The 782,702-nt window shown below is 28.2% G+C and carries 698 protein-coding genes, 32 tRNA genes, 6 rRNA genes, 3 other RNA genes, 49 pseudogenes and 1 riboswitch; of the genes and pseudogenes, 451 read left to right on the top strand and 337 right to left on the bottom strand.

The window, feature by feature from the left end:
• The first annotated feature begins 1,049 nt into the window (after positions 1 to 1,049).
• The 20 genes from asnS to JAHGCCOI_RS03845 all read left to right on the top strand — a co-directional run bounded on the left by asnS (position 1,050) and on the right by JAHGCCOI_RS03845 (position 24,236).
• Positions 1,050 to 2,570, top strand: coding sequence for an asparagine--tRNA ligase (gene asnS, locus JAHGCCOI_RS03940; RefSeq protein WP_479492058.1), 1,521 nt, complete (start codon positions 1,050 to 1,052; stop codon positions 2,568 to 2,570).
• A 442-nt stretch (positions 2,571 to 3,012) separates the two neighbouring features.
• Complete coding sequence (locus JAHGCCOI_RS03935; RefSeq protein ID WP_227807144.1) at positions 3,013 to 4,119, top strand: ABC transporter ATP-binding protein; 1,107 nt, start codon at positions 3,013 to 3,015, stop codon at positions 4,117 to 4,119.
• The gene (locus JAHGCCOI_RS03930; RefSeq protein WP_479492057.1) at positions 4,120 to 5,061 is read left to right on the top strand and encodes a carbohydrate ABC transporter permease; all 942 of its coding nucleotides are present in this window, start codon (positions 4,120 to 4,122) and stop codon (positions 5,059 to 5,061) included.
• Positions 5,062 to 5,096: 35 nt separating this feature from the next.
• Complete coding sequence (locus JAHGCCOI_RS03925; RefSeq protein ID WP_479492056.1) at positions 5,097 to 5,984, top strand: carbohydrate ABC transporter permease; 888 nt, start codon at positions 5,097 to 5,099, stop codon at positions 5,982 to 5,984.
• Positions 5,968 to 7,593 (top strand): extracellular solute-binding protein, encoded by a 1,626-nt coding sequence (locus JAHGCCOI_RS03920; protein ID WP_479492055.1) that lies wholly within the window; start codon positions 5,968 to 5,970, stop codon positions 7,591 to 7,593. Before JAHGCCOI_RS03925 ends, JAHGCCOI_RS03920 begins: the two co-directional genes overlap by 17 nt.
• Before the next feature lie 34 nt (positions 7,594 to 7,627).
• The gene (locus tag JAHGCCOI_RS03915) at positions 7,628 to 8,596 is read left to right on the top strand and encodes a DHH family phosphoesterase (protein ID WP_227807140.1); all 969 of its coding nucleotides are present in this window, start codon (positions 7,628 to 7,630) and stop codon (positions 8,594 to 8,596) included.
• Positions 8,597 to 8,815: 219 nt separating this feature from the next.
• Positions 8,816 to 10,198, top strand: coding sequence for a tRNA uridine-5-carboxymethylaminomethyl(34) synthesis GTPase MnmE (gene mnmE, locus JAHGCCOI_RS03910; RefSeq protein WP_479492054.1), 1,383 nt, complete (start codon positions 8,816 to 8,818; stop codon positions 10,196 to 10,198).
• A gap of 99 nt (positions 10,199 to 10,297) precedes the next feature.
• Positions 10,298 to 11,236, top strand: a complete 939-nt coding sequence (locus JAHGCCOI_RS03905) for a DHH family phosphoesterase (RefSeq protein WP_212508986.1) — start codon at positions 10,298 to 10,300, stop codon at positions 11,234 to 11,236.
• Positions 11,237 to 11,484: 248 nt separating this feature from the next.
• The gene (thrS, locus tag JAHGCCOI_RS03900; RefSeq protein WP_479492053.1) at positions 11,485 to 13,410 is read left to right on the top strand and encodes a threonine--tRNA ligase; all 1,926 of its coding nucleotides are present in this window, start codon (positions 11,485 to 11,487) and stop codon (positions 13,408 to 13,410) included.
• Positions 13,411 to 13,662: 252 nt separating this feature from the next.
• Complete coding sequence (gene infC, locus JAHGCCOI_RS03895; protein WP_240682805.1) at positions 13,663 to 14,343, top strand: translation initiation factor IF-3; 681 nt, start codon at positions 13,663 to 13,665, stop codon at positions 14,341 to 14,343.
• Between the two features lie 132 nt (positions 14,344 to 14,475).
• Positions 14,476 to 14,682, top strand: coding sequence for a 50S ribosomal protein L35 (gene rpmI, locus JAHGCCOI_RS03890; protein ID WP_479492052.1), 207 nt, complete (start codon positions 14,476 to 14,478; stop codon positions 14,680 to 14,682).
• Between the two features lie 14 nt (positions 14,683 to 14,696).
• Positions 14,697 to 15,626 carry a 50S ribosomal protein L20 gene (gene rplT / locus JAHGCCOI_RS03885; protein WP_479492051.1) on the top strand — a complete coding sequence of 310 codons (930 nt, stop codon included), beginning with the start codon at positions 14,697 to 14,699 and terminating at the stop codon, positions 15,624 to 15,626.
• 138 nt (positions 15,627 to 15,764) lie between these two features.
• Complete coding sequence (locus tag JAHGCCOI_RS03880; protein WP_227807137.1) at positions 15,765 to 16,394, top strand: hypothetical protein; 630 nt, start codon at positions 15,765 to 15,767, stop codon at positions 16,392 to 16,394.
• Positions 16,387 to 17,445, top strand: a complete 1,059-nt coding sequence (locus JAHGCCOI_RS03875; RefSeq protein ID WP_249291068.1) for a M42 family metallopeptidase — start codon at positions 16,387 to 16,389, stop codon at positions 17,443 to 17,445. The genes JAHGCCOI_RS03880 and JAHGCCOI_RS03875 overlap by 8 nt, the downstream gene beginning before the upstream one ends.
• A 270-nt stretch (positions 17,446 to 17,715) precedes the next feature.
• Positions 17,716 to 17,946 carry an acyl carrier protein gene (acpP, locus tag JAHGCCOI_RS03870; protein ID WP_227807135.1) on the top strand — a complete coding sequence of 77 codons (231 nt, stop codon included), beginning with the start codon at positions 17,716 to 17,718 and terminating at the stop codon, positions 17,944 to 17,946.
• A 103-nt stretch (positions 17,947 to 18,049) separates the two neighbouring features.
• Positions 18,050 to 20,515 (top strand): leucine--tRNA ligase, encoded by a 2,466-nt coding sequence (gene leuS, locus JAHGCCOI_RS03865; protein WP_479492050.1) that lies wholly within the window; start codon positions 18,050 to 18,052, stop codon positions 20,513 to 20,515.
• A gap of 150 nt (positions 20,516 to 20,665) precedes the next feature.
• A complete protein-coding gene (gmk, locus tag JAHGCCOI_RS03860) occupies positions 20,666 to 21,304 on the top strand; it encodes a guanylate kinase (protein ID WP_227807133.1) in 639 nt (212 codons plus the stop codon).
• Positions 21,285 to 21,530 (top strand): DNA-directed RNA polymerase subunit omega, encoded by a 246-nt coding sequence (locus tag JAHGCCOI_RS03855; protein WP_042067559.1) that lies wholly within the window; start codon positions 21,285 to 21,287, stop codon positions 21,528 to 21,530. The genes gmk and JAHGCCOI_RS03855 overlap by 20 nt, the downstream gene beginning before the upstream one ends.
• Before the next feature lie 169 nt (positions 21,531 to 21,699).
• Positions 21,700 to 22,614, top strand: a complete 915-nt coding sequence (gene rsmH, locus JAHGCCOI_RS03850; RefSeq protein ID WP_227807132.1) for a 16S rRNA (cytosine(1402)-N(4))-methyltransferase RsmH — start codon at positions 21,700 to 21,702, stop codon at positions 22,612 to 22,614.
• Between the two features lie 161 nt (positions 22,615 to 22,775).
• On the top strand, positions 22,776 to 24,236 hold the full coding sequence (locus JAHGCCOI_RS03845) for an MATE family efflux transporter (protein WP_479492049.1): 1,461 nt from the start codon (positions 22,776 to 22,778) through the stop codon (positions 24,234 to 24,236).
• A 196-nt stretch (positions 24,237 to 24,432) separates the two neighbouring features.
• Here the strand turns inward: JAHGCCOI_RS03845 and JAHGCCOI_RS03840 are convergent, their stop codons facing one another.
• The 6 genes from JAHGCCOI_RS03840 to JAHGCCOI_RS03815 all read right to left on the bottom strand — a co-directional run bounded on the left by JAHGCCOI_RS03840 (position 24,433) and on the right by JAHGCCOI_RS03815 (position 31,051).
• On the bottom strand, positions 24,433 to 26,433 hold the full coding sequence (locus JAHGCCOI_RS03840) for a heavy metal translocating P-type ATPase (RefSeq protein ID WP_479492048.1): 2,001 nt from the start codon (positions 26,431 to 26,433) through the stop codon (positions 24,433 to 24,435).
• A 218-nt stretch (positions 26,434 to 26,651) separates the two neighbouring features.
• Positions 26,652 to 26,951, bottom strand: a complete 300-nt coding sequence (gene spoVG / locus JAHGCCOI_RS03835; RefSeq protein WP_034172172.1) for a septation regulator SpoVG — start codon at positions 26,949 to 26,951, stop codon at positions 26,652 to 26,654.
• Positions 26,952 to 27,226: 275 nt separating this feature from the next.
• Complete coding sequence (rsmA, locus tag JAHGCCOI_RS03830) at positions 27,227 to 28,033, bottom strand: 16S rRNA (adenine(1518)-N(6)/adenine(1519)-N(6))-dimethyltransferase RsmA (protein WP_227807129.1); 807 nt, start codon at positions 28,031 to 28,033, stop codon at positions 27,227 to 27,229.
• A 106-nt stretch (positions 28,034 to 28,139) separates the two neighbouring features.
• On the bottom strand, positions 28,140 to 29,393 hold the full coding sequence (locus JAHGCCOI_RS03825; protein WP_227807128.1) for an HD domain-containing protein: 1,254 nt from the start codon (positions 29,391 to 29,393) through the stop codon (positions 28,140 to 28,142).
• Between the two features lie 305 nt (positions 29,394 to 29,698).
• Positions 29,699 to 30,295, bottom strand: a complete 597-nt coding sequence (locus JAHGCCOI_RS03820; RefSeq protein ID WP_479492047.1) for a phosphate propanoyltransferase — start codon at positions 30,293 to 30,295, stop codon at positions 29,699 to 29,701.
• A 279-nt stretch (positions 30,296 to 30,574) separates the two neighbouring features.
• Complete coding sequence (locus JAHGCCOI_RS03815; RefSeq protein ID WP_227807403.1) at positions 30,575 to 31,051, bottom strand: restriction endonuclease subunit S; 477 nt, start codon at positions 31,049 to 31,051, stop codon at positions 30,575 to 30,577.
• A gap of 104 nt (positions 31,052 to 31,155) precedes the next feature.
• Between JAHGCCOI_RS03815 and JAHGCCOI_RS03810 the strand changes: the two genes are divergently transcribed.
• From JAHGCCOI_RS03810 to ftsH (JAHGCCOI_RS03785), 6 genes are all read left to right on the top strand, one after another.
• On the top strand, positions 31,156 to 31,524 hold the full coding sequence (locus JAHGCCOI_RS03810) for a hypothetical protein (RefSeq protein ID WP_479492046.1): 369 nt from the start codon (positions 31,156 to 31,158) through the stop codon (positions 31,522 to 31,524).
• Between the two features lie 610 nt (positions 31,525 to 32,134).
• Positions 32,135 to 32,992 (top strand): hypothetical protein, encoded by an 858-nt coding sequence (locus tag JAHGCCOI_RS03805; protein WP_479492045.1) that lies wholly within the window; start codon positions 32,135 to 32,137, stop codon positions 32,990 to 32,992.
• Positions 32,993 to 33,063: 71 nt separating this feature from the next.
• Positions 33,064 to 34,650, top strand: a complete 1,587-nt coding sequence (locus tag JAHGCCOI_RS03800; RefSeq protein WP_479492044.1) for an ATP-dependent metallopeptidase FtsH/Yme1/Tma family protein — start codon at positions 33,064 to 33,066, stop codon at positions 34,648 to 34,650.
• Between the two features lie 343 nt (positions 34,651 to 34,993).
• Complete coding sequence (locus JAHGCCOI_RS03795) at positions 34,994 to 35,482, top strand: hypothetical protein (RefSeq protein WP_479492043.1); 489 nt, start codon at positions 34,994 to 34,996, stop codon at positions 35,480 to 35,482.
• An 85-nt stretch (positions 35,483 to 35,567) separates the two neighbouring features.
• Positions 35,568 to 35,957, top strand: a complete 390-nt coding sequence (locus tag JAHGCCOI_RS03790) for a hypothetical protein (RefSeq protein WP_479492042.1) — start codon at positions 35,568 to 35,570, stop codon at positions 35,955 to 35,957.
• Positions 35,958 to 36,086: 129 nt separating this feature from the next.
• The gene (gene ftsH / locus JAHGCCOI_RS03785) at positions 36,087 to 37,844 is read left to right on the top strand and encodes an ATP-dependent zinc metalloprotease FtsH (protein ID WP_479492041.1); all 1,758 of its coding nucleotides are present in this window, start codon (positions 36,087 to 36,089) and stop codon (positions 37,842 to 37,844) included.
• 527 nt (positions 37,845 to 38,371) lie between these two features.
• Here ftsH (JAHGCCOI_RS03785) and JAHGCCOI_RS03780 read toward each other — a convergent pair.
• Positions 38,372 to 38,968 carry a hypothetical protein gene (locus JAHGCCOI_RS03780; RefSeq protein WP_479492040.1) on the bottom strand — a complete coding sequence of 199 codons (597 nt, stop codon included), beginning with the start codon at positions 38,966 to 38,968 and terminating at the stop codon, positions 38,372 to 38,374.
• A gap of 317 nt (positions 38,969 to 39,285) precedes the next feature.
• The gene (locus JAHGCCOI_RS03775; protein WP_479492039.1) at positions 39,286 to 39,585 is read right to left on the bottom strand and encodes a hypothetical protein; all 300 of its coding nucleotides are present in this window, start codon (positions 39,583 to 39,585) and stop codon (positions 39,286 to 39,288) included.
• A gap of 1,227 nt (positions 39,586 to 40,812) precedes the next feature.
• Here JAHGCCOI_RS03775 and JAHGCCOI_RS03770 point away from each other — a divergent pair.
• The 45 genes and pseudogenes from JAHGCCOI_RS03770 to JAHGCCOI_RS03550 all read left to right on the top strand — a co-directional run bounded on the left by JAHGCCOI_RS03770 (position 40,813) and on the right by JAHGCCOI_RS03550 (position 75,917).
• Positions 40,813 to 42,705 carry an ABC transporter substrate-binding protein gene (locus tag JAHGCCOI_RS03770; protein WP_479492038.1) on the top strand — a complete coding sequence of 631 codons (1,893 nt, stop codon included), beginning with the start codon at positions 40,813 to 40,815 and terminating at the stop codon, positions 42,703 to 42,705.
• Positions 42,706 to 42,790: 85 nt separating this feature from the next.
• Complete coding sequence (ftsH, locus tag JAHGCCOI_RS03765) at positions 42,791 to 44,584, top strand: ATP-dependent zinc metalloprotease FtsH (protein ID WP_479492037.1); 1,794 nt, start codon at positions 42,791 to 42,793, stop codon at positions 44,582 to 44,584.
• Between the two features lie 164 nt (positions 44,585 to 44,748).
• Positions 44,749 to 45,378, top strand: coding sequence for a sigma-70 family RNA polymerase sigma factor (locus tag JAHGCCOI_RS03760; RefSeq protein ID WP_479492036.1), 630 nt, complete (start codon positions 44,749 to 44,751; stop codon positions 45,376 to 45,378).
• Between the two features lie 5 nt (positions 45,379 to 45,383).
• The gene (locus tag JAHGCCOI_RS03755) at positions 45,384 to 45,689 is read left to right on the top strand and encodes a DUF2963 domain-containing protein (protein ID WP_479492035.1); all 306 of its coding nucleotides are present in this window, start codon (positions 45,384 to 45,386) and stop codon (positions 45,687 to 45,689) included.
• Between the two features lie 71 nt (positions 45,690 to 45,760).
• Positions 45,761 to 46,051, top strand: coding sequence for a DnaB-like helicase N-terminal domain-containing protein (locus JAHGCCOI_RS03750; RefSeq protein ID WP_479492034.1), 291 nt, complete (start codon positions 45,761 to 45,763; stop codon positions 46,049 to 46,051).
• A gap of 188 nt (positions 46,052 to 46,239) precedes the next feature.
• Positions 46,240 to 46,854, top strand: coding sequence for a DnaB-like helicase C-terminal domain-containing protein (locus JAHGCCOI_RS03745; protein WP_479492033.1), 615 nt, complete (start codon positions 46,240 to 46,242; stop codon positions 46,852 to 46,854).
• A gap of 806 nt (positions 46,855 to 47,660) precedes the next feature.
• Positions 47,661 to 47,879, top strand: a pseudogene (locus JAHGCCOI_RS03740) (DnaB-like helicase C-terminal domain-containing protein); the annotation flags it as partial.
• Positions 47,879 to 48,454, top strand: coding sequence for a hypothetical protein (locus JAHGCCOI_RS03735; RefSeq protein ID WP_479492032.1), 576 nt, complete (start codon positions 47,879 to 47,881; stop codon positions 48,452 to 48,454). The pseudogene JAHGCCOI_RS03740 and the gene JAHGCCOI_RS03735, both read left to right, overlap by 1 nt.
• Position 48,455: 1 nt before the next feature.
• Positions 48,456 to 48,994 (top strand): annotated as a pseudogene (tmk, locus tag JAHGCCOI_RS03730) (dTMP kinase); the annotation flags it as partial.
• 129 nt (positions 48,995 to 49,123) lie between these two features.
• Positions 49,124 to 49,414: an HU family DNA-binding protein gene (locus tag JAHGCCOI_RS03725; RefSeq protein WP_479492259.1), complete on the top strand. Its 291-nt coding sequence runs from the start codon at positions 49,124 to 49,126 to the stop codon at positions 49,412 to 49,414.
• A gap of 19 nt (positions 49,415 to 49,433) precedes the next feature.
• Positions 49,434 to 49,628, top strand: coding sequence for a hypothetical protein (locus tag JAHGCCOI_RS03720; RefSeq protein ID WP_479492031.1), 195 nt, complete (start codon positions 49,434 to 49,436; stop codon positions 49,626 to 49,628).
• A pseudogene (locus JAHGCCOI_RS03715) lies at positions 49,628 to 50,064 on the top strand (hypothetical protein). The gene JAHGCCOI_RS03720 and the pseudogene JAHGCCOI_RS03715 overlap by 1 nt, the downstream one beginning before the upstream one ends.
• Entirely contained in the window at positions 50,057 to 50,290 is a 234-nt protein-coding gene (locus JAHGCCOI_RS03710; protein ID WP_479492258.1) for a hypothetical protein, read from the top strand. The pseudogene JAHGCCOI_RS03715 and the gene JAHGCCOI_RS03710 overlap by 8 nt, the downstream one beginning before the upstream one ends.
• A gap of 17 nt (positions 50,291 to 50,307) precedes the next feature.
• Positions 50,308 to 50,628, top strand: a complete 321-nt coding sequence (locus JAHGCCOI_RS03705; protein WP_227806987.1) for a hypothetical protein — start codon at positions 50,308 to 50,310, stop codon at positions 50,626 to 50,628.
• A gap of 2 nt (positions 50,629 to 50,630) precedes the next feature.
• Positions 50,631 to 51,248: a hypothetical protein gene (locus JAHGCCOI_RS03700; RefSeq protein WP_479492030.1), complete on the top strand. Its 618-nt coding sequence runs from the start codon at positions 50,631 to 50,633 to the stop codon at positions 51,246 to 51,248.
• A gap of 106 nt (positions 51,249 to 51,354) precedes the next feature.
• Positions 51,355 to 52,502: pseudogene (locus JAHGCCOI_RS03695) on the top strand (AAA family ATPase).
• Positions 52,503 to 52,505: 3 nt separating this feature from the next.
• Positions 52,506 to 53,807 carry a DNA double-strand break repair protein Rad50 gene (locus tag JAHGCCOI_RS03690; RefSeq protein WP_479492029.1) on the top strand — a complete coding sequence of 434 codons (1,302 nt, stop codon included), beginning with the start codon at positions 52,506 to 52,508 and terminating at the stop codon, positions 53,805 to 53,807.
• A gap of 137 nt (positions 53,808 to 53,944) precedes the next feature.
• On the top strand, positions 53,945 to 54,559 hold the full coding sequence (locus tag JAHGCCOI_RS03685) for a sigma-70 family RNA polymerase sigma factor (protein ID WP_479492028.1): 615 nt from the start codon (positions 53,945 to 53,947) through the stop codon (positions 54,557 to 54,559).
• A 19-nt stretch (positions 54,560 to 54,578) separates the two neighbouring features.
• Positions 54,579 to 54,806: a DUF2963 domain-containing protein gene (locus JAHGCCOI_RS03680; RefSeq protein WP_479491999.1), complete on the top strand. Its 228-nt coding sequence runs from the start codon at positions 54,579 to 54,581 to the stop codon at positions 54,804 to 54,806.
• Between the two features lie 70 nt (positions 54,807 to 54,876).
• On the top strand, positions 54,877 to 55,968 hold the full coding sequence (locus tag JAHGCCOI_RS03675) for a replicative DNA helicase (protein WP_479492027.1): 1,092 nt from the start codon (positions 54,877 to 54,879) through the stop codon (positions 55,966 to 55,968).
• 806 nt (positions 55,969 to 56,774) lie between these two features.
• A pseudogene (locus JAHGCCOI_RS03670) lies at positions 56,775 to 56,993 on the top strand (DnaB-like helicase C-terminal domain-containing protein); the annotation flags it as partial.
• A complete protein-coding gene (locus JAHGCCOI_RS03665; protein WP_479492026.1) occupies positions 56,993 to 57,568 on the top strand; it encodes a hypothetical protein in 576 nt (191 codons plus the stop codon). The pseudogene JAHGCCOI_RS03670 and the gene JAHGCCOI_RS03665, both read left to right, overlap by 1 nt.
• Before the next feature lies 1 nt (position 57,569).
• Complete coding sequence (gene tmk / locus JAHGCCOI_RS03660) at positions 57,570 to 58,217, top strand: dTMP kinase (RefSeq protein ID WP_479492025.1); 648 nt, start codon at positions 57,570 to 57,572, stop codon at positions 58,215 to 58,217.
• Between the two features lie 20 nt (positions 58,218 to 58,237).
• Positions 58,238 to 58,528, top strand: a complete 291-nt coding sequence (locus JAHGCCOI_RS03655) for an HU family DNA-binding protein (protein WP_479491965.1) — start codon at positions 58,238 to 58,240, stop codon at positions 58,526 to 58,528.
• A gap of 19 nt (positions 58,529 to 58,547) precedes the next feature.
• Positions 58,548 to 58,745: a hypothetical protein gene (locus JAHGCCOI_RS03650; protein ID WP_479491966.1), complete on the top strand. Its 198-nt coding sequence runs from the start codon at positions 58,548 to 58,550 to the stop codon at positions 58,743 to 58,745.
• Positions 58,745 to 59,181, top strand: a pseudogene (locus tag JAHGCCOI_RS03645) (hypothetical protein). Before JAHGCCOI_RS03650 ends, JAHGCCOI_RS03645 begins: the two are co-directional and overlap by 1 nt.
• Complete coding sequence (locus JAHGCCOI_RS03640) at positions 59,174 to 59,407, top strand: hypothetical protein (protein ID WP_339332283.1); 234 nt, start codon at positions 59,174 to 59,176, stop codon at positions 59,405 to 59,407. Before JAHGCCOI_RS03645 ends, JAHGCCOI_RS03640 begins: the two are co-directional and overlap by 8 nt.
• A gap of 17 nt (positions 59,408 to 59,424) precedes the next feature.
• On the top strand, positions 59,425 to 59,745 hold the full coding sequence (locus JAHGCCOI_RS03635) for a hypothetical protein (protein ID WP_227806987.1): 321 nt from the start codon (positions 59,425 to 59,427) through the stop codon (positions 59,743 to 59,745).
• A 2-nt stretch (positions 59,746 to 59,747) separates the two neighbouring features.
• Complete coding sequence (locus JAHGCCOI_RS03630) at positions 59,748 to 60,365, top strand: hypothetical protein (RefSeq protein WP_479492002.1); 618 nt, start codon at positions 59,748 to 59,750, stop codon at positions 60,363 to 60,365.
• Positions 60,366 to 60,423: 58 nt separating this feature from the next.
• The gene (locus JAHGCCOI_RS03625; protein WP_479492024.1) at positions 60,424 to 61,620 is read left to right on the top strand and encodes an AAA family ATPase; all 1,197 of its coding nucleotides are present in this window, start codon (positions 60,424 to 60,426) and stop codon (positions 61,618 to 61,620) included.
• A gap of 3 nt (positions 61,621 to 61,623) precedes the next feature.
• Complete coding sequence (locus JAHGCCOI_RS03620) at positions 61,624 to 63,258, top strand: tetraspanin family protein (RefSeq protein WP_479492023.1); 1,635 nt, start codon at positions 61,624 to 61,626, stop codon at positions 63,256 to 63,258.
• 99 nt (positions 63,259 to 63,357) lie between these two features.
• Positions 63,358 to 63,750, top strand: coding sequence for a hypothetical protein (locus JAHGCCOI_RS03615; RefSeq protein ID WP_479492022.1), 393 nt, complete (start codon positions 63,358 to 63,360; stop codon positions 63,748 to 63,750).
• Positions 63,723 to 64,448, top strand: coding sequence for a hypothetical protein (locus JAHGCCOI_RS03610; protein ID WP_479492021.1), 726 nt, complete (start codon positions 63,723 to 63,725; stop codon positions 64,446 to 64,448). Before JAHGCCOI_RS03615 ends, JAHGCCOI_RS03610 begins: the two co-directional genes overlap by 28 nt.
• A 24-nt stretch (positions 64,449 to 64,472) precedes the next feature.
• The gene (locus JAHGCCOI_RS03605) at positions 64,473 to 64,811 is read left to right on the top strand and encodes an SVM family protein (RefSeq protein WP_479492006.1); all 339 of its coding nucleotides are present in this window, start codon (positions 64,473 to 64,475) and stop codon (positions 64,809 to 64,811) included.
• 170 nt (positions 64,812 to 64,981) lie between these two features.
• Entirely contained in the window at positions 64,982 to 65,560 is a 579-nt protein-coding gene (locus tag JAHGCCOI_RS03600; RefSeq protein WP_479492020.1) for a Panacea domain-containing protein, read from the top strand.
• A 1-nt stretch (position 65,561) separates the two neighbouring features.
• Positions 65,562 to 65,942 carry a hypothetical protein gene (locus JAHGCCOI_RS03595; protein WP_479492008.1) on the top strand — a complete coding sequence of 127 codons (381 nt, stop codon included), beginning with the start codon at positions 65,562 to 65,564 and terminating at the stop codon, positions 65,940 to 65,942.
• A gap of 115 nt (positions 65,943 to 66,057) precedes the next feature.
• Complete coding sequence (locus JAHGCCOI_RS03590) at positions 66,058 to 66,624, top strand: Panacea domain-containing protein (RefSeq protein WP_479492009.1); 567 nt, start codon at positions 66,058 to 66,060, stop codon at positions 66,622 to 66,624.
• 24 nt (positions 66,625 to 66,648) lie between these two features.
• Positions 66,649 to 67,044, top strand: a complete 396-nt coding sequence (locus JAHGCCOI_RS03585) for a hypothetical protein (protein ID WP_479492010.1) — start codon at positions 66,649 to 66,651, stop codon at positions 67,042 to 67,044.
• 290 nt (positions 67,045 to 67,334) lie between these two features.
• A complete protein-coding gene (locus JAHGCCOI_RS03580) occupies positions 67,335 to 67,703 on the top strand; it encodes an SVM family protein (protein ID WP_121463809.1) in 369 nt (122 codons plus the stop codon).
• A gap of 180 nt (positions 67,704 to 67,883) precedes the next feature.
• Entirely contained in the window at positions 67,884 to 68,096 is a 213-nt protein-coding gene (locus JAHGCCOI_RS03575) for a hypothetical protein (protein ID WP_227807313.1), read from the top strand.
• Entirely contained in the window at positions 68,090 to 69,871 is a 1,782-nt protein-coding gene (locus JAHGCCOI_RS03570) for a DUF2963 domain-containing protein (RefSeq protein WP_479492019.1), read from the top strand. Before JAHGCCOI_RS03575 ends, JAHGCCOI_RS03570 begins: the two co-directional genes overlap by 7 nt.
• 177 nt (positions 69,872 to 70,048) lie before the next feature.
• A complete protein-coding gene (locus JAHGCCOI_RS03565; protein ID WP_479492018.1) occupies positions 70,049 to 72,199 on the top strand; it encodes an HsdM family class I SAM-dependent methyltransferase in 2,151 nt (716 codons plus the stop codon).
• Positions 72,200 to 72,751: 552 nt separating this feature from the next.
• Positions 72,752 to 73,816 (top strand): TRM11 family methyltransferase, encoded by a 1,065-nt coding sequence (locus tag JAHGCCOI_RS03560; RefSeq protein ID WP_212775580.1) that lies wholly within the window; start codon positions 72,752 to 72,754, stop codon positions 73,814 to 73,816.
• Positions 73,797 to 74,471, top strand: coding sequence for a hypothetical protein (locus JAHGCCOI_RS03555; RefSeq protein ID WP_479492017.1), 675 nt, complete (start codon positions 73,797 to 73,799; stop codon positions 74,469 to 74,471). Before JAHGCCOI_RS03560 ends, JAHGCCOI_RS03555 begins: the two co-directional genes overlap by 20 nt.
• A gap of 993 nt (positions 74,472 to 75,464) precedes the next feature.
• Positions 75,465 to 75,917, top strand: coding sequence for a hypothetical protein (locus tag JAHGCCOI_RS03550; RefSeq protein ID WP_479492016.1), 453 nt, complete (start codon positions 75,465 to 75,467; stop codon positions 75,915 to 75,917).
• Positions 75,918 to 76,195: 278 nt separating this feature from the next.
• On the opposite strand, the gene JAHGCCOI_RS03545 is transcribed toward JAHGCCOI_RS03550, so the two are convergent.
• From JAHGCCOI_RS03545 to JAHGCCOI_RS03390, 32 genes and pseudogenes are all read right to left on the bottom strand, one after another.
• Positions 76,196 to 77,134 carry an IS3 family transposase gene (locus tag JAHGCCOI_RS03545; protein WP_479491994.1) on the bottom strand — a complete coding sequence of 313 codons (939 nt, stop codon included), beginning with the start codon at positions 77,132 to 77,134 and terminating at the stop codon, positions 76,196 to 76,198.
• A gap of 1,322 nt (positions 77,135 to 78,456) precedes the next feature.
• A pseudogene (locus tag JAHGCCOI_RS03540) lies at positions 78,457 to 78,609 on the bottom strand (phase variable surface lipoprotein); the annotation flags it as partial.
• A gap of 171 nt (positions 78,610 to 78,780) precedes the next feature.
• Positions 78,781 to 79,023, bottom strand: a complete 243-nt coding sequence (locus JAHGCCOI_RS03535) for a hypothetical protein (RefSeq protein WP_479491995.1) — start codon at positions 79,021 to 79,023, stop codon at positions 78,781 to 78,783.
• 139 nt (positions 79,024 to 79,162) lie between these two features.
• Positions 79,163 to 79,351, bottom strand: coding sequence for a hypothetical protein (locus JAHGCCOI_RS03530; RefSeq protein WP_479492015.1), 189 nt, complete (start codon positions 79,349 to 79,351; stop codon positions 79,163 to 79,165).
• Between the two features lie 36 nt (positions 79,352 to 79,387).
• Entirely contained in the window at positions 79,388 to 80,182 is a 795-nt protein-coding gene (locus tag JAHGCCOI_RS03525; RefSeq protein ID WP_479492014.1) for an SAM-dependent methyltransferase, read from the bottom strand.
• Positions 80,183 to 80,318: 136 nt separating this feature from the next.
• Entirely contained in the window at positions 80,319 to 80,483 is a 165-nt protein-coding gene (locus tag JAHGCCOI_RS03520; protein ID WP_479492013.1) for a hypothetical protein, read from the bottom strand.
• A 1,346-nt stretch (positions 80,484 to 81,829) separates the two neighbouring features.
• Entirely contained in the window at positions 81,830 to 82,150 is a 321-nt protein-coding gene (locus JAHGCCOI_RS03515; RefSeq protein WP_479492012.1) for a hypothetical protein, read from the bottom strand.
• Positions 82,131 to 83,195 (bottom strand): TRM11 family methyltransferase, encoded by a 1,065-nt coding sequence (locus tag JAHGCCOI_RS03510; RefSeq protein ID WP_212775580.1) that lies wholly within the window; start codon positions 83,193 to 83,195, stop codon positions 82,131 to 82,133. Before JAHGCCOI_RS03510 ends, JAHGCCOI_RS03515 begins: the two co-directional genes overlap by 20 nt.
• A 798-nt stretch (positions 83,196 to 83,993) precedes the next feature.
• The gene (locus JAHGCCOI_RS03505) at positions 83,994 to 85,697 is read right to left on the bottom strand and encodes a DpnII family type II restriction endonuclease (protein ID WP_479491976.1); all 1,704 of its coding nucleotides are present in this window, start codon (positions 85,695 to 85,697) and stop codon (positions 83,994 to 83,996) included.
• A 275-nt stretch (positions 85,698 to 85,972) separates the two neighbouring features.
• Positions 85,973 to 87,604, bottom strand: a complete 1,632-nt coding sequence (locus JAHGCCOI_RS03500; protein ID WP_479492011.1) for a DUF2963 domain-containing protein — start codon at positions 87,602 to 87,604, stop codon at positions 85,973 to 85,975.
• Complete coding sequence (locus JAHGCCOI_RS03495) at positions 87,598 to 87,810, bottom strand: hypothetical protein (RefSeq protein ID WP_227807313.1); 213 nt, start codon at positions 87,808 to 87,810, stop codon at positions 87,598 to 87,600. Before JAHGCCOI_RS03495 ends, JAHGCCOI_RS03500 begins: the two co-directional genes overlap by 7 nt.
• 178 nt (positions 87,811 to 87,988) lie before the next feature.
• Positions 87,989 to 88,357 carry an SVM family protein gene (locus tag JAHGCCOI_RS03490; protein WP_121463809.1) on the bottom strand — a complete coding sequence of 123 codons (369 nt, stop codon included), beginning with the start codon at positions 88,355 to 88,357 and terminating at the stop codon, positions 87,989 to 87,991.
• A 290-nt stretch (positions 88,358 to 88,647) separates the two neighbouring features.
• On the bottom strand, positions 88,648 to 89,043 hold the full coding sequence (locus JAHGCCOI_RS03485; RefSeq protein ID WP_479492010.1) for a hypothetical protein: 396 nt from the start codon (positions 89,041 to 89,043) through the stop codon (positions 88,648 to 88,650).
• 24 nt (positions 89,044 to 89,067) lie between these two features.
• Positions 89,068 to 89,634, bottom strand: coding sequence for a Panacea domain-containing protein (locus tag JAHGCCOI_RS03480; protein WP_479492009.1), 567 nt, complete (start codon positions 89,632 to 89,634; stop codon positions 89,068 to 89,070).
• A 115-nt stretch (positions 89,635 to 89,749) separates the two neighbouring features.
• Positions 89,750 to 90,130 (bottom strand): hypothetical protein, encoded by a 381-nt coding sequence (locus tag JAHGCCOI_RS03475; protein WP_479492008.1) that lies wholly within the window; start codon positions 90,128 to 90,130, stop codon positions 89,750 to 89,752.
• A gap of 1 nt (position 90,131) precedes the next feature.
• Positions 90,132 to 90,710, bottom strand: coding sequence for a Panacea domain-containing protein (locus tag JAHGCCOI_RS03470; protein WP_479492007.1), 579 nt, complete (start codon positions 90,708 to 90,710; stop codon positions 90,132 to 90,134).
• A gap of 170 nt (positions 90,711 to 90,880) precedes the next feature.
• The gene (locus JAHGCCOI_RS03465) at positions 90,881 to 91,219 is read right to left on the bottom strand and encodes an SVM family protein (RefSeq protein WP_479492006.1); all 339 of its coding nucleotides are present in this window, start codon (positions 91,217 to 91,219) and stop codon (positions 90,881 to 90,883) included.
• A 24-nt stretch (positions 91,220 to 91,243) separates the two neighbouring features.
• Positions 91,244 to 92,335: a hypothetical protein gene (locus JAHGCCOI_RS03460; RefSeq protein ID WP_479492005.1), complete on the bottom strand. Its 1,092-nt coding sequence runs from the start codon at positions 92,333 to 92,335 to the stop codon at positions 91,244 to 91,246.
• 99 nt (positions 92,336 to 92,434) lie between these two features.
• Positions 92,435 to 94,069, bottom strand: coding sequence for a DNA double-strand break repair protein Rad50 (locus tag JAHGCCOI_RS03455; RefSeq protein WP_479492004.1), 1,635 nt, complete (start codon positions 94,067 to 94,069; stop codon positions 92,435 to 92,437).
• Between the two features lie 2 nt (positions 94,070 to 94,071).
• On the bottom strand, positions 94,072 to 95,349 hold the full coding sequence (locus JAHGCCOI_RS03450; RefSeq protein ID WP_479492003.1) for an AAA family ATPase: 1,278 nt from the start codon (positions 95,347 to 95,349) through the stop codon (positions 94,072 to 94,074).
• Positions 95,350 to 95,407: 58 nt separating this feature from the next.
• Positions 95,408 to 96,025, bottom strand: coding sequence for a hypothetical protein (locus tag JAHGCCOI_RS03445; RefSeq protein WP_479492002.1), 618 nt, complete (start codon positions 96,023 to 96,025; stop codon positions 95,408 to 95,410).
• 2 nt (positions 96,026 to 96,027) lie between these two features.
• The gene (locus tag JAHGCCOI_RS03440) at positions 96,028 to 96,348 is read right to left on the bottom strand and encodes a hypothetical protein (protein WP_227806987.1); all 321 of its coding nucleotides are present in this window, start codon (positions 96,346 to 96,348) and stop codon (positions 96,028 to 96,030) included.
• A gap of 17 nt (positions 96,349 to 96,365) precedes the next feature.
• The gene (locus tag JAHGCCOI_RS03435) at positions 96,366 to 96,599 is read right to left on the bottom strand and encodes a hypothetical protein (RefSeq protein ID WP_339332283.1); all 234 of its coding nucleotides are present in this window, start codon (positions 96,597 to 96,599) and stop codon (positions 96,366 to 96,368) included.
• Positions 96,592 to 97,029, bottom strand: coding sequence for a hypothetical protein (locus JAHGCCOI_RS03430; protein ID WP_479491967.1), 438 nt, complete (start codon positions 97,027 to 97,029; stop codon positions 96,592 to 96,594). Before JAHGCCOI_RS03430 ends, JAHGCCOI_RS03435 begins: the two co-directional genes overlap by 8 nt.
• A complete protein-coding gene (locus tag JAHGCCOI_RS03425) occupies positions 97,029 to 97,226 on the bottom strand; it encodes a hypothetical protein (protein WP_479491966.1) in 198 nt (65 codons plus the stop codon). The genes JAHGCCOI_RS03430 and JAHGCCOI_RS03425 overlap by 1 nt, the downstream gene beginning before the upstream one ends.
• A gap of 19 nt (positions 97,227 to 97,245) precedes the next feature.
• Positions 97,246 to 97,536 (bottom strand): HU family DNA-binding protein, encoded by a 291-nt coding sequence (locus tag JAHGCCOI_RS03420; RefSeq protein ID WP_479491965.1) that lies wholly within the window; start codon positions 97,534 to 97,536, stop codon positions 97,246 to 97,248.
• Between the two features lie 20 nt (positions 97,537 to 97,556).
• Positions 97,557 to 98,203, bottom strand: a pseudogene (tmk, locus tag JAHGCCOI_RS03415) (dTMP kinase).
• A gap of 1 nt (position 98,204) precedes the next feature.
• The gene (locus JAHGCCOI_RS03410; RefSeq protein ID WP_479492001.1) at positions 98,205 to 98,780 is read right to left on the bottom strand and encodes a hypothetical protein; all 576 of its coding nucleotides are present in this window, start codon (positions 98,778 to 98,780) and stop codon (positions 98,205 to 98,207) included.
• Positions 98,780 to 98,998: pseudogene (locus tag JAHGCCOI_RS03405) on the bottom strand (DnaB-like helicase C-terminal domain-containing protein); the annotation flags it as partial. The gene JAHGCCOI_RS03410 and the pseudogene JAHGCCOI_RS03405, both read right to left, overlap by 1 nt.
• Positions 98,999 to 99,804: 806 nt before the next feature.
• Positions 99,805 to 100,896, bottom strand: coding sequence for a replicative DNA helicase (locus JAHGCCOI_RS03400; protein WP_479492000.1), 1,092 nt, complete (start codon positions 100,894 to 100,896; stop codon positions 99,805 to 99,807).
• Between the two features lie 71 nt (positions 100,897 to 100,967).
• A complete protein-coding gene (locus JAHGCCOI_RS03395) occupies positions 100,968 to 101,195 on the bottom strand; it encodes a DUF2963 domain-containing protein (RefSeq protein ID WP_479491999.1) in 228 nt (75 codons plus the stop codon).
• 5 nt (positions 101,196 to 101,200) lie between these two features.
• Positions 101,201 to 101,830, bottom strand: a complete 630-nt coding sequence (locus JAHGCCOI_RS03390; protein ID WP_479491998.1) for a sigma-70 family RNA polymerase sigma factor — start codon at positions 101,828 to 101,830, stop codon at positions 101,201 to 101,203.
• A gap of 115 nt (positions 101,831 to 101,945) precedes the next feature.
• Here JAHGCCOI_RS03390 and JAHGCCOI_RS03385 point away from each other — a divergent pair, with 115 nt between their 5' ends.
• The 21 genes and pseudogenes from JAHGCCOI_RS03385 to rnpB all read left to right on the top strand — a co-directional run bounded on the left by JAHGCCOI_RS03385 (position 101,946) and on the right by rnpB (position 120,845).
• Positions 101,946 to 102,683, top strand: coding sequence for a hypothetical protein (locus JAHGCCOI_RS03385; RefSeq protein WP_479491997.1), 738 nt, complete (start codon positions 101,946 to 101,948; stop codon positions 102,681 to 102,683).
• A gap of 36 nt (positions 102,684 to 102,719) precedes the next feature.
• Positions 102,720 to 102,992 carry a hypothetical protein gene (locus tag JAHGCCOI_RS03380; protein WP_479491996.1) on the top strand — a complete coding sequence of 91 codons (273 nt, stop codon included), beginning with the start codon at positions 102,720 to 102,722 and terminating at the stop codon, positions 102,990 to 102,992.
• 56 nt (positions 102,993 to 103,048) lie between these two features.
• Positions 103,049 to 103,291: a hypothetical protein gene (locus JAHGCCOI_RS03375; RefSeq protein ID WP_479491995.1), complete on the top strand. Its 243-nt coding sequence runs from the start codon at positions 103,049 to 103,051 to the stop codon at positions 103,289 to 103,291.
• 175 nt (positions 103,292 to 103,466) lie between these two features.
• Positions 103,467 to 103,619: pseudogene (locus JAHGCCOI_RS03370) on the top strand (phase variable surface lipoprotein); the annotation flags it as partial.
• 1,323 nt (positions 103,620 to 104,942) lie between these two features.
• Positions 104,943 to 105,881: an IS3 family transposase gene (locus JAHGCCOI_RS03365; RefSeq protein WP_479491994.1), complete on the top strand. Its 939-nt coding sequence runs from the start codon at positions 104,943 to 104,945 to the stop codon at positions 105,879 to 105,881.
• Between the two features lie 603 nt (positions 105,882 to 106,484).
• Positions 106,485 to 106,877: a transporter substrate-binding domain-containing protein gene (locus tag JAHGCCOI_RS03360; RefSeq protein WP_227807260.1), complete on the top strand. Its 393-nt coding sequence runs from the start codon at positions 106,485 to 106,487 to the stop codon at positions 106,875 to 106,877.
• 84 nt (positions 106,878 to 106,961) lie between these two features.
• Positions 106,962 to 108,929 carry an amino acid ABC transporter permease gene (locus JAHGCCOI_RS03355; protein WP_479491993.1) on the top strand — a complete coding sequence of 656 codons (1,968 nt, stop codon included), beginning with the start codon at positions 106,962 to 106,964 and terminating at the stop codon, positions 108,927 to 108,929.
• A gap of 511 nt (positions 108,930 to 109,440) precedes the next feature.
• Positions 109,441 to 111,237 (top strand): ABC transporter substrate-binding protein/permease, encoded by a 1,797-nt coding sequence (locus JAHGCCOI_RS03350; protein ID WP_227807264.1) that lies wholly within the window; start codon positions 109,441 to 109,443, stop codon positions 111,235 to 111,237.
• A gap of 1 nt (position 111,238) precedes the next feature.
• Complete coding sequence (locus tag JAHGCCOI_RS03345) at positions 111,239 to 111,967, top strand: amino acid ABC transporter ATP-binding protein (protein WP_212775390.1); 729 nt, start codon at positions 111,239 to 111,241, stop codon at positions 111,965 to 111,967.
• Positions 111,968 to 112,144: 177 nt separating this feature from the next.
• Positions 112,145 to 112,732 (top strand): IS3 family transposase, encoded by a 588-nt coding sequence (locus JAHGCCOI_RS03340; protein WP_212775389.1) that lies wholly within the window; start codon positions 112,145 to 112,147, stop codon positions 112,730 to 112,732.
• Between the two features lie 234 nt (positions 112,733 to 112,966).
• The gene (rpsT, locus tag JAHGCCOI_RS03335) at positions 112,967 to 113,227 is read left to right on the top strand and encodes a 30S ribosomal protein S20 (protein ID WP_212775388.1); all 261 of its coding nucleotides are present in this window, start codon (positions 112,967 to 112,969) and stop codon (positions 113,225 to 113,227) included.
• 146 nt (positions 113,228 to 113,373) lie between these two features.
• Positions 113,374 to 113,637: a hypothetical protein gene (locus tag JAHGCCOI_RS03330; protein WP_212775387.1), complete on the top strand. Its 264-nt coding sequence runs from the start codon at positions 113,374 to 113,376 to the stop codon at positions 113,635 to 113,637.
• Positions 113,638 to 114,195: 558 nt separating this feature from the next.
• Entirely contained in the window at positions 114,196 to 115,470 is a 1,275-nt protein-coding gene (gene serS, locus JAHGCCOI_RS03325; protein ID WP_479491992.1) for a serine--tRNA ligase, read from the top strand.
• A gap of 193 nt (positions 115,471 to 115,663) precedes the next feature.
• Positions 115,664 to 115,987, top strand: a complete 324-nt coding sequence (locus JAHGCCOI_RS03320; protein ID WP_011160459.1) for a hypothetical protein — start codon at positions 115,664 to 115,666, stop codon at positions 115,985 to 115,987.
• Positions 115,988 to 116,187: 200 nt separating this feature from the next.
• Positions 116,188 to 117,114, top strand: coding sequence for an oxygen-dependent tRNA uridine(34) hydroxylase TrhO (trhO, locus tag JAHGCCOI_RS03315; protein WP_479491991.1), 927 nt, complete (start codon positions 116,188 to 116,190; stop codon positions 117,112 to 117,114).
• A 181-nt stretch (positions 117,115 to 117,295) separates the two neighbouring features.
• Positions 117,296 to 117,604, top strand: a complete 309-nt coding sequence (gene rplU / locus JAHGCCOI_RS03310) for a 50S ribosomal protein L21 (RefSeq protein ID WP_479491989.1) — start codon at positions 117,296 to 117,298, stop codon at positions 117,602 to 117,604.
• Positions 117,605 to 117,609: 5 nt separating this feature from the next.
• On the top strand, positions 117,610 to 117,945 hold the full coding sequence (locus tag JAHGCCOI_RS03305) for a ribosomal-processing cysteine protease Prp (protein WP_479491988.1): 336 nt from the start codon (positions 117,610 to 117,612) through the stop codon (positions 117,943 to 117,945).
• A gap of 1 nt (position 117,946) precedes the next feature.
• Positions 117,947 to 118,225 carry a 50S ribosomal protein L27 gene (rpmA, locus tag JAHGCCOI_RS03300; RefSeq protein ID WP_011160463.1) on the top strand — a complete coding sequence of 93 codons (279 nt, stop codon included), beginning with the start codon at positions 117,947 to 117,949 and terminating at the stop codon, positions 118,223 to 118,225.
• 35 nt (positions 118,226 to 118,260) lie between these two features.
• Positions 118,261 to 119,520, top strand: a complete 1,260-nt coding sequence (obgE, locus tag JAHGCCOI_RS03295; RefSeq protein ID WP_479491986.1) for a GTPase ObgE — start codon at positions 118,261 to 118,263, stop codon at positions 119,518 to 119,520.
• A gap of 342 nt (positions 119,521 to 119,862) precedes the next feature.
• A complete protein-coding gene (locus JAHGCCOI_RS03290) occupies positions 119,863 to 120,378 on the top strand; it encodes a Panacea domain-containing protein (RefSeq protein ID WP_227807272.1) in 516 nt (171 codons plus the stop codon).
• A gap of 95 nt (positions 120,379 to 120,473) precedes the next feature.
• An RNA gene (gene rnpB, locus JAHGCCOI_RS03285) (RNase P RNA component class B) lies at positions 120,474 to 120,845 on the top strand.
• 286 nt (positions 120,846 to 121,131) lie between these two features.
• Here the strand turns inward: rnpB and JAHGCCOI_RS03280 are convergent.
• On the bottom strand, positions 121,132 to 122,046 hold the full coding sequence (locus tag JAHGCCOI_RS03280) for a hypothetical protein (protein ID WP_479491985.1): 915 nt from the start codon (positions 122,044 to 122,046) through the stop codon (positions 121,132 to 121,134).
• A 1,391-nt stretch (positions 122,047 to 123,437) separates the two neighbouring features.
• Between JAHGCCOI_RS03280 and JAHGCCOI_RS03275 the strand changes: the two genes are divergently transcribed.
• The 8 genes and pseudogenes from JAHGCCOI_RS03275 (at position 123,438) to JAHGCCOI_RS03240 (ending at position 130,847) form a co-directional block, all read left to right on the top strand.
• Entirely contained in the window at positions 123,438 to 124,589 is a 1,152-nt protein-coding gene (locus JAHGCCOI_RS03275) for a metal ABC transporter solute-binding protein, Zn/Mn family (RefSeq protein ID WP_479491983.1), read from the top strand.
• Between the two features lie 30 nt (positions 124,590 to 124,619).
• Positions 124,620 to 125,384 carry a metal ABC transporter ATP-binding protein gene (locus tag JAHGCCOI_RS03270; protein WP_479491982.1) on the top strand — a complete coding sequence of 255 codons (765 nt, stop codon included), beginning with the start codon at positions 124,620 to 124,622 and terminating at the stop codon, positions 125,382 to 125,384.
• A 91-nt stretch (positions 125,385 to 125,475) separates the two neighbouring features.
• Positions 125,476 to 126,540 carry a metal ABC transporter permease gene (locus tag JAHGCCOI_RS03265; RefSeq protein ID WP_227807276.1) on the top strand — a complete coding sequence of 355 codons (1,065 nt, stop codon included), beginning with the start codon at positions 125,476 to 125,478 and terminating at the stop codon, positions 126,538 to 126,540.
• Positions 126,540 to 127,634 (top strand): metal ABC transporter permease, encoded by a 1,095-nt coding sequence (locus tag JAHGCCOI_RS03260; protein WP_479491981.1) that lies wholly within the window; start codon positions 126,540 to 126,542, stop codon positions 127,632 to 127,634. The genes JAHGCCOI_RS03265 and JAHGCCOI_RS03260 overlap by 1 nt, the downstream gene beginning before the upstream one ends.
• Positions 127,635 to 128,061: 427 nt before the next feature.
• Positions 128,062 to 129,246 (top strand): hypothetical protein, encoded by a 1,185-nt coding sequence (locus JAHGCCOI_RS03255; RefSeq protein ID WP_479491980.1) that lies wholly within the window; start codon positions 128,062 to 128,064, stop codon positions 129,244 to 129,246.
• A gap of 137 nt (positions 129,247 to 129,383) precedes the next feature.
• Positions 129,384 to 129,872 (top strand): annotated as a pseudogene (locus JAHGCCOI_RS03250) (ABC transporter ATP-binding protein).
• The gene (locus JAHGCCOI_RS03245; RefSeq protein ID WP_479491979.1) at positions 129,869 to 130,411 is read left to right on the top strand and encodes a DnaB-like helicase N-terminal domain-containing protein; all 543 of its coding nucleotides are present in this window, start codon (positions 129,869 to 129,871) and stop codon (positions 130,409 to 130,411) included. Before JAHGCCOI_RS03250 ends, JAHGCCOI_RS03245 begins: the two are co-directional and overlap by 4 nt.
• On the top strand, positions 130,380 to 130,847 hold the full coding sequence (locus tag JAHGCCOI_RS03240) for a hypothetical protein (RefSeq protein ID WP_479491978.1): 468 nt from the start codon (positions 130,380 to 130,382) through the stop codon (positions 130,845 to 130,847). Before JAHGCCOI_RS03245 ends, JAHGCCOI_RS03240 begins: the two co-directional genes overlap by 32 nt.
• A 452-nt stretch (positions 130,848 to 131,299) precedes the next feature.
• Here JAHGCCOI_RS03240 and JAHGCCOI_RS03235 read toward each other — a convergent pair whose 3' ends face one another.
• The 28 genes and pseudogenes from JAHGCCOI_RS03235 to JAHGCCOI_RS03100 form a co-directional block, all read right to left on the bottom strand.
• On the bottom strand, positions 131,300 to 132,241 hold the full coding sequence (locus tag JAHGCCOI_RS03235; RefSeq protein ID WP_479492250.1) for an IS3 family transposase: 942 nt from the start codon (positions 132,239 to 132,241) through the stop codon (positions 131,300 to 131,302).
• 1,228 nt (positions 132,242 to 133,469) lie between these two features.
• Positions 133,470 to 133,913, bottom strand: a complete 444-nt coding sequence (locus JAHGCCOI_RS03230) for a hypothetical protein (protein WP_479491937.1) — start codon at positions 133,911 to 133,913, stop codon at positions 133,470 to 133,472.
• 231 nt (positions 133,914 to 134,144) lie between these two features.
• Entirely contained in the window at positions 134,145 to 134,561 is a 417-nt protein-coding gene (locus tag JAHGCCOI_RS03225; protein ID WP_479491977.1) for a Panacea domain-containing protein, read from the bottom strand.
• 218 nt (positions 134,562 to 134,779) lie between these two features.
• Entirely contained in the window at positions 134,780 to 136,483 is a 1,704-nt protein-coding gene (locus JAHGCCOI_RS03220) for a DpnII family type II restriction endonuclease (protein WP_479491976.1), read from the bottom strand.
• 275 nt (positions 136,484 to 136,758) lie between these two features.
• The gene (locus JAHGCCOI_RS03215) at positions 136,759 to 138,540 is read right to left on the bottom strand and encodes a DUF2963 domain-containing protein (protein WP_479491975.1); all 1,782 of its coding nucleotides are present in this window, start codon (positions 138,538 to 138,540) and stop codon (positions 136,759 to 136,761) included.
• The gene (locus tag JAHGCCOI_RS03210; RefSeq protein ID WP_227807313.1) at positions 138,534 to 138,746 is read right to left on the bottom strand and encodes a hypothetical protein; all 213 of its coding nucleotides are present in this window, start codon (positions 138,744 to 138,746) and stop codon (positions 138,534 to 138,536) included. Before JAHGCCOI_RS03210 ends, JAHGCCOI_RS03215 begins: the two co-directional genes overlap by 7 nt.
• Before the next feature lie 115 nt (positions 138,747 to 138,861).
• A complete protein-coding gene (locus tag JAHGCCOI_RS03205) occupies positions 138,862 to 139,242 on the bottom strand; it encodes a hypothetical protein (protein WP_479491974.1) in 381 nt (126 codons plus the stop codon).
• 1 nt (position 139,243) lies between these two features.
• A complete protein-coding gene (locus JAHGCCOI_RS03200) occupies positions 139,244 to 139,822 on the bottom strand; it encodes a Panacea domain-containing protein (RefSeq protein WP_479491973.1) in 579 nt (192 codons plus the stop codon).
• Between the two features lie 309 nt (positions 139,823 to 140,131).
• The gene (locus JAHGCCOI_RS03195; RefSeq protein ID WP_479491972.1) at positions 140,132 to 140,473 is read right to left on the bottom strand and encodes an SVM family protein; all 342 of its coding nucleotides are present in this window, start codon (positions 140,471 to 140,473) and stop codon (positions 140,132 to 140,134) included.
• Positions 140,474 to 140,497: 24 nt separating this feature from the next.
• Positions 140,498 to 141,586 (bottom strand): hypothetical protein, encoded by a 1,089-nt coding sequence (locus JAHGCCOI_RS03190; RefSeq protein WP_479491971.1) that lies wholly within the window; start codon positions 141,584 to 141,586, stop codon positions 140,498 to 140,500.
• A gap of 102 nt (positions 141,587 to 141,688) precedes the next feature.
• Positions 141,689 to 143,320, bottom strand: coding sequence for a DNA double-strand break repair protein Rad50 (locus tag JAHGCCOI_RS03185; RefSeq protein WP_479491970.1), 1,632 nt, complete (start codon positions 143,318 to 143,320; stop codon positions 141,689 to 141,691).
• Positions 143,321 to 143,323: 3 nt separating this feature from the next.
• The gene (locus tag JAHGCCOI_RS03180; RefSeq protein WP_479491969.1) at positions 143,324 to 144,520 is read right to left on the bottom strand and encodes an AAA family ATPase; all 1,197 of its coding nucleotides are present in this window, start codon (positions 144,518 to 144,520) and stop codon (positions 143,324 to 143,326) included.
• Positions 144,521 to 144,578: 58 nt separating this feature from the next.
• Positions 144,579 to 145,196: a hypothetical protein gene (locus JAHGCCOI_RS03175; protein WP_479491968.1), complete on the bottom strand. Its 618-nt coding sequence runs from the start codon at positions 145,194 to 145,196 to the stop codon at positions 144,579 to 144,581.
• A 2-nt stretch (positions 145,197 to 145,198) separates the two neighbouring features.
• Positions 145,199 to 145,519, bottom strand: a complete 321-nt coding sequence (locus tag JAHGCCOI_RS03170; protein ID WP_227806987.1) for a hypothetical protein — start codon at positions 145,517 to 145,519, stop codon at positions 145,199 to 145,201.
• Positions 145,520 to 145,536: 17 nt separating this feature from the next.
• The gene (locus JAHGCCOI_RS03165) at positions 145,537 to 145,770 is read right to left on the bottom strand and encodes a hypothetical protein (protein ID WP_339332283.1); all 234 of its coding nucleotides are present in this window, start codon (positions 145,768 to 145,770) and stop codon (positions 145,537 to 145,539) included.
• The gene (locus tag JAHGCCOI_RS03160; RefSeq protein WP_479491967.1) at positions 145,763 to 146,200 is read right to left on the bottom strand and encodes a hypothetical protein; all 438 of its coding nucleotides are present in this window, start codon (positions 146,198 to 146,200) and stop codon (positions 145,763 to 145,765) included. Before JAHGCCOI_RS03160 ends, JAHGCCOI_RS03165 begins: the two co-directional genes overlap by 8 nt.
• Complete coding sequence (locus JAHGCCOI_RS03155; RefSeq protein WP_479491966.1) at positions 146,200 to 146,397, bottom strand: hypothetical protein; 198 nt, start codon at positions 146,395 to 146,397, stop codon at positions 146,200 to 146,202. The genes JAHGCCOI_RS03160 and JAHGCCOI_RS03155 overlap by 1 nt, the downstream gene beginning before the upstream one ends.
• A 19-nt stretch (positions 146,398 to 146,416) precedes the next feature.
• Positions 146,417 to 146,707 carry an HU family DNA-binding protein gene (locus tag JAHGCCOI_RS03150; RefSeq protein ID WP_479491965.1) on the bottom strand — a complete coding sequence of 97 codons (291 nt, stop codon included), beginning with the start codon at positions 146,705 to 146,707 and terminating at the stop codon, positions 146,417 to 146,419.
• 20 nt (positions 146,708 to 146,727) lie between these two features.
• Positions 146,728 to 147,374 (bottom strand): annotated as a pseudogene (tmk, locus tag JAHGCCOI_RS03145) (dTMP kinase).
• Between the two features lies 1 nt (position 147,375).
• A pseudogene (locus JAHGCCOI_RS03140) lies at positions 147,376 to 147,772 on the bottom strand (hypothetical protein); the annotation flags it as partial.
• Positions 147,773 to 148,506: 734 nt separating this feature from the next.
• On the bottom strand, positions 148,507 to 149,199 hold the full coding sequence (locus JAHGCCOI_RS03135) for a sigma-70 family RNA polymerase sigma factor (RefSeq protein WP_479491964.1): 693 nt from the start codon (positions 149,197 to 149,199) through the stop codon (positions 148,507 to 148,509).
• Between the two features lie 371 nt (positions 149,200 to 149,570).
• Positions 149,571 to 150,620 carry an HD domain-containing protein gene (locus JAHGCCOI_RS03130; RefSeq protein ID WP_249291105.1) on the bottom strand — a complete coding sequence of 350 codons (1,050 nt, stop codon included), beginning with the start codon at positions 150,618 to 150,620 and terminating at the stop codon, positions 149,571 to 149,573.
• Between the two features lie 94 nt (positions 150,621 to 150,714).
• Positions 150,715 to 151,935 (bottom strand): CCA tRNA nucleotidyltransferase, encoded by a 1,221-nt coding sequence (locus JAHGCCOI_RS03125; protein ID WP_479491963.1) that lies wholly within the window; start codon positions 151,933 to 151,935, stop codon positions 150,715 to 150,717.
• A gap of 377 nt (positions 151,936 to 152,312) precedes the next feature.
• Complete coding sequence (locus JAHGCCOI_RS03120; protein WP_212775374.1) at positions 152,313 to 152,798, bottom strand: nucleoside deaminase; 486 nt, start codon at positions 152,796 to 152,798, stop codon at positions 152,313 to 152,315.
• 58 nt (positions 152,799 to 152,856) lie between these two features.
• On the bottom strand, positions 152,857 to 153,486 hold the full coding sequence (locus JAHGCCOI_RS03115) for a thymidine kinase (RefSeq protein ID WP_479491962.1): 630 nt from the start codon (positions 153,484 to 153,486) through the stop codon (positions 152,857 to 152,859).
• A gap of 118 nt (positions 153,487 to 153,604) precedes the next feature.
• Positions 153,605 to 153,886, bottom strand: coding sequence for a 50S ribosomal protein L31 (gene rpmE, locus JAHGCCOI_RS03110; protein WP_479491961.1), 282 nt, complete (start codon positions 153,884 to 153,886; stop codon positions 153,605 to 153,607).
• A 224-nt stretch (positions 153,887 to 154,110) separates the two neighbouring features.
• Positions 154,111 to 154,299: a 50S ribosomal protein L28 gene (gene rpmB / locus JAHGCCOI_RS03105; RefSeq protein WP_011160481.1), complete on the bottom strand. Its 189-nt coding sequence runs from the start codon at positions 154,297 to 154,299 to the stop codon at positions 154,111 to 154,113.
• Between the two features lie 54 nt (positions 154,300 to 154,353).
• On the bottom strand, positions 154,354 to 154,584 hold the full coding sequence (locus tag JAHGCCOI_RS03100; RefSeq protein WP_479491960.1) for a hypothetical protein: 231 nt from the start codon (positions 154,582 to 154,584) through the stop codon (positions 154,354 to 154,356).
• 261 nt (positions 154,585 to 154,845) lie between these two features.
• Between JAHGCCOI_RS03100 and JAHGCCOI_RS03095 the strand changes: the two genes are divergently transcribed.
• The 36 genes from JAHGCCOI_RS03095 (at position 154,846) to pth (ending at position 195,790) form a co-directional block, all read left to right on the top strand.
• Positions 154,846 to 155,202, top strand: a complete 357-nt coding sequence (locus tag JAHGCCOI_RS03095; protein WP_212775371.1) for a hypothetical protein — start codon at positions 154,846 to 154,848, stop codon at positions 155,200 to 155,202.
• A gap of 157 nt (positions 155,203 to 155,359) precedes the next feature.
• Positions 155,360 to 155,758, top strand: a complete 399-nt coding sequence (locus tag JAHGCCOI_RS03090) for a hypothetical protein (RefSeq protein WP_479491959.1) — start codon at positions 155,360 to 155,362, stop codon at positions 155,756 to 155,758.
• A complete protein-coding gene (locus tag JAHGCCOI_RS03085; RefSeq protein ID WP_479491958.1) occupies positions 155,755 to 156,174 on the top strand; it encodes a hypothetical protein in 420 nt (139 codons plus the stop codon). The genes JAHGCCOI_RS03090 and JAHGCCOI_RS03085 overlap by 4 nt, the downstream gene beginning before the upstream one ends.
• Before the next feature lie 861 nt (positions 156,175 to 157,035).
• Positions 157,036 to 157,749 (top strand): hypothetical protein, encoded by a 714-nt coding sequence (locus tag JAHGCCOI_RS03080; RefSeq protein WP_479491957.1) that lies wholly within the window; start codon positions 157,036 to 157,038, stop codon positions 157,747 to 157,749.
• Positions 157,750 to 158,236: 487 nt separating this feature from the next.
• Positions 158,237 to 158,506, top strand: a complete 270-nt coding sequence (locus JAHGCCOI_RS03075; protein WP_227807285.1) for a GroES family chaperonin — start codon at positions 158,237 to 158,239, stop codon at positions 158,504 to 158,506.
• Positions 158,507 to 158,710: 204 nt separating this feature from the next.
• Entirely contained in the window at positions 158,711 to 160,321 is a 1,611-nt protein-coding gene (gene groL, locus JAHGCCOI_RS03070; RefSeq protein ID WP_479491956.1) for a chaperonin GroEL, read from the top strand.
• A gap of 158 nt (positions 160,322 to 160,479) precedes the next feature.
• Positions 160,480 to 161,181 (top strand): hypothetical protein, encoded by a 702-nt coding sequence (locus JAHGCCOI_RS03065; RefSeq protein ID WP_479491955.1) that lies wholly within the window; start codon positions 160,480 to 160,482, stop codon positions 161,179 to 161,181.
• Positions 161,182 to 161,585: 404 nt separating this feature from the next.
• A complete protein-coding gene (locus JAHGCCOI_RS03060; RefSeq protein ID WP_479491954.1) occupies positions 161,586 to 163,532 on the top strand; it encodes a nitrilase-related carbon-nitrogen hydrolase in 1,947 nt (648 codons plus the stop codon).
• A 109-nt stretch (positions 163,533 to 163,641) separates the two neighbouring features.
• Positions 163,642 to 164,805 (top strand): tRNA 2-thiouridine(34) synthase MnmA, encoded by a 1,164-nt coding sequence (gene mnmA, locus JAHGCCOI_RS03055; RefSeq protein ID WP_227807390.1) that lies wholly within the window; start codon positions 163,642 to 163,644, stop codon positions 164,803 to 164,805.
• A 67-nt stretch (positions 164,806 to 164,872) separates the two neighbouring features.
• Complete coding sequence (locus JAHGCCOI_RS03050; RefSeq protein ID WP_479491953.1) at positions 164,873 to 167,110, top strand: RelA/SpoT family protein; 2,238 nt, start codon at positions 164,873 to 164,875, stop codon at positions 167,108 to 167,110.
• 304 nt (positions 167,111 to 167,414) lie between these two features.
• Positions 167,415 to 168,683: a histidine--tRNA ligase gene (gene hisS, locus JAHGCCOI_RS03045; RefSeq protein ID WP_227807290.1), complete on the top strand. Its 1,269-nt coding sequence runs from the start codon at positions 167,415 to 167,417 to the stop codon at positions 168,681 to 168,683.
• A 3-nt stretch (positions 168,684 to 168,686) separates the two neighbouring features.
• Positions 168,687 to 170,447: an aspartate--tRNA ligase gene (gene aspS, locus JAHGCCOI_RS03040; protein WP_034172205.1), complete on the top strand. Its 1,761-nt coding sequence runs from the start codon at positions 168,687 to 168,689 to the stop codon at positions 170,445 to 170,447.
• Positions 170,448 to 170,456: 9 nt separating this feature from the next.
• Complete coding sequence (gene tilS, locus JAHGCCOI_RS03035; RefSeq protein WP_227807291.1) at positions 170,457 to 171,767, top strand: tRNA lysidine(34) synthetase TilS; 1,311 nt, start codon at positions 170,457 to 170,459, stop codon at positions 171,765 to 171,767.
• Positions 171,768 to 171,888: 121 nt separating this feature from the next.
• Entirely contained in the window at positions 171,889 to 173,907 is a 2,019-nt protein-coding gene (ftsH, locus tag JAHGCCOI_RS03030; protein WP_479491952.1) for an ATP-dependent zinc metalloprotease FtsH, read from the top strand.
• 236 nt (positions 173,908 to 174,143) lie between these two features.
• Positions 174,144 to 175,055, top strand: coding sequence for an RluA family pseudouridine synthase (locus JAHGCCOI_RS03025; protein ID WP_479491951.1), 912 nt, complete (start codon positions 174,144 to 174,146; stop codon positions 175,053 to 175,055).
• Between the two features lie 118 nt (positions 175,056 to 175,173).
• Positions 175,174 to 175,869, top strand: coding sequence for an ATP-binding cassette domain-containing protein (locus JAHGCCOI_RS03020; RefSeq protein WP_227807294.1), 696 nt, complete (start codon positions 175,174 to 175,176; stop codon positions 175,867 to 175,869).
• Between the two features lie 94 nt (positions 175,870 to 175,963).
• Positions 175,964 to 177,007 carry a MetQ/NlpA family ABC transporter substrate-binding protein gene (locus JAHGCCOI_RS03015; protein ID WP_479491950.1) on the top strand — a complete coding sequence of 348 codons (1,044 nt, stop codon included), beginning with the start codon at positions 175,964 to 175,966 and terminating at the stop codon, positions 177,005 to 177,007.
• Positions 177,008 to 177,019: 12 nt separating this feature from the next.
• Positions 177,020 to 177,721 (top strand): ABC transporter permease subunit, encoded by a 702-nt coding sequence (locus tag JAHGCCOI_RS03010; RefSeq protein ID WP_339332307.1) that lies wholly within the window; start codon positions 177,020 to 177,022, stop codon positions 177,719 to 177,721.
• Positions 177,722 to 177,842: 121 nt separating this feature from the next.
• Positions 177,843 to 178,166 (top strand): cyclic-di-AMP receptor, encoded by a 324-nt coding sequence (locus tag JAHGCCOI_RS03005; RefSeq protein ID WP_227807391.1) that lies wholly within the window; start codon positions 177,843 to 177,845, stop codon positions 178,164 to 178,166.
• Positions 178,167 to 178,241: 75 nt separating this feature from the next.
• Positions 178,242 to 178,466 carry a 30S ribosomal protein S15 gene (rpsO, locus tag JAHGCCOI_RS03000; RefSeq protein ID WP_034172201.1) on the top strand — a complete coding sequence of 75 codons (225 nt, stop codon included), beginning with the start codon at positions 178,242 to 178,244 and terminating at the stop codon, positions 178,464 to 178,466.
• Between the two features lie 150 nt (positions 178,467 to 178,616).
• Positions 178,617 to 179,159 carry a DJ-1/PfpI family protein gene (locus JAHGCCOI_RS02995; protein ID WP_227807296.1) on the top strand — a complete coding sequence of 181 codons (543 nt, stop codon included), beginning with the start codon at positions 178,617 to 178,619 and terminating at the stop codon, positions 179,157 to 179,159.
• 352 nt (positions 179,160 to 179,511) lie between these two features.
• Positions 179,512 to 179,970, top strand: a complete 459-nt coding sequence (gene rplM / locus JAHGCCOI_RS02990; RefSeq protein WP_227807297.1) for a 50S ribosomal protein L13 — start codon at positions 179,512 to 179,514, stop codon at positions 179,968 to 179,970.
• A gap of 4 nt (positions 179,971 to 179,974) precedes the next feature.
• Positions 179,975 to 180,367, top strand: coding sequence for a 30S ribosomal protein S9 (rpsI, locus tag JAHGCCOI_RS02985; protein ID WP_011160514.1), 393 nt, complete (start codon positions 179,975 to 179,977; stop codon positions 180,365 to 180,367).
• A 99-nt stretch (positions 180,368 to 180,466) separates the two neighbouring features.
• A complete protein-coding gene (gltX, locus tag JAHGCCOI_RS02980; RefSeq protein WP_227807298.1) occupies positions 180,467 to 181,816 on the top strand; it encodes a glutamate--tRNA ligase in 1,350 nt (449 codons plus the stop codon).
• Between the two features lie 166 nt (positions 181,817 to 181,982).
• Entirely contained in the window at positions 181,983 to 183,299 is a 1,317-nt protein-coding gene (gene cysS, locus JAHGCCOI_RS02975; RefSeq protein WP_227807299.1) for a cysteine--tRNA ligase, read from the top strand.
• 171 nt (positions 183,300 to 183,470) lie between these two features.
• Positions 183,471 to 185,111: a nucleoside kinase gene (locus tag JAHGCCOI_RS02970; protein ID WP_479491948.1), complete on the top strand. Its 1,641-nt coding sequence runs from the start codon at positions 183,471 to 183,473 to the stop codon at positions 185,109 to 185,111.
• A gap of 286 nt (positions 185,112 to 185,397) precedes the next feature.
• Complete coding sequence (thiI, locus tag JAHGCCOI_RS02965) at positions 185,398 to 186,690, top strand: tRNA uracil 4-sulfurtransferase ThiI (RefSeq protein WP_249291107.1); 1,293 nt, start codon at positions 185,398 to 185,400, stop codon at positions 186,688 to 186,690.
• 168 nt (positions 186,691 to 186,858) lie between these two features.
• On the top strand, positions 186,859 to 187,563 hold the full coding sequence (locus JAHGCCOI_RS02960; RefSeq protein WP_212775349.1) for a TrmH family RNA methyltransferase: 705 nt from the start codon (positions 186,859 to 186,861) through the stop codon (positions 187,561 to 187,563).
• 93 nt (positions 187,564 to 187,656) lie between these two features.
• A complete protein-coding gene (locus JAHGCCOI_RS02955) occupies positions 187,657 to 188,211 on the top strand; it encodes an inorganic diphosphatase (RefSeq protein ID WP_212509133.1) in 555 nt (184 codons plus the stop codon).
• 245 nt (positions 188,212 to 188,456) lie between these two features.
• Positions 188,457 to 188,915: an SsrA-binding protein SmpB gene (smpB, locus tag JAHGCCOI_RS02950; RefSeq protein WP_212509134.1), complete on the top strand. Its 459-nt coding sequence runs from the start codon at positions 188,457 to 188,459 to the stop codon at positions 188,913 to 188,915.
• Positions 188,916 to 189,123: 208 nt separating this feature from the next.
• A complete protein-coding gene (locus JAHGCCOI_RS02945) occupies positions 189,124 to 190,980 on the top strand; it encodes a DUF2779 domain-containing protein (RefSeq protein ID WP_479491947.1) in 1,857 nt (618 codons plus the stop codon).
• A gap of 241 nt (positions 190,981 to 191,221) precedes the next feature.
• Positions 191,222 to 192,295, top strand: coding sequence for a transcription termination factor NusA (nusA, locus tag JAHGCCOI_RS02940; RefSeq protein ID WP_479491946.1), 1,074 nt, complete (start codon positions 191,222 to 191,224; stop codon positions 192,293 to 192,295).
• Between the two features lie 5 nt (positions 192,296 to 192,300).
• The gene (locus JAHGCCOI_RS02935) at positions 192,301 to 192,558 is read left to right on the top strand and encodes a YlxR family protein (protein WP_212509137.1); all 258 of its coding nucleotides are present in this window, start codon (positions 192,301 to 192,303) and stop codon (positions 192,556 to 192,558) included.
• A gap of 159 nt (positions 192,559 to 192,717) precedes the next feature.
• Positions 192,718 to 194,577 (top strand): translation initiation factor IF-2, encoded by a 1,860-nt coding sequence (gene infB / locus JAHGCCOI_RS02930; protein WP_479491945.1) that lies wholly within the window; start codon positions 192,718 to 192,720, stop codon positions 194,575 to 194,577.
• A gap of 3 nt (positions 194,578 to 194,580) precedes the next feature.
• Complete coding sequence (gene rbfA, locus JAHGCCOI_RS02925) at positions 194,581 to 194,922, top strand: 30S ribosome-binding factor RbfA (RefSeq protein ID WP_212509139.1); 342 nt, start codon at positions 194,581 to 194,583, stop codon at positions 194,920 to 194,922.
• 301 nt (positions 194,923 to 195,223) lie between these two features.
• Complete coding sequence (gene pth / locus JAHGCCOI_RS02920; RefSeq protein ID WP_479491944.1) at positions 195,224 to 195,790, top strand: aminoacyl-tRNA hydrolase; 567 nt, start codon at positions 195,224 to 195,226, stop codon at positions 195,788 to 195,790.
• Positions 195,791 to 195,897: 107 nt separating this feature from the next.
• On the opposite strand, the gene JAHGCCOI_RS02915 is transcribed toward pth, so the two are convergent.
• From JAHGCCOI_RS02915 to JAHGCCOI_RS02905, 3 genes are all read right to left on the bottom strand, one after another.
• The gene (locus JAHGCCOI_RS02915; protein ID WP_479491943.1) at positions 195,898 to 197,178 is read right to left on the bottom strand and encodes a hemolysin family protein; all 1,281 of its coding nucleotides are present in this window, start codon (positions 197,176 to 197,178) and stop codon (positions 195,898 to 195,900) included.
• Positions 197,179 to 197,665: 487 nt separating this feature from the next.
• Positions 197,666 to 200,107: a replication restart helicase PriA gene (gene priA, locus JAHGCCOI_RS02910; RefSeq protein WP_479491942.1), complete on the bottom strand. Its 2,442-nt coding sequence runs from the start codon at positions 200,105 to 200,107 to the stop codon at positions 197,666 to 197,668.
• 158 nt (positions 200,108 to 200,265) lie between these two features.
• Positions 200,266 to 201,063, bottom strand: a complete 798-nt coding sequence (locus JAHGCCOI_RS02905) for an ATP-dependent metallopeptidase FtsH/Yme1/Tma family protein (protein WP_479491941.1) — start codon at positions 201,061 to 201,063, stop codon at positions 200,266 to 200,268.
• 288 nt (positions 201,064 to 201,351) lie between these two features.
• Here JAHGCCOI_RS02905 and JAHGCCOI_RS02900 point away from each other — a divergent pair, with 288 nt between their 5' ends.
• From JAHGCCOI_RS02900 to JAHGCCOI_RS02880, 5 genes are all read left to right on the top strand, one after another.
• Complete coding sequence (locus JAHGCCOI_RS02900; protein ID WP_479491939.1) at positions 201,352 to 201,768, top strand: Panacea domain-containing protein; 417 nt, start codon at positions 201,352 to 201,354, stop codon at positions 201,766 to 201,768.
• A 231-nt stretch (positions 201,769 to 201,999) separates the two neighbouring features.
• On the top strand, positions 202,000 to 202,443 hold the full coding sequence (locus tag JAHGCCOI_RS02895; protein ID WP_479491937.1) for a hypothetical protein: 444 nt from the start codon (positions 202,000 to 202,002) through the stop codon (positions 202,441 to 202,443).
• 1,228 nt (positions 202,444 to 203,671) lie between these two features.
• Positions 203,672 to 204,613 carry an IS3 family transposase gene (locus tag JAHGCCOI_RS02890; RefSeq protein WP_479492250.1) on the top strand — a complete coding sequence of 314 codons (942 nt, stop codon included), beginning with the start codon at positions 203,672 to 203,674 and terminating at the stop codon, positions 204,611 to 204,613.
• A gap of 1,039 nt (positions 204,614 to 205,652) precedes the next feature.
• A complete protein-coding gene (gene ltrA / locus JAHGCCOI_RS02885; protein WP_479492257.1) occupies positions 205,653 to 207,410 on the top strand; it encodes a group II intron reverse transcriptase/maturase in 1,758 nt (585 codons plus the stop codon).
• 333 nt (positions 207,411 to 207,743) lie between these two features.
• The gene (locus JAHGCCOI_RS02880; RefSeq protein ID WP_212508947.1) at positions 207,744 to 207,956 is read left to right on the top strand and encodes a hypothetical protein; all 213 of its coding nucleotides are present in this window, start codon (positions 207,744 to 207,746) and stop codon (positions 207,954 to 207,956) included.
• A 12-nt stretch (positions 207,957 to 207,968) separates the two neighbouring features.
• Here JAHGCCOI_RS02880 and JAHGCCOI_RS02875 read toward each other — a convergent pair whose 3' ends face one another.
• Positions 207,969 to 208,907 (bottom strand): hypothetical protein, encoded by a 939-nt coding sequence (locus tag JAHGCCOI_RS02875; protein ID WP_479491936.1) that lies wholly within the window; start codon positions 208,905 to 208,907, stop codon positions 207,969 to 207,971.
• Positions 208,908 to 209,235: 328 nt separating this feature from the next.
• Between JAHGCCOI_RS02875 and trhA the strand changes: the two genes are divergently transcribed.
• The 9 genes from trhA (at position 209,236) to JAHGCCOI_RS02830 (ending at position 213,622) form a co-directional block, all read left to right on the top strand.
• Positions 209,236 to 209,928 carry a PAQR family membrane homeostasis protein TrhA gene (gene trhA / locus JAHGCCOI_RS02870; RefSeq protein ID WP_479491935.1) on the top strand — a complete coding sequence of 231 codons (693 nt, stop codon included), beginning with the start codon at positions 209,236 to 209,238 and terminating at the stop codon, positions 209,926 to 209,928.
• A gap of 238 nt (positions 209,929 to 210,166) precedes the next feature.
• Entirely contained in the window at positions 210,167 to 211,399 is a 1,233-nt protein-coding gene (locus tag JAHGCCOI_RS02865) for an acetate kinase (protein WP_227807317.1), read from the top strand.
• Between the two features lie 46 nt (positions 211,400 to 211,445).
• Positions 211,446 to 211,533, top strand: a tRNA-Ser gene (locus JAHGCCOI_RS02860).
• Positions 211,534 to 211,972: 439 nt separating this feature from the next.
• A tRNA-His gene (locus JAHGCCOI_RS02855) sits at positions 211,973 to 212,048 on the top strand.
• Positions 212,049 to 212,133: 85 nt separating this feature from the next.
• Positions 212,134 to 212,208: transfer RNA gene (locus tag JAHGCCOI_RS02850), tRNA-Gln, on the top strand.
• A 50-nt stretch (positions 212,209 to 212,258) separates the two neighbouring features.
• Positions 212,259 to 212,340, top strand: a tRNA-Leu gene (locus tag JAHGCCOI_RS02845).
• A gap of 20 nt (positions 212,341 to 212,360) precedes the next feature.
• Positions 212,361 to 212,435: transfer RNA gene (locus JAHGCCOI_RS02840), tRNA-Trp, on the top strand.
• 342 nt (positions 212,436 to 212,777) lie between these two features.
• Positions 212,778 to 213,467, top strand: coding sequence for a hypothetical protein (locus tag JAHGCCOI_RS02835; RefSeq protein WP_479491934.1), 690 nt, complete (start codon positions 212,778 to 212,780; stop codon positions 213,465 to 213,467).
• Between the two features lie 14 nt (positions 213,468 to 213,481).
• Positions 213,482 to 213,622 (top strand): hypothetical protein, encoded by a 141-nt coding sequence (locus JAHGCCOI_RS02830; RefSeq protein ID WP_479491933.1) that lies wholly within the window; start codon positions 213,482 to 213,484, stop codon positions 213,620 to 213,622.
• Here JAHGCCOI_RS02830 and JAHGCCOI_RS02825 read toward each other — a convergent pair.
• Complete coding sequence (locus JAHGCCOI_RS02825; protein ID WP_479491932.1) at positions 213,619 to 214,344, bottom strand: DUF2963 domain-containing protein; 726 nt, start codon at positions 214,342 to 214,344, stop codon at positions 213,619 to 213,621. The two genes, JAHGCCOI_RS02830 and JAHGCCOI_RS02825, sit on opposite strands and share 4 nt — an antisense overlap.
• 278 nt (positions 214,345 to 214,622) lie before the next feature.
• On the opposite strand from JAHGCCOI_RS02825, the gene JAHGCCOI_RS02820 reads away from it, so the two are divergent.
• The 26 genes from JAHGCCOI_RS02820 to JAHGCCOI_RS02695 all read left to right on the top strand — a co-directional run bounded on the left by JAHGCCOI_RS02820 (position 214,623) and on the right by JAHGCCOI_RS02695 (position 244,871).
• The gene (locus JAHGCCOI_RS02820; RefSeq protein ID WP_227807321.1) at positions 214,623 to 215,396 is read left to right on the top strand and encodes a S26 family signal peptidase; all 774 of its coding nucleotides are present in this window, start codon (positions 214,623 to 214,625) and stop codon (positions 215,394 to 215,396) included.
• Positions 215,397 to 215,477: 81 nt separating this feature from the next.
• On the top strand, positions 215,478 to 216,119 hold the full coding sequence (locus JAHGCCOI_RS02815; RefSeq protein WP_227807322.1) for a uracil-DNA glycosylase: 642 nt from the start codon (positions 215,478 to 215,480) through the stop codon (positions 216,117 to 216,119).
• Between the two features lie 217 nt (positions 216,120 to 216,336).
• Positions 216,337 to 216,789 (top strand): dUTP diphosphatase, encoded by a 453-nt coding sequence (dut, locus tag JAHGCCOI_RS02810; protein WP_227807323.1) that lies wholly within the window; start codon positions 216,337 to 216,339, stop codon positions 216,787 to 216,789.
• A gap of 601 nt (positions 216,790 to 217,390) precedes the next feature.
• On the top strand, positions 217,391 to 218,206 hold the full coding sequence (rpsB, locus tag JAHGCCOI_RS02805) for a 30S ribosomal protein S2 (RefSeq protein ID WP_227807324.1): 816 nt from the start codon (positions 217,391 to 217,393) through the stop codon (positions 218,204 to 218,206).
• A 101-nt stretch (positions 218,207 to 218,307) separates the two neighbouring features.
• A complete protein-coding gene (gene tsf / locus JAHGCCOI_RS02800) occupies positions 218,308 to 219,132 on the top strand; it encodes a translation elongation factor Ts (RefSeq protein ID WP_212508939.1) in 825 nt (274 codons plus the stop codon).
• Between the two features lie 89 nt (positions 219,133 to 219,221).
• Positions 219,222 to 219,947, top strand: coding sequence for a UMP kinase (gene pyrH, locus JAHGCCOI_RS02795; protein ID WP_212508938.1), 726 nt, complete (start codon positions 219,222 to 219,224; stop codon positions 219,945 to 219,947).
• Positions 219,948 to 219,949: 2 nt separating this feature from the next.
• Positions 219,950 to 220,504 (top strand): ribosome recycling factor, encoded by a 555-nt coding sequence (gene frr / locus JAHGCCOI_RS02790; protein ID WP_479491930.1) that lies wholly within the window; start codon positions 219,950 to 219,952, stop codon positions 220,502 to 220,504.
• A gap of 72 nt (positions 220,505 to 220,576) precedes the next feature.
• On the top strand, positions 220,577 to 221,494 hold the full coding sequence (locus tag JAHGCCOI_RS02785; RefSeq protein ID WP_479491929.1) for a phosphatidate cytidylyltransferase: 918 nt from the start codon (positions 220,577 to 220,579) through the stop codon (positions 221,492 to 221,494).
• A 262-nt stretch (positions 221,495 to 221,756) separates the two neighbouring features.
• Positions 221,757 to 222,581 (top strand): triose-phosphate isomerase, encoded by an 825-nt coding sequence (gene tpiA, locus JAHGCCOI_RS02780; protein ID WP_479491928.1) that lies wholly within the window; start codon positions 221,757 to 221,759, stop codon positions 222,579 to 222,581.
• Between the two features lie 179 nt (positions 222,582 to 222,760).
• Positions 222,761 to 223,558 carry an HAD-IIB family hydrolase gene (locus tag JAHGCCOI_RS02775; RefSeq protein WP_479491927.1) on the top strand — a complete coding sequence of 266 codons (798 nt, stop codon included), beginning with the start codon at positions 222,761 to 222,763 and terminating at the stop codon, positions 223,556 to 223,558.
• Between the two features lie 261 nt (positions 223,559 to 223,819).
• Complete coding sequence (gene fba, locus JAHGCCOI_RS02770) at positions 223,820 to 224,686, top strand: class II fructose-1,6-bisphosphate aldolase (RefSeq protein WP_479491926.1); 867 nt, start codon at positions 223,820 to 223,822, stop codon at positions 224,684 to 224,686.
• Positions 224,687 to 224,792: 106 nt separating this feature from the next.
• Positions 224,793 to 225,230 carry a hypothetical protein gene (locus JAHGCCOI_RS02765; RefSeq protein WP_227807330.1) on the top strand — a complete coding sequence of 146 codons (438 nt, stop codon included), beginning with the start codon at positions 224,793 to 224,795 and terminating at the stop codon, positions 225,228 to 225,230.
• A gap of 165 nt (positions 225,231 to 225,395) precedes the next feature.
• Positions 225,396 to 226,592, top strand: a complete 1,197-nt coding sequence (locus tag JAHGCCOI_RS02760) for a phosphoglycerate kinase (RefSeq protein ID WP_212508931.1) — start codon at positions 225,396 to 225,398, stop codon at positions 226,590 to 226,592.
• 160 nt (positions 226,593 to 226,752) lie between these two features.
• On the top strand, positions 226,753 to 227,760 hold the full coding sequence (gene gap, locus JAHGCCOI_RS02755; protein WP_227807332.1) for a type I glyceraldehyde-3-phosphate dehydrogenase: 1,008 nt from the start codon (positions 226,753 to 226,755) through the stop codon (positions 227,758 to 227,760).
• A gap of 373 nt (positions 227,761 to 228,133) precedes the next feature.
• A complete protein-coding gene (locus JAHGCCOI_RS02750) occupies positions 228,134 to 228,814 on the top strand; it encodes a hypothetical protein (RefSeq protein ID WP_212775327.1) in 681 nt (226 codons plus the stop codon).
• 99 nt (positions 228,815 to 228,913) lie between these two features.
• Positions 228,914 to 229,561, top strand: coding sequence for a hypothetical protein (locus tag JAHGCCOI_RS02745; protein ID WP_227807335.1), 648 nt, complete (start codon positions 228,914 to 228,916; stop codon positions 229,559 to 229,561).
• Positions 229,562 to 229,703: 142 nt separating this feature from the next.
• Positions 229,704 to 231,392, top strand: a complete 1,689-nt coding sequence (locus JAHGCCOI_RS02740; RefSeq protein WP_479491925.1) for a M3 family oligoendopeptidase — start codon at positions 229,704 to 229,706, stop codon at positions 231,390 to 231,392.
• Between the two features lie 199 nt (positions 231,393 to 231,591).
• The gene (locus JAHGCCOI_RS02735; protein WP_227807337.1) at positions 231,592 to 232,407 is read left to right on the top strand and encodes an ATP-binding cassette domain-containing protein; all 816 of its coding nucleotides are present in this window, start codon (positions 231,592 to 231,594) and stop codon (positions 232,405 to 232,407) included.
• Positions 232,383 to 233,243: an ATP-binding cassette domain-containing protein gene (locus JAHGCCOI_RS02730; RefSeq protein ID WP_479491924.1), complete on the top strand. Its 861-nt coding sequence runs from the start codon at positions 232,383 to 232,385 to the stop codon at positions 233,241 to 233,243. The genes JAHGCCOI_RS02735 and JAHGCCOI_RS02730 overlap by 25 nt, the downstream gene beginning before the upstream one ends.
• Positions 233,244 to 233,255: 12 nt before the next feature.
• A complete protein-coding gene (locus JAHGCCOI_RS02725; RefSeq protein WP_249291042.1) occupies positions 233,256 to 234,302 on the top strand; it encodes an energy-coupling factor transporter transmembrane component T in 1,047 nt (348 codons plus the stop codon).
• Positions 234,303 to 234,395: 93 nt separating this feature from the next.
• Complete coding sequence (glyA, locus tag JAHGCCOI_RS02720) at positions 234,396 to 235,646, top strand: serine hydroxymethyltransferase (RefSeq protein WP_479491923.1); 1,251 nt, start codon at positions 234,396 to 234,398, stop codon at positions 235,644 to 235,646.
• A gap of 479 nt (positions 235,647 to 236,125) precedes the next feature.
• Positions 236,126 to 237,046 carry a ribosome small subunit-dependent GTPase A gene (rsgA, locus tag JAHGCCOI_RS02715; RefSeq protein ID WP_479491922.1) on the top strand — a complete coding sequence of 307 codons (921 nt, stop codon included), beginning with the start codon at positions 236,126 to 236,128 and terminating at the stop codon, positions 237,044 to 237,046.
• A 194-nt stretch (positions 237,047 to 237,240) separates the two neighbouring features.
• A complete protein-coding gene (ychF, locus tag JAHGCCOI_RS02710) occupies positions 237,241 to 238,332 on the top strand; it encodes a redox-regulated ATPase YchF (RefSeq protein WP_479491921.1) in 1,092 nt (363 codons plus the stop codon).
• A gap of 112 nt (positions 238,333 to 238,444) precedes the next feature.
• A complete protein-coding gene (gene ileS, locus JAHGCCOI_RS02705; protein ID WP_479491920.1) occupies positions 238,445 to 241,147 on the top strand; it encodes an isoleucine--tRNA ligase in 2,703 nt (900 codons plus the stop codon).
• 16 nt (positions 241,148 to 241,163) lie between these two features.
• Complete coding sequence (locus JAHGCCOI_RS02700; RefSeq protein WP_479491919.1) at positions 241,164 to 241,982, top strand: YitT family protein; 819 nt, start codon at positions 241,164 to 241,166, stop codon at positions 241,980 to 241,982.
• A 132-nt stretch (positions 241,983 to 242,114) separates the two neighbouring features.
• Positions 242,115 to 244,871: a cation-translocating P-type ATPase gene (locus JAHGCCOI_RS02695; protein WP_479491918.1), complete on the top strand. Its 2,757-nt coding sequence runs from the start codon at positions 242,115 to 242,117 to the stop codon at positions 244,869 to 244,871.
• A 54-nt stretch (positions 244,872 to 244,925) separates the two neighbouring features.
• On the opposite strand, the gene JAHGCCOI_RS02690 is transcribed toward JAHGCCOI_RS02695, so the two are convergent.
• From JAHGCCOI_RS02690 to JAHGCCOI_RS02640, 11 genes are all read right to left on the bottom strand, one after another.
• Positions 244,926 to 246,422, bottom strand: a complete 1,497-nt coding sequence (locus JAHGCCOI_RS02690; protein WP_479491917.1) for a carboxypeptidase M32 — start codon at positions 246,420 to 246,422, stop codon at positions 244,926 to 244,928.
• Positions 246,423 to 246,633: 211 nt separating this feature from the next.
• On the bottom strand, positions 246,634 to 247,500 hold the full coding sequence (locus JAHGCCOI_RS02685; protein WP_479491916.1) for an ABC transporter permease: 867 nt from the start codon (positions 247,498 to 247,500) through the stop codon (positions 246,634 to 246,636).
• A 28-nt stretch (positions 247,501 to 247,528) separates the two neighbouring features.
• Positions 247,529 to 248,455 carry an ABC transporter permease gene (locus tag JAHGCCOI_RS02680; RefSeq protein ID WP_479491915.1) on the bottom strand — a complete coding sequence of 309 codons (927 nt, stop codon included), beginning with the start codon at positions 248,453 to 248,455 and terminating at the stop codon, positions 247,529 to 247,531.
• A gap of 182 nt (positions 248,456 to 248,637) precedes the next feature.
• A complete protein-coding gene (locus JAHGCCOI_RS02675; protein WP_479491914.1) occupies positions 248,638 to 250,185 on the bottom strand; it encodes an ABC transporter substrate-binding protein in 1,548 nt (515 codons plus the stop codon).
• 71 nt (positions 250,186 to 250,256) lie between these two features.
• A complete protein-coding gene (locus JAHGCCOI_RS02670; RefSeq protein WP_479491913.1) occupies positions 250,257 to 251,789 on the bottom strand; it encodes an ABC transporter substrate-binding protein in 1,533 nt (510 codons plus the stop codon).
• 66 nt (positions 251,790 to 251,855) lie between these two features.
• Positions 251,856 to 252,659 (bottom strand): ABC transporter ATP-binding protein, encoded by an 804-nt coding sequence (locus JAHGCCOI_RS02665; RefSeq protein ID WP_227807351.1) that lies wholly within the window; start codon positions 252,657 to 252,659, stop codon positions 251,856 to 251,858.
• Between the two features lie 11 nt (positions 252,660 to 252,670).
• Positions 252,671 to 253,678: an ATP-binding cassette domain-containing protein gene (locus JAHGCCOI_RS02660; protein ID WP_041624692.1), complete on the bottom strand. Its 1,008-nt coding sequence runs from the start codon at positions 253,676 to 253,678 to the stop codon at positions 252,671 to 252,673.
• Positions 253,679 to 253,994: 316 nt separating this feature from the next.
• Entirely contained in the window at positions 253,995 to 257,081 is a 3,087-nt protein-coding gene (locus JAHGCCOI_RS02655) for a hypothetical protein (protein WP_479491912.1), read from the bottom strand.
• A gap of 309 nt (positions 257,082 to 257,390) precedes the next feature.
• Positions 257,391 to 257,609, bottom strand: a complete 219-nt coding sequence (locus JAHGCCOI_RS02650; RefSeq protein WP_479491911.1) for a hypothetical protein — start codon at positions 257,607 to 257,609, stop codon at positions 257,391 to 257,393.
• A 479-nt stretch (positions 257,610 to 258,088) separates the two neighbouring features.
• Positions 258,089 to 258,334: a hypothetical protein gene (locus JAHGCCOI_RS02645; protein WP_479491910.1), complete on the bottom strand. Its 246-nt coding sequence runs from the start codon at positions 258,332 to 258,334 to the stop codon at positions 258,089 to 258,091.
• A gap of 633 nt (positions 258,335 to 258,967) precedes the next feature.
• Positions 258,968 to 259,303: a hypothetical protein gene (locus JAHGCCOI_RS02640; RefSeq protein WP_227807355.1), complete on the bottom strand. Its 336-nt coding sequence runs from the start codon at positions 259,301 to 259,303 to the stop codon at positions 258,968 to 258,970.
• A 418-nt stretch (positions 259,304 to 259,721) separates the two neighbouring features.
• On the opposite strand from JAHGCCOI_RS02640, the gene rpmF reads away from it, so the two are divergent.
• The 83 genes and pseudogenes from rpmF (at position 259,722) to JAHGCCOI_RS02225 (ending at position 330,616) form a co-directional block, all read left to right on the top strand.
• Positions 259,722 to 259,928: a 50S ribosomal protein L32 gene (rpmF, locus tag JAHGCCOI_RS02635; RefSeq protein ID WP_212508898.1), complete on the top strand. Its 207-nt coding sequence runs from the start codon at positions 259,722 to 259,724 to the stop codon at positions 259,926 to 259,928.
• Positions 259,929 to 260,141: 213 nt separating this feature from the next.
• Complete coding sequence (locus JAHGCCOI_RS02630; protein WP_479491909.1) at positions 260,142 to 260,519, top strand: hypothetical protein; 378 nt, start codon at positions 260,142 to 260,144, stop codon at positions 260,517 to 260,519.
• Between the two features lie 755 nt (positions 260,520 to 261,274).
• Complete coding sequence (rpsJ, locus tag JAHGCCOI_RS02625; protein ID WP_227807357.1) at positions 261,275 to 261,598, top strand: 30S ribosomal protein S10; 324 nt, start codon at positions 261,275 to 261,277, stop codon at positions 261,596 to 261,598.
• Positions 261,599 to 261,779: 181 nt separating this feature from the next.
• The gene (gene rplC, locus JAHGCCOI_RS02620) at positions 261,780 to 262,445 is read left to right on the top strand and encodes a 50S ribosomal protein L3 (RefSeq protein WP_227807358.1); all 666 of its coding nucleotides are present in this window, start codon (positions 261,780 to 261,782) and stop codon (positions 262,443 to 262,445) included.
• Positions 262,432 to 263,055: a 50S ribosomal protein L4 gene (gene rplD, locus JAHGCCOI_RS02615; protein ID WP_011160576.1), complete on the top strand. Its 624-nt coding sequence runs from the start codon at positions 262,432 to 262,434 to the stop codon at positions 263,053 to 263,055. Before rplC ends, rplD begins: the two co-directional genes overlap by 14 nt.
• Complete coding sequence (rplW, locus tag JAHGCCOI_RS02610; RefSeq protein WP_011160577.1) at positions 263,055 to 263,345, top strand: 50S ribosomal protein L23; 291 nt, start codon at positions 263,055 to 263,057, stop codon at positions 263,343 to 263,345. Before rplD ends, rplW begins: the two co-directional genes overlap by 1 nt.
• 59 nt (positions 263,346 to 263,404) lie before the next feature.
• Positions 263,405 to 264,235: a 50S ribosomal protein L2 gene (gene rplB / locus JAHGCCOI_RS02605; protein ID WP_069028295.1), complete on the top strand. Its 831-nt coding sequence runs from the start codon at positions 263,405 to 263,407 to the stop codon at positions 264,233 to 264,235.
• 12 nt (positions 264,236 to 264,247) lie between these two features.
• Positions 264,248 to 264,529, top strand: a complete 282-nt coding sequence (rpsS, locus tag JAHGCCOI_RS02600; protein WP_011412797.1) for a 30S ribosomal protein S19 — start codon at positions 264,248 to 264,250, stop codon at positions 264,527 to 264,529.
• Between the two features lie 20 nt (positions 264,530 to 264,549).
• A complete protein-coding gene (gene rplV / locus JAHGCCOI_RS02595; protein WP_212508891.1) occupies positions 264,550 to 264,939 on the top strand; it encodes a 50S ribosomal protein L22 in 390 nt (129 codons plus the stop codon).
• A complete protein-coding gene (gene rpsC, locus JAHGCCOI_RS02590) occupies positions 264,923 to 265,681 on the top strand; it encodes a 30S ribosomal protein S3 (protein WP_227807359.1) in 759 nt (252 codons plus the stop codon). The genes rplV and rpsC overlap by 17 nt, the downstream gene beginning before the upstream one ends.
• Complete coding sequence (rplP, locus tag JAHGCCOI_RS02585; protein WP_011160582.1) at positions 265,659 to 266,081, top strand: 50S ribosomal protein L16; 423 nt, start codon at positions 265,659 to 265,661, stop codon at positions 266,079 to 266,081. The genes rpsC and rplP overlap by 23 nt, the downstream gene beginning before the upstream one ends.
• Positions 266,078 to 266,398 (top strand): 50S ribosomal protein L29, encoded by a 321-nt coding sequence (rpmC, locus tag JAHGCCOI_RS02580; protein WP_069028291.1) that lies wholly within the window; start codon positions 266,078 to 266,080, stop codon positions 266,396 to 266,398. The genes rplP and rpmC overlap by 4 nt, the downstream gene beginning before the upstream one ends.
• Positions 266,398 to 266,661: a 30S ribosomal protein S17 gene (gene rpsQ, locus JAHGCCOI_RS02575; RefSeq protein WP_011160584.1), complete on the top strand. Its 264-nt coding sequence runs from the start codon at positions 266,398 to 266,400 to the stop codon at positions 266,659 to 266,661. Before rpmC ends, rpsQ begins: the two co-directional genes overlap by 1 nt.
• Before the next feature lie 12 nt (positions 266,662 to 266,673).
• The gene (gene rplN, locus JAHGCCOI_RS02570; protein WP_011160585.1) at positions 266,674 to 267,036 is read left to right on the top strand and encodes a 50S ribosomal protein L14; all 363 of its coding nucleotides are present in this window, start codon (positions 266,674 to 266,676) and stop codon (positions 267,034 to 267,036) included.
• Between the two features lie 12 nt (positions 267,037 to 267,048).
• Complete coding sequence (gene rplX, locus JAHGCCOI_RS02565; RefSeq protein ID WP_212508889.1) at positions 267,049 to 267,396, top strand: 50S ribosomal protein L24; 348 nt, start codon at positions 267,049 to 267,051, stop codon at positions 267,394 to 267,396.
• A 15-nt stretch (positions 267,397 to 267,411) separates the two neighbouring features.
• Positions 267,412 to 267,957 carry a 50S ribosomal protein L5 gene (rplE, locus tag JAHGCCOI_RS02560; protein WP_479491908.1) on the top strand — a complete coding sequence of 182 codons (546 nt, stop codon included), beginning with the start codon at positions 267,412 to 267,414 and terminating at the stop codon, positions 267,955 to 267,957.
• Positions 267,958 to 267,971: 14 nt separating this feature from the next.
• Positions 267,972 to 268,241: a 30S ribosomal protein S14 gene (rpsN, locus tag JAHGCCOI_RS02555; protein WP_011160588.1), complete on the top strand. Its 270-nt coding sequence runs from the start codon at positions 267,972 to 267,974 to the stop codon at positions 268,239 to 268,241.
• Between the two features lie 21 nt (positions 268,242 to 268,262).
• A complete protein-coding gene (rpsH, locus tag JAHGCCOI_RS02550; protein WP_011160589.1) occupies positions 268,263 to 268,655 on the top strand; it encodes a 30S ribosomal protein S8 in 393 nt (130 codons plus the stop codon).
• Between the two features lie 46 nt (positions 268,656 to 268,701).
• Entirely contained in the window at positions 268,702 to 269,256 is a 555-nt protein-coding gene (gene rplF, locus JAHGCCOI_RS02545) for a 50S ribosomal protein L6 (protein WP_212508888.1), read from the top strand.
• 9 nt (positions 269,257 to 269,265) lie between these two features.
• The gene (rplR, locus tag JAHGCCOI_RS02540; RefSeq protein ID WP_042068032.1) at positions 269,266 to 269,619 is read left to right on the top strand and encodes a 50S ribosomal protein L18; all 354 of its coding nucleotides are present in this window, start codon (positions 269,266 to 269,268) and stop codon (positions 269,617 to 269,619) included.
• Positions 269,620 to 269,633: 14 nt separating this feature from the next.
• Positions 269,634 to 270,149: a 30S ribosomal protein S5 gene (gene rpsE, locus JAHGCCOI_RS02535; protein ID WP_212775481.1), complete on the top strand. Its 516-nt coding sequence runs from the start codon at positions 269,634 to 269,636 to the stop codon at positions 270,147 to 270,149.
• On the top strand, positions 270,146 to 270,343 hold the full coding sequence (gene rpmD, locus JAHGCCOI_RS02530) for a 50S ribosomal protein L30 (RefSeq protein WP_227807363.1): 198 nt from the start codon (positions 270,146 to 270,148) through the stop codon (positions 270,341 to 270,343). The genes rpsE and rpmD overlap by 4 nt, the downstream gene beginning before the upstream one ends.
• Positions 270,343 to 270,780 carry a 50S ribosomal protein L15 gene (rplO, locus tag JAHGCCOI_RS02525; RefSeq protein ID WP_069028283.1) on the top strand — a complete coding sequence of 146 codons (438 nt, stop codon included), beginning with the start codon at positions 270,343 to 270,345 and terminating at the stop codon, positions 270,778 to 270,780. The genes rpmD and rplO overlap by 1 nt, the downstream gene beginning before the upstream one ends.
• A gap of 2 nt (positions 270,781 to 270,782) precedes the next feature.
• A complete protein-coding gene (gene secY / locus JAHGCCOI_RS02520; RefSeq protein WP_479491907.1) occupies positions 270,783 to 272,024 on the top strand; it encodes a preprotein translocase subunit SecY in 1,242 nt (413 codons plus the stop codon).
• Positions 272,025 to 272,042: 18 nt separating this feature from the next.
• Positions 272,043 to 272,696 (top strand): adenylate kinase, encoded by a 654-nt coding sequence (locus tag JAHGCCOI_RS02515; RefSeq protein ID WP_479491906.1) that lies wholly within the window; start codon positions 272,043 to 272,045, stop codon positions 272,694 to 272,696.
• A complete protein-coding gene (map, locus tag JAHGCCOI_RS02510; protein ID WP_227807366.1) occupies positions 272,693 to 273,436 on the top strand; it encodes a type I methionyl aminopeptidase in 744 nt (247 codons plus the stop codon). Before JAHGCCOI_RS02515 ends, map begins: the two co-directional genes overlap by 4 nt.
• A gap of 75 nt (positions 273,437 to 273,511) precedes the next feature.
• A complete protein-coding gene (gene infA, locus JAHGCCOI_RS02505; protein WP_011160598.1) occupies positions 273,512 to 273,748 on the top strand; it encodes a translation initiation factor IF-1 in 237 nt (78 codons plus the stop codon).
• A gap of 12 nt (positions 273,749 to 273,760) precedes the next feature.
• The gene (gene rpmJ, locus JAHGCCOI_RS02500; protein WP_011160599.1) at positions 273,761 to 273,877 is read left to right on the top strand and encodes a 50S ribosomal protein L36; all 117 of its coding nucleotides are present in this window, start codon (positions 273,761 to 273,763) and stop codon (positions 273,875 to 273,877) included.
• A 12-nt stretch (positions 273,878 to 273,889) separates the two neighbouring features.
• Entirely contained in the window at positions 273,890 to 274,255 is a 366-nt protein-coding gene (rpsM, locus tag JAHGCCOI_RS02495; RefSeq protein ID WP_011160600.1) for a 30S ribosomal protein S13, read from the top strand.
• 41 nt (positions 274,256 to 274,296) lie between these two features.
• Positions 274,297 to 274,683, top strand: a complete 387-nt coding sequence (gene rpsK, locus JAHGCCOI_RS02490; protein ID WP_212508881.1) for a 30S ribosomal protein S11 — start codon at positions 274,297 to 274,299, stop codon at positions 274,681 to 274,683.
• 30 nt (positions 274,684 to 274,713) lie between these two features.
• Positions 274,714 to 275,706 (top strand): DNA-directed RNA polymerase subunit alpha, encoded by a 993-nt coding sequence (locus JAHGCCOI_RS02485; RefSeq protein WP_479491905.1) that lies wholly within the window; start codon positions 274,714 to 274,716, stop codon positions 275,704 to 275,706.
• Positions 275,707 to 275,749: 43 nt separating this feature from the next.
• Entirely contained in the window at positions 275,750 to 276,106 is a 357-nt protein-coding gene (gene rplQ / locus JAHGCCOI_RS02480; protein ID WP_011160603.1) for a 50S ribosomal protein L17, read from the top strand.
• A 171-nt stretch (positions 276,107 to 276,277) separates the two neighbouring features.
• Entirely contained in the window at positions 276,278 to 277,009 is a 732-nt protein-coding gene (gene truA / locus JAHGCCOI_RS02475; protein WP_212508879.1) for a tRNA pseudouridine(38-40) synthase TruA, read from the top strand.
• 47 nt (positions 277,010 to 277,056) lie between these two features.
• On the top strand, positions 277,057 to 277,680 hold the full coding sequence (gene tmk, locus JAHGCCOI_RS02470; RefSeq protein ID WP_212508878.1) for a dTMP kinase: 624 nt from the start codon (positions 277,057 to 277,059) through the stop codon (positions 277,678 to 277,680).
• Positions 277,677 to 278,666 (top strand): DNA polymerase III subunit delta', encoded by a 990-nt coding sequence (locus JAHGCCOI_RS02465; RefSeq protein WP_479491904.1) that lies wholly within the window; start codon positions 277,677 to 277,679, stop codon positions 278,664 to 278,666. The genes tmk (JAHGCCOI_RS02470) and JAHGCCOI_RS02465 overlap by 4 nt, the downstream gene beginning before the upstream one ends.
• An 84-nt stretch (positions 278,667 to 278,750) precedes the next feature.
• Positions 278,751 to 279,608, top strand: a complete 858-nt coding sequence (rsmI, locus tag JAHGCCOI_RS02460; protein ID WP_479491903.1) for a 16S rRNA (cytidine(1402)-2'-O)-methyltransferase — start codon at positions 278,751 to 278,753, stop codon at positions 279,606 to 279,608.
• A gap of 85 nt (positions 279,609 to 279,693) precedes the next feature.
• Positions 279,694 to 281,256, top strand: a complete 1,563-nt coding sequence (gene metG, locus JAHGCCOI_RS02455) for a methionine--tRNA ligase (RefSeq protein ID WP_227807369.1) — start codon at positions 279,694 to 279,696, stop codon at positions 281,254 to 281,256.
• A gap of 179 nt (positions 281,257 to 281,435) precedes the next feature.
• Positions 281,436 to 283,562, top strand: coding sequence for an AAA family ATPase (locus tag JAHGCCOI_RS02450; protein WP_479491902.1), 2,127 nt, complete (start codon positions 281,436 to 281,438; stop codon positions 283,560 to 283,562).
• Positions 283,563 to 283,704: 142 nt separating this feature from the next.
• The gene (locus JAHGCCOI_RS02445; protein WP_034172118.1) at positions 283,705 to 284,022 is read left to right on the top strand and encodes a thioredoxin family protein; all 318 of its coding nucleotides are present in this window, start codon (positions 283,705 to 283,707) and stop codon (positions 284,020 to 284,022) included.
• 33 nt (positions 284,023 to 284,055) lie between these two features.
• Positions 284,056 to 284,907, top strand: coding sequence for a tRNA pseudouridine(55) synthase TruB (gene truB, locus JAHGCCOI_RS02440; protein WP_479491901.1), 852 nt, complete (start codon positions 284,056 to 284,058; stop codon positions 284,905 to 284,907).
• A gap of 118 nt (positions 284,908 to 285,025) precedes the next feature.
• Positions 285,026 to 285,763, top strand: coding sequence for a pseudouridine synthase (locus tag JAHGCCOI_RS02435; RefSeq protein ID WP_212775493.1), 738 nt, complete (start codon positions 285,026 to 285,028; stop codon positions 285,761 to 285,763).
• Between the two features lie 45 nt (positions 285,764 to 285,808).
• Complete coding sequence (gene cmk, locus JAHGCCOI_RS02430) at positions 285,809 to 286,474, top strand: (d)CMP kinase (RefSeq protein WP_479492256.1); 666 nt, start codon at positions 285,809 to 285,811, stop codon at positions 286,472 to 286,474.
• A complete protein-coding gene (gene der, locus JAHGCCOI_RS02425) occupies positions 286,475 to 287,911 on the top strand; it encodes a ribosome biogenesis GTPase Der (protein ID WP_227807371.1) in 1,437 nt (478 codons plus the stop codon).
• 213 nt (positions 287,912 to 288,124) lie between these two features.
• Positions 288,125 to 289,114: an NAD(P)H-dependent glycerol-3-phosphate dehydrogenase gene (locus JAHGCCOI_RS02420; RefSeq protein ID WP_212508870.1), complete on the top strand. Its 990-nt coding sequence runs from the start codon at positions 288,125 to 288,127 to the stop codon at positions 289,112 to 289,114.
• A gap of 177 nt (positions 289,115 to 289,291) precedes the next feature.
• On the top strand, positions 289,292 to 289,576 hold the full coding sequence (locus tag JAHGCCOI_RS02415) for an HU family DNA-binding protein (RefSeq protein ID WP_212775495.1): 285 nt from the start codon (positions 289,292 to 289,294) through the stop codon (positions 289,574 to 289,576).
• Positions 289,577 to 289,684: 108 nt separating this feature from the next.
• Positions 289,685 to 289,903: a hypothetical protein gene (locus JAHGCCOI_RS02410; RefSeq protein WP_198143618.1), complete on the top strand. Its 219-nt coding sequence runs from the start codon at positions 289,685 to 289,687 to the stop codon at positions 289,901 to 289,903.
• A gap of 92 nt (positions 289,904 to 289,995) precedes the next feature.
• Positions 289,996 to 290,964, top strand: coding sequence for a hypothetical protein (locus JAHGCCOI_RS02405; protein ID WP_479491900.1), 969 nt, complete (start codon positions 289,996 to 289,998; stop codon positions 290,962 to 290,964).
• Positions 290,965 to 291,047: 83 nt separating this feature from the next.
• A complete protein-coding gene (gene rpmG / locus JAHGCCOI_RS02400) occupies positions 291,048 to 291,197 on the top strand; it encodes a 50S ribosomal protein L33 (RefSeq protein WP_011160619.1) in 150 nt (49 codons plus the stop codon).
• Between the two features lie 358 nt (positions 291,198 to 291,555).
• Positions 291,556 to 292,818 carry an aminopeptidase P family protein gene (locus JAHGCCOI_RS02395; protein WP_479491899.1) on the top strand — a complete coding sequence of 421 codons (1,263 nt, stop codon included), beginning with the start codon at positions 291,556 to 291,558 and terminating at the stop codon, positions 292,816 to 292,818.
• A gap of 35 nt (positions 292,819 to 292,853) precedes the next feature.
• Positions 292,854 to 292,927 (top strand) — tRNA-Cys (locus tag JAHGCCOI_RS02390).
• Between the two features lie 154 nt (positions 292,928 to 293,081).
• Positions 293,082 to 293,173 (top strand) — tRNA-Ser (locus JAHGCCOI_RS02385).
• Between the two features lie 381 nt (positions 293,174 to 293,554).
• Positions 293,555 to 294,979 (top strand): proline--tRNA ligase, encoded by a 1,425-nt coding sequence (proS, locus tag JAHGCCOI_RS02380; RefSeq protein ID WP_479491898.1) that lies wholly within the window; start codon positions 293,555 to 293,557, stop codon positions 294,977 to 294,979.
• Positions 294,980 to 295,205: 226 nt separating this feature from the next.
• Positions 295,206 to 295,340 (top strand): 50S ribosomal protein L34, encoded by a 135-nt coding sequence (rpmH, locus tag JAHGCCOI_RS02375; protein ID WP_024563646.1) that lies wholly within the window; start codon positions 295,206 to 295,208, stop codon positions 295,338 to 295,340.
• Between the two features lie 180 nt (positions 295,341 to 295,520).
• On the top strand, positions 295,521 to 295,868 hold the full coding sequence (rnpA, locus tag JAHGCCOI_RS02370) for a ribonuclease P protein component (RefSeq protein ID WP_212508864.1): 348 nt from the start codon (positions 295,521 to 295,523) through the stop codon (positions 295,866 to 295,868).
• Between the two features lie 18 nt (positions 295,869 to 295,886).
• Positions 295,887 to 297,464 (top strand): YidC/Oxa1 family membrane protein insertase, encoded by a 1,578-nt coding sequence (locus JAHGCCOI_RS02365; protein ID WP_479491897.1) that lies wholly within the window; start codon positions 295,887 to 295,889, stop codon positions 297,462 to 297,464.
• Between the two features lie 392 nt (positions 297,465 to 297,856).
• Positions 297,857 to 297,940, top strand: a tRNA-Tyr gene (locus tag JAHGCCOI_RS02360).
• Between the two features lie 114 nt (positions 297,941 to 298,054).
• A 16S ribosomal RNA gene (locus tag JAHGCCOI_RS02355) occupies positions 298,055 to 299,587 on the top strand.
• 105 nt (positions 299,588 to 299,692) lie between these two features.
• Positions 299,693 to 299,769 (top strand) — tRNA-Ile (locus tag JAHGCCOI_RS02350).
• A gap of 63 nt (positions 299,770 to 299,832) precedes the next feature.
• Positions 299,833 to 302,697 (top strand): 23S ribosomal RNA (locus JAHGCCOI_RS02345).
• Between the two features lie 35 nt (positions 302,698 to 302,732).
• Positions 302,733 to 302,841: ribosomal RNA gene (gene rrf / locus JAHGCCOI_RS02340) — 5S ribosomal RNA — on the top strand.
• Positions 302,842 to 302,866: 25 nt separating this feature from the next.
• Positions 302,867 to 302,942 (top strand) — tRNA-Val (locus tag JAHGCCOI_RS02335).
• Between the two features lie 6 nt (positions 302,943 to 302,948).
• A tRNA-Asn gene (locus JAHGCCOI_RS02330) sits at positions 302,949 to 303,025 on the top strand.
• 301 nt (positions 303,026 to 303,326) lie between these two features.
• Positions 303,327 to 305,474 (top strand): polyribonucleotide nucleotidyltransferase, encoded by a 2,148-nt coding sequence (locus JAHGCCOI_RS02325; protein WP_479491896.1) that lies wholly within the window; start codon positions 303,327 to 303,329, stop codon positions 305,472 to 305,474.
• 83 nt (positions 305,475 to 305,557) lie between these two features.
• Positions 305,558 to 308,005, top strand: a complete 2,448-nt coding sequence (locus JAHGCCOI_RS02320) for an HAD-IC family P-type ATPase (RefSeq protein WP_479491895.1) — start codon at positions 305,558 to 305,560, stop codon at positions 308,003 to 308,005.
• 5 nt (positions 308,006 to 308,010) lie between these two features.
• The gene (gene rlmB, locus JAHGCCOI_RS02315) at positions 308,011 to 308,718 is read left to right on the top strand and encodes a 23S rRNA (guanosine(2251)-2'-O)-methyltransferase RlmB (protein WP_212775427.1); all 708 of its coding nucleotides are present in this window, start codon (positions 308,011 to 308,013) and stop codon (positions 308,716 to 308,718) included.
• 261 nt (positions 308,719 to 308,979) lie between these two features.
• Complete coding sequence (gene rpmG, locus JAHGCCOI_RS02310) at positions 308,980 to 309,126, top strand: 50S ribosomal protein L33 (RefSeq protein WP_212509008.1); 147 nt, start codon at positions 308,980 to 308,982, stop codon at positions 309,124 to 309,126.
• 16 nt (positions 309,127 to 309,142) lie between these two features.
• A complete protein-coding gene (gene secE, locus JAHGCCOI_RS02305) occupies positions 309,143 to 309,553 on the top strand; it encodes a preprotein translocase subunit SecE (RefSeq protein WP_212775426.1) in 411 nt (136 codons plus the stop codon).
• 1 nt (position 309,554) lies between these two features.
• Positions 309,555 to 310,169, top strand: coding sequence for a transcription termination/antitermination protein NusG (nusG, locus tag JAHGCCOI_RS02300; protein ID WP_227807381.1), 615 nt, complete (start codon positions 309,555 to 309,557; stop codon positions 310,167 to 310,169).
• Positions 310,170 to 310,366: 197 nt separating this feature from the next.
• Positions 310,367 to 310,792: a 50S ribosomal protein L11 gene (gene rplK / locus JAHGCCOI_RS02295; protein WP_212509011.1), complete on the top strand. Its 426-nt coding sequence runs from the start codon at positions 310,367 to 310,369 to the stop codon at positions 310,790 to 310,792.
• Positions 310,793 to 310,885: 93 nt separating this feature from the next.
• Positions 310,886 to 311,578 (top strand): 50S ribosomal protein L1, encoded by a 693-nt coding sequence (rplA, locus tag JAHGCCOI_RS02290; RefSeq protein WP_212509055.1) that lies wholly within the window; start codon positions 310,886 to 310,888, stop codon positions 311,576 to 311,578.
• Positions 311,579 to 311,617: 39 nt separating this feature from the next.
• Positions 311,618 to 312,127: a 50S ribosomal protein L10 gene (gene rplJ, locus JAHGCCOI_RS02285; protein WP_227807382.1), complete on the top strand. Its 510-nt coding sequence runs from the start codon at positions 311,618 to 311,620 to the stop codon at positions 312,125 to 312,127.
• 44 nt (positions 312,128 to 312,171) lie between these two features.
• Positions 312,172 to 312,549: a 50S ribosomal protein L7/L12 gene (rplL, locus tag JAHGCCOI_RS02280; RefSeq protein ID WP_042067771.1), complete on the top strand. Its 378-nt coding sequence runs from the start codon at positions 312,172 to 312,174 to the stop codon at positions 312,547 to 312,549.
• Between the two features lie 169 nt (positions 312,550 to 312,718).
• A complete protein-coding gene (gene rpoB, locus JAHGCCOI_RS02275) occupies positions 312,719 to 316,540 on the top strand; it encodes a DNA-directed RNA polymerase subunit beta (protein WP_479491894.1) in 3,822 nt (1,273 codons plus the stop codon).
• 2 nt (positions 316,541 to 316,542) lie between these two features.
• Positions 316,543 to 320,604 (top strand): DNA-directed RNA polymerase subunit beta', encoded by a 4,062-nt coding sequence (rpoC, locus tag JAHGCCOI_RS02270; protein WP_479491893.1) that lies wholly within the window; start codon positions 316,543 to 316,545, stop codon positions 320,602 to 320,604.
• Positions 320,605 to 320,624: 20 nt separating this feature from the next.
• Positions 320,625 to 321,044: pseudogene (rpsL, locus tag JAHGCCOI_RS02265) on the top strand (30S ribosomal protein S12).
• An 88-nt stretch (positions 321,045 to 321,132) separates the two neighbouring features.
• Positions 321,133 to 321,615 carry a 30S ribosomal protein S7 gene (gene rpsG / locus JAHGCCOI_RS02260; RefSeq protein ID WP_479491892.1) on the top strand — a complete coding sequence of 161 codons (483 nt, stop codon included), beginning with the start codon at positions 321,133 to 321,135 and terminating at the stop codon, positions 321,613 to 321,615.
• Positions 321,616 to 321,639: 24 nt separating this feature from the next.
• Positions 321,640 to 322,567, top strand: a pseudogene (locus tag JAHGCCOI_RS02255) (GTP-binding protein); the annotation flags it as partial.
• Positions 322,567 to 324,954 (top strand): annotated as a pseudogene (locus JAHGCCOI_RS02250) (DNA-directed RNA polymerase subunit beta'); the annotation flags it as partial. The pseudogenes JAHGCCOI_RS02255 and JAHGCCOI_RS02250, both read left to right, overlap by 1 nt.
• 20 nt (positions 324,955 to 324,974) lie before the next feature.
• A pseudogene (rpsL, locus tag JAHGCCOI_RS02245) lies at positions 324,975 to 325,394 on the top strand (30S ribosomal protein S12).
• Positions 325,395 to 325,482: 88 nt separating this feature from the next.
• On the top strand, positions 325,483 to 325,965 hold the full coding sequence (gene rpsG / locus JAHGCCOI_RS02240) for a 30S ribosomal protein S7 (RefSeq protein WP_479491892.1): 483 nt from the start codon (positions 325,483 to 325,485) through the stop codon (positions 325,963 to 325,965).
• Positions 325,966 to 325,989: 24 nt separating this feature from the next.
• Positions 325,990 to 328,057 (top strand): annotated as a pseudogene (gene fusA, locus JAHGCCOI_RS02235) (elongation factor G).
• Between the two features lie 129 nt (positions 328,058 to 328,186).
• On the top strand, positions 328,187 to 329,371 hold the full coding sequence (gene tuf, locus JAHGCCOI_RS02230) for an elongation factor Tu (RefSeq protein ID WP_479491891.1): 1,185 nt from the start codon (positions 328,187 to 328,189) through the stop codon (positions 329,369 to 329,371).
• Between the two features lie 450 nt (positions 329,372 to 329,821).
• Positions 329,822 to 330,616 (top strand): Bax inhibitor-1/YccA family membrane protein, encoded by a 795-nt coding sequence (locus JAHGCCOI_RS02225; RefSeq protein ID WP_479491890.1) that lies wholly within the window; start codon positions 329,822 to 329,824, stop codon positions 330,614 to 330,616.
• A gap of 47 nt (positions 330,617 to 330,663) precedes the next feature.
• On the opposite strand, the gene rsmG is transcribed toward JAHGCCOI_RS02225, so the two are convergent.
• The 4 genes from rsmG to ffs all read right to left on the bottom strand — a co-directional run bounded on the left by rsmG (position 330,664) and on the right by ffs (position 334,156).
• Positions 330,664 to 331,302, bottom strand: a complete 639-nt coding sequence (gene rsmG, locus JAHGCCOI_RS02220; RefSeq protein ID WP_212509019.1) for a 16S rRNA (guanine(527)-N(7))-methyltransferase RsmG — start codon at positions 331,300 to 331,302, stop codon at positions 330,664 to 330,666.
• A complete protein-coding gene (mnmG, locus tag JAHGCCOI_RS02215; protein WP_227806948.1) occupies positions 331,289 to 333,142 on the bottom strand; it encodes a tRNA uridine-5-carboxymethylaminomethyl(34) synthesis enzyme MnmG in 1,854 nt (617 codons plus the stop codon). Before mnmG ends, rsmG begins: the two co-directional genes overlap by 14 nt.
• A 57-nt stretch (positions 333,143 to 333,199) precedes the next feature.
• Positions 333,200 to 333,895 (bottom strand): hypothetical protein, encoded by a 696-nt coding sequence (locus JAHGCCOI_RS02210; protein ID WP_227806949.1) that lies wholly within the window; start codon positions 333,893 to 333,895, stop codon positions 333,200 to 333,202.
• A 169-nt stretch (positions 333,896 to 334,064) separates the two neighbouring features.
• Positions 334,065 to 334,156: signal recognition particle sRNA small type (ffs, locus tag JAHGCCOI_RS02205), an RNA gene on the bottom strand.
• 429 nt (positions 334,157 to 334,585) lie between these two features.
• Between ffs and JAHGCCOI_RS02200 the strand changes: the two genes are divergently transcribed.
• The 10 genes from JAHGCCOI_RS02200 (at position 334,586) to topA (ending at position 345,248) form a co-directional block, all read left to right on the top strand.
• A tRNA-Arg gene (locus JAHGCCOI_RS02200) sits at positions 334,586 to 334,662 on the top strand.
• 310 nt (positions 334,663 to 334,972) lie between these two features.
• Positions 334,973 to 336,058, top strand: coding sequence for a DNA recombination protein RmuC (locus JAHGCCOI_RS02195; RefSeq protein WP_227806950.1), 1,086 nt, complete (start codon positions 334,973 to 334,975; stop codon positions 336,056 to 336,058).
• A gap of 318 nt (positions 336,059 to 336,376) precedes the next feature.
• On the top strand, positions 336,377 to 336,688 hold the full coding sequence (locus JAHGCCOI_RS02190) for a hypothetical protein (protein ID WP_227806951.1): 312 nt from the start codon (positions 336,377 to 336,379) through the stop codon (positions 336,686 to 336,688).
• A gap of 507 nt (positions 336,689 to 337,195) precedes the next feature.
• On the top strand, positions 337,196 to 338,782 hold the full coding sequence (gene rny, locus JAHGCCOI_RS02185) for a ribonuclease Y (RefSeq protein WP_227806952.1): 1,587 nt from the start codon (positions 337,196 to 337,198) through the stop codon (positions 338,780 to 338,782).
• Between the two features lie 24 nt (positions 338,783 to 338,806).
• Positions 338,807 to 339,568 (top strand): TIGR00282 family metallophosphoesterase, encoded by a 762-nt coding sequence (locus JAHGCCOI_RS02180; protein ID WP_212509024.1) that lies wholly within the window; start codon positions 338,807 to 338,809, stop codon positions 339,566 to 339,568.
• 237 nt (positions 339,569 to 339,805) lie between these two features.
• A complete protein-coding gene (gene miaA, locus JAHGCCOI_RS02175) occupies positions 339,806 to 340,681 on the top strand; it encodes a tRNA (adenosine(37)-N6)-dimethylallyltransferase MiaA (RefSeq protein ID WP_227806953.1) in 876 nt (291 codons plus the stop codon).
• 58 nt (positions 340,682 to 340,739) lie between these two features.
• Positions 340,740 to 341,312: an elongation factor P gene (gene efp, locus JAHGCCOI_RS02170; protein WP_479491887.1), complete on the top strand. Its 573-nt coding sequence runs from the start codon at positions 340,740 to 340,742 to the stop codon at positions 341,310 to 341,312.
• Positions 341,313 to 341,532: 220 nt separating this feature from the next.
• A complete protein-coding gene (locus JAHGCCOI_RS02165; RefSeq protein ID WP_212509027.1) occupies positions 341,533 to 342,297 on the top strand; it encodes a hypothetical protein in 765 nt (254 codons plus the stop codon).
• A gap of 29 nt (positions 342,298 to 342,326) precedes the next feature.
• Positions 342,327 to 343,214: a ribosome biogenesis GTPase YlqF gene (gene ylqF, locus JAHGCCOI_RS02160; RefSeq protein WP_479491886.1), complete on the top strand. Its 888-nt coding sequence runs from the start codon at positions 342,327 to 342,329 to the stop codon at positions 343,212 to 343,214.
• Positions 343,215 to 343,304: 90 nt separating this feature from the next.
• Positions 343,305 to 345,248 (top strand): type I DNA topoisomerase, encoded by a 1,944-nt coding sequence (gene topA / locus JAHGCCOI_RS02155; RefSeq protein WP_227806955.1) that lies wholly within the window; start codon positions 343,305 to 343,307, stop codon positions 345,246 to 345,248.
• Positions 345,249 to 345,356: 108 nt separating this feature from the next.
• On the opposite strand, the gene JAHGCCOI_RS02150 is transcribed toward topA, so the two are convergent.
• The gene (locus JAHGCCOI_RS02150) at positions 345,357 to 346,952 is read right to left on the bottom strand and encodes a multidrug transporter (protein WP_227806956.1); all 1,596 of its coding nucleotides are present in this window, start codon (positions 346,950 to 346,952) and stop codon (positions 345,357 to 345,359) included.
• A 1,047-nt stretch (positions 346,953 to 347,999) separates the two neighbouring features.
• On the opposite strand from JAHGCCOI_RS02150, the gene JAHGCCOI_RS02145 reads away from it, so the two are divergent.
• From JAHGCCOI_RS02145 to pyk, 7 genes are all read left to right on the top strand, one after another.
• The gene (locus JAHGCCOI_RS02145) at positions 348,000 to 348,998 is read left to right on the top strand and encodes an ATP-dependent 6-phosphofructokinase (RefSeq protein WP_479491885.1); all 999 of its coding nucleotides are present in this window, start codon (positions 348,000 to 348,002) and stop codon (positions 348,996 to 348,998) included.
• Between the two features lie 123 nt (positions 348,999 to 349,121).
• Positions 349,122 to 350,627, top strand: a complete 1,506-nt coding sequence (locus tag JAHGCCOI_RS02140) for an MATE family efflux transporter (RefSeq protein WP_479491884.1) — start codon at positions 349,122 to 349,124, stop codon at positions 350,625 to 350,627.
• Between the two features lie 122 nt (positions 350,628 to 350,749).
• Positions 350,750 to 352,030 (top strand): glucose-6-phosphate isomerase, encoded by a 1,281-nt coding sequence (locus JAHGCCOI_RS02135; protein WP_227806959.1) that lies wholly within the window; start codon positions 350,750 to 350,752, stop codon positions 352,028 to 352,030.
• Positions 352,031 to 352,199: 169 nt separating this feature from the next.
• Complete coding sequence (gene eno / locus JAHGCCOI_RS02130) at positions 352,200 to 353,492, top strand: phosphopyruvate hydratase (RefSeq protein WP_212509034.1); 1,293 nt, start codon at positions 352,200 to 352,202, stop codon at positions 353,490 to 353,492.
• A 120-nt stretch (positions 353,493 to 353,612) separates the two neighbouring features.
• Positions 353,613 to 355,151: a 2,3-bisphosphoglycerate-independent phosphoglycerate mutase gene (gene gpmI, locus JAHGCCOI_RS02125; protein ID WP_227806960.1), complete on the top strand. Its 1,539-nt coding sequence runs from the start codon at positions 353,613 to 353,615 to the stop codon at positions 355,149 to 355,151.
• A gap of 199 nt (positions 355,152 to 355,350) precedes the next feature.
• The gene (locus tag JAHGCCOI_RS02120) at positions 355,351 to 356,718 is read left to right on the top strand and encodes a 2-hydroxycarboxylate transporter family protein (RefSeq protein ID WP_227806961.1); all 1,368 of its coding nucleotides are present in this window, start codon (positions 355,351 to 355,353) and stop codon (positions 356,716 to 356,718) included.
• Positions 356,719 to 356,786: 68 nt separating this feature from the next.
• Positions 356,787 to 358,127 (top strand): pyruvate kinase, encoded by a 1,341-nt coding sequence (gene pyk / locus JAHGCCOI_RS02115; protein ID WP_071345576.1) that lies wholly within the window; start codon positions 356,787 to 356,789, stop codon positions 358,125 to 358,127.
• A gap of 125 nt (positions 358,128 to 358,252) precedes the next feature.
• Here the strand turns inward: pyk and JAHGCCOI_RS02110 are convergent, their stop codons facing one another.
• Positions 358,253 to 359,467, bottom strand: coding sequence for a hypothetical protein (locus JAHGCCOI_RS02110; RefSeq protein WP_479491883.1), 1,215 nt, complete (start codon positions 359,465 to 359,467; stop codon positions 358,253 to 358,255).
• 92 nt (positions 359,468 to 359,559) lie between these two features.
• The gene (locus JAHGCCOI_RS02105) at positions 359,560 to 360,576 is read right to left on the bottom strand and encodes a hypothetical protein (protein WP_479491882.1); all 1,017 of its coding nucleotides are present in this window, start codon (positions 360,574 to 360,576) and stop codon (positions 359,560 to 359,562) included.
• Positions 360,577 to 360,936: 360 nt separating this feature from the next.
• On the opposite strand from JAHGCCOI_RS02105, the gene JAHGCCOI_RS02100 reads away from it, so the two are divergent.
• From JAHGCCOI_RS02100 to JAHGCCOI_RS02075, 6 genes are all read left to right on the top strand, one after another.
• Positions 360,937 to 361,080, top strand: coding sequence for a hypothetical protein (locus tag JAHGCCOI_RS02100; protein ID WP_479491880.1), 144 nt, complete (start codon positions 360,937 to 360,939; stop codon positions 361,078 to 361,080).
• Between the two features lie 51 nt (positions 361,081 to 361,131).
• Entirely contained in the window at positions 361,132 to 362,508 is a 1,377-nt protein-coding gene (gene pepV, locus JAHGCCOI_RS02095; protein ID WP_479491879.1) for a dipeptidase PepV, read from the top strand.
• A 44-nt stretch (positions 362,509 to 362,552) separates the two neighbouring features.
• Entirely contained in the window at positions 362,553 to 363,419 is an 867-nt protein-coding gene (locus tag JAHGCCOI_RS02090; protein WP_227806965.1) for a thymidylate synthase, read from the top strand.
• Positions 363,416 to 363,907, top strand: a complete 492-nt coding sequence (locus tag JAHGCCOI_RS02085; protein ID WP_479491878.1) for a dihydrofolate reductase — start codon at positions 363,416 to 363,418, stop codon at positions 363,905 to 363,907. The genes JAHGCCOI_RS02090 and JAHGCCOI_RS02085 overlap by 4 nt, the downstream gene beginning before the upstream one ends.
• Complete coding sequence (locus tag JAHGCCOI_RS02080; RefSeq protein ID WP_227806967.1) at positions 363,901 to 364,710, top strand: lysophospholipid acyltransferase family protein; 810 nt, start codon at positions 363,901 to 363,903, stop codon at positions 364,708 to 364,710. The genes JAHGCCOI_RS02085 and JAHGCCOI_RS02080 overlap by 7 nt, the downstream gene beginning before the upstream one ends.
• 100 nt (positions 364,711 to 364,810) lie before the next feature.
• On the top strand, positions 364,811 to 365,239 hold the full coding sequence (locus tag JAHGCCOI_RS02075; RefSeq protein WP_212509043.1) for an OsmC family protein: 429 nt from the start codon (positions 364,811 to 364,813) through the stop codon (positions 365,237 to 365,239).
• Between the two features lie 88 nt (positions 365,240 to 365,327).
• On the opposite strand, the gene JAHGCCOI_RS02070 is transcribed toward JAHGCCOI_RS02075, so the two are convergent.
• The 10 genes from JAHGCCOI_RS02070 to alaS all read right to left on the bottom strand — a co-directional run bounded on the left by JAHGCCOI_RS02070 (position 365,328) and on the right by alaS (position 372,119).
• Positions 365,328 to 365,675: a super-infection exclusion protein B gene (locus JAHGCCOI_RS02070; protein WP_212775401.1), complete on the bottom strand. Its 348-nt coding sequence runs from the start codon at positions 365,673 to 365,675 to the stop codon at positions 365,328 to 365,330.
• A 4-nt stretch (positions 365,676 to 365,679) separates the two neighbouring features.
• Positions 365,680 to 365,895: a YneF family protein gene (locus JAHGCCOI_RS02065; protein WP_042068302.1), complete on the bottom strand. Its 216-nt coding sequence runs from the start codon at positions 365,893 to 365,895 to the stop codon at positions 365,680 to 365,682.
• 54 nt (positions 365,896 to 365,949) lie between these two features.
• A complete protein-coding gene (rsmD, locus tag JAHGCCOI_RS02060) occupies positions 365,950 to 366,510 on the bottom strand; it encodes a 16S rRNA (guanine(966)-N(2))-methyltransferase RsmD (RefSeq protein ID WP_212509046.1) in 561 nt (186 codons plus the stop codon).
• Entirely contained in the window at positions 366,507 to 367,085 is a 579-nt protein-coding gene (gene yqeK, locus JAHGCCOI_RS02055; RefSeq protein WP_227806968.1) for a bis(5'-nucleosyl)-tetraphosphatase (symmetrical) YqeK, read from the bottom strand. The genes rsmD and yqeK overlap by 4 nt, the downstream gene beginning before the upstream one ends.
• Positions 367,086 to 367,092: 7 nt before the next feature.
• The gene (locus JAHGCCOI_RS02050; protein ID WP_227806969.1) at positions 367,093 to 367,662 is read right to left on the bottom strand and encodes a YqeG family HAD IIIA-type phosphatase; all 570 of its coding nucleotides are present in this window, start codon (positions 367,660 to 367,662) and stop codon (positions 367,093 to 367,095) included.
• Complete coding sequence (greA, locus tag JAHGCCOI_RS02045; protein WP_212509049.1) at positions 367,652 to 368,122, bottom strand: transcription elongation factor GreA; 471 nt, start codon at positions 368,120 to 368,122, stop codon at positions 367,652 to 367,654. The genes JAHGCCOI_RS02050 and greA overlap by 11 nt, the downstream gene beginning before the upstream one ends.
• 52 nt (positions 368,123 to 368,174) lie before the next feature.
• A complete protein-coding gene (locus JAHGCCOI_RS02040) occupies positions 368,175 to 368,759 on the bottom strand; it encodes an O-methyltransferase (RefSeq protein WP_479491877.1) in 585 nt (194 codons plus the stop codon).
• Position 368,760: 1 nt separating this feature from the next.
• On the bottom strand, positions 368,761 to 369,216 hold the full coding sequence (gene ruvX, locus JAHGCCOI_RS02035; protein ID WP_227806972.1) for a Holliday junction resolvase RuvX: 456 nt from the start codon (positions 369,214 to 369,216) through the stop codon (positions 368,761 to 368,763).
• Positions 369,210 to 369,452, bottom strand: coding sequence for a hypothetical protein (locus tag JAHGCCOI_RS02030; protein ID WP_479491876.1), 243 nt, complete (start codon positions 369,450 to 369,452; stop codon positions 369,210 to 369,212). Before JAHGCCOI_RS02030 ends, ruvX begins: the two co-directional genes overlap by 7 nt.
• Positions 369,453 to 369,524: 72 nt before the next feature.
• Positions 369,525 to 372,119 carry an alanine--tRNA ligase gene (gene alaS / locus JAHGCCOI_RS02025; RefSeq protein ID WP_479491875.1) on the bottom strand — a complete coding sequence of 865 codons (2,595 nt, stop codon included), beginning with the start codon at positions 372,117 to 372,119 and terminating at the stop codon, positions 369,525 to 369,527.
• Positions 372,120 to 372,689: 570 nt separating this feature from the next.
• On the opposite strand from alaS, the gene JAHGCCOI_RS02020 reads away from it, so the two are divergent.
• Positions 372,690 to 373,949 (top strand): methyltransferase domain-containing protein, encoded by a 1,260-nt coding sequence (locus JAHGCCOI_RS02020; RefSeq protein ID WP_479491874.1) that lies wholly within the window; start codon positions 372,690 to 372,692, stop codon positions 373,947 to 373,949.
• Between the two features lie 70 nt (positions 373,950 to 374,019).
• Here the strand turns inward: JAHGCCOI_RS02020 and JAHGCCOI_RS02015 are convergent, their stop codons facing one another.
• The 3 genes from JAHGCCOI_RS02015 to JAHGCCOI_RS02005 form a co-directional block, all read right to left on the bottom strand.
• The gene (locus JAHGCCOI_RS02015) at positions 374,020 to 375,273 is read right to left on the bottom strand and encodes an AAA family ATPase (protein WP_479491873.1); all 1,254 of its coding nucleotides are present in this window, start codon (positions 375,271 to 375,273) and stop codon (positions 374,020 to 374,022) included.
• Positions 375,274 to 375,418: 145 nt separating this feature from the next.
• Positions 375,419 to 376,102, bottom strand: a complete 684-nt coding sequence (locus tag JAHGCCOI_RS02010) for an ECF transporter S component (protein WP_042068183.1) — start codon at positions 376,100 to 376,102, stop codon at positions 375,419 to 375,421.
• Between the two features lie 125 nt (positions 376,103 to 376,227).
• Positions 376,228 to 377,244, bottom strand: coding sequence for a lipoate--protein ligase (locus JAHGCCOI_RS02005; protein ID WP_479491872.1), 1,017 nt, complete (start codon positions 377,242 to 377,244; stop codon positions 376,228 to 376,230).
• Positions 377,245 to 378,086: 842 nt separating this feature from the next.
• Between JAHGCCOI_RS02005 and JAHGCCOI_RS02000 the strand changes: the two genes are divergently transcribed.
• Together JAHGCCOI_RS02000 and JAHGCCOI_RS01995 are read left to right on the top strand one after the other, a co-directional pair.
• Positions 378,087 to 378,467 (top strand): hypothetical protein, encoded by a 381-nt coding sequence (locus JAHGCCOI_RS02000; RefSeq protein ID WP_479491871.1) that lies wholly within the window; start codon positions 378,087 to 378,089, stop codon positions 378,465 to 378,467.
• A 77-nt stretch (positions 378,468 to 378,544) separates the two neighbouring features.
• The gene (locus tag JAHGCCOI_RS01995; RefSeq protein WP_212509062.1) at positions 378,545 to 378,718 is read left to right on the top strand and encodes a hypothetical protein; all 174 of its coding nucleotides are present in this window, start codon (positions 378,545 to 378,547) and stop codon (positions 378,716 to 378,718) included.
• A 45-nt stretch (positions 378,719 to 378,763) separates the two neighbouring features.
• On the opposite strand, the gene uvrB is transcribed toward JAHGCCOI_RS01995, so the two are convergent.
• Both uvrB and uvrC read right to left on the bottom strand, forming a co-directional pair.
• Positions 378,764 to 380,782 (bottom strand): excinuclease ABC subunit UvrB, encoded by a 2,019-nt coding sequence (gene uvrB / locus JAHGCCOI_RS01990; protein WP_479491870.1) that lies wholly within the window; start codon positions 380,780 to 380,782, stop codon positions 378,764 to 378,766.
• A gap of 142 nt (positions 380,783 to 380,924) precedes the next feature.
• The gene (gene uvrC / locus JAHGCCOI_RS01985) at positions 380,925 to 382,694 is read right to left on the bottom strand and encodes an excinuclease ABC subunit UvrC (RefSeq protein WP_479491869.1); all 1,770 of its coding nucleotides are present in this window, start codon (positions 382,692 to 382,694) and stop codon (positions 380,925 to 380,927) included.
• A 381-nt stretch (positions 382,695 to 383,075) separates the two neighbouring features.
• Here uvrC and pdxY point away from each other — a divergent pair, with 381 nt between their 5' ends.
• Positions 383,076 to 383,942, top strand: coding sequence for a pyridoxal kinase (gene pdxY, locus JAHGCCOI_RS01980; RefSeq protein WP_479491868.1), 867 nt, complete (start codon positions 383,076 to 383,078; stop codon positions 383,940 to 383,942).
• Between the two features lie 123 nt (positions 383,943 to 384,065).
• On the opposite strand, the gene JAHGCCOI_RS01975 is transcribed toward pdxY, so the two are convergent.
• Complete coding sequence (locus tag JAHGCCOI_RS01975) at positions 384,066 to 384,671, bottom strand: nitroreductase family protein (protein ID WP_212509065.1); 606 nt, start codon at positions 384,669 to 384,671, stop codon at positions 384,066 to 384,068.
• Positions 384,672 to 385,299: 628 nt separating this feature from the next.
• Between JAHGCCOI_RS01975 and plsY the strand changes: the two genes are divergently transcribed.
• The 9 genes from plsY (at position 385,300) to lepA (ending at position 396,005) form a co-directional block, all read left to right on the top strand.
• Positions 385,300 to 386,001 (top strand): glycerol-3-phosphate 1-O-acyltransferase PlsY, encoded by a 702-nt coding sequence (gene plsY / locus JAHGCCOI_RS01970; RefSeq protein WP_212509066.1) that lies wholly within the window; start codon positions 385,300 to 385,302, stop codon positions 385,999 to 386,001.
• Between the two features lie 138 nt (positions 386,002 to 386,139).
• Positions 386,140 to 388,155, top strand: coding sequence for an NAD-dependent DNA ligase LigA (gene ligA, locus JAHGCCOI_RS01965; RefSeq protein WP_479491867.1), 2,016 nt, complete (start codon positions 386,140 to 386,142; stop codon positions 388,153 to 388,155).
• 80 nt (positions 388,156 to 388,235) lie between these two features.
• Entirely contained in the window at positions 388,236 to 389,270 is a 1,035-nt protein-coding gene (whiA, locus tag JAHGCCOI_RS01960) for a DNA-binding protein WhiA (RefSeq protein ID WP_212509068.1), read from the top strand.
• Positions 389,271 to 389,272: 2 nt separating this feature from the next.
• Complete coding sequence (gene acpS, locus JAHGCCOI_RS01955; protein WP_042068178.1) at positions 389,273 to 389,656, top strand: holo-ACP synthase; 384 nt, start codon at positions 389,273 to 389,275, stop codon at positions 389,654 to 389,656.
• Positions 389,657 to 389,800: 144 nt separating this feature from the next.
• Positions 389,801 to 391,141: an FAD-dependent oxidoreductase gene (locus JAHGCCOI_RS01950; RefSeq protein WP_227806992.1), complete on the top strand. Its 1,341-nt coding sequence runs from the start codon at positions 389,801 to 389,803 to the stop codon at positions 391,139 to 391,141.
• Between the two features lie 193 nt (positions 391,142 to 391,334).
• Positions 391,335 to 391,943, top strand: coding sequence for a superoxide dismutase (locus JAHGCCOI_RS01945; protein WP_212509071.1), 609 nt, complete (start codon positions 391,335 to 391,337; stop codon positions 391,941 to 391,943).
• 6 nt (positions 391,944 to 391,949) lie between these two features.
• Entirely contained in the window at positions 391,950 to 392,399 is a 450-nt protein-coding gene (locus JAHGCCOI_RS01940; RefSeq protein WP_042068176.1) for a transcription antitermination protein NusB, read from the top strand.
• Between the two features lie 440 nt (positions 392,400 to 392,839).
• Entirely contained in the window at positions 392,840 to 393,655 is an 816-nt protein-coding gene (locus JAHGCCOI_RS01935) for a hypothetical protein (RefSeq protein ID WP_227806993.1), read from the top strand.
• Positions 393,656 to 394,187: 532 nt separating this feature from the next.
• Positions 394,188 to 396,005 carry a translation elongation factor 4 gene (lepA, locus tag JAHGCCOI_RS01930; RefSeq protein ID WP_227806994.1) on the top strand — a complete coding sequence of 606 codons (1,818 nt, stop codon included), beginning with the start codon at positions 394,188 to 394,190 and terminating at the stop codon, positions 396,003 to 396,005.
• A 98-nt stretch (positions 396,006 to 396,103) separates the two neighbouring features.
• On the opposite strand, the gene JAHGCCOI_RS01925 is transcribed toward lepA, so the two are convergent.
• Positions 396,104 to 396,235: a hypothetical protein gene (locus tag JAHGCCOI_RS01925; RefSeq protein ID WP_479492249.1), complete on the bottom strand. Its 132-nt coding sequence runs from the start codon at positions 396,233 to 396,235 to the stop codon at positions 396,104 to 396,106.
• A 588-nt stretch (positions 396,236 to 396,823) separates the two neighbouring features.
• Between JAHGCCOI_RS01925 and JAHGCCOI_RS01920 the strand changes: the two genes are divergently transcribed.
• Together JAHGCCOI_RS01920 and JAHGCCOI_RS01915 are read left to right on the top strand one after the other, a co-directional pair.
• Entirely contained in the window at positions 396,824 to 398,203 is a 1,380-nt protein-coding gene (locus JAHGCCOI_RS01920; protein ID WP_479492248.1) for a TldD/PmbA family protein, read from the top strand.
• Positions 398,200 to 399,576 carry a TldD/PmbA family protein gene (locus JAHGCCOI_RS01915; protein WP_227806996.1) on the top strand — a complete coding sequence of 459 codons (1,377 nt, stop codon included), beginning with the start codon at positions 398,200 to 398,202 and terminating at the stop codon, positions 399,574 to 399,576. Before JAHGCCOI_RS01920 ends, JAHGCCOI_RS01915 begins: the two co-directional genes overlap by 4 nt.
• 155 nt (positions 399,577 to 399,731) lie before the next feature.
• On the opposite strand, the gene lon is transcribed toward JAHGCCOI_RS01915, so the two are convergent.
• The 63 genes and pseudogenes from lon to JAHGCCOI_RS01600 form a co-directional block, all read right to left on the bottom strand.
• Positions 399,732 to 402,107 carry an endopeptidase La gene (lon, locus tag JAHGCCOI_RS01910; protein ID WP_227806997.1) on the bottom strand — a complete coding sequence of 792 codons (2,376 nt, stop codon included), beginning with the start codon at positions 402,105 to 402,107 and terminating at the stop codon, positions 399,732 to 399,734.
• A gap of 85 nt (positions 402,108 to 402,192) precedes the next feature.
• Positions 402,193 to 403,485, bottom strand: coding sequence for a trigger factor (tig, locus tag JAHGCCOI_RS01905; protein ID WP_227806998.1), 1,293 nt, complete (start codon positions 403,483 to 403,485; stop codon positions 402,193 to 402,195).
• Positions 403,486 to 404,231: 746 nt separating this feature from the next.
• On the bottom strand, positions 404,232 to 407,150 hold the full coding sequence (gene uvrA, locus JAHGCCOI_RS01900) for an excinuclease ABC subunit UvrA (RefSeq protein ID WP_227806999.1): 2,919 nt from the start codon (positions 407,148 to 407,150) through the stop codon (positions 404,232 to 404,234).
• 605 nt (positions 407,151 to 407,755) lie between these two features.
• The gene (locus JAHGCCOI_RS01895) at positions 407,756 to 408,694 is read right to left on the bottom strand and encodes an IS3 family transposase (protein WP_479492255.1); all 939 of its coding nucleotides are present in this window, start codon (positions 408,692 to 408,694) and stop codon (positions 407,756 to 407,758) included.
• 1,508 nt (positions 408,695 to 410,202) lie between these two features.
• The gene (locus tag JAHGCCOI_RS01890) at positions 410,203 to 410,526 is read right to left on the bottom strand and encodes a Panacea domain-containing protein (RefSeq protein ID WP_479492247.1); all 324 of its coding nucleotides are present in this window, start codon (positions 410,524 to 410,526) and stop codon (positions 410,203 to 410,205) included.
• A 218-nt stretch (positions 410,527 to 410,744) separates the two neighbouring features.
• Entirely contained in the window at positions 410,745 to 412,448 is a 1,704-nt protein-coding gene (locus JAHGCCOI_RS01885) for a DpnII family type II restriction endonuclease (RefSeq protein ID WP_479491976.1), read from the bottom strand.
• 200 nt (positions 412,449 to 412,648) lie between these two features.
• Entirely contained in the window at positions 412,649 to 413,806 is a 1,158-nt protein-coding gene (locus JAHGCCOI_RS01880) for a DNA-methyltransferase (protein ID WP_479492246.1), read from the bottom strand.
• Between the two features lie 174 nt (positions 413,807 to 413,980).
• Positions 413,981 to 415,171: a hypothetical protein gene (locus JAHGCCOI_RS01875; RefSeq protein ID WP_479492245.1), complete on the bottom strand. Its 1,191-nt coding sequence runs from the start codon at positions 415,169 to 415,171 to the stop codon at positions 413,981 to 413,983.
• Positions 415,172 to 415,300: 129 nt separating this feature from the next.
• Positions 415,301 to 415,447: pseudogene (locus JAHGCCOI_RS01870) on the bottom strand (DUF2963 domain-containing protein); the annotation flags it as partial.
• Between the two features lie 12 nt (positions 415,448 to 415,459).
• Positions 415,460 to 415,672: a DUF2963 domain-containing protein gene (locus JAHGCCOI_RS01865; RefSeq protein ID WP_479492244.1), complete on the bottom strand. Its 213-nt coding sequence runs from the start codon at positions 415,670 to 415,672 to the stop codon at positions 415,460 to 415,462.
• Positions 415,673 to 415,901: 229 nt separating this feature from the next.
• On the bottom strand, positions 415,902 to 416,270 hold the full coding sequence (locus JAHGCCOI_RS01860; protein ID WP_121463809.1) for an SVM family protein: 369 nt from the start codon (positions 416,268 to 416,270) through the stop codon (positions 415,902 to 415,904).
• A 70-nt stretch (positions 416,271 to 416,340) separates the two neighbouring features.
• Complete coding sequence (locus JAHGCCOI_RS01855; RefSeq protein ID WP_479492243.1) at positions 416,341 to 416,826, bottom strand: SVM family protein; 486 nt, start codon at positions 416,824 to 416,826, stop codon at positions 416,341 to 416,343.
• A gap of 182 nt (positions 416,827 to 417,008) precedes the next feature.
• Positions 417,009 to 417,380 (bottom strand): SVM family protein, encoded by a 372-nt coding sequence (locus tag JAHGCCOI_RS01850; protein ID WP_479492242.1) that lies wholly within the window; start codon positions 417,378 to 417,380, stop codon positions 417,009 to 417,011.
• A 25-nt stretch (positions 417,381 to 417,405) separates the two neighbouring features.
• Positions 417,406 to 418,281 carry a hypothetical protein gene (locus tag JAHGCCOI_RS01845; RefSeq protein ID WP_479492241.1) on the bottom strand — a complete coding sequence of 292 codons (876 nt, stop codon included), beginning with the start codon at positions 418,279 to 418,281 and terminating at the stop codon, positions 417,406 to 417,408.
• Between the two features lie 121 nt (positions 418,282 to 418,402).
• Positions 418,403 to 420,022: a DNA double-strand break repair protein Rad50 gene (locus tag JAHGCCOI_RS01840; protein WP_479492240.1), complete on the bottom strand. Its 1,620-nt coding sequence runs from the start codon at positions 420,020 to 420,022 to the stop codon at positions 418,403 to 418,405.
• A 2-nt stretch (positions 420,023 to 420,024) separates the two neighbouring features.
• Positions 420,025 to 421,302: an AAA family ATPase gene (locus JAHGCCOI_RS01835; protein WP_479492239.1), complete on the bottom strand. Its 1,278-nt coding sequence runs from the start codon at positions 421,300 to 421,302 to the stop codon at positions 420,025 to 420,027.
• Between the two features lie 58 nt (positions 421,303 to 421,360).
• The gene (locus tag JAHGCCOI_RS01830; protein ID WP_479492237.1) at positions 421,361 to 421,978 is read right to left on the bottom strand and encodes a hypothetical protein; all 618 of its coding nucleotides are present in this window, start codon (positions 421,976 to 421,978) and stop codon (positions 421,361 to 421,363) included.
• Positions 421,979 to 421,980: 2 nt separating this feature from the next.
• Positions 421,981 to 422,199 carry a hypothetical protein gene (locus JAHGCCOI_RS01825; RefSeq protein ID WP_479492236.1) on the bottom strand — a complete coding sequence of 73 codons (219 nt, stop codon included), beginning with the start codon at positions 422,197 to 422,199 and terminating at the stop codon, positions 421,981 to 421,983.
• Between the two features lie 407 nt (positions 422,200 to 422,606).
• A complete protein-coding gene (locus JAHGCCOI_RS01820; RefSeq protein WP_479492235.1) occupies positions 422,607 to 423,545 on the bottom strand; it encodes an IS3 family transposase in 939 nt (312 codons plus the stop codon).
• A 1,303-nt stretch (positions 423,546 to 424,848) separates the two neighbouring features.
• Positions 424,849 to 425,001, bottom strand: a pseudogene (locus JAHGCCOI_RS01815) (phase variable surface lipoprotein); the annotation flags it as partial.
• A gap of 175 nt (positions 425,002 to 425,176) precedes the next feature.
• Complete coding sequence (locus JAHGCCOI_RS01810) at positions 425,177 to 425,419, bottom strand: hypothetical protein (RefSeq protein WP_479491995.1); 243 nt, start codon at positions 425,417 to 425,419, stop codon at positions 425,177 to 425,179.
• Between the two features lie 139 nt (positions 425,420 to 425,558).
• Entirely contained in the window at positions 425,559 to 425,747 is a 189-nt protein-coding gene (locus JAHGCCOI_RS01805) for a hypothetical protein (RefSeq protein WP_479492015.1), read from the bottom strand.
• A 36-nt stretch (positions 425,748 to 425,783) separates the two neighbouring features.
• Entirely contained in the window at positions 425,784 to 426,578 is a 795-nt protein-coding gene (locus tag JAHGCCOI_RS01800) for an SAM-dependent methyltransferase (protein ID WP_479492014.1), read from the bottom strand.
• Between the two features lie 140 nt (positions 426,579 to 426,718).
• Positions 426,719 to 426,877 (bottom strand): hypothetical protein, encoded by a 159-nt coding sequence (locus JAHGCCOI_RS01795; protein WP_479492234.1) that lies wholly within the window; start codon positions 426,875 to 426,877, stop codon positions 426,719 to 426,721.
• Between the two features lie 1,347 nt (positions 426,878 to 428,224).
• Complete coding sequence (locus JAHGCCOI_RS01790; protein ID WP_479492012.1) at positions 428,225 to 428,545, bottom strand: hypothetical protein; 321 nt, start codon at positions 428,543 to 428,545, stop codon at positions 428,225 to 428,227.
• The gene (locus JAHGCCOI_RS01785) at positions 428,526 to 429,590 is read right to left on the bottom strand and encodes a TRM11 family methyltransferase (protein ID WP_212775580.1); all 1,065 of its coding nucleotides are present in this window, start codon (positions 429,588 to 429,590) and stop codon (positions 428,526 to 428,528) included. Before JAHGCCOI_RS01785 ends, JAHGCCOI_RS01790 begins: the two co-directional genes overlap by 20 nt.
• Positions 429,591 to 430,388: 798 nt before the next feature.
• Positions 430,389 to 432,092 carry a DpnII family type II restriction endonuclease gene (locus JAHGCCOI_RS01780; RefSeq protein WP_479491976.1) on the bottom strand — a complete coding sequence of 568 codons (1,704 nt, stop codon included), beginning with the start codon at positions 432,090 to 432,092 and terminating at the stop codon, positions 430,389 to 430,391.
• 275 nt (positions 432,093 to 432,367) lie between these two features.
• The gene (locus JAHGCCOI_RS01775; protein ID WP_479492233.1) at positions 432,368 to 434,074 is read right to left on the bottom strand and encodes a DUF2963 domain-containing protein; all 1,707 of its coding nucleotides are present in this window, start codon (positions 434,072 to 434,074) and stop codon (positions 432,368 to 432,370) included.
• Positions 434,068 to 434,280: a hypothetical protein gene (locus tag JAHGCCOI_RS01770; RefSeq protein ID WP_227807313.1), complete on the bottom strand. Its 213-nt coding sequence runs from the start codon at positions 434,278 to 434,280 to the stop codon at positions 434,068 to 434,070. The genes JAHGCCOI_RS01775 and JAHGCCOI_RS01770 overlap by 7 nt, the downstream gene beginning before the upstream one ends.
• Positions 434,281 to 434,460: 180 nt before the next feature.
• Entirely contained in the window at positions 434,461 to 434,829 is a 369-nt protein-coding gene (locus JAHGCCOI_RS01765) for an SVM family protein (protein WP_121463809.1), read from the bottom strand.
• A gap of 290 nt (positions 434,830 to 435,119) precedes the next feature.
• Positions 435,120 to 435,515 carry a hypothetical protein gene (locus JAHGCCOI_RS01760; protein WP_479492010.1) on the bottom strand — a complete coding sequence of 132 codons (396 nt, stop codon included), beginning with the start codon at positions 435,513 to 435,515 and terminating at the stop codon, positions 435,120 to 435,122.
• A gap of 24 nt (positions 435,516 to 435,539) precedes the next feature.
• Complete coding sequence (locus JAHGCCOI_RS01755) at positions 435,540 to 436,106, bottom strand: Panacea domain-containing protein (protein WP_479492009.1); 567 nt, start codon at positions 436,104 to 436,106, stop codon at positions 435,540 to 435,542.
• 115 nt (positions 436,107 to 436,221) lie between these two features.
• A complete protein-coding gene (locus JAHGCCOI_RS01750; protein WP_479492232.1) occupies positions 436,222 to 436,602 on the bottom strand; it encodes a hypothetical protein in 381 nt (126 codons plus the stop codon).
• A gap of 1 nt (position 436,603) precedes the next feature.
• On the bottom strand, positions 436,604 to 437,182 hold the full coding sequence (locus tag JAHGCCOI_RS01745) for a Panacea domain-containing protein (protein WP_479491973.1): 579 nt from the start codon (positions 437,180 to 437,182) through the stop codon (positions 436,604 to 436,606).
• A gap of 308 nt (positions 437,183 to 437,490) precedes the next feature.
• Positions 437,491 to 437,832 carry an SVM family protein gene (locus tag JAHGCCOI_RS01740; RefSeq protein WP_479491972.1) on the bottom strand — a complete coding sequence of 114 codons (342 nt, stop codon included), beginning with the start codon at positions 437,830 to 437,832 and terminating at the stop codon, positions 437,491 to 437,493.
• Between the two features lie 24 nt (positions 437,833 to 437,856).
• Complete coding sequence (locus JAHGCCOI_RS01735) at positions 437,857 to 438,609, bottom strand: hypothetical protein (protein ID WP_479492231.1); 753 nt, start codon at positions 438,607 to 438,609, stop codon at positions 437,857 to 437,859.
• Complete coding sequence (locus JAHGCCOI_RS01730; RefSeq protein ID WP_479492022.1) at positions 438,582 to 438,974, bottom strand: hypothetical protein; 393 nt, start codon at positions 438,972 to 438,974, stop codon at positions 438,582 to 438,584. The genes JAHGCCOI_RS01735 and JAHGCCOI_RS01730 overlap by 28 nt, the downstream gene beginning before the upstream one ends.
• Positions 438,975 to 439,076: 102 nt before the next feature.
• Positions 439,077 to 440,708 carry a DNA double-strand break repair protein Rad50 gene (locus JAHGCCOI_RS01725; RefSeq protein ID WP_479492230.1) on the bottom strand — a complete coding sequence of 544 codons (1,632 nt, stop codon included), beginning with the start codon at positions 440,706 to 440,708 and terminating at the stop codon, positions 439,077 to 439,079.
• Between the two features lie 3 nt (positions 440,709 to 440,711).
• Positions 440,712 to 441,907 (bottom strand): annotated as a pseudogene (locus tag JAHGCCOI_RS01720) (AAA family ATPase).
• Between the two features lie 58 nt (positions 441,908 to 441,965).
• A complete protein-coding gene (locus JAHGCCOI_RS01715) occupies positions 441,966 to 442,583 on the bottom strand; it encodes a hypothetical protein (protein ID WP_479492229.1) in 618 nt (205 codons plus the stop codon).
• Positions 442,584 to 442,585: 2 nt separating this feature from the next.
• Entirely contained in the window at positions 442,586 to 442,906 is a 321-nt protein-coding gene (locus tag JAHGCCOI_RS01710; RefSeq protein ID WP_479492189.1) for a hypothetical protein, read from the bottom strand.
• Positions 442,907 to 442,923: 17 nt separating this feature from the next.
• The gene (locus tag JAHGCCOI_RS01705; RefSeq protein WP_339332283.1) at positions 442,924 to 443,157 is read right to left on the bottom strand and encodes a hypothetical protein; all 234 of its coding nucleotides are present in this window, start codon (positions 443,155 to 443,157) and stop codon (positions 442,924 to 442,926) included.
• On the bottom strand, positions 443,150 to 443,587 hold the full coding sequence (locus JAHGCCOI_RS01700; protein ID WP_479491967.1) for a hypothetical protein: 438 nt from the start codon (positions 443,585 to 443,587) through the stop codon (positions 443,150 to 443,152). The genes JAHGCCOI_RS01705 and JAHGCCOI_RS01700 overlap by 8 nt, the downstream gene beginning before the upstream one ends.
• Positions 443,587 to 443,784 carry a hypothetical protein gene (locus JAHGCCOI_RS01695; RefSeq protein ID WP_479491966.1) on the bottom strand — a complete coding sequence of 66 codons (198 nt, stop codon included), beginning with the start codon at positions 443,782 to 443,784 and terminating at the stop codon, positions 443,587 to 443,589. The genes JAHGCCOI_RS01700 and JAHGCCOI_RS01695 overlap by 1 nt, the downstream gene beginning before the upstream one ends.
• A 19-nt stretch (positions 443,785 to 443,803) precedes the next feature.
• Positions 443,804 to 444,094 (bottom strand): HU family DNA-binding protein, encoded by a 291-nt coding sequence (locus JAHGCCOI_RS01690; protein ID WP_479491965.1) that lies wholly within the window; start codon positions 444,092 to 444,094, stop codon positions 443,804 to 443,806.
• A gap of 19 nt (positions 444,095 to 444,113) precedes the next feature.
• Positions 444,114 to 444,759 (bottom strand): annotated as a pseudogene (gene tmk, locus JAHGCCOI_RS01685) (dTMP kinase).
• A gap of 1 nt (position 444,760) precedes the next feature.
• Entirely contained in the window at positions 444,761 to 445,336 is a 576-nt protein-coding gene (locus JAHGCCOI_RS01680) for a hypothetical protein (RefSeq protein WP_479492228.1), read from the bottom strand.
• A pseudogene (locus tag JAHGCCOI_RS01675) lies at positions 445,336 to 445,554 on the bottom strand (DnaB-like helicase C-terminal domain-containing protein); the annotation flags it as partial. The pseudogene JAHGCCOI_RS01675 and the gene JAHGCCOI_RS01680, both read right to left, overlap by 1 nt.
• An 806-nt stretch (positions 445,555 to 446,360) precedes the next feature.
• Complete coding sequence (locus JAHGCCOI_RS01670; protein ID WP_479492227.1) at positions 446,361 to 447,452, bottom strand: replicative DNA helicase; 1,092 nt, start codon at positions 447,450 to 447,452, stop codon at positions 446,361 to 446,363.
• A 71-nt stretch (positions 447,453 to 447,523) separates the two neighbouring features.
• A complete protein-coding gene (locus tag JAHGCCOI_RS01665; RefSeq protein ID WP_479492192.1) occupies positions 447,524 to 447,751 on the bottom strand; it encodes a DUF2963 domain-containing protein in 228 nt (75 codons plus the stop codon).
• A gap of 5 nt (positions 447,752 to 447,756) precedes the next feature.
• Complete coding sequence (locus tag JAHGCCOI_RS01660; RefSeq protein WP_479492193.1) at positions 447,757 to 448,386, bottom strand: sigma-70 family RNA polymerase sigma factor; 630 nt, start codon at positions 448,384 to 448,386, stop codon at positions 447,757 to 447,759.
• Positions 448,387 to 448,434: 48 nt separating this feature from the next.
• Positions 448,435 to 448,569, bottom strand: a complete 135-nt coding sequence (locus JAHGCCOI_RS01655; RefSeq protein WP_479492226.1) for a hypothetical protein — start codon at positions 448,567 to 448,569, stop codon at positions 448,435 to 448,437.
• A 17-nt stretch (positions 448,570 to 448,586) separates the two neighbouring features.
• Positions 448,587 to 448,820: a hypothetical protein gene (locus JAHGCCOI_RS01650; RefSeq protein ID WP_479492254.1), complete on the bottom strand. Its 234-nt coding sequence runs from the start codon at positions 448,818 to 448,820 to the stop codon at positions 448,587 to 448,589.
• Positions 448,813 to 449,240, bottom strand: a pseudogene (locus JAHGCCOI_RS01645) (hypothetical protein). The gene JAHGCCOI_RS01650 and the pseudogene JAHGCCOI_RS01645 overlap by 8 nt, the downstream one beginning before the upstream one ends.
• 55 nt (positions 449,241 to 449,295) lie before the next feature.
• Complete coding sequence (locus JAHGCCOI_RS01640; RefSeq protein WP_479492225.1) at positions 449,296 to 449,430, bottom strand: hypothetical protein; 135 nt, start codon at positions 449,428 to 449,430, stop codon at positions 449,296 to 449,298.
• A gap of 15 nt (positions 449,431 to 449,445) precedes the next feature.
• Positions 449,446 to 449,736, bottom strand: a complete 291-nt coding sequence (locus tag JAHGCCOI_RS01635) for an HU family DNA-binding protein (RefSeq protein WP_479492224.1) — start codon at positions 449,734 to 449,736, stop codon at positions 449,446 to 449,448.
• A gap of 19 nt (positions 449,737 to 449,755) precedes the next feature.
• Positions 449,756 to 450,402: pseudogene (gene tmk / locus JAHGCCOI_RS01630) on the bottom strand (dTMP kinase).
• Position 450,403: 1 nt separating this feature from the next.
• Complete coding sequence (locus JAHGCCOI_RS01625; protein ID WP_479492032.1) at positions 450,404 to 450,979, bottom strand: hypothetical protein; 576 nt, start codon at positions 450,977 to 450,979, stop codon at positions 450,404 to 450,406.
• Positions 450,979 to 451,185, bottom strand: a pseudogene (locus tag JAHGCCOI_RS01620) (DnaB-like helicase C-terminal domain-containing protein); the annotation flags it as partial. The pseudogene JAHGCCOI_RS01620 and the gene JAHGCCOI_RS01625, both read right to left, overlap by 1 nt.
• Before the next feature lie 1,573 nt (positions 451,186 to 452,758).
• The gene (locus tag JAHGCCOI_RS01615) at positions 452,759 to 453,850 is read right to left on the bottom strand and encodes a replicative DNA helicase (protein WP_479492223.1); all 1,092 of its coding nucleotides are present in this window, start codon (positions 453,848 to 453,850) and stop codon (positions 452,759 to 452,761) included.
• A gap of 71 nt (positions 453,851 to 453,921) precedes the next feature.
• On the bottom strand, positions 453,922 to 454,221 hold the full coding sequence (locus tag JAHGCCOI_RS01610; protein ID WP_479492222.1) for a DUF2963 domain-containing protein: 300 nt from the start codon (positions 454,219 to 454,221) through the stop codon (positions 453,922 to 453,924).
• A 5-nt stretch (positions 454,222 to 454,226) separates the two neighbouring features.
• On the bottom strand, positions 454,227 to 454,805 hold the full coding sequence (locus JAHGCCOI_RS01605) for a sigma-70 family RNA polymerase sigma factor (RefSeq protein WP_479492253.1): 579 nt from the start codon (positions 454,803 to 454,805) through the stop codon (positions 454,227 to 454,229).
• A 789-nt stretch (positions 454,806 to 455,594) separates the two neighbouring features.
• Positions 455,595 to 455,675: pseudogene (locus JAHGCCOI_RS01600) on the bottom strand (sigma-70 family RNA polymerase sigma factor); the annotation flags it as partial.
• A gap of 484 nt (positions 455,676 to 456,159) precedes the next feature.
• On the opposite strand from JAHGCCOI_RS01600, the gene JAHGCCOI_RS01595 reads away from it, so the two are divergent.
• Positions 456,160 to 456,381 (top strand): hypothetical protein, encoded by a 222-nt coding sequence (locus JAHGCCOI_RS01595; RefSeq protein WP_227807001.1) that lies wholly within the window; start codon positions 456,160 to 456,162, stop codon positions 456,379 to 456,381.
• Positions 456,382 to 456,470: 89 nt separating this feature from the next.
• Here the strand turns inward: JAHGCCOI_RS01595 and JAHGCCOI_RS01590 are convergent, their stop codons facing one another.
• Positions 456,471 to 456,722 (bottom strand): hypothetical protein, encoded by a 252-nt coding sequence (locus JAHGCCOI_RS01590; protein WP_042068320.1) that lies wholly within the window; start codon positions 456,720 to 456,722, stop codon positions 456,471 to 456,473.
• A 184-nt stretch (positions 456,723 to 456,906) separates the two neighbouring features.
• Here JAHGCCOI_RS01590 and JAHGCCOI_RS01585 point away from each other — a divergent pair, with 184 nt between their 5' ends.
• The 11 genes from JAHGCCOI_RS01585 (at position 456,907) to trpS (ending at position 473,893) form a co-directional block, all read left to right on the top strand.
• A complete protein-coding gene (locus JAHGCCOI_RS01585; protein WP_479492221.1) occupies positions 456,907 to 458,415 on the top strand; it encodes a DEAD/DEAH box helicase in 1,509 nt (502 codons plus the stop codon).
• 83 nt (positions 458,416 to 458,498) lie between these two features.
• On the top strand, positions 458,499 to 459,377 hold the full coding sequence (locus JAHGCCOI_RS01580; RefSeq protein WP_227807004.1) for a deoxyribonuclease IV: 879 nt from the start codon (positions 458,499 to 458,501) through the stop codon (positions 459,375 to 459,377).
• 906 nt (positions 459,378 to 460,283) lie between these two features.
• A complete protein-coding gene (gene argS, locus JAHGCCOI_RS01575) occupies positions 460,284 to 461,957 on the top strand; it encodes an arginine--tRNA ligase (RefSeq protein WP_227807005.1) in 1,674 nt (557 codons plus the stop codon).
• Between the two features lie 229 nt (positions 461,958 to 462,186).
• Entirely contained in the window at positions 462,187 to 463,980 is a 1,794-nt protein-coding gene (locus JAHGCCOI_RS01570) for a transporter substrate-binding domain-containing protein (RefSeq protein WP_479492220.1), read from the top strand.
• Positions 463,981 to 464,125: 145 nt separating this feature from the next.
• On the top strand, positions 464,126 to 464,938 hold the full coding sequence (locus JAHGCCOI_RS01565; protein ID WP_479492219.1) for an amino acid ABC transporter permease: 813 nt from the start codon (positions 464,126 to 464,128) through the stop codon (positions 464,936 to 464,938).
• Positions 464,939 to 465,893: 955 nt separating this feature from the next.
• The gene (locus JAHGCCOI_RS01560; RefSeq protein ID WP_479492218.1) at positions 465,894 to 466,325 is read left to right on the top strand and encodes a substrate-binding periplasmic protein; all 432 of its coding nucleotides are present in this window, start codon (positions 465,894 to 465,896) and stop codon (positions 466,323 to 466,325) included.
• A gap of 68 nt (positions 466,326 to 466,393) precedes the next feature.
• A complete protein-coding gene (locus JAHGCCOI_RS01555; RefSeq protein ID WP_479492217.1) occupies positions 466,394 to 467,053 on the top strand; it encodes a hypothetical protein in 660 nt (219 codons plus the stop codon).
• A 110-nt stretch (positions 467,054 to 467,163) separates the two neighbouring features.
• On the top strand, positions 467,164 to 467,403 hold the full coding sequence (locus tag JAHGCCOI_RS01550; RefSeq protein WP_479492216.1) for a hypothetical protein: 240 nt from the start codon (positions 467,164 to 467,166) through the stop codon (positions 467,401 to 467,403).
• Between the two features lie 408 nt (positions 467,404 to 467,811).
• Positions 467,812 to 467,896: transfer RNA gene (locus JAHGCCOI_RS01545), tRNA-Leu, on the top strand.
• 165 nt (positions 467,897 to 468,061) lie between these two features.
• Positions 468,062 to 472,777, top strand: a complete 4,716-nt coding sequence (locus tag JAHGCCOI_RS01540; protein WP_479492214.1) for a PolC-type DNA polymerase III — start codon at positions 468,062 to 468,064, stop codon at positions 472,775 to 472,777.
• Positions 472,778 to 472,888: 111 nt separating this feature from the next.
• Complete coding sequence (trpS, locus tag JAHGCCOI_RS01535; RefSeq protein WP_227807396.1) at positions 472,889 to 473,893, top strand: tryptophan--tRNA ligase; 1,005 nt, start codon at positions 472,889 to 472,891, stop codon at positions 473,891 to 473,893.
• 49 nt (positions 473,894 to 473,942) lie between these two features.
• Here trpS and sufU read toward each other — a convergent pair whose 3' ends face one another.
• The 14 genes from sufU to JAHGCCOI_RS01465 form a co-directional block, all read right to left on the bottom strand.
• Positions 473,943 to 474,392, bottom strand: coding sequence for a Fe-S cluster assembly sulfur transfer protein SufU (gene sufU, locus JAHGCCOI_RS01530; RefSeq protein WP_479492213.1), 450 nt, complete (start codon positions 474,390 to 474,392; stop codon positions 473,943 to 473,945).
• Positions 474,393 to 474,406: 14 nt separating this feature from the next.
• Complete coding sequence (locus tag JAHGCCOI_RS01525) at positions 474,407 to 475,612, bottom strand: aminotransferase class V-fold PLP-dependent enzyme (protein ID WP_479492212.1); 1,206 nt, start codon at positions 475,610 to 475,612, stop codon at positions 474,407 to 474,409.
• Positions 475,613 to 475,688: 76 nt separating this feature from the next.
• Entirely contained in the window at positions 475,689 to 476,930 is a 1,242-nt protein-coding gene (gene tyrS / locus JAHGCCOI_RS01520) for a tyrosine--tRNA ligase (protein WP_212775556.1), read from the bottom strand.
• 183 nt (positions 476,931 to 477,113) lie between these two features.
• The gene (gene rplS, locus JAHGCCOI_RS01515; RefSeq protein WP_011160821.1) at positions 477,114 to 477,470 is read right to left on the bottom strand and encodes a 50S ribosomal protein L19; all 357 of its coding nucleotides are present in this window, start codon (positions 477,468 to 477,470) and stop codon (positions 477,114 to 477,116) included.
• Between the two features lie 41 nt (positions 477,471 to 477,511).
• Positions 477,512 to 478,240 carry a tRNA (guanosine(37)-N1)-methyltransferase TrmD gene (gene trmD / locus JAHGCCOI_RS01510; RefSeq protein WP_227807013.1) on the bottom strand — a complete coding sequence of 243 codons (729 nt, stop codon included), beginning with the start codon at positions 478,238 to 478,240 and terminating at the stop codon, positions 477,512 to 477,514.
• A 59-nt stretch (positions 478,241 to 478,299) separates the two neighbouring features.
• Complete coding sequence (gene rpsP, locus JAHGCCOI_RS01505; protein ID WP_212509092.1) at positions 478,300 to 478,563, bottom strand: 30S ribosomal protein S16; 264 nt, start codon at positions 478,561 to 478,563, stop codon at positions 478,300 to 478,302.
• 448 nt (positions 478,564 to 479,011) lie between these two features.
• Positions 479,012 to 480,124 carry a peptide chain release factor 2 gene (prfB, locus tag JAHGCCOI_RS01500; protein WP_034171982.1) on the bottom strand — a complete coding sequence of 371 codons (1,113 nt, stop codon included), beginning with the start codon at positions 480,122 to 480,124 and terminating at the stop codon, positions 479,012 to 479,014.
• Positions 480,125 to 480,127: 3 nt separating this feature from the next.
• A complete protein-coding gene (secA, locus tag JAHGCCOI_RS01495) occupies positions 480,128 to 482,635 on the bottom strand; it encodes a preprotein translocase subunit SecA (protein WP_227807014.1) in 2,508 nt (835 codons plus the stop codon).
• Positions 482,636 to 483,292: 657 nt separating this feature from the next.
• On the bottom strand, positions 483,293 to 483,760 hold the full coding sequence (locus JAHGCCOI_RS01490; RefSeq protein WP_479492211.1) for an NUDIX hydrolase: 468 nt from the start codon (positions 483,758 to 483,760) through the stop codon (positions 483,293 to 483,295).
• Between the two features lie 713 nt (positions 483,761 to 484,473).
• The gene (locus JAHGCCOI_RS01485) at positions 484,474 to 485,130 is read right to left on the bottom strand and encodes a M41 family metallopeptidase (protein WP_479492210.1); all 657 of its coding nucleotides are present in this window, start codon (positions 485,128 to 485,130) and stop codon (positions 484,474 to 484,476) included.
• Positions 485,114 to 487,924, bottom strand: a complete 2,811-nt coding sequence (locus JAHGCCOI_RS01480) for a hypothetical protein (RefSeq protein ID WP_479492209.1) — start codon at positions 487,922 to 487,924, stop codon at positions 485,114 to 485,116. The genes JAHGCCOI_RS01485 and JAHGCCOI_RS01480 overlap by 17 nt, the downstream gene beginning before the upstream one ends.
• A 107-nt stretch (positions 487,925 to 488,031) precedes the next feature.
• The gene (locus JAHGCCOI_RS01475; protein ID WP_479492208.1) at positions 488,032 to 489,471 is read right to left on the bottom strand and encodes an ATP-binding protein; all 1,440 of its coding nucleotides are present in this window, start codon (positions 489,469 to 489,471) and stop codon (positions 488,032 to 488,034) included.
• A gap of 29 nt (positions 489,472 to 489,500) precedes the next feature.
• Positions 489,501 to 490,355, bottom strand: coding sequence for a hypothetical protein (locus tag JAHGCCOI_RS01470; RefSeq protein ID WP_479492207.1), 855 nt, complete (start codon positions 490,353 to 490,355; stop codon positions 489,501 to 489,503).
• Positions 490,356 to 490,408: 53 nt separating this feature from the next.
• A complete protein-coding gene (locus tag JAHGCCOI_RS01465) occupies positions 490,409 to 492,169 on the bottom strand; it encodes a hypothetical protein (RefSeq protein ID WP_479492206.1) in 1,761 nt (586 codons plus the stop codon).
• 738 nt (positions 492,170 to 492,907) lie between these two features.
• Here JAHGCCOI_RS01465 and JAHGCCOI_RS01460 point away from each other — a divergent pair.
• Positions 492,908 to 493,498 carry a DUF2963 domain-containing protein gene (locus tag JAHGCCOI_RS01460; protein ID WP_479492205.1) on the top strand — a complete coding sequence of 197 codons (591 nt, stop codon included), beginning with the start codon at positions 492,908 to 492,910 and terminating at the stop codon, positions 493,496 to 493,498.
• Between the two features lie 144 nt (positions 493,499 to 493,642).
• On the opposite strand, the gene JAHGCCOI_RS01455 is transcribed toward JAHGCCOI_RS01460, so the two are convergent.
• Together JAHGCCOI_RS01455 and JAHGCCOI_RS01450 are read right to left on the bottom strand one after the other, a co-directional pair.
• On the bottom strand, positions 493,643 to 494,176 hold the full coding sequence (locus tag JAHGCCOI_RS01455; RefSeq protein WP_479492204.1) for a hypothetical protein: 534 nt from the start codon (positions 494,174 to 494,176) through the stop codon (positions 493,643 to 493,645).
• 846 nt (positions 494,177 to 495,022) lie between these two features.
• On the bottom strand, positions 495,023 to 495,235 hold the full coding sequence (locus JAHGCCOI_RS01450; protein WP_212775600.1) for a tengu-su inducer: 213 nt from the start codon (positions 495,233 to 495,235) through the stop codon (positions 495,023 to 495,025).
• A 390-nt stretch (positions 495,236 to 495,625) separates the two neighbouring features.
• Between JAHGCCOI_RS01450 and JAHGCCOI_RS01445 the strand changes: the two genes are divergently transcribed.
• The 7 genes from JAHGCCOI_RS01445 (at position 495,626) to JAHGCCOI_RS01415 (ending at position 501,005) form a co-directional block, all read left to right on the top strand.
• On the top strand, positions 495,626 to 496,207 hold the full coding sequence (locus tag JAHGCCOI_RS01445; RefSeq protein WP_479492203.1) for a hypothetical protein: 582 nt from the start codon (positions 495,626 to 495,628) through the stop codon (positions 496,205 to 496,207).
• Between the two features lie 385 nt (positions 496,208 to 496,592).
• Positions 496,593 to 497,291: an ABC transporter permease subunit gene (locus JAHGCCOI_RS01440; protein WP_479492202.1), complete on the top strand. Its 699-nt coding sequence runs from the start codon at positions 496,593 to 496,595 to the stop codon at positions 497,289 to 497,291.
• Positions 497,284 to 498,030, top strand: a complete 747-nt coding sequence (locus tag JAHGCCOI_RS01435) for an amino acid ABC transporter ATP-binding protein (protein ID WP_479492201.1) — start codon at positions 497,284 to 497,286, stop codon at positions 498,028 to 498,030. The genes JAHGCCOI_RS01440 and JAHGCCOI_RS01435 overlap by 8 nt, the downstream gene beginning before the upstream one ends.
• A 202-nt stretch (positions 498,031 to 498,232) precedes the next feature.
• Positions 498,233 to 499,195, top strand: a complete 963-nt coding sequence (locus JAHGCCOI_RS01430; protein WP_227807025.1) for a transporter substrate-binding domain-containing protein — start codon at positions 498,233 to 498,235, stop codon at positions 499,193 to 499,195.
• Positions 499,196 to 499,380: 185 nt separating this feature from the next.
• Positions 499,381 to 499,932: an ABC transporter permease subunit gene (locus JAHGCCOI_RS01425; protein ID WP_479492200.1), complete on the top strand. Its 552-nt coding sequence runs from the start codon at positions 499,381 to 499,383 to the stop codon at positions 499,930 to 499,932.
• 227 nt (positions 499,933 to 500,159) lie between these two features.
• Positions 500,160 to 500,525 (top strand): restriction endonuclease subunit S, encoded by a 366-nt coding sequence (locus JAHGCCOI_RS01420; protein ID WP_479492252.1) that lies wholly within the window; start codon positions 500,160 to 500,162, stop codon positions 500,523 to 500,525.
• Positions 500,526 to 500,585: 60 nt separating this feature from the next.
• On the top strand, positions 500,586 to 501,005 hold the full coding sequence (locus tag JAHGCCOI_RS01415) for a restriction endonuclease subunit S domain-containing protein (RefSeq protein ID WP_227807027.1): 420 nt from the start codon (positions 500,586 to 500,588) through the stop codon (positions 501,003 to 501,005).
• A gap of 263 nt (positions 501,006 to 501,268) precedes the next feature.
• Here JAHGCCOI_RS01415 and JAHGCCOI_RS01410 read toward each other — a convergent pair.
• The 18 genes from JAHGCCOI_RS01410 to JAHGCCOI_RS01325 form a co-directional block, all read right to left on the bottom strand.
• A tRNA-Phe gene (locus JAHGCCOI_RS01410) sits at positions 501,269 to 501,344 on the bottom strand.
• A 2-nt stretch (positions 501,345 to 501,346) separates the two neighbouring features.
• Positions 501,347 to 501,422: transfer RNA gene (locus JAHGCCOI_RS01405), tRNA-Asp, on the bottom strand.
• Between the two features lie 5 nt (positions 501,423 to 501,427).
• Positions 501,428 to 501,504: transfer RNA gene (locus JAHGCCOI_RS01400), tRNA-Met, on the bottom strand.
• 17 nt (positions 501,505 to 501,521) lie between these two features.
• Positions 501,522 to 501,612: transfer RNA gene (locus JAHGCCOI_RS01395), tRNA-Ser, on the bottom strand.
• Between the two features lie 7 nt (positions 501,613 to 501,619).
• Positions 501,620 to 501,696 (bottom strand) — tRNA-Ile (locus tag JAHGCCOI_RS01390).
• A gap of 1 nt (position 501,697) precedes the next feature.
• Positions 501,698 to 501,774 (bottom strand) — tRNA-Met (locus tag JAHGCCOI_RS01385).
• 38 nt (positions 501,775 to 501,812) lie between these two features.
• Positions 501,813 to 501,888, bottom strand: a tRNA-Ala gene (locus tag JAHGCCOI_RS01380).
• A gap of 4 nt (positions 501,889 to 501,892) precedes the next feature.
• Positions 501,893 to 501,978, bottom strand: a tRNA-Leu gene (locus JAHGCCOI_RS01375).
• 66 nt (positions 501,979 to 502,044) lie between these two features.
• A tRNA-Lys gene (locus tag JAHGCCOI_RS01370) sits at positions 502,045 to 502,120 on the bottom strand.
• 7 nt (positions 502,121 to 502,127) lie between these two features.
• Positions 502,128 to 502,203 (bottom strand) — tRNA-Thr (locus JAHGCCOI_RS01365).
• A gap of 52 nt (positions 502,204 to 502,255) precedes the next feature.
• Positions 502,256 to 502,331, bottom strand: a tRNA-Val gene (locus tag JAHGCCOI_RS01360).
• A 25-nt stretch (positions 502,332 to 502,356) separates the two neighbouring features.
• A 5S ribosomal RNA gene (gene rrf / locus JAHGCCOI_RS01355) occupies positions 502,357 to 502,465 on the bottom strand.
• A 35-nt stretch (positions 502,466 to 502,500) separates the two neighbouring features.
• A 23S ribosomal RNA gene (locus JAHGCCOI_RS01350) occupies positions 502,501 to 505,365 on the bottom strand.
• A gap of 63 nt (positions 505,366 to 505,428) precedes the next feature.
• Positions 505,429 to 505,505, bottom strand: a tRNA-Ile gene (locus JAHGCCOI_RS01345).
• Between the two features lie 105 nt (positions 505,506 to 505,610).
• A 16S ribosomal RNA gene (locus JAHGCCOI_RS01340) occupies positions 505,611 to 507,143 on the bottom strand.
• 734 nt (positions 507,144 to 507,877) lie between these two features.
• Positions 507,878 to 508,462 (bottom strand): class I SAM-dependent DNA methyltransferase, encoded by a 585-nt coding sequence (locus tag JAHGCCOI_RS01335; RefSeq protein ID WP_212509196.1) that lies wholly within the window; start codon positions 508,460 to 508,462, stop codon positions 507,878 to 507,880.
• Positions 508,463 to 508,619: 157 nt separating this feature from the next.
• A complete protein-coding gene (locus JAHGCCOI_RS01330) occupies positions 508,620 to 508,946 on the bottom strand; it encodes an ABC transporter permease subunit (RefSeq protein WP_479492199.1) in 327 nt (108 codons plus the stop codon).
• A complete protein-coding gene (locus JAHGCCOI_RS01325) occupies positions 508,939 to 510,393 on the bottom strand; it encodes a substrate-binding periplasmic protein (RefSeq protein ID WP_479492198.1) in 1,455 nt (484 codons plus the stop codon). The genes JAHGCCOI_RS01330 and JAHGCCOI_RS01325 overlap by 8 nt, the downstream gene beginning before the upstream one ends.
• A gap of 1,019 nt (positions 510,394 to 511,412) precedes the next feature.
• Here JAHGCCOI_RS01325 and JAHGCCOI_RS01320 point away from each other — a divergent pair.
• From JAHGCCOI_RS01320 to JAHGCCOI_RS01300, 5 genes are all read left to right on the top strand, one after another.
• A complete protein-coding gene (locus tag JAHGCCOI_RS01320; protein WP_227807029.1) occupies positions 511,413 to 513,428 on the top strand; it encodes a DNA topoisomerase subunit B in 2,016 nt (671 codons plus the stop codon).
• An 84-nt stretch (positions 513,429 to 513,512) separates the two neighbouring features.
• On the top strand, positions 513,513 to 516,020 hold the full coding sequence (gyrA, locus tag JAHGCCOI_RS01315) for a DNA gyrase subunit A (protein ID WP_227807030.1): 2,508 nt from the start codon (positions 513,513 to 513,515) through the stop codon (positions 516,018 to 516,020).
• 128 nt (positions 516,021 to 516,148) lie between these two features.
• Positions 516,149 to 516,649 carry a tRNA (adenosine(37)-N6)-threonylcarbamoyltransferase complex ATPase subunit type 1 TsaE gene (gene tsaE / locus JAHGCCOI_RS01310; RefSeq protein ID WP_034172214.1) on the top strand — a complete coding sequence of 167 codons (501 nt, stop codon included), beginning with the start codon at positions 516,149 to 516,151 and terminating at the stop codon, positions 516,647 to 516,649.
• A gap of 79 nt (positions 516,650 to 516,728) precedes the next feature.
• Positions 516,729 to 517,319 (top strand): tRNA (adenosine(37)-N6)-threonylcarbamoyltransferase complex dimerization subunit type 1 TsaB, encoded by a 591-nt coding sequence (gene tsaB / locus JAHGCCOI_RS01305; protein ID WP_227807032.1) that lies wholly within the window; start codon positions 516,729 to 516,731, stop codon positions 517,317 to 517,319.
• Between the two features lie 382 nt (positions 517,320 to 517,701).
• Positions 517,702 to 518,127, top strand: a complete 426-nt coding sequence (locus JAHGCCOI_RS01300; protein ID WP_479492196.1) for a hypothetical protein — start codon at positions 517,702 to 517,704, stop codon at positions 518,125 to 518,127.
• A gap of 179 nt (positions 518,128 to 518,306) precedes the next feature.
• On the opposite strand, the gene tsaD is transcribed toward JAHGCCOI_RS01300, so the two are convergent.
• From tsaD to rpsD, 8 genes are all read right to left on the bottom strand, one after another.
• Positions 518,307 to 519,293 carry a tRNA (adenosine(37)-N6)-threonylcarbamoyltransferase complex transferase subunit TsaD gene (gene tsaD / locus JAHGCCOI_RS01295; RefSeq protein ID WP_227807034.1) on the bottom strand — a complete coding sequence of 329 codons (987 nt, stop codon included), beginning with the start codon at positions 519,291 to 519,293 and terminating at the stop codon, positions 518,307 to 518,309.
• Between the two features lie 87 nt (positions 519,294 to 519,380).
• Positions 519,381 to 519,896: a 2-amino-4-hydroxy-6-hydroxymethyldihydropteridine diphosphokinase gene (gene folK, locus JAHGCCOI_RS01290; RefSeq protein WP_071345728.1), complete on the bottom strand. Its 516-nt coding sequence runs from the start codon at positions 519,894 to 519,896 to the stop codon at positions 519,381 to 519,383.
• A 210-nt stretch (positions 519,897 to 520,106) separates the two neighbouring features.
• A complete protein-coding gene (gene folP / locus JAHGCCOI_RS01285; RefSeq protein WP_479492195.1) occupies positions 520,107 to 520,988 on the bottom strand; it encodes a dihydropteroate synthase in 882 nt (293 codons plus the stop codon).
• Between the two features lie 370 nt (positions 520,989 to 521,358).
• Positions 521,359 to 521,958: a hypothetical protein gene (locus JAHGCCOI_RS01280; protein WP_212509206.1), complete on the bottom strand. Its 600-nt coding sequence runs from the start codon at positions 521,956 to 521,958 to the stop codon at positions 521,359 to 521,361.
• 218 nt (positions 521,959 to 522,176) lie between these two features.
• Entirely contained in the window at positions 522,177 to 523,043 is an 867-nt protein-coding gene (locus JAHGCCOI_RS01275) for a DegV family protein (RefSeq protein WP_227807036.1), read from the bottom strand.
• Positions 523,044 to 523,171: 128 nt separating this feature from the next.
• Entirely contained in the window at positions 523,172 to 523,813 is a 642-nt protein-coding gene (locus tag JAHGCCOI_RS01270; RefSeq protein ID WP_479492194.1) for a diadenylate cyclase, read from the bottom strand.
• 339 nt (positions 523,814 to 524,152) lie between these two features.
• On the bottom strand, positions 524,153 to 526,822 hold the full coding sequence (mgtA, locus tag JAHGCCOI_RS01265; RefSeq protein ID WP_227807038.1) for a magnesium-translocating P-type ATPase: 2,670 nt from the start codon (positions 526,820 to 526,822) through the stop codon (positions 524,153 to 524,155).
• A 380-nt stretch (positions 526,823 to 527,202) separates the two neighbouring features.
• Entirely contained in the window at positions 527,203 to 527,799 is a 597-nt protein-coding gene (gene rpsD / locus JAHGCCOI_RS01260; protein WP_130427497.1) for a 30S ribosomal protein S4, read from the bottom strand.
• 859 nt (positions 527,800 to 528,658) lie between these two features.
• Here rpsD and JAHGCCOI_RS01255 point away from each other — a divergent pair.
• From JAHGCCOI_RS01255 to JAHGCCOI_RS01085, 35 genes and pseudogenes are all read left to right on the top strand, one after another.
• Positions 528,659 to 529,288, top strand: coding sequence for a sigma-70 family RNA polymerase sigma factor (locus JAHGCCOI_RS01255; RefSeq protein ID WP_479492193.1), 630 nt, complete (start codon positions 528,659 to 528,661; stop codon positions 529,286 to 529,288).
• Between the two features lie 5 nt (positions 529,289 to 529,293).
• On the top strand, positions 529,294 to 529,521 hold the full coding sequence (locus tag JAHGCCOI_RS01250) for a DUF2963 domain-containing protein (RefSeq protein ID WP_479492192.1): 228 nt from the start codon (positions 529,294 to 529,296) through the stop codon (positions 529,519 to 529,521).
• Positions 529,522 to 529,592: 71 nt separating this feature from the next.
• A complete protein-coding gene (locus JAHGCCOI_RS01245) occupies positions 529,593 to 530,684 on the top strand; it encodes a replicative DNA helicase (RefSeq protein WP_479492191.1) in 1,092 nt (363 codons plus the stop codon).
• Between the two features lie 806 nt (positions 530,685 to 531,490).
• A pseudogene (locus tag JAHGCCOI_RS01240) lies at positions 531,491 to 531,709 on the top strand (DnaB-like helicase C-terminal domain-containing protein); the annotation flags it as partial.
• Positions 531,709 to 532,284: a hypothetical protein gene (locus JAHGCCOI_RS01235; protein ID WP_479492190.1), complete on the top strand. Its 576-nt coding sequence runs from the start codon at positions 531,709 to 531,711 to the stop codon at positions 532,282 to 532,284. The pseudogene JAHGCCOI_RS01240 and the gene JAHGCCOI_RS01235, both read left to right, overlap by 1 nt.
• Before the next feature lies 1 nt (position 532,285).
• Positions 532,286 to 532,932: pseudogene (gene tmk, locus JAHGCCOI_RS01230) on the top strand (dTMP kinase).
• Positions 532,933 to 532,952: 20 nt separating this feature from the next.
• A complete protein-coding gene (locus JAHGCCOI_RS01225) occupies positions 532,953 to 533,243 on the top strand; it encodes an HU family DNA-binding protein (RefSeq protein WP_479491965.1) in 291 nt (96 codons plus the stop codon).
• 19 nt (positions 533,244 to 533,262) lie between these two features.
• Positions 533,263 to 533,460 (top strand): hypothetical protein, encoded by a 198-nt coding sequence (locus tag JAHGCCOI_RS01220; protein ID WP_479491966.1) that lies wholly within the window; start codon positions 533,263 to 533,265, stop codon positions 533,458 to 533,460.
• Positions 533,460 to 533,897, top strand: coding sequence for a hypothetical protein (locus JAHGCCOI_RS01215; protein ID WP_479491967.1), 438 nt, complete (start codon positions 533,460 to 533,462; stop codon positions 533,895 to 533,897). The genes JAHGCCOI_RS01220 and JAHGCCOI_RS01215 overlap by 1 nt, the downstream gene beginning before the upstream one ends.
• Positions 533,890 to 534,123: a hypothetical protein gene (locus JAHGCCOI_RS01210; protein ID WP_339332283.1), complete on the top strand. Its 234-nt coding sequence runs from the start codon at positions 533,890 to 533,892 to the stop codon at positions 534,121 to 534,123. The genes JAHGCCOI_RS01215 and JAHGCCOI_RS01210 overlap by 8 nt, the downstream gene beginning before the upstream one ends.
• 17 nt (positions 534,124 to 534,140) lie before the next feature.
• Positions 534,141 to 534,461 carry a hypothetical protein gene (locus tag JAHGCCOI_RS01205; protein WP_479492189.1) on the top strand — a complete coding sequence of 107 codons (321 nt, stop codon included), beginning with the start codon at positions 534,141 to 534,143 and terminating at the stop codon, positions 534,459 to 534,461.
• Positions 534,462 to 534,463: 2 nt separating this feature from the next.
• Positions 534,464 to 535,081: a hypothetical protein gene (locus tag JAHGCCOI_RS01200; protein ID WP_479492188.1), complete on the top strand. Its 618-nt coding sequence runs from the start codon at positions 534,464 to 534,466 to the stop codon at positions 535,079 to 535,081.
• Positions 535,082 to 535,139: 58 nt separating this feature from the next.
• Positions 535,140 to 536,336, top strand: coding sequence for an AAA family ATPase (locus JAHGCCOI_RS01195; protein WP_479492187.1), 1,197 nt, complete (start codon positions 535,140 to 535,142; stop codon positions 536,334 to 536,336).
• 3 nt (positions 536,337 to 536,339) lie between these two features.
• Positions 536,340 to 537,959: a DNA double-strand break repair protein Rad50 gene (locus JAHGCCOI_RS01190; protein WP_479492186.1), complete on the top strand. Its 1,620-nt coding sequence runs from the start codon at positions 536,340 to 536,342 to the stop codon at positions 537,957 to 537,959.
• A 122-nt stretch (positions 537,960 to 538,081) separates the two neighbouring features.
• Positions 538,082 to 538,867 (top strand): hypothetical protein, encoded by a 786-nt coding sequence (locus tag JAHGCCOI_RS01185; RefSeq protein ID WP_479492185.1) that lies wholly within the window; start codon positions 538,082 to 538,084, stop codon positions 538,865 to 538,867.
• Between the two features lie 25 nt (positions 538,868 to 538,892).
• Positions 538,893 to 539,306 carry an SVM family protein gene (locus JAHGCCOI_RS01180; protein WP_479492184.1) on the top strand — a complete coding sequence of 138 codons (414 nt, stop codon included), beginning with the start codon at positions 538,893 to 538,895 and terminating at the stop codon, positions 539,304 to 539,306.
• Between the two features lie 127 nt (positions 539,307 to 539,433).
• The gene (locus tag JAHGCCOI_RS01175) at positions 539,434 to 539,574 is read left to right on the top strand and encodes a hypothetical protein (RefSeq protein ID WP_479492263.1); all 141 of its coding nucleotides are present in this window, start codon (positions 539,434 to 539,436) and stop codon (positions 539,572 to 539,574) included.
• Positions 539,575 to 539,768: 194 nt separating this feature from the next.
• Positions 539,769 to 539,966 (top strand): SVM family protein, encoded by a 198-nt coding sequence (locus JAHGCCOI_RS01170; RefSeq protein ID WP_236628350.1) that lies wholly within the window; start codon positions 539,769 to 539,771, stop codon positions 539,964 to 539,966.
• A 3-nt stretch (positions 539,967 to 539,969) separates the two neighbouring features.
• Positions 539,970 to 540,185, top strand: coding sequence for a hypothetical protein (locus JAHGCCOI_RS01165; protein WP_236628351.1), 216 nt, complete (start codon positions 539,970 to 539,972; stop codon positions 540,183 to 540,185).
• Positions 540,166 to 540,861, top strand: a complete 696-nt coding sequence (locus tag JAHGCCOI_RS01160) for a Panacea domain-containing protein (RefSeq protein WP_479492183.1) — start codon at positions 540,166 to 540,168, stop codon at positions 540,859 to 540,861. Before JAHGCCOI_RS01165 ends, JAHGCCOI_RS01160 begins: the two co-directional genes overlap by 20 nt.
• Position 540,862: 1 nt before the next feature.
• Positions 540,863 to 541,243: a hypothetical protein gene (locus JAHGCCOI_RS01155; RefSeq protein ID WP_479491974.1), complete on the top strand. Its 381-nt coding sequence runs from the start codon at positions 540,863 to 540,865 to the stop codon at positions 541,241 to 541,243.
• A 115-nt stretch (positions 541,244 to 541,358) separates the two neighbouring features.
• Positions 541,359 to 541,925 carry a Panacea domain-containing protein gene (locus JAHGCCOI_RS01150; protein WP_479492182.1) on the top strand — a complete coding sequence of 189 codons (567 nt, stop codon included), beginning with the start codon at positions 541,359 to 541,361 and terminating at the stop codon, positions 541,923 to 541,925.
• A gap of 24 nt (positions 541,926 to 541,949) precedes the next feature.
• Complete coding sequence (locus tag JAHGCCOI_RS01145; protein WP_479492075.1) at positions 541,950 to 542,630, top strand: hypothetical protein; 681 nt, start codon at positions 541,950 to 541,952, stop codon at positions 542,628 to 542,630.
• Positions 542,631 to 542,636: 6 nt separating this feature from the next.
• Positions 542,637 to 543,005 carry an SVM family protein gene (locus JAHGCCOI_RS01140; RefSeq protein WP_479492181.1) on the top strand — a complete coding sequence of 123 codons (369 nt, stop codon included), beginning with the start codon at positions 542,637 to 542,639 and terminating at the stop codon, positions 543,003 to 543,005.
• A gap of 177 nt (positions 543,006 to 543,182) precedes the next feature.
• Positions 543,183 to 543,395: a hypothetical protein gene (locus JAHGCCOI_RS01135; RefSeq protein ID WP_227807313.1), complete on the top strand. Its 213-nt coding sequence runs from the start codon at positions 543,183 to 543,185 to the stop codon at positions 543,393 to 543,395.
• Positions 543,389 to 543,916: pseudogene (locus JAHGCCOI_RS01130) on the top strand (DUF2963 domain-containing protein); the annotation flags it as partial. The gene JAHGCCOI_RS01135 and the pseudogene JAHGCCOI_RS01130, both read left to right, overlap by 7 nt.
• A gap of 129 nt (positions 543,917 to 544,045) precedes the next feature.
• A complete protein-coding gene (locus JAHGCCOI_RS01125; RefSeq protein ID WP_479492251.1) occupies positions 544,046 to 545,395 on the top strand; it encodes a hypothetical protein in 1,350 nt (449 codons plus the stop codon).
• 274 nt (positions 545,396 to 545,669) lie between these two features.
• Positions 545,670 to 547,373, top strand: a complete 1,704-nt coding sequence (locus tag JAHGCCOI_RS01120; RefSeq protein WP_479492180.1) for a DpnII family type II restriction endonuclease — start codon at positions 545,670 to 545,672, stop codon at positions 547,371 to 547,373.
• 710 nt (positions 547,374 to 548,083) lie between these two features.
• Positions 548,084 to 549,148, top strand: a complete 1,065-nt coding sequence (locus JAHGCCOI_RS01115; protein WP_212775580.1) for a TRM11 family methyltransferase — start codon at positions 548,084 to 548,086, stop codon at positions 549,146 to 549,148.
• Positions 549,129 to 549,449, top strand: a complete 321-nt coding sequence (locus tag JAHGCCOI_RS01110; protein WP_479492012.1) for a hypothetical protein — start codon at positions 549,129 to 549,131, stop codon at positions 549,447 to 549,449. Before JAHGCCOI_RS01115 ends, JAHGCCOI_RS01110 begins: the two co-directional genes overlap by 20 nt.
• Before the next feature lie 1,347 nt (positions 549,450 to 550,796).
• Positions 550,797 to 551,894, top strand: coding sequence for an SAM-dependent methyltransferase (locus tag JAHGCCOI_RS01105; RefSeq protein WP_479492178.1), 1,098 nt, complete (start codon positions 550,797 to 550,799; stop codon positions 551,892 to 551,894).
• Positions 551,884 to 552,381, top strand: coding sequence for a hypothetical protein (locus JAHGCCOI_RS01100; RefSeq protein ID WP_479492177.1), 498 nt, complete (start codon positions 551,884 to 551,886; stop codon positions 552,379 to 552,381). Before JAHGCCOI_RS01105 ends, JAHGCCOI_RS01100 begins: the two co-directional genes overlap by 11 nt.
• Before the next feature lie 252 nt (positions 552,382 to 552,633).
• Entirely contained in the window at positions 552,634 to 553,050 is a 417-nt protein-coding gene (locus JAHGCCOI_RS01095) for a Panacea domain-containing protein (protein WP_479491977.1), read from the top strand.
• A 231-nt stretch (positions 553,051 to 553,281) separates the two neighbouring features.
• Positions 553,282 to 553,725 carry a hypothetical protein gene (locus JAHGCCOI_RS01090; RefSeq protein ID WP_479491937.1) on the top strand — a complete coding sequence of 148 codons (444 nt, stop codon included), beginning with the start codon at positions 553,282 to 553,284 and terminating at the stop codon, positions 553,723 to 553,725.
• Between the two features lie 1,213 nt (positions 553,726 to 554,938).
• Entirely contained in the window at positions 554,939 to 555,877 is a 939-nt protein-coding gene (locus JAHGCCOI_RS01085; RefSeq protein WP_479492176.1) for an IS3 family transposase, read from the top strand.
• Positions 555,878 to 556,686: 809 nt separating this feature from the next.
• Here JAHGCCOI_RS01085 and JAHGCCOI_RS01080 read toward each other — a convergent pair.
• On the bottom strand, positions 556,687 to 558,411 hold the full coding sequence (locus tag JAHGCCOI_RS01080) for an ABC transporter permease subunit (RefSeq protein ID WP_479492175.1): 1,725 nt from the start codon (positions 558,409 to 558,411) through the stop codon (positions 556,687 to 556,689).
• A gap of 55 nt (positions 558,412 to 558,466) precedes the next feature.
• Positions 558,467 to 558,637, bottom strand: a riboswitch (Lysine riboswitch).
• Positions 558,638 to 559,202: 565 nt separating this feature from the next.
• Complete coding sequence (locus JAHGCCOI_RS01075; protein ID WP_227807044.1) at positions 559,203 to 559,424, bottom strand: hypothetical protein; 222 nt, start codon at positions 559,422 to 559,424, stop codon at positions 559,203 to 559,205.
• 951 nt (positions 559,425 to 560,375) lie between these two features.
• Here JAHGCCOI_RS01075 and dnaX point away from each other — a divergent pair.
• From dnaX to JAHGCCOI_RS01045, 6 genes are all read left to right on the top strand, one after another.
• Entirely contained in the window at positions 560,376 to 562,358 is a 1,983-nt protein-coding gene (gene dnaX, locus JAHGCCOI_RS01070) for a DNA polymerase III subunit gamma/tau (RefSeq protein ID WP_479492174.1), read from the top strand.
• A 12-nt stretch (positions 562,359 to 562,370) separates the two neighbouring features.
• A complete protein-coding gene (locus JAHGCCOI_RS01065; protein ID WP_042068382.1) occupies positions 562,371 to 562,655 on the top strand; it encodes a YbaB/EbfC family nucleoid-associated protein in 285 nt (94 codons plus the stop codon).
• Between the two features lie 132 nt (positions 562,656 to 562,787).
• Positions 562,788 to 563,180: a DNA-directed RNA polymerase subunit delta gene (gene rpoE, locus JAHGCCOI_RS01060; protein WP_227807046.1), complete on the top strand. Its 393-nt coding sequence runs from the start codon at positions 562,788 to 562,790 to the stop codon at positions 563,178 to 563,180.
• Between the two features lie 292 nt (positions 563,181 to 563,472).
• Positions 563,473 to 564,207 (top strand): CDP-alcohol phosphatidyltransferase family protein, encoded by a 735-nt coding sequence (locus tag JAHGCCOI_RS01055; protein WP_227807047.1) that lies wholly within the window; start codon positions 563,473 to 563,475, stop codon positions 564,205 to 564,207.
• A 12-nt stretch (positions 564,208 to 564,219) separates the two neighbouring features.
• Positions 564,220 to 565,218 carry a phosphatidylserine decarboxylase gene (locus JAHGCCOI_RS01050; protein ID WP_212509167.1) on the top strand — a complete coding sequence of 333 codons (999 nt, stop codon included), beginning with the start codon at positions 564,220 to 564,222 and terminating at the stop codon, positions 565,216 to 565,218.
• Positions 565,211 to 566,833 carry a CTP synthase gene (locus JAHGCCOI_RS01045; RefSeq protein WP_479492173.1) on the top strand — a complete coding sequence of 541 codons (1,623 nt, stop codon included), beginning with the start codon at positions 565,211 to 565,213 and terminating at the stop codon, positions 566,831 to 566,833. Before JAHGCCOI_RS01050 ends, JAHGCCOI_RS01045 begins: the two co-directional genes overlap by 8 nt.
• A gap of 36 nt (positions 566,834 to 566,869) precedes the next feature.
• On the opposite strand, the gene JAHGCCOI_RS01040 is transcribed toward JAHGCCOI_RS01045, so the two are convergent.
• From JAHGCCOI_RS01040 to plsX, 4 genes are all read right to left on the bottom strand, one after another.
• On the bottom strand, positions 566,870 to 567,337 hold the full coding sequence (locus tag JAHGCCOI_RS01040; RefSeq protein ID WP_479492172.1) for a hypothetical protein: 468 nt from the start codon (positions 567,335 to 567,337) through the stop codon (positions 566,870 to 566,872).
• Between the two features lie 126 nt (positions 567,338 to 567,463).
• On the bottom strand, positions 567,464 to 568,084 hold the full coding sequence (locus tag JAHGCCOI_RS01035; protein ID WP_212775528.1) for a DnaD domain protein: 621 nt from the start codon (positions 568,082 to 568,084) through the stop codon (positions 567,464 to 567,466).
• A 4-nt stretch (positions 568,085 to 568,088) separates the two neighbouring features.
• Positions 568,089 to 568,805: a ribonuclease III gene (gene rnc, locus JAHGCCOI_RS01030; RefSeq protein WP_212775529.1), complete on the bottom strand. Its 717-nt coding sequence runs from the start codon at positions 568,803 to 568,805 to the stop codon at positions 568,089 to 568,091.
• 42 nt (positions 568,806 to 568,847) lie between these two features.
• The gene (gene plsX / locus JAHGCCOI_RS01025) at positions 568,848 to 569,918 is read right to left on the bottom strand and encodes a phosphate acyltransferase PlsX (protein WP_479492171.1); all 1,071 of its coding nucleotides are present in this window, start codon (positions 569,916 to 569,918) and stop codon (positions 568,848 to 568,850) included.
• Positions 569,919 to 570,610: 692 nt separating this feature from the next.
• Between plsX and JAHGCCOI_RS01020 the strand changes: the two genes are divergently transcribed.
• Entirely contained in the window at positions 570,611 to 570,937 is a 327-nt protein-coding gene (locus JAHGCCOI_RS01020) for a hypothetical protein (protein WP_479492170.1), read from the top strand.
• A gap of 93 nt (positions 570,938 to 571,030) precedes the next feature.
• On the opposite strand, the gene JAHGCCOI_RS01015 is transcribed toward JAHGCCOI_RS01020, so the two are convergent.
• From JAHGCCOI_RS01015 to dnaE, 16 genes and pseudogenes are all read right to left on the bottom strand, one after another.
• Positions 571,031 to 571,798, bottom strand: coding sequence for a TatD family hydrolase (locus tag JAHGCCOI_RS01015; protein ID WP_212509161.1), 768 nt, complete (start codon positions 571,796 to 571,798; stop codon positions 571,031 to 571,033).
• A 197-nt stretch (positions 571,799 to 571,995) separates the two neighbouring features.
• A complete protein-coding gene (locus tag JAHGCCOI_RS01010) occupies positions 571,996 to 572,460 on the bottom strand; it encodes a hypothetical protein (protein ID WP_479492169.1) in 465 nt (154 codons plus the stop codon).
• Positions 572,461 to 572,476: 16 nt separating this feature from the next.
• Positions 572,477 to 572,668, bottom strand: coding sequence for a hypothetical protein (locus tag JAHGCCOI_RS01005; RefSeq protein WP_212775532.1), 192 nt, complete (start codon positions 572,666 to 572,668; stop codon positions 572,477 to 572,479).
• 191 nt (positions 572,669 to 572,859) lie between these two features.
• A complete protein-coding gene (gene lpdA, locus JAHGCCOI_RS01000) occupies positions 572,860 to 574,233 on the bottom strand; it encodes a dihydrolipoyl dehydrogenase (RefSeq protein ID WP_479492168.1) in 1,374 nt (457 codons plus the stop codon).
• A 21-nt stretch (positions 574,234 to 574,254) separates the two neighbouring features.
• The gene (locus JAHGCCOI_RS00995) at positions 574,255 to 575,511 is read right to left on the bottom strand and encodes a dihydrolipoamide acetyltransferase family protein (RefSeq protein ID WP_479492167.1); all 1,257 of its coding nucleotides are present in this window, start codon (positions 575,509 to 575,511) and stop codon (positions 574,255 to 574,257) included.
• A gap of 30 nt (positions 575,512 to 575,541) precedes the next feature.
• Positions 575,542 to 576,516 (bottom strand): alpha-ketoacid dehydrogenase subunit beta, encoded by a 975-nt coding sequence (locus tag JAHGCCOI_RS00990; protein WP_011160950.1) that lies wholly within the window; start codon positions 576,514 to 576,516, stop codon positions 575,542 to 575,544.
• Positions 576,517 to 576,518: 2 nt separating this feature from the next.
• Positions 576,519 to 577,610: a pyruvate dehydrogenase (acetyl-transferring) E1 component subunit alpha gene (gene pdhA / locus JAHGCCOI_RS00985; protein ID WP_479492166.1), complete on the bottom strand. Its 1,092-nt coding sequence runs from the start codon at positions 577,608 to 577,610 to the stop codon at positions 576,519 to 576,521.
• A gap of 224 nt (positions 577,611 to 577,834) precedes the next feature.
• Complete coding sequence (locus JAHGCCOI_RS00980) at positions 577,835 to 579,469, bottom strand: ABC transporter ATP-binding protein (protein WP_479492165.1); 1,635 nt, start codon at positions 579,467 to 579,469, stop codon at positions 577,835 to 577,837.
• Between the two features lie 186 nt (positions 579,470 to 579,655).
• Entirely contained in the window at positions 579,656 to 582,124 is a 2,469-nt protein-coding gene (pheT, locus tag JAHGCCOI_RS00975; protein ID WP_479492164.1) for a phenylalanine--tRNA ligase subunit beta, read from the bottom strand.
• Positions 582,111 to 583,145: a phenylalanine--tRNA ligase subunit alpha gene (gene pheS, locus JAHGCCOI_RS00970; protein WP_479492163.1), complete on the bottom strand. Its 1,035-nt coding sequence runs from the start codon at positions 583,143 to 583,145 to the stop codon at positions 582,111 to 582,113. Before pheS ends, pheT begins: the two co-directional genes overlap by 14 nt.
• A gap of 65 nt (positions 583,146 to 583,210) precedes the next feature.
• On the bottom strand, positions 583,211 to 583,564 hold the full coding sequence (locus JAHGCCOI_RS00965; RefSeq protein WP_479492162.1) for a hypothetical protein: 354 nt from the start codon (positions 583,562 to 583,564) through the stop codon (positions 583,211 to 583,213).
• A 217-nt stretch (positions 583,565 to 583,781) separates the two neighbouring features.
• Positions 583,782 to 585,458: pseudogene (asnB, locus tag JAHGCCOI_RS00960) on the bottom strand (asparagine synthase B).
• Between the two features lie 58 nt (positions 585,459 to 585,516).
• Positions 585,517 to 586,297: pseudogene (locus tag JAHGCCOI_RS00955) on the bottom strand (HAD-IIB family hydrolase).
• Positions 586,298 to 586,410: 113 nt separating this feature from the next.
• Positions 586,411 to 586,659 (bottom strand): hypothetical protein, encoded by a 249-nt coding sequence (locus JAHGCCOI_RS00950; protein WP_479492161.1) that lies wholly within the window; start codon positions 586,657 to 586,659, stop codon positions 586,411 to 586,413.
• 4 nt (positions 586,660 to 586,663) lie between these two features.
• A complete protein-coding gene (locus tag JAHGCCOI_RS00945; RefSeq protein WP_479492160.1) occupies positions 586,664 to 587,005 on the bottom strand; it encodes an SAV1803-related protein in 342 nt (113 codons plus the stop codon).
• 380 nt (positions 587,006 to 587,385) lie between these two features.
• Complete coding sequence (dnaE, locus tag JAHGCCOI_RS00940; RefSeq protein WP_479492159.1) at positions 587,386 to 590,151, bottom strand: DNA polymerase III subunit alpha; 2,766 nt, start codon at positions 590,149 to 590,151, stop codon at positions 587,386 to 587,388.
• Between the two features lie 47 nt (positions 590,152 to 590,198).
• Between dnaE and JAHGCCOI_RS00935 the strand changes: the two genes are divergently transcribed.
• Positions 590,199 to 590,468 carry a hypothetical protein gene (locus JAHGCCOI_RS00935; protein WP_212775262.1) on the top strand — a complete coding sequence of 90 codons (270 nt, stop codon included), beginning with the start codon at positions 590,199 to 590,201 and terminating at the stop codon, positions 590,466 to 590,468.
• A gap of 586 nt (positions 590,469 to 591,054) precedes the next feature.
• On the opposite strand, the gene lysS is transcribed toward JAHGCCOI_RS00935, so the two are convergent.
• Together lysS and JAHGCCOI_RS00925 are read right to left on the bottom strand one after the other, a co-directional pair.
• Positions 591,055 to 592,590, bottom strand: coding sequence for a lysine--tRNA ligase (gene lysS / locus JAHGCCOI_RS00930; RefSeq protein ID WP_479492158.1), 1,536 nt, complete (start codon positions 592,588 to 592,590; stop codon positions 591,055 to 591,057).
• 359 nt (positions 592,591 to 592,949) lie between these two features.
• The gene (locus JAHGCCOI_RS00925) at positions 592,950 to 593,192 is read right to left on the bottom strand and encodes a hypothetical protein (protein WP_479492157.1); all 243 of its coding nucleotides are present in this window, start codon (positions 593,190 to 593,192) and stop codon (positions 592,950 to 592,952) included.
• Positions 593,193 to 593,432: 240 nt separating this feature from the next.
• Here JAHGCCOI_RS00925 and JAHGCCOI_RS00920 point away from each other — a divergent pair.
• From JAHGCCOI_RS00920 to JAHGCCOI_RS00905, 4 genes and pseudogenes are all read left to right on the top strand, one after another.
• Positions 593,433 to 593,513: pseudogene (locus tag JAHGCCOI_RS00920) on the top strand (sigma-70 family RNA polymerase sigma factor); the annotation flags it as partial.
• A gap of 818 nt (positions 593,514 to 594,331) precedes the next feature.
• Positions 594,332 to 594,550: pseudogene (locus JAHGCCOI_RS00915) on the top strand (DnaB-like helicase C-terminal domain-containing protein); the annotation flags it as partial.
• A pseudogene (locus JAHGCCOI_RS00910) lies at positions 594,550 to 594,879 on the top strand (hypothetical protein); the annotation flags it as partial. The pseudogenes JAHGCCOI_RS00915 and JAHGCCOI_RS00910, both read left to right, overlap by 1 nt.
• A gap of 1,154 nt (positions 594,880 to 596,033) precedes the next feature.
• Positions 596,034 to 596,975, top strand: coding sequence for an IS3 family transposase (locus JAHGCCOI_RS00905; RefSeq protein ID WP_479492250.1), 942 nt, complete (start codon positions 596,034 to 596,036; stop codon positions 596,973 to 596,975).
• A 288-nt stretch (positions 596,976 to 597,263) separates the two neighbouring features.
• Here JAHGCCOI_RS00905 and JAHGCCOI_RS00900 read toward each other — a convergent pair whose 3' ends face one another.
• Both JAHGCCOI_RS00900 and JAHGCCOI_RS00895 read right to left on the bottom strand, forming a co-directional pair.
• The gene (locus JAHGCCOI_RS00900; protein ID WP_479492156.1) at positions 597,264 to 597,569 is read right to left on the bottom strand and encodes a hypothetical protein; all 306 of its coding nucleotides are present in this window, start codon (positions 597,567 to 597,569) and stop codon (positions 597,264 to 597,266) included.
• 1,006 nt (positions 597,570 to 598,575) lie between these two features.
• Positions 598,576 to 600,384 carry an AAA family ATPase gene (locus JAHGCCOI_RS00895; RefSeq protein ID WP_479492155.1) on the bottom strand — a complete coding sequence of 603 codons (1,809 nt, stop codon included), beginning with the start codon at positions 600,382 to 600,384 and terminating at the stop codon, positions 598,576 to 598,578.
• A gap of 649 nt (positions 600,385 to 601,033) precedes the next feature.
• Here JAHGCCOI_RS00895 and JAHGCCOI_RS00890 point away from each other — a divergent pair.
• From JAHGCCOI_RS00890 to JAHGCCOI_RS00875, 4 genes are read left to right on the top strand one after another with little or no spacing between them, the layout of a single operon-like run.
• A complete protein-coding gene (locus JAHGCCOI_RS00890; RefSeq protein ID WP_071345666.1) occupies positions 601,034 to 602,287 on the top strand; it encodes an ABC transporter ATP-binding protein in 1,254 nt (417 codons plus the stop codon).
• Complete coding sequence (locus JAHGCCOI_RS00885; protein WP_479492154.1) at positions 602,281 to 603,129, top strand: ABC transporter permease; 849 nt, start codon at positions 602,281 to 602,283, stop codon at positions 603,127 to 603,129. Before JAHGCCOI_RS00890 ends, JAHGCCOI_RS00885 begins: the two co-directional genes overlap by 7 nt.
• Positions 603,119 to 604,123 carry an ABC transporter permease gene (locus JAHGCCOI_RS00880; protein WP_212775281.1) on the top strand — a complete coding sequence of 335 codons (1,005 nt, stop codon included), beginning with the start codon at positions 603,119 to 603,121 and terminating at the stop codon, positions 604,121 to 604,123. The genes JAHGCCOI_RS00885 and JAHGCCOI_RS00880 overlap by 11 nt, the downstream gene beginning before the upstream one ends.
• A complete protein-coding gene (locus JAHGCCOI_RS00875) occupies positions 604,120 to 605,346 on the top strand; it encodes an ABC transporter substrate-binding protein (protein WP_479492153.1) in 1,227 nt (408 codons plus the stop codon). The genes JAHGCCOI_RS00880 and JAHGCCOI_RS00875 overlap by 4 nt, the downstream gene beginning before the upstream one ends.
• A gap of 103 nt (positions 605,347 to 605,449) precedes the next feature.
• On the opposite strand, the gene JAHGCCOI_RS00870 is transcribed toward JAHGCCOI_RS00875, so the two are convergent.
• The 6 genes from JAHGCCOI_RS00870 to JAHGCCOI_RS00845 form a co-directional block, all read right to left on the bottom strand.
• Positions 605,450 to 606,502: a hypothetical protein gene (locus JAHGCCOI_RS00870; RefSeq protein ID WP_479492152.1), complete on the bottom strand. Its 1,053-nt coding sequence runs from the start codon at positions 606,500 to 606,502 to the stop codon at positions 605,450 to 605,452.
• A gap of 534 nt (positions 606,503 to 607,036) precedes the next feature.
• Positions 607,037 to 607,183: a hypothetical protein gene (locus JAHGCCOI_RS00865; protein WP_479492151.1), complete on the bottom strand. Its 147-nt coding sequence runs from the start codon at positions 607,181 to 607,183 to the stop codon at positions 607,037 to 607,039.
• A 113-nt stretch (positions 607,184 to 607,296) separates the two neighbouring features.
• A complete protein-coding gene (locus tag JAHGCCOI_RS00860) occupies positions 607,297 to 607,593 on the bottom strand; it encodes a hypothetical protein (RefSeq protein WP_212775306.1) in 297 nt (98 codons plus the stop codon).
• Positions 607,594 to 607,777: 184 nt separating this feature from the next.
• Positions 607,778 to 608,431 (bottom strand): hypothetical protein, encoded by a 654-nt coding sequence (locus JAHGCCOI_RS00855; RefSeq protein WP_479492150.1) that lies wholly within the window; start codon positions 608,429 to 608,431, stop codon positions 607,778 to 607,780.
• Between the two features lie 152 nt (positions 608,432 to 608,583).
• Complete coding sequence (locus JAHGCCOI_RS00850; protein ID WP_479492149.1) at positions 608,584 to 609,090, bottom strand: hypothetical protein; 507 nt, start codon at positions 609,088 to 609,090, stop codon at positions 608,584 to 608,586.
• A gap of 462 nt (positions 609,091 to 609,552) precedes the next feature.
• Positions 609,553 to 609,765: a hypothetical protein gene (locus tag JAHGCCOI_RS00845; protein ID WP_479492148.1), complete on the bottom strand. Its 213-nt coding sequence runs from the start codon at positions 609,763 to 609,765 to the stop codon at positions 609,553 to 609,555.
• A gap of 422 nt (positions 609,766 to 610,187) precedes the next feature.
• Here JAHGCCOI_RS00845 and hrcA point away from each other — a divergent pair, with 422 nt between their 5' ends.
• The 14 genes and pseudogenes from hrcA (at position 610,188) to JAHGCCOI_RS00775 (ending at position 628,557) form a co-directional block, all read left to right on the top strand.
• Complete coding sequence (hrcA, locus tag JAHGCCOI_RS00840; protein ID WP_479492147.1) at positions 610,188 to 611,222, top strand: heat-inducible transcriptional repressor HrcA; 1,035 nt, start codon at positions 610,188 to 610,190, stop codon at positions 611,220 to 611,222.
• Positions 611,223 to 611,424: 202 nt separating this feature from the next.
• Positions 611,425 to 612,159 (top strand): nucleotide exchange factor GrpE, encoded by a 735-nt coding sequence (locus tag JAHGCCOI_RS00835; RefSeq protein WP_479492146.1) that lies wholly within the window; start codon positions 611,425 to 611,427, stop codon positions 612,157 to 612,159.
• Positions 612,143 to 613,987 carry a molecular chaperone DnaK gene (gene dnaK, locus JAHGCCOI_RS00830; protein ID WP_479492145.1) on the top strand — a complete coding sequence of 615 codons (1,845 nt, stop codon included), beginning with the start codon at positions 612,143 to 612,145 and terminating at the stop codon, positions 613,985 to 613,987. Before JAHGCCOI_RS00835 ends, dnaK begins: the two co-directional genes overlap by 17 nt.
• Positions 613,988 to 614,138: 151 nt before the next feature.
• Positions 614,139 to 615,206, top strand: coding sequence for a molecular chaperone DnaJ (dnaJ, locus tag JAHGCCOI_RS00825; RefSeq protein WP_342386520.1), 1,068 nt, complete (start codon positions 614,139 to 614,141; stop codon positions 615,204 to 615,206).
• A gap of 2,458 nt (positions 615,207 to 617,664) precedes the next feature.
• On the top strand, positions 617,665 to 617,859 hold the full coding sequence (locus JAHGCCOI_RS00820; RefSeq protein ID WP_479492144.1) for a hypothetical protein: 195 nt from the start codon (positions 617,665 to 617,667) through the stop codon (positions 617,857 to 617,859).
• Between the two features lie 234 nt (positions 617,860 to 618,093).
• Positions 618,094 to 618,288, top strand: a complete 195-nt coding sequence (locus JAHGCCOI_RS00815) for a hypothetical protein (protein WP_479492143.1) — start codon at positions 618,094 to 618,096, stop codon at positions 618,286 to 618,288.
• Positions 618,267 to 618,518: a hypothetical protein gene (locus JAHGCCOI_RS00810; RefSeq protein ID WP_479492142.1), complete on the top strand. Its 252-nt coding sequence runs from the start codon at positions 618,267 to 618,269 to the stop codon at positions 618,516 to 618,518. Before JAHGCCOI_RS00815 ends, JAHGCCOI_RS00810 begins: the two co-directional genes overlap by 22 nt.
• Before the next feature lie 317 nt (positions 618,519 to 618,835).
• Positions 618,836 to 619,891, top strand: coding sequence for a signal recognition particle-docking protein FtsY (gene ftsY / locus JAHGCCOI_RS00805; RefSeq protein ID WP_212509221.1), 1,056 nt, complete (start codon positions 618,836 to 618,838; stop codon positions 619,889 to 619,891).
• A 175-nt stretch (positions 619,892 to 620,066) separates the two neighbouring features.
• Complete coding sequence (gene ffh, locus JAHGCCOI_RS00800) at positions 620,067 to 621,434, top strand: signal recognition particle protein (RefSeq protein WP_479492141.1); 1,368 nt, start codon at positions 620,067 to 620,069, stop codon at positions 621,432 to 621,434.
• A 455-nt stretch (positions 621,435 to 621,889) separates the two neighbouring features.
• A pseudogene (locus JAHGCCOI_RS00795) lies at positions 621,890 to 622,711 on the top strand (AAA family ATPase).
• A 228-nt stretch (positions 622,712 to 622,939) separates the two neighbouring features.
• A complete protein-coding gene (locus JAHGCCOI_RS00790; protein WP_479492140.1) occupies positions 622,940 to 625,447 on the top strand; it encodes a 5'-3' exonuclease H3TH domain-containing protein in 2,508 nt (835 codons plus the stop codon).
• A gap of 131 nt (positions 625,448 to 625,578) precedes the next feature.
• A complete protein-coding gene (mutM, locus tag JAHGCCOI_RS00785) occupies positions 625,579 to 626,409 on the top strand; it encodes a DNA-formamidopyrimidine glycosylase (protein ID WP_479492139.1) in 831 nt (276 codons plus the stop codon).
• 53 nt (positions 626,410 to 626,462) lie between these two features.
• Positions 626,463 to 627,656: a DnaD domain protein gene (locus tag JAHGCCOI_RS00780; RefSeq protein ID WP_479492137.1), complete on the top strand. Its 1,194-nt coding sequence runs from the start codon at positions 626,463 to 626,465 to the stop codon at positions 627,654 to 627,656.
• 82 nt (positions 627,657 to 627,738) lie between these two features.
• The gene (locus JAHGCCOI_RS00775) at positions 627,739 to 628,557 is read left to right on the top strand and encodes an ATP-binding protein (RefSeq protein ID WP_479492136.1); all 819 of its coding nucleotides are present in this window, start codon (positions 627,739 to 627,741) and stop codon (positions 628,555 to 628,557) included.
• A gap of 86 nt (positions 628,558 to 628,643) precedes the next feature.
• On the opposite strand, the gene ssrA is transcribed toward JAHGCCOI_RS00775, so the two are convergent.
• Positions 628,644 to 629,068: a transfer-messenger RNA gene (gene ssrA, locus JAHGCCOI_RS00770) on the bottom strand.
• Positions 629,069 to 629,344: 276 nt separating this feature from the next.
• A complete protein-coding gene (locus JAHGCCOI_RS00765; protein ID WP_069028065.1) occupies positions 629,345 to 629,569 on the bottom strand; it encodes a cold-shock protein in 225 nt (74 codons plus the stop codon).
• Between the two features lie 190 nt (positions 629,570 to 629,759).
• Here JAHGCCOI_RS00765 and JAHGCCOI_RS00760 point away from each other — a divergent pair.
• Positions 629,760 to 629,833, top strand: a tRNA-Thr gene (locus JAHGCCOI_RS00760).
• A gap of 19 nt (positions 629,834 to 629,852) precedes the next feature.
• Positions 629,853 to 629,927 (top strand) — tRNA-Gly (locus JAHGCCOI_RS00755).
• A 485-nt stretch (positions 629,928 to 630,412) separates the two neighbouring features.
• Here the strand turns inward: JAHGCCOI_RS00755 and JAHGCCOI_RS00750 are convergent.
• A tRNA-Leu gene (locus JAHGCCOI_RS00750) sits at positions 630,413 to 630,498 on the bottom strand.
• Between the two features lie 28 nt (positions 630,499 to 630,526).
• Entirely contained in the window at positions 630,527 to 632,242 is a 1,716-nt protein-coding gene (locus JAHGCCOI_RS00745; RefSeq protein ID WP_227807097.1) for a DAK2 domain-containing protein, read from the bottom strand.
• Between the two features lie 517 nt (positions 632,243 to 632,759).
• On the opposite strand from JAHGCCOI_RS00745, the gene JAHGCCOI_RS00740 reads away from it, so the two are divergent.
• Together JAHGCCOI_RS00740 and JAHGCCOI_RS00735 are read left to right on the top strand one after the other, a co-directional pair.
• The gene (locus tag JAHGCCOI_RS00740; RefSeq protein ID WP_265332882.1) at positions 632,760 to 632,885 is read left to right on the top strand and encodes a hypothetical protein; all 126 of its coding nucleotides are present in this window, start codon (positions 632,760 to 632,762) and stop codon (positions 632,883 to 632,885) included.
• 171 nt (positions 632,886 to 633,056) lie between these two features.
• Positions 633,057 to 633,596, top strand: a complete 540-nt coding sequence (locus tag JAHGCCOI_RS00735) for an ATP-binding protein (protein ID WP_479492135.1) — start codon at positions 633,057 to 633,059, stop codon at positions 633,594 to 633,596.
• A 243-nt stretch (positions 633,597 to 633,839) separates the two neighbouring features.
• Here JAHGCCOI_RS00735 and JAHGCCOI_RS00730 read toward each other — a convergent pair whose 3' ends face one another.
• From JAHGCCOI_RS00730 to JAHGCCOI_RS00690, 9 genes and pseudogenes are all read right to left on the bottom strand, one after another.
• On the bottom strand, positions 633,840 to 634,916 hold the full coding sequence (locus tag JAHGCCOI_RS00730; RefSeq protein WP_479492134.1) for a DUF2963 domain-containing protein: 1,077 nt from the start codon (positions 634,914 to 634,916) through the stop codon (positions 633,840 to 633,842).
• A gap of 335 nt (positions 634,917 to 635,251) precedes the next feature.
• Positions 635,252 to 635,446, bottom strand: a complete 195-nt coding sequence (locus tag JAHGCCOI_RS00725) for a hypothetical protein (RefSeq protein ID WP_479492133.1) — start codon at positions 635,444 to 635,446, stop codon at positions 635,252 to 635,254.
• A gap of 106 nt (positions 635,447 to 635,552) precedes the next feature.
• Positions 635,553 to 635,891 (bottom strand): hypothetical protein, encoded by a 339-nt coding sequence (locus JAHGCCOI_RS00720; protein ID WP_479492132.1) that lies wholly within the window; start codon positions 635,889 to 635,891, stop codon positions 635,553 to 635,555.
• Positions 635,892 to 636,050: 159 nt separating this feature from the next.
• Positions 636,051 to 636,779: pseudogene (locus tag JAHGCCOI_RS00715) on the bottom strand (AAA family ATPase); the annotation flags it as partial.
• A 757-nt stretch (positions 636,780 to 637,536) separates the two neighbouring features.
• On the bottom strand, positions 637,537 to 638,022 hold the full coding sequence (locus JAHGCCOI_RS00710; protein WP_479492131.1) for a hypothetical protein: 486 nt from the start codon (positions 638,020 to 638,022) through the stop codon (positions 637,537 to 637,539).
• 83 nt (positions 638,023 to 638,105) lie between these two features.
• Entirely contained in the window at positions 638,106 to 638,717 is a 612-nt protein-coding gene (locus tag JAHGCCOI_RS00705; RefSeq protein WP_479492130.1) for a hypothetical protein, read from the bottom strand.
• Positions 638,718 to 639,059: 342 nt separating this feature from the next.
• A complete protein-coding gene (locus JAHGCCOI_RS00700; RefSeq protein ID WP_479492129.1) occupies positions 639,060 to 643,034 on the bottom strand; it encodes a beta strand repeat-containing protein in 3,975 nt (1,324 codons plus the stop codon).
• A 96-nt stretch (positions 643,035 to 643,130) separates the two neighbouring features.
• Positions 643,131 to 643,579, bottom strand: a pseudogene (locus JAHGCCOI_RS00695) (lambda-exonuclease family protein); the annotation flags it as partial.
• 39 nt (positions 643,580 to 643,618) lie between these two features.
• Positions 643,619 to 643,696 (bottom strand): annotated as a pseudogene (locus tag JAHGCCOI_RS00690) (hypothetical protein); the annotation flags it as partial.
• Between the two features lie 660 nt (positions 643,697 to 644,356).
• On the opposite strand from JAHGCCOI_RS00690, the gene JAHGCCOI_RS00685 reads away from it, so the two are divergent.
• The 4 genes and pseudogenes from JAHGCCOI_RS00685 to recA all read left to right on the top strand — a co-directional run.
• Positions 644,357 to 645,529 (top strand): NAD(P)-dependent malic enzyme, encoded by a 1,173-nt coding sequence (locus JAHGCCOI_RS00685; RefSeq protein ID WP_479492128.1) that lies wholly within the window; start codon positions 644,357 to 644,359, stop codon positions 645,527 to 645,529.
• Positions 645,526 to 647,061: a 2-hydroxycarboxylate transporter family protein gene (locus JAHGCCOI_RS00680; RefSeq protein WP_479492127.1), complete on the top strand. Its 1,536-nt coding sequence runs from the start codon at positions 645,526 to 645,528 to the stop codon at positions 647,059 to 647,061. Before JAHGCCOI_RS00685 ends, JAHGCCOI_RS00680 begins: the two co-directional genes overlap by 4 nt.
• A 618-nt stretch (positions 647,062 to 647,679) precedes the next feature.
• Entirely contained in the window at positions 647,680 to 648,339 is a 660-nt protein-coding gene (gene pgsA / locus JAHGCCOI_RS00675) for a CDP-diacylglycerol--glycerol-3-phosphate 3-phosphatidyltransferase (RefSeq protein ID WP_479492126.1), read from the top strand.
• 258 nt (positions 648,340 to 648,597) lie between these two features.
• Positions 648,598 to 649,314: pseudogene (gene recA, locus JAHGCCOI_RS00670) on the top strand (recombinase RecA); the annotation flags it as partial.
• 343 nt (positions 649,315 to 649,657) lie between these two features.
• Here recA and JAHGCCOI_RS00665 read toward each other — a convergent pair.
• From JAHGCCOI_RS00665 to JAHGCCOI_RS00625, 9 genes and pseudogenes are all read right to left on the bottom strand, one after another.
• Complete coding sequence (locus tag JAHGCCOI_RS00665) at positions 649,658 to 650,599, bottom strand: IS3 family transposase (RefSeq protein WP_479492250.1); 942 nt, start codon at positions 650,597 to 650,599, stop codon at positions 649,658 to 649,660.
• A 1,231-nt stretch (positions 650,600 to 651,830) separates the two neighbouring features.
• Entirely contained in the window at positions 651,831 to 652,274 is a 444-nt protein-coding gene (locus JAHGCCOI_RS00660) for a hypothetical protein (protein ID WP_479491937.1), read from the bottom strand.
• Between the two features lie 58 nt (positions 652,275 to 652,332).
• Positions 652,333 to 652,923, bottom strand: coding sequence for a Panacea domain-containing protein (locus JAHGCCOI_RS00655; RefSeq protein ID WP_479492125.1), 591 nt, complete (start codon positions 652,921 to 652,923; stop codon positions 652,333 to 652,335).
• A gap of 219 nt (positions 652,924 to 653,142) precedes the next feature.
• Entirely contained in the window at positions 653,143 to 654,846 is a 1,704-nt protein-coding gene (locus JAHGCCOI_RS00650; RefSeq protein ID WP_479491976.1) for a DpnII family type II restriction endonuclease, read from the bottom strand.
• Between the two features lie 200 nt (positions 654,847 to 655,046).
• Positions 655,047 to 656,204 (bottom strand): DNA-methyltransferase, encoded by a 1,158-nt coding sequence (locus JAHGCCOI_RS00645; protein WP_479492124.1) that lies wholly within the window; start codon positions 656,202 to 656,204, stop codon positions 655,047 to 655,049.
• Positions 656,205 to 656,379: 175 nt separating this feature from the next.
• Complete coding sequence (locus tag JAHGCCOI_RS00640; protein ID WP_479492123.1) at positions 656,380 to 658,137, bottom strand: DUF2963 domain-containing protein; 1,758 nt, start codon at positions 658,135 to 658,137, stop codon at positions 656,380 to 656,382.
• Entirely contained in the window at positions 658,131 to 658,343 is a 213-nt protein-coding gene (locus JAHGCCOI_RS00635; RefSeq protein WP_227807313.1) for a hypothetical protein, read from the bottom strand. Before JAHGCCOI_RS00635 ends, JAHGCCOI_RS00640 begins: the two co-directional genes overlap by 7 nt.
• A 115-nt stretch (positions 658,344 to 658,458) precedes the next feature.
• Positions 658,459 to 658,839, bottom strand: a complete 381-nt coding sequence (locus JAHGCCOI_RS00630) for a hypothetical protein (RefSeq protein WP_479492122.1) — start codon at positions 658,837 to 658,839, stop codon at positions 658,459 to 658,461.
• Positions 658,840 to 658,878: 39 nt separating this feature from the next.
• Positions 658,879 to 659,337, bottom strand: a pseudogene (locus JAHGCCOI_RS00625) (sigma-70 family RNA polymerase sigma factor); the annotation flags it as partial.
• Positions 659,338 to 659,489: 152 nt separating this feature from the next.
• Between JAHGCCOI_RS00625 and JAHGCCOI_RS00620 the strand changes: the two are divergent.
• Entirely contained in the window at positions 659,490 to 659,675 is a 186-nt protein-coding gene (locus tag JAHGCCOI_RS00620; protein ID WP_334199042.1) for a hypothetical protein, read from the top strand.
• 131 nt (positions 659,676 to 659,806) lie between these two features.
• Here JAHGCCOI_RS00620 and JAHGCCOI_RS00615 read toward each other — a convergent pair whose 3' ends face one another.
• From JAHGCCOI_RS00615 to JAHGCCOI_RS00535, 17 genes and pseudogenes are all read right to left on the bottom strand, one after another.
• Entirely contained in the window at positions 659,807 to 661,465 is a 1,659-nt protein-coding gene (locus tag JAHGCCOI_RS00615; RefSeq protein WP_479492121.1) for a DEAD/DEAH box helicase, read from the bottom strand.
• Between the two features lie 1,089 nt (positions 661,466 to 662,554).
• On the bottom strand, positions 662,555 to 663,496 hold the full coding sequence (locus JAHGCCOI_RS00610) for an IS3 family transposase (protein ID WP_479492250.1): 942 nt from the start codon (positions 663,494 to 663,496) through the stop codon (positions 662,555 to 662,557).
• 991 nt (positions 663,497 to 664,487) lie between these two features.
• Positions 664,488 to 664,883, bottom strand: a complete 396-nt coding sequence (locus tag JAHGCCOI_RS00605; protein WP_479492120.1) for a DUF2963 domain-containing protein — start codon at positions 664,881 to 664,883, stop codon at positions 664,488 to 664,490.
• Complete coding sequence (locus JAHGCCOI_RS00600) at positions 664,877 to 665,080, bottom strand: hypothetical protein (RefSeq protein WP_479492119.1); 204 nt, start codon at positions 665,078 to 665,080, stop codon at positions 664,877 to 664,879. The genes JAHGCCOI_RS00605 and JAHGCCOI_RS00600 overlap by 7 nt, the downstream gene beginning before the upstream one ends.
• Positions 665,081 to 665,103: 23 nt before the next feature.
• A complete protein-coding gene (locus JAHGCCOI_RS00595) occupies positions 665,104 to 665,616 on the bottom strand; it encodes an N-6 DNA methylase (RefSeq protein WP_479492118.1) in 513 nt (170 codons plus the stop codon).
• A gap of 351 nt (positions 665,617 to 665,967) precedes the next feature.
• Positions 665,968 to 667,056 (bottom strand): hypothetical protein, encoded by a 1,089-nt coding sequence (locus JAHGCCOI_RS00590; RefSeq protein WP_479492117.1) that lies wholly within the window; start codon positions 667,054 to 667,056, stop codon positions 665,968 to 665,970.
• A gap of 102 nt (positions 667,057 to 667,158) precedes the next feature.
• On the bottom strand, positions 667,159 to 668,790 hold the full coding sequence (locus tag JAHGCCOI_RS00585; protein WP_479492116.1) for a DNA double-strand break repair protein Rad50: 1,632 nt from the start codon (positions 668,788 to 668,790) through the stop codon (positions 667,159 to 667,161).
• Positions 668,791 to 668,792: 2 nt separating this feature from the next.
• Positions 668,793 to 669,989, bottom strand: a complete 1,197-nt coding sequence (locus tag JAHGCCOI_RS00580; RefSeq protein WP_479492115.1) for an AAA family ATPase — start codon at positions 669,987 to 669,989, stop codon at positions 668,793 to 668,795.
• A gap of 58 nt (positions 669,990 to 670,047) precedes the next feature.
• Positions 670,048 to 670,665, bottom strand: a complete 618-nt coding sequence (locus JAHGCCOI_RS00575; protein ID WP_479491968.1) for a hypothetical protein — start codon at positions 670,663 to 670,665, stop codon at positions 670,048 to 670,050.
• Between the two features lie 2 nt (positions 670,666 to 670,667).
• Positions 670,668 to 670,988, bottom strand: coding sequence for a hypothetical protein (locus JAHGCCOI_RS00570; RefSeq protein WP_227806987.1), 321 nt, complete (start codon positions 670,986 to 670,988; stop codon positions 670,668 to 670,670).
• A gap of 17 nt (positions 670,989 to 671,005) precedes the next feature.
• Positions 671,006 to 671,239 (bottom strand): hypothetical protein, encoded by a 234-nt coding sequence (locus tag JAHGCCOI_RS00565; protein WP_339332283.1) that lies wholly within the window; start codon positions 671,237 to 671,239, stop codon positions 671,006 to 671,008.
• Positions 671,232 to 671,669 (bottom strand): hypothetical protein, encoded by a 438-nt coding sequence (locus JAHGCCOI_RS00560; RefSeq protein ID WP_479491967.1) that lies wholly within the window; start codon positions 671,667 to 671,669, stop codon positions 671,232 to 671,234. The genes JAHGCCOI_RS00565 and JAHGCCOI_RS00560 overlap by 8 nt, the downstream gene beginning before the upstream one ends.
• On the bottom strand, positions 671,669 to 671,866 hold the full coding sequence (locus JAHGCCOI_RS00555) for a hypothetical protein (protein ID WP_479491966.1): 198 nt from the start codon (positions 671,864 to 671,866) through the stop codon (positions 671,669 to 671,671). Before JAHGCCOI_RS00555 ends, JAHGCCOI_RS00560 begins: the two co-directional genes overlap by 1 nt.
• 19 nt (positions 671,867 to 671,885) lie before the next feature.
• The gene (locus tag JAHGCCOI_RS00550; RefSeq protein WP_479491965.1) at positions 671,886 to 672,176 is read right to left on the bottom strand and encodes an HU family DNA-binding protein; all 291 of its coding nucleotides are present in this window, start codon (positions 672,174 to 672,176) and stop codon (positions 671,886 to 671,888) included.
• A 20-nt stretch (positions 672,177 to 672,196) separates the two neighbouring features.
• Positions 672,197 to 672,843: pseudogene (gene tmk / locus JAHGCCOI_RS00545) on the bottom strand (dTMP kinase).
• A 1-nt stretch (position 672,844) separates the two neighbouring features.
• Positions 672,845 to 673,249: pseudogene (locus JAHGCCOI_RS00540) on the bottom strand (hypothetical protein); the annotation flags it as partial.
• Positions 673,250 to 674,917: 1,668 nt separating this feature from the next.
• Positions 674,918 to 674,998: pseudogene (locus tag JAHGCCOI_RS00535) on the bottom strand (sigma-70 family RNA polymerase sigma factor); the annotation flags it as partial.
• Between the two features lie 213 nt (positions 674,999 to 675,211).
• Between JAHGCCOI_RS00535 and JAHGCCOI_RS00530 the strand changes: the two are divergent.
• The 10 genes from JAHGCCOI_RS00530 to JAHGCCOI_RS00485 all read left to right on the top strand — a co-directional run bounded on the left by JAHGCCOI_RS00530 (position 675,212) and on the right by JAHGCCOI_RS00485 (position 681,882).
• Positions 675,212 to 675,430 (top strand): hypothetical protein, encoded by a 219-nt coding sequence (locus JAHGCCOI_RS00530; protein WP_479492114.1) that lies wholly within the window; start codon positions 675,212 to 675,214, stop codon positions 675,428 to 675,430.
• 173 nt (positions 675,431 to 675,603) lie between these two features.
• The gene (locus JAHGCCOI_RS00525) at positions 675,604 to 675,957 is read left to right on the top strand and encodes a hypothetical protein (RefSeq protein WP_479492113.1); all 354 of its coding nucleotides are present in this window, start codon (positions 675,604 to 675,606) and stop codon (positions 675,955 to 675,957) included.
• 26 nt (positions 675,958 to 675,983) lie between these two features.
• Complete coding sequence (locus JAHGCCOI_RS00520) at positions 675,984 to 676,199, top strand: hypothetical protein (RefSeq protein ID WP_479492112.1); 216 nt, start codon at positions 675,984 to 675,986, stop codon at positions 676,197 to 676,199.
• 38 nt (positions 676,200 to 676,237) lie between these two features.
• Positions 676,238 to 677,008: an ABC transporter permease subunit gene (locus tag JAHGCCOI_RS00515; protein WP_479492111.1), complete on the top strand. Its 771-nt coding sequence runs from the start codon at positions 676,238 to 676,240 to the stop codon at positions 677,006 to 677,008.
• Between the two features lie 1,264 nt (positions 677,009 to 678,272).
• A complete protein-coding gene (locus tag JAHGCCOI_RS00510; RefSeq protein ID WP_479492110.1) occupies positions 678,273 to 679,997 on the top strand; it encodes a ribonuclease J in 1,725 nt (574 codons plus the stop codon).
• 336 nt (positions 679,998 to 680,333) lie between these two features.
• Positions 680,334 to 681,197: a DegV family protein gene (locus JAHGCCOI_RS00505; RefSeq protein ID WP_479492109.1), complete on the top strand. Its 864-nt coding sequence runs from the start codon at positions 680,334 to 680,336 to the stop codon at positions 681,195 to 681,197.
• A 322-nt stretch (positions 681,198 to 681,519) separates the two neighbouring features.
• Positions 681,520 to 681,595, top strand: a tRNA-Glu gene (locus tag JAHGCCOI_RS00500).
• A gap of 14 nt (positions 681,596 to 681,609) precedes the next feature.
• Positions 681,610 to 681,686: transfer RNA gene (locus tag JAHGCCOI_RS00495), tRNA-Arg, on the top strand.
• A 24-nt stretch (positions 681,687 to 681,710) separates the two neighbouring features.
• Positions 681,711 to 681,787 (top strand) — tRNA-Pro (locus tag JAHGCCOI_RS00490).
• A 20-nt stretch (positions 681,788 to 681,807) separates the two neighbouring features.
• Positions 681,808 to 681,882 (top strand) — tRNA-Gly (locus JAHGCCOI_RS00485).
• A 147-nt stretch (positions 681,883 to 682,029) separates the two neighbouring features.
• On the opposite strand, the gene JAHGCCOI_RS00480 is transcribed toward JAHGCCOI_RS00485, so the two are convergent.
• Entirely contained in the window at positions 682,030 to 682,836 is an 807-nt protein-coding gene (locus tag JAHGCCOI_RS00480) for an HAD-IIB family hydrolase (protein ID WP_212509186.1), read from the bottom strand.
• A 192-nt stretch (positions 682,837 to 683,028) separates the two neighbouring features.
• Here JAHGCCOI_RS00480 and JAHGCCOI_RS00475 point away from each other — a divergent pair, with 192 nt between their 5' ends.
• The 5 genes from JAHGCCOI_RS00475 (at position 683,029) to JAHGCCOI_RS00455 (ending at position 687,677) form a co-directional block, all read left to right on the top strand.
• A complete protein-coding gene (locus tag JAHGCCOI_RS00475) occupies positions 683,029 to 684,720 on the top strand; it encodes a ribonuclease J (RefSeq protein WP_212509187.1) in 1,692 nt (563 codons plus the stop codon).
• Positions 684,721 to 685,356: 636 nt separating this feature from the next.
• Complete coding sequence (locus JAHGCCOI_RS00470) at positions 685,357 to 685,611, top strand: glutaredoxin domain-containing protein (RefSeq protein WP_479492108.1); 255 nt, start codon at positions 685,357 to 685,359, stop codon at positions 685,609 to 685,611.
• Positions 685,565 to 685,810 (top strand): ArsC/Spx/MgsR family protein, encoded by a 246-nt coding sequence (locus JAHGCCOI_RS00465; protein ID WP_479492262.1) that lies wholly within the window; start codon positions 685,565 to 685,567, stop codon positions 685,808 to 685,810. The genes JAHGCCOI_RS00470 and JAHGCCOI_RS00465 overlap by 47 nt, the downstream gene beginning before the upstream one ends.
• Positions 685,811 to 686,204: 394 nt before the next feature.
• Positions 686,205 to 687,194, top strand: a complete 990-nt coding sequence (rnhC, locus tag JAHGCCOI_RS00460) for a ribonuclease HIII (protein ID WP_479492107.1) — start codon at positions 686,205 to 686,207, stop codon at positions 687,192 to 687,194.
• Between the two features lie 63 nt (positions 687,195 to 687,257).
• On the top strand, positions 687,258 to 687,677 hold the full coding sequence (locus JAHGCCOI_RS00455; RefSeq protein WP_034171969.1) for an HIT family protein: 420 nt from the start codon (positions 687,258 to 687,260) through the stop codon (positions 687,675 to 687,677).
• A 273-nt stretch (positions 687,678 to 687,950) separates the two neighbouring features.
• Here JAHGCCOI_RS00455 and JAHGCCOI_RS00450 read toward each other — a convergent pair whose 3' ends face one another.
• The 14 genes from JAHGCCOI_RS00450 to JAHGCCOI_RS00385 all read right to left on the bottom strand — a co-directional run bounded on the left by JAHGCCOI_RS00450 (position 687,951) and on the right by JAHGCCOI_RS00385 (position 701,773).
• A complete protein-coding gene (locus tag JAHGCCOI_RS00450) occupies positions 687,951 to 688,355 on the bottom strand; it encodes a class I SAM-dependent methyltransferase (RefSeq protein WP_479492106.1) in 405 nt (134 codons plus the stop codon).
• Between the two features lie 41 nt (positions 688,356 to 688,396).
• On the bottom strand, positions 688,397 to 689,794 hold the full coding sequence (gene rpoD / locus JAHGCCOI_RS00445) for an RNA polymerase sigma factor RpoD (protein ID WP_479492105.1): 1,398 nt from the start codon (positions 689,792 to 689,794) through the stop codon (positions 688,397 to 688,399).
• A gap of 82 nt (positions 689,795 to 689,876) precedes the next feature.
• Positions 689,877 to 691,691 carry a DNA primase gene (gene dnaG, locus JAHGCCOI_RS00440; RefSeq protein ID WP_479492104.1) on the bottom strand — a complete coding sequence of 605 codons (1,815 nt, stop codon included), beginning with the start codon at positions 691,689 to 691,691 and terminating at the stop codon, positions 689,877 to 689,879.
• Between the two features lie 9 nt (positions 691,692 to 691,700).
• Positions 691,701 to 693,059, bottom strand: a complete 1,359-nt coding sequence (locus JAHGCCOI_RS00435) for a glycine--tRNA ligase (RefSeq protein WP_479492103.1) — start codon at positions 693,057 to 693,059, stop codon at positions 691,701 to 691,703.
• A gap of 100 nt (positions 693,060 to 693,159) precedes the next feature.
• The gene (era, locus tag JAHGCCOI_RS00430) at positions 693,160 to 694,035 is read right to left on the bottom strand and encodes a GTPase Era (RefSeq protein ID WP_227807076.1); all 876 of its coding nucleotides are present in this window, start codon (positions 694,033 to 694,035) and stop codon (positions 693,160 to 693,162) included.
• Between the two features lie 128 nt (positions 694,036 to 694,163).
• The gene (ybeY, locus tag JAHGCCOI_RS00425; RefSeq protein ID WP_479492102.1) at positions 694,164 to 694,604 is read right to left on the bottom strand and encodes an rRNA maturation RNase YbeY; all 441 of its coding nucleotides are present in this window, start codon (positions 694,602 to 694,604) and stop codon (positions 694,164 to 694,166) included.
• Between the two features lie 221 nt (positions 694,605 to 694,825).
• The gene (gene rpsU / locus JAHGCCOI_RS00420; RefSeq protein ID WP_011160972.1) at positions 694,826 to 694,999 is read right to left on the bottom strand and encodes a 30S ribosomal protein S21; all 174 of its coding nucleotides are present in this window, start codon (positions 694,997 to 694,999) and stop codon (positions 694,826 to 694,828) included.
• 228 nt (positions 695,000 to 695,227) lie between these two features.
• The gene (locus JAHGCCOI_RS00415; RefSeq protein WP_479492101.1) at positions 695,228 to 695,806 is read right to left on the bottom strand and encodes a YqaJ viral recombinase family protein; all 579 of its coding nucleotides are present in this window, start codon (positions 695,804 to 695,806) and stop codon (positions 695,228 to 695,230) included.
• A 10-nt stretch (positions 695,807 to 695,816) separates the two neighbouring features.
• Complete coding sequence (locus JAHGCCOI_RS00410) at positions 695,817 to 696,029, bottom strand: hypothetical protein (RefSeq protein ID WP_042068387.1); 213 nt, start codon at positions 696,027 to 696,029, stop codon at positions 695,817 to 695,819.
• A gap of 117 nt (positions 696,030 to 696,146) precedes the next feature.
• Entirely contained in the window at positions 696,147 to 698,390 is a 2,244-nt protein-coding gene (locus JAHGCCOI_RS00405) for an ATP-dependent helicase (protein ID WP_479492100.1), read from the bottom strand.
• Positions 698,391 to 698,509: 119 nt separating this feature from the next.
• A complete protein-coding gene (glnS, locus tag JAHGCCOI_RS00400) occupies positions 698,510 to 700,219 on the bottom strand; it encodes a glutamine--tRNA ligase (protein ID WP_479492098.1) in 1,710 nt (569 codons plus the stop codon).
• Between the two features lie 431 nt (positions 700,220 to 700,650).
• Positions 700,651 to 701,019 carry a restriction endonuclease subunit S gene (locus JAHGCCOI_RS00395; RefSeq protein ID WP_130427427.1) on the bottom strand — a complete coding sequence of 123 codons (369 nt, stop codon included), beginning with the start codon at positions 701,017 to 701,019 and terminating at the stop codon, positions 700,651 to 700,653.
• Between the two features lie 34 nt (positions 701,020 to 701,053).
• Positions 701,054 to 701,416, bottom strand: a complete 363-nt coding sequence (locus tag JAHGCCOI_RS00390) for a hypothetical protein (RefSeq protein WP_479492097.1) — start codon at positions 701,414 to 701,416, stop codon at positions 701,054 to 701,056.
• 18 nt (positions 701,417 to 701,434) lie between these two features.
• Positions 701,435 to 701,773 (bottom strand): N-6 DNA methylase, encoded by a 339-nt coding sequence (locus tag JAHGCCOI_RS00385; protein ID WP_479492096.1) that lies wholly within the window; start codon positions 701,771 to 701,773, stop codon positions 701,435 to 701,437.
• Between the two features lie 449 nt (positions 701,774 to 702,222).
• On the opposite strand from JAHGCCOI_RS00385, the gene JAHGCCOI_RS00380 reads away from it, so the two are divergent.
• Entirely contained in the window at positions 702,223 to 702,870 is a 648-nt protein-coding gene (locus JAHGCCOI_RS00380; RefSeq protein ID WP_479492095.1) for a DUF2963 domain-containing protein, read from the top strand.
• Between the two features lie 477 nt (positions 702,871 to 703,347).
• Here the strand turns inward: JAHGCCOI_RS00380 and JAHGCCOI_RS00375 are convergent, their stop codons facing one another.
• The 7 genes from JAHGCCOI_RS00375 to JAHGCCOI_RS00345 all read right to left on the bottom strand — a co-directional run bounded on the left by JAHGCCOI_RS00375 (position 703,348) and on the right by JAHGCCOI_RS00345 (position 712,730).
• Entirely contained in the window at positions 703,348 to 704,400 is a 1,053-nt protein-coding gene (locus tag JAHGCCOI_RS00375; protein ID WP_479492094.1) for a hypothetical protein, read from the bottom strand.
• A gap of 665 nt (positions 704,401 to 705,065) precedes the next feature.
• Positions 705,066 to 706,859, bottom strand: coding sequence for an ABC transporter ATP-binding protein (locus tag JAHGCCOI_RS00370; RefSeq protein ID WP_479492093.1), 1,794 nt, complete (start codon positions 706,857 to 706,859; stop codon positions 705,066 to 705,068).
• Positions 706,856 to 708,580: an ABC transporter ATP-binding protein gene (locus tag JAHGCCOI_RS00365; RefSeq protein WP_479492092.1), complete on the bottom strand. Its 1,725-nt coding sequence runs from the start codon at positions 708,578 to 708,580 to the stop codon at positions 706,856 to 706,858. Before JAHGCCOI_RS00365 ends, JAHGCCOI_RS00370 begins: the two co-directional genes overlap by 4 nt.
• Positions 708,581 to 708,785: 205 nt before the next feature.
• Entirely contained in the window at positions 708,786 to 709,223 is a 438-nt protein-coding gene (mscL, locus tag JAHGCCOI_RS00360; RefSeq protein ID WP_479492091.1) for a large conductance mechanosensitive channel protein MscL, read from the bottom strand.
• Between the two features lie 540 nt (positions 709,224 to 709,763).
• A complete protein-coding gene (locus JAHGCCOI_RS00355; protein ID WP_172642355.1) occupies positions 709,764 to 709,907 on the bottom strand; it encodes a hypothetical protein in 144 nt (47 codons plus the stop codon).
• 1,149 nt (positions 709,908 to 711,056) lie between these two features.
• Entirely contained in the window at positions 711,057 to 712,046 is a 990-nt protein-coding gene (locus JAHGCCOI_RS00350; RefSeq protein ID WP_479492090.1) for a hypothetical protein, read from the bottom strand.
• Positions 712,047 to 712,421: 375 nt separating this feature from the next.
• Positions 712,422 to 712,730 (bottom strand): hypothetical protein, encoded by a 309-nt coding sequence (locus tag JAHGCCOI_RS00345; protein ID WP_479492089.1) that lies wholly within the window; start codon positions 712,728 to 712,730, stop codon positions 712,422 to 712,424.
• 46 nt (positions 712,731 to 712,776) lie between these two features.
• Between JAHGCCOI_RS00345 and JAHGCCOI_RS00340 the strand changes: the two genes are divergently transcribed.
• Positions 712,777 to 712,959, top strand: a complete 183-nt coding sequence (locus JAHGCCOI_RS00340) for a hypothetical protein (protein WP_130427320.1) — start codon at positions 712,777 to 712,779, stop codon at positions 712,957 to 712,959.
• A gap of 45 nt (positions 712,960 to 713,004) precedes the next feature.
• On the opposite strand, the gene JAHGCCOI_RS00335 is transcribed toward JAHGCCOI_RS00340, so the two are convergent.
• The 4 genes from JAHGCCOI_RS00335 to nrdE form a co-directional block, all read right to left on the bottom strand.
• Positions 713,005 to 713,313: a hypothetical protein gene (locus tag JAHGCCOI_RS00335; RefSeq protein WP_227807186.1), complete on the bottom strand. Its 309-nt coding sequence runs from the start codon at positions 713,311 to 713,313 to the stop codon at positions 713,005 to 713,007.
• Positions 713,273 to 713,416 (bottom strand): hypothetical protein, encoded by a 144-nt coding sequence (locus tag JAHGCCOI_RS00330; protein WP_156956343.1) that lies wholly within the window; start codon positions 713,414 to 713,416, stop codon positions 713,273 to 713,275. The genes JAHGCCOI_RS00335 and JAHGCCOI_RS00330 overlap by 41 nt, the downstream gene beginning before the upstream one ends.
• A 531-nt stretch (positions 713,417 to 713,947) precedes the next feature.
• Positions 713,948 to 715,000, bottom strand: a complete 1,053-nt coding sequence (gene nrdF, locus JAHGCCOI_RS00325) for a class 1b ribonucleoside-diphosphate reductase subunit beta (RefSeq protein ID WP_479492088.1) — start codon at positions 714,998 to 715,000, stop codon at positions 713,948 to 713,950.
• A gap of 385 nt (positions 715,001 to 715,385) precedes the next feature.
• Entirely contained in the window at positions 715,386 to 717,929 is a 2,544-nt protein-coding gene (nrdE, locus tag JAHGCCOI_RS00320) for a class 1b ribonucleoside-diphosphate reductase subunit alpha (protein WP_227807183.1), read from the bottom strand.
• 361 nt (positions 717,930 to 718,290) lie between these two features.
• On the opposite strand from nrdE, the gene JAHGCCOI_RS00315 reads away from it, so the two are divergent.
• The gene (locus JAHGCCOI_RS00315) at positions 718,291 to 718,461 is read left to right on the top strand and encodes a hypothetical protein (protein ID WP_227807181.1); all 171 of its coding nucleotides are present in this window, start codon (positions 718,291 to 718,293) and stop codon (positions 718,459 to 718,461) included.
• 12 nt (positions 718,462 to 718,473) lie between these two features.
• Entirely contained in the window at positions 718,474 to 718,749 is a 276-nt protein-coding gene (locus JAHGCCOI_RS00310; protein WP_479492087.1) for a DUF2963 domain-containing protein, read from the top strand.
• Between the two features lie 276 nt (positions 718,750 to 719,025).
• Here JAHGCCOI_RS00310 and JAHGCCOI_RS00305 read toward each other — a convergent pair whose 3' ends face one another.
• Positions 719,026 to 719,439, bottom strand: a complete 414-nt coding sequence (locus JAHGCCOI_RS00305) for an Hsp20/alpha crystallin family protein (protein ID WP_212775592.1) — start codon at positions 719,437 to 719,439, stop codon at positions 719,026 to 719,028.
• Between the two features lie 477 nt (positions 719,440 to 719,916).
• Here JAHGCCOI_RS00305 and JAHGCCOI_RS00300 point away from each other — a divergent pair, with 477 nt between their 5' ends.
• Entirely contained in the window at positions 719,917 to 722,922 is a 3,006-nt protein-coding gene (locus JAHGCCOI_RS00300) for a S1 family peptidase (RefSeq protein WP_479492086.1), read from the top strand.
• A gap of 241 nt (positions 722,923 to 723,163) precedes the next feature.
• Here JAHGCCOI_RS00300 and JAHGCCOI_RS00295 read toward each other — a convergent pair whose 3' ends face one another.
• Positions 723,164 to 723,664: a hypothetical protein gene (locus tag JAHGCCOI_RS00295; RefSeq protein ID WP_479492085.1), complete on the bottom strand. Its 501-nt coding sequence runs from the start codon at positions 723,662 to 723,664 to the stop codon at positions 723,164 to 723,166.
• A 216-nt stretch (positions 723,665 to 723,880) separates the two neighbouring features.
• Positions 723,881 to 726,643, bottom strand: a complete 2,763-nt coding sequence (locus tag JAHGCCOI_RS00290) for a cation-translocating P-type ATPase (RefSeq protein ID WP_479492084.1) — start codon at positions 726,641 to 726,643, stop codon at positions 723,881 to 723,883.
• Between the two features lie 1,016 nt (positions 726,644 to 727,659).
• On the opposite strand from JAHGCCOI_RS00290, the gene JAHGCCOI_RS00285 reads away from it, so the two are divergent.
• From JAHGCCOI_RS00285 to JAHGCCOI_RS00130, 32 genes and pseudogenes are all read left to right on the top strand, one after another.
• Positions 727,660 to 727,890, top strand: a complete 231-nt coding sequence (locus tag JAHGCCOI_RS00285) for a hypothetical protein (protein ID WP_479492083.1) — start codon at positions 727,660 to 727,662, stop codon at positions 727,888 to 727,890.
• Positions 727,891 to 727,921: 31 nt separating this feature from the next.
• Complete coding sequence (locus tag JAHGCCOI_RS00280; RefSeq protein WP_479492082.1) at positions 727,922 to 728,776, top strand: hypothetical protein; 855 nt, start codon at positions 727,922 to 727,924, stop codon at positions 728,774 to 728,776.
• A 137-nt stretch (positions 728,777 to 728,913) separates the two neighbouring features.
• Positions 728,914 to 729,543: a sigma-70 family RNA polymerase sigma factor gene (locus JAHGCCOI_RS00275; protein ID WP_479491998.1), complete on the top strand. Its 630-nt coding sequence runs from the start codon at positions 728,914 to 728,916 to the stop codon at positions 729,541 to 729,543.
• A gap of 5 nt (positions 729,544 to 729,548) precedes the next feature.
• Positions 729,549 to 729,776 carry a DUF2963 domain-containing protein gene (locus tag JAHGCCOI_RS00270; RefSeq protein WP_479491999.1) on the top strand — a complete coding sequence of 76 codons (228 nt, stop codon included), beginning with the start codon at positions 729,549 to 729,551 and terminating at the stop codon, positions 729,774 to 729,776.
• 71 nt (positions 729,777 to 729,847) lie between these two features.
• Positions 729,848 to 730,939 (top strand): replicative DNA helicase, encoded by a 1,092-nt coding sequence (locus JAHGCCOI_RS00265; protein ID WP_479492000.1) that lies wholly within the window; start codon positions 729,848 to 729,850, stop codon positions 730,937 to 730,939.
• Positions 730,940 to 731,745: 806 nt separating this feature from the next.
• A pseudogene (locus JAHGCCOI_RS00260) lies at positions 731,746 to 731,964 on the top strand (DnaB-like helicase C-terminal domain-containing protein); the annotation flags it as partial.
• A complete protein-coding gene (locus JAHGCCOI_RS00255) occupies positions 731,964 to 732,539 on the top strand; it encodes a hypothetical protein (protein WP_479492001.1) in 576 nt (191 codons plus the stop codon). The pseudogene JAHGCCOI_RS00260 and the gene JAHGCCOI_RS00255, both read left to right, overlap by 1 nt.
• 1 nt (position 732,540) lies before the next feature.
• Positions 732,541 to 733,187 (top strand): annotated as a pseudogene (gene tmk / locus JAHGCCOI_RS00250) (dTMP kinase).
• Positions 733,188 to 733,207: 20 nt separating this feature from the next.
• The gene (locus JAHGCCOI_RS00245) at positions 733,208 to 733,498 is read left to right on the top strand and encodes an HU family DNA-binding protein (RefSeq protein ID WP_479491965.1); all 291 of its coding nucleotides are present in this window, start codon (positions 733,208 to 733,210) and stop codon (positions 733,496 to 733,498) included.
• 19 nt (positions 733,499 to 733,517) lie between these two features.
• The gene (locus tag JAHGCCOI_RS00240; protein WP_479491966.1) at positions 733,518 to 733,715 is read left to right on the top strand and encodes a hypothetical protein; all 198 of its coding nucleotides are present in this window, start codon (positions 733,518 to 733,520) and stop codon (positions 733,713 to 733,715) included.
• Positions 733,715 to 733,966 carry a hypothetical protein gene (locus JAHGCCOI_RS00235; protein WP_479492081.1) on the top strand — a complete coding sequence of 84 codons (252 nt, stop codon included), beginning with the start codon at positions 733,715 to 733,717 and terminating at the stop codon, positions 733,964 to 733,966. The genes JAHGCCOI_RS00240 and JAHGCCOI_RS00235 overlap by 1 nt, the downstream gene beginning before the upstream one ends.
• A 17-nt stretch (positions 733,967 to 733,983) precedes the next feature.
• Complete coding sequence (locus tag JAHGCCOI_RS00230; RefSeq protein WP_227806987.1) at positions 733,984 to 734,304, top strand: hypothetical protein; 321 nt, start codon at positions 733,984 to 733,986, stop codon at positions 734,302 to 734,304.
• A gap of 2 nt (positions 734,305 to 734,306) precedes the next feature.
• Entirely contained in the window at positions 734,307 to 734,924 is a 618-nt protein-coding gene (locus tag JAHGCCOI_RS00225; RefSeq protein WP_479492002.1) for a hypothetical protein, read from the top strand.
• A gap of 58 nt (positions 734,925 to 734,982) precedes the next feature.
• Positions 734,983 to 736,179 carry an AAA family ATPase gene (locus JAHGCCOI_RS00220; RefSeq protein WP_479492080.1) on the top strand — a complete coding sequence of 399 codons (1,197 nt, stop codon included), beginning with the start codon at positions 734,983 to 734,985 and terminating at the stop codon, positions 736,177 to 736,179.
• Positions 736,180 to 736,182: 3 nt separating this feature from the next.
• On the top strand, positions 736,183 to 737,796 hold the full coding sequence (locus JAHGCCOI_RS00215; RefSeq protein WP_479492079.1) for a DNA double-strand break repair protein Rad50: 1,614 nt from the start codon (positions 736,183 to 736,185) through the stop codon (positions 737,794 to 737,796).
• Positions 737,797 to 737,897: 101 nt separating this feature from the next.
• Positions 737,898 to 738,695, top strand: a complete 798-nt coding sequence (locus tag JAHGCCOI_RS00210) for a hypothetical protein (protein ID WP_479492078.1) — start codon at positions 737,898 to 737,900, stop codon at positions 738,693 to 738,695.
• A gap of 346 nt (positions 738,696 to 739,041) precedes the next feature.
• Entirely contained in the window at positions 739,042 to 739,530 is a 489-nt protein-coding gene (locus JAHGCCOI_RS00205) for a Panacea domain-containing protein (protein ID WP_479492077.1), read from the top strand.
• Between the two features lies 1 nt (position 739,531).
• Entirely contained in the window at positions 739,532 to 739,912 is a 381-nt protein-coding gene (locus JAHGCCOI_RS00200) for a hypothetical protein (protein ID WP_479492076.1), read from the top strand.
• 115 nt (positions 739,913 to 740,027) lie between these two features.
• Complete coding sequence (locus tag JAHGCCOI_RS00195; RefSeq protein WP_479492009.1) at positions 740,028 to 740,594, top strand: Panacea domain-containing protein; 567 nt, start codon at positions 740,028 to 740,030, stop codon at positions 740,592 to 740,594.
• A gap of 24 nt (positions 740,595 to 740,618) precedes the next feature.
• Positions 740,619 to 741,299 carry a hypothetical protein gene (locus JAHGCCOI_RS00190; RefSeq protein WP_479492075.1) on the top strand — a complete coding sequence of 227 codons (681 nt, stop codon included), beginning with the start codon at positions 740,619 to 740,621 and terminating at the stop codon, positions 741,297 to 741,299.
• Between the two features lie 6 nt (positions 741,300 to 741,305).
• Positions 741,306 to 741,674 (top strand): SVM family protein, encoded by a 369-nt coding sequence (locus JAHGCCOI_RS00185; RefSeq protein ID WP_121463809.1) that lies wholly within the window; start codon positions 741,306 to 741,308, stop codon positions 741,672 to 741,674.
• A gap of 180 nt (positions 741,675 to 741,854) precedes the next feature.
• Positions 741,855 to 742,067: a hypothetical protein gene (locus JAHGCCOI_RS00180; RefSeq protein WP_227807313.1), complete on the top strand. Its 213-nt coding sequence runs from the start codon at positions 741,855 to 741,857 to the stop codon at positions 742,065 to 742,067.
• Positions 742,061 to 742,513: pseudogene (locus JAHGCCOI_RS00175) on the top strand (DUF2963 domain-containing protein); the annotation flags it as partial. The gene JAHGCCOI_RS00180 and the pseudogene JAHGCCOI_RS00175, both read left to right, overlap by 7 nt.
• A 129-nt stretch (positions 742,514 to 742,642) precedes the next feature.
• Positions 742,643 to 743,992 (top strand): hypothetical protein, encoded by a 1,350-nt coding sequence (locus JAHGCCOI_RS00170; RefSeq protein ID WP_479492261.1) that lies wholly within the window; start codon positions 742,643 to 742,645, stop codon positions 743,990 to 743,992.
• A gap of 177 nt (positions 743,993 to 744,169) precedes the next feature.
• The gene (locus JAHGCCOI_RS00165; RefSeq protein WP_479492074.1) at positions 744,170 to 746,320 is read left to right on the top strand and encodes an HsdM family class I SAM-dependent methyltransferase; all 2,151 of its coding nucleotides are present in this window, start codon (positions 744,170 to 744,172) and stop codon (positions 746,318 to 746,320) included.
• A 552-nt stretch (positions 746,321 to 746,872) separates the two neighbouring features.
• Positions 746,873 to 747,937 (top strand): TRM11 family methyltransferase, encoded by a 1,065-nt coding sequence (locus tag JAHGCCOI_RS00160; protein ID WP_212775580.1) that lies wholly within the window; start codon positions 746,873 to 746,875, stop codon positions 747,935 to 747,937.
• Positions 747,918 to 748,592, top strand: a complete 675-nt coding sequence (locus JAHGCCOI_RS00155; RefSeq protein WP_479492017.1) for a hypothetical protein — start codon at positions 747,918 to 747,920, stop codon at positions 748,590 to 748,592. The genes JAHGCCOI_RS00160 and JAHGCCOI_RS00155 overlap by 20 nt, the downstream gene beginning before the upstream one ends.
• 993 nt (positions 748,593 to 749,585) lie before the next feature.
• Positions 749,586 to 750,680, top strand: a complete 1,095-nt coding sequence (locus JAHGCCOI_RS00150; RefSeq protein WP_479492073.1) for an SAM-dependent methyltransferase — start codon at positions 749,586 to 749,588, stop codon at positions 750,678 to 750,680.
• A 36-nt stretch (positions 750,681 to 750,716) separates the two neighbouring features.
• Positions 750,717 to 750,989 (top strand): hypothetical protein, encoded by a 273-nt coding sequence (locus JAHGCCOI_RS00145; RefSeq protein ID WP_479491996.1) that lies wholly within the window; start codon positions 750,717 to 750,719, stop codon positions 750,987 to 750,989.
• 56 nt (positions 750,990 to 751,045) lie between these two features.
• Positions 751,046 to 751,288: a hypothetical protein gene (locus tag JAHGCCOI_RS00140; protein ID WP_479491995.1), complete on the top strand. Its 243-nt coding sequence runs from the start codon at positions 751,046 to 751,048 to the stop codon at positions 751,286 to 751,288.
• Between the two features lie 175 nt (positions 751,289 to 751,463).
• Positions 751,464 to 751,616, top strand: a pseudogene (locus tag JAHGCCOI_RS00135) (phase variable surface lipoprotein); the annotation flags it as partial.
• Between the two features lie 1,338 nt (positions 751,617 to 752,954).
• A complete protein-coding gene (locus JAHGCCOI_RS00130; protein ID WP_479491994.1) occupies positions 752,955 to 753,893 on the top strand; it encodes an IS3 family transposase in 939 nt (312 codons plus the stop codon).
• A gap of 866 nt (positions 753,894 to 754,759) precedes the next feature.
• Here the strand turns inward: JAHGCCOI_RS00130 and JAHGCCOI_RS00125 are convergent.
• The 5 genes from JAHGCCOI_RS00125 to yihA form a co-directional block, all read right to left on the bottom strand.
• The gene (locus JAHGCCOI_RS00125; RefSeq protein ID WP_479492072.1) at positions 754,760 to 755,605 is read right to left on the bottom strand and encodes an energy-coupling factor transporter transmembrane component T family protein; all 846 of its coding nucleotides are present in this window, start codon (positions 755,603 to 755,605) and stop codon (positions 754,760 to 754,762) included.
• On the bottom strand, positions 755,595 to 757,361 hold the full coding sequence (locus tag JAHGCCOI_RS00120; RefSeq protein ID WP_479492071.1) for an ABC transporter ATP-binding protein: 1,767 nt from the start codon (positions 757,359 to 757,361) through the stop codon (positions 755,595 to 755,597). Before JAHGCCOI_RS00120 ends, JAHGCCOI_RS00125 begins: the two co-directional genes overlap by 11 nt.
• A 57-nt stretch (positions 757,362 to 757,418) precedes the next feature.
• Positions 757,419 to 757,976 carry an ECF-type riboflavin transporter substrate-binding protein gene (locus JAHGCCOI_RS00115; RefSeq protein ID WP_212508963.1) on the bottom strand — a complete coding sequence of 186 codons (558 nt, stop codon included), beginning with the start codon at positions 757,974 to 757,976 and terminating at the stop codon, positions 757,419 to 757,421.
• Positions 757,977 to 758,095: 119 nt separating this feature from the next.
• Positions 758,096 to 760,756 (bottom strand): valine--tRNA ligase, encoded by a 2,661-nt coding sequence (locus JAHGCCOI_RS00110; RefSeq protein WP_479492070.1) that lies wholly within the window; start codon positions 760,754 to 760,756, stop codon positions 758,096 to 758,098.
• Between the two features lie 196 nt (positions 760,757 to 760,952).
• On the bottom strand, positions 760,953 to 761,543 hold the full coding sequence (gene yihA / locus JAHGCCOI_RS00105; RefSeq protein ID WP_011160392.1) for a ribosome biogenesis GTP-binding protein YihA/YsxC: 591 nt from the start codon (positions 761,541 to 761,543) through the stop codon (positions 760,953 to 760,955).
• A 261-nt stretch (positions 761,544 to 761,804) separates the two neighbouring features.
• Between yihA and holA the strand changes: the two genes are divergently transcribed.
• Complete coding sequence (gene holA, locus JAHGCCOI_RS00100; protein WP_212508965.1) at positions 761,805 to 762,776, top strand: DNA polymerase III subunit delta; 972 nt, start codon at positions 761,805 to 761,807, stop codon at positions 762,774 to 762,776.
• 38 nt (positions 762,777 to 762,814) lie between these two features.
• Here holA and JAHGCCOI_RS00095 read toward each other — a convergent pair whose 3' ends face one another.
• From JAHGCCOI_RS00095 to JAHGCCOI_RS00050, 10 genes are all read right to left on the bottom strand, one after another.
• Entirely contained in the window at positions 762,815 to 763,372 is a 558-nt protein-coding gene (locus JAHGCCOI_RS00095; protein ID WP_479492069.1) for an L-threonylcarbamoyladenylate synthase, read from the bottom strand.
• Between the two features lie 122 nt (positions 763,373 to 763,494).
• Positions 763,495 to 764,550: a peptide chain release factor 1 gene (gene prfA, locus JAHGCCOI_RS00090; RefSeq protein WP_227807161.1), complete on the bottom strand. Its 1,056-nt coding sequence runs from the start codon at positions 764,548 to 764,550 to the stop codon at positions 763,495 to 763,497.
• 69 nt (positions 764,551 to 764,619) lie between these two features.
• Positions 764,620 to 765,963, bottom strand: a complete 1,344-nt coding sequence (dnaB, locus tag JAHGCCOI_RS00085) for a replicative DNA helicase (protein WP_479492068.1) — start codon at positions 765,961 to 765,963, stop codon at positions 764,620 to 764,622.
• A complete protein-coding gene (gene rplI, locus JAHGCCOI_RS00080; protein WP_479492067.1) occupies positions 765,960 to 768,533 on the bottom strand; it encodes a 50S ribosomal protein L9 in 2,574 nt (857 codons plus the stop codon). Before rplI ends, dnaB begins: the two co-directional genes overlap by 4 nt.
• Positions 768,534 to 768,603: 70 nt before the next feature.
• Positions 768,604 to 768,843 carry a 30S ribosomal protein S18 gene (gene rpsR, locus JAHGCCOI_RS00075; protein ID WP_212508970.1) on the bottom strand — a complete coding sequence of 80 codons (240 nt, stop codon included), beginning with the start codon at positions 768,841 to 768,843 and terminating at the stop codon, positions 768,604 to 768,606.
• Positions 768,844 to 768,979: 136 nt separating this feature from the next.
• Positions 768,980 to 769,324, bottom strand: coding sequence for a single-stranded DNA-binding protein (locus JAHGCCOI_RS00070; RefSeq protein ID WP_011160385.1), 345 nt, complete (start codon positions 769,322 to 769,324; stop codon positions 768,980 to 768,982).
• 14 nt (positions 769,325 to 769,338) lie between these two features.
• Complete coding sequence (rpsF, locus tag JAHGCCOI_RS00065; protein ID WP_034172155.1) at positions 769,339 to 769,626, bottom strand: 30S ribosomal protein S6; 288 nt, start codon at positions 769,624 to 769,626, stop codon at positions 769,339 to 769,341.
• Positions 769,627 to 770,173: 547 nt separating this feature from the next.
• The gene (locus tag JAHGCCOI_RS00060) at positions 770,174 to 771,421 is read right to left on the bottom strand and encodes a glycosyltransferase (protein ID WP_479492066.1); all 1,248 of its coding nucleotides are present in this window, start codon (positions 771,419 to 771,421) and stop codon (positions 770,174 to 770,176) included.
• 171 nt (positions 771,422 to 771,592) lie between these two features.
• Positions 771,593 to 772,789, bottom strand: a complete 1,197-nt coding sequence (locus JAHGCCOI_RS00055) for a glycosyltransferase (RefSeq protein WP_479492065.1) — start codon at positions 772,787 to 772,789, stop codon at positions 771,593 to 771,595.
• 70 nt (positions 772,790 to 772,859) lie between these two features.
• A complete protein-coding gene (locus JAHGCCOI_RS00050) occupies positions 772,860 to 774,176 on the bottom strand; it encodes a bifunctional folylpolyglutamate synthase/dihydrofolate synthase (RefSeq protein ID WP_479492064.1) in 1,317 nt (438 codons plus the stop codon).
• Between the two features lie 1,417 nt (positions 774,177 to 775,593).
• Between JAHGCCOI_RS00050 and JAHGCCOI_RS00045 the strand changes: the two genes are divergently transcribed.
• Entirely contained in the window at positions 775,594 to 776,382 is a 789-nt protein-coding gene (locus tag JAHGCCOI_RS00045) for a phosphatase PAP2 family protein (protein ID WP_479492063.1), read from the top strand.
• A 214-nt stretch (positions 776,383 to 776,596) separates the two neighbouring features.
• Here the strand turns inward: JAHGCCOI_RS00045 and JAHGCCOI_RS00040 are convergent, their stop codons facing one another.
• The 5 genes and pseudogenes from JAHGCCOI_RS00040 to JAHGCCOI_RS00020 form a co-directional block, all read right to left on the bottom strand.
• Positions 776,597 to 776,851, bottom strand: coding sequence for a hypothetical protein (locus JAHGCCOI_RS00040; protein ID WP_479492260.1), 255 nt, complete (start codon positions 776,849 to 776,851; stop codon positions 776,597 to 776,599).
• 6 nt (positions 776,852 to 776,857) lie between these two features.
• A pseudogene (locus tag JAHGCCOI_RS00035) lies at positions 776,858 to 777,091 on the bottom strand (hypothetical protein); the annotation flags it as partial.
• Between the two features lie 17 nt (positions 777,092 to 777,108).
• Positions 777,109 to 777,267: a hypothetical protein gene (locus tag JAHGCCOI_RS00030; RefSeq protein ID WP_479492062.1), complete on the bottom strand. Its 159-nt coding sequence runs from the start codon at positions 777,265 to 777,267 to the stop codon at positions 777,109 to 777,111.
• 189 nt (positions 777,268 to 777,456) lie between these two features.
• The gene (locus JAHGCCOI_RS00025; protein ID WP_157084473.1) at positions 777,457 to 777,615 is read right to left on the bottom strand and encodes a hypothetical protein; all 159 of its coding nucleotides are present in this window, start codon (positions 777,613 to 777,615) and stop codon (positions 777,457 to 777,459) included.
• 120 nt (positions 777,616 to 777,735) lie between these two features.
• Positions 777,736 to 777,939 (bottom strand): hypothetical protein, encoded by a 204-nt coding sequence (locus JAHGCCOI_RS00020; protein ID WP_479492061.1) that lies wholly within the window; start codon positions 777,937 to 777,939, stop codon positions 777,736 to 777,738.
• A gap of 342 nt (positions 777,940 to 778,281) precedes the next feature.
• Here JAHGCCOI_RS00020 and JAHGCCOI_RS00015 point away from each other — a divergent pair, with 342 nt between their 5' ends.
• The gene (locus tag JAHGCCOI_RS00015) at positions 778,282 to 778,611 is read left to right on the top strand and encodes a hypothetical protein (protein ID WP_479492060.1); all 330 of its coding nucleotides are present in this window, start codon (positions 778,282 to 778,284) and stop codon (positions 778,609 to 778,611) included.
• 234 nt (positions 778,612 to 778,845) lie between these two features.
• On the opposite strand, the gene dnaN is transcribed toward JAHGCCOI_RS00015, so the two are convergent.
• Both dnaN and dnaA read right to left on the bottom strand, forming a co-directional pair.
• Positions 778,846 to 779,982 carry a DNA polymerase III subunit beta gene (gene dnaN, locus JAHGCCOI_RS00010; protein ID WP_227807147.1) on the bottom strand — a complete coding sequence of 379 codons (1,137 nt, stop codon included), beginning with the start codon at positions 779,980 to 779,982 and terminating at the stop codon, positions 778,846 to 778,848.
• 1,196 nt (positions 779,983 to 781,178) lie between these two features.
• Positions 781,179 to 782,702 carry a chromosomal replication initiator protein DnaA gene (dnaA, locus tag JAHGCCOI_RS00005; RefSeq protein WP_479492059.1) on the bottom strand — a complete coding sequence of 508 codons (1,524 nt, stop codon included), beginning with the start codon at positions 782,700 to 782,702 and terminating at the stop codon, positions 781,179 to 781,181.

Below are 782,702 nucleotides of genomic sequence, written 5' to 3'. Positions count from 1 at the left end.
TTTAAATTACCTTTAATATTACTTTTAATATTTTATTTTAATTATTGTTTTTTATTTTTTATATTATTTTTTTATTAAATTATTATTATTATGAAGCACATTTTTTTGTTCCTAATTCTAAAAAAAATAGCTTTTAACTTTATTTTTTCCTCAAATTAAGGAAAAATTTATTAACATTTTAGGAACTATTTTTAACAGTTTGGAAACAATTTATTTTTAACAACTATTTTTAAAACTTTTTTGCTTTCACGTTTTTTCTAGAAAAAATAAAATTATTCAATAAAATAATAACATAAAAAGCCACAGTTTTTAGGAACAAAAAAAATAACTTTTTCCTAACTTTGAAAAACCTTTCTTTTTAAAAAAGAAGGAACAATTTTAGGAAAAATTAACTTTTATTTTAATCTTTTTCTAAGTTAGTTTTTTACAACTAAAAATTAATTTTTTTTAAAACTTAGGAATATTTTTTAAAACTTAGGAACATTTAAACCTATTTTTTCCTAACTTTTATTTTTATTTTATTTTTACTTTGTTATTGTTTTTTTATTCTAATTTATTGCGTTTTTTTCAAAAAAATATCAAAATATAACTTAAAAATGATAAAATAAATTTGTAATTGTTTTTAATTCTTTCAATTCTTTTTGGGTTATTTTTATTTTGAGTGTCTTTTTTAAAACATTTTTATTATTTTTTGGACAATTTTTATAATCTTTTTTTACTTTTTTAATTAAGATCTATTAATTTCCTAAAACTTTTAAAATTTTCAAGTTTTTATTATATATCGCTATTTTAATTAAAAAAATAAACAAAAAAATTATTTTTCATATTACTAATTCTAATACTTTTTGCCTCTCTTTTTTTCTTTTTTGCTTCGCTATTATTTTTTCCTCCGATTCTTTTTCTTTAAATTTCTTTTTCTTCTTATTTTAATCCCCCCTTTTTTTCTATTTCCATTTACATTTTTTTAATTCATATTCGTTTCATTTCACTTTTTTATTTACAACAAAATATTACAACATTACATAAAAACAAAGGATTAGTAAATTACAATGAAAATTTCTATCAAAGATATTTTCCAAAAACCAGAGCTATTTTATCAAAAAAAAATAGTATTAAATGGTTGGGTTAGAAATTGTCGTTATCAAAAAAAATTAATTTTTATCGATTTAAATGATGGTACTTTTCTGGAAAATTTACAAATTATTTGTAAAGAAACCAAAACCAAAAACATCGAAATCGCCGCCGAAATTACCGAATTTCATGAAAACCAAAAAGTCAACACCAACAACGAATCTCCAAATAACATTAATTTAGAAAAATTAAAAGAAATGTTACAAATTGGGGCTTCTTTGCAAGTGGAAGGTATTCTAAAAGCAACCAACAATCCCCAAACGCCTTTTGAAATTAGTGCCCAAAATGTTTCTCTTTTAGGCGCAAGTGATTTTTCTTATCCGCTTCAACCCAAAAAACATTCTAAGGCTTTTTTGAGACAAATATCTCATCTAAGAGTGCGCACCAAACTTTTTGGAGCAGTTTTTCGCATTAGAAATACCGCTTTTTTTGCCCTGCACAGTTTTTTTCAAAAAAAAGGTTTTTTTCACATCAACACCCCCATTATCACTGCTAATGATGGCGAAGGCGCGGGTGAATTATTTCAACTTACAACCCTTAATTTAGAAGCTTTGCCACAAACAAAAAACATTCCAAACGCTTTCAAACTTGCCGATGAGACTACCAGCAAAAATGAAATTGATTATCAAAAAGATTTTTTTGGCAAAAAAGTTTTTTTAACAGTAACAGGTCAACTAGAAGCAGAAGCGATGGCTTTGGGTTTGAATAAAGTCTATACTTTTGGTCCTACTTTTAGAGCTGAAAAATCAAATACTCCAAGACATGCTGCTGAATTTTGGATGTTAGAACCTGAAATGGCTTTTTGCAATTTATCTCAAAATTTAAAAGTCGCCCAAGAAATGTTACAATTTGTTATTGCTAAATGTTTAGAACAAAATTATCAAGATATAGAATTTTTGGATAAGACAGAAAAAAACGGTTTAATTGAAGAATTAAAAAACATCGCTGAGGAAAAAGAATTTTTGACAGTAAAATACGAACAAGCTTTAGAAATTTTGCAAAAAAGCAACACCAAATTTGAAAAACCCCTTTTTTATGGCGCTGATTTGGCAACCGAACACGAAAAATATTTAACCGAAACACATTTTAAAAAACCAGTTTTTATTGTTGATTGGCCCAAAGAAATTAAAGCTTTTTATATGAAAAATAATCCCGATCAAAAAACAGTAGCTGCGATGGATCTTTTAGTTCCTCGTGTCGGAGAATTAATTGGCGGATCGCAAAGAGAAGAAAACTTATCAGTTTTAATTGAAAAAATGAACCAAATGAAAATTCCTCAAAAAGATTTGGAATGGTATTTAGATTTACGCCGTTTTGGGGGATGCATTCATTCAGGTTTTGGCTTAGGATTTGAAAGACTACTAATTTTTTTAACAGGATTAGATAATATTCGTGATGTAATTGCTTTTCCAAGAGCTTATCATAATTTAGTTTTTTAAGTTTAATTAATAGTATCGTTTTTTATTTATCAATTTACAAGAACTTTAAAACTTTTTAACCTTTTCTTAAATATTTTTTAACTCTAAAATGTTTTTCTAAAACATTTTTTTATTTTTTGTTGGGAATTTCGCTTTTACTTATTTTTAAAAAACAAAAAAATTGCAAAATCATATTTAATATTTTTTAACTATTAATTGTCAATATTTTTTAAACATTTATAAAATTTTATAAAATTCAAAAAAGCAACCAAAAGTCCAAAAATAAAAAAATCACCAATAATTAAAAAATGATTAAATTCATCTAAAAGATAAAAACCAAAAACAATAAAAAAAGTTAAAAATAATAAAATCAAAATAATAAAACCAAAACCAAATCAAACCAAACCAAAATCACAAACTCAAAATTAAAAGCCAAAAAGCTAAAAATAAGGAATACAAAAAAATGGGTATAAAATTAGAACAAGTTTCTAAAATTTTCATCGATAAACAAACTAAAAAAGAAACTTATGCTGTAAAAAAAATTGACATCAACATTCCTAAAGGAAAATTGGTAAGTCTTTTAGGTCCTTCGGGTTGTGGCAAATCGACTATTCTTTACATGATTGCAGGGCTTCATCCTATTTCGGCTGGAAAAATATTTTTTGGCGACAAAGATGTCACTAACCTGCCTATTGAAAAAAGAGGTATTGGTTTAGTTTTCCAAAATTACGCTCTATATCCTCATATGACAGTTAGACAAAATATTTCCTTTCCACTGGAAAATCTAAAATTTGCGCGCGACATTATTGTGCAAAAAATAGAAGAAATTGCCAAGTTAGTGGGAATTGCCGATCATTTAGACAAAAAACCTCAGCAACTTTCAGGCGGACAACAACAACGCGTAGCAATTGCAAGAGCCTTAGTAAAAGAACCTCAAGTTTTGCTTTTAGATGAGCCCTTATCCAACTTAGATGCAGGGTTACGCCTCAAAACTAGAGAAGAAATTAGAAGAATCCAACGAAAAACTAGAATCACTGCTATTTTTGTTACACACGACCAAGAAGAAGCAATGTCTATTAGTGATGAAATTTGCTTAATGAATAAAGGACAAATCCAACAAAAAGGCGCTCCTCAAGAAGTTTATGCCAATCCTAACAACTTGTTTGTTGCCAAATTTTTAGGCAATCCGCTTATCTCTATTTTTGAAGGAAAAATTACTTTTGGAAAAGTAACTATTGGAGATTCACTTCTTTTTGATTTTTCTTCTAACAAAAATTTAAAAAACCTAAATCAAGAAATCTATGTAGCCATTCGTCCCGAAGGTTATTGGTTTGACACAAACGGTAATTTTGAAATCGAACCTCTCTTTTTAGAAAATATGGGAAGAAACCTAATGATGTTAGCAAGACATCCGCAAGCTGTTAAAAACACTTTCCACCTTGTCTTTGATGAAAAAAGTAAAGATATTATTTTTCCCCAAGGATTTGTTGCCAAGAAAAAAATTAGATTCCAAATTAAAGAAAATAAGTGTTTTCTTTTTGATAAAAAAACCGAAAATAGGATTTTTTAAATGTCATTGCTAAAAAAACTTTTCCATCACAATTCCACTAAATATTCCAAACATAATCATTGGTATTATTTGGCGCCTGCCTTAATTCTTATGGTTTTATTTAATTTTTATCCTTTGGTAAAAACACTTTTTATTTCTTTGGATAGTAGATATAATAAATTTGCAGACACATTTTCTTATTCGTTTAATTTTTCCAATTACACTACTACTTTTTGTGATCCTGATTTTAGAACTGCTCTTTTTAACACTTTTTTACTGGTGTTTGTTGCTGTTCCTATTTCTATTTTTTTGTCTTTAATGATTGCCTTAGCACTTAACAGTGTTTATAATCGTTTTTTAAAAAATATCTTTCAAACCATTTTTTTCCTCCCTTATTTAACAAATCCTGTTATTATGGGAATGGTTTTTGCAGTCCTTTTTTATCACAATAGTTTTGGCATCCAAACGCGCCCCGAAGGTTTTTTTAATTCTTTTTTTGGGTTCCAACAAGATTGGATTAACATTTCAGCTCCTTATTCGTATAAAATGTTTGTTTTAATTTTTTATGTAGTGTGGAAATCCCTTCCCTTCCAAATTTTAATTTTTAGTGTGGGATTAAAAAACATTAGTAAAGATTATTACGATGCTGCCAGAATTGACGGCGCTTCTAAAATAACTATTTTTAGAAAAATTACTCTTCCTCTACTTGCTCCTACTATTTTTTATCAACTTATTATTGCAATAATTCAAGTTTTTAAAGAATATGAATCTGTTATTGGAGTTTTTGGTAATTCCGATATTACTAAGGTAAATACTGTGGTAGGATATATTTATCAACAATTAGAAGGAACTTTAATGGATTCTTATTCCAGAGGCGCTGCAGCCACTGTTATTTTGCTTTTAATTTCTATTCTTTTTACTGCCATTAATTTTTTCTTTTTTGAAAAGAAATTAAATGAATAAAATAAATAATAAATAAGGATCGAACCTTGATAATTATGTCAAATTCAAATAATAAAACAAAACTCATTTTTGCCAAACTTAAAAAACATTTACCCAAATTTTGTGCCACTTTTACCAAATACTTTTTTTTGTCTGTTTTTGCTCTTTTTTTGGCTATCCCTTTTTATTGGATGCTAAATTTAGCTCTACAAGACAATCCTGCTTGTCCTAGTTTTTTTCCTAAAGATTTGACGTGGAACAACTTCTCTTTTCTATTTACCCGTTATAGCTTGTTTTTGACTTTTTTTAAAACCCTTGCTGTTGTTTTTATCTCTACTGTTTTAGGTATTTTTGTCTCTGTTATAACTGCTTTTGCTCTTAGTGTTTTAGAATTTAGAACTAAAAAAATTATATTAGGAGTCTTTCTAATCACCATTATGATAACTACTGAAAGTATGTTTTTAACTAACTATCAAACAGTTGCACGCCTAGGTTTTGTTGATTCTGGTCAAGGTACGCGTGTTTTTAGTGGCATTTATTTAGCAATGATTCTTCCCTTTCTAATCAATGTATTTCATATTTTTTTATTAATACAAAATATCAAAAAAATTCCCAAAGAACTCTATTTATCTGCCAAAGTTGATGGTAGTAGTGATTGGAAGTTTTTATACAAAATTTTAACTCCGCTTTTAAGAGATAACATCATTAATATCATTATTTTTAGAGCAGTTGCTGCTTGGAATGCTTATTTGTGGCCTGAACTTGTAGGCGGAAAATTGCTTACTAATGTGATTAGAAATATTTTTGACTCTGAAAAAAACCAACATTTAGTCAATCAACAAATGGCAGCTACTGTTTTGATGACATTACCTTTAGTTTTGTTGTTCATTTTTTGTAAAAGATATGTTTTAGAAGGAAAATTAAACAGTGGTATCAAAGGATAAATTAAAAATCATTCATTTTTTTACTTGCTTATTTGTTATTTTAGCATTTATTGTATTATTTCCTAAAATTGATTCTAATGCTTTAAGAAATAACCATGAACAAGAATTAAATGAAACGCTTACCAAATATAAAGATAGCGAAGCATGGGAAAAATTTCTAGAAAAACCCATCGAAATTGTTTTTTGGCATCGTTTAGATCCTGAAAAAGAAAAAGGAAAACCAAAAACTGCTTTAGAAGAAATTATTGAAGAATTTAGAGAAAAATATCCCAAAATCAAAGTAAAAACAGAATATAAACCTAGTTGGAGTGGGATTGTAAAAAACATTAATGTAGCTCTTCCAGCCAACAACGAACCTCATTTAATTGTTTCTTATGCTGATCATTTAGTAAATTATTATGAATCAGGTAAATTAGTTCCCCTTGATGGATTTAAAGATCACACCAATGAAAAAATCAAATTAGACCCTTGTACAACAGATCCCCAAACAAAAAAAACATATTTTTATTCTAGTTTTGAAAATGAGGCTCAATTGCCTTTGGGTGATGAAGAAGAACCAGGGAAATGGTATTCCTTGCCATTTTCTAAATCTATTGAATTGATGTATTATAATCAAGATTATTTTAAACAATTAAAAGGCAAAATTCAAAAACAAAAAATCGAAATCGATCTCGATTTTCAATCTTGTTTTGACAATTATGATAACCCTAATTTTGAAGGCAAACTTAAAGATGGTATTACATGGGAACAAATGGAAAAGTTATGCGAAGTAATTAAACAAGTTGACTCTGAAAAAATCCCTATTTCTTACGATTCTGAATCTAATTTATTTATTATATCTTCCGAACAAAGAGGAATTGAATATACAACTTCACCAACTAAAAAAGATCCATCAAGTCGTGAAGTAGGAGTACGTTTTAATAATCCAGATGCTAAAAAAATGATTAAAGATTTTAAAAAATTTTATGATAAAAAATATTTAATTACTCGTAAATTATCTGGTGAAAGTTATACTACTCATTTATTTATGGATCAAAAAATTTTAATGGATATTTCTTCTTCTAATGGATTTGAATATGTTTCCAAAGCTCCATTTAAAGTAGGGATAACTTCGGTTCCTTATTGGAAAAAAGGAAAACAAGGTCCTGAGTCAGGCAAAAGAAAAGTTTTACAACAAGGTTCTAATATTAATTTATTTTATAAAAAAGATAAAGATGAAGTGCTTGCTTCTTGGTTGTTTTTAAAACATTTAACTTCTAAAGAAACAAACGAAAAATTAATCCAAAAACTTAGTCAATTTCCTACTCGTCCTTGTTATGGTGATAAAAGCGCCCAACCAGAACAAACAAATTCTGAAAATCCTTCTAAAAATTCTAAAAATCCAAAAATAAATAAAGATATTTTTGACTTTATGAAACATGAAAGAAAAGAAGATAAAGAATCATCTCAAACAGGTAACCCCATTTATTTCTTTTCTCCCACTTTTAGAAAATCCCAGATGTCGCGTATAGTTGTAGAAAAATTAGTAATAGATTGTTTTTTAGATAAAGACTTAGACAAAAACATCGATACATTATTTAATGAAGCCCAACAAAAAGCAAACTCCTAAAAACTTATTAAAATTAACAAATTAAAGGAACATTATGAAAATTATTTACAATAAAATTAAAGCTTTTGAAACAATTATTATTCATGGACACATAAATCCAGATGGTGATTGTTATGGCGCTCAACTAGGTTTAAAAGATGCAATTACAGCAACTTTTCCCCAAAAAAAAGTCTATGCAGTAGGACAACAAAATCATTCTTTATCTTTTGTAGGTGTGATGGATGAAGTTTGTGATTCTTTGTACCAAAGTGCTCTTGCTATTGTTGTTGATTGCGGTCAAGAAAACAAAATTAGTGACCAAAGATTTAAATTAGCTAAAGATACAATTAGAATTGATCATCATTTATTAATGGATAATTACTGCAATTATCAATGGGTAGATGCTAATTATTCTTCTTGTTCTCAAATGATTTTTGAATTTAAAGAAAAATGCAATATGAAATTAACTCATAAAGGTGCTTTGGCTATGTATGTAGGTATGGTAACTGATACTGGTAATTTTTGTTTTGATAGAGTTGACCAAAACACTCTTAAAGCTGCTGCTTCCTTACTTGTTTTTGACCTTGATGTATCACAAATTTTTTTTCATCTTAACAAAGAAACTCTTACCTTGTTTCAATATAAAGCCTATATTTATCAAAATGTAGTTACTTCCCAAGGATTTGCTTACGTTTTTATTTCTCAAGAAACATTGAAAAAATTTAACTTACATATTGACGTTGCTGCAAGTTTGGTTAATATTTTGGGTCATTTAGAAAATCATCCAGTTTGGGCTTTTTTCTTAGAACAACCAGATTTAACAATTAGAGCTCGTATTCGTTCTCGTGGTCCTGAAATTAACTCCATTGCTAGACAATTTAAAGGCGGAGGTCACCTTAGAGCTTGTGGTGCTACTTTAAATAACAATCAAGAAATGACTTTTTTCATAGCTCAAATAAAAGACTCAATTAAAGCTTTTGAAACCAAATCCCAAGACAAAAATCCAAAACTAATTAAAAATTAATTAACAATAAAATTAATAAATTCAATAAATACACATATAAAAAAATCTCCAATAACAAATAATAAAATTAACCAAATAAAACTTTTATTTTGATAATTCTTTTTCCCTTTCCTTTCGGTTGTAAATTATTTTCATATTATAAATGATAAATATCAATTTAAAACAACATTCAATAAATGAAAAGATTAAAAAAATCATAAAGAAAGGATCCCCCAATAAATGTTTTTTGATACTATTGCTGCTATTTCAACTCCTTTAGGAACAGGAGGAGTTAGTGTAATTAGGGTTTCTGGCAACAATTCTATTGCAGAAATAAATAAAATTTTTAAAGGCAAAGACCTTACCAAAACCAAAACACACACCATTACTCACGGTTTTATCCTCAACAAAAACCAAACTATTTTGGATGAAGTTTTGATTTCTGTTTTTAAAACTCCTAATTCTTTTACTGGCGAAAATGTTGTAGAAATTAATGCTCATGGCGGTATTTTAATTACGCAAATGGTTTTAGAAAGAGTTTTGTCATTAGATATTAGATTGGCTTTTCCAGGCGAATTTAGCCAAAGAGCCTATCTTAATGGAAAAATGGACCTCATTCAAGCTGAATCCATTATGGACCTAATTCATGCCACTAATGAAAATGCCATTAAAATTGCTCATTCTGGTTTACAAAAATACACTTCTCAATTAGTGACTTCTTTGCGCGACCAAATCCTTAATTTAATTGCTCAAATTGAAGTTAATATTGATTATCCTGAATATGATGACATTCCTCAAATCACCCAACAAAAAATTGCTTTGGAAGTTAAAAGTTTAATCAAGCAATTAGAAAATATTTTGAACCACTCCCATAAAAATAGATATCTTAAAGAAGGAATAAAAACTTTAATTGTTGGACGTCCCAATGTTGGTAAATCAAGCCTTCTTAATGCTTTTTTAAACGAAACCAAAGCTATTGTTTCTGATATTTCAGGCACTACTAGAGATTTTGTTGAAGCTTATTTTAATTGTCAAGGTATCACCCTTCATTTAATTGATACTGCAGGCATTCGTAAAACTGATGATCCCATTGAAAAAATAGGAATTTTAAGAACAGAAAAAATGCTTTTACAAGCAGAATTAATTTTATTAGTTTTAGATCAAAGCAATCATTTGCAAGAAGAAGATATCCAACTTTTGCAATTAACCAAAAACCATCCGCGCATTATTATAGGAAACAAAGCGGATTTGAAAAGTGATAAATTAATTTCTTTTCTTTCCAACAACTCTTCCCAATTAGCCCCACAAGAAATTATTTCAGTTTCGAGTTTGGATAAAACAGGGTTTTTAGAGTTACAACAAACAATTTTAAAAAAATTCCAATTAAATGATATCCAACCCAAAGATTTTAATTATTTTTCTAATGCAAGACACATTAATCAAATCCAAATTGCTCTTCGATCTTTCCAAGATTTGCAACAAGCCCTTTTGCAATCAATGCCAATCGATATTTATTCTATTGATCTTACTAAAGCTTATCAAGCGTTAGGACAAATTATAGGTGATAATCAAGAAAATAGTTTAATTAAAGAATTGTTTTCTAAATTTTGTTTAGGAAAATAAAAAAAACCCAAAAAATAAGAAAATATCAAGAAAACAACCCCCAACCAACATCATTTTAACTAAACTAATATTTTAACAAATACAAAGAAAGGAACAAATATGAAATTTATTGAAACCCAAATTAAAACCTTTGACACTATCATTATTCACGGACATAAAAATCCTGATGGTGATTGTTATGGTTCTCAACTAGGTTTAAAAAATATGATTCAAAATACCTTTCCTCATAAAAATGTTTATGTGGTGGGGCAAACCAAAAACCATTTAACTTTTTTGGGTCAAATGGATGAAATACCAGATGAAACTTACCAAAATGCTTTAGTAATTGTAGTTGACTGCGGTACTACTCAAGCCATCAGTGACCAAAGATTTAAATTGGGAAAAGTCGTTATTCGAATTGATCATCATATTTTAATCGAAAATTATGGTAATTATCAATGGGTTGATGATTCTTTTGGTTCGTGCTCTGAGATGATTTACTTGTTAAAAGAAAAACTCAATTTAAACCTAACTTTTAAAGGTGCTTTGGCTATTTATGTTGGTTTAATTACAGATACTGGTAATTTTAGGTATCATAGAGTAAGTGCCCAAACTTTAAGAATTGCCTCAGAATTACTTAATTATGGTATTGATGTTGCTTTGGTGGAACAAAATATCAATAAAGTAACACTTAATTTTTTAAAATATCAAGGATATATATGTCAAAATATTATTGCTTGTGACGGATTTGCCTATGTTTATGTGAATCAACAAATCATTGAACAATTCAACATTACTTTAGAAGAGGTTTTTTTGTCGATTAATATTTTATCTAATATTAAAAATTTTCCCTTTTATGCTCTTTTTTTTGAATGTCCTGATTCTAAAATTCAAGTGCGTATTTGTTCTAACGGACCGCAAATATATCATATTGTTCAAAAATATGGTTGTAAAGGTCACCTAAGAGCTTGCAGTATGTTTTTGCCATCCGAAAAAGAAATTTTGCCTTTTGTTGCTACAATAAAAAAAGAAATTGCACCCTTTTTCAAAACCACTTAAAAATTTAGATTCCAAATAATAAACACCAATCAACTAATTACTAAAAAAAGACTCCTTTTTTCTTGTGATTTATGTTATAGTTATGATATATGTTATTTAATTTTTTAGTATAAAACACACATTATATCACACATTATTATTTAGATAAAATTTTTTGCCCTTTATTATTTTTTCTCCTCCATTATCTTTGTTTTTCCCCAATTTTTTAAAAGATCAAAAAACTAAAAACTACAAAAGAAAGGGTTTTTATGATTAAAATCAGCTTTTTTGACAACCAAATACAAGAATTTATTTCAGGTATAACTCCTTTGGCAATTTGGAAAAAACACTTATCTACACATTTCAAAAAACCAGTTGCAGCCCTTTTCAACGACCAACCAATCGAACTTGATTTTCCTTTGAAAGAAAACGGCAATTTAGAAATTTTAACCGAATCTGATCCTAAATCTTTGGAAGTTCTTAATCACAGCACCGCTCACCTTATGGCGCAAGCCGTTGCAAGACTTTATCCAGGTGCCCTTTTTACAGTAGGACCTGCCATTAAAGAAGGATTTTATTATGATATTGATTTTCAAAATCACACCATTTCGGAAAAAGGTTTTCTTGCCATTGAAAAAGTAATGCATCAAATTTCTTTGGAAAACCACCCCATTACAAGAGAAGAAGTTTCTTTCGAACAAGTGCAAAAATTATTTGCTTGCAACCCTTATAAACAAGTTTTGCTGGAAAAATTTCGCGACCAGACTATCAGTATTTATCGTCAAGGAGAATTTTTTGATCTTTGCCGCGGCGGTCATGTAACCAAAACAAGCCTTATTAAACATTTTAAACTTTTAAAAATATCAGGAGCTTATTTTCAAGGAGATACCAAAAACAAAACTTTGACTCGCATCTATGGTACTTCTTTTTTCAAAAAACAAGCGCTTGCGGACCACTTGCAACTTTTGGAAGAAAGAAAAGAGCGCGACCACAAAAAACTTAACAAAGAACTAGATTTATTCATGTTTAATAAAGAAGTTGGTTTGGGGCTTCCCTTTTGGCTTCCTAAAGGAGCTACTGTAAGGCGCATCGTTGAAAGATATATTGTTGACAAAGAATTAAGTTATGATTATCATCATGTCTATACGCCCATTATGGCAAATACTGAACTTTACCGTATTTCTGGACATTTGGACCATTATGCTTCTAATATGTTTCCCATCATGACTTTGGAAAATGGTGAAAAACTAGTTTTAAGACCAATGAATTGCCCCCATCACATGATGATTTATAAAAAAACTCCTCATAGTTATAAGGAATTGCCTTTGCGTATTGCTGAATTAGGAATGATGCATCGGTTTGAAAAATCAGGAGCTGTTTCTGGTTTACAAAGAGTAAGAGAAATGACTCTTAATGACGCTCATATTTTTGCCTGTCCTGACCAAATCAAAGAAGAAATGAAAAAAATTATTAATTTAATTTTAGAAGTTTATCGTGATTTTAATATTAAAAATTATGGGTTGCGCCTAAGTTATCGTGACCCTAATGACACAGAAAAATATTTTAATGACGATCAAATGTGGCATCACGCTGAAAAAATCCTCAAAGAAACTATTCAAGAATTGAGCCTACCCTTTAAAGAAGCCATCGGAGAAGCTGCCTTTTATGGTCCTAAATTAGATGTGCAAGTGTTTACTGCCCTAGGCAACGAAGAAACATTATCAACAGTACAACTTGATTTTTTGCTCCCTCAAAAATTTGATCTTACTTTTATTGGAGAAGACAACAAACACCATCGTCCTGTTGTCATTCACCGCGCAGTTGTTTCTACTATGGAAAGATTTTTAGCGCATTTAGTAGAAGAAACAAAGGGTGTTTTTCCTTTATGGTTTGCTCCTGTACAAGTGCTTTTAATTCCTGTGTCTGCTCCTCTACATTTGGAATTTAGCCAAAAAATTAAAGAAATGTTACAATTACAAAATTTCAGAGTAGAAATTAATTCCAAAGATACTACTTTGGGTTATAAAATTAGAGAAGCACAAAAATTAAAAATTCCTTATCAAGTTGTAATTGGCGACAACGAAATGACTAACAATTTAATTACTTTTAGAAAATATGGCTCTCACCAACAAACCACAATTAAAGTTGATGAGTTTGTTTCTTTATTAAAAGACCAAGTTTTGCAAAAAAAATAACCTCTTAATTGCCAAATTCCCCCAAAAACTATTGACAAACCGCACTTTTTATTATATAATTAGGACGGTATTGTTATTGTTTTATTTTATAATATTCAAAATACAATTATAAAAATTATCAAAGATTTTGTAATAATCTTATGATATTAACGTGAAAAGAAGAGTTTTCTCTCGCCTGATTAACAATTAGTTTTTAGGCAAATGGCACATAAACATTTAATTTTTTTGTAAAAAAAATGCAAAAAACATTTAGTGTTAGTTATTTTAGAGAAGAGAAATGTTCATTGGGCGTTTCTCTTTTTTTATTTTATTTTCTCTTTTTGCCTTGTTTCATTTTCATGTTATGTCATTTCATTTCATTTTTACAAAATAACCCCAAACCTAAAGGAGGTTTTAAATATTAAAATCAACAAATTTAAAAAAAGTTCCAATTCCGATTTATATAATGAAAATATCCCACAAGGAAAATACCTCATTATTGATGAAAAAGGCGAACAATTAGGTGTTTTTGACCAAAAAGAAGCTTTAAAATTATCAGAACAAAAAGAAATTGATATTGTAGTGGTAAACGCAGATGCCTCACCGATGGTAGCGCGACTAATGAATTATCAAAAACATCGTTATAACCAACAAAAAAAACTTCGTGAAGCCAAAAAGAAAACCCAAATTATTGTTTTAAAAGAAATTCGCCTCAATCCTACCATTGATAAAAATGATCTAAATACTAAAATTAAACAAGCTCAAAAATTTTTAAAACAAGGCGATAAAGTAAAAGTTAGTATGCGTTTTCGTGGTCGTATGATTAATAATTTTCAATTAGGAGAAACAGTTTTTAAACAAGTTATGCAAGATTTGAAAAACCTATCTCAAATTGAGACTCCTTTAAAATTACAAGGCAATCAACTAACAGCAGTTCTGTCCCCTTTAAAATAACCCTTAAAGGTTATGAATGGTATTTGAATGGCTGAAAAATTACCCAAAGCAAAACGCGACTCAACCAATTTGCAAGCCAAAAATATTTTTTTGCACCCAATTAAAAATTAAAAATAAATAAAATAAGAAAGGATGATTAAAGTGATTAAGAAAAAATCCCACAGCGGGTTTAAAAAACGAATTAAAATTACTAAAAAGAAAAAATTATTAAGAGGCCACGCCTACAAAAATCACCTTGCAGCTTCCAAAACTACTAAACAAAACCGCCAACTAAGAGGAGTTACTTGTGTTAAACTTTGTGATTACAACAGAATCAAAACTCTTATTAGAGGATTATAGAAAGGAAAAAGAATATGGCAAAAATTAGTTTTACTCCTGCAAGACACCGTCGTCGCAAAAAAGTTTTAAAAATGGCAAAAGGATATTTTGGTTCCAAAAGCACTCTTTACAAAACAGCTCACGAGCAAGTAATGCGCTCTTTGCAATACGCTTATAGAGACCGCAAACAAAGAAAAAGAGATTTTCGTAAATTATGGATCTCCCGTATTAACGCTGGTGCTATGTTATGCGGCATGCAGTATTCTCGTTTAATGCACGGACTTGCTTTGTCAAAAGTAGATGTTAATCGTAAAGTATTAGCAGATTTAGCACACTTACAACCAGAAACTTTCGCACAATATGTTCAATTAGCAAAAGAAGCCTTAGTGCAATTTCAACAAACATTAAAACAAAAAGAAGCGCAAGTAACTAAATTACAAGAAGAACAATTAAACCAACTTGCACAAAAAGAAGAAAAACCATCTCAACTTGAAAAAACCCCAAAAACACAAACCACTCAAGAAAAATTAGAAGAAGCAAATTCGCCAAAATTAGAAAAAAAAGAATTAAAAGAAAATACTCCTAAATTAGAACAAAAAGAACCCACTCAAACAAAAGAGCAAGAACAAACACAAGAATTAAAACAAGAAAAAACAGTTGAACCTGTAAAAGCTGTTGAAGTTTTGCAACAAGAAACACAACCACAACCCGAAGAAAAAACTTCTCTACAACCTGAAAAAGTTTTATCTACTGAACTTTCTGAGGAAAAATCCGATGATGCTTTGGAAACAAAACCACAAACTACCCAAGTTAAAGCAAAAAAACCTTTTTTAGATTTATCTAAAATGTTGCTTCCTGAGTTAAAAAAATTAGCTAAAGAACACAAAGTTCCTAATTTTCATAAACTTAAAAAAGCCGAAATTGTTACAGCTTTAAAAAAAGCTCTTGCTAAAAAAATAATTTAAAAATTTCAAAATACGTATTTTCATGATTTTTCATTTTTTAATTTTAAACTTGATTTGTATGTTTTTTCATGAATAATTATTTTTTAATTTTTCATTTTACAATAATTAGAAAAAATAAAATAGGAGTTATATAATATAATGAATCAAATGAAACAAAAACGTTTACAAGGATTTTACTCTTTATTATTGGCAACTTTTTTCCTTTTGGTAGCTGGATGTTGTTTTTTTGACCAAACTTTCCAACTTGGAAGTCTGAAATTCCAACTAGGATTATTTTTCTTAGGTGTCCTTTTATCGCTATTTACTTATTTAGTAGTTTTTAAAAAATACAAAAAAACTTTATCCAAGCTTCGTTTTTTCTTTGCCCTAGAAGCTTTTGTCTTTGTTTTTTTCATTGTTACTGTTTTTTTGTTACCAGGATTAGGCTTTTTAAATATTGATGATTTCAAAACCAAAAACCCTTTAGTTGGCAAACTTTTAACTTTTAACTATTGTTTATCATTGATGTTTGTTCTTCACAGCTTCATCAATTTAAATATTAATTATTTCAAGAAACAAAACTTTTCATTTTTCATTTTATATCTTTTAATGTTTGGATTTGGTTGTTTCGGATTAAGTAGCAATTTATTTGAAAACTTAAAAGATATCATTTTAAAATCATTTGCTGTTTTATCTTTAATGCACAGTATTTATCTTACATTTACAGGAATTAAACAATTCCAAACCGCTAGTTTACACGCACCCAAAAAGGAGAATGAAAATGAGTGATTTAGTTTCTTTATTAAAAGATTTAACAATGTTAAATGGTATTCCAGGTCAAGAAAAAGCAGTTGCTAATTATGTAGTTGACAAAATCAAAAACCAAGTAGACTCCATCGAATATGATAATTTAGGCTCTGTGATTGCTTGTAAAGGAAAAACAGGACCTCGCATTATGTTTGCAGGACATTTGGATGAAATAGGCTTAATAGTTAAGCAAATTACTCCAGAAGGTTTTATCAAATTCCAAACTCTTGGTGGTTGGTTTTCTCAAGTGATGCTTGCTCAAGTTTGGCAAATTCACACCGATAAAGGCGTTCTTAAAGCAGTTACTGGTTGCAAACCTCCGCATGTAATGTCTTTTCAAGAGCGCAATCAAGTTATCAACACTTCTTCTATGTATTTAGATATTGGAGTTGCCAACAAAGAAGAAGCCTTAAAATTAGGCGTTCGCGTTGGTGATATGGTAACTCCTTATATAGAATTCAGCACGCTTGGTAATTCTGATTATTTCCTTGCAAAAGCCTTAGATAATCGCGTGGGAGTTGCAATTGTGATGCAAGTTTTACAAAATGTCAATCCTACTACCAATCAATTTTTTGGTGTTTTTACTACCCAAGAAGAAGTAGGACTACGCGGAGCTCAAACCAGTGCTCACAAAGTACACCCTCAAATTGCTATTGCTGTTGATACTGGTATTGGAAATGATGTTCCAGGGGGCGAAAAAGAAGGGCACACTCTAGGAAAAGGTCCTCAAATTTTAGTTTATGATGGGGGCTTAGTCGCTCACAAAGGATTGCGTAATTTTGTCCTTAAAATCGCTGCCCAAAACAATATCCCTGTGCAAGAAATAAGTGGCAGTGGTGGTAGAACTGATGCTGCAACTATGCATTTAGTGCGCGAAGGAGCCGCTTCCTTATCTTTTGGCGTTCCTGTACGCTACATTCATTCCCACACTTCTGTAGTTCACAAACAAGACATTATAAACACTGTTAAACTTTTAACTTTGTTAGTAAATCAATTAGACGAAAAAAAAGTTAACGAAATTTTATTTCAATAAAAACACTTCCAAAATTAAATAATTTCTCATTGGCAAACTAAATTATTTGAATAAAATATTTTAGTTTGTTTCTTGTAAATAGGCACCTTTTTATAACTTACAATCAAAATAAATTCATTTCAGACCACCTTATTTTGCAAACTTACACACCAAACCACAAGCAAATAATTTACTTTTGTTTTTATTTTGGCAAATGCAACAATTAAAAAAAGATTTTTTTAGTATAATATTATTAAGCAATTATTGCTTTTTTGAAGGAGAAATAAAAAAATGGTTTTTGAAAAAATTAAAGCTTTAATTGCCACCCAATTATCTTTAGACGCTTCTACAATTACTTTAGACACTAGTTTTAAAGAAGATTTAGGACTTGATTCGCTAGACGCTTTAGAACTAGTTATGGAAGTAGAAAAAACATTTCAAATCAACATTAGTGATGCAACTTTACAAAATTTTAAAACCGTTCAAGATATCGTTTTTTACATCACCAAAAACACCCCTTAAACTAACTAATTTTCTTTTTTAATCATTTTCACAATTAATTTAAATTTATTCCCACATTATAACACATTATAAAAGTTAAAACAAATATAGAAGGTTTTCGAGTATGACAAAATTAATTTATGATTTTAAACAAATAGAACATAAATGGCAACTTTATTGGCAACAAAATAAGGTGTTCAAAACTCAAGATAACTTTTCACAAAAGAAATTTTATTGTCTTGATATGTTTCCTTATCCTTCTTCTGAAGGGCTTCATGTAGGCCATATTGAAGGTTATACTGCAAGCGATATTATGAGTAGGTTCAAACGCATGCAAGGTTTTAATGTTTTGCATCCTTTTGGTTGGGATTCATTTGGGCTGCCTGCCGAACAATATGCTTTGCAAACAGGCAAACCCCCCCGAACTTTTACTTATGAAAACATCAATAATTTTAAAAAACAAATTCAAAGTATTGGTAAAAGTGTTGATTGGGATAGAGAACTTGCCACCTCAGATCCTTATTTTTATGCCTGGACTCAATGGATTTTTAAAAAACTTTACGAAAAAGGACTAGCAGTTCTCAAAAATACAGAAGTAAATTTTTGCCCTAATTTAGGAACAGTGCTTGCTAATGAAGAAGTAATTTCTAATGAAAAAGGGATGTTTTCTGAAAGAGGCAATCATCCAGTTGTTAAAAAAAAGATGAAACAATGGGTTTTAAAAATAACTCAATATGCAGACAGACTTTTAGACGACCTTAATTTAGTTAATTGGCCTTTAAATGTGAAAGAAATGCAAGCTAATTGGATTGGCAAAAATCAAGGTGCCATCGTCTCTTTTCCAGTTTCTGACCAAAAAATAACTTTAAAAACTTTCACCACTCGCCCTGATACTCTTTTTGGTGTAACTTTTTTAGTAATAGCGCCCGAACATGAATTAGCCTTACAACTCACCAAACCCGAATACCAACAAGCAGTTAACAATTATTTGGAATTAACCAAACAAAAAAAAGACTTAGAAAGAGACATCAATAAAGACAAAACAGGTGTTTTTACGGGTAGTTTTGCAATTAATCCTTGCAATAACACCAAAATTCCTATCTGGATTGCTGATTATGTCCTTCCTCATTATGGCACAGGTGCTTTAATGTCTGTTCCTTGTCATGATCAAAGAGATTTTGAGTTTGCTCAAAAACATGGTCTAAAAATGATTCAAGTTATAACTCCCCCGTCTTCTGATTTGGAAAATCCTACCGCCAACCAAACCAACCCTCCCTTAACTGAAGCTTATACGGGAGAAGGCATCCAAATCAATAGTGATTTTTTAAATGGTCTTAATAACGAACAAGCCAAAACTAAAATGTTGCAATTTTTAGAAAAAAATAATCACGGGCACTCTCATTATACTTATAAATTGCGTGATTGGGTCTTTTCGCGCCAACGATATTGGGCAGAACCCTTCCCCATTTATTATGATGACACCAACAATAAAATTTATACTGATAGCGACGCAAACTTGCCCATAGAACTTCCTTTTTTGGAACAAATCAAACCATCAGGCACAGGCGAATCGCCTCTCTCCAAAGCCCATTTTTGGTTATATTTTGAAAAAGATGGCAAAAAATATCGCAGAGATTCTAACACTATGCCACAACTTGCAGGTAGTTCTTGGTACTATATTGGCTATATTTTGAAAAATTATTTGGGTCTAATCCCATTAAATACCACCAAAGCAAAAGAACTACTTGACTATTATTTGCCAGTAGACTTATACATTGGAGGAACAGAACACGCTGTTGGTCATTTACTTTATGCACGTTTTTGGCATAAGTTTTTATACGATCTGGGTTTAGTTTCTACCAAAGAACCTTTTCAAAAATTAGTTAATCAAGGTATTATTTTGGGAAATGATCACACTAAAATGTCTAAATCCAAAGGCAACGGCGTAAGTTCTTCTTTAATGCTTGCACGCTACGGCGCTGATGTACTGCGAATTTATATCATGTTTATGGGTCCGTTAGAAGATATTAAAAGTTGGTGTGAAAAAGGTTTCAAAGGAATACAACGTTTTTTAAATAGAGTTTATCAAATGTTTTCTTTTGCAATGCCAAATGATTTTGAAACTTCTCTAAACGCTATTTATCATCAAACCATTTTTCAAACAACCCAAGATTATGAAAAATTGAAATTCAATAAAGTTATTAGTCAATTAATGATTTTTGTCAATCAAGTTTATAAACATCAAAAAATAGGCAAAAAACAAGCACAGACTTTTTTGCAACTATTAAATCCGATTGCTCCTCACTTGACAGAAGAAATTAATCAAACTATTTTGAAAAATAACAACCAACTAGTTGCTTTCACTTGGCCTTTGCATGATAAAACTCATTTAGAACAACTGCAAGTAAAAATTATTGTGCAAGTAAATAGTAAATTAAGAGCTGTTTTGGAACTTCCTTGTGATTTGTCTTCAGAACAAATTAAAACTCTAGCTTTGCAAGATGCAAAAGTTAATAAGTTTGTATGCCATAAAAACATTCAAAATATGATTTATATTCCCAATAAATTATTAAATATTATTGTTAATTAATTAATATTAACATCAATATTAATTTTTGGTGGCAATTGTGTATTTTAATCAAAACCACTTTTAATTTTAATCTTCAATTTTTAAAATTATTTAAGCACAACTAATATTATTAAGCACTTTCACAAAATTTAATAAAAAAGGTAAGTTAACATGAAATTAAATAAAAAAGGACTTTTAATAGTTCTTTCAGGACCTTCAGGAGTTGGCAAAGCCACTGTGAGAAAAGCTTTGTTTGAAATGACTAATCATAATTTTGTGTATTCTGTTTCTGCTACTACCAGAAAACCGCGACCAGGTGAACAAGACGGTAAAGATTACCATTTTCTAACTAAAGAAGAATTTGAAAAAGGGATTGAAAATAATTGTTTTTTAGAATGGGCTAAATTTATTGATCATTATTATGGAACTCCTAAAAAGCAAATTCAAGATTTTTTAAAACAAGGAAAAGAAGTGTTTTTAGAAATTGAAGTTGAAGGAGCCACTCATTTAAGAAAAAAGCGTATGCCAAACACAGTTTTTATTTTTTTGGTTCCGCCTGAAAAAAAAGCTCTCTACGATCGTTTAAAAAAACGCGGCACTGAACAAGAAGCAAATATTGCAAAACGAATTGCCAAAGCCAATAACGAGTTTCACTTAGCTCACAAATACGATTATATTGTAGTAAATGATGAAGTGGCTAATGCTGCTGACCGTATTATTGCAATTATTAGAGCAGAACATGCCAAAACGAAACGCAGTATTCGTAATTATTTAAAAATATTGGAGGATAATGGTTATGCAGAACAATAGTAAACCAAATAAAAAAAAATACAATAAGGAAGGTTTGATCTATCCTTCGATTGATAAATTGTTGGATCAAATTAATTCCAAATACAAATTAGTTCATATTGCAAGCAAAACTGCTCATGTGATAGAAGCTCAAAAAAAAGAATTGCCTGAACTTGTGTGTAATAAAGTAGTTGGTAAAGCTTTGGAAGAAATTATTAATGATAAAGTTAAATTTGTCTTTAAGTAATTAATATTTAGGTACCATTTCACAATTGATAAAATAAGTTAAATTACAAATAATATTGTGTAATTTAACTATTTTTTTTATAATTGCAATTCATCTCACCTTCCTTTTATTTTTCCACCATTTATTATTTTTAATCACATTTTTTAACTTTGCGAGCGAGGTAAAATCCATGAATAAAACACATTTTAACCACATTTCAGTTCTCAAACAAGAAGCCATAGATTTTTTAAAGATAAAGCCCGAAGGCATTTATGTAGATGCCACTTTAGGACAATGTGGGCATACTATAGAAATTGCAAATCTTTTGCAACAAGGGTTTTTATATTCTTTTGACCAAGATGTAGAAGCTTGCACAAACGCTAAAAAAATCTTGCCCCCACATTTGCCAATTGAAATAATTCATAGCAACTTTTCGCATTTAAAAACCCAATTAGCACAAAAAAATGTTTTTCAATTAGATGGTATTTTATTTGATTTAGGGCTATCTTCTTGTCAAATTGACAATCCCCAAAGAGGATTTAGTTATTTGCACAACACTCCTTTAGATATGAGAATGAATGTTGATCAAACAATTACTGCACAATATATTTTAAATAATTACTCCTTTGCACAATTAAAAAATATTTTTAAGGTTTATGGTGAAGTTAAAAATGCTGCTTTGGTTGCCTCAGAAATTATTAAACAAAGACCTTTGTGCACATCTTATGATTTGGTTGCCATCACTGATCGATTTTGCAATCGCCAAAAAGGACATAGTGCTAAAAAAATATTTCAAGCATTGCGTATCGAAGTTAACCAAGAATTAGAATCTTTAAAACAAGCCTTGGAACAAAGTCTTGATTTGTTAAAACTCAATGCCAGGATAGTAGTTATTAGTTTTCATTCGTTAGAAGACCGCATTGTTAAACATTTTTTTAAAAAACATAGTACTTTTGTTTTGCCTAAAAAATTGCCTATTACAATTATGCCCCAAACTCCTTTAAGTATTATTACTAAAAAAGCTTTTTTGCCAAGTGAGGAAGAAATGCAAAATAATTCGCGTAGTATTTCTGCTAAACTGAGGGTAGCTGTCAAAAATGGTTAGTTATCTAAATAAATGAAATAGTTAGCGCGCCTCCTCTAAATATCACCTTTTGCCTCCCAAAACCCCTCTAATTTTGATAAAATATAATATGTGTTATAGCTTTTATTTACACATATTTTCAAGTTGTTTGACCCAACCAAAACATTAGATGGAGGTTTTTTGTGGTTAAAACAAAAGCAACAACACAAATTTTAATTAATGAAAAAAGAAATAGAAAATTTTTATTAGAAGGAAACTTATGGAAAGTAATTTTTTATTTTACCTTTCCTATCATTATTTATTGGATTTTTCAAAATGCATCAGATGCTATTGATCTTTTTATTTTAAAAAGAAATCAAATTTCAGATAATCAACTTACCTTTGTAAGTCGCGTACATATATTTAAAGGTATTCTTGTTTCTTTTGGTATTTCTATTGCCACAGGAGGAGTTATTTTAGTAGGGCGTGCTTATGGACAAAATAATATTAATAAAATGCACCTTTATTTGGCAAAAACGTTTGTTCTTTCCATTTTAACTGGCTTTATTTTGGTCTTTTTATGCATTTTTGTTTTTAAAAGTTTCATTGCAACTAATATTTTAAAAATTAGTCAAAATGCAATTGAAAACAATGAAGGTATTAAATATTATAATCTTATTATATTTTCGCTTGTTTGTATCATTATAAATACAGTTTTTTTAAGTTTGGAGCGTGCCAAAGGTAATAACAAAATTGCTCTTTTTTTAAATATTTTAAACGTTTCTGCTAAAATTATTTTTTCTTTTGTTCTTTTTCATTATTGGAATTCTTCCATGGTTTCTTTGGCTTTGGCTACTTTGATTTCTAACGGAATTGTTACTTTATTTGCTTTGTGGTTTTTATTTTTTGACAGCAAAAATCCCTTCCGTATTATTTTATCCAAAATCAGTTTTGATAAAGAATTTTTGAAAAAACTTTCTAAATTAGCTATTCCTGTTTGTGCTAGTATTAGTATTTATAGTGTTGGCAAATTAATTGTAAGTATCATTGTTAAAGAATGGTACGGCGATCCTCAAGGAATTAGTAGTTCCCAAATTGGAGCTAATTTAGCCTTAGCAGTAACTATTAATAATGTCTTTTATAATGCACTTAACTCTTTTTCTGATTCCCAAAATGCTATTATATCTCAAAATTTAGGTCATAACAATCTTAATAGAGTCTTTGAAGCATTCAAAAAAATTATTTTTTGTATGTGTGTTTTGGCTTTAATAGGTTCTTTGATTAATATTTTTGGTTATAAGTTAATTTTGCCATTATTTCATGATAGTCCTTGGGAAAAGATTCCTAGTTTGGAACAAGATGCTTTCCGTACGTTATTATTTTTTGAAACTACTAGCTTATGGTTATCGTGTGGTTCTATTATTATGTTTAATTTTTTATTAGCTTTTAAACGCGTAGGACCTTCGGTTTATCTGAATTTTTTAAGAACTTTAATTCGTATCTTTTTTATTGTTCTTTTTTCCAAACACTTTTTAAATCAAGGTGTAATGGGAGTAGGTTTGAGTATTTTTCTTAGTAATTTTATTTGTTTTATCATTACATTATTAATTTTTGCAACTTTTTATCTTAAATTAAAACGTGATAAAACATTTGAACAAGATTAAATATTTTATATATTGTAATAACTTTTATATTGATAATTATTTAATAATAAGAGATTTTATTATACTCAAATAAAATACTTCCAAATTTAACATTCTTTTAAATTATGTTTTGAATCTTAATATGTAAATAAAAAACCACCCTTTTAGGGTGGTTTTTTATTTGTGCTGTCTTTTATAATGAGGTTAATAAAGTAAATTATTTATTAAAAGATTTTGTGTTTTTCTTTTTGTCTTTTAGTTTGGGGTTTTTGGGACTTTGTAAAAGTCTTAATCCATTGAAAATAACTAAAAGTGTGCTTCCTTCATGTAAAGTGACTGCCCAAGGTAAATTTATGTATCCAAAAAGATTACAAAGATTCAAGATACAAACTACTACCATAGCAAAAATAATATTTTGCCAAATGATTTTGCGTAGTTTGACAGCTACTTGGTGAGTATAGATAATTTTTGATAAATCGTTTTGCATTAAAACTGCATCTGCTACATCCATTGCCACATCAGTACCGTTTTGCATCGCAATTCCTACATCAGCAGCTGTAAGGGCAGGAGCATCATTGACACCATCACCTACCATTACTGTAGTGCCTTTTTCTTTTTGTAGTTCTTGAACTTTTTCTAGTTTATAGGCAGGTAGAATATCTCCCCAAGCTGCTTTGAGATGAAGTTTTTTTTGTAAGATGTAAGCGATTTGTTGGGTATCTCCTGTAATTACTGCAGTATAGATGTTTTTATGGTTGAAGTATTGCATTAAATGATAAGCTTGAGGACGTAATTTATCCAAAAGAGCTAAAGCCATAACAATGTGATTATTACAACTAAAATAAACGATGGTTTTGCCTTCGGATAAAAATTTTTGCGTTTGGGCTTGTAAAGATGCACAGATTGGAGTTTGGGTAAAAGCAGCAGCTTTGGCAATTTTATAATGATTGTTTTGATAAAAAGTTTCAAGGCCGATGCCAACTGAGCTAGTAATTTCCATTTGGAGGTGAGATTTGTGGTGGAAATGGTTTTTAATAGCTAGTGCTAAAGGATGGTTGGATTTTTGTTCCATCCCTAATAATATATCTAAATATTTGTGATACTTTTCTTCAGAGATTTCGGGGGCTACATAAACATCAGTTACTTGAGGTTTGCCTTCGGTAAGGGTGCCTGTTTTGTCGCATGAAAAAGCTTTGATATCTGCCATTTTTTCCAAAGATCTGCCGTTTTTGAATAAAATCCCTTTTTTAGTGAGGTTAGAAATAGCTGCAAGAGTGGAAGGAATGTCAGCTGCAGCTAGGGCACATGGAGATGATACAGTTAAAAAAATCATTGTTTTGTGTAGCCAAGTGCTAAATTCGAAATTGGGATTACTTGGTCCAGTAAAATGTAGTATTCCTGCAAGACCAAGGACAACAACAACTGTTGCCATAACAGTTTTTACATAAATTGGTTCTATTTTTTTAATTAAAGTAGCAGTTTTGGAAATATTGTTTTGGGTTTGGCTTACTAATCTTACAATTTGGGCAAAAACAGTCTTTTCGTTAGTAGCTGTGACACACATAACAAAATGGTTGCTGCCGTTAATGGTGCTGCCGTAGACAAAATCGCCTGGTTGTTTGTCACAAGGAATGCCTTCGCCTGTAATGTTAGCTTCGTTAATGTTGGGATTGCCCGAAACAATGACGCCGTCAGTAGGGATTTGGTCGCCTGGTAAAATTAAGACTAAATCATTGATTTTGAGTAGTTTGGAAGGAATAATTTCAGTACTGCCGTCTTCTTTTTGTAATCTTGCTTCTGCTACTTGAAGCTTTAAGAGATTTTTGATTTCTTTTTGACTTTTTGCCTCAACGTATTCTTCTAAAAAAGAAGCTCCTGAAAATATGAAAATTAATAAAATGCCGTCGTTGTAGTTTTTTAAATATAAAGCTCCCAGAGCCGCTAAAGTCATTAAAATATGAATGTTGGGAGTGAATTTTTTAAATTTGCAAGTATCTTGCCAAGTTTCTATAAAGCCTTCTAAAATAACATGATAGCCGATTAAAAATAAAAGTGCCAAAGAAACAAGAACTAATACTAGTGTGTTTGTGCAATTGTGAGAATGCAAATATAGAGCAAATAAACTATATAAAAATGTTCCTATAACAAAACAAATTAATGGTTTTTTATCGTTGTGTTCGTGATTGTGGATGGATGAAGAATTGCTGCAACAAAACAAATTTTTGTACCTCTTTGCTTAATTTTTTTGGATAAATATAATTGTAAATATTTTAGTAATGTAAAGTATGTTTGGAAAAAGTGTTAATGGATGAGTTGTTTGTTAGTTTTGGGTTTTTAGTTTCGCATTTGCAAAATTTTTTTAATAAAATGGCGTTTTGAATTCAAAACATGTAAAAAAATTCCCAAAAATCTGGAATTTTTTAAAGTTAATAATTATTAATTTTCAGAATTTTGAGAAAAATCTTCTTCTTGTGGAGGGTTATCTAGCAAATCTTGGTATTTGTTTTTGATGCAATTTTCAATTAGTTGACGGGTTTCTGAATTAATGGGATGAGCGATATCTCTAAAGTTGCCTTTGGAAGTTTTTCTACTTGGCATAGCAATAAATATACCTCTTTCTCCTTCTATAATTCTGATGTCATTAACTACAAATTGGTTTTCAAAAGTGATTGAAGAAACTCCTCTTAATCTACTTTCACCGTTGATTTTTCTAATTTTTACATCGGTAACTTTCATTTCTTAAGCCTCCAGTTTTGCTTCATTTTATATTAAATGCTAAATTATTATTCGTTATTTATTATTAATTATTTATGGTTTGTGTAACGATACAAATTAAAAATTACAAATAAAATATAAATAATAATTGGATACATTTAATATTTTAATGGTTTTTTTATTTAAAAAAAGATTAATATTTAATTTTTTGATATTGATGTTTAATATCGGAAAAAAGGAAAATCATTTCCTAATGAGTTTTGTGATTTATTTTCAATATGAAAAGTTTTATTATTTTATGACATATTAAAAAAAATAAACCATTTAACAGTTAATTTTTGAAAAGTTTCTAAAGTTACCTGTTCGGCTCTAATTTGTAAAGGGATGTGATGTTGTAAGAAAAAAGGAATAATGGTTTCTTTGGATAACAAAAATTGACAAGATAAGTTGTTGAGTAAAGTTTTTCTTTTTTGTTTAAAGGAAGCTTTTACAAACTTGATAAATTGTTGCAAGAAAGTAGGGCAAATGTTGTTATTTTTAGTAAGTTTAATAACAATACTGTCTACTTTGGGTGCAGGAAAAAACATATGTCTTTTAACTTCTTGGGTTTTTTCAATACTAAATAGAAATTGAATAATTACAGATAAAGCGTTATAATTTTTGTTATTGGGTTGAGCCAGTAAACGCATTCCTACTTCTTTTTGAATCATAATAGTAGCATCATTAATTTGGGGAGTGTCAATAATTTTAAAAAGAATAGGTGAGGTAATATAATAAGGTAAGTTACCAATTAAACTTAATTGAGAGTTAGGACTAAAATAATGATCAAAATCTTTTAATAAATCTCTTTTTAAAAAATCATCATAAATGATATTAACATTGTTATGATTTTCAAAATTTAAAAAAGGTTTGAGAGTAGCATCAATTTCATAGGCTAAAACATGTTTAGCTTGAGGGACAATAATTTTGGTTAAAGCACCTTTGCCAGGTCCAATTTCTAAAACATTTTTGTCTGTGATGGAAGCCTTAGTTACAATTTTGTTTAATAAATTAACATCTGTTAAAAAATTTTGACCGTATTTTTTTTTGGTTGTATGATGCATTTGATTTCCTTAAATAAAATTGATATGGATGTTGGCTTTTGGGATTTGTTGTTAGTTGAGAATTGGGGAAGTTGTTTGGGAGGGGTTTATAGGGGAAGTTTTGGATTTATAAAGGGCGATAAAAAAATTTATTATCTTGTTTAGGACTACTTTTGATTAAACTTTTAATAATGGGGGATTCTTCTTTCAGACTTTTGAGTCCTCCCTTAGATTTAATTAAAATTTTGGTTTCAAATTTAGGCTTACTTTCGGAATAAGCATTTTGAAAAGCAGCATTACTTGAAGTATAATATTTAATATAATCGCGGTTTTGGTTGTGATATTGTTGCTTAATGTGTGCAATTTGTTCTTGGTTTTGGTCGTTATCATCTAAAATGTGCCAAATACGTCTATTGAGAAAATCATTACATAAATTTTTTAAAATGGTATCCTTACTATTTTTAAGATGTAGGATTAAACCGTTCATATAATAATCATCAATTGCTAAGTATTTGTCTAGGTCAGTTTGATTGTTTACAAAATTGTAAAAAGGTTGGATGTATGGGTCTAAAGGATAGTTATTTTGTAATAAATCACATAAACGTTTACAAATTTTTTCTAAAATAGCGCTATAAGCTCTTACTTTGGGATGATAATAAACTTGCCAGAACATATGATAGCGGTTAATTAAATAATTTTCAATAGCAAAAACACCACTTTGTCTAAAGGCAATACATTTTTCGTTATTTTTGCTAGGATGAGGCTCAATTATCATGCTACGCATTAAACGTTCTAAATCGATATGCCCATAAGTGGCACCTGTAAAATAAGAATCTCGTTCTAAATAATCTAGTCTGTCAATATCAATTTGACTAGTTAAAATTTGTTCTATTAAGGGAAATTTCTTTGTTTTTTCAATCACACTAGCTACATCGTTTTTGAAATCAGGGCTTATTTGATCTAATAAAGCTCCAATTTCTTTGTTATGCTTGATGATGCGTGCACTTTGCGTTTCGTGGTTTACGTCAAATAAGGTTTCAAAAGAATGAGAATAAGCACCGTGTCCAATATCATGTAACAAAGAAGATACTAGTAAAATTAATTTTTGGGTTTCAGAAAAGTGTTTTTTAATATTTGTAATTTTTAAAAACCGTCTTGCAAGTTCATAAACACCTAAACTGTGTGTAAAACGAGATTGTTCTGCTCCATGAAAGACGATGTTAGCGCCGCTTAATTGTTTTATACGTCTTAATCTTTGGAAAACGGAAGTATCAATTAATTTTTCAATCAATTCGTATTCCAGATAAATATAACCGTAGATAGGGTCACGAAAAACTTCAGATCTGAGAAACTTTTTAAAAGATGGATTGGTTGTTTGCATTGATTTTATTGAGGATAATTTTTAATTAAGTTTATTGAGTTTTTGTAATTTTTATCCTTATCCGTTTTACCTCCTTCTTGTTGTTTGCGTTTTTAAGAAGAGTTTTTATTGAGCGAAAGACACAAATGAAAGGAAATTTATGTCTTTCGTTCAATAAAAAAATAAAATAATTGTTAGTTATATTGTTAGTTTTGCTAAGGGGTGAAAATAAATATAGGTTATAAGGTCTTTGGGGTGAGTTGCAAGATCCTTATAACGCAAGAATTTCAGTTGACAAAATTATTTATTTTTTTACTTTTAATGATTTATTTCAGTAATTTAACAGTATCGCCATTTTTAAGTAAAAAAGCACTGCCGTCATCGGTATCTAAGTGGCATTCAAGTTTAAAATCGGGGTGTACTCTGCACAAAACTTGTTTTAAGATGCCAGGTTTAGTGCCTTCAATTTCAATACTTACCATTTGTTTGTCAGTAATGCCAAAATTTTTTGCATCTTGGGTAGATAAATGAATATGTCTGTTGGCAATAATAACACCTTCTTCAATGTCTACTTGACCTTTGAGACCTATTAAAGTGGCTTTGCCTGAACCTTTAATATCGCCTGAAGATCTAACAGGAGCTGTAAATCCGTGTCTTAAAGCATCGCTTTGACTAATTTCTATTTGGTCAAAAGTTCTTGTGGGTCCTAAAATCCGAACTTGTGGAAGAATTTTTCCTGATGGACTCATAACATCAATTTTTTCTTGGGCTGCAAATTGTCCTGTTTGTTTGAGGGGTTTGAAAAAAGTGAGTTGATAATTTTTTTGACCGAATAAAATATCTAATGTTTCTTGTGATAGGTGAGTGTGTCTTCCTGAGATTCCTATTGGAATGTGATACATGTTTGCCTCCATTGTTTGCATTTACAGCTTTATTATAACATTTTTATTATAAAATGCCTCTTATTTTCTACATATTTTGATTTTTTTATTGAAGAATTGGTAAAAAGTTTTTTTGCATAAATAGTATATAATTTTTAGTAATTTACTTTATTATAACATGAATTATTAGAAATATTCAAGGTAATTTGTTTATTTTGTTGTTTTATTGTTTTGTTATGCTATATTTATTTAATGACAAATAAAAAGACCCTTTGTAAAAAGAGTCTGGGGTTTAAAGGTATTAATTAAAAGGCTTGTAAGTTAAAATAATAATTTATTAAATAAATATTGTTTTTGTTCATCAGTTTTATTTAATAAATCTTTCATTAAAGAATTGAGTAAATTTGTTTTTTCTTCTATTTGTTTTAAGGTTTTATTTAAAAAAGTGGCTATTTCATTTTGTGTTTCTAATGGGGGAAGAGTTATTTTTATTTTTTTTATTAGCTTTTGGGTGAAATTGGGAATGTGCCCTTGTTTTAAATTTTTTTGAATTTCGTTTTCTTTTTGTTTTAAATAAAAATAGAAATACAAAACATTAAAAGAATCATCTTTAGATTTTAAAATTTGTAAATTTTGAGCAGCCCAAAAAGGTTTAGTATGGAAATGAATATAACCACAACTACCTACACTAGTTATAGTTATAGTATTTTCAGGAGTATTAGATTTGTTATAAGATCCTTTTGGTTTTATACCTCCACCCCACACTTCGTAATCTCCATTTTTTTCACAATCTGATATATTTAAATCCTTTGAGAACCACTAAAATGGCACCATAACAAAATTAAATATTATACGACCAAATTATTTATAAATTATTAAAAAGGAGAAAAGAAAGAAAAAAAATGCAAAAAATCAAAAAAAAATTAACTCAAAAACAACTCGACGATTTAGAAGACAAATATTTCGATTTAAACCTCGAACACGAAACCAATTCGGATAATTGGTGGGTAATTACAAGCTATATAAAAGATTACAAAAACCAAGCAAAAAATACTATTTTAACCCCCAAAACCAGACAATGGTACGAAACGTTAGCAAAAAAAACCATAATATTGGCTCAAAAATTAAAAATAAAAGATATAATTATTTGCAAAAAACTAGAACTCTTACGAATAAAATTAAAAAAATCCCATATTTTGATTTTATTTAAACATTACAAAACCCAAAACAAGGCTTTTATAAGTTTTGTTAAATCGGAGGTAAAAAAATGAAATTTCAAATTTCAAATGTTGAGTGTGTTAAAAATAAAAGACACTACTACACAAACAGAAACCTAGCTTGTGAAGAATTTTTTAATGATGAAGGAAAGCTAATAACCATAATACACTACAACGAAGACGGCTCAATTTTAAGCTGGGAAAGTTTTGAAATATTTTAAAAATATAAATTAAACAAAAAGTAAAAAGTTGTCCAAAGTTTTGGAACACCTCACAACAAGCTCTTACTATTATTAAAGAAAATAAAGCTTTATTAGATGAAATAGTATTACAATTGATGAAAAAAGAAACTTTAAATGAAAAAGATATTCAAACTTTATTAGATCAATTTGATAATAATAGTAATAAAGACCCAGTAATAAAGTAACAATCAAACAAAAATTAAATATTTTATATTTTTTTAATTAATTTAAGAAGAGACTTTTTAAGTCTCTTTTTTTTATATACAAAATTACAAGGAAAAAACTCATGATATACAGATTAGTGAGCAAAAAAATTGTTTTTTTTTTTTTTTGTGATAAAATGATGTTAATAGTTATTTTTTATTAAAGTATTATAGATGACTATTATTTTAAACTTAAAATAGAAAGGTGCAATATCATAAATGGATAATATTTTAAAAAATAGATCTAAAAAAAGAGTTCTTAAAGTATTTTTTATTTTATTTATAATATGTCTTTTGACTCTTTTGGGACTTTTTCTTTATATAAAAAACACAAATAATAAAGATACTAATATAAATATAAAACCTGTATTATTTACTAAGTTAAAACATAATGAAAATAAAAAAACTCGTGTACAAATATATAATTCACCCAACAATCCTAAATGCATTGTTAAATATGATTATGATAATAAAGGTAATTTAATTAAAAGATTGCAGTATTTTAAAGAAAATGAACAAAGTGAGGAAAAATTAGAAAATCAAACTTTATATGAGTATGATCAAAATAATAACCTTGTAAAAACAATATTAAATAAAGAAATTGACAACGATAATGAAGAAAAAATATTTAAATATGAAAATAATTTGTTAAAAGAGTTATATAAATATGGTTATAATGAAGAAACAAAAACATCAAATTATGATAAATATGAAAAAAACCTTTTCTATTATAATAACAATCAATTATTAGCTTCTAAAGAGTGGTATTCAGTAGACCATAAAGAAAATCAAAGTAAATTAGAAGGTAAATATATTTATCAATATGATAACAATAATAAATTGATAGAAGAGAAATTCTTAAATTCAGATAAAGATTCATCATTATTAACATTAAAAACATTTGAATATCAAAATGATAAATTAATACGTATCAAACAAACATGTTATGACCCTCAGACATTAGAAATAGCAAAAAATTTTGAATATTATTTTGAATATGATAATAATAAATTAATAAAAAAAATAAAGCATGATGTTTTGGAAAAAGATAAATTTGTTTATACATATTCATATTAATTATAAGTTTACTTATTAAAGTACCAATATAAAATTTATTGAGATTAAAAGGAGTATTTTTACAAATTAATATGTTACGGTATATTCAAAAAATTAAAAATAAAATAAATAACCTTTCGCTTACTAAAATCTTTTTTATCCTTTTGCTTATTTCTATTTCTCTTAAAATTATAAATCATTACAAACCTACTAAAGCTCCACATGAAACAAAAAATCTTTATGAAACAATATTTTATAAAGTGCTAGATTTTAATAATTTAGCTTTAAGTACAGTTTCTAGTATCTATCCATCTATTTTTTTATTTTATATTATTTCTAACATTAAACAAACATCCGGAAAATTAAATAAAAATCCTAAAATATCTATTAAGCAAAAATCTTTATTTACTTTTCAAGATGTAGCAGGCAATGAAGAAGAAAAAGAAGAATTAAAAGAATTAATTGATTTTTTAAAATATCCTCAAAAATATGAAAAGATGGGAGCATCAATTCCTAAAGGAGTTATTCTTTCAGGTCCTCCAGGAACAGGAAAAACCTTACTTGCAAAAGCTCTTGCAGGAGAAGCAGGAGTGCCTTTTTATGCAGTATCTGGTTCTGAATTTGATGGTATTTTAGTAGGATTAGGAGCTAAAAAATTACAAACTTTATTTAAAGAAGTAAGAAATAATGCTCCTTGTGTATTGTTTATTGATGAAATAGATACTTTAGGTAAAAAACGTGGTGGCTTTGACAGTAAAAACGAACAAACCTTAAATCAATTACTTACCGAAATGGACGGTTTTACTAAATCATTGGGAGTTATTGTAATTGCAGCTACTAATAGAATAGACGTTCTAGATGCTGCATTGTTGCGTTCAGGGCGTTTTGATAGACAATTTACAGTTGGCTTACCTGATCTTAAAGCTCGCGAAGCTATTTTAAAAGTGCATGCCAGAAATAAACAAATAGCTAAAAGTGTTGATTTTTTGCAAATTGCCAAACAAACTCCAGGCATGAGTGGAGCCCAACTTGCAGCTGTTCTTAATGAATCCTCAATTTTGGCTGTAAGAAATAATAAAGATTTAATTACTTTGGAAGAATTAGAAGAAGCAATTGACCGCGTTTTAATGGGCCCTGCCAAAAAATCAATTAAATACAACCAAGAAGAAAGAAAAATGGTAGCTTATCACGAAGCAGGACATGCAATTATAGGACTTAAGTTGGAACATGCTCAAAAGGTGCAAAAGATAACTATTATTCCGCGTGGCAATTCAGGCGGTTATAATTTGATGATGCCAGAAAAAGAAACTTTCTTTTCTTCTAAAAAACGTATGCTTGCCCAAATTACATCTTATTTAGGAGGAAGGGTAGCGGAAGAATTAATCTTTGATGATATTTCTTCTGGAGCTTATGATGATTTTAGACAAGCTACCAATATTGCTAAAATGATGGTTACTAAATATGGAATGAGCGACCTTGGAGTAAGCCAAGATTCAGAGTTTTCTGATAAAATATTAATTGATAAAGAAATTAAAAAAATAATTGATAATTGTTATTTACAAGCCAAAGAAATTATTTCCCAAAATAAATCCTTGCTTGATAAAATAACTAATTTATTGTTAGAACAAGAAACAATTACCAAAGAAGAAATTGATAAATTAGTGACAAAAAATAATTAAATAATTTAACATTAAAATCAAATAATCCCAAAAAGAGACTTTTTAAGTCTCTTTTTTTTATATACAAAATTACAAGGAAAAAACTCATGATATACAGATTAGTGAGCAAAAAAATTGTTTTTTTTGTGATAAAATTATAGTAATAGTTATTATTTTTGCTAACTTCTATAAATAACTATTAGTTAAAAAATAAAAACATAACTATTTTACAAATTTATATAATAAAATATTTTTAATTACTTAAATATAAAATTATTATTTGCAAAAGATATTTTTATAAATAAATAAAAAAGTTAGCATATCCGTCAAGGAATTACCATTATAAAGGAGAAAAGTACCAAAAATGAATACAGCATTTTTAAAAAAATATAAAAAACATTTTATACAATTGTTAATTACAATAATTGTTGTAATTGTACTTAGCTTTTTTATTTATTTTAAATATATTAAAGCAGAAAATGATACTTCAACTACTCCAAGTATGTCTGCAAATGTATCTGTTAAAACAAATACTACAAAAGAGGAGCAAATGAAAAATCTCAAAGAAGAGATTAGGAATATCAAACAAGAAATACAACAAAATGACGAAAATTTGGAAGAAATACAGCAACAACAAGAACAAATAGATAAAAATTTTCAATCAGAACAAAATTTAAAAGATCCAAAATTAGATTTTTATATCAAGGTCAAGATTTATCCAATTTCAAAACATTTCAATTACCAGATGATTGAGGTGTTCCATTTTTTTAGACACTTTTTAAGTTTAATAAAATTATTTGTTAGTTTGAAAAGATATGAAATTATCTATTTAATTTTAAGTCTTAAAGAGTAATTTTGAAATAAAAAAGTGTCTAAAAAAATGGAACACCTCAACATTATAAAATGTTTTAACCGTTAAAGAATTAGAATTATTAAGTTTGGAAATAGAATTATTAAATGGGGATGAAAAAGCTTATAAAATAAAATTAGTGACACAAGAACAATGCAAAGTAAATTATCTTAAAGAGTTAGATAAAAGCGCCCAAGAAAAAACTAAAGAAATGCTGAATGAAGAAATCTGTTTAGAAGAATTAACGGGATCTAAACATAATTGTAAAATTCAAGAAGGTTATTTTTCCGAAGCAATTAAACAATTAAAAGAATTAAAAGATTTTGTACAAAAACATCATAATAATTTATCCGAAAACGAAAAAATAACGGATTTTTTACAAATTACTAATACAGTAAAAGAAAATATAGAAAAAGTGCTAAATAAAAACATCATAAAAAATGTGACAGGCAATACTCAAACAGTTGAAACTGAATAATAAAGAATAATTCTAATATCATCAAAAGCATTCATAAAAGATAAAAAATTATAAATTTATAAATATAAAATTAAGATAAAAAATATCTTATCCAAACTATATGATAGCCATTTACAGAAAGGACAAATTATGAATTTAAAACATAATAAAATAATGATTGTTATTTTGTCATTTGTTTTTTTGTGTTTAATTTGTTTAGTTTTAGAGTGGTTTCAAGAATATTATAATCGTGGTAAATTATTAAATAATTTTGAAATTTTTCAAAAAATTAGAAGCAAAGAAAATAATATCCAAAAAATAAATATATATGAAGTAGGAGACAGCGTTTTAAGAAAAAATTCTTGTAAAAAAATAGAAATTGAAGAAAATAATGCTAAATATTATTATTCTTTTGTAGATATTAGTATGTATATGAGAGTATTGGAGTTTTTGGAACAAAATGATAAATTTATTCCTTATGATTTTAGACCTAAATTGAGTCCTTTAAGTTTGATGTTGAATTTTTTTAGTGATATTAGTTCTATAGTTTTTTTATTTTATATAGTTTTATCAATAAAAGATGTCTTGCCTCCTAAATATAAAAAATATGCCTCTTCACTTACTACTTTATTAACCTTTAAAGATGTAGCAGGTAACGAAGAAGAAAAAGAAGAAATGAAAGAATTAATTGATTTCTTAAAAAAACCTCAAAAATATACTTCTATAGGAGCTAAAATACCTAAAGGAATTTTATTAGAAGGTCCTCCAGGAACAGGTAAAACTTTACTCGTGAAAGCTTTAGCTGGAGAAGCTAACGTTCCTTTTTATGCGGTATCTGGTTCTGAATTTGTGGAAATGTATGTTGGTGTTGGAGCTTCTAGAGTAAGAAAATTATTTAAAGAAGCTAAGTATAATGCTCCTTGTGTACTTTTTATTGACGAAATTGATGTTTTAGGCAGTAAAAGAGGCGGCGGCAATAGTGGCGGCAATCGAGAAGCAGATCAAACCCTCAACCAACTTTTAATTGAAATGGATGGTTTCTCACAATCTCAAGGAATCATTATCATCGGAGCCACTAATAGAGCGGATATGCTTGATCCTGCTTTATTAAGACCAGGAAGATTCGATCGTAAATTTATAGTTGGTCTACCTAATGTTAAAGCTAGAGAAGCTATTTTAAAAGTTCATGTTCGTAATAAAAACATTTCTCCTGATATTGATTTTCATCAATTAGCGAAACAAACTCCAGGTATGAGCGGCGCTCAATTAGAAGCTGTTTTAAATGAAGCTTCTATTTTAACAGTCAGAAATCAAAAAGAAATGATTACTATGGAAGAATTAGAAGAAGCAATAGATAGAGTTTTAATGGGTCCAGCTAAAAAATCAATTAAATATACAGAAGAAGAAAGAAAAATGGTTGCTTACCATGAAGCGGGACACGCAGTCGTTGGTTTAAAATTAGAACACGCTCAAAAAGTTCAAAAAATTACTATTATTCCAAGAGGTTCATATGGTGGTTATAATCTTATGTTACCTGAAAAAGAAACTTTCTTTTCTTCTAAAAAAAGAATGTTAGCGAATATTATTTCTTATTTAGGCGGTAGAGTAGCTGAAGAATTAGTTTTTGACGATGTTTCTAGTGGAGCTTATGATGATTTTAAACAAGCTACTAAAATAGCTAGTTTAATGGTTACTAAATATGGAATGAGTGATTTAGGCGTTTCTCAAGATTCTGATTTTTCTGATAAAAAATCTATTGATACAGAAATTAAAAAAATAATAGATCAATGTTATCTTGAATGTCAAAAAGTTATCAAAGAAAATAAATCTTTATTAGATAAAATAACTAATTTATTATTAGAAAAAGAAACTATTACTAAAGAAGAGATAGAAAAATTATTAAATTAAGTATAAAATATAAATATTTTGTTTATAATTAACGATATCTAAATGAAACATATTATTAAAATTAAAATAGAATTATTTATTAATAAAAAATAAATAATTCTTTTTTCTTTATACATTATATATAGATTTCAACAAAGAAAAAGGCATTAAAACTCAAAGTGATTAATTGTGATTTTTAATTATTATTAATTCATTTTTAAGTTGATTTTTATTTTTAAAAATTAGAGCAGTCAAAAATTATTTTTTTGTTAATTTTTGTTTGTTTGTTTTTTTATTTACTAATATCAAATATTATAGTTATTATATAAAAATTAAATAAAAAAATATCAAGAATATTCGAAAATATATTTATTTTTTGTTTTGAGATTTTTTATAAAAGATGAAATTATTGAAATCTTTTAAGAATAAAAAAAACTAAATTAATTTTTCGCCTTAAAGAATTTTACAAAATAAAAAGTTGTTTAAAAAAAGGAATAGTACAATTTTCTATAATTGGAATCCAATTATTATTAATCAAATATTTAAATTCATGTATTATATTTTTTTTTAAAAGGCATTTTTTTTGCACTAAAAGAAGCTGCAAAAGAACTATTTTTCTGTTTTAATTGTTCTAAAATAATAATATTTTGGCTGTTTGTTAATTCTGTTTGTTTTATAGAATCTGATAATGTTATTAAAAGTTGTATTTCTTCGAAAATTTGTTTTTTGGAAAGATAATTAATATATATTTTGTGTAAACTTATATCTTTTAAAAAAAAATTATTTTTTTTTATCTCATTGAATTTATAAATATTTAAATTATCTTGTTGCAATGATTTATATTTGTTAATGTTATTTTCTAAAAAACTAATTTCTTTTTTTAAATCCATTATTTTATTTAAATCGTTAAAATGGACTTTTATTTTTTCTAACTTTAGTTGCAAAATAATACTTTTATTTTTAAATTCAAAAGCTGTTTTATTGTGAAACCAATCATAATAATAATCACTTTGAATAGAATTATTTTCGAGTTTCAAATTTAAAATAATCTTATGATAAGCAAAAAAAGTTGTTTGATAATCTTTTTCATTATCAAAAATACCTTTATCGCGTAAATGTAAATTGCGAATAATTTGAATTTGCAATTTAATGTCATTTATTTTTTGAACAAATAAATATTTAATTTTTTGTTCTTGATAATAATATTGTTTTGTTAAAATTTTTTGATATTTTTGATAAATTTATTCTTGTTTTTCTTTTTCTAAATGTAATTTATTAATTATTTTGCGGTGATTGATGTTAATAAAATTATATTTTTTTTTCCATAAAGTTATTTCTTTTAAATAAGATAATTCATTTTCTTGATTTCGATAATAAAGTTTATTTTTTTTCTTTTGTATATCTAAGTTAAAAGGTTGTAAAAAAAAATTAAAAATGGGCAAATTTAAAAAAGTAATAGGTCTTACTTTATAAAAAAACTCTCTTTTTGTAATTTAATTTTAATTTTGTCTTTTTCATAATTATCTTTAATAAAATCAAAAACTCGATCATGCCTATTTAATTTGATTTGGTATATTTTATGAAATTTATTAATATTTTTTTGATATAAATCTATTTTGTAATTATATATATTTTCAATATTAGCTAAATTATTAATTTTGTCAATTTCTAATTGTTTTAATTTTAAATCTAATTGTTTTTGAAAGTTTTTATTTTTTTGATTTAATTTAAAATCTGTAGTATAAAATTTTTGTTTTAACAATTGATTATCAGAATTATTTTTTTCTTTTAATTGATTTTTTTGTTCTTCAAGATTTATTAATAATTTTTTATATCGAAGTATGACATTTTATTTTTATTAGTTAATTGCGTTTCAAGTTGTATTTTTTTTTTTTTTATGATTTTGCTTTTTGGTATATTCCATTTCCTTTTGAAAAATTTTTATTAAATTATTTATTTTATCTTTATTTTATATTTGTTGAAGAGTTTTTTCTTTATTGAAAAAATCTTTTATTTTAACTTCTTTTAGATAGTTTTGTTGTAAAATATTTTTTTTGTTCCTCTAGGTTTTTAATCTTTTCATCAAGCGCAATAAATATGTTTAAGTATTTTTTATAATTATTTTTTTGCTTAATTCAAACTCATTTTTTAATATTTGTTCATTATTATTTAAATTATTTTTATGTATTGTATTTACTGTTGTTGGCTTTATCTGTATAATTTCTTTTTTTAATTCTTGTAAAAAAGTCATTTTTTTCTTGTTTTTTTAAATAAAGATAATAATTTATTGTAAAAAAACATAAATTCACCTTTAACTTTATTTTTTTTATTGAAATTATTATATTTTTCAATTTTCTAAGAATTATATTTTAAAAATATACATTATTACTCTTATTATATCATAATTACATTTAATTTAGAACAAAATAAAAAACCAATAAACAATTTTTTTGCATTTTATTTTGCTAAACAAATTAAAGATTAAAAAAATAAATTTATTGTAATAATGTTATTTAAAAAAAGATTTAAAAAAGTGTCTTTTTTTAAATTTGATATGAATGCAAAAAACCAAGTAAAAATATTAAAAATTAATTTTTTAAGCGTTATAAAATGATGATAAAAAAAGCTAAAAAATAGAAAAAACATCGGAATTTATAAGTTCACTTAATAAAATCCAATAAAAGAACAATTAAGTTTAACTTCCGAGTTATTTTTTTATTTCAACCTAAAAAAATCAAATAAATTACGCGCTTTTTTAAGTATTTGGAATTTTTTTCAAGCGAAAAACTTGTTTTTTTTTTTTTTTTGGTGTATAATTATAGTTAATAGCAAAGTTTAAATTATTTTTTAATTTGAAAAAAGTTAATTTAAATATTTGCTATTTAAGCTTTAAAGAATAAATAAAATAATAATTAAGGAGGGCGATAAGGTTATTTTTTTTATAATTTTTATAATTATTAAATAAAAAAAGAGAGGATTTGTTCAAAAAATGAATTTAAAAGATTATTGTTTGAAACATAAAAAAATATTATTAATTGTTGGCACCAGCGCCATATTAATGTTGTTGTTGGGAGGAATATATTGTTATTTCAAAAATTCTAAACCGGATTCAGACAGAAACCAAAACAATAGAAATACAGATTCAAAAGAAATAAATGAAATTAACAACGATAACAACGATAACTTTATTTATCTTGTTCCAAACGAAATAGGTCAATTGTTCCCTAATAAAAATTGGGGGTTTAGTTGTTATCCTGATTCTCAAGAATTTTTATCGCAATATTGTTTGATAAGTCCCTTTTTTAAAGAATTAGCAGATGAAACAGAATTAAATAATTATAACGAAGAACAAAAAAAGACAATTATTCATAAAGATGCACATAAAATACAGAGAAAATTTAATTTTCATTTGATTAAAAATATACAAGCAGAAGGAAATGATAATTTCAATCAATGTATAGGTAATTATAATGGATATGAAGATTCTTTTAATAAAAAAAGTAAGGCTTTTACTTTTGAATTAAGGCAAGATGCAAAATTTGAAAACGGCACTTCTATTGACGCCCAAACAATTAAATATGCTTTTGATTTTTATTATTCAAATTTTGATGATTTTAGAGAAAATATAGATTTTTCAGAAATAAGTATTATTCCGAACTCAAATTATCAATTTAAAATATTATTTAACGAAGAAAAAAGTTTATTTGATGTTATTAAAAAATTAGATAAAATTTTGCTTTTAGAAAAAACATGTTTTGAAAAATCTTTGGTGAAAGATGAATCAGGAGTAATTCAAGAAATCAAATACGGGACTAAAGAACATCCTTTTATTTCTTATGGTAGTTATGTAGTTAAAATCGGTTATAATAGTTCTAAATGGATTTTTGAACAAAATCCAAATTATTTCGCACAAGATCAAAATAATTCTTATAAAAAAATTGAAATTTTGATTGAAAATAATCAAGGAAATGCTGATAGAGAAAAAGAATTATTTGAAGAAGGAAAAATTAGTTTTTTAGCGATAGACAATAAATCTTTAATTAATGATGAATTTAAAAATAAATTTAAAAGTGATTTATTTTGTAAGCCAGAAACTTATTCTTTAGTTCTTGAATTAAAAGGTCAAAGAGTTGAGAATATAAATTTAAAAAAATCTTTATTTTATGGAATTGATAGAAAATCACTTACTGATGATATATTTTTGCATCCTACATTAGATTATATGAATGATTTATATTGCGATAAAAAGACTTCTATTAAAGCTTATAATGAAACTGAAATTCACCAAAAAAATATTAATGAAATATTAAAAAATGATTTATTAAGTTTAAATGAAAATAATGAAAATATAGAACAAAAAATTATGGAGTTAAAAAATAATTTAGGTTATGACATTGAGATAGCAAAAAAGTTTTTTCAAAAATATATCCAAGAAACAAATTCTACAGGAGATATTGAGTTAATTTTATCGACTCGAGATGGAATTTTTACAAATGAAAAATTGATTGGCGATTTGAAAAACCAAATAGAAAAAAATATTATTTTAGATGATCATAAAATTAAAATTATATATCGTTTGAATGAAACAGATGCAGATATGAATATTTCAGCAACAGGTCGGAAACCAGAAATGTTTATATCTCAAGAAGAACAAGCAACAAGAAACCGAAATTTTCAAAATAAAACATTCCGATTAAGTGAAGAAGAAAAAAACAAAATACCAGAATTAGAATCAAAAGTTTATCAAAAATTATTTATAATTCCATTATATCAACAAAAACAAATTCGTTTTTTAAAAAATGCAACAACTTCATTTAACAAATATTATGGAATTTTTGGTTTTAGATCTCAACCTTATGATTTCCTTAGCGAAGCTTATTAAAAAAATGCAACAACTATTATGGAATTTTTATTTTAAAAAATGACTTTAATAAAAAAATTACAAAAAATAGGAAAGAAAATAAATTATGTTGTTTTTGTTAAAAAAAAATATATTCAAATCATTGTTTATTATTATAATTTTATTAATAATTTTAAATTTTACTTCATTTGGAAAATTCAAACCAGAAGGAAAAAATATTTCAGAATCAGAAATGATTTCTAAAATAGCGCGTAGCGATATTAGTGAAAGTGTTAAATATAGTAGATATAAAACAATGTTTTTACCAGATAAACCGTTTTATCAAATAAGACAAATTTATAAAATAGAATTAAAAACTAAAAATAACGAAATATTTTATTCAGATATTGTTAAAAATACCAAAGATGAGATATCTTTCGAATTAATACCTAGAAATAAAGTATTTTATCAATGGTGGGATTTTAGACCCCTTAATTGGATTTTAGATATTTTAGAATTTTGTTTTGATAAAATTAATTTATTTTCTAGTTTGATATTTTCTATTTATATTATTTTTGCTATTCAGCGTGAAAAAGGTAAACTTAATTCCAATCCCTTAGTTTCATCCAAACAAAAATCTCGTTTTACTTTCAAAGATGTCGCTGGTAATGAAGAGGAAAAAGAAGAGATGAAAGAATTAATTGATTTTTTAAAAAAACCTCAAAAATACATTTCTATAGGAGCTAAAATACCTAAAGGAATTTTATTAGAAGGTCCTCCAGGAACAGGTAAAACTTTACTCGTGAAAGCTTTAGCTGGAGAAGCTAACGTTCCTTTTTATGCGGTATCTGGTTCTGAATTTGTGGAAATGTATGTTGGTGTTGGAGCTTCTAGAGTAAGAAAATTATTTAAAGAAGCTAAGTATAATGCTCCTTGTGTACTTTTTATTGACGAAATTGATGTTTTAGGTGGTAAAAGAGGCGGCGGCAATAGTGGTGGCAATCGAGAAGCAGATCAAACCCTCAACCAACTTTTAACCGAAATGGATGGTTTCTCACAATCTCAAGGAATCATTATCATCGGAGCCACTAATAGAGCGGATATGTTAGATTCAGCTTTATTAAGACCAGGAAGATTCGATCGTAAATTTTTAGTTGGTCTACCTGATGTTAAAGCTAGAGAAGCTATTTTAAAAGTTCATGTTCGTAATAAAAACATTTCTCCTGATATTGATTTTCATCAATTAGCGAAACAAACTCCAGGCATGAGTGGAGCTCAATTAGAAGCTGTTTTAAATGAAGCTTCTATTTTAACAGTCAGAAATCAAAAAGAAATGATTACAATGGAAGAATTAGGAGAAGCGATTGATAGAGTACTTATGGGTCCAGCTAAAAAATCAATTAAATATACAGAAGAAGAAAGAAAAATGGTTGCTTACCATGAAGCGGGACACGCAGTCGTTGGTTTAAAATTAGAACACGCTCAAAAAGTTCAAAAAATTACTATTATTCCAAGAGGTTCATATGGTGGTTATAATCTTATGTTACCTGAAAAAGAAACTTTCTTTTCTTCTAAAAAAAGAATGTTAGCGAATATTATTTCTTATTTAGGCGGTAGAGTAGCTGAAGAATTAGTTTTTGACGATGTTTCTAGTGGAGCTTATGATGATTTTAAACAAGCTACTAAAATAGCTAGTTTAATGGTTACTAAATATGGAATGAGTGATTTAGGCGTTTCTCAAGATTCTGATTTTTCTGATAAAAAATCTATTGATACAGAAATTAAAAAAATAATAGATCAATGTTATCTTGAATGTCAAAAAGTTATCAAAGAAAATAAATCTTTATTAGATAAAATAACTAATTTATTATTAGAAAAAGAAACTATTACTAAAGAAGAGATAGAAAAATTATTAAATTAAGTATAAAATATAAATATTTTGTTTATAATGAGGTGTTCCAAAACTTTGGACAACTTTTTACTTTTTAAAAATTCTTTAAGACTAACTATTAAGTTAGTCTTTTTTTCTTTTCAAGACTAAAAAATAATTCTATCTTTCTAAAAATATTTTTAGGAAGGAATAAAATGTTAAGACAAAAATTATTTAAAGATTTTTTAAAAAATAAAAAGAATTTAGCAATTCGCGATCAATTAATCGAAATGCATTTACCATTAGTAAAAAAAATAGTTAAACAATTTAAATATTTCCCTAAAGCACTTCAAAGAGAGGATTTATACCAAGAAGGAATTTTAGGTTTAATCAAAGCTTTAAATAATTATCAAGATTTAGGATGTGATTTTATTGTCTATGCTACCCCAACAATTAAAGGTAAAATCACAGAACTTATTAGAGGTCTACAAGCTACTTCTACTTCCTTACATGTTTTTCGGAAAGAAAAACAAGTAAGTAATATTCCTTTTGAAGAAACCCAACCTCAAACTATTAATATCAACAATCTAAACCCTCATCAAATTTGGTTAACCCAAGTTAATCACGAATTGTTTATTCAAAAAATTAAATCCATTTTAAACAAACAAGAATTTGAAATTATTAGATTAAGTTTTGGGATTCCTTTAAAAAACCAAAACCAATACCCTCAAATTGAGTATTCCAACAAAAATATAGGCAAAATGTTGCATTTATCTTCAAGGCAAGTAGAAACCACCAAAACCAAAGCAATTAATAAATTAAAAAAAATAATAAAAAGGAAATAAATAATATGAATTATCAAAAAAATAGAACTACTTATTATAATGTTGATGGTAAAAAAATTTGTGGTATTCACGAACATGCCCCTGATACATGGAATTTTATTAAAACAACCTGGTTTCATAAAGATGGCAAAACAATTGACTTCATCAGCGAGTACGATCCCCAAACAGAGAATATAATCAAAGATACCTCATACAACTCTGACGGTAAAACAATCAACTACATCAACGAGTACGATCCCCAAACAGGGAAGAAAATCAAGGGTACCACATACAACTCAGACGGTACAATTAAAGAAGTAAAAACTTTTTAATCAATATAGAAACTAAACCCCTTTTTTAAGGGGTATTTTTTATACCCAAATTAAAAAAAGGAGTTAGAAAGATGATTGAAGCAGAACGTGCTTTGTTGGGGGTTTTACTTTTAAACCCCGAAACAATTTCTTTAGTTTTTAATGAAATTACAGAAACTGACTTTTACAGTCCTCATCATAAAAATATTTTTAAAGCCATGAAAATATTACATCAAAATAATAAAGAAATTGATTATTCTTCAGTAAGTGCTATTTTAGAAAATGAAAAATTATTAAAACAAATAGGAGGAATTAATTATTTAAATGAATTATCTGATTTGATGCCTTCTCCTCGGCACTTAGAAACACATACATTGATTTAATTAAAGAAACATCTTTAAAAAGAGAAATTGGCGGTATTATTGCTAAATTATCCCAAATTGCAAGAAGCAAAATAGCTCCACAAGAGATTTTAGAATTAATAGAAACAAATACTGCAAAATTAAGAAAAAAACTCACTCCCAAGTTTAAAGATTTAAAAAGTTGTGTTTCTAAAGTAATCAAAGACATTTTGGAAAACCACAATAAAAATAATTTAGTTGGAGTTAAAACAGGATTTAATAATATAGATGATTTAATTGGAGGTTTTAAACCAGGACAATTAAATATTTTAGCCGCAAGAACAGGAATGGGAAAAACTGCTTTTATGTTAAATTTGGCTGTCAATATTGCTAAAGTTTTTCAAAATATTCCTAAAAAACATAATATTTTGATTTTTAGTTTAGAAATGACATCTGAAGAATTAATTAAACGTTTAATTAGTTGTGAATCTCAGATTAGTATCAAAAAAATGGAACAACAACAATTAACTCGTGAAGAAAAGTTACAATTATTGCAAACAGAAGAAAAATTAAGTGAATTAAATATTTTAATTGATGATGACAGAAATACCAAACTAGAAGAAGTTAAAAGAAAATGCCGTCAATTAAAATTTCACCAAGGACTTGATATAATTTTCATTGATTATCTACATCTTTTAAGAGACGATCAATTTCTTAATTTAAATCAAGCAATTGGGATTATTACTCGTGAATTGAAAAAGTTAGCGATGGAATTACAAATTCCTATTATTGCTTTAAGCCAAATGAACCGCGCAACTTTAATGAGAGAATCTGGGCGCGAATAAACGCACCATTATAGCAATCTAGCCAATTGCCACGGACTTGATTATTCCGTGAGGTCATGCGGTCGGTCAGCCAAACGAAAGAATGGCGGATTACAGCAGACCGTAAAAGCGAAGTGAGGTGAAATAACTAGCCAAGATGCTCTCGCAAGACTAAGATAGTCATGGAAAAGGTGCAAAACCCTAATCGTGGAAATTATCGTAATCTCATAACGTCAGGGCAAGTTATTGAAATCCCTGAAATGAAGGAAGATATGAAGATATTAGATTTGTCTTCATATATAATCACATGTCGCTTTAAATAGCACCCTTCATGATATCGTTGACGGAAACAAAGTGTTCTAGTCTAGCCACAAGCTTTAACAACGAAAGCGAACCTAAAACTATCAGGCATAATGATGTCGGAAATTCGAGATTCCTAAAAACCATCCCAAACAGGGGAAATTAAAATGCCTCTGGGTTCAAGGAAAAAGAGACTTTTAGTAGTCGGAGGAATTAAAACTTGGTTTGGAATAACCAAGATAATTGCCCTCACACGGAGCCTAAGAAAGCTAGGTACAAGGCGAAGAAGTTAGATTCACAGGATTATTCAATTCGGGAGAAAGGAGGTTGATGCAAATGCAACCAACTGAAGCAGATAAAGCTTCTAAGCTTTCAAACTTACTGAATAATCAATCAACTAAATAGTGATATTTAGAAGACCCTAGAAATAGGCTGTGAATGGGAAAGCCGTATGCTTGGAAACTTGCTCGTACGGTTTGGAGCGGGGCTGCACGTAAATAACCAACACGCGTGTAATCTATCGCTATAAAATCCCTAATCTTTCAGATTTAAGAGATTCAGGTTCAATTGAACAAGATGCCGATATGGTAATTTTTTTGCATCGCGAAAGTTATTATGAAAAAAATCAATTTACAAACGTTGTAGAAGATTTTACCCAATTTATTGTTGCTAAAAATAGGGCAGGTAAATTAGGCCAATGCAATTTTAATTTTGATAAAGAAATCCAAAGAATCGAGGAAAATTAATGTTAATTTCAGAAAAAATTTTATCCCACATTAAACCTGATAATTACTTTCAATATCCCTTTAATCAATATATGAAATTAAATCATCAAAGTTTGAATCATTATTTTCAAATTACCAAATCAACTTCCCAAAAGCAAAAAGTACTGCGTGGTAAAATTAACGAATATCTAATTTTAATTTATTTTCGACATCGTGGAATCACCAAACAATATCCCCAAACATATTTATTTTTTATTCCTGATATCAAATTTGATTTAGTATTGTTTACCCAAAACAAACGAATTGTTGCTTTTAATTTTAAAACTTGCCTCCGTGAACGTTACAAACAAGCTATCATCGAAGCTCAACAACTAAAAAAACTCGATACGCGTTTTGAATATTACTTATTAACAAATGATGCTATCGAATCCCAAAGGCTCAACAATAAAATTAAAAACGGCAAAGTCCAAGGAATTGATAAAGTAATTGATTGTTTTTCTCAAAAAGCTAATATCTTTGTAAATACCTTATTCCAAAGACAATTTATTTTTTTTAAAGATATTAATTTAATCAAAAATACGAAAGGAAATAATTAAAATGTGGAATAAATTAATAGTTTTTGAAGGGCTAGATGGAAGCGGCAAAACTACTTTGATTAATAAATTAAAAAAATCTTTAATTAATAAAGGACAAAAAGTAAAAGTTTACCAAGGTTTAGGAAGTAGTTCTATTGGAAACGAAATAAGAAATTTGTTTTTATACCAAAAAAAACAAGTACAAAAACTAAATATTTTCTTAGTTTTTCCAACATGATCCAAACCCAAGATGAATTAATAATACCTAATCTACTTAGTGGCCATCTTGTTATAGTTGACCGTTGGTATGATTCTACTTTAGCTTATCAAAGCAATAGTAATTTCATAGATTATGATGATGAAATAACATCAAAAATTATTAATCAATATTTACTCAAACCTCATTTAACTTTCTATCTAGATATTGACCCCCAAATTGGCTTACACCGAAAACAATCAATCCCCCATCATAAATTAGACTTAATCGAACAAAAACCACTAATTTATTTTGAAAATGTGCGTCAAAATTATTTAAATCAACATAAATACTGTAATGATGTAAATTGTAAACACCAAAATTGCAAGTATTTTTTAATTAATGCAACCAACTCACAAAAAGATAATTTAGCCCAAATAATCAAAACTTTAATTAATAAAAAAAATATTATAAAAAAAGGAGACAACAAAACAATGACTAAGAAAGAATTAATCAAAGAAGTTGCAAAGCAACTAAAAACTTCAGTTGCAAAAACCGAAGAATTTTACAATTCATTTGAAAATACCTTAATTGAATCAATCACATCCAACGAAGAGGTAGTTTTATCACCTCAACTTGGTAAATTCATCTTAAAATCAAGAAAAGCCCGTTTAGGAAGAAACCCCCAAACAGGTAAGAAACTCAAAATCCCTGCCTCAACCGCAGTTAGTTTTAAAGTGTCAAAAACACTTAAAGATGAAGTTAAAAAACTCAAATTAAAATAAAATAAGGAGAATAATTAACATGAGTGATGGAATGACAGAAGTATACCGTGGGACTTATTTCAAATCACGAAATTACCAAAACAAGAAAAAAATCAACAAATACCACCAACCCAAAGGCAAATGGCTTAATTTAGACCGCCCCAATAAAACTTTTAAAAACAAAAAGAAATTAGCTGAAAACAAACGAATAAAGGTAAGTGAAGGCGGTGAATGATGTTTATTATAACAATAGTTACAACAATTAGCAATTTTATTCTAAATTATACCAAAGGATTTAGCACTACCGAAATACTTGAACGAAGAATGGATGGAATGCAAACAACGCTTTTCACTATTCTTATTGTTTCTGGTTTCAAACCTATTTTTAAATTAATTACAAATATTATTGTTTTTATTAAAGATTTAGTTGTAGCTTTTTTTTCCCCAACAAAAAACTACAAAACTTAGAAATTAAAAGTGCCAGACAAGAATACCTAGAACAACAATTATTACAAAAAATAGATAAAATCAATGCAAATCAAGAAAAACTCCAATCCCAAATAGAAGCACAAAGAGTTAAAGTTGCGAAATGGAAAGAAAAAAAAGCAAGAAAAAATTCAAATAAAAACCAATCTAATTCAATTATAAACAAGGAGGATGAAAATGAATGATCTAAATTTCGCAATCGGTTTTATAGTTGGCGCTCTATTTACAACTGCTTTAATGTTTATCATTAAAAAAATATTTTTTAATTTTGTACCATTGCCACAAATCAATCAAAAAAATGAAACACAAAAAGAAAGTAAACCCAAAAAATCATTTTCAATTATCCCAACTCCAAATAACGAACCAAAAGAAAAAAACAATTTAGAAAGTAACAAAGAAATAAATAATTAATACAAAGGAGAAAAAACATGATCAAAAAAATAATACAAACCAAAAAAACAAATAAAAAATCAACCGAATTAAAAAATAAAAAAGTAATAAATTCAAAATCAAGTCCACCAAGCAAAACAATGGTAGTAAAAGTACCAACCACCCCAGAAAAACAACCAACTCAAACAACTTCCAATAACAACAAAAGCAATTTATTAAAATCATTTATAAATTTAACTATCGTTTTATATTTTATTTTACATGTCAACGTTATTTATTACCAAAACCAAATCCCTTGGTTAACAACAGGAATAAATAATTTAATTGATATCATTAAATCAACCTTAGGAGGTAAATAATCATGAAAAAACCAAACCAAAATCAAAATATCAAAATTATAATTGTCCTGACAATTTTAATTTGTTCTTGTTTTGCAATTAGTTCTTGCCTTGCACTTGTAAATTATTTCTCACGCCAAAGACAAGAAAACATTAAATTAATGAGTAAAAATGATGCCCCTTTATTTGAAGTAAATAGAGTAAGCGGTAATAATGAAGATAAAACCCTTATCCCTTTACCTATGCCTAATTTAAATCCAAATAAATTTCATCACACAGTGACTATCAATCATCAAGCCATTTTCAAAACAAATGGATTCGACATTAGTGTTCCTTTATATCTAAAAATAACTCCAAAATATGACACTCATAACACTTTTTTAAATCCTGAATCACTCTTTAACTTAGAAGTTAAAAATAATAACACACTCTATGATGACACCAATCGCAAACAAATGGTTAACGATAATGATGGCAAATGCAATATCAATATTCAAATTAAATTAGAACAAAACGATTTTGTTCAAGCAACAAATCCACAATTAACCTTAGTTCTTGACTATGAATTAGTGGATAAAAATGGAAACGCACTTAGCGGTAGTGGCACCACTCTAAACACCAAAATTGAAAATTTAGTTTAAATAAAAAAATAAGACTAAGTTAAGAAAACTTAGTCTTATTTTAGAAAGGAAATAAATTATGAAAACCAAAAACCAAACTTCCACCCAACCACTTTTCTTAAAAGCAATGACAATCATCATTTTGTTTCTTTTATTTTGGTTAGCAACTTATGTCTGGATTCATCACCAAACTTTAAGTCAAACCGAAAAACAAATTATTTCTTTTAAAAAAAATTAGAAGCCACCCAAACTTTAAGTGAAGAACAAAAAAATATATTAAAGCAAGAATTACAACAAGCAGAAACCAAAAAGAAAGAACAAACTGAAGAAATTGATAATAATTCTTCAACAAACCCAAAACAATTAAAAGCAGAAGGAGTTGTTTTTCAACCTGCTGACTCTCAAAAATTTATAGGTTTTGACAAATTAATTGGGTTTAAAGAAGAATTAAAAGCAGTTCAAGGATTTATTGATTATTTAAAAAACCCTGAAAACTACCAAGGTATTGGCGAAGTAGAATCACCGTTGGGAATTTTAATGTATGGTTGCCCAGGAACAGGTAAAACATTATTAGCAAGAGCACTTGCCAAAGAAACCAATTTACCATTCTTTGAAGTTAATAGTTCCCTTTTTTCCCAAAAGTATAAAGGGGTAGCGCCACAAATGGTAAAAGATTTATTCACTGATGCAAGAATTGCTGCAGAAGAGTGTAATGGGGCGATCATCTTTTTAGATGAATGTGAAACTATTTTCACTAATTTAAGTATGTTAGAAGCAGGTTCAGAAATCGCAAATGTTGTAAACCAATTCAAAATGGAAATGACTTCCCAGGATAATAACCCTGAAAAACCAATTTTCATTATTGGCGCAACAAACCAATACCATCTGATTGATGAAGCGATTAAATCCCGTTTTGCGTACAATATCGAAGTAAAACCAGGAAATAAAACTGAACGACAACAAATGCTAGAATTCTTAATTGAAAAAAGAAAAAATCCTTACAGTGAAGAAACAAAACAGTATTTATTTGAAGTTATTAACGAAGCTTTAGAAAACTTACCACAAAATAAAGAATATTTAAAAGCTAATCGTACCTTAGAAAACTTATTAAAAACTACTGTTAGTATTTTTGCCAAAAACCGTGGTAAAGGTGAAAACAAAAGAAATGAAATTACCAAAGAAGATTTAAAACAGGCTTATCAATTGATTATTTCACCAGATACTACTTTATTAGACCAAATTGAAAATCAATTAAAACCGAAAGGAGGTGAATAATCTATGTTATCACCATTAGACGTACTGAAAGTTTTTATTAATTTAAAATCTTATTTAACGTGGTTTTTGATTGCTACTACTGTTTTTGGCCTTTTTTGTTTCATCAAAAACAAATTTTTTCACAATCAAAACACCACAACCCTAAAAAGTTATTTAATTTACTTTTTAATTATTCTTGCCTTATTCAGTTTTCTTTACTTATCTTTCTTTCATAAGACCGAACCATCATCTAAATACACAGGTCAATTAATTGAAAAAATTGGTGAAGCAATTAAAAAATACGATGACACAATTAATAACTACAATGGTTTAAAAAAAGATTGGGAAAATGAATTAACAAAATGTGAAAAAGAACTCAAAGACCTTTACGAACAAAAAGAAATAACCCAAGAATCCAAAGATAAAATCAAAGAGGTATTGGATAACAATGAAACAAAAATTAAAGAAATAAAAGAAAAATTAAGTAAAAATACCGAAAATATCACTATCTTAAAAGGCAAACTTTTACAATTAGAACAAGACAAAGAAGCTAAAGAAAAAGAAATTAAACAAAAACAAGAAGAAGTAAAATTAGCATCCCCTGATGACAAAATTAGATTACAAGCTCTAATCTCTAAATTACAAGACGAAAAGTCAGAAATAATTGGTGAAATTGGGAAAATTAAAGTTCAAATCGGCAAATTAGAATCCACCCAAAAATTTCTAACAGCACAACTAGGTCGTGCCGAAAAATTTAAAAATGAATTAATTCAAGATCGCGACGATTTATCAAAAGAATTGGAAGAATTAAAAACAATTATTACAACTTACGAAGACCGTAAAGCTGAAATCCAAAAAGAAATTGATGAAGTAAATCAAAAACTTGAACAAATAAAAAAAGAACAAGAATTATATCAACACCTAAAAGAAAAATATCAAGAAATGTATAATCGTGCGCTAACTTATGAAAAAGAAAACGAATTTAGTTTTGGTAACGTAACTAAAGCCGCTTTTAAAGCTTTTGATAAAGTTACTGACTTAATCCCCGCTAAATACGGATTGAAAGTAATAGGTAAAACAATGACTGTTACGCGTAAATGGGCCCAAGGAATGGCAAAAAGTACTTTAGTTCTTCACGAAGGCCACCGTTTATGGCATATGTATAATGAAGTAGCTAATGAAAACAAAGAACATCCACTAATGATTACCAAAGAAGCTTTAGAAATGCATACTCGAGATATTGACCGTGATTTAGACAAACTTGACGCTGACTACAAAGATTACAAAAAAAAATTAGAGGAATATCAAAAATCTAACAATGAATGAGGTGTTCCAAAACTTTGGACAACTTTTTACTTTCTAAAAATTCTTTAAGACTAACTATTAAGTTAGTCTTTTTTTCTTTTCAAGACTAAAAAAATAATTTCTTATCTTTTCTAAAAATATTTTTAGGAAGGAATAAAATGTTAAGACAAAAATTATTTAAAGATTTTTTAAAAAATAAAAAGAATTTAGCAATTCGCGATCAATTAATCGAAATGCATTTACCATTAGTAAAAAAAATAGTTAAACAATTTAAATATTTCCCTAAAGCACTTCAAAGAGAGGATTTATACCAAGAAGGAATTTTAGGTTTAATCAAAGCTTTAAATAATTATCAAGATTTAGGATGTGATTTTATTGTCTATGCTACCCCAACAATTAAAGGTGAAATCATAGAACTTATTAGAGGTCTACAAACCACTTCTATTTCCAGAGAAGTTTTTCGGAAAGAAAAACAAGTAAGTAATATTCCTTTTGAAGAAAAACAAACCCAATCTTTCAAAGCCAACAATCTAACCCCTCATCAAATTTGGTTAACCCAAGTTAATCATGAATTGTTTATTGAAAAAATCAAATCTAATTTAAATAAACAAGAATTCGAAATTATTAGATTAAGTTTTGGGATTCCTTTAAAAATCCAAAACCAATACCCTCAAATTGAGTATTCCAACAAAGACATAGGTAAAATGTTGAATTTATCTGCAACACAAGTAAAATTTATCAAAACCAAAGCAATTAATAAATTAAAAAAATAATAAAAAGGAAATAAATAATATGAATTATCAAAAAAATACAACTACTTACTACAAACTCGATGGCAAAACAATTTGTGGTATTCATGAACATGACCCTGATACATGGAATTTTATTAAAACAACCTGGTTTAATAAAGATGGCAAAACGATTGATTGTATTACTGAATATGATCCCATAACAGAAGAACCAATCAAAGAAACCTATTACAATTCTGACGGAACTGTTAAAGAAGAAAAAACTTTTTAATCAATATAGAAACTAAACCCCTTTTTTAAGGGGTATTTTTATACCCAAATTAAAAAAAGGAGTTAGAAAGATGATTGAAGCAGAACGTGCTTTGTTGGGGGTTTTACTTTTAAACCCCGAATCAATTTCTTTAGTTTTTAATGAAATTACAGAAACTGACTTTTACAGTCCTCATCATAAAAATATTTTTAAAGCCATGAAAATATTACATCAAAATAATAAAGAAATTGATTATTCTTCAGTAAGTGCTATTTTAGAAAATGAAAAATTATTAAAACAAATAGGAGGAGTTAATTATTTAAATGAATTATCTGATTTGATGCCTTCTCCTCGGCACTTAGAAACATACATTGATTTAATTAAAGAAACATCTTTAAAAAAAGAAATTGGCGGTATTATTGCTAAATTATCCCAAATTGCAAGAAGCAAAATAGCTCCACAAGAGATTTTAGAATTAATAGAAACAAATACTGCAAAATTAAGAAAAAAACTCACTCCCAAGTTTAAAGATTTAAAAAGTTGTGTTTCTAAAGTAATCAAAGACATTTTGGAAAACCACAATAAAAATAAATTAGTTGGAGTTAAAACAGGATTTAATAATATAGATGATTTAATTGGAGGTTTTAAACCAGGACAATTAAATATTTTAGCTGCAAGAACAGGAATGGGAAAAACTGCTTTTATGTTAAATTTGGCTGTCAATATTGCTAAAGTTTTTCAAAATATTCCTAAAAAACATAATATTTTGATTTTTAGTTTAGAAATGACATCTGAAGAATTAATTAAACGTTTAATTAGTTGTGAATCTCAGATTAGTATCAAAAAAATGGAACAACAACAATTAACTCGTGAAGAAAAGTTACAATTATTGCAAACAGAAGAAAAATTAAGTGAATTAAATATTTTAATTGATGATGACAGAAATACCAAAATAGAAGAAGTTAAAAGAAAATGCCGTCAATTAAAATTTCACCAAGGACTTGATATAATTTTCATTGATTATCTACATCTTTTAAGAGACGATCAATTTCTTAATTTAAATCAAGCAATTGGGATTATTACTCGTGAATTGAAAAAGTTAGCGATGGAATTACAAATTCCTATTATTGCTTTAAGCCAAATGAACCGCGCAACTTTAATGAGAGAATCTGGGCGCGAATAAACGCACCATTATAGCAATCTAGCCAATTGCCACGGACTTGATTATTCCGTGAGGTCATGCGGTCGGTCAGCCAAACGAAAGAATGGCGGATTACAGCAGACCGTAAAAGCGAAGTGAGGTGAAATAACTAGCCAAGATGCTTTCGCAAGACTAAGATAGTCATGGAAAAGGTGCAAATCCCTAATCGTGGAAATTATCGTAATCTCATAACGTCAGGGCAAGTTATTGAAATCCCTGAAATGAAGGAAGATATGAAGATATTAGATTTGTCTTCATATATAATCACATGTCGCTTTAAATAGCACCCTTCATGATGTCGTTGGCGGAACCAAAGTGTTCTAGTCTAGCTTCAAGCTTTAACAACGAAAGCGAACCTAAAACTATCGGGCATAATGATGTCGGAAATTCGAGATTCCTAAAAACCATCCCAAACAGAGGAAATTAAAATGCCTCTGGGTTCAAGGAAAAAGAGACTTTTAGTAGTCGGAGGAATTAAAACTTGGTTTGGAATAACCAAGATAATTGCCCTCACACGGAGCCTAAGAAAGCTAGGTACAAGGCGAAGAAGTTAGATTCACAGGATTATTCAGTTCGGGAGAAAGGAGGTTGATGCAAATGCAACCAACTGAAGCAGATAAAGCTTCTAAGCTTTCAAACTTACTGAATAATCAATCAACTAAATAGCGATATTTAGAAGACCCTAGAAATAGGCTGTGAATGGGAAAGCCGTATGCTTGGAAACTTGCTCGTACGGTTTGGAGCGGGGCTGCACGTAAATAACCAACACGCGTGTAATCTATCGCTATAAAAGCCCTAATCTTTCAGATTTAAGAGATTCAGGTTCAATTGAACAAGATGCCGATATGGTAATGTTTTTGCATCGCGAAAGTTATTATGAAAAAAATCAATTTACAAATGTTGTAGAAGATTTTACCCAATTTATTGTTGCTAAAAATAGGGCAGGTAAATTAGGCCAATGTAATTTTAATTTTGATAAAGAAATCCAAAGAATCGAGGAAAATTAATGTTAATTTCAAAAAATATTTTATCCCAAATCAAACCTGATAATTACTTTCAATATCCCTTTAATCAATATATGCAATTAAATCATCAAAGTTTGAATCATTATTTTCAAATTACCAAATCAACTTCCCAAAAACAAAAAGTACTGCGTGGTAAAATTAACGAATATCTAATTTTAATTTATTTTCGACATCGTGGAATCACCAAACAATATCCCCAAACATATTTATTTTTTATTCCTGATATCAAATTTGATTTAGTATTGTTTACCCAAAACAAACGAATTGTTGCTTTTAATTTTAAAACTTGCCTCCGTGAACGTTACAAACAAGCTATCATCGAAGCTCAACAACTAAAAAAACTCGATACGCGTTTTGAATATTACTTATTAACAAATGATGCTATCGAATCCCAAAGGCTCAACAATAAAATTAAAAACGGCAAAGTCCAAGGAATTGATAAAGTAATTAATTGTTTTTCTCAAAAAGCTAATATCTTTGTAAATACCTTATTCCAAAGACAATTTATATCTTTTAAAGATATTAATTTAATCAAAAATACGAAAGGAAATAATTAAAATGTGGAATAAATTAATAGTTTTTGAAGGGCTAGATGGAAGCGGCAAAACTACTTTGATTAATAAATTAAAAAAATCTTTAATTAATAAAGGACAAAAAGTAAAAGTTTACCAAGGTTTAGGAAGTAGTTCTATTGGAAACGAAATAAGAAATTTGTTTTTATACCAAAAAAAAACAAGTACAAAAACTAAATATTTTCTTAGTTTTTCCAACATGATCCAAACCCAAGATGAATTAATAATACCTAATCTACTTAGTGGCCATCTTGTTATAGTTGACCGTTGGTATGATTCTACTTTAGCTTATCAAAGCAATAGTAATTCCATAGATTATGATGATGAAATAACATCAAAAATTATTAATCAATATTTACTCAAACCTCATTTAACTTTCTATCTAGATATTGACCCCCAAATTGGCTTACACCGAAAACAATCAATCCCCCATCATAAATTAGACTTAATCGAACAAAAACCACTAATTTATTTTGAAAATGTGCGTCAAAATTATTTAAATCAACATAAATACTGTAATGATGTAAATTGTAAACACCAAAATTGCAAGTATTTTTTAATTAATGCAACCAACTCACAAAAAGATAATTTAGCCCAAATAATCAAAACTTTAATTAATAAAAAAATATTATAAAAAAAGGAGACAACAAAACAATGACTAAGAAAGAATTAATCAAAGAAGTTGCAAAGCAACTAAAAACTTCAGTTGCAAAAACCGAAGAATTTTACAATTCATTTGAAAATACCTTAATTAAATCAATCACATCCAACGAAGAGGTAGTTTTATCACCTCAACTTGGTAAATTCATCTTAAAATCAAGAAAAGCCCGTTTAGGAAGAAACCCCCAAACAGGTAAAAAACTCAAAATCCCTGCCTCAACCGCAGTTAGTTTTAAAGTGTCAAAAACACTTAAAGATGAAGTTAAAAAACTCAAATTAAAATAAAATAAGGAGAATAATTAACATGAGTGATGGAATGACAGAAGCATACCGTGGGACTTATTTCAAAGACTGTAGCAAACCAATAACCAAGAAAAAAATCAACAAATACCACCAACCCAAAGGCAAATGGCTTAATTTAGACCGCCCCAATAAAACTTTTAAAAACAAAAAGAAATTAGCTGAAAACAAACGAATAAAGGTAAGTGAAGGCGGTGAATGATGTTTATTATAACAATTTTTACAACAATTAGCAATTTTATTCTAAATTATACCAAAGGATTTAGCACTACCGAAATACTTGAACGAAGAATGGATGGAATCCAAACAACGCTTTTCACTATTCTTATTGTTTCTGGTTTCAAACCTATTTTTAAATTAATTACAAATATTATTGTTTTTATTAAAGATTTAGTTGTAGCTTTTTTTTCCCCAACAAAAAACTACAAAACTTAGAAATTAAAAGTGCCAGACAAGAATACCTAGAACAACAATTATTACAAAAAATAGATAAAATCAATGCAAATCAAGAAAAACTCCAATCCCAAATAGAAGCACAAAGAGTTAAAGTTGCGAAATGGAAAGAAAAAAAAGCAAGAAAAAATTCAAATAAAAACCAATCTAATTCAATTATAAACAAGGAGGATGAAAATGAATGATCTAAATTTCGCAATCGGTTTTATAGTTGGCGCTCTATTTACAACTGCTTTAATGTTTATCATTAAAAAAATATTTTTTAATTTTGTACCATTGCCAGAAATCAATCAAAAAAATGAAACACAAAAAGAAAGTAAACCCAAAAAATCATTTTCAATTATTCCAAATCCAAATAACGAATCAAAAGAAAAAAACAATTTAGAAAGTAACAAAGAAATAAATAATTAATACAAAGGAGAAAAAACATGATCAAAAAAATAATACAAACCAAAAAAACAAATAAAAAATCAACCGAATTAAAAAATAAAAAAGTAATAAATTCAAAATCAAGTCCACCAAGTAAAACAATGGTAGTAAAAGTACCAACCACCCCAGAAAAACAACCAACTCAAACAACTTCCAATAACAACAAAAGCAATTTATTAAAATCATTTATAAATTTAACTATCGTTTTATATTTTATTTTACATGTCAACGTTATTTATTACCAAAACCAAATCCCTTGGTTAACCACAGGTATAAATAATTTAATTGATATCATTAAATCAACCTTAGGAGGTAAATAATCATGAAAAAAACAAACCAAAATCAAAATATCAAAATTATAATTGTCCTGACAATTTTAATTTGTTCTTGTTTTGCAATTAATTCTTGCCTTGCACTTGTAAATTATTTCTCACGCCAAAGACAAGAAAACATTAAATTAATGAGTAAAAATGATGCCCCTTTATTTGAAGTAAATAGAGTAAGCGGTAATAATGAAGATAAAACCCTTATCCCTTTACCTATGCCTAATTTAAATCCAAATAAATTTCATCACACAGTGACTATCAATCATCAAGCCATTTTCAAAACAAATGGATTTGACATTAGTGTTCCTTTATATCTAAAAATAACTCCAAAATATGACACTCATAACACTTTTTTAAATCCTGAATCACTCTTTAACTTAGAAGTTAAAAATAATAACACACTCTATGATGACACCAATCGCAAACAAATGGTTAACGATAATGATGGCAAATGCAATATCAATATTCAAATTAAATTAGAACAAAACGATTTTGTTCAAGCAACAAATCCACAATTAACCTTAGTTCTTGACTATGAATTAGTGGATAAAAATGGAAACGCACTTAGCGGTAGTGGCACCACTCTAAACACCAAAATTGAAAATTTAGTTTAAATAAAAAAATAAGACTAAGTTAAGAAAACTTAGTCTTATTTTAGAAAGGAAATAAATTATGAAAACCAAAAACCAAACTTCCACCCAACCACTTTTCTTAAAAGCAATGACAATCATCATTTTGTTTCTTTTATTTTGGTTAGCAACTTATGTCTGGATTCATCACCAAACTTTAAGTCAAACCGAAAAAGAAATTATTTCTTTTAAAAATAAATTAGAAGCCACCCAAACTTTAAGTGAAGAACAAAAAAATATATTAAAGCAAGAATTACAACAAGCAGAAACCAAAAAGAAAGAACAAACTGAAGAAATTGATAATAATTCTTCAACAAACCCAAAACAATTAAATTCAGAAGGAGTTGTTTTTCAACCTGCTGACTCTCAAAAATTTATAGGTTTTGACAAATTAATCGGTTTTAAAGAAGAATTACAAGCAGTTCAAGGATTTATTGATTATTTAAAAAACCCTGAAAACTACCAAGGTATTGGCGAAGTTGAATCACCCCTAGGAATTTTAATGTATGGTTGCCCTGGAACAGGTAAAACCACTTTAGCACGAGCACTTGCCAAAGAAACCAATTTACCATTCTTTGAAGTTAATAGTTCCCTTTTTTCCCAAAAGTATAAAGGGGTAGCGCCACAAATGGTAAAAGATTTATTCACTAATGCAAGAATTGTTGCAGAAGAGTGTAATGGGGCGATCATCTTTTTAGATGAATGTGAAACTATTTTCACTGATTTAAGTATGTTAGAAGCAGGTTCAGAAATCGCAAATGTTGTAAACCAATTCAAAATGGAAATGACTTCCCAGGATAATAACCCTGAAAAACCAATTTTCATTATTGGCGCAACAAACCAATACCATCTGATTGATGAAGCGATTAAATCCCGTTTTGCGTACAATATCGAATTAAAACCAGGAAATAAAACTGAACGACAACAAATGCTAGAATTCTTAATTAAGAAAAGAAAAAATCCTTACAGTGAAGAAACAAAACAGTATTTATTTGAAGTTATTAACGAAGCTTTAGAAAACTTACCACAAAATAAAGAATTCTTAAAAGCTAATCGTACCTTAGAAAACTTATTAAAAACTACTGTTAGTATTTTTGCCCAAAACCGTGGTAAAGGTGAAAACAAAAGAAATGAAATTAACAAAGAAGATTTAAAACAGGCTTATCAATTGATTATTTCACCAGATACTACTTTATTAGACCAAATTGAAAATCAATTAAAACCGAAAGGAGGTGAATAATCTATGTTATCACCATTAGACGTACTGAAAGGTTTTATTAATTTAAAATCTTATTTAACGTGGTTTTTGATTGCTACTACTGTTTTTGGCCTTTTTTGTTTCATCAAAAACAAATTTTTTCACAATCAAAACACCACAACCCTAAAAAGTTATTTAATTTACTTTTTAATTATTCTTGCCTTATTCAGTTTTCTTTACTTATCTTTCTTTCATAAAACTGAACCATCATCTAAATACACAGGTCAATTAATTGAAAAAATTGGTGAAGCAATTAAAAAATACGATGACACAATTAATAACTACAATGGTTTAAAAAAAGATTGGGAAAATGAATTAACAAAATGTGAAAAAGAACTCAAAGACCTTTACGAACAAAAAGAAATAACCCAAGAATCCAAAGATAAAATCAAAGAGGCATTGGATAACAATGAAACAAAAATTAAAGAAATAAAAGAAAAATTAAGTAAAAATACCGAAAATATCACTATCTTAAAAGGTAAACTTTTACAATTAGAACAAGCCAAAGAAGCTAAAGAAAAAGAAATTAAACAAAAACAAGAAGAAGAAAAATTAGCATCCCCTGATGACAAAATAAAATTACAAGCAGAAATTAAAAAACTTCAAGGCGAACGAAATGAAATAATGCATCAAATAACTCAAGTTTCAATCCAAATCGGCAAATTAGAAAGCAAACAAGAATCTCTAACAGAACTGCTGGAAAACAACAAAAGATTTAAAAAAGGATTAGAAGAAAAATTAAAGTATTTATCAGAAGAATTTAAAGAACTAACAAAAATCATAACAACTTGGGAAGACCGTAAAGCTGAAATTAAAAAAAACATTGATGAAATCAAAGAAGAAATGAAAAAAATTAAAGAAGAACAAAAATTATATCGACACCTAAAAGAAACATATCAAGAAATGTATAATCGTGCGCTAACTTATGAAAAAGAAAACGAATTTAGTTTTGGTAACGTAACTAAAGCCGCTTTTAAAGCTTTTGATAAAGTTACTGACTTAATCCCCGCTAAATACGGATTGAAAGTAATAGGTAAAACAATGACTGTTACGCGTAAATTCGCCCAAGGAACGGCAAAAGCTACTTTAGTTCTTCACGAAGGCCACCGTTTATGGCATATGTATAATGAAGTAGCTAATGAAAACAAAGAACATCCACCAATGATTACCAAAGAAGCTTTAGAAATGTATACTCGAGATATTGACCGTGATTTAGACAAACTTGACGCTGACTACAAAGATTACGAAAAGAAAAAAGAAGAATATGATAAAATAATCAACGAAGCTTCTTGTAAACAGCAAATAGCAACTTGGGAAGACCAAACCAACAAAAAATGTGGCGTCATCGAACAAGAATGGAAGGACTGGATCAATGAATACGCCAAAATCAATGATGAATTAACACAAAACCTAAAAGAAGTTCCAGGCAAAGCCGTAACAGAGTTAGTTTATAAACAAACCGATTTAGAAGAAGAACTAGAATTCAAAAACGTAGAAATCGAAAACGCAAAAGAAGAATTAAAACAAAAAAATCCTAGTTACGCTCGCGCCCAAAAACGCTACGAAGAAAAACGTCGTCCTAAAATTCCTGAATTGATTATGATTCCAAATAAAAAATAATTTTTTTAAAACATTTAAAAAATAAAGTTGTATAATAGTGATATATTCATATTTCAATATTTGATAATAATCACTATTATCGGAAAGGAAATGAAATTTATGAATAATAATAATTTTTTTAAAAAATGTTTAGTAATTATAATCATTATTATCGCAGTTATTGTTGGTATTGGTATTTATTACAAGACCAATAATTCTTTAAAACAAGAACAACAAGAAGATCCTAATTCAGAATTTTTTAAAAAAAATCCAAGTACAAAAGTTATTAAAGAATTAATTGATTTGAGAGAAAGAGAAAAAAATAAATTAAATGATATTTCTTCTAACCCTTTATGTAGAGAAGATTTAAAAAAAGAAATATTAGAAATTTTAAAAAAAATAATTGTATCAAAGAAAATGTTATTAATAGTTGTCGAAAAAGTGGTATTTTTAATAGTTTTTCTAAAAAAGACCAAGAAGAATTTGTGGAAAAACAATATATCGAATATTTAAAAAAAGATATAGAAAATTTAACAAATACATATAATAAATTACCTCATAATTTTTTATATAAAAAAATTATTTCACCAACTAATTTTGACAAAATCAAAGCTTATATTCTTTCAGGAACCGATGACAAATCTTTATTACCAAATAATCTTTCCCAAGAAGAAAAATCAAAAATCAATCAACAAAGAGACGAGTTAATTAATAGTTTAAAAAAGATGAAACAAGAATGGAACCCATGGATCGATGAATATCAACAAAAATGCGATGATTTTGTTCGCGAAATTAAAGAAATTCAAGATAAATTTCCTTCATTAAAGTCTCAAGAAACCAAGTTAGAACAAGCCAAAGAAGCTAAAGTACAAGAAATTAAACAAAAACAAGAAGACCAAAAACAATTCAAATATTTACCAAATCAACCCGAATCAATTAGAACAACGAGAAAAAACAACTATGATCGTTTACAAGCAGAAATTAAAAAACTTCAAGGCGAACGAAATGAAATAATGCATCAAATAACTCAAGTTTCAATCCAAATCGGCAAATTAGAAAGCAAACAAGAATCTCTAACAGAACTGCTGGAAAATGACAAAAGATTTAAAAATAAATTAATTGAATCGCGCGATAAATTATCAGAAAAATTTAAAGACTTAACTATCTCTAGTCTCCAATCCCACTACGACATCACCTCAGACGAGGGATAAAAAAATTAAAGGAGTTATAAATTAATGTTTAAATTAAAAAAACAATTATACTTATTTAAAATAGTTTTATTAGTTTTTTTAGGATTATTATTTGTGATTAACAATCATCAGGTTATAGCGATGGAAAATAACTATACTAATTCAGCTCAGCAAAATATCGCCATAAACAACAATAGAATTCACGAATATGAAACAGAAAGAAACAATATAATTGAATATATACTGATGACCGACGAAGAATTACAAGGCGAACGTCTCCAAGATTTAATAAAGCTTCGAGATAATTACACCGAATTAATTAGCAATCTACAACAACAAAACGCTTTATTTCATAGCATCATCGAAAACAATCGCCATCGTTAACATATATTCACATATAAGATTCTCCTCTATGAGAATTTTTTTTTATCCAAATTCAAATAAATCAAACAAAAAAACAACTAAATTAACGAAAAAGAACTAATTTTTATTAGTTCTTTTTTTATTTTATATACAACATTTTAGTAAAAATAAAGAAGGAGCAAATCAAAAAAATGAATAATCAAAAACCAAAAAAATTAATTAAACAATTAAAAATCATCAAAAAATATGTTAAAATATACAATATAAAAAATAGGAAGGGAATGAATATGAAAACATCCATCATCCCCAACCAAAACCAAATTAACGTTTTTGATGTTGCACTTTACATTGTTGAAAATAATCCTCATCCAACTACTAAAATGAAACTAAATAAAATGATTTATTACGCTCAAGCAAAACATTTAGTGCAAACTAAAAAACCTCTTGTAAAAGAACAAATCCAAGCTTGGATTTATGGTCCTGTTTTTCCTGAATTGTGCGCACAACTAAAAGAATTTACTTATAAACCGTTAAATCCCGATTCTTTATCAATGGGAGATGCAACTAAAATAAATGCCGCTCAAAAACAAATCCTTGATGATATTATTTCATTATACGGCAACAAAGAAGCCGATTTTTTATCTCAACAAACTCACGAAGAAGACCCATGGAAAAATACATATTATATCAATTCCGATTGGTCTAAAAACATTATTAAAAACAAAGATATTTTAGAATATTTTTCTAAAAACACTAAACACATTTGTTAATATGGAACAAACAATTAATAATCTTTTTCGTTATCGATTCGATCAAAATTTAACAGATATTTCAAGTTTTAAAACAATAAAAGGTTTTAAAGAAGTTTTAGAAAAAGTTATCGCACCTTTAAATAAATATATTGAGTATACATGGCATCAAATCAAAAAATCGCATAATAAAGGTCCTAGATATCATGTAGTCCAACCTAGCACCCTTTCTCGAAAAGGGTTTGCTCGTGTCATTAACCTTTCTGAAGATGAACCTATTTTTCAAATATCTCTTAATTTGCAAGAACGCGTTTATGGTATAACTGTTGTAAATATTTTGTTATTATCGCCTATGATCCAAACCATAAAGGAAATACAAAGAAAAAATAAATTATTGCATTAATATAAAATTCAAAATACAATTAAATTTTAATAGACTCTCTCTATGAGAGTCTTTTTTTATACCCAAAAATAACCAAATTAAACAAAAAATTAAAAAAGAAAGGAAATAATTTTAAATGAATAAACAAGACTTAAAAAAATTAATCAAACAATTTAAATCACAAATTCCAACAGGCTATGATATAATTATAAAAAAAAGGAGAAAATTAAAAATGGAAAAGAATAATGAAATAAATGTCTTTAATGTAGTTAATTGTTTGATTAATCATGTTGATACACAAGAATATAAAGTTTCTAATATGAAAATAAATAAATTGTTATATTATATCCAAGGATATTATGTTGCTAAATACGATAAACCATTATTTAATGAGCCAATAGAAGCTTGGTTGTTTGGACCAGTTATTCCACATGTTTATGGAAAATTTCTCGAATTTGTCGACCGCCCAATAACTAATAATTATGTTTGTTTCGAAGCATCCGAAACCGAATTAAACGAAGAAGCAAAAAACATTATTTATAAAGTAATCGATAAATACGTCAAGATATCATCATACAATTTAAGCGTTATGACGCATGAAGAAAGTCCTTGGAAAAATGCATACAATCCTCGCCGAAAATGGAAAAACAATATTATTAGTCCTTCATTTTTAAAAGATTTTTTTAAAAATAAAATAATTTAACAATTTCAAGGAGCGAAAACGGTTTTGAAAAAATTAAACTTGAAAAATTTTGATGAAATTATTCAAACGATTAACAGTATTTGCGTTAACATTTCTAGAAGTAAAAATTTACAAAAAAGTAATAACGCGCAAGGAAAAGAACAAGATATGGAAGCTATTTATAGAGATACCATTTCCCTTAATTTAAACAGTTATCCTTCTATTTTTCGGAATCAGGTATCTTGTGAGACACAAAACAAGCATGGCAAAGCGGATATCGTAATACATTTTGATGACTCAAAAAAATATGTTGCGGAATGCGCCGTTCTAAAAAAAGAAGAAAATCAAACATTAGTAAACAAAATCGAAAACAAATATCGACAATTACTTTATAATACGACAGACAAAGATAATAAAATTTCATTGCTTTTTTTGTTTTAAAAAAAGTTTTTGATTCTAATAATATTTTTAAAATAATCGAAAATTTTATAGAAAAAGAAAACTCCGAATATAAAATTCATGAAACAATAACAAAATATCAGAATAATGATTGGGTAATAAAAACAAGACCGACGCGTTTTCCTGAAATAGATTTTTTTATTCATATTGGAATTTATGATTTTTTTTATAAAGTGGATTACGCCAAATATCAAAAAACAAACAAGAAAAACATTGAAGAAAACACAAAAAAACAAGAAAAAAACTTAACAAATAAGGAGTTATAAGTTAAAATGATGCAAATAAAAAATAAATTACATCTTTTACCATTATTTTTAATGAGTTTTTTAGGATTATTCGCTTTCATCAATATTAATCCAGTTATGGCAACGGATCCAAAACTTCCAGAAACTAGTAGCAGGCAACCTGTTAATCAGAACTTTACTATTGAAGAAAACATAATTAATTTAAAACAGAAAATTTATGATAATGCAACCAAAATAACAAACATAGATAAAGAATTACAAGGAAGTATCACTGATAATCAAAAAGAAAATCTCTTAAAATTAAAAGAAAATTACAAACAATTAATTGATAATCAAAAAGAACAATTAAAAACTTATAAAAACCTTTTAAACAATTTAAATGATGAAAATAACTAAAAATATTATCAACATAAAAATTATCTTTTTTATAAAAAACCCCTTTCCAAAAGGGGTTTTTTTATTTAACCATACTTACTCATCCAAATAACAAGACTTCTTTAAACAAGAGTCTTTTTTTATACCCAAAAATAACCAAATTAAACAAAAAATTAAAAAAGAGAAAGGAAATAATTTTAAATGAATAAACAAGACTTAAAAAAATTAATAATTATGTTATTAATTATTAATTTCAATTTTGTCCTTTCCATCAATTCTCATTCTTCTTTTTTTCATAATCAAACCAAAAGCAAAATTAAATTAGCAGATTACCAAACCCCCACCAAGAAACCCATCGACAAATATAATAACGCTGTTAAAAAAATAACAATTAGGAATTCGCGATTATGTTAAAAAAACTCAAAATTAGGAAGCTCATTATGATGGTGGTGTGTGGTCTTTTAAGTTTTATTCCTTTAACCTTCGCCGCGCAAATCTCATACTACCCCGACGGTAAAATCAACTTCATCAGCGAGTACGACCCCCAAACAGGGAATAAAATCAAGGGTGCCGCATACAATTCTGACGGTACAATTGACTTCATCAGCGAGTACGACCCCCAAACAGGGAATAAAATCAAGGGTACCACATACAACTCAGACGGTACAATCAACTACATCAACGAGTACAACCACCAAACAGGGAATAAAATCAAGCAGAACAAACAATCTCCAAGTAAAACCCTCGGGCGTTCCTTTTTCCATCGACAAACCAAATCAACTATAAAACTAGCTGATTATAAAACCCTTCAAGAAGAGTGGTTAACCTTCCAACCTAAAATGAAAAGGTATGATATCAGCGTTTTATCCAAAGAAAGTATTCCTGAAATTTTAAAATATGTTGGGATTAAAAGTGATGTTATCGCATATGATAACTTTAACACTCCTTCTTATAATTCTAACAATGATAGTATTTTTTACTGGCATATCAAAGATCCACCAGAAGGACTCATGGGTGTCTATTTTAAACCCCGCTCTAATCCCTTTAATATTAAATATCCTGCTGCAAATAAAAAACACACCTTAGAAGACCTTTTAAAATACGAAATAGCTATTGAAGAAGTTTTTGTTTTTTGGGATGCTCAACAAAAAACTCAGGAAGAAAAGGTCAATGTGGAAGTAATCAGCTTCGATATCTTTGTTGACCAAAGTAAAGAAGAAGTGATTAATAATTACTTAATCCAACAGAAAATCATCCAAAAACCCAAACTAATTAAATTAGGTTGTTATAATATTACCCCTACCACAGGTTTAATCGCTCCTTTACCTTCAGGAGAATTTCATGGTATTGAAATTGCTTCTATTTACTTTGATGATGGGGTTCGTCTGCTACCTGAAAACGAAAATACTAGAGATTTAAAATGTAGAATAGAACACCAGGAACAAAGGTTAGAACAAGCTTTAAAAGAGTTAAGTCAAACTAAAAATGAAGAATTAAAAGAGAGTTTTGCAATATTAATTGCATTTTTACAAAAAACAACCAAAACACTTTACCAAGAAATGATAACTAACCAAACTTCCACCATTGATGATTTATTGGAACTCTCCAATGGCGCCAAAAACATCTATCTTTTTTCTTTCAATACCCAAAAAAGAATTAAAAGCATCGAATTACCTGATGCTATTGATCCTTACCAAGCCATTCGAACATGGAAAAGAGATAATAATTTATTTGATTATGAAGGTGAATTTATACACCAAACTGGTAGAGTAGAAAACGAATTGTTAATAGCTTCAAATAGAAAAGAGACTATATCGTGTGAACCTCACCAACTTATAAATATTTTTGAAACCGAAAAGAAAAAATTTATTATTTCTTGTAAAGATGAAGAACCAAAATTGCGTATTTTTGAAAATTATAGTTCTGAATATGTTAATTGGTTAAACCAATGTTACATCAAACCTGGCATTTCTTATTCATCTGGAGAAATAAGAGATAAATTTGGTCGTTCATCAAGGGGCATTTATAATCAAAAAGGGGAAAGTTGTCAATATCATTATGTTCCAGGATTTTTCATAGATGATTGGTACATTAATGGGATTAACTGTGTTGGCTCAAACATTACTTTTTATAATTTTTATGGCACCACTCCGCCACCCAAAAAACCTCAAGAAATAAATATTAATTGATATTAAGACCTTATAATGAAGGTCTTTTTTCATTTTGGGGTTTTTTTGTTAAAATCAAAAAAATATTAAGATAATTGGGGTTAATGATGCAAAAATTAAATTATTTCTAAACTAAACTCCCTCTATGAAATCACACCAACTGAGGGATAAATAAAAATAAGGAGTTATAAGTTAAAATTGAACCAAACTATGATGCAATTTTTAAGAAGAAAGAAGGGTAAAAAAATGTTATCTTTTTATTCAAATATTACTGAACGCGCTATAGAAAATAAAGTTTTCAAAAAATTAGAATTATTAGGATATATTACAGAAATGAATAATCCTAATCAAGATGTTTTTACCCAAAAACCCAAATCTCATGAAGAATTTAAAAAATTAAAAAATCACAAACCAGATTTTATTATTTATGATAACAACACTCCTATCGCTATTATTGAAACTAAAAAACCAAACTCAAATTTAAAATTAGCAGAAAAACAAGCAGAAGCTTATGCTAAAAATTTAAATGTTAAAATTATTTTTACTTTTGATGGATACCGTTTATTTTCTAAACACCTCACTTATAACCAAGAATTGAAATATGGTAATACTCCTTTAAAAGATTTTGTTAATAAAAAAACTTTAAAGGAATTTATTAATAATTATAAAATTGATTTTAATTTTGGTAAAAAAATCCATTCAGAAAATAGTTTTATTAAAGAACTAAAGAATATAGAAGATTTACTTTGGACTACAGGTTTAAGAAAAGGCGATGAAAGATTTACCGAATTTTGTAAAATTTTATTTCTACGATTAATTGAAGAAAAAGAACCTCATACTAGTTGGAATTCTATTGTCAACAGTCATGATGATAAACAAAAAATTCACATCATAAATGGCCATTTAAAAGATTTAAATCAAAAATATAAAATGGGTAAATACGGAGAAGCTTTAAAATTAAACCCTGAATATCATTATCATGTAGTCAGTGAAATTATTACTAGATTGAATCAAATTGATTTTAAAAATACTTCTTTAGATGTTAAAGGAAATGCCTTTGAATTTTTTTTAGGATATCGCGGTACTAGTGATGATTTAGCACAATATTTTACTCCTCGTAATATTATTCGTTTTATGTGTGATTTAACTGAACCCAAACCAGGAGAAAAAATATATGACCCTTTTTGTGGTTCAGGCGGCATTTTAATTAATGCTTTTGAATATATCAAAAAACAAATTGATCCTCAAGATGATGAACAATTAAAAATACTGAAAAAAGATTCTATTTACGGAACTGATATTAATAATATTGCTTATGTAGCGAAGATGAATATGATTTTAGTAGGCGACGGACATGCCAATATTACCCAACAACAAGATGGTTCATTAATTAATAAAAGAACAGCCCATTATGATATTGTCATGACTAATATTCCTTTTAATCTTTCCATTAATCGCTACAAAAACAATGTTCATGCTTTATATGATGTTTTTAGTGAGAATGGTAATGCTATTTGTGTTCAACATTGTCTAGACTCATTAAAGAAAAATTCCTCTCCGCGAGCATGTATTATTGTTCCTGAACAATTTATTTTTCATAAATCTTTCAAAGAAACCAGAAAATATATTATTGAACAATATGATGTTAAAATCTTTTCTTTGCCCCAAGGAGTATTTGAACCATATACAAATGTTAAAACATGTATTCTTTATTTAGAATATAAAGGTCAAAAAGGGAATTTAGAATTTATTGATATTCAAAATGTTGGTTTTACTTTAGATAAAAACAAAACACCCATAGAAAAAAATGATTTATCTGATTATTTAAAAAATCCTCATCATCCCAATTATAAAAAGTTTAATTATGATGAAATAGCTACCAATGATTTTTCATTTAAACCCCAAATAATTCAAAAAGAAGGTCTTTTATTAAGTGATCTTTTTACTTTTTCGAGAACTAAAATTAATTTAGATCCTGAAAAAAAATATTTCCAAATAACAGTTCAAAGCAACGGTCAAGGAATTATTCCGAGATGGCAAAAAAAATCCCAAGGAAATATCTTTATCAAAGGAAAAAATATAAAATCTAACCGCAATATCATTACAGACGAACAATTTTGTTATTCTCAAATTGATGCTCGTAATGGTGCTTTTGGCAAAATTCCTTCTCATTTAAAAGGAGCTATTTATTCAAATACTTTTTGTTGTTTTAAATTGAAAGATCAGTTTAAAAATTTAGACTTAGATTTTTTAACAGCTATCCTTACTTCTTCTCAAATGAAATCTTATTTTGAAGGACAAAGTTTAGGGACAACTAATCGTCGATCTATCAAATTAAAAAACTATTGAAGCAACTAAAATTCCTTATTCAACGCTAACATTAAAAGCTCTTAACGAAAAATATAAAAAAATATCCCAAAAAATAAAACCTTTAGAGAAACAAGTAAACGTCTTTAAAAAAGAATTAGAAAAGATTGTGAATGAACTTTAAACAATAAACCTTCTTAAAAAGAATTTATTGTTGTTTTTTTAATAAAACCCGATAAAACAGTTTTTTTAACAATCAAGGCTTAAAAAAATAAAGTTATGTTAATAAAACAGAAACTTATTATTAATCAAAAAAACTAGGAGTTAAAATAAATGAAAAATAATTCCAAACAAATTATAAAATAACACTAAATCAACTCTAAAAAAATAATAATCATAAAAAATGTGTTAAAATATATAATGAAAAAGAATAGAAATAAAATAAATATGTAAATATGAACTAAATCACAATAAAATACAATACTTAAATTATTATACTTATAATAATGAATTAAAAAAATAATTCTTCTTGTGTTATTGTTAGTTATTTTTATTGGAAAAAAACAATTAAAAAAAGAAAGATAGGTTTTTCAAATGACAAATAAAATTCAATTCGGTCAATTTTTTACTAAAAAACAAAATTGGTTCACAAAACCATTAGAAGAATTTATTTTTGATAATTTAAAAGAAAATCATATTATCTTAGATCCCTTCGCTGGCGAAGGGGATATTTTAAATTTTTTAAAATATTATTTTAAAAATAAAATTAATAATTTAAATTTTATAGGGTATGACATTGATAAGAAATTTGTTAAATATAAAATGAATGATTCTTTAAAAAATATACCTTATGAAAAAAAACATAAATATTTTATATCAACAAATCCTCCGTATTTAGCAAAGAATAGTTGTTATCGTAAAAAATATACACAAACTTATAAAGACTATTTTAAAACATCTAATTTTGCTGATCTTTATTTATTAGCTTTAAGTAAGATGATATCCACAAATCAACCAGGTTTTGCAATTGTCCCAGAAACTTTTATTAATTCAAAATTTGATAAAACCAATGTTAACAGAATTATTATCATTGAACCCAATCCTTTTGAAGATACTACCGTACCTATTTGTATTGTTTGTTTTAATGGCACCAAATTAGAAAAACAAATTATTTATAAAAATGACGATAAAATTGGTTCTTTACAAGAATTAAAAAAATTAAAAATTTTTGTTAAAGAAAAAAGTGAGTTTTTAAAAAAATTACGATTTAACGATGTTAATGGATTTATTGCGTTGTTGGGTGTAGATTCCACAAATCCTGAAAAAAAAATTAAATTCATTCATAAAAATAAATTAAAATATAATATTTCAAATATAAAAACTTCGTCTCGTGCGATTACTATAGTTAACAGTGAAGAATTTAAATATTTAGATGATTCAAAAATTGAAAAAATAATTATTAACGCAAATCAAATTTTAAATACATTTAGAACACAAACTAAGGATGTTTTGTTGTCTCCATTCAAAGGAAATAACAAAGATAATCAACGTAGACGTAGGTTAGATTTTCATTTAGCTAGAAATATTTTAACAAAGGCTTTTATTGATTGTTGTAATAATATAAATGAGGATAGTATTTATGAAAAAGATAAATTATAAAACAAAATATAAAGAACAATTAAAACAAAATTTGGAAAATTTCAATATTAAAGATAAAAAAACTTTAAATAAAATTAAAAAATTTTGTGAAAAATTTAATTTTATTCAAGAAGAAGTAGAAACATCAATTAAACATAATAATTTTTTAAAAGCTTGGTTTATTTTAGAACCTTTAAAACAAAACTTTTATGAAAAAGTATTTGCTGAATTTTTAAAAAATGATATAAATAATATATCCGAAGTGTGTAAACCTAAAAGTATTTTTATAAAAAAACAAGAAATAGTTCAAAAAAAAGAAATAAATCAGTATATCTCATCAAAAGGTAAGTCAATTGATTTTTCTTTTAAATATAAAGATTTAGAAATTATTTTTTATGTTTTTCACAAATATACCAAAGAATCTGGCGGCTCGCAAGATAATCAAAAAAATGATGTAAAAATATCTATTGAAGAAGCCAAAACTGACACCCAAAAATATAATAAAAATATAATGATTTTATTCATTTGTGATGGCGATTATTATAGTGAATATAAAATGAAAGAATTAAAAAAAGTAGCAAATCAACAAAATCTTAAAGTTCTGAGTTCCAACGAACTACAATTTTTTTTGGATCAATTTTATTCACAAATAAAAAACAAAAACTTTTTAAATTAAAAATAAGTTTGAAATAAAAAAGCAAAAATGTTAAACTAATTTAATTGAATTTGGTTTTTATTAATATTATTTGCTAAATTTAATTTAATTGTCAAAAAAATAATTATGATAAAATAAATATAATTAATGCCTTTAATTTGAAGGTTTTTTTATATTCAAATTTTAATTAAAAAAAGAAATAACAATTTAATAAAAAATATTCTTTTAAAGATAAAAAAGAATTAGAAATAAAAAATAAATATAGTTTTAGAAAAAAATTGTAAATAATTCTATAATTTTAAATTTTATTTTTATATTATAAGACCTTCAAAATTGAAGGTCTTTTTTTATATTCAAATGAACCCTTATGCTTTCAGTTTTTCTTTTGTTTATGAACAATAATAATAAAATTTATTAAGGAGTTAAAATAACAAATCACAAAGTTTATTAACCAAAATAATTCTTTTATAATTACTATTCCATATCATAAAAACGAAGAACAAACAAATAAAAGACATATTTATCAGATTTGCTATTTACCGAAAGACATTTTTAAAATAAGCAAACTAAATATTTGGAAAAAAAAGAAAAAAGATTATTTTTTAATTAACAATAAAGGAGTAGAATTTAAAATTGCACCTAGTATGAGTTGGCAAATATGGTGGACTATTCCTTTAAAATTAATTCAAGAAAAAAGTGAAATTTTAAAAGTTTAATCTTTATCAATCCAGTCAAACAATACATTACCCTTTATACGAAGAAATTTAATACTAAAAATGATGAAGAATCATCAAAATAAAGAGCAATAGAATAAAATAATATTAAGACCGACTTTTAAGTTGGTCTTTTTAATTAATTTAAATGAAATGTGATATTTTCTTAAATAAATAATCAAAATTTTTTTAACAATTTTGATATAAATTTAAACGAATCATTTTTTAAACTAATATAATTCAAATCAGAAATAGAAACAAACTATGATGCAATTTTTAAGAAGAAAGAAGGGTAAAAAAAATGAAAAATATGACTTCTTTTGATACATTTTTAAGTATCAAAAATATCAAAGGGTTAGATTTTATCTTAAATTTTCTTCAAGTTCATAAAGGCACTATCAAACGTTGGGAAAAACAAAAATCTGTTCCTAAAAATTATGATACAGACTTAAAAAAAATAATTAAACAAATTGAAATTGAATATCCACATATTGATATAGTAAAATTCCAAAATAATCATTTAAAAAAGGAAAGAAAATTTGATGAATTTTATACTACTCATAAAATTGCTTTAAATTGTTTTGAAATTTTAAAAAGTAAAATGTTAGAATTAAACCTAAATTTTAATGAATATAATTTTATCGAACCTTCGGCTGGCAATGGAAGCTTTTATAATTTATTGCCTCTGAGGTGTTCCGTTTTTTTAGACACTTTTTTATTTCAAAATTACTCTTTAAGACTTAAAATTAAATAGATAATTTCATATCTTTTCAAATTAACAAATAATTTCATTACACTTAAAAAGTGTCTAATGTTTTTTCATAATTTGCTAGTTTCAAAAGATATTTTTTTTAAATATTTTATCCCTACACTATATATATAGGCCGAAAAAAAGAAAAAGTTGCATATAAAACGACATGGGTTTCATTTTTTTACACAATAATGCGGAATTTTTGATTTTTATAGAAAAAAATGTACAACAAAACAACCTTTTTAAAAAGGTTATGAATTTATATTTTTAAAAAATGTTTTTTAAATATTTTGCAAATATTGTAAGGGTGATAAATTATTTAATTTAGTTAATAACCATTTATTATTCCAAAAAGAAGGAAATTGATTGATAATTTTTTTGATTTTAGCTTGGGGTTTTTGGAATAAAAAAGGATGTTGGTTGGATAAAATACTTTTCATCTGGCCAAAAAGATTTTCAATGACAGCGTTATCACGTGGGGTTGCTTTACGAGACATACTAATTAAAAACCCTTTTTTAGTTAAAACTTTTTGTACTTTTAGAGATTGATAAACTTTACCTTGGTCTGAATGAATAATACAAGGGTTTTTTAAAGGAGGAATTTTTTTAATGGTATTTAAAATTAATTCTTTATTTTGTCGGTTTGAAGTGTGGGAGGCAATAATTTGATTATTAAAAGAATCAATAATACACGAAAAATAAATAAATCCTTGGGGAGTGGGAAAATAAGTAATATCGGTAAATAGTTTTTTCATGGGTTGGGAGGTAGTAAAGTTTTGATTAATTAAATTTGGGACTACTTTGAGGTTAGATTCTAAATTTTTATAATAATATTTATTTTTTTTAGGCCTTAACTTACAACAAATATTATTTTCTTTCATGATAAGATAAACTTTTTTCTTAGTAATAAATTCGTTAAAAATTTCTTGGTATAAATCAGTAATTTTACGATGACCGTAAAAATATTCATGTTGCAAACATAAAGTTTGAATACGTTGTTGTTGCACTAAATGTTTTGTTTCTTTTAATTTTAACTTTTTTTCAATTTTTAGCCAATAATAATAAGTACTGCGATTAATACGAATTGTTTTTAAAATAGTAGTTAAATTGAGGTCTTTGACAAATTGTTTAACCAATTGAAAAACTATTTTTTTATTAATAGTTTGAATGTGGCAAATCATATTTTGTAATAATCTTATTTTTTTCTTTAATTTTTGCATTATTAACACCAATTATCTTAATATTTTTTATTAATTCCAAAAATAATTATAACTAAAAAATGCATTAAAAGTTAATTTTAAAATATATTTATTAAATTATTATATAATATGATTAGTATTCAAAGACGAGCGTAGCGAACTAGGCGGTCAGCCGATAAACATTACAATTAACTATTACCCCCCTACTATAAAGTCCCCTTTGGGGATTTAGGGGGGCATTTGACCGTTAAATTGTTAAATTTGACGGGCACATGTTTAGATAATATATTTCATTTAAACATTATAAATGATGATATATTATAATAAATTTATATATACTAATTAAATATAAAAACTCTTGATAGGTTTTTATATTTAATTAGTATCATTAATATTAAATAAAATAATATTAATGATATATGTTTCTAATAAGGTTAAACCCGAATTAAGTATTATCTATCACAACCCAATTCAAAACAGCCTTGGAGGGCTTTTTGAATTGGTGTTTAGGTTTACCCACGGGTTTAACCTTATTAGAAACATACCATTATATATATAGGCCGAAAAAAAGAAAAAGTTGCATATAAAACGACATGGATTAAATTTTTTTACACAATAATGCGGAGTTTTTAATTTTGGGGTAGTTGTGCCATATAATAACGGGGTTAAAGGGCAAAATGCTCACCATAAACACTAGCGAAAATGATGACAGAAGAGATAAAAAATGGAAAAAAGTGAAAAAAATAAAAAAATATCCCCCTCAAATGAGGGGGTCTAAATTAGGTTAAAAAATGATTCGTTTTAATTTATGCCAAAATTGTAAAAAATAAAAGTACGTATTTGCAAGGGTTTTTGAAGGTCACTTAGAGGCGAAATTGAATATAAAGGGGGTCTAAATCAAGACTAGGGTAATTACCATAATTGAATTTAAATCAAAGCGAGAGAGGCAAAATAATGCGTTTAAGAGGCATTTCTGATTTGGGGGGTATTTAAAATAGGTTATTTGAAGTTAAAATTATGAGTTGTTTTTAATTGTTAATTTTTATTTTATTTTTTTCTCTTAATTAATTTATTTGTTACAAATTAAAATATGAATATTAAGATAAATGAGTATTTGCCTATACTTAATTAAAATTATTTATATAAACTATCCTAATTATGCCTCAAATCATAACAATAGCATTAAAATTTTGATTAACTCTTTAAGAAGATATATTATTTAATTCAAATTTATTAAAAAAGACCAACTTAAAAGTTGGTCTTAATATGTTTTTATCCTCTTGTTCTTGATTTTGATGATTCTTCATTATTTTTAGTATTAAATTTCTTCGTATAAAGGGTTAGGTATTTTTCTTTTTAGAATGAGAGATAATAGTGAGGTTAATTAAATCTTGTTTTAATATTTGTAAAAAGTTTTTAATTTGAGTTAAATCGTTCGGAGTGGTTTTTGTGTTCCAGCCTCCGAATCTAATTTCTTGATTAGTGTCGTTTTTCATTTATTTTCTCCTTTTATTTTCAATTTGGGCATAAAAAAGACTCTCGTAATGAGAGCCTTTGATTTTTTGTTTTGTTTTTTTAATTTGAGTTGCTTTGTTTTTTTTAAATTTAATTTTTTTATTTTTTAATAAATAAATAATTGATTAACTTTTTTAAGTTAAAAATATTTTTCATAATGTATTTCTTTTATCTAGTTTTTGTTTTAATTCATTAAAAATTTTTTTTAAATCAGTTAAATATTTAATTTCGTTTTTTTCTTTTAAATGTCGTTGAAAAGAATAATCAAATTTATATCCTACACCAGTTGAATTTTTCCTACCACTACCTCTTTGATGTAATTTTGGAAAATCAATATCATCATATAAAAAAACTTTTATAAAAATTTGATTAGGCGCTATATCTAAAAATAACAATAAATCATAATTATTAGTTTTTTTAATGCCTTCGTGTTGAAATTTATCATTTACATCTAAAGTAGCGGTTTTAATTTCGATTCTATAATTTTCAAATTTAATATCCCAATCTTTGTTTTTATCATCATCATCTCTTGCTTTAAATCCATTTTTTTAAACCATACATTATAAATTTTTGTCCAAAAGAACCTCTAGCATCAATTTGAAGGTGTCTAATTTTAAAATATAAATCATCTGGTTTAAATTTGCTATTTTTTTTAAAATTATTAACAGTATATTCATATACTTCTTCAAAAAAATAAATAATTTCATCATTATTTTTATTCATTATTATTTTTCTTTCGATATTTTTTATAATTTAAATTTATTTATCATAATAATTAGCATCTGTCAAAACTTTAACAATTAAGCTCATACGCAAATTTAAAGCACTGTTTGTTGATAAAAAAGCTATTTTTTTCCAATCGGTATCCATAAATATTTTTTTTATTTCATGATATTTTTTTAAAATTTTAATACCATAACCTCTTTTGTTTGGTAATTCTAAAAAAGATTGATATATTTTCATTCCTTTAAAACAAGTGCTAGGTAAATATAAGTCGCATTTATCTAACATTTTTTTATTTCGTGTGCTTCCTGGTGTTCCGCCATCAGATAAAGAATAAATTTTAATAAAATTATTAGCAGTTTTGATTTTTGTTTTAACTATTAAATGAGTGTTTATTTTAGTCCAAATTTGAAAACAAGTAGATACTTTAACTTTTTTACCATTAGGATATTCAAAAGAATTTAACGGTAAATTTTGTGAATAAGCTAATTTATATCCTTTTACTCTTGAATTAGGACTTCCTTTTCCATCAGAATTAAAGCAAGGAGGTAAAATAAAAGCTACAACATCAGCAAAATTATAAGAATGATTAATAAATCTTAATGCTAAATTCCCCCTTAAACCGAAAGGAGGATTTCCAAAAACTATATTTTTTGTTTTATTTTTGGGAATAAAATCTAAATAATTTTTAATAATGTAATTTTTATTAATATGGGGGTTAATTTCAACGCCGATTCTTTTGGTTGGAGGCAATAAATTATAAAAGCTTCCATTGCCAGCCGAAGGTTCGATAAAATTATATTCATTAAAATTTAGGTTTAATTCTAACATTTTACTTTTTAAAATTTCAAAACAATTTAAAGCAATTTTATGAGTAGTATAAAATTCATCAAATTTTCTTTCCTTTTTTAAATGATTATTTTGGAATTTTACTATATCAATATGTGGATATTCAATTTCAATTTGTTTAATTATTTTTTTTTAAGTCTGTATCATAATTTTTAGGAACAGATTTTTGTTTTTCCCAACGTTTGATAGTGCCTTTATGAACTTGAAGAAAATTTAAGATAAAATCTAACCCTTTGATATTTTTGATACTTAAAAATGTATCAAAAGAAGTCATATTTTTCATTTTTTTTACCCTTCTTTCTTCTTAAAAATTGCATCATAGTTTGTTTCTATTTCTGATTTGAATTATATTAGTTTAAAAAATGATTCGTTTAAATTTATATCAAAATTGTTAAAAAAATTTTGATTATTTATTTAAGAAAATATCACATTTCATTTAAATTAATTAAAAAGACCAACTTAAAAGTCGGTCTTAATATTATTTTATTCTATTGCTCTTTATTTTGATGATTCTTCATCATTTTTAGTATTAAATTTCTTCGTATAAAGGGTAATGTATTGTTTGACTGGATTGATAAAGATTAAACTTTTAAAATTTCACTTTTTTCTTGAATTAATTTTAAAGGAATAGTCCACCATATTTGCCAACTCATACTAGGTGCAATTTTAAATTCTACTCCTTTATTGTTAATTAAAAAATAATCTTTTTTCTTTTTTTTCCAAATATTTAGTTTGCTTATTTTAAAAATGTCTTTCGGTAAATAGCAAATCTGATAAATATGTCTTTTATTTGTTTGTTCTTCGTTTTTATGATATGGAATAGTAATTATAAAAGAATTATTTTGGTTAATAAACTTTGTGATTTGTTATTTTAACTCCTTAATAAATTTTATTATTATTGTTCATAAACAAAAGAAAAACTGAAAGCATAAGGGTTCATTTGAATATAAAAAAAGACCTTCAATTTTGAAGGTCTTATAATATAAAAATAAAATTTAAAATTATAGAATTATTTACAATTTTTTTCTAAAACTATATTTATTTTTTATTTCTAATTCTTTTTTATCTTTAAAAGAATATTTTTTATTAAATTGTTATTTCTTTTTTTAATTAAAATTTGAATATAAAAAAACCTTCAAATTAAAGGCATTAATTATATTTATTTTATCATAATTATTTTTTTGACAATTAAATTAAATTTAGCAAATAATATTAATAAAAACCAAATTCAATTAAATTAGTTTAACATTTTTGCTTTTTTATTTCAAACTTATTTTTAATTTAAAAAGTTTTTGTTTTTTATTTGTGAATAAAATTGATCCAAAAAAAATTGTAGTTCGTTGGAACTCAGAACTTTAAGATTTTTTTGATTTGCTACTTTTTTTAATTCTTTCATTTTATATTCACTATAATAATCGCCATCACAAATGAATAAAATCATTATATTTTTATTATATTTTTGGGTGTCAGTTTTGGCTTCTTCAATAGATATTTTTACATCATTTTTTTGATTATCTTGCGAGCCGCCAGATTCTTTGGTATATTTGTGAAAAACATAAAAAATAATTTCTAAATCTTTATATTTAAAAGAAAAATCAATTGACTTACCTTTTGATGAGATATACTGATTTATTTCTTTTTTTGAACTATTTCTTGTTTTTTTATAAAAATACTTTTAGGTTTACACACTTCGGATATATTATTTATATCATTTTTTAAAAATTCAGCAAATACTTTTTCATAAAAGTTTTGTTTTAAAGGTTCTAAAATAAACCAAGCTTTTAAAAAATTATTATGTTTAATTGATGTTTCTACTTCTTCTTGAATAAAATTAAATTTTTCACAAAATTTTTTAATTTTATTTAAAGTTTTTTTATCTTTAATATTGAAATTTTCCAAATTTTGTTTTAATTGTTCTTTATATTTTGTTTTATAATTTATCTTTTTCATAAATACTATCCTCATTTATATTATTACAACAATCAATAAAAGCCTTTGTTAAAATATTTCTAGCTAAATGAAAATCTAACCTACGTCTACGTTGATTATCTTTGTTATTTCCTTTGAATGGAGACAACAAAACATCCTTAGTTTGTGTTCTAAATGTATTTAAAATTTGATTTGCGTTAATAATTATTTTTTCAATTTTTGAATCATCTAAATATTTAAATTCTTCACTGTTAACTATAGTAATCGCACGAGACGAAGTTTTTATATTTGAAATATTATATTTTAATTTATTTTTATGAATGAATTTAATTTTTTTTTCAGGATTTGTGGAATCTACACCCAACAACGCAATAAATCCATTAACATCGTTAAATCGTAATTTTTTTAAAAACTCACTTTTTTCTTTAACAAAAATTTTTAATTTTTTTAATTCTTGTAAAGAACCAATTTTATCGTCATTTTTATAAATAATTTGTTTTTCTAATTTGGTGCCATTAAAACAAACAATACAAATAGGTACGGTAGTATCTTCAAAAGGATTGGGTTCAATGATAATAATTCTGTTAACATTGGTTTTATCAAATTTTGAATTAATAAAAGTTTCTGGGACAATTGCAAAACCTGGTTGATTTGTGGATATCATCTTACTTAAAGCTAATAAATAAAGATCAGCAAAATTAGATGTTTTAAAATAGTCTTTATAAGTTTGTGTATATTTTTTACGATAACAACTATTCTTTGCTAAATACGGAGGATTTGTTGATATAAAATATTTATGTTTTTTTTCATAAGGTATATTTTTTAAAGAATCATTCATTTTATATTTAACAAATTTCTTATCAATGTCATACCCTATAAAATTTAAATTATTAATTTTATTTTTAAAATAATATTTTAAAAAATTTAAAATATCCCCTTCGCCAGCGAAGGGATCTAAGATAATATGATTTTCTTTTAAATTATCAAAAATAAATTCTTCTAATGGTTTTGTGAACCAATTTTGTTTTTTAGTAAAAAATTGACCGAATTGAATTTTATTTGTCATTTGAAAAACCTATCTTTCTTTTTTTAATTGTTTTTTTCCAATAAAAATAACTAACAATAACACAAGAAGAATTATTTTTTTAATTCATTATTATAAGTATAATAATTTAAGTATTGTATTTTATTGTGATTTAGTTCATATTTACATATTTATTTTATTTCTATTCTTTTTCATTATATATTTTAACACATTTTTTATGATTATTATTTTTTTAGAGTTGATTTAGTGTTATTTTATAATTTGTTTGGAATTATTTTTCATTTATTTTAACTCCTAGTTTTTTTGATTAATAATAAGTTTCTGTTTTATTAACATAACTTTATTTTTTTAAGCCTTGATTGTTAAAAAAACTGTTTTATCGGGTTTTATTAAAAAAACAACAATAAATTCTTTTTAAGAAGGTTTATTGTTTAAAGTTCATTCACAATCTTTTCTAATTCTTTTTTAAAGACGTTTACTTGTTTCTCTAAAGGTTTTATTTTTTGGGATATTTTTTTATATTTTTCGTTAAGAGCTTTTAATGTTAGCGTTGAATAAGGAATTTTAGTTGCTTCAATAGTTTTTTAATTTGATATTTCATTTCATTCTCCTTACTTTATTTTTTGATGAACTTTTTTGTTGTAATCAATTTGCTGGGTATTAAATAAAAAAAGGTTCCTCTTAAAGGAACCTTTTTATGGTATTAAATGTGTTTGGTGTTTTTTAAAAATAGTTTTATTCAATTACAAAATATAATTATAATGTTTGTTGTAAAAATTAATCTTAATGGGTGTGTGTTTAATTTATTAGATCGATGAGTTAAAAAATACAATTTTGTTTTATTTTTTTTAAAAATTCTTGAAAACGATGGATATTGAATAAAACATTGGTTTCCGTTAAGGTTTTTTCCAACAAAGATGCGTTTTTTTTCAAACCTGGACCTTCTATCACATAAATAAATTGAATATTTTTGAATTTATTGATAGTTTTACTAAATTCTACCAAACGTTTTAATTCGCTATTAATTTTGGAGCCTGAAGTGTTAAAAAAACTACATTCTAAAAGATAATTTATATTATTATGTTTAAAAACAAAATCCACTCTTTTTGTTTCTTTTAATTCAACACCTTTTAAAATGTCTGTTAAAAGAACTTCTTCTTGAAAATTGAAATTATTTGTTTTTAAAAGAGTTTTAATTAAATTAGGCAACAAAACTCCTGATTTATTTTTTCTTGAGTTAGAATCCAACCCCACCAAAACCCCAAAAATATAATCTTTAATATTTTGATTAAAATTTGAATTTACAAAAACATTAGTTAGAAGTTTTGATTCTTTAATAAAATTAATGACAACTTCTTTATCTTGGTGGTCAAAAGTAATTTCTTGGTTTTGGTTGTTAAAATAAATAAATTTTTCGTTTTTCGCAAAACGATTGTTAGCTAATAATATTGGCAAAAATTCAAAAGTATTTGATAATTCTTGCCATTGCAATTCAAATTTATCATAAAATTCTTGCTCAGTTTTGGATTTAAGTTTATTCCATTTTTTAATAATTTCTTCATTTTGGTTTATAAAATGATTAACTTTTTCCCACGAAACATAATCCTTTAAAAAATAAGATGTAGATTTTAACTCTTTGAAAAACAATAAATTATTTATTTGTTTAATTTGGTCATCTCTTAATGTAAAATTCGTAATAATTGTTTCGTAGGTGTTATTTTTCCGATTGCAGCTTTGGGAATTGATAAAACGATTAACAGGAATTCTTATAAAATTAAAATCTTTGTATAAGTGGTTAATTAATTGGGTGTCGTGATTAGTTAAAACCCATTTAACTCCTCTTAAATGAGCTGCTTTTAAAGATTCAAACAATTCTTTTTGGTTTGTTTGATTAAAAGGGGATGCATTATAGCTGTTAAAAGTTTGAGTATCTGAATCATAAGGAGGATCACAAAACAATAAATCATTTTTTTGTGTTTGAGCAACTATTGTTGCGTAATCTTGGTTTTGGATTTTAATTTCATTCTTTTTTAAGAATAATGTGATATTTTTAAGATTAGATTCGTTAATGATAGTTGATAAACAAACATCATTTTTTCCATTAAACGGAGAGTTAAATTGATTTTTAGAATTAACACGATAAAGACCATTAAAACAAGTTTTATTAAGAAAAATAAAGCGAGCAGTTTTTGAAATATTATCCAACGAAGAGGTTTTTTGGTCGCGCAATTGATAATAAAAATCTTTTTTTTCTAATTTTAAACGTTTAATATATGTTTTTAATAAATTAACAACATCACGAGATTGTGATTTTAAAGTATGCCAAGCAGTTATCAATTCTTCATTAATATCAGACAAAACAGCTTTTTGAGGTTCCAAACTAAAAAATACACTCCCACCTCCTAAAAAAGGTTCAAAATAAGTTTCATATTTAACATTCATAACAACTTTCAAAAAAGGCCAAAGTTGGGTTTTTCCACCCGCCCATTTGACAAATGGTTTTAGTTTTAATGTATTTGACATTTTGATAACCTCTTTCTTGTTTTTTTAACTAATTTTTCAACAACTTAAAATTTTAAGATAAATAGAGGCATTTACCCTACTTAAATTGAAATTAGTTATATAAACTATCCTAATTATACCTCAAATCAAGATTATAACATTAAAATTTTGATTAACTCTTTAATAAAATATATTATTTCATTCAAAGTGGCGGTTTTAATAAATTGATATTAATTTTGGTCCAGGTTTGAAAAACCCCCAAAATGAAAAAAGACCTTCATTATAAGGTCTTAATATCAATTAATATTTATTTCTTGAGGTTTTTTGGGTGGCGGAGTGGTGCCATAAAAATTATAAAAAGTAATGTTTGAGCCAACACAGTTAATCCCATTAATGTACCAATCATCTATGAAAAATCCTGGAACATAATGATATTGACAACTTTCCCCTTTTTGATTATAAATGCCCCTTGATGAACGACCAAATTTATCTCTTATTTCTCCAGATGAATAAGGAATGCCAGGTTTGATGTAACATTGCCTTAACCAATTAATATATTCAGAAGTATAATTATTGAAAATACGCAATTTTGGTTCTACATCTTTACAAGAAATAATAAATTTTTCCTTTTCGGTTTCAAAAATATTTATAAGTTGGTGAGGTTCACACGATATAGTCTCTTTTCTATTTGAAGCTATTAACAATTCGTTTTCTACTCTACCAGTTTGGTGTATAAATTCACCTTCATAATCAAATAAATTATTATCTCTTTTCCATGTTCGAATGGCTTGGTAAGGATCAATAGCATCAGGTAATTCGATGCTTTTAATTCTTTTTTGAGTATTGAAAGAAAAAAGGTAGATGTTTTTGGCGCCATTGGAGAGTTTCAATAAATCATCAATGGTGGAAGTTTGGTTAGTTATCATTTCTTGGTAAAGTGTTTTGGTTGTTTTTTGTAAAAATGCAATTAATATTGCAAAACTCTCTTTTAATTCTTCATTTTTAGTTTGACTTAACTCTTTTAAAGCTTGTTCTAACCTTTGTTCCTGGTGTTCTATTCTACATTTTAAATCTCTAGTATTTTCGTTTTCAGGTAGCAGACGAACCCCATCATCAAAGTAAATAGAAGCAATTTCAATACCATGAAATTCTCCTGAAGGTAAAGGAGCGATTAAACCTGTGGTAGGGGTAATATTATAACAACCTAATTTAATTAGTTTGGGTTTTTGGATGATTTTCTGTTGGATTAAGTAATTATTAATCACTTCTTCTTTACTTTGGTCAACAAAGATATCGAAGCTGATTACTTCCACATTGACCTTTTCTTCCTGAGTTTTTTGTTGAGCATCCCAAAAAACAAAAACTTCTTCAATAGCTATTTCGTATTTTAAAAGGTCTTCTAAGGTGTGTTTTTTATTTGCAGCAGGATATTTAATATTAAAGGGATTAGAGCGGGGTTTAAAATAGACACCCATGAGTCCTTCTGGTGGATCTTTGATATGCCAGTAAAAAATACTATCATTGTTAGAATTATAAGAAGGAGTGTTAAAGTTATCATATGCGATAACATCACTTTTAATCCCAACATATTTTAAAATTTCAGGAATACTTTCTTTGGATAAAACGCTGATATCATACCTTTTCATTTTAGGTTGGAAGGTTAACCACTCTTCTTGAAGGGTTTTATAATCAGCTAGTTTTATAGTTGATTTGGTTTGTCGATGGAAAAAGGAACGCCCGAGGGTTTTACTTGGAGATTGTTTGTTCTGCTTGATTAGCTTCCCTGTTTGGGGGTCGTACTCTACTTTGGACTTGATTGTACCGTTGGGGTGATATGAGATTTGCGCGGCGAAGGTTAAAGGAATAAAACTTAAAAGACCACACACCACCATCATAATGAGCTTCCTAATTTTGAGTTTTTTTAACATAATCGCGAATTCCTAATTGTTATTTTTTTAACAGCGTTATTATATTTGTCGATGGGTTTCTTGGTGGGGGTTTGGTAATCTGCTAATTTAATTTTGCTTTTGGTTTGATTATGAAAAAAAGAAGAATGAGAATTGATGGAAAGGACAAAATTGAAATTAATAATTAATAACATAATTATTAATTTTTTTAAGTCTTGTTTATTCATTTAAAATTATTTCCTTTCTTTTTTAATTTTTTGTTTAATTTGGTTATTTTTGGGTATAAAAAAAGACTCTTGTTTAAAGAAGTCTTGTTATTTGGATGAGTAAGTATGGTTAAATAAAAAAACCCCTTTTGGAAAGGGGTTTTTTATAAAAAAGATAATTTTTATGTTGATAATATTTTTAGTTATTTTCATCATTTAAATTGTTTAAAAGGTTTTTATAAGTTTTTAATTGTTCTTTTTGATTATCAATTAATTGTTTGTAATTTTCTTTTAATTTTAAGAGATTTTCTTTTTGATTATCAGTGATACTTCCTTGTAATTCTTTATCTATGTTTGTTATTTTGGTTGCATTATCATAAATTTTCTGTTTTAAATTAATTATGTTTTCTTCAATAGTAAAGTTCTGATTAACAGGTTGCCTGCTACTAGTTTCTGGAAGTTTTGGATCCGTTGCCATAACTGGATTAATATTGATGAAAGCGAATAATCCTAAAAAACTCATTAAAAATAATGGTAAAAGATGTAATTTATTTTTTATTTGCATCATTTTAACTTATAACTCCTTATTTGTTAAGGTTTTTTCTTGTTTTTTTGTGTTTTCTTCAATGTTTTTCTTGTTTGTTTTTTGATATTTGGCGTAATCCACTTTATAAAAAAAATCATAAATTCCAATATGAATAAAAAAATCTATTTCAGGAAAACGCGTCGGTCTTGTTTTTATTACCCAATCATTATTCTGATATTTTGTTATTGTTTCATGAATTTTATATTCGGAGTTTTCTTTTTCTATAAAATTTTCGATTATTTTAAAAATATTATTAGAATCAAAAACTTTTTTTAAAACAAAAAAAGCAATGAAATTTTATTATCTTTGTCTGTCGTATTATAAAGTAATTGTCGATATTTGTTTTCGATTTTGTTTACTAATGTTTGATTTTCTTCTTTTTTTAGAACGGCGCATTCCGCAACATATTTTTTTGAGTCATCAAAATGTATTACGATATCCGCTTTGCCATGCTTGTTTTGTGTCTCACAAGATACCTGATTCCGAAAAATAGAAGGATAACTGTTTAAATTAAGGGAAATGGTATCTCTATAAATAGCTTCCATATCTTGTTCTTTTCCTTGCGCGTTATTACTTTTTTGTAAATTTTTACTTCTAGAAATGTTAACGCAAATACTGTTAATCGTTTGAATAATTTCATCAAAATTTTTCAAGTTTAATTTTTTCAAAACCGTTTTCGCTCCTTGAAATTGTTAAATTATTTTATTTTTAAAAAAATCTTTTAAAAATGAAGGACTAATAATATTGTTTTTCCATTTTCGGCGAGGATTGTATGCATTTTTCCAAGGACTTTCTTCATGCGTCATAACGCTTAAATTGTATGATGATATCTTGACGTATTTATCGATTACTTTATAAATAATGTTTTTTGCTTCTTCGTTTAATTCGGTTTCGGATGCTTCGAAACAAACATAATTATTAGTTATTGGGCGGTCGACAAATTCGAGAAATTTTCCATAAACATGTGGAATAACTGGTCCAAACAACCAAGCTTCTATTGGCTCATTAAATAATGGTTTATCGTATTTAGCAACATAATATCCTTGGATATAATATAACAATTTATTTATTTTCATATTAGAAACTTTATATTCTTGTGTATCAACATGATTAATCAAACAATTAACTACATTAAAGACATTTATTTCATTATTCTTTTCCATTTTTAATTTTCTCCTTTTTTTTATAATTATATCATAGCCTGTTGGAATTTGTGATTTAAATTGTTTGATTAATTTTTTTAAGTCTTGTTTATTCATTTAAAATTATTTCCTTTCTTTTTTAATTTTTTGTTTAATTTGGTTATTTTTGGGTATAAAAAAAGACTCTCATAGAGAGAGTCTATTAAAATTTAATTGTATTTTGAATTTTATATTAATGCAATAATTTATTTTTTCTTTGTATTTCCTTTATGGTTTGGATCATAGGCGATAATAACAAAATATTTACAACAGTTATACCATAAACGCGTTCTTGCAAATTAAGAGATATTTGAAAAATAGGTTCATCTTCAGAAAGGTTAATGACACGAGCAAACCCTTTTCGAGAAAGGGTGCTAGGTTGGACTACATGATATCTAGGACCTTTATTATGCGATTTTTTGATTTGATGCCATGTATACTCAATATATTTATTTAAAGGTGCGATAACTTTTTCTAAAACTTCTTTAAAACCTTTTATTGTTTTAAAACTTGAAATATCTGTTAAATTTTGATCGAATCGATAACGAAAAAGATTATTAATTGTTTGTTCCATATTAACAAATGTGTTTAGTGTTTTTAGAAAAATATTCTAAAATATCTTTGTTTTTAATAATGTTTTTAGACCAATCGGAATTGATATAATATGTATTTTTCCATGGGTCTTCTTCGTGAGTTTGTTGAGATAAAAAATCGGCTTCTTTGTTGCCGTATAATGAAATAATATCATCAAGGATTTGTTTTTGAGCGGCATTTATTTTAGTTGCATCTCCCATTGATAAAGAATCGGGATTTAACGGTTTATAAGTAAATTCTTTTAGTTGTGCGCACAATTCAGGAAAAACAGGACCATAAATCCAAGCTTGGATTTGTTCTTTTACAAGAGGTTTTTTAGTTTGCACTAAATGTTTTGCGTGAGCGTAATAAATCATTTTATTTAGTTTCATTTTAGTAGTTGTATGAGGATTATTTTCAACAATGTAAAGTGCAACATCAAAAACGTTAATTTGGTTTTTGTTGGGGATGATGGATGTTTTCATATTCATTCCCTTCCTATTTTTTATATTGTATATTTTAACATATTTTTTGATGATTTTTAATTGTTTAATTAATTTTTTTGGTTTTTGATTATTCATTTTTTTGATTTGCTCCTTCTTTATTTTTACTAAAATGTTGTATATAAAATAAAAAAAGAACTAATAAAAATTAGTTCTTTTTCGTTAATTTAGTTGTTTTTTTGTTTGATTTATTTGAATTTGGATAAAAAAAAATTCTCATAGAGGAGAATCTTATATGTGAATATATGTTAACGATGGCGATTGTTTTCGATGATGCTATGAAATAAAGCGTTTTGTTGTTGTAGATTGCTAATTAATTCGGTGTAATTATCTCGAAGCTTTATTAAATCTTGGAGACGTTCGCCTTGTAATTCTTCGTCGGTCATCAGTATATATTCAATTATATTGTTTCTTTCTGTTTCATATTCGTGAATTCTATTGTTGTTTATGGCGATATTTTGCTGAGCTGAATTAGTATAGTTATTTTCCATCGCTATAACCTGATGATTGTTAATCACAAATAATAATCCTAAAAAAACTAATAAAACTATTTTAAATAAGTATAATTGTTTTTTTAATTTAAACATTAATTTATAACTCCTTTAATTTTTTTATCCCTCGTCTGAGGTGATGTCGTAGTGGGATTGGAGACTAGAGATAGTTAAGTCTTTAAATTCTTCTGATAAATACTTTAATTTTTCTTCTAATCCTTTTTTAAATCTTTTGTCATTTTCCAGCAGTTCTGTTAGAGATTCTTGTTTGCTTTCTAATTTGCCGATTTGGATTGAAACTTGAGTTATTTGATGCATTATTTCATTTCGTTCGCCTTGAAGTTTTTTAATTTCTGCTTGTAAACGATCATAGTTGTTTTTTCTCGTTGTTCTAATTGATTCGGGTTGATTTGGTAAATATTTGAATTGTTTTTGGTCTTCTTGTTTTTGTTTAATTTCTTGTACTTTAGCTTCTTTGGCTTGTTCTAACTTGGTTTCTTGAGACTTTAATGAAGGAAATTTATCTTGAATTTCTTTAATTTCGCGAACAAAATCATCGCATTTTTGTTGATATTCATCGATCCATGGGTTCCATTCTTGTTTCATCTTTTTTAAACTATTAATTAACTCGTCTCTTTGTTGATTGATTTTTGATTTTTCTTCTTGGGAAAGATTATTTGGTAATAAAGATTTGTCATCGGTTCCTGAAAGAATATAAGCTTTGATTTTGTCAAAATTAGTTGGTGAAATAATTTTTTTATATAAAAAATTATGAGGTAATTTATTATATGTATTTGTTAAATTTTCTATATCTTTTTTTAAATATTCGATATATTGTTTTTCCACAAATTCTTCTTGGTCTTTTTTAGAAAAACTATTAAAAATACCACTTTTTCGACAACTATTAATAACATTTTCTTTGATACAATTATTTTTTTTTAAAATTTCTAATATTTCTTTTTTTAAATCTTCTCTACATAAAGGGTTAGAAGAAATATCATTTAATTTATTTTTTTCTCTTTCTCTCAAATCAATTAATTCTTTAATAACTTTTGTACTTGGATTTTTTTTAAAAAATTCTGAATTAGGATCTTCTTGTTGTTCTTGTTTTAAAGAATTATTGGTCTTGTAATAAATACCAATACCAACAATAACTGCGATAATAATGATTATAATTACTAAACATTTTTTAAAAAAATTATTATTATTCATAAATTTCATTTCCTTTCCGATAATAGTGATTATTATCAAATATTGAAATATGAATATATCACTATTATACAACTTTATTTTTTAAATGTTTTAAAAAAATTATTTTTTATTTGGAATCATAATCAATTCAGGAATTTTAGGACGACGTTTTTCTTCGTAGCGTTTTTGGGCGCGAGCGTAACTAGGATTATTTTGTTTTAATTCTTCTTTTGCGTTTTCGATTTCTACGTTTTTGAATTCTAGTTCTTCTTCTAAATCGGTTTGTTTATAAACTAACTCTGTTACGGCTTTGCCTGGAACTTCTTTTAGGTTTTGTGTTAATTCATCGTTGATTTTTTCGTATTCATTGATCCAGTCCTTCCATTCTTGTTTGATTTTTTCGCCATGTTTTTCATTTTGGTCTTTCCAAGTTGCTATTTGCTGTTTACAAGAAGCTTCGTTGATTATTTTATCATATTCTTCTTTTTTCTTTTCGTAATCTTTGTAGTCAGCGTCAAGTTTGTCTAAATCACGGTCAATATCTCGAGTATACATTTCTAAAGCTTCTTTGGTAATCATTGGTGGATGTTCTTTGTTTTCGTTAATTACTTCATTATACATATGCCATAAACGGTGGCCTTCGTGAAGAACTAAAGTAGCTTTTGCCGTTCCTTGGGCGAATTTACGCGTAACAGTCATTGTTTTACCTATTACTTTCAATCCGTATTTAGCGGGGATTAAGTCAGTAACTTTATCAAAAGCTTTAAAAGCGGCTTTAGTTACGTTACCAAAACTAAATTCGTTTTCTTTTTCATAAGTTTGCATGCGGGTATACATTTCTTGATATTTTTCTTTTAGGTGTCGATATAATTTTTGTTCTTCTTTAATTTTTTTCATTTCTTCTTTGATTTCATCAATGTTTTTTTTAATTTCAGCTTTACGGTCTTCCCAAGTTGTTATGATTTTTGTTAGTTCTTTAAATTCTTCTGATAAATACTTTAATTTTTCTTCTAATCCTTTTTTAAATCTTTTGTTGTTTTCCAGCAGTTCTGTTAGAGATTCTTGTTTGCTTTCTAATTTGCCGATTTGGATTGAAACTTGAGTTATTTGATGCATTATTTCATTTCGTTCGCCTTGAAGTTTTTTAATTTCTGCTTGTAATTTTATTTTGTCATCAGGAGAAGCTAATTTTTCTTCTTCTTGTTTTTGTTTAATTTCTTTTTCTTTAGCTTCTTTGGCTTGTTCTAATTGTAAAAGTTTACCTTTTAAGATAGTGATATTTTCGGTATTTTTACTTAATTTTTCTTTTATTTCTTTAATTTTTGTTTCATTGTTATCCAATGCCTCTTTTATTTTTTCTTTTTGCTCTTGGGTTATTTCTTTGGCTTTATATAATTCTTTTAATTTGGTTTCAACTTTGTTTAATTCATTTTCCCAATCTTTTATTAAACCATGATAATTATTAATTGTGTCATCGTATTTTTTAATTGCTTCACCAATTTTTTCAATTAATTGACCTGTGTATTTAGATGATGGTTCGGTCTTATGAAAGAAAGATAAGTAAAGAAAACTGAATAGGGCAAGAATAATTAAAAAGGAAATAAAATAACTTTTTAGGGTTGTGGTGTTTTGTTTGTGAAAAAATTTGTTTTTGATGAAACAAAAAAGGCCAAAAACAGTAGTAGCAATCAAAAACCACGTTAAATAAGATTTTAAATTAATAAAAACTTTCAGTACGTCTAATGGTGATATCATATTTATTCACCTCCTTTCGGGGTTAGATTGTTTTCAGTTCCTGAATCGTTAACTTTGGTTTCGGTTACTGTTGGTGATGAAGTTCCTGAATCGTTAACTTTGTTATCATTGTTTTCAATTTGGTCTAATAAAGTGGTATCTGGTGAAATAATCAATTGATAAGCCTGTTTTAAATCTTCTTTGTTAATTTCATTTCTTTTGTTTTCACCTTTACCACGGTTTTTGGCAAAAATACTAACAGTAGTTTTTAATAAGTTTTCTAAGGTACGATTAGTTTTTAAGAATTGTTTATTTTGTGGTAAGTTTTCTAAAGCTTCGTTAATAACTTCAAATAAATACTGTTTTGTTTCTTCACTGTAAGGATTTTTTCTTTTCTTAATTAAGAATTCTAGCATTTGTTGTCGTTCAGTTTTATTTCCTGGTTTTAATTCGATATTGTACGCAAAACGGGATTTAATCGCTTCATCAATCAGATGGTATTGGTTTGTTGCGCCAATAATGAAAATTGGTTTTTCAGGGTTATTATCCTGGGAAGTCATTTCCATTTTGAATTGGTTTACAACATTTGCGATTTCTGAACCTGCTTCTAACATACTTAAATCAGTGAAAATAGTTTCACATTCATCTAAAAAGATGATCGCCCCATTACACTCTTCTGCAACAATTCTTGCATTAGTGAATAAATCTTTTACCATTTGTGGCGCTACCCCTTTATACTTTTGGGAAAAAAGGGAACTATTAACTTCAAAGAATGGTAAATTGGTTTCTTTGGCAAGTGCTCGTGCTAAAGTGGTTTTACCTGTTCCAGGGCAACCATACATTAAAATTCCTAGGGGTGATTCAACTTCGCCAATACCTTGGTAGTTTTCAGGGTTTTTTAAATAATCAATAAATCCTTGAACTGCTTGTAATTCTTCTTTAAAACCGATTAATTTGTCAAAACCTATAAATTTTTGAGAGTCAGCAGGTTGAAAAACAACTCCTTCTGAATTTAATTGTTTTGGGTTTGTTGAAGAATTATTATCAATTTCTTCAGTTTGTTCTTTCTTTTTGGTTTCTGCTTGTTGTAATTCTTGCTTTAATATATTTTTTTGTTCTTCACTTAAAGTTTGGGTGGCTTCTAATTTATTTTTAAAAGAAATAATTTCTTTTTCGGTTTGACTTAAAGTTTGGTGATGAATCCAGACATAAGTTGCTAACCAAAATAAAAGAAACAAAATGATGATTGTCATTGCTTTTAAGAAAAGTGGTTGGGTGGAAGTTTGGTTTTTGGTTTTCATAATTTATTTCCTTTCTAAAATAAGACTAAGTTTTCTTAACTTAGTCTTATTTTTTTATTTAAACTAAATTTTCAATTTTGGTGTTTAGAGTGGTGCCACTACCGCTAAGTGCGTTTCCATTTTTATCCACTAATTCATAGTCAAGAACTAAGGTTAATTGTGGATTTGTTGCTTGAACAAAATCGTTTTGTTCTAATTTAATTTGAATATTGATATTGCATTTGCCATCATTATCGTTAACCATTTGTTTGCGATTGGTGTCATCATAGAGTGTGTTATTATTTTTAACTTCTAAGTTAAAGAGTGATTCAGGATTTAAAAAAGTGTTATGAGTGTCATATTTTGGAGTTATTTTTAGATATAAAGGAACACTAATGTCAAATCCATTTGTTTTGAAAATGGCTTGATGATTGATAGTCACTGTGTGATGAAATTTATTTGGATTTAAATTAGGCATAGGTAAAGGGATAAGGGTTTTATCTTCATTATTACCGCTTACTCTATTTACTTCAAATAAAGGGGCATCATTTTTACTCATTAATTTAATGTTTTCTTGTCTTTGGCGTGAGAAATAATTTACAAGTGCAAGGCAAGAATTAATTGCAAAACAAGAACAAATTAAAATTGTCAGGACAATTATAATTTTGATATTTTGATTTTGGTTTGTTTTTTTCATGATTATTTACCTCCTAAGGTTGATTTAATGATATCAATTAAATTATTTATACCTGTGGTTAACCAAGGGATTTGGTTTTGGTAATAAATAACGTTGACATGTAAAATAAAATATAAAACGATAGTTAAATTTATAAATGATTTTAATAAATTGCTTTTGTTGTTATTGGAAGTTGTTTGAGTTGGTTGTTTTTCTGGGGTGGTTGGTACTTTTACTACCATTGTTTTACTTGGTGGACTTGATTTTGAATTTATTACTTTTTTATTTTTTAATTCGGTTGATTTTTTATTTGTTTTTTTGGTTTGTATTATTTTTTTGATCATGTTTTTTCTCCTTTGTATTAATTATTTATTTCTTTGTTACTTTCTAAATTGTTTTTTTCTTTTGATTCGTTATTTGGATTTGGAATAATTGAAAATGATTTTTTGGGTTTACTTTCTTTTTGTGTTTCATTTTTTTGATTGATTTCTGGCAATGGTACAAAATTAAAAAATATTTTTTTAATGATAAACATTAAAGCAGTTGTAAATAGAGCGCCAACTATAAAACCGATTGCGAAATTTAGATCATTCATTTTCATCCTCCTTGTTTATAATTGAATTAGATTGGTTTTTATTTGAATTTTTTCTTGCTTTTTTTTCTTTCCATTTCGCAACTTTAACTCTTTGTGCTTCTATTTGGGATTGGAGTTTTTCTTGATTTGCATTGATTTTATCTATTTTTTGTAATAATTGTTGTTCTAGGTATTCTTGTCTGGCACTTTTAATTTCTAAGTTTTGTAGTTTTTTGTTGGGGAAAAAGAAAGCTACAACTAAATCTTTAATAAAAACAATAATATTTGTAATTAATTTAAAAATAGGTTTGAAACCAGAAACAATAAGAATAGTGAAAAGCGTTGTTTGGATTCCATCCATTCTTCGTTCAAGTATTTCGGTAGTGCTAAATCCTTTGGTATAATTTAGAATAAAATTGCTAATTGTTGTAAAAATTGTTATAATAAACATCATTCACCGCCTTCACTTACCTTTATTCGTTTGTTTTCAGCTAATTTCTTTTTGTTTTTAAAAGTTTTATTGGGGCGGTCTAAATTAAGCCATTTGCCTTTGGGTTGGTGGTATTTGTTGATTTTTTTCTTGGTTATTGGTTTGCTACAGTCTTTGAAATAAGTCCCACGGTATGCTTCTGTCATTCCATCACTCATGTTAATTATTCTCCTTATTTTATTTTAATTTGAGTTTTTTAACTTCATCTTTAAGTGTTTTTGACACTTTAAAACTAACTGCGGTTGAGGCAGGGATTTTGAGTTTTTTACCTGTTTGGGGGTTTCTTCCTAAACGGGCTTTTCTTGATTTTAAGATGAATTTACCAAGTTGAGGTGATAAAACTACCTCTTCGTTGGATGTGATTGATTTAATTAAGGTATTTTCAAATGAATTGTAAAATTCTTCGGTTTTTGCAACTGAAGTTTTTAGTTGCTTTGCAACTTCTTTGATTAATTCTTTCTTAGTCATTGTTTTGTTGTCTCCTTTTTTTATAATATTTTTTTATTAATTAAAGTTTTGATTATTTGGGCTAAATTATCTTTTTGTGAGTTGGTTGCATTAATTAAAAAATACTTGCAATTTTGGTGTTTACAATTTACATCATTACAGTATTTATGTTGATTTAAATAATTTTGACGCACATTTTCAAAATAAATTAGTGGTTTTTGTTCGATTAAGTCTAATTTATGATGGGGGATTGATTGTTTTCGGTGTAAGCCAATTTGGGGGTCAATATCTAGATAGAAAGTTAAATGAGGTTTGAGTAAATATTGATTAATAATTTTTGATGTTATTTCATCATCATAATCTATGGAATTACTATTGCTTTGATAAGCTAAAGTAGAATCATACCAACGGTCAACTATAACAAGATGGCCACTAAGTAGATTAGGTATTATTAATTCATCTTGGGTTTGGATCATGTTGGAAAAACTAAGAAAATATTTAGTTTTTGTACTTGTTTTTTTTGGTATAAAAACAAATTTCTTATTTCGTTTCCAATAGAACTACTTCCTAAACCTTGGTAAACTTTTACTTTTTGTCCTTTATTAATTAAAGATTTTTTTAATTTATTAATCAAAGTAGTTTTGCCGCTTCCATCTAGCCCTTCAAAAACTATTAATTTATTCCACATTTTAATTATTTCCTTTCGTATTTTTGATTAAATTAATATCTTTAAAAGAAATAAATTGTCTTTGGAATAAGGTATTTACAAAGATATTAGCTTTTTGAGAAAAACAATCAATTACTTTATCAATTCCTTGGACTTTGCCGTTTTTAATTTTATTGTTGAGCCTTTGGGATTCGATAGCATCATTTGTTAATAAGTAATATTCAAAACGCGTATCGAGTTTTTTTAGTTGTTGAGCTTCGATGATAGCTTGTTTGTAACGTTCACGGAGGCAAGTTTTAAAATTAAAAGCAACAATTCGTTTGTTTTGGGTAAACAATACTAAATCAAATTTGATATCAGGAATAAAAAATAAATATGTTTGGGGATATTGTTTGGTGATTCCACGATGTCGAAAATAAATTAAAATTAGATATTCGTTAATTTTACCACGCAGTACTTTTTGTTTTTGGGAAGTTGATTTGGTAATTTGAAAATAATGATTCAAACTTTGATGATTTAATTGCATATATTGATTAAAGGGATATTGAAAGTAATTATCAGGTTTGATTTGGGATAAAATATTTTTTGAAATTAACATTAATTTTCCTCGATTCTTTGGATTTCTTTATCAAAATTAAAATTACATTGGCCTAATTTACCTGAACGATTTTTAGCAACAATAAATTGGGTAAAATCTTCTACAACATTTGTAAATTGATTTTTTTCATAATAACTTTCGCGATGCAAAAACATTACCATATCGGCATCTTGTTCAATTGAACCTGAATCTCTTAAATCTGAAAGATTAGGGCTTTTATAGCGATAGATTACACGCGTGTTGGTTATTTACGTGCAGCCCCGCTCCAAACCGTACGAGCAAGTTTCCAAGCATACGGCTTTCCCATTCACAGCCTATTTCTAGGGTCTTCTAAATATCACTATTTAGTTGATTGATTATTCAGTAAGTTTGAAAGCTTAGAAGCTTTATCTGCTTCAGTTGGTTGCATTTGCATCAACCTCCTTTCTCCCGAATTGAATAATCCTGTGAATCTAACTTCTTCGCCTTGTACCTAGCTTTCCTAGGCTCCGTGTGAGGGCAATTATCTTGGTTATTCCAAACCAAGTTTTAATTCCTCCGACTACTAAAAGTCTCTTTTTCCTTGAACCCAGAGGCATTTTAATTTCCTCTGTTTGGGATGGTTTTTAGGAATCTCGAATTTCCGACATCATTATGCCCGATAGTTTTAGGTTCGCTTTCGTTGTTAAAGCTTGAAGCTAGACTAGAACACTTTGGTTCCGCCAACGACATCATGAAGGGTGCTATTTAAAGCGACATGTGATTATATATGAAGACAAATCTAATATCTTCATATCTTCCTTCATTTCAGGGATTTCAATAACTTGCCCTGACGTTATGAGATTACGATAATTTCCACGATTAGGGATTTGCACCTTTTCCATGACTATCTTAGTCTTGCGAAAGCATCTTGGCTAGTTATTTCACCTCACTTCGCTTTTACGGTCTGCTGTAATCCGCCATTCTTTCGTTTGGCTGACCGACCGCATGACCTCACGGAATAATCAAGTCCGTGGCAATTGGCTAGATTGCTATAATGGTGCGTTTATTCGCGCCCAGATTCTCTCATTAAAGTTGCGCGGTTCATTTGGCTTAAAGCAATAATAGGAATTTGTAATTCCATCGCTAACTTTTTCAATTCACGAGTAATAATCCCAATTGCTTGATTTAAATTAAGAAATTGATCGTCTCTTAAAAGATGTAGATAATCAATGAAAACTATATCAAGTCCTTGGTGAAATTTTAATTGACGGCATTTTCTTTTAACTTCTTCTATTTTGGTATTTCTGTCATCATCAATTAAAATATTTAATTCACTTAATTTTTCTTCTGTTTGCAATAATTGTAACTTTTCTTCACGAGTTAATTGTTGTTGTTCCATTTTTTTGATACTAATCTGAGATTCACAACTAATTAAACGTTTAATTAATTCTTCAGATGTCATTTCTAAACTAAAAATCAAAATATTATGTTTTTTAGGAATATTTTGAAAAACTTTAGCAATATTGACAGCCAAATTTAACATAAAAGCAGTTTTTCCCATTCCTGTTCTTGCGGCTAAAATATTTAATTGTCCTGGTTTAAAACCTCCAATTAAATCATCTATATTATTAAATCCTGTTTTAACTCCAACTAATTTATTTTTATTGTGGTTTTCCAAAATGTCTTTGATTACTTTAGAAACACAACTTTTTAAATCTTTAAACTTGGGAGTGAGTTTTTTTCTTAATTTTGCAGTATTTGTTTCTATTAATTCTAAAATCTCTTGTGGAGCTATTTTGCTTCTTGCAATTTGGGATAATTTAGCAATAATACCGCCAATTTCTTTTTTTAAAGATGTTTCTTTAATTAAATCAATGTATGTTTCTAAGTGCCGAGGAGAAGGCATCAAATCAGATAATTCATTTAAATAATTAACTCCTCCTATTTGTTTTAATAATTTTTCATTTTCTAAAATAGCACTTACTGAAGAATAATCAATTTCTTTATTATTTTGATGTAATATTTTCATGGCTTTAAAAATATTTTTATGATGAGGACTGTAAAAGTCAGTTTCTGTAATTTCATTAAAAACTAAAGAAATTGATTCGGGGTTTAAAAGTAAAACCCCCAACAAAGCACGTTCTGCTTCAATCATCTTTCTAACTCCTTTTTTTAATTTGGGTATAAAAAATACCCCTTAAAAAAGGGGTTTAGTTTCTATATTGATTAAAAAGTTTTTTCTTCTTTAACAGTTCCGTCAGAATTGTAATAGGTTTCTTTGATTGGTTCTTCTGTTATGGGATCATATTCAGTAATACAATCAATCGTTTTGCCATCTTTATTAAACCAGGTTGTTTTAATAAAATTCCATGTATCAGGGTCATGTTCATGAATACCACAAATTGTTTTGCCATCGAGTTTGTAGTAAGTAGTTGTATTTTTTTGATAATTCATATTATTTATTTCCTTTTTATTATTTTTTTTAATTTATTAATTGCTTTGGTTTTGATAAATTTTACTTGTGTTGCAGATAAATTCAACATTTTACCTATGTCTTTGTTGGAATACTCAATTTGAGGGTATTGGTTTTGGATTTTTAAAGGAATCCCAAAACTTAATCTAATAATTTCGAATTCTTGTTTATTTAAATTAGATTTGATTTTTTCAATAAACAATTCATGATTAACTTGGGTTAACCAAATTTGATGAGGGGTTAGATTGTTGGCTTTGAAAGATTGGGTTTGTTTTTCTTCAAAAGGAATATTACTTACTTGTTTTTCTTTCCGAAAAACTTCTCTGGAAATAGAAGTGGTTTGTAGACCTCTAATAAGTTCTATGATTTCACCTTTAATTGTTGGGGTAGCATAGACAATAAAATCACATCCTAAATCTTGATAATTATTTAAAGCTTTGATTAAACCTAAAATTCCTTCTTGGTATAAATCCTCTCTTTGAAGTGCTTTAGGGAAATATTTAAATTGTTTAACTATTTTTTTTACTAATGGTAAATGCATTTCGATTAATTGATCGCGAATTGCTAAATTCTTTTTATTTTTTAAAAAATCTTTAAATAATTTTTGTCTTAACATTTTATTCCTTCCTAAAAATATTTTTAGAAAAGATAAGAAATTATTTTTTTAGTCTTGAAAAGAAAAAAAGACTAACTTAATAGTTAGTCTTAAAGAATTTTTAGAAAGTAAAAAGTTGTCCAAAGTTTTGGAACACCTCACTCCAACCAAAAGAATCGGCGTTGAAATTAACCCCCATATTAATAAAAATTACATTATTAAAAATTATTTAGATTTTATTCCCAAAAATAAAACAAAAAATATAGTTTTTGGAAATCCTCCTTTCGGTTTAAGGGGGAATTTAGCATTAAGATTTATTAATCATTCTTATAATTTTGCTGATGTTGTAGCTTTTATTTTACCTCCTTGCTTTAATTCTGATGGAAAAGGAAGTCCTAATTCAAGAGTAAAAGGATATAAATTAGCTTATTCACAAAATTTACCGTTAAATTCTTTTGAATATCCTAATGGTAAAAAAGTTAAAGTATCTACTTGTTTTCAAATTTGGACTAAAATAAACACTCATTTAATAGTTAAAACAAAAATCAAAACTGCTAATAATTTTATTAAAATTTATTCTTTATCTGATGGCGGAACACCAGGAAGCACACGAAATAAAAAAATGTTAGATAAATGCGACTTATATTTACCTAGCACTTGTTTTAAAGGAATGAAAATATATCAATCTTTTTTAGAATTACCAAACAAAAGAGGTTATGGTATTAAAATTTTAAAAAAATATCATGAAATAAAAAAAATATTTATGGATACCGATTGGAAAAAAATAGCTTTTTTATCAACAAACAGTGCTTTAAATTTGCGTATGAGCTTAATTGTTAAAGTTTTGACAGATGCTAATTATTATGATAAATAAATTTAAATTATAAAAAATATCGAAAGAAAAATAATAATGAATAAAAATAATGATGAAATTATTTATTTTTTTGAAGAAGTATATGAATATACTGTTAATAATTTTAAAAAAAATAGCAAATTTAAACCAGATGATTTATATTTTAAAATTAGACACCTTCAAATTGATGCTAGAGGTTCTTTTGGACAAAAATTTATAATGTATGGTTTAAAAAAAATGGATTTAAAGCAAGAGATGATGATGATAAAAACAAAGATTGGGATATTAAATTTGAAAATTATAGAATCGAAATTAAAACCGCTACTTTAGATGTAAATGATAAATTTCAACACGAAGGCATTAAAAAAACTAATAATTATGATTTATTGTTATTTTTAGATATAGCGCCTAATCAAATTTTTATAAAAGTTTTTTTATATGATGATATTGATTTTCCAAAATTACATCAAAGAGGTAGTGGTAGGAAAAATTCAACTGGTGTAGGATATAAATTTGATTATTCTTTTCAACGACATTTAAAAGAAAAAAACGAAATTAAATATTTAACTGATTTAAAAAAAATTTTTAATGAATTAAAACAAAAACTAGATAAAAGAAATACATTATGAAAAATATTTTTAACTTAAAAAAGTTAATCAATTATTTATTTATTAAAAAATAAAAAAAATTAAATTTATTTAAAAAAACAAAGCAACTCAAATTAAAAAAACAAAACAAAAAATCAAAGGCTCTCATTACGAGAGTCTTTTTTATGCCCAAATTGAAAATAAAAGGAGAAAATAAATGAAAAACGACACTAATCAAGAAATTAGATTCGGAGGCTGGAACACAAAAACCACTCCGAACGATTTAACTCAAATTAAAAACTTTTTACAAATATTAAAACAAGATTTAATTAACCTCACTATTATCTCTCATTCTAAAAAGAAAAATACCTAACCCTTTATACGAAGAAATTTAATACTAAAAATAATGAAGAATCATCAAAATCAAGAACAAGAGGATAAAAACATATTAAGACCAACTTTTAAGTTGGTCTTTTTTAATAAATTTGAATTAAATAATATATCTTCTTAAAGAGTTAATCAAAATTTTAATGCTATTGTTATGATTTGAGGCATAATTAGGATAGTTTATATAAATAATTTTAATTAAGTATAGGCAAATACTCATTTATCTTAATATTCATATTTTAATTTGTAACAAATAAATTAATTAAGAGAAAAAAATAAAATAAAAATTAACAATTAAAAACAACTCATAATTTTAACTTCAAATAACCTATTTTAAATACCCCCCAAATCAGAAATGCCTCTTAAACGCATTATTTTGCCTCTCTCGCTTTGATTTAAATTCAATTATGGTAATTACCCTAGTCTTGATTTAGACCCCCTTTATATTCAATTTCGCCTCTAAGTGACCTTCAAAAACCCTTGCAAATACGTACTTTTATTTTTTACAATTTTGGCATAAATTAAAACGAATCATTTTTTAACCTAATTTAGACCCCCTCATTTGAGGGGGATATTTTTTTTATTTTTTTCACTTTTTTCCATTTTTTATCTCTTCTGTCATCATTTTCGCTAGTGTTTATGGTGAGCATTTTGCCCTTTAACCCCGTTATTATATGGCACAACTACCCCAAAATTAAAAACTCCGCATTATTGTGTAAAAAAATTTAATCCATGTCGTTTTATATGCAACTTTTTCTTTTTTTCGGCCTATATATATAATGGTATGTTTCTAATAAGGTTAAACCCGTGGGTAAACCTAAACACCAATTCAAAAAGCCCTCCAAGGCTGTTTTGAATTGGGTTGTGATAGATAATACTTAATTCGGGTTTAACCTTATTAGAAACATATATCATTAATATTATTTTATTTAATATTAATGATACTAATTAAATATAAAAACCTATCAAGAGTTTTTATATTTAATTAGTATATATAAATTTATTATAATATATCATCATTTATAATGTTTAAATGAAATATATTATCTAAACATGTGCCCGTCAAATTTAACAATTTAACGGTCAAATGCCCCCCTAAATCCCCAAAGGGGACTTTATAGTAGGGGGGTAATAGTTAATTGTAATGTTTATCGGCTGACCGCCTAGTTCGCTACGCTCGTCTTTGAATACTAATCATATTATATAATAATTTAATAAATATATTTTAAAATTAACTTTTAATGCATTTTTTAGTTATAATTATTTTTGGAATTAATAAAAAATATTAAGATAATTGGTGTTAATAATGCAAAAATTAAAGAAAAAAATAAGATTATTACAAAATATGATTTGCCACATTCAAACTATTAATAAAAAAATAGTTTTTCAATTGGTTAAACAATTTGTCAAAGACCTCAATTTAACTACTATTTTAAAAACAATTCGTATTAATCGCAGTACTTATTATTATTGGCTAAAAATTGAAAAAAAGTTAAAATTAAAAGAAACAAAACATTTAGTGCAACAACAACGTATTCAAACTTTATGTTTACAACATGAATATTTTTACGGTCATCGTAAAATTACTGATTTATACCAAGAAATTTTTAATGAATTTATTACTAAGAAAAAAGTTTATCTTATCATGAAAGAAAATAATATTTGTTGTAAGTTAAGGCCTAAAAAAAATAAATATTATTATAAAAATTTAGAATCTAACCTCAAAGTAGTCCCAAATTTAATTAATCAAAACTTTACTACCTCCCAACCCATGAAAAAACTATTTACCGATATTACTTATTTTCCCACTCCCCAAGGATTTATTTATTTTTCGTGTATTATTGATTCTTTTAATAATCAAATTATTGCCTCCCACACTTCAAACCGACAAAATAAAGAATTAATTTTAAATACCATTAAAAAAATTCCTCCTTTAAAAAACCCTTGTATTATTCATTCAGACCAAGGTAAAGTTTATCAATCTCTAAAAGTACAAAAAGTTTTAACTAAAAAAGGGTTTTTAATTAGTATGTCTCGTAAAGCAACCCCACGTGATAACGCTGTCATTGAAAATCTTTTTGGCCAGATGAAAAGTATTTTATCCAACCAACATCCTTTTTTATTCCAAAAACCCCAAGCTAAAATCAAAAAAATTATCAATCAATTTCCTTCTTTTTGGAATAATAAATGGTTATTAACTAAATTAAATAATTTATCACCCTTACAATATTTGCAAAATATTTAAAAAACATTTTTTAAAAATATAAATTCATAACCTTTTTAAAAAGGTTGTTTTGTTGTACATTTTTTTCTATAAAAATCAAAAATTCCGCATTATTGTGTAAAAAAATGAAACCCATGTCGTTTTATATGCAACTTTTTCTTTTTTTCGGCCTATATATATAGTGTAGGGATAAAATATTTAAAAAAAATATCTTTTCAAACTAACAAATAATTTCATTACACTTAAAAAGTGTCTAAAAAAATGGAACACCTCAATACAATTAAGGAATTAATACAATTAAGGAATTAATACAATTAAGGAATTAATACAATTAAGGAATTAATACAATTATAGAAAATAATTATAAGAACACAATAATTTAAGAGTATTATCATTATCAAAATAAAAATTGTAAAAAAATTATAACTAAAAAAATAAATATATAAAATTATATAAAAAAGAGGTAATTTACTGTACTTATGGACTTAAGAAAATATTTTAATCAAGTCAAAAGCTATTTTGCCAAGACAAATGCATATTTTACTAAAAACAAAGTATATCGGTATCTAAATTACTTATTAGTAGGAAGTTTCGCTTGTTGTTTTGGGGTGGTTGCATGTTCAAGTGTTTAGCGAAACCAAACAAGAAGGTGATGTCCTAAGAGCATCTACTTTTTCAGGGATGAGTCCTATTTGTCTACGATCGGAAAAAGCTTCAGCTCAAAATAGTGTTTTTTCTACAGGAGGAGAACGTTTAACTGGATTTGAAGTTTTGTTATTAAATAAAATTGCCGAAGAAATGGGTAAAAGTTTAGATTTAAGACTTAATACTTTTGCAGGATTAGTGGGAGATATTGAATATAAAAATTCTGATGTGGCTGCTGCTTGTTTTAGTATTACACCTGAGAGAAGAGATAAAATTGATTTTAGTGTAGTTTATAATGTTCCTATGAATGCATTAATAGTAAGAAAAGATAATCCTGATTTTTTAGAATTTGAAGCTGGTTCTAAAGTTTAAGATAAAGATCTTTTTGCACATTTAGAAAAATTAGCAGATAAAGCAGCAAAAGAAGGAAAAACAAAAAAATTTAATTTTATTGCGATGGCTACAAGTACGACTGATAAAGAATTATTTAAAAAAGGGAATATGAAAGCACAATTAAGCCCTAAATATAGAGATGATTTAATTAATTATGCAACTGGTTCTGATAATGCAGCTCCTAATTTACAAGCAGTAAGAGAAAATAAAGAACAAGGCAAAGAAGTTATTTATGTAATTGATGATGTTGTTGCTCGTGGTAATGTAGAAGGTGACAAAGACTTAAAATATATTTCTCTTCAAACTGATAATCCTCTTTTATTATCTAGTCCTGAAGGGATAGGTATTGCCGTTCATAAAGGCGATAAAGAGATGCTAAAAGCAGTTAATAATGCTTTAGTAAAAATATTTGATTTAGATGTTAAGAAAAAAGAAGTAGAAAAAGAAGAAGATAATGGTACAAAAACATTTAAAGTAGAAGATAAAATATATGATCTTAAAAAGATTTTAGAAACTCTTAGGAAATTAAAACTAAGATTAGCACCACAAAGAACAAATGACCAAGAAAACAGATACAAAGATTTAAAAGGCAAAAATACAAGAAAACCAGAAGAAGAAAAAGAATTTGAAGTTTTATTCAAAGTTTGGTCTTGGTTTTCTCTTAATAATACATTACAAAAAGATGCAGCAAAACAAAGATTGCAAAATTTACCTAATGAATTGAAACAATTGGCAAAAGTTGTTGATACTTTAACTGAATGTTTAAAAGGTAGTAAAGAAAGACAAATTTTCAAAAACAATTATGATGAATTAAAAGTTAAAAAATCATACAAATTTTCAAGTACATCAGAAGAAAAAAATAAAAACCAAGAAAGAACATTAGACGAAGAACAACAATATCAATTTTTGAAAAAGTATCTATTTGCGTTTTTTGATGAAACTAAAGAAGCCAAAACAAGAAGAGTATTAAATGCAAAAAAACAAGAATTAGAAGCTAGCCAAAAAGAAAAAGAAACTTTGGGTAAATGTTTAGACGAAAACGACAAAGGAAAATTAGAAGAAGTTCAAAAGAGATACGAAGAATTAAATACAAAAAATAAAAGAAACGCAGCAGAAGAACAAGAATTTGTTGAATTAAATAAAACTACAAGAGCACAAACTGCAACAGAAAATGATTCTTCAGATGTGCAAAAATACGAATATTTGACATCCAAAAAGGAAGCAATAAAAAATAAAATAGATGAAATATTAAAAGTAGTATTTGATGAAACTGTTTATAATGAAAAGGGTTTTGTTCAAAAAGGAGACGATTCTTTATGGGGAAAAATTAAATATCACTTACCCACTTATAAAAAACCTTTTTATACTTCTTTATTACTTGCTGTTGATGGTGTTGTTTTTGGATTCTTATTATCATTAGTTCTATTAGCAGTTAAAAATAAATCTACTCTTTCTAGAACAAATAATGTCTTTGTAAAAGGTGTTAAACAAGTAGGTTCTAAATTTGTAGATTTTTATGTTTGGTTATTAAATGGAGTTCCAATTGCTGCTCAAGGATTGTTAGTTTGGTTTGCAAGACATTTATGGTGGCCTAGTATTTTCCCTACAATGCATCAAACTCATGCAGCATTAGTTGTCATTGTATTAAATTCAGCTGCTAATATTGCTGTTGTTTTAATGCAAACTCTTAAATTTGTAGATAAAGGACAAGTAGAAGCGGCTCAATCTTTAGGATTGAATAAAAAACAAACCTTCTATTATGTTACTTTCCCACAAGCATTAAAAAAATCAGTTCCTTTAGTAGCAGCACAATTTGTTACTAATATTAAAGCTTTTACTTTCTTCGGATTAATTGCATTAATTGATATGTCATTTGTTACAAATGATGCTATGAACGTTACAGGAGATTTAGTTGCTCCATTTGTAATACTTTCCGTTGTTTACTTAGTTTTAATTCAATTTATTAATATGTTAAGTAAATATTTAGAAAAAAAATTAAATCCTGCTTTAAAAACTGTAGTTAGTGCTTAATAAATTAATTTAAGAATTATAAGAAACAAATATTAAGATAAAACAAATATTAATTCTTAATATAAAATATAAAGATAATTAATGCATAACTCACTACATTTTAATTATTAACCCAATATTTATTTCTTACCTTTGAATCTTTTATATTAAAATAGTTATACTGATATTAATTAAATGTTAATTTTAATTGTTTTTATGTTATTATTAATAATAAAGTATTATTTTAAAAAATATCTTATTATTAAAAGTTTGATATTGTTTTAGAATTGAAAAATATTTATAAATGATGCACATTACAATTTATGTATATTTATAATATATAAATAAAAGGTTAAAAAATGAAAATTAAAAAGATGCCTCCCAAATATAGATTTCATATTCATAAGTATATTAAAATTGTTGTATCTATTATAACAATGATGTTTGTTTTTTGGTATTTTAAATTAAATTAAATCAAATAGATGGTTTTTACAAGCACCAAAATTGAAAGTGAAGGTAAAAATTATATATTATGATTCAAAGGAAAAAAGAAAAATACAAAATTACTAAATATCTAAAATATACTAAATATGTTTTATTATTTATGTTTATGATTTTTTGGGGATGGCTTCATTTTAGTGTGGGGTTATTTCAAAGAGTTAATAATTCTAAGAAATATTTAAGAGTAGCTGTGGTAGCTGATGCAGCTCCTAATAGTTTGACTATTAAATCTGATAAAGATACAAGTAAAGCTCACAGAACTATTCAAGGTGAATATATTTCAGGATTTGATATAGATTTAATTGATAAAATAGTAAAAGCATTACCTCAAGAAGAAAAGTATGAAGGTTGTAAATTTAGTCTTTTTGATTTTGATGGGATGTTTACTGCTGTTCAAAATGGTTCAGTTGATGTAGCTATTTCTTCTATTAGTATTACTGATAAAAGAAAAGAAAACTTTGATTTTCCTATTGCCTATACTTTGGATAATACAGGGTTTTTAGTAAGAAAAGATGATGCGCGTTTTAAAGATTTGCCAAAAGAAGTAAAATATGAAGATATAAAAGGTATATTAAAAGATTACAAAGACCCAATTAAATTTTTAACTCTTACTGGTTCTGTGGCTGATAAAGTTATTGAAAATATTAGATCAGATTTAGGAAATTTATTACACATTACTAAATCCAATCCTATTGATGATGCTGTTATGTGTGCTCAAAGCGTTAAAGATAAAGCTTCTGATATTTTTGTAACTGATAGTTATATTACTAAATATTATGCTTCGCAAAATGATGAATTAAAACATATATCAATTATATCTGATGATGCTCGTTTTACTGTTTCTCCTACAGGTTTAGGAATTGTAGTTAAAAAAGGTAATACAAAATTAATTACTCCAATTAATAATGCTTTTAAAGAAGTTTTAAAAAAAGAAGAACTTTTTCTAGAGGGTTATGGTTTAGATGTTAAAGGTATAATTGAGTTAACCAAAGAATTAAAAGAAGAACAATCAAAACCAACTGACAAACAAGACCTAAATAGAATAAAAACTTTAGAAGACAAAATATCTAAATTTAAAGAAATAACTAATAAATGGTTAGAACAATCTTTAAAAGAGTTAAGTCAAAAACAAGGATTAAATTGGTATCAAAAAGTATCTCTTGCTTTACCTGATTATGCCACACCTTTAAAAACTACTTTATTACTTGCATTAGATGGAGTTATTGTAGGTTTTATCTTAGCTATTGTTTTAACAGGGATTAAAAGTATTAAACCTAATTATCAAACACAAAATCCCTTTATTGTAGGGTTAATACAAAGTTTTCTTTACTTGCTTGATGCAATACTTTATATTTTTAAATCAATTCCAGTAGCAGCTCAAATGATTATAGTTCATTTTGGTTGGAGAGCTTATAATCCTGAATTAAATCCGATGTATTCAGGTATTATAGTGTTATTATTAAATTCAGCAGTTAGTATTACAAATATTTTATTACAAAATATTAAGTTTTTAGATAAAGGACAAGTAGAAGCTTCTCTAGCTTTAGGAATGACTCAAAGACAAACATTTTTTTATGTTATTTTCCCCCAAACGCTTAAAAGATCACTTCCTTTTGTAGTACAACAATTTATTGTAAATATTAAAGATAGTGCTTGTTTTGGTGGTTTGGTTGGTCTGTTAGATGTAGCATGGAAAGCCAAAACTCAAATTGTTCAAACAGGAAGCATTGCTATTCCTTATGCTATTACTGCTTGTATTTATTTAGTGTTAATTACGATTGCTAATTTATTTGTTAAATATTTAGAAAAACAAAAAAAAGGAGTTTAGAATGCAATATTTAATTGAAGTTAAAGATCTTTGTAAAAAGTTTGGCGATAAAGAGATTTTAAAAAATATTAATTTAAAAATTAAAAAACAAGAAATAGTAACTATTATTGGTTTTTCAGGTTCAGGGAAATCTACTTTATTAAGATGTTTTAATCTATTAGAAGAACCTAATTCTGGTCAAATTTTAATTGATAATAAAAATATCTTAGATAAAGGAGTAAAATTATCTGATCTAAGAACTAAAGTAGGAATGGTGTTTCAAAGTTTTAATTTATTTGAAGGAAAAACAGTATTAGAAAATTGTTGTTTAGCTCCGATGAAAGTATTAAAATTATCTAAACAAAAAGCTCAAGAAAATGCTTTAGAACGGTTAAAAGAACTAGATTTAGAAGCTCTTGCTAATCAAAGAGTAGAAACTCTTTCAGGGGGACAAAAACAACGTGTTGCTATTGCTAGAGTTTTATGTATGGAACCTGAAGTTATTCTTTTAGATGAACCAACTTCTGCCCTAGATCCTGAATCTACTTTGCAAGTATTACAAACTTTACAAAAATTATCAGAGAAAAAAATAAATCTTATTATTGTAACTCATGAAATGAAATTTGCTCAAAGAGTATCTGATACTATTTATTTTATGGAACAAGGTAAAATTCTTGAAAAAGGTACTCCGAAAGAAATTTTTGAAACTGATAAGTTTCCTAAATCTAAGGCTTTTTTTGAAGATTTTTGATTCCTTATAAATGTATCATTATTTATTAAAATAACCCAAACTGCAATTACAGTTTGGGTTTTCCTTTCTTTTGGGGTAGATAAATTGTTGTAATTGTTTATAATTTAGGGTGATAGAATTATTTAATGTTTTAAATGTTTAGGAATGATTATAATAAATAAATGGAGATAGATAAATATGCAATATTATACTGAAGAAATGATATTAAATCGTCAATTTTTAAATCTTGCTAAAAATATGAAAGCTACAAGACCTCATCAAATATTATGTGGTGGCATTACCGAAGTTTATTACCAGGATAAAGTTTTATATGTTTCAGTTGTCCTAGATACATATAGTCGCAAAATTTTGGCTTATCATGTTTCTGATTATGAAGGCGCACCTTTAATTATAGATACTATTGATAAATTAAATGTATTTGAAAACGATTGCATTTTTCATTCTTATCTTAAATTTCCATATTATAAATTGGATGTTGAAGAAATTTTAGAAACCAAAAATTTAATTCAGAGTTTTGAAGATAGACAAAGGATTCAAAAAGGACAATCTTCTCCTTGTACTTATTTAACTTCTTTCTTTTCTTCTTTTAAATGTGAATGTATTTATTATGGCATTCCAAACCCTAGAACTATTAGTAAAAAAGTTATGATTGAAGCTATTTGTAAATATATGTCATATTATAATTTAGAAAGAATGCATTCATCACTTAATTATGCTACTCCTGATGCATTTGAAAAAAAATATTTTAAAAAGTTAAATGAATAAGTATTTGAAAGTAATTTTGGGTATTGTTTCGAGTTATAAAAAATCTCCATAAACGAGTTTCCATAATTTTATTTTTACAAATATTACATAATTTATTATGAAATGCAAAAGATATAAAAAAACACTATAATTACACTATTTTATTGCTTTTTTATCTAAATTTTGGTATAATCCTCAGTAGAGTTATTAATAATAAATTGATAATTAAGTAACTAAAAAAAGGAGATTATAATCATGGCTAATATTAAACAACAAAAAAAACGTAATAAAACTAATGAAAAACGTCGTTTGCAAAATGTTTCTTTTAAATCATCTGTAAAAACAGTGGTAAAACAAGTAAAAACTGCAGTTGCAAACACTGATAAACAAAAAGCCTTAGTTTTATTAAGTGTAGCTTATAAAAAATTTGATAAAGGGGTTTCTAAAAGAGTTTATCACGCTAACTTTTCTGCTAGAAACAAATCTGATTTACAAAAATTAGTAAATACCCTTTAATTTTTCTTTGCAAAACTCACAAAAACCACATTAATTAAAACAAACATCAAAACTTATCATAATATTGGACCAACAAACATAACATTAATATTTTAATTGTAATTATTTTATTTAAATATATTTGAGTGGAAAAGGTTGATAAATTTATGTTTTTTTGGGCAAATAAAGTAATTTATGTAACTTCAGGATTTATTGTAGGATCAGTTTTAAGGACAAGTCTATATTTTAGATCGTTATTAAATGAACCTAAATATATCCTTAAAAAAGGATCTAGCACTACAATTAATAATATTTCTAATAAAGTTATTGGCAAAGATGTATTAATGCCGCCTTCTTTATCTGATAATTTGATGCATTTATGGTTTGATTTTATCAACAAACAAACAAAAACATTAATACAAATATTGTAAAATATTTAAGTTTATTATTTGCTTATTATTTATTTATAAATACTTTTACATTTTTCTTTTTATAATTATTAAAATATAATTTCTAAAACAATTTGGATTTATGACAAACCATTACAAAGAGGATAAAAATGAATAAATTATTAAATATTTTCTTATTTATTGTGGGTTTTTTAGTAGTTGCTGTTTGTGGAGCTAATTTATATGTTACAGCATCAAATAACGAACCTAAATATTTTGCATAAACCACAGTAAATCAAGGTGTAAATGGAATTAATAACATTTTAGGTACCGAATGGGAATCTCCTACAGGAAAACCTTCTTCTAGTGAAGAATTTCTACATTGGTGGCTTGAATTTATAAATGGTTTTAATAAAATGGTTAATGATTTTAATAATGATTTTAATAAGGGTTTTAATAATAAAAAATGAGTAAAAATTTTTCAAACCCCATTAACTAACAAAATTTATATTCTTACTACATTTATATTTTTCCAATTAAAACTTATTATTTTTGCCACCATTAAATTAATTTTTCCCAAACTAAAGAGGTATTTTTTTTATGTTAGATCTGAATTTTGTAGTCCAAAATCTGCCATCTGTTATCGCAAAATTAGAAAAAAGGCAACAAAATTTTGCTTATTTAAATAAATTGCCTCTTTTAGCACAACAAAGAAAATCTTTACTTTTGGAAATACAGGATTTAAGAAGTCAAAAAAATCAATCAGCTAAAAAAGTTGCCCAAAAAGCTAACGCCAAAGAAGATATTACTCTTGTTTTGCAAGACACTAATTTTTTGCGTGATGATTTACAAAAACTAGAACAAAAGTTAAAACTAAAAGAACAAGAAATTTTTGATATTTTAAGCATTACCCCCAATTTACCACACGATTCTTTACCAATTGGCACAAACGATAAGGACAATAAGGAATTGTATTGCGAAGGACAAATAAGAACTTTTGCATTTACGCCCAAAGACCATGTTTATTTAGCTGAAAAATTAGATATTCTCGACTTTAAAAGGGCTTCTAAAATTTCTGGTAGTGGATTTGTTGTTTGCAAAGGGCTAGGAGCACGCCTCGAAAGAGCCTTAATTCAATTTATGATGGATCTTCATAGTAAAAAAGGTTATCAAGAAATTATTCCTCCTTATATTATCAATGAAAAAACCATGTTTGCAACAGGGCAATTACCCAAGTTTGAAGATGAAGTCTACAAGCTTTACAACTCCAAAAATAATTGGTATCTAAATCCTACAGCAGAAGTTCCTACTATTAATTTGCATCGTGAAGAAATTTTTAAACCAGACACGCTTCCTATTAAATACGTCGCCTACACTACTGCTTTTCGCCAAGAAGCAGGCTCAGCTGGCAAAGATACTAGAGGAATTTTTAGACAACATCAATTTAATAAAGTAGAATTAATCCAGTTTTGCCATCCCCAAAATTCTTATGAATGTCTAGACCAAATGTTAAAAGATTCCGAAGAAGTGCTAAAACTGCTCAAACTTCCTTATCGTGTTGTTTTACTTTCTACTGGGGATTTGGGTTTTAGCATGGCAAAAACTTATGATTTAGAAGTTTTTTTACCCAGCTATAATTGTTATCGTGAAATTGGTTCTATCAGTAATTCTTGCGATTTCCAAGCAAGACGCGCCAATATTAAAATGAAAAATCCTGCAAATAATAAAAATGAATACGTTCATATTCTAAACGGTTCAGGTTTGGCTGTTGGAAGAACTGTCATTGCTATTTTGGAAAATTATCAAAACCAAGATGGTACTATTACAGTTCCTGAAGTTTTACAGCCTTATTTAGGAACCGATATTATCAAGTAATTTGAATGTTTTTAACAAGAATAATTTAGAATATAGAGTCGAATCTTTTATGAAAAATAAAGTGATTCGGCGTTTTTTATTGGTAAAACAAAAGCCACTAACAAAACCTTTACTATTTTTTTCACCATTTTCAAAGGCAACCTCAAAAATTCATTACTTTCATCTTCAAAAATAATTGTGAGGTAATATCAATATGCAAATTAAAAACATTTATTTACGACCCCACAATTCTCAAACTTTTCCTCAACAAATAAAAACCTATATCAAAACCAATATTAATCCATCTTTTTGGGGTTTTGTATCTAATTATCCTTGTTATAATTCCGAGACTATCCAAACTTATCCTTGTCTTTTGTGCCGTATTAAAGACGCTTCTTCAGATTTATTAGGAGTCTTTTTTGATGGTGGCACAAGGACTGCAAGTTTCAAAGGCGAAATAAAATATAGTTTAGATGATTTAAAACAAATGTTAAATGGTGCTCAAAATATGTATATTTTTTGGAAAGAACGCCCCTAAAATTTATTTTATAATCTTTAATATTTATTAGAGTTTAAGATTTGCTCCATAAAAATCTTAAATAAAAAATTATAAATGAAGCCAAAAACATTAATCATTCATTGTTTCAAATTCCTAACAATTTATTTTAATAATAAAATAAAGTCCAAATTAATCAGATTTTGCATGCAATCTCAATTGAAAAGAGGCATAATTATTTTATGACACAAACTTCTAACTCCCAATACTTAGTTATTTTATATTATCAATATGCTCCAATAAAAGACCCTCAAACTTTTAGAGACCAACATTTTAAATATTGTGAATCTCTAGGACTTTTAGGACGTATTATCGTTGCCCAAGAAGGTATAAACGGTACTTTGTCAGGTCCAGAAGAACAAATACATAAATACATGGATCAACTAAAACAAGATCCTCGTTTTTGCAACACCGTTTTTAAAATGGAAACCGTAGAGGCACACGTTTTCCCGCGTCTTTCTATTAAAGTTAAGCCCGAATTGGTTAATTTGAGTCTTCAAGAAAACGTTGATCTTACTAAGGACAAAGGTGCTTATTTAGCTCCTCAAGAATTTTTGCAAGTCTTGCAAGAAAAAGATACTTTAATTCTTGATGTTCGTAATGACTATGAATATGATTTAGGACATTTCAGAAATGCAGTTAATCCCAATATTAAACATTTTCGTGATTTGCCAAATTGGGTCAAACAAAACACCCATTTATTAAAAGATAAAAAAATCGTAACTTATTGTACTGGTGGTGTGCGTTGTGAAAAATTTAGCACTTTTTTAAAAAAAGAAGGTTTCGATGATGTCTATCAATTAGAAGGAGGCATCATTTCTTATGGCAAACACCTCGAAACTCAAGGTGCTTTGTGGGATGGTCAAATGTATGTCTTTGATCAAAGAATAGCAGTTCCTGTTAATCAAAAAGAACATGTTATCGTTGGTAAAGACTATTTTGATGGCACTCCTTGTGAACGCTATATTAATTGCTCTAATCCTCAATGCAACAAACAAATTTTGTGCCACGAACATAGCGAACACAAATATTTAGGAGCTTGCAGTGATAAATGTAGCAACCATCCGCAAAATAGATATCTCAAAAAGCACAATAATCCAAACTCATAACAAAAAAACACTCATATTTTAATAAGATATGTTATAATAATGTATGATTATTGTATTTTTTTGGTTTGGCTGCAATACCCAATTAAAAAAATATAAAAACCATTGTTTTTAAACAATTAATTATTATCAGATCCAATAAATTATCCAAGATAATTTGCAATTTTTCCAAGGAGGAAAGAAAATGTTTGCAATCATCAAAACTGGGGGAAAACAATTCCGTGTTTCTGAAGGACAAGAAATTTATGTTGAAAAACTAAATGTTGAGCCAGAAACAACTTATCAATTTCAAGAAGTTTTAGCTGTTGGTGGCTCCAATCCTGTTTTAGGCACCCCTTTTGTTAAAGACGCTAAAGTAACAGCTCAAGTAATCAAGCACCATCGCGCTAAAAAAATTATTGTGTTTAAGTATAAAAAACGTAAAAAATATCGTTGTAAACAAGGACACAGACAATCCTATACTAAACTTTTGATTACTAAAATCATTGTTTAAAAACTATGATTCGCTATTGTTTTTACAAAGAACAAAAAAAAATTACTAGTATTCAAGTTTGGGGGCACGCTTTATATGCTCCTAAAAGTTTTGATATTGTGTGTGCTTCGGTTTCTACTGCTATTATTGTAACTTTAAATGCTTTAGAAAAACTTCAATTCCAAACAGATATTACCTATAATCTACAAGATAAGTTGTTTGAATTAGAAGTGAAAACCACCCAAAATACTGTTCTTTTTACTTTGCTAGATAATTTAGAATACACTATCTGCAATTTAGCCAAACAATATCCCAATAATTTTAAAAAAATATCTCAAATTCAAACAAGAAAGAGGTTATAACATGTTATTGCAATTACAAATCCAGTTATTTGCTTCTAAAAAAGGAGCAGGTTCTACTCGAAACGGTAGAGATTCTCATTCCAAAAGATTAGGTGCTAAACTTTCTGACGGTCAATTTGCCAAAGCAGGCGCTATTATTTATCGTCAAAGAGGAACCAAAATTCACCCTGGTTTTAATGTTGGTAGAGGTGGAGATGACACTTTATTTGCTAAAATGAGTGGCATTATTAAATTTGAAAAAAAGCATGGTCGTAAAAAAGTTTCTGTTTATCTGCAATAATTTTTTTATGCATTTAATGAAAGCAGGTATTTAGTTTGCATTTTGTTGACGAAGCCTTTAATGAAGTTTTTGCTGGCAATGGTGGTCATGGCATCGTTGCTTTTAGAAGAGAAAAATATGTAGCTTTTGGAGGACCTGCTGGTGGCAATGGTGGCAACGGCGGGTCTGTTATTTTTGTAGGCGACAAAGACGAGACTACCTTATTAAAATTAAAATATCAAAAACATCTTAAAGCACCACATGGAATAAATGGCAAAAATAAAGGTCAAAATGGAGCCAACGCCCCTCATCTTTATGTTAAAGTTCCTTTGGGGACAGTTTTTTATACTGCTGATAACAAGTTTTTAGGAGAGATTTTATACGATCAACAAACCTTAGTTATTGCTAAAGGCGGCAAAGGCGGCAAAGGTAATAAAGCATTAGCTACTTTTAAAAATCAAGCTCCAAGTTATGCTGAAAAAGGTGATTTAGGTGAAAGTTTTAAAATCAAAACAGAACTTAAAGTTTTAGCTGATATTGGTTTATTAGGTTTTCCAAGTGTTGGTAAATCCTCTCTTATTTCTGCTATTTCCAAAGCCCAACCCAAAGTTGCTTCCTATCCTTTTACCACAATTAAACCTCATTTAGGAGTTGTTGAAGTAGATGGTTTTAGTTTTGTAGTTGCTGACCTACCAGGACTAATTGCCAATGCTCATTTAGGTTGTGGTATGGGAATTCAATTTTTAAAACATATTGAAAGATGTCGTGTTTTAGTTCATATTTTAAGTATGGAAAGTGCCAATCCTTACCAAGATTTCCAAACTTTAAATCAAGAATTAAGTCAATACAATCCCCAATTATTACTTAAAAAACAAATTATTGTTACCAATAAAATGGATTTACCTGATGCTTTGCAAAAACTTACTCTTTTAAAACAACAAATCAAAGACCAACCAATTATCCCTCTTTCTTTAGTTTCTTTTGATAATTTAGAGACCTTAAAATATGAAATGAGCTCCCTTTTGCAAAATACTCCCTTAGAAGTTACTCCAAACAAAAACAACGAATTTAAATTATACACCCTTCCTGATAATCAAAATACTATTTCTGTTATTAAAGAAAGTGATTCTGTTTTTGTTGTGTCTGGTAAGCAAGTAGAAACTTTTTTTCATCGTACTGATTTTAACAACGAAGAAGCTGTAAAAAGATTTAATAGAATATTGAAAAAAATAGGAATGGAAGAACAATTACAAAAACAAGGAGCCAAACCAGGAGATCAAGTTAAAATTTTTGATCGTTTGTTTGATTTTTTATAATTTGGTAATTATAACATAAAGAAATTATATTTTTGCTCCATAAAAAAATGCTAAATCACCCCCCTTATTATTTAAAAATATTTTTCTTACACTTCATAACCTCCCATTATAAATCTTTTTTGCCCCCAAAACTAAATAAATAAATGCAAGATCTTAATATAAGATCTTTTTTATTACCCAAAACCAACAAAAACAACATACAAAGCAAATAAAACAACATACCACCCCTTTAAACAACCCAAATTTTACTTTCCCCAGTCAAAAATATAACCTAATTCATCAAAATTGAGTTATAATAAAATAAAAAGCAAAAACAAATACTTAAAACAAAAGGACTAAATCATGAATTTTGTAACTAGAAATACTAGAATTTATATATCTGATTGTGCTAATTATATTATTAAAAGAATTGATGTTAATCATATGAAACTCCAAAAGCTACTTTACTATTCTTATGCTGCTTATTTAGTTAAATATAAAGAATCTTTGGCTGTTAATCTAGTAGAAGCATGGCAAAAAGGACCTGTTTTTAAAAGATTATATCAAAAACTTAAACATTATGACAAAGACGAAATTATTAAAGAGCCTGTTTCTCAAACTTGTGAAAGTAAATTAAATTGGGAAAGAAAACAAGTAATGGATTTCATTATTTCCAAATATGGATGGGTAGATTCAGGATCTTTGATGAGGCAATCCATGAGAGAAGCTCCCTTTGATAATTATTTTGAAGAAACTCCAATGTATCATTTTCCCAAAACCTGTTATATTCCTGATGAGGCAATATATCATTATTTTAAAGATTCTAGTAATTGGTATGTTTTTCCTAAATATTGTCCTACTTGTTTACAAAGGATGTAAAATATTGTGGATTGTTAAATAAAATTAATAAAATATCTACAAACATAATTTAAAGATTGCATTTTACTTTAATGTTTGATACAATAAAAGAGGTCAATGGAAGTGGCTGAGGTTTAAAATAAGTATTTTAAGCTTAGGAAAGTCCATGTTAGCACATGCTGCGATTGCATGTAGTGTTTGTGTCTAAGGAATTAATAACTTAGAGTACTGTAAAAAGTAACGGCGTTTTTTAGCTCTAAGGATTGCAATAATTACATTATTTTAATCTATGAGATAAAAACTGAAAGTGTCACAGAGACGAGTTAATTAGAAATAATTAAGTGAAACGCGATAAACCCCTCAAGCTAACAACCCAAAATAATGGTAGGGGCATGCAAAGCGATTAAATGAAATTAGTTTTGCACTACTTATTAGTAGAAGATAAATAGCCACACTTGTTTAACAAGAACAGAACATGGCTTATGCACATTGACCTTTTTTATTAAATTATTTAAAAATCAATAAAGATTATTTGCTTGCTATTATATTTATTATTTGGTATATCTATATTTTGGCAAGAATTATAATTAATGTTATTTATATTATTCATTTATAATTATTGTATTTTATTTGTTTTTAAGTAATTTAAAAATTATTTGTTCCCCCTTTATAAACAAAAAAGCCAAACTGTAAAGTTTGGCTTTCATTGTCTTTATGCTTTTCATATTGTGATATTTCTTAAAAGATATTAAATAAGTAAAGATAGCAATTTATTTATTTTTGATGTTTGATTTTATAAATTAAAATTAGTAAAAAAGCAACTATTAGACCAGTTATAATTATTATAATTGTATAAAAAATTATTGAATTTGTTTTAGTAGTTTTAGTAGTTTTAGTTGTTGAAGCTGCATTTGTTTCTTGTTGATAGTTAATTTCTAGTTCCATTTCGCTTTCATATTCGTGATATTGGTCTTCTTTTGCTAAATCGTATTCTATTTTACAAAAATTATTACTGCCATCTTTGTTTTTGCTAAATTGAAAATCTTTAGGTAAAAATTTATTTTGAAGTTGAGGATTTTTTTGCCAAATAGCTTCACATATTAATTGCTTTCTTTGTTCATCAGTAATATTAGGTGTTATTTGTATTGTTCCTAAATGGGCATTTGTAATAATGTCCTCCAAGTTTATCGTTTTTTTAGTAAAATTAAATTCTATTTTATTGCCCAATATATCTTCAATTTGAAAACTGCCTTGCCATTGCATTTCTTCCGATTCATATTTTTCTTCTAATTGTTCGCTTGCTATTTCAAAATCATCGCTTTGTATTTGGATGTTTGATTCTTTATTTATTTCTTTAAGTATGCCATTTAAAGCAATTATAATATCTTCTTTGGTTAATTGATTATTTTGTTTATAATAACTAAAATCATTGATTGTTCTTTTTTCTAGGGGAAATAATTGTTCGAAATTTTTGGGATTCTTTAAATTTTTTAAAGGCAGATTATTTATTATTTGGGGTTTTTGTTGTGTGTTATTTGCATTTTTTTCAACCCCTACTCCATTTTCCTTTTCTTGGATGTTTTCTAGTTGTTGTTGTTTTCCAGCATAAATACTAATTTGATTGCAAAAATGTATGCCCAATAAAATCATGAATAAAATTAAAGTAAAGTATTTGGGAAACAAACGCATAATTGCTTTGCTTTGGATTTGCATATTACAAATATTTTACTTTTCTATAAATATTAAAGGGTTTCAAAAATAACCCCATTAAAATATTACAGTATAATTATATTTTTTGTGCAACATTTGTATTTATCACATTTTATTATTGTGCCTTTTTCAACAACTTTGCATCCTTTAATTTTATTTTACGCCCCCCAAATAAAAAAATTTGAATTAAAATATTGTGCCAAAAGTTATTTTTTTGTTTTTTTATGTTTAATTTTAACAATTTTATATTATAATATAAGTATAATTATTTAAATATTTTGAGTCTTAACTTCTAAACTCTTACTTATCTTAGATTTAAAATATTCAAAAGCAACTACTAACTTTATAAATTATTTATTTCTAATTTTGTTAATTTTTCACAAATCACATATTAGCAAAACAAACAAGATAATAAATTAACTATATTTATTCTTTATTTTTAATTATATACAATTTACATAATGGATATATTTCTATTTTGCAATTGCTTTCAAACTCAAACCCAAAAATTATTTTTTTGCAATTGATTTTCACAAAATAAAATCTTATTTGTATAATAATTTATATAATCCCCAATATATTTAATCATTAATTAAATTATTTTTATAATATGTTTGCAATGTTTTGGAAAATAATAAGCATATTTTCTAAGTTTATTATTGTGTTAATAGCCTCTTTTATTTAATTCTTAGCCATAATTTTATCATTTTTCGCAACAAACACCACCAACAACAAATTAGCGTTAATTGTAATTTAGATTTTGTTAATTATTGTAAGTTTTATCAATTTTGCACCCTAAAGTCATATTTGTATCTTTTTTTAATAACTTTGGCACTAAATTATTATATTTGCAACATTTCCCTTAACGCCTTAATTTAGTTTTTGTACCCCCCTTTTTTTATATTTATTCAGGGTCATTTATACGAGGTATTACAAAACCATTTCAAAAACACTTGCATAATATTTTGCATTAATTTATATTAAGATATAATAAATATCTTTAAAGTTTTAGTTTTTTCATAATGTAAATATGAAACACATTTTAAAAAATGAAATTATAAGTAATAAACTTATTTTAAAATATAAAATAAAAACATTTTATTACTAAAATTAACCCAAACCAACCCCCCCAAATAACAAATTAGCCCTCATTATAATTAAATATTTTTGCTACTTTATTACAAATGTATAGCCATAACTGTATCAAAATTGAAATTTTTAATGATGGATTTTACAAAGAAATTCCAAAACCACTAATTTATAATTGCATATCATTAGATATTTTTTATAACATCGTTTTTTACCTCACAAAATAGTTCCATTTTAGATCATTTTAAATCAATTCAGAAAGGCAAAAGGAGACCATAATTATGGATTTTTTTATTAAACACAAACAAAAAATAATCATTTTTCTTTTGGCAACAATAACAACGCTGATTTTTTCTATTCCTTTTTTATCTTTGACAAAAACCAATAATGCCAAAACTGCTTCAAAAGATTTACAAATAGTAACGACTACTACCATGTTAAAAGATTTAGTCAGGCATTTAGTTGGTGATGTGGCAGAAGAAGAACAAAACGAATATCAAAAAATTGAAGGTATTCAAGTTGATTCTTTGATGGGAGTAGGAATTGATCCGCACAATTACAAAACCAAATTATCAGATCGCAAAAAAATTAAAGAAGCTGATTTAGTTGTGATTAATGGACTGCATTTGGAAGCTAAAATGGCAGAAGCCTTCCCGCTTTTAACGAATAATTCCTTTACCGTAGTGCAGTTAGATGAAACGCATACCAAAGTTATAAATCAAGAAGGTAAAGAGGAGGAACACATTAAAGAAGAAAATATTAAGCGAGATGAAGATACTCATGGACCAGATCCTCATATTTGGTTTGATATAGATCTTTGGATTAAAGTTTTAAAACAATTAAAATACAAATTAAAAACAGTATTGAAAAAAGAAAAAGATCTACGTTTTAGCAAAATGGATATTGCTAATTTAAAAAATAATTGCGACACATATGCACGAAAATTAAAATTATTAGATACATATGTAGGCAAGAAATTTAACGAATTAAAAGGACAATTTTCTTCTCAAGGCAAAACATTTATTTTAGTTACTGCCCATGATGCTTTTTCTTATTTAGCTAGAAAATATGATTTTGAATTAAGTCCAATTCAAGGAATTTCTACCCAAACAGAAGCAAGTATCAGCGATATTGAAGAATTAGCTAATAAACTGGTTGAAAACCAAGTAAAAGCTATTTTTGTAGAAAGTGCTTTTCCAGAAGGAACGCTTGATTCTCTTAAAGAATCTGTAAAAAGTAAAGGTCATAATATTAAAAAAAGTGATGAAGAATTATACGCTGATGCTTTGGGTTCAGAAAGCGAAGAGCCAATAGAATTTGAAGCCGACAAAGATAAAGACGGGAATTCCAAACCAACAAAATACAAACATTCCACCTATATTGGAGCTTTATTACACAACATTCATACAATAGAAAAAGAATTAAAACAATAACAACAATAACAAAGAAATAAGGAGATTATAATGAAAAAAAAAATAGCCATTAAAATTAGAGATCTAACTGTAGCTTATCATCTAAAACCAGTTTTGTGGGATATTGATTTAGATATTTATCAAAGCTCTTTGACAGCTATTTTGGGTCCTAATGGTGCTGGAAAATCTACTTTAATTAAAACTATTTTAGAATTGATTCCCAAAGTTTCTGGAGAAGTTTTATTTTATAATCAAAAATATGGACAAGTAAGAAAAAAAATTTCCTACGTGCCACAAAGAAATTCAGTTGATTGGGATTTTCCAACTACTGTGTTTGATGTTGTTTTGATGGGCCGCTACGGACATTTAGGATGGTTTAAAAAACCAACTGCTAAAGATAAAGAAATAGTAATGCAATCTTTGGAAAAAACAGGAATGCAAGACCTTAAGGACCGTCAAATATCTGAACTTTCAGGCGGACAACAACAAAGAATTTTTTTAGCTCGTGCCTTAGCTCAACAAGGAGATATTTATTTTATGGACGAGCCTTTTCAAGGAGTTGATATCCAAACAGAAAAAAAAATTATCCAAGTTTTAAAAGATTTGCAAAAAGAAAATAAAACCATTATTGTAGTGCACCATGATTTAGAAACAGTGACTCAATATTTTGATCATGTAGTTTTGGTAAACGTACAAAAAATTGCAAATGGTACTACGGATGAAGTTTTTAACCAAACTAATTTAACTAAAACTTTTCAAAATAAACAATTAAAAAAAGACATCCATAATTTGCAAACCCCCAAAACAACTAAATAAAAAGAACCAAAATAAATAATCAAATTAAATATAAATGATTAAAATAAATAATCATATAATAAAATAATCAATAAATAAGAAAGGATGAAATATGTTTGCTTTAGAATTTAATTATACTGTTGTTAAAGTGCTTTTAGCAGCTAGTTTTTTAGGATTTACATCAGGTATTTTAGGTGTTTTTATTATCCTGAAAAAACAAGCCTTAATTGGAGATGCTCTTTCTCATACCGCTTTGCCAGGAATTGCCTTAGTTTATCTTTTTGCTCGTAGTACAGATATTTGGGTTTTGTGGCTGGGTGCTATTCTTGCCTCGTTTGTTACTTTGCTTTTGATGGAACTTATTAAAAAATATTCCAAAATTAAATCAGATACAGTCTTATCGTTAGTGCTTGCTTCTTTTTTTGGTCTTGGCAACGTTTTGATTGCCATTGCTCAAAATACTGGTGAGGATAACAAAATAGCTACTTTGGAAAAATTTATCTTAGGGCAAATTGCTTTAGTAACTGAACTAGATATGATTTCTACTGGCATTATGGCTTTAATTACTTTAGTTGTGGTAGTTGGCTTGTGGAAAGAATTCAAAATTTATATTTTTGATGATAAGTTTGCCCAAAGTGTAGGATTTAACACTAAAATTATGACTTTTATTCTTAATTTCTTATTAATTGGAGTAGTAGTTATTAGTTTAAAAATTATTGGTATTATTTTGACAAGTGCCTTTTTAATTATGCCAGGAGTAATTGCTCGTCAATTTAGTGATAGATTTGTTACTAATGTTATTGTTGCTTCCATTGTTACTTCCTTTTCTAGTTTAATTGGAGTTTTTATAAGCAATAGTGTACAAGATATGCCAACAGGACCAATTATTATTGTTATTACTACTTTATTTATTGCTTTGTCCTTGCTATTTTCTCCTAAATATGGAGTTATTAGTAGATATGTGCAAAAAATTAAATATCAAAAAAAGATTAAAAAATTTCGTCAACTTATTCATCTTTATTACGAACAAGAAGAAACTCATACTTTGAGTTTGCCAATAATTCAAATAGAAAGTTTTTTATGGAAGGAAAAATATTTAATGTTACAAAATCAAAAAGCCCAATTAACACCTAAAGGAATTAAATTAGTTGAAAATTTAATTGATGGCATTGTTTAATGATAAGTTTTATAAATAATGTTGTTGGTGGCTTTGAACTAGATGTTTTTTTAGTTATTTTATTTTGTTCTTTGACTTTGGCTAGTTTAGGAGTTTTTTTAGTATTGAAAAAGTCTTCTATGGTAGTTGATGCTATGAGTCATAGTGTTTTATTAGGAATAGTTGTAGCTTTTTTAGTAGTTAAAAATCTTAATTCCCCTCTTTTAATTATGGGAGCTGCTTTAGTAGGTGTGCTTACATCTTATATGGTAGAACTTTTAGGCAAACATTCTAAAGTTACCAAAGATGCTTCTATTGGGATTGTGTTTACTTTTTTCTTTTCGGTAGCAATTATTTTGATAAGTCTTTATACAAGACACGAACATTTAGATACTGATGCTGTTTTTTTAGGCAATATTGAACTTACCCACATTAAACAACTCAAAAAAATTATTCCTCTTTTATGTCTTAATTTGTTGTTTGTGCTTTTCTTTTATAAAGAATTAAAAATCTATATTTTCGACCCTACTCTTGCTGTAATCCTCGGCTTTTCAACTAATTTAATTAATTATTTATTGATGTTTTTAGTTTCTATGACAGCTGTTATTTCTTTTGATGTAGTTGGTTCTATTATGGTAATTTCTTGTATGATTGGACCTGCTGCTACATATCTTTTAGTTACTAAGAATCTATATAATAGCTTTTTGCTTTCTTTATGGCTTGCATTTGTGAATTCTAGTCTTGGTTATTATTTGGCAATTGGACTTAATTTACCAGTATCAGGATTAATTGCTTTTATGAATTTAGTGAACTTTTTGCTCTTTTTCTTCTTAGCCCCTAAAACTGGAATTGTTGCCAAAATGATTAAAAATAATTTGCAAAAAAAAGAATTTATGATTATTTCTTTACTAATGCATCTCAAAAATCATCAAGATCAATTACAAAAAAACCATTTTCAAGAGATTTATAAAGATCTAAAATGGTCTTTATCTCGTTATAATAAATGTCTTAATAATGCTTTAAAAAAAGGCTATATTCAAATAAAGCAAAATCAAGTAATACTAAATGATTCAGGAAACTATATTTTAGAAGAAAAAATTGCTCTTTGGATATAAAAACCTACACCCAACAAACAACTTCAATAAAGTGGGCTTTATCATATTTATAATGAGTTTTATCATATTGAAAGAATTTTAAAACACTTAAATAAAAAAAATTAACCCTTTGCTAAGGTATTTTTTTAGCTTACCAACATCACAAATTTGCTTTTGTTTTATAAAATTAAGTTATAATAAATAAGGTAGCATTTATAAGTATATAGAAATTAGGAACAACACTTTCCTATTTTATATCAACACTTTATTATCACCAAAAACATCATGAATTATTTTTAACTTTGCACCGCAAAACCATAATTATCAAAAAAATTAATTTATTTGTTTAACTTAGAAAAAACTAAAATAAATTATAATGACAATAAAATATCTTATCATAACATTTAATGTAATACTTAAATGTTCTATAAAACTAAGGAGTAAAACGATGAAATTTATAGGTAAAAAAATATTATGTTTAGCATTAATATTAAATTTAGTTAATTTTTTTATTTTTATAGTTTTTAATGTTTGTAGTTTTAGTTTTTTTAAGAAGAAGAATCCTTATTTTAATAATAATTTTGTTTATGCACAGAAAGAAGAAAGTGCAAATAAGGGGAATAATAAAGATCAAAATGATGCAAAAGATAATCAATTAAATAAACCAAAAGAAGAAAAGCAAGAAGAACAAAAAGAAGGGTTTGTTTCTTGGTTTTGGAATAAAGTCAAAGAAGGTAGAACAGCTATTTATAATATATTGCCAGGAACCAAATCCCCTGAAAATATTGACACACAATTATTAAACCAAATCAAAGAAGAAATAACTGCCATTGAAGAAAAAAAAGAAAAAATTAAAGAATTAATCCAACAAGACGAAACATTAAAAAATATGTTAGAATCTGATGAAGCATATAAAAAAGCGGAACAACAATATGAAGAAGTAGAAAACAATTTAAAAGAAAATAAGTTTCAAGAAGCTTCCAATTTATTAAAACCTTCTCCAACTTGGTGGCACTCTTTTATAAGTTTTTTTCCTTTTGTGGATAATCAAACTCCTCAACCCTTAAAAGAAGCTTATAAAACTGCGTTGGATAATTTACAAAAAGTTCAACAAATAAAAGAAGATTGGAATAAATTACAAAATATAAATGATGTACAAGAATATAAAAGTCTTTGGGCATCTATTAAAGATAAAATTAATAATTTTTGGCCTTCTGCTAATGCTGATGCCACTCCTACACCTTCTGATTTAAATTCACAAGAAGAAATACCTTCTATTAAAAATTTTCTAAATAATCATAAATTTGCAACTAAATTGCTTGGTTGGTGTTTAGGAGAAAAAAGTAATGATGTTAAAACAATAGCTTATAATTTAACAAACAGATTAGCTCAATATATAAGCAATAAAGCTGAGGAAAAACTTCAAAATAAAGTAGAACAAGCTAAAAAAGATGTTCCTCAAAAAGCTACAGATGCAGTTAAAGGCCACATATTTCAAGTTATTACCGCTGCTGTTGCTTTTACTGCTTTAGTTATTGCATTTCTTTACTGGTTTATAATTAAAAAAATTAAAAAAAATCAAATTAAAAAACCACAAATAAGTAAAAAAGTTACCTTAAATAAAACAAAATAAACTTTTTTATTCTTAAATAATAAATAAGCAAAAAACAATAATTTATTTTACATCATTTGCTATTATTATTTCTTAAATATTACATTATTAGTGTTTTTATTTCAATTTCATACGAAATAAAAAGGAGATTAATTTTTATGTTAAAAATTAACCATTTATTTAAAAAATTTCAAAATACAGAAGTCCTTGAAAATGTTTCTTTTCAATTGCCTCAAAAAGGATTAGTTTTTATTATTGGTAAATCAGGTTCTGGTAAGTCTACTTTATTGAATCTCATAGGAGGGCTTGACAAACCCACTAAGGGAAATATTACAGTTTTAGGATGAAACATTAATGAATTTGCTTCATTCGAACTAGATGCTTATCGCAATTATTTTTTAGGATTTGTTTTCCCAGAATATAATTTATTAGATAATTTAACAGTTTTTGAAAATATTCAAATGGCTTGTGCACTACAATCAAAACAAGTAGATAATTGGAAAATGCAACAAATATTAAAACAAGTAGAATTGGACGGTCTAGAAACTCGCTATCCTAATCAACTTTCAGGAGGACAAAAACAAAGAGTAAGTATTGCTCGTGCTTTAATTAAAAATCCTAAAATGATTTTGGAACACCTCAGATGATTCAAGCAGAACGTGCTTTGTTGGGGGTTTTACTTTTAAACCCCGAAATAATTTCTTTAGTTTTTAATGAAATTACAGAAACTGACTTTTACAGTCCTCATCATAAAAATATTTTTAAAGCCATGAAAATATTACATCAAAATAATAAAGAAATTGATTATTCTTCAGTAAGTTCTATTTTAGAAAATGAAAAATTATTAAAACAAATAGGAGTGAACTGTTCCGTTCCAACCCAATATCAATTGTCAGGTAATGACGCCTTAAAACAAGGTTTGATTGATGCTAATATTGGTAATAATTTTCATACTATGAAAGGATATAATCAAATTTATAAAACCAAAGAAGGAACTTTGCCTTTAACAATGGTAAGCCCCTTATTTCATCCTAAATATGGATTATACGTCCACAAAGCAAATACTTTAGGACTCAAAACTTTGGAAGATGTTAAAAAACACAAACATTTACGTGTTTTGTACGCCCTTTTTAATGAATTGCACATAGCTCCTTGTGATTTTGCTCAAAAAATTAGGACTCGTTGAAGTAAGCGAACAGACCATCAAAGAAAAAGGTTTTAATCTATCCTTAAAGGATGTCAAAAACATTTATGATTTTGAATTTATTAAAACTTCGCATCTTTTAGAAATTCCTCAAAAATTGCAAGATACTCAAAAATATGATCTTGCAATTAATTGTCCTGGTATGATGAGAGATAGTAATTTTGTAAGAGTCGGTTCTATTGGTTTAGGCAAAGAAGAAAATATTGAACCTCAAGAAGATGTTTTTTTATCTTATGCTGTTATTTTAGCTGCTAAAACAGGAACCGAGACAACTCCCAAAGTTACAATCCTTAAACAAGTTTTAAATGACACTCATTATAGAAAAGTACAATTTTTACATGGTGGCACAACTCAGGATTATATTATGGTAAAAGACCAGAATGAGTTAAGAGAACAAATTCAACAAAAATGGTTATAATCAAATTATTCACATATTTTGTATTATAAGTGCCAGAAAGAAATAAAATGTTTGATGCTAAAAAACACGAAATAATTATGAAACATTATCACAATCCACAAAATCTGAACTGTTCCGTTTTTTTAGACACTTTTTTATTTCAAAATTACTCTTTAAGACTTAAAATTAAATAGATAATTTCATATCTTTTCAAACTAACAAAGTAATTTCATTACACTTAAAAAGTGTCTAATGTTTTTTAATAATTTGCTAGTTTCAAAAGATATTTTTTTTAAATATTTTATCCCTACACTATATATATAGGTCGAAAAAATGAAAAACTCACCTATAAAACGACATGGGTTTCATTTTTTTACACAATAATGCGGAATTTTTGATTTTTATAGAAAAAAATGTACAACAAAACAACCTTTTTCCAAAGGTTATAATTTTATATATCCATAATTAAATATTTATCTAAAAGTTTGAAAGTATTGCAAAGGAGATAAATTGTTTAATTTAGTTAATAACCATTTATTATTCCAAAAAGAAGGGAATTGGTTGATAATTTTTTTGATTTTACTTGGTGTTTTTTGGAATAAAAAGGGATGTTGGTTGGATAAAATACTTTTCATCTGGCCAAAAAGATTTTCAATGACAGCGTTATCACGTGGGGTTGCTTTACGAGACATACTAATTAAAAACCCTTTTTTAGTTAAAACTTTTTGTACTTTTAGAGATTGATAAACTTTACCTTGGTCTGAATGAATAATACAAGGGGTTTTTAAAGTAGGAATTTTTTTGATTGTATTTAAAATTAATTCTTTATTTTGTCGGTTTGAAGTGTGGGAGGCAATAATTTGATTATTAAAAGAATCAATAATACACGAAAAATAAATAAATCCTTGGGGAGTGGGAAAATAAGTAATATCGGTAAATAGTTTTTTCATGGGTTGGGAGGTAGTAAAGTTTTGATTAATTAAATTTGGGACTACTTTGAGGTTAGATTCTAAATTTTTATAATAATATTTATTTTTTTTAGGCCTTAACTTACAACAAATATTATTTTCTTTCATGATAAGATAAACTTTTTTCTTAGTAATAAATTCATTAAAAATTTCTTGGTATAAATCAGTAATTTTACGATGACCGTAAAAATATTCATGTTGTAAACATAAAGTTTGAATACGTTGTTGTTGCAAAAAATGTTTTGTTTCTTTTAATTTTAACTTTTTTTCAATTTTTAGCCAATAATAATAAGTACTTCGATTAATACGAATTGTTTTTAAAATGGTAGTTAAATTGAGATCTTTGACAAATTGTTTAACCAGTTTAAAAACTATTTTTTTATTAATAGTTTGAATGTGAGAAACCATATTTTGTAATAATTTTAATTTTTTCTTTAATTTTTGCATCATTAACCCCAATTATCTTAATATTTTTTATTCATTACAAAAATAATTATAACTAAAAAATGCATTAAAAATTAATTTTAAAATATATTTATTAAATTATTATATAATATGATTAGTATTCTAAGACGAGCAGAGCGAACTAGGCGGTCAGCCGAAGTACATTACAATTAACTATTACCCCCTTTCTTATGAAGTCCCCTTTGGGGATTTAGGGGGTATTTTAATTTGACCGTTAAATTTTTTAATTTGACGGGCACCTGGTTAGATAATATATTTTATCTAAACATTATATGTCATGATATAATATAATAAATTTATTATTTATAATTAAATATAAAAACCCTTGATAGGTTTTTATATTTAATTATTATCATTAATATTATTATATTTAATATTAAATATAATAATATTAATGATAAATCTTTCTTATTAGGTTAAACCCGAATTAAGTATTATCTATCACAACCCAATTCAAAACAGCCTTGGAGGGCTTTTTGAATTGGTGTTTAGGTTTACCCACGGGTTTAACCTAATAAGAAAGATGTACAATATATATATAGGCCGAAAAAATGAAAAACTCACCTATAAAACGACATGGGTTTCATTTTTTTACACAATAATGCGGAGTTTTTGATTTTGGGGTAGTTGTGCCATATAATAACAGGGTTAAATGGCAAATTGCTTACCATAAACACTAGCGATTTTGTCTGGAAGAGACAAAAAAATGAAAAAAAGTTGTCAAAAAACGATCAAAAAAATCTCCCTTAAAAATAAAAAAATGACCCCTCAAATGAGGTGGTCTAAATTAGTTTTAAAAAATGATTCGTTTTAATTTATGTCAAAATTGTAAAAATTAAAAGTAAGTGTTTTCCTAGGGTTTTGAGGACTGCTTTTTCAAGAAATTGAATTTAAGGGGGGGTATAAATTAAGACTAGGGTTATTACCCTAATTGGATTTAAATCAAAGCGAGAGGGGCAAAATAATGCGTTTAAGAGGCATTTGGGATTTTGTAGCTTTCATTTTTTAACCACTTTTAGGTTCTGCTGTAATCCGCCATTCTTTCGTTTGACTGACCAACCGCATGACCTCACGGAATAATCAAGTCCGTGGCAGTTGGTTAGGCTGCTGTAATTAAGCGTGTATTTGCTCCCAATTTGTAATAATAGTTCCGTAGATGTCGTTTTTTCAATCTCGGGGTTGATATTAATAATATAAATATTTTTTTAATTCACTGTTTTTTTAAAATCTTTCTTAGCTTACGATGCTTATAAACTAATTTTTGAATTGTATCATAAGTTAAATTACTAATTTGCAAAAACTTATAAAGATGTTTCAAAGCAATTTGATTTAAATTTTTGTTAGATTCACAAAAATTATATTGATGAAAAGGATCATATAAAAAAACATTAAAATACCAAATATCTTGTTGTTTAATAAAATAACCAATAACTCGTTGACATTTATCAATACTTATTTTAAAAATATTTTGTTCAGAAAGAAGATCTTTAATATCGTTTGTTAAATTACAAAATTTTTTTATTTTACTTAAAGGTTCTTTTAACAATTTACAATGTTTGGTTTTTTTAATTTCATCAAACGTTTTGTTATTAAAAAATTTTAAAAGTTTATTTTTTAATTTATCAAAATCTAAACAAAAAACATTTGTTAACAAAATATATCATTTGGATTTTTTCAATATTTTCTTGAATTGCTTTGATTTTTATCATAATTTAAATTGCATTGCCCTTTTTAGAATAATATTTTAAAATAACTTCATTCGTAATAGAATTTAAATTCCAATCTTTTGAGATAAAACAATTACACCATGGTGATAGATCTTTATGAGTTAATTTAACTAAAAAACTTGAAGTTCGGCTTCCGTATCGCTTTAATATATGATTTATTATTTTTTTTGTTCAGAAGTAAAACAATCTTCTTTAAAATTTTCTTTTATTTGATCACTTTTTTGAAATCCAGAAGTATAAGATAAAGTTTTTAAATATAACTTTGGGGAAACAGGACCATACTCCCATGCTTCGAAATCATTAGGAAATAATTCTTTTTTATAATCTACATAATACTTACAATAAACTAAAAAAACCAACTTTTGAAGTTTCATTTTAGTATAATCACTTTTATTTTGATAATTAATAATATATTGTGCTACATCTAGGATATCAATTTGAGTTTGTTTTTGCATTGCTTGCCCCTTTTTATAATAATTTTGCATATTGGTATTATAACACAATTGTTTAATTAACCCTAATTCTTTTTTTAATTTATTAAGTTGCTTCAATAGTTTTTTAATTTGATATTTCATTTCATTCTCCTTACTTTATTTTTTGATGAACTTTTTTGTTGTAATCAATTTGTTGGGTATTAAATAAAAAAAGGTTCCTCTTAAAGGAACCTTTTTATGGTATTAAATGTGTTTGGTGTTTTTTAAAAATAGTTTTATTCAATTACAAAATATAATTATAATGTTTGTTGTAAAAATTAATCTTAATGGGTGTGTGTTTAATTTATTAGATCGATGAGTTAAAAAATACAATTTTGTTTTATTTTTTTTAAAAATTCTTGAAAACGATGGATATTGAATAAAACATTGGTTTCCGTTAAGGTTTTTTCCAACAAAGATGCGTTTTTTTTCAAACCTGGACCTTCTATCACATAAATAAATTGAATATTTTTGAATTTATTGATAGTTTTACTAAATTCTACCAAACGTTTTAATTCGCTATTAATTTTGGAGCCTGAAGTGTTAAAAAAACTACATTCTAAAAGATAATTTATATTATTATGTTTAAAAACAAAATCCACTCTTTTTGTTTCTTTTAATTCAACACCTTTTAAAATGTCTGTTAAAAGAACTTCTTCTTGAAAATTGAAATTATTTGTTTTTAAAAGAGTTTTAATTAAATTAGGCAACAAAACTCCTGATTTATTTTTTCTTGAGTTAGAATCCAACCCCACCAAAACCCCAAAAATATAATCTTTAATATTTTGATTAAAATTTGAATTTACAAAAACATTAGTTAGAAGTTTTGATTCTTTAATAAAATTAATGACAACTTCTTTATCTTGGTGGTCAAAAGTAATTTCTTGGTTTTGGTTGTTAAAATAAATAAATTTTTCGTTTTTCGCAAAACGATTGTTAGCTAATAATATTGGCAAAAATTCAAAAGTATTTGATAATTCTTGCCATTGCAATTCAAATTTATCATAAAATTCTTGCTCAGTTTTGGATTTAAGTTTATTCCATTTTTTAATAATTTCTTCATTTTGGTTTATAAAATGATTAACTTTTTCCCACGAAACATAATCCTTTAAAAAATAAGATGTAGATTTTAACTCTTTGAAAAACAATAAATTATTTATTTGTTTAATTTGGTCATCTCTTAATGTAAAATTCGTAATAATTGTTTCGTAGGTGTTATTTTTCCGATTGCAGCTTTGGGAATTGATAAAACGATTAACAGGAATTCTTATAAAATTAAAATCTTTGTATAAGTGGTTAATTAATTGGGTGTCGTGATTAGTTAAAACCCATTTAACTCCTCTTAAATGAGCTGCTTTTAAAGATTCAAACAATTCTTTTTGGTTTGTTTGATTAAAAGGGGATGCATTATAGCTGTTAAAAGTTTGAGTATCTGAATCATAAGGAGGATCACAAAACAATAAATCATTTTTTTGTGTTTGAGCAACTATTGTTGCGTAATCTTGGTTTTGGATTTTAATTTCATTCTTTTTTAAGAATAATGTGATATTTTTAAGATTAGATTCGTTAATGATAGTTGATAAACAAACATCATTTTTTCCATTAAACGGAGAGTTAAATTGATTTTTAGAATTAACACGATAAAGACCATTAAAACAAGTTTTATTAAGAAAAATAAAGCGAGCAGTTTTTGAAATATTATCCAACGAAGAGGTTTTTTGGTCGCGCAATTGATAATAAAAATCTTTTTTTTCTAATTTTAAACGTTTAATATATGTTTTTAATAAATTAACAACATCACGAGATTGTGATTTTAAAGTATGCCAAGCAGTTATCAATTCTTCATTAATATCAGACAAAACAGCTTTTTGAGGTTCCAAACTAAAAAATACACTCCCACCTCCTAAAAAAGGTTCAAAATAAGTTTCATATTTAACATTCATAACAACTTTCAAAAAAGGCCAAAGTTGGGTTTTTCCACCCGCCCATTTGACAAATGGTTTTAGTTTTAATGTATTTGACATTTTGATAACCTCTTTCTTGTTTTTTTAACTAATTTTTCAACAACTTAAAATTTTAAGATAAATAGAGGCATTTACCCTACTTAAATTGAAATTAGTTATATAAACTATCCTAATTATACCTCAAATCAAGATTATAACATTAAAATTTTGATTAACTCTTTAATAAAATATATTATTTCATTCAAAGTGGCGGTTTTAATAAATTGATATTAATTTTGGTCCAGGTTTGAAAAACCCCCAAAATGAAAAAAGACCTTCATTATAAGGTCTTAATATCAATTAATATTTATTTCTTGAGGTTTTTTGGGTGGCGGAGTGGTGCCATAAAAATTATAAAAAGTAATGTTTGAGCCAACACAGTTAATCCCATTAATGTACCAATCATCTATGAAAAATCCTGGAACATAATGATATTGACAACTTTCCCCTTTTTGATTATAAATGCCCCTTGATGAACGACCAAATTTATCTCTTATTTCTCCAGATGAATAAGGAATGCCAGGTTTGATGTAACATTGCCTTAACCAATTAATATATTCAGAAGTATAATTATTGAAAATACGCAATTTTGGTTCTACATCTTTACAAGAAATAATAAATTTTTCCTTTTCGGTTTCAAAAATATTTATAAGTTGGTGAGGTTCACACGATATAGTCTCTTTTCTATTTGAAGCTATTAACAATTCGTTTTCTACTCTACCAGTTTGGTGTATAAATTCACCTTCATAATCAAATAAATTATTATCTCTTTTCCATGTTCGAATGGCTTGGTAAGGATCAATAGCATCAGGTAATTCGATGCTTTTAATTCTTTTTTGAGTATTGAAAGAAAAAAGGTAGATGTTTTTGGCGCCATTGGAGAGTTTCAATAAATCATCAATGGTGGAAGTTTGGTTAGTTATCATTTCTTGGTAAAGTGTTTTGGTTGTTTTTTGTAAAAATGCAATTAATATTGCAAAACTCTCTTTTAATTCTTCATTTTTAGTTTGACTTAACTCTTTTAAAGCTTGTTCTAACCTTTGTTCCTGGTGTTCTATTCTACATTTTAAATCTCTAGTATTTTCGTTTTCAGGTAGCAGACGAACCCCATCATCAAAGTAAATAGAAGCAATTTCAATACCATGAAATTCTCCTGAAGGTAAAGGAGCGATTAAACCTGTGGTAGGGGTAATATTATAACAACCTAATTTAATTAGTTTGGGTTTTTGGATGATTTTCTGTTGGATTAAGTAATTATTAATCACTTCTTCTTTACTTTGGTCAACAAAGATATCGAAGCTGATTACTTCCACATTGACCTTTTCTTCCTGAGTTTTTTGTTGAGCATCCCAAAAAACAAAAACTTCTTCAATAGCTATTTCGTATTTTAAAAGGTCTTCTAAGGTGTGTTTTTTATTTGCAGCAGGATATTTAATATTAAAGGGATTAGAGCGGGGTTTAAAATAGACAGCCATGAGTCCTTCTGGCGGATCTTTGATATGCCAGTAAAAAATACTATCATTGTTAGAATTATAAGAAGGGGTGTTAAAGTTATCATATGCGACAACATCACTTTTAATCCCAACATATTTTAAAATTTCAGGAATACTTTCTTTGGATAAAACGCTGATATCATACCTTTTCATTTTAGGTTGGAAGGTTAACCACTCTTCTTGAAGGGTTTTATAATCAGCTAGTTTTATAGTTGATTTGGTTTGTCGATGGAAAAAGGAACGCCCGAGGGTTTTACTTGGAGATTGTTTGCTCTGCTTGATTCTATTCCCTGTTTTGGGATCGCACTCGTTGATGTAGTTGATTGTACCGTCTGAGTTGTATGTGGTACCCTTGATTTTCTTCCCTGTTTGGGGGTCGTACTCGATGATGAAGTCAATTGTTCCGTCAGAATTGTATGAGGTATACTTGATTCTATTCCCTGTTTGGGGATCGCACTCGTTGATGGACTTGATTTTACCGTCGGGGTAGTATGAGATTTGCGCGGCGAAGGTTAAAGTAATAAAACTTAAAAGACCACACACCACCATCATAATGAGCTTCCTAATTTTGAGATTTTTTAACATAATCGCGAATTCCTAATTGTTATTTTTTTAACAGCGTTATTATATTTGTCGATGGGTTTCTTGGTGGGGGTTTGGTAATCTGCTAATTTAATTTTGCTTTTGGTTTGATTATGAAAAAAAGAAGAATGAGAATTGATGGAAAGGACAAAATTGAAATTAATAATTAATAACATAATTATTAATTTTTTTAAGTCTTGTTTATTCATTTAAAATTATTTCCTTTCTTTTTTAATTTTTTGTTTAATTTGGTTATTTTTGGGTATAAAAAAAGACTCTCATAGAGAGAGTCTATTAAAATTTAATTGTATTTTGAATTTTATATTAATGCAATAATTTATTTTTTCTTTGTATTTCCTTTATGGTTTGGATCATAGGCGATAATAACAAAATATTTACAACAGTTATACCATAAACGCGTTCTTGCAAATTAAGAGATATTTGAAAAATAGGTTCATCTTCAGAAAGGTTAACGGCACGAGCAAACCCTTTTCGAGAAAGGGTGCTAGGTTGGACTACATGATATCTAGGACCTTTATTATGCGATTTTTTGATTTGATGCCATGTATACTCAATATATTTATTTAAAGGTGCGATAACTTTTTCTAAAACTTCTTTAAAACCTTTTATTGTTTTAAAACTTGAAATATCTGTTAAATTTTGATCGAATCGATAACGAAAAAGATTATTAACTGTTTGTTTCATATTAACAAATGTGTTTAGTGTTTTTAGAAAAATATTCTAAAATATCTTTGTTTTTAATAATGTTTTTAGACCAATCGGAATTGATATAATATGTATTTTTCCATGGGTCTTCTTCGTGAGTTTGTTGAGATAAAAAATTGGCTTCTTTGTTGCCGTATAATGAAATAATATCATCAAGGATTTGTTTTTGAGCGGCATTTATTTTAGTTGCATCTCCCATTGATAAAGAATCGGGATTTAACGGTTTATAAGTAAATTCTTTTAGTTGTGCGCACAATTCAGGAAAAACAGGACCATAAATCCAAGCTTGGATTTGTTCTTTTACAAGAGGTTTTTTAGTTTGCACTAAATGTTTTGCTTGAGCGTAATAAATCATTTTATTTAGTTTCATTTTAGTAGTTGGATGAGGATTATTTTCAACAATGTAAAGTGCAACATCAAAAACGTTAATTTGGTTTTGGTTGGGGATGATGGATGTTTTCATATTTATTCCCTTCCTATTTTTTATATTGTATATTTTAACATATTTTTTGATGATTTTTAATTGTTTAATTAATTTTTTTGGTTTTTGATTATTCATTTTTTTGATTTGTTCCTTCTTTATTTGGTTTTTTGCTCTTTTTGTTTGATTTGGATGAATTTGGGTATAAAAAAAAGACTCTCATAGAGAGAGTCTATTAAAATTTAATTGTATTTTAAATTTTATATTAATGCAGTAGTATAATTTTTTTTAATTAAAATATCGGCATTTAAAATGTTTTAAAAATACAATTTGAATTAACTTCAAATAACATCTTTAAAACCCCATTATGGGTTAAAATAATGTGTTTTAGGGGTATTTTAGGGTTTTAATTTATAATTAAAATTGGTTTGTTATGAAAAACTCCCTTTAGTTTTCTTCTGGAATTGTATTTAAATCTAATTTTCGTTTTTTATTATTATTTGTTTGTTGTTGGTTTGTGTTAAAAGATAAGAAATTTTCTATTTCTTTTATGGAAGCATTTTTTAAATGAGGGTGTTTTTGTTTTAGTTGTTTGATATTTTCTTGACTTTTTTTTACTAATTTAAAAAAAATATTAATTTCTTGATCGCTCGGTTCATCATTTAAAATTTGTTTTCCTTTGTTGTTTTCCATCGCCATGACTTGATGATTGTTAATAACAAATAATAATCCTAAACAAATAAATAAAACTATTTTAAATAAGTATAATTGTTTTTTTAATTTAAACATTAATTTATAACTCCTTTAATTTTTTTATCCCTCAGCTGAGGTGATGTCGTAGTGGGATTGGAGACTAGAGATAGTTAAGTCTTTAAATTTTTCTGATAATTTATCGCGCGATTCAATTAATCCTTTTTTAAATTTTTCGGCACGACCTAGTTGTTCTGTTAGAGATTCTTGTTTGTTTTCTAATTTGCCGATTTGGGTTGAAACTTGTGCTATTTGTTCCATTATTTCTCTTCGTTCGCCTTGTAATTTAGAGATTAGTGCTTGTAATTTATCAATTTCAGGATTATTATAAATTGATATTCCTTGAGTTTGTAATTGCGTTTTTTTATTTTGTAATTGTGATTTTACTTGATTGATTTCTTGTACTTTGTCATCGTGATTTTTTTGTAAATTAGTTTGTTGAGACTTTAATGAAGGAAATTTATCTTGAATTTCTTTAATTTTGCGAACAAAATCATCACATTCTTCTTGATATTCATCGATCCATGGGTTCCATTCTTGTTTCATCTTTTTTAAACTATTAATTAACTCGTCTCTTTGTTGATTGATTTTTGATTTTTCTTCTTGGGAAAGATTATTTGGTAATAAAGATTTGTCATCGGTTCCTGAAAGAATATAAGCTTTGATTTTGTCAAAATTAGTTGGTGAAATAATTTTTTTATATAAAAAATTATGAGGTAATTTATTATATGTATTTGTTAAATTTTCTATATCTTTTTTTAAATATTCGATATATTGTTTTTCCACAAATTCTTCTTGGTCTTTTTTAGAAAAACTATTAAAAATACCACTTTTTCGACAACTATTAATAACATTTTCTTTGATACAATTATTTTTTTTTAAAATTTCTAATATTTCTTTTTTTAAATCTTCTCTACATAAAGGGTTAGAAGAAATATCATTTAATTTATTTTTTTCTCTTTCTCTCAAATCAATTAATTCTTTAATAACTTTTGTACTTGGATTTTTTTTAAAAAATTCTGAATTAGGATCTTCTTGTTGTTCTTGTTTTAAAGAATTATTGGTCTTGTAATAAATACCAATACCAACAATAACTGCGATAATAATGATTATAATTACTAAACATTTTTTAAAAAAATTATTATTATTCATAAATTTCATTTCCTTTCCGATAATAGTGATTATTATCAAATATTGAAATATGAATATATCACTATTATACAACTTTATTTTTTAAATGTTTTAAAAAAATAATTATTTATTTGGAATCATAACCATTTCAGGTATTTTAGGACGACGTTTTTCTTCGTAGCGTTTTTGGGCGCGAGCATAACTAGGATTTTTTTGTTTTAATTCTTCTTTTGCGTTTTCGATTTTGGCAACTTTATTTTCGTGAAGTTCGCGGAGTTCATCTTCTTCTTGTTTTAATTTTTGTACGTTTTCTCCTGAAACTTCTTTTAGGTTATCTTTTAATTCTTCATTGATTTTGACGTATTCATTGATCCAGTCCTTCCATTCTTGTTTGATTTTTTCGCCATGTTTTTCATTTTGGTCTTCCCAGTTCCTTAACTCCTCTTTAATAGAAACTTCATTGTTAGATTTTTGATATTCCTCTTTTTTCTTTTCGTAATCTTTGTAGTCAGCGTCAAGTTTGGCTAAATCATGGTCAATATCTCGAGTATACATTTCTAAAGCTTCTTTGGTAATCATTGGTGGATGTTCTTTGTTTTCATTAACTACTTCATTATACATATGCCATAAACGATGGCCTTCGTGAAGAACTAAAGTAGCTTTAGTCGCACCTTGTGCGAATCTTCTAGTAACGCTCGCAGTTTTACCTAATATTTTCAATCCGTATTTAGCGGGGATTAAGTCAGTAACTTTATCAAAAGCTTTAAAAGCGGCTTTAGTTACGTTACCAAAACTAAATTCGTTTTCTTTTTCATAAGTTTGCATGCGGGTATACATTTCTTGATATTTTTCTTTTAGGTGTTGATAAAATTCTTGTTCTTTTTTAATTTGTTTCATTTTTTCGTTAATTTCATCAATGTTTTTTTGAATTTCAGCTTTACGTTGTTCTTCGGTTGTAATAATTGTTGATAGTTTTTTAAATTTTTCTGATAATTTATCGAGCGATTGGATTAATCCTTTTTTAAATTCTTCGGCACGACCTAGTTGTTCTGTTAGAGATTCTTGTTTGTTTTCTAATTTGCCGATTTGGGTTGAAACTTGTGCTATTTGTTCCATTATTTCTCTTCGTTCGCCTTGTAATTTAGAGATTAGAGCTTGTAATCTAATTTTGTCATCAGGGGATGCTGATTTTTCTTCTTCTTGTTTTTGTTTAATTTCTTTTTCTTTAGCTTCTTTGGCTTGTTCTAATTGTAAAAGTTTACCTCTTAAGATAGTGATATTTTCGGTATTTTTACTTAATTTTTCTTTTATTTCTTTAATTTTTCCTTCGTTTCTATCCAATGCCTCTTTGATTTTATCTTTGGCTTCTTGAATTATTTCTTTTTGTTCGTAAAGGTCTTTGAGTTCTTTTTCACATTTTTCTAATTCTTTTTCCCAATCTTTTTTTAAACCATTGTAGTTATTAATTGTGTCATCGTATTTTTTAATTGCTCCATCAATTTTTTCAATTAATTGACCTGTGTATTTAGATGATGGTTCAGTTTTATGAAAGAAAGATAAGTAAAGAAAACTGAATAAGGCAAGAATAATTAAAAAGTAAATTAAATAACTTTTTAGGGTTGTGGTGTTTTGATTGTGAAAAAATTTGTTTTTGATGAAACAAAAAAGGCCAAAAACAGTAGTAGCAATCAAAAACCACGTTAAATAAGATTTTAAATTAATAAAACCTTTCAGTACGTCTAATGGTGATAACATAGATTATTCACCTCCTTTCGGTTTTAATTGATTTTCAATTTGGTCTAATAAAGTGGTATCTGGTGAAATAATCAATTGATAAGCCTGTTTTAAATCTTCTTTGTTAATTTCATTTCTTTTGTTTTCACCTTTACCACGGTTTTTGGCAAAAATACTAACAGTAGTTTTTAATAAGTTTTCTAAGGTACGATTAGCTTTTAAGAATTCTTTATTTTGTGGTAAGTTTTCTAAAGCTTCGTTAATAACTTCAAATAAATACTGTTTTGTTTCTTCACTGTAAGGATTTTTTCTTTTTTCAATTAAGAATTCTAGCATTTGTTGTCGTTCAGTTTTATTTCCTGGTTTTACTTCGATATTGTACGCAAAACGGGATTTAATTGCTTCATCAATCAGATGGTATTGGTTTGTTGCGCCAATAATGAAAATTGGTTTTTCAGGGTTATTATCCTGGGAAGTCATTTCCATTTTGAATTGGTTTACAACATTTGCGATTTCTGAACCTGCTTCTAACATACTTAAATTAGTGAAAATAGTTTCACATTCATCTAAAAAGATGATCGCCCCATTACACTCTTCTGCAGCAATTCTTGCATCAGTGAATAAATCTTTTACCATTTGTGGCGCTACCCCTTTATACTTTTGGGAAAAAAGGGAACTATTAACTTCAAAGAATGGTAAATTGGTTTCTTTGGCAAGTGCTCGTGCTAAAGTGGTTTTACCTGTTCCAGGGCAACCATACATTAAAATTCCTAGGGGTGATTCAACTTCGCCAATACCTTGGTAGTTTTCAGGGTTTTTTAAATAATCAATAAATCCTTGAACTGCTTGTAATTCTTCTTTAAAACCGATTAATTTGTCAAAACCTATAAATTTTTGAGAGTCAGCAGGTTGAAAAACAACTCCTTCTGAATTTAATTGTTTTGGGTTTGTTGAAGAATTATTATCAATTTCTTCAGTTTGTTCTTTCTTTTTGGTTTCTGCTTGTTGTAATTCTTGCTTTAATATATTTTTTTGTTCTTCACTTAAAGTTTGGGTGGCTTCTAATTTATTTTTAAAAGAAATAATTTCTTTTTCGGTTTGACTTAAAGTTTGGTGATGAATCCAGACATAAGTTGCTAACCAAAATAAAAGAAACAAAATGATGATTGTCATTGCTTTTAAGAAAAGTGGTTGGGTGGAAGTTTGGTTTTTGGTTTTCATAATTTATTTCCTTTCTAAAATAAGACTAAGTTTTCTTAACTTAGTCTTATTTTTTTATTTAAACTAAATTTTCAATTTTGGTGTTTAGAGTGGTGCCACTACCGCTAAGTGCGTTTCCATTTTTATCCACTAATTCATAGTCAAGAACTAAGGTTAATTGTGGATTTGTTGCTTGAACAAAATCGTTTTGTTCTAATTTAATTTGAATATTGATATTGCATTTGCCATCATTATCGTTAACCATTTGTTTGCGATTGGTGTCATCATAGAGTGTGTTATTATTTTTAACTTCTAAGTTAAAGAGTGATTCAGGATTTAAAAAAGTGTTATGAGTGTCATATTTTGGAGTTATTTTTAGATATAAAGGAACACTAATGTCAAATCCATTTGTTTTCAAAATGGCTTGATGATTGATAGTCACTGTGTGATGAAATTTATTTGGATTTAAATTAGGCATAGGTAAAGGGATAAGGGTTTTATCTTCATTATTACCGCTTACTCTATTTACTTCAAATAAAGGGGCATCATTTTTACTCATTAATTTAATGTTTTCTTGTCTTTGGCGTGAGAAATAATTTACAAGTGCAAGGCAAGAATTAATTGCAAAACAAGAACAAATTAAAATTGTCAGGACAATTATAATTTTGATATTTTGATTTTGGTTTGTTTTTTTCATGATTATTTACCTCCTAAGGTTGATTTAATGATATCAATTAAATTATTTATACCTGTGGTTAACCAAGGGATTTGGTTTTGGTAATAAATAACGTTGACATGTAAAATAAAATATAAAACGATAGTTAAATTTATAAATGATTTTAATAAATTGCTTTTGTTGTTATTGGAAGTTGTTTGAGTTGGTTGTTTTTCTGGGGTGGTTGGTACTTTTACTACCATTGTTTTACTTGGTGGACTTGATTTTGAATTTATTACTTTTTTATTTTTTAATTCGGTTGATTTTTTATTTGTTTTTTTGGTTTGTATTATTTTTTTGATCATGTTTTTTCTCCTTTGTATTAATTATTTATTTCTTTGTTACTTTCTAAATTGTTTTTTTCTTTTGATTCGTTATTTGGATTTGGAATAATTGAAAATGATTTTTTGGGTTTACTTTCTTTTTGTGTTTCATTTTTTTGATTGATTTCTGGCAATGGTACAAAATTAAAAAATATTTTTTTAATGATAAACATTAAAGCAGTTGTAAATAGAGCGCCAACTATAAAACCGATTGCGAAATTTAGATCATTCATTTTCATCCTCCTTGTTTATAATTGAATTAGATTGGTTTTTATTTGAATTTTTTCTTGCTTTTTTTTCTTTCCATTTCGCAACTTTAACTCTTTGTGCTTCTATTTGGGATTGGAGTTTTTCTTGATTTGCATTGATTTTATCTATTTTTTGTAATAATTGTTGTTCTAGGTATTCTTGTCTGGCACTTTTAATTTCTAAGTTTTGTAGTTTTTTGTTGGGGAAAAAGAAAGCTACAACTAAATCTTTAATAAAAACAATAATATTTGTAATTAATTTAAAAATAGGTTTGAAACCAGAAACAATAAGAATAGTGAAAAGCGTTGTTTGGATTCCATCCATTCTTCGTTCAAGTATTTCGGTAGTGCTAAATCCTTTGGTATAATTTAGAATAAAATTGCTAATTGTTGTAAAAATTGTTATAATAAACATCATTCACCGCCTTCACTTACCTTTATTCGTTTGTTTTCAGCTAATTTCTTTTTGTTTTTAAAAGTTTTATTGGGGCGGTCTAAATTAAGCCATTTGCCTTTGGGTTGGTGGTATTTGTTGATTTTTTTCTTGGTTATTGGTTTGCTACAGTCTTTGAAATAAGTCCCACGGTATGCTTCTGTCATTCCATCACTCATGTTAATTATTCTCCTTATTTTATTTTAATTTGAGTTTTTTAACTTCATCTTTAAGTGTTTTTGACACTTTAAAACTAACTGCGGTTGAGGCAGGGATTTTGAGTTTTTTACCTGTTTGGGGGTTTCTTCCTAAACGGGCTTTTCTTGATTTTAAGATGAATTTACCAAGTTGAGGTGATAAAACTACCTCTTCGTTGGATGTGATTGATTTAATTAAGGTATTTTCAAATGAATTGTAAAATTCTTCGGTTTTTGCAACTGAAGTTTTTAGTTGCTTTGCAACTTCTTTGATTAATTCTTTCTTAGTCATTGTTTTGTTGTCTCCTTTTTTTATAATATTTTTTTATTAATTAAAGTTTTGATTATTTGGGCTAAATTATCTTTTTGTGAGTTGGTTGCATTAATTAAAAAATACTTGCAATTTTGGTGTTTACAATTTACATCATTACAGTATTTATGTTGATTTAAATAATTTTGACGCACATTTTCAAAATAAATTAGTGGTTTTTGTTCGATTAAGTCTAATTTATGATGGGGGATTGATTGTTTTCGGTGTAAGCCAATTTGGGGGTCAATATCTAGATAGAAAGTTAAATGAGGTTTGAGTAAATATTGATTAATAATTTTTGATGTTATTTCATCATCATAATCTATGGAATTACTATTGCTTTGATAAGCTAAAGTAGAATCATACCAACGGTCAACTATAACAAGATGGCCACTAAGTAGATTAGGTATTATTAATTCATCTTGGGTTTGGATCATGTTGGAAAAACTAAGAAAATATTTAGTTTTTGTACTTGTTTTTTTTGGTATAAAAACAAATTTCTTATTTCGTTTCCAATAGAACTACTTCCTAAACCTTGGTAAACTTTTACTTTTTGTCCTTTATTAATTAAAGATTTTTTTAATTTATTAATCAAAGTAGTTTTGCCGCTTCCATCTAGCCCTTCAAAAACTATTAATTTATTCCACATTTTAATTATTTCCTTTCGTATTTTTGATTAAATTAATATCTTTAAAATAAATAAATTGTCTTTGGAATAAGGTATTTACAAAGATATTAGCTTTTTGAGAAAAACAATCAATTACTTTATCAATTCCTTGGACTTTGCCGTTTTTAATTTTATTGTTGAGCCTTTGGGATTCGATAGCATCATTTGTTAATAAGTAATATTCAAAACGCGTATCGAGTTTTTTTTAGTTGTTGAGCTTCGATGATAGCTTGTTTGTAACGTTCACGGAGGCAAGTTTTAAAATTAAAAGCAACAATTCGTTTGTTTTGGGTAAACAATACTAAATCAAATTTGATATCAGGAATAAAAAATAAATATGTTTGGGGATATTGTTTGGTGATTCCACGATGTCGAAAATAAATTAAAAATATGGATAAATCAGATGCGTTTCGGTTTAGGATTTGCCTTTCTAAACCTTATTACAAACTGGTCCCCATCTAAACCGTACGAGCAAGTTTCCAGGCATACGGCTTGCCATAATTATATCGCTTTCGCGAACTAGTCAGTATTACTACGGATTTCGTGATTTGTTCTCTATAATTACTAGCTACTTTCGCTCTTTAAGAGTCGTTAACTCTCGACTTGGATAGGCGATTGACTAAATTATTCCAAATTTAGTTTTACTCTATCAACTACTGAATAGCTTCTTTATCCTTGAACCATAGGTCTAAACCTACTTTAGTTTTGAAACTGGTTTTTAGGATTCTCAAATTTCCGTCTATAATGTGTCTGATAATTTTAGGTTTGGTTATACTGGCGTATTAATAGCCAGGAATGTTATGTGAATTACTGATTTAACAGCTATGAAAAAATGGATTAAAGGAACATCTAATTTATTCCTTTAAGGTTTTACATCTCCACGTGTCATTAACTTTCGTGGTAGGTTACGAAATTACGACATTTCTTTTCCAATTAGGGTATTGCAACCTTATCCATGATTATCTTGGTCTTGCGAGAACTTTTTGCCTAGTTAATTCGGCTCATTTCGCTTTTATATCTGCTGTAATTGGTTATTCTTTCGTTTAACCAACCGACACCATTGCTGGTTTTATATGACCTCAGGACTTCATTTCCATCCTGGTAATTGACTAAATTACTCCATTATATCGTATATTTGCGCCCAATAAGTAGTTGTGTTTTTTGATAATTCATATTTTTTATTCCTTTTTATTATTTTTTTTAATTTATTAATTGCTTTGTTTTTGATAATTTCTACTTGCCTTGCAGATAAATTCAACATTTTACCTATGTCTTTGTTGGAATACTCAATTTGAGGGTATTGGTTTTGGATTTTTAAAGGAATTCCAAAACTTAATCTAATAATCTCGAATTCTTGTTTATTTAAATTGGATTTGATTTTTTCAATAAACAATTCATGATTAACTTGGGTTAACCAAATTTGATGAGGGGTTAGATTGTTGATATTAATAGTTTGAGGTTGTGTTTCTTCAAAAGGAATATTACTTACTTGTTTTTCTTTCCGAAAAACATGTATGGAAGTAGAAGTAGCTTGTAGACCTCTAATAAGTTCTGTGATTTTACCTTTAATTGTTGGGGTAGCATAGACAATAAAATCACATCCTAAATCTTGGTAATTATTTAAAGCTTTGATTAGACCTAAAATTCCTTCTTGGTATAAATCTTCTCTTTGAAGTGCTTTAGGGAAATATTTAAATTGTTTAACTATTTTTTTTACTAATGGTAAATGCATTTCGATTAATTGATCGCGAATTGTTAAATTGTTTTTACTTTTTAAAAAATCTTTAAATAATTTTTGTCTTAACATTTTATTCCTTTCTAAAAATATTTTTAGAAAAGATAAGAAATTATTTTTTTAGTCTTGAAAAGAAAAAAAGACTAACTTAATAGTTAGTCTTAAAGAATTTTTAAAAAGTAAAAAGTTGTCTAAAGTTTTGGAACACCTCAAGTTTATCAATTGCCAGGTAAAATTAATTGTGTTTTGTTGCCTTGGCAAACTTTGCAAGAATTCTTACTTGGATAATTTATTACAAAACTTTTAATATTTCATATTATAACAAAAATAAAATAGATAATAAATAATGATTATTACAACAAAAAAGACCGTTTAAAAACGGTCTTTTTTTATTATGAAATGCATTTTCAAACTCACTATTTTTTGTAATTAAGAAAACAAAATTATTCATCATCATTATTTTGATCTAAATCTAATGATTTATAAAACCCTTTTCTTTCTAAAACAGGGATGGGTTTTGTAAATGTTTGGGTGGTGGTTTTTTGTAAAAATTCTTGTAAAGATGTTAATTTGCAATCAATATTATCTAAATACCAAAGTAAAAGAGCTTCTCCTATTTGTGGTCTTTTGGCAGCTCCATGTTCTAAAAGTCCATGATGAGAAATTAACATATGTTTTAATAATAATACTTCTTCTTTATCTTGAAAACCCAATAATTGGGCTTCTTTTTCTATTTCACAAGCACTCATGACTAAATGACCTAATAGCAAACCTTTGGGAGTATAGTTTTTTTGTTCTAAATCTAGTTCTTTAATTTTTTCCATGTCATGTAAAATAGTACCTGCAAATAGTAAATCACTATTGAGAAAAGGATAAATTTTTAAAAGAGATTCTGCCATTTTTAACATAGTTAAAGTATGATAACCAAGTCCGCCATAATAATTATGATGAATTTTTAACGCTGCTTTGGAAATTAAAAATTTATTTTTGTTTTTGCAATATAAATTGTAAGTAATTTGTTTTAAGACTTTGTTTTTTATTTTATGTAAATAGTTTTCTAATTCGTCTTTTACTATTACAAAAGAAATAGGAGCACATTCATAAAAGGCTAAATAAATTTCATACAAAGTTTGCATATCTAATACATTATAAGCTAAATTGTATGTTTGATTCATCAAAATAAGTTCTTCATTTTTGAGAAGACAAATAGTTTTAAAATGATATATTTTTCCTTGGATAGGTGGTTTGGTTTGAGGTTCTAATTTGATGTTGATGTCGCTTTTGTCTTGTAATTGCAAGGTGATATTATAAAAATGAAGTCCTTGATTGATGCTTGTTACTTTGCCTGTAAAAAAGTTGATTTGTCCTTTTTGATATTTGGGTAAGATGTTGGTTTGGGTTTTTTTCATACGTTTGTTTCCTATTGGTCTAGATTGGGATTGATAAAAATATGTTGATGGAAGTGTTTGTAAATGGAAATAGTAAGTTTGCATTATTACATTTATAAACAAAAATAAATTGATGTTTATAATTTTGTTATTACATAATTTAGTTCATTTTATTTTTATTCATTATTTTATTTATTTATTATTTATCTAGGATTTGATTTTGGCTAAGTACAAAATTAATTAATTGTTCTTTAATGTTGGGTATTTCTCTATTAAGTACTTTGGTAATTAGTTGTTTTTGTGTATGTTTAATCCATGTTCCTTTGGGTTTGTGGGGTAATTGTTTTAAGACTTCTTGCCAACTAAAATTAAGTTCAGTAATTGTTTTTATTGGTAAATATTGATAAATATATTGTATTTTGGCTGCTGCATAAGGTTCTTTTTGCAAAAGATAATTAATTTGATTAGCTAGGAGACAATTTTTTAATCCATGTTTAAATAAATTAAAAGTAATATTTTCCCAAAGATATAAACTTAAAGAGGCAATGTTTTGGTAGCTTTTTTTCTTTTGTTTGGTAAAAGGAAAAGATGCAAGGATTTGGTTGTTGAGTAAAAGCGACATTGACCAAAAAATTCTTCTTTTTAATTTGTGGTGTGCTTGAATGTATTTAAGTTGAGTTTCATGTAGATAAGCTAAACAAAGAATGCTTTGGTTTAGTTGGGGTAAAAATAGATGGGTTTTAGTTTCTATCATAGTTTTAAAAGTTTGGTGCCAGTTTTTGTGAGTGATGATTTTTTCGATGTGTTCATAGATTCTTTGAGAAGAAATTTTAGCTAATAAATGGTTTTTGTGGATGATAGCTTTTTGGGTAGTTTTTTCTATGCAAAATCCTAGTTTAGATTGAAAATAAAAAGCTCTTAAAATTCTTAAAGGATCTTCTTGGAATCTAATAAAAGGTTCTTTGATGGTGCGGATCAAACCTTGCTTTAAATCTTTTTTTCCTTGTTTTTCAGGTGTGAAATCAAATATTTTACCAGTTTCATCCATTAAAAGAGCGTTAATAGTAAAATCACGTCTTAAAAGGTCTTGATGGACGTTTTTGGTGAAAAAAATTTCACTAGGGTGGCGATAGTCTTTGTAAGTGCCTTCTTTTCTGTAAGTAGTAATTTCGAAAAGATAATTTTCAAAAGTTATTTTAAAGCTACCATAATTAATTTTTATTTGGGTTGTTTTTTCTGGGAATAAAAGGAGTTTTATTTGTTGGGGGGCGGCGTTAGTAGTGATGTCGATGTCTTCGTTAGCATTTATTTGGAGTAAATAATCTCTGACAGTGCCACCCACAATAAAGGCTTCGAATCCGTTTGTTTTTAAGATAGTAATTATTTTTTGAGCTGTTTTTAGTTGATTGGAATGTTTCATATTTTGGGCTTTTAACAATATTTCTAATTTTTTTATTTTGTTGTGTTTGATTGGTTGTTTGCCTTTGATTATAAATATAGTTAAGATAAAAGTAAAATAGATAATAGATATAAATATTAAAGGTTGTTTTTAGTTTGTTTTATTATTTATTTTTTGGTAAATGTGGTTCAATATAGTATTTTTTATTAGTATTTATTTGTAATTTTAATGTAGGGTGTATTATTTAGGATGTGCCAATATTTAAAATAACAACATTTTATTATTGGCAAATTAGTTTTTTTGAAAATAAAAGACCATCGGTTGTGATGGTCTAATTTGGTTGTGATAAGAGTTTTTATTGGGTTGCTGAAATTATTTTTTTTGTTTTTTTGTTGTTTTTATCGGGATAGTAAATTATTTTTTTTGATTCTTAGTTCTTGAAAAAATTTTTGTAAAAGTTGCATGCTTTCTTGAGCTAAAATTCCTGATTGGATATTTAATTTATCCATAAAAGGCATATTTTGGATAGATGACATATCATTAAAAGAATATGATTTTTCCATGCTTGTGCCATAATAAAGGTTTTTGATGCCTGCTTGTATGATGGCTCCTGTACACATTAAGCAAGGTTCTAAAGTGACATAAAGAGATACATCATTTAAAAAACGGCTGTTTATCTTTTTGCCTGCTTTCATGAGGGCTAAAAATTCAGCGTGTCCAAAAAAAAGTTTTTTAGTGTTTCTGTTATTGTGAGCTCGTGCAATTATTTTTTGGTTTAAAACAGCGACAGCTCCGATGGGGACTTCTTCTTTGAGGTAGGCTTTTTGGGCTTCTTTTAAAGCTTCTTTCATAAAAAAAATATGTTGTTGGTTGTTATTTTCCATATTTTAAGTATTAATCCACATTCCAAACGAATTATTGAGATGAATTATTTTAGTGGAGTTATTTAGATTGGTTGGTGAAGTTTTGCCAGTTAATTTTTGTTTTGTCAATATCTGCTAAACAATGGTGTTTGCGACAACGAGGTTCGTGGTATTCTTTTCCACCTACCAAAACAACAGGTTCATTGCTTTGAGCAGGTTTGCCGTCAATTAATCTTTGAGTGCGGTTGGCTTTTTTGCCACTGATAGCACAAATTGAAGTTAATTTAGTAACGGTGTCTGCAATTGCTAATAAATAAGGCATTGGTCCGAATGGTTTTCCGCAAAAATCAAGTTCTAAACCTGATATAATAACTTCAATATTGCAGTTAGCTAAATAATCTACAATAGCGACAATGTCTTTATCTAAAAATTGGGCTTCATCTATTATGACAACATTAATTTCGGAAGTAATAAACGGGAGAATGTCTTTGCTTTTGTCAATTAAAATAGCAGGAATAGTGTTTTGATTGTGAGAAACTATTTCTTCTTTAACAGAATAACGGTCATCTATTTGCGGTTTAAAGGATAAAATTTTTTTGTTGAGTTGTAATGCTTGATTACTGCGTTGAATTAATGCTTCTGTTTTGCCTGCAAACATTGGTCCACAAACAACTTCAATAAACCCTTGCCCTTGTTCTTTTTGGGTCATTCTTTTGAACTCCTTTATAAATAAGATAATTTGAATTAATTTTTTTGGTTTTTGTGGTGTGATAGTTGGTCCAAAAGAACTTGGAGGGTGATTTGCTATTTTATTTTTTAAGTATTTATTATTTATTTTTAATCAATTCTTCGGTGGTTTCTTTTTTGTTATCAGCATTTGAAGAAACTGTTTTAACTTTTTGGTCTTGGGTAATACCATAACGTTTGTTAAATTTGTCAACTGGCCCTGCTTTAACTACAAAAGTTTGTGCGCCAGTGTAAAAAGGGTGGCAATTAGAACAAGTTTCTATTTTGATGCTAGTAACTGTGGTGCCAATTGGGTGTTGTTTGCCACAAGTTGCACAAGAAACTTCCACTGTTTCAAATTGAGGGTGAATATTTGCTTTCATGTGTTTAGGACTCCTTATTATTTTTTTGATTTTATTTATTTTTATTTTGTTATGCGATGTGTTTGTGTTTTATTATTTATTATTTTTTAATTTTTGATTTTTATTATTTGAACTTTTTGATGGGATTTTTGAACTTTTGATTTCTTATTTCTTTCTTTATCTTTATGAAAAAATCATAAAATATAAATATAAAAAATAAGAAAGAAAAGGAAGGCAAAGAGTTTTTAGGCTCTTTGTAATTTGAGCTTTTTGAGTGCCCTAGCAGAGATTTTTACTTTTTGAACCTTGCCGTTTTCGTCAACAATTTTTACGTTTTGTAAGTTGGCTTTCCAAATTCTTTTAGTTGCGTTCATAGCGTGGCTACGACGATTACCAAAAAGGGTGGTTTTTCCAGTGATATAACATTTACTCATTGTTTTTCTCCTTTGTTAATTACAATATATAAGTTATTATATCACAATAAGGGTTTATTTGGGTGATGTTTTTTTGTTAAAAATAAATTTATTGTTAGTTGTTTGGTTTGGGATAATTTTATATTTAGGATAGGGATTTATTTTAATTGCAACATTATTTGATTTGATTGTTTTTATGTTATTTTGCGCACGGTTATTATCTTTTTTGCCCATCATCTCCATTATATTTGTATATTTATTTGATAATTTAGTAAAATAGTTAAAGCCTTTATTTGGTTTGTACATAAACACTTTGTTTTTTCTTGGATTTTTGCTATATTTTTTGCTACAATTAAAATATAATATATATTTAGATGAAACACTCCAATAATTTGCCCCTAGTAAAGAATGAATATTTTATTTTTTAGTATATTTTGTTTTTGCTTAGGGTTTATTATATTTGTTGTTATTTATTTTATTTATTATTTTCATTCCTAATTATTTTTTTCCTATTTCATTTGCATTATTAACATTTGTATTATTCATATTTTTATTAAGGAGATATTTATGTTTGAGAAAAAAAATTTATTGATTGTCTTTGTGTGTTCCTTAATTGCAATGTTATTTTCGTTGTTAGTTTTTGTAATTGTTGTAAGTAAGTTAGGATATTTGAGTTTTAAAGATGTTAAAGAACCTAATTTATACAAAGACATAAAATCACCTAAAACACAAGAGCAAAGAAATAATAAGACAAATCAATTAGCTCAAAGAGTTGCTGAACAAGTAAAGGAACAATTTCAATTGACTACTTTAACAGAAAGCCAAATTAAAGAAATTAAGGATGGCAAAATAGTTTTATCCAAAGAACAATTAGAAGCAATAAAAGGAGAGTTAAAGCCTTTGGTGGATCTAAATTTTAACTGAAGAAAATAAATCTAATATTTTAACAATTGATGCAAAAGAACGTTTTAATCGTATTAATAAAGATATTCATTTATTTTGTAGTTCGTTAGAAAATAAAAAAATTGTTAAAGAACATTCAGTTAAGGAAAAAGAAAATTTTATTGTAGAACTTATTATTATGTATTTGCAATTAATTTATCCTGCGCAAATAAAAATCAATAAAGAAGCGATGAATTGTGGAGGTAAAGTTGATATTAAAGTTGATTTTGATGATTTTGTCTATATTGCTGAATGTAAAATGTTTGATAAAGTTCTTAATAAAGAGATGGAAAATATTGATCATGCCTGTGATCAATTAATGAATTATACCAATGGTCAAAATAAAGAAGGTGCTATTTTTTTGTTTAATAAAAACTCTAATTTTGCAGGACAAATAAAAACTATTGAAAAATGGATTAAAGATAAACACAAATTAGAACCTAATAATTGTAAAGGACCAAATCCTAATTCTTGGGTTGTGCCAATAAAACACGTAAATGGGCATGATTTACATTATATATTGCTTGTTATAATTTGAGTAGTTTTTTAGCTGAAAGTAAAAAACATGAAAAGCAAAAAGATGTAGGAATTAAAACAGTTTTATCCCATAAAGAAGGAAATATACAAAGTAATGAAGGCATTCAAGAAAATTTAACGACAAATAAACAAGGACAACAAAATCAAGTTTTAGATGTCAATAGAGGTACAAGTAATAATGCGAATGTTTCACAAGGTAAAGGAAAGCGAGGAAGACCGAACAACCCAAACAACCCAAACCCAATTAAAGGGACACAACAACAAAAGCAAAAGAAGAACAACGATAAACCCTCAAACCCCAAAAAGGATTACAAAAATCAAACTCAAAATCAACAAGCGAAAAATAGTTTTTCTCAGCCAAATCCACCAAAACCAAAGCAGCAAAACAATGATAAATCTCAAAAACCCAAAAAATAATTAACCCTGAATATTGACGAACCCCTTATAATTTGTTCAAATATAATTGAACTTTAACCTTTTGGTTAGTTGTCTTTGGGTTGGTTCATTGGCATAACGGTGTCATACTTTATTTTTGTAGAAAAAAATAAAAAAAGAGTTCGGCGTCATATCCTAGCTCTTTTTGTATATCAGATCTGAATTTATAATATAAAAAACTCAACACTGTCATATAAGAGTTGAGTAAAAAAACTATAATATCATAATTGTTGCGCCGCGCTTTTTTTCACTTTTTCGCCCTTTTTTTGCATCTTAATTTTTTCATTCCTTAAAAAAATAATTGATTCATTCCTTAAAAAAATATTATATAATATAGCTGGTTAAATTATTATTTTGTTATCCATCAATTATTTTGTTTTGCATGTTTGGAAACATTTAATATTTGAAAAGGGGAACAATAAATAATTTACTTTTAGTATCATTTTTTTGTATTACTTAATTGTTCTTCATTTTAAGAACATCATTATTCCTTAATTTAAGAACAAATTGTTCCTTATTATAGGAATGCCCTTTTTATCCTTATTAAATTAGTTTTTAAAAATTATCAAATTATTATCTTTAATTATTTATTAATTAAAATTGTTTTTGAGTAGTTTTTGAAGGCTATTTTTTTTATTATCAAATTAATTATTATCTAATCTTTAATAATAGCTAATTGATTAATTGATAAATTATAAATATTTTAATTGACACTAATTATTATTTAATACTATTTAGTTAAGTTAAAATATTGCTTCAAGGAAATAACATGTTGTATAAAAAAATTTTTTATATTTTGTTTTCATAATAAAAACAATATTGGAAGGGAATTAGAATAAATATATGCGTAATGTTAATAAGAATAAGAAAAATAAGAAAGTACATAAATATATTCTAGCAGCTCATATAATTGCTTTAGCTCTTATATTATTTCATCTTTCTAAACAAATGGGGCTATATGATTTTAAGTCTTCTTTAACTTATAAAGCTTATTTTAATCTGGCTTTAGTACCTTTATTTTATTTAGGGTTTTTCTTTGGATTTAAGAAAGCTTCTTGGATGCTTCTTATTTATGTGTTTTGTGACTTTGTAACTACTTTGGGACATTCTTGGATTTTAGCTAATTATGATATTTTTTCGCTTGGGAAAAAAAATATTAATCAATCAACTTTTCTTACACTGAATTATCTTTTAAAAACTTTAATACCTATTTTATCTTGGTCTTTTACAGGATTATTATATTGTAAAGATTTAAGTCATTTTAATATTAATAAAAAAAATATTATACGTTTATTAAGTATTTTAATTATAATTATGTTAATTCATGCTTGTTCTTATGCTATAAATGGTTATTTATGTTATTTGTCAAGTATTAAACATATTCTAAAAGATAATCCATATTATAATATCTTTTTTGCTAATGAAATAACTTCCTTTATCACTATTTTTGTTCTTAATTTAGAAACAGTTATTACTTGTAATTTATTATTATTTGGTTGTGTTATTTATCTTAATCCAAGATTAAAGATTATTTATCAAACTTATTTTTATGAATAAACAATAACATAAATGAATAAACAATAACATAAATGAATAAACAATAACATAAATGAATAAACAATAACATAAATGAATAAACAATAACATAAATGAATAAACAATAACATAAATGAATAAACAATAACATAAATGAATAAACAATAACATAAATGAATAAACAATAACATAAATGAATAAACAATAACATAAATGAATAAACAATAACATAAATGAATAAACAATAACATAAATGAATAAACAATAACATAAATGAAAAACTTTTTTTGCAATTCCCAATAAGACAAATTTAATAATATTTACCAAAAATATAAAATAAATTTTTGAATCCTCCAAACCAAATTATTTTTTTTAATACTTGCCAATTATTAAATCTTATGATATAATAAAAGTGCTTTGGCACTAAATAATTTAAGTGCCAAAATTAAATCATTACAAAAATATTTTATTTGCTATAATAAATTATTAAATTAAAAGGAGTTTAATCATGAAACAAAAAACAATTATCCCTTTATATGACAATGTTGTTTTAAAATTGAAAATGGAAGAAACTAAAACAGCTAGCGGAATTATTTTGGCTTTATCAGAAAAAGAAAAATCCTCTGTTGGCGTTGTTGTTGGAGTAGGTTCCGAAGTTGAAGGTTTAAAAAAAGATGATGAAGTAGTTTATAAAAGCTATTCTGGTAGAAAAGTTACTTTAGGAGAAAAAGATTATTTAATTGTTGCTGTAAAAGATATTTTGGCACAAATTAAATAAGATAATATAGATAAGATAAATAATTATAAACTAAGTATTAATAAATAAAAAGACAATATTTTAAACTTTTTTTAAAATTATAAATCATAAAATTATAAATCATAAAATTATAAATATTAATTAAATATCAATAAATCAATAAATCAATAAATAAAGATATAAAGATATAATAATCAATAATCAAAATATTTAAGGAGTAATAAAATGAGTAAAAAAATACTTTATGGCAAAGAAGCAAGAAAAGCTTTATTACAAGGAGTAGATGCAATTGCAAATACTGTTAAAGTGACTTTAGGACCTAAAGGACGTAATGTTATTTTAGAAAAAGCCTATGATTCACCTGCTATTGTAAATGATGGTGTTTCTATTGCTAAAGAAATTGAATTAAAAAATCCTTATCAAAATATGGGAGCAAAGTTAGTATATGAAGTAGCTTCCAAAACTAACGATAAAGCAGGAGATGGAACAACTACAGCAACTGTTTTGGCACAAAGTATGATTCATCGTGGGTTTGATGCAATTGATGCAGGAGCTAATCCTGTTTTAGTAAAAGAAGGAATTGAGTTAGCTGCATTAACAGTTGCCAAAAAACTTTTAGCTAAATCTAAAAAAGTAGATGCCCAAGAAGATATTCAAAATGTGGCTGCTGTTTCATCAGGTAGTCAAGAAATTGGTAAAATCATTGCCCAAGCGATGCAAAAAGTAGGAAAAGATGGAGTTATTAATGTTGATGAATCCAAAGGTTTTGAAACAGAATTAGAAGTTGTTGAAGGATTGCAGTACGATAAAGGATATGCTTCTCCTTATTTTGTCTCTGATAGAGAAAGTATGACAGTACAGTTAGAAAATGCGTTAGTTTTAGTAACTGATCATAAAATTAGTACTGTGCAAGAAATTGTACCTATTTTGGAAGAAGTAGTAAAAGCATCTAGATCTTTATTAATTGTAGCTGAAGCTGTGGAAAATGAAGTTTTAGGGGTTTTGGTAGCTAATAAATTAAGAGGAACTTTTAATGTAGTTGTAACTAATGCTCCTGGTTTTGGTGATAATCAAAAAGAAATGTTACAAGATATTGCAGTACTTACAAAAGCTAATTTTGTTTCTAAAGAACTTAATATGAAATTAGCAGATTTAAAAATAGATGATTTAGGAAATATCAATAAAACTATTATTAAAAAAGATAATACTACTTTGATAAGTAATTCTAAAAGTCCTGAATTAGAAAAACGTATTCAAGTATTAAAAACTCAAATTAAAAATGCTACTTCTGATTATGAAACTAAAAATTTGCAAGAAAGATTAGCTAAATTATCAGGAGGAGTTGCCTTAATTAAAGTTGGGGCTGCAACTGATACTGAATTAAAAGATAAAAAATTACGTATTGAAGATGCTCTTAATGCTACTAAAGCTGCTATTACTGAAGGAATTGTAGTTGGTGGTGGAAAAGCTTTAGTGGAGGTTTATCAAGAATTAAAAGATACTTTGGTATCTGATAATAAAGAAGTACAACAAGGAATTGATGTAGTAGTACAAAGTCTTTTAGTACCTACTTATCAAATTGCTTATAATGCAGGATTTTCAGGTAAAGATGTGGTAAAACAACAACTTTTACAACCCTTAAATTTTGGGTTTAATGCTAAAGAAGGTAAGTATGTTTGTCTCTTAAAAGAAGGTATAATTGACCCTACTAAAGTAACTCGTCAAGCTGTTCTTAATGCTGCTTCTATCTCTGCTTTGATGATTACAACTGAGGCTGCTGTGGTAAGTTTGAAAGAAAATAAAGATAATAACTTTGATTTAGGAACACAAGAATAATTTTTTTATAACTAATAAAGCTTTATTTTTTTAATTATTATTTCCCATTTTTCCTTTTTTCATGTTAAAATAATAGTAGGTTTTGATTGTCTTTTAACTCTTTGTTAGAAAACAACTCAAACCATATAATTATATAACGAAAGAAAGGAGAATAAACAATGCAAAATCAAAAAACTCAAAAATCTTTAGTTGCTAAAGTTTTAGTTTTATTTGCTGCTGTTGCTTTAATGTTTGTTGGCGTTCAAGTTTTTGCTGATGATCCACTAGATTTAAGCATTTTACAATGTGAAACCCCTCTTGAACTTACTGCTAATGATGCATCTAATGCAGAAAAAGTTGTTAATCAATGGAAAGTTCAAAATACTTTATTGGATAAAAAAGTAACAAAAGATTCTGTAAAAGTAATTGTTACCAATAATCAAGTAAAAGTTACACCTGCAGATGGCCAAGCTGGAAGCGCTTTAAAAGGCGAAAAATTATTAAATTTAGTAGGCGTATGTGAATTAAATAAATTAACTTTAGGAACAGACAAAAAACTTACACTTACAGTTAAAGATGACAAAGTAGATGCAGAAGCTGGTTTAAAAGCTTTAAAAGAAGCTGGAGCTAAAGTTCCTGCAACTGTAACCAAAGACGACTTAACTTTCACAGTTGGTAAAGGCGACGATGCTAATAAAGTTACTGTTAAAGCTGTAGATGGTAAAACTACTGTTTCAGGAGAAAAAACCTTTGAATTTAATGTAGTTCAAAAACCTTGGTACAAAACAGTGTGGTTCTTAACATTAGTAGCTGTTGTAGTTGTTGCTGCCGTTGCTGGTGGTGTGTTTTTCTTTGTTAAAAAAAACAAAAAAAATAAATAATCTTATTTAATCATTATTTAAAAAGCTAGGTTTTTTAACCTAGTTTTTTTTATTTATCTTTATTATTAATAATAGTTTTTAGCAATAAAATAATCTTTATAAATACAATTATAATCAAAAATTATTATTAATAATAAAAAAGAATCAATTATAAGGTTTTATTTGGGAAAATTATTAAAAAATTATATAATATATATAATGGTTTTATTTTTTTTATCATCCCAAACCATAAATTAAATATTTATCAATTTATTTAACATCATAAAAAATTATTAAATTATTTAAATATAAACAATAAAAATTATAGTTATTATTATAAATTATCTTAATAAAAATATTAATTATCATAAATATTAATCTTTAATTATTAAATAATGAATAACTAAGGAAGCAAATGAAAGAAAATGTACAAAAACGGTTCTATTAAAATTGAATTAGCAAGCCCTCCTTTAACAGTAGGTAATCCCTTAAAAAATGCTTATAGTATGCAAAATGTTCTAAACAAAAGTAAAGCCAGTTTTGTTTTGTTCCCTGAACTTTGTTTAAGTAGTTATACAGCAGGAGATCTTTTTTTTGAAACTACTTTTTTAGAACAAAATTTTCAAGCTCTAGATTGGCTTTTAAAAAATAATTCTTTTGAAGGAGTCTATATTTTAGGCATTCCTCTTGCTTTGCATGAAGTTTTATTTAATGTAGCAGTTATCATTCAAAAAGATAAAATATTAGGAATAACCCCTAAAAAAACTATTCCCAATTATAAAGAATTTAGCGAAAAAAGATGGTTTCAATCAGGCAAAACCTGCGAATCCCAATACATCCAAATTTTGGGTCAAACAGTTCCTTTTGGAGATGTTTTATTTATTAATTCCCAATTTGATCTTATTTTTGGAGTAGAAATTTGTCAAGATTTATGGACTGTCTTTTCTCCTGGTGATCTACTTTCCTTAAACGGTGCTCATTTAATTTTTAATCCTTCTGCCTCAACCGATCACATAGGCAAACTTGATTTAAGAAAAAATGCCGTTCTTGATCATTCGCGCAAACAAATTGGAGGCTATTTTTACACTAGTAGCGGAATTACTGAATCTACTGTTGATAATTTATTTTCTAATCACAAAATGGCTGCTTTGTTAGGCGAAATGGTCGCCGAAAAAGATTTATTTAATCAAGATGTAAGTTTAGTAGTTGATGTTTGTGTTGATTTAATTAAATTTCAAAGAAGAATTGATACTACTTATGGTGACCAAAGAATAGGAAAACAACATCCTTTTTTAAAAGCTTATTTTGAACTCCAAGAAACGCCCCATTATCACTTTGAAAAACCAATTAATCAAACGCCTTTTATTCCTCAATCAAATGTTGCTTCGCATTTAAAATTGGCAAATGAAATCCAAGTATTAGCACTTAAAACTAAACTTAGCAATTTAAACGCCAAAATAATTGTAGAAATTACTGAAAATATTAATGATTTGTTAACTTTGGTAGTTGCTTTTCAAAGCTTTTCCTTGTTGCAAAAACCGTTAGAAGATTTCATTGTAATCCTAAATCCACTTCTTTTTTCCAACCAAACTCATTATCAACTCCTCAAAGATTTTTTACAAACCAAAGGAGTTTGTCACATTTGTGAAAGTAGTTTTTTAAAGAAAAAAGATTTGTTAGCCTTTTTGGGGCTTGACAAAACTGATGCCACCACTAACACAACTAATCTAACTGATGCCACAAATGACACAAACGCAACAAATGAAATAAATGAAGCAAACGAAACAACTACTTTATTCAACGATATTAACAACATTTCTACTTTGTCAAACGAACTTGCTTCTTGTTCCAAAGACCTAGATCAAGTTTTTTTAAAGGAATTAGCTTCCCAAACACAAAAATTTTTGTTGTTAGAAAATAATAATTTTTCGGATATGGCTTTAGGAAAAAACAATCCTCGTATTCATTACGACCACATTTATAATGTCAATGCTGGCGTTCCTAATGTTTTAGTCAAAGAATTATTACTTTATCATTTAGAAAAAAACTATTTACAAATTACACCTGCCTTAAAAAAATTATATCAAAAATTAGTGCAAGAAAACATCAATCAAAAATTAATTATGGAAGATTTTATTCTTTGTTGCCACATTAAAAAAGGTTTTACCAAAACTAAAATTGCTTGGTTGTTGCAAATTGCCTTTGATTTAAGTCCAGAAAAAAGCAATCAATTAGTTGTTTCATATCTGAAAACTTTTTATCAAAATCAATTTAAAAGACAAAATATGGCACCAGGTCCTAAAGTTTTAGAAAATAGTCTTTCGCCCAGAAACGAATTTTTGCTTCCTATTTATCTACAAAGACAAGAATAAAAAGCAATAAATCAAAGTTCTAAAAATATAAAATCTCAAAACACCCAAATCTCAAAACATCAATAAATATCATCAAAATAACAAATCAAAACACACACACACATAACAAATTAAAAACAAAGAAAAGGAGCAAAAAATGACAAAAGTTGTTGTTGGTTTATCAGGCGGAGTTGATAGTGCTGTTGCTGCTTTTCTTTTAAAAAAACAAGGTTATTTGGTAGAAGCAGTTTTTATGCGTAATTGGGATAGTAATCTTAATTTTGATATCCAAGGTAATCCCACTTTAAATGACATATGCCCGCAAGAACTAGATTATAAAGATGCCTTAAAAGTGTCTGAACAACTAGGAATTAAGTTGCATCGTGTTGATTTTATTGAAGAATATTGGCAAAAAGTCTTTATGTCTTTTATCAAAGCCTTTGAAAATAATCTTACTCCGAATCCTGATATTTTGTGTAATAATGAAATTAAATTTAGAGCTTTTATTGAGTATGCAACAACAAAACTTGCCCCTCAATATATTGCTATGGGACATTATGCTAACATTATATATGAAACTTCTTCAGACCAAAAATTAGTTCCACGACTTGCTTGTGCTGTTGACCAAAACAAAGATCAAACTTATTTTTTATCACAACTAACAACTAAACAATTACAAAATATTTTGTTTCCTTTGGGCAATCTCACAAAACAAGAAGTACGCCAAATTGCTTTAGAAAATAATTTAATTAATGCCACTAAAAAAGATTCCACGGGGATTTGTTTTATTGGTGAAAGAAATTTTTTTCAATTTTTAAGCAACTATTTACCCGCTCAAAAAGGTGATATTAAAACTTTGGATGGGACTTTTTTAGCACATCATAAAGGAGTAATGTATTATACCATAGGGCAACGTAAAAATTTAGGTTTGGGTGATGTTCCCAGCCAAAAACCTTGGTTTGTCGTTGGCAAACACCTTCCAACTAACACTTTATACGTAGAACAAGGTAGCACACATCCTTATTTATACAGCGACAAAGCCTTAATTGGTGATATTGTTTGGCGCGGCAAAAAAACCAATTTGCACCTACAAGCCAAAATGCGCTACCGCCAACCCAATCAAGACGTTATTTTAACTTGGCTAGACCAAAACAACTTAGAAATTCATTATCCTCAAACAATTAAAGCAGTAACTCCAGGGCAAATATTTGCTTTTTATGATAACAATATTTGTTGTGGGGCAGGCGTTATTAAAGAAGTTTATTTTCAAGGCACAAAAAGACTATACACTTAATTTATTTTTTGATTTCTTTTATTTTCTTTGCGTTTTTTTGCAAATCCTTAAAAAAGAAGGTGATAAGATGATTTTAGATTCCGATTTAACTTTAGAAAAAGATACATTATATCAAGATTTAATGGCTGTGATTTCCAAAAATATTCAAGATGCCACCATTTTGCAAAAAATTACTCAAGCCTATCTTTTTGCCAAAGAAAAACATCACGGACAAACACGTTTTACAGGAGAACCCTATATTATTCATCCTTGTGCAGTGACTAAAATTTTGGCACAATTAAACAGCGAACCCAATACTTTAATGGCAGGATTACTCCACGATGTTTTGGAAGACACTAATGCTACTATGCAAGATTTAACTTCTTTGTTTGGCGAAGACGTGGCTTATTTAGTTTATCGGGCAACTAAACTTACCAAAATTGCTTTTCATAAAAATCAAGGACATGCCGATAATCAACAAAAAATGTTTTTAGCAATGGCAAAAGATATTAGAGTTGTTATTGTAAAGATTGCTGACCGCTTGCACAATATGCAAACTTTAAATGCGATGTCTTCAGAAAAACAATTACGTATTGCCAAAGAAACCTTAGAAATTCACGCTCCTTTAACACATCGTTTAGGGCTTTTTGAAATTAAATCACAATTAGAAGATTTGTCTCTAAGATATGCTTTTCCTCAAGAATACTATCGTGTTTCTAATTTAATTCGGTTAAAAAAACAACAACGTGAAGAATCAATTACCAAAATTATCACCAATATTAAATCTCTTTTAGACAGCCACCAACTCAAAAATTACACTATTAAAGGGCGTGTCAAAAATATTTATAGTATTTATAAAAAAATTGTTAAAAGAAAAGTTAGTTTTGAAGAAATCTTTGACCTTTTAGCTATTCGAATTATTGTGCCTACTGTGGATTTGTGTTATCAATGTTTAGGGATTATTCACGGTCATTTTTCGCCACTTCCCCTAAGATTTAAAGACTATATTGCAGTTCCTAAACCTAATCTTTATCAATCTTTGCATACAACTGTTTTAACTAAGGATGGCTCTTTGTTTGAAATGCAAATAAGAACTCAAGAAATGGATGAAATTGCTGAAAAAGGAATTGCTGCTCACTGGGCTTATAAAGAAAATAAAACTTATTCCCAAGAAGATAAACAACTAGAACTTGCCAAAAAATTAAGATGGTATCAAGAATTAGTTAAAATTACTATGGATGCCAAAAATCATCCCGAAGAAACACCCAAAGAATTTGTAGATTCTATTAAAAATGATATTTTAAGTGATAATGTCTATGTTTTTACTCCTACTCAAGAAGTATTTGAACTTCCCAAAGGTTCTACCCCCATTGATTTTGCCTTTCGTATTCATTCCGCAGTAGGAAGCAAAATGACAGCAGCCATCATTAACGGGCAAATTGTACCAATTGATTATCAACTCAAAAATGGTGATATTATTTCGATTAAAACCAATAAAAATATTTTATCAGTTAATAAAGACTGGTTGCGCATGGTAAAAACAACACATGCCAAAAGAAAAATTAAAGGTTTTTTAAAAAAAGATATCAAAGAAAATAAAACTGAATATTTAGCAGAGATTCAAAAAGGAAAAGATATTATTGAAAAAGAATTAACTGCCAATAAAATTGAACTTTCCTTGATTGATAATAATTTTGTCCAAAAACATTTTGAGCGTTACAATATTCAAACTCTTAATGATTTTTATTATGAAATTGCTAAAAAACAATTAAATCCTAAGTCAGTAATTAATAAATTGCTTGTTTTAGCCAAAGAAACTTTAAGTCAAAATATTTTACAAAAACAAATGGCAAAATCGCATAAAAAACTCAAACATCAAAGTGAGACAGGCGTTATTATTGAAGGTCTTAGAAATCCTAAATTAAAATTGGCAAGTTGTTGCACCCCTGTTTATAACGACGAAATCCTAGGATTTGTCACTAAAGGAAGAGGTATTATTGTGCATCGCAAGGAATGTAATAATTTAGCTCAATGTGATGAAAAAAGATTAATTACTGCTTCATGGCAACAAGACCCTACTATTGCTAAATATCCTGCTTGGATTAGTATTATTGCTTCTACCAAAGATACTTTAGTGCAACAAATTATTAATAAAATTAACAGTTTTAATGTAAGTATTTTAGAATTTAATGTTATTAATAAACAAAAATTAGAAACTATTATTAAGATTAGGGTTTTAATAGCTAATACTAAAGAATTAAATAATCTAATTACTAATTTATATAAAATTTCGCAAATTTATCAAATTCAAAGAATCAATAATTAAATAATTTATTATTTATAATGCAGACAATTATTTATTCCCCATTTATTTTATTTTACTCCATATATTAATGACACCTTATTAAAATTATTTTGTTTATTGTGTGTTTGTGCGTATTTTTTAAATCATTTTCATGTATTTTTTAAAGCTTTATTAGCACCAAAAATTAAAAAATATAAAATCTCCAACAACAAAAACCCAAAAAGCTTTATCAAAACTTTTATCCCAAAACAACAAAAAAATAACAAAAAAATAATCATCACAAAATTAAAACCCAACCCAACCCCAAAACCAAAGGAGCCCAAAGATGTTTTCTAAAATTAAAGGTACTTATGATTTGATGTCAGATAAAATGGTTTGTTGGCAAAAAGTAGAAAATCACATTCGCACTTTGTTTGCCAAGTATCATTTGCAAGAAATAAGAACCCCTATAATTGAATATCGTGGTGTTTTTGATAGAGCAGCTCAACATTCAGAAATGGTTTCCAAAGAAACTTATACTTTTGCAGATAAAAAAGGACGTTTTATTACTTTGCGTCCCGAAGGAACTGCTGGTGTTATTCGTAGTTATGTGGAAAATAAATTAGATAAAACCTCACAATTACACAAGTTTTTTTATTATGGACCTTGTTTTCGCTATGAAAGACCTCAAAAAGGACGCTATCGTCAATTTCATCAAGTAGGAGTAGAAATTTTAGGACAATCAAGCCCTTTTTTAGATGTAGAAGTAATTGCTCTTGCCTATGAAACCCTCAAATCATTAGGGATTTGTGATATTACTGTGAAGATTAATTCTTTGGGATGTAAAACTACATACAATAATTATTTACAAGTTTTTAAAAACTATTTACAAACACACTATCAACAATTATGTCCTTTATGTCAAGAAAGATTTGAAAAAAATATTTTGCGTATTTGGGATTGTAAAAATTGTCACAACGAACCTTTTTTAAAGCAAGCACCACGCATTTTTGACCATCTTGTTGAGGACGCCAAAGTTCGTTTTTTACAAGTTTTAGAAGGGCTTAAACAAATGAATGTTAATTTTGAATTGTGTCATGATTTAGTCCGTGGACTTGATTATTATACTCATAGCGTTTTTGAAATTGTTTATAATAACGAACAAGGACATCAAGCAGTTTTAGGTGGGGGTGGTTGTTATGATAATTTAGTTACTTTATTTGGAGGAAACCCTTCGCCTGGTATTGGTTTTGCCTTAGGCATGGAACGTTTAATGTCGATTTTAGCCACTCATTCCTTTTGCAATAAAAATATCTTACCTTCTTTGGATGCCTTTATATTAGTTAGTGTGCCGCAATTTTTTTATCAAGGACTTGCACTTGCAACAACTCTCCGCCATCAAGGTTTTTCCGCCGATCTTAATTATCAGTTTTTATCTTTTTCCAAAAGTCTCAAACAAGCCTTAAAACAACAACCCCTTTATCTTTTAATTCTGGGACCAAAAGAATTTGACAACAATCAAATTACAATCAAAAATACTGACACCCAACAGCAAACCACCATATTGCAAAAAGATGTTGTTTCTTATTTTCAAAACAACAAGGAGTTAAATTAATTCATGAAAACTAAATATAGCCATTATAACAATCAATTACAACTTGCCCATCAAGGAAAAACAGTTTTTCTAAAAGGTTTTATTTTTCGTAAACGCAACTTAGGAAAAACTCTTTTTTTTGACTTACGTGATGTTTCTGGTATCGTTCAATTATTAGTTAAAGAAAATAATCCACAATACGACAAAATAGCTTTAATTAAATTAGAAACAGTCGTGCAAATTAAAGGTCAAGTAATTGAAAGAATCAATAAAAATCCTGATTTGCCAACTGGTGATATTGAAATTTTAGTATCTCATATTGAAATTTTAAGTGAGGCTCAAACCTTACCTTTAAATGTGTTTCAAAGTCAAGAAAGTTTAGAAGAAACCAGACTTAAATATCGTTATTTGGATTTAAGAAATCCTGAAGTTAAACATTTTTTGATTCAAAGACACCACATTACCCAAAGTATTCGTCAAACTCTTTTGAAAAATGATTTTTTAGAACTAGAAACTCCCATTTTATCTAAATCAACTCCTGAAGGAGCAAGAGATTATTTAGTGCCTTCCAGAATTTATCCAGGTAATTTTTATGCCCTTCCTCAATCTCCCCAACTTTTTAAACAATTATACATGATTGCAGGATTTGAAAGGTATTTTCAAGTAGCACGTTGTTTCCGCGATGAGGACCTCAGATCTGATAGACAACCTGAATTTAGTCAAATCGATATTGAAACATCTTTTTTAAATCAAGATGAAATTATGTCCTTAACAGAAGAAATTATAGTAGATTTATTTGCCAATATTTGGAAAAAACCACTTTCTCAACCCTTTTTAAGATTAACTTATCAACAAGCCTTTGAACTTTATGGTTCTGATAAACCAGATTTAAGAAATCCCCTTAAAATCACCGATTTTACTACTTTTTTTGATACTACCACTTGCCCCCAAAATATGTTTTCAGGCAACATTAAAGGCTTTAAAGTTTCTAAAACAGCAGTTTTGACACGCCGAAAACTAGATGAGTATCAATTGTTTTTTAGTAAACATTTTAACTTGAAATTGTTTTCTTTTGTTAAAAAAAATGATAAAATTATAGGTGGAATATCTCAATTTATTAAAGATGATTCTTTTTTAAAAAATGAAGAAATTTGTTTTGTCGTTTCTGGCACAAAAGACATTATGCACAAAGCTTTAGGTATTTTTCGCACCAAACTAGCCCTTGATTTATCTTTGGTTGATACAACTCAAGAAGCGTTATTATGGATTGTTGATTTTCCTTTGTTTGAAACTACTCAAGAAGACCTGCCCCAACCAGATCTTACTTTGGAAAACTCAAATACTTCCAACCGTCTTTATTCTTTGCATCATCCTTTTACTGCTCCTTGTGATATTGCCATTTTGAAAAGCAATCCTCAAAAAGCTCTTGCCAAAACCTATGATTTAGTTTGGAACGGCTACGAAGTGGGTGGTGGTTCGTTAAGAATTAACAATCCCCAAACGCAAGAATTAATTTTTAGTCTTTTAGGATTTTCACAAGAAGAAGTGCAAACTCGTTTTGGTTTTTTAGTCGAAGCCCTTAAATACGGCACCCCACCTCATGGAGGACTTGCCCTAGGTCTTGATCGTCTTGTGATGTTGTTTACCAAAACCAACAATATCAAAGATGTTATTGCTTTTCCTAAAACCCAAAGTGCCAAAGATTTGATGTTAGAAGCTCCCAGCGCAGTTGACCAAGAACAACTCAACACCCTAAAACTCAAATTCAAATGCAATTGTAATTAAGGATGTTTCATGAAAACTATCAAACTTGCTTGTAGTCTAGATGCCAATCAAACCTATATTATAGCTGTAAGTGGCGGCGTTGATTCAATGGCTTTACTTCATTGTTTGGTGGCACAAAAAATAAAACTGCAAGTTGTGCATTTCAACCATTTAGCGCGCCCTAATGCTTGGAAAGATAAAGAATTAGTCCAAAGTTATTGCCTGCAAAACTCCCTTTGTTTCCATTATTTTGAACTTAACTGCCCCCAAAAAAACTTTCAAGCCCAAGCACGTTTATTAAGACAACAAAAATTAATGCAAATAGCTACAAAGCACCGAACTCCTTTTATTTTAACAGCCCATCATTTAGATGATTTGGCAGAAACTATTTTACAAAAAATAACTAGAAGCAGCACTTTGCTAGGTTATAGTGGCATGCAGATCCAAACTTCTTGGCAAGATTTCATTTTTTTGAAACCTTTTTTATACGTTCCCAAAGCCAAAATCATAAGTTATGCTGCTTTTTACCAAATCCCTTTTTTGGAAGATTACACCAATCAAAACTTCACTTATCAAAGAAACCAAATCAGGCACCAAGTCATTCCTTACTTAAAAACCCAAACTAGTTTTTTGCAAAATATCCCAAAATACCAACAAACTCTTTTGCAAGCCTATAATTTTATTCGCAAACAAACTCTTTTATTTCTTACAAAACACACAAATCATAGTTGTAACCCACCAAACTCTTTTGCGCTTGCACCTTTTTTAAACCTTGATTTAGTTATTCAAAAAGATATCATTTTATTATTATTAGAACAACAAAATATTACTAAAAGTTTTATTTTTATCCAAAATATCATCAAAGGCATTAACAATCCTTATAAGCCTAATTTATCTTGGCATCTTAATTTTGAGTTGCATTTAATTAAAGATTACAAGCACATTACATTAATGAGTCCTGCACCACCACTTTCCTTTGCTTTGTCAAAACCTTTGTTGTGTGTTTCTACATGTAATCTTTGTCTTGCTTGCATTTCTCCTTCGTTACAATCCCTCAATTATAATCCTCAAAAAGTTAGTTTTCCTTTAAAAGTGCGTTTGCGCCAACCAAAAGACACATTAAAATTTAGTTTTGGCACTAAAAAATTGAAAAAATTTTTAATTGAAAAAAAAGTGCCCCTTACTCAAAGAAATAATTTATGGTTAGTAGTAGACAATCTAGACAATATTTTATTTATTCCTCACTTATATATCAACCTAACTTTAGGAAACCAATCCAAGATTTATTTAGCTTTTAAAAACTTTTTTACTTCTTCAAATTGTTTTTCTCAAACAAATTAAAAATGAGAATCCAAAAAAATAAATGCAGAAATTACATCCATCCCAAATTAAACTCCAAACATTAAAATATTTGATTTCAATGTTTAACTCAAAGATAATTTCTTGTAAGAAAGGTTAATTTATGTCATTTTTTGATAAAATTTTTAAAAAATTCAATATGGGCGTCCTTTATTTTGCTTTAATTTTAATAGTTGCCACTTTTATTTATTGTTATTTTACTAAGAATGCAAAAAAAGATAACAATACATTTGATGAACTTGCAAAAGATAACAAAATTGAAAAAATTATTTATGAACCTCACTATTTTAATTCATATTTTTGTAATGTTGTAGTTACTACTACAGACGGTAAAGAAATTGATTTTTTTAATATGCCTTGTGAAAAAGTATTTGACAAAAAACCAAACGACAAATATAAAATTGATTCTGTAGATCCTAGACCTTGGAATGGTTATGAACCTGTTGTTTGGGTATTTAGACAATGTTTAACAATGTTAATTTTTTACTGTTTTTTTCTCTTTTTTGCCGATACTATCAAACAAATGGGACAAGAAATTTTGGCATCAGCCCCTGGTAAAAAAGGTTCTAAAAGTCGCAAAGTTATTATCAATCAAAAAAGATTTACTTTTTCAGATGTAGCAGGAGCTGATGAAGAAAAAGAAGAAATGTCAGAATTGATTGACTTTTTAAAAAACCCGCGCAAATACGCTGCTATGGGAGCAAGAATTCCTAAAGGAGTTTTGTTGTATGGACCTCCAGGTACAGGAAAAACCTTACTTGCCAAAGCAGTTGCAGGTGAGGCAGGCGTTCCTTTTTTTGCTGCTTCAGGTTCTGATTTTGATGAAGTTTATGTAGGTGTTGGTGCTTCACGTGTCAGAGATCTTTTTAAAGAAGCTCAACTGGCAGCTCCTTGTATCGTTTTTATCGATGAAATTGAGGCAGTTGCTAGAAAAAGAGGCTCCAATATTGGTGGGAGTAACAGTTCTGAACAAACCTTAAACCAACTTTTAGTAGAGATGGACGGCTTTAACCAAAAAATGGGTGTTATTGTTATTGCAGCTACTAACCAACCCGAAGCTCTTGACTCAGCTATTTTGCGTCCTGGACGTTTTGACCGTCACTTTAATATTACTTTACCAAATGTTAAAGACCGTGAAGCTATCTTAAAATTACATGCAAGTAATAAAAAACTTTCAGAAGAAATTAGTTTAGAAGAATTAGCTAAACAAACCCCAGGTTTTAGTGGTGCTCAATTAGAAGGCACCTTAAACGAAGCTGCTTTATTAGCTGCTAGAAGAAATACTACTTTTATCAATAAAAAAGATATCAGCGAAGCTTTAGACCGTATTTTAATTGGACCTGCTAAAAAATCTAAAAAATACAATGACAAAGAAAAACGTATGGTAGCTTATCACGAAGCAGGACATGCTGTTATTGGAATTAAAATTCCTTTTGCCCAAATAGTGCAAAAAATCACCATTATTCCCCGCGGAAACGCAGGTGGATACAACTTAATGCTTCCTCAAGAAGAAACTTTCTTTTCTTCCAAAAAAACCCTATTAGCCCAAATTACTTCCTTTCTGGGCGGACGTGTTGCCGAAGAATTAATGTTTGACGACGTTTCTAACGGCGCTTACAACGATTTTAAACACGCTACGCAAATAGCTAAACTGATGGTAACTAAATACGGCATGAGTGATTTAGGACCAGTGCAATATTCAGGAAATACTTTCCAAAATGATTTTTCTGATCCTAAAGGTTTAGAAATTGACCAACAAATTCAAAAAATTATTGCTAATTGTTATCAACAAGCCAAACAAATTATTCAAGAAAACCAAGATTTGCTTGACACAATCGCTAAATATTTACTTGAAATTGAAACTCTTAATAAAAGAGATATTGATGAAATTGTAACTACAGGAAAAATTGCTTGGTGGGAAAAAGAAAAAGAAGAAGCCAACAACCCAACCCAACCAACTTCTCAAATGCCTTCCAACAACGAAACAACTAGCACTGATACAACTCCTTTAAATGATGAATTGAAAACAACAACCAATTTAGACAACCAAGAATCAAACGAATCAAATCCAAACAATAAGGAAAAAACTTCTCCAGAAGTTGTGTCAACAGATTCCGAATAAACCCAAAACCAATCTATTTTTTCATTTCTAAAAATAGTTTTTTGCAAAAACCAAAAATATCTTTACAATTAACACCAATTTTAAGTTTGATTAGAGTTGGTGTTCGTTATGATAATTTAAATTTATCACCAATGCTTTTTCTTGATTTTTTTAACCTTTTTATTATTTTTTCTTTATTTTTGAAACCCAATTCTTTTACTACATTTTTTTAACTTTTAGAAAACAAGGCCTTTTAAATGAATGAAAAAAAAGAGTTTCTTATTTCTGCCAGTGAGGCATTTCAACGTTTAGATCATTTTTTATTGACTCACATTAATTTAAATAAAAGTCAATGTCAAAAATTAATTTTGGCACAACAAGTTTTGGTCCACTCCAAACCTGCGAAAAAAAGTTATTTGCTCAAAGCCCAAGACCTCATTACAGTTATTATCCCTCAAACTCAAGAATCTGTTAATTTACAAACTCCTCAAAATCTTAATTTAGACATCATTTACGAAGACCCCTATTTAGCAGTTATTAATAAACCTGACAATTTGGTAGCACACCCTTCTTTAAGTTTTCAAGAAACAACCTTAGTTAATGGCTTGTTGTACCAATTTGCAACTTTAAGTCATGTAGATACCCAAAGACCTGGTATCGTGCATAGACTTGACAAAAATACTACTGGTTTATTAATTATTGCCAAAAATAATGATGTAAGCGACAAACTACAAATTGCGTTCCAACAAAGAAAAATTACCAAAATCTATTGGGCTTTAATTGAAGGTTTTTTAGAAGATAAAGGCACTATCAAACTGCCTATTGGAAGAAATCCTCATAATCGATTAAAAATGCAAGTTATTCCAGACGGTAAAACTGCTGTTACTCATTTTAAAACTTTGCAACGTTTTTCTCACTTTTCTTTGATGGAATTTAATTTGGAAACAGGAAGAACTCATCAACTAAGAGCACATTTTTCCTTCCTCAAACGTCCTATTATAGGAGATCTACTTTATGGTTCATCACACCATATTACTCCTTTAGGTCAATTTTTGCATGCCAAAATGTTAAAATTCAACCACCCTATCACCAATCAAAATCTTATTTTAGAAGCACCCTTACCTGCTAATTTTGAAAAGCTTTTACAATCTCTTAACAACTCCAATTAATGCTTTAAACTTTTTTATCTTTACTTTATCATTTGTGTTTTAAACTTTTTATTTTTTTCACCCACTTTCCAATTTTACAATCATTTAAATTAAAAAAACAATAAACAAGGAATTATTTATGATTAAAATTAATAATCTTTCGAAAACTTTTTTCCTTAAAAAAGAAAAACTTCCAGTTTTACAAAACATTTCACTTGCAGTTTTGAAAGGCGAAATCTTTGGGTTAGTAGGAACTTCGGGTTCTGGCAAAACTACTTTATTAAAAATTATGAATGGATTTATGTTGCCTGATAAAAATGCTAATTCTTCCATGCAAAAAGCTTTTAGTCATCTAGAAAGTGCTATGATTTTTCAAAATTTTAATCTTTTGAGTAATTTAAATGTTTTTGAAAATGTGGCTCTTCCTTTAGAAATAAGAAGCACTCCCGAAGAACAAATTACTACTAAAGTAAATAAAATGCTAGATTTTGTAGGACTTTGCCAATTTGCAACTGCCTATCCTAAAACGCTTTCGGGCGGACAAAAACAACGTGTAGCCATTGCACGTGCCTTAGTTTACGAGCCTAAAATTATTTTTTGTGACGAGCCTACTTTTGCCCTGGATGAAATGACAAGTCAAGAGATTTTGAAGTTATTGCAAACAACCAATCAAAAACTAAAAACTACCATTGTTTTGGTTTCTCATAATGTTGCAGTAATTAAAAGTTTGTGCCATCGTGTAGCTATTTTGGAGCAAGGAAAATTAGCTAAAATTGCTACCCTTAATCCTTCTTGTAAATTTGAAGCTACTTCTTATCAAAACATTTTTATCTAAATTTTATCCTTTTTCTTATCCTTTTTTATCATACAAATGTTTTTGTCCAACAAAATATTAATAAATAAAATCACTTAGAAAGAAGACACATTACATGTTTAAACTATCCTCTTTATCTTCCAAAACTAAAAAAAATCTATTATTTGCCTTATTAACTATTTCTCTTTTGTGTAATTTGCTTTTGGGTTATTTTCTTTGGGATGCTAAAAAATCTTTAGCTCATACCCCTTCCAACCAAAAAAACCATAAATTAACAGTAGCAACTGCTCTGCCAACTATTAAATATTTTTTAGAAGAATATGCCAAAGACCGTTTAAAAGAATACAATATTGATTTAGATGTTCAATATATAAGTTCTAGATTTAAACAAACCAATGAATTACTTTTAAACAAAAAAGTTGATGCTAAATTAGACGCTCATGTACATAATTTAAATATTTTTAATAAAGAAAATCCAAATATTCCAGATCAAGATAAATTAACGTTTAGCCAAGTAGTTTATTTAGCTAAATTTGGGCTTTTTGCTAAACCTAATACTTTTAATAATTTAGAAGGAATTAAAAAAAATAATCATCCTAACAAACTTAAAATTTTGATGCCACAAGACAATTTTCAACGTTCTTTAGCTTTGCGCGTGTTGCAAGAATTAAAAATTATTGAAGAAATAAACCCAAAACGCACTCTTAGCACCGAAGAACAATTTAATTTAAAAACTACAGATTTTAAACCTACTAATTTATATCCTGACATAGAATACACTACTGAATCGGATTTAATGACAATTACATCTAGATTTCTTGCTCCTAATGATTTTGATTTATGTCTTAATTATCCTACTCTTATGGGATTGGGAATAAATAATTTTATATCACTAGGAATAATGCAAAAACCCACTAATTTAGATGATATTATTTATTCTTATGCCATTTCTTTAGTGACTACTAACAATAATAAAAATAACTGGAAAATTAAAATTTTACAAGATATTTTAAAAGAAGAAGAAGCTATTGCATATATGGAAAAAAGCCAATTTGCAACCAATTTTTATATGATTCCAAGACAAGAAGTTAAACAAATAAGTAAAAACATTAAAGATAAATATTTAGGCAAAACAGGCGCTGCTCCTGCTTCTAATTAATGGAAAAACTCAATGGAAAATAATATTTTTATTCGTTTGTGGAATGTTTTAGCTAAAAATCAATTGGTATGGAATGGTTTTAAAGAAACTCTTAAAATTACTTTAATAGGTTGTTTTATTGCTTTTTTTCTAGGGCTTATTTTAGGAGTTTTATTATATTTATTCAAAATACAAAAACATTATAAAAGATATTGGATTTTAAATAGTTTGATGAATTTTTTCATTTCTACTCCTTTTTTAATCTTAATTGTTTTATTACTAAAATTAATTTTAATCCCTTATTTTCGCATGGGTTATGGCTTTGGTACTGCCCTTTTTTTCTTAGTCTTAGCTATTGCTCCTCTTTTTGCTCGTCATTGTGAACAAGCTTTTTTAACTACTAATCCAGAATTATACCAAACATCATTTAGTTTTGGAGCAACTAAATTTCAATTTGTGACTAAATTTTTGTTAACAGAAACCCGTTCTGATATCATTTTAAAACTAGCTTCTCTTTTTATCACTTCCCTTGCTTATTCTTCTGTTTTGCAAATTGTAGGGCATCAAGGTATTGCAGCAGTGGCAATTGATAATGGCTATAACGGACATTATGATTTTGAACCCTTTTTTACTCGCTTTGATTTAATTATAGTATCTGTTTTGCTTACCTTTATTTTAACTCAAACAGTTTATTTTTTAGGAAATCGCATTGCTTTTGCCCTTGATAAACGCTAATTACATCCATTTTTTACCAAATTTTTTTCCTCTCACCAACTTTTTTATCATTTTTTTCCACAATTTAGTCTTTTTTTTCATCAAATAAAGTAAAATAAGGTATAATACTCTTGTGGATAATATGAAATTAATTATAGCTATCGTTTCTAGTCGCGATGCTAACAAAGTACAACAATCTTTAATAGAAAATAGTTTTTTTACAACTAGATTAGCTACTAAAGGAGGTTTTTTAAAAGAAGCTAATGCAACTTTTATTTTAGGAGTCAAAGAAGAACAAGTACCCAAAGCTTTAGAAATTATAAAAGCCCATTCTCATAAAAAAACTCAAATGATTCCAAACAATATCATCAATGAGTTTAGTGCTTATAATTCTTTTCCTACCGAAGTTTGTGTGGGCGGAGCAACGATTTTTGTTCTTGATGTGGGCCAGTTTTTAAAAGTTTAACATTAATTAATAATTTTATCAAACCTAAAACCTATCAAATTCAACCAAATTTAAATTAAAAAAAGGAGTTTTTACGTGGCATTAACCAAAGAACAAAAACAAGAAATCATTAAACAAAATTCACGTTTTGCAAAAGACACAGGTTCATCTGAAGTTCAAATTGCTATTTTATCAGCAGAAATCAAACAATTAAGTGAACATTTAAAACAACACCCTCATGATTTTCACTCTAAAAGAGGTTTGTTTATGAAAAACAGCAAAAGACGTAATTTAGTAAAATATTTAGCAAACCAAAATTAATAATTCAAATATCACAGCTTTTGTGGTATTTTTTTATTTTTATTTCCTTGCATTTAATTTACTCAAACCAACCCCAACCCCCAAAAATTACTTACACACACACGCAACTAAACGCATAACAAAGTTAAAAAGGAGACAACAAGAAACAATATGAAAGGTTTATTAGTTTTATATGACGGATTTGAGGATTGTGAGGCTTTAGTCACAAGAGCTTTATTAAATCGCGTAGCCCTTCCTTTAACAACTGCAACTCTAAATCCCCAATTAGAAGTTATGTCTTCTAGCGGGCTTTGTGTAAAAGCAGATGCCAATTTAGCTACTATTAATCCTTTAGAATACGATTTTTTAGTTATTCCTGGAGGACCTTACGTAGCGCAAATTATTGAAAAAGAAACTTTTTTATTAAAATTAATTCAAAAATTTGTTGATGTTAATAAAGTTATTGGAGCTATTTGTTCCGCTCCCATGTTTCTAGGCAAACTAGATTTATTAAAAAATCACCCTTTTACTTGCTTTCCTTCTTGTAATCATTTTATTGAAGGTACTTATTTGCCAGACCAAAAAGCTGTTATTAGTGATAAATTTGTAACTTCGCGTTCTCCTATAACCGTCTTTGACTTTGTTTTTGCTTTAGTAGAAGTGCTGAAAGGCAAAGCTTTTGCTTTTGCTTTTAAAAATTCCCTTAATGTTTAGTAAATGTTTAGTAAATTTGGGACTTTTTATTTGTATATAAAAAATATCAAAATTATCTGATAACCATCCAACCATTATCCTCTTTTTTCAATTTTTTTTACACAATTTATGCATTCTTTTTTAAAAAAAGTTGACAAAATGATTTTTTTACTTGACTTAATGACATTATTTTAGTAAAATATTAATAGAATATTGAAAATAAAAAATTACTATTTCATAATAATTAAGACTATTTCATATCTAAATTACAAAAGATTTCATAACTCTTTTGTTTTTGTCGCTTTCAAACAAAACACAAATACACACATAAAATTAATCACTATTTTTTCATTAATAATAAGGAGAAAATTCCATGACAGAACAATTGCAACCAAAAAACAATCAAAAAACTTTAATGGCTAATAAAACAACAGTAAAACCTAAATGGCACCTAGTAGATGCTAAGGGCAAAACCCTAGGCAGATTAGCTACCAAAGTGGCTTCCATTTTAAAAGGAAAACACAAAACACATTACACGCCACACGTAGACAATGGCGATTATGTTATTGTTGTAAATGCTGCCTATATTCATTTAACTGGCAAAAAATGGCAACAAAAAACTTACTACAAACATTCAGGTTATCCAGGTGGTTTAACTAAAGTTGTAGCTTCAGAAATGATGCGTAAATTTCCTACAAGAATGGTTGAAAAAGCAATTTTAGGAATGGTTCCTCATACTAAATTAGGTTCACAAATTGGTAAAAAATTATTTGTTTATGCTGAACAAAACCACAATCACCAAGCGCAACAACCAGAAAGTTTAGAGGCTTAATTAGATGAAAAAAGTAAATTATTTTGGTACTGGTCGTCGTAAAAGTGCTGTGGCAAGAGTTATTTTAACTAATGGTACTGGCAAAATTACAATCAATACTAGAGATTTTGAAAAATATTTACCATTACCTGCAACACGCCTAGAAATGATTCAACCTTTAGAATTAACTGAAAAAAGAGAAGCTTTTGATGTAAGTGTGAATGTAAACGGCGGAGGGCTTTCAGCTCAAGCAGGCGCTATTCGTTTAGGAATTGCACGCGCTTTAATTGAAAGTGTTCCCGAATTAAGAGCCATTTTAAAAAAAGCTGGTTTATTAACTCGCGATGCTCGTTGTGTTGAACGCAAAAAATACGGTTTAAAAAAAGCTCGTCGAGCACCACAATTTTCCAAACGTTAATCCAAAAAAGAACTTTGTCAAAAAGTTCCTTTTTTTTAAATTTTCCACCAACACCTCCCCTATCGATTTTAAATTAAAAGGAAAACCCTTGCTGTAACTATGAAAAAAATTAAAGTTCGTTATGCTCCAAGCCCTACTGGTTTTTTGCATATAGGAAATGCCCGCACTGCTTTATTCAATTATTTGTTTGCCAAACACAATCAAGGAGAGTTTATCATCCGCATCGAAGACACCGATTTTTCACGCAATGTTGAAGGCGGCGAGGCTTCTCAATTAAAAAATTTACGTTGGTTAGGAATTGATTGGAGCGAAGGGCCCGATATCCAAGGACCTTTTGGACCTTATCGCCAATCAGAAAGACTTGCCATTTACCAAAAATACGCCCAAAAACTACTTGATCAAGATCTCGCTTACAAAGAATTTCAAGAAGGACACACCACTTTTGCCATAAGATTTCGCGTTCCTACCAATCAAACTTTTGCCTTTGATGATTTAATTAGAGGCAAACTTACTTTTCAAAGTCAAGAAATCGAAGATTTTATTATCCTCAAATCAAACGGCTATCCTTCTTATAATTTTGCAGTTGTCATTGACGATCACTTAATGCAGATTTCTCATATTTTTCGAGGAGAAGAACACATCACTAACACTCCTAAACAAATTATGATTTATCAAGCTTTCCAATGGCATCTTCCTCAATTTGCTCACATGACTTTAATTCTTAACGACAACAAAAAAAAATTAAGCAAAAGAGATGCTAATATTATGCAATTTATTGAACAATATGAAAAATTAGGATACTTGCCACAAGCATTATTTAATTTCTTATCTTTGTTAGGATTTAGTCCTTTAAGCCAAACCGAAATATTAAGTCCCCAAGAATTAATTAATTTATTTGATGTGGCACGCCTCAATAAAGCTCCTGCTATGTTTGATAAAACTAAACTAGATTATTTGAATAATCAACATTTAAGAAAGTTGCTTCCAGAAGTAATTGCATCATTTATTTTGCAAAAAAAATATTTAGTTCTTACAACCGCTCCTACAAATGACAAAGAGTGGATGACTAAATTTGTGGCTTTGTTTCAAGATAGAATGAATTATATGCAACAAATCACAGATTTTTATCAACTTTTTTTTCAATCCACACCTTTTTTATCGCAAGAAGCTACACATTTTTTACAAACTAATCCCCAAACAACCCTTATTTTAAAAACTTTTTATAATGTTTTTGATGTTATTGTATTTGAAAAAGATGTTATTGCTAATTCCATTAAACAAGTTACTAACCAAAATGATTTTGCTAAAAAAACACTTTTTATGGCTTTGCGTATCGGAACTACTTGCAAAATGCATGGTCCCAGTATCGCCCTTTTATTAGAATTGTTAGGAAAAAAACAAGTACTTAAAAATCTATCTTATGTTTTAGAACAAGCCCAAAAATTTTAATTAATTCCATTTGAAAAATAATATTTATATATTTCATAATTAATTTAATTTACTTATCATTTTATTTTATATAATTCATTCCATCGCAATTTAACCCTTATTTTTTTCTTTTATTTGCCCCCTCATTTTTCTTTATGCCATTTTCCAAACAAAAAGGATTTCTTTAATGCTAAAAATTTATAACTCTTTAACTCGCAAAAAAGAATTTTTTAACCCTGCCCATCCGCCCCAAATTAACATGTATGTTTGTGGACCTACTGTCTATAATCACCTGCATTTAGGAAACACCAGACCGTTAATTTTTTTTGATACAGTGAAAAGATATTTAGAAATGCTTAATTTTAGGGTATATTATGTAGTAAATATTACTGATATTGATGATAAAATTATTGAAAATGCTCTTAAAAACCAAGTTTTGGAACAAGATTTAGCCAATAAATATATTAAATCTTTCAACAATCTCCTCAAAACCCTAAACATTCAAACCATTAATTTTAAACCTCAAGCTACTCAATATATCAATTCTATGATTGTCTACATCCAAACTCTTTTAGACCAAGGATTTGCTTATTTTACCGATCAAGGAATATATTTTTGTGTATCTAAAATTGATGATTATGGTAAACTCAAAAAACAAGATTTATCCCAACTTAAACAAAATGCACGTAAACAATTAGACCCCCAAAAAGAATTTCCAGGAGATTTTATTTTATGGAAAAAAACTTCGCAAGGTATTACATACCCAAGTCCTTGGTTTGCAGGGCGTCCTGGTTGGCATACTGAATGTGCAACTATGATTGAACAACTTTTTAAATTGCCTTTGGATATTCATGGAGGAGGCACAGATTTAAAATTTCCTCATCATGAAAATGAAATTGCCCAAACACACGCCCATAGCCACCAAAAACTAGCTAATTTTTTTATGCATGTAGAAAGATTAGATTATCAAAATCAAAAAATGTCTAAATCTTTAGGAAATATTATTTGGTGTAAAGATTTATTAAAACAATACAATCCTTGCATAATAAAGCTTTTAATTTTGAGTACTCATTACCGCAAGCCAATCAATTTTAGTTATGATTTGATGGAACAAGCCCAACAAAAATACCAAAAAATAACTGATTTTTTAACTAAAAATAATTTTTATTTAAAAGTTAATCAATTTTCTTGCCAAGCCTTAGACCAAGATATAATGCAGTTATTTCATCAATTAATGCAAGATGATTTGGCTACTCATAAAGTAATTGATTTAATGGAACAAACAATTAAACAAGCCCATCAAACCCAAATTTTGGATAAGTTATCCCAATTTCAAAACTCTTTATTATTAATTTTAAATATTTTAGGAATTACAATTCCATTTAACAAACCAACAAAAACAGACTTACAAACATATTTTTTGTGGCAAGATGCAAGAAAATGTAGAGATTTTTCCCAAGCAGATATTTTAAGAAAGCAATTATTAGATAAAGGCTTTATTTAAAAACTTTGAAACACTCAAATAATTTGCCCCCACATTTTAATTATTTTTTTTACCTTTTTTTATTTTTCAATATTATTTATTGCAATTCACAAACATTACAATAATTTTATTTATTTAGAAAAAGACCTCTTAATTGAGGTTTTTAATATATTATCAGTATCAGAGGGAATCGTGCTAAAAGTTTATTATAATCAAACCATCTTAAATGTTCCTTTAAACACTAGTTTAGAAACTTTAAAAAATCAATTAAACCTTAAAAATGTTTATGCTGCCAAAGTAAACAATAAATTAAAAGAACTTACCTTTAAATTGCATGCCCCCATCAATCAAATTACTTTTTTAGGCGCTTGGAACGCTGCGGCTGTAAATATTTATGAAGCTAGTTTAAGATATTTAGTTGCTATGGCATCTTACAAACTTTTTGAAAATATTTCATTACATTTTACTTATTATAGTTCTTCTAGTATTTTGGTATCTTTTCCCAAAGAAATTACCTTTTTGCCAGAAATGTTTCAAAAAATTAAAGAAGAAATGCATTTGTTAGTATCGCAAAAATTAGATATTGCCAAAAAGAAATTGCCCCTTGAAAAAGCCTTGCAAATTTATCAATCTTTGGGATTTGGGGATAAAATTAGTCTCCTCAAACAAAAAGCTCCTTCCTTTGCTACCCTTTATTTTTGCCAAAACTATTGTAATTATATGTATCAAGGTTTAGTTCCTAACACTAGTTATTTAGATAAATATCATTTATTTTATCATCAAAATGGGTTTGTTATGCAATTTGTAACTCCTTTTAGTGATGAAAAAATTCCTTCTTTTCAACAAGAACCTCTATTTGAACAAATGCTTACTCAAAGTTTGGCTTTTAAAAAAACTATTCAAATGCAAAATGTTTCCCAAATTAATCAATTTGCCAAAACTGCTCAAAGTCAATTTAATTTAATTAATCTTGCAGAAATTAATCATCAAAATCAGTTGCAACAATTAAGTGCTAAAATTGCTAAACGTGCCTCCAATCTTAAAATTATTAATATTTCGGGTCCTTCTTCTAGTGGAAAAACTACATTTGCTAAAAGATTACAATTACAATTACAAGCGTTTGGAATTTGTACTTTTATTATTGCTATGGATAATTATTATTTGCCTTTGAAAGATATTCCCAAAGAAAAAGATGGCATCTCCTTTGATTTTGAAAGTATTGATGCCTTAAATATTCCTTTATTTAATCAAAATATCTATGATTTGCTGACTTGCAAAAAGACTACTATTCCCCAATTTGATTTTGTTACTCGTAGTCATACCCAAAAAGATATTCAAACCCATAATCATATTATTTTGGTAGAAGGAATACATGCCATAAACCCTAAACTTACTCCTTTTATTCCAAGATTACAAAAATTTCAAATCTATATTGCCCCACAACATCAATTATCACTAGATTTCCACAATCCTTTACATTTAACCGATGTGAGGTTTTTAAGAAGAGCTATAAGAGATTATATTTCTAGGAATACTACTATTTTAAGGACTTTTGAGTTTTGGGATTCTGTGCGAAAAGGGGAGTTTAGATGGATTTATCCTAATCAACAAGAAGCTGATTTTGTTTTCAATTCTGAATTAATTTATGAATTTAATGTTTTGAAACCATATTTAATTCCTTTGTTATTGCAAATTCCTGAAACAAGTAAGTATTTTGATAAAGCTCAGTATTTTTTAAATTTGTTAAGTTTTTTTAAATCTTTGGATTCTAATTTAGTGTTTCATGAGTCTTTGTTAAAAGAATTTATTGGTGGGAGTCCTTTTTATTTTTAGATTATTTTATAATTAAATATTTTGTTATATGGAAAGATTAACTTTTGCAAAAGTTAATCTTTTTTTGTTGAAAAAGATATATTATATAAATGAGGATGTATAAATTATAATTGCAGTATTTAAGGCAAAAACTTATCAATATGCAGTTGTATCACAAAAATAGTTATATTCATGTTATAATTAAGCTGTAAAAAGTTATTATATTTTAATATTTAAGTGTATAAAGATATTTAAATATAATTTATTCAAAAATATTCATACACAAAATATTGATGTGAGGAACTTTATGTATCAGAAAAAAATTTTAATTAGATTTGGAGAATTATTTTTAAAAGGAAAAAATAAAAAAGCTTTCATTAATACATTAAGACAATTATTACAAAATAAAATTAAAGACCTTTGCAACGTTCAAATGTATTTTAAACATGATTATGCTTATCTAGAATATATTTATGATGCAAGTTTAGAAAAAGAAATTCTTAAAAGATTATCTTATGTATCAGGGATTTCTTCTTTTGTTGTAGTAAGTCAAGCAAGTAGACAATTAGATGATATTGTTCAAAAAGCTTGTTTATTGTTGCAAGAAAAAATTACAAAAAATACTTCTTTTAAAATAGACACCACTAGAAAAGATAAAAGTTTTGCTTTAAAAAGTTTGGAACTTACCCAACAAATTGCTCCTTTAATTTTAAAGCAGTTTGAAGGTAAATTAATAGTTGATGTTAAAAATCCTCAAGTTATTTTACATGTTAGTATTAGAAAAGAAAACACTTATCTTTATTTAAAAAGTGATGAAACTCAAGCTTTAGGAGGGTTTCCTGTTTCTTCTGGTGGTAGAGGAATTGTTTTGATGAGTGGTGGTATTGATTCTCCTGTAGCTGCTTATTTGGCGATGAAAAAAGGTATTACAGTAGAGTTATTACATTTTGAATCAAGCCCTTTAACTCCTTTAGAATCAATCCAAAAAGTAATTGATTTAGCTAAAGTTTTGAGTCGTTATGCTTTTGGTAATCAAATTAAATTGCATTTAGTGCCTTTTAGATATTTGCAAGAAACAATTACTAAAACAGTTCTAGATTCTTATATCATTAATGTTATGCGTCGGATGATGTATCGTTTAGCTTCTCAATTTGCTTTTCAAAAAAATCATTTATGTTTAATTAATGGTGAATCAGTAGGACAAGTAGCAAGTCAAACTTTGGAAAGTATGCAGACAACTACTCAAGTAACGAGTATGACTATTTTAAGACCTTTAGTTACTATGGATAAAAATGAAATAATTAAAATAGCTAAACAAATTGATACTTTTGATATTTCTATTCGTGCTTTTCATGATTGTTGTACTCTTTATTTGCCTCAAAATCCCACCACCAAACCAACTATTCTAAAAGCTAAAAGAGAAGAGCAAAAAATAGATTATTTTCCCTTATTAAATGATGCTTTGCAAAATACAATTACTCTAAATATAGACCAACATTTGCAATTTAATATCTGTGATTATGGTTTTTTTGATGTAAAAGAAGCAATTAAGCATTTTTGCGAACAAAATCCAGAGCAAACAATTGTAAGTCAATATTAAAATACAAAAGATAAAAAACAATTCAATAAAATAATATTCAATAAAATAATATTCAATAAAATAATATTCAATAAAATAATATTCAATAAAATAATATTTAAAAAGAGCGTAAAATGCAAATTAATTTTATATTTTTATGCTTTACTAATTTCATTCAAAGGAACATTTATGATTACATCGAAACAAAATCATACTTTTAAAAAATTAAAAAAATTACAATTAAAAAAATATCGCGATTTATATCAACAATTTTTAGTATATGGTGATCATCTCATTGAACAAGCACAAAAAAACAACGCTGTTGTTACCGTTTTTACTTCTAATGAGGAAAAACCAGGGACTTTTATTGCGCCTTCTTTGATGAAAGAATTATCTCAAACTAAAACTGTCTTTGAGCAAATGGCTCTTTGCAAACCTACCTCAGAGAATAATTTATTGTCTGATAAAATTTTAGTTTTGGATGATATTCAAGACCCTGCTAATTTAGGAGCTTTAATGCGTTCTGCTAGTGCTTTTGGGTTTAATCAAGTTTTTGCCAGTTTTCATAGTGCTGATTTTTATCATGAAAAAACTATTAGATCAAGCCAAGGTGCCTTATTTTCGCTTTCCTTAAAAAGAGGCAATACTAAATCCTTTTTAGAAGAAATTAAAGAAAAAAACTATTCTATTTTTAGTGCTTTTCCCCAAAAAGCCAATATTACTATGGAAGATGCTAAAAAATATCCTAAAAAAGTATTAGTTTTAGGAAACGAAGGACAAGGGATTTCTTTGGAAACAGAAGCCCTTTCTGATTATTTTGTAAATATTTGCACTCAAAATGTCGAAAGCCTAAATGTTGCAGTTGCAGGAAGCATTTTAATGTATCTTTTGTAATTACCAAAGATAAAAATTTATTGCAAAAAAATAAAACAATAAAATATCATAAAACAAATTATAAAATAAATAAAATAATAAAGAGGTTTAAAAATGAATATATTACATGATATTAATCCTGAAAGAATTACAAAAGAAGAGTTTATAGTAGTTATTGAAATTTCTCAAGGAAGTAAAAAAAAATATGAGATTGACAAAGAAACAGGTCTTTTGTTGCTTGATCGTTTTTTGACAACTGCTTTTCGATATCCGATTAATTATGGATTTGTTCCTTTAACTAATTGTGAAGACAATGATCCTTTAGATGTTTTGGTGTTATCTCAAGAAATCCTAGATCCTATGACTTTGGTAAAATGTCGTCCTTTGGGAGTAATTAAAATGATTGATAATGATGAATTAGATGAAAAAGTAATTGCAGTTCCTGTTTTTGATAAGTATTTTTCTCATTTACAAGATTTAAAAGATATTCCTTTGCCAATGATTGCAGAAATTAAGCATTTTTTTGAAAATTACAAAGCTTTGGAAAAGAAAAAAGTAGTTATTGAAGCTATACAAGATAAACAAGCAGCATTTAGTGCTATTGAAACAAGTCTTTTAACTTATCAAAAAGTTATTAAACCTTCTTTAAAGAAAGAAAAAAAGCAATAAAAACCTTCTTATATTTTTGCAAATAAAGTTTATTTGTGTTTTGCCTCCATATCATTTTTCAGTTTTAATAAGGCTCAATTGTAATTAAATTATTTGATTAATATTTGATTAAAATGTTTGAAAAGAAAAGATTTGACAATAATATTGGTGATAAATATACTGTACAACAAACTTATTTTAAAAAACTTACTAACTCAAATTTGATTATTGCATTTATTTCATTTTGCAAAGGAAAAGTTTAAATTATGAAAACAATTATCACTAATAAAAAAGCATTTTATGATTATTTTTTAGAAAAGAAAAAATATCAAGCAGGAATCAAATTATTAGGAAGCGAAGTAAAATCAATTAGAATAGGAAAAATTAATTTATTAAACTCCTATATTCATATCAAAAATGAAGAAGCTTTTATAGTGAATATGACTATTTTAAAATATCCTTTTAGTTGTTGTTTGGCATATGATGAAAATAGAACTAAAAAGATTTTGTTGCAAAAACATGAAATTATCCAAATTCAAAACAAAATTAAAACTGAAAAATTGTCTGTTATTCCTTTAAAAGTTTATTTTAATAAAAATTTAGTTAAATTAGAAATTGCCTTAGCTAAAGGTAAGAAACAACACGATAAAAGAAATGCTTTAAAAGACTTTGATGCTAAATTGCGTATTCAAAAAACATTAAAAAACTTTAATCAAAAACAATAACTCTTAACCCTTGTATTTTTTAATGAATAAAAAACCAATTTTAAAAATCCCCAACTTAAATTGCTTAATATTTTGTATTTTTTTGTAGTTTAACAATAATTTATAACAATTAAAATTTTTGCAATAATAATGATACAAAATAATTAATTATTTTGTATTTTTTGCTTTTATGCAGATATCAAATTAGACAATAATTAAGGACACATGAATGAAAATTTCTAAAACTCGTTTTATTAAGTTTTTAAAAGTTTTAAAATATTTGAATTTTAAGTTTTTGTATCAAAATAAATCTCAGTTTCTTTTGGATTTTTCCAATGAACTCAAAGATTTAATTAATGAAGAAACTTATGCTAAAAAACTTGCTTTTTTACAAGAAAATCTAAGCGAGCAAGACGAATATCAAGCTGTTTTAAACCAAAAACATTTAAACATTATGCAACCTTATTACAAACAATTAGAGCTTTTGGTAGGTTCTTATTTGGAAAAACATTTTCCAGGAGAAGTTATTTTTTCTTTGGAAACTTATCAACAAAAAAAGTTTCAAATGAATAAACAAGGATATCAATTTTATTGTTTTTTAGATGGATATCAAGAAGACAAAACTACTATTCGTATTTTTGAAACTAAAACTACTACTAGCAAAAAATTCTTAAAATTGCAATTTGTAAACGATAACAAAGAAAAAATGCCCTTTTTCCATTATACAAGTCCTAACACCTTATCACCTTTTTGCAAGGGCTCCAATCAAGACAACCCATCTTATCAAAAAAAAATGCAAACTTTTTTTAATCCCAAATCACAAGAAGGAAAATACATCTATGATTTAACTTATCAAAGATGGGTAATTGAAAATAATTTAACTGAGGCACAAAAAAAGAAAAAAATAGAGTATTATTTGGTAGTTCTTAATTCGGATTATGTTTATGATTGCAAAAGTTGTAATGCGGCTTTGGATCCTAACTTGCTTACTTTTATTGATTTGACTTTGATTACACAACAAGGAACTCAAATATTAGAAAATGATGCCAATCTTTTAATTTCTTATTTGTCTTCAAAAACTAACAAGCCAAACGACACTTCTGCTTATTATTTGTTGCCTGAAAAAATCCTTCATTTTTATGAAAACATCCCTTCCAAAGACAGTATTTTTACTTATTTTTATAATCATTTAGGTTTTTTTGACTCCCAAAACAAACAAAAACACGAAACACAACAGTTAATTTTGCAACAATATTATCATGTTTCTGACATTCCTTTTGCTTGGTTGAATCGTTTTGATAACAAAGTGCAACAAAAAGTTACCCAAAAAAAGCTTCCTTATTATTGTTTTGATAAGATTAAAGCAGGGTTGCAAATTCTAAAATACCCTCTTTATTATTTAGATTTTGAGGCTTTTCCGTGTCCTTTTCCTAGATTTAAAGGCGAAAAACCCTATACTCAATCCTTATTTCAATTTTCACTTCACATCGAAAAAGCCCCTGGTTTGTGCAACAAAGATAAAAATCACGTTTCTTTTTTGGCACCCGATCACGCCGATTACAGAAAAACCCTATTAGAAAAACTAACCAATGCCATTTTAGATGATGGAGGCTCCATTATTGTTTATCATAAAGCTTTTGAAAAAACACGCCTTCAAGAATTATCTTTGCTTTTTCCTGAATATTCCTTGCAAATCCAAAACATTATTGCGCGTATTTTCGACCTTAAAGACCTTCTAAAAGGCAGCAAAACTTTTTATCAAAATCTAGGATTTGATTCCGAACAAGCCGCAGGCATTAATTTTTATCATCCCCATTTGCAAGGTTCTTTTTCTATCAAAAAAATTACTCCTTTATTTTGCAATTTGAATTATCAAAATTTAGTTATTCAAAATGGTATTGAGGCTTTTTTAACTTATATTCAACTACCTAAAATGTCTCCTTTGCAATTTCAAGCGCAATTTCAAGCCTTAGAACAATATTGCAAACAAGATACTTGGGTAATGGTAGAAATTTTGAAAGGACTTATCAGCCAAACCCAAAAACCTAATTTCTTATATTTAACTCCTAAAGATATTGTCCAATAGTCAAATTTATTATTTTTATCTCCTTTTTACTCACAAAATTCCTTAAGGATGCATAAAAAATTGTTATTTGCCTTGGGAAATGATATAATTATATTATGAGTTATTTTTTTTCATCAAAAGATAAAAATGGTGTTTGTAACAAATCACTGTTTTTTTATTTTGTATCTGGTTTTAGTTGGTTGCGTTTGTTAATGTTAAATTCGCCCATATCTAACAAGATGCATTTACTAGGAGGTATCGTTTGATTAGTAAGAATTTTTTTAAACTTTTAGATAAAATCGCTCAAGAAAGAGATTTAGATAAAGACCAAGTTATTGATGCTTTTGCTAAAGGATTGATTTCTGGTTGCAAAAAAAATCATAAAGTGAAAAGCTGTAAAATCCAGTTAAAAGAAGACAAAAGCGAAATTATTTTATATAAACAATTTTTGGTTGCCGACGAAGCTACTATGAGCACTATTAATTTAAAAGAGTCAACTCCCATTACTCTTGAAGAAGCCCAACAAATTAAGCCTCATGCCAAAATAGGTCAAGTAATTGATATTAAAGTTGATCCTAAAGATTTTAATCTATACGCTGTCAAAGAACTTAAAAATCAATTCAACGAAGAGCTTACCAAAAAGAAAAGAGAAAACATTTATAATTTTTTCAAACAACAAGAAGGCAAATTAATTAGCGCTAAAATTATTTCGGAAAACGATAAATTTTATAATTTGGAATTAGAAAAAGAAATTACTACCTTGTTGCCTAAAAAAGAAATTGCTTCCAATAATGAAATGCAAGTAGGCGAAAGAATTCAAGTTTTTGTATCAGAAGTAAGAAAAACTACTAAATGGCCTAAGATTTTTGTCAGTTGTAATCATGTGGGACTTGTAGTTAAAGTGTTAGAAGAAAATATTCCTGAAATCCAAGAAGGCATCGTTAAAATTGCAGGGGTTGCCCGCATTTCTGGCGAACGTACCAAAATTGGTTTATTGTCCTGCGACGCTCAAGTAGATGCCATTGGCTCTTGTATTGGCGAAAGAAGCAACCGTATTAAAAATGTTATCAAAATCCTTAAAGACGAAAAAGTTGATTTATTTGTTTGGAGCGACGATCCCCAAGAACTTATTGCAAATGCCCTCAAACCTGCTTCATGCCTTCAAGTTGTCATCAAAGACGACATTAACAAATACGCTCTTGCAATTGTTCCTGACGACCAATTTTCTTTAGCGATTGGTAAATTAGGTAAAAATGTTAAATTAGCAGCGGAAGTAACTAAGTGGAATATTGATATCAAAACCTTAGATCAAGCCCAAACAGAAGGATTAATTTAATTGTAATGACTGTTTTGCGAACTTGTATAGTTTCTAAAAAAATTCAAGATATCAAAAAAATGATTAGAATAAATAGCACTAAACAAGGAAAAGTAGCTGTTGATTTTAATTTAGCACTTCAAGGAAGAGGAGTATATCTAACTTTAAAACTTGAATATGTTATTTTGTCGCAAAAAAAGAAACTTTTAGATAAAAAACTCAAAACCAAAGTTCCTGAAGAAATATATCAAACTCTTTTAAAATTGATTGCTTTACAAACTTAGCAAACATTTTTATATTTTATTTATGCATTTTTCCATCTTTGAAATATTTTTTGTTCACTTCACACTTCACATTTTTTATTTTTTGCCCAATTTATTTTTTATGTTGCAATCTTTTATTTTCATGCATTAAAAATTATTAAAATTAAAGGAGGGATGTAAATGACCCTTAACAAAAAAACAAATAATGAAAATTCATCCAAAACTACCCCTAAATTATCCAAGGAAACGGATTTGCGAAACGATTTTGCTAGTAAAAACTATGTTTTTAATCCCCAAGACAAAGTTTTTCAAATCGCTCAAGTTTTTGGCATTACCAGTGCTTTTTTAATTAAAAAATTATTACAATTAGGACTTAAAGCAGATGTTAATCAAACCTTAGAAAAAGATATTGTTGAACTTTTAGCCAAAGATTACAATATTCAAGTAAGCGAACCCCAAGAAAAACACACCCCACCACAACTTCAACCGCAAATGTCTTCCCTCACTAAAACCAAACCCAACCAAAAACTTAATTTTCAAAAAACACCGCCCATTGTAACTATTATGGGACACGTTGACCACGGCAAAACCACCCTATTAGATGCCATTCGAAAAACTCGTGTAGTTGATCAAGAATTTGGAGGCATTACCCAACACATAGGAGCTTATCAAGTTGAATACCAAGGAAATAAAATAACTTTTATTGATACTCCAGGACATGAAGCTTTTGATAAGATGAGGGCTAGAGGAGCTAAAATTACTGATATTTGTATTTTGGTAGTAGCAGTTGATGATTGTGTCAAACCACAAACCTTAGAATCCTTGAAGCACGCCCAAAAAGCCCAAATTCCTATTATTGTTGCTTTAAATAAAATTGATAAACCCAATAATAACACACAACAAATTATGCAAGAATTATCTAGTTATGATTTGTTGCCTGAAGAATGGGGCGGTACTACTCCTTATATTGCTATTTCTGCTTTAAAAAGAGAAGGTTTGGAAAAAATATTAGAAATTATTCTTTTAGTTAGTGAAATCCAAAATTTACAAGCTAATCCCGATCAAAAAGCTCAAGGAACAGTTATTGATGCAAGCCTTAATAAATCTTTAGGACTGGTGGCTACTTTTATTGTAAGTGATGGCAACCTTAAAGTAGGCGATATCGTCGTTGCTGGAGCTTCTTATGGAAAAATTCGTTCCATGGAAGATGAAAACAAAAAAACACTAACCAAAGCCTTACCTTCGCAACCTGTGCGTGTTGCAGGATTAAAAGGAGTGCCTCAAGCAGGAGATATTTTTTACGCCGTTGCTAATGAAAAACAAGCACGCCAAATTGTAGCCGAAAAAAAATCCCAAACTAAAGAAACTTTAGCCAAAACCCTTTCACCTCTTAATTTAGAAGATATTTTACAAGACTTAGAAACCGAAAAACCGCAAGAACTAAATATCATTTTAAAAGCTGATACTCAAGGAAGTTTGGAAGCGCTTCAAGGTATGATTGCCAAAATTAAAGTATCTGATCTTAAAGTGCAACTTTTGCGCGCTGCTGTTGGCACCATTACAGAAACAGATATTGCTTTTGCCAAATCATCAGACAGTTTGTTAATAGGCTTCAATATCAAACCTGCTTCTTCCACACTCAAATCTGCTCAAAGACAAGAAGTAAAAATTACTATTCATAATGTTATTTACCGCATTATTGAAGATATTGAACAAAAATTAAAATCTATGATTAAGCCTACTTTTGAAGAAGTGGTTACTGGTAAAGTAGAAGTAAGAAAAATTTTTAATATCAGTAAAGTTGGCAATATTGCTGGTTGTTATGTGACACAAGGTATTGTCAATAATAGCGATTTTGCCAAAGTAATGCGCAATGATGAAGTTTTATTTAAAGGTAAAATTGCATCCTTAAAACATCTCAAAGACAACATTAAATCTGCCAAACAAGGTTATGAGTGCGGCATTTTACTTGATGGTTTTAATGATTTTGAAATTAATGATATAATAGAAACATCTAAACTAAGCAAAGTAGAGGAATAAAAAATGGTAACAACAGCTGAAAGATTGTCTAGTCTAATTCAAAAAGAATTGGTGTTAATTAATGATGTTATTCAAGACGAACAAATAGGATATATTAATTTAACCGATGTTAAAGTAACAAAAGACTTGTCTTTTGCTAATGTTTATTATACTATTTTAAGCGATGATCCAACTGTTTTGAAATTAACAGAAGAAACTATTCAACAAAATAAAGTTGTTATTCGGTTGGAATTAGCTAAAAAAATTAAAAATTTTCGTAAAATACCTGATTTAGTTTTTAAATATGATAAATCTTTATCTTATGGACGCCGTATAGAAAATATTTTAAAAGATATTAATAAATAATTCTTTCTTTGTTATTTGTTTCAATAATTTATATAAGATATGCTTTAATAAAGGCGTCTTTTTTCTTTATTGGCGTTGGTATTTTGTTATCTTTGTTATTAAAAATAATTTGCGCATAAAATACAAAAATTAAAATCACTTTTCTTTGTGCAATTCCAAAAAATAATATAATTAGTAAAATAATTCAAATATATAATTGCAAAAATAAATTTGCAAACGGCTTTTGTTTTGTTTTTTTGCTTTTGCTTATCATAAATAATAAAGTGAAATAATAAAACACAACAAAAAGAAAGAAAAAACGATGAAACTTATTGTAGGTTTGGGCAATCCAGGTACCAAATTTGTAAACACTCGTCATAATGTTGGTTTTGCTGTTGTTGATTCTTTTTTAAGTCAAAATAAATATCAAATCTTGAAGGAAGCCAAAACCGCCCACATTTATCAAATTAATTTTAACCACCACCAATCATTATTGATTAAACCACAAACGTATATGAATTTATCAGGTGAAGTGGTAAAAAAAATTATAAATAAATATCGCATTAAGATAGAAAATATTTTAGTTATTGTAGATGATATTTATTTGGATGAAGGCAAATTAAAGTTAAAAATGCAAGGTGGTCATGGAGGGCATAACGGATTAAGGAATATTATTGATCGTTTAGGCACTAAACAATTTAAAAGGTTAAAAATAGGAGTAAGTTTAGATTCTTGCATGCCTTTGGATCAATATCTTTTAACGCCTGTCAATGCAAGCAGTCAAAAAAATATTTTAAAAAACATTAATATTATTAATAAAATTATATTTAATTTTATCCAAGATGTGGATTTTAATATTTTAATGAATGGGTATAATTCTAAACTTTGATTTTGTATTACCCATTATTATTTATTTGAAAATAAATGATTTCTTAATTGAACAAATTTATAAAGGTATAAAAAAAGAGCAAATATGAAAATATTTGCTCTTTTTATTTATTTTATTTCTTCTTGTAAATCTATTTTTGTGATTTTGATTTGAGAAATTACTTTATCATTGTGTTTTAAGATTGTAAATTTAAAATTCTTGTAAATGATTTCGATATTTTTGTCATTTGGTTTGGGGAATCTTCCCAATTGGCCTATTAAAAAACCACTTAAAGTATCATAATCTTCAGTGTTAAATTCTAATTTAATTGCTTCTGCGACCTCTTCTAAATCAGCAAATCCATTAACAATATATTCATTTTTGGCAACTTCTTTAATCATTAGCTCTTCATTGTCGTATTCATCCGAAATTTCACCTAAGATCTCTTCAATTAAATCCTCAAAAGTAATTATTCCAGCTGTGCCACCATATTCGTCAATTACTATTGCCATATGGGTTTTGGTTTTTTTCATTTCGCGGAAAAATTCATTAGTATTTTTTGTATCTGGGACCAAATAAGGTTTTCTAATGAATTTTTTCAAATCAAAAATTTTATTTGGGTTTGAGGACATTAAATAATTAAAAATATCTTTAACATGTAAAATGCCTATAATATTATCAATACTATTTTCATAAACTGGAAAACGTGTGTATTTTTCATTTTGGATAGTTTTAATTAATTCTTTTTTGGTAATTTCAACATCAATTGCAACTACTTCGGTGCGGTGGCGCATTACTTCAGAAATGTTTGTGTGATCAAATTCAAAAATATTTTGAATCATTTTATTTTCATCTTTGTCAATGATGCCTTTTTGATAACTTGAAGTTAACATTAAGCGTAGTTCGTCTTCTGAGACTTGTATGCTATTTTTGTTAGGATTTAGTCCGAAAACAATAAGAAAAAGATTACTTACTTGAGTCAAAATCCAAACCAAAGGCGTAATTAACCAAGCAATTAAGGAAATAGAACCAGAAAAAAGATAAGCAATTTTGGAAGGTGCATGCATTGCTATGCGTTTAGGAATTAATTCTCCAAAAATAATAGAAAGGGTAATAATTAAAGCCTCAATTCCGATGTTATGTAATGAAAAATGCCCTTCTGTTTCTCTTAGCCAACAAGATGTTACAATATTTCCTTGAAAAAAAGTAATGATGTGAATCATAATTTGAATTACTGATAAAAAAGTGGTTGGTTTGGCTTTGATTTTTTTGACTCTTAGAGCATTTTTATTGCCCTTTTTGATATCTAATTCAATTTTGCTTTCGTTAGTAGAAATAAAAGATATTTCGCAAGTTGCAAAAAAAGCATTTAATGCGATTAAAATAATCAATATGACTATCGGATTCATAAGAAAAAACACCTTTTGGCATTAATGCACATTTTTTTATTTGCTAAATTTGATTTTTTACCCACAAACGTCTTTTTTTCAAAGATCTTTATTGTGCTAAATTTTATACTATCACTATCGTCCATATTTTTTTGAAACAACACCTCGCCTTTAATTTATATTTTTAATAACTAACTGATTTCATTTTAACATAAATAATAAAAAATGTCAATTTATAAAGTAAAATAATTGCTGGTTTTTCATTTGTTTTTGCTCGCTTTTTGTGGTACATATTTTTTTGTTAATGGAAAATAAAAGCAATAAAAAAGAATAGTAATTTTATTTGGGTATTTCTTTTGGTTTTGTGATTTTTTTGTGATTTGTGGTAATTGAAAAAATTGATGACTATTTTCAAAAACTTCTGTTTGCTATTATTGTTGCCTTTTGGTTTGGCGTTTCTTTTTTGCCTCCATGCAATTTTAATTTATCTTTGGATTTTATAATTTGTTTACAATAAATTAGCAAACCTATCAAAAATAATTAAAGCATCTTGGTGAATGTTGTTTTCCAAAATAAAATCTAGATCCAAAGGCCAAATGCTATATTTTAGTGTCAATAAACAGCGATAACGGTTATTTTTTTTAGGAATAAGTGATAAAACAGGACCTAAAACAGTTATTTTGTGTGAAAAGCGATTGGCCAATGCTGCTTTGATGCGGTAAGCAATATCAAAAGTTTTTTTAAAATCTTTATGAGAGATTAAAATTTGGCTCAGGTATCCAAATGGAGGGTTTTGTGACATTTTTCTTTCTTCTAAAAGTTGTCTCAAAAACTCCTTTTCTTCATATTTGACTGCCGCATTAATTGCAAAATGGTCTATATTATAGCTTTGCACAATTACTTTGCCTTGTTCTTTTCTGCCACAACGTCCTGCTGCTTGAATGAGTAATTGAAAGGTTTTTTCTGAGCCTTTAAAACTAGGAATTTTGAGTAAAGAATCTGCCATTAAAATACCTACTAAAGTAACTTTGTGAAAGTCAAGTCCTTTGGCAATCATTTGAGTTCCTAACAAAATATCTGCTTTTTCTTGATTAAAATCGTTCCATAATTTTTCGTATTGACTAATTTTTGTGATAGTATCTGAATCAAATTTGATAAGTCTTGCTTGCAAAAATTCTTTTTGGAGATAAGCTTTGATGTATTCGATACCAACGCCTACTTCTTTTATTTGTTCTTTGGAGCAGCGCATGCATTTTGGTGTAAATTGCTCTTTATAGTTGCAATGACTACATTTTAATAGTTCTTGTTTTTGATAAAAAGTAAGGCTATTGTTGCATTTATGGCATTTGGGGACAAAGCCGCAAAAACGACATAAAACAAATGGTGCAAAACCTTTAGTGTTGATAAATAAAATGGCTTGTTGTTGTTTGGCTAGAACTTCCCTTAATGCATGTTTAAGGCTTTGGGAAAAAGGTTCTAAATTGCCTTTTTTTAATTCTTCTTTCATGTCTACAAGTTCGATGGTAGGTAAAGCATCAATTAAAGCTCTTTTGGTAAGGCTTAAAAGTTGATAATTTTGTTGTAAAACTTGATAATGACTTTCCAAAGAAGGAGTAGCGCTTCCTAAAATTAAAGGAATTTTGTGGTATTTAGCCCTTATTTGTGCCAAGGTTCTTGCATCATAAGTGGCGCGCTCTTTTTCTATTAAAGCCTCGTCGTGTTCTTCGTCAATGATGACAATTCCTAAATTATTTAAAGGAGCAAAAATAGCACTACGAGTGCCTAAAACAATGCAGGCTTGTTGTTCTTTGATTTTTAAAAATTGGTCTAAATGTTCTTTGGGGCTTAAATAACTGTGTAAAATAGCTATATTTTTGTTTGTGAATTTGGCTTGGAGGCGTTGCATTAAAGGAGCTATTAACATTACTTCAGGTACCAATAATAAAACTTGTTTATTTTGATTGAGAACTTTGGTAATTAAATGGAGATAAATTTCAGTTTTGCCTGAGCCTGTTTTTCCGTGTAAAAGATAAGTTTTGTGGTAGTTAAGATTTATTTTTTGTGCTATTTGTTGTTGTTCTTCATTCAAAATTATTTTTTTGTCTTCTGCAAGTAAATCAAAGTTGTGATTTAGAACTATACTTATTTTTTGTTCTGTTTGTAAAAGAATCTTTTTGCGGATTAAGGATTGAATAATGCTGTTTGAAGTCAATTCTAAGGCTTTTTTTCTTGTGATTTCTTGAGTTTTTATTTTTGGTTTGCTATGTTTGATTTCATTTGAGCTTGTTTTATCTAACATTTTTAAAGGTTTTAATTCTTTTAATTTTGCAATAAAATCTTTTTGCTTGGGTGTTAATTTTATATCTTTTTGTTCACTTAATTGCGGATTAAGGTGGTAAATGCATATTTTTTTTTCAGTGTTTTTTTCTTTGAGTTGTAAAATATCTTTGATTATGACAATTTTTTTCTTAGATAGTTTTGTAAAATATTCTAATAGTTTTTCTTGGGATTTGTTTTTGGGATTTAAAAAAAGTTCCTTTTTGTTTGCGAAAAAACCTTTGAGATTTTCAGGAAATAACTCCTTATTTATAATTTTAATTTCTTTTAAAAAAGATTTTACAAATTCTTTGGGGAAAATAGTTTCATAAACTAAGGCTTTAATAATGAAAGGAGTTTTTAACATTTCTTGGGATAATAAAAAAAATTCTTGATCAAAATAAGGAGTTTCATCTAAAATAGTTATTATTTCTTTTAAGTTCTTATTGAACTTGCTATTTTCTTTTAAATTGATAATATAGCCTAAGCGTTGCGAATTAGCATTACCAAAAGGAACTACAACTCTCATTGCTTTTTTGATTATCTTTTCAAAATGGGGTGGTACCAAATAATCAAAAGGTTTGTTAATTCCTTGATATGTAGTTTTTATATCTATAATTATTTCAGCTATCAATTTTTTATCCTTGCTTTCCTTATTGCTTTAGTTTTTGAGGGTTTGATACTTCAATTATAACAAAATTATAAATCATTTGGGATTAATAAAAAAAGAGACTTTAAAAAGCCTCTTTGGGATTTGTTTGATTGTAATTAATGTGTGTAAACGATTTTAATTTATTTTTTTACAGTAGCTAATTTATTTTTGTTAGGTTTATTACCTGCTTTGGTTTTAGTTTTTTCAGAATTTTCTTTTTGTGCTTCTGGTTGTTGTGTCTCATCTAAAGCATAAATTTCTTTTTGGCTTAAAGTATCTTTATCTAATAAAGTTTGGGTTATTTTTTCTACTAATACTTTATTTTTTTCTAAAATGTTTTTAGCTTGTTTGTAGCATTCATCTACTATTTTTTTAATTTCTTGGTCTACTTGATAACGAGTTTGTTCGGAACATTTTTCAAAGTTAATATATCCTAAAGGACTCATTCCTGAATAAACCACCATCCCAAAAGCAGTGCGAGTAGCTTGTTTAAGATCGGAATACATTCCATTAGTTCTAGCTTTAGAAAAGAGTTCTTCAGCGGCTGCTCCACCTAAGGCAACAACGATGTTATAGGTGAGTTGTTTTTCGGTATTGCAAAAATATTCTTTATCAGATGTAGGCCACATATAACCTAGAGCGCCTCCTCTTGGAGTAATAGTGAGGGTTCTTACTTTTTCAGAACTATGAGGGTGCTTCATTACAATAACAGCATGTCCTGCTTCGTGGTAAGCTGTCATTTTTCTTTCTATTTCATGAATAACTAAAGATTTTTTGGCAGGTCCCATATAAACTTTGTCAACTGACTCTTCTAATTCATGCATAGTAATAAAAGCTTTTTGGTTTTTGGCTGCTAAAAGAGAGGCTTCATTAAGAACAGCTGCAAGTTGGGCTCCATTCATTCCTGGAGTTCTTTTAGCTAAATGGCTAAAATCCACTAAAGGTTCTATTTTTTTGTTACGAGCATGAATTTTTAAAAAAAATAAAACAAAATTGTATTTTTTAACTCATCGATCTAATAAATTAAACACACACCCATTAAGATTAATTTTTTACAACAAACATTATAATTATATTTTGTAATTGAATAAAACTATTTTTAAAAAACACCAAACACATTTAATACCATAAAAAGGTTCCTTTAAGAGGAACCTTTTTTTATTTAATACCCAACAAATTGATTACAACAAAAAAAGTTCATCAAAAAATAAAGTAAGGAGAATGAAATGAAATATCAAATTAAAAAACTATTGAAGCAACTTAATAAATTAAAAAAAGAATTAGGGTTAATTAAACAATTGTGTTATAATACCAATATGCAAAATTATTATAAAAAGGGGCAAGCAATGCAAAAACAAACTCAAATTGATATCCTAGATGTAGCACAATATATTATTAATTATCAAAATAAAAGTGATTATACTAAAATGAAACTTCAAAAGTTTGTTTTTTTAGTTTATTGTAAGTATTATGTAGATTATAAAAAAGAATTATTTCCTAATGATTTCGAAGCATGGGAGTATGGTCCTGTTTCCCCAAAGTTATATTTAAAAACTTTATCTTATACTTCTGGATTTCAAAAAAGTGATCAAATAAAAGAAAATTTTAAAGAAGATCGTTTTACTTCTGAACAAAAAAAATAATAAATCATATATTAAAGCGATACGGAAGCCGAACTTCAAGTTTTTTAGTTAAATTAACTCATAAAGATCTATCACCATGGTGTAATTGTTTTATCTCAAAAGATTGGAATTTAAATTCTATTACGAATGAAGTTATTTTAAAATATTATTCTAAAAAGGGCAATGCAATTTAAATTATGATAAAAATCAAAGCAATTCAAGAAAATATTGAAAAAATCCAAATGATATATTTTGTTAACAAATGTTTTTTGTTTAGATTTTGATAAATTAAAAAATAAACTTTTAAAATTTTTTAATAACAAAACGTTTGATGAAATTAAAAAAACCAAACATTGTAAATTGTTAAAAGAACCTTTAAGTAAAATAAAAAAATTTTGTAATTTAACAAACGATATTAAAGATCTTCTTTCTGAACAAAATATTTTTAAAATAAGTATTGATAAATGTCAACGAGTTATTGGTTATTTTATTAAACAACAAGATATTTGGTATTTTAATGTTTTTTTATATGATCCTTTTCATCAATATAATTTTTGTGAATCTAACAAAAATTTAAATCAAATTGCTTTGAAACATCTTTATAAGTTTTTGCAAATTAGTAATTTAACTTATGATACAATTCAAAAATTAGTTTATAAGCATCGTAAGCTAAGAAAGATTTTAAAAAAACAGTGAATTAAAAAAATATTTATATTATTAATATCAACCCCGAGATTGAAAAAACGACATCTACGGAACTATTATTACAAATTGGGAGCAAATACACGCTTAATTACAGCAGCCTAACCAACTGCCACGGACTTGATTATTCCGTGAGGTCATGCGGTTGGTCAGTCAAACGAAAGAATGGCGGATTACAGCAGAACCTAAAAGTGGTTAAAAAATGAAAGCTACAAAATCCCAAATGCCTCTTAAACGCATTATTTTGCCCCTCTCGCTTTGATTTAAATCCAATTAGGGTAATAACCCTAGTCTTAATTTATACCCCCCCTTAAATTCAATTTCTTGAAAAAGCAGTCCTCAAAACCCTAGGAAAACACTTACTTTTAATTTTTACAATTTTGACATAAATTAAAACGAATCATTTTTTAAAACTAATTTAGACCACCTCATTTGAGGGGTCATTTTTTTATTTTTAAGGGAGATTTTTTTGATCGTTTTTTGACAACTTTTTTTCATTTTTTTGTCTCTTCCAGACAAAATCGCTAGTGTTTATGGTAAGCAATTTGCCATTTAACCCTGTTATTATATGGCACAACTACCCCAAAATCAAAAACTCCGCATTATTGTGTAAAAAAATGAAACCCATGTCGTTTTATAGGTGAGTTTTTCATTTTTTCGGCCTATATATATATTGTACATCTTTCTTATTAGGTTAAACCCGTGGGTAAACCTAAACACCAATTCAAAAAGCCCTCCAAGGCTGTTTTGAATTGGGTTGTGATAGATAATACTTAATTCGGGTTTAACCTAATAAGAAAGATTTATCATTAATATTATTATATTTAATATTAAATATAATAATATTAATGATAATAATTAAATATAAAAACCTATCAAGGGTTTTTATATTTAATTATAAATAATAAATTTATTATATTATATCATGACATATAATGTTTAGATAAAATATATTATCTAACCAGGTGCCCGTCAAATTAAAAAATTTAACGGTCAAATTAAAATACCCCCTAAATCCCCAAAGGGGACTTCATAAGAAAGGGGGTAATAGTTAATTGTAATGTACTTCGGCTGACCGCCTAGTTCGCTCTGCTCGTCTTAGAATACTAATCATATTATATAATAATTTAATAAATATATTTTAAAATTAATTTTTAATGCATTTTTTAGTTATAATTATTTTTGTAATGAATAAAAAATATTAAGATAATTGGGGTTAATGATGCAAAAATTAAAGAAAAAATTAAAATTATTACAAAATATGGTTTCTCACATTCAAACTATTAATAAAAAAATAGTTTTTAAACTGGTTAAACAATTTGTCAAAGATCTCAATTTAACTACCATTTTAAAAACAATTCGTATTAATCGAAGTACTTATTATTATTGGCTAAAAATTGAAAAAAAGTTAAAATTAAAAGAAACAAAACATTTTTTGCAACAACAACGTATTCAAACTTTATGTTTACAACATGAATATTTTTACGGTCATCGTAAAATTACTGATTTATACCAAGAAATTTTTAATGAATTTATTACTAAGAAAAAAGTTTATCTTATCATGAAAGAAAATAATATTTGTTGTAAGTTAAGGCCTAAAAAAAATAAATATTATTATAAAAATTTAGAATCTAACCTCAAAGTAGTCCCAAATTTAATTAATCAAAACTTTACTACCTCCCAACCCATGAAAAAACTATTTACCGATATTACTTATTTTCCCACTCCCCAAGGATTTATTTATTTTTCGTGTATTATTGATTCTTTTAATAATCAAATTATTGCCTCCCACACTTCAAACCGACAAAATAAAGAATTAATTTTAAATACAATCAAAAAAATTCCTACTTTAAAAACCCCTTGTATTATTCATTCAGACCAAGGTAAAGTTTATCAATCTCTAAAAGTACAAAAAGTTTTAACTAAAAAAGGGTTTTTAATTAGTATGTCTCGTAAAGCAACCCCACGTGATAACGCTGTCATTGAAAATCTTTTTGGCCAGATGAAAAGTATTTTATCCAACCAACATCCCTTTTTATTCCAAAAAACACCAAGTAAAATCAAAAAAATTATCAACCAATTCCCTTCTTTTTGGAATAATAAATGGTTATTAACTAAATTAAACAATTTATCTCCTTTGCAATACTTTCAAACTTTTAGATAAATATTTAATTATGGATATATAAAATTATAACCTTTGGAAAAAGGTTGTTTTGTTGTACATTTTTTTCTATAAAAATCAAAAATTCCGCATTATTGTGTAAAAAAATTTAATCCATGTCGTTTTTATGGTGAGTTTTTCATTTTTTCGACCTATATATAGTGTAGGGATAAAATATTTAAAAAAAATATCTTTTGAAACTAGCAAATTATGAAAAAACATTAGACACTTTTTAAGTTTAATGAAATTATTTGTTAGTTTGAAAAGATATGAAATTATCTATTTAATTTTAAGTCTTAAAGAGTAATTTTGAAATAAAAAAGTGTCTAAAAAAATGGAACACCTCAAATTTAAATGATAGGAATAATGAAATGATGAAATATATTAAAAAATAATGACAATAATGACAAAATATGGGCGCGAATAAACGCACCATTATAGCAATCTAGCCAATTGCCACGGACTTGATTATTCCGTGAGGTCATGCGGTCGGTCAGCCAAACGAAAGAATGGCGGATTACAGCAGACCGTAAAAGCGAAGTGAGGTGAAATAACTAGCCAAGATGCTTTCGCAAGACTAAGATAGTCATGGAAAAGGTGCAAATCCCTAATCGTGGAAATTATCGTAATCTCATAACGTCAGGGCAAGTTATTGAAATCCCTGAAATGAAGGAAGATATGAAGATATTAGATTTGTCTTCATATATAATCACATGTCGCTTTAAATAGCACCCTTCATGATATCGTTGACGGAAACAAAGTGTTCTAGTCTAGCCACAAGCTTTAACAACGAAAGCGAACCTAAAACTATCAGGCATAATTATGTCAGAAATTTGAGAATCCTAAAAGCTATACCAAACAAAGGGAATTGAAAAGCCTTTGGGCTCAAGGATAAAGAGGCTTTTAGTAGTCGGAGGAATTAAAACTTGGTTTGGAATAACCAAGATAATTGCCCTCACACGGAGCCTAAGAAAGCTAGGTACAAGGCGAAGAAGTTAGATTCACAGGATTATTCAATTCGGGAGAAAGGAGGTTGATGCAAATGCAACCAACTGAAGCAGATAAAGCTTCTAAGCTTTCAAACTTACTGACAAAAATTCAGACAAAATCATTAAACAAGTTAACCTTGAAAAAGGAACTGCAACAAGGAATGAATTCCCTGGATAACATCACATTTGCCTTCAACAAGATTGCGGGGAATGACGGTGCAGGAACGCATGGGACGGACGGTCAAACGATTGATGGTAAAGATTTGAAATACCTAGTTGGACTAAAAGAGAAATACAGAACTAACCAGTACCAACCCAAGCCCCTCAGGAGAGTTTATATCCCCAAGCCTAACGGAGACAAAAGACCGTTAGGTATCCCCACAATTGATGATAGAATAATCCAACAGACAATGTACCAACTACTCAATCCATTTTATGAAGTAAAATTCTCAAAATGGAGTTATGGATTTAGACCTAACAAATCACCACATGATGCAATTAAACGCGTTAAGGAGAGATTCAAAGGAATAAAATGGCTGATTAAAATTGATATCAAAGGTTTCTTTGACACAATCAATCATGACATATTGTTAAAACTTCTCAGCAAAGACATCCGTAAAGCCAAAACCCTCAAAACCATAAAACAATGGTTGGAGGCAGGCATAATGGATAACTGGGCGTTTCAAAAGACCTTTTCGGGCACCCCCCAAGGGGGAATTATATCTCCTTTATTAGCTAACATTTATCTTCATGAGATTGATGGAAAAATGGAAAAATTAATAGAACAAGGAATACCAAAAAGGAAGGCCAATCCTAAATATGGAAAAATACGTCATTTAGGACTTGCAAGAAAAGCCGAAATAGCGAGCAGAATTAACATAAATCCAAACATTAGAGTAGAATATATTCGATACGCGGACGACTTCATCATAGGGTGTACGGGAACAAGCGAACAGGCCAGAGAACTACAACAAAAAGTGGTATCTTGGTTGGTACAAGATTTGGGGTTGTCAATATCCTACGACAAATCCAAAATTGTACCCGCACACAAAGGAATAAAATTTCTTTCCTATATAATCAGAGTCAATCCAATAGCATCGGCTAGAAATAAATCCACAAGGAAAACGCTTAACGGAAAAACCGATATCGTTATTCTAAAGGATGAAATAGATAAAAGAGGCCAAAAATGGATGGTGACCTCTGAGAGGAAGAGAAAGATTATACATGATAAACAGCTCCATTATAGGGACGAATTAGAAATAATTCGGACTTATAAGGGAGTGGTTGAGGGTATAATCAGATACTTCGCATATGGAAGAAATCTAAGTCAATTAACAAAGTTGGCTTATGTTGCAGAATATTCATGTTTAAAGACAATAGCGGGGAAACATAGAACTTCCATCGCTAGGGTCCGCAGGAAGCTGAGCCAAGGACATGGGACTTGGGGTGTCAAATACAGGATAAAAACAAAACCAAGATGTGAAACCTGGCCGAAGTACACCTGGGATAGGATTAAACGGATGAGAAGATATAAGGATTTTAACCCTGATATCATTCCAAATCCAAATAACCTCTTAGGCCGCACACATCTCACAGACCGTCTCAAAGCGGAAAAATGTGAAAGGTGCCAAAGGACTGACGGTAAGTTGGAAATACATCACACTAAGACGGTGCGAAATCGCAACTGGCAGAGTGTGATGAATAAATCAACGATGGTATTGTGTAAACAGTGCCATAGAAGGAAAACCAACGAACAAATTAAAAGCTTTAAAAATGAAAATAAACGTCTGAATAATCAATCAACTAAATAGTGATATTTAGAAGACCCTAGAAATAGGCTGTGAATGGGAAAGCCGTATGCTTGGAAACTTGCTTGTACGGTTTGGAGCGGGGCTGCACGTAAATAACCAACACGCGTGTAATCTATCGCTATAAAAAAGTTATTTTAAAAGTTGTATAATATCTTTATAAAGGTAAAAAAGAAAACCAAATATGGTAAAGATAAAATCAAGCCAAAATTTATGTCTAAAAGATTAAAATAAAAGCTGAAATGCAAAAACGGCATTAAAAAAATAACTTATATTATTTTATTTGATGAACTAAAAATAATTTATTAATAAAAATAAAACGAAAAGGCGATATTCATGTTAAAAAGACAAGCTAAAGAACAAAAAATTAGAAGAATGTTGAAAAAAGTTAATATTGATAAATTAAAAATTGTGATTTTGAAAAATTGTAGTAAAAAAACTCATTTTGAAGTTAAAAATCAGATTCTTTTTGTCAATCCTCAAGTGAAAGTTATTGTAGAACAAGTTTTGGAAGAATTGAGGAAAAAAATGGATTTGAAAAATAATTAGTCATTTACCAAATTATATATTTAATTTATCAGATTCATTTATAATTTCTAATATAGTTGTTTTTATAAGATTTTCTAATTCTTGCATATCTTTTTGAAATATGGTAGTTATATTACCATTTTGAGCTATTTTTTGAATTATTTTTTGGAGAGTTTGGAATTTGTTTCTTAACTCCATTAAATTAAAAGATTGTTTTCTTAATTGTTTTATTAAAATATTTTGTTCTGGATTAGATTCAAGTTTGGCATTTGCATTAGCCATCAAATTTTGTTTTATAAAATCTTTAATGTCTGTGATTTTGAGTTTGCCTGCATTCATATCAATTATAATTTTATTTTTTTCAAGCAAGCTTAGTTGATTTTTTAATATTTGATCTATATCATTATTAATATAGGTTTGTATTTTATCCAAAATATTTGTTGCTGTTTGTTGCCATTTATTTGTGTTATGCAATAATTGGTCTTTTAAAACTAATATAAGTTCGGTATTTGGTTTTTCTTTTTTCCAAAAAATATGCATTTTATTGTTTTGATTTTGATTTAAGGCATCTAAAAGATTATTTTGGGTTTGGTATGATTTCATTTTTTCATCATTAAAGTTTAAAAAAATAGCAAAAATTTTGTGTTGGATAGCATCAGTAATTTTTTGATTTGCATTACTTTTAGAAAGCATATGATAATTATAAGCAAAAACTTCTTGGTTCCAATCAGGGTTTATTTTTCTAAATTCGGTTTTTAAATTTTCTAAATTAGGATTGAGACCTAAATAATGTTCAATAATGTTTGTCTTGGTATCGGGTTTGATTTCAGGAAGGATGTGGGTTAATTTTGCATTAGGAACAGATTTATTTTTTTGTTTAATAAAAATAATTGCAGATAACAAAATTATTAGTGCGATAATAAATGTGATAATTATTAAATACTTGTAGTATTTAGTTTGAATAGATTTCATGAAAAATAACAAAATCCTTTCTATGGAAAACTAGTTTCCTTAAATATTATACTATTATTGACTGACTATACATTATTATATTTGGAAATGTTGAAAAATTCATATTTTATCTTTTGTCAATTTACAAATTTAGTTTAGCAACTACTTTTATGTGGTAAAATATATAAGAATTAGTTTTTATTACAACTTAATCTAATTTATAAATTATTTAATAAAGTTAATTATTATTTTTAAATGTTTCCTTATTTTCCTTATAACTTATTTAATTTCTAAACTTTTTATAATCTCAGTAATTGCTACATATTCCAAGCAAGAAGGGAGTTTTATTGTGAAATGGGCTACTAAACCAAGTGATAAACAAACTTTGGGCGAAGAAATTGCCAATGCCATTTCCCATGGTTTAATGATTCCTTTAGGAGTTTTTATTCTTGTTTGTTTTTGTCTTAAAGCCTCTGTAATGTCAAATCCTAACGGTTATATTGTACTTGTTTTTAGCATATCGATGATTATTCTTTATTTGATGAGTACTTTGTATCATTCTTTATCCTTTACCAAAGCTCATAATTTTTTTCAAAAGACCGATCACATTAGTATTTATTTATTAATTTGGGGAACTTTTGCCCCTATTTTGTTACTTTTGCCAGAATTGCAAAAACCCTTATTTCCTCAATCAAATGTGCCAATTTCCAAAGGACAATGCTTTTTTGTTTGCCAATGTATTTTGGCTTTTTCAGGTATTATATGTAAAGTTTTTTGGATGAATAAAGGGAAAATCATTCATTTAATCTTTTATGCTTTGCTTGGATGGAGTGGGCTTTTGTTAGTGCCTGCAATGTGGAAAGTCAATATTTTTCATTTTGTTTTACTGGGCGGTGTTTTTTACAGTTTAGGCATCTATTTTTATGTTAAAGATAATAAAAAATATTTTCATTTTATTTGGCATCTTTTTGTTATGGCAGGAACTTGTTTTCATGCTTGGGGCATATATCGTTTGCTTGAAATTTTGCCAAACAATCAATAACAAATTGAAAAATTTCCAACAATACAAAGAAATCAAACTTGCAAACAAATAATTACAAACCCAAAAATAATTCCACTCATTAAAAGAAATTATTAATTAAAAATAAAAATAAATCAAATAACAAATAATTAAAATCCCAATCCCAAACTCAACCCAAAAAAATTAAGTCAAACAACAATTAAAATTAATATACAAACAACAAATAAATTATTACACATCAAAAAACGGAGAAAAATATATGAAAATTATGTCGGTAAATTCTGGTAGTTCTTCTTTAAAATTTCAATTATTAGAAATGCCACAACAAGAAGTAATTGTTTCAGGTTTAGTTGAAAGAATCGGTAGCAATCAGGCTGTTTTTACAATGAAGACCAAAGACAAAAAAGACAAACAAGTATTAGAAGTGCTAAATCATCAAACAGCAGTAGAGTTATTGCTAGATGCTTTGATTCAAAAAAAAGTTATTAATACTTTGGAAGAAATCGAAGGGATAGGGCACCGCGTAGTTCAAGGTGGAGAAATATTTAGCGATTCTGCTGTTTTAACTGAAAAAACTCTTGCTCAAATTGAAAGTTTATGCGACCTAGCTCCCTTACATAATCCTGCAAACATCATAAGTATTAAAGCTTTTCAAAAAGTACTTCCCCAAGTTTTTCAAGTAGCTGTTTTTGATACTACTTTTCATCAAAGTATGCCCGCAGTTAATTTTTTATACGCCACTCCTTATTACTGGTACCAAAAATACCAAATTAGAAAATACGGAGCTCATGGTACATCTTATAAATACATAACTGAGCAAATGCAACAAATTTTGGGTAAAAAAAACGCCAAAATCATTATTTGTCATGCTGGCAACGGCGTTTCTTTATGTGCAGTTGATTCTGGTAAATCAGTTGATACTTCTATGGGTTTTACTCCGTTAGAAGGGGTTCCTATGGGAACTCGTAGTGGCAATATTGATCCTGCAGTAGTGAAATTTATAGCTGAAAAAGAAAACAAAACTGTTGCTTGTGTTATCGATGATTTGAATAAAAAATCAGGTTATTTAGGAGTATCAGGTATTTCTAATGACACTCGTGATATTTTGGCAAGCATTAAAGAAGGCAACCAGCAAGCCATTTTGTCACACGACATCCAAGTTAAGCGTATAGTTGATTATATTGCTAGTTATTACGTATTATTAAAAGGCGTTGATGCTTTAGTATTTACAGCTGGTATTGGCGAAAATTCTTCTTTTTTCCGTTCTGAAATTATTAAACGTTTATCAGTTTTAGGAATTAAGTTAGACGAAGAAAAAAACAAAGTTCAAGGCAAACAAGAACTTATTACAACTTTTGATTCTGCAATCAAAGCTTTTGTTGTTCCTACCAATGAAGAACTTGCTATTGCTCAAGATGTTTTGCGTTTACAACAAAATCAAACTAATCAAGATAAAGACGATCAGCAAGAATGTTTTTGCTGTTGCGGCTAATAATTAAATCACAAACCCAATCACTTTTATAGTTTTTGGGCTTTTTGGAGGAATACTCAAGTGGCCGAAGAGGCACGCTTGGAAAGCGTGTAGATCCAAAAGATGCGAGGGTTCGAATCCCTCTTCCTCCGCCAACTAAAATTAGCTATTTTTTGTTAGTTTGCAAAGTCAGTTTCATTTTGATAAAAATAATTTCCATAATTTCGTCGCTCATATTATTTTTTTAAGAACTTGTTTTTTAAGAATTTGTTTTTTAAGGGCTTGTTGTTGGGAAATGTTTTGGTAATTTGTTTTTTTTGCATTTGTTTTTTGCGTTTTTTTTGCATTTGTTTTTGGAACTTTTTATACTTATCTTTTTTTCTTTTGAGGTTTTTGGAATGCACATTTTTTATCTCAATTTATTCCCTCAAATCTTTTTTAAACATCGACACCAAAAATATTGACTGCAAAAAACTTATAAAAACACTCAATTATCATTCAAAAAACAACCCACCTAACTTTTTTACTTTACAAATTAACAAAATCAAGGTATAATATTCTATGTTATGGAATTTTAATTATTAAAATTATTTGGCGGTTATGGCGAAGTGGTTAACGCGGCGGCTTGTGGCGCCGATATGCGTGGGTTCGATTCCCACTAGCCGCCCCAGAATATATTTCACAAAATATAAAAATACAAAAATTATTATAAACATTATTTAATAATAAAATATCCAGATTATAAAGTTATATTGAGGCCCATAGCCAAGTGGTAAGGCAACGGACTTTGACTCCGTGATTCGTTGGTTCAAATCCAGCTGGGTCTGCCATTTTATAAGTGTTTATGAGTGATTAACGAACGAAAATAACAAAGGTAAACGCGGGTGTGGCGGAATGGAAGACGCACTAGACTTAGGATCTAGCGCTTAGGCGTGCAGGTTCAAATCCTGTCACCCGTACCATGCAACCTACTTGTAAATGAAGGGATATGATGTCAATGGTAGCATAACGGTCTCCAAAACCGCTCGTTCGGGTTCGAATCCTGATATCCCTGCCAAAAAAATTACCCCAATAAAAATATTTTAATAAAATAAAAAAACAATTAATTTTTTTGACAATCATTTTTTTGCTTTATTAAGATATTTTAAAACGCATTTTTTAATCATTTTGCTCTTAAAATCTAAAAAAACCTTATTTATCTTTTTCAAACTACCCAAAAAAACAACTTTATCTTAAAAAACCACCAAAATCCATTGACAATTGTTTCTTTTTTTGATTAAATAAAGGTGTAGATATAAAGTTTTATGATAAAATAAATATAAGCTATATTTAAGTTTTTATAAAGCTAGCAAATAAAGTATAAAACTTTTACAAACGCTTTTATTAGGAGGTTGGTTTTTTGAGATTTGAAGAATTGGTAACTTGGGTTTCCAATAATCCTTGGATTTTGGTTGTTGGCGCTGTTTTGTTCCCTGTATTGATATTTCTTTTAGTAAAATTAGTGATTAAAACGCTAATTTTCATTTATGTTGTTAATTTTCGTATTGCAGCTTTTTTTAGTCCTTCCAAACCGTCTAAAGAGAGCAAAAACAACGACAATAAAAACGAACAACCTCAAATTCCCAATGTTTTGATTAATAACAAAGACTTTGATTCTAATTGTTTAATTAATTTAAAATTAATGGAGATGATGGACAAAAAAGATAACAACCGTTCGCAAACCGATCTTTTAGAATTAAAGCATAAAATGCTTGAAACTTATTTTAATCAAAAGATCTTTGAATTAGAAATGAAACAAAAAATTAAAGAATTAGAAGAAAAACAACAGCAATCCAAAGCTGATACCATTCCTAATAATGCCCAAACTTTTAACTCACAAAAGAATTTTTGGGATGAAATCCCAGAAACTTTAAAACAAGTTTTAGAAAAATTAAATAACATCGAAGAAATGCAGTTCGAAATTTTACAAGATTACACTAAAAAAACTTATTACAGTTCTGATGATAGAGTTTTGTACGTTCATCCAGAAGACTTTTTGCACATCAATAAAGCTTTAGGACATAAAAAACAACAACAATTAAAAAATTAAATAAAAATATTAGGATGAAAGTATGTAAAAGCCCCTTTTTGCATGCTTTTTCTTTTTATCATTATGAAAAAACTATCTTTTTTAAACTAGTTTTGATTTTGCCTGTAAACAGATTACCTGATTTTTCCTTGCAACATCTTTCCAAACAATTCTAATTACCATTATTTTTTATGACATCACCACTATTAGGATCATAATTATAAACCTCTTTATCATCATTTTTGCTTTGATATTTGTATTTTACACGCCAAATTCTTATTTCTGTTTTGGGGTCATATTTATTTATATAATCAATATTTCCATTAGGGAAATATTTTGTATGTTTGATTTTATTTTGGGTTTGAGGATCATATTCTAAAACATATTCTACTTTGCCATTTTTACTATTATGGTGAGTTTCTTTTATAACATTTCCGCTTTTAGCATCATATTCATACATATATAAAATATTTGATTTGTTTTCTGCAAAACTTATTTCTTTAATTAATTTTTGCGTATGCGGATCGTATTCTTTAATATCTAAGATATTTCTGTCATTTTCAAAGACAGTATGTTTCATTTTATTGGCAGTTTGCAAATCATATTCTATGATATACCAAACACACTTTTCATCACCATTAAACGCTGTGAGTTTAATTTTTTTATTTGTTTTGCTATCATAATCCAAAATATGGTCAATGTTTCCATCCATGTTATAGATTTTTTCTTGAATAACATCCACATTATGATTAGGTTTGCTTTTTGTTGGGCTTATATTATCAATACTAATTATATTATCAATATTGTCAAAAGATTTAAAAATTAGCACCACTAACAACAATAATGTAAAAGTAGTTGTAATAGTTGCGAACCTAGTTCTTAATTTTATAATTTTCATATTTTTTAATTTATTATTGGGAAATTCTTAGATGTAATTTAATTTATCTTTCATTTAATTTATTTATTGTGAGATTAAGCATTTTTATAATACTTTAGATTATATGGTATTTTCAATAATATTATAACATTTATTTTATAATAATAATATTTTTTTAGCACTTATAATTGATTCATCAAAAAAAAATCTTGTTCTATGCTATAATTAATTTGTATAGTTGAAAATAATTCATAGTTAATAAATAAAAAAGGAAACAATGATTATTATGGTAATTATTTATGTTCAAAAATAAAACAAAAACTCCGCCACAAAGTCAAAAAACCAAATCTATCCTTTTAATTTTAAAAAAAAGTATGATTATTATTTTAGATTTTTTTCTAATCTATCTCTTTATTGCTTCTTTGGGGAATGCTTTTTTTCCTAAATATTCAGCCAAATATCTAGGCATTGCTGCTTTTCCTGTGGCTTCTGGTAGTATGGAACCTTTTTTACAAGGTCCTAAAAATGAGGATTCAGGACAAATAGGGGATTTAGTTTTTATTAGAGGTGTTTGGGACGCTTCCAAACTTATGCCTGTTGGTGCTGTTGATGGGAAACAAATCACCAAAAATCCTGCAACCAAACCTTATAAAGTAGGCACAACTCATCCAAAAAACGGCGATGTTGTAATTTTTGAAAACCCTAATTATAATAATCCTAATGTTTCTGAACAAGAAAGACAAGCAGCCCAAAAACATCGTTTTATTATTCATAGAGTCGTTTATAATGATTCAAAAAACGAATTAATTGGCACTTGGGGTGATGCAAATGATACCCAACACAAATACGAACAAAAAATTCCTTATAACAAAATTGTAGGCAAATATGTTTGTAAAGACCGTTATATTTTTCCATCCATCAAAAATTTCTTTTCTGATCTGTTTGCTTATATTGGTTCTTTCTTTGCTTTTTTATTCGAAAATCCCTTATATTTGTTTTTAATAATCGTTTATTTAATGATTATGGCGTATCTCTTATATTCCTTAATTAAAGAATTAAAAGCAGCCAAATAATTACAAAAATGCAATCAAATAACACCAAATTACAAAATAATACAACAATTTTACAATAACAAACCAAAAGGTAAACAATTAATGTGGCAACAAATTATTAATAATCAAAAAACTAAACCTTATTTTAAAAAAATATTTACTTTTTTGCAAGAAGAAAAAACCAATCACAAAATTATTTATCCCAATCAAGAAGATATTTTTGCAGCTTTTAATTTAACTCCTTTTGAAAAAGTAAAAGTAGTTATTTTGGGGCAAGATCCTTATCATGGCAAAAATCAAGCTCACGGGTTGTCTTTTAGTGTAAAAACCTTCCAAAAACCACCTAGTTTATCCAATATTTTTAAAGAATTACAAAATGATTTACAAATTACTGCTCGCACCAATAATTTAACTAAATGGGCGCTAGAAGGCGTTTTGATGATTAATGCTATTTTGACTGTTGAAAAAGATAAACCTTTAAGTCACCATCAAATTGGTTGGCAAGAATTTACCAAAACTATTTTTCAAGCTTTGCAAGCTAAACCAAATATAGTCTATATTTTGTGGGGAAAATTTGCTCAAACCTACGAACAATATATTTGTCAATCCCAAAATTGCATAATTAAAAGCCCCCATCCTTCCCCTTTTTCCGCTCATAGAGGCTTTTTTGGAACTAAACCTTTTTCTCGTGCTAATACTTATTTACAAACTTGTGGAATTAAAGTTGTTGATTGGAATCTTTAACTTTTTTATAATATTTTTAATTTTATAATATTTTTAATTTTATAATATTTTTAATTTTATAATATTTAAACCTATTTTGTTGAAAATTTTTATTTTTGCCACCTTTTGAATTATTTTTTGTCTCTCGTTTTGTATTATTTTTATTTTGTGATTTTCATTTATTAATTTAAAAGTAAAATTACTAACTACCCCAAAAGAAAGCCAAGGTTTCATTTTTATGAATAAAACAAACCGTTTTTTTGAAAAAGTAAGCAGTTATCAAAATCAAGGAATCAACCTTCCCCAACGTCAAACCAAATTCAGCGCTGGTTATGATTTTGAAGCAGCCCAAAGCATGGAAATCCCACCGCAAACAGTCATTTTGGTTCCCACAGGAATTAAAGCATCTTTTCCTTGGAACGAAGTTTTATTAATTTATGTAAGGTCTTCTTTGCCCTTGAAAAAACAACTAACCCTTGCCAACGGCGTGGGAGTAGTCGATAGTGATTATTATAATAATTTGCAAAATGAAGGTCATATTTTTATTGCCTTGTATAATTTTTCTAAAAACCCAGTTCAAGTTTGTAAAGGCGAAAGAATTGCACAAGGAATTTTTCAACCCTTTTTTCAAATTACCCAACAAAAAGAAAATAATTTTGCCAGAAAAGGCGGTTTTGGTAGCACAAAGTAACAAAATTGTATCCAAATCAACAAAAACATTGTTAAATGGTTTTAAATATGGTAAAATATGTTAGGAAAAAAGTTATTTATTTTTATTTTTATTATTTCAAAAACATTTTATTGTTTGTTCTTTGTTCTTGGTTTTTAATGCATTTGTTTGTTTGTTGCCGTTTTTGCTACTAGGAAAATCATTTTGCCCGTCAATTTTGATTATTTAATTATTTTTTTAATTGTTATATTTGTGATTTATAAATTTATAATTATCAAATAATTATTAAAACGCCATTTTCCTTCCCCAAACAAACTTGCAAAAAAGCTTTTATTTAATTATAAGGGATGTATAAATGCATTGCTCAAACATTTTTGACACAATTAAAAAATTTAGCAATTTAGCAATTTAGCACAATATTTGCAAATAGAAATAAAAACTTGATGATGCATCATCATTTTGGATCAATTTTGATACACAATTCACAATTAAAAAATGTATTAAATAGTTAAAATGCAAAAGCCCAAACACAAACAAAATTATCATTTATTTATTTTTTATCATAATTTAACACAATATTTCAAAAAATATCAATTAAAATAAAAAGGAGTTTTTAATAACAATGGCAGTAGTTACAACAAAACAATTATTAGAATCAGGAGTATATTTTGGTCATGCCACTCGCAAATGGAATCCCAAAATGAAACCCTACATTTTTACTTCTAGAAATGGCATTCACATCATCAACTTGAAAAAAACCTCAGAAGAAATTGAAAAAGCTTATCAAGAATTGCTAAACATCATTACTTCAGGCGGCAAAGCTTTATTTTTAGGCACTAAAAAACAAATTCAATCAGCGATTAGAGAAGAAGCGCAACGTTCACAACAATACTACGTGGATCATCGTTGGTTAGGTGGCACATTAACTAATTTCAAAACTATTTTAAAAAGAATCGAATTACTTCATTTGCTCCACAAACAAGAAGAAGAAGGACTTTGGAAAAAACTTCCTAAAAAAGAAGTAGTGCAATTAAAGCGTAAAAGAGACAAATTAGAAAAATTCTTAGGCGGCATCAAAGACATGAAAGACTTGCCTCAAGCTATTTTTGTTGTTGACCCAGAAAAAGAAAGCATCGCAGTTGCCGAAGCGCGCAAATTAGGAATCAAAGTTTTTGGAATTGTAGACACTAACTGCGACCCTGATTTAGTAGACTACATTATTCCTGCTAATGACGACGCTATTAGAGGAGTGAAATTAATTATTTGGTTAATGGCTAATGCTTGTGTTGAAGGCACTGGTGGCGTTGCTGAAAAAGCAGAAACTTTTGATGCTAAAAACCCATTAAAACCTCGAAATTACAATACCCCTAACAAACGTCCTTACCAAGATTCACCAAGAAAACCATCTTACCAAAATCAAAATCAAAACCAAATATAATTAAACTTTTTTTGGTCCTTAACTAACCAATACGCAATTTTTATTTTTACAATTTATAATTAAAAGTAATTAAATCATTAAAATTTAGAATGGAGCAACAAATGAAAATTACAGCCGAAATGATTAAGGATTTACGTCAAAAAACGCATGCTGGAATGAAGGAATGTCACAAAGCTTTACAACAAACTGAAGGCAACATCGAAAAAGCCATCGTGTTTTTAAGAGAAAAAGGCATCATTAAAGCAGCTCAAAAACAAGGACGTGCAACTTCTGAAGGCATAACTAATATTGTTTTTGCTGGCAATAACGCTTTTTTATATGAAATCAATTCTGAGACTGATTTTGTTTCCAAAAACGAACATTTTCAACAATTAGTAAAAGTGCTTGGAGAAATTATTTTAAAAAACCAATTATCTAACGCCAAAGACCTTTTAGCCTTTAATTACCAAAATAAAACCGTTCAAGAATTATTGTTAGAAAAAACCTCAGTTTTGGGCGAAAACATTACTCTTAAACGTGTTTTAAAAGTTACTAAAAAGCCTCAAGAATCTTTTGGAACTTACAAACACCAAGGCGGACGTATTTCTGTTTTGGTAGTTTTAAAAAACGACTGCCCTTCTGTATCAGAAGACATAGCGATGCATATAGCTGCTTCCAAACCGCAATTTTTAACTCCTGACAAAGTAGATCCTACATTTTTAGCAGAAGAAAAAAAGATTTTACATAAACAAACTGCCAAAGAATTATCCGACAAACCCGCACAAATGATAGAAAAAATTGTTGAAAATCGTTTAGGCAAAATGTTAAAAGACATGTGTTTATCAGAACAACCTTTTGTCAAAAATGCAGATCAAAAAGTAAAAGATTATCTTAAAGCCAACAACACTGATGTAGTTTCTTATGTGCGTTGGGAAATGGGCAACTAATAATTCAAAAATCTTTATTTCATACTTTATTTAACAAACTCAAATTTAGACTCTTTTAAAGATGTTGCAGATGTTTATGAAGAAAGGTTTTGTGGATGCATAAAAAAATTCTTTTAAAATTAAGTGGTGAATCCCTTAAAGGCGAATCTTCATACGGAATTGACCCTCGCACCATTAAAAAAATTGCTTGGGAAATCAAAGAAATCAAAGATTTAGGAGTCAAAATTGCCATCATTGTAGGAGCAGGCAACCTTTGGCGTGGACGCACTGGTGAAGAACTGGGTATGGATCGTTCTCAGGCAGATTATATGGGAATGCTTGGAACTATCATGAATTCTTTAGCTTTGCAAGATGCCTTAGAACAAACAAATACCATCACACGCGTGATGACTGCCTTTCCTGTTTCTTCGGTAGCCGAACCCTATATTCGCCGTAAAGCTATTCGTCATTTGGAAAAAGATAGAGTAGTTATTTTAGGTGCAGGGGCTGGTTCTCCTTACTTTTCCACCGACACTGCTGCTGCCCTAAGAGCTGCTGAACTAAACATTGATGTTATTTTAATGGCTAAAAATAATATTGAAGGTGTTTACAATAAAGATCCCAAAAAACATCAAGATGCCGTTTTAATCAAACACATGAAACACCAACAAATCTTATCTCAAAGACTGGCAGTTATGGATATTACAGCCGCTTCTCTTTGTTTAGAAAATAACATCGATATTTTAATTTTTAATATGTTAAAAAAAGGTAATATCAAAAAAGTTGTACTCAAAGAAGGCAACATAGGTACTGTTATTAGTTCAAAAGGAGAATAAATATGCAACAACTTGCCAAAGATATTCTTGCGTCGTTAGAAACTAAAATGACTCAAGCCCAAGAAGTAATGTTAAAAAACTTTTGCGATATTCGCACTGGAACTGCTAATCCTAATATTTTAGATAAAATTACTGTTAATTATTATGGAGCACCCACTTTTTTAAAAACGTTAGCCTCTATTAGCGTTTCTGAAGGCAACCAACTCAACATCAAACCTTACGATAGCACTTTAATTCCTAATATTAAAAAAGTTCTTTTGTCATCTAATCTAGGAATCACTCCTCAAACTGATGGTGTAGTTGTAAGACTTGTTTTCCCCAAACCAACCGAAGAGAGAAGAAAAGCTTTAATGAAAGAAGTAGAGCAACTAGCAGAAAAGACCAAAGTAGCTATTAGAAACGTGCGTCGCGAAGGCAATGACAAAATCAAAAAAGTGGAACTTACTAAAGATTTAGAAACTTTTTATTTAAATCAAATTCAAACATTAACTGATAAAAACATTAAACTTATTGAAAAACACACCACCACTAAAAACACTGAATTATTAAAAGCTTAAAATGATTTCGTTTTCCAAATACAACAATTTTAGCCAATTTTTACCTTTCGCTTTAAAAAAATGGAGGTTTATATGATAAAAAAGAGAATAATAACAGGGGCCACCTTAGTTTTATTTTCTTTTTTCTTTTATTATTATGCCCCTTTAGAAATCAAATTTGTAGTTTTTGCCCTTTTAGCAATAAAAGCAGTGCAAGAAATATTTTTTATACTCAAACATCCCAAAGATACCCAAAAACAGACCTTTATTAAATTTGGGTTAGTTGCCACTTCTACTTTATTATTTTTTACAGTTGTTTGTTTGATGTTGTATCCAAATATTTGTCAAAATCAAAACTTAATAAAAGACGCAAAACAATTAAACTTTTTATTCCTTAATAAAGACACATTTGTATCCCTCACAAAATCAACTTCCTCGAACCTAAATTTTTTCCTTCTTTTATTCTTGCCTTTTGTGTTAGTTTTAATAATGCTAGTTTTTTTACCTTTTTTGCAAACTAAAGATGTAAGCAAAACCTTTCTTATCACCTTTTATATTGGTTTTTTGATGGCTTGTCTTTTTTCTTTGTTTTTCCTGCATTGGCATTATTTGCTTTTGTTTTTTTTAGCAGTTATGCTCACTGATTCTTCTGCTTTTTTAGCACGTTTCCCGCGTTTTTGCCCCTTTTTAGGGACAAGACCCCTAGCTTTTCACCTAAGTCCTAAAAAAACTCAAAAAGGTGCTATTTTAGGCACTTTTGGCTCTACTATAACAGTTTTGATGGTCTTTTTATTTATTGATTGCAACTCTTGCATTAGTTTCCCCATCTATGCTTTTTTAATTTCTATTATTTCTCAAATTAGCGATTTGTTAGCTTCCAAATTTAAAAGAGATTATGGCATCAAAGACTTTGGAAGTTTCCTTCCAGGTCATGGTGGTTTTTTAGATAGGTTTGATTCTTGGCTTTTGAGTTCTTTTTTTGCTCTCATACTCTTTAATTTACCTTTTTAAACAAATCCAAACTACCATATTTATTTATATTTTTTCAACATTTAATCTTTTTGCCCTTGCCTTGTTATGATATAATTTTATTTGTAAATGTTAATATAAAATAATAACTCTTTTCGCGTTTTTCCTTTCTCTTTATCACAAATTTAAATTCAATATTTTAAAACTTTTTAACAATTTCCATTTCAAAAATATTGATTTAAAAAATTAGTTCAAATTTGTCCACCATCTATTTTTTGTAAAAAAAATATTAAAGGAGTAATTTATGAATTACAAACCAAGAACAAAAGTGATTGCAGGTAATTGGAAAATGTACAAATGCAAAGACGAAGCCCTGGAATTCATCCAAAAAGTAAGCTTGCAAGTTCCTGACCAAACCCAAGTCCAAACTTTAATTTTCCCCCAACTTACCTTATTGGATTCCTTAGCACAACTCCAAGGCACTAATTTACAAGTAGGGGCCCAAAATATGTTTTATGAATCCGAAGGCGCTTTTACTGGCGAAGTTTCACCACAAAATTTGCTTTCATTAGGTGTCAAGCACGTTTTATTAGGACACAGCGAAAGAAGAACTTTTTTTGGAGAAACCGATCAAACAGTTAATCTAAAACTTTTATCAGCTCTCAAACACAAATTAGTTCCTACTGTTTGTGTGGGCGAATCGCTTCTTACCAAGGAAAATAACCAAACCCAAGTGTTTTTAGACCAACAATTAACCAACATTTTTGCAGGTGTTCCAGAAGAAGCATTACAAAACATCATCATCGCTTATGAACCGGTTTGGGCAATTGGTACAGGCAAAAGTGCAACTCCCCAAGATGCTAACAAAGTCATTGAAAAAATCAGAGACAAAGTCACTGCAATTTATTCTTCCCAAGCATCTTGTGCCATGAGAATTATTTATGGCGGTTCAGTGTCTGTTACCAACATTAAAACCATTTTAGAACAACCCGCTATTGATGGCATTTTAGCAGGAAAATCTTCCCTCCAAACTGAGGATTTTTTATTTTTTGCTCAAATAGCAAGCAAACAAGCCTTAGCTTCCACTAAAGATATTTTTGAAAAAAATGATTGTCCTTTTTGCTGTTAATTCCAATTTACAATTAGGAAAATAAGACAAACATTTAGCAAAGGTTTTTATTTTAATTTGCTACAATTAATTAATTCATCCCCTTTTTTTTCTAATTTCATTTTTGCATTTTTTCTTTCATTTTTGCATTTCATCATTTTTTGTGTTTCTCAAATACGATAGGATAATAGGAGTTTCAAATGAAACAAAAAAAAGAATCTTTATTTATTTTTGATATTGATGGCACCCTTTTAAGTTCTAAATATAAAAAAATCTTTCCCCAAACAATCAAAGCCATCCAAACTTTAGCCCAAAACCCTGATAATGTTTTAGCAGTTGCCACAGGAAGAAACATTAAAAGAATAGATGTTTTAGGCAATTTGCTACCTTATTTCAAACATTTTGTCTTTTTTAACGGCGGTCTTACTAAATATTTTGATAAAGTAATTGATGATAGACCTTTTAAAAAAGAAGTAGTCAAAGAACTAATCGCAAAAGCCCATCAAGCCAAAATTCACATAGGTCTTACAGGAATGACACAAGAAATTGTACCAAGCCCACAAGACTTAATTCCACCTTCATTAGGAGAACTTTACTGCACTAATAAAAAATCTGTAGTGGACCCTGAATTTCATCTGCACAACAATGTTTATCAAGTGTGGTTATTCGAACCCAACAAAGAAAAATTGCAAAATTTTCTTAAAGATTTGAAAGATTTGCAAGCGTATTATTGGAGAACTAATGGTGGTGTTGATTTGGTGCCTCAAAGTGTGAATAAAACTTGTGGTATTAAAAAATTAAAAGAATTTTACCCCCATCATCAATTAGTTTGTGTAGGGGACGGCTATAATGATGTTGAAATGCTTAAATTAGCTGATGTAGGCATCGGATTGGAAAACACCCATTGCCAAGAAATAAAAGATAATTGCAATCTTTTAGCTCCTCATATCGACGATGATAAATTCTATGATTTTTTAAAACTACATCATTTAGTTTAATTTTTTCTTTTGGATTTTGATTTTAAAACAGCATGCATTTTTACTTACTTTTATAATTTTTATATTTTTTTCTCTGTTTTGTGATTTTAAAACTGTTAATTTGCATTCCTTTTGACCAACAATAATATATTTTGTTTTTTGCACTTATACTTGCAAAACTACCCAGAATCCTAAATTATTTTTTAGTCCAAAAGCCAATTAACAAACCTCATTAATTACAATTTAGATGCAAATCTAAAACCAAAGAAAGGATTAAGTTAAATGTTAACTTCCGATAAAAATGTTCTTTTAAAAGCGCATCAACAAGAATACGCTATAGCTCAAGTAAATATTAATAATTTAGAATGGACCAAAGCTGCTTTACAAACTGCCGAAGAACTAAAATCACCTGTTATTTTAGGAGTATCCGAAGGAGCTGCGAAATATATGGGAGGGTTTAAAACAGTCGTTGCAATGGTAAGAGAACTAGACGCCTTTTATAAGGTTTCTGTCCCTGTTATTTTGCATTTAGATCACGGTTCTTATGAAGGTGCCAAACAAGCAATGGAGGCAGGATTCACTTCTGTTATGTTTGATGGCAGTCATTATGATTTTGCCCAAAATTTAAGTAAAACCAAAGAAATCACCGAGATATGTCACCAAAAAGGACTTTTAATAGAAGCAGAAGTTGGGGGCATCGGCGGCGAAGAAGACGGCATTATTGGTCAAGGAGAAATTGCAGATCCTCAAGAATGCAAACAAATTGCTGATTTAGGTGTTGATATGCTTGCTGCTGGAATTGGTAATGTGCACGGTAAATATCCTGATAATTGGACAGGACTTGATTTTAGTGTTTTTGCCAAAATTAGAGAACTTACCAACAAACAAACGCCCCTAGTGCTGCACGGAGGCACTGGTATTCCTGAAGACATGATTAAAAAAGCTATTTCTTTGGGAGTAGTAAAAATCAACGTCAACACTGAATTTCAATTAGTTTTTGCCCAAGCTACTAGACAATACATTGAAGAAAAAAAAGATTTAACAGACAAAGGCTTTGATCCGCGTAAGTTATTAAATCCCGGCTTTTTAGCTATTAAAGAATTAATGAGACATAAATTAGCTCTTTTTGGCTCAATCAACAAAGCTTAATTATTGAATATCAATATTTCCCAATTTTAAATCTTTCCCTTAAGAAAATATAGCTACAATTATAAAAAATTTCTTTTTTACATTTTAGAGAAGAAAGGTCCAAAATATGGCAAGTTCTAATACAAATATGAACACCAACAATACCATAGTTATTGTGTTATTAGCAATTAAAACACTTGTACCTATTGTTGTGGGTATTTTAGTCTTGCGCAGTTATTTTAAAGGCAAAAAAATTGAAACTAAACGTTGTTTTATTAAGTGGTTAATTAAAGATATTAAAATTAGGTTAATTGAATGCGATAATTTTAAACTAAAAGAACAGTTTTCTTTAAAAATTCAATTTATTGTGGAAAGAATTGATGATTTTGAAAAGCAACGGTTAATGGGAGGCGAAATGTTTTTAACTTTTGTAATAGGAGCTTTTACCAATCGCAAATACAACCTTATAGAAGGCGAACTTGACCAATACTTAGAAGAACTAAATGCCATTAAAGACGAATTGCCAGAATCAACAATTGAAAAAATTAAAAAACATAAACGATAAAATAATACCAATATTTAAAAATCATTATTCCTCTAAACGATGGATAAAATAAATAAAATAAAACAACAAAAAAATAAAATTAACCATTCAAACAAACTATTTACTAATTTAGATTAAAAATAACTTAAAAATAATTAATATTTCCTAAGTGAAAGGCATAAATGCATGACAAAATCCTTAACTAATATGAATATTACAAATAAAAAAGTTTTATTGCGAGCAGACCTAAATGTTCCTTTAGAAAACAGCGTTATCACAGATGACAACAGAATTAAGGCTATTTTACCTACTTTAAAATATTTAGTTCAGCAAAAAGCTAAAGTTATTATTTTTTCTCATTTGGGACGCGTTAAAACTGAAGCTGATAAAGCCCATTTTAGCTTGCAAGTGGTAGCTGAAAAAATTGCTTTTTATTTGCAACAAAAAGTAAAGTTTGTTCCAGAAACTCAAGGCAACACCTTAAATCAAGCTGTTGGCCAGATGCTTCCAGGGGATGTTTTAGTAGTCCAAAATACTCGTTTTGAAGATGTTCCTTTCAAAAAAGAAAGTAAAAACGACCCCGAATTAGGCAAATATTGGGCATCTTTAGGTGATGTTTTTGTCAATGATGCTTTTGGTACATGCCATCGCACCCACGCTTCTAATGTAGGTATTGCAACATATATCAAAGAAAAATGCTTTGGTTTTTTGGTCGAAAAAGAAATATCTTTTCTCAAAAAAATTGTCCAAACTCCTCAAAGACCTTTGGTTGCTGTTTTGGGTGGCTCCAAAGTATCTGACAAAATTGGAGTTATTCGTAGTCTTTTGCAAAAAGTTGATGTTCTTTTGATAGGTGGAGGAATGAGCTATACTTGTCTTAAAGCCAAATGTTTTAACATAGGAACTAGCTTGTTAGAAGCAGACAAAATCCCTTTAGTAAAAGAATTATTAGCTTCTCCAGAAGTCAAAAAAATCGTTTTACCTAAAGATTTTGTTTGTGGCAAAGAATTTTCGCCAACAACACAAGCAGCTGTTTATAGTTATGATAATATTTCTGATGATGTAATGGGACTTGATATCGGACCTCAAACAATTGAACTTTTCAAAACGTATTTACAAACGGCTCAAACAGTTGTTTGGAATGGTCCTGTAGGAGTGTTTGAATTTGAACAATTTTCTAAAGGAACCAAAGCTTTAGCCCAAACAATAAGCAATCTTTCGCCCAATACAACTACCATTATTGGTGGTGGCGATAGCGCTGCTGCAGTCTTTAAATTCGGTCTAGATCAAAATTTCAGCCATATTTCTACGGGTGGAGGTGCTTTTTTAGAATTTTTAGAAGGAAAACCAATGCCAGGGCTTGCATGCATGGAGAAACTGTAATCACAACTCCCCTATTTTTATTTTATTTTTTGATCATTATTATTCTTCAAATTACCAAATATTACAAACATCACAAAATAAAACAATCCACACAACCAACAAATAGATCCATCATTTACATTAAAAAAGAATAAAAAAAGAAAAAGAGGTTTAATTAATTATGAAAGTTAAAGTAGCAATTAATGGTTTTGGGCGTATCGGTAAATTAGCCTTTCGTCTTGTTTTTGGAAATCCTAAATTTGAAGTAGTAGCTATCAATGATTTAGCAACTTTAGAAACTATTTCTTATTTATTAAAATACGACAGCATTCAAAAACCTTACAAATTAGACGCTGTTAGTTTTAAAGACAACTATTTAGTAGTTGAAGGACAAAAAATTCCTGTGTTTCAAGAAAAAAATCCTCAAGATTTACCTTGGAAAAAACTAGGAGTAGATATTGTTTTAGAATGTACAGGTTTTTTTACTAGCAAAGAAAAAGCAGCTCTTCATTTAGAAGCTGGAGCTAAAAAAGTGTTAATTAGTGCTCCTGCTACTGGGGATGTAAAAACAGTTGTTTACAATGTTAATGACCAAATACTTACTAAAGAAGATGCCATTGTAAGCGGGGCTTCTTGCACTACTAACTGTTTGGCGCCCGTTGTTAAAGTCTTAAATGACAACTTCGGCATCAACCAAGCTTTTATGACTACCGTTCATAGTTACACCAGTGACCAAAGTTTAATTGATCAAAACCATCCCAAAGGCATTTGGACACGTCGCGGTAGAGCTGCAGCCTTTAATATGGTGCCAAGTTCTACTGGAGCTGCCAAAGCTATTAGTTTAGTTATTCCTGAATTAAAAGGAAAACTGGATGGTACAGCAATTAGAGTTCCTACAATTACAGGCTCTTTGGTTGACCTTACCGCAGAACTGACTCAAGAAGCTACTCCAGAAGCCATCAATGAAGCTTTCAAAAAAGCTGCTAATGAAACCCTAGCCTACGTTACAGATCCTATTGTTTCCTCAGATGTTATTGGAACAAGTTATGGTTCTTTATATGATTCTCACACTTTGCAAGTCCTCAAAGAAAAACCTAAATTTATTAAATTAATGTCTTGGTATGACAATGAAATGAGTTATGTTAGTCAATTAGTAAGATTGCTTCACAAAGTAGCAACTTTAGTTTAATCCTTTTTGAATCTATTTTTATTACAAATAAAACTCCTTAGATCATTTTTTTGAAAGTGGTCTATTTTCTTTATTCTCTCCTTTGCAACTCTTCAAAAATATTGTTATCACCTTATTATTAATTAAATTTATTATCAATATCTTTTATTAATGATTTTCTATTGGCGATCATCCCACTATTTTTTCTCCACTTTTTTCCCTTAGTTTATATTTTTATTTGCAACATTATATTATTATAAAATATTATCAAAACCAATAATTATTCCCTTGCTAAAAATACCCCCTTCACCTTTATTTTATTTTTTTACCCCAATTATTACTTTGCCTGATGAAAAGTAATTTTGATATTTCTTTAGAAAGAAATTAATCTCATATGCTAAAAACCAACAACAAAGAAACAAAAGTTTTTTTCTCCCCCTTGCAAAAACACATTATTGCTTCTACTTTGTTAGGATTCACAATTGTGTTAGAATTTGCTTATGATAAGTTAGGGATTGCCAAAATGGGAGCAAATATTGGCTCTTTTATTAAAGTTTCCCTCCTTCCCTTAATTTTAATTGGTTTTTTATTAGGCAAAAAACATAGCTTTCTTTTTTGTACTCTTTATGCCTTATTTCATCTATTTAAAGCTATTTTTTTAAGTGAATCCACCAATATTTTAGCTTATATGCAAGCCCAACAAATGCGCTCCTTACAACAAATTGCAGTTTTACTTTTGGATTATCTTTTAGTTGATTTATCTTATAGTCTTTCTTTTGTTTTTTATACCCCTAATTTAAAATATTTTGATAATTATAAAAGCATTTTACTTAATTTATTAATAGTTTTTGCCTCTGTTTTTGCTTTTAAATGTTTGGCTTCTTATTTTATTTGGTTGCCCCTTATTGCAAATAAACAAAATTATTTCCCCTTTTTAGCTCCCCTAATCAACTACCCTATTATTTGGTGTTTTTGTTATAATTTAATCCCCGTTTTTGCTACTTTTATCTTTATTTTTATTTTTTTATTTTTCTTAAATCCTAGAATTAAAACTTACCTTAACTATTATAGATAATTTTTGCCCCCTCCTCTTTTTTCCTCAATGTTGTCAAAGAACATTTTATTAATTCAATATAAATAATAAAATTACATACACAAAGAAAAGAGAAAAACTATGAATAATAATTTTAATCGCAATCCAAAACTTTTAAGACAAATTATCCTAACTTCTTTTTTAACTTCCTTATCTATTGTTTTATCTAAAATACTACAAATTATATTCCCAGATAAAACAACATCTTTTCCAGGGTTTCATTTTATTCATATAGATGTAAATATTCTTGTCTATGTGCGTTTTTTACCTTTAATTGTAATGTCTTTTTATGTTCCTTGGCATCTTTCTTGCCTGGGTGCTTGTTTGGCTGAAACAATTGGATATTTTGTAGGATATGGTTATGAATTTGGTTATCAGTTTGAACTGATTGCTAATTTAGCTTGTGTTTTATCGTTTGGATTATTACCTGGTTTGTTGTTAAGACCCCAAGATAATTTTTTAAAAATGTATTTAGTTGTTGTCATGTTATCAGCTTTATATCAAACATTATATTGGTATGTAATGTTAAAATGGTGGTGGACAGCCGAAATAAATATTTTTTCCCAAGATATTACCATCCAACAAATTGCAACAACTATGGTAAATAAAGGGCTCTTTATTGCTTTGCCCCTTGTCTTTGTGACTTCCCTTTTTGTAGTTATCCTTTTAAAAGAGCTGTTTAAAAGATTGCAATTTTTAGCAGATACTTACGAATTTTATAAGAAATAATCAAATTTATTAGTTTATAATTAAAATGTAGTTATTCGACAATAAAATATTTTTTCAAACTAACATAAATAAAATTAAACTTGCCACGCCGTTGCTATTTAGATATTTTTCATAAAAATTAAAAAGATAGGATTAAACCAAAGTGAAATTTCAAGATTTTGAATATCAAAGAGTGGATATTGTTCAAAACAAACAAACTATTTTGCCTATGATAGAGGCTTTTTTGGATGCTTCCTTACCAGAACAAATTAAAATTATTAACCGTCTTAATTCATTAATGGATGAAATTAATTCCATGTTTACTTTGGCAGAAATTAGGCATAGCCTAGATGTAAAAGATACTTTTTATCAACAAGAAAAACATTTTTGTGACCAAAATGCCCCTTTGCTAACCGAATTACAACATCAATTTAGCCAAACTATGGTAAAAAGTAAACATTATGACGCCTTAGTACAAGAATTTGGCCCCCTGTTATTTGACCAAACCAAACTATTTTTAAAAACATTTGACCCTAAAATTATTCCTTATTTACAAGAAGAAAATACTTTAACAACCAAATATCAAAAATTAATTTCTGATCCTTCTGTTGCTTTTGAAGGCAAACTTTATAATTTAAGCCAAATGGCTCCTTTTTTGGAATCGTCCCAAAGGCAAACTAGAAAAAATGCCCAATTAGCTGTTTCGCAATTTTTTGCTAAAAATGAGCAAGAATATGACCTTATTTATGACCAATTAGTCCAAACACGAACCAAGATGGCTCAAATATTGGGATATTCCAATTTCGTTGCCTTAGGTTATGATCTTTTAGGACGCACTGATTACGATGCTAACCAAATTGCAGATTATCGCACCAACATTTTAAAATATGTTTTGCCGTTTTATACCATGACTCAAAAACGTAAATCCAAACGTTTAGGTATTGCTAAATTGGAAAGTTATGACAAAAGTTTTAATTTTTCAAGTGGCAATCCCAAACCTCAAAGAGGAGTTGATTTTCAGTTAACCCAAGCAAAAAAAATGTATCATGCAATGTCTCTCCAAACCAAATTATTTTTTGATTTTCTCTTAGAAAAAAATCTATTAGACCTAGATAGCAAACCCAACAAAACAGGCGGTGGATACTGTACTTACCTTCCTAAATATAGCGCTCCTTTTGTTTTTGCTAATTTTAATGGCACAAGTCATGATGTAGATGTTTTGACTCACGAAATAGGACACGCCTTCCAAGTTTATCAAAGTCGTCATTTAATTCCTGAGTATCGTTGGCCTACTTTTGAAGCAGCTGAAATTAGTTCTATGGGAATGGAATTTTTAGCTTATCCGTGGGTAAAAGATTTTTTTGCCCAAGATGTAGACAAATATCAATTTCTACATTTATCCCAATCCCTTAATTTCTTACTTTATGGTGCTTTAGTGGATCATTTTCAACATGAAGTTTATCAAAATCCTCAAATGACTCCTGCTCAAAGAAAAGAGTGTTGGCGTAATTTGGAAAAAAAATATTTGTTGTTAGAAACTTATGAAGACGATCCTTTTTTAGAAAAAGGTACTTTTTGGTTCCGTCAAAGCCACATTTTTTCTACTCCTTTTTACTACATTGACTATACTTTAGCCCAAGTTTGTGCTTTAGAAATTTGGCTTTTAAGCAAGCAAGATTATTCCAATACTTGGCAAAAGTACTTAAAATTATGTCAATTAGGCGGTTCACAAACTTTTTTAAACCTTTTAAAAACTACAGGACTTACTAATCCTTTTGAACCTAATCACTTAAAAAACATTGTTTCTTTTGTAACTTGTTATTTGCAAAAAATTGATGATACTAAATTTTAATTACACCATTTTATAACAATTTTTCACTCTTTCCACAAAAACTCAATCTTATTTTATATCTTATATTACGATTTGCGATTCGTTGCAAAAGTGGTTTTGCCTTTTTCAAACTAACCTCCCCTCGAAATAAATCAACTACCTCAAAAATGCCCCATCAAAACTACCAAACAAACAAACAAAGAAAGAAAAATTTAAAGTTATGATATCTATTCAAAATTTAACTTTTTATTACGGTTTTAATCCTATTCTCAAAGATCTTAATTTAACCATTCAAAATAATTCTTGGGTTTCTATTGTTGGTCATAATGGCTCGGGAAAATCTACTTTAGCCAAAATTTTAGTAGGGCTGCTTTCTTGTACCAAAGGACAAATTTTAATTGACAATATCGTTTTAAATGAAAAAAATTTGTCCCTTTTGCGACCTAAAATAGGTATGGTTTTCCAAAATCCTGATTATCAGTTTACAGGACTTACTGTAAGAGAAGATATTGCGTTTGGATTGGAAAATTATAATGTTTGTAGAGAAGAAATTATAGCCAAAGTTTGGCAATATGCCAAAATGGTAAAAATAGATGATTTATTGGACACAAACGTGAATCAACTTTCAGGGGGACAAAAACAACGTGTAGCAATTGCCTCCATTTTAGCGATGGAGCCCGAAATTATTATCTTTGATGAAGTAACTTCTTTTTTAGATCCTCAAGGCGCTTTGGAAGTGCAAAAAATTATTCAAACCATTAAAAATAAAATTTTGATTACCATTACTCATGATTTAGAGTTTGCTGCCAAAAGTGATGAAATTATTGTTCTTGATCAAGGAAAATTAATTACCCAAACCCCACCCCAAAACCTTTTTCAAGACCCTTTATTTTTGCAACAATATAAATTGAAACCTCCTTTATCATTAGAGCTTTACTATGAAATTTTAAAAGACAGCACCACTAAAAATATTAAAAATAATCAAATGTTAGAAAATTTAAAGGATATTTTATGGCAATACAATTTGAAAAAGTAAACTTTTATTATAAAAAACCACCCCACCCTCCCCAAAAAACTACTGCCACTTTATCTGACATTAATTTAAAAATCAATTCTCAAAATGAATTTATTGCTTTAGTGGGGAAAACCGGTTCAGGCAAATCGACCTTAGTGCAATTAATGAATGCTTTGCTTACCACAAATATAGGAAAAGTAACAGTTTGTGGCACTACCATAACTTCTAAAACAAAAAAAGAACTCTTAGTGCTCTTGCGCCAAAAAGTAGGTTTAGTTTTCCAATTCCCTGAATATCAATTATTTGAAATAACTGTTTTAAAAGATGTAATGTTTGGTGCTGAAGTTTTTTTAAATAACAAACAACAAGCCCAAAAGCAAGCTTTCAAAACTTTAGAACAAATCAACATTCCTCCCGCTTTACATCAAAAATCTCCCTTTCAAATTAGTGACGGACAACAAAGAAAAGTCGCTATTGCAGGTATTTTAGCCATGCAGCCTGATATTTTAATCCTTGATGAACCTACACGTGGTCTTGATTTGGAAAGTAGCTCTGATATTATGGATTTTTTACAAATTTTGCATCAAACATTTCACAAAACTATTATCATTATTACTCATGATATGAATTTGGTTGCCCAATATGCAAAACGTGTTTTGGTTTTGTCTCAAGGAAAATTGCTTTTTGATGGCACAAAAGAAACTTTTTTTGAACACTCCCGATTTGAGCAATTTAACTTAGATATTCCTGATACTTTTAAAATTTTAAAACATTTAAATCAAACTTTAGGAATCCCCTTTCAAGCACACTATTGTTTTAGCACCCTTGCCCAATATTTAAAAGAATTTTATTGTTAAAAGGTATTATTGATGAAAAATAATGATTTTACAAATAATAATTTATCCCACCCCTCTTTATCGCGTTGTTTTTTGTACCAACTCCATCCTTCTATCAAAATTCTTGCTTTTGTGTTGCTGTTAGTTTTTATTTTAAAATTGCCCATTAATGTTGAAAATATTGCTCCAAATCAAGTTTTTATTTTTGCAAACCCCAAACGCATCACTTTATTTTATCTTTTTTGTGTGGTAGCTTTAATGAGTCTTTGTTTCTTTTTTGGAGTAACTTGGAGTTATTTTTGGCAAAGAATTAAACATTTAAGATTTGTTTTTATTATTTCTTTGGTAATAAATTTAGTTCCTTCGGAAGATACTTCTTTTAATGCTTTTATGCGAGCTCAAATTCCTATTTTAAGTTATGATGCCATCCATTCTTTTTGGTTGTTTTTAATATGTATTTTATTGTATAATTTCACTAAAAAATATATTCCCTTTAAATTATCTTATTTGTTATTTTTGCTTTTGTGCGTCTTTGTTATTCCTTCGTATTTTCCTTCCAATATACAAGAAATTTTGGGTTGCAAACCTAAAAATTATATATTGCAAACGACTTCTTTTCTAAGAATTTGTTTTATTATGACAAGATTGTTTTTAATTGTGATGTTGTTTTTTTTATTCAATAAAATAACTTCTTTTATCGAAATTCAAGATGGTCTAGATATTATTTTGTCTCCTTTAAAAAAACTCAAAATTTCTACTGAAACTTTTACTTTGATGCTTTCTTTAATTTTTATGGCTAATTCTTTTTTATTGCAAGAAACCAATAAAATTTTAAAAGCTCAGACAGCAAGAGGCATGGATTTGCACAAAAAAAATATTTTTAAAAGAATTAATCATCTTTTAGCCTTATTGGTTCCTATTTTTGTGTTGGTTTTTAAAAGGTCTTTGGTAATTTCTAATGCTATGGAAGTAAGAGGTTATGTTTTGGGAGCTCCTCGCACCAAAATGATTACTTATCGTTGGAAAATGCTTGATTTTATAACCATAACTACCATTTTTGCTCTATTGTTTATCAAATAAATTCGTATTTGTAAATGCTTTTATAAAACATTTTGTTTTTCCAATAATTACATTGAATGCCCAAAAATAAAAAAAGAAAAAGGTTGTGCCCAAATGAATCAAAAGTTAGGATTAAAAGACCAAGATCAAGAAATCTTTGATCTTATTGAACAAGAAAAAATTAGACAAAAAGAAAATATCTTATTAATTGCTTCGGAAAATTTTGTTTCTCAAGCAGTATTAGATGCCCAAGGAAGCATTTTGACTAACAAATATGCAGAAGGTTATCCTCAAGCTAGATATTATAATGGTTGTAAAAATGTAGATCAAATAGAAAAAATTGCCATTCAAAGAGCAACCAAGCTGTTTGGTGCTAAATATGCAAACGTCCAACCTCATTCAGGTTCACAAGCCAATATGGGAGCATTTCAAGCCTTATTAAAACCTGGTGACAAAATTTTAGGATTATCTTTAATGGATGGAGGACATCTTACTCACGGTCATAAATTAAGTTTTTCTGGTGGTTTTTATGAAGCTCATTTTTATAATGTCAATCCCCAAACTGAAATGCTTGATTATGATGAAATTCGTAAAGTTGCCTTAAAAGTTAAACCTAAATTAATTATTGCAGGATATTCGGCTTATTCTAAAACTATTAATTTTAAAAAGTTTCGTCAAATTGCTGATGAAGTTAATGCCTATTTAATGGCAGATATTGCCCATATTGCAGGTTTAGTTGCTTGTGGGCTTCATCCTTGTCCCTTTGAAGCTAACGCCGATGTTGTTACTTCTACTATGCACAAAACGATGAGAGGACCGCGTGGAGGTTTGATTTTAACCAATAAAGAAGAAGTATTTAAAAAAATAAATCGTGGTATTTTTCCAGGTATTCAAGGAGGACCTTGTATTCATACTATTGCAGCTAAAGCTGTTGCTTTTCAAGAAGCGATGATGCCTTCCTTTAAAGAATATCAAAAGCAAGTTATCAAAAATGCAAACACCTTTGCTAAAGCCTTCCAACAAAAAAGTTATCGCATTGTAAGTGGAGGCACTGATAATCATTTATTTTTAATTGATGTTAAACATAAAAATCCTGAGTTTACAGGATCCAAAATTGCAAACATGTTAGAAAAAATAAATATTGTTGTCAACAAAAATACCATTCCTTTTGATCAAGAAAAACCTTTTGTGACAAGCGGTATTAGAATTGGCACACCTGCTATGACAACAGTAGGTTTTAGAGAAAATGATTTTATTTTAGTTGCAGATTTGATGGACAAAGCTATCAATCACTTGGACGACGAATCTTATTTAGCCCAAATTAAACAACAAGTTTTGGCTTTATTAAGTAAATTTAATAAGTAAAAAACAACATCCCTATTTTCAAACATAAAAATAATTATTTTGTAATCCTACATTTTTTCTTGCCTAATTCCATTAACAAAATATTAATAAAACATTAACAAAAGACTCCTTTTTATTAAGAGGTCCTTCCTTTTTTATGTAACAATTTTTGCCACCCCCCAAAACTTTTTTATTTTGCAACAAACATCCCATTTGTCAAAGTCACACCCATAAAAACATTAGCAAATAAACTCTGCTTTTGCTTATTTAAACCCAATTTATCTTTATATGTAATTATTGTTTTTTTATATGTTATAATAAAAATAATTAATGGTTTTTTTTAATTAATTATAAAAAAGTTACTCAAATTAGAATAAATTAGTATCTAGCATTTTTTATCGCGCACACACAGACAATTTAAAAATTTTTAAAAAGTAATTTAGACAAAATAAGAAAAAAATAATTAAAAAAGATTTCAAAATATAAAAAGGAGTTATTATTTGGAAAAAGCTTTAGTATTAAGATTTTTGGCTGGAGTTTATTATATTAAAGATTTAGAAACTCAAATTATTTTGGAAGCTAAAAAAAGAGGCAAATTAAAAACCCTTGATATCAAAACTACCCAAAAAGAAAATAGTTTTGCCTCTGACTTTATTATTAAAGTAGGCGATATTGTGTTTTATGAACTTTCTTGTGATACTTATTTAATTCAATCTATTTTGCCTCGTAAAAATGAATTAAAAAGACCTAATGTTGCCAATATTGACCAGGTATTGCTAGTTTTTTCCTTAGTAAAGCCCAATTTTCAATTTCTTTTATTAGATAAGTTTTTATTAATTTTAGAACAACAAAAATTAGATGTAGTTTTGGTTTTTTCTAAAATAGATTTGTTAGAACCTGAAAACATTACAACAATGCAACAACAATTATCTTATTACCAAAAATTTCAACCCTTTTATTATATTAACTCCAAGCAAAAAATAGGAATAGATGCTCTTAAACACATTTTTGCTAATCAAATTACAGTTTTGGCAGGACAAACCGGAGTAGGAAAATCGACCTTACTCAAAGCCTTAATTCCAGATGCCAAACTCAAAACACAAGAAATTTCTGAAAGTCTTGGCAGAGGCAAACATACCACCAAAAACGCCCAATTATACGAGTTTAATGGTGGATTTGTTGTTGATACTCCTGGTTTTTCTAAACTAGACTTAACTACTTTTTGCCCTAGGACTTTAAAGAATTTTTATCCTGATTTTGTAGAACATGTTTGTGATTGTTTTTTTGGTGAAAGTTGTCTTCATTTGCAAGAAGAAAAATGTGGCGTTAAAAAAGCCTTAGAAAACGGCAAAATACTTCCCTCTCGATATCAAAATTATGTGAGCTTTTACGAAGAAATCAAAAACCAACTCAAATATTAGTTATTTTTTATTTTTTTGCACATTTTTTTATAGCATCATTTTAGAACTCAATTTAAGAATTGCTACAAGATTGCATTTTATCTATTTTTTACACAATTGTAAAATCGCATTTTACCCCCAAACAAAAAACCACCCCCCTTTTTTTACCAACCAATTATTTTTTACAAAATAAAATACCATAAGGAAACTCAAAAATGAAAGTCGGAATTATTGGTTTGCCAAATGTGGGCAAATCTACCTTATTTAATGCTTTAACTAAAATGCAAGTTTTAGAAGCTAATTATCCTTTTGCCACTATCGAACCTAATGTTGGCATTGTAGAAGTTTCAGATTCGCGGCTCCAAACTTTATCTCAAATTTTTCAATCTCAAAAAACTATTTCTGCTTTGATAGAATTCAAAGATATTGCAGGTTTAGTGGCGGGAGCTTCCAAAGGCGAAGGGCTTGGCAATCAATTTTTAAGTCATATTCGCAATGTAGATGCTATTTGTCATGTGGTTAAATGTTTTGAAGACCCCAATATTGCTCATGTGACAGAAACGAATAATCCTGTAGAAGAAATTGATATTATTCAAACAGAACTAGCTTTAGCAGATTTAGAACAAATTGGAAAATGCTTACTTAAACTGGGTAAACAAAAAAATAAACTTGACAAAGAATTATTGCAAGAAAAAGCGTTATTAACCAAAATTAAAACCCATTTAACTACTCAAGATTTAAAAAATTTGGTTTTTTCGGATGAAGAATTAAAGCTTGTCAAAACCTTTAATTTGTTGTTTTTAAAACCTTCCCTTTATTTAACCAACATTAAAGAACATGATTTATTATCTTTGGATTCCAACGTTTTTTATCAACAAGTTTTAGCGTATGCTACTAAAGAATCCAAAAAAGTAATTCCTTTGTGTGTGCAATTAGAAAAAGAAATATCGTCTTTAGACTTTGCAGAAAAGCAACTTTTTTTAAAAGACTATGGTCTTGTAGAATCAGGGCTTACTAAATTAATTCAAGAAAGTTATGCTCTTTTAGGTCTCCAAACTTATTTTACTGCAGGACCTAAAGAAGTTCGCGCTTGGTCTTTTAAAAAAGGTCTTAAAGCTCCCGAATGCGCCCGCATTATTCACACCGATTTACAAAAAGGTTTTATTAAAGCCGAAGTTGTTTCTTACCTTGATTTATTAGAAGCCCAAACTTTTCAAAAAAGCAAAGAAAAAGGCAAAGTTCGCATTGAGGGCAAAGAATACATAGTTAAAGATGGTGATATTATTACTTTTAGATTTAATGTTTAGTTTAATATTCAAACTTTTAATTTTGAAATTCGATTTTTTCTATTTTCAACTTTAACCCCCCAAATAACAAATTATCAATTTAACAACCTAAAAATAAGGAGATAAAAAAGATATGACAACAAATTATAAAACAACTCTTTTGATGCCAAAAACTGATTTTCCTATGAAAGGAAATTTAGGCAAAAACGAAATTAACATTCAAAAACATTGGCAAACACTTGACTTATATCAAAAAAAATTACAACAAAATCAAGACAACAACCCTTTTATTTTGCACGATGGACCTCCTTATGCTAACGGCAATATTCATATGGGGCACGCCTTAAACAAAATTTTAAAAGATTTTATTGTTCGTTTTCGTAGTATGCAAGGTTTTTACACTCCTTTAATTCCTGGTTGGGATACTCATGGTTTGCCAATTGAGGCAGCAGTTCTTAAAAAAACTTCTAAAAATGCTTTTACCAGAAAGTCTTTCCTAGATAAATGTCAAGAATTTGCCTTGGAAAATGTTAATAATCAAAAACAGCAATTTCAAAGATTAGGTATTTTAGGAGATTGGCAAAATCCTTATTTAACGTTGGATAAAACTTTTGTTGCTGATCAGGTAAGAATTTTTGGACAAATGGTTGACAAAGGCTTAATTTTTAAAGCCCTCAAACCCATTCATTGGTCACCTACTTTAGAATCTGCTTTAGCAGAAGCAGAATTAGAGTACCACAATCACCAATCTCCTTCTGTTTATGTTGCTTTTATCATGAAAAAACTAGATATTTTTGACAATGTGGCTTTGGTAATTTGGACAACTACTCCTTGGACTTTGCCTGCCAATGTAGCAATTGCGGTGCATCCCGAAAAAGAATATCAATTAATTGAAGTTTTACAAAAACGCTATTTGGTAGGAACTAAAAACATTCCTTTTCTTCAAAAAGTTTTTGCTTGGAACAAAGAAAACATCAAAGTTGTTGCCACTTTTGAAGGAAAAACCTTAGAACATTTAACTTACCAAAATCACCTTGTTTCCAAATTCGGAAAAATAATTTTATCACAACACGTTTTGGATGAAGAAGGAACAGGACTAGTCCATATCGCTCCAGGACACGGTTTGGACGATTTTTTAGTAGGTCAAAAATATAATTTAGATGTTGTTTGTAGTATTGATAAAAAAGGTATGATGACAGATGTTTCCAAATATCAAGGTCTATTTTACACCAAAGCCAACGAAGCTATCATCTCTGATTTAGAAAAAGACCATTCTTTGCTTAAAGCAGATGTAATTTTGCACTCCTATCCTCATGATTGGCGCACTAAAAAACCAGTTATTTCTCTTGCACTTCCTCAATGGTTTGTCTCTATTAAAAAAATTAAATCTCTTTTGCTAGAAGAAACCCAAAAAGTTAAGTGGATTCCACGTTGGGGAGAATTAAAAATGACTAATATGATTACTAATCGTGAGGATTGGAATATTAGTCGTCAAAGAACTTGGGGCGTTCCCATTCCTATTTTTTACACCGAAACCCATCAACCCATTCTAGATTTAAAATTAATTAATCATGTAGCTGATTTATTCGAACAGCATGGAATGGATATTTGGTATGAATGGGATGTTAAAAAACTACTTCCTGAAAACTACACTCATCCCCAAAGTCCTAACAATTTGTTTACCAAAGAACTAGATATTATGGATGTTTGGTTTGACTCAGGAACTTCTTATAGTGTTTTTAAAAAACGTAATCAAGTTTTACAAAGTGATGTTTATTTGGAAGGCTCTGATCAATATCGTGGTTGGTTCAATTCTTCTTTAATTACTTCTGTAGCCACTCAAAATCAAGCTCCTTATAAAACTGTTATTACTCATGGTTTTGTTTTTGATGGTGAAGGCAAAAAAATGTCTAAATCTTTGGGCAATGTCATCGATCCATTAACTGTTGCTGAACAAAAAGGAGCAGATATTATTCGTTTATGGGTTGCAAACACTAATTATAATCTTGATGTGCGCATTAATCCTTCCATTTTAAAACAAGTAGAAGATCTTTATCGCAAAATTAGAAATACCTTCCGTTTTATGTTAGGTAATTTAGATAATTTTAAAAAAGATACTAATTATATTGCCTTTGAACAAAGAACTTTTATCCATCAAGCAATGATGCTAGATTTTGAAGAAGTGTTAAAAAACGTACTACATTCTTATGATACTTATAATTTTGAAGGTGTTTTAAGGCATCTATTCCCCTTCATTACTAATAAAATAAGTGCTTTTTATCTCGATTTTGCCAAAGATATTTTATACATCGAAAAAGAAGATCACAAAGAAAGAAAGATGATTCAATCAACTATCTATGATTTGTTATTATCGCTTTTACAAGTTTTAACTCCAATTATTCCTCACACTACTTCAGAAGTTTACGGCTTTTTTCCTTTTGCTGTGGAAAAAGATATTTATTTAGAAAAAATGCCACAACTCAAAGCACGTCCAACTTCTCATCTTTTATTAGAATATCATAAATTTTTAACATTAAGAAAAAACGTTTTACAATATTTGGAAAAAGCAAGACAAAGTGGGCTTATTAATTCTTCTTTGCAAGCCCATATTACGTTATCATTAACCCAAGAAGAAATGCATGCTTTGGATGTTTTACAAATTAAAGATCAATTGCATCAACTTTTTATAGTCTCTAAAGTAACACTTCAATTAAAAGATACTTTTGATGTTAAAGTTGCCAAAGCTTCTGGGTATGCTTGTCAAAGATGTTGGAATGTAGTAATCACCAAACCCCTTACTCCTTTGTGCACGCGTTGCCAAAATATATTAAAATAAAAGAAATAGGTTTATTATGAAAAATGTTATGGAAAATATTGAAAAATTTCCTCCAATAAAGAAAAAAAATTCAATATGTTCAATAATTAAAAAAATATTAATTTTATCCTTATCCTTAATAGTATATGTTTTAGTTTCTGTTTGGGCTTTTGATTGCACCCGAGATGGCGGATATAAAACTGATCTTTTTCCTACTGGGATTATTGGTTTAGGCAATGTAATAGGTAAATTATTACATAAAGCAGGAAAGATTGAAACCAATAATATTATAGTTATTGCTGGTACTTTTTACTTTGTTGTTAATGTTTTCTTATTGTTTTTTATCTCTCGTCGTTATTTGGGTAAATATTTTACCATTATTACTGCATTTGCAACTGTCCTTCTTTTTGTTTCAGTGTTTTTTATTGAAAACCAAGTTAAACAAGGTTTTTTATATCATACTGAACGATTTTTTGGAATATTCAAAACTGAAAGTGATTTTTTAAGCGATCTTACCAGAGTTTTTTTTGCAGGTATTTTAATAGGTATTTTTAATGGTATTCCTGTAAGAATTGGTGCTTCTACTGGAGGACTTGATATTGTTGCTAAATATTTATCTGTTTATAAGAAAAAAGATATCTCTTTTGTAGTAGAAATGTTTGGCTATACTCTTATGATTTTTGGTGCTGTGGGTGTTTTTATTATTGAATATTTTTATAAAGAAACAGGTCTCAAAGAACTTACTACACAAATATCTTTATCACTTTTTTATACTGTTTTACGTATTAAATTATCTGCCTTATTTATGGGATTGATAACTTCTGTTCCCCAAAAAGAAACGAAACTAAACTGCTAAAACAGTTTAGTTTTTTTATTTTATTTGCACGCTTCACTTATTTTTATTAGTTGTAAAACTCAATTTCATAATACATTCAAAACAAATTGAAATTTTTACTTTTTGTATTTATATTAAATTAAAGGAATTTTAATGAAACATTCATTTAGTCAAAAAAACCCTGAACAATCGCAAGCATTGTTACAAACCAAAATCACAAAAGGGCTTACCTCCCAAGAAGCCTTGCAAAGACTTCAAATTAACGGTAAAAATCAAATTCAATCCCTTACCAAACCCACTTTTTGGCATCTATTCCAACAACAATTTAAAGATTTTTTAGTTATTGTCCTTCTATTAGCAGCTACAATTAATTTCGTGATTGGTATTTTACAAGGAAACAAAGAAGAACTTTTGGAAGGCTGTTTTATTTTGATTATTGTCCTTCTTAACGCCTTTTTAAGTATTTATTACGAAACTAAAACCCAAAAAGTTTTAGCTAATGTATCAAAAAAAGCTTCCCTTAATGCCAAAGTAATAAGAGATAGCAAACCGCTTTTAATTCCTATGCAAAATTTAGTGATAGGAGATATTGTCATTTTAGAAACTGGTGATATTATTCCAGCTGATATGATACTTTTAGAAACATTTAATTTATATGTAGATGAATCTTTGTTTACAGGAGAATCGCAAGCTGTTTTAAAAAGTGCTTGTGTTTGTCTCCAAAATGCAGCTCTTACTAATCAAAACATGGCTTTTATGAATACTGTTATTTTAAAAGGAAGAGCTAAAGGAGTGGTTTTTGCTTCAGGAATGCAAACTGAAATTGGAAAAATTACCCAGTTTATTTCTCAACCCCAACAAGAAAAAACACCATTAGAACAAAATATTGCCAAATTAACTAAAAAGTTAACTTTGATAATTGGTATTATTATTTTCCTTAATGGCTTGTGGACGATTTTTAAAAACATTTACAGCTCAACTTTTAGCTCTCACATTTTGAAACATACTTTTTTGGATGCCATTGCTCTTGCAGTTGCTGCTATTCCTGAAAGTTTATTAATTATTATGACTTTAATTTTGGCTTTGGGAATGAAAAAACTTGCTCTTAAAAAAGCTATTGTCAAAAATTTAAAAACCTTAGAAACTTTGGGGGCTGTTAATGTTATTTGTACTGATAAAACAGGAACTTTAACCCAAAATAATATGACTGTTAAAAAAATTATAGTTTGTAATTCTTTGGAAAAAATAAGTCCCTTTTGTGTGGAAAATATTAATGAACCCAAACCCTTTAATTTAGAAAAGTTGCTTTTATTTGGTATTTTATGTAATGATGCTTTGATTAGTGTTGCAAAAACAACCAACGATAAAACTTCAAACAACTTAGAAATTATTGCTGATCCTACTGAAAAAGCCTTTATTAATTTAGCTTTGTTTTATCAATATGATGCGTTTTTACTCCAAAAGCAATATCCTCGATTTGCAGAAATTGCCTTTGATTCCCAAAGGAAATTGATGACTACTTTTCATCATAAAGACAGATTTATTTATGCCATTACTAAAGGCGCTCCAGAAGTTTTGTTGCAAAAATGTAGTCAAGTTCAATATCAAGAACAAACCATTGCAAAAGATACTAAAATAATAAAAATATTAGAAAAACAAATTAGTCAATTAAGTGAGCAATCTTTGCGAGTTTTGGGAATTGCTTATCGTGTATTTTCTCTTGATTTAGAGACGAATCTTAAAAACAATCCTGATATTTTTGAACAAGATCTTATTTTTTTAGGGGCAGTGGCGATGGAAGATCCCATTCGAAAAGAAGTTATGCAAGCCATTTTTAAATGCAATCAAGCACGCGTCACTCCGATTATGATTACAGGGGATCATTTAAAAACTGCTTTTGTGATTGCCAAAAAATTAAATATTTTATCCCAACCTCAAGATTTAGCCATTACAGGAGATGAATTAGCTCAAATGCCAGAGGAAGAATTTTTGGAAAAATTATTGCAAATTAAAGTTTATGCAAGAACTAATCCTCATCATAAATTAAAAATTGTGAAAGCTTGGCAAAAAAAAGGTTTTGTGGTGGCAATGACAGGAGATGGCATAAATGATTCTTTAAGCATTAAACAAGCCAATGTGGGAATTGCTATGGGAATTGCAGGTACTGATGTTTGTAAAATGGCATCAGATATGATTTTAACAGATGATAATTTTGCTACTATTACGAATGCTTTAGAAAAAGGGCGAAATATTTTTAATAATATTAAAAAAAGTTTAGTTTTTCTTTTGAGTTGTAATGTTGGTGAAATTATTTTGATTTTGCTTGGTAATTTTTTAGGAATTTTCTTTTTTGGGTGTGATTTTAAAATTTTGACTGCTTTACAAATTCTTTGGATTAATTTAGTTACTGATTCATTGCCAGCAATGGCTTTGGGAATCGAACCACAAGAAACAAATTCTATGTCGCCAAAAACTTATAATCCTAAAGGAAGTTTGCTAAATAAAAAAACTTATCAAAAAATTATTTTGGAAGGATTTTTAATTGGTCTTTTGGCTTTTGTGGCTTCTTTAATAGGATATTATAATCATGATAGTGATAAAATAAGATATGCTCAAACTTTTGCTTTTATGGTTTTGGCGTTTTCACAATTGATTCATGTATGGAATTTGCGAAGTTTTTGCACTTCTGTTTTTAAGTTAAAAATAAATTCCTTTTTGATTAAAGCGTTTGCCATTAGTGTATTTTTGCAATTAATCATAATTTTTGTCCCTTTTTTAAGAGATTTATTTCAATTAATTTCTTTAACAACAAAAGATTTTGTAATCATTTTATTACTATCTTTGTTGCCTTTGTTGTTTGTAGAAATTAAAAAAAGATTTTGTCATTATAAATACCATAAATGTAGATGATATTAAAAAACAAAAAAGACTCTTTCAAAAAGAGTCTTTTTTTATATTCTTAAATTAATTATTCAAATATTTATTTTCTAAATATTGTAAAAAGGTTTCAGGGTTAATTTGGGGCATGCCTGTTGCTTTGAACACAAATTCTTGGTTGGTATAAAAAGAACCCCAGTTTCTTATTTTTTGATCTAAATATTGATTTAAAGTTTCAAATTTGCCTGTTTTAAAGTCCTCTTTAATATTAGGATTTGCTTTTTGAATGTTTTTCATTATCATGGATGCTAAAATAGCTCCATTTAAATAGCTAGGGAAATAACCAAAACTTCCTTGAGGCCAGTGAATATCTTGCAAGCATCCAAGACCTACGTTGGGTGGGGTAATTCCTAGATATTCTTTCATTTTGCAATTCCAAAAGTGAGGTAAATCATCCAAAGACAACTGATCAGAAATTAATAATTCTTCAATTTCAAAACGCAAAATAACATGGAAAGGATAAGTTACTTCATCAGCATAAATACGAACAAAATCAGGTTTTACTTGGTTGGCTTGTTTAAATAAATTTTGTGGAGTTAATGAAGGATTGTAAAAATTTAATTCTGTTTTTAAAATATCTACTAAGTAAGTTAAAAATTCTTGAGATTTAGCAACTTGTTTTTCCATTAATAAAGATTGGCTTTCATCAAAAGAAAAGCTTCGTGGAGTGCCTACTGGTTGATTTTTGTATTGTTGGGGTAAATTTTGGGCGTATAAACCGTGTCCTACTTCGTGTATAGTGGCTAAAAAACTATCTAAAAAATTGTTTGTATTATAATTGGAAGTAAGGCGAACATCATAAGGAGTGCCTCCACAAAAAGGGTGGATGGATTCATCTAGGCGACCATAATTGCAATCAAATCCTATTTTGGGCATAATGATTTGATTTAATTTTTTTTGGTTTTCTAAAGTCATTGCAATATCTTTGTAAAGGTGTTTTTGTTGTTCTTGTTTTTGCAAAATAGCTTTCATTAAAGGTGGTAATTTTTCTTTGATGACGTTAAATATTTGTTTGATTTTGGTAGCAGTCATTCCAGGGTCATATTGATCGATGAGAGCATCATACAAAGATACGCCTAATTTTTGGGATCTGAGATTTGCTACTTCTTTGGTGTAATTGAGTACTTTTTGAAAATAAGGTTTGAAGCTGTTATAATCATTATTTTTTTTGGCTTGTCTCCACATTAGCTCTGATTTGGTAGTTGCTAAAATTAAATTATTTTGTAGTTCTTCAGGGATTATTTCTTCGGATTGTATTTTGGATGTTATTTCTCGTAGATTAGCTTGTTGCCAAGAATTGAGAGTTTCTTGTTCTTGTTGTGCTTGTAAAAGCAAATTTTTGGTTTCTTGTGAAGTTAATAGTTTTTTTATAATTTGGGTTAAATCGATGATTTCTAAAGTGCGGCTTTCTTGGGAGCCCTTTTTAATGTTGCAAGCCATATCCCAGTTTAATATATTGATAATATTTTCTAAACGACCAATTTTTTCAAATCTTTGTTCTAATTTTTGATAATTAATTGACATATAAGGATTCCTTAGTTATTTATATTATTTGTAAACAAATGTTTTTTGCGATGGGTTTATGAGAGGTTAATTTTTGAAAAAAGCTTTGTTTTTTTATTAAAGTTGAAAAAAATAGTTTGATTTAAGTATAAATCAAACTTTAATTTTTAATAAATTATTATTTTGTTTATTGCGATTTTAATGGTGTGTAAGTTTGCAAATATTTTATTTTCTAATTTACATCTTTTGGATTAAAAATTTGGATCAAACCTTTACCAATTAAATTAAAAGATAGACTAGTTAATAAAATAATGATAAAAGGTCCAAAAAATAAATGAGGATAGAATCTAATATCACTTCTACTAGCATTTAAAATATTGCCCCATTCAGGAATTGTAGGATCGAGACCTAATCCAACAAAACTTAACCCCGATATTGTTAAAATAACTGTTGCCATACCTATTGTTATTCTTGTGATAATAATAGACCATAGATGAGGCAAAACATGTTTGAAAATTATACAAAATTCATTTGATCCTAAAGCTTTAGAAGCTTTGATAAAATCTTTTTGCCTAATTTTCATGGTATTTGCTCTTATGATTCGAATAAAAGTAGGAGCATTAGAAATACTTAGAGCAATTATTAATGATAATTTTTTGTTGTCTTTCAAAAAAAACATAATTAAAATAGCTAAAATAACATCGGGAAAAACTACTAAAATATCACATATAAAATTAATGATATTATCAAAAATATTTTTGAAATAACCTGAAATAATTCCTAATAACGTTCCTATTATACTAGCCATCATAATAGAACAAAAACCTATAGTTAAAGATTTTTTAGTTCCTTCTAACATTCTATTAAATAAATCATATCCAGTAGAATCTGTTCCCATGAGATGGTTTAAACTAATGCTTTGTAAACGTTTATAATGAGATGATGATGCAGGATTTTTATATAAAGGAGTAAAAGGAATTAAATAAATAGCTAAAAATAAAATAGTTAAAAATAAAGAACCAAATAAAATATTTTTATTTTTTGCCCAATATTTTAATTTTTTTTGGAAAAAAAGAAATAGTTTAAAGTTTTTTTTCATAATAAATGATTGTATCCTTTTTGCATATTTATCCCTTTTGTTTAATTTTGGGATCTAACCAAGCATACACTAAGTCTAGAAATAAATTCCAAATAGCTATAAATAAAGCGAGTAAAATAATAGAACATTGAATAACAGGATAATTTCTATTATCAAATGCATGTTTTATTAAAACACCTACCCCTTTTATTTCGAAAATATTTTCTGTAATAATAGAACCACCGATTAAAAAACTTAGAAGTAAACCGATGTGTGCTACAACAGGAATTAAAGCATTTTTTAAAGCGTGCTTAAAAATAATATTTTTTTTAGACAATCCTTTAGAATAGGCCGTTTTGATATATGGTTGTGACAAACATTCTTCCATGCTTGTTTTAGTAGTTTTAAAAACAGAACCCGATATTAATAAAGAAAGAGTTAAAATAGGCAAAACCATATGTTTAGGAGTATCAAAATCAGCTACTGGGAATAATCTTAAATAATGACCTAATGTAAGTTGCAATAAGATGCCAATGATAAAACTAGGAGAAGAAATGATGATAATAGAATAAAAATCTAGTATAAAGCTTTTTTTGGACCCTTCATAAAAAGCTGATAATGCTCCTAAAAAAATCCCTAATAAAGAACCAAAAAAACAACTTAAAAAAGCCAATTTAAAGGTATTAGTAAAAGCTTTTGTAAAAAGGTTGAAAACTGGCTCTTTTGTGCCATAATAAGATTTTCCAAAATCTCCTATAAAAATATTTTTGGAATAATTTATAAATTGAGTTTTTAAAGGCTTATCTAATCCTAATTCCTTTTCCTTTAATTTTCTTAGTTCAGGAGTAAGTCCTTTGTCAAACATAGCATCAATAGGATCACCTGGTATCATTTTCATAGTAAAAAAACTGATAAATATGACTGTTATAAATAATGTTATAGTGTATAAACTTTTTTTAAAAATATATTTTATCAACGAAATTTACCTCAAAAATTTAGAATATTTCATTTATGAATTTTTATTGGGTGATTTAAATAATATAAAAAATTATAGGTTAATTTTAATTGATGTATTAAAAAACATATTTGTTTTCTATAACGAAATTAACCATTTTTTTAATATTAAATTTTTTTTATAAATGTATTAATCAAAACCCATTATTTTTTTATGATTTTTGTAAAATCAAAATGTGAGAAAAGATCTGATTTAAAGCCTTGTTTGATATTTTTGGAAGTAATTACATAATTAGGATAACTATATAAAGGAATAACATAAAATTCTTTATGTATATATTGGCTTATTTCTTTTAATAAATTAGTATATTTTTCTTCACTTGTTTCTTTTTCAACTTGTAATAATTTATTTTCTATATGGCTTTTATCATCATTATCAATATGACAAAAATTATTGGGATTGTTGTTAGTTAAAAAATAATCACGTAAAACTTTATGCCCCCATTTTGATTCATAATTTTCACCTAAAAAAATCATATTGTAAGAAGAGTTATCTTTTTTGGCTTCTGTTAATAAAGCTTTAAAATCCATAGGAGCAAATTCTATTATAAAACCAACTTTTCTTAGTTGTTCTATTATTTTATGTTCAAAAAGATACTCAGATTTTGTACTGCATCCTATTTTAAGTTTTTTAGCAGTTTTATCTAGTTTTTGGACATATTTTTTAGCTTGTAAAAAGTTTGTTGGATAAGCATCTAATTCGTTATCGAATCCTTTCAAGGTTTCTGGCAAAAAAGTTTTTAATTTTTGAGCAGGGATTTCCAAATCAGATATTATTTTTTCAATATCTAACGACCAAGAAATAGCTTCTCTTGTTTCTAGAGAGGTTTTAGCTTTATTAATGTATAAATATCTAGCTGAAACATCTTTATTTTCAACTACTTCAACACTATGGCTTAATTTATCTTTTATAATTTGAATTTTATGAGATGGATAATCCAGACAAGCGTCTAAAGAACCATTTTCTACTTGTTGTAAATTAGTATCATTATTTTTATTAATTTTGAAAATGATTGTTTTAGGACTGTCTTTAATTGTGTCTTTATTGTAATAATTATTAAATTTTTCCATTTTGATTTCATCATTTGATTTATATTCAACTAATTTATAAGGTCCAGTGCCAATTTGTAATCCTTTTTCTTCGTTTTCTTCTACAGCTTTTTTATTTAGGATTCTGATAAAATTACAAAAAGTAAAGTGCCAATAAGGTGTTTTTTCTTTTAATTCGATTTCAAATTCTATGTTGTTTATTCTTTTGATTGCTTTGATTTCTTCAAACTGAGGATGTTTATTTTTGTGTCCTCTTTCGATTGTAAATATAACATCATCAGTTGTTATATTTTCGCCATTATGAAATAAAATATTATCTCTAAGTTCAAACTTTAATAAAGTTTTGTCTTGGTTTTGATTTGCATCACTTTCAACTAATTTAGCTAATTTACTTATGATTTTACCTTCTTTTTCTTCTAATAAAGTGTCATGAACTAAACGTAAATATCTATTAGAATAAGTAGAAAAAGTGTTTTCTGGAGAAGTAATATCAAATCCTTGGATATCTGATATAACAGCTATTTTAATTGTGTCTTTATCGTCTTCATGTTTTTTGCTTGGGAATAACTGCCACCACAAAATGATTAAAATTATAACTGTTAAAGCTCCAACACTTATATATATATATTTATTTTTTTTCATTCATTTTGCTTTGTTTTTACTTTTCTAATTATTTAATTATAAATCTATTTATTATTTATTGAATATTTTTTTTATTTACTTACTTTAACTTGGGTAAAATCAGTTCTTGCGAAAAGATCACATTTAAGACCTTGGACTTTTTTGCTTGTTAAGAAATATATGTTTTGTTGATAAAAAGGAACAACATATTTATTTTGGTCTAAATGAGTTTGAATATCTTTTACTGTTTGTTCGTATTCAGTGATTTTAATGTTTTTTTGAGATTTTTCTAAAAGTTCTTTTAGTTTTGTGTCTTCTTGAATGTGAGTGTAAGTTCCTTGGGTAGATTCCCCCGCGTTTTTTGGTGTCATAAAATCTGTTAAAGATTTATGACCGTATGCCATTTCATGCATATCACTCACAAACAAAATGTCATAATTTCCTTTTTTTGAATTTTCTTTGAATGTATTAAATTCTGGTATTTCTAATGTTACTTCAAAACCTACTTCTTGTAGTTGTTCTATTATTTTGTTTGCTACTTCTTTAGTTTCCTTAGCAGAAAACCCGAATTTAATTTGTTTATTTGTAAGTTTGCTAACTGCGTTTTTAACTTCTTGTGTGTTTTTATTATAAGCGCATTGAATATTTGGATTATGTCCTATTTCTCCTTGAGGAACATAAGTTTTTAAAAGTGTAACTGGTAATTCCAGTTGAGTAATTATTTTTTCAATATTTAAAGCTTGAGCAATTAATTTTCTTTTTACAAGTTCAACATTTTTATTATTCATCATTAAATAACTACATTTAACAGCGGTATTTTCAACAACTGTAATATCTTTTTGTTTTCTTGCATCGGCTACTTTATCTACTGGAAAGTCTAAGACAGCATCCACAGTCCCTGCGCTTAACTTTAATAAAGCCGTATCTGGATTAGAAGTGGTTTGAAAAATGATATCTTTTTCGCTATTTTTTATTTTTTCTTTATCAAAATATTTATCAGAAAGTTTTAATTTTATTACTTTTTCAGAAGAATCCCATGAAACTAATTGATAAGGACCTGCACCAATCTTAAGCCCTTCTAATTCATTTTTTTCTACAGCATCTTTATTAAGTATTCTGAATTTAGCGATAGGTTCATAGACAAAAGCAGGCAATAATCTAAATTTTATTTTTACTTTTGTGCCGTTTTCTAATTCTTCAACTGATTCAATATTTTCATATTCATCGTGTTTTTTATTTTTTGCTCGTTCAAAAGAATATTTGACATCTTTTGCAGTTAATTTTTTACCGTTATGAAATAAAACATCATCTCTTAGAGTAAAAATAATGGCATTTTCATTTTCTATTTTACCCCATAATTTAGCTACTTGAGGCAAAACATCGCCATTTTCATTTGTAGAAACTAAAGTAGAGTGGATGCAGTTAAACAATCTATCTCCTTGTACACTTTGAGTGTGACTTTTATTTCCTGGGTCCAAACCTACAATATCATTTGGTAAGGCGATACGAAGATTATTTCTTAGGGGGGGTTTGTAGACTACAAAACCCATTACAACAAATAAAATAACTGCTGTCCCTATAACTAATTGTTTTTTATATTTTTGTAATAATTGTTTAAAATCCATTTTGCTCCTATATTCTCCTTTTTGATTTTTTTATATTGCAATTATTTAATTTTTGTTTTTAACAAACTAAACATTATGATAACCAAGCCCAGTTTTTAAAAAATTATTAAGTAAACTTTTAGTGTAGGGGTGTTTTGGATTTTTTAATATTTGGGATGTTTTAGCACTTTCTACAATTTGTCCTTGATACATGACAATAATATCATCGGCTACTTGAGAAACTACTCCTAAATCATGGGTGATAAATAAAACAGCAGTGTTTTGTTCTTGTTGTAGATAAGCAATTAAATTAAGAATTTCTTTTTGGACAATTACATCTAGAGCAGTAGTTGCTTCGTCAGCAATTAAAAGTTTAGGTTTACAAACTAATGCCATAGCAATCATTATTCTTTGACACATTCCGCCTGAAAGTTGATGAGGATATGAATTCATTACTCTTTGAGCGTTAGGAATTTGGACTTTTTCCAAAATATCAAGAGTTTTTTGATAAGCTTGGGTGTAATCAAGTTTTTGATGGAGCATTAGAACTTCTATAATTTGATTTTTGATTTTAAAAACAGGGTTAAGGCTAGAAATGGCATCTTGGAAAATCATAGCAATTTCGTTTCCTCTGATTTTTTGCATTTCCTTTTCACTAAATTGAGAAATAATACGATTTTCAAAAGTAATTTCGCCTTGGTAAATTTTTTGGTTTTTTTCAAATAATTTGAGAATAGAAATTGCAGTTTGGCTTTTGCCGCTACCAGATTCTCCAACTATTCCTAAAGTTTTGCCTTTTTGGACTTCAAAAGAAACACCACGAACTGCTTTGATTAGACCTTTTTGGGTTTCAAAATAAGTATGTAGATTACTAACTTTTAATAAACTCATATTTTACTCCTTTATATTTTAGTAGCTTTATTTTTTAAAGTGCAAGAAATAAAATGATTAGGGGCTACTTGATACCAATCTAGGTCTTGTTTTTGAGTGTGAAATAAAAATCTAAATTTGTTAGTTTCGTAGGTGATTGGCATTTCTTCTAAAGCTTTATTTTGAGTTTTTAATTTAGGGATAGCATTTAGAAGTTGTTTGGTGTAGGGATGATAAGGTTTTTTAAAAAGGCTTTCTGAAGGTGCTATTTCAATTACTTTTCCTAAATGCATTACACAAATGCGGTCACTTAAAAAACGAGCAACTCCTAAATCATGAGTAATAAACAAGAAAGTTAGTTGGTAATCTTTTTTTAAATCATTTAAAAGGTTTAAAATTTGGGCTTGAATTGATACATCTAATGCTGATACTATTTCATCGCAAACAACAAATTTAGGTTTAATAATTAAAGCTCTTGCAATTGCAATTCTTTGTCTTTGTCCCCCTGAAAGTTGATGAGGATAACGGTCATAAAGAGAAGTATCAATGCCACATTTTTTCATGATAGCTAGAATCATTGTTTGATATTTGGGGTCTTTTTTGCCTTTTGTCATTTTGTGGATTAAAAGTCCTTCGCCAATGATATCTGATATTTTGAGATGAGTGTTAAGAGAAGAAAAAGGATCTTGGAAAATAATTTGTAAATCTTTTCTTAAAAAGCGCTTTTCTTTATTACTTAAAGTAGTTAAATCAATTTCTTCAATGTCTTTTGTCTGTGTTTCCTTAGTTTTGGGGATTGTTTCTTTGTGATAAAAAACATTGCCTGAAGTAGGTTTTACAAGTTGTAGAAGAACTTGTCCTAAAGTTGATTTTCCTGAACCAGAGCCTCCAACTACGGCTAATGTTTCGCCTTTGAAAATGGATAAATTAATATTTTGGTTGGCTTTTAGTAAGGTATCTGGTTTTAAAAAGTTTTTTTTGATAGAAAAGTTTTTGGATAAGTTTTTAATTTCAATTAAAACTTGATTTGAGGATGTCATTTTTGCTTCCTTTCTTAGTTTTTTGCTTCATTTTTTGAAAAATTTACTTTTTGCCTTAATCCTTAATTATTATTGTTTTGATAAATTATTATTTAAAATGTTTTTTTAAGAAATTAACATTTATTACAAAATAATAATTACTTTAATTATACACTAAAAAAAATAAAAATGCAAATAGATTTTAAATATTGTTGTAATAAATGATTTTTTTGGGTGGTTTTGGTAAACTGTTTTATTCCTATATTTTTTAAGAAATTTGTTATTATATTTATTTATAAATTATAATTTCATTTTATAATATCAATATTTTTTTGCTTTAAGAAATTTTTTTATCAAGGGCAATAGTTTTTTTGATTTGTTTGGTAATTTGTTTTTGGTGATGTTTTATTTTGAATTTTCCTTTTTGTTTTTGCCAAAAAAAAGACCATTTTAAAAAGATAGTTTTGAGTTTGGTTTGGAAATTAGTTAGTTTGATTTTAGTAAGTAAGTTTTTTTTGGTTTTTTTGATTTGTTTTTCTATTTTGGTTATTTTTTTGTGATTAGTTTTTTGTTTGTGAGTAAATGATTGGGATATTTTTTCTTTTTGTTTGGTGAAATGTTTAAAGATTTGGTTGTTTTTTTGTTTGATGGCTATTTTTTTATGTTCGAAAAATAATTTGTCTTTTTTTTCAAAATTGAGGAGAGCTTCTTTTTTGAGGTTTGATAGTTTTTGGCGTAATTCTTTTTGTGTTTGTTGCCATGATAAATTAAAATTGATAAGAGCATCACTTATATTTTCGTTTAATAATCCTAATTTTTCTTTCATTAAATTAGTTGTTTGGGTTAAACTTTTTTCTTTGGATTTAATTGTTTTAGTAATTTCTTGTAATAAAGATATTTGATTTTGTTTAAATGTTTTTTCCAAAGAAACATTAATAACATTTTTTATTAATTCATTTTGGTTGTAAAAAACTTTGTTAAGGTGTTTAGTTGTGTTAGTGGTATTTGTAGTTGTTTGAATTAATTTTTGTTCTTTTTTTATTTGTTCTTGGAGCAAAGTATTTAAACATTGATAAATGTTTTTTTGATAATTATTATAGAATAAAATATCTTGGATAACATTTGTGATTGTTTTTTGGCAAGCATTGAAAAAAGATTTGTTTGATATTTTGAAATTGATTAAAGGAGTAAGAGCAATGTTTTTGGAGGCAGGTTTTAAATAGTGCCATAAAGTTAAAAGTTTGGTTATTTTAAGTTTGGTTTTGTTGATTTTTTTTTGGTGTTTGTTAGTTGTTTTTTCTAAAATATGTTGGTGTTTTTTGGTTGCTTTATCTTTTTTTGTGGTGAGGTTTTTGATAATTTTTTCATAACGTTCTTTGTGAGTTTTGATTTGGTATAAAAGGGGATATAGGTCAGTTCCTTTTTGTTTGTATTTGTGAAAAAATCCTTGTATTCCTTTCTTTTTGTCAGTGTGTATTTTTTGATTAAGAAAGGTTAATTGTTTGTCATAAAAAGCTATTATTTGTTCGTTAAGATTAATTTCATTTTGTATGGTAGTTTGGTTTAATTGGTGTTTTTTTTGTAAAAGATTAATTGTTTGATTAAATTGTTTTTGAATGATAGGAAATAAGTTAGTTTCAATTATAGTTTTTATTTGGTCTAAGATTATTTGTTCGATAAGACAAGTTTTAGTTTGATAATTACTTGTAAAAGTATTAATTTGTAATTGGATTTGTTGTAAAGTTTGTTCTAATAATGTGCTTTCTTTTTGCCAAGATGGATAAGTGTTGAGTAAATTATTTAAAGTTTGTAAAAGTTCTATATTTTGGGTTTGTAATAATAAATAGATGTCTTTTTGCATTAAGGTGATGTCTTGTAAAAAGAGATGTTTTTCTTTTTCTTGGGTAAGTTTGAAGGTTAGAAAATCATCTTTTTGAAATATTTTATTAAGTGTTAATTGGGTTTGGAAGTTGTTAATTTCTTTTTTTAAAGTAGTTATTTGTTCTAAATAATAATGTTGGATTTTGGTTTTTTCTAATTTTAGTTGTAGGGCAATACTTTTAGTTTTAAGGTCAAATTCTTGTTTTTTTGCAAAGAAATGATAATGATAATCTATTTGGTAATTGTTTTGTTTACGTTGTAAGGCTAAAAGAGTTTTTTGATAAGCAAAGAAAGTTTCTTGATAGTCTTTTTGATTATCAAAGATAGCTGTTTCTTGTAGATGTAAGTTAAGGACTGTTTTTATTTGTTCTTTGATACCTTTTATTTTTTGGGAGAATAAATAATTTGTTTTTTGGTGGATGAGATGATAAATTTTTTCTAAGGTTTGTTGGCAGATGTGTTTGTATTTGTTTTGTTTGTGGTGTTCTAAATGCCACATATTAATTGCTTGTTGGTGTAAAAGATTGATGAGGTGATATTGTTGGCTCCATAAAGATTTTTGGTTTTGGTAAGAAAGGCAGTTTGTTTGTTGTTTGTAAAAAAGAGCTTTTTTGGATGTTTCAATTTGGTAATTGGAAAGAATTGGTATATTTATAAAAGGAAAAGGTCTTATTTGGAGAAAAAAAGCTTGTATTTGTGCTTGGATGATAGTTTTTTCTTGTTGGTAAGCATCTTTGATGGTGTCTAGTTTTTTGTCGTTTATACTTAGTTTATTTTGGTATAGTTTGTGAGTTTTGGTAATGGTTTTTTTATAAGTTTGTTCTTTTGTAGTCTTTATTTGTTCTAAGATGCAAATTGATTTGCCTTTGTCTTTTTCTTGTAAATTAAGAGTTGTTTCTAGTTGTTTTAATAAATTGGTGTTTTTTTGATTGAGGTTAAAATCAGTAGTATAAAAGTTTTGTTTGGATTCTTGGTTTTGTTTTTGGTTTTTGATTTCTAATTTTTGTTTGTCTTTTTCAATTTGAATTAATAAATTATTAATGTTGTTATTTTTGTTGTTGAGATTAGTTATAAGAGTAGTTTCTTTGTGATTGTTTTTTTTAGTAATTTCCTTGAGTTCTTTTTGTAAGATTTCTTTTAATTGGAGGTTTTTATCGTTGTTTTTGTTTTTTTGATAAATAAGTTCTTGGGTTAAAAGAGTTTGGGTTTTTTGTTGTTGTGAGTTGTATTTTTGGAGGATTGTTTTTTTATGGGTTTGGAGTTTTTCTATTTGTGCGTAAATGTTTAATAATATGTGATGGTATTTTTCTTGTAATTTTTTTGTTTGGGTATTGTGTTTGTTATTTAGGGTTTGTAATCTTTGATTTAATTGTTTGTTTTGGTTGTTTGTAATAATGTTTGGGGTTGTGTTTTTTTCTTGGATGTTTTTTAGGTTTGTGATATTATTTGTTAATTGGGATAAAAAAGGAGAGAAAAAATCGCTTGACAATGTTTTATTGCGTTTTAAGAATAAAGCCAAAAATCTATTATAATATGATGACATAAAATTTTTCCTTCAATCTAAATATTGATTAAACAATATAAAAACACTTAATTGTAGTTTATTATTAATTTTTTTTGTAATGTTATATTATTTTGGTTTTTCAAAGAAATAAGTTCTAAATTATTTTATCATTTACCTTTATCATAACATAAACCAAATTAATTTGGGATGTAAAAAAGAATACTTAGCTTTTATATTTAAATCTTAAAAACAAAGAAACTATCCTGAAGGATAGTTTCTTTCATTATTTATATTATTTTTATTTTTTAAATAGTTTATTAATTTAATTTATTTTAAATATGGATGTAATTATTTCTTAAGATAAGGTTTATACCAAGTTGTTTTTTTAGGATAGAGATATTTTTGGATTAAAGTTGGTTCATAGTAAAAAATATATAAATTATTGTATTTATTTTTCATGTTTATGATTGCTTCTAAGGTATGTGTTTTATCCTTAATAAATGGCATTTTTCCATCATGATAGATAAATATAATATTTTGGGGACAATTAAGAATTGACTTAGACATTAATTCGCCTTTGTTTTGATTAATTGTTTTGTGAAATGAGACTTTTTTGTAATAATTAGGATCAATATTTTATGTATAAAGATAAGAGTTTTATTAGTGTTTTTTACTTTAATGTTATGAATTGTATTATTTAGAGTCTCTTTTTTTACTTTTATTTTAAAAGTACTTTTGATTTGATAGTTTAATTTAAATGTTGAATGTGCTTTAATAAAATAAGAATTAATGTTAAGTAATAGTATTAATATATTTATAATTATAAGCATTAAAAAGGAATTAAAGTTTATATTTGGTCTTTTTTTAGAAGTCTTGTTAATTTTGTTAATGTAAAAAACAGACTCCTTTCTTTTAAAAAAGGTAGTTAATATTAATTATAAGTATAAATTATTAAGCTACCAAAAAGATAATATAAATTAATATATATAATTAAAAAAGATTTATTGTTGTTTATTGTTGAGTGTTTGCCCAATCTCTCAGACGCCTTACCATTCCTGAAATCCATCTAGAAGTAGGTTTTTAGCTCCATCTAATTTTTTGGTATTTTCTATGTCATGGTAAAAAATATACAAATTTGTATATTTGCCTGTCATTTTTGTTAGTTCTTGATAAGTATATTTTTTATCTAGGTCACCTCGAATTTCTCCATCATGATATAAACAAATTGTACTTGGCTCGCATGTTCCTGTAGCAATTTCGAACGATATATTCCCATCTTTTATTCTATTCATTGTTTTTCTTTTGGTTAATGTTCCATTAAAATTAGGATTAATCTTTTCTTTAATATGTTTTATTACTTTGTCCAGGTGGGAATCCCAATCCCCTTCAATTTCTACAAGGTGTAATTTTGGTCCTTGTTGTTCTTATGTTGGCTCTTCTTGTACTTGTGTTGTTGTTTGTGCTTGTCTTTCTTTTTTTCTCAAACTTATTTTATACTTGTTTTATAATCATATCTTAATTTAAGATTTGATTGAGCTTTGGTAAAATGAGGGATAATAATAAATAAAGTAAATATTATAATAATTAAAAATAAAAGTGTTTTTTGTTATAAGTATTGGATAAAAACATTTTAGTTAATGCTTTTTTTTAGAAAATTGATAAATTTTTGGAAAAATATCTCCTTCTTTCTTTCTAAAATTGACGGTTTTTTAATTATTTAAGTTAATTATAAAGTATTCATTAGGTTTTTAGTTAGTTAAACCATCAAAAAAGATAAAGAGTTTAAGACATCAAAGACTATTAAATAATTAATAGTCTTTGAATTGATTATTTGATATTTATTTAAGTTAATGAAAGATTATAAAATAATGTTATTAAAGAGTAATTTATTCAATTTATACATGTTTGTTAATGGAAAGTGTTTGTTAGTATGTGTTAGTGTAATTTATTTTGGATTTAGCTGATTGAGCTTCTGTTAGTTTGTTATTTTCTGCAATTACATTACCATTTTCATCCACTACTTCATATTGCATAGTTAATTCAAAATCAGCAGTATCGGTGTTATTTTCAACTAAACCATCAAGAGTTAATAATTCTACTTCTAATTGAACTTCTGCTGAAACAAATTTGTTATCTTTGGTAAGAGCAAATTTGGAGTCTTTGGTATATACTTCAAAATCATTGTTATCTTGTGTTTTAACTTTTACTCCAACTCTAAATTTGTCAGTTTTGTCTACGTCGTTAACTTTGAATGTTGGCAAAAATACTTTTAAGAATCATTTTTTAGTAGTTTCTTTGTTTTCAAAACCTTTTACGGAGGTGAAACATAAAAATGGGATTTCAACAAAATTAATTTATTAAAAAAACTCAAATTAATTTAGTTATATTGTTGTAATTTGACAAAATAATAATTAAAGTAGCAAATAAATAAGAAAAAAGTAAAAAAAGCTCAAAATAGATTGACAAAACAGCTTTTTTAAGATAAAATAAACTTAGGTTTAAAATTAATTTTTGCACGCTTTGGCATGATTATTAATTTTTTAAGCTTGATTAAAGTGCTAATAATAATTTTTGGCAGTTATTAATTGGGTTTTGATTAACCTTTTATTTGTTAAAAGTTTTATTATTATTTATAATAAATGCTAAAAACAAAAAATTATAAAGAAAGGATTTGATAAAATGGCTGTTCCTTTTAGACGCACCGGAAAAACGGCAAAAAGAAAAAGACGTACTCATTATAAGTTAAGCAATCCTGCTTTAGTACTTTGCAAAGAAACTAATACTTTTACTTTGTCTCACAGAGTTACTAAAAATAGTGGTTATTACAAAGGAAAACTTATTTTGGAAAACAAACCTTCTAAATCTCAAAAAACAACTGACAATTAATTTATCATTATTAGACAAATTATTTTGTTTAAATAATTTTTTTCTTAGATGACGATATTGTTTTTTCTTATTTGATATTATTTTAATTTATAGTTTTAATATTATTTTGGATTTATTTATTTTTGATAGTTACTATTTGATTTATTTTAAAAGAATTATTTTATTTTTAAGTGTATAAGATAAAAAAATAAATAAAATCAAGAAGAAACATAAATGTTATTAAAAAAATCATTATCACACTTTTTACTTACTGTTAGTTTTGTATTTTTAAGTGTGTTTGGGTCTTATGTTGTTTTAGAAGCATCAAAAAAATATCAAGAAGCAGATAAGGCATTATTTTATAAAACTTATAATGATAATGAAACCAAATTTTTAAATGAGAATAATTATAAAGATTGTATGGATAATAGTGAAACTCCAAAAGCTTATTATGACAAAAAAGAAAAACATGATAAAGATCAAAAAGCCCTCCGAGACAAACAAGAAGTAACTAAAAAACAAGATTTCTTTTTTGTAGAGTTTTTCTTTGTATTGGCGTTAGTAGGATTTAATGGTTATTTCTGTTATTCTAAAGCTAAATCATTTAAATAATTATAAGTAAAAAATATGTCTGATATTAAACAAAACATATCTTCTTTATTAAAAACATAAATTTTTTATTATTAAGTGTATTTGGAATGATTGTTACTTTTTTGATATATACGTTTTTTGAAAATCTAAATACTCAAAAAGTTTTACAACAATATCTAGATTCATTACAATCTAATACAAATATACTATCAAATTATAATTTATTATTACAACTTACTAAAAAACAAATGTATACAAGTTATTTAAGAGTTGTTATATTAGTTATTATTTGGGTTTTAATTATAATATTTAATGGTTATATGTGTTTTGCCAAAATTAACCCTTTTAAACAGTTTTTTAAATTTGTTAAAAAAGTTATCAATAAATATAAATATAAAAATGAACCTTTTCATTAAATCATTTTATCTTTTAATATAAAGATATTTGAATTAACTTAATGAGGATATTTGAATTAACTTATTGTATTTTTTAACAAACAAAATCCAAAATAAATAAATCTTTTCACCATTTTACTTATTTGAAACAGCTTTTTTTATTTTAAAAAACATTATTAATTACTTTTTTAACTTTTGTAATTAAAATGACTTGCAATAAAATCTTTTTTAAGGTATAATAAAAAGGCTTGTTTTAAATATTTTTTCTTTTAATCCAAAAAACAAAACACCAATGTCAGTTGTCTAAGAAAAAAATTATTTAAGCAAAATATTTGTCTAATAGGCAATATTTTCAAACATTTCTAAAAAAGGAGAATATAAGTGAACAAAAAAGAAAAAGAAATTATCAAAATAATTCTAAGAGCCTACGACCATCATTTAATTGATCAAGCAGCTAAAAAAATTATTGATATTGTCACTAAAACAGGAGCAAATATTGAAGGTCCAATACCTCTTCCTACCAGAAAAGAAGTATTTACTGTTTTGCGTTCCCCTTTCGTTAACAAAGATTCAAGAGAACAATTTGAACGACGCACTCACAAACGTTTAATTCAAATTATCAATCCTAATAAAAAAACAATTGAATCTTTAATGCACATTAGTTTGCCACCTTCAATTGATATTTTGTTAAAAAAAAACCAATAGCAAAAGCAAAATTTAGGCACTATTCATTTTAATATGAATAAATATTTACTTTTTTATAACCATTTCATTTGGTTGAATCACAATCACAATTGCAATTACAATTTCAATCAACTTTTGAAAATCACTTTAAAAAACTTTTTACAAACTTTAAACCAAAATTAAAAAAAGAAAGAGGAAGGACATGGCTCAAGGAATCTTAGGTAAAAAAATAGGAATGACTCAAGTTTTTAACGAACAAGGAGAATTAGTTCCAGTAACAATAGTAGATGTTACACCTAACGTTGTTTTACAACAAAAAAACGTTGACCAAGACGGCTATCAAGCTACTCAAATAGGTTTTTGCGACAAAAGAGAAAAAAACACTTCTAAACCTATGTTAGGAAATTTTAAAAAAGCAACTACTGCCCCTAAGCGCTTCATTAAAGAAATTAATTTTAGTTCGAATGTCAATTCAAACCTAGCTAATTTAGAAGTAGGCTCCCTAATCACAAACGATTTATTTCAAGTAGGTGATTTAGTTGATGTAACAGGAACTTCCAAAGGTAAAGGTTTTGCTGGTTCTATTAAGAGACACAATCAAAGCAGAGGTCCTGAAAGTCATGGGTCTCGTTATCACCGTCGTCCAGGTTCAATGGGCCCTATTAAAGGTAAATTAAAAGGTAAAAAACTACCAGGACACATGGGACACGAAACTGTTACTATCCAAAATTTAGCTATTCTTTCGGTTGATACTGAAAAAAACTTATTCTTAATAAAAGGCAATGTCCCAGGACCTAATAAAGGTTTTGTAATTATCAAATCTGCTGTAAAAAAATTGACAAAGGAGCAAACGCATGCCAAAAATTAATATTCTTAATCAACAAGGCGACTTCGTTTCTGAAAAGGTTTTAGCAACTACTGTTTTTGACATTAAACCTAATCAACAAGTTTTATACGACGTTGTAAATGCTCAAAGAGCTGCAATGCGTCAAGGCACACATGCTACCAAAACTCGCGCTTTAGTTGCTGGTGGAGGTAAAAAACCATGGAGACAAAAAGGAACTGGTCGTGCTCGTCATGGCTCTATTCGTTCTCCTTTATGGCGTGGTGGTGGAGTTACTTTTGGACCGTCCCCAAGAGATTATTCTGTTAAAGTAAACCAAAAAGTACGTAGTCTGGCTCTAAAATCAGCTTTATCACTCCAAGCTAAAAATAATCAATTAGTAGTTGTAGACAACATTAATTTAGCAACTCATAAAACTAAAGATTTCCAACAAATGTTACAAAAATTAAACATCACTTCCAAATCCTTAATTGTAGTTACTCAAATGACAGAACAATTAGCTTTGGCTTCTCGCAATCTATCTTATATTACTTTAGAAACAGCTTCTCATGCAAGTGTTTATCAAATCCTTAATTGCAAACAATTAGTCCTAACTGCTGCTGCTGTTAACTATTTTGAAGAGGTTTTAAAATAATGAATAAATACTATGATTTAGTTAAAGCACCAATCATTACTGAATTAACTAATAAATTGATCGAAAGACAAAATAAATACACTTTTAAAGTTGCCAAAACAGCTAATAAAGTAGAAATTAAAAAAGCTTTAGAAAGCATTTTTCAAGTAAAAGTTTTATCAGTTAACACTCGCAACGTTTTACCACAATTCAAAAGAAAAGGTAAATTCGAAGGCTACACTTCTGGTTATAAAAAAGCTATTTGTAAAGTAGCTCCGGGACAAAAAATCGAAATCCTTGCTAACGAATAAACTCAAACCCAACCAAAACAACGATTAACGATTAAAAAAATACAAGGCAGGTATAAATTATGGCAATTAAAAAATATAAGCCTACTACAAATGGATGTCGTAATATGAGTGTTTCTGCTTTTTCAGAAATCACCACTCAAACTCCTGAAAAAAGATTATTGGTATCTCATAAAGACCAAGCCGGACGCAACAACCAAGGTAAAATTACAGTAAGACATCGTGGCGGCGGCGTTAAAAGAAAATACCGTTTAATTGATTTTAAAAGAAACAAAGATAACATTGTTGGCAAAGTAGCTACCATTGAATACGATCCAAACCGCAGTGCTAACATCGCTTTAATTCACTATGTAGACGGCGAAAAAAGATACATTCTTGCTCCTAAAGGACTTACAGTAGGGATGCAAATTGTCTCTGGTAAAGAAGCAGATATTAAAGTTGCCAATTGCCTTCCTTTAATGAATATTCCAGTAGGAACCACCGTTCATAACATCGAATTAAAACCAGGTAAAGGCGGACAAATTGCTCGTAGTGCTGGTTCTTTTTGTCAAATTATTAGTAGAGAAGACAAATACGTGCTATTACGTCTTCAATCAGGCGAAGTTCGCAAAGTTCTTGGAACTTGTCGTGCTACTATTGGAGAGATCGGCAACGAATCTTATAAACTAATTAATTATGGTAAAGCAGGCAAAAAACGTTTCTTAGGAATAAGACCAACAGTAAGAGGTTCTGCGATGAACCCGAACGATCACCCTCATGGCGGTGGTGAAGGTAGAGCTCCTATTGGACGCAAATCACCAATGACACCTTGGGGCAAAAAAGCTCGTGGGGTCAAAACTCGTGACCGTAAAAAAGCATCTAATGCTTTAATTATTAGACGTCGTACAAAATAAGGAGTTGTTAATATGCCACGTTCAGTTAAAAAAGGACCTATTGTTGCTAGCCATCTATTAGCAAAAATAGAAAAACAAAAAAACTTAAAAAACAAAAAAGTGATCCAAACTTGGTCACGAAGTTCTACAATCACACCTATTTTTGTAGGACACAAAATCGCTGTTTATAACGGACGCGAACACATTCCAGTCTACATTACAGAAAACATGGTAGGACATAAGTTAGGTGAATTTTCCCCTACACGTACTTACCGCGGACACAACAAAAAAGACAAAAAAATGCAAAAAAAATAAAATAATGGGAAGGAATAACTATGGAAACCAAAAACGCCAAAGCGATTGCTAGAAAAGTTTCAATCGCCCCTCGAAAAGCACGTTTAGTTGTTGATTTAATTCGAGGAAAAAATATTGCACAAGCTCAAGCCATTTTAACTTTTACCCCTAAAGTAGCTGCTCCCGTTATTTTAAAACTTTTAAACAGTGCTGTTTCCAATGCTGTTAATAATTTAAAATTAAACCGCGAACAACTTTATGTTAAAGAAGTTTTTGTCAACGAAGGTTTGCGTTTAAAACGTATGTTTCCAAGAGCTAAAGGTTCTGGTGATATGATTAAAAAAAGAACCAGCCACATTACTTTAGTAATAACTTCTAACACAAACTTGCAAACATCAAAGGAGGAAGAACAAAGTGGGTCAAAAAACTAATCCTAACGGCTTAAGATTAGGCATTATTAGAACTTGGGAATCTCAATGGTGTGTTAATGATAAAGAAATTCCTAATTTAATTAAAGAAGATTTTTTAATTCGTAAACTAATCAATAATTTTACTAAAAAAAGTGCTATCAGTCAAATTGACATTGAACGCCTAAAAGAAAAAAATAAAAACCGTATCACTATTTCTGTCCACACCGATAAACCAGGCGTTATTATTGGAAAAGATGGCGATACACGCAACAAATTAGTTGCCAAACTCAAAGAACTTACCCAAAAAGACGTTAATCTTAACGTGTTAGAAGTTAAAAACTCTGATAAAATCGCTTTATTAATTGCTCAAAATATGGCTGAACAACTAGAAAATCGTATGTTTTTCCGCCGTGTTCAAAAAATGGCAATCCAAAAAGCCCTAAAAGCTGGTGCCAAAGGAGTAAAAACTTTAATTTCTGGTCGTTTGGGTGGTGCTGAAATAGCTCGTAGCGAAGGACATGCCGAAGGCAGAGTTCCTCTACACACTCTAAGAGCAGACATCGATTACGCTGCTGTTGAAGCTCACACTACTTATGGAGTTTTAGGAATTAAAGTATGGATTTTCCACGGTGAAGTTTTACCAGGACAAACCATTCTAGACACTAGAAAACCGTTTGCTTCCCAATCTTCTAACACTCCTAACAGACGCCCTCGCAATTTCAAAGGAGGCAACAATAATCATGTTAATGCCAAAAAGAACTAAATATCGTCGTCCTCACCGCGTTAGTTTTGAAGGAAAATCCAAAGGTAAAAACGTTATTGCCAACGGAAACCACGCTTTGGTTGCCAAAGAAGGTGCTTTTATCACTAACAAACAAATTGAAGCCGCTCGTATTGCAATGACACGTTACATGAAAAGAACAGGAAAAGTGTGGATCAACATTTTCCCACATCTATCCTTAACTAAAAAACCTTTAGAAGTAAGAATGGGTTCTGGTAAAGGTTCTCCTGAAGAATGGGTAGCTGTGGTAAAAACAGGTAAAGTTTTGTTCGAAGTTAAAGACACCACTAATTCTTCCAAAGTAGAAATGGAAGCTTTAAGACTTGCGTCTCACAAACTACCGATTAAAACTAAAATCGTTAAAAAAGGTGCTGAAGTATGAAAACTCAAGAAATTTTAAAATTAAATCCAGAAGAATTAGAAAACAAAGTAGACAAGTTAAAACAAGAACTGTTTGATTTGCGTTTTCAATTAGCTTTAGGCAAACTCACTAACACTGCCAAAATCAAAAAGCTTAAAAAAACCATTGCTCGCATCAAAACAATCCTAACCCAAAAAAGCAATCAACAAACAGCCACTACTCCAACTTTTGTCACTTCCACTGCCAAACCTGTTTTAGCAAATCAAAGCCCAACCCCACAACCAACTACCCCTGATTTAGATGACACTGTAGAAACTATCAAGGAGGAACAACAATAATGCAACGCAATTTTAGAAAAACTTTCGTAGGTAAAGTAGTTTCAGATAAAATGGATAAAACAATTACTGTTATTGTTGATATTTACAAAAAAGACCCTTTATATGGCAAAAGAGTGAAACAATCGAAAAAATTCCACGTCCATGATGAAAATCAAGAAGCCAAACCAGGCGATTTAGTTAATTTTATGGAAACAAGACCTCTTTCTAAAACTAAAAGATTTCGATTATTCAAAATTCTTTCCCATGCAAAGAGCGCAAAGTAAGGAGATTTTGAGATGATTCAACGAGAAAGTCGTTTAGTTGTAGTTGACAACAGCGGCGCTAAAGAAGTTTTAGTTATTGGTATTTTAGGAGGCACTCGTCGTAGTCATGTAAATATCGGAGATATTGTATTAGTAACTGTTAAATCAGGTTCTGGTACAGTTAAAAAACATGACGTTCTAAAAGCTGTCATTGTACGCACCAAAAAAGGTCTAAGACGTAAAAATGGCTCTTACATTAAATTTGACGACAATGCTGTAGTACTTTTAAAAGAAGATTTAAATATTATTGGTACCCGTATTTTTGGTCCAGTAGTTAGAGAATTGAGTGATAAGAAATTTTCCAAAATAGTTTCTTTAGCCCAATTAGTTTTGTAAGGAGACAACTCAATGCGTATTAAAGTAGGAGAAACAGTAGCTATTTTAGCTGGCAAAGATCGTTTTGTAACAGACGAATCAGGTAAAAAAATGACTAAAACAGGCAAAGTATTAAAAGTTTTTACCAAAACTCAAAAAATTATTGTTGAAGGTGTCAACATCAAAACCAAACACCAACCCCCTTCCCAAAACGAAGAAAAGGGCACCATCGTTAAACAAGAAGCTCCCATTCATGTTTCTAATGTAGCTTTAGTTTGCCCCCAAACACAAACTCCCACTAAAGTAGGAATTCGCATACAATCAGGTAAAAAATTTCGTTATGCTAAAAAATCAAATCAAACATTAGACGAAAAAAATTAAGGAGGCTTTGCATCAATGTCAATGAAAAAAGAAAATACTCTAGACTATTCCAAAATCACTGCCACCTTAATGAAAACTTTTAATTATAAATCCGTTATGCAAGTCCCAAAAGTAGAAAAAGTTGTCATCAATATGGGCGTAGGCGATGCTATTTTTAATGTTAAAGTTTTGGATGATGTAGTAGAAGAATTAAAATTATTAAGCGGACAAACCCCTGTTATCACTAAAGCCAAAAAAGCTATTTCTAATTTCAAATTACGTGAAGGCATGCCAATTGGAGCTAAAGTGACTTTAAGAGGAGCCCGCAAAGAGGCGTTTTTATACAAACTAACTCGTTTAGTTTTCCCCCGCGTAAGAGATTTTAGAGGCATTTCTGGTAAATCTTTTGACGGCAGAGGTAATTACGCTCTAGGATTAAAAGAACAAATCGTTTTTCCAGAAATTAATATCGACAAAGTTAAAAAAATTCGTGGCATGGATATCATCATTGTAACTACTGCCAAAAATAACACTCAAGCCAAAAAGCTTTTAGAGCTTTATGGTATGCCGTTTAAAAATTAAAGGAACTATTACTTATGGCTAAAAAATCCAAAATCGTAAAAGATCAAAAACAAAGAGAGCTAGTTTTAAAATATGCCAAACTACGCTTAGAACTTAAAAAAAAAGCTGACTATGCTGGATTGTCTCAAATTCCTGCCAAAGCATCACCTGTACGTTTAAAAAACAGAGATTCTATTGATGGAAGACCACGCGGATACATTCGTAAATTCGGCATTTCCCGCATTAATTTTAGGCAGTTAGCTCATCAAGGTAAATTACCTGGAGTCAGAAAAACCAGTTGGTAAAGGTAAAAAGGAGGCTCAAACATGGTTATGACAGACCCTATTGCAGATATGCTGACACGCATTCGTAATGCCAATCAAATGTCACATTTAAAAGTGTTAGTACCTGCTTCTAAGTTAAAATTAGAAATTTTAGCAGTTTTAAAAAAAGAAGGTTTTATTAAAGATTTTTATCTACCTCAGTCATCTCGCGAAATAATTATTAGTTTGAAATATGCTCCCAACAAAGAAAGAGTTATTAAAGGCTTAAAAAGAGTTTCCAAACCAGGACTTAGAGTTTATGCATCAGCAGAACAAATTCCTAAAGTGCTCAACGGTTTAGGAGTTGCTTTGGTTTCTACTTCTAAAGGAATTCTAACAGACGCTCAAGCTCGCCTTTCTCAAGTTGGTGGCGAAGTTTTAGCTTATATTTGGTAATTAATTGCCAAATCAAAAGTAGTTAAAGGAGATAAAGGAGAAAATTATGTCACGCGTAGGAAACAAAGCAATTGAAGTCCCTAATGCGGTTAAAGTTGATATCAAAGATAGAAATTTTATCTCAGTTGAAGGCCCTAAAGGCAAATTAGAATATCAATTCAATCACAAATTAACAATCACTAATGAAAACAAAGTCATCACAGTAAAACGCCCTAATGATGAAATTTTTATGAAAAAAATTCACGGCACCACTAGAGCCTTACTTTCCAATATGGTAGAAGGCGTAAGCAAAGGCTTTCAAAAAACCTTAAAAATTGTAGGGTTAGCTTATCGTGCTCAAATTAAAGATAAACAACTAATTTTATCTTTGGGTTTTTCTCATCCTGTAAGCGTTGCCATTCCTGATAATCTAGAAGTGGTAGTTAACCAAAACACAGAAATTGTTATCAAAGGAATTGACAAACAACTTGTCGGCGAATTTGCTGCCAAAAACGTAAAACTACGTAAACCAGAACCTTACAAAGGTAAAGGAATCCGCTACGTAGGACAATACGTTAGACAAAAAGCTGGGAAAAGCGCTAAAAAAACAAGAAAGGACTAAAAATAAGTTATGATAACCAAACAATCCTCTAACGTGCTTCGTAAAAAACGTCATCTTCGCCTTAGAAAAATTGTTTCAGGCACATCACAAAGACCACGTTTAAATGTTTTTAGATCTAATAAATTTCTTTATGTGCAAATAATTGATGACACCCAACAAACAACTCTATGCAGCGCTAATAGCAAAGAAGCCAATGTTTTGGGATCCAACATCAAAGCCGCTGAAGCAGTAGGCGCTCTTATCGCTAAAAAAGCCTTAGCCCAAGGCATTAAAAATGTTGTTTTTGATAGATCAGGGTATTTGTATCACGGCAAAATCAAAGCCTTAGCTGATGCTTGTCGTAAATCAGGCTTACAGTTTTAAAGGAGAAAAGCAAAATGAAAGCAATAAAGAAAGAATTTAACAAAAAAGCCCCTCTTTTAGAAGAAAAAGTTGTTAAAATTAATCGTATTACTAAAGTAGTTAAAGGCGGTGCTCGTTTTCGTTTTTCTGCTTTGGTAGTTGTTGGCGATAAAAAAGGGCAAATTGGTTTCGCCACCGCTAAAGCTAAAGAAATTGTAGAAGCTATTAAAAAAGCTTTAGAAAAAGCCAAAAAACAATTAGTTCGCATTCCTATTACAGGAACTACTATTCCTCATGATACTATTGGACGTTTTGGAGCGTCTAAGTTTTTTTTAAAACCAGCTTCCAAAGGAACTGGAATTGTTGCTGGAGGAAAAGCTGCTAGAACTATTTTAGAATTAGTAGGCATTAATGATGTTCGTACTAAAACTTTTGGTTCACGCACCTCTATTAACGTAATAAGAGCAGTAATGGATGGATTACAAAGTTTACGCACTAAAGAAGAAGTAGCTAAATTAAGAGGCATCACTTTAGCGAAAAAAGAACAATGAAATTAAAAATTACTCTTACCAAAAGCCTTATTGCTTGTCGTGTTAATCAAATTAAAACCGTTCACTGTCTAGGTTTGAAAAAAATTAACAATCAAGTTATTAAAGATGACACTCCAGCCATCCATGGAATGATTAAAACCATCAGTCATCTTGTTGTAGTTGAAAAAGTTTCTGATACAAAGGAGCAAAAATAATGTTACATACACTAAAACCGGTCACTAATGCTCGTAAATCCACTAAACGTTTAGGACGTGGACCTGGTAGTGGCACTGGTAAAACTTCTGGTAAAGGACACAAAGGACAATTAGCACGTTCAGGAAAAACTTTGCGTCCCGGCTTTGAAGGCGGACAAATCCCTTTTTTTCAAAGAATTCCTAAAAGAGGATTTCACAACTTTGCCCAAAAAAGATACGCCCTTCTTAACCTTAAAACTCTAGAAACCTTTCCTCAAGATACCGTTGTTACTCCTCAATTATTGTTAGAAAAAAAAATAATTAAAGACCAATTATGTGGTATTAAAGTTTTGGCGCAAGGAACTCTCACTAAAAAATTAGTCGTAAAAGCTTCAAAATTCTCCAAACAAGCTCAAGCAGCCATTTTAGCAGTTGGTGGAAATATAGAGGTAATTTAAAGATGAAACGTCAATTAAAATTAGTTTTAGGTAATCGTAAATTAATGTTTCAAATCTTTTTTACCTTATTTATTATTTCTATTGTTTGTTTAGGAACTTCTTGGCCTCTTCCTTTTATTAATACTAAATCCCTTGATTTGTCCAAACTTTTTGGGTTTTTTTCCATAAATGCTGGTACTCTTTTTGGATTGGGAATCACTCCTTACATCACTGCTTCCATTGTAGTGCAATTTTTGCAAAAACTTCTTCCTATTTGTCGCGAATGGAAAGACCAAGGACAAATGGGTAAACGCAAACTTAATCTTTTAACACGTAGTCTTGCCTTATTGTTTGCTTTTGGGCAATCTTTTGCTTTTTTGAACAGTTATTCAAAACTTTTTTTCACATCAATAAGTACAAGCCAACTGTTTTTGTTAGCTTTAATTGCTACTGCAGGAGTTGCTATTTTAATTTGGTTTGCTGACCTTATCAATTCCAAAGGTATTGGAAACGGGACTTCTATTTTAATTGTTGTTTCGATGAGCCACAGCCTAATTAATCTATTTGTAAATCTGAACGAATCATATTTATCTCAAAACAATTTTTTAACTTTGAAAACTTTTAATTTTGCATGTATTGTTCTTTTACTTCTCTTATTTTTAATTTTTACTTTAGTTGTGCAAATAACATCTTTAAAAATACCTATCAATTATGCGCGCAATCAAGTGCAAGGAAAAAGCTATATTCCATTAAAAATTAATAGTGCAGGAGTTATGCCAGTTATTTTGGCATCTGCTTTATTGCAACCTTTCCAGATGTTAGCAGGAGTTATTGGGAATACAAAATTTACAGAAGTAGTAGATTTTTTTGCCAAAACTAACTTTCCTGAAAACCAAATTAACTTTTTTGCCATAGGCTTTTTAGTCTTGTTAGTAATTGTTTTTTCTTTCTTTTCTGCTTTTATGAATGTCAATCCTGAAGATATTTCAGAACATTTATCCAAACAAGATGCCTATATTGCAGGTTTAAGACCAGGTGAACAAACTACTCGTTATTTAGCTAATACCTTATTTAAAATCACTGTTTTAGGAACTGTTTTTATTGCTGCTCTTGTTGTAACACCTATTCTTGTGGAACATTTTTTAGGTTTGAAAGATATGAAATTAGGAGGAACCAGTTTGCTTATTATTGTTAGTGTAGCCCTTGAAACTATCCAACGCATCGAAGCTACTGCCAACAAAAAAGAATATCAAAAATTATTTTAATTAAGCAAACAAGACAATATGATACTAATATTATTAGGATCGCCCGGAATTGGTAAAGGGACTCAAGCTTCTGTTTTATCAGATATTTTAAAAATTAACCACATTGCAACAGGCGATATTTTTCGTAAAAATTTTAAAGAAAATACTGAATTAGGCATTTTAAGTAAAAAATTTATTGCTCAAGGACTTTTAGTTCCTGACGACATTACTAACCAAATGATAGCTGATTACTTGTCTAAGGACATCGCTACTAAAGATTTTTTATTAGACGGTTTTCCCCGCAATGTTTTGCAAGCTCGTTTTTTGGATGATTTTTTCAAAAACTCTCATTTATTTTTAACTAAAGTCATCTATTTTAACGCTGGCACCCAAGATTTAATGAAAAGAATTGTAGGACGCAGAATTTGTCCCGAATGTGGTAAGGTTTATCACATCGAAAACATTCCTCCCAAAACTCCAGGTATTTGTGACAAAGACCAAAAAACCTTAATTCAAAGAGAAGATGACAAACCAGAAACCTTCCTTAAACGCCTCAAAGTGTTTAATCAAGAAACATTGCCATTAGTGCAATATTATCGCGAACAAAATCAACTTTTTGAAGTAGATGGTATGCAAAACATCGACCAAGTTACTAAAATGATTTTAGAAGTTTTAGAAACAGACCGCAAATGATTTCCATCAAAACTCCTCATGAAATTGCTATCATGAAACAAGCAGGAAAAATCATTAACGAAGCCCACAGATTGCTTGCTTCCTTTGTTATTCCAGGAATGTCAACTTTTGATCTAGATTTATTAGCTAAGAATTTTTATCAAAAAAAAGGTGTTATTTCTGCTTTTAAAGGTTACAACGGATTTCCCAAACATATTTGTGCCTCAGTTAATGAAGTGGTAGTTCACGGCATTCCTTCCAAAAAAACCATCCTTAAACAAGGTGATATCATTACCTTAGATTTAGGAATTAACTATCAAGGTTATTATGTTGATTGTGCTTATTCTTATGCTGTAGGAACTGTTTGCCAAACTACTCAAAACTTGCTTGCACTTACTCAAAAAGCCTTATTTCAAGGTCTTTTGCAAATTAAACCCCAAAATCATTTTTCTGACATTTCTCATGCCATTGAACTTTTTGCCAAAAACAATAATTTAGGCATCGTAGAAGAATTTACCGGACATGGTATTGGTACATCTTTGCACGAAGAACCCTATATTCCTAATTTTGGCAAACCCCACGAAGGCGCAATCCTACAACCAGGAATGACTTTTTGTGTAGAACCCATGCTTACTTTAGGAAATCCCGAAATTGCTATTTTGCAAGATAATTGGACTGTAGTTACCACAGACAAAAGTCTAAGTGCTCATTTTGAACAAACAGTTTTAGTAACTCCTACAGGATACGAAATACTTGCATAATATGTTTTTCATTTTACCAAATTACATCACAACCACCCCCAAACCCAGAAATCAAAATTAAAGGAATCACTTTGAATGTCAAAAAACAATTTAAACGAAACTGAATCCAAAATTGAAATCGAAGCTAAAGTTGTTGAATTATTATCAAATGATAAATTTAAAGTAGAGCTTCCAAATAAAAAAACAATTATCGCTTATGTTTCTGGTAAAATACGTATCAACAACATACGCATTTTACCTGGTGATAAAGTAAGAATTGAATTATCACCATACGACCCTACACGAGCACGAATCACTTATCGTTTTAAGTAAGGAGAAAAGATTATGAAAGTTAGAGCTTCAGTTAAAAAACGCAGTGAAGATGATATCATTGTTCGTCGTAAAGGACGCATTTATGTTATCAATAAAAAAAATCGTAGACACAATCAAAGACAAGGATAAAAGGAGATATTTATGGCGCGAATTGCAGGAATAGATATTCCAAGCGACAAAAGAGTAGTAATTGCACTAACTTATATTTATGGTTTAGGCAATAAATTATCTCATAAAATTTTAAACGAGTTAAACATTGACCAAAATATTAGAGTTAAAAATTTAACCGAACAGCAATTATCAGCTTTACGTAGTGAAATTACTAAATACAACGTAGAAGGCGACCTAAGACGTGAAGTTACTTTAAATATTAAACGTTTAATGGAAATTGGAGCTTACAGAGGGCTACGCCACCGTAAAGGATTGCCTGTAAGAGGACAAAAAACCAGAAACAATGCTCACACTGTTAAAGGTAAACCTAAAGCAATTGCTGGTAAGAAAAAATAATAAAATTAACTAAATAATAAAAATAATAAAGGAGAAAGGCATTGGCAAGAAAAAAAACTACCAAACGCAAAGTTAAAAAAAATGTTCCTTTAGGAATTGCACATATTCATACCACTTTTAACAACACTATCGTTACTATCACTGATCTTAACGGTAATGCTGTTACTTGGAGTAGTGCAGGTGCTTTGGGTTTTAAAGGAAGTCGTAAATCAACTCCCTTTGCAGCACAATTAGCCGCTGAAGCAGTTGCCAAAGCAGCGATGGAACACGGAATGGTTAAAGTAGAAACTTTCATTACAGGACCAGGTCCCGGAAGAGAAGCAGCTATCCGTTCTTTGCAAGCATCAGGATTAGAAATTACTGCTATTAAAGATGTTACTGCAGTACCACATAATGGTTGTCGACCGCCAAAACCTCCTAGAGGATAATAATCTTGTTCGACATTTCAAGGAGTAATTATGAAAAATATTAAATTTATTAAACCTTTTTTTGTTGAAGAAATTGATGAAAATCCCATTTCTGGGAAATTCACCATTAAACCTTTAGAAAGAGGATACGGCATTACTGTAGGAAACGCTCTAAGAAGAGTTTTGTTATCTTCTTTGCCTGGTACTGCTATTGTAAATGTTAAAATTCAAGGAGTAGAACAAGAATTTACCACTATTCCTGGCGTTTATGAAGATGTCATGACAATTATTTTAAATTTAAAAAAAATTGTTTTTGCCGTAGACGACGAATCAGATGATTTTGAAGAAAAACTAGAACTAATTGCCAAAGGACCACAACGCCTAACCGCTTCTTCTTTCGAACTGCCTGCAGGAGTTAAAATCATCAACCCCGATCATTACATTACCACCCTTTCTGATGATGTTTGCTTTCATATGACAGTTACCATTAAAAAAGGCATTGGTTATGTTGGCGCCAAAGACAACAAAGTTCACGGCGAAAATAAAGTAGGCGTTATTGCAATTGATTCTTTATTTACTCCTGTTGTCAATGTTTCTTATCAAGTAGAAAAAAAATTAGGCAACAAAGACGAATTAACTATTGAAATTACCACTAACGGCGCTCTTTTAGCTAAAGAAGCTTTAGCAACTGCAGCTAGCATTTTAGTAGATCATTTTAATGTTTTAGTAGAATTAAGCCAAAAACCTGCTCATGTAGAATTTGTTTCTGAATCTAAAAAAGAAGCTCACAATTACGTACTAGATTTAGAAATTGAACAACTAGATTTATCTGTAAGGCTTTTTAACAGTCTTAAAAGAGCAGGGATTGACACAGTTGCTGCTTTAGTAAAATTAAGTGAAAAAGAAGTTGTCAAACTTAAAAGCTTAGGACGAAAATCTTTCCAAGAATTAAAAGATAAATTTTTAGAATACGGTTTAGAATTCAATGATTATCTTAAAGAAGTTTTGCATCACAGCGTTGAAGAAGACAAAGACAAACATTAAAACTAAAAAACACATTAGAAAATAGAAAGGACAGATAAATTTTATGCCTTTTAGCAAATTAGGACGCAATAAATCTCAAAGAAGAGCTTTGTTAAGAACTTTAATGACTGATTTAATTGTGCAAGAAAAAATTATGATAACTGAATCCAAAGCTAAAGAATTACAAAAATTAGCTGATAAAATGGTTACTTTATCTAAAAAAAATACTTTGCATACTAGACGCCAAGCCAAAAGACATCTTTTTGATGAAAAAATCAACGATGACACTACAGTTTTGCAAAAACTATTTAAAGATATCTCCTCTAAATATCTTGATCGTCAAGGTGGGTATACTAGAGTTATTAAAACTGTTCCTCGTCGTGGTGATGGTGCTCCAATGGCAATTATTGCTTTTGTTTAATAACAATTAACCGAGCATTTTTAGGTTCTTGCTCAAAAAACTTAAATTATCAAAACCTTCTTATCTTAAGGATTAAGGAGGTTTTTTTAATATTAACCCCTTTTTTCTTCACTCCTTATTTCCCATTTTAAATTCTTAATAAATATTTTGTAGTTACACAAGGAGGCATTTTTGCAACACTTTTTTTATAAATTAATTTTAAGCTATGATGGCACTTGTTATTATGGATATCAAAAACAACCTCAAAAAATAACCGTACAACAAACTTTTGAAAAAGCTTTAAAAAAAATGACCCACCAAAACATCCCTAATTTTGCAGCTAGTAGAACCGATAAAGGAGTCCATTCCCAAGGGCAAACCCTCCATTTCCAAACCACTTTTTTTCTAAAACCCACACATTTCCAAAAAACTCTTAATTATTTTTTGCCTCCTGATATTAGAGTTAGACAAATGAACTTTGCCACTCCTAATTTTCATGCTCGTTATTCAGCGAAATCAAAAATTTATCAATATGTTTTTTCCAAAAAACCTATCAACGCTTTTAACCATCATTTTCAAATTTTTGCTGACAAACTTGATTTTGATAAAATCACCAAAGCCCTAAAATTTATTGAAGGCACCCATAATTTTTTTGCTTTTACTAGTGAGACCCAACCTAAAAATTTTTCTAAAACCATTTTTCAAGCCTTTCTCAAAGAAACTTCACACAAATATATTTTAGTTTTTCATGGAAACGGTTTTTTAAAATATATGATTCGTTTTTTGGTAGGAAGTTTAATTGAAATTGGTAAAAATAAACTTTCTTTGGAACAATTTCAAGCGATGTTATTAGGCAACACAACTAAAAAAGCCACCCTTTTGGCTCCTGCTAAAGCCTTAGTTTTAAAAAAAATTTTTTATTGATTTTGTGACAATAAATAAAAATACACAAAAAGGAGAATTTATACTAAATGTTTATTTCTTTTGAAGGTTGTGAAGGCACCGGAAAAACCACCCATTCACGTTATTTATTTGAAAAATTAAGTAAAAAATATTCGTGTGTTTTAACCAAAGAACCTGGTGGCGGTTTATTTAATGAAGTAATTAGAAATATTTTGTTGCATTCTTCTAACAAACAAATAGATTTCTACACTGAGGCTTTGTTATTTGCAGCAGATAGAGCAGAACATTTAAGCAAATTAATTATTCCTGCTTTACAACAAAACAAAATAGTTATTTGTGATCGTTATTTAGATTCGACTATAGCTTATCAAGTTTATGCTCGCGGTTTAAGTCAAGATTTTGTTTTAAATATTAATAATTTTGCTCTAAATTACATGCCCAACATTACTTTTTATCTAGATTTAGACCCTAAAATAGGCATTCAAAGAGTCAAACAATTTAGACCTAAAGAAATTAATTCGTTTGATTTGCAAAAACTGTCTTTTCATAAAAAAGTACGCAAAGGCTACCTTGACCTTTGTCAAAAAGACCAACAAAAAAGAATTTTTTTAATTGATGCAAGCAAGCCCTTGGAAAACATTTATAACATCATTGAACAAAAACTCAAAGAAGTCTTTCAAATAGAATTATGAACAAAACCCAATCTTTGTTAGCCAAATTTAACCAAATTATCCAAAATAATAAACTCGCCCATCTTTATTTAGTTGTTGGCTCCACTCTTTCCCAACAAAAATTATTTGTTTTGGGACTTGCCTATCGTATTTTCAAACCTCATGACCCTCATCTTTTGAAAAAAGATACCTTACTTAATTCGCAATACCCCAATTTTTATTATTTAACCAAACAAAACCATCTTTTTACCAAAGAACAAATTTTGCAATTTCAAAAAAACTTTTTGCAAACTTCTTTATTCGGAACTCAAAGAATTTATGTAATTGAAGAAATAGAAAAAATAACTACCCAAACTTCCAACAGTTTATTGCATTTTTTTGAAAATCCTTCCAACAACAATACTATAGGTTTTTTATTAACAAATAATTTAGAACAAGTTTTACCAACCATAGTTTCTCGTTGTCAAATTATTAATATCTCTGATACTGTGGATGCAAAATCACAAAATTTAGACTCTAAAACCAAATCCCAAATAGATGCTTTTGATTTTTCCTTAAGTAATTTAATAAATAAAAATTCCGATCAAATGGATTTATTTATTGCCAGCGATTATTATCAAAATTTTAAACAATTTTTTTTGGATTTTCTTATTCAATTCCCAAAAACAATTTCATTAAAATTAGTAGTTTTTGACTCTCCTCTGCTTGCAAAAATTATCTCTTGTCCTCATTTTTTAAATGATTTTTTATCAGTGTTATTACGTTTTTTTTCTGATATTTTATATGAAAAAACACCTAACTCCAAAACACCCATTTATTTTTCCAAAACACAAATTTTAACAAATCCAGAATATCAAAAATACTATCAAACCCTACCCCTTCCAACCACTTTTAATATTTTAAAAATTATTCACCAAATTTACAAAAAACAAAATATATTATCTAATCAAGAAAATCTTTTCATGGCTTTGTTAATTCAATTAGAAGTCCAAAGACTTTCATTTTAAATCTTTAAAATGTGCACCTCCCCCCCTATTTAAAGCAATATAAAATTTTGCACACACCCAAACCCAACAAATAAGGTAAAAAATATGTTATTTCAACAACAAAGTTTTTGCAACGCCAAACCTACTTTATATTTGGTAGCAACTCCCATAGGCAATTTAGAAGACATCACCTTAAGAGCACTTGCCACTTTAAAAGAAGTTTTTTTAATTTTAGCAGAAGATACTAGAAGAGCCAAAAAACTTTTACACACTTATCAAATCCAAACACCTTTACTTTCTTATTATGAACACAATCAAACAAGAAGGCTACATCAAATTTTAGAACTTTTATCACAAGGAAAAAATATTGCCTTAATTAGTGATGCAGGCACTCCTCTTATTAGCGATCCTGGGTTTTCTTTGGTTTGTGAAATGCAAAAACATGGTTTTAATGTGGTATCGATTCCAGGAGTATCTGCTTTTTTAACTGCTTTTATGACTTCTGCCATCCCCTCACCTTTTATCTTTTTGGCTTTTTTACCCCGTTTGTCTCAAGCTTTGGAAAAATATTTACTCCAATATAAAAACGCCTCAGAAAGCCTTGTTATTTACGAATCTCCTCATAGAATTAAAAAGACTTTACTTTTAATACATAAATTATATGGTAATAGAAAAATTTCTTTAGCGCGCGAATTGACTAAAAAATTCGAAACCATTATCAATGGCAATCTTGACTCTATTTTAGAATTTGATTTAATTAATAAGGGCGAATATGTCATTGTTGTTGCAGGTAACCCCAACCCCAACGAACATTTGCTTGCTCTAAGCATAAACGATCACGTTCTTTTTTACCTTAAATTAGGCTTTAACGAAAAAGAGGCTTTTAGCAAAGTTGCTCAAGAAAGAAACATTACCAAAAAAGAAATTTATCACCAATACAAAATCAAAAACCCCCAATCTTGATTTGATTTCCCAAACCACATGCAGATTTTTCCCAACAACCCACAATTAAAAAATATTTTTGTCACCATTTATTTAAGGAGTTTTTATGAAAACAACCCCCAACCAAAAACCTAAATTTTTTCTTTCCACAGCAATTGCCTATGCTTCTGGCATTCCGCACATTGGAAACGTTTACGAATCTATTTTAGCTGATGCCATTGCTCGTTTCAAACGCCTAGAAGGATTTGATGTTTTGTTTCAAACAGGAACCGATGAACACGGACAAAAAATTGCTGCCAAAGCTTTGCAACAAGGCAAAAATCCCCAAGAATACGTAGACCAAATATCTTTGGAAATTAAAAGAATTTATGATTTAATGCAAGTAAGTTACGATAAATTTGCAAAAACTACCAATCCCCACCACAAACAAACAGTTCAAGCCATCTTTTACAAGTTATGGCAACAAGGAGATATTTATTTAGGAAAATATCAAGGGCTTTATTCAGTTGCTGAAGAATCTTATGTGGCTGCCAAAGATTTAATTGATGGGAAAACTTTTAATGGTGAAACTCCTATTTTAATCAGCGAAGAAACTTATTTTTTTAAGCTTTCCAAATATCAAGCCCAGTTATTGCAATATTTAGAAAACAATCCCTCCTTAATTAAACCTGATGCCCAAAGAAAAGAGCTGTTAAATTTATTAAAAGAACCATTAGCAGATTTGTCTGTTTCTAGAACTTCTTTCAAGTGGGGCATTCCCGTTCCTTTTGACCCCAAACACGTTATTTATGTTTGGATTGATGCTCTAAGCAATTATCTAACCGGACTAGACTACAACCCTACATCCAAAAATAGTCAGTTTAATCGATATTGGCCCTGTGATATGCATGTTATTGGTAAAGATATTTTAAGGTTTCACCTTATCTACTGGCCTATTTTATTGATGGCACTTGAAATTTCACTACCCAAACAGTTTTTAACCCATCCATGGATTTTGTTTGATAAAAATAAAATGTCTAAATCTAAAGGTAACGTTTTGTACGTTGATGATTTGTTAAAATATTTTCCGGTGGATTCCATTCGTTATTTTGTTCTATCAGAAATTCCTTATGCTCAAGATGGTAATATCACTTATGAATTGTTAGTAGAAAGGCACAATAATGACCTAGCTAATGTTTTGGGAAATTTAGTTCATAGAGTTTTTGGGATGGTAAAAAGTTATCGCCAAAATAATTTATCCAAAACTTTAATTACAACTAATTTAGATCCCAAATTTGATTTATCCAAACAAGCTTTAGCAACTCTTCCTTTGGTTCTTCTCAAAATGCAAGATTGTAAAGTAGGAGATGCCTTGAAAGAAATTATGAATTTGGCTCGTTTTGCTAATAAATACATTGATTTGGTAGAACCTTGGAATTTATTTAAAAATCCTGAAAAACAACAACTATTAGACCACACACTATATTCTTTGGTAGAAACTTTAAGGTTTTTAGGAGTTTTATTGCAACCTTTTTTACCTCAAACTGCTCATAAAATTTTAACTCAACTCAAAGCCTCCGATATTACTTTTGAAAGTTTAGATACTTTCGGGCTTCTTTCAAGTCAAAAATTAGATAATTATCATATTTTATTTAATCGTTTGGAAATTGATGAAGTTTTACCTAGATAATTAAATTATTAACATACAATAATTTTATTTATTTTAATGAGTTTGCACTTTTTTGAAACTTCTTTATATTATTACATTTATATGTTCACATTTAAAATAATGAATTCATAATTAATTTTAATTTCTCGAAGAATGGGTATGGCTCCAATGATTATAATTTTAAAAAAGAACTTTTTGCGATGTTGCCTGGTCCTTTTTATAATATCTTTTTGGAATTATTTTCTTTTTGCAAATTTAATGGTAAAAGGGGCAATACCCAAAAAACTAATCCAGAAAAAGAATCCGAACAACCACAATCACAAGAAACAATTGCCAAACAAACTGCCAAAAAAAGAACAAAAAGAACTTCCAAACAACAAAACAAAACGGATTTTGAGCCAATCTCAAGTGAAACTAAATTTAATGATGTGGCAGGGATGGAAGAAGAAAAACAACTTCTCCAACGTTTTATTGATTTTTTAAAAGAACCTAAAAAATATCATGAAGCAGGAGCCAAAATTCCTAAAGGAATTTTGTTTTATGGACCTCCAGGAACAGGAAAAACCTTACTTGCAAAAGCTCTTGCAGGCGAATCAGACGCATCCTTTTATGCTTTTAGTGGTACTGATTTTTTGCAAAGAATTCATGGTGATGGTGCTAAAAAAGTAAGAGATTTGTTTGAAAAAACAAAAACCCATAAAACAAGCATTATTTTTATTGATGAAATTGATTCTTTTGGTATTGCTAGAAACGATTTTAGCCAAAAAGAAAAAGAAATAACTACAGAATTATTAAATCAAATGGATGGGATTAAATCCAAAGATAATGAAAATAATGTCATTGTGATAGCTGCTACTAACAGAGTAGAATCTCTAGATTCTGCCTTGCTTCGTCCAGGACGTTTTGATTATGTAGTTAATGTTTTGCTCCCTGACCTTAAAGCAAGAAAAGCTATTTTAAAATTATGTGCTAAAGGCAAACAAATAGCTGATGAGGATATTAATTTAGAACAATTAGCCCAAGAAACCCAAGGATTAAGTGGCGCTCAACTCAAAGCCATTTTAAATGAGGCTTCAATGCTTCAAGCAGAAAAAAACAAAGAACAAGAATTGCAAAAAATTTCTTCTGAAACAATTATTCAAGCTAAAGAAAACGTTTTATTAGGGATAACAAATTCTTCCAAAACATATAATCACAAAGAAAAAGAAATTGTTGCTACTCATGCAGCTGCTAAAATAATTATCAGCCAAGTCAAAAACACTCATTTTTTAAGTTCGGTTTCTTTAATTCCACGCTCTTCGGATAAAATATTGACTTTATTTGCTAAAGAACAGACCCCTAATATTTTATTAAAAGAAACTTTAATCCAAGAAATTACCGTTCTTTTAGCAGGAAAAGCTGCTGAAGAAGTGATTTTCGAAACAACTATTGATAAAGCTTGTTCTGATTTTGTTGAGGCTTTCCACAAATCCCAAGAACTAACACGTTTTTTTGGTTATAATTCGATATCAGTTAAAGATAAAGAAGATTTACAAAGAGATATTTTAAAAAAATGTTTTTCTGATGCCAAAGCTTTAGTGAAATTAAATGAACCTTTAATTAAAGAATTGTCTCAAAAATTACAAGAACAAAATATCACTCCAATGCCACAAATTAAAGAATTTTTACAAAACAAACAAATAAAAGATATGAAAGAAATTAAAATTCAACCATTCCAACTTGCAAAAGGTTTTAACAAAACTACTATTTGGCATTTTATTTGCACTTTGCTTTTTGTCCTTTTTCTTTTATTATCAACAATTTTAATTTTTAAAACCATTTATTGGTTGTTTGCTATTCCTAAAAATTATTTTATTTTCAAGAAAAAAATTATCACCCCCTTTTTAATTGTGGTAAGTTTGTTGTTTTCTATTTTGTTGTTTTCTTTTGATTGCTATTATCATTTGCCTTTTATAAATTCCACTTCCAACATTGCTGTTTCTGATTTATTGAATAAAATTGATAATTATGAAACCAAAAAAATTACTTATGTTGCTAAAAATAGTTGGCTGGAAGGTTTTTATTACCATATCAAATTAATTGATAAAAACGGAGTCCCTTTTTATCGCAAACTAAAACCTATTTCTCAAAACATTTTGGAACAAAAAATAGCTTCTCTTAAATACAAAGATTTTATTTTCCAAGAAGAAAAATATTTTGATTGGTTAAACTTATTAATTAAAATAACCCTTTCTTTGTCTTCATTTGTGTTTTTGCTTTATGGTTGCCTTAACATTAAACGGATTAGAAAACAATTCTCAAACGAACAAATTTCCAAAAAAATATGATTCATAAAAATGCATTTTTTCATTTTGTTTTAAAAATTAAAATAACTAAAACATATCTTTATTAATTAACATTTTTTAAATTATAATAAATGGTGTATGCCAAAACCCAAACCCCAAAAAAACAAAAGGAGTTTTAAATATAATGAGTAATTTAATGAATTATCAAGGACAAGATTTTGAAACCATAACTGCCACACAACAATTGGTAGTTGTTGATTTTTTTGCTACATGGTGTCCTCCATGTCAAAGATTATTGCCTGTTTTGGATGAAGTTTGCCTTTTAGAAAAAGACATTCTTTTTTACAAAGTAGACGTTGATTTTTTTAGACAATTAGCATTAGAAAAAGGCGTTTCTGGCTTTCCCACCCTTATTTTATACAAAGATAAAAAAGAATTAGCAAGACATAGTGGGTTTCTAAATAAAGAAGACTTGCTTAAATTTTTACATTCTTATAAATAATTTTACCACAAACCGAAAGCAAAATCAAACGTTATGAACGGATTTTTTTTAGTCAACAAACCAGAAAAGATGACATCACATGATGTAGTTTTTCAAATTAAAAAAAAATTTCATTTTGACAAAGTAGGACACACAGGAACTCTTGATCCTTTAGCCTCAGGACTTTTAATTATTTGTGTGGGTAAAGCCACTAAACTGGCTTTTTTGTTCGATAAACTACCAAAAACTTATCAAGGAACCTTTCTTTTTAATAAACATTATGATACTTTGGATGTGACAGGTAAATTGTTGGATACCAAAAACACCACTTTAACTGATTGTACCATCCAAAAAAGTTTTGCATCTTTTCATCAAAAAAAGTATTTGCAAATACCTCCTATGTTTTCAGCAGTTAAAATTAAAGGAAAAAAAATGTATCGTTTAGCACGCAAAAATCAAGTTGTAGATATTCCTCCAAGAGAAGTTTTTATTCATAATTTTGAAAAAACATCTTTGCTTTGTCGCGACCAAGTAGATTTTTTGGCACATGTTTCCAAAGGAACTTATATTAGAAGTCTTGCGCGCGATCTAGCTTTGCAATTAAATACTTATGGTGCTCTTCTTCGTTTGCAAAGAACTGCAATTGGCACGCATTTATTACAAAACGCTAAAACTATTGAAAATTTAGAACTCAATGATTTGATTTTGGATAGTACTTTTTTTGCTGCTTACGATGAACTTATTTTAAATGATTATTTAATTAAGTTAGTAAAAAACGGCACTCATTTAGACCAAAGACAAATAACTACTAAAAAACCTTTTATAGTTAAAGATAGTAATAAAAATTTTGTTGCTTATTATGATACCTTGGATGAAAATAAATACTATCCGCGTTATTTTTTTTAATTTGCAATATTTTTAATTATTAACTATTAGAAAAACAAAAGACATTTTTGAACAATATTTTAATAATAAGTTTTTAAACATCAAACCACACAATCAAGTAAGGAAGGATTGGAAAATAATGCAAAGATTACAAAAAGTTTTGGCTTATGCAAATGTGGCATCTAGAAGAAAAGCAGAAATTTTAATTTTAGAAAAACGCATTAAAGTTAATGGCAAAATTATTTCTGAATTAGGAACCAAAGTATCTTCCAGCGACATTATAACTTTGGATGACAAACTGATCACCAAAACCACTTATTCTTATTTTTTGCTCAACAAGCCCAATGGATTTCTTTCCACTGCCAAAGACAATAAAAAACGCCCTACTGTTTTGGATTTAATCGAAGAAGCAAGCATACAAAGATTATATCCGATAGGACGTCTTGATTTTAATACTACAGGACTACTTTTAATTACTAATGACGGCGATCTTACTCAAAAATTAACCCATCCTTCCTTTTGTATTCCTAAAGAATATCATGTTAAAATTAATGCTTGTTTGCAAAAAAAAGACCTTGCCACATTCCGCAAAGGAATTATCATTGATAAAAATTATTTGGCTGTTTGTAAAGAAATTGATATTTTGAAAAGTTCTTATACACCCAAACCTTCTACTTGGTTAAAGCTAGTAATAACTGAAGGAAAAAACAGGCAAGTTCGTAAAATGCTGCAAGCTTTAGGCTATCAAGTTTTAAAGTTAAAACGTTATCGTTATTCTTTTTTAACTATTGAAAATCTCACAATAGGTGCTTATCGCCCTTTAAAAATTCATGAAATTAAAAAATTAAAAACCTTAACTACTCAAATACCGCATTAATTTAGTAAATTTAAGATCACTATAAGGAGTTAGTTATATATGCATATGAAAAGTTTTAAAATCGCCATTGATGGTCCGGCAGGTTCTGGCAAAAGCACTATTAGTAAAAAGTTGTCCCAAAAATTAGGTTGGAATCACATTGATACTGGAGCAATGTTTCGGGCACTAACTTTATATTTGTTAGAAAATGAAGTTTCATGGCATCATGAAAAAAGTCTTAATCAAGCTTTAGATAAAATCAATCTTTCTTATTCTTGTAATAAAATTTTTCTTAATCAAGAAGAAGTTTCTTTAAAAATTAAGTCTTTGGACGTCGAAAAACATGTCTCTTCAGTAGCTTTAATTCCTGCTGTAAGAACTAAATTATTGAAATTGCAAAAAGAAATTTGTGCCAATACTCCTAATTTAATTATGGATGGAAGAGATATTGGAACAGTTGTAATGCCAGATGCTAATTTAAAAATTTTTCTTACTGCCAACATTACTAAAAGAGCTTTGAGAAAACAACAAGAAGATGCCCAAAAAGGAAAAATCACAGACATTGCTCAAATTATGAAACAACTCAAGGAACGCGATCATAAAGATTATCATCGCCAACTTGCTCCCTTATCTAAAGCTTTAGATGCCATTTTACTAGACACTACCGAATTATCGATTGATGAATTAATTGCCAAAATTATTGCCTTAATTGATAAAAAAAGGAGAACTTAAATGTCTTTTAAAATTGCTATTGTGGGTCGTCCTAATGTTGGCAAATCAAGTTTGTTTAACCGTATTATTGGGAAAAGACACGCTATTACTCATCAAAAAGCAGGCATTACTCGGGACCGCATTTATGCTACTGCCGAGTGGCTTACTAAAACATTTGGAGTTATTGATACGGGCGGTATCGAAATTCAATCAACTCCTTTTTTGGAACAAATTAAATTACAAGCTCAACTTGCAGTTGATGAAGCTGATGTAATTGTTTTTGTAGTTGATGGGCAAACAGGACTTACTCAAAATGACATTTATTTAGCTAAACTTTTGTATAAAACTAAAAAACCAGTTCTTTTGGCAGTTAATAAAATTGACAACCACAATTTATTATCTAACACTTATGAATTTTATGCTCTGGGATTTGATACTCCTTTTGCAATTAGTACTCAACATGGTATAGGTATAGGTGATTTGTTAGATAAAATTGTTTTTCTTATGCGCGATGCTGCTTTAATTTCTGATTCTTCCTTTTTAGAAGACCTTCCAATAGATACACCTTTGCAAAGCCCTCCTTCCGAATTTAATTATGAAATCCCAGAAAAACAACTGTTAGAACCAGAACAAAACCAAAACCAAGAAAAAGACAACAACATTATTAAATTTTGTGTTGTGGGACGCCCAAACGTTGGCAAATCAACCCTTACTAATTCTCTTTTAGCATCTCAAAGAATGATTGTCTCTGATATGGCAGGAACTACCACCGATGCTGTTGATACTTTTTTTGAAAATGATGGGCAAAAATACCAAATTATTGACACTGCAGGTATTAAAAAAAGAGGTAAAATTTATGAACAAGAAGACAAATACAGCGTTTTGCGTGCTTTAGGTGCTTTGGAAAAAGCAGATATTGCTTGTTTAGTTTTAGATGCTAAAGAAGGTATTTTAGAACAAGATAAAAATATTGCAGGGTTTATTTTAGAACATCATAAAGCTTGCATTATTATTGTCAATAAATGGGATTTGTTAGAAAAAGATACCAATACCCTAAAGAACTTTGAGCAAAAAATTCGTCAAGAGTTTGTTTTTTTATCTTATGCGCCTGTTATTTTCTTATCAGCTTTGAAAAAAAGTCGTCTTACTCAAATTTTTGCTATTTTAAAACAAGTTTTTAACAATTATAAAAGTCAGTTTAGCACTAGTCTTTTAAACGATATTTTACAAGAAGCAACTCTTATAACTCCTCCCACTTTCTTTAATCAAAAAAAAGCTAAGTTTCAATATATTTTTCAAACTAAAACCAAAGCTCCTGAATTTCTTTGTTTTGTTAATGACCCTAAACATATTCATTTTTCTTATGAAAGATTTTTAAAAAATCAATTTAGAAAAAGCCTTGATTTAGAAGGAACACCCCTCAAAATTATTTTTCATAAAAAAAAGTCTAATTTTTAAAACTATTTTGAATCCCCCTTTTTCTCCTTCTCCTTCTTTTTGCATTTTGTTTGCAAGTATTTTATTATTTGTTCTTATTTTATGATTTAATTATAGTGGTTGAAAAAAAATTCAACCTTATTTTTAATTATCAAAAAAACTTTTGTCATATTTGCTGTAACTTTTTTCATGACCGTTTTTGCTATTTTGATTACAAGAAAGAAGCTATATTTTATGAAAATTACTATTATTGGCAGTGGTGCTTGGGGTTCTACTTTGGCACAAGTTTTAACTGATAACAACAATCAAGTTTTACTCTATGACACTAACCTTTCTTATGTGGAAAAAATAAATCAAGGAAAACATCCCATTTTTAATGCTCCACTAGTAAATGTCAAAGCAGTTTCTTGCCTTAAACAAGCCCTTGATTATTCTGATTTGATAGTTTTGGCAGTTCCTATGAAATTTATGCGTCATCTTCTCAAACAAATTGCCCTTATGTTAACCACTCCCAAATCGTTTGTCAATGTTTCTAAAGGTATTGAACCTTTAACTTTTTTGCGTGTTTCTGAAATTGTCAAACAAGTTATTCCTGCCCCTCTTTTAGCTAATTTTGCTTCCTTAATGGGTCCATCGCATGCTGAAGAAGTTATTTTACGCAAATTAACTCTGTTAACTGCAGCTTCTTCCAATCCCGCTTTTGCCTTGGAAATTCAAAAATTATTTTCTTGCCCTAATTATTTGAAAGTATATACTTCTTCTGATTTGGTAGGAAATGAAATTTGCAGTGCTTTTAAAAATGTTTTAGCCTTTATTAATGGTATTTTAGTAGCCAAGAACTTTGGAATTAATTCTCAAGCAGCTTTGATGAGTCGTGGTATTTTAGAAATGTCGCGGTTAGTTACTTTTTATCAAGGAAACCCCCAAACCGTTTTAGGACTTCCAGGATTAGGTGATTTAATTGTGACTGCTTTTAGCAAATACTCCAGAAATTTTAATGCTGGTGCTAAAATTGCTGCAGGCATTACTTACCAACAAATTATTGACTCTTCTTTGCAAACCATCGAAGGATTCCAAACTCTTAATGCTTTTTATCAATTGCAATTAAAACATAATTTAGATCTGCCCATTATTCAAGCCTCTTATCAATTAATTTTTGAATCCAAGCCCTTTGACACTGTTTTTGCAACTTTAATGCAAAGACCTTTCAAAAGTGAATTCTAAATTATTTTTTTTACCCACCCACCATTTTTTTAATCCATTTTGCAAACACCCCCGCAGTCAATTAAGAATAAAATGCAAATAATTACCAATAATTTAAAATAATTGTTGGATTGCGCTTGTAAATTATTTTTTTGATGTTATAATAAGTACGTAAATAAAAAGAAAAGGAGGCAAAAAATGAACAAATTAGAATTTTTAAGAAAATTAGCTGAAAAAAATGGCGTTAGTCAAAAAGAAGCTGATAAATTTCTTAATAACTTTATTGAAGTTATTTCTCAAAGTCTTCAAGAATTCAAAGAAGATGAAAAAGTTACTTTAACAGGTTTTGGCACTTTTGAAGTAAAAAACAGAAGTGCTCGCGAAGGAAAAAATCCAAGAACTGGTAAAACTATTGACATTCCAGCTAAAAAGGTTCCTACTTTCAAATTTAGCAAAAGTTTTAAAGATCTTTTCGTTTCTTAAAATCTTTACTATTAAGTTTTTTAATATTTTACAATAAAAAAACAAACTAACTAGTTTGTTTTTTTATTTACACTTTTTGATAAAGTGAACCCATAAGGAAGTAGGTTAGTGCTTTTGCAACCCACAGCTAAAAATTATTTAATAGGAACTTGCGCCAAAGTTCAAAACGAACCCCAAATAGCAGTTATTACTCGCATTGATTATCAAAGAGGTTTTATTTACTTGTTATTTAAAAGAATGAGAGAAGAAAAATATCCTTTTCCCCAAGCCTTAGAACAAAACATTATTCAACCTATTGTTTCTAAAAATAAATCTCATCAGCAATAATTTATCATTAATCAAATTTATAACTTATCTTCATTATCCATTATTTTAATTGCATTTGTAAATATTTAAATGTTAAACCAAAAAGGAACGATATGAAAAGAAAATCAAGATTTAAAAAAATTGTTTTAAGAAATTATTTTAAAAATCCCAATGTTGTTTTTCTTTTTTTAATGTTGTCTATTTGTACTTTAATGCTTGTTTTTTTTCGTGATTTTAAAGAATGTGTTAACAAAGGACAAATTTATTTGCAATATAAGTACAAAGCCCCTACTTTTATGCCTGAAATTGATTTTGACACCACAGGAAAAGAAGACAACATTTTAGATTACGAAGAAGGTTATTATCCTGGGCACCACACTTTTATCAAAACAGTTTGGTATTTTACCTATCAAAGTAATTTATTTGTATTAATTGTTTATGCTTTATTTTTTACCAAAGTAAGACAAAAAAAATGGTATCATTATGTAGTTTTTGCATGTTTAGTTAGTATTTTGACGACAGGTTTAATTTTTCACACTTTAATTGATAAAGGTAGACATTTTTACGAACCTAAATTTAGTCTTTCTTTTTTTCTTTCTCATCTCCACCACACTTTAGCTCCTTTATGTTATCTATATTTTTATTTTAAAGTCAATTCTTATGCTATTTCTTATAAAAAAATGTGGATAGCTTTTATTCATCCCTTGCTTTATATGACCTTTTTTAGTTTATTTGGCTTTTTATCTATGCAAGATTATTTTCAAGATCTGCAAAAAGACAAACCAATTATAACTTCAGAAAAACAAGCAGCTAAAAGAGATCCTTTTAAAATGTTTCCTTATGTTTTCTTTTCTCCTTTTAAACAAAAATTAAATAATCCTGCAAATGCCCAAAAGTTAGAAGACAAGGAAAATCGCCATCACAAACTTTATCGTTTTGTTTATTCAGGTTATGACTTTGTTTGTTTGGTCTTTTCTTGCCTTTTTGTCTTTACAGTTTCTATGACTTATACTCTTTTATGGATTAAAAAACGTTTACTTAATAAAAAAACTACTCCTCATTATAAAAAAACTAAAAAATAATAATTTTAAAAACTCTTTATTATTTATTAAAAAAATTTGATATAATAGTACTATATTGCTTAATTAGTTAGGAGAAAATTAACATGCGTGATTTAGTAAAATTAGTTTGTACAGAGTGCAAAAGAGAAAATTATCATACTGATAAAAATAAAAAAAAGACCCCAGGACGTTTAGAATTAAAAAAATACTGTCCTTTTTCTAGAACTCACACTCTACATAGAGAAAAAAAATAAAAAACAAAACAAATGTTTAATATTTAGAAAAGCAAAACTTTTAGCCAAACAAATTTTTTCAATATTTTTCCAAGAAATTCGCAAAACAAAAGTTTAAATTACTTCCCAAAATCAAATTATTTAAATGTTTTAAAAAAGAAACATTATTTTGAAAATTAAAAATTTTTGGAATTATTTCCCAAAGCAAAAGTTTAAATTACTTCCCAAAATCAAATTTTTTCAAATAAAAAGTTAAATTATTTTGCCAAGTTTTTTGCCTGCTTTTTTATTCCAATTTTTTAATATTAAACATTTTTCCGTTTTCTTTATGAACTTATTTTTTTTCATTTCTATCTTAAAAAAGGAAAATCGTGTTTTTATGTTTTTGCACAATAGAAATAATTTCATCCAAAAAATGAAACCAAACACCGCTGCTCTTTTTTATTCTGGAAAAGCAATTACTAAGAGTGGCGATCAAACTTTTCCTTTTGAAGTTGATCATAATTTTTATTATTTGACAGGAATTAACCAACTAAACACTATTTTATTGTTGGTAAAAACACCTAATTTATCTCATACTTTTTTATTTTTAGAAGAAAATAACCCTAGTAAAGCCTTGTGGGATGGAGATATTTTGAGTTTTTCTGATGCTTCTTTGATATCTCAAATTAATTTATCAAACCTCAAAAACATATTAACTTTTGAAACTTTTTTATTTCAGATGATAAATCCTTTGAGAGGTTCTTTTGTGGATTCTTTAGAAGGTTTTTATTTTGACCTATCCAAGCAAACCTTAGACCAAAAAGCAAGTTGGGCTTTAGAATATTGTCAAAAAATGACTTCTTTATATCCTTTTTTGCAAGTTTATAATAGCTCTTCTTTTTTATTTTCTTTGCGTCAAACAAAAAGCGTTTACGAACAAACCCAAATCCAAAAAACTCTGGATATCAATCATCAAGCCCTTAATTATTTATTAAAAAACTTAAAACCTGGAATGTATGAATATCAAATAGCTGCTCTTTTTCATTATTTTTTGGAAAATAACCAAACTCAAAAATCCTTTGAAACCATTGCTGCTTCAGGAAAAAATGCCTTAATTTTGCATTATAACAAACCTAACTGCCAATTAAAACCCAACGACCTTTTATTATTTGATGCTGGCGTTACTTATAATCATTATTCCTCTGATATTACTCGTTGTTATCCTGTAAGCGGACAATTTAGTTCTTTGCAAAAAGATATTTATAATTTAGTTCTTAAAGCTAACAAAGAAATCATTGCTTGGGTAAAACCGAATCACACCTTTACACAATTAAACCAATATGGCAAAGATATTTTATTGCAAGGATTAAAAGAAATGTCTTTACTTAAAGAAGGCGAAACAATCCATCAATATTGCTATCACGGATTAGGACATCACTTAGGATTAGATATTCATGATGTTTGTAATTATACAGGTGTTATTGGAACAAACAGCGTAATTACTGTCGAACCAGGTCTATATTTAAAAGATTTAGGGATTGGAGTAAGAATTGAAGACAACATTTTAATCACTCAAGAAGGGGCTGTTAATTTATCCAAACACATCCCTAAAGAAGTCAAAGACATTGAAGCTTTAATGAAACCATTTGTCACTCATTAATTTAATTATAACAAACTCGCATTAAAGCGATTTTTGGCCCTGTAGCCAAGTGGTAAGGCATGGCTCTGCAAAAGCTTGATCAACGGTTCAAATCCGTTCAGGGCCTCCATTTATTTTATTTTTTTAATCCACTTTTGGGATATTTTTTTAACACATCTCAATTACTATTTTTTTCATCCCCTCTTTTTTTATTTTTATTTTTTATATTTGCTTACATTCACCTATTTATTTTTTTATTTTGCAAATCTATACAATATAATTTAGGAGTAGTACTCAAGTGGCTATAAGAGGCGTCCCTGCTAAGGACGTAGTCCGAGAAATCGGTGCAAGGGTTCGAATCCCTTCTGCTCCGCCATTTTGAATTTATTTTTTTATCCTTTATTTTTTAATAAATATCTGGTATTTTTTTAATCAATAAAAAAACTTTTATCCCCCCCTTTTTTTATTATGGATTACCAAATTATCATCTCAACTGCAATTATTTCTTGTCATTTCCAAACTATAACAACATTATTATAAATCGAAATAAAAGAATTGTTAGATTCTTTAAAAAATAAATATTTTCAAAAGACTTTCATCTACAAGTCATCATTATGCTTTTAAATATTTATTTTTTATTATTTTTTCATGTTATAATATTTTTGCTTATAGTTTGTTCTTTCCCTGAAACCAACACAAATAACACATTAATTAAAATATTTATAATATATTATAACTAAACAAAGGTAATGCAAAAATGAAAACAATGAAACGAGTTAAAACAGTTACTGCTCGCTCATCTGATTTTGGAAAATGGTATACAGATGTTTGTCTTAAAGCTGAATTAATAGCTTATTCTGAGGCAAAAGGTTTTATTATCTATCTTCCTTATGGTTATGCTTTGTGGGAAAATATTCAAAAACATCTTAATTGTACTTTACAAAAAACAGGTCATCAAAATGTTTATTTTCCGTTAGTTTTTCCAGAAAAACTATTTCACAAAGAAAAAAATCATATTCAAGGATTTTCTCCAGAAGCAGCAATGATAACAACTACAGGCAAAAAAAACTTATCCGAAAAACTAGTGATTCGCCCTACTTCAGAAATTTTATTTTCGCAATTTTATTCTAAAACAATCACTTCTTATCGTGATTTACCTAAGTTATATAATCAATGGTGCAATGTGGTTCGCTGGGAAAAAACGACTAAACCTTTTTTAAGAGGTAAAGAGTTTTTGTGGCAAGAAGGACACACTGTGCATGCTACCGAACAAGAAGCGATGCAGCAAACTTTATCCATCCTTGATATTTATCAAAAGTTAGGCAAAAACCTTTTAGCCCTTCCTTTTGTATGTGGCAAAAAAACCGAAACAGAAAAATTTGCTGGAGCCCTCATCACTTATTCTATCGAAGCATTAATGCATGACGGACAAGCTCTTCAAGCAGGAACTTCTCATTACTTAGGTACTAATTTTGCTAAATCGTTTCAAATCCAATTTCAAGATTGCGACCATCAAAAAAAATATGTTCATCAAACATCTTGGGGTGTTTCTACACGTTTAATTGGAGCTTTAATTATGGTTCACAGCGATGATGAAGGACTAGTTTTACCGCCTTATGTTTCTCCTATGCAAATTGTAATCATTCCTTTGCAACCTCAAGATGATGCAGTAAAACAAACATCCGAAAACCTCTTTTCCATCCTTCAAAAAAACTATCGCGTTCATCTCGATCTACAAGACAAAACTGCTGGTTGGAAATTTAGTCAATATGAACTTAAAGGTGTTCCTTTGCGTATAGAAATTGGCAAACGTGGTTTAGAAAATGATGAAGTTACTATTTTTCAAAGATATAACTTCGCCAAACAAAATATCAAAACCAAAGATTTGCCATCTCAAATCCCGCAACTATTTGAAACCATCCACAATAACATGTATCAAAAAGCACTGCAACATTTAGAACAAAATCGCAAACAAGCTACCACTTATGAAGAATTTAAAACTTATCTCAAACAAGGTGGTTATGTAGCAATGAGTATTTCAGGAACTGATGCCGAATTGCAAATTAAACAAGAAACAGGAGCTACTGCCAGAGTTATTTTAGAAACTAATTTAATTACTGCTAACTGCCCTGTTACTAACAAAAAAGCCCTTCAAACTGTCTTATTTGCTAGAGCTTATTGAAATTATTTTAAAAATGATTTGTTATAAAAGCCAACCAAAAAGTTTCAACACATTTAATACTAAATCATTTCTCCAAATATTTTCTTTCTTTTTATAAACATTTTATTTTTTACATTTTTACTCCCACAACCACTATTTTTTAATTATTCAAAACTTTTAGGCTTGACATTTCATACTAAAAAAGATATAATTAAGGAAGTGTATTAAATAGAAAAGAGGTTTTTTTATGAAACGAACATATCAACCTAGTAAAATCAAAAGAAAAAGAACTCATGGTTTTAGAGCCAGAATGGCAACTGTTGGAGGATGCAAAGTTCTTGCTAGAAGAAGAGCTAAAGGACGTTTGCAACTAACAGTTTAAAATCAAACTAACTTGATTTTGATTAATTCAAACCAAAAATAAACACCGCTTTTTCGGTGTTTATTTGATAAATTTCTTTTTATTACTATTGTATCATTAATAATTGTGGAATTTATTTTTTTAAAATGGTTAATTGATGTTTTGAATATAAAAGTTAAGAATTTTAGGATTATTAAGAAGATGAAAAGAAAATATATTCTTAAAAAAGAAAGCGAAATCACCCCTGTTTTTAAATCTAAAAAAAGATACGGGAACTCCCTTTTTATTATTTATTACGTCAAACAAACTGCCTTTCCTCATTTTAAATTTGCTTTAAGTGTTGGCAAAAAATATGGTAAAGCTCACGAAAGAAATTTAATTAAACGTCGTTTAAGAGCAATTATTAGGAGTGTTTCTCCTTGCCTTAACCCCAAAATGTTTTTTGTTATTGTTATTAAAGCTCAAGCCAAAAGCCTAACTTTTCAACAATTAAAAACTTTCTTTTTGCAATTTGCTACTAAAACTCGCATATTACTTTCAAATAACTAAAATAAGGAGTTAATTAAAATGGATGTTAGAAATCATTCTTCAAAAAAAAAGTTTTTATTTTTAGCAATTTTTCTATTCGGGTTATTTTTTTGGCTCCTTACTCCTCCAAAGCGTGAAAAAATAGAAGTTTTTGACAAAGTTTTTGTTTTTAAAAGTAACGAAAAATATGAAGAATATTTTACAAATAAAGATCCTTCTAAATTAAATGAATGTGCTGATATTTTTGTGGTTTATGTTATCAATAACAAAAAGAAAGAAATTCAAATAGCTATGCAAGACGAATTTAAAGGTATGTTAAATAAAAAAAATCAAGCAAAATATTTTTTTGGTTTAATGAAAAAACCAGATCCTGAAGTAGAAGATGTTTCTAATTTTGATCCTTCTAAATTAAATCAAAAAGAATATTTTTTAACTTTTAAACCAGATGCTGATGTTTTTAAAAATAAAAAAGATAAAGAAAAAACCGAATTCAAAAATAAATTAATGAAGGATTTTTTAACAGTTTCTGCAGGCACTAATGATGATTATATTCAAAACAATAAATATCAAAAAAAAGAATTAAAAGATGCATTAGAATTTAGAACACATGTAACTAAAACCCCTCTTTCTTTAGAAAATATAAAATTAGATTTTGACAAAGATCATTATGCAGAAAATATCAAAAACACTTCCAATAATGATTCATCTAACATTGATATTAAATTTACAAACAACAATAACTACCATTTAATATCTAGAAAACTTTTTATAACTAATTCTTCAGTTCCAATTCAACTTCCTTCTAGACTGGAATGGAGCCTGTTTGGTTATTTTTGGAATGTTTTAATAATTTCAATTGGCTCTTTTTTATATTTTTTCTCAACTTTCTTAGTTTCTGGTGCTTCTGGTATGTTTTTTGGCAACTTAGGGTTAGGAATTGTTTTAGCTACTATTTTCATCCGTACTTTAACTTGGCCTATTTATACTAAAACAAGTACTTTGAGTATGAATATGAGTTTAATTCAGCCCGAAATTGAAAAAGTAAAGCAAAAATATGCTCTCAAAAAAGATCCTGCCTCAGCTCAAAAAATGCAGTTAGAAATTTTAAAAGTTTATCGCAAAAATAATTTTTCTTTTTGGGGCTTTTTATTGTCTTTCTTGCAACTTCCCTTATTTATTGCAATTAATCAAACCTTAAGTCGCTTTATTATTCCTGGAGGTATTTTTGCAACTGATAAATTAATTGAAAAGCCCTTTTTAGGATTCATTAATTTAAACCCTTCTAATCCCAATAATGCTTTTGTTATCTTTTTGCTTTCTTTTTTAGTGGGAGCAACGATGTTTATTTTGAATAAAATTAGTTTTAAAAAACCAGATTATTTAAAAACCCCTTCTTATCATTTGACTTCAGAACAAAAACAAAAAGCTAAACAATCAGAAAAAAGTATGAAAATTATGAGTGTTGTTATGATTTTAATGATGGTATTTTTCTCGCGTTCTAACCCAATATTGTCTTTATATTGGATTGTTGGAAACACCTATACTATTTTCCAAACTTTGCTCACTAGAAAAAAGATGCAACAAAAATATTTTGCATTAAAACAAAACGCTTTATAAAAACTTTTTCCTTCATCAATACTTGCAACAATTCAAAAATCAAACTAAGTAAAAAACAAACAAAACTTTTATATTTTTTTCTGCAGTTCTTAATTTTCATCCTTATATAAAAACCTTTTATAAAGGGTTTGCAAAATAATTTTTAAAAAACATTTTTTGGAAAGCAACATATTTAGTTAGGATAATTTCTTCATAAATATATTTTTTATTTTGCAAAAAAAATATTTCAAACACCATTATCCAATTCCAAAATATCTTTTTCCAAACCCCAAATTCCTATCAAAAATAACAACCCAAATTAAAATTTAAAAAAAATCAAAAAAGCTTGCTTTTCATTTTTATATGTGCTATAATATCTAAGGTAAATAAATTTGAAATTGTTAAGCAATTTCGGAGGGATAGCGAAGTGGCTAAACGCAGCAGTCTGTAAAACTGTTCCGTAAGGTACGGTGGTTCGAATCCACCTCCCTTCACCATTAATTTTTTTAATCTTTGAAAACTGAAGATGATAATTAACTAATATTTTTAATTATTTTTTAACACCTTAAAATTGACACCAAAAAGCAATTTTTGATGCATCAATTTTGTAACATACGAAGAGTTTGATCCTGGCTCAGGATTAACGCTGGCGGCGTGCCTAATACATGCAAGTCGAACGGAAGTTTAAGCAATTAAACTTTAGTGGCGAACGGGTGAGTAACGCGTAAGCAATCTGCCCCTAAGACGAGGATAACAGTTGGAAACGACTGCTAAGACTGGATAGGAGACAAGAAGGCATCTTCTTGTTTTTAAAAGACCTAGCAATAGGTATGCTTAGGGAGGAGCTTGCGTCACATTAGTTAGTTGGTGGGGTAAAGGCCTACCAAGACTATGATGTGTAGCCGGGCTGAGAGGTTGAACGGCCACATTGGGACTGAGACACGGCCCAAACTCCTACGGGAGGCAGCAGTAGGGAATTTTCGGCAATGGAGGAAACTCTGACCGAGCAACGCCGCGTGAACGATGAAGTATTTCGGTACGTAAAGTTCTTTTATTAGGGAAGAATAAATGATGGAAAAATCATTCTGACGGTACCTAATGAATAAGCCCCGGCTAACTATGTGCCAGCAGCCGCGGTAATACATAGGGGGCAAGCGTTATCCGGAATTATTGGGCGTAAAGGGTGCGTAGGCGGTTAAATAAGTTTATGGTCTAAGTGCAATGCTCAACATTGTGATGCTATAAAAACTGTTTAGCTAGAGTAAGATAGAGGCAAGTGGAATTCCATGTGTAGTGGTAAAATGCGTAAATATATGGAGGAACACCAGTAGCGAAGGCGGCTTGCTGGGTCTTTACTGACGCTGAGGCACGAAAGCGTGGGGAGCAAACAGGATTAGATACCCTGGTAGTCCACGCCGTAAACGATGAGTACTAAACGTTGGGTAAAACCAGTGTTGAAGTTAACACATTAAGTACTCCGCCTGAGTAGTACGTACGCAAGTATGAAACTTAAAGGAATTGACGGGACTCCGCACAAGCGGTGGATCATGTTGTTTAATTCGAAGGTACCCGAAAAACCTCACCAGGTCTTGACATGCTTCTGCAAAGCTGTAGAAACACAGTGGAGGTTATCAGTTGCACAGGTGGTGCATGGTTGTCGTCAGCTCGTGTCGTGAGATGTTGGGTTAAGTCCCGCAACGAGCGCAACCCTTATTGTTAGTTACCAGCACGTAATGGTGGGGACTTTAGCAAGACTGCCAGTGATAAATTGGAGGAAGGTGGGGACGACGTCAAATCATCATGCCCCTTATGACCTGGGCTACAAACGTGATACAATGGCTGTTACAAAGGGTAGCTGAAGCGCAAGTTTTTGGCGAATCTCAAAAAAACAGTCTCAGTTCGGATTGAAGTCTGCAACTCGACTTCATGAAGTTGGAATCGCTAGTAATCGCGAATCAGCATGTCGCGGTGAATACGTTCTCGGGGTTTGTACACACCGCCCGTCAAACCACGAAAGTTGGCAATACCCAAAGCCGGTGGCCTAACTTCGCAAGAAGAGGGAACCGTCTAAGGTAGGGTCGATGATTGGGGTTAAGTCGTAACAAGGTATCCCTACCGGAAGGTGGGGATGGATCACCTCCTTTCTAAGGAAACAATTATCATCTTCAGTTTTGAGAGACTTAAGAAAGTTTTTCATTGTAACTTGCTTGCAAATTGTATTTGCAACATTTTAATCTTTTTAAGATTAAGGGCCTATAGCTCAGTTGGTTAGAGCACACGCCTGATAAGCGTGAGGTCGGTGGTTCAAGTCCATTTAGGCCCACCATAACCACAAATAGGCAAAATCTTAAAAAAGCTCTTTGAAAAGTAGATAAACGAAGGTTAAAAAATCAAAGGAACTAAGGGCGCACAGTGGATGCCTTGGCACTAAGAGCCGATGAAGGACGCAATTAACGGCGAAACGCCACGGGAAGCTGTAAATAAGTGAAGATCCGTGGGTCTCCGAATGGGAAAACCCATTACATTGAAGATGTAATATTCTTCTAATACGATTTATCTTGTTAGAAGAAAGGAAACGCGGCGAACTGAAATATCTAAGTAACCGCAGGAAAAGAAAGTAATAACGATTCTGGTAGTAGTGACGAGCGAACCCGGAACAGCCTGATACCATTTCTAGTTACAAAATTTTAACGAAGTAGAAGCTTTTGGAAAGAAGCACCAAAGAAGGTGACAGTCCCGTAAACGTAAGTTAAAATCTAGGGTATCAATAAGTACGGCGAGACACGAGAAATCTTGTCGGAAGATGGGAGGACCATCTCCTAAGGCTAAATATTTCTTAGTGACCGATAGTGAACTAGTACCGTGAGGGAAAGGTGAAAAGAACCCCGAAAGGGGAGTGAAATAGATCCTGAAACTGTGTGCCTACAATTAGTCAAAGCACGTTAATGTGTGATGGCTTGCCTTTTGCAGAATGAACCGGCGAGTTATGATATGGAGCAAGGTTAAGTTTTAAGGAACGGAGCCGTAGCGAAAGCGAGTCTTAATAGGGCGTTTAGTTGCATGTCATAGACCCGAAACTGAAGTGAGCTAGCCATGAGCAGGTTGAAGTTTAGGTAAAACTAAATGGAGGACCGAACCAGGACACGTTGAAAAGTGTTTGGATGACTTGTGGCTAGGGGTGAAATTCCAATCGAACTCAGAGATAGCTGGTTCTCCCCGAAATAGCTTTAGGGCTAGCGTTGATTTAGTAATTTGGTGAAGGTAGAGCACTGAATGAGTAAGGGCTCCACCTCGGGGTACCGAACTCAATCAAACTCCGAATGTTACCAATTAAAATCAGCAGTCAGACTGTGGGTGATAAGGTCCATGGTCAAAAGGGAAAGAGCCCAGACCGTCAGCTAAGGTCCCAAAATTGATGTTAAGTGGCAAAGGAAGTGAAGACGTTTAAACAACTAGGAGGTTGGCTTAGAAGCAGCCATCCTTTAAAGAGTGCGTAATAGCTCACTAGTCGAATGACTCTGCGCCGAAAATGTACCGGGGCTAAAACATCATACCGAAGCTACGGATTCAAATAACTAAGAAGTTATTTGAATGGTAGGGGAAGCGTTCTGACATCAGTGAAGCCATAGCGGAAGCAGTGGTGGAGAGGTCAGAAGTGAGAATGCCGGTGTAAGTAACGAAAAGATAGGTGAGAATCCTATCCGTCAAAAACCCAAGGTTTCCAGGGCCAGGTTCGTCCTCCCTGGGTTAGTCGGGTCCTAAGGTGAGGGAGAAATCCGTAATCGATGGCAAGCAGGCTGAGATTCCTGCACTAGTTAATCAACTGACGGAGGGACAAAGCAGGCTAAACACGCCCCTTATTGGATTGGGGTATAAAAACTAAGTCTGAGAAAACAGGCAAATCCGTTTTCTCATTTAAAGACAAGGTTTGAAAGTAAAGTGATTGATGTCATACTTTCAAGAAAAGCTTCTAGGGCTAATTGATTAACTACCCGTACCGCAAACCGACACAGGTGGGTAGGTAGAGTATACTAAGACGCGCGAGCAAACTCTTGTTAAGGAACTCGGCAAAATTACTCCGTAACTTAGGGATAAGGAGAGCTTTTATTAAAACTAAAAGCCGCAGAGAATAGGCCCAAGCGACTGTTTATCAAAAACATAGGTCTCTGCTAAACCGCAAGGTGATGTATAGGGGCTGATGCCTGCCCGGTGCTGGAAGATTAAAAGGAGATGTCAGGCAACGAAGCATTGAATTGAAGTCCCAGTAAACGGCGGCCGTAACTATAACGGTCCTAAGGTAGCGAAATTCCTTGTCGGGTAAGTTCCGACCCGCACGAAAGGCATAACGATTTGGGCGCTGTCTCAACAAGAGCCTCGGTGAAATCAAATTACCGGTGAAAATGCCGGTTACCCGCGACAGGACGAAAAGACCCCATGGAGCTTTACTGCAACTTAATATTGAAATTGGAAATAAGATGTACAGGATAGGTGGGAAACTGTGAGAGAAAAACGCTAGTTTTTCTGGAGTTATCCTTGGGATACCACCCTTGTTATTTTTAGTTTCTAACCTGCACATGTGTAATGTGAGGGACAGTGTTTGGTGGGCAGTTTGACTGGGGCGGTCGCCTCCTAAAGAGTAACGGAGGCGTTCGAAGGTTCCCTCAAAATGGTTGGAAATCATTTGTAGAGCATAAAGGCACAAGGGAGCTTGACTGCAAGACTTACAAGTCGAGCAGGGACGAAAGTCGGACTTAGTGATCTTACGGTACCGAATGGAAGGGCCGTGACTCAACGGATAAAAGCTACCCTGGGGATAACAGGCTTATCGCTTCCAAGCGTTCACAGCGACGAAGCGGTTTGGCACCTCGATGTCGGCTCATCGCATCCTGGAGCTGGAGAAGGTTCCAAGGGTTGGGCTGTTCGCCCATTAAAGCGGAACGCGAGCTGGGTTCAGAACGTCGTGAGACAGTTCGGTCTCTATCCGTCGTGGGCGTTGGAAATTTGAAAGGAACTGTCCCTAGTATGAGAAGACCGGGATGGATATACCGCTGGTGTTTCAGTTGGTTCGCCAGAGCCACAGCTGAGTAGCTATGTATAGAAGGGATAAACACTGAAAGCATCTAAGTGTGAAGCCTCCCTTAAGATGAGATTTCCCTATGAGGTCCCTGAAAGACTATCAGGTTGATAGGCTAGAGGTGTAAGAAGAGTGATCTTTTCAGCTGACTAGTACTAATAGACCCATTGACTTTGATTTTTTAAATACCAACGTTTATCTAGTTTTGAAAGATCCTTGGTGCATAAAACTAAGGGGCAACACCTGTTCCCATCCCGAACACAGCAGTTAAGTCCTTAGTACTGACAATAGTTCTTTATTGAGCGAAGATAGGGAGTGCCAAGGTTTGCTTTATAAAAAAGAATAAAAAAGAGGATTAGCTCAGTTGGGAGAGCGTCTGCCTTACAAGCAGAATGTCGGGGGTTCAAGTCCCTCATCCTCTACCAAAAACTGCCTACGTAGCTCAGTTGGTTAGAGCATCTGACTGTTAATCAGAGGGTCCTAGGTTCGAGTCCTAGCGTGGGCGCCATCTTTTTTGTGTTTTTTCTTTTGTCCTTGAAACCCATTTTTAAATTAGTATTTTCTAATTTATTAAGTCAATTTTACAATCAATGATTGGCTTATTTTTTTAACAAAATTCTCTTTTTTTTTTAAGAAAATAATTTTAAATTGATTTTTTATAAATATCACTTAAAATTAAAATAATTATCTAATTATTAAGCTAGTTTGTTGAAATCAATTCAAACTCTAGCTTTTTATTTTTATATATTTTTTTTATCACATCCAAAATTCCCCCAACCCCAACCCAGTTACTTAAAGGAGTATCTCAAGTGTTAAAAAAAGTTTTTGAAACTACTAATTTAAAAGATTCTTTTCAAGTCGAAATAGGAACTTACGCCAGAAACGTTGATGCTTCCATTTTAGTACGATACCAAGATACAGTGGTTCTTACAACTACTGTTTTTAGTCGCAAACCCAATAATCTTGATTTTTTACCTCTTACTGTTATTTATCAAGAAAAATTATATGCTGCTGGAAAAATTCCTGGCAGTTTTTTACGCCGAGAAGGACGTTCCAACGATCACGAAATCCTCACTTCACGCCTCATCGACCGTTCTTTACGCCCCCTATTCCCTGATTATTTTCAACAAGAAGTGCAAGTAATTAATACAGTTTTAAGCCTAGACCCTGATTTTAAAAGCGAGCTTGCCTCCATGCTTGGAAGCTCTCTTTCTCTATTGATTTCTGAAATCCCCCTTTTTGAAGCTATTTCCGGAGTTTATGTAGGAAAAATCAACGACAAGTTTATCATCAATCCCACTTTGCAACAACTTGCCAATTCTACTCTACATTTGATGGTTGCAGGTACCAAACACAACGTTACTATGATAGAAGCACACGCCAATGAAGTTAGCGAACAAGACTTTTTAGAAGCCATTAATTTTGCTCACCAATATATTAAAAAACTGTGCTTATTTCAAGAAAATATCAAGCAACAATTTGCACCTGCTAAAATAACAAACACTTTGCACCAAACCGAACAACCCCAACAACAAACCTTTTTTGCCAAACACCAATCCCAAGTTAAACAAGCTATTTTAAGTTGCAACAGCAAAAACGATTTACAGCAATTAAAAGAACAAATCCTAGATCAAGCCAAACAAACTCCTTTTTTCAAAACTATTGACACTACCACTGTTTTTGATTACGAAGCCCACAAAAAACATTTACAAACAACAGAAACTCTATTTCAAAAATTATCCAAACAAGAAACACGTTCTTTAATTTTGCAAGAAAAAATAAGACCAGATAAAAGAGGATTAGAAGAAATAAGAACTCTTGAATCTCAAATTGATTTGTTGCCCCGCGCTCATGGTTCTGCTTTGTTTACTAGAGGACAAACCCAAAGCCTTGCTGCAGTGACCTTAGGATGTTTATCAGAAAGCAAAATTATTGACGGTCTAAGCGACGAACAAAATAAACGTTTTATGCTTCATTACAACTTTCCTCCTTTTTCAGTTGGTGCAGTTGGTCGTTATACTGCCCCTAGTAGACGAGAAATCGGACACGGCACTCTTGCCGAAAAAGCCATATCTCAAGTTTTGCCCGAAGAAAAAGACTTCCCCTACACTATTAGAGTAGTTTCTGAAATTCTAGAATCTAACGGCTCTTCTTCTCAAGCCACTGTTTGTGCTTCTTCTTTGGCATTAATGGCATCAGGAGTTCCTTTAAAAAAAGCAGTTGCAGGAATGTCAGTAGGATTAGTTTTTGACCAAGCAACGAATAAATACGTTATTTTAAGCGATATCCAAGGTTTAGAAGACCACGTTGGAGACATGGATTTAAAAATCGCAGGCACCAATAAAGGAATTACTGCTTTACAAATGGATCTTAAAATTCAAGGAATCCCTTTTAAAATTTTGCAAGAAGCTTTTTTGCAAGCCAAAAAAGGACGCCTTCATATTTTAGAACACATGAGCCAAACAATTTCTCAACCTCGTTTAGAAGTTTCGAAGTACGCCCCTAAAGTTTGTATGATGCAAATCAAACCAGAAAAAATTCGTGATATTATTGGAAGTGGTGGCAAAATCATCAATCAAATTATTGAATCTCATGATGGTGTAAAAATCGATATTGAACAAGACGGACGCGTTTTTTTAATGCATTCCAACTTAGAAACAGTCAAAAAAACAGTCGCTTTTATTGAAAGTTTAATCCAAGAAATTCAAATAGGCACTTGTTATCAAGCCTCTATTTTGCGTTTTTTAAGTGACAAACAAGGAAAAATGATTGGAGCTGTGGCACAAGTTTGTCCAGGAATCGAAGGACTTATCCACGTTAATCAAATGAAATTTCAAAAAATCACCGATGTTTTAAAAATAGGTGAAACAGTTTCGGTTAAATGCACCAAAATCAACGACCGCGGAAGAATTGATTTTTTGCTTTTGCCCAAAAATACACAAGAAAAAAACTCTTAGTTTGGCTTTCAAAAATTATTACCAATACCCATTAATTTATAAAAAAATACCGATATCATTTAAGAAAAGTGTGGTGTTTGTGCATGAATGAATCTTTAAATAATCCCAATATCGCAACAAAACAAAACTTTACAGGACTAACTAACAAGCAAGTAGAACAAAAAAAAACTGCGGGTCAAGTTAATGTTTCTAACTATAAAAATTCTAAAAGTATTAAAGATATTTTATTTAGTAATTTATTTAATTATCTTAATTTGTTGATTTTAATTGTAGCATTAATCATTATTTTCATAGAACAATATGAACATTTATTTTTTTTAGTAGTTTCTTTAACCAATGTTTTTATTAGTGTTATTCAAGAAATTAAAGCTAAAATAACTCTTGACAAAGTATCTTTGTTGATAAAAAACCATTCTCAAGTAATAAGAAATAGTCAAAAAGAAAAGGTTTTTGCTTCTGATTTAGTTTTGGGAGATCTTTTATTTTTGGAAGCAGGAGAACAAATTGCAGCTGATGCCAAGGTAAAATCGGGTGTTTTAGAAGTTAACGAATCACTTTTAACTGGTGAATCTAAATTAGTTATCAAAAAAGAAAATGATTTTTTATACTCTGGTAGCTACGTGGTATCAGGTCAAAGTTATGCCGAAATTGTAGCTGTAGGAAGTGATATGTATATTGAAAAAGTTTCCCAAGAAGCTAAAAAATACAAAAAACCGACCACTCCTTTAATGCAAAACTTATCTTCGTTAATCAAAACAATCATTATTTTCGTCACACTTTTTGCTATTATTTTAGCTTTTTTTGCTTTTAATAAAGAAAATAATAAAATATCAGGTTTCAGGCAAAATTCCTTACTAGGTTTGTGTGGCATGATGATAGCAATGCTTCCTTTGGGACTTTTTTTGCTGACTAACATTTCTTTGGCAGTAGGTTTTGTACGTTTAGCAAAACAAAAAACTTATGCCCAAAATCTATTTGGAATCGAAATGTTAGCTCAAATAAACACTTTATGCCTCGACAAAACAGGAACTATTACTGATGGCACTATGCAAGTTAAAAAAGTCATTCCTTATCACCCTAAAGAACTTGATTTTACTAAATTAATGAACTCTTTTTTATCTGCTTGCCCCACTTCTAATAGTACTTATAATGCTTTAATAAACAAATTTAGCCCCAATACTTTTCCTACTTCAACTCCTTATCAACCCTCCCAAAATCTTCCTTTGTCCAGCACAAGAAAATATAGTGCAGTTGAATTTAACAATTTAGGAACCATTTTTTTGGGGGCTCCTGAATTCATTTTAAAAAACAATTTTAACCTTATTCAAAAAGATTTTGAAACTTACACTAAATCAGGTTATCGAGTGCTTTTATTAGCCAAAAGCCCTGAGCCTTGTATTTCTCAAATAACTTGTAAAAACCAAAAATTACACGACATCCCATGCATTCCTTTAGCTTTAATTATCATCAAAGATACTATTAAAAAAGACGCAGTTACTACCATTGATTTTTTCCAGAAAAATGGCGTTTGTGTTAAAGTAATTTCTGGTGATAATCATGTGGCAGTTTCTCAAATAGCTCAAAGAGTAGGTATTATTGATGCTTATAAAACCATCAGTTTAGAAGGACTTTCTGACCAAGAAGTTATCCAAATAGCTACTAAATATAATGTTTTTGGAAGAACTTCGCCCCAACAAAAAAAAATCTTAATCCAAACTTTTAAACAAGCAGGACAAAAAGTTGCCATGACAGGCGATGGTGTAAACGATATTTTAGCCCTAAAAGAAGCCGATCTTTCCATTGCGATGGCATCAGGCAGCCAAGCTACTTGTAATATTGCTAATTTAGTTTTGATGGATTCTAATTTTTCTTCCATGCCTAAAGTAGTTTTTGAAGGCAGAAGAATTATTAACAATTTAGATAAAATCTCTATTTTGTTTTTTACCAAAACTATTATTGCTTTTATGCTTGCAGTTGCTGTTATTTTATTTAATTTTTTAAGGCGTCCTTGCTACTATCCATTATCACCTTTGAAATTACAATTTGTCATGGATTATTGGTCAATTGGCATTCCTTCGCTTTTTTTATCTTTTGAAAAAAACAACGAAATTATCAGCAAAAACTTTTTACTTAATAATCTCAAAAAAGCCTTTCCCTATGCAAGTCTAGCTTTTATTAGTTATGTCTTAACTTTTGGTGTGCGAATTGGTTTTGTATCAACCCAAACTCCCGATTTCAAACAATTAGAAACAGTTTCTAATTTTGTTATTTTGCTTTCCACCTTCATTTTATTTACTGTTTTATTTAGAATTTCTCAACCTTTAAATCTAGCTAAATTACTTTTATTTGTAGCAATGTTAATAGGATTTATGACAGCTTCATTTATTTTGGATGTTTTTGAAGAAATATTTCAATTCGATAAACTTGAAAAAGTTTTATTAGTTTTAATCATCATTTTATCCCTTGTCATAACCCAAATCTCCCAAAAACCCCATCCAACAAAAACTACAAAATCGAAAGAAAACAAATAATTAATATGATTATTTACGGAAAAAACCCCATCAAAGAAGCAATTAAAGCGCAGAGAAAAATTTATCAACTATATTTAGATGAAAAAATTAAAGACCATCTTTTTATAATGTTTTTGAAAAAACACAATATTGCTTATCAATTAGTTGACAAAAAGTTTTTATATGATCTAACCAAACAAAAAACCCATCAAGGAGTCGCTGCCAATGTTTGTGACTACACTTTTTACGACTTAGACACTTATTTAGATTCTGCCAAATTCCAAAAATTCTTAATTTTAGACGCCATTAATGACCCTCATAACTTAGGAGCCATTTTAAGAACTGTTGAAGCTTGTGCTTTGGATGGTGTTATTATGAGTAAAAAACATCAAGCCCCACTCAATTCCACAGTTGCCAAAATTTCTTGTGGTGCCTTGGAATACACTAAAGTTTTTTTAGTTACTAATTTGCATCAAACCATTTTAAAACTAAAAAAAAATCAAGTTTTAATCGTTGGTACTGATAGCAATTCTTCCCAATCTTTTCACCAAATCCCTAAAAACAGTTCTTTGGCTATTATTGTTGGCAACGAAGGAATAGGCATTAGACATTTATTAAAACAGCAATGTGATTTGTTGGTTAAAATTCCTATGTATGGAAAAATCAATTCTTTAAATGTAAGTGTTGCTGCTGCATTAATGATCTACTCCACTTTTATTTTTGGCGATAATTAACCCTTGCCTCCTCCAAAAAACAAACTAATCAATAGCTTTTTTAAGCAGCTAATCATTTATCTAATTTGGGTTACTGTTAGTTTTCTTACCATCTTTCATCCAACATTCTAAATATTTTCTCCCCGGGATATTTTTTTGCACAAAGCAATTTTTATATTTTATTTTTTGCACAAAAACACTGATTTATGATATAATAAAAAAAGATGTTTTGAAAATAAATTAATGTTTTTTCAACTTTCTAACATAAAAGGAGCTATTTTTTTGAAAAAAAATATTTTAGTTTGTGTTTTGTGTCTAAACCGCAATTACAACACCAAACCACGAGCCAATCCAAACTCAAAACGTTTAACTTTAAAAAAATATTGCTCTTATTGCAACAAACACACTTTGCATCAAGAAACTAAGTAAAGGAGTTTTTAACTTTATGGGAATTAAAATAGTAAGCGAAAACAAACCAAATCAGTTATTAGAAGTAATCAAAAGAGAATATAGTTGGCTCAATATTTTACTCATTACCACTTCTATTTTGTCTCTTGCTCTTTGTGGGCAATTATGGCAACAAAAACAGTTTGAAACTATGCATTGGGCATTGCCTTGTGCTTTAGTTCTTTTGAGTGTTTTTATTTTTGCGATAGGTTCATTTGCTTTTTTCAAAGATGCATTTTTGCAAATTTGTAACATTAGTTGGCCTTCCTTAAAACAAATTTTGTTTAAAACATTACAAGTTATTTTTTTCACATTGTTCTTAATCCTTTTTGTTCATGCCATAGATTCTTATGTTATTGGCAAATTAACCCAATTTTGTGTCAAAATCAAAAATTTGTTGAGCAAATAAAATGAATAAAACAGAAAAAAAAATAAAAGAGACACAAGCGCAAGAACAACAAGATCAAGAAAAAGACTCCCAAAATACATGTCACCTTAAATGGTATATTGCTCAAACTTATTCAGGTTATGAAAATGTTGTAAAAGACGATTTGTTAAGAAGAGTCGAAAGCATTGGCATAGGTGATTTAGTATCTAATGTTTTGTCTCCCAAAGAAGCATATTATGAAACTCGTTTGGATGGAAAAAAGGTTAAAAAAGAGCGTAAAATGTACCCTGGGTACGTTTTTATTCAAATGATGATTACTGACCGATCTTGGTTTGTTGTCAGAAACACTCCGCGAATTACTGGTTTTTTAGGTTCCAGAGGGATGGGTTCTAAACCAGTTCCTTTATCTGAAAACGAAATCAATCCTGTTTTATTAAAAATGGGCATCATCAATAAACCCGATTATAAAAATTTTATCGGCAAAAAAGTAGAAATTATTTCTGGTTCTTTTTCGGGTCAAATAGGGCAAGTATCAAGTATTGATGACGACCGTGAAAAAATGACAGTGGAAGTAGATTTGTTTGGTAGAGCAACTCCAGTAGATATTTCTTTCAACGACTTCAAAGAAATATCTTAATTTTTTCATAATTTCTAACATTTTTTTATCAAATATTTAAAATTTATGTTAAAATAAGTTGTCTAAAAAATTTTATCATATTTTTTTATGTGACAATATCAACAATATTCCAAATTTAATGAAACGCAAACAAAGAATAAACAACTCAAATTATCAAGTTTTTTATTTCAAGTCCTCGTTCCAAAGAAAGGTTTTTTATGGCTAAAAAAGTTGTTAAAACGGTAAAATTACAAATTCCTGCAGGAAAAGCTAATCCAGCTCCTCCAGTAGGACCTGCTTTAGGGCAAGCCCAAGTTAATATTCCTGCTTTTTGTTCCCAATTTAACGAAACAACTAAAGATCAAATGGGTTTCGTTATCCCTGTTATCATTTCTGTTTATGAGGACAGAACATTTGCTTTTGTAACTAAAACTCCTCCAGCAAGTGATCTTTTAAAAAAAGCTGCTAAAATTGAATCTGGTTCTGCTAATGCAAGTCAAACCAAAGTAGCTACTATCAGCCACAAACAAGTAGAAGAAATCGCCAATTTAAAGCTTCCAGACCTAAATGCTTATTGCGTTGAAAAAGCTTGCAAAATCATTGAAGGCACAGCTCGTAATATGGGAATTTTAGTAAAAGATTAAAATATTAAAATAGTTTTTACCCCAATTATTCAAATTTCAAATTAAAAAAATTTCTAAAAAATGTCAAGTTGTTTTGAGAAAGGAATTACTGCGATGAAACGAGGCAAAAAATATTTAGCATCATTACAAATGTTTGATGTTAAAAAAACATATCCGCTTCAAGAAGCTATTAGCTTAGCTAAACAAACTCAAGTTGCTAAATTTGATGCTGCGGTAGAATGTGCTTTTCATCTAAATTTAGATCCTAAAAAAGTTGATCAAAATTTAAGAGGAGCCTTAGTTTTACCACATGGCACTGGTAAAGTCTTAAAAGTAGCAGTTCTTGCTAAAGGAGAACAAGCTAAACAAGCACAAGAAGCCCAAGCAGATTACGTAGGCGACCAAGATTTAATTGATAAAATTGCCAAAAACTGGTTTGATTTTGATGTCTTAGTTGCTACTCCCGAAATGATGCCGCAATTAAGTAAATTAGGGCGTCTTTTAGGACCCAAAGGACTAATGCCTAATCCTAAAACAGGTACTGCAACAAATGATGTTTTACAAGCAGTCAAAGAAATTAAAAATGGTAAAATTGAATACCGCCTAGACAAAAGCGGGAATATTCACGCCATATTAGGTAAGGTTTCTTTTGATGAGACAAAATTACTAGAAAACTTAAAAACTTTATATCTTCAATTAATGGCTGTTAAACCTCGTACAGTGAAAGGCACTTACATTAAAAGTGTTACTATTTCAACTACGATGGCACCAGGTATTAAAATTGACCCTGTTACAATTTCGCAATAATCAAGATCAAAATTTTGAAGGAAGGGAAAGGGCATAATCATGATAAAACCTCAGTTAGCCAAAAAAATAGATTCAGTTGCTGTTTTGAAAGAAAAAATTAGCACTGCCAAAACAGTTATTGTTTTTGAATATGCAAGCTTACCGGTAAGCTCTTTTATGCAACTGCGTCGTGAGTTAAAAAAAACTAGTTGTGAAGTAAAAGTATATCCCAAAAACATCATGCAAAGAGCTGTTACCAACGCCAAACAAGCTGATTTAGTTACCTTTTTAAAAGGAGCAAAAGCTTTAATTATTAGTCCCCAAGAATTATTAGAACCAATCAAAACGATTTATAATTTTGCTAAAAAAAATAAAGCAATTAAAATAGTTTCTGGCATCGTGGAACAAAAAATTGTCTCCTTGCAAGAAATAAACACCTTAGCTACTTTGCCTTCAAAAGAACAAATGTTAGCGCTTTTAGCTGCTTCAATGTTTGCACCTTTGCAACATTTAGCAATTTGTCTAAATATGTTAGTACAAACCAAAGAACAAGAAAACCCCCAACAATAAACAATTAATTTATGAATGAAAAGATTATAACAAAGGAGATTGACATGGCTAAGTTAACGAAAGAAGCTTTTGTATCGGCTTTAAAAGAAATGTCTTTATTAGAGATTAAAGAATTATTAGATGGTTTGAAAGAAGAGTTTGGAATTGACCCAACTGCTTTAGCAGTTGCAGCTCCTGGAGCAAATAATGCAGCTGAAGTAGAAGAAAAAACCGAATTCACAGTAGTTATGAAAAGTTTTGATGAAAAAAAGAAACTTGCTGTTATCAAAACAGTGCGCGAAGTAACAGGATTAGGCTTGCTAGATGCTGCTAATTTTGTTAAAGTTCCTGACTCTAAAGTAAAAGAAAATGTTTCCAAAGCTTTAGCAGAAGATATCAAAAACAAGTTAGAACAAGCTGGAGCTGTTGTTGAACTTCAATAAATTATTATCTTGTAAGTAATATAAAAACCTGAGTTTTCTCAGGTTTTTTAGTCTTGCATTGTTTTTATTTTTATACCCCACCCCCAAAACCCAAAAATCGCAAAGACACAATTAAAAATAAAGATTTTGGCAAAACAAACTACCAATTAATAATTTATAGGAGCATAAGATGGGTTATCATAATGTCAAATATGGCAAAAAAGCACAACGTCGTAATTATTCTAAAACAATTTATGATGTTGATTTGCCCAATTTAATTGAAATTCAAAACCAATCTTTTGATTGGTTTTTAAAACACGGTATTAAAGAATTGTTGCAGGATTTTTGTCCTATTGAAAGTTATAATGGGGATTTAAAAATTCACTTTGATGATTATTTTTTAGCACCCCCAAAATATAGCATTGAAGAAACTAAAATTAAAGATATAAGTTATGTTGCCCAATTATTTGTCAAAACTACTTTAGAAAATGTTTTAACTGGCGAAACTAAACAAAGCAATATTTTACTTACTGAATTGCCTCTAATGACTCCCACTGGGACTTTTGTTATCAACGGTACTGAAAGAGTAGTAGTTTCTCAAATTGTACGTTCCGCTAGCGTGTATTTTGCAGGCAATTTTGACAGCAAACTCAACAGAACCACTTATTCTGGACAAGTAATTCCTTCACGTGGTGCTTGGATTGAATACGAAGAAGGCTCTAAAGAAATTTTGTATGCCAAACTAGATCGTTCCAAAAAAATCCCCTTGTCTAATTTTATTTATGCTCTAGGTTTTGACAGCAAAGAAGCAATCGAAAATGTCTTTGGCAAAAGCGCTATCCTTGATTCTGTTTTTGATAAAGAAACTGATATGGACTCAGACAATGCTTTGGTAGAACTGTATTCTAAAATCCGTCAAGGCGAAAAAGTTCCTGTTGACACTGCTAGAGATTTTATCAGAACAAGACTTTTTGATCAAAAAAAATACGACCTGGCTAAAGTGGGAAGATACAAATTTAACAAAAAACTAGACGTTCTTACCCGAGCTGAAAACACTTATTTAGCTTGTGATTTTGTCAATCCCGAAACTCAAGAAATAATAATTGCACAAGACGAACTTTTAACCAAAGAAAAAATTGCAATCCTGAAACAAAATCGTCATTTTTTGCTCCAAGAAATCTTCGACGTTAAACATAATTTAGAAAACGAAACTGATGAAGAGATTTTAGCATATAAAAAAAACCCCCAAAAAAACGAATTATTCACCAAAACTAACATCATCAACTCTCGCACTGGTGAAGTTTTAGTAGCTAAAGATACTTTAGTTAACGACGATATTATCAATCATTTAAGACACAATATTCACACTCTTGATGAAAAAGTATCTAAATTTTTCTTAGGAACTAAAGATATTTATCAAAAAGAAGCAGACCGTAAAGGAGTTTTTAACGAAATTTTAGAAGTCTATACTTCAAAAGACGAATCAGGCAAGCTATATCACAAAGTCAAACTTATTGGAAACGACCAAAGAGAAACCAAAAAACACATCACTTTATCAGATGTTATTGCAAGTATTAATTATTATTTGAATCTTTATGAAAACGTAGGCACTGTTGATGATATTGATCATTTAGGGAATCGTCGTTTAAGATTAATTGGAGAATTGTTAAAAAACCAATTCCGAATTGGTCTTACCAGAGCTGAAAAAAATATCAAAGATATGATTTCCACTAGCAAATTAAGCGAAGTTAACGGTCCAGGCGACCTAGTTAATTTTACTTTTTTAATGAGTGTAATCAAAACTTTTTTCACAAGTTCACGCTTATCGCAATTCATGGATCAAATCAATCCTTTAGCAGAATTAACCCAAAAAAGAAGGGTATCAGCTTTAGGTATCGGAGGAATTAATCGTGATCGTGCAGGCATTGAAGTGCGCGACGTGCACAATTCCCACTACGGCAGATTATGCCCCATTGAAACTCCTGAAGGACCTTCCATCGGACTTATCACATCCCTTTCCACTTATGCCAAAGTCAATAAGTGCGGTTTTATCCAAACTCCTTTCTTTAAGGTTTTGCACCAAGACGGGAAAACTACCCTTTCGCGCCACATAGATTATTTAACAGCTGACCAAGAAAAAGAAGAAATTATTGCCTCAGCTGGGTTTGTTTTGGATGCCAATAATGCTTTTAAAGACAAAAAAATAATTGCTCGTAGCAACGGTGAAACAGGCATTTTTGAAAGAAGCCAAATAACATATGCTGACGTTTCTCCTAAACAAATTGTCTCTGTTGCAACTTCTTCGATCCCCTTTTTAGAACACAACGACGCTTCCAGAGCTTTAATGGGAGCCAACATGCAACGTCAAGCAGTCCCTTTATTAATCCCTGAATCTCCTATTGTAGGAACAGGTGTTGAATATCGCGCTGCCAAAGACTCAGGTTGCTTAATTATTGCCCGCGAATCAGGATTTGTTACTTATGTTGATGCTCAAAAAATAATTATCACTAAAAAACCCAACCAAAATGTTTCATTAAATGGCAAAACCCTTTACGATACTACCCAAGAATTTACCTACGCCCAAGCCAAGGCTTTATACGAGAACAACTACAAAGAACACCAAGCCGAATACACCCTCATCAATTTTGCCAAATCCAACCAAGACACTTTAGTATTGCAAAAACCGATTGTAGTTTTGGGAGAACAAATCAATGCAGGCGATATTTTAGTAAGTGGACCTTCTACATCTCAAGGCGAATTAGCACTTGGCAGAAATGTTACAGTGGCTTTTATGACTTGGGAAGGTTATAACTATGAAGATGCCATCATTATGTCAGAAGAATTAGTCAAACACGATGTCTACACTTCAATCCACATTGATAAATACGAAGTTCAAACTAGAGAATTAAAAAAAGGTAGCGGTCAAGAAGAAATCACTAGAGAAGTTCCCAACGTGGGCGCTGATGCTATTAAAAACCTTGACGAAAGAGGAATTATTATTCCTGGTTCCGAAGTTAAAGAAGGAGATATTTTAGTAGGTAAAATAACTCCTCAAGGAAACATTGAACCTTCTCCTTCTGAAAAATTAATTCAAATTGTAATTGGTGAAAAAGCCCGCGAATACAAAGACTCTTCTTTAAGGGTTCCTTTTGGTGAAGGGGGGATCGTTCAAAGTGTTCATTATTTCTCCAGAAAAAACGGTGATGTTCTTCCTGCTGGTGTCAACGAAAACATCCGTGTTTTCATCGCTAAAAAACGTAAAATCAACGAAGGCGACAAAATGGCAGGACGCCACGGAAACAAAGGTGTAATTTCTCGCATCTTACCTAAAGAAGACCTTCCTTATATGGCAGACGGCACCCCAATTGATATCATGTTAAATCCTTTAGGAGTTCCTAGTAGGATGAACATTGGACAAATTTTAGAAATCCATTTAGGAATGGCTGCCAAAAAATTAGGCATCAAAGTGGCAACTCCTGTTTTTGACGGCGTTAATGACTACGACCTTAAAGAAATCATGAAAGAAGCTAATTTAGATCCTGATGGCAAAATGGTTTTATATGACGGACGCACCGGCGAACCTTATGACAGTCGTATTTCTGTAGGAGTTATGTATATGGTTAAATTATCTCACATGGTAGATGACAAACTCCATGCCAGAAACGTAGGACCATACACTTTAGTGACCCAACAACCTATGGGAGGAAAAGTCCAAAACGGTGGACAACGCTTCGGTGAAATGGAAGTATGGGCGCTTTATGCTTATGGAGCTGCTCATACCTTACAAGAAATTTTAACAGTTAAAAGTGACGATATTGTAGGTAGAAACAAAACTTACAGTGCCATCGTGCAAGGAACTCCACTGCCTAAACCAAGCATTCCTGAAAGTTTCCGAGTTTTCATTAAAGAATTGCAATCTTTAGGATTGTATGTAGAACTAATCAAAACCGATACTAAAGAAAATGAAGTTAATAAATCCTTAATTGATTACAAAAAGGAAGGTTATAATTAAAGATGAGTGATAACAGATTATTTACTTCAGTAGAAACTTTAAATCTTTCATCTCAAGTTTTAGAAAAATTAAAACTTTCTGGAATCAATATTTTGGAAGATTTTAACACTTTTACTTTAGAAGAGTTAAGGCTTTTACTGCAAGAAGCTTTTTTAGAAGTTTTACCTATCCTCAAAAACTTCGCCCTACCTCGCAATTTACAAAATCTAGATTTGAGTGAAGCCGTTATTAACATTCTTACTGAACTAGGAATGGAAGATTTTCAAGATCTTTTACAAACTAAAATGGCTGTCCTTACAAAAGCATTTGAAACCAATCCCCTTGCTTTTCAAAAATTAAACGACCTATTTAAGTTATACAACCACTTCCCTTCTATTTCATCTGACAAAGAATACGGTAGTAGAGATTATGATTATTTTAAAATCCGTCTAGCTGCTCCTGAAGAAATCAGACAGTGGTCTTATGGTGAGGTTACTAGCTACGAAACAATTAACTATCGCACCTATAAACCAGAGATATCAGGATTATTTTGTCAAAAGATTTTTGGTCCAGTAGTTGATTTCCAATGTGCTTGTTCTAAAAAACAAGTCAACATCAAAAGTCAATTTTGTAACAAATGTGGAGTTGAATTTACCGAAACCAAAGTGCGTCGTGAAAGAATGGGACACATCGAATTACAAACCCCCATCGTCCACACTTGGTACCTTAACTCTTCTCCCAGCCGTTTAGCTATTCTTTTAAACATCAAAACTAAACAATTAGAAGAAATAGTTTATTATGTTTCTTACGTTGTAATTGATCCTGGAAAAACCGAATTCAAACCTAAAGAAATTATTACAGAAACCCAATACAGTGAAGCTCTTTATGAATTTGGAAACGCTTTTGTAGCTTTAACAGGTGCCGAAGCGGTTAAAAAATTACTAGAAAATCTCAATTTAGAAAAAACTATCAAAGTCCTTCGCAAATCTTTATCGGAAAATTCCAAACAAAAAAGAGAAAACATTATTAAAAGACTAGAAATCATCGAATCTTTTCATCAATCAGACAACAAACCTGAATGGATGGTAATGGATGTTATTCCTGTATTGCCTCCGGGATTAAGACCGATGGTTCCTTTAGATGGTGGTCGTTTTGCCACTACTGAAGTCAACGATCTTTACCGCCGCATCCTTAATCGCAACAATCGTTTAAAAAAACAAATGCTCCAAAAAGCTCCTCGTTTAATCATTAAAAATGAAAAAAGAATGCTACAAGAAGCAGTTGATGCTTTATTTGATAATGCCAAAACTAGCAAAAAAAACGTTAACAACGTCGAAAAAAATCGCCCGCTTAAATCTTTATCCGAAATGCTACGCGGTAAACAAGGGCGTTTCCGTCAAAATCTTTTAGGTAAAAGAGTGGATTATTCGGGACGATCCGTAATTATTGTAGGTCCTGATTTAGAAATGCACCAATGCGGTGTGCCTCGTGAAATGGCAATTATTTTGTTCAAACCTTTCATTTTGAAAAAACTACAAGAAACCAAAGGCATTGACAAAAAAAACGCCAACACCATTTATGAAAAAATGAATGAAGAAGTTTGGAACGCCTTAGAAGAAGTAGTCAAAGAACACCCGGTCCTTTTAAACCGTGCCCCAACACTACACCGTTTAGGAATTCAAGCTTTTGATCCTAAATTAATTGACGGTAAAGCCATTCGCCTCCACCCTTTAGTTACGCCTGCCTTTAATGCCGATTTTGATGGCGACCAGATGGCAATTTATGTCCCTCTTTCTTTAGAAGCCCAAGCCGAAGCACGCTTATTGATGCTTGTTTCGAACAACATTTTAGACCCTAAAAATGGTAATCCAGTAGTAACACCTTCCCAAGATATGGTTTTAGGAAACTACTATTTAACCATTGAAGAAAAAAAAGATCGCACTATAAACAGCTATGATGCTGCCCAAAGAACTGCAGAACACCAATACAAACATCGCAATGAAGGAGCTTTTTTTGCTGACATCAACGAAGCCAAAACCGCTTATCAAAATAAAGAAATCCACCTTCACACAAGAATTTTTATCAAACCACAAGCAATTAATTTATCATTTACCGAAGAACAACGTCAAAAATATTTAATGACTACTTTAGGAAAATTAATTTTTAATGACATTTTGCCTCCAAGTTTCCCCTACATTAACGAACCAACTCAGTTTAATTTGGATGTCAAAACCCCTGATGCTTATTTTTTAGCTCCAGGAACCAACCCCAAACAATTCCTAAAAAAACTTCCCACCCCTAAACCTTTTAACAAAAAATTCCTATCTATGATTATTGCATGTTTTTTCAAACAAATGAAAATTACAGAAACTTCCAAAATGCTAGATCACATCAAAAACTTAGGTTTCAAGTATTCTACTATCGCAGGAATTACAGTTTCATTTGCAGACATCAATACTTACTCCAATAAACAAGAATTGTTACAAGAAGTAGAAGCCCGCAATATTCAAATTGAGACTTGGTACAACGATGGTTTTTTAACAGATGCCGAACGTCGTCGTTTAGTAATTAATGAATGGAAAACTATTCGTGATGAAATTCAAGAAGGCTTGATGAAAGAATTTCAACAAGACAACCACATTTTTATGATGAGCGAAAGTGGCGCACGTGGTAGTGTTTCTAACTTTACTCAATTAGCAGGGATGAGAGGGTTAATGAATAACCCTAAAGGTGAAATTATTGAAGTCCCTGTTAAAGCTTCTTTCCGAGAAGGTCTGAAAGTTTCTGAGTTTTTCATCTCTACTCACGGAGCCCGTAAAGGTTCAACTGACACTGCCCTCAAAACAGCCGAGTCAGGTTATCTAACGCGTCGTTTAGTTGACGTAACTCAAGATATTGTTGTTATCAAAGAAGACTGCAATAGTGACCGCGGTTTTGTTGTAGAAGCTATGATTAGCGACGGCAAAGAAATTGTTTCCCTCAAACAACGCATTATGGGACGCTTTGCTAGTTGCGACATTTGTCATCCCAAAACCAACGCCCTTATTATAGCGCGCAATGAATTAATTACTGAGTCCAAAGCCCAAGAAGTTATTACTGCCAAAATTAAAAAAGTTCCTATTAGAAGCATTTTAACTTGTAATTGTGAATATGGTATTTGCGCCAAAGACTACGGCGTCAATCTAGCTACCAATAAATTAGTAGAAATTGGCGAAGCTGTTGGTGTTATTGCTGCTCAATCCATTGGGGAACCAGGAACTCAATTAACTATGAGAACTTTCCATACTGGAGGAGTTGCTTCTGCCTCAGATATTACTCAAGGTCTTCCAAGGATCGAAGAATTATTTGAAGTACGCAAACCTAAAGGAAAAGCGCTAATCAGCGAATTAAAAGGAAAAATCAAAAAAATTGATAAAATCCGTTCCCAAAATCCAGAAATTGTAATCACAGAAGAAAATGACCCTGACACAGAGCACCGTTATATTTTGGAACCTAATGTCGATATTTTAGTAAGTAAAAACAACAGTGTTTATCCCGGTCAAAAACTAACTTCTGGTTCGGTTGATCTAAAAGAACTTTTAAGAGTGGCAGGCACAACAGAGGCTCAAAAATACATCTTAGAAGAAGTACAAAAAGTTTATCGTGCCCAAAATGTTTATATCAGCGACAAACACATCGAAATTATTATTCACCAAATGTTTAAACAAATTTTAATTATTGATGAAGGTGATACTCAACTTTTACCTGGCACAGAAATTACTATTAATAACTTTAAAAAAGCTAATTTAAAAATGTTAGAAGAAAACAAACTTTTAGCAGTGGGGCGCCCCATTATTTTAGGAATTACCCGTTCTTCTTTAAGAAGTGATTCTTTACTGTCAGCTGCATCTTTCCAAGAAACTACTAAAATTCTAATCGATGCTGCCATCAAAGGAAAAACCGACCATCTTTACGGACTTAAAGAAAATGTTATTATTGGTGGCTTAATTCCTGCAGGAACAGGTATTTTAGAAACTACTTTATTTAAATATCCAAAAGAACCTGCAACCACTTCTGAACTTGCTGAAAAAACTAACCAAAATTAAAAAAAGAAAGGAAATAAAAAATGTCTACTGTTTCTCAATTAATCAAAAAACGTCGTAGCAGTAAAACTTCCAAAACTAAAGCACCTGCTCTAAGTTACGGTTTTAATGTTTTGCAAAAAAAAGCTAAATATTAAAGTTCTCCTCAAAAAATGGGTGTTTGTCTGCGTGTAACTACCATGACTCCAAAAAAACCAAACTCAGCTTTACGTAAATTTGCAAGAGTGCGCCTAAGTAATGGTTCTGAAGTAACTGCCTACATTCCAGGCGTGGGACACTCCTTACAAGAACATAGCTCTGTTTTAGTTCGTGGCGGACGCGTAAAAGACCTTCCTGGTGTTCGTTATCATATCGTTCGTGGTGCTCTAGATGCTACTGGTGTTGCTAACCGCAAACAAGGGCGTTCTAAGTACGGCTCTAAATTACCTAAAGAAAAAAAATAATTACAATTACAAAGAATAAAAAATAAATAATAAAAAAATCACAAATCCCTAAAAAAATAAATAAAATAAAGAAAGTAGGTGAATTTTTGTGTCCCGTAAAGGTCATATTAAAAAAAGAGATGTACAGCCAGATCCTGTTTACAATTCTAAATTAGTTACTAAAATCATTAACATCATTATGGAAGACGGCAAAAAAGGCAAAGCTCAAACTATTTTTTATCAAGCTTTAAAACAAGTAAAAACTATCACTAACCGCGAGCCTATTGAAGTTTTTCATGAAGCCCTAAACAATATTATGCCTGTATTAGAAGTACGCATGCGTCGTTTGGGTGGTCAAAATTACCAAGTGCCTTCCGAAGTTCGTCCCGAAAGACGCCAGTCTTTAGGATTAAGATGGATTGTTAAATACACTGTTAAATACACTAAAGAAAGCAATGAAAAAACAATGGAAGAAAGACTTACCAAAGAAATAGTAGATGCTTCTTTAGGTAACGGAGTATTAGTTAAAAAAAGAGAAGAAACGCATCGCATGGCAGAAGCTAATAAAGCCTTTGCTCATTATCGTTGGTGATTGTAACTTATAGGAGAATAAAAGATGGCACGTCAGTTTTCATTAGAAAAAACTCGTAATATTGGCATTATTGCTCATATTGATGCAGGAAAAACCACCACTACAGAAAGAATTTTGTTCCACACCGGAAAAATTCATAAAATCGGAGAAACCCATGATGGCGCTTCTCAGATGGATTGGATGGAACAAGAACAAGAAAGAGGAATCACTATCACCTTCTGCTGCTACTACTGCTTTTTGGAAAGATCACCGTATCAATATTATTGATACTCCCGGACACGTTGATTTTACGGTGGAAGTTTCGCGCTCTCTTAGAGTTTTGGATGGAGCAGTAACAGTTATTGATGCTCAGGCAGGAGTAGAACCACAAACTGAAACTGTTTGGCGCCAAGCTAGTGAATATAAAGTCCCAAGAGTTATTTTTGTTAACAAAATGGATAAAGTAGGCGCTGATTTTGCTTATGCAATTGAAACCCTTAAACAACGCTTAGGAGTTCATGCAAGCGCTATTCAATGGCCAATTGGCTCAGAAAATGACTTTAATGGTATCATTGATTTAGTAGAAATGAATGCTTTTGAATATGATAACACTTCCCCAGAAACAGGAAAAGTAGTTCCTATTCCTAGCGATTTAGAATCAATTACCCAAACTAAAAGAAACGAATTAATAGAAACTTTATCTACCCTAGACGAAGAATTAATGATGTATTATTTAGAAGAAAAACCAATCTCTTCTGAAATGTTGAAAAATTCCATTAGAAAAGCAACCTTACAAGCTTCCTTTTTCCCAGTTCTTTGTGGTTCTTCTTTCAAAAATAAGGGTGTTGTTAAAATGTTAGACGCTATTGTTGACTACCTTCCTGCTCCTTGTGATGTTGCAGCTATTGTTGGTTTTGATTCTGACAACCAAGAAATTGTGCGCACCGGATTAGATGAAGAACCCTTCACAGCTTAATTGACGGTAAAGCCATTCGCCTCCACCCTTTAGTTACGCCTGCCTTTAATGCCGATTTTGATGGCGACCAGATGGCAATTTATGTCCCTCTTTCTTTAGAAGCCCAAGCCGAAGCACGCTTATTGATGCTTGTTTCGAACAACATTTTAGACCCTAAAAATGGTAATCCAGTAGTAACACCTTCCCAAGATATGGTTTTAGGAAACTACTATTTAACCATTGAAGAAAAAAAAGATCGCACTATAAACAGCTATGATGCTGCCCAAAGAACTGCAGAACACCAATACAAACATCGCAATGAAGGAGCTTTTTTTGCTGACATCAACGAAGCCAAAACCGCTTATCAAAATAAAGAAATCCACCTTCACACAAGAATTTTTATCAAACCACAAGCAATTAATTTATCATTTACCGAAGAACAACGTCAAAAATATTTAATGACTACTTTAGGAAAATTAATTTTTAATGACATTTTGCCTCCAAGTTTCCCCTACATTAACGAACCAACTCAGTTTAATTTGGATGTCAAAACCCCTGATGCTTATTTTTTAGCTCCAGGAACCAACCCCAAACAATTCCTAAAAAAACTTCCCACCCCTAAACCTTTTAACAAAAAATTCCTATCTATGATTATTGCATGTTTTTTCAAACAAATGAAAATTACAGAAACTTCCAAAATGCTAGATCACATCAAAAACTTAGGTTTCAAGTATTCTACTATCGCAGGAATTACAGTTTCATTTGCAGACATCAATACTTACTCCAATAAACAAGAATTGTTACAAGAAGTAGAAGCCCGCAATATTCAAATTGAGACTTGGTACAACGATGGTTTTTTAACAGATGCCGAACGTCGTCGTTTAGTAATTAATGAATGGAAAACTATTCGTGATGAAATTCAAGAAGGCTTGATGAAAGAATTTCAACAAGACAACCACATTTTTATGATGAGCGAAAGTGGCGCACGTGGTAGTGTTTCTAACTTTACTCAATTAGCAGGGATGAGAGGGTTAATGAATAACCCTAAAGGTGAAATTATTGAAGTCCCTGTTAAAGCTTCTTTCCGAGAAGGTCTGAAAGTTTCTGAGTTTTTCATCTCTACTCACGGAGCCCGTAAAGGTTCAACTGACACTGCCCTCAAAACAGCCGAGTCAGGTTATCTAACGCGTCGTTTAGTTGACGTAACTCAAGATATTGTTGTTATCAAAGAAGACTGCAATAGTGACCGCGGTTTTGTTGTAGAAGCTATGATTAGCGACGGCAAAGAAATTGTTTCCCTCAAACAACGCATTATGGGACGCTTTGCTAGTTGCGACATTTGTCATCCCAAAACCAACGCCCTTATTATAGCGCGCAATGAATTAATTACTGAGTCCAAAGCCCAAGAAGTTATTACTGCCAAAATTAAAAAAGTTCCTATTAGAAGCATTTTAACTTGTAATTGTGAATATGGTATTTGCGCCAAAGACTACGGCGTCAATCTAGCTACCAATAAATTAGTAGAAATTGGCGAAGCTGTTGGTGTTATTGCTGCTCAATCCATTGGGGAACCAGGAACTCAATTAACTATGAGAACTTTCCATACTGGAGGAGTTGCTTCTGCCTCAGATATTACTCAAGGTCTTCCAAGGATCGAAGAATTATTTGAAGTACGCAAACCTAAAGGAAAAGCGCTAATCAGCGAATTAAAAGGAAAAATCAAAAAAATTGATAAAATCCGTTCCCAAAATCCAGAAATTGTAATCACAGAAGAAAATGACCCTGACACAGAGCACCGTTATATTTTGGAACCTAATGTCGATATTTTAGTAAGTAAAAACAACAGTGTTTATCCCGGTCAAAAACTAACTTCTGGTTCGGTTGATCTAAAAGAACTTTTAAGAGTGGCAGGCACAACAGAGGCTCAAAAATACATCTTAGAAGAAGTACAAAAAGTTTATCGTGCCCAAAATGTTTATATCAGCGACAAACACATCGAAATTATTATTCACCAAATGTTTAAACAAATTTTAATTATTGATGAAGGTGATACTCAACTTTTACCTGGCACAGAAATTACTATTAATAACTTTAAAAAAGCTAATTTAAAAATGTTAGAAGAAAACAAACTTTTAGCAGTGGGGCGCCCCATTATTTTAGGAATTACCCGTTCTTCTTTAAGAAGTGATTCTTTACTGTCAGCTGCATCTTTCCAAGAAACTACTAAAATTCTAATCGATGCTGCCATCAAAGGAAAAACCGACCATCTTTACGGACTTAAAGAAAATGTTATTATTGGTGGCTTAATTCCTGCAGGAACAGGTATTTTAGAAACTACTTTATTTAAATATCCAAAAGAACCTGCAACCACTTCTGAACTTGCTGAAAAAACTAACCAAAATTAAAAAAAGAAAGGAAATAAAAAATGTCTACTGTTTCTCAATTAATCAAAAAACGTCGTAGCAGTAAAACTTCCAAAACTAAAGCACCTGCTCTAAGTTACGGTTTTAATGTTTTGCAAAAAAAAGCTAAATATTAAAGTTCTCCTCAAAAAATGGGTGTTTGTCTGCGTGTAACTACCATGACTCCAAAAAAACCAAACTCAGCTTTACGTAAATTTGCAAGAGTGCGCCTAAGTAATGGTTCTGAAGTAACTGCCTACATTCCAGGCGTGGGACACTCCTTACAAGAACATAGCTCTGTTTTAGTTCGTGGCGGACGCGTAAAAGACCTTCCTGGTGTTCGTTATCATATCGTTCGTGGTGCTCTAGATGCTACTGGTGTTGCTAACCGCAAACAAGGGCGTTCTAAGTACGGCTCTAAATTACCTAAAGAAAAAAAATAATTACAATTACAAAGAATAAAAAATAAATAATAAAAAAATCACAAATCCCTAAAAAAATAAATAAAATAAAGAAAGTAGGTGAATTTTTGTGTCCCGTAAAGGTCATATTAAAAAAAGAGATGTACAGCCAGATCCTGTTTACAATTCTAAATTAGTTACTAAAATCATTAACATCATTATGGAAGACGGCAAAAAAGGCAAAGCTCAAACTATTTTTTATCAAGCTTTAAAACAAGTAAAAACTATCACTAACCGCGAGCCTATTGAAGTTTTTCATGAAGCCCTAAACAATATTATGCCTGTATTAGAAGTACGCATGCGTCGTTTGGGTGGTCAAAATTACCAAGTGCCTTCCGAAGTTCGTCCCGAAAGACGCCAGTCTTTAGGATTAAGATGGATTGTTAAATACACTGTTAAATACACTAAAGAAAGCAATGAAAAAACAATGGAAGAAAGACTTACCAAAGAAATAGTAGATGCTTCTTTAGGTAACGGAGTATTAGTTAAAAAAAGAGAAGAAACGCATCGCATGGCAGAAGCTAATAAAGCCTTTGCTCATTATCGTTGGTGATTGTAACTTATAGGAGAATAAAAGATGGCACGTCAGTTTTCATTAGAAAAAACTCGTAATATTGGCATTATTGCTCATATTGATGCAGGAAAAACCACCACTACAGAAAGAATTTTGTTCCACACCGGAAAAATTCATAAAATCGGAGAAACCCATGATGGCGCTTCTCAGATGGATTGGATGGAACAAGAACAAGAAAGAGGAATCACTATCACCTTCTGCTGCTACTACTGCTTTTTGGAAAGATCACCGTATCAATATTATTGATACTCCCGGACACGTTGATTTTACGGTGGAAGTTTCGCGCTCTCTTAGAGTTTTGGATGGAGCAGTAACAGTTATTGATGCTCAGGCAGGAGTAGAACCACAAACTGAAACTGTTTGGCGCCAAGCTAGTGAATATAAAGTCCCAAGAGTTATTTTTGTTAACAAAATGGATAAAGTAGGCGCTGATTTTGCTTATGCAATTGAAACCCTTAAACAACGCTTAGGAGTTCATGCAAGCGCTATTCAATGGCCAATTGGCTCAGAAAATGACTTTAATGGTATCATTGATTTAGTAGAAATGAATGCTTTTGAATATGATAACACTTCCCCAGAAACAGGAAAAGTAGTTCCTATTCCTAGCGATTTAGAATCAATTACCCAAACTAAAAGAAACGAATTAATAGAAACTTTATCTACCCTAGACGAAGAATTAATGATGTATTATTTAGAAGAAAAACCAATCTCTTCTGAAATGTTGAAAAATTCCATTAGAAAAGCAACCTTACAAGCTTCCTTTTTCCCAGTTCTTTGTGGTTCTTCTTTCAAAAATAAGGGTGTTGTTAAAATGTTAGACGCTATTGTTGACTACCTTCCTGCTCCTTGTGATGTTGCAGCTATTGTTGGTTTTGATTCTGACAACCAAGAAATTGTGCGCACCGGATTAGATGAAGAACCCTTCACAGCTCTAGCTTTCAAAGTGATGACCGATCCTTATGTAGGAAAATTAACCTTTTTCCGTATCTATTCAGGTTCAGTTAAAGCTGGTTCTTACGTAACTAACACTACTAAAGGAACCAAAGAACGTTTTGGACGCTTATTACAAATGCATGCTAATTCTCGTGAAGAAGTAAAAGAAGCCTACACAGGCGATATTTTAGCAGTTGTAGGATTAAAAGCAACTACTACAGGAGACACTTTAGCATCAGAAGGACAAACCATCGTCTTAGAATCAATGAATTTCCCAGAACCAGTAATTGAAATTGCAGTAGAACCAAAAACTAAAGCTGACCAAGATAAAATGGGTATTGCCCTTGCAAAATTAGCTGAAGAAGACCCTACATTTAAGGTTTTTTCCAATCATGAAACCGGGCAAACTATTATTGCTGGAATGGGTGAACTTCATTTAGATATCATTATTGAACGTCTTAAAAGAGAATTCAAAGTACAAGCAAATGTTACAGAACCTCAAGTAGCATACCGCGAAACAATCACCCAAGAAACTGAGACAGAAGGAAAATTCATTCGTCAATCAGGTGGTCGTGGACAATACGGACATGTGTGGATGCGTTTTGAACCAAATCCTGGAAAAGGTTTTGAATTCGTTAATAAAATTGTAGGTGGTGTAGTTCCTCGTGAATACGTTCCTGCAGTTCAAAAAGGAATTCAAGAAGCTCTTGCTGGTGGTATTGTAGCTGGATATCAAATTATTGATGTTAAAGCAACTTTATTTGATGGCTCTTACCATGATGTCGATTCTTCCGAAATGGCTTTTAAAATTGCCGCTTCCATGGCATTAAAAGAAACCAAAACCAAAGGAAACCCAGTCATTTTAGAACCTATTATGGACGTTGAAGTAGTTACTCCCAACGATTATGTAGGAAATGTTATTGGTGATCTAACTTCTAGAAGAGGTAGATTAGAAAACCAAGAATCACGCGCCAACGCTGTTGCTATTAGAGCGTTTGTTCCCCTTTCTGAAATGTTTGGATATGCTACTGTTTTGCGTTCCAATACTCAAGGAAGAGCTACTTTTATTATGCAATTTGCTAAATATGAAAAAGCTCCTAAAAGCATCACTGAAGAAATTATTAAAAAACGAGCTTAGACAACCTTACACTAAAAAACATTTTTATTAACAAAATAGTTGTGAAAAGCCAAAAATAAGTTAAAATTTAAATGGTAAATATATTTTTAAAACAAACCTTAAAACATAATAAAAGGAGGCCTTTGAAAAATGGCTAATGAAAAATTTATACGAAACAAACCGCATTTAAATGTAGGTACTATTGGACACGTAGACCACGGTAAAACTACTCTTACAGCAGCTATTACCCAAGTTTTGTCTACTCGTGGCTTGGCTAAAAGTAGAGCTTATGATCAAATTGATAATGCTCCTGAAGAAAGAGAACGTGGAATCACTATTAAAACTTCACACGTAGAATATGAAACAGAAAAACGTCACTATGCTCACGTTGACTGTCCTGGACACGCCGATTATGTTAAAAACATGATTACTGGTGCTGCTCAAATGGATGCTGCTATTTTAGTTGTTTCTGGTGCAGATAGTGTTATGCCTCAAACTAGAGAACACATTTTATTAGCGCGCCAAGTTGGTGTTCCAAAAATTGTTGTTTTCTTAAATAAATGTGATCTTTCCCCAGACGAACAAATTTTAGAATTAGTAGAAATGGAAGTTCGTGAATTATTATCTCAATACGATTTCCCAGGAGACGACATTCCTGTTATTAGAGGATCTGCATTAAAAGCTTTAGAAGGTGACGCTCATTACGTTGCTCAAGTAAACGAATTAATCGAAACTCTAGACACCTACATTGAAGACCCGGTGCGCGAAGTTGACAAACCTTTCTTAATGCCTGTAGAAGATGTTTTCACTATTACTGGTAGAGGAACTGTTGTTACTGGTAAAGTAGAAAGAGGTCAAGTAAAAGCTGGTGATGAAGTAGAAATCGTAGGACTTAAAGAAACTAGAAAAACTATTGTAACTGCAGTAGAAATGTTTAAAAAAGACCTAGATTTTGCTCAAGCAGGAGACAACGTTGGAGCTTTATTACGTGGAATTAACCGTGAAGACGTACAACGTGGACAAGTTTTAGCTAAACCAGGTTCTGTTAAGCCTCATTCTAAATTTGTTGCTCAAGTTTATGTTTTAACTAAAGAAGAAGGAGGACGTCACACTGCCTTTTTCTCTCAATACCGTCCTCAATTCTATTTCCGTACTACAGATATTACAGGAGTAGTTGAATTACAAGGTGATGTTAAAATGGTAATGCCAGGTGACAACGCTGAATTAGTAGTTACCCTTAACAACCCAATTGCTATCGAAGAAGGAACTAAATTTTCTATTCGTGAAGGTGGAAAAACAGTTGGTGCAGGATCAGTTTCCAAACTTCTTAACTAAAAATTCATTATACCCAACCTTATTAATAAATAAAACCCACATAATGTGGGTTTTTATCTTTTTTAACTATTTTTTATTTTGTATTTTGCCCCTTTTTGCCCTTTTGCCTTTTTATCGATTTTTAAAACTCCACAAATCTAACCCAACTCAACTAAAAGATGCAAATTTGGCAATAATGACATTTTAAACACTTATAAAAAAATTAGTTGTGTGCCAAAAAAACGCTATTTATTATCAAATTTCACAACACTAACCAAAAAAACACCACTTTTTGTCATTTTTTGCAATAAAAAAGCAAAATATTTTCCAATTAATTTTTAAAAAAAGGTAAAATATATATGTGCTTGTTTATTAAGCAAGTTAAAAAAGATGTAAATATTTTTTTAAATAATAAGAATAATAAAATAAATTTAATTTTAATAATAAATAAAATTAAAAAAGGTGGTTTAAATGGAATCCAATAAAGTAAATAATTCGTTTACCCAAATTAAAAATAACTTTCTTTCTTTATTTGAAACAACTACTTATAATAATATTGCTACTCGTAAAGGAATTGCTTTAAAAACAATTTTGCTTTTATGTGTTACAGCAATCACTTCAATGTTTTTTTACCCAATTCTAAAACCCGTGATATTAAAAAATCCAAATATTAATGCAATTTGTTTTTCCATGATTGCGTTAGGTTTTATAAATTATGGCATTTATTCTGCAGGATTAAAACAAGTTGAAATTTCTAAAACTTGTGGATTAATTTATTCTTTTATAGAAGGAATAATTTTATCAATTATTTTTGTTGTTCTAAATTTAGTTTATGCCAATTTAGTTGAAATTGCCTTTATGGCTATTTTTGCAACCTTTATCGTCTTTGTTGCAATGTCCCATGCTTATTATAAAGGTTTTATAAAAGTAACAAATAGATTTAGACAAATTATGCTATATTGTTCTTTTGCTTTGGTGGTTTCTTATATAGTTCGTTTAGTGTTGTCTTTATGCGGCATTTGGACAATTGAAAATATTATTTACAATAGCTTTTTAACTCTTCCTATTAGTTTAATTATGTTAGGATTTGTATTTATGTTTTTAGCACTTCATTTTGATTACACCGAACAAATGATTAAACAAGGAATGCCTAAAAAATATGAATGGCAAGTTTCTTTGGCTTTTGCAACAACTTTAATTGAAATTTTTTTAAGAATAATGTTAATTTTGCTAAGGTTATTTGGTAAAGATCAAGAAAGAAAATAAAAAAGATCACGAATATTCGTGATCTTTTTTTTATTATATTACCTTTTTTATTCGGTTTGGAATAATAAATTAGTTCTTGTTCCTAATTGCATTGGTAATTCCAATGTTTTTGCACTAACTAATTTAACTCTTATTTGCTTAATTATCTTTTTGTTAGCTTCTAATTCTTGTTGAAAGTTTTTACCTTTCATAGCAATAAAATAACCCTTTTTTTTCACTAAAGGAACACACCATTTTAAGATAATTTCCAATCTAGCCAAAGCGCGAGCAACAACACAATCATAACTGCCATTTTTGTCTATGTCATATTGTTCTACTCTTTGGTGAAAAAAACATATATTATCTAATTCCAAATGGCTTTCTAATTGTTTTAAGAAATTGATTTTTTTTAAAGATGATTCAATGATTACAATTTTTAAATGAGGAAAAAGAATTTTTAAAGGAAAGCTAGGAAAGCCAGCACCCGAGCCAACATCACAAAGATTAGTTACAGTATTAAAGTTAAATATTTCTTTTAAAATTAAAGAATCATAAAAATGTTTATAGCAAACATCAGATAAAGATATTAGAGAAGTAAGGTTCATTTTTTGGTTTTCTTGTTTTAAAAATTCATAGTAAAAAACAAACTTGTTTAATTGCTTTTCGTTGAGTGCAAATTTGTCTTTTAATGATTCAAAGTAAAGCATGATGTTTTTCCAAATAAACTAATAAAATCGAAATATCAACTTGATTGACTCCTAATATTCTTGTTGCTTGTCCTAAAGTTTGGGGTTTGATTAAATCAAGTTTTTCTTGAGCTTCTTTTGATAAATTTTTAATATCTGCGTAATTGATTTTGCTAGGAATTTTTTTTTGTTCTAACCTTGCTAATTTTTGAGCTTCTTTTTGGGCTTTAGCAATATAACCTTCGTATTTGATTTGTATTTCTACTTGTTCATAAATGGTTTTATCTGCTTTTTCCTGTAAAAAATGTTGTAAAGTGCAAAAATTTAATTCTGATCTTTTTAGTAGTTGTGCTAATGTGGTTTTTTCTCCAAGACTAGCTGAGTTTTGTTGTTTTAAATAAGATAGATTATCTGAATTAACTAAAATTTCATAATTTTTGCTTTTTTCTAATAAAAGGTTGATTTTAGCTTTTTTGTTTTGAAAATTGTTATAATCTTTTTCATCAATCAAACCTAGTTGATATCCGTAATCTTTGAGGCGCAAATCGGCATTGTCGTGTCTTAATAATAAACGAAATTCCGCGCGTGATGTCAAAAGACGGTACGGTTCTTTGGCGCCCTTAGTGATTAAATCATCGATCAAAACACCAATATAGGCTTCATTTCTTTTTAACACAAAAGGAGGTTTATTTTGGAGTTTTAAAGAAGCATTAATTCCTGCCATAAGCCCTTGACAAGCAGCTTCTTCATAACCGCTGGTGCCGTTCATTTGTCCTGCTAAAAAGAGATTTTGGATTTTTTTAGTCTCTAAACTGTGTTTGAGTTGGTTGGGATTAAAAGCATCGTATTCGATAGCATAAGCATATTTAGTGATTTGGGCGTTTTGTAATCCTGGAATAGTTTTAAGGATTTCGTGTTGAACGTGTTGAGGCATGCTGGTAGAAAGTCCTTGTAGATACATTTCATCCAAAGATAGGCTTTCTGGTTCAATAAAAATTTGATGACTGTTTTTATCACAAAATCTTACTACTTTATCTTCGATAGAAGGGCAATAACGAGGGCCTGTGCCTTCAACACAACCTCCATACATAGCTGATTGGTTTAAATGTTTTTGGATAACTTGGTGGGTGGTTTGGTTGGTGTGAGTTAAAAAACATGGTTCTTGGGGTCTTTGATTTGTTTGGGGAACAAAACTAAATATTTGTTCTAAATTATCTCCCATTTGTATTTTGGTTTGGCTATAATCAATGCTGTTTTTTTTAACTCTTGGTGGTGTGCCTGTTTTTAAACGAATAACTTCAAAACCTAATTCTTTTAATTGAGCGCTGATACCGTAAGTTGTAGGAACGCCATTAGGTCCCGAGGATTTTTTGGTATCTCCAATTAAAATTTGGCTTGCTAAATAAGTTCCTGTAGTGATAATGACAGTTTTGGCATTAATTTTTGTTCCATCAATAAGACAGACTCCTTGAACTTGGTTGTTTTGGATGACTAGATTGTTTACGAGCCCTTCCAATAGAGTTAAATTGAGGTTTTTTTGTAATATTTCTAAAATAATTTGAGGATATTCTAATTTATCAATTTGAGCTCTTAAAGCTCTTACTGCAGGACCTTTGGAAGAGTTAAGCATTTTGATCTGAATTTGTGCAAGATCTGCAGCTTTTGCCATAACACCACCTAAAGCATCTATTTCACGTACTACAACACCTTTGGCAGGACCTCCGATAGAAGGATTGCAAGGTAAGGAAGCAACTTGTTTTAAGGAGCCTGTAATGAGTAAAGTATTATGTTTTTTTGCCAATATTAAAGCAGCTTCAACACCTGCATGTCCTGCTCCAATAACAATGCTATCGTAGATCATTTGAGTACCTTTCTTGATTGTTTTTTTGGGTTTTATAATCATTTATTTATCATTTGTTTAATTTAATTCGTTTGTTTCGTCTATTGTGTTGTCTTTGTTTTTGGGGTTGTCTTCATTGGGATTTTGGTCGGATTTGGGTTCAAAAAAAGTTGGATTGAATTGTTTTTGTTTTTCTTTTAATGATTCGTAAAGTTCTATTCCTAATGTTTCTTGGATTTTGTCCAATGTTTCTTGTAATTTTTTATCTCTAAATATGTGTAATTTTTTTTGTTGGTTTTTCATCCAATAATTCATAGAAAAACAAGAAGATATCAATACAACAAAAGCAGGAATTCTTAACCAAACAGAAATTTGTCCACTAAGCAAAAAAGCATTTAATAAAATAGGCACTAAAACTGCCACAAATAACAATTTTATTGTTTTGATTAAAGTAGCTTCTTTTTGGGAAATCTGCCATATAAAATCTAGCCACATATCGTTTATATCTTTTTGATAAAAAGCTCCAAACTCTTCGTAATATTTTTTTTCAACCAAAAGGCGGCACACTCCTTTATCAGCAGTCCAAACAGCAAATTGGCGTGATTGAAAAAGAGTACTATAATATTTGCTTTGATCCAAATAATAAAATTCTACTTTGGTTTCTTTTCCTTTTAATGTTGTTTCTTGGGTTAAAAATGGTTCTCCTTGTAAAGAGTTGTAAATATTAGTTAATAATTTAAATTCTTTTTCTTTTTGAAAAAATGAAAAATTCATATGATTGCTCCTTTTCCTTTATTTTTTAGTTGTGAAATTGTTGTTTTTCGAAAGTTTTTTTGCCAAAATTCATTAATAAAAATTTATTTTTTTGTTTTTTTAATTTTATGCATTGAATTGTTGTTTTAAAAATTGTTTTTTTGGGTCTTTTATATTAAAAATAACCTTTTCAAACCCTATCTTCCACACAATAAAAATAACTTATGGCTGCTTCAATCAAGACCTGACCAAATTCGTCTCTTATTGTTGAATGATAAGGTTTGAAAAGGCTACCTTAGTTTTGTTGGATAAAAATACTTGTCTTTCGTTAATGATTTTTGTGATTTGTAAATTATTTTTTTCTTGAAAACATTTTTAAAAAATTTTGTATTTTTTGTTTTAATTTAGAAATTATTTAGAAATTATTTAGAAATTATTTAGAAATTATTTAGAAATTATTTAGAAATTATTTAGAAATTATTTAGAAATTATTTAGAAATTATTTAGAAATTATTTAGAAATTAAAAATCAACATTATTATTATATACTTTTTTTATGTATTTGTGCAAACTTTTTTTATTTAATAGATATTTAATGACTTTTGGATCGTTTTTTCTTTGAGGATTTAAATAAAGAAACTATCTTCACTACTTTAATTGCTTTTTTTTGTCCAAAACAATGATTTTATAGTATAATATTTGTTGTATGTTTGTTTGAGTAGCTCAGCTGGATAGAGCAACGGCCTTCTAAGCCGTCGGTCGGGGGTTCGAATCCCTTCTCAAACGCCAGTTTATCTTTTATTTTTTGCACCATTTCTCTTAATTTAGTAATTTAGCAATTAGGCATTTATATTTATTTTTAATATTTATTTTTTTGTCCCAAACATTTTCACACATTTTTATTTTATGTATGTTATTTGTTTTTCAAATAAGAAATAAATATTAAAAATATTTAAAGAACAAATCTCAATAATAACCCTTTTTTTATTTTTGTTTTGTTTTTTGTTTTTTATTTTTTGTATTTTTTTATATCAACTTTAATGCATCCAAAGCTAAAAGACATTAAAAAAGAAAAAAAGAAAAAGGAATAACAAAATAAATGCCTCAAGATCAAATTGTTTTTGTATTAATCTTAACTTTATCCGTTATTTTGATTCTTATTTTGGGTGGTGTAACTTTCATTATTTATTTTTTTGTTGCCAAACCGAAAAAAACGCAATTCAATATCCAAGATTTTGTGAAACAAGCTTTTTTAGAGTCAGAATCTAGGGTTGTTTGTCATTTGGATGATAAAATTAACAATTTAACTCATCAAAGTCAAGATAGTTTAACTAAAGAAATTAAAGATACTCGCCAACATTTAACAATTAATCTGGAAAATTCTTTAAAAGTTTTAAGAGAACAAAATGCAAGTGGTTTTCAAGAAGTGCAAAACATTCATAAATTATTGTGCCAAAACGATAAAACAGGACAAGCTGGAGAATTTTTGTTGGCACGCGTTTTGGAAAATGTTTCTCATTTTAAAGATAAATTAGTTTTTGAAAAACAATATTTAATGAAAAAAACAAACAATAACGGTAATCGTCTTAAAGTTGATGTGATGTGTAAAGGTTCTGGTAAATTTGTTCAAATTCCTATTGATTCGAAGTTTCCTACCACAGATTTTCTAGCCTATATTAACGCCACTTTCAACCAAACAGAATTAAAGAGTCGCTTTTTATTTCACATTAAAGAAAGAATTAAAGAAGTTCAAAAATACGTCAGCAAAGAAGACAACTGCCCTTATGCCATTATGTTTATTCCTTCTGAAAGTATTTTTGCCCAAATTAATTGCGATCCTGAAATAATATCATATGCTTTTAAACGCAATGTTATCATTACAAGTCCTTCGATTTTACTTGCTATTCTTAATTCAGTTGATTATTATTTTCAAATTTTCGAAAGTGTTCAAAACAACGAAGAAAAACTTGAATGTATTGAAAATGTGCTACAAGCGATGAAAAATTTTGATAAAGTCTTTATTTATGATTTGAAAGCGGCTTTGGAAAAAGTTCTCAAAGTGATTGAAGATATTCAAAAAAAAGAAAAAACCTTAGAGCAACGTTATCAAAAATTGTTAGAAGTTCGCAAAAAAGAAAATAACAATTCCAAAAACAACATCAAAAATGAAAAGATAGATTTTTAAATCATTATTTTAACTCCTTTTTGACATTATTTTAACATTATTTTGCAAATACTTTTTTGAGTTATTATATAATATTTACGGATACTATTTTTTTTATTTAGTATCTTATATATTTCATTAATTAAATTATTAAAATTATCTATATTTTTAAATCCAAATTAAAATTAAAAAATTATGCATTCAAATCCAATTTATATTATTTATTATTCTTTATTTTGATATTTTGAGTTTTGGCATGATTTTTATTCAACAACCAAAGGATATCATTTTATTTTTAAATTTACTTCCAAGCAAATCATTATTACTAGCGTTTTTATTGTGATATTACTTGCCATTCCTATTATTATATTTTTTTCTTTAGAAGAAGAATCTCCTCAAGGGTCATCTTCTGATGAAGTTATTGAACAAATGCAATTTTCTGATGAAACACAAAACCCAAACCCAGCCCCTTCGATTTTAGAAAAAAAATCTTGGAAAGATGTATTTATTGAAAGATCAGGAGAAATTGTTGAAAAAGTTATAAAATCTCCGAAAGTATCTCAATCACTAGAAACTTTTTCTAATAAATTATCAAGCACCGTTAGCAAAAGCCTTTCGCAAAATAAAAACCAATCGCCAAGAAAAGCTTGATTATTAATTATATTAATAAATTCAAATATTTTGCTAGCACATAATAATATATAATAATTAAATATTTTTCATTACAAAAGCTAATCTTTTTAAGGTTAGCTTTTCAGTTTTTTTATTTTTGCCACTATTCATAACAGAACCATTATTTTTTGCATGGTTTTTGCTGAATTTTTTTTCACAAACCAAACTTTATTATTTTTTTTAACCCCAATTTATACATTTTTATTTTTTCATTTCACGATGAAATTTTGTACTGAACAAATTAAAAAAAATAATAAAACTTCCAACCCACCCCATTCAAAATTAATTCTAAATTAATTATCAATATTTAAAAAAACAAACTTATTTATTGTTTTAATGACAAAATTGCATCAAAAAATCTAATCCCCCCCTATTTTTTTATTTTTTGTTTTGCATTACAAATCATTAAACTAAATTCAAAAAGAAAAAGAGGTAAAACAATGATTTTACATTTGTTAACCCCCCCAAAAGAAAGGTATCAAGGATATGAAAGGTGATTATTGGCGAACTCATTGTATAATGGGTTGTTCCCTTCTTGTCTTTGCTTTAATTTGTGGATCAATTATCGGCTATTTTTTGTATTCTTTTTTTAATCAAAAGAAATTAGAAGTAAAAAAACAATCATTTGACAACAAACTAAAAGAAAAAGAAAAAGATTTGCAACAACGCGAACAAGAAATGATGCGTAATGCCAAAATAGAAATAACTTCTTTAAGACAAAAATTAGAACTGGATTTAGAACAAAGAACCAACACAATTGTTGATTTAGAATCCAAAAATAATCGTCGTGAAGAATTGCTTAACAACAGAACTGAGAGCCTCAATAAAAGAGAAGAGCATTTAGATTCTGAACAACAAATAATTAGCCATACTAAAAAAAACCTAGAACAACAAATCAAAGAACAAGAAACAATTTTAAACACCCAAAAACAACAATTAGAAAAAATAGCTTCCTTAACGCAAGATCAAGCCAGACAAATCATAATGAAAGAAACAAGAGACCAAACCACTTATGAAATGATGTCATATATTAAACAAGAAGAAGAAAAAGCAAAAAGCGAAGCATCTAAAAAAGCCAAAACTCTTTTAGTTTTAGCCATGCAAAAATATGCTGGCGATATTACAGGAGAAAAAAATATTAGCGTTGTTAACATTCCTAACGAAGATATGAAAGGACGGATTATTGGGCGCCAAGGCAGAAATATTAAGTCTTTGGAAGTTTTAACCGGAGTAGACTTAATTATTGATGAGTCCCCTTGCACCATTATTTTAAGTAGTTTTGACCCGATTAGAAGAGAAATTGCCAAAAAAACTTTAGAATTTTTGGTCTCTGATGGGCGAATTCATCCTTCTCGCATCGAAAAAGCCTTAGAAACTTCAACCATAGAAGTAGACAATTTTATTAAAGAAATGGGCGAAGAAGCTGCTTTTATTACTAAAATCGGCGAAATGCACCCCGACTTAATTAAAATTTTGGGAAAACTGCACTTCCGCATTAGTTACAGTCAAAATGTTTTGAAACATTCTTTGGAAGTAGCTTTTTTAGCTGGTAAACTTGCCTCTGAAATTGGCGAAAACGAAATTCTTGCAAGAAGAGCAGGACTTTTTCATGACATCGGTAAAGCTCTAGACCACGAAATGGAAGGAAGCCACGTAGAAATTGGCGTTTCTATTGCTTCCAAATACAAAGAAAAAAAAGAAGTTATCGACGCTATTGCCTCTCATCATGAAGACCAAGAACCCCAATCAATTATCGCTGTTTTAGTTGCAATAGCAGACACCTTGTCTTCCGCTAGACCAGGAGCCAGAAAAGAATCAGTAGAAAACTACATCCAAAGACTAACCAAATTAGAAACTATTGCTAATGCAACAGAAGGAGTTGCCAAATCTTATGCTATTCAAGCTGGGCGCGAAATTCGTGTTATCGTTGAACCAGACAAAATCGCAGACAATTTTATTTTCCAAACTGCCCGCACCATTAAAGAACAAATTGAAAAAGACATTAGTTACAATGGTGTTATCAAAGTTACTGTTATAAGAGAAACCAGAGCTGTGGAAATGGCTAAATTATAATCCACCAAAGGAGATAATTAATTCATGAAAATAATGTTTATCGGAGATATTTACGGAAACCCAGGAATTAGTTATTTTGCCGAAAAAGTGGTTTTTTTAAAAGAAACTTACAAACCTAACCTCATTATTGCCAATGCTGAAAACGCTGATAATGGCAAAGGTTTAAGTTTTAAAATTTATAAAAAATTACAAAAATTAGGTGTTGATTTGATGACTATGGGAAACCATGTTTGGAAAAATAAACAAATTAAAAAATTTATTGACAAATCAAATGTAATTCGTCCCATCAATGACACCCAACAATTAGGGCAAGGTTATAAAATTATTGATTGCGAAGATAAAAAAATTTTAGTTATGAATGCTTTAGGACGTGTTTTTATTAACTCCAAATTGCATTGCCCTTTCAAAACTATTGATAATGTTTTGGAACAAAATAAAGCTAAATATGATTTTTCTTTTTTGGATTTTCATGCCGAAGCCACTAGTGAAAAAATTGCTTTAACTCATTATTTTGATGGTAAAATTGATGCTATTGTAGGCACTCACACTCATGTCCAAACTAACGACGAACGCCTTTTCCCCCACAATACTCTTTATATTTCTGATGCAGGAATGACAGGAGCCAAGGACGGCGTCATTGGTAAAGAAAAAGAACCTATAATTCAATCTTTTTTAGGAAATCGTGTTGTTTCAAGACCTAATGCCGAAGGAAAAAGACAATTAAACGGTTTACTTGTCACTCTTAAACCTCACAAAACTATTGAAAAGATTAATTTATCAGAATGAAATAAAATTTGTTTTATGAAAACTAAGCGAAAAAGCATCAAAATTATCTTCTGTATCACTTTAATTTTTTTTGTTTTTTAACGCTTTGCATTTTTTTATTTTATTCTGGTTTTTTAATTATTTAAATTATTAAATTATTATACCAAACATAACTTTTCCATATAAATTTATAATGATTTTATATTTTGGAAAATATTTAATAACCCCAAAACACTTCTACCCTCATAAAGGAAAATTATGAAAAAAGTAATCGCTATTACAGGTCCTACCGCTTCAGGAAAAACTAGCCTTTCTATTAAAATAGCTAAAAAAATTAATTTAGAAATAATTAATTGCGATTCTCTTCAAATGTATCAAAAATACGATATTGGAACTGCTAAAATAACTCTCGAAGAAGCCCAAGGAATTAAACATCATCTTTTAGATTTTCTTGCTCCTGGAACAAATTACAGTATTTATCATTTTCAAAAAGATGCCCGCAAAAAAATCGAAGAAACGCCCCTTCCTTTATTTGTGGGTGGTAGCGGGCTTTATCTTAAATCAGCTCTTTTTGATTATGAATTAACTCCTAAATCTTTGTTTTTGCCACCTACTTCTTTACCTGCAATAGAAAATATGATTGATTTTATTAAACAAAAAGATCCTCAATTAATTGCGAACCTAGATTTAAAAAATCCTCGTCGCATCCTAAGCGCTTATCAAGATTTACTTGCAGGCACTTTAAGGTCACAAAAAAATAAAAAACACAATCCTCTATATTCTTCGCTAATTTTTTATCTCGATATTGATAGACAAATTTTGAAAAAAAGAGTTATTTTAAGATTGGAACAAATGTTAAAACAAGGTTTTATAGAAGAAGTTAACCAAATTCAAATTCATTTTCCAAACGCCAATTTTAATATTATTGGTTATCGTGAAATTAAAGCTTTGTTAGAAGGAAAAATAACTTTAGACCAAGCCAAAACCTTAATTATTCAAAAAACTATGCAATATGCCAAACGTCAAAAAACTTGGTTTAAAAATCAAATTAAGCCCATCATTCTAGATGCCTTATCCCCTGATTTAGAAAAAACCACTATTTGCCTTATTAACGATTTTTTAAAAACTGATTAAACATTAAACAATTAAACCAACGAAAACAATTCCAAAAAATAAGAAAGTAATTAGAAATATGATTAATACAAATGATTTTAAAACTGGACAAACCATTAAATTCAACAACCAAATTTATCAAATCCTAGAATTTTTACATGTCAAACCTGGTAAAGGTGCTGCATTTGTAAGAACCAAATTAAGAAACCTAAGAACAGGTAGTGTCATTGACTACACTTTTAACGCTGGTATCAAAGTGCAGCCTGCCTTAATTACTAAAATTAAGATGCAATTTCTTTATGCTTTGGAAGATAATTATATTTTTATGAATACTCAAAATTACGAACAATTAGAAATTAACAAACATCAATTAAAAGATTTTCTTAAATATCTTTATGAAGGGCTTTTAGTAGATATTATTTTTTATGAAAATGATGAAATTGTAGGTATCAGTTTACCTGACAAAATCTCTATTAAAGTAGCTTACACCGAACCTGGAGCCAAAGGAGATACCAAAACTAATTCTTTAAAAGATGCCACTTTAGAAACAGGTTTAGTAATTAAAGTTCCTCTTTTTATCAATATTGGAGAAAAAATTATTATCAATACTGAAACAGGACTTTATTTATCAAGAGACAACAATAAACAATAAATAAAACACCTTATTTTTGCAGTTTTAAACTGTTTTTTTGTTTTATCCACCACATTTAAGCCTTTTTCTTATATATTTTTATAAATTGTGTTTGTTAATTTCTTTGTTTGTTATATAATTATAGGTAGTTCATGTCATCTACATTTTGCCTTTATATAGTGTTTTGCGATTTGAATCCGTTTATAAAAATTATAAAAAATAAAAAAAGGATGATGATATTGTGTCTTTTTGGGAAAAATTTTTCAACATAACAAAACAATTTGCTTTTTTTAATACTTTCTTTATGGGTATTCTTTCTGGTGTTATTTTAAGCTCTTTTATTTATTGTCTTCTTTCTTTGCGTAGTGTGAAAAAAACTTTAGCAGCTCATAGACTAGAAAAAACAGATGTTAGTCAACAAGAAATAATTAAATTAATTGAAGCTAAGAAAAAAGATTTCAAAGAAAAAATGAAAAAAGATAAAGGCAATTTTGGGCATTTTTTGATAACTTCTACCCAAGAATTAATTTTAGAAATCTCAAGCCAATTTTATCCCAACTCCAAATATCCCTATCTGGAACTTACCATTGATGAAAGTCTTATTTTGATGTTTTACATAAATCAAAGAGTTGACAAAGTATTTCAAAACAAAATTTTGAGAATGTTTCGCAAAATGACTTTAAAAAGAATCTTTGTAATTAGAGAAATGGTTGTTAAAAAAAACATGATTCAAAAGTATCAAAAAGTTGCCAAAGTAACTAATACTTTTAATAATATCAGAAATTTTTTCAATCCTTTTCATTGGTTTAAAAAAATAATTTTTGACAAACCCTTAGAACTTATTTATCATCAAATAGGAGTTTCTTTGATTGCAATTACAGGCGAAGAAGTTTATAAAATTTATAGTAAAAAGATTTTTGAAACTGAAGAAGACCTCGAAAAAGATCTACAAAAAGTTTTAGATACTATCTCTAAAGTAAGTGCAGATCAAAGCGAAAAAGAGTAATTTACTTAACAAAAGAAATAGGTTTAACAATGAAAACATTTAATTGGTTTCCTGGTCATATGAAAAAAACTTTTGACCAAATTAAAAATAATTTATCTTTGGTTGATATTGTTTTAGTAATTTTGGATGCAAGAATTCCTCTTTCAAGCCTCAATTCTCAAATTTTTTCTTTAATTAACCAACGCCAAAAACCCCTCCTTATTTTGCTAAATAAATTTTCTTTAACTGATCCTTGTAAAATCAATAATTTTATCGCTAATTATCACAAAAAACAAATTCCTGTTTTAACAATTGATGCTATCAAATCCCCTAAACTTCAAGAAATATATCAAAAAGCTTTAACAACAATCAAAGCCAAAAAACCCCTTTTTAAATCTAGAAGAATAGCAACCCAAACTCCCAACATTAAAGCTATGATTGTAGGAAATCCCAATGTTGGCAAATCAACTTTAATTAACAGTTTTGCCCAAAAAAAAGTTTTAAAAACAGCTAATTTAGCAGGCACTACCAAACGCATTCAATGGATTGACATTGCTAAACCCAATATCCAGTTTTTGGATACTCCAGGAGTTTTGTGGCACAATTTTTCTGATCCTCGCATAAGTTTGGCATTAGCACTTGCAGGCTGCTTTAAAGATTCCATTTTACCTTTAGAAAAATTAGGCATTCACGCACTTTGCTATCTTATAAAACATTATGGTACCAATTTGCAAAAACGCTTCAATTTAGACCAAAATGATTTATCTAACCCTAATTTAGTTGATATTATCGGACAAAAAAGAAATATTTATACTAAAAATCAAAAAGTTGATCAATCTAGAGTTTATCAAATGTTATTGCAAGAAATAAGACAAGGTAACTTAGGGAAATTAAATTTTGACTTAGATGTTTTACCTCTCTTTGAAAAACTTTTCTAAAACCCAACCAACCACCAAACCAAAAAATAGAAACGCAAAACAATTAATTACCCAAACTAACCATATCTTTTAATTGAGGGAGCCCAAAAAATGAAATCAAAAGTTATTATAGTAGAATCTCCTGCTAAAACCAAAACTTTAAGCCGTTTTTTAAATGACGAATTTTTAATTTTATCTTCCAAAGGTCATATTAGAGATTTGTCGCTAAAAGGCAAAGACAGAATGGGAATTGACATCGAAAAAGGATTTATTCCTAAATACAGCATTATCAAAGAAAAAGACAATATCGTAGAAACTCTTATCCAAAAAACTAAAGGCAAAGAAGTGCTATTAGCAACCGATCCTGATCGCGAAGGAGAAGCAATTGCTTGGCATTTATCACAAATTCTTAATTTAGACCCCCAAAAAACTAATAGAATTGTTTTTCGAGAAATTACCAAAGAAGCAGTCTTAAAAGCTTTGCAACAACCTCGCAAAATCGATGAACTATTAGTGTTTTCACAAGAAACTCGCAGAATGCTAGACCGTATTATTGGGTTTAAACTGTCGCGTTTGGTAAGGAGACTCAAATCACAATCAGCAGGAAGAGTGCAATCAGTTGCCCTTAAATTAATTGTTGATTTAGAAGAAAAAATAAAAGCTTTTGTCTCTGAAGAATACTATATTATTACTGCTTTTTTTAAAGATTTTCAAGCAGAATACCAAAATCCTTACAAAGGCAAAACCAAAGCCAAAGAAGCTTTTAAAATTGTCCAACAAATCACAGATAAACCCTTTTTAGTTAAAGAATTAAAACAAAAAGAAGCCAAACAATCACCCAACCCACCCTTTATTACATCTACCCTGCAACAAGAAGCCATCAACAGCCTAAATATAACTTCTAATCAAGTTATGAGAGTTGCTCAAAAACTTTATGAAGGAGTTGATATTTTAGGTGAATCTATAGGGTTAATTACTTATATGAGAACAGATTCGCAAAGACTTGCAGACAGCTTTGTTAAAGATGCTCAAAAATTAATTAAAACACAATATGGCAAAGAATATTTAGGCACTTACAAAACCAATAAAAAAGCTCAGTCGCAAGACGCTCACGAAGCTATAAGACCCACTGATTTATCCAAAACGCCCGAAAGCCTAGCACCTCATCTTGATAAATACGAAAATAAACTCTATAAACTTATTTATCAAAGAACTTTGGCTTCTTTAATGACACCTGCCATATTTCAAAAAACCCAAGTTTTTTTTGAAGTTGCAAACCATCTTTTTTTAACTGAAGGTTTGATAAAAACTTTCGATGGCTATCAAAAAATTTTGCAAGATGGCACCAAAGACAAAATTATTCCTTCCTTTAAATTAAATGAAACTTATTTGCCTCAAGAAATCCAAAATTTACAAAAATTTACTAATCCTCCAGCACGCTTTTCTGAATCCACTTTGATTAAAACTTTAGAAAAACTAAATATTGGAAGGCCTTCTACTTACTCTCAAATCATTTTTACCCTCAAAAAAAGAATTTATGTTGATTTAGTAGAAAAACGTTTTGTTCCTACCGAACAAGGAATTTTGACTGCTAAAAACTTAGAATTGTTTTTCAAACAAATTATTGATGTTAAATATACTGCCAAAATGGAAGAAAATTTAGATAAAATCTCTTCAGGATTAGTTAATAATAAAGAATTATTGCAAGAATTTTATGATGCTTTCAAACAACTTTATCAAATAGCCGATCAAAAATTAGAAAAACCAAAAGATATCGAAACCGATCAAAAATGTAATTTATGCAATGCCCCTTTACTCATCAAAAAAGGACGCTATGGTAATTTTTTAGGTTGCAGTCGCTTTCCTGAATGTAAAAATATTGTTTCTTTAAAAGAAAAATCAAGTTCTGTAGAAACAAATCCTTCTATGCAAACCGATCAAAAATGTAATTTATGCAACGCTCCTTTACTCATCAAAAAAGGACGCTATGGTAATTTTTTAGGTTGCAGTCGCTTTCCTGAATGTAAAAATATTGTTAAAATTAAAAAAACTTAAGTTTTTTCGATGAAAAACATAAAAAATTTATTTCATATTTACAATATTTTCAAGTCATTTATATAACAAAAAAGACTATCAATCGATAGTCTTTTTTAATTTATGAATTTATTTAAAACTTTTTGGTTGCTTTTCTTTTTTTAATTTATATACAAAACGAACACATACAAAAACGATAAACATTAACATAATGAAATTAGCACTGAAATTGGCAAATCCATATGCATTATTTATTTTAATGCTTGTTTTTTCTTCATTTCCAAACCAAACATTTCTAAAGAAATAAAGGGCAGGTATTCTGAAAAGAAAAACACGACCCAAACTTAACAACAAATCATATTTAGGTTGTTTAGCTGCAATTAAGAAAGTAGAAAAAACTTCTAATTGAGTAGTTAATAGACCAGTTGTTAAAAGAGCACCCAACAAAAAGGACTTAAATTCTGGGTTTTTTGCATGAAACATATCTAATGTCATTTGGTCTTTTTTTTCTTTGCCTAAATTTTTAAAAAATAAGCATAAATCATCACCAAAACCAAGCCCACAATATTCTTTAGGAGCACAAATTAAATAAGTAACTGCAAATACTAAAAAACAACAAAATGAGACAAGCATTAAAGTTTTAATTGCTCTTTTGTTATTTTTGTTCCCTAAGTTTTCAGAAACAATCATTAATTGTCCTTCTTTTAACGAAAACGATATTTGAGCAAATAAAGTAATAATGCTATCAGCAACTCCAATTGCACCTAAGCCGCCCAAACCTTTAAATTCGAAAGGAGTTCCAGCTAAAAATGGTTTATCAAATGTGCTATCTACCATAAATAAGGTAAACATTCTTCCGACTTCATAAATAAATTTGCCTATTGTTAAAGTAATACTTAATTTCAAAATAGTTTTAAGTAATTTTTTGTCTTGGAAAAAAGTTTTAAAAGAAAAATCACCTAAACTTAAAAATAAAGGATTTTTTTTGTTAAAAAGAGTTAAAAAAGCAACTATTGTAATAAATAAATAAGCAAGACATGAAGCTGTTTGCAACCCTAAAACATTGGGACACAACGCTTCTAAACCAATGACTTTGATGCCAAAACATAAAGTACTTAATCCAATTTTTAAACCCATCATAATACAGTTTAGAACCAAAATTTTTTTAAGTTTTCCCAAAATTCTTTCAATTCCTAAAAAGAAAACATTAATAGCAGCTAAAATAGTGCCCAACATTTGTAATCTAAAAGCGTTAATGCAAAGATTTTTTTCCTCAGTTGTTATTGCCTTTGGTACTCCGTTAATTACTTTTTCCTTTAAAAAAAGACTACAAATAGGGCTGGAAAAACCAATCATAACACAAGCTACAACCAAACTTACTATGAATAACAAAACAAAAACGCTAGATGCTATTTTACGAGCTTTTAAAGATTTGACATTTTTATTTTTACCCACTTCGCGCGAAATTAATGCAACTCCTGTAATTCCTAAACAAACTCCTACTGCTTCTACAATGCTTTGAGCGGATTTGGAAAATTGAATGTAGCTTTGGGTTGCTCCTTCTAGACCAGCTCCAAAAAAAGTATCAACACTACCGAAACAAGCTTTAAAAACATTAAAAACAATAATAGGCAAAGAAATAATCCATAAAGTTTTTAATAAGTTTCCCTCCAAAACAAGCCTACTTATTTTATCTTTTTTATTAATTACTTTGTTTTTTGTCATTTATTTAAAAAACCTTCCTTTTGATTTGAAATTAATTGAAATAAATTGATAAATTATTATATTTATTTTTATTGCATTTGTTGTGCAAAAAAGTATAAATTTAAAAAACAAATGGCAGTTATTTTTTGCAGTTTTAAAAGTGTTTGTTTGTATCTTTTTTGTCAAGGCAAAAATTAATTATTTTTCAAATAAACATTTTTGCCTTTATTTTAAGGATTTTTAATTAAGGATTTTTAAAGGTTTTCAAAAAAGATTTTAGGTTTAATTGGTTAAAGTTTTTGTTTTCTTTTAGCAAGCATTTGATGAAAAAACATAACAAAAAAATGCTTATTAAATCTAAAATAACTGCAAATTGTTTTCTTAACTACTCTTTAAGTATAACATATAAAAAAATAAGTGTTAATATTTTTGCTACTCCCAAAGATAAAAAACAACTAAAAAAAGGAAATCCAAATCCAAAAAGCTAATAAAATTATTCCAAAAAAACAACTTCATTATTTTTTTGCAAACTTATTTTTCAATTGTTTTATTTATTTTAGCCAATAAATATTTGTTGCAATATTTTGTTTTATTTTGCGAAAAAGCCCCCAATATCACAAAATTTTTACAAAAAGAACAAAAATAATACGTTTTAATTGCAATATTTGATTAAATCGTATACAATTTAAATGTAGCTGTTAATAAATCAAAAAATTCTAAGACTAGCATAAAAAGTTTTTTCATAAAAATTTTCATAAAAAAAGATTAGTTAGTTTTTGAAATACCTAAAAATTTACTTAAAATAATAATTTATAATTTGGATAAAGACACAAAAAAGACAGTTAAAACAAAAAACCAAACTAATCATATTATATTTTATTATTTTTTTAAACGCTTTGGAACTTTTTCAAGTACACTATTTTTTTACTTATTAACATTTAACAATTATTTATTTCATTTATTTTAATTTTGACTCGCGCACGCGGATTTATTAAAAAACATTCATCAAACTAATCATTTAACAATATTTACAATATTTCAAAAATATAAAAGAGACTTAATTTTAAAATGAAAAATGAAAACCAAAAAGCAAAAACAACAACAAAAGAAAACAAAAAAATTGCTGTGTTAACTTCAGGCGGAGATGCTCCTGGAATGAATGCAGCTATTCGTGCTGTAGTTTTTGAAAGCGCTAAACAAGGATTTGAAGTTTTCGGCGTAAAAGATGGTTATTTAGGACTTTTTAATAACCAAATCGAAATCTTAAATCCTCAAACATTTCCTCGTGTTCTTAATGTGTCTGGTACTTTTTTGGGAACTGCTCGTTTTTTAGATTTTCAAAATAATTTAGATGTTCGCAAGCAATGCGCCCAAAATTTAAAAACTTTAGGAATTGATAAATTAGTTGTAATTGGTGGTGATGGTTCTTATAAAGGAGCATCCAAATTGCACGAACTTGGCATCAAATGCGTAGGACTGCCAGCCACCATTGACAATGATATTTGTGCCACTGATTTTACTATTGGATTTAGCACTGCTCTCAATAATATTGTAGATGCCATCGAAAAATTGCGCGATACTTCTGTTTCTCACAACCGATGCAGTATTATTGAAGTGATGGGACGCCACAAAGGGGATTTGGCTTTATTTGGTGGACTTGCTGCAGGAGCAGATGTTATTGTTACTCGCGAAAATCTTTTATCCCAACAAACTATTTGCCAAAAAATTAAATCTTTGCGCCAAACAAACCAAAGACATGCTATTGTAGTTGTCACTGAACATATTTTTGATGTTGCAAGTTTAGCCAAAGAGGTAGAAAATTACAGTGGTTTCGAAACTAGAGCCCAAGTTTTAGGACACATTCAAAGAGGTGGTAAACCAACTGCAGAAGATCTAGTCCTTGCTTTTAGAATGGGAAGTTATGCCGTTTCTTTATTGCAACAAAACATTTTTAATTGTGCTGTTGGCACTTGCGGACTTAATTTGCATTACACTACTTTTGGTGATCTTTTTGAAAAAACTTATGAAAAAAATGAATTATTTAATGTAGTAGCTAAATTGTTGTAAAATGATTGTAGAATAAAATATTGTATTTATCAAAATTAATTTTTGTACTTCCAAATCCCAAACCCCAAATAAATTACAATTGATTTTGATATAAATACTAAAAAAATAAAACGGAGTATATTTATGTCTACTGAAAAAAATTATTTGCCACACCCTTCCAAACCTGCCAATCAAACCCCTAAATCATTTAAAAGACCTATTTGGATCAATTTAATTATTCTTACTTTTCCCATTGCTATTTATTTGTTATTTCAAAAATTATCCTTATCCATTGATTTTTATATTATTGGGAACCAACCCAATTCCAACACCAATTTAGATAAAACCATCTCTTATATGGCACAAATTAAAAAATTTTTGCAAAGTGTTGCTATAGCTTTAGGTGGAGCAGGTGTTATTTTAGTAGCTAGAGAATACAAAAAAAAGAATGTTACTAAAGCCAAACAATACGCTACCCTAGCTTTTTTATTGGCAATTATTTCTTCTTTATTCTTTTTAGTGGTTTTGGGTTTAGGTGTCCTTTTACCAGCTCCATTTGGAGATATATTTTTAAATAAAAGTTATCATAGCCAAAATGGACTTACATATTATTATCTTATTTTAATTACTTTTGTAGCTATTACTATGAATGCAGTTTTTATTGGATTAGAACGCGCCAAGGAAAAAACTAGATTTGTTTTAATCCTTAATATTTGTCTTATTATTACAAGAATTAGTATTTCTTTTGCTTTTAAAGCAATCAAACAAAACCAAGTTAATTTAATTGATTTAGCCTTAGCTGATTTAATTGCTAATTTATTGCTTACTTTGGTAACTTTTTATTGTATGTTTAGTTCTAAAAATATTTTTAAGTTGCAATTTAAAAACCTAGTCTTTTCTAAACGCACAGTAAAAACTATCCTGAAATTAGCAGGAACATTAATTATTGCCAAATCTACTTATGAAATTGGAAAACTCATTATTCTTGCTATGATAGACAGTTATTTTACCAAAGATCAAGAAAACTTAGTAGATATTTTTGGATTTGTTATGACAGTTAATGGTATTTTTTATGCTATTTCTAATTCTTTTGAAGATAGTCAATCTGCTATGGTATCTCAAAGTGTTACTTTTCAAAGCAATAGCAAAACTTTTAAAATCTTTAAAAATGTTGTTGTAATTACTCTTATTATAGGAATTATTGGAGCATTTATAAATCAATTTTGTGGTGAAAAATTATTGCGTGCCTTAAAAACTGAAAAAGTTTTTACCACACAAGAAATAACATCCTTTAAAGAAATCCTTAATTGGGAACAAACTTCTTTGTTTTTTTCTGTATGGACTACTTTAATGATGGGTTATGTCGCATCTTATAAGAAAAATGCTAATCTTATTTTTGTAATTAATCTTTTAAGAGTTGTTTTAAGAATAACTATTTTATGGTTTTTGCATGACATTTTGCCCCAATTAAAAGATGTTTCAATTCCTGATGCTACTCAATGTGGTTTAAGTACTTTTGGAAGCAATATTATTGTCTTTTTGACAACTACTTATTTATTTGTATCTTTTTTGCGTCAAAACAAAACCAACCAAACCCCGCGTTTTAAGATAAATAAAAATAATGCTTTGCAAACCAAAATTATTAAATAAAAATTAATACAATACTAAAAAACATTTAAAAATATTTAAACATTTAATAAATGAGAATAAAATATTTAATAAATTATAACAAAGCACCAAATAATAAATAATAAAAGGAGTAAAATTACACAATGTTGAAATTAAACCTTGAAGGGATTTATAATTTTTTAGATTGGCACAATTATGCCCAAACTTTTGCCCCTCAAATCAAAGTCATACACCAAAAATTACATCAAGACCAACAACTAAAAGAAAAATATTTGGGTTGGTTAGAACTACCCTTACATTTTGATTTCCAAGAACTTGAAAAAATGAAACAACTAAAAAACTCCCAACCCAATTTAGATGTTTTAGTAGTAATTGGCATTGGAGGCTCTTATTTGGGCGCCAAAGCAGGAATTGAATTTTTGCAAACGACCTTTAAAAAAACTAAGCCAGAAATTCTTTTTGCAGGTCATCAAGTATCAGGCAATTACTTAACTAATTTGCTCCATTATCTTAAAGACAAAAATTGGGCAATTAATGTTATTTCAAAATCAGGTACCACTTTGGAACCAGCCCTTGCTTTTAGAATCTTGAAAAAAGAAATAGAAGAAAAATACGGCAAACAACTTGCCAAAAATCGTATTTTTGTAACCACTGACAGCCAAAAAGGCGTTTTGTTAAATTTAGCCCTTAAAGAAGGTTATCAAACATTTGTTATTCCTGATTCTGTGGGTGGAAGATTTAGTGTTTTTACAAACGTAGGCATCCTTCCTTTTGTTTTTGCTAATTTAGATGTTGTCTCAATGATGAAAGGCGCTTTGCAAGCTTATCACGACACTTTTCAAGAAGACCTTTTTCAAAATCAAGCCTATCAGTACGCTTTAGCAAGGTATTTGCTTCACACCCAACAAAACAAAAAAATGGAACTATTGGTAAGTTACGAACCGCATCTCCTTTCTTTTTCGGAATGGTGGAAACAATTATTTGCTGAATCTGAGGGCAAAGAAGAAAAAGGGCTTTTTGTAGGAGCCACCAACAATTCTACTGATCTACATTCCTTAGGGCAATTTATCCAAGAAGGCACCAAAATGCTTTTTGAAACAGTTTTAAATGTTACATCAATAAAAGATGATTGCGTTGTTCCTCACATTCCAAACGAACTTGATAATCTTAATTATGTAGCTGGAAAAACTTATTCACAAATTAATCAAAAAATTCTTCAAGCCACTAAACAAGCCCACATTGAAGGCAAAGTTCCTAATTTAGAAATTGTCATTCCTACTTTGGATGCATATCATTTTGGATATTTAGCGTATTTTTTCCAAAAAACTTGTGCAATGTCAGGTTTGTTGTTAGGAATTAACCCTTTTAATCAACCCGGAGTAGAAATATACAAACAAAAAATGTTTGCTTTATTAAAGTCATAATTGCAATTATTACAAAAATATTCATTTATTACACATTAAAATACATTTTTTAGCAAAAAAACCATTATAATATTTATGGTTAGTAAATTTAACTATTTGTCCCACAAACAAAAGTTATTTTATTTTTCATTTTATAATTAAAAACCAATTTAAAAAAGGAGTATTAATTATGCCATATATTGAAAGTATTTTAGCGCGCGAAGTGCTAGATTCCAGAGGAAATCCTACAGTAGAAGTAGAAGTTTATACAGAATCAGGAGCGTTTGGAAGAGCTATTGTTCCTTCAGGAGCTTCTACCGGACAACACGAAGCAGTTGAATTAAGGGATGGGGATGCCAAAAGATTTTTAGGTAAAGGCGTTTTGCAAGCTGTTAAAAATGTTACTGAAGTTATTCAACCAGAATTAGAAGGTTATTCTGTCTTAGAACAAACTTTAATTGATAAATTATTAATTAAACTTGACGGAACTCCTAACAAATCTAATTTAGGAGCTAACGCTATTTTAGGTGTTTCTTTGGCTTGTGCTAAAGCTGCAGCTAACTACTTAAATCTTGAGTTTTATCAATATGTAGGAGGTGTTTTACCTAAACAAATGCCAGTTCCTATGATGAATGTTATCAACGGTGGAGCTCATGCTTCTAACAGTGTTGATTTTCAAGAGTTTATGATTTTACCAACTGGACCACAATCTTTTAAAGAAGCTTTACGTTATGGGGCTGAAGTTTTTCACCATTTAGGAAAAATCTTAAAACAAAAAGGACTTCCAACTACAGTAGGAGACGAAGGCGGATATGCACCTGACCTTAATTCTAACGAAGAAGCCTTACAAATCATTTTGGAAGCTATCAAAAGTGCAGGATACGAGCCAGGAAAAGACATTTTTTTAGGAATGGACGTTGCAGCTTCCGAGTTTTATGACCAAAAACTTCAAAAATACGTTCTTGCATCTGAAAATAACAAAGCTTTTAGTAGCCAAGAATTAGTTCATTATTACGAAACTTTAGTTGCTAAATATCCAATTATTTCAATCGAAGACGGACTTGATGAAAATGATTGGGATGGATGGAAATACTTAACCCAAAAATTAGGTAACCAAATCCAATTAGTAGGGGATGACCTATTTGTTACTAACACCCAAAAATTAGCTCAAGGAATTGAAAACAAAATAGGAAACTCTATTTTAATTAAATTAAATCAAATAGGAACTCTAACAGAAACCCTAGAAACAATTGAAATGGCAAAAAAAGCTTCTTACACCGCTGTTATTTCTCACCGTAGTGGCGAAACCGAAGACACAACTATTGCTGATTTAGCTGTTGCTACTAATGCGGGTCAAATTAAAACTGGTTCTTGTTCACGTACTGATCGTATGGCAAAATACAATCAATTATTAAGAATTGAAGACCAATTAGTAGAAACTCCTTTTTTAGGATTAAAAACTTTTTATAATTTGAAAAAATGAAACCCAATTAAACACAAAACAAAAGTGATTTAATAATACAAACAATACAAAAACAAAATAACATTATTATTGACAAGACCATCGTTTAAGATGGTATTTTGAGGTAGGGAGTTTGGGAATATGACTAAAAAATTTGTAGGATTAATTATTTTAGATGGCTTAGGCTTAACCGACCAAAAAGAAAATAACGCTTTTCATTTGGCAAAGACTCCCTATCTAGATTATCTTTTAAAAAACTTTCCCAATACCACTCTTAAAGCCTCAGGTGAAGAAGTGGGTCTTCCCCAAGGTCAAATGGGAAATAGTGAAGTAGGACACCTTAATTTAGGAGCAGGAAGAGTTGTTTATCAATCACTTACTCAAATTAATAAAGCTATTCGTGATAAATCTTTTTTCACCAACAAACAATTTCTCCAAGCCATCGAACATGTTAAAAAAAACAACAGTAAAATGCATCTTTTAGGACTTATCTCTGATGGAGGAATTCATTCTCATTTAGATCATTTTAAAGCTTTATTTGATTTATTAAAAGAAAACAATTTAGCAAACAACACCTTTTTACACGCTTTTACTGATGGAAGAGACACAAGTCCTCATTCAGGTATTAACTACATCAAAGACCTTCTTGATTATGGCTTTAATATTGCTTCTGTTGTTGGTAGATATTATGCTCTTGACCGTGATAACAATTGGAACCGCATTAATTTAGTCTATAATATGCTTACATCCAAACAAGCTCCTGTTATTGACTTGCCATTAGAAAACACTATACAAAATTTTTATAATCAAGGCATTACAGATGAATTTATCACTCCTTTTATTACCAATCCAAATGGTTTAATTGATGATAATGATGCAGTTATTTTTGTTAATTTTCGTCCTGACCGTGCCATGCGTCTTGCAACTGCTCTATCTAATCCTTGTGCTACTAATGCTTTTTGTTCTGAGGGTAAAACCAATTTTTGCGGTACTAAATTATTAAATAATCTTTTTTTAGTAACAATGACTAAATACAGCGCTCAAGTTAAAAGTGTAGTTGCTTTTGAAAAAATAACTCTAAAAAATATTTATGGTGAAGTAATTGCCAATTTAGGAATGCACCAACTAAGAATTGCGGAAACTGAAAAATATCCTCATGTAACTTTTTTCTTTGATGGTGGCAAGGAACTGCAATTAAAAAATGCAGATAGAATCTTAATTCCTTCTCCCAAAGTAAAAACTTATGATCTTAAACCCGAAATGAGTGCTTTAGAAATTACCACCCATGCTAAAACTGCTATTTTATCTGGTAAATACGATACTTTAATTCTTAATTTTGCAAATCCTGATATGGTAGGACATACTGGTTTTTTAGATGCTACCATTAAAGCGATTCAAACAGTAGACAGCTGTCTTAAAGAAGTTTTAAATGCCATTTTTGCAGTTAAAGGCAAAGCCTGTATTGTAGCAGATCATGGAAATGCCGAACAAATGACAGATAACCAAGGAAATCCACACACAGCTCATACCACTAATTTAGTTCCTTTCATCGTTACAGATAAAAATGTTGTCTTAAAACCAGGGTCTTTATGTGATGTTGCAGCCACAATGCTAGATTTATTAGAAATTAAAAAACCTCAAGAAATGACAGGAAATAGTTTAATTAAAAAACTAGTTTAATCATTAACTTTATTATTTAAGAATACCATAATTAATTATTTAAGTGATTTTGATTACTTATTTAGCTAATAATTTTGAAAATAAAAAATCACAAAAAAAATTTATTAACCATTTATTTATAACTTTATTATTTATATTACATCATATTTATAAATTTATTAGTTATTTTATTTTTTTTGTAGAATCGGAGTAAATTATAATGAAAAAAGACAAACAAATAAAGATTTTTGGGTTTCACCCTTTAATGTTTCTTTTTTTTGTAGCTGTTTGTGCTTTACATCTTTTTGCAGTTAAAGAATGGGGAATAACAAAATTATATCACCCTCTTTTAACCCCTTTATTTATTATTTTTGTCTTAGGATACGGTCTTAATTTTATTGGTGATAGTGTCCCTTATTTAAATAAAATAGGATTAGGATTTTTGCTTTGTATTTTTGTTCCTTCTTATTTAGTTTATAAAGGATGGATACCGCAAGATTTAGCAGACAAATGTAATGAAAATTTTTTCAGTACCAAAACACCAAATAATCATTTAGGATCTGATTTTGCTAACTTTTTTATAACTTGTGTTATTGCTGGAAGTATTTTAAGTGTTGATAGAAATTTATTAAAAAGATCGCTTTCTAAGTTTCTTCCTTTAACATTAATTGTTTGTTTAGTAGCTATTTTAAGTGTTGGTTTTGTAGGATTCTTATTTAATTATCAAAAACCAGAAGGGTTTAGCACTCAAGGTTCCTTTTTAGACTCTATTTTTTATGTAGCTGTTCCGTTAACAAATGGAGGAACTAATTTAGGTATTAATGGTTTTACAAATGGTATTTATAAAGATGCTTTTCCTCAATTAGATCAAAAAACTATTAGAACAGCAATTATAGTGCCTTTAATTATGGCTAGATGTTTAAGTATTTTATTTGCTGGCTTAATGTATGTTATTTTTGATAAAACTAAATTTAGTGGTAAAGGAAAATTAGAATACAAAAACAATAAACTTACACCCAAACCAACAGAGAAAAAAACTCCTTTAGAATATAAAAATATTGGTATGGGTTTAATGATGATTTTTGTATTATTTAGTTTAAGTGGTCTTTTAAATAAATTATTATGGGGTTATTTAGAATCGTTAGTTTATTTTATTCTTTTCTTAATTTTGATTAGAGTTTTTAATTTATTATCACAAGAAAATCAAAGTCATATTTCTCAAGCAGGACAAGTAATATCTAAAAATTTCACTACTCCTATTTTAGCAGGTTTGGGAATGACAGTTAAATGGCAACAATTAATGGGAGGAATAAAACAAATACCTGTTTTAACTATGGTTTTAACTGCTTTATTGGTAGTTGTTTTAGTATCCTTTGTTCTTGCTAAAGCTTTGGGTTTTTATCCTTTTGAAACATCTCTTACAGCTGGTTTAGGTGCTTTAAGTGTAGGAGGAACTGGACATTTAGGAATAATGTCAATAAGTAAAAGAGACAATTTATTACCTTTTATTATGATTGCCACTAGAATTATTGGACCTATTATCTATACTTTGGCTTATTTCTTATTTAAATTTTTTTATATGTCATAATGTCATAATTTAACTAATTTTGACAATCATTTTTATATTTTAAAAAACAAAAAAGGATTTAGTTATTCATGAACAAAACTAAAATAATTTGTACCTTAGGACCTGCTTCTTATGATAAAAACATTTTACAAGCCTTAATTCAAACAGGTTTGAATGTAGCAAGATTTAATTTTTCTCACGCTCAATACGAACAAACTAAACTTTTAATGAAAACCATTAAAACTATTAGCGATAAATTAGACAAACACACAGGACTTATGTTAGATACCAAAGGACCTGAAATTAGAACTCACGAATTTGATGGTGTAGTAACAATTCAAAAAGATTCTGAAGTAAAAATATCTATGACAGAAGTTTTAGGTAATGCTAAACTTTTTTCAGTTAGTTATTCTAATTTATACAATGAATTAAAAGTTGGCGATATGGTTAATATTGATGATGGATACTTATCTTTGGAAGTTGTAGGCAAAGACGAAGCCAAACAACAATTAGTTACTAAAGCCAAAAATACTCACTCCATCAAATCTCGTAGAGGTGTAAATGTTCCTAAAGTTAATTTAGAAATGGATTTTATTTCTCCTAAAGATTATCAAGATATTGTTTTTGCTGCCCAACAAGATTTTGATTATATTGCTGCTTCATTTGTTAGAAGAGCTCAAGATGTCAAAGATATTAGAAAAATTTTACAAGAACAAGGAAATTCCAACATCCAAATTATTTCTAAAATAGAAAATCAAGAAGGTGTTGATAATTTAGAAGAAATCATTCAAGAATCAGACGGTATTATGGTTGCAAGAGGCGATTTAGGAATAGAAGTTGATGGTGAATTAGTACCACTTTACCAAACACGTATGATTACTAAATGTTTAGAATACGGCAAACCAGTTGTAGTAGCTACTCAAATGTTAGAATCTATGCAAAGAAATCCGCGTCCAACCAAAGCTGAAACTTCTGATGTCTTTAATGCAGTTAGAGAAGGCACCACCTTTACTATGCTATCGGGCGAAAGTGCTTCAGGTGAATATCCTGTAGAAGCTGTAACTTATATGAAAAAAATTAATTATCAAGCTGAAAAAGTAGTTAATTATCAAGCTTTATCACAAGTATACCAACCTAAAAACTCCAAAGAAAACCTTTTATTAAGTGCTGTGGAATTGGCTTTACGCACCGATGTTAAAGCAATTGTTGTCTATGACTTAAAAGATGCTTATAATGTTTCTAAATTTCATCCATCCGTTCCTGTTTTGGCTTTAGTTAAAACTGAACAAGAAGCTCGTCGTTTAGTACTAAATTTTGGTGTTTGTCCTTTTGTTTCTGAAACCAAATTACAAACTAAATTGGAAGAACTTACCCAAAATCAAAGTAGTAATTGTCTTGTTGTTAAAGATGGGATGCTTTATTTTAAATAATAACATTAAATAACAACGAACCAAACATACATCAAAAAAGCATTCAAATTATAATTTAGGTAGTTATTACCTCATATTTTATATTAAAAAAACAGTAGATTGTAAATTCAATCTACTGTTTTTTTTTAAATTTTGTAATAAAGTGTTTTTGATTGTCCTGTGTGTTTAGAATATACATTAATTTTTCTAAGACTTTTGATATGAGTATTTGATAATAAACCTTCTATTTTGTAGTTATAAAAAGGAAATTTTAACTCTAAATCTAGTCCATCAAGTGAACAAGGCACTTCAATTTTACATTTAACAGGAAAAGTGGCAATAATTTCATTAGTGTTAATATTTTTTAAAGCAATGTGTTTGACATTCAAATAAGAAGGTCCACCTAAAAAAGATCCTTTTTCATAAATAAGGTCAGTGCAAAAGTTGTTTTGAATAAAGTTTTTGTCATTAAAAGGACTTTCATCTTGCCAAAGAATATACATATTTTGAGCACCATTACCTAAAGTTTTTAATGCCTCCAAAGAATAACAATTATTAGCTTTATCTCTTGTGCCTCCATCAAAATAAACTAATAAAAGGTTTTGGGGTGGTGGTTCTTTGATGCGTGAATCAAAAAAAACTGTGGATTGGATAATTTGAGAATTATACAAACCATAAGAAAAGTTAATTTGATAATGTTGATTAGAAAAGTTTTTTCGTAACCATTCTAACGCTATATCTTTATCGCTTTTTTTCCCTAAATATACATTATAAATGTTCATTCCTTGGATTTGAGATTCCAATTGAGGTTTAATTTGATCACTAAATTGATTATCTAGTTCTTTGGGTTTGTTTTTTTCATTTTCCAAAAGTAAGATTTGTTCTTTTAAATCAATAATTTTTTGGTTTTGGTAAACTAGTTTTTTTTGCATCACTTTTCTTTTATTTTTGGCTTTTTGTAAATGAGGATTTTTTTTGATAGTTTGTGTGTTGTTGTTTTGGTTAGGTTTGGGAGTTGCTTTTGGTCTGTATTTGCTTGTTTCTTTTATTTCTTCATTTTCTTCAATTTCTGTTATTTGTGGATACAATGTTTTTTTTCCTTTTTGATTGGGATTATCTAAATTGTTTTCTTTTGCTTCTGGAGCTTGTTCTTCGATTTTTTCATTTTGGTTTTTTGGTAAATCTTGTAAATCATTATAATTAAAATTTTTAGAGGATAAAGAAGTATTTTTAGTAGAATTTTGTGAAGCTTCTAAAGCAAAAAAGTTATTTTGCCATCCTAACCAACCAAATATTATTAAAAGTATAGAAAAGATTATTATTACAATAATTATGTTTTTTTTAAAAGATGGTATTTTCACTTATCTTTTTTTCCAACATTTCTATTTTATTTTTTATAAATTTATAAATATAAAATAAAAAAGAGGCTATAAACCTCTTTGATATTTTTTAATTATGATTGAGTATTTCTTTTTTTAAAAATAACAAAAAGCAAACTTAAAAAAGTGATGGAAATTAATATAATGCAAGCAATAACAATATAAAATCCATAATTTGTATTTTCGTTATTATCTGTTTTTTCGCTTGTTATTTTAGGAGATAATATTGTTTGTGAGTTGTTTTGCAACCCTTCTTTATTGGACATAGAAGTTGTTAATTTTTCAGATAAAGTATTGCCATCATTTAATAAAAGTGCGACTGCTTCTTGAACTTTTTCCATAACTAAGTCTTTAGTTGAATCTGGGTTTCCTACTTCTTCTGCAATTACATTTTCAATTGTTTCATCTAATTGATTTTGTTTTATGGGTGAGTCAAATGGAATATTATATTTTTTTTTAACTTCCGCAATAAACTCTTCTTTATTTATTTTTTTAATTTGATAAGTTAATTTAGCTTTTCCTTTATATTTAGGAGATTTATCCAATGCTTCAATGGTTATATAACCTTTTGAGCGATCTTTTTTAGGAAAATAAATATCTTCTTTTGTAATTACTAAACCATTATTTTTACTTTCAATGGCATTTAATAAATCCTCATTAGAAATCAATGCTTCACTGTGAATTTTATTTAATTCTATATCCCCTAAAGCTTTATTTTGAATTAAAACATTTAGGTCTTCTTTGACATTAAAAATAACTTCTACTTGACCTTTAATTTTTTTAGAATTTTCTTTTGCTTTGACAGTTGCTTTGTTATTGTTTATCGAAACAACTTCTAAATCGTCTCCAATAGCAAGACCACTTATATTTTTTTGATTTTTTACAATTTTTTCAATGATTTTTTTTTCATTTGGTGCACTTTCAAAAGATCCTATATTTTTTTCAATAGTGCTGATATCTATTGGTTCTGTTGGAACAGCTTTTAAAGTGTAATTAAAACTTATTACAAATAAGATCAAAAGTAATAATGCACTTAAACAATAAATAAACCTTTGTTTTAAACAAGGTTGTTTTTGGTAAATATTTTTCAATGATTTTATTTTTGCTTTCTAATATCTTAATCTTTGCAAAATCCAAATGTACAAATTTGTAAAATGCAAAAAGTTTAAGATGAACTAAAGAATTTTAAACGAATTTATTACTAGCGGTTTTTGAAAATTTCTCGAATTCCTTTAAAATCCACTAATATTATAACTGAATCAAAACGAAAAAGAAACACTTTTTTATTTTTTATAAAAAAAATATTTTTCTTCTTTTAAATGCTAAAATAATGTTAAAATTTAAGTATTAAGATGTAGATAAAGTATAAAAATAAATGCAGAATTAATATTTTGTTTTCCGCCTTTTCCTCTTATTTTTGCTCAAATATCTGCTTATTATATGGATTAATATTGATTATTATGACCGAAATTAAAAAAATACCTTATCTACGCTTACATTTTATTTTATTTTGTGTTTGTGTTTTTGATTTTGCAAGTATTTCCAACAAAATATACAAACAAAAAAACAACACAAGCAACAAACAAAAAAATTAAAATTAACAAAATTAACAAAAAAAATAAAAATAATAAAAAAGAGGTTAGAAAATGATTGATTTTAAAAAAGAGGTTTTAAAAAGAAAAGACGCCTTAATTGAGGCTTTGCAAACATTATTAAAAATTAACACTGAACTTACCACCTTTGATCCTAATAGAACAGGCGCTCCTTTTGGCGAAGGAAATCAACAAGCCCTTGATTTTATGCTTGATTTAGGCTCCCAAAGCGGCTTTAAAACCCTGAATTTAGAAGGATACGCTGGTCATATTGAATACGGCAACCAAAAAGAATGGGTTGGTATGATTGGTCATTTGGATGTAGTGCCAGCAGGAACTGGTTGGGACTATTCACCTTATGCGTCTTTAATTGTTGATGGCACGCTTTATGGCAGAGGAACCCAAGACGATAAAGGTCCTACAATGGCAGCTTTCTGGGCTTTGAAAATATTGCACGAACTAAATTTGCCGCTTTCCAAAAGAATTAAATTCATTTTGGGTGTCGATGAAGAAACTGGATTTCGTTGTATGAAACACTATTTTAAACAAGTCCCTGAATTACCTGTATCTGGTTTTGTTCCTGACAGCCATTTTCCTGCTATTTATTGCGAAAAAGGAATTGGGGATTTTACTTTTGAAGGCACAGTTTTAGATAATAGAATTGTAAGTATTCAAAGCGGGCAAGCCTCTAATGTTGTTCCTGATTTGGCACAAGCAGTTCTAAAATTTGATCCTAACTACTCAGATTTATTCCATAATTTTGTTAAAACCAACAGCATCAAAGCCACTTTAGAACCACAAGGCGATTTGTTAAAGCTTGAAGTTCACGGCGTTTCTGCGCATGGTTCGACTCCTGAAACAGGAAAAAATGCCCTTTATGATTTGATGAAAGTTCTTAAAGCATTGGGAATTACAAATGCTTTGGTTGATTTTTTTGATCAATATTTGGTAGATAGTTTGGATGGAAAAAAATTAGGCATTAATCACTTTGATGAAGAAACTTATAATTTGGTTTGTTTTTCTGGAGTTTTAAAATTAGAAAATAATCAAGCTTTTTTCACTCTTAATTTAAGATATCCTAAAGGAATTACATTTGAAAAAATCCTTTTTCAATTGGAAAAAGCAGCCAAGAGCCAACATTTTTGCCTCAAAACTACCCTTCATCATCCCATTATGTATGTTGATCCTAAAAGTGAATTAATGCAAACATTATTAAAAGTTTATCAAAAATATACTAATGATTTAGTTTCCAAACCTATGTGTGTGGGTGGTGGTTCTTTTGCAAAATGCGCCCCTAATTTAGTTCCTTTCGGACCTGTTTTCCCCAATCAAAAGTCTTTAGCTCATCAAGTGGATGAATCTATTTCAATTGACCAATTAATTACCTTAACTGCCATTTACACAGAAGTTTTATATCTTTTGTCCCGTTAAACATCAAACATTTATTCAATTAAAAAACAAGGAGTTATACAATTATGAATACTTATTTAGATTTATGTCGTTTTATTTTTCAAAAAGGCAGTTTTAGAAACGACCGCACTAATACAGGTACCAAAAGTGTTTTTGGCTACCAAATGCGCTTTAATCTTGAAGAAGGTTTCCCTTTGTTAACTACTAAAAAAATGAATCTTAGATCAATTATCCACGAACTTTTATGGTTTTTAAAAGGGGATACTAATATTTGTTATTTGGTACAAAAAAATGTTAATATTTGGAATGAATGGCCTTATCAAAAATATCAACAATCAGCTTTTTTTCAAAATGAAACATTGAAAGAATTTGTAGAAAAAATCAAAAATGATCCTCTTTTTGCCATAAAGCACGGTAATTTAGGTCCTGTTTATGGTAAACAATGGCGCGATTTTAATGGTGTTGATCAAATCAAATTTTTAATTTCTGAAATCAAAACCAATCCCAATTCCAGACGTTTGATTCTTAATTCTTGGAATCCGCCCTTATTAAACCAAATGGCATTGCCACCTTGTCATGTCTTAATTCAATTCTACGTTCATCAAGGCAAACTCTCCTTGCAACTATATCAACGTAGTGGAGATGTTTTTTTGGGAATACCTTTTAATATCGCTTCTTATTCTTTATTACTTATGATGGTCGCACAAGTAACTAACTTACAACCTTACGAATTTATCCATACTTTAGGAGATGCCCACATTTATTCCAATCACCTTGCACAAGTTCAGACCCAAATTCAAAGAACTCCTAAAAAATTACCTCAAATGATTTTAAATCCTGACATCAAAAATATTGATGATTTTAAATTTAGTGATTTTACTTTGCAAAATTATCAATGTGATGGCATTTTGAAAGGCGATATTGCTGTATGATTAATTTAATTACTGCCTTTGACGGCAATTATTTGATTGGCAAAGACAACAAACTACCTTGGCATTATTCCCAAGATTTACAATATTTTAAAAAAATTACCCTTAATCAAAATGTTTTAATGGGGCATGAAACTTATAAATCCTTAAAAAATTATTTCAAAAATAAACCCTTTAATTTTAAAAAAACTTATGTAGCATCTTTAAAACATGATTTGGAATTGCCTAATTGTACTGTTGTTTCTGATTTGCAATCCTTCATGGCAAGTGATGCTGCCCAAGATATTTTTATTATTGGTGGAGAAAAAATCTATCAACAAACCCTACCTTGGGTAACAACTTTATACATCACCCACATTTTACAAAGACATCAAGGAAATGTTTTTTTTCCCAAAATTGACTTATCACAATACCAATTAATCCAAAAAGAAATTCACCCACAATTAATTTTTGCCATTTATCAAAAGAAATTAGATATGCCCAAATGTTAACTTTTATTTTTGTTGTCGTTTGGCTAACATTTGTTTTTTTGCAAACTTCCAAAACTATGCTAGTTGATTTTTCTTTTTGCTACAAACTGACAGTTAATTTAATTTTGGGTTTGTTGTTGGCTTTTTTAATAACGTTTATAATTTTGGTTTTTTGCCTCGTTTTAATGACTTTTTTGCCCCCTAATCATTATTTTAAAGGATTTGTTTCGCGTAGTTTGTCGCGTTTTGTCAACCGTTTTTTAAGAATTAAAGTAGTAGTTCAAAATCCTCATTTAATCCCTTCAAAAGAAAACGTTGTTATTTATGCCAATCACAAGTCATACACCGATCCTTTTGTTATTACAAGCGTTATTCCAAGAACTTTATCATTTGCTCCCAAACAAAATTTTAATTGTTTTTTTGGAACTGCATGGTTTTTAAAATTAGCTTTTTTATCTTTGGATTGTATGGTAATCTCAAGGGATGATATCAGAAAAACTGCCCAAAATTTAATAAAGGCAATGCCTAAAGTTAAAAATGGGATGGCAATGGTAGTTTTTCCTGAGGGAGGCATTAAAGATAGAAATAACGAACAAGCAATGCCACTTTTAGGAGGGGCTTTTAAAATTGCTTGCAAAAGTAAATCTTCTATTTTGCCTTTAACTATCAAAGGAGCCAGTCAAATCAAAAATAAGCGTTTTTGGCAAAAAAAAGTAGTAGAAATAATTATTCATCCTCCTTTAAAATACGATCATTATTGCAATACAAATATGCATCAAGTAGCTATTGATGTGCAAAATATTATCAACTCTAGTTTTAATTAAAATAATTATATTTTAACTTATTTTGATGTTATAATAAAATAGATGCTTAAAGAAATGCATAAAAAAGAAATATTTTTTTAATAAAGAAAGGTTTTATAATATGATTATTTTTAAAACAACTGCTTATTTTAATCCCCATTTAGATGATTTATGTTTTTTTGAAGAAAAAGAAGGAATCACTAAAAAATTAGTTTCAGCTTTAGAACCAAGTAACAAACAATCAGGACCTGTTGATTTATTTTGTCTTTCTTGGGCAATTTGTTTTTATAAAACTTCTAAAAAGATTTTAGCAGAACAAGACTATACAAATAAAGATTTAAAAGTAAAAGTAACTTTAGAAATGCAAAAAGATGATAAAGGTTTTTATTTTAAACCTACTGCTATTTTAGGAATTCAAGATATGACGCTGGAACAAACTGAAATAATCGCAGATACAACTCATAAAAGATGCCCTATTTCTCGTTTAATTAGTGCTGATGAAAATGTTTCTGTTAAAGTTGCAAATTACAATGAATTGATTACAGAATAAAATTTTTCATGATATAATAAAAAAACACCTTTTAAAGGTGTTTTTTTATTATATAACTTTGAAATTATAAATGTTTAAATGATCAAAATTATTCATGGTAAATTTTTTTTAAATCTTTATTTTTGTGAATAATTTTTTTTATTAAAGGGTTAAAAACATAATTATTATATTTAGCACCCGAAACTATTTCTTTTAAAAAAATGATATTCAATTGTAATAAATTTTTGGTAATGTTGGCATCTTTTGTCAAGGGAAAAGTTTTGTGAGGATTTTGCAAAAAACTTTTTAATATTTCTTGTTCTAAATTGCTACAAGACAATAAATAATTTATAATTTTGTTTTTAACATTTTTGCGATAAAAATAATTCATTATAAAAATAACTAAAAGACAAATAAAAACAATAAAAATAAATTTAAAAAAGATACTTTCAAACATTATTTTATTTGCCTTGTTTCATGCTGTTCATAATTTGACGAATTTGTTTTTCAGAAGGGGTACGACCCATTTGGCGAAACATTTCTTTGATTTGTTTTTCACTGATGGGAGGATTTTGTTGTAAATGTTTTTTAAACCAACGAAACATTAAAAAAGCTCCTAAAACCCCGCCTAATAAAAATCCTATAATTGGATTTACATATAACCAAATATTGTTCATTTTGAACTCCTTTTTTCTTTTTCTTTTTTTGTTTTTTCTTTCCTTGGTGAAAGTCTAAATTTTTTGATAAAATTGAATTTTTTTATTACCGTATTGTTTTTCTTTTTGTAAAACAAATTCTTTAATTTGTGTAGGCAAAACAATTTTGCGATGTAATTCACAAATAATAATGCTATTTTGATGTGTTAATTTGTCTAAATATTCAAAAGCAGGTAAATAAAAATCTTTAAAATAAGGAGGGTCTAAAATAATAAAATCAAAAATCAAGTTAGCTTTTTGGAATTTTTTTAAAGCTTGAATAAAATGACCACAAAAAATAATGCTTTGTTCTAAATCCAGTTTTAATTTTTGGTGGTTTTCTTTTAAGGTTTGAAAAGCTTTTAATGAAGCATCCACAAAATAGGCTTGTTTAGCATCTCTGCTTAAAGCCTCAAAACCATAAGAACCGTTGCCTGAAAATAAATCTAAAAAGATTTTGTTTTGGACTGAGGCTCCCAAAGTATTAAAAAGAGATTCTTTGACCAAAGAGCTAGTGGCTTTGGTGTGAGGTGATGGCACTAGTTTGATTTTGTGTCCTTTGAATTTTCCTCCGATGATAATTGTTGTCTTTGTCATGAAAATATTTTTCTTTTGATGGAGTTTTTCAAAGAGGATAAAATTTCTTGGTAATTGTAAGGCAAAGGGGATCCTTTTTGGCTGAAATAATCAAAATTACTTTTAAGAAGTTCATATACGGCTTGATTGAGGTTAAAGTAGGCTAGCTTTTGAAAATATTTTATTTGGGAAAAATTTCGTTGAGGTTCTAATTTGTCACTTAACAATACAATTTTATCGCAATAATTCATTTTTTTATCACCCCAAACATGTTTTTTGATGGCATTAAGAATAGTGACATTTGTGATGCCAAATTCTTTTTTTAAGATGTTTGCAGCAGATAGAGCGTGAAAAATAGCAGGCGTTTTGCTGTATTTTTGGATATTGGCTTGAGTAAGATAGGGTTTTTGTTGTTCTAAGGTGTCGTTTTTGGTGTAATCATGAAATAAAGCTGCAATTTGAATAGGCAACAAAGGTTTGTTATAATGTCTTGCCATTTTGGTAGCAGTGCGATAAACTCTTATAGTGTGTTCTAACCGCAAAGGATAGTTTTTTAATTTATTTTCGACAGCTTGACGAATTTTGTGTAACAACATATTATTTTCATTTTTCTTCAAAGTCTTGAAATTTTTCTTTCCAAAGGTGATAATCTTGTTTTTTGAGATTGGTTAAAAACTTTTTTTCACGATAAAAACGATTGAATTTGGTAAACGCGCTTTCTTGAAAGCGATTTAGGGGTTTTACCAATAAAGAACAAAAACCTGCTTGATTAGCTCCTTTGATATCTGTTTGAAGTTGGTCTCCTATCATCAACATTTGTGTGGGTTCCAATTTGAGAAGTTGGCATGCTTTTTGAAAAGCTGTAGGGGATGGTTTTTTGTTTAATAAATTTAAATATATAAAAGTAAAATCATTTTTTAAAACTTTGTGGAGGCGTTTTTTAGAGGCATTAGAAAGAATAACGACTTTGAAAATAAGAGATAATTTAGTTAAAAGGTTTTTAATTTGTTCATCTAAAATATCTTTGTTACATTCAATTAAAGTATTGTCTAGATCAAAAATTAACGCTTTAATGCCTTGTTTTTGAAACAACTCAAAAGGAATTTGCAAGACACAAGGAAAATAGTGTTGAGGGATGAAAAGTTTGTTGGGGCAAGTCATTTTATTGGACATCTACAATTTTGACTCTAAAAGTGTTTCCAGTTTCGCCGGTAACAAAAACAACATCTCCTATTTGGTGCCCTTTGATATTTTGTCCTAAAGGAGATTCAATCGAAATTTTGTTGGTAAAAGGATCTGCTTCCAAGGTGCTTACTAATTCAATTTCTTGTTGTTGCTTGGTGTGTAAAAGCTCCAAAGATACTTTTTTGCCAATACTTACTTCTCTTTCTTTGGAAACTTTAACTACGCGGGCATTTTTTAAAATATTTTGGATTTCTGAGATGCGATGTTCTATTAAAGCTTGTTCGTTTCTAGCAGCATCATAATCAGCGTTTTCGGATAAATCTCCTTGTTCGCGCGCTTCTTTTAAAGCTTCTAAATTTTCTTTTCTTTTAACTTCTTTTAAAAAAGTTAATTCTTTTTTTAATTTTTCTATTCCTGATTGGGTAAGTTCATAAATTTTATTATTCATAAATAAAAGACCTTCTTTTTTTATTTTTTGATGGTTTTTCAAAATTCCTAAATTATTTTTTGAGATAAGAAATAATCAACCCATCACCTACATCTTGAAAAGTGGTGCAAAAATCTGGGTGATTTGTTAAAAAAGTTTGAAAATTATGCATTTTTTTGAAAATTCCTTGATTATTTTTAGTCGTTTTGGCTTTTTTAAAACAACTTAAATTAAGGTTATCAAAAACGATAATACCTTGTTTTTTGAGTAAAGGAGCATATTTGCAAAATAACTTTTGATATTGGGCTTTGGCAGCATCAATAAAAATTAAATCATATTTTTTTAAATTGCAAGTAGGATAAATTAACGCCTCTGCCCAAATGACATTTATGTGATAGGGAGTTTCTTTTAAAAAGTTTTTAGATAAATTATAATTTATAAAATCTCTTTCTAAAGTATCAATTTTAGTGCTAAGAGAGCTCATAGCCAAAGCGCTATATCCAATGGCAGTTCCGATTTCTAAAATATTTGTGATTTTGTTTTGTGAAATTACATCAAGTAACAAAGCTAATCCTTGGTCTTGGATAATGGGGATTTTGTTTTCTTGGGCGTATTTTTTTAATTTTTGTAAGTTTTTTTCTTTGTTAAAATCAAACATTTCAATGCTCTTTGTTTGGGTGTAATTTGATATAATCGAGATAATTTTGTAAAATGATGGTTGCTGCAATTTCGTCTTTCATTTGTAAAATTTTGCCCTTTTTTTTGTTATTGGTTTTTAACATTTGGATTGCTTGTACGGTAGATAAACGTTCATCCCATAAAATTACTTTTACTTGCTCAAACTTGTTTTCTAGCGTTTTTTTAAAATCACTACTTATTTTGGCTTTAATTCCTATGTCGTTGTTCATGTGTTTGGGGTATCCCAAAACAATTGTTTTAATTTGATATTGAGAAATGATTTCTTGTAAAGGTGCAATCAATCGATCGTATTTGTGGGTGGCAAAAAAAATAGTTTTGAGGTTTTGGGCAATAATTCCTGTTTGTGATAAAGCGATTCCTAAAGTTTTTTCACCTAAATCCAACCCCAAAGATGCATTATTTTGGCAGTTTAACATAATAAAACATTCTCATTTTTCAAAAAATGGTTTGAATGATAAAAATTATTCTTTTTTTCTTGGTTTTGGTTCAACTTCATTTTATCAATTTTTTTGTGTTTTTGGGCAAATAATTTTATTAATAATTGTTTAAAAGATTTGAAAAATAGTGGTTTTGGGGTTTTAAAAAGGTTTAATTTTAATTTTTCTTCCGCTTTGATTATTTTTTTCTTTTTTATTTTGTTTTTTTTTGTCATTTCGAACACCTTTTAACAATTTTTAGGAATTTTTTCCTTGAGGATTTTTTTATTATAAATTTTTTAAACAGTTTAATTTATTTCTAATTTGGTTTTTACAAAATTAAGCACTTGTTCTAAATTTTTAGTTTTTTTGGTGCCCCCTTGAGCTAAACTAGCATTGCCACCACCAGAACCACAAACCAAGGATACAGCTTCTTTAATCAAATTACCTGCATGTAGAGTTTTGCTTTTGCATAAAAAAACAATTTTTTCAGGTTGCACATAAGATAAAAATAAAACTTCTAAATGGTATTTATCAAAAATATGATTCATAAAAAATTTGAGAACTTCTAAAGGTTTTTCTTCTTCAATGGTTAACATAATTTTTTTGGTAATTTGTGGTGGTAAAAAATTAGATTCTGCTTGTACCATATTTTTTTGATGATATTCTAAAACTTTTTTTTCAAAAAGAACTAAGGCTTGTTGTTGTGCTTTGATATGTTTTTGATAATTGAGAATATCTTGATAACTTTGGGTTATTGGAGGAAAATTTTTAACATCAAAAATGAGGTTTTGCGTTTGTAAGAATTTTGCTTTTTGGGTTAGTTGGTGCAAGTCGTTTTGGTAAGGAACTAATTTGGCGTTGAGGCTTTCTTGGCAATTGTTATTACAAACTGCCTCAATGCGGTAGATACCAGAGCTAATGCTGTCGCATGACAAAATAGTAAAATGTTCTAAATCTTTAGTATTTGTGGCATGTGTTCCTCCGCATAAATCCACTGAAAAAGTATCAATACTTACGATTCTTACTTTGTCTTTGTATTTGGCTTTTTGATTTTGTTCTAGAAGAGTGGCGTATTTTTTTTGGGCGTCTGGGATTGAAAGTTGTTCAATTTTGACTGGAACACTTTTTTGAATTAGTTGGTTTACTTCTTTTTCTATTTGTAATAAAGTTTGGGGAGTAATTTTTTCAAAATGATTAAAATCATAACGTAAAGAGCTAAATCCCACTGATGAACCTTGTTTTTTGAGGTGGCTGCCTAATTGTTTTTGCAAAACTGCTTCTAAAAGATGTGTTGCTGTGTGATGATAAGAAATTTGATTGCGTTTAGTCTTTTCAATGCAGGCATAAACTTCTTGACCTTCGCAAAAGTTGCCTTGAACTTCGTGCAAAATTTGTCCGTTTGGTAGTTTAATTATTTTGGTAACTTTGGTGTTGTCAATCCAACCTTCATCTTCTATTTGTCCTCCCATATTAGCATAAAAAGGTGTTTTTTCAAGCACTATTCCTTTGTCAAAAACTTTGATTACTTTGGTTTTGCAAGTAAAATTTGTATAACCTATAAATTCGCTGGGAGTTAAAAATTGGAGAAATGCTTCTTCTTGCTTATTCATGTGTGTTTGCGATGTTTGATTTTGTTTACTTAAATTTTGGTGGTCGTGGAGTAATTCTTGGAATTTTTGGTAGTCTGTTGTAATGTTTTTCTTTTTAGCATAATCCAAAATTAAATCTTCAGGAATGCCGTAAGTGTCGTATAATTTGAAAAAGTTTTGTCCTGATAAAGTGTTTTGGGTGAGATGTTGTAAAAAAGTTTTTTCGGCAGTTTTGAGAGTTTGTTCAAAAATATTTTCTTGTTGCAATAGCACTTTGGCAATCATTTCTTGGTTGGTGCATAGTTCTTTGTAAAAATCTTTCATCATTGCAACTGTTGGAGGCACTAATTGATGTAAAAAAGGCTTGTCTAAACCTAGTTTTTTGCCTTCGTTAGCAGCTCTTCGTAATAATTTTTTTAAGACATAGCCCCTTTTTTCGTTAGTGAGGACTGCTCCGTCATTGATTGCGAAAACCAAAGTTTTTAAGTGATCTGCAATAATTTTAAAACTTTCTTGTCCTGTGTATTTGATTTGTGTCATTTTTTCCAAAGCTTTTATTAAAGGAAAGAAAAGGTCTGTTTCAAAATTGGTTTTGGTGTTTTGCAAAATACAGGCTAAACGTTCTAAACCAGCCCCAGTATCAATGTTTTTGCTTGGTAGTTCTTGATATTTTTCGATAGGTAATTTAGGGTCGCAATTATATTGAGAAAAAACAATATTCCAAATTTCGATAAAGCGGTCGTTTTCTAAATCTTGGATAATTAGTTCTTTGTTGCGAGGGTCAAAAGTTTTTCCTCTGTCAAAAAAAATCTCGGTGCAAGGACCAGAAGGACCAGGACCTATTTGCCAAAAATTGCTCTTTAAAGGAATAAGGTGGTTTTTTTCTACTCCTAAGTCAAGCCAATATTGATAAGTATCTTGGTCTTGAAAAAAATAAGTGATGTAGAGTTTTTCTAAGGGAAAAGCAAACCATTTAGGCGAAGTTAACAACTCAAAGGCGTAGTGGATAGCTTCTTTTTTAAAATAATTTCCGATAGAAAAATTGCCTAACATTTCAAAAAAAGTATGATGGCGCGAGGTTTTTCCTACGTTTTTGATGTCGTTGGTACGAATACATTTTTGCACGTTAGTAATGCGTCTAAAAGGAGGTGTTTGTGTGCCATCAAAATATTTTTTTAAAGGGGTAATGCCTGCATTAACCCATAATAAGTTAGCTTCGTTTCGTGGTATCAAAGAAGATGATTTTGCGATGTGATGGTTTTTGCTTGCAAAAAATTTGAGCCAGATTTGTCTAATTTCAAAAGATGTCATTATAAAAACTCCTTTAATTGGGTGATATTTGGGGTGATATTTGATATTAATTTGGTCTTTGATTTGTTCTTTTGTGATACAAATAATAATTAGTTTATTAAAATGCGTTTTGAATTAATTTTGATTTGCGATATATAATTGATATCTAACATGTGTATAAAATTAAAAAACCGATCAAACTTAATTTTAACATTTTTTTATGGCTTTTCGTTATTTTTTTGCATTTTTTCGTTATTTTTTTGACTTATTTTGGTTTTGCAAAAGCTAAAAATATTATTTTTTAATTGTTGATAATTATAAAAAGGATTGTTTTAAAAAATGATATAATTTAATTGTTGTTTTAAAATAACAAAATAATTTTAATTTAACATTTTTTATTAATTTATTTCGATTTTTTATTAATTTAATTTTTTTCTTTTTTGAGTCAAAAACAAATAATTATAATCATCCAAAAAACAAAAAGTGAAAGTATCAAAAGTGAAAATCACATCTTTTTACAAATTTTTTAATTCTTCATTTTTTTCAATTTATTTTATTAAAATTAAAAAAAATTTAAGCTCGTTATTGTTAGTGATTTTTTCTTCAATAATTTTAATTTTGGGGCTTTTTGATAGTTGTTTGCAAACGCATCTAGACTCATTTGCTTATTGTAAAAATATTTTTCATTATACAAGACAAAGTATTTTTTTAATTTTGGTAGTTGCAATAATTGCTTTAACTAAATATAGAACTACTAAATTTTATCAAATATTAAGTTTTGTTACTTTGGTAAATATTTTAATTATAAGTTTGGTTTTTTGTGATTTTATTGAAGACCACAAACAGCATTTTATTTCTGCAAATTGGCAAATGCAGCTAATTCCTTATTATTTGCAATATGTTTTTGCCCCTTTGATTTATTGTTTTTATGTGTGGAAACAACCAATTACTTTTTTGGGTTGGAAAAAAGTATGGATAGTTTTTGTTCATCCTTTTTGCTATTTTTTGTTATCTGCTATTATTTTTGGTTTTAAAGCGGATTTGAAATCGCATTTTATTAATCCTTATTACCAAAACAATTTAACAGTAGCTTATTTTAAACTTTTTGTCTCTTTTTTGCTTTTGGCAATGGGTTTAATCGGAGTGCAAAAAATAAAAATTCATCCTTTTTATAAAGGTGCACTTTTAGTGCTAGGAGCATTTTTGATTTGTGTTATTCCTAGGGAAACAAGTGATTGGAATCATGCCAAAGAATTGGTGTTTTACCCTCAACAAATGGGTTCTTCTCTTTTTCCTGAATCACAAGATATTGCTAAACAATTAAGTAATTTAGTGCTTGAATTTGAAGAAAAACAAGACACAGGTTTAAAAACAGGTGAAAAAATTTTGGAACTAGGAGCAGGCAGTGGTAATGTTACTAAATATTTAGTACAAAAGTTTGGAGCCCAAAATGTTATTGCTTTGGAATATGATAAAGAATTATGTAATGTTTTGAGAAATAAATTTCCAGGTTTAACAGTTATCGAAGGAGATGCTTGTAATTTTATTGAATTGTTAAAGAAGCAAATTGATGAAACTCAAATAAAACAAATAAAAGGGATAGTATCTACTTTGCCTTTGAGTATTTTTTCCCAAGAACAATTGCAAGAACTAAATAAAAACCTTGCCACAGTAATTAAACAAAATAAGATTAGGTTTGTTGAATATCGCTTTTTGCTATTTTTACGTGAAAAACACATTATTGGAGATGGTGTAGAAGAAATTCAAGATACTAAAAATCAAATTTTTGTTTCTAGTGCAATTTTACCAACCAAAGTTTTTATTTTTGCTGCTACTGATGTTACAAAATAATATCATTTTATAAAATAAAAAGTTAACTTATTTTAAGTTAACTTTTTTATATTTTAGGGATTTGGCAATATTAATTTAATATGCGTTTAATTGCTTGTTCTAAAAAATGTTTATCGATTTGGTCTTTGTTATTTCTGATAGCCAAAATTAAAGCCTCATTGAGAATGGCTGCAAGTTGGGCACCTGATGCACCTTCAGTAATTAAAGCTAATTTGTAAAAATCAACATCCAAAGAAATATTTTTATTTTTAGCATGAACTTTTAGAATAGCTTCTCTAGCTTTTAGATTAGGTAAATTAATTTTGATTTTACGGTCAAATCTACCTGGACGAATCAAAGCAGGATCTAGCATATCTATTCTATTAGTAGCAGCAATAATGATGATTTGTGAAAGTTTAAAAAAACCATCCATTTCTAATAAAAGTTGGTTTAGGGATTGGTCGTGTTCTCGTGATTCTATGATGGAGTTGTTTTTTCTTTTTGCTCCTAAAGCATCTATTTCATCAATAAAAATAATGCAAGGAGTAGTTCTTTTGGCTTTTTGAAATAAATCTCTTATTCTAGAAGCTCCAACGCCTACATAAACTTCGACAAATTCAGAACCAGAAACAGCATAAAAAGGAGTTTTGACCTCATTAGCTAATACTTTTGCAAGTAAGGTTTTTCCTGTTCCTGGAGGTCCTTCTAATAATACTCCTTTAGGAATTGTAAAGCCCATTTTATGATATTTTTGAGGATGTTTTAAGAAATCTATTAATTCTTGGATTTCTTTTTTTTCTTCTTCAAGACCTGCTACATCTGCAAAAGTTATTTTGTCTTTGGAAGAATCAATGTTTGTATTAAATTTATTTATTTTGTTTGATAACATTTGTTTAAGATGAATTAAAATATAAAATCCAAAAATAAAAGAAACAAGATAACTTATAAATTTGAAATATAATTCTAAAAAATTAAATTGGATATTTTCTTTGACTTCTACCAAAACATCTTTATATGAATAAAAAGCATATACTAAATAATCATAATTGGAGGCTGCCATTTTACAATAATATTTTTGATTATCAAAACTTTCTGCTTGGATTAAATAATGTTCTTTGTTCCAAATGCTGTATTGGCTTTTATAAGTATAATGAATTTTTTTAATTTCGTTGACTTTAAATTTTGCAAATAGTTCGTATATATTTATTAAAGAAGCGTTTTTTAATTGATTTTTTTCTATCCAAAAATATGATAATTCTAGACTAATTAAAAATAATAAAATTAAAGATAATGGCAAAATAAAGCAGATAATAATTTTGTTTTTTTTAAAAAGTTTGAAAAACACTAAGTAAGTCTCCATGATGAAATTTATAAAAGAAAAGGTTATAAAAAAATTATTTTAATTAAATTTGTGTGTAATTAAATTAATAAAAGTGAATAGCGCACAAAAATTTATGTTATTTGGGTTTGAAAAAAAGATTTTCCAAAATTTAATTTTCCTTGGAAAAACCATATAAAAACTCCATATTATCTTTAAGACGTAAATTAATTAAATAAAATAAAGCTCCTATGATGGTATTACTTACAATAACTGATGAAAAACTATAAATAAGATTAAGCGACCAAGAATAAGAAGGACTTGGGATGAACCACTTTAAAAAGGTTTTTTTGGCAAAGTTTTCTTGTAATAAATTAATAAATAAAATGCTTGAAATAATTTGAACTACACTAATTAATACTAAAGTTATTATAATAGGTGTTTTTTTGGTGAGATGATTTAAGTTTTTTTGATAAAATAAGCCCGAAAAAGAGCAGACAATATAGGGAAGAAAAAATCTGTAAAGGAAAATAAGGGCTTTGCTTGCATGTTCGTTTTCGTGGTCATGACTATGATTATGATTTTCGTGTGTATGGTGTAATAACACTTCCATAAAAGAAAATTCCAAAACATAATGAATTAAAAGATAAAATAAACTCGCCCAAAATCCGTATTTAGGTCCAAAAAGATAACCTATTAAAATGATAAAAATTAATTCAATGCGAAAAAAAGCATAATTGCAAGGGATTGTTGCATTAATAGTATAACGAGAAAGAAGTTCCAAACCAAAAGCCAAAAATAATAAGAAAGAAATGGCAATGATTTTTCTTAAAACATTTTTTTGATTATTTAACATAAATATACCTTCGATTTTATTTTCATATTTTATTTTGCTAGTTTTTTGTGTAGTTTTTTCGTTGTTTATCTTTTTTTTGATAGTCTATATAAAAATTTTTCAATTTAGAACTATTTTAGTAATTGCTAATAATTTAAATTTTTAAGTTTTTCTTCTAAAATACCTTCTTTAAGTAAGCTTAAAAAATCATCATTAGTAGCATCCAAAATATAAAAACCGATGTTTGTTTTTTCCAAAACTTCTTGTATTTTTTCATTTTGATAAGTTATTCCTTCAAAAAGTTTGCTAAATTGTTCTAAATTATCTTCTTTGTGAAAAAAATCTCCAATCAAAGTCATTTTTTCAATTAAACCAAATCTAATATCTAAAAAAATTTCTAATCCTCCCCAAGAAAAACGTTTTTTAAGTATTTTGGTGTGATGGGGTTGGGTTAAGAATAAAAATTCATTGGAAGCAAATTGGAGAGAATCTTTTTCTATTGATTTTATTTCTTGGTCACTAAGTACATAAGTTTGGTCAGTTAAAGCCTCAGTTAAATACTGCATTAACTTTTCTTGTGACATATCTGGAAGATAGCCTTTGAGGTTAGTTACTCGGGAACGTACACTTGCAATTCCTTTAGAAATTAATTTTTGGTCGTTTGGAGTAATTGTGTTTATCATAGTTTGAAAATCGCAATTATAAAGAAGTGTTCCATGAGTTACCATGCCATTTTGGTTTTGCATAAAGGCATTTCCAGAAATTTTTTTGCCTTCTAGTAAAATGTCGTTTCTGCCACTAAATTCAACATTAAGTCCTAATTTTTGTAATGCAACGACAATTTTAGCTAAAAAAGGTTTAAAACTGAAATTTTTTTCTTTTTTGGCAATAATGCTAAAAAGAGGAGTTTGAGGATCATTATAAACACATCCTCCGCCAGTAGGTCTTCTAAATAAAGGAATTTTATGTTCTTTGAGGTAATCTAAATTAACTTCGTTTTCAATTATTTGATTTTTCCCAACTACAACTCCTTTGATTTTCCAAATAAAAAAGAAGCTTTTTTCAGGGTTTTGCTTTAATAAATGATTAAGGGCGTATTGTTCTAGGGCGTAATAAAAATAAGGTTTAAGGTCGCAGATACGATTAATTTGAATCAAAATCATAATAAAATCCCCTTTTAATAATATTTTAATAATATTATTAAAATATTATAAATGTTTTTTCCAGTAATATTATATCATTTATCAGTTATGTAGACTCATATTAATTTTTTTTGCCTTTTTTCTCTAACTCCAAAATCAAATCATTTAAATTTTTTCCCTCTATTTTCCCCCAAAACTAAATTATAAATTATAGATTAAAAAAACATAATTTTTGCCATTTATAAATGTTATTTTAGTCAAAAAAATATAAATTTATCCAAAATTAGAACTGCTATAAATTAAATAAAATTATTGAGAGGCTCAAAAAGCCTCTTTTTTTAATATATAAAATTGCAATGAAAACACTCATGATCTACAGATTAGTGAGCAAAAAAATTGTTTTTTTGTGATAAAATGATATTGATAGCAGTTTTTTATTTTTAAATTGCTTTTAAAAAATTTTTAAAATAAAGGGGGTCATTTATCATAAAAAAATAATAGTGTAGATTTTTCCATTTTAGTAATATTTATTTTATTTCTTATTTCGTTTTTTATTCTTTTTTTATTTCGTTATTTTTTAAGTTTTTTTGCGTATTTGTATATTTGTATATTTTTTTATTTATTTTGTAAAGTTTTTAAAATTATCAAATATTTAATTATAAGTGTTTGGGATACATCGAGGTTTTGCTTTCTAATAATCACCCATTTTTTATTTTTTTAAAAAAGAAGTTTTTTTAATTATGTTTTTAACCCAAGTTATTTTTTATAATAATTTTAACAACATTAATAATAATAATATTTAATAACAAAACAAAGATAATCATTAGCAAAAAAAATAATATGATAGGAGAAAAACATTGCAAATGAATAATTCAAGCAAACAATCTAAACCATTTAATAATTTAAAATTATCTAAATTTTATTTTTTATTAGTTTTTTCAACTTTCTTTTTTATACTTTTTTTTAATTTAGCTACACAAGTGAAGACTTTTGCAGATGATAAAAAAACTAATTTACAAATTCAATCAGCAACAAGAAACGAAAACCAAGTTACCAATTCAGAAACTAAAAACACCGATAACAATGATAACAATAACACCGAAACCAAAGTTAACGATGATAACAAAGGTAATAATTCAGGAACTAAAGATAAAACTAAAAATTCTAAATTACCTCTAGTATTGACTTCTGTAGGACTAACAAGTATAGTTTTCTTACTTTTAGCCAAGAAGTTAAAAAAATAGTTGATTAATGTTATAAAACAGCTAAGGAACTTTTAACAACTAATAAAGTTTTAGTAGAAAAACTAACTAAAGCTTTAATGAAAAAAAATACCCTAAACCAAAGTGAAGTTTATGCTTTAGATGAAGAAGCTCAAACAGAAACAAAAGGAAAAGGTAAGCCAGAAAAAGAAAAACAAGCTGTTGAAAATGAAAAAGAACAAAATGAAAAAGATCAAAATACAAAAGAACAATCCACTAAATCAACTAAATAAAAAGTAAAAAGATAAAGAGCTCTTTTGTGAGCTCTTTTTTTTATTTTAATTGTTATCTTTTTTGCCTTTTTTCTCTAACTCCAAAATCAAATCTCTTAATGTAGCTGCTTTTTCAAAATCAAGGGTTTTGGCAGCTTCTTTCATCATTTTTTGTAAACGTTTAATTTCTTTATTTTTAGCTGTAATATTTGTATGTGTTTGCAACTTTTTTTGTCCCTTAACTTTACCATTTTCATTTTCATTTTGGGCACTTTCTTTTTTTTTGATTGAAATTGTTTCTAAAATAGTTTTGTTAAGAGCAGTTGGTGTTACTTTCATTGTTTCGTTGTATTGTTGTTGGATTTTTTTTCTACGATAAGTTTCTTCAATAGCAATTTGCATAGCAGGAGAAATAAAATCAGCATACATAATAGCTTTGCCTGTAATGTTTCTAGCTGCTCTTCCAATAGTTTGGATAAGGCTTCTTTCGTTTCTTAAAAAACCTTGTTTGTCAGCATCCAAAATAGCTACTAAAGCTACTTCAGGTAAGTCAAGTCCTTCCCTCAAAAGATTAACTCCCACCAAACAATCGTATTTTCCCAACCTTAGATCTTTTAAAATTTCAAGTCTTTGTAAAGATTTAATTTCACTGTGTAAATAAGCTACTTTGATGCCTAAATTTTTTAAATAAGCAGTTAGGTCCTCGCTCATATTAATAGTTAAAGTAGTTATCAAAATTCTTTGATTATTTTTAGTTTGGTGTTTAATTTCAAAGTAAAGGTCATCCATTTGGTTGTGGGTTGGTCTTATTTCAATTTCTGGATCAAGGACAAAAGTAGGTCTTATAATTTGTTCTACAATAGGGATTTTTTTAGTTAATTCATAGTTGCCAGGAGTAGCCGAAAGATAGATAACTTTATTCATTTTGGCTTGGAATTCATGGAATTTTAAAGGTCTGTTATCAAGGGCACTTGGTAGTCTGAAACCGAAATTTACTAAGTTGGTTTTACGAGAAAAATCACCAAAATACATTCCTTTAATTTGGGGAATAGTTACATGAGATTCGTCAATAATGGTTAAAAATTCATTTCCAAAAAAATCAATTAAAGTTGATGGTGCCTCGCCTTTTTCTTTGAGTGCTAAATGTCTTGAATAATTTTCAACACCATTGCAATTGCCTATTTGTTCTAACATTTCTAAATCATGTAAAGTGCGCATTTTAATTTTTTGGGCTGCTAAAAGTTGGTTAGTTTTTTCAAAATGATTAATTTGTTCCTTTAATTCTTGGCGAATTCTTTTGATACTTTCTTGTAATTTTTGGGTATTTGTAGCATATAGACTAGCAGGAAAAAGAGTAATTAATTTAAGATTCGTAATTGCTTTGCCATTTAAAACATCAAAATTTTGAATATTTTCAATTTCATTGCCAAAAAAAATAATGCGGATACCAATTTCTTTGCTAGATGAGGCAATAATTTCTATAATGTCACCTCTTACTCGAAAAGTTCCTCTTTGAAAATTAATTTCATTTCTTTGATATTTTAATTCTATTAACTTGTTAATTAATGCTTGCCTTTCGTACTTATCTCCAATTTGTAAATGTAGTGTTAATTTTTGATAATCTTTAAGGTCGCCTACTCCATAAATGCACGAAACCGAAGCAACTACAATTACATCATCGCGGTTAAGTAATGAACCTGCGGCACTATGACGCAACTGATCAATTTCATCGTTGATTTTGGAGTCTTTTTCAATGTAAGTGTCGCTTGATGCTACATATGCTTCTGGTTGGTAGTAATCATAATAAGAAATAAAATATTCTACGCGATTGTTGGGGAACATGGCTTTTAATTCGTTGTAGAGTTGTCCTGCTAATGTTTTGTTGTGAGCAATAACCAAAGTTTTTTGTTGTAAATGTTGAATAATATTTGCAATGGTAAAAGTTTTTCCAGTGCCAGTAGCTCCCAAAAGAATTTGTTCTTGTAACCCTTGTTTAAAATTATTAACCAATTTTTGAATTGCTTGGGGTTGGTCGCCACTTGGTTTTAAAGAACTTTGCAATTTAAATAAATTTGTTAAACTCATTTGTTGCTCCTTGCGTTTGTTTTTTTATTTTGGTGATTTTTTGGTTTTTAATTTCAAAATATTTAGATGGTTGTTTTTCTGTGTTCCAAAACTTTGGACAACTTTTTATAAATATTTTTAATAAATGTCTATTTACCCACTTTTATAAACTCTTTTTAATTAACAAAAACAACTTTTGATTAATTCCTATTTTTTGAAAATCTTGCAAAGTGGATTTTTTGATGGCTTCTAAATTTTCAAAATGATTTAAGATGGCTTTTTTTCTAACAGCGCCAACTCCTTTTATATTTGATAAAGTAGTTTTATAATCTAGTTTGTTTTTGGTTTTGCGGTGAAAAGCAACAGTGAAACGATGGACTTCTTCGCTTAAACTTTTTAAAAAATAAAATAAATTAGGGTTTTGTTCCAACATTAATTTTTCTTGCAAAGTTACAAGATGAGTTAATTGATGTTTGTTATTTTTTTGCAATGCTCCTAAAGGAATTTCATAGCCTAGTTTCTTTAAAGTTTTTTGGCTTTGTCTTAACTGTCCTAAACTGCCATCAACCAAAATTAAATCTGGTGAATCATTTTTAACTTCCTTGTATTTGTTATAACAACGTGTAAGTGTTTCTTCAAAAGCTTGATATTCGTTAGGAAATTTTCCTTTAATGTGAAAAGTTCGATAAAGTTTTTTGTCAAATTCAAAATGATTAAATACAATTCTTGCTGCCACAAAGGCTTGTCCAAATAGTTGAGAATTATCAAAAACATCAATTCTTTTAATATTTTTATTAAAAATAATTGCCAATTTGTCTAAGGATTCTTGGATTTTTTGGTCTTTGGATTGATAGATTAAATTATTGTTAGTTAAATCATTTTGGGAGTTTTTTAAGGCTAGCAAATAAAGTTTCTTTTTGTCTCCTTTATGAGCAATATTTACTTTGGTTTGCAAGATTTGTTCCAATAAAGTTTGGTTAGCTATCATTTGTTGCAAAATAGTTTCATCTTGGCTTTTGCCTGTAATAATTATGTCTGGTTTAAGGTTTTTTTGATAATAACAATTAAGATAAGTTAAAATGTTTTCCCACACAAAGCCCACATATGAAAAAACGCTATGATAAGAATCAACGATATTTCCTTGGCGCATTTTTAAAATTTGAATTGATATTTGGTCTTGATTAAATGCATAGGCAAAAATATCGCAATTTTTGAGTTTTTGATTGCTGATAAGTTGTTTTTTGGTAGTCTGTTTGATTGAATAGATAATATCTCGATATTCTTGGGCTTTTTCATAAAACATTTTTTCGCTAGCTGTTTGCATTAAATGGTGTAATTTTTTTAAAATATCTTTGATATTTCCTTTTAAAAATTTAGTAATTGCCTCAATGTTGGGTTTATAATTAATTGTTTTTCCTGCGCAAGCACCGAGGCATTGATTGATGTGAAAATGAAGACACGGTTTTTTTGATGCTAACGGACATCTTCTTAAAGGATACAAAAGATGCAACAATTTTAAGGTTTCTTTGGTGTTTTTAAGATTGGGATAAGGACCAAAAATTATTTTTCCTGGAGGAATTTGTTTGAATCGCGAAATTTTTAATTGTGGGTGCTTTTCTTTAGTAATTTCAATATAAGGGTAAGTTTTGTCATCCAAAAGTTTGAAATTATATTTAGGAGTGTGTTTTTTGATTAAGTTAGCTTCCAAAATTAAGGCTTCTTGTTCGTTGTTAGTAATAATGTAGAAAAAATCTTGGATTTCTTCAATTAGCATCGTTGTTTTTAAGTTGTTGCTTTTGGTAAAATAACTTTGGACGCGTTTTTTTAAATTTTTGGCTTTGCCAACATAAATGATGGTATCATTTTTGTTTTGGAAAAGATAACAACCAGGATTGGGCGGTAAAGTTTTTATTTTTTCTAAAAGAATTGACATTTTAAATTACTTCCGTTTATTGAATTGTTTTTTTGATTTTTTACCCAATTTAAGGGTGGTTTTATTTTCTGGTTTGGTTTTGGCGTTTTTTTTATTTTGCTTATTTTTATTTTGCTTCTTTTTTTATTTATTTTTCGTTTGTTTTCATTAACTTTATTATATCAAAATTACCATTCTTTTTTTGAAATGATTAAAAAAAATTGAAGTATTTTTGATAATAAACTGATTTTTTCCAAACTAAAATAATAATTCATAAATAAATTGTAAAATAAGTTTATTTTTGATTTAGAATAGAAGTATAGTTTTAGATTATAAAATAGTAAAATGAAAAAATCAAAACTAAAAGACTTTAAAAACAACCAAATAAAGGAGAGTTCCAAAATGAATATACCCACCAAACCCAAAAGTATTCTTTCTATCCAATCTCATGTAGTATATGGCTATGTTGGAAATAAAGCAGCAGTTTATCCTTTGCAAAATATGAATTTCGATGTTTGGCCTATCAATACAGTTCAATTTTCCAATCATACAGGTTATCAAAAGTGGCAAGGACAAATTTTTAACAAACAAAATATAGTTGATTTGGTAGAAGGTCTTTTTGTTCTTGGAGTAGAAAAACAGTGTCAAGCTATTTTAACAGGATATATGGGATCTTTAGATATTTGCGAAGCTGTTTTGGAAATTGTTGCAAGATTTAAACGAACGAACCCTGATATTTTATATTTATGTGATCCTGTAATGGACAATAACAGATGTTTTGTTAAGCCTGAAATAACTTCTTTTTTTAAAAATAATTTGCAAGCAGATATTATTACTCCTAATCAATTTGAAGCTGAATTTTTGTCTGGTATTAAAATAAATAATGTCTCGTATGCTATTAAAGTAGCAAATCATTTCCATAATTTAGGAGTTAAAATTGTAATTATTACAGGTATTAATTTTCAAGATGAAAAATATTTTCAAGTGTTTGCATCAAATGCTACAAAAAAATATTTGGTGCAGGCTCACAACAAAGAAAAAAACATTGATATTTCAGGTACAGGAGATTTATTTGCTAGTCTTTTTCTGGGTTTTTATTTGAAATATGAAAGAAATATTAAAAATGCTTTGGCTCATGCTGTTTTTTATCTTAATAAAGTTGTTCTAAATACTTTGTTATCACAGCAAAAAGAATTGCAATGTTTATCTGTTTTATATAAACAAGTTAATTTAGCAAAATTGCCTCAAGTCATGGAAATTAACGATTAAATTATTGATTAAAAAAATGCCTTTTTAATAAAAAAGACCAACTTTTTAAGTCAGTCATAATGTTATTTTTGGAAATATTTTATTTTTTTAGTATTTGAACGCAGTTATTTTTTACAACTTCAACTACATCCAAAAAGTAAAATCTTTACAATCCATTCGAAAAGCTTTATTTTTGGGTTTTTCTTTTGATTTCCCAATAGCAACTAATAATACAGGCAAATATCGAACATCAATATTTAACCCTTCATTGATTTTTTTTGCGTTAAAACCTCCCATAGGGCAAACATCATAATCATATTTTTTAGCAGCTAACATCAATTGCAACGCTCCGATGCCACCTTCTAAAAATAACTCATTTTGCAGTTTTACTTGGGAAATTTGTTTGTAATAATCATCAATTTTTGTAATTACTTGTAATTTGGTTGCATCAGATATTTGTTTTTGTAAAACTTCTTGTTGATAAATTTTTTCAGCTAAGGCACTTTTTTGAGCATCGCAACACAACAAAATCATAGCAGAACAAGTTTCTAATTGAGTTTTGTTGCCATATAAAAAAGGAGCTATTTTTTGTTTGCTCTTTTCGCCTTTAAAAACAAAAAAACGCCATGGTTGCAAATTAAAAGCAGAGGGCGCTTGGAAAACTGTAGCCAAAATTGCTTCTAAAATATCATTTGGTATTTCATGATTGGCGCAAAATTGGCGCACACTTTTAATTTTTAAAAAATCCATAAAAAGCTCCTAAGATTTTGTTAATTTCAACTTGATTATTATATTTAGTTAAAATAATTTTAATATTGCATCGTTTTAAAATTTTTTAAGTTAGTATTTGTAATTTTGGAAAGACAACAATTTAAACAGCAAAAAATTATTTTTTCAAAGTTTGCATTTGTGTTTCTTATTTTGTTTTCAAAAAACTCCTATAATCCAAATTATCCAAATATATTATAACATTTTTTATTATTAAAATACTAACTGTTTCATTTATTTAGACAACTTAATATTTTAATATAACATTTAAACCAACTTAACTGAAACGCTCCAATAATTTGCCCCCAGCAAAGAATGAATAATTTTAGTCTCAAACTGTTTATGCAGTTTGGGGTTTTTTGTTTATCTGACAATTTTATTTAATTTTGACAATCAAAAACCTCATTATATTAAAAGAAAAGTAAGGTTTGTGGTAAAATTATATAGTAAATTATTTAATTTTATAAACGCATAATTATTAAATTTTTTATGAAACAAAAAAACTAAATTAACAACAAACACAACTAATAATTACAACAATAATCACAACTTAACAATTCATTAAATAAATGATAAAGTTTTGAAACAATAAATGAAATGAAGGTGCAAAATGGAAAACTTATCGTTTTTATTCTTATTCTTGTTTTTTTATATTTTGGGGTCAATTCCTACAGGCTTAGTTATTGGCAAATTGGTGCAACAAAAAGATTTACGCAACACAGGTTCTGGAAATATTGGAGCAACTAATGCTTTGAGAGTTTTGGGGAAAAAATGGGGAATATTAGTATTTTTGTTAGATTTTTGCAAAGGATTTGTGCCACTTACAATTTGTTTGCATTTCTCAAAATTTTGGCTAACAGAACCATCCACAAAAACTTTTTTACAACCAAACCCCACAATAAAAATCTCCCTTTTGGCAATATCTCCTATTTTAGGACACATGTTTTCTTTATTCAATAAATTCAAAGGCGGCAAGGCAATTACAACTTCGGTAGGTATTATCACTGCTTTTAATCCTTTGATTGGTATTTCTGGTATCATTTTTTTTGCTATTTTTTTAAGACTTTTTGGTTATGCTTCGTTAGCTTCAATTATTGCAAGCACTTTAGTTAATGTTTTTTTATGGCTAAATTATTTGTATTGTGGCAATTTTGGAAATTTGGGACCAATTAAAAACCAGATTCCAAAAACAGAATTATTTTACTTTTCGATCAATTTTGCTACCTTAATTATTATAGCTAAACATTATTCTAATATTTTGCGCCTTATTAATGGAACAGAAAATAAATTTAATTTCAAAAAAGAAAAATAAGCAGCATCAACACAAAATATTTTAAAAAAACAAACAACCCAAACCAAAACCTAAAAAAATCAAACCTAAACTCAAAAATCCTAAATCAAAAACTCTCAACCCCAAAAACATTTTTATTTATAAAAAAGGTGCAAAGCAATGCAAAATTTTGATCTAATTAAACAAAAAATTAAATCCTTGGTAAAACAACTCACCAAAGCCAATTACCAATACTATAATCTAAGCAATCCCGATCTAAGCGACCAACAATACGATTCTTTACTCAAAGAACTAATCAATTTAGAAACCCGATATCCCCAGTTCAAACTTCCTTATAGCCCCACTTTAAAAATTGGTGGTTTTGTAGAAAAAAAATTTAGCACCATTAAGCACAAAACTCCAATGATGTCTTTGGGAAATGTTTTTAATCTTGAAGAACTCAAAGCTTTTTATGACCGTATTGTCAAAAAAATTCCTACTTTTTCTTTGTTAACTGAATTAAAAATTGACGGCGTAGCGATAAGTTTAAAATATCAAAAAGGCATTTTAGTGCAAGCTTTAACAAGAGGAAATGGCATTTGGGGAGAAGACATTACCCAAAATGCCCAGACCATTAAAACCATTCCTTTAAGATTAAAAGAAGATCTCGATTTAGAAGTTAGGGGAGAAATTTATTTATCCCATCCCGCTTTTGAAAAACTCAACGCCCAAAGAAAACAAGAAAACAAACCCCTTTTTTCCAATCCCAGAAATGCTGCTTCAGGAACTTTAAGACAACTTAATTCAGCAATTGTGGCTCAAAGAAATTTGTCTATTTTTGTCTATGGCATTTCAGCTCCTTATTTGACTAAACCTACCCAAAAAGAGACTTTGGATTTTTTAACTGCTTTAGGATTTACCACAAATCCCCATTATTATTGCGTCTCTAATTTTGAAAATTTGCTTAGTGTAATTGAAAAATACAAAACCATTAAGGAACAACTTACCTACGATACTGATGGAATTGTCATTAAAATTAACGAGCTTGCCTTTCATTCTTTAATTGGTTCCACTGCCAAAGCTCCCAGATGGGCAACTGCTTACAAATTTGCAACTATTACAAGCCAAAGCATAGTTCAAAACATCATTTTTCAAGTGGGACGCACTGGTGTTATAACTCCAGTTTGCAAAATTATGCCTGTTATGGTAGATGGAAGTTTGGTCTCAAAAGTGGTTTTACATAATTATGACTACATTTGCAAAAAAGATATCAGAATAAAAGACCATGTCATAGTTCATAAAGCAGGCTCGGTTATTCCTGAAATTTTAGAAGTTATCAAAAGTAAAAGAACTGATTTGCAAAAACCTACTTTAATGATTGAAAAATGTCCTGCTTGTCAAACAATTTTAGAAAAACAACCAGGTGAAGTTGATTATTTTTGCCTCAATCCAAATTGTCGCGAGCAAAAAATCCAAAAACTCATTCATTTTGTATCAAAAAATGCTATGGATATCAACGTTTTAGGAGAACAGACCATCATTGCTTTTTTTGATAAAAACCTAATTGCCAAACCTTCTGACCTTTATTTATTAAAAAAACACAAGCATATTTTGCAAGAAATGCCAGGCTTTGGCGCTAAAAAAATTACTAACATTTTGGATGCTATCGAAGCAAGCAAGCAAAAAGGATTTGAAGATGTTTTATTTGCTTTGGGGATCAAACATATTGGCAAAAAAGTATCTCAAGTTTTGGCAAAACATTTTCAAACTATCGAAAACCTCCAACAAGCCACACCAGAATTAATTACTCAAATAAGAGAAATAGGAATCAAAATTGCCCAAAGCATCCAACAATACTTTTCCAATTCTTGTAATTTAGAAGAGGTTTCCAAACTCAAAACACTAGGAGTTTCTTTTCAAAGCACTAACCCCCAAAATCCAACTACCCAAACTATTTTTACCAACAAAAAAATTGTTTTAACAGGAACTCTCCTAAAATATTCCCGTCTTCAAATCCAACAAATCTTAGAACAAATGGGAGCAATTATAACTAACAGTTTATCTTTACAAACCAATTATTTAATAGTTGGCATCAATTCTGGTTCTAAACTAACCAAAGCCCAAAAACTCCAAATTCCTATTATCGAAGAAAAAGAATTACAACAAATTATAGAAAATAGCCAAATTAAATTATAAAAAATCACCGTTATTTTGCCTAAAACTCCTCACTGAACCCCAAACCCCCAAAACAAATAAAAAAATCCAAGAAGGTGCCAATGTCTTTTAACATTAAAATTAAAGAAGAAATTGCTTGTCAAAAATTCTTACCCATAGAAAATTTTTTTGAATTGACAGCTTTATTACATTTTGGCTGTGAATTAGAAAAAAACCACCAAAAAACTTTATTGTGGTTCCAAACCAAAAGTATCAAAATTGCTAGGCGTTTCCTTATTTTAATCAAAACTTTTTATCCTAATACCAACTCTTTTTTGATGACTAGCAAAGAATATAATTTACCACATTTAAAAAGCATTCATGTAGGAATTGAAAAAGACATTCCCTTAATTTTAGAAAAACATCATTTTTTTACTCAAACTCCAATCGATTTTTTACCTTTGCTCAAAAGCCAAAAAGCCAAAAAAGCATTTTTAAGAGGTATTTTTTTATGCATAGGTTTTGCAAACGACCCCAAAAAAACTAATTATCATCTAGAATTTTTTCACAAAGACCGCCACAAAATTGAATTAATTAAAACTTTGATGCTTCATTTCAGCCTTAACGCCAAACAAATTAATCACAAAAAAGGTTTTTTAGTTTATTTGAAAGAATCTCAAATGATTATTGATTTTTTAAGGTTAATCGGTGCTTTGGAAATAGTTTTTCAATACGAAAAAACAATAATTCAAAAAGACTTAAACCACATTATTAAATCCTCTATTAATTTTGAAATTTCAAATGAAAAAAAAATTCTTACTTCTGCCAATTTACAATTACAACAAATTAATTTGATTGAAAAACACTTTCAAACCCCAAATCTCAAACCCAAAAACACGAACTTAAAAATGAAAAATCCCAAAAATGAAAAATCCCAAAAACAACTTCCCAACCTTGAACCTAAATTATTGCAAATTATGTTATTAAGAAAAGAAAACCCTGATGCAAGTTTACAAGAATTAACTCAAAAATATTACCACAAACACAAGCAACAAATCACTAAATCAGGACTAAATTATTATTTTCAAAAAATCAAAAGACTAGCTTGTGAAATTGAAACTCCCCAAATTTTGGCACCATCTAAGGAAAAAAAATAAATATGGAAAATATCGGCATAGATTTAGTTGAAATTAAAAAAATTAAAAAAATAGGCAAAGACATTTTAGCAGCAAGGATTTTATCCTCAGAAGAACACCAAATTTATCAAATCATTCAAAATCCCCAAAGCCAACTTACCTTTTTAGCAGGAAGGTGGGCTTCTAAAGAAGCTCTTTTTAAAGCTTTTCAAACACCCCAAAAAATCGACCCTACTTGCCAAAACTATTGCAACTGGTCTATTCTTAACGACAAAAACGGCGCTCCTTATGTGAAAAACAACACATGCACCACTTTTTTCAACCCCATTTTAATTTCTATCACTCACACCGATAATTACGCCTTAGCCCTTGTTATTGTAAAAAAGTTGCCACAAAGCACGTCATAATCAAATTCGTTTTATTTTTTTTGATTATCCTACAATTTTATTTATTTTGTCAAGTGTTTTTTAGGTATAATTAAAAGTGTATAGCAAAAATAAAATTAAATAAAAAAAACAAAGAAAAAATCCAAAGGAGTTAATAACAAAAATATGAAAGTTATCGTTGTTGGTTGTACTCATGCAGGAACTGCTGCAGTAAAAACAATTAAAAAAAACAATCCCCAAGCTGATGTTGTTGTATATGAAAGAAACGATAATATCTCTTTTCTTTCTTGTGGAATTGCCTTGTATGTTGGAGGAGTTATCAAAGACAGTCTAGGACTTTTTTATTCAAATCCTGATGAACTGGTAAATATGGATGTTTGTACCAAACTTAAACATGAAGTATTAAAACTAGATTTTGACAAAAAAGAAGTTTTAGTTCAAAGTTTAGAAACTGGCAAACAGTTTAAAGACAACTACGATAAATTAGTAATTGCAACTGGTTCTTGGCCTGTTATTCCTCCTATTAAAGGGATTGATTGCAAAAATGTTTTAATGTCTAAAAACTTTGATCATGCCAAAGATATTATTAATTACAGCAAAAACGTTAATAAAATCACAGTAGTAGGCGCTGGCTATATCGGAATTGAGTTAGCTGAAGCATTTGCGGTACAAAAAAAAGAAGTAGTTTTAGTAGACGCAGAAGATAGAATTATGTCTAAATATTTAGACAAAGAATTTACAGATGTAGCTCAAAAAACCTTAACTGACCACGGAGTTACACTAGCATTAGGACAAAAAATAGCAGGATTCGAAACTAAGGACGGCTTAGTGACTCATGTAAAAACTGATAAAAACACCTTTGAGACCGAAATGGTAATTATGTGTATCAGCTTTAAACCCAACACTCAATTATTTGCTCATCATCTCGAAACATCCTTTAATGGTGCTTTAGTTGTTAACGAATATATGCAAACTTCAGACCCTGATGTTTATGCTTGTGGCGATTGTGTTAACGTTTATTACAACCCTACCCAAGAAGTAAAATACATGCCTTTAGCAACTAATGCTATTAGAATGGGAACACTTGTAGGACTTAACATTGAAAAACCTTGCGTAAAATATTTAGGAACTCAAGGAACAAGTGGCATTAAAATTATTGATTTGAGTATTTCTTCAACAGGACTTACTGAAAATGTAGCCAAAGCTTTAGGTAAAAACTATGGTACTGTTACAATCAAAGATGCTAATAGACCTGAATTTATGCCTGATTATGATGCTGTAATGTTAAAGCTTGTTTTTGACAAAGAAACTCGTAAAATTTTGGGAGGACAAATTGTTTCTCGCGTTGATTTAACTGAAAAAATGAATACTTTAAGTGTTTGTATGCAAAACCAAATGACAGTAGAACAACTTGCTTTTGTTGACTTTTTCTTCCAACCCCATTTCAACAAACCTTGGGGATTACTCAATTTAGCAGGACTTAAGGCTTTAGAAATTAAATCTTAATAACTATTTGTAAACTACCAAATGCGCGACAAAATAAATTAGATAAAAAAACACAAAAGACAAAAACACAACAAAACATTGTTTGTTATAATTACAAACAGTGTTTTTTTATTCCATTTTATCACAATTAACCCCTCATTCCAACACTACCCCCCCAAAAAATCTTTTCATTAACCATTAAAGGAGCAAACAAATGAACTTTACTCTACTTTCTCTTCCTTATCAATATGATGCTTTAGAACCTTTTTTTGATACTCAAACTATGCAATTACATCATCTCAAACACCATCAAACATACATTAATAACCTTAATGATGCTCTCAAAAAACACCCTCAACTAAATTTATCTTTGGAACAAATGCTAACTGATTTATCGTTAGTACCACAAGATATTAGACAAACAGTTAGAAATAATGGTGGCGGACATTTTAATCATTCTTTTTTTTGGAACATTCTAAAAGTAAATAATGGCAATACTCCTCAAGGATTATTAAAAGAAATGATTGACTGCGAATTTGGTTCTATAGATTCTTTCAAAGACAAATTTGCTAATGCTGCTAAAACCATTTTTGGAAGCGGTTGGGCTTGGCTTGTATTAACTCCACAACAAAAACTTGCAATTACTTTTACTCCTAATCAAGATGTAGTTCTAAACCAAGGAACTCCTCTTTTGGGTCTAGATGTTTGGGAACATGCTTATTATTTAAGTTATCAAAATCGTAGAGTTGATTATATTGAAGCTTTTTTTAGTGTCTTAGACTGGGAAAAAGTAAAAAATAACCTTACTCAAACATTAAAATAATTTACCATGAAACATCCTCAAAATAAAAAAGAATCACGGTTATTACGAATTGAAGTGATGAAATTATTATATCAATATGATTTTTACCAAAATAATTTGACTTTGTCACAAACAAATCCCAATCCCATTTTTACTTTTTTTCAAAAAATCATCACCAAGCTTAAATTTATTGATGAAATCATCACAAAAAGTTTATATGATTATAAAATAAATCGCCTTAACAAAGTAGACAGAGCAATCATTCGCTTAGCTACTTATGAATTGTTAGAAACAAACATTTCTCATGCCATTATAATCGACGAGGCAATAGAACTTACCAAACAATTCTGCAATTTAAACGATGAAAAACAACATAAATTCAACAATAAATTATTAGATCAAATATATCAACAATTACAAATGTATAAAAAAACTTATTACCTAATTGAATTGAAAAACTACCCAAATAATAAATAATTTTTTAAAGACTTTTCTAATTGAAAGGTCTTTTTTTATTTTATTTGATAGCATACCTTAAATAATTATGAAAAATTTACAATAATTCTATACCAAAAAAATAAAAACAACAACAATAAAATAATTAACATCTCAGCAAAACAAAACACCAATTTTAGATCGTTTTAAAAAACTTTTAAAATAACAAGTTTAGTAAAAATTCTTTTTTCTTTAGAAAGCATAATTAATGGCTCATTTTTATAATAATTTTTTTGATTTGATAACAGTAGCAAAAAACAAACTTGCCAAATTAAAAAAATATAGATATCCTCCTTAAATCTTTTTAATTACAGAAACATTCAAAAAACTTTAGCTTGAGCAGTTAAAAAAACTACAATAAAATAATTATTTAATATTCATTTAACCCTATTATTTTATTTTTTATTAAGGAAACAAATATTTTGAATATTAAATTATTTAATCAAAAATATAAATTAGTGCCTTTTTTATGTGTTATTTCATCAATAATATTAGTATTATTGTTATTAATATTAAGTTTACAAAAAAGACATTCAACCTTTAGATCATCAGAAAAAATACAATTAACTAATAACCAAACCCAAAAACCCAATCAACAAAATTTCGTCAAAACTCCCAATTTGACAAAACCAAAAACACAAGAATTACACCAAGAAAAAGAAACACTACCTCTTTATATTCAAACAGTAAATGACAAAAAACATTATCATTTTATAGTGCCTGATAGTGAATTTATGCAAGATGGCACACTTAAAAATTCTGAAACCCATGTTTATATGGAAAATCTAAAACCTACTTTAATGCATAAAATTATCTACAAAATACAACCTCAATATGATGGTTGGGTAGCTTGTTTCCCTTCATTTAATGGACAAGATCTTGCAGGCGCTTTTTTATATAGCGTTATGACAGGAATCAAAACTCCTCCTTTAGATTTAGTAGGGATTTATTTTGAATCTCCTTTTGATAAGTTTGATATTAGTGATTGGAACAAATACACTTTAGATGATATTTTACAAATGAAAAATGAAAGCCAAAATATTTATTTTTTTTGGAGAAGCCCAAAAATGACTAACATTTACAAAAAATATCATTTATTTAAACCAGGTAAGGAAAAATACCATCCTACACTTAACAAACCTATAAGTCCTCAAAATGCCTTAATGCTTACCGAAGAATTTATAGATAAATTCATCCCCAATTCACCTTCAAAAAATTTCAAAGAAACTGAACAATAAATTATTTAGTTAGTTCCAATACTTTTCAAAATATTTAAAACTTGCCATATTTTCAAATTAAAAACAAATTAAGATCGACTTTAAGTTGGTCTTTTTTGCTAATTATTTATTATAATTTTGCTTGCTATACTACTTATTTATTCTTATTTTATAATTTTTTTGTCAAAATAAAAATGTGATTTAATTGGATTTTAACATAATTTATAACTTTAATAACTTTAAAATTACAAAAAAACACTAATTTTGCACTTAGAAACTATTTTTTTGTTATAATAACTTTTGAATTAGATATTAAATAATTTAACTTTACAATGATTTATAATAGTTATTTTAAAAAACTTAAAAAAGAATAAAACAACCTTAACAAACTACCAAACCCAATAACCAAAAAAATAATAACTATAAAATATCATTTCACAATCAAAAACCAATAAAAATCATAAAAATTAATTCTACCAAGCACAAACCACATTAAAACCCACAAAATCAAACTAAAACCAACCAACCAAAATATAAAGGAAATAAACAAAAAATGAACATAGAACAATTAAAAGAAAGGCAAAAACGCATACGTAATTTTTCCATTATCGCCCACATTGACCACGGTAAATCAACTTTGGCCGACCGTATTTTAGAATTTACAGGCACAATTGACAAAAGAATAATGAAAGAACAAATTTTGGATTCCATGGACTTAGAACGCGAGCGCGGAATTACTATTAAATTAAATGCTGTAGAAATTAACTACAAGTCCAAAGATGGCAAAAATTATATTATGCATTTGATTGACACACCGGGACACGTTGATTTTAGTTATGAAGTATCGCGTTCTTTGGCAGCTTGCGAAGGTGCTCTTTTAATTATTGATGCTGCCCAAGGCATTCAAGCCCAAACTCTTGCCAACGTTTATTTAGCTGTTGATAACAATTTAACCCTTATTCCTGTTTTGAATAAAGTGGATTTGCCAAGCGCAGATGTTCCTAAAGTTAAAGAAGAAATTAAAGAAATTTTGGGACTTGACCCTGAACAAGCCTTAATTGCAAGTGGAAAAACAGGGCTTGGAGTCATTGATATTTTGGAACAAATAGTAACTAGAATATCACCTCCTCAAGGAGACATTCAAAAACCCTTGCAAGCCTTAATTTTTGATTCTTATTTTGATTCTTATAAAGGAGTTGTGCCTTCCATTAGAATCGTCAATGGCACAGTTAAAAAAGGCGATCAAATTCGTTTTATGGCAAGTAATAGTGTTTATGAAGTAGTTGAAGTAGGAGTTTATAATCCCAAACAAATTGTAAAAGATTTTTTGGCACCAGGTGATGTAGGTTATCTTACTGCTGCTATTAAAAGTATTAATCATGTAAGAGTTGGAGACACCATTACTTCGCAAACCAATCAAGCTTTGCTACCTTTACCGGGATACAAACAAATGAATTCAGTAGTTTTTTGTGGACTTTATCCTGTCGAAACTAATAAATATAACATCCTTAAAGAAGCTTTGGAAAAACTAAAACTCAACGATTCTTCCTTAATTTTTGAACCTGAAAGTTCTAATGCTTTGGGACTTGGTTTTAGAACTGGGTTTTTGGGACTTTTGCATATGGAAATTATTCAAGAAAGAATTAGTCGCGAATTTGGAGTAGAAGTAATTGCTACTGCTCCTTCTGTTATTTATCATGTTTATTCTATCAAAGGAGAAAAACTTTTAGTTGATAATCCTTCCAAACTTCCATCCACTCAAATGATTGACCGCATTGAAGAACCCTATATTAAAGCTACTATTATGTGTCCTGAAATCTATATTGGTAAAGTAATGGAGCTTTCCCAAAACAAAAGAGGAGCCCTTCAAAATATTGAATATATTGATAGTCAAAGAGTAATGATTAATTATTTGCTGCCTTTTTCAGAAATTATTTATAGTTATTTTGATAAGTTAAAATCATTAACCAAAGGCTATGCTTCTTTTGATTATGAAATAGATAAATATCGTGTTTCTAAATTACAAAAAATGGATATTTTATTAAATGGAGAAATTGTTGATGCTCTATCTTTAATTGTTCATCATGATTTTACCTATGAAAGAGGAAAGGCTATTTGTGAGACTTTAAAAGAGTTTATTCCTAAACAAATGTTTGAAATTCCTATTCAAGCAGCTTTGGGTAAAAAAATTATTGCCAGACAAACTATCAAAGCTATGCGTAAAGATGTAACAGCTAAACTTTATGGAGGCGATGTTACTCGTAAAAAGAAATTATTAGAGAAACAAAAAAAAGGTAAAAAGAAAATGAAAACATTAGGAAAAGTGCAATTACCTCAAAAAGCCTTTCTTGCTATTCTTGCTACTAAATAATTATTTGTTTCAAAGATATAAAAGAATATTGAAAAAACTCCTTATAATATATAAGGAGTTTTTGTTTTATTTATTGTTGACATTTATATTTATTTTTATTATTTTTTGGCGGTATTTGTATTATTTTTGGATTGATTATTTTTACCATTAGGAGCAATTTGTGGTTTTGAATATATTTTACTTAAAATGAATTGGCTAAATGTTCTTCCTTTCATACTATCTACACCCATCAAAAAAACGAGCAAAAAACAAATGGAAGGGATAAAAGTGCACATATCCAAAAAAATAATTTAACCATAATAAGAAAATTTTTCATTAAAGGGTGTAATGTGGTATTTTGTTTTAAAATACTATCTATATGAAATGAAATAAACCCCGAAGATAACAAAATTACCAAAAAGAAAAGGAAATTAAAAATATTTCTAATTTGAGTTTTCCAAAAATCTATTTACTTTCTTCCTTGTTTATCTAATTCTGGTTTAAAAATAATAAATTTGATTCTAAACATTTACTTGCCTCTTTTCTTTTTATAATATTATAATGATTTTAAAAATAAATATTTATATTATATCAAGTTTTTTAAGTTAATATTTTGATGATGAAATGCAATAAACGAATTAAAAATACTTATTTCAACGTTTTTATGCTTTTATATGCTCCTCTTTAATTGTGTATTTTATTATAACATATAAAAACAAACAAATTAACAAAACAATAATAAATTCATTTGGAAAACTTTTATATAATATGCTTAAAAAGCTTAAAAAAATGATAAAATAAAAGAGATTTACAAACAATATAAAGGAGAATATTATTTGATGTTAAATAAAGAAGATATTCAAAAAATTCTAAATTTATCTTTAGATAAGGGAGCTGATTTTGCAGAATTATTTTTTGAAAATGCTTATTCTCATACCCTTAAAGTAATTGGCAAAGATGTAGTTTCTGCTGATACTTCTAATACTTTTGGAGTAGGAATTCGCTTATTAAAAGGCTTTGATGAAGTTTATGGCTATACCAATAAAACTGATTATCAAAATGTTTTATCCTTGCTTTTAAAATTAAAAAAATCTTTTCAAGGAAAAGCAAATAAAGTTATTGCCTTGCAAACCGAAAAACCCCTAAAAAATACTATCCAAAAACCTTATAACAGCATGACTCAAGAACAAAAAGCCCAAAAATTACTTAAATTATCGGCTATTATTCAAAATTATGATCCTCAAATTATTCAATCCATCACCTCTTTAAGCCAAAAAGAACAACATGTTTTAATTGCTAATACTTTAGGAGTTTATCAAAATGACACACGCAATTATATTAGATGTGGGCTTGTAGGAGTTGCACAAAGAGGACAAGAAATGCAAGAAGCCTTTGAAGGTCCTGGACGCGCAATGGGATTGGAATTCTTGGATGTAATTGATTTAGAAACAATTGCCAAACAAGTAGCAAAACAAGCAGTTGCTTTATTAGATGCTAAATCTTTAAAACCTCAAACTATGCCAGTTGTAATTAATCATGGTTTTGGAGGCGTTATTTTCCATGAGGCTTGCGGACATCCCCTTGAAGCTACTGCAGTTGCTAAAGGCCTTTCTCCTTTTTGTAATAAATTAAATCAAAAAGTTGCTTCTGAAGTTGTAACTGCTTATGATGATGGAACTATTAAAGCGTCTTGGGGCAGTCTTAATTTTGATGACGAGGGAAATCCCACCCAAAAAAATCTTTTAATTGAAAAAGGTATCCTTAAAGGTTATTTAATTGATTTTAGAAACGGACGCAAAATGAAGATGCAATCTACCGGTTCTTCACGTAGACAATCTTATAAATACTCTCCTACTTCGCGCATGAATTCCACCTACATCGAAAAAGGCACAGAAACGCCCGAACAAATTATTGCAGATACTCCTTACGGTCTTTATGCTAAAAGTCTAGGTGGTGGAACAGTTGTTCCTGCTACTGGAGAATTTAATTTTGTAGTTAATGAAGGCTATTTAATCGAAAATGGTAAATTAACAACCCATGTTAAAGGAGCGATGTTAATTGGTCATGGAGCAGATATTTTATTTAAAATTGACCGTGTTGCCAATGATTTAGTTTTAGGTCAAGGAATGTGTGGTTCTTGTTCTGGTTCTCTACCAGTTGATGTAGGACAACCCACTATTAGAGTAAAAGAAATGATTGTAGGAGGAAATCAAAAATGATAAAAGACGTAACAAAAACCCCAAAACCCCAAAGCCAAACCACTCACACAAACCCCACTCCTAACAATTATAAAAAATGGTTAGAAAAAGGAATGCAACAAGGTTTTGAAGCATTAGAAATTGCAATTCATGAAAGTCAAACTTTTAAACTATCTTTGGATAAAGGCAAAATAGATGCTTGTGTTTGGAGCGATGTTGCTTCTGCAGTTATAAGAGGTATTTTTGCCAATAAAAAAACTTCTATTGTTTTAGAACATTTAACTGACAGCGCTTTTGATAATGCTTTTGAAACCCTCAAAGAAAATTGCCAAACAATTACTTCTAAAGAACCTGCTCTTATTTTTGAAGGATCTTCCAGTTATCCTGAAGTATTGGAAAATAACTTTGATTTTGGACAAGTTCCATTAGAACAAAAACAAAATTTGTTGTTGCAGTTAGAAAAAACAATGTTGCAAAGTTCCCATTTGCAAGTTACTAATGGCATTATTTACCAAGAAGTTTGTCATAAAAAAACATTATTAAATTCCAAAGGGCTCAATTTATCGCACCAAAACAGCTTTGCTTATTTGTATGCTTCTGCGGTTTTTCAAAAAGAAGGCGAAATTGAAAGTTATGGCAAAAGTATTTTAGCTAAGGATTTTGTAACCTTCAATCCTGTTAAATTAGGTACTGAAATTGTTGAGATGGGCGAAAAAAAATTAGGAGCTAAATCTTTGGTATCTCAAAAATATCCAGTTATTTTTTCTAATGAAATGTTTGCAGACCTTTTGGAAAGTTTCAGCGATATTTTTACTGGTACAAGTGCTTATCGCAACTTAACTAAATTAAAAGATAAAGTTAATTGTTTAATTGCTTCTGAAAAAGTTAGTATTATTGATGATCCTTTAAACGATGGGGCTTATTTTAAAGAAAAATTTGATGATGAAGGAGTAGCTTGCCAAACCAAACCCATTATTACTAAAGGAGTTTTTCAAGGATTTATCCACAACTTAAAAACTGCTCGCATTTTTAAACAAACTCCAACTGGAAACGGTTTTGATGGCGGTACTTCTATGATTAATTGTTATTTGGTGCCTGGCAAAAAAAGTTTTTCAGAAATGATTGAACCTATTCAAAATGGTATTTATATTACTGATTTAGTAGGGATGCATGCAGGAATTAAAACTGTTAGTGGAGATTTTAGCCTACAAGCTAGTGGTTTTAGAATTGAAAAAGGTAAAGTTACAACTCCTGTTAAAATGATTGTTGTTTCTGGTAATTTTTTTGATATTCTTAAAAATGTAGACACCATTGCTAATGATTTTGAATTTCAAACTTCAGGATTTGGTAGTTCTAGCGTTTATGTAGGGGATTTAAATATTGGAGGAAAGTAAATTTTTCTTTGTAAATGATTTTTTGCCCCTTTATTCTTTTGTAATTTTTATCGAAAAAAATAAATATTAAAATAATAATTGAAGTTTTGAAAACTTTTTAATTATGTATAAAAACAAAAAACACCATCTTAAAGATGGTGTTTTTTATATCTTAATCAAACAAATACTTGCGAAAAAACATCAGAAATGTTTGATACAGGAATAATATTTAATTTAGTTCTTACTTCTTCAGGAATATCTTCAATATCTTTGATATTTTCTTGAGGAATAAAAATAGTGTCAAGACCGCTACGATTAGCAGCAATAGCTTTTTCTTTTAAGCCTCCGATAGCTAAAATATTGCCTCGTAAAGTAATTTCTCCTGTCATTCCCAAACCTTTTTTAACATATTTTTGGGTAATTGCAGAGACAAGGGAAGTAGCAATAGTAATTCCAGCTGAAGGACCATCTTTAGGAATGGCTGTTTCTGGAAGATGAATGTGAAAATCGTTTTCTACAAAAATATTGGCATCAATTCCTAAATTTTGACAGTTAGCTTTGATGAAACTTAAAGCAGTATAAGCACTTTCTTTAAGGACTTCTCCTAATTTACCTGTAAGGACTAATTGTCCTTTACCTTTGTAATAAGTAACTTCTACTGGAAGCAAATCGCCTCCAAAATAAGTATAGGCAAGTCCGTTAGTGGAGCCTATTTTTTCTTTTTGTTCATCTAAAAGATGTAGGTATTTTTCTTTACCTAAGTATTTAGTAACGTTTTGAGGAGTAATAATTACTTGTTCTTTTTTGGTAATTAAACATTCTTTAACTGTTTTTCTAGCTAGTTCTGCAAGGATTCTATCTAACTCTCTTACTCCTGCTTCTTTGGTGTAATGTCTAATTAAATAAAGGATAGTATCATTGTCAATAACTAAATTTGTGTCAGTGATTCCGTGATTTTTGAGTTGTTTTTTTAAAAGATATTTAGAAGCAATGTTAATTTTATCTTTTTCAGTGTAAGAACTTACTTCGATAATTTCCATACGGTCTTTTAAAGCTTCGGGAACATTGTCAAGGTAATTGGCAGTGGTGATAAATAATACTTGGGATAAATCAAATGGTTCGGATAAAAAATGATCCATAAAATTAATATTTTGTTGTGGGTCAAGGACTTCTAATAAAGCTGATGCAGGATCAAAGTTATAATTGGCTACTAGTTTGTCAATTTCGTCTAATAAAAAGACAGGATTAACTGTTTTGGCGTCTCTAATGCCTGCAAGAATGCGTCCAGGCATAGCTCCAATATAAGTTCTTCTGTGGCCTCTAATTTCTGATTCTTCTTTTAAACCGCCTAAGGATTGTCTGACAAATTGGCGTCCTAAAGCTTTGGCAATAGAAGAAGCAAGTGAGGTTTTCCCCACTCCTGGAGGACCTACAAGACATAAAATATTTTGAGGGTTTTTCTTAGTCATTATTTTGACTGCTGCATATTCTAAAATACGTTCTTTGACTTTTTCAAGTCCGTAATGTTGGTTATTTAAGGATTTTTCAATGGCAACTAAATCGTTTTCATCTTGGCTGGTTTTGCCCCAAGGTAATTCCAGTAAAAAATCAAGATAATTTTTAATTACAAAAGATTCTGCCATTAAAGATGATGATGATTGGTAACGTGATAATTCTTGTAAAGCTTTTTTTTTGATTTCAGGAGGTAAAGGAGTTTTTTTGATTTTATTGCGCAATTCTGCAATTTCTTCTTCCTTTTTGGCTTTGTCCCCTAATTCTAGTTGAATCGCTTTCATTTTTTCTCTTAAATAAAATTCTTTTTGGTTTTCATCAATACTTTGTTTTACTTTTTCATTGATTTTTTGTTCTAAATCAAATCCTATAAGTAAGCTTTGGATGTCTTGAAGAATATAAAAAATTCTTTTATTAAGGTGAGCTTCTTTAAGGTATTTATATTTATCTAAATCATCGATTTTTAAATTAAAAACAATGATATCAGTGATATTTTCTGTTTCTGGTTCTGTTTTGATGATATCTAAAAAATTATTGGTGTTTTGAACAAGCAGTTGAAAAGGTTTGTCCATAATTTTTTCTATAACTAGCTTGATTAAGGCTTTTTCTTCTTCAACGTTTCCATAAATGGTGTTGACTTTTTCATATGAGGCTTTTAAAAAAGGTTCTTTTTGCAAAAATTTATCAATTTTTACTCTTTGTAAAATGCGAAATCTCACTTTAAAATCGCCGTGAGGGATTTTTACTTTGGTAATTATTTGTGCCAATACACCGTAACGTTGAAGATTAGTTAGTTTGGGTTTGTTGGGTGATAAATCTTTTTGAGTTAAAAGAATAACAAAAGAATTTGCGTTAGTTTCTGATTCTTTTAAAGCTTTTAAATAAGAATTGTCTGATACTTCAATACGAAAATCAACATTTGGAATAGGCATTACTTCGCTGATAACTACAACTGGAAGTTGTTCAGGAATTTCTTGAAAAATATCTTCAAATGCATCCATAGAAAGATCGGATTTTAATTTTTTGCTTTTGGTTTTCATATATTTTCATCCTTTTGATATTTTTTTAACTTTTAAACTTTTTCATTTTTAAGTTGTGGAGTGATTTTTTGGTGGGGTGATAAATTTATTTAGCAACAACAGCTTTATTAATAACAAGTTCTAAGGCTTCATCCATCAAAAGAGAATGTTTTAGGTTTTTTTCAGGAAGGTTTTGTTTGATATGGTTAACTGGAACTTTGTAATGGTTACTTAAGTTTTGGTATTGTTGTTCGATTTTTTCTTGGAAAATAGTTAGTTTTTCTTGGGCTGCAACTTGTTCCATAATAAGTTGATATTGGAGGTTTTTTTGTGCTTGTTGGCTGAATTCTTTTTCCATTTTTTCATCATCAATACCTAAATATTGTTTGTATTGTTCCAAAGTTAAATTTTGTTGTTTTAATTGTGCTTCAAATTCTTTTTGGAGGCGGATTTGTTCTTGGGAAACAATTTCTTGAGGAATTTCTAATTCGGAATTTTTAACTAATTGTTCTATTACTTGTTTTTCAACGTTTTCTTTGTCTTTGTGTTTTTTTTGAGCTAAAAGAGTTTGTTTAGTGTTGTTTTTTAATTCTTCTACGGTTGAAGCATTGGCAAGTTTAAGTGATTTTACCAAATTATCTGTTAGTTGAGGTATTTTTTTAGTTTTGATTTGGTGTAGAGTTACTTTAAAAACAGCTTTTTGATTAGCTAAACTTTTTTGGTGGTAATCGCTTGGAAAAGTGATATTAATGTCTTTGGTTTGTCCTTGTTTCATCCCTAACATTTGGTCTTCAAAACCATGTAAAAATTGACCAGAGCCAATTTCTAAACTAAAATCTTTGGCAGTGCCGCCTTCAAAAGGTTTGCCATCAACAAAGCCTTCAAAATCAAAAATAGCATTGTCTGTTAATTCCAAAAAGTCGTTTTGGGTTTTGGGTTCCAAAGTTATTTGTTTTTCTAATAAGGAATTTATTTTTTCTTCCACTTCACAATCTGTTACTTCAAGATCGTCTTTTGTAATTTCTAACCCTAAATATTTTTTTAAAGTAACTTTAGGTTTAACGATAAATTCCAGTCCGAAAGTAAAATTTTGATTATCTTTAAGTTTTTTTTCGTCTAAATCAATTACTTGAGGCATTCCCATACTTTCGAAATCTTTTTTTTGTAGGACTTCTTGATATTTGGTTTGCACGATATTTTCTAATGCATCGGAGTATAAATTGTCTTTACCGAAACGATTTTCAAAAATTTTTCTTGGAACGTGCCCTTTTCTAAAACCTTTAATTTCTACTTTTGGTTTAATTTTTTCATAAGCACTAGCCAGTTGGGTTTCTAATTCCTTTGAAGAAACTTCAAAAAAATATTGTACTTTTTGATCGTTGATTTTTTTAATTTCCATTTTTAATACCTTTTCCTTTTTGGGTTGTTGGGGTTTGTTTTATGTTTTGGGGTGTTATTTATTTTGATTATGAAGCATCAATAAAAACTAAAAAATATTTTTGTTGGGGGGGTTATTTGGTTTGATTGGTGCAAATAGTTGCAAATAATTATGAGTTTTTTCATTTATATATTGATTATATAAGCAAATTCCAATTAAATTAGTGTTAATTGTTTTTTGGGGAAACAAGTTGGGTTTTTGCTTTTTTGTTTTACAATTTGGCAACTAATTTATAATTAAGTTTTTTTAACTAAATTAAAAGTTGTTTTTTGGGTTCGCGAGTTTATTTAGTTTAATTTTTTAGCTTTTTTTAATTCATTTAATCTTTTTTATAAATATTTTGTGGTAGAAAAATAATTGTCATTTATAAATTTTGTAATTGTGTAAATTACTTTTCTTTCCTACTATTTATTATACCATAATAACTAAATATTTCTTGAAATTATTAGTAATTTTTGCTTTCTGATTAAATGGTTTTTTGGTGAGGTTGTAATTAAAATATTTTTTTGTAGAAGGATAAAATATTTCCTAAAATTGTTTGGTTGGTGTGAGTTTAAAAGTGGTTTTTGTTTTTGCCCATTTTGCAATTTTACTTAAATATTAGTTTTTTAAATTGTTAAATTGATTTTAATTAGTCCAATGTTTAGGATGTAGTTAGTTGGGATTTATCTAAATTAAAAGTTTGATTGCATCTTTAAATTTTGGATTTATTTTTCTTCGTTAAGAATCTTTTTTAAATATTTACCAGTATAACTTTTTTCATTTTGGCTTACTTGTTCTGGGGTTCCTGTTGCAACTACATATCCGCCACAAGCTCCTCCTTCAGGACCTAAATCAATGATATAATCAGCATTTTTAATTACATCTAAATTATGTTCAATTACAACAATAGTAGCTTTTTGATCTGTCATTTGATGAAGAACTTTAAGCAATTGTCTAACGTCTTCTGAATGAAGTCCTGTGGTAGGTTCATCTAAAATATACAAAGCACCTGGAATAACTTTTTTGTGTAGTTCGCTTGCTAATTTAACTCGTTGGGCTTCTCCTCCGGATAAAGTTGGCGAGGACTGTCCTAATTTAATGTAGCCAAGCCCTACATTTTGTAAAATTTCTAATTGATGTTTAATTTTGGGATGATTTTGGAAAAATAAAACCCCTTCTTCAACACTCATAGCAAGAATATCTGCAATAGTTTTATCTTTGTATTTGATGCTTAAAGTTTCTTTTTGATAACGAGTTCCTTTACAAGCTTCGCACATAACATAGACATCTGGTAAAAAATGCATAGATATTTTTTTAACTCCATCGCCACTACAAGCCTCACATCTACCGCCTTTAACGTTAAAAGAAAAACGCCCTTTTTGATAACCTTTCATTTGGGCTTCTTTAGTTTTGGAGTAAAGTTCTCTAATTTCATCAAAAACACCAGTATAAGTAAGGGGATTGCTGCGAGGAGTTTTACCAATTGGGTCTTGTGAAATTTCAACTATTTTTTTGACTTTGTTAAAATCGTTTACTAAATGACTAAAATCTTTTTGTTGAGTTTTGTTTTTTTTGCTGTATTTTTGTTGTAAACAATCAAGTAAAACATCATTTACTAAAGTAGATTTTCCCGAACCAGAAACGCCTGTAACTACAATTAATTGTTGCATAGGAAAGCAAACATCAATTGATTTAAGATTATTTTTAGAAGCTTTGGTAACTAAAATATGATCTTTATTGCCTTTTCTTCTAGTTTTGGGAAATGTAATTTGGATTTGTTTAGATAAGTATTTTCCTGTAAGGCTGTTTTTGTTTTGCATTACTTCTTGGGGTGTGCCAAAAGCTTGTACTTTCCCTCCCAAAATGCCTGCTTGAGGACCAATATCAATTAAATAATCAGAGGCAAGCATTGTATCATGATCGTGTTCTACTACAATTAAAGAATTGCTTAAATCTCGCATTTTTTGAAGTGATTTAATTAAAAGATCGTTGTCTTTTTGGTGCAATCCAATGGAAGGTTCATCAAGGACATAAAGTACTCCTGAAAGTTGGGAGCCAATTTGAGTAGCAAGTCTAATTCTTTGTGCTTCTCCTCCCGAAAGAGTTGCTCCACTGCGCGATAAAGAAAGATATCCTAACCCAATTTCTTGTAAAAAAGTAAGACGATTAATAACTTCTTTGAGAGCTAAATTAATAATTTTTGTCTCTTCGTTGGACAATTCTAAATTTTGGAAAAAAGCAAGGGTTTGTTCAATTGATAAATCAGTTATTTCATAAATATTTTTATTATTAATTTTAAAAAGTAAAGCCCCTTGATTAAGTCTTTGTCCTTGGCATGTTTTGCATTTTTTTTCCATCATATAATTAGAAAGCCATTTTTTGAGCCATTCGCTGGTTGTTTCTTCAAAACGTCTTTTAAGCATAGAAGCTATACCTTCAAAAAAATCATATTTAGGAGTTTTGGTGGTGGTATTTTTGGAAAAACGAGAAAAACGCAAAGGAGGCGTTAAAGGAATTTGGTCAGGTGAACCATAAAGAATAATATTTAGTTTTTGGGGATCTATTTTTTTTAAAGGAACAGTCATATCAATTTGATAATGATTGCATACAGCTTTTAATTCTTGTTCTTTGCTAGCAAAATTATTATATTCATTATTACTTTTAAAAATTAAAATTGCACCTTTATTTAATGGTTTTTCATAATCTAGAATCATATCGCAATCAATTTCTGCTGTTTTTCCAATCCCTTTACAACTTTGGCAAGCTCCTAAAGGAGTATTAAATGAAAAAAGTCTTGATTCGCGCAAGGGAATATCAAAATTAATGCCTTCTAAATGATAATTGCAATTTAGTTTTAATATTTGATGGTTTTTATTGTTGTTTTCATTCTTATTACTATCATTACTATTTTTACTTTGATAATTCATAATAAAAACTTTTCCTTGAGCTAAATTTAGAGCTTGTTCTAAGGCTTCAAAAAGACGAGTTTGATTATCTGAATTAACTTCAAAACGATCAATTACTACATAAATATTATGATATTGATTTTTTGATAAAGAAGGAATCTCACCCATTAAATAAATAGTATCATTAATCATTACTCTATTAAAACCATCTTTGGCAAGAGCTTCTAAGGTTTTTTGATGGGTACCTTTTTTTCTTTCAATTATAGGAGCAAGAATTAATATTAGTTGCTTGGAAAATATTTGATTAGTTTTAGTAATCATTTGTTCTTTGGTTTGTTTTTCTAAGACAATATTTTTTTCAGGATGAAAAGGAACTGCAATATTGGCATAAATTAATCTTAAATAATCATATATTTCTGTAATAGTTCCCACAGTAGAACGAGGATTATTAGAAGTTGTTTTTTGGTCAATACTAATAGAAGGACTCAAACCTTCAATACTATCTACATCAGGTTTTTCAAAACTACCTAAAAATTGTCTAGCATAAGCACTTAATGATTCTACATACCTTCTTTTTCCTTCTTGATATAAAGTATCAAAAGCTAAAGAAGATTTGCCAGAACCTGATAATCCTGTTATAATAACTAATTTATTTTTGGGAATATCAATATTAATATTTTTTAAATTATTTTGACGAGCTCCGCGAACTTTAATAAATTGATGTTTATTGGTTTTCATTTTAATTCCTTTAATATATTCCTTTATATTTATATCGGCTTATATATATTATTTATAAATAATAATTTCTTTGTTAATTATAACAAAAAAGATTAGCAAAAAGTAATAAAAGATAAGAAAATGATATAAAAGATGAGAAAAGTAATGGAAAATGAGCAAAAAACTTGCAAAAAAAAGAGTAAAATAAAGGTAAGGGAGTTTTTTATTCCCTGAAAACTAAAAGGAGAAAGGAGAGTAAAGGGATGTTTTTTTGGTATGTATGCACTGTTCCGTTTTTTTAGACACTTTTTTATTTCAAAATTACTCTTTAAGACTTAAAATTAAATAGATAATTTCATATCTTTTCAAACTAACAAAGTAATTTCATTACACTTAAAAAGTGTCTAATGTTTTTTAATAATTTGCTAGTTTCAAAAGATATTTTTTTTAAATATTTTATCCCTACATTATATATATAGGCCGAAAAAACGAAAAAGTTGCTATAAAAACAACATGGGTTTCATTTTTTTACACAATAATGCGGAGTTTTTGATTTTTATAGAAAAAAATGTACAACAAAACAACCTTTTTCCAAAGGTTATAAGTTTATATATTATTAACAAATATTATCTATTTTGCAAATACTGTAAGGGAGATAAATTGTTTAATTTAGTTAATAACCATTTATTATTCCAAAAAGAAGGGAATTGGTTGATAATTTTTTTGATTTTACTTGGTGTTTTTTGGAATAAAAAGGGATGTTGGTTGGATAAAATACTTTTCATCTGGCCAAAAAGATTTTCAATGACAGCGTTATCACGTGGGGTTGCTTTACGAGACATACTAATTAAAAACCCTTTTTTAGTTAAAACTTTTTGTACTTTTAGAGATTGATAAACTTTACCTTGGTCTGAATGAATAATACAAGGGTTTTTTAAAGTAGGGATTTTTTTGATTGTATTTAAAATTAATTCTTTATTTTGTCGGTTTGAAGTGTGGGAGGCAATAATTTGATTATTAAAAGAATCAATAATACACGAAAAATAAATAAATCCTTGGGGAGTGGGAAAATAAGTAATATCGGTAAATAGTTTTTTCATGGGTTGGGAGGTAGTAAAGTTTTGATTAATTAAATTTGGGACTACTTTGAGGTTAGATTCTAAATTTTTATAATAATATTTATTTTTTTTAGGCCTTAACTTACAACAAATATTATTTTCTTTCATGATAAGATAAACTTTTTTCTTAGTAATAAATTCATTAAAAATTTCTTGGTATAAATCAGTAGTTTTACGATGACCGTAAAAATATTCATGTTGTAAACATAAAGTTTGAATACGTTGTTGTTGCAAAAAATGTTTTGTTTCTTTTAATTTTAACTTTTTTTCAATTTTTAGCCAATAATAATAAGTACTTCGATTAATACGAATTGTTTTTAAAATGGTAGTTAAATTGAGATCTTTGACAAATTGTTTAACCAGTTTCAAAACTATTTTTTTATTAATAGTTTGAATGTGAGAAACCATATTTTGTAATAATTTTAATTTTTTCTTTAATTTTTGCATCATTAACCCCAAATATCTTAATATTTTTTATTCATTACAAAAATAATTATAACTAAAAAATGCATTAAAAATTAATTTTAAAATATATTTATTAAATTATTATATAATATGATTAGTATTCTAAGACGAGCAGAGCGAACTAGGCGGCCAGCCGAAGTACATTCCATCCATTAATCACCCCCTTTCTTATGAAGTCCCCTTTGGGGATTTAGGGGGTATTTTAATTTGACCGTTAAATTTTTTAATTTGACGGGCACCTGGTTAGATAATATATTTTATCTAAACATTATATGTCATGATATAATATAATAAATTTATTATTTATAATTAAATATAAAAACCTATCAAGGGTTTTTATATTTAATTATTATCTTTTAAAATATTAGGTTAACCCGAATTAAGTATTATCTATCACAACCCAATTCAAAACAGCCTTGGAGGGCTTTTTGAATTGGTGTTTATGTTTACCCACGGGTTAACCTAATAAGAAGGATGTACAATATATATATAGGCCGAAAAAACGAAAAAGTTGCTATAAAAACGACATGGTTTTCATTTTTTTACACAATAATGCGGAGTTTTTGATTTTAGGCTATTTTTGTTAGGTAATTACAGAGTAAAATGGCAAATTCCTCACCATAAACCCTAGCGATTTTGTCTGGAAGAGACAAAAAAATGAAAAAAAGTTGTCAAAAAACGATCAAAAAAATCTCCCTTAAAAATAAAAAAATGACCCCTCATTTGAGGGGGTCTAAATTAGGTTAAAAAAATGATCCGTTTAAATTTATGCCAAAATTGTAAAAATTAAAAGTAAGTGTTTTCCTAAGTTTTTGAGGACTGCTTTTTCATTAAATTGAATTTAAGGGGGGTCTAAATCAAGACTAGTAATAACCCTAATTGGATTTAAATCAAAGCGAGAGGGGCAAAATAATGCGTTTAAGAGGCATTTGGGATTTTGTAGCTTTCAATTTTTAACCACTTTTAGGTTCTGCTTAATCCGCCATTCTTTCGTTTGGCTGACCGACCGTATGACTTAGCGGAATAATCAAGTCCGTGGCAATTGGTTAGGCTGCTGTAATTAAGCGTGTATTTGCTCCCAATTTGTAATAATAGTTCCGTAGATGTCGTTTTTTCAATCTCGGGGTTGATATTAATAATATAAATATTTTTTTAATTCACTGTTTTTTTAAAATCTTTCTTAGCTTACGATGCTTATAAACTAATTTTTGATTTTTATCATAATTTAAATTGCATTGCCCTTTTTAGAATAATATTTTAAAATAACTTCATTCGTAATAGAATTTAAATTCCAATCTTTTGAGATAAAACAATTACACCATGGTGATAGATCTTTATGAGTTAATTTAACTAAAAAACTTGAAGTTCGGCTTCCGTATCGCTTTAATATATGATTTATTATTTTTTTTGTTCAGAAGTAAAACAATCTTCTTTAAAATTTTCTTTTATTTGATCACTTTTTTGAAATCCAGAAGTATAAGATAAAGTTTTTAATATAACTTTGGGGAAACAGGACCATACTCCCATGCTTCGAAATCATTAGGAAATAATTCTTTTTTATAATCTACATAATACTTACAATAAACTAAAAAAACCAACTTTTGAAGTTTCATTTTAGTATAATCACTTTTATTTTGATAATTAATAATATATTGTGCTACATCTAGGATATCAATTTGAGTTTGTTTTTGCATTGCTTGCCCCTTTTTATAATAATTTTGCATATTGGTATTATAACACAATTGTTTAATTAACCCTAATTCTTTTTTTAATTTATTAAGTTGCTTCAATAGTTTTTTAATTTGATATTTCATTTCATTCTCCTTACTTTATTTTTTGATGAACTTTTTTGTTGTAATCAATTTGTTGGGTATTAAATAAAAAAAGGTTCCTCTTAAAGGAACCTTTTTATGGTATTAAATGTGTTTGGTGTTTTTTAAAAATAGTTTTATTCAATTACAAAATATAATTATAATGTTTGTTGTAAAAATTAATCTTAATGGGTGTGTGTTTAATTTATTAGATCGATGAGTTAAAAAATACAATTTTGTTTTATTTTTTTTAAAAATTCTTGAAAACGATGGATATTGAATAAAACATTGGTTTCCGTTAAGGTTTTTTCCAACAAAGATGCGTTTTTTTTCAAACCTGGACCTTCTATCACATAAATAAATTGAATATTTTTGAATTTATTGATAGTTTTACTAAATTCTACCAAACGTTTTAATTCGCTATTAATTTTGGAGCCTGAAGTGTTAAAAAAACTACATTCTAAAAGATAATTTATATTATTATGTTTAAAAACAAAATCCACTCTTTTTGTTTCTTTTAATTCAACACCTTTTAAAATGTCTGTTAAAAGAACTTCTTCTTGAAAATTGAAATTATTTGTTTTTAAAAGAGTTTTAATTAAATTAGGCAACAAAACTCCTGATTTATTTTTTCTTGAGTTAGAATCCAACCCCACCAAAACCCCAAAAATATAATCTTTAATATTTTGATTAAAATTTGAATTTACAAAAACATTAGTTAGAAGTTTTGATTCTTTAATAAAATTAATGACAACTTCTTTATCTTGGTGGTCAAAAGTAATTTCTTGGTTTTGGTTGTTAAAATAAATAAATTTTTCGTTTTTCGCAAAACGATTGTTAGCTAATAATATTGGCAAAAATTCAAAAGTATTTGATAATTCTTGCCATTGCAATTCAAATTTATCATAAAATTCTTGCTCAGTTTTGGATTTAAGTTTATTCCATTTTTTAATAATTTCTTCATTTTGGTTTATAAAATGATTAACTTTTTCCCACGAAACATAATCCTTTAAAAAATAAGATGTAGATTTTAACTCTTTGAAAAACAATAAATTATTTATTTGTTTAATTTGGTCATCTCTTAATGTAAAATTCGTAATAATTGTTTCGTAGGTGTTATTTTTCCGATTGCAGCTTTGGGAATTGATAAAACGATTAACAGGAATTCTTATAAAATTAAAATCTTTGTATAAGTGGTTAATTAATTGGGTGTCGTGATTAGTTAAAACCCATTTAACTCCTCTTAAATGAGCTGCTTTTAAAGATTCAAACAATTCTTTTTGGTTTGTTTGATTAAAAGGGGATGCATTATAGCTGTTAAAAGTTTGAGTATCTGAATCATAAGGAGGATCACAAAACAATAAATCATTTTTTTGTGTTTGAGCAACTATTGTTGCGTAATCTTGGTTTTGGATTTTAATTTCATTCTTTTTTAAGAATAATGTGATATTTTTAAGATTAGATTCGTTAATGATAGTTGATAAACAAACATCATTTTTTCCATTAAACGGAGAGTTAAATTGATTTTTAGAATTAACACGATAAAGACCATTAAAACAAGTTTTATTAAGAAAAATAAAGCGAGCAGTTTTTGAAATATTATCCAACGAAGAGGTTTTTTGGTCGCGCAATTGATAATAAAAATCTTTTTTTTCTAATTTTAAACGTTTAATATATGTTTTTAATAAATTAACAACATCACGAGATTGTGATTTTAAAGTATGCCAAGCAGTTATCAATTCTTCATTAATATCAGACAAAACAGCTTTTTGAGGTTCCAAACTAAAAAATACACTCCCACCTCCTAAAAAAGGTTCAAAATAAGTTTCATATTTAACATTCATAACAACTTTCAAAAAAGGCCAAAGTTGGGTTTTTCCACCCGCCCATTTGACAAATGGTTTTAGTTTTAATGTATTTGACATTTTGATAACCTCTTTCTTGTTTTTTTAACTAATTTTTCTACAACTTAAAATTTTAAGATAAATAGAGGCATTTACCCTACTTAAATTGAAATTAGTTATATAAACTATCCTAATTATACCTCAAATCATAACAATAACATGAAAATTTTGATTAACTCTTTAATAAAATATATTATTAACATCCAAAGTTGCGGTTTAATTTATACACTTTTTAATACTTCCTTAATTAACATCACATAATCAGGGTTTATTTCAATCCCAATATAATTTAGATTTTTCTTTTTAGCAACTAAACATTCTGAACCTGAACCAGCAAAAGGAATTAAAACATTACCTTTTTGATTTTTCATAATCACTGAATCAATTAAATTAGTAGTTAACATTTGGGGTTTTTGAGTAGGATGAATAATAGTTTGATGAGGTTTTTGATGATTTTTTAGTTCTTTAGAACTAAAAATTTTACAATCACAAGTTTTACATAAAAAGAACCGTTCTTTTAATCCTGCACCACCTGCTAAAGCGGGAACTTTAATGATATCACGTGGGAGAGCTCCTTTTTCGTTTACGCGATACAAAGTTTCAGAATTACCAAAACGTCCTAAAGTACCAATTCTTTTTTTTCCATCACACTTCAAAAAATTGGAGGTATAAGGTTCTCTAATTTGATCGATATTAATTTCAGGTTTTTTGTTATTCCAAAGACATAAAATTGATTCATAAGAACGTTGCCAAAAATTACAAGAAGGCATGTTTTTATTAGTATAATGCCAAGCTAAAATTCTTTGTTTTTCGTAAGGAAATTGAGCCGCAACCCGAGCTAAAATTTCGGGATAACCATACATATAAAAAATACCATCTGGAGTCAATAATTTAAGGCATTGTTGAATCCAGTCCAAAGACCATTTTAAATACCCATCTATTTCTAACAAATCGCGGTTATTACCAAAATTTTTACCAATATTATAAGGTGGGTCAGCGATAACAATATTGAATTTAATATTTTGAAGTTGTGGTAAAAACTCACAAACATCGCCTAAAATAATATGAGAAAAAGAATCAATTTTATCAATAAAATTCGTTTTATTTGTTAAAATATTATTTTGAAATTTTACTATATCGATATGTGGATATTCAATTTCAAGTTGATTAATTATTTTTTTTAAGTCTGTATCGTAATTTTTAGGAATAGATTGTTGTTTTTCCCAATGTTTGATAGTACCTTTATGGACTTGGAAATAATTTAACATAAAATCTAAACCTTTGATTTTTTTGATACTTAAAAATGCATCAAAAGAAGTCATATTTTTCATTTTTTTACCCTTCTTTCTTCTTAAATGTTGTATCATAGTTTGTTTCAATTTTAACTTATAACTCCTTTTTTATTTATCCCTCAGTTGGGGTGATTTCATAGAGGGAGTTTAGTTTAGAAATAATTTAATTTTTGCATCATTAACCCCAATTATCTTAATATTTTTTTGATTTTAACAAAAACCCCCAAAATGAAAAAAGACCTTCATTATAAGGTCTTAATATCAATTAATATTTATTTCTTTAGGTTTATTTGGTGGCGGAGTGGTGTGATAAAAATTACAAAAAGTAATGTTTTCGCCAACACAGTTAAACCCATCAACGTACCAACTACCGTACCAATTACCCCAGAAAACTCCTGGATTATAATGATATTGACAACTTTCCCCATTTTGATTATAAATGCCCCTTGATGAACAACCAAATTTATCTCTTATTTCTACAGATGAATAAGAAATGCCAGGTTTAATGTAACATTGGTCTAACCAATTAACATATTTAGAATAATAATTATTAAAAATACAAAATTTTGGTTCTGCATCACAACAAGAAATAATAAATTTTTCCTTTTCGGTTTCAAAAATATTTTTGAAACCCCCAACCCCACACGATAGAGTGTGTTTTTTAATTGAATTTATCAAAAACGAAGACTCTATTATGGGACCAGTTCCGTGTACAAATTCACCTTCATAATCAAATAAATTATTATCTCTTTTCCATGTTCGAATGGCTTGGTAAGGATCAATAGCATCAGGTAATTCGATGCTTTTAATTCTTTTTTGAGTATTGAAAGAAAAAAGATAGATGTTTTTGGCGCCATTGGAGAGTTCCAATAAATCATCAATGCCGTAATTTTGTTCGGGGAGGAGGCGAATTCCATCATCAAAATACATAGCCTCAATTTTTAAACCATTCCAATCATCTGATGGCAAAGGCGCTACCAAGTCCGTATCAGGGGTTATGTTATAACAACCTAATTTAATTAGTTTGGGTTTTTGGATGATTTTCTGTTGGATTAAGTAAGCATTAATCACTTCTTCTTTACTTTGGTCAACAAAAATATTAGAGATGATTACTTCCACATTGACCTTTTCTTCCTGAGTTTTTTGTTGAGCATCCCAAAATACGAAAGCTTCTTCAATAGCTATTTCGTATTTTAAAAGATCTTCTAAGGTGTGTTTTTTGTTTGCAGCAGGATATTTAATTTTAAAGGGATTAGAGCGGGGTTTAAAATAGACATCCATGAGTCCTTCTGGCGGATCTTTGATATGCCAGTAAAAAATACTATCATTGTTAGAATTATAAGAAGGGGTGTTAAAGTTATCATATGCGACAACATCACTTTTAATCCCAGCATATTTTAAAATTTCAGGAATACTTTCTTTGGATAAAACGCTGATATCATACCTTTTCATTTTAGGTTGGAAGGTTAACCACTCTTCTTGAAGGGTTTTATAATCAGCTAGTTTTATAGTTGATTTGGTTTGTCGATGGAAAAAGGAACGCCCGAGGGTTTTACTTGGAGATTGTTTGTTCTGCTTGATTAGCTTCCCTGTTTGGGGATCGGACTCGTTGATGTAGTTGATTGTACCGTCAGAATTGTATAAGGTATACTTGGTTTTATTACCTGTTTGGGGGTCGCGCTCGCCGATTATCTTTGTACCGTCAGAATTGTATGAGGTGCACTTGATTAGCTTCCCTGTTTAGGGATCGTACTCGTTGATGTAGTTGATTGTACCGTCAGAATGGCATACGGTACCCTTGATTTTCTTCCCTGTTTGGGGGTCGTACTCGGTGATTACCTTTGTACCGTTGGGGTGATATGAGATTTGCGCGGCGAAGGTTAAAGGAATAAAACTTAAAAGACCACACACCACCATCATAATGAGCTTCCTAATTTTGAGATTTTTTAACATAATTATTAATTTTTTAGATACAGGGAATTTTAATTACTTTAGACATTATTTAATAACCTCCTAATTCTTTTTTAATTTTTTTTTGCCTGACAAATGGTAAAAAGGGATAAAAAAAGACTCTTGTTTAAAGAAGTCTTGTTATTTGGATGAGTAAGTATGGTTAAATAAAAAAACCCCTTTTGGAAAGGGGTTTTTTATAAAAAAGATAATTTTTATGTTGATAATATTTTTAGTTATTTTCATCATTTAAATTGTTTAAAAGGTTTTTATAAGTTTTTAATTGTTCTTTTTGATTATCAATTAATTGTTTGTAATTTTCTTTTAATTTTAAGAGATTTTCTTTTTGATTATCAGTGATACTTCCTTGTAATTCTTTATCTATGTTTGTTATTTTGGTTGCATTATCATAAATTTTCTGTTTTAAATTAATTATGTTTTCTTCAATAGTAAAGTTCTGATTAACAGGTTGCCTGCTACTAGTTTCTGGAAGTTTTGGATCCGTTGCCATAACTGGATTAATATTGATGAAAGCGAATAATCCTAAAAAACTCATTAAAAATAATGGTAAAAGATGTAATTTATTTTTTATTTGCATCATTTTAACTTATAACTCCTTATTTATTTATTCTTCTAATTGCTTTTTTTTGCAAAATTATTATTTATAATATTTATTTAATTGAAAAAAATTGTTTATCTAAGTCATGGAATTTAACGCGTTTTTCTTCTTCTTGTTTTAATAAATCTTGTGGATTTTGTCTTATGTTTATTGAGGTTATAATTTTTTTTCTAATTTCTTTTAATTCATAAATTAATTTTCCTTGTTGTTCTGTAATTTGAATTAACGAACCTAATTTCATGGATAATGAAAATAATTTTTGATAGGATTCTGGATTTATATTTTTATTCATATTTTGAATCTTTAAAACTACATTTTTCCATGTTCCAGCGAGTTGCCAATTTCGTTCATTAATAAAAACTGATTGCGTTTCTAAAAAAAAATCACAAGAATTATTTAAAATGTAATTATTATTTTGCGATGAAGAACTATTATCATCCATTGCCATGACTTGATTATTATTAGTAATTAAAAATAATCCTAAACAAATGAATAAAACTATTTTAAATAAAAGTAAATGTTTTTTTAATTTAAACATTGATAAATAATCTCCTTTAATTTTTTTATCCCTCAGCTGAGGTGAAGTTGTGGTGGGAGTTGAGGGAGGATAATAAGGGGGGGTTGATTTTGTTTCTTGTAAATAATCTCTATTCAATCCTTCAAATAAACCTTGTTTTTAACCCTTCGGGTACCTTCAAGTTTATTTTCTATTAAATTAGCTTATAATAAACCATATCTTCTTATCATTTTAATTTGATTGCTATGAAAACCAATAAAGTGTGTACAATTTATAATCTCTTTCTCCAAATTGGCTATTTCTTTATTTGTTTTTTTGTTTTTTGGTTGTGATTTTAATTCTTCTATTTGTTTTTCTAATTGTTCTCTTTTTTCAAGATTTTCGTTTATAATAATGATTTTATTTTGAACTAATTCGTGATTTTTTCTTATTCTTTCTTCCTTTTGTTCTTGTATAGTTTTACTATTTTCCATCGCCATAACTTGATTATTATTGTTGTTAATAACAAATAATAATCCCAAAACCAAAAACAAAACTATTTTAAATAAAAGTAAATGTTTTTTTAATTTAAACATTGATAAATAATCTCCTTTAATTTTTTTATCCCTCAGCTGAGGTGATGTCGTAGTGGGATTGGAGAACAGAGATAGTTAAGCCTTTAAAATTTTCTGATAAATAGTTGCGATCTCGAATTAAACTTTCTTTTAATAAGTTGGTGTTAGATAACATTTCTTCGTACATTTTTTGGGTAGATTCTAAGTCGGCGATTTCCCTTTCGACATCTGAAATTTGTCTGACTATTTCAAGTCTTTCGTCTTGTAATTTAGATATTTCCGCTTTTAATCTTTCTGATTCGATTTTATTTGGGGATTTGGGGTTGATAATTTCAATATTACAACTTCTTTTAAGTATTTTTGCATAAGATGGGTCAATTTCGCCGCATTGATATTTAAGGTTTTTGATGGTTTGATTTTTGGCTTCTTTGGCTTGTTCTAACTTGGTTTTTTGTTGTTCTAATGAAGGGAATTTATCTTGAATTTGTTTAATTTCATGATTATAATCATCACAGATTTTTTGATATTCTTCGATCTCTGGGTTACAACTTTGTTTGGTTCTTTCTAAATTATTAATTAATTCGTTTCTTTCTCTATTGATTTCTGATTCTTCTTCTTGGGAAACAATATTTGGTAATAAAGATTTGTCATCGGTTTCTGAAAGAACATAAGCTTTAATTTTGTCGAAATGAGATTGAGTTCTTTTAAATTTAAGCTTTGAGGGTTCAGTTTTGAGATTACTTGAAGGCAATGATGGGGGTTGGTCTAATTTTTGTTCTAATGGTGGCAATTTACCCTTTGGTGCCTCTTTTTTTAATATCGTCTTTTTTTGAAAAATACCAATTAGAACAACAATTGCTAAAAAAGCGATAACACTAATAGTTATTAAATGTTTTTGAAAAAAATTATTATTATTATTCATAAATTTCATTTCCTTTCCGATAATAGTGATAATTATCAAATATTGAAATATGAATACATCACTATTATATAATTTTATATTTTAAAATGTGTAATAAAAAGTTATATGTTAAATTTAATGATTATTTATTAATAATTGGTTGATAAAATTTAGCATATCGTTTTTCTTTTGAGTGTTGTTGAGCGCGAGCAAAACTAGGATTTTTTTGTTTTAATTCTTCTTTTGCGTTTTCGATTTCTACGTTTTTGAATTCTAGTTCTTCTTCTAAATCGGTTTGTTTATAAACTAAATTTCCTGGTTTAGTTTCTTTATGTGCACGTGTTAATTCTTTTGTGATTTTGGAAAATTCGTTGATATCTGCAAATGCTGTTTTATTTGCATTCTTTACGGAGGAACGGATTTGCCTGTTTCCTTCTTGTAATTTTATTTTTTCTTTTTGTAAATTTTCAGGTTGTTGGGACGCTTTATATTCTTCTCGTTTCTTTACATGGGCGTTGTAGTCTTCGGCAAGTTTGGTTTTTTCGCGATCAATATGAGAACAAATAGAGTCATAAGTTTCTTTTGACATCATTTTAGGTGTTCCGTCTTCATTGTGGAACAAATCTTTTGCCATATCAATTATTCGATGGGTTTCATGGACCACTAAACCCGCTTTGGCAATAGTTCCAGCGGTTTTTTCAGGAATTCCACCTGCTACTGCTTTTAGATAACCGCGCGCCCCAAAAGAATCCAGATATAAATCGGCGCCTTTAAAGAGTGCGTCTCGAAGGTTACCAAAACTAAATTCGTGTTTTTTATCATAATCATCTAAGGCAGTTTTAGATGCAATTGCACCTTGGCGTAAAATTTCTAATTGTTCTTTTTCTTTTCCGATAGTTTTTAATTTGTCATCAATTTTATCGATTTCTTTTTGAATTTCAGCTGTACGTTGTTCCTCGTTTTTGATATCGGTTAAAAGTTGTTGTTCGTCTGATGTTAACTTTTGGAAATCACGCGTTAAACTTTCTTTTAATAAGTTGGCGTTAGATAACATTTCTTCGTACATTTTTTGGGTAGATTCTAAGTCGGCGATTTCCCTTTCGACATCTGAAATTTGTCTGACTATTTCAAGTCTTTCGTCTTGTAATTTAGAGATTAGTGCTTTTAATCTTATTTTATCATCAGGGGATGCTGATTTTTCTTCTTCTTGTTTTTGTTTAATTTCTTTTTCTTTAGCTTCTTTGTCTTGTTCTAATTGTAAAAGTTTACCTCTTAAGATAGTGATTTGTTCGGTATTTTTACTTAATTTTTCTTTTATTTCTTTAATTTTTGTTTCATTGTTATCCAATGCCTCTTTGATTTTATCTTTGGCTTGTTGAGTTATTTCTTTTTGTTCGTAAAGGTCTTTGAGTTCTTTTTCACATTTTTCTAATTCTTTTTCCCAATCTTTTTTTAAACCATTGTAGTTATTAATTGTGTCATCGTATTTTTTAATTGCTTCACCAATTTTTTCAATTAATTGACCTGTGTATTTACTTGATGGTTCGGTCTTATGAAAGAAAGATAAGTAAAGAAAACTGAATAAGGCAAGAATAATTAAAAAGTAAATAAAATAACTTTTTAGGGTTGTGGTGTTTTGATTGTGAAAAAATTTGTTTTTGATGAAACAAAAAAGGCCAAAAACAGTAGTAGCAATCAAAAACCACGTTAAATAAGATTTTAAATTAATAAAAACTTTCAGTACGTCTAATGGTGATATCATATTTATTCACCTCCTTTCGGGGTTAGATTGTTTTCAGTTCCTGAATTGTTATCATCTTTTTCGGTTATTGTTGATGGTGGAGTTCCTGAATCGTTAACTTTGTTATCATTGTTTTCAATTTGGTCTAATAAAGTGGTATCTGGTGAAATAATCAATTGATAAGCCTGTTTTAAATCTTCTTTGTTAATTTCATTTCTTTTGTTTTCACCTTTACCACGGTTTTTGGCAAAAATACTAACAGTAGTTTTTAAAAAGTTTTCTAAGGTACGATTAGCTTTTAAGAATTCTTTATTTTGTGGTAAGTTTTCTAAAGATTCGTTAATAACTTCAAATAAGTACTGTTTTGTTTCTTCACTGTAAGGATTTTTTCTTTTCTTAATTAAAAATTCTAGCATTTGTTGTCGTTCAGTTTTATTTCCTGGTTTTAATTCGATATTGTACGCAAAACGGGATTTAATTGCTTCATCAATCAGATGGTATTGGTTTGTTGCCCCAATGACAAAAATTGGTTTTTCAGGGTTATTATCCTGGGAAGTCATTTCCATTTTGAATTGGTTTACAACATTTGCGATTTCTGAACCTGCTTCTAACATACTTAAATCAGTAAAAATAGTTTCACATTCATCTAAAAAGATGATCGCCCCATTACACTCTTCTGCAACAATTCTTGCATTAGTGAATAAATCTTTTACCATTTGTGGCGCTACCCCTTTATACTTTTGGGAAAAAAGGGAACTATTAACTTCAAAGAAAGGCAAATTGGTTTCTTTGGCAACTGCTCGTGCTAAAGTGGTTTTACCTGTTCCTGGGCAACCATACATTAAAATTCCCAACGGTGATTCTACTTCGCCAATACCTTGGTAGTTTTCAGGGTTTTTTAAATAATCAATAAATCCTTGAACTGCTTGTAATTCTTCTTTAAACCCAATTAATTTGTCAAAACCTATAAATTTTTGAGAGTCAGCAGGTTGAAAAATAACTCCTTCTGCTTCTAATTCTTTTGGGTTTGTTGAAGAATTATTATCAATTTCTTCAGTTTGTTCTTTCTTTTTGGTTTCTGCTTGTTGTAATTCTTGCTTTAATATATTTTTTTGTTCTTCACTTAAAGTTTGGGTGGCTTCTAATTTATTTTTAAAAGAAATAATTTCTTTTTCGGTTTGACTTAAAGTTTGGTGATGAATCCAGACATAAGTTGCTAACCAAAATAAAAGAAACAAAATGATGATTGTCATTGTTTTTAAGAAAAGTGGTTGGGTGGAAGTTTGGTTTTTGGTTTTCATAATTTATTTCCTTTCTAAAATAAGACTAAGTTAAGAAAACTTAGTCTTATTTTTTTATTTAAGCTAAATTTGCAATTTTGGTGTTTAGAGTGGTGCCACTACCGCTAAGTGCGTTTCCATTTTTATCCACTAATTCATAGTCAAGAACTAAGGTTAATTGTGGATTTGTTGCTTGAACAAAATCGTTTTGTTCTAATTTAATTTGAATATTGATATTGGATTTGCCATCATTATCGATAACCATTTGTTTGCGATTGGTGTCATCATAGAGTGTGTTATTATTTTTAACTTCTAAGTTAAAGAGTGATTCAGGATTTAAAAAAGTGTTATGAGTGTCATATTTTGGAGTTATTTTTAGATATAAAGGAACACTAATGTCGAATCCATTTGTTTTGAAAATGGCTTGATGATTGATAGTCACTGTGTGATGAAATTTATTTGGATTTAAATTAGGCATAGGTAAAGGGATAAGGGTTTTATCTTCATTATTACCGCTTACTCTATTTACTTCAAATAAAGGGGCATCATTTTTACTCATTAATTTAATGTTTTCTTGTCTTTGGCGTGAGAAATAATTTACAAGTGCAAGGCAAGAACTAATTGCAAAACAAGAACAAATTAAAATTGTCAGGACAATTATAATTTTGTTATTTGGGTTTTGTTTTGTTTTTTTCATGATTATTTACCTCCTAAGGTTGATTTAATGATATCAATTAAATTATTTATACCTGTGGTTAACCAAGGGATTTGGTTTTGGTAATAAATAACGTTTAAGTGTAAAATAAAATATAAAACGATAGTTAAATTTATAAATGATTTTAATAAATTGCTTTTGTTGTTATTGGAAGTTGTTTGAGTTGGTTGTTCTTCTGGGGTGGTTGGTACTTTTACTACCATTGTTTTGCTTGGTGGACTTGATTTTGAATTTATTACTTTTTTATTTTTTAATTCGGTTGGTTGAGGTGTTCCGTTTTTTTAGACACTTTTTTATTTCAAAATTACTCTTTAAGACTTAAAATTAAATAGATAATTTCATATCTTTTCAAATTAACAAATAATTTCATTACACTTAAAAAGTGTCTAATGTTTTTTCATAATTTGCTAGTTTCAAAAGATATTTTTTTTAAATATTTTATCCCTACACTATATATATAGGCCGAAAAAAAGAAAAAGTTGCATATAAAACGACATGGGTTTCATTTTTTTACACAATAATGCGGAATTTTTGATTTTTATAGAAAAAAATGTACAACAAAACAACCTTTTTAAAAAGGTTATGAATTTATATTTTTAAAAAATGTTTTTTAAATATTTTGCAAATATTGTAAGGGTGATAAATTATTTAATTTAGTTAATAACCATTTATTATTCCAAAAAGAAGGAAATTGATTGATAATTTTTTTGATTTTAGCTTGGGGTTTTTGGAATAAAAAAGGATGTTGGTTGGATAAAATACTTTTCATCTGGCCAAAAAGATTTTCAATGACAGCGTTATCACGTGGGGTTGCTTTACGAGACATACTAATTAAAAACCCTTTTTTAGTTAAAACTTTTTGTACTTTTAGAGATTGATAAACTTTACCTTGGTCTGAATGAATAATACAAGGGTTTTTTAAAGGAGGAATTTTTTTAATGGTATTTAAAATTAATTCTTTATTTTGTCGGTTTGAAGTATGAGAAGCAATAATTTGATTATTAAAAGAATCAATAATACACGAAAAATAAATAAATCCTTGGGGAGTGGGAAAATAAGTAATATCGGTAAATAGTTTTTTCATGGGTTGGGAGGTAGTAAAGTCTTGATTAATTAAATTTGGGACTACTTTGAGGTTAGATTCTAAATTTTTATAATAATATTTATTTTTTTTAGGCCTTAACTTACAACAAATATTATTTTCTTTCATGATAAGATAAACTTTTTTCTTAGTAATAAATTCGTTAAAAATTTCTTGGTATAAATCAGTAATTTTACGATGACCGTAAAAATATTCATGTTGCAAACATAAAGTTTGAATACGTTGTTGTTGCACTAAATGTTTTGTTTCTTTTAATTTTAACTTTTTTTCAATTTTTAGCCAATAATAATAAGTACTGCGATTAATACGAATTGTTTTTAAAATAGTAGTTAAATTGAGGTCTTTGACAAATTGTTTAACCAATTGAAAAACTATTTTTTTATTAATAGTTTGAATGTGGCAAATCATATTTTGTAATAATCTTATTTTTTTCTTTAATTTTTGCATTATTAACACCAATTATCTTAATATTTTTTATTAATTCCAAAAATAATTATAACTAAAAAATGCATTAAAAGTTAATTTTAAAATATATTTATTAAATTATTATATAATATGATTAGTATTCAAAGACGAGCGTAGCGAACTAGGCGGTCAGCCGATAAACATTACAATTAACTATTACCCCCCTACTATAAAGTCCCCTTTGGGGATTTAGGGGGGCATTTGACCGTTAAATTGTTAAATTTGACGGGCACATGTTTAGATAATATATTTCATTTAAACATTATAAATGATGATATATTATAATAAATTTATATATACTAATTAAATATAAAAACTCTTGATAGGTTTTTATATTTAATTAGTATCATTAATATTAAATAAAATAATATTAATGATATATGTTTCTAATAAGGTTAAACCCGAATTAAGTATTATCTATCACAACCCAATTCAAAACAGCCTTGGAGGGCTTTTTGAATTGGTGTTTAGGTTTACCCACGGGTTTAACCTTATTAGAAACATACCATTATATATATAGGCCGAAAAAAAGAAAAAGTTGCATATAAAACGACATGGATTAAATTTTTTTACACAATAATGCGGAGTTTTTAATTTTGGGGTAGTTGTGCCATATAATAACGGGGTTAAAGGGCAAAATGCTCACCATAAACACTAGCGAAAATGATGACAGAAGAGATAAAAAATGGAAAAAAGTGAAAAAAATAAAAAAAATATCCCCCTCAAATGAGGGGGTCTAAATTAGGTTAAAAAATGATTCGTTTTAATTTATGCCAAAATTGTAAAAAATAAAAGTACGTATTTGCAAGGGTTTTTGAAGGTCACTTAGAGGCGAAATTGAATATAAAGGGGGTCTAAATCAAGACTAGGGTAATTACCATAATTGAATTTAAATCAAAGCGAGAGAGGCAAAATAATGCGTTTAAGAGGCATTTCTGATTTGGGGGGTATTTAAAATAGGTTATTTGAAGTTAAAATTATGAGTTGTTTTTAATTGTTAATTTTTATTTTATTTTTTTCTCTTAATTAATTTATTTGTTACAAATTAAAATATGAATATTAAGATAAATGAGTATTTGCCTATACTTAATTAAAATTATTTATATAAACTATCCTAATTATGCCTCAAATCATAACAATAGCATTAAAATTTTGATTAACTCTTTAAGAAGATATATTATTTAATTCAAATTTATTAAAAAAGACCAACTTAAAAGTTAATGTGTTCTTGATTTTGATGATTCTTCATTATTTTTAGTATTAAATTTCTTCGTATAAAGGGTTAGGTATTTTTCTTTTTAGAATGAGAGATAATAGTGAGGTTAATTAAATCTTGTTTTAATATTTGTAAAAAGTTTTTAATTTGAGTTAAATCGTTCGGAGTGGTTTTTGTGTTCCAGCCTCCGAATCTAATTTCTTGATTAGTGTCGTTTTTCATTTATTTTCTCCTTTTATTTTCAATTTGGGCATAAAAAAGACTCTCGTAATGAGAGCCTTTGATTTTTTGTTTTGTTTTTTTAATTTGAGTTGCTTTGTTTTTTTAAATAAATTTAATTTTTTTTATTTTTTAATAAATAAATAATTGATTAACTTTTTTAAGTTAAAAATATTTTTCATAATGTATTTCTTTTATCTAGTTTTTGTTTTAATTCATTAAAAATTTTTTTTAAATCAGTTAAATATTTAATTTCGTTTTTTTCTTTTAAATGTCGTTGAAAAGAATAATCAAATTTATATCCTACACCAGTTGAATTTTTCCTACCACTACCTCTTTGATGTAATTTTGGAAAATCAATATCATCATATAAAAAAACTTTTATAAAAATTTGATTAGGCGCTATATCTAAAAATAACAATAAATCATAATTATTAGTTTTTTTAATGCCTTCGTGTTGAAATTTATCATTTACATCTAAAGTAGCGGTTTTAATTTCGATTCTATAATTTTCAAATTTAATATCCCAATCTTTGTTTTTATCATCATCATCTCTTGCTTTAAATCCATTTTTTTAAACCATACATTATAAATTTTTGTCCAAAAGAACCTCTAGCATCAATTTGAAGGTGTCTAATTTTAAAATATAAATCATCTGGTTTAAATTTGCTATTTTTTTTAAAATTATTAACAGTATATTCATATACTTCTTCAAAAAAATAAATAATTTCATCATTATTTTTATTCATTATTATTTTTCTTTCGATATTTTTTATAATTTAAATTTATTTATCATAATAATTAGCATCTGTCAAAACTTTAACAATTAAGCTCATACGCAAATTTAAAGCACTGTTTGTTGATAAAAAAGCTATTTTTTTCCAATCGGTATCCATAAATATTTTTTTTATTTCATGATATTTTTTTAAAATTTTAATACCATAACCTCTTTTGTTTGGTAATTCTAAAAAAGATTGATATATTTTCATTCCTTTAAAACAAGTGCTAGGTAAATATAAGTCGCATTTATCTAACATTTTTTTATTTCGTGTGCTTCCTGGTGTTCCGCCATCAGATAAAGAATAAATTTTAATAAAATTATTAGCAGTTTTGATTTTTGTTTTAACTATTAAATGAGTGTTTATTTTAGTCCAAATTTGAAAACAAGTAGATACTTTAACTTTTTTACCATTAGGATATTCAAAAGAATTTAACGGTAAATTTTGTGAATAAGCTAATTTATATCCTTTTACTCTTGAATTAGGACTTCCTTTTCCATCAGAATTAAAGCAAGGAGGTAAAATAAAAGCTACAACATCAGCAAAATTATAAGAATGATTAATAAATCTTAATGCTAAATTCCCCCTTAAACCGAAAGGAGGATTTCCAAAAACTATATTTTTTGTTTTATTTTTGGGAATAAAATCTAAATAATTTTTAATAATGTAATTTTTATTAATATGGGGGTTAATTTCAACGCCGATTCTTTTGGTTGGAGGCAATAAATTATAAAAGCTTCCATTGCCAGCCGAAGGTTCGATAAAATTATATTCATTAAAATTTAGGTTTAATTCTAACATTTTACTTTTTAAAATTTCAAAACAATTTAAAGCAATTTTATGAGTAGTATAAAATTCATCAAATTTTCTTTCCTTTTTTAAATGATTATTTTGGAATTTTACTATATCAATATGTGGATATTCAATTTCAATTTGTTTAATTATTTTTTTAAGTCTGTATCATAATTTTTAGGAACAGATTTTTGTTTTTCCCAACGTTTGATAGTGCCTTTATGAACTTGAAGAAAATTTAAGATAAAATCTAACCCTTTGATATTTTTGATACTTAAAAATGTATCAAAAGAAGTCATATTTTTCATTTTTTTTACCCTTCTTTCTTCTTAAAAATTGCATCATAGTTTGTTTCTATTTCTGATTTGAATTATATTAGTTTAAAAAATGATTCGTTTAAATTTATATCAAAATTGTTAAAAAAAATTTTGATTATTTATTTAAGAAAATATCACATTTCATTTAAATTAATTAAAAAGACCAACTTAAAAGTCGGTCTTAATATTATTTTATTCTATTGCTCTTTATTTTGATGATTCTTCATCATTTTTAGTATTAAATTTCTTCGTATAAAGGGTAATGTATTGTTTGACTGGATTGATAAAGATTAAACTTTTAAAATTTCACTTTTTTCTTGAATTAATTTTAAAGGAATAGTCCACCATATTTGCCAACTCATACTAGGTGCAATTTTAAATTCTACTCCTTTATTGTTAATTAAAAAATAATCTTTTTTCTTTTTTTTCCAAATATTTAGTTTGCTTATTTTAAAAATGTCTTTCGGTAAATAGCAAATCTGATAAATATGTCTTTTATTTGTTTGTTCTTCGTTTTTATGATATGGAATAGTAATTATAAAAGAATTATTTTGGTTAATAAACTTTGTGATTTGTTATTTTAACTCCTTAATAAATTTTATTATTATTGTTCATAAACAAAAGAAAAACTGAAAGCATAAGGGTTCATTTGAATATAAAAAAAGACCTTCAATTTTGAAGGTCTTATAATATAAAAATAAAATTTAAAATTATAGAATTATTTACAATTTTTTTCTAAAACTATATTTATTTTTTATTTCTAATTCTTTTTTATCTTTAAAAGAATATTTTTTATTAAATTGTTATTTCTTTTTTTAATTAAAATTTGAATATAAAAAAACCTTCAAATTAAAGGCATTAATTATATTTATTTTATCATAATTATTTTTTTGACAATTAAATTAAATTTAGCAAATAATATTAATAAAAACCAAATTCAATTAAATTAGTTTAACATTTTTGCTTTTTTATTTCAAACTTATTTTTAATTTAAAAAGTTTTTGTTTTTTATTTGTGAATAAAATTGATCCAAAAAAAATTGTAGTTCGTTGGAACTCAGAACTTTAAGATTTTGTTGATTTGCTACTTTTTTTAATTCTTTCATTTTATATTCACTATAATAATCGCCATCACAAATGAATAAAATCATTATATTTTTATTATATTTTTGGGTGTCAGTTTTGGCTTCTTCAATAGATATTTTTACATCATTTTTTTGATTATCTTGCGAGCCGCCAGATTCTTTGGTATATTTGTGAAAAACATAAAAAATAATTTCTAAATCTTTATATTTAAAAGAAAAATCAATTGACTTACCTTTTGATGAGATATACTGATTTATTTCTTTTTTTGAACTATTTCTTGTTTTTTTATAAAAATACTTTTAGGTTTACACACTTCGGATATATTATTTATATCATTTTTTAAAAATTCAGCAAATACTTTTTCATAAAAGTTTTGTTTTAAAGGTTCTAAAATAAACCAAGCTTTTAAAAAATTATTATGTTTAATTGATGTTTCTACTTCTTCTTGAATAAAATTAAATTTTTCACAAAATTTTTTAATTTTATTTAAAGTTTTTTTATCTTTAATATTGAAATTTTCCAAATTTTGTTTTAATTGTTCTTTATATTTTGTTTTATAATTTATCTTTTTCATAAATACTATCCTCATTTATATTATTACAACAATCAATAAAAGCCTTTGTTAAAATATTTCTAGCTAAATGAAAATCTAACCTACGTCTACGTTGATTATCTTTGTTATTTCCTTTGAATGGAGACAACAAAACATCCTTAGTTTGTGTTCTAAATGTATTTAAAATTTGATTTGCGTTAATAATTATTTTTTCAATTTTTGAATCATCTAAATATTTAAATTCTTCACTGTTAACTATAGTAATCGCACGAGACGAAGTTTTTATATTTGAAATATTATATTTTAATTTATTTTTATGAATGAATTTAATTTTTTTTTCAGGATTTGTGGAATCTACACCCAACAACGCAATAAATCCATTAACATCGTTAAATCGTAATTTTTTTAAAAACTCACTTTTTTCTTTAACAAAAATTTTTAATTTTTTTAATTCTTGTAAAGAACCAATTTTATCGTCATTTTTATAAATAATTTGTTTTTCTAATTTGGTGCCATTAAAACAAACAATACAAATAGGTACGGTAGTATCTTCAAAAGGATTGGGTTCAATGATAATAATTCTGTTAACATTGGTTTTATCAAATTTTGAATTAATAAAAGTTTCTGGGACAATTGCAAAACCTGGTTGATTTGTGGATATCATCTTACTTAAAGCTAATAAATAAAGATCAGCAAAATTAGATGTTTTAAAATAGTCTTTATAAGTTTGTGTATATTTTTTACGATAACAACTATTCTTTGCTAAATACGGAGGATTTGTTGATATAAAATATTTATGTTTTTTTTCATAAGGTATATTTTTTAAAGAATCATTCATTTTATATTTAACAAATTTCTTATCAATGTCATACCCTATAAAATTTAAATTATTAATTTTATTTTTAAAATAATATTTTAAAAAATTTAAAATATCCCCTTCGCCAGCGAAGGGATCTAAGATAATATGATTTTCTTTTAAATTATCAAAAATAAATTCTTCTAATGGTTTTGTGAACCAATTTTGTTTTTTAGTAAAAAATTGACCGAATTGAATTTTATTTGTCATTTGAAAAACCTATCTTTCTTTTTTTAATTGTTTTTTTCCAATAAAAATAACTAACAATAACACAAGAAGAATTATTTTTTTAATTCATTATTATAAGTATAATAATTTAAGTATTGTATTTTATTGTGATTTAGTTCATATTTACATATTTATTTTATTTCTATTCTTTTTCATTATATATTTTAACACATTTTTTATGATTATTATTTTTTTAGAGTTGATTTAGTGTTATTTTATAATTTGTTTGGAATTATTTTTCATTTATTTTAACTCCTAGTTTTTTTGATTAATAATAAGTTTCTGTTTTATTAACATAACTTTATTTTTTTAAGCCTTGATTGTTAAAAAAACTGTTTTATCGGGTTTTATTAAAAAAACAACAATAAATTCTTTTTAAGAAGGTTTATTGTTTAAAGTTCATTCACAATCTTTTCTAATTCTTTTTTAAAGACGTTTACTTGTTTCTCTAAAGGTTTTATTTTTTGGGATATTTTTTTATATTTTTCGTTAAGAGCTTTTAATGTTAGCGTTGAATAAGGAATTTTAGTTGCTTCAATAGTTTTTTAATTTGATATTTCATTTCATTCTCCTTACTTTATTTTTTGATGAACTTTTTTGTTGTAATCAATTTGCTGGGTATTAAATAAAAAAAGGTTCCTCTTAAAGGAACCTTTTTATGGTATTAAATGTGTTTGGTGTTTTTTAAAAATAGTTTTATTCAATTACAAAATATAATTATAATGTTTGTTGTAAAAATTAATCTTAATGGGTGTGTGTTTAATTTATTAGATCGATGAGTTAAAAAATACAATTTTGTTTTATTTTTTTTAAAAATTCTTGAAAACGATGGATATTGAATAAAACATTGGTTTCCGTTAAGGTTTTTTCCAACAAAGATGCGTTTTTTTTCAAACCTGGACCTTCTATCACATAAATAAATTGAATATTTTTGAATTTATTGATAGTTTTACTAAATTCTACCAAACGTTTTAATTCGCTATTAATTTTGGAGCCTGAAGTGTTAAAAAAACTACATTCTAAAAGATAATTTATATTATTATGTTTAAAAACAAAATCCACTCTTTTTGTTTCTTTTAATTCAACACCTTTTAAAATGTCTGTTAAAAGAACTTCTTCTTGAAAATTGAAATTATTTGTTTTTAAAAGAGTTTTAATTAAATTAGGCAACAAAACTCCTGATTTATTTTTTCTTGAGTTAGAATCCAACCCCACCAAAACCCCAAAAATATAATCTTTAATATTTTGATTAAAATTTGAATTTACAAAAACATTAGTTAGAAGTTTTGATTCTTTAATAAAATTAATGACAACTTCTTTATCTTGGTGGTCAAAAGTAATTTCTTGGTTTTGGTTGTTAAAATAAATAAATTTTTCGTTTTTCGCAAAACGATTGTTAGCTAATAATATTGGCAAAAATTCAAAAGTATTTGATAATTCTTGCCATTGCAATTCAAATTTATCATAAAATTCTTGCTCAGTTTTGGATTTAAGTTTATTCCATTTTTTAATAATTTCTTCATTTTGGTTTATAAAATGATTAACTTTTTCCCACGAAACATAATCCTTTAAAAAATAAGATGTAGATTTTAACTCTTTGAAAAACAATAAATTATTTATTTGTTTAATTTGGTCATCTCTTAATGTAAAATTCGTAATAATTGTTTCGTAGGTGTTATTTTTCCGATTGCAGCTTTGGGAATTGATAAAACGATTAACAGGAATTCTTATAAAATTAAAATCTTTGTATAAGTGGTTAATTAATTGGGTGTCGTGATTAGTTAAAACCCATTTAACTCCTCTTAAATGAGCTGCTTTTAAAGATTCAAACAATTCTTTTTGGTTTGTTTGATTAAAAGGGGATGCATTATAGCTGTTAAAAGTTTGAGTATCTGAATCATAAGGAGGATCACAAAACAATAAATCATTTTTTTGTGTTTGAGCAACTATTGTTGCGTAATCTTGGTTTTGGATTTTAATTTCATTCTTTTTTAAGAATAATGTGATATTTTTAAGATTAGATTCGTTAATGATAGTTGATAAACAAACATCATTTTTTCCATTAAACGGAGAGTTAAATTGATTTTTAGAATTAACACGATAAAGACCATTAAAACAAGTTTTATTAAGAAAAATAAAGCGAGCAGTTTTTGAAATATTATCCAACGAAGAGGTTTTTTGGTCGCGCAATTGATAATAAAAATCTTTTTTTTCTAATTTTAAACGTTTAATATATGTTTTTAATAAATTAACAACATCACGAGATTGTGATTTTAAAGTATGCCAAGCAGTTATCAATTCTTCATTAATATCAGACAAAACAGCTTTTTGAGGTTCCAAACTAAAAAATACACTCCCACCTCCTAAAAAAGGTTCAAAATAAGTTTCATATTTAACATTCATAACAACTTTCAAAAAAGGCCAAAGTTGGGTTTTTCCACCCGCCCATTTGACAAATGGTTTTAGTTTTAATGTATTTGACATTTTGATAACCTCTTTCTTGTTTTTTTAACTAATTTTTCAACAACTTAAAATTTTAAGATAAATAGAGGCATTTACCCTACTTAAATTGAAATTAGTTATATAAACTATCCTAATTATACCTCAAATCAAGATTATAACATTAAAATTTTGATTAACTCTTTAATAAAATATATTATTTCATTCAAAGTGGCGGTTTTAATAAATTGATATTAATTTTGGTCCAGGTTTGAAAAACCCCCAAAATGAAAAAAGACCTTCATTATAAGGTCTTAATATCAATTAATATTTATTTCTTGAGGTTTTTTGGGTGGCGGAGTGGTGCCATAAAAATTATAAAAAGTAATGTTTGAGCCAACACAGTTAATCCCATTAATGTACCAATCATCTATGAAAAATCCTGGAACATAATGATATTGACAACTTTCCCCTTTTTGATTATAAATGCCCCTTGATGAACGACCAAATTTATCTCTTATTTCTCCAGATGAATAAGAAATGCCAGGTTTGATGTAACATTGGTTTAACCAATTAATATATTCAGAAGTATAATTATTGAAAATACGCAATTTTGGTTCTTCATCTTTACAAGAAATAATAAATTTTTCCTTTTCGGTTTCAAAAATATTTATAAGTTGGTGAGGTTCACACGATATAGTCTCTTTTCTATTTGAAGCTATTAACAATTCGTTTTCTACTCTACCAGTTTGGTGTATAAATTCACCTTCATAATCAAATAAATTATTATCTCTTTTCCATGTTCGAATGGCTTGGTAAGGATCAATAGCATCAGGTAATTCGATGCTTTTAATTCTTTTTTGAGTATTGAAAGAAAAAAGGTAGATGTTTTTGGCGCCATTGGAGAGTTTCAATAAATCATCAATGGTGGAAGTTTGGTTAGTTATCATTTCTTGGTAAAGTGTTTTGGTTGTTTTTTGTAAAAATGCAATTAATATTGCAAAACTCTCTTTTAATTCTTCATTTTTAGTTTGACTTAACTCTTTTAAAGCTTGTTCTAACCTTTGTTCCTGGTGTTCTATTCTACATTTTAAATCTCTAGTATTTTCGTTTTCAGGTAGCAGACGAACCCCATCATCAAAGTAAATAGAAGCAATTTCAATACCATGAAATTCTCCTGAAGGTAAAGGAGCGATTAAACCTGTGGTAGGGGTAATATTATAACAACCTAATTTAATTAGTTTGGGTTTTTGGATGATTTTCTGTTGGATTAAGTAATTATTAATCACTTCTTCTTTACTTTGGTCAACAAAGATATCGAAGCTGATTACTTCCACATTGACCTTTTCTTCCTGAGTTTTTTGTTGAGCATCCCAAAAAACAAAAACTTCTTCAATAGCTATTTCGTATTTTAAAAGGTCTTCTAAGGTGTGTTTTTTATTTGCAGCAGGATATTTAATATTAAAGGGATTAGAGCGGGGTTTAAAATAGACACCCATGAGTCCTTCTGGTGGATCTTTGATATGCCAGTAAAAAATACTATCATTGTTAGAATTATAAGAAGGAGTGTTAAAGTTATCATATGCGATAACATCACTTTTAATCCCAACATATTTTAAAATTTCAGGAATACTTTCTTTGGATAAAACGCTGATATCATACCTTTTCATTTTAGGTTGGAAGGTTAACCACTCTTCTTGAAGGGTTTTATAATCAGCTAGTTTTATAGTTGATTTGGTTTGTCGATGGAAAAAGGAACGCCCGAGGGTTTTACTTGGAGATTGTTTGTTCTGCTTGATTAGCTTCCCTGTTTGGGGGTCGTACTCGCTGATGAAGTCAATTGTACCGTCATAATTGTATGAGGTATACTTGATTCTATTCCCTGTTTGGGGGTCGTACTCGCTGATGGACTTGATTTTACCGTTGGGGTGATATGAGATTTGCGCGGCGAAGGTTAAAGGAATAAAACTTAAAAGACCACACACCACCATCATAATGAGCTTCCTAATTTTGAGTTTTTTTAACATAATCGCGAATTCCTAATTGTTATTTTTTTAACAGCGTTATTATATTTGTCGATGGGTTTCTTGGTGGGGGTTTGGTAATCTGCTAATTTAATTTTGCTTTTGGTTTGATTATGAAAAAAAGAAGAATGAGAATTGATGGAAAGGACAAAATTGAAATTAATAATTAATAACATAATTATTAATTTTTTTAAGTCTTGTTTATTCATTTAAAATTATTTCCTTTCTTTTTTTTAATTTTTTGTTTAATTTGGTTATTTTTGGGTATAAAAAAAGACTCTTGTTTAAAGAAGTCTTGTTATTTGGATGAGTAAGTATGGTTAAATAAAAAAACCCCTTTTGGAAAGGGGTTTTTTATAAAAAAGATAATTTTTATGTTGATAATATTTTTAGTTATTTTCATCATTTAAATTGTTTAAAAGGTTTTTATAAGTTTTTAATTGTTCTTTTTGATTATCAATTAATTGTTTGTAATTTTCTTTTAATTTTAAGAGATTTTCTTTTTGATTATCAGTGATACTTCCTTGTAATTCTTTATCTATGTTTGTTATTTTGGTTGCATTATCATAAATTTTCTGTTTTAAATTAATTATGTTTTCTTCAATAGTAAAGTTCTGATTAACAGGTTGCCTGCTACTAGTTTCTGGAAGTTTTGGATCCGTTGCCATAACTGGATTAATATTGATGAAAGCGAATAATCCTAAAAAACTCATTAAAAATAATGGTAAAAGATGTAATTTATTTTTTATTTGCATCATTTTAACTTATAACTCCTTATTTGTTAAGGTTTTTTCTTGTTTTTTTGTGTTTTCTTCAATGTTTTTCTTGTTTGTTTTTTGATATTTGGCGTAATCCACTTTATAAAAAAAATCATAAATTCCAATATGAATAAAAAAATCTATTTCAGGAAAACGCGTCGGTCTTGTTTTTATTACCCAATCATTATTCTGATATTTTGTTATTGTTTCATGAATTTTATATTCGGAGTTTTCTTTTTCTATAAAATTTTCGATTATTTTAAAAATATTATTAGAATCAAAAACTTTTTTTAAAACAAAAAAAGCAATGAAATTTTATTATCTTTGTCTGTCGTATTATAAAGTAATTGTCGATATTTGTTTTCGATTTTGTTTACTAATGTTTGATTTTCTTCTTTTTTTAGAACGGCGCATTCCGCAACATATTTTTTTGAGTCATCAAAATGTATTACGATATCCGCTTTGCCATGCTTGTTTTGTGTCTCACAAGATACCTGATTCCGAAAAATAGAAGGATAACTGTTTAAATTAAGGGAAATGGTATCTCTATAAATAGCTTCCATATCTTGTTCTTTTCCTTGCGCGTTATTACTTTTTTGTAAATTTTTACTTCTAGAAATGTTAACGCAAATACTGTTAATCGTTTGAATAATTTCATCAAAATTTTTCAAGTTTAATTTTTTCAAAACCGTTTTCGCTCCTTGAAATTGTTAAATTATTTTATTTTTAAAAAAATCTTTTAAAAATGAAGGACTAATAATATTGTTTTTCCATTTTCGGCGAGGATTGTATGCATTTTTCCAAGGACTTTCTTCATGCGTCATAACGCTTAAATTGTATGATGATATCTTGACGTATTTATCGATTACTTTATAAATAATGTTTTTTGCTTCTTCGTTTAATTCGGTTTCGGATGCTTCGAAACAAACATAATTATTAGTTATTGGGCGGTCGACAAATTCGAGAAATTTTCCATAAACATGTGGAATAACTGGTCCAAACAACCAAGCTTCTATTGGCTCATTAAATAATGGTTTATCGTATTTAGCAACATAATATCCTTGGATATAATATAACAATTTATTTATTTTCATATTAGAAACTTTATATTCTTGTGTATCAACATGATTAATCAAACAATTAACTACATTAAAGACATTTATTTCATTATTCTTTTCCATTTTTAATTTTCTCCTTTTTTTTATAATTATATCATAGCCTGTTGGAATTTGTGATTTAAATTGTTTGATTAATTTTTTTAAGTCTTGTTTATTCATTTAAAATTATTTCCTTTCTTTTTTAATTTTTTGTTTAATTTGGTTATTTTTGGGTATAAAAAAAGACTCTCATAGAGAGAGTCTATTAAAATTTAATTGTATTTTGAATTTTATATTAATGCAATAATTTATTTTTTCTTTGTATTTCCTTTATGGTTTGGATCATAGGCGATAATAACAAAATATTTACAACAGTTATACCATAAACGCGTTCTTGCAAATTAAGAGATATTTGAAAAATAGGTTCATCTTCAGAAAGGTTAATGACACGAGCAAACCCTTTTCGAGAAAGGGTGCTAGGTTGGACTACATGATATCTAGGACCTTTATTATGCGATTTTTTGATTTGATGCCATGTATACTCAATATATTTATTTAAAGGTGCGATAACTTTTTCTAAAACTTCTTTAAAACCTTTTATTGTTTTAAAACTTGAAATATCTGTTAAATTTTGATCGAATCGATAACGAAAAAGATTATTAACTGTTTGTTTCATATTAACAAATGTGTTTAGTGTTTTTAGAAAAATATTCTAAAATATCTTTGTTTTTAATAATGTTTTTAGACCAATCGGAATTGATATAATATGTATTTTTCCATGGGTCTTCTTCGTGAGTTTGTTGAGATAAAAAATTGGCTTCTTTGTTGCCGTATAATGAAATAATATCATCAAGGATTTGTTTTTGAGCGGCATTTATTTTAGTTGCATCTCCCATTGATAAAGAATCGGGATTTAACGGTTTATAAGTAAATTCTTTTAGTTGTGCGCACAATTCAGGAAAAACAGGACCATAAATCCAAGCTTGGATTTGTTCTTTTACAAGAGGTTTTTTAGTTTGCACTAAATGTTTTGCTTGAGCGTAATAAATCATTTTATTTAGTTTCATTTTAGTAGTTGGATGAGGATTATTTTCAACAATGTAAAGTGCAACATCAAAAACGTTAATTTGGTTTTGGTTGGGGATGATGGATGTTTTCATATTTATTCCCTTCCTATTTTTTATATTGTATATTTTAACATATTTTTTGATGATTTTTAATTGTTTAATTAATTTTTTTGGTTTTTGATTATTCATTTTTTTGATTTGTTCCTTCTTTATTTGGTTTTTTGCTCTTTTTGTTTGATTTGGATGAATTTGGGTATAAAAAAAGACTCTCATAGAGAGAGTCTATTAAAATTTAATTGTATTTTAAATTTTATATTAATGCAGTAGTATAATTTTTTTTAATTAAAATATCGGCATTTAAAATGTTTTAAAAATACAATTTGAATTAACTTCAAATAACATCTTTAAAACCCCATTATGGGTTAAAATAATGTGTTTTAGGGGTATTTTAGGGTTTTAATTTATAATTAAAATTGGTTTGTTATGAAAAACTCCCTTTAGTTTTCTTCTGGAATTGTATTTAAATCTAATTTTCGTTTTTTATTATTATTTGTTTGTTGTTGGTTTGTGTTAAAAGATAAGAAATTTTCTATTTCTTTTATGGAAGCATTTTTTAAATGAGGGTGTTTTTGTTTTAGTTGTTTGATATTTTCTTGACTTTTTTTTACTAATTTAAAAAAAATATTAATTTCTTGATCGCTCGGTTCATCATTTAAAATTTGTTTTCCTTTGTTGTTTTCCATCGCCATGACTTGATGATTGTTAATAACAAATAATAATCCTAAACAAATAAATAAAACTATTTTAAATAAGTATAATTGTTTTTTTAATTTAAACATTAATTTATAACTCCTTTAATTTTTTTATCCCTCGTCTGAGGTGATGTTATAGAGGGATTGGAGACTAGAGATAGTTAAGTCTTTAAATTTTTCTGATAATTTATCGCGCGATTCAATTAATCTTTTTTTAAATTCTTCGGCACGACCTAGTTGTTCTGTTAGAGTTTTTTGGGTGGTTTCTAATTTGCCGATTTGGGTCGAAACTTGTGCTATTTGTTCCATTATTTCATATTTTTCGCCTTGAAGTTTTTTAATTTCTGCTTGTAATCTTTCTGATTCGATTTTATTTGGGGATTTGGGGTTGGTAATTTCAATATTACATCTTCTTTTAAGGATTTTTGCATAAGATGGGTCAATTTCGCCGCATTGATATTGAAGGTTTTTGATGGTTTGATTTTTAGCTTCCTCTTGCTGTTCTAACTTGGTTTCTTGAGACTTTAATGAAGGAAATTTATCTTGAATTTCTTTAATTTCGCGAACAAAATCATCGCATTTTTGTTGATATTCATCGATCCATGGGTTCCATTCTTGTTTCATCTTTTTTAAACTATTAATTAACTCGTCTCTTTGTTGATTGATTTTTGATTTTTCTTCTTGGGAAAGATTATTTGGTAATAAAGATTTGTCATCGGTTCCTGAAAGAATATAAGCTTTGATTTTGTCAAAATTAGTTGGTGAAATAATTTTTTTATATAAAAAATTATGAGGTAATTTATTATATGTATTTGTTAAATTTTCTATATCTTTTTTTAAATATTCGATATATTGTTTTTCCACAAATTCTTCTTGGTCTTTTTTAGAAAAACTATTAAAAATACCACTTTTTCGACAACTATTAATAACATTTTCTTTGATACAATTATTTTTTTTAAAATTTCTAATATTTCTTTTTTTAAATCTTCTCTACATAAAGGGTTAGAAGAAATATCATTTAATTTATTTTTTTCTCTTTCTCTCAAATCAATTAATTCTTTAATAACTTTTGTACTTGGATTTTTTTTAAAAAATTCTGAATTAGGATCTTCTTGTTGTTCTTGTTTTAAAGAATTATTGGTCTTGTAATAAATACCAATACCAACAATAACTGCGATAATAATGATTATAATTACTAAACATTTTTTAAAAAAATTATTATTATTCATAAATTTCATTTCCTTTCCGATAATAGTGATTATTATCAAATATTGAAATATGAATATATCACTATTATACAACTTTATTTTTTAAATGTTTTAAAAAAATAATTATTTATTTGGAATCATAACCATTTCAGGTATTTTAGGACGACGTTTTTCTTCGTAGCGTTTTTGGGCGCGAGCATAACTAGGATTTTTTTGTTTTAATTCTTCTTTTGCGTTTTCGATTTCTTCGTTTTTTGTTTCTAGTTCTTGTTCTAAACCAGCTTCTTTAACTACTAACTTTGTTACGTTTTTTCCTGAAACTTCTTTTAGCTTTTTTTCTAATTCATCATTGATTTTGGCGTATTCATTGATCCAGTCCTTCCATTCTTGTTCGATTTTGGCGCCATGTTTTTCATTTTGGTCTTCCCAGTTCCTTAACTCCTCTTTAATAGAAACTTCATTGTTAGATTTTTGATATTCCTCTTTTTTCTTTTCGTAATCTTTGTAGTCAGCGTCAAGTTTGGCTAAATCATGGTCAATATCTCGAGTATACATTTCTAAAGCTTCTTTGGTAATCATTAGTGGATGTTCTTTGTTTTCATTAACTACTTCATTATACATATGCCATAAACGATGGCCTTCGTGAAGAACTAAAGTAACTTTAGTCGCACCTTGTGCGAATCTTCTAGTAACGCTCGCAGTTTTACCTAATATTTTCAATCCGTATTTAGCGGGGATTAAGTCAGTAACTTTATCAAAAGCTTTAAAAGCGGCTTTAGTTACGTTACCAAAACTAAATTCGTTTTCTTTTTCATAAGTTAGCGCACGATTATACATTTCTTGATATGTTTCTTTTAGGTGTTGATAAAATTTTTGTTCTTTTTTAATTTGATTCATTTTTTCGTTAATTTCATCAATGTTTTTTTGAATTTCAGCTTTACGTTGTTCTTCGGTTGTAATAATTGTTGATAGTTTTTTAAATTTTTCTGATAATTTATCGAGCGATTGGATTAATCTTTTTTTAAATTCTTCGGCACGACCTAGTTGTTCTGTTAGAGTTTTTTGGGTGGTTTCTAATTTGCCGATTTGGGTTGAAACTTGTGCTATTTGTTCCATTATTTCATATTTTTCGCCTTGAAGTTTTTTAATTTTTGCTTGTAATTTTATTTTGTCATCAGGAGAAGCTAATTTTTCTTCTTCTTGTTTTTGTTTAATTTCTTTTTCTTTAGCTTCTTTGTCTTGTTCTAATTGTAAAAGTTTACCTTTTAAGATAGTGATATTTTCGGTATTTTTACTTAATTTTTCTTTTATTTCTTTAATTTTTGTTTCATTGTTATCCAATACCTCTTTGATTTTATCTTTGGATTCTTGGGTTATTTCTTTTTGTTCGTAAAGGTCTTTGAGTTCTTTTTCACATTTTGTTAATTCATTTTCCCAATCTTTTTTTAAACCATTGTAGTTATTAATTGTTTCATCGTATTTTTTAATTGCTTCACCAATTTTTTCAATTAATTGACCTGTGTATTTAGATGATGGTTCGGTCTTATGAAAGAAAGATAAGTAAAGAAAACTGAATAAGGCAAGAATAATTAAAAAGGAAATAAAATAACTTTTTAGGGTTGTGGTGTTTTGATTGTGAAAAAATTTGTTTTTGATGAAACAAAAAAGGCCAAAAACAGTAGTAGCAATCAAAAACCACGTTAAATAAGATTTTAAATTAATAAAAACTTTCAGTACGTCTAATGGTGATAACATAGATTATTCACCTCCTTTCGGTTTTAATTGATTTTCAATTTGGTCTAATAAAGTAGTATCTGGTGAAATAATCAATTGATAAGCCTGTTTTAAATCTTCTTTGTTAATTTCATTTCTTTTGTTTTCACCTTTACCACGGTTTTTGGCAAAAATACTAACAGTAGTTTTTAATAAGTTTTCTAAGGTACGATTAGCTTTTAAGAATTCTTTATTTTGTGGTAAGTTTTCTAAAGCTTCGTTAATAACTTCAAATAAATACTGTTTTGTTTCTTCACTGTAAGGATTTTTTCTTTTTTCAATTAAGAATTCTAGCATTTGTTGTCGTTCAGTTTTATTTCCTGGTTTTACTTCGATATTGTACGCAAAACGGGATTTAATCGCTTCATCAATCAGATGGTATTGGTTTGTTGCGCCAATAATGAAAATTGGTTTTTCAGGGTTATTATCCTGGGAAGTCATTTCCATTTTGAATTGGTTTACAACATTTGCGATTTCTGAACCTGCTTCTAACATACTTAAATTAGTGAAAATAGTTTCACATTCATCTAAAAAGATGATCGCCCCATTACACTCTTCTGCAGCAATTCTTGCATCAGTGAATAAATCTTTTACCATTTGTGGCGCTACCCCTTTATACTTTTGGGAAAAAGGGAACTATTAACTTCAAAGAATGGTAAATTGGTTTCTTTGGCAAGTGCTCGTGCTAAAGTGGTTTTACCTGTTCCAGGGCAACCATACATTAAAATTCCTAGGGGTGATTCAACTTCGCCAATACCTTGGTAGTTTTCAGGGTTTTTTAAATAATCAATAAATCCTTGAACTGCTTGTAATTCTTCTTTAAAACCGATTAATTTGTCAAAACCTATAAATTTTTGAGAGTCAGCAGGTTGAAAAACAACTCCTTCTGAATTTAATTGTTTTGGGTTTGTTGAAGAATTATTATCAATTTCTTCAGTTTGTTCTTTCTTTTTGGTTTCTGCTTGTTGTAATTCTTGCTTTAATATATTTTTTTGTTCTTCACTTAAAGTTTGGGTGGCTTCTAATTTATTTTTAAAAGAAATAATTTCTTTTTCGGTTTGACTTAAAGTTTGGTGATGAATCCAGACATAAGTTGCTAACCAAAATAAAAGAAACAAAATGATGATTGTCATTGCTTTTAAGAAAAGTGGTTGGGTGGAAGTTTGGTTTTTGGTTTTCATAATTTATTTCCTTTCTAAAATAAGACTAAGTTTTCTTAACTTAGTCTTATTTTTTTATTTAAACTAAATTTTCAATTTTGGTGTTTAGAGTGGTGCCACTACCGCTAAGTGCGTTTCCATTTTTATCCACTAATTCATAGTCAAGAACTAAGGTTAATTGTGGATTTGTTGCTTGAACAAAATCGTTTTGTTCTAATTTAATTTGAATATTGATATTGGATTTGCCATCATTATCGTTAACCATTTGTTTGCGATTGGTGTCATCATAGAGTGTGTTATTATTTTTAACTTCTAAGTTAAAGAGTGATTCAGGATTTAAAAAAGTGTTATGAGTGTCATATTTTGGAGTTATTTTTAGATATAAAGGAACACTAATGTCAAATCCATTTGTTTTCAAAATGGCTTGATGATTGATAGTCACTGTGTGATGAAATTTATTTGGATTTAAATTAGGCATAGGTAAAGGGATAAGGGTTTTATCTTCATTATTACCGCTTACTCTATTTACTTCAAATAAAGGGGCATCATTTTTACTCATTAATTTAATGTTTTCTTGTCTTTGGCGTGAGAAATAATTATTAAGAGCAATGCAAGAACTAATTGCAAAAAAAGAACAAATTAAAATTGTCAGGACAATTATAATTTTGTTATTTGGCTTTTGTTTTGTTTTTTTCATGATTATTTACCTCCTAAGGTTGATTTAATGATATCAATTAAATTATTTATACCTGTGGTTAACCAAGGGATTTGGTTTTGGTAATAAATAACGTTGACATGTAAAATAAAATATAAAACGATAGTTAAATTTATAAATGGTTTTAATAAATTGCTTTTGTTGTTATTGGAAGTTGTTTGAGTTGGTTGTTTTTCTGGGGTGGTTGGTACTTTTACTACCATTGTTTTGCTTGGTGGACTTGATTTTGAATTTATTACTTTTTTATTTTTTAATTCGGTTGATTTTTTATTTGTTTTTTTGGTTTGTATTATTTTTTTGATCATGTTTTTTCTCCTTTGTATTAATTATTTATTTCTTTGTTACTTTCTAAATTGTTTTTTTCTTTTGATTCGTTATTTGGATTTGGAATAATTGAAAATGATTTTTTGGGTTTACTTTCTTTTTGTGTTTCATTTTTTTGATTGATTTCTGGCAATGGTACAAAATTAAAAAATATTTTTTTAATGATAAACATTAAAGCAGTTGTAAATAGAGCGCCAACTATAAAACCGATTGCGAAATTTAGATCATTCATTTTCATCCTCCTTGTTTATAATTGAATTAGATTGGTTTTTATTTGAATTTTTTCTTGCTTTTTTTTCTTTCCATTTCGCAACTTTAACTCTTTGTGCTTCTATTTGGGATTGGAGTTTTTCTTGATTTGCATTGATTTTATCTATTTTTTGTAATAATTGTTGTTCTAGGTATTCTTGTCTGGCACTTTTAATTTCTAAGTTTTGTAGTTTTTTGTTGGGGAAAAAGAAAGCTACAACTAAATCTTTAATAAAAACAATAATATTTGTAATTAATTTAAAAATAGGTTTGAAACCAGAAACAATAAGAATAGTGAAAAGCGTTGTTTGGATTCCATCCATTCTTCGTTCAAGTATTTCGGTAGTGCTAAATCCTTTGGTATAATTTAGAATAAAATTGCTAATTGTTGTAAAAATTGTTATAATAAACATCATTCACCGCCTTCACTTACCTTTATTCGTTTGTTTTCAGCTAATTTCTTTTTGTTTTTAAAAGTTTTATTGGGGCGGTCTAAATTAAGCCATTTGCCTTTGGGTTGGTGGTATTTGTTGATTTTTTTCTTGGTTATTGGTTTGCTACAGTCTTTGAAATAAGTCCCACGGTATGCTTCTGTCATTCCATCACTCATGTTAATTATTCTCCTTATTTTATTTTAATTTGAGTTTTTTAACTTCATCTTTAAGTGTTTTTGACACTTTAAAACTAACTGCGGTTGAGGCAGGGATTTTGAGTTTTTTACCTGTTTGGGGGTTTCTTCCTAAACGGGCTTTTCTTGATTTTAAGATGAATTTACCAAGTTGAGGTGATAAAACTACCTCTTCGTTGGATGTGATTGATTTAATTAAGGTATTTTCAAATGAATTGTAAAATTCTTCGGTTTTTGCAACTGAAGTTTTTAGTTGCTTTGCAACTTCTTTGATTAATTCTTTCTTAGTCATTGTTTTGTTGTCTCCTTTTTTATAATATTTTTTTATTAATTAAAGTTTTAATTATTTGGGCTAAATTATCTTTTTGTGAGTTGGTTGCATTAATTAAAAAAAACTTGCAATTTTGGTGTTTACAATTTGCATCATTACAATATTTATGTTGATTTAAATAATTTTGACGCACATTTTCAAAATAAATTAGTGGTTTTTGTTCGATTAAGTCTAATTTATGATGGGGGATTGATTGTTTTCGGTGTAAGCCAATTTGGGGGTCAATATCTAGATAGAAAGTTAAATGAGGTTTGAGTAAATATTGATTAATAATTTTTGATGTTATTTCATCATCATAATCTATGGAATTACTATTGCTTTGATAAGCTAAAGTAGAATCATACCAACGGTCAACTATAACAAGATGGCCACTAAGTAGATTAGGTATTATTAATTCATCTTGGGTTTGGATCATGTTGGAAAAACTAAGAAAATATTTAGTTTTTGTACTTGTTTTTTTTGTATAAAAACAAATTTCTTATTTCGTTTCCAATAGAACTACTTCCTAAACCTTGGTAAACTTTTACTTTTTGTCCTTTATTAATTAAAGATTTTTTTAATTTATTAATCAAAGTAGTTTTGCCGCTTCCATCTAGCCCTTCAAAAACTATTAATTTATTCCACATTTTAATTATTTCCTTTCGTATTTTTGATTAAATTAATATCTTTAAAAGAAATAAATTGTCTTTGGAATAAGGTATTTACAAAGATATTAGCTTTTTGAGAAAAACAATCAATTACTTTATCAATTCCTTGGACTTTGCCGTTTTTAATTTTATTGTTGAGCCTTTGGGATTCGATAGCATCATTTGTTAATAAGTAATATTCAAAACGCGTATCGAGTTTTTTTAGTTGTTGAGCTTCGATGATAGCTTGTTTGTAACGTTCACGGAGGCAAGTTTTAAAATTAAAAGCAACAATTCGTTTGTTTTGGGTAAACAATACTAAATCAAATTTGATATCAGGAATAAAAAATAAATATGTTTGGGGATATTGTTTGGTGATTCCACGATGTCGAAAATAAATTAAAATTAGATATTCGTTAATTTTACCACGCAGTACTTTTTGCTTTTGGGAAGTTGATTTGGTAATTTGAAAATAATGATTCAAACTTTGATGATTTAATTTCATATATTGATTAAAAGGATATTTAAAGTAATTATCAGGTTTAATGTGGGATAAAATATTTTTTGAAATTAACATTAATTTTCCTCGATTCTTTGGATTTCTTTATCAAAATTAAAATTGCATTGGCCTAATTTACCTGCCCTATTTTTAGCAACAATAAATTGGGTAAAATCTTCTACAACGTTTGTAAATTGATTTTTTTCATAATAACTTTCGCGATGCAAAAACATTACCATATCGGCATCTTGTTCAATTGAACCTGAATCTCTTAAATCTGAAAGATTAGGGATTTTATAGCGATAGATTACACGCGTGTTGGTTATTTACGTGCAGCCCCGCTCCAAACCGTACGAGCAAGTTTCCAAGCATACGGCTTTCCCATTCACAGCCTATTTCTAGGGTCTTCTAAATATCACTATTTAGTTGATTGATTATTCAGTAAGTTTGAAAGCTTAGAAGCTTTATCTGCTTCAGTTGGTTGCATTTGCATCAACCTCCTTTCTCCCGAATTGAATAATCCTGTGAATCTAACTTCTTCGCCTTGTACCTAGCTTTCCTAGGCTCCGTGTGAGGGCAATTATCTTGGTTATTCCAAACCAAGTTTTAATTCCTCCGACTACTAAAAGTCTCTTTTTCCTTGAACCCAGAGGCATTTTAATTTCCCCTGTTTGGGATGGTTTTTAGGAATCTCGAATTTCCGACATCATTATGCCCGATAGTTTTAGGTTCGCTTTCGTTGTTAAAGCTTGTGGCTAGACTAGAACACTTTGTTTCCGTCAACGATATCATGAAGGGTGCTATTTAAAGCGACATGTGATTATATATGAAGACAAATCTAATATCTTCATATCTTCCTTCATTTCAGGGGTTTCACTAACTTGCCCTGACGTTATGAGATTACGATAATTTCCACGATTAGGGTTTTGCACCTTTTCCATGACTATCTTAGTCTTGCGAAAGCATCTTGGCTAGTTATTTCACCTCACTTCGCTTTTACGGTCTGCTGTAATCCGCCATTCTTTCGTTTGGCTGACCGACCGCATGACCTCACGGAATAATCAAGTCCGTGGCAATTGGCTAGATTGCTATAATGGTGCGTTTATTCGCGCCCAGATTCTCTCATTAAAGTTGCGCGGTTCATTTGGCTTAAAGCAATAATAGGAATTTGTAGTTCCATTGCTAACTTTTTCAATTCGCGAGTAATAATCCCAATTGCTTGATTTAAATTAAGAAATTGATCGCCTCTTAAAAGGTGTAGATAATCAATGAAAACTATATCAAGTCCTTGGTGAAATTTTAATTGACGGCATGTTCTTTTAACTTCTTCTATTTTGGTATTTCTGTCATCATCAATTAAAATATTCAATTCAGTTAATTTTTCTTCTGTTTGCAATAATTGTAACTTTTCTTCACGAGTTAATTGTTGTTGTTCCATTTTTTTGATACTAATCTGAGATTCACAACTAATTAAACGTTTAATTAATTCTTCAGATGTCATTTCTAAACTAAAAATCAAAATATTATGTTTTTTGGGGATATTTTGAAAAACTTTAGCAATATTGACAGCCAAATTTAACATAAAGGCAGTTTTTCCCATTCCTGTTCTTGCGGCTAAAATATTTAATTGTCCTGGTTTAAAGCCTCCAATTAAATCATCTATATTATTAAATCCTGTTTTAACTCCAACTAATTTATTTTTATTGTGGTTTTTCAAAATGTCTTTGATTACTTTAGAAACACAACTTTTTAAATCTTTAAACTTGGGGGTGAGTTTTTTTCTTAATTTTGCAGTATTTGTTTCTATTAATTCTAAAATCTCTTGGGGAGCTATTTTACTTCTTGCAATTTGGGATAATTTAGCAATAATACCGCCAATTTCTTTTTTTAAAGATGTTTCTTTAATTAAATCAATGTATGTTTCTAAGTGTCGAGGAGAAGGCATCAAATCAGATAATTCATTTAAATAATTAATTCCTCCTATTTGTTTTAATAATTTTTCATTTTCTAAAATAGCACTTATAGAAGCATAATCAATTTCTTTATTATTTTGATGTAATATTTTCATGGCTTTAAAAATATATTTATGATGAGGACTGTAAAAGTCAGTTTCTGTAATTTCATTAAAAACTGAAGAAATTATTTCGGGGTTTAAAAGGACAACCCCCAACAAAGCACGTTCTGCTTCAATCATCTTTCTAACTCCTTTTTTTAATTTGGGTATAAAAAATACCCCTTAAAAAAGGGGTTTAGTTTCTATATTGATTAAAAAGTTTTTTCTTCTTTAACAGTTCCGTCAGAATTGTATAAGGTTTCTTTGATTGGTTCTTCTGTTATGGGATCATATTCAGTAATACAATCAATTGTTTTGCCATCTTTATTAAACCAGGTTGTTTTAATAAAATTCCATGTATCAGGGTCATGTTCATGAATACCACAAATTGTTTTGCCATCGAGTTTGTAGTAAGTAGTTGTATTTTTTTGATAATTCATATTATTTATTTCCTTTTTATATATTTTTTTGATTTAGCAATTGCTTTGGTTTTGATAAATTTTACTTGTGTTGCAGATAAATTCAACATTTTACCTATGTCTTTGTTGGAATACTCAATTTGAGGGTATTGGTTTTGGATTTTTAAAGGAATCCCAAAACTTAATCTAATAATTTCGAATTCTTGTTTATTTAAATTAGATTTGATTTTTTCAATAAACAATTCATGATTAACTTGGGTTAACCAAATTTGATGAGGGGTTAGATTGTTGGCTTTGAAAGATTGGGTTTGTTTTTCTTCAAAAGGAATATTACTTACTTGTTTTTCTTTCCGAAAAACTTCTCTGGAAATAGAAGTGGTTTGTAGACCTCTAATAAGTTCTATGATTTCACCTTTAATTGTTGGGGTAGCATAGACAATAAAATCACATCCTAAATCTTGGTAATTATTTAAAGCTTTGATTAAACCTAAAATTCCTTCTTGGTATAAATCCTCTCTTTGAAGTGCTTTAGGGAAATATTTAAATTGTTTAACTATTTTTTTTACTAATGGTAAATGCATTTCGATTAATTGATCGCGAATTGCTAAATTCTTTTTATTTTTTAAAAAATCTTTAAATAATTTTTGTCTTAACATTTTATTCCTTCCTAAAAATATTTTTAGAAAAGATAAGAAATTATTTTTTTAGTCTTGAAAAGAAAAAAAGACTAACTTAATAGTTAGTCTTAAAGAATTTTTAGAAAGTAAAAAGTTGTCCAAAGTTTTGGAACACCTCAGTTTTTTATTTGTTTTTTTGGTTTGTATTATTTTTTTGATCATGTTTTTTCTCCTTTGTATTAATTATTTATTTCTTTGTTACTTTCTAAATTGTTTTTTTCTTTTGATTCGTTATTTGGAATTGGGATAATTGAAAATGATTTTTTGGGTTTACTTTCTTTTTGTGTTTCATTTTTTTGATTGATTTCTGGCAATGGTACAAAATTAAAAAATATTTTTTTAATGATAAACATTAAAGCAGTTGTAAATAGAGCGCCAACTATAAAACCGATTGCGAAATTTAGATCATTCATTTTCATCCTCCTTGTTTATAATTGAATTAGATTGGTTTTTATTTGAATTTTTTCTTGCTTTTTGTTCTTTCCATTTCGCAACTTTAACTCTTTGTGCTTCTATTTGGGATTGGAGTTTTTCTTGATTTGCATTGATTTTATCTATTTTTTGTAATAATTTTTGCTCTAAATATTTTGTTAAATTTTTTAATTTGTTTTGTATTTTTAAGTTAAAAAGAAAGTTACAACTAAATCTTTAATAAAAACAATAATATTTGTAATTAATTTAAAAATAGGTTTGAAACCAGAAACAATAAGAATAGTGAAAAGCGTTGTTTGGATTCCATCCATTCTTCGTTCAAGTATTTCGGTAGTGCTAAATCCTTTGGTATAATTTAGAATAAAATTGCTAATTGTTGTAAAAATTGTTATAATAAACATCATTCACCGCCTTCACTTACCTTTATTCGTTTGTTTTCAGCTAATTTTTTTGTTTTTAAAATATTGGGGCAATTAAATTAAGCCATTTGCCTTTGGGTTGGTGGTATTTGTTGATTTTTTTCTTGGTTATTGGTTTGCTACAGTCTTTGAAATAAGTCCCACGGTATGCTTCTGTCATTCCATCACTCATGTTTTTATCTCCTTTTTATTCTAATTTAAGGGTTTTGACTTTATCTTTGAGATTTTTTGACAGTTTGAAAGTTACCACAGTTTTTGCAGGGATTTTGATTTGCTTCCCTGTTTGGGGGTTTCTTCCTAAGCGGGCTTTTCTTGATTTTAAGATGAATTTACCAAGTTGAGGTGATAAAACTACCTCTTCGTTGGATGTGATTGATTCAATTAAGGTATTTTCAAATGAATTGTAAAATTCTTCAGTTTCCACAACTGAAGTTTTTAGTTGCTTTGCAACTTCTTTGATTAATTCTTTCTTAGTCATTGTTTTGTTGTCTCCTTTTTTATAATATTTTTTTATTAATTAAAGTTTTAATTATTTGGGCTAAATTATCTTTTTGTGAGTTGGTTGCATTAATTAAAAAATACTTGCAATTTTGGTGTTTACAATTTACATCATTACAGTATTTATGTTGATTTAAATAATTTTGACGCACATTTTCAAAATAAATTAGTGGTTTTTGTTCGATTAAGTCTAATTTATGATGGGGGATTGATTGTTTTCGGTGTAAGCCAATTTGGGGGTCAATATCTAGATAGAAAGTTAAATGAGGTTTGAGTAAATATTGATTAATAATTTTTGATGTTATTTCATCATCATAATCTATGAAATTACTATTGCTTTGATAAGCTAAAGTAGAATCATACCAACGGTCAACTATAACAAGATGGCCACTAAGTAGATTAGGTATTATTAATTCATCTTGGGTTTGGATCATGTTGGAAAAACTAAGAAAATATTTAGTTTTTGTACTTGTTTTTTTTGGTATAAAAACAAATTTCTTATTTCGTTTCCAATAGAACTACTTCCTAAACCTTGGTAAACTTTTACTTTTTGTCCTTTATTAATTAAAGTTTTTTTTAATTTATTAATCAAAGTAGTTTTGCCGCTTCCATCTAGCCCTTCAAAAACTATTAATTTATTCCACATTTTAATTATTTCCTTTCGTATTTTTGATTAAATTAATATCTTTAAAAAAAATAAATTGTCTTTGGAATAAGGTATTTACAAAGATATTAGCTTTTTGAGAAAAACAATCAATTACTTTATCAATTCCTTGGACTTTGCCGTTTTTAATTTTATTGTTGAGTCTTTGGGATTCGATAGCATCATTTGTTAATAAGTAATATTCAAAACGCGTATCGAGTTTTTTTAGTTGTTGAGCTTCGATGATAGCTTGTTTGTAACGTTCACGGAGGCAAGTTTTAAAATTAAAAGCAACAATTCGTTTGTTTTGGGTAAACAATACTAAATCAAATTTGATATCAGGAATAAAAAATAAATATGTTTGGGGATATTGTTTGGTGATTCCACGATGTCGAAAATAAATTAAAATTAGATATTCGTTAATTTTACCACGCAGTACTTTTTGCTTTTGGGAAGTTGATTTGGTAATTTGAAAATAATGATTCAAACTTTGATGATTTAATTTCATATATTGATTAAAGGGATATTGAAAGTAATTATCAGGTTTAATGTGGGATAAAATTTTTTCTGAAATTAACATTAATTTTCCTCGATTCTTTGGATTTCTTTATCAAAATTAAAATTGCATTGGCCTAATTTACCTGCCCTATTTTTAGCAACAATAAATTGGGTAAAGTCTTCTACAACGTTTGTAAATTGATTTTTTTCATAATAACTTTCGCGATGCAAAAAAATTACCATATCGGCATCTTGTTCAATTGAACCTGAATCTCTTAATATGGATAAATCAGATGCGTTTTGGTTTAGGATTTGCTTTTCTCAACCTTATTACAAACTGGTCCCCATCTAAACCGTACGAGCAAGTTTCCAAGCATACGGCTTGCCATAATTATATCGCTTTCGCGAACTAGTCAGTATTACTACTGATTTCGTGATTTGTTCTCTATAATTACTAGCTACTTTCGCTCTTTAAGAGTCGTTAACTCTCGACTTGGATAGGCGATTTACTAAATTATTCCAAATTTAGTTTTACTCTATCAACTACTAAATAGCTTCTTTATCCTTGAACCATAGGTCTAAACCTATTTTAGTTTTGAGACTGGTTTTTAGGATTCTCAAATTTCCGTCTATAATGGGTCTGATAATTTTAGGTTTGGTTATACTGGCATATTAATAGCCAGGAATGTCATGTGAATTACTGATTTAACAGCTATGAAAAAATGAATTAAAAGCAACAGATTTATTTACTTTTAAGGTTTCACATCTCCCCGTGTCATTAACTTTCGTGGTAGGTTATCTTATTACGACATTTCTTTTCCAATTAGGGTATTTCAACCTTATCCATGATTATCCTGGTCTTGCGTAAACTTCTTGCCTAGTTAATTCGGCTCATTCCGCTTTTATGTCTGCTGTAATTGGTTATTCTTTCGTCTAACCAACCGACACCATTGCTGGCTTTATATGACCTCAGGACTTCATTTCCATCCTGGTAATTGACTAAATTACTCCATTATATCGTGTATTTGCGCCCAATCTGAAAGATTAGGGATTTTATAGCGATAGATTACACGCGTTTTGGTTATTTACGTGCAGCCCCGCTCCAAACCGTACAAGCAAGTTTCCAGGCATACGGCTTTCCCATTCACAGCCTATTTCTAGGGTCTTCTAAATATCACTATTTAGTTGATTGATTATTCAGTAAGTTTGAAAGCTTAGAAGCTTTATCTGCCTCAGTTGGTTGCATTTGCATCAACCTCCTTTCTCCCGAATTGAATAATCCTGTGAATCTAACTTCTTCGCCTTGTACCTAGCTTTCCTAGGCTCCGTGTGAGGGCAATTATCTTGGTTATTCCAAACCAAGTTTTAATTCCTCCGACTACTAAAAGTCTCTTTTTCCTTGAACCCAGAGGCATTTTAATTTCCCCTGTTTGGGGTGGTTTTTAGGATTCTCAAATTTCCGACATCATTATGCCTGATAGTTTTAGGTTCGCTTTCGTTGTTAAAGCTTGTGGCTAGACTAGAACACTTTGTTTCCGTCAACGATATCATGAAGGGTGCTATTTAAAGCGACATGTGATTATATATGAAGACAAATCTAATATCTTCATATCTTCCTTCATTTCAGGGATTTCAATAACTTGCCCTGACGTTATGAGATTACGATAATTTCCACGATTAGGGATTTGCACCTTTTCCATGACTATCTTAGTCTTGCGAAAGCATCTTGGCTAGTTATTTCACCTCACTTCGCTTTTACGGTCTGCTGTAATCCGCCATTCTTTCGTTTGGCTGACCGACCGTATGACTTAGCGGAATAATCAAGTCCGTGGCAATTGGCTAGATTGCTATAATGGTGCGTTTATTCGCGCCCAGATTCTCTCATTAAAGTTGCGCGGTTCATTTGGCTTAAAGCAATAATAGGAATTTGTAGTTCCATTGCTAACTTTTTCAATTCGCGAGTAATAATCCCAATTGCTTGATTTAAATTAAGAAATTGATCGCCTCTTAAAAGGTGTAGATAATCAATGAAAACTATATCAAGTCCTTGGTGAAATTTTAATTGACGGCATGTTCTTTTAACTTCTTCTATTTTGGTATTTCTGTCATCATCAATTAAAATATTCAATTCAGTTAATTTTTCTTCTGTTTGCAATAATTGTAACTTTTCTTCACGAGTTAATTGTTGTTGTTCCATTTTTTTGATACTAATCTGAGATTCACAACTAATTAAACGTTTAATTAATTCTTCAGATGTCATTTCTAAACTAAAAATCAAAATATTATGTTTTTTAGGAATATTTTGAAAAACTTTAGCAATATTGACAGCCAAATTTAACATAAAAGCAGTTTTTTCCATTCCTGTTCTTGCGGCTAAAATATTTAATTGTCCTGGTTTAAAACCTCCAATTAAATCATCTATATTATTAAATCCTGTTTTAACTCCAACTAAATTATTTTTATTGTGGTTTTCCAAAATGTCTTTGATTACTTTAGAAACACAACTTTTTAAATCTTTAAACTTGGGAGTGAGTTTTTTTCTTAATTTTGCAGTATTTGTTTCTATTAATTCTAAAATCTCTTGTGGAGCTATTTTGCTTCTTGCAATTTGGGATAATTTAGCAATAATACCGCCAATTTCTCTTTTTAAAGATGTTTCTTTAATTAAATCAATGTATGTTTCTAAGTGCCGAGGAGAAGGCATCAAATCAGATAATTCATTTAAATAATTAATTCCTCCTATTTGTTTTAATAATTTTTCATTTTCTAAAATAGCACTTACTGAAGAATAATCAATTTCTTTATTATTTTGATGTAATATTTTCATGGCTTTAAAAATATTTTTATGATGAGGACTGTAAAAGTCAGTTTCTGTAATTTCATTAAAAACTAAAGAAATTGTTTCGGGGTTTAAAAGTAAAACCCCCAACAAAGCACGTTCTGCTTCAATCATCTTTCTAACTCCTTTTTTTAATTTGGGTATAAAAAATACCCCTTAAAAAAGGGGTTTAGTTTCTATATTGATTAAAAAGTTTTTACTTCTTTAATAGTACCGTCATAATTGTATAAGGTACCCTTGATTTTATTCCCTGTTTGGGGATCGGACTCGATGATTATTTTTGTACCGTCAGAGTTGTATGAGGTATACTTGATTATATTCTCTGTTTGGGGATCGTACTCGTTGATGAAGTCAATTGTTTTGCCATCTTTATGAAACCAGGTTGTTTTAATAAAATTCCATGTATCAGGGGCATGTTCGTGAATACCACAAATTTTTTTACCATCAACATTATAATAAGTAGTTCCATTTTTTTGATAATTCATATTATTTATTTCCTTTTTATTATTTTTTTTAATTTATTAATTGCTTTGTTTTTGATAAATTTTACTTGTGTTGCAGATAAATTCAACATTTTACCTATGTCTTTGTTGGAATACTCAATTTGAGGGTATTGGTTTTGGATTTTTAAAGGAATCCCAAAACTTAATCTAATAATCTCGAATTCTTGTTTATTTAAATTGGATTTGATTTTTTCAATAAACAATTCGTGATTAACTTGGGTTAACCAAATTTGATGAGGGGTTAGATTGTTGATATTAATAGTTTGAGGTTGTGTTTCTTCAAAAGGAATATTACTTACTTGTTTTTCTTTCCGAAAAACTTCTCTGGAAGTAGAAGTAGCTTGTAGACCTCTAATAAGTTCTGTGATTTTACCTTTAATTGTTGGGGTAGCATAGACAATAAAATCACATCCTAAATCTTGGTAATTATTTAAAGCTTTGATTAGACCTAAAATTCCTTCTTGGTATAAATCTTCTCTTTGAAGTGCTTTAGGGAAATATTTAAATTGTTTAACTATTTTTTTTACTAATGGTAAATAGCGATAGATTGCACGCGTTTTGGTTATTTACGTGCAGCCCCGCTCCAAACCGTACAAGCAAGTTTCCAGGCATACGGCTTTCCCATTCACAGCCTATTTCTAGGGTCTTCTAAATATCGCTATTTAGTTGATTGATTATTCAGTAAGTTTGAAAGCTTAGAAGCTTTATCTGCCTCAGTTGGTTGCATTTGCATCAACCTCCTTTCTCCCGAATTGAATAATCCTGTGAATCTAACTTCTTCGCCTTGTACCTAGCTTTCTTAGGCTCCGTGTGAGGGCAATTATCTTGGTTATTCCAAACCAAGTTTTAATTCCTCCGACTACTAAAAGTCTCTTTTTCCTTGAACCCAGAGGCATTTTAATTTCCCCTGTTTGGGATGGTTTTTAGGAATCTCGAATTTCCGACATCATTATGCCTGATAGTTTTAGGTTCGCTTTCGTTGTTAAAGCTTGTGGCTAGACTAGAACACTTTGTTTCCGTCAACGATATCATGAAGGGTGCTATTTACAGCGACATGTGATTATATATGAAGACATGCATTTTTTCTTCATATCTTTCCTTCCTTTCAGGGGTTTCACTAACTTGCCCTGAAGTTATCGGATTACGATAATTTCCACGATTAGGGATTTGCACCTTTTCCATGACTATCTTAGTCTTGCGAAAGCATCTTGGCTAGTTATTTCACCTCACTCCGCTTTTACGGTCTGCTGTAATCCGCCATTCTTTCGTTTGGCTGACCGACCGCATGACCTCACGGAATAATCAAGTCCGTGGCAATTGGCTAGATTGCTATAATGGTGCGTTTATTCGCGCCCATGCATTTCGATTAATTGATCGCGAATTGTTAAATTGTTTTTACTTTTTAAAAAATCTTTAAATAATTTTTGTCTTAACATTTTATTCCTTTCTAAAAATATTTTTAGAAAAGATAAGAAATTATTTTTTTAGTCTTGAAAAGAAAAAAAGACTAACTTAATAGTTAGTCTTAAAGATTTTTTAAAAAGTAAAAAGTTGTCCAAAGTTTTGGAACACCTCAAGCCTTAGAACGCATTAAAGATGCAACTTTTCAAAACCAACAATTACCAGAAATGATTAAAATAGATGATGGAATTAAACACAATAACGACTTAATTAACAACATAGATAAAGATAAATCATTCATTGATAAAGGAAAAAATGAATCAGAAAATAACTAAACAAGCTTGGACCGCAACAAAATTAATGAATTAAAAGAAATAAAAAAAAGAGATTGAAGATTATCAAAGAAAAATTGAAGAATTACAAAGAAAAATTGCTACTAAAGAAAAAGACCCCAAAATAGAACAACATCAAAAGGAATATGATAAACATATTAAAAATTTTAATTTATATCAGCAACAAATGAGGGTAATAACACCAGAAAAGGAATTACAAACTAAAATCGAAGCCGAGTTAGCTGCAAAACAAAAAGCAATTAAGGCAAAAAATAATCTAAAAACTGAAATTAAAAGAGACAAGATAAAATTAGATTATGCCTTAAAAGAACAACAAAATCTTTATAATGTAATATACAAAGAATTATCTCCCAAAGGAAAAGAAGAATTATACAAAAATACTAAATAACAATTGATTAACTAAACAATCCATATATAAAGATAAAAACTATTTTCATTAAGAAAATAGTTTTTTTTATATCTTAGATTAAATTTTAATTATTTCTTTATTTGTTCCCAAACAGTAGCAGATATATAATATAAAGGAATTGAACACAAACAAACAACAACACCCCAAGCTAATAAATTAGAAAAACTAAAGTTAAAACCTTTTTTATTTGATTTAACATTTTTATTATCTTTGGTTAATTTAGTTTTATTATTATATTTCTTACTTTGTTTTAAATCATTATTGTTTTGTTTTTTCTTTTTCTTATTATCATTATTCTTATTATTTTTATTTGTTTTCATTACCCTATTTTCTTTCCTTAATATATGTCATTATAATTTATAATCAAGTCAAAGACTTACTTATATTTTAACTGGAAATAAGTTTTTTTCAACAATTTATTGCAACAAAATTAATTTATTACTAAAATACTTCCAAATTACAAAAATACTGGTATAATATATATGATTTAAGGAGGTTTTTAACTTGCAAAACTATATTCAAAAAAAAATATTACAACTTCAATTCCAAACTTTAACTCCCATCCAAAAAGAAGTCTTTTCACAATTTGAAAAACCAGGTAATCTAGTAGGAATTGCTCCTACAGGAACAGGCAAAACCCATGCTTATCTTTTACCGATATTAAGTAAAATTGATTTCCAAAAACCATTTACTCAAGCAATTATTTTAGTCCCTACCAATGATTTAGTATTTCAAGTATGGGAAATGTTTAAACAAATTGAAAAAACTAATTTTACCAAAATTCTTTACGGAGGAATGGATAAACAAAAAGCAATTGCTACTTTTGAAAAAAAACAACCTCCATTAATTATTGCAACTCCCGATAAGTTATTAGAATACGCGTTTAAACTCAAAAAAATTAACTTAAAATATGTATCTTATTTGGTCCTTGATGAAGCTGATATGATGTTTGATGAGGTATTTTTAACTTCCCTAGACCCTTTAATTAATCATCTTAAAGCCAAAATTTTATTATTTTCAGCTACCATTACCGAACAATTAAAACCTTTTATTAATCGTTATTTTGGTAAATCTACTTTTATTGATGTTTATAAACAAAGTAATCTTAATCGTACTTTTTATTTATTAGAAACAACTACAAGCAGAATGCAGACCTTAATTCATCTTACCAAAGTCCTTAATCCTTATTTAGCACTAGTATTTGTCAATGAAAAAAAAGAACAAGAATTAATATTTCAAACTTTACAAAATGACAGTCTCAAATTGCTTAATTACAACTCTGCTTTATCAGTTAAACAAAGAAAACAAAGCCTTAAAGCTATCCATAAATTAAAATATCAGTACGTAATTGCATCAGATCTTGCAGCTAGAGGAATTGATTTTGATGCTTCTTGTGTTATTCACTACAACTTACCTTCACACCTTGAATTTTTTTTCCACAGAAGTGGTAGAACATCAAGAATGGGCAAAAAAGGTGAAATCATTGTTTTGTACGACTCCCAAGACATTAAACAAAAAGACAAAATTAATAAATTAATTCAATTAGGAATTACTTTTCATCAAGCCTCTTTAAATAAAGATGGTTTTATAAGAACTCAAAATTACAAAACTATTACAACTACCAAAACTGATAAGCCAAATAAAAACAATAAAAATACCAAAAACATTCAAAAAAATCAAAACAATCAAACTAACCAAAAAAACAATTACAACCAATCTAGCCAATCTAGCCAAAAACAATTTTTCAAACAAAACAAATTTACCAAAGAATCCAAACTTCCTAAAAAAGAAAATAATAAAGATTCTACTTTGGAAACACCAAATAAAACTCAAAACACAGTCCAAGAAACAAACAACAACAAAAAAACTAAAAGCAAACAAGTAAAACCCAATTATAAGAAAAAGAACCAAAAAGAAAACCAATCCCCCCAAAAGCAAAAGTACTTTTTTGCAAACAAAATTCAAACCAAAAGCCAAATACAAATCACAAAAGCCATCAAAAAAATAAATTAACGAATTACAAAACTAATTATCAAGAAAAAACTAAACTAATTTATAAATAATAACCAAAAAAAACCAATAAAGGAGCTTTTATCATGTTATTTTTGGGAAGCCATGTTGCTATGAAAAAACCACATAATTTTCAAGGAGCCATCCAAACTGCCATTTCTTATGGTGCTAATGCTTTGATGGTTTATAGCGGTGCTCCACAAAATACGATAAGAACCAAAACCGAAGAATTAAAAATTAAAGAAGCCTTAGAAATTGTCCAAAACAACAATTTATCTTTAAATAATTTGGTAGGGCACGCTCCTTATATTATCAATCTTGCTAATCCCGACGAGACTAAAAGGGCTTTTACAATTGATTTTTTATCCCAAGAATTAGAACGTTTTGCAGCAATGAAAATTAATAAAATGGTTTTACATCCAGGAAACTATCTCAAAACAAACCCCCAAGAAGGAATTGGTTTAATTGCTCAAAGCCTTGATTTAATTTTTGCAAAAACTAAACATTTAAAAACCCAAGTTGCCTTAGAAACTATGGCAGGCAAGGGAACTGAAATTGGTAAAAACCTAGAAGAATTGCAACAAATAAGAACCCAAGTTAAAAACAACACAAGAGTTTCTTTTTGTCTTGATACTTGTCATCTTTTTGATGCTGGCTATGATTTAAAAGAAAACTTAGAAGAAATTATCCAAAAGATAGATTCCATTTTAGGATTTCAAAATATCTCTGTAATTCATATTAACGACTCTAAAAACGAATGTAATAGTCACAAAGACCGCCATGAAAACATCGGTTTTGGCAAAATCGGTTTTGAAACTTTAATCAAAATTATCTATCATCGTGCTTTTGCTTGTATCCCTAAAATTTTAGAAACTCCCTATATCAATGACAAAGCACCTTATAAACGCGAAATTGAAATGATTAAAGCCAAAGCTTTTAACCCCGAATTAAAAAAATTATTTTAAAAAACAAACTAATCATTAAAACAAGTTTGAAAAAATCCAAAATCACTTATAATTAATATTGGTGTTTATTGTTTATTAAAATATTTTCTAAAACTATTTTAGACTTTTAATATAGAATTTTAATAATGTTGAACATCGAAAAATACAATTATTAGTAAGGTTTTAAAATCATCGATAAAAAACAAATTATAAGCAATATATTTTCTTTTTGGAACACATTAAATCCCAATTATCAAATGATAATTATTGCTTTTATCATCGGATTATTTTTTTTCTTTTTACGTAGTATCATCAAAATAATTATTGGTATTATTTTATTAATTTTAATATTAAAATTTGGTTTAAAAGTTGATTTTTTAAGAAATATTAACTAACCTTACCAAACTAGATAAAATATTTACTTTCTAATTAAAAAAATAATTTATTATTTAACAACTCTTTTGCAAATTAAAGGGTTGTTTTTTTAATTTTAATTAGGAATACCAAAATATAAAAAGAGTACTTTTTAACATTTAGGCTATTTTTTAATATTATTTAATAAAATTTTATGAATAAAAAAATGCATAAATGCATTTAAAAACATTTTATTACTAAAATTAACCCAAACCAAACCCAACAACAAAAATTTTTTTGCAATTCTTAATATTTTTCTTTCTAATTTACAAATACCAAAATAAGTATCTTAACTTTTTTCAAACAAAAATTATAAAAAATGCTATAATAGTTTTATAAAATATGTTTATATATCTTAAAATATCAAAAATGTTTATCAAAAATGTTTATCAAAAAATTAACGAGACAAATTTTAGGTAAAAAGTTTTTAATAATTTCATTATTTTATCATTTATTGTCATCATTCAGGAATCATTTTTTATTTTACAATCCAAAAAGAAAGGAACTGCAATCATGAATTTACAAACCACCAAAAGCAAAATCCAAAATGCAATCCAAAAAGTTTTATTAGAAGAATTAATTTTACAAGAACAACTGGAAAATGACAAATTTGATTTTTCTTTACCTTTGTTTGCTTATGCCAAAAAAACCAAAACTAACCCTCATATTATTTTTGAAAATATCAAAAAAAACCTTGTCACAATAAACGAAATCCAAGAATTAATGTTTTTAAACGGTTTTTTAAATATCAAAATTAAAAGAGCTTCATTAGCTTACGAAATATTACTCAAAATCAACGAATTACAAGCTAATTATGGCAATTTTCCCAATCAAAATCAAACCATAGTTATTGATTATTCTTCTCCTAATATTGCTAAAAACTTTTCTGTTGGTCATCTGCGTTCTACTGTTATTGGAAACGCTCTCAAAAATATTTATCAAAAATTAGGTTTTGAGGTAGTAGGAATCAATCACTTAGGAGACTGGGGAACCCAATTTGGTAAAATGATTGTAGCTTATCAAAAATGGGGCAACAAAGAAAAAATCCTAAAAGACCCAATTAACGAACTACAAAAATTATATGTTTTTTTTCATCAACAAGCCAAAACCAATCCTGAATTAAACGAACAAGCCAATTTTGCTTTTTTACAATTAGAACAACAAAACCAAAAATATCTCGATTTGTGGAAATGGTTCCGCGAAGTGTCTTTACAAGAATTTTGCAAAATTTATGATATTTTGGGGATTTCATTTGATTTTTTCTTGGGAGAATCTTTTTATAATGACAAAATCGCTCCTCTTTTTGAAGAATTAGAACAAAAAAAACTTTTAAAAGAAGAAGACCAAGTTTTGCTTATAGAACTTGATAATTTACCTCCTGGTTTAGTGAAAAAAACTAATGGCAGCACCTTGTATTTAACAAGAGATCTAACTACTTTTAAATATCGTTGTAACACTTTTAATTGTCAAAATGTTTTATATGTTGTAGGCAACGAACAAAAACTTTACTTTAAACAATTAGCCCAAATAATTGAAAAAATGGGATACTGTGACACTAAAATAAAACACATTAATTTTGGTTTAGTTTTGATGGATGGCAAAAAAATTTCTACTAGACATCACAAATTTACTACCTTAATTGAAGTAATTAATCAAGCTACTATTTTAGCCCAAAAAATCATTGAAGAAAAAAATCCTCATTTATCAAATCTTAAACAAACTGCACGCAAAATCGCTGTAGGAGCCATCATTTTTAACGACCTTAAAAACGATAGACATCTAGATATTGATTTTAATTTAGAAACTATTTTACAATTTAAAGGACAAACAGGACCTTATCTTCAATACACAGCAGCACGTCTAAATTCCCTTTTAAACAAAGAAAAACTAGACACAAACTTAATTGACAAAACCATTTATCAAAAAGACCATTATTTTATTTTAGTAAAATTATTAGACCAGTTTCCTTTAATTTTGCAAAAAGCCCAAAAAGACAATATGCCAAGTATTTTGGCAAAATATATGTTAAAAATAACTCAAAATGTTAACTTTTTATATTCACAAGAAAAGATTTTAACAGATGATAAAACCACTACAAACACTAATCTTTTATTAATCCAAGCAGTTTTTATCACTCTTAAAGAAAGTTTAACAATTTTAGGGGTTCCTTTTTTAGAAAATATGTAGTAATTTTTAAAAAATACCTTATTTTTCATAAAACAATTAAATCCCAAAGAAAAGTCTGCAAAGACTTTTTTTATTTTGGCTTGGAAAATCAAATCCACAAATCCAAAACTAAAAAACTAAAAAAAGAAAACCCAAACAACCACCCAATAATTAAAAGAAGGAAGTGATTATTTTCATTGATAAAAAACATTTTTTTAAAAACATTTTCCAAAATACCAATAAAAACCAAATGTTAAAAATTACTGCATTATTAATTAGTTTTTTATTTTTAATATGGCTGAATTTATCAATATTTGGATATTTCCATATAAAAAATAATTCCAAAAAGAAAACCATTTTAAAAGTAGGAGTTAACAACAATTCTGCTCCTAATGTTTTTAAAGTTTTAGAACAAAATGAGGGAAAGAAGGCCAAAAAAGCTGTAAACGGTGAATATATAGCGGGTTTTGATATTGATTTAATCAATAATATAGCTGATAAACTAGATTTAGAATTAGAATTTCATGTCTTTGATTTTGCAGGACTTCTTAATGCCTTAGAACAAGAAACAATTGACATCGCAGTTGCGTCTTTGAGTATTACAGACAAAAGAAAAGAAAAATACGATGTTTCTAAAGCCTATATGCAAACTGGAACCAGCATAGTAGTAAGAAACAAAAGATTTGATGATTTATTGGATAATTTAAGAAAACAACAAGAGCCAAACAATAACAAAGAAATAAAAATAAATTATAATGAATTTTGCCAAAAATTAAAAGATTTAGGAAAAGAAAAACCCATTAAATTTATAACATTTCTAAATACTGTTGCAATCCCAGTAATTGAAAAAATCAAATCAGATACTAATAAAGAAAAAGAATATGTCATCAAAAATAACGAATTAACAAGTTCATCTGCATGTTTTACTGATATTTTACAAGGAAAATCAGATATGTTTATAACAGATAATTGTTTAGCTAGATGGGCTTATGAAATAAATCAAGATTTGACATATTTTGATGTGCATTCTGATAACTTAGAACATTCTACTTGTCCCCAAGGTTTAGGAATATTTTTTCCTAAAAAAAATGATGAAGATAGAAGAATACCAAATTTACAAGAAAAGATAAATGCAGCGTTGGTAAAATTGGATTTAGTTAAAAAAGATGAAAAAGGCGAATTCCAAGACATCATAGACTTAAAGAAAAAAAATCATGAATTAAAAGAAACTAGTAAAGAAGAAGTTAGTTCAGAAGATAAAAATAAAATAGAAGAAATAGAAAAAAAAGTAAAAAAACGACTAGATGAAGTCTTTAATGAAAACAAAGAAACAATTGAACTACCAACAAAAAAGATTTTTATCCAAGCCCAAAAAACCATTCCATCTTATCTAAAAGGACTCAAAACTACTTTAATTTTAGCTATTGACAGTCTTATTGTTGGCTTTTTATTAGCTATTATATGCACTTTAATTAAAAATATAAAATTAGATTATCACAAAAATAATTTCTTGATAGTTGCTATAATAAAAATATTAAATACTTCCATAAATGCTTTGTTTTTTGTCTTAAAGGGCATTCCTGTAGCTGCCCAAGCAATGCTTATTTATTACAGTATTACTTTTCTTTTTAAAGGAAATTTTAATCCTTTACACGCAGGAATTTTTGTTTTAATACTTAATTCTTTAGCAAGTATTACAATGATTTTAATGCAAAATATTAAATTCTTAGATAAAGGACAAATTGAAGCTGCTCATTCTTTGGGGATGAACCAAAAGCAAGTTTTTCTCTCTATTGTCTTTCCTCAAACTTTAAAAAGGTCAGTTCCTTTTATTTTGCAACAATTAATCACAAACATTAAGGATAGTTCTTTTTTTGCCATTATAGGAGTTGCCGAACTTTCTTGGCAAGCACAAAGCAATATGGGCTCTACCTTAAATCCAATCTTGCCTTTTGTAATGATATCTTGTTTTTATTTAATAATTATTAGTATGACTGGTTTTTTAAGCAAAATGTTAGAAAAAAATATTAAATTGAAAAAATAAAAGAAAAAGAATAGAAAAGGAAGTGAACAATTTCATTAATTTAATTAATAAAAACTCATTTTTAAAAAATATTTTCCAAAAGAAAAATAATATAAAAATATTCAAAATTATTACATTATCAATTAGCTCTATATTGTTGGTATGGTTGCATTTTTCAGTATTTGGATGGCATTTTTCAACCAAAACAAAAAAAATAGAAAGTGAATCAGAAGCAAGATTAAAAACAGTTTTTGACAACCACAAAGACATGCTTTCTAAAAGCACTACTTGGCATCAAATCAAAGAAACTTTTCCATCTTATCTAGAAGGACTCAAAACCACTTTAATTTTAGCTATTGATGGTCTTATTATTGGTTTTTTATTTGCAACTTCATATACTTTAATTAAAAACTCTCAACCCCATAATAAAATAATATTAAATATTAACAAAGGAACAACTTATTTTTTAGATACTTTATTTTTTATTTTAAAAGGAATTCCTGTAGCTGCCCAAGCAATGCTTTTTTTTTATGGTATTGGTTATCTTTGCAAAGATCTTTTTGAAATTAAACGTTTGTATGCAGGTCTTTTTGTTTTAGTACTTAATTCTTTAGCAAACATTACTGTAATTTTAATGCAAAATATTAAATTCTTAGATAAAGGACAAATTGAAGCCGCTCATTCTTTAGGGATGAACCAAAAGCAAGTTTTTTTCTCTATTATCTTCCACCAAGCTTTAAAAAGATCAGTGCCTTTTATTATCCAACAATTCATCACAAACATTAAGGATAGTTCTTTTTTTGCCATTATAGGAATTGCCGAACTTTCTTGGCAAGCACAAAGCAATATGGGCTCTACCTTTAATCCGATTCTACCTTTTGTTACAATATCTTGTTTTTACTTAATCATTATCAGCATTACTAATTTATCAAACAAATTATTAGAAAAAAATATTAAATTATTACAACCAAAAGCATAATGAAATATTTAAAAAATCAACACTATAAGAAAGACCATTAATAATGTGGTCTTTTTTTATACGATTTTTAGCTATTTTTGTGTATAATAAAAATAAGTGTAAATATTTAATTTTTCCCAAATAAATATTCCAAATATCAAAAACGTCAGGAGATAAAAGCAATGAATGTTAATTTCAAATATAAAACTACATATTTGTATCAACTTTATTGTTTTTATTATTGTTTACAACTCAAATTTTAATTATATTAGGAGATAACGATGGGCGTTGATGTTAGATACAAGACTAAATACTTATATCAATTTTAGCATATATAAATAGCAAAATATTTAAAAAAGAAAACCAAAGAAACAAAGACACAAAAAAGACAAATACAATCCAAAAAAGAACAAAACAATCAAAAAATTATTATAAAAAACAGACTAAAACTATCATTACTATCATTTTTTATTTTTTATCATTTTTTATTTATTATCATTTTTTATTTATTATCATTTTTTATTTATTATCATTTTTTATTTATTACAATTAACTTTTATCATTTAATTTATTTAATTATCAAAATTAACAGTAAAAAAGGATGTAAAAAAACATGAATACAAAACGGTATTTTTTTTCAATGTTTTATCAAATTTTTTTAAAAACGTTTTCAAAAATAAAAAAAATATAAAGATATTTAAAATTTCTACATTATTAATTAGTTTTATAATTCTAATTTGGTTGCATTTCCAAGTTTTTGGAATTAACATTCACCAAGCAAAAAAATCATCCAAACCCAAATTAATAGTGGCAACAACTAACGATTCTGCTCCTAATGTTTTTGGGGTATTAAATCGTTGAACTGTTCCATTTTTTTAGACACTTTTTTATTTCAAAATTACTCTTTAAGACTTAAAATTAAATAGATAATTTCTTATCTTTTCAAACTAACAAATAATTTCATTAAACTTAAAAAGTGTCTAAAAAAATGGAACACCTCAGTTTAATCAAAAAAATAGCTGATAAACTAAATTTGGAATTAGAAATCAATGTTTTAGATTTTGAAGGAGTTTTAGCTGCTTTAAACCAAGAAAAAATTGATGTAGCAATTACATGCATGAGCATTACAGAAGAAAGAAGCAAAAAACTTGATCATTCTAAGGCTTATATCCAAGCCCAAACTAGCATGATAGTAAGAAGGAATGACAAAAGATTTGAAGGTTTAATCCAAAAAGAAGAAATAAATTTTGAAGGTTTTTGCGATGAATTAAAAAAAATAGCAACTCCAAACGAACCAATTCAATTTGTAACATTCCAAAATACTGCTGCAATCCCAGTAATTGAAAAAATAGTAGCGCAAACAAATATGCAAGAATCACAGCCACTTGTTAAAAAAACAACGAATTAAGTAGTCCTCCTGCATACTTTCAGGATGTTTCACAAAAGAAATCCGATATTTTTGTAATAGATAGTTTTATGGCTAGATGGGCTTGTGCCTCAGATAATAATTTAGCTTTTTTTAACATGAATTCCAAAAATTTAAGTCATTCTGCTTGCCCTCAAGGTTTGGGAATGTTTTTGCCTAAAAAAAATGATAAAGATAGAAGAATACCAAATTTACAAGAAAAGATAAATACCGTATTATTGGAATTGGGATTAGTAAAACAAGAAGAAGGCAAATTCCTAGATATTATAGATTTAAAAAATAAACTTAATAGCTTGGAAAACAAATTAGAAAGATTAGCAAATCCAGAAACACAAATTACACATGAAAATGAAGAAATAAAATTAACAACAAAACAAATAGAACAATTAGGAAAAATCATAGATATTGACACACTAAAAGCAAAACTTAAGGAACTTACAAATCCATTAGAACAAAATAAATCAATTTTAAGTGATAATGAAAAACAAAACTTAATAAATGAAATTGCAAAAACAAAAAAACAAATTACAAACATAGAAAAAATAACCAAAAAATGGGTAGACGATATTTTTGAAAACCATCAAGAAACAATTAATCTAGCAAAAAATAATACTTGGTCACAAATTAGAAAAACTTTTCCATCTTATAAAGAAGGACTTAAAACTACTTTAATTTTGGCTATTGATGGTCTTTTTTTAGGCTTTTTATAGCTGTTTTATGCACCTTAATGAAAAATGCCCAATCCAATAATCCTTATATATTAAAAATTAGCAAAGGAATAAGTTGGATCTTTGATATTTTATTTTTCATTTTAAAAACGATGCCAACAGCAGACCAAGCAATGCTTGTTTATTATGGCATTGGAAACCTTTGTAATAAAGGTGTTATTACTTCTCTTAATGCAGGACTTTTGGTTTTGAGTCTTAATTCTTTAGCAAACATTAATGTAATTTTAATGCAGAATATCAAATTTTTAGATAAAGGACAAATTGAAGCGGCATTGAGTTTGGTAATGAGCCAAAGACAAGTTTTTTCTCTATTGTTTTTCCCCAAGCTTTGAAAAGATCAGTGCCTTTTATTATCCAACAATTCATCACAAACATTAAAGATAGTTCTTTTTTTTGCTATGATAGGCATCTCTGAGTTAACTTTAGTAGCTAAAAATAATACTGGAGTGACTTTTAATCCGATCTTGCCTTTTGCTATGATAACTGGTTTTTACTTAAGTATCATTGTTATTACTAATTTATTAAACAAAATATTTACTAAAAATATCCTTCATAAATAAATAATTTTTCAAAGTTTTAACACCGAAACCTGATAAAAGGCTATTAGCTAATGTGGTCTTTTTTTGGGTGGCGAGCATGTAAATATTATTTTGGTTTATGATTTTGAGGAAAAAAAACAAAAATCAAAATAAAACTGATATAATATATAAGTATGATATTTTTATCATTTAAAACAAAAAGCTGATGTGGTGGAATGGTAGACACACTTGACTCAAAATCAAGCGAGCAATACTCATGTCGGTTCGAGTCCGACCATCAGTACCATTAATTTATTTTTATTTATAATTGCATCTATGAAAAGAAATAACAAATAAAAAATTGCATGAATTTCATGTGTTTTTTTATTTGTTTTATTTTTTAAAAAACGATTTGAAACAACAATTTTGATTTCTTGCCTCTTTCTTGCCTCTTTTCCCAATCAACTATTAGGTGGTATTTATTGTGTCTACTCATTCATTTAAACAATTTATCGAACAAAAAGGTTTTTGCAAAAAATATTTTCAAAATCCTCAAGTAAAAAAAATATCAGTTTGCCAAAAAAGCCCAAAATGGGTTTTACAAATCACATTTAAACATTTACCTTTAGTTTGTGATTTAGCATTTTTTTTAGAACAATTACTCCAAGAATTAACTATTTTATGGAAAAACCAAGCGCAAACCAAACCTAATTTGCCCCAAATTGAATACCACATCGATTTTGAAAATTGGGATTATCTAGAATCTTTGGCAGAAAGTTATTTTAATTATATTATAACCCAAGCCAGTTTAATAAAAAAATATCATGATTTAGATTATTTTGCAATTCAAAATCACCAAGTAAATTTTCAAAACGGCAAATTTATCATTTTTGTAAATCCTAATGCATTTAAATGTTTAAATAAAAAAATGGGACTTCTTCAAGATTTTTTTTCTAAATTTTATGGTTTTAAAAATGAATTTATCTTATCAACAGATAGAAAAATTGATATCAATAGAAAAAAATCCACAAATATTGAAATCGAAGAATTGCAACAAAATCCGAATCATCAAACCAACTCCAACGAACAAAATCAAGAAAAAAATCCAAATAACAAATCAGATCCAACTTCTCAAACCGATCAAACAAAAAAAGCAAAAACAACACCCCAAGCAAAAGCATATAATCATAATAAAAGAGCTTATAATAGCAATTCTAAAATGACAACTAAAGATACAAAAATAAAAGATCTTCCTAAAAATAAACAAGAGCTGGAAGAATTCAACCGTCAAAATCCCAATACTTATGTAATTGTTGAAGGTTTTTTGGCTCATCCTATCAAAGAAGCTAATTTTCAGTATTCTTATTTAAAATTTGTTATAGAAGAAAACGACAATGATTTTTCTATCAAAAATAAAGATGCTATTTTAATTCAAAAAAAAGTGTCCAAAGATGAAAAAGAACAATTTTTAAAAGCCAATTACCAAACTGGACAATTATTTAGAATCACAGCTCGAATTAATTATAGTGCTTGGGATGATGTTCATTTAATGATGACACAATACGAAACCCTAGAATCAGATTCAATTTCGCCTTCATTAATCCGCCAAGACTTGGGTTTTCAAGGCAAAAAAAGAATTGAATTTCACACTCACACTAAAATGTCTAATTTAGACGCCATTAACAGTGCTAAAGAATATTTACAAATAGCAGAATCATGGGGACACGAAGCGATTGCTTTTACGGATCATGACGGCATTTATGCTTACCCTGAAATTAACGAACATGCCAAAAATAAAAAAATCAAACCTATTTATGGAGTGGAAGTTGATTTTATTGAAGAAAAACCTATTTATATCACCAATCAAAAAGAAGATAATTTAGAAAAAGATTTTGTTTTAAAAGAAGCTACTTATGTGGTTTTTGACTTGGAAACTACTGGATTATCTAATGTTCGTGACAAAATTATTGAAATCGCTGGAGTAAAAATTAAAAACGGAAACAAAATAGGCGAGTTTCAAAAATTTATCGACCCGCAACAAAAATTAACCAAAACTATCATCGATATTACCAATATTACGGATGAAATGCTTCAAGGACAACAAACAATTGACCAAGTTTTACCACAATTTTTAGCTTTTGCCAAAGACTGTGTTTTAGTGGCTCACAACGCTTCTTTTGATATTAATTTTTTAAAAGAAAAAGCAAAAGAACTCAAAATATCTTTGGAACCACAACCCATTATTGATACCATGGCATTGTCTCAACGTTATTTCAGTAATCTTTTAAAATATTTTTCTTTAAAAAGATTGGCAACTTTTTTCAAAGTCAAATTAGAAGACCATCACCGTGCACTTGCGGATGCCACTGCCACAGCAGAAGTTTTTATCAAAATGATTGATCAATTGGCAGATCTAACCAAAGATCCCAAAGACGAACAAGTAATTACTTTTTTTGACTTACAAGAAAAAATCGATCCCAAATACGAAAGACCTTATCACATCAATATTTTAGTGGCTAATCAAACCGGTTATCGCAATCTTTTTGAACTTTTAAGCAACGCTTTAACTAAGGATTTTAACAAAAGCCCTCGTGTTTTAAAATCTAATTTAGCTAATTTAAGACAAGGTCTTTTAGTGGGTAGTGGTTGCATGAATAGCAATATTTTTGAAATAGCTCTCAATCAAAACATTTCCAAATTGAAAAAAGCTATTTCTTTTTACGATTACATCGAAGTGCAACCTCCCCAAGCTTATAAACATTTAATTCATGATTTAGGCAAAAACGGGCTTCAAATCATTGAAACTACTCTCAAAACCATCATAAAAGAATCCCAAAAACAAGCAAAAATAGTAATTGCCACTGGGGACGTTCATTATATTCATCCTTGGGAAAAAGATTATCGCGAAATTTATATTAGTGCCAAAATGGTAGGAGGCGGCTTACACAAATTATCTAGATACGAAAATAAAAACTTGCCAGAAAATCACCTTTTGACCACCCAAGAAATGATAGATGCATTTGCCTTTTTACAAGATGAAAAATTAATTTATGAAATTGTAATTGAAAATACTCATTTGCTTAATTCCAAAATTGAAAAAATCAAAGCTTTTTCTTCGGAACTATTTTCTTTCAAAGACGAAGCTTTCAAAGCCAACTTACAAATACCAAGCATCAAAGAAGAAATTAAGCGTTTGGTTGATACAAAAGTTAAACAAATGTACGGCGCAACTCCCCATCCTTTAATTAAAGAAAGATTGGATCAAGAGTTAAAAAGTATTATCGGAGAGACAAAAAACGAAAAATCTAATCAAAATATTGCTCCTGTTTATTATTTATCACATTTATTAGTTAAAAATTCTTTGGAAAAAGGTTATTTAGTAGGCTCACGTGGTTCGATTGGTTCTTCTTTAGTAGCAACTATGTTAGAAATTACCGAAGTAAATCCGTTAAAGCCACATTATTATTGTCCACAATGCAACTACACTATTGTCCAATTAAAACCACAAGAAAAAGAACAATATTACAACTCAGAAGAAGAAAAATACCAAAACGAACTTGATAAGGTTTTTTCGGGATACGATTTGCCAAACATGCCTTGTCCCAAATGCAACACTCAGTTCAAAAAAGACGGTCATGACATTCCTTTTGAAACTTTTCTAGGCTTTGAAGGCAACAAAACTCCTGATATTGATCTAAATTTTGCAGGTGATTACCAAAGCCAAGCCCATAATTACATTAAAGAATTATTAGGAGAAAAACACGCTTTTAGAGCAGGAACCATCCAGACTGTTGCCCAAAGAAACGCTTATGGCTATACGATGGGTTTTGTAGAAGAAAAACAAAAACAATGGCGCAAACAAAAAGTAGCCCAAATTGCCAACAAAATCGAAGGAGTTAAACGTTCTAATGGCCAGCATCCAGGAGGAATTGTTGTTGTGCCACCCGATCGCAGTATTTATGAAGTAACTCCTGTCCAATATCCAGCTAATGACACCAATTGGAAAACCACTCATTTTGATTATCATTCCTTTGAGCAAAATCTTTTTAAATTAGACATTTTAGGACATGATGATCCTATGATGATTAAATTTTTGATGGATTATGTTAAAGAAAATCAAAGAATTTTCCCTTTCACAAGAGCCCAAGATATTCCTGTAGATGATCCCGAAGTTTATAAATTGTTTTCCAACGAATTCAAAATTGATTCTTCTGTAAATCCAGGAAATAAAATCACTATTGATTCTTTGGGTATTCCTGAATTTGGAACTATTTTTGTCAAACAAATGTTAAAAGATTTAACAACCGCTAAACAAAATTCACAAAAACAAGCAATTAAAATTAATTTTGCTGCTTTAGTAAAAATCTCAGGACTTTCACATGGAACTGATGTTTGGAACCAAAACGCCAGAGATGCTATCAACAAAACAGGCGAATTTGAAAAATACAAAAATAAAACAATTTCTTTTGATGATATAATTGGTTGTCGTGATGATATTATGTTACAACTACAAGAAAAAGGGCTTGATCCTTTAAAAGCTTTTGATATTATGGAATTTATCCGCAAAGGCAAACCCCAAGATGATTTTCAAACATGGAACAAATACAAACAAGAAATGAAAGACAAAGTAGAAGCTTGGTATATTGATTCTGCTGCTAAAATTAAATATTTATTCCCTAAAGCGCACGCCACTGCTTATGTTATTATGGCTTTGAGGATTGCGTGGTTTAAAATGCATGCACCATTAGCTTTTTATAGTGGTTATTTTTCTAAAAGAACAGAACAATTCGACCACCAAATCATGATTAGTAACGATATAAAAATTATTAAAGAAAAATTAAATAAGCTTGCAGAATTGAAAAAAAGTAAAAAAATTAAAGCCAAAGAAGATGCTTTAATAAATACTTTAAAAATTGCCGAAGAAATGGTACATCGTGGTTTTAAATTTTTAACTGTTGATTTTAATAAATCAGATGTTAGTGTTTTAAAAATAGAAGATGGTGGTTTTTTAAGGATGCCACTGCTTTCGCTTGATGGTCTAGGTTTGATTGCTGCTAATAAAATTGTAGAGGCGCGCCAAGAAAAACCATTTACTAAAGCTGATTTTGCCACTCGTTCTAAAATTAATAAAACCATTTTAGCCAAAGCAAAACAAGAAAACCTTTTAGATTCTTTAGAAGATGAATGAAATTAAAAAAACAAATAATAAATAAATTTGATTAAATCCACAAAAATATTAAAGATGATTTTGCTATAATAAATCATTTTGCAAAAAATAAAAAAGGAGGTGATAAAATTGATACCAAATAAAAGATTAGTGTCAGGGATCAAACCAACGGGCGATCTTACTTTAGGAAATTATATTGGGGTTTTAAAACCTTTGCTATATTTGCAACAAAACTTAAAAAATTTTGATTTTTATCTTTTTATAGCTGACTTGCACGCCCTTACTTTTTATCAAGAACCCCAAACACTAAAACAACAAATCAAAAAAATAGCAGCTCTTTATTTGGCATCAGGGCTTGATCCTGAAAAAATAAATTTGTTTGTTCAATCTGAAGTAACACAACATACTTATTTGGGTTATCTCTTGGAATGCAATTCTTATTTTTCTGAACTACAAAGAATGATTCAATATAAGGAAAAAAGCAAAATTAATGCAGAAGGAATAAGGACTTCTTTATTTACTTACCCCACATTGATGGCAGCTGATATTTTGATGTATGATGCAAATTTAGTGCCTATTGGCAAAGATCAAAAACAACATTTAGAATTAACTAAAAACTTGGCTACAAGATTTAACAATTTATATGGTAATACTTTTGTTGTTCCGGAACCTTTTTTTAATCCTTTGGGTTCGAAAATAAAATCTTTGCAAAACCCTTTGAAAAAAATGAGTAAAAGTGATACGGAAAATCCTAAAAGCTATATTTTACTTTTGGATGATCCTCAAATAATTAAAAGTAAAATTGCCCAAACTGTTACAGATTCCCAAAAAATAATTAAATATGATCCAGAAAATAAACCTGGAATTTCTAATCTTTTAACCATTTATGCTTCTTTAAAGCAAATTAGTATTTTTGAAAGTGAAAAACTTTTTCAAAAAAGTAATTATAAAGAGTTAAAAAATAAAGTCGGTGAAGAAATAATTAATTTTGTTGTACCTTTGCAACAAAAATTTTATCAATTAATTGATAGTGCAAAATTGGATGATATTTTAAATAAAGGAGCTCAAAAAGCTTCCTTGATTGCAGAGAAAAAAATCCAACAGGTACGAAAAAAATTAGGTATTTTAAGATTTTGATGTATAATATTTATAAATAAAAAAGACAACCTTTTTAGGGTTGTCTTTTTTATTTAATAACTTTTTTTATTGTGTGTGCTTTAATTACTTGTTGTAAAGCTTTCCAAGGAAGACTTATACAAGCGACTCTTCCAGGAAAATTAATAAAATGTTTAAATAATAGTAATTCTTTGTCAAGTTGAGTTTCATCATATATTTGATTATTAATCATAGCTAAAAAATGATTTATTTTTTCTAATGTTTGTGGAATTTCTAGATTCTTAAGATGTATAGACATCAAACTTGCTGAAGCGCGACAAATAGCACAAGCTTGAGTTTCGTATTTAATATCTATTAATTTTTGATTTGAGATTTTGATTTGTAATGAAATAGAATCACCACAAGAAACATTTTTATTAGTTATGTTTGTAAAATCAGGGTCTTGGGAAAGTCCCCAATTTTGAGGTTCTTGATAATGTTTAATGATTAAATCACGATATAATTTATTTATTTCTAACATTTTAATGCCTTGAGTTATTTATTAAATTTGGAGAAAAAAGTTTGCGTTTTTTTTAAGTTTTTAATTAAAATATCAACGTCTTCTTGATTGTTGTGAATGCCTATAGAAACTCTAATTATACTTGTTTGTTTTAGTTTTTGAGTAGCTAAAAAAGCACAACATCTACCAGTTCTTACATAAATATTTTCCTGAGCTAAAAAAGCTTCTGCATCATGGGCATGAATTTGATTAAAGTTAAAAGTAATGATATTAGAAAAAGCTTGAGGATTATAAATTGTGATGTTAGGAATTTGTTTTAATTCTTTCATTATATTTTGATAAATCTTTTTTTCATGTTTTTGGATGTTTTCAAAACCAATTTCTTCCACAAATTCCAAAGCTTTTTTAAAAGCAAGAATTCCTGAAATATTAGGAGTCCCTGATTCAAATTTATTAGGACCTTCGTTGAGTAAAAAATGTTTTAAAGAAAATTCTTTAATGGAAGTTCCTCCAAATGAAGGAGGTTGTAATTGTTCTAATAAATGATTTTTGCCAAACAAAATCCCTATTCCAAAAGGACCGTATAATTTGTGGGATGAAAATGCTAAAAAATCTACATCTAAAAATTTAACGTCTATGGGTAGGTGACTTGATGATTGGGCAGAATCTAAAATAACTAAAGCGTTTTTTTTGTGAGCTAAAGTTGTTATTTCTTTAATGGGAGTTTCGTACCCTAGTAAATTAGAAACATGAGTTAAAACAACTATTTTAGTTTTGTTTGTTAAAACCTTAGCAAAATTTTCTACAGTTATTTGATTCTGTTCGTTTAGGGGAACAAAAATTAATTTTGCTTTTTTTAGTTTGGCTTGTTTAAACCAAGGAAACACGGAAGAATTATGTTCTAATTCTGATGTAATAATTTCGTCACCTTCTTGAAGGGTTTCTCCTAAGCTTTGAGCTAATATATTTAAAGAATCAGTAGTTCCTTTAGTAAAAATAATTTCTTCTGATTTGGAATTAATAAAATTAGCTGTTTTAATTCTTGTTTCGTTCATTAGTAAAGTGTTTTGATGAGACAAAACGCCAAAAGATTTGGTATTGAGTCCATTTGTGCTATAAAATCTAGTCAATTCATCTATTACTTTTTGAGGTTTTAAAGAAGTAGCAGCATTATCAAAGTAAACAATCTCGGGGTTGGTTTTGAAAATTGGAAAAAAACAGCGAAAAGGATTATTTTGCATTTTGGAAACCTCTTAATTTGTTAAGACATATTTTTTCATAAATGAATTAATAAAATAAATAAAAAGTTATTAATAATTAAAAGACTATTAAAGCGTTGTTTTTTTTGCCTTTTTTCAAAAGGACATATTTATCAAATAAAGTGTTTTTTTTGGTTATTGCAAAATCAAGGGATTTGATTTTTTGATTAAATAATTTAATAGTGTTGTCTTTGATAAATTCACGAGCTTCACTTTTAGAAGTTGCCAGTTTTGTTTGAACTAAAGCATCAACTAATAAAATATCTTCTTTTGTGGAATGACAAAACAAAGTTTTTTGCAATAAAATAAAATCTTTTTCTTGGAAAGATTCTTTTTTAGCATTAGAAAATAAAATTTGGTTAGTTTTTATACATTCTTGCAAAATATCTGAGGAATGAATTAAAGTAATAATGTTTTGGGTAAGAGCTTTTTGAGCTAATCTTTGTTGGGGGTTTTCCAAGGTGTTTTTTTCTAATTCCAAAATTTCTTGCTTGGGGATTAAAGTAAGCATTTTTAGATAATTGATTACTTCTTTATCAGAAACATTTAAAAAATATTGATAAATTTCATAAGGGGAAGTCATTGAAGGATTTAACCATAAAGCCCCTTTTTCGCTTTTGCCAAATTTCGTTCCATCTGAATTTAACAAAAGAGGAGTGCTAATTCCTAGGGCATCGGATTTTTTTTCTAATTTTCTGATGAGTTCTAGTCCGCTTGTGATATTTCCCCACTGATCAGAACCGCCTAATTGTAATCTAACTTTATGATTTTTGTATAAATGATGAAAATCTAAAGATTGTAAAATCATATAAGAAAATTCAGTAAAAGAGATGCCAGAAGCAAGTCTTTTGGCTACTGCGTGTTTGGAAAGCATATAGTTAATGTTAAAAAGTTTTCCGTAGTTTCTGAGGAAAGAAATGATATCTATTTGAGAAAGCCATTGATAATTATTAACAAATTCTACTTGTTTGTTTAACAATATGTTTTTAAGTTGACATTCAATACTTTTAGCATTTTGCAATGAATTTTCTAAAGATAATAATTTTCTTTCTTCAGTTTCTTTGGGATCTCCTATTAAACCTGTAGCCCCACCTACTAAAATAACGGGTAGATGTCCTTGTCTTTGCATTAATAAAATCATTGTTATTTGAACTAAATAACCCACTGTTAAAGAATGAGAAGTAGGATCAAGCCCACAGTAAAACTTAACTTGGTTGTTGTCTAATAATTCTTTAACTTGTGTTTCGTTACTACAATCTTTAATTAAATTACGCCATTTTAATTCTTCATAAAAAGACATTTTGAGCTCCTATTTTATTTTTAGAAATAATTTTCTTGGTTTTGAAAAAAATCATTAAAATAGAGTTGTTTTTAATAATTTTCTAAATTTTGTTTATTAAAAAAAGGGGAAAAATATATTTAAAAAATGTTATTAAAAGTTTTTTATTATAAAAAAATGTATTTCTTTAAACAAAAAAACAATTTATCTTTGTTCTTTAATGCGAGAAGCTTTAGAAGAAAGGTTGCGAACATAATGCAATTTGGCGCGACGAACAATACCACGACGAACTACTTCTATTTTCTCGTTAGTAGGGGAATGTACTGGGAAAGTTAATTCAATTCCTACACCAGCAAATATTTTTCTTACAGTAAAAGTTTCTGTAACTAATCTTCCTTGGCGTTTAATAACTAAACCTTCAAAAATTTGAACCCTTTTGCGGTTTCCTTCATCAATTTTGATAAATACTTTAACTGTATCACCAGGTTTGAAAAAAGGGACATCTTTAAGTTGGTGCTGGTTAACTGATTCTATTAAATTTTGTCCTTTTAATTGAGACATAATTTTGCTCCTTTGTTGAATTCAAATAAATAATTCTTGAATTATTTTTGTAATTCTTGTTTAATTTCTGTTAAAAGTTTGGTTTGTTCTAAAGTTAATTTTTTATTTTCCAAAAGATCAGGTCTTTTTTGTAAAGTTGCCTTCAAGCTTTCTTTTTGGCGCCAACATCTTATTTTGGCATGGTTTCCAGATAACAAAACAGCAGGCACTTCGTGATTCAAATAACTTTGCGGGCGGGTGTATTGAGGATATTTAAGCAAACCTTGTTGATGGGAATCTTCAAGATAAGATTGTTCTTTGATAACTTCTGGAAGCAGTCTTGTAATTGCATCAACCAAAACAGTAGCAGCGATTTCTCCTCCTGTCAAAACATAATCACCTATGGAAATTTCTGCATCAATATATTGCAATATTCTTGCATCAACCCCTTCATAATTACCGCATAAAATAATTAAATGAGTTTCTTTTTGAGCAAAATTAGTGGCATGCATTTGATTAAAAATTTGTCCTTGAGGAGATAATAAAATAACTTTGCTTTGGGGAGTTTTTATTTTTTGTAGACAATCAAAAAAAGGAGGGAAAGAAAGCAACATTCCAACTCCTCCTCCATAAACGCTATCATCTACTTGATTATGTTTATTTTTGCTATAAGTTCTTAAATCATGAAGTTTTATTTGAACTTTTTTTTGTTCTAAAGCTCTTTTAATAATGGAAGTTTCGCAAAAACTTTTAAAAAAAAGCGGAAAAATAGTGATAATTTCAATAATCATAAAATTTAGTTTTTAACCGTTAAAGGCGCTTTCATTTATTTTTGAAATTGAGAAAAAAATTATTTTTCAACTTTAGTGTTAGTTTTTGCAAAAAATTTATTTTTTTTAAATACTTTTTTGACTGTTTTAGTTGGTTGAGCGCCATTGGATAACCATTTTTGTACTTTGTTGTGGTCTAATTCAACAATATCTAAAATAGTGTCATAAGTTCCTAAAATTTCTAAAAATTTACCATCTCTAGCATTTTTAGATTCGCTTGCAACTACTCTGTAAAAAGGTCTTTTATGCACTCCGAAACGTTGTAAACGCATTTTTATTGCCATAATAAAAACCCACTTTCTATTTTTTTATTAATCGTTTAATCGTAAATTAAAAAGTTCATCCTAAATATTATCACATAAAATAACTGAATTGTCAAGTGTTTTTGATAAAAAAGATGAGAAAAATGTTTTTTGATAAATTCTTAAAAAAATAAAATCTTTTGAAGATTTTAATTAAGGTGAAAGATATTTCAGTACATTAAAAAATGTTTAAAAATCAACAACAATAAATAATAAAGGGAGTGATTTTAATGAAAAATAGTGTGCTTTGTTGTTTTCAAAAAATAAAATATTAAAATTGTTCTAAGACAAGACAAAAAGAAAACCCAAAACAAATTACTTTGGGAAATTATTTATTCTTTGAAATGCCTTTTTATCTTGGCTTTTCCTATAATTATTTTTTTATATTGGTTATTGATTAAAAAAATAATTAACTTTGTATTTTTATTTTTTATTCATGAGGAGAACTAATAGGTATTTTGGTTAAATATCCATTGATAAATTCGTCGATGTTTCCATCCATTACTTGTTCTAATTGAAAAATTTCTTGATTAGTGCGGTGATCTTTAACCATTTTGTAAGGATGAAAAACATAGCTTCTAATTTGAGAACCCCAACCATTTTCTTTTTGGTCGCTTTGAAATTTTTTAGCATTTTCTTCTTTTTGTTGTTTTGATGCTAATTGAAATAACTTGGTTTTTAGCATTTGCAAAGCTTTTTCTTTGTTTTTGATCTGACTACGTTCATTTTGACAACCCACTACTAATCCTGTTGGCAAATGAGTTATTCTTACTGCTGAATCAGTAGTATTTACGTGTTGTCCGCCTGCACCACTACTTCTAAAAACATCGATTTTAAGATCTTCTGTTTTTAAATTAATTTTGATTTCTTCATTAATTTCTGGCAAAACATCGCAAGCTACAAAAGAAGTATGTCTTTTGGAATTAGCATCAAAAGGAGAAATTCTTACCAAACGATGAACTCCTTTTTCCGCTTTTAGATAACCATAAGCATAAGTTCCTTTAATTAATAAGGTAGCTGATTTGATTCCTGCTCCTTCACCTGGTTGATAATCAAGAATTTCGGTTTTAAAATTCTTTTTTTGAGCATATTTTTGATACATACGGAAAAGCATTTCGCACCAATCTTGCGATTCAGTGCCTCCTGCTCCTGGATGGAATAATAAAATAGCATTGTTAATATCATAAGGTTGATTCAAAAAAATTTTAATTTTGAAATCAAAAACGGCTTTAGTAAGGTTTTTTAATTCTTCTTCTAATAAAGCAGAAGTTTCATTTGGGCTTTCATTTAAATTAAATAAAGTTTCTAGATCCAAATAATTTTGTTCTAAAGTTTCTAAAGTAGTTTTTTTGTCTTGCAAGTCGTTGAATTGTTGGCTTATTGTAACAGCTTTTTGGGGGTCTTGCCAAAAATCTTCTTTTTGCATGGCGCAATTTAATTTTTCAATTGTTTGATTGGTTTTTTTTAAATCAAGGGCTTGTTTTAAATCTTGAAGGTTTTGATGCAAGTTTTGTAAAATTTGATTAATTTCGTATTTTTCCACAAATTAATTCCAAGGTTTTTTAGAAGTTCTTACTTTTCTAGTTCTTCTTTTTTTAGAAGATTCATCATCGCTTGAATCATTGTTTAAAAAAACTTTTTGTTTGGGAGGTGTTTGAAAACTATCTGCGAAAGAAAACTTTAAAATAGTAGCAGTAATGTCGTTTGCAATTTTTGCAATCATGTTATTGAATAAAACTTGTCCTTCTTTTTGATATTCAATAAAAGAATCTTGTTGTCCGTAACTTACAAATCCAATTCCTTGTCTTAAAGAACTCATGTCATTGATGTGGCGTTGGTAGTAATTATCAATTATTTTTAATGTAATCCATTTAAGACCTTTTGCAAAATATTGAGCTTTATCAGGGTCTTTTTCAAAAAAATCTTTTTGAGATTGTAAAGTGGCTTTTACTTTTTGCAATAAATGTTGTTGAAAAGAATCAAGGGAGTTTGTTTTAGGGTTGTTGCATAATTCTTGTACTTCTTCTAAATCAAAGGTTTGTTTAGGGAAAAATTTATTTTCTAAAAAAGTAATTAAAGTTTGGGTTTGACATTGGGTAGGGTTGTTAGTAAAATGTGGCAAAATAGCTTTATTAAGGGTCTTTTGCATTAAATCTTGAACGATTTGTTCTACTCTATTGCTAACTAGAATTTCTTTTCTTTGGTTATAGATAATTTCTCTTTGAATACGTAAAATATCATCATATTTTAAGAGGTATTTACGATAGTCAAAATTGGAAGATTCTACTTTTTTTTGTATTTTGGTAAAAAATTTAGTCACCATTTTAGATGAAGTTTTAGTTTCGGAATCGCTTATTTTTTGGAGCAAAGAAATAATTTTTTCTATTCTAGTGCCACCAAATCTTTGGGCAAGTTCATCTTCGCTAGAAATAAAAAAACGTGAATAACCAGGGTCGCCTTGACGTCCAGCACGTCCTCTTAATTGGTTATCAATTCTTCGTGATTCGTGTCTTTCAGTACCTAAAACAGCAAGTCCGCCTAATTCTTTAATCCCTTCGCCTAAACGAATATCAGTTCCACGTCCTGCCATATTAGTAGCAATAGTAACTGCATTTTTAAGTCCTGCCTTAGCAATGATGTCTGCTTCTTTAGAGTGGTTTTTGGCATTTAGAATTTCGTGTTTAATGGAATGTTTTTTTAATTTTTTAGAAATAATTTCAGAAACTTCTACTGTAGTTGTCCCAATTAAAATGGGTTGTCTTTTTTTGTGGCGAGAAGTTATTTCTTCAATTAAAGCGTCGTATTTTTCTTTTAAAGAAACAAAAATAAAATCGGGATCGTCAATTCTTATCATAGGAACATTGGTAGGAATTTCGATAACTTCCATGTTATAAATGTCTCTAAATTCATCTTCTTCGGTTTTGGCAGTTCCTGTCATCCCTGATAATTTGTGATAAAGACGGAAAAAATTTTGATAAGTAATAGTAGCTCCAATGGAAGTTTCTTCTTTAATTAATACTCCTTCTTTGGCTTCTAATGCTTGGTGAAGACCGTCGCTAAATTGGCGTCCTGGCAAAGCACGTCCAGTAAATTGATCAATAATTAGAACTTGTCCATCTTTGTAATCAACTAAGTAATCTTTGTCTTTGTGCATCGTAAAAGCTGCTTTAAGGGCGTTTTTGACATGGTGGAGCAAAGAGGCGTGTTCTACGTTGTATAAATTATCAATTTGGAAAAAGTTTTCAGCTTTGGTAATTCCTTCTTCGGTAAGTTCAATTGTTTTAGTTTCTAATTCAATAAGATAATGGCTATTTTTAAGGGTGCGAACAAAACGTTGTGCTTCTTTGTATAAATTCTTAGTTTCTTTGACACTTTGGGAAATAATTAAAGGCGTTCTTGCCTCATCAATTAAAATAGAGTCTACTTCATCAACAATAGCATAACTGTAAGGGCGTTTCATTACCAAATTGGAAGCTTCAATTTCCATGTTGTCTCTTAAATAATCAAACCCTAATTCACTGTTAGTAGTGTAGAGAATATCACATAAATAGGCTTGTTGTTTTTGTGCGTGGTCTTTGTCTTTGGTATTAAGTCCTACTGTCATTCCCAAAAAGCGAAAAACATCACCGATGCTACCTTCAAATTCTCTTTTAGCTAGGTATTCATTGACTGTAACAATGTGAACAGGGTTACCACTTAAAGCGTTAAGATAAGCAGGCATGATGGCAGTAAGGGTTTTTCCTTCCCCAGTTTTCATCTCAGAAATATTTCCTTGATGCAAAATTACAGCGCCCAAAATTTGAACGTAATAAGGAGTAAGTCCTGTTACTCTTTTGGTAGCTTCTTTGGCAAGAGCATAGGCTTCGGGCAGCAGTTGGTTAAGGGTTTTTCCTTCTTGAAAGAGTTTTTTTAATTCTGCGGTTTTTGTGGCAAAATCTTTGTCATCTAATAAAGCCATTTGGGCTTCTAAATTTTGTACTTTATTAGCTATGGTTCTAGCTTTTCTTAAAGCTTTTTTGGAAGAATTAAATATTTTTTTTAAAAAATTTAACATAATCGTTTTAATCCTTTATATTTTTTAGTTTTTGAATTTGTAATTGCGGGTTGTTGGTTCGTATTTCAATAATTCTTACTTTGGTTCAATATTAAAAAATGAAAATAAAATGAAGTGAGGTGAAAGTGCAATGAAAATAAAATAATGTTAATTTTTATCAAAAACCTGAGTGAAAAAACAAAAATTAACAATTTTAGGGGGAAACCAAAGTAATTGGAGGGGAAAAATGAAAATAATTGGGATGGTATTTTGGGTAGCAAAAGTCCTTATTTGCAATCCCATTATTATTTATTTTAACATATATTTAGTGGTTTGTAGACATCATTTAATTATTTTTTGCTGTTTGTGGCTTTATTTGCGGATTTGGTGGTGGTGGTGAAAAAAAGCAAAAAGCGCGCGAGGAAAAAATGAAAAAAAGACTACCGCCATTAGATAGTCTTTTTTTAGTTAAAACAATTTATTTTGTGGTTTTAAAAATTGCTTTAAAAATTTGAACAATAAATGCGACCTAGAGAATTTTTTAATAATTTGGATTAATAATTATTTCAATTTATAATTATTTCAATTTATAATTATTTTGAATGTAATAATTGGGAATATATTTTAATTTTTTTCTTAGCAAAGACATTTTGCCTAACAAAATTTAGTTTTGTATGTTTAAGGTTGGGTTTGGTTTTTGTGTTGTAAAAAATCTTTTAAAAAGGTTTTGTCAATTTCCATCATAACATCCATTGGCAAAGAGGCCTCATCAAACCATTTTAGTTTAGCAACTTCATCATCTTGTGGGCTTAATTTTCCTTGTGTTTTAGTTACTACAAAAGCCATAACAACTGGATAGACAACATCTCCGTTAGGATAATTGATAACAAAATGTTTTCCACAATAGGTACGAAAGGGATAAATTTCTAAAGCTTTAAGACCTGTTTCTTCTTCTAGTTCTCTTACGCAAACATCAGCTCCAGTTTCTCCTAATTCCATTGCTCCACCATGAAGTCCCCAAACATTAAAATCTTTGCGGAATTGCAATAAATATTTATTATTTTCATAAACAATAACGGAAGCCCCAGGAGAAAATAAAGGGTCTTTTCCAATTTTTTGGCGCAATTTGTTGATATAGTTGCTCATTTAAAAACCTTTTTTCATTCTTTCTTTTTTAATTTATTTTTTTAATTTTAGCTTTTTAAATTTTAATATTGTTAATATTGTTAAAAAGTTATTTTTGAATTAAGAAATAAATATTTTTGGTAAAATTAGTAAAAAGTGTAGATAGCATAGATAGCAAATAAATGAAAATGCAAATAATAAGTTTTTTGTAAAAATATTTCAAATTATTATTTGATTTATTATAAATAGTTGTTTAATTGATGGCTAAAATTTTGCTAATATTTTTCCTCCCAATATTTTTTTGGATAAATTTTATTTCTGTATTTGTTGGATGGCAAAATTTATGGCTTTAATTTTTTTATTTTTTAAAGCAAACTTTACAAATGAAAGTAAACTTTTAAAATTAAAAACTTAGTGAAATAGGGCTTTAACAACCAAAATAAAAGATGACAAAACTAAAAAAAATTATACTTACTATTTTATTTTAGCATTTTTTTTAATATTATGTTATTTTTTGCTAACTTTTTTTTATTTTTTTGTTGTTTTGTAATTTGAAAAAGGCAATTTTTAGTAATTTGTTAATTTGAGCTACTAAAAATACTTGATTATTCAAAAATATTGACTTTTATATTAGTTGTAAAAAGTGCAAAAATATTATAATAACTCAAAAAGGAAGCCCTTCAACAAAAGGGCTTTTTTATTTCAAACATTTTATTATTAGAAAATTATAAATCTTATTTATTGTAACTTTTTTTTAAAGGATATTTTTTAGTAATTTCATCTAAATCTTTTTGAGATAAAGTTTTTTTAATTAATAATTTACGGGCTATTTCATCTAAAGCATCTTTATTATTTTGTAATAAATGTTCTGTTTTTTGTAAAAAGGCATTAAAATCTTTTTGAGGATAAGGAGAGAATTTATTTAAGTTATGTTTAGCACTATTATGGTCAAAACCAGAGCCTTTTCCTACTTGTAAACGTTTCATTTGATGGTTTTTGGATAAAATATTTTCAGCAGCAGTTCCTCCAAAATTAACGAGTGTTTCTGTTTTGGGATCAGATTTTAAAACTTTGCAAGAAGTATGTCCCAAGGTTCTTTGAGTACGTTTAATTGTAACGTAAGGAACTTGAAAATTTTCAGGATATAAAAGAGCTATAAGAGTATGTCCTGCTTCATGATAACTTGTTATTTCTTCTTCTTCTAATTGTTTTTCTTTTAAAAAATAACTCCATAGATCATATTTCAAAAAGTTTTTAATTTTAGTGTGATTACCAAGATAAATAACAGTTATAAATAAAACATTAATTCCAATTAAACCCCAAAGCCAAATATGGATTAATTGATTTGACAACTTATTATCTAATTTTTGATAATCATTGTTTTTCTTCATAATGATAAACTCCACTCTGATTTAGCCAATCATTTATTTGTGTTATGGCTTGTTCTGGGGTTTTAAAATTTTGAAAAGAATTATTAAACCAATTAAAAGTTTTATTATGTGATTGAAGTGATTCAGAAGAAAGTGTTTTTAATAAATCTGATAATTCAGTTGCATATGTTTGAATTATGTCTTTTAAACCTTGTTTTAGATTTTTTAGTTGATTGTTTAGTTCGTTTAAATGACTTTCATAAGATGCTAAAATTTGTTCTAGATTAAGTTCTAATTTAGGGTAATTGATAACTGGAGGAATTTCTTGTCCTTGGGGTTCTGGACATGTTTCTTTTATTTTATTTATTGTACTTTTTATGTTTTCTTGTTCTTGTTGTTTGTTTTGTTTTTTTTGTTGAACTTTTTCTTCCTCTTCTGAAATTTCCTTTTTCTTCTTTTTTTGTTCTCTTTGATTTGATTTTATTAATTCTATATTTTTATTATTTAATTGTAAAATATCTTTTCCTGTTTGAGTTTGTTTTTCCACATTAGGAAATAAATCTTTCAAAAAATTCATAATTTCATCATGTTTACTTTTAAAATTAGTATAATGTTTTTCTAAGTCATCTTTTAATTGATTTTGGTCTTTTTTACTTTTGTCGGTTTTTTCAGATAAGTTAGTGTGTAGGTTTTGCATAACATTATCAAGCCAAGTGTTTTGGTCTTTAAAAAGATTTTTGTCATCTTCTTTGATAATTTGTTCTGGAGTTTGGATTTTTTGAAAAAAAGTATTAATATCTTTTTTATAACTTTGATATTCATTTTCAATTATTGTTTCATTTTTTTTGTTTGTTGCATCAAAAATGGGTAGATTAGATATTTTTTCTTGTTGTAATTTTTGAATAAAATTATTTATATTTGTGTTATGTGCTTTTAATAAAAGTAATATAGTTTGAATATAAAAATAAGCATTACTGCTTTGTTTAAAATTAGTTTTTGAGTTGTTAATTAATTGATCGTAGTGTGATTCTTTATCTACTTCTTCATCTTGTAATTTTTTTAAGAAACTTAAAAAATTATTTTTTGTTAAAGGAGTTGCAAAAAACCCATTTAATTCATTATGTGGTTCTAAGTTATTAAATTTGGTTTTCATCTCTTCTGATTCTTCCAAAAGAGCTTGATATTTAACAATTAAGTCTTCTATTTTAGCTTTTAATTCAGCTAAACTTTGATCTACTTCTTGTTTAGTTTTGGCTTGTTGTTGGGTGAATTCTTCTCTTTTGGTACAATAATTATTATTAAAAGTATCAAAATCTTTTTTTAAAGAAGTTGTATTAAGATTATTAATTGTAGTTTCTTGGATAAATTTTTTAATATTGGTAATTTCTGTTTGAACCTCATTTTTGGACGTTTCTAAAAGTTTTAATGGTTTATTAACATAAGTATCGATTAATTCATCAATTCCTCGTTGTAATTGTTCTTGTAAGAGATTTTCTTGTTGTAAATAAATTTCATAAGGTTTTCTATCTTTAAAACGATTAGTAATATCTTTTTTTTGGGTTTTTAATTCTTGTAATAAAAAAGTTTGATATTTTTGAATAGTTTCTTTTTGTTCTTGGTATATTTTTTCATAATTAGTATGAAGTTTTTCTAAATCTTTGAGTAATTTTTCTTTCATACCATTTTGATTAGGATTATTGGAATCATTAGAAGTTATTGTTTTTAAAAGAGTATCTTGGTCTTCAATAGTACAACGTTTGTTTAGAATAAATTTAGCATAAACATCTTTTAATTGAGGTAAATTAGTATTTATTTGAGTATCGTTTTGCAAAACAACTTCTTGAGTAGCAGGTTGTATTATTTTTTGAAAATAATCAATGAAATTATTTTTGTTGCGTCCATAAAAATCATCTATTAAAGTATCATCTCCATGAGCCAAAAAACGATCAATTTCTGGGTCTATCTCATGAACTTCAAAATTATTTTTAGTTATTTCATTTGATAGTGTTTTGTGATTAACCGAAGTAAGATAATCATGTGGTTGTTCTTGCAAATGAAGTAGAGAAGAAGTTTTTTGCAATAAATTATTGTGATTGCTTATTTCAGTATAAAACTTTTCTACAATAGAATCGATATCTTGTTTTTGTTTTTCCTTTAATTCTAACAAAGTTTTAAAAAAGAGATTCAAAAACTCAATTCTAAATTGCAAATTAGAATAATCAGTTTGAAAACTTGAAAGTTGGGTTCGTTTTAGATTATCTTCATCTCTTAAAGAAAGTTCTTCTGTTTGGGAAGTTAGCTCTTGGGAATTGGAGTTTTTTTGGATATTGTATTCTTCCAAAACATATTTAGTTGTTAGAACTGCAATAAGATAATTAAAATATCGGTCTAAGGCACTTTCTAAATCAGATACTTGATTAGCTTTACTCAAGGATAAAATTTTTTCAAAAATAGGATTTGGTTTAGTTTGTCTTTGATTCCAATATTTGGTAAAAGTATCTTTATCATAAAAATAATCATATAATTTTTCGTATTGTTGTCTAGTTTCTTTTTCACAAGTTTCTCTTTGTTTGTCTTGTTGTTTTTTGGTTTGTTTATGTCTTTTAAAAACTTCATTTTCTTGGGCTGGTTCTGGTTTATATGGTAATTCTTGTTGTTCGTTTGGATTTGGAACTTCATCAGAAAAGACATAACAACTAATACTTATTTTTAAAAAGATTAATGAAAAAAGGAAAGGAAAAAGCCAATACTTATAAAAGATAATATAATTAGTATTTTTAGTAATAGTTTTTTTGGCAATAAGGTAATTATCCATATCAAATTAACCTCCTTTTAAAATATTTTCTTCAAGTTATGTTAGAGTATAAATTATAAATATTATACCATAATAATTGATTTTAAAAGCAATATTTTTTTAATAAATTATTGTTTTTTTTGTACGTCTTCGTCAATAAGTGGTCCTCGTGTTCCTAAATGATTATTTCTTGTTTCGTTATATAAATAATTATTTATTTTTTCCAATGCCTCTTTAGCTTCTTGGCTTAAATTATTATTGTTTAAATAATCTTGTCTATGACCAAAATATTCACCAAAAGCTTCTTCTAAATCAGAAATTAAAATTTCTGAATGTCCATAGAAACCTGCTTTATTAGCAGCATTAGTAATTAAGTTTTCTAATTTTCTTCCTGATAAAAGGTCAAAGAAATGTTTTTTAATACCTTCTAAAACTTCTATATCATATTTAGGTTTGCCATTTTGGTCAGTTGGAGGATTATATTGGGTGCCTGCTTTTTTCATTTTTTCAAGTCTTTCATTTCTATCAACTACATTATTAACAGGGTCTAAGTTGCCATACAAATATTCTTTGTCTCCAATTTTTGTTCTACCTCTAACACTTTTTTTAGCAACGGAAGGAATAACATAACCATGTTCTATGGCTTCTGCAAACATTTCTGGATGGTCTAGGCAATAGTTGAAATTATCAGCAATAACTCTTAGATAATCATAAGTTTTTTGATTAATTTTGTAAAGTTTTGCCATAAGACGTAAGAATTTAATTCTTTCATTAGGTTCGATGTTCCCGATGTATACAGGTTCTAGACGAGAAACGATGGCAGAATCTATTTTTCCTAAGTGATTAGTTGCAGCCACAAAACAAATTGGTTTGTCAGGATCTGTTTTTACACCATCTAATTCAGCTAAGATTAAAGCGGTTTTTTTAGCATCACCTGGTTCTAAAAAGTCTTTAGAATCTCTGGCTTTAATAGTTTCTTCGGCTTCATCTGCAAAGACAATTGAAGGACTATTTTTTCTTGCTTTGGCAAAGATATTTTCTATTTCTTCCAAAGTGTGAGCGGGAGTAATAATATAGAAATTTAGCTGAGATTCTTTAGCAAAACATTCAGCTAAAAGAGTTTTACCAGTTCCTGGAGGTCCATAAAAAATAACTCCTCTAGGAAGTTTGGTAGGCTTTCCTTCTTTTCCTAAATTATATTTATGTTTAGTTCTTAGGTCAAAACGGTCCCCTATTTCTTTTAATTTTTGAATGGGTTCTTCTAATCCGAAAATAAAACTATAAGGTTTAAAATTTTCAAAATTAAATTCTGGAGGAGTAAGCACATCTAATAAACCAGATAAAAAATCGGAGTTCATAGCAGAAACATTGGATGAATTATTTTGGGATTGGTCGCCGTCTTCATTGGGTTTTCCTGGAAAATTAGAATCTGGAAAAGGTCCGTTTACAAATTGATTTTCATGATCATTTTTAGTATAATTTAAAACCAAAGCAAGCACTAAAGAAAAAAAGGTTACTAAAGTTAGAATAATTAAAGTTAAAGTAAGAGATTTGTTTTTTAGTTGCATTTATTTATACCTTTCTTAATTTAGGATTTCTAATGAATTTTATTTTGAAATATTGCAGGAAGTGTATTTGCTCTTATGTTGTTTGCGTATGTAAAAAGAGATTTAACTGTTGTATCAATGTTTATGTTTAAATTTCGCAAATGTTTTTTTTCTAATTCAGAAACTTTAGAGGAAAGAGTTAGTTGCTTGATTTTGGTTTTAGTATTAAGATATAGATCTAAAATATTTGCAAAAGCTCTTAGATACTCTCTTCCTTTTTGTAATTCTTTATAGCCATATTCAGGTTGTCCTGTTAATACATATTTTCCTGTCGTGCCATCTACTGCTGCTTTGTCTTCCAAATCCTTTTTAACGTTGTCTCTGAATTTACAACATTTTTGAAATTTTTCTACTAATCCAATAATACCTTTAAGTGTGGTTTGTGCTGAATTTGCAGAAGAAGTACTAAGATTTGGGATATTTTTGTATTCTTTTTCAAATTGTTTTCTAGCACTTTCAAAAATATGAGTTGTAACTTGGTCTAGATGATTTTGTAAATTAACTTCTTGAAGCCCTTCAAGATTATTTTCTAATCCTCTTAAGCAATCGTTGTTATCAAATTTCCAATCAGTAGTCTTTTTAACTTGTTCTAATTGTTTTTCCAATTCCTTACAAAATATAGGTACTTCACCTTGAACTTCCTCTAAAGGATTGGGATTTGGAAGTGGAGTTTGGTTTGGTTCTGCTTTTTGTAATTTAGCTAAATCATTTTCTAATTTATTAATTTTATTATTAAATTGATAACATGCAAATACTAAAACAACAGTTATTAATACCAAAGCAACAACTGCTACTTTTTGCCAACGTTCTTTAGACAAATTTACTTGATTATTTTGTGTTAACATGGTTTTTTCCTTTTCTATTTATTTTATATCTTTTATATCTTTATATTTGTATTTCAAATGTAATATTGTCCTTGTGAAGAAATAGTTCTTAAAAGCTCTATAAATTTTTCATAGGGTTTTTTGTCTTTTTCTTGGGGTGTGTTAGGTTCTAAACAATATTGATCTAAATTAAGATATTGACAATTAGGATTGAATTTTTTTATAGTATCCCAATTATTTAATTCAGATTCAGATTTATTTTTATTAAAAAATTGATTTTTTTTAAAAGTTTGTATAAATGCAGGTTCGGGTTTAGATTCGTCTTCTTGAAATTCTTCATCCATAAAGATTTGTTTGAATTTATTTATAAATTCATTTTGTTCTTGTGGATTTCTAAATAGTGGTAAATAACAGTAATTTGCTCTGTCTTTCAACAAATTATCGAGTTTATCTTTTTGCAATTCTTTAATTTGTATGTTTGGTTCTTCTTTTTCAAATTGATGTTTAAGTGAATCATCTTTTGAAAGAGAATCAATTATATTTAAAAATCTAACTGTTTTAGAAAATAAATCATCATATTCAAAAGAAGGTTTTTTTCCTTTATTTGCTTTTTCAATTCCTTTTAACATTGACATTAAAGAAATAAGATGATATTGAGTTTGATAAAAAGTAGTTTCTAAATATAGAATAGAATTTTGGTCTGCAAAATAATTATTTTTTATTTCTTCTTTTTTATAGTCTAATAAATATTTTAATTCAAAGTAATATTTACTTATTTTTTTAATAGCTAATAAAAGATATTTAGTTTTAATAAGGGTTACTTGAAATAATAAAGCATCTCTTTCTTTTTTAACCATAGGATAAAAAGTTGTTTCAAATTCGCTGTCTATACAATTTTTCCATTGTTGACAAGTTTGACATTTTTTAAAATGGTTTTGGGGTTTTTCGCTATGTTGGTATATATCAAAAGATTTAAGTTTTTCATTAAATTCATTTAAACATTTTATTTGTGATTCTAATTCTGTTTTTTCTTCTATTAAATGTTTGTATTCTTTCACTAAAGGACTTAAGCTTTCTTGAAGATTTTTAATTTTAGTTTGAATTGGGGGAAGTTCGTTATTTGTAATATTATTGATTTGAGTTTGATTATATTGAACGTCGCTTTGTTTATTTCTAATTTGTTCTTGAATATTACTATTATTCCTTCTTATTTCTTCTAAATTGCTTTCTGAGTAATTTTGTGATGTAGAACTTGGTTCGTTTTTGATTTGATTTATACAATTTGTAATTTCTCCTTGCAAAGAAGTATTTTTATTTTTTAAAGTTTCTAATTCATTTTCTAATTGTGTTTTTTGGCTTTTTGCTTCTAATTCTTGATTTTCCAAAGGGTTTTTTTGATTATCTAATTCGAATAATTTTTGAATTTTTTGATAATTTTCTATTTTTAAATTTGTTAAGTTTTTTTCATTTTGAGCTTTTTTATCTTCAATATAATCTTTTCTTTTTCTTTCCAAATAATCAGTTTCTAATTTATTTTTAGGAATTTCATTAAAGTTATTTTGAATTATTTCATTATCTGATTTACTTATTCCTATATTATTTTCTTCTAAAATATCATTGACTTTATTAATAGTTTGTTCTACATTTAATTTATCACAATCCAGACTAAATGTTTCTGGTGCAAAAAAAGTATATGGGGGATTATATGTAGGTAGTGTTTTTGTTTTTTTAAACCATCCAAAAGGATCAATAATAAGAATAACTAATAATACTAATAAAAATCCAGATATAATTACAACTAGACATGATAATTGTTTTTGTTTTTGTTGTGTCACTTTTAAAACAACTGCCTTTCTTCTTATCCTAAATAAGAAATTGTTTTTTATTGTAAAAATGTAAAAATAATAAATTTTTAATATGATGATCAGTTTCCAAAAGATAAACAATTTAAAATGTTTAAAAACTTATAAAGCTCAATTTAGCTATTTTTGCAGCATTTGGAAAAACTTAGATATTATGCAAGCCAGTTTGTAAATTAATATAGTAAAATTATTACTTTTACATAAAAAAACCTTTCTTTTATTTTTGTTGTATATTAAGTATTGATAAATTAACAATTTGCAAATATTAATTATAATTATAAAATTACTTATAAATATACTTATATCTATTAATTTATAAATATACAATTACAAATAATATTTTTAATCTAATTTTTAACAAATAACAAATAAGGAAAAAACAAATTGTTAATTAGCTATATTTTAACATCAAAAAAAAAAAAAAACAACAAATATGCTTATTTATTTTAAATATTTGTATTTTTCCATCAATTTACAAATAAAAACTGCTAAAATATTAAAATATTGAGTAATTTTAAAAATATTGATGCAAATAACAATATATGTTGTATAATAAGAGTACTTATTTGTAATCTATGATTTGTGCTTTTGGTTTTAAGATTTAAAGATTTAGCAATGATAATTTGGCAATTTAGCAATTTTATAATTTATAATTTTATAAATAAGTTGTAGCATAAATGGCCATTAATTCACATATTGTGCCTTATTTTAATGGTTATTATAATGTTTTTAAGTTGTTTTATTTTATATAACAAAGAACACAAAGACAAAATATTTACTCAAAAAAAAGAATCAACAAAACTACCAAATCCGATTATCCAAGAAAATAAACCAAATAAAGAAAATAATAATGAAATAGTTAACCAAAATAAATTAATTTCAAACGAAAATAATTTAATTGTTACAAACTCAAACGAAAATACCCAAATGATAAATATATACGATTCAATAACAAACAATTTAATCAAAAAAACTACTTTTTACCCCAATCAAAAAACTATTAATTTCATTGAAAAATACAACCCCCAAACTAAAAAATGCCTCCAAATAAAACACTTTACACAACAAGGAACTTTATTTTGTGTCATATATCTTGATCAAAATACTCAAAAAATAACAAAAATAATTTATTACCAAGACAATAACAAAATAGACAATGAAGCTAAATATAGCCTTCAAACTGGAAAAAAGATTTCTCATACTTACTATCTTAAAAACGGCATTGATATTGATTACATAGATAAATACAACGAAAAAGAAGAAATTTCAGAAACAATCCATTATATTGTTACAAAATACTAAACTAGTTTTGTTCCTTGAAAAAGCCCCAAAATAAATAAAGACCAACTTCAAAGTTGGTCTTTATATTATCATAAATATTTAGTTTTGGGAAATTTAGTCTTGATTTTAGTAAAAATAATATTTATAATTTTAAAAAACTAATTGTTATTTTGTGTTTGCAAAATTTTGAAAAATAAAATACAATATCAAAACAACAAATAATAAAATAAATATTACAAAGAAAAAAAATAAAAAACTATTGGTTACATTAGAATTATTATTTTGAGAAGTATCAGAATCACCACCAGAAGCATCAGAAGAACCGGAACCACCTGAAGGAGTTAAAGGATTTTGATCTTTTAAAATATTAAATTGAGTATTTAATTGATCTACATGAACTTTTTGATCTTTTAATTTGTTAATTCCACCCAATTGGTCTAAAGCTTCTTGTACTTTTGCATCTAAATTAGATGATTCATCAGAAACACTGCTTTTTGAATCTTGTTCATATATTGCATCATTTAATGTGGATATTGATTTCATATATGAAAAAATATTTGTAATTTTGTCTAAAACATTATCGTACTCTTTAGAAACTTCTCTAAATTTTAATGTTTTTGCTGTCAATATTTCAAATGATGTTAAAATACTATTAACATCTGTATTTAATTTTTGTACCCAAATATATATTTGTTCCAAATAATCAATTACTTGTTGTTGGGCTCCTACTTCTTTTTTTTTAATTAAACCTAGGATATTTATAAAAATGGGATCATTTAAATATTTTTGAATTTCTGTTTGATTATTAACTGCTAATTGATTAATTTCAGTTTTGATTTGAGTAATTATCGCGATAGAAACAAAACGCCTTAATTATTAGCTAATAATTAGGTTTTTTTGAGCCTCGCACAACACCGTACAAGCAAGTTTCCAAGCATACAGCGTTTATATAAAATATATTTCTTCTTTCGCCTTGTATTTGGTTTTCCCAAATTCCTTGGTAAGTCAGTCCACTTATGCATTCCAGCTAAGCTTTGAATTTCTTACGACTACTACGATTCTGCTTTTTCCTTGAGACTAAACACTTAAGTTTATTTTAGATGCTTTTATACTTTTAGCAAATAACTTTTAGGAAGATAGAAGTTACTCTAATTTCTTACCTTAATAGTTTTAGGAGAGATAACCACAATTAATATACAAAAATAAAAAAATTATGTGGTTGTGGTGGTTTTAGGTTTAGCAATTTTGCTTGCCGCTTAAATTAATAAGTGTTAGTAAATTTTATATACGCAAAAAATATATAAACTGCCCTAAAATATAAGGTATCAACTGTTTTTCCTTATAGCTACTGCCCGTTTTTTTCTCTTAGGCTTATTGCAAAGCTTTTCCATGACTATTTTCAACTCGCAAATCCAAACGATAAACAGTTTCTCGTTTTTTTGCTTTTATTTTCTGCTATAATCTATCTTGCTTTCACAAAATAGACCAAAAATATGTTGTACTGCATTACTAATTGCAGTTGTAAGTGGTTAATTTACTAAGAAATTAGGCATCTTTCTCGCCCTTTTGCAATAAATCTTGACATTGTATTTTTATTTGTTCTGTTTGATTCTCTTTAGTTTCAATTAGAGTTATCACGTTTTCAATATCATCATCTTGGTCAGCAAAAATTAAATAATTGTGATTTAAAAATAGCAAAATAGCCCAAAAGCCAGCAAATATTAACAGTTTTGCTTTATTTTTTTTGAGTTTTACCATAATTTATATATCACCTGCTTTCTTTATATGATTTTATTTCCAACTTAACATTGAAATAAAATTTAAAAAATTAAAAAGGCAAATACAAAAATAGAAAATAAATAAATTTTAAAAATCATCTTTGTAGAATCATCAAAAAATGTATTTATTCTCATGCTAATTATAACACAAATTAAAGTTAAAAATGTAATATTATAATAAAATCACTGCATTTTATTCAATTTTAACAAACTAAATCTCGATTAAAAATTAATTAAATATTAAAAGAATAATTAATTCAGGTCATTTTAAAACGGTTTTTTAGATACAAAACATTTAAAGTATGATATAATAAACCTACAGGATGATAGTTACTTTAAGTTTGTATATTTTAATTAGGAGGTTTTATAATTGTTAAAAAAATCAGTTAAAAACAATTATTTAATTTTCTTGATAGTAATTACATTTGTGTTTATTTCATGTTTCTTATCAGCATTTATTCCAAGTGCTTTTGCAGATGACAAAAAAGATCCAAAAGAAAAAACAACTCCTGTATCTGAATCACCACAATCACAAGGACCAAAATTAGAGGTAGCAAATTATAATTTAGTTCAAAGCGTTCAAGATTCTTTAAATACAAAAACATCATTATCATGTTCTTACGTGGCTTACAAAACAAAATTATATTTAAAAGTCAAAAATCCTAAATCTCAATCTGAAGTTGGAACACTTGTAGAGTTTCTATATTCTAGCGTTCTAGGAGTTGATTATTGGGAAGATGTAGAAGTAGAAAGTTTTGATAAATGCACATATGATGATGATAATACAAAAGCAAGTTTAATAAGCATATTAACAACTGTTTTTAAAGAAGCTAAAACACTTTTAGCCAATGTAGATGAATCTTGTCTTCCTTTAGTAGAACAATTAAGTGATAAACTTTTTGCAAGTTGGATACAAGATACAATAAAGAATCTTTGGCCAACTAAAGCTTAATAAAAAAATATTAAAATTATAAATTAAATTATTGAAAACAACCATTTACGGCATTCCCGTAAATGGTTTTTATTTTATCAATTTCATTTAACAAAAATATCAAAAAACAATAATTATGTAAAAAAACACCATCACCAAACAAATAATGTGTTATAATAAAGACATTAAAACTTAAATGAAATATTTTTTCTTTTGAAAAAAATTAATAAATTCAATAACTATTAAATTAACTAATTCACAAAGTGAATTTTAAAAAATATTATGAAATTTATTATCTTACATCAAAACCAAAGAAAATAACAAATAATTTAAGTAAAATTGTATAAAATTATATCAAAAAATACAATTAAATATACAAAAAAGGAAGAAACTGTGGAACGATCCTATGAAAAACTGCTATAATTTATTTATAAATAATCTACCCTCATATTGGAATGTAATTTGTACTACTATAACCCTTGCTTTTTTAGGAACATTAGGGGCTTTTTTGTTATCTTTATGGCTCCTTTATATCAAAGGAATCAGAAAAAAGAAACGGATAAGATTTTATGAGAGATATTTTTACAAAACAATAGATATTGTCTTATATTTTTATATCTTTTTTGTTAAAAGTGTCCCTATGATGTTACAAGCAATGCTTGTTTTTTATGGACTTAGAAGAACTGGTTATTTTGAATGGTTAGAACCTTTTCAAGCCGCACTATTTATCCTTATTTTTAATTCTTGCGCTATGTTAGCAGAATTTATGATTAAAAATATGTCCTTTTTTGACCCTGGTCAAATTGAGGCATCCCTAGCTTTAGGAATGACTCGCAAGCAAGCTTTTAAACGTGTTATATGTCCTCAAGTAATCCATCAATCTTTACTGCGAATTATCAATGAATTTATTCTAAATATCAAAGATATTTGTGTTTTTTATGTAATTACAGTTGTAGATATTTTTACTTTTAGCAAAAACAATTATAGAACATCAAATAATTTTGGTTTTTTAATCAACGCATCTTTAATATATATAATTTTAATTTTCATCTCTTCTTATCTTTTAAAAAAATTAGAAACCAAATTAGGTAATAAAAATGCATAATATCATCGAAATTACAAATCTCCAAAAAAAATATGGCACTAAAGTTGTTTTAAAAGACATTAATTTAAAAATCAAACAAAACGAAATTATTACTTTAATAGGGCCTTCAGGAGCTGGTAAATCTTCTCTTTTAAGATGTCTTAATTTATTGGAAGAACCTGATTTTGGCACTATTTTATTTGAAGGCACAAATATCTTAAATCCAAAATATAATGTGTATAATTTAAGAAAAAAAATTGGCATGGTTTTTCAACATTTCAATTTATTTGCCCACAAAAATGTCTTGAATAATTGCACTTTGGCACTCACAGAAGTATTTAAAAAAAGCAAAGAAGAAGCACAAAAAATAGCACGCGAAAAATTACAAAAAGTAGGACTCTTAGATGTAGCATCTCAAAGCATTCAAACACTTTCAGGAGGACAAAAACAACGGGTTGCAATTGCAAGAGCCTTATGTATGAATCCAGAAATAATTTTATTTGATGAACCTACCGCTTCTTTGGATCCACAATTAACTAAAGAAGTTCTTGATATTATGACTAATTTAACTCATGAAAAAATAACTATTATTTTAGTAACTCATGAAATTGCATTTGCTCAAAAAATTTCTGATAGAATTGTTTTTATGGCAGATGGCATAATTTTAGAAGAAGGAACTCCACAACAAATCCTTAACAACCCTCAAAGTGATAAATTAAAAACTTTTCTCAAAGATGCTTCTTTTAATAAATACAAATGATTCAAAAATAATAAATTTAAAATAGGCAAGCCAAAAAGAAAAACTATAATCAAAAAAAATATTAAATAAGGTGTTTTAATAAAAACGAGTAAATAACAAAAGTGATAATTTTATAATTGACTAAATAAATATTATAAGTATAATTTTTTTAATTACAAAAACTTTTATTAATAAAAAACATAATCCCAAAAGAGGTAATAAAATGAAACAGAATAAAAATTTAATTATTAGTTTAGTTGTTGGTGATTTTGTAATTTTATACATAATAGGAGGAATTGTATGGTGGCAACTAACAAAAGATAAAACAACTACTCAAACCACCCCAACCGAAGAAATTGCATTAAATGGCGATTTAGTAGTAGGAATGGAACTTAAATACGCTCCTTTAGAATGGTTTACTATGGGAAACAACGAACAATACAAAGACCAAATACATCCTATTCAAGGAAAAAAAAATGGATTTGCTTGTGGTTATAATGTAGCAATTGCTAAAAAATTAGCTAAAAAGTTAAGTAAAAAATTAATTATTAAAAAAATAGATTTTGATGGATTATTTAATGCTTTAACAAGCAATGAAGTAGATTTAGTTATTGCAGGACATACCAAAACCCCTGAAAGAGAAGAAACAGTTGCTTTTTCAGACCCTTATCATTTTGGATCAGTTAAAGTTATCTTACACAAAGATTTAGAAGTAGAAAAACTTGCAGATTTAAAAGAAAAAAAAATAGCTTACCAAAAAGATTCTGCACACGAAAAAAAAGCAAAAATGATAAGCGATCATCCTCAAGAATTACAAGATTTAAATGCTTTTAATTTAGGATTACTAGCAAAAACAATTGATGGTTATATTTTAGAATCTGATGTTGCAGAATTATTTATATCAAAAAATCCAACATTAGCAAAATCAATTCCAAACATCGATAACCAATTAATGGAAAAAATCAAAGAATATTATGACTCAAACCCTCAACTTACAAAAGAAGAATGCCAAACTTTCCAAAACACCAAACAATCACATATAGCAATCAAAAAAGAAAATGAAAAATTAACAAAAGAGGTCAATAAAGCATTAGAAGAACTACATTTTACACAAGATAACCAAACAACTCAAGCATTAAAATTAAAAGTTGTTCAATATGCAAAAGATGAAAATGCTAATTTATAATAATGTCAAATATTTTTAATTGGTTTAATTTATTAAAAAAATTATTAAAAATATATTATCCATTATATAAAGAAGGCTTTGAAACCACATTTAAAATTGCTTTCTTTGGTACCATAGGAGCTTTTATAGTATCTTTATGTGTGCTTTATATTAAAGGAATCATAACTCTTAATAAACATACAAAAATGAGTTTAAAAAAACAATATTTCTTTAAAATACTTGATAAAAGCATTAATGTTTATATTTTTATTATTAAAAGTATTCCTATGATGTTGCAAGCAATGTTTTTTCATTTCGGACTCAAAGGAACTGGTTATTTTAAATGGTTAACTCCATTGCAATCTGGTTTATTTGTAATTATTTTTAACTCAGCTGCTTATCTTGCTGAAGTTATGATTAAAAATATGGAATTTTTTGACTCTGGACAAATTGAAGCATCATTATCTTTGGGGATGACACAAACACAAACCTTTAAAAAGGTTGTGTGTCCCCAAGTTGTCCGTAAATCTTTATTAAGAATTTCTAATGAATTTATTGTTAATATCAAAGATAGTAGTGTTTTTGGAGTTATTGGCATAAATGAACTTTATAATGCAGGAAGCACAGTAAACGCATCTGTTGCAAGTGCAAATGCAAAAATATTGGCTTTAATAGTGCCTGTCTTTGTTTATTTAGTTTTGGTGTTATTAGTTTCTTTGTTATTGAAAAAAATAGAAAAAATAAGTGATAGAAAATAAAATTATGTTTTTGTACATAATTTTATTTTTCCATTTGTTTATATAATATTAATAGTGAAAGTGTAATTTAAAAAAGTATATAAATATTATTAAATATTTTGCTTTAATACAACAAAGATAAAAAAAGATAAAATATTTAATAATGTAGATATATTTATAAAAAGTTCAATCATAAAAGAGAGGTAAAAAATGTCTTCTAATAAAACAAATATAAAAAAAATAAATTCATAAAAATTGATTCTGGAGAGAAAAAACCTCCTAAAAGTCCAAATGGTAAATACCCAATAATGGGAGGAAATAAAAAAACATATTCAAAAGGTAAAAGTGAAAGAGCAAATCAAAACGCAGGAACCATAACCATAGGAAGAGATAGCGGATATGTTCATTATCACGAAAAACCTTTTTGGGCATTGAGTAATTGTTTTATTATAAATAGAAAAAATATAAAAGATTTAGAATATCAAACTTTATATAAATTATTACAAAAAAATCAAAAAGGCATTAAAAATTTAAAAAACTTAAATAAAAAAGGTAAAAATATTAAAACCAAAGATTTAGAATTTTTTTTGAACAATATATTAAATGTTTTTTAAGTAATATTTCTTTGCAAAAATATTTTACAATTAAAAATATTCACGGAGAACATCAAAAACATGAACCATCTGGCAAATACTTATGGAACCCATGGAGGAAAAGGACAAAAAAAGGAATATTGTAATAAATATAATACAGTCTTTTATAGCGTAATAATTACAAGAGGAGGAAAACAAAAAAATATTTGTTATCACAATGAACCTATTTTTGCCACTAATAATTGTTTTGTAATGATGTGTAAAACCGAAACTATATGTAAACATTTATATAACTTTCTAATACAAAAGCAAGAAGAAATTAATAATTTTAGTTGTGTCCTGAATGCAAATCCATATTATATGGGAAGTAAAAATGATCTGCTTTTTTATCTACAAGATTTTCCTTCATATTTGGAAAATTTAGAAAAACAAACCAAAGAACCTAAGACTAAAGAAATAATAGAAAAAACAATCAAACAAATAGATAAAATAAAAAAATGAACTTTTAGGACGTTTGGAACAAATCAAAAATGTAGACGAATGTTAATTTTAAGTTGTATTTATAATTTATATTAATAAAAAAACCACCCCAAAAGGTGGTTTTAATTTTATATTCTGTAGTCTCATATGGAAATAATTTTAAAATAGTTATAATATTTAATAAAAGACAATATAAAAAGATAAAAGTAGCCTTTTTGGGGATACTCATTTGTTTATTTGGCTTAAGAAAGATATAGTTAAAAAAATAAAATCAGAAAATAATATGGTGGCTCCGGACAGAATCGAACTGTCGACACGAGGCTCTTCAGGCCACTGCTCTACCGACTGAGCTACAGAGCCTATGGCGGTCCGGACGGGACTTGAACCCGCGATCTCCTGCGTGACAGGCAAGCATGTTAACCACTACACCACCGGACCAATTTTGGTTGCGGGGATAGGATTCGAACCTATGACCTTCGGATTATGAGCCCGACGAGCTACCAAACTGCTCTACCCCGCGGTATAATATTTAATTGATGGCGGAGGAAGAGGGATTCGAACCCCCGCGTCCTTTCGGACCTCTCAGTTTTCAAGACTGACCCCTTCAACCGGACTTGGGTATTCCTCCAAAAAAATGGTGGACCCGGTAGGATTCGAACCTACGACCAACCGGTTATGAGCCGGTAGCTCTGACCAGCTGAGCTACAGGTCCATGGTAGCGGCAGAGGGATTCGAACCCTCGACCTCACGGGTATGAACCGTACACTCTCGCCAGCTGAGCTACACCGCCATCATTTTAAGATTAATATATTAATGTTAATGTTTTTATGGTGGAGCTTAGCGGGATCGAACCGCTGACCTTCTGTGTGCAAGACAGATGCTCTTCCAGCTGAGCTAAAGCCCCAAAATGGTACCTGGAGTCGGACTTGAACCGACACGGCTATAAACCATGGGATTTTAAGTCCCACGTGTCTACCGATTCCACCATCCAGGCAAACATATAAACATTTTTTGTATTTTATATAAAAATAAAAAAAGAAAAAGAAAGATTAATAAAAAGTGGTATCCCGTGAAGGAGTCGAACCTTCGACACCTTGATTAAAAGTCAAGTGCTCTACCAGCTGAGCTAACGGGACAATAAAGTGGTGCCAAAAACAGGAATCGAACCCGTAACCTACTGATTACAAATCAGTTGCTCTACCTATTGAGCTATTTTGGCAATAAAATTATTGTTTTTCTATAAAAAAAGAATAAAAAAGATAGTAATTGTTTGGTAGAGGATGAGGGACTTGAACCCCCGACATTCTGCTTGTAAGGCAGACGCTCTCCCAACTGAGCTAATCCTCTTTTTTATTCTTTTTTATAAAGCAAACCTTGGCACTCCCTATCTTCGCTCAATAAAGAACTATTGTCAGTACTAAGGACTTAACTGCTGTGTTCGGGAGGGGAACAGGTGTTGCCCCTTAGTTTTATGCACCAAGGATCTTTCAAAACTAGATAAACGTTGGTATTTAAAAAATCAAAGTCAATGGGTCTATTAGTACTAGTCAGCTGAAAAGATCACTCTTCTTACACCTCTAGCCTATCAACCTGATAGTCTTTCAGGGACCTCATAGGGAAATCTCATCTTAAGGGAGGCTTCACACTTAGATGCTTTCAGTGTTTATCCCTTCTATACATAGCTACTCAGCTGTGGCTCTGGCGAACCAACTGAAACACCAGCGGTATATCCATCCCGGTCTTCTCATACTAGGGACAGTTCCTTTCAAATTTCCAACGCCCACGACGGATAGAGACCGAACTGTCTCACGACGTTCTGAACCCAGCTCGCGTTCCGCTTTAATGGGCGAACAGCCCAACCCTTGGAACCTTCTCCAGCTCCAGGATGCGATGAGCCGACATCGAGGTGCCAAACCGCTTCGTCGCTGTGAACGCTTGGAAGCGATAAGCCTGTTATCCCCAGGGTAGCTTTTATCCGTTGAGTCACGGCCCTTCCATTCGGTACCGTAAGATCACTAAGTCCGACTTTCGTCCCTGCTCGACTTGTAAGTCTTGCAGTCAAGCTCCCTTGTGCCTTTATGCTCTACAAATGATTTCCAACCATTTTGAGGGAACCTTCGAACGCCTCCGTTACTCTTTAGGAGGCGACCGCCCCAGTCAAACTGCCCACCAAACACTGTCCCTCACATTACACATGTGCAGGTTAGAAACTAAAAATAACAAGGGTGGTATCCCAAGGATAACTCCAGAAAAACTAGCGTTTTTCTCTCACAGTTTCCCACCTATCCTGTACATCTTATTTCCAATTTCAATATTAAGTTGCAGTAAAGCTCCATGGGGTCTTTTCGTCCTGTCGCGGGTAACCGGCATTTTCACCGGTAATTTGATTTCACCGAGGCTCTTGTTGAGACAGCGCCCAAATCGTTATGCCTTTCGTGCGGGTCGGAACTTACCCGACAAGGAATTTCGCTACCTTAGGACCGTTATAGTTACGGCCGCCGTTTACTGGGACTTCAATTCAATGCTTCGTTGCCTGACATCTCCTTTTAATCTTCCAGCACCGGGCAGGCATCAGCCCCTATACATCACCTTGCGGTTTAGCAGAGACCTATGTTTTTGATAAACAGTCGCTTGGGCCTATTCTCTGCGGCTTTTAGTTTTAATAAAAGCTCTCCTTATCCCTAAGTTACGGAGTAATTTTGCCGAGTTCCTTAACAAGAGTTTGCTCGCGCGTCTTAGTATACTCTACCTACCCACCTGTGTCGGTTTGCGGTACGGGTAGTTAATCAATTAGCCCTAGAAGCTTTTCTTGAAAGTATGACATCAATCACTTTACTTTCAAACCTTGTCTTTAAATGAGAAAACGGATTTGCCTGTTTTCTCAGACTTAGTTTTTATACCCCAATCCAATAAGGGGCGTGTTTAGCCTGCTTTGTCCCTCCGTCAGTTGATTAACTAGTGCAGGAATCTCAGCCTGCTTGCCATCGATTACGGATTTCTCCCTCACCTTAGGACCCGACTAACCCAGGGAGGACGAACCTGGCCCTGGAAACCTTGGGTTTTTGACGGATAGGATTCTCACCTATCTTTTCGTTACTTACACCGGCATTCTCACTTCTGACCTCTCCACCACTGCTTCCGCTATGGCTTCACTGATGTCAGAACGCTTCCCCTACCATTCAAATAACTTCTTAGTTATTTGAATCCGTAGCTTCGGTATGATGTTTTAGCCCCGGTACATTTTCGGCGCAGAGTCATTCGACTAGTGAGCTATTACGCACTCTTTAAAGGATGGCTGCTTCTAAGCCAACCTCCTAGTTGTTTAAACGTCTTCACTTCCTTTGCCACTTAACATCAATTTTGGGACCTTAGCTGACGGTCTGGGCTCTTTCCCTTTTGACCATGGACCTTATCACCCACAGTCTGACTGCTGATTTTAATTGGTAACATTCGGAGTTTGATTGAGTTCGGTACCCCGAGGTGGAGCCCTTACTCATTCAGTGCTCTACCTTCACCAAATTACTAAATCAACGCTAGCCCTAAAGCTATTTCGGGGAGAACCAGCTATCTCTGAGTTCGATTGGAATTTCACCCCTAGCCACAAGTCATCCAAACACTTTTCAACGTGTCCTGGTTCGGTCCTCCATTTAGTTTTACCTAAACTTCAACCTGCTCATGGCTAGCTCACTTCAGTTTCGGGTCTATGACATGCAACTAAACGCCCTATTAAGACTCGCTTTCGCTACGGCTCCGTTCCTTAAAACTTAACCTTGCTCCATATCATAACTCGCCGGTTCATTCTGCAAAAGGCAAGCCATCACACATTAACGTGCTTTGACTAATTGTAGGCACACAGTTTCAGGATCTATTTCACTCCCCTTTCGGGGTTCTTTTCACCTTTCCCTCACGGTACTAGTTCACTATCGGTCACTAAGAAATATTTAGCCTTAGGAGATGGTCCTCCCATCTTCCGACAAGATTTCTCGTGTCTCGCCGTACTTATTGATACCCTAGATTTTAACTTACGTTTACGGGACTGTCACCTTCTTTGGTGCTTCTTTCCAAAAGCTTCTACTTCGTTAAAATTTTGTAACTAGAAATGGTATCAGGCTGTTCCGGGTTCGCTCGTCACTACTACCAGAATCGTTATTACTTTCTTTTCCTGCGGTTACTTAGATATTTCAGTTCGCCGCGTTTCCTTTCTTCTAACAAGATAAATCGTATTAGAAGAATATTACATCTTCAATGTAATGGGTTTTCCCATTCGGAGACCCACGGATCTTCACTTATTTACAGCTTCCCGTGGCGTTTCGCCGTTAATTGCGTCCTTCATCGGCTCTTAGTGCCAAGGCATCCACTGTGCGCCCTTAGTTCCTTTGATTTTTTAACCTTCGTTTATCTACTTTTCAAAGAGCTTTTTTAAGATTTTGCCTATTTGTGGTTATGGTGGGCCTAAATGGACTTGAACCACCGACCTCACGCTTATCAGGCGTGTGCTCTAACCAACTGAGCTATAGGCCCTTAATCTTAAAAAGATTAAAATGTTGCAAATACAATTTGCAAGCAAGTTACAATGAAAAACTTTCTTAAGTCTCTCAAAACTGAAGATGATAATTGTTTCCTTAGAAAGGAGGTGATCCATCCCCACCTTCCGGTAGGGATACCTTGTTACGACTTAACCCCAATCATCGACCCTACCTTAGACGGTTCCCTCTTCTTGCGAAGTTAGGCCACCGGCTTTGGGTATTGCCAACTTTCGTGGTTTGACGGGCGGTGTGTACAAACCCCGAGAACGTATTCACCGCGACATGCTGATTCGCGATTACTAGCGATTCCAACTTCATGAAGTCGAGTTGCAGACTTCAATCCGAACTGAGACTGTTTTTTTGAGATTCGCCAAAAACTTGCGCTTCAGCTACCCTTTGTAACAGCCATTGTATCACGTTTGTAGCCCAGGTCATAAGGGGCATGATGATTTGACGTCGTCCCCACCTTCCTCCAATTTATCACTGGCAGTCTTGCTAAAGTCCCCACCATTACGTGCTGGTAACTAACAATAAGGGTTGCGCTCGTTGCGGGACTTAACCCAACATCTCACGACACGAGCTGACGACAACCATGCACCACCTGTGCAACTGATAACCTCCACTGTGTTTCTACAGCTTTGCAGAAGCATGTCAAGACCTGGTGAGGTTTTTCGGGTACCTTCGAATTAAACAACATGATCCACCGCTTGTGCGGAGCCCCGTCAATTCCTTTAAGTTTCATACTTGCGTACGTACTACTCAGGCGGAGTACTTAATGTGTTAACTTCAACACTGGTTTTACCCAACGTTTAGTACTCATCGTTTACGGCGTGGACTACCAGGGTATCTAATCCTGTTTGCTCCCCACGCTTTCGTGCCTCAGCGTCAGTAAAGACCCAGCAAGCCGCCTTCGCTACTGGTGTTCCTCCATATATTTACGCATTTTACCACTACACATGGAATTCCACTTGCCTCTATCTTACTCTAGCTAAACAGTTTTTATAGCATCACAATGTTGAGCATTGCACTTAGACCATAAACTTATTTAACCGCCTACGCACCCTTTACGCCCAATAATTCCGGATAACGCTTGCCCCCTATGTATTACCGCGGCTGCTGGCACATAGTTAGCCGGGGCTTATTCATTAGGTACCGTCAGAATGATTTTTCCATCATTTATTCTTCCCTAATAAAAGAACTTTACGTACCGAAATACTTCATCGTTCACGCGGCGTTGCTCGGTCAGAGTTTCCTCCATTGCCGAAAATTCCCTACTGCTGCCTCCCGTAGGAGTTTGGGCCGTGTCTCAGTCCCAATGTGGCCGTTCAACCTCTCAGCCCGGCTACACATCATAGTCTTGGTAGGCCTTTACCCCACCAACTAACTAATGTGACGCAAGCTCCTCCCTAAGCATACCTATTGCTAGGTCTTTTAAAAACAAGAAGATGCCTTCTTGTCTCCTATCCAGTCTTAGCAGTCGTTTCCAACTGTTATCCTCGTCTTAGGGGCAGATTGCTTACGCGTTACTCACCCGTTCGCCACTAAAGTTTAATTGCTTAAACTTCCGTTCGACTTGCATGTATTAGGCACGCCGCCAGCGTTAATCCTGAGCCAGGATCAAACTCTTCGTATGTTACAAAATTGATGCATCAAAAATTGCTTTTTGGTGTCAATTTTAAGGTGTTAAAAAATAATTAAAAATATTCGTTAATTATCATCTTCAGTTTTCAAAGATTAAGGTAGTTTTGGTAAAAATTTGTGAAAAAATAAATTAAGAATAAATAATCAAAATATGCAATTTAGCAAGTTACAAATAATTAAAAAATAATTAAAAGTTGTTGTTTTTGCTTTCAAAAAATGTTTTCAAAGCAAATAAAATCGCAATACCTTTTTTATTATATCACATAAAAAAACAAATAGCAAATGTTTTGTTGCTTTTTTTTCAAAATTAAAAAAATAATTGAAATTTGGCAAAATAATTGCTAAAATAAATGGCAAATGTTTGGATGGTTTTAAGATTGGATTCCGGCAAATTTGGTCTGTCGAAATTGCGCTTCAAAAACGCACAACATAATTACTATAATATTATAACAAACATTTTAGGATTTGGCAAGTAAAAAAATACTTTTGTTAAATTTTGTGCAAAATTATATTTTTTTGTAAATGTTTTGGGATATCGATGAAAAATTTGTTATTAAAAAAAGATCAAAAAGGAGATGGTATATTTTTAAATAAAACTTTGAGAACCACTAAAAGCGTTTTGTTCGTTTTGTTGTTGTCTAACTGTTGCGTTGCGTTTCTTTAAACAAATAAAAAACCTTAAAAATAAAAAAACAATCCATCAATGGATTGTTGCTATTTGAAAGTCTATATTCGTTTTAATTGTGTTTGGAAATAGCTTTTTACTTCTTCCATATTGAGTTGTTTAGGTTTGAGGTTCCCTTTTTCGTTGGCTTGCATAAAGGTTTGTTTGTACCACAATAATAACTTTTGATAGATACAAAAATCTAGATAATAATTAGTGGATGGAGTTGGTACAAAGTTGGGGTGGGGGTTGGTTTGGGATTTGGCTTCTTGTTGTTGTTGTTCTAAACATTTTAATGCCACCAAAAACCAAGATAAAGAAGTGTTGTAAGGCATAAATCCTTTTATTTCCCATTGAATACAACACTCCAATATCAAGATAAAATCAGTGTTAATAAGGCAATATTTGTGTTTATTGGCATAAAACAAATGAAAACTATTAATATAACGCTTTCTTTGTTGCATCTCTAATACCCATAAATCAAATGATAAATAAAAATAATTTCTTTTCATATCTAAAAACGGTTGCATAGCTTTATTATTTTTGCAAGTATTTAAACAATGATCATACATACCAAATTCTTTTCTTAAAGCACATAAAGCAAGATCAGAGGCATAAGGATAAAGTTCATAAGGTATAATTCTCAATTTTAATATCTCCTTATTTTTAAATACTTTCTTTTAATAGTAAAAGTTAATTGTTTTGTTGGTTGTGTGGTTTGGTTGTTTGGTGGTTTTTTGATTTTAATTTATAAAAGAAGTAAAATAAATATTTATTAAAATGTTAAAAAATGCTTTTTTCTTATTATATCATTTTCTTTTTAGTTTTTTTATCTAAATAATTTGTCATTCTTACTAAAAATAAATAAATGATACTTACAATAAAATAAGGAGTAATTTGATCATAATCAAATACTTTATTTCTATCTGCTTGCCAAATAAAGCCCATAAATCCAACAACAGAAAATAATGCAGTGTCTTTAATATTTAGAATAAATTGTTGCCAAATAAAAGGTTTAGTTCTTTGTAATCCTTGTTCAAATAAAATATATTTAAAGACTTGTTTTTGATTCATTCCTAATGAATAAGCAGCCTCAATTTGTCCTTTATCCAACATTTTAATATTATGCATGAATAACCTTAGCAAAATTAGCAATAGTATTTAGAGAAATAACTAATAAAGTAGTAATAAAAGGAGTAGCTAAAAAAGGATAAGGAGGATTTTTTAAATAACCAAATAAGGATAATAAATTCCAACATAACAATGCTTGAACCATAATAGGAACAGCATTTAGAAAAATAAATAACTCATCAATTAATTTAGATAGCCCTTTATAAAGATAAAAAGCTAATAAAGAATTATTTTTTTTATTTTGTTTTTCTGCATAAATCTTAATTTTAACAAAAAGCAAAGTAATTAAAAATCCTACAATAACACTATCAATAGCCACCATAAAAGAAAAAACAAACGGTTTTTTATAAGTTGGTAATGTTTTCCAAACTTTTTGCCAAAAAGTAATTTCAGTTTTTTTATCACCATTAGAATTATTTGATTGTTTTATTTGTATATAATCTTGGGTAGCTGGTTTTAAAAAATTCTCATTATAATATTTTGTTTGTTCTGACTGATCAAAACTTTTATAAACATCTTTAACAGCTTGTTGGAATTTTTCTTCTGATACTTTAGGATTGTGTTGTGCTTGTCTAATGAAAAAACCAAAAGGCTCAAAGGCAGGTTCTGCAAATTCATTATCTACAAATTCTAAAGTGATAAGTTCGCCTGTTGTATCACTATTAGCAATACCTTGAGCAACTGGAGTATCAGTAATAAAACCATCTACTATGCCATCTTTAACTGCATTAACACAAACAGCAGAATCTGGATTAGTTAGTACTTTAGGGTCTGCTTCAGTACCTTCATATTTAAAATTATTTTTATGTTTTATTAGATGGTCTTTTTCTATTTGTATATGAAAAACAGCTCCTTCCATAAGCATTAATTTTATTTTTTCATTGTCTTGTAATTTAACATTATTGTTTTTTAAAGTTATCAATTCTTGATTGGGTAATTTAAATTTTTGAAAAAATTCTTTTTTATTCTTTTTAATTAAAATACTTGCTGTTGCTTTTAAATAATCAATTCCTTTAACAACTTCATTACGTCTAGGAGTATTATTCATAGAACCAATTATAAAATCTACTTGTCCACTTGTTAGAGCATTTAGTACTCCTGTAAAACTACTATAAACTTTAATATCTAATTTATAACCTAGTTTGCCTGCTAAAGCTTTACAAAATAAAACATCAGAACCGTTAACATATTGTCCATCTACAGTTTTTAAACTACCTCCAACACCTTCCTTACCATCAAAAGCTAAAGGAGGCATAATATTAATAGTTCCTAAAACTAAAGTATCTGTTTTGTCACTTGTATTATCATTAGTTACTTTTTTTTCAAAGACCCCAAAAACATAAAGATGCATTAATACCCACGACCAAAAGCAAATATGAATTAAATTAAATCTTAGAATGTGTTTTTTATTTTTTCGTATATATCCAATAATATTGCTGTCTTGCATAAACGAGATACCATAAATCTTTTACTTTCTATTTTTTTATATAACAAATTTAATTTACCATTAACTATAACATAACATAAAAAAGATGCTTAAATAAACTTATTTAATAAATAAATTTTTTGCCTTTAAAATACCTTGCAAAACTGTTAAATTAATTTATTTAAATATTTTTTTATTCACAAAACTTATAAAAATAGAAAACTACCAAATGGTAGTTTTCTATTATAAAGATATTAAATTATTATTTATTTTGTTTTTTAACTTAACGTAAAGAACTGTTCCTACAGTTGAGAAAAGAACAAGTAATACTAAACAAACATATACTAAAACTTCTTTTGTATTAGTGCCTTTAGTTTATTTTTGTGTAGAGTTTTGAGTAGTTTGAGCTTGTTCTTTATTGTTGTTTTGAACTGTTTCTTCAAGAGTTTCAGTAAGTTTGTCTTTGTTTAAAGTTTCGGTTGATTTAGTTTCAACTTGAGTTTTTGCTACTTGAATTGTTGTTGTTTCAGTTGTTAGTTCTGCTCCAACTGTTTGATAAGTATTAAATAAAGAAATAAAAAGTACACTAAAAAAATAAACTAAAAAATAAAGATTTTTTCTTGCCTAAGCTTACTATTTGCATTTATGCTTGTCCTTCCTTTTGCAATATTAATATTAATATAGTAAAACAAAATTGCTATACTTCTATTATAACTCAAAAAGCCAATTTAGAAGTATTTTTTACTCAATAATTGTAAAAACCACAAAATAACTAGTTTTTATGTTATAATATGTTGTGATTAAGTTGTATAAAATATCATCTTTTTATCCAAATTATCAAAAACAATAATAAATATTTTACCAAAAATAATGAATTAAAAAATAATTGGTAAATGTTTTTCATAATTAATATTTTGCTATTTGCAAAGTTTTTTATTTATCTTTTTACATGTTTTTTATGTTTTACAATTTTATTTTTATTCTTTATTCTTTAATCTATTTTTAATATTTTATAAATTTCCCAAAAAGGAGCTATTCTTTTGAAAAATTACAATGCCGATAGTATTCAAATTTTAGAAGGTTTGGAAGCAGTTCGCAAACGACCAGGAATGTATATTGGTTCAACTGCTCAAAAAGGACTTCATCATTTAGTCTGGGAAATCGTTGATAATTCCATTGATGAAGCTTTAGCAGGACACGCTAACAACATTACTTTAGAAATCCTACCTGGAGAAATTATTAGTGTTTCTGACAACGGTAGAGGAATCCCAGTTGATATTCATCCCAAAACAGGAAAACCAGCAGTAGAAACAATTCTAACTACTCTTCATGCTGGAGGAAAATTTGACAGTTCTTCTTACAAAGTTTCAGGAGGACTTCATGGTGTAGGAGCCTCTGTGGTAAATGCTCTTTCTACTTGGTTTACTGTAGAAATTCATCTCAATAAGCAAATCTATTTTCAAAAATACGAAAAAGGAATTGCAGTTTCGCCTTTGGAAGTAATTGGAAAAACTAACAAACGAGGAACTACTATCCAATTTTTAGCAGACCCTGAAATTTTCCAAGAAACTACCATTTATAACTTTGATACTCTCAAAGAAAGAATGCAACAATTATCTTTTTTAAACAAAGGTCTTAAATTAAACATTGCTGACAAAAGATACGAAAAAGAAACTGTTTTTAACTTTTGCCATGAAAAAGGTTTGCAAGACTACCTAGATTTTATTAACACTAGTCACAAACAAACTCCTTTTCACGAAATTTTTTATCTGGAAAAAGAATCCCAAAAACTAGCTTTTGAAATTGTCTTTGAATACACTACCCAAATTCGTCCCCCTAAAAAAGATGCACAAGGAAACAAAATAGAAGAAAAAGAAGGCAAAGATGCTATTCCTAACTACACCCAAAGCCAAAAAATCTTTTCTTTTGTTAACAATATTCCTACTCATGAAGGAGGAACTCACGAAGAAGGCTTTAAACTAGCCCTAACCCGTGTTATTTCTAAATATGCTAAGGAATTCAATCTTTTAAAAAAAGACGAACATTTATTAAGTGAAGACATCTTAGAAGGAATTACTGCTATTATTTCTTTAAAACATCAAGACCCTCAATTTGAAGGACAAACTAAAGCCAAACTAGCAAATACTGAAGTAAGACAAATTACATCCCAATTATTTGGCGAATTTTTAGAAAAATATTTATTAGAACATCCCCAAGATTCAAGAAAAATAATTGATAAATGTCTTCTTTCTGCAAATGCCCGTCTAGCTGCTAAACGTGCTCGTGAAGTAGTAAGAAACAAACCCCTTGATTCTTTAGGTTTTGCCTCCAAATTAGCTGATTGTAGAAGTAAAGACCCTCATATTTCTGAACTATACATTGTCGAAGGAGATTCAGCGGGCGGTTCTGCTAAACAAGGAAGAGACTCGCGTTTTCAAGCTATCCTTCCTTTACGTGGTAAAGTCCTTAATGTAGAAAAAAGTCTAGATGCCAAAATTCTTACCAATAAAGAAATTAAATCCTTAATACAAGCAATTGGTGCAGGAATTAACATTGGTAAAGGCAAAGACTTTAATATGGATAAAATCCGTTATCACAAAATTATCATTATGACAGATGCCGATGTTGATGGAGCTCACATAAGAACTTTACTATTAACTTTCTTTTTCAGACATTTCCGTAAATTAATTGAAAAAGGCTACATCTATTTTGCTCGTCCTCCTTTATACAAATACCAAAAAGGAAAAGGCGCTCCAAAATATTTTTATGATGAAAAAGCCAAACAAACTTTTGCAAATAAAAACAACTTAAAAGATGGTTTCCAAAGATACAAAGGACTTGGAGAAATGAATCCTAATCAACTTTGGGAAACAACTATGGACCCAGAAACTCGTACTCTTCTCAAAGCAAGCCTCAAAGATTCCCTTAATGCTTTAAGTGATGAAGAAGCCTTAATGGAAGCAGACCAAACTTTTAACATGTTAATGGGAGAAAAAGTCTTACCAAGAAAAAACTTCATCTTAGAAAAAGCCTTAGAAGCTGATTTAGACGTTTAATTATAAATAATTATTTTATACAACTAAAACTAACAAACTATAACATCAAATAACAACTAATATATATTTAAAAAGAGGTTAAAAATGAGCGACCAAAAAACTCAAAACAATGAAGCCAACAACCACAAAGACCACGATCATGGCAACATTCAAGAAGTAAACTTAAGCGAGGAGATGAAAAAATCCTTCTTAAGTTATGCAATGAGCGTAATTGTATCAAGAGCTTTACCAGACATTAAAGATGGCTTAAAACCAGTCCAAAGACGTATTTTATATAGTATGAAAGAATTAGGCGTCTACAGTCACGCAAGCTACAAAAAAGCAGCTCGTGTAGTTGGGGATGTTATGGGTAAATACCATCCTCATGGAGATTCAAGCATTTATGAGGCAATGGTAAGAATGGCTCAAGATTTTAGTTACCGTTATCCTTTAGTAGACGGTCATGGAAACTTTGGTTCAATTGATGGCGACAAAGCAGCAGCTATGCGTTATACTGAAGTTAAAATGGCAAAAATGGCAATGGAACTAATCAAAAACATTGACAAAGACACAATTGATTTTGTTGATAATTACGATGGTACTGAAAAAGAACCATTAGTACTTCCAACAGCTCTTCCCAACTTATTAATTAACGGAGCTACAGGAATTGCAGTAGGAATGGCAACCAAAATCCCTACTCATAATTTAGGCGAAGTCATTGATGGTTTAATTAACTACATTAATAATAAAGACATTTCCATTGATGAATTAATGCAACACATCAAAGGACCTGATTTTCCTACTGGTGGCGAACTTTTAGGCTTACAAAGTTTAAAAAGCGCTTATCACACCGGACAAGGAGCTGTTATCTTAAAGGCTAAAAGTCACGTTTCGGAAGAAAGAGGAAAAACTTCAATCATTGTTACAGAAATTCCTTATCAAGTCAAAAAAACTGATCTAATTGAAAAAATTGCTTTTCTAGTTAAAAACAAAATAGTAGAAGGAATCACAGACCTTAGAGACGAATCCAGTCGCAAAGGAATGAAAATTGTAATCGAACTTAAAAGAGACGCAAACAGTAAAATTATTCTTAACAAGCTTTACAAACATTCACAATTAAGAATTTCTTTTGGTATCAATATGGTTGTCTTAGTTGGAAAAACTCCCCAATTAGTTTCTTTAAAACAAATCTTAGAAGCTTTTTTCAATTTCCGCATCGAAGTTATTAACCGCCAAAAAAGCTTTGAACTCAAAAAAGCAAGCGCAAGAAAACATTTAGTAACAGCTCTTATCACTATTTTAGAAGACATCGAAACTGCTATTAAACTCATCAAAACTTCTACAGATGTCAAAGAAGCCCAAAGCAAATTAATGCAAAGATACAATTTTGATGAAATACAAAGCAAAGCCATTTTAGAAATGAGCCTCCAAAGACTTGCTAACCAAGAAACTCAAAAACTTATCACTGAAGAAAAAAACCTCACTCAAGAAATTTTAGAATGCCAAAGTATCATTGATTCCCAAAAGAAAAAAGAACGCATTTTAGAAAAAGAACTTCTAGAAACGAAGAAAAAATACCAAGATGACAGAAAAACTACCCTCAATTTTGATGCTCCCCTAAACTTTGAAGACGAAGACTTAATCGAAGAAAAACCTATCATTATTACAATCACTAACAAAGGCTACATCAAAAGCATGGATATTGATACTTACAAACAACAAAAAAGAGGTGGGCAAGGCGTTTCTGGTATGAAAATCTACGAAGAAGACTTTATTGAACATCTAGCAATTACTTCTACTCACGATTATCACTTATTTTTTACTAACAAAGGCAAAGTCTATCAACTCAAAGGCTACGAAATTCCTTTAGGTCAAAGACAATCCAAAGGAAGCCATCTTGTTAATTTCTTACCATTCGAAAAAGACGAATTTTTAACTTCTTTCACCAGTGTTAAAAACTTTGATCAATCCCAAGATTACTTATTCTTTGCTACCAAAAAAGGCATAGTCAAAAAAACACCTCTCAAAGAATACAGCCACATTTCCAAAAGAGGCCTTATTGCAATTAGGTTAAAAGAAAACGATGAAGTCCTTACAGTAAACAAAACCACAGGCACTAAAAATATCATTCTAGCATCTAACAATGGCAATGCTATTTGTTTTTGTGAAACCAAAATTAAAAGTATTAGTCGCAACAGCATGGGTGTAATTGGAATGCGTCTTGGAAGTGATGAATTCTTAGTAGGAGCTGCTTTATTTGACGCTGATTCCAAAGAACAAAACATTTTAGTAATGACTGAAAACGGCTTTGGAAAAATCACCAATGTCAACCAATACCGCATTCAAGCACGTAGTGGCAAAGGCTCTAAAACTATCAAAGTAAACGACCAAAAAGGAAGACTTATTACCCTACAAGTTGTCCTCCCTACAGATGATCTTATTGTTTCTTCTGACAAAGGACAAGTAGTAAGAGTAGCAATTGACCAAATTACCAAAACCAAAAACAAAGCTACCCAAGGAACGCGCATCATCAAATTAAAAACAGGTCATAAAGCAGTTTCAGTAGCAGTTGTCAAAAAAGAAGTAATTGATGTAGATGGTGTAGAAAATTAATTTTAAACCAACAACAAAAGACAAAACACAAAAGACAAAACACCAAAGGAAAAAGAAAAACACTAAAGGAAAAAGAACAAAGGTCTTATCATATTATTTTAATCTCATAATTAAAGGTCTAAACGCATATGAAAACCAAAATATATTTAGAAACAATTACTAATACCCCAAAAGAAACCCAAATATTAGGTTACAATTTAGGAAAAAAACTCATCAATCAAAAAAAAAACACTCCCAAAGAAAAACAAAGCAAAACAATCATTTTATTACAAGGCTCTTTGGGTTGTGGAAAAACTATCTTTACTAAGGGTTTTATTAAAAGTTTTGCCATCCTTCAAAATGTTTGTAGTCCTACTTTTGTCATTTCTAAAACCTACAAGAACAAATTGCACACTATTTATCATCTTGATTTATATCGCACAGACCTTGAGACTGAATTTTTAGAAGAACTATTAGAAGACCTTACTTATCAAGATTTTGTTATAGTAGAATATTTTCAAAATTGCAGTTACCTTTTTCCTGATTTTGCTTTTTTAGTAGAAATGACATTTTTAAATGAAACTCAAAGAAAAATTACTATCTATCAAAATAGCAACCTTGATAATAAAAATAAAAGTGGATCAAAATGATATGCAAAATACTTATTCCAAAATCAACCTTTAAATTTTTTTGCAAATCTCTAATCAAACTTTTGAAAGCGATACGACAATGAATCACAAAAACATTTTAATTCTAGATACTGCCACCAAAAGCCAAATAGTTATTTTAGTTATCCAAGGAAAAATTACTACTTTCAAATCCCGCCTTGGCAAAAACGATTATGTTCCTTGCATGATTCCTTTAATTGAAAGCGTCTTACAAGAAAATAATTTAGGTCTAAACAACTTAGATGCTTTAATAGTTGGTGTGGGTCCTGGTTCTTATACTGGCACTCGTGTAGCAGTTCTTACAGCCAAAATGTTATCCTTCAACTTACAAATCCCTTTATACCAAATAAGCAGTCTATTACTTTTATCTAGTGGTTATTCTTATGCTTCACTTACTCCTTTAATTGATGCTAGAAGTAATGCTTTTTTTGCTTTAAGCCTCAAAGAAAACCACATTTACTTAAACGAAGATAGATTTGAAAGCAGTTTCTTGCAATCTTTTCCTAATCATTTATTAATTGAACCAACTACTATCAAAATAGATTTTTGCACCATCAAACAATTTGCAAAAATTGTTTCCAATTGCCATTTATTAGTTCCTAACTACTTAACCAAAACCCAGGCAGAACGCAATTTAGAAAAAATCGATTGACAAAAAAAGTAAAAATATTTTTAAAAAAAATTAAATAATCCCAAAAAGAGACTTTTGAAGTCTCTTTTTTTTATATATAAAATTGCAAGGAAAGAACTCATGATATACAGATTAGTGAGCAAAAAATTGTTTTTTTTGTGATAAAATGACATTAGTAGCAAGTTTTTTATTTTTTGAACTGCTGTGGCAAATTTGTAAAAAGATGGGGTTAAAAAAATGTAAAAATGTACATACAAAATAACAATTATTTTTTCATTTCAATATTTACTTTTTGGTTTTAAAAAAATATATATTATTATTTAATTTTTTTAGTTTTAATGATTACAATTATTTTTATTTTTTTTTAAAAAACATAAAATAAAAAAGGATCTATATTATAAAAATGAATAATGCAAAAAGAAAAAAATCATTTTATTTAAAAGTATCTAAATTATATTTATTAATTTCTTTATTATTTTTTATATTAAATATTACTTATGTTTTTGCAACAACTAATAAGGAAACACAAACATACACTTCATCCAGTAGAGCATATAAACCTCATAATGAAGGCGAAGAAAAACAAGTAGACTGGGAAAATCCTAATACTTGGGATAAAGTTTATGATTCTAATAATAAACAAATTTCAAAAAGATATTTTAAAGAGGGCAGCGACGAAGATAACAAACAAGTTAATTGGGATCGCGATAAAACTTGGGATAAAACGTATTATGATGGCAACTTTGCAGAAGAAGTTCAAGCTGAAGAATATATATTAACTGAAAGGCATTACACATCAAATAGTAAAAAATATAAAAAAAATAGTTAATTGTGAACTGTTCCGTTTTTTTAGACACTTTTTAAGTTTAATGAAATTATTTGTTAGTTTGAAAAGATAAGAAATTATCTATTTAATTTTAAGTCTTAAAGAGTAATTTTGAAATAAAAAAGTGTCTAAAAAAACGGAACAGTTCAATATTATATAAAAAAAAGGGGTATTATCAAAAATCAAAAAAACAAATTAGGATTTGCTGTAAGATCATATTTTTTAGAAGCTTTAGTAATTTGGTTCTGATAATACGCTGCAATACCTATCATAGCAGCTTGATCAGTACAATATTGCAAACTAGGAAAAATAACTTCCAAGTTAGCAAAAGATGTCATAAACTTTTGTCTTAAACCAGAATTAGAAGCAACTCCACCAGTAACAATTAATTGTTTAGCGCGATATTTGGTTAAAGCTATTTTAGTTTTTTCATATAAAACATCAATAACACTAGCTTGAAAAGAAGCGCACAAATCAGGAATGTTGATATCTTTTAGGTTTTGTTTCATCACTAAATTTACCAAAGTGCTTTTGAGTCCTGAAAAACTAAAATTCAGATTATCATTTTTTAAATAAGGGCGCACCAAATGATAAGTGTCTTTTCCTTGTTGGGCTAATTGATCAATCAAAGGTCCTCCAGGATAAGGCAGATTGAGGTTTTTAGCAATTTTATCATAAACTTCTCCTACCGCATCATCAAGAGTAGTGCCAAGAGGTTTGATTTGGAGGTGGTCCGTAAGATAAAAAAGATCGGTGTGTCCTCCAGAAACTAAAAGTACTAAGGCAGGAAAATTAATTTCATGTTCAATTTGAGCAGAATAGATATGCCCTAATAAATGATTTACTCCCAAAAGAGGCTTTTGATAAGTGTAGGCAAAAACATTAGCGGCGTTAATGCCAACTAGCAACGAACCTACCAAACCAGGTCCTTGGGTAACTGCTACTAAATCAATTTCTTGAGGGGTAAGGTTCGCTTCTTTAAGGGCTTGTTGTAATACCAAAGTCATAAATTGAATATGTTTTCTAGAAGCTATTTCAGGGACTACTCCACCAAAAATTTGATGATCTTTAATTTGGGAAAAAACTACATTAGAAAGTACTTTTTTACCATTTTGAGTAACTGCACAACTCGTTTCATCACAACTAGTTTCGATTGATAAAATATTCATATAATTTCCTTTTTGCAATTTTATTTTTACATTAATAAATATAGTTTAAAATAATTAAGTTATCTAAAAATGAAACAGTTAGGTTTTTTAAAAAGAAGGTTGATACCATTGATTATTTTCAATTATTTTAACTGCATTTTGATCTAATTGGTTTTTCCATTCTAAAATAGTTTTGGTTTGTATTATTTGGTTAGGCAAAATATCTGCTAAGGGGGCAAGGACAAAAATTCTTTCTAACATATAGGGATGAGGAATAGTTAATTTAGGAGTTTTGCAAGTATGATTTCCCAAAAACAAAATATCTAAATCAATAGTACGCGGTCCCCATAATTCCAGTCGTTTTCTTTTGAGTTTCATTTCTACAGATAATAAAAAATCTAAAAAAAGTAAGGGAGGTAGGAAAGTTTTGATAAGAGCAGCAGCGTTTAAAAATAAAGGTTGGTCTGTTTTTCCCCAAGGAAGAGTTTCATACAAAGGAGAAACTTTCAAAACTTCGCATTGAGGATGCAAATTAATCATTTTTAAAGCAGTTTGTAAATTATTCTTTTTAGCTCCCAGATTACTACCAAGTCCTATGGCTGCTACATTGTTATTAAGTTTCATTGTTTTATACGTTCTTTACTTGGGTATAGTTATAAAAAATAGAAAAATGTTTGCAAAATATTTGTTTTTAGAAAAATATTTGATAAGTTTGACAAGTCATAAATTCTTTTTTTAAAAATGTGTTTTATTTGCGTTTTTTATGTTGCAAAAATTAATGTTTTTCATTATTTTAAAAGGGATAATTTTAAAATATATTTAGGATAACAATATTTATATTTTTTTCATTAAAGTATCTGCTAAAAGCAAACTATTTTTATTCATTTTGACATTATGCACTCGAAAAATCGAAGCTCCTTTAGTTCTTAACAAAAAATTAGCAGTAGCAGTAATGGCATCTAATGATTCTACTTGCAAAAGGCTTTCAGTTGGAATTATTGCTTTAAGAAATCTTTTACGCGAAAGACCTACCAATATGGGTAATTCCATTTTAGTTAATTGCTCAAATTCTTTTATAATATCAAAGTTTTCATCAATGTTTTTTTCAAAACCAAACCCAGGGTCAATTACTATTGCCTCTGTTGCAATTTGGGCTTGTTTGGCAATTTCTAAGGAATGATTTAAAAAATAAAATTGGTCTTGTAAGGCATTAGAAAGTTTTTTGCGATTTCTGCCTGTATGCATAATACAAACACCTGCATTTAATGAGGCAATTGTTTGTGCCATTTGAGGATTTTGTTGCAAGCCACAAACATCATTGATAATATGAGCTCCTGCTTTAATGGCTAATTTAGCGGTTTGAAAATGATAAGTATCAACAGAAATAATGACTTTAGGATGACGTGATAATTCTTTAATAACAGGCAAAATGCGTTTTTGTTCTTCTAAAGGAGTAATTGGGATTGCTCCTGGACGAGTAGATTCGCCTCCAATATCAATGATATCAGCACCTTCTTTGAGACAACGAAGAGCATGATTAACTGCTTTTTGATTAGTAAAATGTTGGTTTCCATCTGAAAAAGAATCAGGAGTAACATTAATAATTGCCATAATTAAGGCTTTATGAGAAATTTCAATTTGGCGGTTGTGAGCCAGTTTCCATATTTTAGGGTGTTTGGAATAGAAATTAATTGTTTGATTTTTAAGTCCCATCATAAACTTGGTTACCTTTATATCTATGTTTTATAATTTTAAGAATTGGAATAAAGTTATTTTGCCCAAAGATGTTTATTATTAAAGAGGGTTACCAAAAGACACAAAAAATGTTTTTTCATCAATTCATTTTAGAAAAAAATAATAAGGCTATGGGGGTTATTAAAATAGATATTTTTATAACAAATTAATCTTTTTCTAAAATAAATGTCAAGGAAAAAAAGAAAAGACCGTGCTGATGCGGTCTTCGCTTATTTGAAAATTAAGTATTGAAATAAATAAACAATTTATATAATTTAAAATTTTAAAGGAGCTTAAAATTAAAAATAGTTGTTACTTGCAAATCATAAATAATAAAAATAGCAAAACAATATTATGGTTTTTGTATGTTATATTTTATCTGTAATTTTTTTTCTTTAGTTTGGAATCCAGAAGGAAAAACTTTAGAAGCATAAATGGTAAATTGAACAATAATTTTTTTTAAATTACCGTTTTGATCAATAATAACTGGTTTATTTTTATTGTCATAAGAAACAAAACTTTGTTGAGGTTGTTCTTTGTATTTCCATAAAATCTGAACATTAAAAAAATCTTTTAATTGTTCGTTTAAATCAAGGTTTTCAAAAAAATAATTAATATCTAGTTTGGTATTTTTTCCGTTTATAAAAGTTAATTTGTCATTTTGAGTTTTTAGAGTAGCTTCTTGTTCAAAAATAACTCTATCTGTTTGTTCTGTTGTCATTAAAAAACTATGTTCTGTAGGAACTAAAAATTTTTTATTGGTGTCGTGAAGATCTGCGGGTTTGGAAACTGACAATTCTGCAGGAGCAGCAATTTTTAATCCAAAATTACTATCCTTTTTTAATTTATGCCAATCTTCTATAGCATAAGCGATGGTTGTAATAAAAAAAATTAATACTAAAACCAAAAGTATTTTGAAAAAAAGTTTTTTTCTTTGGTAAAATATAGACACTTATTTGGTTCTTTCTAACATCAAGGATATAAAAATATAATGTAACTAAAATATAGCTACAATTTTATTGTATCTTAAAATAGCCAAAAAGATAATCAAAAAGATTGTTTAAGTGTTTTTTAAAGGCGGGTTTTAAAAGTTTTTGGGATAAAAAGTTTTGACTGTTCTAAAACTTTAAACAAAATCAGGGATTAAAAAATAATGCATTCCATTATAAGTTAATCTGTAATTTCGTTAAGATAAAATCCAAATCCTTTATAGCCAATATGAGCTGCTACTACAGGAGAAATAGCACCATAAATAGTAGCTTTAATTTGGGGGTTAGCTAATTTTGTGATTTGTGCTAAAAGTTCTTTGGCATCTTTGTCATCATCTACATAAATAACTTGAATATCAAGTTTATTATTTGCAGTTTTGTGTTCTAATATTTTTTTAAGAAAATAATTAAAACAGTTTTTTAAGTTTCTTACTTTTTTTTCAATTGATAACACTCCTTGTTGAATTTTTAAAATAGGATGTATTTTCAAAAGATTGCCAATTAAAAATCTAAATTTGGAGATACGTCCATTATAAGCTAATATTTTTAAATTATTAACAGTGCATAACAAAAAGCCTTTTAGTTTTTCTTCATTGATTTTATCAGTGATTGTTTGAGGGCAAACATCAGGGTTTTGAGTAAGCCAATCATTGATTCTTTGTAAGAAAAAATAAACTCCAGGACCAATATTTTGAGTATCAATAACAGTAATATTAGGATTGTTAAGCATTTTTTTAGCTAAAAGAGCACTATTATGAGTACCACTTAGTTTACTGGATAAAGTTAAACAAATAACGTGTTTATATCCTAAGTCAAATTGTTCCTTGAAAGCTTTAATAAAAAGCTCTGGATTGGGTTGGCTGGTAGTTACTTTTTGTTTGTTTTCAATAAAATTTAGTAAAGTGGTATTGTCAATGGCACCATCCATATAGCTAGTTTCTCCAACAATTAATGTTAAAGGCACTACTGAAATATCTTCAAAAAAGTTTTTGCCATAAGTATTTCCGCAAGTAGAATCAACTACAATACCTAATTTTCGTTTATTCATTTATTTGTTTCCTTTTCGTCTTTGATTGGTATATTTGGTTTGGGGGTTGAGGTTAGTTGGGATTGTTTTATTTTATAAAATGGGGTTGTATTTTATTTATTTTGTATTTTAAAGAATTTTTATTTTAATTAATTCATAAAAATAGCTAAATATTCTTTAAGTTTTTCTTGTTCGTTAGTTTGAAACATCATCCCTTCTAAAGCAATAGAAATATTTCCTGTTTCCTCAGAGACAACAATTGTCATACTATCTGTAGTTTCGCTAATCCCTAAAGCTGCACGGTGACGCGAACCAGTTTTTTTGTCTAAGGAATCAGCTGATGAAGACAAGGTAAAATAGGCACTAGCGCACAAAATTTTATCTCCTCTAATAATAACTGCTCCATCGTGTAAAGGTGTGTTGAGAGCAAAGATGTTTAATAACAATTCTTTAGAAACATTACCATCAATTAAGATAGCTTTTTGGGCGTATTGTTCCAAAGTATTATTTTTTTCAATCGTAATTAAGGCTCCTATTTTACGAGAAGCAAGTTCTAAAGTAGCTTTAATAATTTCTTTTTGGGTATTATCTCCACCCATAAAAAAGTTTTGTCGTTTGATGTTCCAATGCTTAGACCAATTATTAAAAGCAACTCTTAAATAAGGAGCTTTGATGATGATGATACTAGTTAGAATAAAATTTAATAGACAATCATAAATGTTTTCAGAAATATCTAAACTAAGATATCTTTTAAAAATAGGTTCAACAAAAGTATCATGGTAGCTTTTCAAACAATAAACAAGGGAAAATAACAGCAAAAATAAAAATACCATATTTAAAACTTGATATTTGCGTAAGAAAAAATGAAAAACAATAAAGATACACAAAAACAAAAAAACTGTCCATAAAGGAGAAGTGCCAAACATAGAAATTCCTTTCAAAAATGATTATGATTGATAAATTGAAAAATTTGGGAGGCGAAAAAAGGGGCGATATTAGAAAGCAAAACAATCAATTTATAATTAATTTTTAGCAAGCAAAAACCAAAGCAAACCATTTTATTTTGAAATAATAAATTTTGAAATAATAAAATAATAAAAGGATAAAATAACGAAATTAGTTAATACAATTTATAATAATTGTTTGTGTTTTTGAATAAAGATTTTTTTAGCCCATATCATAACTAATGAATAAATAACTACTAAAAATAACAAAAAGGAAAAAATTGTAGGTTTTTCAAAAATTGATTTATCTAAATTAAGGGCTTGACTTACAATAGGCATTAAAGGAAGGAAAGTAGTAATTACCAAACCTAAACAACAACATGCCATAATAAGGAAAGAAGGAAGGTTTTTTTGATTGTTTTTAGCAATAATTTTGTCAGTTCGCAGTAAGAAAAGGGTTAATGTTTGTGACCACATTGAAAAAATAAACCAACTAGTTTGAAATAATTGTGGACTTTGGGATAAGTTTTTTAAAATAAATTTCATTCCAATTAAAAAAGCCACATCCAATAAGAAAGAAAAAAAACCAAACCATAACATAAAACTTTTAATACTTGCAAAATCCCATTTGCGTGGTTTTTGTAAATAAATATCATCAACATTATCAAAAGGAATAGCAAAACAAATCAAATCATAGATAAGGTCTAAAAATAAAACTTGTAAAACTATCATAGGTTGAAAATTAAGACATAAACTAGCAAGCAAAATACTGAGGGAATTGGCAAAATTAGAAGATAGAGTAAATTTAATGTATTTAAGGGCGTTAGTATAGGTTTTTCTTCCTTCTACAACTCCTTGTTCTAAAACGATAAGTTGTTTTTCTAACAAAATAATATCTGCAATTTCTTTAGTAATTTCAGCACCACTATCAACACAAATACCTAAATTAGCTTGTTTCATAGCAGAAGCATCGTTAATTCCGTCACCCATAAAAGCAACGATATTGCCTTTTTGTTTAAAAACAGATACAATTCTTGCTTTTTGTTCGGGGGATAATTTAGTAAAAAGATTAGTTTTTTGAGAAGCTTCGTAAAGAGCATCATCACTTAAATTATCGATGATACTCCCTTGAAGACAATAAGTTGTTTGAATATTTAATTTTTGGGCAATAGCTTTGGTAAGAATATCGTTGTCTCCTGTAAGGATTTTAACAATAATACCTTTTTGTTGCAAAGAGGCAATAGTTTGGGTTGAACTTTCTTTAATAGGGTCTAAAAAAGTAAGCAATCCGATTAGAACCATTGATTTTTCTTCAATTTGTCCAGGAGTAAAACAGGGTTGTTGTTTGGGATTTGAGATAAGTTTTTGGGCTACTCCAACTACGCGATAACCTTTTTGATTATAAGTTATGGTTTGTTGCAGGACTATTTGTTTGCTTTGGTCACTTAAAGGAACAACTTTGCCTTCAAGTTCTACATGATCACAAATAGCAAGTATTTCTTCAATTGCTCCTTTAGTAATCATTTGTTGTTTTTGGGAAACATCTTGTATTACTACACTCATTTTTCTTCTTTTAAAATCAAAAGGAATTTCATCAATTTTGGTAAATTGCTCGGTGATTCCTTGTAAAGAAGGATGTAGAGTTTGGACATTATTTGTTTTGGTAATAATGGCTTTATCAATTAAACTTTTAAGCCCTGTTTGAAAAAAACTATTCAGATAGGCATGACGCAAAACACGGATATCTTCGTTGCCATTAAGGTCTAAGAAATTTTCCAAAAAGATTTGGTCTTCGGTAAGGGTTCCTGTTTTGTCAGTAAATAAAATATTCATTGCTCCAAAACTAGAAATAGCATTTAGGTTTTTAACAATTACTTTGCGCTTGGATAAAGCAACAATTCCTTTAGAAAAAGAAGTAGCAACAATTAAGGGAAGCATTTTAGGAGTAAGTCCAAAGGCAATAGTAAGAGCAAAAAGAAATGATTGTAATAAAGTATTTTGAGGTTTTTTAAAGTTGAATAAAAATACTAAAGGCGCCATTAAACAAATACATATCATAAGTAATTTAGCGATGGAATTAATACTTTGATCTAAGTGTGAAAGGGATTTTTTTTTAGTAATTTCCTGGCTGATATTACCTAAATAAGTATCTTTTCCGGTGACTAAAACAATACCTGTAGCATAACCAGAAATAACAGTTGAACCTGCTAAAACTAATTTAGGATCGTCTAAAATAGTTTCACTTTGTAAAAAAGCACACGCCATTTTTTCTACTGGTTCTGATTCACCAGTAAAAGTAGTAGTTTTTACAAAAAAATCTTTAGTTTCTAATAATTTAATATCAGCTGGAATAATATCTCCTGCCGAAAGAATAACAATATCTCCTCTTACTACTTCTTCTAAAGCGATTTCCAATTTAGAATTATTTCGTTTAACTGCAGTTGTATTTTGTACCAAAGTTTTTAATTGAGAAGTAATTTTTAAATGTTTACTTTCTTGACTAAATTGGACAATGACAGAACCCAAAAACATTAAAATAGTAGTTATAATAGTAGCATAACTTCTATTTTCTGGACTGGGAGTAAGAACATCATTAACCAAAGAAATAAGAGTTAAAATTAATAAAACAATATTAAAAGGAGTAATTGCAATTTGGAGTAATTGTTTAGTAAAACTGGTTTTGATTTCTTGGGATAAAATATTTTTACCATACAAACTTTGATGCAACATTACTTGATTTTGATCTAATCCTTGCAAAGAAGAATTAAGGGTTTGTAGAGTTTGTTCTTGGGATTTTTGACTCATAGTTTTTAAAAAATCAATTGTTTCTTGGCGTTTTAAATTTACTTTTTTCATATTAATCAATTCCTTTTTTGAGATTTTTAAAAGTTAAAAGTTAATCAAAAACAATTAAAAACTGAAACTTTAATAATTGATAATTAGGGTAAAATGTTAAATAAATGATATTAGTTTACAAAAATATTATAATATAAAAAGCTATGTTTATTATAGACAATAAGTTTTTTTGGTAGTTTTTTGGGTGGGGGGGTTATGTTAGTTTATATATACTATTATATTTGTTTTATAATTATTATTTTATGTAATTAGTTATCTTAATTATGGATTATTAATAAATAAATTATTTTTGGTTGTTTTTTATTATACAATGACAACTAATTAACTACTATTTATATATTCCAAATACACAAAAAACACCCTATTAAAGGGCGTTTGAGTTATCTATTATAATATTCAACTATTAATTGTTCGTTAATATCTGGTAAAAATTCGTTTCTTTGAGGGTATCTTACATATTTACCCACTAATTCTTTATCTAAAGAAACATAATCTGCGCGAACAAACTTACTATTTAAAGCTTCTTGGACAATATTTAGATTTTTAGATTTTTCTCTTAAAGTAACTGTTTGCCCTGGTTTTAAACGATAAGAAGCAATATCTACTTTTTTTCCATCTACTAAAATATGACCGTGATTAGCTAATTGTCTTGCTTGAGCTCTTGTTTTGGCAAATCCTAAACGATAAACTACATTATCAAGACGAGATTCTAATAGTACTAAAAACATTTCACCATGAATCCCTTTTAGTTTGCTTGCATTATCAAAAGTTTTGCGAAATTGCTTTTCTGATACGCCGTAAGTAAAACGTAATTTTTGTTTTTCTTGCAATTGAAGCCCATAATCACTTAATTTAACTTTTTTTTGACCGTGTTGTCCTGGACCATAAGCTCTTTTGCGTAATTCTTTTCCAGTTTCTGAAACCGAATAATTAAGGCGTCTTGAAACTTTCCAAAGTGAACCTGTATAACGTGACATTTGTAAACTCTCCTTTTTTAAGGTAAGTTTGTGTAACCAAATAATTAATAATCGCCTGCTTTCTTTTCTTTCTTAAACAGCAAAGAATTACTTAGAAAAGCCTCTAAAAGACAAGGGATTAGTTTAATTATTTTAGCTACATCTGTTTTACCATCACTAATATTCTATAAAAAAAAGATGAAATAGTCAAGTATTTTAGTGATTTTCTTTTAATTTTAGTTAATTTGGAAGATGTTTTTTTATTTATAGTTAGTTATTTGGATATAAAAACCCCAAACTAAGTAAATAGTTTGAGGTTGTAATTATAAATGATGTTTTATTATTTTGCAGTTAATGAATTATTTTTTATATTTTGTTTTGATTCTAATTGTTCTTCTAATAATATTTTTTCTTTTAACAATTTATTATTAGGTAAATAAACAAATAGCAAATAGCAACTAACTATCAATACAAAAAGAATAAAATCATAATACATCAATAAATAATTTATCTTGGGAAATATTTAATGTTTATGATGAACCTTTATTAGAAGGCACAATATATAATTATATAAGATGATATGGAACACATTTTATTTCTGTATTTTTTTCTATTATTACATTGTTTTTATTTGGATTACTTATGTTAAGGCAAGAATTACTTTTTAAATGTTTGTTTTTGGATTGCTATTTTGTTATAGGTTTATTGGCTTTTAGGATATATGTAGCTGTAGAAATGTTTGAGGTGTTCCAAAACTTTGGACAACTTTTTACTTTCTAAAAATTCTTTAAGACTAACTATTAAGTTAGTCTTTTTTTCTTTTCAAGACTAAAAAAATAATTTCTTATCTTTTCTAAAAATATTTTTAGGAAGGAATAAAATGTTAAGACAAAAATTATTTAAAGATTTTTTAAAAAATAAAAAGAATTTAGCAATTCGCGATCAATTAATCGAAATGCATTTACCATTAGTAAAAAAAATAGTTAAACAATTTAAATATTTCCCTAAAGCACTTCAAAGAGAGGATTTATACCAAGAAGGAATTTTAGGTTTAATCAAAGCTTTAAATAATTACCAAGATTTAGGATGTGATTTTATTGTCTATGCTACCCCAACAATTAAAGGTGAAATCATAGAACTTATTAGAGGTCTACAAACCACTTCTATTTCCAGAGAAGTTTTTCGGAAAGAAAAACAAGTAAGTAATATTCCTTTTGAAGAAAAACAAACCCAATCTTTCAAAGCCAACAATCTAACCCCTCATCAAATTTGGTTAACCCAAGTTAATCATGAATTGTTTATTGAAAAAATCAAATCTAATTTAAATAAACAAGAATTCGAAATTATTAGATTAAGTTTTGGGATTCCTTTAAAAATCCAAAACCAATACCCTCAAATTGAGTATTCCAACAAAGACATAGGTAAAATGTTGAATTTATCTGCAACACAAGTAAAATTTATCAAAACCAAAGCAATTGCTAAATCAAAAAAATATATAAAAAGGAAATAAATAATATGAATTATCAAAAAAATACAACTACTTACTACAAACTCGATGGCAAAACAATTTGTGGTATTCATGAACATGACCCTGATACATGGAATTTTATTAAAACAACCTGGTTTAATAAAGATGGCAAAACAATTGATTGTATTACTGAATATGATCCCATAACAGAAGAACCAATCAAAGAAACCTTATACAATTCTGACGGAACTGTTAAAGAAGAAAAAACTTTTTAATCAATATAGAAACTAAACCCCTTTTTTAAGGGGTATTTTTTATACCCAAATTAAAAAAAGGAGTTAGAAAGATGATTGAAGCAGAACGTGCTTTGTTGGGGGTTGTCCTTTTAAACCCCGAAATAATTTCTTCAGTTTTTAATGAAATTACAGAAACTGACTTTTACAGTCCTCATCATAAATATATTTTTAAAGCCATGAAAATATTACATCAAAATAATAAAGAAATTGATTATGCTTCTATAAGTGCTATTTTAGAAAATGAAAAATTATTAAAACAAATAGGAGGAATTAATTATTTAAATGAATTATCTGATTTGATGCCTTCTCCTCGACACTTAGAAACATACATTGATTTAATTAAGGAAACATCTTTAAAAAGAGAAATTGGCGGTATTATTGCTAAATTATCCCAAATTGCAAGAAGTAAAATAGCTCCCCAAGAGATTTTAGAATTAATAGAAACAAATACTGCAAAATTAAGAAAAAAACTCACCCCCAAGTTTAAAGATTTAAAAAGTTGTGTTTCTAAAGTAATCAAAGACATTTTGAAAAACCACAATAAAAATAAATTAGTTGGAGTTAAAACAGGATTTAATAATATAGATGATTTAATTGGAGGCTTTAAACCAGGACAATTAAATATTTTAGCTGCAAGAACAGGAATGGGCAAAACTGCCTTTATGTTAAATTTGGCTGTCAATATTGCTAAAGTTTTTCAAAATATCCCCAAAAAACATAATATTTTGATTTTTAGTTTAGAAATGACATCCGAAGAATTAATTAAACGTTTAATCAGCTGTGAATCTCAGATTAGTATCAAAAAAATGGAACAACAACAATTAACTCGTGAAGAAAAGTTACAATTATTGCAAACAGAAGAAAAATTAACTGAATTGAATATTTTAATTGATGATGACAGAAATACCAAAATAGAAGAAGTTAAAAGAAAATGCCGTCAATTAAAATTTCACCAAGGACTTGATATAATTTTCATTGATTATCTACATCTTTTAAGAGACGATCAATTTCTTAATTTAAATCAAGCAATTGGGATTATTACTCGTGAATTGAAAAAGTTAGCAATGGAACTACAAATTCCTATTATTGCTTTAAGCCAAATGAACCGCGCAACTTTAATGAGAGAATCTGGGCGCGAATAAACGCACCATTATAGCAATCTAGCCAATTGCCACGGACTTGATTATTCCGTGAGGTCATGCGGTTGGTCAGTCAAACGAAAGAATGGCGGATTACAGCAGACCGTAAAAGCGAAGTGAGGTGAAATAACTAGCCAAGATGCTCTCGCAAGACTAAGATAGTCATGGAAAAGGTGCAAAACCCTAATCGTGGAAATTATCGTAATCTCATAACGTCAGGGCAAGTTAGTGAAACCCCTGAAATGAAGGAAGATATGAAGATATTAGATTTGTCTTCATATATAATCACATGTCGCTTTAAATAGCACCCTTCATGATATCGTTGACGGAAACAAAGTGTTCTAGTCTAGCCACAAGCTTTAACAACGAAAGCGAACCTAAAACTATCAGGCATAATGATGTCGGAAATTCGAGATTCCTAAAAACCATCCCAAACAGGGGAAATTAAAATGCCTCTGGGTTCAAGGAAAAAGAGACTTTTAGTAGTCGGAGGAATTAAAACTTGGTTTGGAATAACCAAGATAATTGCCCTCACACGGAGCCTAGGAAAGCTAGGTACAAGGCGAAGAAGTTAGATTCACAGGATTATTCAATTCGGGAGAAAGGAGGTTGATGCAAATGCAACCAACTGAAGCAGATAAAGCTTCTAAGCTTTCAAACTTACTGAATAATCAATCAACTAAATAGTGATATTTAGAAGACCCTAGAAATAGGCTGTGAATGGGAAAGCCGTATGCTTGGAAACTTGCTCGTACGGTTTGGAGCGGGGCTGCACGTAAATAACCAACACGCGTGTAATCTATCGCTATAAAATCCCTAATCTTTCAGATTTAAGAGATTCAGGTTCAATTGAACAAGATGCCGATATGGTAATGTTTTTGCATCGCGAAAGTTATTATGAAAAAAATCAATTTACAAACGTTGTAGAAGATTTTACCCAATTTATTGTTGCTAAAAATAGGGCAGGTAAATTAGGCCAATGCAATTTTAATTTTGATAAAGAAATCCAAAGAATCGAGGAAAATTAATGTTAATTTCAAAAAAAATTTTATCCCACATTAAACCTGATAATTACTTTAAATATCCTTTTAATCAATATATGAAATTAAATCATCAAAGTTTGAATCATTATTTTCAAATTACCAAATCAACTTCCCAAAAGCAAATAGTACTGCGTGGTAAAATTAACGAATATCTAATTTTAATTTATTTTCGACATCGTGGAATCACCAAACAATATCCCCAAACATATTTATTTTTTATTCCTGATATCAAATTTGATTTAGTATTGTTTACCCAAAACAAACGAATTGTTGCTTTTAATTTTAAAACTTGCCTCCGTGAACGTTACAAACAAGCTATCATCGAAGCTCAACAACTAAAAAAACTCGATACGCGTTTTGAATATTACTTATTAACAAATGATGCTATCGAATCCCAAAGGCTCAACAATAAAATTAAAAACGGCAAAGTCCAAGGAATTGATAAAGTAATTGATTGTTTTTCTCAAAAAGCTAATATCTTTGTAAATACCTTATTCCAAAGACAATTTATTTCTTTTAAAGATATTAATTTAATCAAAAATACGAAAGGAAATAATTAAAATGTGGAATAAATTAATAGTTTTTGAAGGGCTAGATGGAAGCGGCAAAACTACTTTGATTAATAAATTAAAAAAATCTTTAATTAATAAAGGACAAAAAGTAAAAGTTTACCAAGGTTTAGGAAGTAGTTCTATTGGAAACGAAATAAGAAATTTGTTTTTATACCAAAAAAAACAAGTACAAAAACTAAATATTTTCTTAGTTTTTCCAACATGATCCAAACCCAAGATGAATTAATAATACCTAATCTACTTAGTGGCCATCTTGTTATAGTTGACCGTTGGTATGATTCTACTTTAGCTTATCAAAGCAATAGTAATTCCATAGATTATGATGATGAAATAACATCAAAAATTATTAATCAATATTTACTCAAACCTCATTTAACTTTCTATCTAGATATTGACCCCCAAATTGGCTTACACCGAAAACAATCAATCCCCCATCATAAATTAGACTTAATCGAACAAAAACCACTAATTTATTTTGAAAATGTGCGTCAAAATTATTTAAATCAACATAAATACTGTAATGATGTAAATTGTAAACACCAAAATTGCAAGTATTTTTTAATTAATGCAACCAACTCACAAAAAGATAATTTAGCCCAAATAATCAAAACTTTAATTAATAAAAAAATATTATAAAAAAAGGAGACAACAAAACAATGACTAAGAAAGAATTAATCAAAGAAGTTGCAAAGCAACTAAAAACTTCAGTTGCAAAAACCGAAGAATTTTACAATTCATTTGAAAATACCTTAATTAAATCAATCACATCCAACGAAGAGGTAGTTTTATCACCTCAACTTGGTAAATTCATCTTAAAATCAAGAAAAGCCCGTTTAGGAAGAAACCCCCAAACAGGTAAAAAACTCAAAATCCCTGCCTCAACCGCAGTTAGTTTTAAAGTGTCAAAAACACTTAAAGATGAAGTTAAAAAACTCAAATTAAAATAAAATAAGGAGAATAATTAACATGAGTGATGGAATGACAGAAGCATACCGTGGGACTTATTTCAAAGACTGTAGCAAACCAATAACCAAGAAAAAAATCAACAAATACCACCAACCCAAAGGCAAATGGCTTAATTTAGACCGCCCAAATAAAACTTTTAAAAACAAAAAGAAATTAGCTGAAAACAAACGAATAAAGGTAAGTGAAGGCGGTGAATGATGTTTATTATAACAATTTTTACAACAATTAGCAATTTTATTCTAAATTATACCAAAGGATTTAGCACTACCGAAATACTTGAACGAAGAATGGATGGAATCCAAACAACGCTTTTCACTATTCTTATTGTTTCTGGTTTCAAACCTATTTTTAAATTAATTACAAATATTATTGTTTTTATTAAAGATTTAGTTGTAGCTTTCTTTTTCCCCAACAAAAAACTACAAAACTTAGAAATTAAAAGTGCCAGACAAGAATACCTAGAACAACAATTATTACAAAAAATAGATAAAATCAATGCAAATCAAGAAAAACTCCAATCCCAAATAGAAGCACAAAGAGTTAAAGTTGCGAAATGGAAAGAAAAAAAAGCAAGAAAAAATTCAAATAAAAACCAATCTAATTCAATTATAAACAAGGAGGATGAAAATGAATGATCTAAATTTCGCAATCGGTTTTATAGTTGGCGCTCTATTTACAACTGCTTTAATGTTTATCATTAAAAAAATATTTTTTAATTTTGTACCATTGCCAGAAATCAATCAAAAAAATGAAACACAAAAAGAAAGTAAACCTAAAAAATCATTTTCAATTATTCCAAATCCAAATAACGAATCAAAAGAAAAAAACAATTTAGAAAGTAACAAAGAAATAAATAATTAATACAAAGGAGAAAAAACATGATCAAAAAAATAATACAAACCAAAAAAACAAATAAAAAATCAACCGAATTAAAAAATAAAAAAGTAATAAATTCAAAATCAAGTCCACCAAGCAAAACAATGGTAGTAAAAGTACCAACCACCCCAGAAAAACAACCAACTCAAACAACTTCCAATAACAACAAAAGCAATTTATTAAAACCATTTATAAATTTAACTATCGTTTTATATTTTATTTTACATGTCAACGTTATTTATTACCAAAACCAAATCCCTTGGTTAACCACAGGTATAAATAATTTAATTGATATCATTAAATCAACCTTAGGAGGTAAATAATCATGAAAAAAACAAACCAAAATCAAAATATCAAAATTATAATTGTCCTGACAATTTTAATTTGTTCTTGTTTTGCAATTAATTCTTGCCTTGCACTTGTAAATTATTTCTCACACCAAAGACAAGAAAACATTAAATTAATGAGTAAAAATGATGCCCCTTTATTTGAAGTAAATAGAGTAAGCGGTAATAATGAAGATAAAACCCTTATCCCTTTACCTATGCCTAATTTAAATCCAAATAAATTTCATCACACAGTGACTATCAATCATCAAGCCATTTTGAAAACAAATGGATTTGACATTAGTGTTCCTTTATATCTAAAAATAACTCCAAAATATGACACTCATAACACTTTTTTAAATCCTGAATCACTCTTTAACTTAGAAGTTAAAAATAATAACACACTCTATGATGACACCAATCGCAAACAAATGGTTAACGATAATGATGGCAAATGCAATATCAATATTCAAATTAAATTAGAACAAAACGATTTTGTTCAAGCAACAAATCCACAATTAACCTTAGTTCTTGACTATGAATTAGTGGATAAAAATGGAAACGCATTTAGCGGTAGTGGCACCACTCTAAACACCAAAATTGAAAATTTAGTTTAAATAAAAAAATAAGACTAAGTTAAGAAAACTTAGTCTTATTTTAGAAAGGAAATAAATTATGAAAACCAAAAACCAAACTTCCACCCAACCACTTTTCTTAAAAGCAATGACAATCATCATTTTGTTTCTTTTATTTTGGTTAGCAACTTATGTCTGGATTCATCACCAAACTTTAAGTCAAACCGAAAAAGAAATTGTTTCTTTTAAAAATAAATTAGAAGCCACCCAAACTTTAAGTGAAGAACAAAAAAATATATTAAAGCAAGAATTACAACAAGCAGAAACCAAAAAGAAAGAACAAACTGAAGAAATTGATAATAATTCTTCAACAAACCCAAAACAATTAAATTCAGAAGGAGTTGTTTTTCAACCTGCTGACTCTCAAAAATTTATAGGTTTTGACAAATTAATCGGTTTTAAAGAAGAATTACAAGCAGTTCAAGGATTTATTGATTATTTAAAAAACCCTGAAAACTACCAAGGTATTGGCGAAGTTGAATCACCCCTAGGAATTTTAATGTATGGTTGCCCAGGAACAGGTAAAACCACTTTAGCACGAGCACTTGCCAAAGAAACCAATTTACCATTCTTTGAAGTTAATAGTTCCCTTTTTTCCCAAAAGTATAAAGGGGTAGCGCCACAAATGGTAAAAGATTTATTCACTGATGCAAGAATTGCTGCAGAAGAGTGTAATGGGGCGATCATCTTTTTAGATGAATGTGAAACTATTTTCACTAATTTAAGTATGTTAGAAGCAGGTTCAGAAATCGCAAATGTTGTAAACCAATTCAAAATGGAAATGACTTCCCAGGATAATAACCCTGAAAAACCAATTTTCATTATTGGCGCAACAAACCAATACCATCTGATTGATGAAGCGATTAAATCCCGTTTTGCGTACAATATCGAATTAAAACCAGGAAATAAAACTGAACGACAACAAATGCTAGAATTCTTAATTGAAAAAAGAAAAAATCCTTACAGTGAAGAAACAAAACAGTATTTATTTGAAGTTATTAACGAAGCTTTAGAAAACTTACCACAAAATAAAGAATTCTTAAAAGCTAATCGTACCTTAGAAAACTTATTAAAAACTACTGTTAGTATTTTTGCCCAAAACCGTGGTAAAGGCGAAAACAAAAGAAATGAAATTAACAAAGAAGATTTAAAACAGGCTTATCAATTGATTATTTCACCAGATACTACTTTATTAGACCAAATTGAAAATCAATTAAAACCGAAAGGAGGTGAATAATCTATGTTATCACCATTAGACGTACTGAAAGTTTTTATTAATTTAAAATCTTATTTAACGTGGTTTTTAATTGCTACTACTGTTTTTGGCCTTTTTTGTTTCATCAAAAACAAATTTTTTCACAATCAAAACACCACAACCCTAAAAAGTTATTTAATTTACTTTTTAATTATTCTTGCCTTATTCAGTTTTCTTTACTTATCTTTCTTTCATAAAACTGAACCATCATCTAAATACACAGCTCAATTAATTGAAAAAATTGGTGAAGCAATTAAAAAATACGATGACACAATTAATAACTACAATGGTTTAAAAAAAGATTGGGAAAAAGAATTAGAAAAATGTGAAAAAGAACTCAAAGACCTTTACGAACAAAAAGAAATAACTCAACAAGCCAAAGATAAAATCAAAGAGGCATTGGATAACAATGAAACAAAAATTAAAGAAATAAAAGAAAAATTAAGTAAAAATACCGAAAATATCACTATCTTAAAAGGTAAACTTTTACAATTAGAACAAGACAAAGAAGCTAAAGAAAAAGAAATTAAACAAAAACAAGAAGAAGAAAAATTAGCATCCCCTGATGACAAAATAAAATTACAAGCTCTAATCTCTAAATTACAAGACGAACGAAGAGAAATAATGGAACAAATAGCACAAGTTTCAACCCAAATCAAAGATTTAGAAGCCGCCCAAAAAAAGTATGAAGATATGCTATCTAACGCTATCAAACTAAAAGAGTCAATACAACGCGATTTTAATGAATTATCATCAGGCGAACAACAACTTTTCACTAAAATCAAAAAAGAGGAGGATCGTAGAGCTGAAATTCAAAAAAACATTGATGAAATCGATGTCAAAACAGCAACTATCGAAATAGAAAGAAAACAATTAGAAATTTTACGCCAAGGCGCAGACGCATCCAAAGCTGCTCTTGATGACTGGGATAAAAAACACGAATTTAGTTTTGGCAACCTTCGAGACGCCCTTTTCCAAGGTGCCGAATTATATATGGATGCTTTTGGTGGGCGCGGTTTCTTAAAAGCAGTAGCAGGCGGAGTTACTAAAAAAGTCGCTGGAGACATAGCAAAAGCAGGATTAATAATTCACGAAACTCATCGAGTAATTAATTTAGCCAAAGACCTATTTGTTAATGAAGATGGAACACCTAAAATGATGTCAAAAGAAACTTATGACTCTATTTGTTCGCGTATTGACCGCGATAAAGACAAACTTGATGCCGATTACAAAGACTATAAAAAGAAAAAAGAAGAATATGAAACTCGTCAAGAACCTATAAATTTAAAGAAAGAAATACAAACAGAGAAAAACCAATTAACTGAATTTAAACAACAAGACGAATCTGTAATCAAAGAATACGCAACCATCACAGAAGAACTAACCCGAAAACTAAATGGAGTTTCAGGAGAAAACGTACAAAAATTAAAACAAGAAGAAGATGAACTCCGCGAACTTCACGAAAATAAAGTTGCCAAAATCGAAAACGCAAAAGAAGAATTAAAACAAAAAAATCCTAGTTATGCTCGCGCCCAAAAACGCTACGAAGAAAAACAAAAAGAAAAAAAATATGCTAAATTTTTTCAACCAATTACTAATAAATAATCATTAAATTTAACCTAATAACCTTTTTATTGGATATTTAAAAAATAAAGTTGTATAATAGTGATGTATTCATATTTCAATATTTGATAATAATCACTATTATCAGGAAGGAAATGAAATTTATGAATAATAATAATAATTTTCAAAAACATTTAATAATTCTTGGGGTTATCGCTTTTTTAGTAATTATTGTTTTAATTGGCATTTTTCGAAAAAAAGACGATGTTAAAAAAGTTCAAGATTTAGACAAAACACCATTATCAAAACAAGAATTACCCAAACCATCTCCTCAACATAAAACCCAACTTCCAAAATCTAAATTTAAAAGAACTCAATCTCATTTCGACAAAATTAAAGCTTATGTTCTTTCAGAAACCGATGACAAATCTTTATTACCCAAAAACCTTTCCCCAGAAGAAGAATCAGAAATCGAAACCGCAAAAGAAGAATTAAAACAAAACAACCAACAGATCAATGAATATCAAGAAAAATGTGATAATTATAATCACGAAATTAAAGAAATTAAAGATAAATTTCCTTCATTAAAAACTCAACAAACTAATTTACAAAAAAAACACGATGACAAAGTACAAGAAATCAATCAAGTAAAATCACAATTACAAAATAAAAAATCACAACTACAAACTCAAGGAATATCAATTTATAATAATCCTGAAATCTCTAAATTACAAGCTCAAATTTCTAAATTACAAGGCGAACGAAGAGAAATAATGGAACAAATAGCACAAGTTTCAACCCAAATCAAAGATTTAGAAGCTGCCCAAAAAAAGTATGAAGATATACTATCTAACGCTATCAAACTAAAAGAGTCAATACAACGCGATTTTAATGAATTAACTATCTCTAGTCTCCAATCCCACTACGACATCACCTCATCTGAGGGATAAAAAAATTAAAGGAGATTATTTATCAATGTTTAAATTAAAAAAACATTTACTTTTATTTAAAATAGTTTTGTTTTTGATTTTGGGATTATTATTTGTTATTAACAACAATAATAATCAAGTAATGGCAGCTCCTAATGAAGAGTTTGTTGGTAATATGAGAATCGTTAATGTAACTTTTTCAAATATTAATATTATTAAAAATTTTCAACCATTTTCACAATATTTTGATTTTACACTAACTGGTCCACGTTATAATGGAAACATAGCAGAATTTGCAATGATATGGAAAATTAAAAATCCACCTCATAATTTATTAGGTGTTTTTTTTGATAATAGTACAAGAGATGATGAAGATGATAAATATACTTTAGAAGAATTAAAACAAATGGGTAATGGAGCTGGAAATATGTATATTTTTTGGCAATATGAACAAAAATAATTTTTCTGAATTAATAAAAGGAGTTAAAATAATGTTAAATTACAAAATCAATTTAAAATAATAAGGTATTTGTTTGTTTATTTTCTTGGGATTATTATTTATTATTAAAAATAAACAAGTGATGGCGATGAATAATAGTCATGTTTCGCCAAATAACGGACATGATAATAATCATATTAATCTTGAATTACAATTTAGTATTTTACGAGATTTAAATTTGCAACAAAATAGAATAATTCAACAAATTTTTAATGCTAGAAATAAATAACTCTTCTGAAGAAGTTATTAGCCATTTTATGAGGCAAAATGTTGAATTAAGTAGTCGTATCGCTGTTCAACAAATTATTGTTCCAATGCGATGCCACAACAAAACAATCCAAATCAATCAAATAATCCTAAAAGACTTTAAATAATTTAAAGCATATTTTATTGTTATTATCAATATTAAATGAGAATTAATTAATGTTTAAAATCAAAAATAATTTATTATTATCGAATATATTTTTATTTATTTTATTAGAATTATTATTCATCATTAATAATTATCAAGTTATGGCAATGGATAATAACGATATATCTGAAAATAATTCAATTGTTGATAATAATAATGAATATAATACTTTTAGAAACTTATTATTAAATCAAGGAAGAATATCTTAATAATTGATTAATGCTCTTTTTAATCATAGTCCAGAAACAGAAATTAATGTTTTATTACGTCAATTACAACAAATACATCAACAAATAATAATTTATCAACAAAGACAACTAAATAATCAGGAACGAATGTTAAGAAATTTTGATAATAACACAACAAGAATTCAATTAGAAAGAGAATATTTATCGTTAACACAAAAGGATGATAACAGCTATCAATAATACGCCACTTTATGCTTCAGAAGAACAAATAAATAATTTAAGAAATATTCAATCAGAAATAGACCAAAATCAAAGACAAATTAATATTATAATACAACAAACCCAACTAAACCCAAAAAAATTAATTAAACAATTAAAAATCATCAAAAAATATGTTAAAATATACAATATAAAAAATAGGAAGGGAATAAATATGAAAACATCCATCATCCCCAACAAAAACCAAATTAACGTTTTTGATGTTGCACTTTACATTGTTGAAAATAATCCTCATCCAACTACTAAAATGAAACTAAATAAAATGATTTATTACGCTCAAGCAAAACATTTAGTGCAAACTAAAAAACCTCTTGTAAAAGAACAAATCCAAGCTTGGATTTATGGTCCTGTTTTTCCTGAATTGTGCGCACAACTAAAAGAATTTACTTATAAACCGTTAAATCCCGATTCTTTATCAATGGGAGATGCAACTAAAATAAATGCAGCTCAAAAACAAATCCTTGATGATATTATTTCATTATACGGCAACAAAGAAGCCAATTTTTTATCTCAACAAACTCACGAAGAAGACCCATGGAAAAATACATATTATATCAATTCCGATTGGTCTAAAAACATTATTAAAAACAAAGATATTTTAGAATATTTTTCTAAAAACACCAAACACATTTGTTAATATGAAACAAACAGTTAATAATCTTTTTCGTTATCGATTCGATCAAAATTTAACAGATATTTCAAGTTTTAAAACAATAAAAGGTTTTAAAGAAGTTTTAGAAAAAGTTATCGCACCTTTAAATAAATATATTGAGTATACATGGCATCAAATCAAAAAATCGCATAATAAAGGTCCTAGATATCATGTAGTCCAACCTAGCACCCTTTCTCGAAAAGGGTTTGCTCGTGCCGTTAACCTTTCTGAAGATGAACCTATTTTTCAAATATCTCTTAATTTGCAAGAACGCGTTTATGGTATAACTGTTGTAAATATTTTGTTATTATCGCCTATGATCCAAACCATAAAGGAAATACAAAGAAAAAATAAATTATTGCATTAATATAAAATTCAAAATACAATTAAATTTTAATAGACTCTCTCTATGAGAGTCTTTTTTTATACCCAAAAATAACCAAATTAAACAAAAAATTAAAAAAGAAAGGAAATAATTTTAAATGAATAAACAAGACTTAAAAAAATTAATCAAACAATTTAAATCACAAATTCCAACAGGCTATGATATAATTATAAAAAAAAGGAGAAAATTAAAAATGGAAAAGAATAATGAAATAAATGTCTTTAATGTAGTTAATTGTTTGATTAATCATGTTGATACACAAGAATATAAAGTTTCTAATATGAAAATAAATAAATTGTTATATTATATCCAAGGATATTATGTTGCTAAATACGATAAACCATTATTTAATGAGCCAATAGAAGCTTGGTTGTTTGGACCAGTTATTCCACATGTTTATGGAAAATTTCTCGAATTTGTCGACCGCCCAATAACTAATAATTATGTTTGTTTCGAAGCATCCGAAACCGAATTAAACGAAGAAGCAAAAAACATTATTTATAAAGTAATCGATAAATACGTCAAGATATCATCATACAATTTAAGCGTTATGACGCATGAAGAAAGTCCTTGGAAAAATGCATACAATCCTCGCCGAAAATGGAAAAACAATATTATTAGTCCTTCATTTTTAAAACATTTTTTTAAAAATAAAATAATTTAACAATTTCAAGGAGCGAAAACGGTTTTGAAAAAATTAAACTTGAAAAATTTTGATGAAATTATTCAAACGATTAACAGTATTTGCGTTAACATTTCTAGAAGTAAAAATTTACAAAAAAGTAATAACGCGCAAGGAAAAGAACAAGATATGGAAGCTATTTATAGAGATACCATTTCCCTTAATTTAAACAGTTATCCTTCTATTTTTCGGAATCAGGTATCTTGTGAGACACAAAACAAGCATGGCAAAGCGGATATCGTAATACATTTTGATGACTCAAAAAAATATGTTGCGGAATGCGCCGTTCTAAAAAAAGAAGAAAATCAAACATTAGTAAACAAAATCGAAAACAAATATCGACAATTACTTTATAATACGACAGACAAAGATAATAAAATTTCATTGCTTTTTTTTGTTTTAAAAAAAGTTTTTGATTCTAATAATATTTTTAAAATAATCGAAAATTTTATAGAAAAAGAAAACTCCGAATATAAAATTCATGAAACAATAACAAAATATCAGAATAATGATTGGGTAATAAAAACAAGACCGACGCGTTTTCCTGAAATAGATTTTTTTATTCATATTGGAATTTATGATTTTTTTTATAAAGTGGATTACGCCAAATATCAAAAAACAAACAAGAAAAACATTGAAGAAAACACAAAAAAACAAGAAAAAAACTTAACAAATAAGGAGTTATAAGTTAAAATGATGCAAATAAAAAATAAATTACATCTTTTACCATTATTTTTAATGAGTTTTTTAGGATTATTCGCTTTCATCAATATTAATCCAGTTATGGCAACGGATCCAAAACTTACAGAAACTAGTAGCAGGCAACCTGTTAATCAGAACTTTACTATTGAAGAAAACATAATTAATTTAAAACAGAAAATTTATGATAATGCAACCAAAATAACAAACATAGATAAAGAATTACAAGGAAGTATCACTGATAATCAAAAAGAAAATCTCTTAAAATTAAAAGAAAATTACAAACAATTAATTGATAATCAAAAAGAACAATTAAAAACTCACAAAAACCTTTTAAACAATTTAAATGATGAAAATAACTAAAAATATTATCAACATAAAAATTATCTTTTTTATAAAAAACCCCTTTCCAAAAGGGGTTTTTTTATTTAACCATACTTACTCATCCAAATAACAAGACTTCTTTAAACAAGAGTCTTTTTTTATACCCAAAAATAACCAAATTAAAGAAAAAATTAAAAAAGAAAGGAAATAATTAAAATGAATAAACAAGACTTAAAAAAATTAATAATTATGTTATTAATTATTAATTTCAATTTTGTCCTTTCCATCAATTCTCATTCTTCTTTTTTTCATAATCAAACCAAAAGCAAAATTAAATTAGCAGATTACCAAACCCCCACCAAGAAACCCATCGACAAATATAATAACGCTGTTAAAAAAATAACAATTAGGAATTCGCGATTATGTTAAAAAATCTCAAAATTAGGAAGCTCATTATGATGGTGGTGTGTGGTCTTTTAAGTTTTATTCCTTTAACCTTCGCCGCGCAAATCTCATACTACCCCGACGGTAAAATCAAGTCCATCAGCGAGTACGACCCCCAAACAGGGAATAGAATCAAGTATACCTCATACAATTATGACGGTACAATTGACTTCATCAGCGAGTACGACCCCCAAACAGGGAATAAAATCAAGGGTACCGCATACAATTCTGACGGTACAATTGACTTCATCAACGAGTACAACTACCAAACAGGTAAGAAAACCAAGGGTACCACATACAACTCAGACGGTACAATCAACTACATCAACGAGTGCGATCCCAAAACAGGGAATAGAACCAAGTATACCTTATACAAATCTGACGGTACAATTGACTTCATCAACGAGTACGATCCCCAAACAGGGAATAGAACCAAGTATACCTTATACAATTCTGACGGTACAATCAACTTCATCATCGAGTACGACCCCCAAACAGGCAACGTAATCAAGCAGAACAAACAATCTCCAAGTAAAACCCTCGGGCGTTCCTTTTTCCATCGACAAACCAAATCAACTATAAAACTAGCTGATTATAAAACCCTTCAAGAAGAGTGGTTAACCTTCCAACCTAAAATGAAAAGGTATGATATCAGCGTTTTATCCAAAGAAAGTATTCCTGAAATTTTAAAATATGTTGGGATTAAAAGTGATGTTATCGCATATGATAACTTTAACACTCCTTCTTATAATTCTAACAATGATAGTATTTTTTACTGGCATATCAAAGATCCACCAGAAGGACTCATGGGTGTCTATTTTAAACCCCGCTCTAATCCCTTTAATATTAAATATCCTGCTGCAAATAAAAAACACACCTTAGAAGACCTTTTAAAATACGAAATAGCTATTGAAGAAGCTTTCGTATTTTGGGATGCTCAACAAAAAACTCAGGAAGAAAAGGTCAATGTGGAAGTAATCATCTCTAATATTTTTGTTGACCAAAGTAAAGAAGAAGTGATTAATGCTTACTTAATCCAACAGAAAATCATCCAAAAACCCAAACTAATTAAATTAGGTTGTTATAATATTACCCCTACCACAGGTTTAATCGCTCCTTTACCTTCAGGAGAATTTCATGGTATTGAAATTGCTTCTATTTACTTTGATGATGGGGTTCGTCTGCTACCTGAAAACGAAAATACTAGAGATTTAAAATGTAGAATAGAACACCAGGAACAAAGGTTAGAACAAGCTTTAAAAGAGTTAAGTCAAACTAAAAATGAAGAATTAAAAGAGAGTTTTGCAATATTAATTGCATTTTTACAAAAAACAACCAAAACACTTTACCAAGAAATGATAACTAACCAAACTTCCACCATTGATGATTTATTGAAACTCTCCAATGGCGCCAAAAACATCTACCTTTTTTCTTTCAATACTCAAAAAAGAATTAAAAGCATCGAATTACCTGATGCTATTGATCCTTACCAAGCCATTCGAACATGGAAAAGAGATAATAATTTATTTGATTATGAAGGTGAATTTATACACCAAACTGGTAGAGTAGAAAACGAATTGTTAATAGCTTCAAATAGAAAAGAGACTATATCGTGTGAACCTCACCAACTTATAAATATTTTTGAAACCGAAAAGGAAAAATTTATTATTTCTTGTAAAGATGAAGAACCAAAATTGCGTATTTTCAATAATTATACTTCTGAATATATTAATTGGTTAAACCAATGTTACATCAAACCTGGCATTTCTTATTCATCTGGAGAAATAAGAGATAAATTTGGTCGTTCATCAAGGGGCATTTATAATCAAAAAGGGGAAAGTTGTCAATATCATTATGTTCCAGGATTTTTCATAGATGATTGGTACATTAATGGGATTAACTGTGTTGGCTCAAACATTACTTTTTATAATTTTTATGGCACCACTCCGCCACCCAAAAAACCTCAAGAAATAAATATTAATTGATATTAAGACCTTATAATGAAGGTCTTTTTTCATTTTGGGGGTTTTTCAAACCTGGACCAAAATTAATATCAATTTATTAAAACCGCCACTTTGAATGAAATAATATATTTTATTAAAGAGTTAATCAAAATTTTAATGCTATTGTTATGATTTGAGGCATAATTAGGATAGTTTATATAAATAATTTTAATTAAGTAGGGTAAATGCCTCTATTTATCTTAAAATTTTAAGTTGTTGAAAAATTAGTTAAAAAAACAAGAAAGAGGTTATCAAAATGTCAAATACATTAAAACTAAAACCATTTGTCAAATGGGCGGGTGGAAAAACCCAACTTTGGCCTTTTTTGAAAGTTGTTATGAATGTTAAATATGAAACTTATTTTGAACCTTTTTTAGGAGGTGGGAGTGTTTTTTTTAGTTTGGAACCTCAAAAAGCTGTTTTGTCTGATATTAATGAAGAATTGATAACTGCTTGGCATACTTTAAAATCACAATCTCGTAATGCTGTTAATTTATTAAAAACATATATTAAACGTTTAAAATTAGAAAAAAAAGATTTTTATTATCAATTGCGCGACCAAAAAACCTCTTCGTTGGATAATATTTCAAAAACTGCTCGCTTTATTTTTCTTAATAAAACTTGTTTTAATGGTCTTTATCGTGTTAATTCTAAAAATCAATTTAACTCTCCGTTTAATGGAAAAAATGATGTTTGTTTATCAACTATCATTAACGAATCTAATCTTAAAAATATCACATTATTCTTAAAAAAGAATGAAATTAAAATCCAAAACCAAGATTACGCAACAATAGTTGCTCAAACACAAAAAAATGATTTATTGTTTTGTGATCCTCCTTATGATTCAGATACTCAAACTTTTAACAGCTATAATGCATCCCCTTTTAATCAAACAAACCAAAAAGAATTGTTTGAATCTTTAAAAGCAGCTCATTTAAGAGGAGTTAAATGGGTTTTAACTAATCACGACACCCAATTAATTAACCACTTATACAAAGATTTTAATTTTATAAGAATTCCTGTTAATCGTTTTATCAATTCCCAAAGCTGCAATCGGAAAAATAACACCTACGAAACAATTATTACGAATTTTACATTAAGAGATGACCAAATTAAACAAATAAATAATTTATTGTTTTTCAAAGAGTTAAAATCTACATCTTATTTTTTAAAGGATTATGTTTCGTGGGAAAAAGTTAATCATTTTATAAACCAAAATGAAGAAATTATTAAAAAATGGAATAAACTTAAATCCAAAACTGAGCAAGAATTTTATGATAAATTTGAATTGCAATGGCAAGAATTATCAAATACTTTTGAATTTTTGCCAATATTATTAGCTAACAATCGTTTTGCGAAAAACGAAAAATTTATTTATTTTAACAACCAAAACCAAGAAATTACTTTTGACCACCAAGATAAAGAAGTTGTCATTAATTTTATTAAAGAATCAAAACTTCTAACTAATGTTTTTGTAAATTCAAATTTTAATCAAAATATTAAAGATTATATTTTTGGGGTTTTGGTGGGGTTGGATTCTAACTCAAGAAAAAATAAATCAGGAGTTTTGTTGCTTAATTTAATTAAAACTCTTTTAAAAACAAATAATTTCAATTTTCAAGAAGAAGTTCTTTTAACAGACATTTTAAAAGGTGTTGAATTAAAAGAAACAAAAAGAGTGGATTTTGTTTTTAAACATAATAATATAAATTATCTTTTAGAATGTAGTTTTTTTAACACTTCAGGCTCCAAAATTAATAGCGAATTAAAACGTTTGGTAAAATTTAGTAAAACTATCAATAAATTCAAAAATATTCAATTTATTTATGTGATAGAAGGTCCAGGTTTGAAAAAAAACGCATCTTTGTTGGAAAAAACCTTAACGGAAACCAATGTTTTATTCAATATCCATCGTTTTCAAGAATTTTTAAAAAAAATAAAACAAAATTGTATTTTTTAACTCATCGATCTAATAAATTAAACACACACCCATTAAGATTAATTTTTACAACAAACATTATAATTATATTTTGTAATTGAATAAAACTATTTTTAAAAAACACCAAACACATTTAATACCATAAAAAGGTTCCTTTAAGAGGAACCTTTTTTTATTTAATACCCAGCAAATTGATTACAACAAAAAAAGTTCATCAAAAAATAAAGTAAGGAGAATGAAATGAAATATCAAATTAAAAAACTATTGAAGCAACTTAATAAATTAAAAAAAGAATTAGAAAAGATTGTGAATGAACTTTAAACAATAAACCTTCTTAAAAAGAATTTATTGTTGTTTTTTTAATAAAACCCGATAAAACAGTTTTTTTAACAATCAAGGCTTAAAAAAATAAAGTTATGTTAATAAAACAGAAACTTATTATTAATCAAAAAAACTAGGAGTTAAAATAAATGAAAAATAATTCCAAACAAATTATAAAATAACACTAAATCAACTCTAAAAAAATAATAATCATAAAAAATGTGTTAAAATATATAATGAAAAAGAATAGAAATAAAATAAATATGTAAATATGAACTAAATCACAATAAAATACAATACTTAAATTATTATACTTATAATAATGAATTAAAAAAATAATTCTTCTTGTGTTATTGTTAGTTATTTTTATTGGAAAAAAACAATTAAAAAAAGAAAGATAGGTTTTTCAAATGACAAATAAAATTCAATTCGGTCAATTTTTTACTAAAAAACAAAATTGGTTCACAAAACCATTAGAAGAATTTATTTTTGATAATTTAAAAGAAAATCATATTATCTTAGATCCCTTCGCTGGCGAAGGGGATATTTTAAATTTTTTAAAATATTATTTTAAAAATAAAATTAATAATTTAAATTTTATAGGGTATGACATTGATAAGAAATTTGTTAAATATAAAATGAATGATTCTTTAAAAAATATACCTTATGAAAAAAAACATAAATATTTTATATCAACAAATCCTCCGTATTTAGCAAAGAATAGTTGTTATCGTAAAAAATATACACAAACTTATAAAGACTATTTTAAAACATCTAATTTTGCTGATCTTTATTTATTAGCTTTAAGTAAGATGATATCCACAAATCAACCAGGTTTTGCAATTGTCCCAGAAACTTTTATTAATTCAAAATTTGATAAAACCAATGTTAACAGAATTATTATCATTGAACCCAATCCTTTTGAAGATACTACCGTACCTATTTGTATTGTTTGTTTTAATGGCACCAAATTAGAAAAACAAATTATTTATAAAAATGACGATAAAATTGGTTCTTTACAAGAATTAAAAAAATTAAAAATTTTTGTTAAAGAAAAAAGTGAGTTTTTAAAAAAATTACGATTTAACGATGTTAATGGATTTATTGCGTTGTTGGGTGTAGATTCCACAAATCCTGAAAAAAAAATTAAATTCATTCATAAAAATAAATTAAAATATAATATTTCAAATATAAAAACTTCGTCTCGTGCGATTACTATAGTTAACAGTGAAGAATTTAAATATTTAGATGATTCAAAAATTGAAAAAATAATTATTAACGCAAATCAAATTTTAAATACATTTAGAACACAAACTAAGGATGTTTTGTTGTCTCCATTCAAAGGAAATAACAAAGATAATCAACGTAGACGTAGGTTAGATTTTCATTTAGCTAGAAATATTTTAACAAAGGCTTTTATTGATTGTTGTAATAATATAAATGAGGATAGTATTTATGAAAAAGATAAATTATAAAACAAAATATAAAGAACAATTAAAACAAAATTTGGAAAATTTCAATATTAAAGATAAAAAAACTTTAAATAAAATTAAAAAATTTTGTGAAAAATTTAATTTTATTCAAGAAGAAGTAGAAACATCAATTAAACATAATAATTTTTTAAAAGCTTGGTTTATTTTAGAACCTTTAAAACAAAACTTTTATGAAAAAGTATTTGCTGAATTTTTAAAAAATGATATAAATAATATATCCGAAGTGTGTAAACCTAAAAGTATTTTTATAAAAAAACAAGAAATAGTTCAAAAAAAGAAATAAATCAGTATATCTCATCAAAAGGTAAGTCAATTGATTTTTCTTTTAAATATAAAGATTTAGAAATTATTTTTTATGTTTTTCACAAATATACCAAAGAATCTGGCGGCTCGCAAGATAATCAAAAAAATGATGTAAAAATATCTATTGAAGAAGCCAAAACTGACACCCAACAATATAATAAAAATATAATGATTTTATTCATTTGTGATGGCGATTATTATAGTGAATATAAAATGAAAGAATTAAAAAAAGTAGCAAATCAACAAAATCTTAAAGTTCTGAGTTCCAACGAACTACAATTTTTTTTGGATCAATTTTATTCACAAATAAAAAACAAAAACTTTTTAAATTAAAAATAATTTTGAAATAAAAAAGCAAAAATGTTAAACTAATTTAATTGAATTTGGTTTTTATTAATATTATTTGCTAAATTTAATTTAATTGTCAAAAAAATAATTATGATAAAATAAATATAATTAATGCCTTTAATTTGAAGGTTTTTTTATATTCAAATTTTAATTAAAAAAAGAAATAACAATTTAATAAAAAATATTCTTTTAAAGATAAAAAAGAATTAGAAATAAAAAATAAATATAGTTTTAGAAAAAAATTGTAAATAATTCTATAATTTTAAATTTTATTTTTATATTATAAGACCTTCAAAATTGAAGGTCTTTTTTTATATTCAAATGAACCCTTATGCTTTCAGTTTTTCTTTTGTTTATGAACAATAATAATAAAATTTATTAAGGAGTTAAAATAACAAATCACAAAGTTTATTAACCAAAATAATTCTTTTATAATTACTATTCCATATCATAAAAACGAAGAACAAACAAATAAAAGACATATTTATCAGATTTGCTATTTACCGAAAGACATTTTTAAAATAAGCAAACTAAATATTTGGAAAAAAAAGAAAAAAGATTATTTTTTAATTAACAATAAAGGAGTAGAATTTAAAATTGCACCTAGTATGAGTTGGCAAATATGGTGGACTATTCCTTTAAAATTAATTCAAGAAAAAAGTGAAATTTTAAAAGTTTAATCTTTATCAATCCAGTCAAACAATACATTACCCTTTATACGAAGAAATTTAATACTAAAAATGATGAAGAATCATCAAAATAAAGAGCAATAGAATAAAATAATATTAAGACCGACTTTTAAGTTGGTCTTTTTAATTAATTTAAATGAAATGTGATATTTTCTTAAATAAATAATCAAAATTTTTTTTAACAATTTTGATATAAATTTAAACGAATCATTTTTTAAACTAATATAATTCAAATCAGAAATAGAAACAAACTATGATGCAATTTTTAAGAAGAAAGAAGGGTAAAAAAAATGAAAAATATGACTTCTTTTGATACATTTTTAAGTATCAAAAATATCAAAGGGTTAGATTTTATCTTAAATTTTCTTCAAGTTCATAAAGGCACTATCAAACGTTGGGAAGAACAAAAATCTGTTCCTAAAAATTATGATACAGACTTAAAAAAAATAATTAAACAAATTGAAATTGAATATCCACATATTGATATAGTAAAATTCCAAAATAATCATTTAAAAAAGGAAAGAAAATTTGATGAATTTTATACTACTCATAAAATTGCTTTAAATTGTTTTGAAATTTTAAAAAGTAAAATGTTAGAATTAAACCTAAATTTTAATGAATATAATTTTATCGAACCTTCGGCTGGCAATGGAAGCTTTTATAATTTATTGCCTCCAACCAAAAGAATCGGCGTTGAAATTAACCCCCATATTAATAAAAATTACATTATTAAAAATTATTTAGATTTTATTCCCAAAAATAAAACAAAAAATATTGTTTTTGGGAATCCACCATTTGGGTTAAGGGGAAATTTGGCTTTGAGATTTATTAATCATTCATATCAATTTGCTGATATTGTAGCATTTATTTTGCCTCCTTTATTTGAATCAGATGGAAAAGGGGCGCCCCAAAAAAGAGTTAATGGCTTTAAATTAATGTATTCTCAAAAATTACCTTTATCATCATTTGAATATCCAAGTGGTAAGAAAGTTAAAGTAGCAACAGTTTTTCAAATTTGGACTAAAATCAATATCAATTTATTAAAACCACCAACCATCAAAACAGCTAATAATTTTATTAAAGTTTATTCTTTATCAGATGGTGGGACTCCATCCAGCACCAGAAATAAAAAAATGTTGAATTTATGTGATGTTTATTTACCAAGTACTTGTTTTAAAGGAATGAAAGTTTATAATTCTTTTGATGAACTCCCTAACAAAAGGGGATATGGAATTAAAATTTTAAAAAACGGCACTGAAATTAAAGAAATTTTTCAAAATAATGATTGGACTAAAACAGCTTTTTTATCTACTAATAGTGCTTTAAATTTACGTACAAGTTTAATAATTAAAGTTTTAACTGATGCTGGTTTTGATGATGAAAAGTAATAAAAATCTTATTTCTGATTTTTTTAACTGTGTTTATCAAGAAACTATTAATAATTTAAAAACACCACCCAAATTTAATGAAAAAGATATTTATTATAAATTAAAACTTCTTTCTATTGATGCTAGAGGTAGTTTTGGTCAAAGGTTTTTGGTTAATGCTTTAAAACAAAATGGGTTTAAAGCTTTTAATGACAAAGATAAAAATAAAGATTGGGATATAAAATTAGAAAATTATCGTATTGAATTAAAAACAGCAACTTTGGATGTTAATAATAAATTTCAACATGAAGGAATTCATAAAACTGAAAATTATGATTTATTAGTTTTTTTGGATATTCCTCCAAATAAAATTTTTTTAAAAGGAATGCTTTATGATGAAATTAATTTTAAAAAACTACATCTTAGAGGCGGAGGCAGAAAAACAGCTACTGGCACTGGTTATAAATATGATTATAGTTTAACCAAACATTTAGAAGAAAAAAAATGAAATAGTTATATTAACAGATTTTCAAAGACACGTTAATACTTGGATAGAAAAATTAAATAAAATTAATATATAATCATTCAAGGCTAACTTTTAAAAGTTAGCCTTTTTTAATAACTAAAAAACCAACCAAAAAAAACCAAACACATTTAATACCATAAAAAGGTTCCTTTAAGAGGAACCTTTTTTATTTAATAGCCAAAAAATTGATTACAACAAAAAAAGTTCATCAAAAAATAAAGTAAGGAGAATAAAATGAAATATCAAATTAAAAAACTATTGAAGCAACTTAATAAATTAAAAAAAGAATTAGGGTTAATTAAACAATTGTGTTATAATACCAATATGCAAAATTATTATAAAAAGGGGCAAGCAATGCAAAAACAAACTCAAATTGATATCCTAGATGTAGCACAATATATTATTAATTATCAAAATAAAAGTGATTATACTAAAATGAAACTTCAAAAGTTGGTTTTTTTAGTTTATTGTAAGTATTATGTAGATTATAAAAAAGAATTATTTCCTAATGATTTCGAAGCATGGGAGTATGGTCCTGTTTCCCCAAAGTTATATTTAAAAACTTTATCTTATACTTCTGGATTTCAAAAAAGTGATCAAATAAAAGAAAATTTTAAAGAAGATTGTTTTACTTCTGAACAAAAAAAATAATAAATCATATATTAAAGCGATACGGAAGCCGAACTTCAAGTTTTTTAGTTAAATTAACTCATAAAGATCTATCACCATGGTGTAATTGTTTTATCTCAAAAGATTGGAATTTAAATTCTATTACGAATGAAGTTATTTTAAAATATTATTCTAAAAAGGGCAATGCAATTTAAATTATGATAAAAATCAAAGCAATTCAAGAAAATATTGAAAAAATCCAAATGATATATTTTGTTAACAAATGTTTTTTGTTTAGATTTTGATAAATTAAAAAATAAACTTTTAAAATTTTTTAATAACAAAACGTTTGATGAAATTAAAAAAACCAAACATTGTAAATTGTTAAAAGAACCTTTAAGTAAAATAAAAAAATTTTGTAATTTAACAAACGATATTAAAGATCTTCTTTCTGAACAAAATATTTTTAAAATAAGTATTGATAAATGTCAACGAGTTATTGGTTATTTTATTAAACAACAAGATATTTGGTATTTTAATGTTTTTTTATATGATCCTTTTCATCAATATAATTTTTGTGAATCTAACAAAAATTTAAATCAAATTGCTTTGAAACATCTTTATAAGTTTTTGCAAATTAGTAATTTAACTTATGATACAATTCAAAAATTAGTTTATAAGCATCGTAAGCTAAGAAAGATTTTAAAAAAACAGTGAATTAAAAAAATATTTATATTATTAATATCAACCCCGAGATTGAAAAAACGACATCTACGGAACTATTATTACAAATTGGGAGCAAATAAACGCACCATTATAGCAATCTAGCCAATTGCCACGGACTTGATTATTCCGTGAGGTCATGCGGTCGGTCAGCCAAACGAAAGAATGGCGAATTACAGCAGAACCTAAAAGTGGTTAAAAAATGAAAGCTACAAAATCCCAAATGCCTCTTAAACGCATTATTTTGCCCCTCTCGCATTGATTTAAATCCAATTAGGGTAATAACCCTAGTCTTAATTTAGACACCCTTTAAATTCAATTTAATGAAAAAGTAGTCCTCAAAAGCCCTAGGAAAACACTCACTTTTATTTTTTCCAATTTTTGGATAAATTTAAACGAATCATTTTTTAATCTAATTTATACCCCCTCATTTGAGGGGTCATTTTTTTTACTTTTAGGACTATTTTTTTTGACAACTTTTTTTCATTTTTTTGTCTCTTCCAGGAAAAATCCCTAGTGTTTATGGTAAGCAATTTGCCATTTAACCCTGTAATTACCTAACAAAAATAGCCTAAAATCAAAAATTCCGCATTATTGTGTAAAAAAATTTAATCAATGTCGTTTTATATGCAACTTTTTCATTTTTTCGGCCTATATATATAATGGTATGTTTCTAATAAGATTAAACCCGTGGGTAAACCTAAACCCCAATTCAAAAAGCCCTCCAAGGCTGTTTTGAATTGGGTTATAATAATTAATACTTAATTCGGGTTTAATCTTATTAGAAACATATATCATTAATATTATTTTATTTAATATTAAATAAAATAATATTAATGATACTAATTAAATATAAAAACCTATCAAGAGTTTTTATATTTAATTAGTATATATAAATTTATTATAATATATCATAATTTATAATGTTTAAATGAAATATATTATCTAAACATGTGCCCGTCAAATTTAACAATTTAACGGTCAAATACCAACCCCTAAATCCCCAAAGGGGACTTTATAGGAGGGGTGTAATAGATTAATTGTAATGTTCTTCGGCTGGCCGCCTAGTTCGCTCTGCTCGTCTTTAAATACTAATCATATTATATAATAATTTAATAAATATATTTTAAAATTAACTTTTAATGCATTTTTTAGTTATAATTATTTTTGGAATTAATAAAAAATATTAAGATAATTGGTGTTAATAATGCAAAAATTAAAGAAAAAATTAAAATTATTACAAAATATGGTTTGCCACATTCAAACTATTAACAAAAAAATAGTTTTTCAATTGGTTAAACAATTTGTCAAAGACCTCAATTTAACTACTATTTTAAAAACAATTCGTATTAATCGCAGTACTTATTATTATTGGCTAAAAATTGAAAAAAAGTTAAAATTAAAAGAAACAAAACATTTAGTGCAACAACAACGTATTCAAACTTTATGTTTACAACATGAATATTTTTACGGTCATCGTAAAATTACTGATTTATACCAAGAAATTTTTAATGAATTTATTACTAAGAAAAAAGTTTATCTTATCATGAAAGAAAATAATATTTGTTGTAAGTTAAGGCCTAAAAAAAATAAATATTATTATAAAAATTTAGAATCTAACCTCAAAGTAGTCCCAAATTTAATTAATCAAAACTTTACTACCTCCCAACCCATGAAAAAACTATTTACCGATATTACTTATTTTCCCACTCCCCAAGGATTTATTTATTTTTCGTGTATTATTGATTCTTTTAATAATCAAATTATTGCCTCCCACACTTCAAACCGACAAAATAAAGAATTAATTTTAAATACAATCAAAAAAATTCCTACTTTAAAAACCCCTTGTATTATTCATTCAGACCAAGGTAAAGTTTATCAATCTCTAAAAGTACAAAAAGTTTTAACTAAAAAAGGGTTTTTAATTAGTATGTCTCGTAAAGCAACCCCACGTGATAACGCTGTCATTGAAAATCTTTTTGGCCAGATGAAAAGTATTTTATCCAACCAACATCCCTTTTTATTCCAAAAAACACCAAGTAAAATCAAAAAAATTATCAACCAATTCCCTTCTTTTTGGAATAATAAATGGTTATTAACTAAATTAAACAATTTATCACCCTTACAATATTTGCAAAATATTTAAAAAACATTTTTTAAAAATATAAATTCATAACCTTTTTAAAAAGGTTGTTTTGTTGTACATTTTTTTCTATAAAAATCAAAAATTCCTCATAATCTCGTAAAAAAATGAAACCCATGTTGTTTTTATAGCAACTTTTTCGTTTTTTCGGCCTATATATATATTGTAGGGATAAAATATTTAAAAAAAATATCTTTTGAAACTAGCAAATTATTAAAAAACATTAGACACTTTTTAAGTTTAATGAAATTATTTGTTAGTTTGAAAAGATATGAAATTATCTATTTAATTTTAAGTCTTAAAGAGTAATTTTGAAATAAAAAAGTGTCTAAAAAAACGGAACACCTCAGTTTGAACATAAACGCTATTATCCTTTAAAAAAAGAAGAAATAAAAAAATTACAAATAATAGGTGTTTTGCCAAAAGATATTAATCAAATTTTAAAAAAGACTTTATTATTCAATTTTGATAAATTGGAAATAATTGGAGAAGCTATAATTAATTCTATATTTTATATTATTTTACTTTGGCTTTTTTTATTTATACCTAAAAATATAAAATGGTTTACAAATATATCTGATTTTTTTTATTATTTATCTTTAATAATAATATCTGTTGTTTGGGCTGTTATCATTAGATATTTATTAAACAAAACAATTATTAATAAATTTATGAAATTATATCAAAAACAATTATTTAAATAATCATTTATCATATCTTAAATTTCAATCAATAATGAAGGCTAACTTTTTGAAAGTTAGCCTTTTAATAATAACAAATAAATTATAACTAAATATCTTATATTATATAGTTTAAACTTGTCTTACTTTTTCCATTTTTTTCAAAAAGAAAATAACAGTTCCTACAATAATCAAATAAATAATAGAAGAAATATAATAAGGTTTAGGGCTTGCAACACTACTATACAAAGCATTAGAAGCACAAGCAATATCAATAATTCCACCTAACATACTAAAAACAACACAATCTTTTAAATTAATAATAAACTCATTTAAAATAGGAGTTTGTGATCTTTTAATAGCTTGGGGCAAAACAATATAGCGCATTGTTTGAGTATGTGTCATTCCCAAAGACAAGGAAGCCTCAATTTGTCCTTTATCCAAAAAGGAAATATTTTTAGTAATAATTTCTGAAATATAGCCCATAGTATTTAAAATAATTACCATATAAGCAGCAAACATTGGAGTATACCAAGTAGCATTTTGGAAAAAAGCAAACTCTTTTAAGAAAAAATAACTCACAAAAGCTTGCACTAACATAGGAGTACTTTTAATAATCCATATATAAAAATTAATAATTCTACATCCTATTTGATGCAAATAATAAATTAAAAAATGACTTTTCTTTTTGGTAATATTTAACACTTGGAAAAGAACTAACAATAAAGATAAGACAAATCCTCCAAAAGTGCCATAAATCCCAAATTTAAGAGTTGTTAAAATCCCTCTTTTATAAATAGAAAAGTTATTTTTAAAAATAGACCATATATTTAATGTATCTTTTTCTGAGGTTTGTTTATACATGAATTCTTTTCTTTTATCTGAGGTAAGTTCTTTTGTTAAAAAATCTTCAATGTCTTCTTTGGTAATTTGTTTGTTGTTAATAAATTCTTTGTTAATGTCTTTTTGTTTTTGAAATCCAATAGCAAGTATTCCAGCGGCTTGTTTTATTTCTTTATATAAAGTTGTTTCTTTATCTTTTTCGATGATTTGAGCTTGTTTTATTTCTTCATCTTGTTTTATTTTATTATCTAAAATTATTTCTTTTTTAATTTCTATTTTATCTAAATTATTATGAGCTTGTAAATGTTTTTGGGCAACAGTTGCATCAGCTAAATAAAAATATTTGGAATCTGTTTGAACTTTTTGAGCTTGAACATCAAAATTGTCAATTCCTTCTACTTCATTTCCTTTTAATGTTTTTGCTATTTGTTCGTAAAAAGTTCCTCGTTGATATAACATTTTTCCAGGTAATTGAATTTTGTCATTAACTATAAATTCACCCTTATTAGGGTTATTTTTATTTATAACAATAACATAAAATTGATCTTCATCATAATAAGAATTATCAGTAAAATCAATTTGGTCTTGTCTTTCTTTTGTTTTACTCATCCCTGCAATAATTAAATCAATATCTCCATTTTGACAAGCAGGAATTAAACTATCAAAATCTATTTTTTTAATTACTAATTTAATTTTTTTATCATACTTTTCATTTAAATAATCAACTAATTCTTTAGCTACTAAAACATCATATCCAGCAACTAAAATATCACTTTCTTTACCATTTATTGTTAAAGGATGCAAGTCTTTTTTATCTTTATTATTAGAAAGATAATTATAAGGTTTATAATTGCATTCCATTCCTACAACTAAAGTATTTTCATCTTTGTTTTTAGTATTTTGAGGATAAAAATCATCATATAATAAAAAAGATACAATAATAGTTAAAATTGTTAAAAAAAGATATTTAGCTTTAAAATAATTCTTAATTCTTGAAAAAGATAACGTTAGCAAATGATTTTCCTTCCTATAAAACAAAAAACCTTCTTAAAAGAAGGTTTGAGAAAGACTTGATTAAAGCGCCTTTACTGTTAAAACAGCAAGAATATTATAGATATTTTCTATAATCTCATAATAAATTATTGCCATAATTATTATTCGGCGATGGTTACCTTTCTTATGCTTCACAGAATGCCTTCTTCACATAATACTCTTTTACACCGCTACCTCTTTTTGATTTTATATAAAATTTTATTTAGTAATCGAAACATATAATAAAAATTTATTATATAGTAAATTATAACATAATTTTTAAATTAGTTGATTCATTTTTTTGGGGATCAGGGAAAAATCGTTTTTGACATAAATTAATCCAGTGGTAATTAAACTAATTAATCCGAATATACCCCAAATAATAAGTTTTTTTCTTTTTTGGAGTTTTTATTAAAGATATTAGGCCTTTATTTTCATCATTATTACTCCTTTAAATTAGTATTTTTATACAAAAAATTAAATAAATATTTCTTAGCAGCTTCCTTTTTATTATTTTTTTTATTCAATTGCCATTAAATGGCATTTTAAGTAAAAGAAACAACCATTAACTAATAATTATACATTAAAACATTCAAGAAAATGAATTTACTATTTTTTTGCTTGTTTTAATTAAAAAAATCTTTTTTTAGAAAAGGTTTTGCTTTTGCAGATAAACTCTAAAAATATGAAAAAAGAAAATAATAAAGACTATCTTTTACGATAGTCTTTATTATTTTTGTATTTGGTGCAATTTTAATTGAACCTAAAAGTATTTAATAATAATATTTTAATTCACTTACACTAAATCCGGCGGTTTGGCATTCTGTCTTACTATAATTAGCCTCTTTTAATTCATACATACTAAATCCAGCTTGTTTAAATTGTGTTGCTGTATATTTTTCACGAGGTTCATTGCTAAATAAATAAGAAGAATGTTCTTTACCAAGTATGTTTACAATTGAAAATCCAGCTTCTTTTAATTTTTTTAAGTCCATTCCTACGTTTTCAAAAGAATTTACTGTAAATCCAGCTTGTTTTAATTCTTGTAATGTATGAGGTGTTCCGTTTTTTTAGACACTTTTTTATTTCAAAATTACTCTTTAAGACTTAAAATTAAATAGATAATTTCTTATCTTTTCAAACTAACAAATAATTTCATTAAACTTAAAAAGTGTCTAAAAAAACGGAACAGTTCAACGTAACTATATTTTATCAAAAAAAACAAAACAACAATATAATTCGTTATTTTAACCACTTTTTATGTCTTTTTGGCTTTTATTTTTTCTTTATGGGTGGGAATTAATTTTATTTTAAAACGATTATAAATTATTATTTTGATATTTTTTGGGTTATAATAAAGTCATAAGCAATTTAGTTTATTTTAGATTATTATTTATTATGTTAATTATTTTATTTATAGACAAATAGCTTTTATAATTTTAATCAGTTATAGAGTATATTGTTTTTAGCAAAACCAAAGAAATAGAAAAAATATATACTCAAAATGGTGAAAAATATTTTGTTCAAAACAATGGCGATATAGAAAATAAAAATGGCGACAAAGTATTTTTCAAAAAATGCGAGACAATAGAAAAAATAAACCGCAAAAATGGGCAAATAGAATTTTATAAAAAGAATGGCAAAATGCATAAAAAAGAATTGAAAGATGGAACTCTTATTTATTATGACGCAAAGGGAAAAAAATACAAAAATAATAAATGTAAAGTTAATTCAATCTAATCGTATTCTAACCATAGAATAGATCAATATTTTTAATTACAATAAAAAAATAATTCATTTGCAAATTTGCAAAATAAACTTCTATTTTCATCTAATATTATGTTATAATATTTAGGAGATTTTTTTGTATATAAAAATTATTTATGTTCTAATTTATCTAGATTTATTGTTGTAGTTTGGGCATAATTTAATCAAAGGAGTTTTTAGTGTCTTATTTAGTTTTATACAGAAAATACAGACCACAAACTTTTGCAGATGTTGTCGGTCAAGAAATTATTATCCAAACTTTAAAAAATTCCATCAGATACCAAAAAATTAATCATTGTTATCTTTTTAGCGGCAACAAAGGCACTGGAAAAACTACTTTAGCCAAAATTTTTGCCAAAGCCATTAATTGCTTGTTGCCCAATCAAGGAGATGTGTGTTGTTCTTGTCATTATTGCCAAAACTTTACCAAAGCAAACACAGACATCACAGAAATTGATGGAGCTTCTTATAATGGGGTTGACGAAATCAGAGAATTACAGGATAAAGCCCAATACAAAGCTCACACAGGCAAATACAAAGTCTATATTATTGACGAAGTTCACGTCCTTACACCAAACGCTTTTAACGCTTTGTTAAAAATTTTAGAAGAACCGCCCGAACATGTAGTTTTCATCTTGATTACTACCGAAATTTATAAAATCCCTGACACCATTTTTTCGCGCGCCCAAAGTTTTGCCTTTGAAAATTTGAACCTCAAAAACATCACTGCACAATTAACCAAAATTGCTGCTTTGGAAAATATGTTTATCACTGAAGATGCCATCAAAAGCATTGCTTGCCATTCGGAAGGTGGAATGCGAAACGCCCTTAGTTTGTTAGATCAGGTAAGCGCTTATCAAAATAATTTGATTACTTCAGAAGATGTTGCAAATATTAAAGGTACGGTGTCTGCCAGCATTATCAAAAAATTGTTCCAAAATCTACTAAAAAAAGAAGCGATCAAAGCATTGCAACTTTTGCACAAAGCAATTGATTCAGGCAAAAACATCGACCTTTTAATTTTAGATTTAATTGATGCTATCAAAGATTATTTAATTTGGAATGCCAAAAATAAAAAAGATTCCAAAACATCGCCACTTTCCCAAGACCAAAAAATATTATTGCTTGAAGAAACAAACCACATTGATCATTTTTTAAGAATCTTAATTAAATTACAGCAAGACCTCAAAAAAAGCGATCAAAAAAAATCTTTGGTAGAAATTGCCTTTTTGCAAATATGCTCTCTACATTCTTTTCAATTTCAAGCCAATTTACAAGAAACTCAACAATTTGTAACAAATAAAACAAATATTTACAATAATGAGCAAGCATCACTTGCATTAGATGGAACAAACGCCAAAGAAAATTATGAACCAACAAAGCTTACCCAAAACAATACAGAAAAAAAAACCTTTGACAAAACAGAAAAAATCAAACCAACTAAACTTGCGTCAATAGCAAACGAAAAACCACCAAAACCACCAAAAACAGAATATCTGCATCCAGTCCAAGATTTACAGTCTCAAAATAATTTTTCACAAAAAACACCTAACAATTCTACTACCTCCGAATTGACTCAACAAAATAACTTGCCTTCCCAAAACTCACAAGAAAACAAATCCCCAACAAAAAAACACCCTTATTTTTCCAATTCTTCTCTTTGTAATTTGATATCATTTGCAATTAATATTTTATCTAATCAAGACGAGCCAACCAAAAACACAATAACAAATTTTTGGACAAATTTAAAAAATCGCTATTCTACTCACAGTTATTATAAAAGTGTAGCCGAAATTTTGGATAGAGGAAAAATAGTTGCTTTGAGTCAATCCCAAAAAATGATTTTAGTTTTTGAAGATGAAGATGCCTTTGAACTTGTTTTACAAAAAAACATCAAACAAAAAGCTTTAGAAATTTTGAATAACGACACTTTTGCAATTATAGACTACATTGCTTTTTTAAAACAAGATTGGCAAGCCTTAGAAACTTTTTACAACAAAAATCATCCTCAGCCAAACCAGGCATCAATTGCAAAATTCAAAGCTACTTGCAATTTTGATCTTGACTTATATCAAATCAAAGCGACCCAACCAACCAAGCCTGCTATTATCCAACTAGCTTATGATTTTTTTGGTAAAGATATAGTAGAAATAATTAACTAGGAGCAAAAAATTATGAAAACACAATCTAATATGTTTGAAAAATTAAAAAAAATGCAAGAAGCAATTGAAAACGCCCAACAACAATTAGAATTACAAGAATTTATTGGCAAAGCAGGGGATGTAGAAATTGTTTTACAAGGCACCAAACAAGTCGTAGATGTTATTATTTCTCAAATTCACAGCAAAGCAATTCTCCAAGAAAGCGTTTTGTTGGCTTTTAATGCTGCTTTAAAAAAGTTAGAAAGAAAATCCAAAGAACTCATGCAAAAAGCATCTGGAGATTTGATAGAATTCTAAAATTTTTACCCCCCATATTTTGCATTTCTTTATTTTATTTAGCCCTTTTCTTTTCCTTTCTTTTCTTTTTATTTTATCACTTATCATTATTTCCCAAATCCCAAACATTATTACATTAAAAGGAGGTATTTTATGAAAAAAACCAAAACTCCAAAATCACTTTTGGAAACTGCTTATGACATTATGAAAAAACATCACAATCCTGTTTCAGTCTATGATTTATTAAAACAAACATTGCAAAAACACCAAATCCCAAATAACAACCCCAATGTAGCTAATCAGCTTTATTTAGACATCGCTTTGAGCGGAAAATTTGTTTTTTGTGAAGATAATCAATTAATTATTAAAGAAAATAATAAACTTTTTTGGGATAAAGATTTTTTTGAAAAAACTCAAATTTCAAACGACGAACCTCTAGACGAAGATACCAATTTACAAGAATTAGATTTTGAGGATTTCCTTTCTGACAAAGACACTGTCCAAACTGACCCTCTACAGGATGATTTGCTTGATTTAGAAGACTAACCTTCAGAAGAACAAAACAAAGACGATGACAAAATTGAAGATGATATTGTTTTAGAAGACAAAGATGATTATGAAGATCCATTAGAAGAAGAATACGAACATCTTTATGAAAAATAATTACTACTTTACAATTTGCATTTACAAACAACCAATCAATAATTATCAAGTTTTTTAAGTTCATTAATATCCTTTATTCTTGATGGATAAGGGATTTTTCCTTTTTTATTTCCCCCAACTCTAAACAACCAAAAATGGTTTAAGAAAAAACATTAGTAAAACGAGGTTAAATAATATGTTTTTAGGTTTTTACAATTATACAACTTATTTAACTTACCTAAATTTAATGAGTGGTTTTTGTGGCGTTGGCTTTGGTGCTTGCGGCAAATACACTTCTGCTTTAATCTGCCTATTAATATCAGGCGTTTGTGATATGTTTGATGGTGTGGTAAGCCGAACCAAAAAAAATCGCAGTCATAAAGAAAAAAGCTATGGCATTCAAATTGATTCTTTAGCCGATATAATAAGCTTTGGCGTCCTTCCTATTTTTATTAACTATTCTTTGAGTTTCAAAGGTGAAACTTCAACCCTAAAAGAAGAATTTTGGCTATTTGCACTTGTTTGGCTAGTTTGGGGCTTTTATCTTTTGGCAGCCTTAATTAGACTTGCTTATTATAATGTTTTAGCTGAAACCCAAAAATACGACTCTCAAAGCCCTTCTTATTTTACAGGTTTGCCCGTAACTGCAGCTGTTATTTTATTTCCTTTTTTATTTTTAGCTAAGTTTATTTGCAAAACTTGGGATTTCAAAAGTTTAGGATTTATCGAACAAAGACCTACTTTTTTTTGGTTTCATTTTGCCTGCATGTTACTTTTAACTTTTTTATTTCTTTGTAAAAAAATCCATTTCCCCAAGCCAAAAGCCAAAACTACAATAACAATTATTTTATTATTAGCACTAAATTTTATCCTATTTATGTTGCTTAAAATCTTATTAAAATATTTGTTACCAATGGCAATTACAAAGTGAGCGATTTACAATATGAAAATAGTTAATTTAGAAGGAAAAATTATTTGTCAAGACCCAGCAAGTCGCCTGCAAAAATTTTTATACACAAACTTAGAAAAAAACTTTTGGAAAAGATGCCTTCTCAAAATTTTGATCACTAAACCTATTTCTTGGTTAGTTAATCTGTATTTTTATTCTCCTTGGTCACGCCAATACGCTTTGAAAATCATCGAACAACACCAAATTGATTTAAACTTATTTGAAAAACAAAAATTTAGTTCTTATAATGATTTTTTTACAAGAAAATACAAAGAACTTGCTATTCCTCAAGACAACTTTGCTTTTATCAGTCCTTGTGAATCCAAATTAAGCATTTATCCTATCACCAAAAAAGCACTCTATTGCATCAAAGAAACCAATTACAGTTTAGTTGATTTGTTGCAAAATCCCACATTAGCTCAAGAATACGAGGAAGGCTATTTGCTTATTTTCCGCTTAGAACCCCATGATTATCACCGTTATCTTTTTGTAGACGAAGGTTTTTTTCAAATGTTTCCTTGCAAAATCAAAGGAAAATTACATATAGTAAATCCCATTGCCTTTGAAAGTTTTGATGTGTTTAAAACAAACACTCGCGAATATAGTATCTTACAAACCAAAAATTTTGGTAAAATAGTTCAAATAGAAGTAGGAGCCACATTGGTAGGAAAAATCCAAAATCATCCTTTGCAAACGTTTTCAAAAGGTCAAGAAAAAGGCTATTTTGATACAGGAGGTTCAACTATTATTATCTTAGTTAAAAAAAATATAGTTTCATTTGATCCTCGTATTTTAGAACACACCCAAAAAAGATATGAAACCCAAATCCCTATTTTAACTGTTATTGGTAAAAAAATAACTCCTACAAAGCCCCATCCAATCACTTATAAATCCTTCTCTGAACCCATTACACCCCAATCAAAATCAAATCAAAACTCCAATTGCACCACACAAGCCAATCATAAAGAAAGCGAAGTACAAAAACTTGAATAATAAAGATTTAAAAACCAAATTTATTTTTATTACTGGAGGAGTCGTTTCAAGCCTAGGAAAAGGCATCACTGCTGCTTCTATTGGACAAATTTTAAAAAATAGAGGTCTTAAAGTAAGTATTCAAAAACTAGATCCTTATATTAATATTGATCCTGGAACAATGACCCCTTATCAACACGGTGAGGTCTTTGTCACTGATGATGGCGCTGAAACTGATCTTGATTTGGGTCATTATGAAAGATTTTTAGATGAAAACATGAGCAAAAAGTCAAATGTCACTGCAGGGCAAATTTATCAAAGTGTGATCAATAAAGAACGCGAAGGCAAATACTTAGGTAAAACCGTTCAAGTTATTCCACACATCACTGAAGAAATCAAACGCAAACTAATTGATGCTGCTCTTTTTCACAAATCAGATGTTGTTATTGTAGAAATTGGAGGCACCGTAGGAGACATTGAATCATCGCCTTTTTTAGAAGCCATCAGACAAGTGCGCTTTGATTTTGGTTATCACAATGTTTTGTATCTTCATACCACTTTAGTTCCTTATTTAAAAAAAGCTCAAGAAATCAAAACAAAACCTACCCAACACAGCGTTAAAGAATTACGTGCTTTAGGAATACAACCTCAAATTTTGGTCTTACGTAGTGAAGTTCCTATCAACCAAGAAACCAAAAATAAAATTGCTGCTTTATGTGACATCAATCCACAAGCTATTTTTGAAGCCTTAGATGTTGATATTTTATATCAAATGATTCTTAACTTGCATCATCAAGGAATCGATGATTTTATTTTACAACATTTAAAACTTACTAATTTTTCAAACGCCGATTTGCAAGCCTGGCAACAACTAATTACACGCATCCAAAATTTAGAAAAAAAAGTAGTCATTGCTCTAGTGGGTAAATACATTGTTTTACATGATGCTTATTTATCAATCATAGAAGCTCTTAAACATGCTTCTTATCAATATAATTGTAAACTGGAAATTAAATGGATAGACGCTGAAAAAGTAACGCCAGACAATATTTCTTCTTTGCTTGAAGACTATGATGGTATTTTAGTTCCTTATGGTTTTGGCAATCGCGCTATTGAAGGCAAAATTTTAGCCATTAATTATGCAAGAACTAACAATATTCCTTTCTTTGGGATTTGTCTAGGTATGCAGTTAGCAGTTATTGAATATGCCCGCAATGTGCTACATTTACAAGGTGCCAATTCTTTGGAAGTTGACGAAAAGACGCCGCATCCTGTAATTACTAAAAAAATAGTTGACAGCAATTTAGGAGGAACCCTGCGATTAGGTTCTTATCCGTGCCATCTTAAAGCCAACACCAAAAGTAAAGCTATTTATAATCAAGAAATAATTTATGAAAGACATCGTCATCGTTTTGAGATGAATCCTCATTATGTTGCTTTATTTGAAAAAAATAATGATTTTGTTGTTTCTGGAATAAATCAAGAACAAAAGCTTTGTGAAATTGTTGAGTTAAAAAGCCATCCTTGGTTTATTGCAGTACAATTTCATCCTGAGTTTTTGTCAAGACCATTAAAACCACATCCTTTATTTAAAGGGTTTGTTGAAGCGTCTTTATTAAATCAAAAAAATAAATAATTTATAAATAAAAAACACCCTTAATAAGGGTGTTTTTTATTTGGTTAAATTATTAACTTTTTCTTGGAGGTTTTTGGCATTATCGTTTTTAAATAATTTTTTTATATTTGAAAAAATTGTATCATCTGCTTTATTAATCGTTTTTTTTAAATCATCATAAGCATCGTCTTTTGCTTTAACAATTTTTTCGTATAGGTATTTTACTACTTTGTATTCATTGCTAGTTGATTCTTTATAATATTCAATTACGTGTTTATTTACTGCTTCTAAATTAGTTTTAATGCTGGCAAGTTTGGAATTAACATTGCCTTTATTTTCTTCTTTTGTTAACTTTTCAATTGAATTATACAAATTTTGAACTGCTTGTTTTGCCCAAACTTTTTTAGGAGAAAGCCAGTTAACAGGATTAAAAGAAATATAAAAACCTAAACCTACATAAAGAGTAACAGTAATAAAAATAATGCCAGTAATGATTTTTCCTCGTTTAGTTGCTAAAAATTTCATCTTTTTAATTCCTTTACTAGTTATTTTTCATAAATAAAATAATTGAAATACTAAAAAAATAATTACATAAGTAATTATAACACATAAAAAGAGTAAGCTTGACTTTTTGTTTGCCCAAACTGAGTGTTATTTTATTTTTTTAAAAAGTTTTGCTAAGGCTTTGTCTGCTTTTTCATCGGGTATAACTGTCAAAAATTTCTTTTTGCCAAGCAAAGTGTTGATGTAAAAAACAGAGGTTTTTTTAACACAAAGAGCTTCTTCAATTGTGTTTTTAATTTCTTCATGGCTAAATTCTTGGTCTTGATACCAATTTCTAACTAAATCTAATTCGTTAGATGTAAGAGTTTGTCCTTTGTTGTGTTCTAAATATTCAATAGTTTGTTGGATTAAGGTAAGTTGGTTTTGGCGTTTGGATTCGCGAATTTGGTCTTGATAGATTTTTTCTAGCTTGGCAAAAGTGGGGTGTAGTGAAAAAACTTCAATAATTTTATGGTTTTTAGTTTCTTGGGAAAGGTCAAAAAAATTCTTTGACATTAATTGTTCTAAAATATGTTCTACTTCTTTTTTAGTGATTCCTGCTTTTTTGGCTAAGGCGTTGGACGAAAAGACGCGTTTTTTGGAAAAATCTAGTAAGAATAGCAAAATAGTTAGTTCAGGGTAGGTTAATCCTAATTTTTGGTATTCTTGAATTAACATTTTTTCTACTTGTAAAAAACCATCTTCGTAAAGTTTTTGAAACATAACCATATTATTATTGAAGCTCCTTTTCTTTGCCGCCTTTGTTGTTGAGTAGGTCTTTGGGTTTGGCAACTTTGGATAATGCTTGTTGGGCTGCTTTTTGCTCAGCGGCTTTTTTAGTGTTGCCTTCACCTGTTCCTAAAAGATTTTTTTCTAAATAAACTTCTGCTACAAAATTTTTAGAATGAGCAAATCCTTGCTCTTGGACTATTTTATATTGGATAGTTTTTTTTTCTGACTGAACTATTTCTTGTAATTGAGTTTTAAAATCAATAATATAGATAGTTTTGGCTAAGTGAGGTAAGACAATATTATGAAAAACTTTTTTGGCTGTCAAATATCCTAAATCAAGATAAATAGCACCAAATAAGGCTTCAAAAGTATCTGCCATAATACTTTTAGCATTAAAATCTTTGTTTTTTTCTCCTTTGCCTAAAAGAAGATAATTTTGCAATTCAATGTTTTGAGCGTAGATGATAAGTGACCTTCCACACACCGCTTGAGCTCTTTTTTTAGTCATAATGCCTTCGTCTTCTTTGGATTGGGAATAAAGATAGTCAGCCATAAGTAAGCCTACGATGGCATCTCCTAAAAATTCAAGTCTTTCGTTGTCTTCTTGGGGTGGGTTTTGTTCGTTAGAATAAGAGCTGTGGGTAAGAGCTTGTTTGTAAAGGGCAAGGTTTTGGGGAGTGATATTGAGGGTTTGAAAAAGAGTTTGGATGTTTTTCATAGGAATTGGCTTTCTTTGGTGGTTTCAGAATTTTTGGGAGTTTCAGAGGTTTTGGGAGCTGTGTTTGTTGTTGATGCTTGTTGACTTTGGGTTTCTTTGTTTTTTTGAACTTTCTAAGGAATGAGCAATTTTTTGATTTACTTGGGCTTTAATTAGTTTTTGAGCTTGTAAAATAGCTTGGCAAAAAGCGTAAGCTTGGGAAGAGCCGTGAGCTTTAATGACAATTTTGTTAAGTCCTAAAAGCATAGCTCCTCCAATTTGGCGTGGGTCTAGTTGGTTTTTTAATTGTTGTAGTGGTTTTTGAAATAAAGTTTTAGTGATCATTTTTTTGATAAGATTTTTAGTAAGGATAGTTTTTAAGTGGTTCATGAAATTAAGCATTGTGCCTTCATAAGTTTTTAAGGCGATGTTGGCAGTAAATCCATCACTTAATAAAATGTCTGCTGAAGTAGTAAGAAGGTTTTGAGGTTCTTCGTTACCGCCAAAATTAAGATTGGAGTCTTGGGATAAAAGTTGGTAAGTTTCAAGTTCCAAAGCTCTTCCTTTGGTAGGCTCTGTTCCGATGTTAAGTAGTTTTATTTGGGGATTTGGAATTTCTAAAATTTCTTTGGCAATAATGGTGGCATAATTTGCAAAAGTGTGCAAATGCTGGGGTTTTAGTTCGGTGTTAGCGCCTGCATCTAACAAAATTCTTGTGCGATTATCAAAGGAATTAAACATAGGGGCAATGGCAATTCTTTGCATTAAAGGCATTTTTTTAAGAATAAGATGACTTGCTAAGACCAAAGTTTGGGTAGCGCCTGCCGAAACTACTCCTTGAACCTCATCTTGTTTGGCTGCTTCAAGCGCTAAAAATAAAGAAGCGTTGGGAGTGGCTTTTAATTGGTCTCTTATATTTTTGTCGGCTGATCTTAAAAAATAAGGGGTGTGTTTGATAGTAATTTGGTTGTTGCCAAAAAAAGGAGTTTTTTCAATAAGTGGAGTTATTAATTTTTGATTGCCATATAAAACGACATGAAGTTCTTTATTTTTATTTAAGGCAAGCAAGGTTCCTTTGACAATTTCTAATGGGGCAAAATCGCCTCCCATGGCATCTATTGCTATTTTAATCATAAAAAAGCTCCTTTCTTTTGTGTATTTTTTTTGAAATTTGATTTTATTTTTGTTTTTTAGATTAAATTGTTTTGTTGGTAAATAAAACGTTTGAGGTTTTTTAAGTTTGGGGTTCATTAAAAAGTATTTTATTTTTACCAAATCGAAATATAGAGGCAAAAAATAAAAATAGGGCTAAATCATAATTTGATTGTTTCTTTTGTGAAGTGTTGAAAAATTATAATCCATCATAATAAATTACTTTGATAATAATTATCTTCTAGCCTTTTTGAGTTAAAATTTCAAAGCATTTGCAATTAAAAGAAATTTCAGAAAAAGCATTATCAAAATAATTTTCAAGTTGCAATTAATAAGTCTTGGCAAAAATGTGGCAAAAATAAAAAAAATAAAGAGGCAAATAATGATATCAAAAGATTGGTTGACAAATAATTATAGAAACAAAAAGATAATTTAGAACAAATTAATGATAAATTTATTACAAATATTTTTTTATCAAAATAAAATTTATAATAATTTGCTATAATAGTAAATGAAATGTTAAATAAAAAAACTACATTAAACAGTTCAATATTATTTTATCATATTAGGAGATAATTTCATTATTTTAAGTTTTTAAGTAATGAATTAAACTTGAAAAGTAACGATTTTATCAACAAAAAAATTGTAAAAGGAAGCGTTAGAAAATGGAATGCATGCAACAAGCAATCGTTAAAAATTTTTATTTAGAAGTAAAAGTTAGATATTTAAAACAAAATGGTAGTTCAAAAAGACAATGGTTTGCTACTAATGTTTGTGTAGGAACTGATAATTGTAAACAAAAATATGATGAAGTTCTTATGAATTTTACTCATATTGACGCTGATAATCCTGAGTTTTTTTTGCAACCCGGACAAGTTATTAAAGTGTTAGAAGGAAAAGTTAAGCAAAGTAAATGTGATACTATTTCTGAAGTTTGGTTAGATGTAGATAGTTTTCGCCAAACTGATGAAGAAGAAAAAAGCAAAATCAACTTCGTATAAGCGGAGTTGATTTTTTTATTATATAAGGGATTTTTTTGGGTGTGATTTTGAATTATTCTATATTTCAAATATTTTTTTGATATGCCAAAAAGATTAAAAAGAATTTTTATTTAAAAACAACTTAGCTACATTATTGCTTGTTTGAGTAGCAACACATTGCAAAGAAATATTTCTTAATTGAGCAATTTTTTGGGCAATTAATTTGATATGATAAGGCTCATTGGTTTCATTTTGAAACGGATAAGGAGTTAAATAAGGACAATCAGTTTCTAATAAAATTTTATCTAGGGGAATAGTTTTTGCAATTTCGTGGGCAACTTGGGCATGAGGATAAGTAACAACTCCTCCAATTCCAATGTAAAAACCTAGTTCCAAAGCTTTTTTGGCTTCTTCTAAACTAAAAACTAAACAATGAAAAACTCCTCTAACTTGATTGCGATAAGGTAGTAAAAGTTGATAAATTTCTTCAAAAGATTTGCGTGCATGAATAATAATAGGTAAGTTATATTGGATAGCAATTTTAACTTGGGCTTGAAAAAACTTTTTTTGGACAGCTAAATTATCTTGTCTGTGATGAAGATCAAGGCCAATTTCTCCTATAGCAACTGTTTGCGGATGATTGAGGTATTTGATGATGCTTTCGGGCGTTTCTTGGGAAAAATCAGAACAAGGATGAATCCCAAAAGCTACCATTACTTCTTTATATTTATTAGCGATTTCATATGCTTTTTGGTTAGTTTTTTCATCCATGCCTATAACAATCATTTTTTTGACTTCATTATTCCAAGCTTTTTGAAAAACATCATCTAATTTATTTTTATATGTTTTAAGATTGAGATGAGCGTGAGTGTCTATTAACATTTTAATGTATTCCTTTTTTTGATTTTAAGGGGTTGGAAAATGGTTATTTTGTTGTTATTTATAAGTTTTAAAAAATGGTAAATATAAAAGATTAAAGAAGTGATTTTAGATTTGTTAATTTCATAGGGTAAATTATTTTGCAAGGTTAAAAGTAATAATAATTTATAATTAGATACATAAGAAAGCAAAACAAAAATTTATTTAATAAATGTTGGGCTTTTAATCTTTATTTTTCTTATTCTTTTTTGGTTTTCATAATAAAAAATACTAATAGCAAATAAATTATGTTTTTTGATAGTTTTGATAAAATCTTTTTCAAAATAAGCAAAACCTAACCATTTAAAAAATTTAACATATAAAAACCATAAAACACTATATGAATATAAAGTAAAATAGATATAAAAACAAATAAAATAAGTTAAAGAAATATAAAATAAAAATTTTGCCAATGTTTCTTTTTTTAATTCCACACTAAAAAATAGTGCTAAAATCATTAGTATAACAGCTAAAACAAAAGAGCAACAAACTATTTTAGTTTTTTTCTCTTTAGAATTAAAACCTATATTGCCATCATACATGCATGCTTTAAAATCTGGCCTAATAGATTCACCAAAATCAATATTTTGAAGTGTTTCCCCCTTGTTAGGGTCTTTATTAAACAAATTCTTTACCTTGGGATCATTTAAATCCAATATAAAAAGGAATGCCAGAAAGAGTCAAAAATGGCAACAAATAAATAAAAGGTAAACTTAATGCCCAATATTTATTTGTGATTGTAAATATTTTGGCTTTTTCGAGAAAAGCTATGGTAAAATCTGCAAATAATAAGATAAAAAATAAAACTTTTCTAATGGTATATTTAGTAATCATTTATCATCTCCTTTTATTCAAAAATATTTGAGGATTTAATATTTAATGTTGTTCTTTATCTTTATTTTAGTTTTGTTGTTTTATTTCGCTTCGTTTTATTTTTCTTTTTTTGAGTTTTCATAATTGCATCACCCATTTAAGGAAAAAGAACCTATTAAAGGTTCTTTTTTTGTTAAAAGATCAAATAATAATTATGCATGAATTGGTTTGTCAACGGCTCCTAAAAGAGCTTCAAAAGTAAGTTCTGATAAGGTAGGATGAGGATGAATTGCTTGAGATAGTTCATAAGCAGTTCCTTCAAGTTCCATTCCTACAGCCATTTCACTAATTAATTCAGTAGCATTGTAAGCATAAATATGCATTCCTAAAATTTCTAAATGTTTTTTGCAAACAATTAATTTAGCAAAACCTTCTTTTTCGCCATCAGCTAAAGATTTGCCAACAGCTCCCAGAGATATTTTAGAAACTTTATAATCCATTTGTTTTTCTTTGGCTTGTTGTTCGGTAATGCCAATAGAAGCAATTTCAGGAAAACCATAAATACAAGCAGGAACACGGTCATAATTAATGGAATGTGCTTTTTGTTCTAAAGCGTGAGTCACAGCTACAATACCTTCATGACTTGCCACGTGAGCTAACATGTGTTTGCCGTTTACATCACCAATAGCATATACTCCAGGAATTGAAGTTTGACAAAAATTATCAGTTTGGACGCTATTGCGGTTGAGGGCTAAATTTAATTTTTCTAAGCCTGCAAGATTGGCTTTGGTGCCTACAGCCATTAAAATAACATCCGAAGTAATTGTTTTGGCATTGCCTTTTTGAGTGTAGGTAGTTTGATTGTCATTAATTTTAGTTACTTCTACTTGAGTCAAAATTTGGATGCCGTCTGCTTGAAGTTTTTTAGTGTATGCAACAACAACGTCCCTATCCATACCATTTAGAATAGTGTCTTGTCTTTCTAAAATACTCACTTCGCTACCAAAAGAATTAAAAATAGTTGCAAATTCTACTCCAATAACACCGCCTCCTACAACAGTAACTTTGGAAGGATAGCTTTCTAGTTGTAGTAATTCTTTACTAGTTTTAAGAATGCCTTTTTGATAAGCTTCTTGGGCACCTGGAATAGGAGGAACAAAAGCGGTACTGCCTGTTGCAATAATTAATTTTTGGGTGTGCAATAAGTTAGTGTCTACTTGGACTTCGCAAGGAGAAAGAACACTTGCAAAACCATGGTAAAAATCAATTTTATTTTTTTTCAGGAGAAAAGATATACCTGTAGTAAGTTGAGCAACAATTTTATTTTTGCGTGATAAAATGGAGGACCAATCAAAAGAAACGCCGTTTTGAACTTTAATTCCAAAATCAGCACAACGTTTGATATCTTTATACATTTTGGCACTTTTTAAATAAGCTTTGGTAGGAATACAGCCATAATTAAGACAAATACCACCTAATTTATGTTTTTCTACTAAAGCAACTTTAGCACCCATTTGGGCAGCTTTAATGGCAGCAACGTATCCACCAGGACCTCCACCAACCACTAAAACATCATAATTTTTCATAATTTGCCCTTGGTCTTTCTGTTAGGATAAAAGCAATAAAGTAGGAGTATTTAGCAATTCTTTAACGCGTTTTAAAAATCTACCGCCATCAGCACCATCAATAATACGGTGGTCAATTGCTAAGGAAAGAGGAAGCATGTCTGCAATTACAATTTGACTGTTTTCAACTACAGGTTTTTTGGTGATTTTTCCTACTCCTAAAATAGCTAATTCAGGGTAATTGATAACTGGGGTGCCGTAAGTAATATCGATAGAACCAAAATTAGTGATAGTAAAAGTTCCGTTTTGAAGCTGATTTAATTCTACTTTTCTTTCGGTAGTGGCTTTGGCTACTTGTTGTAATTGTTGTGCCATTTCTAAAAGAGTTAATTTGTTAGCATCTTTGATGTTAGGAACGATTAGACCGTCTTTGGTATCAACTGCTACTCCTAAATTAATGAATTTTTTGTAAGTAACTTCTTCTTTAACGTCATCATAACTAGCGTTAAATACTGGGAATTCTTGTAAGGCAATCGCTACTGCTTTCATGATAAAAGCCATAAAAGTTAATTTGATTCCTTGGGATTGTGCTTGATCTTTGGCTTGTTTGCGTAGTGTTACTAAAGCAGTAATGTTTACTTCGTCCATTAGAGTAGTTTCTGGGATTTTGCCTTTGGAAAGAACCATTTTTTGGGCGATGGCTTTTCTGAGGCGAGAAATTTTTACTACTTCTGTTTCTTGGCTAGATGTGGCAAAAGTTGGGGTGGGGGTTGGTTGTTCTTGGACAAAAGGGGTTGTTGGTTGTGGTTGAGTTTGTAAAGGGTTAGTTGCGTTTTGTACATCTACTTTTAAGATTTTTCCATTTACACCTGTTCCTTTAATGGTTGAAAGGTCAAGTCCTAGTTCTTTGGCTAGACTTTTTACTAATGGAGTAGCAAGTACTTTTTGAGGTGGTAAAGAGGTTTGTGCGGATGTTTGTGCTTGTTGGGTGTCGTTTTTTTCTGTAGCAGCAGTTTCATTAGGGTTTTGAGAAGAAAACTTTTTAACATCTGCATCAGTGTCACCTGGTTCTTGGATTAAAACGATAGTATCTCCTACGCAAATAACTTCACCTTCATTAAGGTCTCTTTTTAAGATTTTTCCTGCTACAGGAGAAGTTAGTTCAACGTCTAATTTGTCAGTTTCAACTTTAACTAAAACATCACCTTCTTTTACTTGGTCGCCCACTTTAAAAAACCATCTTGTAATTGTACCTTCATGAATGCCTTCGCCGACATCAGCAAATTTAAATTCAAACATATTTTTATATCCTTATATCTTTTTGTTATCTTATTCGCAAACCACTTTTTTAATAGCATCAGCTATTTTTTCAGGGCTTAAAAACTGATAATGTTCTGCTTTGGCTAAAGGCATTGTGATATCATTTCCAGTAACTCTGGCAGGAGCTGCATCTAGGTATAAGAAAGCTTGTTCGTTAACTAAAGCCATTAATTCTCCTGCAGGTCCATAAGTTTTACATGCTTCATGAACTACTAAAAAGCGTCCAGTTTTTTTAACAGATGTAATTACAGTTTCTCTGTCAATAGGATTAATAGTTCTTAAATCAATTAGTTCTACGGAAACATTAGGATCAAGTTGTTTAAGGGCTAATAGTGTTTCTGGTACCATTGCTCCCCAAGCTACAACTGTAATGTCTGTGCCTTCTTGAACGACTTTGGCTTTACCGATTTGGACTTCGTAATCTGTTTCGGGAACTTCTTGACGGAAACCACGATAAATTCTTTTAGGTTCCATGTAGACTACTGGATCAGGGTCGTTAATAGCAGCCATTAATAAACCTTTAGCGTCGTAAGGATTAGATGGAATAACTACTTTAAGACCAGGAACAGAGCCTAAAATTACTTCTAATGATTCGGAGTGATGTTCTAAGGATTTTACCCCTCCACCAACTGGGACTCTTACTACCATAGGTACTGTGTAATTACCACGACTACGGTTACGCAAACGGGCTGCGTGGGCAAATAGGTCTTCTAGTCCTACAAAAATAAAACCATCAAATTGGATTTCTGCAACTGGTCGCATGCCGTTAATGGCAAGTCCGATAGCACTTCCGATAATAGAAGATTCAGCAATAGGGGCATTAAAAACGCGAGTTTCTCCGTGTTTGTCTTGTAGGCCTTTAGTTACGCGGAAAACGCCGCCTAATTTTCCTACATCTTGTCCAAAAAGAACTACTCGAGGATCTTTTGCTAACTTGCTATCTAAAGTTTGATTAATTGCATCTAGTAATGTCATTGAAGCCATTATTATTTACCTTCCTTTGTGTTGAAAAAAGCTTTGCATTCTTCGTATTGTTCTTCTAATTGAGGAGTCATTTTTTCATAAGTGTATGCAAAAATATCTTTAATATCGATGTTGTTGCCTGTTTGTTCTACTTTTTGGTGTGCTAAAACAACTTCTTCTTGGGCTTTTTTTTCAAATTGTTCTACTTGTTTTTGAGTTAGATAACCTTTATTCATCAAGTATTTTTGAAAACGTACAATTGGGTCTTTTTTGCGCCACTCTAATTCTTCTTCTTTGCTACGGTAAACAGAAGCATTATCATTAGTGGAGTGTGCTTCTAGACGATAAGAAACATTTTCAATTAAAGTAGGTCCGTTTCCTTTGCGCGCTTCGTTAAAGGCTTCTTGGGCTGCTACATAAACAGCTAAAATGTCGTTGCCGTCTACTTGCATGCCAGGAATTCCACAAGCATAACATTTTTGAGCTAAAGTTTTAGCTTTGGATACTTTGTTACGAGGATTAGAAATAGAATACTGGTTATTTTGAATAAATACTACTAATGGTACTCCAAAAACAGCAGCATAGTTAAGACCTGCATTAAACTCTTCGTGTGCGGTTCCTCCGTCTCCAATAGTTGCAATAGTTACTTCTTTTTTATTTTGCATTTTGCTTGCTAAGGCAAGTCCTGCTCCTAAATTAACACTAGAGCCAATAATAATGTTAGCTGGTAAAATACGCAACTTAGGGTCTAGTTGAGAGCCTTTTTCATTGCCATACCAGTAAAGATAAAATTGTTCTAAAGAAACTCCACGGTAAAGAAAAATTCCTGCATCACGATAATAAGGTGATACCCAATCTTGGGGTTCTAAGGCAGCAGCGACACCTACTTGAGATGCTTCTTGCCCTGAGTTAAGTAAATAGTTTCCCATACGTCCCTGGCGTTGATATTTTAAGGCTGCTAAATCAGCTTGTCTACCTAAAACCATTGTTTTATACATTTTTAATAAAACATCTTTAGATAATTTTGGTTCTAATTCAGGTTGAACAAGGTTGCCATTTTCGTCAAGTATTTGGAATTGTTTACCTTTTAGGGGGTCGTACACATTCGTTAACATTGTAATACTCCTTATTTTATTTATATTAGTTTGTTTTTGATTAAATGTATTATATCTTTATTGTGTTACTAAATATAATTAATTTAGTGTTATTTGATAATATACATCTACACTTAAATTGTACTTGAAATTAAGACAAATGATGAAACAAAATAATGAAAATTGCAAGTTTAAGAGATAAAAAAAATACCATATATTATAATATATGGTATTTCAATTAATATTTATTTATTGTTGATGATGTCAACTGGTTTTTTGTTAGACCATTTATAAATAATGAAAGATATAAATAATAGAGTCATGAAAAAGACATAACTAAATGATAATAAATTAAATAAAAGGACTCTTACAAAAGGATTGAAAGCTAAATATGGTGATGTAAACCATAATAAATTTTTTTGCTTTTCCGATTCTACTAAAGAATTAAAGAAAAACATAATGTCATTTTTACTTGCAAAATTGGGCAACGGTTTCATATCGAAAGATGAAAATAATATAGATGCATCTTTAAACCAAAATAAAATACTTAATAATAATACAAAAGTTAAAACCATTTGGAATAAAGCAAAAAAGAATGCTTCAACTAAAAAGATTTTACCAACATTAACACCATTAGAACCTAAAGCTCTTAGAATACCCATTTTTTTATTTTGAAGTTTGGCACTCATAGAAAAATAAAGCATAATCATAGCACCTGGAACAAATAAAATCCAAACCCAGAACATAGGGCTACTTATAATTTGAATAGTTTCAACAGCTATTTTAACAGCCGTTTCCATAAGACCAACAAAAGAATATAATTCAATATTTGTATATCTTTTATATCTTCCAAATAATTTATACATTTGATATATTTTATCACAGATTCCGAACCATTTATAACTCAAAAATGTAAAAGCAAAAAACATAAAAATAAAAGTTGCAATAGCAGTTATTAAAACATTCAATGCCAAGAAAAACTTTTTATTTTTAAAACTCTTTAAAGCAGCCTTAGCAACAAACGAAAAAGGCAAACAACTAGGAAAAGATACAAAATCAGTATCTTGTTGTAATACTTTAGTATAATCAGTTTTATCAAAGTTTTCTAAAGCAGGATTTTTAGTTAAGTTAGTTAAGTTTGCAATCATTTCAGATGTAAGAAATTGACCTTCTTTAAATACTTGTTTTTTTTTAGTAGTGTCTTTTTTTCTTGTCATATCTGATATGAATTTACCATCTTTACATTCTAAAATACGATCAGCATATTTATAAGCACTTTCGCTATCATGAGATACAATAACTACTAATTTTTCTTTACTTAAATTTTGAAGTAAATCAAAAACTTGGGTTCCTGTTTCTGAATCTAGATTTCCTGTAGGCTCATCAGCAAAGACCATTTTAGGATTTTTCACCAAAGCACGAACAATAGCAACACGTTGTTTTTGTCCGCCTGAAAGTTCATTAACTCTTCTATTTAGGAACGAAGCATCCAATCCTACTTGATTCATTAAATCATTAATTAAGGCAATATCTGGTTTTTTATTTTGTAATTGTAATGCTAAGACAATATTTTCAAATACATTCATATCTTCTATTAAGTTGAATTCTTGGAAAATAAAACCAATCATTCCATTACGATAATTATCTAAATATTTTTGATTAAAAGTTGTAATAGGAACTTTGCATACTTCAACTACGCCGCCGTTTGCAACATCAATGCCTGTTAAAACATTTAATAAAGTAGATTTACCAGAACCTGATTTACCTAAGATAAAAACCATACCTTTATCAGGTAATTTTAAAGAAACGTCTTGTAAGGCCATCGTCATATTACCGCGTTTAGTAACGTAATTTTTGCTTAAATGGTTGACATTAAACATTTTTAAAGACTCCTTTAGTTGTTTAGTTGTTTTTTTGTTTTATTGATTAAAAAAATTTATAATTATACAAATGTAAAAAGGCAAAAAGATAAAAAGGGTAAAAAACTAATTTAACTACCCTATTATTTTACCACAATTATTATATTTGCATATACACTTAAAAAGCAATATTTTTTTTATCTATTTTTATCTAATTTCAATATGAAAGTGTTTAATCAAATTAGAAGTAATTTTTTCCATACAATGTTCTACATCTTGTTTTTCTAAGTTTTTATCTAAGTTATTGAAAAAAAGTCTAAGGGCAAGAGAATGTTTTTCTTTGGTTGTAGGTATTTGATAAACATCAAATAATTCACATTTGATTAAATCAAAAGGGGTAGTTTGTTTAATGGTTTGTTCGATTTGATAAAAGGAATATTTGGTATCTACTAAAAAGGCTAAATCACGAATAACAATAGGAAATTTAGGAATTGGTTGGAAGGTAAACGTTTTGGTAGTGTTAAGAATTTCATCCGTTAAAAAAAGTTCACAAAGAAAACTTTCTTTTAAGTGGTATTTGGTATTAAGTTGAGGATGTGTTTTTCCGATAACTCCTATTATTTGATTGTTAAATAACAAATTGGCTTGCATTCCTGGATGAAAATTACTATGTTGTTGTGTTTTTTGATAAGTAAGGGTAATGCCTAGAAAAGCACTAATTTTTTCAAGGATGCCTTTGGTAACAAAAAAAGAACTTGAAACATCTTGTTTGTGCCACAAGGAATTTAAGAAATGACCACTCAAAGCAAAAGCAAGACTTAATGTTTCTTGGTTGGGAAAATAAGTTTTTCCAATTTCAAAAAAAGCAGTATCAAAAGTTTGTCGTTTGTGCTGATAGCTTAAAACTTCTACTAAACTACTTAGCAAACTTTGTCTTAAAATCATTTTGTCTTGTGACAAAGGATTCATTATTTTGATAAAGGGTTTTTGAGGAGTAAAAGCTTCAAACATCTCAGAGCTAATTAAACTGTAAGTAATAGTTTCATAAAATCCTAAATTAACTAAGAGTTTGCGCAATTCTCTAATATTTTTTTGTTTTAAGGTTAATTTTCCTTGAGTAGGGACTTGAATTGTTTGGGGAGGTAATTTATGGCAACCATAAAGTCTAGTTAAATCAGAAATGACATCTTCTTTAATTTTGACATCATAACGACGTAAAGGAGCTTGGAGGTTTAATTGTTCGTTTTTGTTCTGTGGTCCTAAATGTTTGGATGTATGTATCTGATAATCTAGGTTTAATAACCAATTTTTGATTTGAGTAGGGCACAAAGAAACGCCAATTTTTCTTGTAACAAAATCAAGATTCAAAGAAATAGTAGGATTGGTACGGTTTTTTTGTTTTGTAATTATAGGTTGGTAAGTAATTTTGGCATCTGCTAAAGTGACTAAAAGTTGGCATGCTTTTTGAAAAGCTAAAGGAATAAGACTTTGGTCAATACCTCTTTCAAAACGTAGGGAACTTTCAGTTTTGGTTTTGAGTTTTTGACAAGTTTGGGCAATAGTTTGGGGCGAAAAATAAGCAGCTTCAAGAATAATTTTAGTAGTTGTAGGTTTAATGCTACTTTCTAAAAGTCCTACAATACCAGCTAGAGCAATGGCTTTTTTGCCATCTGTAATAACTAAATCATTTTCATCTAAAACAAAATCATTTTGGTTAAGAGTTGTAATATTTTCTTGTGGTAAGGCTTTTCTAACTTTGATTTGTTTAATGTTTTCAGAATCAAAAGCGTGTAGGGGAATACCGTATTCGATTAAAATTAAATTAGTGATGTCAACAACATTGTTGATTGGGTTGATGCCTGATTGTAAGAGGGCGTTTCGCAACCATAAAGGAGAAGGTTTGATTTTGATGTTTTCCAGGATACAAGCGTTGTATTCATAACAACTGTCGTTTTCAATTTGGACTTTTAAAGGAGATTGAGGCAAGTTTGCAAAAAAATCGGGGTTTAATTGGGGGAGCGTTTTTGGGGTTGTTTGGTCTTCGCTGTTTTTTGTTTTGTAGTTGGTTGCTTTTGTTTCTTGATTGTTATTGTAACTTTGAGAAGACAAAACTGCTTTGAGATCTTTGGCAAAACCTAGGTGAGATAAAAGGTCACCACGATTGGGTGTAAGCCCTAATTCTAAGATAAAACAATCAAGTCCTAAAGGAATTAAAGCATCACTTCCCAAAGCAATTTGGTCGTTGGGGTCATCAAAAAGATAAATTCCTTCTTGTTCTTGGGGAGTTAAAAATTTGGTACTAATTCCCAATTCTTCCAAAGCACAAAGCATTCCTTCTGAAAAAACTCCATAAATTTTTTTGTTTTTAAGGGTGGCGTTGATGCCTTCCAAAAAAGAACCTTCTGAAGCTACAATAACTTTTTTGCCATTTTGTAAATTAGAAGCTCCACAAACAATTTTGACTACTTTTGTGCCAGTGTTAACTTCTACTAAATTTAATTTTTGGGAACCTTGAATTTTTTGAAAGTTAAGAATTTGCCCCACCACTAAATTAGTGTTTTTGGATAGGGGGAAAAAATTTTGCACTTCGGTAATATAATTGTTAGTTAAGGCAGAAATATTTTGGGAAAGGGGTTGCGAAAAATGGTTTTTTAAAATATTTTCAATAATTTTCATTGTTGGCGGTGTTCCTTGCAAATTGTTTTAAAAAGCGAATATCATTAGTATAAAAATGTCTAATATTGTCAATTTGATATTTAATCATAGCAATTCTTTCAATACCTATTCCAAAGGCAAAACCTTGATATTTTTCAGGGTCATAATTAGCGTTTTTAAGAACTTGGGGATGCACTAAACCAGCTCCTAAAATTTCTAAATATTCTTTGTTGCCATCTTTTTTGGTAATTACTAAATCAACTTCAATGCTAGGTTCGGTAAAGGGAAAATAAGACGGTCTTAAATGAATTTCTTGGGAAGTGCCAAATAATTCTTTGGTAATGAGTAAAAGAGTTTCTTTGAGATGGGAAAAATTAATGTTTTTGTCAATGACAAGTCCTTCGAGTTGCATAAATTGATGGCTATGAGTGGCGTCATCATCGTCTTTGCGGTAAACTTTTCCAGGAGAAATAATTTTGAGGGGTCCTCCTTGGCGAGCTTTCATTTCTTTGACTTGGACGTTGGAAGTGTGGGTGCGCAAAAGTTTTTGGGGATCAATATAAAAAGAGTCTTGCATTGCTCTTGCGGGGTGGCCTTTGCCCATGTTGAGCATTTCAAAATTATAAAAATCAGTTTCAATTTCGTTGCCTTCTTTAATTTCATAGCCTAAAGATAAAAATAAATCTTCAATTTGTTCAATGATTTGATTAAGGGGGTGGGTGCTTCCTTGGAAAAATTTCAATCCTGGTAAAGTAGGATCAATTTCTTCTTGGAGCAATTTGGCGTTTAGTTGGTTTCTTTGTAAAATTTCTTTTTCTTTTTGTAAAGTGAAAATAATTTCTTGTTTTAAAACGTTAATTAATTTGCCTGCAACTGCTTTTTGGGCATGAGGAAGGCTTTTTAGCTCTTGGGTAAGTTCAAACAAGATGCCCTTTTTGCCTAAAAATTCTTTGTCTAAGTTCATTAATTGGTCTAAATCATGTTTGTTTTTTTGTAAACTGGTGTGAAATTGTGCGGTTAGATTTTTGATTTTGGTTTGCATAAAAATGATAACACTTTCTTTATTTTGGAAATGAAAAATATTGGGGTTGGGGTTAAAATTAAAAACTACATTTGAATTATCGAAATAATGTTTCCTTTAGTAAGTAACGATAGCCACATTCCTAAGGTAGCTCCTAATAAAACTCCTAAAGAAACGCCAAAAAATCCTTTTTTTAATCCTAAAATAGTACCTCCTAAAAACATTCCTGCTACCATTGCTGTTAAATGTAGTTGGGTGGTTTTTTGGTAAATATCTGTTTGAGTAGGTTTACTTAAATAAATTGCTAATACAACAATGACAATAGAGTTAAAAATAATGCAATTGCTTAATAGTTTGCTACTTAAAAAAGGTTTTTTGGGTGTGTTGGTTTGGGGCAAATTGTTTTTTTTAATTAAGGCTTTTCTTGGTTTTTGGTTCATATAAATATCCTTTCTGGGATAAAGTTGTAAAAATTTGGAGTTGCAAAATGGGTGTTAGAAATGTTTGCAAAAAATATAATTTGTGATTTGTGATTTTGGATTAGTTTTTTTATTTTATTATTTGTTTTTTATTATTTGTTTTTTATTATTTGGTTCGCACAAAACAATTAAAAGCAAAAAATAAAGTTAAGTTAAACTGGGGATTGTTGAATAAAATTTATTTGTCCTTATAAGCTTCATTATGCACCCCTAATGCAGCGCGTCTTGAAGGGTCGTTTATTTGTTTAAAAGCTTTGTCCCATTCGATAGCTTTTGCAGTACAGCAAGCAATTGAAGGACCACCAGGAACAAGACTTATTGCACTTGGCAAAGGAAATAAGGTTTCAAAAATTTCGCGATACATGTAGCCTTCTTTGTTTGTAGGAGTATTGTAAGGGAAACGAACATAAGCATTTTTTAATTGTGTATCTGTGATTTTGGTTTGGGCAAGTTTTTTTAAAGCATCAATCCAACTGTAGCCTACTCCATCAGAAAATTGTTCTTTTTGGCGCCATACAATCTTTTTGGGTAAATAAGATTCAAATGTTTGTCGTAGAATATGTTTTTCTATTTTGCCATTTGTGCCACACATTTTATCTTTGGGATTAAGTCTCATAGCAACATCTAAAAAGTTTTTATCTAAGAAAGGCACTCGCGCCTCTACTCCCCAAGCACTCATTGCTTTGTTGGCTCTTGCACAATCATATAAATGTAATGAAGCTAATTTACGGACTGTTTCTTTGTGGAATTCTTGAGCATTAGGGGTTTTATGAAAATATAGATAACCTCCAAAAATCTCATCAGCACCTTCACCAGAAAGAACCATTTTGATGCCCATAGCTTTAATTTTGCGATCCATTAAATACATAGGAATTGATGCGCGAATAGTTGTAATATCATACGTTTCAATGTGATAAATAACATTTTTTAAAACATCTATGCCTTCTTGAATAGTAAAATTAATTTCATGATGGACTGTTCCTAAATGATTGGCTACTTCTTTGGCAGCTTTAAGATCAGGAGCGCCTTTAAGACCTACAGCAAAAGAATGAAGTGAAGGAAACCAAGCCTCTTTTTTACTTGATTCTTCTATGCGGTGTTTGGCAAATTTTTTAGTGATTCCAGAAATAATAGAAGAGTCAAGGCCACCAGATAAAAGTACGCCATAAGGAACATCAGACATTAAATGTTTTTTTACTGATGCTTCAAGAAAATTGCGTAATTGGGTTGTGTTGGTTTGGTTGTTGTAAACATTTTGATAATCCATCCAATTGCGTTTATAATATTTCACCATTTTGCCAGATTCACTAGATAAATAATTTCCTGGAGGAAAATTAGAAAGGGTTTGGCAAATGGGAATTAAGGCTTTCATTTCAGAAGCTATATAAAAATTTTGGTTAAGGTCATATCCCATATAAAGTGGAATTATTCCCATATGATCGCGTACTATAAGATATGTGTTTTTTGTAAGATCATATAAAATAAATGCAAACATTCCTTGTAATTCATCTAAAAAATTAACACCTTTTTCTTGATATAGTGCTAGAATAACTTCACAATCTGATTCTGTTTGAAATTCTTATTTATCTTTGTATTGTTGGCGTAATTCTAGGTGGTTATAAATTTCTCCATTTACTGCAAGTACTAAGGTTTTGGTTTTATTATAAAGTGGTTGAGCTCCAGCATTAACATCTACAATTGATAGTTTTTCGTGTTCTAAAATGGCTTTTTGAGAGGCAAAAATTCCTGACCAATCAGGTCCTCGATGACGCATCAAACTGGAAAGTTTAAGAGCTTGGTCACGCAACATTTGTGGATCGGTTTTAATATTTAGTATTCCAAAAATTAAACACATTTTATTCTCCTTTTAAACGCATTGAAAACACATTTTATTTTTTCTTCGATAAACAACTTCATAACAAATTATAATCTTTAAAAAAATCATATAAAGCGTTTTTTTCGATGTGAGGAACAGTTAAATTGGCAACTTTGTGAAGAGTTTCATAATGAGTATTTGCCATGACGATTCCTATATCTGCAAATTGAAGCATTTCAAAATCGCTGCAACCATCTCCCATGCAAATTAATTGGCAGTCTTTTTGGTCTTTCATAATTGCTTGGATAACATAAGCTTTATTAACTTGTTTGGCACTTAAACTTACAACACCATTTTTCCAATAATAAGCATGGAGTTGTTCAAAATCTTTTAAAAAATCAACAACAAGGGAGGTATTTGGATGAAATAAATTAATTTTGTAAATAGGTTTTTCTAAATGAAGATTGCTTTTGATGGGATTTTTTTTGCAACATTACATTATCAAACAAACTTTTAGAATCAGGATCTGTTGTTTGGGTTATGCCCTTTTCTTCTAAACTGAAATTGAGAACTATGATTCCTTTTTTTTGGGCTTGGCAATTTAGTTTAATTACAAGTTCTTGGGGGATGCAAGTTTGTTGGACGATATTTTTGGCTTTCCAAGTAATAGCTCCATTTAGAACAACAAAATACTTAAATAAAGAAGTAAGTTCTTTTAAAACGCTTAAACCTTTGTAGCTTCTTCCTGTAGCAATTCCTAAAATATTATTGGGGTTTTGCACTAGGGTTTGTAAAAGTTTTGTGGTTTGTGAAGGAATTTCTTTGGTTTTGCCGTTGTATAAAGTTTGGTCAATATCAAAAAAGAATAGTTTTTTCATATTTGTTTCTTTATTCCTTGATATATTATAATCAAAAGATAAATAATTAATACAAAAATGATGAAAAAAATAAATGACATAAAATATTATACAAATCAAATATTTTTATTTTGTCATAAATAAACTTTTAAACTTTGATATAAATAAAAGCATTCCCAAAAATCACTTTTTTGATAATAAATTTTTTGGGCTGATATGCATTTGTTTTTTTGATATTCAAAAGGATTGTCAAAAAAGATTTTAGCTAAACGATGAAAAATAATTTCTGCTCCCTTTTTGCCAACTTCAGGATGTAAAGGGTTTTTGGAATAATCACAAATTTTTAAATGCAAAAGAAAATGTTCTAATAAATTACAATACAACAAATTAATGCCTTTTTGGCATTAAAAAGGGTGGTGTTTGGCGTATTTGGGAATTTGATAATCCTCTTGCTTGATATTCTTTTATGTGGTGTATTTCTAAGCCTTCAGCTGTTTTTTTGATATTTGGGTTAGTTTGAGTAAAACTTGCATCCATAAAATAAGAGCCACTTACTAAACCATATTTTTGTTTTAAAAAAGTTACTGATTGATCGTATGTTAAAAGCATCATAATTTCAATATCAGTTATTTTTTGGTCTTGTTGTAATTTATCAAAAATGGTGTGAATGTCTTGTAAATGTTTTAATATATTGTTGCATTTACGATTGGAGTTCCAAAGAAATTTCATCAAAAAGAAATTATTTATTTTTTTTAATTCACAATAAATGGCATGATAAAAATAAAATGTTTACATCCATAAACTGATTTTTTCTGATAAAAAGACAATATTTTTTTTGATGTTGACTTTTTGTTTAAAATGTATTGCGCAAAAAATGATTACTAATATTGTTACAATTAATAATTTATTCATTTTTATCCTCTTTTATTTATTTTTATTGATTGTGTAATTGTTTAAAAAACAGATTTAATCAAATTAAAAACAAAAAAATGAAAAGCAAAGCAAAAAATATGAAAAAGGCAAAAGGAGAAAAATATAGAAATATAATAATTTTAAATAATTTAATAATGTGTTTGTATTTACAATAATTTTGAATAATAAAATAATATTTAAGATTTATTTTTTTGATTAATTAATAAATTATGAAGTCCAAAACCTAATGTTTTTTTTTGTTTAATGACAAGTTCTTTTAAAGGTAATTCGGGGTGTATTTTAGGTTCGTAATCAGAATATGGATAATATTTAACTTCTTTTAAATCTTTGTTTTGTTCTAAAGTATTGCGGTTTAGCCCCATTTTATCAAGGGTGCCTGCAAAAATTAAATTAGTTAATAAAGGTTCGGTGAGGAAAGGAAACAATTGTTGTTTAAAGGTTTTAAAAGAATAATAAAGGGGCATTTGGGCAGTTTTAGTTAATTTTTGGTGTTCTTTAATTAATTTTTTTTGTTCTTTCATTAATTCTTGGCAAAAAGCAACATTTATTCCTTTAATAATAGTTAGAGGCAAAAATAATTTATTGTCTTTGAAATAATATTTATCTTGGCTACTAAATATATGGGGTGGTTCTATAATGATACCTTTTTGGATAACTTCTTTGAGCAAAATTTCTGTCTGGGTTGCATCTCCAATAGCATCATTTAATAAAGTAATTACAAAAGCAATAAAATGATTAGCTTTCAAATAAGCCATACGATAACTAATTAAAGAATAAGCGACACTGTGACTTTTGTTAAAACCGTAATTGGCAAATTTTAAAATATAATCATAAAGTTTGTTAGCTATTGTAAGGTTGCGTCCTTGTTCTTTGCTTTGGGCAATGAAGTTGTTTTTTTCTTGCAATAATAAATCTTTTTCCTTTTTGCTAATAGCTCTTATAAAAAGGTCTGCTTGGGCAAGACTGTATTTGGCAAAGACAGCTACAATTTGCATAATTTGTTCTTGATAAAGAATAATGCCATAAGTGGGTTGGAGGATAAAATCAATTAAGGGGCTAAAAAAAGTGGTAGTTTTTTGATGGCGGTTTTTTAAAAACATATTAAAAGAATCAATGGGCCCTGGTCTATTTAAGGCAAGTAAGGCAATTAGGTCTTCGAACTTTTGGGGCATCATTTTTTGTAAAAAGTTTTGGGCGTTATAAGATTCTAATTGAAAAATCCCTATTGTTTTTCCTTGTTGCAACAGCTCGAAAGTTTTTGTGTCGTTTAAAGGGATTTTAAAAAGACCAAAATGGGGATTAGTTTTTTGAATGGCTAAAACCATTTTATTCATCAAAGTAAGACTTCTTAATCCTAAAAAATCTATTTTGAGAAGTCCGATTGATTCAAGGAAAGAAGTTTCCCATTGGGTTTGTTGTAAGTTATTATGAGTGCCTTTTTGTAAGGGAATAATTTGATCAAGGGGCATTTGGCTTAAAATAATTCCTGCTGGATGGGTTCCTGTAAACCGTGGTATTCCTTCGATATAAGATGCCATTGTAAGTAAGTTTTTCATTTGCAAATCCAAAGTTTCTTTTTGATAAGTGCTTTTTTTATCCAAATATGCCAAATCCAAATATGCCAAAACGCGTTTAGTTTGGAATTCCTTTACTGTGGGCATAAATTTAACTAATTCATTGATAATGGCTTTTTGGCTTACAAATCTACCAAAAGTAATAATACTTGCTACGTGTTTGGTGCCGTACTTTTGACAAACATATTGAATAATTAAATCTCTTGTATTGTCTGGAAAATCAAGGTCAATATCTGGCATAGTTTTTCTTTGAGGATTTAAAAAACGCTCAAAAATAAGGTCATATTGTAAAGGGTCAATCTCTGTAATTTGTAAACAAAAACACACCAAAGAACCCGAAGAAGAGCCTCTACCAGGACCTACTAAAATACCTTGTTTTTTGGCGTATCTTACAACATCACCTACAATTAAAAAATAATTGTCATATTCCATATCAGCTATAATTTGTAATTCTTGATCTAGCCTTTGTTGGTATTTGGTATATTTAGGGTTTTTAAAATCGATGTATTGGCGCAAACCTTCATAAGAAATTTGTTTTAAGTACTCTTTGGCAGTTATTTTTTGGGGTTGTAAAAAATCAACAAAGGAAGGCAACAACATTTTTTGTGGTAAATAATTTTGATATTTAATAGAAAAGATTAATTTTTTTAAATAAGCAAACATTGCTTTATGTGTTTGGGCGTTGTAGGCGCTATCAAAATTATCTTTGGTTAAAAAAGATAAATCAGTTTGGTCGTCGTTTTTTTTATTTTCCATTTTTGCAAGTATTTGATAGGTTGGTTGGGCTTGAAAAGTATCATAGCAAGTTTTGTTAATTGGTACATAAGGAATTTGGAAGTGGTTTGCAAAATCAATGATGTTTTCAGAAAGCAATTCCAAAAAGGAGTTTTGATAAGAAATACCTAATACAAGTTCGTCAAATATTTTTTGTAATTGAGTAGCTATTTGAAAAAATTTATCTTTTTGGTCGCGAAAAAACATATCATCAAAAAAGGGATTTTCTCCAGGAATCAAAGCAAACAAATCTTTACCTAAATGAGCAATTTGATTTAAGGTAATTTGGGGTGTTTCTTCATTTTTAATAATAGTTGAAATTCGAATTAAATTTTTGATTCCTTGGTCGTTTTTGGCATAAATTAAAAGTGTTGCTAGTTGATTGTTGTGCAAAAAATTTATTTTTAGTCCTAAAATAGGTTTGATTTGATAGTTATGGCATAATTTTAAAAAAGTTGGCATGCCATATAAATTATCATCGCTCAAAGCAACAAAATCATAATCATTTTCTTTGGCTTTTTGTACCAAAGTTTCTAAAGAATTAAGACTTTGTAATAAGCTATAAAAACTTTGCAAATAAAAAACGCCTCTCATAATTGCACTTCCTTGCTGGCTGAAAAATAAAAGTATTGTTGTTTTGGATGTTTGTTTGTTTGGATGTTTGTTTGGATTTTCTAATTTTATTTATTTTTTGTGATTTGCAAAAACTTTATTCATCTTCCCAATCTGTTTGGAACTCTTTTTCCCAATTTTCTTCTAATTCGTCTTCCCAATTTTGGCTTTGCCAATTTTGCAAATTTGGCGAACCATCCCAGTTTTTCTGTCTAGTTCTTGATGACGACGAATTTATTATTGCATCTCTTTGTTTTGGTTCTGCTTGCGAACCATCTTTTAACCAAAAAAAGGTATAAATTTTTAATACCTAATCGAGAATTTTAAATCTTCGATTCTATGAGTGTTATTGCCATAGCCGTATTTGGATAAATCAATGTCTTTTTGATAGACATATATTAATTTCTTTGGGGCATTTTTGAGGCAAAAAGGCTTTTTTGAATTTTGCAAAGAACACAAATAATAACAAAAAGAAGGGTAGTTAATGCAAAAAGGAAAAGAATCGGGGAATTTTTCTTTGATATAATTTTGGACTTGTTCGGCTGAATCTAGATAAATATCGTGAACTTTGGGTTTTGGGAATGTTGCATTATGATTTGAGTTTGGTATTTTGGCAAAAGTAAAGTTAGTTAAAAAATAAACTCCACAAATTAAAATTAAGGAAAAAAATGTAAAAATTGCTCCTAAAATAATTATAATTATCTTTTGTTTAATTTTTTTGCTCCCTTCGGTTGTTTTTGCAACACAAAATATTTAATTATCATTAACCCATTTTATATAAAATATTTTTTACCCTTTTTTATTTTCGGATTTTTGGGCTTTGGTGATTTGGAGATTTTTGCTTTTGGGAATAATTTATTTTTGGCTTGTTGGTTTTTGCTTGCTTTATTCGTTATCGTTATTCGTTAGGACTTTATTTGCTGTTTTGTTTTGACTAAATTTATTTTGATTTTTACAATGTGGAAATAAAATAACATCACGAATATTTGCAGTATCGGTTAAAAGCATAACCAAACGATCAAGTCCCATTCCAAGACCACCAGTTGGAGGCATGCCATAATTAAGGGCGTTTAGGAAATCATAGTCCATGTCATTGGCTTCGTCGTTGCCTAATTGTTTTTGTTGTAATTGATTTAAAAAACGTTTTTCTTGTTCGATAGGGTCGTTAAGTTCGCTAAAAGCATTAGCAAATTCCTTACCTACAATAAAAAGTTCAAAACGGTCAGTAAAGCGAGGATCAGCTTCGTTTTGTTTTGCCAAATGACTTATTTCCAGTGGATGTCCGTAGACAAAAGTAGGCTGAATGAGAGTGTTTTCTACGTATTTTCCAAAAAAAGCCTCAATGATATGTCCTTGACTAAAATGGGGCATAACTTCAATTTGGTGTTTTTTTGCCAAAGAAAGGCATTGTTCCAAGGTAAAATTATCTGTAAAATCAATTCCTGTTTTTTCCTTGATTGATGCAACCATACTTACTTTTGCAAAATGGGAAAAATCAATTTCTTGGTTTTGGTAAGTAAATTGCAACTTGCCAAACAATTTTTGGGCCAATTCTTGCAAGCATTGCTTTGTTAAGTCCATAATATCTTGCATATCAGCATAAACCAAGTAAGCCTCAATAGTGCTAAATTCGGGATTATGTGTGGCATCAATTCCTTCATTTCTGAAAAGACGTCCGATTTCATAGACTTTATTCATTCCACCAACAATTAATTTTTTAAGGGGCAATTCGGTAGCAATTCTCAAGTAAAAATCACAATTAAGAGCGTTGTGATGAGTGATAAAAGGTTTGGCAGAAGCGCCTCCCAAAGTTGGTTGTAAAATAGGAGTTTCTACTTCTAAAAAGCCCTGATTATCAAAAAAATTTCTAATGTATTTCATAATCAAACTGCGAGTTAAAAATACTTGTCTTGTTTTTTCGTTTACGATTAGATCAACATAGCGATTTTTTCTCATCTCTTCGCGGTTTTGCAAGCCATGAAATTTGTCAGGTAAAGGTTTTAGGGCTTTGGTAAGATGAATAAATTCCAAGGCTTTAATGGTTAATTCTTGCGTTTTGGTTTTAAATAAAAAACCTTTGATGCCTATGATATCTCCTAAATCACAATTTTGATAAATCTGAAAAGCATCTTTGCCCACTAAATCCAGTTTTATATATGCTTGCATTCGGAAATTAAAATCTTGTAAATGCAAAAAACCTGCTTTGCCTTGTCCTCTTTTTAAAACGATTCTGCCAGCTACACAAACATTGATTTGTGATTGTTCGAGAGCTAGACTATCTGCTTTTTGGTATTGCAAAAGAATTTGTTCGATGGAATGAGAAAGGACAAATTTTTTTCCAAAAGGATCGATGTTTATTTTTTTTAATTCATTCATTTTTTGATGTCTAATAATTTCTTGTTCGCTTAATTTTGTTGCCATTTATATGCTCCTTGCATCATTTAATTTTTTTAAACATTTAACCTTTATTATACCAAAAAAACTTGGGTTTTGGTGATGTTTTTGGAGGGGTTGGGGATTTTTTTATGGGGAAATGCAATTTTTTTTATTTGGTGGTTTGAAAAAGCAAAAAAAGTTAATTAGTTTGGATAAAATAAAAAAAGACACTCATAAAGAATGCCTTTGGGTTTGTAATTGAATTTTACAAAATTAAAATTGCTTTTTGTTTTTGATTGATGAATTAAAATTTGAAATCAAAATAGTTTTAAAAGAGATGATTTGCAAAAAAGATAATTTTTAAAAGGATGTTTTTAATAAAATAAGTAAATATTAAAAATTATTTATATCGTGGTTTTGGTGGTGTTTTTTTTATTAGTTCCAACCAAATAACCGATAAGAAATAAAAGAATAACGCCTAATAAAAAAGTAACTATTAAAGGCAATACAATGCTTTTGCTATTCATTCCGCAACTATATCCCCATTTGTAAAAAAGGACAATAAAGAAAACTGCTAAAGCTACTAAAAATACAATTGATCCTGTCATCATTCCTGATGAAGTATCAAACATTCCTTCGTTATACATTTTAAACCTCCATTTTTTTACTATAATAAAACTTACTATACTAAAACTTTTACAAATAAAACAGTTTTGCGACATGCCAAGGTCAAAAGAAACAAAAGAATGAGGTGTTCCAAAACTTTGGACAACTTTTTACTTTTTAAAAATTCTTTAAGACTAACTTAATAGTTAGTCTTTTTTTCTTTTCAAGACTAAAAAAATAATTTCATATCTTTTCTAAAAATATTTTTAGAAAGGAATAAAATGTTAAGACAAAAATTATTTAAAGATTTTTTAAAAAGTAAAAACAATTTAACAATTCGCGATCAATTAATCGAAATGCATGGGCGCGAATAAACGCACCATTATAGCAATCTAGCCAATTGCCACGGACTTGATTATTCCGTGAGGTCATGCGGTCGGTCAGCCAAACGAAAGAATGGCGGATTACAGCAGACCGTAAAAGCGAAGTGAGGTGAAATAACTAGCCAAGATGCTTTCGCAAGACTAAGATAGTCATGGAAAAGGTGCAAATCCCTAATCGTGGAAATTATCGTAATCTCATAACGTCAGGGCAAGTTATTGAAATCCCTGAAATGAAGGAAGATATGAAGATATTAGATTTGTCTTCATATATAATCACATGTCGCTTTAAATAGCACCCTTCATGATATCGTTGACGGAAACAAAGTGTTCTAGTCTAGCCACAAGCTTTAACAACGAAAGCGAACCTAAAACTATCAGGCATAATGATGTCGGAAATTCGAGATTCCTAAAAACCATCCCAAACAGGGGAAATTAAAATGCCTCTGGGTTCAAGGAAAAAGAGACTTTTAGTAGTCGGAGGAATTAAAACTTGGTTTGGAATAACCAAGATAATTGCCCTCACACGGAGCCTAAGAAAGCTAGGTACAAGGCGAAGAAGTTAGATTCACAGGATTATTCAATTCGGGAGAAAGGAGGTTGATGCAAATGCAACCAACTGAAGCAGATAAAGCTTCTAAGCTTTCAAACTTACTGAATAATCAATCAACTAAATAGTGATATTTAGAAGACCCTAGAAATAGGCTGTGAATGGGAAAGCCGTATGCTTGGAAACTTGCTCGTACGGTTTGGAGCGGGGCTGCACGTAAATAACCAACACGCGTGTAATCTATCGCTATAAAAGCCCTAATCTTTCAGATTTAAGAGATTCAGGTTCAATTGAACAAGATGCCGATATGGTAATGTTTTTGCATCGCGAAAGTTATTATGAAAAAAATCAATTTACAAATGTTGTAGAAGATTTTACCCAATTTATTGTTGCTAAAAATCGTTCAGGTAAATTAGGCCAATGTAATTTTAATTTTGATAAAGAAATCCAAAGAATCGAGGAAAATTAATGTTAATTTCAAAAAATATTTTATCCCAAATCAAACCTGATAATTACTTTCAATATCCCTTTAATCAATATATGCAATTAAATCATCAAAGTTTGAATCATTATTTTCAAATTACCAAATCAACTTCCCAAAAACAAAAAGTACTGCGTGGTAAAATTAACGAATATCTAATTTTAATTTATTTTCGACATCGTGGAATCACCAAACAATATCCCCAAACATATTTATTTTTTATTCCTGATATCAAATTTGATTTAGTATTGTTTACCCAAAACAAACGAATTGTTGCTTTTAATTTTAAAACTTGCCTCCGTGAACGTTACTTACAAATTGGGAGCAAATACACGCTTAATTACAGCAGCCTAACCAACTGCCACGGACTTGATTATTCCGTGAGGTCATGCGGTTGGTCAGTCAAACGAAAGAATGGCGGATTACAGCAGAACCTAAAAGTGGTTAAAAAATGAAAGCTACAAAATCCCAAATGCCTCTTAAACGCATTATTTTGCCCCTCTCGCTTTGATTTAAATCCAATTAGGGTAATAACCCTAGTCTTAATTTATACCCCCCCTTAAATTCAATTTCTTGAAAAAGCAGTCCTCAAAACCCTAGGAAAACACTTACTTTTAATTTTTACAATTTTGACATAAATTAAAACGAATCATTTTTTAAAACTAATTTAGACCACCTCATTTGAGGGGTCATTTTTTTATTTTTAAGGGAGATTTTTTTGATCGTTTTTTGACAACTTTTTTTCATTTTTTTGTCTCTTCCAGACAAAATCGCTAGTGTTTATGGTAAGCAATTTGCCATTTAACCCTGTTATTATATGGCACAACTACCCCAAAATCAAAAACTCCGCATTATTGTGTAAAAAAATGAAACCCATGTCGTTTTATAGGTGAGTTTTTCATTTTTTCGGCCTATATATATATTGTACATCTTTCTTATTAGGTTAAACCCGTGGGTAAACCTAAACACCAATTCAAAAAGCCCTCCAAGGCTGTTTTGAATTGGGTTGTGATAGATAATACTTAATTCGGGTTTAACCTAATAAGAAAGATTTATCATTAATATTATTATATTTAATATTAAATATAATAATATTAATGATAATAATTAGATATAAAAACCCTTGATAGGTTTTTATATTTAATTATAAATAATAAATTTATTATATTATATCATGACATATAATGTTTAGATAAAATATATTATCTAACCAGGTGCCCGTCAAATTAAAAAATTTAACGGTCAAATTAAAATACCCCCTAAATCCCCAAAGGGGACTTCATAAGAAAGGGGGTAATAGTTAATTGTAATGTACTTCGGCTGGCCGCCTAGTTCGCTCTGCTCGTCTTAGAATACTAATCATATTATATAATAATTTAATAAATATATTTTAAAATTAATTTTTAATGCATTTTTTAGTTATAATTATTTTTGTAATGAATAAAAAATATTAAGATAATTGGGGTTAATGATGCAAAAATTAAAGAAAAAATTAAAATTATTACAAAATATGGTTTCTCACATTCAAACTATTAATAAAAAAATAGTTTTTAAACTGGTTAAACAATTTGTCAAAGATCTCAATTTAACTACCATTTTAAAAACAATTCGTATTAATCGAAGTACTTATTATTATTGGCTAAAAATTGAAAAAAAGTTAAAATTAAAAGAAACAAAACATTTTTTGCAACAACAACGTATTCAAACTTTATGTTTACAACATGAATATTTTTACGGTCATCGTAAAATTACTGATTTATACCAAGAAATTTTTAATGAATTTATTACTAAGAAAAAAGTTTATCTTATCATGAAAGAAAATAATATTTGTTGTAAGTTAAGGCCTAAAAAAAATAAATATTATTATAAAAATTTAGAATCTAACCTCAAAGTAGTCCCAAATTTAATTAATCAAAACTTTACTACCTCCCAACCCATGAAAAAACTATTTACCGATATTACTTATTTTCCCACTCCCCAAGGATTTATTTATTTTTCGTGTATTATTGATTCTTTTAATAATCAAATTATTGCCTCCCACACTTCAAACCGACAAAATAAAGAATTAATTTTAAATACAATCAAAAAAATTCCTACTTTAAAAACCCCTTGTATTATTCATTCAGACCAAGGTAAAGTTTATCAATCTCTAAAAGTACAAAAAGTTTTAACTAAAAAAGGGTTTTTAATTAGTATGTCTCGTAAAGCAACCCCACGTGATAACGCTGTCATTGAAAATCTTTTTGGCCAGATGAAAAGTATTTTATCCAACCAACATCCCTTTTTATTCCAAAAAACACCAAGTAAAATCAAAAAAATTATCAACCAATTCCCTTCTTTTTGGAATAATAAATGGTTATTAACTAAATTAAACAATTTATCTCCTTTGCAATACTTTCAAACTTTTAGATAAATATTTAATTATGGATATATAAAATTATAACCTTTGGAAAAAGGTTGTTTTGTTGTACATTTTTTTCTATAAAAATCAAAAAATTCCGCATTATTGTGTAAAAAAATTTAATCCATGTCGTTTTTATGGTGAGTTTTTCATTTTTTCGACCTATATATAGTGTAGGGATAAAATATTTAAAAAAAATATCTTTTGAAACTAGCAAATTATTAAAAAACATTAGACACTTTTTAAGTGTAATGAAATTACTTTGTTAGTTTGAAAAGATATGAAATTATCTATTTAATTTTAAGTCTTAAAGAGTAATTTTGAAATAAAAAAGTGTCTAAAAAAATGGAACAGTTCATCATCAGATTGCACACAAACAGGACCCATTCCTACAAAAATACCTCCTTTAAGAGCATGAGGATTGGAATGTTTCTTAGCAAAAACTTTAATATGCAACCACAATAACAAAAAAATACAAACAGCTACCAAAAAATAATTAAAATACCAAAATACCTTATTTTTAATTAAATATTGCTTTACTTTCGACAAAAAAGATTTTACCTTATTAAAAAAATTAATACAAATATCACTAATATCGCTAATCATAAGTCAAGTTCGTTATCTCCTTTTATACGGTTTTATATGTTTTTTATGTTTTGAAAATATCTTTATATTTTTAAATATACAATCATTTTAAATAACTATTAATAATTTTCTTTTTGCTATATTGCTATGTTGGTTTTCTTTTTTTCTTGTGTTTTTGGGTTGGTATTTATTTATAGATAAAAAAAATAGCATAACAACGACAACAAATAAATGGTTTTGTTAAATAGTTTTTAAAATAAAACTAAAATAGGCAAAATGAAAAATTGGAAAAATAAACAAAAAAGTAAGTTAGGACAAAATATAAAAAATAATTAAAAATCTAATAAATTAAAAATAAAACAGTTGTAAATATAAAAAAGATTGTGAAATGAAATAATAAATGAATAAATATTTAGCTTTCCCAAAATAAGTAAAAAAATGCAAATAATGAAAATCAACATTAAAATAAAAAAATTAAATAAAATAAATTGATATTATAAATAAATGTTATAAAAATAGCCAATTGATAAATGGCTTTTGGGCTTTATTAAAATAGTATCATAATTATAAATAATTACTTACTAAACAAATGAATTTATATAATTATCTAATAATTAATTTATAAGACCGTATAATCGATAATTAATCATTGATAAAAAGATTTTGAATATTAATGTTTTTACGCAATTTATTGCTCCCTAAAGCTTTTTAATATCATATAAGCGATTGTTGGGGGTTTTGTTGTCATAATTATTATAAAATGTATCAAAAAAGATAAATATTTTTGAAATTGTTTTTAAAATAAATGATTATTGTTATTTCTACAAATCATCAAAGTATTTATTACTAGATATTATACAATAATTTTTGTCTTTTTGCAAATATTAATTAATTATGCAGTTTTAAGGGATATAAAAAAATAAAAAATATAAAGTAAACAAAATAAAAAAACCCATCAATTAAGACGGGTTTATTAGGGTATTAAATTGTAAAAAAGTATATAAAAGATTTGTTTTTTGTAATGTAATTATTGATTATTATCCCTAGAGGAAGTTGGTTGTGGAGTTGAAGTTTCTTCTTTAAATTCTAATTTTATTTTGTATTCTTTTTTCTTATTTGATTGTGTTTCTTTAACTTCATTAGTTTCTTTAACTTCATCAATTGAAATTGTTTTTGTATAAAAATATTTACTTTCTGCAACAACAAAAGCATCTTTTCCTAAATTTTGTGTAGCAAGTTTGTCACTTAAAGTTTGCCATTGTGAATTAGGATTTTTGTTATCTTTATCATTTGGTTTTTCTTTATATTTTTCAATAATTTCTTTAGCTGCATTATAACTAGCTTGAATAATTGCATTAATTTCTTTAGCTTGAGTATCATTATCCAAACTAAAATCCATACTTTCCGAACCTAATGACATTCCAAACTCTTTTACCATTTTAGTAGCAATAGTACGCACCTTTTTCAAATCATCACAACAACCAACACTAACACTAGTTTCAAATACTTCTTCAGCTGCACGTCCTGCCAAAGTAGTAATCATTTGTTTTAATAAATCTTGTTTAGTTAAAAGTTGATCGGCTTGTTCGTCTTCATTACTAGCAGAAAAAAAGATAGTATATCCTGCTGCTTGTCCTCTTGGTTTAGCAGTTACACGATGCACATCAAACCCTAGAGCATGAGCTACTATGGCATGTCCTAATTCATGATTAATAACTCTTTTTTCATCTGCTTTAGAGATACTTTGTTTTAATTCAGGACCCATTAAAATTAAATCCATAGCATCATAGATATGCAAAGGTGTAATTTTGTTTGGGGAATTAGTATCTTTGGAGGCTATCTTTTTAGCTTCTTTCACTAAAGAATTAATATCTGCAGGAGTAAATTTAGATCCGTGCAAAGTTTTTGCCACTTGTTTTAATTCATCATCTGAAGGATAATTTGTTTTTTCAATGTTTTCTCGTTTCATAAAAGCTATAAGTAAGGCTTCGGTTGTTTTTAAATCTGGAGTACCTAAATAAATGTGCTTCCCTAAACGCCCTTCTCTAATTAAGGCATCATCTAAAAAATCTTTACGATTAGTTGCTCCAATAACAATAGCTTGCGGAGTTTTTTCATCTGAATCTACTCCATCAAGTTGAGTTAACAAAGCATTAAGAGTGCCTGAATGTTCTTGAGCGCTTTTTTCTTTGCTTCTTTCAGCTCCAATAGCATCAATTTCATCAATAAAGATAAAATAATAACTCTGTCCACTTTGTTTGGCAGTTTCTTGAGCTACTTTAAACAATCCTCTTACACGAGCTGCTCCAACTCCTATATATTTTTCGACAAAATCAGAGCCAGTAGTAACAAAAAAAGGAGCTTTACCTTTAACAGAACCCGCTAAACATTTAGCTAAATAAGTTTTTCCTGTTCCTGGAGGACCGTACAATAAAACTCCTCTTGGTAAATCTTTACGAGGCAAAGGGTTCACTTTATTTGCATCATCATCTACTGCTGAAATATATTCTCTTAACTCGTTTTTGACTTCATCATATCCAGAAAAGCTATCAATATCAAGATTGCCTTTGGGCATGTATTCTTTTTCTTGTGCCCACATAGTATCTTCTTGGGTTTCTTTTCCCATAGTCTTAGAAAAATTTTCAGATCCTTTATCAGATCCTTTAATTAAAACAAACAGAAAGAAAATCACCATAATATTTACAATAATAGTGCTTAAATTAGTAGGAATTGCAAAATAATTTTTAGGTTTTTTGGGCGGAATTGGATAATTTGGCGGATTTTGCGGTTGATTATCTGGTTCAGGATATTCAAATCTTTGCGGTTCCCATTTCATAATATACCTTCCTTTATATTTTTATATATTAATTAGTTAGTTTAATTGGGTTTATTTTTTTAGTGCATTTTTTTAGTAAATTAATTTGAAATGATAAAAAAATTCCAACATAAAATTTTAATGAAAATAAACAAATTGACAAATACCAAAAAATAAACATAATAAGAATCTTTATAAGCATTTATCCAACAATTTTTAATTATTTGAATCAATATTTGCAAAAAAATCATTTTACTATAATTTTCTTAACACATTTATTTTAACAAAATTTATAGATATTATAACAATATCAGCAAAAAAAGCACTTTTTATGATTGCAATTTATTAATTTTATGATAAGTTAAAATTAGCAATAAATAAATTTGAAATATTAAGAGATTTTGGTCCTTTTTGATTGTTTGTTGTTGTAATTTTAATTACTCCTTTTTTATTTTGTTATAAATTGATTATTTTGCTTTATAATTATTTTATTGACTAACTTATTACATTTAGTTTATCGACTATTTTTTTATATTTGATAATTGCTAATTAAACAACAATTTACAACTTAAACTTATAAATTATAAACTTAATTACAAATTACAATTGCAATTACGATTATAATTATAATTATTAACTTTATTTCTCCAAAAAAGATAGGTATCAAATCATGAAAACATTAATTATTTTAAAAGATTTAACCAAAGTATTTGACAATCAATTAATTTTAAGAGGCATAAATTTAGAAATTAAACAAAATGAATTTGTCACTTTATTAGGTCCTTCAGGTTGTGGAAAAACTACTATTTTACGTATTTTAGGCGGTTTTGAAAACCCTAGTAGTGGAGAGGTTTTATTTCAAGAAAAAAGCATTTTAAATGTAGCTGCTCACAAAAGACCAATTAATACTGTTTTTCAAAAATACGCTTTATTCCCTCATTTAAATGTCTTTGAAAATGTAGCTTTTGGTTTACGTTTAAAAGATTTTAACTCCAAGATTAAAGCTAATTTAGCTCTTAATAAAACTCATTATCAAACTAACAAAGCCAATTTATCAAAAACTTTTCATCAAGAATTAACCAAAGATTTAACGCAAGAAAAAACTACCCAAATTACACATAACTTTAACAATCAAATTGAAACTTTAACCAAAGATTTTGAAGCAAAACAAACTGCTCTTAAATGCAAAAAAATAAACAAGAAAGAGCAAGAAGAACAAATCCAAAAAGAAGTATTAAAATACCTTAAAATTATGGGTTTACAAGGACTTGAAAAAAGAACCATTGAACAATTATCAGGCGGACAACAACAACGAGTAGCAATTGCAAGAGCTTTAATTAACAAACCCCAAGTTTTATTACTTGATGAGCCTTTATCCAATCTAGATTTAAAATTAAAACAAGAAATGCAATACGAACTTAAAGAAATCCAAAAAAACTCAGGAATTACTTTTTTATTTGTTACTCACGACCAAGAAGAAGCATTTACTATGAGTGATAAAGTAGTTGTCATGAATCATGGCGAAATTCAACAAATAGGAAGTCCTGAAGATATTTACAACGAACCTGCTAATCGTTTTGTAGCTCAATTTGTAGGAGAATCCAACTTAATTAAAGGAGTGATGAAAGATGATTTTTTAGTTCATTTTGACAATCAAACTTTTAATTGTGTAGATAAGGGTTTCCGCAAAGAAGAAAATGTAGATATTGTTATTCGTCCCGAAGACATTGATATTGTCTCCCAAGGAAAAGGCTTAATTACAGGTATAGTACAATCAATTATTTTTAAAGGCGTTCACTGGGAAATTGATGTTAAAACTGCCCAAAGAACCTACACTATTCATACTACTGACCATGTTGAATTAAACAAACAAGTAGATATTACTTTTAATCCTGAAGATATTCATGTAATGGAGATTTGGTAATGAAAAAAACCTATACTTGCAAGGACAATCAAAAACTATACAGACTATTAATTTCGCCTTATTATATTATTTTATTAGGATTAATTATTTTACCTATGGGTTTTATTTTATTTGATTCTTTTCAAGATACTAACCAACAAAACGCATTTTTTGCAACCCGTTTTACTTTACAACACCATCAAGAATTTTTATCCAATCAATCATTTTTATACGTCCTTGCTAGATCAATTGCAATTTCTATTATTGTTACTTTTTGTGTCTTTATCATTGTCTATCCTCTATCCTATATGATTTCTCGCCTCAAAATGAAATGGCAAAGCTTTCTTGTCATTCTTATCAATGGCACTATGTGGATTAATATGATTATCAAAACCCAAGCATTAGTCCAAATATTTCATTTATTACAAAAAACTTTTAATATCAATCTTTTAGAAACTAATTTTGCTATGATTGTAGGACTTATTTATTTATTTTTACCATTTATGTTTTTGCCTATCTACACTGCAATTATCAAAATAAATCCCCAACTTATTCAAGCCTCCAAAGATCTAGGAGCAAACGAATGGCAAATATTGCAAAAAATTATTTGGCCCTTATCACTTTCAGGAGTACTTGCAGGCATTTGTCTTGTCTTTTTACAAACAGCAACTAATATTGTAGCTCCACGTTATCTCGGAGCAACTACCCAAATTACTATTGCTGAATTAATCGAAAACAAAGCTTTATTAAGTGGCGAAATCAAACAAGCTTGTGCAATTGCTATTCATCTTTCTTTAACAATGTTTTTGATTTTTCAAATGTTTAAAAAATTAAGTTTAGGAGAAAGCAAAGATGTCAATTAAATTATCTGGGGCAACCCCCCCCCAAACTGCTTCTACCAAAATCCCAAAAAAACCCAAAAAAACCATTACTAACACCTTATATATCATTTTAGTGTTAAGCTTTATTTATATTCCTATTTTATCTTTAATTATTTTTTCTTTTAACAAAAGCGAAGGCAGAATTGCATCTTTAGTTAATTGGCAAGGTTTTAGTTTTCAATGGTATTCTAAACTTTGGACTGACCAAACAGTTAAAACTGCTATCAAAATAACTTTATACATTGCTTGCCTAACTACTTTAATTTCTACTTTTTTAGGTACTTTTGCAGCTATTAGTCTTGCTCAAAGTCTTAACAAAAAATGGCGCAACATTGTTCTTAATGTAAGTAATTTTTCTATTGTTATTCCTGAAATTATTACTGCTTTAACATTATTTGTTGTCTTTGGTTTTATGGGTTTGGAATCTGGTTTTTGGAAAATGCTTTTAGCCCACATATCTTTTTGCACTCCTTTTGTAGTTATTACTGTCTATCCTAAAGTAATAAATCTTGACCCTCATTCTTTAGAAGCAGCCTATGATTTAGGAGCAACCCCACTCAAAGCTTTAACCAAAGTAATACTACCTCAACTTAAAGGAGCTATGCTTTTAGGATCCACTCTTGCTTTTAGTCTTTCTTTTGATGACTTTATGATTTCTTATTTTGTAGGTGGTTCTGAATGCCAAAATATTTCTGCTTATATCTACAGCCTCAAAGGAACTATTAACCCAACTGTAAATGCTTTATCTACTATTTTAATTATTATTGCTAGTTCTAAAATTATCCTTAATTTCATCAAATACAACAACCAAAAACAAAACCAAAGGAAAAATGCCAAAATAGAAGCAGAGGCAAATAACAATGAAAATGAAAGTACAAATGGAGCTACAACAATAACTACAAACAAAACCACAACCACTAACACAAAAACAAGCGCAAAGACAAACACCAATGAAAACGAATTTAATACCAAATGAAAAAGACAATTAAAACTGTAGCAACAACATTGCTTTTCATTTTAACAACAACTTTTGTTATTCTTATTATTCTTAATCTTAAAAACAAAAATATACTTCCCCAACACCAAGAAGAACAAACATTAACATTATTTAATTGGGGCGAATACTTAGAACCTAGCATTATTGAAAAGTTTGAAAAAGAAACTCAAATCAAAGTTAAACAAGTTCTTTTTTCTTCTAACGAACTTGCAGTTACCAAAATTAAAAGTAAAAACCAATATGATCTAGCTATTTTAAGTGAATATGCAATTGATCAATTAAGACAAAGCAAAATGTTAGAAACAATAGATGATGGTGAATTAATAAAAAATGATAAACATTATTATGAATTAAACAAAGCCCTCCAAGACAAAATCCCTTCTGAATTTAACAATTACGCCGTTCCTTATTTTTGGGGCAAAGTAGTTATTCTTTATAATAAAAACAAAATAACTCAAGATCAAATTAATGAACTCAAAGATCAAAATAAAGGTTTTAAATATTTAAAAGACACCAATTTAAAAGTAGCTTTATGCAATAACGCTCGCGACGGTTTAATGGTAGGTCTAAAAGCTACTGAAGGAAAAATTGCAAACCCTTCCCCAGATGAATTAAATGAAGCCAAAAAATGGCTCTTAGAACTAAAAGAACAAAAACCTAACTTAGCTTTTATAAACGACCAATTAATGGACCGCATGAAAAATAAAAATAACGAATACTATAATATAGTTATTGCTTATTCAGGAGATGCTAATTTTTTAAAAGAACAAAATAATAATCTAGATTATTTTTCACCTACAGAAGGAACCAACATTTGGGTTGATGCTTTGGTAATGCCTAAAGGAAGCAAAAAAACCCTAGCTTATAAGTTCATCAATTTTTTAAGACAAAAAGAAAATTACAAAAACAATTTAGCTTTTACTAAATATAATTCTCCTTATGTTGGATTAGAAACTTTTCCAGGAATTCCCCAAATAGAAATCAAAGATAACGATGAAGTTTACAAATACGACCAAACCACCCAAAAAACCATCAATACTTATTGGAACGACATTATTGCTTTTCCCAGTCAAAAAGATTATTGGCTATTTATCTTAAGTTTTTTCATTTTTTTAGCTATTTTTATCATATATTTCCATCATAAATTCAAAAATAAATTACGTTTAGACCAATTGCCCCAAAAAATAAAAACTTTAATATAATTTGTTCTAACCCCAAATATTAATCAATTAATATTCAAAAAACCAACTTTTAAGTTGGTTTTTCCTTTATAAATGAAACAATTAAAACTAATTTGGTATTCAATTAATTATTTTTTTCCATTTTTTTTATATAAAGATAAATTGCAATAATAAAAACAGCCAACAACAAAATAAATAATATATAGGCAAATATTTTTATATTGTAAATGTGTGTGTCATAAGTTTGAGATTGTAAATCACCCACATCAGCTACTTTATTATTGGTGTGGGGCAAATAAACTTTATTTTTTTGAGTATTTTTATTCACTAAAACATTTGTAAGAGGCAATATTGGTTCTACATTACTACTTTTACCCCAAGTATAACGATGTTGCCAATCAACTACTTTATTATTTTCGGTACTTGTTTCTAAATAATGTCTTTGGGATGTTTGTCTACCATTTTTATCATAAGTAGCATCCCAAGTATCATAATGTTGCCAATCAACTACTTTATTATTTTCGGTACTTGTTTCTAAATAATATCTTTTAGAAGTTTGTCTACCATTTTTATCATAAGTAGCATCCCAAGTATCATTATTTTTCCAATCCACTAATTTATCTTTTTCAGTACTTCCTTGCAAATAATGCCTTTCTAATAATTGATTATCATTTTTATCATAGGTTTTATCCCAAGTATCATGATGTTTGTAATTAACTAATTTATTATTTTCGGTGCTTTGAGCTAAAAAATATCTTTTAGATGTTTGTCTGCCATTTTTATCATAAGTAGCATCCCAAGTATCAGGATTTTGCCAATCAACTAATTTATTATTTTCGGTGCTTTGAGCTAAAAAATATCTTTTAGATGTTTGTCTACCATTTTTATCATAAGTAGCATCCCAAACATTATAATGTGTCCAATCAACTACTTTATTATCTTGCGTACTTTCTAATTTGTAATGTCTTTGTGCTATTTGATTTCCGTTGGTATCATAAATTGCATCATAAGTATCAGGATTTTGCCAATCAACTACTTTATTATCTTGAGTGCTTTCTTCTAAATATTTTCTTTTTTCTATAACTCCAGTAGCTAAATTTTCTTTTAATGGATTATTTGCCCAAACTGTAATTATATTTCCTAATAATAAAATAAAAATCCATAATGCCAATAACAACAAGCACACCTTAACCAATAAAAAATGCTTGGGTTTTTCTAAATTATTCACTTTGTAAAAAAACTCTTTTCTAATATGGCAATTATAAATAATTCCAACTTGAAAAAATTGCTATTATTTATTTTAATTATACAATTATCTCTTATTTTGTTTTTTATAATTGTAATAGTATTAAATACTATGTAAAATTATTATATCGCAAAATAGATAAAAATATACTTAATTTTTATTAATATTTCTTTGTTGTAATGCTTTATAAATTATTATATATATTATTTTATTGTGGGATAAAACCTAAAACTGATAAACAAACTTCTTTTAAGTCTTGAACTTCAATTTGTGTGTGTTTGTTTCTACACATATTAATACAAGCATCATTAACAAGTGTTTCGATTGAGGTGTTCCATTTTTTTAGACACTTTTTAAGTTTAATGAAATTATTTGTTAGTTTGAAAAGATATGAAATTATCTATTTAATTTTAAGTCTTAAAGAGTAATTTTGAAATAAAAAAGTGTCTAAAAAAATGGAACACCTCAATGATCTGGTTTGCTAGTTTGTATTAATGAATAGTCAGCTTTAGAAATTTGACAACCATATTTTTCTTTAGGTTTTGCATTTTCGTATTCTAAATTATATAAATTATTTTTACCTTCAGTCCAAATGATATAATATGATGGCAAAATTTTACTTAATGTTTCAAAATCTTTTTTTCAAAGAAATTTATTTTTCCATTAATATCTTTTTGAGTGGGTTTCATTCCTTCAAAAAAACAATACTCTCTTATGATATTGTTTTATAAATCTGGATAAATTAAATAAGGGGTAACAGTTATTTTATTAATATTATATTTTTTTAATTGGGATGGATTTTGTTTCGGCATTTCAGAATTTATAATTTGTTCTTTTATATTTGGAGGTTTTTCAAAAAAAGAATTAAATGCAAGTTCATTTTTATTTTCTAATTTTTGATTTTCTTCTTTGATTTTTATTTTGTGTTTTGCGTCCAAATATGTCCAAATAATTATTAAAATAGATAAAACAGTAATTATGGATATTGTAATAGTAATATTTTTTTTATTTAGGGTTTTCATTTTTTAGTTACCTTTCATTATAAATTTACCTCCTTACCTTTATTTTACTCTTTTTTTGCGTAAAAATCGCTCAAAAACAGTTAAAAAGTGAAAAAAAAGATACTTTTTGCCATATTAAAGGAGGTGATTTCAATTATATAATAAAAATAAGACTCTCATTTGTTGAGAGTCTTATTGATTTAGATTAATTTTTAATATTGTATATTTCTTTTAAAGCATTTTGGTAAGGTTGGATGTCTATTTGACTAAATTTATTTTTAGTTTGTAAATTTTGAAATAAATTGTTATGCCTTGTAATTGCTAAAGTTTGATCATTTTCTAATTGTTTGTTTTGTTGACTTAATTGTTGTAATGTATCACCAATGCGATTCATTTTATCTTCTATTTTTCGTTTTTCTTGTTCGTTTGCTGCTTCGTATTGTCTTTCTAAAACTTTTATATCTTTATTTATTTTTTTGCTGCTCAATGATATGTCATCCATTTTGCTATTTATTTTTAAAATATTTTCGTATGATTCTTTTTCGTCTTTAGACATGAAAGACATTTGTTGTTGTTGGTATTGTTTGCGTAGTTCTTTTTCTTTTGCTTTTATAGGTAGAATTTTTGGTAGTTCTTTAAGTTCATTATTGGTAATATATTTTAGTCTTTTGTTAAAATTTTCTTGTGAGACTTCTATTTTATTATTTATTTCAGTTTTATTGTTATTTTGTGATGAGGTTTTTAATAACATCGCATCAGAAGTGAATAATTGAGGTGTTACAAAGAAATAAAAAGTTGTAATTCCAATTAAAATTAAAAAGATAGTTGTAATAAGGATATATTTTTTGTTGCGGGTCATTTAGTTTGCTTTCTATTTTAAAAAGTGCTATTGTGTTTATCTTTGGTTCTTAATTTTATTTTATCATTTTTTTATTATTTTAATAATTTATTATTTTAAAAGTTTTTTTATATTATAAAGTTTTTCGGGTTGTAAAAAGATGAGTTAATGTTTTAAAATATGGGGTTGTCAGTAATTAAATAAATGTCTGATAATTGTAAATTGAGTATAAAATTTAGTTCTTTGGTGTACATTTCTAACATTTTTTCTTGAAATTGTTGAGTATAATGGATTTTATCTATTGTGTGTTTTTGGTTTTTTTGGATATTTAAATAACTATTATAAATAGAGCCTAATCCTTGTTTTTCAAAAAGTGGAGTTGTAGGATGATTACTATATTTGCTTTTACAATCTTTCCAAGTTTTAGTTAATAAATCATGGAGTATTTCATTTTTTATTAAGTCATAATTGTTTCTTGTTGTCTTTATTAAAATATTAGAATTTATTTGAGGATGATATTTTAGTTCTTTTTCTTTGGATAGTTGTAAATTGAGTGTTTTTGGTTCTTCTTGGTTTATTTCTAATGCTATTTCTTGTTGTATATGTGGATATAGAATTAAACCTAATAACAATATACTTATAATTACTAAGAATAATAAAACTTTAATATTTATTTTCAAATTATTTATTTTCTTTTATATATTGAAGGGACAAGTGTTTCCCCACATTTATATTATAACTATTATTATGTAAAAAGTCATTATATAAACAAAAAAGACTATCATTTAAGATAATCTTAATATTGTTTAAGTAATTTTTTGTTAGTTTGGGATGGGGGATTGTGTTTAAATTCATTGTTATACCTCCTTTCTTTTATATTTTAGGTATATTGGTTGGTTGGGGGGTGGGTTTTATGCCTAAAATATGTTGGGAGGGTAAAATATTTTGGGTATGTTTTAGTTTTTGAGTAGTTCGTTTATTTTGGATAGTTTGTTTTGGTAGTCGGAAAGGGATTTTGGAGACGGTCTATTATTCTATTAAATTGTGTTTCAAACATTTCAACTGATTTAATTTGCCCATCTAATATACCAATTTCGCGTTCTAAACTTTCAATTTCAATTTTGGATTCGGCAAGTTGTAATTCAATTGCCGTTTTTTGTTCGTGGGTTAGGTTTGGTTTGCTTTTTTGTGTTTGTTAGTTTGGTTTTATGTTCGTTTAAACGTGTTGTTTTTTCATCTCTTTGTTGTTGTGGTTTTATTTGGGTGATTTTTTCTTTTTCAGTTTGATAATTTTTAATTGAATCTTGGGTGGTTTTAATACTTGCTTCAATAGTGGTTTTAAAGTTAAGGACCATTTCTAAATCATAAAGTTCCCCTTCGTATTCGTATTTCTTTTCGTTTTTTGTTTGTGGTTGTGATGTGGGTGTAAATGTTTGAGAAGGTAAGTAAGGATTTTGGTTGCTTTGACTTCCTGTATAAATTCCTTCGTTATTACTGTAATCAGGTTTGTAAGATTGTGTGGGTTTGGGGGATGTTGGTGTGTCATCAGGTTTAGTGTTTTGATTAAATAAAACTAAAACTTACCCCTATTTAAGGATGCTTTTTTCTTTTTTATATTATTATTATTAATTATTTATAATCACATTAAAATTAATACAAAATACATAATTATTAATATAAAATTAATAAAAATATAACAAAATGAAAATATAGGGTTGACATTCAACAAAAAAAGTAATACAATATTATTGGCAATCGTTAATGTGAGTGCCAAGAGGTGATGAATATGCTTTCAGATAGAAAAAAATTAATCTTAAAGGCTGTAGTGGAAAACTATTCACAAAAAGGACAACCCGTAGGTTCTAAACTGCTTACTCATTTGCCTTATCTTAAATTTGCAAGTGCTACTATTCGTTATGATATGGTGCAATTAGAAAAAGAAGGGTTTTTACAAAAAAATCATACTTCTAGTGGTAGAGTGCCTTCTTTTAAGGGATATACTTACTATCTAAACCATTTATTAACACGTGATCATGATGTTGCTTGTATGTTTGAAAGCATTGACAAAGTGATTCAAAAAAAGCGTTTTTGTAAAGGACAAGTAATTAAAGAAGCTCTTAATTTGTTAAATAATTTAACTAATTATACTACTATGGCAATTGGTTCTGATATTTTTAATAATAGTAAAATTACTAAAATTGATTTTATTCCTTTAAATAGTACTCAAGCTGTTATTTTGATTATTACTGATAAAGGAAATGTACAACATCAAAATATTTCTTTGGATCAAACAAAAGAAATTAGCATTTATGACCTTAAAGATGTAGTGCAAGTAGTAAATGATTTGTTGACAGATAAGTTTTTATCAGAAGCAGCCAATATTATTCAAAGTGATTTTTTTAAACAAACTATTGCTAAATATATTTGTTTTCAAGAACAATTAATTGCTTTGTTTATGGAAGCTTTTAGTAGTTTTGCCTCAGAGAATCTTTATTTTTCGGGGGTTTCTAAAATGCTTGAAAAACCTGAATTAAGTAATCCTGAAATTATTAAAAAATTTATGGGTCTTTTAGAGCGTAAAGAATTATTAAAAATTATGTTAAATCAAGATAGTTTGTCTTTTAAATTTTCTGATGGCTTGCAACTTACCCCTTTAAAAGATTGTATGATTCTTTCTATTCCTTTTGATGTAAATCCTAATGAGAAAGGAAGAATTGCAGTTGTAGGACCTTCGTGGATGAAATATCCTAAAGTTATTCCTATTTTGGAATATTTGGCAGTTCATTTATCTAAATTAAACGATCAAGAATAACAAATAAAAGAATAAATAATACAATAAATAATTGTAAGATAAAATATAAGTAATAATTACAATTACAACAAATAACAAATAATAAGTAATAAGTAATAATGAAATAATTTATAATTTATTAAAAAAATAACTAAACAGGCTGCCAAAATACTTGTAAGTAACGTAATAAAAACATAATTATATCAAGAAAAGAGGTTTTAAGATGTTTTTAGAAAAAGACCAAGATAACTTAGATAATTTAGAAACACAAGCAAAAGAATTGCATAAAAATTGTAAAGAATGCAAAAATTGTCAAAAAGAAGAAACTAAAACAACAAATAAAGACAACCAAAAGGAAGATGAAACTGTTAAAAATCAATCAAATCAATCAAATCAAACTAAACAAACAAATACCAAACAACAAAAACATCAATCAAAAGAAAACAGTCATCTGCAAATTACTAAATTACAAACTCAAATTAAAGAATTAAAACAACAACTTACCCAACAAAAAAAAACCTTTGATGAAGAGTTGTTAAAAAATCAAGCAGAATTGATTAACTTTAAGAAAAGAGCCCAAACTCAAAAAGCAAATGAATTAAAATATGCATCAAGTAATTTTATTACTAATTTATTAATGCCCTTGGAACAATTAGAAAAAGTCATTGATATGCCTACACAAAATGAATTGTTGCAAAAATATTTATTAGGATTTAAGTTGTTACAACAACAAATAAAAAAAGTGTTGCAAGATGAAGGAGTAGAAGAAATTGAGGCTCTTAATAAGCCTTTTGATCCTGCTTTGCACCACGCTTTAGAAACAGTGTGCGACCCTAAAAAACCTGATAAAACTAATTTAGCAGTTTTACAAAAAGGTTATTTATATAAAAAAAGAATTTTAAGACCAACATTGGTTAAAGTAAATGAATGGAGTGATAAAAATGACAAAAACGAATAAAATTATAGGTATTGATTTAGGAACAACTAACTCTTGTGTTGCTGTAATGGAAGGTGGCGAGGCAAAAGTTATTCCTAATGCTGAAGGTGGAAGAACAACTCCGTCTGTAGTTTCTTTTAAAGGTGATGAAATTATGGTAGGAGAAATTGCCAAACGTCAAGTAATTACTAATCCTAATACTATTAGTTCTATCAAAAGACACATGGGAGAAGCTAATTATACTGTTAATGTGGGTGGTAAAAAATACACTCCGCAAGAAATTAGTGCAATGATTTTGACAAATTTGAAAAAAACTGCTGAAGATTATTTAGGAGCTCAAGTAAGTGAGGCAGTAATTACTGTTCCTGCTTATTTTAATGACGCTCAAAGACAAGCTACCAAAGATGCAGGTAAAATTGCAGGCTTAAATGTTAAACGTATTATTAATGAACCAACTGCAGCTGCTCTTTCTTATGGCGTTGACAAAGGTGATAAAGAACAGACCATTTTAGTTTTTGACTTAGGAGGAGGAACTTTTGATGTTTCTATTCTAACTTTGGTTGATGGTACTTTTGAAGTTCTTTCTACTTCTGGAGACAATGCTTTGGGAGGCGATGATTTTGACTTACGTATAGTAGATTTCTTAGTGCAAGAATTCAAAAAAGAAAATAGTGTTGATCTTTCCAAAGATAAAATGGCAATGCAAAGATTAAAAGATTCTGCTGAAAAAGCTAAAAAAGAATTAAGTGGTGTTGCTTCTTCACAAATTTCTTTGCCTTTCTTAACAATGAGCGAAGCAGGTCCACTTCATTTAGAATACAATATGACTCGTGCTAAATTCAATGAACTTACTAAAGATTTAATTGATCGTTGTTTGCCTCCTGTAAAACGTGCTTTAAGTGATGCCAAATTAGATATTGAAAAAATTGATCAAGTGCTTTTAGTGGGTGGTTCTACTCGCATTCCTGCAGTACAAGATTTAGTTAAAAATGAATTGAAAAAAACTCCTAATAAGAGTATTAATCCTGATGAAGTAGTTGCTATTGGAGCTGCTATTCAAGGAGGAATTCTATCAGGAGACGTTAAAGATATTTTACTGTTAGACGTAACTCCGCTTTCTTTAGGAATTGAGACTTTGGGTAATGTCTTTACTAAATTAATTGAAAGAAACACTACCATTCCAACTTCCAAAAAACAAGTCTTTTCAACTGCCGCAGACAATCAACCAGCAGTAGATATTCATGTTTTACAAGGAGAACGCCCTTTAGCAGCTGATAATAAAACTTTGGGAAGATTCCAATTAACAGATATTCCACCAGCACCGCGCGGAATTCCTCAAATTGAAGTTACTTTTGACCTTGATGCAAACGGAATTGTATCAGTTAAAGCCAAAGATTTAGGTACTAACAAAGAACAAAAAATTACTATTTCAGGAAGTGGTGCCCTTAAAGAAGAAGAAATTCAAAGAATGATTAGAGAAGCTGAAGAAAATGCTGAGGTAGATCGTGCGAAAAAAGAAAGTATTGATGCGCGTAATGAAGCAGAAAATATGATTTTCCACACTAAAAAATCTTTAGAAGATCTAAAAGCTGACGTTACACCAGAAGAAAAAGACAAAGTTGAGACTCAAATTAAAGAATTAGAAGAAGCTCTAAAAGGAGACGATACTGCTTTAATTAAAGAAAAAACTGCAAGTCTTACTAAAGAATCTCAAGGAATTGCAATGAAAGCTTACCAAAAAGCTCAAGAAAAACAAGCACAAGAAAAAGGTACGCAAGAAAACACTACTGCTAAAAATGAAAAACCTCAAGACGAAGTAGTAGACGCTGATTTTGAAGAACAAAAATAATCAATAATAAAAACAAAACTAAACAAAAACAACCATAAAAACAAACAAAAAATATACAAAAACAAAAACAACCACAAAAAACAAACTATAAAGAATAATGAAATCAAAGGAAACCCCCCCTTAGTTTTATTATTAGGAGAAGTTAGCTACAATGACAAAAAAAGATTATTATCATATTTTGGGTCTAGATAAAGACGCAAGTCCTGAGGACATCAAAAAAGCTTATCGTAGTCTTGCTAAAAAATATCATCCTGATATTTCCAAAGAAGCTAACGCCGAGAGCAAATTTAAAGAAGTTCAAGAAGCTTATAGTGTTTTAGGAGATGCTTCTAAAAAAAGTAATTATGATCGTTTTGGTGATGCTTCTGATAACGGTTTTTCTGGCTTTGGTGGCGGTGGTTTTGATGGTTTTGATTCTTTTGGGGATTCTTTTTTTAGTTCCTTTGGAGATATTTTTGGTAATCAACAAACTAAAAAACCTTCTTATGATAAAAAAGTAGAAATGACTATAAGTTTTATGGATGCTGTTTTAGGAGCTAACAAAACTATTGAAATTACTGTAGAAGCTGATTGTAGAGTTTGTCATGGTAAAGGAGCAGTTTCCAATCAAGATGTTATTACTTGTAAACGTTGTGGCGGAACTGGACAAATTATTACTGAGCAAAGAACTTTTTTAGGTAATATTCGTTCTCGTCAAGTTTGTCCTAATTGTAGTGGTAAAGGACAAGAAATTAAAAATAAATGTTATGCTTGTCACGGACAAAAACGTCAAAAAGTTAAGCAATCAGCTACCTTTAATATTCCTGCAGGGATTCAAGAAGGAATGTCTTTGCAAGTTCCTGGGAAAGGAAATTTTATTCCTTTAAGCAATAATCAAAAAGCAGGAGATCTATATATTACTTTTAAAGTGCGTCCTCATGAATCTTTTGTAAGACGTGAATATGATATTATTTTAGAAATCTTTATTACTTTTCCAGAAGCTGTTTTAGGAACTAATATTTTGATTCCTACTATTTATGGTGAAGTAGCTTTAAAAATTCCTGCAGGGATTCAATCAGGCAATAAATTAAGAATGAAAAATAAAGGAGTTGCACATCTTAATTCTTCTTATCGTAAAGGTGATCAGTATGTTGTTGTTCATATTAAAACTCCTAACCAATTAAGTTTAGAAGAAAAAAGATTATATCAAAAATTATTAGATTTGCAATATCGTAGTTAATATAAGTAAATAATATAAGTAAATAATATAAGTAAATAATATAAGTAAATAATATAAGTAAATAATATAAGTAAATAATATAAGTAAATAATATAAGTAAATAATATAAGTAAATAATATAAGTAAATAATATAAGTAAATAATATAAGTAAATAATATAAGTAAATAATATAAGTAAATAATATAAGTAAATAATATAAGTAAATAATATAAGTAAATAATATAAGTAAATAATATAAGTAAATAATATAAGTAAATAATATAAGTAAATAATATAAGTAAATAATATAAGTAAATAATATAAGTAAATAATATAAGTAAATAATATAAGTAAATAATATAAGTAAATAATATAAGTAAATAATATAAGTAAATAATATAAGTAAATAATATAAGTAAATAATATAAGTAAATAATATAAGTAAATAATATAAGTAAATAATATAAGTAAATAATATAAGTAAATAATATAAGTAAATAATATAAGTAAATAATATAAGTAAATAATATAAGTAAATAATATAAGTAAATAATATAAGTAAATAATATAAGTAAATAATATAAGTAAATAATATAAGTAAATAATATAAGTAAATAATATAAGTAAATATAAAGTAAATAATATAAGTAAATAATATAAGTAAATAATATAAGTAAATAATATAAGTAAATAATATAAGTAAATAATATAAGTAAATAATATAAGTAAATAATATAAGTAAATAATATAAGTAAATAATATAAGTAAATAATATAAGTAAATAATATAAGTAAATAATATAAGTAAATAATATAAGTAAATAATATAAGTAAATAATATAAGTAAATAATATAAGTAAATAATATAAGTAAATAATATAAGTAAATAATATAAGTAAATAATATAAGTAAATAATATAAGTAAATAATATAAATAATATAAAATAATATAAGTAAATAATATAAGTAAATAATATAAGTAAATAATATAAGTAAATAATATAAGTAAATAATATAAGTAAATAATATAAGTAAATAATATAAGTAAATAATATAAGTAAATAATATAAGTAAATAATATAAGTAAATAATATAAGTAAATAATATAAGTAAATAATATAAGTAATATAAGTAAATAATATAAATAATATAAGTAAATAATATAAGTAAATAATATAAGTAAATAATATAAGTAAATAATATAAGTAAATAATATAAGTAAATAATATAAGTAAATAATATAAGTAAATAATATAAGTAAATAATATAAGTAAATAATATAAGTAAATAATATAAGTAAATAATATAAGTAAATAATATAAGTAAATAATATATAAATAATATAAGTAAATAATATAAGTAAATAATATAAGTAAATAATATAAGTAAATAATATAAGTAAATAATATAAGTAAATAATATAAGTAAATAATATAAGTAAATAATATAAGTAAATAATATAAGTAAATAATATAAGTAAATAATATAGTAAATAATATAAGTAAATAATATAAGTAAATAATATAAGTAAATAATATAAGTAAATAATATAAGTAAATAATATAAGTAAATAATATAAGTAAATAATATAAGTAAATAATATAAGTAAATAATATAAGTAAATAATATAAGTAAATAATATAAGTAAATAATATAAGTAAATAATATAAGTAAATAATATAAGTAAATAATATAAGTAAATAATATAAGTAAATAATATAAGTAAATAATATAAGTAAATAATATAAGTAAATAATATAAGTAAATAATATAAGTAAATAATATAAGTAAATAATATAAATAATATAAGAAGTAAATAATATAAGTAAATAATATAAGTAAATAATATAAGTAAATAATATAAGTAAATAATATAAGTAAATAATATAAGTAAATAATATAAGTAAATAATATAAGTAAATAATATAAGTAAATAATATAAGTAAATAATATAAGTAAATAATATAAGTAAATAATAAAATATTAATAGTAAATAATAAAATATTAATAGTAAATAATAAAATATTAATAGTAAATAATAAAATATTAATAGTAAATAATAAAATATTAATAGTAAATAATAAAATATTAATAGTAAATAATAAAATATTAATAGTAAATAATAAAATAATAAGGAGACCAACTTAAAAGTTGGTTTTTTTGTTATGTAGCAATTTAATGTTTAAGTTTTTAGAGTTTTACATAGTTAATTTTAATTGTATTATGATGAATAATAAATTAATATTTTTTAATATAAATGTTGAATTGTAATATAGTTTTTATGTTATATTATAATTAATAGTAGATAAATAGTTTTGTTATTTGCTATTTTATTAATATTTATCATATTAAATTAACTACTCATTAAATATTTGAGTTATAATAAAGGCATAAAGTCTTTTATTATATTTAAGTTAGAGGCTTTAGAACTTTAACAAATTTAATTTGATAATTCAATTTAATAAAGAGGTGAAATAACATGTTTTTATTAGATAATCTTAAAGAAAAAATTAAAGATAATAAAAAATTAAGTTCGGTTGCAGTTTATCGTAGAGCAAACCATAAAAGAGTTATTCAAAAAACTTTATTATGGATTAGTTTAATGCTTTTATTTTTGGCACTTTCTTATGCAGTTGTATGGCATGAATTAGTTTTTTTGCCCAAATTTAGGTGAAATAAAAAAACAATTATTTTTAAATATTTGTATCTGCCTGCTATTATAAGTATTATTGCTTTTGTATTTGTTTGTTTTTCTTCAAGTATAACACGATTGACAGCTCCTGTTTGTCTTATTGCTTTGGGGATATTTTTAGGGATGTTTATGGGTTATTTATATGTTTGTTTGAATATATCACATACATTCGATTTGACTGATAAATTACTAATACATAAACATTTATGCCTAACTATGTTGCTTTCGTTTATTTTTATTTTGATGAGTAATTTTGCAATTACTATTTTACTTTATTATAAAAAGTTTAAAAAACAAAATAATCAACAATTAATTAATAAATTTGCTTTTGTAGTTTTTAATTTCTTTGTAATTACTATGTTTTATTTTATGGGGTTGCTTTCCTTTGGTTGGCATCAGTTTCGCAATTAAGTCAACTTTCATCCTTATTTGACCCTTATTTTATGTTAGTGCTCCTATTTGTAAGTCTATTTATTTCGTGGGCGTCTGTTTATATTGCAGGAGCTTTAGTTGTCTTTGATTATATTATTGAAAAACAAGTAGATAAAAAATATGAAGCATCTATGGCTTTTGCTTTATGTCTGTTAGTTTTTTGGCCTCTTATTAAAACTTTATGGAATTTTTGTAAAAAGGAGGATTAATAATTAATATTATTTATAAATTTAGAACAGGAATTAATTTTTAATTTCTGTTTTTTTGTTTTTATGAAGTATTTATTATTTATAATGTTGTAATTAGTCAATTTTGGAATTTGAAATAAAATTTGTTAATTGGGGTTATAATAAAATTCTTTTTATTGTTTGTTTTGGTTTTTTTAATTTATCCTTAAATATTTTATGATAACAAAATCCCCAAACCCTAAAAAACTCAATCAAAAAGCAAGTATTTTAGTTATAATAATTGGGTATAAGTTTTTTATTTTGATACCTTAATTACTTTCAAAAAGGAGAGTTTATAAATGTTTAAATGGTTGAAAAGTAAATTTTTTAAAAATAAAAATAATGATAAATATCAAATAGGTCTTAAAAAAACCAAAGCTAGTTTTCTAGATTTTCAAACTCTTTTGAAACAATCTAACAATATCGAAAAAACCCTATTACAAGCATTAGAAAGTTTGTTAATTCAAGCTGATTTTGGTACTAAAACCACTCTTTTTTTGATGCAAGCTATCAAAGATGAAATTAATCAATTTCAAATTAAAAATCCTCAAAAGCTTCCTTCTGTTGTTGTTTCTAAAATGTTTGATTTGTATCAAAATATGAAAGGTATGAAAGGCATATTAGAAAGTCCGCAAGAACAAGAAAAAGAACAAGAAAAACAAAATCAAGATTCCAATCCAACAAATCCCGAAGACACTTTTCAATCTCAAAATAACTTGCCTCAAATGTATTTGTTTACAGGAGTTAACGGAGTAGGAAAAACAACTACTATTGGAAAAATGGCTGAAGCATTGAAACAAGAAGGCAAAAAAGTATTATTGATTGCTGCTGATACTTTTCGTGCAGGTGCAGTAGAACAACTCCAAATTTGGGCAAAAAGAGTAGGTGTTGAAGTTTTTTGCAACCCTTTGCCAGCTCATCCTGCAAGTGTTATTTTTGAAGGCATCGAACTTGCTAAAAGTCAAAATTATGATATTATTTTGTGTGATACTGCTGGAAGATTACAAAACAAAACTAATTTAATGCAAGAATTAGCCAAAATTAATCGTGTTATTTGCAAACATTTGCCCGCCTCCAATTTACAAACTTTTTTAGTTTTGGATGCTACTACAGGGCAAAATGCTATTAATCAAGTTGATTTGTTCAATCAAGCAACTCCACTTTCAGGAGCCATTTTAACCAAGCTTGACGGCACTTCCAAAGGAGGGATTGTTTTTGCAATTAAATATTTATACAATTTGCCCACTAAATATATTGGTGTAGGCGAAAAATCCCAAGATTTAATTACTTTTGATGTTAAAAATTATCTTTTTAATTTATTTGAAGGTTTTTTTACTTCTGAAGATATTTTATAATTGCTAATTATAAAGAAAAAATAACAAATAACAAATAACGAAAAACAAACACAAAAAAACATAAAAATTATTATATCAAAAATAACGAATTCAAAAATATTTAAAAAACATTGCCCCAACAAAAAATTAAACCCCACAAAAACAAATTTCACAACATCAAAAAGGAGATAAAAATATGATTATATTAGGTGAAGGCTTACAAAAAGTTATTAACAAAATTAGAGGAAAAAAAATCCTAGAACAACAAGACATTCAAAACATTATGCAAGATATTAAAGTTTCTTTGGTAGAAGCTGATGTTCATTTACAAGTTATTGATAAGTTTAATGAAATTATTGAAAAAAAGACTTTGAAACAAGAAGTTTTAAAAGGGCTGAACCCCAAAGAACATATTATTAAAATCGTAAACGAAACCCTAATTCAAATTTTGGGTTCTACTCGTGCAGATCTTACTTTTAAGCCTAATTGTAATTTGGATACTTTAATGTTAATTGGGTTGCAAGGAAGTGGTAAAACGACTACTGTAGGAAAATTAGCTCTTTGGTTGCGTAAAAAAAATAGTAAAAAAGTTTTGCTTGTAGCTTGTGATATTTATCGTCCAGGAGCAGTAGAACAATTAAAAGTTATTGGTAAACAAATCAATATCGATGTTTTTTCTAAACCTGACACTGCTGTTTTAGATATTGTAGATGCAGGATTAAAACATGCTTTGCAAGAAGGATATGATGCAGTAATTATTGATACTGCGGGGCGCCTTGATATTGATGAGACAATGATGCAAGAATTGCAACAAATTAAAGCCAAAGCCAATCCTTCAGAAATTTTGTTAGTTGTGGATTGTCTTTCAGGACAACAATCTGCTAATATTGCTCAGTCGTTTCATAATCAAGTAGGAGCAACTGGAGTTATTTTGACCAAAATGGATGCAGATACTAAAGGAGGAGCTGCTTTATCAGTAAGAGCAATGACAGATCTGCCTTTAAAATTTGTTTCTTCTTCAGAGACAATTGACAGTTTAGAGCCCTTTAATCCTGATAGAATGGCATCTCGTCTTTTAGGAATGGGAGATATTTTAACTTTAATTGAGACAGTTACCGATAAAATTGATCCTCATCAAAGTAAACAAATGATGGAAAAATTATTTGATGATAGTTATAATTATTATGATTTTCAAAAACAATTAAAAACATTAAAAAAAATGGGTTCTTTCAGCAAATTGTTAAGTTTTATTCCTGGATTAGGTGGTAAGATGAAACAACTTTCTGCCAGTTTAGGTGATGATGGATTTAATAAATTTGAAGTTTTAATTCAAAGTATGACTAAACAAGAAAAGAAAAAACCTCAATTAATTGCTTTGAGCAGTAGACGTAGACAAAGAATTGCCAAAGGTTCTGGTAATCAATTAAGTGATGTTAACAAGCTAATTACCCTTTTAGAACAACAAAAAAAATTAGCTAAGCAAATGCAACATTTTGATGATCAAGATCTTGATAAATTACAAAATGATCCGATGGCTTTTTTTCGTGATATGAATAATAAATAATTAAAATTATAAAATCTTTTTATTAAGTATTTTTGTACCCTTTAATATTTTTAAAATCAACTTTAATTTATCATTAATTAAAACAAAATGAATAATTATTTGTGTTATATTAAATAATAAATAAATTACATTTTTTATTAAAAATTGCTGCATTTTTATAAAATCCAAAAGGAATACAAATATGAACCTATTAACTAAAAGTAAAGAAAACTTTTTAAAATTTTTATTGGCACTTTATTATTTATTTTAACAACCACTTTAACAATTTATTTTTCATATAACTTATATCATCAATACAAACAACAAAAATTTAAAGAATATCAAAAACAAATGGAACAATATGATGCCAATAAACCTCCTACTAAATTTAGCGAACATCCTTTAGTATCCCAACGTTGTAAAGAAACAAATGATGATATATAGTAAACAATATAAGTTTTGCAAACATAATTGGCATGGAAACTGAAAAAGAAACTTGTAATTGGATTTTAGCAATGGTATCTCATCCTGAATGGTTCCAAAACGCAGGAAAAATCAATAAACCCAAAAGACTCCTACTACACGGAGTCCCAGGAACAGGTAAAACATTATTAGCAAGAGCATTTATGTCACAAGCAAGACAAGCCTCCCCTTCCACCGATGCAGGCTGTTTTGAATTTACCCCCTACGACTTTATCACCAAAACCCGCGAATAAGGAATCGAAATTATAAGAGCGATGTTTGATTTCATTAGAGCTGAATGGCATCTAAACAAAAATAATGGTATGGGAGCAATTTTCATCGATGAATGCGACCAAGTATGGGAAAAAATGGAACTTATCAACCAAGAAGACCAAAAAATGAAAGACATCTTAAACGCCTTCAAAGCCGAAATTACTTCATTAAGAAACCACTGCCCCCACAACCCTGATGCTTTTATTTTCGTAATTGGAGCCACTAATCACTTAGATCAAATAGACGATGCCATCAAATCACGCCTCAACTACCACATAGAAGTTAAACTCTTAGATACAAATGGTAGAAAAAAATTCTTAGAATTCTTAATTGAAAAAAGAAAAACACCAATCACCTCAACTGCAAAAGAATATTTATTAACAACAATTAATGATGCATTGGAAAAATTAACTGATAAATCCAAAACAGGACAACGCACTATGGAATATCTTTTAGATGATGCAATTATCAATGCTCGCTACGAAACCCAAGGGCAAAGTGACATTAGAATTGAAGACTTAAAAAAATCTTTTAAAGTTATTTATGGATTTGATTTGCCTTAAAGACTTCATTAAAAAACTCATTATAATTAAAATTATAAAATCTTTTTATAAACGCAATAAAATAAAAACTCAAACAAAACCTTGTATTCTAAGAAAGTTTTTCCAAACTTTCTTTTTTTAATATTATATTAATTATTTTCCTTTTGTACCTTATAAATAACACAATCATTATTAACTTATAATCCAATTTTGGCTATTAGCTAAACGATAAAATAAATAGGAGAAACAATGAAACATTTAGTTTTAGTTGATGGCAATTCGCTTTTATTTCGAGCATATCACGCAACTGCAAGCAAATATAAACCCCTTTTGCAAAATAAAAAAGGTATCTACACTAATGCTCTTTTGTCTTTTATTAGAATGTTTGAAAAAATTTTAGAAGAAACGAAAGGCTATATTTTAGTAGCTTTTGATACTCATAAACCTACCAAAAGACACCAATTATACGATGCTTACAAACAAGGAAGACCAGAAACACCTTCTGCATTGATTAGTCAAATTCCTTTGATTAAACAATATTTAGACCTAATCGGTGTTAAATATCATGTCCAAGACGAATACGAAGCCGATGATATTATAGGTACTTTAGCCAAAGAAGCAAGCAATCAAAATAAGACAGTATCTATTTATTCAAGTGATCAGGATTTATTGCAATTAGTAGATGCAAAAATTACTGTTTGTTTGCTTAAAAAAGGATTGCGTGAAATTAAATGCTATACACCTCCTACTTTGTTTGAAGAATACGGTCTTAAAGAATATCAAATGATTGATTATAAAAGTTTAATTGGTGATCCTTCTGATAACATTAAAGGAGTATTGGGAATAGGACCTAAAACTGCTCAAAAGTTATTACAAGAATACGATTCCCTAGATAATTTGATGCAAAATTTAGACAACATTAAACCTATTTTAAAAACCAAAATCCAAAATTCCCAAGCTGATTTAGAACTTAGCAAAATACTTACCGCAATTGACCTTAAAGTTCCCTTGCCCTTTGATTGTATGCAAACAGAAATACAAATACGTTTGGCGCAAAACCTTAAAAATTTTTATGAAGAAATGGATTTTAGACGCTTAACTATTACCAAATATGCAAGAATTGAAAAAGAACCAAATACCACAAATACAAATGCAAATTATAATAATAAGGAAGCGTCCCCCAAATCCAAAGAAGTGCAAGAAGTAGAAAAAGATAGCAATTTAGAAAATGATAATAATTTAAACCAAACAAATCAAAACAGACCTATCAACAACACCACCACTAACAATAATGACAATAACGCTCCAAAAGTTCAAGAACAAGGCGCCAACCCACCTCAAAACAATTTTCATTTTCAAATTATCAAAGACCAAAACTCTCTAAATGCTTTTTTGGCTCAAATCCAACCACACCAAATTTGGGCTTGTTTTTTTGAGTTAGAAAAAGAAAATGACTCAAATACTTTTTTGCAAGGAATTGGTTTTTCCAATGAAAATACACATTTTTTTATAGATGCTAATTTGGCTTTTGATAATAATAACTTTTGCAATTATCTAAAAGATGCTAATTTTTATAAAATTGTTTTTCACAATCAAGCAACACAACTTTTTTTAAAAACAAAACATCAAGAACTCAACGGAGTTATCTTTGATTTAGTTTGTGCTTCTTATCTTTTATTTCCTTTGAAAAATCTTGAATTTAGTCATATTATAGCCAAAATAGATATTTTAAATAACACAAATTATGTAAGCCAATTATCTCAAAACATTTTTATTTTAGAGCAAAAAGTAGCTTTTAAAGCTTTTTTATTACACGCCATCAAAAATAGCGTTTTGAATCATTTAAAATTTCAAAACCAATTATTTTTGTTTCAAGAAATAGAACTTCCCTTATCAAATATTTTAGCCCAATTAGAATATGAAACTAATTTAGTACAACAAAAACAAATAATAGAAGCACAGCCAATAGAAAAAAATACGGATGAAAAAATAGAGACACAACAAGAAAAAATACCAAAAACAAATCAAGGGCAAGAACAAGAACAAGAAAATCACATCAACCAATTAAAATCATTCAAAGATGTTTTTGGGTATCAAAATAGTTGTTTTTTAAATATAATAAACAATAAAAAATCTTATAATTATTTAATTAATGATAATTTTTTTTGCTTTTCGTTAAAAATTTTAGCTACTTTAGGAAATATTCAAAAAATTAAAAATTACTTTAAAATTGAAAACAATCATCTTTTAAATGATGAACAAACCTTACAATTTTTTGTAAATGCGCCCAAATCAGAAATCAAAAAGGGCTCTCAAAAACTTTCTGAAACAACGAATTTTGATGTGGATGCGTGGACAAAAGCAATTATCCCTGAATTAAATATTTCTTCGAATTGTGCCCAAGATTTTATCCATCAATATTTAAGTTTGGATGATGAAATTATAAATTATTATCAAAGTTTATTACAACAAATCAAAGAAAAAAAATATGCATTAACTTTATTGAAAAGAAAAGTTTTTTTTGGTAATCAAAAATTAACTCCGAATTTTGATTTAGAAACATTATATGTTTTTTTACAAGAAAATATTTTAGATATGAAAAAAATTGTCATATTGCAATTATTGCGCCATTTAGAACGAAACAATGAAACTGCCAAAATTACTTATTTTGCTTTAAATGATTATTTGCAACAAAACATAGATTTAATTTCTAAACATTTGAATTATTTTTTTATTTTAGATAATGGTAATATTTAATTGGACAAATCTTATTATTTATAATTTATTTATAAAATAGAAATGTTAAATATCCAAATCAATAAAAAAGCAAAAGAAAAAACATAAGAACAATTGCAATCCAAAAACAAAGATAAAAAAGGAGCAAATGCATGCCAGAATTACCTGAAGTCCAAATTATTGTAGATTTTTTAAAAACACAGTTAATAGGAAAAAAAATTGTTGCAACTAAGGTATTTTATGAGCCTGCTGTTAAAAATACCAAAGAATTTCAAAAAATTGAACAAACTACCATTTTGGATATTCAAAGAAAAGGTAAATTTTTATTATTTTTTTTAACTCAAGAATTAGTTTTAATAGGGCATTTGAGAATGGAAGGAAAATTATTTATCAAACCTTGCGATGAGCCTAAACACAAATACGAACATTTTGCAATTATTTTGGAGGATAAAAGTTCTTTAAGATATTATGATTTTAGGAAATTTGGTAGATTTGAAGTTAAGAATCAGAACATTTTTTTAACCCAAACTACCTTGCATCAACTAGCCTTAGATCCTTTTGAAATCAATCCAGTTGTTTTGTATCAAAAAATATTAAAGACCAAAAGCGCTTTGAAAAAAGTTTTATTAAATCAAAAAATAATTTCTGGATTAGGCAATATTTATGTTAATGAAGTTTTGTTTTTAGTAAAATTGCATCCTGAAACTAAAGCTTGCGAACTGTCTTTGGAACAAGTGCAAGAAATTGTAACAATTTCCCAAAAAGTACTTACCAAAGCCATTAAACTGGGCGGAACTACTGTAAGTACTTTTGAATCTCAACCAGGCATTATAGGCTATTTTCAAAACAAATTACAAGTGCATGGCAAAGTTAATAAGCCTTGTATTAACTGTCAAACTAAAATTATCAAAATCAAAGTTGGCGGCAGAGGTACTTATCTTTGTCCTGTTTGTCAAAATCATAATTCTAATAAAGAATTATAATTGATTTATTTTCAACTATAAAATAGATCAATATTTTTAAAAAAGAGGTTTTTATGCTTAGTCATCTAAATTTATTTCAAATCAAAAATTCAGTTTTTTTGTCGCTTGTAGACCATCAAAGCCTAAGTTTGCTTTATCAACCACTAATAGGCACTCATGCGCTTGGTATTTATCATATTTTAGCAACTCTAAAACCTAATATTTTTTATCAACATCAATTTTTATTTGATTTGAGTGCGGTTTCAAAAAATGATTTTTTAGAAGCACAAGAAAAATTAGAAGCTCTTAATTTGCTTCAAACTTTTTGTAATTCCGAAACCCAAGAAAGAATTTATTGGCTTAATTTGCCATGCAGATCTCAAGAGTTTTTTAAAGACCCTCTTTTTAGTAATTTTTTATTAAGTGAAGTGGGAGAGGCTACTTTTTTGAGTTTGCAAAATCATTTTAGTAAAGAAGCTTCCACTAAAAAAAATAATTGGGACGCTTTTCAAGACATTAGTAAAAAATTTGATGATTTGTTTCAAGTGCAAAAAATGGATTTACCAAATGATTTTACTTGTCCCAATAACCAAACAAATTCTTCTCCAAGACAGTTTTTAAATAACGCTTTTGATTATAAATTATTTTTGCAAAAATTGCCCCAACGTTTCAAAAAACCATCTTTAACTTGCAATCAAACAAGTGATTTTATTCAAAAATTAAGCTTAGTTTATAATTTAGATGAAGCTACACTTTCGGAAATATATCAAAAAACTTTTCCAAAGCCCAGCGAAATCGAACTATCCAAATTAAGCCTAGGTGTAAAAAGATATTATCAGATGCATACTCAAAATCAAAATTTGTTTTTTGCGAAAAAAACGCAAGATAATGAACAAGATACGATTGCTTTGCTAAAACGTAAAGATTCTACTCAAAGAATTATTATAAATCATTGTCCTAAAAATATGCAAGCCACTGCGGCTGATACTGTTTTTCAATTTATGGAAAGAAACAATTTAGAACCGGGGCTAGTCAATGTGCTTTTAACTTATATTTTGGAACGAAAAGGCTTTGTGCCCTCAGTGGTTTATTTGGAAAAAATCTTAAAATCTTGGGAGCAAAAAGGGATTTTTGATACTGAAACAGCATATGATTTTTATATGGAACAAGAAAAAAACCAATCCCAAACTAAGTTTAGATCTAATTTAAAAAAACCACAAATTTCTCCTAAATGGTTAGAAGATTTTAAAAAGAAAAAACAGTCATAATTTTTTGGATGATTTATTATTACAAGGAATCAATTCAATTTGATAACATTTTACAAAAGCAAAAGAGGTGAAAAATTAATTTATGGAATTTTCAGATATAAAAATAAAAATTAGGAAAATGATTGCACAGTGCGAAGAAACCAAAAATTTAGATATCTCTGATGATGAACTGCCAATTATTTATCATTATTTGCTCACCAAAGATCAAGAAAATGAATATGGGAATCGCCAAGAAATAAAAACTAATCCTTTAAGAGTTGTTTGGGTTCCTACTGTTAAATCTCAAGCTCTTTATTTTAAGGAACATTGGCAATCGCAAAATGAATTGTTTGATAGTAGCATTAATTTTGATGCTCATTTAGTGAGGCAATTTGTAGTGGATAATGATTCTAAGCAAAAAGCGTTAAAAGAGATGAAACAAATTATTAAACATTTTGAAAAATCTACCAAAGGTTTTTATTTGTCGGGTTCTTTTAATACTGGAAAAACTATTTTTTTGAAAAAAATAGCTTATGAATTAATTCAAAAACAAATTTCTGTTATTTTTCTTTTTATGCCTGATATAACTAGAAAATTTAGAAATTTTTTGTATAATAATACTTTAGAAACAAGGTTGCAACAATTAAAAAATGTTAAGTGTTTGATTTTGGATGACCTAGGTTCAGAAAATATGACACCTTGGTTTCGTGATGAAATTTTGCTTCCTTTGTTGTATGATAGAGCTGAAAAAAAGTTGCCCCTTTTTATTAGTAGTAATTTGCCCTTTAATGAACTGCACAATTATTTATTGCATTTGCATGGAGCTGAAAATGCTAATAGTGAAGTTAAGGTATACAAAATTATTGAAAAAATTCGTACCATTACTCACTTTTATGATTTTTCCGAAAAACAAGATTCCTAATAAGACAGTTTTAACTTGGTCAAGGATTAAAAATATTCTTTTTGGGAAAAACGTAATAACACAAGCAAATAATTTATAATTTATTTTGGTGGAGATGATGGGAGTCGAACCCATGTACAAAATCACTTTAATTTATATATTCTACATATTTAGTTTATTTTGTAAGTTCGCAATTTATGAAAAAACAAACAAAATCCATAAATTACTAGTCTTTTTGATATTTGCTAAAAGAGCAAAGACAAACCCAATTAGCAAAACTTACCTTATTGCCTTCCTTAAATCGTAAGTTAATTTAAGTGCGGGTTTTGCTTATTTATTTAAGCAAAAGCTAATTGTGAAGAAAAACTGTTTGCAAAATTCATTTGATAAACTGGAGTTTGTCCAGCAAAATCTTGTGTATTTGTTACAGTTTGTTTGTTATTTCCGGTTATTATAACCTCGACGTTTTTACTTGCGTAACCAAGATATGCTATATAAATTTCGTTGACCTTGGCAAATCCAAAACATCCCCATATTTTTATTTTAACTCAAAAAACCTTTTTTAAATCAAGTTATTTTTAGATTTGTTATTTGTGTTTTTGGAATGGATCATATTTTTGATTAATTTATTCTTTTTGCCCACTCAAAAATTATAACCAATAAATTTAAAATTTTGTAAAAGCGCCAAAGATAAAATTATCTAAATTTAAACTAAACTCAAATCAAAATTACACAAGCAAACAAAAAGCTCAATATATATAACAAAAAAGGGATTTGCATCCCTTCCTTTGTTCGATTATTAATGAAATTATTCGTTAACTACAACAACATCTACAGCTTGAGCTCCGAGGTCGCCTTCTTTAACAGTGAATTCCACCTTGTCGTTTTCATTAAGTGTTTTTCTTCCAAAGACTTCAGTTTGAATAGAACTGTAATGTACGAAAATATCTTTCCCATCAGCTGAAACGATAAATCCGTAGCCTTTGTCTTTAGAAAACCATCTACATGTTCCCTGTTGTTTTTTGTCTTGCATTATTAATAATACTCCTTCTTTTAAATTATTTCGGTTTCATAACCTATTATCTATTATAACTCATTTATTTTTAGAGTCAAACATTTTTACACACTTTTTTTACTTTTTTGACGTTTTTTGGTAAAATTTTCATTTTTTTCGTCAAAAATTTGCATTTTGATATTTTTTTTGTTATAATAAAATATGTTAAGCCCTTATAGTTTAACGGCAGAACGTAGCAATGGTAATGCTGAAATACAAGTTCAATTCTTGTTAAGGGCACCAAAACCAAAATTAAGATGATGTGGGCGTCGTATAGTGGTTATTATACGTGCTTGCCAAGCATGAGATGGGGGTTCGATTCCCCTCGCCCGCTCCATACATTATATAATTTAGATGTATTATATTTGTTTATTAAAAAACTTTATTATTTAGCTTTTTTTGCCCCAATAACAGCGTTTAATTGTTAAATTAATATAACATATTATAGATATCATAAAAGCAAGCTTTAATTAAAGCTTGCTTTTTGTTTTATTGTGGGAATAATTTCAGTATAAATATAAATATAATAAAATATCTTTGCAATTGTTTTTTATTAAAATTATGTATAATATAGGCAAGTTATGTAATTTTAGATAACAATAATAAAATGATATTAAATATTTTAAATACATAAGAAAGTTGATTTTAAAATGAAAAAAATAAACAAACATTTTATCTATATTACTGTAATTATTGTATCTTTTATTATTGTTTTTATATTTCTTAATAACATGAAATCTAATAAGAAAACCCCCTTTTTATTAAGGGGGTTTTTAATATAATATTATAATATAATGATTTTAATTAAAATAAATAAATTAATGGTGCGGATAGTGAGATTTGAACTCACACAAGATATTTCTTACATGCCCCTCAAGCATGCACGTCTACCGTTCCGTCATATCCGCTTAAAAATGATCTTATAGATCACTTTTGTTATTCTAATGAAACAATGTAAGGAATGTTGTTATTTTGGCTTTCTAAGGTTTCTAATTCAATGTGGTCGTAATTAGTTTCTAAGAAATTTTCTAGTTTTTCTAATTCTTTTTCATCAGTACATGAAGGATTATAAAAAACAGTTAAAAAGGTTTGATGAGGTTTAATCATTTTTTGGAGTAATGTTTTTAATGCTTGATATTTATCTTTATTAGTAGCTATTATTTTTTCTTCCCAAACAGATAAATATTCTTTTTCTAAAAGAGTTTGATTGGATATGTTTTTAGCATCTTTTTTATCAGCATAGATAATTTTTCCTGTTTGGATGTTTTTGATAGTTTCTTCCATGATAGTTTTGTTTTGTACTAAATCCAATGATTTATTAAAAGCTAAAAGAGCACTGTATCCTTGAGCGATGTTTTTAGTTTGTAAAAGGACAATTTCTTGATTGGTTCCTTGTAATTGTTTTAGTTGGGTTGTAAGCTTTTCTAAAAGAGATGTGTCATTAGGTAGGATAATGATGTTTTGGGAAGTATTTGTTTGGAGAAGTTTTTCAAAAGTAGTAGGGTTAAAAGTAGATTGTTTTATAATGTGATTTACTTTAAGGTCAGCAAAGACTTTTTGGCTTTTGGTATCATTTACAAATGCAATAAAAAAATATTTTTGATCTTTATTTGAGTTAGGTAAGTTTGAAGGTGACTTTGGGTCTGGGGTAGGTTCTTGTTGTATGGTAAATGTGTCGTGTTTTTGATCTAAAATTGATTGATGTTGTTCTTTCATGTTGTCAATTTTGCTTACCTTTAATGTGCCATAAGTTAAGAGTTTTTCTAAAACTTGTCCTGGTTTGTTGGTATGGATATGTATTTTTAGAATTTCTTGGTCTTTAACTAAAACTAAAGAATCTCCTATTTGTAATAAAGCTTGTTTAAGTTGTTTCATATCAAGGTTTTTTTCTTGGGATGCTTTGATTTGAAAAATGTATTCAGTGCAATAAGTATATTTAATATTAACTTGTCCCAACGTTTGTATTTTATCAGAATTTGTGTGTGTTTGGGTATTTTGGTTTACTTGAAGTAGTTTTTGGTCTTGTAAAAATAATAACATTCCTTTAAGGATTTCAACAAAGCCAGCCCCTCCACTATCAACTACTCCTGCTTGTTTTAAGACTTCTAATAATTCAGTTGTTTGGGAAAGAGTTTTTTGGGCGTTTTGTAAGAAATTGGATAAAACATCTTCAATAGTACTAAATTGGGATTTAGCTTTGAGAGTTTGTTTAACAGCTTCACGAAAAACAGTTAAAATAGTGCCTTCTTGAGGTTCTATAATAGCTTGGTAAGCTTTTTGGTAGCCTCCTTCAAGTGAATGGATAAAATCATTAATATTGATAGTTTCTTTATTGAGTTTTTGGTAAGTTTGTGCCATTCCTGCAAAAAATTGGGATAAAATAACTCCTGAATTGCCTTTGGCACCCATTAATAATGCTTTTGATAAAACTTGGGATACTTCTACTATGGAACGAGTTTCTAAATTGCTAATTTCTTTAACGCCTGACATCATAGTAATTTTCATATTAGTTCCTGTATCTCTATCTGGTACGGGAAAAACATTTAAATTATCAATGGTTTGGTAGTTGTTTTGTAAATTGATAGCTCCGTTAGCAATCATGTTTTTAAATAATTGTCCGTCAATAAATTGAATAACTTTATCTTTGTTCATTTTGGTTGCCTTTCTTCGAAAAAATTTCTTTAATATAATTAGATAATAATAAGGAATGGAATATTTTTTTTCGTAATTTGGTATGATTAGGAAAGATTTTTTATTTAAGGTAAATAAAAACCTATTTTAATTATAACATATTTTAATTTTTCTCTTATAAAACAAAGAAGTTAAGGGAGCAAAAATTTAGTTTTTTATGACTTATAAGTAAAATTATGAGATTATTGATAGAATTATTTAGTTTGTTATTTGTTTTATTTAAATTTGTTTTATTTAAATTTGTTTTATTTTTTTTGAAAGAGATATAATAGAGATAATCAAATAATTATTAATTGTTAAAAAGTTTTGTTTGTGATAATCAATTCATTAAAATAAAAACTAATTCATTTATAAAGTTTTAGGCAAGTTATAAAAATAGTGATTTATAAATTTGATATAACAATATAATTGTTTGATTTATTGACAACCAACTAACTTTTAAAAACAACAAAATAAAACGAAAGTGAGAAATTATCTTATGGATAATCAAGAAAAAGATCTCAATTTAAATTTTTTGAATAAATCATTTAAAATCGAAACTGCTATTACTTTAATTGCTTTTTCTTTAGTTGCAATAGCTTTAATTTTAGCTTTTAGACCTTAATTTCAACCACAACCAACAACAACTCCACCTACCATAACACAAACTCCATCTTTATCTGAAAAATCACCTTCAACTCCCAAATGGAGTGTTATAGATGCATTCCATGCGCCAGTTCAATTTGAATTAAACAATTTTAATCCTAACAAAAAATATATGGATGATTTATTTGGAATGAAAGAAGAAAAATTGGCAGCTCAAAAAGTACTAGATTTTGTTACAAATGCCAAAATGTTTGAAGGTAAAGGTAAAATAGATCCTCCCAAAGGAATGTTATTATATGGAGTTCCTGGCACTGGAAAAACTTTTTTTGCTAATTGTTTTATGAAAGATACTCATTTTAAATATGTTGCTAAATGTACTGGTGCTGATTTTGCTCAAAAATATGTAGGAGAAAGTGTAAAGGCAGTACATTCTTTATTTGATAGTGCAAGAAAAATTGCTGATAAACACGGTGGTGCTATCATTTTTGTTGATGAATGTGAAGAGGTTTTTGTTGATCTTACACAAATACGTGAGCATCATAAAGGACAAAGTGAAGCTGTTACGGCTTTCAAAGAAGAATTAACTAGCGAAAAAAATAACCCAACTAAGCCCATATTTTTAATTGCAGCTACAAATTATTTAGATAAAATGGATGATGCCATTAAATCAAGATTTACTTACAAAATTGAAGTTAAACCCTCGAAAAAGAACCACGCAAAGACTTTATGAAATTCTTAGTTAAAAATATCTGTAAAAACCCAATTTCTGATGATGCACTAAATTATCTCACCCAAAATGTTAATGATGCAATTGAAAATGATATTATGAAGCGTTCTAATCGTACCATCTGAGGTGTTCCATTTTTTTGGGTGTTGATTTTTTTTGAGAGTTGAAACAACCTTTGAGCGAGGTTGTTTCTTTTTGGTGATTATTGTAGCCATAGTAGCTCCTTTCTTTTTTTATTATTCATGATTAAAAAGTTTTTACACGTTTAATTGTACCGTCTGAGTTGTATGTGGTATCCTTGATTTGCTTCCCTGTTTTGGGATCGTACTCGCCGATGGACTTGATTGTACCGTCAAGATTGTATGAGGTATGCTTGATTTCATTCCCTGTTTTGGGATCGTGCTCGTAGATGGAGATGTAGTTGATTGTTCCGTCTGAGTTGTATGAGGTCCACTTGGTTTTCTTACCTGTTTGGGGAACGCGCTCTCTGATGTAGTCGATTGTACCGTCGGGGTAGTATGAGGTCTTCTTGATGGTGTTTCCTGTTGGTTGTGGAGTTACTGGATCATTCTTTTCTTCTCTTTTTAAAGTGTTGAACCAGAAAAGGTAGATGTTTTTGGCGCCGTTGGCTTGGCTCTTAATGGTATTTGAATCCCAAACCAGATGCTTAGGGAACACTCTTATACCACCATCATAATAAATAGTGGGGGGGGTGTAATCCACTGAAAAATCATCTTCGTCGCGCTCGAGTGTGATTCTGGTAATTGTGTTAGTGTGTGGGTCGTATTTGTCCGCAATATCTAATTCTACAAATTCAATTATTTTAGACCCCTCAGGGAGTGGTAATACCACTCCTGTATTAGGTGTGGGGTTATAACAAGATAAAGTGATTAATCGTTCCTTATGAAAAATCCCTTTATTAATTAAATATTTATTAATTGCTTCTGTTTTATTTTCATCAGCGAACAGTGGTATAATTACGGCATTTATTTTTGCATCATTTTCAATTCCCTTTTTGGTAGCATCCCAAAAAACAAAAACTTCTTCAATAGCTATTTCGTATTTTAAAAGGTCTTCTAAGGTGTGTTTTTTGTTTGCAGCAGGATATTTAATATTAAAGGGATTAGAGCGGGGTTTAAAATAGACACCCATGAGTCCTGAAGGAGGATCTTTGATATGCCAGTAAAAAATACTATCATTGTTAGAATTATAAGAAGGAGTGTTAAAGTTATCATATGCGACAACATCACTTTTAATCCCAGCATATTTTAAAATTTCAGGAATACTTTCTTTGGATAAAACGCTGATATCATACCTTTTCATTTTAGGTTGGAAGGTTAACCATTCTTGTTTAAGGGTTTCGGTATCAGCTAGTTTTATAGGTGATTTGGTTCGGTAATGAAAATAAGAATGAGCATAGGTGAAAGGAGTAAATTTAAAAATAAATAAAATGATGATAAAAATTTTTAATAAATTATTTTTTTGTTTTTTTAAGATAATTAATTCCTCCTATTTGTTTTTTTACTTCGCTCAGATATGGTAAATAAAAAAAGATCCTTTTAAGGGACTTTAATTAATGGTAATTTGATATTATGCAATGATTTCGTATAGGTCTTCTTTAGGTAAGATGCGAGAAATTACACCTTTGGTTCCGTGGCTTATAGTTGTTTTCCGTCTTCTGTTAAATTATAAGCTTCACTTTCAATTTTCTCTTTCAGTTTATTAGCTCTAGATAACATACCTTCATACATTTTTTCTTTTGATTCTAATTTGCCGATTTCAAGTTTAACATCACTGATTTTTTGTATTATGTCTAATCTTTCTTTTTTTAATTTATCGTGGTCTTCTTTCAAACGTTTTTATCATCTTTATTAGTTGTTTGTTTTAATTGTTCTTCTGTTTGGTTAATTTCTTTATCTTTATCTTCTTTGTCTTTTTCTAATTTTTGTAATTTACCTTTTAAAAAGTGATATTCCCTGTTGTATTTTTCAATTCGTTTTGGATATTTTTAATTTTAGATTCGTTTTCATCTAAGTATTTTTTAATTTTAGCTTTTTGTTCTTGATTGATTTCTTGAGATTTATAAAGTTCCTTTAATTCATTTTCACATTTTGTTAATTCATTTTCCCAATCGCTTTTTAATCCTTTGAAACTATTAATAGTTTTATCGTATTTATCAATGGTTTCATCTATTTTAGTGATTAATTGACCTGTATATTTTGATGCTGCTTCTGATCGTGATTCAAAAAAACATAAGTAAATGAAACTAAAAATCAATAAGATAATGACAAAAGTCATCAAATAGCCTTTCCAGGTTGTAGTATTTGTATCGGATGTAAATTTTCTTTTAAAGAAAACAAACAAACCAAATACACCGAAAGCCATTACAACTCAAAGGTAATATAATTTAAAATTAAAATAACTTTTAATTAAATTTAAAGGATATAGTACCATATATTATTTGCCTCCTTTGTTTTCGATTTCATCTAAAATACTAGTATCTTGGAAAAAAATCATTTTGTATGCTTGTTTTAAATCTGCTTTGTTAATTTCATTTCTGCGTGTTTCTCCTTGCCCTCTATTTCGAGCGAAGATATTTACAGATGTTTTTAAAAGGTTTTCTAAGGTGCGATTAGCTTTTAAATATTCTTTATCTGAAGGTATTTTTTCTAAAGATTCGTTAATGACTTCAAATAAGTACTTTTTAGCTTCCTCACTGTAAGGATTTTTTCTTTTCTCAATTAAGAATTCTAGCATTTGTTGTCGTTCAGTTTTATTTCCTGGTTTTAATTCGATATTGTACGCAAAACGGGATTTAATTGCTTCATCAATTAAATGTATATGATTAGTAGCCCCAATGACAAAAATAGGTTTTTCAGGGTTATTATCCATCGAAGTCATTTCAGTTTTGAATTGGTTCACAACATTCGCGATTTCTGAACCACCTTCTAATTGACTTAAATTAACAAAGATGGTTTCACATTCATCTAAAAAGATGATAGCACCATTATTTTTTTCTGCAGCAATTCTTGCATCTGTGAATAAATTTTTAACCATCTGAGGAGCAATTCCTTTATACTTTTGGGAGAATAAAGAACTACTTATTTCAAAGAAAGGCAAATTGGTTTCTTTGGCAATCGCTCGTGCTAAAGTGGTTTTACCAGTGCCTGGGCACCCATACAATAGCGATAGATTACACGCGTTTTGGTTATTTACGTGCAGCCCCGCTCCAAACCGTACGAACAAGTTTCCAAGTATACGGCTTTCCCATTCATAGCCTATTTCTAGGATCTTTCAAATATTATTATTTGTTTGACTGTTTGTTTTTCGTCATCAATTGATGATTGTATTCGTTGGTGTAAACACTATAAATCTGACTCCTTCGCCTTGTGCTTAGTTTTCCTAAGCTCCGTGTGAGGGCAATTATCTTAACTATTCCAAATTAAGTTTTAACTCCTCCGACTACTAAAAGCCTCTTTATCCTTGAGCCCAAAGGCTTTTCAATTCCCTTTGTTTGGTATAGCTTTTAGGATTCTCAAATTTCTGACATAATTACACCTGATAGTTTTAGGTTCGCTTTCGTTTGCTAAATCCGTTGCGGATATACTAAAATATTTCTATTCTGACAAACGATATCATTGAGGTTTCCATTTAAGGTGACTTGTGATTATCTATAAGAACTTTTAATCTGTCCTTATATCTTCCTCAATCTTAAAGAATTCAATAACTTTTACTTTAAGGTTTGGGTATTACTATATTTTCCGCGATTAGGGATTTGCACCTTCTCCATGACTATCTTAATCTTGCGGGAGCTTCTTGGATAGTTATTTCTCCTCACTCCGCTTTTATGGTCTGCTGTAATTTATTATTCTTTCGTTTAATAAACCGACCATATGATTTAACGGAATAATCAAGTCCGTTGTAGTTGGTTAAACTACTGTAATTACGCGTTTATTTGCGCCCTTAAAATCCCCAAAGGAGATTCCACTTCTCCGATATTTTGATAGTTTGATTTGTTTTTGAGATAATCCATGAACCCCTCAACTGCTTGTAATTCTTCTTTAAAACCGATTAATTGTTCAAAAGAAGGAAATTTTTTAGGATCAGTTGGAGTAAACATTGCTTCTTTATCGTCTGGATTATTATTTTCCGATGTAGATTGTTGATTTGAAAGCGAAGGTTTTTCTTTACCTGGTTTTTCTGTTTTTATTTCTTCTATTTTTTGGTTAATTGTTGTTTCCAATTCAGATGCCTTTTGTTTAATTTTGTTAATCATCTTGTCTTGTTGTAGTAAAATTTGTTCGTTTTCAGTTAACGCTTGATGGTGAATCCACGTGTAAGTTCCGATACAAAATGAAAAACAAAGGGCTAATATCACCATTATTTTGAAATAATAAACCGAATCAGAAGATGATTTTTTAGATTTCATAATTAATTTTTTTTGACATATTTGTTCCTTTCTTAATTAAAAAGACTAAGGTGTTTTTACTTAGTCTTTTTAATTTATTTTGATTAAGTTGTTTGCGTTATTTTTTGTTCGATTTTTTGTGAGCCACCGCCAAAAGATTTGCCTTTGGAATCGACTAATTCATAATCCAAAATCACATCTAATAAAGGGTTGTCTACATTAATAATTTCTTTTTGTTCGATACCAAAGTTTATTTGTAATTTTCCGTTGCCGTCATTATCTAGTACCATTTGAGGACGTTTTGCGTCATCATATTCGTTGTTATTAATTTTTAAACTTGTATTAAAAATTTGATTTGATGCTTGGAAAGTGTCCTTAGTATCGTAGGTAATTGTTGTTTTTAAGTACAAAGGGGTATTGATTTTCATTCCGTTTGATTTGAAAGTAGCTTCATGGTCGACTGTAATTAAATGGAGATAGGTTTCTTTATTTAAGCTTGGAATAGAAAGTGGTAAAAGAGTTTTATTATCATTGTTTCCGCCTGTTTTATCAACAGTGAAATAAGGAAAATTATTCTTATTGAAAAGGTTTATTTTTTCGCTTTTTTTTTTAGAGTAGTAATTTGCTACTGCTAAAATTGATGAAATTGTAAAAAATAAGCATATAAAGATTGTTAAAGTTGTTAGGATTGTCTTTTTCTTTGTATTTTGAATCATAATATTATTTGCCTCCTAAATTTTTAAATAAATTAATAAAATTATTTATTCCTGTTGTTAACCAAGGAATTTGATTTTGGTGATAAATAACGTTTAAGTGTAAAAGAACATATAAAATAATCATTAAACAAGCAGCGAAATGTAAAAATAATAACTTGTTTAATTTAAAAACATCTTCTTTAATTGGTTTTGAATGTTTAGTTTGAATCGAAGTTGTTTTAGTTGATAAAACAGAACCCCAAAACTGCTAAAATACAACAACAAAAGAAAGTTAAATAAAATTTTTACTTTCATATTTTTTAATTTGGGTATAAACAATACCTCTTAAAAGAGGTATCCTTGTTATTTGGTACCATCATTGTTATCATTGTTTTCGGTTACTGTTGTTGATGAAGTTCCTGAATCGTTAACTTTGTTATCATTGTTTTCGGTTACTGTTGTTGATGAAGTTCCTGAATCGTTAACTTTGTTTTCAGTTCCTGAATCGTTATCATTGTTTTCAGTTCCTGAATCGTTAACTTTGTTATCATTGTTTTCGGTTACTGTTGTTGATGAAGTTCCTGAATCGTTAACTTTGTTATCATTGTTTTCGGTTACTGTTGTTGATGAAGTTCCTGAATCGTTAACTTTGTTTTCAGTTCCTGAATCGTTATCATTGTTTTCAGTTCCTGAATCGTTAACTTTGTTATCATTGTTTTCGGTTACTGTTGTTGATGAAGTTCCTGAATCGTTAACTTTGTTATCATCTTTTTCGGTTACTGTTGTTGATGAAGTTCCTGAATCGTTAACTTTGTTATCATTGTTTTCGGTTACTGTTGTTGATGAAGTTCCTGAATCGTTAACTTTGTTATCATTGTTTTCAGTTCCTGAATCGTTAACTTTGTTATCATTGTTTTCGGTTACTGTTGTTGATGAAGTTCCTGAATCGTTATCATTGTTTTCAGTTCCTGAATCGTTATCATTGTTTTCAGTTCCTGAATCGTTAACTTTGTTATCATTGTTTTCGGTTACTGTTGTTGATGAAGTTCCTGAATCGTTAACTTTGTTATCATTGTTTTCGGTTACTGTTGTTGATGAAGTTCCTGAATCGTTAACTTTGTTTTCAGTTCCTGAATCGTTAACTTTGTTATCATTGTTTTCGGTTACTGTTGTTGATGAAGTTCCTGAATCGTTAACTTTGTTATCATTGTTTTCGGTTACTGTTGTTGATGAAGTTCCTGAATCGTTAACTTTGTTATCATTGTTTTCAGTTCCTGAATCGTTAACTTTGTTATCATTGTTTTCGGTTACTGTTGTTGATGAAGTTCCTGAATCGTTAACTTTGTTATCATCTTTTTCGGTTACTGTTGTTGATGAAGTTCCTGAATCGTTAACTTTGTTATCATTGTTTTCGGTTACTGTTGTTGATGAAGTTCCTGAATCGTTAACTTTGTTATCATTGTTTTCAGTTCCTGAATCGTTAACTTTGTTATCATTGTTTTCGGTTACTGTTGTTGATGAAGTTCCTGAATCGTTATCATTGTTTTCAGTTCCTGAATCGTTATCATTGTTTTCAGTTCCTGAATCGTTAACTTTGTTATCATTGTTTTCGGTTACTGTTGTTGATGAAGTTCCTGAATCGTTAACTTTGTTATCATTGTTTTCGGTTACTGTTGTTGATGAAGTTCCTGAATCGTTAACTTTGTTTTCAGTTCCTGAATCGTTAACTTTGTTATCATTGTTTTCGGTTACTGTTGTTGATGAAGTTCCTGAATCGTTAACTTTGTTATCATTGTTTTCGGTTACTGTTGTTGATGAAGTTCCTGAATCGTTAACTTTGTTATCATTGTTTTCAGTTCCTGAATCGTTAACTTTGTTATCATTGTTTTCGGTTACTGTTGTTGATGAAGTTCCTGAATCGTTAACTTTGTTATCATCTTTTTCGGTTACTGTTGTTGATGAAGTTCCTGAATCGTTAACTTTGTTATCATTGTTTTCGGTTACTGTTGTTGATGAAGTTCCTGAATCGTTAACTTTGTTATCATTGTTTTCGGTTACTGTTGTTGATGAAGTTCCTGAATCGTTAACTTTGTTATCATCTTTTTCGGTTACTGTTGTTGATGAAGTTCCTGAATCGTTAACTTTGTTTTCAGTTCCTGAATCGTTATCATTGTTTTCAGTTCCTGAATCGTTAACTTTGTTATCATTGTTTTCGGTTACTGTTGTTGATGAAGTTCCTGAATCGTTAACTTTGTTATCATTGTTTTCGGTTACTGTTGTTGATGAAGTTCCTGAATCGTTAACTTTGTTATCATTGTTTTCGGTTACTGTTGTTGATGAAGTTCCTGAATCGTTAACTTTGTTATCATCTTTTTCGGTTACTGTTGTTGATGAAGTTCCTGAATCGTTAACTTTGTTATCATTGTTTTCGGTTACTGTTGTTGATGAAGTTCCTGAATCGTTAACTTTGTTATCATTGTTTTCAGTTCCTGAATCGTTAACTTTGTTATCATTGTTTTCGGTTACTGTTGTTGATGAAGTTCCTGAATCGTTATCATTGTTTTCAGTTCCTGAATCGTTATCATTGTTTTCAGTTCCTGAATCGTTAACTTTGTTATCATTGTTTTCGGTTACTGTTGTTGATGAAGTTCCTGAATCGTTAACTTTGTTATCATTGTTTTCGGTTACTGTTGTTGATGAAGTTCCTGAATCGTTAACTTTGTTATCATTGTTTTCGGTTACTGTTGTTGATGAAGTTCCTGAATCGTTAACTTTGTTATCATCTTTTTCGGTTACTGTTGTTGATGAAGTTCCTGAATCGTTAACTTTGTTATCATTGTTTTCGGTTACTGTTGTTGATGAAGTTCCTGAATCGTTAACTTTGTTATCATTGTTTTCAGTTCCTGAATCGTTAACTTTGTTATCATTGTTTTCGGTTACTGTTGTTGATGAAGTTCCTGAATCGTTATCATTGTTTTCAGTTCCTGAATCGTTATCATTGTTTTCAGTTCCTGAATCGTTAACTTTGTTATCATTGTTTTCGGTTACTGTTGTTGATGAAGTTCCTGAATCGTTAACTTTGTTATCATTGTTTTCGGTTACTGTTGTTGATGAAGTTCCTGAATCGTTAACTTTGTTTTCAGTTCCTGAATCGTTAACTTTGTTATCATTGTTTTCGGTTACTGTTGTTGATGAAGTTCCTGAATCGTTAACTTTGTTATCATTGTTTTCGGTTACTGTTGTTGATGAAGTTCCTGAATCGTTAACTTTGTTATCATTGTTTTCAGTTCCTGAATCGTTAACTTTGTTATCATTGTTTTCGGTTACTGTTGTTGATGAAGTTCCTGAATCGTTAACTTTGTTATCATCTTTTTCGGTTACTGTTGTTGATGAAGTTCCTGAATCGTTAACTTTGTTATCATTGTTTTCGGTTACTGTTGTTGATGAAGTTCCTGAATCGTTAACTTTGTTATCATTGTTTTCGGTTACTGTTGTTGATGAAGTTCCTGAATCGTTAACTTTGTTATCATCTTTTTCGGTTACTGTTGTTGATGAAGTTCCTGAATCGTTAACTTTGTTTTCAGTTCCTGAATCGTTATCATTGTTTTCAGTTCCTGAATCGTTAACTTTGTTATCATTGTTTTCGGTTACTGTTGTTGATGAAGTTCCTGAATCGTTAACTTTGTTATCATTGTTTTCGGTTACTGTTGTTGATGAAGTTCCTGAATCGTTAACTTTGTTATCATCTTTTTCGGTTACTGTTGTTGATGAAGTTCCTGAATCGTTAACTTTGTTATCATTGTTTTCGGTTACTGTTGTTGATGAAGTTCCTGAATCGTTAACTTTGTTTTCAGTTCCTGAATCGTTATCATTGTTTTCAGTTCCTGAATCGTTAACTTTGTTATCATTGTTTTCGGTTACTGTTGTTGATGAAGTTCCTGAATCGTTAACTTTGTTATCATCTTTTTCGGTTACTGTTGTTGATGAAGTTCCTGAATCGTTAACTTTGTTATCATTGTTTTCGGTTACTGTTGTTGATGAAGTTCCTGAATCGTTAACTTTGTTTTCAGTTCCTGAATCGTTATCATTGTTTTCAGTTCCTGAATCGTTAACTTTGTTATCATTGTTTTCGGTTACTGTTGTTGATGAAGTTCCTGAATCGTTAACTTTGTTATCATTGTTTTCGGTTACTGTTGTTGATGAAGTTCCTGAATCGTTAACTTTGGTTTCGGTTACTGTTGATGGTGGAGTTTGGTTGTTGACAATATTTTCACAAATAGGATTATTATTATTTTTAATAAAGTAATAACTAACTCCTCCTATAATTAAAATTATCATTATTAAAAGTAAAAAGAGATTTTTTGTATTAATAACTTTTTTTGTTTTTTGAATTTTTCCCATTTTAAATTAAATTTCCTTTCTTTTGGCTTTTTATTAATTAAATTTAATTATTTTTTTTAAACAAGTTGTTTGGGATAATTCTTGTTTTGAATGATTTAATAATTCTAAATATTTTTTTCCATCTGCAATCATTTTTTGGATGAAATTGTTATCCTTATAAATCTTTACGATGTGATAATTAGTGTCATTAAAATAAACTAAAAAGTACGCAAAACTAGCTTGAGAACAATATAATTGACATTGAACTTGAGCTCAATAATTAGACGGGACCTGTTTATTTGAAAAAAATGAATTCCAAGTTGCAGAAACTTTATTATTTTCTGTAAAAGGGCATTTGATTTCTAATAAAGCGTTAGTTTGTTGGTTATAACCATCAAGATTTGTAGAAAACATATCTAATATATCGTCAGTAAATATGGTATCAGGAAAGTTTAAGTTAGTTTTTTTTAAAAGAAAGTACGGGCAACTGGTTCGGTTTTGTCGTCTTGATTGATGAGACTTAATTTTTTGAGGTCATCAGGGTCAAATTTGGTACCTTCCATTAAATAACGTGATAAATGGGAAGCTTTGGGAGCATAACCTAATTTAAAATGTTTTATTATGTCATTGTCAAAGCCTCTTTGTTATAAATAATTGAGGACTTGTTTGTTGTGTTTTAATTGATGGGAATAAAAATCTGCTGCTTCTTGCATGATGTTGTAGAATTTTTGGTATTGATGGGTGCTTTGTTGGGGCAGTTGGTAGCTTCTTCTTTATTTTCTGTGTAAGTTCCTTTATTGGGGGTATAGTTAGGTTTGTAAGAGGTTGGGGTTGGTATTTGTTCTTCTTGGGGCTCTTTTCTGTTTTTAAATGCTACTGCAACAACTACACAAACAACTCCAGTAGAAATAAAAATAAGTAATAAAATAGTCCATAAAGTATAATTAGGTTGTTTTTTTATTTTGATACATTTGTGTCTCCTTTGGGTTTAATAGGGCAAAAAAAATCTCCCTTACCTTCTATTTTACTCTTTTTTTTTTTTTTTGAGTAAAAAACGTTAAAAATAATGTAATTATTGATTTTTTTTGTTATTTTTTTAATGTATTAAAGTTTAAATATTTAAATAAATGTTAAAAAAGTAAAAAAAATATTAATTATTTTATTAAATAAGGTATAAAATATAGACGGATGATTATTTTTTGGTAATAATTTCAAGATCAAATCACCCTTCAAATATATATAAAATACATAAAGAAATATAAAAGGAGATTTTCAGTTAAATGAACATCAAAGAAAAAGCATTAGAAATACATGAAAAAAATAAAGGTAAAGTAGGTATTGTAAGTAAAGTAAAAGTACAAAACTTAGATGATTTAGCATTAGCTTATACTCCAGGAGTAGCAGAGCCTTGTTTAAAAATTAAGGAAAATCCTAGTGATGTTTATCGTTATACTATGAAAGGTAATATGGTAGGTGTTGTTACAAATGGGACTGCAGTTTTAGGATTGGGTAATATTGGTCCGAAAGCTTCTTTGCCAGTGATGGAAGGAAAAGCTATTTTGTTTAAGGAATTAGCAGGGATTGATTCTTTTCCTATTTGTATTGATTCTACTGATTCTCAAGAAATAGTAAATATTGTTTCTAAAATTTCAACTGTTTTTGGAGCAATTAATTTAGAAGATATTAAGTCGCCTCAATGTATTGAAGTTGAAGATGCTCTTGAAGCTAAACTTGATATTCCTGTTTTTCATGATGATCAACATGGTACTGTTATTGTAGTTGCTGCAGGAATTCTAAATGCTTTAAAAGTAGTTAAAAAATCTATTGAAGATGTTCAAGTAGTTATTAATGGAGCAGGTTCTGCAGGGATGGCGATTGCTAAAATGTTGTTGTTATTAAAAGTTAACAATATTGTTTTAGTTGATAAAACAGGAGCTTTATATAAAGGAGTAGCCAATCTTAATGAGCCGCAAAAAAAATTAGTTGAAGTAACTAATAAATATCAAGAAAAAGGAACTTTGAAAGAAGTACTTAAAGGAAAAGATATTTTTGTTGGTGCATCTGCTCCTGGTATTGTTACAGCTGAAATGGTATCTACTATGGCAAAAGATGCAATTGTTTTTGCTCTAGCTAATCCAGTACCAGAAATTATGCCAGATGAAGCTAAAAAAGGTGGGGCTAGAATTGTTGCTACTGGGAGATCTGATTTTCCTAATCAAGTAAATAATTGTCTTGCTTTTCCAGGTGTTTTCCGTGGGGCATTAGATGCTAAAGCGACTAAAATTACCGAAGAGATGAAAAAAGCTGCTATTTATGCTCTAAAAAACATCATTAAAGAAAAAGATTTAAATGAAAATAATATTTTACCAACTCCCTTTAATAAAGAAGTAGTTAAACAAATTGCTTTGGCAGTTTGTAAAGTAGCTAAAGAAACTGGAGTAGTAAGAAAATGAGTATAGAACAGGAACAAAGTTCCCCAGATAATAAAGAAAACAATAATAATAAAGATAATAAAGACTCTAAAAAAGTTAATAGTATTTTTGCTCCTCAAAAAACTATTTTAGGGTTTAGTGTACCTCTTTTTTGTTTGATGAGTTTAGTAGTTTTTGTGCAAGTTTTTGTTTTGGGATTTGTAAGTTTTCAAACTACTAAGAAATTTAATCCTGCATTCCATCCATTAATTACCCCTTTATTAATAGCTATGCTTTTAGCTGCTGTTTTACAAAAAATAGGTGCTAAAACTCCCCTCTTAAAAGATATTGGAGGTGGTTCTATTTTATGTATTTTAGTACCTTCTATTTTGTTTACTTATCCTTTTTTTAAAGATGATTCTATCTTTTTGCAAATGCAAAAGTTTATGCAAAGTATTATGAAACATTTAAATGCTGAGTCTATAACAGTAAAAGAAACTCAATATACTTATAAAGCTATTGGTTTTGCTAGTTTTTTTGTTTCTGCTTTAATTATTGGTAGTTTTTTAAGTATGGATAAAAAGTTATTAAAAAGTTCTTTTAAAAAATTTATTCCTTTAATATTAGTATCTTTGCTTACTGGTGCTTTAGTTGTAGGAACTTTGGGGGCTTTATTAAATCCTATTGGAGGGTTAGAAAATGCCTCTCAAACTTCTAAAGGGGGCTTTTTAGATGCTGTCTTTTATATTTTTGCTCCTTTAGCAAGTGGTGGTATGTCATCTGGAGTTACTCCTTTAAAAAATGCTTATGCTGGGCAGAATCTAGATTGGCAAGAACCTTTTATGTCTCATATGACTCCTGCTTTATTAGTAGGAGGAATCTTTAGTATTTTTGCTTCTGGGCTTATTAAGAAATTTTTGAAAACTACTAAATATAGTGGTTATGGTAAATTGGAAGTTAAAGAAACTCCAAAAAATCCAGATAAAAATACTTCTAAATCAGTTCCTGAAAAATTAAGTTATTCTCAAATAACTACAGGTTTAATTGCTATTTTTACTTTATATTTATTGAGTGTTTTAATAAAAGAATCCTTACTTTTATTATTACCAAATATTAAAAAATACCTACCAGAATATATTGTTTTTTTAGTGTTTGTAGTTGTTTTGATGAAATTATTTAATGTAGTATCTGATTATTATAATAGTTGTATTAATCAAGCTTCTAAATTTGTTACTACTAATTTTACATCTGCTTTTTTAGTAATTTTAGGTTCTAGTATTCCAATGGAAGATATGTTAAAACAATTAAATGTTAAATTTGTCTTTACATGTATAATGTGTGTATTATCAGTTGCTTTAGTAGCGGGGTATTTAGGCAAAAAGTTAGGTTATTATCCAGTAGAATCATCAATTACTGCAGGGCTTTGTACCAATAGTATTGGAGGTGCTGGTAATGTTGCTATTTTATCAGCTTCTGATTTGATGGGATTAATGCCTTTTGCTCAAATAGCTACTCGTATTGGTGGAGCTTTAGTAGTAGTAGTAGTTAGTATTGCTTATCCTTTGTTATATTAATTATATTTTATATATATAAATATGAAAAATATTTATCATAAGTATTTATGATTATTTAATATTATTTTAGTATTTTATTATTAGTTGATTTGATTGAAATTATTGCAATGCAAAATAGCTAACATATTTATATCAAAATTATAAAACATTTTTAACTATTGCGGTGCCCTTCGATTTGTTTATGCTAATAGTTGGGTTCCGTGAGATTTTTAAACACAAAAAAACTATAAAAAACATTTTGCTAATTTATTTGTATTATAAACATTTAAAAATTAAGTTAAATATGTTTTCTTTATACAAAATTTATTTATAAATGTAGAACAAATTTAATTTACTTTTTAAATGTAGATAAATGTAGAGTTTTTATAATTTATCTTTTAATTGTAATAATTACTCAAAATAATAACAATTATGTTATGTATATAAAAATACTTACTAAAAACATTTATCAATAATGTTATAATAATAGTATATAAGAGGTTTTGAAAATCTTATTTTTGTCCTTAAACATTTACTATTTTTATTTTTTGATATTCAAAGAAATGATTTGTCTTTTTGAACCATATTTAATTAAACAAAAATATGAGTTTTTTTACAAAATTACTAAAGGAGTAATGTATGTTTCCTTTGTTGGCTAATTTAATTACTGTTTTTAGGATTGTTTTAGTGTTTGTGCTTTTGCCTTTGATGTGTGTAAGTGAAAGTGAGCCTGAATTTGCTAATGTTTTGGCTTTTCAAATTATCTTTATAGTGGCTGCTATTACTGATTATTTGGATGGTTATATAGCTAAAAAATATCAACAACAAACTGTTTTTGGTAAGTTTTTTGATCCTATTGCCGATAAATTATTAGTTATTATAACACTTTTTTATATTTGTCAATGTCGTTTGTCTGCTACGCAAGGAACTTTTTTATTTGCAGATACTCAAATGCCTAAAAATTTTTTTACTGCTGTTATTATGATTATAGTGATTAGAGAATTTTTAGTAACAGGAATAAGATTGGTAGCTTCTAATAAAGAAGGAGTTGTTATTAGTGCATCTTTTTGGGGCAAAGCCAAAACCGTTTTTACATTCGTTGCCATCATTTGCCTTTTTTTTGGGTTGTATACTTCTTCTACTTTTGCTTGTGATGCAAATTTAAAAAAATGGTTTGGATATCTAAGTAATATAGGTGATATTTGCCTGCTTGTTTCAGTTGTTTTAACTATTGTTTCTGGTTTTGATTATTTTTTTAAAAATTATAAAATTATTCGTAAAAATTTTGCTCCTGAGTAATTCATTTTTTTGATCCTCACTGTACCCTATTTTTTTAAAATATTTATTGTCTAGTTTTTGGGGTTCAGCGAGATCTTTATTTTGTTACTGCTGTTTTTATTATATTTTAAAATCTGTCTTTTATATATGTTTCTAAATTTTTACATTTATCTTTAATAATTATTTTCATCTTACTCTTTTATCTTTATTATTTTACTTACAATATTTAAAAATTATATTTCATCAAAACTAAAATAAAAAACCAAAGGAAAATTATTTATGCAAAATACACAAAACAAAAACGATTTAGAAGACACTATTAAGGATATTGAAAAAAAGTTTGGTAAAGGTAGCATTATGCAATTCAACTCCAAAACTCATAAAGGAATTGAATCTATTTCTACTGGTTCTTTGTCGTTGGATATTGCCTTAGAAATTGGTGGTTATGCTAAAGGAAGAATTATTGAAATTTATGGTCCTGAAAGTTCAGGCAAAACTACTTTAACTTTGCATGCCATTTCAGAGGCTCAAAAAAAGGGAGGTAATGTTGCTTTTATTGATGCAGAACATGCCTTAGACCCAGGTTATGCAAAGGCTATTGGAGTAAATCTTGATAAACTTTTAATCTCACAACCTGATTCAGGTGAAAAAGCTTTAGATATTGCTTGTAGATTAATTGCAAGTGGCAAAATTAGTCTTTTGGTAGTTGATTCTGTAGCAGCATTAGTTCCTGAGGCAGAATTAGTAGGTGATATGGGTAATATGGCTATGGGTTTGCAAGCACGAATGATGGGGCAAGCCATGCGTAAACAGTCAGGAATCATTAATAAAACTGATACAGTTGTTATCTATATTAATCAACTTAGAGAAAAAACAGGGATGGTTTTTGGTAATCCTGAAGTAACTCCAGGTGGTAAAGCCTTAAAATTTTTTGCTTCTTTGCGTTTAGACATTAGAAGAGCAGAAACCCTTAAACAAGGGGACCAAGTTGTAGGTGAGGTGTTCCATTTTTTTAGACACTTTTTTATTTCAAAATTACTCTTTAAGACTTAAAATTAAATAGATAATTTCATATCTTTTCAAACTAACAAATAATTTCATTAAACTTAAAAAGTGTCTAATGTTTTTTCATAATTTGCTAGTTTCAAAAGATATTTTTTTTAAATATTTTATCCCTACACTATATATAGGTCGAAAAAATGAAAAACTCACCATAAAAACGACATGGATTAAATTTTTTTACACAATAATGCGGAATTTTTGATTTTTATAGAAAAAAATGTACAACAAAACAACCTTTTTCCAAAGGTTATAATTTTATATATCCATAATTAAATATTTATCTAAAAGTTTGAAAGTATTGCAAAGGAGATAAATTGTTTAATTTAGTTAATAACCATTTATTATTCCAAAAAGAAGGGAATTGGTTGATAATTTTTTTGATTTTACTTGGTGTTTTTTGGAATAAAAAGGGATGTTGGTTGGATAAAATACTTTTCATCTGGCCAAAAAGATTTTCAATGACAGCGTTATCACGTGGGGTTGCTTTACGAGACATACTAATTAAAAACCCTTTTTTAGTTAAAACTTTTTGTACTTTTAGAGATTGATAAACTTTACCTTGGTCTGAATGAATAATACAAGGGGTTTTTAAAGTAGGAATTTTTTTGATTGTATTTAAAATTAATTCTTTATTTTGTCGGTTTGAAGTGTGGGAGGCAATAATTTGATTATTAAAAGAATCAATAATACACGAAAAATAAATAAATCCTTGGGGAGTGGGAAAATAAGTAATATCGGTAAATAGTTTTTTCATGGGTTGGGAGGTAGTAAAGTTTTGATTAATTAAATTTGGGACTACTTTGAGGTTAGATTCTAAATTTTTATAATAATATTTATTTTTTTTAGGCCTTAACTTACAACAAATATTATTTTCTTTCATGATAAGATAAACTTTTTTCTTAGTAATAAATTCATTAAAAATTTCTTGGTATAAATCAGTAATTTTACGATGACCGTAAAAATATTCATGTTGTAAACATAAAGTTTGAATACGTTGTTGTTGCAAAAAATGTTTTGTTTCTTTTAATTTTAACTTTTTTTCAATTTTTAGCCAATAATAATAAGTACTTCGATTAATACGAATTGTTTTTAAAATGGTAGTTAAATTGAGATCTTTGACAAATTGTTTAACCAGTTTAAAAACTATTTTTTTATTAATAGTTTGAATGTGAGAAACCATATTTTGTAATAATTTTAATTTTTTCTTTAATTTTTGCATCATTAACCCCAATTATCTTAATATTTTTTATTCATTACAAAAATAATTATAACTAAAAAATGCATTAAAAATTAATTTTAAAATATATTTATTAAATTATTATATAATATGATTAGTATTCTAAGACGAGCAGAGCGAACTAGGCGGTCAGCCGAAGTACATTACAATTAACTATTACCCCCTTTCTTATGAAGTCCCCTTTGGGGATTTAGGGGGTATTTTAATTTGACCGTTAAATTTTTTAATTTGACGGGCACCTGGTTAGATAATATATTTTATCTAAACATTATATGTCATGATATAATATAATAAATTTATTATTTATAATTAAATATAAAAACCTATCAAGGGTTTTTATATTTAATTATTATCTTTAATATTATTATTATCTTTAATATTAAAGATAATAATAATATTAAAGATACATACTTCTTATTAGGTTAAACCCGAATTAAGTATTATCTATCACAACCCAATTCAAAACAGCCTTGGAGGGCTTTTTGAATTGGTGTTTATGTTTACCCACGGGTTAACCTAATAAGAAGTATGTACAATATATATATAGGTCGAAAAAATGAAAAACTCACCTATAAAACGACATGGGTTTCATTTTTTTACACAATAATGCGGAGTTTTTGATTTTGGGGTAGTTGTGCCATATAATAACAGGGTTAAATGGCAAATTGCTTACCATAAACACTAGCGATTTTTCCTGGAAGAGACAAAAAACCAAAAAAAGTTGTCAAAAAACGATCAAAAAAATCTCCCTTAAAAATAAAAAAATGACCCCTCATTTGAGGTGGTCTAAATTAGGTTAAAAAAATGATCCGTTTAAATTTATGCCAAAATTGTAAAAATTAAAAGTAAGTGTTTTCCTAGGTTTTTGAGGACTGAATTATTATTAAATTGAATTTAAGGGGGGGTATAAATTAAGACTAGGGTTATTACCCTAATTGGATTTAAATCAAAGCAATAGGGGCAAAATAATGCGTTTAAGAGGCATTTGGGATTTTGTAGCTTTCATTTTTTAACCACTTTTAGGTTCTGCTTAATCCGCCATTCTTTCGTTTGACTGACCAACCGCATGACCTCACGGAATAATCAAGTCCGTGGCAATTGGCTAGGCTGCTGTAATTAAGCGTGTATTTGCTCCCAATTTGTAATAATAGTTCCGTAGATGTCGTTTTTTCAATCTCGGGGTTGATATTAATAATATAAATATTTTTTTAATTCACTGTTTTTTTAAAATCTTTCTTAGCTTACGATGCTTATAAACTAATTTTTGAATTGTATCATAAGTTAAATTACTAATTTGCAAAAACTTATAAAGATGTTTCAAAGCAATTTGATTTAAATTTTTGTTAGATTCACAAAAATTATATTGATGAAAAGGATCATATAAAAAAACATTAAAATACCAAATATCTTGTTGTTTAATAAAATAACCAATAACTCGTTGACATTTATCAATACTTATTTTAAAAATATTTTGTTCAGAAAGAAGATCTTTAATATCGTTTGTTAAATTACAAAATTTTTTTATTTTACTTAAAGGTTCTTTTAACAATTTACAATGTTTGGTTTTTTTAATTTCATCAAACGTTTTGTTATTAAAAAATTTTAAAAGTTTATTTTTTAATTTATCAAAATCTAAACAAAAAACATTTGTTAACAAAATATATCATTTGGATTTTTTCAATATTTTCTTGAATTGCTTTGATTTTTATCATAATTTAAATTGCATTGCCCTTTTTAGAATAATATTTTAAAATAACTTCATTCGTAATAGAATTTAAATTCCAATCTTTTGAGATAAAACAATTACACCATGGTGATAGATCTTTATGAGTTAATTTAACTAAAAAACTTGAAATTCGGCTTCCGTATCGCTTTAATATATGATTTATTATTTTTTTTTGTTCAGAAGTAAAACAATCTTCTTTAAAATTTTCTTTTATTTGATCACTTTTTTGAAATCCAGAAGTATAAGATAAAGTTTTTAAATATAACTTTGGGGAAACAGGACCATACTCCCATGCTTCAAAATCATTAGGAAATAATTCTTTTTTATAATCTACATAATACTTACAATAAACTAAAAAAACCAACTTTTGAAGTTTCATTTTAGTATAATCACTTTTATTTTGATAATTAATAATATATTGTGCTACATCTAGGATATCAATTTGAGTTTGTTTTTGCATTGCTTGCCCCTTTTTATAATAATTTTGCATATTGGTATTATAACACAATTGTTTAATTAACCCTAATTCTTTTTTTAATTTATTAAGTTGCTTCAATAGTTTTTTAATTTGATATTTCATTTCATTCTCCTTACTTTATTTTTTGATGAACTTTTTTTGTTGTAATCAATTTGCTGGGTATTAAATAAAAAAAGGTTCCTCTTAAAGGAACCTTTTTATGGTATTAAATGTGTTTGGTGTTTTTTAAAAATAGTTTTATTCAATTACAAAATATAATTATAATGTTTGTTGTAAAAATTAATCTTAATGGGTGTGTGTTTAATTTATTAGATCGATGAGTTAAAAAATACAATTTTGTTTTATTTTTTTTAAAAATTCTTGAAAACGATGGATATTGAATAAAACATTGGTTTCCGTTAAGGTTTTTTCCAACAAAGATGCGTTTTTTTTCAAACCTGGACCTTCTATCACATAAATAAATTGAATATTTTTGAATTTATTGATAGTTTTACTAAATTCTACCAAACGTTTTAATTCGCTATTAATTTTGGAGCCTGAAGTGTTAAAAAAACTACATTCTAAAAGATAATTTATATTATTATGTTTAAAAACAAAATCCACTCTTTTTGTTTCTTTTAATTCAACACCTTTTAAAATGTCTGTTAAAAGAACTTCTTCTTGAAAATTGAAATTATTTGTTTTTAAAAGAGTTTTAATTAAATTAGGCAACAAAACTCCTGATTTATTTTTTCTTGAGTTAGAATCCAACCCCACCAAAACCCCAAAAATATAATCTTTAATATTTTGATTAAAATTTGAATTTACAAAAACATTAGTTAGAAGTTTTGATTCTTTAATAAAATTAATGACAACTTCTTTATCTTGGTGGTCAAAAGTAATTTCTTGGTTTTGGTTGTTAAAATAAATAAATTTTTCGTTTTTCGCAAAACGATTGTTAGCTAATAATATTGGCAAAAATTCAAAAGTATTTGATAATTCTTGCCATTGCAATTCAAATTTATCATAAAATTCTTGCTCAGTTTTGGATTTAAGTTTATTCCATTTTTTAATAATTTCTTCATTTTGGTTTATAAAATGATTAACTTTTTCCCACGAAACATAATCCTTTAAAAAATAAGATGTAGATTTTAACTCTTTGAAAAACAATAAATTATTTATTTGTTTAATTTGGTCATCTCTTAATGTAAAATTCGTAATAATTGTTTCGTAGGTGTTATTTTTCCGATTGCAGCTTTGGGAATTGATAAAACGATTAACAGGAATTCTTATAAAATTAAAATCTTTGTATAAGTGGTTAATTAATTGGGTGTCGTGATTAGTTAAAACCCATTTAACTCCTCTTAAATGAGCTGCTTTTAAAGATTCAAACAATTCTTTTTGGTTTGTTTGATTAAAAGGGGATGCATTATAGCTGTTAAAAGTTTGAGTATCTGAATCATAAGGAGGATCACAAAACAATAAATCATTTTTTTGTGTTTGAGCAACTATTGTTGCGTAATCTTGGTTTTGGATTTTAATTTCATTCTTTTTTAAGAATAATGTGATATTTTTAAGATTAGATTCGTTAATGATAGTTGATAAACAAACATCATTTTTTCCATTAAACGGAGAGTTAAATTGATTTTTAGAATTAACACGATAAAGACCATTAAAACAAGTTTTATTAAGAAAAATAAAGCGAGCAGTTTTTGAAATATTATCCAACGAAGAGGTTTTTTGGTCGCGCAATTGATAATAAAAATCTTTTTTTTCTAATTTTAAACGTTTAATATATGTTTTTAATAAATTAACAACATCACGAGATTGTGATTTTAAAGTATGCCAAGCAGTTATCAATTCTTCATTAATATCAGACAAAACAGCTTTTTGAGGTTCCAAACTAAAAAATACACTCCCACCTCCTAAAAAAGGTTCAAAATAAGTTTCATATTTAACATTCATAACAACTTTCAAAAAAGGCCAAAGTTGGGTTTTTCCACCCGCCCATTTGACAAATGGTTTTAGTTTTAATGTATTTGACATTTTGATAACCTCTTTCTTGTTTTTTTAACTAATTTTTCTACAACTTAAAATTTTAAGATAAATAGAGGCATTTACCCTACTTAAATTGAAATTAGTTATATAAACTATCCTAATTATACCTCAAATCATAACAATAACATGAAAATTTTGATTAACTCTTTAATAAAATATATTATTAACATCCAAAGTTGCGGTTTAATTTATACACTTTTTAATACTTCCTTAATTAACATCACATAATCAGGGTTTATTTCAATCCCAATATAATTTAGATTTTTCTTTTTAGCAACTAAACATTCTGAACCTGAACCAGCAAAAGGAATTAAAACATTACCTTTTTGATTTTTCATAATCACTGAATCAATTAAATTAGTAGTTAACATTTGGGGTTTTTGAGTAGGATGAATAATAGTTTGATGAGGTTTTTGATGATTTTTTAGTTCTTTAGAACTAAAAATTTTACAATCACAAGTTTTACATAAAAAGAACCGTTCTTTTAATCCTGCACCACCTGCTAAAGCGGGAACTTTAATGATATCACGTGGGAGAGCTCCTTTTTCGTTTACGCGATACAAAGTTTCAGAATTACCAAAACGTCCTAAAGTACCAATTCTTTTTTTTCCATCACACTTCAAAAAATTGGAGGTATAAGGTTCTCTAATTTGATCGATATTAATTTCAGGTTTTTTGTTATTCCAAAGACATAAAATTGATTCATAAGAACGTTGCCAAAAATTACAAGAAGGCATGTTTTTATTAGTATAATGCCAAGCTAAAATTCTTTGTTTTTCGTAAGGAAATTGAGCCGCAACCCGAGCTAAAATTTCGGGATAACCATACATATAAAAAATACCATCTGGAGTCAATAATTTAAGGCATTGTTGAATCCAGTCCAAAGACCATTTTAAATACCCATCTATTTCTAACAAATCGCGGTTATTACCAAAATTTTTACCAATATTATAAGGTGGGTCAGCGATAACAATATTGAATTTAATATTTTGAAGTTGTGGTAAAAACTCACAAACACCGCCTAAAATAATATGAGAAAAAGAATCAATTTTATCAATAAAATTCGTTTTATTTGTTAAAATATTATTTTGAAATTTTACTATATCGATATGTGGATATTCAATTTCAATTTGTTTAATTATTTTTTTTAAGTCTGTATCATAATTTTTAGGAATAGATTGTTGTTTTTCCCAACGTTTGATAGTACCTTTATGGACTTGGAAATAATTTAACATAAAATCTATTCCTTTGATTTTTTTGATACTTAAAAATGCATCAAAAGAAGTCATATTTTTCATTTTTTTACCCTTCTTTCTTCTTAAATGTTGTATCATAGTTTGTTTCAATTTTAACTTATAACTCCTTTTTTATTTATCCCTCAGTTGGGGTGATTTCATAGAGGGAGTTTAGTTTAGAAATAATTTAATTTTTGCATCATTAACACCAATTATCTTAATATTTTTTTGATTTTAACAAAAAACCCCCAAAATGAAAAAAGACCTTCATTATAAGGTCTTAATATCAATTAATATTTATTTCTTGAGGTTTTTTGGGTGGCGGAGTGGTGCCATAAAAATTATAAAAAGTAATGTTTGAGCCAACACAGTTAATCCCATTAATGTACCAATCATCTATGAAAAATCCTGGAACATAATGATATTGACAACTTTCCCCTTTTTGATTATAAATGCCCCTTGATGAACGACCAAATTTATCTCTTATTTCTCCAGATGAATAAGAAATGCCAGGTTTGATGTAACATTGGTTTAACCAATTAACATATTCAGAAATATAATTATCAAAAATACGCAATTTTGGTTCTACATCTTTACAAGAAATAATAAATTTTTCCTTTTCGGTTTCAAAAATATTTATAAGTTGGTGAGGTTCACACGATATAGTCTCTTTTCTATTTGAAGCTATTAACAATTCGTTTTCTACTCTACCAGTTTGGTGTATAAATTCACCTTCATAATCAAATAAATTATTATCTCTTTTCCATGTTCGAATGGCTTGGTAAGGATCAATAGCATCAGGTAATTCGATGCTTTTAATTCTTTTTTGGGTGCTAAAAGTGAAAAGATAAACATTTTTAGCACCATTTGATAATTCCAGCAAATCTTCAATGGTGTAATTTTGTTCGGGGAGGAGGCGAATTCCATCATCGAAATAAATAGCCTCAACTTCCAAAAGATTATCTCCACCTAAAGGGAAAGGAACAACCAAACCAGTGTTAGGAGTGGCGTTATAACAACCTAATTTAATTAGTTTGGGTTTTTGGATGATTTTCTGTTGGATTAAGTAACCATTAATCACTTCTTCTTTACTTTGGTCAACAAAGAGATTGATGTTGATTAATTCCACATTGACCTTTTCTTGCTGAGTTTTTTGTTGAGCATCCCAAAAAACAAAAACTTCTTCAATAGCTATTTCGTATTTTAAAAGGTCTTCTAAGGTGTGTTTTTTGTTTGCAGCAGGATATTTAATATTAAAGGGATTAGAGCGGGGTTTAAAATAGACACCCATGAGTCCTTCTGGTGGATCTTTGATATGCCAGTAAAAAATACTATCATTGTTAGAATTATAAGAAGGAGTGTTAAAGTTATCATATGCGATAACATCACTTTTAATCCCAACATATTTTAAAATTTCAGGAATACTTTCTTTGGATAAAACGCTGATATCATACCTTTTCATTTTAGGTTGGAAGGTTAACCACTCTTCTTGAAGGGTTTTATAATCAGCTAGTTTTATAGTTGATTTGGTTTGTCGATGGAAAAAGGAACGCCCGAGGGTTTTACTTGGAGATTGTTTGCTCTGCTTGATTACGTTGCCTGTTTGGTGGTTGTACTCGTTGATGTAGTTGATTGTACCGTCTGAGTTGTATGTGGTACCCTTGATTTTCTTCCCTGTTTGGTAGTTGTACTCGTTGATGAAGTCAATTGTACCGTCAGATTTGTATAAGGTATACTTGATTCTATTCCCTGTTTGGGGATCGTACTCGCTGATGAAGTCAATTGTACCGTCAGAATTGTATGCGGTACCCTTGATTTTATTCCCTGTTTGGGGATCGCACTCGTTGATGAAGTCAATTGTTCCGTCAGAATTGTATGAGGTATACTTGATTCTATTCCCTGTTTGGGGGTCGTACTCGCTGATGGACTTGATTTTACCGTCGGGGTAGTATGAGATTTGCGCGGCGAAGGTTAAAGGAATAAAACTTAAAAGACCACACACCACCATCATAATGAGCTTCCTAATTTTGAGATTTTTTAACATAATCGCGAATTCCTAATTGTTATTTTTTTAACAGCGTTATTATATTTGTCGATGGGTTTCTTGGTGGGGGTTTGGTAATCTGCTAATTTAATTTTGCTTTTGGTTTGATTATGAAAAAAAGAAGAATGAGAATTGATGGAAAGGACAAAATTGAAATTAATAATTAATAACATAATTATTAATTTTTTTAAGTCTTGTTTATTCATTTAAAATTATTTCCTTTCTTTTTTAATTTTTTGTTTAATTTGGTTATTTTTGGGTATAAAAAAAGACTCTCATAGAGAGAGTCTATTAAAATTTAATTGTATTTTGAATTTTATATTAATGCAATAATTTATTTTTTCTTTGTATTTCCTTTATGGTTTGGATCATAGGCGATAATAACAAAATATTTACAACAGTTATACCATAAACGCGTTCTTGCAAATTAAGAGATATTTGAAAAATAGGTTCATCTTCAGAAAGGTTAACGGCACGAGCAAACCCTTTTCGAGAAAGGGTGCTAGGTTGGACTACATGATATCTAGGACCTTTATTATGCGATTTTTTGATTTGATGCCATGTATACTCAATATATTTATTTAAAGGTGCGATAACTTTTTCTAAAACTTCTTTAAAACCTTTTATTGTTTTAAAACTTGAAATATCTGTTAAATTTTGATCGAATCGATAACGAAAAAGATTATTAACTGTTTGTTCCATATTAACAAATGTGTTTGGTGTTTTTAGAAAAATATTCTAAAATATCTTTGTTTTTAATAATGTTTTTAGACCAATCGGAAACAATTCGTGATTAACTTGGGTTAACCAAATTTGATGAGGGGTTAGATTGTTGATATTAATAGTTTGAGGTTGTGTTTCTTCAAAAGGAATATTACTTACTTGTTTTTCTTTCCGAAAAACATGTATGGAAGTAGAAGTAGCTTGTAGACCTCTAATAAGTTCTGTGATTTTACCTTTAATTGTTGGGGTAGCATAGACAATAAAATCACATCCTAAATCTTGGTAATTATTTAAAGCTTTGATTAGACCTAAAATTCCTTCTTGGTATAAATCTTCTCTTTGAAGTGCTTTAGGGAAATATTTAAATTGTTTAACTATTTTTTTTACTAATGGTAAATGCATTTCGATTAATTGATCGCGAATTGTTAAATTGTTTTTACTTTTTAAAAAATCTTTAAATAATTTTTGTCTTAACATTTTATTCCTTTCTAAAAATATTTTTAGAAAAGATAAGAAATTATTTTTTTAGTCTTGAAAAGAAAAAAAGACTAACTTAATAGTTAGTCTTAAAGAATTTTTAAAAAGTAAAAAGTTGTCCAAAGTTTTGGAACACCTCAGGTATTGCTAAAATGATAGAAGTAATTGATTTAGCAACTAACCTTAATTTGATTCAAAAAAGTGGTTCTTGGTATAGTTTTAAAGATGAAAAAATTGGTCAAGGAACAGAAAGTGTTAAAAAATATTTAACTAATAATCCTAAAATTTATAATCATTTGGTTGCTGAAATTAAAAAAAGATATAATATTAGCAATTAATCTAAATTATTAATTGAAATTAATTGATTTTTTATTTTTATTTTAAATTATGCAAATATAAGAAAAAGCTAGCTTGTTGAAGCTAGCTTTTTTGTTATTATTAAATTATTATTTTGTTAATTTATTAGTTTTTAATCTTTTTTGTTAAGAATTAAAGTTTTGTTTTGGAAACGAATATTAGTTTTGTTTTTCATTTGATTCCAAAAACGACTTGCTACTTCAAAAATAGTTTCGTGAGTTAAGTGTTTGATATTGCCAATATTTTTGCCATAAATTTGGAAATGATCTTTTAATAATTTTAATAATATTGGAGGATTAATATTGTCTTTTTTGCCTAAATTAATAATTACTTCTATAAAGTTGCTATTTGCTCTTTGGTAAGAGTTATTGCCGTAAGAGTTGTTAGAACCATAAGAACCAAATCTAGATTCGCCAACAAAACGTGATCTGGTAAAAGAATTGTTAGTAGTCATTTTTGGAGGAAGGATGTCAGTGTAATTTCTTTCTTTTGGTAAAAAGTTTTTCAATAATCCTTGGATAATTTGTTCAGAAGAAAAAGTTTCTAATAACTTTTGTGCTAATGGATTTGGAGTAGCGTCTTCGTTGTTTTTTTCAATGATGTTTAATAGCTTTTTTTCTAAATCTTTGGCATTTTGTAATTTGATGCTTTGAACAGAAGGAATATCTAGTAAAGTAATTTTTTCTTTTAAGTAGTATTCTAATTTTTTAAGTTGGCTTGCTTTTCTTGGGCTAATTAAACTGTAAGCTAAACCTTTTTTGCCAGCTCTTCCAGTTCTTCCGATACGGTGAACATAAACTTCGTCTTCGTGTGGTAAGTCATAGTTAATTACCATTTTGATGTCAGAAATGTCAAGTCCTCTTGCAGCTACATCAGTTGCAATTAAGATTTTGATTTTGCCTTTACGGAAATTATTCATTACATATTGTCTTTGATTTTGTTTTAAATCGCCGTGAACTGCATCAGCTAAAAAGCCTTTGTCTTGAAGGTAGGCTGTAATTTCGTCAACATCTTTTTTAGTGTTTGCAAATAAGATAGCTGAATAGTCTTTTTTTAAGTCTAGTAAACGTACTAATAATTTAGCTTTGTCAACTTCTTTTACTAAAAAGTAATTTTGTTCGATTGCATTAACTGCAATGTTTTTAACAGGAACTTGTAGGATTTTAGTGTCTTTTTGGTATTTGCTTGCTATTTTTTTAATAAATGGAGGTAGAGTTGCTGAGAATAAAACAGTTTGTCTTTCTTCTGGAATCTTTTTTAAGATTGTTTCTAAGGCTTCTTGGAATCCCATTTTTAACATTTCATCTGCTTCGTCAAGAGTTAGAATTTTTAGTGCTGAGAGGTCGATTTTACCTCTTTCTAGATGGTCAATTGCACGTCCAGGAGTAGCAATAATTAAATGAGGTTTAGCTTCTAGGGCTCTAAATTGTTTGGTGTAAGATTCACCACCATAAACAACAGCGATTTTTATTTCTTGATAAAATCTTAGTAATTTTTTTAATTCTTCGTATACTTGGAGAGTTAATTCTCTAGTAGGGCATAAAATTAAACTTTGAGTTTTTTGGATTTTTGGTTCAATTTTTTCGATAATGGGAATACCAAAAGCAAAAGTTTTTCCTGTTCCTGTTTGAGCTTGTCCAATTACGTCGTGTCCTTTTATAATTTCTGGAATTACTAAGGCCTGAATTGGAGTAGCATCAATAAAATTGAGTTCTTTTAAAGCTTTTTTAGTTTGCTCTAAAATAGGTAATTGTTCGAATAAAGTATTCATAAATTCCTCATCTTTCTTTTTAATTTAAAAATTAAATTATACAGATATAAATATAAAATGTTTGCTAAGTGCACAAAAACACTAAAACCTTTTTATAAGATATTTTTAAACCTTTTATGATTTCAAGTTATTGTTTGGAGTTGCTAAATAATTAATAATCTTGAAAAAAGGAATCATTTTAAAAACTATCAACTGTGTATTTGCTGTCATTTTTACTTTCAGTAAAAAAAGTTGTAAGACTTAATATTTTTAGTTAAGACCCTAATAAAAAGTATTTTGATATTTTGTTTTTATAACAATTATAATTGGAGTAATAATTTTATTTATGAAATAAAGTTAAATAATTGTTCAAAAGTAAAAAGTTACACTAATTTATAATAGTTTTTTGATTTGTAACATTTAATAATTTTTTACTGCATCTTTAATATTATACTTTATTATACTTGTAAATTAATAAAAAAACAACTATGTTGGAATTAAAAGTGTCTTTTTGTTGCTTTTATTATGTATTTGTTGAAATATTGGAGGTAATAAATAAAAATAAGACTCTCAATAAATGAGAGTCTTATTTAGTATATTTGATTATAAAAGTTTATCTATTTCTTCTTTAGTGATTGTTTCTTGTTCTAATAATAAATTAGTAATTTGATCTAATAAGTCTTTATTTTGTGAAATAATTTCTTTTGCTTTAGTATAAAACATTTTGCAATAATTTTTTTGATTTCTAAATCTATTGCTGTTTGAGGTGTTCCGTTTTTTTAGACACTTTTTTATTTCAAAATTACTCTTTAAGACTTAAAATTAAATAGATAATTTCATATCTTTTCAAACTAACAAAGTAATTTCATTACACTTAAAAAGTGTCTAATGTTTTTTAATAATTTGCTAGTTTCAAAAGATATTTTTTTTAAATATTTTTATCCCTACACTATATATATAGGTCGAAAAAATGAAAAACTCACCATAAAAACGACATGGGTTTCATTTTTTTACACAATAATGCGGAATTTTTGATTTTTATAGAAAAAAATGTACAACAAAACAACCTTTTTCCAAAGGTTATAATTTTATATATCCATAATTAAATATTTATCTAAAAGTTTGAAAGTATTGCAAAGGAGATAAATTGTTTAATTTAGTTAATAACCATTTATTATTCCAAAAAGAAGGGAATTGGTTGATAATTTTTTTGATTTTACTTGGTGTTTTTTGGAATAAAAAGGGATGTTGGTTGGATAAAATACTTTTCATCTGGCCAAAAAGATTTTCAATGACAGCGTTATCACGTGGGGTTGCTTTACGAGACATACTAATTAAAAACCCTTTTTTAGTTAAAACTTTTTGTACTTTTAGAGATTGATAAACTTTACCTTGGTCTGAATGAATAATACAAGGGGTTTTTAAAGTAGGAATTTTTTTGATTGTATTTAAAATTAATTCTTTATTTTGTCGGTTTGAAGTGTGGGAGGCAATAATTTGATTATTAAAAGAATCAATAATACACGAAAAATAAATAAATCCTTGGGGAGTGGGAAAATAAGTAATATCGGTAAATAGTTTTTTCATGGGTTGGGAGGTAGTAAAGTTTTGATTAATTAAATTTGGGACTACTTTGAGGTTAGATTCTAAATTTTTATAATAATATTTATTTTTTTTAGGCCTTAACTTACAACAAATATTATTTTCTTTCATGATAAGATAAACTTTTTTCTTAGTAATAAATTCATTAAAAATTTCTTGGTATAAATCAGTAATTTTACGATGACCGTAAAAATATTCATGTTGTAAACATAAAGTTTGAATACGTTGTTGTTGCAAAAAATGTTTTGTTTCTTTTAATTTTAACTTTTTTTCAATTTTTAGCCAATAATAATAAGTACTTCGATTAATACGAATTGTTTTTAAAATGGTAGTTAAATTGAGATCTTTGACAAATTGTTTAACCAGTTTAAAAACTATTTTTTTATTAATAGTTTGAATGTGAGAAACCATATTTTGTAATAATTTTAATTTTTTCTTTAATTTTTGCATCATTAACCCCAATTATCTTAATATTTTTTATTCATTACAAAAATAATTATAACTAAAAAATGCATTAAAAATTAATTTTAAAATATATTTATTAAATTATTATATAATATGATTAGTATTCTAAGACGAGCAGAGCGAACTAGGCGGTCAGCCGAAGTACATTACAATTAACTATTACCCCCTTTCTTATGAAGTCCCCTTTGGGGATTTAGGGGGTATTTTAATTTGACCGTTAAATTTTTTAATTTGACGGGCACCTGGTTAGATAATATATTTTATCTAAACATTATATGTCATGATATAATATAATAAATTTATTATTTATAATTAAATATAAAAACCTATCAAGGGTTTTTATATTTAATTATTATCTTTAATATTATTATTATCTTTAATATTAAAGATAATAATAATATTAAAGATACATACTTCTTATTAGGTTAAACCCGAATTAAGTATTATCTATCACAACCCAATTCAAAACAGCCTTGGAGGGCTTTTTGAATTGGTGTTTATGTTTACCCACGGGTTAACCTAATAAGAAGTATGTACAATATATATATAGGTCGAAAAAAATGAAAAACTCACCATAAAAACGACATGGGTTTCATTTTTTTACACAATAATGCGGAGTTTTTGATTTTAGGTCGGTTATGCTATATAATTACAGGGTTAAATGGCAAATTGCTTACCATAAACACTAGCGATTTTTCCTGGAAGAGACAAAAAAATGAAAAAAAGTTGTCAAAAAACGATCAAAAAAATCTCCCTTAAAAATAAAAAAATGACCCCTCATTTGAGGGGGTCTAAATTAGGTTAAAAAAATGATCCGTTTAAATTTATGCCAAAATTGTAAAAATTAAAAGTGAGTGTTTTCCTAAGTTTTTGAGGACTGCTTTTTCAAGAAATTGAATTTAAGGGGGGTATAAATTAAGACTAGGGTTATTTACCCTAATTGGATTTAAATCAAAGCGAGAGGGGTATTTCTGAATCAAGGGGTCCGCTTGATTTCCTCCCCTGTTTGGGGGTCGTACTCGTTGATGTAGTTGATTGTACCGTCAGAATTGTATGAGGTCCGCTTGATTACCTTCTCTGTTTGGGGGTCGTACTCGCTGATGAAGTAGATTTTACCGTCAGAATTGTATAAGGTATACTTGATTCCATTCCCTGTTTGGGGGTCGAACTCGTAGATGGAGTCAATTGTACCGTCAGAATTGTATAAGGTATACTTGATTCTATTCCCTGTTTGGGGATCGTACTCGCTGATGGACTTAATTTTACCGTCGGGGTAGTATGAGATTTGCGCGGCGAAGGTTAAAGTAATAAAACTTAAAAGACCACACACCACCATCATAATGAGCTTCCTAATTTTGAGATTTTTTAACATAATCGCGAATCCCTAATTGTTATTTTTTTAACAGCGTTATTATATTTGTCGATGGGTTTCTTGGTGGGGGTTTGGTAATCTGCTAATTTAATTTTTTGCATTTGTAATTTCAATTTATCTATTTCTTTTTTATTTGTTGGTTTTTCTTTAGGTTTATGTTGATTCTTATTTATTCTTAATTTTTCGGAACTAGCCATAATAATACAAAATTCTCCTTTTATTATGATAATAAAAAATAATGTGGTTTGATATTTTTAATATTGAAAACTAAAATCTCTGCATGAAAAATAACATTTTCAAAAATATTTTTAGGCAAAGAAATAATGGAAGTAATTTCTGGATAGGTTTTATTTGTTAATTTTTGCCATCGTTTACTGGTCATAGTTAAGTTAAGTCTAAATCCATAAAGCGTAAACATAACGATAGGTATATCATTTCCAAACAAATTAATAGCTTTATTTAACCAAACTTCTGGTAATAAAGGTCTTCCGTTGTAATTATTTTTGATATATTCTTTTGTTTCTAAGGAAATATTAAAAGGTGGATTAAAAATTACTAAAGAAGGTTTAGTGTTATTTAAATCTTGAAAAGATAATTCTAAATAATTTTTAACAATTGTTTTTGGAAATCCTTGGTTTTTAATATCAACACCTTTAACTTCCCAATTATTTTTTTTCCATGGTTCAAGTAATGAACCTTTCCCTACGCAAGGGTCGAAAATATAACCTTGCAAAATTGTTTTATGTAAAATATTATAAAGATAATTTGAAACACATTGAGGAGTGTATATTGTTGATTTTTTCGGTTTTTTAAAAAAATATTACGATCTATTCTATACATTGTTTATACCAAATTTCAGCCCTTGTGTTGCATCTGAACGATAACGTCTGTTTTTCATATACTTTAATCCTTTCTTGTTGTTTTTATTTAATTTTAATATTTGATAAATTAATAAAATAGTTTTAGTTCTATTGGTAAGTTTATTTTATTATATATAGTTCCTAAACAAATAAATAAAACTAATTTTTGATAAGTGGAATTGTTTTTTTAATTTAAACATTAATTTATAACTCCTTTAATTTTTTTATCCCTCGTCTGAGGTGATGTTATAGAGGGATTTAAGGTCGGTGATTATTTGGTTTTGGTAAACTTTTTGAGATTTATCATAATTACATTCCAATGACTCTTTTAGTTTGACAGCGCAAGATAACATATCTTCATACTTTTTTTGGGCGGCTTCTAAATCTTTGATTTGGGTTGAAACTTGTGCTATTTGTTCCATTATTTCTCTTCGTTCGCCTTGTAATTTAGAGATTAGTGCTTGTAATTTATCAATTTCAGGATTATTATAAATTGATATTCCTTGAGTTTGTAATTGCGTTTTTTTATTTTGTAATTGTGATTTTACTTGATTGATTTCTTGTACTTTGTCATCGTGATTTTTTTGTAAATTAGTTTGTTGAGACTTTAATGAAGGAAATTTATCTTGAATTTCTTTAATTTTGCGAACAAAATCATCACATTCTTCTTGATATTCATCGATCCATGGGTTCCATTTTTGTTTCATCTTTTTTAAACTATTAATTAACTCGTCTCTTTGTTGATTGATTTTTGATTTTTCTTCTTGGGAAAGATTATTTGGTAATAAAGATTTGTCATCGGTTCCTGAAAGAATATAAGCTTTGATTTTGTCAAAATTAGTTGGTGAAATAATTTTTTTATATAAAAAATTATGAGGTAATTTATTATATGTATTTGTTAAATTTTCTATATCTTTTTTTAAATATTCGATATATTGTTTTTCCACAAATTCTTCTTGGTCTTTTTTAGAAAAACTATTAAAAATACCACTTTTTCGACAACTATTAATAACATTTTCTTTGATACAATTATTTTTTTTTAAAATTTCTAATATTTCTTTTTTTAAATCTTCTCTACATAAAGGGTTAGAAGAAATATCATTTAATTTATTTTTTTCTCTTTCTCTCAAATCAATTAATTCTTTAATAACTTTTGTACTTGGATTTTTTTTAAAAAATTCTGAATTAGGATCTTCTTGTTGTTCTTGTTTTAAAGAATTATTGGTCTTGTAATAAATACCAATACCAACAATAACTGCGATAATAATGATTATAATTACTAAACATTTTTTAAAAAAATTATTATTATTCATAAATTTCATTTCCTTTCCGATAATAGTGATTATTATCAAATATTGAAATATGAATATATCACTATTATACAACTTTATTTTTTAAATGTTTTAAAAAAATAATTATTTATTTGGAATCATAACCATTTCAGGTATTTTAGGACGACGTTTTTCTTCGTAGCGTTTTTGGGCGCGAGCATAACTAGGATTTTTTTGTTTTAATTCTTCTTTTGCGTTTTCGATTTTGGCAACTTTATTTTCGTGAAGTTCGCGGAGTTCATCTTCTTCTTGTTTTAATTTTTGTACGTTTTCTCCTGAAACTTCTTTTAGGTTATCTTTTAATTCTTCATTGATTTTGACGTATTCATTGATCCAGTCCTTCCATTCTTGTTTGATTTTTTCGCCATGTTTTTCATTTTGGTCTTCCCAGTTCCTTAACTCCTCTTTAATAGAAACTTCATTGTTAGATTTTTGATATTCCTCTTTTTTCTTTTCGTAATCTTTGTAGTCAGCGTCAAGTTTGGCTAAATCATGGTCAATATCTCGAGTATACATTTCTAAAGCTTCTTTGGTAATCATTGGTGGATGTTCTTTGTTTTCATTAACTACTTCATTATACATATGCCATAAACGATGGCCTTCGTGAAGAACTAAAGTAGCTTTAGTCGCACCTTGTGCGAATCTTCTAGTAACGCTCGCAGTTTTACCTAATATTTTCAATCCGTATTTAGCGGGGATTAAGTCAGTAACTTTATCAAAAGCTTTAAAAGCGGCTTTAGTTACGTTACCAAAACTAAATTCGTTTTCTTTTTCATAAGTTTGCATGCGGGTATACATTTCTTGATATTTTTCTTTTAGGTGTTGATAAAATTCTTGTTCTTTTTTAATTTGTTTCATTTTTTCGTTAATTTCATCAATGTTTTTTTGAATTTCAGCTTTACGTTGTTCTTCGGTTGTAATAATTGTTGATAGTTTTTTAAATTTTTCTGATAATTTATCGAGCGATTGGATTAATCCTTTTTTAAATTCTTCGGCACGACCTAGTTGTTCTGTTAGAGATTCTTGTTTGTTTTCTAATTTGCCGATTTGGGTTGAAACTTGTGCTATTTGTTCCATTATTTCTCTTCGTTCGCCTTGTAATTTAGAGATTAGAGCTTGTAATCTAATTTTGTCATCAGGGGATGCTGATTTTTCTTCTTCTTGTTTTTGTTTAATTTCTTTTTCTTTAGCTTCTTTGGCTTGTTCTAATTGTAAAAGTTTACCTCTTAAGATAGTGATATTTTCGGTATTTTTACTTAATTTTTCTTTTATTTCTTTAATTTTTCCTTCGTTTCTATCCAATGCCTCTTTGATTTTATCTTTGGCTTCTTGAATTATTTCTTTTTGTTCGTAAAGGTCTTTGAGTTCTTTTTCACATTTTTCTAATTCTTTTTCCCAATCTTTTTTTAAACCATTGTAGTTATTAATTGTGTCATCGTATTTTTTAATTGCTCCATCAATTTTTTCAATTAATTGACCTGTGTATTTAGATGATGGTTCAGTTTTATGAAAGAAAGATAAGTAAAGAAAACTGAATAAGGCAAGAATAATTAAAAAGTAAATTAAATAACTTTTTAGGGTTGTGGTGTTTTGATTGTGAAAAAATTTGTTTTTGATGAAACAAAAAAGGCCAAAAACAGTAGTAGCAAGCAAAACCCATGTTAAATAAGATTTTAAATTAATAAAACCTTTCAGTACGTCTAATGGTGATATCATATTTATTCACCTCCTTTCGGGGTTAGATTGTTTTCAATTTGGTCTAATAAAGTGGTATCTGGTGAAATAATCAATTGATAAGCCTGTTTTAAATCTTCTTTGTTAATTTCATTTCTTTTGTTTTCACCTTTACCACGGTTTTTGGCAAAAATACTAACAGTAGTTTTTAATAAGTTTTCTAAGGTACGATTAGTTTTTAAGAATTGTTTATTTTGTGGTAAGTTTTCTAAAGCTTCGTTAATAACTTCAAATAAATACTGTTTTGTTTCTTCACTGTAAGGATTTTTTCTTTTCTTAATTAAGAATTCTAGCATTTGTTGTCGTTCAGTTTTATTTCCTGGTTTTAATTCGATATTGTACGCAAAACGGGATTTAATCGCTTCATCAATCAGATGGTATTGGTTTGTTGCCCCAATGACAAAAATTGGTTTTTCAGGGTTATTATCCATCGAAGTCATTTCCATTTTGAATTGGTTTACAACATTTGCGATTTCTGAATCTGCTTCTAACATACTTAAATCAGTAAAAATAGTTTCACATTCATCTAAAAAGATGATCGCCCCATTACACTCTTCTGCAGCAATTCTTGCATCAGTGAATAAATCTTTTACCATTTGTGGCGCTACCCCTTTATACTTTTGGGAAAAAAGGGAACTATTAACTTCAAAGAATGGTAAATTGGTTTCTTTGGCAAGTGCTCTTGCTAAAGTGGTTTTACCTGTTCCAGGGCAACCATACATTAAAATTCCTAGGGGTGATTCAACTTCGCCAATACCTTGGTAGTTTTCAGGGTTTTTTAAATAATCAATAAATCCTTGAACTGCTTGTAATTCTTCTTTAAAACCGATTAATTTGTCAAAACCTATAAATTTTTGAGAGTCAGCAGGTTGAAAAACAACTCCTTCTGAATTTAATTGTTTTGGGTTTGTTGAAGAATTATTATCAATTTCTTCAGTTTGTTCTTTCTTTTTGGTTTCTGCTTGTTGTAATTCTTGCTTTAATATATTTTTTTGTTCTTCACTTAAAGTTTGGGTGGCTTCTAATTTATTTTTAAAAGAAATAATTTCTTTTTCGGTTTGACTTAAAGTTTGGTGATGAATCCAGACATAAGTTGCTAACCAAAATAAAAGAAACAAAATGATGATTGTCATTGCTTTTAAGAAAAGTGGTTGGGTGGAAGTTTGGTTTTTGGTTTTCATAATTTATTTCCTTTCTAAAATAAGACTAAGTTTTCTTAACTTAGTCTTATTTTTTTATTTAAACTAAATTTTCAATTTTGGTGTTTAGAGTGGTGCCACTACCGCTAAGTGCGTTTCCATTTTTATCCACTAATTCATAGTCAAGAACTAAGGTTAATTGTGGATTTGTTGCTTGAACAAAATCGTTTTGTTCTAATTTAATTTGAATATTGATATTGCATTTGCCATCATTATCGTTAACCATTTGTTTGCGATTGGTGTCATCATAGAGTGTGTTATTATTTTTAACTTCTAAGTTAAAGAGTGATTCAGGATTTAAAAAAGTGTTATGAGTGTCATATTTTGGAGTTATTTTTAGATATAAAGGAACACTAATGTCAAATCCATTTGTTTTCAAAATGGCTTGATGATTGATAGTCACTGTGTGATGAAATTTATTTGGATTTAAATTAGGCATAGGTAAAGGGATAAGGGTTTTATCTTCATTATTACCGCTTACTCTATTTACTTCAAATAAAGGGGCATCATTTTTACTCATTAATTTAATGTTTTCTTGTCTTTGGCGTGAGAAATAATTTACAAGTGCAAGGCAAGAATTAATTGCAAAACAAGAACAAATTAAAATTGTCAGGACAATTATAATTTTGATATTTTGATTTTGGTTTGTTTTTTTCATGATTATTTACCTCCTAAGGTTGATTTAATGATATCAATTAAATTATTTATACCTGTGGTTAACCAAGGGATTTGGTTTTGGTAATAAATAACGTTGACATGTAAAATAAAATATAAAACGATAGTTAAATTTATAAATGATTTTAATAAATTGCTTTTGTTGTTATTGGAAGTTGTTTGAGTTGGTTGTTTTTCTGGGGTGGTTGGTACTTTTACTACCATTGTTTTACTTGGTGGACTTGATTTTGAATTTATTACTTTTTTATTTTTTAATTCGGTTGATTTTTTATTTGTTTTTTTGGTTTGTATTATTTTTTTGATCATGTTTTTTCTCCTTTGTATTAATTATTTATTTCTTTGTTACTTTCTAAATTGTTTTTTTCTTTTGATTCGTTATTTGGATTTGGAATAATTGAAAATGATTTTTTGGGTTTACTTTCTTTTTGTGTTTCATTTTTTTGATTGATTTCTGGCAATGGTACAAAATTAAAAAATATTTTTTTAATGATAAACATTAAAGCAGTTGTAAATAGAGCGCCAACTATAAAACCGATTGCGAAATTTAGATCATTCATTTTCATCCTCCTTGTTTATAATTGAATTAGATTGGTTTTTATTTGAATTTTTTCTTGCTTTTTTTTCTTTCCATTTCGCAACTTTAACTCTTTGTGCTTCTATTTGGGATTGGAGTTTTTCTTGATTTGCATTGATTTTATCTATTTTTTGTAATAATTGTTGTTCTAGGTATTCTTGTCTGGCACTTTTAATTTCTAAGTTTTGTAGTTTTTTGTTGGGGAAAAAGAAAGCTACAACTAAATCTTTAATAAAAACAATAATATTTGTAATTAATTTAAAAATAGGTTTGAAACCAGAAACAATAAGAATAGTGAAAAGCGTTGTTTGGATTCCATCCATTCTTCGTTCAAGTATTTCGGTAGTGCTAAATCCTTTGGTATAATTTAGAATAAAATTGCTAATTGTTGTAAAAATTGTTATAATAAACATCATTCACCGCCTTCACTTACCTTTATTCGTTTGTTTTCAGCTAATTTCTTTTTGTTTTTAAAAGTTTTATTGGGGCGGTCTAAATTAAGCCATTTGCCTTTGGGTTGGTGGTATTTGTTGATTTTTTTCTTGGTTATTGGTTTGCTACAGTCTTTGAAATAAGTCCCACGGTATGCTTCTGTCATTCCATCACTCATGTTAATTATTCTCCTTATTTTATTTTAATTTGAGTTTTTTAACTTCATCTTTAAGTGTTTTTGACACTTTAAAACTAACTGCGGTTGAGGCAGGGATTTTGAGTTTTTTACCTGTTTGGGGGTTTCTTCCTAAACGGGCTTTTCTTGATTTTAAGATGAATTTACCAAGTTGAGGTGATAAAACTACCTCTTCGTTGGATGTGATTGATTTAATTAAGGTATTTTCAAATGAATTGTAAAATTCTTCGGTTTTTGCAACTGAAGTTTTTAGTTGCTTTGCAACTTCTTTGATTAATTCTTTCTTAGTCATTGTTTTGTTGTCTCCTTTTTTTATAATATTTTTTTATTAATTAAAGTTTTGATTATTTGGGCTAAATTATCTTTTTGTGAGTTGGTTGCATTAATTAAAAAATACTTGCAATTTTGGTGTTTACAATTTACATCATTACAGTATTTATGTTGATTTAAATAATTTTGACGCACATTTTCAAAATAAATTAGTGGTTTTTGTTCGATTAAGTCTAATTTATGATGGGGGATTGATTGTTTTCGGTGTAAGCCAATTTGGGGGTCAATATCTAGATAGAAAGTTAAATGAGGTTTGAGTAAATATTGATTAATAATTTTTGATGTTATTTCATCATCATAATCTATGGAATTACTATTGCTTTGATAAGCTAAAGTAGAATCATACCAACGGTCAACTATAACAAGATGGCCACTAAGTAGATTAGGTATTATTAATTCATCTTGGGTTTGGATCATGTTGGAAAAACTAAGAAAATATTTAGTTTTTGTACTTGTTTTTTTTGGTATAAAAACAAATTTCTTATTTCGTTTCCAATAGAACTACTTCCTAAACCTTGGTAAACTTTTACTTTTTGTCCTTTATTAATTAAAGATTTTTTTAATTTATTAATCAAAGTAGTTTTGCCGCTTCCATCTAGCCCTTCAAAAACTATTAATTTATTCCACATTTTAATTATTTCCTTTCGTATTTTTGATTAAATTAATATCTTTAAAATAAATAAATTGTCTTTGGAATAAGGTATTTACAAAGATATTAGCTTTTTGAGAAAAACAATCAATTACTTTATCAATTCCTTGGACTTTGCCGTTTTTAATTTTATTGTTGAGCCTTTGGGATTCGATAGCATCATTTGTTAATAAGTAATATTCAAAACGCGTATCGAGTTTTTTTAGTTGTTGAGCTTCGATGATAGCTTGTTTGTAACGTTCACGGAGGCAAGTTTTAAAATTAAAAGCAACAATTCGTTTGTTTTGGGTAAACAATACTAAATCAAATTTGATATCAGGAATAAAAAATAAATATGTTTGGGGATATTGTTTGGTGATTCCACGATGTCGAAAATAAATTAAAATATGGATAAATCAGATGCGTTTCGGTTTAGGATTTGCCTTTCTAAACCTTATTACAAACTGGTCCCCATCTAAACCGTACGAGCAAGTTTCCAGGCATACGGCTTGCCATAATTATATCGCTTTCGCGAACTAGTCAGTATTACTACTGATTTCGTGATTTGTTCTCTATAATTACTAGCTACTTTCGCTCTTTAAGAGTCGTTAACTCTCGACTTGGATAGGCGATTGACTAAATTATTCCAAATTTAGTTTTACTCTATCAACTACTGAATAGCTTCTTTATCCTTGAACCATAGGTCTAAACCTACTTTAGTTTTGAAACTGGTTTTTAGGATTCTCAAATTTCCGTCTATAATGTGTCTGATAATTTTAGGTTTGGTTATACTGGCGTATTAATAGCCAGGAATGTTATGTGAATTACTGATTTAACAGATATGAAAAAATGGATTAAAGGAACATCTAATTTATTCCTTTAAGGTTTTACATCTCCACGTGTCATTAACTTTCGTGGTAGGTTCAACTATTACGACATTTCTTTTCCAATTAGGGTATTGCAACCTTATCCATGATTATCTTGGTCTTGCGAGAACTTTTTGCCTAGTTAATTCGGCTCATTTCGCTTTTATATCTGCTGTAATTGGTTATTCTTTCGTTTAACCAACCGACACCATTGCTGGTTTTATATGACCTCAGGACTTCATTTCCATCCTGGTAATTGACTAAATTACTCCATTATATCGTATATTTGCGCCCTTAGATATTCGTTAATTTTGCCACGCAGTACTTTTTGCTTTTGGGAAGTTGATTTGGTAATTTGAAAATAATGATTCAAACTTTGATGATTTAATTATAGCGATAGATTGCACGCGTTTTGGCTATTTACGTGCAGCCCCGCTCCAAACCGTACAAGCAAGTTTCCAAGCATACGGCTTTCCCATTCACAGCCTATTTCTAGGGTCTTCTAAATATCGCTATTTAGTTGATTGATTATTCAGTAAGTTTGAAAGCTTAGAAACTTTATCTGCTTCAGTTGGTTGCATTTGCATCAACCTCCTTTCTCCCGAATTGAATAATCCTGTGAATCTAACTTCTTCGCCTTGTACCTAGCTTTCCTAGGCTCCGTGTGAGGGCAATTATCTTGGTTATTCCAAACCAAGTTTTAATTCCTCCGACTACTAAAAGTCTCTTTTTCCTTGAACCCAGAGGCATTTTAATTTCCTCTGTTTGGGATGGTTTTTAGGAATCTCGAATTTCCGACATCATTATGCCCGATAGTTTTAGGTTCGCTTTCGTTGTTAAAGCTTGAAGCTAGACTAGAACACTTTGGTTCCGCCAACGACATCATGAAGGGCGCTATTTAAAGCGACATGTGATTATATATGAAGACATGCATTTTTCCTTCATATCTTTCCTTCATTTCAGGGGTTTCACTAACTTGCCCTGAAGTTATCGGATTACGATAATTTCCGCGATTAGGGATTTGCACCTTCTCCATGACTATCTTAGTCTTGCGAGAGCATCTTGGCTAGTTATTTCACCTCACTCCGCTTTTACGGTCTGCTGTAATCCGCCATTCTTTCGTTTGACTGACCGACCGCATGACCTCACGGAATAATCAAGTCCGTGGCAATTGGCTAGATTGCTATAATGGTGCGTTTATTCGCGCCCATGCATTTCGATTAATTGATCGCGAATTGTTAAATTGTTTTTACTTTTTAAAAAATCTTTAAATAATTTTTGTCTTAACATTTTATTCCTTTCTAAAAATATTTTTAGAAAAGATATGAAATTATTTTTTTAGTCTTGAAAAGAAAAAAAGACTAACTATTAAGTTAGTCTTAAAGAATTTTTAAAAAGTAAAAAGTTGTCCAAAGTTTTGGAACACCTCAAACTGCTTCATGTCTTGCTATTACTGAGGATAGAAAAGCCAAAGTTGATTTTAGTATTGCATATAATGTTCCTATGAATGGATTTGTAGTAAGAAGGGACAATAAAGATTTTGAATCTAATCTTTTTGCACACAACGCAAGAGTCAAAGATAAAGATTTATTTGCTCACTTAGACAATTTATATGAAAATGCCAAAAAGGAAGGCAAAGAAAAATCATTTACTTTTATAGCTGTTACTGCTAGTGCTACTGATACAGATTTTTTAGGTAAAGGTTATTTAAAAAATTATTAAACAATAGAGATATTATAAAAAAAGAAACTTCTTCAGATGATATTGGACCTAATTTAGAATTTATTAGAAATAATAAAGCAGATATTTTTGTAGTTGATGATGTAATAGCACATTATAATACTGAAGGAGACAAAGATTTAAAGTATTTTATTCTTGATTCAACTGATCCTCAATTGCAATCAGGTCCTAATGGTGTAGGAGTTGTTGTTAAAAAAGGCGATACCAAAAGACAAAAAGAAGTTAATGATGCTTTGAGGAAAATATTTAATTTAGAATATGTAAAAGACAAAGATGGAAAAGATACAGATGTTATTGAAGATCTTAAATATATTCTTACAAGATTGCATGAATTAAAGAAAGAGAAAAGAACAAATGACCAAGAAACTAGATACAAAGATTTAAAAGGCAAAAATACAAGAAAACCAGAAGAAGAAAAAGAATTTAGTACTTTATTTAAAGTTTTAGATAAATTTATTCTTGGAAATCTACAAAAAATTGATGAAGCCAAGAAAGATTTGATGCATTAAAAGAGATTAAATTAGAATTTGATACTTTGGAACAATGTTTAGACAAAGACCAAACCAAATTACAAAATGTTAAAGATAGATACAAAAAATTACAACAAAAAAACACAAGAACCCAAGAAGAAGAAAAAGAATTTAATAATTTAGCAACAACTACAAGAAGTAGCAACGAACAAGAAAATACAAAAGAAACAAGCGAAATAATTCGTTTAGAAAAAAACTTAATAGCATTAGAGACAAATTAAAAGAATTTGAAGATAGAGTTTATAATGCTACTTATAAAATGAGAAATATTAAAAATTTAGGTTTGTGGCAAAAAATGTGTTATAATTTCCCATCTTATAAAAAAGGGTTATATAATACCTTATTAATTAGTATTGATGCCTTATTAATAGGTTTTTTATTAGCTTTATTTTTAGTAGGCACAAAGATTAAAGTAACAAATACAAGAACTAATAACACTTTTGTAAAAACATGTTATAAAATGATTTCTAAATATGTTGATACTTATATTTGGTTATTAAAAGGAGTGCCAATTGCAGCTCAAGCAATGTTAGTATGGTTTTCTACTAGTTTGTGGTGGCCTAGTAAAGGCTTTATGCCTGATTTATTTCCTGATGGATTTCCCCAAATTAACCAAATACATGCTGCATTATTTGTAATTACTCTTAATGCTGGTGCAAGTCTTACTATGATTTTAATGCAAAATATTAAATTTGTTGATAAAGGACAAATTGAGGCTGCTTTTTCTTTGGGAATGACTCAAAGACAAACTTTTTACAATATTATTTTTCCGCAAGCATTAAAAAAATCAGTTCCTTTTGTCATAACTCAATTTATTACCAATATTAAAGATTGTGCCTTTTTTGCTTTTATTGGGCTTGTTGAAATGGGCTGGATTGCTAACCGAAATATGGGAATTACTGCTGATGTCATAACTCCTTTTGTCCTTCTTTCCATAATTTATTTGGTTTTAATTCAGTGTACTAATACTTTGGCTAAATATTTAGAAAAAAAATTAAACCCTTCTTTTAGACCTGTGATTAGTGTTTAAATTTTTAAATGATGATAAAATAATTATAAATTAAATATAATATTTAATAATATTAAAATTACAAGTTGCAAAACAACTATTCTTATCATTACAAAATTGAGATTTTTGTCAATTTTCAAAAAATAGACCCGCTTTTTAGTGAGTCTTCATTATTTGAGTCAAAATTGTAACAAATAACCAAATAGTAATTACGCACTTTATTTAGGTTTTTACTACATAAATAATTTCTTTTGTCAACTTTAAGGCAAAAATGCGTTTTTAAAAATTATTTTTTTAGTATAATATAGGTATATTAGATAATATTTAGTATTTTGATTGGGTGTTTAAATTTTTAAATCAAAAATAATGATTCAAATCAAAAGCAATAATTCAACTTATTTTAAAAACCAAATTAATACTAACAATAATATTAAAATTAACTTGTAAAAAAGTTATAATCTAGATTTTAATATCAAATCTAAATCTAAAACTAAATATTTGCAAAAAATTTATTTTTTACAACCCGCCTCAAAATCAATTTCTTTGGCAAAAAAAATATAAGCCAAGTTTCAAAATTATAAATAATTCAAAAAAATGTTTTACCCCAAAGTCAATTATTTTTTCAATTATTTATGATTTTGAAAATTATTAAAAATATTTATCAATAAAAAATTGCTTTTGGAGATTTTCATATCCAATAAAAAATGCAATATTTGAAAAAACCAAAGAAAACTGAAAAAATATTTTTTGTTAATGATTTAAAATTATTATCAAATTGCCCAAAACCATCAATAATCCACCTAATATTTTTTATTATATTTCTTTTCTTTTTTCTTTCTGGCTAATATTTTTAATTATTCAAAATTTGATTTTGACTCTTATAAAATACTTTTAACCTAATAAATAACATTTTTGCTACAATAAAATACAAGCAAGTTTCCTAAAAGTTTTCGTGCATTTGTTGCAAGTCTTTTATTGCATTTAATTTATTGAATTGCAATTGCTGTTTGATTTTTATTTTGGGCATTTTGCAAGTCTTTTATTGATAAATTAAATAAATGCGGCATTATCGTATCCCAATCCCGCTTTTGCAAAAACATCTAAATTGACAAAACGAAAAAATATTTACTAAATAATTCAACAATGCCAACACCAACCAAAAACCAAACCTAAATATATTTTTCAATGCTCAATTCCGGATTTGCAATCCCAATTCAATCCCAATTTTTATTTTTTTAATTTTTAATTTTCAAAATATTTCAAGAAATTATTTTCATCTTTAATTATGAATAATTTCCAAATTACAAACTGGAGGTTCCAAGTGAATGACATTAAATTTTTTGCTTTAGGAGGACTGGGCGAAAGTGGAAAAAATTTTTACGTCTTGCAAATTAACGAATCTTATTTTTTACTTGATGCTGGACTAAAATATCCCAATACCGCTCTTTATGGCATCGATTCTATGATTGCTGATTATTACAAATTACAAGATATCAAAGACAAGATTAAAGGCGTTTTTTTATCATCAGCTTTTGAAACCAATTTGGGTGCCTTGCCTTACTTGATGAAAGATTTTGATATCCCTGTTTATGCTTCTTATTTTACGATGCAAGTTCTAAAAGCGCATTTTCAAAGTCATAAAATTAATTACCGCAATTTTAATCTACAAATCGTTAAAAGCGATGAAAGACTTATTTTTGATGATGTGGCAGTGGCTTTTTTTGCTACATCGCAATTGATTCCTGAAACATTGGGAATGGTTTTTCAAACTAAACGAGGTAGCATCGTTTACTCTGGCGACCTTAAATTATTGCATTCTAAAAATAAATTTTTTCAAACTAATTTTACAAGATTAGCTCAATTAGCACAACCCAAAGTACTTGCCTTTTTGCCTTCTTGTCGTGGGGCTTTTAGCACATCTGCGCATAATAATGATGCATCGAGTTTTGAGCACAAATTGAATAACTATTTTAGCAATCACTTGCTTAAATCCGAAGGTATTATTGTTTTTCCTTCTTTGATGCCTGATTTGTTAAAAATTCAATCCATAGTGGATTTGGCATGTAGACTTAATTTTAAAATAACTTTTTTAGGTAGAAAAAGTGAAAAAATTATTGATATTGCTTTGAAAAAAGGTTTTTTAAAAGTGCCTTCCTTCAATTTAGTGGAATTAAAAACACTAGAAGACTCCAAAAAACATCCAAAATTAGTTGTCTTTGTGCTAGGTAAACATTTTGAATCTTTGTTTCATTTGCAAAAAATGTGTCAAAAAACAGACACTTTAATTCATTTAACGCCCCAAGATTTAGTGTTGTTAATGTCCAAAGAAATGGCAGGAATTGCCAAAATGCAATCTCAAACCCTAGATCTTTTGTCACGCCACAATATTCAAGCCCATGTTTTGGTAAAAGACCTAGATGCTTGTTCCAATGATTATGAAAAAACCCTCAAATTGATGCTTAATTTTTTAAAACCTCAATACATTATTCCTGTTATGGGCGAATATCGTCATCAATATCAAGTGCAAAAAATTGCCCAAAGTTTAGGATTCAAACTCAACCAAACTTTCTTGTTAGAAAATGGCAGTATTTGGCATTGTGACCCACAAAAAGATGCCTTTGCCGAATCTAATACTGGTGTTCTTACAGAAATTTTAATTGATGGTACTCCCGTTATTGGTGGGCAAGATTTTATTATGAAAGACCGTGAATTTTTAGCAGCGGATGGAGTTGTAATTGTTGTTGCCAATGTTAATGCTAAACACAAAAAAATAGTAGGTGCTCCACAATTAGTAAGTAAAGGCTTTTTGGCAGATTCTGAAACTAGTCATATTTTTCCTAAGTTAAAAGCTATTTTTGATGAAAAAAGTGAAATTTTTTTGAAAAAAAAGTATCTTAAATGGAATGATTTCAAAAAAAATATTAGAGAATCATTAGTTAAATTTTTATTCAAAGAAACTAAAAAAAGACCTATTGTTATTCCTATTTTCATTAGTGTTAAAAGTGAATAAAACGAATAATAAATACAAATAAATACGATACAAAATAATAAGAAAGTTGTCAAAAAACAATAATTCAATATAAAAAAGTTAATTTATTGTTGTTGTGCCTTCCTTTTGTTTTTTGCTCTTTTGTTTTTCCAATTTGACCAATCTGACAATTTAATTTTTGTATTTTTCATTTTTGCACTACTTCACCCCAAATAAACCCTAATTACAACCCACTAACATCTATTTTTAATACTAATTTCTTTTGATATTTTAATTATATTCCAAATATTTTTCATTACCAAAAACCTTTATATGGCAAATAATTGGCATCCCTAAAGCAAATTAAAGGAGAATGATGTGCAAATAAAAGTTGCAACCACTTCTACTAGTTGTCTCGATTATTACTCGCATTCTTGTGATATTGACATTCTTAGAATCAAAATTTTAATCGACGATCAAGAATATATTGATGGTAAAACCATGAAATACGATCAATTTTATCAAATGTTTAAAAACAACCCTGATTTTATGCCTAAAACTTCGCAAGTATCGGTTGGCGAAATGGTAGTTTATTTTGAAAAGTTAGCTTTACAAGGTTATCAAAAAGTTTTTGTAACTACGCTATCTTCTGCTTTAAGCGGCACTTATAATGCTATTATTCAAGCAGGAAAAATGGTATCAGATAAAATTGAGGTACACTGTTATGACACTAAAACTGTCTGTTTTTGTGAAGGTTTTTTTGCCCTAGAAGCTTATCGTTTATTTGCAGAAGGCAAATCCCTAGAACAAGTTGTTAAGCATTTAGATTTCATTAAAGAAAATAATACCATTTTTTTTATGACCAAAAAGCTTACACAATTAATTAAAAATGGACGTTTAGTAGGAGTAAAAAGTTTTTTGGGGCGCCTTTTGAGAATAAATCCCATTTTGCAAGTTCAACAAGATGGCAAAATTGCCTTAATTAAAAAGACTTTAAGTTCCCACAAAGCACTTTTAGCCATAACTTCTAAAATCAAAGAATATATCCAAAATCATGATTATCAAATCCATTTAATTTTTACAGGGCACCCTGAATTAAAAAACGAGTTTCAACAAGTTTTAGAAACCCAATTAGGCTTAAAAAATTTAGTACAAATCCCTTTAACTCCTGTTGTTGGGTGTCATGTAGGAGACAGCGCTATTGGAGTAGGAGTTATTAGAAAACCTAAATTTCAAAAATAGTACCATTTTCCATTATTATAGTTTTTGCAAAATTGAAAAATAGTATAAATATTAATTCTTGCTCCTTAATTCTTGCAAAATGTATTTTTTGGGTTCCTGCACGACTGTATTTCTACACCAAAATATCGCAATAATACATATTTTGCAAATATTTGTCATAAAACAATTTTATTATTTGACTTTTTGGCTAAATGTTGGTATAATAATTATTGGTTAAAATTAAAAAAACTTTTGAATAACTTATTTTATTTTGATGCCACTTTAAGAGATTATTTTTATTTGTGCTTTATGATTTATTCCAAGGTATAAATAAAAAATATTAGGCCCGTTGGAGAAACGGTTAACTCACATGCCTTTCACGCATGCATTCACGGGTTCAAATCCCGTACGGGTCACCAATTTGATAAAAAAAGCACCCATAGCTCAATTGGATAGAGCATCTGACTACGGATCAGAAGGCTAGGGGTTCGAATCCTCTTGGGTGTGCCATTAAAACATCATAAATGCAATTAACGGGAAGTAGCTTAGCTTGGTATAGCGCCTGGTTTGGGACCAGGAGGTCGCGGGTTCAAATCCTGCCTTCCCGACCATTCCTTAATTAACTATCTATGCGGGCGTCGTATAATGGCCATTACCTTAGCCTTCCAAGCTAAAGACGTGGGTTCGATTCCCATCGCCCGCTCCATTTATTATTCCCCATAATAAATATAAAATAAAACTATAAACTAAAAAGTTAAACCGCTTATCTCATCAATAAGCGGTTTAACTTTTATTATATATTAACACAACAAAAAAAGCTGCAACAAATTGTTACAACTTTTCTTTCAAACTATTAAATTATTTTTTTAGTCTTAAAAAAATCATACATGCGGTCTTCATCAATATGAGGGCTTACAAAATTAGCAATATTTTTTAAATCTTCTATTTTGGTATTTCCCATAGTAATTGCCACATCAGCTAATTTAAGCATTTCAAAGTCGTTGGGACCGTCTCCCATACAAATTAATTGATGATCGGGATAAAGAGTCTTAATTTGCTTAATTCCGTATGATTTGTCTATTTTTTGATACATTATATCAACAAAACCACTATCCCAAAAGTAAGCTTTTAATTGGGGCATATCTTTTAAAAATTGTTGTATCTTTTCTTTATCGTTTTCTTTTTCATGTAATAATACCATTTGATAAACTTTTTGTTGCTCAAAAAAAGCATCATTTAGAACTAGTTTTTGTTCCCCTTTAAAACTGCTAATATTGTTGAGTGTTTGGTTGTTTTGTAAATCTATGGCAAAAATTTGGTCCAAGGTAAAAAGAGTTAAAGCAATTCCATTTGTAGCAGCTGCTTTTTTAACTTGCATAACATCTTTTTGGTCAAAACAAACCTCATTAAGGACTTTTTCTTCTTGCGTCTTTTGTGCTTGCATTGTAAGAGCGCCGTTGCACAAAACTAAATATTTAAATAAAGGTCTTAATTCTTTTAAAACTCCTAATCTAGCATAACTTCTGCCTGTAGCAATTCCTAAAACTACATTAGGACTTTGTGAAAGCTCTTTGATTAACGCTTTTGTCTGAGGCAAAATAGCTTTATTTTTATTACTTCTTAAAGTGCCGTCAATATCAAAAAAAATTAGTTTTTTCATAAACTTTATTACCTATTTTCTTTATGAATATAATTTATAATGTCTTTTTTGCTAAAAATATTAATTTTATACAATAATTAATTACAATTGTTGCTTATATTATACTATAATATAGGTAGTAATAATCGTTAAAATAGGAAACCTTAACAGTTTTTTATTGATTTTAATGAGATTTAAAGGAGAATAATTTTTATGAATAATTTAGACCCAAAGATTAATAACTATAATTCCGATGTTTCTTTCTTTGCTTTGGGAGGGCTTGGCGAAGTTGGGAAAAACATGTATGTTTTTGAAATTCACAAGCAAATTTTTATTGTAGATTCAGGGATTTTGTTTTCAGATGATTTTTTGTTAGGAGTCAATTACGTCATTCCCGATTATGATTATTTATTGAAAAACGAATCGCGTATTGTAGGGCTTTTTGTTACTCACGGACATGAAGATCATATTGGAGGCATTCCTTATTTGCTTAAAAAAGTGCGTATTCCTAAAATTTTTGTCTCAGGGATTGCATATTATTTGTTAGAACATAAATTAGCAGAGCATAAAGAAATTGGCGCCCTGCCCAAAATAGAAAAATACAGCCATGATACCAAATACGAATTTAGCCATCAAGTAAATGTGTCTTTCATCAGACTTAACCACTCTATTCCTGACACTTTTGGGATCGTTTTTAACACCAAATACGGCAATATTTTTTATACTGGGGATTTTAAAATTGATTATACTCCAGTAGGTCCAGAAGCACAATATGATAAATTAATCAAGATTAAACAAGAAGGCGTTTTGTGCCTGCTTTCTGATTCTACTAATGCCGAGCAATCTGGGTTGGTCCAATCCGAAAGTACTATTGGGGCTTCCATTAATGAACTTTTTGTAAATATTGCAGACCGCATCATTATTGTTACTTTTGCTTCTAATTTTTACCGCATCAAACAAATTGTAGAAGCTGCTATTCAGACTAAAAGAAAAGTTGCAGTGTTTGGGCGCAGCATGGAAAAAGCTTTGGAAATTGGCAAAAAACATGGCTATCTTAACATTCCTGAAGGCACCCTTGTCACAAGTAATAACATTCACAAATATCGCGATATTATCTTGCTTTGCACCGGCTCACAAGGAGAGCCCTTAGCAGCTTTAAGCAGAATTGCTAACAACACTCACAGACAAATTAAGTTAAGTCCCAAAGATACTATCATTTTTTCTTCTTCTCCCATTCCTGGCAACCAAGAAAACATTAATAAAATTTTTGATTTACTTTTCAAAAAAAATGTCAACGTCATCACTCACGGACCTTTAATTAACACTCACGTATCAGGACACGGTAACCAAAATGACCTGAAATTGATGCTTTCGCTTACCAAGCCTAAATATTTTATTCCAGTTCACGGCGAACATCGCATGTTAATTGCACACAAAAATTTAGCTCTAGAATGTGGTATTCCAGAAAGTAATATTTTTATTTTGGAAAACGGACAAATGGTAAACTTAGCTCCTGAAAAAGCTGCCATTACCCAAAAAACGAATGTAGGCAACGTCTTTATCGATGCTTCTGGAATAGACGATGTGGGCAATGCCATCCTAAAAGAACGTCGTAGTCTGAGTGAAAAAGGCTTATTTTCTGTTGTTATGAGTATTGATTTAAAAAGAAAAAAAGTCCTTAATTTACCAACAATTGTTTCTCGTGGCTTTATTTATATGAAAGATAATCAAGAAATGATTAAACAAATTTCTTATGATATTAAAAATAGTATTGAAACTGCTATTAAACAAGATGAAGTTCAAAAAGAGACTTTAAACAAAATTATCGTTGATTATCTTGCCTCTAAAATATACGGAATTACTTTGAGAAATCCAATTATTATTCCTATTATTTTGACAGTTTAAAGTAGTTTATAGCATTTTTTCATTATTTTCTTATTTCCATTATTTTAAAAAACCATTTTCAAAACCATTTGCAAAACTATTTGATTTTTTACAATGATATCTTTTTTTGCAAATAGTGCACCAAATTTATTTTATTATTTATCGAATTATTTTTTTATTCAAAATTTATTTCGATTTTTATATTAACACCGTTTTTAATATTAAAATTTTTTATTGAACCACAATAAATAACTTTTTTAAAAAATAAAACGGTCTTTTTTTTAAATATTTTGGGATCATTTTAATAACTTTTTACCCTTTTTATTCTTTTTTCTTTTCTTGCATTGATTTTCCTTTTCTTGCCTTGCTTTTCCTTTTGTTTTTCCTTTTAGGATATGCAGATGTTGCATTAAAAAACATTTTGCCTTTGGATTTGCCTTAGGATTATAAATATTTTTCAAAATTAACCATTATTTAACTAAAAATAAAAAACCTTCTACATTTTATAACTCAAATTAATTATAATTTAAAATTTTTAATAGCACTATTACATTTTAAAAATAAAATATAATATTTTTAATATATGAATATCGCATTTTTGCACGCCAAAATTCATTCATTAATTTATTTTATCAAAGGAGAATTACATAAATAATTATGGTAATTGTTTATACGAGTTTTAGTTTTGTTTCTTGTAAAAAAGTTAAAAAATGGTTAAAAGCTCATGGGGTAAGATACGAAGAGCGTAATTTGTTAAATTATAAAATGCAACCACAAGATCTGGATTTAATTTTAAAAAATTGTGATTATGGGTTTGATGATATTATTTCGCGACGTTCCAAAATTTTTAAAGAAAAACAAATAGATTTGGAAACTATCAACACCGATAACATCAAAAAAAATTATTATTGAAAATCCTGAAATTTTAAAAAGACCTATCATTATTAAAGATCAAAAAATTCAAATTGGGTATAATGAAGAAGAAATTCGTATTTTTATTCCCAAAAAACTGCGTTATTACTTGATGGAAAATAATGTTAATTTTTATAAAGATAAAGAAAATAATCAATATGAAACAGTATTGCAAAACTTTTTTAAAAACCATAAATAATGAAGAGCAATATTTTTGTTGCAAAAAGTCTCTTATCATTTGCAAAGTTTCTTTTATCATAAACAAACTCAAGTTTAAAAACAATATTTGTCCCTTTCCATTTATAAATTGGCTATTTATAAAAGATGTAATTAAAAAAATAAACTAAGTTGCAAGTTGCAAGACTTTCAAAAAGCAATTTTAATCAAAAATAATTTTCAATTCAAAGTTAGAATGTTTTTCAAATATTCTAATTTTTTTTATATAAATTGCAAATATTAGCTTGTTATTTTATCTTTTTTCAGTTTATTGTGATATATAATAAAAGAAGTGATGACAAATTTTGGTCTTTTTTGCAAAACCAAAGACAACAAAAACTGCCAAAATGCAAGAAATATTAAGGAGGTATTAAGTGATGTCAAATTATAGTTTCAAATTGAACAACAATCAAGTAGCAACAATTAAAAAATTCTACTACAAACAATTAAAATTATCACCTAATAAAACGGTTGCTTTTGTTATAGATGAATCTTTGGCTAAAATAACAGTTTATAATAACGGAACTTTGTTAGTGCAAGGAAAAAACACCTTATCTATCGTTGCTTTTATTAAAAAAATATTGCAAATGAAAACAGTTAGCGATAATAGCGAAATAAAAGAAGTTAGCCATTCATTAGTCAAACAAGTCCCAACGTTAAAAACTAAAAGCAATGCAGGGACAAATTCATTTTTGCCACTTTATAACAAAAAAACTTATTATCTTCCATCCATTGGTTCTGATGAAGTAGGTACAGGAGATGTTTTTGGTCCTGTTATTGTTTGTTGTGTTTACTTGACTGCTAAAAATATTGTTTTTTTGCAAAAATTAGGAACTATTGCTGAATCCAAAAAAATCTCAGATGAAAAAATAATGCAGCTAGCTCCTTTAATTATGAAAAAAGTTATTTATTCTGTTAAAATAATGATGCCTTTAGAATACAATCAAACAATCAAACAATGTAATCTCAACAAAATTAAGGCTTTAATGCATAACGAAGCAATTAAGCAAACCGTTTTAAAAGCTTCTCCAAATGTTCCTGTCATTTTGGATCAGTTTTGTTTTCCTAAAAATTATTTTAATTATTTGCAAGACCAAAAAGCCCAAAATGAGATTTATACAAAGATTATTTTTGAAACTAAGGCCGATAGTTCTTATTTTAGTGTTGCTGTGGCTTCTGTTATTGCTAGATATCTTTTTTTAACACAAATAGCAAAACTTTCTAAGCAAATTAATTCCAAATTGCAATTAGGAGCAGGCAAATTGGTAGATTTGCAAATTGATTTGATAGTAAAACAACACGGATTAGAGATTTTGCCTCAAATTGCTAAGTGTAATTTTAAAAATATTGTGCGCAAAATGGAATAAATTTATAATATTGGTGCTTAATTGCAAGTTTATTTATCCAAAAACACATTTAAAGGAGTTTTTATGTCAACTATTTTTACTAAAATTATCAAAAAACAAGTTCCTGGTTATCTACTTTATGAGGATAATTTAGTAGTTGCTTTTTTAGATATTACCCAAGCGACCAAAGGACACACTTTGGTGGTGCCTAAACAAGAATATCGTGATATTTTGATGATGCCCGAAGATGTTTTTGCCCATTTGTTTAAAGTAGTACATCAAATAAGCAAAGTATTAATGGATGTTTTTCAAGCTCAGGGAATCAATTTATTAAATAATAATGGCAAAGTAGCAGGGCAGACTGTTTTTCATTATCATGTGCATTTGATTCCTCGTTTTGATGAAAAAGAAATTAATTTGGTTTTTAAAAATAATGCTTCTTTGATGTTTCCTCAAGATTATGAAAAAGTTCAAAAAGCTATTTTAGCGCATTTGAATAAATAAAAAATATATTGTTAAGGAAACATAAAATAAATATATTGTTGTCTTGCTTTTTTTGATGATAAAACCTTTACAAAATATTTATATGGGTTTTTATGGGTCTTTTCTAACTGTTTCATTTATTTAGACAACTTAATATTTTAATATAACATTTAAGACCAGCTTAATCGTTGGTCTTTTTTGTTTATAAAATGGCACAATTATTAACTTATAATAAAAAAACCAAACTATTAAAATAGTTTGGTTTAATCATAGATATGTAATTGGAAGCAAAAATTAGCTTTTGCGAGTTACTTTTAAGAAATGATAAAAAAATTTGTCAAATAAATGATATTCTTCTAAAATTTGAAAATCGTTTTTTAATAGCCATTCTTGAAGATAATCTTGATTGCTTTGTGATCCTAATATAAAATGTTTGCTTTTATCAGGACTTTTTTCAAGTATTTTAGTAATAGCATAAGTTCCCATACCACAAATTAGGGCAAGATCAAAATCTTGGCAAATGTTTTGGAATCCGTCATTTAAACAAAAAGTAACTGGATAGCAAGCAAGGTTTTTTTGGGCTTGAAATAAAGGTTTTAATCTTATATCTGCTGCAATTGCTTGTTTGATATAGCCTTGTTGAAAAGCCTTTTTGAGTACTAAACCATGATCTGTTCCGATGTCTACAACGGTTGTCATAATTTTTAGTAAGAGACGCAATAAAAGGGATTCGTTTCATTTTATTTGTGGTTGTGGTACAAACTTTTTAATTTGCTTTGTTTAGCTGGAGTTCTGAGTCGTCTTAGAGCTTTGGATTCAATTTGGCGGATTCTTTCTCTAGTAACTCCAAATAAAGCGCCTACTTCTTCTAAAGTGTGGGTTTTGCCATCTAAAAAACCATAGCGCATTTTTAATACTTTTTCCTCGCGGTCAGTTAAGGTATTTTCTAGGACTTCATCTAAAAGATTTTGAGTTACTTCTTTCATCATGTATTCGTGGGGGGATAAAATGTTGGGATCTGAGATAAAATCCCCCAAAGAAGTTTCGTCTTCTTCGTTTTCTCTTGCGGGAGCTTCCAAAGAGATGGGTTTTTTTTCAATATATTGGATGCTGCGAATTTTTTCAGCAGAAATATTCATTTTGTCGGCTAACTCTTCAACTGTAGGTTTTTTCTTAAGTTTTTGAGTTAATTTGCGAGTGCAAAGTGCCATTTTATTAATAGTTTCTACGATGTGGACAGGAATTCGGATAGTTCTTGCTTGATCGGCAATCGCTCTTGTGATGGCTTGTCTAATCCACCAAGTGGCATAGGTAGAAAATTTAAATCCTTTTTGATAATCGAATTTATCTACTGCACGCATTAAGCCCATGTTGCCTTCTTGGATTAAATCAAGAAACAAAATGCCTCTTCCAATATATCGTTTGGCAATGGAAACTACTAATCTATAATTGGATTCTACCAAAATATCTTTGGCGCGCCTTGCTTGTTCGATTTGGTCATGTGCTTCTTGGAGTTGTTCTTCGGATAATTCAATTTCTTTGGTTTTGTGCTTGGCAAGATTTTGTTTGGCTTGTTTTCCTAAAAAAACTAAAATGGATTTTTTTTGTTCTTCTGCTAGCGAAAGCAAAGGGATTTGACCAATTTCTTTTAAATACATGCGAACTGAGTCATCCATTTTAATATCAGAATGGATTTTAGAAATTTCTTCTTTAGAAATTTTTTCATCTTCGTCTTCTTCTAATTCTATGAGTTTTTCATCTGATATTAAGTCCTTTTCAGAAATGTCAAAATCTTGGATGTCTTCTTCTGAGTCTTGTGTGTTGTCTTCATCTTTGTTGTCATCTGTGTTTTCTAAGTTTGCATTTGTTAATTCGGAATCAAGGTCAGTAAAATCATCATTGGTGGTGTTTGTTTGGGGGTGCGTATCATTTTGATTGGGGTTTTCATTTAGAGATGGAGCTGCTTGTGTTTCGCAAGAAATAATTTGAATCCCTTGTTCTTTTAGGTTTTGTGCTATTTGTTGATATGGTATTTTTATGTTTTGATTTTGCAAAAAAGACATAATTAATTGAGATGTTAGTTTTTGTTCGCTTCCAGCTTGCTCATTTAAAGTTTTGATTATGTTATCGAATTCCATTTATTAACTCCCTTTTTTCTTTTTTTAATTAAAATTTGGCTATGAACTTGTTTTGATTTTGGTTTTTTGAGTGGTTTGTTTTTTAACAAAATATATCATTTACTAATTCGCTTAATTGTTGTTGTAATTTTCTTCTTTCTTTTTTGAGCTTGTCTTTCTTTTTTTGTAATTTGTTTTTTTCAGTGTTATCTATTGGAAGTAATTTATCATTTAACTCATTTATTTTTTGTTGTTTTTGTTCTATTTTGTCGCGGATTTCTAATTCTTTTATATAATTGTTAAATATTTTGCCTTCTTTATCTTGTAAAAGAGGGCGCTTTTCCATTTTAAAAAAATGATGTTTTTCGATAGATGTCAATAAATCATCAATATTTTCTTTAAATGCGGTGTTTTTGATTTCTTCCCAAGGAATACAAGTTTGTTTAGGATTTTTCTTGTAATAATTTTTAATATAGTTTAGCAGACAACTGTATTGCAAGTCATCAAAACCGGGGGTTTTTTTGATGGTGGCAAATGTTTTGGGGTTTTGGGTTTTGAAAAAAGCAGCATTTAAAAGCAATTCTATGATGATTTCTATTTTAATGTCAAATTTGGTTACATTTAATTGTTGTTTGGTGTGAGCAATGTAAGGAGGTTTTGGGGTTTTGTTAATGGAGACTTGAGAATTAAGGTTAACTGTTAGTTGATATGTTTTTTGTAAGTATTCTTGATAAAGCATTTTGATTTCAAAGCTTGAGGATTGGAATAGTTCTTGTAATTCTTTTTTGGTTTGGGCTTGGTTGTAAGAATCCATTTGTTGGCAAATCAAATCCACTTTCAAAGCTAAAAAATCCTTTAAATTATCAGTTAGAAGGTGTTGGTATTTTTCGGGTCCTTCAGTTTTGATGTATTCATCGGGGTCTAGATTATTGGGAAAATCTACTATTTGGACTTTGAAGTGGTTTTTTTGGAGAAAGGTTCCAATTTCTAAAGTAGCGGTTTTTCCTGCTTTGTCGCCGTCATAGGCAATAATTATTTTGTCGGTGAGTTTTTTTAATAGTTTGGCATGATCCAAAGTAAGGTTGGTTCCCATGGTAGCAACTACGTTTTTGAATTGGGCTTTGAAAGATGCCATAACATCAAAAAAACCTTCATGCAAAATGACTTTTTGTTTTTTTCTGATTTCAGCTTGGTTTTCGTAGTATTGATACAAAGTTTCGCCTTTTTTGAAAATTATTGTTTCGGGACTGTTGAGATATTTAGGCATTTGATCATCTAGACTGCGGCTGGAAAAAGCAACAATTTGGCCTGATTTGTTAGTAATGGGAAAAATGAGTCGGTTTTTGAAAAAATCATAAAAGTTGCCGGTTTTGTCGTCTTGATTGATGAGACTTAATTTTTTGAGGTCATCAGGGTCAAATTTGGTACCTTCCATTAAATAACGTGATAAATAGGAAGCTTTGGGAGCATAACCTAATTTAAAATGTTTTATTATGTCATTGTCAAAGCCTCTTTTTTCTAAATAATTGAGGACTTGTTTGTTGTGTTTTAATTGATGGGAATAAAAATCTGCTGCTTCTTGAATGATGTTGTAGAATTTTTGGTATTGATGGGTGCTTTGCTGGGGTAGGGAAGTAGCAATGCCCAAGCGGGTTGCCAGTTCAAAAATGGCTTGATTTAAAGAGGTGTTTTTGATGCTTTTGTAAAAAAAAACAGGATTACCGCCTTTTTTACAAGACATACAAACTCCTATATTTCTTTCAGGAGACACAGAAAAAGAAGGCGTTTTTTCATCGTGAAAAGGGCACAACCCCATGTAATTTTTGCCTGATTTTTTTAATTGTACAAATTCTTGAACTAAATCAAGGATAGGCATTTTTTCATTGATTTGATCAATTAATTGTTTGTTATCTTCCATTTTGATCCGTTATTTTAAAATAATTTTTTCTTGGATGTATTGTTTGGCTTCTGCTAGTAAAAAGGTTTGTTGTTGGGCGGTGTCACGGTTTCTTAAAGTCACTGTGTTGTGGGTAAGGGTTTGGTCGTCTACAGTGAGACAAAAAGGAGTACCAATCATATCTTGTCTGCGGTATCTTTTGCCAATACTTTGTGTCTCATCGTAACAAACATCAAAATGTTTGGCTAAATACTGGTGGATTTCTTGGGCTTTGGCGCTGTGTGTTTTTTTGATTAATGGCAAAACAGCTACTTTGTAAGGTGCTAAAAAAGGGTGAAAAGTAAGGATTTGCCTTGTTTCGTTGGAGGTGCTTTCTTCGTGGTAATTGTTAATTAGAAAAGCAAAAAATAGTCTTTCTATTCCTAAAGAAGGTTCGATAACGTAGGGTAAAATTTTTTGTTTGGTAGTTTCGTCAAAATAAGTAAGATCTTTTTTGGAGTGTTGTTGGTGGGTTTTCAAGTCGAAGTTTGTTCTGGAAGCAATCCCCCAAAGTTCATCAAAACCCCAAGGAAATTTGAATAAAATATCGCAAGTTTGTTGTGAATAATGGCTGAGGTTTTCTTTTTTGTGATCTTTAAATGTTAAATTTTGCGGGTTCATACCCAAAGTAATTAAAAAATCATACATTAAGTTTTTCCAGTGGTTAAACCAATGGGCTTCGGTGCCTCGTTGGCAAAAAAATTCTAGTTCCATTTGTTCAAATTCACAAGTACGGAAAATAAAGTTGCCAGGTGTCACTTCGTTGCGGAATACTTTTCCAATTTGGCAGACTCCAAAGGGAAGTTTTTTTCTGGTAGTTTTTAAAATGTTTTTAAATTGGATAAAAATTCCTTGTGCTGTTTCAGGTCTTAAATATAGAGGTTTGGAGTTTTCCAAAATGACTCCTTGATGGGTTTTAAAAAGCATGTTAAAAGGTCTGATGGGTGTCCAGTTGGAAGTTCCTAAGACTTGGTTTTTGACTAAATAGTCATGCATTTGTTCGTAGGACCAACCGCTAATATCTAACTGTGGATTGTGGCTTTCGATGAGTTTATCAGCACGAAATCTCTTGTTGGTGTCTTGATTTTCGGTAAGGGGATCCGAAAAAGAATCCAGATGACCTGAGGCTTTCCATACGGTAGAATTAAGTAAAATGGATCCATCTAACAAAAAATTATTGGGTTGTTCTTGGACAAATTTTTGCAACCAAGCTTTTTTAATGTTGTTTTTTAATAAACTGCCTAAAGGACCATAATCCCAACTATTGGCAAGTCCCCCATAAATTTCACTGCCTGCAAATACAAATCCTGTTTGTTTGGCTAATGAAATAACTTTGTCTAAATGTTGCATCCCAAAGCTCCTTTTTGTTGTTGGTGTTGATGTTTTGATTTTTGCGTTGTTTTTTTTTTTTTTTGATTTTGTTTTTTTGAGTTTTTTCAATTATAATTATTTAATATCCAAAGCGACTTAATAAATCTTTTTGGTTGCGCCAATTAGGATACACCTTGACCCATAAATTAATGTGAGTTTTGATTTGCAAATGGCAATTGAGGTCTTGGCGAACATGTGTTCCTATTTGTTTGAGTTTGGAGCCTGCCTTGCCAATTAAGATTTGTTTTTGAGAGCTTCTTTCTACCAAAATCAAGCCCCAAATTTCTAATAAATGGTCTTTTTGTTCCATTTTTTCAATTATTACGGCTGAGGCGTGAGGGATTTCTTCGTGGACATAATAAAGGACTTTTTCGCGGATTATTTCTGCTATCCAAAGTTCTTTTTTTTGATCAGTAATCATGTCTTGCGGATAGTAAGCGACCCCTGGTTTGATATTTTGATAGATATTTTCTTTTAAAAAAGTGGTGTTTTTGGCTTTGATAGCAGAAAGTGGGATTACTGTTTGAAAAGAAAAATGGTTTAAATAGCTTAAAATAATAGCATCAATTTGGCTTTTGCTCTTTAAACGGTCAATTTTGTTGATGACTAAAAAAACTGGTTTTTTGGTTTGGAAAATCATTTTTAACAAAGTTTCTTCTTTGGGATGATAAAAGGAATCTGTTAAAAAGAGAATTAAATCAACGTCTTTGATGCTTTGAAAAGCGATGTTGTTCATTTTTTGGTTCAATAAATGTTTATATTGGTTAATTCCTGGGGTGTCTACAAAAATATATTGGGCGTTAGGTTCGTGGCAAATGCCAATAATTTTGTGGCGTGTTGTTTGGGGTTTGGCGCTTGTGATGGCAACTTTTTGTTGGGTTAATGCGTTTAGAAGAGTTGATTTGCCGACGTTTGGGCGTCCCAAAATAGCAATAAAACCAGATTTAAAATCCATGTAAGTCCTCAATTTCTTAGTTATTTTTTTGTTTTTCTTTTTCCTTGTTGGTGTTTGTGCGGGTGTTTTTATTTTGGTTTATTTCTTTTTGTTTGGTTTTTATGGGATTTGGGGCTGCTGCTGCTGTTTTATGTGGTTTTGTCTAAATTTAGACCTACGTTTTGTAAAATTTTTTCTTGTAAAGCAAGCATTATTTGAAACTCTTCTTCGGTGCGGTGTTGATAACCCTTAAGATGCAAAAAACCATGCACTGCTAAAAAAGCAATTTCGCGTTCTAAACTGTGCTTGGCTGTTTGTGCTTGGACTTGGGCTTTGGAAAAAGAAATAAAAACATCGCCTAAAGAATTGTCTTCTAAGCCTGCAAAAAAAGTTAAATCATTAGTAAAAGACAAAACATCTGTGGGATAATTTTTTTGGCGATAAAAGGAATTAAGTTCTTGAATTTTTTCGTTGGTAACAAAAATGAGATGCATTAATTTTTTTTCTTTGATGGGTAAAAACATTTTAATTAATAAAGATTTAAAAGGTGTGATGCAAAAATAAGTTTGATTGTGGATTTTAATGATCATTTAGCATTTCCTATTTGGGGTTTGGGTGGTGGTTGTAGTTTTGGTTGCAATTGAGTTGTTTTTTTGGTAATTTTTAATAATGAGATTATTTTTTGATGATTTGAGCGAACATTTGAACGAATAAAATAAAAAGACATTTGCAAAAAAAACTTAAGCAAATATAAGCAAATATAAAATAAAAAAAGCAACTTATTTCAAGTAGCTTTTAATTGATTAAAACATTAACGCTTTTTACTACGCATATTTTTTTGGCGATTTTTCTTTTGTACGCTTGGTTTAATATAATGTTCTTTGCGACGCGCTTCTGCTAGAACACCAGATTTAGAAACTTCTCTTTTAAAACGACGTAGCGTTTCTTCGATAGTTTCTCCTTTACGAAAAACAGTTTTTGGCATTAATATCTCCTTTCCGTAATCTCAAATTAAAAATTAGCAATACTACTTATAGTATATCTCTTTTTTTGTTGTTTGTCAATAAGAAAAAGCAAAAAAATAATTAAATATTTTTGTAAGTGGTTTTATCTTTTGTTTATGGTCGTTTTTTATGGTGAAATTTGTCATAAATACGGTTAAATGAAATGCAATAGTAATAATGTATTTTTATATTTATATAAATGAGTAATTTTAAATTTGAAGTTGTTTTTGTAATTGTTTAGTTTTTAAGTATAATTGAAAAAAATGACTGCACTGTTCAAGCATGTTTGTGATAAAATTCGGGTCTTCTTTGACTTCGATATTTTTGTTGGTTTGGTCGTTTTGATAGACCAAAAAGTAAGCTTTAATTGATTGAGAACAATAAATTTGGGCTTGGAGTTGGGCATAATAGATAGTAGGGATTTTTCCTTCATTTAAAAAGGATTGCCAAGTATAAGAGGCAAAAGAAATGGGGCATTTGATTTCTAAGAGGCTTTGGGATTGGGCGTCCCATCCATCCAAAGAAGCAGACATGAAATCTTTGACAAAGGCTTTGGGTTCGAATTGCATTTTTTGTGTTTGGTTGAAAAAATTTCTTGCTTGGGGTTCCAAAATTCGTCCGCGTTTCATTGCTTCGTTGTCTTCGATTGGAGTGCCAAAAACTTTTCTTTTTAATAATTGCTCTTTGGTTTCAAATGGATTTAAGCCCATGATAGCTGCTACTTCGGAAGCATTAATGTATTTTTTGCGATGATTGTGCCAAGCTAAGGTATTTTGTTCTAATTGCATATGGCATCAACTATTGTTGGCACCAAAAGGAAAGTCCAAAAAAAGCCATGGTTAAAACAGTAAGAAAGCAGTTTAAGAAGAATTGTTCGCCTTTGATTTTGCGTCCTTGTTTTTGTTCGGAAAAAGAATTTCCCAAAGAAAAGCTGTCGTTGCTATCTGCTAAAAATAAAGTACTTAAAACGATAAAAGTACAAATAGTTACAAAAAAAACGGTATAATTCATAAAAATCTCCTTTGATTTTGGTAATTTGATTTTGTTGTTTTGTTGTTTTTAAATTTCTAATCGATTTAATAAAATAATGATTGATGATTCGTTTTTTGATAAATGTTTAAAATTTTCTTACTCTTTTATTTTAGCAAGAAAAGCAGTTGTATTTTCAAATATTTTTATATTTTGGGAATTTATAAAGCGTACTTGGATTAAATCTTGCATGATGGCTTCCACTACGCCCAAGCCGAGAGTTTTGTGTTTGACTTTGTCTCCTTTTTGAAAAAAGCCATTTTCATTAGTGTAAGATACTTGGTTTGATTGGTTTGGTTGAAATAAATGTGGGGAAAAATAATTTGGTCTTGGGGTTTCTTTTGGAAAAAAGCCCATTTCTTGTAAAAAGCGTGAAGGTTGACTGTCTATTTGTTTGCCATATGAAACTCTTTGATAAGCCCCAGTTAAAAATAACTTTTCTTCGGCTCTTGTAATTGCTACATAAGCTAGACGTCTTGATTCTTCTAAATCGCTTTTTTCTTTTTGGTTGTAATAAAAAAAAATATCTTCAAAAGCAGCTATAAAAACCACTCTAAATTCTAAACCTTTGACTTTGTGAATAGTAGAAAGTTTAACGCGATCGTTTTTGCTTGGGGTTTTGGGGTCTTGTTCGGTTTGTTCGTTAATTTCGCTATACAAAGATATTTGATCTAAAAGTTGGGTTAGTTTTTCAAAAATGTTTCCTTCCAAATTTTTTTCTGCTTGCATAAAAACTGATTTTAATTCTTCGATGTAATGTAAAGCAGGCTCAGAATCTTTTATTGATTGCATTTTGTAAGTTTCATCGTTTTTGTGACAATACTTAATTTTTTCATCAATATGAGTAATTATATCACTAAGACAGTCAAAAGAATCATTAATTAGTTCTTGGCGTAAAGCTGTAATTAATTTTTGAAATTCGTTTAGTTTAGTTTTGGTATTTGGTTGAATTGGAGTTTGGTCTAGGTAGTTAAGGGCGTCAAAGAGAGCTAAGTTTTTTTCTTGGGCAAGTTGTTCTAGATGTGCAAGTGAAGTTGTTCCAATTCCTCTTTTAGGGGTGTTAATGATGCGTTTGAAATCAAAATCTTGTGAGGGATTTGCAATAACATTGAGATAAGCTAAAAAATCTTTGACTACTTTGCTTTGGTAAAAGGAAATACCTCCAAAAACTTGATAAGGAATGCTGTTTGCTAAGAATTTTTCTTCCAAAGGGCGTCCCAAAATGTTAGTACGATATAAAATAGTAAAATCTTGATAGCTGCAAATACCTTGTAAAACAAGGTTTTGGATGGTTTTTGTGATGTAGTCTGTCTCTTCTTTATAATCTGAAAAAAACTTGTAAATAACAGGTTCGCCTCCGCTTTTAGTGCTTTTGAGATTTTTTTTAAAAGGATGGTCTTCGTTGTGTTTAATCAAAAGGTTGGCTTTGTCTAGGATGTTTTTAGAAGAACGGTAATTTTGTTCCAAAAAAGCTACTTGAGGACTAAATTTATTTAAGAACAATTGGCTGTTTTCAAATCTGGCTCCTCGAAAAGAATAAATGTTTTGGTCAGGATCTCCTACTACAAAAATATTTTGGTGGTTTTGGGCTAAAAGAGTCAAAATTTGGTATTGGAAAAAATCAGTATCTTGGAATTCATCAACTAATAAATATTGGAATTTTTGTTGATAAAAAGCCCTTACATCGGCATTTTCTTGGAGCAGTTGGTGCGTATATAAAATAAGGTCATCAAAATCAACTAAATTATTGTTTTGCAAAAAAATTTGATATTTAGCTTTGATTGGTATTTCGAATTCGTATCTGTTTTCACGTTGAAAAATGTGTTCTTTTTGGGTTGCGTGTTGCAAAGTGTCTTTGTTTTGTGGTTCGTGTTTTCTTTTGATAGCAGAAATGTTTTTTCTTAATTCGCTAATTTTTATTCTTTTGGGGTCGATATTCATTTCTTTTAAAATGTCTTTGATGATTTTTTTGCAGTCGTTGTCATCTAAAATTTTAAAATTGGTGCGATATGAAAATGGCAAAAAGGGGATAAATTTTTTCAAAATTTGGTTTCCCAAAGAGTGAAAAGTGCAAATAGTAATGCCTTTGGTTTTTTCTTGACCAATCATTTTGGCAAGTTTTTCTTGCATTTGTTTGGCAGCTTTGTTGGTGAAAGCAAGGGCTAAAATTTGGTTGCTTGGTAAGTTTTTTTGTTCGATTAAATAAGCAATTTTAGCAGTTAAAGTGGTGGTTTTACCAGTGCCTGCTCCTGCTGCTAGATAAAAAGATTTAGCATTGCTTGTGACTGCTGCAAGTTGGGGTTTATTTAATTTTTCTAAAAAATTGGTTTTATTGGAAAACATTTTTATACCTTTTATTTCGTTGTTTATCCTTTTTGTTTTGTGTTGTTTTTTCTGGGAGTGTTTTTTGGTTGGGTGATTTGATGGGATTTATTAGTTTTTATTTTTTTAGTAGAACAAATTTATTTTTGAGGATTTGATTTTAAGCTTACTACTTCATTGAAATTAAGTTCTTGCGTTTTTCCATTTGTGTCTTTTGTGATTTTGTCTGCTGCAAAATAACCTTGTCTTAGAAATTGCAAATGGTTTTTGCAACAACAGCTTTTTTGTAAACTTGATTCTACAAAACCTTTTTTGATATGCCAGGATTTATCGTTGAAATTGCCATTTGTGCAAAGTAGTGGAGCAAAAAAATTAAAAGTGGCTTTGCAAGCAGTCTTTGCTTCTACAAAATGAATAGTTCCGTTTGGTTTTCTATCTTTAAAGCCGCTGCCGCTTTTGGTTTGGGGGTCGTATGTTGCAAGAATTTCTGTTATTTCTCCTTTGTTGTTTTTGACAACATCGTAAGCTTTAACAAAATAAGCATGAAATAATCTTACTTCTTCGCCCAAAGTTAATCTTTTATAATTTTTATCTGGTTTTTGGAGTGCAAAATCGTCTTTTTCAATGTAGAGATGGCGGGAAAAATAAATTTCTCTTTCTTGGGTTTGTTCTTTTCCTTTTGTTTGTTCTTGATTTTGTTCTGGGGTTTTTCTTTGGGTTTGAGATGTGTTGCAACATTTACAAGTATGAAAATTATTAGTCCAAGGAGCTTTGAGAGTTTCTATTTGGTTTTCAGGAAAGTTAGTAATAGTAAGTTTGAGGGGGTTTATAACTGCCATGCGAGGCAAGGATTTTCCTTTAAGGTCATCTCTTACAAAAGATTCTAACATTTCTTGTTTGACTTGTGAATTTACTTTGGATAAGCCTGTTTCAAGGACAAAATTTTTGATAGCTTCAGGAGTGTAGCCTTTTTTGCGGATGCCTGATAAAGTTGGCATTCTAGGGTCATCCCAACCTGTTACTAAGTTTTTTTCTACCAAATTATTAAGATGTCTTTTGCTCATCAAAGTTTGGGTAAGATTAAGTCTTCCAAATTCAATTTGGCGTGGAGTATGTTTGGCTTTTGTTTCTTTGATTATCCAATCATATAAAGGTCTGTGGTCTTCGAATTCCAAAGAACACAAAGAATGTGTGATGTTTTCAAAGGAATCTTCCAATGGATGAGCGTAATCATAGGTAGGGAAAATATGCCAATGTTTTTGTTTTAAAGTAAAAGCAGAAAGAATACGGTACAAAATAGGGTCTCTCAAATTAAGGTTAGGGCTTTGCATATCAATTTTGGCACGCAAAACTTTGCTACCTTCTACAAATTTTCCTTTTTTCATTTGTTCAAATAGCAAGATATTTTCTTCAATACTACGATTGCGATAAGGAGAATTGGTACCTTTTTGGGTTAAATTACCGCGACTTTGGGCAATTTGTTCAGCGGTTTGGTCATCAACATAGGCTTTTCCTTGTTTGATTAAAAAAAGTGCCATTTGATACATTTGAGGGAAATAATCTGAGGCAAAAGTGATTTTGTAAGGAGTGTATCCCAGCCATTTGATGTCATTGAGGATGGCATTAACATAAATTTGTTTTTCTTTGGAAGGGTTGGTGTCATCATAACGTAAAAGGGTTTTGCCTTCAAAAAAATGTGCCAATTCAAAATTAATAATGATGGCTCTGGCGTGTCCTAAATGTAAAAAACCATTGGGTTCGGGCGGGAAACGTGTAATGATTTGGCTGCATTTTCCGCTTTGGAGGTCTTTTTGAATGATGGTTTTGATGAAATTTGATTGTTTTTGCATTTTATAAGTCCTTTTTCTTTTTATTTGGTTTATTTGGGGTTTGGGCTTTTTGGGTGGTTTTGTTTGCAAAAAAATTTGTTTGGGAATCTTAGTTTTGGTCTCCAATTTTTATTAGTTAATTTATGTATTTTATTTATGATTAGAAATATAATTTAGGATTTTGAAAAAATATACTTCTAAATATCGCTGTCAATATCATATCCTTCATATATTTTAATCAAAACACTCTATTATATTATACTAGCATTTTGAAAATATTTTTCATTTTAACAGTTGGAAGTTGGTGAAAGTGGTTTAGGGTTTATATTAAATTTAGATTTGCATTAAGCATATATCAATTTACAAAAAAAGACATTCATTTAATGAATGTCTTTTGTATTTTAAAAAAATGGAGAATAAAAGCAAGAAAAAGTAAGGAATAAATTATATAATTATAATAAATAATAATATTCTTGTTTTTCTTTTTGAAGTTGGCGTATTTCTATGGAAATATTTTCAATATCATTTAATAATTTAGATAAATTATTGAAAAAAACATTTATTTGTTTTTGTTCTTTTAAAGCGGGTAATTTAAAAGTTAGTTGATAAAAAACATTTTTATCAATTTCGGATATTACCCCTTGTTTTCCAATAACCTTTAATTTTTTATGAACTTGAGAATTTTTTAAAAAATTCAATATAAAATTAGCATCAAACCCCTCTTTAACTTCAAAAACTGAATAAATATTAGAAATCAATACTGGTTTATTATAAATATTATAAGCAATTGATTTATGTTTTAAGAAATCTCTGTTGTTCATAACAATATTGTTGGGATATGCTATTCTATAATTTTTAATTTTTTTTAAATTGTTTTTTATTATCTCTTAAAATCAAACCTTTTTTACAATCTAGACTACAAATATCATAAGGGGAGCTATCTTTATTTGTTTTTGTTATTTCTTGTATTATATCTTTAATTGCTATTTCTTTTCTTTCTTTAGAATTTTCGAAAAATAATTCAATCTCTTTTTCTATTTGTTGTATTTTTTGAGATAAATTATTTTTTTTAGTTTCTAATAATTCTATTTCTCTTTTGAAAATCGCAATATTTTTTATATTTACCTCTTTGTTTTCTTGCAAATGATTTGAACAATATAAGTTTGTGGTTAAAACATAATTATTTTTTCTAATTTGCTCTATATTTGCTATTGACATTTTGTCATTTTTTTTATTTTATGACACCATTTCCATTATATCTTTAATATTTTTTTTGCCTAATTGTCTTAGAAAAATACCACTTTTAATTCTTTCATGCATTTCTGATGCATCAATAAAACGAATTTGATGTTTTTGATTTTCTACACATTTTTGTATAATTAAAATATAAGTAATGGTTGTTTCAGATACATAAGGGAAAATATTTAGGGGTAATTGTATAATTGTATCAATATATTGATTTTCTACTAAAAATTTTCTAAATTCTATTACTCCGGGTGTAGAAGCGCATAAAACTCCAGATGGTAAAATAACACCTAAAGTGCCATCTTCTTCTAAGAGATGTAACATATGCATTAGAAAAGCTTGAAGCCATAATAAACAATCGAAACTTCAATGAACTTACCTCAGAAGAAAAAACCGAGCACGAAAAAATATCCAAAACAAGAAATGCCGCCATCTGTGGGAAAAAATTTAAATATTGTAACGTAAATAATTATGACAACACGATCGAAGATTTAGAACCTACTATCAACCAAATCGAACAGGCGAGAAATCAATATCTCAACATCGCAAACGACCCTAATCTCACACTCCCTCAAAAAACCAAAAAAATTGAAGAACTAATGTCAAACCCAAGTTTGAATCAAACCGAAGGACAAATAATTACTGGATCTCTTAAAATCACAAATTAATTATCCCCTCCCCAGAGGGGCGATTTCGGTACAAAAAAAAAAAAAAAGAGTAAAATAAAGGTAAGGGATATTGTTTGTACCCTAATAAGTTAAAAAAGGAGAAAAAATAAAATGAATTATCAATCACCCAACCAAACGAAATCAGTTTGGAAAGCTACCCTTGTTATTGTGGCAGTTTTGTTAATTTGCGCGGGGCTTCTTTGGCTTTCCGTAAATTTCGGCACCACCAAGAAATTATCATCTCAAGGCAGAGATGATAATGTTGGTAGTAACCATTACCCCCACCAATCTAACACAAAACCACTAAAACCACATAATGATAAACCTTCTTATCCTATCGAGTCCACTAACACAACTAAAGCTAACCAACCCAAACCACAAACACCGCATAATGATAAACCTTCTTATCCCATCGAATCCACTACTACTACTAATGCTAACCAACCCAAACGAGAAATCCCAATTACTAATGTATCGCCCAAAGTAGAGTACGATCCCCAAACAGGATATATAATCAAGTATACCTCATACAATTTTGACGGTACAATCAAGTCCATCGGCGAGTACGACCCCCAAACAGGGAAGGAAATCAAGTGGACCTTATACAAATCTGACGGTACAATCAAGTCCATCGGCGAGTACGACCCCCAAACAGGGAATGAAATCAAGTATACCTGGTACAATTCTGACGGTAAAACAATTGACTACATCATCGAGTACGATCCTAAAACAGGGAAGGAAATCAAGAAGGCCCCTTGATTCAGAAATGCCCCTCTCGCATTGATTTAAATCCAATTAGGGTATATTACCCTAGTCTTGATTTAGACACCCTTTAAATGAGGAGTTTTTTTATTTTTTCGGCTTATATATATAGTGTAGGGATAAAATATTTAAAAAAAATATCTTTACAAACTAACAAAGTAGTTTGTAAAGATAAGAAATTATCTATTTAATTTTAAGTCTTAAAGAGTAATTTTTAAATAAAAAAGTGTCTAAAAAAATGGAACAGTTCATTCTTATTAAGAAAATAATTTTTTGGTTGAATACTAGATAAATTTAAACTAAAATAATTAGAATTTTGAAATTGATTTGGATTCATATAAGATTTAAACAACAAAGTTAAATTATGTGGAATTTTAATATTTCTTTCATTAACTCTTTGTTTAATATTCCATTCAAATATATTAGAAAAGTTAAAATTAACAATTGGAAATGAACTTAATTCTATTTCTTTAATTATATCATAAGGAAATAATGCCAAAAAAGATTTTTGAGGACAAGAAAAACATGTACGAGAAAATCCAAACAAATGACGACTATAAAAATCAATTCCTTTATTAGAATTTGATTCAATTTGTTTATCATTTTTAGAAACATATTTACTAACATATGAAACAATTTTATTAACATAATCTTTTTTATCAAAAGTACCTTTATAAAAAACTTTACATTTACTAATTTCAATTTTTTCAAATAAAAGATTTTTTTTGATGGTCTAAAAATTTGAACGTTTTGACTAATTGGATTTAAATGTTTATAATGTTTTATATTATTTTTATTCATAACAGATGCATAAGCATTAGCCCAAAGCAAAGTAATTTTTGGCACTTTAACATTCTTTTTCTCGTAATAATTTTGAGGTATTTTAATATTACCTTTTTCATCTATTTTATGCATTAAATAATCATCATAAAAAATACTCTTATTCCCTTTAATAGGTCGGTTTTTCAAACACAAAGCATAATCTTTATCAGCACACAAATAACGAGAATATACACCAAAAGAATTTAAAACATCAATATTAAAAATAATATGATAATGAATAACTCCTAATTTAGTAGTTTCCAAAGACCAAAAATAACGAAAATCTTGCATTTTAGAATAAACCAAATCTTTTTGAGAGAATTGTTGAAATAAATTTGATAAATAACTTTTTCTCACTAAACGAATAAAACGTTTCCTTACTTGCCCCATAATATCAGGTTCATGAGTATATTTTATAGTTTTACCTTGTAAATCATCATAAGGAGCTGTCAAAGTAATAAAAGATATTTTTTTAGAATCTTTGAAATTATATAAAAGTTTATCCTTAGCATTTTGTGAAGAATCTCGATAATGCCTTAAAATTTTTGATTTTGGTTTAATTTCTTGCAATTTATTTTCTTTTAATTGCTTTTTTAAAGAATAATCAAATTTCAAATCATCATCACTTAATGACAAATACCTTTCTTCTTTTTTTTCTTTTAAATGTTTTTTATAATATTTAATTCGTTCCAAAGGTTCAAACATAAAATAATTAAACCTTTTTAAACGAGTCTCATAACCATTATCTTTTTTTTTACTTTATAAATATTTTTAGAAATTTCCTTAAATAAAACACATAATTTTAAATAACATTTCTTATAATAAGATTCAGTAATTTGATTAAATTTATGTTGTTTTTCTAATTGGTTAACTTTTTCATTATAAATTTTAATAGTAGTAGATAATTCATCATAATTTTCTATATCTTTTGAATTAGGTAAACAAATTTTTAAATAATCTAAATCAAAAATTTTATCATTTAATCCTTTTATAAAATCATCAGAAATTAATTCTTTTTTTATTAAGGAATAAAAATAATTATAACAAAAGTATATATAATATATGAAGATTTAATTTGTTTCATTTTTTTACTCCTTTTTAAATTCGGTTATGATCTCAAAATATTCACTCTATAATAATTTATAGTTTTGAAAATAAATCAATCAAATAATTATCCAGTTTACAACACAAATATAATCTCCCATAATTTTTTTATACATTATCGCAATTGATTATTCTTATTATAACATATCACCTAAAACCAACAACACCAATAAACAATCTTTAAATAATAAAATAATAACTTACAAATAAGGAAAAGACCAACTATTTTTATAGTTGATCTTTATATTTAATATTAATATTATATCTTATTTTTGAAATTGACTTTGATATAGTTTATAATAAAATCCTTTATAATTTAATAATTCTTGATGTGTTCCTTGTTCAATAATAGCCCCTCTATGAAGCACTAATATCTTATCAGCATTAACAATAGTAGACAATCTATGAGCAATAACAAAAGCAGTTTTATTTTGAATTAACTTTTGAATGGCTTGTTGTAACAAAATTTCAATTCTAGTATCTACATTAGAAGTAGCCTCATCCAAAATTAATATTTTAGGATTACTTAAAATAGTCCTTGCAATAGTAATTAATTGTTTTTCTCCTTGTGATAAGTTATCTGCTTCTTCATTAATTTGCATCTGATAACCATTAGGCTTAGTATTAATAAAATAATTAACTTGAGCTTGCTTGGCTGCTTGTATTACTTCTTCATCAGTTACATCTTGTTTACCATATTTAATATTTTGCCAAATAGTATCTTTAAAAAACCAAGTATCTTGTAATACCATTCCAAAAATAGTTCTTAAATTATCTTTCTTTAACTCGCGAATATCAACTCCATCAACTTTAATAGACCCTGCATTAATATCATAAAAACGCATTAAAAGATTAATTAAAGTAGATTTACCTGAACCTGTAGGACCTACAATAGCTATGGTTTGTCCTGGCTTGGCAACAAAATTAATATTCCTTAATAACATATCTCTTTTATTATAACCAAAAGAAACATTTTCAAAAACAACTTCTCCTTGAGGATTGGCAATAACTTGAGGTTTGAGCACTTCAGGAGCTTCTTCAATTTCATTTAAAAAAGCAAATACTCTTCTAGAAGCAGCATTAGCAGATTGTAATAAAACTGACATATGACCTATTTCAATAATGGGATTCCCTAAACGCCACACAAATTGTAAAAAACATCTAAAAAGTCCTATTCCAATAACTCCTACTCCTAATTTAGTTAAAAAAAGAGGTATATTATGTCCTTCAATCAAAAAAAATCCCATCATACTAACTGCAATTAAAGTAAAATGAGTAAATAAACATACAATTGGCGAAGTTAATCCAGACAAAAAATTAGATTTAAAAACTAACTTTTCTAAATACTTACTTTGATAACTAAACTCTTCAATAACTGTATTTTGTTGATTATATAAAATAATTTCTTTATATCCAGTATATTTTTCTTGTAAAAAACCATGATGATTCCCTGATGCATCAAACCTTTGAATAAAGATTTTCTGTGATTTAGTAAACACTTTATAAATAGCATAAAAGGAAAAAGGAATCATCATAAAGACAATAATACCTAAAAAAAGATGTAAAACAAACATAAAACAAACAATCATTACAATCATTAAAAAAGCAGCTAACATAATAGAAAAAGATTGTTGCAAGGCATTAGAAATAACTTCAATATCATTTGTCATCCGACTCATAATATTTCCTAAAGTATTAGAATCAAAGTATTTAATAGGTAAACGATGAATTTTTTTTTGCACATCTTGACGCAAATCTCTCATCCCTTGATGAATAGATGAAATTAACATTTTATTAAAAAAGACACGACACATAACAACAACAAAATATAAAAATAAATTAATACATAAAATAAAGATAATATAAGACATAATATCATTGCCAAAAAAAGGAACAGAAAAGGAATTTTTATCTTTATAATAATTTTGAATTTTATCAGTAATAAATCTACCTTCAAAATAAAACAAAAAAACATTAAAAAGGCAAGCTACAAAAATTAAGAAAATCCCTAAATTAATTTGTTTTTTAAAAGGTTTTAAATATCTCAAAATTCTTTTCATACAACAACCTCTAAATTTTGGGATTTGGCAATTTCTTGATAAAGAAGACAATTTTTCATTAATTCTTGATGAGTTCCTATAGCTTTCATTTTTCCTTCTTCTAAAACAATAATTTTATCAGCATTAATAACAGAAGTAAGTCTTTGAGCAACAATTAACACTAAGGCTTGATCTTTCATTTCAAAAAAAGCTTTTCTAATTTCATATTCAGTTTTATAATCAAGAGCTGAAAAAGAATCATCAAAAATATAGATATCAGGTTTTTTAAGAAATCCTCTTGCCATAGAAAGCCTTTGTTTTTGTCCCCCTGAAAAATTAGTACCTAATTCACTTACTATTTCATTAAATTTATGATTTTTATTTTGTACAATTTGATAAGCTTGAGCAAGTTGCAATGCTTCTGTCATTTGATTTTCTTGAGGATTTTGTTTGCCAAAAGCTAAATTACTTCTAATAGTTCCTTTAAATAAAACATTTTTTTGAGAAATAAAACTAATTTTATTACGCAAATAATTAAGATCATATTCTTTAATATCAATATCATTAATTTTAATAGCACCTTCGCACACATCATAAAGGCGAGGAATAAGCCCTATTAGGGTTGATTTTCCTGAACCAGTAGCACCTACAAAAGCTACAATTTGTCCTTGTTTCATACTAAAATTAATCTTTTCTAACATGGGTTGTGTAGCATCAGGATAAGTAAAAGTGACATTTTCAAAAGACAAAGTTTGAAAAGGCATTTGCGGTTTTAAAGGTTTACAAACATTTTTAATTTTAGGGGTAATATTTAAAACATTTTCAATTCTTCTAACAGATACCAAAGTTTTAGGAAACATCATAAAGAGTAATAAAAAATCTAAAATAGCAAATAAAACATGAAATTGATAATCAATACATGAAAGAAGTTTTCCCGTAGTAAAATCAGGATGACTTTGAGTTAAATAATATACTCCTACTCCAACATTAATCAAAATAGAACAATTTAAAAACAAATAAAAGATAGGATCAATAGAAACCATAAAATTAAATAATTTAATAGAAAAAAAACTATATTTATGATTTACTTTAGAAAAACGAGAAGTTTCATATTGACTTTGGCGAAAAGCACGAATAGATTTAATCCCAATTAAATTTTCGCGAGTAATAACATTTAATTCATCTAATTTTTTTTGTTGTTGCTGTGATAAAATATAAGATTTTTTAAGAATAATAAATAAGGTTAAAACTAAAAAAGGAGCAACAAAAAGGATTCCTAAAAGCAAAAAAGAAGCTACATAAAAAATAGAAACAACACTAACTACAAGCATAATGGGAGACACAACAGCAGTACGGTAAAAAACAGAAATGAAATTCATTACTTGAAAAACATCCAAAGTAGTATAGTTAAGGATAGAAGAAATCCCTAATTGTTTCATCTCAGTGGGCGAAAAAGTTTGTACTTTTTTAAAAATATCGACGCTTAAATCTTGAAAAAGCAAGGATGATACTTTGGAAGCACAATAATTAAGAATTAGATTTCCTATAAAACCACAACAAGCACATAAAGCTAAAAACCCTAAAAGTGCGAAAGGATCAATTTGATTTTTATTATAATCAATAATAAATTTACCAATTATAAAAGGAATTCCCAATTCACCACAACAAACAAACAAAACAGCAATTAAATTTAATAACAGCAACATTTTGTATTTGAATAAATATTTCCAAATAATTTTCATTAGTCTAAACTCACAATTCCTTTGTTTATATGGTTAATTTTTTTGTTGCAATTTCTTTCAAGTAATAATGGTAAAAAATAAGGATAAAAAGAGTGAAAATATAATTAAAATAATAAAACGTAATAAAAAAAGACTATTAAAAATAGTCCCTTATAATTGCTTTAATAACAACTAAATAATATTTATTGTTAATACTAACTTGCAATTACTTATTTGATTTCAAAATATCTTTAATTTCTTCTAATAAAGCGATTTCTTTATCAAGACTTTGTTGTAAAAGTAACATATTCTTATCGACTTTATCCTTTTGCAAAGGATTTTTCCATGACATTAAAGTTAAAATAGTATAAATAATAAAAGAAAGAAACAAAAACTCTAAAATAGTTTGCAAAAAATTACCATAACCAAGATAAGTATTAGCTTTAATTTCCAATTTCAAATCTTTTAAAGCCCCAGTATAATTAAACAACAAAGAAAAAAGAGGCATAATAATATCTGCTACCAAAGAACTTACAATTTTGGCAAAAAGTTGTCCTATTACAACTGCAACAGCTAAATTAATGACATTACCACGAGCAATAAAAGCTTTAAAACCTTTAGCAAATTGCAAAGATTTAGAGGTAAAATTATAATTTTCTATCATTTCAAAACTCCTTTTTAATAAAAAATTAAAGATAAATTTTGTAATTATTTTAGTTATTGTATCAAAATAAAGGAATAACAAAAGTCAAAAAAGGATTCAAAACTCTTTAAAATTTTAGATTTTAATATTTTTATAAAACAATTTTAATAAATAACAAATATGAAAAAATAATTTGAAAAATCAAAAATGGGATGTTTTTTTAAATGGGTTGAAATTCAATTATTGCAAAACTCAAAAAGAAAAACGCAAAACAATACTTTAAAGTCAAAAGACCAACCAATAAAAAACCAACTTTTAACACTTTAAATAAAAGGGATTTTTACATTTGTATTATAACATTTTTTAATTATAAAAATAGCAAAATATCTAAAAAATATTTAATTATAAGTGTTTGGGGTTCAGTGAGGTTTTTTCTTTTGTTCTTTATATTATAAACAAAATTAACTAACATATTAAAAAAATATTAAAAGTTCTATAATCTATTAATAAACTAGATATTAAAAAAGGAAAGAAACACACAATATTAAATATTTTATATAATTAACCTAATTCTTTATTTATACCATAATAAAATAAAAAAAGAGCAAACAAATAAGAAATGCTGCCAACTAATCTAGACCATTCAAAAATTTGAATTTCAATTAATCTTTTTTCCTTTTGTTCTTGTTTTTGGGTTTCTTTCAAACATTTCTTTAAACTATTAATTGATTGTAAAACATAAGTTTGTTTTTTAATAATTATTGTAAGATATAAAAACCTCAAACTAAGTAAATAGTTTGAGGTTATAATTATGAATTATGTTTTATTTGTAGTTAATGAATTTATTTTTTACCCTTAAATAAACGAAAAATAATTATAATAATATTAAATATCTCTTTCCAATTTAATATAAATACTTAAATTTTTATCTTTTATCATTTTTTATATTACCTAAATAAGTAATAACATATATAAAAAGTTCAAATATACTACAAAATACTTCCATACTAGAAAGCCATAAAAAATTCACTAAAATCCATTCACATTCTTTGGCAAGCACTTTATTTTTAGCAAAGTTATCTAATTGATGTAAAACATAAACCCACCTTAAAATACCTATGATAAAAGTTATTAAGGATAAAAATATAAGGATAATAAGAAAAAAGAAGTTAGAAAAATAATTATGATAGCAGTATAAAAAAACAAATAATTTCACCAATAAAACTAATAAGAAAAAATATTTTTAAAACTTTAATGAATCCAGGATAAACTTTAATTTTATTTATTTTATATAAAACAGTAATAAAAACTAAAATCAAAATAGTAATTAACAAAGATATTAAAGGAATTAAATGTTGAATAAAAGGGGGAAAGTCCAAATATTGTTTCCCATAAAAGCGGTAAAAGCAAAATAAAGTAGCATATAAAAAACCTACTAATATAACCATCAAATGAAGAGCTATCGGCAAAAAACAATTCCAATAATAAAGACTTAATTTATAAAAACAACATATCAAAATAATGATTAATTTAAAGCCAATTAAAAATAAAATCAATTCCTTTATATTTGTTATTTTGGTTTGTAAAAAAGAATATAATGTACTGTGATAGTGGCTTAATAACTGATAAATAATTAATCCTGATAGTAAACAAAATAAATTAAGGATAAAAAATTTATAAAAACCATCTTATAAGAAACTATTTTATCAGTTTTATTAGAAACATGTTTTTGCATTCATTTATTTATTTTTTGATTTTTATGATTATGAGATTTTTTTAACAATTTATTAAAATACTCAGGATTATCAAAAATGAAATCTAAGAACTTCATATTTATCAATCCTCCTTATAATTTTAGTTTATTCTTTTACCACAATAAAGATTTAAATATTGAGGACCGAACCCGTGTTTAGGTTGTAAAATATTAATTAAAACATGCGAAGAATTAGAAATTTCACTTTTTTGGACTAACCTATAAGATCTTTTGTTATTATCTAAAAATAATTCATAAACTTCTATAACATCTTCAGAAGGAAAATGAACTGAAAATCCAATTGTTTTTTTATAATAATTATTTGTTATATCAAAAATAATTTTTTTATTTATATACGCATAAGATTCGTATTTTCTTTCTGCTGCCTCAGCTGCTTCAAAAACCTCAGGAAAAAATACTTTGCCCCAAAAACTATCTACTGCTTTTTTAGTACTTTTTTTCAAAGCTGTTTTAGCAATAGCATGTCTTACTTTTTGATTAATCTTTTTCTTAATATATTCTTTAATTCTTTTTTTAACTATTTCTGTTTTTATAGAATGTGGCAATGTTTTAACAATATCTTTGCCAAATTTCTCCATTTGTTGAGGGGTTACTTCGAAATTGTTATCTATTATTCCTTCAAAAAAATCTTTAGCTATTTCTAAAAGGGTAGAATCTGTAGGACAATCACAAAAAGTAAGTTTTACTTGTTTAATTTCGTCTAATTGAGAAAGATCAAAAAAGAAAAAACCTTGTTCTACATTTGAATTCAAATGATAATCTAGCACATCGTTAAACATAGCAATTTTAGAACTTGGCAAAAAATCCTCTTTAGCATCAAACCCAAAGCTAACTACTTTTTTAAAACCAGGAATTGGGACAAAATTACTTGCTATTAAAGCAGTATTTTTTATTAAATGATTTGCATTTACAAATTCTTTATATGAATGACAAGGAATGGGTTTGATTTCTGAAAGACCATAAAAAACTCTAGCATTATCTGAAAAAGTATGCCCATCGGAATGACGCCAATCAAGTACATTATGTTTTTGAGAATAATCTGGTTCATAATCATCAGGATTAAAAGCCATAACTTTAGAACTTGTAAATGAATAAAATAATATTAAAAATAAAAAACTAAATAATTGTAATTTCTTAAAATAAAGTTTTTTTAATAAAAACAATATAACCTCTTTTTAAATTTTATTTTATTATGTATTTTATATTTAGCATAATTAAAATATTAATTAAAAAAGATTGATTACTTTCATATAAACCACCACCATTTTATTGAATTTATAAAAATATATAAATCAATCAAATAATTATCTAGTTCACAACACATAATATAATCGTCCATAATTTCTTTATACATTATCGTGATGAATTATTTTTGTTATATCATGTTTATAGTGTATTTATATAAATATTTAATAATATAAAATATTTAATTTTAGTGCCAAAAGTTATTTTTCTTTAAATAACAATGCAAAGCATGTTAAAATTTTAAAAACAGAAAGAAAAATTTGAAAAAAACTACCAAACAAAAGACATATAATAAACCATTCATATTTTTTAGGAATTTGTTCTTTTACAAAAAGATCGAGATTTTCTAAAGTAATAGTCCACATTAAAATACCTATAATTAAATTAAAAAAAGACCACAATAAAGAAGCAAAAATAGTCCATGGATTTTGTAAATTGATACCCAAACCAAATAAAGCTAATAATATTGTACCAAAAAAAGAAATCATAAAAAGGATTTTGGTTTGCAAACGAAATTGAGGACTAAATTGAGTTTTTTTAATATTATATAAATAAGTGGCAAAAGCAACAATTAAGGAAGTTGCTATAATAGGGATTATTATCAAAACCAAAGACAAAGATTTTAAAAAAGGATCATTATTTAATTCCAAGAGAGTAGGGACAAAACCTATAAAAATAAAACCTGAAACTAAAGCAAATAATGAAATCCCAAATTTTAATAAAGGATTGAAAAGATAAATCCCAATGCCTATAAGAAATGATGAAATTGCTAAAAATCAAACCTCAGGGCAACACTAAGATACCAAAATAAAGTTTTATTTTAGCATCTATATTATTTACTTTTAATAAATCATCAATATCAAGTTGACAAAATGCAGAGATATCAATAATATAAATTTTTAATTTTAAAGATTTAATAAATTCTAAATATTTATAAATATTAGATTCGTTTTTGAAAAAAAGATAAGCAGATAAGCCACCAAATACAAAAACACATGATAAAATAAAAAATTTAATAAAAACAGTATTATGAGTTCCTAATTTGATTTTTTTACTTAATTGGTAATTTTTTTTGATTTTTAATTTCTTCAATTTTTTCTTGTACTAAAAAAGTAATATCGTCATCAGGATTACGTGGTTTTAATATTTTTTTTACTCTTTTAGAAGGATTAATTAAGTATTCAAAAAAGCCCATATTAAATACCTCTTTTTTAGAATTTATAAGTTGTTTATTTTCTAAAATAAATTTATGGCGAAAATGATTTAGGTTTGGGTTTGATTTGAAAGTTATATATTTGGAATAAAATAAGTTATTTTCTTTGGGATAGATTAGTGCAACAAAATAAAGGATAAGAATAATGATAAATATTTATAACAATAAATATAATAAATTATGAATTAATTTTTTGTTAGAAATGATAAATTGCAAAATTATAAAACACGCAAGAAACAAAAAAAACAGCAAATTATTTATTACATTCGCATGTTTTATTTTCTTGTAACATGTTTTATAACTTCCTTTTTAATCTTTCCCTCATTGATATGTTTTTTTCTTCCCAAAAAAACGCCAATGAATTAATTTTATTTTACCACTAAAAAGCAAGTTTGCAACACAAAAATACTTATTTTAGTATAAAAAGAAAGGAATTATGATAAAACTAAATGTTTTTTAAAACAAAAAAAGCTAGTTTAAAAACTAGTCTTTTTTTTTATTGTTGATTGTGTCTTAAAAATAAAAATCTTCATCTTGCAACGCCTCAGAGCGCATTTTTTGATAACCGTTTCCCTTCATAGAAAAGTTATCCATAGTTTTAGTCTCAGTATTAAGTCCATTAATGATAACAGGATTTACATTTTCGGATGGAAAAAAAGCATCAAATCCCAAATTCATTAAAGCTTTATTGGCATTATAACGCACAAATTTATTAACATCATCTTCTAAATTTAGTTTATGATAAATGGCATGAACTAAGGAAGTTTGGGCTTGATAGAGTTGTTGCATCAAATCATCTAACCATGTTTTTAAAGTTTGTTGGGCAGGCTTATCAAACAGTTGATAAATTTCAGTTGCAAGACGCCCCACATAAACACCATGAATACTTTCATCACGAATAATTAAATTAATAATTTCTCCTGATTGCATCAATTTACCTTGACCATAAAAATATAAAGAATAGTAAAAACCACTGTAAAACAACCAAGTTTCTAAAAAAACCGATACTGCCATAGCTTGCCACTGAGTTTTTTTAAATTCCAATTCACTAAATTGTAAGGAGGATTGTTTTTTCAAATAAATTTGGTCTTCCAAAGCCTCATAAACTTTTACAATTACTTGCATCATAGTTTGAAGGCTTGTTTGCTGGGTGCCCCACAAAAAAAGTTGATTAATTTCTTTGTTAGTTAAATAGCTCATAAAAATATTAGAATAACTTTTAGCATGTACTGCATTTTCCATAGCTCCCATAAAATTAAGGGTAGCTTTTTTTTGGTGTTCATGTTCTTCTAACGAACGAGCAATAACAGGCATACCCAAATCACCTTGATAAGTATCTAAAAAAGTAAGAACTAAAAGATTGCGGGAATAAGCAGTTTTTTCTTCTAAGGTAAGTTCACTCCAAGCAGCAAGATCACCTTGCAAACTGATATCTTCAGGACGCCAAAATTGGCTTAAATTTTGTTCATAAAAAAAATGGGTATATTTGTCTTCTAACACATTCCAGTTAGCTCCTTGAAAAGGGCTTTTAGAAGTTGGGTGGGGTTGGGAATTTTTAGTTTTCATTGATTTACTCCTTTTTTCTTTTAGGGTTTTTGAATTTTTCAGTATAAATTAATTGGGATAAAATTGAAAGGGTTGTGATTTGGGATTGTAATTTGGAAAATAATAAAGGATTGATTGGGGTTGATTTGCATTTTGATAAGTTAGTATTTATATTTTTGGAAAATAATGAAGGTATTTATTTTGATATAAAAGGGGTTGAGGCAAGAAATAATCGTTGTTAAGAATAAAAAAAGACTATCCATTTGATAGCCTTATTTTAGCAAAAACAAAATTACAAAAAACCAAGTACGAGAAGCAATCAAAATTGCCTGAGATTTATAAATATAGTGTATTAATGAAAGTTTTATTCCATTAATTATTTTTTATTCGGTTTTATAGGGTGTTTTTAAACACCACAAGCCTCACATTCATCAATTTTTAGCTTTTGGGTTCGTGTGTAATAAAGGGTTTTTATCTTTTTATGATGAGCATAAAGATAGTATTTTTGTAATTCACGCGTAGTAATATCAGATGTAATACCAAGTTCAAACGAAATACCTTGATCAACGTGCTTTTGGGCAATGGCAATAACATCAATGAGGTCGTATTTGTTCATTTTATAAGCAGTGGTGTACATAAAGGAAGTTTGTTTTAAGGCAGGCATTGGACAGTAAGTTTTGGAGTTGCCATAGGTGCGTTCCTCTACTAATTGTTTTACAGGAGTCAAAGAAGGAGTTGCTCCCATAATGTATCCAATTGAGCCGTTTGGAGCCACTGCGAGGCGATGAGAATTGTAGAGCCCAAATTGCATAACATCTTGTTTGAGTTGGTGCCAATCGTTTTGCGTGGGCAAGGTGATGTTTTGGAACATTTTTTTGATTTTGGCAGTTTTGGGTAAAATTTCACCGCGATTGTCAAAATAACTACCATCAGCGTATTTGGATTGTTCAAAACGATAAAACTTTTTACCTGTGGTTTTAGCTTTATTGCAAGAATGAAGAAGGCTGTAAAAATTAACGGCATTGAAAAAAACATCAATTAAATCTTTGTTTTCTTCACTTCCAAAAGCAATGTAATTTTGAGCTAAAAAACCGTGATGACCCATAATTCCAAAACCTACACTGCGGTTAAGAAAATTAGCTTTGGCAACAGCTGGCACATAACTAATGTTAGTGTTTTCAGAAACACAGTTCATTACTTCCATCGCCATAAAAACAGTTTCTTGAATGGTATTGTTAGTAATCATGTTTCCCATGTGTCCTGATGCTAGATTGCATGAAACGTCCATACCAATTTCGTCTTGTTGGGTTTGATGGTAATCTTTGTAATGTGAAGTGATAGTGGGTTGGAGGATTTCAGTACATAAATTAGAAAACTTGACTTTCAGATCGGAAGTGTTTGCTTGATTGGTGTTGTCGCAAAACATTAAGTAAGGATAGCCTGATTCGCCTTGCATGTGGGCAATAAGTTCTAAGAGTTGGCGTGGATTGATGGCTTTTTTTTGCACTTTGGGATTGGCAACTAAAATATCGTACCAATAGTCCATATCAACTGCGATGTCAGCAAAATTTTTGCCGTATTCTAAGAAAACAGTGTGCGGGGAAAAGGTATACATAACTTCGTTGTTGCGGGCAAGTTCAATCATTTTATTAGGAACTACAACGCCCAAAGATAAAGTTTTGACACGAACATCCTCGTCAGCGCTTAATTTTTTCGTACTTAAAAAATCAATGATATCGGAGTGAAAAACGTTCAAATAAACAGCGCCAGCACCTGTACGTTGTCCCATTTGATCAGCATAACGGAAACTGTGGTCTAATAATTTGCACACACCTACAACACCTTTACACACGCCTTTGATGCCTTTGATAGATTCACCTTTGGCACGCAAATTAGTGATGTTAATCGAAACGCCACCGCCAATTTTGGAAAGTTGCATCGAAAATTCATTAATGCGAGCAATGTCGTTTAAAGAGTCACCAGCTTCTAACAAAAAGCAAGAGACAAATTCGCCACGATGTTTTTTGCCTGTGTTGAGCAAAGTGGGAGTTGCAGGAGTAAAGTCTTGGTTGATTAAGGATACAATGAGGCGTTTGGCAATTTCAAAGTCACCTTTGGCATGATAAAGGGCGTTTACTGACAAGCGGTCTTCGTAGGTTTCTAAATAGTGTTGTTTGTCACGAGTTTTAAGGGCGTAATCGTGGTAAAATTTGAAAGCTCCCATAAAAGTTGGGAAAGTGAAATTTTTTTGGTAGGCAATTTGGTAGATTTCTTTAATTTGCGAGTGGGTGTATTTTTGCAAAAAAGCACTTTCATAATATTCGTTTTCTTGTAAAAAAGTTAATTTTTCTTGCAAAGTGGCAAAACGTTTTAGTTTGGGCAAAACTCCTTCTTGCAAAAAACTTTGTAAAGCTTCTTTATCTTTATTGAGGTCTTTGATGTTTCCTTGTTCGTCAATAATTTGATTGTTGAGTGTAATCCAAGGTGGCAAGACGGTTTTTTTTGGGGTGAGTGTTTGAAGTTGTGCTTGCGTTTGGGATTGATAAGAAGGCAATTTTTGGTCGTTACAATAGCAAGCAAGCCATTTTTTTAAAAAAGTTCTTTCTTCTGGCATGCCCGAACCTTCGAATTTGAGAACCAAAGGCACATTGTAAGTAGAAGCGATGGTGTCGCCTGCTTTGCCATAGTTTTTGCCCCAATTTTTATTGCCAGACACAGCAACACCTATTACTTTGGTAGCGTTTTTGTCTAAAAAAGTTTTGGCATCATCAGATACTTGTCCAAATTTCACACTGCGAGTAAGTAAAAAAACGTTTTCATCGGTTAATTTGGAAAGGGCATCTTGGATATGTTGAAAGGAAAAGTCTAGACTTTGAGCCATTTCATAAACTTGACCTTGCAAGAGACCATCATAAATAACTTTAATTTTTTTGGGAAATAAGGCTGGCATTAAAAACTCCTTTTGCTTCTTTGGCTTTTTTTGTGATTTTTTTTGCAGTTTGATTTAATTCATATTTGCATTTCAATAATGCATTTCAGTTAATTTAATACATGAAAAAGTTAAAATTGTTTGAAATAAGTTAGCTTACTGTCAAATATATTACGTATTTTAAATAATAAATTAAATTTGCATGCATTATATTATTATTCTAATAATATGTATTTTATATTAATATTATATCAAAAGAAAAAAATATAGCGGCATTAAATGGCTTAAAAAACATATTTTAGAAAAGGCTTATTCGTCAAAATAATTCGTCCCAGTATAGAATAAATATTTAAGCTACCAAACTATTTAGGTAATTGAGCAGATGCAAAATGAAAAACAAAGTAAGAAAAACATGAATGTAGGAGGGGATAAAACATGCAAATGGGCTTTTAGAAATGCGAAAAAATACCATGCAGCTAGACGGATTTTAAAAACCAACACCAAAAAACCCATCGGCGAATATAATAACGAAATTAAAAATATATACAATTAGGAATTCGCGATTATGTTAAAAAAACTCAAAATTAGGAAGCTCATTATGATGGTGGTGTGTGGTCTTTTAAGTTTTATTCCTTTAACCTTCGCCGCGCAAATCTCATATCACCCCAACGGTACAATCAAGTCCAAAGTAGAGTACGACCCCCAAACAGGGAAGAGAATCAAACAGCACAAACAATCTCCAAGTAAAACCCTCGGGCGTTCCTTTTTCCATCAACAAACCAAATCACCTATAAAACTAGCTGATACCGAAACCCTTAAACAAGAGTGGTTAAACATCTGAACTGTTCCGTTTTTTTAGACACTTTTTTATTTCAAAATTACTCTTTAAGACTTAAAATTAAATAGATAATTTCATATCTTTTCAAACTAACAAAGTAATTTCATTACACTTAAAAAGTGTCTAAAAAAATGGAACACCTCACAACTACCAATGATTATTTTCATAATTGAAGCATTTCACAATAACCTCTTATAAATAAGAGGTTATTTCTTTTAATAATATTAATCATATATATAATAAAAACAAGTTAATTACTTAACTTGTTTTTATTATATCTTAATTTAATTTTATATAATGTTTTTCTTTGGGTTTAACTTCTTTTTTAGGAACACTTAATTTTAATAAACCTTGTTCCAAAGAACCTTTAATATCTTCTAAAAGAAAATCATCACCTAAATAAAAACTACGTCTCAAAAATCCTTGAAATCTTTCTTTACGTATAAAATTAGCTTCTTTAATTTCATTTTTTTTAGAATTTTTAGCCTCAACTACTAAATAACCTTCTTCCAAAGCAACTTTAACATCTTCTTTTTTAAAACCTGGTAATTCAATAGTAATAAGGTATTGATTATCTTGTTCTTGAATATCAGTTTTCATAATATTGTTGTTGTTAGTTAAAGAATTTGTTTTAAAATCTTCAAATAAATTTTCTAATAAATCTTGATTTTGATTAATTAAACTAAATAGCATTTTTATCACTCCTTTTTTCTTCTTTCTAACTTAAAAAATGAAAAAACGATTTTCTATAATTTGTTCATTTGAACTTAAAGCGATTTTAGATGAAAATATAAATCTTTACTGTCTTTTTTGATAATCTCTTATGTTTATTTTATTTTTTATAATATGTATAAAACATTTAATCCTTTAAGCTCAATTTTATTTTAACAAAAATTTTTGGCACTGTCAATACATTATTGCTATTTTTTTTACAAACTAATAAATAAATTTTAGGGTAAAATAATAATGAAGGGTGTTTTACATTTTAAATAAATCCCAAAAGAAAAAAAATACTTTTATTTATATTTTATTTAACATAGCTCATAATTAGAAAAAAGTTTTATGAAAAGAATTAATTTTTATCGTAAATTTATCTTATTTTTTAACATATCTATTCTTTTTTGGCTAAGTTTTATTCAATTACAAAATTACTCTTATACTAGTCAATTTATGAATAATTCCTTATATTTTGATAAACTACATGAAAATAACCAAACTAAAACTATTAAACAAACTATTAAAGCTTTGGAACAAGAAAAAGACATTTTAAAAGAAAACATTAAAAAAGATATTAAGGAAGAACAAATTAAAAATACTAATCAAATACAAACCAACAAAGACCAAATTTGGCAAATACATACAAATGATAAAACTGCTTTGGGAATTATTTTTTATAGTTTCAAAATCACAAACAATAGTGACCATGAAAATGAAAAAACACCATCAATTAACAATTCAGAACAAAAAATATATTTTGCTCTTACTCCTAAAAATATCATACAACCAAACAACATTATAAAATTATCAAATCCCCAAGGAGAAGAACGGGGCACTATTCAAAATCAAGTATTAACTAAATATAATATTTTTACTCCCTTATTAAAAGATTTTGATATTATCACTTTTAAATCTCATAAAAAATATATAATTACTCCTTTACAAAGACAAAACAAATATCACCAAGGACAACCAATTCATTCTTTTTCTACAACTATACCACAAGCAATTGCCTTTCAACAAAGTCATATAAGTGAAGATATTGAAGTTAACAATGAATTAGATGAAATATTTATTGCTATTTCTAGTCGTTGTAATTCCAACAATAAACAAACTATGTTTTGGACTGAAAAAGGCAATTTAATTGGTTTTTTAATAACTCCTGAAATAAAAAAAGAAAAAGGAATTAAATATATTAAAGCGATTCCTTCCATAAATTTTAATAAACCTATAATAAATGACGAACCTTCAATAATAAAACTTATCAATGCAATTATCAACCCCAATAATATAAATAATATATTAGATAAAGATACAGAAACAAAGACAAAGACAAAGGAAAAAGAACCGCCCAACAATCAAATACTAAAAGACATCAATTTAATTACTTTATTTATCAATACTGGTTATAGCCTAGGAACAGGAATAATTGTTTACAAAGAACAAATAAATAACCACACCATATATTATGCACTAACTAATCGTCATGTAATTGAAAGTTTTTATCATACATCAAATCACCAAAAACAAATAACAATCAAAAACAATCAAGGATTAAACAAGCAAGCAAAACTATATGCTTTTATTAATAACAATCGTGAATACGACGATATAGCTATCATAACTTTTACTATTCCTAACTCCGATACTACTAAAAAATTAGATGAAGTTCTTGCCAAATACATTAATTTTGATAAAGATATACAAATACCTATCCATCAAGGAGAACAAGTTTGGGTATTAGGTTGCCAAAAAGGCTTACAAACTAACCAATTCCAAAAACCAACAAAACTAAAATGGGAACAATGGTATTTTAACCTAATGCCTCACCAAAGACCTCAATTTAGACAAAATTTATTTAAAACAGGAGTTATTTCTTTTCTCAATGAAAAAGAAATTAACTCTGATATGACCCTAGATTCAGGCAATAGCGGAGGACCTCTTTTTAATGCTGAAGGAAAATTAATAGGCATAAATAGGAGTTATCATAAAATTTTGCGCATTTCTCAATCAATTAACATTAACTACATCAAACAACAATTCTATACTTTACTCAAATCCAAAAAAGAAAACATAGCAAATAACAACCCAAATAATATTGCATTCCAAACGACTAACACTAATACAAATCATATTGCAAACGAACTTAACATCTTACAAAATGAAAAACTAAACGAACAAAAGCCCCACATCCAAACCAACATCTTTTTAGAAGACCTCCATACTTATATAAAAGAACAGCCCGAACAAAAAATAATTTTTCAAAATAAAGACAACCAAGAAACTCTACTTACAATAAATTGTCATGGTTTAGAAACAATACAATTAGTTAATTTTGATACTCACAAATACAAGCAATTAGAAATTAGTTTAGCAAATACTAATCAATTTAGTATCTCTTTACAAATTCAAATTTTTGATTATAACAATAAAAAAAGTTATGAAGAAACAATTCAAATCCCTAAAATTGACATAGATAAAATGTTTTTATCATTTACTAAACAAACTTTTTCTTATAACAACATTTTAGAAAACCAAAAAAAGATTTTAGAAACTAATATCAAATTGGCAAAAACCACCTTCCAAAGCCCCACAAAACCAAATACTTTTTATAATCTTTTTGATAACAAAGAACAAATAATTAAAGAAGATATGTTAAAAACTATAGTTTTATGCCAAGATTATTACAATTCCCAAAATATCAACTTAGGAGTTATTATTGACAAAAAAACTGTAAATAATTCCGATAATACTTTTATATATACTGTCATTTTACAAAAAAATAGAACAAACCTAGACACTTCTTATCTCTTAGATGCTTTCCAAAATGTTTGTAATGAAAACGTTAAAATAACTATCCAAACACCTTTTGGCTTACAAGATGAAAAAGGAAAATACAAAACCATAGCCACCCATAATAATCCTTTTAGCTACATAACTTTTGAATCTAGAACAAATTATCCTGTTTGTACCTTTGTTCCTGATAAAAAACTTTTATTAGGAGAAAAAATATATTTAATTAGTAATCATAATAACATCTCTGATAAAGCCTTAGCGCCTCATATTTTTCAAAGCCATTTAGCATTACTAGATAACCCAAACAGCCAAGTAATTACAATAGATAGTACTTTTGTAGAAAATTATTTTAACTTAGAAGAAAGCCTTTATTATAATAATTGGTTTGCCTTTGATTCTCAAGGAAATCTAATTAATATTTGCTCTCAACAAGATATTTATCATCTACACAAAAGTCAATTTCCTTTTATTACATTTCCCAAAAATAATATTTTTCCAAATAAAATACTAAACATTACTAATGCCAAAATAGCAATATTTTTAATATGGACTTTTATTTGCATTATAGTTTTTGTAATAATAGATATCAAAAGTTTTAAAGATAAATACAGTATTGTATATAAATTACAATATTTTTGTAATAATAGATATCAAAAGTTTTAAAGATAAATACAGTATTGTATATAAATTACAATATTTTTTGTCTTTTTAGAACTAAATAAACAAAAAAAGAGACTTAAAAAGTCTCTTTTTATCTTAATATCTTGTTTTTAGTATATTGATTTATTTTCCCACACTTCAACTTAACTTAAATTTAGTGAGGTGTTCCATTTTTTTAGACACTTTTTAAGTGTAATGAAATTACTTTGTTAGTTTGAAAAGATATGAAATTATCTATTTAATTTTAAGTCTTAAAGAGTAATTTTGAAATAAAAAAGTGTCTAAAAAAACGGAACAGTTCATTGTATTCGTAGGTGATGTAATTATCTTTTGTGCCATCAAAATCATAATTTTTTTTGGTTGATTGTCCTTTGGAGTTGTATTCGTAGGTACAATAATCAGTTTTTGTGCCATTGGATTTATATTCTTGTTTTTTGATTAGTTTTCCTTGTGGAGTTTGGGTTTGAGTTGGTTGAGAGTTTGTTGTTTGTGGTTGTGATGTGGTTGTAAATGTTTGAGAAGGCAAGTAAGGATTTTGATTGACTTGACTTCCTGTATAAGTTCCTTCGTTATTACTATAATTAGGTTTGTAAGTTTGTGTGGGCGGTTTAAATGTTTCTTCTTTTGTTGGTTCTTGTTTAGATTTTAAAACCCAACAAACACCTAAAATTAATCCTAACATTAATACTGTAAATGCTATTGTAAGTACAATAAAATTTTTATTGTCTTTTTGTGGTTGTTGCATATTTTTTGTCTCCTTTATCATTTCCTTTTAGTTTTATAGGGAACAAAAAACATTTCCCTTACTTTTATTTTACTCTTTTTTTTTTTTTTGCGTAAAGAACGCTCAATAATAGTTAAAAAAGTAGTTTTATGAGTTTAGGAGACTTAATAATTATATTAATAAACAAAAAAAGACCTCTAAAAAAGAGGTCTTTTATAAATTATTTAATTGTAAGTATTAGTTTATTTTTGATTGTTTTTGGTTCTTAAATGCAAATACTTTTTTCCAGATAGTATCAAATAATAACATAACTAAAGGACATAATAATAAACATAAATAATGAGATATATTAATATCCTTAGTATGGAATATATCACTTAAAGAACTAAATTTAGTAATTAATACAAAGAATAATACTTCAATTATAATACCATAGTACAATATTTTATTAGGTTTTTTGATAGTTTGCCAAAAGTAAAGTTTGTTAGAACGACAAGCAAATGCGTTTCCTACTTGAGCAAAGATAACAGCTCCAAATGCCATAGTAGAAGCTAGGAAGAAATTGTCTTTTGTATTAAAATTGTAAACTGCACAAAAAAATGCTAAAGACATTAAACCTTCAACTATTCCTAAAAAGCCATAACTACGTTTTAATACTTTAGTGTCCATTAGATGGTCGTTTTTAGTACGTGGTTTTTGGACTAATAAACTTGGGTCAGTTTCTTCAGCTCCTAGAGCAATAGCAGGAATTAAGTCAGTTAAAAGATCAATTGCTAAAATTTGTAAAACATATAAGTAAGGTTCTGTAACTCCTAAAAAAGCAATAGCGATGAAAGGAAAGATTTGAGGGATATTAGAAGCAAAGACATAAGTCATGAATTTTTTGATGTTTTCATAAATACAACGTCCTTCTAAAACAGCTTTGGAAATAGTTGCAAAATTATCATCTAATAAAATCATATCAGCAGCATTACGAGCAACATCAGTGCCTGCTTTTCCCATAGCAATTCCTATGTGAGCTGCTTTAAGGGCTAAAATGTCATTAACTCCGTCGCCAGTAACTCCTACTACTTCTCCATTGTTGCGGTATGCTTGAACAATTTTTAATTTATGTTTGGGAGTAGTGCGTGAAAAGACAACTGGATGAGGGCTTTTGAGGACTTCTTGTAATTGTTCTAAAGACATTTTGTCAAGGTCACAGCCGTCTAAACCAACGAACTTGTCTTGGATGATTCCTACTTGTTTACCAATGGCAGCAGCAGTAAGACTGTAATCTCCTGTAATAATAGTAATTTTTAGTCCTGCTTGAGTTAAGTTTTTAACTGCTTCTTTAACTTCTTCTCTTGGTGGGTCGTAATTAACTGCAAAACCTAAGAAAACCATATCTTCTTCTAGGGGAGGATTTTGTTCCATTTTTTTGTAAGCAAGAGCAAGAACGCGGTATCCTTGGCTTGCAAATTGGTCGTTTTGTTTAAGGAAAGATTCTTTTTCATGAGGGCTAAAAGGACTTACTTGAGAACCTTTGTATTGCATTTGACATTGTTCAAGGACAATATTAGAAGCTCCTTTAATAAAGAGATATTGTGAATTGGTGTCATATGCAGGTTCTTGGTTGTTTTTAACTAAGACACTCATTTTTTTACGTTCGGAAGTAAATGGGTTTAATTGGATGATTTCTAAGTTGTTTTTTACTTCTTCAATGTTGTAACCGTATTTTTTAGCAGCAATTAATAAAGCTCCTTCAGTAGGATTACCGATTAATTCAAATTGGTGGGGTTTAGTTGGCGTAGGAACTAATTTAGCCTCAGAGCATAGAACTGATGCAATTAAGAATTTTTCAATTCCCTTTTTGGAGGCAGTATTGTTTGGGCAAACACTAAATGTTTGTTCGTCGTTATAGCCAGAACCTTTTAATTTGATAGTGCCATCAGGAATTACAATTTTTCTTACTGTAAGTTGGTTTTGAGTTAGAGTTCCTGTTTTATCAGTACAAATAACAGTAGTAGAACTGAGGGTTTCTAGGGAAGAGATTTTTTTAACTAAAGCGTTTTGTTTAGCCATTCTTTGAGAACCAACTGCTAAACTTAGATTAACGGTAGGAAGTAAGCCTTCAGGAATGTTTGCAACTAACATACCAACTGCACAAACAATTGCTGCTCTAAAAGAATCTATATTATATTTTTCTGCTTTGAAAAAACAAATCATAAAGACAAATAAAGCTGCACAAGAAGCAATAATACTTACTTTTTTAACAATGTGGTGCATTTCTTGGTCTAGAAGGCTTTTGCCTTTTTCAATGCTTTGAGCAATGCTTGAAACTTCTCCAATTTGGGTGTTATTTCCAATAGCATAAACAACTGCAAAACAACTACCTTGAGTAACTGTAGTACCTGCATAAACTAAATTAGGCATTTCAGCAATTGAATGATTATCTTCGAGGTTTGGCATTTCAGTACGGTTTAAAGGAATGGTTTCGCCTGATAACATTGAGTTGTCAACAAAAAAGCTATTAGATTGAATAATACGTGCATCTACTGGAACTTGGGTTCCTGTTTCTAAAAAGATGACATCTCCAATGGTAAGTTCAATAACATCCATTAATTCTATTTTTTTGTTGCGGTAAACTTGAACTTTTTTAGGAATCATTTTACCTAAGGAAGACAACATTTTATCAGCTTTGTATTCTTGGGAAAAAGAAAATAAACCATTTACAATGATAACTAAAATAATAGAAATACCGATGGCTGCTTCTTTGGGATTAATTACAAAAATCATTAATGCTGCTATCCATAATAAAATAGCCATTACCGAGGTAAATTGTTTGATGAATTGTTGCCAAAACGGAAAAGATTCGCCTTGTTTGATAATATTTTTACCGTAGAGAGTTTGTCTTTCTTGGGCTTGTTTGTCAGTAAGTCCGCAAGCGTCGGTGTTTAGATGTTTGACAACAGCATCTTTATCAAGACGACTGATTTGCAAAATTTCTTCTTTTTTATTCATATAAAGTTGTTTCCTTTGACTAAATTTTATATTTTAGTATTTTGTTAACTGATATATAAAAAATATTTGCAAGGCTATAATGGTGGATAAAATTAAATGGAATAAAGGAATTCAAAATAATAAGGATGATAATTGAGTAAGATAATTTTTTGGTGGGGGAGTTTGGTTGGGGTTTTGGAGTTATGTGGTTTATGTGATTTGTTAGTCTTGTTTGTGTGCAAAGTCATTTGTATGTTTTTTTGCCTTCTTGCTCTTGCCTTTTTGTTTTGCATTTGCAAGTTTAATAAATTAGTTATATTGTTTTTATAACTACTAAAAATAAATCAGAAAAATACCACAACCAAAGTTATAAAGTATTATCTTGGGTCAATTTTGCAAAATTAAATTATTTTTTAGTTCGTTTATTCTAGTCATCTTTTTTTTGATGATCAATTATTTTTTATAAGCCTGATTAAATTATAACAAAACAAAAAATAAAAGCTAATAATAAATGTTAAAAAAATACATTATTTTGGGAATTTGGAACCAAAAACCGTTATTTTGGGAATTATTTGGGTGGAATTGGGTGAATTTTGAAAAAAATTGTTATTTTTTTGTATCCGTTTTAGTTAATTTTTGGCAGTTGTTGTGATTTGGGATTGGATGAAACAAAATAATAAATTTTTAAGGATGGAATTAGTTATAAAATTTTTTTAAAGTGGTTTTATTAAATATATAAATCACCCAAATGCATTCAAATTTATAATTCTTAAATCCATATTATAAAATATAATAATATATGATGTAGAATTTTAATATTTGTTTATTTGTAGTATATCATTTTGATAACTAATTATCAAGTATAAAATTTATCATCCATTAATAAAGCACATTATTTATTATTTGCTATATGATTTTATTTTATATCATCCAAAAAACTTTATTATTTCAAATAACATTAATCACTTTATTATGTTATTTTTTCATGTTAAATTTTAATTTAACTTTTTTAATTTTAAGGAGATAAAAAACTAAATATGATTTCTAAAATCCCAAAATTATTTTGGACAAACATTGCTATTATTATTTTTGTAATAATTGGGATAAAAGAATTTATAGATTCGCCAAAAAAATTGTCAATTGATTTAAATACTAACCCAACCCATATTATTTGTGATGTTGTTCCTGTAGGGGCTTGTTTTGCAAAACCTTCTATCAATATGTCATTAAAAAAAACACCATTTATCTTCTGCAAAACCTCATTATAATATTTATACGGATGAAAAATATATTCCTTTAATGCCTGAACTTTTGGAAACTCAGTTAATGAAAGAAGGCAAAGAACACCGCGATAATAAAGTGATGCAAATTGCCATACAAGCCAAAGAGCACCAAAATAAAAAGTTTAATTGTTCTATTTTACAAGAAGAAAAAAAATTTTTAAGAGAAATCCAACCAAATGGCATAATTATTGAAGGTTTTTTAGACTCTTGTTTGCTTACACAAGTGATTCTACCAAGTGGATCTATTTTTAAATATTATATGCCAACACAAGACAATATACAAACTATTAAAGAAATTTGGTGTGCTAATGGACAAATCCTAAAACCTGATTTTTCTCATATTTTGCATTTTTCTATGATGCAAACACCAACACCCCTTACTACTAGTCAACTAACAGCTTATCATGAAGCAGGACATGCCTTAATAGTTTTGCAATTTCCTTTTGCATTATGTTCGGTTGCCAAAATTTATATTCAAGAAACAACTACTGATTTGACCGCTGATTCGATGTTTTTTTTTGGACAAACAGTTGTTAGGCATCCAAAATTAAATCAAGGTTGGCAAAGATTAGTTTTACAAGCTTTTGGAGGTGCAGCTGCGCAACAGTATTTAGCTAATCAAGGCAAAATTCCAAAAGAAAAAATATTTTCAGGAATTGATGATGATTTTCAATTTATAGAAAAACTTTTAATGGAAAATAATCAATTAAATAAAGTAGATTTGAATAAATTATTTCAACAAGCTTATAATATTGTTGCAAATAATAAAGATTTATTAGATATTATTGCCCAAGAAATAGACCAAAAGAAACTTTTACAACAAATAGATATAGAAAGAATTATTAAAGATAATCATATGTTGGTTGCTTGAGGTGTTCCAAAACTTTGGACAACTTTTTACTTTCTAAAAATTCTTTAAGACTAACTATTAAGTTAGTCTTTTTTTCTTTTCAAGACTAAAAAAATAATTTCTTATCTTTTCTAAAAATATTTTTAGGAAGGAATAAAATGTTAAGACAAAAATTATTTAAAGATTTTTTAAAAAATAAAAAGAATTTAGCAATTCGCGATCAATTAATCGAAATGCATTTACCATTAGTAAAAAAAATAGTTAAACAATTTAAATATTTCCCTAAAGCACTTCAAAGAGAGGATTTATACCAAGAAGGAATTTTAGGTTTAATCAAAGCTTTAAATAATTATCAAGATTTAGGATGTGATTTTATTGTCTATGCTACCCCAACAATTAAAGGTGAAATCATAGAACTTATTAGAGGTCTACAAACCACTTCTATTTCCAGAGAAGTTTTTCGGAAAGAAAAACAAGTAAGTAATATTCCTTTTGAAGAAAAACAAACCCAATCTTTCAAAGCCAACAATCTAACCCCTCATCAAATTTGGTTAACCCAAGTTAATCATGAATTGTTTATTGAAAAAATCAAATCTAATTTAAATAAACAAGAATTCGAAATTATTAGATTAAGTTTTGGGATTCCTTTAAAAATCCAAAACCAATACCCTCAAATTGAGTATTCCAACAAAGACATAGGTAAAATGTTGAATTTATCTGCAACACAAGTAAAATTTATCAAAACCAAAGCAATTAATAAATTAAAAAAAATAATAAAAAGGAAATAAATAATATGAATTATCAAAAAAATACAACTACTTACTACAAACTCGATGGCAAAACAATTTGTGGTATTCATGAACATGACCCTGATACATGGAATTTTATTAAAACAACCTGGTTTAATAAAGATGGCAAAACGATTGATTGTATTACTGAATATGATCCCATAACAGAAGAACCAATCAAAGAAACCTATTACAATTCTGACGGAACTGTTAAAGAAGAAAAAACTTTTTAATCAATATAGAAACTAAACCCCTTTTTTAAGGGGTATTTTTTATACCCAAATTAAAAAAAGGAGTTAGAAAGATGATTGAAGCAGAACGTGCTTTGTTGGGGGTTTTACTTTTAAACCCCGAATCAATTTCTTTAGTTTTTAATGAAATTACAGAAACTGACTTTTACAGTCCTCATCATAAAAATATTTTTAAAGCCATGAAAATATTACATCAAAATAATAAAGAAATTGATTATTCTTCAGTAAGTGCTATTTTAGAAAATGAAAAATTATTAAAACAAATAGGAGGAGTTAATTATTTAAATGAATTATCTGATTTGATGCCTTCTCCTCGGCACTTAGAAACATACATTGATTTAATTAAAGAAACATCTTTAAAAAAAGAAATTGGCGGTATTATTGCTAAATTATCCCAAATTGCAAGAAGCAAAATAGCTCCACAAGAGATTTTAGAATTAATAGAAACAAATACTGCAAAATTAAGAAAAAAACTCACTCCCAAGTTTAAAGATTTAAAAAGTTGTGTTTCTAAAGTAATCAAAGACATTTTGGAAAACCACAATAAAAATAAATTAGTTGGAGTTAAAACAGGATTTAATAATATAGATGATTTAATTGGAGGTTTTAAACCAGGACAATTAAATATTTTAGCCGCAAGAACAGGAATGGGAAAAACTGCTTTTATGTTAAATTTGGCTGTCAATATTGCTAAAGTTTTTCAAAATATTCCTAAAAAACATAATATTTTGATTTTTAGTTTAGAAATGACATCTGAAGAATTAATTAAACGTTTAATTAGTTGTGAATCTCAGATTAGTATCAAAAAAATGGAACAACAACAATTAACTCGTGAAGAAAAGTTACAATTATTGCAAACAGAAGAAAAATTAAGTGAATTAAATATTTTAATTGATGATGACAGAAATACCAAAATAGAAGAAGTTAAAAGAAAATGCCGTCAATTAAAATTTCACCAAGGACTTGATATAGTTTTCATTGATTATCTACATCTTTTAAGAGACGATCAATTTCTTAATTTAAATCAAGCAATTGGGATTATTACTCGTGAATTGAAAAAGTTAGCGATGGAATTACAAATTCCTATTATTGCTTTAAGCCAAATGAACCGCGCAACTTTAATGAGAGAATCTGGGCGCGAATAAACGCACCATTATAGCAATCTAGCCAATTGCCACGGACTTGATTATTCCGTGAGGTCATGCGGTCGGTCAGCCAAACGAAAGAATGGCGGATTACAGCAGACCGTAAAAGCGAAGTGAGGTGAAATAACTAGCCAAGATGCTTTCGCAAGACTAAGATAGTCATGGAAAAGGTGCAAATCCCTAATCGTGGAAATTATCGTAATCTCATAACGTCAGGGCAAGTTATTGAAATCCCTGAAATGAAGGAAGATATGAAGATATTAGATTTGTCTTCATATATAATCACATGTCGCTTTAAATAGCACCCTTCATGATGTCGTTGGCGGAACCAAAGTGTTCTAGTCTAGCTTCAAGCTTTAACAACGAAAGCGAACCTAAAACTATCGGGCATAATGATGTCGGAAATTCGAGATTCCTAAAAACCATCCCAAACAGAGGAAATTAAAATGCCTCTGGGTTCAAGGAAAAAGAGACTTTTAGTAGTCGGAGGAATTAAAACTTGGTTTGGAATAACCAAGATAATTGCCCTCACACGGAGCCTAAGAAAGCTAGGTACAAGGCGAAGAAGTTAGATTCACAGGATTATTCAATTCGGGAGAAAGGAGGTTGATGCAAATGCAACCAACTGAAGCAGATAAAGCTTCTAAGCTTTCAAACTTACTGAATAATCAATCAACTAAATAGTGATATTTAGAAGACCCTAGAAATAGGCTGTGAATGGGAAAGCCGTATGCTTGGAAACTTGCTCGTACGGTTTGGAGCGGGGCTGCACGTAAATAACCAACACGCGTGTAATCTATCGCTATAAAAGCCCTAATCTTTCAGATTTAAGAGATTCAGGTTCAATTGAACAAGATGCCGATATGGTAATGTTTTTGCATCGCGAAAGTTATTATGAAAAAAATCAATTTACAAATGTTGTAGAAGATTTTACCCAATTTATTGTTGCTAAAAATCGTTCAGGTAAATTAGGCCAATGTAATTTTAATTTTGATAAAGAAATCCAAAGAATCGAGGAAAATTAATGTTAATTTCAAAAAATATTTTATCCCAAATCAAACCTGATAATTACTTTCAATATCCCTTTAATCAATATATGCAATTAAATCATCAAAGTTTGAATCATTATTTTCAAATTACCAAATCAACTTCCCAAAAACAAAAAGTACTGCGTGGTAAAATTAACGAATATCTAATTTTAATTTATTTTCGACATCGTGGAATCACCAAACAATATCCCCAAACATATTTATTTTTTATTCCTGATATCAAATTTGATTTAGTATTGTTTACCCAAAACAAACGAATTGTTGCTTTTAATTTTAAAACTTGCCTCCGTGAACGTTACAAACAAGCTATCATCGAAGCTCAACAACTAAAAAAACTCGATACGCGTTTTGAATATTACTTATTAACAAATGATGCTATCGAATCCCAAAGGCTCAACAATAAAATTAAAAACGGCAAAGTCCAAGGAATTGATAAAGTAATTGATTGTTTTTCTCAAAAAGCTAATATCTTTGTAAATACCTTATTCCAAAGACAATTTATTTCTTTTAAAGATATTAATTTAATCAAAAATACGAAAGGAAATAATTAAAATGTGGAATAAATTAATAGTTTTTGAAGGGCTAGATGGAAGCGGCAAAACTACTTTGATTAATAAATTAAAAAAATCTTTAATTAATAAAGGACAAAAAGTAAAAGTTTACCAAGGTTTAGGAAGTAGTTCTATTGGAAACGAAATAAGAAATTTGTTTTTATACCAAAAAAAACAAGTACAAAAACTAAATATTTTCTTAGTTTTTCCAACATGATCCAAACCCAAGATGAATTAATAATACCTAATCTACTTAGTGGCCATCTTGTTATAGTTGACCGTTGGTATGATTCTACTTTAGCTTATCAAAGCAATAGTAATTCCATAGATTATGATGATGAAATAACATCAAAAATTATTAATCAATATTTACTCAAACCTCATTTAACTTTCTATCTAGATATTGACCCCCAAATTGGCTTACACCGAAAACAATCAATCCCCCATCATAAATTAGACTTAATCGAACAAAAACCACTAATTTATTTTGAAAATGTGCGTCAAAATTATTTAAATCAACATAAATACTGTAATGATGTAAATTGTAAACACCAAAATTGCAAGTATTTTTTAATTAATGCAACCAACTCACAAAAAGATAATTTAGCCCAAATAATCAAAACTTTAATTAATAAAAAAATATTATAAAAAAAGGAGACAACAAAACAATGACTAAGAAAGAATTAATCAAAGAAGTTGCAAAGCAACTAAAAACTTCAGTTGCAAAAACCGAAGAATTTTACAATTCATTTGAAAATACCTTAATTAAATCAATCACATCCAACGAAGAGGTAGTTTTATCACCTCAACTTGGTAAATTCATCTTAAAATCAAGAAAAGCCCGTTTAGGAAGAAACCCCCAAACAGGTAAAAAACTCAAAATCCCTGCCTCAACCGCAGTTAGTTTTAAAGTGTCAAAAACACTTAAAGATGAAGTTAAAAAACTCAAATTAAAATAAAATAAGGAGAATAATTAACATGAGTGATGGAATGACAGAAGCATACCGTGGGACTTATTTCAAAGACTGTAGCAAACCAATAACCAAGAAAAAAATCAACAAATACCACCAACCCAAAGGCAAATGGCTTAATTTAGACCGCCCCAATAAAACTTTTAAAAACAAAAAGAAATTAGCTGAAAACAAACGAATAAAGGTAAGTGAAGGCGGTGAATGATGTTTATTATAACAATTTTTACAACAATTAGCAATTTTATTCTAAATTATACCAAAGGATTTAGCACTACCGAAATACTTGAACGAAGAATGGATGGAATCCAAACAACGCTTTTCACTATTCTTATTGTTTCTGGTTATGAAACACAAAAAGAAAGTAAACCCAAAAAATCATTTTCAATTATTCCAAATCCAAATAACGAATCAAAAGAAAAAAACAATTTAGAAAGTAACAAAGAAATAAATAATTAATACAAAGGAGAAAAAACATGATCAAAAAAATAATACAAACCAAAAAAACAAATAAAAAATCAACCGAATTAAAAAATAAAAAAGTAATAAATTCAAAATCAAGTCCACCAAGTAAAACAATGGTAGTAAAAGTACCAACCACCCCAGAAAAACAACCAACTCAAACAACTTCCAATAACAACAAAAGCAATTTATTAAAATCATTTATAAATTTAACTATCGTTTTATATTTTATTTTACATGTCAACGTTATTTATTACCAAAACCAAATCCCTTGGTTAACCACAGGTATAAATAATTTAATTGATATCATTAAATCAACCTTAGGAGGTAAATAATCATGAAAAAAACAAACCAAAATCAAAATATCAAAATTATAATTGTCCTGACAATTTTAATTTGTTCTTGTTTTGCAATTAATTCTTGCCTTGCACTTGTAAATTATTTCTCACGCCAAAGACAAGAAAACATTAAATTAATGAGTAAAAATGATGCCCCTTTATTTGAAGTAAATAGAGTAAGCGGTAATAATGAAGATAAAACCCTTATCCCTTTACCTATGCCTAATTTAAATCCAAATAAATTTCATCACACAGTGACTATCAATCATCAAGCCATTTTCAAAACAAATGGATTTGACATTAGTGTTCCTTTATATCTAAAAATAACTCCAAAATATGACACTCATAACACTTTTTTAAATCCTGAATCACTCTTTAACTTAGAAGTTAAAAATAATAACACACTCTATGATGACACCAATCGCAAACAAATGGTTAACGATAATGATGGCAAATGCAATATCAATATTCAAATTAAATTAGAACAAAACGATTTTGTTCAAGCAACAAATCCACAATTAACCTTAGTTCTTGACTATGAATTAGTGGATAAAAATGGAAACGCACTTAGCGGTAGTGGCACCACTCTAAACACCAAAATTGAAAATTTAGTTTAAATAAAAAAATAAGACTAAGTTAAGAAAACTTAGTCTTATTTTAGAAAGGAAATAAATTATGAAAACCAAAAACCAAACTTCCACCCAACCACTTTTCTTAAAAGCAATGACAATCATCATTTTGTTTCTTTTATTTTGGTTAGCAACTTATGTCTGGATTCATCACCAAACTTTAAGTCAAACCGAAAAAGAAATTATTTCTTTTAAAAATAAATTAGAAGCCACCCAAACTTTAAGTGAAGAACAAAAAAATATATTAAAGCAAGAATTACAACAAGCAGAAACCAAAAAGAAAGAACAAACTGAAGAAATTGATAATAATTCTTCAACAAACCCAAAACAATTAAATTCAGAAGGAGTTGTTTTTCAACCTGCTGACTCTCAAAAATTTATAGGTTTTGACAAATTAATCGGTTTTAAAGAAGAATTACAAGCAGTTCAAGGATTTATTGATTATTTAAAAAACCCTGAAAACTACCAAGGTATTGGCGAAGTTGAATCACCCCTAGGAATTTTAATGTATGGTTGCCCTGGAACAGGTAAAACCACTTTAGCACGAGCACTTGCCAAAGAAACCAATTTACCATTCTTTGAAGTTAATAGTTCCCTTTTTTCCCAAAAGTATAAAGGGGTAGCGCCACAAATGGTAAAAGATTTATTCACTAATGCAAGAATTGTTGCAGAAGAGTGTAATGGGGCGATCATCTTTTTAGATGAATGTGAAACTATTTTCACTAATTTAAGTATGTTAGAAGCAGGTTCAGAAATCGCAAATGTTGTAAACCAATTCAAAATGGAAATGACTTCCCAGGATAATAACCCTGAAAAACCAATTTTCATTATTGGCGCAACAAACCAATACCATCTGATTGATGAAGCGATTAAATCCCGTTTTGCGTACAATATCGAAGTAAAACCAGGAAATAAAACTGAACGACAACAAATGCTAGAATTCTTAATTGAAAAAAGAAAAAATCCTTACAGTGAAGAAACAAAACAGTATTTATTTGAAGTTATTAACGAAGCTTTAGAAAACTTACCACAAAATAAAGAATTCTTAAAAGCTAATCGTACCTTAGAAAACTTATTAAAAACTACTGTTAGTATTTTTGCCAAAAACCGTGGTAAAGGTGAAAACAAAAGAAATGAAATTAACAAAGAAGATTTAAAACAGGCTTATCAATTGATTATTTCACCAGATACTACTTTATTAGACCAAATTGAAAATCAATTAAAACCGAAAGGAGGTGAATAATCTATGTTATCACCATTAGACGTACTGAAAGTTTTTATTAATTTAAAATCTTATTTAACGTGGTTTTTAATTGCTACTACTGTTTTTGGCCTTTTTTGTTTCATCAAAAACAAATTTTTTCACAATCAAAACACCACAACCCTAAAAAGTTATTTAATTTACTTTTTAATTATTCTTGCCTTATTCAGTTTTCTTTACTTATCTTTCTTTCATAAAACTGAACCATCATCTAAATACACAGCTCAATTAATTGAAAAAATTGATGGAGCAATTAAAAAATACGATGACACAATTAATAACTACAATGGTTTAAAAAAAGATTGGGAAAATGAATTAACAAAATGTGAAAAAGAACTCAAAGACCTTTACGAACAAAAAGAAATAACCCAAGAATCCAAAGATAAAATCAAAGAGGCATTGGATAACAATGAAACAAAAATTAAAGAAATAAAAGAAAAATTAAGTAAAAATACCGAAAATATCACTATCTTAAAAGGCAAACTTTTACAATTAGAACAAGACAAAGAAGCTAAAGAAAAAGAAATTAAACAAAAACAAGAAGAAGTAAAATTAGCATCCCCTGATGACAAAATTAGATTACAAGCTCTAATCTCTAAATTACAAGACGAAAAGTCAGAAATAATTGGTGAAATTGGGAAAATTAAAGTTCAAATCGGCAAATTAGAATCCACCCAAAAATTTCTAACAGCACAACTAGGTCGTGCCGAAAAATTTAAAAATGAATTAATTCAAGATCGCGACGATTTATCAAAAGAATTGGAAGAATTAAAAACAATTATTACAACTTACGAAGACCGTAAAGCTGAAATCCAAAAAGAAATTGATGAAGTAAATCAAAAACTTGAACAAATAAAAAAAGAACAAGAATTATATCAACACCTAAAAGAAAAATATAAAGAAATGTATAGTCGTGCGCTAACTTATGAAAAAGAAAACGAATTTAGTTTTGGTAACGCAACTAAAGCCGTTTTTAAAGCTTTTGATAAAGTTACTGACTTAATCCCCGCTAAATACGGTTTAAAAATTTTAGGTAAAACAATGACTGTTACGCGTAAATGGGCCCAAGGAATGGCAAAAAGTACTTTAGTTCTTCACGAAGGCCACCGTTTATGGCATATGTATAATGAAGTAATTAACGAAAACAAAGAACATCCACCAATGATTACCAAAGAAGCTTTAGAAATGTATACTCGAGATATTGACCGTGATTTAGACAAACTTGACGCTGACTACAAAGATTGCGAAAATAAATTAGATGGTTATAAACTCCGACAAAATGAAGATAATTTAAATAAAGAATTAGGTCAATCTAGAGAAATAGTTAGCGAAATAGAACAAAAAGAAAAATCAGTCATTAACGAATATAAAAATACCATCCAAGAATTGGAAACCCAATTAGAAGAGACTTTAGATAATGACGGATTATATAATAAAAAAAGCGATTTAGAAGAAGAATTAGAAACTAAAAGAGAAAACGTGAATGAATTAAAACACCAATTAAAACAAAAAAATCCAAGTTATGCTCGCGCTCAACAACGCATTCAAGCTAGACGAGTTGGTAAAATCCCTGAAATAGTTATGATTCCAAATAAATAATTATTTTAGCTAATTATTTTATTATTATTTTATTAATAAAATTGTATAATAGTGATAAGCGATATATTTTTATCACTATTATCAGGAAAGGTAAATAAGTTATGAACCAACCCAACTTTTTTCAAAAACATTTATTAACTATTATTATCATTTTACTTTTTGGAATAGCAATTATCATAGGCATTCACCAAGGATTTAATGATTATCAAAACAAAAAAAATTCTTTATCTCCTTTAGGACAAACTCCAGAAAAAGATTCCTTAGAACCTGAAATCACCCCAACTCCTTCCAGATCTAAACGCTCTACGGAAAAACCACCCCAACCGAAAATTAAAACCACTGCTGCTCGTTTAGAACAAATTAAAACTTATCTTTTTTTCGAACCTACTGACACTTCTAAATTACCATCAGATCTATCAGCAAGAGAACAAGAAAAAATTGAAGAAATTAAAAATAGTTGGGAGTTATCATTGAATTTATTAAAAAAAGAAAAAGATGCCATTAGCAAAGAGCAAAAAACATGTGACGAACACAAACAACAACTCGATTCAATTAAACCTCAAATAGAAAATTTAAAACAACCACAACAACAACTAGAACACCAACGCGACGAAAAAAAACAAGAACTTAATAGATTAAAAATTAATAGAAAAGGGAATGAAGCAGAAATTAAAAAACTTCAAGATGAAGTGCAAGAAATAGTTGAAAAAATCGGCAAAATAAAAGTTAACATTAATAAATTAAAAGCAAGGCAAAAATATTATCAAGATATGTTATCTAGCGCTGAAAACTACAAAAGAATTTTAGAAAAAAGATATGAAGATGTAGAAACAGTATATATAAATTCAATCTTAAAATCCCTCAACTCCCTCTATGAAATCACACCAACTGAGGTATAAATAAAAATAAGGAATTATAAGTTAAAATGATGCAAGTAAAAAATAAATTACATCTTTTATCATTCTTTTTTTTGATAAGTTTAGGATTGTTACTGATAAAAATAACTAAAAATATTATCAACATAAAAATTATCTTATTTATAAAAAACCCTTTCCAAAAGGGTTTTTTATTTAACCATACTTACTTATCCAAATAACAAGACTTCTTTAAACAAGAGTCTTTTTTTATACCCCAAAAGAATCAAATTAAAATCCCAATCCCAAACTCAACCCAAAAAAATTAATTAAACAATTAAAAATCATCAAAAAATATGTTAAAATATACAATATAAAAAATAGGAAGGGAATGAATATGAAAACATCCATCATCCCCAACCAAAACCAAATTAACGTTTTTGATGTTGCACTTTACATTGTTGAAAATAATCCTCATCCAACTACTAAAATGAAACTAAATAAAATGATTTATTACGCTCAAGCAAAACATTTAGTGCAAACTAAAAAACCTCTTGTAAAAGAACAAATCCAAGCTTGGATTTATGGTCCTGTTTTTCCTGAATTGTGCGCACAACTAAAAGAATTTACTTATAAACCGTTAAATCCCGATTCTTTATCAATGGGAGATGCAACTAAAATAAATGCCGCTCAAAAACAAATCCTTGATGATATTATTTCATTATACGGCAACAAAGAAGCCGATTTTTTATCTCAACAAACTCACGAAGAAGACCCATGGAAAAATACATATTATATCAATTCCGATTGGTCTAAAAACATTATTAAAAACAAAGATATTTTAGAATATTTTTCTAAAAACACTAAACACATTTGTTAATATGGAACAAACAATTAATAATCTTTTTCGTTATCGATTCGATCAAAATTTAACAGATATTTCAAGTTTTAAAACAATAAAAGGTTTTAAAGAAGTTTTAGAAAAAGTTATCGCACCTTTAAATAAATATATTGAGTATACATGGCATCAAATCAAAAAATCGCATAATAAAGGTCCTAGATATCATGTAGTCCAACCTAGCACCCTTTCTCGAAAAGGGTTTGCTCGTGCCGTTAACCTTTCTGAAGATGAACCTATTTTTCAAATATCTCTTAATTTGCAAGAACGCGTTTATGGTATAACTGTTGTAAATATTTTGTTATTATCGCCTATGATCCAAACCATAAAGGAAATACAAAGAAAAAATAAATTATTGCATTAATATAAAATTCAAAATACAATTAAATTTTAATAGACTCTCTCTATGAGAGTCTTTTTTTATACCCAAAAATAACCAAATTAAACAAAAAATTAAAAAAGAAAGGAAATAATTTTAAATGAATAAACAAGACTTAAAAAAATTAATCAAACAATTTAAATCACAAATTCCAACAGGCTATGATATAATTATAAAAAAAAGGAGAAAATTAAAAATGGAAAAGAATAATGAAATAAATGTCTTTAATGTAGTTAATTGTTTGATTAATCATGTTGATACACAAGAATATAAAGTTTCTAATATGAAAATAAATAAATTGTTATATTATATCCAAGGATATTATGTTGCTAAATACGATAAACCATTATTTAATGAGCCAATAGAAGCTTGGTTGTTTGGACCAGTTATTCCACATGTTTATGGAAAATTTCTCGAATTTGTCGACCGCCCAATAACTAATAATTATGTTTGTTTCGAAGCATCCGAAACCGAATTAAACGAAGAAGCAAAAAACATTATTTATAAAGTAATCGATAAATACGTCAAGATATCATCATACAATTTAAGCGTTATGACGCATGAAGAAAGTCCTTGGAAAAATGCATACAATCCTCGCCGAAAATGGAAAAACAATATTATTAGTCCTTCATTTTTAAAAGATTTTTTTAAAAATAAAATAATTTAACAATTTCAAGGAGCGAAAACGGTTTTGAAAAAATTAAACTTGAAAAATTTTGATGAAATTATTCAAACGATTAACAGTATTTGCGTTAACATTTCTAGAAGTAAAAATTTACAAAAAAGTAATAACGCGCAAGGAAAAGAACAAGATATGGAAGCTATTTATAGAGATACCATTTCCCTTAATTTAAACAGTTATCCTTCTATTTTTCGGAATCAGGTATCTTGTGAGACACAAAACAAGCATGGCAAAGCGGATATCGTAATACATTTTGATGACTCAAAAAAATATGTTGCGGAATGCGCCGTTCTAAAAAAAGAAGAAAATCAAACATTAGTAAACAAAATCGAAAACAAATATCGACAATTACTTTATAATACGACAGACAAAGATAATAAAATTTCATTGCTTTTTTTTGTTTTAAAAAAAGTTTTTGATTCTAATAATATTTTTAAAATAATCGAAAATTTTATAGAAAAAGAAAACTCCGAATATAAAATTCATGAAACAATAACAAAATATCAGAATAATGATTGGGTAATAAAAACAAGACCGACGCGTTTTCCTGAAATAGATTTTTTTATTCATATTGGAATTTATGATTTTTTTTATAAAGTGGATTACGCCAAATATCAAAAAACAAACAAGAAAAACATTGAAGAAAACACAAAAAAACAAGAAAAAAACTTAACAAATAAGGAGTTATAAGTTAAAATGATGCAAATAAAAAATAAATTACATCTTTTACCATTATTTTTAATGAGTTTTTTAGGATTATTCGCTTTCATCAATATTAATCCAGTTATGGCAACGGATCCAAAACTTCCAGAAACTAGTAGCAGGCAACCTGTTAATCAGAACTTTACTATTGAAGAAAACATAATTAATTTAAAACAGAAAATTTATGATAATGCAACCAAAATAACAAACATAGATAAAGAATTACAAGGAAGTATCACTGATAATCAAAAAGAAAATCTCTTAAAATTAAAAGAAAATTACAAACAATTAATTGATAATCAAAAAGAACAATTAAAAACTTATAAAAACCTTTTAAACAATTTAAATGATGAAAATAACTAAAAATATTATCAACATAAAAATTATCTTTTTTATAAAAAACCCCTTTCCAAAAGGGGTTTTTTTATTTAACCATACTTACTCATCCAAATAACAAGACTTCTTTAAACAAGAGTCTTTTTTTATACCCAAAAATAACCAAATTAAACAAAAAATTAAAAAAGAGAAAGGAAATAATTTTAAATGAATAAACAAGACTTAAAAAAATTAATAATTATGTTATTAATTATTAATTTCAATTTTGTCCTTTCCATCAATTCTCATTCTTCTTTTTTTCATAATCAAACCAAAAGCAAAATTAAATTAGCAGATTACCAAACCCCCACCAAGAAACCCATCGACAAATATAATAACGCTGTTAAAAAAATAACAATTAGGAATTCGCGATTATGTTAAAAAAACTCAAAATTAGGAAGCTCATTATGATGGTGGTGTGTGGTCTTTTAAGTTTTATTCCTTTAACCTTCGCCGCGCAAATCTCATACTACCCCGACGGTAAAATCAACTACATCAACGAGTGCGATCCCCAAACAGGGAATAGAATCAAGTATACCTCATACAATTCTGACGGAACAATTGACTTCATCATCGAGTACGACCCCCAAACAGGGAATAAAATCAAGGGTACCGCATACAATTCTGACGGTACAATTGACTTCATCAGCGAGTACGACCCCCAAACAGGGAATAAAATCAAGGGTACCGCATACAATTCTGACGGTACAATTGACTTCATCAGCGAGTACGACCCCCAAACAGGGAATAAAATCAAGGGTACCACATACAACTCAGACGGTACAATCAACTACATCAACGAGTACAACCACCAAACAGGGAATAAAATCAAGCAGAACAAACAATCTCCAAGTAAAACCCTCGGGCGTTCCTTTTTCCATCGACAAACCAAATCAACTATAAAACTAGCTGATTATAAAACCCTTCAAGAAGAGTGGTTAACCTTCCAACCTAAAATGAAAAGGTATGATATCAGCGTTTTATCCAAAGAAAGTATTCCTGAAATTTTAAAATATGTTGGGATTAAAAGTGATGTTATCGCATATGATAACTTTAACACTCCTTCTTATAATTCTAACAATGATAGTATTTTTTACTGGCATATCAAAGATCCACCAGAAGGACTCATGGGTGTCTATTTTAAACCCCGCTCTAATCCCTTTAATATTAAATATCCTGCTGCAAATAAAAAACACACCTTAGAAGACCTTTTAAAATACGAAATAGCTATTGAAGAAGTTTTTGTTTTTTGGGATGCTCAACAAAAAACTCAGGAAGAAAAGGTCAATGTGGAAGTAATCAGCTTCGATATCTTTGTTGACCAAAGTAAAGAAGAAGTGATTAATAATTACTTAATCCAACAGAAAATCATCCAAAAACCCAAACTAATTAAATTAGGTTGTTATAATATTACCCCTACCACAGGTTTAATCGCTCCTTTACCTTCAGGAGAATTTCATGGTATTGAAATTGCTTCTATTTACTTTGATGATGGGGTTCGTCTGCTACCTGAAAACGAAAATACTAGAGATTTAAAATGTAGAATAGAACACCAGGAACAAAGGTTAGAACAAGCTTTAAAAGAGTTAAGTCAAACTAAAAATGAAGAATTAAAAGAGAGTTTTGCAATATTAATTGCATTTTTACAAAAAACAACCAAAACACTTTACCAAGAAATGATAACTAACCAAACTTCCACCATTGATGATTTATTGGAACTCTCCAATGGCGCCAAAAACATCTATCTTTTTTCTTTCAATACCCAAAAAAGAATTAAAAGCATCGAATTACCTGATGCTATTGATCCTTACCAAGCCATTCGAACATGGAAAAGAGATAATAATTTATTTGATTATGAAGGTGAATTTATACACCAAACTGGTAGAGTAGAAAACGAATTGTTAATAGCTTCAAATAGAAAAGAGACTATATCGTGTGAACCTCACCAACTTATAAATATTTTTGAAACCGAAAAGGAAAAATTTATTATTTCTTGTAAAGATGAAGAACCAAAATTGCGTATTTTTGAAAATTATAGTTCTGAATATGTTAATTGGTTAAACCAATGTTACATCAAACCTGGCATTTCTTATTCATCTGGAGAAATAAGAGATAAATTTGGTCGTTCATCAAGGGGCATTTATAATCAAAAAGGGGAAAGTTGTCAATATCATTATGTTCCAGGATTTTTCATAGATGATTGGTACATTAATGGGATTAACTGTGTTGGCTCAAACATTACTTTTTATAATTTTTATGGCACCACTCCGCCACCCAAAAAACCTCAAGAAATAAATATTAATTGATATTAAGACCTTATAATGAAGGTCTTTTTTCATTTTGGGGTTTTTTTGTTAAAATCAAAAAAATATTAAGATAATTGGGGTTAATGATGCAAAAATTAAATTATTTCTAAACTAAACTCCCTCTATGAAATCACACCAACTGAGGGATAAATAAAAATAAGGAGTTATAAGTTAAAATTGAACCAAACTATGATGCAATTTTTAAGAAGAAAGAAGGGTAAAAAAATGTTATCTTTTTATTCAAATATTACTGAACGCGCTATAGAAAATAAAGTTTTCAAAAAATTAGAATTATTAGGATATATTACAGAAATGAATAATCCTAATCAAGATGTTTTTACCCAAAAACCCAAATCTCATGAAGAATTTAAAAAATTAAAAAATCACAAACCAGATTTTATTATTTATGATAACAACACTCCTATCGCTATTATTGAAACTAAAAAACCAAACTCAAATTTAAAATTAGCAGAAAAACAAGCAGAAGCTTATGCTAAAAATTTAAATGTTAAAATTATTTTTACTTTTGATGGATACCGTTTATTTTCTAAACACCTCACTTATAACCAAGAATTGAAATATGGTAATACTCCTTTAAAAGATTTTGTTAATAAAAAAACTTTAAAGGAATTTATTAATAATTATAAAATTGATTTTAATTTTGGTAAAAAAATCCATTCAGAAAATAGTTTTATTAAAGAACTAAAGAATATAGAAGATTTACTTTGGACTACAGGTTTAAGAAAAGGCGATGAAAGATTTACCGAATTTTGTAAAATTTTATTTCTACGATTAATTGAAGAAAAAGAACCTCATACTAGTTGGAATTCTATTGTCAACAGTCATGATGATAAACAAAAAATTCACATCATAAATGGCCATTTAAAAGATTTAAATCAAAAATATAAAATGGGTAAATACGGAGAAGCTTTAAAATTAAACCCTGAATATCATTATCATGTAGTCAGTGAAATTATTACTAGATTGAATCAAATTGATTTTAAAAATACTTCTTTAGATGTTAAAGGAAATGCCTTTGAATTTTTTTTAGGATATCGCGGTACTAGTGATGATTTAGCACAATATTTTACTCCTCGTAATATTATTCGTTTTATGTGTGATTTAACTGAACCCAAACCAGGAGAAAAAATATATGACCCTTTTTGTGGTTCAGGCGGCATTTTAATTAATGCTTTTGAATATATCAAAAAACAAATTGATCCTCAAGATGATGAACAATCAAAAATACTGAAAAAAGATTCTATTTACGGAACTGATATTAATAATATTGCTTATGTAGCGAAGATGAATATGATTTTAGTAGGCGACGGACATGCCAATATTACCCAACAACAAGATGGTTCATTAATTAATAAAAGAACAGCCCATTATGATATTGTCATGACTAATATTCCTTTTAATCTTTCCATTAATCGCTACAAAAACAATGTTCATGCTTTATATGATGTTTTTAGTGAGAATGGTAATGCTATTTGTGTTCAACATTGTCTAGACTCATTAAAGAAAAATTCCTCTCCGCGAGCATGTATTATTGTTCCTGAACAATTTATTTTTCATAAATCTTTCAAAGAAACCAGAAAATATATTATTGAACAATATGATGTTAAAATCTTTTCTTTGCCCCAAGGAGTATTTGAACCATATACAAATGTTAAAACATGTATTCTTTATTTAGAATATAAAGGTCAAAAAGGGAATTTAGAATTTATTGATATTCAAAATGTTGGTTTTACTTTAGATAAAAACAAAACACCCATAGAAAAAAATGATTTATCTGATTATTTAAAAAATCCTCATCATCCCAATTATAAAAAGTTTAATTATGATGAAATAGCTACCAATGATTTTTCATTTAAACCCCAAATAATTCAAAAAGAAGGTCTTTTATTAAGTGATCTTTTTACTTTTTCGAGAACTAAAATTAATTTAGATCCTGAAAAAAAATATTTCCAAATAACAGTTCAAAGCAACGGTCAAGGAATTATTCCGAGATGGCAAAAAAAATCCCAAGGAAATATCTTTATCAAAGGAAAAAATATAAAATCTAACCGCAATATCATTACAGACGAACAATTTTGTTATTCTCAAATTGATGCTCGTAATGGTGCTTTTGGCAAAATTCCTTCTCATTTAAAAGGAGCTATTTATTCAAATACTTTTTGTTGTTTTAAATTGAAAGATCAGTTTAAAAATTTAGACTTAGATTTTTTAACAGCTATCCTTACTTCTTCTCAAATGAAATCTTATTTTGAAGGACAAAGTTTAGGGACAACTAATCGTCGATCTATCAAATTAAAAAACTATTGAAGCAACTAAAATTCCTTATTCAACGCTAACATTAAAAGCTCTTAACGAAAAATATAAAAAAATATCCCAAAAAATAAAACCTTTAGAGAAACAAGTAAACGTCTTTAAAAAAGAATTAGAAAAGATTGTGAATGAACTTTAAACAATAAACCTTCTTAAAAAGAATTTATTGTTGTTTTTTTAATAAAACCCGATAAAACAGTTTTTTTAACAATCAAGGCTTAAAAAAATAAAGTTATGTTAATAAAACAGAAACTTATTATTAATCAAAAAAACTAGGAGTTAAAATAAATGAAAAATAATTCCAAACAAATTATAAAATAACACTAAATCAACTCTAAAAAAATAATAATCATAAAAAATGTGTTAAAATATATAATGAAAAAGAATAGAAATAAAATAAATATGTAAATATGAACTAAATCACAATAAAATACAATACTTAAATTATTATACTTATAATAATGAATTAAAAAAATAATTCTTCTTGTGTTATTGTTAGTTATTTTTATTGGAAAAAAACAATTAAAAAAAGAAAGATAGGTTTTTCAAATGACAAATAAAATTCAATTCGGTCAATTTTTTACTAAAAAACAAAATTGGTTCACAAAACCATTAGAAGAATTTATTTTTGATAATTTAAAAGAAAATCATATTATCTTAGATCCCTTCGCTGGCGAAGGGGATATTTTAAATTTTTTAAAATATTATTTTAAAAATAAAATTAATAATTTAAATTTTATAGGGTATGACATTGATAAGAAATTTGTTAAATATAAAATGAATGATTCTTTAAAAAATATACCTTATGAAAAAAAACATAAATATTTTATATCAACAAATCCTCCGTATTTAGCAAAGAATAGTTGTTATCGTAAAAAATATACACAAACTTATAAAGACTATTTTAAAACATCTAATTTTGCTGATCTTTATTTATTAGCTTTAAGTAAGATGATATCCACAAATCAACCAGGTTTTGCAATTGTCCCAGAAACTTTTATTAATTCAAAATTTGATAAAACCAATGTTAACAGAATTATTATCATTGAACCCAATCCTTTTGAAGATACTACCGTACCTATTTGTATTGTTTGTTTTAATGGCACCAAATTAGAAAAACAAATTATTTATAAAAATGACGATAAAATTGGTTCTTTACAAGAATTAAAAAAATTAAAAATTTTTGTTAAAGAAAAAAGTGAGTTTTTAAAAAAATTACGATTTAACGATGTTAATGGATTTATTGCGTTGTTGGGTGTAGATTCCACAAATCCTGAAAAAAAAATTAAATTCATTCATAAAAATAAATTAAAATATAATATTTCAAATATAAAAACTTCGTCTCGTGCGATTACTATAGTTAACAGTGAAGAATTTAAATATTTAGATGATTCAAAAATTGAAAAAATAATTATTAACGCAAATCAAATTTTAAATACATTTAGAACACAAACTAAGGATGTTTTGTTGTCTCCATTCAAAGGAAATAACAAAGATAATCAACGTAGACGTAGGTTAGATTTTCATTTAGCTAGAAATATTTTAACAAAGGCTTTTATTGATTGTTGTAATAATATAAATGAGGATAGTATTTATGAAAAAGATAAATTATAAAACAAAATATAAAGAACAATTAAAACAAAATTTGGAAAATTTCAATATTAAAGATAAAAAAACTTTAAATAAAATTAAAAAATTTTGTGAAAAATTTAATTTTATTCAAGAAGAAGTAGAAACATCAATTAAACATAATAATTTTTTAAAAGCTTGGTTTATTTTAGAACCTTTAAAACAAAACTTTTATGAAAAAGTATTTGCTGAATTTTTAAAAAATGATATAAATAATATATCCGAAGTGTGTAAACCTAAAAGTATTTTTATAAAAAAACAAGAAATAGTTCAAAAAAAAGAAATAAATCAGTATATCTCATCAAAAGGTAAGTCAATTGATTTTTCTTTTAAATATAAAGATTTAGAAATTATTTTTTATGTTTTTCACAAATATACCAAAGAATCTGGCGGCTCGCAAGATAATCAAAAAAATGATGTAAAAATATCTATTGAAGAAGCCAAAACTGACACCCAAAAATATAATAAAAATATAATGATTTTATTCATTTGTGATGGCGATTATTATAGTGAATATAAAATGAAAGAATTAAAAAAAGTAGCAAATCAACAAAATCTTAAAGTTCTGAGTTCCAACGAACTACAATTTTTTTTGGATCAATTTTATTCACAAATAAAAAACAAAAACTTTTTAAATTAAAAATAAGTTTGAAATAAAAAAGCAAAAATGTTAAACTAATTTAATTGAATTTGGTTTTTATTAATATTATTTGCTAAATTTAATTTAATTGTCAAAAAAATAATTATGATAAAATAAATATAATTAATGCCTTTAATTTGAAGGTTTTTTTATATTCAAATTTTAATTAAAAAAAGAAATAACAATTTAATAAAAAATATTCTTTTAAAGATAAAAAAGAATTAGAAATAAAAAATAAATATAGTTTTAGAAAAAAATTGTAAATAATTCTATAATTTTAAATTTTATTTTTATATTATAAGACCTTCAAAATTGAAGGTCTTTTTTTATATTCAAATGAACCCTTATGCTTTCAGTTTTTCTTTTGTTTATGAACAATAATAATAAAATTTATTAAGGAGTTAAAATAACAAATCACAAAGTTTATTAACCAAAATAATTCTTTTATAATTACTATTCCATATCATAAAAACGAAGAACAAACAAATAAAAGACATATTTATCAGATTTGCTATTTACCGAAAGACATTTTTAAAATAAGCAAACTAAATATTTGGAAAAAAAAGAAAAAAGATTATTTTTTAATTAACAATAAAGGAGTAGAATTTAAAATTGCACCTAGTATGAGTTGGCAAATATGGTGGACTATTCCTTTAAAATTAATTCAAGAAAAAAGTGAAATTTTAAAAGTTTAATCTTTATCAATCCAGTCAAACAATACATTACCCTTTATACGAAGAAATTTAATACTAAAAATGATGAAGAATCATCAAAATAAAGAGCAATAGAATAAAATAATATTAAGACCGACTTTTAAGTTGGTCTTTTTAATTAATTTAAATGAAATGTGATATTTTCTTAAATAAATAATCAAAATTTTTTTAACAATTTTGATATAAATTTAAACGAATCATTTTTTAAACTAATATAATTCAAATCAGAAATAGAAACAAACTATGATGCAATTTTTAAGAAGAAAGAAGGGTAAAAAAAATGAAAAATATGACTTCTTTTGATACATTTTTAAGTATCAAAAATATCAAAGGGTTAGATTTTATCTTAAATTTTCTTCAAGTTCATAAAGGCACTATCAAACGTTGGGAAAAACAAAAATCTGTTCCTAAAAATTATGATACAGACTTAAAAAAAATAATTAAACAAATTGAAATTGAATATCCACATATTGATATAGTAAAATTCCAAAATAATCATTTAAAAAAGGAAAGAAAATTTGATGAATTTTATACTACTCATAAAATTGCTTTAAATTGTTTTGAAATTTTAAAAAGTAAAATGTTAGAATTAAACCTAAATTTTAATGAATATAATTTTATCGAACCTTCGGCTGGCAATGGAAGCTTTTATAATTTATTGCCTCCAACCAAAAGAATCGGCGTTGAAATTAACCCCCATATTAATAAAAATTACATTATTAAAAATTATTTAGATTTTATTCCCAAAAATAAAACAAAAAATATAGTTTTTGGAAATCCTCCTTTCGGTTTAAGGGGGAATTTAGCATTAAGATTTATTAATCATTCTTATAATTTTGCTGATGTTGTAGCTTTTATTTTACCTCCTTGCTTTAATTCTGATGGAAAAGGAAGTCCTAATTCAAGAGTAAAAGGATATAAATTAGCTTATTCACAAAATTTACCGTTAAATTCTTTTGAATATCCTAATGGTAAAAAAGTTAAAGTATCTACTTGTTTTCAAATTTGGACTAAAATAAACACTCATTTAATAGTTAAAACAAAAATCAAAACTGCTAATAATTTTATTAAAATTTATTCTTTATCTGATGGCGGAACACCAGGAAGCACACGAAATAAAAAAATGTTAGATAAATGCGACTTATATTTACCTAGCACTTGTTTTAAAGGAATGAAAATATATCAATCTTTTTTAGAATTACCAAACAAAAGAGGTTATGGTATTAAAATTTTAAAAAAATATCATGAAATAAAAAAAATATTTATGGATACCGATTGGAAAAAAATAGCTTTTTTATCAACAAACAGTGCTTTAAATTTGCGTATGAGCTTAATTGTTAAAGTTTTGACAGATGCTAATTATTATGATAAATAAATTTAAATTATAAAAAATATCGAAAGAAAAATAATAATGAATAAAAATAATGATGAAATTATTTATTTTTTTGAAGAAGTATATGAATATACTGTTAATAATTTTAAAAAAAATAGCAAATTTAAACCAGATGATTTATATTTTAAAATTAGACACCTTCAAATTGATGCTAGAGGTTCTTTTGGACAAAAATTTATAATGTATGGTTTAAAAAAAATGGATTTAAAGCAAGAGATGATGATGATAAAAACAAAGATTGGGATATTAAATTTGAAAATTATAGAATCGAAATTAAAACCGCTACTTTAGATGTAAATGATAAATTTCAACACGAAGGCATTAAAAAAACTAATAATTATGATTTATTGTTATTTTTAGATATAGCGCCTAATCAAATTTTTATAAAAGTTTTTTTATATGATGATATTGATTTTCCAAAATTACATCAAAGAGGTAGTGGTAGGAAAAATTCAACTGGTGTAGGATATAAATTTGATTATTCTTTTCAACGACATTTAAAAGAAAAAAACGAAATTAAATATTTAACTGATTTAAAAAAAATTTTTAATGAATTAAAACAAAAACTAGATAAAAGAAATACATTATGAAAAATATTTTTAACTTAAAAAAGTTAATCAATTATTTATTTATTAAAAAATAAAAAAAATTAAATTTATTTAAAAAAACAAAGCAACTCAAATTAAAAAAACAAAACAAAAAATCAAAGGCTCTCATTACGAGAGTCTTTTTTATGCCCAAATTGAAAATAAAAGGAGAAAATAAATGAAAAACGACACTAATCAAGAAATTAGATTCGGAGGCTGGAACACAAAAACCACTCCGAACGATTTAACTCAAATTAAAAACTTTTTACAAATATTAAAACAAGATTTAATTAACCTCACTATTATCTCTCATTCTAAAAAGAAAAATACCTAACCCTTTATACGAAGAAATTTAATACTAAAAATAATGAAGAATCATCAAAATCAAGAACAAGAGGATAAAAACATATTAAGACCAACTTTTAAGTTGGTCTTTTTTAATAAATTTGAATTAAATAATATATCTTCTTAAAGAGTTAATCAAAATTTTAATGCTATTGTTATGATTTGAGGCATAATTAGGATAGTTTATATAAATAATTTTAATTAAGTATAGGCAAATACTCATTTATCTTAATATTCATATTTTAATTTGTAACAAATAAATTAATTAAGAGAAAAAAATAAAATAAAAATTAACAATTAAAAACAACTCATAATTTTAACTTCAAATAACCTATTTTAAATACCCCCCAAATCAGAAATGCCTCTTAAACGCATTATTTTGCCTCTCTCGCTTTGATTTAAATTCAATTATGGTAATTACCCTAGTCTTGATTTAGACCCCCTTTATATTCAATTTCGCCTCTAAGTGACCTTCAAAAACCCTTGCAAATACGTACTTTTATTTTTTACAATTTTGGCATAAATTAAAACGAATCATTTTTTAACCTAATTTAGACCCCCTCATTTGAGGGGGATATTTTTTTTATTTTTTTCACTTTTTTCCATTTTTTATCTCTTCTGTCATCATTTTCGCTAGTGTTTATGGTGAGCATTTTGCCCTTTAACCCCGTTATTATATGGCACAACTACCCCAAAATTAAAAACTCCGCATTATTGTGTAAAAAAATTTAATCCATGTCGTTTTATATGCAACTTTTTCTTTTTTTCGGCCTATATATATAATGGTATGTTTCTAATAAGGTTAAACCCGTGGGTAAACCTAAACACCAATTCAAAAATCCCTCCAAGGCTGTTTTGAATTGGGTTGTGATAGATAATACTTAATTCGGGTTTAACCTTATTAGAAACATATATCATTAATATTATTTTATTTAATATTAAATAAAATAATATTAATGATACTAATTAAATATAAAAACCTATCAAGAGTTTTTATATTTAATTAGTATATATAAATTTATTATAATATATCATCATTTATAATGTTTAAATGAAATATATTATCTAAACATGTGCCCGTCAAATTTAACAATTTAACGTTCAAATGCCCCCCTAAATCCCCAAAGGGGACTTTATAGTAGGGGGGTAATAGTTAATTGTAATGTTTATCGGCTGACCGCCTAGTTCGCTACGCTCGTCTTTGAATACTAATCATATTATATAATAATTTAATAAATATATTTTAAAATTAACTTTTAATGCATTTTTTAGTTATAATTATTTTTGGAATTAATAAAAAATATTAAGATAATTGGTGTTAATAATGCAAAAATTAAAGAAAAAAATAAGATTATTACAAAATATGATTTGCCACATTCAAACTATTAATAAAAAAATAGTTTTTCAATTGGTTAAACAATTTGTCAAAGACCTCAATTTAACTACTATTTTAAAAACAATTCGTATTAATCGCAGTACTTATTATTATTGGCTAAAAATTGAAAAAAAGTTAAAATTAAAAGAAACAAAACATTTAGTGCAACAACAACGTATTCAAACTTTATGTTTACAACATGAATATTTTTACGGTCATCGTAAAATTACTGATTTATACCAAGAAATTTTTAATGAATTTATTACTAAGAAAAAAGTTTATCTTATCATGAAAGAAAATAATATTTGTTGTAAGTTAAGGCCTAAAAAAAATAAATATTATTATAAAAATTTAGAATCTAACCTCAAAGTAGTCCCAAATTTAATTAATCAAAACTTTACTACCTCCCAACCCATGAAAAAACTATTTACCGATATTACTTATTTTCCCACTCCCCAAGGATTTATTTATTTTTCGTGTATTATTGATTCTTTTAATAATCAAATTATTGCCTCCCACACTTCAAACCGACAAAATAAAGAATTAATTTTAAATACCATTAAAAAAATTCCTCCTTTAAAAAACCCTTGTATTATTCATTCAGACCAAGGTAAAGTTTATCAATCTCTAAAAGTACAAAAAGTTTTAACTAAAAAAGGGTTTTTAATTAGTATGTCTCGTAAAGCAACCCCACGTGATAACGCTGTCATTGAAAATCTTTTTGGCCAGATGAAAAGTATTTTATCCAACCAACATCCTTTTTTATTCCAAAAACCCCAAGCTAAAATCAAAAAAATTATCAATCAATTTCCTTCTTTTTGGAATAATAAATGGTTATTAACTAAATTAAATAATTTATCACCCTTACAATATTTGCAAAATATTTAAAAAACATTTTTTAAAAATATAAATTCATAACCTTTTTAAAAAGGTTGTTTTGTTGTACATTTTTTTCTATAAAAATCAAAAATTCCGCATTATTGTGTAAAAAAATGAAACCCATGTCGTTTTATATGCAACTTTTTCTTTTTTTCGGCCTATATATATAGTGTAGGGATAAAATATTTAAAAAAAATATCTTTTGAAACTAGCAAATTATGAAAAAACATTAGACACTTTTTAAGTGTAATGAAATTATTTGTTAATTTGAAAAGATATGAAATTATCTATTTAATTTTAAGTCTTAAGATTAATTTTGAAATAAAAAAGTGTCTAAAAAAACGGAACACCTCAATTGTATCAAGTATTTTAATATTTTAAAAATATAACACATGACACCAAATAAGTTAAGTTTTTTTAAAATTAAAAATAAAAATAAATATTTAGTATTATTTTGATATAAACTGAGATTTATAACAAAAATATTTAAAAATTAAAAAATAAAAATATATTTTAAAAACAAAAAAACTCAATATTTAAAAACTTAAAAAATTAAAAATACACTAAAAATACAAAAATACAATTTTTTTGCTAAATTGCATCAAAAATACTTTAAAAGTATATTGACATTTTTTTATTAACCACCTAACACTTTTTCACCCCTTTATCTTTTTTTACAACAGCAATTTAAAAATAAAAAATATTGCTATTAACATCATTTTATCACAAAAAAAGGAATGTTTTGCTCACTCATCTTTATATCATGAGTGTTTTTCTTGCAATTTTATATAACAAAAAAACCAACTTTTTAGAGTTGATCTTATAATTTTTCAAAATATTTAATTGTTTGATGTTAATAATTTGGCAATATTTTATCAAAAAGGGTTTTGGGCAAAAGGATAATAAAACCTATCATAAAGGCACAAAAGCCACACACCAAGCAAAAGAAGTGCCAATCCTAATAAAAAAGTAAACAAATCAAGAATACTAAAAGATTTTTCATAATACCAAGTTCTTGTTTTGTATTTACCAAAACGCCTCAATTGCATAGCATTAGTAATTACATCAATTTTATCTAAATTAAAGAAAATCAAAGGAGGAATAATAAGGGCAATTCTTTTAATATCTGCAATAATACAAGCCAAAAAATGAGTTTTTTTAACAACTTTAATACCTCGTGCTTGTTGATTGAGAGAAATATTTTTAAAATCTTTTTGAATTTCAGGAATATAACGAATAGTAAGGGCAAAAGCATAACTAATTTTATAACTAACCCCTAATTTATTTAAACTAGCAGCTAATTGACTGGGATTAGTAGTTATAATAAAGATTAAAAATAAAGGAATAATACAACAATATTTTAACAACACATTAAATTGATAAAATAATTGTTCTTGGGTTAAAAGATTAAAAAATAAAGGAATGGGGGTTTTGGAGTTATATATTTGAGTACCATAATTTCTAAAACAAAAAAAAATAATAATATTATTTACAAACAAAAAAAAGAAAGTTCCTTTAACTACAAACGCTACTTGCTGCCATTTAATTTGAGCACACCAAAACAAAAACAAAGAAAAAAAGACAAGTCCTAACAAAAACCATATATGATAGACCATCATACAAGCAACTGAAACCAAAATTAAAAACAATAACTTAGTTGCTCCTTGGATTTTATAAATGAAAGCATTACCTGGTAAATATTGTAACATACTATTTGCCATAACAACAATCCTCCTTTAAAAAAGCCAACATTTGAGTTAACAAAACATTTTTTTGTTCTGATGTAAATGGCAATTTATTGATAAGAACAATCAAGCTGATAGGATTGAGAGAAGTTTTTTGAATTAAAGACATATCTGTAAAAATTTTTAAAGGAGTAGTATTTGCAATAATTTTTCCTTGTTCCAAAACCAAAGTTCTTTGAGTATAATTAAGCATTAAAGACATATCATGAGTAATAATTATAATGGTAATTCCTTTATTATTTAACTTTTGTAAAAAAGTCATAATTTGTGTGTGATGTTTTAAATCTTGTCCTATGGTAGGTTCATCCAAAATAAGAATTTGGGGTTGCATCACTAAAATAGAAGCAATGGTAAGTCTTTTTTTTTGTCCAAAACTAAGAGCAGAAATAGGCCAGTTAACAAAACAATCCAAATTACAAGTTTTCAAAATGGCATGCACTTTGGTTTTTATTTCAGTTAATGAAAGTTGTTTTCCTAAAAGCCCCAATGCTACTTCTTCAAAAACAGTTTTTTGAGAAATCATATGGTGGGGATTTTGCATGACAAAACCAATTTTTTCTGATCTTTGTTGTAAAGACAAATGTGTTAAATCTTGATTATTTAATAAAATAGTTCCTGTTTGAGGATTACAAAAACCACAAATAACTTTGGCTAAAGTAGATTTACCACTACCATTTTTACCAACAATACTAATCATTTTTCCTGGAAATAAATCCAAAGAAATGTCATTTAAAATATTGGGTTGTTTGGATTCATAGTGATAAGAAATATTTTGTAATTGCAAAATGGGGCAAAATGGGGCAAATTGTTTGGGGAAAAAAGGCAATAATTGAGTTGGGTCGTTTTGAGAAATAGCACATTTTTTTAAATTTGTTAATTGATTGGAAAAATATTGAACAAAATCTAAGGATTGTAAGGCAGGCAAATTTAATAAATAAGGAAGAGTTTCCAAATTGATACCAACCTTTTTCAAAGCACTAATATAAGTTGGTTCTTGGATACCTTGTTTAGTTAAAATATTTTCTAAAATTAATTTGTGGGGAGAATTGTCATAAATAATTTTTTCATCTTCAAATACTATTACCCTATCAAAAGAATCATCTAAAATATCTTCTAAATAATGTTCGATAACTAAAATAGTCGAATGGTATTTTTGATGAATAGTTTTTATTAAAGCAGTCATTTTGGCTCTTGAAACAGGATCAAGATTGGATAGAGATTCATCAAATAACAAAATAGAAGGATTATAAATTAAAACTCCTGCCATCGATGCTAATTGCTTGTGACCTTCAGAAAGTTCTTGTGGTTTGTAATCTAAAAAGGATTGCAATCCTAAATCTTGTGCCCACATATTTACTTTTTGATATATTTCACTTTGAGGCAAATCATCATTTTCCAAGGCAAAAGCTATATCTTCTGCTACTGTTAAACCTACAAATTGATTATCTGTATCTTGCATAATGGTACCCACATCCAAAGATAGATCAAAGATATTGGTTTGTGTCAAGACTTTATCCTTAATAATAACAGTACCTGTAATTTTTCCTTGATAACTATGAGGAATCAAACCATTAATACATTTTAAAAAAGTAGATTTACCGCTACCATTTTTGCCCACAATCAAAACTTTTTGTCCTTCATAAATAGTTAAATTAATTTGATTTAGAGTTGGTGTTTGTTGGCTATAATATTGAAAACTAAAATCTTTAAAAATGATTAATGGTTTTGGCATAAAGTTCCTCTTTGAAGTTATAAAATAAAAAAATTGATTAAGGATGTTTAAAAATATTTAAGAATTATTAATTTTAATTAAAGTAGCTTGTTTAGTGTAATGACAAGAATACATAGACATTAATTTAATTCCTACTACACTATAAGCTAAAATATTAGAAATTACTATCAAAAAACTTTGTAAATAAACTAGTTTAGGTGGTTGTCCGTAAATCAATAAATCACTTTGAGGAGCAAAAAAACCCCAAATTATAAAATTACAAGCAACCTGATAAAGCCAAAAGTAAACAATTTTTTTCTTGGTAAACACTTGATATTTAAGATCAATTATTTTATGCGGCAATCCGTAAATAAATCCAATAAGAGCAGAGCATAAAACCCAATTCCAAGAAACATTTCCAAACAAAATAAAATCTTTAATGGTGTGCCCTATAAGTCCTACATAAAAACCAACCGCAGGACCAAAAGCAACAGCAATGAAAGCTAAAAAAGCGACTGAAGTTTCAATACTTACATTAAATCCCACAGGAATAGAGGCAAAACAACTTAAAACAAAAAATATCGCAGCACTCAGTCCTATAGTAACAGTTTTTTTAATAGAATCATCTTTTGACATTGGTTAGTTCCTTTAATAAATGGTTTGGGTTTGGAAAATATTGGTGGGTTGGGGTTTTGCTTGTAATGTTTTTTAATTTCAAAGCTTAAATTATTCATTTATAGTTTTATTTAAATTTTTTATTTTTTGTTGGGATTTAGCGGATTAGAATTGTTTTTACTTTCTAACAATTTTTGATATTGCTTACAATAACTTTCATATTTCTTTTTTTCAATTTCAATTTTGGCACTTGCGGCTTTTTGCAAGAAAGATGGATTATTTAAAATGGTTTCACTTCTTTTAATTTCTTTAAGAAGGGTATTTTTTTGTTGTAAAAAATTACTTTCAAATTTGGTTTCATTAAGTTCGTTTAGGGTTTTGCGGTCAATATAAAGACTTAAATTTTTTTCAATTAACCAAATAGTTTTTTTTGAATTGGTAACTTTGTTAGTAATTTTAATTTGTAAAGTTTTGAAAAATTTTTCTAAAGCTTGTTGCAAATTTACGAAATCTTGGAGGATAGTTGAAAATTGAGATGCAACTTCTAATTCTAAATTTAATTTACAATTGATATTGGATTCTTGTCTTAAATGACGTGTTTTAATAATTAAGTTTTTAAGATTTTCAAAATCAGCTAAGGCATCTAAATTACAATAAGAAGTTTTTTGCAAAGTGGTTTGAGTAATGTTCGTTTTATTGTCAAAATTTTCATAAAGAGCATCAGTTACAAAAGGAATAAAAGGATGTAAGAGTTGCAAAATATGTTTCATCATATAAACTAAAAATTTTTGACTGTTGTGCAAGTTTGTTAAATTGGAGTTATTCTGATCTAAATCATGTTTGGCAAATTCTAAATGCCAATTAGCAAAATCTTCCCAAACAAAGTGATATAAAATTTTTCCAATTTCTTTTAATTCATATTTTTGATATAAAGTTGTTACTTTTTGAGTTGTTAAATGCAATTGTGTTAAAAGGGCTTTTTGGGTCAAAGTCAAAAGATTGATATCAAAATCAGTGTCTAAGGTGCTGGTATTTAATTTTACAAAACGACTAATATTCCACAATTTATTAATAAAATTCCAAGATGAAGCAACTTTAGTCTCATCATAGAATAAATCAAACCCAGGAGCAGCGTTAGTAGTTAAAAACCATCTAAGAGCATCGGTACCATATTTGGCAACAACTTCCAAAGGATCAACACCATTACCTTTTGATTTAGACATTTTTTGTCCTTTGTTATCTCTTACTAAACCATGTAATAAAACATCTTTAAAAGGGTCTTTGTGGGTTAATAAAATACTTTGAAAAACCATTTTTGATACCCAAAAAGTTAAAATGTCATAGCCTGTTACTAAAACATCAATAGGAAAACGATTTTGAAATAAAGGGGCATTGCAATTAGGCCATCCCAAAGTGCTAAAAGGCCACAAAGCAGAAGAAAACCAAGTATCCAAAACATCACAATCAAGGCTCCATTCTGGACCAGGACTTTCTATTTGAACTTTAATTTCTTGTCCTTTATGCCAAGCAGGAATTTGATGACCCCACCATAATTGACGCGAAATACACCAGTCTTCGATATTTTGGAGCCAATTATTAAAAATATTTTCAAAACGAAGCGGAAAAAAATTGATTTTGTTCGTTTTTAAAGCAATTTGGGCGATGGCTTTGGTTTTTAAAAACCATTGTAAAGAAAGACGCGGTTCGATGATGGCATCCGAAATACTTGAATATCCTACTTTATGAAGGTGATTTTCGGTTTTTGTAAAAAATCCTTTTTGTTTAAGAGTTTGCACTAACTTTTGACGACAAACAAGGCGGTCTAATCCTTGATATTGCAAGGCTAAGTCGTTCATAGTACCATCTTCGTTCATGCATAATAAAGCTTTTAATTGATGTCTTTTATGATGTCTTTTAGCTACTTCAAAATCATTAATATCATGTCCAGGTGTCACTTTTACAACTCCTGTACCAAAATTAATATCTACGTAATTATCACTAATAACAGGAATTTGGATGTTAGTATCAGGAATAAAAACTTTTTTGCCAATAAAAGATTGATATCTAGGATCGTTAGGGTTTACCATTAAAGCTTGATCGGCAAACATGGTTTCGGGGCGAGTGGTTGCAATTTCTAAAAAAGAAGGAACCAAAGAAGCGTCAGACAAATTGGAATTAGTTGGAAAATCAACCAAAAAATATTTAATATAATATAATTTTCCTTCAGTTTCATGGTAATTTACTTCTACATTAGAAAGGGCTGTTTTAGTTTCGGGGTCCCAATTAATAATTTTATAATCTCTGTAAATTAATTTTTTTTGGTATAATTTGACAAAAACTTCTTGAACTGTTTGGCTCAAATCAGGATCAAGGGTAAATTTTTCAAAATTATAATCTAGATGCAGTCCTAAAACTTGCCATTGTTGCCTAATATTTTGGGCATGTTTTTCTTTCCACTGCCACGCATATTTTAAAAAAGTTTCTTTACTTAAAGTTTTGGTCAAAAGCCCTTCTTGTTTTAATTGTTCTTTAACTTTATTTTGAGTGGCAATTCCTGCATGATCCATCCCAGGCAAAAAGAGCACATCAAAGCCTTGCATTTTTTTAAATCTTATAATAATATCTTGAATGGTGTTATTCCAAGCGTGTCCCAAATGCAGTTTTCCTGTTACATTGGGAGGCGGAATTACAACAGTAAAAGTTTTTTTATTGGCGGTTGGATTGGCACAAAAATATTTTTTTTCTAACCATTGTTGGTATCTTTGATGTTCTACTTTTTTAAAATCATATTTAGTTTGCATAAAAGCTAGCTTCTTTCTATTTTCTTTTTTTAGGGTTGAAGTTTTTGGGTTTTAAAAGTTTTTTGGGGGTTATGTTTGGGGTTTTGAAAATGTTTAAATGGATTGGAGGAAATAAAAAAAATTACAATTTTTTTTGCAAAGTGAAAAAGTTGGAAAAACTAAAAATAAAAGAGCCAAAAAATAAGGGACTCCTTTTTTAATCATTGGCATTTGGATCCATTAATTGACTTAAAAACAGTTTTAATTCTTCCAGCCCTTCTTGTTGTTTTGAAGAAATCAAAAAAAAATATTTAATCTGGGGAAAGTGATTAACAAGCATTTTTAATTGTTTGGGCACAAGATTTTTTTTAACTTTATCCTTTTTAACAAATAACAAGACGACCTCAAAACCCGCTTGCAAAAGAGCTTGATGGATTCTATCGTCTTCTTGGGTAGCACCCACTTTAAAATCAATTAGCTGAAAGACTGCTTTGAGATGAGAAGTTTGTTCCAAAAAAGAAATAATCATCGGCAATAACTGCTTTTGAATTTCTTTACTTTTTTTAGCATAACCGTATCCAGGAGTATCGATCAAATAAAAAGATTCGTTAATGTCATAGTAGTTTAGGGTGATGGTTTTGCCAGGCGTTTGAGAAATTTTAGCTAATTTTTTTCTTTGAGTTAAAGCATTGATGAAAGTGCTTTTGCCAACGTTGCTTCTGCCCATTAAAACAATTTCGGGTTGTTTTTTCAAAGGAATATCTTTAAAATGGACAATACTACGCACAAAAGTGGCTTTTTTAATCATTTTGGTTTTTCCTTTTCTTTGTTTTTGTCTATAATTGTTTGCGATTGGTGATTTTGGGAAATTTTTGAAGGTGGTTTACAAATATTATTATAGCAAATTATTATTTTTGTTGCTTTATATTTTGTGATATCGTTTTATAATAATATTTTTTTGATAAAATAACAATAGTGATAATGATAATAATGTTGAATTGATCTTTTGCAAAACATTTAAAAAACAAACAATTAATTAATAATAAAAGGGCAAAATGAGGTTTTTAATTTGGAACAAACAAATAACATACATTTAATTTGGGGAAAACAAAGGTTTTTTCTAGAAAAAAAAATAAAAAAAATAATTAATATTTGCAAACAAAAACAATTAGATGTAGTTTATTATTGTATGCAAAAAGATCTTGTAACAGAGCTGCAAAAAGAACTACAAACCACTTCTTTGATTGAAAGCGCATGGAAAAAAGTAGTTTTGGTGGATCACAGTGAAATTTTATTTCAAAAAAAACCTCAAGAAATGGCTTTTTTAATTTCTTATTTACAAAATCCTTACAACAATTTAGATTTATATTTTTTTGCAGAAAAAACAACTAAAGCATCTGAAGTTCAAAAAATTTGGGAAAAATATTGTCTTTGCAAAACAACAAACACTTTGGAGAAAAAAGATTTTTTTAAATATATCATGGAAGTTTTTCAAAAAGATGGTTTTCAAATTGATACCAAAGCTATCCAAGAATTAGTGAGCAAAACTAACTATAATCTTTATTTATTGCATCAAGAAATAACAAAAATCAAATTATTTCAATCAAATGATAAAAATATAACTTGGCAATTGGTGCAAAAAATCAATGCTTTTAAAGAAAATGACAATATTTTTGGATTAATTAATCTTTTTTTAAAACAAAATTATATTGATGCTTATCAAATGTATCAAACCTTAAAAACGCAAAAAATCAATGCTTTTCACGTTATAAATCAATTAACTCATAAAATTAAAGAATTGTTATTGGTAAAAGAAATGTTGCAACAAAAAAAAAGCCCAGAAGAAGTGCAAAAAGTTTTGCCAGTTTCACAAGGCAAAGTATTTTTTTTAATGAAAGAAGCAAAATTGATTGAAACGCAAAAATTAAATACACTGTTTTTAGATTTAATAGAATTAGAATATCAAATTAAAATGGGTGCTGTAAATAAAGATATCGGTTTGGAAATGTTTTTATTGGGTAAGCAAAAGGTTTTTTTGTAATTTGAAAACTAAGCACATAACTTACAATTTTTTGACAGTCACAAAGGTTTTAAGATTTGTAAAATTTCTTCTTGAGTAATTGTTCCTTGCCTTAAAATAACTGGTTGAAAAGTGGTTAGATCAACAATAGTTGAAGATATTTTTAAAATCGGGTGATAGTTTTGATAAATTAAGGCGATTTTATTGTGATAAATATTAAAAATAGTTTGGTAATCATTTAGTGGAGGATGATTGCTTTGATTAACAGAAGTGGTCTTTAAAGGACCATTTTTTTTTAAAATTTCCAAAGCTAAAGGATGATTGGGGATTCTTACTCCTAAAGTTTTTGCCTTTGTTTTAGAAAAATATTTCAAAGTGGTAGGCAGAATTAAAGTTAAAGGGCCTGGCCAAAAATGCAGAGCTAATTTAAGGCTTTGGGGACTAAATTGGATCAATTTTTTTGCTTGTTGTAAAGATGCACACAAAACAACAATACTTTTATTTAAAGGTCTTTTTTTAATTTGATAAATGCAATTGAGTCCTTTTTTATCATATAATTTAGCGCCCATACCATAAACTGTATCGGTTGGAAAAATAATAATATCTTTTGGTTTCACAATAATTCCTTTATTTATCTTTATTTATCTTTATTTATCTTTATTTATCTTTATTTATCTTAAACTGGTTTTTTTAATTGAATTGTTTTGATTTTGGTTTTTTAAAAGAAATTGCATCAAAACTAACTTTGGGCAAGTTGTTCTTTTTGGGCTTCATGAATCAAAGGTTCAATAACTAAATCGAGTTTACCTTCCATAATAATATCTAATTTTTGTAAAGTAAGTCCAATTCTGTGATCTGTTATACGATTTTGGGGGTAATTGTATGTTCTTATTTTTTCGCTTCTTTCACCAGTTCCTACTAAATTTTTTCTGTGTTTGTTTTCTTCTTCTTGTTTAGCGGTTAACATTTGATTATAAATGCGTGTTTTTAAAAGGGTAAATGCTTTATCTTTGTTTTCGTGCTGGCTTTTTCCTTCTTGACAAGCAACACTAATTCCCGAAGGTATATGAGTAAGTCTAACAGCTGATTTAGTAGTGTTTACTGATTGTCCACCAGGTCCGCTAGAATTAAAAGTGTCGGTGCGAATGTCATGCCAATCAATTTTTAATTCTAATTCTTCTGCTTCGGGAACTACCAAAACAACAGCAGTAGAAGTGTGAATTCGCCCTTGGGCTTCGGTAGCGGGAACACGTTGGACGCGATGCACACCTGATTCATACTTTAAAAAAGAATAAATATTTTGTCCAGAAATTAAAAGTTCTACGGAAGAAAGACCGCCTTTAATGCTGGGATTTAGATTGAGGATTTCGACTTTCCATTTTTTGCTTTCGGCGTATTTAACATAGGTTCGTAATAAATCAGCTGCAAAAAGATTCGCTTCGTTGCCACCAGCTGCACCTTTAATTTCTAAGACAACATTTTTTTTATCAAAAGAATCTTGGGGTAAGAGCAAAATTTTTAATTGATCTAAGGTAGTTTTTTTTTCTGACAAAATAGTATCTTTTTCTTGGTTTGCTAAAAGCAATAATTCTTGATCTTGTTGGGTTTCTAAAATGGTCTGTATTTGAGTAAATTCGGTTTCTAAATTTAAGTATCGGTTAAAAAGTTCTACTGTGGGTTCTAATTTTGATAAATTTTTTAAAATGTCAATTTTTTGGTTTATGTTTTGTTCGTTTAACAAAAGTTTTTGTAAATCTTGATATTTTTGTTTTATTATTTTTAATCTGTCAAGCATATTTACCTCTTTGTTTTTTAAAAAAGAATGGGGGGTTAAAAAAATATTTTAATCAATCAAAATGCTTTTTTATTCATTTATATTAGGTTCGATTTCTGAAAAAAACATATGATCAAAATCAAGTATAAATTCTCTAATACCAATTGATCCTTGACGATTTTTGGCAATAATAACTTGGGTGTGTCCAGAAGAATCGGGTTTTTTGTCCTTTTCATAATAACCTTCTCGGTACAAAAACATTACAATATCGGCGTCTTGTTCAATTGAACCTGAATCTCTGAGGTCAGCCAAAATGGGACGTTTGTCTTCTCTTTTTTCTACATCCCTTGATAATTGTGAAAGGGCAATAACAGGAATTTTTAATTCACGTGCCATTTGTTTTAAACTTTGAGAAATTTCTGCTACTTCTTCTTGACGGTTGTGTTTATTAGTTTTGCGGATAAGTTGCAAATAATCTATCATTACAATATCAAGTTTGTTTTGACTTTTAAGTTTGCGACATTTAGCTTTAATATCTAAAATATTTACTGTAGCTGAATCATCAAAATAAATATTTAGATCATCCATTTTTTCTATTGATATTTCTAACAAAAATTTTTCTTCTCTGTTTGTGTTACCCAATTGAATTTTTTTGTGCTGTATTTTTGATTGAGTGCTTAACATGCGCATAGCTAATTGTTCGTTTGACATTTCTAAACTAAAAATAGCAATATGAGGGGATTGATAATTGTGTTTGGGATTTGCAATTCTGAGAGCTAAATTAAGCATAAAAGTACTTTTTCCCATGGAAGGACGAGCAGCTAAAATAATAAATTCTTCGGGCTTAAATCCTAAAGTAATATTGTTGAGATTATCATATCCAGTGGAAAGACCTACTAAATCTTTATGGCGTTTGGCAAGAATATTTTTTTCTTTAGTGTCTTTTAACAAAATTTTTAATTTTAATAATTCACTGGTTTTTTTGTTTTTAGTTAAATTAAAGATTTTTTCTTCTGAAAAATCCAAATATTCTTGGACATCAATGTTTTCGTATCCTTTTTGTGCTAATGAAGTGACAGTTTCGATAATTTCTCTTTTTAAAGCAGTTTCCTTAATTAAATCAATATAGGTTTCTATATGTTGAGTAGAAGGCATCAAATCAGATAATTCATTTAAATAATCGATATTTCCTATTTGTTGTAATAATTTTTCATTGTCTAAAATAGCACTTACTGAAGAATAATCAATTTGTTTGTTAGTTTCATGCAAAGTTTTCATTGCTCTAAAAATATGTTGGTGATGAGAGTTGTAAAAGTCAGTTTCTGCAATCATATCTAAGGTAAAAGCTATTTTTTCAGGGTTTAAAAGTAAAACTCCTAACAAAGCACGTTCTGCTTCAGGACTTGAAGGAGTATTTTTAGAATAATTGGTCATTTGCTTTTTCTTTCAGTCACATTAAGGAAAAAAGTAGCCTTAATTTGATCAGTTAGAAAAACATCAACAGGATAAATACCAATAGCAATGATTTCGCCTTCTAAAGATATTTTTTTGCGGTCAAGAGTAATATTATGAACTTTTAAAAATTCTTCAGCAATTTGTTTGAGAGTAATTTTTCCATAAATTTTTCCTTTAGGTCCTAATTGAATATCTAGAGTAATTTTTTTGTCATCAATTTCTTGTTTTAATTTATGCATTAAAAGTTCGTGATTACGTTTTTGTTCTTGTTCTAACATTTGGGATTGTTTAATTGCAGCTAAATTGGTTTTGTCTGCTAAAAGAGCTTTTTTATTTTGAATTAAAAAATTGCCATAACCATTATTAACTTTAATAATTTCGTGTTTTTTTCCTTTATTAGGAATGTCAGTTAACAAAATAATTTCCATATTCTTTTCACCTTTTTCATATTCTAATTTTAAAAAATGTTTTAAAGTGTCTGTAACTGTTTTGATATTAGTTCCTTCTAATTGAGTAGCAGCGCTATTGAGATGTCCTCCACCTTCCATTTGTTCCATGATAGTTTGAACGTTAATTTCATTGTAAGAACGAGCACTAATTGCTATTTTATTATCTGCTATTTGAGCTATCATAAAGGCAGCATCAACGTTGCGAATGTTTAGAACACTTTCTGCCACTTGAGCTAAAAAAGAACGATTTTCATAAATTTCAGAACTTTGAATAATAGCAAATCTATCCATAAAAATTTCCATTTCAGAAATCAGTTTATTAATTTCTAAAACTTTATCAAAGTCTTTACGTAACCAACTTTTAACCTCAATTGCATCAGCGCCTAAATCTTTTAATTTGGAAGCTACTTCAAAAGTTCTAGAACTTGTACGATAAATAAAAGCGTTAGTATCAATCAAAATACCTGCATACATAATGCTTGCTTCAAAAGCAGTAATGTGGACTTCTTTTTCCAAAAATCCCATAATTTCAACAAGCAATTCAACAGTTGAAGAAGCAGATGATTCGACGTAAGAAAAAATAGAAGGAATAATTTCTTCGGTAGCGCGGTGGTGATCAACAACTACAATATTGGACGTTAGTGACAAAAGTTCGGGACTATTTACCATATCTTTAGTTTGAGTATCCAAAACTGCAATTAAGGAATTGTCTTTAATCATTTTGGAGGCTTGTTGGGTTGTAATAATATTTAGAGATGTTTTTGCCTCAGTTTTAATTAATTGATGATAAACAGGAATGAGGCTTTTGTCTAATTTTTCTTCATCAAGGATAATATAATTGTTGCTTTCAGGATGGATAGTGGTTGCAATTTTGTAAAAAGCAATGACAGAACCCAAAGCATCAAGGTCGGTGTGAGTGTGTCCCATGATAAAACAATGGGGGTGTTTTTTCAAAATATCGACCAAATTTTGGGCATTAATACGAGCATGAACTTTGGATTGTTTACTTAAAGAAGCAATTTTGGCACCAAAATATTTAATTTTTTCATTTTCAATATTAACAACTACTTGATCGCCACCCCTTTTTTGGGCTAATTCAATTGCATTTTGACTGTAGGTAGCCAGTTTTTCATATGACAAATTCCAACAAGCAATTCCCATAGAAAGAGTGACTTTTAATTGATATTTGTAAGAAATGTTGCGGATGGTATCCAAAATACTAAATTTATTTTCTAACATTTTATCTAAGTTTTGGCGGTTAAGAAGAAGTAAAAAACGGTCGTCTATCAATTGTTTTAAATAACCTTCATAAGGTTCAATGTAATCAGATAAAGCACTTAAATATTCACCTTGTATTTGTGATTGTTCTGAAAGATCATAACGAATTAAGGATTCTGCTAAATTATCAAAAGCAATCATGGCAAGAGATAAGGTTTTTTGTAAAAATAAATGTTTGATTTGTTCTTTTTCGGTAGCATCAAACAAGTAAAAAACACTTAAATCTTTTTTATAAAAACATTCAAATTTTTGGTTTTCCAAAGTGATAATAGTTTTGGGGATTGCATCAGAAGTGCTTATTAGTTGTGCCATATTTTCATTAATTTGAGCTAAGGGCGAATTGATTTCAGGATTTTTCAAAATAAAACTGGCGTAAGGATTGAGCCACTGAATTTCTTGACTAGAAATATCAATTAAAACAATACCAATAGGAAGTTCGTTAAGTACTTCTTCTCCAATTTGACTTACGTGAAAAGATAATTTAGACCATAAAGAAAGTTTGTTTTTTAATCTTTTAATTTGGGCGTTTTTTTTAATGTGAAGCAAAAAACTGATAACAAAGGATGCTAAAATGATTTTTCCAAAAAAGTTAAAAATGAAAAAAATGATTTTACGACGCATACCACTCATTTCGCTGGAAGTATTTTGGCTTGGGTTTTGATTGTTGGTTAATTGATTAATTGTTTCGATAATTTCTTGGATATTTTGGAAATCCAAACAAAAAAGAATTAAAATCAAAACAACAATTACACAAGCAATTACAATAAATTTTGTGTTATGTTTATTTTTAGAAAACATAATTTTTTTTGCCCTCATTTGCATTTAAATAATTAGATAAATTTGGTTTTTAATATTTGCAATTAATAAAAAAAACAGGATGCAACACCTGTTTTTATTGTTGGATAAAAGGAATTAAAGCCATATGGCGAGCTCTTTTAATAGCAATTGCCAATTGACGTTGCCATTTAGCAGAAGTATTTGTTACTCTTTTAGAAAGAATTCTTCCACGGTCAGTAATAAATCTTTGTAAAAGCTCTATGTCTTTAAAATCAATTTTAGTTACTTTGTTTTCAGTAAAAAAACAAACTTTGCGACGTTTTTTAAAAGTATTTTTTTTATTGTTGAATTTCATTTGTAGCTCCTTTTGAAATTGAAAATATTTATTGTTGTTTGGTTTGGTTCGCTTGTATTTAATGTTTTTGTTTTAAGATTTGATTGTTATATTTGTTTATTATTTATATCAGTTAATTTAAGAATTGTTTTTAATTTTAGAAATTGTCATAAGCATTATCAGGATTTTTTTTAGATTCTAAGAATTGGACATTGTTACAAACAACACTAGTTTGCCAATTAGTTACACCGTCTTTTTCCCAAGTTTCTACTCTAATGTTTCCTTCAACACCTATTAAAGCACCTTTAGAAATATATTTTTCTAAATTTTCAGCTTGTTTACCAAAAACAGTACAATTGATAAAATCAGTTTTTTTTTCGCTAGAAGCACTTACAATTCTATTAACTGCCAAAGTAAATTTAACAACATAAGTACCACTATTAGTATTTTTTAGTTCTGGGTCTTTGGTAATGCGACCTACTAAAATAACTTTATTAATCATATGAATTAAACTCCTTATTCTTTATCTTTGATAAAGATAAATCTAATAATTTCTTCAGTAATTTTAACAATACGATTAAATTCTAAAACAGCATCATTATCTGCTTTTACCATTAACCAATTGTAATATCCTTTTTTATGATTATCAATAAGATAAGCTAGGTCTTTTAATCCTATTTCGTTTTGTTCCAAAATTTGATTTGGGGCTTGTAAAAAAACATTTTGCAAAGTGTCATTAATTTTTTTAACGTCTTTGCTGTCTAAATTGGGGCGTAAAATATACATTATTTCGTATTTTTTCATTTTTTTCTCCTTATGGCCTACGCGGTCTTTATCTCTAAATTGTAAAGACAAGGAATAAGCATTTTATTTTATAATTTATAAGACATTAATATTATAACAAAAAAATATTTTTTTGAGTTAATTAGATGACAAAACTGTAATATTTATAGGTTTTTTAGTTGGATAAGGTAATAAAAAAATAAAAAAAGTAATTTTAAAGTTGGGAATTTTTGTAAAAATGAAATAAGATGTGAATAAAATTGATGAAAAATAAATAATTTGTTGTTTTATTAAGTGTTTTTTTTAGTTAAAATAAAAGTGTATTCAAAAATAAAAACAAAAGGGACTTATAAAGAAAATTGGTATGATAAAATACCTTTATCAAATAAAAAATGGTTTTGGATAAGTGTTTTTATTGTATCTCAATTAGTAGAAATATATTTAGATTCTCAAAATAGTAAAATAATTTTTTGAAAACTTTCAAAATAACATCATAATAAATAAAATATTAAAAGATCAAATTACTTATTAAAAATAAATAATTTGATCTTTTTTTTGTTCTTTATAATTAAATCTTATCTGAAGTTTCTTTTTGATGTTGAATTAATTTTTGTTTTTTTAATTTATGATTATCAATAGCTTGATTATAAACTTCTAAAACATTAGTTACAAAAGTCTTTTGAGTATATAAATTAACTGATTTTTGAGCTTGATATGATAATTGTTTAAAATTATCTGGATTTTGGTATAAGGAAGTAAGAATTGTAATTAATTGTTCTTGGTTATGATAAAAAAATCCATTTTGTTCATGTTTAATTACTCCTTCTAATGCTTGATCAAAACGCACTACACAAGGCAAAGAAGCAGCTAGTGCTTCAATATATGTAAGTCCTTGAGTTTCAAATAAAGATGCATTAATAAAGACATTTCCTAATTGATAATAAATTCCTAACTTATCATAAGCAACAAATCCTAAAAAAATGATTTTATCATCTAAATTAAGTTTTTGGGCTTTTTTTTCTAAATTTTTTCTTTCAGGTCCATCACCAATAATTAAAAATTTACTTTTGGGATTTTGAAGGTGAAAAGAAGTAAAAGCGTCCATCAAATAATCAATTTCTTTTTCAGCAGATATTCTTCCTACATAAAGACATACAAATGAATCTTTAAGTCCTAATTGTTGTTTTAATGAAAAAACTTTTTCTGATGAATGATTGTGATAATAAAATTTTTCTAAATTAAAACCTGTTGGAACAATTTGATAATTGATTTTAGAAGTATCATTAACTTTATTAGAATAGCGATTTTCTAAAAAATACAACACTTTTTTAGTAGGTAAAATATTGACATCACTATTAAAAATAAATTTAGTAAAAAGATAGTCTACATATTTTAAAATGGGTTTTTTAAAACATTTAACAATAAAAGATTTTTGAGTATCAAAAAAGGCAACATACATTGTGTGTGCTGTATAAACTAAAGGCAAATTTAATTTTTGTTTAGCTAAAAGCCCTAAAGAACCTACCCCAAATTCAGTATGAACATGAATTACATCTAAATTAAGAGCTTTGATTTTAAAAAGATGTTTTTTATAACTTAAAACCCAACGATGATTTTTAAAAATTTTAAAAGGCAATGGCATTCCTTTAATTCTTATTACGCGAGAATCTTTTTCTTGTTTGACTTTTGGACAGTTAGTTGTAATAATATAGACTTCATGTCCCAAAGCTTCCAAACCTTCTCTTAGAGAATCACAAGAAACAACAACACCACTAATTAAAGGTTTATATGAATCGGTAAAAATTCCTATTTTCAAGCAAAAAACCTCCTTATTATTGTCATTGTCATACTTTTTTATCTTAATGAAAACATAGCAAATTGTAATAGTAATAGCAACAAAAATAAAAAATAAATTTATATTTTTTTAATAACTAAAAAGTTGAAATAATTAGAGAATAAGGAAAAATAATAAAAAGGGTAAAAATAATTAATTATGGTTATTGTTTTCTTTATTAGTTTTTATCGCTTCTTTATAAATTGAGATCATTTTAGAAGCAAAACTTGTTTGATCATAATTAAGTATTGAGTTTTTGGCATTCATAGACATTGTTTTAGTTTTTTTATTATCATTGTATAAAAGACTTAAATAATGGATTAATTCTTCTTTTTGATGATAAAAAAAACCATTATTTCCATTATCAATTAAACCATCTAATGCTTGATCGTGTCTAGCTAACAAAACCAAAGAAGATGCCATCGCTTCTACAAAAGTTAAACCTTGAGTCTCAAATAAAGAAGCACTCAAAAAACAATTTCCCAATTGATAATAAATTCCTAAATTATCATAAGGAACAAATCCCAAAAACAAAACATTATTTTCGATTTGTAATTGTTTTACTTGTTTTTGGAGAGCTTTTTTTTCAGGACCATCGCCAACAATCACAAATTTACTTTGAGGATGATTTTGACAAAAAGAAGCAAAAGCACTAATCAAATAAGAAATGTCTTTTTCAGGCGACAACCTACCTACATAAATACAAACAAAATCATTTACTAAATTAAATTTAACTTTTAAAGCTTGAATTTCTTCTAAAGAGTGGTTTTGGGAATAAAATTGTTCTAAATTGATTCCTGTAGGAACAACATTATATTTTCCTTTGATATTGTAATCTTTTTCTAATAAAGTTAAAATTTTATGAGTAGGAACAATTGTAGAATGTGTTTTGGAAATAAATTTTTTTAAAGCTTTTCTATTAGCTAATATAAAAAATAATTTAAATATTTTTATTCCAATATTTTTGCTTTTATTAAAAAAATATTCGTGCATGGTGTTCATAGTATAAACGGATGGTATATTTAATTTTTGAGAAGCATAAATACCTAATTTACCCATAGGAAATTCAGTATGAATATGGATAATATCTAAATTAAGATCTTTTACAAGAGATAAATATTTTTTGAACCTCAATACGACACGATGACCTTCAATACCTTTAAAAGGTATTGGTATTCCTTTAATTCTTATTATTGAAGCATCTTTTTCTGCATAATTCTTAGGTCCTTGAGGAGTAATTATATAAACTTTATGTCCTAATTTTTCTAAACTATCTTTATGAGATTTAACAGAGATAGGAATACCTCCAATAATTGGTAAGTATGTATCAGTAAAAAAACCTATTTTCATTTTTGACTCCTCTTTAAGTTTTTTAAAGTTGTGTAAATTAAATTTGATGTTTTTAAAATATTAAAAATATTTAAATATCAAAAAAATGAATTACTTCTGAGGCAAAATATAGAGAGCCTGTAATTAACAATAAATCTTTACAATTTTGAGTTTGGTTTTGTTGTAAAAAATCCTTCAATTTGTCTTGCCAATCAAAAACTTTTGTAATTCTTTGTGGAGCAATAAACAAATATTTTTGTACTAATTCAATACTATTTGGATGATTAAAAGTTGTTAAATAAATGTGGGCTTTGGGAATTTTTAATAATTGGTACAACATAGAAACTACATTTTTGTTTTCCAAAGCAGAAAATAAAATAGAAATGCGGTAGTTACTAAATTGTTTGATTGTTGTTTGGACTAATTTTCTTATGGCATGCACATTGTGAGCACCATCTAAAATAATTAAAGGATTTGAATTTAGTTTTTGCATTCTGGATGGAATTTGAGTTTTGCTAATGCCTGTAAAAACATTTTGTTCTAAGAAAGGAAATTTTTTCAGCTGACAAAATAAATAATAAAGTTGGATTGCCATTGCAGCATTTTCAGGTTGATATTTTCCTATTAAAGGAGTTTTGATGGCTTTTATTGTGATTTGTTTTGTTTTAAAATTAAAACATTCTTGCCAAGTTTGCATTCCTAAATAAGTTATGTTGTAATCTTTTTTGAATTTATAAATGGGAGCTTTGTTTTTGATGGCTTGTTGTTCAATAACTAAAAAAGTTTTTGGAGAAATATTTCCTGTAACTAAGGGAGTTTTGGGTTTAATAATTCCTGCTTTTTGAAAAGCAATTTCTTTAAGAGTTTTTCCTAAAATATGTTCGTGATCTTTGCCAATGGTAGTAATTCCAGTTAGGATGGGATAAATAACATTGGTACTGTCTAAAAGACCTCCCAAACCTACTTCAATTACACAAACATCAACTTTTTTATGATAAAAATAATCAAAAGCAATAGCGGTGATAATTTCAAACGGAGTAATGCTAAATAAAGCAGAATTGGGACTTGCTTGGTCTACTAACTTTTTAATTTTACGAACCCAAATTATTAAATCATTACAAGAAATAGTCTCGCCATTAATTTTAATTCTTTCATTGTAATTTTGAATATGAGGAGAAATAAAAGTTCCTACTTTGGAACAACTTTGTTGCAATAAAGAACTTAAATAATTAACAGTTGAACCTTTGCCGTTAGTACCTGCAATATGAATCATAGCTAATTTTTTTTCAGGATGATGTAATAATTTTAACAAAGCCAAAACACGCAAAAGTCCTAAACGCATGCCTAAAATTTCTCTTTTTTCAATCCACAAAATAGCTTCTTTTATGTTAGTTATTTCAGTAATCATTTTTATTTTCCGTTTGTCTGCATTTATTTATATTTAGGATTTCTTTGATATTATTAAATTTTTTAAATTACTAAATGTTTGATAGAATATATTTGTTTAAGGTGTTTTTTAAATTGTTTTGTTTTTTTGAATTTTTAATATCTATTGTAAATTTGTTTTTATTAGTTTTTTATTAACTTATTTTGAACTACATAATAAATTAAAATTGTAAATACAAGTTTATTATACCACAAAAAATATTGCAAAAATAAGGTTCAAAGGCAAAATAAGGATAAATTATTACTTAGTAAAATAAAGTAAGCAAAAAAAATAAATATTAATTTGACTAAATAAATAAAATAGTTAGAGTCAATAAAAATCATATTTTAAAAAAAGAAACTTTCAAAAATATAAAAATGTTATAATATTACTGTTATACTTTTAAATAATTTTTTAAAAATAACATTATACTAACAAGAAATAAAAAAATTATTAAAAATAAAAAAGGATTAAAAAAATAAGTAAAAGTTTTTCTAAATTAATCAAATATTATTTATCTAAAAATTAAAAAACAATATTATAAAGGATTTTTTATGTTTATGTATAAAAATAATTTAGATACAAATACAAACGGAAAAGCAAAAAATGTTTTTTCAAAAAAGTTTTTAGTTTATGTGCCTTTAATTATTTCTTTTATCACTTCTCTTTTGGCTATTGATACAATTTCATATGATAAAAATAAAAGAAATTTTTTTACTTTAGTTTTATTCACAAGACAAAACACATTATCAGTGAATATCTTTTTACTCTTATCTTTAAATAATAAATTTAAAAAATCAAAATATTACCCTTATTTAAGTTTTGTTTGTTTGATTAATTGTTTAATAGTGATGTTTTTTTGTTTATTTGAAACAAAAACAGGTACTTTGCAAATTAATTATTTTTTTGAACACAAAATTTTATCTTTGATGTTTATATTTTATTATTTTTTCCAAAACAAAAGCATAATAAAATTAAAAAAAAATTATGTAGGAATAATATATCCTTTGATTTATTTTTTAATAATGTTTATACTTATAAAAATTGATAATGAAAAGTTAAATCCTTATTCGAGAGAAATAACAAAATATGAAATTAACGAGTTTATGTTATTGTTTTATGCTTTTCTAACTTCTATAATGATATTAATAATTAGTTTCTATACAATTATTTTAAAAAATAAAATCATCAAAAATAATGATATTGTAGTTATCAAAAAATATAAAAGATGGTTTTATTTTTTAAGTATTTTGGTTCTTTATTTTTTTGTTTTCTTTAATTTTATAAAATAATTTATTTTTATTATTTTTTTATATCGTTTTTTTAATTCTTAATAAATTATCATTATAAAATCCAATATTATAAATAACAAAAATAACAGGAGTTTAAATTATTAAAAATGGAAAAACAAACTTTACAAAGAAACAATTTAGAAAAAAAAGAAACAAATAGTAAAAATAAATATCTTAAAAAATATATATTATGGTTTTTATTTATTGTTTTAATTCAACACATAACTTGGTTTGGTTCTTTATATATAATTGAAAAGAATAAAAATGGTTTTTTTAAAACAATTATTCGAATTAAAGAAGATGGTAATGAAGAAACTAATAATTATTGGGTAAAAATATTAAATTTAAATATTAATGGAAGCAGTGGATTCCCTAGTTGGGAATTTTCTAAATATTTTATTTATATTTATATCATAAGCTGCTGGTGGTGGTTTTTAATTGCTCCTTATTTGATATATAAATATTTAGATAAAAAAATAATATTTCAATTATTCATTTCTTATTTTATAATTTTAGCTATTAGTTTAATTTTATTTTTTGTTTTCCCAGTTCAAATGTTGGATAAGTTTTTATTTAAGGAAAACAAAAGTTTTGTAGATTTTTTAATTCAAAATTTATATAAATATGATTGTTTTCATTTTAATTATTTACCAAGTTTTCATGTTAGTTTAAGTTTCTTATGTTATATTGGTTTTCGCCAAAAAAATAAAAAGAAAATCCCTAAAATATTAAATTATGGACAATTATTTTGTGCTATTTTAGTTTTTATTTCTACTTTTGTTTTAAAACAACATTATATAATGGATGGAATAATTGCAATTATTTTAGTAGAAACTACTTTCTTTTTAGTTGGTAAAAAAATGAATAATATTAAAAAAGACTATCAATTAAGATAATCTTTTTTTGTCAATAAATTACCTATAATAACCAAAATAGAAATAAATTTAGAATTGCTGAGCACTTTTTTACAAAAAAAGTTATAATGATTAGTTTCTAATAAAATACACAGGTAAAAGAATTAAAGTTTTGGTTTTGGAAAAACCAAAATTATTTATTACCACCATTATAACATGATAAAAAACAAGATAGTACGGATTATATAATTAAAATCTAATTATGAACATTTTCAGTATAATAATTTTGTTCTATATTTTGTATATTATAATAAGAATTTGGATGGTTTGTCAAACACTCTTTAATTTCTTCTAATATATATCCAGCTATTTTCAAATCAAATGATCTATATTCAGCATTCATTAATTCTTTCAAAGAAAAACCATTATTTTTCAAATATTGTGCTGGATATTTAGCATTTTTAAAATCTTTTGCATCATAACCTGCATCTTTTAATTCTTGAAAAGGAATAAATGTTTAATTTTGCAATGGATTTGGTGTTTCATATTTGTATCCTAAATCATCAAGTGTATATCCCGCTTCTTTAATTTGTTGAAAAGTAAAACCTGTTTCTTTTAATTTAGGAGGATTTATATATATTGATGTTTCTTTTATTTCTTGTATGCTAATGCCACCTTTGGCAAAATCTTTCAGATTATAATTATATAATTGCATTTCTTGCAAAGTAAAACCAACTTTATCTTTTAAATCTCTTGCACTAAATTGTTTTAAATAAAAAAACTTTCTGTTTGAGGATCTAAATTTTTTATTTCTTCCAAACTATAACCTGATTTATTTAATTTTTTTAAACTAAAAATTTCTATTAATTGAGGAAGTTGGTAACCAATTTCTTTAAAATCTTTTACATTAAAACCTTCTTTTACCAATTCTTTGTCTTCATAATCCTTTTTTTGTCTTAAATAACTTATAGTATATATTTGTTTTCCTTCATTATTTTTAATATATTTAAGATCAAAAGCACCAAAAAATGGTTTTAATTGTTCTAAAATTTGTTTATAAGAAAGACCTTTTTCAATTAAATGTTTTAAAGTTATATCCTACTTTTTTCTTATTTTTTATTTTACTTTTATTTCTACTTCTTTATCTTTAAATTGTTTAATTTTATATGTTTTTACAATTAACAAAAACCCACCTAAAAATAAAATAATATTTAAAACGATAAAAGAATATATTATATATTTAGTTTCTTTTAACTTTATTATTAATGTAGACATTTTATTATTCCCTTTCTTCATCATAATCTTTTAATTGTTCTTTGCTAAAAAGACCACTTTTTAATAATTCATCTCTACTAAAATCTAAATTTTTTAATTGTTCTTTTTCTAAATATTTTTCTAAATCGCTAATTTTTTTTCATCTAATAATAAATTTAATTTTTGATCTGATGCTTGTTCTATATCTCTTTTATTTTGTTGTGTAAATTTAAAATATGAAACTCCTAAAAAAATAATCACTACAAATAAACACAATATTAAAATATTAAAAGGAGTTATTTTGGATTTAATATCTTTTACTTTAAAATTTAATTTAAACTTCATATTTGCTCCTATTTTGTTTTTTATAAATATAATTATAATAAAAATAAAAAGATAATTTATAATCTTTATGATAATTATACCATTTTTTATTACTATCAATATTTATATAAATAAATTTACTTAATAAAATTATAATTACTTTTATTTTTCTTGCAAAAAAAACAAGTAAAATAAAAGTAAGGGATAAAATATTTTTTAAAAAAGAAAACAATTTTCAAAAGGAAGCAAGGAATAAAATAATATGAATCAAAATGTAAAAAAATATTAACTATTTTTATTTATTGCTGCTTTTTGAGTGTTTGCAGTTTTCTTTTATATCAATATTTTAAAAAACCAAACAAAGTGCCATCCCAAATAAAAACAACACCAACCAAACCATCTGAACAAAAACAATCAAAAAATAAACCATCAAAAAATAAATCGTCATCTTCTAGTTTAGAAATAACAAATTTTTGGCAAGATCCAAAACCAGAAACAAAACAAAATACAAATACATTAAATACATTTGAAAGTAATCGCAAAGAGATTACCCAAATTCAATTTGATAGAATTGTTGAAGAAATATTAAATGATTTAAAAAGCATGTCATGGGATAATTGTGTAGGTAAATATGAAACAAGAAATGAAAAAACATATTTCCAAACATTGAAAGAGAGTATAGTTCATTTTTAACTTGGAGCAAAGAAAAAGTAACAGAAGATAACGAAAATTATAACCAACAAAATAAACAAAATATATTACAACAATGCATTAAAAACCTTAAAAAAGAAATTGAAAAAGAACTAAAAGAAATATATTGGTTTAAATATTAAATCATTTGTAGTAATTAATAACTAACTGTTTCATTTATTTAGACAATTAAGATTAACACTGTTCTTTTTATTATCTTGCCATTATATAACAATATCAATCATTTTCGAAAGGAATAGGCAGAATCAAATGAATAGAACTATCTTTTTCCAAAGTAGTAATAATAAATGGTTTTAAGGGATTATCAAAATAAAAAACTACTTCTTTAACTGATAAAACTTTTAAAACATCTTCTAAATATTTAGCATTAAAAGCAATTTGGAAACTATTTGCACTAACTTTTAAAGGAATAATTTTTTCCAAAGCAGTTCCCAAACTTTCACTAGAAGAAGAAATTTCAATTGAATTTTGTTTAGTTAAAATAAATTTAATAACATTAGTATTTATTTGTTCTTTGGAAAACAACAATGAAACTCTTTCTAAGGCTTTCATTAAATCATCTTTATTTAAATGAATAGAAAAAGGAAAATTTGTAAGTTTAATTTCTTGAATTTGGGGATAATTTCCTTCTAAAAGTGAAGTTTGAAACCATAAATTATCAATTTCTAAAAAGATTTTTTGAGTATCAGAATAAATTTTTAAATATTTACTTTGACAATGTTCTAATATTTTACTTAATTCTTCTAAACTTTTATTAGGAATAACAATATTAAAATTGTGATATTTAATATCTAGATTGATTTTTTTTTGACTCATTCGAAAAGAATCAGTAGCACAAGCTTTTAAAAGATTGTTTTGATAAATCAAGTTAAGTCCCATTAAAATAGGTCTTTTTTCATTTTTAGAAGTAGAAATATTTATTTCTTTAATCATATTTTTTAAAAAATGAGTTTCAATTTGAAAAGAATCTAATTTTTGGAAAGAAAAATCAAGTTCTAAAAAATCACAAACATCCATTAATTTTAATTTATATTTACAAAAACTAGTTTTAATTACTAAAAAATTATTTTCCATTACAGTAATTTTAATTAAAGAATCACTAATTTTTTTAATTATTTCAATAAAATATCTCCCTAAACAAGCAATTTTACCTTGTTTTTTAATTTTTAAACTTTCATCTTTAATTTCTATTTTAATTGCAATATTGCCATTATTAGCTTCTAAAATTAAGTTATTTTCTTGTGTTTGGATTTTGAGAGCATTAAAAATAGGGAAAAAAGTTTTTTGGGGTAAAATTTTTTGTATTTTTAAAAGTTGTTCCAAAAAAATATCTTTATTAATTTCTAAATACATTTATTAAACCTCATTTATCTTTTTGTTGTAGTAATTATTTTATATCTTTATTATTTATTTTATATCTTTATTATTTATTTTATATCTTTATTATTTATTTTATATCTTTATTATTTATTTTATATCTTTATTATTTATTTTATATCTTTATTATTTATTTTATATCTTTATTATTTATTTTATATCTTTATTATTTATTTTATATCTTTATTATTTATTTTATATCTTTATTATTTATTTTATATCTTTATTATTTATTTTATATCTTTATTATTTATTTTATATCTTTATTATTTATTTTATATCTTTATTATTTATTTTATATCTTTATTATTTATTTTATATCTTTATTATTTATTTTATATCTTTATTATTTATTTTATATCTTTATTATTTATTTTATATCTTTATTATTTATTTTATATCTTTATTATTTATTTTATATCTTTATTATTTATTTTATATCTTTATTATTTATTTTATATCTTTATTATTTATTTTATATCTTTATTATTTATTTTATATCTTTATTATTTATTTTATATCTTTATTATTTATTTTATATCTTTATTATTTATTTTATATCTTTATTATTTATTTTATATCTTTATTATTTATTTTATATCTTTATTATTTATTTTATATCTTTATTATTTATTTTATATCTTTATTATTTATTTTATATCTTTATTATTTATTTTATATCTTTATTATTTATTTTATATCTTTATTATTTATTTTATATCTTTATTATTTATTTTATATCTTTATTATTTATTTTATATCTTTATTATTTATTTTATATCTTTATTATTTATTTTATATCTTTATTATTTATTTTATATCTTTATTATTTATTTTATATCTTTATTATTTATTTTATATCTTTATTATTTATTTTATATCTTTATTATTTATTTTATATCTTTATTATTTATTTTATATCTTTATTATTTATTTTATATCTTTATTATTTATTTTATATAATGGCATTTAAACACGTTTAAAATTATTTTAATTGATGTTTAACTTACTTTTAATAAATTTATATTACAATTTCAAAAACAGACTAAAATAAGTTAAAAATCATCGAATAATTAAAAGATACTTTTTTAAAATATAGATAATTTATTAATTCATTTTTAATTTAATTATTATTCAATTTTATTCAATTCATTTATTATTTAATTCACTTATTAAGAATTAATTTTTTTCAAAATAAGTTCTAAGGATTTTTTTAATTCATAATCACTTTGAGAATTTTTTTTAATTTTTTGATAAGCTTTAAAAACTGCAGAATGGTTTCTTTTGAAAAAACTACCAATAATATTATAAGGAATATCTTTTAATTCTTTGATTAAATACATAGCAATATGACGTGGTAAAGTATATTTTTGTTGTCTTTTTTTACTCATTAAATCACGAACTGAAATATTGAAAAAATTGCTAACAACTGATTTGATTTTTTCCAAAACATCCTCATCATAAGAAACACTTTTTTTGCTTTTAATCAAAAGTTCTAAAGCTTCATTGGCAATATTAATATCAATATCATAGCCAAAAGTTTGGGCATAATTCAATAATCTTAATAAAGCTCCTTCCATTTCACGAACATTATTAACAAAAGAAGAAGCAATCAAATCAAGGACATCTTTTTTTATTTTCAAATGATTTTGTGGTTCAAATTCTAATATTTTCTTTTTCAAAATATTGAGACGATGATTAAAATCAGGACTTTGAATATCAACCATAAGACCAGCTTCAAAACGTGAAGTTAATCTACTCATAATATTTTTTAGTTCTGAGGCTTGTTTATCACTTGTAATTACAATTTGTTTTTGGTTTAAATAAAGATAATCAAATAATTTAAAAAACTCCATTTGAGTTCTTGTAGCACCTGCCATAATTTGGATATCATCAACTAATAAAAGATCAATATCACGGTATTTTTCGTTGAAATCCTCCATTTTGGCTTTTCTTAATTGGTTGGTAAATTCTTCAATAAATCCGTCAGCTTTTACATATAGAACTTTTTTGGCTGAATGTGTTTTTTTCAAAATATGATTTCCGATTGCCTGAATTAGATGGGTTTTCCCGATTCCTGCTTTTCCAAAAATATATAGCGGATTGGTAGTTACTTTTTTTTCTTCAGCAATTTTTTTGGCAATTTTAAAGGCAAAATTATTACTTTTTCCCACAACAAAATTATCAAAACTATACTTTGGGTTGGTATTTCCATAATTGTATTTATTAAAACTTATTTTTCTATTTTCAATTTCAACATTTGTGTCGTTATCAGTTTTAGTTTTGATTTGTTCTTTTTCAATTGTTTCAAAATATTTATTATTTTGGAATTCATCATTATTTTCATTATTTTCAATTTTGGAAAAATAATTTTGATTCTCATTTTCTAATTTTTCTTTAAGATTTTCAAAATGTTTTTTTTCATCATCAAAATTACTATTTTTTTTATTTTTTTCTGAAACAAATTCAATTATAATTTTTTCTTCAAATTTTAATTTAGTTATTTTTTTGATTTTTTCAAAATACATTTTATATATTTTATTCTTAATAAATTCAGTTTCTACTGAAATTATAATTTTTTCTTCAATTTGGTTTATTTTTTTAATATTGGAAAATGTTTCTTTAAAAACTTCATCACTGTAAATTTTTGATAGTTCATTTAAAATTATTTCCCAAATTTTATTATAATTATTCAT

The organism is Mulberry dwarf phytoplasma (genome assembly GCF_056504655.1).
The sequence above is the reverse complement of the archived record's forward strand: the minus strand, read 5'-3'. Positions and strand labels throughout refer to the sequence as shown.

What these genes read in the sequence shown, in the direction of transcription:
- JAHGCCOI_RS03590 (WP_479492009.1), top strand. Translation starts at nt 66,058, where the DNA reads ATGAATAAACAAGACTTAAAAAAATTAATCAAACAATTTAAATCACAA.
- secY (WP_479491907.1), top strand. Translation starts at nt 270,783, where the DNA reads ATGAAACGTCAATTAAAATTAGTTTTAGGTAATCGTAAATTAATGTTT.
- JAHGCCOI_RS01255 (WP_479492193.1), top strand. Translation starts at nt 528,659, where the DNA reads ATGTTAAGACAAAAATTATTTAAAGATTTTTTAAAAAATAAAAAGAAT.
- tilS (WP_227807291.1), top strand. Translation starts at nt 170,457, where the DNA reads ATGAAAACTATCAAACTTGCTTGTAGTCTAGATGCCAATCAAACCTAT.
- JAHGCCOI_RS01730 (WP_479492022.1), bottom strand. Translation starts at nt 438,974, where the DNA reads ATGAATAATAATAATTTTTTTAAAAAATGTTTAGTAATTATAATCATT.
- folP (WP_479492195.1), bottom strand. Translation starts at nt 520,988, where the DNA reads ATGATGGGACTTAAAAATCAAACAATTAATTTCTATTCCAAACACCCT.
- thiI (WP_249291107.1), top strand. Translation starts at nt 185,398, where the DNA reads ATGTATCAGAAAAAAATTTTAATTAGATTTGGAGAATTATTTTTAAAA.
- gltX (WP_227807298.1), top strand. Translation starts at nt 180,467, where the DNA reads ATGAAAAAAATTAAAGTTCGTTATGCTCCAAGCCCTACTGGTTTTTTG.
- rpsE (WP_212775481.1), top strand. Translation starts at nt 269,634, where the DNA reads ATGAAAGCAATAAAGAAAGAATTTAACAAAAAAGCCCCTCTTTTAGAA.
- JAHGCCOI_RS00055 (WP_479492065.1), bottom strand. Translation starts at nt 772,789, where the DNA reads ATGAAAATAGGTTTTTTTACTGATACATACTTACCAATTATTGGAGGT.
- JAHGCCOI_RS03270 (WP_479491982.1), top strand. Translation starts at nt 124,620, where the DNA reads ATGAAAAAAAAAATAGCCATTAAAATTAGAGATCTAACTGTAGCTTAT.
- ltrA (WP_479492257.1), top strand. Translation starts at nt 205,653, where the DNA reads ATGCAACCAACTGAAGCAGATAAAGCTTCTAAGCTTTCAAACTTACTG.
- tsaE (WP_034172214.1), top strand. Translation starts at nt 516,149, where the DNA reads ATGAAAACCAAAATATATTTAGAAACAATTACTAATACCCCAAAAGAA.
- rplB (WP_069028295.1), top strand. Translation starts at nt 263,405, where the DNA reads ATGGCAATTAAAAAATATAAGCCTACTACAAATGGATGTCGTAATATG.
- JAHGCCOI_RS00475 (WP_212509187.1), top strand. Translation starts at nt 683,029, where the DNA reads ATGAATAATTTAGACCCAAAGATTAATAACTATAATTCCGATGTTTCT.
- JAHGCCOI_RS02085 (WP_479491878.1), top strand. Translation starts at nt 363,416, where the DNA reads ATGATTAATTTAATTACTGCCTTTGACGGCAATTATTTGATTGGCAAA.
- gmk (WP_227807133.1), top strand. Translation starts at nt 20,666, where the DNA reads ATGAAATTAAATAAAAAAGGACTTTTAATAGTTCTTTCAGGACCTTCA.
- JAHGCCOI_RS03120 (WP_212775374.1), bottom strand. Translation starts at nt 152,798, where the DNA reads ATGGAAAATAACAACCAACAACATATTTTTTTTATGAAAGAAGCTTTA.
- JAHGCCOI_RS01100 (WP_479492177.1), top strand. Translation starts at nt 551,884, where the DNA reads ATGAAAAGTAATAAAAATCTTATTTCTGATTTTTTTAACTGTGTTTAT.
- JAHGCCOI_RS01580 (WP_227807004.1), top strand. Translation starts at nt 458,499, where the DNA reads ATGTTATTTTTGGGAAGCCATGTTGCTATGAAAAAACCACATAATTTT.
- ftsH (WP_479492041.1), top strand. Translation starts at nt 36,087, where the DNA reads ATGAATTTAAAACATAATAAAATAATGATTGTTATTTTGTCATTTGTT.
- uvrA (WP_227806999.1), bottom strand. Translation starts at nt 407,150, where the DNA reads ATGAAAACCAATAAACATCAATTTATTAAAGTTCGCGGAGCTCGTCAA.
- JAHGCCOI_RS00330 (WP_156956343.1), bottom strand. Translation starts at nt 713,416, where the DNA reads ATGGGCTTTTTTGAATACTTAATTAATCCTTCTAAAAGAGTAAAAAAA.
- JAHGCCOI_RS01655 (WP_479492226.1), bottom strand. Translation starts at nt 448,569, where the DNA reads ATGATCAAAAAAATAATACAAACCAAAAAAACAAATAAAAAACTGAGG.
- JAHGCCOI_RS01855 (WP_479492243.1), bottom strand. Translation starts at nt 416,826, where the DNA reads ATGTTTAAATTAAAAAAACATTTACTTTTATTTAAAATAGTTTTATTC.
- JAHGCCOI_RS00275 (WP_479491998.1), top strand. Translation starts at nt 728,914, where the DNA reads ATGTTAAGACAAAAATTATTTAAAGATTTTTTAAAAAATAAAAAGAAT.
- JAHGCCOI_RS01095 (WP_479491977.1), top strand. Translation starts at nt 552,634, where the DNA reads ATGAAATATCAAATTAAAAAACTATTGAAGCAACTTAATAAATTAAAA.
- JAHGCCOI_RS02405 (WP_479491900.1), top strand. Translation starts at nt 289,996, where the DNA reads ATGAAAAGAAAATCAAGATTTAAAAAAATTGTTTTAAGAAATTATTTT.
- JAHGCCOI_RS01245 (WP_479492191.1), top strand. Translation starts at nt 529,593, where the DNA reads ATGATTGAAGCAGAACGTGCTTTGTTGGGGGTTGTCCTTTTAAACCCC.
- rplP (WP_011160582.1), top strand. Translation starts at nt 265,659, where the DNA reads ATGTTAATGCCAAAAAGAACTAAATATCGTCGTCCTCACCGCGTTAGT.
- JAHGCCOI_RS03615 (WP_479492022.1), top strand. Translation starts at nt 63,358, where the DNA reads ATGAATAATAATAATTTTTTTAAAAAATGTTTAGTAATTATAATCATT.
- rsmG (WP_212509019.1), bottom strand. Translation starts at nt 331,302, where the DNA reads ATGCTTTACTTTGAATCATTAAAAGACAAATTTGCACTCAACGAAAAG.
- rpoB (WP_479491894.1), top strand. Translation starts at nt 312,719, where the DNA reads ATGGGTTATCATAATGTCAAATATGGCAAAAAAGCACAACGTCGTAAT.
- JAHGCCOI_RS03500 (WP_479492011.1), bottom strand. Translation starts at nt 87,604, where the DNA reads ATGTTAAAAAAACTCAAAATTAGGAAGCTCATTATGATGGTGGTGTGT.
- JAHGCCOI_RS03515 (WP_479492012.1), bottom strand. Translation starts at nt 82,150, where the DNA reads ATGAAAAAGATAAATTATAAAACAAAATATAAAGAACAATTAAAACAA.
- JAHGCCOI_RS02420 (WP_212508870.1), top strand. Translation starts at nt 288,125, where the DNA reads ATGAAAATTACTATTATTGGCAGTGGTGCTTGGGGTTCTACTTTGGCA.
- plsY (WP_212509066.1), top strand. Translation starts at nt 385,300, where the DNA reads ATGGAAAACTTATCGTTTTTATTCTTATTCTTGTTTTTTTATATTTTG.
- JAHGCCOI_RS01225 (WP_479491965.1), top strand. Translation starts at nt 532,953, where the DNA reads ATGACTAAGAAAGAATTAATCAAAGAAGTTGCAAAGCAACTAAAAACT.
- alaS (WP_479491875.1), bottom strand. Translation starts at nt 372,119, where the DNA reads ATGACATCTTTTGAAATTAGACAAATCTGGCTCAAATTTTTTGCAAGC.
- JAHGCCOI_RS00470 (WP_479492108.1), top strand. Translation starts at nt 685,357, where the DNA reads ATGGTAATTGTTTATACGAGTTTTAGTTTTGTTTCTTGTAAAAAAGTT.
- JAHGCCOI_RS03445 (WP_479492002.1), bottom strand. Translation starts at nt 96,025, where the DNA reads ATGAAAAAAACAAACCAAAATCAAAATATCAAAATTATAATTGTCCTG.
- JAHGCCOI_RS02685 (WP_479491916.1), bottom strand. Translation starts at nt 247,500, where the DNA reads ATGAAAAAAAACTTTAAACTATTTCTTTTTTTCCAAAAAAAATTAAAA.
- rnpA (WP_212508864.1), top strand. Translation starts at nt 295,521, where the DNA reads ATGAAAAGAAAATATATTCTTAAAAAAGAAAGCGAAATCACCCCTGTT.
- JAHGCCOI_RS01275 (WP_227807036.1), bottom strand. Translation starts at nt 523,043, where the DNA reads ATGAATAAACGAAAATTAGGTATTGTAGTTGATTCTACTTGCGGAAAT.
- JAHGCCOI_RS01650 (WP_479492254.1), bottom strand. Translation starts at nt 448,820, where the DNA reads ATGAATGATCTAAATTTCGCAATCGGTTTTATAGTTGGCGCTCTATTT.
- JAHGCCOI_RS00705 (WP_479492130.1), bottom strand. Translation starts at nt 638,717, where the DNA reads ATGATTCAAAATACAAAGAAAAAGACAATCCTAACAACTTTAACAATC.
- lon (WP_227806997.1), bottom strand. Translation starts at nt 402,107, where the DNA reads ATGAAAACCAAAAGCAAAAAATTAAAATCCGATCTTTCTATGGATGCA.
- JAHGCCOI_RS03675 (WP_479492027.1), top strand. Translation starts at nt 54,877, where the DNA reads ATGATTGAAGCAGAACGTGCTTTGTTGGGGGTTTTACTTTTAAACCCC.
- JAHGCCOI_RS00280 (WP_479492082.1), top strand. Translation starts at nt 727,922, where the DNA reads ATGCCTGAACTTTTGGAAACTCAGTTAATGAAAGAAGGCAAAGAACAC.
- JAHGCCOI_RS01865 (WP_479492244.1), bottom strand. Translation starts at nt 415,672, where the DNA reads ATGTTAAAAAATCTCAAAATTAGGAAGCTCATTATGATGGTGGTGTGT.
- dnaK (WP_479492145.1), top strand. Translation starts at nt 612,143, where the DNA reads ATGACAAAAACGAATAAAATTATAGGTATTGATTTAGGAACAACTAAC.
- JAHGCCOI_RS03390 (WP_479491998.1), bottom strand. Translation starts at nt 101,830, where the DNA reads ATGTTAAGACAAAAATTATTTAAAGATTTTTTAAAAAATAAAAAGAAT.
- mnmE (WP_479492054.1), top strand. Translation starts at nt 8,816, where the DNA reads ATGTTTTTTGATACTATTGCTGCTATTTCAACTCCTTTAGGAACAGGA.
- JAHGCCOI_RS00665 (WP_479492250.1), bottom strand. Translation starts at nt 650,599, where the DNA reads ATGCAAAAATTAAAGAAAAAATTAAAATTATTACAAAATATGGTTTCT.
- JAHGCCOI_RS03320 (WP_011160459.1), top strand. Translation starts at nt 115,664, where the DNA reads ATGCAAATTAAAAACATTTATTTACGACCCCACAATTCTCAAACTTTT.
- JAHGCCOI_RS01660 (WP_479492193.1), bottom strand. Translation starts at nt 448,386, where the DNA reads ATGTTAAGACAAAAATTATTTAAAGATTTTTTAAAAAATAAAAAGAAT.
- JAHGCCOI_RS01695 (WP_479491966.1), bottom strand. Translation starts at nt 443,784, where the DNA reads ATGAGTGATGGAATGACAGAAGCATACCGTGGGACTTATTTCAAAGAC.
- JAHGCCOI_RS00025 (WP_157084473.1), bottom strand. Translation starts at nt 777,615, where the DNA reads ATGTCTACATTAATAATAAAGTTAAAAGAAACTAAATATATAATATAT.
- JAHGCCOI_RS01475 (WP_479492208.1), bottom strand. Translation starts at nt 489,471, where the DNA reads ATGCAACTAAAAAACAAATCTCTTACTTTAACTTTAATTATTCTAACT.
- JAHGCCOI_RS02435 (WP_212775493.1), top strand. Translation starts at nt 285,026, where the DNA reads ATGCAAAGATTACAAAAAGTTTTGGCTTATGCAAATGTGGCATCTAGA.
- rsmH (WP_227807132.1), top strand. Translation starts at nt 21,700, where the DNA reads ATGAATAAAACACATTTTAACCACATTTCAGTTCTCAAACAAGAAGCC.
- rpmF (WP_212508898.1), top strand. Translation starts at nt 259,722, where the DNA reads ATGGCTGTTCCTTTTAGACGCACCGGAAAAACGGCAAAAAGAAAAAGA.
- pheS (WP_479492163.1), bottom strand. Translation starts at nt 583,145, where the DNA reads ATGCAAACCAAAATCAAAAATCTAACCGCACAATTTCACACCAGTTTA.
- JAHGCCOI_RS00305 (WP_212775592.1), bottom strand. Translation starts at nt 719,439, where the DNA reads ATGCTATTTAGTTTAATTAATCAAAATCAAGATTTATTAGAAAATTTA.
- JAHGCCOI_RS03855 (WP_042067559.1), top strand. Translation starts at nt 21,285, where the DNA reads ATGGTTATGCAGAACAATAGTAAACCAAATAAAAAAAAATACAATAAG.
- fba (WP_479491926.1), top strand. Translation starts at nt 223,820, where the DNA reads ATGTTAACTTCCGATAAAAATGTTCTTTTAAAAGCGCATCAACAAGAA.
- ffh (WP_479492141.1), top strand. Translation starts at nt 620,067, where the DNA reads ATGATTATATTAGGTGAAGGCTTACAAAAAGTTATTAACAAAATTAGA.
- tmk (WP_479492025.1), top strand. Translation starts at nt 57,570, where the DNA reads ATGTGGAATAAATTAATAGTTTTTGAAGGGCTAGATGGAAGCGGCAAA.
- JAHGCCOI_RS00510 (WP_479492110.1), top strand. Translation starts at nt 678,273, where the DNA reads ATGAATAATTTCCAAATTACAAACTGGAGGTTCCAAGTGAATGACATT.
- JAHGCCOI_RS00245 (WP_479491965.1), top strand. Translation starts at nt 733,208, where the DNA reads ATGACTAAGAAAGAATTAATCAAAGAAGTTGCAAAGCAACTAAAAACT.
- nrdF (WP_479492088.1), bottom strand. Translation starts at nt 715,000, where the DNA reads ATGAAAACTAAAAATTCCCAACCCCACCCAACTTCTAAAAGCCCTTTT.
- JAHGCCOI_RS03490 (WP_121463809.1), bottom strand. Translation starts at nt 88,357, where the DNA reads ATGATGCAAATAAAAAATAAATTACATCTTTTACCATTATTTTTAATG.
- JAHGCCOI_RS01665 (WP_479492192.1), bottom strand. Translation starts at nt 447,751, where the DNA reads ATGAATTATCAAAAAAATACAACTACTTACTACAAACTCGATGGCAAA.
- JAHGCCOI_RS01975 (WP_212509065.1), bottom strand. Translation starts at nt 384,671, where the DNA reads ATGGATTTTTTAAAAATTAAAAGTGTGCGCCAATTTTGCGCCAATCAT.
- JAHGCCOI_RS02445 (WP_034172118.1), top strand. Translation starts at nt 283,705, where the DNA reads ATGAGTAATTTAATGAATTATCAAGGACAAGATTTTGAAACCATAACT.
- JAHGCCOI_RS01170 (WP_236628350.1), top strand. Translation starts at nt 539,769, where the DNA reads ATGTTTAAAATCAAAAATAATTTATTATTATCGAATATATTTTTATTT.
- JAHGCCOI_RS01190 (WP_479492186.1), top strand. Translation starts at nt 536,340, where the DNA reads ATGTTATCACCATTAGACGTACTGAAAGTTTTTATTAATTTAAAATCT.
- JAHGCCOI_RS02395 (WP_479491899.1), top strand. Translation starts at nt 291,556, where the DNA reads ATGTTTTTGCACAATAGAAATAATTTCATCCAAAAAATGAAACCAAAC.
- tyrS (WP_212775556.1), bottom strand. Translation starts at nt 476,930, where the DNA reads ATGTCTTTTTATGAAGAATTAAAATGGCGTAATTTAATTAAAGATTGT.
- JAHGCCOI_RS00775 (WP_479492136.1), top strand. Translation starts at nt 627,739, where the DNA reads ATGGAATTTTCAGATATAAAAATAAAAATTAGGAAAATGATTGCACAG.
- JAHGCCOI_RS02785 (WP_479491929.1), top strand. Translation starts at nt 220,577, where the DNA reads ATGATAAAAAAGAGAATAATAACAGGGGCCACCTTAGTTTTATTTTCT.
- nusG (WP_227807381.1), top strand. Translation starts at nt 309,555, where the DNA reads ATGAATAAAACAGAAAAAAAAATAAAAGAGACACAAGCGCAAGAACAA.
- JAHGCCOI_RS03210 (WP_227807313.1), bottom strand. Translation starts at nt 138,746, where the DNA reads ATGAATAAACAAGACTTAAAAAAATTAATAATTATGTTATTAATTATT.
- JAHGCCOI_RS02960 (WP_212775349.1), top strand. Translation starts at nt 186,859, where the DNA reads ATGATTACATCGAAACAAAATCATACTTTTAAAAAATTAAAAAAATTA.
- JAHGCCOI_RS02700 (WP_479491919.1), top strand. Translation starts at nt 241,164, where the DNA reads ATGAAAAATGTTATGGAAAATATTGAAAAATTTCCTCCAATAAAGAAA.
- JAHGCCOI_RS01890 (WP_479492247.1), bottom strand. Translation starts at nt 410,526, where the DNA reads ATGAAATATCAAATTAAAAAACTATTGAAGCAACTTAATAAATTAAAA.
- JAHGCCOI_RS01750 (WP_479492232.1), bottom strand. Translation starts at nt 436,602, where the DNA reads ATGAAACAAACAGTTAATAATCTTTTTCGTTATCGATTCGATCAAAAT.
- ligA (WP_479491867.1), top strand. Translation starts at nt 386,140, where the DNA reads ATGCAAAATTTTGATCTAATTAAACAAAAAATTAAATCCTTGGTAAAA.
- dnaG (WP_479492104.1), bottom strand. Translation starts at nt 691,691, where the DNA reads ATGGAAGATAACAAACAATTAATTGATCAAATCAATGAAAAAATGCCT.
- JAHGCCOI_RS03605 (WP_479492006.1), top strand. Translation starts at nt 64,473, where the DNA reads ATGTTTAAATTAAAAAAACAATTATACTTATTTAAAATAGTTTTATTA.
- JAHGCCOI_RS01160 (WP_479492183.1), top strand. Translation starts at nt 540,166, where the DNA reads ATGATAACAGCTATCAATAATACGCCACTTTATGCTTCAGAAGAACAA.
- JAHGCCOI_RS00730 (WP_479492134.1), bottom strand. Translation starts at nt 634,916, where the DNA reads ATGAAAAGGTATGATATCAGCGTTTTATCCAAAGAAAGTATTCCTGAA.
- JAHGCCOI_RS00230 (WP_227806987.1), top strand. Translation starts at nt 733,984, where the DNA reads ATGATCAAAAAAATAATACAAACCAAAAAAACAAATAAAAAATCAACC.
- trhO (WP_479491991.1), top strand. Translation starts at nt 116,188, where the DNA reads ATGACACAAACTTCTAACTCCCAATACTTAGTTATTTTATATTATCAA.
- rpmC (WP_069028291.1), top strand. Translation starts at nt 266,078, where the DNA reads ATGAAAACTCAAGAAATTTTAAAATTAAATCCAGAAGAATTAGAAAAC.
- folK (WP_071345728.1), bottom strand. Translation starts at nt 519,896, where the DNA reads ATGAAACTTAATAACAATGTAGCAGCCATAGGACTTGGTAGTAATCTG.
- secA (WP_227807014.1), bottom strand. Translation starts at nt 482,635, where the DNA reads ATGTTAAATTTTTTAAAAAAAATATTTAATTCTTCCAAAAAAGCTTTA.
- mgtA (WP_227807038.1), bottom strand. Translation starts at nt 526,822, where the DNA reads ATGAAAAAAGTAAATTTAAAACGCCAAGAAACAATTGATTTTTTAAAA.
- JAHGCCOI_RS01940 (WP_042068176.1), top strand. Translation starts at nt 391,950, where the DNA reads ATGAAACATCCTCAAAATAAAAAAGAATCACGGTTATTACGAATTGAA.
- JAHGCCOI_RS02050 (WP_227806969.1), bottom strand. Translation starts at nt 367,662, where the DNA reads ATGTCCAATAAAATGACTTGCCCCAACAAACTTTTCATCCCTCAACAC.
- JAHGCCOI_RS00875 (WP_479492153.1), top strand. Translation starts at nt 604,120, where the DNA reads ATGAAAAAGACAATTAAAACTGTAGCAACAACATTGCTTTTCATTTTA.
- glnS (WP_479492098.1), bottom strand. Translation starts at nt 700,219, where the DNA reads ATGCAAAAACAATCAAATTTCATCAAAACCATCATTCAAAAAGACCTC.
- mnmG (WP_227806948.1), bottom strand. Translation starts at nt 333,142, where the DNA reads ATGATCTACGATAGCATTGTTATTGGAGCAGGACATGCAGGTGTTGAA.
- dnaE (WP_479492159.1), bottom strand. Translation starts at nt 590,151, where the DNA reads ATGAGAGGCGTTTTTTATTTGCAAAGTTTTTATAGCTTATTACAAAGT.
- JAHGCCOI_RS03480 (WP_479492009.1), bottom strand. Translation starts at nt 89,634, where the DNA reads ATGAATAAACAAGACTTAAAAAAATTAATCAAACAATTTAAATCACAA.
- lepA (WP_227806994.1), top strand. Translation starts at nt 394,188, where the DNA reads ATGAACATAGAACAATTAAAAGAAAGGCAAAAACGCATACGTAATTTT.
- JAHGCCOI_RS00270 (WP_479491999.1), top strand. Translation starts at nt 729,549, where the DNA reads ATGAATTATCAAAAAAATACAACTACTTACTACAAACTCGATGGCAAA.
- JAHGCCOI_RS01175 (WP_479492263.1), top strand. Translation starts at nt 539,434, where the DNA reads ATGAATAATAGTCATGTTTCGCCAAATAACGGACATGATAATAATCAT.
- JAHGCCOI_RS01105 (WP_479492178.1), top strand. Translation starts at nt 550,797, where the DNA reads ATGAAAAATATGACTTCTTTTGATACATTTTTAAGTATCAAAAATATC.
- JAHGCCOI_RS00570 (WP_227806987.1), bottom strand. Translation starts at nt 670,988, where the DNA reads ATGATCAAAAAAATAATACAAACCAAAAAAACAAATAAAAAATCAACC.
- JAHGCCOI_RS01050 (WP_212509167.1), top strand. Translation starts at nt 564,220, where the DNA reads ATGAAAATAGTTAATTTAGAAGGAAAAATTATTTGTCAAGACCCAGCA.
- rplJ (WP_227807382.1), top strand. Translation starts at nt 311,618, where the DNA reads ATGATAAAACCTCAGTTAGCCAAAAAAATAGATTCAGTTGCTGTTTTG.
- JAHGCCOI_RS03925 (WP_479492056.1), top strand. Translation starts at nt 5,097, where the DNA reads ATGTCAAATTCAAATAATAAAACAAAACTCATTTTTGCCAAACTTAAA.
- tsaD (WP_227807034.1), bottom strand. Translation starts at nt 519,293, where the DNA reads ATGAATATTTTATCAATCGAAACTAGTTGTGATGAAACGAGTTGTGCA.
- JAHGCCOI_RS03700 (WP_479492030.1), top strand. Translation starts at nt 50,631, where the DNA reads ATGAAAAAACCAAACCAAAATCAAAATATCAAAATTATAATTGTCCTG.
- JAHGCCOI_RS02945 (WP_479491947.1), top strand. Translation starts at nt 189,124, where the DNA reads ATGAAAATTTCTAAAACTCGTTTTATTAAGTTTTTAAAAGTTTTAAAA.
- JAHGCCOI_RS01125 (WP_479492251.1), top strand. Translation starts at nt 544,046, where the DNA reads ATGAAAAGGTATGATATCAGCGTTTTATCCAAAGAAAGTATTCCTGAA.
- JAHGCCOI_RS02030 (WP_479491876.1), bottom strand. Translation starts at nt 369,452, where the DNA reads ATGACAAAAAAAAACAAAATAAAAAAGAAAAAAATAATCAAAGCGGAA.
- JAHGCCOI_RS00740 (WP_265332882.1), top strand. Translation starts at nt 632,760, where the DNA reads ATGGATAATCAAGAAAAAGATCTCAATTTAAATTTTTTGAATAAATCA.
- rpoC (WP_479491893.1), top strand. Translation starts at nt 316,543, where the DNA reads ATGAGTGATAACAGATTATTTACTTCAGTAGAAACTTTAAATCTTTCA.
- JAHGCCOI_RS00990 (WP_011160950.1), bottom strand. Translation starts at nt 576,516, where the DNA reads ATGGCTTCAATGACATTACTAGATGCAATTAATCAAACTTTAGATAGC.
- tmk (WP_212508878.1), top strand. Translation starts at nt 277,057, where the DNA reads ATGTTTATTTCTTTTGAAGGTTGTGAAGGCACCGGAAAAACCACCCAT.
- JAHGCCOI_RS03760 (WP_479492036.1), top strand. Translation starts at nt 44,749, where the DNA reads ATGTTAAGACAAAAATTATTTAAAGATTTTTTAAAAAATAAAAAGAAT.
- JAHGCCOI_RS01765 (WP_121463809.1), bottom strand. Translation starts at nt 434,829, where the DNA reads ATGATGCAAATAAAAAATAAATTACATCTTTTACCATTATTTTTAATG.
- JAHGCCOI_RS01300 (WP_479492196.1), top strand. Translation starts at nt 517,702, where the DNA reads ATGAATAATGCAAAAAGAAAAAAATCATTTTATTTAAAAGTATCTAAA.
- JAHGCCOI_RS00855 (WP_479492150.1), bottom strand. Translation starts at nt 608,431, where the DNA reads ATGACCCGCAACAAAAAATATATCCTTATTACAACTATCTTTTTAATT.
- JAHGCCOI_RS03880 (WP_227807137.1), top strand. Translation starts at nt 15,765, where the DNA reads ATGAATCAAATGAAACAAAAACGTTTACAAGGATTTTACTCTTTATTA.
- JAHGCCOI_RS02760 (WP_212508931.1), top strand. Translation starts at nt 225,396, where the DNA reads ATGACAAAATCCTTAACTAATATGAATATTACAAATAAAAAAGTTTTA.
- JAHGCCOI_RS00480 (WP_212509186.1), bottom strand. Translation starts at nt 682,836, where the DNA reads ATGAAAAAACTAATTTTTTTTGATATTGACGGCACTTTAAGAAGTAAT.
- JAHGCCOI_RS03470 (WP_479492007.1), bottom strand. Translation starts at nt 90,710, where the DNA reads ATGAATAATCAAAAACCAAAAAAATTAATTAAACAATTAAAAATCATC.
- JAHGCCOI_RS00995 (WP_479492167.1), bottom strand. Translation starts at nt 575,511, where the DNA reads ATGTTTGAATTTAAATTTGCTGATGTCGGCGAAGGCATTCATGAAGGT.
- rplF (WP_212508888.1), top strand. Translation starts at nt 268,702, where the DNA reads ATGTCACGCGTAGGAAACAAAGCAATTGAAGTCCCTAATGCGGTTAAA.
- dnaB (WP_479492068.1), bottom strand. Translation starts at nt 765,963, where the DNA reads ATGACCAATTATTCTAAAAATACTCCTTCAAGTCCTGAAGCAGAACGT.
- JAHGCCOI_RS00365 (WP_479492092.1), bottom strand. Translation starts at nt 708,580, where the DNA reads ATGAAAATTATTTGGAAATATTTATTCAAATACAAAATGTTGCTGTTA.
- JAHGCCOI_RS01195 (WP_479492187.1), top strand. Translation starts at nt 535,140, where the DNA reads ATGAAAACCAAAAACCAAACTTCCACCCAACCACTTTTCTTAAAAGCA.
- JAHGCCOI_RS01945 (WP_212509071.1), top strand. Translation starts at nt 391,335, where the DNA reads ATGAACTTTACTCTACTTTCTCTTCCTTATCAATATGATGCTTTAGAA.
- ileS (WP_479491920.1), top strand. Translation starts at nt 238,445, where the DNA reads ATGACAACAAATTATAAAACAACTCTTTTGATGCCAAAAACTGATTTT.
- JAHGCCOI_RS01115 (WP_212775580.1), top strand. Translation starts at nt 548,084, where the DNA reads ATGACAAATAAAATTCAATTCGGTCAATTTTTTACTAAAAAACAAAAT.
- JAHGCCOI_RS00555 (WP_479491966.1), bottom strand. Translation starts at nt 671,866, where the DNA reads ATGAGTGATGGAATGACAGAAGCATACCGTGGGACTTATTTCAAAGAC.
- JAHGCCOI_RS03905 (WP_212508986.1), top strand. Translation starts at nt 10,298, where the DNA reads ATGAAATTTATTGAAACCCAAATTAAAACCTTTGACACTATCATTATT.
- JAHGCCOI_RS03505 (WP_479491976.1), bottom strand. Translation starts at nt 85,697, where the DNA reads ATGTCAAATACATTAAAACTAAAACCATTTGTCAAATGGGCGGGTGGA.
- JAHGCCOI_RS02765 (WP_227807330.1), top strand. Translation starts at nt 224,793, where the DNA reads ATGGCAAGTTCTAATACAAATATGAACACCAACAATACCATAGTTATT.
- JAHGCCOI_RS00045 (WP_479492063.1), top strand. Translation starts at nt 775,594, where the DNA reads ATGGAAAAACAAACTTTACAAAGAAACAATTTAGAAAAAAAAGAAACA.
- rpsI (WP_011160514.1), top strand. Translation starts at nt 179,975, where the DNA reads ATGAAAAAAGTAAATTATTTTGGTACTGGTCGTCGTAAAAGTGCTGTG.
- argS (WP_227807005.1), top strand. Translation starts at nt 460,284, where the DNA reads ATGAATTTACAAACCACCAAAAGCAAAATCCAAAATGCAATCCAAAAA.
- JAHGCCOI_RS01690 (WP_479491965.1), bottom strand. Translation starts at nt 444,094, where the DNA reads ATGACTAAGAAAGAATTAATCAAAGAAGTTGCAAAGCAACTAAAAACT.
- rplC (WP_227807358.1), top strand. Translation starts at nt 261,780, where the DNA reads ATGGCTCAAGGAATCTTAGGTAAAAAAATAGGAATGACTCAAGTTTTT.
- JAHGCCOI_RS00145 (WP_479491996.1), top strand. Translation starts at nt 750,717, where the DNA reads ATGAATAAAAATAATGATGAAATTATTTATTTTTTTGAAGAAGTATAT.
- JAHGCCOI_RS02750 (WP_212775327.1), top strand. Translation starts at nt 228,134, where the DNA reads ATGCTAAAAACCAACAACAAAGAAACAAAAGTTTTTTTCTCCCCCTTG.
- JAHGCCOI_RS03725 (WP_479492259.1), top strand. Translation starts at nt 49,124, where the DNA reads ATGACTAAGAAAGAATTAATCAAAGAAGTTGCAAAGCAACTAAAAACT.
- JAHGCCOI_RS01460 (WP_479492205.1), top strand. Translation starts at nt 492,908, where the DNA reads ATGGTTATTATAATGTTTTTAAGTTGTTTTATTTTATATAACAAAGAA.
- JAHGCCOI_RS01490 (WP_479492211.1), bottom strand. Translation starts at nt 483,760, where the DNA reads ATGAGCAACTATATCAACAAATTGCGCCAAAAAATTGGAAAAGACCCT.
- JAHGCCOI_RS01805 (WP_479492015.1), bottom strand. Translation starts at nt 425,747, where the DNA reads ATGAATAAAAATAATGATGAAATTATTTATTTTTTTGAAGAAGTATAT.
- JAHGCCOI_RS00575 (WP_479491968.1), bottom strand. Translation starts at nt 670,665, where the DNA reads ATGAAAAAAACAAACCAAAATCAAAATATCAAAATTATAATTGTCCTG.
- metG (WP_227807369.1), top strand. Translation starts at nt 279,694, where the DNA reads ATGAAAACAACCCCCAACCAAAAACCTAAATTTTTTCTTTCCACAGCA.
- JAHGCCOI_RS00900 (WP_479492156.1), bottom strand. Translation starts at nt 597,569, where the DNA reads ATGATTAGCGATATTAGTGATATTTGTATTAATTTTTTTAATAAGGTA.
- groL (WP_479491956.1), top strand. Translation starts at nt 158,711, where the DNA reads ATGAGTAAAAAAATACTTTATGGCAAAGAAGCAAGAAAAGCTTTATTA.
- JAHGCCOI_RS01915 (WP_227806996.1), top strand. Translation starts at nt 398,200, where the DNA reads ATGATAAAAGACGTAACAAAAACCCCAAAACCCCAAAGCCAAACCACT.
- JAHGCCOI_RS01845 (WP_479492241.1), bottom strand. Translation starts at nt 418,281, where the DNA reads ATGAATAATAATAATAATTTTTTTCAAAAACATTTAATAACTATTAGT.
- frr (WP_479491930.1), top strand. Translation starts at nt 219,950, where the DNA reads ATGCAACAACTTGCCAAAGATATTCTTGCGTCGTTAGAAACTAAAATG.
- JAHGCCOI_RS03165 (WP_339332283.1), bottom strand. Translation starts at nt 145,770, where the DNA reads ATGAATGATCTAAATTTCGCAATCGGTTTTATAGTTGGCGCTCTATTT.
- JAHGCCOI_RS00980 (WP_479492165.1), bottom strand. Translation starts at nt 579,469, where the DNA reads ATGTTTAATGTCAACCATTTAAGCAAAAATTACGTTACTAAACGCGGT.
- JAHGCCOI_RS00415 (WP_479492101.1), bottom strand. Translation starts at nt 695,806, where the DNA reads ATGCAATTAGAACAAAATACCTTAGCTTGGCACAATCATCGCAAAAAA.
- rpsQ (WP_011160584.1), top strand. Translation starts at nt 266,398, where the DNA reads ATGCAACGCAATTTTAGAAAAACTTTCGTAGGTAAAGTAGTTTCAGAT.
- rplX (WP_212508889.1), top strand. Translation starts at nt 267,049, where the DNA reads ATGCGTATTAAAGTAGGAGAAACAGTAGCTATTTTAGCTGGCAAAGAT.
- JAHGCCOI_RS03060 (WP_479491954.1), top strand. Translation starts at nt 161,586, where the DNA reads ATGTACAAAAACGGTTCTATTAAAATTGAATTAGCAAGCCCTCCTTTA.
- JAHGCCOI_RS03080 (WP_479491957.1), top strand. Translation starts at nt 157,036, where the DNA reads ATGCGTAATGTTAATAAGAATAAGAAAAATAAGAAAGTACATAAATAT.
- rplM (WP_227807297.1), top strand. Translation starts at nt 179,512, where the DNA reads ATGACAGAACAATTGCAACCAAAAAACAATCAAAAAACTTTAATGGCT.
- JAHGCCOI_RS03935 (WP_227807144.1), top strand. Translation starts at nt 3,013, where the DNA reads ATGGGTATAAAATTAGAACAAGTTTCTAAAATTTTCATCGATAAACAA.
- JAHGCCOI_RS03290 (WP_227807272.1), top strand. Translation starts at nt 119,863, where the DNA reads ATGAATTTTGTAACTAGAAATACTAGAATTTATATATCTGATTGTGCT.
- JAHGCCOI_RS01840 (WP_479492240.1), bottom strand. Translation starts at nt 420,022, where the DNA reads ATGATATCACCATTAGACGTACTGAAAGTTTTTATTAATTTAAAATCT.
- JAHGCCOI_RS00735 (WP_479492135.1), top strand. Translation starts at nt 633,057, where the DNA reads ATGAAAGAAGAAAAATTGGCAGCTCAAAAAGTACTAGATTTTGTTACA.
- JAHGCCOI_RS00635 (WP_227807313.1), bottom strand. Translation starts at nt 658,343, where the DNA reads ATGAATAAACAAGACTTAAAAAAATTAATAATTATGTTATTAATTATT.
- JAHGCCOI_RS03600 (WP_479492020.1), top strand. Translation starts at nt 64,982, where the DNA reads ATGAATAATCAAAAACCAAAAAAATTAATTAAACAATTAAAAATCATC.
- JAHGCCOI_RS00285 (WP_479492083.1), top strand. Translation starts at nt 727,660, where the DNA reads ATGATTTCTAAAATCCCAAAATTATTTTGGACAAACATTGCTATTATT.
- JAHGCCOI_RS03340 (WP_212775389.1), top strand. Translation starts at nt 112,145, where the DNA reads ATGCAATATTATACTGAAGAAATGATATTAAATCGTCAATTTTTAAAT.
- JAHGCCOI_RS01185 (WP_479492185.1), top strand. Translation starts at nt 538,082, where the DNA reads ATGAATAATAATAATAATTTTCAAAAACATTTAATAATTCTTGGGGTT.
- JAHGCCOI_RS03220 (WP_479491976.1), bottom strand. Translation starts at nt 136,483, where the DNA reads ATGTCAAATACATTAAAACTAAAACCATTTGTCAAATGGGCGGGTGGA.
- JAHGCCOI_RS03820 (WP_479492047.1), bottom strand. Translation starts at nt 30,295, where the DNA reads ATGCAAACAATGGAGGCAAACATGTATCACATTCCAATAGGAATCTCA.
- rsmA (WP_227807129.1), bottom strand. Translation starts at nt 28,033, where the DNA reads ATGCATCATACAACCAAAAAAAAATACGGTCAAAATTTTTTAACAGAT.
- JAHGCCOI_RS01740 (WP_479491972.1), bottom strand. Translation starts at nt 437,832, where the DNA reads ATGTTTAAATTAAAAAAACAATTATACTTATTTAAAATAGTTTTATTT.
- JAHGCCOI_RS01715 (WP_479492229.1), bottom strand. Translation starts at nt 442,583, where the DNA reads ATGAAAAAAACAAAACAAAAGCCAAATAACAAAATTATAATTGTCCTG.
- pth (WP_479491944.1), top strand. Translation starts at nt 195,224, where the DNA reads ATGAAACTTATTGTAGGTTTGGGCAATCCAGGTACCAAATTTGTAAAC.
- JAHGCCOI_RS02935 (WP_212509137.1), top strand. Translation starts at nt 192,301, where the DNA reads ATGACTGTTTTGCGAACTTGTATAGTTTCTAAAAAAATTCAAGATATC.
- JAHGCCOI_RS01680 (WP_479492228.1), bottom strand. Translation starts at nt 445,336, where the DNA reads ATGTTAATTTCAAAAAATATTTTATCCCACATTAAACCTGATAATTAC.
- JAHGCCOI_RS02090 (WP_227806965.1), top strand. Translation starts at nt 362,553, where the DNA reads ATGAATACTTATTTAGATTTATGTCGTTTTATTTTTCAAAAAGGCAGT.
- JAHGCCOI_RS03555 (WP_479492017.1), top strand. Translation starts at nt 73,797, where the DNA reads ATGAAAAAGATAAATTATAAAACAAAATATAAAGAACAATTAAAACAA.
- JAHGCCOI_RS01075 (WP_227807044.1), bottom strand. Translation starts at nt 559,424, where the DNA reads ATGGACTTAAAAAAATTAAAAGAAGCTGGATTTTCAATTGTAAACATA.
- JAHGCCOI_RS03410 (WP_479492001.1), bottom strand. Translation starts at nt 98,780, where the DNA reads ATGTTAATTTCAAAAAATATTTTATCCCAAATCAAACCTGATAATTAC.
- JAHGCCOI_RS02820 (WP_227807321.1), top strand. Translation starts at nt 214,623, where the DNA reads ATGTTCAAAAATAAAACAAAAACTCCGCCACAAAGTCAAAAAACCAAA.
- rsmI (WP_479491903.1), top strand. Translation starts at nt 278,751, where the DNA reads ATGTTATTTCAACAACAAAGTTTTTGCAACGCCAAACCTACTTTATAT.
- JAHGCCOI_RS00375 (WP_479492094.1), bottom strand. Translation starts at nt 704,400, where the DNA reads ATGTTTGAACCTTTGGAACGAATTAAATATTATAAAAAACATTTAAAA.
- JAHGCCOI_RS02075 (WP_212509043.1), top strand. Translation starts at nt 364,811, where the DNA reads ATGATTATTTTTAAAACAACTGCTTATTTTAATCCCCATTTAGATGAT.
- JAHGCCOI_RS01135 (WP_227807313.1), top strand. Translation starts at nt 543,183, where the DNA reads ATGAATAAACAAGACTTAAAAAAATTAATAATTATGTTATTAATTATT.
- JAHGCCOI_RS03750 (WP_479492034.1), top strand. Translation starts at nt 45,761, where the DNA reads ATGATTGAAGCAGAACGTGCTTTGTTGGGGGTTTTACTTTTAAACCCC.
- JAHGCCOI_RS02995 (WP_227807296.1), top strand. Translation starts at nt 178,617, where the DNA reads ATGAAAGGTTTATTAGTTTTATATGACGGATTTGAGGATTGTGAGGCT.
- JAHGCCOI_RS00225 (WP_479492002.1), top strand. Translation starts at nt 734,307, where the DNA reads ATGAAAAAAACAAACCAAAATCAAAATATCAAAATTATAATTGTCCTG.
- JAHGCCOI_RS02675 (WP_479491914.1), bottom strand. Translation starts at nt 250,185, where the DNA reads ATGAAAAAAAATAAATATATATATATAAGTGTTGGAGCTTTAACAGTT.
- JAHGCCOI_RS02630 (WP_479491909.1), top strand. Translation starts at nt 260,142, where the DNA reads ATGTTATTAAAAAAATCATTATCACACTTTTTACTTACTGTTAGTTTT.
- JAHGCCOI_RS00130 (WP_479491994.1), top strand. Translation starts at nt 752,955, where the DNA reads ATGCAAAAATTAAAGAAAAAAATAAGATTATTACAAAATATGATTTGC.
- mscL (WP_479492091.1), bottom strand. Translation starts at nt 709,223, where the DNA reads ATGATAGAAAATTATAATTTTACCTCTAAATCTTTGCAATTTGCTAAA.
- infB (WP_479491945.1), top strand. Translation starts at nt 192,718, where the DNA reads ATGACCCTTAACAAAAAAACAAATAATGAAAATTCATCCAAAACTACC.
- JAHGCCOI_RS03395 (WP_479491999.1), bottom strand. Translation starts at nt 101,195, where the DNA reads ATGAATTATCAAAAAAATACAACTACTTACTACAAACTCGATGGCAAA.
- JAHGCCOI_RS00550 (WP_479491965.1), bottom strand. Translation starts at nt 672,176, where the DNA reads ATGACTAAGAAAGAATTAATCAAAGAAGTTGCAAAGCAACTAAAAACT.
- JAHGCCOI_RS01635 (WP_479492224.1), bottom strand. Translation starts at nt 449,736, where the DNA reads ATGACTAAGAAAGAATTAATCAAAGAAGTTGCAAAGCAACTAAAAACT.
- JAHGCCOI_RS00765 (WP_069028065.1), bottom strand. Translation starts at nt 629,569, where the DNA reads ATGCAAGACAAAAAACAACAGGGAACATGTAGATGGTTTTCTAAAGAC.
- JAHGCCOI_RS01065 (WP_042068382.1), top strand. Translation starts at nt 562,371, where the DNA reads ATGAAAACACAATCTAATATGTTTGAAAAATTAAAAAAAATGCAAGAA.
- JAHGCCOI_RS03420 (WP_479491965.1), bottom strand. Translation starts at nt 97,536, where the DNA reads ATGACTAAGAAAGAATTAATCAAAGAAGTTGCAAAGCAACTAAAAACT.
- JAHGCCOI_RS01200 (WP_479492188.1), top strand. Translation starts at nt 534,464, where the DNA reads ATGAAAAAAACAAACCAAAATCAAAATATCAAAATTATAATTGTCCTG.
- JAHGCCOI_RS01615 (WP_479492223.1), bottom strand. Translation starts at nt 453,850, where the DNA reads ATGATTGAAGCAGAACGTGCTTTGTTGGGGGTTTTACTTTTAAACCCC.
- JAHGCCOI_RS00620 (WP_334199042.1), top strand. Translation starts at nt 659,490, where the DNA reads ATGATAGAAGTAATTGATTTAGCAACTAACCTTAATTTGATTCAAAAA.
- JAHGCCOI_RS03265 (WP_227807276.1), top strand. Translation starts at nt 125,476, where the DNA reads ATGTTTGCTTTAGAATTTAATTATACTGTTGTTAAAGTGCTTTTAGCA.
- JAHGCCOI_RS03450 (WP_479492003.1), bottom strand. Translation starts at nt 95,349, where the DNA reads ATGAAAACCAAAAACCAAACTTCCACCCAACCACTTTTCTTAAAAGCA.
- JAHGCCOI_RS00125 (WP_479492072.1), bottom strand. Translation starts at nt 755,605, where the DNA reads ATGGCAAATAGTATGTTACAATATTTACCAGGTAATGCTTTCATTTAT.
- JAHGCCOI_RS00610 (WP_479492250.1), bottom strand. Translation starts at nt 663,496, where the DNA reads ATGCAAAAATTAAAGAAAAAATTAAAATTATTACAAAATATGGTTTCT.
- JAHGCCOI_RS01710 (WP_479492189.1), bottom strand. Translation starts at nt 442,906, where the DNA reads ATGATCAAAAAAATAATACAAACCAAAAAAACAAATAAAAAATCAACC.
- dnaA (WP_479492059.1), bottom strand. Translation starts at nt 782,702, where the DNA reads ATGAATAATTATAATAAAATTTGGGAAATAATTTTAAATGAACTATCA.
- JAHGCCOI_RS01670 (WP_479492227.1), bottom strand. Translation starts at nt 447,452, where the DNA reads ATGATTGAAGCAGAACGTGCTTTGTTGGGGGTTGTCCTTTTAAACCCC.
- JAHGCCOI_RS02225 (WP_479491890.1), top strand. Translation starts at nt 329,822, where the DNA reads ATGGAATCCAATAAAGTAAATAATTCGTTTACCCAAATTAAAAATAAC.
- JAHGCCOI_RS00405 (WP_479492100.1), bottom strand. Translation starts at nt 698,390, where the DNA reads ATGTTTTCCAATAAAACCAATTTTTTAGAAAAATTAAATAAACCCCAA.
- JAHGCCOI_RS03580 (WP_121463809.1), top strand. Translation starts at nt 67,335, where the DNA reads ATGATGCAAATAAAAAATAAATTACATCTTTTACCATTATTTTTAATG.
- JAHGCCOI_RS00205 (WP_479492077.1), top strand. Translation starts at nt 739,042, where the DNA reads ATGAATATGAAAACATCCATCATCCCCAACCAAAACCAAATTAACGTT.
- JAHGCCOI_RS02150 (WP_227806956.1), bottom strand. Translation starts at nt 346,952, where the DNA reads ATGACAAAAAACAAAGTAATTAATAAAAAAGATAAAATAAGTAGGCTT.
- JAHGCCOI_RS00315 (WP_227807181.1), top strand. Translation starts at nt 718,291, where the DNA reads ATGCAAAATGAAAAACAAAGTAAGAAAAACATGAATGTAGGAGGGGAT.
- JAHGCCOI_RS03275 (WP_479491983.1), top strand. Translation starts at nt 123,438, where the DNA reads ATGGATTTTTTTATTAAACACAAACAAAAAATAATCATTTTTCTTTTG.
- JAHGCCOI_RS01775 (WP_479492233.1), bottom strand. Translation starts at nt 434,074, where the DNA reads ATGTTAAAAAAACTCAAAATTAGGAAGCTCATTATGATGGTGGTGTGT.
- gpmI (WP_227806960.1), top strand. Translation starts at nt 353,613, where the DNA reads ATGACTAAAAAATTTGTAGGATTAATTATTTTAGATGGCTTAGGCTTA.
- JAHGCCOI_RS01850 (WP_479492242.1), bottom strand. Translation starts at nt 417,380, where the DNA reads ATGTTTAAATTAAAAAAACATTTACTTTTATTTAAAATAGTTTTGTTT.
- JAHGCCOI_RS00565 (WP_339332283.1), bottom strand. Translation starts at nt 671,239, where the DNA reads ATGAATGATCTAAATTTCGCAATCGGTTTTATAGTTGGCGCTCTATTT.
- dnaJ (WP_342386520.1), top strand. Translation starts at nt 614,139, where the DNA reads ATGACAAAAAAAGATTATTATCATATTTTGGGTCTAGATAAAGACGCA.
- topA (WP_227806955.1), top strand. Translation starts at nt 343,305, where the DNA reads ATGAAATCAAAAGTTATTATAGTAGAATCTCCTGCTAAAACCAAAACT.
- map (WP_227807366.1), top strand. Translation starts at nt 272,693, where the DNA reads ATGATTTCCATCAAAACTCCTCATGAAATTGCTATCATGAAACAAGCA.
- JAHGCCOI_RS00745 (WP_227807097.1), bottom strand. Translation starts at nt 632,242, where the DNA reads ATGAACAAAGATAAAGTTATTCAATTTATTGACGGACAATTATTTAAA.
- era (WP_227807076.1), bottom strand. Translation starts at nt 694,035, where the DNA reads ATGGATTTTAAATCTGGTTTTATTGCTATTTTGGGACGCCCAAACGTC.
- JAHGCCOI_RS00655 (WP_479492125.1), bottom strand. Translation starts at nt 652,923, where the DNA reads ATGAAATATCAAATTAAAAAACTATTGAAGCAACTTAATAAATTAAAA.
- JAHGCCOI_RS03550 (WP_479492016.1), top strand. Translation starts at nt 75,465, where the DNA reads ATGAAAAATATGACTTCTTTTGATACATTTTTAAGTATCAAAAATATC.
- JAHGCCOI_RS01835 (WP_479492239.1), bottom strand. Translation starts at nt 421,302, where the DNA reads ATGAAAACCAAAAACCAAACTTCCACCCAACCACTTTTCTTAAAAACA.
- pgsA (WP_479492126.1), top strand. Translation starts at nt 647,680, where the DNA reads ATGTTTCCTTTGTTGGCTAATTTAATTACTGTTTTTAGGATTGTTTTA.
- JAHGCCOI_RS01705 (WP_339332283.1), bottom strand. Translation starts at nt 443,157, where the DNA reads ATGAATGATCTAAATTTCGCAATCGGTTTTATAGTTGGCGCTCTATTT.
- pepV (WP_479491879.1), top strand. Translation starts at nt 361,132, where the DNA reads ATGATTGATTTTAAAAAAGAGGTTTTAAAAAGAAAAGACGCCTTAATT.
- JAHGCCOI_RS00120 (WP_479492071.1), bottom strand. Translation starts at nt 757,361, where the DNA reads ATGCCAAAACCATTAATCATTTTTAAAGATTTTAGTTTTCAATATTAT.
- JAHGCCOI_RS01525 (WP_479492212.1), bottom strand. Translation starts at nt 475,612, where the DNA reads ATGCAAAATAATCCTTTTCGCTGTTTTTTTCCAATTTTCAAAACCAAC.
- JAHGCCOI_RS03525 (WP_479492014.1), bottom strand. Translation starts at nt 80,182, where the DNA reads ATGTTAGAATTAAACCTAAATTTTAATGAATATAATTTTATCGAACCT.
- JAHGCCOI_RS03235 (WP_479492250.1), bottom strand. Translation starts at nt 132,241, where the DNA reads ATGCAAAAATTAAAGAAAAAATTAAAATTATTACAAAATATGGTTTCT.
- JAHGCCOI_RS02145 (WP_479491885.1), top strand. Translation starts at nt 348,000, where the DNA reads ATGAAAAATGAAAACCAAAAAGCAAAAACAACAACAAAAGAAAACAAA.
- JAHGCCOI_RS03440 (WP_227806987.1), bottom strand. Translation starts at nt 96,348, where the DNA reads ATGATCAAAAAAATAATACAAACCAAAAAAACAAATAAAAAATCAACC.
- JAHGCCOI_RS02140 (WP_479491884.1), top strand. Translation starts at nt 349,122, where the DNA reads ATGTCTACTGAAAAAAATTATTTGCCACACCCTTCCAAACCTGCCAAT.
- JAHGCCOI_RS03800 (WP_479492044.1), top strand. Translation starts at nt 33,064, where the DNA reads ATGTTACGGTATATTCAAAAAATTAAAAATAAAATAAATAACCTTTCG.
- thrS (WP_479492053.1), top strand. Translation starts at nt 11,485, where the DNA reads ATGATTAAAATCAGCTTTTTTGACAACCAAATACAAGAATTTATTTCA.
- JAHGCCOI_RS01610 (WP_479492222.1), bottom strand. Translation starts at nt 454,221, where the DNA reads ATGAATTATCAAAAAAATGGAACTACTTATTATAATGTTGATGGTAAA.
- rpmH (WP_024563646.1), top strand. Translation starts at nt 295,206, where the DNA reads ATGAAACGAACATATCAACCTAGTAAAATCAAAAGAAAAAGAACTCAT.
- JAHGCCOI_RS03460 (WP_479492005.1), bottom strand. Translation starts at nt 92,335, where the DNA reads ATGAATAATAATAATTTTTTTAAAAAATGTTTAGTAATTATAATCATT.
- JAHGCCOI_RS03595 (WP_479492008.1), top strand. Translation starts at nt 65,562, where the DNA reads ATGGAACAAACAATTAATAATCTTTTTCGTTATCGATTCGATCAAAAT.
- JAHGCCOI_RS01150 (WP_479492182.1), top strand. Translation starts at nt 541,359, where the DNA reads ATGAATAAACAAGACTTAAAAAAATTAATCAAACAATTTAAATCACAA.
- rpsS (WP_011412797.1), top strand. Translation starts at nt 264,248, where the DNA reads ATGCCACGTTCAGTTAAAAAAGGACCTATTGTTGCTAGCCATCTATTA.
- JAHGCCOI_RS01215 (WP_479491967.1), top strand. Translation starts at nt 533,460, where the DNA reads ATGTTTATTATAACAATTTTTACAACAATTAGCAATTTTATTCTAAAT.
- JAHGCCOI_RS03435 (WP_339332283.1), bottom strand. Translation starts at nt 96,599, where the DNA reads ATGAATGATCTAAATTTCGCAATCGGTTTTATAGTTGGCGCTCTATTT.
- JAHGCCOI_RS03130 (WP_249291105.1), bottom strand. Translation starts at nt 150,620, where the DNA reads ATGCAAACTTACTATTTCCATTTACAAACACTTCCATCAACATATTTT.
- JAHGCCOI_RS03155 (WP_479491966.1), bottom strand. Translation starts at nt 146,397, where the DNA reads ATGAGTGATGGAATGACAGAAGCATACCGTGGGACTTATTTCAAAGAC.
- JAHGCCOI_RS03680 (WP_479491999.1), top strand. Translation starts at nt 54,579, where the DNA reads ATGAATTATCAAAAAAATACAACTACTTACTACAAACTCGATGGCAAA.
- ftsH (WP_479492037.1), top strand. Translation starts at nt 42,791, where the DNA reads ATGTTGTTTTTGTTAAAAAAAAATATATTCAAATCATTGTTTATTATT.
- JAHGCCOI_RS03205 (WP_479491974.1), bottom strand. Translation starts at nt 139,242, where the DNA reads ATGAAACAAACAGTTAATAATCTTTTTCGTTATCGATTCGATCAAAAT.
- rplD (WP_011160576.1), top strand. Translation starts at nt 262,432, where the DNA reads ATGCCAAAAATTAATATTCTTAATCAACAAGGCGACTTCGTTTCTGAA.
- JAHGCCOI_RS01595 (WP_227807001.1), top strand. Translation starts at nt 456,160, where the DNA reads ATGAGGGTAATAACACCAGAAAAGGAATTACAAACTAAAATCGAAGCC.
- JAHGCCOI_RS00370 (WP_479492093.1), bottom strand. Translation starts at nt 706,859, where the DNA reads ATGAAAAGAATTTTGAGATATTTAAAACCTTTTAAAAAACAAATTAAT.
- JAHGCCOI_RS00395 (WP_130427427.1), bottom strand. Translation starts at nt 701,019, where the DNA reads ATGAACAACAGAGATTTCTTAAAACATAAATCAATTGCTTATAATATT.
- JAHGCCOI_RS01485 (WP_479492210.1), bottom strand. Translation starts at nt 485,130, where the DNA reads ATGAAGAAAAACAATGATTATCAAAAATTAGATAATAAGTTGTCAAAT.
- JAHGCCOI_RS01875 (WP_479492245.1), bottom strand. Translation starts at nt 415,171, where the DNA reads ATGAAAAGGTATGATATCAGCGTTTTATCCAAAGAAAGTATTCCTGAA.
- JAHGCCOI_RS03195 (WP_479491972.1), bottom strand. Translation starts at nt 140,473, where the DNA reads ATGTTTAAATTAAAAAAACAATTATACTTATTTAAAATAGTTTTATTT.
- JAHGCCOI_RS00380 (WP_479492095.1), top strand. Translation starts at nt 702,223, where the DNA reads ATGAATTATCAATCACCCAACCAAACGAAATCAGTTTGGAAAGCTACC.
- JAHGCCOI_RS00455 (WP_034171969.1), top strand. Translation starts at nt 687,258, where the DNA reads ATGTCAACTATTTTTACTAAAATTATCAAAAAACAAGTTCCTGGTTAT.
- JAHGCCOI_RS01040 (WP_479492172.1), bottom strand. Translation starts at nt 567,337, where the DNA reads ATGAAATTTTTAGCAACTAAACGAGGAAAAATCATTACTGGCATTATT.
- JAHGCCOI_RS02890 (WP_479492250.1), top strand. Translation starts at nt 203,672, where the DNA reads ATGCAAAAATTAAAGAAAAAATTAAAATTATTACAAAATATGGTTTCT.
- rpmI (WP_479492052.1), top strand. Translation starts at nt 14,476, where the DNA reads ATGATTAAAGTGATTAAGAAAAAATCCCACAGCGGGTTTAAAAAACGA.
- cmk (WP_479492256.1), top strand. Translation starts at nt 285,809, where the DNA reads ATGAAAAGTTTTAAAATCGCCATTGATGGTCCGGCAGGTTCTGGCAAA.
- JAHGCCOI_RS00110 (WP_479492070.1), bottom strand. Translation starts at nt 760,756, where the DNA reads ATGCAAACTAAATATGATTTTAAAAAAGTAGAACATCAAAGATACCAA.
- nrdE (WP_227807183.1), bottom strand. Translation starts at nt 717,929, where the DNA reads ATGCCAGCCTTATTTCCCAAAAAAATTAAAGTTATTTATGATGGTCTC.
- JAHGCCOI_RS02725 (WP_249291042.1), top strand. Translation starts at nt 233,256, where the DNA reads ATGAAAAATAATGATTTTACAAATAATAATTTATCCCACCCCTCTTTA.
- truB (WP_479491901.1), top strand. Translation starts at nt 284,056, where the DNA reads ATGAACGGATTTTTTTTAGTCAACAAACCAGAAAAGATGACATCACAT.
- JAHGCCOI_RS01120 (WP_479492180.1), top strand. Translation starts at nt 545,670, where the DNA reads ATGTCAAATACATTAAAACTAAAACCATTTGTCAAATGGGCGGGTGGA.
- JAHGCCOI_RS01895 (WP_479492255.1), bottom strand. Translation starts at nt 408,694, where the DNA reads ATGCAAAAATTAAAGAAAAAATTAAAATTATTACAAAATATGGTTTCT.
- spoVG (WP_034172172.1), bottom strand. Translation starts at nt 26,951, where the DNA reads ATGAAAGTTACCGATGTAAAAATTAGAAAAATCAACGGTGAAAGTAGA.
- JAHGCCOI_RS01140 (WP_479492181.1), top strand. Translation starts at nt 542,637, where the DNA reads ATGATGCAAATAAAAAATAAATTACATCTTTTACCATTATTTTTAATG.
- JAHGCCOI_RS03180 (WP_479491969.1), bottom strand. Translation starts at nt 144,520, where the DNA reads ATGAAAACCAAAAACCAAACTTCCACCCAACCACTTTTCTTAAAAGCA.
- JAHGCCOI_RS03465 (WP_479492006.1), bottom strand. Translation starts at nt 91,219, where the DNA reads ATGTTTAAATTAAAAAAACAATTATACTTATTTAAAATAGTTTTATTA.
- JAHGCCOI_RS02000 (WP_479491871.1), top strand. Translation starts at nt 378,087, where the DNA reads ATGAATAATTCAAGCAAACAATCTAAACCATTTAATAATTTAAAATTA.
- JAHGCCOI_RS03065 (WP_479491955.1), top strand. Translation starts at nt 160,480, where the DNA reads ATGCAAAATCAAAAAACTCAAAAATCTTTAGTTGCTAAAGTTTTAGTT.
- pyk (WP_071345576.1), top strand. Translation starts at nt 356,787, where the DNA reads ATGAACAAAACTAAAATAATTTGTACCTTAGGACCTGCTTCTTATGAT.
- rpsD (WP_130427497.1), bottom strand. Translation starts at nt 527,799, where the DNA reads ATGTCACGTTATACAGGTTCACTTTGGAAAGTTTCAAGACGCCTTAAT.
- eno (WP_212509034.1), top strand. Translation starts at nt 352,200, where the DNA reads ATGCCATATATTGAAAGTATTTTAGCGCGCGAAGTGCTAGATTCCAGA.
- pdxY (WP_479491868.1), top strand. Translation starts at nt 383,076, where the DNA reads ATGAATATACCCACCAAACCCAAAAGTATTCTTTCTATCCAATCTCAT.
- JAHGCCOI_RS03005 (WP_227807391.1), top strand. Translation starts at nt 177,843, where the DNA reads ATGAAATTAATTATAGCTATCGTTTCTAGTCGCGATGCTAACAAAGTA.
- JAHGCCOI_RS02875 (WP_479491936.1), bottom strand. Translation starts at nt 208,907, where the DNA reads ATGAAATCTATTCAAACTAAATACTACAAGTATTTAATAATTATCACA.
- JAHGCCOI_RS02195 (WP_227806950.1), top strand. Translation starts at nt 334,973, where the DNA reads ATGCCTCAAGATCAAATTGTTTTTGTATTAATCTTAACTTTATCCGTT.
- JAHGCCOI_RS01180 (WP_479492184.1), top strand. Translation starts at nt 538,893, where the DNA reads ATGTTTAAATTAAAAAAACATTTACTTTTATTTAAAATAGTTTTGTTT.
- JAHGCCOI_RS00780 (WP_479492137.1), top strand. Translation starts at nt 626,463, where the DNA reads ATGCTTAGTCATCTAAATTTATTTCAAATCAAAAATTCAGTTTTTTTG.
- JAHGCCOI_RS03575 (WP_227807313.1), top strand. Translation starts at nt 67,884, where the DNA reads ATGAATAAACAAGACTTAAAAAAATTAATAATTATGTTATTAATTATT.
- JAHGCCOI_RS03115 (WP_479491962.1), bottom strand. Translation starts at nt 153,486, where the DNA reads ATGACCCAAAAAGAACAAGGGCAAGGGTTTATTGAAGTTGTTTGTGGA.
- JAHGCCOI_RS03400 (WP_479492000.1), bottom strand. Translation starts at nt 100,896, where the DNA reads ATGATTGAAGCAGAACGTGCTTTGTTGGGGGTTTTACTTTTAAACCCC.
- JAHGCCOI_RS03280 (WP_479491985.1), bottom strand. Translation starts at nt 122,046, where the DNA reads ATGCGTTTGTTTCCCAAATACTTTACTTTAATTTTATTCATGATTTTA.
- JAHGCCOI_RS02655 (WP_479491912.1), bottom strand. Translation starts at nt 257,081, where the DNA reads ATGTCATCATATTATAATAGATTTTTGGCTTTATTCTTAAAACGCAAT.
- plsX (WP_479492171.1), bottom strand. Translation starts at nt 569,918, where the DNA reads ATGATTAAAATAGCAATAGATGCCATGGGAGGCGATTTTGCCCCATTA.
- JAHGCCOI_RS03200 (WP_479491973.1), bottom strand. Translation starts at nt 139,822, where the DNA reads ATGAATAATCAAAAACCAAAAAAATTAATTAAACAATTAAAAATCATC.
- JAHGCCOI_RS01700 (WP_479491967.1), bottom strand. Translation starts at nt 443,587, where the DNA reads ATGTTTATTATAACAATTTTTACAACAATTAGCAATTTTATTCTAAAT.
- JAHGCCOI_RS02745 (WP_227807335.1), top strand. Translation starts at nt 228,914, where the DNA reads ATGAATAATAATTTTAATCGCAATCCAAAACTTTTAAGACAAATTATC.
- JAHGCCOI_RS00020 (WP_479492061.1), bottom strand. Translation starts at nt 777,939, where the DNA reads ATGAAGTTTAAATTAAATTTTAAAGTAAAAGATATTAAATCCAAAATA.
- JAHGCCOI_RS02735 (WP_227807337.1), top strand. Translation starts at nt 231,592, where the DNA reads ATGATATCTATTCAAAATTTAACTTTTTATTACGGTTTTAATCCTATT.
- dut (WP_227807323.1), top strand. Translation starts at nt 216,337, where the DNA reads ATGAATAAAACAAACCGTTTTTTTGAAAAAGTAAGCAGTTATCAAAAT.
- JAHGCCOI_RS03090 (WP_479491959.1), top strand. Translation starts at nt 155,360, where the DNA reads ATGTATTTGCAATTAATTTATCCTGCGCAAATAAAAATCAATAAAGAA.
- JAHGCCOI_RS01825 (WP_479492236.1), bottom strand. Translation starts at nt 422,199, where the DNA reads ATGGTAGTAAAAGTACCAACCACCCCAGAAGAACAACCAACTCAAACA.
- JAHGCCOI_RS00240 (WP_479491966.1), top strand. Translation starts at nt 733,518, where the DNA reads ATGAGTGATGGAATGACAGAAGCATACCGTGGGACTTATTTCAAAGAC.
- secE (WP_212775426.1), top strand. Translation starts at nt 309,143, where the DNA reads ATGGGAATTAAAATAGTAAGCGAAAACAAACCAAATCAGTTATTAGAA.
- JAHGCCOI_RS01885 (WP_479491976.1), bottom strand. Translation starts at nt 412,448, where the DNA reads ATGTCAAATACATTAAAACTAAAACCATTTGTCAAATGGGCGGGTGGA.
- JAHGCCOI_RS00450 (WP_479492106.1), bottom strand. Translation starts at nt 688,355, where the DNA reads ATGACAACCGTTGTAGACATCGGAACAGATCATGGTTTAGTACTCAAA.
- JAHGCCOI_RS00410 (WP_042068387.1), bottom strand. Translation starts at nt 696,029, where the DNA reads ATGAATTATACCGTTTTTTTTGTAACTATTTGTACTTTTATCGTTTTA.
- JAHGCCOI_RS01110 (WP_479492012.1), top strand. Translation starts at nt 549,129, where the DNA reads ATGAAAAAGATAAATTATAAAACAAAATATAAAGAACAATTAAAACAA.
- rpsB (WP_227807324.1), top strand. Translation starts at nt 217,391, where the DNA reads ATGGCAGTAGTTACAACAAAACAATTATTAGAATCAGGAGTATATTTT.
- JAHGCCOI_RS00195 (WP_479492009.1), top strand. Translation starts at nt 740,028, where the DNA reads ATGAATAAACAAGACTTAAAAAAATTAATCAAACAATTTAAATCACAA.
- JAHGCCOI_RS03430 (WP_479491967.1), bottom strand. Translation starts at nt 97,029, where the DNA reads ATGTTTATTATAACAATTTTTACAACAATTAGCAATTTTATTCTAAAT.
- JAHGCCOI_RS00790 (WP_479492140.1), top strand. Translation starts at nt 622,940, where the DNA reads ATGAAACATTTAGTTTTAGTTGATGGCAATTCGCTTTTATTTCGAGCA.
- JAHGCCOI_RS01425 (WP_479492200.1), top strand. Translation starts at nt 499,381, where the DNA reads ATGAGTTTAAAAAAACAATATTTCTTTAAAATACTTGATAAAAGCATT.
- JAHGCCOI_RS03095 (WP_212775371.1), top strand. Translation starts at nt 154,846, where the DNA reads ATGTTTGAGAAAAAAAATTTATTGATTGTCTTTGTGTGTTCCTTAATT.
- JAHGCCOI_RS01450 (WP_212775600.1), bottom strand. Translation starts at nt 495,235, where the DNA reads ATGGTAAAACTCAAAAAAAATAAAGCAAAACTGTTAATATTTGCTGGC.
- glyA (WP_479491923.1), top strand. Translation starts at nt 234,396, where the DNA reads ATGAATCAAAAGTTAGGATTAAAAGACCAAGATCAAGAAATCTTTGAT.
- uvrB (WP_479491870.1), bottom strand. Translation starts at nt 380,782, where the DNA reads ATGAGTTTAACAAATTTATTTAAATTGCAAAGTTCTTTAAAACCAAGT.
- rplO (WP_069028283.1), top strand. Translation starts at nt 270,343, where the DNA reads ATGTTACATACACTAAAACCGGTCACTAATGCTCGTAAATCCACTAAA.
- lpdA (WP_479492168.1), bottom strand. Translation starts at nt 574,233, where the DNA reads ATGAAAAATTATGATGTTTTAGTGGTTGGTGGAGGTCCTGGTGGATAC.
- JAHGCCOI_RS01830 (WP_479492237.1), bottom strand. Translation starts at nt 421,978, where the DNA reads ATGAAAAAAACAAAACAAAACCCAAATAACAAAATTATAATTGTCCTG.
- JAHGCCOI_RS01770 (WP_227807313.1), bottom strand. Translation starts at nt 434,280, where the DNA reads ATGAATAAACAAGACTTAAAAAAATTAATAATTATGTTATTAATTATT.
- JAHGCCOI_RS00530 (WP_479492114.1), top strand. Translation starts at nt 675,212, where the DNA reads ATGAATGGATTTGTAGTAAGAAGGGACAATAAAGATTTTGAATCTAAT.
- rpsR (WP_212508970.1), bottom strand. Translation starts at nt 768,843, where the DNA reads ATGAAATTCAACAATAAAAAAAATACTTTTAAAAAACGTCGCAAAGTT.
- JAHGCCOI_RS00255 (WP_479492001.1), top strand. Translation starts at nt 731,964, where the DNA reads ATGTTAATTTCAAAAAATATTTTATCCCAAATCAAACCTGATAATTAC.
- JAHGCCOI_RS01625 (WP_479492032.1), bottom strand. Translation starts at nt 450,979, where the DNA reads ATGTTAATTTCAGAAAAAATTTTATCCCACATTAAACCTGATAATTAC.
- JAHGCCOI_RS02010 (WP_042068183.1), bottom strand. Translation starts at nt 376,102, where the DNA reads ATGTTAAATAATCAAAAAAATGTTTTAAGAAAAATCATTGCCATTTCT.
- JAHGCCOI_RS01780 (WP_479491976.1), bottom strand. Translation starts at nt 432,092, where the DNA reads ATGTCAAATACATTAAAACTAAAACCATTTGTCAAATGGGCGGGTGGA.
- JAHGCCOI_RS00560 (WP_479491967.1), bottom strand. Translation starts at nt 671,669, where the DNA reads ATGTTTATTATAACAATTTTTACAACAATTAGCAATTTTATTCTAAAT.
- JAHGCCOI_RS01555 (WP_479492217.1), top strand. Translation starts at nt 466,394, where the DNA reads ATGGCTAGATGGGCTTGTGCCTCAGATAATAATTTAGCTTTTTTTAAC.
- JAHGCCOI_RS03650 (WP_479491966.1), top strand. Translation starts at nt 58,548, where the DNA reads ATGAGTGATGGAATGACAGAAGCATACCGTGGGACTTATTTCAAAGAC.
- JAHGCCOI_RS01590 (WP_042068320.1), bottom strand. Translation starts at nt 456,722, where the DNA reads ATGAAAACAAATAAAAATAATAAGAATAATGATAATAAGAAAAAGAAA.
- rplA (WP_212509055.1), top strand. Translation starts at nt 310,886, where the DNA reads ATGAAACGAGGCAAAAAATATTTAGCATCATTACAAATGTTTGATGTT.
- JAHGCCOI_RS02815 (WP_227807322.1), top strand. Translation starts at nt 215,478, where the DNA reads ATGTGGCAACAAATTATTAATAATCAAAAAACTAAACCTTATTTTAAA.
- rpoD (WP_479492105.1), bottom strand. Translation starts at nt 689,794, where the DNA reads ATGGAATTCGATAACATAATCAAAACTTTAAATGAGCAAGCTGGAAGC.
- JAHGCCOI_RS00310 (WP_479492087.1), top strand. Translation starts at nt 718,474, where the DNA reads ATGTTAAAAAAACTCAAAATTAGGAAGCTCATTATGATGGTGGTGTGT.
- tpiA (WP_479491928.1), top strand. Translation starts at nt 221,757, where the DNA reads ATGAATTACAAACCAAGAACAAAAGTGATTGCAGGTAATTGGAAAATG.
- JAHGCCOI_RS01035 (WP_212775528.1), bottom strand. Translation starts at nt 568,084, where the DNA reads ATGGTTATGTTTCAAAAACTTTACGAAGATGGTTTTTTACAAGTAGAA.
- rpsM (WP_011160600.1), top strand. Translation starts at nt 273,890, where the DNA reads ATGGCGCGAATTGCAGGAATAGATATTCCAAGCGACAAAAGAGTAGTA.
- der (WP_227807371.1), top strand. Translation starts at nt 286,475, where the DNA reads ATGTCTTTTAAAATTGCTATTGTGGGTCGTCCTAATGTTGGCAAATCA.
- JAHGCCOI_RS00680 (WP_479492127.1), top strand. Translation starts at nt 645,526, where the DNA reads ATGAGTATAGAACAGGAACAAAGTTCCCCAGATAATAAAGAAAACAAT.
- acpS (WP_042068178.1), top strand. Translation starts at nt 389,273, where the DNA reads ATGGAAAATATCGGCATAGATTTAGTTGAAATTAAAAAAATTAAAAAA.
- JAHGCCOI_RS03050 (WP_479491953.1), top strand. Translation starts at nt 164,873, where the DNA reads ATGATTTTAGATTCCGATTTAACTTTAGAAAAAGATACATTATATCAA.
- ychF (WP_479491921.1), top strand. Translation starts at nt 237,241, where the DNA reads ATGAAAGTCGGAATTATTGGTTTGCCAAATGTGGGCAAATCTACCTTA.
- JAHGCCOI_RS00350 (WP_479492090.1), bottom strand. Translation starts at nt 712,046, where the DNA reads ATGGCTTTTAATCCTGATGATTATGAACCAGATTATTCTCAAAAACAT.
- JAHGCCOI_RS00585 (WP_479492116.1), bottom strand. Translation starts at nt 668,790, where the DNA reads ATGATATCACCATTAGACGTACTGAAAGGTTTTATTAATTTAAAATCT.
- JAHGCCOI_RS03380 (WP_479491996.1), top strand. Translation starts at nt 102,720, where the DNA reads ATGAATAAAAATAATGATGAAATTATTTATTTTTTTGAAGAAGTATAT.
- efp (WP_479491887.1), top strand. Translation starts at nt 340,740, where the DNA reads ATGATTAATACAAATGATTTTAAAACTGGACAAACCATTAAATTCAAC.
- rpsU (WP_011160972.1), bottom strand. Translation starts at nt 694,999, where the DNA reads ATGCCAAAAACTGTTTTTCGTAAAGGAGAAACTATCGAAGAAACGCTA.
- JAHGCCOI_RS01055 (WP_227807047.1), top strand. Translation starts at nt 563,473, where the DNA reads ATGTTTTTAGGTTTTTACAATTATACAACTTATTTAACTTACCTAAAT.
- greA (WP_212509049.1), bottom strand. Translation starts at nt 368,122, where the DNA reads ATGAATAATAAAATTTATGAACTTACCCAATCAGGAATAGAAAAATTA.
- JAHGCCOI_RS00220 (WP_479492080.1), top strand. Translation starts at nt 734,983, where the DNA reads ATGAAAACCAAAAACCAAACTTCCACCCAACCACTTTTCTTAAAAGCA.
- JAHGCCOI_RS01440 (WP_479492202.1), top strand. Translation starts at nt 496,593, where the DNA reads ATGAAAAACTGCTATAATTTATTTATAAATAATCTACCCTCATATTGG.
- JAHGCCOI_RS01330 (WP_479492199.1), bottom strand. Translation starts at nt 508,946, where the DNA reads ATGCATAATATTAAAATGTTGGATAAAGGACAAATTGAGGCTGCTTAT.
- JAHGCCOI_RS01480 (WP_479492209.1), bottom strand. Translation starts at nt 487,924, where the DNA reads ATGGATAATTACCTTATTGCCAAAAAAACTATTACTAAAAATACTAAT.
- JAHGCCOI_RS01005 (WP_212775532.1), bottom strand. Translation starts at nt 572,668, where the DNA reads ATGATTACTAAATATACCATTAGAAAAGTTTTATTTTTTATCTTATTA.
- JAHGCCOI_RS03640 (WP_339332283.1), top strand. Translation starts at nt 59,174, where the DNA reads ATGAATGATCTAAATTTCGCAATCGGTTTTATAGTTGGCGCTCTATTT.
- infA (WP_011160598.1), top strand. Translation starts at nt 273,512, where the DNA reads ATGTCAAAAAACAATTTAAACGAAACTGAATCCAAAATTGAAATCGAA.
- JAHGCCOI_RS03160 (WP_479491967.1), bottom strand. Translation starts at nt 146,200, where the DNA reads ATGTTTATTATAACAATTTTTACAACAATTAGCAATTTTATTCTAAAT.
- rbfA (WP_212509139.1), top strand. Translation starts at nt 194,581, where the DNA reads ATGGTAACAACAGCTGAAAGATTGTCTAGTCTAATTCAAAAAGAATTG.
- ruvX (WP_227806972.1), bottom strand. Translation starts at nt 369,216, where the DNA reads ATGTTAAACTGCCAAAATAATGCATCTTTGGGGTTGGATTTAGGTGAA.
- JAHGCCOI_RS00150 (WP_479492073.1), top strand. Translation starts at nt 749,586, where the DNA reads ATGAAAAATATGACTTCTTTTGATACATTTTTAAGTATCAAAAATATC.
- JAHGCCOI_RS01205 (WP_479492189.1), top strand. Translation starts at nt 534,141, where the DNA reads ATGATCAAAAAAATAATACAAACCAAAAAAACAAATAAAAAATCAACC.
- JAHGCCOI_RS01925 (WP_479492249.1), bottom strand. Translation starts at nt 396,235, where the DNA reads ATGGGTGTAGATAGTATGAAAGGAAGAACATTTAGCCAATTCATTTTA.
- JAHGCCOI_RS00845 (WP_479492148.1), bottom strand. Translation starts at nt 609,765, where the DNA reads ATGGTCCTTAACTTTAAAACCACTATTGAAGCAAGTATTAAAACCACC.
- uvrC (WP_479491869.1), bottom strand. Translation starts at nt 382,694, where the DNA reads ATGTCAATTCTTTTAGAAAAAATAAAAACTTTACCGCCCAATCCTGGT.
- leuS (WP_479492050.1), top strand. Translation starts at nt 18,050, where the DNA reads ATGACAAAATTAATTTATGATTTTAAACAAATAGAACATAAATGGCAA.
- JAHGCCOI_RS03705 (WP_227806987.1), top strand. Translation starts at nt 50,308, where the DNA reads ATGATCAAAAAAATAATACAAACCAAAAAAACAAATAAAAAATCAACC.
- JAHGCCOI_RS00835 (WP_479492146.1), top strand. Translation starts at nt 611,425, where the DNA reads ATGTTTTTAGAAAAAGACCAAGATAACTTAGATAATTTAGAAACACAA.
- JAHGCCOI_RS01950 (WP_227806992.1), top strand. Translation starts at nt 389,801, where the DNA reads ATGAAAGTTATCGTTGTTGGTTGTACTCATGCAGGAACTGCTGCAGTA.
- JAHGCCOI_RS03915 (WP_227807140.1), top strand. Translation starts at nt 7,628, where the DNA reads ATGAAAATTATTTACAATAAAATTAAAGCTTTTGAAACAATTATTATT.
- JAHGCCOI_RS03655 (WP_479491965.1), top strand. Translation starts at nt 58,238, where the DNA reads ATGACTAAGAAAGAATTAATCAAAGAAGTTGCAAAGCAACTAAAAACT.
- JAHGCCOI_RS00590 (WP_479492117.1), bottom strand. Translation starts at nt 667,056, where the DNA reads ATGAATAATAATAATTTTTTTAAAAAATGTTTAGTAATTATAATCATT.
- JAHGCCOI_RS00720 (WP_479492132.1), bottom strand. Translation starts at nt 635,891, where the DNA reads ATGACTTTTGTCATTATCTTATTGATTTTTAGTTTCATTTACTTATGT.
- JAHGCCOI_RS02650 (WP_479491911.1), bottom strand. Translation starts at nt 257,609, where the DNA reads ATGTCTAAGTCAATTCTTAATTGTCCCCAAAATATTATATTTATCTAT.
- prfA (WP_227807161.1), bottom strand. Translation starts at nt 764,550, where the DNA reads ATGCTTGACAGATTAAAAATAATAAAACAAAAATATCAAGATTTACAA.
- JAHGCCOI_RS00200 (WP_479492076.1), top strand. Translation starts at nt 739,532, where the DNA reads ATGGAACAAACAATTAATAATCTTTTTCGTTATCGATTCGATCAAAAT.
- rplR (WP_042068032.1), top strand. Translation starts at nt 269,266, where the DNA reads ATGATAACCAAACAATCCTCTAACGTGCTTCGTAAAAAACGTCATCTT.
- JAHGCCOI_RS00685 (WP_479492128.1), top strand. Translation starts at nt 644,357, where the DNA reads ATGAACATCAAAGAAAAAGCATTAGAAATACATGAAAAAAATAAAGGT.
- JAHGCCOI_RS01250 (WP_479492192.1), top strand. Translation starts at nt 529,294, where the DNA reads ATGAATTATCAAAAAAATACAACTACTTACTACAAACTCGATGGCAAA.
- JAHGCCOI_RS00070 (WP_011160385.1), bottom strand. Translation starts at nt 769,324, where the DNA reads ATGATTAATAAAGTTATTTTAGTAGGTCGCATTACCAAAGACCCAGAA.
- rny (WP_227806952.1), top strand. Translation starts at nt 337,196, where the DNA reads ATGAAAGGTGATTATTGGCGAACTCATTGTATAATGGGTTGTTCCCTT.
- JAHGCCOI_RS01725 (WP_479492230.1), bottom strand. Translation starts at nt 440,708, where the DNA reads ATGTTATCACCATTAGACGTACTGAAAGTTTTTATTAATTTAAAATCT.
- JAHGCCOI_RS00290 (WP_479492084.1), bottom strand. Translation starts at nt 726,643, where the DNA reads ATGAATAAAAAAGAAGAAATTTTGCAAATCAGTCGTCTTGATAAAGAT.
- JAHGCCOI_RS01795 (WP_479492234.1), bottom strand. Translation starts at nt 426,877, where the DNA reads ATGAAAAATATGACTTCTTTTGATACATTTTTAAGTATCAAAAATATC.
- asnS (WP_479492058.1), top strand. Translation starts at nt 1,050, where the DNA reads ATGAAAATTTCTATCAAAGATATTTTCCAAAAACCAGAGCTATTTTAT.
- JAHGCCOI_RS01430 (WP_227807025.1), top strand. Translation starts at nt 498,233, where the DNA reads ATGAAACAGAATAAAAATTTAATTATTAGTTTAGTTGTTGGTGATTTT.
- JAHGCCOI_RS00895 (WP_479492155.1), bottom strand. Translation starts at nt 600,384, where the DNA reads ATGAAATGGGAACCGCAAAGATTTGAATATCCTGAACCAGATAATCAA.
- JAHGCCOI_RS03710 (WP_479492258.1), top strand. Translation starts at nt 50,057, where the DNA reads ATGAATGATCTAAATTTCGCAATCGGTTTTATAGTTGGCGCTCTATTT.
- JAHGCCOI_RS02005 (WP_479491872.1), bottom strand. Translation starts at nt 377,244, where the DNA reads ATGATTTTGATTCAAATTAATCGTATCTGCGACCTTAAACCTTATTTT.
- JAHGCCOI_RS00860 (WP_212775306.1), bottom strand. Translation starts at nt 607,593, where the DNA reads ATGAAAACCCTAAATAAAAAAAATATTACTATTACAATATCCATAATT.
- JAHGCCOI_RS01785 (WP_212775580.1), bottom strand. Translation starts at nt 429,590, where the DNA reads ATGACAAATAAAATTCAATTCGGTCAATTTTTTACTAAAAAACAAAAT.
- JAHGCCOI_RS03570 (WP_479492019.1), top strand. Translation starts at nt 68,090, where the DNA reads ATGTTAAAAAAACTCAAAATTAGGAAGCTCATTATGATGGTGGTGTGT.
- rpsF (WP_034172155.1), bottom strand. Translation starts at nt 769,626, where the DNA reads ATGAAAAAATACGAAATAATGTATATTTTACGCCCCAATTTAGACAGC.
- JAHGCCOI_RS02880 (WP_212508947.1), top strand. Translation starts at nt 207,744, where the DNA reads ATGTTAAAAAGACAAGCTAAAGAACAAAAAATTAGAAGAATGTTGAAA.
- JAHGCCOI_RS00965 (WP_479492162.1), bottom strand. Translation starts at nt 583,564, where the DNA reads ATGAACCAAAAACCAAGAAAAGCCTTAATTAAAAAAAACAATTTGCCC.
- JAHGCCOI_RS03530 (WP_479492015.1), bottom strand. Translation starts at nt 79,351, where the DNA reads ATGAATAAAAATAATGATGAAATTATTTATTTTTTTGAAGAAGTATAT.
- JAHGCCOI_RS03685 (WP_479492028.1), top strand. Translation starts at nt 53,945, where the DNA reads ATGTTAAGACAAAAATTATTTAAAGATTTTTTAAAAAATAAAAAGAAT.
- JAHGCCOI_RS02485 (WP_479491905.1), top strand. Translation starts at nt 274,714, where the DNA reads ATGAAAAATATTAAATTTATTAAACCTTTTTTTGTTGAAGAAATTGAT.
- JAHGCCOI_RS00605 (WP_479492120.1), bottom strand. Translation starts at nt 664,883, where the DNA reads ATGTTAAAAAATCTCAAAATTAGGAAGCTCATTATGATGGTGGTGTGT.
- JAHGCCOI_RS00160 (WP_212775580.1), top strand. Translation starts at nt 746,873, where the DNA reads ATGACAAATAAAATTCAATTCGGTCAATTTTTTACTAAAAAACAAAAT.
- tsf (WP_212508939.1), top strand. Translation starts at nt 218,308, where the DNA reads ATGAAAATTACAGCCGAAATGATTAAGGATTTACGTCAAAAAACGCAT.
- tig (WP_227806998.1), bottom strand. Translation starts at nt 403,485, where the DNA reads ATGGAAATTAAAAAAATCAACGATCAAAAAGTACAATATTTTTTTGAA.
- JAHGCCOI_RS03330 (WP_212775387.1), top strand. Translation starts at nt 113,374, where the DNA reads ATGTTTTTTTGGGCAAATAAAGTAATTTATGTAACTTCAGGATTTATT.
- miaA (WP_227806953.1), top strand. Translation starts at nt 339,806, where the DNA reads ATGAAAAAAGTAATCGCTATTACAGGTCCTACCGCTTCAGGAAAAACT.
- JAHGCCOI_RS03260 (WP_479491981.1), top strand. Translation starts at nt 126,540, where the DNA reads ATGATAAGTTTTATAAATAATGTTGTTGGTGGCTTTGAACTAGATGTT.
- cysS (WP_227807299.1), top strand. Translation starts at nt 181,983, where the DNA reads ATGCTAAAAATTTATAACTCTTTAACTCGCAAAAAAGAATTTTTTAAC.
- yihA (WP_011160392.1), bottom strand. Translation starts at nt 761,543, where the DNA reads ATGATTAAAAAAGCCACTTTTGTGCGTAGTATTGTCCATTTTAAAGAT.
- JAHGCCOI_RS02645 (WP_479491910.1), bottom strand. Translation starts at nt 258,334, where the DNA reads ATGAATAGAATAAAAGATGGGAATATATCGTTCGAAATTGCTACAGGA.
- JAHGCCOI_RS02320 (WP_479491895.1), top strand. Translation starts at nt 305,558, where the DNA reads ATGAATGAATCTTTAAATAATCCCAATATCGCAACAAAACAAAACTTT.
- JAHGCCOI_RS00935 (WP_212775262.1), top strand. Translation starts at nt 590,199, where the DNA reads ATGTTTGTTTGTTTGGATGTTTGTTTGGATTTTCTAATTTTATTTATT.
- JAHGCCOI_RS01920 (WP_479492248.1), top strand. Translation starts at nt 396,824, where the DNA reads ATGTTAAATAAAGAAGATATTCAAAAAATTCTAAATTTATCTTTAGAT.
- JAHGCCOI_RS02450 (WP_479491902.1), top strand. Translation starts at nt 281,436, where the DNA reads ATGTTGCCTGGTCCTTTTTATAATATCTTTTTGGAATTATTTTCTTTT.
- JAHGCCOI_RS02915 (WP_479491943.1), bottom strand. Translation starts at nt 197,178, where the DNA reads ATGAATCCGATAGTCATATTGATTATTTTAATCGCATTAAATGCTTTT.
- rnhC (WP_479492107.1), top strand. Translation starts at nt 686,205, where the DNA reads ATGTCAAATTATAGTTTCAAATTGAACAACAATCAAGTAGCAACAATT.
- JAHGCCOI_RS00925 (WP_479492157.1), bottom strand. Translation starts at nt 593,192, where the DNA reads ATGTATAACGAAGGAATGTTTGATACTTCATCAGGAATGATGACAGGA.
- JAHGCCOI_RS00515 (WP_479492111.1), top strand. Translation starts at nt 676,238, where the DNA reads ATGAGAAATATTAAAAATTTAGGTTTGTGGCAAAAAATGTGTTATAAT.
- JAHGCCOI_RS03770 (WP_479492038.1), top strand. Translation starts at nt 40,813, where the DNA reads ATGAATTTAAAAGATTATTGTTTGAAACATAAAAAAATATTATTAATT.
- JAHGCCOI_RS00880 (WP_212775281.1), top strand. Translation starts at nt 603,119, where the DNA reads ATGTCAATTAAATTATCTGGGGCAACCCCCCCCCAAACTGCTTCTACC.
- JAHGCCOI_RS02065 (WP_042068302.1), bottom strand. Translation starts at nt 365,895, where the DNA reads ATGAACAATATTTGGTTATATGTAAATCCAATTATAGGATTTTTATTA.
- JAHGCCOI_RS03735 (WP_479492032.1), top strand. Translation starts at nt 47,879, where the DNA reads ATGTTAATTTCAGAAAAAATTTTATCCCACATTAAACCTGATAATTAC.
- JAHGCCOI_RS00295 (WP_479492085.1), bottom strand. Translation starts at nt 723,664, where the DNA reads ATGCAACAACCACAAAAAGACAATAAAAATTTTATTGTACTTACAATA.
- JAHGCCOI_RS02825 (WP_479491932.1), bottom strand. Translation starts at nt 214,344, where the DNA reads ATGAAAATTATAAAATTAAGAACTAGGTTCGCAACTATTACAACTACT.
- JAHGCCOI_RS03665 (WP_479492026.1), top strand. Translation starts at nt 56,993, where the DNA reads ATGTTAATTTCAAAAAATATTTTATCCCAAATCAAACCTGATAATTAC.
- JAHGCCOI_RS03305 (WP_479491988.1), top strand. Translation starts at nt 117,610, where the DNA reads ATGATTCGCTATTGTTTTTACAAAGAACAAAAAAAAATTACTAGTATT.
- JAHGCCOI_RS03015 (WP_479491950.1), top strand. Translation starts at nt 175,964, where the DNA reads ATGTTTAAACTATCCTCTTTATCTTCCAAAACTAAAAAAAATCTATTA.
- lysS (WP_479492158.1), bottom strand. Translation starts at nt 592,590, where the DNA reads ATGGCAACAAAATTAAGCGAACAAGAAATTATTAGACATCAAAAAATG.
- JAHGCCOI_RS02135 (WP_227806959.1), top strand. Translation starts at nt 350,750, where the DNA reads ATGTTGAAATTAAACCTTGAAGGGATTTATAATTTTTTAGATTGGCAC.
- rplE (WP_479491908.1), top strand. Translation starts at nt 267,412, where the DNA reads ATGTCAATGAAAAAAGAAAATACTCTAGACTATTCCAAAATCACTGCC.
- JAHGCCOI_RS02040 (WP_479491877.1), bottom strand. Translation starts at nt 368,759, where the DNA reads ATGTTTGATTTTAACAAAGAAAAAAACTTACAAAAATTAAAAAAATAC.
- JAHGCCOI_RS02865 (WP_227807317.1), top strand. Translation starts at nt 210,167, where the DNA reads ATGAAAATTATGTCGGTAAATTCTGGTAGTTCTTCTTTAAAATTTCAA.
- JAHGCCOI_RS02690 (WP_479491917.1), bottom strand. Translation starts at nt 246,422, where the DNA reads ATGTCAATTAATTATCAAAAATTAGAACAAAGATTTGAAAAAATTGGT.
- JAHGCCOI_RS03625 (WP_479492024.1), top strand. Translation starts at nt 60,424, where the DNA reads ATGAAAACCAAAAACCAAACTTCCACCCAACCACTTTTCTTAAAAGCA.
- JAHGCCOI_RS00385 (WP_479492096.1), bottom strand. Translation starts at nt 701,773, where the DNA reads ATGCATATGTTACATCTCTTAGAAGAAGATGGCACTTTAGGTGTTATT.
- JAHGCCOI_RS01755 (WP_479492009.1), bottom strand. Translation starts at nt 436,106, where the DNA reads ATGAATAAACAAGACTTAAAAAAATTAATCAAACAATTTAAATCACAA.
- JAHGCCOI_RS00300 (WP_479492086.1), top strand. Translation starts at nt 719,917, where the DNA reads ATGAATAATTCCTTATATTTTGATAAACTACATGAAAATAACCAAACT.
- JAHGCCOI_RS03345 (WP_212775390.1), top strand. Translation starts at nt 111,239, where the DNA reads ATGCAATATTTAATTGAAGTTAAAGATCTTTGTAAAAAGTTTGGCGAT.
- JAHGCCOI_RS00390 (WP_479492097.1), bottom strand. Translation starts at nt 701,416, where the DNA reads ATGTCAATAGCAAATATAGAGCAAATTAGAAAAAATAATTATGTTTTA.
- JAHGCCOI_RS03690 (WP_479492029.1), top strand. Translation starts at nt 52,506, where the DNA reads ATGTTATCACCATTAGACGTACTGAAAGTTTTTATTAATTTAAAATCT.
- JAHGCCOI_RS03425 (WP_479491966.1), bottom strand. Translation starts at nt 97,226, where the DNA reads ATGAGTGATGGAATGACAGAAGCATACCGTGGGACTTATTTCAAAGAC.
- JAHGCCOI_RS00700 (WP_479492129.1), bottom strand. Translation starts at nt 643,034, where the DNA reads ATGATAATTTTAATTATAGGAGGAGTTAGTTATTACTTTATTAAAAAT.
- JAHGCCOI_RS03455 (WP_479492004.1), bottom strand. Translation starts at nt 94,069, where the DNA reads ATGATATCACCATTAGACGTACTGAAAGTTTTTATTAATTTAAAATCT.
- JAHGCCOI_RS01790 (WP_479492012.1), bottom strand. Translation starts at nt 428,545, where the DNA reads ATGAAAAAGATAAATTATAAAACAAAATATAAAGAACAATTAAAACAA.
- JAHGCCOI_RS02665 (WP_227807351.1), bottom strand. Translation starts at nt 252,659, where the DNA reads ATGAGTTTATTAAAAGTTAGTAATCTACATACTTATTTTGAAACCCAA.
- JAHGCCOI_RS02775 (WP_479491927.1), top strand. Translation starts at nt 222,761, where the DNA reads ATGAAACAAAAAAAAGAATCTTTATTTATTTTTGATATTGATGGCACC.
- JAHGCCOI_RS03350 (WP_227807264.1), top strand. Translation starts at nt 109,441, where the DNA reads ATGATTCAAAGGAAAAAAGAAAAATACAAAATTACTAAATATCTAAAA.
- JAHGCCOI_RS03025 (WP_479491951.1), top strand. Translation starts at nt 174,144, where the DNA reads ATGAATGAAAAAAAAGAGTTTCTTATTTCTGCCAGTGAGGCATTTCAA.
- JAHGCCOI_RS03215 (WP_479491975.1), bottom strand. Translation starts at nt 138,540, where the DNA reads ATGTTAAAAAATCTCAAAATTAGGAAGCTCATTATGATGGTGGTGTGT.
- yqeK (WP_227806968.1), bottom strand. Translation starts at nt 367,085, where the DNA reads ATGTTGTTACACAAAATTCGTCAAGCTGTCGAAAATAAATTAAAAAAC.
- JAHGCCOI_RS01210 (WP_339332283.1), top strand. Translation starts at nt 533,890, where the DNA reads ATGAATGATCTAAATTTCGCAATCGGTTTTATAGTTGGCGCTCTATTT.
- JAHGCCOI_RS03825 (WP_227807128.1), bottom strand. Translation starts at nt 29,393, where the DNA reads ATGCAAACAACCAATCCATCTTTTAAAAAGTTTCTCAGATCTGAAGTT.
- JAHGCCOI_RS02465 (WP_479491904.1), top strand. Translation starts at nt 277,677, where the DNA reads ATGAACAAAACCCAATCTTTGTTAGCCAAATTTAACCAAATTATCCAA.
- JAHGCCOI_RS03810 (WP_479492046.1), top strand. Translation starts at nt 31,156, where the DNA reads ATGCAAAAAATCAAAAAAAAATTAACTCAAAAACAACTCGACGATTTA.
- JAHGCCOI_RS03010 (WP_339332307.1), top strand. Translation starts at nt 177,020, where the DNA reads ATGGAAAATAATATTTTTATTCGTTTGTGGAATGTTTTAGCTAAAAAT.
- JAHGCCOI_RS01155 (WP_479491974.1), top strand. Translation starts at nt 540,863, where the DNA reads ATGAAACAAACAGTTAATAATCTTTTTCGTTATCGATTCGATCAAAAT.
- JAHGCCOI_RS02210 (WP_227806949.1), bottom strand. Translation starts at nt 333,895, where the DNA reads ATGAATTTTTCATTTTTTCAAAAAGAAAAAGAATTTAAATTATTAACT.
- JAHGCCOI_RS01020 (WP_479492170.1), top strand. Translation starts at nt 570,611, where the DNA reads ATGCAACAAGCAATCGTTAAAAATTTTTATTTAGAAGTAAAAGTTAGA.
- rplK (WP_212509011.1), top strand. Translation starts at nt 310,367, where the DNA reads ATGGCTAAAAAAGTTGTTAAAACGGTAAAATTACAAATTCCTGCAGGA.
- JAHGCCOI_RS03135 (WP_479491964.1), bottom strand. Translation starts at nt 149,199, where the DNA reads ATGTTAAGACAAAAATTATTTAAAGATTTTTTAAAAAGTAAAAACAAT.
- JAHGCCOI_RS02660 (WP_041624692.1), bottom strand. Translation starts at nt 253,678, where the DNA reads ATGACATCCTCAAATCAAGTTTTAATTGAAATTAAAAACTTATCCAAA.
- rpsT (WP_212775388.1), top strand. Translation starts at nt 112,967, where the DNA reads ATGGCTAATATTAAACAACAAAAAAAACGTAATAAAACTAATGAAAAA.
- serS (WP_479491992.1), top strand. Translation starts at nt 114,196, where the DNA reads ATGTTAGATCTGAATTTTGTAGTCCAAAATCTGCCATCTGTTATCGCA.
- JAHGCCOI_RS02515 (WP_479491906.1), top strand. Translation starts at nt 272,043, where the DNA reads ATGATACTAATATTATTAGGATCGCCCGGAATTGGTAAAGGGACTCAA.
- rpmB (WP_011160481.1), bottom strand. Translation starts at nt 154,299, where the DNA reads ATGAGTAAATGTTATATCACTGGAAAAACCACCCTTTTTGGTAATCGT.
- JAHGCCOI_RS00615 (WP_479492121.1), bottom strand. Translation starts at nt 661,465, where the DNA reads ATGAATACTTTATTCGAACAATTACCTATTTTAGAGCAAACTAAAAAA.
- JAHGCCOI_RS00890 (WP_071345666.1), top strand. Translation starts at nt 601,034, where the DNA reads ATGAAAACATTAATTATTTTAAAAGATTTAACCAAAGTATTTGACAAT.
- rplN (WP_011160585.1), top strand. Translation starts at nt 266,674, where the DNA reads ATGATTCAACGAGAAAGTCGTTTAGTTGTAGTTGACAACAGCGGCGCT.
- JAHGCCOI_RS02830 (WP_479491933.1), top strand. Translation starts at nt 213,482, where the DNA reads ATGAAAGTATGTAAAAGCCCCTTTTTGCATGCTTTTTCTTTTTATCAT.
- JAHGCCOI_RS03755 (WP_479492035.1), top strand. Translation starts at nt 45,384, where the DNA reads ATGAATTATCAAAAAAATAGAACTACTTATTATAATGTTGATGGTAAA.
- JAHGCCOI_RS03150 (WP_479491965.1), bottom strand. Translation starts at nt 146,707, where the DNA reads ATGACTAAGAAAGAATTAATCAAAGAAGTTGCAAAGCAACTAAAAACT.
- JAHGCCOI_RS03185 (WP_479491970.1), bottom strand. Translation starts at nt 143,320, where the DNA reads ATGTTATCACCATTAGACGTACTGAAAGGTTTTATTAATTTAAAATCT.
- JAHGCCOI_RS01995 (WP_212509062.1), top strand. Translation starts at nt 378,545, where the DNA reads ATGAAAAAAAATACCCTAAACCAAAGTGAAGTTTATGCTTTAGATGAA.
- JAHGCCOI_RS02365 (WP_479491897.1), top strand. Translation starts at nt 295,887, where the DNA reads ATGGATGTTAGAAATCATTCTTCAAAAAAAAAGTTTTTATTTTTAGCA.
- JAHGCCOI_RS03125 (WP_479491963.1), bottom strand. Translation starts at nt 151,935, where the DNA reads ATGAAACATTCCAATCAACTAAAAACAGCTCAAAAAATAATTACTATC.
- JAHGCCOI_RS03075 (WP_227807285.1), top strand. Translation starts at nt 158,237, where the DNA reads ATGAAACAAAAAACAATTATCCCTTTATATGACAATGTTGTTTTAAAA.
- smpB (WP_212509134.1), top strand. Translation starts at nt 188,457, where the DNA reads ATGAAAACAATTATCACTAATAAAAAAGCATTTTATGATTATTTTTTA.
- whiA (WP_212509068.1), top strand. Translation starts at nt 388,236, where the DNA reads ATGTCTTTTAACATTAAAATTAAAGAAGAAATTGCTTGTCAAAAATTC.
- JAHGCCOI_RS00180 (WP_227807313.1), top strand. Translation starts at nt 741,855, where the DNA reads ATGAATAAACAAGACTTAAAAAAATTAATAATTATGTTATTAATTATT.
- JAHGCCOI_RS01860 (WP_121463809.1), bottom strand. Translation starts at nt 416,270, where the DNA reads ATGATGCAAATAAAAAATAAATTACATCTTTTACCATTATTTTTAATG.
- rpmJ (WP_011160599.1), top strand. Translation starts at nt 273,761, where the DNA reads ATGAAAGTTAGAGCTTCAGTTAAAAAACGCAGTGAAGATGATATCATT.
- trmD (WP_227807013.1), bottom strand. Translation starts at nt 478,240, where the DNA reads ATGATTATTGAAATTATCACTATTTTTCCGCTTTTTTTTAAAAGTTTT.
- rplT (WP_479492051.1), top strand. Translation starts at nt 14,697, where the DNA reads ATGGCAAAAATTAGTTTTACTCCTGCAAGACACCGTCGTCGCAAAAAA.
- JAHGCCOI_RS00115 (WP_212508963.1), bottom strand. Translation starts at nt 757,976, where the DNA reads ATGTCAAAAGATGATTCTATTAAAAAAACTGTTACTATAGGACTGAGT.
- JAHGCCOI_RS02415 (WP_212775495.1), top strand. Translation starts at nt 289,292, where the DNA reads ATGAACAAATTAGAATTTTTAAGAAAATTAGCTGAAAAAAATGGCGTT.
- JAHGCCOI_RS00210 (WP_479492078.1), top strand. Translation starts at nt 737,898, where the DNA reads ATGAACCAACCCAACTTTTTTCAAAAACATTTATTAACTATTATTATC.
- JAHGCCOI_RS00710 (WP_479492131.1), bottom strand. Translation starts at nt 638,022, where the DNA reads ATGAAATCTAAAAAATCATCTTCTGATTCGGTTTATTATTTCAAAATA.
- ftsY (WP_212509221.1), top strand. Translation starts at nt 618,836, where the DNA reads ATGTTTAAATGGTTGAAAAGTAAATTTTTTAAAAATAAAAATAATGAT.
- JAHGCCOI_RS01640 (WP_479492225.1), bottom strand. Translation starts at nt 449,430, where the DNA reads ATGAGTGATGGAATGACAGAAGCATACCGTGGGACTTATTTCAAAGAC.
- rpsP (WP_212509092.1), bottom strand. Translation starts at nt 478,563, where the DNA reads ATGGCAATAAAAATGCGTTTACAACGTTTCGGAGTGCATAAAAGACCT.
- JAHGCCOI_RS02080 (WP_227806967.1), top strand. Translation starts at nt 363,901, where the DNA reads ATGTTAACTTTTATTTTTGTTGTCGTTTGGCTAACATTTGTTTTTTTG.
- JAHGCCOI_RS03805 (WP_479492045.1), top strand. Translation starts at nt 32,135, where the DNA reads ATGGATAATATTTTAAAAAATAGATCTAAAAAAAGAGTTCTTAAAGTA.
- JAHGCCOI_RS00185 (WP_121463809.1), top strand. Translation starts at nt 741,306, where the DNA reads ATGATGCAAATAAAAAATAAATTACATCTTTTACCATTATTTTTAATG.
- JAHGCCOI_RS03545 (WP_479491994.1), bottom strand. Translation starts at nt 77,134, where the DNA reads ATGCAAAAATTAAAGAAAAAAATAAGATTATTACAAAATATGATTTGC.
- proS (WP_479491898.1), top strand. Translation starts at nt 293,555, where the DNA reads ATGAAAACAATGAAACGAGTTAAAACAGTTACTGCTCGCTCATCTGAT.
- JAHGCCOI_RS03100 (WP_479491960.1), bottom strand. Translation starts at nt 154,584, where the DNA reads ATGTACAAACCAAATAAAGGCTTTAACTATTTTACTAAATTATCAAAT.
- JAHGCCOI_RS00215 (WP_479492079.1), top strand. Translation starts at nt 736,183, where the DNA reads ATGTTATCACCATTAGACGTACTGAAAGTTTTTATTAATTTAAAATCT.
- JAHGCCOI_RS02180 (WP_212509024.1), top strand. Translation starts at nt 338,807, where the DNA reads ATGAAAATAATGTTTATCGGAGATATTTACGGAAACCCAGGAATTAGT.
- dnaN (WP_227807147.1), bottom strand. Translation starts at nt 779,982, where the DNA reads ATGTATTTAGAAATTAATAAAGATATTTTTTTGGAACAACTTTTAAAA.
- rpsN (WP_011160588.1), top strand. Translation starts at nt 267,972, where the DNA reads ATGGCTAAAAAATCCAAAATCGTAAAAGATCAAAAACAAAGAGAGCTA.
- JAHGCCOI_RS01235 (WP_479492190.1), top strand. Translation starts at nt 531,709, where the DNA reads ATGTTAATTTCAAAAAAAATTTTATCCCACATTAAACCTGATAATTAC.
- JAHGCCOI_RS03795 (WP_479492043.1), top strand. Translation starts at nt 34,994, where the DNA reads ATGAATACAGCATTTTTAAAAAAATATAAAAAACATTTTATACAATTG.
- JAHGCCOI_RS03225 (WP_479491977.1), bottom strand. Translation starts at nt 134,561, where the DNA reads ATGAAATATCAAATTAAAAAACTATTGAAGCAACTTAATAAATTAAAA.
- JAHGCCOI_RS02730 (WP_479491924.1), top strand. Translation starts at nt 232,383, where the DNA reads ATGGCAATACAATTTGAAAAAGTAAACTTTTATTATAAAAAACCACCC.
- JAHGCCOI_RS01550 (WP_479492216.1), top strand. Translation starts at nt 467,164, where the DNA reads ATGCCAACAGCAGACCAAGCAATGCTTGTTTATTATGGCATTGGAAAC.
- JAHGCCOI_RS00640 (WP_479492123.1), bottom strand. Translation starts at nt 658,137, where the DNA reads ATGTTAAAAAATCTCAAAATTAGGAAGCTCATTATGATGGTGGTGTGT.
- JAHGCCOI_RS03560 (WP_212775580.1), top strand. Translation starts at nt 72,752, where the DNA reads ATGACAAATAAAATTCAATTCGGTCAATTTTTTACTAAAAAACAAAAT.
- JAHGCCOI_RS00170 (WP_479492261.1), top strand. Translation starts at nt 742,643, where the DNA reads ATGAAAAGGTATGATATCAGCGTTTTATCCAAAGAAAGTATTCCTGAA.
- hisS (WP_227807290.1), top strand. Translation starts at nt 167,415, where the DNA reads ATGTTTTCTAAAATTAAAGGTACTTATGATTTGATGTCAGATAAAATG.
- JAHGCCOI_RS01085 (WP_479492176.1), top strand. Translation starts at nt 554,939, where the DNA reads ATGCAAAAATTAAAGAAAAAATTAAAATTATTACAAAATATGGTTTGC.
- JAHGCCOI_RS01325 (WP_479492198.1), bottom strand. Translation starts at nt 510,393, where the DNA reads ATGCAAGACAGCAATATTATTGGATATATACGAAAAAATAAAAAACAC.
- rplU (WP_479491989.1), top strand. Translation starts at nt 117,296, where the DNA reads ATGTTTGCAATCATCAAAACTGGGGGAAAACAATTCCGTGTTTCTGAA.
- JAHGCCOI_RS02955 (WP_212509133.1), top strand. Translation starts at nt 187,657, where the DNA reads ATGAATATATTACATGATATTAATCCTGAAAGAATTACAAAAGAAGAG.
- JAHGCCOI_RS03020 (WP_227807294.1), top strand. Translation starts at nt 175,174, where the DNA reads ATGATTAAAATTAATAATCTTTCGAAAACTTTTTTCCTTAAAAAAGAA.
- rplQ (WP_011160603.1), top strand. Translation starts at nt 275,750, where the DNA reads ATGCCTTTTAGCAAATTAGGACGCAATAAATCTCAAAGAAGAGCTTTG.
- JAHGCCOI_RS01015 (WP_212509161.1), bottom strand. Translation starts at nt 571,798, where the DNA reads ATGTTAATAGACACTCACGCTCATCTCAATCTTAAAACATATAAAAAT.
- rpmA (WP_011160463.1), top strand. Translation starts at nt 117,947, where the DNA reads ATGTTATTGCAATTACAAATCCAGTTATTTGCTTCTAAAAAAGGAGCA.
- rpmG (WP_011160619.1), top strand. Translation starts at nt 291,048, where the DNA reads ATGCGTGATTTAGTAAAATTAGTTTGTACAGAGTGCAAAAGAGAAAAT.
- JAHGCCOI_RS03510 (WP_212775580.1), bottom strand. Translation starts at nt 83,195, where the DNA reads ATGACAAATAAAATTCAATTCGGTCAATTTTTTACTAAAAAACAAAAT.
- JAHGCCOI_RS02900 (WP_479491939.1), top strand. Translation starts at nt 201,352, where the DNA reads ATGAAATATCAAATTAAAAAACTATTGAAGCAACTTAATAAATTAAAA.
- JAHGCCOI_RS00905 (WP_479492250.1), top strand. Translation starts at nt 596,034, where the DNA reads ATGCAAAAATTAAAGAAAAAATTAAAATTATTACAAAATATGGTTTCT.
- JAHGCCOI_RS03245 (WP_479491979.1), top strand. Translation starts at nt 129,869, where the DNA reads ATGATTCAAGCAGAACGTGCTTTGTTGGGGGTTTTACTTTTAAACCCC.
- JAHGCCOI_RS00600 (WP_479492119.1), bottom strand. Translation starts at nt 665,080, where the DNA reads ATGGCTAGTTCCGAAAAATTAAGAATAAATAAGAATCAACATAAACCT.
- JAHGCCOI_RS00630 (WP_479492122.1), bottom strand. Translation starts at nt 658,839, where the DNA reads ATGGAACAAACAGTTAATAATCTTTTTCGTTATCGATTCGATCAAAAT.
- JAHGCCOI_RS00650 (WP_479491976.1), bottom strand. Translation starts at nt 654,846, where the DNA reads ATGTCAAATACATTAAAACTAAAACCATTTGTCAAATGGGCGGGTGGA.
- JAHGCCOI_RS03175 (WP_479491968.1), bottom strand. Translation starts at nt 145,196, where the DNA reads ATGAAAAAAACAAACCAAAATCAAAATATCAAAATTATAATTGTCCTG.
- JAHGCCOI_RS00580 (WP_479492115.1), bottom strand. Translation starts at nt 669,989, where the DNA reads ATGAAAACCAAAAACCAAACTTCCACCCAACCACTTTTCTTAAAAGCA.
- rplI (WP_479492067.1), bottom strand. Translation starts at nt 768,533, where the DNA reads ATGCAAATGAGGGCAAAAAAAATTATGTTTTCTAAAAATAAACATAAC.
- aspS (WP_034172205.1), top strand. Translation starts at nt 168,687, where the DNA reads ATGAAAACTAAATATAGCCATTATAACAATCAATTACAACTTGCCCAT.
- JAHGCCOI_RS03255 (WP_479491980.1), top strand. Translation starts at nt 128,062, where the DNA reads ATGAAATTTATAGGTAAAAAAATATTATGTTTAGCATTAATATTAAAT.
- JAHGCCOI_RS03520 (WP_479492013.1), bottom strand. Translation starts at nt 80,483, where the DNA reads ATGAAAAATATGACTTCTTTTGATACATTTTTAAGTATCAAAAATATC.
- JAHGCCOI_RS01415 (WP_227807027.1), top strand. Translation starts at nt 500,586, where the DNA reads ATGAACCATCTGGCAAATACTTATGGAACCCATGGAGGAAAAGGACAA.
- JAHGCCOI_RS02695 (WP_479491918.1), top strand. Translation starts at nt 242,115, where the DNA reads ATGAAACATTCATTTAGTCAAAAAAACCCTGAACAATCGCAAGCATTG.
- JAHGCCOI_RS00235 (WP_479492081.1), top strand. Translation starts at nt 733,715, where the DNA reads ATGTTTATTATAACAATTTTTACAACAATTAGCAATTTTATTCTAAAT.
- rpsH (WP_011160589.1), top strand. Translation starts at nt 268,263, where the DNA reads ATGGTTATGACAGACCCTATTGCAGATATGCTGACACGCATTCGTAAT.
- JAHGCCOI_RS01470 (WP_479492207.1), bottom strand. Translation starts at nt 490,355, where the DNA reads ATGTTAACACAAAATAATCAAGTAAATTTGTCTAAAGAACGTTGGCAA.
- ybeY (WP_479492102.1), bottom strand. Translation starts at nt 694,604, where the DNA reads ATGATCATTAAAATCCACAATCAAACTTATTTTTGCATCACACCTTTT.
- ftsH (WP_479491952.1), top strand. Translation starts at nt 171,889, where the DNA reads ATGTCATTTTTTGATAAAATTTTTAAAAAATTCAATATGGGCGTCCTT.
- rpmE (WP_479491961.1), bottom strand. Translation starts at nt 153,886, where the DNA reads ATGAAAGCAAATATTCACCCTCAATTTGAAACAGTGGAAGTTTCTTGT.
- gyrA (WP_227807030.1), top strand. Translation starts at nt 513,513, where the DNA reads ATGAGCGACCAAAAAACTCAAAACAATGAAGCCAACAACCACAAAGAC.
- JAHGCCOI_RS03170 (WP_227806987.1), bottom strand. Translation starts at nt 145,519, where the DNA reads ATGATCAAAAAAATAATACAAACCAAAAAAACAAATAAAAAATCAACC.
- JAHGCCOI_RS03190 (WP_479491971.1), bottom strand. Translation starts at nt 141,586, where the DNA reads ATGAATAATAATAATTTTTTTAAAAAATGTTTAGTAATTATAATCATT.
- JAHGCCOI_RS03720 (WP_479492031.1), top strand. Translation starts at nt 49,434, where the DNA reads ATGAGTGATGGAATGACAGAAGTATACCGTGGGACTTATTTCAAATCA.
- sufU (WP_479492213.1), bottom strand. Translation starts at nt 474,392, where the DNA reads ATGTTAGAAATAAATAAATTATATCGTGATTTAATCATTAAACATTAT.
- acpP (WP_227807135.1), top strand. Translation starts at nt 17,716, where the DNA reads ATGGTTTTTGAAAAAATTAAAGCTTTAATTGCCACCCAATTATCTTTA.
- tsaB (WP_227807032.1), top strand. Translation starts at nt 516,729, where the DNA reads ATGAATCACAAAAACATTTTAATTCTAGATACTGCCACCAAAAGCCAA.
- JAHGCCOI_RS01570 (WP_479492220.1), top strand. Translation starts at nt 462,187, where the DNA reads ATGTTAAAAATTACTGCATTATTAATTAGTTTTTTATTTTTAATATGG.
- JAHGCCOI_RS03620 (WP_479492023.1), top strand. Translation starts at nt 61,624, where the DNA reads ATGTTATCACCATTAGACGTACTGAAAGGTTTTATTAATTTAAAATCT.
- rpoE (WP_227807046.1), top strand. Translation starts at nt 562,788, where the DNA reads ATGAAAAAAACCAAAACTCCAAAATCACTTTTGGAAACTGCTTATGAC.
- JAHGCCOI_RS00155 (WP_479492017.1), top strand. Translation starts at nt 747,918, where the DNA reads ATGAAAAAGATAAATTATAAAACAAAATATAAAGAACAATTAAAACAA.
- rsmD (WP_212509046.1), bottom strand. Translation starts at nt 366,510, where the DNA reads ATGACAAAGACAACAATTATCATCGGAGGAAAATTCAAAGGACACAAA.
- mutM (WP_479492139.1), top strand. Translation starts at nt 625,579, where the DNA reads ATGCCAGAATTACCTGAAGTCCAAATTATTGTAGATTTTTTAAAAACA.
- JAHGCCOI_RS03495 (WP_227807313.1), bottom strand. Translation starts at nt 87,810, where the DNA reads ATGAATAAACAAGACTTAAAAAAATTAATAATTATGTTATTAATTATT.
- rlmB (WP_212775427.1), top strand. Translation starts at nt 308,011, where the DNA reads ATGATTATTTACGGAAAAAACCCCATCAAAGAAGCAATTAAAGCGCAG.
- gap (WP_227807332.1), top strand. Translation starts at nt 226,753, where the DNA reads ATGAAAGTTAAAGTAGCAATTAATGGTTTTGGGCGTATCGGTAAATTA.
- JAHGCCOI_RS03365 (WP_479491994.1), top strand. Translation starts at nt 104,943, where the DNA reads ATGCAAAAATTAAAGAAAAAAATAAGATTATTACAAAATATGATTTGC.
- rplV (WP_212508891.1), top strand. Translation starts at nt 264,550, where the DNA reads ATGGAAACCAAAAACGCCAAAGCGATTGCTAGAAAAGTTTCAATCGCC.
- JAHGCCOI_RS02120 (WP_227806961.1), top strand. Translation starts at nt 355,351, where the DNA reads ATGAAAAAAGACAAACAAATAAAGATTTTTGGGTTTCACCCTTTAATG.
- JAHGCCOI_RS00945 (WP_479492160.1), bottom strand. Translation starts at nt 587,005, where the DNA reads ATGAAATTTCTTTGGAACTCCAATCGTAAATGCAACAATATATTAAAA.
- JAHGCCOI_RS01800 (WP_479492014.1), bottom strand. Translation starts at nt 426,578, where the DNA reads ATGTTAGAATTAAACCTAAATTTTAATGAATATAATTTTATCGAACCT.
- JAHGCCOI_RS01435 (WP_479492201.1), top strand. Translation starts at nt 497,284, where the DNA reads ATGCATAATATCATCGAAATTACAAATCTCCAAAAAAAATATGGCACT.
- JAHGCCOI_RS02070 (WP_212775401.1), bottom strand. Translation starts at nt 365,675, where the DNA reads ATGTTTGAAAGTATCTTTTTTAAATTTATTTTTATTGTTTTTATTTGT.
- JAHGCCOI_RS03475 (WP_479492008.1), bottom strand. Translation starts at nt 90,130, where the DNA reads ATGGAACAAACAATTAATAATCTTTTTCGTTATCGATTCGATCAAAAT.
- JAHGCCOI_RS03635 (WP_227806987.1), top strand. Translation starts at nt 59,425, where the DNA reads ATGATCAAAAAAATAATACAAACCAAAAAAACAAATAAAAAATCAACC.
- JAHGCCOI_RS00815 (WP_479492143.1), top strand. Translation starts at nt 618,094, where the DNA reads ATGTTGCTTTCGTTTATTTTTATTTTGATGAGTAATTTTGCAATTACT.
- JAHGCCOI_RS00820 (WP_479492144.1), top strand. Translation starts at nt 617,665, where the DNA reads ATGTTTTTATTAGATAATCTTAAAGAAAAAATTAAAGATAATAAAAAA.
- JAHGCCOI_RS01745 (WP_479491973.1), bottom strand. Translation starts at nt 437,182, where the DNA reads ATGAATAATCAAAAACCAAAAAAATTAATTAAACAATTAAAAATCATC.
- pheT (WP_479492164.1), bottom strand. Translation starts at nt 582,124, where the DNA reads ATGAAAATTATTGAAAATATTTTAAAAAACCATTTTTCGCAACCCCTT.
- JAHGCCOI_RS03630 (WP_479492002.1), top strand. Translation starts at nt 59,748, where the DNA reads ATGAAAAAAACAAACCAAAATCAAAATATCAAAATTATAATTGTCCTG.
- tuf (WP_479491891.1), top strand. Translation starts at nt 328,187, where the DNA reads ATGGCTAATGAAAAATTTATACGAAACAAACCGCATTTAAATGTAGGT.
- JAHGCCOI_RS00050 (WP_479492064.1), bottom strand. Translation starts at nt 774,176, where the DNA reads ATGATTACTGAAATAACTAACATAAAAGAAGCTATTTTGTGGATTGAA.
- JAHGCCOI_RS00435 (WP_479492103.1), bottom strand. Translation starts at nt 693,059, where the DNA reads ATGCAACATTTAGACAAAGTTATTTCATTAGCCAAACAAACAGGATTT.
- JAHGCCOI_RS03930 (WP_479492057.1), top strand. Translation starts at nt 4,120, where the DNA reads ATGTCATTGCTAAAAAAACTTTTCCATCACAATTCCACTAAATATTCC.
- JAHGCCOI_RS01220 (WP_479491966.1), top strand. Translation starts at nt 533,263, where the DNA reads ATGAGTGATGGAATGACAGAAGCATACCGTGGGACTTATTTCAAAGAC.
- rplW (WP_011160577.1), top strand. Translation starts at nt 263,055, where the DNA reads ATGAATAAATACTATGATTTAGTTAAAGCACCAATCATTACTGAATTA.
- pdhA (WP_479492166.1), bottom strand. Translation starts at nt 577,610, where the DNA reads ATGTTAACGAATGTGTACGACCCCCTAAAAGGTAAACAATTCCAAATA.
- rplL (WP_042067771.1), top strand. Translation starts at nt 312,172, where the DNA reads ATGGCTAAGTTAACGAAAGAAGCTTTTGTATCGGCTTTAAAAGAAATG.
- rnc (WP_212775529.1), bottom strand. Translation starts at nt 568,805, where the DNA reads ATGAAAAACATCCAAACTCTTTTTCAAACCCTCAATATCACTCCCCAA.
- rplS (WP_011160821.1), bottom strand. Translation starts at nt 477,470, where the DNA reads ATGTCTCAATTAAAAGGACAAAATTTAATAGAATCAGTTAACCAGCAC.
- JAHGCCOI_RS03355 (WP_479491993.1), top strand. Translation starts at nt 106,962, where the DNA reads ATGGCTACAAGTACGACTGATAAAGAATTATTTAAAAAAGGGAATATG.
- JAHGCCOI_RS02670 (WP_479491913.1), bottom strand. Translation starts at nt 251,789, where the DNA reads ATGGATTTTAAACAATTATTACAAAAATATAAAAAACAATTAGTTATA.
- ylqF (WP_479491886.1), top strand. Translation starts at nt 342,327, where the DNA reads ATGAAAACATTTAATTGGTTTCCTGGTCATATGAAAAAAACTTTTGAC.
- JAHGCCOI_RS00265 (WP_479492000.1), top strand. Translation starts at nt 729,848, where the DNA reads ATGATTGAAGCAGAACGTGCTTTGTTGGGGGTTTTACTTTTAAACCCC.
- JAHGCCOI_RS01820 (WP_479492235.1), bottom strand. Translation starts at nt 423,545, where the DNA reads ATGCAAAAATTAAAGAAAAAAATAAGATTATTACAAAATATGATTTGC.
- JAHGCCOI_RS03875 (WP_249291068.1), top strand. Translation starts at nt 16,387, where the DNA reads ATGAGTGATTTAGTTTCTTTATTAAAAGATTTAACAATGTTAAATGGT.
- rpmD (WP_227807363.1), top strand. Translation starts at nt 270,146, where the DNA reads ATGAAATTAAAAATTACTCTTACCAAAAGCCTTATTGCTTGTCGTGTT.